Source organism: Actinoallomurus bryophytorum (genome assembly GCF_006716425.1).
Classification (GTDB): Bacteria; Actinomycetota; Actinomycetes; order Streptosporangiales; family Streptosporangiaceae; genus Actinoallomurus; species Actinoallomurus bryophytorum.
The window spans coordinates 5,523,860-6,434,284 of record NZ_VFOZ01000001.1 but is presented as its reverse complement, the minus strand read 5'-3'; the positions used below and the strand labels follow the sequence as shown (position 1 = coordinate 6,434,284).

Sequence of the window (910,425 nt, the reverse complement as noted above, 5' to 3'; positions counted from 1 at the left end):
TATCCGAACGCTCCGGTCACAAGGTCTGTCTGGCTCATGACGCTTCCTTCCCTTGCCGCGGCCGGTACCGGGCCGTCCTCCCGAATCATACATACGTATGAGTGAACGCCAAGAGGCCACTCGCGAACGCCTCCTCGCCGCCACGCTGGAGGTGCTCGGCAGCCGCGGTGTGGCGCAGACGACGTCACGGGAGATCGCGACCGCGGCGGGCGCGAACCTGCAGGCCATCACCTACCACTTCGGCTCAAAGGACGAGCTGGTCGGGCAGGCGCTGGTCCACGCCGTGCGCACGTGGATCGAGCCGGCGCGTACGGCGCTGACCGGGATCGCCGGTGACCCGCTGAGCGGCCTGCTGGGTACGGTGTCGGCGCTTCAGCAGGCCCTCGAACAGGCCCACGAACACTTCCCGACCTACATCGAGGCGCTGGCGACGGCCTCGCGCAACGAGACGGTCCGCGCCCCGATCGTCGCGCTGCTGGCCGAGCTGCGCGGCGCGCTCGCGGCGAGCATCCGCGAGCTCCGCGATGCCGGGCTCATCGCCGCTTGGGTGGAGCCGGAGCCGATGGCGTCGCTCATCGTCGCGGCCGGCGACGGGTTCGTGCTCCACTCGACGCTGGATCCGGACGGCTACGCCGCCGCGCCCACGCTCGGCCAGGTGGTCCAGTTGCTGCTCGCCGCCGCCGTGCCACCCGGAGACGCCTGAGGCGCGATAATCGTTCGCCGTCGCCGGAGTGCCTGTCTAGGGTCGACCAGGTGTTGAGCGATGCGCGGATCAACGAGTTCGCCGAGCGCGGCTACATCGTGGTCCCCCAGGTGGTGCCGGGCGACATTCTGGACGAGGCAACCGAGCGGATCGACAAGGTCACCGCGGCCGACCCGCCCGCCGGGGACAAGCGCGGGGCCCACTTCCACTTCCTCGAGACCAAGGACGAGCCGGCTCTGATCGCGCCCTTGACCGGCAGCCCGGCGTTCGGTCTCGCCGAAGACCTGGCCGGCCGCGGCACGCTGAAGGTCCCCTGGCAGGTCCAGATCGCGCTGAACATCCCGCCGTACTCACACCGCCCCGGCGGACCCCACATCGACACCGCGAACGCCGAGCCGACCGGCGGACCGATCCGCGGCACGTTCACCCTGCTGGCCGGGATCCTGATGACGGATCAGCTCACCGAGAACTCCGGCAACCTGTGGGTCTGGCCGGGCACCCATCGGACCCACGCCGAATACTTCCGCGAGCACGGCACGCAGATGTTCTGCGCCTATCCCCCGATCGACCTGCCGGTGCCCGAACAGATCACCGGACACGCCGGTGACCTGCTGCTGGCCCACTACCTCCTCGGCCACAACATCGGCGGCAACTACGGATCCGAACAGACACGGCGGGCGCTGTACTTCCGGATCAGCAACCTCGACCATGAGTCCCACCGCGACGAGTTCCTCCAGGACACCTGGCTGGACTACGAGCCGATCAGGTCCCGGCCGGCGACATCTCGGTGACCGTGGCGCAAGGACCCTTCACCTCAGAGCCCGCCCGCACAGGACCGCGCTACTACGCGGCGCCCTGCCCGCGCGGGCTCGTGGTGTGACGAAGATGTTCAGTCGCCAAGGTCGCCGATGAAGTCCGTCAGCAGCGCGGCGAACTGTTGCGGTGTCTCCTGGTGCGGTGCGTGGCCGGCGTGGGGGATCAACTGCACCTCTCCGCGCCACAGCGCGGGGATGGTGAGCTTGCGCAGGTAGTCAAGGTTGACCAGTTGCTCGCCGGCGCCGTGCAAGATGGCCAGCGGCCGGCGGAGCTCTGCGACGATCGCGACCTCGTCCGCGAACCGGCCCTCGCCGACGCTGGAGCCCAGCCCCACGCGCGCGGCGCCGTCGGTGGCCAGGATGTCGGATACGAACTCGCTGGTCACCAGCGCCGAGCCGGGCGCGGTGAAGCTGTCGGCGAACGACCGCGCCTCGGACTCGCTGAGGATCGCGCTGCCGGTGGCGCTCATCGCGGGATTCGGCAGGAACGCCTCCGGAAACTGCGCGGCCGACGCGACCGGCGGTGCGCCGAAGATGACAAAACCGGCCGCGTCCCGCAACGTCGGCGCGGCCTCCAGAGTGATCTGACCGCCCATGCTCCATCCGACGACGACCGCGTCGGCCGCATCGAGCGTCCGGGCGAAGTCGGCGAGCACGGCCGCGTATCCCGGCAGCGAGTAGTCGGACTGGTCCCTGGCCGGCTCGGACCGCCCGTGGCCGGGCAGGTCCAGCGCAAGGCAGCGGTACTGCCGGCCGAAACCACCCGTGAGTACGGGGAGCCAGGTTCTGGCCGAAGACGAGTTGCCGTGGACGAAGATGACCGCGCGGTCGTCTTGGCCGCCGGTGCTCTCCAGGTAAGCGATCCGCTGCCCGGCGATGTTGACGCTCAGTTCATCCACTTGCTGCCTCTTGGCTCCACTGGCCCGTCTTCGGGTGCCGTTGCTCAGATGATTCCTTCCGAAAATTGTGGCACGAAGGGAGGGTGTCCATGATCGCTTTTGACGTTGAACCGCAACGCGTGCGGCGGAGCCGCTCCCCGCGGTATCTCGATCCGATCGTCAGTGGCTTTCAGCCGGGCCGAGTGTCGCCCCGCTCCCCAGCCGGGTCGAGCTGGGAGAGCGGGAGCGCCTGCCACCCTCGGCGTACGGGCCGCCGACGGGCCGCCTCAGTTGTCGCAGGCAGACCTGATCCGGTCGCCGGCGCTCATCAGGCTCGTGCCGGCCGAGAGCTGCGGCGGTGCGCCGCGGCCGTCGCGGTCCATCGTCGTCAGCTGCTGGCTGAGCTGCTCGAGCGCCGTCGCGGCGTCGTTCGCCGCGGACTCGACGTCGTTGTCGCCGGAGTCCCGGCCCTCCTGCCTCATCGTGGTGGCGCTGCTGTAATAGGTGTTGGCCAGCCCGTTTGGATCATTGGTCTGTGCAACGCCGCTCTGGCTGACCTGCGTAATCGTTTCCTGGAGCTTGTCGCAGGCGGTCTTCTTGTCGTCGTTGCCGCACGCGGCCACGGACGCTGCCATTGTTGCGGCGACAGCACACATTCCGGCGATCCGTATCGGTGTTCTGCGCATCGAACTCGACTCCTTTCGGGGGCTGGCGACGAGCTGCCGTGGCCCGTCGTTATGCGGGTCAAGATCTTTCGGGCACCTCCTTGGATCCGAAAACATCATGCATCACTGTGCGTGTTCGTCACATCACTTTCGGGTTAGGTCTCAGAATCGCCGCGCACATACCGCCGCGAAATTCATTCGCGTCGATTGACGTACCGATCGGTGACCTATTCGGCGGTGGCGGACATGGCACGCCGGGAGGTGCCGCCCCGCCCGGCCGGCGGGGCGCGCCGCAGCGAGGCGGCCATTCCGGCGACCGTCATCGCGCCGAGCACCAGCAGCGCGACGCGGCAGCCGGCGGTGAACGCGTCCAGCGTGTGCCCCGGAAGCGAGGACGGCGTCCCGGCGTACGCGGCCTTCTTCGCGGATGCGGTCAGCGGGCTCGTGATGATCGCCAGTGACAGCGCGACGAGCGCCACCAGGCCGAGCCCGGTCAGCGCGAGACCGCCGGTCGACAGCACGCGCGCGCTGTAGCGGTGGGCCAGTCCTCCGGCGATCGGGGAGGCGAGCATCATGCCCACCGCGACCGGCACCACGCGGAGTCCGGCCTGGAACGGATCGACCCCGTCGGCCGCCTGGAGGTACAGCGAGATCAGCAGGACCACGGCGAACCTCGCCATCGACAGCAGGAACGCCGCGAGGTAGGCCATGGAGCGTTCCCGGTCGGCGAACATCCGCAGGTCGACCAGCGGGTAGCGACGGCGCGCCTGCACGAGCAGGAACACCGGAGTCGCCACGGCGAAGGCGGCCGCCCCGGCGACCACCGGCGCACTGGTCCAGCCGAGCGCGCCGCCCTCGGAGAGCACGAGCACGAGGGTGCCGAGGACGACGAAGGACAGCGCGGCGCCGACGAAGTCGAAGGGCTCGCGTGGTTCGTCGCTCCGCGGTGACCTGCGCAGGCTGATCACGGCCCAGACCAGGCCGAGCGCCCCCGTCGGCACGTTGAACCAGAAGACCGCGCGCCAGCCGAGGGTCGTGGCGAGCAGGCCGCCGAGCAGCGCCACGGTGGGCAGCGCCACGTCCAGAGTCGAGGTGTTGGCACCGGAGAGCAGCACCCCGATGCCGGTGACCGAGAGCACGCGCCACGCGTACCGCCGGTCGCCGGAAGTCTGTGTCATGGACCTTCGCATCGTACGTTCGCGGGCGGATTGAGGGCCTTGACGAGGCTGTCCACCCACTTTGTCCGTCTCTCGCCCGGCCCTTCGCGGATGGACTCCACCACGAGGAGCCGCGCGTGGGAATATCGAAGGACGCCTTAGTAGTTTAAGTTTCAACCACTTACGCGATAGGAGCCCCATGAACGTGCGGCCTGAAATCAACGTGCGCCGGGCGGAGGAGCGGTTCGCGACGAAGATCTCGTGGCTCGACTCCAAGCACTCGTTCTCCTTCGGCCATCATCACGACCCGGGCAACACCCACCACGGGTTGCTGCTGGTCAACAACGACGACGTGGTCAAGCCCGGGACCGGCTTCGAGACGCATCCCCACCGGGACATGGAGATCGTCACCTGGGTGCTCCGTGGTGCGCTCGTCCACCAGGACTCCGAGGGGCACAACGGCGTCATCTACCCCGGACTCGCGCAACGGATGAGCGCGGGCACCGGGATCCTGCACTCGGAGAAGAACGACCGGCCGGCCGAGGCGGGCCGGGACGCGCCCTCCGAGCCCGTGCACTTCGTGCAGATGTGGGTCGTGCCCGACGAGGCCGGCATCGCGCCGGGCTACGAACAGCTGGAGATCGAGGACGAACTGCTGCGCGGCGGCCTCGTGCCGGTCGTCTCCGGCATGGCCCGGCACGAGAACCGGTCCGCGATCCGCATCAGGAACAAGTACGCGGCACTGCACGTGGCCCGGCTGGCTCCGGGACAGAGCGTGGAGCTGCCCGAAGCGCCGTTCCTGCACCTGTTCGTGCCCCGCGGCGCCGCCTCGCTGGAGGGCGCCGGCGACCTGCGCGAGGGCGACGCCGTACGTTTCACCGCCACCGGCGGGCAGCGGCTGACCGCGACCGAGCCGGCCGAGGTCCTCGTCTGGGAGATGCACGCGACCATCGCCGCGTGACGGCGGTCGCCGGACGCCCGCCGCGCCGGAGCGCGTACGCCGGGATCACCCGGCGTACGCGGTGGAGACGACGAGGCCGATCAGGCAGCACGCGACGGCCGCGGCCGCGATGGCCACCACGGTCCAGTGAAGGGCTCCCCCGGCCGGACGATCATGAGCTGGGCGCTGATGCATGGCGGTGCCTCCGGAATCGGTGTCATGGCCGGTTGAACGAACCGACTCCGGAAAATGTAGAGAAAGACAGCTTAATAAAGAATGAAGTGACCCATAAAAACGAACTTTAGGCGATTCGACCCGATGGAGAGTCGTTTTCGTGTTCTGGGGTAGGGAAGGTCGCCATGGACATCGACTTGAGTGGACGCAGGGCGCTCGTCAGTGGCTCGACCAAGGGGATCGGGCGGGCGATCGCCAAGGGCCTGGCCCGCGCGGGCGCGGCGGTCGTGGTCAACGGCCGCGACGAAGGCGGGGTCACCAGGACGGTGGACGAGCTGCGATTGGAGGTCCCGGGGGCCGAGGTCAGTGGCGTGGCCGCGGATCTGGCCACCGCCGAGGGCGCGGCACTGCTGTTCGAACGACTCCCGGAGGCCGACGTCCTCGTCAACAATCTCGGCGTGTTCGGGCCACAGCCCGTGCTGGAGATCGACGATGACGAGTGGCGCCGCTATTTCGAGGTCAACGTGCTCTCCGGAGTCCGGCTGGCGCGCCATTATCTCCCTCGAATGACCGAGCGGGGCTGGGGTCGCGTGCAGTTCATCGCGAGCGACTCGGCCATTGTCACTCCCGCCGAGATGGTGCACTACGGGATGACGAAAACAGCGCTACTGGCCGTTTCGCGCGGTTACGCGAAGGCGGTCGCCGGCACTGGCGTGACGGTCAACACGGTCGTGGCGGGGCCGACCCACACCGAGGGCGTGGAGGACTTCGTGGCCGACCTGGTGGGCACCGAACTGCCTTGGGAGGAGGCGCAGCGGAAGTTCATGGCCGAGTACCGGCCGAACTCCCTGCTGCAGCGGCTGATCGAGCCGGACGAGATCGCCAACATGGTCGTCTACCTCAGCTCCGAGGCCGCCTCGGCGACGACCGGCGGCGCCGTACGCGTGGACGGGGGCTACGTGGACAGCATCCTGCCGTGAGGCACAGGTCCGTGGTGGGGACGGGCCGCCGGGCCGGTCGCCCCATGACTTGATCACCGGCCGGTAGTGATCACCACCGGCCCTGGCAAAAACGCATCACCGGGTCTCCTCTCCGCGGGCGCGGCCGTGATGACGTCGATCGTTGACACACTCCGAAGGAGTTCACATGATCACGTCGTTCGGCAAATACGCCGTGGCCGTCGCCGCGGCCCTCTCGGCCGGTGGCCTCGCCACCGTCGCCGCCCCGGCGCCCGCGAGGGCCGCCGGCTTCACCTCGGCCTACACGTGCACCGTCCCGATGCTCGGGTCACAGACCGCCGTCCTCAACGGCTGGCTGAGCTCTCCGGAGCACATGGGCGTCGGCAGGCCGGCCGGTTTCCAACTGCACATCGCGAGCCTGAGCGTGAGCACTCCGATCGCCATCGACTCCTGGACCGCCTCCGCGTGGGTCGACGTCAGCGGCACGGAGAGCTCGTCGTTCCAGTTGACGGGCTCCGGCGGCTTCGTCGCCGCGGGACAGCCGCTCTCCGGCGACCTCTCAGGCGACTGGGCGCCATCCGTACGCGGGCCCCATGTGCTCAGCGTCAGCGGCCTCACGATCACCGCGAACACGCCGGCCACCGGGGACGTCACCGCGGAGTGCACGGCGAACGAGCCCCGGCCGGTGGCCGCGACCCTGATGGCGCACAACGGCGGCTACTACCCGGGATGGAACAGCCCGGTCGTCGCGCCGTACCCGGTCGGGTGGGCCGGCCCGTACCGCCCGGGATGGCACCGTCCCATCGTCCTGCCGCCGTACCACGGCGGCTGGCACCACCATCACTGAGAGCACGCGCGCCTGTTAACGCGTGGCTTTAGGAGGAACGGCGATGGCGGGCCGGCGAGTGGCCCGCCATCCGCTTGAACGCGTCGCCGGAAGCACTCTCGGAGCCGTGACCGAACTCGGCGGCGACGGAGCCGACCGCGCGCTCACCAGCGCGGAGGGCACGTGCGACATGCGCGGCGGACGGCGCGGCCTCGGCCGAACGGCCGAGGCGATCAACGGCAAGTCGGCTCTCCCGGCCGAGGCAGGTGACGGGTCCCGCCGGCGACGATGAAGGTCGTCGAAGCCTGAAGAACCGGGAGTGTGACAGCCATGTCGACCAATCGCCCGCGCAGCACCTGGTGGCGCCGCGTCCCGCGGTCGCGTACCGGAGGGTCGGTCACGATCGTGGCCCTGGCGGTGGCGTTCGCCGCCGGCGTGTACGCCCTGGCCACAGGCGTCTACACGACGACGCCCGGCGTGATCCTGGAGATCGTGGTCGTGATCCTGCTGGCCTGGAGCATCATCTCCGTGAGCGCCAGGCTGGCCGCGCTGCGGAGCACGAGCGAACGCCGCTGACGCCTCGCGGCGGGTGCCGGCGGCCCCGTCTCGCCCGGAACGGCGCCGTTGACGGAAGCGTCCCGCAGGTCACGGCGCCACCGGAGGCCGGGCCGGATCCGGACGCGTACGGGCCGCCTTCCAGCCGAACCCGAAACCGCGGCCGAGGACGGTGAAGACGCGGCGTACACCGCGTCCCGGCCTGACCGGCGCCCGCCCCTGACGCGTGGAACCGCAGCTCCGCGCCCCCATCGCGCGTTGACCCTGCCCCGAAGGAGATGTCAGGGCGTGCCCGCCGTTCGGCTCGGCGAAAGTCACCCGATCATTCGGCCTGCTCCGAGCGTCGAAAAGGTACCGGCCCAACAAGGCGGTTCCGGGATTTCCGGCATGTTGGGCGGGTGCTTTGCGAGGTACGGTCATAAGCCAGCGTGAAGAGGGCGGGGCTTCGGGTGGAGAGTCAGCGACGTACGGGTACAGGGCGGCCGCTCCGGCCCGACGACCCCGAGAGAGTCGGGTCCTACACGATCCTGGGGCGGATCGGCGAGGGCGGCATGGGGGCCGTCTATCTCGGGCGCGGCCCCGACGGCCGCCAGGTCGCGATCAAGGTCGTACGCCCGGAGCTCGCCCACGACCCGGGATTCGTGGCGCGCTTCCGTGAAGAGGTGACCAACGCCCAGCGGGTGGCGTCGTTCTGCACCGCGCAGGTGCTCGACCACGGCGAGTCCGCCGATCGCGCCTACATGGTGACCGAATACATCGACGGCGTCTCGCTGAAGGACTACGTCAAGGAGCACGGCGAGCTGTCGCCCGGCATGCTCCAGGGCGTGGCGGTCGGCGTGGCCGCCGCCCTGGTCGCCATCCACGCCGCGGGGCTGATCCACCGTGATCTCAAGCCCGCGAACGTGATGCTGTCCTACTCCGGGCCCCGCGTCATCGACTTCGGCATCGCACGTGCGCTGGACGTCGCGTCCGGTCTCACGATGACCGGCCAGCTCGTCGGCAGCCCCGGCTGGATGGCGCCCGAGCGGATCCTGCAGCAGCAGGTGACGACGGCGGCCGACATCTTCTCCTGGGGCTGCCTCGTCGCGTTCGCCCAGAACGGGATCAACCCCTTCGGCACGGGCGACTTCTCGGTGATGTCGGCCCGGCTGCTGCACGGCGACCCCCAGGTGGGAGAGCTGCCCAGCCCGCTGGACCGGCTGGTGCGGGCCGCGCTGGACAAGGAACCGCGCAACCGTCCCACCGCCAGGGACCTGCTGCTGACGATGGTCGGCGGTGAGAGCAGCGAGGCGGCGGTACTGGGCACGCTGACCGCGTGGCAGTCGCCGGTCCCGCTGGCGCCGCGCGGTGCCACGCGCGTGATGGGCGAGTCGACGCGGGAGGCGCCCTCGCCCGCCGGTCCTCCCCCTGCCGGTCCTCCGGCGGGCTCACCGCCGGACGCGGCGCGCGGTTCCGGGCCTCCGACGGCGTACGGCACCCCCCTCGAGTCCGGGCCTCCGACGGCGTACGGCGACCGGCCGCCCACCTCTCATGACGCCGGGCCCCCGACCGCGTACGGCGGCGGGCCGGTCCCTCGTGGCGCCGGGGCGTTCGGCTCGGCTCCCGCGACCGTGGCGGCGGGTTCTCCGCTCGAGTCACCGACCCGGCCGTCCGGCCCCGGCACGCGTCCGCCCACGGGACGGCCTCCCGAGCCCTCCGGCCGGCCGGGTCAGGGCCGAGGCGGACGCCGGGCGGTGCTGGCCGGTGCGGTGGTGGTCGTCCTCGCGGCCGGCGCGGTGACCGGCTGGCTGGCCTTCCGCCCGGACGACAAGAAGCCGAGCGGGACCACGACGGCGGCGGGCCCGGCTCCCCTGCCGGACGACCCGCTGGTGGTGCGCATCGACCGGCAGCCCGGCTGGCCGGACAAGTGCTACGGCAGCATCGGGAAGCTGGTCCCCACGACGGCCAAGGCGAGCTACGTACTCGCGAGGAATGACACCTGCGACATCCTGCCCCGGTGGTCACCGGACAGAAAGAAGATCGCCTTCACCCGGTCCACCGGCCTCGCCGTCAACGAGCTGTGGGTCATGAACGCCGACGGTTCCGGGGCCGCCATGGTGACCAACCAGATGTCCGGCCGGAGCCGGGTCGCCTGGTCACCGGACGGGAAGAAGATCGCGTTCGTCGCCAAGGCCGGCACGGGACGCCAGATCGACGTGGTCGACGTCGCCGCCCCGCATTCGACGCTGCGGCTCACGACCGACGATGCGTTCAAGGACGACCCCGCCTGGTGCGGGAGCCGGGTGGCGTTCTGGAGCAGGAGGACCGGCGGCCTCCAGACGATCTTCACGGTCGACGCGGCCACGCCCGGCAAGGGCCGTGTCCAGGTGACGCACGTGGACCACGACGTCAACGACCCGTCCTTCTCCCCCGACTGCAAGCAGATGGCCTACACCGACCAGCCCACCAAGGACACCCGGCACATCTGGATCACCACCGCCGACGGCAAGGGCACGGCGCGTCAGCTGACCTCCGACAGCACCCGCGACATGGACGCCACCTGGTCACCGGACGGCACCTGGATCGCGGTCGCCCGCGGCGCCACGGCGCTCCCGAGCATCTGGGCGATACGTGTCTCGGACCGGCACGAACAGCGGATCTCTCCCTCGCAGGGGAACATGGCACATCCTGACTGGTCCTGAGGGGTGCCGGTACGGACGCCAGGGTAGATCCAGAAGATCTGGTGTCCGGGGGACTGGAGTGACAGGGACATGGCCGACGACAAGGCGCAGTGGATCGGCGAAGAACCTTCGGTGCTCGTATTCGACGTCAACGAGACGCTGATCGATTTCGAGTCGCTGGGGCCCCTGTTCGAGAGGGTCTTCGGCGACAGGCGCGTGCTGCGCGAGTGGCTGGGCCACCTGATCATGTACTCCATGACGATCACTCTGTCCGGCCTCTACGAGGAGTACTTCACCCTGGGCCAGGGGCTGCTCCAGATGGTCGGCGACATCCACGGAGTGGAGGTCAAGCCGTCCGACGTCGAGGAGCTCAGGACGGGAATGCTGACGATGCCCGCGCATCCCGACGTCGAGCCGGGCCTGCGGCAGCTGAAGGACGCGGGCTTCCGCCTGGTGACGCTGACGAACTCCCCGCCCAACCCGAAGGGCAAGAGCCCGCTGGAGCATGCGGGTATCGCGTCCTTCTTCGAGCGGCAGTTCACCATCGACACCGTCCGCGCCTACAAGCCCGCGCCGCAGGTCTACCACATGGTGGCCCAGGACCTGGGCGTACCGGCGTTCTCGTGCTTCATGGTCGCGGCACACGTGTGGGACACGGTGGGGGCCCAGAGCAACGGCTACACCGCGGGACTGGTCACCCGGCCCGGCAACGCCCCGCTGCCGGTCCGCTCCCTGCCGCAGCCCAACATCGTCGCACCGGACCTCCCGGCCTTGGCCTCGGAGCTCATCAGGATCTGGCGCTAGACCCTCATTGCCTGACCGCCGCTCGTTCGCCCGCCGCGCGGGAGATCCACCACGCCCGCTCCCCCGGCCCTCACGCCTCTTGACCGGCCCGGCGCAACGGCCCCCTGCGGCACGGGGGCGCGCGTCGTTCGTGGCTTATGCGCGGTACGCCGGGGCCGTACATGAAGGGCCCCAAAGCGGGTAGGCGCGTTGTTCGACGCGGACATCGCGGCTCGCGACGGCCGTGTCACAGACGGCATCGAGCCCCGACGTCGTCGAGAGGAGCACACGGCATGCCGAGTTACCTGCGCGAGGCCTCGCGCAACCCCTTCGTGTTGAAGATCTCCCTCCTGGCCGCCCTCGGCGGGCTGCTGTTCGGCTACGACACCGGTGTCATCTCCGGTGCTCTGCTCTACATCAAGAAGGACCTGCACGCGGGTGATCTCGCCCAGTCCTGGATCGTCGCCGGGCTGCTCGTCGGCGCCGTCGTCGGCGCGCTCGCCGGAGGGCGCCTGGCGGACCTGATCAGCAGGAGATGGACGCTGCTGATCTCCGGCATCGTGTACGTCGCGGCGGCCCTCGCGGCGGCGTTCGCCCAGTCGTCGGGCCAGCTGGTCGCGGCACGGATGGTCCTGGGCCTGGCCGTCGGCGCGGCCTCGGCGGTGGTGCCGCTCTACATCGCCGAGCACACGCCGCCGAAGATCCGCGGCGGCACCGTCTCGTACAACCAGCTGATGGTGACGGTGGGCATCCTCGTCGCGTACCTCATCGACTTCGCGCTCCGCAACGTCGGCTCGAACTGGCGCTGGATGCTCGGCATCGGCGCCCTGCCGGGCGTGTTCCTGGTGATCGGCATGCTCTTCGTGCCCTACTCGCCGCGCTGGCTGATGCAGAAGGGCCGCCGTGACGAGGCGCGCGAGGTGCTGCGGCGTACGCGCAGGGGCGAGGACGTCGAGGAGGAACTCTCCGAGATCGAGTCGGTGCTGGCGGAGGAGCGGAGCTCGGGACTGCGGGCGCTGCTCCGGCCCTCCCTGCGGCCGATGCTCGTCATCGGGATCGGCCTGGCCGTCATCCAGCAGGTGGTCGGGGTGAACACCGTCGTGTACTTCTCACCGACGATCCTCACCTACACCGGCCTGCACGCCAACGACGCGATCGCGCAGGCGCTGTCGGTCGGCATCACCAACGTCGTGTTCACGATCATCGCCGTGCTGCTCCTGGACCTGGTCGGCCGCCGCGCGCTGCTCATCGCCGGCACCATCGGGCTCACCGTCGCGCTCCTGACGCTCGCCGCGTTCTTCGCCTTCGACTGGAAGGACTCGGCGCCCTGGGTGGCGCTGGTCGCGCTGGTGCTGTTCATCGCGTCCTTCGCCATCGGGCTCGGCCCGGGGTTCTGGCTGATGATCTCCGAGATCTTCCCGCTGGGCGTCCGTGGCTCGGCGATGGCCGTGTGCAGCGTGTTCAACTGGGGCGCCAACTTCTTCGTGTCGTACTACTTCCTGCAGCTCGTCGACGGCATCGGCAAGGCGTGGACGTTCAGCCTGTACGCCGTGATGGGCGTCGTGGGCATCGTCTTCTTCCTCACCAAGGTGCCGGAGACGAAGAACCGCACGCTGGAGGAGATCGAACGCGACCTGGGCGCCCCGGCGTCCGGGACGAACACCCGGGAGCAGACCGCCTGACCCGGCCGCCCCGGGGTGTGTCCGAACCGGACGTGCCTCGGGGCTGGCACACTTTTAGAAAACCATTCTAGAATGCTCGTCGCATCCAAGGGGGTGCCAAAGCTCCACAGAAGGGGCGACGATGCCCACCGACCAGCCCGCGGCGGTCCCCAAGGCCATTCCGAAGCCGACCCCCGAGACGCGGCCGTTCTGGGACGGCGCCGCCGCCGGAGAGCTGCGCGTCCAGCGCTGCCTCGCCTGCCTGCGGCACTACTTCTATCCGCGTCCGGTCTGCCCGCACTGCGGCACCTCCGACGTCGAGTGGGTCACGGTCAGCGGGCGGGCCACCCTCTACTCCTACGTCATCAGCCACCGCCCCGCGCCGGGCTTCGCGGAGGACGGCCCGTACGCGATCGCCGTGGTCGAGCTCGAAGAGGGCGTACGGATGATGACGAACATCGTAGGCATCGAGATCACGCCGGAGAACCTCGAGCTGGACATGCCGCTACGCGTGGTCTTCGAGCCGCGCGGCGACGTCCACGTGCCGCTCTTCGCGCCGGCCGCCGCGCCGGCCACTGGGGGCGAGCGATGAGCACGGACATCGTCATCGTCGGCGCGGCCGAGACCGACGAGATCGGGCGGCTGCCGGACCGTTCGGTGTTCGAGCTCCACCTGGAGGGCGCATGCAACGCGCTCGCCGACGCGGGCCTGACCAAGGACGACGTCGACGGGGTCGCGACGGTCGGCACGCCCGGCCCGGTACAGGTCGCGCACGCCCTCGGCATCACCCCGGCCTGGCTGGACGGCACGTCGGTCGGCGGCACGTCCTTCCTGTTCCACGTACGGCACGCGCTGGCGGCGATCAGGGCCGGGCTGTGCCACACGGTGCTGATCACGCACGGCGAGTCGGGCCGGTCGCGGGTCGGCGCTCCGCCGCGCGCGTTCGGACGGGACTCTCTGCCGGGCCAGTTCGAGCTGCCGTACGGGACCATGGGTCCGGCGACCACGTTCACGGTCACGGCACTGCGGTACATGAAGGAGACCGGCCTCACCCACGAGCAGCTCGCCTCGGTGGCGGTCGCCCAGCGCAGATGGTCCAGCCGCAACCCACGCGCGGCAATGCGCGACCTGGTCACGGTCGAGGACGTGCTCGCCTCGCGGCTCGTCGCCTATCCGTTCCACCTGCTCGAATGCTGCCTGGTCACCGACGGCGGCGGGGCGCTGGTCGTGACCTCGCGCGAGCGTGCCGAGGCACTCGGCACCCGCAAGCCACCGGTGTACGTGCTGGGATCCGGCGAGTCGGCGGAGTCTCCCATCATCTCGCAGATGGAGGACTTCACCACGTCGCGGTCGTTCCGGCTCTCCAGCCAGGCCGCGTTCGCCGACGCAAAGATCACCCATGCCGACGTCGACCACCTGATGATCTACGACGCGTTCGCCCACGTCCCCATCTACGGGCTGGAGGACATGGGCTTCGTCGGGCGCGGCGAGGCCGGCGCGTTCATCGAGGAGGGCCACACCTCGCCGGGCGGACGGCTGCCGATGAACACCAACGGCGGCGGCCTGTCATACACCCACACCGGCATGTACGGCATGTTCGCGATGCAGGAGTCGATCCGCCAGCTGCGCGGCGAGGCGGCCGCGCAGGTGCCGGACGTCGAGGTCGGCGTGGTGCTCGGCAACGGCGGGATGTTCATGTCGGCCGCCACTCTGGTCCTCGGCAACCGGCGGTCCTGATCCGGGGGTAGACGCCCGCCCGCAGCCTCCGCGGGCGGTGTTACCGGTTCCGGCACCGCGGGCGCGGTGCCATGAGTGAGCGGAGCGGCTAGTGGCAGATCGAAGATGGCGTTCGGCCATCGCCTGTATCGCACTGGCGACGGCGGTGCCCCTGCTGCCGGCGACGGCGGCGTACGGGTCGGCATCGCATTCGCGGTTGACCATCGAGTCCGTCTCGAACCCCCGGCCGCAGTTCGTCAGCGGCGGCCAGGTGCTGATCCGCGTCGTCCCGGCGGGCTCGCGGCCGACGACCGTCAGCGCGAACGGGCACGACGTGACCTCGGGCCTGCGCCGGCAGTCCGACGGCAGCCTCCTCGGGGTGGTGGGCGGCCTGCGGGAGGGCGCCAACACGCTGGAGGCCCGCCAGTCCGGCGACCACGCCTCCCTGCGCGTCACGAACCACCCCATCACCGGGCCGGTGCTCTCCGGCCGCCAGCAGCTTCCGTTCTACTGCGAGACCCAGGCGTTCGGGCTGCCGGCGGCGTCGCAGCCGTTCTGCTCCGCGCCCACCCAGGTGAGCTACCAGTACCGCACGACGGCGGGCGCGTACGCGCCGCTGGCCGACCCGTCCAGCCGCCCCGCGGACCTGGCCACCGCGACGGTGAACGGCGCCAAGGTGCCCTACATCGTGCGGGTCGAGCGCGGCACGATCGACCGCGCGGTCTATGAGATCGCGGCCCTGTACGACGGCGCCGCGCCCTCCCCGGTCGCCCCGGACAGGAGCTGGAACGACCGGCTCGTCTACACCTTCGGCGGAGGCTGCAACGCCGGCTACCACCAGGGCAGCGGGACCGGCGGCGTGCTGAACGACCTGTTCCTGGGTCAGGGCTACGCGGTCGCCTCCTCCACCCTCAACGTGCTGGACAACAACTGCAGCCCGATCATCTCGGCCGAGGCGGCGATGATGGTCAAGGAGCACTTCGTCGAGACGTACGGCCCGGTCGCCCACACGATCGGCTGGGGCGGCTCCGGCGGTGCCATCCAGCAGTACGACATCGCCGAGAACTACCCGGGCATCGTGGACGGCATCATCCCCGGCGTGTCCTTCCCCGACCCGCTGAGCACGGCCGGCCCGGTCTCGGACTGCCGGCTGCTGGACCGTTTCTTCGCCGGTCCCGGCACCGCGTTCACCGACGCGCAGAAGAAGGCCATCGCCGGGTTCAACGACTACACGACCTGCGTGTCCTGGGACCAGACCTTCGCCAGCCGGTCCACGGCCACGGACAGCTGCAACGCGGCGATCCCGGTGTCCGCGCGCTGGGACCCGGTCACCAACCCGGGCGGCGTCAAGTGCAACTCCAACGAGCAGTTCGTCAACCAGCTCGGCCGCGACCCGCGTACCGGGTTCGTCCGCAGCCCGCTGGACAACGTCGGCGTCCAGTACGGACTGGCGGCGCTGAAGGCGAAGGCGATCACACCGGCCGAGTTCACCGCGCTCAACACCGCCATCGGCGGCCTGGACTACACCGGTAAGCCGGTGGCACAGCGCCTCGCCGCGGACCCGAAGGCACTGAACACGGTGTACGCCGACGACCTCGTCAACGCGGCGTCGCAGGGCCTGCGGCAGACCCCGATCATCGACCAGCGCACGGACCTGGACTTCGCCGGGCCGGGCAACGACATCCACACGACGGAGTGGTCGTTCGTGATGCGGCAGCGGCTGCTGCACGCGAGCGGCACCGCGGCCAACCAGGTCATCATCGAGAGCGACCCGACCACCGCCGAGGCGACCGCCGCGGCGGTGTACGAGTTCGGCGCCATGGAACGCTGGCTGACCGCGATCGACGCCGACCACTCGGGCCGCGACCTGCGGCACAAGGTCGTCGCCGACCGCCCGTCCGACCTGGGCGACGGCTGCTACCTGTCGGCGACCGAGCGCATTCGCGAACCCCTCACCTACCCGGCCGGCGGGCAGTGCGGGGCGAAGTACCCCGTGGCCGCCAACACCCGCATGGCGGCCGGGGAGAGCCTGTCGATGGACGCCATGAAGTGCGCGCTGAAGCCGCTGAACTTCCGCGACTACCCGGTCACGTTCACGGCCGAGGAGCAGAAGCAGCTGCGGTCGACGTTCCGCACGGGTGTCTGTGACTACAACCGCCCCGCCGTCGGTCAGCGCAGGCCGATCGGCACCTGGCTGAGCTACAAGTAGGTCCCCGGGGTGGCCCTCACCGGCTGCGGTGCGGGCCACCCGTCGGATCGGGCTCTGTCAGTCGCGGTCCGAGTCGAGGACCGCGATCTCGACGCAAGCCGAGCCTGTGTCGTTGCTCGGACTCGCCTTGCGCCATTCGAGGTCGTCTAGCTGTGGTGTTCCCATAGCTCCTCTGCTGTCTTGAGGATCAAGCCTCGGGACATGTCCTCAGGTAGGGCCGCGCGACTGATCGACTCCCAAGACGCAGTGACCGTGGCGATGTCGTCCGTGCGCGTGCTGACCACCCCGCCTAGGGCCGTGAACCACGTCGGGTAGGCGGGCTCGTTCTTCCGAAAGTCGAGCGTACGGACCAACACGCCATCGGTGCTGAGTTCCCGATCGGCCGCCTCGGCGAAGTCAGGCATCGCCGGGACCTGCCCGGTCTCTATTGAGCTGATGAGCGAGTCCGAGCAGTAGAGGCGTGCCGCCAACTCTGCCTGCGTGAGCCCGGCGCGGTTCCGGTAGTGCTTCAGCTCGCGCCCCCAGATCGCCTGTGGCGTGTTCGGCGGCTCTTCCATACGCGACCCCTTATGTCCGGCTCCAGCGGACTCCAGCTCGACGGGCGGCGACTCCAGCCATCCGAATCGCAGCCTGCTAGACGTGGTCACGGGGCCCCACCCGAGCCCGGACTCTCTTGGATCGCAGACCTGTCGCAGCTCTCGGTTCTGATCCGGCGCTACCCGGACGAGGCGAGGCGCATGGTCGACGCGGCGTTCTCGATGACGCCGCCCCGGCCGGTCAACCGCTTCGCGGCGTCACGGTGGCGCGGGTCGAGAACCACCTAGCGCGGGGCGCGCGGGCTCCGCGACCCAGGAATGGGCGACCGTCCAGGTCTGCCGGGCCGCCGACCGTCAGGTGCGCCAGGTGATCAGCGCGTCCAGGGCCTCGATCCGTGAGCCGCGTACCAGGAGCGGGTTGATCTCCAGGGACTCCAGGTCGTCGCCCAGGCCATCGGCCAGGGCGCAGACGCGGGCGACGGTCTCGGCCACCGCGTCCAGGTCGGCGGGTTCGGTGCCGCGGGCGCCCTGGAGCAGTCCGGCTCCGCGCAGTTCGCCGAGCGCCTCCCGTACCTCGGCGGCGCCGACCGGCAGCAGCCGCAAGGCGGAGTCCTTCAGGACCTCCACCCAGACGCCGCCGAGGCCGACCGCCAGGACCAGGCCCCAGTTCGGGTCGCGCACGATGCCGACCAGGAGTTCGACACCGCCGTGCCGCTGCGGCTGGACCAGCGCGCCGATCCCGCCGGCGGCCGCGCGGATCTCCCGGTACGCCCGGCGTACGTCCTCGGCCGACGTGAGGCCCAGCCGTACGCCGCCGACGTCGCTCTTGTGGCCCAGCCCCTCGGCGGCGGCCTTCAGCACGACCGGATAGCCGAACCCGTCGGCCGCGGCCACGGCGGCCGCCTCGTCCGGCACGAGCTCGGACGGCACCACCGGCACACCGTGGTCCGCGAGGAACGCCGCCGCAAGATGCTCGGCCCACGTGCCCGTACCGGTCACGGCCGTGCCTTCACCGGTCACGACCGGCGCCACCGGCACCGGCCGCGGTGACACCTGGGCTCGCGCCCGCGACCATCGCACGGCGGCGCCGATGGCGGACATCCCGTGCTCGATGCCGCCGACAACGTGCGGGTACCCGGTGCGCTCCTGGAGCGTGCGCGCGAACGCGCCGACGTCCGTCAGCACGTTGGCGACGATGACGACCGGCCGCGGCGACTCGCCGATGAGGCGCGTGCTGGTCTCGTACAGGCGGAAGACCGGCTCGGGGTCGGGCGGCTCGATCCTCGGCAGGTCCGACAGCAGCATGACGACGTCGATGCCCGGATCCTCGGCCACGATCCGCAGCGCGCGGCCGAGCAGTGTCCGGTCGACGACGACGTACCCGGTCACGTCCAGCGGGTTCGCCGCGCTGCCGAACTCCGGCATGATCTCGGTGAGCCGTGCGACGGTCTCCTCGGCGAAGGGCGGCAGTTCGAGCCCCTCGTCCTGGGCCCGGTCGGCGATGATCTCCGAGGCGCCGCCGGACGGGGTGACCACGCCGAGGCGTGGGCCGGGCAGCGGCCCGGACGAGGCGAGCAGTCCCGCCGTGATGATCAGATCTTCGAGCGACCGCACGCGTACGACGCCGAGCCGGCCGAACGCCGCGTCGATGACGGCGTCGTCGCCGACGAGCGCTCCAGTGTGCGCCTGCGCGGTACGCGAGGCGAGCCCGCTCCGGCCGATCTTGAGCGCGACGATCGGCTTGCCCGCCTCCAGCGCCCTGCGTGCCGCACGGGCGAACTCTCCCGGCCGCCGGACCGACTCCAGGAAGAGCGCGATGACCTTCGTCGCCGGATCGTCCACGAGATGGTCGATCACGTCGGTGACCGAGACGACGGCCTCGTTGCCCATCGAGGTGAGCAGGCTGAGGCCGATGCCGCGTGCCTGGCTGAAGGCGAGCACGGAGCTGGCCAGCGCGCCGCTCTGCAGCACGACGCCGACCGAGCCGGACAGCAGCGGCGGCGGGATCGGCAGGCCGTACGGGGTCACGGAGGTGGCGGCGTTGATGAAGCCGTTGCCGTTCGGGCCGAGCACGGTGAGCCCGTTCGCCCGGCAGCAGTCGGCCAGCTCCCCCTCCAGCTCGCGCCCCTCCGGACCGGTCTCGCCGAAGCCCGCGGTCAGCACCACGTAGTTGCGGATGCCGAGCCGCGCGCCCTCCTCCAGCACGTCGAGGACGACGGCGGTCGGCACCATGACATAGGCGAGGTCGACCGGCCCGGGGAGGTCGCTCAGGCTCCGGTACGCCCGCCGGCCGTGCACGGTCTCGGTACGCGGGTTGACCAGGTAGACCGGCCCGTCGAAGCCGTGCCGGTCCAGGTTGGCCAGCGTGTTCACCGACCAGCCCGACTTGTCCGTGGCACCGACCATGGCGATCGAGGCCGGGTTGAACAGCGCGCGGACCCCCGGCGCCGGGGTCACTCCCCGATCCCGCCGAGGCGCACGTGACCCTTCAGGAGGTTGCGGGCGATCGTACGGCGCTGGATCTCGTCGGTGCCCTCGTAGATGCGCAGCAGGCGCAGCTCGCGGTACCAGCGCTCGATCGGCAGCTCCTTGGTGTAGCCCATGCCGCCGTGGATCTGCAGGACGCGGTCCACGACCTTGTTGGCCATCTCGGCACCGTTGAGCTTGGCGATCGAGGAGGCGTGCCGGGCGTCCAGGCCCTGCTGTACGCGCCAGGCCGCGTACAGGGTGAGCCACTTGGTCGCCTCGATCTCCACCTGGGAGTCGGCGATCTGCCACTGGATGGCCTGGTACTCCCCGATCAGGTGGCCCATCGACTGGCGGATGTTCGCGTAGTCGATGGCCATCTGCAGCAGGCGCTCGGCCGCGCCGATGGCCCGTGCCGGGATCATGAAGCGGCCGTTCCTGATCCAGGCCATGGCGAGTTCGAAGCCCTTGCCGACCTCGCCGAGGATGTTGTCGTTCGGCACGCGTACGTCGTCGAAGACCAGCGACGCGGGGCCCCACTGGCCCATGGTCGGGATGGGCTCGGACTTCCAGCCCATGTCGCGGTCGACGAGGAAGCAGGTGACACCGGCGTCCGGTACGACGGCGAAGACCATGACGAAGTCGGCCTCGTTGCCACCGGTGATGAACGTCTTCTCACCGTTGATGATCCAGTCGCCGCTCGCGTCCTTGACGGCGCGGGCGGAGATGTTGCGGGCGTCGGAGCCCGCGCCGGGCTCGGTGATGGCGAAGCAGGACCGCCGCTCGCCCTCGATGGTCGGGATGAGGTAGCGCTGCTTCTGCTCGTCGGTGCCGGCGTAGAGGATGTTGTCCGCGCTGCCGCCGAAGCTGAAGGGCACGAACGTGCGCCCGGTCTCGATGGTGAGGATGGCCGACATGAGAGGACCCGCGTCCAGGCCGCCGTACTCCTCGGGGGTGTTGATCCCCCAGAACCCCGCCTTCCTGGCCTTCGACTGCAGCTCTTTGATCACGTCGGCGCCGAGTCCGGGCCGGCCCGCGCGCTCGTTGCGCAGCACCTCGTCCTCGAGAGGGATGACCTCTTTGCCGATGAAGCTGCGGACGGTGTCGCGGATCTGCCGCTCCTCGTCGCTGAGCGAAAAGTCCACCATGGGCCGGGCCCTCCACGGGAATTAGTTTCTAGAACGTGACTCTAGAACCAGCGTGCCCCTCCCCTCTGGGCGTGTCAAGAGCAGCAAGGACGGGCGCGGACCCCTGCGGGAGGATTTTGGAATACGGTTCCGTAATCTGAGTGGTACGACGGCGCGGAGGCGAATCTCGATGGCACGCAAGACGAACACGCGCCCGAGCGCGAACGCCTGGCAGTGGAGCCGTACGGCGGAGACGCGCCGGGGGATGCTGGCGGCGGCGCGCGAGGTCTTCACCGAGCGGGGCTTCGCGGACGCGAGCGTGGCCGACGTGGTCGAACGTGCCGGATCCAGTGTCGGGAGCCTCTACCACCACTTCGGTGGCAAGGCCGAGCTCTTCCTCGCGCTCTGGGAGGACCACCAGGACGCGCACGAGGAGGCCGCCTCGGCCGCGGTCGCGGCGCTAAGGGAGGCGGGTGAGACCAACCCGCTGGAGCTGTTCATCGCCGGCGCGCAGGCGTTCCTCGAAGGCTCCTGGCAGCGCCGCGACCTCGTACGGCTGCTGATGGACGGTGACGGGCCGCCGGGGTTCGAGCTGATGCGCCGGACGCGCAACCGCGAGTGGGTGCGGCAGAACGCCGTGCTCCTGGGCGCCGGCACCGATCCGGTGGACCGGGTCACCGTCGCGGTGCTGACCACCGTGATCGGCGAGGCCGCCCGCGAGGTCGCCGCCTGCGAGACCAGGACCGAGGCGGACACCGTGGCCGCCGCGGCGATCCGCCTCATCCGCCGCCTGGACCCCCTCGTCGAGGACGAAGAGCCCTGACGGGTGCTCCGGCTCGCACCCCCGGACGAGCCGGAGCCTCCGGGCGCATGGAACGGGGTGGAACGCCCCTGTGACATAGGGTCCGCGAGATCGTCTCGCCTAGGGAACGCACCGTCTCCGGTGTACCGGACCCGGACAGGGGAGAACCATGCGCACGATCTGTTCGATGACGGCGATACCGCCGGCGGGTGTGCTCGCCGCACCCGTCCTTGCCCTGACCGGCCGCGGCGGCTTCAGCGGGCACCGGCATCGCGGGCGGTGACAGCATCGGTGGCCCGTCCCCCGCGTCCGGCAGCACCGGATGCGGGGGACCTGTCATTTCCTCAGGTACGCGGGTGGGGTACACGGCGTGGTCGCGGAACCCACCGTGGACACGTCCCTCGCGCAGGGCGCATGGAACGGGGTGGAACGCCCTTCAAGGAGAGGGTTCGCGAGATCGTCTCGCCTGGGGAACGGACCGTCTCCGGTGTATCGAACCCTCACAGGGGAGAACCATGCGCAAGATCTGTTTGATGGCGGCGATGCTGCTGACGGGGGTGCTCGCCGCACCGGCCTCGCCGGCCCACGCCGCGGCCACCTGCGGCGGCCTGGCGGTCACCATCACCGGCACCGCGGGCGATGACACCATCACCGGCACGCAGTTTCCCGACGTGATCTCGGCCGAGGCCGGCAATGACGTCGTGTCCGGGCTCGGTGAGGCGGACGTCGTCTGCCTCGGCCCCGGCAACGACGTCTTCAACGGCGGCGCCGGTGACGATCTCGTGGTCGCCGACGCCACCGCCGACGGCGCCGACACCATCATCGGCGGGGACGGCCGGGACCGGGTGGACTACGGCGCACGGACGACGCAGGTGAACGTCAGCCTGGACGGCCTGGTCAACGACGGCGCGGCGGGCGAGGGCGATTCCATCGGCGCGGACGTGGAGTCCCTCAGTGGCGGCAGCGCCGGCGACGTGCTGACCGGGAGCCCGTCCGGCGGCCTGCAGATCCTCGGCAACGACGGCAATGACACGATCAACAGCGGCGGTGGTGGTTTCTACCAGCTCGTCGGCGGCGCGGGTGACGACTTCATCAACGCCGGTACGAGCACGGACGCCGTCAGCCTCCTCGGCGGTGACGGCGACGACACCATCACCGGAGGAGCGGGCGACGACACCCTCTCCGGCAAGGCGGGGACCGACACCCTCAACGGGGGCGGCGGCAACGACCGTCTCGCCGGGGACGACAATCCCAACGACACCGTCGGGGGTGCCGACACGCTCAACGGAGGCGCCGGCGACGACATCCTCCAGGGCCACGCCGGCAACGACACCCTCCAGGGCGGCACCGGCAACGACCAGATCGACGCGGGAGCCGGCAACGATGTCATCGTCGGCGGCCCGGGCGATGACCGCATCGACGGCAGCGACGGCGACGACCAGTCGATCGCCGAGTCCACCCCGGACGGAGCCGACGTCTTCTTCGGCGAGGCGGGCACCGACACGATGTCCTACAGCCTGCGAACCACCGCGGTCGCCGTGACCCCGGACGACCGCGCCGACGACGGCGCGTTCAACGAGGGCGACAACGTCGCCAGCACCGTCGAGAACATCACCGGCGGCCAGGGCGGCGACTTCCTCTTCGGCAACGACCTGCCGAACAGGCTGTTCGGTGGCAACGGCAGCGACTCCCTCAACGCGGTCGACGGCGTCTCCGGCAACGACGTGGTCGACGGCGCCCAGGGGACGGGCACCGACACGTGCACCGCCGACCCGGGGGACACCATACGGAACTGCCCCTGATCCGGCGTCACCGGCGGGCGCGCGCGGCGCGTCCCCCTCTGGAGTCCCCCGCGTCCGCGAACCGGACGTGGGGGACCTGTCGTCTCTCAGGTACGCGGGCCGGCGGGATACGCGGCGTGGTCGCGGAACTCGCCGTGGACACGTCCCTCGCGCAGGGCCGCGGCGAAGTCGTGCGGGCCGTCGAAGTCGGGCATCTCCACGTACGCGGCGCCGATGCCGTACGGGTCGTGGGCGTCCGAGCCGGCCGCCCCCGGCAGGTCGTGCCCGGCCGCGAAGCGCTCCGCGCGCCGGTTGTCCTCCTCTTCGGCCATCTTGGCGTTGAAGACCTCGACCACGTCAAGCGCGCCCATCGCGCGCAGGCGCTCCAGGCCCTCGGCGCCCAGGCTCGTACGCGAGGCGTCGAACGGGTGCGGGGCGTACACCAGGCCGCCCTGCGCGCGCACCCGTCCCGCCGCCTCCTCCAGCGGCAGGACGTACGGCACGCGCTCCGTCAGGAACAGCCCGATGATCTCGCCCGCGTGGGTGCGAATCTCCTCGCCGACGACGACACGGGCGCCGATCTCCCTCGCCAGCGCTTCGCGGGCGCCGGCGAGGGTGTGGTGGTCGGTCACGCAGACGACGTCGAGGCGCTCCTCGCGTACGCGTGCGGCCAGCCGTTCGACGGTCGTGACGGCGTCGCCGGAATGGACGGTGTGCAGGTGGCAGTCGACCCGCACCCGTCTCACCGGAGTGTCGCCCGGCCCCGGTCGATGACGACCGTCCCGTCGTCCTTCGTCGTGCGGAACAGCGCGGTGTCCCCGTCGGCCCAGATCGAGACGGTCAGCGACTCCCCCGGCAGCACCGGGCTGCTGAACCGGCCCGACATCGAGGCGAACCGCGCCGGGTCGGAACCGGCCAGCGTGTGCAGCAGGGCGCGGCCGGTCACGCCGTACGTGCACAGGCCGTGCAGGATCGGGCGGTCGAAGCCGGCGCGCGCGGCGAAGGCCGGGTCGGAGTGCAGCGGGTTGCGGTCGCCGGAGAGCCGGTAGAGGAGCGCCTGCTCGGGTCGCGTCCCGTACGTGACCTGGTGGTCCGGCTTGCGGTCCGGGACCGCCCATTCGTCGCGCGGTCCACGGTCGCCGCCGAACCCGCCCTCGCCGCGGATGAACGCCGAGCCGCGCGAGGTGATGACGGGCTCGCCGGAGTCCGGGTCGACCGCGGTCGACTCCGTGACGACCAGCGCGCCCTTGCCCTTGTCGTAGATGCCCGTGACCTTCGAGGTCGCGCGTACCGTGCCCTCGGCGGGCAGCGGCCGGTGCAGCTCGAACGCCTGCTCGGCATGGACCAGCATCGCCGGGTCGAAGTCGCCGATGCGCCGTGCGCCGGGGACCTGGGCGAGCAGCACCGCGTACGTCGGCAGCACCTGCTGGGCCACCCCGCCGGTGTTCTCGGTGGTGAAGGCCAGCTCGTGGAGCGGGTCGTCGATCCCGGCGCCCACGCCGACGGCGTACAGCAGCGCGTCCTTGGAGGTCCAGGAGCGGTCAAGGGGTGCGGACTCGACGCCGATCGCGCCGTGGTCGAGTGCCATGTCAGTTGCCGTCCTCGGGAGTGCGGCCGTCGGGCAGGACGTTGGGCGCGGCCTTCTCGACGAGACCGGGGATGATCTCGCCCAGCTCCGCCGGGTCCCAGCGCGCGCCCTTGTCGGCGCCCGGTCCGGCGCGCCAGCCCTCGGCAACGCTGATCACGCCGCCGCGCACGTTGAACACCCGGCCGGTGATGTCGCGGGCCTGGCCGGAGCCGAGCCAGACGACGAGCGGGGCGATGTTGTCGGCGGCGTGCGGGTCGAAGTCCTGTGGCTCGCTTCCGGGCTGCCAGCGCACCAGCCCCTCGGTCATCCGGGTGAGCGCCGCCGGGGCGACCGCGTTGACGGTCACGCCGTACCGGCCCAGCTCGCGGGCGGCGATGACGGTGAGCCCGGCGATGCCGGCCTTGGCCGCGCCGTAGTTGCCCTGGCCGGCGTTGCCGTAGATGCCCGACGACGACGTGGTGTTGATGATCGCGGCGTCGACCGGCTCGCCCGCCTTGGAGCGGGCCCGCCAGTACGCGCCGGCGTGCCGCAGCGGGGCGAACGTGCCGCGCAGGTGCACGCGGATGACGTCGTCCCACTCCTCGGCGGTCATGTTCACCAGCATCCGGTCGCGCAGGATGCCCGCGTTGTTGACGAGGACGTGCAGGTCACCGAAGGTCTCGACGGCCGAGTCGATCAGCCGCTTGGCGCCCTCGAAGTCGGAGACGTCGTCGCCGTTGGCGATCGCCTCGCCGCCGTCCGCGCGGATCCGGTCCACGACCTCCCCCGCCGGGCCGGTCGACGAGCCGCTGCCGTCCACCTCCGCGCCGAGGTCGTTGACGACCACCTTGGCGCCCTGCTTGGCGAACTCCAGCGCGTGCCCGCGCCCGATACCGCGTGCCGCGCCGGTCACGATGACCACGCGTCCTTCAACGATCCCGCTCATAGGTCTCCTTAGCCGGAGGAGTGACCAGAGCGCTGTGTTCGCCGATTCCCTCGCTCCGCTCGCTCATGACTTCCCTTTTTTAGAATGAACTTCTAGAAAAGTCTCTGAAGGGTTAACGTCTGTCAACCCCCTGGGAGACGTTCCCCGGCCTCGACGAAAGGACCGCTTCATGGGCATTCTCGACGAGAAGGTAGCGATCGTCACCGGTGGGAGCCGGGGCATCGGCGCGGCGATCGCGCGCCGCTTCGCCGCGGAGGGGGCCACGGTCGCCGTGACGGCCCGTACCGTCGACCCCGCGCGGTCGCGCCTGCCGGGCACCATCGGCGAGACCGTCGACCAGATCGAGGCCGAGGGCGGCACGGCGCGGGCGTACGCCGCCGACCTGTCCGACCCGGCGGCGCGTGAGTCCCTCGTCGCCGACGTCACCGGCGACCTGGGCCCGGTCGACATCCTGGTGAACAACGCCGCCGTCACCTACTTCACGCCGGTCGGCGAGTTCACGGACCGGCGTTACGCGCTGATGTTCGAGGTCCAGGTGACCGCGCCGTTCCATCTCGCCCGGCTGGTCCTGCCGGGGATGCGCGAACGCAAGGGCGGCTGGATCCTCAACATCTCCTCGCTCGCCTCGCGTCATCCGGCGCTGGAGGACGACCGGCTCGCCGGCGGGACCGTGTACGGCATGTGCAAGGCCGCGCTCGAGAGGTTCACGACCGGCCTGGCCGCCGAGGTGTACGGCGACGGGGTCGCGGTCAACTCGCTGGCGCCGAACCGCGTCGTGCCGACGCCCGGGACGCTCTTCCATCATCTGACGACCGAGGACGACCCGAACGCCGAGCCTCCCGAGGTGATGGCCGACGCCGCCCTGGCCCTGTGCGGCGGCACCGGCCTGAGCGGCCGCATCGCCCTCTCCCAGGACCTCCTCACCGAGCTCGGCCGCTGACAGGAGCCCCTCATGTCCCCCCGGCTTTCCCTCATTCCCCTGGCCATGGCGGTCGTCGCGGGACTCGCCGTGTCCCCCGCATCCGCCTCGCCGGGCACGGCCGCTCCGGCCGCCGGCCCGGCGAAGATCACCGGTCCGGTCAGGTCCACCGCCAGGCCCGGCGACCCGTCCCATGACTATGTCTTCTACTCCACGCCGTACGACCTGAAGAAGGCCGGCTACGAGGAGCAGGAGTTCTTCATCTCGGGCACGGCCACGCGCTACGACCCGAACCCGACGGCCGACCAGCAGAAGCAGCCGGCCACCGCGATCGGCACGATGCCCTACACGACGCGGATCGTCGTACGCCGCCCGGTGCGGCCCGCCAGGTCGGCCGGGGTCGCGGTCGTGGACTGGCAGAACGTCACCGCCGGGCATGACATCGACACCGAGTGGGGCACCAGCGGCGACTACTTCGTCCGCCACGGCTGGACCTGGATCGGCGCGTCGGTGCAGCGTGTCGGCGTCAACGGCGCCACCACCGGCGCCACGGCCGGACTGGGCCTGTGGCAGTGGAACCCGCGGCGCTACGGCTCACTGGACGTGACGGACAACGGCGCCGTCCTCGATGACTCCCAGTCGTTCGACATCTACTCCCAGATCGCGTCACTGGCCAAAGGCCGAGGGGGCCGGAACCCGCTCGCCGACCTGGGCATCTCCCGCGTCTACGCGGCCGGCGCGTCCCAGTCGGGCCGCTTCCTCGGCGTCTACTACAACACCGTGCAGCCGTTGCGGCACGTCTACGACGGCTTCCTGTTCGCGCTGTCGGACAGCTCGCTGCCGCCGCGCGACGGTGTCGGCACGAAGGCGATCAGGGTCTTCACCGAGAACGACATCTACCGCGGCTCGGGCGTGCCGAGCCAGACCGTCCCGGACGGCCCGACCCTGCGGACCTGGGAGATCGCCGGCGCGTCGCACGTCCCGGCCTACTCCACGGGCACGGACGCGAGCGACTTCCGTACGACCCTGGGCGGCATCCAGACCCGGGAGTACGGGGCCGTCCCGCCCGTCGACTGCACGAACCCGGGGCCGAGCCAGGTCACCTCGTGGGCGGCCTTCCACGCCGCGTACGACGCGCTCGACGAGTGGGTGCACCAGGGCATCGCGCCGCGTACGGCCCAGCCGCTCGCCATCATCGATCCCGGGCCGCCCGCGAACCTCGCACGCGACGCGAACGGCATCGCTCTCGGTGGCATCCGGCTGCCCGACGTCGAGGTCCCCGTCGGCCTGAACGACGGCATCAACTCCCCCGCGAGCGTGGACAACCCGCTGAGCTCGTTCTGTGTCCTGTACGGCACCCATCGCGAGTTCACCAAGGCCCAGCTCGACGGGCTCTACCGCGGCGACCGTGACTACCGGCGGCAGGTGGCCGACGACGTACGCCGGCTCGAGGGCCAGGAATTCCTGCTCCCCGAGGACGGTCACGTGTTCACCGACGCGGCACGGCACCGGCACGTCTGACCGGCCGTCCCACCCGGCGCCGCACCGCCGATGCGACGCCGGGTGGCATGCCGCGTGACGTGTGTTGTCGGTGATGCTGATCTTTTTAGTGATTCGCACCTTTAGTCTGTGGTGGTGGCCAGTCACAATCACGCAGGTGCCCCTCCCGCGAGCCGCGCCGCCCGTGCGGCCGGTCGATCGGGCCGTCACGGCCGGCCATCGGCACTGAGAGCGGCCGTCCACGCGCGACTGGAGGAGATGCGCTTTCGCCACGGCATCCTCCTGATGGTCACCGCCGCCGCGCTGGTGGTCGTCGTGGTCGCCGGCGTGACCATGGCCCTTCTCGGTGGCGGCGGAGGGCGTTCGCCGCACGCCGGCGGGCCGCCCGCGGAGGACTCGGCCGCGACGGCGTCGGCGTCCGCGAGCCCGAGCGGCCCCTCACTCGCGCCGCGCGGAAAGCCCCGCAAACCGAAGACGTCCGCGTCCACGATGGTGGGCGTGCCGCCCAGCGCGCCCGCGGCGCCCCGTCCCGTCGGGTCCGTCAAGCCGAGCCAGCTGCCGAGCTGGTGGCCCTCCGGCGACCCGCGGTTCCGCCACTGGCACCGGAACAGCCCGCCCCCGTGGTGGCACCACCACTGATGACGCCGGCCGTCAGCCCCTGACCCTGCCGGAGTCGCGGTCACCCATCAGCGAGCCGCTGTCGAGCGCCTCGAAGTCCGCACCCTTGATGCCCTTGAGGGTGCCCAGGACCTCGTTGTTCCAGCCTGAGTCGTTGGTGCCGCTGAGGTACCACGCCGAGCCGTTGTCCGCCACGATCGCACCGTAGGTTTTGAGCGCGCGCAGGATCACCTGGGCGTCGCGCGGATACCCGGAGATCTGCACGCCGGCCTTCAGCCGCAGCCGTAGGCCCATCGGCGGCAGTGACGTGCTCGCCGCGCCGGAGGCGGAATGCCGGGCCGGCCACACATAACGCGCGGCGGTACGCGGAACCGTGATCCGCAGTGCGTGCGTGATACGGCCACGGCGAACCTCGTCGCGGCGTACGAGACCAGGGGTGATCGGCAGTCCGGCGGCGTCCGCGGACGTCCAGCCGGCGGGCCGGAGGTGGTTCGACCGCAGGTCGAACACGGCGCCCGAGCCCGCGTGCCAGGAACCGCCGGGGTTCGGATGGGCGTCGAAAAGCTCGTACAGCTTGCAGGTCCCGGTGTTCACGACGAGGACGTGGCGGTCGCCATCGGCGTTCGCGCCGCCCTCGACGGGCGCGTCGCGCGGGATCGGGTAGCCGACGCGGTCGCTCTCGCCGGCGTAGTCGAACCCCACCTTCACCAGCGGCTGCCCCGGCTTCACGTACGCGACGGAGAACCCCATCTTCGTCCCCTGCCAGCTGCCCGCCCCGAAGTCCGCGTGCAGCGCGGCGCCCGCGCCGATGGCCGCGACGTACGCGCCCGAGTGCGGGCTGACCGGCAGGCGCGAGACGTCGGCGTTCCAGATGTTGCCGGCCGGGAACGACGGGCATCCGCCGATGGACGGGCCGCCGCCCGCGCCCACGGTCGACTTCGCCGCGGCGTTCGAGGGGACGGTGGAGACGGACGGGCTCGCGGCGGGCACCCTGCTCGGGGACGCGGACGGCCGGGACGCGGCGCCGTGGCCCGTACGGCAGCCCGCGACGCCGGCGAGCAGCACGGCCACGACCAGGACGGCAGCGCGCGGGTGCGCCATCGGGACCTCCCGTGACCGAGCAACGGACAGTGCGGGGAGATTGTGACACAAGGGACATTCCGGGTCTGGCGATCCCGGGCGGCCCGCGGCCCTGGGCTTCTTCTAGGCCCGCAGTTCCACGCTCTCCCCCGCTTTGAACACCCGGATATCGGTGCCGGCCCGCTCGCGCTCGAACGCGAGGAAGCTGTCGACCACGCCCATCCCGATCTCCGAGACGTAGGCGTCGTGAATGGAGTACGCCCGGTCCGGCGCGATCTCCCTGAGGTAGTCGAGCATCTCCGCCGCCTTGAGCCACGGCGCGTCGCACGGGGTCAGCAGGGTCGGCACCCGTTGCCCGGGGACGGTGAACGAGTCGCCCGGGTGGAACACCTCGCCCTCGACCAGGAACCCGCTGTTGGCGACGACCGGGATGTCCGGGTGGACCACGGCGTGCAGGTCCCCGTACACCTGGATGTCGAACCCGGCCACGGTGAACCGGTCCTCGTGCCCGACCTGCCGGATGCTCAGATCGGGGAACCGCTCGGCGACCGCCCGGTTGGAGAAGACCCGCAGGCCGGGATCGGCCGCCTGCGCCCGGCGGATGCGGTCGGGATCGAGATGGTCGGGATGCTCGTGCGTGATCAGGATCGCCTCGGCCCCGTCGAGCGCGTCGGCCTCGGGGGTGAACACCCCGGGATCGATCACGATCACCCGGTCGTCCTTCTGCAGGCGCACGCAGGCATGGCCCTGTTTGATCAGCTTCACAACCGCGATCCTCCCAGCCGGCGCGGAGCGCCGGGAGGCCTCGGCTACTTGGCCCGTACTCCGTCGAGGGCCATCCCGAGTACGCGCTCGCGCTGTTCGTCGTCGACGAAGCCGGTGGCGGTGATGCCGGTGATCATGCGCAGCACGTCGTCGAAGGTGGCGTCCCGGCGGGCCTCGCCGGCCTCCTGGGCGCGGGCGAACAGTGGTTCGCCCGCCGCGTACATGGCCGCACGGCAGGACCGGAACATCTCCGAATCGCGGTTGAGCGCCTCGTGGATCGCCCGCTTCGTGGCGGCGTAGGCGACGAAGCGGCGCAGCCAGGCGACGAACCCCTCCCACGCCGGGAGGCCGGCGACCTCCTCCGCCTCCTGGCAGAGCGCCTCGACCTCGCCGATGTAGACGGCGTCGAACAGGTCCTGCCGCGTCGGGAAGTTGCGGTAGAGCGTGCCGATGCCGACGCCCGCGCGGCGGGCGATGTCCTCCAGCGACGCCTCGGTGCCGTTCTGGGCGAACGCCTCGCGCGCCGCGACGAGCAGAGCGTCGAAGTTGCGCCGCGCGTCGGCGCGGTGCGGGCGCCGTACCGCGACACCTGGGGCGATGGTCGCCTTCTCTGCCACCGGGCTCCTCCCGCCTGACGTCCTCGAGTTGTATCGGAGGCACGCCTCCGCTAATGTGGAGGTGTGCCTCCGCTATTACGGAGGCTCCCCTCAACTTTATCCGATCGGCCGCCCGCCCGCGAACGCCCTCAGCGTCCGGAGCCCGCCGTCGTTCCGTCGAAGGATCTTCATGTCACGCAGGACCTCCTCCGCACGGCTGACCTTTCTCGTGCTGTCGGCCGCCGCCGCGGCCTTCTCGATGCTGCAGTCACTGGTCAGCCCCGTACTCTCCACCATCCAGCACGACCTGCACACCAGCCAGACCACGGTGACCTGGGTCCTGACCGCGTGGCTGCTGTCCGCGTCGGTGGCGACCCCGCTGTTGGGCCGGATCGGCGACATGATCGGCAAAGAGCGCACGCTGCTCGTCGCCCTGGGCGCGATCGCCCTCGGCTGCCTGGTCGCCGCACTCGCCCCGAACATCGGCGTACTGATCGTCGCCCGGGTGATCCAGGGGCTCGGCGGCGCGGTGTTCCCGGTGTCGTTCGGGATCATCCGCGACGAGTTCCCCGCCGCGCGTGTGCCCTCGGCGGTCGGCCTCCTGTCGGCCGTCATCGCGGCCGGCGGCGGGCTGGGCATCGTACTGTCCGGCCCCATCGTCGAGTCGCTGGGCTGGCGCTGGCTGTTCTGGGTTCCCATGATCGTCGTCACGGCCACGGCCGTCCTGGCGCGCAGGTACGTCCCGGAGTCTCCGGTACGCTCGCCCGGCCGCATCGACTGGTCCGCCGCGCTGCTGCTGTCCGGATGGCTGGTGGCGCTGCTGATCCCGCTGAGCGAGGCGTCGTCGTGGGGCTGGACCTCGCCGGTGGTGCTCACGCTGTTCGCCCTCGCCGTCGTCCTGCTCGCCGCGTGGATCCGGGTCGAGCTCCGGTCGCGGAACCCGCTGATCGACATGCGCATGATGCGGCTGCCCGCGGTGTGGACGGCCAACGCCGTGGCGCTGCTGTTCGGGGCCGGCATGTTCTCGGTCTACGGGTTCCTGCCGGAGTTCCTGCAGACCCCGGCGGGCACCGGGTACGGATTCGGCGCCAGCGTGACCGGCGCCGGTCTGCTGATGCTGCCCATGCTGGTCACGATGGCCGTGAGCGGGGCTCTCAGCGGACCTGTCGCGCCGGTCTTCGGCGTGAAGGCGCAACTGGTCTGGGGGTCGGCCTGCAGCGTCGTCGCGTGTACGGGGTTCGCCCTTTACCACGACCGGCCGTGGCAGCTCGGCGTCGCCGGCGCGGTGTTCGGGCTCGGCCTCGGCCTCGCGTACTCCTCGATGACCAGCCTGATCGTGCAGAACGTACCGGCCGGGCAGACCGGCGTGGCCAGTGGCATGAACGCCAACATCCGCACCATCGGGGGCTCCATCGGCACGGCCGTCGTCAGCTCCGTCATCGCGGCGCACCCACGGCCCGACGGCCTGCCGCAGGAGTCCGGCTTCACGCACGGCTTCCTGCTGCTGGCCCTCACCTCGGCGGCCACCGTCGCGCTGGCCCTGCTCGTCCCCTCCGCCCGCCGGAAGGCCGAGCCCGAGCCGGCGGCGGACGGCGAGCCGCTCGTGGCGATCCGCTGACGCGTCGACGGCGGCACCATCCGCAAGGTCACATTGACGCGGGGTGGATGAGATCCGCCACCGCACGAAAGGAGAGACATGCCGAAGACCTGGCTGATCACTGGGAGTTCCCGCGGCATCGGCCGTGAGCTGGCGCGAGCCGTCCTCGAGCGCGGCGATCGCCTGGTCGCCACCGCGCGCAGTCCCGAGCGGCTCGGGGACCTCGTCCAGGCGTACGGCGACCGGATCCACGCGGTGGCCCTCGACGTCACCGACGCCGCGGCGGCGGAGAGCGTCGTGCGGCTGGCGGTCGAGAGGTTCGGCTCGCTGGACGTGGTCGTCAACAACGCCGGCTACGCCGACTCGGCGCCCATCGAGGAGACGTCCGACGACGACTTCCGCGCCCAGGTCGAGACCAACCTGTTCGGCGTCGTGAACGTCACCAGGGCGGCCCTCCCGGTGCTGCGTGCGCAGCGGTCCGGCCACATCGTGCAGATCTCCTCGGTAGGCGGCCGCGTCGGCGGTACGCCCGGGATGGGCGCCTACCAGACCTCCAAGTTCGCCGTCGAAGGATTCTCCGAGGTGCTGAACAACGAAGTGAGGCCCTTGGGGATCAAGGTGATCATCGTCGAGCCCGGCGGGTTCCGCACCGACTGGGGCGGCTCGTCGATGAGGCTCGCCACCGTCGGCCCGGACTACGAGGAGACCGTCGGGAAGGTCAATGAGTTCCGGCGAGCGACCGACGGCGCCCAGCCGGGCGACCCGGCACGCGCGGCACAGGTGATCGCCGGCCTGCCCGACCTGGAGGAGCCGCCGCTGCGGCTGCTGCTCGGCTCGGACGCCCTCACCCTGGCCGGGAAGGCGTCCCGGTCACGGGCCGCCGAGGCCGAGCGCTGGGCCTCCGTGAGCCGCTCCACCGACTTCGAGGGAACTCCCGAGGTCGGCGACTCGGCGGTCACGGACCTGCTCTCCCACGACCGCGCCTGACCCTCGGCCGCCATCGCCCAGAGCCATCGCCGAATGGCCTCGTGGCAGGAGTCACCCCGTCACGAGGCCACGGCCGGACGGTCTAGAGAGTTCTGGTGCCCTTGGCGGCACCACGCGAACCGCGGCTCTTGAGCGACATCGCCGCGGTGACGGCGCCCAGCGCGCAGGCGAGCGCGCCGACGACCGCATTGCTCCAGATGATGCCCTTGGGTGCGCTGTGGTTCGCGGTGGCCACCCAGGGCGAGATGATCAACCAGATGCCGACCGGGATGAGCATCCAGCCGAGGCCGAGTGCCCGCTCCGGGAACAACACCATCCCCCAGCCGATCGCCGCGAGGGCGAGGCCCAGCACCAGGTCGTTGACCATCATGTTCGGATACGTCGAGCTGAAGTGCACGACCCACGGCGAGATCGCGAGGTAGAGACCGGTCAGCATGACCAGTCCCTCCATGATCTCCACCTTGCGGCCCCCGGTCATCCGCGCGTAGCGCTCTCGCATTTCGGCTGCGTCGGGATGGTCGGTCATGCCTGACGAATGGCGAGAGATGTCGGCCATTCTGATCGCCTTCTTTCGGATCAGATGAGTCCCCCTGATTCATCCACCAGCCATTATCCCTCGTTCCCCACGACCCGCACGTGGGAGGTGACCAGGGAATACTTGATATTCGCCACCCCTGTCACGCGCGTCTCACCCGTCGAGGGTGCGGGTCACCGCGGAGCGTACGACCTCGGCCAGATCGCCGGTCCGCTCGTACGTCCGGCGCTGAAGAACGGCGCCGTTGCCGCGGCTCAGCAGGCGGCCGGTCATCTCGGTCGCCGCGTCGAGGTCGCCGATGTCGGCCAGGGCGGGCGTCACGTGGTCCAGCAGCGCGCGTACGACGGTCTCGGCGGAGGCCGGGCGGGCCGTGACGGGATGCACCAGCTCGCCCTCGAGCCCCGACCGGCTCGCTCGCCAGGAGGCCAGGCGGAGCAGTTCGGTGCGTACCGGGCTCGGCGGCTCGCCCTTGTCCCACTCCCGCGCCGCCGTCTCCACCAGTCCGCGTACGAGCGCGGCCAGCAGAAGTGCGTCGTCGACCGGCATGCACACGTCCGCGACGCGGATCTCCACGGTCGGGTAGTGCCGTGCCAGGCGTGCGTCGAAGTAGACCATGCCCTCGTCCAGCAGCCCGCCGCTCTTGATCATCGCGTCGATGGTGTCGTGGTAGACCTCGGGGGTGCCGAACAGGTCGGTCGGCCCGGCGGACGGCCAGCGGCCCCAGACCTGGTGCCGGTAACTCGCGTACCCGCTGTCGCCGCCCTGCCAGAAGGGCGAGTTCGCGGTCATCGCGAGCAGCGCGGGCAGCCACGGGCGAATCCGGTCCAGGACCGCGACCCCCTCCTCCTCGGATTCGATCCGGACGTGGACGTGGCAGCCGCAGGTCAGCTGCTCCTGCGCGGTGAGCGCGTACTCCTCGGCCATCCGCAGGTATCTGTCCTTGGGCGTGGTCGAGGGGCTGACCGCGAGCGGCGAGGTCGCCAGCGCGACCACCTGGCAGTTCTTGCGGGCGGCGGCGTCGGCCGCGGCACGCCGCTCGGCGCGCAGCAGGCCCGCCAGCTCATCCAGGCTCGTGCACGGCACGGTGTCCGTCTCGACCTGCTGACTCTGGAGCTCGGACTGGGGCGCGTCCTCGCCGCCGTCCGTGACCGCCTCGGCCAGCGCCACGGCGGCACCGGTGTCCGGATCGACGAGCAGCATTTCCTCTTCGACCCCGAAACTACGCACCGTGAACCTCCAAGCTCATAGCCGTTACGGCCGATCGACCAACAAGGATCGTTCCAATTACTACCGCCCCTACCGCTCACTACTCACGTCACGCGTTGAATCATGGAGACATGGCCAACGCCCCCCGCTCCGAAGACGACCTACAGGCCACACCACCTGCTACTCCGCCCCCGGATCCCGATCTCCCCGTGGCCCACTCCGAGGAGTCGGCGCACGCCATCGAACCACCGGAGACCGCCCGTACCGAGCAGATCGAGGGGACCCTCACCCGTGAGCTGCGGCCCACCCGGGTGGTACCCCGGTGGATCGGCTGGCTGGTCATCGCCGCGGGCGCGCTCATGCTGCCGTGGGTCGCCGGCCTGGTGTTCATCCTGCCCACACGTCACGAGGCCGCGCACTACGGTTTCTCGTGGATCGGTTTCGACCTCGCCCTGTGCGGGATGCTCATGCGTACCGGCTGGCTGGCCCAGAAAGGACGCGAGCACCTCGAACTCAGTGCGGCGATCACGGGAACGCTGCTGATGGTCGACGCCTGGTTCGACGTGGTGACGGCGGACAGCCACCGGGAGTTCGCGATCGCACTGACACTCGCCTTGGGAGCCGAGTTGCCACTGGCCGTCTTCTGCCTCTGGATCGCCGGGCGCGTGGAGTTCCGCCGCCAGCGGCGAGCCGAGGCGATGGCCCGGCTCCTGCGGCAGTGGTCGCGACGCCCGTACGAGCGAAGCTCCCCCTCACCCGAAGGGCCTGACGGACCATGACCTCTCTCGACGCCGACTTCTATGACCAGCAGAGCCTGTTGACCGAGGACGAACGCGAGATCGTCCTGCGGGTCAGGTCCTTCATGGAAAAGGAGGTGGCGCCGATCGCGAACGAGGCATGGGCGAAGGCGGAGTTTCCGCACCGGCTCGTGCCCGGCTTCGCGGAGCTGGACGTCGCCGGGCTGGCCTGCCGTGGCGCGCGCAGTCTCCTGACCGGGTTCGTGACGATGGAGATGAACCGCGTCGACCCGTCGATGGCCACGTTCTTCGGCGTGCACACGGGCCTTGCCATGGGCAGCATCGCCCACTGCGGCTCCGACGAGCAACAGGAACGCTGGCTGCCCGCGATGTCGCGGATGCAGAAGATCGGGGCGTTCGGGCTGACCGAGCCGCACGGCGGCTCGGACGTGGCCGCCGGGCTGGAGACCACGGCGCGCCGCGACGGCGACGCGTGGGTCCTGAACGGCGCCAAGCGCTGGATCGGCAACGCCACCTTCGCCGACCTGGTCATCATCTGGGCCAGGGACGAGGAGGACGACCACGTCAAGGGCTTCGTGGTCGAGAAGGGCACCCCGGGGTTCACCGCGACGAAGATCGAGCACAAGATCGCGCTGCGTACGGTGGAGAACGCCGACATCACGCTCACCGACTGCCGCGTCCCCGAGGCCGACCGCCTCCAGCGGGCCGGCGGTTTCCGCGACACCGCCGACATCCTGCGCCGGACCAGGGGCGGGGTCGCCTGGCAGGCGGTCGGGGTGATGATGGGTGCGTACGAGCGGGCACTCGCGTACGCGAAGGAACGCGAGCAGTTCGGCCGGCCGATCGCCAAGTTCCAGCTCGTCCAGGACCTGCTCGTCCGCATCCTCGGCAACCTGACGTCCTCGATGGGAATGGTCGTACGGCTCGCGCAGCTCCAGGACTCCGGCGTCTACCGTGACGAGCACTCGGCCCTGGCCAAGGCGTACTGCACCGTACGGATGCGGGAGGCGGTGGGCTGGTCGCGGGAGATCCTCGGCGGCAACGGGATCGTCCTGGACTACGACGTCGGCCGGTTCGTCGCGGACGCCGAGGCCATCTACTCCTACGAGGGCACGCGGGAGATGAACACCCTGATCACCGGGCGCGCCATCACCGGCCTCGGCGCCTTCGTCTAGCCTTTCGGAGCGACTCGCAGCCGCTCGGCGAAGGCGCCGGGGTGGGTGAGGACGCCGTTGTGGCCGCCCGTGAACTCCGCCATTGCGGTCGGAAAGTGGCCGCAATGGTCCGTAGCGTTCTCCGTGTGGGCCAGAGAACTTCCCGCTGGCTCCGGATGCTCTGAGGAGACGTGTCGTGAACTGGAAGCTCGAACTCGTGGCCATCCCCGTGTCGGACGTCGACCGCGCCAAGGAGTTCTACACGGAAAAGGCCGGCTTCGTGCTCGACCACGACCACCGGGTCAGCGACGAGATCCGCTTCGTCCAGCTGACCCCAAAGGGCTCGGCCTGCTCTATCGCGCTGGGCCTCGGCGTGACGGACATGGCGCCCGGCTCGGTACGCGGCGTGCAGGTGGTGGTCCCCGACATCGAGGCGGCCCACGCCGAACTCGCCGGCCGGGGCGTGGACGTCGGCGAGATCCAGCAGTTGCCGTGGGGACGCTTCGTCTACTTCAGCGACCCGGACGGCAACCGCTGGTCCGTGCAGGAGAGCGGACCCCGCGACTAGGGCCTGAGAGTTCCTACCAAAATGACCGCATTGGAGGTTGTGGGGTCAGACGCCTTGTCGCTTGCGTGGGGCGATGGTGTAGCTGAAGGAGATCACGAAGTCGATCGTGAGCACGAGCGCCCAGGGCACCATCACCGACCACAGCTGCAGGGTGCGGTGGACGTCACCGACGAGCAGCGTGAAGATGCCGAGTATCGCCGCCGCCACGATGTAGGCGAGGAGATGGCGAAGCCATTGGCCGCGTTCGTAGGCGGCGTGGGCGGGCCCGGTCTTGGGCGCCTTCACGGGGACGGGGCCACCCGCGAAGCGATGGGCGAAGCGCTGGTCGGCCCAGTGGATCATCTGAGGGCCGAAGGCGAGCGAGACGCCGATGTAGATCGCGGCCAGGCCATGCGCGGGTGAGGCGGGTGCGCCGCTCCGGAGGTCGACGACCGAGGCCGCGAGCAGAACGACGTCGACCATCGGAACGCTGATCAGAAGGGCGTTGCTGAGCCGCCGGACGCGAAGGAGATAGCGGGTCGCGAGCCCGGTCACCAGCAACACCCAGAACCCGATCTCGCATCCCGCGACCAGGAAGATCACACTGCCTGCTTTATTTCGCACGGTCGCATGAAATAGAAAATAACACGACTGTGCGATAATGACGAGATGCCGAAGATCGTGGACCACGAGGCGCGCAGGATGAAGCTCGCCGACGCTGTCGGCCGCGTCATCGCCAGGGACGGGGTGAACGAGGTCTCGATCCGCTCGGTCGCCGCCGAGGCCGGCTGGTCGTCAGGCGCGCTGCGGCACTACTTCACCACCCGCGCCGAGCTGCTGGCCTTCGCCTGCGACCAGGTGATACAGCGGGTCACGACCCGGATCACCAACATGAGGCACACCGGCACCATCCATCAGGCGGTCCGCGACACGCTGCTGGAGACCATGCCGATCGACGCGCAGCGTCACGCCGAGGCCACCGTCGCCTTCGCCTTCCTGGTGCTCGGCCTGAGCGATCCGCGTCTGGCCGAGGTCCAGCGCACCCACTTCGACAGCATGTACGGGCTCTGCCTTCAGATCATCGAGAACCTGGACACCGACGGCCTCCTGGCCCCCCACACCGCCTCGACCGAACTCCTCGCCCGGCGCCTGCACGCCATCGTCGACGGCCTGTCCATCCAGCGGCTGGCCGGCCACATGACCCCGGAGATCATGATCATCCAACTCGACGCCTACCTGGCCGAAATCATCCTCAGCACAGATGAGACCCGCTGACTCACTCCACGACCAAGGGCACCCGGCACCTCCTGGCCGGTCGAACAGCACCGCGCGGTCGCCCTGGGGCAGCGCGGCCGATCCCACACCCGCCGGTCATTTCGTCGGGAGCGTGAGGGGTGTCACCGTGCCGGGCCGCGTTCGGCCGGGTTCTGGGCGGCCTCCGGCAGGGTCTGGATGACGCTGCGCAGGTGGGCTCGGGCGGCGCGTTCCGCGGCGTCGGCGTCGTTGGCGCGGATCGCGTCGATGATGGCCAGGTGCTCGGGCAGCGACACCGCGGACCGGCCGGGATGCATCGCGAGCCTGAACTGGTGGCGGACGTTCTGGGCGCGCAAGCGTTCGAGGACCGTCGCGGCGGTTCGCTGTCCGCTGATCTCGCGGATCCGGCGGTGCAGCCGCTCGTTCAGCCGGGAGTAGCCGAGCACGTCACCGGACGAGACGGCCTGGCGCATGCTCTCGCCGATGTCCTGGAGTTCGCCTGACTCGGCCTCGGTGACGCGGTGGGCGGCCTTGGCGGCGCACAGGCCCTCCACCACCATGCGTACCTCGGAGATCTCGATCGCCTCTTCGAGCGGGACCGCGCGTACGCGTGCGCCGCGGTTCTGTACGCGTTCGATCAGGCCCTCGTTGGTCAGTTCGAGGAGCGCGGCACGGACGCTCGCCCTGCTGGCGGCGAACCTTTCGGACAGGTCGGCCTCCACCAGGCGCTGGTTCGGCACGAACTCACCGCTGAGAATCGCCTCGCGGATGCCGGTCACCACCGGCCGGTCGCGGCCGGATGTGCCGCTCACCTCGTCTGCCGACACTGACTCTCCCCCGCCGTCACGACCCATGGAGCCGATATTGGCACCAATTTTGTGTTAGCCAAGTCTAGCGGTCACGCACCGGACCCCCGGCGGCGAAAACGCGGGGCGTGCCGCGATACCGCAGGGAACCACGGTACGGAGTGCGCGGGCCCGGCGCTCCGGGTTCGGCGAGACGTGCGCGCGCGAGGTCAGGCGCCTTCGCCCGGCCGGCCCCCTTGGACGTTCCGCCGCGCATCAGCGCGGTGTCCCCGCGCGGTCACAGCAGTGCGCCGACGATGGCGCCGAAGGCGACGTGGTCCAGCCACTGGGGCAGGCGCGGCAGCGAGCTGATGGCGGGGTTGGCACGCCCGGCGACCTCAAGGTCGAGCGCGGCGATGAGCAGGCCCGCCGCGCCGCCGCCGAGAGGGCCGAGCCGATGGTGCCGGTCGACGGCGGCGAGCGCGGCCGTCCAGCCGGCGGAGACGAGGAGATGTACGGCGGCACCGGTCACGACGCCGCGCCGACCGGGCACCAGCGTGGCCGCCGCGCGTGTCGACCGGAGGAGATCGCCGCCGGTCGCGAGCGCGTACACGGTGGACGGCACGCCGCTGCACGTCGCCGCTACCGCACCCGCGATCACGACACGGCGGTGGGACTCCCACCACGGCGGGCGAGCACATCGCGCGGGGAGCCGGCGGGCGGAGGAGGCGACCATGCCGGTCATTCTCCCCGGACTCCCCGGTCTCCCCGCACTCGGCGGACGCCCGGCGCACCGGGCGCGTCGGGCGCGGCCGGGATCGGCCGATCACGGCAGGGCGGCCGGCCCGCCGGCCGGCGCCGCGGGCGGTGGTGCCCCGGGCGGCACCACGGACGGCGTGGCAGGCGGGACGGCCGGGGTGACCGCAGGCAGGGCCGGACCGCCGAGCGGGGCGATGCGACGGATCACGGGCCGGGCTCCGAGCACCGCGCGAACCTTCGCCGAGGCACGCTCGGGGTCCCCGGAGACCGCGACGACCAGCCCGTTGCCGAACGGCACCCCGATCCGCTCCCCGGTCGCCGAGCTGACGACCATGTCGACCCCGGGCACCGTGGTGGCCAGCCCGGCGATCCGCACGGTCGCCCGTCCGGCCGGCACCGTCACGTCCAGCGGCAGGTGGTCACGGTCGCCCACGGCATGGCTGACCAGCGCCTTCCCGTCCGCCACGACCTTCCACACCGTGGTCGCGTCGCGCGTGCCGTCCGGCGTGAAGGAGCGGTACGTCGCCGGGTCCACGGTGGCCGTCGGGATCCGGTCGCCGTACATCCGGACCTGGCCGTACCCGATCAGCGCGAGCCGGGTCACCTCACTCTGGTGACGCAATCGCCGCACCTCGGCCTCGGTGAAGGGCCGTTCCTGGCTGACGAGCAGACCCGGCCGCGCCGGAGGGTCCGCCGGTGCGGCCGGCGGAGCCGTGGAGATCGGGAAGGACTCGACGGCGGCCGGGGTGGTCGAGCTCCCGCACCCGGCCAGACCGAGGAGGGCGAGCGCCCCGATCACGGCCGCGGCCGTACGCGGCCGTGGCGCCCCGCTCATTCGTCCACCGTGGTCCGGCCCGGCGAGCGGTCCCGCCCGCCGGCCGGATCGGCGCCGGGGATCGCATGCGTGTCGCGCGACGCCGCGGCCCTGCGGACGACCTCCACCGTCGTACGGGGGCGCCCGTCGTACCGAGGGGGTGCGACGGGGCGGCCGGGGCCCGGCCCCTCGCCGTCGCGGCGCCGCGGTCGCGCACCGATCACGCCCGCCGCGATCGCCGTCACGGTCAGCAGCAGTGCCACGCCGCCGATGAGGAGGGCGAACGCACGCCCGCCGAGGTCCCTCGCGGACGTGCCGCCGGACCGTAGTGCCTCCCGTGCGGCGAGGTCACCGGCCGGGTCGGCGGGCACGATCGGGGCGCGGTCGAGCTGGGAGAGGACCGTCGGGCTCGGTGCCGGCGCCGGTGCGACGAGCGGCGCACCCGGCGCCGTGCCGCCGTTCCCCATCGCGGCGCCCGCCGGTGGCACGGGTGGCAGGAGCGGCAGGGATGGCACGTGCGGGAACGCGGGTGGTGCGTCCTGGACGATCGGCGACGCGCCCTGGACGGCCGTCGGTCGTACGGCAGGCCGTGCCGGCTCGCCGGGGATCAGGATGGTGACGCGGCAGTGGGGATCGACCGGGGTGTCGGTCGCCCGTAGCGCGGGGCAGTTGGAGACCGGACCCGCCGCGACGACCTCGCCCACCAGCGGACCGCCGCGTGAGTCCGGCCGGAGGCGGACCGCGAAGCCGGCCGTCGCCGGGGCCTTGGCGAGATCGAGCCGCCAGGTGACGGCACGTCGTCCGAGGGCCGCCCGCCCCGTCGACGCCCATGGCGTGCCGGCCACCCAGACGGTGCCGGGCACACAGGTCAGGCGCACGGTCACCGTGATGTCGTGCAGCGGAGCGCGCGCGGGCCGCGCGGAGACCCGGTACTCGATCGCGTCACCGTCGGGTGTGCGCACGCCGTGAGCGGTCAGCGCGAGCCTGAGGGACGCGGGATTCACCACGGCGCCGGACGGTGATGCTCCGGGCATCGCCGAGACGGACGGGGCGGCATCGGCCGGGCATGCCGTCGTCCCGGCGGCAGAGGGCCACCGCGCGGTCGCTCCGCCCGCGGCCCAGGCGCCGGTCGCGCCCGCCGCGACCGCGAACGTGGCGGCCAACGGCACCACGATCCTCGCCACCTTCTGATCCATGTCCGTCCCTCTGCGTCGTTCCAGCCGGCCCGGTATTCCGAACGAGCCGATGCGACCGTTCGAGCCCGGCTTTCCCGGAAAGCGCGATTCGACAATCCCCGCGTGAATCCACGGAGCCTCGGTCCCACCGAACCTCAGGAATCGCACCCGGCGGAACCGAAGTGGCCGCCCACGCCGCCGTGACGACCGAGGTCATGGGCGTGGCGGCAAATGGCGCGCCCAGCCATATTCGATCGCCCGGTATTCACGGCATTCCGCCTGGGGCCACGCCCGCACGTCTATTGATCATCCGACGATAACAACGGCCTCGAAGAGGGTCCGCGACCGTGATCCAAACAGGGCGGAAAGACTGCCCCACGGAAAGGTCTTCACCTTGGCGCGCTACGCCGCCGGCCGACATGCCCTGGTCCGCCACCGCGGCGCAGGCGGCCGAACGCGCGTTTCGGCGAGGTCATGCGGACCGGGTCGGAACGCCGGCGTGGACGTGTGCGCCCGCGACCGTACCCACGCGGTCGCCACCGGCCTCCTCATGGCAACGTGCCGGAGACTCGGTGACGGCGGGCCCCTCGGCGCGACATGAACCGGGTCACACCGGTGAACGCGGCATTGATGGGGGGTGAACGGCTCTGACGAGCGCGGATGGCCGGCGGGGCGGCATCCGGCGGGGCCGGCCGCTCCTGGAGGACACCTGAGAGTTCACCGAGTCCGGTTCGCTCGGGCTACCGAACTGGGTAAGGTCGGCGACGCCAGTTCGGTCCTGGAACCAGCCGGGGCCGGTGAAGCGGACGAGTGAAGTAGATCGTGATGAGCACCCCCCAGTCTTCGGCGTTCGAACCGCTCCAGCGACCTCAGGCCGCCCTGCCGCCGCCGGCCTCGTCGTCGCCCACGGACGTGGTGCCGGCCCAGCCGGTCCAGCCGGCCCCCCGGCCACGGGAGCGGGACCCGTTCTTCGACAACGCCAAGTTCTTCGCGATCCTGCTCGTGGTCGCCGGCCACGCGATCGTGAACCTGCGTGACGTACGCGTCGCACACGCGCTCTACCTGTTCGTCTACACGTTCCACATGCCGGTCTTCATCATCATCACCGGCTACTTCTCCCGGAGGTTCACCTTCTCCGGCGGCAAGGCCCGCAAGCTCCTCACCAACCTGGCCGTGCCCTATGTCGTGTTCGAGACCGCCTACTCGACGTACCACTGGGCGGTGGGCCATTCGAAGTTCGAGATCAGCCTGCTGGATCCGTACTACCTGACGTGGTTCCTGCTCGCGCTGTTCGCCTGGCGGCTGTCCACGCCGGTGTGGCAGCAGATCCGCTTTCCCATCGTGGTGGCGGTCGTCATCAGCCTTCTGTCGGGCATGGACCAGCTGCCCGGCGCGCTGGAGATGAACCGCGTCTTCGGCCTGGTGCCGTTCTACGTGGTCGGCCTGTTCCTCAAGCCCGAGCACTTCGAGCTCCTCAAGCGGCGCTCCGCCCGGTTCATCGGCGCGATCGTGCTGCTCGGCGGGTTCGCCTTCACGTACCTGGTCGTCGACCGGCACCTGTCCACCGAGTGGGTGTACTGGCGCAGCGGCAACCCGACGCTGCACGTGAACAACCTGGTCGGCACGGGTGTGCGCATGGGACTGCTCCTGGCCGCCGCCGTGCTCGTCGCGGCGTTCCTGACCCAGGTGCCGCGCAAGCAGCGGTGGTTCACCTCGCTCGGGTCCGCCACGCTGTACGCCTACCTGCTGCACGGCTTCGCCACCAAGCTCGCCGACTACTACGGCTGGTACGACGCCGACGTCCTGCACACGATCCCCGGCGTCCTCGCGGTGGCCGCGGCGGGTGCAGTCCTCGCGACGCTGCTGTGCACCCCGCCCGTGCGCTGGGTCATGCACTGGGCACTCGAGCCCAACATGACATTCGCCTTCACGGCACTGCGCCGCCCGAAGATGAACCTGTACGCCGGACGCCGCCGCGCCGCGCGCAAGAAGGAAGCGGCACCCGAGCAGCCGGCCGCGCCGTCCCCGGAGCGCACCCCCGCCGGCTGACCCCACCCGGCGCGCACGCGAGTCCCCCACCTTCCCGATCACCTGTGAAAACATCGGGTGGGACCGCACCGACGAGATGCGCAGGGGGGCTGGGCACCGGTTGCCGGATGCGGTCAGACCTCGGGGCGATCGACCCTCAGGAATCAGTCGTAGTCTGTCCCGGTGCCTCCCACAATGTCCCGATCAGCCTCGGGCGACACGTCTGTCACGGCTCGCCTGGCTTGGCTGGATCTCTTGCGGGGGGTCGCGGCCCTCGTGGTCGCCCTGCACCACGCGACCTACTACTTCACTCCACGGCTGCGCGCCGGCATGGTCGACTGGTTCGACCCCGGCCTGTACGGGGTCCTGGTCTTCTTCCTGGTCAGCGGCTACATCGTGCCCGCGTCGCTGGAGCGGCACGGCCGCGTGAAGAGCTTCTGGATCAGCAGGGTGACGCGCATCTACCCGCTCCTGATCCTCGCGTGCGCGGTCACCCTGCTTCCGTTCCTGCTGGGCGTTCGCGGACTGCGCGCGGGGTTGCAGTCCTACGACCCGATGACCGCCGTCCTCGCCCACCTGACGATGCTCCAGGACGTGCTCGGCGTGCCGAACGCGATCAATGTGCTGTGGACGCTCTCGTACGAGATGCTCTTCTACCTGCTGGTCGTCGCGCTGTTCGTCACGGGCGTGCATCGCCGGTCCGCGCCGGTCTCGGTCGTGCTCGTGTCGGCGGCCGTCCTCGCCGGCGGGCTGCTGCCGATGGCGGCGCTGACCCGGAACGTCGGGGTCTGGCAGATCGTGGTGCTGACCGCACTGGTGATGGCGTCCGCCATCACCGCGGGCGCCTCGCGCCACCCGGCCGTACGCACCGCGGGCGGCGTCGCGGGGGGCGTCCTGGCGGTCGTGCTGGTCCTCGTCAACGAACGGATCGCGCCGTGGGAGGGCCTGGTGATCCTCGCGGTGATGTTCACCGGCACCGCGCTCTACCGGGCCGAGCACGGCCAGATCAGCCGCCGGGCCGCCGCGCTGTCGTCGGCACTGGTGCTGACCGGCGCGATCGTGGCGGGCGTCTGGCACGCCGCGATCGGCATGTCACCGGCGCAGGCGGACGCGTTCCAGGTGTACTGGGTCGGGTCGGTGCTGCTCGCGGCGCTGACGTTCGCCGGCGGGTGGGCGCTGCGCGGCCGCCGGATCCCTTCCTGGCTGACGGCCCTGGGCACCATCAGCTTCTCGCTCTACCTGCTGCATCCGGTGCTGCTGATGCTCAACGACCAGCTCCTGGGCACTCCGGACCATGACGACGGGGTGCGGCTCGGCATCTTCGTCCTCGTGCTGATCGGGGTCAGCGGGCTCACGTACCGCTACGTCGAGGTGCCGTTCCAGCGGCTCGGCCGCCGCCTCAACCACCGCCCGGCCGCGCTCGCCGCGCCTCCCGTTCCGGTACCTCTGGAACCCGTGTCCGAATAAAAGGTGCCCATATCAGGTCCACTCACCAGAGCGGGAACTACTCCTCAAGGGACAGGAGATCCTCACCTCGGACAAGGTCGCCGTGCAGGTCAGCATCATCACGCAGTACCGCGTCCTCGACCCGGCCGCCGCGGTGGAAAAGGTGGAGTCGTACGCCGACCGTCTTTACAGCGATGTGCAGCTGGCAACCCGGCGTTCGCTGGCGTCCATGACGCTGGAAGGGATTCTCACCAATCGCAACCGGCTCAGCGAGGACATTCTCGGTGATGTCCAGGAGGCGCCGACGCCGCGGGCGCGTACGTCGACCACCCGGTCCTGCTGCGCGTGCGTGAGCTCGAGACGCTCGCACGGCTGGCCACCAACGCCGAGGCGCGCCTGTACATCGGCTTCGACAAGCACGCCGAGCTCCAGCACGCGGAGTGAGCGCGGCGGGGTGACAGAACCGGTCCTGTCACCCCGCCGGGTGGACGGCCTCGGCCCCGGCGGTCAGTGCCGGTCCAGCTCGCCCTTGAGCCGGGACAGGGTGGTGCGCATGCCGTCGCGGTTGGCCTCGGCGCGGTCGTTCGCGACACTGCCGGTGAAGATCCGGCCCATGAGGTGGGCGCCACGGGTGCGCCGGTCGGCCCAGTGTTCGGTCAGCTCGGTGCCCTCGGGCACCGCCGCGAGCCGGTAGCTCCACCTCGACACCGGCATCCCGAACGTCGAGACGTCGAATGCGAACTCCTCCCCCGGCCTGGCGACCACGACCCTGCACGTGGTGAACCAGACCAGCGGTCCCCGGCGGTTGAAGCCCACGAACCCGGCCGGTCTTCCCTCCCGCCGCGACCACACCCACGTGGCGAAGCATTCGGGGCTCCATCTCGCCATCCGGCGCACGTCGGAGACCGCGGCGTACACGTCGGCGGGCTCGGCGTTCACAATGACGCTTTCGGCGACTTCGTCTGGCATGTGACGCACAATAGCCACGGCCGGGCGGGTTGACCTCCGAAGCCGCCACCGGGAAGGTGAGCGGATGAGCGGCAAGGGCGAGACGCGGGACGGGGTGTCGCTGACCAACCTCGACCAACCGCTGTTCGACGGCGCGGACGCGACAAAGCGCGACCTGGTCGACTACCTGGACGCCGTGCGCGACCGGATCCTCCCGGTGCTGCGCGACCGGCCGCTCTCGGTGGTCCGTGCCCTCCGCGGCCAGGATCCCTTCATGCAGAAGAACGTCCCCAAGTACACCCCGCCGTGGGTGGCGACGGTGACGCTGTGGGCGGAGACCTCCAAGCGCAAGGTCTCGTACGCGCTGTGCGATGACCGCCGTACGCTGCTGTGGTTCGCCAACCAGCGGGCCATCGAGTACCACCCCACGCTGGTCCGGGCCGCCGACCGCGACCATCCCACCCACCTCGTGCTCGACATCGACCCGCCCGAGGGCGACGCGTTCCCGCTGGCGGCCGGCGCGGCACGGCTGGTCCGCCAGGCCCTCGCCGACGTCGGCATGGCGGGCGTGGTCAAGACGAGCGGGGCCAAGGGCGTGCACGTGTTCGTGCCGATCGCGGCCGGGCCGTCGCACGCGGACGTCGCCGCGGCGACCCGCGCGCTCGCGGCGCGCGCCGAGCGGCTCGATCCGGACCTCGCCACCACGGCCTTCATCCGGGACGACCGTGAGGGCAAGGTGTTCCTCGACTCGACGCGGTCCGGCGGGGCGACGACCGTCGTCGCCGCCTACAGCCCGCGGATACGGCCCGGCGCACCGGTGTCCTTTCCCCTGTCCTGGGACGAGCTCGACGCGGTCACCCCCGCCGACTTCACCGTGCGCACCGCCGCGCGCCTCGTCGCCGACCGTGACCCGTGGGCCGGCCAGATGCCCGAGCCGCAGCCGCTGGACGCCGGCCTGGTCGAGGAGGGACGCGCGATCCCGGTCGCTCGGGTGCAGGCGATGCACGAGGGCAAGCGGCGCGCCCGCGCCCGCCGCGAGAAGGAACAGGAGGCCGGGGAGTGACACCGGCCCACCGCATGAGGGAGACGTGGTCCTGGACATGACGATCATCGATGACCTGACCGCCGAGCAGGACCGGCTGGAGGACGTCCTCGCGGGTCTGGACGAGGCGCAGTGGACATCGCCGTCGGGCGCCTCCGGCTGGACCGTCGCGGACGTCGTGCTCCATCTGGCGCAGGGCGAGGAAGGTGTCGCGGCCAGCGTGGCCGGCGCCGGGGTCGACGTTCGCCCGAGGGAGGGTGACACGGTCGAGGAGGCCATGGACCTGCTCGTACGCGCGCAGCGCACCGCACCGGAGGAGGTGTTCCGCCGGTGGCGTGAGGCACGTAAGGACGCGGTGGAGGCGCTGCGCGGAGCCGACCCGAAACGGCCGCTGACCTGGGTCGAGACGCCGCTGAAACCGGCCACCCTCGCGACCACGCGGCTGGCCGAACACTGGGCGCACGGTCTGGACATCACCGAGCCGCTCGGCATCGGCTTCCCCGACACCGAACGCCTGCGCCACGTCGCCTGGCTGGCGCACCGGACGCTGCCCTACGCCCTGGCGGTGACCGCCGAGCAGGCGGGCCCGGTGTCGTGTGAGCTGACCGCGCCGGACGGCACGGAGGTGTGGCGTTTCGGTCCCGCCGACGCCGAGTCGACCATCTCCGGCACGGCGGGAGCCTTCTGCCGCGTCGCCGCACAACGCCTCGGCGCGGCCGAGTCCGGGCTGCGCACCACCGGCCCGTACGGCGCCGTCGCCCTCAGCGTCGTACGCACCTACGCCGTCTGACGCCGCCGCGCGGTCAGTCGGGCAGCAGCGGCACCGCGACGCCCTGGTCACGGCCGAGGAGCACGGCGCGGGTGATGGCCGCCGACCCGAACCGGTCGCGTACGTCGTCGACGGCACCGTCCAGGGCGCCCGCGGCGGCCCGGCCGAACGGCAGCGGGAGCTGGACCGCCCCGTCGTCGTGCAGGTTGCCGAGCGTGACGCCGATGAGCGTCAGGCCACGGCTCCAGATGATCGGCCCGGAAGCGGCGAGCAGGTCGCGCGCCACCTGGAGGATCGCCGGGGTCTCCGCGGTGGCCTGGGCCAGTGTGTGCGACCGCGTCGCCCGCGTGAAGTCGTCGAACCTCAGCCGCAGCGTGACCGTCCGGCAGACCCGCCCGGCCGTACGCAGCCGGCCGCCGAGCCGGTCGGCCAGCCCGACCACGATCGCGTCGAGCTCCCCGGCGGACCGGTCGCGGTGCCCGAGCGCACGCTGTGCCCCCATCGAGCGCCGTCGTACCCCGGTGCGCACCGGGCGGGGGTCGCGGCCCAGGGCCAGGGCGTGCAGATGCCGCCCCGAGGCGCCGCCCAGCATCGCGACCAGCAGGCCCTCCGGCAGCGCGGCCACCTCGCCGACCGTCGTGATCCCGCGGTGGCCGAGCTTTTCCGCCGTGACCGGCCCGACGCCCCACAGCCTCCGGACCGGCAGCGGGTGGAGGAAGTCGAGCTCGCCGTCCGGCGGCACGACTAGGAGCCCGTCCGGCTTGGCGACGCCGCTGGCGACCTTGGCGAGGAACTTGGTGCGCGCCACCCCTACGGTGATCGGCAGCCCGATCTCCTCGGCGATCGCGCTCCGCAGGCGTGCGGCGATGTCCACAGGTGAACCCGAGATCTTGCGCAGGCCGCCGACGTCGAGGAACGCCTCGTCGATCGAGATCCCCTCGACCAGCGGCGTCGTGTGCCGGAACACCGCGAAAACGGCCTTGCTCGCCTCGGTGTAGGCCGGCATCCGGGGCTCCACGACGATCGCCTGCGGGCACAACCGCCGGGCCTGGCCGCCGCTCATGGCCGTGCGGACGCCGTACGCCTTGGCCTCGTAGCTGGCCGCGAGCACCACGCCCGACCCGACGATCACGGGCCGGGACCGCAACCGGGGGTCGTCACGCTGCTCGACGGACGCGTAGAACGCGTCCAGGTCGGCGTGCAGGATCGTGGCCTCGTCCATACGAACATATGTTCGCATGTCAGGCCGTGGGGTGCGTCGGCGTGGTGGGGGCCGAGCCGAGGCCGGGTACTCAGCGCCTGGTCTCGTACCTGGTCAGAAGCACGCCGTCGGGAAACGTCCGGGTCTCCACCAGGGTGAGGTTCACCCAGTTGTCCAGGGCCGTGAAGAACGGCGTGCCGCCGCCCACCAAGACCGGTGCGGTGACCAGCACGTACTCGTCGATCAGCCCGGCCCGCATGGCCACCGCGGCGAGTGTGGCGCCGCCGATGTCCATGGGGCCGCCGTCCTCGGCCTTGAGCCGGGTGATCTCGGTGACCGCGTCGCCGGTGACCAGGCGGGTGTTCCCGTCGACCGTGCCGGCCGTCGAGGAGAACACCACCTTCGGCATGTCCCGCCAGCGGCGGGCGAACTCGATCTCCGCCGGCGTGACCCCAGGCTGCTGGTCGGCGGTCGGCCAGTGGGAGCTCATCGTCTCCCACAGTTTGCGCCCGTACAGCGCCAGGCCCGTCGCCCCCACCCGGTCGGACCACCACTGGAACAGCTCGTCGCTCGGCACGCTCCAGCCGAGGTCGCCGCCGGGCGCGGCGACGTAGCCGTCCAGGCTCAGGTTCATGCCAAAGGTCAGTCTCCGCATGGCGTCAGCCTTCCGTAAGTCGGTACTCGGCGTACTGGACCGGCACGGCGCGGAGAAATCATCGGTCATGCCACACCGAGTGCCAATTCACCACCATGCCATGGTGGGACACCGGATCGGCCCAGCTCAGAGACTGCCGCCGAGGTCGCCGGCCGGCCAGGTCCCCACGTCGTCGGCGGTGTCGTGGAGCGCTCCGTCGATGTCGCGGTACCGCTCGCCGGACGGGTCGTCGCGCTGGTCGAACATGGCCGCCCAGGCGAGCCCGTCGAAGCGGCGTACGAGCAGCGTGTAGGTGCCCGGCAGGCTTCCGGTGTGCCAGGCGACGGTCCGACCGCCCGCCGGGCGTACGTGCCAGCCGCAGCCGTAGTACCGGCCGTTGCCGCGCGTGCCCGTCTCCGGTGGCGCGAACGCGCGGGCGGCCGAGGCCGGCGACAGCACCGGGGTCACGCCGTCGAAGATCCGCGCGAACCGGACGAGGTCCACCGCCGAGGCCAGCCAGCCGCAGTTGAAGGCGTTGTTCTCGTGGTTGAACGAACCGTAGGGCGCCGCCACCAGGGTGCCGGACGGGTCCATGACGGTCGTGCTCTTGTACTGCGAGTGGTAGGTCACCTCGCCCGCGGCCGGGACCAGGGTGCGGCCGAGCCGCATCCGCCTGATCGCCAGCGGCGTGAGCACCGCGTCCTGAACGTACTTGGCGTACGTCGTGCCGGTGACCTTCTCGATGATCCTGCCGAGCAGCAGGTAGCCGTAGTTGCTGTACACGTAGGCCGTGCCGGGCGCCTGGTCGAGGGCGCGCGACGTGACGTGCCGGACGATGTCCTCCTGGCCGATCGGGAGCCGCTTGCCGAGAGCGCCGGCGATGGCGCCGTCGTCGAACATCGGGTCCGCGGACCGCTCGCGGCTCCAGCCGCCGAGGTGCTGGAGCAGCCGGAGGACGGTGACGTCCGCGAGACGCGGGTCCGCCGACGTGCTGAGCCCGAGGAGACCGGCCGCCCGGTCGTCCGGCTTGAGCCTGCCGTCCTGCATGAGCCGCAGGACCGCGGCGGCGGTGACCGGCTTGGTGACGCTCGCGGTGCGGAACAGCGAGGTGGGCGAGGTGGCCGGCACCGGACCGGTGCTCCAGGTATAGCCGCGCGCCAGCACCAGTCGCCCGTTACGCGCCATCGCCAGCGAGCCGCAGGTGATCGCACGGTCCTCCATGAAGCCCATGACGGTCGCGTCGAACTCGCCCAGGCCGGGAAGCCAGCGGCCGGTCATGCGCCAGCCGCGCTCGGACGCGCTCGCCCGCCCCGGTAAGGCGACGGCGGCTCCCGCCAGCCCGGTGAGCCTGCCGAAGTCACGCCGAGACAAGCGGTCGGCAGTCAACGCCCCTCCAAACGCGGTCCGCAACGGCCAGCGCACCGCTGACCTGGCAAAACGGCGCGATGCTAGACCATCGCGAGCCGCGACACCCGGGCTGTCTCGCTACGAGCCTCCCGGCGGCACGGCCGATCGGGGCGGTTGTAGGTCTTTTCCCCAGCTTGGTCACCGGCCACGCCCGGCGGCCGCCGCCAAAAGTGGCTACTTACAATGCGGGCATGGCCATCGAGGAGCGGGCTACGTACTGCCGGATCTGCGAGCCCCTGTGCGGCCTGGTCGCGACGGTGGAGGACGGGCGGCTCGTCCGGCTCCGGCCCGACCGCGAGCATCCCCTGTCGCGCGGCTTCGCCTGCCCCAAGGGCATCGCCATGACCGAGGTGCAGAACGACCCGGATCGGATCCTTCGTCCGCAGCGCCGGCGGGCGGACGGCTCCGGGTTCGAGCCGGTCGGCTGGGACGAGGCGATCGAGGACATCGGCCGGCGGCTCCGCCGGATCACGCGCGAGCACGGCGGCGCGTCCGTCGGCTGGTACTTCGGCAACCCGGGAGCGTTCTCCTACTCTCACGCGCTGTGGCTGCGGGGCTTCATGACGGCCGTGGGCTCGCCGAACCTGTTCACGGCCGGCTCCCAGGACATCAACAACCGCTTCGTGGCCAGCCGCCTGATGTACGGCTCGCTCACGCGCGTGCCCGTCCCGGACCTCACGCGTACGGAGTTCCTGCTGGTCATCGGCGCCAACCCGCTGGTCTCCCACGGCAGCGCCATCAGCGCGCCGCGGATCAGGGACCAGCTGGCCGCGATCGTGCGGCGCGGCGGACGGGTCGTCGTGGTGGACCCGCGCCGGTCGGAGACGGCCCGCGCCCACGAGCACGTGCCCGTACGGCCGGACGGTGACGCCTGGCTGCTGCTGTCGCTGCTCCACGTGATCTTCGCGGAGGGGCTCGAGGACGGTGCCGCGATCGCCCGGCAGGCACGCGGCCTGCCCGGTCTGCGCGCGATGGCGGCCGCCCATCCGCCGGAGCGCACCGAGGCACGTACCGGCGTGCCCGCCGACGACGTACGCGGCCTGGCACGTGACCTGGCCGCCGCCGGAAGCGCGGCCGTGTACGGGCGCACCGGCTCCTGCCTGGGAAGGCACGGCACGCTGGTGGCGTTCCTGCTCGACGCGCTCAACGTCGTGACCGGCAACCTCGACCGGCCGGGCGGCGCGGTCTTCGGCTCCTCACCGCTCGGCATCGAACGGCTCGCCGACCGCCTCGGCCTCGCGACGTACGCACGGAAGCGCTCCCGCGTGGGCGGCTTCCCGGACGTGCTCGGCAGTTTCCCGGCCGCGCTGATGGCCAAGGAGATCACCACTCCCGGCCGGGGGCGGGTGCGTGCGATGTTCGTCTCGGCCGGCAACCCCGTCGTGTCGGTGCCCGACGGCGACGAGCTGTCGGCCGCGTTGTCCCGGCTGGACCTGCTGGTCTCGATCGACCTGTACGTCAACGACACCAACCGGCTCGCCGACTACGTGCTGCCGGCGACGACCTTCCTCGAACGCGAGGACCTGCCGGTGGCGAGCCTGAGCCTGTTCACCACGCCGTTCGTGCAGTTCACCGGCCCCGTGGTGGCACCGTACGGCGAGGCACGGCAGGAGTGGCAGATCATCGACGCGATCGCCCGCCGTGCCGGGCTCCTGCCGTTCGCACCCCGGTGGCTGGGCCGGCTGACGAACCGCGTGCCCCTAGTCACGCCGGCACGCCTGCTGGACCTCGCCCTCCGCCTGGGCCCGCGCGGTGACCTGTTCGGGCTCCGGCGCGGCCTGAGCCTGGCGGCGCTGCGGGGGCGCCCGCACGGGGTGGTGCTGGACGAGCACGTGCGGACCGGCGTGCTCCGTGACGTCGTACGGCACCGCGACCGCCGCGTCCGGCTGGACCCGCCGGAGATCCTCGCCGAGTTCGAGCGGCTGGGCGAGCGCGAGGACGACCCGGCGTACCCGCTGCGCCTGATCGGCCTGCGCGAACTGCGGTCGCAGAACTCCTGGATGCACAACTCCGCGACCCTCATGCGCGGCGGGCGCTCGCACAGCGCCCGCATCCATCCCGCCGACGCGGCCGAGTCCGGCGTCGAGGACGGCCGGACGTGCCGGGTCACCTCCCCGTACGGCTCGATCGAGCTGCCGGCCACGGTCACGGACGAGGTCGCGCGGGGCGTGATCGCGATCCCGCACGGCTGGGGGCACCATGGCGGCGGGTGGCGGCGCGCCGACCGTGCGGGCGGCGCGAACGTGAACCTGCTGACGTCATCGGACCCGGCCGACCTGGAGACCCTGGCCGGCATGGCGCACCTGAACGGCGTCCCGGTACGCCTCGAAGGTGTGACCGTCGGCTGAACGTTCAGAACGAGGTGGCGTACGCGGAGCGGCACATCGGGTCGACGTGGAAGTCGATCGTCAAGCGCCGGCTCCCTCCATGAGGTGGGAGTCGATCACCTGGTGCAGGGCGGCGGGAATCTCGGCCGCGCTGGACCGGCCCGTCTTGGCCAGCAGGATCATGCCCTGGAACTGGGCGATCAGGATCCGGGCCAGCAGGTCGGGATCCGCGCCCGCCCGCAGGGCGTGCTGTGCGGCGGCGTCGCGGCAGATCGCGGCGAGGCGCCCCTCCCACTCGGCGAACATGGTGGCCAGGTGTTCGTGGAGGGCGTCATCGGTGGTCGCGAGCTCGGCGGCCAGGTTGCCGAACGGGCAGCCGACCACCTTGCCGAACCGCCGCTCGAAGCCCTGCTGGATCTCACCGACCGCGTCCGCGATCGCGTGGAGGCGCTCCACCGGGCTGCCCTCGCCCTCGGTCGCGCCCGCCTCGTCGAGCCGCGCCCACAGCGCGAGGGCGTGGCGGTCGATCACGGCCTTGGCGAGCTCGGACTTGGAGCGGAAGAAGTAGTAGAAACTGCCCTTGCGAACGTCCGCGGCCGCACACAGCTCGTCCACGCCGACCGCCTGGTAACTGCGAGCCAGGAACAGCCGGGCCGCGGTGCGCACCAACCGCCCTCGGGCATCCTCCGAATGACCCACCCGCCGAACATCCCGGATAGTTGACCGGTCTGTCAACCAGGTCGCTGACTTGTTATCACCACGGGTACTACCGTGCTCAGCCGCCCGTCGACGGGGCGTTCGCCCAGGGGTCGTAGTCGACCTCCAGGGGCTCCTGCGGAGGGCGTTCGTCGTCCGGCACGTGCTGGAGGTTGACCCGGATCCGGTACCAGACCGAGCTTCGGCCGCGCATCCCGTCGGTCAGGATGTCGGCGGGCTGAAGGTGGCGGACCACGTCCGGGTGCCGCGCCTTCCAGCGGTCCAGGCCTTCGACCGCCTCGTCCTTGGTCTTGGCGCGCGCGATCTCGATGAGCGGCATCGTGGACTGGCGACGGCCGGTCCCCTTGGGCGGCTTCTCCGCCGGGCCGAGGCGTTCGGCCAGGTCGAGGAGGGGTTCGAGCGAACCCGCGGTGCCCTCGATGTCGGCCCACGGGTCGCCGGCCTCGGCGAAGCGCTCCAGGACCGCCGTCAGCGTGTAATCCCCGGGGCGGCAGTCCGGCACCTCCGCCCAGGTGAGCGGGGTGGAGACGCGGGCGTCCTCGCTCGGGCGCACGGAGTAGGCCGAGGCGATCGTACGGTCCTTGGCATTCTGGTTGAAGTCCACGAACACGCCCTGCCGCTCCTCCTTCCACCACCTGCTGGTGGCGAGGTCGGGGGCGCGGTTCTCGACCTCACGCGCCACGGTCTCGGCCGCGAGGCGCACCTCGCGGTAGGGCCAGTGCGGGTCGATGCGCGTGTAGATGTGGAACCCGCGTGAGCCCGAGGTCTTGGGCCACGCGGTCAGGCCGTGATCCTCCAGGACCTCCTTGGCCACCAGGGCGACCTCGACGATCTGCCCCCACGGAATGCCGGGCACGGGGTCGAGGTCGATCCGCAGCTCGTCGGGGTGGTCGAGGTCCTCGGCCAGCACCGGGTGGGGGTTGAGGTCGACGCAGCCGAGGTTGACCACCCAGGCCAGCTGGGCGGCGTCGCGTACGACGACCTCGTCGGCCGAGCGTCCCGAGGCGTAGCGCAGCTGCGCCACCTCGACCCAGTCCGGCCGGCTGGCGGGCGCGCGCTTCTGGAAGAAGGCCTCCTCGTGGATCCCCTTGACGAAGCGTTTGAGGATCATCGGTCGGCCCCGGACGCCACGCAGCGCGCCGTCCGCGACGGCCAGGTAGTAGCGCACCAGGTCGAGCTTGGTGTGCCCGGCCGACGCGAAGACCATCTTGTCCGGGTTGGTGACGGTCACCTCGCGCCCGGCGACCTCTATCACCCGCGACTTCGACATGCCATCACGATAGATCGTTTTCCGCGCGAACAGAATGCACAGGCCCAGGTCAGCTGCGCCCGGCCGCCTGCCGTCCGCGGGCACCGTGACCGCCCGGGGATGCCTCTATTATACCAAATAAAATGGCTTGAATTCCCTATTATTGCAATTACAAAATGGCGTTTGAATTTGCTACGTTGACGGCCATGAATTCTGTCGAGGCATTCGTCACCTCCGGCGGGCTCCGCTTGTGGACCGAGCGGTTCGGTGAGCCGGGCGACCCGGCGGTACTGCTGGTCATGGGCACGTCCGCGCAGGGGATCGGCTGGCCGGAAGAGCTGGTCGAGGCGCTCGTCGAGGGCGGGCGGCAGGTGATCCGCTATGACCACCGGGACACGGGCCGGTCCGACTGTGTGGACTTCGCCGCACGCCCCTACACGCTCGCGGACATGGCCGGCGACGCGACGGCCGTGCTCGACGGGCACGGCATCGCCGCCGCCCATGTCACCGGGGCCTCCCTGGGCGGTGCGATCGGTCAGTGGCTGGCGGTTCATCGCCCCGGACGCGTCCTCACCCTCACCGCGATCATGACCGGGCCGATGGGCCACGACGCCGGCCCCGCCTGGGCGCGTGCCCTGAAGGGACGGGCCCCCGACCCCGGCGACCTGCCGCCGCCTTCGCCGCGGTTCCTCGAACATCTCGGGTGGCTGGCGCGGGCACCGCGGGCGACGCGAGAGGACGTGGTCGCGGCGGACCTGGAGACCTGGCGGGTGCTGAACGGCACCGCGCTGCCCTTCGACGAGCCGGCCGCGCGGCGGTTCGTCGAGGTCTCCTACGAGCGGGCGAGCGACTACGCCGCCGCGGCGCAGCACGACCCGGCCGGCCGGCGGATGACCGGCGACCGGCTCGTCCCGCTCTCCTCGATCACGGCGCCGACGCTGCTCGTCCACGGCACCGCGGACCCGCTGAGGCCGCCGCCGCACGGCGAGGCCCTCGCCGCCGCGATCCCCGGCGCTCGGCTGCGCACGGTCGACGGCATGGGACACGGGTTCTTCTCCCCCGGCCTGCCCCGCCGGGTCGCCGGCCTCGTCCTGGAGCACACGGGGTGAGGTCCCCCTGGTTTGATTCACCTCATGAAGGGGTTCGCCAGGCGTGAGTTCCAACTGGTCCTGCTGCGCCGCATGGCCGACTACCAGCCCGACCTCGTCGTCGCGGCGATGCGCTCACTGGACGCCTCGCGTACCGAGATGCGGCAGGTGAACGCCCGATGGCAGCGCATCCTGCGCTCATCGCGGTTCCCCGGCGGCGAGCGCAGGCTCCGCATGGTGCTCGGGCCGCCCGCGGACGGCGCGGACCGGCGGCTGGGCGACGTGACCTGCCGTACCGACCAGTGGGACCTGCCGCTCTGGCCGGACCTGAGGTTCGAGGCCCTCATCGGCCCGGACGGGACGGTCCTGCACGAATGGCTGGTCCGGCCGGAGGGGTCGCCGACGCCGCGCCTGGAGAGCGTCGCGGACCTGACCCCATGGTCGTGCGTGGTCAGTGACGTGGCCGAACGCTTCGCGCCGGCCGGCCACCAGGCCGACACCCTCCCGAGCCGGTGGCAGGTCACGTTCTCGGCACCCGACGCGCGCCCGTACGTCGCCCACTTCGTCTGGGGCCTGCTGCAGGCCGTCGAGGCTTCTGCCGACCCTCCCCGGACTCAGACGGCGTGATCGCCGCGGCCGGCCGGGAGGAGCCGCTCGGTCAGGAACCCGACGACGCGTTCGCGCGCGGCGAGGGCGGGGTGGCCGGGCTCCTCGCGTACCTCTTCGGTCAGTACGGAGTGGGCGGACTTCTTGAAACCGGCGGCGTTGCCCGGCGAGGAGTCCAGCTCGATGACCTCGAAGGCGTCTCCGAGACGCTCGCGCAGGGTGGCGAACCGGTCGGGCGGGCAGGCGCGGTCACCGCTGAAGCGCAGGCCGAGGACGCACAGGTTCGACCCCTTCGTACGGCCGGCCACGGTCGCGAACTCCTCCTCCGACACGCCGGGGTCGCGGCGGCGGCCCGAGCCGAGCGGCAGCGGCACCGACGGCTGGCTGAGCACCGGGGCGAGGACGACCTCGTCGACGGCGGCGGCCAGGGCGAACCCGCCCGTGAAGCACATGCCGATGACGCCGACCCCAGGCCCCGGGGTACGGGAGGCGAGGTCACGGGCGAACGCCCGCAGGTAGTCCGCGACGGGCCGGCGGGCGCCGACGCCGAAGGCGCGGAACTCCGCGGAGACGCACAGCCGGGCGAGCACTCCCCCGATGTAGCCGCCCGAGACGGCGCGGCCCGGCGTACCGAAGAGAGAGGGCATGGCCACCGTGAAACCCCGCTCGACCAGATGGTCCGCCAGCCCGAGCACCTCCGGGGAGATCCCGGGAATCTCCGGGACGAGAACGACGCCGGGACCTTCACCCTTCTCGTACACGTCGTGGGTGATCCCCGCGTCCGTGAAGGGGGTGATCTGCCAGCCGGTGAGGTCCGAGGTCGGCGCGCTCACGTTGACTCTCCTTGGTGTCGATGGGGTCCCCGATCGGCGTCCGCGGGCCGCAGCGCCATGAACTCGGTGGCGCCCAGCCGTTTCAGCGCCCAGCGGACGACGGCCGGAATGTCGCTCCGCGAGTCGTTCTCATAGACCCTCGGCTCGACCAGGCGAACGCCGCGCCCGCGGGTCCGCAGGTCACATCCGCCGGCGGCCAGGACGTTCTTCACCCAGTCGGAGTCCGAGCCGTACGGCAGCGCGAGCACGTAGAGCTCACCGTCGCGGAAGACCATGACCGGAGTGCGGTACGGGCGCCCGGAGCGACGGCCGCGGTGGTGCACGGCGCCGAAGCCGGGCAGCGCCGGGAGGGTCGGGCCGAGGAGGCGATTGGCGAACACCCTGTTGAACCGGGCCAACCGTCTCCGGATCGACATGACACGGCTCCCTGTTCGGACCGGCGAGGACCAGACGGCAATCATGCCGTCACCGGGCGGTGAGGCGCTACTGTCCCGTGCCGGTGACGCCCGGCGGTTCTCCCCGTGGCGGCCTCGCCGCGCGCGGGACGCCGGGCGGAACGGCGCGTCGGCTCCCGGCCTCATCGGCGATAGTGGGGAGATGACCAGCGACACCGTGGATCCCGCCGTGATGTTGGACGTCGCCCTGGAGGAGGCACGCGCCGGGTACGCCGAGGGCGGCATCCCCGTCGGTGCCGCGTTGTTCTCCGCCGACGGCACCCTGCTCGGGCGGGGACGCAACCGGCGGGTGCAGGACGGCGACCCTTCGACGCACGGTGAGACCGCGGCCTTCCGCGCGGCCGGCCGCCGTCCCTCGTACCGCGACACGACCATGGCCACGACATTGTCCCCCTGCTGGTACTGCAGCGGCCTGATCCTGCAGTTCGGCATCTCCCGCGTGGTCATCGGCGAGGCCCGTACGTTCGAGGGCAGGCACGAGTTCCTGGCCGGGCGCGGCGTCGAGGTCGTCGTCCTCGACAACGCCGAGTGCGCCGAGCTGATGACCGCCTTCATCCGCGAGCAGCCGCGCCTGTGGCAGGAGGACATCGGGGCGGTGGGCGGCTGACGGTGGGACCCAGCGCGGATTCGCACCGATAATCGGGGCATGGACGCGCAGAGTCTCGACGCCGCCGAGGTCGCCGAGCGGCTCCGGCTGCCGGTGGAGCAGGCACACAAGGTCCGGCTGCTCGGTGACGTGCCGCCGGCCGAGCCGCGCCTGCCATCTCGCGCGGCGGCTCCCGAACTCCTGCGGCGGCTGAGCGTCGCACCGGACGACGCGGCCGAGATCCTCGACGGCTGGCCGTCCGCGGAGTGGCCCGCCGAGCTCCGCTGGCTGCTCGAACGCGCCGTCGCGACCGTGCGCGCGGACCTCGGTGGTGCCGACTGGCTCGTGCCCGGTCCGTGGCTGCCGCGCGACCGCGGCCCCGCCTGGCGGCACTTCTACGTCTACGTCTACCTCGCACTGGTCGAGGACGCGCTCGCGTACCACGCGCGGCACGGCATCCCGGAGGCGGTCTCCTGGGCGACGCTCGCCGACCTCGGCCGCAACCTCGCGATCGACCGGCGGATGAACGGCGAGGGCTGGCCGGTCATGCTCGAATGGCTGACGCTGCACGTACGCGGTGGCCTCTACGAACTCGGACGGCTCCAGTACCAGCGCGCGCGGCCGCGGATCGCCCTTGACGAGCTCGACCTGCACATCCCGAGGTCGGGGCCGCTCACCCCGCAGGCCTGCGACGAGTCGTTGCGATGGGCGCGCGACTTCTTCCCGCGGTACTTTCCGCAGGAGAACTACCGCTACGTCACCTGCGGCTCGTGGCTGCTGGACCCGGCGCTCGCCGAGTATCTGCCCGAGGACTCGAACATCGTACGGTTCCAGCGGCGCTTCGAGCCGATGCCGGGCGAGGAGGAAGACGCCGACGAGGAGTTCGTCCGCTTCGTGTACGGGACACTGACGACGCCCCTGGACGGGCTGCCGACGCGGACGGTCCTCCAGCGCGCCGGGGTCGCCCACCTCAGGGCCGGCCGCCACTGGCGGAACGTCACGGGCCGCATCGCGCTGCGGCCCTGACGTCACTCGTCCTCGTCGAGGAGGTCCCAGGTCCGCAGCTCCTCGGTCTCACCGGTGAGCGGTGGGTCCGGATCGTGGTCGGACGGGCGAGGGTGCTCCGGACCGTCGGGTCCGAGGCGTACGGCCGTCTCGACGCGCATGATCCGGAATCGGCGGCCGGCGACCCGTATCTGGTGCAGTCGCTCCCGCTCCAGCCGCTGAGCCGCCTCCCGGTAGGCCTCGAGCTCCTCGTCCGGCGGCGCCAGCAGCACCGGCACGATCTCCCTGAAGTACATGGCCAGCGCGCGGCGGGCGTCGTAGGGGGACGGGGTGGCGTCCGTCTGGGCGGGCCAGTGCCCGTCCTTCTGCTCCGTGACGGCATAGCGCGGGGCCAGCAGCGCGATCTTCGGATGCGTGGTGAGGGCCTTGCGCGCGTCGACGGTGACCTCGGTGGGTACCACCGCGCCCTCGGGCACGGCCTCCCACCGCTCCCCCAGCAGCGCGGCGCCGCCCGGCGTCTCGGCCGGCCCCAGCAGCCCCGCGGTCAGCAGGTCGAAGCCGGCCCGGCCGCCGGTGCGGTCGGTGTCGGAGTCGGTGGATCGCGGCTGCTCGGGGCCGCTCAGCCCGTACCGGTAGAACCGGTCCGCCCGTACGACGCGGAACCTCCGGCCGGCCACCGTCAGCTCGTTGAGACGCTCGCGCTCCAGCAGGGCCGACGCCTCCCAGAACTCCTCACGCGCCGCCTCGGCCGTCGACCTGCGGCGGGCCATGATCCGGAACCACCAGCCGAGGGCGTTGCGCGCGGACTGTGGCGTCTGATCGGTCATCGTGCTCATCAGCCAGCCGGCACCGGTGCGCTCCATCACGCCGTACGTCGGCCCGAACCACAGCAGCGCCGGATGGGTCCGCTGGGCACGTAACGCCTCCAGCCGCGCCGAGCCCGCCACCTCGGCCGTCGACCACGGAAGATCACCGGAAATAGCCGCGCCGTCACTACCCGTCACGACGTCCATAGTGCAGCGTGGCACGCGTGTACCGCAGCGATTCGGGTCAGTACACGCTCAGACCGTACGCACTGAGGATCTCGGTGATCGGCTGGAAGAACGTGCGGCCACCGGAGGCGCAGTTGCCACTGCCTCCCGACAGGAGGCGCGGCAGGTGGTGGCGGTCCGTTCAGAGCGGTCCGGGCGGGGTGGGGTAACCCGAACTCCGGATTCTCGTGACCACACCATCGCCCCGGCGACCGCCGGTCGAAAGCATTGAAGCGTCCGAACCCGCCAGTGAGAGGACGCCAGGTGAGTGACGCAGAGCGGACCATCGAGGTTCGCGGGCTGACCAAGCGCTATCGCTCCACGCTCGCCGTGGACCGGCTCGGTTTCGCGGTACGGCCCGGCGCCGTCACCGGTTTTCTCGGCCCCAATGGCGCCGGCAAGTCGACCACCATGAGGATGATCCTGGGCCTGGACACGCCGGACGCCGGCCAGGCGCGGATCGGCGGGCGCCGTTACCGGGAGCTGCGCCGGCCGCTCCGCGAGGTCGGGGCGCTGCTCGAGGCGAAGGCGTTCCACCCCGGCCGGTCCGCCGTCGCCCATCTGAGGGCGCTGGCGGCCGGCAACGACATCCCGCGGTCGCGGGTGGATGAGGTGCTCGGCCTGGTCGGCCTCACCGAGGCGGCGCACCGGCGGGCGGGGAGGTTCTCGCTCGGCATGGCCCAGCGGCTCGGCGTCGCGACGGCGCTGCTCGGCGACCCGGGCGTGCTGGTGATGGACGAGCCGGTCAACGGCCTGGACCCCGAGGGGATCCGCTGGCTGCGGACCCTGCTGAGGTCGCTGGCCGCCGAGGGCCGCACGGTGTTCGTCTCCAGCCATCTGATCAGTGAGATGGCCCTCACCGCCGACCGGCTCGTGGTGATCGGCGCCGGGCGGCTCGTCGCCGACACGTCGGTCGCCGAACTCTCCGCGTCGTACGGCTCGCTGGAAGAGGCGTTCCTGACGCTGACCTCGGCCAGCACCGAGTACCGCGGCTCGGCCGCTCCCGTCACTCACGAGAGGAAGACCTCATGATCGCCGAACCCGGCACGCTCCGCCGTTTCGCCCAGGCGTCGCGGATGGAGTGGATCAAACTGCGCAGCCTGCGCTCGACGTGGTGGACGCTCGCGGCGACCGTGGCAGGCGCGACCGGCATCGCGGTCGCGGTGGGGGCCAAGACCAAGGACGCGTCCGGCGACCTGACCAACAACGTGCTGGCCGGCGTCGCGCCGGGCCTGCTGCTGATCGGTGTTCTCGGCGTGCTCACGATGACGGGCGAGTACTCCTCCGGAATGATCCGCGCGACGCTCGCCGCCGTACCCGGCCGGTCACTCCTGCTGGCCGCCAAGGCGGCGGTCTTCGGCGGGGTGACCCTCGCCGTCGGTGAGGCCACGGCGTTCCTCGCGTTCACGGCCGGCCGGGCCGCGCTGCCCGGCCGGATACCGCCGCCTGCGCTCGGCCAGCCGGGCGTGCTGCGAGCGGTACTGCTGTCCGGCGCGGGAATCGCCCTGGTCGGGCTCTTCGGCCTCGGCCTGGGCGCCGTGATCCGCCACTCGGCCGCCGCACTCGCGGTCTACGCCGGCGTGGTGTTCGTCGGCGGTGAGCTCCTGTTCGCACTCGCCCCGTCGGTCGTGCGGTACGTACCGCTGGCGATCGTCGGCGACTCGCTGGCCGTCTCCCGCGCGGAGGCCGGCACACTGTCGCCGTGGACGGGCCTGGCCGTGCTGTTCCTGTACGCGGCCGTGACCCTGGTCGCGGGCGGCCGGCTTTTCACCCGCCGCGACGCCTGACCAGAGTCGGCGCGGCCAGGGCCCGGTCGCGGTCACCCGGGAATCGGCCGAGTGTGAATTCGCGCTGCGGGCTTGACCTTGACGCTGCGTCAACCCTTCATGCTGGCTGCCATGAGCATCCCCCCAACCGATCAGGTCCCGGGGCCTGCGATCCACGTGCAGGGCTTGGAGAAGTCGTACAAGGAGCTGCGTGTGCTGCGCGGCGTGGACCTCGACGTGGCGCGGGGCAGCATCTTCGCCCTGCTCGGCTCGAACGGGGCGGGCAAGACCACGGTCGTGAAGATCCTGTCCACGCTGCTCAAGGCCGACACCGGGACCGCCCGGGTCAACGGCTTCGATGTCGCGACGCAGGCCGCCGGCGTACGCGAGTCCATCAGTCTCACCGGGCAGTTCGCGGCGGTCGACGAGATCCTCAGCGGCCGGGAGAACCTCGTCCTGGTCGCCAGGTTGAGGCACCTCACGGACCCGGGCGCGATCGCGGACGAGCTGCTGAGGCGCTTCTCGCTGACCGAGGCGGGCGCCCGGAGGGCGGCGACGTACTCCGGTGGGATGCGCCGCCGTCTGGACATCGCGATGAGTCTCATCGGGAGTCCGCCCCTCATCTTCCTCGACGAGCCGACGGCCGGGCTGGACCCGGAGGCGCGCATCGACGTGTGGCAGGCCGTCAAGGAGCTCGCCGAGGGCGGCACGACCGTGCTGCTCACGACTCAGTACCTGGACGAGGCCGAACAGCTCGCCGACCGGATCGCGATCCTCCACCAGGGACGGATCATCGTCAACGGCACCCTGGCCGAGCTCAGACGGCTGCTGCCGCCCGCCAAGGTCGAATACGTCGAGAAGCAGCCCTCCCTCGAAGACGTCTTCTTCGCGGTCGTCGGCGAAGGCGACAAGGACGGCCAGGACCACAAGACCCGGTCGAGCGAGAAGTAAGGGACGACAATGGCCACGCATTTCCTGGGCGACACCGCGGTCCTCACAGGACGGACCATGCGCCACGTCACACGCAGCCTGGACACCATCATCACGACCACGATCACACCGATCGCCATGATGCTGCTGTTCGTCTACGTGTTCGGCGGCGCGATCGACACCGGGACGCTCTCGTATGTCAACTACATGCTGCCCGGGATCCTGCTCATCACGATCGCGTCGGGCATCGCCTACACCGCGCTCCGGCTCTTCACGGACATGCAGGGCGGGATCTTCGAGCGCTTCCAGTCCATGCCGATCGCACGATCCTCCGTGCTGTGGGCGCACGTCCTGACCTCCCTGGTCGCCAATGTGATCTCACTCGTGGTCGTCGCCGGCGTCGCCCTGCTCATGGGCTTCCGCTCGGGCGCCGGAGTGCCGGCCTGGCTCGCGGTCGCCGGCATCCTCGTCCTGTTCACCCTGGCGTTGACCTGGATCGCCGTCATCCCCGGCCTCACCGCGAAGTCCGTGGACGGCGCGGGCGCGTTCTCCTACCCGCTCATCTTCCTGCCGTTCATCAGCTCGGCCTTCGTGCCCACGGGCACCATGCCGGGCCCGGTTCGCGCCTTCGCCGAACACCAGCCGGTGACCTCCATCGTCAACGCGATCCGCGACCTGTTCGCCCAGCGGCCGGTCGGCACCGGCATCTGGACCGCCCTCGCCTGGTGCGTCGGCATCCTCATCGTCGCCTACGCCTTCGCCGGCATCTCCTACCGTCGAAAGGTCTCCTGAGCCGGCGTCGGCCAGGTCCGGGCGAGTCGAGGGCAGGACAGAACATGCTGACGATCGGTCAACTCGCGGCGTACGTCGGCGTCACGGCGCGGGCGGTTCGGCACTATCACCAGATCGGGCTCCTGCCCGAGCCGGAACGGGACGCTTCGGGTTACCGGCGGTACGGGCCGACGGCGGTCTTGTCCCTCATCAAGATCCGCACTCTCGCCGACGCCGGCGTACCGCTGTCTCAGATCGGTCAGATGCTCGAAGCCGACGCATCGACCTTCGCCGAAGCGGTCCAGCGGATCGACAGCCGGCTACGCGACGAGATCGAACGGCTGGAGACCAGCCGCGAACACATCGCGCAGCTCGCCGCCTTGGAAAGTCTGGCGCTCCCACCGGAGGTGATCCCCTATCTCGATCGGCTTCGGGAGATCGGGGTGTCAGAGCGGATGGTGGAGGGCGAGCGGGCCGGGTGGATCCTGCTTGCGGCTCGCTGGCCCGACCGCATCGGCGCGTTGATGCCCGGGAAGTTCGCGCAGCTCGAGGACCCGCGAGTCGTCCGGCTCTATCGGGTCCTGTCGGAGATCTACGAAAGCGACGCGAGCGACGACCCGCGTCTGGAAGAGGCCGCCGACATCATGGCCGGCCTCGCCGAGGAGGCATACGCCTCCGGGGAGATGGACTTCGGCGAGGCGGCACACGACGATCTGCCGTTCGACCTCATGGACACACTGGTCGTCGAGTCCGACCCGCGGGCGGCGCGGCTGCTGGACCTGATGCGCGAACGCGGCTGGGCCCGCTGGACCCGGATGGAGCGGCTGCCGGAGCCGCCGGCCGGCCCCCAGGCGTAGCGTCGCGACCCACTGAGACCCGCGTCATGCTCGGCACCACTCGTCTAGACGGTGTCCTCGGACGGGGGGACCGCGGTGTAGGCGGCGATGGTGCGGTCGGCCGCCGCACGCGCGGCGGGCTCGTCCGCGCCCGCGGCGACGTCGGCCTCGTACCAGCGCTCGCTGCTGAGGGTCATGAATCGCCGGCCCTCCTCCGACGCGCCCCACGCCGCGCCCTCCTGCGGGTCGACGGCCTTGCCGGATGACAGGTGCAGGACCAGCCCCACGACCGCCATGTCCCAGCCGATGCCGACCGCGCCCGGTCCGAACTCGGCCCAGTGCTCGTCGACGTGCGCGGTGTGCTCGAGCTCGAACCGCGTACCGCCGTCCGGCTCGGGGGTGAGACGGACCTCGAGCCAGCTCGTCATCCCGCCGAACTCCCACGTGGTGGCGTAACTCTTCGGCGGGTCGCACCGCTCGACCGTGCCGCCCGCGTTGCCCTCGATCTGGAACCGCCCGCCCAGGCGCAGGTCGCCCGTGACGGGCAGGAACCAGCGGGGGATGCGCTCCGGGTCGGTGCAGGCGTCCCAGACGTCCTCGACGGTCGCGTCGTAGGTCTGGGAGATCGTGACGGTACGGGCCTCGCCGGCCTCCAGGACGCGCTTGCCGACCGTACGGCGGACGGCATTGATCTGCTCGGTGACGTCAATCATCGCTTTCACCTCTGTTCTCCGGCTCGCGGCGGCGTTGGCGCCTGCCCCGGGCCAGCTCTGTGGCCAGCGCGTCCAGATGCGGGGTCCAGTAATGCCGGAAGCGGTCGAGCCAGGCGTCGACCTCGCGCAGTGGCCCGGAGGCCACCGCGTACAGCCGCCGGGTCCCCTCCGGGCGTACGGTCGCGAAACCGGCCTCGCGCAGCACCTTGAGGTGTTGCGACACGGCCGGCTGGGAGATCCCGAACTCCTCCTGGATGACCGAGCACAGGGCACCGGAGGTCTGCTCGCCGTCGGCGAGCAGCTCCAGGATCCTGCGGCGCACCGGATCACCGAGCACATCGAACGCATGCACGGCCGAACCGTATCGGCGACTACTTATATAAGTCAAAGCCTATACGGTTCGGCCACGCGCGGTGGCGTCATCGGTCCGTACGCAGCCGCAGGGTCAGGACCTGGAACGGGCGCAGCGTCAGCGGCACGCTCCCGTCGTCGGCGATCGTCGCGGACTCCTCGGGCAACGGGCGTTCGAGCAGGTCGGTGACCTCCACCCCGGCGATCGGGAACGAAGCCCGCAGCCGTGTGTGCGCCCGGCCGCCGAGCGACTCGTACACGCGTACGACCACGTCGCCGGAGCGGTCGTCGGCCAGCTTGACCGCCTCGATCGACGCGGCGTCGCCGTCGACGCTCACCAGCGGCGCGGCGACCGGCGCCGAACCGCCCCCGGTCACCCGGAGCGGCAGGTTCAGCGCGTACCCGCCGGCGACGGCGTCGGCCGTGGTCGCGCCGGGCAGCAGGGTGTGCGACATGCGGTGCGGCCCCTGGTCGGCCTCGGGGTCGGGGCTGCGCGGCGCGCGTACGAGGCTGTACCTCGCGGTCGTCGTGGTGCCGCCGTCCGGCCGGGTCGTACGGGTGACGTCGTGGCCGTACGTGGCGTCGTTGACCAGTGCGACTCCGTAGCCCGGCTCGGCCAGGTGGATCCAGCGATGGCAGGCGGTCTCGAACCGGGCCGAGTCCCAGCTGGTGTTCGTGTGCGTCGGCCGGAACACGTGCCCGAACTGGATCTCGGCGGCCGTACGGTCGGCGTGCACGTCGAGCGGGAACGCCATTTTCAGGATCCGCTCCCGCTCGTGCCAGTCGATCGCGGTGTCGATCCGCACTGCGGGGCTGCCGGCGGTGACGGTGATGACCTGCTCGATCCGTGAGTCGCCGAACGTGCGCGTGACCCGGATCGAGGCGACCAGCGGCCCGCGTTCGAGGACGGTCACCTCGTCGGCCTCGGTCAGGTCGGTGTGCTGCCGCCGGTAGTGGCGGTCGATGTCCCAGGCGTCCCAGAGGTTCGGCAGGTCCGTGTGGAGCTGGAGCAGGTTGCCGCGGGAGCCCGGCGCGAGCACCTCGCGGCCGGCCACCAGGTCGCGTACGGAGGCCAGCAGCCCGTCGCCGTCGACCTCCACCCGTACGAGGCCGTTGTCGAGCGTCCCCGAGCCGGTCACGGTGACCGGCGCGGGCGCCGGGGCGGTGCCGGGCTCCGCCGACCCCGATCCCGGGACCGAGACGAACACCGCGCTCGACCCGTCGGCGAGCGCCTGGGCGCCGGGGCCCGCGGTGAGCCCCGAAGGGACGGTCACGACCTCGGCGCGCGCCTGCGGGCTCGTGTTGAACACCCGGCCCGGCCCGTCCTCGCCGGCGAGCGCGGCCGTGGCGGTGCCGATGATGCCTTCCAGCTCCGTACGGACCTTGGCGTAGGTGGCCTCCGCCTCGCGGTGCACCCAGGCGATCGAGCTGCCCGGCAGGATGTCGTGGAACTGGTTCAGCAGCACGGTCTTCCAGAGCCGGTCCAGGTCCTCATAGGGATAGTCGAGCCCGGCGACCTTCGCGGCCGTCGCCGACCACAGCTCGGCCTCCCGCAGCAGGTGCTCGCTGCGCCGGTTGCCCGCCTTCGTCCGTGCCTGCGTCGTGTACGTGGCGCGGTGCAGCTCCAGGTAGAGCTCCCCCGACCAGACCGCCGCGTGCGGGTACTCGGCGCGGGCGGCGGCGAAGAAGTCGTCCGGGTTCTCGACGACGACCTTCGGCGATCCTTCGAGGTCGCGCAGGCGCCGCGCCTTTTCCAGCATTTCCCGGGTGGGGCCGCCACCGCCGTCGCCGTGGCCGAACGGCAGCAGCGACCGGGTCCCGCCGCCCTTGTCGGCGTAGTTGCGCACGGCGTGCGCGAGCTCGCTGCCGTGGAACGTGCCGTTGTAGGTGTCGGCCGGCGGGAAGTGCGTGAAGATCCGGGTGCCGTCGATGCCCTCCCACCAGAACGTGTGATGGGGGAACTTGTTCGTCTGGTTCCACGAGATCTTCTGGGTGAGGAACCACTCGTTGCCGGCCAGCACGGCGAGCTGCGGGTACGCGGCGGTGTAACCGAACGAGTCGGGCAGCCAGACGCCGCGGGTCTCCACCCCGAACTCATCCAGGAAGAACCGCTTGCCGTGGACGAGCTGGCGGGCCAGCGCCTCGCCGCCCGGCAGGTTCCCGTCGGCCTCGACCCACATGCCGCCGACCGGCGCCCACTGCCCGGCCTTGATCGCCTCCCGCATGCGGCCGAAGATCTCCGGATAACGGTCGCGCACCCAGGCGTACTGCTGTGCCTGCGAGCAGGAGAAGACCAGCTCGGGGTAGTCCTTGGCCAGCGCGGTGACGTTCGAGAACGTCCGCGCGGTCTTGCGCTGGGTCTCCCGGAGCGGCCACAGCCAGGCGCTGTCGATGTGCGCGTGGCCGGTGCCGGAGATGGTGTGGGCGCTGGCGTGCGCCGGCCGGGCCAGCACGTCCGCGAGCGCGTTGCGCGCCTGGGCGGCGGTGCCGGCGACGTCTTGGATGTCGAGCCGGTCCAGCATGTGTTCGAGGGCGCGGAGGATCTCGTGGCGACGCGGGTCGCCGGTGTGGAGTTCGTGCATCAGCTCCGACAGCACCTCGATGTCGAGCCGCAGGTGCCAGACGTCCTCGTCGAGCACGGCCAGGTCGGCGGCGCCGAACCGGTAGAGCGGCTCGTCCCCGGCGGTGGCCTTGTCGCCCAGGGGGGTGGGGACGAACCCGCCGCCCAGGACGTCGGGGTTGGCGGCCATCTCGACCAGCAGCCCGACCTGCTCGCCGCCCGAGGCCGGCCGGCCGACCGGGACGTACTGGTTCATCGGCTCGATGCCCTTGACCGGCTTGCCGTCGAGGTCGTACACGAGTGCCTCGGCCTGGAAACCGGGGCCCGCACCGGTGAAGCCGAGATCGAAGATCGCCTCCACGTGGCGGTCCGCCCATTCGGCGGGCACCGTGGCGGTGGCGCGTACCCAGCTCGTCGACCAGGGACGGCCCCACGGCGACCCGGGCTCGAACGGCGCGTACGCGGCGGTGAGCGCCTCGGCGATCGGCACCGGCTCGCCTGGAACGTGCCAGACCTCGAGCGCCATCGGCAACCGTGCCGCGTACGTCGCGGGCACGATGCGTTCGCGCACCACCCGGCCCAGCCGGTCCTCGACCTGCCTGCGATCGTCGTGCATCAGCGATCCGCCTTTCCGCGTAGGTACCCGAGCTGGGGAAAGTCCGTCTCGTAGCGCTCCAGGAGCCGCCGGGCCACGGTCACCGAGTCGACCAGCGGATGGGTCGCCAGGGCACGCAGCGCGGCGGGCCGCGACCCGGTCGTGGCCGCCTCCAGGATCCCGCGCTCCACCGCCTTCACGGAGATGACCAGGCCGAGGGCGTGGTCCGGAAGCGGGTCGGCGGTCACCGGCCGCGCGCCGTTGGCGTCCACGAGGCAGGGCACCTCGACGACGGCGTCGGCGTCCAGGCCGGGCAGCGCGCCGCGGTTGCGCACGTTGAGGATGAGGGTGGTGCGCTCGTCCTGGGCGATCGCGCGCATCAGTGCGAGCGCGACGTTCTCGTACCCGCCGGACTCCAGGTCGCAGGATTCGCGCTCGCCGGCGCCCGCGGCCTCGCGGTTCTCAGCCATGTAGGTGCGCTCGCGGGCCATCCGGGTGGTCTCCCAGGCCTCCAGCGCCGAGCCGGGGCTGTCGGGGGTACGCGCGTAGAAGTCGCGCTGCTGGTCCAGCACGAGCGCGCCGCGACTCCGCGGTGCGGTGCGCAGGGCCGTCACGGCGTCCCGGTTGAAGTAGTAGTAGTGCAGGTACTCGTTCGGGACCGCGCCGATCGCGCGCAGCCACTCGCCCCCGAACAACCGCCCCTCCTCGAACGAGGACAGCGCCGCGTCGTCTTCGAGCAGTCCGGGGAGCACGTCGTGGCCACCGACGCGTACGGCGCGCAGCCAGCCGAGATGGTTGAGGCCCGCGTAGTCGAACCAGGCGCTCGCCGGGTCGACCCCCATGGCGGCGGCGACGCGGCGGCCCATGCCGATCGGGGAGTCGCAGATGCCGATCACCCGGTCGCCGAGGTGGCGCGACATCGCCTCGGTCACCAGGCCGGCCGGGTTGGTGAAGTTGATGACCCAGGCGCCGGGGGCGACGGCGAGGACCCTGCGGGCGATGTCGACCGCGACGGGGACCGTGCGCAGGCCGTACGCGATGCCGCCCGCGCCGACGGTCTCCTGGCCGAGCACGCCCTCCTCCAGGGATGCGCGCTCGTCGGCCGCCCGGCCCTCCAGCCCGCCGACCCGGATCGCGGAGAAGACGAAGTCGGCGCCGGTGAGCGCCTCGTCGAGGTCGGGGGTGACGGTGACGGCCGGAGCGTCGGGATAGGCCGCCGCCTGCTCGGCGAGCACTTGGGCGATCACCGCGGTCCGCGCCGGATCCAGATCGTGCAGGACCACCTCGGTGATGCGGCCCTCGCCGCGGTCGGCCAGCAGGGCTCGGTAGACCAGGGGCACCCGGAAGCCCCCGCCGCCGAGAATGGTCAGTCTCACGCCTGGATCGCCTCCATGCCCGGGGCGATGGCGGTGGTCCCGAAGCACGCGAGCACACTAACTCACGCTCGGTCACCGCCGACAGAGCGCCGGCTCCCCATGATCGGCGTTTCCGTTGACGGGGAACGGCCCGCCCAAAGATCCTTGGGGGATCATGAATTCCGATGCGACGCCTCCGCTGCCCCCGACGGCCGGCCAGAACCTCGACTCCGTACGTCGCCAGGTGGTCGACGCCGCGGGGGAGTTAATGCGCGCCACGGCCGGCACCACCCCTTCGGGTGCCGCCCCGGGCCAGGGCTATGTCGCGGACGCCTCCGGCCAGTCCGCGATGACCCTCTACCTCGCCCTGCTGACCGACCGTCTCCCGGTCTACGCGCGCACGATGATCAATTTGCAGGGCCAGGTCGGTGAGGCGAACGTCGAGCAGAACCTGCTGCCGGTCGCCCAGGCGACGATCCAGTTCTACTGCGAGATCCTCGCCGCGAAGGTGAGCGTCTTCACCAAGCCGGACCAGTTGCTCCAGCTGCGGCGTGTGTTGAAATCCAACAATCTCGGCCCGCACGCCGCGCACGAGAGAGTCGCCGCCTACCTGGACCAGGAACGCAAGCTGGGCCGGGTCGCGGCCGACGTCGACTGCGACGCCTCCGCGCGGCTGCTCATCGGCGCCTGCGTCAACTACGCGTTCACGAAGATGCTCCTGGACGACGTCGAGCCGAGCGAGGTCTTCGTCGAGCAGGCCGTACGGGGCCTGCGGATCGCTCCCTGACCCCGCTCAGCCGCCGGCCATGGCGCCCACCACGAGGAAGGGCTCGCTCCCGGCCGCGACCGCCCGTGGCAGGGGGGTGTCCGGCGCGTCGTGGGACAGGTCCCGTTCGCAGGCGTAGAAGCGGATGAACGCCCGGCGCCGTCCCGTCCCCTGATCGCGGATCGTGCCGCGCAGCATCGGGAAGCGCGCCTCGACCGCGTCGAGGACCGAGCTCTGGGTGATCTCCCCCGCGACCTCGAGTTCGACCTCGCCGCCGACCCCGGCGAGCGTCCGCAGATGCGCCGGGAGCACGACGCGGATCATGACAGGGTCTGGACTTCGACGGACAGGACGGCGGGCAGGTCGCGCACGATGGGCGCCCAGGTGTCGCCGGCGTCCGGAGAGACGTACACCTGCCCGCCGGTCGTGCCGAAGTACACGCCGCAGGACTCGAGCGAGTCGACGGCCATCGCGTCGCGCAGCACGTTGACGTAGCAGTCACTCTGCGGCAGGCCGTTGGTCAGCGGCTCCCAGTCGTTCCCGCCGGTGCGGCTGCGGTACACGCGCAGCCGTCCCTCGGGCGGATAGTGCTCCGCGTCGCTCTTGATCGGCACGACGTAGATCGTCTCCGGCTCGTGCGCGTGGACGGCGATCGGGAACCCGAAGTCCGACGGCAGGTCACCGCTGACCTCGCGCCACGAGTCGCCTCCGTCATCGCTGCGCATCACGTCCCAGTGCTTCTGCATGAACAGCACCTCGGGGCGCGAGGGGTGCATGGCGATGCGGTGCACGCAGTGCCCGACCTCGGCCCCGGGATCCGGGATGCCCTCCGAGCGCAGGCCCTGGTTGACGGGCTGCCAGGTCGTGCCCGCGTCGTCGGTGCGGAACACGCCCGCGGCGGAGATGGCGGCGTACATGCGGCCGGGGTCGGTCGGGTGCAGCACGATCGTGTGCAGGCACATCCCGCCGGCGCCGGGCTGCCAGGACGGGCCGGAGCCGTGCTCGCGCAGGCCGGGCAGCTCCTGCCAGCTCTGCCCGCCGTCCGCGGAGCGGAACAGGGCCGCGTCCTCGACGCCGGCGTAGATCGTGTCCGGATCGGTGGCCGACGGCTCGAGATGCCAGACCCGTGCGAACTCCCAGGGATGCGGCGTGCCGTCGTACCACTGGTGGGTGCCGGGGACACCTTCGTAGCTGAACTCGTTGCCGACCGGGGTCCAGGTCAGGCCGCCGTCGTCGGAGCGCTGGATCAGCTGCCCGAACCAGCCGGTGGACTGCGCGGCGTACAGGCGGGACGGCTCGGCCGGCGACCCCGTGAAGTGGTACACCTCCCAGCCGCCGAAGTGGGGGCGGCTGACGTCCCATTTCGCCCGTCGTTCGTCCGACGTCAGAATGAAGGCGCCCTTGCGCGTGCCGACCAGTACGCGTACCCCGCTCATGCCCTGCTCCTCGTGTGCGGTGTTCGTCGATTGTGACTCGTCAGGGGGTAGGACCGGCCCGGATCGGAGAACTCATCGCACCTCGATGGGACGATCATGACGTGGGACCCCGCCGGAACCCCGGCGCGGCCGATCGGACAGGCTGGTGGGGGGCGGGCGCTGGTGAAGGCGGGGGTTCGCGATGGCCGACAGGAGCGGCATGGGCATCGGGCACGGCGGCTCGGGGCTCGACCTGCATCTCGAGCTGGCGAAGAACGCCGGTGGCGTGGGGCGCGCGCTGGAGGCGGCACTGCGCGAGGCGATGCGCTCGGGGCGGCTCGCCCCGGGGGTCCTCCTGCCCGGAAGCCGTAGTCTCGCCGCCGACCTGGGGCTGTCGCGGGGCACGGTCGTCCAGGTGTACGCCCAGCTCGCGGCGGAGGGCTGGCTGACCGGGACGCCCGGGTCCGGCACTCGTGTGGCCGGCCTGCCGGCCGGGTCCACCGGCGAGGAGCGTGGCGGGGAACCGGAGCATGACGAGCGGACCCGTACGGGCCTCGCGGCGGATGGGCCGGCGCGGCGGTGGGAGGCCGATCTGCGGCCGGGGCGACCGGATCTCAGCTCCTTCCCGCGCGGCGCCTGGGCGTCGAGCGTCCGCCGGGCCGTGTCCATGGCGGACGCGGCCCTGTTCGACTACGGCGAGCCGGCCGGCGTACCGCCGCTGCGGGCCGCCGTGGCCGACTACGTCTCACGAACGCGCGGGGCGCGGGTCACGGCCGGGTCGGTCGTGATCACCGGAGGGTTCTCGTCGGGGCTGGCGCTGCTGGCCCGTACGTTCCACCGGCTCGGCGTGCGGCGTGCCGCGGTCGAGGATCCCTGTCTGCGGCGGCATCGCGAGATGCTGTGCGCCGCCGGGCTGGGCCTTGACCCGCTGACCGTCGACGCCGAGGGCGCGGACCCTTCGGGCCTTCGCGACGGCACCGGAGTGGTGCTTCTCACCCCGGCGCACCAGCACCCGCGCGGCGTGGTGCTGGCACCGGCCCGCCGTGCCGCGTTCGTCGAGTGGGCCCGGCGCGGCGACGGCTACCTCATCGAGGACGACTACGACGGGGAGTTCCGCTACGACCGGCAGCCGGTCGGGGCGCTTCAGGCGCTGGGCCCGGACCGCGTCGTGCTGGGCGGTACGGCGGGCAAGGCGCTCGCCCCGGGCATGCGGATCGGCTGGCTGGTCACGCCCCCGGCGCTACGCGAGCCGCTGCTGGAGGTCATCGAAGAGACCTCGGCGGCCGTACCGGTGATCGACCAGCTCGCCCTCGCGGACCTGATCGCGCGCGGCGACTACGACCGGCACATCCGCCGGCTCCGCCTCGTCTACCGCCGCCGGCGCACCGAGCTCGCGGAGCGGCTGGCGACGGTCACGGCGACACCGCTGGAGGGCGTGTCCGCGGGCCTGCACGCGCTGTTGCCGGTCGACTCGGCCGACCGGGAACGCCGCCTGGTCGCCGCCGGAGAGGACGCCGGCCTGCGCCTGCACGGCCTGTACACCTTCGGGTACTGGCACGCGCCGTCCGACCGCCCGGCGGCCCTGGTCCTGGGGTACGCCAGCCCGCCCCAGCACGCCTGGCGCCGGTCCCTGGACCTTCTCACCGCGGTGCTCCAGGCCGGCCCGTAGGCCAGACCCCGCCGATCAGCACCACCACGTCGGCGACGCGCCGGCGTGCGCGCCGGTCAGCCGGTGAAGGCGGCGAAGCCCACCCGCCAGGACGGCGTTTCCGGGGTCCAGTGCAGGTCGCCGCGGGCGTGGCCGTTGTCGGCGCCGCGGGCCCAGCCCTGGCGTCCCAGCTCCGCGGCCGCCCGCTCGGGTGGCGGTGCGCCCACCGCGTGGCAGAACGCCGGGAGCCATTCGGTGCCGGGGGCGGGCTCGTCGTCGCAGACGTTCACCGTGCCGGACGGCCAGTCCAGCGCGCGTACGGCCGCCTCCGCGGCGTCACCCACGTGGACGAAGCTGCTGACGTCATGGTCGGCGACCAGCCGTCCCGCTTTCGCCTCACCCGCCATCAGGCCGCCCGGGGCGTACCAGGTGCCCGTGCCGTACAGCAGGCCGTAGCGCAGGACCACCCATTCCGGGATCTCGCGTGTCACCGTCTCGAGGATGTTGACGCTCTCGACGCCTCGACGGCGCGGCTCGGACGCGTTCAGGTCGAGCGGCACCGACTCGTCGGCGGGCTTGTCGCCCGGCTCGTAGTTCCACGCGATGCTCTGGGCGATCACGCGGCCGACGCCAGCGTTCAGCGCGGCGTCGACCAGGTTGCGGGTGCCGACCGTGCGGATCCGGGCGTTCGCGGCGAAGTCGCGGCCGGACAGGGCGGTGAGCTGGTGCATCACGACGTCGGGAGCGGCGAGGCGTACGGCACGGGTGAGCGCGTCGACGTCGTAGACGTCGACGAGAGCGGGCACGGCGCCCGCCGCGAGCACGGAGGCGCCGCCGTCCGTGGTCCGTGTCAGCGCCGTGACCCGGTGGCCGCCGGCGATCAGCCGGGGGATGATCCGGCGGCCGAGTACGCCGGTGCCGCCGGCGATGAAGACGTGCATCGGAAGGGCCTCCGTGGTGCGGTCAGGGGCGGGGCGCGCGGCGATCGCGGCGAGCCTCGAGCTCCGCCTCGTCGACGAGCGTGAGCATGGGTGCGCCCGGGACGCCGATCATCACGACGACGAAGCGACTCCACTCGCCGGAGAGGCCGTTCCCGGCCTGGTAGTGGATCACGTCGCCGCCCGGCTCCCAGAACGCCTCGCCGGCGCGGATCAGGCGTTCGGGCTCGCCTTCCAGCTCAAAGACGATCTCGCCCTCCAGCACGTAGCCGAACACCGGGCCGGAATGCCGGTGCGGCGGAGTGCCCGGGTCCCCGGGCGGCAGCTCGACCTTCACCGTCATGATCTCCGCGCCCTCCGGGACGGACGGCGGGACCTCGTCCAGCAAGGTCGTCAGGATCGATCTCGTGGCTGTGGTCATACTTCGAGGCTACGAAACCGCCGGTCAGGGCCGCTAGACCACTCCGGCCCGTATCCGTTGTACCGGTCCTGGCCGCTCCAGGTGGGGGCGCCGGCGGCACCCCCACCTCGTCGCCGTGGTCAGGTCTCCGCGCAGCAGGAGCGCTTGCTCTCCTCCAGGTAGTGCGGGTCGTGCCACCAGTACTTCGCGTTCGCGGGATGGCCGGGGAGCTTCGGCAGCAGCCGCCCGCCCGGCGCCGCCTCCTTGTGCGCTGCGGCGGCGAACGGGGCGAGCAGTTCGTCGACCGTGTGCAGCTCGCCGTTGACCATGACCTGCCGTACGTTCGCCGCCTGGGCGATGTCGGTGAGCGGGTCGCCGCCCAGGAAGGTCAGGTCGGCGTACATGCCCGGCTTGATCTGGCCGAGGGGTTCGGTCAGGAACTCGCCCGGCACCCGGGTGGCCGTGGTCAGCGCCTCGTACGGAGTGAGCCCGTACTTCACCATGGCCCGCAGGTTCATGTGCGTGCTCACCGCGGTGTGGTCGATGGGCGAGTCCGTGCCCGTGATGATTCGCCCGCCGCCGCGGATCGTGGCGACGACCTGGGCGACCTGGGCGGCGAGGTTCGCGCGGTTCACGGTCTGGTCGGTCGTCTTGGCCGTCGTCACCGCGGCCTGCAGTGAGGCGTACTCCCACGACGGGTAGAGCGTCGTCACCCGCCGGTCGGTGACGAGGGAGGTGTCCTCGGCGAACAGGGTCGCCGAGACGAACAGCGTCGGGGTACGGACCGCGCCCGAGGCGGTGAAGATGTCGATGACGTCGCCGTACCCGGTGCCCAGCGCGGTCACGGTGCGCGAGTAGCCGAAGCGGTTCGTCGCGCCCATGTGCTCCATCCCGTCGCCGCCGAAGCCGAGCGCCGGGTAGTGGTAGTGCGAGGTGGCGTGGACGCCTCGCCGGTGCGCCCACGCGATGACCTTCTGCTGCCACTCCGTCGGCAGCCGCACGTAGGACTTCATCAGGTCGTAGTCGAGCGCGCCCGCGCGTTCGAGCTCCAGCGCGAGCTGGTGCTCGTCGAAGGTGGGCCGCATGAAGTTGTAGAAGATGCGCGGCCCGTCGACGGCCTCTCCGGTGGCGAAGTAGCGGGGGACGACACGTGCGCCCGACTGGAACGCCTCGCGGGCCTCGACCATGTGGTACGCCGGGCTGCCCGGCGAGCGGGTCGTGGTGATGCCCAGCGACAGCCACAGCCGCCCCTGCCGGTCGCCGTACTCATACCCCTGCATCTCGCGGTGGTTGTGCATGTCCACGAGCCCGGGGATGACCACCGAGTCACCGGCGTCGACGACCGTGTCACCGCGTCCCTCGCCGCGCGGCGAGACCGCGACGATGTGGTGCCCCTCGACCACGATGTCCACGTCGCGGCGCAGCTGACGGCTGCTGCCGTCCCACATGCGCGCGGCGCGTACGACGGTGCGACCCTTCGACCTGGTGTTGGACCAGGTCAGCGGCACCGGCAGCGTACGGGTACGGCTCCCGTCGGCGGCGACGAGGCGCAGCCGCCCGTTGTTCAGGTAGAGCAGCTGCGATGAGTCGCCGCTCCAGCTCACGGCGTCGGTCACCTCGTGTGTGACCTGCCGGGCCGTGCCCGCCGGGGTGCCGTCCGGGTGGACGTCGACCACCCACAGCACGCTCGCCACGACGAACGCCATCTTCGTCCCGTCGGGCGACCACACCGGCCCGTCGTCGCCGCGCGTCTGGATCGAGCGGTCGGGCAGCGGGTCGACGTACGTGCCGGCGCCGGTGCGGCGGTCGACCAGGAGGATCTTGCTCAGGCCCTCGCGGTAGCGTGCCGAGTACGGCTTGATCGCCGCCAGGGCGATGACGTCGCCGTCGGCGGACCAGGTCGGGCGGCCGGGCTCGAAGGTGGCCGTGAAGACGGGCTGGACGTTCCCGGAGGCGACCTCGACCGTGTAGAGCGCGCCGGTCTGGTCGAGGAACGCCAGGTGCGAACCGTCGCGCGACCAGGTGCCCGACACGGCCGCGGCGTTCGGCAGGTCGGTCAGCCTGCGGTCGGCGCCGGTCCGCAGGTCGCGGATCCAGATGTCGAGCTTCCCGGCACGGTCGGTGGAGTAGGACAGGTAGCGGCCGTCCGGCGACCAGGCGGGGGTGCTCTTCCACCAGTGGTCGCGGGTCAGCGGCCTCGGCGCCCGCCCGATCGTCATCGTGTAGATGTCGTTCAGCGCGCGGAACGCCACCTGCTTCCCGTCGGGTGAAAGCACCGGGCTGCCGATGCCGACGACGGGCCTGGCCTTCGTCGAGTCGAAGTCGCGCCGCCGTTTGCGGTACGCCGGGGCGGCGAGGGTCACGGCGGCGCTGAAGCCGATCTCGTGCGCGTCACCGCCGCCCAGCGACCGGCGCCGGATCCTTCCGTCCGCGGTGTAGACGAACTCGTTCGCCGACCGCCACGAGACGCGGAACGGGAACACCTCCTCGCCGGTCACCAGCGCCTTGCCCGAGCGCCACAGCTCGCTGCGGCCGGACAGGACGACGGTGTAGAGGAGGTCCTTGCCGTCCGGTGTCCAGGCCGGGCTGTGGATGACCTGGTCGGCGGGTACGGTCACCGGCGTGGTGCGCGCGCCGGTCGCGACGTCGACCACGTCGATGCGGGTGTTCGCGACGACGAAGGCGATCCGCCTTCCGTCCGGCGACCACGCCGGCTCGTACTCCTCGACCTTGGTGTCGGTCACCGGAGTGATGGCGCTCGTACCCACGTCCAGCGTGTGGATGCCGTAGCTGCCGGTCAGGTCCGAGGAGAAGGCGATCCGCTTCCCGTCGGGTGAGAAGCGCGGCTCGCGGTGGTCGTAGGGCCCGTGGGTCAGGCGGCGCGGTCCCGACCCGTCCGGACGGATCACCCAGACGTCGAACACGCCTTCGCGGTAGGACTGAAACGTCAGCCACCGGCTGTCCGGCGACCACTCGGGCTGGGCGATGTCGTACAGGTCGCTGGTCAGCCTGCGTGCCGGCCCGCCCGAGGAGGGCAGCACCCACAGCACCCCGACGACGTCGATCGCGATGAGGCGTCCGTCCGGTGACAGTTGCGCGGCCAGGTCGGTGCCCTCACGCAGCCGGACCGTACGGCCGTGGGCGGGCCCCTCTGGCGGGGCGGCAGCCTCCGCCGGGGCGGTCGCGCCGACGTCGATCCCGCCGATTCCCGCGATCGCCGCGGCACCGGCCGCACCCCTCAGGAGACTCCGCCTTCTGATGCCTGCCATCTAGGCTCCAATCCTCACGCCGCCCGCGGCGCCTCAGCACCGGCATCGTGAGCCCCCTGCGCGCTGATCGGCCTCGGCCTGTCCCTCGTCTCCGCGCCGCTCCTCCCTCCACGCGCGGGGAACGCTAGCCGCAAGCCCGACCCAAAAACAGCGCCATGTCCTATTTCGGCCCGCCTCGTCGGAGGTGCCGGCATCCCCGTGCCCGTAAGGCTTCCGGCGCTTCTTTCGCCGTCGTGGCGAGCCGCCGGCGGGCCCGCCCGAGCCGGGGATGGGGGCCGGCGCGGGCCTGAATCAACAGAAAAGACCACGAACAGTGACGTTCAGGTTGCGTCCAGCTCCCAGCGGTTGCAATATCTAGGGCCGAGGAAGATCAGTTGTCGACGCGGTCGAAAGAGGCGCGCTCGTGGAGAGACCGTCCGCACCGAATGCTCGCGGCGGCGAGGTTCTGCCCCCCGGCGCCCAGCCGCTGGCCTCCGACGATCCGGTCGTGATCGACGGTTACCGGCTGGTGGGCAGGCTGTCGTCGGGCGGAACGAGTGTCGTCTATCTCGCCCGCGACACCGGCGGCGAGCACGTGGTGGTCAAGACGACCCGCGCGCGCAAGGCCGACCAGGCTCAGGCCAGGCGCTGGCTGCGGACCGAGGCGTCGTGTGCCCGGCGCCTTCCTCCGTTCTGCACGGCCAAGCCGCTCGCCGACGGCACCGACCACTCGCCGCCGTACCTGGTCAGCGAGTACATCGAGGGGCCCTCGCTCACCCAGTTCGTCGAGGGACTGGGGCCGCTGGAGCCGGTCCAGCTGATGGCTCTGGGGGGCGCGCTCGCGCGGGCGCTCGCCGCCGTTCACGGTGCGGGGCTGATCCACTGTGACCTCAAGCCGGCCAACATCATGCTCGCGGCCAACGGGCCCCGGGTGATCGACTTCTCCATCGCCCAGGAGGCGCCGATCTCGGGCAGGCCGGCCGAGGTGGGGACGGTGCCCTACAGCCCGGGCTGGGTCGCGCCGGAACGCGCCAGCGGCTATCCGGCCGCCCCCTCCTCCGACGTCTTCGGCTGGGGCTGCGTCATCGGGTACGCCGCGACCGGCCGAAGCCCGTTCGAGGACGGTGACGATCCCGACAGCGCCCCCCGCGCCGCGGCGCTCGACGCTCTGGAGGAGCCGCTCCGCACGCTGGTCGAGGCGGCGCTCGCCGTCGATCCCGCCGACCGGCCCTCAGTCGGGGAGATCGTCTCCCGGCTCGGCCCCGACGGGCGGCGGGAGGCGCACACCGCCAAGCCGCGCCCGGACGTGGCCGAACGCCGCGGCCTGTCATCGGTGGACGCCCCGACGGCCCCGATGCCGGTGCTCAGGGACGACGACGACCACCCGCATGAGAGCCCCGCGGTCGCGCCGCTCTCGCCGTTCGAACCCGTCGTACGTGCCGACGCGCACCCGCGCCGGCTCGAGCACGCCGCCGAGGCCACCCTCGGCTCCTCGCCCGTGGCCGACCGGCGCCCGCGCGATACCGGGGACGGGACCGCGGTCCGCCCCCTGAACACCACGACCGGCGGAGACCACCGGCCACCGGGCGAGCACGCCGCCGGCGGCGCGACCGTCGTCTACTCCGCGAGCGCCATGACCGGCGAACACCGCCGGCCACCGGCCCCACGGACGGATCCGCCTCCGCGTCGCGTCGAGTACTCCGCCGAGACCGCCACGGCGGCCCGGAAGCACGCCGAACCCGAACGGCGGCCGCGAAGGCTGCGGACGGTCGCCATGGTGGCGGGGCCCGCCGTGGCCGTGGCCGCGCTCGCCACCGTCATCGCGATGGCGAGCACCGGCACGGGCCGGCAGGAACAGCAGGCCAATCCGGCCGGCGCGGCGAGCCCGGGTGGAGATGCGCCTGCCGCCGACCCCCAGGTCCCGACTCTGTCGGGCCCGCGGTCGCACGAGCCGCGTCACGCCTCGGCCTCCAGCTCGCCCGGCTCCGGCACGCCCACGCCCGGGTCCAGCCGGCATCCCCGCCACAAGAAGGCGGGCGGACCGTTCGGGCCGGGCAAGCCGCGCCCGCCCGCGTCCCATCCGCCCACCACCCCGCCGCCGACGCACTCGCCGACTCCGACGCCCACCCCCACCCCGACCGGGACCGTCGCACCCCAGGGCACCGTCGCACCCCAGGGCTAGGTGCACAGACCACGAAGGTCGGTGACGGCCCGGAATCGCGGAGCGCCGGCGGCCAGGTGGTGAGGTGCGCGCCGTCGCCACGCGTACCCGGTCCGCGTGGGCTCTACGCCGCGCAGAACTCGTTGCCTTCGGGGTCCTGCATGATCCACCAGTGTCCGGCAGGTCCCCTGTCGACCTCGCGGACGCGGGTCGCCCCGAGCTCTTCCAGCCGGGCCACCAGCCGGTCGAGGCCGCCGGCCTCGCTGTGGACGTCGATGTGCAGGCGGTTCTTGCCGGACTTGGCCTCGGGCACGTCCTGGAACAGCAGGCGCCTGCCGCGGCCGACGCCGCTGGCCCGGTCGAACGGGTCCTCCGGGTGGCGGATCGCGGCGTAGCCGCGGAAGGTCCTGCGGCCGCGATGCTCGACGACCGCCGCCACCCCGACGATCCGCAGGCGGCGTTCGCCCGAAAACGACGAAGTCTTTACCGTTCGTGTACCTTTGCTCGCCATTCGACGATGCTGAAAAACGAACGGATACCCGATGGACTTCGAAACGCTCCAGGCCCAGCAGCGGCTGCTCATCCGGCAGCGTGTCCGGCTGATGGTCAACCAGTACGAGGTGCACTTGGAGGGCGCGGACGGGTCCGAAGGCGAGATCGTGGCCTTCGCGCAGCAGAAGCGCATGGCGTTCAAGGAACAGGTCACCATCTACACGGATGAGACCAAGCAGTACACCTTGTTCGGCTTCAAGGCGCGCAAGCGGATCGACCTCGCCGCGACCTACGACGTGACCGACCCGCAGGGGCAGCCGATCGGCAACTTCCGCAAGGACTTCAAGGCGTCACTGCTCGCCTCGACCTGGCATCTCGAGCAGCCGGGACTCGGCGTCACGACCGGCTCCGAGCGCAGCAAGGCCATCGCGATCCTGCGCCGGGTCTGGAACTTCGTGCCCTACGTCGAGAACCTGCCGTTCGCCTGGCCGTACCACTTCGACTTCACGGCGAACGGGCAGGAGACGTTCAGCGTGGACAAGAAGTTCGGCCTGCGCGACCGGTACGTCGTCGAGATCAAGGACCCGCGCCTTGACCGCCGCCTCGTCATCGCCCAGGCGGTCGCGCTCGACGCGCTGCAGCACCGCTGAGCCCCGGTAAGTGACCGCGAGCCCGCGCGCGTCAGGACTTGGCGCGCGTGGGCTTCCAGCCGTGCAGCCGCATGAGCACGGCCGCGACCTCGGCGAACCGCTCCGGGTCGAGCACCGCGCCCTCCCGGCGGATGTCGTCCTCGTCCAGCGCGAAGACGCGATCCAGCCGCAGGTAGGACTCCCGGCCCTCGCGGTCCCAGGCTCCGGTCCCCAGGTCCAGCCAGTCGTCGGAGTAGTCATGCCGGCGGCTGGACAGCATCATCGCCAGCAGCCGCTTCCGGTGGCGGCCGACGACCAGCAGCGGGCGGTCCTTGCCGCGTGCCGGGTCCTCCTCGTAGGGCACCCACGCCCAGACGATCTCGCCTGGGTCGGCCAGTCCGTCCAGGTCCGGGGAGTACTCCAGGGTCGCCGCGCGCTCAGGAGTGTAGATCTCTCGTACGGCGTCGCCGGCGGGCCGGGGCACCTCACCATGATCGAGCATCCGCGCAGCCTACCGGCCCCGGCGCGGGTGCTCTCCGGCGGCCATCGCTTCCCACCGCCGAGTGGCATGATGGGATGGAATGAGCGATTTAACCGCTACATCGCTAGATTTCCGAAATCTTGGGGTTTGGAAAGCTTAATTACGACGTCCGGGCTCGAAGCGGGTCGACCGGCGCTGAAACCGGAGATGGCTCGCGGATGACGAGGACGATAACGATTTCGGCACATACGCTTCCGATCATGGTCCCTACCCGACAAATATGCACGTCGTGAACATGCGCGAGCAGACCGCCGGCCACCTGTCCGGGCGCCTCACGAGGCAGCTGGACGCCTGGCCCGCCGTACGGGCCGGACAGGCCGAGTGCGGGCTCGGGACGGGCTTCTCCACGACCGCCCGCCGGGCCGGTGCGCAGATCGTGCACCTGCACGGCGGAGACGAGGCTCAGGTGTACCTCACCCGTACGGTCATCGCCCGGCTAGGCGACGCGCTGCTCGAGTCCGGTCGCGTGACGGTGGCCGAGGGCGGCGACTGGGTGCGGGTACGGCTGGACACCGAGTCCGACGTGACGCTCGCGATGTCGCTCGCAAGCGTCGCAATCCAGACAGACACGGTCGAGTCACGCGAAGACATGATTTCTCCGTGTCAGGCCCCTCCTCCCCGGGTACCCATGCGGGCAAGGATGCCCAGGCGTACGAACGGAGGTCTTTGTGAGCGCCGACACGATTCGTGAACGGCAAGCCCTTGACCAGGTCACCGACCGCCTCTCCCAGTCCTTCGCGGACCGCTTCTCGCCAAGACAGGTCGACGAGGCGGTCAGCTCGATCCATCACCGTTTCGACGGCAGGCCCATCCGCGACTTCGTCCCGGTCCTCGTCGAACGCATGGCCCGCGACGAGCTCAGACATGCTGTACCCGCCCGGCGCTGACCGCGGCGCCACCGTCCTCGAGAGCGAGGGACGCTTAGACCTGTGGCGCCCCTGAGGCTCCGCGGCCGCTCCGCCCCTGCCGGGCGGGGCGGCCGCTGCCCTGGTCGGCCGGGCAGCTCGGGTGCGATGGTTCCGTGGTCCCCGGGCGTCTCGCGGCCGGGGCGGGCGACGGGACCGCGCCACCCAACAGAACGAGGACCGGACGGATGCAGGAGACCAGGGAGCCACAGTGCAGCGAGTGAACGCCGGGATGGACCGGGCCGAGGAGAGCGCGATGGCCGCGGCCGCGCGTGCGGGTGACGAGCCTGCGTTCACCGAACTCGCCAAGAGGTACCGGCCAGAGCTCCAGGTGCACTGCTACCGGATGCTCGGCTCCCTGGACGACTCCGAGGACCTGGTGCAGGAGACGTTCCTGCGCGCGTGGCGCCGGCGCGAGACCTACGAGGCCCCGGCCACCTTCCGCGCCTGGCTCTACCGGATCGCGACCACTGCCTGCCTGGACTTCCTCCAGGCCAGGCCACGTGACCGCCGGGTGGCGGCGGCCGGCACTCCCGGGACGACACCGCCCGCCGCGATGATCCCGTGGTTGCAGCCCTACCCCGACCGGCTCCTCGACGAGGTCGCGTCGGGCTCGGAGACCGAGACGGGGCCGGACGATGCCGCCGTCGCGAAGGAGACGATCGAGCTGGCCTTCCTGGCCGCGATCCAGCACCTGCCGCCCCGGCAGCGGGCCGTGCTGATCCTGCGCGACGTCCTCGGCTGGCCGGCCAAGGAGGCCGCCGCGGCGCTGGAGTCGAGTGTCTCCTCGGTGAACAGCGCGCTGCAGCGGGCCCGCCCGACGCTGCGCAAGCACCTGCCGGAGCGGCGTCTCGACTGGGAAGCGGCCGGGGAGCCCGGCGAGAGCGAGCGCGCGGGGCTCGAACGCTACATGGCGGCGATCGAGCGGGCCGACGACGCCGCGCTGGCCAAAATGCTCGGTGAGGACGCGCGGTCCGGGCAGCAGACCGGCGCCGGCGGCCATGTGGATTCCGAGCCGGCCCTCGTCGAGGGGCGTGAGGCGATCATCACCTCGTGGGCGCCCGCGCTGCACGGCGAGCACGCGCTGGAGTTCCGGTTCATGGCGACGCACGCCAACCGGCAGCCGGCGGCGGCCTCGTACGTACGGGCGCCGGGGTGGAGCGGATTCCACCCGTTCGCCCTCAGCGTCCTGCGGCTGGAGGAGGGGACGGTGACGGAGGTCTCGACCTTCCCGCCCGGCCTGTTCCCCGCGTTCGGCCTGCCCACGGAGCTGTAGGCGGTAGAGCACGAGTAGATATCGAACGGGCCTCCGTTCGGCTCCCGGTCTTGCCGTGACCTGCGAACGCAGGCGATCATGACACTTTCTCGGGGATCGGGCTTGGGGGGTACGGGGTGGAACGGCCGGGTTTGGTGGTCCGCCGTGCGCTGGGTCACCGCCTTCTGGTCGTCGCCGCCTCCGCGACCGCACTGTTCGCCGTCACGGTCCTGGCCGCGCTGGGCGGGTACGCCGCGTCGGTGACCGGCGCGGGACTGCGGGAAACACTGGCCGGGGCCTCCTTCAACGGGGCCGGCACCCGTGTCGGCGTCGGCGTCACCGCGCGCGACCTCCCCGCCGAGGACCGCAGGGTCAGAGCGGCGGTCACGCGCGTCTACGGCGATATCCCGGTGGAGACCTCACTGAGCGCCCGCGGCGACTCGTACGTCGTGCCGGGACAGGAGCGGAGCAAGCATCCGCAGCTCACCGCCTTCGCCGTCTACTCCGGGATCGAGAACCACGCCCGGCTGACCACCGGCCACTGGCCTGCCGCCACCACGAGCGGAGCCATCCAGGCCGCCCTGCCCGCGCCGGCCGCCCGCGCCATGGGACTGTCGCCCGGCCGCACCGTCACCCTGCACAGCCGGGTCGACGGCCCGTCCGTCACGGTCCAGGTCACCGGCCTGTTCGAGGCGAGCCGCGCCGACGACTACTTCTGGGGCGGGGACAAGCTCATCACGACCGGGTCCGAGCGGCTCGACTACACGACCTTCGGGCCGCTGGTCGTGCCCCCGGCCACCTTCACGAGCCGCTTCGCCACGTCCGTCACCGCTCGATGGCTGGTCTTCCCCTCCCTCGCGGAGCTGCACGCCGGCCAGTTGAAAGACGTCGCCGCGCGGGCACGCGCGCTGCCCGCCGCCCTCGGCTCCGGGCCCGCCGGCACCTCGGGCTACTCCGTGAAGTCATCCGCCCCCGACCTGCTGACGCAGGTCGACCGCGCGCTGCTCGTCTCACGGTCGACGCTGCTGATCCCGGTGCTGCAACTCGTCGTCCTCGCCCTGTACACCCTGATGCTGGTCTCACGGCTGCTCGCCGAACACCGGCGCGTCGAGATCACGCTGATGCGGGCCCGCGGCGCCTCGGGACGGCAGATCGCCGCACTGGCCGTCGGCGAGGGCCTGCTGCTCAGCGCGCCATCGGCGGTCGCCGCGCCGTTCCTGGCCCCGCTTCTGGTCCGCGCGGCCATGGCGACGCGGCTGCTCGGCACGTCCGGGCCACACCTGGACCTGGGGCCCTCCGCCCTGACCTGGGGCATCGCGATCGCCGCCGCGCTGGCCTGCGCCGCGGCGATCGCCCTTCCGCCGCTGCGCGGCATCGGGAAGACCTATGTCGCGACCGTGGCCGAGCGCGGACGCGGCGAACGGCGGGGAATGATCCAGCGTGCCGGGGCCGACCTCGCCCTGGTCGTCGTCGCCGGGCTCGCCGTCTGGCAGCTCGCGCATTACGGCGGCCCGGTGACCGGCACCGCCACGGAGGGGCTCGGCGTCGACCCGCTGATCGTCGTCGGCCCGGCCCTCGCGCTTCTCGCCGGCGGCGTCATCATCCTGCGGCTCGTGCCGATCGCCTCGCGTGCCGGCGAGCACGCCACGACGCGCAGCCGCGGGCTGGCGCCCGCCGTCGGCACCCGCCAGGTGAGCCGGCGGCCCCTGCGCACCGCGGGCCCCGCCCTGCTGCTGGTCATGACCGTGGCCGTGGGCATCCTCTCGGTGGTGACCGGGACGACGTGGCGGCAGTCTCAGCTCGACCAGGCGGACTTCCGCGCGGGCACCGACCTGCGGATCGGCGCGCCGGGCGACCACCTGTCCCCCGCGCCCCCGGGCCAGGGCGGCCGTTACGGGCAGCTGCCCGGCGTCACCACGGTGAGCCCGGTCCTGCGGGACACCGGTTCGACCGGCAGCACGGACGTGACGGTGCTCGCGGCCGACGCCACCAAGCTCTCCGCCCTCGTACGGACCCGCTCGGGCGTTCCGTCGAACGTCCCCTTCGCGAAGATCGCCCCGGGCGGCACCGGCCTGTCGGCCCTGCCCATCCCCGGGCGGCCGACGCGGCTCTCGGCGGGCTTCCGTGTCTCCCGGACCGAGCTGGGCGACCCCGTCCACCTGGTCATGGTCATCAGCGACGCCCTGCACGTCTCGTACGAGGCCGACATGGGCAACGTGCCCTCGGACGGGAAGCGCCACACGAAGACCGCGGACCTCGCCGGCCTCGCCGGACGGGGCGGCGTGATCTCCTATCCCCTCAGCGTCCGCGCCTTCCGGTTCAGCTACATCCGCGAGTCGAGTGCGTCCGCGGCGAGCATCGCCGTGACCGGTCTGCGGCCCGGCACCGCGACGAAGCTCGATCCCGCACTGCGGCTCCCGGCGGACACGCACTGGACCGGAGAGGCCACGATGGGTTTCGGGGGGGCTTCCGCACTGGGCTTCGGGCCCGGCGGCCTGATGACGGCGCGGCTGTCGGTCCTCCCTCACGTCGGTTACTACGCGCAGGTCGTGGGCAGCGTCGTCCTGCGCGCCGGCCACGCTCCGGCGGACAAGGCCCGGCCGGCGCTTCCGTCGATACCCGCGGTCGTCACGAGTGACCTGGCCGCCCGCGCCCATGTCGGCATCGGCGGCCGGATGAACGTGACCGAGGACGGCGTCGAACAGCCGCTCACCGTGGCCGGGATCGTTCCAGCGCTGCCGTCGACCACGCCGGGCACCCCGGCCGTACTCCTCGACTGGACCGCTCTCAGCGACGACATCCTGTCGACCGGCTCCAGCGCGCCGACCCCCACCGAGTGGTGGCTGGTCACCCGGGGCGACGACACGGCACCGGCCGTACACGCCCTCGGCTCCCATCCGGAGTGGGGCGCCGTGACGGCCGACCGGATCGACCTGCGGCACCGGCTGCGGGACGCCCAGCTGGGCGGAGCCCTGCAGGGCGCGCTGCTGCTCGGCTTCGCCGCCGCCCTGGTGTTCGCGGCGATCGGCTTCGCGGTCAACACGGCGGTGTCCGCGCGGGAGCGGATGACGGAGTTCGCGATCCTGCGCGCGCTCGGCATCCGTGCCCGGCAGGTGTTCGGCCTGGTCGCCGTCGAGCAGGCGTTCCTGGTCGGCATGGGCCTGGCCGGCGGCCTGCTGCTCGGCATCGTCGTCGCCCGCCTCGTCGTGCCGCACGTCGTGCTGACGGTGAGCGCCACCGCCCCGTATCCGCCCGCGCACGTCATCCTGCGGTGGCCGGTGATCCTGACCATGCTGGCGGCCATCGTCGTCCTCCTCGCCGCCGTACTCCTCCTGCTCGTACGCTCGCTGCGCCGGAGCGGGTCCGGGCAGGCCATGCGACTCAGGGACGACCAGTGAGCCTCCATCTGATCCGGCGGGCCGCACGCGCGCAGTGGGCGTCGCTGCTCACGCTCGGCCTGCTCGTGCTCCTCACCTCCTTCCTGGTCGACGCCGGCCCCCGTACCCTCGTAGCCGGCTACGACCGCGGCGTACGGGAGACCCTCACCGGGACCCCGCCCGGCAGCACCGATCTCGTCGTCTCGGCGGAGCTGGTGGACGTCGCGCCGGTGGAGCTGGAGGAGAAGGCGCGGGGAGGCAGCCTCTCCGCCACGGCCGGCGGGCTCACGGACCTCGAGCGGCAGTGGCGCTCGAGGTTCCCCGAACCACTGCGGGACACGATCGGCGCCTCCGAGTACGCCGCCGTCACGGACTCCATGCCGCTGAGCGGCGTCGACGCGCGGAAGCTGAGCCTCACCCTGTCCAGCAGCGCGGGCGGCCACATCCGTTACGTCTCGGGCCGTCCCCCCGGCGGGGCCGAACCCGGGCCGCGCATCGAGGCCGGGCTCTCCGTACGCGCCGCCCAGCGGCTCGGCGTCAAGGCCGGCGACGTGATGACCACCACGACGCAGCCGGCGCTCAGCGTCCGCATCACCGGTCTGTACACCCCGGCCGACCCGGGCAACGCCTACTGGCTGGTGCACGACCGGTTCGAGAACGCCGAGCTGGAAAAGCAGCGGTCCGGGGACGACATCGTGCTGGGGACGGCGCTGGTCTCCCCCGACGGCTACCGGGCGCTGACCTCGCGTACGCCGTTCCGTATCGGCTTCACCTGGACCTACTCTCCCCGGGTGGGCGGCGTCACCACGCACTCCGCACCCACGCTGGTCGATGACATCCACCGGAGCGGTGAGGCGCTCGCCTCCGGACGGGTCGGCAGCTCCGCTCCCGTCCTGACCAGCCGCCTCGACGATCTGCTGGACGACTACCTGCGCCGGTTGCACACGACGCAGACCCTCCTGTCGCTCTCCCTCGCCGGATTGTTCGCCGCCGCGCTCGGCGTGCTGGCGCTGGCCACGCGGCTGCTGCTCTCCCGGCTGGGGACGGCGCTGACGACCCAGTCGGCTCGCGGAGCGTCGCGTGCCCAGCTCGCCGCGCAGACCGCGGCTCTCTCCACCCTGGTCACGCTGCCCGCGGCGGCAGTGGGACTGACGTTGTCCGCGCTGCTCGTGCCCGGTCCCGCGCAGACCGTGTCCTATGTCGCCGCGGCGGCGCTGGTCGTGACGGCGATCGCGCTGCCGGCCGTCATCACGGCCCGCGCCGCCGGGCGCGAGCGGCGCACGACCACCGTGTCCAGCCGCCGGCTGGTGGCCGAGGGACTGGTCGTCGTGCTCGCGGTGGCGGGGACGTACGTGCTCCGGCGGCGCGGGCTCACGACCGGCACCTATTCCGGGGGCATCGACCCGTTCCTGTCGGCCGTGCCCGCGCTGCTGTCGGTGGCCGCCGGCCTGCTGATCCTTCGGGTCCTGCCGTATCCGCTGCGCCTGGCCGGCCGGGTGTTCGCGCGTGGCCGCTCCGCGGTGCCCTTCGTCGGCGTCGCGCGCGCCTCACGCCAGGACGCCATCGCGGTGCTCCCCCTGGTGATCGTGCTGCTCGCCGTGGCGGTCATCGGCTTCGGCTCGACGGTCGAGAGCAGCCTCAGCCGCGCGCAGCGGCTGGCGACGTATGAGTCGGTCGGCGGTGACGCGCGCGCCGACGCGCTGAGCATGCGTCCCGCCGTCGTCGACCGCGTACGCCACACGCCCGGCGTACGCGAGGCCGTGCCCGCGCAGACGATCGACGCCGCCCGGCTGCTCTCCCAGGGCGACCTCCTCGACGAGCTCACGGTCGTGGGCGTCGACCTCGACGCCTACCGGCGGATGATGGCCGGGACCGGGGTGGCGATCCCCTCGTGGCCGAAGACCAGGCCGGGCGAACCCGCCCCGGCGTTCTTCTCCCCCGCCGCGCGCAAGTACGCGGCCAACCGCGACCTCGGCATCTCGACGGACTACGGGCAGCGGCTGCCGATACGCGACGCCGGCACGATCGCGAGCTTCCCGGCCCAGGTCTCCGACGCCGCCTTCGTCCTGGTGCCCGCCGACGCCCTCTCCCGCGTCACGGGCGGCGGGAACACCGGCTCCGTATCCGTCTTCGTGCGCGGCGACCACATCGACGTGGCCGCGCTGCACCGTAACTCGGCGCTGCCGGAGCTGGGCGTCGACGGCGCGAGCTCGGTCGTGACGTACCGGATGACGCACGACGCCTTCACCCAGGGGGAGCTCGGCCGGCTGGTGGGCCGCGGCTTCGGCGCGTCCGGCGGGCTGGTGGCCTTCTACGGGACGCTCGCGGTCCTGGTCCTGCTGTTCGCCGGGGCACAGGCGCGCGGGCGGACCGCGTCCTATCTGCGCACGCTCGGGCTGAGCCGCCGCCAGGCGCAGCTGCTGGCCCTCGTCGAGATCGCGCCCACGCTGTTCGCCGCGTGCGTGGGGGGGTGGTTGCTCGGGCTGCTCCTGCCCCGACTGCTCGGGCCCGCCATCGACCTGCGCCCCTACACCGGAGGCTTCCCGGTCACGCACTACTCCCCCGACCTGCCCGCGACCGTGGCGCTCGCCGTCGGGGTGCTGGTCTTCGCCGGGCTGGCCGTGCTGATCGACTCCGCCAGCGCCGCACGCCGTGGCCTGGGAAGCGTCCTGCGGATCGGAGACACGTGACGTCGAGTCTGGAGCCCTCATGAACGACGCACCCAACCTCGCCGAGCTGGAGCGCCGGGCCGGTGCTCGTGCCTCGCAGTACGGCGAGAACGCGCACATCGTCTGCGACAACCTCGTACGGATCTACCGGACCGAGGGCGTCGAGGTGATCGCGTTGCAGGGCCTGGATCTGCTCGTGGGCAAGGGCGAGATGGTCGCGCTCGTCGGGGCGTCGGGGTCGGGCAAGTCCACGCTGCTGAACATCCTGGCCGGGCTCGACGTGCCGACGGCGGGAGTGGCGCGGGTGGCCGACGCGGACCTGCTCGACATGTCCGGCCGGGAGCGGCTGCGGTTCCGCCGCGAGCTCGTGGGGTTCGTCTGGCAGCAGACCGGCCGGAACCTGCTCCCGTACCTGTCCGCCGCCGAGAACGTCGAGATGCCGATGCGCTTCGCGGGCCGGGGCCGCAAGGATCGCCGGTCGCGTGCGGCCGAGCTGCTCGAGCTGATGGGCGTGGGACACCGGGCCGGCGCACGGCCGGCCGAGATGTCGGGCGGCGAACAGCAGCGCGTGTCCATCGCGGTGGCCGTCGCCAACCAGCCCAAGATCATCCTTGCCGACGAGCCGACCGGTGAACTCGACACGGCGACCGGCGCGGAGGTGTTCGGGGCCCTGCGCCGCGCCAACCGCGAGCTGGGCGTGACCACGGTCATCGTCACCCACGACCCGGACGTGGCCGGCAACGTCGACCGTACGGTGGGCATCCGCGACGGCCGTACGAGCAGTGAGATCCTGCGCCGGACGACGCTCGACGCGGACGGCCGCGAGGAGATCGTGGCCGCGGAGTACGCCGTGCTCGACCGGGCCGGGCGGCTCCAGCTGCCACGGGAGTTCACCTCGGCCCTGGAGATGAAGGACCGGGTGCGGCTCGCCCTCGAGACCGACCACATCGGCGTATGGCCGGACCGGAGCCACGATGATCACCGTTGAGGATCTGAGCAAGACGTACCGCACCGGTCACGTCGAAGTCCACGCGCTCAAGGACGTGAGCTTCACCGTGCCGGAGGGCGAGCTGCTGGCCGTGAAGGGGCGCTCGGGATCGGGCAAGACCACCCTGCTGAACCTCATCGGTGGCCTGGACGCGCCCGAGGCGGGCCGGGTCGTCGTCGCCGAGCACGAGGTGACCACGCTCGGCGAGGCCGGCCTGCAGCGCATGCGGCGCGAGACCGTCGGCTTCGTGTTCCAGTCGTTCGGGCTCATCCCGGTGCTGTCGGCGGCCGAGAACGTCGGCGTCGCCCTCCGCCTCACGCGCACGCCGGCACGTGAGCGCGAGGAGCGCGTACGGCTGCTGCTGGCGATGGTCGGGCTGACCGACCACGCCCGCCAGCGCCCGTACGAGCTGTCCGGCGGACAGCAGCAGCGCGTCGCCATCGCACGGGCGCTCGCCCACCGGCCCCGGGTGCTCATCGCCGACGAGCCGACGGGCCAGCTCGACTCCGAGACGGCCCAGTCGATCATGCAACTGATCCACGCGGTGGTCCGCGACCAGGGCGTGACCGCGGTGGTCGCCACGCACGACCCGATGCTCATCCGGCACGCGGACCGCGTCATCGAGCTCAGCGACGGCGTCCTCGTCCCCGGTGACGGCGTGCCGGTGTCCTGACGCGCCGTTCGTTCCGGCGTCGTGGTGAGCCGCGCGGTGGGCCGCGAGGCGCGCGGCGGCTGGAAGTCCGTTCGGTGTTTGGTCAAGACCCGTTCAAGACCGGTCAGGCCCGTTCGCTACCGTTCGTGACTTCCAGTGACTTTATCTGAGTTATTCGTCACGGAACGTGTCATTAATGACCCAACTTCGCCGCGGTATGGCAACCGCTGGTAGTTGACGGTTAAATGACGGTGTTCGTCTCCCCCGTGCGTGACATCGTCTCGGGACGAACTGCATTCAACAGGTACGGGGGAGACGGACTCATCCTCTCGTGCGGGCCTCAGGCGTCGCCGGTCGCCCTGGCGATCCTCCTCGGCATGAGGAGCAGCGCGGCCACGCCGAGGACGGCGATGACGACGAGCGCGAGGAAGACATGGTGCGCCGCGTCGTACAGCGCGTCGCGAACGAACGCCGTCACGGCCGGGCTGCCGGACCGGCCATGGCCGGTCAGCACGAGGCTCGTCGCGTCGACGCTCTTGGGCAGCCGCCCGGCCAGCGCGGCCGGCGGGTGCGCGAACCGCGAGGCCAGCGTGGCGTTCGCGATCGCCCCGGACACCGCCGCCCCGACCGCGCTGCCCAGCGACCGGCTGAACATGTTGATGCCCGTGACGACGCCGCGCTGCTCCCAGCCGACGACGGACTGCGCGGCGACGGTGATCGGGCTGGCCATGAGGCCCAGCCCCAGGCCGACGACGAAGCACGCCGCGGCCACCTGCCACACCCGTGAGTCCGGGCTGAGCAGGACGCACAGGATGACGCCCACGATGAGGATCGCGTTGCCGATGAGTCCCGTGTCACGGAAGCCGATGCGCAGGTAGATGCGGCCGGACAAGGTCGCGGCGAGCGGCCAGCCGACGGTCAGCGCGGCCAGCGCGAAGCCCGCCACCAGCGCGCCGGTACCGAGCACGCCCTGCGCGTACGTCGGCACGTACGAGCTCAAGCCGATCATGACGGCACCGACGACGACCGCCGAGAGGTTGCCGCCGGTGAGGACACGGCGGCCGAAGACCCACAGCGGCAGGATCGGCTCGGCCGCCCTGCGCTCCACCAGCACGAAGCCGACGAGCATCGCCACACCGACGACGAAGACGACCAGGCCGGGCGCCGACGACCAGGCCCACGCCACGCCGCCCTCGATCAGTCCGAGGATCACCAGCGAGCAGCCCCCGGTGAGCAGGACCGCACCCGCGTAGTCGATCCGGTGCGAACGCCGGGTCACCCGCTCCTTGAACTTGCGGGCGAGCATCCAGGCGGCGACCGCGCCCAGCGGCAGGTTGACGAAGAAGATCCAGCGCCACGACAGGTACTGGGAGAAGACGCCGCCCAGCGTCGGGCCGATGACCGCCGCGATCCCCCAGACGCTCGCCAGGTATCCCTGGACCCGCGCCCGCTCCTCGACGGTGTACATGTCGCCGACCATCGTCATGCTCATGGGCAGTACGGCACCGGCGCCGATGCCCTGCACGGCGCGGGCGGCGATCAGCGTGGGCATGTTCCACGCGGCCCCGCAGAACACCGAGCCCAGGAGGAACACCCCGATGCCGAAGAACATCACCGGTCGGCGCCCGACCACGTCGGCGAACTTGCCGTACAGGGGTACGGTCACCGCCTGGGTGAGCAGGTAGATCGAGAACAGCCACGGGAACTGGGAGAAGCCGCCAAGGTCGCTGACCACGGACGGGACCGCGGTCGCGATGATCGTGCTGTCCAGCGCCACGAGGCCCGTGCTGAGCATCAGGGCGGCGAGCACCGGCCCGCGTTCGGAGCGGAATCCGACGCCGCGCGAGAGCGCGGGCGAAGTCGTCGTCACGTACCGAGACCTTCCATGGGGAGCGGGTGCGGTGGGCCGGTCCCGGCACCCGAAGACGTGACGGGCCCCCTCGGGGCCAACGGATCTTCGATCCGAACCATTCCTCTCATTCGCCCCGATCTCAGCGTGCTTCCGCGGTGATGCGCCGACGGTGAACCGGAGTACTCACTCGGTACGGGTCCGCAGGCGAGGAAGGTCGGCGTGGCGGAGAACAGGCGATCGCCGCGCGCCCTCTTGCTCGTCGACCTGGCGTCTTCTCCGACGTCGGCGAGCGTCGGAGAAGGCTCGGCGTCCGTCCGCACGATCGTGTGGACGGCCCGCGCCACCGCGCGGCGCCCAGGCGGCGACCGGCCGCGTCGCCGACGGCCGACACCAGGACGGCCCTCCCCCGCCCTGCCGGTCCCCTGGACACCGCCCGCTGTCCCTCTCCACGCGGCCTCTCACCTGTCCGGACGCGCCCCTCTGTGCCCTCGTCCCGGGATCCCGGCGGGATCGTCGTCGGCGGGCCGCCGGGCGCGCGGCGGAAGGGTCTTGACGCTCAGGCTCGAGCAGGCGGGACAGGACGGTTCGATCCACGGCGGCATGCTCGCCGTCCCCTTGTACCGCCAGGTCACCACCTGACCGCCGTGGCCGTCGTCGGCGTGCCATGCCTCGTACACGCTCTCCCAGACGTGCTGGCAGGTCATGCAGCTGAAGGGCCAGGTCTGAGGAATGATGTGTGGATTTTTCATGATGTGCTGCGCTCCTGGAATCCGGCCGGACGTGCGGGCAGATCACCTACGGGCGCGGCTCCGGGCGGGCGCGCGTAACAGAGGTCACGAGAACGGGGAGTTCAGCCGGTGACCACGTGCGCGTGCCCGGAGTGCGCCGGCGCGCTCACGTACGCGACGCGCACAGGTCGATCAGGAGACGCGCCCCCGACCGGGGCGCCGGGGGCCGCGAGGACCGTCCCGGCGGGCACGTGAGGCCGGGTCCACCGGACTCGGCGGCGTACACCGCCGGCTCCGGGCACCGCGGCATCGCGGCCGTCTGCCACGCGGCGATCGACCGCTGCTGCGGAGCGCCGCGGTGGGTCATGACGCCGCACGGCGGATGGTGGTGCGGGCGAGGCGCCGGCGCGCACGGACGGCCGGCGTCGGTGGCCCTGCCGGAGCCCGCCGTGTGGCCGCCGCCCTCGACCTCGGGCGGCGCGCCGGCGGTGGGCGTGAAGCAGGGGCGTGCGGTCGCCCCGAGCACGCCCGCGTGGGTGTTCGGCGGGCACAGGCCCGACTGCAGGACGACGCCGACGAACAGGAACAGCCACAGCGCCCAGCGGTGTCCGTGGGCGGCGTTCGCGCGCGAGTCCCTCATCATCAGGCGGCATACTACTCTCGGTAATCATCGGCTACGAAGAGTGGAAATCCCGCACCACTCCGGCCATTCACCCGGCGCGCCAACTCGCCCGTTTTCCGCCGCACCCGGTGCCGGCCCGCGCAAATCCCGCAGGACACGGGCGTGCGGCACTCCGCGAAGACCCCGCGACGACACCCGATCATGCGACACCGCGTGGCCGTCTCAACAGAGTTCATTGACTGTCGGTAATCAACATGTGACAGTAAGCAACGCCCATTCGATGCGTCTTGGGCCTGGGAGGTCCGGCAAGCGCGGCGGTGGCGTCGCGGTCAGGAGAAGGCATGGCGATTCACCGACCCGTTCCGCGGCCTTCGCCCGGATCATCCCGGCTGGTCCTGACCGGAATGGTGATGACCGGGGTGTCGCTCGTCGCCGCCGCCCTGGTTCCGGAGGCGTCGGCCCACGTGGACGTCACGGTGCCGCAGGCATCCGCCGGCACGACCACCTGTGAAGGCTCACAGACCGTGGCCTACTCCCCCGGGATGTCCCTGAAGCCCCGCCATGTCACCATCCACGGGACGGCGACCCTGAGCCACTGCGCGTCGAGCGCCGACCCCACCATCACCGGCGGGCGGTCGACCTTCCACGCCACCGGGCAGTTCTCGTGTGTCTCCGGCGACGCCACCGGCGTCCGGACGATCACCTGGAACAACGGGCGTTCCAGCACGATGTCCTTCACCTCGTCCGTGTCGGTCAACGCCGGCGAGAGCGTCGTGGCGGTCCGTGGAACGGTCACCGACGGCGAGTTCGACGGGCAGAAGTGGAGCGCGGTCTCCACCATGTTCGCCTCCCGGCCCGCGGCCTGCGCCACGCCGGAGGGCGTGCCCACGACGTACGCCAGGCTGCTGCTCACCGTCGGCTCGCTCATCCCCGGGAGATCGGCACTCGACAGGTCACAGCCGACCCCGCGCTGACCGCGATCAAGGAGAAGAACATGTCTCAGCGACTCATCCCGCCGTACCTGTCCGGAGCGTCCCGGCCGCTACGAGCCGGAGCGGCGGTCACCGGCCTGGTCGCCGCCGTCCTCGTCCCGGCGGCGGCGACGGCCCGCGCGCACTCCGCCGTGGCCGGCACCACCACCTGTGCCGGCTCCCAGACGGTCGCCTACTCGCCGGGCCTGACCCTGCGGAAGCGCGAGGCGGTGCTGCACGGGACGAGCACCCTGAGCCGCTGCGCGTCGAGCGCCGACCCGACGATCACCGGGGGACGCTCGACCTTCAAGGCCACCGGGCGGCTGTCCTGCACCTCCGGCGACTACTCCGGCACCCGCAAGGTCACCTGGAACAACGGCCGTACCAGCACGATGTCGTTCAGGAGCGTCGTCTCGGTGAGCGCCGGCGAGAGCGTCGTCGCGATCAGGGGCGAGGTGACCGACGGCGAGTTCAGCGGGCAGAAGTGGAGCGCGGCGTTCACGATGTTCACCGCCCGCCCTGCGGCCTGCGCGACGCCGGAGGGACTGCCGACGGCGTACGGCAGGCTGCTGCTCACCGTCGGCTCGCTCGTACCCGGCAGGTCGGCGCCCGACCTGTCCCGGCCGAGCCGGCACTGACCGCGATTCCGGCGGATCGGTGTGGCCGGCCACACCGATCCGCCGGTAGTCATGGAGACCCGCCACGTGGAGCGGCCGGGACAACCGGTCTAGGTTCACTGGCATGAGTGCTGATACGGCGAGGACCCCGGATCTGGCCGGCCGTACCGCGGTGGTGACCGGCGGGGCGAGCGGAATCGGGCGCGCGTGCGTCCTTCGGCTGGCCGAGGCCGGCGCACACGTGATCGTGGTCGACATCCGGGCCGACGCGGCCAAGGAGGCCGCGGCCGAGGCCGGCGGAGAATACCTGGTGGCGGACCTGTCCGAGCCGGACGTGGTGGACACCCTCGACGTCCGCGCCGACATCCTGGTCAACAACGCCGGTCTCCAGCACGTGGCGCCCGTGCACGAGTTCCCTCCGGAGGATTTCTCGCGGATCATGCGGGTCATGGTCGAGACCCCGTTCCGGCTGGTCCGCCGGATGCTGCCCGGGATGTACGCGCGGGGCTGGGGCCGGATCGTCAACGTCTCCTCGGTCCACGGCCTCGTCGCCTCGCCCTTCAAGGTCGCCTACGTCACCGCCAAGCACGCCATCGAGGGCATGTCCAAGGTCGTCGCGCTGGAGGGCGCCGAGCACGGCGTGACCTCCAACTGCGTCAACCCCTCCTACGTGCGCACCCCGCTGGTGGAGAACCAGATCACCGCGCAGGCCGAGGCGCACGGCCTGAGCGAGGCCGAGGTCGTCGAGCAGATCATGCTGGAACCCGCGGCGATCAAACGCCTGCTCGAACCCGCTGAGGTCGCCGACGTCGTGGCCTACCTCTGCTCCGAACAGGCCTCCTTCATCACCGGCGCCTCGATGCCGATCGACGGCGGCTGGACCGCACGCTGATGCCATGACCCCCCACCCGTACGGACGATGCCCCACGTGAACACCCGGATCTTCTTCGAGTTGCTGGCCCGCGAGGCGCCGGCCGTGGAGTTCGAGACGCCGGTCGCCGAGGCGCGAGCCGCCTGGGCCTCCCCCGCCGTCATCGCCGAGCTCGAACAGGCCAAGAGGGCGGCGCTGCGGGTACGCGCGCTGCTGGCCCGCCGCGCACGGCGCGAGGTGGAGCTGTCCGCGCTGTTCGAGACCGCCGGTGACCTGGCCAGCCTGCGCGACCTCGACGCGGTGCTCAAGGCCATCGTGCGCCGGGCACGCCAGTTGCTGAACGCCGACGTCGCCTACATGACGATGAACGACCCCGGACGCGGCGACACGTACATGCGCGTCACCGACGGGTCGATCTCCCCCGCCTTCCAGGTGCTCCGGCTGCCGCTCGGCGCCGGGCTGGGCGGTCTCGTCGCGCAGACCGGGGCGCCGTACGCCAGCTCGGGCTACCTCGACGACGAGCGGTTCCGGCACACCGGCTCGATCGACCGCGGGGTCACCGAGGAGGGCCTGGTCGGCATCCTGGGCGTCCCGATGCGGCTCGGCGAACGGGTCATCGGCGTGCTGTTCGCCGCCGACCGCGCCGAACGGTCGTTCGCGCAGGAGGAGGTGGCGCTGCTGTGCTCCCTGGCCGCGCACGCGGCGGTGGCGATCGACAACGCACGCCTGCTGCAGGAGACCCGCGTGACCCTGGAGGAGCTGAGCGCGGCGAGCGAGGTCGCGCGGGTGCACAACGACGCGGTGGAGCGTGCCGCGCGGGCGCACGACCGGATGACCGACCTGGTCGTACGCGGCGGCGGGGTGGAGGACGTGGCCTCCGTGGTGACCGACATCCTCGGCGGCTCGCTCGTCGTGCTCGACGCCGAGGGCCGCCGCCTCGCCGAGGTCGGCCACGTGGAGCAGGTGGACGAGGACCTGATCACGCGGTCACGCACCCTCGGCCGTACGGCGCGCCGGGACGACCTGCGGGTCACGCCGATCGGCGCGGGCGCCGAGATCCTCGGCACGCTGGCGCTGCACGCCGCCGGTGACATCGGCGACGCCGACGAGCGGATCCTGGAGCGCGCCGCGCTGGTCATGGCGCTGCTCCTGCTGTTCCGCCGGAACATGACCGAGGTCGAGGGCCGGGTACGCGGCGAGCTGCTGGACGACCTCGTCGCCGGGCACGTCTCGGATCCGGACGCGCTCGACGCCCGCGCCCGGCGGCTGGGCGTCGACCTCGGCGCGGCGCACGTCCTCGTCGTGGCCAGGCACGACGGGCGGCGGGAGCGGGCGGCGTTCTGGGCGTCGTCGTTCTCCGCCGTCGAGCACGGCCTCAGCACGGCCTACCCGGGTGAGCTGGTCCTGCTGCTGCCCGGCGACCGGCCGGAGGAGGCCGCCGTGCGGGTGGCCAAGGAGCTCGGCGCCGCACTCGGCCTCCCCGCCACCGCCGGCGCGGCCGGACCGGTCGAGCTGCCGGGCGGCGCCGAGGCCGCACGCCAGGAGGCACGACGCTGCGCCGACGCGCTGCTCGCGCTCGGCCGCGAGGGTGACGGCGCGAGCGCCGCCGGCCTGGGCTTCGTCGGCCTGCTGATCGGCGAGGGCGGCGACACGGGCGCGTTCGTCGAACGCACGCTCGGCCCGGTCATCGCCTACGACGAGCGCCGGGGCACCTCCCTGACGCGGACGATGGCGATCTACTTCGGCACCGGCGGCAGCCTGGCGCGTACCGCCGGGAAGCTGCACATCCACAGCAACACCGTGACGCAACGACTGGACCGCGTCGGCCGGCTCCTCGGCGCCGACTGGCAGCGGGCCGACCGGGCACTGCAGATCCAGCTCGCCCTGCACCTGCACCGCCTGCGCGGCTCGCTCACGCTGTGAGGAAGCGGTAACGGCGGCAGGCGTCCCGGGACCTGGTGGATCTCGACCTCGTCCAGCACCCCGGCGCGCGGGTGGACACCGGCTCTGCCCGAAAGAATCGAGGCGGACTTGTCGGATCCGGGCCGCGTCGTTCGTAGCCAGGGTGAGAGGCCGCCTACGAGTGCGCGGCCGCGACCACAGGAGGTGCCGACCGATGCCGCACCCACAGGCCAAGGTCCACCACATGTTCGAGCTCACCGAGCCGATCGCCACCGTCACCTTCTCCGAGGCGCCGAACGAGGCGTTCCTGGCCCTCGGCATGCGCAACTACTGGGACGGATACTTCGCCGGCCGGGCCGCGCCGCTGGGGCTGGCACCGACCGAGGTGGTGCACGCGGTCTTCTACAACTTCGCCGACGGCGAGGTGGCGCGCCACATCCAATGGGTCTGGGGGAAGACCACCCCGGAGGAGGCGATCGCCGTGCGCGAGCGGAGCAGCGCCGCCGCGCTGCGGCAGATGATCGGAGAGCTCGCCGACTCCCCCGGTCTGGTGCGAGTCGCCGACCTCGCCACCCGGGCAGCGGTCAGCGCACCGACCGAGGGCCGAGCGCTGTACGCCGGGCTCCGGGCGCTCGATGTGCCCGAGGAGCCGGTGGCCAGGCTCTGGCACGCGGCGACGCTGCTGCGAGAGCACCGCGGGGACGGCCACAACGCCGCCCTCGTCGCCCACGGCATCGGCGGCACCGAGGCCCACGTTCTCCTCGCTCTCTCCCTCGGAATGCGGGCGGAGGAGTTCGGCCGGATCCACCACCTGCCCAAGGCACGGCTGGCCGCTGTCATCGACGGACTGCGCGCCCGCGGCCTCGTGGACGCCGCGGGCGGGTTCACCGACGCCGGCCGGGAGACCAAGGAGCGGATCGAGGCCCTCACCGACGAGCTGGCGGCACCGCCGTACGACGTGCTCAGCGCGGACGAGCTCGACGAGCTGGTCACGGGACTCGAGCCGATCGCCGCCGCCGTGGAGGCCGCCGACGACTGAGCGGGCGCCCCCGGCCACCGAGATGAGCCGACCACCGCGAGTCGCTCACCGCAGGTAGAGCTCGTTCACGCGTCGCGTCAGTCGCGCTCGCCGTTGTCCGAAACGGCGACCTCGACGCAGGCGCCGCCGTTGTTGGTGCTGCGCTCGGACCTTCTCCAGATCAACTCACCCATACTGCCGCTGCTTTCTTGATCATGTCGACCGACTCGTCTTCTGGGCGCGCCTTCGAGCTTAGCTTTTGCCAGAGCCGTCGCACGGCCGCGACGTCTTCCGATTTCTCGATCACGTCACCGCGTAGGGCGTTGTCCACATAGGCGACCTCGGTGCCGTCGAGGCTGGCCAACATAAGTGTGGATCCGGCGAAGCCCGCGTGTTCGCCGACGTGAAACGGAATCACCTGCACGATGATCATGTCCCGTTGCGCGAGTTCCGCCACGCGCAGCAATTGGTCGCTCATGGTCTTCGGCCCGCCGACCGGTCGCCGGATCGCCGCCTCGTCCAGGATCGCGTGGAACAGGGGTGGAGGGGGATCGTCCCGGTCCAGGATGGCCTGCCGGCCCAGCCGCTCGCCGATCTGTGCCTCCAGGTCGACGCCGGACTCCTTGCCGAGGCGCAGGACGGCACGCGCGTATTCCGGCGTCTGGAAAAGGCCGGGGATCACGAGTGGTTCGAAGGTCAGCAGCGAGGTCGCCCTGCGCTCGACCGAGACCCATCTGCCGAGCCATTCGGGCGCGACCTCGTTACTCGCGAGGTCGTCGATGACGCGTCGCACCGTTTCCGGAAGATCCACGAACTTGATCAGACTCGCGACGTACTGGTCGGCGGGTACCGTGCGGCCGGATTCCCACCACCTGATCGTCGACTCGGAGACGGGGAAAAGCCGCGCGAGAGTCACCCGGCTCATCCCTTTCGCCTCGCGCGCGTGGCGGATCTCCTTGCCGACGAACTGCCGTGCCGTCATGCGTTCACTCGTGGTTTCGCACCTCCGAGGAGCGAACACGGTGAGTGGTCGCCTCGACACAAACGAATACCATAAGAGCGGCTCACGCAGTCACGGGCTCGCCATTCCCCTTTTCGTCGGCCTCGTCTTCCGCGAGGTCGTCACGCCACGGACGTCAGGAAGGCCAGCGTGCGGGAGAGCAGCAGTGCGGCGGCGTCCGGGTCGTAGGAGGGCAGCGTGCGGTCGGCGAAGTAGTGCCGGTCGCCGGGATAGAGGAACAGCTCGCCGTGTCCGGCCGACTCGACCACCTCCCGGGCGAAGCCGATGTCGCCCTCGCCGACGAAGACGGGATCGGCGTCCATGCCATGGACCTGCACCGGTACGCCGTCCGGCCAGGCTCCGCCGAACTCCGACAGCGGCACACAGGCGTGGTACAGCAGCGTTCCTCGCGCGCCCGATCGGGTCTGCGCCAGCTTCTGCGCACACAGCACACCGACCGAGAAGCCGGCGTAGACCAGGTCGACGGGCAGGTTCGCGACCGCTCGGGTACCGCGTTCGATCACCGCGCCGAAGCCGGCCTCCTGGACGTAACCCATCCCCTCCTCGAGGCCGGCGAAGGTACGGCCCTCGAAGAGGTCAGGCGTGTGGACGACGTGCCCGGCCTGGCGCAGCTCGTCGGCGAACTCGGTGATGCCCGGCGTGAGCCCCAACGCGTGATGAAACAGAACAACGGTCGCCATATCTCCCCGCCCACCACCGGATGGATCAATGCAGCATGTTAGGCGTCTTCGATCACCACTGGCCGCCGTTGCCGCCCGTGGATCCGGCTCACGCCGTGACGGGCTCGCCGTTCTCCTTTTCGTCGGCCTCGGCCTCGGCCCCGGCGTCGGCCTCGGCGCCGGCGGGGGCCGGGCTCGCGGTCTCGGTGCGGTCCCGGCGGCGACGGGTGGTCAGCAGTGCGGCCGTGCCCCAGATGCCGCGGCGGAAGACCAGCACGGTGATGACGAAGACGCTGCCTGTGACGATCCCGATCTGTTCGAAGCCCGCCGTGGCCAGGTAGTCGTTCAGCTCGACGATCAGGCCCGCGCCGATGACGCCGCCCCACAGTGTGCCGATCCCGCCGAGGACGACCATCATCACGGCCTGGCCCGAGGTGGTCCAGTAGACGTCCTGCAGGGACACGAAGCCGTGCCCGATGGCGAACAGGCCCCCGGCCAGGCCGGACAGCGCGGCCGACAGCACGAAGGCGAGCAGCTTGTACCGCTCGACCGGGTAGCCGAGCGCACGGGCGCGCGCGGGGTTGTCGCGTACCGCGACCAGCACCCGCCCGAACGGCGACCGTACGACCCGCCAGGCGGACCACAGGCCGAGCAGGACGATCGGCAGGCCCGCGTAGTAGAAGAAGAACGGGTCCGACAGGTCGACCCCGAAGAAGCCGCGCGGGATGCCCTGCAGGCCGTTCTCGCCGCCGGTGACGCCGCGCCACTGGTTCGCCACGAAGTAGACGAGCTGCGCGAACGCCAGCGTGACCATCGCGAAGTAGATGCCGGTGCGGCGCACCGACAGCCAGCCGATCGGCACCGCCAGCGCGGCCGCGGCCAGCGCGCCGCCCAGCACCGCGACCGGGAAGGGCAGCCCGCTGTGCGTCGCGATCAGCCCGGCCGCGTACGCCGAGGTGCCCCAGAACGCCGCGTGGCCGAAGGACAGCAGCCCGGTGAAGCCGAGCAGGATGTCGACCGCCACCGCGAACAGCGCCCAGCAGATCATGTCCATCGCGACCGGCGGATAGATCACCCACGGCAGCGCGAGCGCCACCAGCAGGCCCACCGCGAGCAGGAGCGGCCGGGTGGCGAGCATCCGGATGATCACGCGATTCCCTCCTCGCGGCCGAACAGCCCCGCCGGCCGCCAGAGCAGCACCACGACCATGAGGATGAACACCAGCGTCTGGGACAGTGACGGGACGTAGAAGTCGGTGAGCGCGGTCAGCACCCCGACGGCGAAGCCGGAGACCACCGAGCCGAAGATCGACCCCAGGCCGCCGATGACGACGACCGCGAAGACCGCGATGATCAGGTCCGAGCCCATCAGCGGGTTGACCGCCCGCATCGGCGCGGCCAGCACCCCGGCGAGCCCGGCCAGCGCGACCCCGGCGCCGAACACCGGGGTGACCCAGCGCCCGACGTCGATGCCGAGCGCGCGGGTCAGCTCGGGCCGCTCGGTGGCCGCCCGTACGATCATCCCCGCCCGCGTACGTGACAGGACGTACCAGACCGCCAGGCAGGCGACGAGCGCGACGCCGAGCACGAACACCCGGTAGGCCGGATAGGTGAACAGTCCAAGGTCGACGGAGCCCGACAGCGCGGACGGGCGGGGGTACGGCTGCGACTGCACGCCGTACTCCCGCTTGACCAGGTCCTGCAGGATCAGCGCGAGGCCGAAGGTGAGCAGGAAGTTGTACAGCGGGTCGAGCGCCGCCAGCCGCCGGATGAGCACCCGCTCCACCACGACGCCGACCACGCCGAGGGCCACCGGGACGACGGGGAGCGCGATCCAGAAGCTCACGCCCCAGTCGTCCAGCACCACGTACGCGCCGAAGGCACCGAGCATGTAGAACGCGCCGTGGGCGAAGTTGACCACGCCGAGCATGCCGAAGATGACCGCGAGGCCGAGGGCCAGCAGGGCGTAGAACGCCCCGCTGACCAGGCCGTCGAATGCCTGCTGCAACATCTCAGAGCTTGCAGGCCGCGTCGGGCCGCTGGAAGGCCTCGGCCGCCGGGACCGTCTTGAGGATCTTCTCGTAGTCCCAGTCCTCCTTGACCTCGCTGGACGGCTTGACCTGGGCCAGGTACGCGTCGTGGAGCAGCAGGTGGTCCTGGGCGCGGATCTGCGCGTTCTTGGCGAACACGTCTCCGAACTTGTAGCCCTCGAGCTGCTTGACCACGGCGTCGGACTTGTCGGTGCCGGCGCGCTGGACCGCCTCGAGGTACTGCGTCGCGGCGGAGTAGTTCCCCGCGTGCGCGAACGTCGGCCGCTTGCCCGTCTTCGCCTTGAACCGGTCGGCCCAGGCGCGGTTGTCCGGGCTCGCGTTCCAGTACCAGGCGTCGCTGAACTTGGTGCCGGCGAGCGCGTCCGGGCCCAGCGAGTGGATGTCGCTGAGGAACATCAGGCCCACGGCGAGGCCGATGCCCTTCTTCTTCAGCCCGTACTCGTTGTACTGCTTGACGAGGTTCACCAGGTCGCCGCCGGCCTGCATCGCGCCGAGCACCTGCGGCTTGGGGTTCAGCCCCGGTGCCTTGAGCAGGAACGTGGAGAAGTTGTCGTTCGGGAACGGCGTCGGGTCGTTCTTGACGATGGTGCCGCCGGCGGCCTTGATGGAGGCGCTGAAGCTCTTGGTCATGTCCTGCCCGAACGCGTAGTCCGGATAGATGATGTACCAGTTCTTGCCGCCGTCCCTGGTGACGGTGTCACCCGTGCCGTGGGCCAGCATGTAGGTGTTGTAGCCGTAGTGGAACGTGTACTTGTTGCACTGCGCGCCCTCGAGCGCCGTCGTTCCCGCCCCGACGTCCATGAAGATCTTCTTCTTGGACTTGGCGACGCCCGCGACCGCGAGGGCGGCCGAGGAGGTCGGCACGTCGAGGATGACGTCGGCGCCCTGCCGGTCGTACAGCTCCTGCGCCTTGGAATTGGCGACCTCGGGCTTGTTCTGGTGGTCGGCGGAGGTGACCTCGATCTTCTTGGCCACGGCCTTGTCGCCGTACTTGGCCTTGTAGTCGGCGACCGCCATCTTCACCGCCTCGATGCTCGCCTTGCCGGACACGTCGGCGTAGACGCCGGACTGGTCGTTGAGAACGGCCAGCTCGATCTTGCCGTCGCTGATCTTCCCGCCGCCTCCGCCCGGGCCGCCGTTGCATCCGGCGGCGAGCAGCGCCATCCCGGCGGCCAGCGCGGCCGTGCGCCCGAAGGGTCTCATCGCGTTCGTCTCCTTAGATTCCGAGGTAGCCGAGAAGCTCGTGCTCGCGCGCCTTGACCTCGGCGTTGTCCATCGACTCGGCGACGTGGCCCTCGGCGAGCAGGTAGTGCCGGTCGGCCACGGTCGCGGCGAAATGCACGTTCTGCTCGATCAGCAGGACGGTCACGCCCTGGGCCTTCACGTCGCGCAGGATCCCGCCGATCTGCTGGACGATCAGCGGGGAGAGTCCCTCGGTCGGCTCGTCGCACAGCAGGAGCCGCGCGCCCATCCGCAGGACCCGTGCCAGCGAGAGCATCTGCTGCTCGCCGCCGGACAGCTTGGTGCCCGGCGAGCGGCGCCGTTCGCGCAGCCGGGGGAAGGTCTCATAGACCTGGTCCAGCGACCAGGGGTGCGGTCCGGCGGCCGGCGGGAGCGTGAGGTTCTCCTCGACCGACAGGTTCGCGTAGACGCCGCGGTCGTCGGGCACGTAGCCGAGCCCGCGCCGCGCCCGCCGGTGCGGCGCCAGCCGGGAGACGTCCGCGCCGAGGAACTCCACGGTGCCCTCGACCTGGGTGTGCAGGCCCATCACCGAACGCAGCAGGGTCGTCTTGCCGGCGCCGTTGCGGCCGACCAGGGTGACGATCTCCCCCTCGCCGACCTCCAGGGAGACCTCGCGCAGCGCCCGCGCCTCGCCGTACCAGGCGGACAACCGGTCAATCCGAAGCATCGGCGTCTCCCAGGTAGGCGGCGATGACCCGGGGGTCGTGCCGGATCTCGGCGTACGGGCCCTCGGCCAGGACCCGGCCCGACTGCAGCACGGTCACCTTGTCGGCGAGCGAGGCGACGACGTTCATGTTGTGCTCGACCAGCACGACCGTGCGGCCCTCGCGTACACGGCCGATCAGCTCGACCGTGGCGTCGACGTCCTCGGCGCCCATGCCCGCCGTCGGCTCGTCGAGGAGCAGCACCTTGGGATCGAGCGCGAGGGCCAGCGCGAGCTCGAGGGCACGCTTGTGCCCGTACGAGAGCGCGCCCGCGTGGGTCTCGGCCAGGTCCGCCAGGCGTACCTGGGCCAGGAGCTCCTTCGCGCGGTCGCCGAAGCGTGCCAGCTGTTTCTCGGACCGCCAGAACCGCCAGCCCAGACCGGTGCCGCCCTGCAGCGCCAGCTCGACGTGCTCGCGCGCGGTCAGCTGCGGGAACAGGCTGGTGATCTGGAAGGAGCGCGCGACGCCCAGGCGGGCGATCTGCTCGGGCGGCCGGCCGGAGAGTTCCTGCGTGCCAAGGGTGATCCGCCCCTCCGTCGGCCTCAGGAATCCGGTGAGCAGATTGAACAGGGTCGTCTTGCCGGCGCCGTTCGGGCCCACGAGCGCGTGCACTCCGCCCTCGTGCACTTCGAGGTCGACATCATCGACGGCGCGGAAGCCGCGGAACTCCTTTGACAGGCCCTGGGCGGAAAGGACCGTTGCCATCCGCTCTCCTCGGGTAAAGGGGGAAACCTGATCGTTGTTCCGGGAACCCTAGGTCGCGCCCTCACCGCGAACCATGTGCCGCGACCACACAATCAGCCATTTAGGGACGTTTTACCGCCATATATGCGGGCGACAGCCATGCGTTTTGACACGCGCCCGGTTCGCGGTCAGGCGGCCGATGTGGGGCGCACACACGTTCGGCAACGGAAAAGTGTGGCGGTACACGGTGGATTGTCCCGACGGATCCGGTGACGATTTGGGCGTTCTCGGGGGGTGCCGATGACGCAGGGAGCCCTTTATGCCGCGTTTGCGCAACCTTGCCGCGCTGATATCGGGGCTCGCCCTCCTCGCGCCTCCCCTCAGCGCCTCCGCCGCGCCTCCTCCGGGTGCCGTGCCGCGCTGCGACACGGCGGTGCCGGGCGCCGCGTACCAGATCGGCGCGTGCCTGCCCGACCTCACCACCGCCGGTACCGTCACCGACGGGCACAGCGACCCGGCCCAGTGGGCAGGTCTTCAGCCGGCCGGGGCGCACAATCCGAGCGGCGTCCCGGGTGCCCAGATCGACGGCTACTTCCCCGACACCTCGACGCTGAACACCACCCACGGCTGGAACCACGACTCGCAGTTCGTCATCCGGCTGCCCGACCACTGGAACGGCGGCCTCGTCGTCGCCGGGACGCCCGGGAACCGCGCGCAGTACGCCAACGACTTCACGATCTCGGACTGGGTGCTCGCCCGCGGGTACGCCTACGCCGCGACCGACAAGGGCAACGTCGGCTCGGCCTTCTACCGCGACGGCCGGCGGCCGGGTGACGCGGTCGCCGAGTGGAACACCCGCGTCACCCAGCTCACCCGCGCGGCCAAGGCCGTCGTCGCCCGGCGGTACGGACGGGCACCGGCGCGGACGTACGCGGCGGGCATCTCCAACGGCGGCTACCTGGTCCGCTGGCAGCTGGAGAACCATCCGGAGCTGTACTCCGGCGGCGTGGACTGGGAAGGCACGCTGTGGCGCGCGGACGGGCCGAACCTGTTCACCTACCTGCCGGCCGTGCTGAAGAACTATCCCGCGTACGCCGCGGGGGCCCTGCCCGCGCACGACGCGCTCCTGGCCGCCGGGCTCGCGCCGGGCTCGGAGTTCCTGTGGCCCTACCACGAGCAGGTCTACTGGGACCTGACGCAGCGGGTCTACCGCGAGGAGTTCGACCCGTCCTACGACGGCGCCACCGAGGCGGGCACGCCGTACTGCGCGAGCGGCACACCCGGCTGCGACGCCGACTACTCCTACGCCTCCCGGCCCCGCGCGGTGCACCAGGCCGTCGCACGGGTCTCCCTGACCGGGCGGATCCGCAAGCCGCTGATCACCCTGCAGGGCACGCTCGACACGCTGCTGCCGATCTCCCAGGACGCCGACGTGTACGCGCGGATGGTCCGCTCCCATGGCGGGGACCTCCGCTACTACCGGATCGAGGGCGGCAACCACGTCGACGGCCTGTACGACACCTATCCGGACCGGCTGCGGCCCATCCTGCCCTGCTTCCGAGCCGCGTTCACCGCACTGGAGGGCTGGTCGGCGGGCCACCGGCCGCCGCCCAGCGCCACCCTGCCCAGACCCACCTCCGGGGACCTCGCCAACACCTGCACGCTCTTTCCCCAGGAAGGAGCACCTTGACGTCCTCCCCCGCCTGAAGGCGAGGGATTCCAACCCGTCTTACACAGAGGAGAAAACAGGTTGAGGTTCACGGTTCACGGGCCCGCCCAACGGCCAGCCTCCCCGCGCGGTCACCGTCCGCCCGACGGCGATGTTCTTGGCCGCATTCACGTCCGCATGATCGGTGTGCCCACAGGTGCGACAACAGAAGACCGCTTGGCTCTCACGGCTTTCCGAAGCACAGTACCCACAGGTATTGCAAATCTGCGAAGTGAACGCGGGATCGATCCTCTCCACCCGGCCCGGCGCCTTGTTCTCCAGACGTGTCACCAGCAGGCCCCATCCAGCAGCGTGAATGGACCGGTTCAGGCTCGCCTTGGCACGGACGTTCTTGCCCGGGATCTGAACGGTGCCACGCGCGGAACGGACCATATTGCGGATCTTCAGATCTTCTACACGGATGCGGTCGAAACGGCGGGCAAGGTCGGTGGAGGTCTTCTCAACCCAATCTTTGCGCCGATCGGTCTCACGCGTCCTCAATCGACCGAGCGCGGCCTTGACCCGCTTTCGCCGGTTCGAGTTCCGCTTCGCGCGTGCCAATCTCCGCTGCAACCTCAACAGACGCTTCGCCTCACCTTCCCGGAGGCCAGGCACCATCAACAACTCGCCAGTCGACAGCGCCGCCGAGACTGCCACACCACGATCCACACCGACGATCTCACCGGTGTCCGGCCTGCCGATCGGTGGCGGGATCACGGCGAAGGAGACATGCCAGCGTCCAGCCCCATCTCGGTTGACACGAAAAGACTTGACCTCATCGGGGACTGTGCGGGTCCAGCGGAACCGCACCCAGCCGACCTTGGGGATTCTCACTGCACCACTTTTGCGGGATACGCGGCGTACGTCCCACTGGTTTCCGCGTTTTCCGACGATGCGGAATCCCTCGTGCCGGCCCGCCTTGCGCCACGTTGGCCCACGGTGGGTTCCGGCGAACAAGTTGGCCATAGCTTGGGCGAGGTCCCGAAGTGCCTGCTGCTGCACCGTATGGGACCCGGCCGCCAGCCATGCGAATTCTCTTCTCGCCTCAGTCAACTGGCGCGACTGTTTCGCATAACCAGGCGCGCTCGCTCGCCCTGGACGCCAATGCGCGTGCTGCTCTACAGCGAGATTCCATACAAAGCGGGCATGTGCGCAGTGCTCCAAGAGCGCCTGCTCTTGGGTAGGCGTGGGCGCAAGCCGAAATCGCACACCAACACGCCAACCGCCACCACCGACAATCAAGGGAGGGAGCGGTGTGTGCTTCCTGGTCTCAAGACCGGGATCGTCATGCCGCGTATCCGATGAGAACCACTCTGCTGCGCCGTCTCCGCCGCGCCGCACTCACCCTGGCGGTGACCGGCCTGCTCGGCACCGTCATCGCCACCCCCGCCCACGCCGCCACTCTCGGGCGCTACAACATCAGCGCCACCTACGCCTCCGGGGTCTCCTCCGGCGGCTTCATGGCCGACCAGCTGCACGTCGCGTACTCCGGGACCTTCAAGGGCGTCGGCGTCTTCGCCGGCGGGCCGTACCACTGCGCCCTGGGCAGTCTCACCACGGCCCAGCTGGCCTGCATGTACAACATCCAGAGCCGCCAGCTCGCCTCGCTGGAGCAGACGGCGCGCACCCGGTCCGCCTCGGGCGCGATCGACAACGTCGCCGGCCTGTCGGGCCACCCGGTGTACGTCTTCCACGGCACCGCCGACACGACCGTCAGCGTGGGCTCCTCGAACGACCTCGTGCAGTTCTACAAGGACTTCGGGGCCAACGTGAAGTACGACAACACGACGGCGGCCGCGCACTCCTGGGTGAGCCCGCTCGGCCCGAACGCCTGCGGCACGAGCTACACGCCCTACATCAACAACTGCGGCGGCCTCGACCCGGAGAAGACCATGCTCGGCCAGCTGTTCGGGTCGGTGACCGCACCGGCCGGCAGCCCGTCCGGCTCGGTCGTGTCCTTCGACCAGAACGCCTACGCGCCGAACGGCAGCGCGAGCGCGATCAGCATGGGCGCGACGGGATACGCCTACGTGCCGCCGGCCTGCGCGTCCGGGGCCTCCTGCCGCCTGATGGTCGCGCTGCACGGCTGCCTGCAGAGCGCCGGATCGGTCGGCACGACGTTCGTCACCAAGGCGCACCTGAATGAGTACGGCGACACGAACAACATGATCGTGCTCTACCCGCAGGCCACCGCCAACTTCGGCAGCAACCCCAATGGCTGCTGGGACTGGTGGGGCTACCTGAACGCCGGCAACTACGACACCCACGGCGGCGCACAGATCGAGGCCATCATGAGGATGGTGCACGCGCTCGGCGGCTGACCGCCTTCTCTGACGCGGGCCCACGTGGTGTGACGCCACGTGGGCCCGTCACGTTGGGTGACCGTATGGTGGACGCATGAGAGGACGCGCCGCCGCCCTGTGCGGCCTCGTCATGGCCGCCGTGCTGTCCACACCCGCGGCGGGAGCCTCGCCCCGTGCACCGTCGCGTTTCGTGGCGCTGAGCTCCGTCGACCCGACGATTTCGCAGGACATCCGCTATGCGACACCACACAACTTCACCGGCCGGGTGGTGCCGGGGTACGCGGCGCCGATCTGCGTCCTGACCGCTCCGGCCGCGCAGGCGCTGCACCGGGTCCAGCAGGGCCTGGTGCACCGCGGCTACTCGCTGAAGATGTACGACTGTTACCGTCCGCAACGAGCGGTGGACCGGTTCGCGGCCTGGGCCCGCGACCGCGGCGACCGCGCGATGAAGGCGGAGTTCTATCCGGAGGTCGACAAGTCACGCCTGTTCGCGGACGGCTACATCGCCTCGCGGTCCGGGCACAGCCGGGGCAGCACGGTCGACCTGACGATCGTGAAGCTGCCGGCCGCGCCGACGCGGGCGTACCGGCCGGGCGAGCGGCTCGTGTCGTGCTACGCGCCGAGGGCGAGCAGGTTCCCTGACGCCTCGATCGACATGGGCACGGGCTTCGACTGCTTCGACCCGCGCGCCCACACCCTGGACCCCCGGGTGCGCGGCACCGCGCACACGGACCGGCTCATGCTCGAACACGCGATGGAGGCCGCGGGCTTCACCGGAATCCCGGAGGAGTGGTGGCACTTCACCTACCGCGCCGAGCCCTACCCGGACACCTACTTCGACTTCCCCGTCTCACCGGCGTCGCTCCCACGGTCCCCCTCCTGAGCCGAGGCCCCGCGCGGGTGCCGTCAGCGGCGGCCTGCGGCGAGCATGTCGAGGGAGACCTGCCACAGGCGGGCCGCCTTGCCGGGGTCCAGCGCGTAGGCGGCGACGCCGCGGCGTACGCCCGGTCGGTGCGGGCCGGCCTCCTCGCAGTCCTCGAAGTACCGGCCGGTGACGCCCTCGACCAGCGGAGAGGCCGCGAGCAGGACCGACGTCGCCGCGCCCTGCTCGACGTTCTTCACCGACACACCGGTGCCGCCGCTCGGCTCGAAGGAGGCCGGCGCGGCGCTGATCTCGCCGATGTGACGCGCGAGGTTGGTATCGGCGATCCGCCCCGGGTTGAGGGCGTTGACGCTGATGCCGTCGGCGGCCCACCTCCTGGCGGCCTCGACCGCGAACAGGATGTTGGCCGTCTTCGACTGGCTGTAGGCCGCCCAGGCGTCGTACGGGTGGTGGTCGAAGCCGATGTCGTCGAACAGGACCTCGCCGTTGACGTGGCCGACGGAGCTCACGACGACGACGCGCGCGCCGCCGGCCGCACTGAGGGCGTCGTGCAGGCCGGTCGTGAGCGCGAAGTGACCGAGGTGGTTCACGGCGAACTGCAGCTCCCAGCCCTCGGGCGTACGGGTCTCGGGGGCCGCCATGACGCCCGCGTTGGCGACCAGGATGTGCAGCGGGCCGTGCCAGCCCGCCACGAACGCCGTGACCGACCCCTGGTCGGCCAGGTCGAGCGGCGCGACGAGGACCCGTCCGCCGCCGGTCGTGGCGGTGATGTCTGCGGCGACCTTCCGGCCCGCCTCGAGGTCGCGTACGGCGAGGGTCACCTCGGCGTTCGCGGCGGCCAGTGCCCGCGCGGTCTCCACGCCGATGCCCGACGAACCGCCGGTGACGACCGCGCGGCGACCGGTCAGATCGACCCCCGCCACGACCTCGGCGGCGGTGCTCCGCGCGCCGAACGGCGTGGTGATGCGTGCTGTCATGGAATGCCTCCCCTGCGCTCCCGCCGTGCGGCGGACCGGATCTCCATCCAGGTAAGCAGGCGGAACCACAGGCCAGAGGGCCTAAAAGGGCGCCGGTCGACCGGGGGACCGGCAGCACCCCTTTACCGGCGATCCCACGCCGGCCGCCGCCGTACCGTGGAGGGCATGGACGCTCACTCCGCCGCCCCGGGCAAGGGGACCGAGCTGGGGGACTTCCTGCGTACCCGGCGTGCACGCGTGACGCCTGAGGAGCTCGGGCTGGCCCTCGCACCGACCCGCCGCCGGGTGCCGGGACTGCGCCGCGAGGAAGTGGCCCAGCTGGCCGGGGTGAGCGTCGACTACTACGTGCAGCTGGAGCGCGGCCGCAAGGTCAACGTCTCCGAGTCGGTCCTGGACGCCCTCGCACGCGCGCTGTGCCTCACCGACGACGAACGCACCCACCTCCACACCCTGGCCAGGCCCGTACGCCGGCGGCCCCGCCCGCTGCCACCGCAGCGGGTACGCCCCACGCTGTACCAGATCCTGGAGTCCATGGACGACAAGCCCGCGTTGATCGTCGGGCGCCGCGCCGACGTCCTGGCGACCAACCGCATGGCCCGTGCCCTCTACACCGACTTCGACGCCCTGCCCCGCCGCGAACGCAACATGGCCCGCTTCATCTTCCTCGACGACGACGCCCGCACCCTGTACGACGACTGGGAGGGCGTGGCCCGCACCGCCGTCGCCTCCCTGCACCTCTACGCCGGAGAGCACCCCCGCGACCCCCAGCTCGCCGAACTCGTCGGCGAGCTCTCCTTGCGCGATCCCGACTTCCGCCGCTGGTGGGCCGACCACGACGTGAAACGCCGCACGTACGGCGCCAAGCGGTTCCACCACCCGGTCGTCGGCGAGCTGACCCTCCAGTACGAAGCCCTGGCCGTCACCGGCGACCCGGACCAGATCCTCGGCGTCTACACCGCCGAGCCGGGGAGCGCGTCCCATGAGGCGCTGCGCCTGCTGGCCTCGTGGACCGGCGAAACCAGCCACGTCCGCTAGCTGTATTGACCACGAGGATTGTTGACACTGGGGAAGCGACCCTGATGCCCCAACGGCAGGGACTCGAAAGCCGGGGCATCTTGGAACCGCTCCCTGTCGCTCACTACCGACATGCCGCGCGACGTTGAAAGCGGGAGCTTCCCGTCGCGAATCGAGGTCGGCGCCCGTAAGGCCCTGCCACAGAATCAGTCGGCGCGGAGCCCGGTGAGATGGATGCGGACGAAACGACGCCACGGGGCGTCATCTCCGTCCGGCGAAGCGGCGACCACCCCGCGTATCGCGACGATGAGCGCCTTGATGTCGTCTCCGGTCACGTTCTGCGCGAGATATCCCGCGTCGACCGCCGCCTGTGTGAGTTGTCGGACTCGTTCCGCTGTCCTCACGCTCACATCGTCGTTGCTGGAGAGCCGGTCGACCAGGGAGGCCGCGTAACGGCGCTTCTCCGCGTTGAAGGTCCCTACGAAATCGAGAAACCACGCAAGACCGGTGGCAGGGTCGGGGTCTGCAAGTGCGGCCGCGGCGGCTTGGTCCATCTCCTCGACGAAGAGCTGCGCGATGGCGTCGAGGAGGGCTTCCTTGCCCGCGAAGCGCCGGTAGATCGTGCCGACGCCGAGGCCGGCACGGGAGGCGATGGACTCCATGCTCGCCTGCGGTCCCTCTTCGGCAAAGACCGCCCGGGCCGCGTCGACGATGATCGCGTCGTTGCGCAGCGCATCCCGGCGCGGTGCGCGGGGCGTGTTCGAGGAGTTCGCCGGTGGGGTCATCGTCACCAGCATACTCAAAACGGAACTCACATTCAGCTTCATGTTAAGGTGAATATGGATTCCACTTTGGAGGGGCGGACTGCTCATGAGGACCACGACCGGCTGGCAGAGCCTTGACCCGACTACTAACGTGCTGACCCGAGTGACCTTCGAGAGGCGCGACCTGCGCCCGGACGACATCGCCGTGCGGATCGACTACTGCGGCGTCTGCCACAGCGATCTGCACCGCATCCACGGAATGCTCGGCGAGAAGGACCTCGTCCCCGGACATGAGGCGACCGGTGTCGTCGTCGCCATCGGAGAGGCGGTCACCGGCTTCGCGGTGGGCGAGCGGGTCGCCATCGGCACGATCATCGACTCGTGCGGCGAGTGCGCCATGTGCGAGGCCGGGCAGGAGAACTACTGCTACGACCGCCCGACCACCACCTACGGCGGCACCGACCGCATCGACGGCACCCCGACAAAGGGCGCCTACAGCCGTGAGTACGTCCTGCGTCAGAAGTTCGCCTTCCACCTGCCCGACGGACTCGACCCTGCCGCCGCGGCACCGCTCATGTGTGCCGGCGTCAGCGTCTGGGAGCCTCTGCGTGCCGCCGGTGTCGGCCCGGGCAGCCGTGTGGCCATCGCCGGCCTCGGAGGGCTCGGCCACATCGCGGTGAAGCTCGCCACTGTGCTGGGGGCCGAGGTCACCGTCCTCAGCCGCAGCGCGGCCAAAGAGCGCGACGCCCGGAGCCTGGGGGCGACCGGACTGCTCGTGACCACTGACGATTCCCAGGTCGCCGCCGCAAGGGGCCGCTTCGACTTCATCCTCGACACCATCTCGGCCGACCACGAGCTCACGCCGCTCATCGGCATGCTGGGCCTCGACGGGACCCTGTGCGTCCTCGGAAACCCCCTGCTGGTCGGCCCGAAGCTCTGGGAACTCGGCGCCGGCCGCAAGAAGCTCACCTCCTCCGGCACGGGAGGACTGCGGCAGACCGTGGAAATGCTCAAGTTCTGTGCCGAGCACGGCATCACAGCCGATGTTGAAACCCTCCCCTCAAGCGAGATCGAAACCGCCTTGGACCGCCTCGCCGCGGGCGACGTCCACTACCGGTTCGTACTGGACATGTCCGACCTCGACAAGTAGGCGACCGCCGCGAGGCCGGGGCATGGACGCAGAGCGTCCATGCCCCGGCCTCGCTCTCCAGCTCTCCAAAACACTGCAGAGGTCCACGTGACCCATCCCAATGCACGGTTGACGGTCCACGGCAGACGCCTCCTCGTCGAGCGAGTCCGCGCAGGCAGGCCCGTCGCCCACGTCGCCGACGAAATGGGCATCTCCAGCACCATCGCTCACAAATGGGTCCGGCGCTGGCGAGCCGAAGGCGACGCAGGGCTGCATGACCGCTCAAGCCGCCCGCTGACGACACCGAACCGCACCCCCGCCGACGTCGAGAGACAAATTTGCGAGCTGCGGCGCGAGCGCAAGCTCGGCCCCGCACGCATCGGACCGATCTTGGCCATGCCAGCCTCGACAGTCCATCGCGTCCTGACCCGCCACCAGCTGAACCGGTTGCGCTGGATGGACCGACCTACCGGCCAGGTCATTCGCCGCTACGAGCGAGAGCACCCAGGCGAACTGGTCCACGTCGACATCAAGAAGCTCGGCAACATCCCCAACGGCGGCGGACATCGAGTCATGTCCCGCCAGCAGGGCGACGGCAATCGGCAGGCCACAACGGACACGCGCAAGGGCGGCAGCCCCGCGGGTCAATACAGCTAGCGCCCGCTTCGCCGGCACGGCGTTTCATGACCGTCCATCCCCGGTGGTGGCGATCGATTCGTGCCCTGGCCTCCGTTTGCGCACTGTGAACCCGCAGGGCAGACCCCCCGGAGGTTGTCGATCCGTCATCCCCGGCGGGTGTTCGTGTCCTCACACTGGGCGGCGCCCGGTAATCTGACCTGCGAGGGCGTGGGCGGTACAGGCGGGAGCGGGGCCTGTGGCCGTCCGAGCGCCGCCGGTCCTCACCCCCTCATTGGAGATCCAGCATGGACTTCGCCATCGCTCACCACCTCGAAGGCGAGATCGCGGTCGTGGAGGTGAGCGGCTGGATCGAGATCAGCTCCGCACCCCAGCTACGCGACACTCTCATCGGGCTCATCGACGAAGGCCACCTTCACCTGGTCCTCGACCTGTCCCCTGCCGTCTTCCTGGACTCCACCGGTCTCGGTGTCCTCGTCGGCCTGCTGCACCGGCTGCGCTCGCGGGACGGCTCTCTCGCGATCGCCGGCGCCAAGGGCCGCGTCTACCAGACGTTCCAGGTCAGCCAGCTCACCCAGATCCTCACGCTCACCGACACGGTGGAGGACGCGATCGTGGCGGTCAACACCGGCGTCGCGTCGACGTCCTCGCCGCTGGGGGAGCGGGACTGATCCGTGCCGGTCAGCCCGGCCTGGTCTCGGTGAGGACCTCGAGCAGCGACTCCCTGGTCGGGGGCACGTCGACACCGCCCTGAGCGATGACGGCGTTGCCTCCGCCTCCGCCGCCGAGGCGCCGGGTCGCGTTCGCGAGCAGGTCGTCGGCCCTCAGGCGGTCGCCCAGGCGCTTCGGGACGCTGACGACCAGGGTCTTCCTCTCCCCTGAGGCGTTCCACAACAAGACCACCCGGCCGCGTTCCTCCGCCTCGCGCCGTGCCTCCTCGCGGAGGCCGCCGACGGAGCCCTCGGCCTGGGCCAGCATCACCGGGATGTCGTTCACCACGGTCTCGTGGGCGCCGGTCACCCGCGCGCTCGTCCCGGCCTTCGGTGTCCTCGCCGCCTCGACCAGGCGGCGCGCCGCGGACACCACGTCCTTCGGTGACGCGCGGAGTGTCGTGGCCACCTCCGACAGCGATGACGCCTGCTCGATCGAGTGTTCCACCGCGCGCTGCCGGGTCACCGCCACGACGCGGCGTACGCCGGAGGCAATGCTTTGTTCGGACACGATGCGGAACGACCCGATCTGCGACGTGTGGTCCACGTGGGTGCCGCCGCACAGCTCCTTGGAGAAGTCTCCGAAGGACAGGACGCGTACGGCCTCGCCGTAGTCCTCGCCCTCCAGGGAGATCGCGCCGGACGCCTTCGCCTCCTCCTGTGTCATGACCTCCACGTGTCGGTGGGAGTCGGTCAGCACCCATTCGTTGACCAGGCGCTCGACGGCGGTCAGCTCGTCGGTGGTCAGCGCCCGCGGATGGGTGAAGTCGAACCTCAGCCGCTGCGGCTCGACCAGCGATCCGGCCTGGTGCACGTGGGGCCCCAGCACCGACCGCAGCGCCGCGCCCAGCAGGTGGGTGGCGGTGTGGTTGGCCGCGGTCATCACCCGCGCGGACGGGTCCACGGTGAGCACGACGGTGTCGCCGACCCGCAGGGAGCCGCCGGTGACCTCCACCCGGTGCAGGAACCCGCCGCCGTCATGGACGACCGTCTCGGTGATCTCGCCGCCCGAACCGGGACGCGCGGGCACGCGTACGGTGCCGCGGTCGCCGATCTGGCCGCCGCCCTCGCCGTAGAACGGGGTCCGGTCCACGATCACGTCGGCGCCGGAACCGGCCTCCACCTCCTCCACCGTCGTCCCGCCGGAGAAGAGGGTGCGGATCACGCCGTCGGACTCCAGCGTGTCGTACCCGAGGAACTCCGTCGCCCCGCGCACCGCGGCGGGCAGGACGTCGCCGGTCCTCAGCCGGCGGCGCTCGCCGCCCTCCGGCACGCCGCGGCTGAGCACCTTGTGCCGCCGCAGCGCGGAGTCGAACTCCTCCCGGTCGAGGGTCACTCCCCGCGCGGCGGCCAGGTCCCGGGTGATCTCCACCGGCAGGCCGTACGTCGCGAACAGGTTGAAGGCGTCGGACCCGCTCACCCTGCCGCGCTGCGCGATGACCTTGTCGAGCTGGTCGAGCCCGCGCCGTACGGTGTGGCCGAACTCGTCCCGCTCCTGGGCGATCGCGGCCATGACCGCGGTCTGCTCGGTGGCGAAGTGCGGGTACGTGCCGCCGAGCGAGCCGACGACCGCCTCGACGATCGGCTCGAAGTCGAAGCGCTCCTGGTGGCGGCCCATCGCCATCGTCACGCACTTGCGGATCAGGCGACGCGGGATGTAGCCGCGGCCTTCGTTCCCGGGCCGTACGCCGTCGGACATGATCGCGACGGCCGCCCGCATGTGGTCGGCGATCACCCGGTGGTGGTGCAGCACCTCGCCCTTCTCGCCCAGGACGTCCTGGACGGAGCGGACCAGCGGCGCGAGGAGGCTGGTGTCATGGACGCTGTCCAGGCCGTTCAGGGCGAGCTCCATCCGCTCGAGGCCCGAGCCGGTGTCGACGCTGGTGAACGGCAGCGGTCGCAGCACGCCGTCGAGCCCCTTGTCGAACTCCATGAACACGCCGGCGTTCCAGATCTCGATGTAGCGCTGCTTCGTGTCGAAAGCGCCGCCGGGGACGTACGCGGGGCCGAACTCCTCGCCGGTGTCGAGGAAGACCTCGGTGCACGGACCGCAGGGGCCGCTGTCGCCCGCCGGCCCCCAGAAGTTGTCCTCGGCGGGCAGGGCGACGACGCGGTCGCGCGGGATGCCGGCCCGCTCCCAGGCGAGCGCGGACTCCTCGTCGGCCGGCAGGCCGAGGCCGGTGTCGCCGCCGAAGACCGTGACGTACAGGCGTCGCGGGTCCAGGCCGAGGTCGCCGGTCAGCAGCTCATGCGCGAGCTCGACCGCGCGCTCCTTGAAGTAGCCGTCGATCGACCAGCTGCCGAGCATCTCGAAGTAGGTGATGTGGTGACGGTCGCCGACGTCGTCGATGTCCTTGGTACGGATGCAGCCCTGGACGTTGCACAACTCGGGCGCCGGCGGCACCTTCTCGCCGGTGAAGTACTTCTTCAGCGGCGCCATTCCCGAATTGACGAAAAGCAGCGTCGGGTCGTTGACCGGAACCACGGAGGCGCCGCTGATCCGCCGATGGCCATGCCGCTCGAAGAAACGCACAAAGGTCTCACGGATCGCGTCGCCGTTCATCGGCCCAGGATACGGACGGGCCGTATGCCGTCGGCAAACCGTTTTCCGCGGGCCCAGGGCCGAACCGTCCGATCTTCTGGTCTTCCGTACTCCACGGTCATACGGTGGCAAATGCACTTCGCGGTCGACATCCGCCAGGGGAGCCGATGGCCCGGATCACGTCCTTGCGTCCCGACGACCCGCGGACGCTCGGCGCCTATCGGCTGGCGGGCCGCCTCGGTGAGGGCGGCCAGGGTGTCGTCTACGCCGCGCACGCCCCGGACGGCACTCCGCTGGCCCTGAAGGTCCTGCGGGACGAGTGGGCGGCCGACGACCGGGTACGCGAGCGGTTCGCCCGGGAGGTCGAGGCGGCCCGGCGGGTGGCTCCGTTCTGCGTCGCGCAGGTGCTGGACGCGGATCTGTCCGCCACGCCGCCTTTCATCGTCACCGAGTTCGTCGACGGGCCCACCCTGCTGGAGTCCGTACGGACCGGCGGGCCGCGGTCGGGTCCCGCCCTCCACCGCCTCGCCGTGGCCACCGCGACGGCGCTCGCCGCGATCCACGAGGCCGGCGTCGTGCACCGCGACTTCAAACCGGCCAACGTCCTGCTGGGCGCCGACGGCCCCCGCGTGATCGACTTCGGCATCGCCCGTACGCGGGACGGCATCGTGACACTCACCGACGGCATCGTCGGCACCCCCTCGTACATGGCCCCCGAGCAGTTCGAGGACCGCGACATCGGCCCGGCGGCCGATGTGTTCGCCTGGGGCTGCGTGATCGCGTTCGCGGCGACCGGCGAGTCGCCGTTCGGCGGCGGCAGCGTGGCCGCGGTCAGCCATCGCATCCTGCGGGCCGAGCCCCGGCTCGGCGCCCTGACCGGGCCGCTGCGTGACATCGTCCTCGCGTGCCTGGCCAAGCACCAGACCGCACGCCCGTCGATGCGCGACGTCCTGCTGTGGCTGCTGGGCCGGCCCGACGCGTCGCGTGCTCCGATCGGGGAGGCGCTCGCGGCCGGGAGGCGGACCGCCGTCTCCGACGACGTGCCGATGACCTACACGGCCACGCTCCCTCCCGGCGTGCCGGATGCGAACGGGCGTACGAGGCTCCGCGCCGCGGCGATCGGCGGGGCCGCCCTCGCGACGGCGGCGATAGTGGCCGCGGCGGCGGTCCTGGCCTGGCCGTCCCTGCGAGGAGGCCCCTCGGACCACACGGCGAGCCCGACGACCCGTGTCTCCACTCAGGCGGCGGCCCAGGGCCTGCAACGGACACCCCGCCTCGGGCTGGAGTTCTGGCAGGACGGCACGCAGGACCCCATGTCGTTCGCGACGCAGGGCGACAAGGACGTGGTGACCGTCTCGATGCGGGCGGCGCCGTTCGAGCTTCGCTTCCCCGAGCTGCCGGCGGACGTCGCCCTGGAGGTGTGCGCCTGGACCGACGACGGCATCTTCACCGTCAAGGACGGCGCCGCGGTGAGCGACAGCCCGTACTTCAGGCCGGGCACCGGCTTGGCGGACTATGAGTACGGCAGCGGGACGCTGTACCTCAACAACGAGGGCCACAACCATCTCGTCGGGACCAGGATCGCCGCGCAGTCCGCCGGCGAGAGCAAGGTGAGCTTCGGGCAGACCTTCCGCGACCAGCGGGCGACCCCGCTGCGGAACCAGCGGGGCGAGCTGTACCTGACGGTCTTCGCCGACAAGGACGAGGACGGCCGTTTCCGGCTGACCGGTCCCGCCGAGTACGAGTTCGTGGTCCTGCGCTTCTGAGCGCCGGTGCCCTCCCGGCGGGGAGGGGCACCGTGCTCAGAAGGGGCGGCCTCAGACGTGCGGCCGGAAGGCCACGCGTACGCAGCCGTCCCTCTTGTTCTTGAACATCTCGTAGCCGCGCGGCGCCTCGTCCAGGGGCATCTCGTGCGTGGCCAGATGGCGGGTGGTCAGCTCACCGCTCGCCATCCGCTTGAGCAGCATCGGGATGTAGCGGTGCCCGTGCTGCTGGGCCCCCGCGAACGTCAGGCCCTTGTTCATCAGCGCGCCGAGCGGGAACTTGTCCACCATGCCGCCGAAGACGCCCAGCACGAAGACCGAACCCCCCTTGCGGCAGGCGTTGATGGCCTCGCGTACCGCGACCGGCCGGTCCTGCTGCATGCGGAGCTGCTGTTTGACCCTGTCGTAGCCGTACTGCCCGTCGGGTCCGTCGGTGGCCTCCATGCCGACCGCCTCGATGCACACGTCGGGGCCCCGGCCGCCGGTGCGTTCCCACAGCTCGGCCTGCATGTCGTTGGTGGAGTAGTCGATCGTCTCGGTGTCCATGTACCGCTCGGCCATGGCCAGCCGGTCCGGCAGGCGGTCGATGACGATGACGCGTTCGGCGCCGAGGATCTGCGCGGCACGTGCGGCCATCTGCCCCACACCGCCCGCGCCCCACACCGCGACGACGTCGCCCGGCTTCACGCCGCCCAGATGGGCGCCCATCCAGCCGGTGGGTGCCGCGTCGGAGGCGAACAGGGCGTCCATGTCGCCGACGCCGTCGGGCACCGGGAAGGTGCCGTAGTCGGCGAACGGGACCCTGATGTACTCGGAATGGCTGCCCTTGAACCCGCCCATGGCATGGGAGTAGCCGTACACGCCGCCGGTCTCGAAGCCGAGGACCTCGCGGGCCAGCTCCCAGTTGGTGTTGGTGTTGTCGCACAGCGACCACAGGTCGTGCGTGCAGTACCAGCAGCGGCCGCAGCCGATGAACGAGCACACCACGACCCGCTCGCCGACCTTGCGGCGGCGGACCCCGGGGCCGACATCGACGATCTCGCCCATGAACTCGTGTCCCATCACGTCACCCGACTGCATGGTCGGGATGAAGCCGTTGATGAGATGCAGGTCCGAGCCGCACGTCGTGGTCAGTGTGACCTTCACGATGGCGTCCTGGTCGTTCAGGATCTGCGGGTCGGGGACCCGCTCCATCGCGAGCTTGTTCACGCCCTCCCAGCACAGTGCCTTCACGGTCGGCCTCCTCGCCGGCCGGCGAACTCCAGGAGCTTGCCCACCTGGGCCGGCTGCGTGGACGGCGGCCAGTCCGGGCGCAGCACCTCGCCGGTCTCGATCATCGACTTCGCCTGGCGCAGCGCTTCCTCGACCATGCGGCGGGGATCCTCTTCGGGCCGGCGGTTCACCATTCCGACGATCTTGGTTCGCGGAAGCTCGCGCAGCCGGGCGCCGAGCTCGGTACCACGGTCGCCGGGAGCGGGGGCGACCCTGATGTCGACCGCGTCTCCGAGCCGGGTGATGGGTTCGGGCAGGTCGGCGCGGGAGGCCAGCCGCTGTGGCGAGCAGTTGACGGTGACCGTGATCCAGTGGTTCTTCGGTGCGCGGACTCCCATGCGGGGCCGGGTGGCCATGTAGCCGGCGACGCCCACGCCGGCCGCCATCAGGCCCACTCCCCCGGCGACGCGTTTCATGTCGACGCCTTCGATGCGTGCCATGCCCGTTCGCGACCCGGCCCTGGCCTGCGTGGCCATCCGGCCGAGCATGCGGCAGGCCGTTAAGAGCATGCCTCCGATCATCTGGGCCGAGGGCGCGAGCGGAACCTCGCGCGACGGCCGGCGTCTGCGTGTTCTCTCGGCGGCGAAGCGCCAGCCGCGGATCTGCTGCTCCATGCGTTCGAACCGTTCGTGGGTCGGTGGAATTGGCCGATGATGCTCGGACCTGCGAGAACCGCCGTACCCGCACCCACCTGGGCGTCACGTCCGACTCGCGCTCCGCGAGGCAAGCTTTACCGCCGCCGTGCAGAGTCTTGGCCGGACCGCGGCCAGGTCTCCCCGCCCGCGAAGTCAGCCGATCTTGCCGACTCCGGCGAGTACCCATGAGGTCCCGCTCGCCGTATCACTTACGCGGCGTGTGCCCGGTTGTCCGCAAATGATTGACCGACGTCATTGCGGATGGAAGGTCGCTGATTCGCAAGAGCCTTTACTCGGTGTTGTCCGAATGAGGGTGTCGAATCGTAACGGCACGCTCATAACGTCATGTACGACTCCGGAACGCCGCCGCATCACGCGATTCCCAGGGAGGCCGCATGACGGCATCGAACACGCGGGCGAGCACGGAACCGCGGGAGACGACCGAGCCGGTCGTCCACATCCTCTGGATCAACGCGGGCCTGAGCTGTGACGGAGACTCGGTCGCCCTGACGGCGGCGACCCAGCCGAGCATCGAGGAGATCGTCCTTGGCGGCCTGCCGGGCCTGCCCAAGGTCGCGGTGCACTGGCCATTGATCGATTTCGAGTCCGGGCCCATGCAGGGCGCCGATCCCTTCATCGAGTGGTTCTACAAGGCCGAACGCGGCGAGCTGGATCCTTTCGTGCTGGTGGTCGAGGGCTCCATTCCCAATGAGTCGATCAAGACCGAGGGCTACTGGTGCGGTTTCGGCAACAACCCCGAGACCGGCCAGCCGATGACCACGAGCGAATGGCTCGACCGGCTCGCGCCGAAGGCGACCGCCATCCTTTGCGCGGGCACCTGCTCGGCGTACGGCGGCATCCACGCGATGGCCGGCAACCCGACCGGCGCGATGGGCGTGGCCGACTACCTCGGCTGGGACTGGCGGTCCAAGGCGGGCCTGCCGATCGTCAATGTTCCGGGCTGCCCGGTCCAGCCGGACAACCTGTCCGAGACGATCCTGTACCTGCTGTACCAGGTGGCGGGCCAGGCGCCGATGATCCCGCTGGACGAGGCGCTGCGGCCCACCTGGCTGTTCGGCGCGACCGTCCACGAGGGCTGTGACCGGGCGGGGTACTACGAGCAGGGCCAGTTCGCGACCGAGTACGGCTCGCCGAAGTGCCTGGTCAAGATCGGCTGCTGGGGCCCGGTCGTGAAGTGCAACGTGCCCAAGCGCGGCTGGATGAACGGCATCGGCGGCTGCCCGAATGTGGGCGGCATCTGCATCGCCTGCACCATGCCGGGCTTCCCGGACAAGTTCATGCCGTTCATGGACGAACCGCCCGGAGCACGGGTGTCGGCGACCGCGAGCGGCGCGTACGGCGCGGTCGTCCGCCGGCTGCGCACCATCACGCTGCGGACGGTCGACAAGGAACCCAAGTGGCGGCACAAGGGCCGCGCACTGCTGACCGGATACCGAGCGCCCTGGAGCTAAGCCTGATGACGACCTCGCCGGAGCAAGAAGACAGCAAACTGGTGGAGATGGCGTGGGATCCCATCACCCGCATCGTCGGCAGCCTGGGCATCTACGCGAAGGTCGACTTCGCCGAGCGACGAGTGGCCGAGTGCTACAGCACCTCGTCGATCTTCCGCGGCTACAGCATCTTCATGAAGGGCAAGGACCCGCGCGACGCGCACTTCATCACCAGCCGGATCTGCGGGATCTGCGGCGACAACCACGCGACGTGCTCGGTCTACAACCAGAACATGGCCTATGACGTCCGCCCGCCGCACCTTGGGGAATGGATCATCAACCTGGGCGAGGCCGCGGAGTTCATGTTCGACCACAACCTCTACCAGGAGAACCTGGTGGGGGTCGACTACTGCGAGAAGATGGTCCGCGAGACCAACCCCGGCGTCCTCTCGCAGGCCGAGCGCACCCCGGCGCCGCACGCCGGCGAGCACGGCTACAAGACCATCGCCGACATCATGCGGTCGCTGAACCCTCTTGAGGGCGAGTTCTACCGCGAGGCGCTCCAGGTCAGCCGCTCGACACGGGAGATGTTCTGCCTGATGGAGGGGCGCCACGTGCACCCCTCCACGCTCTACCCGGGCGGCGTCGGCACGGTCGCGACCGTCCAGGTGTTCACCGACTACCTGACGCGGCTCATGCGGTACGTGGAGTTCATGAAGCGGGTCGTGCCGATGCACGACGACCTGTTCGACTTCTTCTACGACGCCCTGCCCGGCTACCAGGAGGTGGGGCGCCGGCGGGTGCTGCTGGGCTGCTGGGGGGCGTTCAACGACCCGGACCACTGCGACTTCCGGTACCAGAACATGGCCGACTGGGGCCGGAAGATGTTCGTGAGCCCCGGCATCATCGTGGACGGGCAGCTGGTCACCGGCAACCTCGTCGACATCAACCTCGGCATCCGGATCCTGCTCGGCAGCTCGTACTACGACGACTGGGTGGGCCAGGAGAAGTTCGTCACCCACGACCCGCTGGGCAACCCGGTCGACGAGCGCCATCCGTGGAACCAGCACACGATCCCGCATCCCCAGAAGCGCGACTTCACCGACAAGTACAGCTGGGTGATGTCGCCGCGCTGGTTCGACGGGAAGGACCTGCTCGCCCTCGACACCGGCGGCGGGCCGCTCGCGCGGCTCTGGTCCACGGCACTGTCCGGGCAGGTCGACATCGGCTACATCAGGGCGACCGGCCACAGCGTCATGATCAACCTGCCGAAGACGATGACGCTGCCCGAGAAGACGTTCGAGTGGAAGATCCCCATGTGGAACGGGGAGCCGCTGTCCAACGCCCTCGAACGCAACCGGGCCCGCACCTACTTCCAGGCGTACGCGGCGGCGTGCGCCCTGTACTTCGTCGAGCAGGCGCTGGCCGAGGTACGGCAGGGGAACACCCAGACCTGGGCCCCCTTCACGGTGCCGGAGGAGGCGGTCAGCGTCGGCTTCACCGAGGCCGTACGCGGCGTGCTCTCCCACCACATGGTGATCAGGAACGGCAAGATCGCGAACTACCACCCGTACCCGCCCACCCCCTGGAACGCCAGCGTGCGCGACATGCACGGGACCCCGGGGCCGTACGAGGACGCCGTGCAGAACACCCCGATCTTCGAGGAGAACCCTCCGGAGACGTTCAAGGGGATCGACATCATGCGCGCCGTCCGCAGCTTCGACCCGTGCCTGCCCTGCGGCGTGCACATGTACCTCGGCAAGGGCAACGAGCTGCGCACCCTGCACAACCCGCACGCCTTCACCACCTTGTGAGAGGGGCTTTCGCCGATGCCTGAGGCCTGTGACGTGCAGGCGGCCGGGGACCGCGTCGAGGCGCTGCTGACCCGGCTCGGCGACCTGGCCGACGCCGCGGTCGTCGCGTCGGCGGAGGAGCTGGTCCGTACGCTCGTCGAGCTGTACGGCGCGGGCCTGGACCGCGTCATGGAGATCGTCACCGAGACGGGCTCCGCGGAGACGCTCCACCGTCTCACCACCGACGACCTGGTGTCCGGGCTGCTCATCGTGCACGACCTGCACCCGTTGAGTACGGCCGAACGGGTCCGGATGGCACTTGATGGGGTACGTCCCTATCTAGGACTGCACGACGGGGGCGTCGAACTGCTCGGTCTCGATCCGTCGGGAATCGTGCGCCTCCGGCTCACCGGCACCTGCGACGGCTGCCCATCGTCACAGGTCACCATCACGGACGCGATCGAACGCGCGATCGCCGCCGCCGCTCCGGAGACCACCGGGGTCGAGGTCTCGACCGACGAGAAGCCGGTCCCGCTCCTGCAGATCGGGGCACGCCCTCCGGGGCCGTGCCCGGTGCCGGAGGGATGAGGCCGTGGCGCCGACGGCGCGCGGAAGGGGGAAAAGATGGTGAAACGTCTGATCATCGGCGCGGCCGTGACCGCGCTCGTGGTGATGGCCGTCAGGTCGGCGGGTCCCGACCTCAGGCGGTACAAGAAGATCAGGAGCATGTGAACGCCATGCACGAGCTGGGAATCGCGGGGGCCGTCCTCCGGGCCGTCGAGCGCCGGGCCGCGGGTCGCCGGGTACGCCGGGCGCGCGTACGCGCCGGCGCGCTGCTGCACATCAGCGGCCCGGCTCTGAACCAGGCGTTCGTCTCGGTGTCGGACGGGACCGTGGCGGACGGCGCCCATCTCGACGTGGTCATCGAGCCGGCCCGGCTCGGCTGCCGCTCGTGCGGACGCACCACGACGTCGGACCGGATGCTCGCCATCTGCCCCGGCTGCGGCGGAACCCACATCGACCTGCAGAGCGGCGACGGGCTCGTGCTGGAGTCCGTCCAATTCGTGGAGGCGGAACGGAAGGTCGAAAATGAACCATCGACGTGAACCCGACAGTGGGTCGAGCGGCGGATCCGGCGGTGAGAGGGAGCACCACGGCTCCTCTCCCGACGTCGGCCACGGCAGCGCCGAGACACGGCAGGCGGGCGACCGGGCGTTCAGGCCGCCGCCTCCGGGTCCGCAGTGGCCGGGCCGCGAGATCTCCGACGCGGAGCGCAGCGGCGTACCGGCGACCGACACCCAGGCCCGTACCCCGCTGGGCGTCGGCACGAGCATGTCGCGGCGCGCGGAGAAGATCGCGCACAGGGAGGACGAGGTGGGCAGCCACCCGCACGGCCTGCGCGGCAGGTCCGGCCGGCCGCACGGCGGGTCGACCCCGGAGCGGGGCACGGGCGTCGGAGCCCAGGAGCCGATCCACGAGGACAGCCCGCACGTTCCCACCGGTGACCAGGCCGGATGACCGGCGGCCCCGTCTCGCCCTGACGCCGCGGCCGGCGTCCCGCCGGCTTGAGCCGCAGGCCTGGCACCTGTTCGCGAACCGGCCACGCTCTCGACCTGATCGAGTTCAGCGGTGCTGATCCTCGTCCGCCACGCCATGCCGGCCTTCGGCCCGGACGTGCCACCGCACGAATGGCCGTTGAGCGAGGAGGGCCGGGCGGCCGCCCGCCGCCTGACCGCCCGCCTGCCCCCGGATGCTCACCTTGTCGCGAGCGAGGAACGCAAGGCGTGGCAGACGCTGGGCGGGGGCGAGAACGTGGTCCGCGACGGCCGGTTCAACGAGGTCGGCCGCGTTGAGCCACAGGGGGGCGACTTTCGCCGACTGCGCCGTATGTACGTGGAAGGTGTGGATCACGCCGGCTGGGAGCCGCGCCCCGAGGTTGTAAGGCGCTTCGAAGAAGGAATCGCGGAACACCTCACCGGCGCCGGTGGGCGTCCGCTGCTGGTGGCGACGCACGGCATGGCGATGACCGTGTGGCTGACGGCGCGGCTCGCGCTGGCCGACCCCGGCGGCTTCTGGGAGGACCTTCGCTTTCCGGATGCGCACCTCGTGGACATGGACGGCGGGACCGTGCGATCACGCCGCCACATCCTCATCTGACCGCCTGCCTGACCGGTTGTCGTCCGCGGGCGCGGAGCCTCTTGACCCGGCCCCCGGGCCGGTTTACTGTCGGGGCGATTCGTTAGGGACCCTTCTTAACGTATGCCGGAGGAGCGCATGCCCCGACGCCGCACTCGCATCCTGCTCTGCTCTTTCTGGGCCGCCCTGCTCGTGGCCGCGGCCGGCGGTGCCGCGAGCGCTCACACGCCGCGTACCGGCATGGCAGGCGTCACGGACGGGCCCGGCTCGGCGGCGGCGCTGACCGGCTACCGCATCCAGTCCTCGGCGAAGGTCACCGACTCCGGCGCCGCGATCTCCAAGCCCGGGTACGCCGCGACGGGCTGGTACGCGACCGGCCCGCGTTCGACCGTCGTCGCCGGGCTGCTGCAGAACGGCAAGTACGCCGACCCGTTCTACTCCACCAACCTGAAGTCGATCGCGGCGAGCGACTTCACGGTCCCCTGGTGGTATCGCTCGGACTTCACGCTCGGCGCCGAGACCGGCCTGCACACGTTCCTGGACCTGTCCGGCGTGATCTCCAGTGCCGACGTATGGGTCAACGGCACGAGGGTCGCGACCAGCGCCCAGGTGGCCGGCGCGTACCCGCGCTTTCAGCCCGACATCACCGCACTGGTGCACTCCGGCGCGAACTCCGTGGCGTTCGAGGTCAACCCGAACGACCCCGGCAAGGACCTCACCACCGGCTGGATCGACTGGGTGCAGACGCCGCCCGACAACAACATGGGCATCTTCCGCGACGTGTTCGTCCGCCGGAGCGGCTCGGTGGCGCTGGCCAACGCCCACGTGAGCACCAGGCTCTCCGTCCCGGCCCTGGACAAGGCCGACCTCACGGTCAAGGTGGACGCGCGCAACGACACCGGCGGCCAGGTGACCGCGACCGTGGCGGGCACCGCCGGCGGAGCGTCCCTCTCCCAGAACGTCGTCCTCGCCGCGCACCAGACCAAGACCGTGACCTTCACGCCGTCGCTGGCGAACCCGAAGGTCTGGTGGCCGTACGGGATGGGCGGCCAGCCGCTCTACGACCTGAACCTGACCGCGAGCACCGGCGGGACCACCACCGACACCGCGCACGAACGCTTCGGTGTCCGCGACGTGAAGTCGTCGCTGAACTCCGACGGCGCCCGCACGTACACGATCAACGGCAGGCCGTTGCTGATCCGCGGCGGTGGCTGGTCGCCGGACCTGTTCCTGCGGCCGGACCGTACGTATCTGGCGGACCGGCTCCGCTACACCCGCGACCTCGGCCTCAACACCATCCGGCTCGAAGGGCACCTGGAGCCCGACGACTTCTTCGACCTCGCCGATGAGTACGGCATCCTGACCCTGCCCGGCTGGGAGTGCTGCGACAAGTGGCAGAGCCTGGACGACTGGACCAGCGCGGACCACGCGGTCGCGAAGGCGTCGATGGCCGCCGAGGCCGCACGGCTGCGCGACCACCCCAGCGTCATCTCGTTCCTCATCGGCAGCGACGAGGCGCCCACGAAGCAGGTCGAGAAGGAGTACGTCGACGCGCTGACCGCCGCGGACTGGCCGGACCCGATCGTGCCCGCCGCCTCGGACGCCACCGCGCCGATCACCGGTTCGTCCGGGATGAAGATGACCGGGCCGTACGACTGGGTGCCGCCGAGCTACTGGTACAACAAGCGCGAGGGCGGCGCGTACGGGTTCAACTCCGAGACCGGCGCGGGCCCCGACGTGCCCACGCTCGACACGCTGCACCGGATGATGAGCCCGGCCGAGCTCGACTCCCTGTGGCAGAACCCCTCGGCGAAGCAGTACCACCGCTCCCCCTCGGACACCTTCGGCACGCTCAAGATCTTCGACGACGCGATGACCGGGCGGTATGGCAAGCCGTCCAGCCTCGACGACTACGTCCGCAAGGCGCAGCTCGCCCAGTACGAGGCGGTACGCGCGCAGTTCGAGGCGTACGGCCGCGACTTCACCGATGCCTCGAACCCGTCGACGGGCGTCGTCTACTGGATGCTGAACAGCGGCTGGACCTCGCTGCACTGGCAGCTGTTCGACCGCTACCTCGACCAGGGCGGCTCCTACTACGGCGCCCAGGAGGCGAACCGCCCGCTGCACGTGCAGTACTCCTACGACGACAGATCGGTCGTGGTGGTGAACTCCGCGCACGGCGCCGCCTCGAACCTCACGGTCAGGGCCGACGTGTACAACGTGGACGGCACCTCGAAGTACACCGGGAGTGCGACCGTCGGCGTACCCGGAGACGGAGGCCGTACGACGGCGGTGACGATCCCGTCGATCAGCGGGCTGTCCACCACCTACCTCGTACGCCTGACACTGAGCGACGCGAAGGGCACCGAGGTCGATCGCAACGTCTACTGGCTGTCGACCAAGAAGGACGTCATCGACTGGTCCAAGAACGACTGGTACTACGTCCCGACGTCGAGCTACGCCGACCTGAGCGGCCTTTCCGGCATGGCGAGCGCGCCGGTGAGCGCGACCGCGTCGAGCACGACCGCGGCCGACGGGACCACGACGACCACGGTGACGCTGAGGAACACCGGTACCGGCAAGGTCCCGGCGTTCTATCTGGACACCCACGTCGTCGACTCCGCGGGCAGGCCCGTACTGCCGATCCACTGGTCGGAGAACGCGGTCAGCCTGTGGCCCGGCGAGTCGAAGACGCTGACGAGTACGTACCGCGGCTCGGACCTGCACGGTTCCGCGGTCAAGGTGCGCGTCTCCGGCTGGAACGTCCCGGCACAGACCATCTCCGGCTCCTGATTCGCGGGCGTTGAGCCCTTACAAGATGAGGTGTCCATTAGGGTCCGGGGTGAGCCGTGTGGCGGGAACTCCCGTCTCACGGCGGCCCTTTCGCCGGACCCTCCTGGAGGTCATCGTCGTGCCGGACCAAGCCGAGTCGTCCCCGGCGGGCATCGACACGAGCAGGCCGAGCGTCGCTCGGATGTATGACTTCTACCTCGACGGCAAGGACAACTACGCGGTCGATCGCGCCGCCGTGGAAAAGGTCGCCGAGGTGCTTCCGGAGGTACGCCAGGTCGCGCGGGAGAACCGCGCCTTCCTGCGCCGCGCCGTGCGGTACATGGCGCGGCAGGGGATCCGGCAGTTCATCGACGTGGGTTCCGGGCTGCCGACGGCCGGCAACACCCACGAGATCGCGCAGGAGATCATTCCGGGCGCGCGCGTCGTCTACGTCGACAACGACCCGGTCGTCCTGGCGCACGGCCGGGCGCTGCTCGCCGCGGACGACAACACCACGGTCGCGACGGCCGACCTGCACAACCCGGACGACGTGCTCGGCCACGCGGAGACGACCAGACTGATCGACTTCGACGAGCCGGTCGGCATCCTGCTGATCGCCATGGTGCACTTCCTCACGTCTTCGGAGCGACCTCAGGTCATGGGCCGGCTGCGCGACGCCCTGGCGCCGGGCAGCCACATCACCGCGACCCACACCTCGACGGACGGGCAGTCGGCGGCCGCGGTCGCGCAGATCGAGGCGGTCTACGCGACCACGCCGACGCCGATCTATCTCCGCTCGCGGTCGGAGATCTCACCCTTCTTCGACGGGCTGGAGCTGGTCGAGCCCGGCCTGGTCATGCTGCACGACTGGCAGCCGGACCAGGAGGACCCGGGACCGGCCCCGACCCGCTGGATGTACGGCGGGATCGGGCGCAAGGTCTCATAGCACCAGGTTGAGCAGCAGGATGAAGATGATCGAGACGACCGAGATGATGGTCTCCATCACCGACCAGGTCTTGATGGTCTGACCGACGCTCATCCCGAAGAACTCCTTGACGAGCCAGAAGCCGGCGTCGTTGACGTGAGAGAAGAACAGCGACCCCGAGCCGATGGCGAGCACGAGCAGCGCCGTGTGCGTCGAGCTCATCCCGGTGGCGAGCGGAGCCACGATCCCGGCCGCGGAGATCGTCGCCACGGTGGCGGAACCCGTGGCGAGCCGGATGCCGACCGCGACGAGCCAGCCGAGCACCAGCGCCGAGATGTTCGCGCCGTTCGCGGCCTGCGTGATGGCCTTGCCCACACCGGCGTCGATCAGCGTCTGCTTGAAGCCACCACCGGCACCGACGATGAGCAGGACACTCGCGATGGGCGGCAGCGACTCCGCCACGATGGTGGAGATCCTCGCCCGGTCGAACCCGGCGGGCAGCCCGAGCGTGAACATCGCGACCACCACCGCGACGAGCAGCGCGAACAGCGGCGTACCGATGGCGTCGAGTGCCGTACGCAGGGTGCCGTCCTCATCCAGCCAGACGTCGGCGACGGCCTTGGCGAGCATCAGGACGACGGGGAGCAGGACCGTTCCCACCGTGAGAGCGAACCCGGGACGGCGCCGCGGAGTGCTCTCCTCGTCTCCTTCTTCTTCGGGGACCTCGTCCATCAGCCCGGCGGGCGGCTCCGCGTGCACCCAGCGCGCGGCGACCCGGCCGAAGAGCGGACCGGCGATGATCACGGTCGGAATCGCGACGAGCAGCCCGAGCGCGAGCGTGACACCCAGGTCGGCCTTGACCGTGCTCACGGCCACCAGCGGCCCGGGGTGGGGAGGTACCAGGCCGTGGAGCACCGAGAGCCCGGCCAGCGCGGGGATGCCGAGCAGCATGAGCGGCCGCCCGGAACGCTTCGCGACGAGCAGGACCACGGGGACCAGGAGTACGAGGCCGATCTCGAAGAACATCGGCAGCCCGATCAGGACCGCGATGAGCGTCATCGCCCAGGGCAGCGTTCGGGCACTGGACTTGGAGATGATCGTGTCGACGATCTGGTCGGCACCGCCGGACTCGGCCAGCAGTTTGCCGAGCATGGACCCGAGGGCGATGAGCACACCGACACTGGCGACCACCATGCCGAGGCCGTTGCTGAAGCTGGCGATCATCTTCTCGAGCGACATGCCGGCGACGGCGCCGAGCACTCCTGAACCCAGCGCCAGCGCCAGGAACGGATGGACCTTCAACTGAGTGATCAGAACGACGATGACGGCGACACCGACGACCGCGGCCATGATCAGCCGGGTGTCATGACCGGTCCACGAGGAGCTGGCCAGTACGCCGCTCGCGAGCGGAGTCATAGGGGCTCTCTTCCTGTCTCGAGGCTTTCGGGGGCTGGGGGGGTCATCCTTTGCGACAGGCCGAGGATCATTACGGGGGCGCCCGACCGATGATCATGACGTCCATCCTGTCTGGTTTGTCAAGGGATCACCAGATCCAACGAGAGGCCGCGCCCGAGGGTGCGCCCCTAGCCGAACCCGGCGCTGGAGGGGAGCCTCGCCACCTTGCGGCGAGGGGGGTGTTAGGGCTGGTGAGCGGGCTTGCGGGACCGATCCCACGGCCGATGCCGAGTGTCCGACCGACGCCGATGGCCGAGCCGGACGGAGCTGCTTTTCTGCCGTTTTGCCCAATGCCTGCCACCCGTTTGTACGGTCGCGCGAAGCCGAAGGGCCTGCCACGCCGCAGCCCTAAAGGGGACAAAACGGGGTGCCCTCTATACCCGTGCATCAACGGCAGGCCATTCGGAAAGGCCACCCAGACTGGCCACCCAGGCAGGCGGCAATCGATGCTCGCCGGCACCACTCTCGCTGTCCGTCGACCGTCCGCTCGTGTCGCGGCGGAGCCGCACCACCACCGATCCCCCACGTGGAGACGGCCGAGCCCAGATCGGAGCGCAAGACGGCAGCCGAACCGCGCCACCATCCCCCGCGACGGAGTCAGCCGAACACCCCACGACCGCCGAACCCCCCGCCACCCCCACCACAGCCACTTCTCAAACGAAAACAAGCTCAGGCCGGGGCCGGGCCGCGCCACCATCTACCCGCGCGGAGCCTGCCGAGCGCATCGCGGTGGCCGAGCCCCCGGCCACCCACGCACGAATACAGGGCGTGGTCGCCCTGGCGGCGGGCAGGGGCCGAGTCGAGCGCGCGGTGACACCGCCCGCCTGCTCGCAGGCGGGTTCACGGCGGGCGCTTCTCCGGTCGGGGCGTCTCGGCTTGCCGACTCCTTTGCGCTCACCTACCTCCGGGCCATTCCGCCACACCGTTGTCGGCGGAGGTTTGAGCTCGATCATTTGCGATGAAATAGAAGATTTATTGTGACGTAATGGGCGAAGTTGTTTACTATCCGGCGCCTTGACGACGCATGTCGTCCCAGCGCAGAGTAGAAGAGATCGCACATTGTGCAATCTTGCGGTCGATTCGGAATGCGATGGCACATTTATCACTAGCCGGATAACTCGGTCTCTTGGGTGTTCGCCCGTAGGCGTGACGTGCGAATGCCGGAGCCGATCCGGCGCCGCATCCCGGTGGCGCGGGGATGCGACGCGGAACGGCTCGTATCCGCGGGACCGCACGACCGGCTCGCGAAGGGGATGGCAATCCCCGTGGGCGATCGGGACGGGCTCCCGGTCGCCCACCGCGGACACCCTCCATCGAGCCGGTGAAGTGTCCGGCCCGCGAAAATCCCACACCGTCTTCTGTCCGGTACGTCCAATTCCCCTACCGCCATCGCAGAAGCGATCTCCGCCAACGGAAGCGGCGGCCGACAGCCGGCCAGACCCTCCGCGACGCGTCGACGGGCCGGCCCGCGGTTACCTTTCTCACGTCCCCGCCTCCCGAGTGAGAGCCTGGCCACCCTGCCCGGCATGACTCAGGCCCATGTCGTAGCCATGATCCGGGGAGTGTTGTCACCGGGCCTGGGTGGTGGTCGACCGGCTGCCTCGATCGGCGCTGTGCCGGTAACGGTCGCTCAGGCCGCGAGCTGCCAGGTGGCGTACCTGCCTGGTGGCGTACCCGCCTGGTCTGGTCATACGGCGCCTGGCCGATGTGCGTCCGGCCGGCGCCAAGACGGGGCGTTCGTCATCGCCGACGTCGCATCCGGGATCGGCGCCGGCGTTGCGCACGACGAGACCGGTCTGGAACCGGTCACGAGCCTCACTTGAAGAGGTCGAGGTCCACGGTCTCGGCGAGGGCGCGAGCGCCCGCGTCTCCGGGGTGTACCCCGTCGCCGGAGTCGAAGGCGGCGGCGAGCCGGGTGGGATCGTCCGGGTCGGCCAGGGCGGCGGCGAAGTCGGCGACATGCCAGTCCCGCTGGCCGGTGATGGCCTGGTTGACGGCCCGCCGCGCCTCCTCGTTGCCGTCGGCCCGGAACATCTCGTAGACGCTGCCCATCATCGGGGTCACCGTGCCCAGGATCGGCTGGACGCCATGCCTCTGGGCACGACGGGCCAGCGCGAACAGCGCCCCGGTGATGTCGTCCGCGGGCGAACCCATGGCCAGGTCATTGAGCCCGCCCATGATCAGGACGTGGGTAGCCTCCGGGACGCCGAGCACGTCGCGGGCGAACCGCTCCGTCATGGTCGGCCCGAACAAGGGGCCGAGCAGCCGGTTGCCGCCGATGCCCGCGTTCAGGACGGCGGCGCCCTCGAGTCCGGCGGCGAGCAGCCGGCGTTGCAGGTGATCGGCGTAGCGCTGGTCTCGGTCCGCCGAGGTGCCGTCGCCCCGGGTGATCGAGTCGCCCAGGGCGACGACGACCGGACCGGCCGCGGGCGCGTCGGTCAGAACCCGGGTGATCCAGTAGAGCGAGGTGAACCGCTCGGCGCCGGGCAGGACCTCGCCGGTGCGCTCGGCGGAGTGCAGGACCTCGCCGGTGCGCTGGGCTGAGTGCAGGTACGCGGCCGGTTCCGCGTCGCCCGACACGAAGCAGCTGATCACGAACTCGTCGCCCGCCGCGGTGGTCAGCGGGACCGGGTCACTCGTCGCGGTCCTGCCGGGCGGGATCTCCCAGCGCGCGCCGCCCTGACAGAGGACGGGCATGCCATCCGCCGCCGTGACCTCGTCGATCACCAGCGGCGTGTGCCCGAACTCGTTGCTCAGGACCAGCCGCAGGGCGCCGCCGCCGCGCCGCAGCCGGACGGCCTGCCGCACCGTCTGAGCGGAGAACGACCGGGGCTGCGGCATGAAGGACGGCGTCCCGTCCGGGTCGCCCAGCGCGGCGAGGTAGGCGGTGGTCCAGGTCACGGCGGCTCCGTATATCGATGAACGTCGATGATAGTGATCATAACCGATGAGATAGATGCTTATCGATATGCTCCGACCCATGAAAGACGACCGTCATCCCGCGACCGACGACCTCCGGCTGGTGAAGGTGCTCGCGGCGCTCGCCGATCCGGTCCGCCTGACCATGGTCCGCACCCTCGGGGTCCGTGGCGAGTCCCCCTGCGTCGAGCTGCATCAGGCCGCGCGCCTGACGATCAGCCAGCCGACGTTCTCGCACCACCAGCGGGTGCTGCGCGAGGCGGGAATCCTCCGGGAACGCGTCAAGGGCGCCCAGCGCATCATCAGCCTGCGCGACGAGGACCTGGACGCCTGCTTCCCGGGGCTGCTCGGGGCCGTGCTCGACACCCCAGAGGACCTCGTCCAGAAGATCGACTGACCCCGCCCCGCCCCGCCCCGGGCAGCGGGCAGCGGGCAGCGGGCAGCGGGCAGCGGGCAGCGGGCAGCGGGCAGCGGGCAGGGTACCGGCCGGGCAAGGTTTGCGTTCAGATCGCTCGCTTATACCCCCCTGGGGTACTACGATCCCTACCGATCGCCTCCGCCGTCCGGGAAGGTTCGCAGATGGGTGCCATCGGCCATGCGCTGGCCATTGCCGGGTCGATGACCTGGGAGATCCTGTGGGCGCTGATTCTCGGGTTCGCGCTGTCGGCGGTCGTCCAGGCCGTCGTGCGCAGGTCCACGATCGTCCGGCTCCTCGGTGACGACCGGCCCCGTACTCTCGCCATCGCCACCGGGTTCGGGATCGCCTCCTCCTCCTGCTCGTACGCCGCCGTCGCGCTCGCCCGTTCCCTCTTCCGCAAGGGCGCGAGCCTCACCGCCGCCATGGCCTTCGAGATCGCCTCCACCAACCTCGTCATCGAGCTGGGCATCGTGCTGGCCCTGCTCATGGGCTGGCAGTTCACCGCGGCCGAGTTCGTCGGCGGGCCGATCATGATCGTGGTCGTGACCCTGCTGTTCAGGCTCTTCCTGCGCGAGCGGCTCCTGCGCGAGGCACGTACGCAGGCCGGGCGCGGGCTCGCCGGGTCGATGGAAGGCCATGCGTCGATGGACATGACCGTTCGGCGTGAAGGGTCCTTCTCGCGGCGGCTGTTCTCCAAAGAGGCGTTCACCGCGGTGTCCCATGTGTTCGTCATGGAATGGGCGGCCATTCTCCGGGACCTCGTCATCGGGCTGCTCATCGCCGGGGCCGTCGCCGCCTGGGTGCCCGACACGTTCTGGCGGCATCTCTTCCTGACCGGCCATCCGCTCGCCGCCGCGCTGTGGGGGCCGCTCGTCGGGCCGCTGGTCGCCGTCGTCAGCTTCGTCTGCTCCATCGGCAACGTCCCGCTCGCCGCGGTGCTGTGGAACGGCGGCATCAGCTTCGGCGGCGTGATCGCCTTTGTCTTCGGCGACCTGATCATCCTGCCGATCATCAACATCTACCGGAAGTACTACGGCATGCGGATGGCCCTGTTCATCACCGGGACCTTCTACGCGGCCATGGTGATCGCCGGATATCTCGTCGAGCTGATCTTCGGTGCCGCCGGGCTCGTTCCGACGCAGCGCCGGGCGGAGGTCATGGAGGAGCGGATCACGTGGAACTACACGACCTGGCTCAACCTGGCCTTCCTGATCCTCGCGGCGGTGCTCCTCGTCCGTTTCTTCCGTACGGGCGGCGTCCCGATGCTCAAGATGATGGGCGGCTCCCCCGGCGATGAGGACTCCTCTGCCGAGTGAGTCGCCATGGGTCGACAAAGCCGCTACGTTGCTGCATTCAACTGTAGAAAAAGGCCATTACTAAGAACACCCACAAATGACAGAAGCGACCAGAACACCCGACGGCGACGAGGCATTCGACTCCCTCGAGCAGGAGCTCGCCACGCTCCTCCGCCGGGCACGGGCGATGTCCGCCGAGATGGGCCGCGAGGTGCATCCGGACCTGGACCCCGAGGCGTACGGGCTGCTCGCCGGCATCCACGACCACTCGCGGGCCCGCGCCAGTGACCTCGCCGGGCACTTCGGCCTCGGCAAGGCCACGGTCAGCCGTCAGCTCAAGGTGCTGGCCGAGCTCGGCCTGATCGAACGCGGACCCGACCCGGCCGACGGGCGCGCGCACGTCCTCGTCATCACCGAAGAGGGACGGCAGCGCTTGGAGACCACCCGCCTGGCCCGCCGTACGCGCTGGCATGCCGTCCTCGGCAGGTGGCCGGTCGACGACGTACGGCTGCTGGCGGACATGCTCGCCCGCTTCAACCGACTCGGCGACGACGCCTGCGACGACTGACCCGGGTACGCGACCGATACACCGGACCGACCACCGAGGTGACCGTAGTGTCCCTTGCCGTCCCGGTCACCGCGCCTGACGCTGGACCCATGATGCGCAACTGCTCATGCGGACACGGCTCCAGCTGCTCCTGCCCGAAGGGCTGCTCCTGCGGGTGCAACGGCTGACCTGACCGCACACACACCGCCGGCGGGCGCGAATAAGGCCAGCCGGTGAATACGCGCGCGAATAGGCACCCATAACGCATACGATTTCGAAACCGGATCGCAACTCTCGGAGTCAAAGGGCAGAAGAGTCGATCCGATGACGGAGGCGTGAGGACTGGATGGGCGCCGGTGAGCCGCGGTTCGGAGTGCTTGGCCCGCTGCTGATCGAGGTGGACGGGCGGCCCATGCCGCCGCCCGGGTCCGGGGTGGTGCGCGGGCTGCTCGGCGTGCTCCTGCTCGCCGGAGGACGGTCTCTGACGGCCGAACACCTCATCGAGCTCGTGTGGGCCGACCGGGCGGAGCGTACGGGCCGGGGGCCGGTGCAGGCGGCGGTCTCGCGGCTGCGCGACTGGCTGGGCCGGCTCCCGGGCGGCGGGCCGCCGGTGGAGTACGACAGCGGGGGCTATCGGCTCGTCCTGCGCGCCGACGCGGTGGACGCCGGCCGGTTCCGTGCCCTCGTCCTGCGGGCGGCGACGACGAGCGACCCCGCGACGCGGTGCGAGATGCTCGACGCGGCGCTGACGCTGCGGCGCGGGCCGGTCCTCGCCGACCTGGTCTCGGTCGACCGGGCCGGTTCGCTCATGCGCGAGGCCGAGGACGCCGTACACCGCGCGGCCGTGGCGTTCGCCGAGGCGGCCATCGCGGCGGGGCGTCCGGGCTCGGCGATCCCGCGGCTGACCGTCCTGGCCGAGGAGCAGCCGCTCGACGAGGAACTGCAGGCGGTCCTGATCGAGCTGATGTCGGTCGACGGCCGCCCGGCCGACGCCCTGCGGCACCACCAGAAGGTGCGCGAGCGGATCACCGGCGAGATCGGTGTCGAGCCCGGAGCCAGAGTGCAACGCGCCTATCTCACCGTGCTCGCCCGCGACCGCGACCACGGGCCGGGCCCGCTCGTGGAGACCACAGTGCCGCCGCCCGCCCAGCTGCCGCCGGGCATCGCGGACTTCACCGGCCGCGACGCCGAGGCCGACCTGCTGGCGCGCACGCTCGACGTGACCGGCGCGCCCGTGGTCACGGCGGTCTCCGGACCGGGCGGGGTCGGCAAGACCGTGCTCGCCCTGCACGTCGCGCACCGGCTGGCGGCGCGGTTCCCCGGCGGACAGCTCTACGCCGACCTGGGCGCCGAGCTCAGCGAGCCCGCGGATCCCTCACGAGTGCTCGGCGGGTTCCTCGCCGCGCTGGGCATCGCCGGGCCGGTCGTGCCCGAGGCGCTGGAGGAACGCACGGCGCTCTTCCGCAGCCTGCTCGCCGGCCGGCGCGTCCTCATCGTGCTCGACAACGCCTCCTCCGAGGGGCAGGTACGCCCGCTGCTGCCCGGATCGCCGGGTTCGGCGGTGATCGTGACGAGCCGGGCGCACCTGGCGGGGCTGGAGTCGGCCAGGCCGGTCGAGCTTGAGGTGTTCGGCGCCCATGAGGCGACCGGCCTGCTCGCCCAGATCGCGGGGGCGGACCGGATCGCGGCCGAGCCCGAGGCCGCGGCCGAGATCGCACGGCTGTGCGCGTACGTGCCGCTGGCGGTGCGGATCGCCGGCGCGCGGCTGGCCGGCCGGCGCCACTGGAGCCTCGCCTACCTCGCGACCCGGCTCGGCGACGAGCACCGCCGGCTCGACGAGCTGTCGGCGGGCGATCTGGCGATCCGCGCCGGCTTCGCGGTCAGCTACTCGCGGCTGCCCGCGGACACCCGCCGCCTGTTCCGCCTGCTCGGCCTGCTGGACGTGACCGACTTCGCCGGCTGGGTCGCAGCGGCACTGCTGGACCTGCCGGTCGACCAGGCCCAGGCGCATCTCGAGGCGCTGGTCGACTCCCAGCTCCTCGACCTGGGCAGCTCCGATCCGGCCGGTGGTCTCCGGTACCGCTGCCATGACCTCGTACGGCTGTACGCGCGCGAACGGGCGCGCGAGGAGGACTCGGCGAGCGTCCAGGCCGCCGCGCTGACACGGGCGTTCGGCGGGTGGCTCGCGCTGTCCGAGCGCGCCGCCGAGCTCGTACCCGGCCCGTGCTACGCGGCGATCCACGGTGACGCGCCGCGCTGGCGGCTCCCCTCCGCGCTCACCGACACCACGCTGCGGGACCCCGCCGCCTGGTTCGACGCCGAGTGGACCGCACTGGTGGCCGCCGCGGGCCAGGCGTGCGAGCTCGGCCTGGATGAGTTCGCCTGGGACCTGGCGGCCTGTCTGGAAAAGTACTTCGACGTGCGCTGCATGACGGTGGAGTGGCGCGAGACGCACGAGCGCGCGCTGCAGCTGTGCCGCTCGGCCGGCAACCGGCGGGGCGAGGCCGTGCTGCTGCGCGGGCTGCTCGAAGTGACGACGTGGAACACCACGGCACCGTCCGGCACGGCCATGACCACGCTGCGGGAGCGGTCCCTGCGGCTGCTGCACATGTTCGAGGAGCTGGGCGAGCCGCGCGGAATGGCCGACGCCCTGGTCAACTGCGCCTGGGGGCTCGTGGCCGAGGGCCAGGCGGACGAGGCGCTGGCGGCCGCCGAACGCGCCCTGACCTTGGCGCGAGAGCACGGGCATCTCGGCGGTCAGGCACGTGCCCGCCACGTGATGGGCATCGCCTGCGCCGGCAGCGCACGTATCGAGGCCGCGATCGACCACCTGACCCGGGCCCTGGGGCTGGCCAGGGAGCTCGGCAACCCCCGCTTCGAGGCGACGGCGATGCAGTTTCTCGGGGCGGCCCACTGGGAGGCCGGGCGGATCGACACCGGCCACGACCTGCTCGTCGACTCGCTCGTGATGTGCCACGCCCGCGGCGACCGCTATGCCGAGGTGTTCTCGCTGCTGTACCTCGCCAAGCTGTACGCCGGCCTCGGCGACGCGCGCGCACGGCCGACCGCCGAGGCGGTCCTTTCGGTCAGCCGCCGGTACGGCATGCGTCACCACCTGGCCGACTCCCTGAAGGTCCTCGGCGACCTGGACATGGTCGACGGCCGGTTCGCCTCGGCGACGCTCCGGCTGGAGGAGTCGGTGCTGGTGTGGCGGAGCCGCGGCTGGTCCTCGTTCCTGGCCGCGACGCTCCGCAGCCTCGGCCACGCGCACGCGGGCACCGGTGAGTCCGAGTCGGCGGCGAAGGCGTGGACCGAGGCCCTCACACTGTTCGAGGAGCTGTCCGACACCACCTCGGCCGCCGAGGTCAGCGCGCTGCTCGCGGATACGTGCGCGGTCCCGCCCTGCCGCTGACGTTCAGCCGTACCCGAGCGCTCGCCGTACGGCCGTCGCCAGCCGGTCGGGGGTGGCGCCGGGCAGTACGGCCGCGATGTGGGCGTCGGGACGGATCAGCCATGCCTCACCCCGCTCGGCGCCCAGCGCGGACGCCAGGGCGTCGATCCGCTCCAGTTCCAGCACGGTGACCGGCGCCCCGGTGACCGTACGCGCGGCGCGTTCGAAGGACGCGTGGTCCTCCCGGCCGGCGAGCAGCACGGTGAACCCGTCTCGTACGAGCTCGCGGAAGCGCGCACCCGTGTTCAGGCGAGCGTCCGGCACGATGACACCCGGCCCCGGCACCGCGTCCTCGCCCTTGGGCGGCCGGCCCGCGAACGGACGGCTCGGTTCGGGCGTGGTCAGTGCGGAGTCGGCGTACCAGTACGGTTCGGCGAAACGCCCGGAGTCGACGGTCGTCATCGCGTTCGCGGGATCGAGCGCCGCCTTCTCGAGCGTCTCGCGCCGTACACGCCACTCCTCCGCGGACCGCGGCACGAGGAAGCGCATGGTCGCGTCGGTGACCGCGAGGTTCTCGGCCGCGGCGGCGTGCCGTTCGTCGTGGTAGGTGGCCAGGAGCCGCTCCGGGGCCCAGCCGCGTACGACGAAAGCGATCTTCCACGCGGCGTTCTCCGCGTCGGGGACGCCGGAGTTGAGGCCACGCGCGCCGAACGGCGCGACGAGATGGGCGCAGTCGCCGGCGAGCAGCACCCGGCCCACCCGCATCCGGTCCGCGATCCGCGACTGGAACCGGTAGACCGAACGCCAGATCAGCTCGTACGGGACCGGGCCGACGATCTGCCGGATGCGGCGGTCGAGCCCTCCCCCGGTCTCCTCGGCGGCGAGATCGAACCCGGGCGGCACCTGCCAGTCGATGCGGAACGTCGAGTCCGGGCACGGGTGGATCAGGACCTGGCGGCCGGGATTCCACACCGGGTCGAAGTAGAACCGGCGCTCGTTCTCCCATCCGGGCAGGTCGGCCCGTATGTCGCAGATCAGGAACTCGTCGCCGAACGCCCGGCCCTCGAAGCCGACGCCCAGCGCCTCGCGTACGACTCGGCCGCCGCGCGCGCCCGCGCACGCCACGACATGGCAGGCGCGGACGACGGCACCGTTCGCGCACTCCAGCGTCACGCCACTTCGGTCCTGGCCGAGGCCGGTCACCTCGTGGCCCCACCGCACGTCGACGCGGGCGTCCGCGGCGGCTCGCGCGCTGAGGATCTCCTCGGTACGGGCCTGGGAGAGGTTCACGAACGGCGGCAGCGGCGAGGTGCCCCGGCCGGTGAAGCTCCAGGAGAACAGCTCACGGTCGCGGTAGAACGTACGGGCCGTGGTCCAGGTGAGGCCCTCCTCGGCGACCGCGCCGGCACCGACGGCGGCCCAGATGTCGAGCACGTCACGCTGCTGGCAGATCGAGCGGGACCCGGCCGGGTCGCGCGCGGCGCGCCGCTCCAGCACGACGACCGGAAGGTCCCAGCGCGCGAGCAGCAGCGCCGCCGTCAGCCCGACCGGCCCGGCCCCGATCACGACGACGGGGTCCACGCTCACTCCTGCAGCTCGGCCCACACCTCGCGGTCGCGTTCGGCGGTCCAGATGCGCGGGCGCTCGATGCCGGACAGCTCGTCCCACAGCCGGGAGACGTCGAAGGGCAGGCAGTGCTCGAAGATCGGCCAGCCACCGAAGCGTGGTTCGAGCCGCGCGTGCGTCGCCTCGAACGCCTCCTTGAGGGTGCCCCCGCGTTCGCGTACGGCGCCGACCTCGCGGATCATGACGGTGAGGAAGTCGCGGGTCTGGGCCACCGCGGCCTCGACGGCGTCCTTGCCGCGCGCGACGGCGCCGCGTCCGCCGATGAGCGCCTCGGCACCCAGCGCGGCGATCGCGTCCAGCGTGCCGGCCGCCCAGTCCCGGTGAAAGGCGTCACCGGTGTAGAGCGCGGCCTGCGCCTCGACCAGGTCGCCCGCGAAGAGGATCTTCTGGGCGGGGAGCCAGGCGACGATGTCGCCCTCGGTATGGCCGCGGCCGCAGTGCTGGAGCACCAGGTCACCCCGGTCACCCCCGAGGTCGATGGTGAACCGGTCGGTGAGCGTCGCGGTCGGCCACGTGAGGCCGGGGATCGACTCGGGCTCCCTGAACAGCCGCGGCATCCGGCCGAACTCCGACTCCCAGTCCTGCCTGCCGCGCTCCGCGACGAGCTCGCGGGTCTTCTCGTGCGCGACGATCACGTCGGCGTCGAAGGCGCTCGCGCCCAGGACGCGTACGGCGTGGTAGTGCGAGAGCACCAGGTAGCGGATCGGCTTGCCGGTGTGCTCGCGCAGCCTTTGGAGCCACGCGCGTGCGGCGACCGGGGTCGCCAGCGCCTCGAAGCAGACGAGGAAGTCCTCGCCCTCGATCGCACCGACGTTGGGGTCGCCCTCGGCCGTCAGGGCGTACACCCCGTCGGCGAGGATCTCCAGGGTCTGCGTCTTGTCCTCGGTGTCCGCGGACGAGGCGAACGGCTTGGCCATCGAGACCTCCTGGACCGGGGGGCACCGCGTCGTGGATCTCCTTGCCGCGTACGCGGTGCCCGAAACCCGTCTCAGGAGCCGGCGCTCAGATGGTCGCGCAGCCCGGCGCCGAACGGTGTGGCCGTGCCGTCGTAGTCGCTGATCAGTGACGGGCCGGAGGAGCAGTCCCAGGTGTTCCAGGTCCAGCCGAGGTAGCCGACGCCGTGCGCGTCCGCCCAGTTCATGACGGTGTCGATGAACCCGTGCCCGCAGTCGTTCTCGCCGATCTCGCTCAGCGTGAGCGGGACCTGCCGGGCGACCGGCGCGAGCTGGGCGTCGAAGCAGGACGTGCTGGAGCAGGTGTTGAAGTTGTAGAGGTGCGCGAACGCCGCGAGGTTGTGCTCCGGGTCGGCCGGCGCGTACTCGAGCCACTGCGTCAGGTCGTTGGAGTAGGCCAGGCCGCCGACGAGGATGACGTTGTCCGCGCCGGTCGCGCGTACCGCGTCGACGAGGGACTGGAACCCCGCCACCTGGTACGCGATCCCGGCGCACGTCCCGCCGTCGCGCCAGCAGGTCCAGCCGGAGGTCTCGCTGCCGGTGGCGCGCTCGGGGTACGGCTCGTTGAACAGGTCCAGCACCACCGCGTCATCGCCCTTGAAGGCAGTGGCGACCCCGGTCCAGAAGGACGGCGCGTACTCCGCGTCCGGCATCGGCTTCTGGCAGGTCGCGTGGACGTCCGCGCAGCCGGAGGACGGGCCGGTGTAGGCGCCGTGGTTCCAGTGCATCTCGACGATCGGGGTGATGCCGTGGGCCTCCAGCCGGGAGACGTACCCCTTGACCTCGCTCTGGTACGCGGCGCCGCCGTAGCGCGGGTCGATGTTGCTCAGGCCGAGCCAGCACTCCTCGTTGAGCGGGATCCGCACCGCGGTGATCTTCCAGGCGGCCATGGCCTCGATCGAGGCGTCGTCGACCGGGCCGTCCCAGACGCCGTATCCCTGCACGCACATGAACTCCCCGCCGGAGCGGTTCGCGCCGCGCAGCCGCACGGTGGCCCCGTCGGCGTCGACCAGGTGGTTTCCGGACACGTGCAGCGCGGGCGGGCCGTCGCCGTGCCCGCCATCGCCGCCGGTCCCGCCGCCGCCGCTGCCGTCACCGTCGCAGGAGACGCCGTTGACGGTGAACGACGCCGGGTCCGTGTTGGTCCCGCTGTAGGCGAAGTTCGCGCCGATCTGCGCGGTGGCACCCGTGGCGAGCGTGCCGTTCCAGCCCGCGCCGGTGACCGTGACGGTCCTGCCCGACTGGCTCCAGGTGCCGCTCCAGCCCTGGGTGAGCGTCTGGTTCCCGGTGTAGGCGTACGTCAGCGTCCACCCTTCGAGCCGGTCGCCGAGGTTGTGCAGGGTGATGGAGGCGGTGAAGCCCGATCCCCAGTCGTTCTTGGTGTAGTCCACCGAGCAGCGCACGGCGGCGTGGGCGGTCCCGGTGATCGGTCCGCCGCCGAAGAGGCCGAGGACGAGTGCCAGGAAGACGGAGATCATGCGTCTGGATCGCATCTGACGGCTCCAGGTCTCGTTCGATGGGAGCGCTCCCACATTCCCCTGTGACCCTAACTTCGGCCTTGACCTTGAGAAAAGACGCTTTCACCGGTATTCACGGGAGGCCCTGTCTCGTATGGCCTCTTCCGGTCATTCGTTAGGGAGGCTTCCAATCAAACCGTACGGCGATTAGCGTGGGCGTCCGAGCCCGGGAGGTACGGTTGTCTATGGTCAGGTCACCTTTGATCATGGTTGCGGCGGCAGCGGTGATGACCGTCGCGGCCGTGACGCCGACCGATGTCGCCACGGCCTCGCCGCCTCCCGCAGCGGTCGTCGCGCCCGGTCCCGGGGCGGCGCAGCTCACCTCCGGGTGGCGCATCCAGTCCTCCGCCACCGCCGGGACTTCCGGGGCGGAGATCTCCCGTCCGGACTACTCCGCGACGGGCTGGCTACCGATCTCCGAGCCCGAGACGCTGATGGCGGGCCTGGTCGAGAACGGCCGCTACCCCGACGTCTTCTACTCCGACCGGCTGAAGAGCGTGCCGACCGACCAGTTCGGCGTGAACTGGTGGTATCGCGACCAGCTGACCGTCCACCCGAAACACGGCGGCCGGACGTACCTGATCATGAACGGAGTGCTCGGCACCGCGGACCTGTGGGTCAACGGCACGAAGGTGGCCGACCGGACCCAGCTCCAGGGCGCGTACTCACGGTTCGAGTACGACATCACGCCTTACGTCCACGACGGCGCCAACGCGATCGCGCTCGACGTCGCCAAGAACGCCCCGAAGACCTATCTCAGCGACAGTCAGCTCGACTGGAACCCGCACGCGCCGGACGAGAGCACCGGCCTGCGGTTCGCGCCGCAGCTGGCACAGGCGGGCGCGGTCTCGCTGCGGAACGTGCACGTCAACCAGCAGAACGCCACGAACCTGAGCACGTCGGACCTCACGGTCAAGGCGGACCTGCGCAACGACACCGCTGCGGCACAGCGGGCCTCGCTGCGCGCGACCATCACGCACGGCGCCACGCGCGTCGATGTCACGGCGACGGCGGACGTACCGGCCGGCGCGACGCGTACGGTCACCCTCTCCCCCGCCGACCACCGGCAGCTGCACCTCACCCACCCGGCGATCTGGTGGCCGTACCAGCTGGGCGGACAGCCGCTGTACCACCTCGCGGCGAGCGTACGGGCGGGTGGCCAGGAGTCCGACCGGTACGCCGAGGACTTCGGCATCCGTACGGTGACCTCCGACCTCAGCCCGGTCGTGCCGGGCAAGACGCACGCGGCGTCGGGCTCTCGGAGGTTCATGGTCAACGGGGTGCCGCTGGTGATCCGCGGCGGCGGCTGGTCGCCGGACATGTTCATGCGGTACTCGCCGCGGAACATCCACGACCAGCTCGCGTACGTGAAGAACCTCGGCCTGAACACCCTGCGCTTCGAGGGGAACCTGCCGCCGGACGACATGTTCGCCCAGATGGACCGCGCGGGCATCCTGGCGATGACCGGCTGGCAGTGCTGTGATCGCTGGGAGGACCCTCTTACCAAGTGGCCCGACGCGCTGAAGGCGAACGCGGCCAACCAGGCGACGCGCGTCGCGGAGTGGCTGCGCAACCACCCGAGCGTCTTCACCTACTTCCAGGGCAGCGACGAGGCACCGGACGCGGCGAAGGAGCAGATCTACCTGTCCGCGTTCGCGGCGGCGGACTGGCAGACGCCGCAGGTGGCCTCGGCCGAGTACAAGTCATCACCCAAGCTCGGCGCGTCGGGCGCCAAGGAGGGACCGTACAACTACGTGCCGCCGGGGTACTGGTGGGCGCAGGGTCCCCAGACGGCCGGTGACGACCCGACCTTCACCAACGCCGGCAGCGCCTTCGCGTACGACACCGAGACCAGCGCGGGGAACACCGTGCCGACGCAGGACTCGCTGAACAGGTTCCTGACGCCGGCCGACCAGGCGCAGATCTGGGACCTGTCGACGACGAAGGGGCCCGGGACCGGGCCGAACCTGTTCCACGTCGCCGCGTCGTACGGCAGCTACACGAAGACGGCGCGGATGGGGCAGTACAACACGCCGCTGTGGAACCGCTACGGGCCCTGGACCGACATGGCCTCGTACCAGAAGATCGCCCAGATGGGCGGCTACGAGGTCACGCGCGCGCAGTTCGAGGCCTACCTCGGCCGCTCGAAGGACCCGGCCAACCCGAGCCCCGGCGTCATCTACTGGATGCTGAACAAGGCGTGGCCGTCGCTGCACTGGAACCTCTACAACTACGATTTCGACCAGCCGGGCGTGTACTTCGGCGCGCTCAAGGCGGGCGAACCGGTGCACATCATGTACGACTACGCGGACGGCTCGGTGAAGGTCGCCAACCTGGCGCGTACGACCCAGAACGGCCTGACCGCGTCGGCGCGGGTCATCGACCTGAACGGCACGGTCCGGGACTCACGCCGCGTCGCTGTCAGTGGCCTGGCGTCGCAGGACGTGCAGACCGTACTCAGCCCGAAGGTGCCCTCGGAGACCTCTCGCACGTACTTCGTCGAGCTCACACTGACCCGGAACGGCGGCGGCACGGTGAGCCGGAACGTCTACTGGCTGTCGACGAAGCCGGACGCGGTGGACTGGTCGAAGACGCTCGGCTCGGGTAGCGGCGCGGTCTTCCAGCCGGATGGCTACGCGGACCTCACCGGGCTGCAGAAGCTGCCGGCCGCGACCGTGAAGGCAACGGCGTCGACCCGCCGCGACGGCGCCGACGCGATCACGACGGTCACGCTGCGGAACACGGGCCACGGGTCCACTCCGGCGGTCTTCACCCGAGCCGACGTACGCCGGGGCACGCGTGACGGTCACGTGCTCGGTGGCGACGACCAGGTGCTGCCGATCAGCTGGAGCGACAACTACGTGACCCTGTGGCCGGGCGAGAGCCAGACGGTGACCGCACGCTACCGCGCCTCGGACCTACGGGGAGCCCCACCGGTGGTCACCCTGACCGGCCGCAACCTGACCGACCAGACCCTCCGCGGCTGATCTCCATGTGACCTGGGCCCCCGGGGCGCGCGACGGACTCGATTCTTCCGGGGTCGCGCCTCGGGGGCCGGTCTTTCGTGCCCTGGATCTGGCTGCCCTTTCATGTCCTGGGTCTGGTCGAGCTTGAGACGCCACGAACACGACACGCCGAGAGCCCGCCCCAGGCCTGGCCGACCTTTCACGCCCCAGACCTGGCGCCCCCTTCACGCCCCAGGCCTAGTCGAACCTGAGACACCACGAACACGACACGCCTACAACCCCACCCCAGACCTGGCCGACCTTTCATGTCGGCGCAGGTCGTCGTCGAGGCGGCAGACGTGCGATCGGGTTGGTCGTGACGGAATGGTCGTGGCCGATACCGGTGGTCAGGCGAGATGCCGAGCGAGGATCTCGCTGATCTCCCCGAGGTCGCGGATCTGGTCGGCGTCGAGCGAGTCGAACAGGGCGGTGCGGACGGCCTCGACGTGACCGGGTGCCGCCGCGGCCAGCGTGGCGAACCCTTCGTCGGTGAGCACGGCGAGCTGACCACGACGGTCGGTCGGACATTCCTGCCGGCATACCCAGCCGCGCTCCTCGAGGCGGGCGATGGCGTGGGAGAGACGGCTGGCGGAAACACGCGTCGCCTCGGCGAGTTCGGCCATGCGCAGCGTGCGGTTCTCCGCGTCGGAAAGGCAGACCAGGATCTCGTAGTAGGCGTGTGGCATCCCTGAGTCGCGGCGAAGCTGCGCGTCGATCGCGTCGAGCAACAGGCGATGGGAGTTGAGGTACGCGCGCCATGTTCGCTGCTCATCGGCGTTCAGCCATCGCGTCTCGGTCACGGTACGAGTGTAGTTCTGTTGAGCTTTCAAGTACGTCCTACAGCGGCGCTCCTCCTTGTCCGAGCGATCAAGAAAATGCGAACGAATAGAGGGTTTCGCCCTCCTGGTGCACTAAATCCCGGAAAACCGAGACCGTCGCGTGTGAAGCAGAGCGCGCTGCGAGCCCAATGCCACGCGGCGGGAAACCCAAGACCGGCGCGCGGGACGCAATCACGGTGCGCGCCCGAGGCCCCCCAGCGGCAAACCCAGACCACCACGCCAGACGCAAGCACCGTACGCACCCAAGACCACCCAACGCGAAACCCAGACCACCACGCCAGACGCAAGCACCGTACGCACCCAAGGCCACCCAACGCGAAACCCAGACCACCACGCCAGACGCAAGCACCGTACGCACCCAAGGCCACGCAGCGGGAAGCCACGACAGGCACACGGGACGCAAAGCGCCGTACGCAGCCAAGGCCACCCAACGCCAAACCCGGACCACCACGCCAGACGCAAGCACGGCGTGTCCACGGCATCGGGGGCGGCCACCGAATCGCAGAACCGCATGCTCACTCGCCTGTGCGGCGCCTGGATGGCGCCGCGCGCACGTACACGGCTAGGTGATGGTTGGGGTGCAGGCGCGGCCCTTCTCGTAGGTGACCAGGCCTTTGGAGAGACGGAGGGGGACGAGGATCAGTTCGACTATGAGCGCTTTCCAGGCGTAGTAGACGTTGACGGCCTTCGTCAGGTAGACGAAGGGGATGTTCGCCAACACGCGCAGGATCGGGAGTTTTCGGCGGCGTGCGGCGTAGATCAGTGGTGGGACGGTGAACAGGAGTTCGGAGCCGAGCCACAGCGCCAGGGTCGTGCTGATCGACTTGTGCATCCCCACGGTGAGGACGAACGGGGTCGCCCACCACAGCGGCGCGGTGAAGATCTCGACCAGGGCGAGGACGATCCACAGGGCGAGCATCGGTTTTCGGGTGACGAGGTGGCCGAGGTGGAGGCGGACGTTCTGGAAGAAGCCGGCCATCCAGCGCCACACTTGTTTGCGCAGGTAGGTCAGTGTCTCGGGGTCGGCGGCCCATGCCACGGCTTCGCCGACGTAGACGGCTTTGCGGCCGGCGATCTGCATCGACCACGTGAAGTCCATGTCCTCGACGATGGTCCGCTCGGGGAACCCGCCGAAGGCGACCAGCGTCTCTCGGCGGAATGCCGAACAGCAGCCCGAGCACACCACCGGGCTGTTCGCGCCGTTCTGGATCGGCCGGTGCCAGTGGAAGCCGAAGAGGTATTCGATCGAGCGGCCACGCTCCCAGGCGGTGCGGGTGAAGCGTGTCTGGACGTTGCCGGCCGCCACGACGACCTCGGGATCGTCGAAGGCCGGCTTGATCTTTTCGATGTAGTCCGGTGCGAGGACGGTGTCCGCGTCGACGGCGAGCACCAGGTCGCTCTGGCAGGCCGGTAACGCGTGGTTTTGTGCCCTGGCCTTGCTTCCCAGATTGCGGTCGGGTCTCAGCACGGTCGCGCCGTAGGAGGCCGCGACCTCCCCGGTGCGGTCGGCCGAGCCGTCGTCCACGACGATGATCTCTTCGGGCGGGACGGTCTGCCGGCGGAGAGCCTCGAGTGTGGCGGGCAGGCCGAGCTCCTCGTTGTGCGCCGGGACGATCACGGTCAGGGTGGCGGTCACTTGTGCCTCCGGAACCTCGTGACCGCGCCACCGGCGGCCACGGCGAGCCCCACGACGCCGTAGATGATGGTGCTGAACCCGATGAAGGGCAGGCCCCCGTGCATTTCAAGCCCCTTTCGACGGACGGTGGAGCCCGACGGCGGAACCCGCTCGCTCCGGTGAAGAACGCGGGTGCCGCCGTCGGACATGCCCGCCATGATGGGGCGTGCGGGATGGGCGCGTCGATAGTTGTCGCGGGGCTGTGGATAAGTGAGTGCGGGCCTGGCGAGCCCGTACCGGCGGGATGCCTTATCTCTGGGTTCGTCCTCCGTTCCAGCTAGGTGGGTCAAAGCTCGGTGGGTTGCCGATCGCCAGGAGTTCGGTGGGTCACGGTTCGGTCGGTGCAGGTTCGCTGGGCGCAGGTTCGGTGAGTTTGCGGCTCGCCGGGAGGTCGGTGGGTTACGGCTCGGCGGTTCGGTCGGTCAGAGCTCGGTGGGTCAGAGCTGGGTGGGTTGCAGCTCGGTGGTGGGGGTTGCTGCTCTGTTCGTCAGGTGCGGTCGGTAGACGTAGCCCACTCGGCGGACCGTTGTCAGGCGGGTGCTCAGGCGGCCGAGTTTGCGGCGGAGTCGGTGGACGTGGATGTCCACGGTTCTGGTGGTGGAGTCCATGGTCGGCCAGAGGGCGCGCATGAGTTCGGCTCTGGTGAAGACCGTCCAGGGATGCGCGGTGAGGTGGGCGAGCAGTTCGAACTCCTGGAAGGTCAGATGGACCTCACTGCCATTGACCAATACGCGCCGGGACGGCAGGTCGACGCGGAGGCCGTCCGGGGATGGGCTGGCCGCAGTCTCCGTCGGCTTCAGGTGTCCCGCACTCGCTGCGGCCGTCTCGGGTCGTGGCTCCCCCGGTTCGCCGGGGTCCCTCGGCTCCGGCCCTCGCCCTGGCTCCGGCTCCGGCTCCGGCTCCGGCTCCGGCCGGGCAACGGGGGCCAGATCGAACGAGCTCATCTCGTACGGTGTGGCGCTTTGCCGCGCCTCTGGTGTTCGCGGCGCCTCCGGCGTGGGCGTTGACCGCGCCTCCGGTACGTGCGGCACCTCTGATGCGGGCGTCGGCCACGCCCCCGGTACCTGCGGCACCTCTGGTGTGAGCGTTCGTCGCGACACCGTGGCTTCTGCGGGCCGGGCGGGGACGACGTGGGCGACGATCATGAGGACCTTGTCGGCGCCGGGTAGCGGGATGACGTCCAGGACCGTGCCGTCGGCCGGGAGGGGCTCGGCGTCCGTGGCCAGCGTGTATGTGGGGTCGGGGCGCGTGTCGAGGCCCACGACGTTGGGGGGACGGCGGAGCAACCGGTCCGGGGACGGACGCTGGGTCATGACGGAATCCTCTTCCTGCCAGGCGCGCGAGACTTCCTGCGGCGTTGCCCTTAGTGGCGGGGCGAGGCAGGCCGGCACAGCGCGCTGGCCTGTAGACGAAGGTCCACGTGCAGGCGCGCTGTCAGGCGTACGTCACGGCTCACGTCTCAAGACTGGGCCGACAATTCCCCCTTTGTCAATCGATTAAGTGTAGTAGTCGCGTAGCTCCGCGGTGAGGCTCGGCCAGACGTCCGGGTCGTGGCCTGGTACGAGGCGGTAGCCGCGTTCCGCCGCGATGTGTTTCAGGCGACGGATGGGTTCGACCGTCTTCGCGTGGTCGACGCCGATGACGCTGCCGACCGGCAGTTCGCGCTCGATGTTCTCGGTGAGGTCGGCGGCGTCGAACGCGAAGACGAACCCTCCTCCCCCTTCGAGATCGACGACGAAGCTCTGATGTCCCGGCGTATGCCCGGCGGTCAGCACCGCGGTGACCCCCGGCGCGATCTCCACGTCGCCCTCTGCCTGTCGCCAGTCGATCCGCGGGTCGTCGAAGTCGACCCGGTAGATGGAATGGCCCTCCGGCTCGGGGTGGCCCGACAGTCCGTACGCGAGCTCGGTCCTCTGTACGTGTACGGGTACGCGGCCGGCGAAGTGTTTCAGGCCACCGGCGTGGTCGGAGTGCAGGTGACTTACGGCGACGGCGTGGATGTCGGTCAGTTCGATCCCGGCTCCGGCCAGCGCCTCCTCGAGCGGCTCGCCCGGACCGGGCAGGACCGGCCGGTACACGGGATCGGGATAGAACCGGCGCCGGAGTGCCGGGTCCCGGATCAGCGCCGTGTTGAAGCCTGTGTCGAGCAGCAGCCAGCCTCCGTCGCATTCGAGGAGGATTCCGGGTACGGGTTCGCGCAGCCGCCGGCCGGGAGGCGCTCCGTGCACCGAGACCGATTTGGGCAGTTCTTCCCAGCCGAGTGTCAGGAGCACGATCCGGCGTACGCCGCTCATGAACGCCGCGCCCGGCCGGCACACGGCTCACACCGTACGGGGGCGGCCGTGGGTCCAGGGCGGGCCGGGGAGGCCCCAGGACATGCCCTGGGTTCGGGCCGGGCCGGGGAGGCACTCCTGCGGACGGCGGTGGACGGCGACGGGCGGTCGCGCATGGCTCAGTCCTCCTTCAGCGAGCGGTATGTGCGGCTTGAGCCCGTTCCCGCCGAGCGGGGGTCGACGTAGGCCGGCTGGGTGAGGCCGATGCGGCGCATCGCCGTACCGGTCAGTGCCTCCATCACCGCCCGCCGGGCGAACAGGGCCGTGATGCCGGGGCCGACGTCGTACGGCGGGCTGACCTCGACGACGTCCATGCCGACCATTCCGACCTCGGCGGCGAGACGCCTGATGGCCCACAGGACCTCGCCGCTGGTCAGGCCGCCGGGCTCGGGCGTACCCGTACCCGGTGCGTACGCGGGGTCGGCGACGTCCACGTCCAGGGAGATGTAGAGATGGTCCGCGCTGTCCAGCGCCTCGTCGACGGCGCGTTCCAGCACTGTGCCGAAGCCGTCCCTGTGGATCTCGGCCATGAAGTGGGTACGGAGGTCGTTCTCCTCCATCCACTCGAGTACGGGCGGCTCCGGCCAGTAGCCGCGGAGGCCGACCTGTACGAAGTTGCGTCCCGGTACGGCGCCGCTCTCGATGAGCCGCCGCATCGGCGTGCCGTGCCCGTACAGCGAACCCTGTTGGTCAGGGGCGGTGTCCGCGTGCGCGTCGAAGTGGACGATGCCCACCTTTCCGTGCCCGTACGCGTCGGCGACCGCGGTCGCGGCGGGCCAGGTGATGCCGTGGTCGCCGCCGAGGATGATCGGGATGGCGCCGCCGGCCAGGATCTCGCCGACGAACGAGCGGACGTTCTCGTAGGTGCCCTCGGTGTTGCCGGTGAGGATCTCGGCGTCGCCGTAGTCGGCGAGTACGAGGTGGTCCAGCGGGTTGACCCGGACGTCCAGGTGATGGATGTACCGGTCGCCGGCGATGTAGTCGCCCTGCCGGATCGCGCGCGGTCCGAGCTGCGTGCCGGTGAGGCCGGTGGCGGTACCGTCCCACGGCGCTCCCCCGATGGCGACGTCCACCTTGCCGGCGCGCAGATCTTCCGGCGTCATGCAGACCGGGGCCTTCATGAAGGTCTGGATGCCGCTCCAGTCCATCTCCCCGCGGCGGTTGACGTACATGGGCCCGGGTCGGCGGGGCTCGTTCGGCGTGTTGGAAGGTGTGTCAGACATTGCCCCTCGGATCCGCTGTGACCTGCAAAATGCCTCAACATCACGAGATATCAGACAGTGGGCCGGGTCTCAATGGTGGGGTACGGGACGGCGGCGGCCGGTGGCGGTCGCGGTGCGGACGCGAGGTGACGGACGCCGGGAGGCGAACGGGGGGTGGCGGACGCGGGGTCGCGGACCCGAGGTAGCAGACCCGAGGTAGCAGACCCGAGGTAGCAGACCCGAGGTAGCAGACCCGAGGTAGCGGACCCGAGGTAGCGGACGCAGTGCGGACCCCGGGAGGCGGACGCGGGGTGGCGGACGCGGGGTGGCGGACGCGGGGTGGCGGACGCGGGGTGGCGGACGCGGGGTGGCGGACGCGGGGTGGCGGACGCGGGGTGGCGGACGCGGGGTGGCGGACGCGGGGTGGCGGACGCGGGAGTGCCTGCTCGGGAAAGACCGGGATGTCCTCGGCGGCCGGCGTGACGCGAGCGACGTAACGACCGGCCTTTTCCCGGCCGTCCTCGTTCCACGTGGCTTCGAGGAACAGCGTCTCCGCCGACATGCCGTTGTCGTCGACCCCATCGTGCATCACCACGCCGAGGTTCGGCCGTTCACCGGGCAGTACAGACGCCGGATAACGGACGCAATGCGGACGCCGTGAGGCGTGACGCGAGGTGGCGTCGCGGTGTGGACTCGGGATGGTGGCGGTCGCAGGCGATCGACCGAGGTTGGACGCTGATGATTTGGGGAGTCGTGGCGGGGTCGGCAACGGGTGGCGGCCGCACGGTACGTTGCGGAGTGAGCGGTAGCGGTGAGATCGCGCGGTGCGTCGCGGAGTGAGCAGTCGCGGTGAGATCACGCGGTGCGTCGCGGAGTGGGCAGTCGCAGTGAGATCACGCAGAGCGTCGCGGAGTGGGCAGTCGCAGTGAGGTCGCGCGGTGCCTCGCGGAGTGAGCGGTCGTGGGGAACGCCGTTGCGGTCGCGGTGTGGTGGTGGCGGCGAGGTCGCGTCAAGAGACGCTCTGGTCCGATGGCCGATGGACCGCCGCGAAGGGAACGGGGTGATCGACCGCTGGCTCGCCGCGGCCGGCAGATGGCCCGATCGCTGCCAGCCCGTCGACGGACCGATGGCCACTCCCCGGACGGCCGCAGAACGATGGCCGCTTTCCCGACGGCGCCGGCCGAACGACTGCCGCTTCCCGGACGGCCGCCGGTCGAACGACGGCCCGCCGCGCCCCCACCAACCGAGCCCTGGATCCACAAGGCTGTGGTCTACGGCTTGCGGTCTAGGTTCCCGAAGCGTCGCGGGCGGCGATCGCGGCTCCTCTGGCGCCTGCCATGTCCAGGTCCGGGACCAGGGCGAACGACGCCACTCGGGCCTGTTCCTCGCGGAGGACCGTGTACTCGCGGACCTTGTCCAGGAACCACTCTCGGAAGCTCGGACCCGTCTCCACCACGCCGCCGCCGACGAAGTACGCGCTCGGGTCCGTGAAGTTGGCGGCGATCGTGAACAGTCGCCCCAGTGCCATTGCCTGCTGTTCGAAGATTTTGAGGGCCATCGGGTCGCCGTCCTCGCCGCGGCCGCGGACGAGCTTGGCGGCCTCCGCCGCCGGTACGGCGCTCAGTTCGTGGCCCTCGAAGCGGGTCAGCCAGTACGGCAGCAGGTTCACCGCGATGCCGGTCAGGGAGGCGATGCTCTCCGCGTCGCCGCCGAAGCCGCAGTTGCACATCGGCAGCGGCTGGTCGTCCTCCAGGAGACCCTGCGTCGGGATGTAGACGTGGCCCAGCTCGCCCGCCATGCCGGCCGACCCGCGGATGACCTTGCCGGCCTCGATCACGCCGCCGCCCAGTCCCGTGCCGACGATGGCCGAGATGGAGGAGTGCCGGGGGGCGTCGGCTCCGAAGTGCGCGTGGTGGGCGTAGAGCGCGGCGGCGTTTCCGTCGTTGTTGTAGACGACGGGCAGGCCCAGCCGGTCCTGCAGCGCGGTGCGGACGTCAAAGCCCCACCAGGCGGGCTGGGCGAAGTTCGTCGCGCCCTTGGAGGAGATCACACCGTCGGCGCTCGCCGGGCCGGGGGTGTCCAGGCCGACCGCGCGTACCCGCGAACGCGAGGTGCCCGTCAGCGCCAGGATGCCGTCGAGTGCCTCGGCCAGCGCCTCGACGGCCATCTCGGGCCCCTCCGTCACCCGGCTGGGAATCTCCACCAGCCGGTCGACGAGGAACTTCCCCGACGAGTCGAGCACCGTGGCGTTGTTGCAGGTGCCACCGTTGTCCAGGCCGACGACCACCCACGTGTCCGGCATTCTTCGCTCCTTTTCCCAAGCCCCCGAGTCGAGAGCCGCCCGACTCGTCGTACCACGCCTAGTCCTTGACGGCGACGCCCCCGTACATGTGCACGTGGGCATCGTCGGCCACCGGGCCGCCGTCGGGAAGCCAGTGGTTCACGAGGGTGACGCCGGGGTCCAGCAGGGTGAGGCCGTCGAAGAGGCCCTCCACCTCGGCCTTGTCGCGGGCCTTGCAAGGGATGCCGCGCTCGTTGTACGCCGCGACGCCGCCGTTGACCTCCTCCGGCGCGCTGTCGGCGGTGACGGTCGACAGCGCCAGGACGCTGCCCACCGGCAGGGGCTCGACGAGACGGTCGACGATCCGCTTGGCCTCGGCGTCGTCCACGACGAACTGCATGATCGCGATGAGGCTCAGCGCGATCGGCCGGTCGAGGCTCAGCGTGCCGCGGAACTGCGCCGATCCGAGGATCGACTCGGGGTCGCGCAGGTCGGCGTCGACGTACGCGGTCCGGCCCTCCGGCGTGCTGTAGAGCAGGGCGCGGGCGTGCACCAGCACGATGGGGTCGTTGTCGACGTAGACGACACGGGACTCGGGGGCGACCGACTGGACGACCTCGTGCAGGTTGGGAGCCGTGGGCAGGCCGGTACCGATGTCGAGGAACTGGCGGATGCCGCGCTCTGCCGCGAGGTGGCGCGCCACCCGGGCCATGAAGTTGCGGTTGGCGCGCATCGACTGCGGCAGATGCACCCAGTCCTTGATGATCTCGGCGGCGGCGTCCCGGTCCGCCGGGAAGTTGTCCTTGCCACCCAGGAGGTGGTCATAGATCCGCGCGGAGTGCGGCACGTCCACCTTCAGGTCGAGGACAGGTGGCCCATCAGGCTGCTCTGAGCCTGGGTTAGCCCAGTCCGCGCGTTCCACCACATCTGCCCCTTCAGGCCGCCATATGACTATTGCGCCCTAATATTAGGGGTCTCAGGCGGCCGGGCACAGTTGTCCGGACTGTCCGGTAACACGCCGACTTGGACCACGCCGGGCCTCCGGTCGTGCCACGGGCGTACGCGCTCGAACGCCCGGCAGTCCGCGAGCACCCGCGCGTCCGCACGGCGAGGCCCGACGACCTGCGGGCCCACCGGCAGACCGGCCGAGGTGAAACCGCAGGGCACACGCGCCGCGGGCTGCCGGGTCATGTCGAACGGGTACGTGAACGGCGCCCAGCCGGGCTCCGCCGAACCCGAGGGACCTCAAGCCTCGAACGCGCGGAAGGGAAGCGCGGACGTGAGCAGCAGGTCGTACTCCTCGTGGAACCCCCCATGATCCGTCCCAGCTCCATCCGGCACGCCGTGGCGGTGAGGTAGTCCAGCGCCGAGTGCCGCTCGCCCCGCTCCCAGATCTCCCGCAGGCCGGGATCCAGCTCGGCGCGCTGCGCCGAGGTCAGCGCCTCGACCGACTTGGCCGCGCCCGCGAACCACAGCACGTGGAACGCATCGACGGGTCGGCGAACCCGGGGTCCACCACCTCGAAGTGCGCGCCGAGCGAAGCGAAGACCGCGACGGCCTTCTCGGCGGCCACCTCCGGGTCCACCGATGCGTACCCGAGTGTGGGCCTGAACGCCATCCGCAGGTCGCCCACGTCGGATTCGGCGGAGGGTCTGGTGGAGAACTCCGCGGAGCTGGGCGTCCGGCTGCTGGACGGCCTGCGCAAGGTCGCCTCGGCCCACCGCGTCATCGGCGGCGTACGCGGCCTGGGCCTCATGGCCGACGCCGAGCCCGACACCGCGCGGCGGGCCCAGCAGGAGGCCTGTGGGCGCGGGCTGGCCCTGCTGACCTGCGGAGCGCACGGCAACACCGTGCGGTGATCCTCGTCGACGCGACCCAGATCGACGAAGCGGTCCAGATCCGGTCGGAGCCGGTCACCGTCACGAGCGGCTGAACGAACACGGCACGCACGGGCGCGCACCGCGCGCCCGTGCCGCTCGCTACTTGCGCATGACCTCCGGCTCCTGGCGGCGCAGCATGCGCTCCACCAGGAAGACCAGGACGACGGTGAGGACCAGCATCATGCCGACGTCCAGGAGCCAGGTGGTGAACTGCTGCTTCCACAGCGGATCCACTGATTCGCCACGCTTGTGCGGGAGCAGGAAGCTGACGTCGAGTGTCCCCGCCATCGCGGCGAACGCCCACCGGGCCGGCACGAACCAGGAGATCTGGTCCAGGACGGCCTTGCCGTCGAGATGCACGAGGGCGCCGCAGAACACGATCTGGATCAGCGTGGTGAGCACCAGCAGCGGCATCGTCATCTCGCTGGTCTTGACGACCGCGGAGATGAGCAGGCCCATCGTCATCGCGCAGAAGGACAGCACCGCGACGGCGATGATGAGCTCGGGCAACGGGGTGGTGATCACGCCCTTGGCCCGCATGTTGACCCCGGCCATGGCGACCAGGGTGAGCGCGATGCCCTGCCCGATCGTGATCAAGCCGAGGACGAGCAGCTTCGAGCTGAGATACGCGGATCTGGACAGGCCGACCGCGCGTTCTCGCTGGTAGATCGGTCTTTCCTTGACGAGTTCACGTACCGCGTTCGCGGCGCCGGTGAGGCATCCGCCGATGCACAGGATCATCAGGAGGTTCGCCGCACCGCCCTGCGAGCCGCGGATGTTGGAGGTGAGGTCTCCGGCCGGGATGACGCGTGCCACCGCTCCCATGATGATCGGCAGCGCCACCGTGATGCCGAGGAACAACGGGTCCGCCACGATGCTGCGGATGTAGCGCCGGATCAGCGTGCTCAGCTGCTCGGGCCAGCTCTGCGGCTTGGGCGGCGGCTCGAAGTGGACCGGGCCGGCCTGGGCGACCGGCTGGATCAGGTCGGCCTGGACGTACTTCTGGTGGGCCGGCGACTGGAGGTACCGGCCGGCCCAGTCGATGGACGGATCGTCGAACGCCTGGAAGACGTCCGCCCAGTCGGTGAAGCCGAGGAACGGCAGCGCCTCCTTCGGCGGTCCGAAGTAGGCGATCTTCCCGCCCGGTGCCATGACGAGGAGCCGGTCGCAGATGTCGAGGTTCGCGACGCTGTGCGTGACCACGGCGACCGTACGGCCGTCGTCGGCCAGGCCACGCAGCATCTGCATGACCGACTTGTCCAGACCCGGGTCCAGGCCGGAGGTCGGCTCGTCGAGGAACAGCAGCGACGGCTTGGTGAGCAGCTCCAGCGCCACGCTGACCCGCTTGCGCTGGCCGCCGGACAGCGCCGAGATCCGGTTGTCGCGGCGGTGGTCCAGGCCGAGCTCCTGCAGGACCTCGTCCACACGGGCCTTGCGCTCGTGCTGCCGGGTGTCGTCGGGGAAGCGCAGCTCGGCGGCGTAGATGAGGGCACGCCGGACGGTGAGCTGGGTGTGCAGGATGTCGTCCTGCGGCACCAGCCCGATGCGCGAGCGCAGCTCGGCGTAGTCACGGTAGAGGTCGCGGCCGTCGTAGGAGACCGTGCCCTGGTCGGCCGGGCGCAGGCCGGTGAGCGCGCGCAGCAGGGTCGACTTGCCCGAACCGCTGGGGCCGATCACCGCGACCAGGCACTTTTCGCCGAGCGGGAACGACACGTGGTCCAGCAGCACCTTGCCCTTGTCGACCGTGACGGTGAGGTCGTGCGCGCTGAGGCTGACCGCACCCGTGTCGACGTACTCCGTCAGGACGTCGCCGACCAGGTGGAACGTTGACGGGCCGATGCCGATGATGTCCTGCGGGCCGATCGGCGAGCGCTGGACCCGCTGGCCGTTGACGTAGGTGCCACTGCGGCTGCCCACGTCGATGATCTCGTACGCTCCGCCGGCCGTGCGCAGCTCGGCGTGCTGGCGCGACACCCGCAGGTCGGTGATGACCATGTCGTTCTCGGGTGCCCGGCCGATGCGCAGGACCTGCGCGCCCTCGAGGTTGCGGACCTTGGCGGGCTCGCGGTACTGGCCGCTCATGGTCTGCATGCGCGGTGACCGCGGCACCGTGCCGCGGGTCTGCTCGTAGCCGATCGGCGTGCGGGGGTCGGGTCCGATGCCGGGCGCGGCGGGCTCACCCTGGTATCCGGGCTGCGGCGGCATCGCGCCGGGCCCGCCCTGGTAGGGCGGCTGGTACGGATGCATGGTGCCGGTGCCGTCGGCCTGGACCGGCGGCGGGGAGTACGCCGCGGCGGGCTGACCGGCGTACCCGGGCTGACCGGCGTAACCGGGCGGGGCCTGGTGGACCGGCGGGTGGACCTGACCGGGGGCTCCGGGCCGCGGCGCGTAGCCCTGGCCCGGCTGCTGGTAACCGGGAGGCTGGGCCGGGGGTTGTGGCGGCACGGACGGCTGCGCCGGGTAGGTCGGCGCCGTCGGCTCGGCGCCAGGCTGCGCACGCGTCACGGGTGCCTGGCCGACGCGGAAGGCGACCGGCACGCCCTCCTCAGGGTGGCCGAGCCGGATCTGGCTGCCCGGCGCCACCGCGACACGCCGGACGCGCCGGCCGCCGTCGTAGGTGCCGTTCGCGCTGCCGAGGTCCTCGAGGACCCATTGGTCACCCTCGAAGCGAAGCTCGGCGTGGGAGCGTGAGACTCCCTCGACCGCGATGACGATGTCCGCCGCCGGGTCCCGGCCCACGCGGTAGGAACGTCGTGGATCCAGAGCCACCGAAACGCCGTTGCTCTCCACGACAAGCTGAGTCACAAAATCGCCTTTCCCGTCGCCTGCCCGCGAGGCCCATGTGAGCGGCTCGCCCGGTGGAGCGCATCGCCTGGACCGCCGGTAAAGCGTAGGGCCTGGCGCGTTAACGCGGCAATGTTTCGAAAAGGAGGGAAGTGCCGTCTATCGTCGCCGAATCTCCTGTAGCGGCGGACGTCACCCTCGGTGCGACTTGGCGATGCCTTGGTGTTGCCTTGGGAGTTACGTTGCCCTGGGCACACGTGCCTGTGGGCGCTCGTACGGCAGCAGAACGGAACGCTTCATTCCGCGGTAAGCGTGATGTAGCCGATTTCACAACTCGCTTGATTTGCCCTCCGGGCCGCGATCGTTGATCATTGGCCGAATGTCCCCCGCTCCCCAGCTGTCCCATAACGGGCTTGCGGAGAGAGCGGCCGGGCTGTGACCGCCACACTCGAGGCGCCACGCCCCGCCGCCGCGATACGGGCACGACCGGTACGCCACCGACGGTGGCTGTTGCACCCCGTCGTGGCCGCTACGGTCATTGCCGGAATCCTCCATGTGCTGTGGGCGGTGTTCCTCGCGCGCGGCGGCGGCGACCTCGCCGCGCAGAGCGCCTGGGCGGAGTTCGCCCTCCGCCATCCCGGCTCCGCCTACGACTTCGCGTGGTACGGCGGCATGCACCCCGCCTCGTACAGCGTGATCTCCCCGTACCTCATGGCCCTGCTGGGCGTCCGTACGACCGGTGTGCTCGCGGGCACGGCCTCGGCCGGGCTCTTCGCGCTGCTCCTCGTACGCTCGGGGATCCGCCGTCCGCTGGCACCCGCGCTCTGGGGGGCCTTCGCGCTGTCCTGCAACGCGGTGTCCGGCCGGGTGACGTTCTCGCTGGGGGTGCTCTTCGGGCTCGCCGCGGTCGCCGTGGTGTTCGCCTCGCGCGGCCCGCGCGCGCCCCGCGCCGCCGCGGTCGTCTTCCTCGGCGTGCTGGCCACGCTGGCCAGCCCGGTGGCCGGGCTCTTCCTCGAGGTGGCCGCCGCGGCGCTGTTCCTCACCCGGCGCCGACGGCCGGCGTACGCGCTGGCGGCCGGGCCGCCGTTCGTGGTCGCGCTCTCCGCGCTGCTGTTCCCCTTCAAGGGGGTGCAGCCGTTCCCGTGGTTCCTGGTCGCGGCTCCCGTCGTCAGCGCCGTGGCGCTCGCGCTCTACGCCCCCAAGGCCTGGCGCAACGTACGCGCGGGCGCGGTCGTGTACGCCTTCGGGACCGTTCTCACCTGGCTCATCCCGTCGCAGGTGGGCAGCAACGTGGACCGCCTCGCCCTGCTGTTCGGCGGCGCGGTCATGCTCGCCGCCGCGATGGAGCGGAAGACCGCCATCCTCTACGTCGCGTTCGCGGCCACCGCCATCTCCCAGATCATCCGGCCGGTCTTCGACGTCGTGAACACCGGCTCCCCCGACGGCCACACGACCGGTGTGCTGTCGGAGCTGCGCAACCTGAACGCCGACCGCGGACGGGTCGAGGTGGTGCCGGAGCGCACGCATCTGGAGTCGTCGGAGTTCGCCCCGGTGGTCAACCTCGCGCGCGGCTGGAACCGCCAGGCCGACGTCGACCGCAACCCCCTGTTCTACAACGGGACCCTTACCGCCGACACCTACCACGACTGGCTTAAGCGCTGGGCCGTGCGTTACGTCGTCCTGTCGGACTCCACGCCGGACTGGCAGGGGATCGAGGAGGCCCGCATCGTCGCGGGTGGCCAGCCGTGGCTGAAGCAGGTCTGGCGGGACGACCACTGGCACCTGTACGAGCTCAGCGACCCCGAGCCGCTCGCCGACCCGCCCGCCACCGTCGCGCGCGCGGACGACGGCGAGCTCGACATCAACGTCCCGTCGGGGGGCTGGGTGCTCGTACGCGTGCCCTGGTCACCGTGGCTGGGTGTACGCGGCGGCGCTCCAGGCTGCCTGACCCAGGCCGGCGACTGGACCCGTCTGTTCGCCCCGGTACCCGGCCGGTACCGCCTCGGCGGGAGCTACCAGCTCCCCCGCGGCACTCCCTGCTGACCCCCCGCGTTTCGGGGGGTCAGGACGTCTCTCCGGCCCCCGTGAACGGCCGCAGGCGCGTACGGCGGAGGCGGGACACGGCACGGCGGAGCGGTCCCTCGACGATCACGAAGCCGATCAGGGTGACCGTGACGCCGATGACCGTACCGCCCGCGACGTCGTCGGGCTCGGCCCCGCCGAGGGCGAGCGCGAGCGCGATGACCAGCCAGCCGCCGCACGCCGCGAGCCCGAACCTGCGGCCGACCAGGAAGAGCCCGGCCGCCGTCGCGGACGCCATCGCGGCGTGGTCACTCGGTCCCGGCAGGTCGGAGGAGTGCACGACCAGCCCGTGGAAGGCCGCCCACCGGACGGTCGGCAGCCGCTCGACGACCTGGTTCGCGGCCACGGTCGCGACGACACCGATCGGCGCCCACAGCGCCGCGGCCATGGCGGCGGGACGTTCCCGGCGCGCCGCCCACCACGCCCAGCCGAGCAGCGCCACCAGCAGGACGGGCCCGACTCTCATCGTCACCACCGCCGTGGTGTGGAGCCGGTGCGTGGTGGCCAGATGGTCGGTGAACATGGGTTTCCGCCTCGTCGGGTTCGCAGTGCCGCGGCGCGGGACGCGAACCGCGCGACCACTGTAGGGATCGCTCGGTCAACGGAGGGTTAGCGCACCCGACGCGAAACTCCCATGACCGTTTACATGCCGATGATTGACCAGACCCTACAATCTGTAGGGTGAACCTCAGTGGTCGGTCAAGCGTGCGTCCCACCCGCCCCTGTGTGCCCCTCGTCGCGGTGGCGTTCCTGTACGCGGCCGCCCAGCTCGTCGCCGTCACGACGCGGATGCGGCTCGGCTGGGACGAGACGGTCTACGTGAGCCAGGTCAGCCCGCACGTCCCCACGGCGTTCTTCAGCGCCCCGCGCGCCCGCGGCGTCACCCTGCTGGCCGCTCCGCTGGTCGCGGTCACCTCCTCCGTCGCCGCGCTGCGGATCTACATGACCGTGCTCTCCACCATCGGCCTCGTGATCGCGTACTGGCCGTGGACCCGCCTGCTGCGGCCGGTGACCGTCGCGCTGGCCGCGTTTCTCCTCGCGGTGCTGTGGATGGTGCAGTTCTACGGCAACGCGGTCATGCCCAACATCTACGTCGCCTACGGCGCGGTGGCGGCCACCGGCTGGTTCGCGCACACGGTGCGCGGGCAGAGCCGCGCGGCGCCGGTCTGGCTCGCGGCGAGCCTGGCCTTCGTGGCGCTCATACGCCCCGGTGACGCGATGTGGCTCGTGCCCACGCTGCTCGTCGCGGTGGCGTTCGCCCACCGGCGCCGGCTCATCGCGCTGGCGGCGATCGTGATCGGACCGCTGGCGGGCGCGGCCGAATGGGTCGTGGAGGCGTACGTCAGATTCGGCGATCCGCTCCGCCGGCTGCGTGCGGCGAGCGAGACCGAGGGCGGCCTCGGCTGGCATCCCGAGGGCGTGCGGATGGAGCTGCACGCGCTCGACCACAACCTGCTGTGCCGCCCGTGCGGCGGCGCGACCTGGCACGTCCAGCCTCTCTCGGCATGGTGGCCGCTGGTCCCCGTGCTGGCCGCCGGCGGCCTCGTGCTCGCGGCGCGCGGGCGGCGGCTGGGCCTGCTGGCGCCACCCGCCGCGTGCGGTGCCGTCCTGGGCGCGTCCTACCTGTTCCTGGTCGGGTACGCCGCACCCCGCTTCCTCATCCCGGCGTACGCGCTGCTGGCCCTGCCGATGGCCGAGCTCGCATGGGGCGCGGCCACGCTCGGCCGGGGGCGCTGGCGGATCGCGACGGCGGGTGCCGTGGCCCTGGGCCTCGCCGCGCAGACGGCCGGTCAGCAGCTGGTGCTCGCGCACATGGTCACGTCCCAGTACACCGCGCGAGGGGACTTCGTCGCCATCACCGGCCAGCTCCAGTACCTGGGCGTACGCCCGCCGTGCACGCTGTCCGGCGAGCAGGCCCCACCGCTGGCGTTCTACACCGGCTGCCGGTCGCTGCAGATCGCCGGCAACGACATGTCCACCGATGTCGCCGGGCTGCGGAGGGCGGCGACCCTGACCCGGCTGGCGGTCGTGGAGCACATCGGCCAGCGGCCACGCTACACGCGCGGCTGGCTCCGTTACTCGTTCACCACGCCCAGCGGGCGACGCTGGCGCGTCTTCCTGCCGCCGCATCCGCCGGCCGCCCCGCGCACCTGAGACGAACGCGCCCTACGCCGTGTCGAGGAGCTTGCGCAGCATCTCCTCGTCGTCGGGACCGAGCCCGGTCACGAAGCGCTCGAGCACCGCCGCGTGGTCCGGCTCCCGCCCCAGGGCCTCGTGCATGATCTGCGCGGCGTGCTCGGTGGCGTCCTTGACCGGCCGGTACGCTCCGCGCCGTCCGCCGGCGTCACGGATCACGAGGCCCTTGTCCCACAGGCGCTTCAGGATGGTGTGCACGGTGTTGTACGCGAGGCCGCCGCCGATCCGCTCCTGGACCTCGGACGGGGTCAGTGCCCGGCCGGTCGCCCACAGCGTGCCGAGAACCTCCGCCTCGAGCTGCCCGGCGCCCCGCCGCAGTTCGGCCATGCTGTCACTTTACAGGCGGTACATCCGGATCTGTGGAGCCGTTTCGTCCCGGATCCTCCATCACGGCCGCGACTCCCCCACGCCGCCGCGCGGCACCGTACCGACGGCGCAGGGCCTACGGCGGCGGACCGCGGCCGGGTGGCTGAGCCCGCGACCTGGGCATCTGGCGAAGGCCCGCCGGGACCGTACCCCTACTATCGTGGTCATAGACCCCGTTTCCTCCCGGAGCAGGTGTCGGCATGAACTCGCCCGACCAGCAGCGACGACCTTCCGGCATGCTCGAGGACGAGGTGCTGGCCGCGCTGTGGCGGGGCGGGCGGCCGATGAGCCCGGCGGAGGTCCAGTCCTCGCTCGGCGGAGCCCTCGCGTACACCACGGTGATGACGACCCTCGCCCGCCTGCACCGCAAGGAGATGGCCACGCGCACCCGCGAGGGGCGCGGATACGTCTACTTCCCCTGCGTCGACGAGGCCGGCCACACGGCCGCGGCCATGAACGCCCTGCTCCGTCGCCGTCAGGACCACGCCGCGGTGCTCGCGAGGTTCGTCTCGGAACTCCCGCCGGAGGACGAACGCCTGCTGCTGCGCCTCCTACGGGACGAAGAAGCCCGCTGACCGGACGGGCCGCGGCGCGATCGACCTTTTCGTCCCGGCCACCTACCGCGTGTCCTTTCCGATACGGTGCCAGCAACGCACCTGTACTATTTGGGTAGTAGCACAGCCGCGAGAAACGGGAGTGGTGGACGGACACGTGCGAATGTTGCGGTGCGGGCCGACGGCCGCGTCAGGGCCGTCATCGACCCGCGCGGAAGGCCGCACGGGCCGTACGGTCACCGGCCGCCCACATACGCCCGGTTCTGACCACAGGTCCGGCACCCGCGACGGCGCGGACGCCCACCGCCTTTCCCACTACCGCCAATAGCGTGGACCGCAGTCCGAGGACCGGTCCGCGAAGCATCTGCAGGCACTGAAGTCTCTTCGCCCGGATTCCCGACCGCGTTCTTCATCTTGTGTTCCATCGGTGTCGATCCGCTAAGGGGACATTGAGTCCATGAATCGCAGCACCCTCGTACGGCAGCCGCCGCCCGACCTGGTGACGGTTCAGGCCGGCGGGTCCGTCGTGGCCCGCATCCCGGCCCGTACGTGGATCGTCTCGATGCTCGTCCTGACCGGACTGCTCGCCGGGCTCGCCGGAGCGGGACTGGCCAACGTCGATGTGGCCGGCGGTCTGTGGAACGGCGCGGACTGGCTCTCCGAGGGAGCGGCGAGGATCCGCTGGGGGCTCGTCCCGGTGATCGCGGCGCTGACCGCGCTGCACTATCTGACCTCGGCACTCGGCGTACGCACCACCGCGTCCGGCGCGGCCGGAAAGCCCACCGCCGGCGCCCCCGCGATCGCGCGCCTCGGTGTCTGGGAGATCACCACCGCACAGTTCGCGGGTGCCGCGGCGAACCGGCTGGCGCCCGCCGGGCTCGGCACCGCGGCCGTGACCTGCCGATACCTCACCCGGCGCGGCCTGCCCGCCTGCGCCGCGACCACCACGGTGGCCGTGGTCGGTCTCGTACGCGCGTTGACCAAGCTCGCGCTCGTCACGCTGGTCATCACGTTGTGGGGCGGCCTGGGACCCGCGCTGCGCCCCGCGGGCGACGCCGGCCGGATCGTGTCCCGGCACATGGGGATGTTCGTACCCGCCGTGATCATCGCCGTGGTCGCGGTGACGGCGCTCGTCGTCGTCGCGGTGTACTGGCGACGCCGGCAGCCCCCGTTCCGGATCGGTGCGGTGTTCGCCGGCGTGGCGGGCTCCCTGCGGCACCTGCTGCGGCGGCCCCGCTGCCTGCTGGCGCTGGTCGCCGCCGCGACCGCGGCCGACCTGGCACTGGCCCTGGCCTTCGCGACGAGCGTGATGGCCGTCCCCGGTGTGCCGACGGGGTCCGTCGGCTCGCTGGTCGCGCTCTACCTTCTCGGCGCCACCGCGGGCTCCGCCGTCCCCATGCCCGCAGGCGTGGGATCCACGGAGGCGGCGCTCATCGCGGCCCTGGCGACCGTGCACATCCCCGCCGCCCAGGCGGCCACCGGCGTGCTCCTCTTTCGCGTCACGACCTTCTGGGCCCCCGTACCCGCCGGCGTCCTGAGCACCCGCTGGCTGCGCCGCCGCGGCGGTCTGTGAGGACGCGCGACGGCGGCGAGCTCACAGCGCCTTGTGGTAGATGACGAAGTCGCACGGCGTGGCCAGCCGCGGAGCCAAGTCGGGATACTGCTCCTCGAAGGCCCCCTTGCGCACCACCTTGTAGCCGGACCGCTCGTTCCAGCCGGCCATGAACTCCTTCGAGTCCTGGGTCCAGTCGCGGGGGACGAGCAGCTCGATCTGCAGCGTGCCGATCCCCTGCCGCCGGAGCATGTCGATGACAAAGCTCCGTAGCCGCCGCCCGATCCCCATGCCGCGGTGGTCGGGGTCGGCGACCAGCATCCCGGACTCCCCGGTCTCGGCGTCGAGGTGCTGCACGCGGATGGACCCGACGACGGCGCCGTCGAGCCGCGCCACGACGATCTGCCCGGCGCGGGTGAGCTCCGTGATCTCCTCGACGGTCGTACGGGTGGTACCCGGCAGCCACTGCCCGTTCTCCGCGGTGGCGTAGACCCGGTTGACCAGGTCCGCCACCTCCCGCATGGTGTCGGTGTCCGCGCTCGCCTCGGCGGGCAGCAGCGAGATGTCGAGAGGGGCCATCACTGCTCCCCGTTGGCGACCAGGGTCAGCACGTCGTACTTGGCGACCGAGGACCCGTCCTGTTTCGTCACGTCGGCGTCCCAGCGGACCTCTCCGTAGTCGGCCCCCTGCCGGGGCTCGATCCGCTTGGCGGTGAGCGTCACGGTGAGCTCGTCGCCCGGATAGACGGGCGTGAGGAAGCGGAGGTTCTCCAGCCCGTAGTTGGCGAGCACCGGTCCGGGGTCGGGGTGCACGAACAGCCCGGCCGCGAACGACAAGATGAGGTAGCCGTGCGCCACCCGGCCGTCGAAGAACGGGTTGGCGCGCGCGGCCTCATCGTCGGTGTGGGCGTAGAAGGTGTCGCCGGTGAACTCGGCGAAGTGCTCGATGTCGGCCAGGGTGACCGTGCGGGGACCGGCCACGACCGTGTCGCCCACCCGGAGCTCGCCGAGGTGCTTGCGGAACGGATGGACGTCGCCCGTACGGCGTTCGGTCCCCGGCGTCCAGCGGCCGGTGAGCGCGGTGAGCATCCGCGGGCTCGCCTGGACGGCCGTGCGCTGCATGTGGTGCAGGACGCCGCGGATGCCGCCCATCTCCTCGCCGCCGCCCGCACGGCCGGGGCCGCCGTGCACCAGCGCCGGCATCGGCGAGCCGTGCCCGGTGGACTCCCCCGCGGTCTCCGCGTCGACGACGAGCAGGCGCCCATGCCAGGGCGCGACCCCGAGCACCATGTCGCGGGCGAAGTCCGGGTCGGCGGTGACGATCGAGCCGGCCAGGCTGCCACGGCCACGCGCCGCGAGCTCCACGGCGTGGCCGGGAGAGGTGTACGGGAACAGGGTGCTGACGGGACCGAACGCCTCCACCTCGTGCGGCTCGTCCCGGTCGGGGTCGTCGGCGCGCAGCAGGATCGGGGACATGAACGCGCCGAGCTCCGCGTCGGCGTCCACGACCTCCACCCGGTCGGGGTCGCCGAAGACCATGCGCGTGGCCACCGACAGCGCCTTCAGCGAGCGGCGTACCTCCTCGCGCTGGCCCAGACCGGCCAGGGCGCCCATCTTCACGCCGGGGTCGGCCGGGTTGCCGACGGTGACGTCGGCGAGCCGCGCGGCCACCGCCTGCTCGACCTCGTCGATGATCTCGGCCGGGACGAGGGCGCGGCGGATCGCGGTGCACTTCTGGCCGGCCTTGACCGTCATCTCCGTGACGAGCTGCCCGACGAAGACCTCGAACTCCGGGTCGCCGGGGCGTACGTCCGGGCCGAGGATCGAGCAGTTGAGCGAGTCGGCCTCGGCGTTGAACCGGACCGACCGCGCGACCACGACGGGGTGTGCGCGCAGCAGGGCGGCGGTCGTGGCCGACCCGGTGAAGGCGACCAGGTCCTGTTCGGTGAGGTGGTCGAGCAGGTCACCGGCGTCGCCGCAGACGAGCTGGAGCGAGCCCTCCGGCAGCAGGCCGGACTCGATGATCAGCTCGACGAGACGCGCGGTGAGGTAGGCGGTCTGGCCGGCCGGCTTGACCAGGCTCGGCACCCCGGCGAGGAAGGCCGGCGCGAGCTTCTCCAGCGGGCCCCAGACCGGAAAGTTGAAGGCGTTGATCTGCACCGCGACGCCCAGGAGCGGTGTGCAGATGTGCTGGCCGACGAAGCCGCCGCCCTTGCTGAGCGGCTCCAGGCCGCCCTCGACGTACACGGTGCCGGCGGGCAGCTCGCGGCGTCCCTTGCTCGCGTAGGAGAACAGCACGCCGATGCCGCCGTCGACGTCGAACTTCGCGTCTCCCAGCGTGGCGCCGGTGCGCAGCGACAGGTCGTACAGCTCGTCGCGGTGCCCGCGCAGCTCGGACGCCAGTGCCTTGAGCAGGGCGGCGCGCTGGTGGAAGGTCAGCTCGCGCAGGACCGGGCCGCCGACGCGCCTGCCGTGGTCGAGCGCGGCGCCGAAGTCGACGCCCGTGGACGAGATCCGGGCGATCTCCGCACCCGTCACCGCGTCGCGTAGCGGCGCGCCCTCGTCCGCGGGGACGTGCCACGCCCCGGACACATAACTGGACAGCGGAGCCATCGGACCCGACCTCCTCGTCGGTGGACCGTATCGGCCCGAATCCTAACCCGGCCCGCTCGTCTCCCCCACCTCGGTCCGGTGCCGGACCCGCCGCAGCCACCACAGGCCGATCACCGGCAGCACCAGCGGGACGAAGCCGTACCCGTTGCCGTACTCCGACCACACGGTGGCGTCGGGGAAGGCGGCGGAGTCGGCGAGGCTGTACGTGCCGACGGCGACGACCCCGATCAGCTCGATCGTGCACGAGGTGACGGCGATGCGGTAGGAGGTGCGGCCGGACCGCGCCAGGGTCACCGTCGCGACGATGTAGACCGCCGCCGCGAACGCCGACAGCAGGTAGGCCACCGGAGCCTCGTGGAACCGGGTAGCGATCTGTACGCCCGCCCGCGAGCCGGCGGCGAGCGCGAACACGCCGTAGACGGCGATGAGCACGCGGCCGGGGCCGCTACGCCGCCTGCCGTCCGGAGCCGTGTCCGAAGTCGCGTCCGGAGCCGGGCCCTCAGCCATGCCACACCTGCTGCATGCGGACGATGAGCACCGCCATGACGAGGAAGCCCGCGGCCAGGACTGCCGGGCCCCAGCGAGTGCGCTCCCCCAGCCCCCACGCGGCGGCGACCGGCAGGATGAGCAGCGAGCCGATGAGGTAGCCGATGAAGACGGCCAGCCCGCCGACCGGGCGGTGCCCGCCCGCGAGGCGCATGACCGCCCACACCACCTGCACGAGCAGCCCGGCCTCACCCAGCGCGGCGGTGGCCAGCAGCAGTCTGCCGACCCGGCGGTCCAGGGCGGTCATCACCAGAGAGAGGCCGGCGAGCGCCAGCATCCCGACGATCAGTGATGCCGCCAGCGCGTCGACCACGCGTCAGCCCTTCCCTCGACCCCGACCCTTACCGGACGAGAGAGTACTACGCCCGGTAGTACAAGGCCTCAGCGGCGTACCATCTCGATGTCCAGCTCGACCTGGAGAATGCCGCCGACCACGCCGATACCGACCCGTACCGCCTGGTTCCAGTCGATCGCAAAGTCCTCTCGCCGCAGCTCGGTCACCGAGTGGAAGGCGGCGCGCACGCCGCCCCAGGGGTCCGGGCCGACGCCCAGGTAGGTGGTGTCGAGCACGATCTGGCGGGTCACACCGCGGATGGTGATCTCGCCGTCCATCGCCCAGCGGTCCTCGGCGAGCGGCCGCAGGCCCTTGCTGCGGAAGGTGATCTCGGGGAACGCCTCGGTGTGCAGGAAGTCCTTGCTGCGCAGGTGCGTGTCGCGGTCGGAGTTGCCGGTGTCGACGCTGCCGGCCTGGAGCGTGACCTCCACGACGGAGTTCTCCACCGGGTGGGTCACCACGATCGAGCCCGTGAAGTCCGCGATCCGGCCGTGCACGCTCGCCAGGCCGATGTGGCGCGCGCGGATGCGTACCGAGGAGTGCACCGGGTCGATGTCCCAGACGCCGGGGTCGGGCAGTCTCAGCTCGCCGGTGGCGGTCAGTTCGACCTCACCCAGGTCGAGCCCTCCGGCACCGACGACGGCGGAGCGTGCGACCGGCTGGTGGCCGGGCGCGGCGATGATGAGCGTGTACGCGCCGGGTGGCACCTGCGGGATCGCGGCACGGCCGGCGGAGTCCACCGTCGTACGGCCGATCTGCTGTCCGGTCGTGTCCGTGAGTGTGAGGACCGCGTGCTCGACCGGCCAGCCGCCGGGAGCGATCACCCGGACACTGACAGTGGGATTCACGAGAGGCGCCCCTTTCAGGCGGTCAGCGTGACGTCGGCGTCGACGGCGTTGCCGTCCTTCACCTGGACGGGTACGGCGGCCGGGCCATGGCCGGCGGCGACGAGCGTGTAGGTCCCCAGCGGAAGGTCCTCGAAGACGAACAAACCGTCGGAATCGCTCATCGTAGTCGCCACGATCTTTCCTGCCTCGTTCATCAGCGAGACCCGTGCGCCCGGGTACGGGCGATCGTGCGTCCAGACCTCCCCGTGCATCGAGCCGCGCGCGGCCAGCACCAGGTCCTGACGTGCCTGGGCGCCCTGGCGGATGGTCACCGCCGCGGCGGCCGGCTGATGGGAGGGGGCCGAGACCACCAGCGTGTACATGCCCTCGGGCAGGCTGATGAAGGAGAAGCCCCCCTCCATTCCGGTGCGCGCGGTCCCGACGACCTCACCCTGGACATCGGTGACGGTGATGGTGGCGTCGGCCACCGGCCGTCCGGTGCCGGCGATGCGCACCATCCCGGTGAGCCCGCCGACGCCGGCCACGGTCATGTCGTGACGGACCGTCTCGTCGCCGACCGCGACGAGAGAGGCGATCGGCTCGTGCCCCAGCGCGGAGGCGATGATCAGGTACGTGCCGCCGGTGCTGACGGTAAGGCGGTATTCACCGTCCGGGCCGGTGTAGGCCGAACCGATCTTGCGGCCGGCCATGTCGGCCAGCGTCACCACGGCCCCGGAAACCGGGGGGCCCTCGGTCCGCCGGACGGTGCCGAAGACGACGAGCGTCTCACGGAGCGCCGTGTTCTCCACCATAGATATTCTTCCTCCGATTTCGGCTATTCCGGGGCTGCCGCGAGGGCCTCGAGGGCGGGCAGCGCGGCCTCGAGGGCGCTCTGCTGGGCGGGCGGCAGCTGATGGATCCGGTCCGCGAGGATGCCGGTGGTGCGCCTGCTCAGCTCCTCCAGCACCTCCGCGCCGGCATCGCTGGTGGCGAGCCGGCAGATCCGCCGGTCGTGTGGGTCCGGCAGCCGGGCGATCAGGCCCTGTTTGTCCAGTGCGTCGACGATGTGGGACACCGTCGGCGTGCTGACCCCCATGCGCTTGGCCAGCTCACCGACGGCGAGCGGCTCGCCCGCCGCCACGGTGGCCAGCGCGGTCACGCGGCTGGGGGTCAGCTCGTCCGGCCAGTCCTTGCGGAGCCGGCGGGTGAGAGCGGTCATGGCGAGCTTGAGCCGCCCCGCCGTCGCCGCCGGCTCCGGTCCGATGTTCATTCGCCCAGTGCCACGCGTACGGTGGCGGGCTCGTCCCCGCCGACCTGGACCGCGACCGTCGCCGGCCGGTGCCCGGCGGCGACGAGCGTGTAGTGCCCGTCCGCGAGGCCGGTGATCTGGTAGGACCCGTCGGGACCGGTCGTCGTCGTCGCGACGACCTCGCCGGTCTCGTCGGTGACCGTGGTCGTGATGCCGCCGAGCGGTATCCCGTCCGGGGACCGGACGACGCCCCGCATCTCACCGGTCGGGCCCGTCTCGTCGGGCACGAGGACGAAGTCCTGCACCGCCCCGAAGGAACCGACCAGGACGGTGGCCGCCTCCGGAGACCACCCGGGCGCGGTCGTGATCACGAGATAGTCCCCGGGGGGCGCCTGGAACGCGTAGCGCCCGTCCTCACCGGTGTTGGTGCGCCCGAGCTGGTGGCCGTCCGGACCGGCGATCGTGATCGCCGCGTACGCCACGGGGTTTCCCCTGCCGTCGTGCACGAATCCCTCGACACCGTGTGAGCCCTGACTGCCGGTGCCCTCGTGCACGAACGACTCTGTGGGCAAGGGCCCGTAACCGTTCGGCGACATCTGCGGCGTGTTGAGCTCGCCGATCCCGCCGTCGGCCTCGCCCGCGACACCCGCCAGCTCCGAGCCGACGGACTCGTGCTGGGGAGACTTGCGGCGCTTGGTCAGCAGCGAGGCGAAGGCGGCGATGACGCAGGCGATGATGGCGAACAGGAAGGCGATCACCAGGCCCTGGTGGAACGGCTCCGTGATCAGGCGCGGGAAGTAGCTCCGGCCGGTCAGGTAGGAGGCATGGCCCGGCGGGAGGTGGTCCAGCTGGGAGCCGAGAAGCTGCTTCATCGGGTTGTAGCCGAGGAAGGCGGCGAACAGCACGGCGATCGGCGGCAGGTGGGAGACCGTCTGCGCCGCCTGGTCCGGGACACCCTGCGCGACCAGGCCGTCGTGCATCGTCGTCGGCAGGCTGTGGGAGAGGCCGACGACCATCAGGCTGAAGAAGATGCCGATGGACAGCACCATCGAGGAGTTCTGGAACGTGGCGTTCATGCCCGCCCCGACGCCGCGCTGGTCCGGCGGGACCGCGTTCATGATCTCCGCGCGGTTGGGCGAGGCGAACATGCCGGAGCCGATGCCGTTGATGACCAGCAGCAGGGCGAAGACGCCATAGGAGAAGTTCACCGGGATGGCCAGCAGCAGCGCGAAGCTCAGCGCGGTGATGAGCGTGCCGCCCACGGTGAAGTACCGGTGGCCGAGCTTGTCCGACAGCATGCCGGACAGCGGCGCCGCCAGCAGGAAGCCGACCGTCAGCGGGATCATGTAGATGCCCGCCCACAGCGGGGTGTCCTCGAAGCTGTAGCCGTGCTGCGGCAGCCAGATGCCCTGCAGCCAGATGATCAGCATGAACTGCAGGCCACCACGGCCGAGGGCGGTCAGCAGGCTGGCGAGGTTGCCGGCGGCGAAGGTCCGGTCGCGGAAGAGCGACAGCCGGAACAGCGGCTCCTTGACCTTGCTCTCGATGATCAGGAAGACGACCAGAATGACGATGCCGCCGATGAGTGCGCCCAGCACCGCGGGGTTGGTCCAGCCCATCGTGTGACCGCCGTACGGCTGGAGGCCGTACGTGATGCCTACGAGTATGGAGATGAGGCCGACCGCGAAGGTCACGTTGCCCCACCAGTCGATCTTGGCCTTCTTCCGCACGCCGGTGTCGTGCAGCTTGATGTAGGCCCAGAACGTGCCGAAGACGCCGACCGGCACCGAGACGAGGAAGATCCAGTGCCAGTTGACCGGCCCCAGGACACCGCCGAGGATCAGGCCGATGAACGAGCCGGCGATCGCCGCGATCGCGTTGATGCCCAGCGCCGTGCCACGCCGGGTGGCGGGGAAGGCGTCGGTGATGATCGCGGTGGAGTTCGCGAACAGCAACGCGCCGCCGACTCCCTGGACGATGCGCCAGCCGATCAGCCATAGCGCCGCGTTCGCACCATGCATCCAGCTGACCGAGAGCAGGATGGAACAGACGGTGAACACCGCGAAGCCGAGGTTGTACATGCGGACCCTGCCGTACATGTCGCCGAGCTTGCCGAACGACACCACCAGGACGGCGGTGACGACCAAGAAGCCCATCATCATCCACAGCAGGTAACTCGTGTTACCGGAATCGAGGGGATTGAGCCCGATTCCGTTAAAAATGTTCGGCAGCGCGATGAGGACGATCGACTGGTTGATCGTCACCATGAGGACACCGAGCGTGGTGTTCGACAGGGCGATCCACTTGTAGCTCGGCCCGAGGGGTTTCGTCTGCTCCGCTCGTCTGTGCGTCTGGGCGGGCGTTGTCATGGAGGGCGGGCTCCTGAAGTCGTGACTTTAAATGTTGTTTAGTGCTAACTAACTATACGCCTACCGAGAGTCTCCTCAATCCCTCCGGAGTGTGACAAGGCACTCACGCCTTCGCAGGTCGTCGATACTGGAGCGATGGCACACCGACAGCGCCCGGCCCGCGTCGAGGAGAAGATCGACTCGGGCGTCGCCGAGCTCGTCCCGGACGCCGACCGGCCGCGCTCGTGGACTCTCGTGGTGAACGGCACGCCACAGTCCCACGTCGACCTCGACGACCCGGCCTATCTCGACTTCGAGTACGTCCGGCGGCTCGGCCACGTGACCGACCTGGCCGCGGCGGCCGGACGGCCACTGCGGGTCCTGCACCTCGGCGGCGGGGGGCTGACCCTGGCACGCTATGTCGCCGCCACCCGGCCGCGCTCCTCCCAGCAGGTGATCGAGATCGACGCCGCCCTCGTCGACCTCGTACGCCGGCGGCTTCCGCTGGACCGCGGAGCCCGGGTCCGGATCCGTACCGGCGACGCCCGCGAGATCCTCACGCGCGCACCGGAGGACGCCTTCGACCTGGTCGTGAGCGATGTGTACGCGGGCGGCCGCTCCCCGGCCCACCTGACGTCGGTGGAGTTCTTCACCGCCGCCGCGCGCACCCTGCGCGCCGGGGGCCTGTTCGCGGCGAACCTCGCCGACGGCGCACCCCTGTCCTTCGCCCGCGCCCAGGTGGCCACGCTGCGTACGGTCCTGCCGGAGGCCTGTCTGATCGCCGACCCGGCGGTGCTGCGGGGCCGGAGGTTCGGCAACCTGGTCCTGGTCGCCGGGCACGGCGAACCACCGGTGGCCGGCCTGGTCCGCAGGGCCGCGGGCGACCCCTTCCCCGGCCGGGTACTGCACGGGGACGAGCTCACGAGATTCACCGCCGGAGCACGACCGGTCACCGACGCGACCGCACGCCCGTCACCGCCCCCGCCCGACGGCGTCTTCGCCTGACGGCGGGTGGTGGGGTCCGGAGGCGTTGTCCATCCTCCGGACCCCTGGTGTGCCACCCAGTTGCGCACACCGGCACGTTTAAGAGTGCGGATCAGTCCTGAGATCGTCGTGCTCTACCTATTGAGCTAACGCGGCACGTGGAGCCGCATGCCGGGCTCGAACCGGCACCCCGGCGAGTTTCGTCCGCACTCGGTCGATCCGGTGTTCGGTGGCGAATACTGAATCTGGAGCGAGAGTCTGAGATTGAGCGGCTGCCTCTACCGGTTGGGCCATCCCGGCGCGTCGTGCCGGGAGAGGGACTCGAACCCCCACTGTCACCGCTGTTCAGGCTGACCTTCAGTTTCAGCTTGCGCTCCTTGCGCTTCCCCCGCCTGCGCGGGGGAGTCTGTGAGACTACTCGAACAGGTAACGGAAGACCGCGTCACCGGTGCGCTGGTCGGTGACCTCGGCGCCGTTGGCCTCCTCGCGGGCGAACTTCACCGCGCGCTGGAGCCGCTCCACCCGGTCCAGCAGCTCGTTGATCCGCTTGGCGGGCAGCGCGCCGGAGAACTTCACCGTGGTCCAGTAACCGACGGCGATGTCCTCGTAGTACACCTCGACCTGCGCCGGGTGCTTCTCGGTCGCCTCGGCCTTCACGTGGTTACGCGGGACCTTCTTGGTGCGGTTCGTACGCACCGGCTCGGTCTTCCAGCAGTCGGCCGAGTCGTCGAACGCCCATGCCTCGGCCGCGTCCAGGACCGGCAGCTTCTTGACGAACGTGTGCAGGTCGGTGAGCTGCTTCTCCAGGAAGAGCAGGTACGACACCGGGACGTCCCGCAGGATCGCCTGGCCGTCGACGGTGACGTCGGCCTTGGCGGTGCAGTTGGCCCAGTCCTTGGTGGCGGTCACGTCGAACAGCCTGGTCATGACCGACGCGGTCCGGCGGATGACCTCGTCGGCCTTGATCTGCACCCGCGTCGACTCCGGCGGGAGCTGCTCTCCCTCTTCGTCCTTGGGCTGGTAGACCCGTGAGATACCGGCCAGCAGCGCCGGCTTCTGCAGGCCATGGTGCGCGTCGGTCAGGTCGCGGAGGGCACCGCTCTTGACGCCCTTCTCCACGGCGATGATCTGGTTGAGCTTCGCCACCTTGCCCCCTTTCAGGAGAAACGCACGTTATCTCCTGTGACGGTAGCGACGCAGGTGATTGACGACCGTCAGGTCGTGCTGCCGGAGACGGCGACCGCCCGGCCGGCACCACCCCGCCCGACGGCGTCTCCGCCTGATCGGGCGCGGCTCGTCGCGGTATCGGATGGCCGGGACCGCCCACTCGTCCGGCGTCAGCGCGAACGGCGGTCGCGGGGCCGGGGGCCGCCGGCAGTCGGCCAGCGCCTGGATGATCGCCGAGGCGACCGTGCCGGGGAGCACCGCCGCCGCGGGCATCCCGTTGTCCGGACACGCGTAGGGCATGGTGAGGCGGAAGGCGACCCCATCAACGGTGATCTGCCGGGAGCCCTTCGCGGCGAGTGTCATGCGACCCCTTCGATGGTGACTTGGGCGTGGTCAGGTCTTACGGCCCGTGACGGCCACACCGATGCCGAGGCCGATCATGGCGAGGCCGCCCGCTCCCCCGACCAGGCGCAGCCGCCGCGGTGAGCGGCCGAACCAGTCGCGTGCTCCGCTGGCGGCCAGGCTCCAGGTCGAGTCGCAGACCAGCGCGATGATGACGAAGATGAGGCCGAGTACGAGCATCTGCGCCGGGACGCCGCCGCGGCCGCGGTCGACGAACTGCGGAAGCACCGCGGCGAAGAACACCACGGTCTTCGGGTTGGCCACCCCGACCAGGAACCCGTCGGCGGCGGCCCGCCAGCCGCCGCGCTCGGCCGCCGCCTCCTGCGGGCCCGCGTGGCCGCGGCCGCGCAGCAGCGCGCGGACCCCGAGGAAGACGAGGTACGCCGCGCCGCACAGCTTGATCGCCGTGAAGACCAGCACGGAGCGTTCGACCACCGCGCCGACGCCGAACGCGACGGCGACGACCACGACGAGGGCGCCCGCCTCGTTGCCGACGACCGAGACGAGAGCCGTACGGCGGCCGTACGCCAGAGCCCGGCCGACCACGAAGAGCACGCTCGGGCCGGGGATCACGATGATGACCAGAGAGGCGAGGCCGAAGGTCAGCGCCTGGGACATGGAGATCACGGGTCCGAAGGTACGTCCGCGCAGGATGGCGGGACAACGGGATTTTCCTGGTCCCGCGTCTCAGAGCGTGGGCGCCACGCCGACGTAGTTCTCCGCCAGGGTGGTCGCGGCGGCCTTCGACGCCGCGAGGTACTCCAGGTGGGAGAGCTGCTGGCGGTGCCCGAAGGCGTCCTGCGCCGGGTCCTTGTGCAGCAGGGTGGTCATCCACGACGCGAAGTGCTGGGCCCGCCACACGCGCTTCAGGCACGTGGCGGAGTAGGCGTCGAGCAGTGCCTCCGAGCCCGAGTCGTACCAGGCGCCCAGCGCGTCGGCCAGCACGGTGACGTCGGAGATGGCGAGGTTGAGGCCCTTGGCTCCGGTCGGCGGCACGATGTGCGCGGCGTCCCCGGCGAGGAACAGCCGTTCGTACCGCATCGGCTCGGCGACGAAGCTGCGCATCGGGGTGATGGACTTCTCCAGGATCGGCCCGTCCCGCAGCTCCCACCCGTCGGTGGTCGCGAACCTGGCGCGCAGCTCGGCCCAGATCCGGTCGTCGGGCCAGGCCTCGATGTCGTCGCCGGTGTCGACCTGGAGGTAGAGACGGCTGATCCGCTCGGAGCGCAGGCTGTGCAGCGCGAAGCCCCGCTCGCTGTAGGCGTAGATCAGCTCCTCGGTCGACGGCGGCACCTCGGCGAGCACACCCAACCAGCTGAACGGGTACTCGCGCTCGTAGGTCCGCAGTCCCGGCACGGCGTGGCGGCTCACCCCGTGGAAGCCGTCGCATCCCGCGATGACGTCGCATTCGAGGGTGTGCGTCGCGCCGTCCTGCCGGTAGGTCACCGACGGGGCGACCGGGTCGACGCCGATCACCTCGGTGTCGAAGCGGATGTCACCGCCGTCCGCCAGCCGGGCGGCGATCAGGTCCTTCACGATCTCGGTCTGCGCGTAGATGGTGACCGTGCGCCCGGAGGTCAGCTCGGTCAGCGGGATGCGGTGCGCGACACCGCCGAACCGCAGTTCGAGACCGTGGTGGGTCAGGCCCTCGCGGTCGAGGCGCCGGCCCACACCGCTGCTCCGCAGCACGTCGACCGTGCCCTGCTCGAGCATGCCGGCCCGCTGCCGTTTCTCGACGTACCCGCGGTCCCGGGTCTCCAGGACGACCGAGTCGATGCCGCGAAGGTGCAGCAGATGAGAGAGCAACAGACCGGCGGGGCCCGCCCCGGCGATCGCGACCTTGGTGCGCATCCGTCCCTACTTTCACTGACGCGTAAGAATCCTGATGCCCCGATCGCGACTGTCAGGCGAGATCCTTCCACTCAGTGGAACCACCATGGGTGGCGACATCGTGCGACAACGCCCGCGCCGCGCCGAGCACGGCCGGCACGAGCCGGCGGAGGTCCGCCCCCTGCCTGCGGGTGACCAGCGACAACGCGGCCAGCACCTCGCCTCCGGCGTCCCGCACCGGCGCGGCGACCGAGCAGGAGCCGAGGGTCATCTCCTCGTTGGTGACCGCGTACCCGGTCCGGCGCACCTCGGCCAGGCAGGCGCGCAGCCGGGCGGGGTCGGTGGTGGTGTGCGGCGTGTGCGGGCTCAGGCCCTCGGCGAGCACCTCGTCGACGAACGCCTCGGGCGCGTAGGCGAGGAGCACCCGGCCCACACCGGTCGCGTGCAGCGGGAGTTCGGCGGCGACTCTGGTCACGATCGGCACCGAGCGGGGACCGCGCAGGCGTTCGAGGTAGAGCGCCTTGTGCTCGCTGAGGACGGCGAGCTGGACGTTCTCGTGGGTCACCTCGTAGAGGTCCTCCATGTGCGGCAGCGCCAGCTCGCGCAGCGCGGTCGCGGCCGACGCCTGCGCGCCGATCCGCCACAGCCGCATCCCGACGCGGTACGAGCCGTCGGGCAGGCGTTCGAGGAAGCCACCACCGGTCAGCTCGCCGACGAGCCGGTGCCCGGTCGCGAGCGGCAGCCCGGCGCGGCGGCAGACCTCGGTGAGCGTCAGGCGGACTCCCCCGGGCGCGAACGCCTCGAGGATCGCCATCACCTTGCCCGCCACACTCGACGGCCTGTCCACGCTCTCCATGCACGCCTCCCGGCCCGGCCTCAACAATAGGGCGGCGCCCCGGCCCACCTGCGGGATGGGTCGAGGCGCCGCCGAGCCGGATCAGTTGGCGCCGATGTTCAACGCCTTCATGATCAGGTCGAGCTTCTTGTCCTGCGTGACCAGACGTTCGTCGATCTTCTCGAAGCGTTCGTCGATCTGGGCGAAGCGTTCGTCGATCTTCTCGAAGCGTTCGTCGATCTGGGCGAAGCGCTTGTCGATCTGGGCGAAACGGTTGTCGATCTGGGCGAAACGGTTGTCGATCTTCGTGAAACGACTCTCGTGGCTCAGCTGCGTGACGCGCATCTCCGTGAGCTTCTCGTCCAGGCCGGCGACGGCGGCGTCGAGATCGTTGAGCCGGTCGCCGTGCTGCTGCTGCGTCGTCCAGACCTTCGCGACATTGTCGTTGAGCGTTCGGAGCTGCTTCGTGTGCTCGGCTTGCACCTTCCCGATATCGGTCAGCTTGCCCCAGATCTCGTCTACATCGTTCTTGACCTGGTTTATCCGCCGCTCGGCCTCTGCCATGTGCATGACCCTATCTCCCATCCATCGGGTCTCCCGGGGGGTTCCGGAGACTCGTTCACACCTCTGGTGAACACGGGGTGTGACGGGGAGATTACCCCCCCTAGGGCACGGAGAGAAATCGATCAATCACTGCCAGTGATCACACCGTCCTCGATCAGGACGCGCTGGGCGACGGCGAAGGCGGAGTTGGCGGCGGGGACGCCACAGTAGACCGCGGCCTGGAGCAGAACTTCCTTGATCTCGTCGGCGCTGAGCCCGTTCCGCAGCGCTCCGCGTACGTGCAGGGCCAGCTCTTCCAGGTGTCCCCCGGCGACCAGCGCGGTCAGGGTGATGCAGCTCCGAGTGCGGCGGTCCAGCAGCGGCCGGGTCCAGATCTCTCCCCAGGCGTACCGGGTGATGAAGTCCTGGAAGTCGGCCGTGAAGCCGGTCTTGCGCGCCTCGGCCCGGTCGACGTGCGCGTCGCCGAGGACCTCGCGGCGTACCTGCATTCCCTCGCTCATGGCGTCCTTTCGAGATGGCGGAGCATCGCGTGCGTCACCGGTTCGGGGCGTTCGAGATTGGCCAGGTGGGCGGCGCCGGGCACGACGACCAGCTCCGCGCCGCGGATGCCCTGGGCGAGGGTCTCGGCGTGGTCGAGCGGCGTGGCGATGTCCTCGGCGCCCGCGATCACCAGCGTCGGCGCGCGTACCTCGCCCAGCCGGTCGCGTACGTCGAAGGCGGCGAGGGCCTCACAACACGCGGCGTACCCCTCGGCGTCCACCTTCGTGAGCATCTCCCGCGCGGAATCGCTCCCGGTGTAGCCCGGCGTGAACCAGCGGCCGACGAACATGTCGGCGAGCGGTCCGAGGCCACCGGAACGCACCTTCGCGGCGCGGTCGTGCCAGGTCGCCGGGTCGCCGAAGCGCGCCGAGGTGCAGCACAGGATCAGGCCGCCGATCCGCCCGGGGTGGTCCAGTGCCAGCGTCGTGCCGACCGCGCCGCCGAGCGAGACGCCCCCGTACGCCACCCGCTCCAGGCCGAGCGTGTCGAGCAGGGCGGCGACCGCGGAGGCGATGTCGCCCATGGTGCCGTGGAGCACCTCGGAGCCGCCGTGGCCGGGCAGGTCGTAGCGGAGCACGCGCCACGAGGCGGCGAGCGCCGCCAGCTGCGGCTCCCACAGGTCGATGGTGGTGCCGATCGAGGGGCCGAGCACGAGCACCGGCGCGTCCTCCGGCCCGTCGAGACGATGGTGCAGCCGTGTCATGTCGCCCCCCTGTACGCCGCCAGGGCGCGGTCGACGAGTTCACCCGCACAGCCGACCACGTCGGCCGGGTCCACGCCGCCGGGCACCAGATCACCCAGCGGCCGTCCCGAGCGCAGTGCCTCGTCGACGGCCTCGCGTGCGCTCCGCCGGTCGCCGGTCCTGGCCAGCTCGGCAACGACGTGCTCGGACAGGAGCTCGTCGCGCAGGTTGGCGCGCATCCGGTCCGGGAAGACCTCGAGCCCGCCGGCCAGCTCGGCCGCGGTCTCGGCCGCGCCGCCGGTCAGCCGCAGCCCGTCATTGAGCGGCAGCCACTCCGCGTGCCACTCCCCCGCGGGCCGTTCCAGGCCCGCCGTCTGCGACTGGAAGAGGATCTGCGCGTACGCCGGCACCCGCAGCGCGGCCGAACGGATCATGACGGCAAGCACGGGGTTGCGCTTGTGCGGCATCGCCGACGAGCCGCCCCGTCCGGGAGCGGCGGGCTCGGCGACCTCGCCGATCTCGGTCTGGGCCAGCAGCACGACATCCTCGGCGAACTTCCCGAGGGCACCGGCGACGAGGGCCAGCGCCGCGCCCAGCTCGGCGACGGGCGCGCGGAGGGTGTGCCAGGGCAGTACGGGCTCGGCCAGCCCGGTCTCCTCGGCGAACACCGGCAGCAGATCGAGCGTGCCGAACGCCGCCAGCGTGCCGGCCGCGCCGCCGAGCTGGGCCGGCAGGGGTACGGCCGCGAGCACGTCACGCGCCCGCGCGACGGCGGTCAGCCAGCCGGCCGCGCGCAGCCCGAACGTCGTCGGCACGGCCTGCTGCCCGAACGTACGGCCGGCCATGGGCGTGTCCCGGTGGCGTACGGCCAGCCCGGCCAGGGCGTCGAGCGTGCGGGCGAGGTCGGCCAGCACGATCCGCCGGGTCCGGTCCGCGACGAGCATCGCGGCGGTGTCCATGATGTCCTGGCTCGTGGCGCCGTGGTGGACGTGCTCGCCCGCGACCTTCCGCAGGTCGGCGACCAGCGGCACGACCGGGTTGCCGGCGCCCCGCGCCCGTACGGCCAGGTCGTCCAGGTCGACGCGCGCACCGGCGATGGCCTCAGCGACGCCGTCCGGGATCATGCCGAGCCGTGCCTGGGCGCGGGCCAGCGCCGCCTCGGCGTCGAGCAGGGCCCGCAGCCACGCCTCGCCGGAGGTCGCCTTCTCGGCCGCCGTGCCGGCGGCGACCGGTGACAGCAGGTCAGGCGGCAAAGAAGACCGTCTCCTGTTCGCCCCGCAGGTGCACGTCGAAGCGGTAGGACCGGTCGTCCTCCCGTACGGCGACCAGGGTGTCGCGCCGGTCGGCCGGGACCCCGGACAGCACCGGGTCCTCCGCGTTCCCCGGCTCTCCGGGGAAGTAGATCCGGGTCGCGACGGACTTGAGCAGCCCGCGCGCGAACACGATCACCGCGATGTGCGGGACCGGGCCGCCCGGCTTCAGCGTGGAGAACCAGTAGTGCCCCGCGGCGTCGGTGGCGCTGCGGCCGAACCCGGCGAAGTCGTGCCCGTCGCGCCGCAGGCCGCCGACGGAGGTGGGCACCTCGCCGTCGGGACCGGCCTGCCAGATCTCCAGCAGCGCGTCCGGCAGCGGCTCGCCCTCCCCGTCCAGCACCCGGCCGTGGATCCGGATCGCGTCCGGATGCCATTCGGGGACGACGCGGGGGCCATCGCCGTACGGGAGGGCGTAGCCGAAGAAGGGACCCACCGTCTGTGAGGGGGTGGCCTGGCTCATCAGTCCTCCATCGGGGTCGCGCCGAGGACGATGTCCCACTGGTAGCCGAGCGCCCACTCCGGCACGGTCGTGTCCATGTCGAAACGGGCGACGAGGCGGTCCCTGGCCTTCTCGTCCGGGATCGAGCCGAAGATCGGGTCGTGGGCGAACAGCGGGTCGCCGGGGAAGTACATCTGGGTCACCAGGCGCTGGCCGAACGCCCGGCCGAACACCGAGAAGTGGATGTGCGCGGGCCGCCAGGCGTTGTGGTGGTTGCGCCACGGATAGGCACCCGGCTTGATGGTGACGAACCGGTACCGTCCGTCCGCGTCCGTGAGGCAGCGGCCGGCGCCGGTGAAGTTCGGGTCGAGCGGCGCCGGGTGCTGGTCGCGCAGGTGGATGTAGCGGCCGGCGGCGTTCGTCTGCCAGATCTCCACGAGCGTGTGGGGTACCGGGCGTCCATCGGAGTCGAGCACCCGGCCGGTGACGACGATCCGCTCGCCCAGGGGCTCACCGGTGTGCTGCTTGGTCAGGTCGTTGTCGAGCAGGCCCAGCTCGGCCTCGCCGAACACCGGACCGGACAGCTCGATGGCGTCGGGCCCGTACTTGGGCACCACGAGCGGCTGCGAGGGGGCCCGCAGCGGCGTGCTGCGGTACGGGGGGTGGAGGTAGGGAGGGTGCGGATCGCTCACGGAGTCTCCTTCGTCTTCTTTCCCACGCGCGCCCCGAGCGGCGGATCGGTACGGTCGCGTATCTCCTGCTCGGTCACGCCCGGCGCGGTCTCCACGAGGACCAGGCCGTCCGGGGTGACGTCGAGGACACCCAGGTCGGTGATGATCCGCTGGACGCACGCCTTGCCGGTCAGCGGGAGCGTGCACTCCTCGACGATCTTGGAGCCGCCGTCCTTGGCGTTGTGCTCCATGACCACGATCACCCGTCGCGCGCCGTGCACGAGGTCCATCGCGCCGCCCATGCCTTTGATCATCTTGCCCGGGACCGCCCAGTTGGCCAGGTCACCGCGGGCCGACACCTGCATCGCGCCGAGGACGGCGACGTCCACGTGGCCGCCGCGGATCATGCCGAACGACAGCGACGAGTCGAAGTAGGAGGCGCCGGCCCGTACGGTCACCGTCTCCTTGCCCGCATTGATCAGATCCGAGTCGACGGCGTCCTCGGCCGGGTACGGCCCGACGCCCAGCAGCCCGTTCTCGGAATGGATGACGACGTCCACGTCGTCCGGCAGATGACCGGGGATCAGCGTCGGCAGCCCGATTCCCAGGTTCACGTACATGCCGTCCGAAAGCTCCTGCGCCGCCCGAGCCGCGATCTCATCCCTGGACCAGCTCATGAAGGAGTCACCGTCCGCTTTTCGATCGGCTTGTCGGCGGCCTGCTCCCGGGTGAGGGCGACCACGCGCTGGACGAAGATGCCGGGTAGGTGCACCTCATCGGGGTCGATCGCGTCGACGAGCTCCTCCACCTCGGCCACCGCGACCCGCGCCGCCATCGCGCACAGCGGGTTGAAGTTGCGCGCCGACTTGTCGAAGACCAGGTTGCCGTGCCGGTCGCCGCGGACCGCGCGTACGAGGGCGAAGTCGGTGGTGATGCTCTCCTCCAGGACGTACTCCTCGCCGGCGAACTCCCGTACCTCCTTGGCCGGTGAGGCCACCGCCACGTCACCGTCCGGGCCGTAGCGCCACGGCAGGCCGCCCTCGGCGACCAGCGTGCCCACGCCGGCGGGTGTGTAGAACGCCGGGATGCCGCAGCCGCCCGCGCGGAGCTTCTCCGACAGCGTGCCCTGGGGCATCAGCTCCAGCTCGATCTCCCCGCTCAGGTAGCGGCGGGCGAGCTCCTTGTTCTCACCGACGTACGAGCCGCGCGCGCGGGCGATCCGGCCGGCGTCGAGCAGGCGTCCCAGCCCGAGACCGATCGTCCCGCAGTTGTTCGAGACGATCGACAGCTCACCCGAACCGCTCGCGTACAGCGCGTCGATGAGCGTGAAGGGCACCCCGCACAGCCCGAACCCGCCGACCGCGACAGACGCGCCGTCGCCGATGTCCGCGACCGCCTCCGCCGCGGAGGCAACCACCTTGTCCATGGCCCCCACACTGCCAAGCCGGCCGGACGGTCCACCATGGATCTTCCGCTCAGCGGAAGAATCGTGATCGTCCCGGCCACGCCGCCGCCGCGTCGCGGCAACGACGGGCGTGAGATCCCGCCTGCCCTTGGTAACGTCGGGATCGGGGGACGAGGAGGGGCACCGGATGCCGGACGGACATGCGCACGGAGACGGTCATACCGGTCCCGGCCACACGCATGGTGTGAACGCCGAGTCCGACAAGCGGCTGCTCAGCGCGGCACTGGCCCTGATCTTGGCGTACATGGCGGGCGAGGTCATCCTCGGGGTGCTCGCCCACTCGATCGCGCTGATCTCCGACGCCGCGCACATGCTCACCGACGCCGCCTCGATCGTGCTGGCACTGGTGGCCATGCGCCTGGCCGCCAGACCCCCGCGTGGCGGCTACACCTACGGGCTCAACCGGACCGAGATCCTGTCCGCGCAGGCCAACGGCATCACCCTTCTGCTGCTGTCGGCGTGGCTGACCTACGAGGCGGTCCGGCGCCTCATCCACCCGCCCGAGGTCACCGGCGGCCTCGTGCTCGCCACGGCCGCCGCCGGGGTGGTGATCAACCTGGCCGCGACCTGGCTGATCGGCCGGGCCAACCGCGGCAGCCTCAACATCGAGGGCGTCTTCCAGCACATCGTGACCGACCTGTACGCCTTCGTCGCCACCGGGATCGCCGGCCTGGTGGTCCTCCTCACCGGCTTCGCGCGAGCGGACGCGATCGCCTCGCTCATCGTCGTCGCGCTGATGGTCAAGGCCGGAGCCGGTCTCGTACGCGACTCGGGGCGCATCTTCCTGGAGGCCGCGCCCACGGGCCTCGTACCCGACCTGATCGGGCGCGCCCTGGCCGACCGCCCGCACGTCGTCGAGGTGCACGACCTGCACATCTGGCAGATCACCTCCGGCATGCCGGCCGCCTCGGCGCACGTGCTCGTCGCGCTCGGCGAGGACTGCCACGCCGTACGCGCGGACCTCGAATGCGTCCTGGCGGAGGACTACCGGATCAGTCACACGACGCTCCAGGTCGACCATGCCTCGGAGCAGTTCCTCACGATCGAGCGGCACTGCGGCGAGTCGCACGGGCCCAGCCACCGGGGAAAATAAGTGGCGGGAGGCCTGATCATCGGGCACGGTGGTGGTCCCAGGCGCCGGGTGGTCCGGCAGCTTGCCTATCCTTTCCGGTTGTATGGGATCTTCGCTCTCTGACGTGCGGTCACGGCTGCCCGAGTTGATGCTGCGCGACCAGCATCGGCTGCGCCGCCGTCTCGACGGCATCCGCGGCGCACGCGACGCCGCCGCGCGCGACGCGATCGTCGCGAAGGTCGCCGCCGAGGTCGAGGCCGCCGAACTCCGCGTCGCCCTGCGCCGCGAGGCCATGCCCGAGATCACCTATCCCGAGGCGCTGCCGGTCAGCAGGCGCAAGGACGAGATCCGCGACGCCATCGAGAAGAACCAGGTCGTGATCGTCGCCGGAGAGACGGGGTCCGGCAAGACCACGCAGCTGCCGAAGATCTGCCTGGAGCTGGGCCTGGGGGTGAAGGGCCTGATCGGCCACACCCAGCCGCGCCGGCTCGCCGCCCGTACCGTCGCGGAGCGGATCGCCGAGGAGCTGAACACCCCGCTCGGCGAGGCCGTGGGCTACCAGGTGCGGTTCGCCGACCACTCGGGCGACAGCACGCTGGTCAAGGTGATGACCGACGGCATCCTGCTGAACGAGCTCACCCGCGACCGGATGCTGCGGCGGTACGACACGCTGATCATCGACGAGGCCCACGAGCGCAGCCTGAACATCGACTTCATCCTCGGCTACGTCAAGCAGCTGCTGCCCAGGCGGCCCGACCTCAAGGTGATCATCACCTCGGCCACGATCGATCCCGAGCGCTTCTCCCGGCACTTCGCGGACGCGCCGATCATCGAGGTGTCCGGCCGGACGTACCCCGTGGAGGTCCGCTACCGGCCGATCGAGGAGGAGGACGACCAGACGCAGGCGATCCTGGACGCCGTGGACGAGCTCGCCCTCGAACCACCCGGTGACGTCCTGGTCTTCCTGTCCGGCGAGCGCGAGATCCGCGACACCGCGGACGCGCTGGAGAAGCAGAAGCTGCGCGGCGTGGAGGTACTCCCGCTGTACGCGCGTCTCTCGGTGGCCGAGCAGCACCGGGTGTTCCAGTCGCACCGGGGCCGGCGCATCGTGCTGGCCACCAACGTCGCCGAGACCTCGCTGACCGTCCCGGGCATCAAGTACGTCATCGACCCCGGCACCGCCCGCATCTCGCGCTACAGCCACCGGACCAAGGTGCAGCGGCTGCCGATCGAGCCGGTGTCGCAGGCGTCGGCCAACCAGCGCAAGGGCCGCTGCGGGCGCCTGTCGGAGGGGGTGTGCATCCGGCTCTACTCCGAGGAGGACTTCCTCGCCCGGCCGGAGTTCACCGACGCGGAGATCCTGCGCACCAACCTGGCCTCCGTCATCCTGCAGATGACCAACCTGGGCCTGGGCGACATCCTCGACTTCCCGTTCATCGACCCGCCCGACCGGCGCAACGTCAAGGACGGCGTGAACCTCCTGGAGGAGCTCGGCGCCCTGGCCTCGGGCGGCCTCACTCCGCTCGGCCGTAAGCTGGCCCAGCTGCCCGTCGACCCCCGGCTCGCCCGCATGGTGCTGGAGGCCGACAAGAACGGCTGCGTACGCGAGGTCATGGTCATCGCCGCGGCGCTGTCGATCCAGGACCCGCGCGAGCGCCCCACCGAGAAGCGGCAGGCGGCGGACGAACAGCACGCGCGGTTCGCCGACAAGGAGTCGGACTTCCTCGCGTACCTCAACCTGTGGACCTACCTCCAAGAGCGCCAGAAGGAGCTGTCGGGCAACCAGTTCCGGCGGCTGTGCAAGCAGGAGTACCTGCACTACCTGCGCGTACGCGAGTGGCAGGACATCTTCGGGCAGCTCCGGCAGGTCGGCAAGGACCTCGGGGTGACGCTGAACTCCACCCCGGCCGACCCGCAGCAGGTGCACGTCTCTCTGCTGGCCGGGCTGCTGTCGCACATCGGGCTGATGGACGAGACCAAGAAGGACTCCGGCGGCCCCCCGGACCGGCGACGGGGGCTGCGGGAGTACGACGGCGCGCGGAGCGCCCGTTTCGCCATCTTCCCGGGATCGGCGCTGGCCAAGAAGCCGCCGCGCTGGGTCATGGCGGCGGAGCTGGTGGAGACCTCACGGCTCTGGGCGCGGATCGCCGCCAGGATCGAGCCGGAGTGGGTGGAGCCGCTCGCGGGGCATCTGGTCAAGCGCACCTACAGCGAGCCGCACTGGGAGAAGAACCAGGGCGCCGTGATGGCGTACGAGAAGGTCACGCTGTACGGCGTCCCGATCGTGGCGCAGCGCAAGGTGAACTACGCGCGGATCGACCCGGAGATGTGCCGGGACCTGTTCATCCGCAACGCCCTGGTCGAGGGTGACTGGGACAGCCACCACCAGTTCCTGCGCGACAACCGGCGGCTCCTCGAAGAGGCCGAGGAGCTCGAACACCGGGCCCGCCGGCGCGGCATCGTCGTGGACGACGAGACGCTGTTCGAGTTCTACGACGAGCGGCTCCCGGCCTCGGCGGTGTCGGCGCGCCACTTCGACTCCTGGTGGAAGAAGGCACGGCGCGAGACGCCGGACCTGCTCACCTTCTCCACGTCGATGCTGGTCAACGACGTGGCCGAGGAGATACAGCAGGCCGACTACCCCGACGCCTGGCAGGCGGACGGCCAGCGGCTGCCCCTGTCGTACCAGTTCGAGCCCGGTACGGACGCCGACGGCGTGACGGTGCAGATCCCGCTGCCGGTGCTCAACCAGGTGGACGCCGCCGGGTTCGACTGGCAGATCCCCGGGCTGCGCTCGGACCTGGTCACCGAGCTGATCCGCTCACTGCCCAAGCGGCTGCGGGTCAACTTCGTACCCGCGCCCGACGTGGCCCGGCAGGTGCTGTCGCGTCTCGACCCGTCATCCGGCCCGCTCCTGGAGTCGCTGTCGCGCGAACTCCGGGCGATGACCGGCGTGGAGGTACCACCCTCGGCCTGGGACCTCAGCCGGGTACCCGACCATCTGAAGATCACCTACCGGGTGGTGGACCGCCGGAACACCCTGGCCGAGGGCAAGGACCTGGCCTCGCTGAAACGGCAGCTGGCGCCCAAGGTGTCGGACACGCTGTCGCGCGCCTCGGACGCCATCGCGCGGCAGGGCCTGCGGACCTGGGACTTCGGCACGCTCCCCCGCCTCCACGAGCGCGGACGGGTCAAGGCGTACCCGGCTCTCGTCGACGAGGGCGACAGCGTGGCCATCCGCACGTACGCGACCGAGGCGGAGCAGCAGCGCTCGATGTGGCGCGGCACCCGGCGCCTGGTGCTGCTGAACTCCCCGTCGCCGGTCAAGTCGCTGCAGTCGAAGCTCAGCAACCAGGCCAAGCTGGTGCTGAGCAGCACCCCGCACGGCAGCGTCACGGCGCTGCTGGAGGACTGCGTGCTCTGCGCCGCGGACAAACTGATCACCGAGGCGGGCGGACCGGCATGGGACGAGGCGGCCTTCGTCCGCCTGAAGGACCACGTACGCGCGGAGCTGAGCGACACCACCTCGGTCATCTTCGCGCACGCGCAACGCCTCCTGGCCGCCGCCCACGAGGCCGAGGCCCGGCTGAAGAGCCTGGGCAGCCCGACCCTGGCCTCGTCACTGACGGACGTGCGCGCCCAGCTCTCCCGGCTGATCTTCCCGGGCTTCGTCACGGCGGCGGGCGCCCCCCGCCTGCCGGACATGCTCCGCTACCTCCGCGCCATCGACCGGCGCCTGGAACGCCTGCCTGACGACCCGTACCGCGACCGCGAGCGGATGCAGCAGATCCAGCAGGTGGAGGCCCGGTACGTCCGGACCCGCGACGCCCATCCGTCCAACCCGAAGGTCCGCGAGGTGCGGTGGATGATCGAGGAACTGCGGGTCAGCTTCTTCGCGCAGCAGCTCGGCACCGCGTACCCGGTTTCGGAGAAGCGCATCCTCAAGGCCCTGGACCAGGCGACCCTCTGACTCGTAATGAACAGGTCGTCGGTTCGATTCGCCATGGCCGGCAGTGAGGGCGTCCAGCGCAATACTGCTCGGTGGTGAAGTCGGTAAAGGCGATCATGGCCCCGTGGCCGTTGTAGGCCGTGGGCGAGCGTGCTGGATGATCCTCCGGGTACGCGAACGCCGTGAAGCGGTGGCCGTGGAACATCACGGGCCGCGAGGTCTGCTTGCGGCCGTCGCTGAGGACGAGAACCAGGCGGTCGACCTGCGGGTCTAGGACGCCGCTGCAGATCGTCGAAACACCGCGGCCGATACACGTTCCGTTCATCGGCATGTTCGGCTGCGCGATTACGGTGGGCTGCAGAGAGCCGCACTGCGGGGCATCACTCGTCCCTCCGACGGTCACCGAATCGCAGGTGAAGGTGCCGGCGGGGAGCCCTCCGGCCATTTCCGTGAGTCCGAACCCCGCCTTGGCGTAGGTGGCCTCCGATTTCGGCGGCAACTTCTGCACGCGCCAGGCAACGCCGTCGACCACGCCCGAGCCGATCGTCGTCGCGGGTGCTCGCAGTGCGGAGACCTGGGGACGCGGTCGCCGGTTGCCCTCACTCCACGGCTCCAGGGCCACGACTCGCCGGCCCTTCGAGTCATACCCCGCCACCGTCTCAACGTAATTCGCGAGCCGATCGGTCGAATAGGCGAATCCGAAATACCGTACGCCGCCGTAGGCGACCGGCGTGATCCGTGCCGGATTGGCGTCGGCGAACCGCAACTCATAACGCACGGCGTCGGGAGCCGCTATGCCGAACGCGAAGTTGATACGGCTGCCGTCGAGGCCGTACATGTGCCACTCGCCCGGCCCGACGGGAGCGGAAAGGAGAGCGCTGGAAAGATTGACGGATCCCCCGTTCCTGTCGCTCATGCGCATCTGGAAGCACGGCTTGTTTTCCGGAACAGGGCATCGCCGTCACCGACCAAGGGCGGCCGTAGAGCGTCCCCGCCGCGACCGTGACCGCCGCACCCGGCCCGTCGCGCCCGTCCGCCGGAGAAATGGCGCATCACTACCGTCGGGTGCCGCGCCGGGTAGGTTGACGTCCCCCGCAGGTCAGGGACGCTGACGGCCGATCTCCATTTGATTCCCAAGCTGAGGGCGCCGTTCGACGCGACGCTGACCGGCTTCCTGATGCGCGCCCACCGCCGACCTGACCGTAGGACAGGATGGGCGCCATGGTGGAGATCAGCTCCCTGACCGAATCCGACCGCGCCGGCTGGGAAGTGCTGGCTCGTGGGCACCATGCCTACTTCGGGACCGCGATCGGCGACGACGGTTACGAGCAGACCTGGCGACGTGTGCTCGGCGGGGAGCGGATACGCGGGATCGCCGCTCGGGTGGACGGCGAGATGGCCGGCATCGCGCACTACGTGTTCCACGCCGGCATCTGGGGGGCCGGGGGGAGGTGCTATCTGGCGGACCTGTTCGTGGACCCGGACGTACGGCGGCGGGGCATCGCAACGGCAATGATCAGGTGGGTGGCGAGGGACGCCGAGGAGCAGGGCTTCCCCCGCCTTTACTGGAACACCCTGGACAACGCCCCGGCTCGCGCGCTGTACGACAAGGTGGCCGACTTCCACAAGGGGCTCATCTACTACGCCTATCGGCACGACGCGAACCAGGGCTCCACTCAGCGCTGAGGTTCGACAAGGCCAAGGCGTTCTCAACCGGACCGACGGCGGCCGAAGCAGTGTGGGCGCATCAGGCAGCGCGGTTTCAGCCGCCCGGGCAGGAGCAGGGCCTTCCGCTGTAACACGCGCAATGGCTTTTCACCGGCGACGGCACACGCGACGTTGTCGGCGCGTGTGACCTGGACGGCGCATGTGAGGTCAACGGCGCAGGTGACGTCGGAGAGGGGACCTCTCGAACGGTCCGGGCGACCAGGACGACGCCGCCCCAGACGCCCGGGTACAACAGTGTCAGCGCCAGGAACACCGCTCCCGCCCGCAGGCGCCGGACAGCGACGCACACCACGGCCGTCACCAGCGCGAACAGGCTCGCGCACGTCGCGGCGCCGGGAGCCATCCAGCCACGAGCGTCCGGGCCCAGCACCACCGCCAGCACGAACGTGACCGTACTGGCGAGAAAAGTCCAGGCCAGGAACGTTATTGCGACACTCGCAGTCCCGTCACGCCGGCGGCCAGGTCGAGAAACGATCTCCTCTGTGGTCAAGCCCAGTAGCGCACAGGACAGCACCAACAACATGCTTCCGATGCCGGCGACCGGTCCCGTGAAGGCGTGCTCCTCCGGAACCGTGACGGCAAGGGCCGCGCACGGCAAGGTCGCGGTCAAAGTCACCGCCGCGCCCACCAGGCGCCCCTGGCTCAGAAGGTGAGTGCCGAGCCCAGTGATCAAAGCGGGCACCACCAGGACGATCGCCAAGATGGCGAAAGGGCCGAAGGCGGCGAACAGGGCCAACATCACCGTCACGAACAGCGTCGTCCCGATCCGGGACATCCACACTAAGCGCTGGAGTCCACCGCTATCCGGTAATCCACTGAACATGTTCAAAAGATAACATTCCAGCTCCTGCCGACCGCGGCACCTGTCCTCATCTCGCCAGTTCAGAGGACGAGCCTGGACGGCTTTCGCTGACAGCGACCGTCGTACGCGGCCCTGGAGCTGCCGGGCGGAGGCTTCGGCATATACCGAACGTTCTATCGGTTACACTCGTCATGATGGCGCACAACGCTCGAGGTCAGGTTTCCGAGGCGCGGTCGCGGCTGCTCGAGACCGCCACCCGGCTCTTCTACACCGAGGGGATCCACTCCGTCGGGATCGATCGGATCGTCGCGGAGGCGAAGGTGACCCGCGCGACGCTTTACCGGCATTTTCCCGGCAAGGATGACCTCGTCGTCGCGTACCTGCAGGCCGTCCACCAGGCCGAGCGCGATCAGGTCGGCAAGGTTCTCGGCAGCGGCCGAACGGGCGCCGACATCTTGCGAGCCATCGCCAGGTCGATCGCCGACGGCATCCAGTCGGCCGGCTTCCGCGGGTGCGCCTTCCTCAACGCCGTCGCGGAGTATCCGGATCCGGAGCATCCCGTTCACAAGGCCGTCCTCGCTCACCGCGAGTGGTTCCTGCGCACCATCACCGACGTGCTCGCGCAGGTCGGGGAGACGCCACCCGAGCTCGCGGGCCGGCACTTCGTCATGCTGCGGGACGGCGCGATGGCCGAGGGCTGCCTCTCCGACCCGCTGGAGGTCTGCGACACGTTTCTCCAAGGAGTCGACGGAATCCTGCAACACCGCATCGAGTCCGGGGCGAAGACCGCCTGAGGGCCAAGGCCTTCGGCGGGCACCGACGGCTCAGTCGCCGGAGATCTCGGTCTCCGGGCGCGACAGCCGCTCCTTGAGCTCGTGTTTGCGCATCTTGCCGGTGGGTGTACGGGGCAGTTCCCCGGCGAACCGGATGTCGCGAGGGACTTTGAAACCGGCGAGCTTCGTACGGGCGAAGGCGACCAGTTCCCCGGCCAGCTCGGGGCCGGCCGCGGCCGGGTCCTCCGGTCGCACGATCGCGACCACGCGTTCGCCCATCTCGGGATCGGGCAGGCCGAGGACGGCGATGTCGGCGACGGCGGGGTGCATGAGCAGGGCGTCCTCGATCTCCCGCGGATAGATGTTCACTCCGCCTGAGATGATGAGGTGGGTCCTGCGGTCGCTGAGGAACAGATACCCGTCCTCGTCGAGGTGGCCGACGTCGCCGACCGAGGCTCCGCCGCGGCCGTCGCGTACCGCGGCGGTCTTGCCCGGATCACCGTGGTAGGCGAAATCGCTCGCCCCGGCGAACCACACCGTGCCCACCTCGCCGGCGGGCAGGTCGTTGCCCTCGTCGTCGGTGATGTACGGCCGGCCGAGGATGGGGGTGCCGACCGAACCCGGTCTGCGGAGCCATTCCTCCGAGGTGATGGCGGTGGCGCCGATCGCTTCGGTGCTCGAGTAGTACTCGAACAGGATCGGGCCCCACCACTGGATCATCGACCGCTTCACTTCGACCGGGCACGGCGCGGCGGCGTGGACGGCGTGGCGCAGGCTCGACAGGTCGTACCGGGCCCGTGTCTCGTCGGGGAGCTTGAGCAGGCGGGTGAACATCGTCGGGACCCACTGGCTGTGGGTCACCCGGTGCCGCTCGATGGCCGCGAGTGCAAGTTCCGCGTCGAAACTCTCGAGGACCACGACGGTCCCGCCGTTCCGGTGCACGCTCATGCACCAGGCGAGCGGGGCGGCGTGGTAGAGCGGAGCCGGCGAGAGATAGGTGTCGCCGGGCGTGAACCCGAGCAGTTCGCGCAGCCACCGTCCGGTCGTGTCCGGATAGGTGCCCAGCGGCCCACCGGGTAGCGGCCGCCTGATGCCCTTGGGTCGGCCGGTGGTGCCCGAGGAGTACAGCATGAAGTCTCCTTCGGACTCGTCGGGGATCGGTGTCTGCGGCGAGTCCGAGACCTCGTCGTCGTAGCTCTCCCACCCGTCGTGGGGTTTTCCGAACATCAGCCGGCCGGCGGGTGCGAGCGTGGGGTCGGTCAGCGCGGTGGTGGCCACGTCGGCGAGCTTGTCGGACGCGACCACCAGCTGGGCGCCGCTGTCGCGGATGATGTAGCCGACCTCACCAGGGGTGAGGTGGCTGTTGACTCCCACGTAGTAGAGCCCGGCGCGCTGCGCCGCCCAGGCCAGTTCGAGGTATTCGGCGCGATTCTCGGCGAGGATCGCCACGCGGTCGCCGGGACCGAGACCGCGCGCTCGCAGCAGGTGCGCGGCCTGGTTCGAGCGGGCCTCCAACTCGGCGTAGGTGACGACCACGCCGGAGGGTTCGACGACGATCGCCGGGCGTGCGGGATCGACGTCGCCGAACGGTCCTAGGGGCATCGGTGTCTCCTTCTCATTCCGAAAACATGTGGGCATTGCGGTACTTCAGCAGACCTTCGACCCCGCGGAGGAACGTAGGGCCGATCCGCTCCGGGTCGGCGAGTGACCCCGCCGCCATCGCACCGTCTCGCAGCATGACGAAGTGCCTCGCGGCGGGATCGGGTGCTGTGGCGCCGGCGTGCGCCAGCAGATCGGTGATCGTGCGCAGGAACCACTCGCGGTGAACGAGAACGGCTCGGCGTACGGGGTGTGCGGGATCGGGGTATTCGGCCGCGGCGTTGAGAAAGGCGCATCCGCGGAACCCGGGAGCGCGGATATCGGCGGCGATCGACTCACCGACGGCTCGTACGACGTCTGCCGAGGACTGTTCCCGACCGGCGGCCTCGGCCAGCCGGGCGCGAACCGCCTCGTCGACCTCGGTCAGGTAGGCGACGACAAGCCGGTCCTTGCTCGGGAAGTGCCGGTAGAGAGTCGCGCGCGTCACCCGTGCCTCGGCCACGATCCGGTCGATGCCGACGGAGTGAAGCCCCTCGGCGTAGAACAGCCGGCTCGCCGTGCCGAGCAGCCGCGATCGCGCCGGGGAGTGGTCACCCACGGACGTCGCCGCCCGTTTCCCCGCGCTGCCGGGCCGGCCCGGCAGCGCTCCCGTTGAGCTTCGCGAGGAGCTCGGCGAGGGTACGGACGTCGCGTTCCGGCCACGACTCGACGAGCCCGCCCAGCCGCCTGCCGCGAACGCCCTGGACCTCGGACACGCGGTGCCGGCCCTCGTCGGTGAGGCCCACCAGATACGCCCGGCGGTCGTCCGGCGCGGGAAGCCGCTCGATGAGACCGAGCGTTTCCAGCAGCTGGAGCCGGCGCGAGACAACGGAAGAGGCCACGCCGATGTGCTCGGCGATCTCGGTGGGCCGGTGCCGGCCGTGGTCGGCCAGGTGGGCCAGCAGGCCGTAGGTGGCGGCCGTGAGATCCGGGTGCGCCTCACGGCCGAGCCGTCCCGACGCGGCGCGCTCCTGGTGGACGAAGACGGCGACCTCGCGCTCGAGGTCCGCGATCGTACGGCCCGAAATCATCGCGAACCGTCCTCGTCATCGTGGCCCACGGCGTTGGACGTACGGAGGGGCACCTCGCGGATGAGGAGGACGCATACGAACGCGACCAGCGCCAGCGGCACCGTGTACACGAAGAGGTCACCGGTCGCGTGCCCGTACGCGTCCTCGATCACCGTACGGACCGGCGCGGGCAACTCGGCCGGCCGCGGAATCGACGAGCCGCCGACGGCTCGTACGCCCGACCGGGCCGACCCGTCGGCGGTCAGGCGGCCGACCCGGCCGGCCAGCACGGCCCCGAGCGCCGACACCCCGATCGTGCCGCCGAGCGTGCGGAAGAACGACACCGCCGAGCCGGCCGCCCCAAGCTCCCGCAGGCCCACCTGGTTCTGGACGGCCAGGACCAGGTTCTGCAGGGTCGCGCCGAGCCCGACGCCGAGCAGGCCCATCGCCAGTGCGAGCTTCCAGTACGGCGTGTCGTGCCGGGTGAGACCGAGCAGCGCGAGCCCCGCGGCGATCAGCAGGGTTCCCACGACCAGAAGCGGTTTCCAGCGACCCGTGGCGGTGACGATCCGGCCGCCGACCGTGGAGGCGAGCGCGAGGCCGAGGACGAGCGGCAGGGTGCAAACGCCTGCAAGGGTGGCCGTCCTGCCTTCGGACAGCTGGAAGTACTGACTCAGATAGGTCGATCCGGCGTAGATGGCGACGCCGATGACGAGGCTCGCCGTGATCGCCAGGATGACGGTACGGGTGCGGAACAGCCAGAGCGGCAGGACGGGGTCCTTGGCGTGCCGTTCGGCGACGACGAACGCGAGCGAGAGCAGCAGAGCGCCACCGACAAAGGCCGCAGACTGCCAGGAAAGCCACGCGAACCCATCGCCCGCGAAGGTCACCCAGACCAGCAGAAGCGATGCGGCGGCCGCCAGCGACGCGGCCCCGGCCCAGTCGATCCGCACGTCGCCCTTGGCGGCCGGCAGGTGCAGCGTCCGCTGCAACACGATCAGGGCGGCGACGGCGAACGGGACGCCGACGAAGAAGCACCACCGCCAGCCGAGCCACTCGGTGTCCACGATGAATCCGCCGATCAGCGGACCGGCACTGGTCGCGACCGCGAGCAACGCACCGAAGTAGCCGTTGTAGCGACCGCGTTCCCGCGGCGAGATCATCGTCGCGATGATCACCTGGATGAGCGCGAGGAGGCCGCCGGCGCCGATGCCCTGGACCGCGCGGGCCGCGATGAGCAGGCCGGCGTCCGACGCGAGGCCGGACAGCACCGAGCCGGCGGTGAAGATGACCAAGCTGATCTGGATGAGCAGTTTCTTGCTGAGCAGGTCGGCCAGCTTCCCCCAGATCGGGCTGGAGACGGTCGTGGTGAGAAGCGTCGCGGTGATCACCCAGGTGTAGACGCTCTGCCCCGCATGCAGGTCCGCCACGATCGTCGGCAGCGCGTTCGTGACGATCGTCGACGACAGGATCGCCACGAAGATGCTGATGTACAGGCCGGACATGGCCTGCCCGATCTGCGCGCGAGTCATCGGCACGGTCCCGGCGCGTACGGTCGCGTCGGCTTGGACGGTCATGATCCCCCTTGCCCGTTCGCGATGGTCGGCGGGCGTCCGGCGGAACGGCGGGCGCCGGGCGCGGAGGTCAACGTGCGGCCTGCTCGATGATCTTGGTGACGGCGTCGGGACGGCTGAGCATGACCGCGTGGGAGGCGTCCACCTCGGTGGTACGAGCGTGGGCCCGGCTCGTCATGAAGCGCTGCACGTCGGGGTTGATGGCGTGGTCCTGGCGGGTGACCAGGGCCCAGGAGGGAATGGTGCGAAAGGCCTCTTCGACGCTCGGGTCGGTGACGGCCCTGGTGTCGGCGGGCCGCTGGGTGATGGCGAGGTCGTTGGCGGTGGCCTTGTCGAGGTCACCGGCGAAGGCGGTACGGAACCGCGCCGGGTCGATGATGACCTCCGTGCCGCCGGGTACCTGGGTGGAGACCAGCGGCAGCGCCGGGGTCGACTTGGCGGCGAGCTCACCGATGGTCTCGCCCTTGGCGGGGATGAACGCGGCGATGTAGACCAGGGATTTGACGTCGGGGACGGAGGTCGCGGCGTTGGTGATGACGGCGCCACCGTAGGAGTGGCCGACGAGCACCTTGGGACCGTCGATGGTGGCCAGGTAGCTGCTGACGTAGGCGGTGTCGCTGGTCAGGCCCTGCAGCGGATCGGCGATGGCCCGTACGGGGTAGCCGTCGCGGGTCAGCCGCTCGATGACCGGAGCCCAGCTCGAGGAGTCCGCCCACGCTCCGTGAACGAGTACGACGGTCGGCTTCGGGCCGTCGTCCGGCTTGCCGGGAGTGGCCGCCACGGCCGACAAGGACGCCGTGAGCAGGCCGAGTGCGGTAACGCCGACGATCGCGGCGCGGCGGAACAGGCGAGAACGCATGACAGATCGAACCTTTCGGGAGTTTGCAGTGCTGTTGTCTCGGCCCGCCGCGACGCGACGGGTACCCGGCCGGCCGGTCAGCGGCCGTAGGCTTCGAGCAGCCGGAGCCAGACTTCGCTGACGGTGGGGAAGGCGGGGACCGCGTGCCAGAGCCGGTCCAGCGGAACCTCCCCGACCACCGCGATCGTCGCCGCGTGCAGCAGTTCGGCGACATCGGGACCGGCGAGCGTGAAACCGACGATCACCTTGCGGTCCTCGTCGACGACCATGCGCGCGTGCCCCTGGTATCCGTCGGCGTGCAGGGCGGATCCGGCGACGGCGCCCAGGTCGTGGTCGACGACCCGGATCCGCAGCCCGGAGGCCGCGGCGACGGCCGCGGTCAGCCCCACCGATGCGATCTCCGGTTCGGTGAAGACCACCTGCGGCACCGCGCTTTCGTCGGCCGTCGCCGCGTGCCGGCCCCATCGGCCGCCCTCGACCGCTTCGCCTTTCGCGCGCGCCACGATGACGTCCCCCGCGGCTCGGGCCTGGTATTTCCCCTGGTGCGTCAGCAGCACGCGCCGGTTGACGTCCCCGGCGGCGTACAGCCACCCGTCACCGATCGGCGCCCCGTCGTCCCCGAGGACGCGCATCGTGTCATCGACCGTGAGCCAGGCGCCCGGCGTCAGACCGATGTCGTCCAGGCCGATGTCCTGGGTGTTCGGCGTACGGCCGACCGCGACGAGGAGTTCGTCGGCTTCGATCCGTTCACCCTCGGTGAGAGTGACGGACACGGTTCCGCCGTCGTCGCGCCTGACGGATCCGGCCTCGGCACCGAGGCGCACCGACACACCGGCGTCCCGCAACGACCCGGTGACCCGCTCGCCGGCGAACGGCTCCGCGAGGGGCAGCACACCGTCGCGGGCCAGCATCGTCACCGAAGCTCCGAGACCGGCGAACGCGGTCGCCATCTCCGACGCGACCACGCCACCGCCGATGATGGCGAGCCGGCCGGGGACCGCGCTCGCGGCGGCCGCCTCCCGGCTGGTCCACGGTGCCGCCTCGCGCAGACCGGCGACGTCCGGGAGCAGCGCACCGCTTCCGGTCGCGATGACGACCGCGTGCCGTGCGGTCAGCGAGGTGGCCGCACCGTCCTCGCCGGTCACCTCGACGACCCGTGCGGAGCTGATCCGTCCCTGTCCGCGGTACAGCGAGATCCCCGCCTGGCCGAGCCAGGACACCTGCCCGTCGTCCTTCCAGTTCGAGGCGAAGGAGTCGCGACGGCGGAGCACGGCCGCCGTGTCCAGGTCACCCGTCACCGCCTCTCGTGCGCCGGGCAGCCGCCGGGCCGCACGGAGCGCGGCGGCGCTCCGCAGCAACGCCTTGGTCGGCATGCAGGCCCAGTAGGAGCATTCACCGCCGACCAGTTCCCGCTCGACGATCGCGGCGCTCAGCCCGCCCTGCGCCACCCGGTCGGCGATGTTCTCCCCGACCGGACCCGCGCCGATGACGACGACGTCGTACGTCGTGGTGCGCATGTCAGTGTTTCTTCGCGGCGCGGCCGAGACGCAGCGCCGAGATGAGGAAGAAGATGCCACCCAGTACGGCGTAGCCGGCGATGCTGGCCAGCGACGGGTTCGCCTTGGAGGCCGCCATGATGAACGAAGCGCCGGCGAGCACGGAGATGCCGCCGCTGATGATCATCGGCCACTGGCCGCCCATCTTGCGGCGCGCGGCGCCCACGATCAGCTGCACGAGCCCGGAGACGATCGCCCAGGCGCCCCACACGCGCAGGGCGCTCGGCACACCGGACGTGCAGGCGACGGCGATGCCGATCGCGGCGAGCAGGCTGATCGCGATGTTCACCTGCAGTCCGCGGGCCGGCCCGGAGGCGCCGGACGAACGCGTGTCCACGACCGCCGCGGCGGCGTCGAACAGGGGATACAGAACGAGCAGGGGGATGCTGACCGGGCCGAGGTCCGACTTGGCGGCGAACAGCAGGACGGCCCACACGACGGCGAACCCGAACCGGACGAAGTACAACCGGCGCAGAGCCGGCGCGAGCCCGGGGGCGGTGGATGAGGCAACGGTGGTCACGACGATCCTCTCGAACGATCAGCGAACAGGACTATGCGGGTCAGCGGAGGCCGCTGCCGGCCTCCTCGATCAGGTGCGCACCACGGGAGCGACCATTTGACGAGACCGAACGTTCTATCGCGGCTAACGATGGCATGGCTCCGCCGAGGCGTCAATACCGAACGTTCTATCCCCTTGGCGTCGGATCAGAGGGCCGGGGGTTCGAATCCCTCCCGGCGGCGTCCGACGAAAGGCCAGGTCACCGCTTCGATGACCGGGAAAAGCCCACGAACCCCGAGATCGTTCCGTCCGTGCTCGCCGAAGTCCGGGAGCTGCGGCCACCGCGCCCAGCTCGTACGAGACCTGGCCTACACCCGGACCGGCCACGGGCTTTTATCGAATGGGACACACGAAGTGCAGGCTGAGGCCTTTATCCGAAGGTATCGATATATGTTGAGGTCGCCCGCATTCAATATTATCCGCGCGGCCACTCACCTCGTACGCCCAAGCCGAAGGCGCGATCTTAAAGCTGCCGGAAGTAATGGTCGTCGACTTGACGACCTTCTGCGCGGCGTTTGTCACAACGATGTTCGCCCGCTTGGGTTCAAGGTACCGATCGGGCCACGGTCCAACTCGATGGCCCCAACCATCGTCTAGGTCGTATGAACTGCGGGAACGCTGGTCGAGTGATCGCCGTCGACGGGCGTCGGCGACCCGCCGCCGCTGGGAGGCGACGTCGATCCGCAGCTCGTGACCGCCAGGGCCAGAAGCGAGAAAGCACTGACCATGCGAATACGTTCATGTTCGCTCAAAATCAGCTCGCAGGATATGCACGTGGGATAGGCGCCGACGCGTGGCACCTTACCCATCGACTGGCACGACCGCCTGCCGGTCAGACCAGCGCGGCGTGGGCGACGTCGTGAGCTCGCCGGGCCCCCGGTGGCGGGCCAATCGGTGTGCCAGGAGCAACAGCCTGGTTCTCGATGATCAGCGCCATCTGGAATAAACGGTGAAATATGGGGGATCCACCGGTCGCACGACACAGCGCCGCCGAAGGAGTGAGTGTGATGGGGTTGTTCGACCGTTTGAAGCGAAGGGGCCGGACGGAGCACAAGCCGACCGGACGGGAGCGCCGTGCCGCCGAGCGGACCGCCCAGGCCGAGGCCAGACTGCGCGAGACCGAAGAGAAGATCCACGAGATCGCGGACGAGACACGGGCCGACCTCCACAGGTCCGGCTGATCTCGGCGCGGCCGACGCCACACGATCCCGGGCACCGCACACCGCCGTCCAAGGGCGCGGCGCCTGGGGCGTGCGATCGTCGGCCATGGGCGAGAAGGTCGCCGGTTCGAGTTCCTCCGGCATGCGCCCGGCTCACAGGCCCCTTGCGATCACGCAACGGGCCTTTTTGCTGCCACGCCTCGAAGCCCGGACAGGCCACCGCGGGATACTGCGTCCCCGCGTGGTCATCCTCTCCCCTAGGGCTACGGCCCGCCCCGGGACCGCAGCCGGCGCCGCACTGCCTCGTGCCCTGCTCCGGGGGACGAGGGAGGCGGCGATCGCGGCGAGCAGTGCGGCGCCGGCCCCGAGCCAGAAGGCCTGGTTGAACGCGCCGCCGGTGGGGATCGGGTGCGTCACGGTGACACTGGCGGCCACGCTCAGCCCGATGCCCACGAAGACCACCCCAGTCACGCGGAGGAGGCGGCGGGCGCCGGGAGACGGGCGTCACATTCGGCCGGTGGCTGTCACATCCGGGCGCGCGTCGCGGTCAAGGAGGTGTAACCGCAGGAACGGCAAGGAGATCACCATGGAAGCCCGTCTCAACTACTTCGGCAGCACCGTCGCGGCGAACTTCGTGAAGTACATCAACTCGGCGGGCAAGGTCGTGACCGACTCGACCCTGCCGGCCGCGACGCAGGAGCTGGTGAAGATCCGCGCCAGCCAGATCAACGGCTGCGCCTACTGCACCGACATGCACACCAAGGACGCCGCGCACGCCGGAGAGACCTCACTGCGGCTCAACCTGGTCGCGGTCTGGCGGGAGGCGAAGGTCTTCACCGAAGCCGAGCGCGCCGCCCTGGAGCTCGCCGAGCAGGGCACCCGCATCGCCGACGCCTCCACTGGAGTCTCCGACGACGCCTGGGCCAACGCCGCCAAGCACTACGACGACGACCAGCTCGCCGCCCTGGTGTCCCTCATCGCCCTCATCAACGCCTACAACCGCATGAACGTCATCGTCCAGCAGCCGGCGGGCGACTACGAGCCCGGTCAGTGGTCGTAGCGACGGCGCAGGCCTGGGTGGGTACGGGCGGCCGTACCCGCCCAAGCGTCAGCGGGACAGGGCGTAGTCGCGGCGCCGGGCACGGCGCGTACGTGCCCAGTACTCGAAGGAGAAGCCGGGCCAGATGGTGCGGTTGACGCCGTGTTCGTCCAGGTACCAGCTCTTGCAGCCGCCCTCGTTCCACACCGCCTTGCGCAGACGGCGGTGGAGGCGGTCGTTGAAGCGGCGTTGCGCCCGGGGGCGTACCTCGATCTCCCCGGCCTTCTCCTCTGACAACAGCCGCAGGCAGCTCAGCACGTGCTGGACCTGAGACTCGATCATGAAGACCACCGAGTTGTGGCCAAGGCCGGTGTTGGGGCCGAGCAGCATGAACAGGTTGGGGAAGCCGGCGATCGTGATCCCGTGGTGGGCCTCGATGCCGTCCGCCCAGGCGTCCTGGATCTTCTGGCCGCCACGGCCGACGATGTGCTGTCCGGCGAGCGCGTCGGTGACCTTGAAGCCGGTGCCGTAGATGATGACGTCGACGTCGTGGGCGGTGCCGTCCGCGGTGACCAGACCGGTCTCGGTGATCTCGGTGATGCCCTCGGTGACCACATCGACGTTGGGCCTGGCCAGCGCCGGATAGTAGTCCGAGGACAGCAGGATGCGCTTGCAGCCGATCGTGTAGTCCGGGGTGACCTTGGCGCGCAGGACGGGGTCGGGCACCTGGCGGGCGATGTGCGCGCGGGCGACCTTCTCCTGCGGGGCCATGAGCCTCGGGTCGATCGTGAAGCCCACCGCCCGGGTCTCCAGCAGCCAGTAGATCGCATTGCGGAAGGCCCGCTGGGCGCCCGGGACGTACCGGAACACTCCTCGCGCCCAGCCGGGCAGGACGAAGTCGGGCTTGGGCTGGACCCACGGCGGAGTGCGCTGGAAGACCCGCAGGCTCGCCGCGTCCCCGGCGATCTTCGGGACGAACTGGACGGCGGACGCGCCGGTGCCGATGACCGCGACCCGCTTTCCGGTCAGGTCGCAGGTCCGGTCCCACTGCGCGGAGTGGAACACGGTCCCCGCGAACCGCTCCGCGCCGGGGATGGCCGGTAGGGAGGGGACGTGCAGCGCCCCCATGCCCGAGACGACCGCCTTGGGAGTCAGCATCGTGCCGTCGGCGAGCACGACGTTCCAGTGACGGGCCTCGTCGTCCCATTCGAGCGCGTCGACCGTGCTGCCGAAGCGGATATGGGAGGCCAGCTCGTACTTGTCGGCACACCGGCGCAGATAGGCCCAGATCTCCTCCTGCGGGGCGAACATCCGCGACCAGTCCGGGTTGAGCTCGTAGGAGAAGGAGTACATGTGGGAGGGCACGTCACAGGCGCAGCCCGGATACCGGTTGTCGCGCCACGTGCCGCCGAGGTCGTCGTCCTTCTCCAGGATGACGAAGTCGTGGTAGCCGGCCTTCTTCAGCTGAATCGCCATGCCCAGGCCGGCGAAGCCCGAGCCGATGATCACGAGTCTCACGGGACCTCCCGTACGTTGCCTACTCCCGGTAGGTTACCCACGGTAAGTTACCGGCGGTAGGTATTGAGATATGGTTCACACGTGAAGACCAAGCGCGTGCGCATGTCCCGCGCCGACCGCGAGCGGCAGATGCTCGACGTCGCCGAGGAGGTCTTCGCCGAGCAGGGGTACGGCGCCGTGTCCATGGAGGAGATCGCCGTACGCGTCGGGGTGTCCAAGCCGATGCTGTACGAGTACTTCGGCTCGAAGGAGGGCCTGTTGCTCTCCACCATCGCGCGGGCGCGGAGTGAGCTCGGCGAGGCCACCGCACGCGCGGTGGGCGAGGCCGAATCGGCCGAGGACAAGCTGTACAGCGGCTATCTGGCCTACTTCCGCTTCAACGAGGCGCACCGCCGGTCCTGGCTGGTGCTGCTCCAGGAGCCGGTCCTCGGCGGCGCCGCCGGAGAGATCGAGGCGATCCGGCGGCAGCAGACCGACCTGATCATCTCCCAGATGGAGCCGCTCGCCCCGGACCGGCCACGCCGCGCGCTGGAGGCGTACGCCGAGATCATCGTCGGCGCCTGCGAACGCCTGGCGCTCTGGCGTACGCGCAACCCGGACGTCACCGTCGAGGACGCGGCGCGGCACATGATGGACCTCACCTGGAACGGCCTGGCCCCGCCGAACGGCTGAATGCGATCACGCCGTACGCGGTCGTGGCAAATGTCCGGCTACTCCAAGTTGTCTCATGATCGCGATATGTTCTCTTCGCCGACGGGGAATGACTCAGCCATGGTGATCGACGCGTACCTCCTCATCGACGTCACGTGACGATGCGCCGCCGGCGGCCGGTGGGCCGGCCGCCCGGCCGTCCGCGACGCCTCGACCCGGACCGGGACGGTCCGGGACGTCCGCGGGTCGAACGCGCGACGCGGCGTCTCTTCCTGAAGCGGACCGGCCTTCCCGATCCGGCCGAGCACGCGGCGGAGATGAACCTCCCGCCCTGGCAGACCCACCTGGCGGCGCTGGCGTCGGCCGGCCTGGCGGGCATGACTCGCCGCCTTCCCACCCTGATCTGCGCGGCCGCCCGGCTGGCGTGGCGTGCCAGTCCCGCCGACACGCTCGTGACCGTGATCCTGCATCTGCTCGCGGGCGTCTTCACCGCGTACGGCCTGCTCGCGACGACCGGAGTGCTGCGCGCGCTGTTCGCCGGGGGCGCGACTCCGGACCGCGTACGCGCGGCGCTCCCGTCCCTCGCCCTGGTGGCGGGTGCCACGGCACTGCGCGCCGGGCTGCAGGCCGGCGCGGGCTGGGCGCAGGCGCGGCTGAAGCCACGGGTCGACCATCTCGTGGAGAAACGCCTGTTCGACCTGACCACGCGGGTCGAGCTGCCCTGCTTCGACGACACCGAGTTCCACGACTCGATGCACCGGGCACGCGACCGCGGCCTGATGGAGGCGGCGCCGGTGGTCGAGGCGACGATCGACATCCTCACCGGGGTGATCGGGCTGGTGGCGGCCGCCGGCGCGCTCGGAGTGCTGCATCCCGTGCTGCTGCCGCTGCTGCTGATCACCGCGATCCCCGACGGCTGGGCCGCGGCGCGAGCGGCGCGGATGCGCTACCTCGCGATCTTCGTGCTGTCGGCGGTACGCCGGCGCAAGTGGATCCTCGCCGACCTCATGGCCGACCGTGACTCGGCGGCCGAGATCCGCGCGTTCACCATGCGCCCTTTCCTCGCCCGCGAGCACGACCGGCTCGCGGTACGCGAACGCGACATCCACGTGGACCTGGCCCGGCGCCAGACGGTCGTGCGGATCCTCGGCGACATGGCGGGCGGCGTCGCCACCGCCGCGGTCTACGTCGCGCTCGGCGTCCTGCTGGCCATCGGAGCCGTACCCCTCGCGGTGGCGGGCACCGCCGTGCTGGCGATCCGTACCGGGCAGTCGTCCCTGGCCAGCCTGCTGTTCGCGGTCAACCGGTGCTATGAGTCCGGGCTGTACTTCTCCGACTACCTGGACTTCTGCCGGGACGCCGAACACCGCATCCCGGAGACGCGCGACCGTCCGGTGCCGGACGGCTTCGACGTGATCACCGCACGGAACGTCGGCTTCACCTATCCGGGCGCCGACCGGCCCGCGCTGCACGACGTGTCCGTGGAGATCCACGCCGGTCAGGTCGTCGCGCTGGTCGGCGAGAACGGCTCCGGCAAGACCACCCTCGCCAAGATCCTCGCCGGCCTCTACGCCCCGGACGAGGGCGAGGTGCACTGGGACGGCACCCACCTGGGGGACGTCGACCTCGACCGGCTGCGGCAGAACGTCGCGATGATCCCCCAGCACTACACGCACTGGCCGATGACGGCGCGGCACAACATCGCCATGGGCCGGGAGCCACACGAGGAGCCGATCGCCGAGGCCGCCGCCGCGTCGGGGGCCGACGACGTGATCGCGGCCCTGCCGTACGGGTACGACACCCTGCTGGACCGGCGGTTCAAGGACGGCCACGAGCTGTCGGGCGGCCAGTGGCAGCGCATCGCGGTGGCGCGCGGCTTCTACCGTGACGCGGCGCTGCTGATCTGCGACGAGCCCACCGCCGCGCTCGACGCCCGCGCCGAACACGCCCTGTTCGAACGCATCCGGGCACACGCCGACGGGCGTACGGTCCTGCTCATCACCCACCGGCTCGCCAGCGTCCGCCACGCCGACCAGGTGTACGTCCTGGACCGCGGACGGCTGGTCGAACAGGGCCCGCCGGCGGAGCTCCTCGCGGCGGGCGGCGTCTTCGGCGAGTTGTACGGCCTCCAGGCCCGCGCGTACCGCCTCGACTCCCGCGGCTGATCTGCCGGCCGGAGAGCCAATGCGGGACCGGATTCGCCACCGCCGGGACTGAGCCGCATCCGAACCGGTGCGCACGCCGACGACCCGGAGAGCCCGGAGACCGTCCTCACTCCAGCCCCTGATGCGAAAAGATCATGGGACCTCAGAACCGTTGGCTTCTCCCCTGGAGGCCTCGATTACCTACCCCTGCCGATCGGGGGCGTGACAGAAGGAGGGCCCCGGTGAGCTGCAAGAGCAGAGCCGCCGCCGAGGTTACGGAACGTCTGCTGGGTATTTTCGCCAAATCGAAACCCTTTCTGCGCGGAACACCCCGCACAGGTGTCGAGAAGGCCGAGGCCCCCTTCGCCCGGGGCCTTGAGAGTTCGCCGGCGCTCGACGGTGCGCCCGCGGTGACCAAGGACCAGGTGAACCGGTCCTTGCTCGCGGAGGGAAAGACGCGGTTGACCGCAGAGCGCGATCGGCTCGTCGCGGAGCGGCGATGGCACGACGGAGGGGCGAGGACGAGCCGGATCAACATGCTGAACGACAAGCTGGCGGGCGTGAACGCCATCGAGGAGCGGCTCGCGAAGCCGCCGAGCCTCGCGCACCCCCGTCCGTACCTGCTGTCGTTCAGTACGGAGGGCACCGGACGTGTGATCATCTCGGTGGGCGACCCGGACACCGCCGCCAACGTGGTGACCTTCGTACCGGGCACCTTCTCCCGGCTCGGCCGTCAGGGCAGGGCCATCAAGAAGATCGACGCGATCGCGCTCTCGGCGGCGAAGGCCGGTTCGCCCTCGACCGCCGTGATCAACTGGGCGGACTATCGCGCCCCGCAGTCACTGGTTCCGGAGGCGCTGCACACCCGGTACGCGGACGGGGCCAAGGCCGATCTCGGCCGGTTCCTGGACGACCTGCGGACCACGCACGAGGGACCGCCGTCGCACAACACCGTGGTGGGATACAGCTACGGTTCGCTCGTCGCGGGGGTCACGGCGAGAGACGTCGGGCTGAACGTCGACGACGTGGTGTTCGTCGCGAGTCCGGGAGTCGGCGTCGAGCACGCCGGCGCACTGCACCTGACGGGGGTGGCCGCCGACGACGTCGGCGCGCACGTCCACACGGTGATCGTGCGGAACGACCCTGTGGCCGGGCTGCGGATCTTCGGCCCCCAGCCGGCCGATCCGGCGTTCGGCGGTAGGGCGTACGAGTCGGAGTTCGTCTCCCCGGATCCCTGGAGACCGACCGATCCGGGCAGGGCGCACGCCTCGTACTTCGCGCCCGGCAGCATCACGCTGGTCAACATCGGCCGGATCGCGGCCGGCCTGCCGGGCTTTTGAAAGGGTGTGACATCGTGAACCTGGAGCAGGCCACCCGCCACGTCGAGGACAACCTCCGTTCGGCCCTCACGTGCCTTCCCGCGCGGGTGCGGGCCGAGCGTGTCGCGTGTGGCCCGGTGCCCTGCGACGAGTCCGCCGACGACGAGCCGGTGGAGCGGTTCGTCGCCTCGGTCGACTACCGCATCCACGACGTGCCACCGGAGGAGTACGGCCGTTGCCTCGACGCCCTGCTGGCGTGGTGGTCCGGCAACGGGTTCGTCGTGCTGACCGACGCCCGGCCGCGGGGGCTGTACGTGTGGGTGCGGCACGCGGTGGACGGTTTCCAGATGGCCGCGCAGGCCAACGACCGCGGGGAGCTCTACCTCACCTCGACCTCCCCCTGCGTCCGGTCCGGTGGGGAACCGGCCTGAGCGGCCGCTTCCTCCCACGACGCCCGCCGCGCGGGATCGAGGTGCGCCGGCCTGGTCGACTCCGTCGGCGTGTCCGGCACGGCGGCGAACCACCGCGTCACTCAAGCCGCCCGCACATGAAATGGGTCAATGCCGAGTTCTCACGCCCGTTGTTCGCCACCTGACGGCCGCCGGCCCTGCGGCCTTCGGATCTCGCTCTTTCCCCTGTGCTGAAATCCGGGCCCTGGGTTCGGGGATTGTGAAAAGGCCGCGCGACCACGAGGCTCGATGACGACCCAGCGTGAAAGTCAGAGGGGAAACACGCGTGGACGATGTCTGTCATTCCTTAGTCGCACATCCGGACAATTCCAACTGGACCATCGTGACGGCGGCTCCGGTGACGTCACAGGTCATCGGCGTCTTCGCCGCCGTCGTCTTCACGGGGGTGATCCTGCTCTTCCAGCAGGCGCCGCCTTCGGAGGACTCCGATCACTATCGCTACTCCTCGCGGGCGCTGGTGACGATGCTGTGCTCGTTCGTCTCGCTGTCGCTCGCCTCGTTCCTGTTCTCCGTCGTCAGCGGAGAGGAGCTCTGCGGAAGGGCGTTCGCCGAGGGGGCGGCCGCGGGGGCTCTGTTCGGAATCGGCGCCACCGGGATGTTCCTGAGCATCTGCTGGCTGTTCGCGGCGCACCGCATCGGGGGCCACACCGTGATCTGGGTGAAGCTGCTGATGGTCGTCGAGATGCTGGCCGCGTGGACGTTCATCGCCCTGACGGTGTTCGACGCGGTACAGGCGATCGAGCTCACGCCGCAGAACCCGGTCACCTCGGGGCTGGTGTGGTGGGGCACGGCACCGGCACTGTCACCACTGCTGATCTTCGTGGCGATGCGCCGCCTGCCGCGGCTGCGCGCTGCGATCGAGCGCAGGTCGGCCAGGATGTTCGAAATGGCGACCGGCTTCTCGATCTTCTGTATCGTTCTCGCCATTGCCTACGTCACTCTGATCACGATCTACACTTCCCGGGACACTTTTCCGATCGTCATACGGGTGGGGATCACAGGAACGGTGGCGGTGGCGCTCTCGCTGTACTTCGTCAATATGATGACCATTCGGCGCGTCGAGGCACCGGCGAAAGACCGGCTGGTCCGTACGCGGGAGAGCCTGCTTCACCTGCTGGACCTCAATGGCCGTTGAGACCGGCGGCGGCGCGCCATCAAAGGAGGCGGCATGGAGGTCACCGAGACCGATCTGGACGCGGGCGGCGGTCGCCGGCTGCACGTCTACGACACCGGGCCGCCGGATCGTCTCGCCGTCTTCTGGCACCACGGGACTCCCAACATCGGCGCGCCTCCACGGCCCCTGTTCCCGGCCGCCGAACGCCTCGGCATCCGCTGGGTGTCCTACGACCGGCCCGGGTACGGCGGCTCGACCGCCCGTACGGGCCGGGACCTGGCCTCGGCGGCCGCCGACACGGCCCTCGTGGCCGACGCTCTGGGGATCGGCCGGTTCGCGGTCATGGGTCATTCGGGCGGCGGATCTCACGCCCTGGCCTGTGGCGCGCTGCTGCCTCAGCGGGTCCTCGGTGTGGTCAGTGCGGCCGGGCCGGCGCCGTTCGGCGCCGAGGGGCTCGACTGGCACGCGGGCATGGGAGCCTCCAGCGTGGCCTCCCTGAGCGCCGCCGCCGAGGGGCGCGCGGCGAAAGAACGCTACGAGGCGAGTGCGGAGTACGACCCGGAGATGTTCACCCCGGCCGATCACGCCGCGCTGGCGGGCGAATGGTCCTGGTTCGGCGACGTCGTCGGCCCGGCCCTGGCGGGTGGTCCGGCCGGGCTGATAGACGACGACCTGGCCTACGTCGCGCCGTGGGGGTACGACCCCGCGCAGGTCGCGGCGCCGGTCCTTTTCCTGCACGGCGAACGGGACCGGGTGATCCCCGGCTCACACGGCCGCTGGAACGCGAGCCGCTGCCCCCTGGCCGAACTCCGGCTGAGCCCCGAGGACGGGCACATCTCGATCCTGCGATCGGGCACGGCCGCCCTGGAGTGGATCCGCGACCGCGCCGCCCACGATTAGGCGCACCGCCCCGTGACCTCGCTCGACTTGGTACTGAGCGGCCGCGCTCGGACACGGCCACCCCGGAATGGCTCCGCGACCATGCCACCCACGATCAGGCGTACCGCCCCGTGACCTCGGCCGACTTGGTACTGAGCAGCCACGCTCCGGCACGGCCACCCCGGGATGGCTCCGCGACCGCGCCGCCCACGATTAGGCGTACCGCCCGGAGACGCCGGTCGACTTGGTACTGAACGATCTGCCGTTGGTGGCGATGTGGGGCGGTGGGTGACCGTGGTTGCGACGCGCCGCCTGGACACGCTCACCACGAACCCCATCCGGCGGACACGCTCTAGGCGTACCGGCGTACCCACTCGTACATCGCCACTCCGCTGGCGACGCCGGCGTTGATGGAGCGGGTCGAGCCGTACTGCGGGATGTGCAGGACGACGTCGGCTGCGGCGCGGCCCTCCTCCGACAGGCCGGGTCCCTCCTGGCCGAACAGCATCAGGCAGGCGCGCGGGAGGTCGGCGGTCTGGATCGGGCGCGAGCCCGGCAGGTTGTCGATGCCGACGACGGGCAGGTCGCGCTCGCGGCACCACTTCACCAGGTCGGTCGTCTCCGGGTGGTGGCGTACGTGCTGGTAGCGGTCGGTGACCATGGCGCCGCGGCGGTTCCAGCGGCGGCGGCCCACGATGTGCACCTCGGCGGCCAGGAACGCGTTCGCGTTGCGGACGACCGCGCCGATGTTGAAGTCGTGCTGCCAGTTCTCGATCGCGACGTGGAACGGATGCCGGCGCGCGTCCAGGTCAGCGACGACCGCCTCGTTGCTCCAGTAGCGGTACTCGTCGACGACGTTGCGCCGGTCGCCGTCCTCGAGCAGCACCGGGTCGAGGCGCGGGTCGTCCGGCCAGGGACGCGGATGCGGGCCCACACCGGGCTGCTCCTCGACATCAGAGCTCATGCGACGAGCCTATGCGCAGCCCGCGTCCGCCCCGTCCTCACCACGTTCGACGACCGCCAGCTCCACACAGTTACCGCCATTGGCACCCGACCGAGACGATTTCCGCCACGGCCCGGTCATTTGCCTCGCGATACCTCGCGTACGACGACCGCGAGCTCCACGCAGTCGCCACCGTTGGCGCTTGACCAGGAGGACTTCCGCCACGGCTCGATCATTCGCCTGTCGTTTCCTCACGTTCGATGACCGCGAGTTCCACGCAGTCACCTCCGTTGGCGCCCGTCCAGGTCGACTTCCGCCACGGTTCGATCATTTCCATTCCTCCGCCGCCCTTCGAATGAGGTTGATCGACTCTTGTTGATTAATAGCGTCGGCTCTGAAGACATCGAAGAATCGCCGTAGCCGGGCCACCCCGGCAGCGCCCTCGATGGTATCCCCGTCCAACTGGTTGTCGATATAGCCGATTTCGTCCCCGTCGAAGCTCGCGATCACGAATCCACCGATGAATCCGGCGCACGCCTTGGAGTCGGCTGGGACTACCTGGACGACGACGTTCTCACGCTCGGTCATCTCCGCCAGGCGCACTAACTGGTCATTCATGACTTTGTCGTTGCTGACCCGATGACGGAGGATTGCTTCGGCGATGAGCGCTACGAACATCGGGGGGTCCTCTTTGATGAGGACCTGCTGCCGATCCAGCCTCGTGGCCAGCGCCTCCTCCAGGTCGATGTCCAGGTGGGCGGCTTCCAGGACCGCGCGGGCATAGTCGGGAGTCTGGAGCAGTCCAGGGACCAGACACGGCTGGAACGACCATAGCGACGTGGCCTGGCGTTCGACCTGGGGCCACTTACCGAACCATTCCGGGGACACCTCGTTGGTCACCAGGTCACCGATGACGCGGGTGATCATGTCCGGGAGGTCCAGCACTTCCTTGAGCCTCGGATGGTGCTGCTCCCCCGGCACGATCCGGCCGCGCTCCCAGGCCGCGATGAGTGACTCGGAGACGAATATCTCGTCCGCGAGTTTCACGCGGCTCAGCTTCTTCATTTCGCGCGCTTGGCGGAGCTCGTTGGCCACGAACGTGCGCGCCGTCATGTTCATGAGAACAGCCTAGTTACAGAGTGCGACGGTTCGTGTACGGAATGCTGTCATCGCGGCACCGGCCTCTGAAAAAGGGAGTACAGCCACAGCAGCGACGGCACGAGCACGATCATCCCGGCGATGACCACCCCCAGCGTCGCGTGCAGCACCGACGGCGAGGCCGCCGCGCGCTCGATCGTGACGTCGGGTGGCAGCAGCATCGGGTACTGCGCGAGCGCCCACCCCCACAGCACGGCAGCGACGGCGAGCGCGGCGGTGACGCGCGTCAGGGCGTACCGGCGGGTGATCAGCAGCGCGAGGGAGGCGAGCCCGGCCACGGCGGAGATGACGACGACGGGCAGGGCACGCCCGGTCAGCCCCGAGTAGAGGCGCGGCGCGTCGTCACGCAGGATGAGGATGCCGCCCAGCATGATGGCTCCGGTGACCGCGGCGGTGACCAGGGCACGGCGCCGGAACGCCTCGGCGAGGCCCGCCTCGCCGCTGCGGCGTGCGTCGCCGGTGAGGAAGACGGCCGCCAGGTAGGCCGTGCTCCCGATGGCGAGCAGACCGGCCAGCACCGAGGTGGGGTTCCACCAGCTGGTGAGGAGGTCACCTGCGGCGAGGCCCGGAGGTACGCGTCCGGAGGCCACGCCGCCGGCCACCGTGCCGAGGAAGAACGGCGTCAGCACCGACGACAGTGCGAATCCCCCGCCGAACAGGCGTTGCTGCCACAGCTCCGTGCTGGCCTTGCGGAAGGCGAACGCCGCCCCGCGGGCGATGATGCCGAGGGCGACGAGGGTCAGCGGGATGTACAGCGTCGAGGCGACGGCCGCGAAGACCGTGGGAAAGCAGGTCCAGAACAGCACGATGACGAAGATGAGCCAGACGTGGTTCGCCTCCCACACCGGCCCGATGGAACTCTCGATGAGCCGGCGCTGGGAGTGACCGCGGCGGGCGTCGCCCGCCAGCATGTCCCAGAACCCGCCGCCGAAGTCGGCCCCGCCGAGCAGCGCGTACAGGGTCACCCCGGCCCAGCCGAGGACCAGTAGCCACTGCGCGGCGGTCACGACTCCGCCTCCTGCGGGGCGCCGACCGGGCCGGTTCGAAGCCGGTTCAGCACGTACACGGTCGCGACCGTGAGCACCACATAGACGAGGAGCACCGCGACGAGCCCGGCCCACAGGCCGGGGGCCGGGTTGACCGCGTCGGCGGTGCGCTGGTGCCGCCAGACGATCCAGGGCTGGCGCCCGACCTCGGTGGTGACCCAGCCCATCTCGAGCGCGACGACCGACGCGATGCCCGCGACCGCGGCGAACCGGAGGAACCAGCGCGAACGCGGCAGGTCACGCCGGCGCCACCACGACAGGGCGAACCAGGCGCCGAGCACCAGCAGCCCGAACCCGATCGCGACCATCGACTGGAAGCCCAGGTGCACCGGGTTGATCGGTGGCCGGTCGGCGGGCGGTACGTCGTCCAGGCCCTGGACGACCGTGCCCGGCCGGTAGCCGACGAGGAGGGACAGGCCGTCGGGGACGCGCAGGGCGTACCGCATCCGCCCGTCGAGGTACACGCCACCGACCGAGATGGGGACGTGCGAGCCGGTGTGGTTCAGGCCCTCGATGGCGGCGAGCTTGGGCGGCTGGTGTGAGGCGAGCATCCGCGCGAGGCTGTCGCCCACGACGATCTGGAAGGGCGTGACGACGGCCGCGGTGACGAACGGCACCAGGAAGCCCAGCCGGTGGTAGCGGTCGCGGCGGCCTCGCAGCATCCCTGCCGCGTACACGCTCGCGACGCCGAAACCGGCCACCATGAAGGCCGCCAGGATCATGTGCAGCGTCTCCATCGGCATGGCCGGGTTGAACATCGCCGCCCACGGCCGTACGCGGGTGACGGTGCCGTTCACCAGGTCGAAGCCGCGCGGCTGGTTCATCCAGGAGTTCGCCGAAACGACGAAGAAGGCCGAGGCGACACCGGCGACGCACACCGGCAGCCCGGTGAGGACGTGCCGCCGGGGCGGCAGCCGGTCCCAGGCGTACAGGTAGATGCCCAGGAAGACCGCCTCGATGAAGAACGCGAACCCCTCCAGGGCGAACGGCAGCCCGATCACCTGCCCGTAGACCGACATCAGTCCGGGCCACAGCACGCCCATCTCGAAGGACAGGATCGTGCCCGAGACCGCGCCGACCGCGAACAGCACTCCCATCACCTTCGCCCAGCGGTGCGCCAAGCGAATGTAGTCGTCGTTGCCCGTACGCAGGCCGCGCCATTCGGCGAAGACGGTCAACGCGGGCATTCCAACGCCGAAACAGGCCAGGATGATGTGCCAGCCGAGGGACAGCGCCATCTGCTCGCGCGCCGCGAACAGGTCTGCGGGCGTCGCGGCGGCGGCGAGAAGGTGCGGCACGCATCGGCTCCTTCCGGCGATGAGCTCATGCCCGTGATACCCAGGTTGGGGCGATACTCAGCGGATGACGATGAGGCGGTTCACGGTCGCGGAGCGCCGGGCGCGGCTCGGCGTACGGCACCGGCTGGCGGCGCGGGCCGAGACGGCGCCGGAGGTGGCGCGCTCCCTGGTCGCGCTGCACGGCACGGACCCCGCGTCGGTGTACCTCGCCGCCGCGGCGCGCATGCGCTCCCCCGACGTCGCGGCCATCGAGGGTGCGATGTACTGCGACCGTCTGCTGGTGCGGATGCTCTGCATGCGCCGGACGGTCTTCACCGTCCCGGCCGAGCTGGTGCCGGTCGTGCAGGCCGCCTGCACCAACGACGTCGCGCGGCTCGAACGCCGCCGTACGCTGCTGTTCCTCGAACAGGCCGGTGTCGGTGGCGAGGCGTGGCTGCGCGAGGTCGAGGACGCGACGGTGAGCGCCCTGCGGAAGCGTGGCGCGGCGTTCGCGGCGGAGCTGTCCGCCGACGAGCCGCGGCTGAGGGAACGGCTCGTACTCGCCCACGGGACGAAGAACGAGTCATGGCCGGCCGTCGCGAGCCGGGTGCTGCTCGGCCTGGCCGCGGAGGGCCGGATCGTACGCGGCCGGCCGCGCGGGTCCTGGATCAGCAGTCAGTTCCGCTGGTCGCCGATGGAGTCCTGGCTGCCCGGCGGGATCCCCGACGTGCCCGCCGAGGAGGCGCGGGCCGAGCTGGTGCGCCGCTGGCTGACGGCGTACGGCCCCGGCACCGTCGCCGACCTCAAGTGGTGGACCGGCCTGAACCTCACCCAGGTCAGGAAGGCGCTGGCCCGGATCGGCGCCGAGGAGGCCGACCTGGACGGCACGCCCGGCGTGGTCCTGGCCGAGGACACGGGGGCGCAGGCCGACCCGTGGGTCGCCCTGCTGCCCGGGCTCGACCCGACCGTGATGGGCTGGAAGGACCGCGAGTGGTACCTGGGCGGGCACGGCACGGCGCTGTTCGACCGGACGGGCAACGCCGGCCCCACGGTCTGGGCCGACGGCCGGATCGTCGGCGGCTGGGCCCAGCGCCCGGACGGCGAGGTCGTCCACCGGCTCCTGGAGGACATCGGCGCCGAGGCGTCGGCCGCGGTGACGGCCGAGGCGGCCCGCCTCGGTGAGTGGCTCGGCCCGGTCCGCGTCACTCCACGCTTCCGCACCCCGCTCGAACGCGAGCTGGTCGCGTAGGGCCTCATCCGAAGTCCCCGTCCGTAGCGAGCGGCACGCAGTGGGACAACGGGACTTCGGATGAGGCCCTAATGCGCGTCTGACAGATCCCTGTCACCGAGGATCTCTAGGCCGCCGCGCCCGCCTTGGCCTCGCGTACACCGCGCAGTGCACCCGACCAGGCGATGACCTGGTCGAGCATGCCGCGGACCGCGACGTCGAGGCCCTCAGCCGGGACGAAGACGCCGGTCGAGAACGCGGGGATCAGGGCGACGGCGGGCTGTGCGCGGACCGTGGCCACCTGGAGCTCGGCGAGCACGAGCCGGAGCGCCTCGGCCGCCCGCACCCCCGCGGCCCATCCGCCGTAGCTGACGATGCCGGCGGCCTTGTCGTTCCACTCCCGGTAGACGTAGTCCAGAGCGTTCTTGAGCGCGCCGGAGAAGGAGTGGTTGTACTCCGGGGTGAGGAACACGAAGCCGTCGAAGGCGTCGACCAGCCGCGACCAGTCACGGGTGTGCGCGTGCTCGTACTCCTGGAGGTTCGGATTGCCGCGCTCGTCGAGGTTGCCGAGGCCGTGGTGAGTGAGGTCGATCGGCTCGTAGTCGGCGCCGCCGTGGGCACGCGCCGTGTCGAGCACCCAGGAGGCGATCTGATCGCCCCGGCGTCCGGGTCGTGTGCTGCCGAGGATGATGCCGATGCGAAGTGCCATGATGTCCTTCCCAAGGAGTTGACGCGTCAACTCTAGGAGCCACGGAGTTGATACGTCAACTGATGTCCGCCGGTATGATTCCCGCCATGGCGGAGACCCGTACGCTCGAACCCGACGAATGGGAGCTCTGGGACACCTGGATGCGCGCGCAGCGCCTGCTCACCCGGGAACTCGACCGCGGTCTCCAGCGCGACTCCGGCATCTCGAAGGCCGAGTTCAGCGTGCTGGTGACGCTGTGGCAGGCACCCGGCCGCGAGATGCGCGTCGGCGAACTCTCCGAGTCGCTCGACTGGGAGAAGAGCCGCGTCTCCCACCAGCTGACGCGCATGGAGAACCGCGGCTTCGTGGAGCGGACCGAGTCCGGGTCCGGCGGCCGCCGGACCCGGATCGGGCTGACCGCCAAGGGCCGCCACGCCGCGCAGAGCGCCGTCCTCGTGCACGCCGGCAACATCCGCCACCACTTCTTCGACTCGCTCACGCCCGAGCAGGCCGCGGCCATCCGGGCATGGAGCGAGCAGACGATCGACCGCATAGAACCGCGCGACGGCGCGGCCTAAGAGCCCGTCCGACGGATCATGTGGTGACCAGATCTCATCGCAGCCGCTGGACCCTGCTGAGGTAGGTCTGCACGACCACCACGGCGGCCAGGAAGGCACCGCTCACCACCTGCTGGTAGGAGGAGGACAGGTCCCCGATCTGGTTGATGAGGTTCTGGATCACCCCCAGCAGGAGCACGCCCGCGGCCGTCCCGCTCACCGAGCCGGCGCCGCCGGTCAGCAGCGTGCCGCCGATCACGACCGCGGCGATCACGTCGAGCTCCATGCCCGTGCCCAGGATCGTGACTCCCGATGACAGCCGTGCCGCGTTGAGCGCGCCGGCCAGGCCGGCCAGCAGGCCGGACATCACGTAGACGACGACCTTCGTGCGCGCCACCGGAACGCCCATCAGGTCGGCCGCGTCCTCGCTGCCGCCGACCGCGTACACGCACTGGCCGAACCTCGTCCGCTGGAGCAGCACCGCGCCGGCGGCGAACAGCGCGAGCGTCAGGTAGACCGGGTACCCGAGGCCGAGGACGCTGCCCTGGCCGACCCGCGCGAGCACCGAGCCGTGCGGGATGAGGTACGTCCTGGCGCCCTCGTCGGAGATGGACAGCAGCAGGCCGCGGGCGCCCAGCAGGCCCGCGAGCGTGACGATGAACGGGGCGAGCCGTACCCGGGCGATCAGCAGGCCCTGCGCCAGGCCGAACGCCCCGCACACCGCGAGCGGCAGCAGCAGCGCGGCGAGCGATCCCCAGCGCACCCCGTACGCGGCCAGCACCCCGCCGAGCGCGAACACCGAGCCGACCGACAGGTCGATCCCGCCCGTGATGATCACGAAGGTCATGCCGAGGGCCACCGTCGCCAGGAAGGACGAGGTGATCGCGATGTTGCCGAGGTTGTCCCCGGTCGGGAAGCGGTCGAACGCGAACGACCCGATCGCGACCAGCAGGACCAGTACGGCGGCGGCGCCGTGCCGCTGGATCAGCCCGAAGACACGCTCACGGCCGGAGGCCCCCGGCGGATCGGTGACCGGACCGGCCGCAGCCATCGTCTGTCCCGTCATCGCGCGGTCCGTCCTCGTGCGGCGTACACGGCGGCAAGGATGATCACTGCCTGCACCATCTGGGCGAGTGAGTCCGCGAGGTCGTGCTTGATGAGCGTCGCGCGTACGAGCTGGATCAGCAGCGCGCCGGCCACGGTGCCCAGCACCCGGACCCGGCCGCCGGTGAGAGGGGTTCCGCCGACCACGACGGCCGTGATGGCGGACAGCTCCATCAGCAGTCCGAGCGACGACGGGTCGCTGGCCTGCAACCGTGCCGTGGCGAGGATGCCGGCCGCCGCCGCGAGCAGGCCCGACGCCACGTACACGAGGAGCAGGATCCGCCGGACCGGCAGGCCGGACAGCTCGCTCGCCGTACGGTTGCCGCCGATGGCGACCAGCCGCCGGCCGAACGTCGTGCGGCGCACGACCGCCATGACCACGACGGTCAGCACGGCCGCGGCCACGACCGGCAGGGGGATGCCCGCGACGCTGGACGATCCGAGGTTCAGCAGGCCGGGGTTCTGGATGTCCTTCAGCCGGCCGCCCGCGACGACGAGCGCGATCCCGCGGCCTCCCACGAAGAGCGCGAGGGTGGCGACGATCGGCTGCACGCCGACGAACGCGACGAGGGACCCGTTGACCAGCCCGACCGCGACGCCGCCGAGCAGCCCCGCGACGACGGCGGGCACGACGCCGTACCCGAGGTAGAGAGGGATCAGCGCGGTGGCGAGCGCCATCACCGAGCCGACCGACAGGTCGACGCCCTCGGTGCCGATCACCAGGGCCATGCCGAGCGAGACGATGACGACCGGCGCCACCTGGACGAGCTGGGTGCGCAGGTTCTCCACTGACAGGAAACGCGGCGTGATCGCGATGTTGACGACGACGAGCGCGGCGATCGCCGCGTACACGCCGTAGTCCTGCAGCCAGGCGAGGACCCGGTCGCGGTCCAGCCGCGAGACGGGCAGGGCGGCGGTGTCGGTCATCCGGACGCCACCCCGTCGCCGGTGTTCGCCGCCATCGTGGTCATGACGCCCTCCTCGGTGAGGTCGGCTCCGGTGAGCTCGCCGACGACCGTGCCGTCCTTGAGCACCACGACGCGGTCGGAGCCCTCGACCAGCTCCTCCAGGTCCGCGGAGATCAGGAGTACCCCGAGCCCGTCCTCGGCGAGCTCGTCGATCAGCGCCTGGACCTCGGCCTTGGCCCCGACGTCGATGCCGCGGGTCGGCTCGTCCAGGAGCAGGATCTTGGGTTCGGTGGCGAGCCAGCGGGCGAGCAGGACCTTCTGCTGGTTGCCGCCGGACAGCTCGGCGACCCGCTGGTGCGGGCCGGCGGCCTTGATCCGCAGCCGCCGCATGAACGTCTCGACGATCCGGTCGATGCGCGCCTCGGAGACGACGCCTCCGCGGGAGAGCCGGGGCAGCGCCGCGAGCGCGATGTTCTCCCGTACGGACAGCGACGCGATGATGCCCTCGGCCTTGCGGTCCTCCGGCAACAGGGCCACGCCGGCCCTGATCGCGGCGGCTGCCGACCCGTGGCGCAGCGGCGCGCCGGCCACGGTCACCCGCCCGCCGTCGAGCCGCAGCGCGCCGGCGATGGCCTTCGCGGTCTCGGTACGGCCGGCGCCGAGCAGGCCACCGAGGCCGACGACCTCGCCGGGCCGGATCGCGAGCGAGACGTTGTCCAGCACGTGCCGGCGAGTGAGGCCGGACGCCTCGATGACCGGGGTGTCGCGCGCGGCGTCGTGGGATCCGGAGAACTTGGTGACCCCCTCCGTGCGTACGTCGGAGACGGGACGGCCGAGCATCAGCGAGACGAGGCGCAGCCGGTCCAGCTCCGCGAGAGGGCCCTGGTGGACCACCCGGCCGTCGCGCAGCACGGTCACACCGTCGCAGATCCGGTACAGCTCGTCCAGACGGTGGCTGACGTAGATCACCGAGATGCCGCGCTCGCGGAGCCGGCCGATGACCCCGAAGAGGGTGTCGACCTCGCGTGGTTCGAGGGAGGACGTCGGCTCGTCCATCACGACGACCCGCGCGTCGACCGAGACGGCGCGGGCCAGGGCGATCATCTGCTGGACGCCGACGCCCAGCGTCCGCAGCGGGCTGCGGACGTCGACGTCGATGCCGTACGCCGCGAGGGTGCGCTCGGCCTCCCGGTGCATGCCGCCGAAGTCGATGAGGCCGAACCGGCGACGCGGTTCGCGGCCGAGGAACAGGTTGCGTGCCACGCTCATCGACGGGACCAGGCCGATCTCCTGGTGGACGGCCTGGATCCCGGCGCGCTGGGCGCCGAGCGCGCCGGCGAAGTCCACCCGCCGCCCGGCGAGACGTACCTCGCCCTCGTCGGGACGGTGGACGCCGGTGATCACCTTGATCAGGGTGGACTTGCCGGCGCCGTTCTCCCCGACCAGGGCGTGCACCTCGCCGGGCGCCAGGCGGACCGACACCCGGTCGAGGGCGACGACTCCGGTGAAGCGCTTGACGATGCCGCTCACCTGGAGCAATGGGTCCGCCGCGTTCAGGTCGGCCACGGTCAGAACGCCGAGGACACGGACTGCTCGGCGTTGGAGGCGTCGTACTCGCGGTCGGAGATGATGACCTTGTCGGGGATGGCCTCGCCGCCCAGGAACCTCGTCAGTGTCTGGAAGGCGAGCGGCCCGAACCGCGGGTTGCTCTCGATGACGGCCGAGATCCAGCCGCTCGGGATCTGCGACACGGCCTGCCGGGTGCCGTCCACCGTCACGATCTTGATCTGGCCGGCCTTCTTGCCGGCGCCCTTGAGAGCCGTCACCGCGCCGAGGCCCATCTCGTCGTTCTCGGCGTAGAGGCCGTTCACGTCCGGGTTGCTCTGGATCAGCTGCTCGGTGACCTGCTGGCCCTTCTCACGGGTGAACTCGGCGGTCTGCTGGAAGGTGATCTGGATCCCGGGCGCCTTCTGCTTGATCTCGTCCTTGAAGCCGTTGGTCCGGTCCGTGGTGACGTTGTTGCCCGACGCGCCGAGCAGGATGGCGACCTTGCCCTTCCCGCCGAGCGCCTTCGCCATCTGGTCGGCCGCGCGCTTGCCCTGCTCGTAGAAGTTCGACCCGATGAACGTCACGTAGTCCTTGCACGCCGTCGCGTTGATCTGGCGGTCGACCGTGATGATCGGGATGTGCTTGGCGGAGGCCTGCTGGAGCACCGGCTCCCACCCGTCGGAATTGAGCGGCGCGATGATGAGCGCCTGCGCCCCCTGCGCGATGAGCTGCTGCACGTCGCTGATCTGCTTGTTGAACTGCGACTGCCCGTTCGTCGCCTTCAGGCCGCCGATGCCCAGCTTCTTCGCCTCGGCCTTGATCGAGGCGGTCTCGGCGATGCGGAACGGGTTCGCCTCCTTCTCGGACTGGGAGAACCCGACCGTCCCGCTCTTCAGGTCGAACTTCGTCGCCCCGAACTTGGAGATCGTGCAGGACGGGGCGCTGCCCGACGGGGTCTGGACGACCTGCTGCTGACCCTGCGTGTCCTGCGCGCCGGGCTGCTTGTCGTCCTCGGACTTGGCGCAACCGGCGGCGGCGACGGTCAGTACGGCGACGAGCGCGGCGGCACGTACGCCACGGCGCGAAGGGACGGTCATGGGCGGATCCTTCCCGGAGATGGGGTGAAGGCACCCGTATTGAGCCACTCGCGATCGGCTTCTGTCAATATCGATCGGAATATTGCAATTGTGGTCATGGGCGTCCATGCTGAGGCCGTCTCCGCCCCGCGCAGATGGGAGCCCGTCCTTGTACGCGCCGCGATCCCCCGGAACGGCCCGCCCTCGTGGCCCGGCCTCCGCCATCGGCCTCGCCCTCGTGCTCCTGGCCGTCCTCTTCGTGCCGGCGGGAGCGTCGGCCGTGCCCGCGCCCCGGCCGGAGGCGCAGACCCAGCTGACGACGCCGTGGACCCACGAGGTCTCCCCCGCGAACGCCCTGCCGGACTACCCGCGCCCGCAGCTGACGCGTTCCCGCTGGCAGAACCTCAACGGCAGCTGGCAGTTCGCCGAGGCGTCCCCGGGCGATGCACCTCCGGCGGGCAGGGACCTGGCGGACCGGATCCTCGTCCCGTACCCGGTGGAGTCCGCGCTGTCCGGGATCCAGAGGCACGTCGACCACATGTGGTACCGCCGGACGTTCACCGTGCCGCGCTCGTGGCACGGCGACCGGCTGCTGCTGCACTTCCAGGCCGTGGACTACCAGTCCGCCGTCTACGTCAACGGCGTCCGGGTCGCGACGCACACCGGCGGCTATGACTCCTTCACCGCCGACGTGACCGGCGCGCTGAAGGGCGCGGGCCCGCAGGAGGTCATCGTCGGCGTCGACGACACCACCGACATCGACGGCCAGCCGGTCGGCAAGCAGCGCCAGGCCGGCGACGGCATCTTCTACACGCCGTCCTCGGGCATCTGGCAGACCGTGTGGATGGAACCGGTGGCCGCCGCGCACATCGACCGGCTCGACACGACACCCGACCTGGCCGGCGGCGCACTCAAGCTGACCGTACGGGCCTCCGGCGTCACGTCACAGACCGTCGAGGCCACCGCGTACGCCGGGTACCGGAAGGTCGGGCAGGTGCGGGGCCGGGCCGGCGCTTCGCTCATGTTGCCCGTGCCGCATCCCCACCTGTGGAGCCCCGACGACCCGTACCTGTACACGCTGAAGGTGCGGATCCTGGATGGGCACAGGAGCGTCGACGCCGCCGGGTCGTACTTCGGGATGCGCTCGATCGGCCTCGGCAAGGGCCCGGACGGCAAGGTGCGTACCCTCCTCAACGGCAGGTTCGTCATGCAGGTCGGCACGCTCGACCAGGGTTTCTGGCCGGACGGCATCTACACCGCGCCGACCGACGCGGCGCTCCGCTTCGACCTGGAGGCGCACAAGAGGCTCGGCTTCAACATGGTCCGCAAGCACGTCAAGGTCGAACCCGACCGCTGGTACTACTGGGCGGACCGGCTCGGCCTGCTCGTCTGGCAGGACATGCCCTCGACGTTCGCCTCGCATGCGCCGGCGGCGTCGGTGAAGGAACCGTTCGAGGCCCAGCTGCACGCGCTCGTCGACCAGCACCGCAGCCATCCGTCGATCATCACCTGGGTGCCGTTCAACGAGGGCTGGGGCGAGTACGAGCCCGGCCGCATCGTGAGTGAGATCAAGGCGTGGGACCCCAGCCGTCTCGTGAACGCGGACAGCGGCGTCAACTGCTGCGACTCACTCCCCGACAACGGCGAGGGCGACATCTACGACAACCACACCTACGTCGGGCCCGGCGCGCCGGGCCAGCAGGGTGCTCGCGCGGCCGTGGACGGCGAGTATGGCGGGCTCGGCCTGCGGGTCGACGGGCACATGTTCGACCCGGAGAACGGCTTCGCGTACGAGATGGAGCCGGACGCGGCCACGCTCACCCGGCGCTACACCGAGCTGCAGGGCCAGTTGCTGCAGGTCGAGAAGAGATGCGGTGTCTCGGCGTCGGTCTACACGCAGATCACCGACGTCGAGGACGAGCTCAACGGCATGTACACCTATGACCGCCGGGTGCTCAAGCCCGGCGCCGACCAGGTACGCGCCGCGAACCTCGCGCTGATCAAGGCGTCGGGCTCGGTCGGCGAGGGTGGCGGGACGACGTACCCGCCGGGCACGCCCGGACTCGACGGCGTGGCCTTCTACCCGCTCGACGAGGGCAGCGGCACGGTCGCCGGGGACGGCGCGGGCCGGCACGACGCGACGCTCGTGAACGGTCCCGTGTGGACCGACGGACACTCCGGCTCCGCTCTGCGGTTCAACGGCTCGGACCAGTACGCCGACACCGGCGCGGCCATCCTGGACACGACCGGGAACTACAGCGTGTCGGCCTGGGTGAAGCTGGAGCGGCTCGGGTCCTTCGCCACGGCCGTGAGCCAGGACGGTGACACCAACAGCGCCTTCTACCTGCAGTACTCCGGCGCCGACGACCGGTTCGCGTTCAGCTTCGCCGGCGTACGCGCGCTCGCGCCCACCGCGCCGCAGACCGGGCAGTGGTACCACCTCGTCGGCGTACGTGACGCCGCGAGCGGCACCCTCACGCTCTATGTGAACGGGCAGAGGGCGGGCAGCGCACCGGCCTGCCTCGGTGACGCCTCCACCGGCCACACCGTGATCGGCCGTGGGCGGTTCGGCGGGAACCCGGTCGACTACTGGCCCGGCGCCATCGACCAGGTGCACGTCTACGACCGCGCCCTGTCGGCGGACGAGGCCGGGCGGCTCTACCAATCGGGGAAGTGATCCGCGGGAGGGGCCCTTCGCCGGGCCCCTCCTCTCGCGATTCTTGACCTTGCCCCAGGGTGAAGCCCGACAGTGTCCGTGGCGACCCGAAAGGAACCCCCATGGATGACGACGCTCTCCTGGCGGAGCAGCTGGCCTACTACAAGGCGGGCGCGGCCGAATACGACCGGCAGTACGCCGAGTACGAAGGCCTGCGGAAGTTGCTGGCCGTCGTCGACGAACTCCCGATCGCCGGTGACGTGCTGGAGCTGGCCTGCGGAACGGGCCAGTGGACCTCGAGGCTTGCCCCGCGGGCGCGTTCGGTGACGGCAGTGGACGCCTCAGCCGAAGTGCTGGCCCTCGCCCGCGCGCGTACCGCAGCCTCCCCCGCCGTTCGGTTCGTCCAGGCCGACCTGTTCGCGTGGCGGCCGCCACGACGCTACGACACCGTCTTCTTCGCCTTCTGGCTCTCCCATGTCCCGCCGGCGCGGCTGCCCGCCTTCTGGAACACCGTCGCCGCCGCGCTCGCGCCGGGCGGCAAAGCGATCTTCGTCGACAATGGCCCCGCCATAGCCGCGGAAGAGGAAGTCCTGGCGGACCAGCCGGCCCCGGCGGTGCTGCGCCGGCTCGATGACGGCAGTGAGTATCGCGTCGTGAAGGTCTTCCACGATGTCCGGCCGCTCACGGACGACCTCACGGCGCTGGGGTGGTCGGTCCGGATCCGGTCCATGGCCGGGGACTTCATCGGCGTCGCGGAACCGCCGAGGCCATCGCGGCGATGATGCCCTCCTCGGTGACGTCGAGCCCGGTGAGCTCGGCCGCGACGGCGCCGTCGCGCAGGACGACGACGCGGTCACAGCCGTTGACGAGCTCCTCCAGGTCCGAGGAGATCAGCAGGATCGCGAGGCCGTCCACGGCCAGCTCGTCCAGGAGGTCCTGAAGCTCGGCCTTCGCCCCGACGTCGATGCCGCGGGTCGGCTCGTCGAGCAGGAGGACCTTGGGCCGCATGGCGAGCCAGCGGGCCAGGAGCACCTTCTGCTGGTTGCCGCTGGACAGCTCCGCGACCTTCTGGTGCGGCGAGGTCGCCTTGATCTGCAGCCGCCGCATGAAGGTGTCGACCATCCGGTCGATGCGGGCGCCGGAGACGACACCGAACCGCGACAGGCGCGGCAGTGCGGCCAGGCTGATGTTGTCGCGGATCGACAGGCTCGGGATGATGCCCTCGGTCTTGCGGTTCTCCGGGAGCAGACTGACGCCGGCGCGGATGGCCCCGGTGATGGAGCGGTTGCGCAGAGGGGCACCCGCGACCGTCACCTGCCCGGCGTCGAGCGTCAGCGCGCCCGCGATGGCCTTGGCCGTCTCCGTACGGCCGGCGCCGAGGAGCCCGCCGAGCCCCAGCACCTCGCCCTGGCGGAGCTCGATCGAGACGTCGGCGAGAGCGTGCCGCCGGGTCAGCCCGGTGGCCCGCAGGTAGGGCGGGTCGCCGGGGCGCTCGTGCGCCCCGGCCTGCTGGGCCGCCGGCAGGCGGGCGGGAGGCCGGCCGAGCATGAGCGACACGAGGCCACGGCGGCCGAGGGCGGTCAGCGGACCGGTGTGCACGACCCTGCCCTCCCGCAGGAGGGTGACCTGGTCGCAGATCTCGTACAGCTCCTCCAGCCGGTGGCTCACGTACAGCACGGACCGGCCCTGTTCTCGCAGCTCACAGACGACGCGGAACAGCGTCCGCACCTCCGGCGGCTCCATCACGGCTGTGGGCTCATCCATGACGATCACCTGCGCGCCGCCGGTCACCACCCGGGCGAGCGCCACGAGCTTCTGCGCGCCGGCGCCGAGCGATCCCAGCGGACGGCGCACGTCGGCGGGCACACCGTACGCGCGCAGGATGGCGGCCGCCCGCTCGTGCATAAGGGCGGTGTCGATGAGGCCGAACCGGCCGCGGGGCTCGTCACCGAGGAACAGGTTGCGGGCGATGCTCATCGAGGGGATCGCGTTGTCGTCCTGGTAGACGGCCCCGATCCCGGCCCGCCGCGCGTCGAGGGTGCCGTCGAGCCGCAGCGGCTCGCCGAGGCGGCGGAGCCGCCCCCCGTCCGGGCGATGGACGCCGGTGAGGACCTTCACGAGCGTGGACTTGCCCGCGCCGTTCTCACCGGCGAGGGCGTGCACCTCGCCGCGGGCGAGGGAGAGTGAGACATGGTCGAGGGCGAGCATGCCGGGAAACGCCTTCACGACCGCGGCGGCTTCGAGGGCTTGGTGTACCACGAGACTCCTCCCGTGTTCGCCCGGTCCGTGCCCCGATCGTGACGCGGGTCGTCACGTCATCGAGAAACGGTCCGATAACGATAGCCGCCCCGATCACTTTCGATCAGGCCTGCGGGCGGGCGACATGGAGGCGTACGCCGCGGACCCCCAGCTCGTGCAGCTCCTCCTGAGGCGCCGCGTCGCCCGTGACCAGGTGGTCGATGCGGTCCGTGGCCACCGTCTGCACCATGGTGTCCACCCCGATCTTGGTGTGGTCCGCGAGCACCACGACCTCCTCGGCTGATGCCGCGAGCGCCTTGTCCGTGCTGGCCACCTGCATGCTCGGCGTCGAGAGGCCGCGTTCGGCGGTGAGCCCGTTGCCGGAGATGAAGGCGCGGCGCACCCGCAGCCCGGCGAGCGATCGCTCGGCGGCGCTGCCCACCAGGGCCTGGACGGGGCCACGCAGCGTGCCGCCGGTCATCACCACCTCGATGCGCGGCGAGGCCGAGAGGGCCTGCGCCACGAGGAGCGAGTTGGTCACGACCGTCAGATCGGTGTGACCGGTCAGCCGCTGCGCGAGCGCGTGGGTCGTGGTGCCCGGCCCGATCACCACGGCGTCGCCGTCCTCCACGAGCGCGGCGGCGAGATCCGCGATCGCCCCCTTCTCCGCCTTCGCGACCTGCGCCTTCTGCAGGTGGGTCGGCTCGTGGGACAACTCGCCGGGCAGGGACGCACCGCCGTGATGACGGTCCAGCAGCCCGTCGGCCTCCAGCGCGCGTACGTCGCGGCGCACGGTGACCTCGGAAGACTGCACGGCCTCGGCTAGCTGCCGCAGGGACAACGTGCCGTTCGCGCGGAGAAGCTCGAGGATCCGCACGCGCCGCTCGGCACCGAAGACGGGCTTGCGACCGTCCGCCGCTCCCTGGAGGTCGCTCACGGTTCTCCCCACGTCCTGCCCACGATGCGAAGACAATCGAACAGTTCCGATCGTAGTCAGCCATCGCCCGTGGTCACATCCGCGGTACGCCGCCGAGAAGGTCAGAACCGCGGCGTCGGCGCGGCCCGAGACACCGGCTCAGCCCGTGTGCGGTGGTCGCGCCATGTAGACGTCGATCGGGTCCTGGGCCTCCACGGTGAACCCGTGACGCTCGTACAGCCGCCGGGCGGCGCTGCCCCGCAGGACGTTCAGGCGGACGAGTACGCCGTCGGCGTCGGTCCGGTCCAGCAGTGTTCGCAGGACGGTGGAACCGAGTCCCCGGCCCTGGACACGTGGGGCGAGGTAGAAATGCTCCAGCCACTGCCCGTCCTCGGCCGGCCGCAATGCGACCGAGCCCGCGAAGACACCGTCGGCCACGATGACCGACGTGTGCTGCGGGGTGAAGGAATTCCGCAGCCGCTGCCGGACCCGATGCTCGTCGAACCGCCCCAGCCGCTCCAGGTCCGGGCGCATCACCACGGCCCGCAGCTCCGCGATCGCCTCCACATCCGCCGGCTCCGCGGGGCGCATCGTCCACCCGAGCGGCCGGTCCGGCCCGACGCCGGCCACGACCCGGCCCGCCTGTACCTCGTCCACCCTCGTACTCGCGTCCACGGCCGGATTATGTCAATGGGCACCCATCGCCGCAGAACTAGGACGTCTTGAAGCCGCGGTCGCGTGCGAGGGCGGCGAGCTCGGGCCAGTCCTCCCCCGAGTGCGCGTGCTCGGGGATGAGGCAGCCGAGCGTGATCGGGAGCGGGACCTTGTAGCGCGAGGCCGTGAGGTTCGGCGGGCTCGTGAAGTCCAGGACCTCGGCGAGGTTGTTCGCCGAGGCGTCGCGTACCGTCAGCGGCGGCAGGCCGAACCTCCATTCGATCATCTTCAGCACCGACGTGTGGTCGTACAGGCCGTGCGCCACGTGTCCGCGGCGCGCACGCGGGGAGATGACGACGCAGGGAACGCGGAACCCCCGCAGCCCGGCGCCGAGGTCCGGGTTGGGGTCCGGGCCGGCCGGCGGGGCGACGTGGTCGAAGAAGCCGCCCCACTCGTCGTACGTGACGACCAGCAGGGTGCGCTCCCAGCTGGGACCGGTGACGATCGCGTCGTGGACCTTGCCGAGGAAGTGCTGGCCGAGGCGAATGTCGGCGAGAGGGTGCTCGTCCTCGGACATTCCCGGGACGGCCTCGCCGAGGAAGCCCGGGTCCACGAACGACACCGCGGGCAGCGTGCCGGTCGCGGCGGCCAGGTAGAACTCGGTGATCTGGCGGCTGATGCCGAGGTACTTCGTGCCCCACAGCGCGGTGATCGGCACGTCGGTGTAGAAGTAACGGCCGGTGACGCCCTTGGCGGCGAGCCGGTCCCAGATCGCCGGCATCGTCGCGATCTTGTCGACCGAGGTGGTCGTACGGTCGGTCTGCGCGGAGTGCAGGAAGAAGCGGTTGGGGAAGGTCGGCGCCATCATCGCGGCGAAGTAGCGGTCGCAGACGGTCCACTCGCGCGCCGCGCGGCCATAGAAGCCCAGGTCGACGGCCTCGAAGTAGCCGATGGACAGCTCGTCGTTCGACCCGGCCCGCAGCCAGCCGTCACACGCGCCGTCATTGAGCTCGGTGCGGCCGCCCTCGTAGGAGTGGTCGGGGTCGTTGAAGCCGCAGCCGGCCGGGGAGGTCAGATGGTGGGTGTCGTGCGCGACGCCGGCCGCGTCGGTGTACGTCAGCCCGGCCTGCCTCCCGTCGGCGCCGGGAAGCCAGCCGAGGTAGTGGTCGAACGACCGGTTCTCCATCATCACGACGACGATGTGGTCGATACCGGACTGCCCCGGAGCGGGCAGGGAGGTCGCCGCCCGCGCCCGTCGTGGTGCGACGACGCCCGCCGCGACCGCTCCCGCGGTTCCCGCCATGAAACCGCGCCGACTGACATCGTTCACCGTCGTCTCCCAACGTCAACGGGATGGCCCGAGCCGAGTATGACGGCTGGGACTACCGCCGAGTGAAGTTGGGAAGACCGCTTCCGGACACCTAACGGGCAGGCCGGGGCACAAGGGGCAGGCGAGTCAGGCGAGGGGGCTTCCGTCGAGCTGCCGCAGCAGGTCGGCGACGTCCGGGTAGACGGCGACGGCGCCCGCCTCGCGAAGGGCCTCCTCGCCGATCCCGCCGGTCAGTACGCCGACGCACGGCACTCCCGCCTTCCGGCAGGCGTGCACGTCCCAGACCGCGTCGCCGACGAAGACGGCGCGCTCCGGCTCCACCTCGGCGCGTTCGAGCGCGACCTGCACGATGTCGGGTGCGGGCTTGCTCTCCCCCGCCTCGCTCGACGACGTGGCCGCGGCGATCGCGTCGTCGGCGTCCAGGGTGGCGCGCAGCGCCGCGAGCTCGCCCGAGGAGGCGGAACTGGCCAGGACGACCTTCTTGCCGCGTCCGGCACAGGCGCGCAGCAGGTCGGCCGCGCCGTCGAAGGCGCGCAGCCGGGTCCAGAAGACGCCGTACAGCGCACGGTGTGCCGCCCTGATGTCATCGTCGGCGTCGCTGTCGCGGTCGCCGGGCAGCAGATGGTCCAGCAGCTTGTCCGAGCCCATGCCGATCGCCCGATGGACGTCGGCCATGTTCACGCCATGGTCATGCTGGCGGAACGCCTCCCACCAGCACACCGCGTGCAGGTAGTTGGTGTCGACCAGCGTTCCGTCCACGTCGAAGATCACCGCGTCCGCCATTCCCGTCGCGTACCCGGGCGGCACACGAGTAACCCTGTCACCACCCGGCGGTCAGGCGTACCGCAGCAGCGCGCCGAGTCCGTTGCCTGCGCGCCAGCCGTACGACGCGATGAGCAGCAGCTCCCCGTCGGTCCCGGCGAGCGCTCTGACCAGGGCGGCGTCCGCACGGTCCGCGACGGGTTCGGCCACTCCCATGGCGTGCAGCTCGCCGGGCGAGGTCGCCAGGTCGGTGCAGCGCGGCCCGGTCCACACCGGCGTGCGCGCGTCCACGCGTTCCTCGACGAGCAGGGTCGCGACCTGCGCGTTGCGCAGCGCACCGACGACGGCCCCCAGGCCGTCCACGGCGCGACGGCCCTTCATGATCTGCTCGTCGAACCGCTCGACGGCGGCCCGGATGCGTTCGGCGCGCCGCGCGGTGACGGCGTCGGCGACGTCCGCGTCCAGGCCACGCCCGCAGGACCGCTCGGACTCCACGGTGAGGGCGAGCACCGGCTCGGAGAGGTACTCCAGTACGGCGCCCCGCGCGCGTACGTCACCGGCGACCACCACCACCTCGGCCCCGCAGGCGGCGGCCGAACGTTCGACGAACTGCGCGACCTTCTTGGCGTTGGCCCGCCAGGTGTCCTCGGCGGCGCGCTGGCTCCGCGCCTGGCTGAGCCGCTCGCCACCCTTGGGCTTGTGCACCGGAGACTCCACCTCGGGAGAGACTTTCAGCCCCCATCGGGTGCCGTCCGCGGTGACACAGGAGATCTCGGCGCCGAGCCGGTTGACGACGGCCACCACCCGCGAGACCGGCTCACCGCGCTGTTCCAGCAGCGGTATCACGTGCGGCAGCGGTGCGTACCGCGCCGACTCGGCCCGCGGCGGCCCGTCCAGCAGGACGGAGTGGACGACCTCCCCGCCGGAGGCGAACACCGCCAGGCAGCCGGACTCCCGCTGCTCCTTCTCGTCTCGCACGACACGCTCGACCGCCTCGACGGTCTTCGGCGGCGCACCCTGGTCGGCCAGTTCCTTGCACCGGACGTGCCGGCACACGTCCACGGCCCGCGGCGCCTCGGTACGCCGCATGTCGAGGTAGACCGACGCGAACGGCCCCGGGCGGTCGTACAGCGCTCTGAGGAACGAAAGGTCCATATTCGCTGCCATACCCGTCCTGAGCTGCGAGGTCAGGCCAGAGTCTCGACGAACTCCGCGAGCTGGGTGAGGTTCCGGCACTCGTGCATCGGGACCACGCCCTCGTACGCCGAGGCCGCCGAGTCACCCGAGTCCCAGTCCCTGAGTGGTTCGGGGTTGAGCCAGTACGCGTGCCGGGCCCGGCCGGCCAGCCGGCGTAGCGTCTCCAGGCCCGGGTTCTGGTAGTTCGTACGGGCGTCGCCGAGGATCAGCAGTGACGTCTTGGGCGTGATCGCGTCGGCGTACCGCTCCTCGAACACGCCGAACGCGCGGCCGTAGTCGCTGTGTCCGCTCACCCAGACGATGTCGGCCTCGTTCGTCATGCGCGTCATCGCCTCGACGACGTCCGCGCCCGGTGCGAAGAAACGCGTGACCTCGTCCAGGCCGTCGATGAACGCGAACGCCCGTACCTTGGCGAACTGCTCCCGCAGCGCGTACGTCAGCAGCAGCGTGAAGTGGGCGAACGAGGAGACCGAGTCGCTCGCGTCGCAGAGGACGACCAGCTCCGGCTTGTGCGGGCGGCGCGGGCGGTGATGCGTGGTGATCGGTACGCCGCCGGTGGACAGCGAGGCGCGTACCGTACGGCGGAAGTCGAGCCGGCCGCGCCGACCGTGGCGGTTGCGGATCGTCAGGCGCGTGGCCAGCCGGCGCGCCAGCGGATGCATCTCCCGGCGGAGCGCGGCCAGGTCGGCGCGGGTGGCGCGCAGGAAGTCGATCTGCTCCAGGGGTGGCCGTACGTTCGCGCGGGCGACGCGTTCGACGCTGGTCTCCTCGGCGAGCCGGCGGCGTACGTCCTCGCCGACGAGCTGCTCGAAGCGCTCGATGCGCCGCGTGAACGTGCGCCGCGCGACCTTCTCGTCCAGGCCGCCGCGCTCGGCGAGGACTGAGTTCAGCAGCCCGGCCATCAGCGTGTCCGCCGAGAGTGTCCGCAGCACCTGGTAGGAGAACCACTGCCCGGATCCGCCGTTGCCACGCCCGTACGCGCCGACGGCTCCGCGTGCGAAGGCGCGCAGGGCGGTCTCGTCGCCGCTCAGCAGGATCCGGCTCAGCTCGTCGCGGAGGCGGACCAGCTCCGGGTCGTCGTAGGCGGGCCGGTCCCTGGCCTCCTCGTGGCTGCCCAGCGCCGGGGGGAACCACAGGTCGAAGAGCATGTCGAACGCCTCGCGGTGCGCGGGACGCTTGACGACCGTGGCCGCGTACGCCGCGCGCAGCGAGGCACGCTCGGTCAGGTCGATGGCCTCCAGGGCGTGCACGGCGTCGAGCCCCTCGGCCAGCGAGACCGGCAGCCCCGCCTCCCGCAGGGCCGCCACGAACCCGATGTGCCTATCGAGAAGAGCCATCGGGCACGAGTTCCTTGCGCGCGCGTTCCTGGTCGGAGTGGTGCTTGAGGACGACACCGAGCGTCGCGCTGATCGTGTCCGCGTCCATCCGGTCGAGGCCGAGCGCGAGCAGGGTCCGCGCCCAGTCGATGGTCTCCGCGATGGACGGCGCCTTCTTCAGTTCCAGCGTGCGCAGCGTCGCGACCAGCTGGGCGAGGCGTTCGGCGAGCGCGTCCTCGATGCCGGGCACCCGTGCCTTGACGATGTCGCGCTCGCGTTCGGGAGACGGGTAGTCCAGGTGGAGGTAGAGGCAGCGACGTTTTAGCGCCTCGGACAGCTCGCGGGTGGCGTTGGAGGTCAGCACCACGAACGGCCGGCGTACGGCGGTGATCGTGCCCAGCTCGGGGATGGTCACCTGGAAGTCCGACAGCACCTCGAGGAGCAGGCCCTCGACCTCCACGTCGGCCTTGTCGGTCTCGTCGATGAGCAGCACGGTGGGTTCGCTGCGGCGGATGGCGGTCAGCAGGGGCCGTTCGAGCAGGAACTCCTCGGTGAAGATGTCGTCGTGGGTGGCGTTCCACGACTCGTCTCCGGCGGCCTGGATGCGCAGCAGCTGCTTCTTGTAGTTCCACTCGTACAGGGCGCGCGGCTCGTCCAGGCCCTCGTAGCACTGGAGGCGTACGAGCTCGGCGTCGGTGATCTCGGCGACCGCCTTGGCCAGCTCGGTCTTGCCGACCCCTGCCGGGCCCTCGACCAGCAGCGGCTTGCCCAGCGCCGCGGCGAGGTAGACCGTCGTCGCGATCGCGTCGTCGGGCAGATAACCCACGGTCGCGAGACGCTCGCGTACGTCGGCGGGTGAGGTGAAGGTCATCGGCCCTCCCGAAATCTTCGAATCGCGTTCGAAAATACCCGACGCGCGGGCCCCATGGGCGGCCCTGGCTTATAACCCTACTTGGGGTTATGGTGCGGGGTATACATCACGAGGAGGTTCCGTTGATGCCGAAGATCAACGTCTATCTGCCCGACGACCTGGCCGAAGCGGTCAAGGACTCCGGCGTGCCGGTGTCGGCGATCTGCCAGCGCGCGCTGGAGCAGGCGGTACGCCGGGTCACCGCGATCCGCTCCGCGGTGCTCGGCGAGCTGAGCGCCGAAGATCTCGCCACGCGACTGCCGAACTTCACCGAGCGGGCGCGCACCGCGCTCCGGCTCGCGGCACGGCGGGCACGGGAGCAGGGCGCCTCCGAGGTGGGGACCGAGCACCTGCTCGCCGGCGTGGTGAGCGAGGGCGGCAACCTGGCCCTGCAGGTCCTGCGAGTGCTGGAGATCGAACCGGATCGGCTCATCCGCGAGCTGGAGCGCGTACCGGCCGGCGGGGAGCGTACGAACGGTGAGGACGGCCTGCGGTTCAGCGGGCCGGCGGCGAACGCCCTGGAGCTCACCGCCACCGAGGCGGTCGGGATGCAGCACAACTACATCGGCTGCGAGCACCTGCTGCTGGGCCTGGCACTGGAGCCGGACGGCGCCGCGAGCACCGCCCTGCGCACCCTGGGCGCCGACGCGCGCACGGTACGCGGTGCGGTGACCGCCGCCGTCGCGGGCGTCGCGCACCTGAAGGCGTCGCAGGGCGCGCCGGCGGCCGCGGGGGCGAACCTCCAGGAGAAGCTGTCGGCCGCCGTGCGGAAGGAGCTCCAGCCCCTGCTGGAGCGGATCGAACGGCTCGAAGAGCGGGCGGACGGCCCTTACACGGAAGGGAAGGACTGACGCCGCGCGGCCGGGGTCATCCGGCTCACCGGCCTACCGCGTCGAACTCGGCCCGGTTCTGGATGACCTCGGCCTGGTGTTCCCGCACCCAGTGGACGATGCCGTCCACGGCGCCGCCGAGCGATCGGCCCAGGGGCGTGAGGGCGTACTCGACACGGGGCGGGGCAAAGCGGCCGGCTTCGTCGGGTACGGCAGCAATGTCGGTGGCGCCCGCGCCGTCGAACACCTGCGGCTCATCGCCGGAGCGCTCCAACTGGCGACGGTGCGCACCCAGGTCAACCTCGCTCGTCACCGACTTCGAGAGGTTCACGACCTTTACGCCTGCCGAACGCCACGACGCCGCGCTCCGGCAGATGCTCACCGAAGTGATCGCCTGGACCAACGCGCTCGAACCGCTTCGCCAAGCCTGATCCAGATCGAACGCTTCCAAGAGCGGACGCACCCGTCCCTCCGATGAGGGGAAGGACTGACGGTGAACGGTGGTCGCCTGACCTGCGCAGACCACCACCCGTCGGACCTGGAAGAACCAAGGCAAGTGAAGGAGCGAGAAGATGCGTCTTGACGGAGCGGTCGCCCTGGTGACGGGCGCCAACCGCGGTATCGGCCTCGCGTTCGCCCAAGCCCTGCTCGACCACGGCGCCTCGAAGGTCTACGCGGGCGTCCGCGATCCCGCCGGCCTCGGCGACTCCCGGTTGACCCCCCTGCGTCTCGACGTGACCGAGCCGGACCAGGTCACGGCCGCCGCCGGGGCGGCCGGCGACATCACCATCCTGATCAACAACGCCGGCGTGGGCGGCGGGCCGTCGCTGCTCGAGGGCTCGCTGGACGGCGCTCGGCAGGAGATGGAGGTCAACTACTTCGGCACCTGGGCGGTCTCACGGGAGTTCGCCCCGGTCCTGGCCCGCAACGGCGGCGGCGCCATCGTGAACATGCTGTCCATCGCCTCCTGGCGCGCGATCGAGGTCGCACCCGGGTACGCGGCCTCCAAGTCCGCGCAGTGGTCGCTGACCAACGCGTTCCGCGTCGGCCTGCGCGGGCAGGGCACCCTCGTCGTCGGCGTGCACTCCGGCTTCGTCGACACCGACCTCAGCTCCTGGACCGACGCGCCCAAGATCTCCACTGCCTCCGTCGCCGAGCAGACCATGGACGCCCTGCTCAACGATGCCGAAGAGGTCCTGGCCGACGAGGCCACCAGGAACGTCAGGGCGGCCCTGTCGGGCGACCTGAAGGGCCTTTACGGGACCGGCGCCCGGCGGCGCCGCTAAGTACACCTGTTGGTCTTCCGCGGAGCGGTACCCGCGGGGCAGGTGTACGGGCGAATGCTGCTGATGATCTTCTTGAGGTTCTCGTCGGTGACCTGTCCGGGGACGTTCCGGTCCGCGAAGACGGTGAAGAAAACCGGTCCGACCGATGCCGAACCCGGCGTCGCCGCCATGGCGACCGTCTCCACCCACGCGTGCGGTGGAGTGCACGGGTCGCCGCCTGCCGCCGGCGTCACCCTGACGGAGGCACGCGCGGCCTCGATGCCGTTGACGGTGACGGTCCCACTTGTGCCGGTGGCCATTTTCGGCTGGGTGGGATGCGCGTCGGCCTGACCGTACGCGGCGCCCGCCCACTTGCGAGCCTCGTCGCCGGCCGCGGTCCGCAGAGCGTCCAGCTGGTCCTTCGAGGGCTTCAGGACGGGCGTCGAGCCGCCGCGTAGCCCGGTCGCGGCCCGGGTGCACCTGCCCTTACTCGCCTCGGCCGTGCCCTTCTCCGCGGCGAGAACCCGGTCGTTCGCGTCCTGGAAATAGATCGCATAGTCGGGAGTCTCGCTTTTCCAGGTCGGTGGCACGTCGTACGCGACCCCGTACTGCGGGGCGAGCGTCACGTTCCAGCCCGCGATCACCGGGCTCGTGTCCTGCCGCTTGGCGGGCGTGGGGTCGAGGGTGCTCCTGGTCGGGCTGGGAGGGTCCTTGTGCGCGTCCGCGGGGCTCCACTCCAGGGCGACGGCGCCGCCCGCGGCGGCCATGACGACCGCGGCGGCGAGTCCGATGAGGACGCCCTTGCGTCGAGGTCCGCGCTTCGTGCGGCGGTGACCGACGGTCTCCGGTGCCTCGTCCTGGGTGGTCGCTCCAGCACCCGAAGAGCCTGCCGTCGCCGCGGCCGGCGGAGCCCAGTCGGCGGTCGTCGCCTCCGGCTTCGGCGAAGGCCGCCGGGCGCCCGTCCCGGATCCCTGCAGGGACGCGACGACCGCCGCGGCACTCGGAGGCCGTTGATCCGGGTCCTTGGCCAGCAGATCCAAGGTCAGCCGCTCGAGATGCTCCGGTACGTCGGGTCGCCGCGATCGCGGAGGCACCGGCGTCTCGCTGAAGTGCTTGTACATGATCGCTGCGGGGTTGGTCACCGCCTCGAACGGCGGCGACCCGACGAGCAGCTCGTACATGACGCAGCCCAGCGAGTACAGGTCGGACCGGGCGTCGAGCTGCTCGGCCCGGAACTGCTCGGGCGCCATATAGACGGGCGTGCCGATGAAATTGCCCGAGCCCGTGAGCTGCGTCGCGTCGCCCAGGCGGGCGATGCCGAAATCGCAGAGCTTCACCCGGCCGTCATCCTGCAGAAACAGGTTGGCCGGTTTGATATCGCGGTGGACGATGCCGCGCGAATGCGCCGCGGCCAGCGCGTCGGCCGCCTGTGCGATCAGCGAGACCGCCTGCTCGGCCGGCACCCCATGAGGCGCCTGGTTGAGAACGGTCCGCAGATCCCTGCCCGTGAGGAGCTCCATCACCAGGAAGATCAGCGTCTCCTGCTCGTCCCGGTGTTCGTCGATGTCGAACGTCACCGTGATGCCCGGGTGCTGGAGTCCCGCGGTGGTCTCCGCCTCGCGGCGGAAGCGTTCGACCGCCGACTGGTCCGCCGCCATGTCGGTGGGCAGGATCTTGATCGCGACCGGCCGCCGCAGCCGCAGGTCAAGGCCGCGCCAGACGTCCCCCATGCCGCCCGCGCCGATCTGCTCGTCCAAGCGGTAGCGGCCGCCGAGCTCCAGGCCCTGCTCGATTCTCGCCCTACTGCGCACGTGGCCCCCGGCGGTTCAGCAATGGCACATGTTCAAAGTTCGCAGGACATTTCACCAGAACAAGCACGTCATCGCATCTACCTTTGACGACAACGGACTCCGGCCGATTTGTCGGTAACTATTTTGGAGAGATCGATGGCCGCTCGTACAACGCCTCCGTTCCGCGCGGATCACGTCGGGAGTTTGCTCCGCCCACCGGAGTTGCTGCGCGCCCGTGACGACTTCGCCACGGGAAGGATCACCGCCGACGAGCTGCGGACCGCCGAGGACGAGGCGATCCGCTCGGTGGTGGCGATGCAGGAGGAGGTCGGCCTGCGGTCGGCGACGGACGGGGAGTTCCGCCGTACGTCCTGGCACATGGACTTCATCTACCGTCTCGGCGGCATCGACCCGGCCTCGGAGCAGCTCAAGGTCCATTTCCGCAACGAGGCGGGTGACCTCGACTTCATGTCGGCCGCCCTGAAGGTCCATCACAAGGTGCGGCTGGAAGAGACGATCTTCGGAGACGACTTTCGTGCCCTCCAGGGGTTCGTCACGAAGAACACCCCGAAGCTGACCATCCCCTCCCCCAGCATGGTCCACTACCGCGGTGGCCCGGCCTCGATCGACCCGGCGGTCTACCCCGACGTCGAGGAGTTCTGGTCCGACCTGAGCGCCGCGTACGCCGAGCAGGTGCGCCGGATCGGCGAGCTGGGCTGCACGTACCTGCAGTTCGACGACACCAGCCTCGCGTACCTGAACGACCCGGCCCAGCGCGCCGAGATCGCGGCGCGCGGTGACGACGCCGAGCACATGCACCTGCGGTACATCAAGCAGATCAACGCCGCCCTGGCCGGCCGGCCCGAGGGCATGACGATCACCACGCACATGTGCCGGGGCAACTTCCGGTCCTCGTGGGCGGCCGAGGGCGGCTACGACTTCGTCGCCGAGGCGCTGTTCGGTGAGCTGGGCGTGGACGGCTTCTTCCTGGAGTACGACGACGCCCGGTCGGGCGGCTTCGAGCCCCTGCGGTTCGTGCCCAAGGACAAGATGGTCGTGCTGGGGCTGGTCACAACGAAGCGGGGCGAGCTGGAGTCCAAGGACACGCTGAAGCGCCGCATCGAGGAGGCGTCGAAGTTCGTCGACCTGGACCAGCTGTGCCTGTCGCCGCAGTGCGGCTTCTCTTCCACGGTCGAGGGCAACGTCCTCACCTACGACCAGGAGGTCGCCAAGCTGCGTCTCATCGTCGAGACCGCGGCCGAGGTCTGGGGCTGAGAGCCCAGGACGGTTCGATCCGGGCGCACGCCTTTACGCAGTAAGGCGAGTTATGACAGATTGTCATGAACCGTCGTCGGATCCCCCATCCGGCGCCCCCGCCCGGGAGGAACCGCCCAGGATGAGACACCGCAGCACCCGATACCGAGCCACCGCCGGCGTTCTCGCCGTGCTGGCCGCGACGGCCGTCCCCCTGGGGGCGGCCGGTCCGGCCTCGGCGCAGACGAGCGGCGGCTCCCGATGCGCCGGATCCTCGGCGCCGTTGTCGGTCGAGGAGGCCCGGCTGGGCGCGGTCCTGCCCGACAACGACGACCCGGCGACACCACAGCCGGTCTCGTTCGCCCAGCAGATGATCACAGACGGCGGGTTCCAGGACTACGGTCCGGCACTCACGCGGGACCTCTGCCGCACACCGAGCCTGAAGGCCGCGACGAGACTCGTGAAGAGCAGAGGCGAGGCCCTCTGGCGAGCGGCCGTTAACCGCGCCCAGCGCCGTGGCCACACCACGGGCGCCCTCCCCTACAGCGACGACCGGCCGCTCTACTGGACGCGCCTCCAGTCGACCGCCGCTCTGCGCCGCTGGGAACCCGGCTTCGCCCTGTCCGACGCGGTGCGGACCTCGCTGATCACGACGTTCGACCGGGCGTCCCGTGGGATGTTCGACATCGACTTCCCCGCCGGCAAACGCGTCAAGCGCGTCATCATGAGCGGTTTCGACCCCTACACGCTGGACGGCGGCACCACCGGAAGCGCTCCGGGGACGGTGGGCAACAACATCCGGCACGGCAACCCGTCCGGGGCCACCGCACTCGCGCTCGACGGCACCACCTACCGGACGAAGGACGGCAGGGTCGCCCACATCCAGGCGTACACGCTGCCGGTCAACTATCCGGAGTTCCAGCGAGGCTATCTGGAGGACACCGTCGGGCCGTACATGCGCCCCGGTCCCAGGCGGGTCGACGCGTCGGTCACGGTGAGCCAGGCCGTGGACTCGGTGTTCAACCTGGAGCAGTGGAACGGCCGGTATCACGGCGTCTCACCGGGCAACGACAACGTCCGGCCCTGCCCGGCGGTCGGCGGAGTCCCGCAGCTCGCGGCCGCCAACAACGACTGCGACTCCACCGTCGTGGACCGCTGGGGCGGACCGAAGACCTTCAGCCTGACCGACCCTCCGCAGTGGACCACCACCACACTGCCGATCGCCCAGATGATCGGCGCGAACACCGGTAGCTCGATCCCGCGGCCGCCCGGTGACGAATGGCCGGACCCGTCCGTGGCGTTCGGTGTCGTCTGGCACACCAACTACACCGAGTTCCCGGACTGCGCCTCACCTCAGCTGGTGACACGGAACAACCCGCCTCCTTCGGACTATCCGCCGCCGACCGCCCCGACGCCGCCCGACCCCGGCTCGTGCGCGTACAGCGGCGGGGGCGGCAACTACCTGTCCAACGAGAGCGCCTACCGGAACACGCTGCTCCGGGACCGCTTGGGGCTCGACATCCCGGCCGGCCACATCCACACGCCGGACATGCAGCACTTCGAGACCGCGTTCGAGCCCAGCGACGGCACCTTCGACGCCTGGCGGCTGGCGATCACCGGCCAGGCGCGCAACCTCATACGCGTCGTCGCCGACAACGCCGGATGAGTGTCAGCCGGGCGGTACGAGGCGGAGGCGCGGGCGGTCGTCGGAGACGTGGCTGAGCAGTTCGCGCACCTCGGTCAGGGGCAGGCGCAGGCGGGACGCGATGGTCGGTTCGGTCAGGCCGCGTTCTTCGCCGAGGGCGACGGCCTCGGCGAGCAGGGCGGGCCATTCGGTGGGGTACTCCCCCGTCGGCTCGTCCCTGCGCCACCCCAGCCGCGTCAGGGTCGCCATCCCCTTGCGGTACAGCTCGTCGCCGATGCGCTCCAGCTCGCGGCTGCGTCTCAGCAGGGCCTGCACCGAGACTCCCCAGGCGCGCTGGATCTCCAGCAGGCAGGCGAAGTCGAGGCGTGTGGGCAGCAGACCGGCGATCTCCCGTGCCGGTGTCAGGAACTCGGCGGCGAAGCGGTTCGCCTCCTGCTCGTGCGCGCGGTCGCCCGGTGACGCTTCGTCGTGCAGGAGCAGGTGTCCCAGCTCGTGTGCGGCGCTGAAACGGCGGCGCAGCGGGTTGCCGCGGTCGCGGGACAGGCAGATCAGGGGCCGGTCGAGGCCGGCCGGGCGGCAGGAGAACGCGTCGATCCGCTCCCCCGCGCCGAAGCGCGCCATGCTGACCACGGCGCCGTTGGCCTCGATCAGGCGTACGAGGTGGTGGACCGGGCCGGCGGGCAGGTCCCACTCCGCGCGGAGGCGGCGTGCGGCCTCCTCCGGCTCCAGCTCCTCGCCGAGACGCGGCAGCCGCAGCTCCGGCAGCCGTACGACGGTCTGGATCACCCGTACCGCCTCGGCCAGGTGGCTCATCGTGGCCCGCGCCTGCCGTCGTTCGTACACGCGAGTGGTACGCAGGCTGCGGAAGTGGGTGGCCTCCTCGGCCACCGGCAGCACCGGGCGGCCCGCCACGAAGTAGCCGAGCGGGAACCCGAGCCGGGCGGCGAGGCGCGTGAGGGTCTCGGCGGACGGGCGCGCCTGGCCTCGCTCGAACTGCGTGATCGCCGCGGCCGTGACGCCCACCTGGGCGGCCAGGTCGCGTTTGGTCAGCCCGCTCCGCTCACGCGCGAGGGTCAGGCGTTCCGGGGCGAACGCGGTGGGCTCCGCCTCGTCGAGTGGAGGAACAGCGAGGAGGCCACCATCGCGTCGGGCGTCCACGCAGGCCTCCTCCGTCCCCTTTCGTCACCGGCGGTCCATCACCCTAGCCATCGGTTCCGGTCATCTCATCGTCCGCCGCGCCGAAATCGATGCCTCGCTCGCTGTCGATGAGGCCGATGTCGAACTCGGGCGGCCGGGGTACCTCGGTGGCCGCGGGCAGGCCCGGCATCGGCGGCAGTCCGTACGGGTGGCGCCCCGCCTCGACGTCGAGCTCGATGAACGTGTCGTCGCGCCAGTACAGCAGGTCCTCGTAGACCACGGGCGAGGCGAGGAAGGCACGCGTGAGCCCCTCGTGCCGGTTGCCGGCCCAGGCGAGGATGACGACATTCGACAGCGGGACCGCGGGCAGGCCCTCGTACTCCAGCACCTGCTGCCCGGGCGGCCCCCCACCGACGATCTTCGAGCGGATCCCGGTCTCCTCGTTGAACGGCAGACCATGGTAACGGTCGTCACGCGTCTTGCCGTACCGCCAGGGATAGACCAGCCACCGGCCGGCCGAGACGGTGAACGGCGTGCCGAGCCGGTCCTTGGGGAGGTGCACCCGCACGCCGGGGATCCGCTGGCGTGCCATTTCCCCGAACGTCTCGCACAGGCAGTGGTACCGGTCGGTGCCGTACGTCGTGTCGTTGGTCCACTCGGCGAGGCGGAACCTCCACAGCGCCTGCCAGTGCGCGTAGTGCAGGCACGGCACCGCGTAGGTCGTGAGCACCCGCGCCGCGCGCGGGCCGAGCAGCGCTCCGAGCCGGTCACCCGCATCGGAGGTCAGGTCGGAGGTCGCAAGGATGGACACGCGCCGGCTCCTCACTTGATCTTTTCTTGGGCAGGCCCAGACTCTCACTTGATTTTCTCCGGGGCCACCAGCTCCCCCGGCGTGGCGCGTCCCGCTAGGGCTGCGCCGACCAGGTGTCCAGGATCTCCGCCAGCGGGTGGAAGGCCAGCGACCGCAGCCGTGCCCGGTGCTTCTCGTCGTAGCGCCGGGGCGCCGTCTCCACCCACATGAGCAGATAGAGGTAGGCGCGGTAGAGCGAGAGCCGCAGCAGCGCCGCGTCGTCGAAGGTCAGCGATCCACCGGCGGACCGGTATCCGTGGACGAGTGCGTGGTCGTCCTGGATCTCGGTGAACAGCGCCAGCGAGACGAACTCCGCGAGGGGGTCACCCCAGAACGCGCGTTCGGCGTCGATCACGCCGCCGACGCGGCCCGCGTCCGGGTCGACGAGGATGTTGCCGTCCCACATGTCGAAGTGCACCAGCACGGGCACCGTCACCTCGTCGAGCACGGGCGCCATGGCGGTGAACAGCTCACGGATCCGCGCGGCGGGGCGTGGCAGCTCGACGGCGAACCGCCCGGCGTCGGCGAGTATCGCGTCGACCATGTCCGCGAACGCCTCCCGCCAGCTCGGCCGGAGCGGTCCCACCGACAGCGCCGGGTAACCGAAGCCGGTTCCGGTGATCGTGTGCAGCCGCGCCACCTGCCGGCCGAGCTCGGCCCGCACCTCGGCGCGCTCCGGCTCGGCGAGCCGCGTCCTGAGCTCGAACCACGAGGTGCCGGGGCATTCCGACATCACCAGGAATCCTCCCGGCACGATCGCGTCTCCCGTGTCGAGGTGCACCAGGGAGGGCACGCTGACGCCAGAACAGCCGGCGGCCAGGCGGTAGTACATGGCCTCGGTGGCCAGGATCCCCTCTTCGTACGTGAGCACCGGCTCACGGGGATCGGGGGCGAGTTTCAGCACGAGACCGGTCCCGTCCACGAGCCTGCCCAGATGGACGGTGTTGAAGGTGCCGCCCTCGAGCCGCCGGAATCCGGCCACCTGGTCCGGGCTCACTCCGGTCGCGCCCAGGATCCGCGTGAGCAGGGCGGCCTCCGTGTCCATGAATGCGTTCTCCCGTCGCCGACGAGGTCATCAAAACCGCCGGAGGGCACGACGTCCAGAGGCCCGGACCGAGACGCGCCGCGTCTTTCATCCCGTCAATGAGTGAACCGTCTCGCCGCTTTTGGCATCAAAGAAGGGCAAATAGCTCGTTCCGAGGAGAAAAAGATGTCCGAGCCTCAGCAGTACGGCGCCGTCCCGCCGCAGCCTGGTCCCGCTTTTACGCCGCCGCCGCCGCAGAAAAGGCGCGGCCGCCGGATCATCGCTCTCGTCGTTCTCGCGCTGATCGTGGTCGGCATCGTCGTCGCGGCACTGGCCTCCAGCGGGTCCAACCCCGACTCGGCCGCCGTCAACGACTGCGTGACCAAGCCGAACAACGACAGCATCAAGGTGGTCGGCTGCACCAGCGGGGACGCCGCACTCAAGGTCGTCGGAAAGGTCGAGAACAAGACCCAGGCCGATGTCAGCCTGGATTCCGCGGGCATCTGCAAACCATTTCCGACCGCCACGAGCGTTTACTGGAAAGGCAAGATCGGCAAGGCCGGGTACGTCCTTTGCCTGGCTCCGCTGAAGTAGCCGGAATCCCCGCTGCGGCGCAGCCGCACCGGGGATCTCCAGCGCCGGCGCGCGGAACTCGGGGGTTAAGCGGCCGGCCCCCCGCCATGAGCTCGGTCACCCGGCGACGCCTCGTCGCGCGGAAGATGGCCGGGCTCGCGGGCAACGCGGAATCCGCGGCGCAGCGGGTCGTTCCGGTGCCACCGGACCACCCGGCGTGGCGCTTGTCACAGGACCGGACGATCCGCCTCGTCACGGCGCCCGGACGGCGCCACCTGGTTCGATACCGATCCGGATCCATTGCCGAGGTACGACGCGCGCTGGGATCATCTGAGGGTGAAAAGTGAGGATTCGGCCGTGAGCGGTGCCGGTGCGCCCGAGCTGATAACCGATGAGGCGTCCCTGTACAGCGCCGCGCGGCGTATGCGGGGCTCCGCCGACCTGTTCGGGCAGCACACCGGCGCGTTGCTCGCGGCCATCGACGGTGGCGGGCGATCGCCGTGGGGTACGGGCGTCATCGGCGCGGTCGTCGACCAGGTCAACGAGATGCTCGGCCAGGCATGCGGGCATCTTCACGCAAATCTGGACCAGACCGGCACAGCGATACAAGAGATGGCCGACCGAGCAGCCGACACGGAACGTGACATCACAGCCGCCGTGCACGCCGTCGGCCAGGATCTTCCCGGTTCGGCGTTCGAGGTGAGCCGTTCCACGGAAGAAGCCGGGGAGCCGGGCCGGGCGATGACGCTCGGGCGCGTCACGAGGGACAGCCGAAGGGCGGCCCGGTGGCGCTGATGATTCCGCCGGAACTGGAGGCCGCACTGGGGATGGTGGGCGTGGATCTGTGGCCCACCGAGGACGAGGACAGGCTGGACGAATGCGCCGCCGCCTACCGGGCCTGTGCCACCGCGCTCGTCGATGACGTCACCCCCACCGCACACAGCGCGATCAGCGAGATCGCGGCGAACAACGCCGGCGACCACGTTGACGCACTCACCGCCTTCTGGGCCGAGTACCAGCGCGACAGTGACGACTCCGGGCATCTCCTCAGCCTCGCCACCATCCTGCATGCCCTCGCCGACGTCCACGAAATCGCCGCCGCGATCGTCAAGGCCCTTAAATATCTCCTCATCGGATTGGCATCCATGGTTGCCGCCGCCGCAGCATGGGCCATCGCTTCGGCCGCCTTCACCGCCGGTACGGCCGCGTTTTATGCGCGGTCACTCATCGCGGGTACTCGAATATTCGCCAGACGTTTCGTCGCCGTCCTCCGCGAAAAAACGGAACGCTCCTTCGGTAAGGTGCTAGGAGACCGCGTCGAGACACGGATCAGACGTATCATCGACGCCAAAGCCCCGGGTGCCGCCGCCGGTCGACAGCCACTTCGCTACGCAAACGATTACGGAGACCGGGTCGTCTATCATGGGTCACCCGCACGCTTGAGCGCATTGGAGCCACGTCAACCGTTCTGGAAGGCCGACGGCCGACTTTACAAGGATGGCGATCCGGCGATCTGCGCGGACGAAAACTCGGATGTTCCGAGTTTTACCGCCCTTTTTAAAGGGCGAGTGGGCTATAAGGAAAACGGGAGAGACGAGACAACGGGGGGTTCTTATTATTATGTAAGGGCACTGAAGGAGGCACCCGAGGATATCGAGGGTTGGGTCCATGTCTGCAGAAAGAAGGACTTTACCATATTCAATGGCGCTGTTCCCGAAGGCTGGCCCAGGCCCGTCGTCAGGGTTCCCGAGCTGCGGGCCTACCATCCGGTCAAGCCCCTAGAAGTGTTCAAGATCAAGCTTAAGGATTTTCCCCACCCGATCACCTACGACGAGTGAGCGGTGGACCGACCATCTGTGGCCTCGGTCGGCTGGGGGGGTTCTCCCCCGTTCCCCGAATACGGCCGGGTCATCGGCGAGGTCCCGGCAGTACGGCGCGGTCCCGCCCGAGCCCGGTCCGGCCTTCACCCCGCCGCCGGCACAGAAAAGCGCGTACGCAGGGTCGGCAGGGCGGATTCGTCCTTGGCCTCCCTCCGCTGAAGTAACCGGAACCGCCGGCCGCCAGGACCGGAGGGCGGATCCACGGGTCGTCGCCGACCACAAGCGGCCGTGCCCGCTGGACAGAGGAGGCCTCCTGATGTCTAAGCTCTGCGAGCATGAACGATCAACTGCGGCTGAGGCCGGTGGCCGAGGACGACCTCGCGGTGATCGAACGGCTCCTGGGGGATCCGGAGGCGTCCGGGGAGCACAGCTGGCGGGGATGGTTCGACCCGCGATGGCTCCGGCGGCGCTGGGAGGAGACCAGCCTGCTGACCAGGGAGGGGGGCACCCTCATGGTCGTGCGCTCGGCCGAGCCGCTCGGCCTCGTGAACTGGCGCCGGCAGGGGACGACGCTCACCTCTTACTGCTGGAACATCGGCATCGGCATGCTGCCCAAGGTGCGCGGGCTCGGGTACGGCACGGAGGCCCAGCGGTTGCTGGTGGACTACCTGTTCGCCCACACGCAGGTCAATCGGATCCAGGCGATCACCGAGATCACCAACACCGCCGAGCAGTGGGCATTGAGCAAGGCCGGGTTCACCCGTGAGGGTGTGCTGCGCGGCTACGGCTTCCGTGACGGTGAATGGCGCGACGCCGTGATGTACAGCGTCCTGCGCGAGGACGGTAAGCCCGAGGACGTACCCGTCCTGCGGCCGTCACACCGGGAGCACGCGGGCCCCCGGCGCGACGGTTAGGAGCCGGGGCTCAGGCCTCGATGTTGGACATCACGTGCTTGACGCGCGTGTAGTCCTCGAAGCCGTACATCGACAGGTCCTTGCCCTGGCCGGAGTGCTTGAAGCCGCCGTGCGGCATCTCGGCCACGAGCGGGATGTGGGTGTTGATCCAGACGCAGCCGAAGTCGAGGCGCTTGGCCATGCGCATCGCGCGGCCGTGGTCGCGGGTCCAGACCGACGACGCGAGACCGTAGCGTACGCCGTTGGCCCAGCGGACCGCCTCGTCCTCGTCGGAGAACCGCTGGACGGTGATGACCGGGCCGAAGATCTCGTCCTGGACCGCCTCGTCGTCCTGGCGCAGCCCGGACACGACCGTCGGCGCGTAGAAGAAGCCCTTGTCACGCACGCGGGAGCCGCCGGCGCGCACGGAGGCGTGCGACGGCAGCCGGTCGATGATCCCGCTCACCCGGTCGAACTGGTTCGCGTTGTTCAGCGGGCCGTACAGCACGTCCTCATCGTCGGGCAGGCCGGTCTTGGTCGAGGCGGCGACCTCGGCGAGGGCCGCGGCGAAGTCGTCGTGCACGCCCGGGCCCGCGAGTACGCGGGTCGCGGCGGTGCAGTCCTGGCCCGCGTTGAAGTAGCCCGCCTCGGCGATCGCGGCGGCCGCGGCCTCGACGTCCGCGTCGTCGAAGACGACGACGGGCGCCTTGCCGCCGAGCTCCAGGTGGACGTTCTTCAGGTCGTTCGCGGCCGAGCGCGCCACCTCGATGCCGGCGCGCACCGAGCCGGTGATCGAGACCATCTGCGGCACCGGGTGGTCCACGAGCAGCCTGCCGGTGTCGCGGTCGCCGCAGACCACGTTGAACACGCCCGGCGGGAGGAACTCGGCCGCGATCTCGGCCATCAGGGAGGTCGTGGCAGGTGTGGTGTCCGAAGGCTTGAGCACGACCGTGTTACCGGCGGCGATCGCGGGCGCGAACTTCCACACCGCCATCATCATCGGGTAGTTCCACGGCGTGACCTGCGCGCACACTCCGATGGGCTCGCGCCGGACGAACGAGGTGTGGCCGGCCATGTACTCCCCGGCGGACCGGCCCTCCAGGACGCGCGCCGCGCCGGCGAAGAAGCGGATCTGGTCGAGCATCAGAGGTATCTCCTCCGACGTCGTCAGGCCGAGCGGCTTGCCGGTGTTCTCCGACTCCACCGCGACGAGCTCGTCGGCGCGGGACTCGAAGGCGTCCGCGATGCGCAGCAGGGCGAGCTGGCGCTCGGCGGGAGTGGTGTCCCGCCAGCCCTCGAAGGCGGACGACGCGGCCTCGAACGCGGCGTCGACGTCGGCCTGGCCGGAGACCGGCGCGGTGCCGAACGCCTCACCGGTGACCGGGCTGATCAGATCGGCGGTACGGCCGTCGGCGGCGTCGGACTGCGAGCCGTTGACAAAGTTTCGGACGGTGCGCTTCATTGCGTCCTCCCTTGGGGTGGCCTAGATGGCGCGGGTGTCTCCGGAGATGCGCTGGGCGAGGTAGACGGGTACGACCGAAGCCACGATGAGCGCGGCGGCCACCACGTTGACGATCGGTGCCTGGTTGGGCCGGAACAGGTTGTTGAAGATCCAGATGGGCAGCGTCTCCACGCCCGCGCCGGACGTGAAGGTGGTGACGATGATCTCGTCGAACGACAGCGCGAACGACAGCAGGCCACCGGCCAGCAGCGCGGAGCGGAGCAGCGGAAACGTAACGTACCTGAACGTCTGGAACGTGTCGGCACCGAGGTCGGCCGAGGCCTCCTCGACGTTCGTCCCCATGCGCCGCAGCCGGGCCAGGACGTTGTTGTAGATCGTCACGATGCAGAAGGTCGCGTGCCCGACCACGACGGTGAACAGCCCGAGCTGGATCCCGAACGGCGACAGCACCGTGCGGAAGGCGTTGTTCAGCGCGATACCGGTCACGATGCCGGGCAGCGCGATCGGCAGGATCACCAGCAGCGACACGGTCTCGCGGCCGAAGAACCGGTATCGCTGCACGGCGAACGCCGCCATCGTCCCCAGCACGGAGGCGACCACGGTGGCGCCGATCCCGGCCTTGACCGAGGTCCACAGCGCACCGCGTACGCCACCGTTCTGCCAGGCGCGCGTCCACCACTCACCGGTCAGATGCGTCGGCGGCCACGCGAACGTCTTGTCGGCGTTGAAGGAGTTGATCAGCACGACGAACAGCGGCACGTAGATGACCGCGAGCCCGACGATCATCGCCACGCGCAACGCGACGCGGGTCCCTCTCGAGAGAGTCATAGGTTCTCCAGAGCCCCGGTGCGGCGGACCGCGAGCAGGTAGATGACCATGATCGCCACCGGGACGGTCGCGACGGCGGCGGCGAACGGCAGGTTGTTCGCCGTGCCGACGTTGTCGTAGACCACGTTGCCGATCAGCTGGCTCCGGCCACCGACGATCTTCACCGCGATGTAGTCGCCGAGGGACAGCGAGAACGTGAAGATCGAGCCCGCGACGACCGCCGGGAAGACCAGCGGCCAGATGACCGTGCGGAAGGTTCGGAAGGAGTGAGCGCCGAGGTCGCCCGCGGCGTCCAGCATGGAGTTCGGCAGGCGCTCGAGTCCCGCGTAGACGGGCAGGATCATGTAAGGCAGCCACAGATAGGCCAGGGTCACGATCGTGGCCGGCAGGCCGTACCCGGGGCCGTGGCCACCGACGGGGCTGAGGAACCAGTCGAGCACGCCGGAGCCGGAGAACATGATCCGCCAGGCGTAGGCCTTGACCAGGTAACCCGCCCAGAGCGGCGTCAGCACGGCGATGACCAGCCAGCGTTGCGCCCGTGGTGAGGCGACCTTGGCCATGTAGAACGCCATCGGGAAGGCCACCAGGCTGTCGATGACCGTCACGGCCACCGCGACCCCGACACTGCGGATGGTGATGGTCCGGTAGACGCTCTGGTTCACCAGGTCCTGGAAGTTGCCCAGGTCGAAGACCTTCACCACGTCGCCGGTGAACTCGTTCGTGGTCCAGAACGCGGTGACGAACAGCGCGCCCAGTGAGCCGAGGTAGGCAACGACGAGCCACAGCAACGGCGCGGTCAGCAGTCCGGCGAGCCGGAGGGAGGGCCGTCGGTGGAGCAGCCCGGCGAGCCGGCGAACCGGCCCGCCGGGTGAGGCGGAAACAGTCATCAGCCCTTGATCTGTGTCCAGGCCTGCGTCCACTTGGCGTAGTCGACGCACTGGACGTTCTTGCGGCCGTCGAGGCACTGTGAGATCGGCGTGTTCCAGTAGTGGACCTTGGCCCAGTACGGTTCGTCCGCCGCGTGGTAGGTGTCGCAGAACTTCTTGTCGCTGGTCAGCGCGCACGCCTTGCTGTTGGACGGCGCCTCACCGAACCACTCGGCGACCTGGGCGTTCGCCTTCGGCGAGATGATCCAGTCCATCCACTTGTACGCGCAGTTCGGGTGCTTGGCCTTGGCGGCGACCATCCAGGTGTCCGACCAGCCGGTCGAGCCCTCCGAGGGCAGGATCGTCTGGACCGGCGCCTTGTCGGCGGCCAGACCGTTCGCGATCACCTGCCAGGTCGTGCCGAGCACCGTGTCACCGTTCTTGAAGGACTGCTGGGACTTCAGGTAGTCCGACCAGTACTCGCCGATGTTGGCCTTCTGCTGCTTGAGCAGGTTGACCGAGGCGTCGAACTGCTTCTGGTCCAGCGCGTACGGGTCCTTGATGCCCAGGGCAGGCTGGGTCGCGGACAGGTACAGCGCCGCGTCGGCGATGTAGATCGGAGAGTCGTACGCGGTGATGTGACCCTTGTACGGGGAGTTCGGGTCGAACACCGCGCCCCAGGAGGTCGGAGCCGGCTTGACCTTGTCCGTGCGCCACATCAGCAGGTTGGCGCCCCGGCCGTGCGGGATGCCGTACGCGACTCCGTTGACGGAGTTCCACGGCTTCATCTTCAGGTCCGGGAACACGTCCTTGTAGTTCGGGACGAGGTCGGTGTTGACCGGCGCGACCGAGCCGCCGGCGATGAGCCGCAGCGAGGCGTCACCCGAGGCCGACACGGCGTCGTACTCGCCGGTCTTCATCAGGGTGACCATCTCGTCGGACGTACCGGCGATCTTGGTGTTGACCTTGCACCCGGTCGCCTTCTCGAACGGGTGGACCCAGTCGACCGACTTGTCGTTCGAGCCGTCTTCGGCGTATCCGGCCCAGGCCACGAGGTTGACCTGGCCCTCGCCTGTGCCGAGGGTCTGCATCGCGGACATCTTCGGTGGTGTGAAGCCGGCTTCGGATACGCCGCCGCCTTTGGAGCTACTGCTGTTGTCGCCGCAACCGGCGGCCAGCAGCGAGACGGCTGCCATCGCGACGAGCGCGAGGCGCGTGGACCGCATGGGGACTCCGATCAGATGGGGTTCATATGAGGGATTTCCGGTGAACACCGCGATGAGGGGACCGCGGCGTGACGGTCGGCCGATCAGGGATCGGCGATGTCACATCAGGGTCACATCGGACCGGTGATGGAGAACTCGTGCTCCCGCCGCCATGCGAGCCTGACCCGGGCGTCGCGCAGCTTGAGCACGTCCATCGAGGAGGCCTGCAGGTTCTGCTGCATGGCCACCAGCCGGCCACCCGCGTCGAGGTCCACGACGAATCGGGTGGCCGCCCCCGCGTAGACGACCTCCGCGACCGTACCGGTCGCGGAGTGGTCGCCTTCGGGCAGTTCCGCGTCGAGTTCTGTGTCGACGCGAAGCTTTTCCGGACGGACGCTGTAGACGCCCTTCCGGCCGAGAATGGAGAGGGCCGCATCGCCCTCGATGAGGTTGGAGGTGCCGACGAACCCGGCCACGAACGCCGAGGCGGGCTGCTCGTACACCTCCGCGGGCGTCCCGATCTGCTCGATCCGTCCCGCGTTGAACACCGCGATCCGGTCGCTCATCGTGAGCGCCTCTTCCTGGTCGTGCGTGACGAACAGGAACGTGATGCCGATCTGGCGCTGGATGGCCTTCAGCTCGACCTGCATCTCCTCGCGGAGCTTGAGGTCGAGGGCGCCCAGTGGTTCGTCCAGCAGGAGCACCTTGGGCCGGTTGACCAGCGCGCGGGCGAGCGCGACGCGCTGGCGCTGCCCACCGGACAGCTGGCCGGGCCTGCGCTTCTCGAAGCCTTCGAGGCGCACGGTCTCCAGGGCCCGCAGCGCGCGTTCGCGGCGTTCTTTCGCACCGACCTTCTTGACCTTGAGGCCGTACTCCACGTTGGCCAGGACGTTCATGTGCGGGAACAGCGCGTAGTCCTGGAAGACCGTGTTGACGTCGCGGTCGAACGGCGCCTGCCTGGTGACATCGCGACCGCCGAGGTGGACCCGGCCCGCGGTGGGCGTCTCGAAGCCCGCGATCATCCGCAGCACCGTCGTCTTGCCGGAGCCGGACGGGCCGAGCATCGCGAAGAACTCTCCGTCGCGGACATCGAGGTCCACGCCGTCCACGGCGGTGACGTCACCGAAGGTCTTGCGCACACCGCGCAGGCTCACGGCGGACGTCACGTCGCCGCTCTCGTCAGTCTTCATTTCAACCCTTGATCTGCGACCAGAGCTCGGTCCATTTGGAATAGTCCACACAGACGGCGCCGCGCGAGTCACCGCAGTCCGCGACCGGAGTCTTCCAGAAAGCCAAGCGACGGTAAAAATCGACGTCGCCGACGTGGAAATCTGAACAGAAGCCCTTCGCGGCGTACTGGCATGCTTTAGGATTCGCCGGCGCTTCGCCGAACCACTGGGCCACCGCCGCCTGAATCTTCGGCGCACTAATCCAGTTCATCCACTTGTACATGCAGTTGGGGTGTTCCGCCCGGGTAGCGATCATCCAGGTGTCCGACCAGCCGGTGGCGCCCTCTTCCGGGATCGTCGTGGCGACCGGCGCGCCCTCGGACTTCGCCAGGTTGGCGGTCACCTGCCACGCGGTCCCCGCGTAGTTGTCACCCGCCTTGAACGACTGGATCTCATCCAGGTAGTTCGACCAGTACTGGTTGATGTTGGGGCGCTGCTGCTTCAGCAGGTCGACCGCGGCGTCGAACTGCTCCTGCGTCAGCTCGTACACGTCGGTGATCTTCAGGTCGGGCCGGTGCGCCTTGAGGTAGAGCGCGGCGTCGGCGATGTAGATCGGCGAGTCGTAGTCGACGACGTGGTCGGCGGCCGGTGAGTTCTTGTCCCACACGATGCTCCACGAGGTGGGCTTCTGCGGGATCTTGTCCGTGCGGTACGTGAGGTAGTTCGCGCCATAGCCGTGCGGCATGCCGTACATCTGGCCCTTGACCGAGTTGTACGGCTGGTCCCGCAGGTACGGCGCGACGTCGGCGTAGTTGCGCAGCAGGTTGGTGTTCACCGGGGCGACCGTGCCGCTGTAGATGAGCCGCAGCGACGCGTCGCCGGAGGCCGAGACGCCGTCGTACTGGCCGGAGTTCATCAGCGCGACCATCGAGTCCGAGGTGTCGGCCACCTTCGCGTTGACCTGGCAGCCGGTCTTGCGCTCGAAGGCGTGGACCCAGTCGACGCTCTTGTCGGTCGAGCCGTCCTCGGCGTACCCCGCCCAGATGACGAGGTTGAGGCGGCCCTCGGACGCCCCGATCTCCTGCTGGGCGGTGAGGTGCGGCGCGGCCGCCTGCTTGCCGGTGCTCCCGCCGGCGCCGCAGGCGCCGACGGCCAGTACGAGTGCGGCCGCGCTGACCAGCCTCATCAGTCTCATGACGTTCCCTCGTCCATGGTCGCTTCCATGGCCACTTCGTAGCGGAGGTTGATGAGCCGGATCACCGAGCTGTGCGCGCCGAGCGGCGCACCGCATCCGAGGCCGGCCTCGGAGGCGAGCTTGGCGAGCTGCGCGTGGTCGAGCTCCGGACCGATCACGTAGGGCGCCACCGCGATCCGCTGTCCGCCGGACTCACGCAGGCGCCCGACGGCGTCGGCCACCGTCGGCTGGCCGTCGAGCGCGGCGGCCACCACCGGGACGGCGAGCCGGGCGGCCAGCAGGACCGCCGTCATGTCGGCCTCACGCGCCGCCTCGACGCCGCCGACCGCGGCGACGATCACGCCGTCGACGGCCGCGCCGATGCTGAACTGACGGATACGGTCCGCGCGCGCCAGGCCGGCGTCGGCGAGCCGTACGTGCAGGGCCTCGGCGAGCAGGGGGTGCGGGCCGAGCGGGTCGGTGACGATGGCCTTCACACCTACCTCGTCCAGGCCGGTGTGGATGGCGTGGTACACGCGCGGGTTCGGGCCCGTGATCAGCGGCACCACCACGGCGGAACGGTCATCGGGCAGTCCGCGCAGCACGTCGGTGAACGTGGAGCCGGCGAGGGGGGCGACCCGGACGTCGAGTTCGCCTTCGCTACGCGCCGCACGGGTGAGTGAGGCGATCTCGTCGGCGACGTCCGGTTTCTCACCGGGGACCGCCAGCACGAGGACGGGAGCGTCCGGCGGAAGATCGGCGGACGCCGGCCGGCGGTGTCGCCCGCTGGGCAACGAAGAACGCCCGCGCACGGGGAGCGTCTCCGGGGGCTGGTCGTCATAGATCACGATGGCGGAGTCTAGAGGTGCTGGGCAGGCCCGTGGGGCCCTTGTGATCGATCGTCCGATATTTGTGTCTCGGGCCGGCCGCAGGCTCACACCCCCTTACAGGGGGCACTACCAGGCAATATCTGACCTGCAAGTGGACGGCATCGACCGAGGTGGCAAGCGCTCGTTAGGTCGATATTTACGGACATGGTCAGGCGTCAGAGCCGTGCGTAGTAGAGTCCTGCGCATTCGCTCGGGTGTCTCATCCGTACCATCGGTGTCCCCCTCCGTCTAACTGAAAGTCGAGCCTGTCGCGGTGCAATCAAAGGACCGTCGAGTGGGATCAGATGTCAGTCAGCGGCCGTCACGCTTCCAGGCCGGCCGCGTCTTCCGGTCAGTTCGCTTCAAGATCATTCTGCTGCTGATCGTGCCCCTCGTGTCACTGAGCACGTTGTGGGCGTTCGCGGCGAGCATCACCCTCGGCGACGGCCTGAACCTGCGACATGTGAACGCCATTCAAGACCACCTCGGATATCCCTCCGGAGCCCTCGGCAGCGCGCTCGAACAGGAACGCCGGCTGTCGCTGGTCTTCCTCGGCAGCAAGGCCGACGGCGACCGGGCGGCCATGGAGTCGGGACGTCTCGTCACCGACCGGCAGGCGGAGCAGTTCCGCCGGCTGGCGGTCGACCAGAGCACCCAGAAGGTCATCAGCCCCCAGGCGCGGGAGTGGACCAAGGAGATCCTGCAGTACCTGGACAACCTTCCGGCCAGGCGCAAGGCGGTCGACGCCGCCGGCGTGACCCGGTCACAGACCTTCACGCGCTATACCACGATCATCACCACGGTGAACCAGCTGCAGGCCTCTCTGGCGACCCTGAGCGACCCCGAGGTGACCAAGGACGCGGGTACCCAGGTCGACCTGGCCCGCGCCCGCGAGGTGCTGTCGCAGGAGGACGCCCTGCTGTCGGGCGCACTCGCGGCCGGGCGGCTCAACTTCGCCGAGCACGTGCAGTTCACCAAGCTCGTCGGCACCCAGCGAAGCCTCTACGCCGACCTGCTGCCCGACCTGCGCCCCGACGACCGCACTTTCTACCAGCGGATCATCTCCACGCCGGAGTTCAACCGCCTGCAGTCGCTGGAGAACCGCTTCACCGACCACATGCCCACGGCGGCTCCCAAGCCGAACGCCATGGGCGGCATGGGCGGCGCCGCGACCACGACGCCGGTCGACAAGCAGATCACGCCCGAGACCCAGACACAGTGGAAGACGACCATCTCCTCGGTGATCACGCGGTTCCGCGGGCTCGAGCTGTCCTCGACCTCCGCGGCGGCCGACCGTGCCAAGCCGATCGCGAACGGCATCATCCTGCGCGTGGTCCTGGCCGGTGCCCTCGGTCTGGTCGCGGTCATCGCGTCGCTGGTCCTGTCCCTGTGGGTCGGCCGCTCGGTCATCCGCGAGCTGACCGGCCTGCGACGCGCCGCGCTGGACCTCGCCAACGAACGCCTGCCCGGAGTCATCCGCCGGCTGCGCCGCGGCGAGGAGGTCGACGTCGCGGCCGAGGCGCCGCCCCTGTCGTTCAGCACCCGCGAGATCGACCAGGTCGGCCAGGCGTTCAACGCCGCGCGGCGTACCGCCATCCAGGGCGCGGTCGAGGAGTCGGCGCTGCGCCGCAGCATCAGCGAGGTCTTCCTCAACCTGGCCCGTCGTAACCAGGCCCTGCTGCACCGCCAGCTCAGCCTGCTCGACACCATGGAACGCCGGATCTCCGAGCCGGACGAGCTGGACGACCTGTTCCGCCTCGACCACCTCGCCACCCGCATGCGCCGCCATGCGGAAGGCCTGATCATTCTGTCCGGGCAGGCGCCCGGCCGAGGCTGGCGCAACCCGGTCCCCGCGGTCGACGTCGCTCGCGCCGCCGCGGCCGAGGTCGAGGACTACGCACGCGTCACCGTGGCGGCGATGCCCCGTGTGGCCATCGCCGGTACGGCCGTCGCCGACCTCATCCACCTGCTCGCCGAGCTGATCGAGAACGCCACGCTCTACTCCCCGCCGGACACGACCGTGCAGGTCGCCGGGCAGCTCGTCGCCCACGGCTTCGCACTCGAGGTCGAGGACCGCGGGCTGAGCATGGACCCGGCGGCCCTGGCGCAGGCGAACGAGAAGCTGGCCCGGCCGCCGGACTTCGACCTGTCCAACAGCGCGCAGCTCGGCCTGTTCGTGGTCGGCAGGCTCGCCCAGCGGCACTCCATCCAGGTCACGCTCCGCACCTCCCCGTACGGCGGGACGACCGCGATCGTCCTGCTGCCCGACGGGATCGTCGTACGCAGCGGCGACCAGGGCGAGCTGGACTCGGGCCGGCTCGCGGTGACCCGGCGGGGTGAGGACGCCCTGGTGCCCATCGGCGCCATCGGGCCGCCCTCCACCTATCCCTCCACGTACGGCAACCGCAACGGCGACACCGGGCCGATTCCGCTGACGCCCGGTGGCGGGGACCGCCCGCCGCTCCCCCAGCGCCGCAACGACGTCGTCCCTCCCGTGTACGACGCGGGTGCACCGCCGGCGCCGCACCAGACCGGGCCGTTCCCCGCTCCCTCGTTCGACACCGGCCAGCCTCCGTACGAGACCGGCCCGGCGGACCCGTACGACACCGGTGCGACGGACCTGCACGGCGGCGGTTCGCGCGACGGCGGCTACGAGCGGAACTCCTACGACACCGGGTCCTATGACACGGGCTCGTACGACACGGGCTCGTTCGGGTCCGGCCGGCAGGACCCGCCTCCCGGCCGGTTCGGCGGCGACAGCGGATACGGATCCACCGGGCCGGACAGCGGGCAGTGGCCGATCCCGCCCGCGGAAAAGCCCGGTGAGCTCCCGCCGCTGCCGCGGCGTCACAGCAGCGAGCCGCCTGCGGCCGTTCCGCCCTCGGACCCGCTCACGGACCCGCTCACGGACCGTCGTTCGGTCTTCGAGCCCGTCGACGGCTCCTCTGCCGCCGGCCCTGCCGCACCGGCCGCACCGGCCGCGCCGGCCCCATCGGCGCGTCAGGAAGCCCCGGCGAGCGCCCCCGAAGGCGGCAACGGTAAACCTTCACTACCCCGACGTGTGCGCCAGGCGAACCTGGCGCCACAGCTTCGCGACGAAGTCGAACCGGTGAGTGACACCGCGAGCGGCGAGCGTTCGCCCGAGGAGCTCCGCACGATGCTGAGCTCCATCCAGAAGGGTTGGTTGCGCGGTCGCTCGGATTCCGGGGAGACCGGCACCGACCACAAAGAGGAGGACATCTGATGTCAGCGGGTTCTGCGGGGGAACTCAACTGGCTGCTGGACAATCTCGTCAACCAGGTCACCCAGGTGCACCAGGCGGTCGTGTTGTCCAGTGACGGGCTGCTGGTCGGAGCTTCCGCCGGCCTCACGCGTGAGAACGCCGAGCACCTGTCGGCGGTCGCCGCCAGCTTCCAGAGCCTCGCGCGCAGCGCAGGGCGTCAGTTCGGCGGCGGCGCCGTGCGCCAGACGATCGTCGAGATGGACCATGCTTTCCTGTTCGTCACCGCCGCCGGGTCAGGCGCGTGTCTCGCTGTACTCGCCGGCGCCGACGCCGACGTGGGTCTGATCGCTTACGAGATGGCAATGCTGGTCAAGCGCGTGGGCCAGCACATGTCCACCCTCCCTCGCTCGGCCGTGGAATCGTGACACGGGATGAGCGAGTGGAGGGGGCAGCGCAAGGCCTGCAGGCAGGGCGGTTGAATGAGCGAATGGCTCGACGACGAAGCCGGGCCGGTCGTCCGGCCCTACGCGCTGACGAGGGGACGCACCCGTGCGTCCCGGGATGGTTTCGAGCTGATCGCGATCATCGCGACGGCTGCCACCTCGACGTTCGCACCCGCGGGGGCCGGCCCGGAACACCTGGCCATCCTCGAGATGTGCGTGCGGCCTCTGTCGGTGGCCGAGGTCTCGGCGAAGATGAAACTCCCCCTCGGCGTTGTCCGGGTGCTCCTCAGTGATCTACTCGAACACGGGCTGATCGCCGTCAGACGGCCCGAGCCGGACAATCGTCTCCCCAATGAACGGCTTTTGAAGGAAGTGCTGAATGGACTCCAAGCGCTCTGACCCCTCGCGGGGCGCTGCCATGCCGCTCGCCGTGAAGATCCTCGTGGCGGGCGGATTCGGTGTGGGCAAGACCAGCATGGTCGGCGCGGTCAGCGAGATCAGGCCCCTGCGGACCGAGGAACAGCTCACCGATCGCAGCGTCGGTATCGACGACGTCTCCGGCGTCGAGCGCAAGACCACGACCACCGTGGCGATGGACTTCGGCCGTATCACCATCCGCGACGGCCTGGTCCTGTACCTGTTCGGTACGCCTGGCCAGGACCGCTTCTGGTTCATGTGGGACGAGCTCGCGCTCGGCGCGCTCGGCGCGGTCGTGCTGACCGACACCCGGCGTCTCGCCGACAGTTTCCCCTCGATCGACTACTTCGAGCGCCGCCGGCTTCCGTTCATCATCGGGGTCAACTGCTTCGACGGCGCGCTGCGGTACGACACCGAGGAGATCCGGGCCGCGCTGGACCTCGACCCGAAGATTCCGGTCATCCTGTGCGATGTGCGAAAGCGCGAGTCGGGCAAGCAGGTGCTGATCACGCTGGTGGAGCACGTGCTGGCCGTCATGGCCGAGCGTCAGCGCCAGGGCGCGGCCGTCCGTTAGGCCCGTACATCCGGTAGGGCCAGGTCAAGGGCTGCCGTACCACGGAGACCGCAGGGTCACGGTGGACGGCGGTCTTCGCGGTGGCTTGGCGCCGGAGGGTCAGCGTGGCGCGTTGTACGGTTTTCGCCATGACTGATACCCCTTTGACCGAATCAGACCTGCGTGCGGCGATCGAGCGGGAAATGCCTGGTGTCCGCGCCGACCTCGAACGCCTGGTCCGCATCCCTGGCATCGCCTTCGACGGGTTCGACCATTCGGAGTTGGACCGTTCCGCGGAGGCGGTGGCCGAGCTGGCGCGTGGCTGCGGGCTGGACGTCCAGGTGGCGAGCGCGGGCGGCCGGCCGGCCGTGATCGGCACCCGGGCCGCGCCTCCCGGAGCGCCGACCGTCCTGCTCTATGCCCACCATGACGTGCAGCCGGTCGGCGACCTGTCTCTGTGGGAGAGCGACCCGCTGGAGCCGGTCGAGCGCGACGGCCGTCTCTACGCCCGTGGTGTGGCCGATGACAAGGCGGGCGTCATGGCCCACATCGCGGCGCTGCGGGCCTTCGGCGACGCGCTTCCCGTCGGTGTGGTGCTGTTCGTCGAGGGTGAGGAGGAGTTCGGGTCCGCCTCGCTGTCACGGCTGCTCGAGGAGCACCACGAGGAGCTCGACGCCGATGTGATCGTCCTCGCCGACTCGGTGAACTGGGAGATCGGCACCCCGTCGCTGACGACCTCGCTGCGTGGCGCCCTGAGCTGCTACGTCGAGGTGCGCACACTGTCGCACGCGGTGCACAGTGGCATGTTCGGCGGTCCGGTGCCCGACGCCCTGACGGCTCTCTGCCGCCTGATCGCCACCCTGCACGACGACGCCGGTGACGTCGCCGTCGAGGGCCTGCACCAGAGCCCGTCGCGTGCGCGGGTCGACTACCCGGTCGACCGCGTACGGGACGAGGCCGGCGTTCTCGACGGAGTGGGACTCATCGGCACGGGAGGCGTGGCCGACCGGCTGTGGAACAAGCCGGCCCTGTCCGTGGTCGGCCTCGACGCCCCGGCCGCCCGCGAGGCGCCGGCCGCGCTCGTCCCCTCGGCGAGGGCGAAGCTGAACGTACGTCTCGCGCCCGGCGACGATCCCGGGAAGGCCTACGCGGCACTCGAGGCGCATCTGCGCGAGCACGCTCCGTGGGGCGCTCAGGTCTCCCTCGACCTCGAACTCTCCGTACCGGCCTATGCGGTGGACGCGTCCGGGCCGGTGTACGACGCGGCGCGCGCCGCCTTCCGCGCCGCGTGGGACGGTATCGAGCCGGTCGACATCGGCGTCGGCGGCGGCATCCCGTTCGTTTCGGTCTTCGGCGGGTTCTTCCCGTCGGCGGTGACGCTGCTGACGGGCGTCGAGGACCCGCAGACGAACGCGCACTCGCCGAACGAGAGCCTCCACCTGGGCGAGTTCGCCCGCGTGTGCCTGGCCGAGGCACTGTTGCTGGCCAACCTCGGCGCGACCGCCGGGCGTACCCCGTCCTGACGCCCCGCGCTCCGGCGACAGGGATCAGAGCGCCTTGAGCTCTTCGAGGGCGTCGTTCAGGTAGCCGAGGAGCTTCCAGACGTCGGGGACCATGTCGCGGCAGGCGACGATCCCGACGTCCACGTTGCCGTTGTAGGAGAAGACGGTGATGTTCAGCCCGCCGCTCACGTCGCTGATCACCGAGATCGGGAAGTAGCCGAGCACCTTCGCGCCGCACATGTACAGCGGGAACTGCGGTCCGGGCACGTTCGAGATGATGAGGTTGACCGGCGGCAGCGCGGCCGGGGCCAGCCGGTACAGCGCGCGGGCGGCCAGGCTGCCGAACGCCGGCGGCACCACCGCGGTGAGCTCCTCCAGCCACTGGTCCGGGGTCGCGACGAGGCGCTGCTTCGCCGTGTCCATGGTGCTGCGTACGGCCACGACGCGTTCGAGCGGGTCGGCGAGATGGGTGGGCACCGAGGTGAACATGGCCGAGATCTGGTTGCCGTGCGAGCCGTCTTCCAGCTCGCGGGTGGACACCGGGACCGCGGCGACGAGCGGGCGGCCGGGCAGGGCGTCGTGGTCGATCAGCCACCGGCGCAGCGCCGAGGCGCACAGCGCCATGACGACGTCGTTGACGCTGATGCCCAGCTTGCGGCGTACCTGCTTGATCTCCTCCAGCGGCAGCGAGCCGAACGCCACCCGGCGGTGCGGGGTCACCGGCCCGTTGAACGGCGTACGCGGCGCGCTCAGGCTCGGCGGTGGCGGCACCTCGCCGGTCCGGGCGGCGGTGCGTCCCGTGCCGGCGACCAGGCCGATGCCCGGCAGCCGCCCCACGACGGGCAGTGAGTCCAGGTGCGGGACGGCTCGGAGCAGCGCGCCCGCGGTGCGCAGGGGGTGGACGGCGGCACGTGCCGCGGCGCCGGCGAGCATGCCCCACTGGCCGGGCGGCGGCTCGGGACGCCACTCGTCGGGTTCGGCGGTCTCCGGTGGGTTCGGCTCGAGGTCGAGGAGTGCGGCCACGATCTGGGCCGCGGAGACGCCGTCGATCAAAGCGTGGTGCACCTTGGCGTACATCGCGGTCCGGCCGTCCGCCAGGCCCTGGACGAGGTACATCTCCCAGAGCGGACGGCGCCGGTCGAGCGGGCGCTGGTGGAGCCGGGCGAGCTGTTCGGCCAGCTGCTCGTCGTCGCCGGGCGCGGGCAGCGCGATCTCACGTACGTGAAACTCCAGGTCGAAGTCCGGGTCCTCGGTCCAGTACGGGTGGTCCAGCCCGAGCGGCACCTCGGCGAGCCGCCAGCGGAACTGCTCGATTCGTGGCAGCCGTCCCCGTACGAGCGAGAGCAGATCTTCCAAGGTCAGAGCGCCATTAGGCGTACTGGAAGCGTCGAGAATCGCCAGTCCCGCGATATGAGCGACGGTCCCGCCCGACTCGATATTCAGGAATTGCGCGTCGAGCGGGCTGAGCTGGCGCATCGGCTGGCCCCTTTGCCTTGCCGGAACAGTGTCGTTCTGTCCTAGAACGGTGGGTTCTGGAAGTCAACGACATGTCAAGCGTGGCTGACGAGTAATTCCGCCTGGTCCAAGTGAAGTGGCGATAAGGCTGGTGTCCGGATCCGGGCATGGACACAATGGGAGTGGCGAGTTCGCTCACTCAGAGTTATGGTGCGAGATCCAATGCCCGATGACCCCGCTTCCCCCAAAGACGGGAACGAGTCCCCATCAGCCATCGCCGATGGGGCCATCGAGGCATCCTTCACCCAGATACACAGTGTGCTGGCCGACCTCGTGACGACGGTGGGCCGAGAGCACGACCGGGCCACACACCGTGAACGCGTCATCGACCGGCTGCACGAGGAAAACCAGCGACTGCGGCACAACGAGCTGCAGGCCGCCTTCGAGCCGGTGCGCACATCGCTCTACCGCCTGTACGACCTGGTCCGGCGCGAGTCGGAGCGGGAGACGGCGGATCCAGCACACGTACCCAAGCTCCTGGCGGCGATCGCCGACGAGCTGGCCGAGATCATCGCGCGTACGGGGGTCGAACGCATGCCCGTGGGAGAGGGCGACCCGTTCGATCCGGCACGGCATCGCCCTGCCGGCTCGCGCGATGTGGAGGACGCGGAGCTCGACGGCACCGTCCTCACGGTCCAGCGCGCCGGCTTCGTCCGCGGCGAAAAGGTCGTACGACGGGCCGAGGTGATCGTCGCCCGGGTGGCGGCCGACCCGGTCGGAGGGGATTGACATGGCTGTCTACGGAATCGATCTGGGCACGACCCATTCCTGCATAGCGCGCATCGGCGAGGTCGGCCGCCCGACCGTCCTGCGCAACATGGAGGGCACCGACACCACACCGTCCGTCGTCTACTTCGAGACGGCGGACAACGTCGTGGTCGGCGCCCCGGCGAAGGACACCGCGGTGCTCTCGCCCGACCTGGTGGTGAGCCTGATCAAGCGCGACATCGGCCACGATGTCACGCGTGAGCTGCACGGCCGGGACTACTCCCCCGAGGAGATCTCCGCCTTCATCCTGCGCAAGCTGGTCTCGGACGCCACCGCCACCAGCGGCGAGGAGACCGGCGACGTCGTCATCACGGTGCCCGCCTACTTCGGCGCGGCCGAGCGTGACGCCACCCGCAAGGCCGGCCACATCGCCGGGCTCAACGTCATCGACATCATCTCCGAGCCGGTCGCCGCGGCGATCACCTACGGCGTGCTCAACCCCGACCAGGACCGCACGATCCTGGTCTATGACCTGGGCGGCGGCACGTTCGACACGACCGTCATCACCCTGCGGGGCGGCGACATCGGGGTCGTGTGCACCGACGGCGACCACGAGCTCGGCGGCGCCGACTGGGACTCCCGCCTGGTCGAACACCTCGCCGAGCGGTTCACCGAGGAGCATCCCGACGCCGGGGACCCGCTCGAGGACCGGCACACCGAGCAGCAGCTACGGCACGACGCCGAGGAGACCAAGAAGGCCCTGTCGCTGCGCCGCCAGCACGTCGTGCGCGTCATGCACGGCGGCCGGGTCGCGACGATCGAGCTGACACGGGAAAAGTTCGAGGAGATCACCAAGGACCTGCTCGACCGCACCATCGAGATCACCGGCCGCACGCTCGCCACCGCCGCGGAAAAGGGCATCAAGGACTACGACGACCTGGTGCTCGTCGGCGGCTCCACCAAGATGCCCGCGGTGCCCGACCGGCTGTCCGCCGAGCTGGCGCTCAAGCCGAAGCTGCAGGACCCCGACCTCGCGGTGGCCAAGGGCGCCGCGATGTACGCCTTCGAGGAGACCTACCGCCAGCTCCTGGCCAAGGGCGAGGGCGACAAGGCGCGCGAGCTGGCCTCCCGCGCCGGCCTGTCCGAGGCCGAGCAGGAGCGGATGGCGGCCCGCCAGATCACGACCGTGGCCTCCCGTGCCTTCGGCGTCATCGCCCTGGACCCGGTCACCGAGCAGGAGCACGTCGTCCACCTCGTACACGCCAACGACGCGCTGCCGCACGGCGGGTCGCGCGAGTTCGGCACGGTCGACGAGGACCAGACGATCGTCAAGATCATCGTGGTCGAGCAGGCCGGGAGCGCCGAGTCGATCGAGGTCGCGCACAACAACCCGATCGCGGACGGCGAGCTGAAGATCCCGCCCGGCAAACCGGCCGGCTATCCGATCTCGGTGACGTTCGCGCTCGACACCTCCGGCCTGCTGCACGTCACGGCGGTCGAGAAGGAGACCTCCGAAGAGCTCACCCTCGACGTACGCGTCGGCGGCATGTCCGAGGATGAGGTGCAGGAGTCCCGTACGGACCTGGCCCACGTGCGCGTGGACTAAATGGTCTTTGACGAGCAGCGCTATGTCCGCGAGGTGCTGGAGCCCGCCCGGGTGGCCGGCAACCAGCCGCCCGACGATCTGCGCGTGCGTTACGCACTCGTCGAGCCCCTCAACTCGCGTGAGGTGGCCGACAGTGTCCGGCACGTGCGGATGTGCTGGCGTAAGTCCCGGGGTCAGCTGCGCTTCCGCAGGCTCATCGACCGGCTCGAGGGCGACCATCTGAAGCTCGCGCCGCTGTTCGAACACGCCGTGCTGGGCGACCTCGCGCCGCTGCGCGCCGAGCTGACCACAACGGCGGACAAGGCCGGCCGCCGCCGCGCCGAGCTGCGCCATCGGCTTCTCGACGCCGCCGGTGAGATGAAGACGCTGGCCCCCGGCGACCTGCGCGAGATCGGCGGGGAGGCGGCGGAGCTGGCGCGTGCGGCGGGCATCGAGGTCCGCGAGCCGGACCGGCTGCCGGCCACCTCGCCGTACGCCGGCTATCCACGCGCCCGCGACGCGCTCGACGCGCTGGGCGCACGTCACCTGCGCGAGTTCCTCACCGGGGAGGCCAAGGCCGGGCGCGTGCTGGGCGCGCCGCCGGACCTGCGGCCGGCCATCCATCGGGTGAGCGAGCAGTGGAGCCGGCGGCCGCACGACGGCAACCGCACCAACGCCGACACCGTCCTGATCGCGCTCAAGCGGGCCGGCGACCGGCTCGGTGAGCTGATCCTGTTCGACGTGGTGGCGCGGGTGCGCGAGCGGCACCAGCAGCGGGCCTCGCAGGGCGCGCTGCTGCGGTTCGCCACCGACGACCTCGGTGTGGACGGCGACGACGCGCGGCGGCTCGTGTTCTCCGTGCTGCGGGAGAGCGGCACGACGGGCGGTCTCGCCGCGCGGCTGCGCGACCTGATCGACGCCGGGGAGATCCACGCCGCCGCCGAGCTGGCCGACGTGGCCGGTCCCGCCGAGCTGACGGGTGACGCGGAGCTCCTCGCCGCCGAGGCGCGCCGCCGCATCTCGGCCGCGACCGGCCTGCGTCAGGAGGCCGCGGCGCTCGTCCTGTCCGACCCCGACGAGGCGTGGCTGCGCCTCGCCGACGCGCTGCGGCTGGTCGGCGACCTGCCCGGCGCGGCGGATCTGCAGGCCGGGCTGCCGCCGCGCACCCCCGGCCGGATGGAGGCCGTGGTCGAGGGCACGGAGATCGCGCTGTCGTGGCCGCCGACGCCGTCACGGGTGGGCGAGATCGGCTACGTCGTCGCGCGCTGCCTCGGGCGGGTGCCCCGGCATCCCGGCGACGGTGAGGCGCTTCCGTCGGGCGACGGCTTCGCCCGCGACCCCGCGCCGCCGCTGAACTCCCCGCTCTTCTACGCGGTGTTCGCGGTGCGCGGGACCGCCGCCTCGGCCCCCGCCGTCGCCGGCCCGCTGCACGTGCGCCCGGAGCCGGCCGAGGTGTTCCTCCGCGCCACCGACGGCGTGGTCGCGGCGAGCTGGACCTGCCCGCCCGAGGCCGTACGCGTGCTGGTCACCCGGGACGGCACGCCGATCCCGGCCGAACGCGGCGGCTTCCGCGACGAGACGGTCGCCAACGGCACGACCTACCACTACCGGATCGCCGCGGCCTACCTCAGTGCCGACGGCCACGAGATCATCACGTCCGGCGTCCACGCCGCGGCGACGCCGGCGGCGCGGCCCGATCCCGTCACCGATCTCGGCGTCGAGCAGGATCCGGCCGGGCATCTGGTGGTCACCTACGACGAGCCGCGGCACGGCCAGGTGGAGATGGTGGCGATGAACGGCCCGCCGCCGTGGCCGCCCGGCACGACGCTCGCCGTGGAGGAGGTGCACCGCGCCGGGCGGGTCCTGCGGAGCGCTCCGGTGCCCGGCGGCGTGGCGGTGCATACGGGCCCCGGCGTGCTGCTGGCGGTCTCGGTGAGCGGCGACGTCGCCACCATCGGCGCGCACCGGGAGCACGTCAATCTCACGCCGCCGCGCGAGCTGGTCACCCAGCGGCGTGGCGAGGTGATCATGCTGGGCTTCGACTGGCCGCCCGATGTGACGGAGGCCGAGGTCCGCTGGCGCTCCGGCGACGGCGAGACACGGCGGCTGCCGATCGGCCGGGCCGGCTACGACGCCCACGGCGGCGTACGCCTCGCCGCGCCCGACGGTGAGGCGGTGACGATCGAGGTGGCCGCCGCCGCGACGGCGTACGGCCGCCGGGTCATCGGCACTCCGGTCGAGGTCGAGGTGCCCGGCCGTACGGTCGTCGGCTACGAGCTCCGGCGGTCGCGCCTGCGCGGTCCCCTGGTCGTGACGCTCACCGCGGCGACGCCGGCGCGGCTGCGGCGACTCGTCCTGGTCGCCCGCTCCGGGCCCCTGCCGCAGCGGCCTGCGGACGGCGAAACCGTGATGAGCTGGGACGATTTGGAGATTCCCGGACGTCTTCAGGCCACTCTTCCGCAGTTGCCGCGACCGTTCTGGCTGCGCTGTTTCGCCGAAGACGCGACAATCGAGCTGCGCGACCCTCCGGTCCGCCACCTGAAGGTGGGCTGATGCCGTCCATCACGTGTCCCTACTGTTTCGCGCGCCTGTCCCGCGAGCGGATCGCGTTCCGCTGCGCCGGCAGTCCCGGCCGCGGGCCGGGCTGCGCGCCGCGCCTGGACGAAAAACTCGCCGCCTACACGGGCTCGGCCGCGGCCGCCTCGCTGCCGCCGGTCTTCGACCCGCCCGGTGGCGGGCGGCGCGCACGGCGGCGTGCGGCCTGTCCCGAGTGCGGTCAGGACACCGCCCGCCGGGTCTGCCCCGAGTGCCACAACCCGCTGCCGGGGGCGTACTGCGAGACCCCGGGGAAGATCGTCGCGCTGGTGGGGGCGAAGAACTCCGGCAAGAGCACCTACATCGCGGTGCTGCTGCACGAGCTGGCGCACCGCATCGGCGCCGAGCTGGGCACCGCCCTGGTCGCCTGCGACGACCGCACCATCGAACGCTACAAGCGCGACTTCCACCGTCCGCTCTTCGGCGACCGCCGGCTGCTGCCCGCGACCGCCAGCGCGGTGACCACCCCCCGCGACCCGCTCGTCTACCTGCTCACCCGCAGCCGGCGGCGGCGCATGCGGCAGCAGGACATGTCGCTGACGCTGGTGCTGTTCGACACCGCGGGTGAGGACCTGCGCAGCCGTGACGTGACCGACCTGCACCTGCGCTATCTCGCCGCGGCGGACGCGATCATCTTCCTCGTCGACCCGCTGGAGCTGCGCGCCGGCGGCGGTGACCCCGACGGCGAGCCCATCAACGTCATCGCCCGCGTCACCGAGCTGCTGCACGTCGGCCGTGACGTCCCGCACGGCCGGAAGCTCCCCGTACCCGCCGCGGTCGCCCTCACCAAGATCGACGCACTGCCGCTCGACGGCGCCCTCCAGCAAAACCGCGCCGTGCCCGCCTCGCTCGACCTGAACGACCGCGAGGCCGTGCACGAGCAGGTACGCGCCCTGCTGCATGACTGGCAGGCCGGCGAGCTGGACCGTTACCTGGGCCACGAATACTCCGACTACGGACTGTTCGGGGTCTCGGCGCTCGGCGGCGTACCCCGCGAGGGCGTGGTCGGCACCGGCGGCATCCGGCCGTACCGCGTCGAGGACCCGCTGCTGTGGCTGCTGCACCAGTTCGGGATGCTCGACGGAGCCCGCTGATGGCGTGGGACCTGCGGTACACCTCGGTGGAGTCCGGCCCGACCGGAAGGTCCGGCTTCCAGTTCGTCGCCACGACGCCGGACACGCCCGTGTCCGTGACACGCGCCGTCACGCCGTACATGAGCTACCGGCCGCCACCGGACGCGCCGTCCGCGCCCGGTCCCGCCGAGCTCGCCGAGTTCCCGGTCTCGCTCGCGTACGGCCGCGAGGGCGACCACGCCGTCCTGGCCCGCTGCCACTACACCGGCCGGGACTACTCCGGCCGGTACGGCAACTTCGCCGGGCACGCCGTCGTCGCGACGCCGCAGGAGATGGAGGGGCTGCGGCCGATCGAGCTGTGGGAGTCGCCGGTGTGGGCCGGCCCGGCCGGCGGCACACCGGACCTGGTCCCCGGTGACGCGTTCGACCCGGACTCCCTCGTCACCTGGCTGGGCCGTGAGGCCGCCCACGACCGGCTCGCCATCCTTCTCGACGCGGTGACGGCGGCCCTGGCCGGCGGGCACGGCAGGGTGGTACTCGTGGCGCGGGACACCGGGCTGATCGCCCGCTGGATCGCGCTGCTGTCCTACTCCCTGCCGGCGGGGCTGGCGGCGCACCTGTCGTTCATCACCTACACGGCCGATCCGGAGTCCGCGCCGCAGCTCGTGGTCGGCACGGTCCCGGAGGCCTGGCAGGGGCGGGGCTGCTTCCGCCTGGACGAGCCCGCCGAGCCCACCACCGGCCTGCGGCCCGGCCGGTTCGCGCGCGTGGTGACGGACTGCTGGCGCGACGGCGACCTCGACGGCATCGACGCCGTAGGCGAACTCCTCACCGCAGGTTCTCCCGTGCCCGACGACGACACCTTGGCCGGTGGCGGTGTCTTGCCCGGGGGCGGTGTCTCGTCCGGAGGCGGTGTCCCGCCCGGAGGCAACGTCTCGCCCGGAGGCGGTATCTCGCCCGGGGGCCGCGTCCCGCCCGGGGGCCGCGTCCCGCCCGGGAGCGGTATCTCGTCCGGCAGCAACGTCCCGCCCGGAGGCGACGTCCCGCCCGGAGGCGACATCCCGCCCGGAGGCGACATCTCACCCGGAGGCGGTGTCCCGCCCGATGGCGGTATCTCGTCCGGGGGCGACGCCTGGCGCAGGGGCGACGTCACGTCGCCGTCCGATCGGTCCTCCGCCGCGCCTGGTGACCGCCGGAGCCGGGCTGGCGGTCCGCCCTCATCGGACGACACCGCCGGCGGTCGGCGGCAGGGTGGTCCCCCGATGCCATTCGGCGGCGTGGAGGACCGGGACCAGGAGAGCGGTACCGGCTCCGCCCGGCCAGGTACCGGCCCTGCCGATCCCCCTCCGAACAATCCGATCTCGACCAGCGGCACCTCGACCAGCGGCACCTCGGCCAGGACGGTGCCCACGGGTGCCAGGTGGATCGGTGGCGCCCTCACCGGCGCGCCCCCGAGCGGTACCCCGTCCATCGGCACCACGCCGGCCGATTCCGCCGGGTCATGTGCCGCTGAGGGCACCCCGACCTCCACCACCCACGGTGCCGTCCGGGCCCGCACCACCTCGTCTGGTGCGCCGCCGACCAGCGCCGACCCACCCGCCATCACCCCAACCGCCATCACCCCAACCGCCATCACCCCAACCACCGTCACCTCAACTACCGTCACCCCGGACGCCGTCACCCCAGCGGCCGTGACCCCATCCGCCATCACCCCAACCACCGCCACCCCGCACGTCGCCACCCCGCACGTCGCCACCCCAACCACCGCCACCCCGGACGTCGTCACCCCACCGGCCGTGACCCCATCCACCGCCACCCCAACCACCACCGGCCCGGTCGGCTACATCTCGGCGACCGTCGACGCCGGGGAGGCGCTGCTCTCTGCGGAGGGGGCCGCGGCGCTGCTCGCGCTCTGCCGGGGTGACACGTCCGTGTCGGCCGACGAGGAGGCGGCCGCGGCGGAGGTCGTACGGCGCGGTGGTGTGCCCGGCTGGGTCTGGCCGGCGGTGTCGGCGGCGCTGCCCGGACTCGGCTTCGAGCTGGCCGTGGCCCTGGCGCACGTCGCACCGGAGATCGCCGAGCACTGCGTCGCGCTCGCGCTCGACGAACCGTCCCTGCGCGACCGGTTGCCGGCGCTCCGGCTGCGCGACGGGCTGCCGTCGCCGTTCCGTGCGGCCGTCGCCGGCGCGTCCGGGCTCGGAGCTCTGGCGGGCGTCGTACGCCTCGCCGACCAGGTGGGCGGCCGGGTCGACAACGACGACGTGACCGCCACGGCCGCCACGTGCGCGCGGCGCGGCGAAGGCGACGTCGCCGCCGCGCTGCGCCGGACCCCCGGCCCCTGGCGCGACGCCATGGTCTCCGGGGTGCTGGCCGGGCTGGAGGCCGCCGAGCCGCGTACCCGCCGTGCCATGCTCACCGCCGAGGCATGCGCCGCCCTCGGCGACCACGACTGGACGCGTGCACCCCGTACCGGGAGCCTCGTCCTGTCCGTCCGCGCCGACCGCCACGACGCCACGGCCGGGCTCGTGGAGCTGGAGCCACACGGCCTGCCGGACATCGAGGAGCTGCTCGACGCGCTCTGGGACGCACCGCCGACGCCGGAGGACTGCCGCCGTCTCGTCGAGCGGCTCGGCCCGGCCATGGCGCGGTTCGGCACGCTGCGGCGGCTGACGCGGCGGGTCTTCGAGAGCGCGCCGCTCGACGCGCCGGAGACCCTGCGTCTCGCCGGGCTGATCCTGGACCGGCTGCCCGAGCTGGCCGAGCTGGCCGGTCCGGCGCGGATCGTCCTCGGGCACGACGCGGCGCTGAGGGCCGAACCCGGACTCGAGGTGGCGCGGCTCCTGGGCCGGATGGATCCGGCCGACCCGCTGACCGCCCGCGCGTACGCGAGCGCGGCCGGGGCGCTCGCGGGACGGTCGGCGCGGGTGCGCGCCGACATCCTGATGACCGCCTCGGATCCCGTACGGGCCGGGCTGACCGCCCACTGGCTCGACACCGACCGGCACGGCCGCGTCGACCTCGCCGAGATCGAGGTGCGCCTGGACCGGGCGCGGACGCCGGTTCCGTGGCTGACCGAGTGGGGGGACGACCTCGGGCGGTTCGCCCGCCGGCACGTCGAGTCGGCGCTCACCGACCGCGACCCGGAGCTGGCCTCGGCCTGGCGGGCGCTGCGACGGCGGGGAGGGTGACGCGATGCCGATCGTCTACGGGCTGGCGGCGCTGTTCTGGGTCGTCCTGCTCGCCGCCGAGTTCGCCGTCCTGGTGCCGGTGGCCATCGCGGTCGCGCTGCTCGGCGGGTTCGGCCTCGGCCTGTACCGCTTCTTCCAGACCGCCTGGCGCACCCTCATCGTCACCGGCGTCGACGGGCCGTCCCCGGTGCCCCGCCCGGCGCCGGGGCCCCCGGACGCCGCGTACCCGCACTACCTCCTCTTCCAGGTGTGGCGTGACGCCTGGAGTCTCGAACGCCACACCGTGCCCTGGTGCGTCACCCAGGCGCGCTGGGCGATCTCCACGCTGACCGACACGCTGCTGCGGGCTCCGCTGGGCCTCGTGCTGTTCCCGGTCTGGCTGGGGTTGTGCGGAGGCATCGCGCTCGGGGCGGTGCCGCTCGCCGTGGCGGCGCTGGCGTTCGGTGTCGCGACCGCGCTGATGGCGGGGGCCGGCCTGGCCGTGTGGTCGGTCTGCGTCGTCGTGCTCGGCGCGGTCGAGCGCGTCTGGATGGCCTACCGCCGCATCCTGATCGCCTGCCCGCACGCCGGGTGCTACCGGCGCTTCGCGCTGCCGGAGTACGCCTGCCCGAACTGCGAGGAACGCCACTCACGGCTCGTACCCGGGCGGCTGGGCGCCTTCCGGCACGTGTGCCGCTGCGGCACACGGCTGCCGACGACGATCCTGCTCGGCCGGTTCCGCCTCGGCGCGTACTGCCCGCACTGCCACCGGCGGCTGCCCGGCCGGATCGGGCGGGCGCGGGTCGAGCCGCTGCCGTTCGTCGGCGGACCGGCGGCCGGCAAGACCACTCTGATGTTCCTTGCCGTACGCGCGCTGCGCGCGAGCGCCGCCGGAGCCCACGGCCGGGCCGAGTTCGTGGAGGCGCGGGACGCCCGCGCGTACGCCGGGGCCATCGCGGAGCTCGACCGCGGCGAACGGCTCGCCAAGACCGGCCCGGAGCTGCCGGTGGCCACGATGCTCGACCTGACCCTGCCCGCCGCCCACCGGATCCTGTACCTGTTCGACCCGGCCGGCGAGCTGCACACAGGCGCCACCCACGTCGAGCGGCTGCGCTACCTCGATCACGGTGAGGCGCTGCTGTTCGTCATCGACCCGTTCGCCCTGCCCGAGCTGCGCCTCGCGCTCTCCACCGACGAGCGGCGGCTGGTGCAGGAGGCGACCGCGACCTCGGACGAGGATCCGGCCGACACCCTGCAGCGCCTGCTCGCCGAGCTGCGGTCCCGCGACGACCAAGGGCGGCAGCGGCGCATCGCCGTCGTGGTGACCAAGGCCGACGTGCTGCGCCGTACCTCGGCCGGCCGCGGGCTCGACGGCGACGCGCGCGGGTGGCTCGAGGGACTCGGCCTCGGGAACACCATACGTACGCTCGAGCGCACCGCGGGCGAGGTCCGTTACTTCGCGTCGGGGCTGGACAGCCCGCCCTCCGCCCTGGCGGACCTGTTCGGCTGGGCCGCCGGGCTGCCGCTGGGCGCCCAGGCGGACCCGGCGTTCGACGACCGGCCGACGACGGACGAGCTACGCGAGCCCTGGCCGATCGCGGGCCGGCCGGCCGAGCAGATCCCGTCCGGGCACCGGTTCGGCCGGCGCGCGTTGCTCGCCTCCCTCACCGTCCTGGGCCCGGTCACGATGATCCTTTTCGGGCTGTCCGTGTACGCGCGGTTCCGCTGAGGCCGCACCCCCGAGGTGAACTTCCGTCTCCGGCGGGTAACGGTCAAAGTGTGAAAGCCATCGTGATGAACGAATACGGCGGCCCGGACGTGCTGAAACTCACCAATGACGCACCCGAGCCCAAGGTCGGTCCGGACTCTGTCCTCGTACGCGTCAAGGCGGCCGGGGTGAACCCGGTGGACGGGAAGATCCGGGAGGGCCGGATGGACGGGCTCTTCCAGACCGACTTCCCGGTCATCCCGGGCTGGGACCTCTCGGGCGTGGTCGAACGCGTCGGCGCGGCGGTCAGCGAGTTCTCCCCCGACGACGAGGTCATCGGGTACGTCCGCGAGGACCATGTTGGCCGCGGCACGTACGCCGAGCTCGTGGCCGCTCCCGTACGCACGCTCGGGCGCAAGCCCGGACGGATGTCCTGGGCCGAGGCCGCCGGGCTGCCGCTCGCCGGGCTCACCGCGTACCAGGCGCTCACGAAGGCGCTCGGGGTGAACGAGGACGACACGGTGCTCATCCACGCCGCGAGCGGTGGCGTCGGCTCGTTCGCGGTGCAGATCGCCGTCGCGAAGGGCGCGCAGGTCATCGGTACCGCCAGTCCGGACAACCATGACTATCTACGCAAGCTCGGCGCCGAGCCGCTGGCGTACGGCGACGGCCTCGCCGACCGGGTACACCGGATCGCGCCCGGCGGAGTGTCCGTGGCGCTCGACCTCGTCGGCGGCGAGGCGCTGGAGATCACGCCGGACCTGCTGACACCCACCGGCCGATGGGCGTCGACCGTCGATCCGTCGGTGACCGAACGCGGCGGCCGATACGTCTTCGTCCGACCCGATATGACCAATCTGTCCGCGCTAGCGAGCCTCGTCGACGACGGAAGACTGACCGTCTCCATCGCGAAGACGTTCCCGCTTGCCGACGCCGGAGAGGCGCAGCGGCTTTGTGCCTCTGGTCATACCCGAGGGAAGATCGTACTGGAGATGGATTAGCACTGGTGAGGCGGGGGTCCGGGCACCGCGTTCCGGACTCCGCCCGCAGGTAATTAACCCCGAAATCCGAGGGTCCGAAGCCCTCGGCGCACCCCGAGCCGCCGCCTCGGTGAAGTGTGGTTGATTGGTCGCGTTTTGTAGTGAGTTATGTGCGTATGGTGCACGCCTCCGACAGCTTCCCGACCCACGGGCTGAACCGCCACACCTCCCCCCATACCGGTCGACTCGGCCGGTCTGCGACCCCGTCTTGGAAGTCGTTGTGACGCTACGCTGTGCGCCTGGAGTCCGTTCCCCTCTCGCCGAGGGTTGCTACATTTTCGCAGGTGAGATCGGTTATTAAGTTGTTGCTCGCCGAGCGGCCACGGCACTTGGTTACACTGGGTAAGTAGTTCGCTCCAGACTTTCCCCTCCGAACGCGTTGCCGTTCTCGCGAAACTTCCGATACATTGCGCCGTAATCGGGCTGTGACTTACCTCCACCCGGGAGGTGACAGACCGACCGCCGAATCCCGGCTGTACCCCCAGTGCAGCGGGAACCGGGGACCCACGAAGTCCCTTGGGGTGAATCCGTACTCGTACGGTAGGGCTCCTCCTGGCCCGAACCCGTCAGCTAACCCGGTAGGCGGCCTAAGGGGAGACATGGATCCAATAGGGCAAAAGCTCCTGCATGTCGCGAAGGACCAGCTCGGCTATACCGAGAAGGCCAGCGGCTACACGAAGTACGGCGACTGGTACGGCAAACACGTCGACAAGGACGCCGCGTTCAAGACCGCTCCCTGGTGCGACATGTTCCTCGCCTGGGCGGCCGACAAGGCCGGAGTCGAAGACTGGGCGGGCGAGTTCGCCTCGACGCCCCAGCACGCGAACTTCTTCAAGAAGCACAAGGCCTGGGGTCACCACCCCGAGCCGGGCGCCATCGTCTTCTTCTCGTGGAACGGCGGGAAGAGCGTCGGCGACATCGAGCACGTGGGCATCGTCGAGTCCGTGCACGGCCGCACGCTGCACACCATCGAGGCCAACCACAACGACCACCTCGGCCGCGCCACGCGTGACGTCAGCCAGGTCGTGGGTTACGGCTACCCCTCGAAGGTGAAGGTCAAGGCGGCACCGGCCGACCAGAAGTACGTGCCCAAGCACTCCGCTCCGCCCCCGTCGGCCGAGGCCCTCACCCAGCAGCCGGGCACACCGCAGTCCGAATTGCAGACGACCGCGCAGCACGACTCCGCGCCGCCGCTGCCGGACCAGCAGGCCGCCCTCACGGGGTTGCTGGCCGTCGTGGTGTTCGGCACGGTGGCACTGGCGCTGAGCAAGTCCAAGGTCCGCGTCCCCATGCCGGCGGCGCCGAACGTACGCGTCCGCAAACGCGGCAAGCACCACCGCACACCCGTGGAGCTGCCCGCCGAGGTCAGCGTGGCCGATCTGGACCTCGCCGAGTCCAGTACGACGATCATGCCGATCCTGTCGGCAGAGGCCGCCGCACTGGCCGAGGACAAGGAGTTCTGGGGCAAGATCACCGAGCTGGAGGAGGACGTCGAGCTGGCGTTCTGGGACACCCTCCACACGGCACTGTCCCAGCCGAGCTCCGCAGAGTCCCTCAACGTGTGAACCCGAGCGGGCCCTCCTCACGACGAGGAGGGCCCGCTCAGTTCTGACAGGCACCGGCGACGAGCCCGCGGCTCCCTCGCGTGAACGCACGCGCCACCGAGGCATCGACGACGCGGCGTCCATCCACGCGCTCCGGCCGAGTGGCCGTCGCCTCCTGACCGACGAGCAGGCGCTGCGGCTCCCGAGAAATGCGGAACCCGATTTATGGGGCTCGCCGCTGGATTCTCCAAGGTGGGTAGTGCGGAGAGGGATGGCGCGTTCCCGCGCCTCCACACACCCGCGGACCATCAGGATGCGGCCTCCGATCCCGATGCCGGCGAACGCATGTTGCGCCATCTCGCGCGGTGTCCCTATCCGTTCGGGTGGCAGGCACTGGCCCGCAATCCGCGTACGCCCGCGTATCTGCTCGGTGAGCTCTGCTCGCGGCGCGACAGCACGTGGAACGGCAACCGGTTGCTGCGGCTGGTGGTCGAGCACCCCAACGCCGATCGCGCGGTTCTGCTCGGCGTGCTGGACGAGCTCGGAAACCGGCTGCGGACGTCGACGAGCCGGCCGTACGCGGCCGTACTTCTGCTCGCGGGCCGGCCGGAGCTCATGCCGGATGAGGTGCGACATCTGGCGGCGCTGCCGGGCGCGTCAGCGCGTATGCGAGGCGGCCTCAGGCGCCGCCTCGCCCGGCGGGAGTCCACGAGTGGCGGATGAGTCTTCACCCGAGGGCCTGAGCCCTCCTCCGGCCGTGGATGCGCCCCGGTCGTTCCGGACGGGACCTTTCTCCTGTTCTCGTGCTGCCGTTGATGATCGGCGGCCTCCAGAGCGTCCTGACGCCGCGTGCGACCGGCAGGGCGCATGTACGAAACGACGGTGGATACACCCCACCAAAACCCTGTGTTCGACTGCGTACTAGGAGTAATGGGCCAGGTCGGTATCACCCACAGTGACCATCCTCAAAGACGGGAGGCCATCTCCGCATGTTCGGGTTGGCCATCCCGTCACGGTCCGTTAATGTCCAGCGGTGTCACCGGCCGGTAACAGGCCGGACCGCCGAATCGTTCGCCGCGCAGCCAGCGCGCCGACGAACCGGGGACCCATTCGCGGAGCTTCAGGGGCTCTCCCCCGCTCCCGGTCCCGGGGTGAATCCGTAACCGGTAGGGCTTCTCCTTGCCCGAACCCGTCAGCTAACCCGGTAGGCGGCCCAGGAGAAAGAGGAGCACCTGAATGGAGCCTTCGCGATCCGCGAAAGCGCATCATAGGAAGCACCGCACGGGCAAGACCGTCGTCACCGGCATCCTTCTCGTCGCCGGACTGAGCGCCCTGCCGGCACGGCACGCCGGCGCCAAGCCGGCTCCCGGTATCGACACTCTCCGGCAGCAGGCCGGCCAGCTCAACACGCAGCTCGAGCAGCTCACTGAGCAGTACGACGGGCTGCGGGTACGGCTGCAGCAGGCACAGCGTGCCGCGGAGGTGGCCAAGGCGACCTCCACCCGCGAGACCAAGGCGCTGAAGAGCATCCAGCAGCGCGTCGGCAGGCTCGCCGCGCTGCGCTACATGCACGGCGGCACCGACGAGGCACCGGCGCTGTTCGCCGCGCCGGACCCGCAGGCGCTGCTGGACCAGGCGGCGACCCTGCACTACTTCACCCAGCAGGACGACACACAGGTCCGGCAGCTCACCCAGGCGATCCAGACCGCCGAACACGCCTGGCAGAACGCCCAGGTCCACGCCACTCAGGCGGCTGGGCTCAAAACACAGCTCAAGCAGAAGAAGGCGACCATCCAAAAGACCCTCGACAAGGTACGCAAACCGCTGCTGAAGGACGCCGTCGAGCGTGCCGGGCGTGGCGAGAGCGTTCCGGTGATCCCCGGGGGCCCCACCAAGGCGATCGGCGCCGTACGCGCGGCGCTGTCGCAGCTCGGCGTCCCGTACGTCTGGGGCGGTGCCACGCCGGGCGGGGGCTTCGACTGCTCCGGCCTGACCATGTGGGCGTACCGCCAGGTCGGCGTGAACCTGCCGCACTACGGCGGCGACCAGTGGAACGCCGGGGTCCACGTCTCCCGCAGCCAGCTGCAACCGGGTGACCTGGTGTTCTTCTACTCCGACATCCACCACATGGGGATGTACCTCGGCGACGGCAAGTTCGTGCACGCGCCGCACACCGGGGACCGGGTACGCGTCGCCGACCTGGCGACCCGGCCCTTCGCCGGCGCCGTACGCATCGTCTGAACAGGCGGGGGCCTCGGGACCGCGAGGGGCGTCCCGAGGCCGTGGAGCCCGTACGGACGGGACCGCGGCGCCCGGCGGCCGGACCAGGCCCGGCCACCTGCCGCCGCGCGCCGCGGGCTCCTACTTGGTCGTGCGGTACATCTCCGCCACCATGAACGCCAGGTCGAGCGCCTGCCCGCGGTTGAGCCTCGGGTCGCAGGCGGTCTCGTACCGCTGGTGCAGGTCGTCCTCGACGATCTCGTGGCCGCCGCCGACGCACTCGGTGACGTCGTCGCCGGTGAACTCGAGGTGGACGCCGCCCGGATGCGTGCCGAGGGCGCGGTGCACGTCGAAGAAGCCGGCCACCTCGTCCACCACGTCGTCGAACCGGCGGGTCTTGTAACCGCTTTCGGCCTCGAACGTGTTGCCGTGCATCGGGTCGCAGATCCACGCGACCTGTGCGCCGCTCGCGGTGACCTTCTCCACCAGCGGGGGCAGGTTGTCGCGTACGAGCTTGGCGCCCATCCGGATGACGAACGTGAGGCGGCCCGGCTCGCGCTGCGGGTCGAGCGCGTCGATCAGGGCCAGGGCGTCCTCGGCGGTCGTCGTCGGGCCGAGCTTGACCCCGATCGGGTTGCGGATGTGGCGCATGAACTCCACGTGCGCGCCGTCGAGCTGCCGGGTGCGCTCCCCGATCCACAGGAAGTGCGCCGAGACGTCGTACGGCAGGCCCGAACGTGAGTCGATGCGGGTCAGGGCGCGCTCGTAGTCGAGCAGCAGCGCCTCGTGGCTGGAGTAGATGTCGACCCGGTGGAACTCCTCGGGGTCGGCGCCCGCGGCGTTCATGAACGCGAGTGCACGGTCGATCTCACCGGCGAGGCGCTCGTAGCGGCGCCCGGCCGGGCTGTTGGCCACGAAGTCCTGGTTCCAGGCGTGGACCTGACGCAGGTCGGCGTACCCGCCCTGGGTGAAGGCACGGCAGAGGTTCAGCGTCACGGCGGCGGCGTGGTAGGCGCGCAGCAGGCGTCCCGGGTCAGGGGCGCGCTCCTCGGCGGTGAAGCCGAAGCCGTTGACCATGTCGCCGCGGTACGCCGGGAGCTCGACACCGTCGCGTACCTCGACCGATTTCGAACGCGGCTTGGCGAACTGCCCCGCCATCCGGCCGATCTTCACGACCGGCACGCTCGCGGCGTAGGTCAGCACGACCGACATCTGCAGCAGCGTCTTGAGCTTGTTGCGTACGTCGTCGGCGGTGGCGCCGGAGAAGGTCTCCGCGCAGTCGCCGCCCTGGAGCACGAACGCCTCGCCGCGCGCGACGGCGGCGAGCTGGCCGCGCAGCAGGTCGCACTCGCCCGCGAACACGAGAGGCGGGAGCTTGGCGAGCTCCGCGGCCACCGCGTGCACCTGCGCCGGGTCGGGCCATTCGGGCTGCTGGGCCGCTGGACGTGATCGCCACGTGTCAAGGAGGTCCACGAGTCCCAAGGGTATCGACCACTACGCCATGCCGGGGCACGCGACCATGCACAACGCGATGTCGTTGCCCAGGGCTTGGCCGGAGTTTTCCGGGTTGATCACTGCGGCTACGGCCGACGCGAAGGTCTGCGATGATGGGCCGACTCCCCGCAGGCAGCCGACCACGCATGAGGTTCTTACATGAGCACCACCAGCCGCGCCTACGACATCTGGCTACGCAAGCCGGAGGAGGCCCAGCAGCTCCTGGAGTCGAAGCGGTCCGACCTCGACGGTGACGGGCTGTCGCTGTTGTCCTGGCTCGTCCTCACCAACGAGCGCGACGACCGCAAGGCCGAGCAGCTCGCCAACACGGCCGTCGCGGCCGGTGGCGACACCCGCTTCGCCACCGCCGCGCTCTCCGAGGTGCACAAGTGGCGGGGCGACTACAACCGCGCCGCGGAGATCGTCCGTGCCGCGCGCGAAAAGTACCCGACCATCCCGTGGTACGCGCTGACGCTGGCCGACATCCTCAAGGACGGCAACCGCATCGACGAGTCCGAGGCCCTCCTCGAGTCCGTCGTCAACGACCCCCAGCTGCGCCGGCACGCGCTGAAGCGGCTGTCGAAGTGGGCGGTGGACCGTGGCGACAACGTCCGCGGTCTGAAATACCAGACCGAGCTGATCGCGCTGGCCCCGGACTACCTCGTGTACGCCTCGGACTACACCCTCCTGGCCCACCTGCGCCTCGAGGCTGGCGACCCCGCGGGCGCGCGTGACGTTCTGCACCGTGGCGCCTCGATCTACTCGGGCAACGCCCAGATCAGGGAGATGCTGCACCGGCAGTTCGGCGAGACGCCGCCGGCGAAGCCCCCGACCGTCGCCCCGGTGGACGAGCGGACCGTCGGCGCGCGCCGCATCCCGATCAAGACCAAGATGATCACGCTGCGCAGCGGCATCCTCCCGATCATCCAGGAGGCCACCAACGGGCAGCTTCGGCCCGACGACATCCTCGCGCTGTCGGAGAGCCCGGCGTCGGCCGGCCAGGGACGCATGATCCCGCTGGAGATGATCACGCCGGAGGGCATGGCCAAGCAGCTCAGCAAGTTCGTCGGCAAGATCGGCCCGCTGCACAGCCCGGCCGGTATGCAGGGCGCGATCCTGGAGGCGGGCCGTACGAAGGTCCTGCTCGGGGCCGCCGCCGGCGCGGCCGGCAAGCTGGTCGGCAAGCGCGGCTGGTTCTACCGCGTCGCCGGGCCGGGCGCCGCGATGATCGACGACGTCGCCGCGGCACTGCCGCCGCACGACCACCACCTGCTCTTCGGCCCCGGCCGCCCGGACAAGCTGTCTGAGGACCTGTCCGCAGCGCTGGGCTGCCACGTCTGCGTCGTCGACGCCAACAACCTCACCGGCGCGTGGGTGGTCGGCGCGTCGGCGGGCGTCGACCGCAAGTGGGTCGAGAAGGTCCTGTCGGACAACCCGGCCGGCAACGAGGACGAGCAGACCCCGATCGTGCTGATCCGCAAGATCTGACGACGAGACGGCGCGCCGCCACGGCTGTCCGGCGGCGCGCATCGTCGTAGGGTTTTCCTCCTCGCTCGCGCCTTTCGCCGGGAGGCCGGCGAGCCGGCCCGACACGGCGCCCCAGCCACCCGCGCGGGGCACCTGCGGCATCGCACGATCCCCTGAGCCGGTGGCGGACCGGTCCGCCACCGGCGCCCCCCGGCAACCCCCTCGCGGGACACCCGCCTTCACCCTCGGCATCGCACATCCCTCTGGAGCCGGTGGCAGACCCGTCCAGCACGGCCCAGCCACCTCCGCCCGGGCACCCGCCTTCACCCTGCGGCTTCGCGCAAATCCCCGAGCCGGTAGCGAACCCGTCCCCCACCACACCCCAGCCCACCCGCCGTCACCCCCGGCATCACGCGATCCCCCGAGCCGGCGGCAGACCCGTCCGGCACGGCACGGCAGCCATCTCCACCTCTCAGCGCCCGGTTTGACCAGGTCAAATAAGGTATCCCGCATGGGCGGGCGGATGGTCGACAGGCGTGGGCGGCGGGTCGAGGTGATCCTTCTCGACCGCTGTGACGGTGGCGGCATCCGCCCGTGGATCCGCGTCTCGTGGCGGGGAGTCCTGCTCGGTCCCGGCTGTGACCGTGGCATGGGCAGCGGTTACTACCGCCGGGTGGAGGACGCCCTCGCGCTCGTCGACGCCGAGAGCCTCGTCGAGATCATCGAGTTTCCCGGGCCGTTAGGACGGACCGGTCCCGTACCGGGACCGGAGATCCTCGGCCCGGCCGGCAGGAAGGCAGACCCGGCCTGCACGAGGGCAGGCCCGGCCCGCACGAGGGAAGGCCCGGCCCGCACGAGGGCAGACCCAGTCCGCACGAGGGCAGGCTCCCGCCGGGCGGCGGGCTTGCGGCGGTCATCCGCCTCCCCGCCCGGCGGGCGCTCACCGGTGCGCGGCGCCGATGGCCTCGCGCGCGGCGAGTGCGATCTGTTCGACGTGCCACTCGCTCAGGCCCTGGTGTACAGGGAGGGCGAGCATCTGGTGGCGCAGCGGCTCCAGCTCGGCGTAGCGCTGACGGTCCAGCAGTGGATGCGGCACCGGCCAGATCTCGATGGACCGTACGCCGCGCTTCTGCAGCTCGGCGATGGTCCGGTCGCGCTCCGGCACGCGTACGGGGAAATAGAGCGGCGCGACACCGTCGGGCAGGCCGCGGAAGCGGTCGAGGCAGACCTCGGGCAGGGAGTTGAGCAGGATCTGGTAGTTGCGGCGCCGCTCCTCACGGATCCGCGCGCCGTCCGCGCCGTGCACGGCCCACTCGGTCATGCGCGAGGCCTTGGACGCCGCGCTCTCCATGTCGGCGACCTCGAGGTTCCACTCGCCGATGACGGTCTCGGTGAGGGTGCCCGCCTCGACCGCCTGCTCGGTCTTGCTGACCTTGCGGAAGACCTTGGTGGCGGGGGCGCGCAGGACCCCGGCGCGCGACTGGGCGGCCCAGCCCATGCCCTGGGAGGCGATCGAGCGTGCCATGCCCTTCCACGGTGGCCGTCCGGTCGCCTCGATGGAGCCGCCGCGGATGAGCACGGCGCCGCCGTCGGGCACGCCCAGCGACTTGCGGGGACAGAAGATGGCGGCGTCGCCGCGCGAGCCGATCGCGCTGCCTCCGTCGTAGGAGAACAGCGCGTGCGCGGCGTCCTCGATCACGCGGGTGCCCGGCGGCACGGGCGGCATCGGGAAGCCGTAGTAGGAGATCAGGTACGTCGCGTCGGACTGCTCGGCGGCCCGCATCAGGTCCTCCTCGTCGACCTGAAGCGTCGGGAAGACCCGGTAGAAGATCACCTCGATGCCGGCCAGCCGAGCCGCCTCGACCTCCGAGCCGCAGTGGTAGGCCGGCATCGCCAGCCGGTGGCCTGGCCCGAGACCGAGGGCCTTCAACGCCAGCCAGATGGCGCCGCGGCCCAGATGGGTGAGGGTGAGCCCGTCCGAGTCGAACGGGAAGAGCCGGGACCGCCGCGTCACCAGGGAGGCCGGCTCGAGTGGCGGATAAACGCTCATCAACGGGTCGCTCATAGTGGCAACACCTTACTGGCCGACATGGGGTTGGATATGGGTTCGCCGGGCCGACGAAACTTCGCGGGCCCCGGGCACGTCGTACCGGTCAGAGGTGATGAATGGACCTGTCCACTCTCGGCGACGTCTGGCATGACGTCGTCGGCACGCAACCGCATCCGCCATGGTGGCTCGTCACGCTCACCGGAGTGGCGGCGCTGGGGGCGGTCTCGGTGCGCTCGGTGTGGCACGTGCTGCGCAACGTCGTGACCATCGCGCACGAGGGCGGCCACGCGGTCGCCGCGCTGGTCACCGGCCGCCAGCTGCACAGCATCCGCCTGCACTCCGACACCTCGGGCGTCACGGTGTCGAGCGGCAAACCGTACGGTCCCGGCATGATCCTGACGGCCTTCGCGGGGTACGTCACTCCCCCGCTGCTGGGCCTCGGCGCCGCCGGGCTGCTCGCGGTCGGACACATCACCGCCCTGCTGTGGGGCGGCATCCTGCTGCTCGCCGCGATTCTCATCCTGATCCGCAACATGTACGGCGTGTTGTCGGTCGTCACGACCGGCGCGGTGTTCTTCGTGGTCTCCTGGTTCGGGTCGTCGACCGTGCAGGCGGCGTTCGCGTACGCCTTCACGTGGTTCCTGCTCCTGGCGGGCGCGCGGCCCGTACTCGAGCTGCAGAGCAAGCGCGCGCGGGGCCGCGCGCCCGACTCCGACGCCGACCAGCTGGCCCGACTTACGGGCATGCCGGGACTGATGTGGGTGTTCGGGTTCGGCATCGTCGCGGTCGTGGCGCTGGTGGCGGGCGGTGTCTGGCTGCTGCCGTCGTCGCTGCCGCAGCTGCCGAACTGGTGACTCACTTCACCTTCTGCCCCTTGTCGGCGTCGATGACGTACCAGGTGGTGCCGTTCGAGGCGACGCCCTGGCCCTTGATGTCACGAGGCTCGGCGTCCCTGGTCGAGTAGTAGAGCGGCCAGCCGTTGTACTCCACCTGGACCGGGCCGTCGGACCGGCCGATCGTGCCCAGCCAGGCGGAGTTCACACCGGGCCCGGCGTTGATCTGGCCGTTGGTGAACAACGGCGGCCACTCCTTCGTACAGGAGCCGGTGCACATGGACTCGAAGTCGGCGTTGTCCTTGGCGGACACGTAGATCGTCCGGCCCTGGCCGTCGACCAGGATCCGGCCGTAGCGCGTCTCCCGGGTGCCGATCTCCAGCGGGACGGTTCCCGGTGCCGGCGACTCCGGGCCCCCGGTCGATGACGGTTCTGGTGCCCCCGTCGGCGGGGGTGTCTCCGCCGACGGGGACGACTCGGGGACGGGCGACGATGGCTGGGCGTACCCGCCCGAACGGGGCAGGGCCGGTTGCCTCCCACCGCAGCCCGAAGCGAACAGGCCGAAGCCTGCCGTCAGCACGCAGGCGACACTGACTGCCTTGCGCATGTGAGTCCACTCCTTCGCACGGAGACGTGAACGGAGTCGACGATCGCGGTGGCGGCGCCGCCCGCGGGCGTGGCCGCCACCGGCGAGGCTTCTTCGGCCTGCTTGCGGCTACTTCTTCTCGAGCTTGTCGCCCTTGCCCGCGTCGACGACGTACCACTTGGCGCCGAACGCCTCGAGACCCTGGCCGAGCATGTCGCCGGGCTTGGTGTCCTTGGCGTAGTGGTAGAGCGGCCAGCCGTGGTACGTGACCTGCTTCGTACCGTCGGACCGGTCGGTCATGCCGAGCCAGGACGCGTTGACGCCGGGGCTCGCGGTGACCTTGTCGGTGGTGAGCAGCGGCGGCCAGGCCGTGGCGCACTCACCGGTGCAGGTGGGCTTGCCGGCCTTGTCCTTCTCGAACAGGTAGAGCGTCATGTCCTTGCCATCGACCAGGATCTTGCCGATGCTCACGTCCTTGGTCTTGACCTCCGCCGGACCGGTCGGCGTCATCGACGCCACGGGCGGCGAGGACTCCGTTCCCTCGGTGGCCGGCGGCGAGGACTCGGGCGCCTCCGTCTCCCCCGGTGATTCCATCCCGGGCGATGACGGCTGGGCGAAGCCGCCCGATGACGGAACGGCCTTGTGCTTGCCGCCGCAGCCCGTCATGAGCATGCCGAGGCTGGTGGCCAACACGCAGGCGGCCTTGACTCCCTTGCGCATTTCTGTCGCTCCTTTCGCACGGTGACGTGGAAGGCACCAGCAGGCGCAGCGACGTAGTCCGCCGTTATGCCCCAGGTTCGCCATAGGCGGGAACGTCTGGCCTGCTTGTCGAGGCCGTCCCCCCGTGTGCCCCCGCACCGAGGTCCCTGCCCGCCCGTTGTTAAATGGGAACCGATTCATTTCTTAACTGAACTTGGGAAAGCGCGGCGTGACATGACGATCCCGAGCGCCGGAATCAGGAGTTCAGCTCTTCCAGCCCTTGTCGGAAAAAGGCGAGAGCGGTCTGCCGCTGGTCGTCGGCGGCGAGGAGCGCGCCGTAGGTGAGGGACGCGCCGCCGAAGGTGGCGTCGGCCCAGAAGGCGCCGCTACGCCTCTGCCACGGGGACACGTAGAGGTAGGGCTCGGGGTGGGCGTCATCGCCGGGGGAGGCGCCGTAGGAGGCACGCCGGCCGGCGGACTCCTCGCCCAGGTCAAGAGCCGGGTCGAAGTGCTCGGGCCACAGCTGCACCCGTCCGGGCGCCAGGGGACGGCCGTCGAAGCGGAGCTGTTCGAGCACCGACCAGGCGAACCCGAACCAGGCGCCCAGCGCCTCGGCGGCGGCAGGGTTCACCGGCAGGTGGGTGTCCGGGGCGGCGGGCGTCGAGGGGCTGTAGACGTCCGGCGGCATCCCGAGGGGTACGCCGGCCAGCATCGCGGCCTCGCCGAGCGTCGCCGGGGTGTGCGAGGTGCCGTCGACGACCAGCCGTCCGTCCTCGACACGGATCTGGCGGCCGGTGCCGAAGTACGGGGTGCCGAAGCCGTGACGGGTGTACCGCAGACCGATCTTGCCGTTGGCGGCGTAGCGTGCGGCCCCGACGACGTGCTCGGCCAGCGCGTGCAGCGAACGACGCGTGGCGACGAAGGCGCGCGGCAGCGGGGCGAGGCGGCGCCAGGCGCCGAGCCAGCGATCGGCACAGAAGCCGGCCAGACCGGGCCGCTCGCGGGTGAGCTCGTCCCAGCTCCGCCCCAGCCCGCTGACGGGCGTGACGAGCCGGACACCGTACGGCCCGGCCAGCGGATCGTCGGCGAACCAGGGCGGCACCATGACGGCGGGCGGGGAGGGCTCCAGCACCCGGACGTCGTACTCACCCCCGAGCAACTCCCACGCTTCCCGCCGCGCGTTCATCGGCCCCCCACCGTCATCGTCCGCCCACCGAGGATCGCCCCCGGCCGAGGCCCGCGGCCGTCGAACGGCGGGGCCGCAATCGGGCTCACGGCCGACCCCACTCGGCCACTGCGATTCCCGCCCCTGACCACATCGTCCGGCCCACCAGGGCGCGGTGTGAGGGCGGCCTCGGAGCGTTGCGGCGTCGCGTTCGGGCGGGTGTCGTGCCGCCCCGGCGGAATGTCGGCGGGCCGGGGTGTGGCCGTAGGCCGGGTCCCGTGCTCAGGGGGCTTCTCGCCCGGCCCGGCAGGGCCGGGGCGGTGAGCGGCGCGTAGCCCCGGCACCCATCTCACCGGGACGCTCCGGGCAGGGCGCGGCTTTTGCCGCCGGGCGCGGTAGTGGGGCGGTGAGGCGTCGGCCTCGCGTGCGGACGGGTCACGTGCCGCCTCGGCGGGCCAGGGGGCCGGGCCGTCCCCATGCGGGGATTCTCAACCGGCCGCGAGTCCGGCGGCCCGTACGGGCGGCGGCGCCGAACGGCGCGTAACCTCGGCGCCGCCCTCACCCGGACGCTCCGGGCAAGGCGCGGCTGTTGCCGCGGAACTCGGCGATGACCTCACCGTCGGAGCGGCGGACGGTCACGTCGTAGATTCCGCTGCGGCCGAAGCGTGCGCGTTCCACGGCGTCGGCGGTCAGTTCGTCTCCCGGCCGCGCCGGGGCGACGAACACCACGTCGGCCGCGGCGGCGACGGTCACGACCTCGTACGTGTTGCAGGCGAAGGCGAACGCCGTGTCGGCGAGGAGGAAGACATAGCCGCCGTGCGCGATGCCGTGGCCGTTGACCATCGTGTCCGTGACGGTCATCCGCGCGCGGGCGCGGCCCGCGGCCACGTCGGTGATCTCGATGCCGAGGTGCTGGGACGAGCGGTCGGACGCGTACATCTTCTCGGCGCAGCGGCGCGCCACCTCATCCGCCTCCGTCACGCTCACCAGTGGACCACGCATCGATGATCAAGGGAACACCCGGCGCGACCACGACCACCCCGACATTCTCTACCTGAAATGTCGGTATATGGTGATCTGCGCACCTGCCCCAGCCGACGACCAGATTGACGTAAGGAGCCAACACCGAGCATGATGCTGACCGTGTATCGGAGCAAGCCCCTCGTCGCTCGCCTGCACGTCGATCTTCGACGGCAGGCCAGCGCGCTGTGCGCGACCTGACCTGAGTCTCCGTCCCTGACCTCCGGGCGCATCGCGCCACCGGTTTCGGTCCTCCTCCTTCCTGGTCAAAGTCACGTCTGTCATTCTCAGTGCAGTCGTGTCAATGTCGCAGTCAACGCGTGAATGAGAACCTCTGATGCGAAGAAGCTCCACCCTGCTCGCCGCCGCCTCTGCCGCCGCTCTCCTCGCCACCGGCGCCGCCGCCTGCTCCTCCAGCGACTCCTCGAACGGCTCCGGAAGCAGCGCGGCCTTCGACCCCCACAACTGCCAGGGCGGCACGCTGTACGTCCTGAACCAGTCCGACGCCACCTCCCACCACCTCGACCCCGCGCGGATCTACACCTCCGGCGGCGGCTCGATCACCTCGCTGATCTTCCGGACGCTCACCACCCGGCACCGCGTGCCCGGTCAGGCGGGAGACCAGGTCGTGCCCGACCTGGCGACCGACACCGGGAAGGCCAGTGACGGCGCCAAGACCTGGACCTACCACCTCAAAGACGGGCTGAAGTTCGACGACGGCACACCCATCACGTCCAGGGACATCAAGTGGGGCGTGGAGCGTGCGTTCGCGCCCGAGCTGCCCGGCGGCATCCCGTACCTGCGTGACTGGCTGGCCGGCGGTGCCGACTACAAGGGCCCGTACAAGGGCAAGGAGCTGGACTCGATCCAGACGCCGGACGACAAGACGATCATCTTCAAGCTGCGCAAGCCCGAGGGCGACTTCCCCTACGTCGCGACGGCGACGCAGTTCGCGCCGGTGCCCAAGGCCAAGGACGACGGCACCGGGTATGAGAAGCACCCCGTGTCGAGCGGCCCGTACAAGGTGGTCTCCCACGAGCAGGACAAGAGCCTCGTGCTGGCCCGCAACCCGTACTGGTCACGCACCCTGGACGACCAGCGGCTCGCCTGCGCGGACCGGGTCGAGGGGACGTACGGCCTCAACGCGGCCGTCATCAACCAGCGGCTCAGCTCCAGCGCCGGCAAGGACGCGAACGCGATCACCGTCGACACCGACCTGTCCCCCGCCGAACTCGCTCGGATCTCCACCGACCCGAACCTGAAGAAGCGCGCGGTCAAGGGCGAGTTCGGCGAGACCGACTACATCGCCTTCGACACGAAGGTGAAGCCCTTCGACGACATCCGGGTGCGTGAGGCGATCTCCTACGCGATCGGCCGCCAGTCGGTCGTCAACGCGGTCGGCGGCAGCTCCCTCGCCAAGGCCGCGACGACCTTCCTGCCCGACCAGGCCGCGTTCGGCTACCAGCCGTACGACTACTTCCCGGCCGGCCCGAACGGCAACGCCGCCAAGGCCAAGGAACTCCTCGCGCAGGCCGGGCACCCGAACGGGCTCACCATCACGCTCGCCCACCGCAACGCCGACTACAACCACGACGGCCCGGCCGTCGCCACCGCCATCCAGTCCTCGCTCAAGCAGGCCGGCATCACGGTGAAACTCAAGCCGTACGACGACGCCGGCTACGGCGACACGGTCCAGAAGCCCTCCACCGAGCCGGGCATGTTCCTCGCCACGTGGGGTGCGGACTGGCCGACCGGCGGCCCCTTCCTGGCTCCGATCTTCGACGGGCGGCAGATCCTCAAGGACGGCGGCAACTTCAACGCCTCCCAGCTGAACGACTCGAAGGTCAACACCGAGTTCGACGCCATCAACACGATCACCGATCCCGTACAGGCCCGCCCACGCTGGGGCGCCCTGGACGCCACGATCGGCAGACAGGCACTCACCGTTCCGCTGATCCACCCGATCTACATCCGGCTGACCGGCAAGAACGTCAAGAACGCCTACCTGGACGAGTGGCGTGGCTCGTACGACCCGGCGATGGTCTCGGTCAAGTAAGAATGACCGCGAGTGAGCCCGACGCAACGAGCGGAGTGGGCGGCCCCCTCCCCGCGAAGCGGCCCCCCAGGCCGCCCGCGGAGCGAGCGAGGAGGGCGAGGGACCAGTGAGCGCTGAACTGGTTACCGAGGCCGGCGTCTCCACGGAGGCGCCGGCCCGCGGCCGTCAGGTACGGCGGCGGCTGCGCGCCGACCGGATGGCCATGGCCGGTCTCGTCGTGGCCGTCCTCATGCTCGTCGCCGCGATCGCCGCTCCCCTGCTCATCCATCTCGAGGGCCAGGACGCCACGACGTTCCACCCCGGGCTGCTGGACTCGGCGCGCGGCGGGGTGCCGCGCGGCTCGTTCGGCGGCGCGGGCGGGGCACACTGGCTCGGCGTGGAGCCGACGACCGGCCGCGACCTGTTCGCCCGCGCGCTGGGCGGAGCGCGGATCTCGTTCCTGGTCGCCTTCGGCTCCCTGATCGTGCAGATCCTGCTGGGCATCGGGATCGGGCTGGCGGCCGGGCTGGGCGGCAAGGTCGCCGACTCCGTGCTCGGCCGGCTGATCGACCTGGCGATCTCCTTCCCGCAGCTCATCTTCGCCATCGCGCTGCTGGCGATCGTCCCCGGCACGTTCCCCCGCCCGGTGCTCCTGATGCTCGTCATCGGCCTGTTCGGCTGGGGCAGCACGGCGCGGCTCGTACGCGGGCAGGTGCTGTCACTGAAGACGCGGGACTACGTAGCGGCGGCGCGCCTGTCCGGCGCGTCACGGACCCGCATCGCCCTGCGCGAGATCCTGCCCGGCGTCTCGGCGCCACTCGTGACGTACGCCGCGTTGCTGCTGCCCTCGAACATGCTGTCCGAGGCGGGCCTGTCCTTCCTCGGCGTGGGGGTACGGCCGCCCGCGTCCTCGTGGGGGCAGATGCTCTCCAGCGCCACCACCTGGTTCCAGGCCGATCCGACGTACGTCCTGGTGCCCGGCCTGCTGCTGCTCGTCAACGTACTCGCCTTCACGGTGCTCGCGGACGGCCTGCGTACCGCGCTGGACCCCAAGGCGCCGTCCCTGCGGGGAGGCCGGAAATGACGCGCTATCTGCTGCGGCGGCTGGCCAGCACGATCGTCCTGCTGTTCGTGATGGCGGCGTTCGTGTACGTCACCTTCTACGCGCTGCCCTCGGACCCGGCCGTCCTGGTCTGCGGGAAGGGCTGCGGCGGAGGCCAGCTCGCCGCGATCGACCACAAGCTCGGCCTCGACCAGCCGGAGTACGTGCAGTTCTGGCACTTCCTGGAGGGGATCGTGGCCGGCCGCGACTACAGCTCCGGCCCGGACGTCTCCCACTGCGCGGCGCCCTGCCTGGGCTTCTCGTTCCAGAACGACCAGCCCGTGCTGTCCCTGATCGGGCAGCGCCTGCCGGTCTCGCTGTCGTTGACGGCCGGCGCGATGGTGCTGTGGCTGCTGATCGGCGTCTCGGCCGGGGTGCTGGCCGCGCTGCGGGCCGGCCGGTTCACCGACCGCGCGGTGACGGCCGCCTCGATGCTCGCCTACGGTTCTCCGATCTTCGTGAGCGGGATGCTGCTGCTGATGCTCTTCTGCGGGTACCTGCACTGGCTGGACTTCCCGGTGTACGTGCCGTTCACCGAGGATCCCGCCGCCTGGGCAAAGAACCTCCTGCTGCCCTGGTTCACCCTGGCCATCGCGCAGGCGGCGATCTACGCGCGGCTGACGCGCAGCGGGATGCTCGAGACGCTGTCGGAGGACCACATCCGTACTCTCCGGGCGTACGGCCTGCGGGAGCGGCGGGTCGTCGGCAAGCACGCGCTGCGCGGCACCCTCACACCGGTCATCACGATCACCGCGTACGACTTCGGCTACATCCTGGTCGGCGCGATGCTCACCGAGACGCTGTTCGGGCTGCCCGGACTGGGCCAGCTGATCGTGCAGTCGTCCAACAACGTCGACCTCCCGGTCGTCGCCGGGCTCACGCTGGTGGCCGGTGCCGCCATCGTGGTCGCCAACACCGCCGCGGATCTGCTGTACGCGGTGGTCGACCGGAGGGTCGTGCTCGCATGAGCGAACCGAGCGAACGGCCCGTGCTGACGGTGCGGGACCTGACCGTGGAGTTCCCCGGCGACGGTGACACCGCGCTGCGTGCGGTGGACGGCGTCTCCTTCGAGCTGGGTGCCGGCGGCGCGCTGGGCATCGTCGGGGAGTCCGGCTCGGGCAAGAGCACGACCGCGCTCGCGCTGCTCGGCCTGCACCGGCACTCCAGCGCCCGGGTGTCGGGTGAGATCCTGCTCGGCGACGACGACGTCAACGCGCTCGGCGACGAGGCCGTACGGCGGCTGCGCGGCCGCCGCGCCGCGATGATCTTCCAGGATCCGATGTCGGCGCTGGACCCGTACTACCGGATCGGCGACCAGATCTCCGAGGTGTACCGCACGCACACGGGTGCCGGGCGGCGGGCGGCCTGGGCGAAGGCGGTCGAGGTGCTGGACCGGGTCGGCATCCCGGACGCGGCGCGCCTCGCGCGGGCACGGCCGCATGAGTTCTCCGGCGGGATGCGCCAGCGGGCGCTCATCGCGATGGCGCTGGCGTGCGAACCGCGGATCCTCGTCGCCGACGAGCCGACCAGCGCGCTCGACGTGACCGTGCAGGCGCAGATCCTCGACCTCATCGACGAGCTGCGCGCCGAGACGGGCATGGCGTTGCTGCTGGTCACGCACGACCTCGGCGTCGTGTCACGCTCGGTGGAACGCGTCCTGGTCATGCGGGACGGCCGTGCCGTCGAGCAGGGACCGGTGGGCGAGGTGCTCAAGGCACCCGCCGAGCCGTACACCCGGGCGCTCCTGGACGCCGTCCCCCGTCTCGACGGCCCGGTGCGCGAACGCCGTACGCCGGGCGAGCCGCTGCTGACGGTCACCGGCCTGACCCGGGAGTTCCGGCGGCCCGGAGGCGGACTGCGCCGCGAGGTGATGCGGGCGGTCGATGACGTGTCCCTGGAGGTACGGCGCGGCGAGACGCTGGGCGTGGTCGGCGAGAGCGGCAGCGGCAAGACCACCCTCGCCCGGATGATCGTACGGTTGCTGGAGCCGACGCACGGGAGCATCGTCTTCGCCGGTCAGGACGTCACACGGCTGCCGGAGCGTGGTCTGCGCGCGGTACGGCGGGACCTGCAGATGGTCTTCCAGGATCCGGTCTCCTCGCTGAACCCCCGCCGTACGGTCGGCGACAGCATCGCCGACCCGCTGCGCGTCCATGGCACCGGCGACCGCGAGGCCCTGCGGACCGCGCGCGAGCTCATGGAACGCGTCGGCCTGGACGCCTCCCGGCACGACCGGTACCCCCATGAGTTCTCCGGCGGCCAGCGGCAGCGGATGGGCATCGCGCGGGCGCTGTCGCTGCGGCCTAAGCTCCTGGTCTGTGACGAGCCGGTCTCGGCACTGGACGTCTCCACCCAGGCGCAGATCCTCGAACTGCTGGGCGACCTGCAGGAGGAGTACGACCTGACGATCGTGTTCGTCTCCCACGACCTGGCGGTGGTACGCCAGGTGAGCGACCGGGTGGCGGTCATGCACGACGGTGAGCTGGTCGAGCTGGCCGACGCCGCGGACCTGTACGGGTCGCCGCGCCATGAGTACACCCGCAGGTTGCTCGCCGCCGTCCTCGCGCCGGTCTGAGAACGCCGTGGCCGCCGGCCTTTCCGCGTGTTCGGGGAAAGGCCGGCGGCCGCAGCGTGAGAGCCTTCTCCGTCCGCCACTCGCGCCATGGAGGCGGATGGAGACCTTCGTGCCTTGGTCAGCGCTAGAAGGCGCAGATGGCGTACACGCTGATGCCGACCGAGTCATACCGGTTCTGGCGGCCCAGCGCGATCCATCCGCGGCCGTCCCGGGTGGGGAAGCTCCCCACCAGGATGGCGTCGTTGCCCTGCGCCTCGCCGCCGCCACCGATCACGTGCTTGCCCGGCGGGCAGTACACGGTGCGCCGGGCGAAGTTCCCGACATTGGCGTTGGGAAGGGTGACGATCTGGTAGCCGTCGACATGCCGCTTCGCCGCCGGGCTCACGTTGTCCGCGTGTGCGGCCAGACCGGTCCCCATTACCGCGGCGAGTGCGAGAACTCCGGTCCCGAGCGTGCACATTTTGCGCATGCATTATCTCCGTTTCAGGTAGAAGAAGTCGTGTCTCCTGGAGCCGGATGCCCCGCTCGAAACCGCACAGCGAGGCACCCGGATCCGGTGCGTCTTCTACCCGGGCCAGCATTTGTCACACGCCGTTGTTTCGCATTTTCTATTCGCGACGAATGGGCGGTTCGATTCGTGCGGACATCTGCGGAAAATGCGAATGGGGCGAGACCGGTCTAGCGCGCCCACGTCCAGGCGTAGTCGCCCACTTCGACCGATGACGCCTGGTCACCGATGTTCAGCGGTCGGAAGGTGTCCACCATGACGGCCATCTCGGTCGTCTCCGTGTGGCCGTTGCGCATCGCCTCGATGACGCCCTCCACGGCACCCGGGGCAGGTCCGTGGGTGAATCCGGACGGATGCAGGCTGATCGATCCGACATCGATGCCAGATCCCTTACGCGCCGAATAGTCACCACCGACATAGAACATCATCTCGTCGGAGTCGACGTTATGGTGGTTGTACGGGATCGGAATGGCGTCGTCGTGAAAGTCCAATGGCCGGGGACAGAACGAACAGATGACGAAATTGGGCCCTTCGAACGTCTGGTGCACCGGCGGCGGGGCGTGGGTGCGCTTCACGATCGGCTCGAAGTCGGCGATGTTGAAGACATAGGGGTACAGGTGGCCGTCCCAGCCGACGACGTCGAGCGGATGGTGGCGGTACGTCAGCCGCGACAGCCCGCCCCGGTGCCGTACGAGCACCGGCACGTCCTCGCCCTCCAGGACCAGCGGCTCCTCCGGGGTGCGCAGGTCGCGTTCGCTGTACGGCGCGTGCTCGAGGAACTGGCCGTATTGCGACAGGTAGCGCTTCGGCGGCCGGATGTGCCCGGACGCCTCGAACACCATCAGCCGCAGCAACTCGTCGCCGGTGCGCACGAAACGGTGGATGGTCCCGGTCGGGATGACGACGTAGTCGCCGGGGCCGACGTCGAGCGCGCCGTAGGTCGACTCCAGCCGGGCCGTGCTGGCCTCGACGTAGACGCATTCGTCACCGGCGGAGTTGCGGTACAGCTCGGCGTCGGCGTCCGCGGCCACGTACGAGACGCGCAGGTCGTCGTTGGCCATGAGCAGGCGCCGCCCGAGCACCGGGTCGCCGCCGGTGGTCAGGTCGCGGGGCTTGAAGTGGCGCGGCATGAGCGGGTGGTTCGGGCTCGCGCCCACGCTGTGGGCGGGCAGGTCCACGCCCTCGCTCTTGAGGATCGCGGTGGGCAGATGCACGTGGTAGAGCAACGACGAGTCGGAGGAGAACCCCTCTTCGCCCATCAGCTCCTCGGCGTACAGGCCACCGTCGGGCTTACGGAACTGGATGTGGCGTTTGCGGGGAACCTCCCCGACGCGGCGGTAGTAGGGCATCTCGGCTCCGGGTTTATTAATAAAAGCTTTGATTACTTCTTGTATCCGACTCTAAGCTGTGCTCCGTGAGCGCACAAGACCTCGACTTCTGGTCGTTCGTCGACGCCGCGGTCGAGCGTGCCCGGGATCGGCTGCCGGAGATCGACCCCGACGCGATGCGCCTCATCCTCACCCTTTACCGGGTGACGAACATGGTGATCTACGACATGGAGTCCGTGGTGCACCGGCCGCGCGGCTGGAGCTATCCGGGGTTCCGGCTGCTGTTCACCCTGTGGATCGCCGGGCCGATGGAGGCCAAACGCGCGGCGGAGCTGTCCGGCATGAGCCGGCAGGCCGTCTCGGCGCTCGTACGCACCCTCGACCGTGACGGCCTGGTCAGCAAGGTCCCCGCCGTGCACGACCGCCGCGCCGTACGGCTCAGCCTCACCGCCGAGGGTGAGGAGGCCATCAGTGGTGCGTTCGTGACGCACAACGCACGCGAGACGCTGTGGGCCGACACCCTGTCCGGCGAGGAGCGCGACACCCTGGCCCGGCTGCTCGCCAAGCTCGGCGCACGCGAAGGCGCCCGCCGACGCCGATAGGATTTCCTCGTCATTCAACGAGGAGGAAGCATGCGCGGAGGCCTACGCCTTCCGGCAATGGTCGTCGCGATCGGGCTGCTGGCGGGCTGCAGCGACCCGGCCGGTGCGGTGCGGAGGGAACGCGCCGCCGCGCGAAAGTCCTCCCCGTCCCCGCAGAAGACGGGCAAGGCCAAGAAGGCGCAGCACCGGTCGGCCGTGTTGTTCCTCGGTCCGGGCGTCGTGAAGACCGCACATGGCCTGCGCGTACACACCGGCGCGCTGCACCCGGGGCAGATCAAGGTCGCGTTCACCGATGTGAGCAGCCACGCCCGGCGCACGATCACGGTGACCTCGACACCCCGCAACCTGGTCGTCGGGCACTTCGCGCTGACCGGCGTCAAGCTCGCCAAGTCCAACTCGGCCGTCGCGTACGGTGTCACGCTCCACTACCGCAGCCGCTGATTCCTCCGCGACACGGACGCGCCGGAGACGTCCTGAGCGGTGAACGTCACCCCAGGTCGCGGCAGGATGGTCCGCATGGGACTGGACGACCTCGACCCCTTCGCCATCCTCGACACGGAGGCGGAGCGGCTCGACCGCTACTTCGCGGGCCTGGACGACGCCGCCTGGCTGCGCTCGTCCCGGTGCGCCGGCTGGACGGTACGCGACGTGCTCGCCCACCTGGCCGGCGAGGAGGCCTACAACCACGCCTGCCTGGACGACGACCTCGAGGGCCTGTCCGCACGCATGGAGAGCGCCGGGATCACCTCGCTCGCGGACTTCAACGACTGGACCGTGCGCACCCGCCGGGACCGGTCCGTCGCGGAGGTCCTGGAGGAGTGGCGCACCGAGAACGGCGACACCCGCAGGCGGCTGCGGACCCTCGGCAGGGACGCGGCCCTGCCCACGATGAGCGGCCCGTACCCGGTCGGCCTCCAGGTCTTCCACTACGCGTCGGAGTACGCCACGCACGCGGACGACATCGGCGTGCCGGACAGCGCCACACCGGCGCGGGTCCGCTGGCGGGCGCGCTTCGGCACCTTCGCGCTGACGGAGCGTGCCGCGCCGGTCTCGGTCGAGCAGGACGGCGACGGCGGCTACCACGTGAACACCGCCGGCGCGCGGGCCACACTGACGCCGTGCGAGTTCGTCTCCGCGACGGTGGGCCGCCTGCCGGCCTCCCACCCGCTCGATCCGCGGCTCCGCGAGGCGCTCCGCTGCCTCGCGTGACCTGACGCCGATCGACGGGATGACCGGCGGCGCCTGGTCGCCGCACGCCCCATTTCGGCGAGCACGGCGGTGCTCAGTTGGCCACCGGCCGCCCGGCCGGACTCAGCAGTCGCCCGCGATGAGGGGCTCGCCCGGCTTCAGGTGCTCGTCCGCCCAGCGGCTGAGCTCCTCCATCGCCGGGCGCAGTGCCATCCCGGCGGGAGTGAGGCGGTACGAGACCCCCAGTGGGGGGCCTTCGAGGACCTCGCGCACGACCAGGCCCGCGTCGGCCAGCTCCGAGAGCCGGTCGGACAGCATGCGCTCGCTGATGCCCGGGATCGCCCGCCGCAGCTCGGCGAACCGCGCGGCGCCGTCGGTCAGCACCGCGACGACGAGGCCGCTCCACCGCTTGCCGAGCAGAGCGAAGACCCGCGTCAGCTCCGCGCTCGCCTGCTCACACCCATCCCGCACACAGGCAGTATAGGCCGTTACGTGGTATTAGTTACTTGGAATAAGTAAGTGGGTGACGCGGCTTCGGGCGCGAAACACCCCCCGTCACGGAGGTTCCGATGTTCGTCGTCACGCTGATCCTCGCCATCCTGCTCGCCCTGGCGTTCGGCGCCTCCGGGGCACAGAAGCTCGCCGGCGCCAAGCTGGCCTCGGACTCCGCCGGCCACCTCGGCATCCCGATCGGCCGCTTCCGGCTGATCGGCGTCCCCGAGCTGCTCGGCGCGATCGGCCTGCTCGTCGGCCTCGCCGTCTGGCCGCTGGGCGTCGCGGCCGCCGCCGGTCTGGTGGTGCTGATGGCCGGTGCCGTCGTCTTCCACCTCCGCGCCGGCGACAAGATCGCGGGGTTCGGGCCGGCCCTCGCCCTGGGCCTCCTGGCGGCCGTCGAGCTCGTCCTCCGCGTCCTCAGCGCCTGAGACGACGCATGGGAGTGCCGCTGACGGACGGTCAGCGGTACTTGTGGCCGGTACGGGAGGAGAGCCGTGCGACGAGGTTGCGCGGCAGGAAGCGGCTCGCGCCGACGAGTGTCCTGTACTGGGCGCCGGGAACGCTCGTGCTCAGGCCACGGCGGAAGTCGCGTATCGCGGTGTCGACGACGTTGTCCGCGTCGAGCCAGAACGCCCCGGGCATGCCGGACATGTCGATGTTCGCGCGATCGTGGAACTCCGTGTGCACGAAGCCCGGGCACAGCGCCATGACGTGCACGCCGGGAACGGCCTGTGCCACGCCCTCGCTGAAGCTCACCACCCATGCCTTCGAGGCTCCATAGGTGCCGCGGGAGAAGAACGCCGCGACCGAGGCGACGTTGATGACGCCACCGCGACCGCGCTCGCGCATCTCCGGCAGCGCCGCGTACGTCAGGCGAAGCACCGCCTCGCAGTGCACCCGCAGCATGGTCACCTCGTCCTCGATCGGCACCTCGAGGAACCGGCCCTTCTGCCCGAACCCGGCGTTGTTGACCACCAGGTCGGCGCGCCGCGCCGCCTCCTCGCCCCGGACGATGCCCTCCTCCGTGGACAGGTCGGCGACGACCACCTCGGCGCCGCCGTACTCCTCGGCGGCGCGCGCGAGCCGCTCGGAGTCGCGGGCGAGCAGGATCAGGTCGAAACCGTCTGCGGAGAGCCGGCGGGCGAAGGCGGCGCCGATTCCGGCGGTCGCGCCGGTGATGAGTGCGGTGGGCATGCGCGTACGTTACTGGTTCGGCCATGTCGCCGAACCGATTCGCCGTTCCGTGCATCTACTCTGGTCGCGGCGCATTTCTGCGCCGCTCTGAGCATCAGGGGGTAGAGCGGTGACAGGCATCGCGGATCGCATGTTGCCACCCGCCGAGGAGACCGGCGGGCCGAGGCGGCATAACGGCCGTGCACTGGCGATCGTCTGCGCGGTCGCCGGGTTGCTGCTGCTCGCGCTCGTCGCGTTCCAGATGGTACGCCCGCTGCCGTCGGCACGGCTGCGGCTCGTCACGCCCGTGAGCCACACCATCCCCGGCGCGCTGAACCTCCCCTGGCCGGCCGCCGGTCAGGCCGTGCTCGACGTCGACGGGGTCGGCCGGATGGGCGCCTCGGGCAGCCTGCAGCCGACACCGACGGCGAGCGTCGCCAAGGTGATGACCGCCTATGTCTTCCTCCAGGACCATCCGCTGCGCGGGGGCGAGGAGGGGCCCACCTACCACGTCTCCCCCGAGGAGGCCGCCCGGCTGCCCTGGCGGATCTCGCGCGACGAGACGCACGTCGACGTGGTCGCGAACCAGCCGTTCACCGAACGGGAGGCCCTCGAGGCGCTGATGATCGTCTCGGCGAACAACATCGCGCACGAGCTCGCCCGCTGGGACTCCGGCGGCGACGCGCCGTTCGCGGCGAAGATGAACTCCACGGCGCGCCGGCTCGGCATGACCGGCACCCACTACACCGACCCCAGCGGGTTCGACGCGACCACCGTGAGCACCGCGGCCGACCAGGTGCGCCTGTTCCGCGCGGCGATGCGGATCCCCGCCTTCGCCGAGGTGGTGAGCAAGCCGACGTTCACCCCGCGCACCGGCGGCCAGACGCGCTCGGGCGCGAACACCCTGCTCGGGTCGTACGGCGTGATCGGTGGCAAGACCGGGTTCACGAGCCAGGCCGGGGGCAACTACGTCTTCGCCGTGCGGACGGGCGGGCGGCTGCTCATCGGCGCGGTGATGGCCCAGCAGCACACGACCAGCTCGGCGGTGGCAGTATCCGCCGCGCAGTCGCTGATCCTGGCGGCCGAGAGCTCGCTCACCCGCGTCACCCTGGCGCCGCGTGGTGCCGTGGTGGCACGGGTCGACGACGGCTACGGGCACCGGATCCCGCTGGCCGCCACCGTGCCGGTCACCGCGACCGGCTGGCCCGGCCTCACCCTCCGGCTCAGCGTCGGGGGAAAGCCGCCTCGGCACGCGCCCGCCGGCCGTACCGTCGCCTCGGTCACCGCGGGCGGCGAGCACACCGCGCTCAGGCTCGTCCGGCCGCTGCGGGCACCGAGTCTCCTGGACCGCCTGACCCGGCTCGGCTGAGTCACACCTTCACGCGAAAGTCGCGGGGGTCCGGGCGCCGGGTCGCACGCCGGTAGGCGAAGGTGTAGCCGGGCCAGTTGTTGACGATCTTTCCGTCCGCGTTCATGTACCAGCTCGTGCAGCCCCTGGCCCACACCGTGCCGCGGAACCTGCCCTGGATCTCCCGGTTGAAGGCGTGCTGGACATCCGGCCGCACGTCGATGTACCTCGCGCGTGCCAGGGCACGGACGCAGCCGACGACGTAGTTGAACTGCGACTCCAGCATGTAGATGATCGAGTTGTGGCCGAGGTTGGTGTTCGGCCCGTAGATCAGGAACAGGTTGGGGAAGCCGCTCACCGCGATCCCGAGGTACGCCTCGGCGCCCTCGCGCCACGCGTCGTTCAGCTCCCGCCCGCCCAGGCCGCGTACGGACATCGGCGCCACGAAGCCGTGCGTACGGAACCCGGTGCCGTAGATGACCGCGTCGACCGTACGCTCCCGGCCGCCGGCGGTGACCACGCCCGTCTCGGAGATCCGCTCGATCGGCTCGGTCACCAGCTCGACGTCCGGCCGGCGCAGGGCGGCGTAGTAGTCATCCGACAGCAGGATGCGCTTACATCCCATCACGTACTCAGGGGTCAGTGCGGTGCGGAGCGCGTCGCCGGGGACCTCCGCGGCGAGCCTCTGCCGGAAGGCCCGCTCGTAGCGGCGCATCAGGCGAGGCGCGGTGATGAACGCCAGCCCGCGCGCCTCGAGCAGCGCGTAGGTCCTGATCCGGCTCAGCGTCCGCAGCGCCGGTACCCACCGCAACAGCCACCGCTCCCACCCGGCGTAGGGCCGGTCGGGCTTTTCGACGACGTACGGGGGCGTCCGCTGGAAGACGTGCACCTGTTCGGCCTGCTCGGCCACGTGCGGCACGAACTGGATGGCGCTCGCCCCGGTGCCGATCACCGCCACGCGCTTGCCCCTCAGGTCATAGCCGTGGTTCCAGCGCGCCGAGTGGAAGGCCGTACCCCCGAAGGCGTTCGGGACACCGGGGTAGGCCGGCCGGTTGAGCTGGCCACACGCGGCGACCAGCGCCCGCGCCGTGAGCTCCTCACCCGCGGTCGTGCGCACCCGCCACAGCCCGTGGTCCTCGTCGAAGGAGGCCTCCTCGACCTCTTTGCCGAACCTCGGTTCGATCCCGTACTTGGCGGCGCAGTCCCGCAGGTAGGCCAAGATCTCCTCCTGCGGCGGAAACCTGCGGGACCAGTCACGCCGGCGCTCGAAGGAGAAGGAGTACAGGTGGGAGGGGATGTCGCAGGCCGCGCCCGGGTAGATGTTGTCCCGCCAGGTGCCGCCCAGCGTGGCGGCCTTCTCCAGGACGACCACGTCACGAACACCCGCACGTCTGAGCCGGATCGCCATCCCGATCCCGCCGAAACCGGCCCCGATAATGACGACACCGCACGACTCAGACATGTAACGCCTCCTGTCCGCATGAAACCAAAGCGATCTTCCTGCGGCTAGGGCTGTCTCGAAGTTCCCGTCCGTGAGGTCGCGGACGGCGACGTCAGGACGGCGTCTCGCCGAGGAGCACGGCGACGCCGTCGAGGATGCGATGCATGCCGAACTCGAAGAGGTCGTCGAGGTCGAAGTCGTAGTCCTCCGCGACGAGCCGCTCGAAGGTCGGGAACCGGCCGGTGGCGAGGACCGCGCGCAGCGCCGGCACCTGGGTGTTGATCCACTCGTCGGCGTCCAGGCCGCTGAGCGCTTCGGCCTCCACCTCGGTCTCGATGTTGATCGCGGTGCCGCGCACGTGGTTGAACAGCGTGATGTGCGTGGTGAGCATCGTCTGGAGGTCGAGGCCGTGGCCGTCCAGGGAGGCGAGCACCCACTCGGTGAACGGTATGGCGTTGGCGACCGGCTGTGGCCGTGTCACCGAGAGGGCCCACGCGAGCCACGGATGCCGGCGGAACATCGCCCACAGCATCCGGCCTGCGAGCTCGAGCCGCTCACGCCAGCCCGCCGGCGGTTCGTCGGGGAACGGCCATTCTGAGAAGCTGGTGTCCATCATCCGCGTCAGCAGGTCGTCCTTGTCCGTGACGTGCCGGTACAACGACATCGTCGCTACGCCGAGCTCTCCGGCCACCCGGCGCATCGAGACCGAGGCCAGGCCCTCGGCGTCGGCGACGGCGATGGCCGTGGTGACGATCCGCGCGCGCGTCAGCGTCCGGTCCGCGCCGCTCTTGCGGGACGAAGCCGCACCAGTGCGCGGGACGTCCCGTGGAGGCACGGTCCCCGGACTCACACCGGTACCGACGACCGTGCCGACGCCGGGCACCGCGCGGACCAGGCCTTCGTGACGGAGCTGCGTGAGCACCTTGGTGGCGGTCGCCATCGCGACGTTCCACCGCCGGGTGATCTCCCGGGTCGAGGGCACCCGGTCGCCCGGCGCCAGCTCACCCGTCTCGATCCGCCGCCGTAGTTCGGCGACGATCTGGCCGGAGCGCGATGCTTCCCTGCCGTCCACCACGATCACCTCCGCACTAGTGCACCTGCGGCGCGGACCACCCTAGCGCCATGCTGCGGCGACGTCTCCGGTCACCGCCGATCCGTAGCGCAGCCATGCGTCTGAGCACTAGTGCACTAATCGAGAACGCCCTGTTGAAACGGCTTGCCGAGCAGGAAGCGTACGTCGTACATTCCTCGCATGCAAAACACCGAGGTACTCGTTTCCGGCGCCGGCATCGCGGGGGCCACGCTGGCGTACTGGCTACGCAGAGCGGGCTTCGCCGTCACGGTGGTGGAGCGCGCCCCGGCGCCCCGCCCCGGAGGCCAGACCGTGGACCTGCGCGGCGCCGGCCGTGACGTCATCACCCGGATGGGCCTGATGGACCAGGTACGTGCCCTGACCGTCGACCAGAGGGGCCTCGCGTTCGTCGACGCCGCCGGCCGGACCAAGGCCCGGCTGCCCGCGGACGCCTTCGGCGGCGAGGGGATCGTCTCGGAGATCGAGATCCTGCGCGACGACCTCGGCGGCCTGCTGTACGAGGCGACCCTGCCCGACACCGAGTACGTGTTCGACGACACGATCACCGGGCTCGACCAGGACGACGACGGGGTGAACGTCACGTTCGAGAAGGCGAGCCCACGCCGGTTCGGACTGGTCATCGGCGCCGACGGACTCCACTCCGCCGTACGCGCCCTGGCCTTCGGCCCGGAGACGGAATGCGTCCGTTCCCTGGACCTCTACACGGCGTGGTTCACGGCCGTCGAGGAGATGGACCTCGACGGCTGGTTCCTGATGTACAACGCGCCAGGCGGGCTCGTCGCCTCGGTCCGGCCCGGCCGCCTTCCCGGCGAGATCAAGGCCGGCCTCAGCTTCCGGTCCCCGCCCATCGCGTACGACCGCCGTGACACCGTCGCACAGCGCGCCCTGGTCGCCCGCCACTTCGGCGGCATCGGATGGGAGGTCCCGCGCCTGCTGCGGGCGATGGACGCCGCGCCGGACTTCTTCCTCGACTCGGTGGGCCAGGTACGCCTCGACCACTGGTCGCGAGGCCGGGCGGCGCTGGTCGGCGACGCCGGTTACTGCCCGACGCCACTCACCGGGCTGGGGACCAGCCTGGCCCTGGTCGGCGCGTACGTGCTCGCCGGCGAGCTCGCCGCGTCCGACGACCACCGGGTCGCCTTCGGGAAGTACGACCAGATCATGCGGCCGTACGTCACCGAGGCGCAGAAACTCCCTCCGGGCGGCGTGTCCGGGTACGCGCCGTCCAGCGCGTTCGCCATCCGGATGCGAGCCGTGTCGATGCGTTCGATGACCTGGTGGCCGATGCGGGCACTGGTCGCCGCGCAGTTCGCCAAGGCGGGCAACATCGCTCTGCCCGACTACGAGCACACGGCCGTGCGCCAGGACAGGGCCGTCAGGGACGCGCGCGGCCGGACGCCGTCGTGAGGCCGGCGCATTCGGCACGTGAGACGGAGACGGAGCCGGAGCGGCCGGCGGAGATGCCCTCGTCGAGGGCGAGATCGTGGCCGTTGGCCAGACCGGTGGCGTCGCCGGCGAGCCAGAGCGCGGCCGCGGCGACGTCCTCGGCGGTGCCCGTCCGGCGGATGGGCTGGTAGTCGCAGACGCCGGACGGGACGACGCCCGGCGAGACGCTGTTCACCCGGATACCGCGCTCCCCCAGTTCGACCGCGGCACAGCGGGTGAAGTGGAGGACGGCGGCCTTCGCGGTCGAGTGGTCCGGTCCGCACCAGCCGGCCAGATGGCCGCTCGTGCTCGCCAGGTTGATGATGGTCCCCGACCTGCGCGGGACCATCGCCCGCGCGGCGTACTTGGTGCCCAGGACCACTCCGCCGAGATGGGCCGACAGCACGCTCTGGAAGACCTCCAGGTCGATGTCGGCGACGCCTTCCCAGTGCCCTGGGCCACCGGCGCTGTTGACCATCACGTCCAGCCGCCCGTACTCGTCGACGGCGTGCCCCACGAGCGCCTCGACGTCGGCCTCGACGGTGACGTCGGTCCGCCGGAAGCTCGCCGGCCCGCCCAGCTCTCGGGCCAGTGCCTCGCCCATCTCCTCGCGCCGCCCGCCGATGACCACCCACGCGCCCTCGGCGACGAACAGCCGCGCGACGGCGGCCCCGATCCCGCTCGTCGCGCCGGTGATCACGGCGACCTTTCCGTCCAGAGTTCCCATCGCGTATCTCCCCCGAGACGCCTGCCCTTACCCCGCGGACCTGTTCAGGCTACGTACGCCCCGCATGGTCCAGCGCTCTTCCGTCCCATCGGCCGGAAAACCCGGCACCAGCGGCGGATCCCGGCTCGCGCGACGGTGGACGGTACCGCTAGGTTTGGCCCCATCTGGACGGAGGTCTCCCCCCATGCCCCTGTTCTCTCGCCGTCTCGCCGCCGTCGCCACGGCGGCGTTGCTGTGCACCGCTTCGGCCGGCGCGAGTCTGGCCACGGCGCCGCCCGCCGGCGCGATCGTCGGCGGTAGCGCCATCGCGACCCCGCCGGTCTGGCTCGCCGCCATCGGCACGCCGGCGTTCGTCATCCGGCCGTCCGGGCAGTTCTGCGGCGGCGTCCTGGTGGCGCCCGCCAAGGTGGTGACGGCCGCGCACTGCGTCGACTTCCTCCGGCCTCTGCCGACCCTGCTGAGCGCCACGTTCGGCCGCGCCGACCTTTCCAAGAAGGACGGTGAGAGCGTCCAGGTCAAGTCGATCTGGGTGCAGCCGGGCTTCAAGGAGACGACGTTCAAGGGCGAGACGGTCGAGCACAACGACGTGGCGCTGCTGACCCTGTCGCGGCCCATCCTCGACCGGGCCCCGCTGCCGGTGATCGGCCGTGGCGGCCTCTACCCGAACAACGTGCCCGCGCAGGTGTACGGCTGGGGCACCACGTCCGAGACCGACCTGCTCAACTTCCATCTGCGCGGGGCGCAGATCCCGCTCGTCCCCGACGCGCGGTGCGGGGACGCGTACGGCTCGTCCTTCGACAAGCGCGACATGGTCTGCGCGGGCGGGCCACAGCACGACACGTGCCAGTTCGACAGCGGCGGCCCGCTCGTCATCCAGGGCAGGCTCGCCGGACTGACCTCGTGGGCGTACGGCTGCGCGCGGTCCGGCTACCCGGGCGTCTACACGCGGCTGTCGTCGTTCACGCTGCCGCTCTGACCGGGGACATAGAGGCCAGATAAGGCCGTATCCGGACATTGACAGTGGATCGGCAGCGGGCATTTGCTGGGCGGCACAACAAACCGCAGGAGCCTCGCCATGCGCCGTCCGCACACCGCCGTGCTCGCCGTCGCGCTCGCCGTCCCGCTGGTCGCGGTGACGAACGGCGCCGCCAACGCCGCGCCGGACGGGCCCGGCTCCACATCCCACTTCGACCTGGCGCGTAAGGACTGTGTCGGCACCGCCCACGGCGGGTCGAAGGTCTGGTTCACGGTGGCGGGCGGGGTCCTGTCCGACGTCTACGAGCCGACCATCGACAACACCGACGTCGAGTCGATGCGGTTCGCGGTGACCGACGGGCGCACCTTCACCGAGCTGCAGGGCCGCGACACGACGTACACGGTGCGCACCGACCCGACCGGCATGGCCTGCACCGTCACGACGTCGAGCAAGGCCGGGCGGTACCGCCTCGTCACGACCTACCTGACCGACCCGCGTCGCGACGCCGTGGTCGTGCGCACCCGGCTCGAGGCCAAGGCGCCGCTCCGGCTGTACGTACGGCTCGACACCAGCATCAACGGCAACGGCGGTGGCGGCGAGGCGAACGCGGGCGGCGACACCGGGACCATCAGCCACGGCGTGCCGGTGGTGAGCGACGCGAACACCCGTACCAGTGCCACGAACCGCGACTACGCCGTCCCCACGCACCTGGCCCTGCGCGCCGACCGGCCGCTGCCACAGGCGAGTGTCGGCTACGCGGGCACCGCGAGCGACGGGCAGGCGATGCTGGACGCCCACCACACGCTCACGCCGGGCGGCGAGGCGCCGGACGGCAACGTCGTCGCGACCGCCCAGCTGCCCCTCGACCACGGTGAGTCGACCTTCGCACTCGGCTTCGGGCGTACCGCCGGCCAGGCCACGGACACGGCCGGAGCCGCCGCCGCGCGCTCCTTCACCGCGACCGCGAACGACTACGAGAACGGCTGGCGCGCCTACGACCGCGGCCTGCGGCGGCCGCCCGCCGCGTACGCGAACGCCTACTACCTGTCCGCCAACGTCATCAAGGCGAGCGAGGACAAGACCTTCCCCGGCGCGGTCGTCGCCTCACTGGCCAGCCCGTGGGGACAGGCGCTCAGCGCGGCGGACCGGACCGGCGGGCAGCCGACCTACTTCGGCTCCTACCGCGAGGTCTTCTCCCGCGACCTGTACGAGGCGTTCACCGGGTTCCTCACCGACGGCGACCTCGCGACGGCGAAGGCGACCGCGCGGTTCCTGCTGGAGCGCCAGCAGCTGCCGGACGGCAGGCTGCCGCGCAACTCGCTCCTGAACGGCCAGGTCGCCCCCGACACCGGCGGTGACCAGCTCGACGAGACCGCCTACCCGATCCTCATGGCCTACCAGGCCGGTCTCGGCGGCGACAGGGACCTGTGGCGTGACCACGTGCGCAAGGCCGAGGACTTCCTGCTCTCCCACGGCCCGTCCTTCGGCGTCGAACGCTGGGAGGAGCAGTCCGGGTACTCCCCCTCGACCATCGCCGCCGAGATCGCCGGACTGGTGGCCGCCGGTGAGATCGCCGACCGGCAGGGCGACGGCGCGCGCGCCCGCCTCTACCGCGCGACCGCCGACCACTTCGCGCGTTCGGTGAAGGGCTGGACGGTCACCACGACCGGCCCGTACGCCAAGCGCTACTTCCTGCGGCTTTCCAAGGACGGCGACCCGGACGCCCCGACCACGTACGGGCTCGGCAACGGCGGGCCCACCGAGGACCAGCGGCGCGTGATCGACGCCGGGTTCCTGGAGCTGACCCGCCTGGGCGTCCTCGCCCCCGACGACCCGGACGTGACCGCCTCGCTGCCGGTCGTGGACAAGGTCATCGGGGCCACGACGCCGACCGGCCGCTCCTGGTACCGCTACGGCTCCGACACGGCCGGGACCGAGGACGGCTACGGCGACTGTCACGTGGCCGACCCCACCGCCTGCGATCCGGACGGCAGGCCGTGGCCGACCGGGAACACCGGCTCGGGGCACGTGTGGCCGGTGCTGTCCGGTGAGCGGGCAGAGCACGACCTGCAGGTACGCGACCCGCGGTCGGCGGCGGCCCTGCTCACTTCCATGAGCCGCTACTCCTCGGTCGGCCTGGTGCCCGAGCAGGCCTGGGAGGACCCGGACCTGCCCGCGAGCGCGTACAGCGCCGACCCGGCCACCGCCTCGATCGGCTTCACGAACGGCCAGGCGGCCGGCTCGGCCTCCCCGCTCACCTGGGCGCAGGCCCAGGTCGTACGGCTCGCGCTGGACGTCGGCGCCGGGCGCCCGCTCGAGCAGCCGAAGGCCGTACGCGACCGCTACGCCCACGCGCCGGGCACGCTGCCGCTGACCCTCACCGGGCCGGCGGACGGCGCCTCGGTCTCCGGTACGACGGTCGAGGTGAGCGGCACGACGGCTCCCGGCGCCCAGATCGAGGTCGCCTCGGCCGGAACCGACGTGGGCGGTGACACCACGGTCGCCTCGGCGCGCGCGGGTACGGACGGGACGTTCGCGGTCCGGGTGCCGGTGAGCTTCGGCACGACGGTTCTCACGGCGTCGGCCACCGATCACGGGCGTACGGCCTACGCACAGCGGACGGTCGTCGGCGAGCTCACCGGGGGTACCACCGCGCTGGACGTCACGGACGCCGACGGCGACGACCACGGGCCGGGGACCTTCGCCTACCCGACGGCGGCCGACTTCCATCCGGGGGCGTTCGACCTGGAGCGGTTCCAGGTCATCAGCGACGCGAACACGGTCTACCTCCAGGCACGGCTGCGTGACCTCACGCCGACGTTCGGCAGCCCTCTCGGCGCGCAGCTCCTGGACGTGTACGTACGGCAGCCGGGCGCGTCCCCCGCGTCGTCGCAGGCGGCCTCGCCACAGCGGAACTACACGCTGGGGGACTCCTGGACGCAGCGGATCGAGGTCCAGGGCTTCGCGGCGCCCGTGTGGGTCGACGCCGCAGGTGATGCCAGGAGCGGCGCGGCGGTGCGTTCGTCGGCGACCACCCGGACCATCACGATCGCACTGCCGAAGGCGACCTTCGGCACGCCGGGCACGGGATGGGAGTTCGCGACGGTGCTGCACGGCCAGGACGGCTTCAGCGCCGACCAGGCACGCGCCTTCGCGCCCACACCGCAGCCGTACACCTTCGGGGTCTGCGGACCGGACACCTCGAGCGCGATCTGCTCGGCCGACCCGGCGACGGTCCCCCGCGCCATGGACGTGATCACACCGTCCGGCGTCTCCCAGGAGAGCGAGCTGGACCCGACGAAGGGACCGGTGGTCATCCGGTCGGTCGCGATCCCCTGACATCCGCCTCCGGCGCGGCGGCGTTGCGCGGCCTCAGACGGCGGTCGGCCCACGGCCGGTCGGGGATGATCCCCCGGTGGCAGGGCCGTTCGGCGGTGCCGCCCCGTCGTCAGGGTCGTCCGGCCGTAGCATCGACAAGATCCGTTGGGTCTCCGACGGACCGGAGACGCCCTGACCGTCCACTGCGGCCGCATCTTCTCCCGTGGATATCGGCGCCGGTTCAGGCCCTTCCTGCGTGGCCGATGAGCCGGCGACCTCGCTGGCGTCAGGAGCCGTTGGAGCTGCGGCCTGGTCTCCCGCTTGTCCCTCGGCCTGGTGTGTTAGTCGCTCGCCGGTCCGGCCGGTCGCCGGTCGTTGTCCTGTGGTCGTTCCGGTCTCCTCGATCTCCCACGCGAGTCCGGCCTTGTCGTCCCCCGTGGTCGAGGTGGTGGAGGCCGGGGGTCTGTCGCGCTGGACGGGGGCGGGTCCTGGCGTGCCCGTGGAGTCCGAGATGGCCTGGTTTCGTTCGCCGAACTGCTTGGCCGACCAGGACCGGAGGGCGTTCGAGCCGTCGATGCTGCCGTCTTCGGCGTAGGAGAGGGTAGTCAGCCCGTCGAGGAGCTTCATGGTCGTCTCGTGCCGCGTGTCCGGGCCGGACAGCCAATCGAGGAGCGGGTTGAGGACGTCCGTCAGGATCCTCGTCAGCGCGGGAGCGAGCACCGCCAGTCCGTGCGCCTTGAGGATGGCGCCCAGCGTCATGGCCGACACCTTGATCAGGAAGAGGCGCGGCCGGATCCCGATCTTTATCAGGGTGAAAGTGGTGTTGTAGTCGATTCCCTGAGGCGCATCGAGCACGAGCGCGAGGAGCGTGTCGGCGAAGGCGGTGTCGATCAGGATGACCAGGCGATCGGCGTCCGGGCCGTTCGGCTCTACGGTCGCGTCCGGGCGGATCCGCCGTGGTGCGGCCGGGACGGCTCGCGTATCCAAGGGGTCGGCCGATGTCCTGCCCGGCCCCGATGCGGACGTCGGTGGTGTCGCGGATCTCGGGTCAGGCATGACCTCGATGGCCCAGACGATGGTCGTGGCGACGCCTTCCCCACTGTGCACCGTCAAGTTCGACTCGGCCTCGCCGGCAGACCCTCCGCCACCGATCTCCGTGACGAGAAATGGGTGGAGTCCGGGCGCCTGCGAGGTGGCCTCTGTCAGCCGGGACGAGCCGAAATGCGTCCCACCAGGGGAAGAGACGGTCGCGTGCGGTCTGTAGAGCGCCGACACCAACTGCTTGATTTGCTCTTTCAGCCGGTGGGGAAGTTCGTCCTGCGACTCGTATTCGAAACTCCTGGAGTCATCACCTAGGTACGCACTCGTCATCCGCCCCGAGACGTCGGCGAAAGAGCCGGTGGGCGCGTCGCTTCCGGACGCCTCACGCTCGTGTCGCGGTAAGTCCGCGTCCGTACGAGCCTCCGGGCGGCCACCTCTGCGTGTGGCCGTGATGACCGTGGCCACGGTGCCGACCAGAATGACGATGATGGCGAGCGTGATCGCCAATGTCGAGGCCATTACGGCCCTCCCGTCACCCGTCCCCGCTGACTGCGCCCGTACCGCTCATACCCGCCGGAAAAAACGGCACACGGCAGTCTTACGGCCCCGAAGGGGATGGGAAAGGAAGGACCGCTACAGGTAGAGGCCGGTGCCGTACTCGGGGCGTTCGCTGGCGACGGCGTGGAGGTCGCGTTCGCGCATCACGAAGTACATCGCGCCCTGGACCTCGACCTCGAACTGGTCCTCGTCCTTGAACAGGACCTTGTCGCCGACCTTGACCGAGCGCACGTGATGGCCCACGCCACAAACCTCGCCCCAGACGAGCCGGTTCGCCAGCTCGGCCGTCGCGGGAATGACGATGCCTCCGGTGCTGCGGCGCTCCCCCTCCTTGTCGGGGCGCACCATGACCCGGTCGGCCAGCATCTGAATTTCGAACTTCGCCTCGGCCACGAGGCGGAGTCTACTTTGTGCCGGACACTTGGGGTTCGGCGCGGTGGACTACGGGTTGTCCACCGCGAGACGGTCAAGGAACTCGATCGCCGGCCGGCGTACCTCCACCGGGACGACGCCGCGCAGGACGTCTCTGGCCTCATCGAGGGTTCGGGTCGTCGCGCACGTGACGGCGACCGAACCGGCGACGGCCTTCTCGAACGATCCGGCCGGTGCTCGGTCCGCCACCTCGCGTGCGGTCGCGGCCAGATCGAGGTTGTCTCGCGTTTTCGGAGTGCTCACCGATCCTCCTCCGGAAGCGGGGCTCAGGACCGTGCTCGGCCCGTCCGGCCACCGCGAATGTCGAGGAAAGCACATCCTAGGCAACGGACCCCCATATACGTCCACTCAGGGTCGCTGAAACCTCACGGACAACGTCGATCAGGGCGGTCCGGGGCGTCATTCCGGCACCCCGGGCGGCGCACGGCCTCACTCGCGGTAGTAGTCGGCGAGTGCGGTGAAAGCGGCCTTGGGCTCCCATGGCATGTCGGGGTAGGTGTGGCCCCGGCGGCCCTCCAGCACCTTGACCACGCCCGCACTGGCCATGTCCAGATCTTCGCGAGGGTCGTCGCGATGCGGCAAGTGGAAGTTGGCGAAGGTGTAGACGAACGCGGCGTCGACGCCCTCGGTGTCGAAGATCTCAAGCTGCTCGCGCAGGTACGCGACCTGTTCGTGCTCGTCACGGGTGTGGTCGCCGTTCAGCCGGACCGGTGTGGCGCCGTCCCACTCGACGATCATCACGCCGTGACCGCCCTTGCGGGCCGCCCCGCGGTGCGTCGTGCACCCGAACTCGGTGATCGCGACCGGCTTTCCGTGTACGGCGAGCGCACGGACGCCTTCGCGGTACTGGTCGGCGTCCTCGGTCGACCGGTAGCCGGCGTCGGTCGAGACGAGGTCGAACGGCTCCCAGTCGACACCCTCGAACGGCAGCGAGGCGTAGCTGATCCTCCCGCCGAACCGCTCGCGGGCGAGCGCGGCGGCCTTGCCGAGGAAGTCGTTGAAGTGTCTCGGGAGCTCCGCCATCGCCTCGCCACGGCGCGGGGTGCGACACGCCGCTCAGGAAGGCCGCTCGTTCGGTGAAGGCTGGCCGAAGCCGAGCTGCGGATCCCCGACACCGGCGAGCTGCGCGACGACGCCCACGCTGCTGCGCCGGATCAACCGCGACCTGGCCTCACCGGCCGGGGAGATCCTCCGCGGCCTGCTCTCGAGCATCGGCGACGAGCCGGAACTGCTCGCGCAGCTGAACGAGCAGGCCATCGACAGCGGGTCCGGCATGTGGCTCACCGTTCTCGGACGCGCCGTGGCCCGGGGCGAGGTCGAGCCCGAAGCCCTCCACCCGCGGGTCGCCACGGTCGCCATGACCCTGCTGCGCCATGAGTACCTCACGCGCGGGATCGCCAGTGTTCCCGACAGCGTCCTCGTCGAGATCGTCGACCATGGTGTACCTGCCGCTGGTGCGCGGCCGTCAGTCGGTGAAGCTCTCCAGGTAGGAGGTGAAGGCGGCGCGCTCCTCTTCGAGCTGCTCGTGCACGCCGGCGTACACGTGCTCGTAGATCGCCTCTGGCCTCGGGTCCGGCAGCGCGCGGCAGTCGGCGCGTACCTGACGGCCCAGCTCGTCGGCCTCGGCGTCCACCAGCTCGAAGAAGGCGTCGTCGGCCAGCTCGTTCTTGGTGAGGTACGCGCGGACGCGTTCGATCGGGTCCTTCATCCGCCACGCCTCCAGCTCGGCGCTCGCCCGGTAGCGGGTCGGGTCGTCCGAGCTCGTGTGCGCGCCCATCCGGTAGGTGAAGGCCTCGATCATCATCGGCCCCTCGCCGTCGCGCGCGCGGTCGAGCGCGGCGCGCGTGACCGCCAGGCAGGCGAGCACGTCGTTGCCGTCGACGCGCACACCGGGGAAGCCGAAGCCGGACGCGCGCTGGTAGAGCGGCACCCGTGACTGGGTCTCGGCCGGCGCGGAGATCGCGAACTGGTTGTTCTGGCAGAGGAAGACGACGGGAGCGTTCTGCGCGCCCGCCCACACGAAAGCCTCGTTGACGTCGCCCTGGCTGCTCGCGCCGTCGCCGAAGCAGGCGAGTACGGCCTCGGCCGCTCCGTCGCGCTGGACGCCCATGGCGTACCCGACCGCGTGCAGCGTCTGCACGCCCAGCACGATCGCGTAGCCGGCCATCCGGACCTTGTCCGCGTCCCAGCCGCCGTGGTCGGTACCCCGCCAGAGCTTCAGCAGGTCGGTCACCGTGATGCCACGGGCCAAGGCGATGGCGTGCTCGCGGTAGCTGGGGAAGACGTAGTCCTCGGGGGCCAGCGCACGGGCGGCGCCGACCTGCGCGGCCTCCTGACCGAGCAGCGGCGCCCACAACCCCAGCTCACCCTGCCGCTGCAGCGCCATCGCCTCCGTGTCGAGCCGCCGGGCGAGCGACATGTCGCGGAACAGTCCCTGGACCTGCTCTCCGGTGATCTCGAGCGGGTAGGCGGGGTGTTCGAGTCTTTCGCCCTCGGGACTGAGCAGCTGCACGAGTTCGGTCACGCGGACTGATTTTGCCAGTCGCCTGCTACGCCCGGCATGCGGCCGGGTACAAACCGGCGTAGCCCGTCACTGTCCGGATCTGACAGTTGTTCGGGCGTCCTCGTAAATTCTCCATTGAACGGCTAGGGAATCTGAGACACGATGAACGGCGGCCCTGGTCCTGCGGCAGACGAGCCGATGCCGCTGCGGGAAGGAGTGTGGCGTGGCCCTCTGGAAGCCCGACCCGACCTTCTACCCCTCTCCTCGTGACGCCGCGAGCGCGCCGCCGGAATCTCTCGCGTACGTCGCCGCCTTCGACCGGGCGGCCGACAAGCCCGACGCCATCGCGGTGCTCGACGTCGACCCGGCGTCGGGCTCCTATGGTTCCGTCGTCGGCTGGACCGACGTTCCCTACAAGGGCGACGAACTCCATCATTTCGGGTGGAACGCCTGTAGCAGCGCACTCTGCCCGTACGCCCCGCATCCGCACATCGAACGCCGCTACCTGGTCGTGCCGGGACTGCGCTCGTCGCGCGTGTACGTCATCGACGTCAAGGACGACCCGGTCAAACCCGCCATCAAGAAGATCCTCGAGCCGGAGGAGCTGGCCAAGCACGCGGGCTACTCCCGGCCGCACACCGTGCACTGCGGGCCCGAGGGGCTGTACGTCTCCGCGCTCGGCGGGGCGAACGGCGACGAAGGTCCGGGCGGGATCGCGCTGCTCGACCACAACTCCTTCGAGGTGCTCGGCCGCTGGGAGGTCGACCGCGGACCGCAGTACCTCGCGTACGACGTCTGGTGGCACATCGCCCACGACGTGGTGGTCACCTCCGAGTGGGGCACCCCGTCGATGATCGAGGACGGGGTCGACGCCGACCTGCTGCTCGGCCGCGCGTACGGTCACGCGTTGCACTTCTGGGACCTGCGCAAACGCCGCCACCTGCAGCGTGTCGACCTGGGCGACGAACACCAGATGGTGCTGGAGCTGCGGCCCGCGCACGACCCGACCAAGACGTACGGCTTCGTCGGCGTGGTGGTCAGCGTCGAGGACCTGTCCGCCTCGGTGTGGGTCTGGTACCGCGAGGACGGGTCGTTCAGGGTCCGCGAGGTCATCACGATCCCGGCCGAGCCCGCCGCCGCGGAGGACCTGCCGCCGGTGATCGCGCCATTCGGGGCCGTACCGCCGCTGGTCACCGACATCGACCTTTCGGTGGACGACCGTTTCCTGTACGTCTCGTGCTGGGGCACGGGTGAGCTGAAGCGCTACGACGTGACCGACCCGTTCAATCCGGTGGAGGCCGGGTCCGTACGCATCGGCGGGATCGTGAACCGTACGCCGCACCCCTCCGCGCCGGACGAGCCGCTCGCCGGCGGGCCGCAGATGGTCGAGGTCAGCCGCGACGGCGAGCGCGTGTACGTCACGAACTCCCTGTACGGGGCCTGGGACGACCAGTTCTACCCCGACGGTGTCGGGGCGTGGATGGCCAAGGTCGACTCGGGACAGGAGTTCACCTTCGACACGCGGTTCTTCCCCAGCGGCGACGACTTCCGCGGGCTCCGTGTGCACCAGACCCGTCTCCAGGGCGGCGACGCGTCCTCCGACTCGTACTGCTATCCGTGAGACGGGCCCGCCGATGAAGGACGGCTCGCTGATCGCACTCGTGGCACTGGGAGCCTTCCACGGCCTGAATCCCGGGATGGGCTGGCTGTTCGCGGTCGCCCGTGGCCTGCAGGAGCGGTCGCGGGCGCTCGTACTCCAGTCACTGCCGGCGATCGCGGCCGGGCACGCCGCGTCGGTGTTCCTCGTCGCGGTGGTCGTGACCCTGACCGGGTCGGTGCTGACCTCGCGGGTGGTCTCGATCGCGGGCGGCATCGTGCTCGTCGGCTTCGGCCTGTGGCGGCTGCTGTCCACCCGGCACTTCCGCTGGGTGGGCATGCGGCTGACGCTGTGGCAGCTCGCCGGGTGGTCGTTCCTGATGTCCTCGGCACACGGCGCGGGCCTGATGCTGCTGCCGATCCTGACCCACGGGTCGGTCACGGGCTCTCACGCCCACGGGATGACCGGAGGCGCCGGCGACGCGGTGTCGGCCGCGATCTTCGTGACCCTCGTGCACACGATGGCGATGCTCGCGGTCGCGGGCGTGATCGCCGTCGTCGTCTACGAGGTGGTGGGCCTGACCATCCTGCGACGAGCGTGGTTCAACCTGGACCGGCTGTGGGCGGCGGCGCTCATCGCCGCGGGCGCCACCACCCTGCTCATCGCCGTATAGCCGGGTCACCGGGGTAGAGCGTGGCCCGTCTCACGCGGCCGGGAGTTCTACGACCATGGTGAGGCCGCCTTCCTCCCGGGGCCGGGCGCTGACCGTGCCCTCGTGTGCGTCGACGATGGCGCGGACGATCGACAGCCCGAGACCACTGCCGCGGTCGGATCGCGGCCGGTCCGCGTGCAGCCGCCGGAACGGCTCGAAGATCGTCTCGGCCTCGTACTGCGGAACGACCAGCCCTGTGTTGGCCACGAGCAGCTCGACCCGCCCGTCGCGCTGCCGGCTGGTGACCCAGACCTCACCGCCGGGCCGGTTGTGCCGGATGGCGTTCTCCACGAGGTTCTGCACCGTGCGTTCCAGCAGGACCGCGTCTCCTGCGGTCGGTGCCGCGTCCAGCAGGCGGTGTACGGTCACGGTTCGTTCCCCGGCCTCCTCGGCGATCAGGTCGAGGACGTGCTCGACCACGTCGGTCAGGTCGAGCGGGCGCTTGTCGAGCACGGTCTGTTCGCCTTCGGCGAGAGCGAGTAGACCGTCGATGAGCCGTTCGTGCCGGGTGTTGACGACCAGGAGGGACTCGCCGAGACGTCTCATCTCCTCGGTCGCGTCCGGGCGGCGGATCGCGACATCGACCAGGGTCCGGTTGATGGCAAGGGGGGTGCGCAGCTCGTGGGAGGCGTTGGCGATGAAGCGCCGCTGGACGCCGTACGCACGCGCCAGGCGGCCGATCATGGTGTCGAAGATGTCGGCGAGTTCGTGGACCTGCTCACGCGGGCCGACGTAGCCGATGCGTTCGGTGAGGTCATGGCTCTGTGCGACCTGCCGGGCCGTCGCGGTCATCCGCTGAAGCGACCGCAGTGCCCAGGGGGCCGCCAGCCAGCCCAACCCGACGGCCGCGCAGCCGAATAGCGCGACGACGGTCGCTCCCCGGGTCAGCAGCGAGCCCATGGTGGCGTTGCCGGAGCGGCGTACGACACGGGAGGCGTTCTCGGCCGCCGCCTGGTACGGAGGGTTGAAGGCGTCGGCCGACCCTCGCGCCAGGGCGCGCACCTGGTCGTGCATGTGGCTGCGCACCAGGAGATAGGCGATGGTCAGCACCACGGCTCCGCTCAGCAGGGAGATACAGCCACAGACCAGCGCAAATCGCATGCGGATGGTCGGCTTCACGGTATCTGGTACCCCACTCCCGGAACGGTTTCGATGACCGGGGGGTCACCGAGCTTGCGCCGTAACTTCATGATCGTTACACGGACCGTGTTCGTGAACGGGTCAGTGTGCTCGTCCCACACCTTCTCCAGGAGCTCTTCGGTGGAGACCACCGCGCCGTCCGCGCGGAGCAACTCGGCGAGCAGCGCGAACTCCTTGCGCGCCAGTGGTACGTAGCGGCCGCCCCGGAAGACCTGCCGGTGAGCACGGTCGAGCAGCACGCCCGCCCGCTCCAGCCTGGGCGGTTCGGCGGGCCGGGCGCGACGGCTCAGGGCGTGCACACGCGCGAGGAGCTCCTCGAAGGCGAACGGCTTGACCAGGTAGTCGTCCGCGCCAAGGGTGAGCCCGGACACGCGTGAGCGCACGTCGCCGGCGGCGGTGAGCATCAGTACCCGCACCAGGGCACGGGAGCCGGCCACCGCCGTGCACACCTCGTCGCCGTGTACGACCGGCAGGTCGCGGTCGAGGATGAGAACGTCATAGTCGTTCACGCCCAGCCGCTCCAGGGCCGCGCCGCCGTCGTAGGCGATGTCGACGGCCAGCGCCTCGGCTCGTAGGCCTTCGGCGATCGAGTCCGCGAGCATGCGTTCGTCCTCGGCGATCAGTACCCGCAACGGTCCTCCTCGGCGGCGTGCGGCCAGAGTCTGCCCGGGATGGAGTAACGCGAGCGTAACCAGATGCGGTAATGGCGGGGTTATCGGTCATTGGCTGGAATCTCCGGCCATGACGCTCACGACGCCCGCCCTTCCGCGAACCGCCCCTGTCCCGGCGTCCCGTGCACCTCATCCGGGATTTCGGTGGCTCGTCGCGGTGGGGTGGCTCGCCCAGGTCACGCTGCGGGTGTGGGCGTTCTGGCACGCGCGGGCGCCCGCCGCGTACCCCGATGAGGCCGGTTACCTGCTGGCCGCACGGTGGCTGGCCGGCCGCCCAGGTGGGGACCTGTCGCACCTGACGTTCTACCAGGGCGGATACCCGCTGCTGCTGAGCCCGGTCTACCTGGTCACCGCGGATCCGGAGACCGTCTACCGGCTGGTGACCGGCATCGGGGCGATCACAGGCGCGACGGTCTTCCCGCTGTCCGTGGCGATCCTGCGACGACTGGACCTGGCTCCGTCCGCGGCCGCCGCGATCGCCTTCGCCGTCGCGTCGCTGCCGGCCAATCTGTTCTTCGGTGCCTGGGCGCTCACCGACGCGATCCTGCCCGCCGTCGTCATGGCCTGGCTTCTCGCTCTGATCCGGTTCGCCGACGCGGGCCACTCACGGAGCGGATCGGTCGCGAGCCTCGCCGCCGCCTACGCCTACGCGGTGCATTCGAGAGGCATCGTGATCCTTCTCATCCACGCGGGAGTCCTCCTGCTGCTGCTGGTCCGCGGGTGGACACCCCGCCGGGTGACGACGCTCGCGGCCGCCGTCATGGTGGCCATGTGGGCGGGGGCGAACCGGCTGAACACGCTGCTCCTGCACGCGTTGTACCCGCACGGAGCCAGAGACCTCAGCGGCGTGCTGTCGTCACGGCTCACCTCCACCAGCGGGCTGCTCCGCACGCTCTCAGGCGCCTGCGGCCAGATCTGGTACCTGACCACCTCCACCTACGGGCTGGCAGGACTGGGCCTGGTGGCGGCCCTCGTGCAGGTCCTGTCACCACGTGCCGACCGGACCTTGCGGCTTGTGGCGGGCGCCGCCGTCACCGTCACTGTGGGAATCGCGCTGGCCTCGACGGCGGCACTGCCGGACGAGCACCGCGTCGGCAACCATGCCTACGGTCGCTACCTCGCCTGCGTCGCGGTTCCGCTGACACTCGCCGCGGCGGCCTTCCTCATCCGAGCCGGCCGGCGCGGGCTCTGCGCCGCGGCCCTGGCCACCGCCGGAGTCATGGCGGGGACCGCACTCGCCGTCGTGGCCTACGCGGGACCGCGGTTGCACGAGGACACCTTCGTCGGCTTCGACTTCCCCGAGATCATCTACCTCACCGCGAACCGGCACTCCCTCGACCTCCTCACCGCCGGTCTGGTCGCGGGCGCGATCGGCGTGTGCGTCGTCCTGCTCCGCGCGTGGCCCACGTGTGTCGCGGCGGTGCTCCTCGTCGTCAACGGAGGGTTTCTGGTCCGGACGACAGGCACCTTCGACCGCCCCGCCAATGACCGGCCGGCGGTCACGAGAGACCGCGGAGTGGAGGTATCGCCGTCTCTCGGCTGGGGCACCGTCGCCGATCTGCGGTACCGGGTCGGATGGACGACCGTCGAATGGCTCTCACCCGCAGGTCCACGCCCCGGGACCTGCACCGTGGTCACCGCCTGGCACGCCGGCGCCACCACAGCCGCCTGGCCCGATCACCCGGCCGGGTGGAAGGTCACCGATCGCGAGCCGGGCCGGTGGGTCGCCTGGCACGACACCAGGTGCCGGCACCTCGTGGCCGGTTCACGCCTGGCTCGCCGGTGGCGCGGCACCGCCTTCCAGGCCACGCCGGGGTGATGGGGTGAGAAAGTTCTGGGTCCGCTGCAAGAAACGCGGTCGTGCGCGGGGTTACCCGGTGTCGGACTCACACAGCACACGCGAGAGGGGGTGGTGGCGTGATCGCTGACAGTGCCCGCGGCATCGGTGATGGCGCTGATACCGCTCGCTTCACGTCCATCTACCGGCACAACTACACGAGGGTGCTCGGCTATGCGCTGGCGCACAGCCCGCGTGAGGTCGCCGAGGACGTCGCGCACGAGACGTTCCTGACGGCGTGGCGAAAGCTCGAAGAGGTGCCGCGGGACGATCCGCTGCCGTGGCTGCTGGGAACCGCGAGGAACCATCGGCTCAAACAGCTCGCCGCCGGTCGCAGGCGGGAGACGATCGCGCGGCGCATCGGGCAGTTGACCGACGACCACGACCTGGCGGCCTGGGACACCGGCGACCTGGTGGTCGAGCGGAACACCGGCCTGGCCGCCTTCGCCGCCCTGCCGGACCACGACGCCGAGATCCTGATCCTCAGCGCCTGGTACGGCCTTGACGCGGCGCAGTGCGCGAGGGTTCTCGGCTGCACGAAGGCCGCCTACTACGTCCGGATCCACCGTGCCCGCCGCCGGCTCGCGCACGCGCTGCAGCGGCAGGCGGCCTCCCCAGCGACAGTGCGAATGAACGCTCTGGAAGGAGACCGCTCATGACCCGTGATCGCCTCGTTGCCGCCCTCAAGCCCACAGCCCTGGACGAGGTTCCCATGGACGACACGGACGACATGGACGTGAGAATCTCCGCGATCATCGCGACTCCGCGGCCCGACGCCGCACGTGAGCGCCGGGTTCCAAGGAAGCGGCTGCTGCTCGCGGCGACCGGTGCCGTGACCGTGACCGTGACCGCCGCAGCCGCAGCGATCGTCGCGGTAGCGGCCGGCGGCCACGATGACGCTCCCGCGCGGATCGGTCCGGCGAAGGTCCAGGCCGCGGCCCTGTCGTTCACCCGGCGGAGCGGACATCTGATCGTCACGGTGAAGGACCCGGTCGCCGACCCGGCGCGATACAAGAAGGAGTTCGCCGCGCACGGTCTGAACATCGACCTCCGCCTGATGCCCAGCTCGCCGAAGAACGTCGGCTCAGTGCTCTTCCTCGAGGACGACGGAGACGGCCAGGTCAAAACGATCACCGCGAAGGGGCGGTGCGGGACCGACACCTGCAGCGTCGGCATCAAGGTCCCGCTGACGTACAAGGCGTTCGTCAGGGTCGTCTTCGGTCGGCCCGCGCGGCCGGGCGAGCAGTACGAGACCGGGCCCGGAGACACGCCCGGCGAGGGTGTGGGGCTGAGCAACGTCAAAGGACGCACCGTCGCGGACGTGCTCGCCGAGGCCAGGAGGCGCCACATCGGCACCATCTCGTACCGGTACGAGGACGGCCCGAACACGCCGCGGCAGAACGTCCTCACGGCGGACCAGGTGAAGAGCTACTGGTACGTCCACGACGCCGTCGCCGGCGGCGACGGCCTGGTCATCATGTTCGTCGGCCCCCGGCCCACGAACCACTGATCCGCGGGACGAGCGGCAGGGGCGATCGCCTCGCGTGTCAGTCAGGCACGTCGCCCGGGTAGAGCGTGGCCATCCAGATGTGGGTGAGCACGTCGATGAGGGCCTCCTCGTCGTCGAAGGGCGGGACGCCCGCGGCGGCGAGGTAGTAGAGGCGCTCGCCCAGCCAGGTGAGGGTGGCGGCGAGGGTGTGGGCGTCGACCGGTCCCTTCGGGCTGGCGCCGGTCGCACGGTCCTGGTCGATGCGGGCGGTCGTGGCGGTCGTGTAGCCGTCCATCTGCTGGAGCCACAGCTCGGTGAGCTTCGGGTCGCTGCGCCAGTTCTCCACGATCGCGCGCAGGACCGGGGCCTGCTCCCGCCAAAGCCGGGCGCCTTCGCTGATCCCGTGCCGTACGGTCGCGTACTGCTCGTTCTCCTCGTGCCCCAGCCACGGCCGGGCCGCGACGTGCCCCTCCCCCACGGCCTGGCGGACCAGCTCGGCCAGCACGTCCTGCTTGCTCTCGAAGTAGAAGTAGAAGCTGCCGCGCGAGATCTCGGCGGCGGCAAGGACGTCGGCCACGGCGATCTCGTCGAAGCGCCGTTCGTTCAGCAGCTCGCGGGTGACGTCGAGGATCACCTTGCGTATGTCCCGTTCGTCACGCCCGGACGGCGGTGTGCTCCGGGAACGACGTGGACCCTCTGATCTCGCCATGCGACCAAGTCTAGCGAGGGGAATAAAGTGTCTAGACGGCTTGTCTAGACACTACGTATGTTCGAAGTCCCCAAGAAGGAGATGGCGATGAAGTACCGGACTTTCGGTCGCAGCGGACTACGGGTCTCCGAGGCGTTCCTCGGGACCATGACGTTCGGGGAGGACTGGGGATGGGGCGCCTCTGCCGAGGACTGCCAGAAGATGGTCACCGCGTACGCGGAGGCCGGCGGCAACGTGATCGACACGGCCAACAACTACACGGACGGCGCGAGCGAGCGGATCGTCGGGGAGCTGGTGGAGTCTGAGCGGGACCACTTCGTGCTGTCCACGAAGTACACGCTGTCGCTGGACGGCGCGGACCCGAACGCGTCGGGCAACCACCGCAAGAGCCTGACGCGTTCGCTCGAACAGAGCCTGCGCCGGCTGCGCACCGACTACATCGACATCCTGTGGGTGCACATCTGGGACGCGCACACACCCGTCGAGGAGACGATGCGTGCGCTGGACGATGCCGTACGGATGGGGAAGGTGCTCTACATCGGGATCTCCGACGCTCCGGCGTGGGTGGTCTCCCGTGCGAACACCCTGGCCGAGTCGCGCGGCCTGACCGCCTTCACCGGCGTGCAGCTGCCGTACAGCCTGGTGCAGCGCGACATCGAACGCGAGCTGCTGCCGATGGCCGACGCCCTCTCACTGTCGGTGGCAGCGTGGTCGCCGCTGGCGGGCGGGGTCCTGTCGGGCAAGTTCACCCGGTCGGAGACGGCGGAGCCGACGCGGAAGAACCCCGCCGACATCTCCGAGCGTGACCTGCGGGTGGCGCGCGAGGTCGACGCGGTCGCCGACGGCCTGGGCGTCAGCTCGTCGGAGGTGGCGCTCGCCTGGACGAGGGCGCACCGCCCCTGGGTGCACCCCATCCTCGGCGCCCGCCGCCCGGACCAGCTGACGACCAACCTCGCCGCGCTCGACCTCCGCCTGCCCGAGGAGGCCCTGCGCCGCCTCGACGAGGTGAGCGCGATCGAGCCCGGCTTCCCCCACGACTTCATCGAGTCGAGCCGGGAGTTCGTCTATGGCCCGGTCAGCCGGGACGTCGTGGGACGTACCGACTGACGGAGCCGCCCGGGTCGCCCACCCCCTCGCCCGGGGGTGGGCGACCGCTCTTTCGCTCAGTGGCGGCTGGAGGCGGCCCAGATGTTGATGCCGGCCTCGACCGCGTCGTGGTCGATGGCGCTCAGCTCGTCCTCGGCGAAGTCGAGGTTGTCCAGGGCGCCGAGGCTGTCCTCGAGCTGCGCGACGCTGCTGGCGCCGATCAGCGCCGAGGTGACCCGCGGGTCGCGCAGGGTCCAGGCCAGGGCCATCTGCGCCAGCGTCTGCCCGCGCTTGCCGGCCATGTCGTTCAGCGTCCGTACGTGCGCGAGCGTCTCGTCGGTGAGAAGGTCCGGCGACAGGGACTTGCCCTGGCTGGCCCGCGACCCCTCGGGCACGCCGTTCAGGTACTTGTCGGTCAGCATGCCCTGCGCCAGCGGCGAGAACGCGATGCAGCCCGCCCCCACCTGGTCCAGGGTGTCCAGCAGGCCGCCCTCGATCCAGCGGTTCAGCATGGAGTAGGAGGGCTGGTGGATCAGCAGCGGGGTGCCCATGCTCTTGAGGATGGCCGCGGCCTCCTCCGTGCGCTCCGGGGAGTAGGAGGAGATGCCGGCGTACAGCGCCTTTCCGGAGCGTACGGCGTGGTCCAGCGCGCCCATCGTCTCCTCGAGCGGCGTCTCCGGGTCGTGACGGTGACTGTAGAAGATGTCGACGTAGTCGACGCCCATCCGCTCGAGGGACTGGTCGAGGCTGGCCAGGAGGTACTTGCGCGAACCCCACTCGCCGTACGGGCCGGGCCACATGTCGTAGCCGGCCTTGGTGGACAGGATCAGCTGGTCACGGTACGGCCGGAAGTCCTGAGCGAAGATCTGCCCGAAGTTGGCCTCGGCGGAGCCGTAGGGCGGCCCGTAGTTGTTGGCGAGGTCGAAGTGCGTGACCCCGAGGTCGAACGCACGCCGGAGAATCGCGCGCTGCGTCTCGAGCGGCTTGTCGTCCCCGAAGTTGTGCCACAGGCCGAGGGAGATGGCGGGCAACTTGAGCCCGCTCCGCCCGGTGCGGCGATAGGAGATCTGGTCATACCTGTCATCGGCGGCCTCATAACTCATACGCCGCAGTCTGCCGTGCGTGCCGACGTGCTGGAACGGCGAGGTCGGTGTACGGCGCGGCCGGACTGCAGCAAGATGGTGAGAGAGACAGGGACCATGTCACGGGAATCGTTCGAATGAGCACACACGGTGACGGAGACACACCTAACATGCATGACGTGACCAGCGCGCTGGAGTACTGGCCGTCGCCGCCCCCCTGGGGATGGACCGCCGATGATCTGGACCATCTCCCCTCCGATGGCCCGAACGGCGAACCCGGCTTCTTCAAGCACGTCGAGCTCATCGATGGAGCCCTCGTCTTCATGTCTCCCCAGAAACGCTTCCACGAGCGCGTGATCAGCGGGCTCAGATACGGCCTTAACACTCAAGTTCCGGCCCACCTGATCACGATCACGCAGATGGACGTGAAGCTCGGGCACCGTACGCGACCCTGCCCCGACGTGTTGGTGATCGACACGGCGGCCGACCACGACGACCGGACCTTCTACACCCCGGATGAGGTCCACCTCGTCGTTGAGGTGGTCTCGCCCGAGTCGGAGGATCGGGACCGTAAGTCCAAGCCGCCCCGCTATGCGGAGGCGGGGATCGTGCACTTCTGGCGGGTGGAGGCGAAGGACGGCCGGCCGGTCGTCTACGTCTACGAACTCGATCCGGCTACCAAGGCGTACGCGCTTACCGGTATCCATCATGGCAAGCTGAGCGTTCCGGTGCCGTTTCAGATCGATATCGACCTGGACGAGCTGCCTCGATAGAGGTCAGGACGGGTGTTGGCGGCCGTGCACGCGCCAGGCCCACACCAGGAACGCCAGGCCGATCAGGACCGCGACGATGCCCAGTACGGCGTACTGGCCGTGGCCGGACATCGACGAGCCCTTCATGGCTCCCTCGCCCTGCGCGATCCAGATGCCGCCCAGCGCGCAGAGGACAAGGCCGACGAGGCCGCGAATGACCATGGTGACGCTCCGATCTGGGACCGGTCACCGACGCTACTCCCGCCTCGTCCCGCGCGGCCGGTCCCGGGCGGAGCCGTAAGACTTCCGACAGATCTTCACGCCTCGCGCGGCGGGGCGGTCGAGCCGCGGACGATGAGCTCGCCCGGCAGGGACACGTCCGGCGGGGTCTGGCCGTCCAGGCGTTCGAGCAGTGCGGTCATCGCGCGTGCGCCGAGTTCTTCGGCGGGCAGGCGGATCGTGGTGAGCTCGGGTTCGAGTGCGGTCGCGACGAGGATGTCGTCGAAGCCGGTGACCGACAGGTCCGCCGGGACCTCCAGGCCGAGCGCGCGGGCCGCCTTGTACGCGCCGGCGGCGATCAGGTCGTCGTCGCAGACCAGCGCCGAGGGACGATCCCCGCGATCCAGCAGTGCGAGGGCGGCCGTACGCGCGGCGGTCACATCGATGGCCGAGCGGCCACGGCACAGGAGCGGGCCCGCATCGGCGAGCACCTCGCCGCGTACCCGGAACGTCCAGGCGTCGACGGCGGCGGCCAGGTGCCCGATCCGCCGGTGGCCCAGCTCCGCCAGGTGCCGCGCGATCAGGCGCATGCCGCCGGCGACGTCGAAGTTGACGGACGGCGCCGGGTCCGCCGGGTCGTTGTCCAGCACGACCAGGGGTACGTCGCCCATGCCCGTCACGCCGCCGCCGAGCGAGGAGGCGAGCACCCCGTCGATGGCCTCGATGTCCACCGGGCTGCGCGCCGGCGCCGCGTCGTCGGTCCAGGGATGGACGACGACGCCGAACCCGCGTTCGCCCGCCACCCGCGCGGCGCCCGTGTAGACGGCGCCGAAGAACGGGCTGGCCAGGGTGGGTACGACGAGCAGCACCGTACGCGTACGGCCGAGGCGCAGGTTGCGGGCGGCGAGGTTGGGCCGGTAGCCGAGCCGCCGGGCCGCCTCGCGTACGGCCTGGCCGGTCTCCGGCTTGACCCGGCCCTCGGCCTTGCCGGCCAGGACGAGCGACACGGTCGACTGGGACACCCCGGCGGCGCGTGCCACGTCATGGCTGGTCGGTCTCTTGGACACCCGACAAGACTAGAGCCTGACCGGTATTTAGTGATACGTATGACTACATCGCTGGTAATACGTATGACGGGACCTTATGCGCGCCTATCTCGACTTCCTCCGCAGACCCCACGCGTTCCGCCTGCTCGGCGGCACGCTGCTCGGCCGGCTGCCCAACGGCATGGCCGCGCTGGCGATCGTGCTCTTCACCCGGGCGCACGGCGGCGGGTACACGCTCGCCGGCGTGCTGTCGGCGGCGTACGGGCTCGCGATGGCGGCCGGGCAGCCGGTGCTCGGGCGCGCCATGGACCGATTCGGCCAGCCGCGCATCCTCGCCTCCGGCGCGATCGCGGCGGCCGTGGGGTTCACGGCGCTGGCGGTGGCCGGCCTGCGGCCGCTGCCGGTGGCGGTCGGCGGCGTGCTGCTGGCCGGGTTCGCGACGCCGCCGCTGGAGGCCGGGCTGCGCGCGCTGTGGCCCTCGGTGCTGGCCGGTCCGGCCGAGGTCCAGTCCGCGTACGCGCTGGACGCCGCGGCGCAGGAGCTGCTGTTCACCTGCGGGCCGCTGCTCGTGATCGCCGCCGCCTCGGTGTCGGAGGGCGCCGCCCTGGTGTTCACCGGCCTGCTGGGCGTGGCCGGCACGCTCGTGGTGACCTCGTCGGGACCGTCACGTACGTGGCGGGGCGAGGGTGGCGGCGGGCACTGGGCCGGGCCGCTGCGCTCGCCGGGCATACGCGTGCTGATCGCCTCTTTGACCTGCGTCGGCGTCGCACTCGGGGTGTTCAGCGTCGCCGTCGTCACGTACGCGGACGCGCGGCACCAGTCGTACGCCTCCGGACTCCTGCTCACGCTCATGGCGGCGGGCGCGCTGACGGGCGGCCTCGTGTACGGGCGGCGGCCACGGGAGGGATCGGCGTACCGGCGGCTGGTCCTGCTGATGACGGGCCTGGCCGCCGGCTACCTGCCGCTCGCCTGGGCCCCGCCCTTTCCGGTGATGCCGCTGCTGGCCGTGTGCAGCGGAGTCTTCCTCGCACCCGTACTGGCCTGCACCTTCACGTTCGTGGACCGCCTCGCGCCGCGCGGCACCGTGACGGAGGCGTTCGCGTGGCTGGTGACGGCGTTCGGTGTCGGCAGCGCGCTGGGCGCCGCCCTGGCCGGCCTCGCCGGCGACGCCGTGGGCGTACACGGAGCCTTCGCGGTCGCCGGAGCCGGCGGCCTCCTCGCCCTCCTGCTGATCACCACGGGCGGCCCCCTCGCCCGTACGGCGCCCGTCACCGCCCCGTAGGAACACCCCGCGGGGCGGTGGCACCGGTTGGCGCGAAGACGGGTCCCAGACAACTCCATCCGAGACAGAACCGGTGTCGATCAGCGAAGTGATCGGCTCCCTGACGGGCCCCTGGCAGCCACGCGGCCTGGTGACGGCGAACGACGCGGTCGTACGCGTCGCCCGGTTCGAGGGCGAGTTCCCCTGGCACGGGCGCGCGTACAGGAACACGCGCCGGGCCCGGTGATTCAGGACATGTACGTGGCGAACCACTCGAGCATCGGCCCGGGGCGGCGCTGGAACTCCAGGTAGCCGTCCCACCGGGCCGTCGTGCCCTCGATCCACTGGAGCTTCTTCTCCGCGACGGGAAGGTTGTCGAAGATCGTCTGCACGTCGCTCGGATGCGTCAGCACGTCGTCACGCACCTGGTACAAGAACGTGGGAACGCGGACGTTCCTGGCCCACTCCTGGGTGTTCCTCCGCGCGAACCCGATGCTCGTACGCAGGACGATGAGCCGCTCGAGCTCGTCGAGGTGTTCGGAGAGTCCCATGACGGCCAGGCGGCGCTCGATGATGGTCCGCGTGGTCACCGGCTGAGGCGCGACCAGGCAGCGCACACCGTCGAACACCTCGGGGAACTGCGTCATCGCCGAGAACGTGGAGCTGGAGCCCATGCAACGGCTGAAGAGCCCGATCGTCATGTCGCGCGTGTCGCGGCGACCGCGCGCATAGCTCAGCGAGCCGGCGACGTCACGGGCCTCGAAGATGCCGCTCGACGTGACACCTCCGTTGGCATCGCCGCTGTGACCGTGGTTTCGCAGGTCATAGGCCAGAACGTTGTAGCCGGCGTCATGGAGGATCTTGTAGTCCGGGACGAAGTCGACCTCGAACCCGTTGCCGCTCGATGCCCACTCCGACCTCCACGGCTCCAGATGAGCAGGCATGCCGGACCGGTTGAAGCCCAGCGGGTGGTTCGCGATGACGAGCTTGTCCGACCCGGCCGCCGGAATGAACCAGCCCTCCAGCGGCACCCCGTCCCGGGAGGGGAACGTCACATCCTCATGGTCGAGGCCCTGCTCGGACGGTGAGTGCAGGATCGGGGACCGGCGTTGCCGGCTGAACGCGTCGGCGAACCGCCGCAACGCCTGGTCGATCTGTTCGCCGGTCAGGGCGGGAGGCTCACGTATCTCGGTCATCTGATGTTCCTTTCCGGGTGCTCAGGCGAGGACGGCGGGCTTGAGGACCTCTTCGCACCATTGGCGGAAGGTGGTGGGGGTGGTGGCCTGCGGGGTACGCGGTTCGGCGTTGTCGAGGCCGTTGTTCTTGGCCGTCGCCATGTCGGCCATGGCCTGTGCCATCGCCTCGGAAAACCCGTGATCGGTCAGCCCGGACCTGTAGGCCTCGACCGGGACCTGCTGGGGGCGGATCGGCCGTCCCAGCACCTCGGACATGATCTGTGCCATGTCGTCGAAGGACAGGTCCTCGGGGCCGAGTACCGGGACGTCTCCCGATCCGCTCCAGGAGGGATCGAGCAGCAGCCTGACGGCGGCGTCGGCGATGTCGCGGGTGGCACAGACCGGGGCCTTGAGGTCCGCGGAGATCGGCGAGAAGATCATGCCCTGGCTCCTGATCGCCTCGGTCTGGCGCAGGAGGTTGTCCATGAACGAGGGCATGGTCAGCGCCCGGTAGCTCACGCCCGTACTCGCGATCAGGTCGTCGAGGGCCAGCGACGCCGAGACGTTCCCGGCGTTGCCGGGCACCCCGCGGCCCAGGGCCGAGACTCCGACGACCCGGCCGACTCCCTGGCTCCTGAAGGCGTCGCACGCCGGCCGGCTGAAGTCGAGGTAGGCGGCCTCGACGCTCGTGGCCCGTGGGTCCGGGGGTACGAGCCAGAACACGGCGTCGGCGCCCGCGAACGCCTTGCCGACGACGTCGGCGTCGCCGTGGGATCCCCGCACGACCTCGACGCGCTCGCTCACCTGCGAGGAGAGGCGGGAGGGATCGCGTGCGATCACGCGCACCGGTTCCCCGCTCCGGAGAAGGCCCGCGATAACTTGATTCCCGATGCTGCCTGTGGGTGTGGTGACGACGATCATGCGACTCACTCTTCCGGGTTGATGTAGGAAGTAAACTCTACCGTACCGTTTACTTTGAGAGAAGGCAAGATCGCATGGCAAGGCGCGGTGAGGAACTACGGCGGCACATCCTGTGGACGGCGAAGGACCTCTTCATCGAGATGGGCTTCGAGCGCACCTCGATGGACGTGGTGGCCGCACGCGCCGAGACGTCGAAGCGATCGCTGTACGCCCACTTCGAGAGCAAGGACAAGCTCTTCCTCGCGGTCGTCGACATCTCGCGCGAGCTCTACCTCGGCAAACTCAAGACGCCCGCCGACTATGGCGAGGACACCACGGACGCGGTCGTCATCTTCTGCGGCCGTTTCCTGCAACTGCTCCTCCGGAAGCCCGCGCTGCGTACCTGCCGCCTGGGCATCGCCGAGGCCGAGCGGCTCCCGGAGGCATCGGCCCAGTTCTACGACGCGATCTTCCACACGGCACACGAGCGGCTGGCGGCGTTCCTGGTCGAGCGGTGCCGGCTCGCACCGCCGGCCGGCGGTGACGCCGCGGACCGGCTGCTCGGCCGCACGGTGTTCCCGCGGCTCTTCCGCGCCCTCCTCGGCGTCGAGGCGCCCCTGGACGAGGGGTCCGACGAGGCCTCACTCGCCGCCGACATCGACCTCGCGCCGATCCGCGCCGCCGTCACCGCACTCCTCCCCTCCCAAGGCACGCCCTGACGCCGGCGGTCACTCGTTCCTGGCGGTCTCCGGTCCGGTGATCCGCCTCAGCAGGGGGAGGGTGGACGCGATGACCCCGAGGGAGACGGCGAGCCCGGCGAGGACCGCCAGGTAGTACGCGGCGCCCGGCGGCCGGAGCGTGTAGTCCAGCTGGGACTTGAGGAACAACTGGGCGGCCAGGAACCCGGTCCCGATCGCCACCACCGCGATGACGAGCAGCGGAACGGCGGTCTCCAGGACGACCACGCGACGTAGCGTGCCGAGCGAGACACCGGTGAGCCGCAGCAGGCTGAAGGGACGTTTGCGGTCGTTCAGACCGCCGGCCACACTCACCGCCAGGCTGCAGCCGGCGATGCACATGCTCACGAGGATCACGACGTCGGCCAGCTGCTTGTAGCCGACGAGCAGCTTCGCGGCGGCCGCGTCCGCACGCTCCTCCGTGACGACGGCGGGTGACCCGTGCAGGGGAAAGTCGTCCACGAGAACGGTCTTCACCTGCTCGACCACCGCACGCGAGCCGTCCGTACGCACCATGATCATCTGGACCGGGAGGCTCTGGAGCCGTTCGGCGGAGATGGCCGCGGTGGCCCAGTTCACGGTGTCCATGGAAGCGTTCGGCCGGCGCTCGAAGCCGAGAAGGGGTGAGACCGACGCCACGTCCGCCCCGGCGGCGCAGTGGCCGAATCCCGGTACGCCGGCCAGTTGCCCGCACGACACCAGCCCGGCCACGACCGGCCGGGGGCCACCGAATGAGATCGTGGTGCCGAGCGGGTTCGTGTGGATCAACGCCACGCCGCTGACTCCCCGCATCGAGCGCAGGGTGCGGAGGACCGCGTCCGTGACCGGGGCGACGTGCGCCTTCGGCACCCCGGGGGTCTCGGTCCAGCCGTCGGAGAAGTCGGCCACCACCGTGTTCCTGGCCGTCGCGTCGCCACTCGGCACTCCGCGTTCGGCGACGAACGTCGTGATCACCCCGATGGCCGTACTCGTGACGAAGAGGGCGAGGACGAGCCCGCTGATGGCGCGGAAGGCCGCGCGCGGATCGTCCGAAAGCCGTCGGGCGGCGATGAGCGTCGCGGGCCGGTCGGCGCGCCGGGCCATGAGACGAGAACCGGCCATCGTCAGCCACGGCCCGGCGTAGACCAGGCCGCCCATCATCAGGAAGATCCCGGTGAGGTACGCCTGGATCTGGCCGTTCGTGCTCTCGGGACGCCGGCCGACGAAGTAGGACAGCTCGGCGATGCCGGCGACGAGCGGGATCAGCCGGTACGCGCGGGGGGCGCGCGGCGTGACGCGACGGCCCACGCCCAGCGGGGAGATCCGCACGCGCCGCAGCGCGATCCGTGCCGCGACCGCCGCCGCCAGCGGGACGCCGAGGGCGACCCCGAGAACGTCGATCAGGTTGAGCGACATGTCGCTCGGGAAGAACGGGTCGCCGGTGAAGGGAAGCGCCGCGAGCGGTACCCGGAACACGAAGAACAGGCCGAAGCCGACGGCCGTACCCGCGACGGCCGCCACCGTCGACTCGACGGCCGAGACCACCGAGACCTGCCGGGGCGTCGCCCCGACCAGGCGCATCGCGGCGAAGCGCTGCTCCCGGCGCGCGGCGGCGAGGCGTGTCGCGGTGCCGATGAAGATGAGTACGGGGAAGAGCAGCGCCGCCGACGTGACGGACAGGATGAGGTCGATGCCGTTGGCGTTGGTGCCGACCTGGCACTCGGCGCAGCTGCTGGGCGTTCTGGTCGCGATGGCGGTGACCTGCCTCGCACCGGGCGCGTGCGAGAGCTCGCCGGGGGTGTGGCCGACGATGACGATCAGCGAGTTCGGGGCGGGCAGTGCCGCCGGGCCGATCGTGCCGACCTGGCTTCCGGGGTAGCGAGCGCCGAGCTCGGCCGGCGGCGCCGTACGCAGCAAGGTGCCGAGGGCCGGCGAGGCGTAGTACTGCCCCGGGCCGGGCAGTCGCGGGATCCCGGGCGGCACCGGTGAGCGTGGACCGGTGGCGGCGACGTCGACCCGGATGATGCTCTTTCCCTGGTAGTGGTCGGTGTCGAGCGTCCCCCAGAGCGGATCCGGTGACGGGGCGGCGTCGGACGCCCCGGAAACCGCGGAGTTGAGCCACGCGTAGCGGGTGTTCTGCGTGTTCACCCCGTTGATGCCGGCCAGCGTGACCAGGAGCAGGCCGACGCCCAGTGCCACGGCGGCGGCGGTGACGACGAGGCGTACGGCGGCCTCCCTGCCGCCGCGCAGCGTGAGGCGGAGACCGAAGCCGATCATGAGGTCGTCCGTACGGCCGAGCGCACCTTTCCGTCGCGGACGATGACCTCGCGGTCGGCGTACGCGGCCACCCGTGGCTCATGGGTGACGAGGATGACGGTGGTGCCCTGCTCGCGGGCCGCGGTGACCAGCAGGTCCATGACGTGCTCGCCGGTGAGCGAGTCGAGCGAGCCGGTCGGCTCGTCCGCGAAGAGGACCTCCGGACGCGCGACCAGCCCGCGAGCGAGCGCGACCCGCTGCGCCTGCCCTCCGGAAAGCTCGCCGGACCTGCGCTTTTCCAGCCCTTCCAGGCCGAGCCGCTCGAACCAGGTGCCGGCCTCCTTCAGCGCCGCCGCCCTTCGGACGCCGCCGAGCAGGAGCGGCAGCGCGATGTTCTCCTCGGTGGTCAGCTCGGGGACGAGCTGGCCGAACTGGAAGACGAACCCGAAGCGGTCCCGGCGCAGGGTGCTGCGTTCGGTCTCTCCCAGGGTGTCGATCCGGCCGCCGTCGAAGTGGATCTCCCCCGTCTTCGGGGTCAGGATCCCGGCCAGGCAGTGGAGCAGCGTCGTCTTACCGGAGCCGCTGGGGCCCATGATCGCCAGAATCTCTCCGGCGGCCACCGAGAGGCTCGCCCCCTGAAGCGCGGGCGTCGGGCCGAACGACAGGACGACGTCACGCGCCTCGATGATGTCACCGGGCGTCGCTTCGGGAGGGGCGGCGGCGCTCATGCCCGCACCTCCGCCGAAGCGCGGGCCCTGCCCGGACCGCACTCCCCTGCCCGGCACCCGGCCGCTCCTTCCTCGGGGGTCGAGGCGCTCATGAGCGCACCTCCGCGGACAGGGCGTCGAGACGGGCGGCGGTCAGGTCGATCCAGCGCAGGTCGGATTCGAGGTGGAACAGGCCGTGGTCGGCGAGGAGCGCGTCGACCAGCCCGCCGGCCCGTTTGGTCTCCGTCAGCTCGCGCATCCGCTGCAGGTGGGCCGCCCGCTGCAGGTCGAGGTAGCGCTCCGCGTCGCGCCCCAGCATCAGCGCGAGTACGACCTTGGCGAACAGCACCGTCTGCAGGTGCGGCTCGGCCGCGACCGGCTCGGTGAGCCATGCCTCGAACTCGGTCGCGCCCTGCTCGGTGATGACATATCGCTTGCGGTCGGGGCCGGACCCGGCCTCTGAGTCCCCGACCACCACCTTCCCGTCGCGGGCCAGCCGGCCGAGGGTGGCGTACACCTGACCGAACGACAGTGGCTTGCCGCGGCCGAAGAAGGCGTCGTAGTCGCGCTTGAGGTCATAGCCATGGCTCGGCTCTCGTTCGAGCAGGCCGAGCAGGGTGAGGGGAACGCTCATGGGAGCAGTATGCGCTAAGCGTATACGTCGCGTCTATACGCCGCGTATACGTCGTTCGCGCGACCGGTCGGGGAGCGCGAGCATTCCCCGACCGGTAGACGCCAGAACGTCGCGATGGGACTTCGTCTAGTGGCGAGCCTCATGCCACGCGTCAGTGGACGCGCCGCGCGCGCTCCTCGGCTGAGCTGCAGTTCGTAGTACGCCGACGGCTGGAGCCGTCTTACCTACCGTGGCCGTCACTCGCCGCCGCCGTCGCCTCCACCGTCGCCACCGTCGCCACCGTCGCCGCCGCCGTCACCGCCATCGGAGCCGCCCGCGTCACCCGAGTCGCCCGAGTCGCCCGCGTCCGATGCGACGCCCGAGTCGCTCGCGTCCGATGCGACGCTGCCCGAGTCACCGCCGCCCGAGCCCGTGTCCACGCTGAACTGGCCGCCGCCACCGCTCGGGGTGGCCGGGCGGGCCGGGGCCTGGGGAGCCGGTTCGTGGTGAGCAGGTGCGGGGGGCGCGGGCTTCGACGGGGTGGACGGCTCGTGCCGGGTCGGGGCCTTCCCGTGGTCCGCCGGGGTCGAAGGCTTCGCCGTCGGGGACGGCGAGTGGGGGTGCGGGGGTGCGCCCGTCCGGTTCGAATTGCCCGGTGGGCTGTGGGGCGGGGAGGGCGGGCGGTCCGGCCAGGGAGAGCCACTTTGCGGGTGATCCTGGTGCCGCCTCGACGGGTTGCTTTCGTCCGCTTCCTTTTTCACCTCGCGGACGAGCGCGTGGACGTCATCGGGCAGGTCGGGCAGGGCCTGGCCACTCGCCTCCACCGCGGGCCTGCGCAGATTCTCCTCGGCTTCCCGGTGACTGCGTTCCTCCTGGGAGAGCTTCCCCGCCTGGCTCTCCAGACCGTTCAAGATCCAGTTCATGTCCTCGCGGGCCGGGCCGGACAACGAGCGCAACGATCCACGGGCCTGGTTCAGCAATCCGAGTTGCTTCTGCGTGTCGGCCAAACTCTCGGCGGCCTGACCGTAGTTCGCCACGAGCGACAAATTCGACCGCAACAGGTTGCGGAGCCGTGTCAGGTCCGACGCGCGCAGGTCAAGACGTTGCAGCAGAGCCCGCAGGCGAGCAGATCGTTTCTCCGGGGGTACGGCCGCGGCGGCGGCTTCGGCCTTGTCGATCTCCGACAGATCGGCGTTGACCTGGGCGAGTACCTTCTTGGCCCGGGGCGCCCACGTCGCGTCCACAACCGTCGCCTGGGGATTGGCCGTACGCGGCCGGGCGGCGGTCTGGTGGGTTCCGGTGCCGCCGGGCGTGAATCCGGTGTCGCCTGGGATCAGCCCCGCCACGACGGCCGACACACCCGCGAGCGCCAGTATCGCGCGGGTGCCTCGCCAGGCGGCCTTCTTCTCCTGCCGGTCCGCGGGACGTACGGGCGCACGGGACGGACTCGTCAGGGATACGACGGACCGCTCGGTGGGCTCCGGCTCCGGGGGCGTCGCGGCCCTGGTCGCGTAGCGAAGCCTGCGAGCCTCTCGGCGATGATCACTACAGCAGTACTTCCGTGGCGGCGCAGCGCCAGGAAACTGAATAATAGGGTTGTCGCAACCCGGCAGCTCACAGGTCTGCGACCCGTTCTCGTCGTTCTGCCCTAGCACCATACAGGTCATTGTTTTTGGCGGTGGCCCGAATAGTCAACAGATGCGTTTACTGGATTTTACGATGCTGCTACCGCCCGTACCCAGGCCTGCGCATTTCGTGATGGAGATCTCGCCCGACACCCGGCGGTCACGTTCCTGGCCTGCGAGGAAAACGCGAACAGTTTGATCGACGCCTGGAATTGAGCATTCGTCCTCCACCACGAGCGGGTGGAATGCCCCGACAGGATCTTCGTTTGGTATCCGTCTTCGCGATTGCTCTGATCGCGGCGAGATCCTCCGCGCTGAGGAAGTTCGGCGCGTCGTCACCACTGGAGTGGGGCGGCCCGGGGCCGCGAACAGAGATGAAAGCAGGAAAACCCCGGCCGAGAGCCGGCCGGACACACGCCCTGGAGGGACGGCGCCCGGCCGACGATCGGTCAGTGCATCATGTGCATGGAAATGTTGGCAGGCGGACTGACGAACCCGATCGAAGCCGGATCGGCGCCCAACTCGCTTGCTCCGGCGGCAACACCTACCATGCCGCCCCAGCCGTAGCCGACAGACTTCGTGGCGGCACTTTGCTCGCCCGTCTTCACGTTGCGCGGCGTCTGCTCGACTCCCCAGACGTTGCCCCACGGTTTGTTCTGGAACGGGTACTGCACGCCTAGATAGGGAGCGATCGCGACCTGATCATCCGGGGGCTTGTTCGGCATATAGTCCACTTCGACCCCGGCCACAACCGGGGTTTCGGGAACGCCCACCTGACCCTGAACAAAATAGGTCACGGTCTTCGGACCAGGTTCGATAGCCGGCGTGACCAGGCCATAGGCCTGAGCGCCAAGACCGAGCCAGGTTCGAACCTTCATGCCGAGGGCATACGGATGGTCCTGATACGTGAGCGCGAGCCCCATACCGACACCGAGAGCGAAGTCCGCACCGACAGTGACCTTGTGACCGATCTCGGTCGGGGTCGGGTCGGTGACCGTGACCCCTGGGACCGCGGCGGCCGCGGCGGCCACGTCCGTGGCAGGATCACCCGGCGTAAGCGTACCGTCGGGATCCGCTGCGACAGACGTGTCCATCGGAGCCGTTGCGGCCTTGGCCAGTGCCTGTGCGTCAGCCACTGCGGCTGTTTCCTCGGGAGTCGCGATCGACACCCCCGGAACCGCCGCGGCCGCAGCCGCCACATCGTCCGTGGCCGGATCTGCCGCGACGGCCGTGTCCGGTGGCGCCGTCACCGCGTTGTCCACCACCGTCCCCGGCACCGCTGCGGCGGCTACCGCGTCGGCACTGGGATCAGTGGTCTGTGCCTCGGCCTGCTGGGCGGCGGTTTCGGTCGCCTGTGCGGTCGCGGTGGCCTCGCCCTGCTGGGCGGAGGCCGCCTCGGCGGCGGTCGGACTGCCCAGCGTGGTGCTGCTGGGATCCGGCGAGCCGACCGAAACGTGGCTGACGGAGATCCCGTCAACGGACGTCGCTTCGCCGTTCACCTTGGTGGACGGGGTGTCACTGCTCGCCTCGGCGGACGAGTCATCACTCGTCGCGTCGTGCGAGGTGGCGACCGACTGGGTGTCGGTGGCCGAGGAGTCCCCGCCGTCGCTGGATGAGGAGGAGTCTCCCGTACCGTCGGACGAACCTCCGTCACCGCCGTCGGATGCTGACGAACCTCCGTCACCGCCGTCGGATGCTGACGAACCTCCGTCACCACCGTCAGACGATGACGAACCGCCGTCACCGCTGGACGACGACGAACCGCCATCGCCACCACTGGACGAACTGGTGCCGGACGAGGACGAACCGCCGTCGCCGCCGGAACCGCCATCGTCGGCATGAGCATTGGTCATGCCCATCAGCAGACCGACGAAGATGCCGGTCACGAAGACTATGGCGAATGTGTAGAAAGTGGCCTTGGCCACACGGCGGCCGATGGACGCGTAACGCCTCACCGACCCTGGACGTCGCGGCTCCTCCGCGACGGTGCTGTCGTACGCCGGGATACCGGCGCCTTGAGCGGTCATGGACATGCTCCTGGAGTGGGGCGACCCGACAGGGCCGCAGACAGAGATGAACGCAGGACAAAACCCGGGTCGCTCCCAAGACGACCCAACCCCGCGCTGCGGCTCTGCAACCACCGCAACAGGGAAACGCATCGCAACCAGGTCAAACAATGCGCCTCTTCACTTCCAGCTCAGACATGGGCTAATGCAACCAAGCACACCAGAAGCGGCAAATAACACTTATCATGACAAGTATTCCTTGACAAGGCATTCCGACTTCAGGGAATCGGCCGGCCTGTGGGCGCCCAAATGTGAACCTCGGATTTAACCTGGGGTTTCTCGACCGGCCTTGCTCTCCCCTGGCGCTCGGATGTCTCCAAGGAAGCGGAGATCCTGGTGCTTCGCCACGCGAGCCCATAAGGCGCGTTTCTGAGGGGCCGCCATCTCGATCGCCCCGCGGCCATGTGGAGCATGCGTGAACAATGACCGGTTCGAGGCCATCGCGCAGTGCGCCTCACTCGTTCAGGCGCTCGGTGAGTGCAAATTGGACCTGACGGGTCGCGGTCGTTCCCATGTCGGTGGCGGCGCGCATGTCGGGGTCGGCGCCCGTGGCCTCCACGCTGACCATGATCAGATCACCGGCGCGTTCCAACAGCGCCGTGGAGTAGGTGCCGGGCTGCGCGATCGCGGCGCGCGCATCGGCCCCCTCGCGCAGCGCGGTGATCTCGGGGCGGGCGGCCACGCGTACCGGATCCTCGTCGCCGACAAACGCAACCTCGTCGTCCCCTAGCGGACGGCGTGGCCGGTCTCCCATGCCCAGACGGCGATGCCGACGCGGTTCCGCGTGCCGAGTTTGGCCTGGATATTGGCGATATGCGTCTTTACGGTCCCGGGGGAGATGAACAGCTCAGCGGCTATGTCGGCGTTGGACCAGCCGGCGGCGACCAGGCGGGCGACCTCGATCTCGCGGCCGGTCAGTGGAGTGTCGCCCGGCGCGTGCCGGGGGCCGGTGATGTGCCGGAGCAGTCGTACGGTGACGGATGGACTGATGAGGCTCTCTCCCGCGACCGCCGCACGTACGGCCTCGACGAGGAGGGCCGGGCCAGAGCGTTTGAGGATGAATCCGGCGGCGCCGCCGCGCAGTGCGGCGTAGACGTACTCGTCCAGGTCGAAGGTCGTCACGACGACGACGCGTGTCGGAGATCCGGTGAGTTGCCGGGTGACCTCGAGGCCGTCCCGGTAGGGCATGCGGATGTCCACCAGCGCCACGTCCGGGCGCAACCGGTGTGCCATGTCGACGGCGGCGAGCCCGTCGGCGGCTTCCCCTACGACGGACATGTCCGGCTGCTGCTCCAGCATCCGCCGGAGCCCGGCACGGACCATCGTCTGGTCGTCGGCGATCATGACTGTGATCACGGGATCCGCCGTCGGGCCGGCAATGTCGCGGTGAGTCGCCAACCGGACAGGTGTGGGCCGGCGTCCAGGGCCCCGCCGAGGACCGCCACGCGTTCGGTGAGCCCGGCCAGTCCCGTACCCCCGGAGGGGCGCTGACGGAGCATGGCCTGGCCGTCGTCCGTCACCTCGATCGACAGCCGGCCCTCCTCGTCCATGGCGAGGACCACGTCGGCCCGGGTGGCGTCCGGCGCGTGCCGGCGCACGTTCGTCAGCGCCTCGACCACGATGCGGTACGCGGTGTCGGCGACCTCGCGAGGCAGGGTGTCCCCGGCGTCCGGGTGGGCGTTCAGGTACGCGCGTGTGGTGCCGGTCGCCGAGAACCTGCCGACCAGTTCGGGCAGGTCGGCGACACCGTGGGTGGCGCGTGGTCGTTCGTGGCCGGCCTCGGTCTCGCGCAGGGCGTGCACGGTCCGGTCCATGGACGACAGTGCCTGCATGCCGGCCTTCTCGATGCTCTGGAGCACGGCCTCGGCCTGTTCGGAGTCGAACGGGCCGGCCAGTAAGGACTGGGCCGCCACGACGATGCCGGTCACGTCGTGGGCGACGAAATCATGCAGGTCACCAGCGAGTTCAAGACGCTGGGCGCGACGGGCCGCCTGGATCGCGGCGTTCTTGCGGTGGTCCAGCAGGCGAAGGTAGCCGCTCACCGCGACGGCGCAGATCACCATGAACGACGCCATGGCACACGGCACGACGGCGTCGTCGAGGCGCGGTGCGGGCTGGCGCAGGGTGAACCGCAGGGGCAGGACGATCGCGGCCGTGGCGGTCAGTGCACCGAGCGGAATCGCGTACCGCGCCGGCGCCCGGCGTATGACCAGCGCCACCTGGACGACCAGCGCGACCAGCTCGACGGCGATCGTCAGGACGACGCGGTGGGAGACCGGGGAAGGTGTCACGAGGTCGGCGGTGAGAGACACGACCGCGGCCAGGCCGGCGAGCGCGGGCGTCCAGCGGGGTCGCCACAGCGCCGCCGGCACCGTGGCCACCGCCGCGGCAGCCATGATCGCCCCGGCCGGTCCCGCGACCGGCGCCAGGCACACCGCGCAAAGGGCGCCCGCCGGCACCTGCCAGAGGGGACTCGATTCTCGCCTGGTCCGCACGGGTTGGATCGTACTGACGCCGTTCTGCCGAGGACATCTGCCGATCGGCGGATGGTGGCGGCGGTCCGCGCTCCGAGAACATGCCGGGGCCGTGATCGAACTCTGGAGGAAGACCGTGCCCCCAACCCGTTTCGCCCCGCCGGTTCCGCGCTGGGTCCGTATGTCGCTGGCGGTTCTCGCGGTGTCGGCGGGGCTCCTGCCGGCGCTGTCCCCGCCCGCGACGGCGTCGCCTCGAATCGTCTGGGGCGAGTGCCCCTTTCCCGTGGGTACGTCCCGTGCCACGTGCGGCACCCTGCGCGTGCCCGTGGACTACCGCCACCCTGGCGGCGCCGCCATCGACATCGCGGTGTCCCGGGTACGGAGTCAGGCCCCGGACAGGCGGCGTGGCGTGCTCGTCATCAACGAAGGGGGTCCGGCCGCGCACCTGGGCGACGCTTCGACGTTCGACCGGCTCGCGCCGCAGAGCCTGCGCGACCGCTACGACGTCGTCAGCTTCGACCAGCGGGGTTTCGGGCACAGCGCGCCGGTGACATGTCGGCTGGATGACCGGCAGCAGCACGAGAACATTCCGTGGCCGGGCACGGGCGGCGTTGCGGGCACCGCGGCGCGGGCGAAGCAGGTGGCGGATCAGTGCGGGCGGTACGGCGGCCCGGTCATGGCCCACATGGGGACCGCGTACGTGGCGCGCGATCTCGACCTGCTCCGGCAGGCGCTGGGTGAGTCGAAGCTCAACTACCTCGGTTATTCGTACGGCACCTACCTCGGTACCGCGTACGCCTCGCTGTTCCCCCGGCACACCGACCGCATGCTCGTCGACGGAGTGGTCGGCCCGTCCATGGCCTGGCGCGATGAGTGGCGTACGAGTCTTGGGCCGGGGGTGGATGAACGGTTCGGCGACTTCGCGCGTTTCGCCGCCGCGGGTTCCTACGGGCTCGGCCGTACCTCGGGTCAGGTGCACGCGCGTTTCGTGGCGCTGGCTCGCGCTCTGGACCGGCGCCCGCTCCAGACGCCTCAGGGGGTCCTGACCGGCGACCAGTTGCGGATGGCCGTCTTCGTCGGGCTCTATGACGACTCGACCTTTCCTTTGCTCGCGTCGCTCGGCCGCGCCGCCCAGCGGCATGACGCCTCTGCCGCCGGCCAGGCGGGTGACTCGTTCCAGCTGTGGTGGCGGGACCCGACGGACAACGACACCGCGGCCAAGTACGGCGTGATCTGCGGCGATGCGCGCTGGCCCCATGACCTCGACGTGTACCGGCGCGACGTACGGGCCGACGCGCGGCGGTATCCGCTGACGGCCGGCGCGGGTTCGAACGTGTGGCCGTGCGCCTTCTGGCCCTATCCGCCGGACGAGACCGTACGGACCAGTCCGCGCGGCTCCCAGATCCTGATCATCAACAACCTTCGCGATCCCGCGACTCCGTACGTGGGCGCGAAGGAGCTTCGTACGGCACTGGGCTCGCGTGCCCGGCTGGTCACCGTCGACCAGGGCGGCCACACCACGTACCTGACGAAGTCCGACCGGTGCGCCAATGACATCGGAACCGCGTACCTCGAGGACGGCCTGTTCCCCGCGGACGACGTCCACTGCCCTGCCCCCTGAGGAGAATCGTCGATGTTCCTTCGTTTGCTGTGCGGTATGGCCGTCGGGTTCACGATCATCGCCGCGCCGCCGACGGGTGCTTCGGGTACCCCGGATGTTCTGCGGCGTGATCTGGATCGGCTGACGGCCGCGGGCGTTCCCGGAGCGCTCGCCGAGGTCCGTGACGCGTCCGGAAGCAGGACGGTGACCAGTGGCGTCGCCGATCTGCACAGCCGCACCCCGGTGCGTCCGGACAGCGCGTTCCGGATCTTCAGTAACACCAAGACCTTCGTCGCCACCGTCGTGCTGCAACTGGTCGCCGAGCACCGGATCGCGCTCGGCGCCCCGGTCGAGCGATACCTGCCCGGCCTGATCCGCGGCAACGGGAACGACGGTCGCCGCGTCACCGTGCGCGAGTTGCTGCAGCACACCAGCGGCCTGGCCGACTACTCCGATGACCTGCCGCTCTTCGCTCCCGGGCAGTTCTTCGTGCACCGTTTCGATCACTTCGGCCCGCGGCAACTGGTCGCGTTGGCGTTGAAGCACCCGCCGGTCGCCACGCCGGGTACGTCATTCTCCTACTCCACGACGAACTACATCGTCGCCGGGCTGCTCGTCGAGAAGGTCACCGGGCGGCCGTACGGGACGGAGATCACAGACCGCATCCTGAGACCGCTGCGGCTGCGGCACACCTATGTCCCGGGTGACCGCCCGGGCATTCCAGGACCGCACGCCCGGGGTTACACGACGATCGACGACAGGCAGGTCGACGCCACCTCGCTGAACCCGTCAGTGGTCTGGGCCGGAGGGGAGATGATCTCCACCGCGGACGATCTGAACAGGTTCTTCGCCGCGCTCCTCCGTGGCTCCCTTCTGCCTCCCGCTCAGCTGGCCCAGATGACGACGACGGTCCCGGCGGACCAGCTGTTCCCCGGCGCCCGTTACGGCCTTGGTCTGATCAACGCACCGCTGAGCTGCGGTGGGAGCTACTGGGCCCATGGCGGAGACGGGCCTGGATTCGAGACGCGTGAGGGCGCGACCCGTGACGGGCGCCAGGTCACCGTGATGCTCAATCAGTCACCGGTATCCCAGGACGTTCTGACCACGGTGGACGACGCACTCTGCCACGGCATGCCGGAGGCGTCGTGACAGCACGGACACCGGCCGCGATCGTGATCGCCGGTGCACTCGCCATGAACGTGGCCTAGATCGCGAGTACCGCCGGTGAGGTGACGCGTGTGGCCTCGTAGGTGCGCCATGCCTTCGCGAGGCGGTGTACGGCCTCGGTCAGTTCGGCGGGCGGGGCGAGAAAGTGCAGGCGCACGTACGGCTCTCCTCCCCCGGAGGCGTCGAGGCCTGCGCCGGGCAATATCGCGACGCGGTGGCGCAGTGCGGTCTGTGCGAACGAGGTTCCGTCGCCGTACGGCAGGCGTACCCACAGCGTCTGCCCGCCACGTACGGGGGGTGCGTCCCAGGTGGGCAGGTGCCGGGCCAGCTCGGCGCGCAGGTGATCGTGGCGCGTCCGCCGCTCGTCGGAGCCGCGCCGACGCGGCTCCGCGAGACGCGGGAGCAGTTCGGCGGCGGCGAGTTGCGCGGGGATGTTGCCGCCCAGGTCATGTACGGCCCGCAACCGCGTCAGCCGCGCGATGAGCGTCTGGGGCGCGCGGATCCAGCCGATGCGCAGCCCGCCCCAGATGACCTTGCTGAGGGATCCGACCGAGATCACCGCGTCCGTGTACGCGGCGAGTGGCGGCGGCGTCTCCTCACCGGGGAAGGCCAGATCGGCGAGGACCTCGTCGTCGATCAGCGGCACGCCGGCCGCCGCGGCCGACTCGGCGATCCGCCGCCGCGGGAGAGCGGGCAGCGTGGCGCCGGTCGGATTGTGGAAGGTCGGAATCAGATATGCCAGTGCCGGCCGATCCGCGCGTAGGGCCTCCTCGAAACCGGTGAGCCCGACCGGCAGCGTACGCGGCACGGCCGCCTCCTCGCGGAACACTTCCAGTGCGCCGGGATAGGTAGGTGCCTCGACCAGCACCCGGTCGCCGGGTTCGATGAGGGCGCGGGCGAGCAGCGACAGCGCCTGCTGGCCTCCGCCGGTGATGAAGATCCGGTCCGGCCCGGTGGGTACTCCGCGCCGCCCGTAGCGGTCGGCGACCGCGCGGCGCAGTGCTGGGTGGCCGGCCGGATGGTAGCCGAGGTCGCCCGTGGTCGCCGCCAGCTCGGGCAGGATCCGTTCGTAGGCCTCGACCAGCTCCGGCGGCGGGCCGGCGGGCGCGGCGCAGGCGAGCATGATCGCGCCGTCGTGGGGTTCGAGCAGGTGGAGGAAGACCGGCGCGGCGGTTGTGTCGGGCCTCGTTCTGCCGCCGGTTCCGGCCACACGGGTGCCGCTGCCCTGCCGCCGGACGATCCGCCGCTCGTCGCGCAGCAGGTCATACGCTGCCACGACCGTGTTCCGCCCGACCGCGAGGGCCGAGGCGAGCGTCCGGTCCGGCGGCAGCCGCATACCCGGCGGCAGCTCGCCGTCGTCGATCAGGCGGCGGAGCCGGGCGGCGAGGAGCAGGTGCAGCGGCCCGCGTCCGGCCGACCAGCGGCCCAGCAGTCCCAGCAAATCGATTGGCTCCATATGCGGGCCAATTGTGCCGAATTGGCGCTGGGAGCGCCATCGGTACTCCCCCGAGGATGGATCGCATGACAACGCCATCCGAGACAGAGCCGGTGTCGATCAGCGAAGTGATCGGATCCCTGACGGGCCCCTGGCAGCCGCGCGACCTGGTGACGGCGAACGACGCGGTCGTACGCGTCGCCCGGTTCGAGGGCGAGTTCCCCTGGCACGTGCACGAGGAGGACGAGCTGTTCCTCTGCTGGGACGGGAGCTTCCGCATCGAGCTGGAGAACCGCGAGCCGGTCACGCTCGACGCGGGCGAGCTGTTCGTCGTACCAAAGGGCACCCGGCACCGCCCCGTGGCCGCACAGCCCGCCCACGCGCTCATGCTCGAACGCCCCGAGACCAAGCAGTACGGAAACTAGGGGGCGCGTCACCCGAAGAACGCGGGCCCGTCAGGAAAGTACGGTCACGGTCGAGCCCGTGCGGGTCTTGCTCACGTGTAGCTGGGCGGTGACGCGGGTGCGCAGCTCGGCGACGTGGCTGACGATGCCGACGGCGCGGCCGCCGTCGCGCAACGCGTCGAGGACCTCCATCACCTCGTCCAGGGTGTCCTCGTCCAAGGTGCCGAAGCCCTCGTCCACGAAGAGGGTGCCGATCTCGGCGCCGCCCGCCTCCATCGTCACCACGTCCGCCAGGCCCAGGGCCAGCGCCAGGGACGTGATGAACGTCTCGCCGCCCGACAGGGTGCCCGGCTCGCGGTGCCGGCCGGTCCAGCCGTCGATGACGCGCAGGCCCAGGCCGCCGGTGCCGTGGCCGCGGGCGCCCGCGACCTTGTCGACCGTGTGTTCCAGGGAGTAGCGGGTGCCCGACATCTTGGCGAGGCGTTCGTTCGCGGCGGCGACGACCTGTTCGAGGCGTGCCGCGAGGACGTACGCGGACAGGCGCATGCGGGTGCGGTTCGCCGTCGGGTCGCCTGACGTCAGGGCGGCCACGCGTACGGCCAGGGCGTGGCGTTCGGCGGCGGGCAGCCACGCCAGAGCCCGGGTGCGCAGCTCGGTGGCGAGCGTGACCAGGCGTGAGCGGCGGTGCTCGAAACGGTCGTGGGCGGATCCGGCGGACCGGTGGTGCTCCTCGGCCCGGGCCAGCGAGGCCTCCACCGACGCCAGGTCCGGCCGGGGCCGGGAGGCGGCGGCCACAAGCTCGGGGTCTTCGAGCAGCTCGGCGACCCTGGCCTCCTCGTCGTCGTGCTCCTTGACCTGGCGCAGCAGCTCCTGGCGTGTGCCGTCGTCCAGAGCGGCGGCACGCGCGGCCTCGGCCGAGGCGAAGCCCTCCTCCGACGCCGCCACGGCGGCCTCGGCCAGCGCCGTGCCCGCGTCCTCGGCCGCCGCGCGAAGCTGGTCGGTCGCGGCGGCCGTGTCGCGGAGCAGCGCGGCCTCCCGGTCGAGCCGGAAGATGCGCGCGTCCAGTGTCGGGTCGTCGCCGCGCGCGGCGACGATGCCGCCGCGCAGGCGTTCGGCCTCCTCGGACAGGCCGGTGCGGTAGGTGAGATTTGCGGCCAGGGTGGTCTGGAGCTCCCCGTGCCGGTCGCGCGCCTCCTCGAACTCCGCCTCGACGCGCCGCATCTCGTCCTCGATGCGTGAGATGTCGTCCTCGGCACCGCCCAGTCCGGCCAGCTCCTCGCGGGCGGCCTCCAGCGCGGCGGCCAGCTCCGCCTCCGTCGCGTCGCCGGCCTGGTCGGCGGCCCCGGCCAGCTCGGCGGCGAGCTGGGTGACGCGGTTGCCGGTCTCCTCGCGCCGTGTCTGGGCCTCCTCGTAGGCGGCGGCCGCGGCGTCCTCGGCCTCCTCGCCGGGACCCGAGCCGCCGGTGTGGGCCGGTGAGGGATGCTCGGCGGACCCGCAGACCCGGCACGGCTCGCCCGGTGAGAGATCACGGGCCAGCGACGCGGCCATGCCCTCCAGCCGCGCCTGGCGAATCTCCTGTGCCACCTCGCGGGCGGCCTGTGCCGCGTCGACGGCCTCGCGCTGGACGGCCTCGGCCTCGGCGAGCGACGCCGCGAGCGAGTCGCGCAGCCGCGAGGACTCCAGCCGGGCGGCGGCCGACTCGACCGCGGACCCGGCCATCGGCAGGGCGGCGGCACGTGCGCGCGCCTGGTCGAGCTCCTCGCGCAGGATCGTGCGGTAGGCCGGCGACTCGGTCAGGAAGAGCGCCAGCTCCGCCTCGGCGGTCTCCAGCGCGTCGGCCTCGTCCGCGGCCGTACGGAGCCGGGCGCCGATCTCGGTCAGCCGTGCCTCGTCGTCGCGCCGCTGGGCGAGCTCGACCAGCTCGTCGCGGCGTGCGCGTTCTTCCTTGCGCATCAGGTCGGCGTCGACGTCCTCGGCCACCAGCGTGCCGAGCAGGGCCCGGCGGCGGGCGACCACCGCCGCGACCTCCTCGTGGCGGGCGGCGCGGGCGGTGGCGACCTGCAGCAACGGCAGGACCCGTCCGGCGCGCTCCCCCGCGCGCAGCCGGTCGGTGAGCGCGGCGCGCGAGTCGGCACGCGAGGCGAGAGCGGCCGCGCGCGAGCGGGCGTCGGCGTGACGCTCCTGACGGGCGGCCAGCGAATGGGCGTCTTCGGCGGCGCTCCGTGCCGCGTCGCGGGCGGCGGTCGCGGCGGTCAGCTCGCCGGTGAGAGCGGCGACGGCGTCCGCGAGGTGGCCGGACAGCTCCGTCGCCCAGCCGGCCAGGGCGTCGGGCTCCAGGTCGGGGCGTACGGCTCCGGCCGCCTCGGCGGCGCGGTCGGCGACCGACTCGGCCGCGAGCCGCAGCTCGTCGGCCTCGCGCCGTGCCTCCGCCCGGTGGTCGGACAGCCAGGCCTCGACCTGCGCGAAGACCTCGGTGGCGAAGAGCTTTTCGAGCACGGCGCGGCGGTCCTCGGCGCCGGAGCGCAGGAACGCCGCGAAGTCGCCCTGCGGCAGCAGCACCACCTGGCAGAACTGCTCCGCGGACATACCCAGCAGGTCGGTCACGAGCTGGCCCGCCTCGTCGAACCGGGTCGACCAGGTCTCCCACTCGCCGCCGCGCCACTCCTGGAGCAGGACCTTGGCCTTCTGCTCGGTGGTGCCCTCACCGCGGAGCTTCGGCCGCTCCCAGCGCGGTGACCGCGTGAGCCTGAAACGCCGCCCGCGGATCGTCACGTCGAGGACGACCTCGGGCGAGCGGTCCGGCGGTGCGTGCTGGCTGCGCAGGTCCTTGGCGTCGTTGCGGACGCTCGGCACCCGGCCGTACAGGGCGAAGCAGACGGCGTCGAGCACGCTCGTCTTGCCCGCCCCGGTCGGCCCGTGGATGAGGAACAGGCCCGCGTTCGACAGCGTCTCGAAGTCGATCTCCTCGGTCCCCGCGTACGGGCCGAAGGCGGTGATCGTGAGGTGGTGCAGCCTCAACGGCCCGCCTCCGCCCGGCGGAAGCTCTCGAACGCCTCGTGCAGCAGCTCGCGCTCCTCCAGCGAGGCGGCGGAGCCGCGCACCTCGCGTACGAAGTCGTAGGCGATCTCGACCTCGGACCGGTCGCGGATGCGCTCGGCCCAGCCGCGATCGTCGCCGGCGGCCCCGCCGTCGGGCTCGAAGGCCAGCGCCAGCGTGTGCGGGAACCTCCTCCGCAGCCGGTCCATCGCCCCGGCGGGCCGGGCGGGGTCGGTCAGCGTGACCTGGAGCCAGTGGTCCTCGTAGGCGGACCAGCTCTCGCCGGTCAGCAGGTCGTCGAGCCGCCCGCGGACGCGCGCCGCACGGCGCGGCACCGGCGCCTCGACGAACTCGGCACGTACGGTCTCGCCGAGGTCGACCAGCCAGGCGCCCTTGACCTGGTGCTCCTCGGAGAAGGAGTACGCCAGCGGAGAGCCGGAGTAGCGCACGGTCTCCGACATGCACTGGCGTCCGTGCAGGTGGCCGAGGGCGACATAGTCGACGCCGTCGAACACGCTCATCGGCACGCTCGCGACGCCGCCGACGGAGATGTCGCGCTCGCTGTCGCTGGCCTCTCCCCCGGTCACGAACGCGTGCGCGAGCACCACGGACCGCCCGCCGCGCGTGGCGAGGTCGGCGCGTACGCGCGCCATGGCCTCGGTCAGCGCGGCCGTGTGGCCGCGCTCGGGCAGCTCCCACCGGCTGCGTACGACCTCGGGCTCGAGGTAGGGGATGCCGTAGACGGCCGTGCCGTCGCCGAGGACGACGGGGTCGCCCACGCTCCGCGGGTCGGCCCGCAGGTGGACACCGGCCGCGTCCATCAGGCCCGAGCCGAAGCCGAGCCGCTGGGCCGAGTCGTGGTTGCCGCTGATGATGACGACCTGGACCTTTTCGGCGGCCAGGCGCCTCAGGGCCTCGTCGCACAGGGCGACCGCGTCGACCGGCGGAAGCGCGCGGTCGTACAGGTCACCGGAGACGAGCACGGCGTCGACACCCTCCGAGCGCACGGTCTCGACCAGATGGTCGACGTAGCGCGCCTGGGCCCCGAGCATGTCCTCCCGGTGGAAGGACCGGCCGAGGTGCCAGTCGGAGGTGTGCAGCAACCGCATGAGGCCGGAAGCTAACAGCCCCCACCGACAACATCTCTCTCACACGCCGCGTGATGCCGCTTTGACATCTTTCGCGCGATCCCGGATCGCCGGTGGACAAAGCCGGGGCCGTACCGCGAAGATGCCAAGCAAGCGCTCGATTACTCCCTCCCGCCTCCGGAGGTACGGCAATGCTGCAGCACGATCAGCTCTTCATCGGCGGCGAGTGGGTCTCGCCCGCCGGCACCGGCACCATCGACGTCGTCTCGCCGCACACCGAAGAGGTGATCGGCCGCGTACCCGACGCGACGCCCGCCGACATGGACCGCGCGGTCGCCGCCGCGCGCGAGGCGTTCGACAACGGGCCGTGGCCGCGCATGGAGCCCGCCGAACGCAAGGCGATCGTCGCCCGGCTGACCGCGCTCTTCGGCGAGGGCCTGGCCGACATGTCCGCGCTCATCACCGAGGAGATGGGCTCGCCGATCTCGTTCTCCCAGCTCGGCCAGACCGGGCAGGCGCACGCGGTGTACACCTACTTCAGCGAGCTGGACATCACCTGGGAGGAGGAGCGCGCGGGGATGCTCGGGCCGGTGACGGTACGCCGCGAACCGGTCGGCGTCGTCGCGGCGATCGTGCCGTGGAACGTCCCGCAGTTCATCATCGCCCTCAAGCTCGCCCCCGCGCTCATCGCCGGCTGCACCATCGTGATCAAGCCAGCGCCCGAGACGCCGCTGGACGCGTACCCGCTCGCCGACATGCTGACCGAGGCGGGCGTCCCCAAGGGCGTCGTCAGCATCGTCGCGGCCGGCCGGGAGACCGGAGAGCACCTCGTACGCCACCCCGGCGTGGACAAGGTCGCGTTCACCGGTTCGACGGCGGCGGGCCGTACGATCGGCGCCATCTGCGGTGAGCAGCTCAAACGCTGCACCCTCGAACTCGGCGGCAAGTCCGCCGCGATCATCCTGGACGACGCCGACCTGGCCTCCACCATGGGCTGGCTGAAGATGGCGTCGCTGATGAACAACGGCCAGGCCTGCGTCGCGCAGACCCGCATCCTCGCGTCGCGTTCCCGGTACGACGAAGTGGTCGGCGCGCTGACCGAGACCGTACGGAGCATGCCCGTCGGCGACCCCGCGGACCCCGCGAACGAGATCGGCCCCCTCGTGGCCGAACGCCAGCGCGAACGCGTCGAGAACTACATCCGCGTCGGCCAGGAAGAGGGCGCCAAGGTAGCGCTCGGCGGCTCCGGGCGGCCGCACGACCGCGGCTGGTACGTCACGCCGACCGTGTTCACGGGCGTCACCAACGACATGCGGATCGCACGCGAGGAGATCTTCGGCCCGGTCCTGTCGGTGATCCCGTACGACGACGAGGCCGACGCCGTGCGCATCGCGAACGACAGTGACTACGGCCTGGCCGGTACGGTCTGGACCGCCGACAGCGACCGTGGCCTGGACATCGCCCGGCGGGTACGCACCGGCACCTACGGGGTCAACACCTACATGATCGAGTCGTCGTCGCCGTTCGGCGGATACAAGAACAGCGGCGTCGGCCGCGAACTCGGCCCGGAGGGCCTGGGCGCATACCTGGAGTACAAGTCGATCGCCCGCCTGGGCTGACCGTCAGGAGTCGTGAACGGCGACCTCGACGCAGCTACCGCCGGTGTCGCCGCTACGGCCGCTCTTACGCCATTCGAGCGTGACCTCGACACACTGGCCACCTGAGTTGCCGCTATGGCTACTCTTACGCCACTGGTCGCTCATATGCTCTCCAACTTCGTACGGAGCGATCTCAGGGATTCATCGGCGGACATCGCCGCGCCCCTGATCAAGTCGTAGCTTAGCGCGTACTCGCGAACGCTCTCTCCGTCGGTTACGAACTGGCCGCCTAAATGGCTCTCGATATACACCAGGTCGGGGCCGTTTCCGAAGCCCAGGATCGTAAACGCTCCCATGTGCCCGGTGTAGGAGCCCACGCTTTCTGGGACGATCTGGAGAGTGATGTTGTGGCATCCTGCCAGCTCCACGAGATGGCCCAACTGCCCCCTCATCACATTTCCGCCACCGAGTACCCGCCGAAGAGCCATCTCGTCGAAAACAGCGACTATACGAGGCGGCGGCCGTTGCTCAAGAATCTGCTGGCGATCCATACGCTTGGCGACAAGTTGTTCCGCTTCCTCGTGATCCCGGCCCGCTTTCATCACCTCGTAGGCGTACTCCCGCGTCTGGAAAATTCCGGTGATGACGCAAGGCTCGAAGATGTACATCACCGAGGCCTCGGCTTCGCGGGCGACGAATTCGGGGAAGCCGCGCGGCAGTACCGCAAGGTGGCGGGTCTCGTTGATGAGCTTGCAGAGGCGCTCGAACAGGCCGTTGGTCTTGAAGTAGGTGTCGAGGTCCTCGGCGAACCTCTTTGAGGGGATGTTCTTGGCCGCTTCGAGCTGGCTGAGGAGCTGCGGTGTATAGCCGAGGACCTCGGCGAGTTCGGTCTTGGCCATGGAGCCGCGCCACGCCTCTAATTCGGCGGCGAATGCTCGGATCGCGGGGAACTCATACGGGTCACGCTGCGCCACCATGGCCGCCTCCGGGGAGTAAAGGGTCGGCGACAAAGCGTAACCGAACGCGTGCCCGCGGTTACCCGATTCTCACTCCTCGACCGTGATTCCCAGCGCCGAGGCCAGAGTGTGCAACAGGCTCTGCGCGTCGGCGCTCTTCACCGTGGAACCGCGCAGACTCTCGACGCCGCCGATCCCCCACAGGTCGCATCCGGAAAAGACCGTCGTGCCCAGCATCTTCGCCTGGCTGAACTGCACGCCCTGCATCCGGCAGTCCTCGAACCGGCACCCGGTGAACTCCGCCCCCTGGAAGTCCGCCTCGGTGAGGTTGCAGTCGCGGAACACCACGTTGCGGAACCGGCTCATGCGGAAACGGCTCAGGTCGCCGCGGCACCCGGCGAACACGACGTCGCGGAACGTACAGCCGGTCCATTTCGCCCCGGTCAGGCGGCAGCGGTCCAGGAGGGCGTTGGTCACCATTCCGTCGACGACCTCGATGTTCGCCAGATCGCAGCCGAGGAACTCGACGTCGGAGAAGCTCCCCCGCCGCAGCACCGCACCGGCGAGCCCGGCGGTGTCGAAACGGCAGCGTTCGACGTCGACATCCTCCGCGCGGGTCCCGGCCTCGACGCTTCCGCCGAACTCCTGGGACAGGTAGACGCCGTCGTCGGTGAGCGAGGAGAGCCGGGCGGGGACCAGCTCTGCCGGCAGCTTCGGTGGCACGGGCGTTCGTGCGCGGCGGGTGGGCATCGGACGAAGGTACCGGCTCGGGCCGCCGGCCACGGGGTCATGGCCCGCGGCGGCGCCCGGCAGGAGTCGGGTGGTCAGGCGCCGGCGCGGCGGACCGCGCGGCCCAGGTGCAGATACAGCGCGTGGCCGGTGCCGTCGTCGCCCAGGAACGCGTGCGGCATGTGCATGCCGCGGTCGGCTTGGACCGGAATCAGCATGTCGTCGCGGTAGTGGACGAGCTCGGTACGTTCGGTGCGCCCGCCCATCTCCACGAGGAGACCCTTGGGGATCTGCTCGATCCAGATCCGCTGATCACTGTCCTGGCTGACGGTGAGGTCGAAGACCTGAGCCGAGTAGGTGCCGACGTACCGCTCGGCGTCGATCGGCCGGGGCTCGGCGGGCGGGGCGGGGAGGGCGGGCAGACCGACGTCGGTGAGCTCACCGAGAATGTGACCCACGACGTCGCGGTAGAGCGAGATGACGTCGCCGCCGTTGGTCAGCAGCGCGACGGCCAGCCCGGCCTCGGGGACCATCCGCAGGAAGGCGCCCTGCCCGATGGTGTTGCCGTCGTGACCGATGATCGTGCCGGCCGGCGTGTCGAACCGCTCGAAACCGAGACCCCACGACGTCCCCATGAGTCCGAGTTCGGGCAGGTCGACCTGCCGGTCGTGCATCCGGGCGGCGGTCCCCGGGGCCAGCACCTGGGTGCCGTCGGCCGTACGGCCGTCCTCGAGATGCATCCGCGCGAAGGTGACCAGGTCCCGCGGCCGCATCGCGAGCATCGAGCCGGCCGGGGCGTTCGACCGCGCCATGGCCCATACGGGTGCCGGTACGTAGCCGGCACCCGGTTCCAGCTCGATGTGGCCCATCGCGGCGCGGTACATGATCGCCTCGTAGGGGCTCGTGGCGGTGTGGGTGAGCCCCAGCGGCGCGATGAGGTGCTCGCGCAGGCACGCGTCGTACGGCTGCCCGCGTAGCACCTCGACGAGCCGGCCGAGCACGCAGTAGCCGGCGTTGTTGTAGGAGAACTGCTCGCCGGGCGGGAACAGCTGCGGCACGTCGTGCAGGGTCGCGACGTACTTCTCGAGACAGTCGTCGCCCACCCCGGTGTCGGTGAAGATGTCCCCCTCGAACCCGGCGGTGTGGGCGAGCAACTGCCGGACGGTGATCCGGCCGGCCGCCTCGTCGTCGGCGATGCGAAATTCCGTCAGATAGTCGCGCACCGGCCGGTCGATGTCGACTATGCCCCCGTCGGCCAGCTGCATCACCAACGTGCTGGTCCAGAGCTTGGTGACCGACCCGATCTGAAAGACCGAATCCGCGGTCGCCTCCACTCCGGTCGCCTTGCTGAGCAACCCGGCCGCCCCGTCGACCACCTGGTCGCCCCGCAGAACAGCCCACGCCGCGCCCGGAACATGGTGCTCCACGAGCAACCGTGGAAGCTGCTCACCAAGCCAGGCCTGAATCTCGTCAAGGTCGCCCATGGGCAGTGATGCTAAGGACATCGCCGCTCGAAAAGTTCGTCGTCGCCGACGACCGGCGGCCTGCCGACTGGTCGTGACCGACCAGACCTCACGTCTCCGTCATGAGCTCGGCGGCGGGCCCTCCAGAACCCGGGAGCAGGCTCTGCCCGCCTCCGCCGAGGCGCGAAGTGGTGCAGGTCACGGGCCCGAAAAGGTCCCGAGCAGGTACATAAGCCCCGTACGATCCGGCTCATGACGATTCGGTGGGGAATCCTGGGTACCGGTGGCATCGCGCGTACGTTCACCGAGGATCTGCTCCTCCTCGGGCACGAGGGGCACGAGGTGAGGGCCGTCGGGTCCCGCGCTCCGGAGACGGCCGAGAAGTTCGCCGGCCGCTATGACATCGCCCGCGCGTACGGTTCCTACGCCGAGCTCGCCGCGGACGAGGCCATCGACGTCATCTACGTCGCGACACCGCACAGCGCGCACCACTCCGCCGCCCGTACCTGCCTGGAGGCGGGCCGCGCCGTACTCGTGGAGAAGCCCTTCACCCCGACGGCGGCCGAGGCCGAGGACCTGACCGCCCTCGCGCGGGAGCGCGGGCTGTTCGCGATGGAGGGGATGTGGACGCGGTTCAACCCGCTCGTCGCCCGCCTGCGCGACCTGGTGGCCGAGGGCGCGATCGGCGACGTCAAGGCGGTGTACGCCGACTTCTCCGAGAACGCGGAGTTCGACCCGGCGCACCGGCTGTGGTCGCCTGACCTGGCCGGCGGTGCCGTGCTGGACCTGGGCGTCTACCCGGTGTCCTTCGCCTGGATGCTGCTCGGCGAACCGGCCACGGTCGAGGCGGTCGCCGTACCCGCGCCGACGGGAGTGGACGCCAACACGGGCATCGTGTTCGGGTACGACTCGGGGGCGGTGGCGCTCCTGCACTGCGGGTTCTTCGCCAGGTCCCCTCAGACGGCCACCGTCGTCGGCACGAACGGCTGGATCGACGTGGCCGGGCCGTTCTGGCACCCGGAGACGATGACCGTGCACCGCGACGGCGCCGAGCCGGAGACCCACCATGTCGAGATCGCCGGCCACGGCTTCACCTACGAGGCCCAAGAGGTCGCGCGCTGCATCGACGCCGGCCTCACCGAGTCGCCGGTAATGCCCCTCGACGAGAGCATCGCGATCGTCCGCGCCCTCGAGGCGATCGTCTCCCAGCCGTCCGCGTAGCGCACGCCGAAATAAGTCCAGCCGTATCGCCGGTGACGCCCTCGATGAGTGCGTCGCAATCGTTAGTTCCCTGGAATCCGTCATCTGTTAAACAGGGTCATGACGAATTCCCCCCGCCGTACACAGGTCGTCATCGTCGGTGCCGGGCCCGCCGGACTGACGCTCGCCAATCTGCTGCGCGTCGGGGGAATCGCGTGCGTGCTCCTGGAGGAGGAGAGCCGCGCCTTCATCGAGCAGCGTCCGCGTGCGGGATTCATCGAGGAATGGGCCGTACGCGCGCTGGAGCGCCACGGCCTGGCCGACCGGCTCCTGGAGAAGGCCGAGATCCAGGGTTCCTTCGAGTTCCGGTTCAACGGCGCGCGTCACATCATGAACTACGGCGAGCTCGCCGGTCACCGGCACTTCGTCTACCCGCAGCAGTATCTGGTCACGGACCTGGTCGGACTCCACACCGACCAGGGCGGCGACGTGCGCTTCGGCGTACGCGACGTCCGCCTTCACGATGTGGACACCGACCATCCCGCGGTCACCTACGAGGACTCCGAGACCGGTCTGCCGCACCGCGTCGAGTGCGACTTCATCGCCGGCTGCGACGGCGCGCGGGGCGTCTCCCGCGGCTATCTCACCGCGGGGAACGCGCTCCTCGCCTCGCACGACTACGGCATCGGCTGGCTCGCCCTGCTGGCCGAGGCTCCACCGTCCGCGACCGGGGTGATCTTCGGCATCCATCCGCGCGGTTTCGCCGCCCATATGGCGCGCGGCCCGGACGTCACGCGTTTCTATCTCCAGTGCCCGCCGGGCGACTCCGAGGCGAACTGGCCAGAGGAACGGGTGCACGAAGAACTGCGCATCCGCCTGGAAATTCCGGGCGGCCCAATCGCTCTCGGGGCGCTGATCGAAAAGCGGGTTCTCGACATGCGGAACTATGTCGTCGAACCCCTGTCGCGCGGCCGGCTCCACCTGGCCGGCGAATCGGCGCACCTGGTCGCGCCCATCGCGGCCAAGGGCATGAACCTCGCGATCAATGACGCCTTGCTGCTCGCCTCCGCCATCGCCGCGCACTACGAGGGCGACGACGCGAAACTGGCCGGATATTCCGATGCCTGCCTGGAGAGGATCTGGCAGTACCAGGAGTTCTCCCAGTGGCTCTCGGAGATCTTCCACGGGCCGACCGTGACCGCAACGGCCGACCCGTTCCAGACCCGCCTCACCGAGGCACGCCTGCGGCGGCTGCTGAAGTCCAAGACGGCCGCGGCGGCGTTCGCGGACATCTACACGGGCAAGCACGCCGACTTCTGAGACCTGGCCGCCGTCGCGGAGCCCTCCTTCGAACGCGACCGTGGCCAGGACCGCCAGGATCAGCCGGCGCCGAGGCCAGGCGGCTACCCGACCTTGTCCCCCGGATCTTCGGGAACCGCGCCGAGCTGCCGCAGCTGCGACAGGACGTCCACGATCCCCCAGGTCTCGGCGATCCGGCCGTCCGCGAAGCGGGAGATGAGGATCTCGTTGTACGTGATGGACCGGCCGGTCGGCGGACGGCCCATGTACTCGCCCTGATGGGTTCCGGTGACCGTGTTCCTGCAGACGACCTTGTCCCCCTCCGCGATCACATCCTCGACCGCGACGTGAAGGTCGGGGAACGCGCGAAGGAGCGTCGCCCAGACCTGTTTGAGCGCCGCCGCCCCTGTGGCGTCGGTCGGCAACGGTGTGCGGATCACCACGTCCGGGGCGACGACCTCGTCGATCGTCCTTGAGATGACCTCCACGTCGCCGCTGTTCGCGGCGTCATGGAGGCGGCCGAACTTCGCCTTGTTGCTTGTCGCCTGTGCTGTTGACACGTGGCCTCTTCTCGGTTCGCTACGAAACGGCCGGATCACTTCTGGAGGACGGCCTGGATCTCGAGGCTGATCGACACCTTGTCGCCGACCACGACGCCACCGCCGTCCAGCGGGAGGACGAGGTCGATGCCGAAGTCGCGCCGGTCGATCCGCGTGGTCGCGGAGAAGCCGGCCCGCTGCCCGCCGAACGGGTCCGGGGTGAACCCGTTCACCTCGACGGCCAGCGGCACCTGCCGGGTGACGCCGTGCAACGTCAGGTCACCGTCGACGGCCCAGCCGTCGCCGGTCCGGCGGATGCCGGTGGAGCGGTAGCCCATCGTCGGGTACCGCTCGACCTCGAGGTAGTCGGCGGAGCGGAGGTGGTCGTCACGGGATCGGTAGCCGGTGTCGATGGACGCGAGGTCGATCGTCGCGGTGACCGACGAGGTCAGCGGGTCCTCGCTCGTGACGATCGTGACGTCGTAGCCGGTGAACCGGCCACGGATCTTGCTGACCATGAGGTGATGGGCGGAGAAGGCGATCTCGGAGTGCACCGGGTCGGCCTTCCAGGTGCCGGTCAGATAGTCCGGGATCGCGACGTTCGTTGTCTTCAGGGATGCGGTGCCGTGGTTGTCGCTCATACCCAGATGACGAACGCACGGCCGCCGAGGGGACGGCCCGGGTCGTCTTCGAGCGCATCGGAGCCGCTTTGAGAGCGTCCTCACATGCGGTGGAGCCTCACACGACACGCAGCGCGGGGGATCGGCGGATTAGGATCACGACGTGCCGACAGTCCCCCGGCGTCGCAGCACGATGCGCGGTCACCTAGTCGTCTGCGGCGACACGCCCCTCGCCTTCCGGCTCGCCGACGAGCTGGCCACGCGTTATCTGCAGGACGTCACCGTCATCCTGCCGTCCAAGAAACGCAACCACGGACCGCAGATCGCCGAGCTGCCCCGGGTCAAGGTGCACGAGGCCCATGAGCTGAACGACGAGGCGTTCCGCGACGTCAACGCGGAGGCGGCCAGCGCGGTCGCGCTCGTGGGCAACAGCGAGGTCGGCAACATCCACGCCGCGCTGCGGGTGCAGGAGCTCAACCCGGGCGCGCGGCTCGTCATCCGGATGTCGAACACCTCGCTGGGTCAGCGGATCCGTACCCTGTTCAACGACTGCGCGGTGCTGTCCGACGGCGCGATGGCCGCGCCGTCGTTCGTGGCAGCGGCGCTCGGCGATCCGGCTCCCAGCCACGTACGCGTGGCCGGCCGCACCCTCTATGTCGCGCGCCGCAGCGACCGGCCGACCAGCATCATCTGCGGGCTGGCCGACACCCGGCGCTCGGAGGGCAACCCGCGCCTGCTGCCCGACCCGCACGAGAGCGCCAACCTGGTGCTGGCCGTCGCCGACAAGACCCCGCGCGACCCGCTCCTGTCCCACCGTCCGCACCGGAGCCAGGTCTCGGGGCTGACGCGCAACCTCGCGCTGATCCTCAACCGCCGCCTGATGCAGGTGGCGGTCTCGCTCCTGGCCGTGATCGTCATCGGCACGGTGCTGCTGAGCATCGCCGCGCACTACGGCCTCAGCGAGTCGGTCTATCTCGTCCTCCTCGACCTCGCGGGTGCCGCCGACCCCGAACCCTCACTCGGAGGGCCGGCGAAGCTGATCCAGGTCGTGGTGACCCTCGCCAGCCTTGCCCTGGTGCCGGCCGTCACGGCCGCGGTCGTCGACGCGGTGGTCCGCGCCCGGCTCGCCGGCCCGCTGGAGCTGCGCGAGCCGATCAGCGGCCACATCGTGGTCGTCGGGCTCGGCGGTGTCGGGCTACGCGTGGTGGCGCAGCTGAACGACCTCGGCGTCCCCGTCGTGTGCGTCGAGATGAACGAGGACGCGGTCGGTGTTCCCTTCGCCCGCCGCGAAGGGCTGCCGCTCGTGATCGGCGACGCCACGCGCAAGGAGACGCTGCGCAGCGCGTGGGTCAGCACCTGCCGCGCGGTCGTCACCGTCACGAGTGACGACATCACCAACCTCGAGGCCGGGCTGAGCTCGCGCGACCTGAAGGACAACGTACGGGTCGTGCTGCGGCTCTTCGACGACGACCTGGCCGGCCGGGTGCACCGCAACTTCCGCATCCCGGTGTCGCGCAGCGTGTCCTTCCTCGCCGCGCCGGCCTTCGCCGCCGCCATGATGGAACGCCTGATCATCGGTACCATCCCGGTCGGCCGCAAGGTGATGCTCATCGCCGACGTACCCATCGCCCAGGGCTCGGTGCTGGAGGGCCGCCCGCTGAGCGACGTCAACCAGCCCGGCGAGTCACGGGTGCTCGCGCTGGGCCGCCGGGGCGGCCCGCACTTCGACTGGGCGCCCCAGGCCGGCTACCGCCTCGTACGGGGCGACCGGCTCATCGTGCTGGCCACCCGTACGGGCATCGGGCACGTACGGGCGCGCAGCATCTCCCCGTCGCAGGCCCCACCGGCCTTACGGATGCGTGAGGAGTCGCCGGGTGGCTAGTGGGCCACGAGGCCGTCGCGTCCCGCCATCTTCTGGGCCTTCACCCGGAACGTCCCGACCAGCGGCCCGGTGTCGAGCCGGAGCCGGCCGTCGGACAGCCGGGTGTCCTTGTGCTCCGTGTCGAGCGGCACGATCACGTACTGCCGGCCGCGGATCGCGCCGGTGAGCACGGACGCCTCGTTCGCCTTGAGCTTCCCGCTCGGGAACTGGAAGGTCCCCGTGAGCCGCGCCAGCATCGCGTACGGCACGTCCTTGGTCGTGTAGTAGCCGCCGGTGTCCAGGTCTCCGGTGGCCGACTCCAGCGGGACGAGCAGCAGCTTGTCCCCGTGGTCGTTGTAGGCCCTGACCAGCGGGTTGAAGCGCGGGATCAGGTCGCTGTTCTGCTTTGCGAGCACGTCCTGGATGCCCTGGCGCAGATCGTCCGACGGTTGTTCGGCGGCCGGGGCGACACCCTGCAGCAGGAGCCCGAGCGGGGTCTGGCCACCCTGGGTGACCTGCCGCTGCCAGGGCTGCTCGGCCTTCTTCCCCTTCTTGTTCTCGTCCTTCTTGTTCTCGTCCAGCAGCAGACCGGAAAGGGCGCCCAGCGGCGCGGCCTCGCCGTCGACGGTCAGGTGCCGCGGGTCCAGGCCCTGGTCGAGCGGCGCGTACGACACGTGCTCCCGCAGGTCGCCGGGGTCCTTACGGTCGGCGCCCTCGGCCATGGCCGCGGCGACGGCGTCGAAGTAGCCGGCCGCGCCCTCCGCGGCATCGGTGGCCGCGGCGCGCTTGGCCTCGTCGGGGTACTCCTTCTGCCACCGCGAGTACCAGTACGAGGCGTTGGCGAGCCGCTGCTTCTTCTGCTGGGGATCGTGGTAGGCCGCGACCACGTCGTCGTACAGCATGGCGCGGTACAGCCGTGGCGTGACGGCGAGCGGATACTCGGTGCCCCGCAGCTGGTGCTGGTCAAGGGGCTTTCCGCGCTGCTGCCACGAATGGAACAGCTCGTCGGTCGCGGCGCCGAACAGGATCTGCGACAGGCTCGCGTGCTCGTTCTTGGCCTCGTCGGCGTACGCCGGGTCGGCACTGTTGATCACGACGGCGGGGTGCCCGTCCCAGCTGGTGTAGAGCGACCCGGAGGCCGGGATCGTGACCCTGTGCCGCGTCAGGTCGGCGGCGCCGAGGTTCTTCACGCCCTCGACCGTCACCAGCCGCGCGACCTTCCCGTCGCCGATGATGACCCGCCGGTCCTTCAGGACGACGCCGGGCCAGATGCGCCCGGCGTCCGGCCAGACCTTGGAGACGTAGCCATGGACCTCGTTCGACACCGGCACGACCGCCGTCGCCTTGGAGATCGCGTGTGTCTTGTGAGAATGCTCTGCGCATCCGGCGATGACGCCCGCGGCCAGACCGCCGAGCGCGATCGCCGCGACGCCTGCGCCGCGGCGTCCAGTCCCGATCAACACTGCCTACCCCCCGCTACCGACGACATGGGCACCGGGGGGAAACTGCTGCCCAATCTTTTCCTGGCGATCATTCCCCGTGATCGCGGGGGATAACGCCACGGACCTGCGAAGCTGTGATGCCGGCCGGCTCAGCCCAGGGGCTTCAGCTCGGCCTCGGTCGCGGCGTCGTGGTCGGTGGACAGGCTGAGGTCGCGCCAGCGGGCGTCGCTCTCGGCGCGTGCCCGTTCGACCGCGGCGGCGTAGCGTACGGCGTCGCTGCCCAGCAGCAGCCGCAGCGGAGGCTCGTCCAGGCCGGCGACCTTCAGCACGACCTCGGCGACCCTGGCCGGATCGCCCGCCGCGGCCATCCCGCCTTCGGCGAATCGTTCGGCCAGCGCGCCGACGGTCTTCCGGTACGGCTCGCTGACCGGGGGGATCGACATCGAGGACCCGGCCCAGTCCGTACGCATCCCGCCGGGCTCCAGCACGGTGACCTTGATGCCGAGCGGCCCGACCTCCTGGGCGAGCACCTCGGAGAACCCGCCGACGGCCCACTTCGCGGCCTGGTAGGCGGACAGGCCCACGGTCGTGACCCGGCCGCCGACCGAGGAGACCTGGATGATGTGACCCGAACCCTGCTCACGCAGCACCGGCAGGGCGGCCTTGGTCACGTTGACGACGCCGAGAAGATTGGTGTCGATCTGCGCGCGGAAGTCCTCGGCGGTGACGTCCTCGACGGAGGCCAGATCGGCGTAGCCGGCGTTGTTCACGACCACGTCGAGGCGGCCGAACTCCTCCACCGCGGTGCGTACGGCGGCCTCGGCGGCCTGCGGGTCGGTGACGTCGAGGGGGACCTGGCGGAGCCTTTCGCCGTACCTCGCGACCAGCTCACCGGGCAGGTTAGGCCTGCGGGCGGTGGCGACGAGGGCGTGCCCTTCCGCGAGGACCGCTTCGGCGATCTCTCGCCCGAGGCCGCGTGAGGTTCCGGTGACGAGGAAGACCTTGCTCATGTTCTCGCCTTTCGCTTCGACTAAATGGTTAGTTGATTGACGGTACCTCATCTGTCAACTAACCGGTTAGCCGGCGGTACGCTGTCGCCCATGGCAGGTGACGCGGAGGCGACGAGGCGCCGGCTTCTGGACGCGGCGAGCCAGGAGTTCGCCGCGTACGGCATCGCCGGCGCGCGCGTGGACCGGATCGCCGCCGCGGCCCGGTCCAACAAGGCGCAGATCTACCACTACTTCGGCAGCAAGGACGCCCTGTTCGACGCCGTCTTCCACGAGCTCGTCGTCCGCACCGTCCGCGAGGTGCCGATCGATCCCCTGGACCTGCCCGGCTACGCCGCCCGGCTGTTCGACGGCTACGAGGACCACCCGGAGGTGCAGCGGCTCGCCACCTGGTACCGCCTCGAACGCGCCGAGACGGACTCACCGCTGGAGATCGTGGTGGCGAGCAACCGCGCCAAGGTCGAGGCCATCGCCTCGTCCCAGCGTTCGGGGGCGCTCCCGGCCGCCGTAGCGGCCGACGACCTGCTCGCGCTCGTCCTCACGATCGCGTCGATGTGGACGTCGATGACCCCGGAGTACAACGCGCTGGTGAGCCGTCACACCCGCGCCCACCGCCGCCAGGTAGTGATCGACGCCGTACGCGCGCTGCTCGCCTGACCGGCGCCTTCGGAGTCAGCACCTGCGGATCCACGGGCGGGGCGTCAGGTCTCACCGTGCGCCGCGTGTGGCGCTCAACCTGGTGCCGGGGCGGTCTCGAGCCGGCGGATGATCGGGTTGAGCAGCTCGTTGAGCTCTTTGACCAGGACCGCCACCGCGAGGCGGGCGGTGTCGGCCAGGGTGTCGGATGGGCCGCCGGGTGCCGGCGGGAGCGCGCCGAGCGGCACGGGCGTGTCAATGAGCAAGGTGGTCCGCAGGAAGGGGCTGCGGGTCAGGTCCTGGTCGGTGGGTTCGAGGTACTGGCCGAAGGTCTGCGGCCAGTCACGCCAGCCGCGGTCCCGCCACCATTCCCGTGAGGCGGTGAGCTGGGCGGGAAGCGGTGACACGAGCAGGGCGTGGGCTGTCAGGGTGCCGTCCCAGGGGTTGCGGTCGCAGGCGACGGACAGGATCCGCCGGTGCCGGCGCACGCACGGGGGCGACGGAGTGACGGCCAGCCGCCACGCGGCGCAGGCGAAGGTCACCGGGGCGATGTCGCCCCACGATCCGTCGAACGCCGCGACGTTGTCCCGTACGAGTTCGGCGTAGCGGCTCAACCCGTCGGCAGCGCGTCCCCGGTCGTACTCCCGGTCGATCCAGAGGGCCTCATGCTCGCCCATGTGTTCCTCCCGCCGAGGTGGTCGCGTACCGCACAGTCAACGCGATCACCGGCCCCGCCCGGCGGTTGTTCTCTCACAGCCGACCGCCATCGCCGGTGACCGCCTCACGGCACGCCACCGTGAGACCCGGACAACACACCGAGGAACTCCGCGTCGAAGGCCGGAACTAGGCCACGATGTCAATAACATCCCGGCTTAGACGATCTACCTTGGGAGTCTCATGCCCTCCGCGTTCGACTTCGACAGCCTCGTGAACAACTTCGATCAGGTCCAGCCCTTGATGGCGGGGGCGACGACCGGAATTCTCGAACACGTTCCGCCGCTTGGGCACGGCACGACCGTCTTGGACATCGCGTGTGGCACGGGGGAGCCCGGGCTCACCCTCGCGGAGCACCGACCCGGAACCCACCTGATCGGTGTCGACAGCGCCGAGCCGATGGTGGGAGCCGCCCGGCGCAAAGCGGAGGCCAAGGGCCTGGCCGACACCCGGTTCGCCGTGATGGACAGCCGGCACCTTGACCTCGCGGACGCCTCGGTCGACTGCGTGGTGTCCCGGTTCGGGGTCCTCTCCTTCGCCGATCCGATGGCCGAGGCACGTGAGATGTCGCGGGTGTTGCGGCCGGACGGTGGCTTCGCCGTGGCGACGTGGGACGCCGCCAGCAAGAACGTCCTGACCTACGCGATCGCCTCGGCCGTCGATGAGTGGCTTCCTCCGCAGGCGACGGCGGCGATGCGGCGGATGGAGCAGTTCGCGATGCCCGGAAGGCGGGAGTCATGGCTGCGGCAGGCCGGGTTCTCGAAGGTCGACAGTTCCCTGTGGACCTGGCCCGTCGAGTTCGCCGACGAGGAGGCCATGTGGGCTCTCGCCGGCGGCCCGGCCATGCTGCAGGCGGTGGTCACCGGACTCGACGATGACCACACCCATCAGGCCCGCGACAGGGTTCGCGACCTCACGAGTGAATACAGGCGATCAGACGGCACGTATGTCCTGCCGTACGCGTGCCGGCTGCTCTGGGGAACCCGTTGACCTGTTGGCGTCAGCCGTGATCACGGCAGCCAACGCACGCCTGCTCCATGGCGTGCCCGGCGTGGATCGGACGCGAACGCGCCCGGCGTCGGCGGTCCTTCGTCCGCCGGTGCCGGGCGCGTTCGCGTCACGTCCCGCTAGTGGCGCAGGGCGGCGATCAGGGACTTGGTGTCGGGGGTCCCCATCCGTACGAAGAGCGGCAGCGTGCCCAGGTCGGACGGGTAGGCGTGCAGGTCACCCCGTACGGTCCGGCCGCGGGTCACGTCGTACCACTCACCCGGCGGCAGGTGGACGTCGCGGCTCGTGCCCTCCGACAGCACCGGCGCGGTCAGCAGCGAGTCGCCGAGCAGCCACTCGTCGCCGATCGTGTACGACGCCTTGTCCGACGGGAAGTCGAAGAACAGCGGCTGCATGATCGGATCACCGGACCGCAGCGTGGCCTTCACCTGCCTCTCGATGTACGGCGCCAGGCGCTTGTGAACGTCCAGCGCCTTGTTGTAGAGCTTCACCGTGTCCGGGTCGTAGTCGATCCACTTGTTGTTGACGTAGTCGTAGACGCGGATCGGTGACGTCGAGGAGTAGATGAGCGGCATGGCGGCGGCCGCCTGCGCCCAGCGGATGAGAACCTCCTTGGACGGCGGCGGTCCGCCCTCCGAGCCGCCGACCATGTCGGTCTCCACGAACGGGTAGCCGATCGTGGAGACGGCCAGGTCCTGGTGGACGGCGGCCTGCAGGGACGTCCAGTCCGTGCCCTTGTCGATCTCGCGGGTCACGAAGCCGTACTTCTGCGAGCCGGTCCAGTGGATGCGCACGCCCACACCCTGCTGGTCGAACTCGTCGGTGAGCTGGGCGCCGAGCTTGACGTAGTCGTTGGCCGTGTAGCCCTGGGCGGGGGCGCACGTCTCGTCGTAGAAGCGGGTGTCGAACTTGAACCCGTCCACCCCATAGGTCTTCTCGAGCGCCTGCAGCTGGCCGGTGTACCAGGCGCGCGCGTCAGGGTTGCCCAGGTCCACGATGCCGGCCTTGCCGTTCCACCAGTCGACGGTGCACGGCTTGGACGGGTCGTCCTTGGACTTCAGCAGGTATCCCTTGTCCGCGGCCACCTTGTAGTTGTCCGCGTCGAGGTTGATCCAGAGCGTCACCCAGAGGCCGAACTTGTCCCCGAGGTTGTGCACCTCGTCCGACATCGCCTTGGGGTCGGGGAACTTGGAGTTGAAGGTGAAGTCGCCGTAGTGACTCATCCAGCCGTCGTCCAGCGACATCGTGTGCCCGGGGACCTTGGCGTCGTGCAGACGGTGCACGTAGTCCAGGAAGCCGGCCTGGTCCACGTTCGTGTAGAACTGCGCCCAGGAGTTCCACAGCGGCGTCTCGTACTGGTACGGCTCGGCGTCGCTCTTGGCGGGCTTGCCCGTGATGCCGATGTAGTCGTCGTAGACGGCCTTGGGGGTCTTCTCGACGAAGAACGTGGCCGCGAAGCCCGGCGAGCCGGTGACCTCCATGCCCGCGACGCCGGCGGTCTTCTTGCCGAGGTCGACGTTCATCAGGTCCTGGGTGTCGAAGAAGATGCCCGCGGCCGACTGGGTGAACCAGAACGGGTCGACCATCTGGTACGACGCCGGGCCGAACGCGTCGTCGGCGACCTTGCCGGAGTCGAGCGGCCACGGCTGGTCCGTGTAGGGGCCGCCCTCGTCGGTGCTCGCCTCGCCATGGCCGTACCAGTGCCCGGCCGAGGCCATCGCGAAGTGCATGCCGGTGGCGGTCGGCGTCGCGCCCTGGACCGTGCTCTCCACCTTGTAGCGGTCCGCTGACGGGGTCACCTTCACCGCGAGGGTGGCCGACTTGTCGGTGGTGGCGACGCTCAGGGTCAGTACGCCGTGGGACCAGGTGGCCTTGCGTACGTCGGTGGCGGTGGCCTGGCCGTTCGGCCCGGTGAAGTCGATGGCGTCGGTGTTCGTGGTGTTCAGCACCGTACGGCCGGCCCGGCGGGCGCTGATCTGGAAGTGCCGCTTGGCGATGACGACCTGGTACGCCGGGGCGGTCAGCGTGATGGACCCGGCACTGTCGTGATACGTGAAACGCGGGGCGGCCGAGGCCGCGCCGGCGCCACCGGCGAACGACGTGGCGGCCAGCGAAAGAAGAGCGAGGGGAAGGAATAGTCGGCGGGATCTCAGCGCGATCACCTCGCGGGGTTCGGGAGCCGCCCGGCCGTGGGGTTGCCGGACTGCTCATTTGTGCGCACTACTGGCCGATACTGCGCATAAACGAGCGCCGCGTCAAGATCTTCGGCTGTGTGGCACGCACGTGAACCCGCTTACGGAGCGTCCTCGCCGAGTCGTCCCACGGCGAGAACGAGGGCGCCGAGCAGGGCGTTTCCGCCGCTCGCGTCTATGACGCGACCGTATTCGGGGCGGCGGAACCCCAGCCCTGCGGCCACACACGCAGGCCCCGTGTACGGGGCCGCGTCGCTTCGGCGACGGCCGAGGACGCCCGCGAAGGGCGGCGGAGCGCCTCGCGGCGTGCTCCGGCAGGGGTCAGCCGCCGAGGGCCTTCTTGCGTGACCGGTAGCGGTTGAGCAGCACCGGGCGCAGCCAGCGCAGTGGGGCCGGGAGGTCGCTCATCATCTCGCCGTAGCCCGCCGGGCGGTCCGGGTCCTCCAGCAGCCCGAACAGCAGGTCCGGCCCCGAGCGGGGCGCGCCGTCGACGATGGCCTTGCGTAGCCTGATCATCTCCGCGTCCGGTACCTGCGGGAACAGCTCGACGAGCGCCGGCTCTTCATCGTCGAGGTGCCCGGCCAGCAGGTCACGGACCTTCGCTGCCGCAGAGGCACCGCGCTCGGCAGCCGCCCGCTCCCCCGCGGCGACCCCGTCGATGGCCGTGGTCAAGGCCTGCAACTCGGCGTCGAGCGCCTCGTGTTCGGCGGTCAGGTCATCGAGCTTCCCGGACGCCTCGGGGAACAGCTCGCGCAGCACCGGCCAGAAGAGCTCGTCCTCACTGGCGTGGTGATGATGGACGAAGGTGACGAGCCAACGCGCCGTGTTCACCAGGGTCTTGGCGTCGACCGCGCCGGCAGAGCCGGCGTCGGCGAACCGCGCGAACGCCTCCGCTGTCAGGACCGTGCCCCGGCGCATGATCGTGTGTACCGCGATGAGCTCGTCGTACATGTGCGAGCCCGCGGTGCGCACTACTGAAGTCATGACAGTTCCTTGGCGAATTGGGGTAAGTCGGTGTGCAACGAAGTACACGATAGTGCATCGAATACACACATTATGATGTGATCATGTCCCAAGCCCGGACCTACCACTCGCCGCGCCGGGAGCTCGGTGCCGCGGCCACACGACGGGACCTCATCGCGGCGGCCCGGCGGCTGTTCGCGCGCAACGGGTACGCCCAGGTCACCGTCGCCGACATCGCCCGCGAAGCGGGAACGGCGGTCAAGACCGTCTACGCGAGCGTCGGCGGCAAGGCGGAGATCCTGCGGGAGATTCTCGAGGGGGCCCTCCAGGATTCGGGCGCCGAGGAGACGATCGCCCAGGTACGGGCCGCCTCCGACGCTGCCACCTGCCTGGCCCTGCTCGCACACGGGACACGCCTCGGCAACGAGAGCCAGGGCGAGACCCTCGCCATCCTCAACAGCGCGATGCACGTCCACCAGGGCGCCGAGGCACTCTGGGAGCGGATCGCGACGGCCTACCGCGCCGCGCTGCGCCGCGCCGCCGAGCACCTCGACGACCTCGGGTGCCTCCCGGCGGGCATGACGGCCGACCGGTACACCGACCTGCTGTGGTTCTGCTTCGGCCCCCAGGCCTGGCGGGTGCTCGTCGGCGACTGCCACTGGACCTGGGACGAGGCCGAGACCCGGCTCGCCGCCACGGCCACGACCCTGCTCGTCACGGCCTAAGACCTCATCCGAAGTCTCCGTCCGTAGCGGGACCTCGGATGAGGCCCCAAGGCCGGACGGGCGCCGTCCGGCAGGGGGCGCCCGTCCGCATCATCGAACGGTCATTCGGAGATGCCGAGGTCGCGGGCCTCCTCGCGGAGCTCCGGGGCGCCCTTGACTCCCGCGCTCTCCAGCTCGTGCGCCAGTTCGTCCAGTTCCGCGCCGCCCGCCATCTGGGCGGTCAGCTCGGCGAGCGAGATCTCTTCGTTGGTGTAGTAACCGATGCTGCGGCCGCGCTTGAGGAGCAGGAACCGGTCCCCCACCGGGTACGCGTGGTGGGGGTTGTGGGAGATGAAGATGACACCGAGGCCCCGCTCGCGCGCCTGGGCGATGTAGCGCAGTACGACGCCTGCCTGCTTGACCCCCAGCGCGGCGGTGGGCTCGTCCAGGATCAGGACCTTCGCGCCGAAGTAGACGGCGCGGGAGATCGCGACGCACTGGCGCTCGCCGCCGGACAGGGTGCCGATGGGCTGGTCGACGTCGCGCAGGTCGATCCCCATGTCCAGGAGTTCCTTCTTGGCGGTCGCGCGCATGAAGCCGATGTCGAGCCGCTTGAACGGCCCCACGCCCGTGCGCTTCTCCGAACCCAGGAAGAAGTTGCGCCATACCGGCATCAGCGGCACGACCGCCAGATCCTGGTAGACCGTGGCGATGCCGTGCTCCAGCGCCTCGCGGGGCGATCCGAAGGAGACCTCCTCGCCCTCGACACGGAACACACCCTCGTCGTGCTTGTGCAGGCCGGCGACGATCTTGATGAGCGTGGACTTGCCCGCGCCGTTGTCGCCGAGCACGCAGGTGATCTCGCCGGCGGCGACCTCAAGGGTGATGTCGCGCAGCGCGATCACGTTGCCGTACCGCTTGCCGACGCCCTCCAACTGGACGAGTGGCTCCGAAGCTTCACTCATTTTCCTGCCTCCGCTCGGCGCCGTACGACCAGGTTCACGACGGTGGCGGCGAGCAGCATCGCGCCCAGGAAGAACTTGAACCAGTCGGGGTTCCACTCGGCGTAGACGATGCCGTTGCTCGTCATGCCCCAGATGAACGCGCCGATGGCCGCGCCGATCGCCGAGCCGTACCCGCCGGTCAGCAGGCAGCCGCCGACGACCGCGCAGATGATGTAGAAGAACTCGTTGCCGACGCCCTCACCGGACTGCACCGACTTGAAGTTGAACAGGATGTGCATCCCGTAGAACCACGCCGTGAAGGACACGCCCATGAACAGGGCGATCTTCGTACGCGTGACCGGGACGCCCACCGCGCGTGCACTGGAGGCCGACCCGCCCACCGCGAAGATCCAGTTGCCGGACCGCGTACGCAGCAGCAGCCAGGTGGCGATGGCCACGAACACGATCCACCACAGCACCGTGATGTTGACCTGCACGCCGCCGACCGTGAAGTTGCGCGCGAACACCGCACGCGCCTGGGAGAAACCGTCCATGTCCTCGATCGAGGGCGTGGCGACGTTGTGCGTGATGAGCTTGGTGAAGCCGAGGTTCAGGCCCGCCAGCATGAAGAACGTGCCGAGGGTGATGATGAAGCTCGGCAGCCCGGTCTTGACGTACAGCAGGCCGTTGAGGAAGCCCAGCGCGAGGGTCACCACGAGGGAGATCGCGACGCCCGCCCAGACGTTGAGGGTGAGCTGGTAGCTGAACATCGACGCGATCAGCGCCGAGGAGGTGACCATCACCCCCGCGGACAGGTCGAACTCCCCGCCGATCATCAGCAGCGACACCGACACGGCCATGATGCCCATCGACGCGCTGGAGTACAGGACCGTGGAGAACGACGACGCGCGCAGGAAGGCGTCGGCGACCAGGGAGAAGAAGACGAACAGGACGATGGCGCCGACGAGCGCGCCGATCTCGGGGCGGCCCAGCAGCTTGCGGAACGCCGACCGCGCGGCGAGACGTTCGTCCGCCGGCGCGGGTGGTGCGATGGTCTGACTCACCGGGAACTCCTTGGTTCCGGCGCGGGGCGCCCCCGCCGAGGGAGGCGCCCCGCGGTTCCTATCGAGTGCCTCGGTCCGCGTACGGCGCCACGGTGTCCGCGTTGGACTTGTCGACGATCGCCGGCCCGGTGAGGACGGGCTGCCCGCCGCCGATGACGTCCCCGTTGTTCTTGTACAGCCACAGCTCGTCGACGGCCTCGTAGCCCTGGAGGTAGGGCTGCTGGTCGACGGCGAACTGGATGCGGCCGTCCTTGATCGCGGTGACCAGGTCCTTGTTCATGTCGAACGTGGCGACCTTGGCCTTGCTCCCCGCGTCCTTGGCGGCGTCGGAGGCGGTGAGGGCGACCTGGGCGTTGAGCGCCAGGATGCCGTCGATGCCCTTGTCGGCCTGGAGCTTGGCGGTGACCGCCGACTTGACCTGCGGCATGTTCGCGCCCTGCACGAAGAGGTTCTGCAGGTCGCCGGAGAAGGTCTTCTTCGCACCCGCGCAGCGCGCCTCGAGACCGACGTTGCCCTGTTCGTGGATCAGGCAGACGGCCTTCTTGACGCCGGCCTTGTTGAGCTGCTCGCCGGCCGCCTGGCCGGCGATGCTCTCGTCCTGGCCGAAGTGCGCGATCGCGCCGAACTTGGCCGAGTCCTCGGCGCCGGAGTTGATCGTCACGACGGGGATCTTGGCCGCGACGGCCTTGGCGACGACGTCCTTGAGGGCGTCCGGCTTGGCCAGCGTGACGATGATGCCGTCGACGTGCTGGTCGATGTAGGTCTGGACCAGCTGGGCCTGCTTGCCGCCGTCGGGGTCCGCGGCGTACAGGAACTGGACGTTGTCCTTGGCGGAGGCGGACTTGGCCCCCTTCTGCACGATGTCCCAGAACGCGTCGCCCGGGGCGGAGTGCGTGACCATGGCGATCTTGATCCGGGGGCCGCCGCCGCCCAGCGCCTTGGTCGCCTGGTCGTCGGCCTTCTTCCCGCCCGAGCTGCTGCACGCGCTCAGTGCCAGCAGCCCCGCCAAGGCCGTGGCGATCACCTTTCGCTTCATGTGTATCGGTCTCCTCTCAGTGGCACGCTTACCGTGGCGCCCTGCGCCATGGGGCGTTCGCAGGAGGATGCGAGCTGCCATGCGTGCAGTCCGGCCGCGGGTGGCGTGAGGGTATCGGCTCCACCGGCCACAAACCGGCGCAGACCGTCTCTGTTCGGTTACGGGACGGGGATCTACAAATAGAAGCGCTGTGCCTGTTTGTCCTTCTCGTAGCGCGCGCGGGCCTCGCGTACGGTGTCCAGCCCGGAGACCTCGGCGACCGGGACATCCCACCACGCCTCGCCGTCCGGCGCCTGCCGCAGCGGATCGGTCTCGACGTGGACGACCGTGGTGACGGACGCGGCGCGTGCGGCCACGAGCGCTTCGCGGAACTCGGTGGCGGTACGCGCGGTGAGCACCTGGGCGCCGAGGCTGGCGGCGTTGGCGGCGAGGTCGACGGGGAGCACGTCACCGTCCAGGCCGCCGGGGGTCCGGTAGCGGTAACGCGTGCCGAACCGCTGCGCGCCCACCGACTCGGACAGGTTGCCGATCGAGGCGTAGCCGTGGTTCTGCACGAGGACCACGACGAGCTTGACGCCCTCCTGCACGGCGGTGACCAGCTCGCTGGACATCATGAGATAGGAGCCGTCGCCGACCATGACGAACACCTGGCGGCCCGGGTCGTCGCTCTCGTCCAGAGCCATCTTGACGCCCAGCCCGCCGGCGATCTCGTACCCCATGCATGAGTAACCGTACTCGACGTGGTAGCTCTTCGGATCCCGCGGTCGCCATAGTTTGTGCAGGTCACCCGGCATGGAGCCGGCGGCGCACACCACCACGTCACGCGCCTGCGCGACCTCGCCGACGATGCCGAGGACCTCGGCCTGGCCGGGCAGGCCCTCGGCGGAGGCGCGGAACGCCTCGTCCACGAGCGCGTTCCATCCGGCCACCCGCTCGCGGGTCTCCGAACGGTAAGCCGGCGGCACCGACCAGCCGTCCAGGGCGCCGCGCAGACCGGCCAGGCCGGTACGCGCGTCGGCGGTCAGCGCGGTGGCCGCGTGCTTGGCCGAGTCGAACCCGGCCACGTTGAGGTTGACGAACCGCGCACGGCCGAACAGGCTGCGCGAGGCCGTGGTGAAGTCGCTGTAGCGGGTGCCGATCCCGATGACGACGTCGGCCTCACGCGCCAGGGCGTTCGCGGCCGTGGTGCCGGTGGCGCCGATCGCGCCCGCTGCCTGCGGGTGGTCCCACGGCAGCGCCCCCTTCCCGGCCTGGGTCTCCCCCACCGGGATGCCGGTCTCCTCGGCGAAGGCACGGAGCTCGCCGGTGGCGCGGGCGTAGATCACGCCGCCGCCCGCGACGATGAGCGGGCGCTCGGCCCCGCGGATCACCTCGGCGGCCCGCTCCAGGGCGGCGAGCTCGGGCATCGGCCGCGCGACGTGCCAGACGCGGCGGGCGAACAGCTCCTCCGGCCAGTCGTACGCCTCGGCCTGCACGTCCTGCGGGAGGGCGAGGGTCACCGCGCCGGTCTCGGCAGGATCGGTGAGCACCCGCATCGCGGCCAGCAGCGAAGAGGGGAGCTGTTCGGGGCGGTTGATCCGGTCCCAGAACCTCGACACCGGCTTGAACGCGTCGTTGACGGACACGTCGTACGAGCGCGGGTCCTCCAGCTCCTGCAGTACCGGGTTGGCGGCGCGGGTGGCGAAGATGTCGCCGGGCAGCAGCAGCACCGGGATCCGGTTGACGGTCGCCAGGGCGGCGCCGGTGACCATGTTGGTCGCGCCCGGCCCGATGGAGGTCGTGCAGGCGAACGTCCGCAGCCGGTCGTGCGCCCGCGCGAACCCGACGGCGGTGTGCACCATCCCCTGCTCGTTGCGTGCCATGTAATAAGGAAGCTCGGCGGCGCCCTCTTCTTTTGTGGCCTCCAGCAGTGCCTCGCCGATCCCGGCGACGTTGCCGTGCCCGAAGATGCCCAGGCAGCCGGCGAAGAAGCGCTGTTCCACGCCGTCGCGTTCGGACCACTGGTTCGCGAGAAAGCGGACGGTCGCCTGTCCGGTGGTGAGCCTCATCGTTGCTCCGCTGCCGAGGTGAGGGGAAGGCGGGGGTCGGTCTCCTGACCGTCCCAGGTCTGCCGGATCCACCCGTGCGCGGGGTCGTCGCAGATCAGCCACGCACGCTCCGGGGACGGACCGGCCATGACGTTCAGGTAGTACAGGTCATAGCCCGGCGTGGCCATCGAGGGGCCGTGCCAGCCGTGCGGGATCGTCACGACGTCGCCGGTGCGCACCTCGGCGAGCACGTCGATCGGCCGCTCCTCGGTCCCGTACACCCGCTGGTAGGCCATGCCCCCGCCGGCCACCTCGAAGTAGTAGATCTCCTCCAGGACGCACTCGCCGGGGCGTTCCTCGTCGTGCTTGTGCGGCGGGTAGGAGGACCAGCAGCCCCCCGGGGTCAGCACCTCGCACGCGATCAGCTTGTCGGCGTGCGGGAACGCCTCAGGGGTGCAGAAGTTGTTCACCTGGCGGCTGGCGACGCCCGCCCCCCGCAGCTCGACGGGCACGTCCCCGGCCGGGCCGTACCTCGGGTTCAGCCGGGCCTCGCACCGCGCCGAGGGGAGCGCGAACCGGCCACTCCCCCGCACCCGTACGGTGGCGTCACGCGGCACGTACGCGAAGTCGGTGACGCGGGAGAACACATCCTCGCGCCCGGTGAGCTCGAAGGTCTCGCCGTCGCACTCGACCGCGCAGCTCCCGCCGAGCGGCAGCACGAGCATCTCCTCGTCGCCGGTCGAGAAGACGTGCTCGCCATCGAGGTCCAGGGTGCGCAGCCCGGAGTAGGCCCAGCCCGCGCTCTCCGGGGTGACGACCAGGCCGTACGGGCCGGCCGCCGTGCTCCCCTGGGGCAGATGGTGCTTGCTCACGTCATGACCTCCACCGCCGCGTCCACGGCGGCCGCGACGTCGTCTCCTGGGGGATACAGCAGGGTGCGGCCGGCCACGAGACCCATCACGCTGGGCAGCGACAGGGCCTTGCGCCAGCCCGCCAGCGCGGTGTCCTGGTCGGCGGAGACCTCACCGCCGAGCAGCAGCGCGGGCAGGGTGGACGCCGCCATCACGCGTTCCATCTCCTCCACGACGGGCACCTTCAGCCAGGTGTACGCCGAGGTCGCGCCGAGCCCGGAGGCGATCGCGACGGCACGCGTCATGGCGTCCGCGGTCAGGACGTTGCGCACCCGTCCGCCGGCGCGCCGGGAGACGAACGGCTCGACCATCGCCATCAGCCCCTGCCGGGCCAGCCCGGTCACGGCGTTCGCGCAGCTCTCCAGCGTGCGCACGGTGGCCGGGTCGTCATCGTCGATGCGCAGCAGCATCTTCCCGCCGTCCAGGCCCTGCCCGGCGATGGCGGCCGGGTCATAGGCGGTGAACCGGTCGTCGATCTCGAACGCGGCGCCGGACACGCCGCCGCGGTTCATCGAGCCGATGACGACCTTGTCGTCCAGGACGCCGAGCAGCAGCAGGTCCTCGATGACGTCCGGGGTGCCCAGCACGCCGTCGACCCCCGGCCGCTCCAGCGCCACGCACAGCCGGCGGAGCAGCTCGGTACGGTCGGCCATGGCGAGCGGGCGGTCGCCGACGGCGAGCGCGCCACGTGCCGGATGGTCCGCCGCGATGATCATCAGCCGGCCGGACGGGCCGAGTAGCGCGGACCGCCGGACCCGCCGGGCCGCGGCCTCCGCGACGGCCTTGGGACGGTTCGCGCGGATCCCGGTCAGGCCGCCGAGCCGCTCGGCGAACGGGCCGCTCACGAGTCCTCCGCGCGCTCGGAGAGAAGTGCCTCGACCTCCGCGGTGGTCGGCATCGCGTCCGAACAGGCGATGTTCGAGGCGACGATCGCGCCGGCCGCGCCCGCGAACCGGATCATGCGGCCGGCGTCCCAGCCGGCCAGCAGACCGTGGCAGAGCGCGCCGCCGAACGCGTCGCCCGCGCCGAGCCCGTTGACGACCTCCACCTGGACCGGCGGCGCCTCGACGACACCCTCATCGTCGGCGGCCAGCACGCCCTTGGGTCCCTGCTTGACGACGGCGAGCCGTACGCCGCGGTCCCGCAGTGCCTCCGCCGCGCGGCGTGGATCGCTCTCCCCCACCGCCACCGCGCACTCCTCCTGGTTGCCGACCGCGACGGTGACGTGGTCGAGCGCCTTGTCCACCCAGTGCCGCGCGGCCTCCGGCGACTCCCAGAACATCGGCCGGTAGTCCAGGTCCAGGACGGTGGTCCCGTCGTGGGCCGCCAGCGCCGCGAGCGTGGCCGAGCGGCTGGGCTCATCGGACAGGCCGGTCACCGTCGCCCAGAAGACCTTCGCCTCCCGTATGGCGTCGAGGTCGAGCTCGTCGCCACGTATCTCCATGTCAGGGGCCTTCGGATACCGGTAGAAGTACAACGGGAAGTCGTCCGGGGGGAATATCTCACAGAAGGCCAGCGGTGTGGGCAGCCCGGGTACGGCGGTGACGAAACGGTCGTCCACGCCGTACCCGCGCAGGGCCTGGTGGACGAAGCGCCCGAACGGGTCGTCGCCGGTCCGCGTGATCACGGCGGCGTTCCGGCCGTGGCGCGCCGCGGCGACCGCGACGTTGGTCGGGCTGCCGCCGAGGTACTTCCCGAACGAGGTGACGTCCTCGAGCCGCACCCCGATCTGCAGCGGGTAGACGTCGACACTCACCCGTCCCATCGTGATGAGCTCATCCCTCACGCCGAAGCCACCTTCTCCATGAACGCGACGCTGCGCAGGACGTCGCCGACGGGTCCGGCGCCCGGCCGTGGGTCGGCGCCGAGGATCGTGTCCTGCTCCATGACGTACCAGCCCGTGTAGCCCGCGGTGGTCAGCGCGCCGACGATGCCGGGGATGTCGATGTCGCCCGCGCCGAGCGGACGGTAGATGCCCTCGCGTACGGCCTCGGTGTAGGTCACCTCACCGGCCCGTACCCGGACGGCCGTGGCCGCGTCGACGTCCTTGAGATGGACGTGCGCGATCCGGTCCGGCGCCCTGCGCGCCAGGGCCAGCGGGTCGGTGCCGCCGATGAGCAGGTGCCCGGTGTCCAGGCACAGCGGGATGTGTGAGCCGGCCAGGACCCGGTCGACCTCCTCGGGCCCCTCCACGACCGTGCCGACGTGCGGGTGCAGGGTCGCGAGCACGCCCGCCCCGGCGGCGTACGCGGCGATGCGGTCGAGGTTGGTCAGCAGGGTCCGCCAGCCGTCGCCGGTCAGGGCGGGCCGCTCGTCGTAGCCGTCCAGGCCGGTGGCCGCCGCGAGTACGAGCGTCCCGGCGTCGCCGAACCCGGCGAGGGCTCGCCGTACGTACGGGAGCGGGTCGATGGACGGGTCGTGCAGGACCACCGGGACGAAGCCGCCGACCGCGCCCAGCCCGTAGGACTTCAGGAGCGCGGACCGCTCCCCCGGGTCGGCCGGCAGGAATCCCTCGGGGCCGAACTCCGTCGCGGCCAGACCCGCGTCGCGCATCTCGGCGAGCACCCGGTCCGGATCCAGCTGGTGGCCCCAGCCCGGAACCTCGCACACGCCCCAGGAGATCGGCGCCCCCGCGATCCTCACTTGCGGACCTCCTCGATCGTCACGGCACGTGCCTCGCGGCGGGATCGTTCGCACGCCTCGGCGACGTAGAACGCCTCGAGCGCCTCCTTGGGCGGGCACGGGCTGTCCGCCCGCCCGTCCACGACCTGGAGGAAGACGCGCATCTCGGCGGCGTACGCGTCGCTGAAGCGTTCGAGGAAGCCGGTGTAGGGGGTGCCGTCCTCCAGCAGGTCGCCGTCGGCCAGGGTGAGCGGTGTGTGCTCGTTCAGGCCCGCGACCAGGCTGTCCTTGGCGCCCAGCGCCTCCAGCCGTACGTCGTAGCCGGCGGCGTTGTAGCGCGTCTCGCAGATGATGGCGATCGTGCCGTCATCGAGGGTGAGGAGGGCGGCGCCCGTGTCGACGTCGCCGCTCTCGGCGAAGTAGTCCTCGCCCTTGTTGGCGCCGACCGCCACGACCTGGACGACGTCGCGGCCGGTCACGAACCGCACGGCGTCGATGTCGTGCACCGCGCAGTCGCGGAAGATGCCGCCGGACACCGGGATGTAGCCGGCCGGCGGCGGTGCCGGGTCGAGCGTGCAGGAGCGGACCGTGTGGAGCCAGCCGAGCCGGCCCGTCGCCACGGCGTCCCGCACCGCGACGTGTCCCGCGTCGAAGCGGCGCTGGAAGCCGATCTGGACCGGTGAGCCGGCGCGTTGGACCGCCGCCATGACTTGGAGCGTTCCAACGATGTCCGGCGCAACGGGCTTCTCGCAGAACACCGGCATCCCGGACTCCACCGCGCGCGTCACCAGCTCCGCGTGGGCGTCCGTCGCGGCGGCCACGACGAGCCCGTCCAGGCCGGAGGCGAAGAGCTCGTCCACGGTGCTCGCCGCCCGCGCCGCATGCTTGCCCGCGAGCGCCCGCGCCCGGCCCGCATCGACGTCGGCGATCACCACTGACTCGACTTCGGGCAGGTCACGCAGGGTTTCGGCGTGCCGGGCCCCGATGCGCCCGGCTCCGGCGAGCCCGATTCTCATAGGGTCCTCCGCGGGTCGACGTATGCCAGCTGCGTTACGAGCGGGTTAACTCGATGTTCCCGCAGTCTGCTTCGGGATCTCCGCGTATGTCAATGATTTGTAATGACATTAAGAGGTAATACCAAACTTAGTGGGCAACGCTAAGATCGCCACCAGCCGACTTGAGGATCCAGTGGTGCAGCGACCAGCACTGACCGTCGACCGGGGCAGTCCGGTTCCCCTCTACTTCCAGCTGGCCGAGCAGCTGGAGGCAGCGATCCGCGAGGGCACGCTCACCCCGGGCTCGCGGCTGGAGAACGAGGTCCAGCTCGCCGGCCGGTGCGGGCTCTCCCGCCCGACCGTGCGCCAGGCCATCCAGCATCTCGTCGACAAGGGCCTGCTGGTGCGCAAGCGCGGCGTCGGCACGCAGGTGGTGCAGGCGCACGTCCGGCGCCCGATCGAGCTCACGAGCCTGTACGACGACCTGGCCGCCGACCAGCGCTCGCCGCGGACCAAGGTGCTGGAGCTGGCCACGGTGCCCGCCGGCGACGACCTCGCCAAGGACCTCGGCCTGCCGCCCGGCTCCGACGTCATCCGGTTGCGGCGGCTCCGGCTCAGCGACTCCGAGCCGCTCGCCCTGCTGACCAACCACCTGCCCACCGACATCGTGGAGCTGACCGTCGAGCAGCTCGAGGGACACGGCCTCTACGAGACGTTGCGGGCGGCCGGGGTCAACCTGCGCATCGCGCACCAGACGATCGGCGCCCGCGGCGCCACGACGGCCGAGGCCGCCCTCCTCGACGAACGCCGTGGCGTACCGCTGCTCACCATGACCCGCACGGCGTTCGACGACAAGGGCCGCGCCATCGAGTACGGCACCCACGTGTACCGGGCGAGCCGTTACTCCTTCACCCTCACGCTGGTCGAGCGCTGACCATCGTGGTCAGTTGTCGTTTCGGGGTAACTCCTGATCAAGGAGTTACCCCGAAAACGTACAGCCCCCGTCGATCGGGGCGACCCCACGCCCGTGCCTGGTACGCCACCAGCTCAAGGCGTGGCACTACCTCGGCCCCCCTGGAGTCGGGTTACCCGAGGCGCTTCAGCAGGAGCCCGAGCACCTCGTCGGCGGAGTTCATCGCGGCGATCTCCTGAGCCACTGCCGCGGCGCCATCGGCCACCGCTTGGTCGGCGAGCACCCGAGCAACCGCTGCACCGATCTGATCCGGAGCATCGACGACCACGGCCGCGCCCGCCTCGGCGGCCCGTGCGGCGTTGACCGGTTTGTCCAAGCCCGTCGGGAGCAGGACCATCGGACGGGCGGCGCTCAGCGCGGACAGCACGGTGCCTGCCCCCGCAGCGGCCACCACCAAGTCGACCCCTTCCAACAGTTGCTTCATCGGAACGAAGCCGGCCAGGTGCACCCGCGTGGAGTCGACCTGGTGGTCTCCCAGGTCTGTTGCGGAGTGCGGGGCGACGATCACGTTGACGTCCAACGGGGCCAGCGAGTCCAGGATCGGCACGAGAGCCGCGGGGTCTTCGACCAGCGTGCCCAGGGTCACCAGGATCAACGGGCGGTCTTCCCGGCCCGCGAAGCGCGGCCGGGACCAGGTGCTGTTCTCGTCGGAATGCGGCTCCGGCCGGATGGCCATCCGCTCGGCGGGCAGGGCGTAGCCGTCCCGAAGCAGGCTGTCGGGCCACGGGTCGACATAGGCGACGGGCGCTGTGGGGGTCGCCCCATACTTAGGGAAGCGGGCGGCGGCGGCCTGGTCGAACGCGGCGGCCAGCCGCGCGTCGAGCGGCAGGGCCGCCCCATGTGAGATCCAGGGGGTGCCGAGCGCAGCGGCAGCGAACCGGCCCAGGTAGTCGACCATGTCGGTGACGACGAGGTCGGGGGCGAAGTCCCTGGCGGCGGCGAGCCCGGCCTCCGCGCCCAGGATCAGCCGGGACTCAACGAAGAAATGGACCGCCCCGCCCACCATGTCCTCCATCGGATTGATCCCGGTACGCCGGATGACGTCGTCCAAAGTCTCCGGGACACTCGGACCGGCTGGAAGGCACGGCATTCCAGCGGCGAACGAGGCCATGGACGGATGGCTGAGCAATGCGACCTCGTGACCGGCACGGCCGGCCGCGGCAGCCAGCGGCAGCATCGGCAGCAGGTGCCCCAAGGCAGGCGTGCTGGAGAAAAGAATGCGCATGAAAACTCCTTTAGGTGGTGAGAGCCAGGGCCGGCCGACGGCCGCTCGAAAATGGATTCAGTCGTCGGTGGGCACGTGCGCCGGGGGGTGATCCGCCGGGCAGGGAAGCAGAAAAGCGAATGGTGGTTTATTTCGCTCAGACGGTGAGCAGGGTCTTGCCGACGGCGGCGCGGCTCTCCATCACACGGTGTGCGTCGTCGGCCCTCTCGAGCGGGAACCGTTGGCCGATCACCGGCCGCAGCCGGGCCGCAGCGGCCAGCGCGAGGGCTTCGGTGCTGCGCCGGATCTGCTCATCGGGCTTGCCGAAGACGCCACGCCGCACACGGACGCCTCGCTCGGTGGCAGCCTGCTCCGACACGTCCGGCCAGTCAGCGGCGGAGCTGAAGCCAAAGCTGATCATCCGGCCGTCGCGGTCGAGCAGGTCGAACGCGGCCTCGGCGATGGCGCCGCCGACTCCGTCCAGGACGACGTCCACCCGCCCGACCGCCTCGGCCCATCCCGGCTCCAGGTAGTCGATCGCCTCGCCAGCACCGAGTTCTCGTGCCAGAGCCACCTTGCGGGGGCCGCCGGCCACGGCCACCACATTCGCACCCGCCGCCACGGCCAGCTGCACGAGCAGCGAGCCGACACCACCGGCCGCCGCCTCGACCAGCACCCGATCACCGGGCTTGATTCCGGCGGCGTCGATGATCATCAGAGCGGTGCGCCCGTCCGCGAGCAGGGCGACGGCGTCGTCAGTCGGGACATCCGCCGGCACCTCGATCACGGAAGCGGCGTTGACGGCGGCCAGCTCCGCGTAGCCGCCGGCGCCGCCCGTGCCGGTCACGACCCGTTTGCCCACCAGTGGTTCCTCCGACGAGGATCCCGCCGCGACGATCACACCGCCCACCCCGTTGCCGGGGATCAGCGGCGGCTGCGGGAACGGTCCAACGCCATTCGCACGGAACATGGTCTCGACCCACGTGATGTTGGCATATTCGACCTGGATCAGCACCTGCCCCGGGGCGGGGACCGGCTCCGGGGTCTCCTCGACGCCGAGTACCTCAGGTCCGCCGAACTCTCTCAGCCATACCGCTCGCATAGTCACACATCCTCTTTGGGTCGTGGTCCACTCATCAGAGTCGACTCTGATGAGTAGTGTAGTGGATAAGATCCACGTCATGACGAACGAGCCGGACGGTGCCGCCGCGCCAGGAAGAAGATCCGAGTACGCGCAACTCACGCGGCAGGCCATCGTGGAGGCCGCCCGCGAGCTGTTCACGCGGAAGGGGTACTTCGCAACGAAGGTCGAGGACATCGCGAAGGCGGCCCGCGTCGCACCGGCCACCGTGTACGCGGTCGGGGGTGGCAAGAACGGACTACTGCGCACGTTGATCGAGGCGGGCGCCAAGGATGAGAACATCCCGCAGATCCTCGCCCGGATCGAGTCGATCACCGAGCCGCGGGACCTGATCCGCTTCGTCGTGCACACCACGCGCGTCAAGTTCGAGGAGTGGTCCGGCCTGATGCGTCAGGTCGCTGCGGCGGCGGTGCAGGAGCCGGGCGTGCGGGAGAGCGAGCGGATCGCCCACGAAGGCCTGCGCGGCGGGCTGGCCCTGACCGCCCGTCGGCTCATGGAGATGGGCGCGTTTCGCCCGGGCGTAGACGTCGACAGAGCCACTGACCTGCTATGGATTTATCTCTGCAACGCCGCCTACTTCATCCGCACCGACGACCTCGGCTGGTCACTGGACCAGTCCGAGACCTGGCTCAACGAAACGTTGACCTTCGCCCTGCTCGGGAGTTGACGCACCCAGCCGGTGGTCGGCGTCCAGGACCGGCCAGGTTCGCCTTCACCCCTTCCGCCGGCAGGCCGGAAATGTCGAGCCACGGTCACGTACCGGACGCACCACGTAATGGCCGCTGATAGACCCGGACAACAGCGGGCGGGAACGGCACCGGCGGCGTGACCGGCTCGCCGGACGTGCTCATCCTGTCGGCGAGTGGCGAACACCAGAACGTCCTGGCGGCCATGACCGCGGGTGCCACCGGCTATCTACTCAGATCCGCACGGCTCGATGAGGTGACCGCGGCGATCCGTGCCGCGGCGGCGGGTGAGACGGTGTTCCCCCGGCTTGGCCGCCCTCGTCCTGGGCGAGTACCGCCGCCTCGGCGGGACGCCGGTGAGCGGTCCCCGGCTGACCGATCGGGAGACCGAGGTGCTGCGCTTCGTCGCGAAGGGGCTGACCTATCGCGAGATCGGCGGGCCACCGCGGCGTCCGCCTTCATGTCAGTTGTGGTGGGTGCGGTGCTGGCCTGGCTGCTGACCGGACTGGTCGTGCGGGCCGGGCTGGTCGTACGGGCCGTGCTGGCCGCTCTGGGCGTGGGGCATCTGCGGGCCGGTGAGGAGGTCGACGGGCGAGAACGCGGACGGCGGCCGCTCGAACAGCTGGTTCCGGATCTCGACGTCCTCCGTGGTGGGCCCGGTGATGACCGCGAGCAGCAGGACCGTCAAGATGATGAACGCGACGACGATGACGGGGACCATGAAGCTGATCGGGTCGACTCCGGTCACGGTCTGCGCGTCCGGCACCAGGCGTACGCGCAGCGCCGCCATGCCGGTGTAGTGCATGCCGCACACGGCGATGCCCATGATCAGCGCGGCGGCGGTGAGCGCCGCCGGAGTGCGCAGCGAGACGGTGAACCAGAGCGCCACCGTCGCGGCGACGATCGCGATCAGGAGAGACGCGGCCACCAGCGGGACGCTGTAGCTGATCTCGCCGTGAACGCGCATCCCGGCCATTCCCATGTAGTGCATCCCGGCGATCCCGAGGCCGGTGAAGACCCCGCCCCAGATCACCTTTTTACGCGTGGGCTCGCCGTAGCCCACGATGAACAGGCCACATCCGACGACGACCACGGCCACGATCGCGCTGCCGCCCGTGAGCAGAATGCCGTATCGCACCACGGAGCCGCGGACGCCGAACCCCATCATGGCCGAGAAGTGCATCAGCCAGATGCCCGTGCCGCCGATCGCGAGCGCGGCGAGCAGCAGCCAGCGGACGTGCTGACCGGACGAGCGGAACTGCTGCGCGCGTACCGTGCAGAGGAGGCCGAACAGGGACCCGGTGACCGACGCCGCGTAGGCGAGCACCGGGGTGAACCAACCCAAAGCAAAGTCATTCAGATGAGCCACTGCCATTCCCCCAGCTCCGCCCCATGATCTTCAGTCAGAGTGACAGGGTGGCCTCGTCGATACCCGAAAACAAGGATTTAAACGGACAAATTCACCACGCCACGATGCGTGACTTTGCGTGATCAAAGGTTGACTGATGAGATTTCTGTCCGTGAAGTCGCTGGTACTGGCCTCCGATCCTCGTGCGGGAATAGCCTCGGCGCCGTGCCGGCCCCCTTCCGGTCCTGACATTTCACGGTGGTGGAAGATGTCCGTAACCGACGGCCCGGCGCGGCGGCCCGGCCACTCGCCGGTCTCGACGCGCCTGCTCGTCTGCCTCGTGGTGGCCTTCATCGCGGCGGGCTTCGGCACCCTGCTGCTCACCGGGCAGAACCATCACGCCGAGGCGAAGATCGTGTGCGAGCGCTTCGTCGAACGCCGCATGACATCGGAGAACATCCATTTCTCCGGCGAGAAGGTGCGCGACCTGTCGGCGGCCGAACACGTCGTCACCGGAACGGCACGCGCCGCCGGCCTGCCACCGAAGAGCTACACGTGCACGGTCAGCCATGCCGGGAGCTCCTGGGTCCTGGGCGGGCTGACCGGAATCTGACCGCGCTCGCCCTCGTGACGGCCTGCGCCAGTGACGCGACCACGCGCACACCAGCCCGTGACCAGCGACTTCACGATGCACCGCTCAGTGGTCGCTTACGGGGGCCAGCCCTACCGTGCGCACTCGCATCAGCGACACCACCGACTGACGTGCCAGCCGGATTCCGTGCTCGACCCGGTCGCCGAATGATGGGACTGCCAGGCACAACAGCACCCTCAGTCGCCGAAGGATCACTCATGTCCCGCACTCCCCACAAGCGCCGGTCCACCTACCGCGTTCTGCCGGCCCTCGCCCTGCTGACCCTGACCGCGGGCGCCGTCACGGCCTGCGGCGACGACCATTCCTCCCCCGAGCACGCCGCCACGTCGCCCGCCTCCCCGGAAGCCGGCCGGTCCGGCGTATCGCGGGTGCACATGATCACCAGCGACGGTCACCGTGTGGCCTTCTATGTCACACCGGGCAACGGCCACACGATCGTCCTGGACTCGGGCGGCGGCGAGGACTCCTCACAGTGGAAGGACATCGCCCCCAAGCTCCACGCGGACACCGGCGCCACCGTCATCACCTACGACCGGGCCGGTCTCGGCAAGAGCGACGTGGTGCCCGGCCCGTGGAAGGTCCAGAGCGCTGTCAGCGACCTCAAGTCGGGGCTTGAGCAGCTGGGCGTCACCGGGCACGTGACGCTGGTGTCCCACTCCCAGGCCGGCGAGATCGCGAACTACTTCGCCAGGGACAACCCGAAGATGCTCTCCGGCGCGGTCCTGGTCGATGCCAATCTCCCCCCGTTCTTCACGGACCAGGAGATCCCCCGTCTCGTGGCCGCGAGCCGGCCGCAGGTCGACGCGGCGAAGAAGGACCCCGGCAAGCCGGAGAACCGCCAGCTCATCTCCACCGCGGAGGGCTTCGCCCCGGCGCACAGGGCATTCCACAAGGTCACGTGGCCGGACTCGGTCCCGGCAACGGTCATGGTCTCGGAGAAGACGCCGTTCGACGGTTCCCCCGTGGACGCCCGGCGCTGGCGCGACGCCGCCGCATCGTTCGCCCAGGACGGGCCCGGCCGAACGCTCGTCACCGTCAAGGGCAGCTCCCACGAGGTGCCGACGGACCGGCCCGACCTCGTACTCAAGGAGGTCGAGGACATGGTCGCCGCACGGCACTGACCCCCGCGATGCGATCCGCCTGCGGGCCCGCGGCGGCGGTCCGGTTCCAGGTGGCCGAGATCAGCGCTGGTCGAGCACCGCGTGCAGGAAGTCCTGGGTGCGCTGGTTCTCCGGGGTACTGAAGATCTTCTCCGGCGTGCCCTCCTCGACGATCTGACCCTGGTCGAACATCAGCACGCGGTTGGAGACGTCACGTGCGAAGCCCATCTCGTGGGTCACACAGAGCATCGTGATGTCGGTCTCGCCCGCGATGTCGCGCAGCACGTCCAGGACTCCCGCGACCAGCTCGGGGTCCAGCGCCGAGGTGACCTCATCCAGCAGCAGGATCTTCGGCTGCATCGCGAGGGCACGGGCGATGGCGACGCGTTACTGCTGGCCGCCGGACAGCCGGCTCGGGTGGGAGTCCGCCTTGTCCGCCGGCCCCACCAGGAGCCGCTCGACCAGCAGGAAGTCCGGAGTCCGCCCGTCGAGGTAGTTGTCGAACGGCATCGGCATCGTGTGGTTGAGCGCTATGCCCGCGCCGCTGCGCTTCATCGAGTTGCCCGTGACGGACAGGGACCCGAGTGTCATGCCATGGAACGCGTTGGTGAAGCTGACAATGGTCTCGCGGCCGGTGTACTTGCGGGCGAGCTTCAGCGCCGCCTCGACCGATGCCGTCCCCGCCGGGCCGGGAAACTGGATCCGGTAGTGACGCCCTCCTCGTCGTACAGGTGGCTGCCGGAGGCCTTGTGGAAGACCGCCGGCCATCCTCGGCGGTAACTTCGGACTTCGGATTCGAGCGACTCGAACACATCCATGCGTTTCACCTGTTCCTCGGGTGTCTTACCTGTCCAGTGGACCGATCCGATAGAGCTCCTCTGGCTGGTGGTCACCGGGGAACAGCTCCCCGGACAGGAGTGGGGTGCGCCGCAGCTCGGCGTCGCGGTCACGGGCGAACGCGGTGAAGAGCCGGTCGGAGGCGGTGTTGTCCGGCGTCACGGTGGCCTCGACGAACCGGAAGCCCCGATCGGCGAGGGCGGCGAGCATGCGGCCGGCCAGTCCGCGGCCTCTGAGGGCCGCGTCGACCGCGACCTGCCAGACGAAGAGCGTGCCGGGATCCTCGGGCCGGTCGAAGCCGGTGACGAAGCCGCGGACCTCTCCGCCTGCTCTGGCGACCACGGAGGTCGCCGCGAAGTCGCGGCACCACAGGACATAGCTGTAGGGAGAGTTGAGATCGAGTGTCTTCGAATCGCGAGCGATGCGCCACAAATGGCGGCCGTCTTCGAGCCGGGGTGGCCCGAACGCCTCGTCCATGGTGACGGACGGGGAATGCGGCCCAGATGGTTCTGCTGACGACATGGATCACGAACTTAGCGAATCCGTAACAGCCCGCTGAGCTGCGAATCGCTCGCGGTGTGAGTCAACAGCATTGGGTATACCGGCCGGGTTTCGGATTTCCGTCACCTGAGGGCGAGGACCTAAAATCGGCGGCGAGCGACGGACTGGCGCTTGACCGGCGACTATGCGGCCGATCCCGCGCGTTCCCCTACCGCCTCGGCTGCGCCGTCGATCATTGGCGGCCCTGTCGGGGATACCCGTGGGATCGTTAAACGATCAACATATTTATTGAGATGTACGTCACAAGTTCCATTGCAAACCGATAACGGATTACGGACTTCTGTGTGGGGCGTCCTATCACGACGACGCCGCCGAGCACTAGTTTGAGATCATGCGCGTACTGGTCACCGGGGCGTCGGGATTCATCGGATCCAACGCGGTGAAGTCGCTCCTCGCCCTGGGGCACCGGCCGCGCCTTCTCGTCCGCGATCCGGTCCGCGCCGCCCGTGTCCTCGGCGAGCTCGGGGTGCCCGCCGAGGCGACCGAGATGTCCCAGGGGGACATGCTGGAGGAGGCTTCCGTCTCCCGTGCGCTCGACGGCTGTGACGCGGTGATCCACTCGGCCGCCGTCGTCGGGGTGACCGACCGGCGTACCGACCTGGTCGAGGCGAACGTCACCGGCACCCGGCACGTCGTGGGCGGCGCGGTCGCCCGTGGCCTGGACCCGGTGATCCACATCTCCACGATCGCGGTGTTCGTGCCGCCCGTCGAGCCCGTCATCACCTCCGACGGGCCGCTGGCGAGTCCGCGGACGGCGTACGGACGATCGAAGATGGAGGCGGAGCGCTACGTACGCGGCCTGCAGGACGACGGCGCGCCGGTGACCATCTTCTATTTCTCCGGGGTGATCGGGCCGTCCCAGCCGAACCTCGACAGCTTCTCGGCGGGCCTGGTCGCCGCGCTGAAGACCGCCTGGCCGATCACACGCGGCGGCGTGTCGCTGCTCGACGTCCGCGACGCCGGCGACGGGCTCGCACGCAGTGTGCGTCCGGGGCAGGGCGCACGCCGTATGGTCCTCGGCGGGAAGTACGTCACCTGGCCCCAGCTCGCCGACGCCTGTGACGCGGTGACCGGCGTCCGTACGCGCCGGATCCCCGTGCCCGCCCGCGCCCTGCTCGCGATCGGTACTCTTCTCGACGTCGCGAGGCGCGTGCACGGCTTCGGTTATCCGCTGACACGGGACGCGGCCGAGTTCGTCGTGACGCTCGTCCCCTCGGACGACACCGCCGCCCTCGACACGCTCGGCCTGACGCTCCGGCCGTTGGAGGAGAGCCTGGAGGACACCGTGCGCTGGCTCGTGGCCGCAGGACACCTCCACCCGTCCAAGGCGGGGCGGCTCGCCCCGTAGAGGAGCACGTTGATGTCGGGAAGAACGCTGGAGACCGTGCTCAAGCCGGTCGCACGGCGGCTGGCCAGCGCCCCCTGGTTCGCCAAGATCGGCCCCAAGGTCGTACCCCCGCTGGACCGCGCGCTGCACCGGATCTCCGGCGGGCGCCTGCTGTTGCCGCAGCTCGTGCTGCCCAGCATGGTGCTCACCACCACCGGGAGCCGTACCGGCCTGCCCCGGCAGACGCCGCTCATCTGCATGCCCGAAGACGACGGCTCGTTCGTCATCGTGGGCAGCAACTTCGGCCGCGAAGGCCACCCGGCGTGGACGGGCAACCTCCTGCGCCAGGCGAAGGCCGAGGTCAGCTACCGGGGCCGCACCATCCCGGTCACCGCCGAGCTGCTGGAGGGCGCCGACCGCGACGAGGTGTGGCCGCGGCTGATCCGGGTCTGGTCGGTGTACGACACCTACGTCGAGCGCGCGGGCCGCAGGCTGCGCGTCTTCCGGCTCACCCCGTCCTGACCCGGCGGCTCAGCCGCTCGACTTGGGTGACGGGGTCGGCGGCACGGGTGTCGCGGGCTGGACCGGCTGGTTCGGCTGCGGCATCCCGCGCCGGAACTGCGGCATGCGGTTCGGCTGCTGTCCCCAGTACCCCGGCGCGCGGAATCCGGGTGCGCCGCGCATCTGACGCTGGAAGACCGCCGGGCCCGAGTGGTCGTGCCCGCCGTCGCTGAACGCGGCCACGATCCCGCCGCCGACCAGACCGCCGACCAGGCCCGCGACGACGGCGACGGCGCCCATCCGTACGCCGGCATGCGCCGACCAGCGGCGGAACCTGCCGGGCTGGGCCGGGGCCGCGGTGGCGTACGGCGTCGTGCCGCCCGGGGGCGGCGGTGGCGGGGCGCCTTCGTGCGCGTGCGCGGCAGGCGGTCCGGCGGCGGGGGGTGCCTCGCCGGCCGGGGTCTCGTCCGGTCCGCGAGGGGTGCCTTCCGCGGGGTGTTCTTCGTGCTCGGCCATTTCGCTCTCCTCATTGGAACAGTCCCAGCGAAGCACAATTCCCCTAAGGCCGCGGTTAACGCCATAAATGAGGAGGGGCCCTCACCGAATGGTGAGAGCCCCTCATCGGGAATCGTCAGGCGGCGACGGTCTGCCCGGTCGTCGCCGGCTCCAGTGCCACGTCGAGCACCTCGCGTACGTCGGCGGCCAGGTGCACCGTCAGCTGCTCGAGGACCTCGGCCGGGACGTCGTCCAGGTCAGGCTCGTTCCGCTTCGGGATGAGGACCGTGGTGATCCCCGCCCGGTGCGCCGCGAGCAGCTTCTGCTTGACGCCGCCGATGGGCAGTACGCGCCCGGTCAGCGACACCTCGCCGGTCATGGCCACGTCCGAGCGTACGAGCCGTCCGGACAGCAGCGACGCGAGTGCCGTCGTCATCGTGACGCCGGCGCTCGGCCCGTCCTTGGGAACCGCCCCGGCGGGCACGTGGATGTGCACGCCGCGGTTTTTCAGGTCACCGACCGGCAGCTCCATCTCCGCGCCACGCGAGCGCAGGTACGAAAGCGCGATCCGGGCCGACTCCTTCATGACGTCGCCGAGCTGACCGGTCAGGGTCACCCCGGTCTCGCCGGTCTCCTCATCGGCCAGCGACGCCTCGATGTAGAGGACGTCGCCACCCGCGCCGGTGACCGCGAGGCCGGTGGCCACGCCGGGCACCGCCGTACGGCGCTCCTCCTCCTTCAGCGACGTCTCCGGCGTGAACCGGGGACGGCCGATGTAGTCGCGCAGGTCGGCCGCGCCGACCGACAGGGGCAGCGTCGCCGTTTCGAGGGCGATGTTCGCCGCGACCTTGCGGAGCACACGGGCGATCCCCCGCTCCAGGCTCCGTACGCCCGCCTCGCGGGTGTACTCGGCCGCCAGCAGCCGCAGCGCGTCCTCGCCGAAGGTGACCTCCTCGGCCGTCAGACCGGCCTTGTCCAGCTGACGCTGGAGCAGGTGGTCGCGAGCGATGGTGACCTTCTCGTCCTCGGTGTAACCGTCGAGCGAGACCAGCTCCATGCGGTCCAGCAGCGGGCCGGGGATCGTGTCGAGGGCGTTGGCGGTGGCCAGGAACACCACGTCGGACAGGTCGAGCTCGACCTCGAGGTAGTGGTCGCGGAACGTGTGGTTCTGCGCCGGGTCCAGCACCTCCAGCAGGGCCGCGGTCGGGTCGCCGCGGTAGTCGGCGCCGACCTTGTCGATCTCGTCCAGGAGCACGACGGGGTTCATCGTGCCGGCCTCGCGGATCGCGCGGACGATCCGGCCGGGCAGCGCGCCGACGTACGTCCGCCGGTGACCACGGATCTCGGCTTCGTCCCGTACGCCGCCGAGCGCGACGCGGACGAACTCGCGGCCCATGGCACGGGCCACCGACTCGCCGAGCGAGGTCTTTCCGACTCCGGGCGGACCCACGAGGGCGAGCACCGCGCCGGACCGCCGTCCGCCGATCACCCCGAGCCCGCGCTCCTCGCGGCGCTTGCGCACGGCGAGGTATTCGACGATGCGCTCCTTGACGTCGTCGAGCCCGGTGTGGTCCTCGTCGAGGATCTGCCGGGCGCCCACGATGTCGTACGCGTCCTCGGTCCGGTCGTTCCACGGGATGTCGAGCACCGTGTCGAGCCAGGTACGGATCCAGCCGACCTCGGGAGACTGCTCGGAGGTCCGCTCCAGCTTGTCGACCTCCTTGAGCGCCGCCTCGCGTACCTTCTCCGGCAGGTCGGCGGCCTCCACGCGTGCGCGGTAGTCCTCCTCCTCGCTGGAGGGGTCGCCGCTCAGCTCGCCCAGCTCCTTGCGGATGGCGGCGAGCTGCTGGCGGAGCAGGAACTCCTTCTGCTGCTTCTCCACGCCCTCCTCGACGTCCTTGCGGATCGTCTCGGCGACGTCGAGCTCGGCGAGGTGCTCACGGGTCCAGCCGATCGCGAGCCGCAGCCGCTCGGTCACGTCGGCCGTCTCGAGGATCTGCACCTTCTGCTCGATGCCGAGGTAGCTCGCGTACCCGGACCGGTCCGCCATCACCGACGGGTCATCGATCTGCTGGATCATGTCGACGACCTGCCAGGCGCCGCGCTTCTCCAGGACGCCGACGACCAGAGCCTTGTACTCCTTGGCCAGCTCCTCGGCTCTGTCGCCGAGACCGCCGTCTTCGATCACCGTGCCCTCGACCCACAGCGCCTTGCCCGGCCCGGACGTGCCGGTACCGACCCGCACGCGCGCCACACCACGTACGACGGCACCGGGGTCACCGCCCGGCAGCCGGCCCATCTGCTCGACGACGGCCAGCGTGCCGACCGCGGCATATTTCCCATTGACCCGGGGCACGATGAGCACCCGCGGCTTGTCATCCTTGTAGTCCGGCAACGCACCGAGCCCGGGCGAACCCGCTGCCGTACGCGCCGTGTCGATCGCGCCTCGTACCTCATCGTCCGAAAGAGACAACGGCACGACCATCGCGGGCAGCACGACCTCGTCGTCGAGGGGCAGCACCGGCAGGGTGACGGTCTTGCTCATCAGGCCTCCAAAGATTGAGTCACTCACACTCAAGAAAGGAGAGCCCTGATCTATTTCCCCGAGCCTGTTCGCTCTGAGCGAGCACGATCGCGGACGGCGATCGCGACGAGGCTCGACCTTGCATTGACAGTGCATCTTGTTAGCAACGTATAGTACTAGCTAACTAGATAAATGGAGCTTCGGACATGATCGAGTTTCACCTGGACGACCGCTCCGGCCTCTCGCCGTACCAGCAGTTGGTCCGGCAGGTGCGGCAGGCCCTGCGGCTGGGCCTGTTGCACGACGGGGACCGGCTACCGACGGTCAAGGAGGTAGTGGCACGGCTGGCGATCAACCCCAACACCGTGCTCAAGGCCTACCGAGAGCTCGAGCACGACGGCCTCGTGGCCGCGCGGCCGGGGGTGGGGACGTTCGTGACGGCGACGTTGACCGACGCATCGCTCGCCGCGCACGGTCCACTGCGTCAGGAGCTACGGCGTTGGCTGGTCAAGGCACGAAGGGCCGGTCTCGACGAGGAAAGCATCGAGGCGCTGTTCATGACGACCTTTCGGGCCGCCGCTGAGGAGGACATAGCATGACCGCTGTCTTGAAGGCCCAGGGCCTGGGCAAGAGATACGGGAAGCGCTGGGCGCTGACCGACTGCACCCTGGACATCCCAGCCGGGCACGTCGTGGGGCTGGTAGGTCCTAACGGAGCCGGCAAGACGACACTGTTGAACCTCGCCAGCGGCCAGCTGGCACCGACGTCGGGCAGCATCACGGTGCTCGGCGGCCGCCCCGGGGACGGCCCCGCGCAACTGGCCAAGGTCGGGTTCGTCGCCCAGGACACTCCCACCTACGCCGGACTGACCGTTGCGGAGCACCTGAAGCTGGGCGCGCGCCTCAATCCCGGGTGGGACGACGGGTTGGCACGGGAACGGGTCCGGCGGCTCGATCTCGACCCCGCCCGCCGGGCCGGGAAGCTGTCGGGCGGGCAGCGCGCCCAGCTCGCCCTCACCCTGGGCATCGCCAAACGGCCCGAGCTGTTAATCCTGGACGAACCGGTCGCCGCCCTCGACCCGCTCGCCCGCCGCGAGTTCATGCAAGGCCTGATGGAGGCCGTCGCCGAGCAGGAGCTCAGCGTGGTGCTGTCCTCCCACCTGGTCTCTGATCTGGAACGAACCTGCGACTACCTGATCGTTCTCGTCGACTCGCGCGTCCAGGCCGCCGGAGAGGTCGAGGAACTGCTGACCACCCACCACCGGATCACCGGCCCACGCCGCGATCCCGCCCGGCTCCCCGCGGACCAGCACGTCGTCTCCGCCAGCCACACCGACCGGCAGACCACCCTGATCGTCCGCACCGGCGCTCCGATCCACGACCCCGCCTGGACCGTCAGCCGGCTCGACCTGGAAGACCTCGTCCTCGCCTACATGAGCAAGCCCGCCGGCACCGGCCGCCGACCCATCCTGGAGGTACAGCGATGATCTGGCTGACCTGGCGCCAGTTGCGTGCCGCCGTGGCGATGATGGCCGCCACGCTCGCCGCGCTCGTGGCTCTCCTGGCCCTGACCGGTCAGGGCCTGGCCGATGACTTCTCCACCGGGGTCGCCGGCTGCGTCACCCAGAGCGACGGCTGCGCGAACTTCTTCCAGGACTTCTTCCATGACAACCAGGCGCCCTTTCTCGCGGTCACCGCTGTCGTGCTGGTTCTGCCCGCCCTCATCGGGCTCTTCTGGGGAGCTCCGCTGATCACCCGTGAACTGGAGGCCGGCACGCACAGGCTGGTGTGGAACCAGAGCGTCACCCGCACCCGCTGGCTGGCCGTCAAACTCGGTCTCACCGGCCTGGCCGCCATGACCGCCGCAGGGCTGGGCAGCCTTGCGGTGACCTGGTGGTCCGGCCCCATCGACAAGGCCTCAGGCGGAAACACCCCCGGCTTCCCGCGGATGGGGCCGCTGCTGTTCGGCGCACGGGGCATCACCCCCATCGGGTACGCGGCCTTCGCCCTCGCTCTCGGCGTGGCCCTCGGAATGCTGGTCCACCGCACCCTGCCGGCCATGACCATCACCCTGGTCGTCTTCGTCGCCGTCCAGATCGCCATGCCGCTGCTGGTCCGCCCCCACCTTCTTCCCCCGGCCCGCTCGGTGATCGAGATCACCACCTCGAACATCGACGACATCAATTGGCTACGCGGCGGCTCGATACGCCTGAGCGTGAAGGCGCAGGCCCCCGACGACACCGGTGCCTGGGTCCTGTCCAGCCACATCGTGGATGCCTCAGGACATACGGTCACGAGAAACATCCCCGTTTCCACGTCCACAGGACCCTGCGCACCACCGACCGAGCAGAAACCTGAGGCAGGGGTGCAGGCGTGCCTCACTGAGGTCAACCGGCTCGGCTACCGGCAGCGGCTGGCCTACCAGCCTTCCACCCGTTTCTGGACCTTCCAGTCGATCGAGACCGGGATCTACATCGCCTTCGCCCTCGGCCTGGCCGGGTTCGGCTTCTGGTCGATCCGCCGTCGCCTGCCGTGACCTCCGCGACATCCTGGACCGGCTGGGCGACCCGCGGGAGATCGCCGACGAGGCGCGCCGCCGGTTCGGCCTGCCCGATGCGACGGCCGGTCCGCTGGAGGTCGCCGTACTGCTCGTCATGACCGCCGGCGCGGTCGTGTGGCCGTGGCCGCCCGTCGGCCTGGCGATCGGCGTCCTGCTCCTGTGGCGGTCACGTTCCTGGACCACGCGCGCGAAGTACGTGGGCGGCCATCTTCCGCTCGCCGCCGCGATCGTGCTCACGGCGGCGAGCTACCTGCTCGGCTCCTGGATCGGCCTCGGCGCGCCGGCGGGCCTGATCGTCGCCGGGCTGGTCCTGCCGCTCGTCGGCGCGGGTTACCTGGCCGTGCGGCTGGGCCGCAGACTGCGACCGCTCGCCTGGGCCGGCGTCGCGGCGGTCCTGCTCGTCGTCGCCGTGCCGGCGGTGGTCGGCCTCGTTCCCGCCCGGACGTCGGCGTTCGTCGCCGGGGACGTAGCGCCTCGACCGCTCACTTCCGGGAAGACGACCTGCGGCGCCTTCTACGCGGCCAAGCACTTCCCCGGGCGCGGTGCGATCGGGACCAACGTGGGGATCTGCTGGAACGGCGCCCGGGTCTGGACGGCCTGGGGGCCGAACTGCCCGGTCTCCTCGACCGGCCTGGCCCGCCTGTCGGTGCATCGCTGCACGGTCCGGGCCCAGGGCAGTGTCCTTCTGGTCGACACCGACATCACCGAGCGGGCGACCACCGCCCCCGGATTCGGCCGCTCGGAGGGGTACGGCTGGGTCATCGACCCCGACGGCTCGTTCCAGCCCATCTGACACCCTCCTTCCGCCCCTGCTCACCCGTGCGGGCGCGCCACGCGGCCCGGCCGTACGTCCCGCTCCAACGGACATACGGCCGGGCCGGCGTCGAGTGCGTTCTCTGCCGCCGGGGTCAGGCGGGGCAGTTGTGGTAGGCCGCCAGGAGCCATCTGCCGTTCCGGCGGGTCAGGGTCCAGGTGGCGATCACCCACCGGTCGCCGGGGGGCTCGGTCTCGCCGGCCATCACGACGGCGCTGCGGGTGACGACGATGGCGGCGTCGGCGCTGAGATGGCGGATGCTCTGCACCTCGTCGCGGACCTGGCTGCCCTTCAGCGGGCCGGCGAAGCCCGCCGCCATGCGGTCGCGGGTCGCGGTGCGGCCGGCGCTGTAGGAACCGGGCAGGATCGAGGTCGCGTCCTCGGTGTAGGAGGCCACGAAGGCGTCGGCGTCGTTGTCCGCCCAGGCCTCGTAGATGCCGTCGAGCACGGCGAGAACCTCGCGGTCCCTGGTGTCGGTCATGGTCGTTCCTTCCGTCGGTGTGCTGCCTTCACCGGTACTTACCGGGCGGCCTGCCGCGGCTCATCGCCGCGCGGCGATGACTTTCGGGACACCTGCCGGTATGTATGGGCCCGGGGACCTACGCGCGTGACGGAGGACAGAGTGGCGACCAGCGAGGACTTCACGGTCCAGACCGATCCGTTCCGCCGGGAGCTGCTGGCGCACTGCTACCGCATGCTCGGCTCGGTGCACGACGCCGAGGACCTGCTGCAGGAGACACTGCTGCGTGCCTGGCGTGCGTACGACCGGTACGACCCGAGCCGCGCGGCACTGCGCACCTGGCTCTACCGGATCGCCACCAACGCCTGCCTGACCGCGCTCGAACAGCGCAGCCGCCGTCCGCTGCCCTCCGGACTCGGCGGGCCGCCGGGCGACGATCCCGAGCAACCCCTGATCCACGGCGAGGAGGTGCCGTGGCTCCAGCCGATTCCCGACGCGATGCTCGGTGACCCGGCGGGCGTGGTGCTCTCGCGGGGTTCGCTGCGGCTGGCCTTCGTCGCCGCGATGCAGTTCCTGCCGGCCCGGCAGCGGGCCGTGCTCATCCTGCGCGAGGTGCTGGACTGGCCCGCCGCCGACGTGGCGGCGGCGCTGGACATGACGACCGCCGCGGTGAACAGCGCCCTGCAGCGGGCCAGGGCACGGCTCGGCGAGGCCGGGCTGGGCGAGGACCAGATCGACGAGCCCGCCGACCCCGGCCATCGCGCGCAGGTCGAACGCTATGCCGTCGCCTTCGAGAACGCCGACCTGGCGGCGCTGGAGAAGCTGCTGACCGATGACGCCGTACTGGAGATGCCGCCGTTCCTCAACTGGTTCGCGGGCCGCGAGCCGTACATCCGCTTCATCGCACGCGTCTTCACCCTGCGGGGCACGGACTGGCGCATGGTGCCGGTGCGGGCGAACGGGCAACCCGCGCTGGCCGCCTACACGCGCGCACAGGACGGCGGGTACGCGCTGCACACTCTCCAGGTGTTCACGGTCACGGCGTCGGGCATCAGCCGCAACACCACCTTCCAGGACCAGGATGTGTTCGCCTACTTCGGCCTGCCCGGAAGGATCACCGGCGCCGAGGACCGGGGGCCGGGCAGGCCCTCCCCGTGATGGAGAACCACGACAGAAGGAGCCCCCCATCGACTCGCCGCGCAGCCTGGTCGCCTCAGCGTTCGTCGCCTTCGCCGCCTTCGGCTCGTTCTGGGGCGTCTGGGGTGCCTCGGTGCCCCGGGTGCGGCACCAGGCGGGCGTCAGTGACGGTCAGCTGGGTTTCGCCCTCTTATTCGTGGGCGCCGGCGCTCTGCCCGCGATGCTGCTGGCGGGCAGAGCGCTCGATCGCTGGGGGCCGATGGTCGCCGCCGGTGCCATCAGCCTGCTCGGCGTGGTCGGAGCCGGTCTGGCCCTGACCGCGGTGAACCTGCCGAGCCTGTGCGTGGGACTCGGGATCGCCGGTGCGTCAAGCGGCGCGGCCGACGTGACGATCAACGCGGTGGCAGGACGGGCCGAGCAGCTCACCGGACGACCGGTCATCGCCCGCGTCCACGGCACGTTCTCCGCCTTCGTCGTCGTGACCAGTCTCGGCGCGGGAGTCGCCTCCGCCGCCTCCTGGCCGCTCGCCGTGCCGTTCATCGGGGTGGCCGCCCTCTGCCTGGCCGCCGGTGCCATCATGCTGAGGGCGGTCCCCCACCGGACCACCGTCCACGACGACGGCACGAAGGCGCCGGCGGCGCCGTCGTCCGGCCACGCCCGGATCATCCCGCTGGTGCTCATCGGCGTGCTGGGGGCACTGGCGTTCGCGAGTGAGAACGCCCACCAGAGCTGGAGCGCGGTCTTCGCCCAGGACGAACTCCACGCGGGAGCGGGGCTCACCACGGTGGCGCCCGCCGTCTTCGCCGGAACCGTCGCGATCACGCGGTTCTCGATCGGGAGCCTCAAGACCGCCCACGCCCGTACCGTCATCCTGACCGGCGCGCTGGCGGCCGCCGGCGGCGCACTCGTCATCGCGGGCGCCCCGAGCCTGCTCGTCGCCACGCTGGGGCTGGTGATGGCCGGCGCCGGAACCGGCGTGCTCTTCCCCACGCTCCTGGCCACCGTCTCGCGCAACGTCGAGGAGGACTACCGGGGCCGCGCGACGTCCATCGTCAGCACCGTCTCCTACCTCGGATTCCTCTTCGGCCCCGTGTACGTCGGCGTGGCCGCCGACGCCGCCGGACTGCGGGGCGCCATGGTCGCCGTCGCGGCCCTCGCCGCCGCCCTGTTCGTCCTGGCACCCCCGATCCTCCATCTCAGCGACCCGCCGCGTCGTGAAGATCTCCGCGCGTCGTCGCCGCGCCGGCCACGCTCTGGTCGCGGTCCGCGGTGACGGAGTCGCCCTAACCGGGCACGTCCATGCGCTGGGTGCCGATGACCGACAGCAGCCGCAGGGCCTCCTCTGACGGTGAGCCGGGGTCGGCGGTGTAGATCACGACTCGCTGGTCCCGGTCGGTGATGTCGAGGACGTCGCAGTTGACGGTGACCGGGCCGACCAGCGGGTGCTGGAAGGTCTTGCGCAGTGACGGTCCGGCGCTCACGTCGTGGGAGGCCCACAGCCGGGCGAACTCCTCGCTGCCGGACAGGAGCTCGTCCACGAGACCGGTCACCTCGGGGTCGTCGGGATAGCGGGCGGCGGTGGCTCGCAGCTGATGGGCCGCGGTGTGGGCGAACTCGTCGGCATCCGACACGCCGTACAACCGGCGCCCCTGGGGGTGCGGTCCGAGGAAGGCGCGGCGCACGAGGTTGCGGTCGCGCCGGGACAGGGTGGAGAAGTCCTCCATGAGGGCGGCGGCCAGATCGTTCCAGGCGATCACCTCGTGCGTCGCGGACACCACGGTCGCCGCGGCCTGGGGCAGCCGGTGCAGCAGGTCAAGGATGCTCTGGCGTACGTCGACGCGGGGGCCGGTCGGCGGGCCGGGCGGGGTCCCGGCGAGGTGGTGGAGGTGGTCGCGCTCGGCGTCCGGCAGGCGCAGGGCCCGGGCCAGACCGGCCAGTACCTCGCGCGACGGGCGCCGGGCGCGGGCCTGTTCGAGCCGCGTGTAGTACTCGGTCGAGATGAACGCCAGCTGGGCGACTTCCTCGCGGCGCAGTCCCGGCGTACGGCGGCGACGCCCGGCGGGTAGCCCCACCTCGCCGGGGGTGATCCGCTCACGCCTGCTGCGCAGGAAGGCGGCCAGTTCTCGTCTGTCCACACCTCCAGTGTGCGCGGAGGCGACGAGCCCAGCCAGGTACCGGCGGGGCCTGGCTGGGCTCCGCGGCGACACGCAGGCTCGTCGACATGGACAACACCACATCGACCATCGACGGATCGACCCCCACCGGCCGGGGACTGCTGGCCGGCAAGGTGGCCTTCATCACCGGCGCGGGACGCGGCATCGGCGCCGCCGCGGCGCGGTTGTTCGCCCAGGAGGGCGCCCAGGTGCTGCTCGCGGCCAGGACCGAGAGCCAGCTGAAGTCGGTGACCGAGGAGGTACGGGCGGCGGGCGGCACCGCGGACCACGTCGTGTGCGACCTGGCCGACGCGGCGAGTGTACGGGCCGCCGTCGCCCGCGCCGTGGACCTCTACGGCCGGCTCGACGTCGCCTTCAACAACGGAGCGACGATCATGCCGCCCGGACCGATGGACCGGGTGGGCGAGGCCGACTTCGACCATGTGTACGCCGTGAACCTGAGGGGTGCGTGGCTGGCCATGACCGCCGAGGTCGCCGCCGTCCGGGCCACCTCCGGGACGGGGGCCATCGTCAACAACTCCAGCGTCGGCAGCCTGATGGGCAACCCCGAACTGCCCGTCTACGGCGCGATGAAGCGGGCGGTCAACAGTCTCACCGAGTCGGCCGCCGTCACGTACGGACCCGAGGGCATCCGTGTCAACGCCATCGCCCCCGGCAACACGCTGACCGAGATGATGCGTGAATGGGACGAGAACTCCCCCGGCATCAGCGAGCGGCTCGCCGCCCGGACCCCACTGCGGCGCGCGGCCGACCCTGACGAGATCGCCCAGGCCGCCGCCTGGCTCCTCAGCGACCGCTCCTCCTTTGTGACCGGCACAGTGTTGCCGGTCGACGGAGGCGCGCGGACCTGACCCCGGAGTGCCCCGCGGCCGCCAAAATCATCACCACGGCCGGCATCTGGACGTTCGGTGACAACCCCGCCAGGGGCAGCCCCAGCGCTGGGACGGTGACCAGCACCGGAAGGCGCGCCCGGCCCGAGATCCGCCCCGGCAGGGCGCCGTAGACCAGGCCGCCGAGCGCGCTCCCGGCCGAAAGCGCCGCGACGCGAAGACATGACAGGTGTTCCTGAGAGACGCTCACCGAGAGCGCCGCCGACGTGCGGGGACGGCGAGAAGCCGCACCCGACGGGATGCGGCTCGGCGTCGCCTTACGCACGAGGGAGGAACACTGAGCGGACGCCAACACAGTGGCCGGTCCGCGCGAGCTCGCGGGGATTCCCGGGTGTCCGCCGACGGCTTCTTACGAGCTCTACGTCCGCCGGCCGGTCGCATCGGCGCCTGGGTGGAGGGCGAGGCGAAATCCGAGGTCGTCGATGCGGAGGGTCGGGTGGCTCTTGCGGCGGGACGACGCGCGGCAGCTCCACTGCCGGTCGTCGGCGCCTCCACCACGGAACACGCGGTAGGGGCCGTAGACGCGGGGATCGTAGAGATCCCAGCACCACTCCCACACGTTGCCGATCATGTCGTACAGGCCCCAGGCGTTCGGCGTCCTGGTCGCGACGTCGTGCACCTGACCGCCGGAGTTGGCGCGGTACCAGGCGATCTCGTCCAGCTCTCCGTAGCGGATGCCCGAGGTGCCGGCGCGGCAGGCGTACTCCCACTCGGCCTCGGTCGGGAGGCGGTATCCGCCCGCCGTCTCGTCGCAGACCACGTCCTCGGCGTCGGGGTCGTCACCGATCGTGTAGCAGGGGGCGAGCCCGGCCGTTCGCGAGAGCAGGTTGCAGAACCGTACGGCGTCCTGCCAGGAGACCTCGGTCACCGGCGTTCGCGGCCCCGCCGGGCTCACGGGTGCCTCGCCCCGTACGGCGGCGTACAGCTCGCGTGTCACCGGGTACGGCGCCAGCCGGAAGGCCCCCACCTCGACCGTCCAGTCGGTCTTCGTGCCCTCGTCCCGCAGCACGATCTCCCCGGCCGGGATCTCGATCATCTCGCCGATCGCCCGGCGCGGCGTCTCAGCGCTCATCGCGGCTCCGACCCTACGCAGGACGACCGCTGTACCGCGCGGCGGGTCAGCGCGAGAAACGGCTGAGCAGCAGCGCCAGCCTCCGCTCGTGTTCCTCGCGCCGGAGCCTGCCGTTGCGCATGAGCGTGAGGAGTCCGTGCAGCCCGCTCCAGAAGGTCTCGGTGAGCGTCTCCAGATCATCGTCTCGCGCCAGCGGCCGTACGGCCTCGCGCAGCTCGCCGAAGGCATCCCACAGGGCGGGCGGTGCCGCGGCGGTGGCGAACGGCAGGTCGACGGCGTGCGTGAACATCGCGTCGTACAGGGCGGGCCGTTTCCCGGCGAACTCGGCATAGGCCGCGGCGACGTCGGCGAGGGCCTGCCGGGCGTCGGGCGCCGACGTACGGGCCGCGCGCAGCTCGGCGCCGAGATCGGCGAAGCCCTCCACCGCGACGGCCGCCATGATGGCGTCCTTGCCCTTGAAGTGGCTGTAGAGGACCGGCTGGCTGTACTCGATCTCGGTGGCCAGCCGTCGCGTGGTCACCGCGTCCCAGCCTTCGGACTCGGCCAGCTCACGGGCGGCCGTGATGATCAGCTGTTCGCGCTCTGCTCGCTCGCGCTCCCGGCGCGCCTGGATGGACATGGGCCGATTCTAGCGCCGCTAGTGTTCCTGTCGGGGCTATGTTAGCTTCGCTCTCATACCTAGCGCCGCTAGCGAAGGAGAGGGTCATGCTCATCACCGCCTACGTACTCGCCATCGTTCTCGACGTCTTCGTCCTCTTCATCGGCGTACGGTTCCTTCTGGCGCCCCAGGCCGCGGCCGCCGGCTACGGCGTCCCCGCCAAGAAGGAGGGTGACGCCGCCTACCTGACCGTCAAGGGACTGCGCGACTCCGGCTATGGCATCCTCGGGCTCGCCCTGCTGGCGTTCGCGGGCGCCCACGCCGAGGCCTGGTTCATGCTCGTCGCCGCCCTCCTCCCCCTCGGCGACACCGCGATCGTCCTGCGCAACGGCGGCACGAAGGCGACCGCGTTCGGTATCCACTTCGCCACCGCCGTGATCGTCCTCATCAGCGCGGCCCTGCTGTTCGCCGCCTGAGCCCGCACCCCTCACCCAAGCCAAGGAGTCACTCCGATGTCGCTGATCGTCCCCGACTTCGACGAGTCCGTCATCGTCCGCTCGGCGGAGGCCGAGGTCCAGGAGCTCTACGACACCTACTTCCTGAACAGCACGAACTGGAACGACGCCCGGCCCTGAACGACGTCTGGGCGGTCGGTGTACCGCGCCTTTGTCCTGCGCGACACCCCCCCCGGCCGGGTCTACGCCCCCGGTGAAATGTGCTGCCGCCGACTCCGGGCGTGACCAGAATGGCCTGGTATGAGGCTTCTTGTGCTGGGCGGAACGCACCACGTCGGACGGGCCGTCGTCGAGGCGGCGCTGACGCGGGGGGACGAGGTCACCACCGTCAACCGGGGGCTGAGCCGGGCCGCCGCGGCGGGGGTGGAGGCGCTCGTCGCCGACCGGACCGATCCCGGTGCGCTGCGCCAGGTGGTCGCGGGCCGGGAGTGGGACGCCGTGATCGACACCTGGAGCGGGGCACCGCGCGTGGTCCGCGACTCCAGCGAGCTGCTGGCCGGGCGGGCCGGGCACTACGGGTACGTGTCCAGCCGGTCGGTCTACCGGTGGCCCATCCCACGTCACGCCCGCGAGGACGCGCCGCTGGTCGACGGCGATCCCGGCATGGACGGTGACGAGGACTACGCGGCCGCCAAGCGCGGCGGCGAGCTCGCCGTCCTGCGGGAGTTCGGTGACCGGGCGTTGCTCGCCCGCGCCGGACTGGTTCTCGGGCCGTACGAGAACGTCGGCCGGTTGCCGTGGTGGCTGCGCCGGATCGAACGCGGCGGGCGGGTTCTGGCACCCGGCGTCCCCGGCCGTCCTCTTCAGTACATCGACGCGCGGGACCTGGCCCAGTGGATGCTCGATGCCGCCGAGCGCGAGGCCGGGGGCGCCTTCAACGCCGTCAGCCGGTCCGGGCACGCCACGATGGGCGAGCTGCTCGACGCGGCGGTACGGGTGACCGGTTCGGACGCCGAGCTGGTCTGGGCCCCGGCCGAAGTGATCGAGGAAGCGGGCATCAGCCCCTGGATCGAGCTGCCGATCTGGCTGCCGGACGACGACGAGTACGGCGGCATGCACGACGGGGACGTCTCCGCGGCCCGCAAGGAGGGACTCACCTGCCGGCCAGTGCTGGAGACGGTCGCCGACACCTGGGCCTGGCTCCAGGCCGAGGGAGATCCTGAGCCCCGTCCGGGCAGGCCCCGGCACGGACTCGATCCCGCCAAGGAGGAACAGGTGCTCCTCGGCCTCGACCGGTCCTGAGCGCCGGCCGTGCCCCACGACCGCGGGCTGCGTGCCACCTTCGACCGGGCGGCGGCGGAGTACCAGAGCGCCCGTCCCGCGTATCCGGACGAGCTGTACGCCGACCTGCGCGCGCTGACCGGGATCGAACCGCCCGCGCATCTTCTGGAAGTGGGATGCGGCCCAGGAAAGGCCACGCTGCCGCTGGCCCGTACGGGGTTCCGGATCACGGCGGTGGAGCTCGGTGCCGCCCTGGCGGCGGAGGCACGGCGTAACCTCGCGGCCTTCCCCGCCGTCTCGGTGATCACCTCCTCGTTCGAGGAGTGGGAGCCGCCGCCGGGTGCCCTCTTCGACCTCGTCTACGCGGCCACGGCCTGGAAATGGGTGGATCCGGAGGTGGGGTACGCGAAGGCGGCCGCGCTCCTCCCCCGGGGCGGCCATCTCGCCGTGTGGGCCGCCGACCACGCCTTCCCGGCCGGCTTCGACCCGTTCTTCACCGAGATCCAGAAGGTGTACGACGCGATCGGCGAGGGCGACGGCGCCCCGTGGCCACCGCCGCGGCCCGGGGACCGGCCCGACCCCGCCGCCGCCGCGTTCGCGCCCTCCGGTCACTTCGAGGTCGTGGGGACACGGCGCCACGTCTGGGCGCTGCGATATACGGCAGAGGAGTACCTCGCCCTGCTGGGCACCTTCTCCGGCCACATCGCCATGGAGCCGGCCAGGCGCGAACACCTCTTCCAGGAGGTACGCCGCCGGCTCGCCGCGCGCGCGGACGGGCGGCTGACCCGTCACTGGTCGGCCGTCCTGACGGTCGGCCGGCGCCGGTGAGCGGAAGGTCGTAAAGCGAAGCGTTTGACTACCGTGGGTGATTTTTGCCTCGCACTCACCCGCGCACATTTCTTGCTTGACCTGGGTTTACGCCGTCATCGACCACGGGTACTCACAGTAACGAATTCGCAACACCAAGTGATGAAGCCGGGGCCGTTCCGCTCTGGTCATCGTGTGCGATTCGAGGAGGATCCGATGAGGGTCGAGACGGCGAAACGACGCCGGCGGATGATTCCCCCCATCCGCTTCATGGCGGCACCCCGCGCCATCCGGCCTTTCCTGTCCTCCAAGGACCGGCGCCGTACGCCCCCACGGCACCGGACCACTCCGGCCGGGCCGGCGGTCCCCGATGCCGCCGGTCCGGCCGCTTCCACCGACCGGTGGCGACCGGACCACCATGCGGACGACTGACGTCGCACGCCCCGGATGCCACGGCCGGTGGTGCCGTGGGATGAGCGCACTGGCCCTCGGCGGACCATACGCCGTCGCGGGCCAGTGCCCGGCCCCCCGGCGGGGGCCGGTAGTGCTTTGCCAGGTGGAGGGTCGTCGGCAGGTGGAACAGGGGCCTGTCCAGGTCGCGAGCAGGCCCGCCCGACCAACGTCCCTGGGCAGTGCACCTAGAGCTTCAGGCTCCAGGTCTGTTCGACCAGGTCGTGGCCGAAACTGTGGTGCGGCCCCTCCTCGACGAGCTCGAACCCGGCCCGCTGGTAGATCCGCCTCGCGGCCCCCAGTACGTCGTTGGTCCACAGCACGAGCTCGTCATGGCCCGAGCGCCGGGCGAACCTCACGCACTCCTCGACCAGGCGCCCGCCGATCCCCATGCCACGCGCGGAGGGTTCGACGAGGAGGAGGCGCAGCTGGGCCACGCGCTCGCTCTTGCGGACGCAGAAGACGCAGCCGGCCGGTTCGCCGTCGACCTCCGCGATCCAGGCGTCACCGCCCTGGCTCTCGATGTGGTCGGCGACCACCCGGGCCACCAGCGCCTCGAACGTCGCGTCCCAGCCGTACTCCGCGGCGTACAGCGCGCCGTGCCGCTGGACCACCCAGCCGAAGTCTCCCGGGCCGAACGCCCGCAACACGTACATCGGCGGGCGCCGCCGCTCGCCGAGGATGCCCTCGATCGCGCCCATCGCACCGACGAGCCGCCGCTGGTCGTCCTCGGGCAGGCCGGACAGGATCCGCCCGATCTGGTCCCCGGACCGCCCGTCCAGCTCGCGGTAGACCGTACGGCCATGGCCGGTCAGGCCGGCGACCTGCCGGCGCGCGTCGTCCGGCGAGCGGTCCCGGTGGATCAGGCCGTCGGCCTCGAACCGCGACAGGATCCGGCTCAGGTAGCCGGCGTCCAGGTCGAGTGACCGGCGGAGATCGGTCACCTCGGCGACGTCCCGCTGCGCCAGCTCGAAGATCACCCGCGCCTCGGTGAGGGAGTACGGCGTCTCGAGCAGACCCTCACCGACCACGCCGATCAGGTGCGTGTAGAAGCGGTTGAAGGCGCGGACCGCCGCGACGCGTTCCACCGGCACTCCGGACCTCGCGGCCTCGACAGAATTCATAGCCCACCTCAACGATTAAGTTGACGGAGTCAACAATATCGCGACGGCGATCCGAAGGTCCACGCTCTACGGAAGACCTCCGCCAAGGAGGGCTCGGAGCGGTATGTCTCCGGAAAATAAAGCATCGTTGACAAGAAAAGTTGTCGGAGATAGCCTGCGGCCATGCAAGATGTCGCAGTGATCGAGGACCCGGCCGCCGCCGAGGTCTCGCTGGATCCCATCCGCGCCAGACTGCTGGCCGAGCTGAGCGAACCCGGCTCCGCCACCATGCTGGCCGCCAAGGTCGGCCTGCCCCGGCAGAAGGTCAACTACCACCTGAAGACGCTGGAGGCGCACGGCCTCGTCGAGATGATCGAGGAGCGGCGCAAGGGCAACGTCAACGAGCGCATCATGCGCGCGACCGCGGCCTCCTACGTGATCTCCCCGACCGCGCTGGCGTCGGTCGCGCCCGATCCGGACCGCTCCCCCGACCAGTTGTCGGCGAGCTGGCTGCTGGCCGTCGCGGCCCGGCTGGTCCGTGACGTCGGGGCGCTCATCACCGGCGCCGCCCAGGCGCGCAAGCGCGTCGCGACCTTCGCGATCGACGGCGAGGTGCGCTTCGCCTCGGCCGCCGACCGGGCCGCGTTCACCCAGGAGCTCTCCGGGGCCGTCACGGCCCTGGTGTCGAAGTACCACGACGCGTCCGCCGAAAAGGGCCGCGACCACCGGATCATCGTCGCCGTTCACCCGAGCATGAAGGAAACCCGATGACGCACCCCTTCGAGCTGAGCCAGGAGATCGAGCTCGGCGCCACCCCCGAGCAGGTCTGGGACGCGATCGCGACCGGCCCTGGAGTCGACTCCTGGTTCATGGGACGCACCGAGCTCGGCACGTCCGCCGGCGATCCGGCCGACCTCACGATGATGGGCCACACCCAGCAGGCCACGATCACCGCGTACGAGCCGGGCACCCGCCTCGCGACCCGCAGCGCGGAGGCCCCCGACGGCCAGTTCATGGCGTTCGAGTACCTCATCGAAGGACGCGAGGGCGGCACGGCCGTGCTGCGGCTCGTGCAGAGCGGCATGCTCGGCGACGACTGGGAGACCGAGTTCGAGGCGATGAAGGCCGGCTGGCCCATCTACCTGGAGACCCTCAGGCAGTACGTCACGCACTTCACCGGCCGCGCCCCGTCGGTCACCACGGTCTTCCGCCCGGGAGCGGGCGGACCGGACGCCGTCTGGAAGACCGTCACCGCGTCACTGGGCGTCACGCCGGACGTCGCCGAGGGCGCGGAGGTCCGGCTTCCGGACGGCTCCGCCGGGGTCGTCTACTACGCGAACCTGCCCGTCAACCTGGGGGTACGGACGGACGAGGGCCTGTACCGGTTCATCTACTCCGGTACGGACCGCGGCGACGCTCTCGTGCTCGGCCACCAGAACTTCGCGGGCGCCGACGAGCAGGCCGCGTGGGACGCCTGGACGGCGGAGCGCTTCGGCTGACCGACGCCAACCCCCACGAGGAGGAGACCTCATGCGCATCGTGATCATTGAGTTCATCAGCCTGGACGGCGTCGTACAGGCGCCGGGCGGACCCGACGAGGACACGGAGGGCGGCTTCGCCCACGGCGGCTGGACGCACCCCTTCTTCGATCCGGAGGTGGTGGGTGGCGCCTTCGCCGACGCGATGACCAACGTCGAGGCGCTGCTGTACGGCCGTCGCACGTGGCAGGGGATGGCCTCGGCGTGGCCGGAGCGAGCCGGCGACCCGTTCGCCGACCAGATGAACGCCCTCCCGAAGTACGTCGTGTCACGGACGCTGGGCGACGGCGAGCTGACGTGGAACACCACCCGCATTCCCGGCGACAACGCCGTCGCCGACATCCGGAAGCTGCACGAGACCGACGGCGGCGACCTGGTGGTCATGGGAAGCCCGACCCTCGTGCGCACCCTCCTGCACGAGGGCCTGGTCGACGAGCTCCGGCTCGTGACCATGCCGGTCATCCTCGGCGGCGGCAAGACGATCTTCCCCGACGACGGCGGGCGGCGCGTGCTCGATCTCGACTCCACGGTCACCAGCGGCGCGGGCGTGCAGATATGCGTCTACCGGCCGGTCGCCGAGAAGTAGCCGGCGCCGGGTGCCCGGTCCGAGGTCAGCCGGCGGTGCCGACCGGCGTGGGCTCGGACCGGTCGCGGAGCTCGGCGACGACCTTGCGTTCGACGTAGAAGGTCAGGAAGGGGATCACGCCGGCCAGCACGATCAGCGCCACCTTGCTCAGCGGCCAGCGGACCCGGCGGTACAGGTCGAACGTGGTCAGGAGGTACAGCGGGTAGCACACCACGCCGTGCGGCAGGCCGACCAGGGTCGACAGCGTGCCGCTGTGCGCGAAGATCTTCAACGGGACGGCGACGAAGAACAGAATGATCAGCAGAGTGCCGGTCACGTACGCCATGACGCGGTAACGGGTCACCGCTCCTTGCACGGGTCGTCCTTCCATGAAACCCGCGCCGTCAGCGGCGCGTGGCCTCGTCGTTCAGCCGGGCGAGACGGCGGTTGTAGGCCGCCAGCTCCACGTCGTTGCCTTCGTCGATCTCCGCGTACGGTGCGGAGCGCCGCGGCGTCACCGGGGGCTTTTCACCCGTGTCGCCGCGCAGCTCGTCGCGGACCATCCGGACCCACATCGCGACCACGAAGATCGCGAACATCGGCCACTCGATGACATAGGCCCAGCTCTGCAGGTTGCCGCCCTGGGCACGCGTGAGTTGCCACCAACCGGCCAGCATGAAACAACCGATCAGCACGAGGGCGATCAGGTGGAGTCCGAGCCAGCCGGGAGTGAAGAACTTACGCACGTAAGTGAGCGTACCCGTGCTCGCGCGCACCCGCCTCCTACCCCCACCACAGGCCCCGTCACAGGGGTATCGAAGCAGCTCAGCCGCTCTCGGGCGGCGGCCCGGTGTAGACGGCCCGTGGGCGGATGTGCGTGTCGCGGCCGTACTCCTCCATCGCATGCGCCAGCCAGCCGGCCGTGCGCGCGACCGCGTACATGGCCTCGCCCGCGCCCCGCGTCATCTGGGCGACGGCGCCGAGTGTCGCGAGGGCGAAGTCGATGTTCGGGTCCGGCAGGCGGCGGGCGCGCGCCTCGGCGAGGATCGCCTCGGACACGGCGAGGCGTTCGTTTCCGTGCGCGGCGGCGCGCACCTGGTCGAGAAGGCAGGTCGCGCGGCCGTCGCCGCCCAGGTAGACCAGGCCGCCGAACCCCGGGATCCGCTCTCCCCGCCGGATCCGCTCCCCCACGACGCGCGCCGCCCGCCCGGGCTCGCCGACCTCGGCGAACAGCGCCTCGACGCCCAGTGACAGGCCACCGTGCAACGTGCCGCCGAGCACTCCGAGGCCCGCGCCGACGGCGGCGTACGGGTCGGCGCGCACGGAGGCGGCGACCCGTACGGCGACCGTGGAGGCGGCCAGCTCGTGGTCGGCGAGGAGTACGAGTGCGGCGCGCAGCACGCCGACCAGCTCGGGCCGCGGCTCGAGAGCGGTCAGCCGGGACCACAGCCGCTCGGGGATCGCGTCGGCGCGTGAGGGCACGCGTGCGACGTCCGGCAGCGACTCGACCATCCCGGCGATGAGGTTGCGGCCCGCGGCGACCACGGCCACCGGGTCGAGGGTGAGGCGCAGCGGGTCGGCCGTCGCGAGGGCCACCGTGATCACCTGGAGGCGTTCGAGCGGAAGGGTGTCGTCCGGCAGGCCCGACTGCGCCGCGCGTGCGGTCGCCACCGCGGCCGGATCCGCGCGCCATGGACCGCCGCTCGCGGCCTCGCCGGCCCACAGCCAGTACGCGACGTCCTCGAAGGGCTCCGAGACGGCCAGCCGCAGCGCGTCGCGGCCGCGATAGTAGGGCCGGTCCTCGCCGAGCACGGTGAGCTTGGACTCGATGACCACCTCGTGCCCGCCGACCGGCCGCCGGGGCCGGCCGCGGCGGGCGAGCTCCTCGATCTCGGCCGGGTCGAACAGGCTCCGCCTGCCATCGGCCGAGCGCTGACGCCGGAGCACCCCCCGGCTGACGTAGGCGTACAACGTGGCCGTCTTCACACCGAGCCGCTCCGCCGCGCCGGCCGCGTCGATCCACTCTGTGTGCGGCACGCGTGACCGTCCTCGTTGATTTCGCGTCAACATTGATTCGTGTCGATTGTCCCGCCCGCGCCATGCCCGCCGCAAGGCCCGGGGATGATGTCGGAATCTCGCGAGTCCGGTCCACGCCGTATTGGTAGAAAGGAGCATGGACGTCGCGATCGGAGCGCTGAAGACCCCGCTGGGCACCGTCGCGTACGCGTGCACCGCCATCGGCCTGAGCGGACTGTCCTTCAGCGACACACCCCGGCAGCGGGCGTGGCTGCGCGGTGGCCTGCCGCTGGTGGAGGCCCCGGAGCGCACCGAGACCGTACGCGGCCGGCTCGCCGCCTACTTCGCCGGCGGGCTGGAGGACTTCGGCCTGCCGATCGACTGGCGGAACACCTCGGGCGCCCAGCGCGAGGTGCTCGAGAAGCTGTACGCCGGCGTGCCGTACGGCAGGACCGTGACGTACGGGGAGCTGAGCGGCCTGAGCGGCACGGACGTCCCGGCCCGCGGTATCGGCACGATCATGGGCTCCAACCCGATCCCCATCGTCGTCCCCTGCCATCGGGTGGTGGCCTCGGACGGTCTCGGTGGCTACAGCGGCGGGAACGGCGTCGAGGTGAAACGCTGGCTGCTCACCCTGGAGGGCGCCATCCCCGCCACCCTCGACTGGGACCCCGAGACCGGACCCTGAGCGTCACTCCGGCGTGGCCGCTGTCAGCCCGTCGTAGGAGACCCCCGTGCGCTCTTCGGAGACCTCCCACAGACGGCGGCCCAGCTCCGGGTCGGCGGCGCGCCTGAGCGTGCGGACCCGCGTCGGCGCACCACGGCTCTGCCCCGGGCCTCGCGGGCCGTAGCACTGCCCGCCCTCGACCTCGGCGGTCGCCGCGTAGAGCGACGGCCAGGCTCCGGCGGCGTCGGACTGGCCCATCAGCGTGTTCAGCCCGCCGAACAGAAGCTCACGTGCGCGGCTTCCCTCCATGCGCGGGCCGGCCTTCTGCAGGTTGGTGACGGCGTAGCCCGGATGCGACGCGACGCTGACGAACGGCGCCCTGCGGTCGAGCTCCTTGGCGAAGACGAGGTTGGCCAGCTTGGCCTGGCAGTACGCGGGCCACTTGTGGTAGCCGCGCTCGGCGTCGAGGTCGCCGAAGTCGATGCGGCCCATCCGGTGAAAGACGCTCGTCACGGTCACCACCCGTGCGCCGGGGCGTTCGAGCAGGGCGGGCAGGAGCAGGCCGGTCAGCGCGAAGTGACCGAGGTGGTTGGTGCCGAACTGCAGCTCGAAGCCGTCCGCCGTCGTCCGGTGCGGCAGCGCCATCACGCCGGCGTTGTTGATCAGCAGGTCGAGGGGAGACGCGTTGGCCTCGGCGAACGCGCGTACCGACGCCAGATCGGCCAGGTCGAGCGACCCGACCACGACGTCACCGCCGGGTACCGCGGCACGAATGGTCGCCAGCGCCTCCTCGCCGCGCTCGGCACTGCGGCAGGCGAGCACGACGGTCGCGCCGTGACGCGCCAGCTCGAGCGCGGTGCGCAGCCCGATCCCGCTGTTCGCGCCGGTGACGATCGCCCGTTTCCCCGCGAGGTCTGGAACATCGTCGGTCGTCCACTTGGGCATGTGCTGCCACCTTCCCTCGTGGACATATTAGATTTTTCGTCCAGCAGATACCCTGCGGTCGGCGAGTTCTCCGGTATTCCGTCCTGACCTGCCGATAATGAGCTCATGACGTCGCAGGTCATCGTTCCGCACCGGCCCGGTCCGCTCGTCGACGTCCCGGACGAGGACGGCAGCGGCCCGGCCGAGCCGCAGACCGGCCTGGTCGGCGTCCCGGAGATCGTCCTTGCGGTGGGCGGCGGCGCCCTGCTCGCCGCCGTGGTCCTCACCGGCCTGCCCCGCTGGCTGAGCGTGGTCGCGGTCGCCTGCCTCGCGCTCGGACTCGCGTTGCCGGCTCACGCCGCCCTGCTGATGGCGGTACGCCGCCGCGGCGACCGGCGGCGTGGGGAGACACTCGGCCGCGGCGTCGTGCTGGACGTGTCGGCGCCGTCGGTGCGCCGTCTCGTCACCGCCTACCGGCGGCTGGAGCGTACGGCTGACGCGGGCATGCCGCGCGACGTGGGACATCTCGCTCTCACCGAGGTCGCCGTGTCGCTGGCGGGCCGGGCTCCGGAGGCCGCGGACGAGGAGTACGTCACGAGCCGCGCCGAGGCGGTCTCCGCACTGGCCGACCGGCTGGCCGACGGGCCGGTCAGGCCGGTCGAGCTCGCCGGCGCCGACTCTTTGGCCAGGATCAAGGCCCTACTCGCCTGAGGCCGCCGCCCACAGGCCGGTCAGGCGCAGGGCCTCCTCCGGTGAGGCGGCGTTCACCGGCCCCGTGACCGGCCGGCCCCGGGCGTCGTGCAACTGCCAGCCGCCGAGCTGGACCACCGGTACGCCGCTCCGCATGGCGTGTGCGAGTTCGGACAGCGTGCCCCAGGAGCCGCCGACGACGATGACGGCGTCGGCGGAGCCCACGATCGCGGCGTTGCGGGCCTGGCCCATGCCGGTGGCGACGGCGGCGGTCAGCCCGGGGTGCGCCTCCGCGCGCTCGGCGCCGGAGAGTACGCCGACCACCGTGCCGCCGGCCGAGCGTGCGCCCTCGGTCACGGCGCCCATCACACCCGCGTAGCCACCGCAGATCACGGTCGCGCCGCGTGCGGCCAGCAGGCGGCCGATCTCATGGGCGTCGCGGCGCTCGGTCTCGGTGCAGTCGCCCGGACCGCAGACCGCGACCTGGATCAGGGCAGCGCCTTCTCGATCGCCTCGACGACCTTCTCCGAGCCGGGCTCGGTGCCGGTGCCGAACCGCGCCGCGACCGTGCCGTCCGGAGCGACGAGGAACTTCTCGAAGTTCCAGCGGATGTCCCCGGAGTAGCCCTCGGCGTCGGGCGTCGTGACCAGGCCGACGTACAGCGGATGCCGGCCGAGCCCGTTGACCTCGACCTTCTCGGTCATCGGAAAGGCGACGCCGTAGGTCGTGGAGCAGAACTCCGCGATCTCCTCGGCGGTGCCGGGCTCCTGTCCCATGAACTGGTTACAGGGCACGCCCAGCACGGTGAAACCACGCTCACCGTAGGTGTCCTGGAGCCGCTGGAGTCCTTCGTACTGGGGCGTGGAGCCGCATCTGGACGCGACGTTCACGACGAGCACCGCCTTACCTCGGTACTGACCGAGGTCGGCCGGGCCGCCTTGAAGGCGTTGGATGTCCACGTCATAGATCGACATGAGGCCGATCCTAACCTCGGCCTTCGCGCCTTTTACATTGGTCTCATGGGCGACATCCTGGTCGGCACCGCGTCGTGGACGGACAAGACACTGCTCGAGTCCGGCTGGTATCCACCGGAGGTGAAGACGGCCGAGCAACGCCTCAAGCACTACGCGTCGGAGTTCCCGCTGGTCGAGGTGGACGCGACCTACTACGCGCCGCCCGCCGAGCGTACGGTCGGCTACTGGCGCGACCGTACGCCCGAGGGGTTCACGTTCAACGTGAAGGCGTTCTCGCTGCTCACCCAGCATCCGACCCGGCCGCGTGCGCTGTACAAGGACCTGCGGGACAAGGTGCCGGACAAGAAGAACGTCTATCTGCGCGACGTGCCGGACGAGGTCGTCGAGGAGGTCTGGCAAAGGTTCCTGGACGCGCTGTGGCCGCTGCACGAGGCCGGCAAGCTGACCGCGCTGCTGTTCCAGTTTCCGCAGTGGTTTCCCATCGGGCGGCAGAACAAGGACTACATCCTGGAGGCCAAGCGCCGCTGCGACCCGATGCGGATCTGCGTGGAGTTCCGCAACAAGACGTGGATGAGCGAGGAGAACCAGGAGGAGACGCTGGACTTCCTGACGAAGTACGCCGTGCCGTACGTCAGCGTGGACATGCCCCAGGGGCACACCAGCTCGATACCTCCGGTCTTCGCCGCCACGACCGACCTCGCGGTGCTGCGGCTGCACGGCCACTCGGACAAATGGACGAGCAAGAACATCTACGAGCGATTCGGCTATCTCTATCCCGACAAGGAGCTCAAGGAGCTCGCGCCGAAGGTGGCGAGCCTCGCCGAGAACGCCGGGACGACGCACGTGCTCTTCAACAACTGCTACCAGGACTACGCACAGCGCAACGCGGCGCAGATGGCCGCGTTGCTCGCTGAGCTGGACTGACCCGGGGTTACGGCAGATCGCTCACGAAACTGGAAAGGGACGTGGCGGCGCCGGTGAGCCCGCCCAGGGCGCCGTGTACGACGGTGGCCGCCCTGTGCGGCTGGCTGACCAGATAGAACGCCAGGAACCCCAAAGCTCCCCATTTGCCGACTTTCTTCATATATGGTCACCCCTCGTATCGATCTAGATACAGAGAGTAACTACCCCGCAGGGTGACCGACAGCACCGACGCCCCGCAAATCCGTTGCCACGAACGGCAAAGGATTCGAAGGCGCCCGCGGCGGCGTCAGCTCGTGGAGCGCAGGCTCTTCGGCACGGGCTGGTCCTCGCGGAGGGCGCGGAACAGCTCGGCGGACCTCGTCGTGTCCCAGGTGATGTACGAACCGGCGGCGGCCGAGGAGCCGGTCCCGCCGATCGGGACCGTGGTGGTGAGGCCGTCGCCCTTGGTCAGGCCGCTCATCGCCCAGGCGAACCCCGCCAGGTTGTACAGATGGTCGTCCTGGTCCACGGAGAAGTCGTCGGTGGAGCGGAGCACGAACGGCACGATGTGGAACGGGTTGAGCAGCGTGCCGGGGCTCGTCGCCTTGTGGCTCAGCGCGGCCAGGAACTTGCGCTGGTTCTGCACCCGCTGCAGGTCCTGGCTGGCGAACGCGTGGCGGGTACGGACGAAGCCCAGGGCCTCCGGGCCGTTGAGCGTCTGGCAGCCCTTCTTCAGGTCGATGCCCGCGGCCGTGTCCTTGATCCGCTGGGGGATGCACATGTCGACCCCGCCGACCGCGTCGACCATGCCGACGAACCCGCCGAAGCCGATCTCCGCGTAGTGATCGATGTGGATCTTGGTGGCCTGCTCGACCGTGCGGACCAGCAGCTTGGGCCCGCCGAAGGCGTACGCGGCGTTGAGCTTGTTGGGGTCGTGGCCCGGGATCGGGACGTAGGAGTCGCGCGGCAGGCTGACCAGGGTGTTGCCGTGGTCGCCGATGTGCAGCAGCATCATCGAGTCGGTGCGCTTCCCGGCGGCCTTGCCGGTGTGGAGCTCCTTGCGCTGCTCGCTCGACAGGCCCTCGCGGCTGTCGGAGCCGACGACCAGCCAGTTGGTGCCCGGCGTGTCCGCCGGACGCCCCGCGTAGTCGGAGAAGACGTCGATGCGGTGCAGCCGCGAGTCGAGGTAGAAGTACACGCCGACCAGCAGCAGGAGCAGCACCAGGATGACGATCAGAGTGGTCCGCAGCCAGTGGCGGCGCTTGCGCACGGGAGTACCGCCATGTGCGCCGGCCCGCCGGTCATCGGCGTACGGCGCCGCGCCGCTCTGCCCGTGATCCGCCCAATCGTTCATGCCAGCAACCGTAGAGGGTCCGGCCGAGTGGGCGCGTCAGCTTCACGAGTGATTAACGGCCCGGCGCGGTCATCCTCGCGGCCGGGCCGCGCTCACACCGCCGCTGTACCGATCAGTCCCCTGCGGGACACCCGCGCGGCCATCTCCTCTTCGGACAGGTCGCCCTCGGGCCGCAGAGGGACCACCAGGTAGCGCGTCTCGGCGCTGGAGTCCCACACGGCGATCTCGACCCCGTCCGGCAGGGTCAGGCCGAACTCGGCCAGGACGGCGCGTGGCTCGCGCACGACCCGCGAGCGATAGGCGAAGCTGCGGTACCAGCCCGGCGAGGGGCCGAGCAGGGTGATCGGATAGCACGAGCACAGCGTGCAGACGACGACGTTGTGCGTCTCGGGGGTGTTCTCGACCACGCGGAGCCGGTAGCCGCTCGTGGAGAAGCCGAGCGCGCCGGCGGCGGCGTTGCCGTCGGCGAGCAGCGCCTCGCGGTAGGCCGGGTCGGCCCACGCGCGGGCCACCATGCGGGCGCCGTTCACCGGTGACGCGCCGGCCAGCAGCCCGTCCAGCAACGCGTCGAGCTCGTCGTCGGTCGTCAGGCCGGCCGCGACCACCCGCTCCTCCAGCGCGCGCACCCGCGCCGCGACGTGCAGATCCTCGTGGCTCTCGTCATGACTCACGCGGCGCGACCTCCTCCAGGTAGGACTCCCACAGGTCGACGGTGACCGTGTGCGATCCGGTCCCCCACAGGTCCCGGGCCGGGAAGCGTACGGCGTAGACCGCCTCGACGCGCGGCGGCGTGATGCCGCGGGCCCGGTCGTCCGGCAGCGGCCACTCCCCCTCCTGCTCGACGATCTCGCCCACGTGACCGCGCACGTAGCGGGGCACGCGGGTGTGATGATCAGGGTCACCTGCCAGCGCGCGTACGCGGGTGCCGGGGCCGTACGTCATGCCAGGCCCTTCTCCGCCAGGATCATCTCCATCGCGATCAGCCAGCGCTCGTAGTAGGAGGCGGCGAGGTAGTCCTCCGGGGGAATCCGCTCGATCGCGTCGCGCATCTCGTCGAGGTTGAACGCCCCGTTGCGCCGGAGCGCACGGCTCAGCGCGAAGACCTTGGCCTCCCAGTCGGCCTGGAACGGTGCGCCGTCGTCGCCCACCGGGACCGGTCCGAACCCATCCTGACCACCCATGTCGTGGACTCTGCTCACGCTCCCGACGTTAGCCGACCCCGTGCGGCGCGGGTAGTCCATCCGGTCTGGTTGGCTGGGGGCATGGCGGATGAGCTGGAGAACCTGACGTCCAAAGAGCTGCACGACCGCGCGGTCGAGCGTGCCGTGCACCACCTCGACGTGGGCTTCCTGTGGCGGCTGCTGCGGGCGATCCCGGCGGCCCAGGCGGCCGTCGGCCATCCTGACCAGGCCGAGGCCGACGTCTCCCACCTGTCCTCGATCCTCAACGAACTCGTCCACGCGGGCGACGGCGAGGTCGCCGAAGCCCTGCGCCCGCTCTACATCGAGTACCTGCGCGGCTGACGGCCCTTCACCACCGGAAAGCGGTCGCCGGCGTCACAGGTAGTGGCCGAGGTTCTCGTCGACGTGGGGACCCTCGGCCTCCGGCAGGTCCTCGACTCGCAGCAGGCCGATCTCGCTGCGCTTCGGGCCGTCCTGGCTCAGGATGCGCTGTGCCTGCAGGGCGATGGCGCGGTCCAGGTGGTTGCGCATCAGCCGGGCGTTGCCGAACGACTCGCCGCGTGCCGCCGTGCGCAGGCGGCGGCGTACGTGGTCGAGGACGCCGTCGCCGAGGGTGAAGCCCGCGTCGGCGGCCATCACCTCGAAGATCGCCACGAGCTCGTCATCGGTGTAGTCGGGGAACCGCAGCACCCTCGGGAAGCGTGAGGCCAGGCCCGGGTTGAAGTCCAGGAACCGCAGCATCGGCCCTTCGTAGCCGGCCACGATGACGACGAGGTCGGCGCGGTGCTCCTCCATCAGCTTGAGCAGCTCGGCGATGGCCTCGTGACCATAGTCGCGGCCGGAGTCGGCGGGCGTGAGGGAGTAAGCCTCGTCGATGAACAGCACGCCGCCGAGCGCGCGCTCCACCGCCGCGCGCACCTTGGGCGCGGTCTGCCCGATGTACTCCCCGACCAGGTCGGGGCGGGAGAACTCCACCAGGTGCCCGGACGACAGCAGGCCCAGCTTGGCGTAGACCGCGGCCAGCAGACGGGCCATGGTGGTCTTGGCGGTGCCCGGGTTGCCGGTGAAGACCATGTGCCGGGTGGGCGGGGCGATCGGGATGCCCGCGTCGCGGCGGAGCTGCTCGGCCTTGGCCTCGGCGACGAGCAGGTGCACCTCCTGCTTGACCGCGTCCAGGCCGATGAGCTTCTCGATCTCGGCGAGCGGGTCGCCGGGCAGCTCGATGTGGCCGCCGGCGGTGAGCGTGCCGGGGATGTCCGCGGCGAGGATCTCGTCCAGGGACTCGTCGTCGGTGAGGACTCCGTCGTCCAGGACCCGGCGGGACTGCATCGCGACGGCGCGGTCGAGCAGGCTGATCATGGCGCGGGCGTTGCCGACGTTGCTGTCGCGGGTGCTGCCGTGCACCAGCTCGCGGACCTTGTCGAGCACGCCCTCGCGCAGCGCGAACCCGGCGTCGGTGGCCTTGACCTGGAAGATCTCGATGAGCTCGTCCTCGGACAGACCCGGGAAGCGCAGCCGCTTGGGGAAGAGGGCCGACAGCTCCGAATCGCTCTTGAGCAGGCCGTTCATCTGCCCCTCCGGGCCGCACAGGACGACCACGAGGTCTTCGGGGTGACCCTGTACGCAGGCGAGCAGGACGTCGATGGCCTCACGGTTGCGCGGCGACTCGCCGGGCATCAGGTTGTGCGCGTCGTTGATGGCCAGGACACCGCCCTGCGCGCGTTCGACGGCCCGGCGCACTCGTGGTCCGCTCTCGCTGACGTACTCCCCCACGAGGTCGGAGCGGTCCACCTCGACGAGGTGCCCGGACGACAGGACGCCCAGCTCGGCGTAGATCCGGCCGAGGATGCGGGCGACCTTCGACTTGCCGGTGCCGGCACCGCCGGTGAAGACGATGTGCTTCGGCCGCGAGGCGACCGGCATGCCCGCCTCCCGGCGCATACGTGCCGCCTCCGCCTCGGCGACGAGGAGCCGCACCTCGCTCTTGACCGAGCCCAGGCCGACGCAGGACTCCAGCTCGGCCATGGGGTCGGAGTGCGCGGCGCTGCCCGCGATGACCCGCTGCGGCAGGTCGGCCGGCGCGACCTCGGTCTCGCCGCGCGCCACCGCCGCGGTCACGCACTGCTCGGCGAGGTACTCGACGAGACGCGCGCCGCGGAGGTTCATCAGCGGCGGGGTGCGGGTGAGCAGCAGGCCGGCGGTGACCGCGGCCTCGCGCCCGGCCGTCATCTCGCGCCGGGCGACGGCACGCCGGAACAGCTCCGCGTACGCGTCCTCGCCGAAGTCCTGCGTGCGTGCGAGACGGAAGTGCTGGTGCAGTGCCGGGTTGGCGTCGAAGACCCGCCGGTCGCCGCCGGCGCGGCACAACACGATGACGTGCAGTTTCTGGTGGCGTTCGAGCGCGCGGCGCAGCTCCTCGGCGAACGCCGTGCCGCAGTTCTCGAAGGCCAGGATGCGGTCCAGCCCGTCGATGACCAGAAGCCTGCCCTCGAGGCATTCGCGCACGCGTGCCAGGAAGTAGAGGATCGTGTCGCTGACGTGCAGGTTGGCGAAGACCTGGTCGGAGACCCAGACCGTCTCGCGCACGTCGCCGCGGGCCATCAGGGCACTCTCCAGCGTGCGTACGGCGGTGCCCTTGCCGGTCGCCTCCGGGCCGCTGATGAGCAGGCGTAGGGGCCGTGCCGAGTCGCCGCGCAGCAGGTCGGCGACGGCTGTGACCAGGTCGGGCTGGCCGACGATGTCGTCCTTGACCTCCTCGGCCACCGCCGCCGCTCGCGACTCCTCCGCCGGCGCGGGGCCCGCGAAGGCGGCGGCGAGCGGGTTGACGACGGTGGGCGCGCGGAAGAGGCGCCGCAGGTCCATCTGGAAGCCGCGCACCGGCACCCGGCACTTGGGGCTGACCGCGCTCTCGGGCAGTCCCTGTACGCAGCCGGTGATGCGCAGGGCCATGTCGAGCCAGGCGCGGCAGCCGTCGGCCTCGCCGGCGACCAGGGCGCGGGCCAGCCACGAGCGGACCTCGGCCTGCCAGGGGTCGACGCGAAAACCCTCGCCGAGCCGCTGGAACTGCTCCTGGACGTTCTCGTAGTGCTCGACGCCCACCGCGAAGGCGAGCTCGGCCGGGACCGCGGTGACCTCGGCCTGCAACAGCAGCCGCGCGAGCGCGACGTCGAGCGTGTCGTGGCCCGGCACCGCCGACAGCAGCCGCTCGTGCGCGGCGACCCATCCCGAGCACACCCAGCCGAGGTAGCCGACCGGGCCGGCCAGCTCGGGAAGGGCGGTGACGGTTTCCTCGGGCAGGTCGGTGGCCCACAGGCGTTCGAGCTCGGCCTGCGGCGTGGCCAGGTCGGCGGCGCGCAGCTCGGGGTCGGCGGCGCGCCGGTCGAACAGCCCGATCAGCGCCTGGCGGCGCTTTTCCACCGGCTCGATCCCGCCGAGCACGTCGAGGGCCTCGCGCGCGAGGGTGAACATCGTCTCGCGACGGTCGCGGTCGTCCCCGACGTTCTCCACGAGCCAGAGTCCGGGCGGACGCAGCCGTCCGCCCTGGCTGAACCAGGCGTGCGGGTCGCGCACGGGCGCCTCGGGCTTGGCCAGAAAGCTCGCGAACAGCTCGTAGTCGACATCACCGCGCGAACCCGCCCGGATGGCCGACGCCCCCAGCAGGAAGGTCAACAGTGACCACAGCTCCGCGCCCGCCGCCGAGGTGCCGGGACCGTAGAAATCGCTGAGCCCGCTGGTCAGCTCCTTGGCCCGGTCGTCCTTGTCGAACTCCAGAGCGCGCTCGCGCACCTCGTCGTACAGCCCGTCCGGGACCCGCCAGGGGCCGTGGGAGTACAGGTCGAGCAGGGGCTCGTCGGTCAGCAGCAGCTCAAGGTGTTCGGGTAGGCGTGGGGCGCTCACGGGTAGACCTTACGACCGTTCACCGGGGTGTCAACGGAGCTCCGTGATTCGCCCCCGGCGACCGCGAGGCCCGGCTCGCCCCGTGGCCGGGGAGGCGGCGAGGAGGGACTCCGCCGCGGAGGTGCGGGCACAGAGCACGGACCGGCCCGCGCGGTGGGCGCTGACCAGGCCCGCGTCCGGGAGCGCGGTGAGGTACCGGGAGACCCCGGCCATGGAGAGGCCGGCGCGCCGGGCGAGGTCGGTGGTGGACGCCGGCTGATGTTCGTGCGGTAAGGAGGGGCCGCACCGGTGCAGGGCTCGCATGGTGCCGTGAGGCCCTGCACCGGTGCGGGGAGTCAGCCGGCGTGGAGGGCCTGCACATCGAGGACCCAGGTGACGCCGAACCGGTCGGTGAGCATGCCGAAACCAGGTGCCCAGGCCGACGCGGTGAGGGGTTCGACGACGGTGCCGCCCTCGGCGAGGGCGTCCCAGTAGCCGGTGATCTCGTCGAGGGTGCCGGCGCGAACGGACTGGAAGAACGTCCGGTCGGTGATCGTGACACCGTTCTCCCGGTGCGTGGAGCCGGCCGTCACCGTGATGTCGGTGTCGTCCTGGCCCGGGATGTCGTAGGCCATGACGCGGAACCCGTCCTCGTTCTCGACCTGGCCGAACACGACCTTGTCGGCGCCGGGGGCCTCCTTCGGCATGCCGAGGTCGCCGTAGGTGGCGATGACGGTCCGGCCGCCGAACACGGTCGCGTAGAAGTTGAGCGCCTGGCGAGCGGTACCGCGAAAATTCAGGTGGGTGGTCGTCCTGATCGTCATGATCTGCTCTTCTCCTCGATGGATGCGACCGGCGGGTGCCGTCAGGGATGAGCATCACGAAAGAAGAGGTCGATGACGGTCCTCTACTCGGAGCACACTGGATTCATGATCGGAAGTACTTCGCGGATGCTCGCTCTGTTGTCCCTCCTGCAGACGCGACGGGACTGGCCGGGGCAGGTCCTTGCGGAGCGCCTGGAGGTGAGCCCGCGCACGGTCCGCCGTGACGTGGACCGCCTGCGGGAACTCGGCTACCGGATCGGGTCGATGAAGGGACCCGACGGCGGGTACCGGCTCGAGGCCGGTTCGGAGCTGCCTCCGCTGCTGTTCGACGACGAACAGGCGGTCGCGATCGCGGTCGCGCTCCAGAGTGTGCCCTCCACCGGGGTCGACATCGACGAGGCGGCAGCTCGCGCGTTGGCCACCGTCCGCCAGGTAATGCCGTCGAGGCTCCGTCACCGCATCGACGGCATCCGCTTCACCGGAACCGAGACCTCCTCCCGTGTCGATCCGTCCGTGCTGGAGAGTGTCAGCGTCGCCGTCCGGGACCGGCACACGCTCCGATTCGACTACGGCGGGAGCAGCGCTCCTCCACGGAGCGTGCAGCCGCACGCGGTCGTCGCCCGGCACAGCCGGTGGTATCTGATCGCGTGGGATCTGGACCGGCACGACTGGCGTGTCTTCCGCATGGACCGCATGGCAGCACCACGCACCCCGACGGGGCCGGCGTTCACGCCCCGCACGCTTCCCGCGGCCGATGCGCGCTCTTTTCTCGCCGCCCGGTCCAGGGGATCGCAGAGCGAGGATAGCTGGCCTTGCGTGGGCGAGGTCGTCATCGAGCTTCCTGCGCGTGACATCACACCTTGGATCGGTGACGGTGAGGTCGAAGAGCTCACCGAGCGGTCCTGTCGTGTCACGATCGGCTCGTGGTCCTGGGCCGGGCTGCTCGCATCCGTGGTCCGGTACGACGCCCCCTTCAGCGTGGTGGGCCCGGACGCCTTGGCCGAGGCCGCGGCGAAGCTCGCCGGGCGGGTCCAGGCCTCCGTCTCTCCGCCGTCGCTGGAAGATTGACCGTCGAGCGGGAAGATCCCGTGCGCGCTGAAAGTGTGGGGAAGTGAAGGGAAGCACGGGAAAGCGCAGGGGGAGTACAGGACAGAAAATGACCGCTTCGCGTGCGAGGCTCACCTCATGACGAACATGACAGACATGACGAAAGAGGAGCTGACAGACCGGTTGATCGTGGCCGACGCGCAGGCCTGGCGGACGTGGCTCGATGCTCACGAGAGCTCATCTGCCGGGGTGAAGCTGATTCTTGCGAAGAAAGGCATCACGGAACCGACCTCTCTGACCTACGCCGAGGCCCTCGAAGAGGCTCTCTGCAGCGGCTGGATCGACGGCCGCCGCAACGCCGTCGACGCACGCACGTTCCAACAGCACTTCACCCCGCGTCGAACGGCGTCGATCTGGTCCCGGCGAAACGCCACCATCGTCGCGACGCTGATCGAGCAGGGGCGCATGCGGCCACGGGGTTTCGCGGAGATCGAACGGGCCAAGGCGGACGGGCGCTGGGACCGGGCCTATCCCGGACAGGCCGGGGCCGAAGTACCTGCCGACCTCGCGCAGGCGCTCGCCGCTTCGCCCACGGCGGCGGCTCGCTTCGCCGCGCTGTCCCGCGCGCAGCGCTACACCGTCATCCATCAGGTGATCACGGCTCCGAGCGGGACCAGTCGAAGAAGCCGCATCACGCAGTCCCTCACGCGTCTGGAAGGCACCCCGGAGGCCTGACGTCGTCTGGCCGGGCTTCCGGGGCGGCAGAGGGGAGAGGCAACCTTCCAGGTCTGTTTCCCAGGCTTTCCGGACTCTCTAGGCGGCACTACGGTCGGCCGCCGGGCGACGCCGTAGGTCGGCGTTTTCGGTCGCGGGCGGCCGATGGCCGACGTCCATCACTCCGATATCGGTGCCGGGAGGGGCTATCCGGTCGATGCAGTCGAGGACATCGTCATCGAGGCGTGTCTCCGCTGCGTCGAGCAGGTCTTCGAGCTGGTCGAGTGTTCGGGGTCCGATGATCGCGGACGTGACCTGCGGGTGCGCGACAACGAACGCCATCGCCAGGTGCGTCATCGGCAAGCCGGCCGATTCCGCCAGCGGGACCAGTTCCTCGATCGCGTCGAATTTGTGCGGGTCGGTCATGTGACGGGGTCCCCACGCCTTGCGGCCCGCCGTCACGGGGGTCTGCTGATCCCGGCGGTACCTGCCGGTGAGAAGACCCCATGACAGCGGGCTCCATGTCAGCACGCCCATGCCGTACTCGCCGCACACCGGCAGCACCTCGCGCTCGATGCCACGGGCGAGGATCGAGTATGTCGGCTGCTCGGTTCGCAGTCGTGCGAACCCGCGGCGTTCGGAGATCCACTGCGATTCGACGATCGTCGATGCGGGAAAATTCGATGAGCCGATCGCCCGCACCTTTCCGCTTGTGACCAGATCGGTGAGGGCGGAGAGGGTCTCGTCCAGGTCCGTCTCGAAGTCGAAGTGATGGATCTGGTAGAGATCGATGTGATCCACACCGAGTCGGCCCAGGGACTCCTCGACGGCAGTCACGATCCACCGACGTGACGCGCCCCGGCGGTTCGGGGCGTCGCCCATCGGACCCGTGAACTTGGTCGCGAGCACGATGTCGTCCCGCCGATGGTGCCTAGGCAGTAAGGGCTAACGCGGATACCGGTTCGACCGAGTGTGCGCATCTTCATACTGGTTCTCCACTCCTCTACACCATCGACAGCTCAAGTCGACTGCCCTTCTCTCGGCACGTGCCGACGGCGGTCTGGCTTCGCATTTCGGAGGGATAGCAGCGTCGCCGCGGCAACGTTTCCTCCCTCAAGGACGGGGCGGGGCCGGCCGGCCCCGCCGGTCAGGCATCGGTGAAGTCGGCGATCACGTCGGGCGCGGCCAAGGAGCACATCCGGAGCTTCTTTGAGCAGTTCCTGGATGCGCCGAACGTGTCGCCGGAGTCTCCTTCGGCTTCACCCGGCCCGCCGAACTCGGCGCCGTCATCGCCGCCGCCGGCGAACAGCTACTGCCCGCCGTCACCGGCGGCTCGTTGAAGAGCGAGGAGAGGGTCGCGTTCGTTCCGTTCTACGCGCTCGCCGCCGACAGGCGTACGGGGGGCGTCACCGACGCCGAGGAGGTGCCGGCCGTCGCGTGGGCTACGAGGTGAGCGCGGACGTGCTCTCCGCGGATGAGGCGTGGCCGGGCGGTCAGCGTTTCCAGTCGCGCCGCCGCGGCTCACGGTGCTCGGCGGCGATGCGCATCGGGCCGGCCGGGCGCTCGGGACGCTCACGCTGCTCGGGTTCGGGCTGGGCGGGCGGGGTGATGCTGAAACCGATCTCGGCGGGCGGGCGCTCGAGCTCCTCGAGGTCGCTCACCGGGACCAGGGCGGCGAGGGCCTTGCCATGCCGGGTCAGCAGGATCCGCTCACCGCTGTAACCGACGCGGCTGACGAGTTCCGCCAGGTCGGCACGGGCCTGGGTGACGGGCACCTCTCGTGTCATGCTGCGATTCTAGCATTCTGTACGTTCTTGCTATTCTGTACAGAACTCAAGGAGGCGCGGATGGACTTTCCGACGTACGAACCGCGGGCACGGGTCACCGAGCTGCCGGACACACACGCGACCGACCAGCTGTTCCAGCGGCTGCTCGCCCAGCGCATCGTCTTCATCGGGGCCGAGATCGACGACGACCTCGCCAACCGCGTGTGCTCACAGCTCCTGCTCCTCGCGGCGCAGGACGGGAAGCGCGACATCAAGATCTTCATCAACTCGCCGGGCGGCTCGATGGACGCGATGTTCGCCATGTACGACGTGATGAAGTACCTGCCGAACGACGTGTCGACGGTCGGGCTCGGCATGGCGGCCTCGGCGGGGCAGTTCCTGCTCACCGCCGGCGCCGCGGGCAAGCGCTACGCGCTGCGCAACACGCGGATCATGATGCACCAGCCGTCCGGCGGGATCGGCGGCACCGCATCCGACATCCGCATCCAGGCCGAGCAGTCCCTGCACATGAAGCACCGTTTTCTGGAGCTGATCGCCGAGCACACGGGACGGCCGTTCGAGCAGATCGAGCACGACGCCGACCGCGACCGCTACTTCACCGCGACGGAGGCGTGTGAGTACGGCCTCATCGACCACGTCGTGACGAACGCGCTGGAGGCGGGAGGTGTCACGCCGTGAGAGCCCCCGAGGTGACCGCCCGGTACGTCCTGCCGTCCTACGTCGAGCGCACCTCGTACGGGGTCAAGGAGATGAACCCGTACAACAAGCTGTTCGAGGAGCGGATCGTCTTCGTCGGGGCGCCGGTCGACGACACCCTCGCCAACGACGTGATCGCGCAGCTGATCGCGCTGGAGGGGATCGACACCGACCGCACGATCAGTTTGTACATCAACTCCCCCGGCGGCTCGCTGACCGCGATGACGGCCATCTACGACACGATGCAGTTCGTCAAGCCGGAGATCGAGACCACGTGCGTCGGCCAGGCCGCCTCCGCGGCCGCCGTCCTGCTGGCCGCGGGTTCGCCGGGCAAGCGCGCCGCGCTGCCACACGCGCGGATCCTCATCCACCAGCCGAGCACCGAGGGCGGCCGCGGTCAGACCAGTGACCTGGAGATCCAGGCGAACGAGATCATCCGGCAGCGCGAGGAGCTGGAGGAGATCCTGGCCCGGCACTCGGGCCGTGCCGTCGCGCAGGTACGCGCCGACATCGAGCGCGACCGCTTCCTGACCGCGCAGGACGCCAGGGAGTACGGCCTGATCGACGAGATCATCACCAGCCGCAAGGTCCGCTGAGCCGCGTGGGGGTGGCCCTGCGGGGTCGGGGCCACCCCCACGCCGACGCGTCAGCAGGTCTGCTTGTAGAGGTACTTGGCGATCGCGGGGTCGTCCACGTTGTTCTTGGTGACGGCCACGAGCCGGGTCCTGATCTGCTTGGTCACGGGCTTGCCCTCCAGGGCGTTCATCGCCTGGTCGACGCCCTCGCGGCCGATCTCCAGCGGCTCCTGGCTGATGAGCGCCTGGATCGTGCCGGCCTTGAGGTCCTCGACCTGCTTGGGGCTGGCGTCGAACTCGACCAGCTTCACCGAGCCGACCTTCTTGGCCTGCTTCAGCGAAGCTCCCGAACCCTCCCCGGTGACCAGGTTCGAGGCGAAGATGCCGGCCAGGTCCGGATTCTTGGACAGCTCACCGTTGACCAGCTCGGTGGCCTTGCCCGCGTCGTCGCCCGGGTACTGCTCGGAGACGAGCCGGATACCGGGGTGCTTGGCGATCTCCTCCTTGAAACCGGTCACCCGGTCGTCGGTGGTGGCGATGCCCCTCGTGGGCGCCAGCACCATGACCTTCCCCTTGTCGCCGATCTGCCCGGCGAGGGCCTGGGCGGCCAGCTGCCCGCCGAGCTTGTTGTCCGAGGAGATCCGCGAGGCGCCCATCGACGGGTCGGTCAGCTCGGTGTCCACGAAGATGACCTTGCTGCCGTTGCCGCTGAGCTGACGGATCGGGCCCGCCATCGCGTCCTTGTCGACGGGCGCGATCATCACCGCGCCCGGACGTGACGCGGCGACCGAGGTCACCACCTGGGTCTGCTGCGCGACGTCCCACTGGGCGGGTGCCTGGACGCTGAGGCTCGCGCCCAGCTTGGCCGCCTCGGCCTTGGCCCCGCAGTACATCGAGATGTAGAAGGGCTCGTTCGCGATGCCCTGGATCAGGGTGAGCTTCTTCGCCCCTGTTCCTGACGAGGAGGAGTCACTGCCTCCGCACGCGCCGGTCACCGTTAATGCCAGGGCCACAGCCACGACGCCATACCTGTTCACTGTCACTTGTCCCTCACCGCTCCTCGTTTCCTTCTATTGGCGTTCTCGCGCCGTGCGGCGCAACTGGTCGAAGAAGACCGCGACGACCAGTACGGCTCCGACCGCGACGTCGAGCCAGAACCGCTGTGCCCCGAGGATGATCAGACCGTTGCGCAGCACCCCGGGGATCAGCACGCCGATGACGGTCCCGCCGATGCTGCCGACGCCGCCGAACAGGCTCGCGCCGCCGATGACGACGGCGGCGATCGCGCCCAGGTTGTCGGAGGTGTGGCTGGCGATGGTGGTGGTCGTGTAGTGCGCCAGCGACAGCACCCCGGCCACGCCGGACAGCAGGCCCGACAGTGCGTAGACCTTGATCAGGTGCCGGTCGACCTTGATGCCGACCCGGCGCGCCGCCTCGGCATTGGACCCGATCGCGTACGTGTGACGGCCGAAGCGCGTGAGGGCGAGCAGCAGCCCGAAGACGACCGCGATGGCCACCGCGATGATGACGAGCCATGGCACGCCGAACACCAGCCCGTACCCGACCGCGTTGGACAGCTTGGCCGGGATCTGGTTGACGTCGCTGCCGTTGGTGATGACCTGAGCGAGGCCGAGGGAGACGCCCAGGCTGCCCAGGGTGGCGATGAGCGGCGGGATCTTCGCCTTGGCGACCAGCAGGCCGTTCACCAGGCCCCAGCCGAGGCCGGAGCCGGCACCCGCCAGCGCACCGAGAAGGATGGCCCCCCAGCCCGCGGTCGTGCCGCCCAGCGCCACCATCGTCTTGGCCGCGATGACGCCGGAGAACACCAGGATCGAGCCGACCGACAGGTCGATCCCGGCACTGACGATCACGAACGTCATGCCGACCGCCAGGACGAGCAGGATCGCCGAGTCGGTCGCCACGTTGCGGATGTTGAACGTGCTGGCGAACTCGGCCGGCCTGAGCACGGCGAAGAACAGGAACAGCGCCACCAGGACGGCCAGCGTCCACAGCGTGCTGGAGCGCAGGAGGGTGAGCACCCGCCCCGGCTGGGCGGTGTCACGGGGCTCGGCCGTGGTCGTCGTGCTCATGCGGCGTCCTCCTGGTCCAGGCCGCCGGTCATCGCCGACACCAGTTCCTCCACCGAGGTGTCCGCCGCGGTGAACCTCGCCACCCGGCGGCCCAGCCGTAACACCTCGACCCGGTCGGCGACGGCGAGGACCTCGGGCATGTTGTGGCTGATCAGCACGACCGTGACGCCCCGGTCCCGTACGCGGCGGATCAGGTCGAGGACCTGCCCCCGCTGGACCACGCCGAGCGCGGCGGTCGGCTCGTCCATGAACACGACCCTGGACGCCCACGCGACGGCGCGCGCCACGGCGACGCACTGCCGCTGGCCGCCGGACAGCTGCCGCACCGGGGCGGACATGTCGGGCAGGCGGATGCCGAGCTCCTCGAACGCCTCCGTCGCCCGCCGGCGCATCGCCGGCCGGTCCAGCAGGTGGAGGAATGAGTACCGGGTCAGCTCGCGGCCGAGGAAGAGGTTGGCGGCGGCGTCCAGGTCGTAGGCGAGTGCGAGGTCCTGGTAGACGGTCTCGATGCCCAGCCGCTGGGCGGCGACCGGGTCGGCCAGGTGCACCGGGCGGCCGTCCAGGAGGATCTCTCCCGAGTCCGGACGCAGCGCGCCGGCCAGCGCCTTGACCAGTGTGCTCTTGCCGGCGCCGTTGTCGCCGATCAGCGCGACGACCTCGCCCGCGTGGGCGGTGAACGAGGCCCCGCGAAGGGCCTGGACGTGACCGAAGCGCCTCGCGACGCCTCGTGCCTCCAGCAGCGGATCCGTCAATGTGCACCTTCCTCGGTCAGGCTCGGTCAGGGCGGCGGCAGCTCCCCGGAGCCGCGGACGATCAGGTGGGTCGGCAGCACCACGCGTTGCGGCGGCAGTTCCTCGCCGGCCATGCGCCGGCACAGCAGCCCGGCCGCGCGGCGGCCCATCTCGGCCGGGTAGTGCGCCACGACGGTGACCGGCGTCGCCAGCATGTCGGCGAGCTCCAGGTCGTCGAAGCCGACGAGCGCCGTGCCGGCGCCGGCCGCCTGGATGGCGCGCAGTGCGCCGACGGTGAGCCGGTTGTTGCCGGTGAAGACCGCGGTCGGCGGGTCGCCGAGGGCGAGCAGCTCGGCCATCGCGGACTCCGCGCCGGCCACATCGTGCTGGCCGACGCGGATCAGCGACTCGTCCACGGGCACGTCATGCTCGCGCAGCGCCTCGTCATAGCCGCGACGGCGCTCGCGGGCGGTGAAGATGCCGGGCAGGTCGACCAGGCAGGCGATGCGGCGGTGTCCGTGCTCGATCAGGTGCGTGACGGCCGCACGCGCGCCGCCCGCGTTGTCGATGAGGACGACGTCGGCCTGCAGGGCGTCCTCCGGCGGCCGGTCGATGAACACCGCCGGCGTGCCCATGTTGATCTCGGGGATCAGGTAGCGGTGGTCGTTGCCGGAGGGCACGACCAGCAGGCCGTCCACGCGGCGCTCGCACAGCGAACGGATGAGGTGGCGTTCGCGTGCCGGGTCCTCGTCCGAGCACCCGGAGATCACCAGCAGGTCGTTCGTACGTGCGACCTCCTCGACCCCGCGGGCGATCAGGGAGTAGAAGGGGTTGGCGACGTCCTTGATGACGAGCCCGAGGCTCCGGGTCCGCTTTCCGCCGCGCAGCGCACGCGCGATGTCGTTCCGGCGGAACCCCAGGGCCGAGATGGCGGCGTTGACCTTCTCGGTGGTGTCCGGCCGTACCCCGTCCTCGCCGTTGACGACACGAGACACGGTCTTGAGACTCACGCCGGCCCGCCGGGCGACGTCACGCATGGTCGGCCGCATGGGTCCTCTCCGGCGACTACTGGGACGAGATCGACTGACTATAAAGACGACAACGTTGTCATCTCATCCCGGCGGTGCCTGAGTCAAGCCCGTTCGGCAAACGCCCCACGCTCGTATCGCCCCAGGGTCAGAGCGGATGGAGATCCGGCCGCTTGGCGGTGACCTCGTCTCCGGACGACCGGCCCTGCAGACGGCGCTGGATCCAGGGCAGGAAATAGGCCCGCGCCCACTCCAGGTCGCTCCGGCGCGAGCTCAGCCAGCCGACGGGCAGCGCGGCCGGCCAGGGTTCGCGCCAGTCATCGGCGGCGGGGACGCCCAGGATCTCGGCGATGGCCAGCGCGACCCTCCGGTGACCCTCCGCCGACAGGTGCAGCCGGTCCAGGGCCCAGGCACGCGGGTCGAGCAGCACGCGCATCGACCACAGGTCCACCAGCCGGCAGTCGTACCGGTCGGCGATGGAACGGACGTGCAGGTTGTACGTCGCCAGCTTGCCGCGGACGTGGCGCAGGACCGGCACGCCCCGCGTGTCGAAGGAGGTGAACAACACCACGTCGGCACCGGTCTCCCGCAGCCGCCGGGTGGCGTCCTCGACGACCTCGGCGAGCGCGTCCGGATCCGTACGCGGGCGCAGGAGGTCGTTGCCGCCCGCGGAGAAACTGATCAGGTCAGGGCGCAGCTCGATCGCGCGCGGGACCTGGTCGGCGACGACCTGGCGCAGCAACCGGCCGCGTACGGCGAGGTTGGCGTAGCGCAGGTCCCCGTCCGCGGCCGCCAGGTGCGCGGCCAGCCGGTCGGCCCAGCCGCGGTAACCGCCGGCCGGGTCCGGATCGTCGAGGCCCTCGGTGAAACTGTCACCGAGGGCCACGTAAGAGGAGTACGTCGATACGGAGTCGTCCACAACGATCAATGATGCACGACGCCCGTGACGACGCTCACCGGGGGATCAGTGGTTGATGGGTACACCCCTGCCGCGCATGGACAGAGCGTGCTCCACCAGCGTGATGAGAGTGGCCTTGGTCGACTCGCGGTTACGCGCGTCGCAGGTCACGATCGGCACGTGCGGGCCGATCGTGAGCGCTTCGCGAATGTCCTCGATGGCGTGGGAGTAGACGCCGTCGAAGCCGTTGATTCCGACGACGAAGGGCACCCCCGACTCCTCGAAGTAGTCGACCGCGGCGAAGGAGTCGGCGAGCCGGCGGGTGTCCACGAGCACAACCGCGCCGATGGCACCCTTAACCAGGTCGTCCCACATGAACCAGAATCGGTGCTGCCCGGGCGTGCCGAACAGATAGAGGATGAGCTCCCGGTCGAGGCTGAGACGGCCGAAGTCCATGGCGACGGTCGTCGTCGTCTTCTCCGGGGTCGCACTGAGGTCGTCGACCTCGGTACTGGCCTGGGTCATCACGGCCTCGGTGGTCAGCGGCATGATCTCCGAGACCGACCCGACGAAGGTCGTCTTTCCAACACCGAAGCCACCCCCGACGATGATCTTGACGGAGGTCATGCCGGAGGAGGCACCCGGATTAGAGCTTGCGAAGTCCACTGAGAACCCTTTCCAGCAGCTGGAGGTCAGGCTGCCCCTCAGTGAAGGGAGACTGATGCAGCCGCAGCAGACCTTCGTGCGCCATGTCCGCGATGAGCACACGGGTCACGCCGAGCGGCAATCTGAGCAGAGCCGACACTTCCGCCACCGAACGCCAGTTACGGCACAGATCGATGATGGCTTTGTACTCGGGGGTGAGAGTCGTCAGGTCCTGTCGCGGGTACGGCGCGACCGAGATGAGTGCCTCGATCGGTAGGTCGTACCGCGGTTTGGTGCGTCCGCCGGTGACCGCGTACGGCCTGACCAGCGAACTCGAGTCTCCCGTCTCCGAGGGCGGCGAGGGCGGCCCCGGCGGCGGGTCTCGGTGCGGACCTGGGTTCGACCCGGGCAGGGAGCCGAACCCGTAGTTTCCGTACCTGCCGCCGTCCACCCTTAACCGATCCCGGGTTCCGCGCGCAGCGCGGGTGTCAGCACCCGGCCAACGCGCTCGACGAGCAGTGCCATTTCGTAGGCCACCAATCCCATATCGCAATCAGGTGCGGCGAGGACGCCGAGCACGGAACCGTCGCTGATCGCCATCACGAACAGCAGGCCTCGCTCCATCTCGACGAGGGTCTGCGTGACGGCGCCACCCTCGAAGATCCGGGCTGCCCCCTGGGTGAGGCTGGTCAATCCCGAGGCGATCGCGGCGAGCTGGTCGACGCGATCCGCCGGGAAGCCTTCCGAATACGCCATTGGCAGACCGTCGGAGGAGACCACCACGGCGTGCGCGACGCGAGGGACGCGTTCGACGAATGTCGTCACCAGCCAACTGAGGTCCTGGCGGCTGTTCACTGGTTCTCCCGTTCATCATCTTCGGGCTGGATCGCGGCGCGACCCTTGCGTACGCCCTGCTGGAAGCTCGCGAAACGGTTCCGTACGGCATCGGCCTCAGGAGCGCGGGGAGGAGCGGCCGGCGGCGGCGCTGCGGGCTGCTGCTTCTGCTCGGGCCTGGACGCCGGGCCGACCGATCCGGGTATGCGGTTGCTCCCGGGTACCCGTTTCGGCAACCCGGTGCTGGTCTGCCCGCCGGTGGCGGGGGCGCGGATCGTCTCCGCGGCTCGCCACCCTTCGTCGCCGGGCGAGGACCACTCCCTGGGTGGGGAGGACTCAGCACGGTTCATTGATCCCGTCTTACGCCGTTGGAACCATTCCGACTGCATTGCCTCGAAGATAGGCGAACGTCCGTTGTTCTCGCCCACCGACCGGCTCTCACCGAACGCCGAGCCTGCCGCCTGCGGCTGAACCTGCGGCCGGGACATCGGCTGTTCCGGTGGCTGGCCCTGCGGAGGAGCGGACGGCCTGGCCGAGGGCGGTACGCCCTGTGGCCGCGAACGCGACGGCGCGGTGGGGCCGGAGCCCCGCCCGGGAGGCGAGGTCGGAGCCGGTTTGCGCTTGGGCAGTGAGGTGCCCGAGGACCGCACCGGCTCACGCGGCGTCTCCGGTACCGATGGCCGGTCCGGCTCATCGGACCGGGTGATCTCGCCGCGTACGAGGGGCGACTGGATCCCGTGACGGTCCGCGGGACCGGGACCCACGGCCGAGTCGAGGCGCTGGGGCCTGACCTTGTCGGCGTCCTGCATGATCGTGCTCGGCGCGAGGATGACGAACGCGGTGAGGCCGCCGGACAGCGCGGCCCGTAGCTCGACCCTGATGCCGTGCCGCTGGGCGAGCCGGCCGACCACGAAAAGGCCCATTCGCCGCGAGATCGACACGTCGATCGTCGGCGGGTTGGCCAGCCGCCAGTTGGCCTCTTCGAGCTCGTCGGGCGACATGCCGACCCCGCTGTCGGAGATCTGGAGCATGGCGCCGCCACCGCTGAGCAGGTGCCCGGACACGGCCACCTTGGTGTGCTCGGGCGAGAAGGAGGTGGAGTTCTCCACCAGCTCCGCCACCAGGTGCACGAGGTCGTTGACGGCCCGGCCGGTGACCGAGACGTCGTCCTGGATCCGCAGCGTGATCCGCTCGTACTGCTCCACCTCCGACAGGGAGGCGCGGACGATGTCCACCAGGGCGACCGGTTTGTTCCACCGCCGTGCCTGCTCCTGGCCACCGAGGACGAGGAGGTTCTCCCCGTTACGGCGCATACGGGTCGCCAGGTGGTCGAGCTTGAAGAGGCTGTCCAGCCGGGTGGAGTCCTGCTCGCTCTGCTCGAGATCCTCGATCAGCCGCAGCTGGCGCTCGATCAGCGACTGGCTGCGCCGGGAGAGGTTGACGAACATCGCGTTGACGTTGCCTCGCAGCAGCGCCTCGTTGGACGCCAGGCGCACGGCCTCGCGGTGGACCTCGTCGAAGGCCCGCGCGACCTCACCGATCTCATCGGTGGATCTGACGTCGATCGGCTCGACTTCGAAGCCGACCTGTTCAACGTCGGGCTCGCGCAACCTGCGGACGAAGTCGGGCAGCCGGGTGCCCGCCACGTCCAGGGCGCCGGTACGCAGCCGGCGCAGCGGTCGTACGAGGGACTGCGCGACGATCACGACCGCCGCCACCACGAGCAACAGGACGAGGAGCAGCAGGCCACCGACGAGTGCGGCCGACCGTTGTGCCTGTGCCTGAAGGTCATGGCTCTCGGCGAGGACCGAGTGGACGAGCTGGTCCTCGACCACGCGCATCTTGTCGGACCTGACCGTCATGTCGTTGAACCACAGGCGCGCGTCGGGATACGTCGTGGCGTCCAGAGACAGGTCGGGCGACTTGGCGACCGCGAAGACGGCCTGCTGGCGGATCAGCTCCGCCTGGTCGACCTCGGGTCCGGCGACCGTGTCGAGATACAGCTGCGCCTGCGCCGGAGTGGCGGACGACTGGAACGCGGCGAGGTCGGTGTCGCGCTGGGACCGCGCGGCCTGGAAATCGTCGTAGGTGCCGGGCTGGAAGTTCTTGACCGCCAGGGCCACGGCGAGGTACCCGCGCTCCTTCGAGGAGTCCTCCTTCGCCTGGGCGATGGAGGCCAGCGAGCGCGCGGACTCCGTGAGGTCGGCGTCCGAACTGCCCGTGGCGATCAGGTCGTCGAAGTTCAGGATGTCGCTGACGACCTCGCTGTACTTGTCGACCGTCGCCTCGGGGGGAAGCTTCGTCTGGGTGGCCTGCTGCCGTAGTCCGGGCAGCTGGTCCAGCCGGTTGAGGATGTCCCGTACCTGCGTGCGTACGAGGCTGGAGTAGGAGTCGTCGATGGTGCCGGCCTGGGAACGCACCTGGCGTACCGCGGCGTCGACCTGGCCCTCGACTTTCTGCAGATCGGTCTTGCTCACGCTGGTGCCGTTCGAGGCCACATAGAGCGCCGTCATGTCACGCTCGCCCTCAAGGGCGTGCGTCAGGACACTCAGCTTGTCCCCCAGTGAGGCCAACTGCTCGATCCGGCCGAACGTCGACGCGTTGGCCAGGGCACTACTGACGCGCAGACCCGCAAGCACACCGGCCACGATCGTCGGGATGACGATGAGCGCGATGAGCCGTGCGGACACCTTCCAGTTGCGGAGCCCGAAGCGCCGCATGATCGACCGAGACCCATGGTCAGTGGTTTCGCCGGTCGGCTGGGAAGGGTCCGCGACGCTCGGCCGCGGTCGTTCTCCGTCGCTGTCCACGCTACCTTCCGCTGCATCTCACCGAATCAAACCCGTCTTGGACCCCCTGCGGAACGGTGCAAACAACCGACGGGAGGTGGGACGCGCCACCCTTGTACGGTTACTGCGACAGAGAGTGGTCACGCTGCCCAAAACGGAACCGACAGCATATATCCGAAGCGGTCTTATGTCCCATCTATCTAGTTTTTCCTCGGTTTCGCACAAGGCCATCCCACCCGGAAGGCGGGGGCCCGCGTGAATGCGGCCAACATCATTGTCGCCACCGGACCAGACGGCAAGAGCATGCGGCTACTCACCGTCCCAACGAGATCGAACCGAGAGCTAATGATCACGGGGAGTGCACCGGCGGCGACCTACCCGTAACAACGGCCCAGAGATTTCGCCTTCACAACGCCTTAACCCCGACCGGTGGTTACCGAGGGTGTCGACACCGTTGCCCGGAATCCCCAGGGGTAATGGTCCGTATCTGACATTAGGATAGGTTCGCCTCGCCGCCAGACCAGGGGGCGGCATCCGGCGGACACCGGCCCGGAAGGACGCCCGCCCGGCGCGATTTGTTCATTTCCGCGCACGTCAGGCAGGCGCTCACGCCCCCATCCCCCAGGGAGTGATCATTGGCTGACCGCAGTGTCAGGACTCCGGTCCCGGCCACGGGTCCGAAGGCGGCCACCCGGCCGCCCGTCAGCAAATCCCGAGGTGGCAGGCTCCGGCCCTCGTCGCCAGGCCGCGTGCGGGTCATCCGCGGTATGGCCGGCGTGCTGGTGTTTCTGCTGGCCGGCGAGGTCATAGGGCGGATAGGACTGGTCGACCGTTCTTACCTGCCGCCGTCGTCGGCCGTGCTGCTCCGGATCGGCGACCTTTTGACGAACGGCGGCTTTCTCCAGGACGTCGGCTTCACGATGAAGGCGTGGGCGGTCGGCCTGCTCATCGCCATTCTGATCGCCGTGCCCAGCGGGCTCGTGCTCGGCAGCCTGCCGTGGGTCAACTCCGCGGTCCGGGTCCTGATCGAGTTCCTGCGCCCCATTCCCGCCGTGGCGTTGATCCCCCTCGTCATCTTGATGGTGGCCGAGCAGTCCAAGATCGAGCAGATCCTGGCCGCGTACGCCGCCCTGTGGCCGATCCTGATCAACACGATCTACGCCGTCGGCGACGTCGACCCGGTTCCGCGCGAGATGGCGCGATCCTTCGGCCTCGGCCGGCTGGTGATCCTCACCCGGATAGCACTGCCCAGCGTCGCACCGTTCGTCGCGACCGGCATTCGCGTGGCCTCGTCGATCGCCCTCATCGTCACCATCAGCACCGAGCTGATCGCCGGTGGCGGAGAGCACGGCATCGGGATCTTCGTGCTGAGCGCGAGCGCCGTCGCGGGCAACGCGGACGTCGTCTTCGCGGCCGCGGCGATCGCCGGTCTGCTCGGCTACCTGATCGACCTCGGCATGCGATATCTGGAGCGGCGGATGTTCCGCTGGCACTTCGAGCGTCTCGGGAGGACGGCATGACCGCCGACATGACAACCGCCCCCGTCGCTCCGCCGGAGCGGAGGCGCCGGCCGTTCGCCCGGACCGGGCTGACGGACATCGCCCTCCGCTGGACCGTCTTCGCGGTGGCGGTCGCGCTCTGGCAGCTCGCGACCAATGTCGCCGTGCCCGAGGACGAGAAGATCTTCTTCCCGGCGCCGACGGTGATCGCCCGGAGCATGTACCACCTGTGGCTGACCGGCCCGGTGAGCCATGTCTTCCTCACGCCGGCGGCGACCGGCAACATTCTGCCGAGTTTGGGGCGGATGCTCGGCGGCTGGGGTCTGGCCGTCGTCATCGGGGTCGGCCTGGGCGTGCTGCTCGGCCGGTCCGAGCGGCTGCTCGACTATGTCGACCCGCTGATCCAGTTCTTCCGCGCCATCCCGTCGCCCGCGCTGATCCCGGTCTTCATCGTTCTGTTCAAGCTCGGTCTGACGATGCGGCTCGCGGTGATCGTCTTCGGGGTCCTGTGGCCGATCCTGCTCAACTCGATCGACGGCTCACGATCGGTCGAGCCGCTTCAGATGGAGATCGCGAACGTGTTCGGCCTGACGCGGCTCCAGCGCTTCCGGATGATCATCATGCCGTCCGCGGCCCCGAAGATCTTCGCCGGACTCCGGATCAGCCTGTCCATGGCGATCATCCTGATGGTGATCTCGGAGATGGTCGGTGGCACCAACGGCATCGGCTACACGCTCTTCACCACCAAGGACTCCTTCGAGCTGCCCGAGATGTGGTCGGTCATCGTGCTCCTCGGCATCCTCGGATACACGCTCAACTCCGCGCTGCTCTGGGTCGAGCGGCACGTCCTCGCCTGGCATCGGGGCGCGCGGCGCGTGGAGCAGTGACCGCGCCGGGGGGAACGGCCCGCGGCCGCTCCCCCCGGCTCAGATCAGCTCAGGGACCGAGGTAGTCCGGGTCGGTCATGATCTCGATCAGTGACGGACCGGGGTGGGCCTTGGCCTTCGCCATCGCCTCACCGAGCTCGGAGGCGTGGTGCAGGCGCTGGGCGTGCACCCCGTACCCACGGGCGATCGCGGCGACGTCGATGCCCGACAGGTCCTTGCCCGGGAACTCCTGGCGTTCGACGGCGGTTCCGCCATAGCGCCGCAGTGCGGCCGCCACGGCGGCGTAGGACTCGTTGTTGATCACGACGTAGGTGACCGGGATCTGGTAGCGGGCCGCCACCCACAGGCCCTGTGGGCCGAACTGGAAGGCGCCGTCGCCCAAGACCGCGACCACGTGGCGGTCCGGCATCGCGAGCTTGATGCCGATGGCGGCGCCCATGGCCCAGCCGAGCGAACCGGATGAGCTGGTGAAGTACTGGTGTGGCGGATTCTGGGGAAGCCTCCGCAGGAGGATCGCCCCGGTCGTCGTGGCATCGCCGACGACCGTCGTCTGATCGTCGACGACCGCGGCCAGCGCGTCCGCGACCGCGGCGACGTTCTCCACGCCTTCGGTCTCGGGCGGCAGCGGACCGGTGTCGGCGAGGTACTCCGTGCGCGCCTCCGCCACCCGGTCCGTCCGTACCGCGACGTCCCCCTCCGGCAGCCCGGCCAGCAGCCCGGAGAGCGCCAGACCCTCATCGGCCACGATGTCCAGGTCGACGCCGTGGATGGCTCCGATCTCGGCGGCGTCGGTGTGGATGTGCACGACGCGGGCGCTCTCCGGCACATCGGGACCGCGCGGGACCTCGAACTCGGTGAACAGGCGGCAGCCCGCGAACACGATCAGATCGCTGTCGCCCACCACGGGACGCTTCACGTCGTACAGACCGACGTAGTTCGGGTGCGACGTGGGGAACCCAGGGCGCTCGTACGTCCGCCGGTCCTCGTTCATCACCGGCACGCCCAGCCGCTCGGCCAGGGCGATCAGGTCGGCGACCGCGTCGTGCCGCGCGACCTCCGCGCCGGCCACGAGCAGGGGGCTGGTGGCCGTGGCCAGCATGCCCGCGACCTCGCGGATCCGCTCGGGATCGGGTGCCGTACGCGCGCGCGGGCGGAACCGTTCGGGGTCGGGCACCGGCGCGGTGCACGTGTCGTTCATGAGGTCCTGTGACAGCCCCAGCCACGTGGGCCCGGCCGGCTCGGTGAGCGCGAGGCGGAAGGCGCGGGTCAGGTCCTCGGGGATCCCCTCGGTACGGAGCGACTGCCAGTAGGACCGTACATAGGGCTCGGCCAGGCGACCGGTGTCCTGGATACAGGTGAAGCCTCCGTGCGCCTGGAGCAGTGCCGGTTTCAGGCCGGTGAGGACCACCACCGGCGAGTGGGCGAGCCGGGCCGCATTGAGGTGGCCGAGGCTGTTCGCCAGGCCGACGTGCGTGTGGAGATAGGCGACCGCCGGTTCACCGGTGGCACGGGCGTAGCCGTCGGCGGCCGACACGGCGATCGACTCGTGGGGAGTGAGGATCACCTCGAAGTCCGGGTGGTCCAGGGTGGCGTCGAGGAACGCCGCCTCGGTACTACCCGGGCAGGTGAAGACGCGACGTACGCCCCATGCGCGAAGGGTCTCCAGAACGGCTCGTCCGCCGCTGCGGCCAGGACCGGTCACACCGTCCTCCCCGAGATCGGTGCGGACGGCCGGACGTTTCGGCCACGCGTCGCCGGCGGTGGGACTGGGATGACTGGACGTCGGGACATGACCCTCTTTCCTTGGTGCCTGCGGACAGGACGGCCTGGCAACGCGGCATGCTCCGCACCGGAGCGTCCCCTCCGCCGGCCAGGCTCAGCAGACATGGGATGTTATAGCAGCACGAACCTGACAAAAAGTAGTTACCCCACGTAACCGATACTTTTCAGCTCACGGTCAGCGCCCGCCGCAACCACGTTCCGAACATGCGATATGTACTCTATGTAACTATCGCCCGGATCGTCCGGATGTGTGGCAAATTTTGCTGAAGGTGCCCAGACGTACGGATGTTGCGGTCCTATACTCTGGCGCGGCCGTTACTTCGAGACCTGAAGCCGGTGGTCGACGCCTGCCCCTGCCTCCCCGCGTTCACCGACTAAGGGTCCAGCGCGAATCCCCATCGAGGAGCTCCATGAAAATCCGTCGCTGGACTATTGCGACAGCCATAGCCATGCTTGCCACATCGGCGCTGACCGCATGCGGCGGCTCCGATTCGCCGAAGAAATCCGGGGGCCCGGAGAAGACGAATATCAAGATTGGCCTCCTTCCGATTCCCGACGCCGCAGCCGTTTATCTGGGTGTCAGCAAGGGATATTTCAAGGCTGAAGGCCTCAACGTCACTCCGACGATTCTCACCAACGGGTCCGAGACCATCTCCCGAGTGATGTCCGGCGGAGTCGACTTTGCCTACAGCGCGTACATCCCGATCGTCCAGGCGGCGAGCGCCGGCGTGAAGGTCAAGGTGGTGACCGACGGCTACCAGGGACGCAGCAACCTGTACCCGATCGTCACCCTGCCGAACTCCCCGGTCCACAACGCGGCACAGCTCAAGGGGAAGAAGATCGGTGTCATCAACACGAAGGGCTTCCCGTCGCTGCTGACCTTCGCGGCACTGAAGAACGCGGGCGTCACGCCGAACCAGGTCCACCTGGTCGAGATCCAGTACCCCAATATGCAGGCCGCCCTGCAGAACCACTCAATCGACGCCGCTTTCATGACCGAGCCCTATTACAGCCAGTCGGAGGCGAAATTCGGCGCACGCATGGTGGTCGACACCATGAGCGGTCCGACGGCCAACCTGCCGTCCGGCGGGTACATCGCATCGCAGAAGTTCGCGAAGCAGAATCCCAAGACCGTCGCCGCGTTCAACGCGGCCATGGCCAAGGCCAAGGTCGCCGCCTCCGACCGTAACCAGGTCGGGCAGATCCTGCCGACGTACGTCAAGGGCCTGAGCCCGCAGACCGCACAGACCATCACGATCGACACCTACCCGGGCTCGCTGAGCAAGACCCGGCTGCAGCGCGTCGCCGACCTGATGACCGAGCTCGGCGTCCTCAAGCAGCACTACGACGTCTCGGGAATGCTGTAAGCACTCCTCGTCAAGCGACATCACCGCGGTCCGGCCGGCCCAATTCGGGGCGGCCGGACCGCGACATCAGAAGGACGGCCATCGGCCGCGATTCTTGAACGGACCGTCACATCGCGTGGCGATCCAATTCCAGGTCGTGACCTCGCCGCGATAGTTTCACTGCACGACCCGACGCATAGGTCACAAATCGGGAACACTGCGCTATTATTGGCGCTTCCGATACAGGGAGCTTAGGGGTTCATAATCGTGCTCGAAGTCCTGAAGCTAACCCACACGTACGGCGATCAGATCGCTCTCGACGACGTTTCGTTCGAGGTCGGAGACCGTGAGCTCGTCAGCATCGTCGGCAAATCGGGCTGCGGAAAATCGACGCTGCTCCGCGCGATCGCCGGGCTGGTGTCGCCGACCGCAGGAGAGGTCAGACTCTCGGGCCGGGCGGTGAACGGAGTCCCGGACGACCTGGCCGTCGTCTTCCAGGATTACTCCCGGTCGCTGCTGCCGTGGATGTCCGTACGCGACAACGTGGTCTTCCCGCTGCGGCGTCGCGGCCTGGACCGCGCGGCCCGGCGGAAGGCCGCCGCGGCGGCACTCGACGAGGTCGGCCTCGCCGACGCCGGCGGCAAGTACCCCTGGCAGCTCTCCGGAGGAATGCAGCAGCGGGTGGCCATCGCACGCGCGCTGGCCTACCGGCCCACGCTGCTCCTGATGGACGAGCCCTTCGGCTCGGTGGACGCGCAGACGCGTGAGGACCTGGAGGATCTGCTGCTGCAGGTCCGCGCCGCCAGTGACATGACGATCATGCTCGTCACGCACGACATCGACGAGAGCGTGTACGTCAGCGACCGGATCCTCGTGATGGGCCGCGCACCCGGGCGGCTGATCGGCGACCTGGCCGTCGGCCTGCCCTCCCAGCGCGACCGGATCGAGACCCGGGAGCTTCCGGAGTTCGTGCACCTCCGCTCCGAGGTGGGCCGCCTCGTACGCGACGCGGGCGCCACAGCCGCCTGAGCAGCGACGCCACGGCCCGGCCCGAACCTCACCGCACGGTTCGGACCGGGCCGTGGCGTTTGATCCAGGGGTATGTATGACCTGGCCAGGTGCGTCCTTTTTCTCCCTCACGGGGTGCTGTAGCCTCCGGACTGGTCGCGATGATCACTTCTACGTGATTTGACTGACCGCCCTTCTGACGGTTTGTCCGCTGCTCCGCTCAATGCCCCCAGGGAGTGTCATGAGCAGACCCAGATCCCGTGCCACCCTTTTAATGGGTGTTGTCCTCATTGCGGCTCTCCTGACGGGCTGCGGCGGTTCTCAGTCATCCGGCGGTGACGGTCTGGAGAAGAAGACCGTCACCGTCGCCGCACTTCCCCTTGTCGACACGGCCGGACTGCACATCGCCGTGCAGCGCAAGTTCTTCGAAGCCGAGGGGCTGCGCGTACAGATCAAACCGGTGGCGCAGAGCATTCAGGCACTCCCCGCCCTGAAGACCGGGCAGGTCGACGTCATCGCGGGCGGCAATTACGTGACCTTTCTGCAGGCGCAGGCCCAGGGCACGCTGAACCTGCGGATCCTCGCTCCCGGAGCCGCCGCCGCTCCGCGCTTCATGGGTGTGCTCACCCTGCCGAACTCCCCCATCAAGCAGGCCAAGGACCTGGAGGGCAGGACGGTCGCGGTGAACATCCGCAACAACATCCAGTCGCTGTCCCTCAACGCGATCCTGAGGGCGGACCACGTCGATCCGGCGAAGGTGAGATACCTCGCGATCCCGTTCCCGCAGATGGGCGCGGCGCTGCAGAAGGGGCAGGTCGACGCGGTGCACGCCGCCGAGCCCTTCGCCACCGACATGACGCGCAAGCTGGGCGCCAAGATGATCGTCGACGGCGGTAGCGGCCCGGCCGTGGCCGGACTGCCGGTCAGCGGCTACCTCTCGACCCAGCGGTTCACCGACAAGTACCCCAAGACGGCGGCGGCCTTCCAGCGCGCGATCCAGAAGGCACAGCAACTGGCGACGAGCGACCGCAAGCAGGTCGACCAGGTGCTGCCCGCCTACGCGCACCTGGACGCCGCCACCGCATCGGCGCTGAACCTCCCGGCCTTCCCGCCGTCGATCGACCAGGTGCGGCTCCAGCACCTGGCCGACCTCATGCTCCAGGACGGGCTGCTGAAACAGAGGATCGACGTCAGGAGTCTGGTGTTCGCGGCTCAGCCACAGTGATCCTTGAAGAGCCGCCCGCACCATCCGGCGAACGCCCCGCCCTGACGCGTACGGGCCGGTGGGTACGGGGCGCCGCCGGGCTCGCGATCCTCGCGGCGGCGAGCGAGATCCTCGGCCGGGCGGGCATCGTCGACCGGGACTACCTTCCACCGGCGTCGGCCGTCCTCGCCCGCTCCGTCGGCCTGCTGGGCGACACCGAGTTCCTCTCGGGCGTCTGGAGCACCGTGCGGGCCTGGGCCATCGGCCTGGCGATCGCGGTCGGGGGCGGGGTCTCGCTCGGCCTGTTACTCGGCAGCGTTCCGGTCCTCAACACGGCGGTGCGGGCCATCGTGGAGTTTTTGCGGCCGATCCCTTCGGTCGCGCTCATCCCGCTCGTCAGCCTGATCCTCGGCACCGGCCTGCGGACCGAGGCCACGCTCATCGTCTACGCCGCGACCTGGCCCGTACTCTTCAACACGATCTACGGGCTCCAGGACGTCGATCCGGTGGCCAAGGACACGCTGCGCGCGTTCGGTTTCAGCAGGCTCTCGGTGACCTGGCTCGTCTCCCTGCCCTCGGCCGCGCCGTTCATCGCCACCGGGATCCGGCTGGCCGCGGCCATCGCGCTGATCCTTGCCGTGGGAACCGAGATCCTGTCCGGCTTCGGGCAGGGCCTGGGCGTCTTCATCGCCCAGGCCCAGCAGACGGTCGACGGCACCACGGACGTGCTGGCCGGCACGGTGTGGGCGGGAATGCTCGGCCTGATCATCAACACCGCGCTGGTCCTGGGGGAACGGCGGCTGTTCCACTGGCACGTCTCCCAGACGAAGGATCGATCGTGAGCGCGGGGGCCGGCGGCCGTACGGTGGTCCGGCTGGGCGCGGGGGTCCTGCACCGCTGGCTCGCGCTGGCCGTCGCCGTCGCCGCCTGGGAGGTGGGCACGCGCGCGGCGCACAGCCCGTTCTTCCCGCCTCCGTCGAGGATCACCTCCCGGATGTACCACCTGTGGTTCTCGGGGCCGGGCACTCGCCTGTTCCTGACCTCCGACGCCACCGCCAACGTGGTACCGAGCCTGCTGCGCATGGCGACCGGGCTGACGATCTCCTTGGTCGCGGGCGTGGGGCTCGGGCTCGCCCTCGGGCGGTCCGAGCGGTTGTTCGCCTATTTCGACCCGGCGTTCCAGTTCGCCCGCGTGATCCCGCCGCCCACGCTCGTGCCCGTCTTCATCGTTCTGTTCAAGCTCGGCACGCAGATGCAGATCGCCGCCATCGTCTTCAGCGCGATCTGGCCCATCCTGTTGAACACGACGGACGGCGCGCGCTCGGTCGACCCGCTGCAGATGGAGACCGCCCAGGTCTACAAGCTGTCGGCGGCCGACCGTGTCCTGAAGATCATCTTCCCGGCGACGTTGCCGAAGATCTTCGCCGGGCTGCGGCTGTCACTGTCGCTGTCGCTCATCCTCATGGTCTTCTCCGAGCTCCTGCCGGGGACGGCCAACGGGATCGGCTTCGAGCTCACGGACGCGCAGAGCCGCTCCGATCTGCCGACCGTGTGGGCGGCCATCGTCCTGCTCGGGATCCTCGGATACGTGCTGAACGCCATCCTGCTCGCGGTGGAGCGGCGGGTGCTGGCCTGGCACCGCGGCTCGCGCGGTACCGACGCATAACGGGAGCCTCATTCTCATGACGGACTCAGATCGCCACGTGAGCCTCGAGATCCTTGACGTCGGCCACTCCTACTCCGGCCAGGTCGCGCTGCGGGACGTGAACCTCGAGGTCTCCCGTGGCGAGCTGGTGAGCATCGTGGGCCCGTCGGGATGCGGCAAGTCCACCTTGCTCCGGTGCGTCGCCGGGCTGACGCGGCCCGGCCGGGGGCGCGTCGTCGTGGGCGGAGCCGAGGTCTCCGGCGTGCCGGACGACCTCGCCGTGGTGTCCCAGGACTACAGCCGCTCGCTGCTGCCCTGGCTGACCGTACGCGACAACGTGGCCCTGCCGCTGCGCCGCCGCGGGATGCCGAAGGAGTCACGGCGGGCCGCCGCCGGGCAGGCCCTCGACGCGGTCGGCCTGTCCGCGTCCGCGCGCCGGTACCCGTGGCAGCTGTCCGGCGGCATGCAGCAGCGCGTGTCCATCGCCCGTGCGCTGGCCTTCCGGCCGTCGCTGCTGCTGATGGACGAGCCGTTCGGCTCGGTCGACGCCCAGACCCGTGAGGAACTGGAGGATCTCCTCCTGCGCGTACGGGACGAGGGCATGACGATCCTGTTCGTGACGCACGACATCGACGAGAGCGTCTATGTCGGCGACCGGGTGGCGGTACTCAGCCGGGCGCCGGGGACGGTGATCGCCGACCTGCCCGTGGACCTGCCGGCCGAGCGCGACCAGATCACGACGAGGGAACTACGGGAGTTCGTCCGCCTGCGAGCGGAGGTCGGCCGCCTCGTACGCGACGGCGCCGGCTCCTGAGGCCGGCACCCCACATGGGCCGCGCGGATCGCTCATCTCGTGACCGGCCGTATGAGGACGGCCGTTGTCTCCGCCCGGTGCCGAAGAACGGAACAGTTTCCTGGGGCCGGGGGTTCGGCGAGGATAGTGTTCCGCTCGATCGCGCCGGAACCCGCGAAAAGAGGTCGCCCTATCGGAACGGTGATGTCCTCCGATGAGCCCTCCCGCGCAGACCCCGGGGAATGAGGGTCCTTGACCGACGAATTCAAGCCCAAGACCACCGCGGAACACCTTTTGTGGCTGCTCCACGAGCACGGCGTGGAGCACCTGTTCCTCAATCCCGGGACCGACTCAGCTCCGGTACAGGAGGCCGCGGCGGTGCTCACCGACGCCGGGGTGCCGATCCCGCGGATCATCCCGTGCACCTTCGAGTCGGTGGGGCTGGCGGCGGCCCACGGGTACTGGCAGGTCACCGGGCGCCCGCAGTGTGTGTTCGTCCACGTGGACGTCGGCACGCAGAACCTCGGCGCGATGATGCACAACGCCTTCCGCGACCGCGCCGGCGTCATCGTCATCGCCGGGAAGACCCCGTACGGGGAGGACCCGGAGTCCGCGGGCGGACGCTCCCACGTGATCCACTGGCAGCAGGACGTCCCCGACCAGGCCGGCGTCGTGCGCGGATACGCCAAGCTGACCCTGGAGATCACCCGGTCGGAGATGCTGGCGCGCGGCGTCGGGCGCGCCGTGCAGATCGCCCGCGGAGGCCGTCCCGGACCCGCGTACCTCATGATCTCCCGTGACGTCCTGATGGACCCACCCGCCGACGTGCCCGGCCGTACGTCCGGATACGCGATACCCGGTCCGGCGATGGCCGGCCGGGAGACCGCGCTCCGGATCGCCGGCCTCCTGGCCGGGGCCGAGCGGCCGCTGCTCATCACCGCCAAGACCGGGCGGCGGCCCGAGGGGTTCGCCGCGATCACCCGGCTGGCCGATCGCACGGGCATCCGCGTGGTCGACACGCCCGAGAGCGGATGCCTCAACATCGCCACGTCCCATCCGATGCGGGTGGGGTCGCCCGAGGCCGCCCGCCGTCTCGTCGCGGAGGCGGATCTGCTCGTCGTGGCCGACTGCGACGTGCCGTGGATCCCGAAGTTCGTCCACCCGCGCGGGGACGCCGTGGTCGTGCAGATCGACGCCGATCCGCTGCGGACCGACATGCCGCTGTGGTCCTTCCCTGCCGACATCTCCGTGACCGGTGACGGGGCGACGGTCCTGGACGAGGTGGCGGCGCTGCTTCCCGAGGTGGACCTGGCGGCCAAGTGGCCGGGCGGCACCGGGGAGACCCCCGCCGCCCCGGCCGCGGCCGAGGGACCCATCGCGGCGCGTGAGGTGGTCGAGGCGCTGAACGCGGTCCTGCGCGAGGACGACATCCTCGTCGAGGAGATGGTCACCAACGCGGGAGCGCTGCACGCGTTCGTCCGGCGGACCCGGCCGGGCACCCTCGCCGGCACCGGCAGTCCGGGGCTGGGCTGGGCGCTCGGCGGTGCGGTCGGCATCAAGCTGGCCTCTCCGGACCGGCGGGTGATCGCGGTCGTCGGCGACGGCAGCTTCATGTTCGCCGTGCCGACGGCCGCGCTGTGCCTGGCCGCCGAGGCCGGCGCGCCCACCCTGACGGTCGTGCTCAACAACGACGGCTACCGCGCCAGCCGGCTGCCGGTCTTCGAACTGTTCCCCGACGGCGTCTCGGCGGCGCGCGGTGACGCGGTCGGCACGCGGTTCCGTGCCGCGCCCGACCTGGCCGCGCTCGCCCGCGCGTGCCACGCCCACGGCGAGTCCGTCGACGACCGGGCCGTGCTGGTCCCGGCTCTGGAGCGCGCGCTCTCGGCGGTCGAGGCCGGACGGTCCGCCGTTGTCGACGTACGCATCGCACCGAACTGAACGACATGCCATGACCGGCTTGACAGAAATCGTCAAACAATCTGTCGACCTCGCACGGTGACTTTCGCCGCCTAATGTGGCATCCGGTCGCGTCTGCCGGTTCTGCGTTATCATCGGCGCTTCCGATACGCGAAGCCGTGGGGTTCATAATCGTGCTCGAAGTGTCAAGGATCACCCACATGTACAGCGACCGGACGACTCTCGAAGATGTCTCGTTCGAGGTCTATGGAAATGAGTTCGCCGGCGGGTGGCAGCGGTGAGGGTCGTCGTCGTCGGCGCTGGTGTCGGCGGTCTCACGGCGGCGCTCAGCCTGCACTCCGCCGGGGCCGACGTGGTCGTGCTCGACGCGGTGCGCGACCTGCTGCCGCTCGGCGTCGGCATCAACCTGCAGCCCCACGCCGTACGCGAGCTCACCGAGCTGGGTCTCGGCCCTGCGCTGGAGGCCACCGGGATCCAGACCCGGGAGATGCTCCGCCTCGACCGGCACGCGAACCGCATCGTGAGCCACGACCGAGGACGCTTCGCCGGATATGCCTGGCCGCAGTACTCCATCCACCGAGGCGAGCTGCAGATGCTGCTCTATGACGCGGTGGTCGAGCGGCTCGGGCCCGGGGCCGTACGCACCGGGCTGGTCTTCGAGTCCTACCGCGAGGACGAGGAGGGGGTGGAGGTCTCCCTGCACGCCCGTACGGGCGGCGCGCCGGTCGGTTTACGTGCCGACGTCCTCATCGGCGCGGACGGGCTCTCCTCGGCCGTACGCCGGCAGCTGCACCCCGGCGAGGGCGCGCCGCTGTGGAACGGCATCCGGATGTGGCGCGGAATCGCCGAGGCCGACCCGTATCTCACCGGCCGGTCCATGATCGTCGCCGGCTCGCACGAACACGGGCGGCTCGTGTTCTATCCGATCTCCAAGGCCGCCGAGGACCGGGGCCGCGCCCTGGTCAACTGGGTCGCCGAGGTCCGGGTGACCCCGGAGACCCGGCTCGAGACGGACGCCGCCGACTGGACACGCCAGGGCCGGCTCGAGGACGTGCTGCCGTACTACGCCGACTGGAAGTTCGGCTGGATCGACGTTCCGGGGCTCATCGCGGACTCGCCGCAGATCCTGGAGTACCCGATGGTGGACCGGGACCCGCTGCCGTTCTGGAGCCGCCGGCGGGTGACGCTGGTCGGCGACGCCGCGCACCCGATGTACCCGATCGGCGCCAACGGCGGGTCGCTGGCGATCATCGACGCGCGGGTGCTGGCCTACGAGCTCTCCCGTACCGACGATCCGGTGGACGCGTTGAAGGCGTACGAGGCCGCCCGTCTCGACGAGGCGAACTCCGTGGTGCTGGCCTGCCGGGACATGGCCGCGGACCGGCTGCTGGACACGGTCGCCGAACGCGCTCCGAACGGCTTCGCCTCGATCGAGGACGTCCTGACCGCGGACGAGCTGACCGAGATGCACGAGGCCTGGCGCCGTACGACGGACATGGACGCGGAGGCGTTGAACTCGCGCCCGTCGTGGGCTCCTCGCCGCTGAGTCACTTGGCGTCGGCGTAGCAGGCGACCGCGGTCGTCTCCATGGGGAAGCGGACCGGGGTGTCACCGAAGATCAGCCGGCGGGCCTCCGCGGCGGAGTCCTTGATGGCGCCGGAGACCGCCTCGGCGAGCGCCTCGGGCGTGTGGACGATCACCTCGTCGTGCTGGAAGAACACCAGGCGCGGAGGGTCGGCCTCGCTCCGGCCCAGCGCGGCCAGGCGAAGGCGCAGCGTCGCCAGCAGGGCCGTCGCCCAGTCGGCCGCGCTGGCCTGGCAGACGAAGTTGCGGGTGAACCTGCCCCGGCTGCGTACGGCCGCGCCGCCGCCGTCCTGCACCGCGAGCTCGCGCCACGCCTGGGACGGGGGCGGGCAGGTGCGGCCCAGGACGGAGCGCACCAACCGGCCCGCCTCGCCCGTACGGGCCGCGGCCTCGACGTATTCGTAGGCGACCGGGAAGCGGCGGCGCATGACGGCGAGCAGTTGCGGTGCCTCGCCGCTGGTGCCGCCGTACATCGCCGACAGCAGTGCGATCTTGGCCTTGTCACGCGCGCCGCCGAACGCGCCGGCCAGGGCGGCGTAGAGGTCGGTCTCACCCGCGGCGGCCGCGAAGGCACGGTCGCCGGCGAGCGCCGCGAGGACACGCGGCTCCAGCTGGGCCGCGTCGGCGACCACGAGGGTCCAGCCGGGATCGGCGACGACCGCGCGGCGCAGGACCTTGGGGATCTGCAGGGCACCCCCGCCGTTGGTGGCCCAGCGGCCGGAGACCACGCCGCCGACGACGTACTCCGGGCGGAACCGCCCGTCGCGCACCCAGGAGTCGAGCCAGGACCAGCCGTGCGCACCGTGGAGGCGTGCGAGCTCCTTGTACGCGAGGAGCAGCCCGGCGGCCGGGTGCTCGACCTCTTTCAGCACCCCGGACCGGGTGGAGGGGACCGTGACGCCCATGGCTGCGAACGCCTTGATGACCTGCGCCGGGGAGTCGGGGTTGATGCGGTGCCCGAACGCCTCGCCGATCTGGTCGGCGAGCTCCTGCAGCCGGCGCGGCCGCATCCCGGGCGCCGGGCGGGGGCCCATGAGCTCGGTCAGCAGGGAGTCGTGCACGTCGGGCCGCCAGGGCAGCCCGTCATGACCCATCTCGGCGGCGGCGAGCCCGGCCGCCGACTCGGCGGCGACGAGCAGCCGGACACCCGCCTCCGCGGCGCGGCGCTGCTGGTCGGCGTGGACGGCCACGACCGCGTCGATGTCGTCGGCGGGACGGTCGTCGAAGAGGGTGGGCGGCCCGTCGCCCGGCGCGACGTCGTCGGGAACCGCGAGCCCGCTGAGGCGGGCGTGCGCGGCCCGCAGAGAGCGTGGCTCGCCGTAGCGCCCGGCGTGGTTGAGCAGGAGCGTCTCGGCGAGCTCCAGGTCGTGACAGCGCGCGAGCCGCACGCCGGCGCGGAGCAGCCGCGGATAGACACGCGAGGTGGCTCCCCAGACCCAGCGCACGTCACCGCCGGAGGCCTCACGGCCGGCGATCGCGGCGACGAGATCGGGAACCGCCTCGGCGGGAGAAAGCGGCGCGCCGTCCTCGGCGACGGGCAGCAGCACTCCCCCGTCGTCCGATGCCTCGGCAACCGCGATCCGCACGCCTCCGATTCTGCCCGCCACCTCCGACAGTGGCGCATCCCGGCCCGGCCGGCGGACCGGCTCCGCCGCGGCCCGCTGCCGCGTCGAGGCAGCGGGGCCGCGCAGCCTCCGTGCCGTACGCGGGGCGGTCTCGCGACCCGGTGGCGATCGGATGGAGCACCTCGCGCACCACCACCGGCAAGCAGGTGTCGTCTCCGGGGCGGCCTTGGGCCTGTCTCAAAGTCATGCTGTAGCCGTGTGACGCCGCCTGGGTGGCGCCTGGGTGGCGCCACCTGGGGTTATCCACAGAACCCCGCTCTACTTCCGCCCGCCGCTGTTCCGGCTGGACAATGAGAGTGGGATGGCACCCCCGGGCGGGTGGGCTCCAGGGGGGTGGGCTCCAGGGGGGTGGGCTCCAGGGGGGTGGGCTCCAGGGGGGTGGGCTCCAGGGGGGTGGGCTCCAGGGGGGTGGGCTCCACGGCGGGTCGATCCCACGACGGGTCGATCCCACGACGGGCGGGCTCCACGACGGGCGGGCTCCACGACGGGGCGGGCCCAGACCGGGGACTTCGAGACAGGCCATAGTGGGCGTTCGGACGAGGACGGTGCGGGGGGTGACCGGCCTCGGCGGAGGCCGGTCGCCGGCTCGTCTCGGTCAGGCGGCGAGGGGCACCTGGGTGCCGGCGGGCGCGTCGCCGTACTGCTTGACGACCTTGTTCAGCTCGAACTGGTAGTACAGGACGCCGAAGCCGATGATCCCCAGCAGGAAGCCGAGGCCGCCGCTGCAGGACGGCTCCAGGCCCGCGGCCCGCTGGGCGCCCCGGATGTGACCCGCGAGCTTCACCCAGTTGATGAGCGGCCAGATGCCGAGGGTGAACGTCCCGAACAGCACCGAGCACAGCGCGAGAGCCGCGTTGACCTTGCGGCGGCGGTCGAAGTTCGCCAGCTCGCTGTGGACGAGGTAGTACCAGACCAGCCCGTAGATGCCGAGCGTGATGATCGGCAGGCCCAGCCAGGCCGCGGCCGGGTTGCGGCGCTTCATCTGGGCGCCCGACAGCGGCGCGGCAGCGGCGGGCGCCGCGGTTTCCTGCGGATACGACTGACTCACGTATGTCTCCAGAAACGGGGATCATGCCGGCCGGATCGCCGACATGAGCGCTCATCCTGGAGGGCCGTCAACGCAGGGATTCCGATTACCTACTGATCGTTATCAGGTAAGCGAAATCGTTACCTCGTCCTCGATCGGCGGGGCGATCTCGTGCTCCCGGCAGCCGGTCGCCGCGAAGCAGCGGATCCGCAGGCTCTCCGGGGTCACGTCGAGGCGGAGGAAGCTCTTGAACAGCGGCGGTACGTACGACGCCGAGGCCGGAGAGAGAAAGCGCTGGTAGACCTTACGGACCGGCAGCCGGAACCAGTTGGCCCTGTGGGGCCTGCCCGGCACGCCGAGGAGCGAGGCCACCAGGCTCGTCCGCCAGGTCACCGGTGCGTTCGTCTCGCGCTCCGGGGTGATGCCCAGGCGTTTCCCGATGACCGCGGCGGCCTGTTCGCTGGTGAGCTCGAAGAGGCGTCTCATCCGCAGCCGGCGGCCGTACATCCGGCCGTAGAACGCCAGGCAGTCGCCGCGGAGCGGATAGCACTTGAACTCGTCCTCGGTCACGCCGGCCACGTTCACCCGCGGGATGGTGTGAGTGGCGTGCATGAACGCGCCGCCGCCGCCGGAGACGACGTACTCGATGGTCCGGTCGCCGACCTTGACCGGATAATGCTGGTAGTTATGGATGTCGCCGCCGATCGCGGCCACATAGTTGCAGGCCGGGTCCCGCACGATCTCGTCGACTGTGCCGCCGCCCTCGATCGGGCCGGGATGGTACGCGCCGTCGACGTAGATCGGCTTTCCCGTGACGAGGATCTTCGGCTTGGGGCCCGCCGACACCTGCCGCAGCCACGCGCCCTGGTCCGCGTCGATGTCGCCGAGGATGCCGGTGTCGATGCCGACGATCCGGATCGGGCCCGCGTCGATCGCCCAGTACGGGCCCGGCTGCGTAGCCCGCTGCGACGGCCGGGACCGCAGGCTTTCGGCGGAGGCGAGCCGCGCCTCGTCGGGGACGTCGGGGTTCTTCCAGAGCAGCCGCCGCAACCACGCGCGGGACGGGAACTTCGGCGCGCTCTCCGGCGGCAGCTCCGGGGCGCCGCAGAAGACGCGCATGAAACCGCCGAGCCCGTCGTACCAGTCGTGGTTGCCCGGTACGGCGTAGATCGGCGCGTCGTAGCCTTGGTACGGGCGGAAGAACTTCGTGTCGTACTCGTTGATGCTTCCGGTCGGGTAGATCACGTCGCTCGAGATGACGGCGAAGCGTGTGCCCTCGCTCATCTTCAGGAAGCCGGGCACCACGGCGTACTGGGGGGCGTCGCCCTCACCCGTGTCGCCGAGGAGCATGAACGAGAACGACTCCGGGTCGTCCCGCTCGATGGTGAAGTCCGGGGACGCGCCGGCCTGGAGCTGGCGGTCCACCCAGCGGCGCCGTTCGTCGTCGGTCGGGTCGCCGAACCATCGGGCCAGGACGTCGTTGCGGGACCGCCAGAGGACGGCGGGGTTCAGCCACGACAGGTTGCGGGCCTGTCCGGGCAGGAGTTCGGCGTAGGTCCCGGGCTGTTCGCACTGCCAACCGGCACCGGTGGCCGAGTCACGTGAGGACAGAGGCGATGTGGGGGGCACGGCCGCACCGTAACAGCCGCAATAGCGGCGACGCACCGTGTTCGCCCCATTTCAGGCAAAGCACGGACGGTGCGAGCCTCGTCAGGCGATGGTCGGCTGCGTGTTGTACTCGCCGGTGCGGAACACCTCGGGGCCGGGCTGGGTCACGGCGGCCGGCGGCGGGCCGTGGCGCAACGCCTCGACGAACAGGTCCACGTGGTCGCACGGCAGCTGGAACGTGCCCTGACAGACGCCGCCGTTCCAGATGCTCAGCACCACGACGCCGGCGTCCGGGTGCCTGCTGATCCGCAGTGACCGGTCCGGCCGCTGGTTGTCGAAGAACACGTCGCCCTGCTTGGGCAGTGGATTGGCCCCTGGCATGGGGGCAAGTTTGGCCTCGGCGCCGCCCGCTGTCGAGTCCTGCCGGGAGAGACGTAGATCTCGGTCACGCCACGAAGGCCCGCGGGTCCCCGGTGGGGACGATGTCGACGCCCAGCGGCCGCAGCGACACGGGGATGAGCTTGAAGTTGGCCAGGCCCAGCGGGATCCCGATGATCGTTACGCACAGAGCGATGCCGGTGAACAGGTGCGCGATGGCCAGCCACAGCCCCGCGACGACGAACCAGATGACGTTGCCGACCGCGGTCATCACCCCGGCGTCGCCGCGGCGCACGGTGGTCTGGCCGAACGGCCACAGCGCGAAGACGCCGATGCGGAACGCCGCGATGCCGAACGGGATCGTGATGATCAGCACGCAACAGATGATCCCGGCGAAGAAGTAACCGAGCGCCAGCCAGAACCCGGCGAAGATCAGCCAGATGAGGTTGAGCAGCGTACGCATGCTCCCTGCCTTCCTGTGTCTCGGTCGTCACCAATTGAGACGAAACACAGGTGCCGAACGGTTCCGCCGATCGCCGGAACAACGGCAACGTAACAGCCTCACCGCACCCGGGTGGCCACCTTCGCGACGTTCCCGCCCTCTCGCCGGACGCGGGCACCGTCGATGGAGGCGATCCGGCTGCGCGCGACCAGCTCCCCATGGGCGTTCCGCCGGACCCGTACGGCGAACCTCGCGGTCGCGGACCTGCCCGGGGCGAGCCGCGGCATGACGAGCGTGGTGTCACGGCCGCCGGCGTACCCACCGGCACCGCCGGGCAGCGACGTGCCCGTCCGTACGACCCCGGACGGCAGCGTGTTGCGCACGGTGATCTCTCCCGGCGTGCCCCGCCCGCGGTTGGCGAGCCTGATCCGGTACGTGTACGTGCCGCCGGGCCGGACGGTGCGCGGGGCGTCGATGGTGACGCTCAGGCCGGCGGCCGGCTCGGCGTACCGGCCGGGCCGGCCGGGCCGGGCGGCGGACGGCATGGCGGGCTCAGAGGAGGCGGAAGGCGACGGCGTGTGCGAGTACGGCGAGGTCGAGACCAGCACGCGCGACCGCCGGACCGTCTTCGGCCGTGGAGTGCGCACCGATGTCCTGATCGCGGCGTAACCGGTGCGGAGGCGGTGCTGCGCGATGGGCACGTACCGGTCCGGCAGGCCACCCCTGGTGTGCCCGTTCGCGGACGCGAGTGCCGCCATCACCGGCAGCCCCACGACGATGCCGGCCACCACGGCGAGCGCGTGTTTCACAGTGGACGCCCCCGAATCACTGATCGCACCCGCAACGTATCCACCGGCGCCTCAGCCTGCGGCAAAGCGCGGGGCAAGCTTCAGGAGGCGATCACCCGGAGCGCGCCGGGGAGCACGCGGATCGTCGCGGGGAGCGTGCCGAGCAGCTCGCCGTCACCGCCGAAGGGGATCTCCCGGTCGGCCTCGACGCGGATCTCGCGCCCGCGCAGCACCTCGATCTCCGGGCGGCTGACGTGAGTGCCGTGCGGGAGCTCCCGCATGACGGCGAAGAAGCGCCGCCTGGGCCCGTGCCGGATGATGACGACGTCGAGCAGCCCGTCGTCCACCGCGGCGTCCGGCGCGACGTGCAGGCCGTACCCGTAGAACCCGGAGTTGGCCGTGACGACGGTGTACCCGCGCTCGTCCCGCGTCTCGCCGTCGACCGTGATGCGGTAGGACACCGGGCGCCAGGTGGCGATCGCGCGCAGCGGGCCGAGGTAGTACGCGAGCGACCCCGGCAACCGCGTCAGCCGGTTGATATGGACGTTGGCCACCGAGTCGACGCCGCCGTACACGCTGCCCACCACGATGTTCTTGGTGCCGTCCTCGGACTCGACCTCGATCGCGTCGATCACCTTGGGCTCGGCGGACAGCAGCAGCTCGGCGAGGCGTTCCGGCTCCTCCGGCAGCCCGAGCTGGCGGGCGAAGTCGTTGCCCCGCCCCGCGGGCAGGATGCCCAGGACCGCGTCGGTGCCCGCGAGCGCACCGGCGAGTCCGCCGACCATGCCGTCACCGCCCGCCGCGATCACGACGTGGCCCTTCTTCGCGGCCTCGCGGGCCAGGTCGCCCGCGTGTTCGAGGCTGCGGCTGTACTCCACGGCCACCTCGGCGCCCGCTTCGCGCAGCCACCGTGCGACCGGGATCAGTCGGGCGGACGGGTCACTGCCCGCGGCCGGGTTCACCACGGCGGTGAACGATCGCATGTCGATCTCCTGTCCGAAGGCCCGCGCCGGGCGAGCGGGCCTCTGCGGATCGTACGGGTTCCGTGGTCCCGGCGGCGCCTCAGCTCCGGGGAAGGAGGACGCCGGGGTTCATGATCCCATCGGGGTCCAGCCGGTCCTTCACGGCGCGCAGCGCCTCGACGCCGAGCGAGCCGGCCTCCCGTGCGAACCAGTCGCGGTGGTCGACGCCGACGCCGTGGTGGTGGCTGATCGTGCCACCGGCCTCGATGATCGCGTCGCTGACCGCCGCCTTGGCGCGCCGCCAGCGTTCGACGGGGTCCTCGCCCTGGGCGGTGACGACCGTGAAGTACAGCGAGGCCCCTGAGGGGTACACGTGGGACACGTGGCACATGACGACGGAGGACGACAGCTCGTGAGCGAGCGTGAGCCGTACGGCGTCGTACAGGCGGGACAGGTTCGACCAGAACCCCGCGGTCTCCAGTGTGTCGACGAACACCCCGACGTCGAGCAGGCCGTCACGCAGGTACGGTGCCGCGAAGCGGCCGTGCAGCCAGCTCCGGCCGGGCTCCTCGCCCTGGTGGACGCCACCGAGCGACTCCAGCACGGCGCGGACCTTCGCCTGCCGCTCGGCGACCTCGGCGGCCGTGCCGTCGTAGCCGCAGACGGCCAGGCAGCCACCGCCGCCCTGGTGCGCGCCCAGCTCGGCGGGGCGGGCCAGCCCGATCATCGTCTCGGTCTCGTCGGACAGCCGCAGCACCGTCGGCAGCGGACCGTCCTGGGCGAGCGCCCGTACGGCGGTGACCCCCTCGGACAGGGACGGGAACAGCCACCCCTCGTACGCGTGGGTCTCCGGCAGCGGGCGGATCCGTACGGTCACGTCCGTGATGACGCCGAAGGCCCCTTCGGAGCCGAGCACCAGCTGGCGCAGGTCGGGACCGGCCGCCGACCGTGGCGACCGGCCGGCCTCTATCGTGCCGCGCGGGGTGGCGAGTGTGAGGCCGAGGACCATCTCGTCGAAGCGGCCGTATCCGGCGGACGCCTGCCCGGCGGACCGGGCCGCGGCGAAGCCGCCGATGCTCGCCCACTCGAACGACTGCGGGAAGTGGCCGAGGGTGTACCCCTGCTCGTTCAGCAGCTCCTCGGCGCGTGGCGCGCGCATGCCGGTCTGCAGGGTGGCCGTACGCGAGATGGTGTCGACGCTCACCAGGCGGTCCAGCCGCCGCAGGTCGAGCGCGATCACCCCGGTGAAGTCGCCGGCCTCCGGCGTGAGCCCGCCGACGACCGAGGTGCCTCCGCCGAACGGCACGACCGCGATCCGGTGTGCGGCGCAGCGGGACAGAACCTCGGCGACCTCCTCGTGGGAGCCGGGCAGCACGACCGCGTCGGGCGCGGTGCTCGCGTCACCGGCGCGCAGGCGCAGCAGGTCGGGCGTCGACTTTCCGCGGGTGTGGCGGATCCGGCTCTCGGCGTCGGTGCGCACCTGCTCCTCGCCGACCACCTCCGCGAGGATCCCGGCGACGGGCCTGGCCGTGGGCGGCTCGATCTCGGCGAGCTTCACCGGCGGGGCCGGCTCCGCGTGCACGCCGAGCAGCTCGCGCAGGAGGCCGGTGACGGCGGCCGGCAGACGCTCGGCACGCTCCGGGTCACCCCAGCCGCTCCACAACATGTCCACGATGGGCATGGCTACCCCCTCTCAGCAGAGTTACACTGTGACATATGACGTCGATTCGTCACAAGAAGGACGCGGTCCTCGATGCGACCCGCGACTGCGTGCTCGCGGTGGGCGTCCGCCGTACGACACTCACCGACGTCGCGCGCCGCGCCGGAGTGTCGCGGATGACCATCTACCGGCGGTGGCCGGACGTGCAGACACTGGTCGCCGACCTGATGACGCGCGAGTGGGCCGACGTCGTCGCACGCGTCGCGCCCCCGGAGGACGGCTCCCCCGTACGGCCCCAGGCCGTCGCCGCGCTGGTCGCCGGCGTGGCCGCGCTGCGCGCGCACCCGCTCTTCCACAAGATCCTCGAAGTCGATCCCGACGTGCTCCTCCCCTACATCCTCGAACGGCGGGGCACGAGCCAGGACGCCATGCTGCGCGCCCTCGAGGGCACGCTGCGGGCGGGCCACCGGGACGGCAGCGTCCGCAAGGGCCACCCGGCGCGGCAGGCGCGTTCGGTCCTGCTCATTCTCCAGTCATTCGCCATGTCCGGCCACATCATGACCGGCGACGACCCGGCGCTGTCCGCGGCCGCCTTCGACGAGGAGCTGCGGCGGATTCTCGAGAGGTACCTCACTCCATGAACCGTCATCACCGGCCGCCCGACGCGGCACCACTGCCCGCCTCTCCCGAGTCCTCGCTGAACGCCGCGCGGCGCGCACGTGAGCTGGCCGAAGTCTCCGGCGGCGCGGAGGTCGACGTCCTCGTCGTCGGGCTCGGCGCGACCGGCGCGGGTGTCGCCCTGGACGCCGCGACGCGCGGCCTGTCCGTCGCCGCGATCGACGCGCACGACCTCGCCTTCGGCACGTCCCGGTGGAGCTCCAAGCTGATCCACGGCGGGCTGCGGTACCTCGCGTCCGGCCAGCTCGGCATCGCGTACGAGAGCGCGGTCGAGCGCGGTGCCCTCATGGAGCGGACCGCCCCGCACCTCGTGCGCGCGCTGCCGTTCATCCTGCCGCTGACCGCACAGGTCTCCGGTCCGGCGGAGACGATCGCGCGGGCCGGCATCAAGGCCGGCGACGTGCTGCGGATGACCGCGCGCACCCACCAGGCGGCGCTCCCCCGGCCACGCCGGCTGACCGCGGTGGAGACCCTGCGGCTGGCCCCCGCTCTGCGGTCGTACGGGCTGCGCGGCGGGCTGCTGTCCTGGGACGGCCAGCTCGTCGACGACGCGCGCCTGGTCACCGCGATCGCGCGTACCGCCGCGGCGCACGGCGCCCGTGTCCTCACGCGCTGCCGCGCTCTCAAGCTGACCGGCGAGGGCGCGGAGGTGCGCGACGAGCTGATTGGCACGGAGTTCTTCCTGCGCGCACGTGCCGTGGTCAACGCGGCGGGCGTGTGGGCGGGCGGCCTCGCCGACGGCGTACGGCTGCGGCCCTCGCGCGGCACCCACCTCGTGCTGCGGGCCGCGAGCCTGGGCGGCCTCTCCGCCGGACTGCACCTGCCGGTCCCCGGCGCGCCGGGCCACTTCGCGCTGGTGCTCCCGCAGGAGGACGGCCGGATCTACGTCGGGCTGACGGACGAGGACGCCGACGGCCCCATTCCGGACGTGCCCCAGCCGTCGGAGGCGGAGATCGGGTTCCTGCTGGACCTGCTCGACTCCGCGCTCGACGTGCCGTTGCGCCGTGCGGACGTGGCCGGCGCGTACGCGGGACTGCGCCCGCTGCTGTACGGGGCGACGGGCAGCACCGCGGACCTGTCCCGCAAGCACGCCGTGCTGACCTCGGAGAACGGTGTCGTGACGATCGTCGGCGGCAAGCTCACGACGTACCGCCGGATGGCACAGGACGCGGTCGACGCCGTGCTGGAGGGCCGCGGCCTGACCGCGGGGCCCTGCCGTACCGCGCGGCTGCCGCTCATCGGCGCCGGCCCCGCCCAGGACCTGGCCCGGCTCGTCGCACCGGCCCATCTCGTACGCAGGTACGGGGCGGAGGCCCGCGACGTCATGGCCCTCGCGACGGAGGACCCGTCGCTACTGGAGCCGGTGGCCCCGGGCTCGGCCACCATCGGCGCGGAGCTGGCCTGGGCGGTCCGCCACGAGGGCGCACTGGACGAGGGCGACCTCCTGGACCGGCGCACGCGGGTCGGCCTGATCACGTCCGACCGCGAGGCGGCACTCCCCGCCGCACGCCGGGCCCTCACGTCGGCCTCGCTGCACCGGTGACGGCGGCCCCGCTCACGGGGCCGCCGTCACCGGGTCCGGACGTCAGCCGGAGACCGGCGCTCCGGTCTTCGGGTCGAGGGTCAGCTTGCGTGCCCTCGGGTGCCAGAAGTCGAACAGGCCGCCGACTCCACGGGCACGCGCGTCCATGGAAGAGTCGCCGATGCGGCCGGCTCCCCAGTTGTCCTCGATGAACCTCAGCACCGACGTCTGCTCGGCGTACGAGTGGTCGACGTGGTTGACCCTGGAGTACGGCGAGATCGCCAGGAGCGGCAGGCGCTGGCTGGGCCCGCAGCGGTCCTGGTAGCCACCCGCGGCGTGCACCTTGCTGCAGAGCGCCGTGTCCTGTGAGGCGTCGGCCGAACCGTTGGTGACCTTCGGTGCGACGTGGTCGTACCAGCCGTCGGAGTCGTCGTAGGCGATGAAGATCGCGGTCGACTTCCACTCCGGCGACTGCTGGATCTTGTTGATCGTGCTGACGACGAACTGCTGCTCGTCCAGCGGGTCGGAGTAGCCCGCGTGCCCGTCCTGGTACTGCGGCGCCTTCAGGAAGCTCACCGCGGGCATGCTGCCGGCCTTGAGCGAGGCGTCGAAGTCGGTCAGGTCGTACTGGTGGTTGGCCTGGTCGGTACGGCCGATCGCGGCGGGCGACGACGGCGGCAGGTGCTTCTCGTTCGCCGTCGACTTGTAGTACTGGAAGGGCTCGTGGTGCGGGCTGTAGTCGACCGCGGGGATCCCGCCGACGTTCGGGTGGGTGGCGCCGCACACGGCGTAGCCACCTCCCGAGCCGGTCGGCCGGAAGCCGCCCTGGAACCAGCCCCAGGTGACCTTCTTCCGGTTGAGCAGGTCACCGATGTTCCGGCCGGTCATCACGCCGAGGTTGTTCTTGGACGTGTGGTTGGCGTCGGAGCAGTCGTCGAACGCCGGGTCCGGGTCGTTGATCATCGTGCCGACGCCGTCCTCGTCCGGCGACTGCGCGACGTAGGGGTCGGTGACCTTGGCGTGCGTGACCGGGTCGACGGCGTAGATGCCGTGGGTGTTGCCCGAGATGAGGTCGATCGCGCCGGGCGACGACGGGCCGAAGACCGTGTCCCAGTTGTTGTCGCTCATCGCGTAGTTCTGCGCGTAGTTCCACATGCCGGTGACGGTGTTGCCGTCGTAGTAGTCCATCACCAGGCCCGGCTCACCGAACAGGATCGGCTGGCCGGTGCACGTGTCCTTCTCGGTGTTCTCGACGAACTTGTCCATCTTGCCGCCGTTGACCGCCAGCTGCTCCTTCCCGTACGTGTGGTCCTGGTCGCAGGTCAGCGCCTGCTCGTGGGTCAGCCGTACGGGGTCGTACTGGTTCGGATTCTTGGTGAGCAGCTTCTTGCTCAGCCCGTTCACCTTGGGGGTGTGCCTCTTGGCGGTGAACTTCGTCCCGTCGGTGTTGGCCGCCTTCGGGTAGGTGCCGAAATAGTGGTCGAAGGAGATGTTCTCGTCGAACAGCACGACGACGTGCTTGATCGGCGTGCCCGTACGAGCCGGCGAGTCGGCGGCGGTCAGGGCGGTCGCCCCGGTCGCACCGTCTCCGCAGCTCGCGAGGGCCAGCGAACCGGCCGCCACCAAAGACGCGGCGATCATCGTCGACCGGCGTCTCTTCCACTTTCCGGGACCCATTACGCCTCCTGGCTGAATACGAAGCGACGATCATGTTGCCTGATCCTGACTGTCGCGTAAACAGCTTCGCGGGCATTGCCGCCCCGGCCATGCGAAAGGCGCCCCCGTCCGGCTGAGCCGTGACAGGGGCGCCCTTTTACGCGTCCGGTGTGTCAGCCGACCTGACGGGCACCCGTCTTCGGGTTGAGGAAGAGGTTCCCCGCCTGCGGCTTGCGGAAGTTGAACATGTGGTCCAGGTCCCCCGCGCGAGCGTCGAACGACGCGTCGCCGATCTGGCCGACGCCCCAGTTCTCCTCGATGAACTTCGTGATCGAGGCCTGCTCGGTGTAGTGGTGGTCAACGAAGTTGACCTTGGAGTACGGCGAGACGACCAGCAGCGGCAGGCGCTGGCTCGGACCGCAGCGGTCCTGGTAGCCGCCCGCCACCTTGCCCTTGCCGCACTCGGTCGGGTCGTCGGCCGCGGCGTCGGCCGAGCCGTTGGTGACCTTCGGCGCGACGTGGTCGTACCAGCCGTCGGAGTCGTCGTAGGCGACGACGACGGCGGTGGACTTCCACGCCGAGGACTTCTGCAGCTCGTTGATCGTGTTGACGACGAACTGCTGCTCGTCCAGCGGGTCGGAGTTGGCCGCGTGGCCGTCCTGGTACGCCCCGGCCTTCAGGAAGCTCACCGCGGGCAGGTTCCCCGCCTTGAGCGCCTTGTCGAAGTCGGTCAGGTCGTAGTTGTGGTTCGCCTGGTCCGTCTGGCCGATCTTGGCGACGGAGGACGGCGGAAGGTGCTTCGGGTTGGAGGTCGACTGGTAGTACTGGAACGGCGCGTGGTGCGGGCTGTAGTCGTTGACCGTCACGCCACCGATGTTCTGGTGGGTGGCGCCGCAGACCGCGTAGCCACCTCCCGAGCCGGTCGGCCGGAAGCCGCCCTGGAACCAGCCCCAGGTGACCTTCTTCTTGTTGAGCAGGTCACCGATGTTCTTGCCCGTCATCACGGCCAGGTTGTTCTTGGCCGTGTGGTTCGTGTCCGAGCAGTCGTCGAACGCCGGGTCCGGGTCGTTGATGACCGTGCCGACGCCCTTCTTGTCCGCCGAGGACACGACGCCGGCGTCGGTGACCTTCGCGTGCGTCACCGGGTCGACGGCGTAGCCGCCGTGCGTCTGGCCCGAGATCAGGTTGAGCGCACCCGGCGTGGACGGCCCGAAGGTCGTGTCCCAGGAGTTGTCGCTCATCGCGTAGTTCTGCGCGTAGTTCCACAGACCGGTGACGGTGTTGCCGTCGTAGTAGTCCATCACCAGGCCGGGCTCGCCGAACAGGACCGGCTGACCCGTGCAGGTGTCATGGCCGGTGTTCTCGACGAACTTGTCGGCCTTGCCGGCGTCGAGGGCCTTCTGCTCGTGCGCGTAGCCGTGGTCCTGGTCGCAGGTCAGGGCCTGCTCGTGGGTGAGGCGCGTGGGGTTGTACTGGTTGGGGTTCTTCGTGAGCAGTTTCTTGCTCAGCCCGTCGACCTTGGGGGTCTTCTTCTTGGCGGTGAACTTCGTGCCGTCGGTGTTCGCCGCCTTGGGGTAGGTGCCGAAGTAGTGGTCGAACGAGATGTTCTCGTCGAACAGCACCACCACGTGCTTGATCGGGGTCGTGGTCCGGACGGGAGACTCCGCCGCGGTCAGGGACGTCGCCCCGCCGCCGGTCGTCCCGCAGGCCGCGAGGGCCAGCGTTCCGGCGGCCACCAGCGAAGCGGCGATCACCACCGGTCTCCGTCTCTTCCACTTACCGGGACCCATCTTGCCTCCTGCGTGAATATGAAGCTCCGGGTCCTCGATGAGGGGTCCCGGGGGCCGCGTCGGTCCAGCCGGATCACATCGGACGGGAACGACCGCCGCGCTGACGGAAGGTGGCGCGAACGTAAACAAGCCCCCATGAGGGCTTAAAGGATCTTTTGTCGGCTTGCGCCCGCCGTGCGTTCATGCCACGGAAACCGGGACTTCAGGCGAGCAGGGCCCGGCCGAGGAAGTCCTTCGAGTCCCGCACGCCCGGCAGTGCGAAGAAGTAACCGCCGCCGAAGGGCGTGATGTAGTCCACCAGCGGCTCGTCGGCCAGCCGTCCCTGCACGGTCTCGAACTGGCGCGTGAGGTTCTGCTGGTAGCAGGTGAAGATCAGGCCCATGTCGAGGTCGCCGACCTTGTCGACGCCGCGGTCGTAGTTGAAGCCGCGGCGCAGGATCCGCTCGGCGTCGGTCTGCGGGGTGCGCGGATTCGCCTTCCGTATATGGCTGGTCAGCGGGATGACCTTGCCGATCGGGTCCTGGGCGTACTTCGGCTCGTCGAGCTCGTGGACGCCGTCGAGAGGCGCACCGGTGTCACGGTCGCGGCCGAACATCTGCTGCTGCTCGGTGATCCCCACCCGGTCCCAGAACTCCACGAGCATGCGGATCAGCCGGACGACCTTGTACGAGCCGCCGGCCGTCCAGGCGGGCTCGCCGCCGCCGGCCGACCGGTCCGCCCAGACCAGCCGGTCCATGTCCCTGGCGCTCGTGACGTCCGGGTTGGCGATGCCGTCCTTGAAGCCCATGAGGTTGCGCGGGGTGCCGCTCGGGCGCGGCGGGCTGGTGAAGCCGCTCATCCGCCAGCGGATCTGGGCCGCGCCGCGCGTCTGGCGCGCGATGTCGCGCAGCGCGTGGACGACGGTGTCATCGTCGTCGGCGGACAGCTGCAGGCTGACGTCCCCGTGGCACCAGGCCGGGTCGAGGTCGTCGTTGGGGAACATCTTTATCGGCTTCAGGCCGGCCGGCTTGCGGCTCGCCAGGCCGTACCGGTCGTCGAAGAGGGACGAGCCGACTCCCACGGTGACCATGAGCCCGCCGCCGGGCATGCCGGGCCCGAGCACCCCCGAGTCGGCCGGCGGCGCGCTGATGCCGGTGTCGGCCGGGGGCACGCCCGCGGTCAGCGCGCGTGCCCGGTCGGTGAGCGCGCGGAAGAACTCCGTCAGCTCCGTCCGGTTCGAGGCGATGACGTCGAGGGAGGTCATCACGGTCCGCCGTCGCGGCGCGTCGAGGATGCCCGCCTGGTGCTCGCCGTGGAACGGCCGCGCCGGCGGCTCGGCTCCGGGCGTACCGGCGCGCGCTCCCACCGCGCTCCCCGAGGCGCCGGCCAGCGACCCGGCGACACCGGCCACCAGCGCACCGCGCAGAAAGGACCGGCGGTCGCTTCGTTCGCTCATGAGGTACGCCTCGGTTCGGCGATGGTGGCGACCGGCGCGAGGAGCTCCAGCAACTGCCCGGCCGCGCCGTTCAGGCGCTCGCGCTGGGCGGTGGAGAGCTTGTCGACGGACGAGTGCCCCTTGAGCAGGGCGTCCATCCGGTCCAGCCAGGTGTCGACCTCGGGCAGCCGCTGGTAGCGCGGGCGCAGAACCGGCCGGAGCACTCCGAGGACCTCACGTGTGCCCTCGATGTTGGCGGCCGCCGTCTTCAGCGTGGTGCCGCTGCCCTGGTCGGCCTGGCCGGTGAGCTGGAACTGCAGGGTGTTCTCCAGGATCTCGTGGGCTCTCAGCGGCAGGTCGGCGGGGTCCATGCGCTGATCGGGGAAGTCGCTCTTCAGGCCATGAACGTCTTTTGCCAGCCGGTCGGCCACCTTGCGCAGCGACGAGGCGGACTCGCCGTGCCACAGGCCGTACTCCAGCCGGTGGAACCCGGTGAAACCGGCGTCGTGCACGCCGCCGGGAAGGCCGGCCGTACCTCCGTTGATCGCGCCGTCGAAGTCACCGAACGTGCCGTACGCCGCCCCGAGCCTCTCGTAGGCCACGTGCGCGGGGAGCCATGCGGTCCGCGCGGCGTCCAGGTCGCCGTCGTCGACGGCGTCCCGCAGAGTGTCGGTCTTGGCGGTGAGCCGGTCGAGGCCGGCCGAGACGTAGTCGGTGTACGAACGGGCGGGCGCGTACAGGTCGTTGGTGCTCACGGGCTGGATCGCGGGGCTCGTACCGGCCGGGCCGGTGATCCGCGTCGGCCGCCCGACGACCGGGTCGCCGCCTCCGTCGTCCCCGCAGCGGAAGGCGTAGGTGCCGTTGCCCAGGTCGAGCCGCAGCTGCCGCGTCACCCCGGGCCCGAGGCCCTCGACCTCGGCGTACACCGCGCCGTTGGCCGGGTCGATGAGCATCACGTCGGCCGCCGTGGCGCCGTCGTTGCGCAGCGAGAGCACCTGGTCCCCGGCGTGGGGACGTGTCCAGCCGGTGCCGCAGCCGGTGGTGGACGCCTCGATGGCGGCCGGCAGCGACGCGCCGGCCGGCGATGGACGCGCGTCACCCGCGGCGGCCAGCAGCAACACCGCACCGACGATCAGCAGCGGCGTACGCATGGAGCTCCCGTTTCTCGGCCTCAGGGGGGACGAGGACACTCTAGAACGTGCGATCCGGCCCACGTCGATCCCTTGACGCATCTCTGAGCCGGGTGTTCATACGGCGTTCACCCGTGACCGGTGTTCCTCGCGCGACGACAGTTAGTTAGGTTAGTCTTACCTAATTAGTCTGTGAAGGGGGCTCGTTGCCGGACAACCGCTGCACGCACTGCGCCGGGTGCCACACCGGGCAGCGCCCGTGCCTGGCCAGCGCGACCGCCGGCACGCGCGCCTGGCTGCTCGTCGAGCACCCCGGCCCGTGGGGTGAGGAGATCGACCGGATGGCGCTGCCCGCCCCGCTGGCGGAGGCCATCGCCCGCGCGCGGCGGCACGGGGTGCGTCCCCAGTTCATCCGGTCACCCCGGCGACGGCGGGCGACACCACCGCTGCGGGTGTACGCGGGCTTCTCCGGGGAGCCGTCGGGCCCGGAGGGCGCCTGGCTGGAGGGACGCGAGCTCGAGGACCTGGAGGAGCTGGCCGACCTCGACCTGGAGGCCGTGGGTGCGGGCCGCTCCCCCGGGTTCGGGCTGCCGGTCACCCGCCCCGTGCTGCTCGTGTGCACGCACGGCCGGCACAACGCCTGCTGCGCGCGTGTCGGCGCGCCACTGGCCCGTTTCCTCCACGAGCGGTTCGGTGATGTGTGGGAGACCACACATGTCGGCGGCGACCGGTACGCCGCCAATCTCGTGTGCCTGCCGCACGGCCTCTACTACGGCGACCTCGACGAAGAACGCGCGATGACCGCCGCCGAGGAGTACCGGCACGGGCGGGTCGTCCTGGAGGGCTATCGTGGCCGTGCCGGGCTTGCCGAGCCGGTGCAGGCCGCGGAGCATTTCGTGCGCGCGCGGAGCGGGGTCCTCGGTGTCGAGGCCGTCGCGGTCGAACGCGTGGTCGGTGACCTCGCGATCGTGCGCGCGGGCCAGGCTCGATATAGGGTCCGGGTGGAGCAGCGGCCCATGGACGCGTGCGGTCCCGGATGCGGCGAGGACATCCGAACCTATATTGAACGGGACCTCACTCTTCTCAACGAGACGGCCCTCGTGTAACCTCTCCGAGGCCCTGTACGCCGATCCCGAGGGGATACGGCGCTCTCTGGGGAACATCACGGCGCTTCACGACGTTGCAATTTTTGGCACGTATCACCGTTTGGCGTCCGTGACCGAAATTTTTGCTCACCAGCAAGCTACGAGGTGGTAGTTCTATGGCTCAGGTACGTCGGCAGGCAAACCTCCCCCGTCCCAGCTGGGGCTGGCAGGACGCTGCCGAGTGCCGGGGGGAGGACCTCATCCTGTTCTTCGGCCCGGACGGTGAACGTCAGCCGGAGCGGGAGATCCGCGAGCGCAAGGCCAAGTCGGTCTGCATGCGCTGCCCCGTGCGAGGAGAATGCCTTGACTACGCCGTGTCCCGGCCGGAGAAGTACGGCACGTGGGGCGGCCTGAATGAGGACGAGCGCGCCTCGGAGCGTCGTCGCCGCATGCGTCGCGCCAACGCCGCCTAGGCAGGAGCGCTACCTGCGGCCCCGCCCCGCGGGGCCGTTTCCATAAAGAGCCGGACCGTCAAGCCAGCGGTTCCGGCTCTTGTCCTTCTTCGCGGCCGGTCGGCGTCCTCCCTCTCCCTTACAAGAGCGCGAGGACGTCGGCGTCGGTGAGCTGTTCGAAGTGGGTGTACCACTGGCCCACCGCGCGGAACACGGACGGGGCCGCGAGCACCACCACGTCGTCGGCGTCGGCGGAGAGTTCGAGAACGGTCTGGGCGGCGCCGATCGGTACGGCGAGCACGACACGTGAGGCGCCCTCACTCCGTACGGTGCCGAGCGCGGCGCGTGCGGTCCCTCCGGTCGCGAGCCCGTCGTCCACGACGACGGCGTCACGCCCCTTGATCGGCGGCAGCGCGCGGTCGCCGCGGTAGGCGGTGACCCTGCGGGCGAGTTCGGCCCGCTCCCGCCTGATCGTGGTGTCGAGGTCGCGTTCGGTCAGCCCCAGCCGGCGCAACAGGTCGGCGTCGCACACCGGCTCGCCGCCCTCGGCGATCGCCCCGACGCCGAGCTCCGGCTGACCCGGGCAGCCGATCTTGCGGGTGACCAGCACGTCGAACGGCACCCCGAGCCGCTCGGCGATCTCGTGCGCCACGGGCACCCCGCCACGCGGTAGCGCGAGTACGACCGGATCGGTGAGCCCGAGGGACGCCACACGGCCCGCCAGCGCGCGCCCGGCCTCGGCCCGATCGGTGAACGGCAGCCGTACGCCATGGCCGCTCGACCCCACGGTGAACCACCTCGAAACGCCGGTTGTCGATGCCCCTACCCATCGGAGGGCGGGGCGCAACGGGGAGCGTTGAGTAAGCCGAAAGCCGTCCAGGGGGCGCTCAGCGGCGGGTATCGACCCCTGGACGGACTCTGATCGGGCGACGAAGACCTGCGAGGCGATTTCCCTTCGCCGGTATTGCCCGGATCAGGTATTGAAGGTCGCCGGTACCGGTAGTCGTGCCGGTCCGGCCTCTCAGCCCTTCCGCCGGTCCTCATTCGGAGCCCCTTTCGCTCCGCGAAGGCCGGCCGTCCGGCTCCCTTGCACGTCCCGCAGGCCTGATCTCAGGCTTTCACCAGGGAGCGGCTCTTCCAGGGGCGAAGGTCCCCACGCGACGGGACCTTCGGCGCGTGGCGCGAGCCGCTGACCTTTGCCCCCCGACCGGGGACCAACGGACGTACCCCGCCGTGGCCGCCCGCGCCCACAGTTGAGGCGTAGGACCATGGAGGAGGCGGCGATGAAGCAGAGTCTCCGGCTGGGCCGCGTCGCGGGCATCCCGGTGGGGATCAACTGGTCGGTGCTCGTGATCCTCGTGTTGATCACCGACATCGTCGCCGGGAACGTTCTCCCGCGCGCGGACGCCGGCCGGTCCACGACCCTGTACTGGGCCATCGCGATCCCCACGGCCGTGCTCTTCCTGGCCTCACTGCTCGCCCACGAGGGCGCCCACGCGGCCATCGCGCGCAGGAGGGGCCTCGGCGTGCGTTCGATCACCCTGTGGATGCTCGGCGGCGTCGCCCAGCTCGACGGTGAGCCGCCGAACGCACGGGCCGACTTCGCCATCGCCGCCGCGGGCCCGCTGACCAGCCTGGTCATCGGCGGGGTCCTGCTCGGGGGCGCGCAGGCCGCCGCCTCTCTCGGCACGCCGGCCGCGATCGTCGCGGCACTCGCCTGGACCGGCGCGACCAACGTGTTCCTCGCCGTCTTCAACCTGCTCCCCGGCGCGCCGCTCGACGGCGGGCGCATCCTGCGGGCGCTGGTGTGGATGCGTTCCGGCGACCGGGCGCGCGGTGACCGTGCCGCCACCGGCACCGGCCAGATCATGGGCGCGGCACTCGCCGGCGGTGGCATCGCCGAGCTGATCTTCCTCGGTCAGACGGGTGGCCTGTGGCTGATGCTCATCGGCTGGTTCCTCGTCTGGGCCGCGGGCAGCGAGGCCAAGGCCCGCGCCGTACAGGAGGCCGCCGCGGGCGTACGGATCCGCGACCTGATGGTGCCCGAGCCCGAATGCGCGACCGCCTGGCGGCCGGTCGGGGAGTTCATCGCCACCGTGGCGGCGCGATCGCGCCAGTCCGTCTTCCCGGTCACCGGGTTCGACGGCCTGCCGTGCGGCGTCGTCACCCTCGCGCGGCTGTCCAGAGTTCCGCCGGCGCGCGCCGGCGACCGCGTCGACTCGGTCGCGACCGCACTGCCGCCGGACTACGCGGCGGCCCCGGACGATCCCGCCTCGTCGCTGGTCGGGCGGATCCCGCTCGCGGGCGCGCTGCTCGCGGCCGTCGTCGCCGACCGCCGCGTGGTCGGGATGGTCACCACCGACGATCTCGGCCGCCTGGTCCAGCAGAGCCTGCTGCGCGCACGGAGCACCCCGTCGCCGGTCGAGTGAGGGCCTGCTCTCGCCTTAGGGCGTGTCCTGCTTGCCGCGGTGCTCCTTGTTCAGGGGCTTTCCGATCCGCCTCCCGCTCACCCGCGGTCGGGCCGGGTCGGCGCTGACGAGCTTCGGCGGGTTCACCCGGGTGATCAGGCTCCAGACCTGCTCGCCCACCTCACGCGGCCGCTCCAGGACCAGCAGGTGCCCGGCGTCCGGGATGACGACGAGCTCGGCGTCGTCGATCGCCGCGACCAGGGCCTCGGCATGCGCGATCGGGGTGATGATGTCGCGCTGGCCGACCATGACGAGCACCGGCACGCGGCCGAGGGCCGGCAGGACGGCGTGCAGGTCGTAGCGGACGAGCTCGAGGTAGAACTCGGCGATCACCTGGATGGGCACGGACGCCATGAGCTTCGTGGTCATCCGGGCCACCGGGCGCGGCACGCGGGAGCCGTACAGGTACGGCCAGGCGATCAGGTACGTCGCGCCGCTCGCGGAGCGGCGGGCGCCGTCGACCAGGCGCGCGTGCCGCCGGAGCCTGGTCAGCGTGGCGGGCACGAGCCGGTGCACGAACCTCGCCGTGATCGGCGGCAGGCCGGCGGTGATGGAGGACAGGCCCCCCGCCGAGGTGGAGGCGAGTACGACACCGACCACGCGGCCGCCGAACAGCCCCGGGTGCGACTTGGCGAGCGCGAGGACGGCCATCCCGCCCATCGAATGGCCGACCAGGACGAGCCGCCCGCGCGGCGCGGCCGCCCGGATCACGGCGAAAAGGTCGCGGCCCACCTGGTCCATGGTGGCGTTCGGCGGTGTCCCCCAGCCGGACCTGCCGTGGCCACGATGGTCCCAGAGCACCACGCGCACCTTGCCGGCGAGCATCGTGCGCTGGACGTCCCAGCTGGTGGCGTTGAGCAGGTAACCGTGGCAGAAGACGACAGTGAGGGACGCGCCCGGAGCGTCCTGGATCTCCACGTGCAGCTCGACGCCGTCGTCGGCCGTGACGGTCAGCCGCCGCGTCGGCGGCGGGCCCTCAGGCAGATCTTCAGATCCGGCGCCGATGGCCGATATGCCGGGTATCGGGAGCAAAAGTCGTTCGCCCTGATGCGCCAGCGCGCCGGCGATGTCCGAGAACGACATGACCACCTCCGCGGGGCGGTGCCGTCCCATTGACGCGGTACGCCACCGTCACACTCACCATTGAGCCTTCCGGCCGAGATGGCTGGGATCCCCGGCCCGTTCCCCCAACGTGCGGTCGAACCCCTTTCCCCCGTAGGTCCCCATCTACACGTTGCGCCACAAGTCCCACATCATCCAGGGCCGAAGGTCCTGAGTTCTGGGGGAAAAACTCCCCCATAGGCCTCAGTGCTGATTAATCACCCGATCGCGTGACACCTGAAGTGCGGTTAGGGCGCAAGTTAGGCATGTCCAGTGTACGGCGGTAGGTGCACTGAACAGGATTAATGGGTATCAGGCAGAATAGGACGGACATATCTCCCTTTGATGTTGCTACTACACCGATCCCCCATCGATCGGGCAGTGCGCCTGCCCGCCCGTACAGAGGGGATTGTTTTGGTCGCAGCGAGAGGATCCGCGGCGTACGGCGAACCCATGCCGGAGCCGCCTGGCGCAGCCGTCGGAGGCACCGGGGCCGGTGCCGGGGACGCGGGAGCCGTCGGAGGAGCCCTGGGTGCCGGGGGCGGAGATGTCAGAGACGCTCGGGCCGGAGCCGCCGGAGCCGCCGGAGCCGCCGGAGCCGCCAGAGCCGCCGGAGGCGCTGGGGATGTCGGGGCCAGAGGCGGTGGGGACATCGGCGCCGGGGTGGTCGAGGCGAGCGCAGGGGCCGCCAGAGCCGTCGAGTGGCCCGCCGGTGAGGGCAAGTGGCCCGGCGGTGAGGGCGAGCGGCTCTCCCAGGGGTTGGCCGACGTGCTGGTACACCGGCTGTTCGCGGTCGGGCTGGACCTCCATGCCGCGCTGACCTACATCGAGGCGAACATCTCCGGAGACCTCACGGTCGACAAGATCCACAAGGCGATCGGCGGCCTGGACAACGCGATCAAGGACTTCCGCGGCGTGGTGTTCGATCTCCATCCGGAGGGCTCCACGGGGAGAGACGGGCTGCGGGCACTCATCGTGGAGGCGGTGGAACGCGCATGCGCACCGGGCGGCATGTGCCCAGCGATCACCCTCGGCCCCGGCATCGACGCCATGATCGACGAAGCGGCCTGGCAGGAGGTCGCCCGGCTGGTCCACCGAACCTTGACACTGGTCCCGTGCGAGCAGCTCTCGGAGGCACACGTGATGCTGACCGCCACCCACCGGCCACCGACCCGGCTCGTCATGCACATCGACGCCCCCGCGTGCGACCTGAGCGGGGTCGCCGGCCGCCTGCGCATGTTGGGCGGACCCAGCGGAAACGGCGACGGCATGGACATCTCCTGCCTGCAGGCCCAGTCCCCCGAACGCTCCCGCATCCGCGTCGAGTGGCCCGTGACCCCGTCCTGAGACCCGTCCGTCACCCATGCGAAGGACGGCCCCCGGTGCGCCGGAGACGTCCCAGGACGTCCAGACGACGGCCCGGGACGTCCAGACGACGGCCCGGGACGTCCAGACGACGGCCCGGGACGTCCAGACGACGGCTCGGGACGTCCAGACGACGGCTCGGGACGTCCAGACGACGGCTCGGGACGTCCAGAGGACGTCCGGACGTCCCGAGGGCGACGACCAGGCCCGGTCGGCATCCGGTCCGGGCGTCCCGTCCGGCTGTGGGTCAGGCGGGGCGCCGGGAGTACCGGGTACCAGGGCGGTGAGCGCGGCCAGGGCCTTCCACTACGCGAGGTCGAAGCCGTCGCGCTGCCGGTAGCTCGCCGCCGCCATCTCCCCGCCGAACCCCCCGTCGAATGACGCGGGCCGGCTCCGGTCCTCCGCGGTCGCGAACCGCCCTGGCTCAGCTCGACCGGTCGCGTCTCGACTGGCGGGTGGTCAGCCTGTACCGGCGCGTCCGTTCGGACCGTAGGCGCGCGTCGGTCCTGGACGCCATCCACTCGGCCTCGCGACGGAGCTTGCGCCAGCCGGTCAGCCGGCGTTCCGGCAGGTCGCCGGATTCGACGGCGGCCAGTACGGCGCAGCCCGGCTCGGCCGTGTGCGCGCAGTCGCCGAAGCGGCACTCCGCGGCCAGGTCCTCGATGTCGGCGAACGCCTGTGCCAGGCCCTCCTCCACCTCGTAGAGCCCCACCCGCCGCACGCCCGGCGTGTCGATGACGAGTCCGCCCGGCACCATGACCAGCTCGCGGTGGGTGGTCGTGTGCCGGCCCCGTCCGTCGGAGGCGCGGATCTCCTGTGTACGCATGACGTCCTCGCCCGCGAGCGCGTTGACGAGTGTCGACTTGCCCGCGCCGGACGGGCCGAGCAGCACCGACGTTCCGGTCGCCAGGGCGCGTACGGCGTCGATCCCCTCCCCCGTCACCGCCGAGACCGCGTGCACGTCGGCGCCGGGCGCCGCCGCGGTCACCGTCTCCAGCAGGCCGGGGAGGTCGGCGGCCAGATCCGCCTTGGTGATGATGACGTACGGTGTCGCGCCGCTCTGCCAGGCGAGCGCGAGCAGCCGTTCGATGCGGGCGAGACCGGTGTCCGGCGACGCCGGTTCGACGATGAGGACCACGTCGACGTTGGCCGCGAGCAGTTGCCCTTGGGAGTCGCCGGACAGCCCGCCGCGGGACTCGCGTGCGACGCCGCCGCGTACGAGGGCGGTGCGCCGCGGCAGGATCGCCGCGACCTGATGGCCGCCGTCCGGCAGTTCGCGGAGCGCGACCCAGTCACCGGCGCTGGGCGGGGCGCCGCGCCAGCCGGCCTGGATGTCGCCGTGTTCGGTCAGTACGTCGCAGCGGCCACGGTCGACACGCGCCACGCGGCCCGGCTCAAGGCCGGCGTACGAGATGAAGGACGAGGCCCAGGCCTCGTCCCAGCCGAGGGAGGACAGAAAAGGTGTGAAAGACAACGCGAGCACCCTTCAGGTGCGGGTGCGCGCTGCTCAGGCGGGCACCCGGAGGAACAGGGGCGAGGGCAGGGCAAGGCCAAAGACGGTCATGCGTGCTCACCTCTTCCCGGTGTTCCTCCGGCCGCGACGAGTCTCCCGGCGCGCCGATCATAGGCTTCGCCCCCAGCGGGCGGGCAACCGATTTTTCGCGTCGGACCGGCCAGGCAGGCCTCAGGCCATGCCACCGTGAGACCCGCCAACGGCCGTGCTCGGCGCGGCGTCCTACGCGCTGCGCTGCTCGGCCCCGGACCGCGACTCGCGCTCGCTCTCCGGCTCGCCGTCGTTCCCCGGCCCGGCGTCGGAGGCGGCCTCGTGCCGCCGCACGTCCGGCTCCGGCTCCTGCTCGGCCTCGGACTCCCCCTCGTCGCCGGTGTCGGCCTCGGCGACCTCGACCCGCTGCGCCGCGGCCTTGAGCTGCTTGTCGGCCGCCTTGGCCCGTGCCTCGGCCGCCTCGGCGCGGGCACGTGCGGTGTACTCACCGGGCCACCGCTTGTCGATCTCGGCGTTCAGCGCGGCGCCGATCAGCACCGCCAGGGCGGTGACGTAGAGCCAGGCGAGCACCGCGATCGCGGCGCCGAGCGAGCCGTACACCGTCACGCCCGAGGCGGAACCGTCGAGGTAGAGCCGCAGGATGAGGCTGCCGAGCGCCCAGATCGCCAGCGCGACGCCGCCGCCGGGCAGGCCCCGCCACCACGCCGTACGGGCCGGGACGCTGAGGTAGTACAGCGACGCGAGGAAGACGACCGAGACGATGATCAGCACGGGCCAGTAGAGGAGATGGAGCACGCGCGCGCCCTCGGGCAGCCAGCGCAGCACCAGCGTGGGGCCCGCGACCATCACCGGGATGATCACCAGGCCGACGCCCAGTCCCCCGATGTAGAGAAAGAACGCCCGCAGCCGGGTACGGACGACGCCGCGCACCCCGGACAGGCCGTACGCGATCGTGATCGTGTCGACGTAGACGTTGAGCGCTCGCGAACCGGCCCACAGCGAGACCAGGAAGCTCAGTGACACGAGCTCGACCCTGCCGCCCCTGAGCACGTCGTCCAGCAGCGGCTTGACGACGGTGTCGACGGACTGCTCGGTGAGCACCGTCTGCGCCTTCTCGATCACCCAGGTGCGGATCTCGGTGACCGTGGCGTTGCCGAGCATCGAGCGAAAGTGCCCCAGCGTGCCGATCAGCCCGAGCACCAGCGGCGGCAGCGACAGCAGCGTGAAGAAGGCCGCCTCGGCCGCCAGGCCGGTCACCCGGTAGCGGAACGCGGAGATGCTCGTACCGCGGACGATCTGCCAGAGCGCGGCACGGGCCCTGGCGGGAGCCGATGCCGCGGCAACGTCCGCCGAAGCGTCGGAGAGGGTGGTCACGACGCCCTACCGTAGCCGGGGCACGCCCGGTACGTGCTGCAACGACCACTTCGTGTGCTGTCGCCTACGGAACGTCACGGCGCACGAGAGGGCTACCGCTGGCAGGACTCCCGTCATGACGTCCCATGTCCGGCACCTCGCGCGGGTCCCGCCCATTTACCGACCTTCTTCCGATCGCCGTCGCCGTCGCCGTTCAGGTGAACTGACCCGGCCGGCGACCGGCGCCGGGCGGGCCCGCGAAGGCCTGCGCGATACTGATCCATTCTTCCGCCACAGGCCCCGAAACCGCCAGATTCACGTCGGCCGGGTGTCGCCGCTGTGTGACGACCAGGCAGAAGTCCAGTGCCGTCCCGCGCACGACGTCGGCGGCGCCCTCGGGTCCGGCCGCCCATGGGGCACCGCTCGGGAGGGTGAGCTCGACCCGTACCGCGGCGTCCGGGCGCCGGCGTCCGTGCACGGCGAAGCTCCACGGCAGCGCGCGTACGCCGATCTCGGCGACGTGACGCAGCCGGTCGGTCGGCTCACGCCCACCGTCATACCCACCGGCCGCCAGCCCGTCGGCGACGTCCTGCCCGTGCGCCCACGTCTCCATGAGCCGCGCCGTGGTGAACGACACGAGACCCATGTCAGGGCCGTACCAGGGGATCCGTGCCTCCGGGTCCGCGGAGGAGAGGACCTCGGTCAGGTGGCGGCGCGCCGCGCCGAACCACTCCAGGACCTCCTCGGCCGCCATGGACCGCCGCTCCCGTACGAGCAGGTCCGTGTCCAGGCCCTTCGCGAGCTCCGCGCGTACCTCCTCGCGGAACGCGCCCGGTCCGGTCACCGCGCGCGCCGCGGCGCCGTCGAACCAGGCCAGATGCGTGATCTGGTCCCGTACGGTCCAACCGGCCGCCGGAGTCGGGACCGCCAGGACATCGGGCGCGAGGAGCCGTTCGAGGTCGGCCGACTCCGCGAGGAGGTCGCCGATCAGTACGTTCATCGCCACAGCCATCCGCCCCAGCGTACAGAACGGCGTTCGGGGGTCTTGCTGGTGATTCACCCCGGCATACGTACGCTGGGAGGACAATGAGGGCATGATCTGCGAAGCCTGCCGCGACCGGCGGCACGGCGACTGCCCGCGCGGCACCTGGTGCGACTGCCAGCACCAGCCGGCCGGCGATGACACCGCTCCGGCCGTGACGGCCGAACCCGGCGGGTCCGGCGAGTCCGACGAAGAGGGGCCTGAGCCCGGCGTCAACTGGCTCCGGCAGGGCTGAGCACCCCGGAACGACCGGTCGGCACGTGGGACAGAAGTCCACATATCGGACAAGGTTGGACACTCATCGAACGGCATGTCATCATCGGTGTATGGCTGCTGCTAATCCGTTGCTGGTGATGCGCCGGCACGTTGACTACCTCCGCGTGGGCAGCGCCGTCTGTCGTTGACACTGATCTACCGCTATTGCCTCATGGGCGCGCGGTGTGCCGGTGTCTGTCCCAAAGCTCAATGTTGAGCCAGCAGTATGACCTGCCGGCGTGCCTCGCGTCCCGCCACACCACACGGAGGACGCGCAGAATGCCACCCCGTCAGCAGAGGCGAGGCGAGGGTCAGTGGGCCCTCGGTTATCGCGAGCCACTCAACAAGAACGAAGAGAACAAGAAGAACGACGACGGCCTGAACGTCCGCGACCGGATCGTCGACATCTACTCCAAGGCGGGCTTCGACTCGATCGACCCCGCCGACCTGCGCGGCCGTTTCCGCTGGTACGGCCTCTACACCCAGAGGCGGCCCGGTATCGACGGCGGCAAGACCGCCATCCTGGAGGACGAGGACCTCGACGACCGCTACTTCATGATGCGTGTCCGCATCGACGGCGGTCAGCTGAGCCCTGAGCAGCTGCGCGCGATCGCGGACGTGTCCACCAAGTACGCACGCGGCACCGCCGACCTGACGGACCGGCAGAACATCCAGCTCCACTGGGTGGAGATCGAGTCGGTACCCGCGATCTGGGAGACGCTGGAGTCGGTCGGGCTGTCCACGACCGAGGCGTGCGGCGACACCCCGCGGGTCATCCTCGGCTGCCCGCTCGCCGGGATCGACGCCGACGAGGTGATCGACGCCACGCCGCAGATCCACGAGATCAACGAGCGCTACATCGGCAGCCCGGAGTTCTCCAACCTGCCGCGCAAGTTCAAGTCGGCGCTGTCCGGCTGCACGGCGCAGTGCACGGTCCACGAGATCAACGACATCGCCTTCGTCGGCGTCGTCAACGACGATGGCGAGAAGGGCTACGACATCTGGGTCGGCGGCGGCCTGTCCACCAACCCGATGTTCGGCAAGCGGCTCGGCGCCTTCGTCCGGCCGGACCAGGTGCACGAGGTCTGGGCCGGGGTCGCCGGGATCTTCCGCGACTACGGCTACCGGCGGCTGCGCCACCGCGCCCGCATCAAGTTCCTGATGAACGACTGGGGCCCCGAGCGCTTCCGCGAGCTGCTGGAGAAGGACTACCTCGGCTACGCGCTGCCCGACGGCCCGGCGCCCGGTGCTCCGGCCGGTGCCCGCCGCGACCACGTCGGCATCCGTCCCCAGCGCGATGGCAACTACTACGTCGGGTTCGCGCCCAAGGTCGGCCGGATCAACGGCGAGCTGCTGCATGTGATCGCCGATCTCGCCCAGGAGTACGGCTCGGGCCGGGTCCGCACGACCACCGAGCAGAAGATGGTCATCCTGGACGTGCCCGAGGAGCGCACCGAGGCCCTCGCGGCCGATCTGGAGGCCAACGACCTGCAGGTGCGGCCGTCGACGTTCCGGCGGCAGACGATGGCCTGCACCGGCATCGAGTTCTGCAAGCTGGCCATCGTCGAGACCAAGCAGCGCGGTATGGACCTGATCTCCGAGCTGGAGGAGCGGCTGCCGGACTTCGAGGAGCCGCTGACGATCAACATCAACGGCTGCCCGAACTCCTGCGCGCGCATCCAGGTCGCCGACATCGGGCTGAAGGGCCAGCTCGTCACGGACGCCGACGGCAACCAGGTGGAGGGCTACCAGATCCACCTCGGCGGTTCGATCGGCGGCGCCTTCGGCAAGAAGGTCCGTGGGCTCAAGACCACCGCCGACGAGCTGCCCGACTACGTCGAGCGGGTGCTCCGCAGGTTCCAGAAGCAAAAGACCGACGGCGAGTCCTTCGCCGACTGGGTCCAGCGAGCCGAGCAGGGGGATCTCGCATGACCGAACGCGCCGTTCCGTTCTACTGCCCCTACTGCGGAGACGAGGACCTGGAGCCGTACGAGAGCGACGGTGGCTGGCACTGCCGTGCCTGCACCCGCGCGTTCCGGCTCCGGTACGTGGGTACGGGCGCGCTGAGCGCCGCCACCGATCCCGGGCTGCCGTCCGGCGAGCACAAGGAGGCCAGGAGATGACCCTCACCTTCGAACGCGCGCCGGCCGCACTCGACCTCACCGACATCGTCGAGTCGGCCGCGGACGCCCTCGAGGAGGCGCCGGCCGAGGAGATCGTCCGCTGGGCCATCGCGACCTTCGGCGACCGGATCTGCGTGACGTCCTCGATGAAGGACGCCGTGCTGGTGGACATCGCTGCCAAGATCCGGCCCGGTATCGACGTGCTGTTCGTCGACACCGGCTACCACTTCGCCGAGACGATCGGCACCCGCGACGCCGTCGAGCTCGTCTATCCGATCAACGTGGTGAACGTGACCTCGTCGCGGACGGTGGCCGAGCAGGAGCGTGACCTCGGGCCACGGCTCAACGGCCGCAACCCCGACCTGTGCTGCCATCTGCGCAAGGTCGAGCCGCTGAACCGCGCTCTCGACCCGTACCTCGCATGGATCACCGGCATCCGCCGCGAGGAGACCTCGCACCGGCGCGGATCGCGGGTCGTCGAGTGGAACGCCGCCCGCGGGAAGGTCAAGGTCAACCCGCTCGCGCGGTGGACGCACGAGCAGCTCACCTCCTACATCGAGGACAACGGCATCCTGGTGAACCCGCTGCAGTACGACGGGTACCCCTCGATCGGCTGCGAGCCCTGCACCCAGCGCGTCGCGCCCGGTGAGGACCCCCGCAGCGGCCGGTGGGCCGGCACGGGAAAGTCCGAATGCGGCATCAACCTCTGAGGCCGTCCGTGTCCACCGCACCGCTGGTCGCGGTGGCGCACGGCAGCCGTGACCCGCGAGCGGCGGCGACGGTCGAGGAGCTCCTCGGCCTCGTACGCCGCCGGTCGGGTCTGCGGGTCCTCACGTCCTACCTCGACCACGCTCCGCCGGCCCCGGGGCAGGTGCTCGGCGCCCTGGCCGCCGAAGGCACCGGGGAGGCCGTCGTGCTCCCCCTGCTGCTCACCTCGGCGTACCACAGCAAGACCGACATCCCCGGCGCGCTCGCCGACGTCCACAGGGCCCATCCCTGGCTGCGCGTGCGGTACGGCGCCACGCTGGGCCCGCACCCGCTGATGACCGCGGCCCTGGAGCGCAGGCTGGCCGAGGCGGGCGTGACGCCCGACCCCGGCACGGCCCTCGTGCTGGCCGCGGCGGGTTCCAGCGACCCGTCGGCGAACGCGACGATCAACGCCATGGCGCGGCGCTGGCGCGGCTGGGGGCGCGTGGTCCCCGCCTACGCCTCCGCGGCGCGCCCCACGCCGGCCGAGGCCGTACGCGCCCTGCGCGAGGACGGTGCGCGCCGGGTCGCGGTCGCCTCCTACTTCCTCGCTCCGGGCCATTTCGCCGACAAGGTCCGTGAGGAGTCGCTCGCGGCCGGGGCGGAGGCGGTCTCGGCGGCGCTCGGCCCCGCGCCGGAGCTGGCCGAGATCATCATCCAGCGCCACGATGAGATCATCACGCTGGGTGATCAAGCCGCCGTCGGCTGAAACCCCTTTGTTCGCCGGGGATCCGGGGTCTGGACGCCCGGCCCGTGATCTTCTCCCAGGTCAGATGGGGTGCATGTCCATATTTGGCCTTTACGGCCCGAAATATGTTTGCTATGTTCGGTTGACCGGCGACGCCCCCCATGCGTCGTCCGAACCATATCCGCCGGCCAGGGCCTGCCCACCAGCACGCGAGACGTGCGGCACGCGAGGAAGCGTGAGAGGGGCCCCCCTTCCAGGGCCGAGGCGGCTCATATCCAAGAAACGCGTCGCTCCCGCGCATCTCCCGGGATCCCCCCTAATGGATCACCTCTGATGCCGGTGCGGCCCGCCGCATCCGCCTGAGCAGGCGGAGCCGGGGACCCCATGTGTCTCCTGAGGTGAGTCGGCACGCCTCCAGCGTGTCCGTAGGGCGATTCTGACGCCCGAACCGCAGCCAGCCCGGTAGGCGTCTGGAGTAAGGACCCACGCCATGTCGTACAAGACCCCCTAGACCTGAATACATCGGCCGCGGATCGATCGCGGCCCCCCTTTCCCCCTGTCTCTTAAAGAGCCGTCCATGTCACGGACGGCTCCCGCTGAATCCGCCATCGCGGAACCGGGGACCCACCGCACCACTGGGGTGAATCGACGCATCCCCAATGCGCCGTAGGGCAGCTTCCACGCCCGAACCCGTCAGCTAACCCGGTAAGCGGCATGGAAGCGAAGGAGTACCCCATCGTGTCAGGTCGACACACGAAGTCATGCCGTGTAATGCAGGCCACCAAGTTCGGCGGAGCCCTCGCGGGCGTCGCGGCGGCCGGTGCGACCGCGATCAGCCTGATCGCGGCGGCCCCTGCCCACTCATCTCAGAAGGTCAACGCGATCTCAGCCGGAGCGCTGGCGGTGGTACCCCGTGCCGCAGCGCCCTCGAAGGCGCCGCACCCTGTGGCGCAGGTACCTCTGCCCGGTAAGGGTATTACCAATGCCCTCAAGGGTGGCCGTGCCTGGACGCCCACCGCGGCGGACGCGCTGAAGCTCGCCTCCGCCCAGGTGGGTGTCACCGAGGACTCCCTCGGCGGCGGCACCAAGTTCCAGAAGTGGTTCGTCTCCTCCCCTTGGGCCGAGCGCGGCGTCAAGCGCGACGGCGGCAAGGTCTCGGACTACGCCAACGCCAACTGGTGCGACATGTTCGTCTCCTGGATCGGAGCGCAGCTGGGTGTGAAGGGGATGGGCGCGGACGCGTTCACCCGTACACACGCCCAGTGGTTCAAGGACCAGGGCCGCTGGGGCCAGAACGCGACGCCCGGCGCGGTCGTGTTCTTCTCCTGGAGCGGCAGCAAGTCGATCGACAGCATCGACCACGTCGGCATGGTCATGAAGGACAACCACAACGGCACCATCCAGACCATCGAGGGCAACACCGACAACGCCGTCAAGATCCGCACCCGTGACGTGTCGTCGGTCGTCGGCTACGGCTACCCCGAGTACAGCTCCGACAACGCCTGACCCACGCCTCCCCGGCCGCTCGCCGACCGGTGTGTTCAGCCTGCACATCCCCCCAAATCCCCCTGTGCTGAGAGGCATTTCCCCCCATGATCAATTTCCGTCGTGACACTTTCGACCGGTTCTCCGCCAAGACGATCGCGACCGCGGTGACCGGAGTCGCCGTGGTCGGCGCCGGGCTCTCCGTCGCCGTCCTCCACACGGAGGCTCCGCCGGCCAAGGCGGCCAGCGCCAGCACCGTCGAGGCGTCGAGAGGCGTCTCCGGCCTGGTCCCCGGCGAGGTGGGCCACGGGCTCAAGCTGCCCTCGCACGCGCCAGAGAAGAAGGCCGCCGCGCTGCCGGGCGGCATCTCCACCGGCACATCGTTCTGGGACGCGCAGACCGCGTCCGGCAAGCCGATGTCGTACCACACCCTGGCCAGCCCCTACTGGCCACTCGGCACCAAGGTGAAGGTCACCATCGGCAAGAAGAGCGCCGTCGGCGTGGTCGAGGACTTCGGACCCGCGGAGTGGGCGGTGGCCCAGCACAACCCGCCGGCCATCGTCGACCTGTCCGAGGAGATGATGCAGTACCTCACCGGCACCCGGTCCAACTCGGTCCCGATCAAGTTTCAGGTGCTCCAGTTGGGCACCGGCCCCGTCTACCGCCACTCCGGCACCGGCTACGACATGGCGACCGGAGTGTCCGAGAAGTAAGAACCTTCTTTCCCGCCCCCCTTCCCCCCTGGGGGGCGTTCGGGGCCCCTCGTAGTCCTGAGGGGCCCCGAACCATGTGCCGCGCGGCTCGGTCCCGGCGCAATCATGGCCTGGGAGGTCGTGTAAACGACCTGGTCAGCGGGGTATTCGTTGCCACATGCGCAGCGTCCTCGGCAGGACCGACCATGTCGTCGTGGTCGGTGCGGGACTTTCCGGGCTGGCCGCCGCCCTGCACCTGTGCGGTCGCGGCCGTACCGTGACGGTCCTGGAGCGTGAGGCCGTCCCGGGCGGGCGGGCCGGGCGCCGCGACGTGGGCGGGTACCGGCTCGACACCGGGCCGACCGTGCTGACCATGCCGGAGATCGTGGGAGAGACCCTCGGCGCCGTCGGCGCCTCACTGGCCGACCGGCTGCCGCTGACCCGGCTGGACCCCGCGTACCGCGCCTACTTCTGCGACGGGACCTCCCTGGACGTACGCACCGGGCGCGAGGCCATGACCGAGGAGGTCCGCGCGTTCGCCGGACCGCGCGAGGCGGCCGGGTACGCGCGGCTGCGCGACTGGCTGACCCGGCTGTACGAGGTGGAGTACGCGAGGTTCATCGCCGCGAACGTCGACTCTCCGCTCGGCCTGCTGACACCCGGGCTGGCGCGCCTGGCGGCGATGGGCGGCTTCGGACGCTGGGACCGCGCGGTCGGCCGGTTCGTACGCGACGAGCGGCTGCGCCGGGTCTTCACGTTCCAGGCCCTGTACGCGGGGCTGTCGCCACGACGCGCACCGGCGCTGTACGCGGTGATCGCCTACATGGACACCGTCGGCGGCGTGTACTTCCCGCGCGGCGGAATGCGGGCGCTGCCCGACGCCCTGGCCGGTGCCGCCACGGACGCCGGTGTGGACCTCCGCTGCGGCATCACCGTGTCCGGGTTGGAGCGCCGCGATCGCCGGGTCACCGCCGTGCACACCGCGGACGGCGAGCGGATCGAATGCGACGCCGTCGTGCTCACGTGCGAGCTCACGACCGCCTACCGGCTGCTCGGTCATGTCCCGCGACGGCCGTACCCGCTGGTCGCCGCGCCATCGGCGGTCGTGGCGCACCTCAGCGTGCCCGGCCCCGGCGGGACGGCGCACCACAACCTGCTGTTCGGCCGCGCCTGGCGGACGACCTTCGACGACCTCATCCGCGACGGCCGCCTGATGCGCGACCCCTCACTGGCGCTGACCCGGCCCACCGCCACGGATCCGGCGCTCGCCCCGTACGGGCGGCAGCTCGTGTCCGTCCTCGCCCCCACTCCGAACCTGGCGCGAGGCGATCTCGACTGGGACCGGATCGGCGCGTCGTACGCCCGCGAGGTGGCCGGCCTCGCGGCCGACCGGTGCGGGCTGGGCGGAGAGGCGGAGATCCTGCACGTCCTGACGCCCGCCGACTGGGGCCGCCAGGGGCTGATCGCGGGCACGCCGTTCAGCCTGTCGCACACGTTCGGCCAGACCGGGCCGTTCCGCCCCGCCAATCTGCCCCGTACGACGGACAACGTGGTGCTCGCCGGCTGCGGCACCGTACCCGGCGTCGGCATCCCGACCGCGTTGCTGTCGGGACGGCTGGCCGCCGACCGGGTCACCGGCATGCCCGTCGCACGCCCGCGACGTGCCGCGGAACCGGCACCGGCGCCGCGAGGCAAGCCGGACGCGGAGCGAGTGAGGAGCGGTGAGGGACCAATGAACCGTGGCCGATGACGGGCCGGGAGCTGGACGCCGCTGGGATCACGGATCCCTCGCTGCGTGCCGCCTACGCCCGGTGCCGGGCGCTCAACGCCCGGCACGGGCGCACCTTCTTCCTGGCCACCCGGCTCCTGCCGCCCGCCCGGCGACCGGCGATCCACGCTCTGTACGGCTTCGCCCGTTACGCCGACGACCTCGTCGACGAGCCGGCGGCGGGCGTGGACGCCGCCCAGACCATGGCCCGGCTCGACGGCCTCGAGGCGGTTCTCGGCGCCGGACTGCGCGGGAGCCGCAGCGAGGATCCGGTGCTCGCGGCCGTCGTGGACACCGCCACCAGGTTCGGCATCGACGGCGCGCTGTTCACGGCGTTCCTGCGTTCGATGCGGATGGACCTCACCGTCAGCGGCTATCCGACCCGGGCCGCCTTACGGGAGTACATGCACGGCTCGGCCGAGGTGATCGGGCTGCAACTGCTGCCCGTGCTCGGCACGGTGTGCGAACCGGCCGAGGCCGCTCCCGGCGCCGCGGCGCTCGGGCGGGCGTTCCAGCTGACCAACTTCCTGCGCGACGTGGCCGAGGACCTCGACCGCGGCCGGCTGTATCTGCCCGCCGACGAGCTCGCCGTCTACGGGGTCGACCGCACCCTGCTCGCCCGCTGCCGGGAGACCGGGCGCCCCGAGCCACGGGTACGGCGCGCGCTCGCCGACCAGATCGCCCGGACCCGCGCCGTCTACGACCTGGCGCGTCCCGCCATCGCGCTGCTCCATCCGGCGTCCCGGCCCTGCGTGGCAACGGCCTGCACCCTCTACGCCCACATCCTGGAGCGCATCGAGGCACGCGACCACAACGTCTTCGCGGGCCGTGTGTCGGTGGGCACCGGCCGGCGGCTGACCCTCGCCGGGAGCGCGCTGACGCGTGCGCTGTGGGCGCGCGCCGGTACGCGCCCAGCCCGTGAGCTGCCGTGACCCGCGGCCCGTACGTGCGGAAAGGATCGACCATGGACCACCTGCAGTATCTGCTGCTGCTGGCCGGATGCGCGGCGGTCACGCTGCCCCTCGAGCTGTCCGGCAGCCGCGTCTACCGGCGGCCCGGCCGGCTCACACGCTCCGTGCTGCCCGTCGCGGCGGTGTTCGCCGGCTGGGACGTCATCGCCATCGCGGCCGGCGTGTGGAGCTACAACCCGCGCTACGTCACCGGATTGGCCCTGCCGCTGTCGCTGCCGCTGGAGGAGGCGCTGTTCTTCCTCGTCGTCCCGGTCTGCGCCGTGCTGACCTTCGAGACCGTAAGGCGGCTGTCACCGGTCCGGCAGCCGTACGGGCAGGACGCGCGGTGAACGGGCTGGGGTACACACTGCCGGCCGTCGCCTCGGTGGCCGCGGTGGTCGCGATCGAGCTGCTCCGGCTGCGAACGGGGCTGTTCCGGCAGCGCCACTACTGGATCACGATGGCGATCGTGTTCGGCTTCCAGGTCGCGGTCGACGGCTGGCTGACCAAGCTGTCGGCACCGGTCGTCGTCTATGACCCGCACCAGCTCAGCGGGCTGCGGGTCCCGTTCGACATCCCCGTCGAGGACTTCCTGTTCGGCTTCACCCTGGTCACGGCCACCCTCCTCGCCTGGCACCGTACGCCGGACCGCCGGGAGGGCACGTGAGCGAGCAGGTGACGGCCGCCTTCGACCGGGGCGCCCCTGCCTATGACCGGCTCGTCGGCGCGAACCCGGGGTACCACGCCCACCTGCGGCGCTCCGCCCGCGCGTTCCGGTTCCCCGAAGGCGGCGACGGCGTACGGCTGCTCGACGCCGGATGCGGGACCGGCGCCTCCACCGCGGCACTGCTGGCGGCGGCGCCACGTGCGCGCATCGTCGGCCTGGACGCCTCGGCCGGCATGCTCGCGCGTGCGAGGGCGAAGTCATGGCCCGCGACCGTGGAGTTCACGCACCGCCGCGTCGAGGATCTCTCCGGGGAACCCTTCGACGGGATCTTCGCCGCGTACCTCATCCGCAACCTGCCCGACCCGGACACCACCCTCGGCACGCTGCTCGCCCTGCTGCGGCCCGGTGGGTCGCTGGTCGTGCACGACTACTCGGTACGGGACGACCCCCTCACCCGGCTGGTCTGGCACACGGTGTGCTGGAGCGTGATCATCCCGGCCGGGTGGCTGATGACCGGCGACGCGGGCCTGTACCGCTATCTGTGGCGCAGCGCGCTGGACTTCGACCGTCCCGAGACGTTCGCGGACCGGCTGCGCCGTACGGGGTTCGCCGACGTCGGGACCGCGGCGATGAGCGGCTGGCAGCGTGGGATCGTGCACGCGTTCCGTGGCCGGCGGCCATGAGCGGCGGTGCCGAGGGCCGGGACCGGCGCCGGGTGCGGCATCCGGCGCCCGCGGGGCTGCCCGACGCCCGGCTGCTGTCCCGGCGTCCGCGCGCGGTCGTGGTCGGCGGCGGGATCGCCGGGCTCGCCGCCGCGACCGCCCTGGCCGAACGCGGCGTCGCCGTGGAGCTGTGCGAACGCCAGGGCCATCTCGGTGGCCGGGCCGGCAGCTGGACGGAGACGCTGCCCGACGGCACGAGCGTGAGCATGGGCCGTGGTTTCCACGCCTTCTTCCGCCAGTACTACAACCTGCGGGCGCTGCTGCGCCGTACCGACCCCGGCCTCCGCCTGCTCGCCCCGGTGCCGGACTACCCGCTGCTGGACGCGGCGGGGCGTGTCGACACCTTCCGCGCCCTGCCCCGCACCCCACCGTGGAACGCCCTCGCCTTCGCCGCCCGTAGCCCCACCTTCACACCACGGGACCTGCTGCGCCTCGACGCGCGTGCGGCGCTGCCGCTCGCGGACGTCAGCGTGCCCGCGACGTACCGGCGGCTGGACCACATGGACGCCGAGGAGTTCCTTGCGCGGCTGCGGTTCCCCGCGGCGGCGCGGCATCTGGCCTTCGAGGTGTTCTCGCGCAGCTTCTTCGCCCCGCCCGACCGGCTCTCCGCGGCCGAGCTGGCGGTCATGTTCCACCTGTACTTCCTCGGCTCCGCCGAGGGGTTGCTCTTCGACGTGCCGCGCGTGCCGCCGTCCGGGCTGTGGACACCGCTCGGCGACCGCCTGGCCGCGCTGGGCGCCCGGGTGCGGCTGCGGACCGCGGTCGGCGCCGTGCGCCCCGGACCGGACGGGTTCACGGTGGAGATCGGGGGCGAGGACGTACGTGCCGACGCCGTCGTGCTCGCCCTCGACGTCCCGGCGCTGCGCGAGCTCGTCGCGGCCTCCCCCGCACTCGGCACGCCGCGATGGCGGCGGCGGATCGCCGCGCTGCGCACGGCGCCGCCGTTCCTGGTCCGGCGGCTGTGGCTGGACCGGCCCGTCGCCGCGGACCGGCCGGCCTTCCTGGCCACCGGCGGCCTGGCGCCGCTGGACAACATCAGTGTGCTGGAGCGGTACGACCGCGACGCGGCCGCCTGGGCCCTGCGCGCCGGGGGCTCGGTGGTCGAACTGCACGCCTACGCCGTCTCGGCTCCGCGTGAGGAGACCTCGGCTCGTCTTCTGGGGCGGCTGCACGAGGTCTACCCCGAGACCGCACGCGCCGGCGAGGTGGGTGAGTTCACCGAGTGGCACGAGGACTGCCCGCTGTTCGCCCCCGGGACGTTCTTCGACCGGCCGGCCGTGGCCGGACCCGCACCGGGGCTGGTGCTGGCCGGCGACGGTGTACGGATCGACCTGCCGGTGGCGCTGATGGAGCGCGCCGCGACGACCGGCTGGCACGCCGCCAACCTGCTGCTGTCCGGCTGGGGCCTGGCCGGGCATCCGCTGACGACCGTGCCGTTGCGCGGCCGGCTCGTTCCCGCGCGGTGGCGCGGCGGGGCCGTTCCGCCGGTGCCCGCGGGTCTGTGAGTGTCGTTCCATGCACCTCACCGCGTCGCGTCCCGTACGCCGGCGCGGTCACCATTGCCGGGTCGGGCGGTGGCCGGCTCAGGCCGATCGTCACGGAGGGGACTCATGAACGGCTTCGGCAGGCGGCTCCGCGCGACACGGGCGTTCGCGGCGGAGCGCGGCTGGACCTTCGCCGCCTCGGGCAAGGAGGAAGGCGCGCTCCTCGATCGCCTGCGGGGTGAGCCGTTCCACCTGCCCGAGCGTGCCCCGGACGCGTTCCCGTACCCGGTGCTCGGCCGCCACCGGCACCGGCTGTCGGACGTCATGCGCGGCGTGTACCGCGACCGGTCCGCGATCGTCTTCGCGTACACGCGGGAGCAGGAGATCCTCGATGACGGCTTCGGCCGCCGTGGCCGGGAGAACTCGCGCCACTGGATCGCCGCCCTGCTGGACCTGCCTGCTCCGGTGCCGCGCGTGCAGGTGACGCCTCGCACGCCGGTGCCACTCGCGCGGCCGGGTGTCACGATCGGCGATCCGCGTGTGGACGAGCGTTTCCACGTCGACGCCGGCGACCCCGTGTGGGCGGACAGGGCGCTGGGCGACCTGGCGCCGGTGCTGCTCGACGGGCCCGCACGGGCGTGGCGGGTCTCGGGTACGTCCATCCTGACGTGGACGCGGGCTCCGTCGGCGCCCGGCATTCCCCTCGACCAGGTCGATGCCGCGCTGGACCGGCTGGCCACGATCGCCGGGCGCCTCACGGCATGACACGCCGCCTTGTGGGGGCGGCGGGCAGAGAAAGCGTCAGGTGGTGCCGGAGCGCAGCGCGTAACGGCGTTCGGCGTAGGCGAGGTCGTCCCGCCAGAGGCGGGTCGCGCCGCGCCGCATCAACGGCCGCAGCAGCGGCGCGGCGGTCCGCGCCACGGCGAAGCCCGGTCGCGCGGACACGGCGATCACCGCCTCGACGACCGCCGTACGCGGGCGGCCGTCCCGGCCGGGGCCGAGCGGGGTGGCGTGCGTCTCGACCACGCTGCCCGCGCCCTCTCCCTCGACGATGCGCATCAGCACCGTACGGGGCTCGGGGCAGCTGAAGTCGGCCAGCACCGGAACGCCCAGCCAGGGGCCGACGCGGAACGTCACGCGTACCAGGAACCGGTCGTCGGCGGCGTCCGGCACCGACACCACGCGCAGGCGCGTGAAGGAGTACGGATGAAACCAGACGCCGTGCCAGGGATCCAGCCGGTTGGCGACGACGTCACCCGGCTCGCACACCCCGGCCAGGCGCGCGACCGCGCCGACTCCGCTCTCCGGCCGTGGCCGGGCCGCCGCCACCGGCTCGGGCAGGGGCGTCTCGCCGCCGGACCGGTCCAGGCGCACCCAGAGCAGCACCCCGTCGTCGTAGGCGGGCAGCGGACGCCACTCCTCGGTGCCCTCGGCGGGCAGCCGCAGCCCGTGCCATCGGCAGGTCAGGCAGCCGTCGTCCACCCGGCCCCGCGCCAGCGGCGCCCCGAGGTGCGGGCAGGCGCCCGGTCCCGCGACCGGCAGCCCCGTCCGGTCCCGCCAGAGGACGAGCTCCTGGCCCATGACCCGGGTGCCGAACGGCCGGTCCGCGCGTACGTCGCCACTCGCGGCGACCACGAACCAGTTGCCCGACGGCCGTGCCTGGGCCCGTTTGAGCGCCGCCGTGATCACCGCCGGATCCGCCTGCCCCGCCGTGGGCGACTGCGCCGCCCACCGCAGACGCGGCACGCGCCGCAGCGGCCATCTTCCGGGATCGAGAGGGCCGTCCTCCATGTCCTCTCGCCCCCTCCGGCACGGCGCCGTCGCTTATGTGCGCGTTACTTCCCGGTGGCGGCCGGTGCGAGAGCAAAGATGAGGCAATCATCTGTGCCAAAATTATCCAGACTGTCATCAATGCGCGGGCGGCGGGGAATACGAACTTATGCCCTATATCTAGTTCACGAGGGCGTCCGTTCATTCACAGTCCGGCAGACGGGAATGTTCGAGTGGCTTATCGATGCGCCAGCACAGCGACCGTGGACCCGCACAGGAGGCTGCACTCGCTGGCTCGCGTGGGTGTGGTCGCGCTCGCTCTGGGGGCCGGTCTGTCGATCGAGGCGGACGCGAGTGCCGGCGTCGCCTCATCCGCGATCTCCCAGGGCAGCGGCGGTCCCGTCGGCAATCTCGGGAACGGCCGGCACAACAGGAACTCGTTCGTCATCAACAGCCCAAGCATCAGCAACGACATTCAGCACATTCGAAATATCAATGTCGGCGGCAACACGGTCACACCGGCCGCCATGTGCAAGCGGCATGTGCGCCGGTGCAAGATAATCCAGCATCTGGTCGTCGATTACCCCTGAGCGACCGGCCCCGGGGACAGGGCCGGTCGTCGCGACCGAGGCCGGCCTCGGCACCTTCGAGGAGCTCGTACGCCGGGTACGCGACGCGGAGGGTGCCGCCCTCGGCGCCCTGACCCCCGCCGAACGCGACACCCTCCGCGGCCTGCTCGGTCACGTGGCCTGCGACGTACACCACTTCGAGCCCGCCGCGGACCCTTGCGAGAGGGCCGACGAGGTCCTGGCGGCCGGCCCCGGTCGGGTTGACCTCATTTGGCCGACCCCGCCGGCAGGGGGCTGGGCGTGCCGTCCCTCAGCTTGCATTCCTTATTGTTGATGTCAATGACGTAGTAGGAGAACCGCCAGTCGTCGTTGCGTCTCGTTCCGTAGACGACGGCCTCCGCCTCCATGCCTTTTTGCCTGGGCCCGTAGTCTGTGAACTTGAGCTGCTGCGTGAGAGTTCGCTTTCTGTCCGGCCACAGACGAACGAGGGCGGCGTCGAACTTGGCTCTCTGCGCCTCGGAGTAGCTGCCGCTTCCGGAGCTGTTCGCGTTCACGTGGAAGAGATAGGTTTCCTTCCCATCCTCGCCGACGGCGACCTCGACCACGAAGACGGAGCAGCCGTTAAGAGGCCCCGTCAGCACGAGATGAGCGTCGTTCTCCAGTTTGCAGTAGGTCAGCTTGCTGTCATGCCAGGGCAGAAAGCACATCTTCGGCGCGCCCTCTTTCTCGGCCTCCTCGACCTCGATGCGTCGCACCTGCGGGTAGCTCGGATGCTCCGCGTAGAAGCCGACGGTGGCGTTGCTCGTCTGCTCGATGAGGTAGTAGTCCGGGCCGCCCTGCTCGTTCGCGGGGAGCTGAGCGGTCTGGGTGATGGCCTCATCCAGAAAGTCCGAGGACGTCGTCATGGCGTAATGGCCTTCCCCCAGTACGGCTGCCGGGTCTTTTAGGAACTCGAGGGCGAGCTGTGCGGAATTCGCCAGCGGCGTTTTGTCCGCGGGGCGGCTGCCGCTGGGCCCGCTGATCACGAGCTCCTCCTCATCCTCTTCTTCCTGCTCACCCCGCACGCAACTCGTGATGTATTCCAGTGCCGCAGTCATTCTTTCGAGGCAACTCCTCGACGTCGCTCTCTCCCTTGCGGCCAGGGCTCTCGCGCCGCCGGTGCTCGGCGGATCAATGATGATCTCGGGCATCTGTTCGGACATGACGGCATCTCCAATCATCGGTTCGCGCGGACGCCATGGCCCGGCGGCGAGGTCGGGCCATGGTGCCGGTCAGCTACGGGTGGCGGGCTGGGTCTGGCCGTTCGGCGTGCCGATGGCGGCCTGCTCGATCTGGTTGATGATCGGGACGGTCGGGAAGAGCTGCTGGTAGAGCTTGGCGCCGTCGGTGTTCTTGTCGCGGATGAGCTGCATCGCGAGCTGGAGACGGTCCAGCTCCGCCTGCCGGCGGCCGTTCTCGATCTGCTCGGCGCGTACGGTCTCGGTCTGCAGACCGGTGGAGTAGTCGTCGAGCGCGTTGCCGAGTCCGAGGAAGGTGTCGACCACCACGCCGTCGGTCCGCATGACGTGGGACTCGGCGGCCACGATGACGCCGGGAACGTTGATCGGCGCGGCGTCGGGTCCGGGCCGGTACATCGACACGGCGTCCGGGTTGACGCGCAGGTACGTGATGGGCTGCTGGTCGTCCTCGCCGGTAAGGGTCCTGGACTGGACGAAGTCCGTACGTTCCTGGCCCCGGTAGTCGGTGATGGCCTGCAGCTCGCCGACGATCGCGTCGCGTACGGCGTCGTGGCGCTCGCTGACGATGTAGGTGTCCAGCAGGTCCTCCAGCTGAGGCAGGGGAACCTCCATACGCGACTCGCCGTAGCCGTTGAAGTACGCCACCCGTACGTCCACGAGGTGGAGCACGGAGACGAACTCCTGGTTCATCTGCCGGAAGACGAAGTTGAGGGTCCGGGAGACGTTGATGTTCTCCAGGTCACGCTCGACGGCCTCCTCCTCGCCTGCCTCCAGCTTGGTGTCGAGGCTGGTGTCGATCTCCACGTCGCGGCGTGAGGACGCTCGGGCGGCGTTCTGGGCTACCGCGTTGGTGAGGTTCTTGGCGAACTCCTCACGGGTGGCGTTCGAGGCGCCGCTGACGCCACCGCTGGCCTGGACGCTGGCGCTACCCCAGCCCCACGACGCCTTGCCCTCGGCCTGTGCCTCCGCGTAGTACTCCAGGCTGCGGCTGGAGGCGTCCTGGCTGGACTGCTCGGCCAGGACGCTCCGCTCGAACTCGCTCTCGGTGTCCTGGCTGGTCGAGTCGAGGATCGAGGAGGACTGCGCGACGGTCTGGCTGCTGCGCTTGTAGGTGTTGACCCGGATCCGCGTCTTCTCGCCCGGCAGGAGGGAGAACGTCTTGATCGTACGGCCGGCGCCGTAGCGGGCCGGGAAGGAGGACAGCCGGTAGTACTCGACGAGCAGGAGCGACGGTGCGCCACGCAGCGGCTCGGCGATGAACCGGTACGACAGCCGCCCGCTGGTGTCGCGGTAGAGCGCGAGCCGCTTCCCGGCCTGGATCTGCGTGACCACCGTTTCGGCGTCGAGGCCGTCCAGCACCTCACGGAGCGCCAGCAGCGAGGCCTGGTCGTCGCCCACGCGAACGCCGGGGAAGATCTTCGGGTCGAAGTAACCGGTGGCCTTCGCCTTCTCGTACGCGGCGGTGATCGCCTGGTCGGACAGCTTCGTGCTGTCCGACGTCCGCTCGGTCGGCACCGTGGTGCCGAGCACCGGCGCGTCGTCGGCGTAGATCGGGCTCGGCGACGACAACGGACCCAGCCGGGGCTGCGAGGGCATGATGACGCTCGCCCGTACGGCGTGCTGCTGCTTCTGGCCGCCGCCCGCCGAGGTCGGGGTCGGGGTCGACTTCGATGTGCCGGTCGTCTGCGAGGCGAACCACTCGACCGGGAAGTCCATCTCGACGATCTGCCGGCCCCGGTAGCTGGTCGGCTCGGGGATGTCGTAGCTGAGGACCACCGGCGAGCCGCCCGGGTCCAGCTGCACCAGGGGCCGCGGCGGTTCGGACACCGCGACGGTCCGGGCCGACCAGCTGATACGGATCCGCTGCTGGTCGAGCGCGGCCGACAGATCCTGGGTGAACGCCAGCGGTATCCCCACGCTCTCGCGGCCGCTGTCCTTGTAGTTCAGCCGCAGGGTCAGCGAGTGGCCCGCGAACGACGTGAAGTCATACGGGGACGAGTCGGTCGTTCCGCCCTGCGTCGTCATATCCCACACCCGCTCTCCGGCCTCGTTGAACACCTCGCAGGTGAAGGTGCGCGAGTCCCCGGCCGGGGCCGTCACCGAAAGGCCGAAGGTGTTCTTCGGCAACGTGGAATCGGGCTCGACCGTGTAGCTGACGAACGTCGCCTGACCGGGATCGGACATGCTTGACCTCCTGGGAGAAAAGGGAAGTGAGAGGGAACGCGACCCCTGAACGGGAGCGTTCGTGATTACGGAACCGACCTTAGGAACCGCGCCCGGCCCCGGGCATCGGGGGAATCCCTCGAACCGCCCCTGCATCGCGCTCTCCGCCGAAGACGAGGGGATCCCCGCCGTACGGGCCCGGCGAGCTCACCGCCGGGCCGGGAGGCCGGTCAGCCGGCCACCGTGGTCATCCGCATCGCGAGCTGGGTACGGGAGCGGACGCCCAGCTTGCGGTAGGCCCGGCTCAGGTGGGCCTCGACGGTCTTCTCGCTGAGGAACAGCTGTTCGGCGATCTGGCGGTTGGTGAGCCCGGCGGTGGCGAGCTCACCGGCGGAACGCTCCGCCGGCGTCAGGGTGTGGACGCCACGCGAGGTGATCCGCGTACGGCGCACGCCGCTGTGGGCGAGCAACCGCCGCAACCGCTCGGTCATCGCCGATGCGTGGCACTCCGTGGCGACGTCGGCCGCCCGCCCGATCGCCGTCAGGCCGGCGTCGCGGTCGCCGGTGTCCAGGAGCGTACGGCCCTGCTTCTCGAGGACCTTGGCGAAGTCCAGGCGGGCCGATGTCGCCGCCAGGACCTCCACGGCCTCGGCGAGCAGCGCGCCGGCCGTCCGCGGGTCGTCCGTCAGGAGCGCCGTCGCGTTCAGCGCGGCGCCGATGTGGCGTGCCGCGCCGAACGCGCGGGCCAGCCGGAGATGCTCCTCGGCGAGGCTCCGTGCCCGTTCGGTCCGGCCGAGCCGGTGGCAGGCCTCGGCGGCGAGCAGGCGCCAGGGTACGTCCAGCATCAGTTCTCCGCCCCAGCGTGCGTAGTCGCGCCCCAGCGTGATCGCCTCGTCCAGCGCGGCTACGTGATCGCCCTGGTCGATGCGCAGCCGGATGCGAGCGCCCATGAGCCACAGGTGATGCGTGGAGTCCACGACATCGAGGTCGGCCAGTACACCGCCGCCGATCAGGGCTTCCGCGCCGGCCAGATCGCCGGCTTCGATCAGGAGGTGCGCACGTGTGGCGTCCAGTACGGGCCGGGCCAGATCCTGGACGCCGGGGCCCGTGTCGCCGTCCGTGTACTCCTGTGCCTGTGCCAGGTCGCCGCGCAGGAACGCGACCCGGGCCAGGTAGCCGCGTGTCAGGGCGAGGGGGAACAGCAGCCCGCGTTGCACGGCGGCGCGCAGTGCACGCCGGAGGTGGCGGTCGGTCTCCTCCAGCCGGTCGGCCACGATCATCATGTGGGCCGCGGCCCAGATCGCCGATCGTTCGGTCGGCAGTCCCGTCGCGAGGGCTCTGCCGGCGAGTTCGGCGACCTCGTCGGCGGTCGCGCCGGAGAACACGGCCTCGACCGACAGGTGGGCGTCCACCACGGCCGGGCTCGCGTCCGGCCGCCGGCGGTAGGACCGCAGGTGGCCGAGCACCTCCGGGCGCCGGCCGAGATCGCTGCGCGCGATGCCGAGAAGCTCGGCCTCCAGCTCGGTGGCGACGGCGGGGTGCTCGGCGACCGCCGGCGTCGCCAGCGCCCGGCCGAGGAGGTCGACGACCTCACCCGGCGCGTCGCCGCACGCGTTACGGAACCGGGCCAGGCTGTACGCGCACAGCGCCCACTGGGCCGGAGTCGAGGCGAGTGCCAGCGCCTCCCGCAGATGCGTGTCCGCGTCGGTCAGTGCCAGCTTGTGCGCCTCGCAGTTGCCGAGCAGCCGGCTGACCTCGGACCGTGACTCGGCCGGTGGCGGCTCCGCGCGTGCGCGCAGCAGGTACACCGCCGCCGTCTCGGGCGAGCCGCGCTCGCGTGCCTGGTCGGCGGCCGCCAGCAGGGCCGTGACCCGGTCGGCGCGTCCTTCGGGGGTCGTACGCAGGAGGTGTGAGGCGACGCGGGCGGGGGTCTCCCCGCTCTCCCTCAGCAGCGCGGCCGCGGCGTCGTGTTCGGCGCTGCGCTCCGCCAGCGGGATGAGGGACCGCACCACGTCGGCGACCACGGCGTGGATGAACGCGGCGGGTTCGGCGTGTTCGAGGATGCCGGCCTGGGCGAGCCGTTCCGCCGCGGCGGCGGCGTCCTCCACCGGAAGCGAGCACTGCCGCGCGATGAGACCGAGAGGGGTGTCATCACCCAGTACGGCGACGGCTCGCGCCACCGCTCGTGCCTCCGCCGGGAGATGCCGCAGGCGGCCGAGTACGTGCCGGCGTACGGCGTCGGGGCCGACTTCGTGGACGGTCCTCACGGCGGCCGCCACCGGGCGGGTGCCGTTCGACGCGAGCACCCGAAGCAGCTCACGTAAGAAAAGCGGGTTGCCGGTGGTCGTCGCGTGGCAGGCCGTACAGAAGTCGTCGTCGGCCTCCGATCCGAGCGTACGCCGGACGAGCTCGGCGACCGCCGTGAGGCTGAGGCTCCGGGGTTCCAGGACCGTGGCGTCCGGGGCCGTCATCACCTCCGCGATCGCCGCGTCGCGTTCGTAGGCGCGAGGGCGGCTGGTGAGGACCACCATGACCGGCGTCGAGTCGATGCGACGGGAGAGGAACTCGACGAAGCGCAGCGACGGGCCGTCGACCCACTGCAGATCGTCGATCAGCAACGCGACCGGCGACCGGGCGCTGAGGTTGACCAGCAGCCAGTACAGCCCGTTGAGCAGGAGATAGAGCGAACCGGCGGGCGGGGCCTCCGTCAGGTCGGCGGTGTCGAAAAGGCCCTCGGTCGCCTTCGCCGCCCCTTTGAAAAGGCGATCCCGCTCGCCCTGTTCCTCCGCCAGAACCGGATCGAACAACTGCCGGATGACGCCGAAGGCGAAGTCGCTCTCCAGCTCGGAGCCACGCGCCGACAGCACACGGAAACCGCGGACGTCGGCGAGGTCACGAGTGTGGCGCAGCAGGGTGGTCTTGCCGAGACCGGGGGCCGCCTCGACCACGACCACGTGACCACGGCCGGCCGCCGAGTCGTCGAGCGTCCGCCGCAACGCGTCGACTTCCGTCTGGCGCTCAAGCAGCGCATCTGTCACGCGGTGGCCCTACGCAATCCAACGTTTTCGCCGACCCGGCGAGGTGCGTGCGGTGGGGTGGAATGCTCCGGACGAGCCTAGCATCGGAGCGTTCGCCCGCCCGGACCGCTTGCGGGGGTGTTGGCACGCTCGCCGTCATCGCCGGCAGCACGTCCGGAGACCGCGTGAGCTTGATCTTCCCGAGGCCGGCGGCGGTGGAGCGCGGGCGCCTCCTGCCGAACCGAAAGGGCCCGCAGATGGGCGATTTTGCGGGCCCCCGGCCAGGGCTTCCGGCCCTCTACCGACAGAGCATCGACGTGGATCCGCTCGATCGCAAGCCTTTCAGCCTGGGCTGAAAGGCTTGCGACTCAGCTCACTCTGGAGTGAAAGGCTCCCCCGCGCGGTCCAGAAGGGTGAGTTCGCGTACGCGGCCGCTCAGCAGGGGGGCGAGGTTCGCGACGGCCAGGATGATCCCGCACGCCAGCAGGGTGCCGCGGACGCCGATCGCGCCGGTCACGGGCAGGACCAGGAGATAGGCGACCGGCGTCAGGCTGATCTCGGCGATGTCGGCGAACGCCGAGACGCGGCCCTGCTGTTCGGCGGGGATGTGCTGCTGGATCGCGGTCTGCCAGGCGACCACGGACATGCTCAGCCCGCACGCCGCCACCACGACCGCGGCCATCACCACGGGAAGGGGCGCGCCGGCGGCCATCAACGGGTCCGGCAAGGCCAAGGCTGCGGCCCCGAGGCAGTTCGTCCAGCCCGCCCGGCGGGGGCGCCAGATCAGTGAGACCACCGCACCCAGCGCCATGCCGGCCCCGAGGCTGGAGGCGATGAACCCCCACGCCCAGGCTCCGCCCAGATGGGTCTTGGCGTACGGCGGGCCGAGAATGCCGTAGCCGACGTGCCAGGCCGGGACCATGATCGCGGTGCCGATGAGACAGGTCCAGATCCAGCGCCGCGCACGGATCGCCTGCCACCCCTCGACCAGGTCCGTACGCATGGTGGATGGCTGCCGGTCAACGCGCGGGGCATGGATTCCCGCGATCAATGCCGCGGAGACGAAGAAGGAGACGGCGTTGCAGCCGACGCCGTAGCCGGCGCCCGCCACGGCGACGATGGTTCCGCCGATCGCCGGGCCTACGGTCAGCACCAGGTGGCGGGCGAGCTGGTTGAGCGCGTTCGCCTCGTTCAGCTGCTTTGCCGCGACGATCGAACGGACCAGGCCGGTACGCGCGGGTCCGGAGAACGACGCGGCGGCGGAGTTCGCGCCTGCCAGTGCCGCGAGATTCCACACCGCGGCCCGGCCGGTGAGGATCAACACCGTCTCGACCACCGTGACCAGGCCGATGACGACCTGCACCACCGAGATGACCAACGCCCGCGGTAATCGGTCGGCGACCACTCCCCCCACGGGACCGACCACGATGCCCGCCGTCATGTTGGCCAGCAGCACCATCGCGATCCCCGATGCCCCTCCCCCACTGCCGAGCACCGTGAAGGCCAGCGCCCCTGTCGCCATCGTCGTCCCGGCCGCGTTGACCTGATCCGCCACGAAACACCGAAGGAACCGCGGGTCGCCCCGGAGCGGACCGCTGATCCGGGACAGCTGCCCGGCGGCCCGGCCCGTGCGGATCAAACCACGTAAAGAGCGCAACCAACGCCGATCAGATGTTACTCGCGGGTAAAGGCTGGCATATCCCTCGCAATGAATATATAACGAGTTCACTTTTTCGCCTCTGGGAGAGGGTGTCATGAGTGAGCACATGACTCCACACAGCAGTAGAGCGCGCGGATTAGGCAACATCTCACGCCGTCGATTCCTTGTTGGAACAGGTTCTACTTTGGGGGCTCTCGCGATGCCCTCGTGGTGGACCGCCGCGGTCGCCACTCCACGGCAGGCGCTCGCCAGCGGAGACCATGTGCCGGCCCTCGTCATCGGCAGTGGCTACGGCGGGGCCGTCGCGGCGCTGCGCCTCACCCGGGCGGGCGTGGACACCCACATCGTGGAGATGGGGCAGAGCTGGACCACCCCGGGCTCCGACGGAAAGATCTTCTGCGACATGCTCAACCCCGACGGGCGGTCGTCCTGGCTGCGGACCAAGACCGACCAGCCGGTCGGGTACTTCCTCGGCTTCCCGGCGAACAAGAGCATCTCGAAGTACACGGGCGTACTCGACTCCGAGAGCTTCGCCGCGACCCGCGTCTACCAGGGCCGGGGCGTGGGCGGCGGATCACTCGTCAACGGAGGCATGGCCGTCACGCCCAGGCGCGCCTACTTCGAGGAAGTGCTGCCCTCGGTCGACTCCGGCGAGATGTACGCGACGTACTTCCCGCGCGCGAACGCCGGCCTCGGCGTCAACACCATCGACCAGGCATGGTTCGAGACGACCGACTGTTACCAGTACGCCCGGGTCAGCCGGATGCGGGCGAACAACGCGGGCTTCACCACGACCTTCCTGCCGAACGTCTACGACTTCGACTACATGAAGCGGGAGGCGGCGAACCAGGTCCCACGCTCGGCGCTGGCCTCCGAGGTCATCTACGGCAACAACTACGGCAAGAGGTCGCTCGACAAGACCTATCTCGCGGCGGCCGCCGCGACGGGGCGGCTCACGATCTCGACACTGCACACGGTGACCTCCCTGGCCCCGGCGCCGGGCGGCGGATACACCGTCGAGATGGTCCAGATCGACACCTCGGGCAGGACCGTCGCCACCAAGGCGGTCACCGCCGACCGGGTGTTCTGCGCGGCCGGCAGCGTGGGCACGAGCAAGCTGCTCGTCTCGATGAAGGCCCAGGGCAAGCTGCCGAACCTCCCCTCGGCCGTCGGCGAGGGCTGGGGCAACAACGGCAACGTGATGGTCGCGCGGGCGGGCCTGGACCTCACCGGAGCCCTGCAGTCGGGAATGCCCGCCATGGGAATCGACAACTGGGCCGACCCGAACGGCCCGGTGTTCGCCGAGATAGCGCCGTTCCCGGCAGGTACCGAACTCTGGATCAACCTCTACCTGGCGATCACGAAGAACCCGAACCGCGCCCGGTTCACGTTCAACTCCACGACCGGCAAGGTCGATCTCTCCTGGCAGGCCTCACAGACGCAACCGTCGATCGACGCGGCGAAGAGGGTGTTCGACGCCATCAACAGCAAGGCGGGCACCATCTACCGGACCGACCTGTTCGGCGTCTACAAGACCTGGGGCGACGACTTCGTCTACCACCCACTCGGCGGGTGCGTACTCGGCCAGGCCACGGACGACTACGGCCGGGTACCGGGCTACACCGGCCTGTACGTCGTGGACGGGTCGCTCATCCCGGGCAGCATCGGCGTGAACCCGTTCGTGACGATCACCGCACTCGCCGAACGCAACATGGAGAAGATCATCGCGACCGACCTCCACTAGATCCCAGCGCCACCAGGACCGATCAGGCCTCTTTCTCCGAAACCTCGAGCAGGAAGATCCAGTCACCATCGCGGTGAACACGTACCGCCGGCCCACCTCCAGGAACGCCACCTACGCAGGGTCCTTGCCGAATACGAACCCACTTCATCACGCATCCTCCGCACCTCCGTGTACGGCTCAGAACGCCGCCGCTCAGTGTGGTGGCCGCGGCCGTCCGAAGAGGAGGGCGCTGCCCAGCGGAGTGAAATTGTGCAGCACCGCGCCGCCGTCGCGTCGTGAGTGGATGAGACCCGCGTCTCGCAGAACGGCGGTGTGGAGGCTGGCCGACGCCACCGAGACCTTTGCCAGCCTGCCGATCTCCGTCGTCGTGCACGTGTACTGCGCCGCCCGCAGTACCCGTGCGCGCGTGGCGCCGAGTAGTCGCGTCAGGGTCACCACGGTGGTCTCGTCCGAGCACTGCTCGATGGCGTCCCGTCGCCGCGTGTCGGGCGTTATCGGATACACCATGACGGGCATCAGCGCGGGGTCGACCAGTGTCACCGGGATCCGCCAGCAGAAGTAGGACGGGATCAGCTGGATGCCCCGACCTCCCAGGTCGATGCGTCTGTCGGCGGGATGCTCGACCTCCAGCACCGGAGAGCGCCAGTGCATCGTCGGTTCGAAGCTGCACAGCAGAGCGTCGATCCCTCCGGACCGCAGGGCGCGCATCCGGGCGGCACGGTCGGCGGCGACAGACGCCTCCACCAGCGGCCAGTGCGGCGCGATGGCGACCCGGTGATACGTACGCAGCTCCCGGCCCACCGCCGTACGGATCTCGGCATCGCCGTCGGCCAGCCCCCGCGCCCACACCGGCCGGCCCTGCCGTTTCTGTAACAAGCCGAGCTCGTGCCGGACACGCCCCCGCGGTGTGGCCAGGACCGCGTCGACGCCTGGCTCGATGCCGAGCAGTCCTTCGGGCGGAGTAAGGAAGTCCGGGAAGTAGGCGGCGCGCGGTACAAGCGGGAGGAGCAGTTGCCGGACGCTCCGCAGCAGTCCGGTGTGCCGCAGGTCGGCCTGGGCCCGGTCGAGCCAGGGCGCGAAGGTCACACGGCCGCTGCGGGTCTGCAGGCGATGCAGGCTCGACACGATCTCCCACATCGCGTCCGCCCGGTCCGCGACGTGGGTACGAGCCAGATCCTCCGTAGTGAAATGGATCCTCAACATCGCCCCTCCAGCGAAATGGCCCACCCGTGCGGATCACTGTTTCACCGTGCACGGCTATCCGGCATCGGGGGTAACCCTGATTCTCCGCCGCCTTTCCACTGCCGGACTAAGTAATCGGAGCATTACAGAATTGCTCTGGACTGGGCCTTTAAGGCACGCCTTAAAGGCACCTGCGAACGCCTCGAGTCCCCCGCATGCTTAGTGAGCACGAATCAGGGCCGGCCGTCGAGCCGGCCGAACTCAGGGGAGATGGAATGAAGCCAGTCACGATGGCGGCCGCCGTGCTGAGCGGCGCCGCGGCGTTGACGTTCGCCGGCGCGGCGAGCGCCTCGGCGTCGGACGTGAGCCCGGCCTCGGCCAGCGGCAAGTGCACCAACGGGGACTTGTGCCTGTTCTCGGACAGCAACTTCAACGGAACCAAGAACCAGTGGGGCATGCCCGCATCGGGGACGTGTTCCGACATCACTGGGTTCTCCACCGCCAACCGGGTGTCCTCGATCGATTTCCCGGCGCCCGGCGCGCACCAGGCGTGGTTCTACGACAACGGCAACTTCGTGCTTTCGCTGGCGCAGAACCACTACCTGAAGAACCTGGCCTCGGACACCTCCGCCAGCGGCGGGAACGCCAACGACAAGATCGACGAAGTAGTCATCTGCTGATATCAGCGTGATGCGCTCCCGGCCCGAATTCGGGCCGGGAGCCCCCCCTTTTTCACCGTGAATACCGCGCGATGTCAGCGAGGTGCGACCGGCGGCTGGTACCCGGGTTCAGCCGAGCTTGGGGGTGGCGCGGGCGATGATGGCGCCGAAGTCCAAGCCGGGCGGCAGGGTGCCGAACGCCTGGCCCCAGTCGCGGTCCAGGCGGGAGGCGCTGAAGGCGTCGGCGACGGCCGGGTGGCCGTACCTCAGCAGCAACGACCCCTGCAACACCAGGGCGAGCCGTTCCACCACCCGCCGGGCCCGTAGCTCAAGCGTCTCCACGTCCAAGAGGGAGTCCTTGACCTGCTGGACGGCCGCGTCGAACCGGGGGTCCGCGCCCGAGGCCGAGCCGACCTCCTCGAAGAACGCGTCCACCGTCTCCGGCTCCTTCAGCATGGCGCGCAGCACGTCGAGTGCCGCGACATTGCCGCTGCCCTCCCAGATCGAGTTGAGCGGGGACTCGCGGAAGAGGCGGGGCATGCCGGACTCCTCGACGTACCCGTTGCCGCCCAGGCACTCCAGTGCCTCGGCGCTGTGCGCCGGCCAGCGCTTGGACACCCAGTACTTGCTGATGGCCAGCCCCAGGCGTTTGAAGGCCGTCTCGCCGCGGTCCGTCGCGCCGGCCAGGCGCAGCATGAGCAGGGTCGCGGCCTCGGACTCCACGGCCAGGTCGGCGAGCACGTTGCGCATCAGCGGCCGGTCGATCAGGTAGCCGCCGAACGCCTGCCGGTGCGCGGCGTGGTGGGTGGCCTGGACCAGGCCCTGGCGCATGCCGGCCGCGCCGCCCACGACGCAGTCGAGCCGGGTCATGTTGACCATCTCGATGATCGTGCGGACGCCGCGGCCCTCATCGCCGACGCGCCAGGCCACGGCGCTCTCGTACTCGACCTCGGCCGAGGCGTTGGAGTGGTTGCCCAGCTTGTCCTTGAGCCGTTGCAGGCGCATGGCGTTGAGGGCGCCGTCCGGCAGGACGCGGGGCAGCAGGAAGCACGTCAGGCCCTCCGGCGCCTGGGCCAGCACCAGGAAGATGTCGCACATCGGCGCGCTGGTGAACCACTTGTGGCCGGTCAGCAGGTACGTCCCGTCGCTCTGGGGCACCGCGCGGGTCGTGTTGGCGCGTACGTCCGAGCCACCCTGCTTCTCCGTCATCGACATCCCGGCCAGGATCCCGGCCTTGGTCAGCGGCGGGCGCAGGCCGAAGTCGTAGGTGTCGGAGGTCAGCAGCGGTTCGTACTGCCGTGCCAGGTCCGGTGCGTGGCGCAGCGCGGGCACCGCGGCGTACGTCATCGAGATCGGGCAGCCGTGTCCCGCGTCGACCCGCCACACGTAGAACTTGGCGGCGCGTGCCACGTGCCCGCCCGTACGGGCGGTCCACGCTGCGGCGTGCAGGCCGTGGCCGACGGCGACGCGCATCAGGTCGTGCCAGGCGGGATGGAACTCCACCTCGTCGATCCGATGGCCGTACCGGTCGTGGGTGCGCAGCACCGGCCGGTTCTCGTTGGCCAGGCGTCCCTGCTCCTGTGCCTGCTCCGTGCCGGCCAGCCGGCCGAGCTCGTGGATCTCCTCCGCGGCCCAGCCCCCGCCCTCGCGGAACAGGCCGTCCAGCAGCGCCGGGTCGTCGGCGACGTCGTAGCCGGTGAGCGGGGGGACCTGGTTGAACACGTCATGTGTCGTCATGGATGCGCTCCGATGCTGCGCTGGGCGAAGAGGATGAGATCGGCCGTGCCGTCGCGTGCCGGGGTTCCGGACGCGCCCGCCGCCAGAGGTCCGGTGAGGGCCTCGCCGAGCGCGCCGACGAGCGCGGCGGCGCTGACGTCGACGTCCTGGGCCGGCAGTTCGCCGGCGGCGACTCCCCGGGTGACGATGCCGGCGAACGCCTCGGCGTACGCGCGGCGGAACACCAGCCGCTCGGCCTCCACGGCCGGGTCCACCGGCTCGGCGAGCAGCGCGTACGCCATCCGCGGCGCCCGCATCGCGCGTCCCGCGAACGTCTCGATCACCGCGGCGACCGCCTCGGCCGCGGTGAGCTCCAGCACGGCGGCGCGCGTCACGGCGTCGACCTCGCGCTGTGCCGCGGTGCGGAACACCTCGGTGACCAGGTCGGCCTTTGCCGGAAAGTGGCGGTAGACGCTGCCGGTGGCGACACCCGCCCGGCGTGCCACGGCCGCCACGGAGCATCCGGCGTAGCCGTGCTCGGCGACGATCGCCAGCGCGGCGGACAGGATGCGCTCCCGCGAGGCGCTCAGGCGCGCCTGGACCCGGGGCGTACGACGGTAGGGCACACAAGAATTGAACCTCAGTTCACTTCTTCCGCGCAAGCCCCTGCGGAAGCCGCATCGCGGGGCATCTCAACGGGAGGATGGGATATATGTGACGGCATGACGCGTTACCTCGCCAACTGCTCGATGCTGTTCACCGAGCTGCCGGTGCTCCGCCGCCCGGCCGCGGCGAGGGAGGCCGGTTTCGCGGCGATCGAGTTCTGGTGGCCGTTCGCCTCCCCCGTCCCCGCCGACGCCGAGGTCGAGGAGTTCGTCTCCGCGGTCTGCGGCGCCGGGGTGCACCTGGTCGGGCTGAACCTGTTCGCCGGTGACCTGGCCGGGCCCGACTGCGGCGTGCTGTCCATTCCCGGCCGTGAGGCCGAGCTGCGCGACAATCTGGAGGTGGCCGTCGCCATCGGCGAGCGCCTGGGGGTGCGCGCCTTCAACGCCCTGTACGGAAACCGGGTCGACGGCACGCCGCCGGAGGCACAGGACGAGACGGCGGCGGAGAACCTCGCGCTGGCCGCCGCGGCGGCGGGACGCATCGGCGCCGGCATCCTGATCGAGGCGGTCAGCGGCCCGAAGCCCTATCCGCTGCGCACCGCCGGCCAGGCCGTCGCGGTCGTCGACGCCGCACGCGCCGCCGGTGCCGCCAACGTCGGGTTCCTGTGCGACCTGTACCACCTGGCGACCAACGGGGACGACCTCGCCGCCGTCATCGAGGAGCACACACCGAAGGTCGCCCACGTCCAGATCGCCGACGCGCCCGGACGCGGTGAGCCCGGCAGCGGCGGGCTGGACCTCGCGGGTCACGTCGCGGCGTTGCGGGACCGCGGCTATGAGGGATGGGTCTCACTGGAGTACCGGCCGACCACGACGACCGAGCAGAGCCTCGCGTGGCTGCCGCGCGAGCGGCGCGGGGGGACACCCTCAGAAGAGGAGGAGAAGTGACCACTGTCGGCTTCATCGGCCTGGGGATCATGGGTGGCCCGATGGCCGCCAACCTGGTGGCCGCGGACTTCGACGTCGTCGGCCATAACCGCAGCCCGGCCAAGACCGAGCGGTTCGTGGCACGCGGCGGCCGGGGCGCATCGAGCGTCGAGGAGGCGGTGAAGGACGCCGACGTCGTCGCCACCATGCTGCCCGACTCCCCCGACGTACGCGCCGTGCTGACGACGGTGTTCGACCACGCCCGGCCCGGCACGCTCGTCATCGACTTCTCCACCATCCGTCCCGACGTGGCGGCGGACCTGGCGGCCGAGGGTGCCGAGCGCGGGTTCCGCGTCCTTGACGCACCCGTCTCCGGCGGCGAGCAGGGCGCGGTCGACGCGGTCCTGTCGATCATGGTCGGTGGCGCGGCGGAGGACTTCGAGGCCGCCAGGCCGGTCTTCGACGCGCTGGGCAGGACCGTGGTGCACGTCGGCCCGACGGGTGCCGGCCAGACCGTCAAGGCGGCCAACCAGCTGATCGTCGCCGGGACCCTGGAGCTCCTCGCCGAAGCCATCGTCTTCGTCGAGGCGCACGGCGTCGACACGGCGGCGGCGCTGAAGGTGCTCGGCGGCGGGCTCGCGGGCAGCACCGTCCTGGAGCGCAAGGGCGGCGCCATGCTGGCCCGCGACTTCACCCCCGGTTTCCGCGTCGAGCTGCACGACAAGGACCTGGGCATCGTCACCGCCGCCGCGCGGGAGGCCGGTGTCGTGATCCCGCTCGGCGCGGCGGTCGCGCAACTGGTCGCGTCGCTGCGTGCCCAGGGCGACGGCGGCCTGGACCATTCCGCCCTGCTCAAGCTCGTCGCCCAGCTCTCCGGGCGGCCCGGGAAGTGAACTCACCCGGTGTCGCCCACCTGGTCTCCGTCCGCCGAATGGGTCGGTTTGCCCAGTGGCGTGGTGGGGGTGGGCCGCCCGGCCTTCCGTATCGTGCTGGGCCGGGCCGCCGGGATCTTCTTCGAAGGCAGGGTCGGCCGCACCGGCGGCGGCACCGCCTTCGTGCTGGGTAGGGGGGACGGCGGAGTGAATCTCCGCACCGCACCGGCGAAGACCGGGGGCGGGAAGACCTCGACGGGCTGACCGGCCTCCGCTCGCGTCATGAACGTCCCCCAGATCACGGCCGGCACGGTCGCGCTCTTCTGGTGAGGTGCGTTGCCGATGTTGATCAGCGGCCGGTTGCTGGCCCGGTAGACGGCGACCGACGTGGCGAGCCTCGGCGTGTAGCCGCAGAACCAGGCCGCCGCGTTGTGGTCGGTGGTGCCGAACTTTCCGGCGATCGGCCGGTCCGGGAGGGCGGCACGGCGCCCGACCTCCGTCTTGGCCACTCCCTGCAGCGCGAAGGCGACATCCGCGCTCACCGCGTGGGAGAAGGCCGGCCGGGTGCGCGGCCGCACGTTGAGCAGCACCTTGCCGGACCTGTCCGTCACCTTCGCCACGATGTGCGGGGCGGCGTACGTGCCCGAGGCGAGCGCGGCGTACGCCGCCGCCTCGTCGACGACCCGCACGTTCGGCGGCGGGAAACGGCCGGGCAGTCCGGCCTTGGCCGCGCCCGACGCGCCGACCTGGGTGCCGAGCCGGGAGAAGACGGTGTTGTACGACTCGGTGGTCGCGGTGACCAGGTCGGCCGACGCGGCCTTGGCGTCATCGTCGTTGACCACCGCCCTGAACCGTGAGGCGTCGTAGGTGCTGCGCAGCCCGATCCCCTCGTGCAGCGCCGTGGCCAGCACGAACGGGTCGAACGACGAGCCCGGTGGCAGCGCCGCGAGAAACGCGTTGTCGTACTGGTGCTCGAGGTAGTCGCGGCCACCGTAGGAGGCGAGGATCTCCCCCGTTCCGGGCCGTACGGAGGTCAGGCCCGCCTCCAGGTCCTTGTCGTGGCCGGTGGCCGTCCGTACCGCCTCCGGCGCCGCCGCCTGCAGGCGCGCGTCGATCGTGCTGGTCACGAGCAGACCACGCCGGTAGATCTGGTCGTCGTCGATGCCGTGGGCGTGCAGCTCGCCGATGATCTGCTGGATGAGGTAGCCACGCTGGCCGGCGTACGTCGGCTCGGTGTGCGCGGGCGCGACCCGCGGGAACGCCGGCGGCGGCCCCTTGGGCAGCACCCCCGTACGCGTCATCCCGTCGATCACATACCGCCAGCGGGCCCGCGTCTGCGCGGTGTGCCCGAGCGCGGGGTCGAGGTAGGAGGGCGCCTGGATCACCCCGGCGAGCAGCGCGGCCTCGGCGGGTGTCAGCGCGCCCACGTCCTTGTGGAAGTACGCCTGCGAGGCCGCCTGGATCCCGTACGCCCCACGGCCGAAGTAGACCGTGTTGAGGTACTGCTCGAAGATCCAGTCCTTGGACCGTGAGCGGGACAGCTTGACCGCGATGAACAGCTCCTTGACCTTGCGGGACACCGTCTGTTCCGGGCTGAGGTAGGCCACCTTGACGTACTGCTGGGCGATGCCGGAGCCGCCCTGGCGGGTGCCGCCGGAGACCGCGGCCCAGCTCGCGCGGGCCAGGCCGGTGGGCGAGACCACCGGGTCCTCATAGAACCCCCGGTCCTCGGCGGCCAGCACGGCTCCGCGCACGTACGGCGGCACGTCCCCCAGCCGCACCGGCACGCGGTTCAGCCGCCCGACCTGAGCCAGCGTGGTGCCGTCGCGGAAGGAGAACGTGCTCGACTGCGCCTGGGCGGCCGCGTTGACCGGCGGCACCTTGGTCCTGGCGTACATGATGCCCACGGCGGCGCACAGGCCCGCGACGACGATCCCCAGGCCGTACAGCGTCCGCCGCACCAGCCGCCAGCGCCGCCTGTTCATTCGGAGTCCTGCCATGTTGATCAAGCATTGACGCCGAAAGTTCTGCTGATGTCAGGGTCGAGTCACACTTCCCGGAAAATGTCCGGATCCTGTGACGAACAACCGCGCACGCTGCGACGGCTCGATAATGGGGCCATGGTCGCGATTCTGCTCATCGAGGACGACCCCTCGGTCCGTACGGGCCTGGAGCTCGCCCTCAAACGCCAGGGGCACTCCGTGACCGCGTACCCGACCGGCGAGGAAGGGCTGGACTACGTTCGGGACCGCCGTCCGGAGATCGTCATCCTGGACGTGATGCTGCCCGGCATCGACGGATTCGAGGTCTGCCGCCGCATCCGCCGGACCGACCAGATGCCGATCATCCTGCTGACCGCACGCAGCGAGAACCTCGACGTGGTGATCGGGCTGGAGGCGGGGGCGGACGACTACGTGATCAAGCCGGTCGAGCCGGCCGTGCTGGACGCGCGGATCCGCGCCGTGCTGAGGCGTGTCGACAACGGTCAGGCCAACCGCTCGATCCACGGCGACCTGGTCATCGATCGGGGCTCGCTGCGCGTCACCAGGGCCGGCGAGGACGTCCACCTGACCCCCACCGAGCTCCGGCTGCTGCTGGAGCTGACCCGCAACTCCGGCCAGGTGCTCAGCCGGAGCCACCTGCTGCGCGCCGTCTGGGATCACGGATACGCCGGTGACTCGCGGCTGGTCGACGCCTCCGTACAGCGGCTGCGCGCCAAGGTCGAGCCGGACGCCGCCGCGCCCACGCTGATCCAGACGGTACGCGGGTTCGGCTACCGTTTCGCGGCCCCATGATCACCGGCCTGCGCGCGCGGATGTTCGCCTCCTTCATCGTCGCCTGTCTCGCCTCCACCGCCCTGGTGGCCGGCATCGGATACGTCCTCGTACGCCGGGCCGTGCTGCAGCGGGCACAGGACTCGGTGCTCGTGGAGACCCGTGACACCCTGGCCCGCGTCGTACCCGGCACACTCGGCGATCCGATCCCCGAGGAGACCCTGAACGACGTGGCGAGGTCCCTCGTCCGCGCCGACCGTGTCGTGGTCGTCACCGACGGCACCGACACGGTCAGCACCGGCGACCTCGACGCGCGTGACGTGCCGCCGGGACTGGTGGCACGTGCACGGGACGGGCTGTACTTCCAGCGGGTCGTCCTCCACGGCCAGCCGTGGCTGGTGGCGGCGACCCGCGTGCGTACGGGCGACGGGGAGTCGTCCGGTCTCACGGTCTATGTGTTCGCCTCCCTCGCCAAGGAGGCCGCCGACCTCGACGGCATCCAGCGAGCGCTCATCCGCGCGGGCGGCCTCACGCTCCTGCTGGCGCTGGTCCTCACCGCGCTGCTCGGGCGCAGCGTCCTCCGGCCGCTCCGCCGCCTCGGCCGGGCCGCGCGCTCCCTCGGCGCCGGCGATCTCGGCACCCGTGTCCAGGTACGGGGACGCGACGAGCTCGCCGACGTCGCGCGCGCGTTCAACGAGAGCGCCGCCTCCCTGGAGTACACCGTGCGGGAGCTCCGCCGGATGGAGGCGAACGCGCGCCGGTTCGCCGCCGACGTGTCGCACGAGCTGCGGACCCCGATCGCGGCCATGACCGCGGTCACCGACGTCCTGGAGGAGGACGCGGCGGGGCTGCCGCCCGACACCGGCACGGCGGCGCTGCTCATCGCGGGCCAGACCCGGCGGCTCAACACGCTGGTCGAGGATCTGCTGGAGATCAGCCGGATGGACGCCGGAACGGCCGTCCTCGTGCTGGACGAGGTGCCGCTCGCCGACCTCGTGCGCGAATGCGTCACGACACGCGGCTGGGCGGACAAGGTCCTCGTCGAGATGCCACCGGAGCTGCGGGTACGCGTCGATCCCCGCCGGTTCGACATCATCATCGCCAACCTCGTCGGCAACGCGCTGCTGCACGGCGCGCCGCCGGTCCGGATCACCGCCCGGCCCGGCCTGGAGGTACGCGTCATGGACGAGGGCCGGGGGATACCCGACGACCTGCTCCCGCAGGTGTTCGACCGCTTCTTCAAGGCGGACCCGTCCCGTTCGGCCGGTCAGGGTGGCAGCGGGCTCGGTCTCGCCATCGCCCAGGCGAACGCCGAGCTGCACGGCGGGCACATCGATGTCGGCAACGCCCCCGGCGGCGGCGCCGTCTTCACCGTCCGGATCCCGGCATGATCCGCGCCGCCGGGCTAGTCCTCGCGGTCCTGCTGCTCGGAGGCTGCGGCGTCCGCCCGACCGGCGTGGTGTACGCGGGTGACGCGCCGACCGCCACCGCGAGCGCCTCACCGCAGGCAGAGGTGTTCTTCCTTGCGCGGAAGATGCTGGTTCCGGTGCCGCGCACGGTGAGGCCCGGGGACGTGCAGACGGTGTTCGACGCCCTCCTCGCGGGACCGACGGCGGACGAACGCAAGCGGGGCCTGAGTACGGTGCTGATCGGCGTACAGCGGATCGCGGTCCACGAGCTCGACGGCGTGACGCTGCTCGTCGAGACCGAGCCGCCCGCCGCGAAGCTGTCATCGATCGCCTTCGAGCAGATCTACTGCACCGCGATGGCGCTGCCGAACCGCTTCATGAAGATCAGCTTTGTGAACGGTGGCGGAGTGCCGTACCCCGAGGTCGCCTGCGGGCAGGGCGGGAAGGCCCCGGTCCCCCTGGCCGGGGGCGGGGGTATGGGCTGACGCCTCCCGGCTATCGGGACGCCGTCGCGGGCAGCGGCCGGATCACGTCCTGGCCGTCCCACTCGCGTGCGGCGGAGCGCACCTGCGCGAACAGTGTCGTCAGGGGTTCGCACCGCTGGTGGACCTCGACCGCGAACCCCAGGCTGGAGGACCCGTCGTGCAGGGCCACGTCCAGCTCCCCCACACGCGCCCGCACGGTCGACGGCATGCCGCGCTCGGCCAGCCGCTCCGACTCCGCCTCGGCGTCGTCGACGACGTACGCGACGTGGTTGAGGCCCACGCCGCCGTTCGAACCGAAGAAGGGCCCGGCGTTGGCCGGCGCGGCCTCGTGGATGAGCTTGAGCTCCACGAACAGCGATCCATAGGCGGCGTACGCCTTGCTGTGGTCGAAGACCACCGGGTCGCCGTCGGCGGTGATCCCGTCGAACGGCACGTGCTCCTGCACCAGGAACGGGCCGATGCCCGCGATGTCATGCCATCGCCGTGCCGCCTCCGCGAGGTCGTCCACGACGTACCCGAGATGATGGATCGTGCAGAGTCCGTATCCCATGGTCATACCGATCCCCCCGATCGTCTGATCCCATCGACCCGGTCCCCCGACCGGGCCATGGAAAGCTCCCGGTTACGGTACTCATAGGCCTGGATGCCGCGACGCACCGCATCCGCGCGGATGGTGTATGAGTTTCCTGTGCAGATCATCGAGGGGGGTGGGGGCAGCGTGACCGAGCCGGTTTCACAACCAGTGCTGAGGCCGCTGACGATTGCCGCGATCTTCCTGGTCGTGACCGTCGAGCCGGGCGGCGAACCCGCCGTACGCGAGCTGCTGCCCGACCTCGCCGGCTTGCAGCGGTCGGTCGGCTTCCGCGTCCCGGACGGCCAGCTGAGCTGCGTCACCGGCGTGGGCTCACAGGTCTGGGACCGGCTGTTCGGCGGCCCGCGACCGGCCGGCCTGCACCCCTTCCGCGAGCTCAACGGGGCCGAGCACCGTGCCGTGGCCACACCCGGCGACCTGCTCTTCCACATCCGCGCCGCGCGGATGGACCTGTGCTTCGAGCTGGCCGCCCAGATCATGCGGCGGCTGGCCGGCGTCGTCACCGTCCAGGACGAGGTGCACGGCTTCCGGTACTTCGAGGCGCGCGACCTGCTCGGCTTCGTCGACGGCAGTGAGAACCCGACGGAGACGGAGGCGCGGGCGGCCGTTCTGGTCGGCGACGAGGACCCGGACTTCGCCGGCGGCACGTACACGATCGTGCAGAAATACCTGCACGATCTGACGGCGTGGAACGCCCTGCCGGTCGAGGCCCAGGAGCGGGTGATCGGCCGTACGAAGGCCTCCAACATCGAACTGCCCGATGACGTGAAGCCGGGCAACTCCCACGTCGCCCTGAACACCATCGTCGACGAGGACGGCGAGGAACGGCAGATCCTGCGGGACAACATGCCGTTCGGCCGGATCGGCAGCGGCGAGTTCGGCACCTACTTCATCGGCTACGCCCGTACGCCCGCGGTCACCGAGCGGATGCTGGAGCGGATGTTCATCGGCGATCCGCCGGGAAACCACGACCGGATCCTCGACTTCTCCACCGCCGTGACCGGCTGCCTGTTCTACGCACCGACCGCCGACTTCCTCGACGACCCGCCCGAACCCTCCTGGCCCGGCACCGCCGGCACCACAGACGAGACCCGGTCCCGCGCCGACGGTTCCCTCGGCATCGGCAACCTGAAGAGGAGCCCCGGATGAACAACCTGCACCGCGAACTGGCCCCGATATCGGCCGCCGCATGGGCCGACCTGGAGGAGGAGGCGCGGCGCACGTTCACGCGCCACCTGGCCGGCCGCCGGCTGGTCGACGTACCCGAGCCCGGCGGCCTCACCCTCTCCGCCGTGCCGACCGGGCACCTCGACCCGATCGACCCGCCCGCCTCGGGCGTCATCTCCCACCTTCGCCGGGCCCTGCCGATCGTCGAACTCCGGGTGCCGTTCCGCGTGGACCGCTCGGAGGTCGACCTGGTCGAGCGTGGCGCGAACGACGCGGACTGGCAGCCGGTGAAGGACGCCGCGCGGCAGCTGGCGTTCGCCGAGGACCGTGCCGTGTTCGAGGGCTACGCGGCGGCCGGGATCGAGGGCATCCGCCAGAGCTCCTCCAACCCGGCCCTGGTCCTGCCGGCCGAGGTACGCGACTATCCGAACGCCATCAGCCAGGCGCTGAGCGCACTCCGCCTGGCCGGAGTCGGCGGACCGTACTCCCTGGCTCTCAGCGCCGACGCGTACACCCTGGTCAACGAGACCGCCGACCACGGCTACCCGGTGCACGAGCACATCGCACGCGTGCTGGACGGGGAGATCATCTGGGCGCCGGCGATCGAGGGCGCGCTCGTGCTGTCCACCCGCGGCGGCGACTACGAGCTGCGCATCGGCCAGGATCTGTCGATCGGGTACCTCTCGCACGACGCCGCGAGCATCGAGCTGTACTTCCAGGAGACCCTGACCTTCCTCGCCTACACCAGTGAGGCGTCGGTCGCCCTGACGCCGCAGCAGGGCTGAGGGGGCAGGCCATGGGGATCGTCTCACCGGGGTTTCACGGCCGGCGGCGCGACACCGCCGTCAAGCTGCCCCCCGGCCAGTACCTGACCGAGGACTTCCCGGTGCTGACCGCCGGGCCGACGCAGCACGTCCCGCTCGAAAAGTGGGAGTTCGTGATCACCACCGAGCTCGGGCAGAAGCACAGCTGGTCCTGGCAGGATCTGCTCGCCCTGCCCAGTGAGACGCCGACGGTGGACATCCACTGCGTCACGAAGTGGTCCAAGCTCGGCACCGAGTGGCAGGGCGTGTCCCTGGACACGCTGCTGGAGGACGTGGACACCGCGGCGGACTACGCGCTCGTGCAGGCCTACGGGGGCTACACGACGAACCTGCCGCTGGATGACCTGCTGGACGGCCAGGCATGGATCGTCTACCGCTACGACGGCGACGACCTGCGCGCCGAGCACGGCGGCCCGGCACGGCTCCTGGTCCCGCACCTGTACTTCTGGAAGTCCGCCAAGTGGGTGCGCGGCATCCAGCTGCTCGACCAGGACGAGCCGGGATTCTGGGAGACCGCCGGCTACCACGACTACGGAGACCCATGGCGCGAGCAGCGGTATCAGGGCGACTGACCTGGCGCGTCGCCCGGCTGGTCTCCTCGCGTGAGGAGAACCCCTCGGCCCGCACGCTGGTGTTCGACGTGCCGGGCTGGCCGGGGCACCTGGCCGGACAGCACGTGGACGTGCGTCTCACCGCCGAGGACGGCTACAGCACCCAGCGCAGCTACTCCCTCGCCGCGCCCGCCGACGGCGACCGGCTCGAGCTCACCGTGCAGGACGTCGCCGACGGAGAGGTCTCCCCGTACCTGACCGAGGGACTCTCGCCCGGCGATCCCGTCGAGATCCGCGGCCCGGTCGGCGGCTACTTCGTCTGGCGGCCCGCGGACACGGCCGCTCCCGTCCTGCTGGTGGCCGGTGGCTCGGGCATCGTCCCGCTCATGGCGATGATCCGCGCCCGCCGCGAGGCGAGCGCACGCACCCCGATGCGGCTCATCCACTCCGTACGCACGGCGGACGACCGTTACTACACCGACGAGCTGCGCCGCCCGCAGCCCGGCCTGGACGTGACCTACCTCTACACCCGCCGGACCCCGGAGGGCTTCTCACGGCCGCCCGGCCGCCTCACGGTGGCCGACCTGAACACCAACGGGTGGCCCGCCGACTTCGCACCGGACTGCTTCGTCTGCGGACCGACCGGTTTCGTGGAGACGGCCGCCGAGATCCTGATCGCCCTCGGCCACGACGCACGCAGGATCAAGACCGAGCGATTCGGTCCGAGTGGAGGCTGACGTGACCGGCGACTACGAAGACGGCAACACCCTGGCCGGCCCGCTGAGCGAGATCTTCAGCGTCGACGTCACCATGGCGGTGATCCGCTGCGTGCACTGCGCGGCGACCGGCCCGCTCGCCACCCTGCGGGTCTACACCCACGCACCCGGCCTGGTGGCGCGCTGCCCCGGGTGCGAGGAAGTGATCCTCCGCCTGGTCCGTACGCCGGACAGCGCCTGGCTCGACCTGCGCGGCACCGTCTCCTTGCGCATCCCACTGGCGGCGCCTTCCCCCGTCCACGAGGTTCGTCACGGTGACGCGATTGTGGCGGACACTCCATAACCGCACGTCACGTCCTGGTCGCGCCGGCGGCTGCGTCATGATCAACGGGACTCTTACCCGTGTGAAGGGCGTGGCGGTGTTGAGAAGAACGGTGTCGAGGAGGACGGCGTTCGGCGGAGTGCTGTCCGTGCTGCTGACGAGCGGTGCCGTCCTCGCGGTGCCCGCTCCGGTCCGCGCCGCGCCCGCTCTGCGCTACACCGGCACCTGGCCGGTCTGGCCCGGGGTGGTCTTCCGCGTCTTCCAGGCGAGAGGTTCCGCCGGTCCGGTGCTCGGTGACCTGCTCGACGTCGACCTGCGCGACCCCCATGTGACGGTGGGGCTGCTCCACCCGCCCGTCGTGGCGGCGCGCGAGCCGGTCTCGCTCATGGCCCACGCCCAGCACGCCGTGGCGGGTGTGAACGGCGACTTCTTCAACATCAGCGAGGTCCATCCGGGAGTGCCGCCGACGGGATCCGCAGTCGGGCCGGAGATCGCTGACGGCAGGCTGCGCAAGGGAGCCGTGCCCGACGGGCAGCGGTTCGGCCCGCTCCCGCCCGTGGGCGCGACCACCGAGGAGGTCATCGGGGTGGGTTCGGACCGTACGGGCCGGCTGGCCACTCTGCGCCTGACCGGGAGCGTCAGCGTCGACGGGCCGATCGCGCCCCTCCCCCCGGATCCGCCGCCCATCGACACTCTGCGCGTCTCCGGGCGTGACCCGCTGCCCGCGGACGGGCGGCTGCGGATCCCGCTGCGCGGGCTCAACCAGTACGCGCTGCCGGTCGGCGGGGTCGGCGCCTTCACCGGCCGCTGGGGCGCGGTCTCCCGGCTCCGTGCGGTGTGCGGGACCGACACCGTGCGCAGGGCCCCGTGCAGCGCCGACACCGCCGAGGCGACCGTACGGCGCGGAGTGGTGACGCGGGTCGGCCACGCCATCGGCGCGGGCACGATCCCGCCGGACACGACCGTGCTGGTCGGGCGGGAGGCCGGGGCCGTCACGCTGCGGCGGCTGCGGCCCGGCGACCGCGTACGCGTCGCGTACCACCTGACCGGAGCCGGGCACCTCCGCTTCGCGGTGGGCGGCTTCGCCGTCCTGCGGAACGGCAGGCCGCCGTCCGGCCTGGACTCCGCCGTCCGCACCGCTCGTACGGCCGCCGGGGTGAGCCGGGACGGCCGGCACCTCTACCTCGTCGTCGTGAACGGGCGCTCGGCCGTGAGCACCGGGCTGACCCTCGCCGGGCTGTCCACCCTGCTCCGCCGCATCGGCGCGGACGACGCGATGAACCTGGACGGCGGCGGATCCTCGACCCTCGCCCTGCGCGTCCCCGGGGAGCCCGTCGTCTCCGTACGCAACCTCCCGTCCGGTCGCAGGGAGCGCGCCGTCGCCAACGGCATCGGCGTCTTCGTCCGGCGCTGAGGCCTGGACGCGAATTGACGCGTGACCAAACGGTCACCTATTTTCCTTCGCATGACAGGCGACGACGACGCTCCGGTGTTCCGGGCACTCGCGGACCCGACCCGCCGCTTCCTGCTCGACCGGCTCCTGGCGCGCGACGGCCGGACGCTGGGCGAGCTCGAGTCGGAGCTGGAGATGAGCCGGTTCGGCGTCATGAAGCACCTTCGGATCCTCGAGGAGGCCGGACTCGTCGTCAGCCGCAGGTCGGGGCGGGAAAAGCTCCACTTCCTCAACCCGGTGCCGATCCGGCTGATCCACGACCGGTGGATCGGCAAGTACACCGAACAGCGGGCCGCCGCGCTCGCCGGCCTCAAGGCACGGCTGGAACGGCCCGGCACGACCACGCAGGTGTTCCGCGTCCACCTCAGGGCGGTCCCGGAGGCGGTCTGGGAGGCGGTCACCTCACCGGCCTGGACGGCCCGGTACGGCCATCGGGCACCGTCGGAGTACGACCTGCGGCCGGGTGGCGCGTTCCGCTCGCCGTCGACCGCGGGCATGAGGGCGATGGGGATGCCGGAGGTCGTCGCCGAGGGCGAGGTGCTCGAGGCGGACCCGCCGCGCCGGCTGGTCCAGACCTGGCGGATGCTGCTCGAACCGGGGCAGGCCGCCGAGCCGTACACCCGGATCACCTGGGAGATCGAGCCGCTCGCCGGGAACACCTCCAGGCTCACCGTGACCCACGATCTGGAGGGCGCGCCGATCCACGCCTCGATGGTCTCCGGCGAGCGGATGGAGGAGGGCGGCGGCTGGCCGTACATCCTCAGCGACCTGAAGTCGCTGCTCGAGACCGGTGCCGCCCTGATGCCGGAGCCCGAGGCCGCCGCCCGATCGGCCACCCCGCGTATTTTTCGCGAACACGGAAGATCTTGACGCCCGAATCGGGGTAGTGGGCCCCTGGGAGCGACGGACGGACGAAGGATCGATATGAGCTTCCCCCTGCTCAGTGACATCCGCGACCAGGCCACCGGCCTCGACCGCGACCAGCGCAACGCGTTCCTCGCCGCCCTGCTGGGCTGGACGATGGACGCCTTCGACTACTTCCTGCTCATCTTCGTGATCACCGAGGTCGCCGAGGAGTTCGGGACCTCGGCCGCCAAAGTCACCGTCGCGACGACGCTGACGCTGGTCGCGCGGCCGCTCGGCGCGTACCTGTTCGGCATCTGGGCGGACAAGGTCGGCCGGCGCATCCCGCTCATGGTCGACGTGCTGTTCTACTCGGCCGTGGAGTTCGCCTCCGGGTTCTCGACCTCGCTGACCATGCTGCTGGCGCTGCGGTTCCTGTACGGCCTCGGCATGGGCGGCGAGTGGGGGCTCGGTGCCTCGCTGGCCATGGAGAAGATCCCGGTCAGCAAGCGCGGGTTCTACTCCGGGATGCTCCAGGTGGGCTATTCGTTCGGGTACCTGGTCGCGGCGGTCGCCTACTTCGTCATCACGCCGATCTTCGGCTGGCGCGGGCTGTTCTTCTTCGGCGCCGTACCCGGGCTCATCGCGCTCTACATCCGCTACCGCGTGGGCGAGTCGGAGGCGTGGGAACGCACCAACCAGCGCCTGCAGGTGACACGCACACCGCTGCGCAAGGTGTTCTTCGACCGTAAGGTGCTCGTCCGGTTCTTCTACCTCGTGCTCCTCATGACGGCGTTCAACTTCATGAGCCACGGCACGCAGGACATCTACCCGACGTTCCTCAAGAAGGGCCTGGGCCACTCCCCGCACTACGCCGTCTACATCGCGATCATCTACAACATCGGCGCGATCATCGGTGGCGTCTTCGTCGGCGCGCTGTCCCAGCGCTTCGGCCGTCGCCGCGCCATCGTCGGCGCGGGCCTGCTCGGACTGCTGGTGGTGCCGCTGTTCGCGTACTCCCAGGCGACGGCGCTGCTCGCCGTCAGCGCGTTCCTCATGCAGTTCTTCGTGCAGGGCGCGTGGGGCGTCATCCCGGCCCACCTCACCGAGATGTCACCGGACGCCATCCGCGGCTTCTATCCCGGCGTGACCTACCAGCTCGGCAACCTGCTCGCCGCGGTCAACCTGCCGCTCCAGGAACGGCTCGCGGACGCGCACGGGTACCCGTTCGCGTTCGCGGTGGTCGTCGCGCCGACCCTGGTCGCCGTGATCCTGCTGACCGCGTTCGGCCGTGAGGCGCACAGTGTGACGTTCGGCGAGGATCCGGCGACGGTGCCCGAGAAGGTGTGACCGTACGCCGATCCGCAGGTGGCCCTGGCCCTCGCCGGTGGCGGCCGGGGTCAGCGGCGGACGCGGTAGCGCAGGTGCGTGACTTCCCGCCCCCGGACGACCTGGATGGTCTCCAGCTCGATGTGCTCGGCGCCGAGGTGTTCGAAGAGCCTGCGGCCCTCACCGAGCAGGACCGGGACCAGGTGGATCTCTATCTCGTCGAGGAGCCCCGCCAGGAGACAGCGCTGGGCGGTGCCTACGCCGTGGACCAGCACGTTCTTCTCGCCGGCGGCCTCCTTGGCCCGGCGTACAGCGTCCTCGACATCGGAGAGGTAGGTGACGGCGGGCCACTCCGCGTACGGAGGAGCGGGCCGATGGCGGCTGAGGATGAAGATGGGCACGCCGTCGTGATGGTCCCCGCCCCAGCCTCCGGCCGGTTCGAAGGTCCCACGGCCGGCGAGCACCGCGCCGGTGGAGAGAAAATCGTCGAGAACCTCACGATCGCCGCCGTCGAGCTGTTCGCCATCGCCACCCACCACCCATTCGTGGAGGCGCTCTCCGCCGTCCCCCAGCCCGTTGTCCGGCCGCTCATTGGGACCTGCGACGAAGCCGTCGAGGGACATGGACATGTACAGCACAGTCGAAGACAAGACGACTCTCCTCTGCTCGACGCCTGCGGTGAGCGGGGCGGAACGCTACACGGAGACAGTCCCTCTGCGATCATCTCAGGACACCGGCTTGGGCGAACGAAAAATTCTTCACCCGACCCCAGCCCGCGGGGGGGCGTGAGGGGGCGGAGCCCCTCCACATCGGGGGGTTCCGGGGGGTCGCCCCCCCGGGCCGGCACAGCGCGTTCGCATATTTCTCCGGGTGGGGCAACAATCTACGGAGTTGTGTCCGTTGGAGGCCGAGGAGAGCGATGCAAGAAGTGTGGCCAGGTACGCCTTACCCGCTGGGTGCCAGCTGGGACGGCACCGGCACGAACTTCGCACTGTTCTCGGAGGTGGCGGATCGCGTCGAGCTGTGCCTGTTCGACGACCGCGGCCGGGAGACGCGGTTCGACCTGCCCGAGGTGGACGGCTTCGTCTGGCACGGTTACGTGCTGGGCGTCGGCCCCGGCCAGCGGTACGGCTACCGCGTGCACGGGCCGCACGATCCGAAGTCCGGTGATCGCTGCAACCCGGCCAAGCTGCTGCTCGACCCGTACGGCAAGGCGGTCGACGGCGATCTCACCTGGCATGAGTCGGTTTTCTCGTATCATTTCGCCGCGCCGGGCGAGATGAACACCGACGACAGCGCCCCGTACATGCCGAAGAACGTCGTGGTCAACCCGTTCTTCGACTGGGGCGACGACCGCGCGCCGCGCACGCCGTACAACGAGACGGTGATCTACGAGGCGCACGTCAAGGGCCTCACCCGGCTGCATCCGAAGATCCCCAAGAGCCAGCGCGGCACGTACGCCGGCCTCGCCCACCCCTCGACGGTCGACCGCCTCATCGAGCTCGGCGTGACCGCGATCGAGCTGATGCCGGTGCACCAGTACGTCGCCGAGCACGGGCTCGTCGCCCGCGGGCTGTCGAACTACTGGGGCTACAACACGGTCGGCTTCTTCGCCCCGCACAACGCCTACTCCTCCTCCGGCCAGCGCGGCGAGCAGGTGCTGGAGTTCAAGGCCATGGTGCGCACCCTGCACGAGGCGGGCATCGAGGTCATCCTCGACGTGGTCTACAACCACACCGCCGAGGGCGACCACCTGGGCCCGACCCTGAGCTTCCGCGGCATCGACAACGCCGCCTACTACCGCCTGAGCGACACCGACAAGCGCTACAACCTGGACTACACCGGCTGCGGCAACAGCCTCAACGTCCGGCATCCGCACTCCCTGCAGCTGATCATGGACTCCCTGCGCTACTGGGTGATCGAGATGCACGTGGACGGCTTCCGGTTCGACCTGGCGTCCGCGCTGGCGCGGGAGTTCCACGACGTGGACCGGCTGTCGGTCTTCTTCGACCTGGTCCAGCAGGACCCGGTCGTCTCCCAGGTCAAGCTGATCGCCGAGCCGTGGGACGTCGGCGAGGGCGGCTACCAGGTCGGCAACTTCCCGCCGCTGTGGACCGAGTGGAACGGCAAGTACCGCGACTCGATCCGCGACTTCTGGCGTGGTGAGCCCGTCCTGCCGGAGTTCGCCTCACGCCTGACCGGCTCCAGCGATCTGTACGCCGACGACGGCCGCCGGCCGCTCGCCTCGATCAACTTCGTGACCGCCCACGACGGGTTCACCCTGAACGACCTCGTCTCCTACGACCACAAGCACAACGAGGCCAACGGCGAGGACAACCGCGACGGCACCGACGACAACCGGTCGTGGAACCACGGCGCCGAGGGCGAGACCGCCGACCCCGCGATCCGCGCGCTGCGCAGCCGGCAGAAGCGCAACTTCATCGCCACGCTGTTCCTCTCGCAGGGCGTGCCGATGATCTCCCACGGCGACGAGCTGAGCCGCACCCAGCAGGGCAACAACAACGCCTACTGCCAGGACAACGAGCTGGCCTGGATGTCCTGGCGAAGCGACGACGACCTGACCGGCTTCGTCCGGCGGGTCTCGGAGCTGCGCGGTGACCATCCGGTGTTCCGGCGCCGCCGGTTCTTCCAGGGCCGTGCGTACGGCGGCACCCTGGACGCCGCCCGCGACATCGCTTGGCTGACCCCGACCGGTACGGAGATGACGGAGTCGGACTGGCACACCGGCTACGCCAGGGCGGTCACGGTCTACCTCAACGGCGACGCCATCACCGAACCCGACACACGCGGCCAGCGGGTGCGCGACGATTCGTTCCTGCTGCTGCTCAACGCGCATTCCGAAAGCATCACCTTCCGTCTCCCGGACGAGAGCTTCGGCGAGCAGTGGGAGGTCGTCCTCGACACCGCCACCGACCTGCCCGCCGGCCCCGAGCCGGTCAAGGCGCGCGACGAGATCGAGGTGGTCGACCGGGGGCTGCTCCTGCTGCGGCGGCTCAGCGGCGGCTCACCGTGATGGCCGTGAGCAGCACGAGCACGAATGTCGTCGCCGCCACCACCCCGTGCGTCACCACGGCGACGACCGGAAAGCCCTGCTCGGCGTCGCGCGCGTGCTTGCCGCCCTCTCCGGTGAGCCACCGGGTGAGCATGGTGAACCCCAGCAGGGCCACGAGCACGAGCACGCCGAACGCGCTCCAGGCGTAGACCGAACGCCGGGTGAGCAGAAAGACCACCCAGGTCGCGAGGGCCAGCACGGCGAGGGCGGGATGTCCGAGGACCAGGACCGCGGGATAGCGGGTGACCTTGGTCCCCTGCCGCCGCAGCCCTCCTTCGGAAAGCCAGCGCACGAGGAGCCTGAGCCCCGCGGCGGCGGTCAGCAACCACATCACTAAGGCGGCGATCTCCAAGCCATCTCCCCTTTCCCCTACCTCCGCCCCCAAGTGTTCCCGTAAAACCGCGATTTGATAAGCCGAACGCAGCCATCCCGTCGCAAGATGTGACGGCTCCTTATGTGCCTACCCTGGGTGTCATGCACAGACTCGAACCGGCCGGCGGCGCGGAACTCGCCGAGGCGTACGCCTATCCCGCCACTGAGCCCTGGCTGCGGGCCAACATGGTGGCCTCCGTGGACGGCGCCGCGACGGACGGCGCCAGGACGGAGGGACTCGGCGGGCCCGCCGACCGCCGGCTCCTGTCGCTGCTGCGCGCCCTGGCCGACGTGGTGATCGTGGGAGCCGCCACGGTCCGCGTTGAGGGGTACGGTCCGGTACGCCCCCGCGAGTGGTGGGGCGACCTGCGGAAGGACCGGACGCCGGCACCGCCGCTGGCGATCATCTCGCGCGGCCTCGACCTCGACTTCGAGGCCCCGGTCTTCACCGAGGCCATCACCCCGACGATCGTGGTCACCTGCCCGTCGGCGCCGGTGGATCGCGTACGAGCGTGCGAGAAGCACGCCGAGGTGGTCATCACCGGCGGGGAGTGGGCGGACGCGGGTGCCGCGCTGGACGCCCTCGCCGAGCGCGGGCTGGTCCGCCAGCTCACCGAGGGCGGCCCGCGCCTGCTGGCCGAGTTCGCCGCGGCCGGGCGTCTCGACGAGCTCTGCCTCACGTTGAGCCCGCAGCTCACCGCCGGGGACGCGGCCCGCGTGCTCAACGGCCCGGCGATGCCGCCGATGCCTCTGCGGCTCGGCCACGTTCTCGAGGAGGACGACTTCGTCTTCCTCCGCTACGTGAGGGCGAGATGAGACATCCCCGTCACGTGCGGGGAGCTCAGCCGGGCGGAGCCGCGGCCACGAGGGTGGCCTCGATGGTGGGCCAGGGAATGCCGGGCGGCAGAAGGGCCGTGACGACGTCGGCCGCCTCGTCCCACGGCTTGAACAGCTCCCTGACCTGATCGCGGGTTCCGTACACGGCGAGCTGGTCGAGTACGGGCCGGGCGGCGGGCGGGACGATCCCGCGTCGCGGGCTCGGGCGCGGGTTCGCGGCGATGATCGCGCCGACCTGCGTGGCATAGCCCTGACTGGACACGGACCGGGCGTAGACGTCGCCCATGGCGCTCAGATACCAGGCGGTACACGCGGCGGCGATGTCGCGCGCGGCATCGGGGTTCTCGTCGGCGACGGTGATGGGCCCGGTCGCCACGGTGAAGGCTCCCGCGCCCGGGACGGCCGCTTCCCGCAGCCGGCCGAGGTCGCTCGCCCAGGACGCGAGGCGGTCTCGAGGCACCAGTGCGGGGATCCAGCCGTCGCCGAGCTCGGCGGCCACCCGGGTCGTACGGGGGCCCAGCGCCGCGACCCAGATGGGGATCCCGGGCGCGGGTGGCAGGCCCAGCCGCAGCGGGCGCGCGCCGGGGACGCGGTGCAGTCGGGCCGGCTCGCCGGCGAGCAGCGCGCGGACCTCGGCCACGGCGTCACGCAGCTTGTCGGCCGGGCGCTCGAACGGGGTGTCGTGGAACCCTTCGGCCAGTGCCCTGGTGCCGGCACCCAGGCCCAGCACGAACCGCCCCTCGCTGACCTGGTGCAGGGTGGCGGCGGTCATGGCCAGCGTCGCCGGGGTGCGTCCCCACACCGACAGGATGCCCGAGGCGAGGCGGATCCTGGCGGTCCGTAGCGCGATCTCGGCCAGTATCGGGGTGGAGTCCAGCCCCCATCCCTCGGGTACCGAGAAGGTCTCGTACCCCAGCTCGTCGGCCAGCACCGCGGCCTTGACGATGACGTCACGCCGGGTCTCCATCGGCGTGAGCGCCACGCCGCGTCGCGCGGTCACGACGCCCCCTCCCCCGTGACCGGGCGCGGGACGGTGATCCACACGGTCTCGGCCACCGCGAGTACCTCGCCGTCCGATCCCAGCAGCGCCGACCCGGCCGTGAGCTTGCGGCCGTCGCGGCCGATCGGCCAGCCGATCACCTGGCACTCGTCGCCGACCGTGGGCAGCGCCGCGGGGCCTGCGGTCATCCGGCCGAGCAGGATGGCGGTGTCCGGGCCGATGTCGTCGGCCTCGGCGGCGGCGATCCCGCTGGGACAGTCCAGTGCCGCCCAGGCGATCTCCGGGCGTACGCTCCCGCTGCCGTCCCCGGTCGAGGCGTCCGGTGTCCAGGGTGCCGCCCACAAGACACCGCCGGTCACGGGCCCGGGGAGGATTCGCAGGCCGTCGCCCGGCCGCCGGTCCGTACCGCAGACGAAGCAGGCCGGATACGCAGGATCTTGGAAGTACCGCGCGCGGCCCTCTGCCGCGCGGGCCTCGGCCATCGAGACGGTGCCGGGTATGCGCGGCGCCGGGCCGTCCGGCACGGAGGCGGCCTCGGCCACGAGCGCGCCGCCATGGAGGACGTGTACCGAACCCTCGCCGGCGGGTTCGACGGTCATCGGTGTGGCCAGCGGCGGCGGCCGGCGCAGCGTGACCCTCACCGGGCCGTCGAGGCACCCGGCGACGAGCCCGCACATATAACCGCCGTTGGCGCTGTCCGCCGGGCCGCGGAAGCGGTACGGGACGGACAGGGCAGTCGTCGCCCCCTGCGGCGGTCGCCCGCCGGCGGCCGGAGGGGACGGTCGTGATGCGTTTGGCATGTCGTTCACGCTAGGGCCGCCGGCCGGGGCCGGCCATCGGGTGAATTACGGGTACATCGCACGCCGTCGCGGTCTGTTCGCGCGGACGGCAGGCGCGGCATCCGGCGAACGACGGATGCCGGACGCCGGATGCCGGACGCCGGATGCCGGATGCCGGACGCCGGATGCCGGACGCCGGACGCCGGACGCCGGACGCCGGACGCCGGACGCCGGACGCCGTATGCCGGACGCCGGATGCCGGTCAGGGGTGCCGGCGAAGCCGGTGCTCGGTCACCCACGCCGCGATCTGGGCGCGCGAACGCACCCGCAGCTTGCGCCGGATGTTCTCCACGTGCGTCTCGATCGTTCGCGGCCCAACGGACAGGCGGCCGGCGATGGCCTGGTTGGTCAGCCCTTCGGTGACGAGTTCGGCCACCTCGAACTCACGGTCCGTGAGCCGCTCCGCCATGCGCGCGGGCGGGCACAGGAACGCGAGTATCGCCTGCAGGACCGCTGCCCAGTCACCGTGGTAGAACAAATGGCTGGAGCCCGGCAGCGGGATCAGCACCGCCCCGGGAATCCCCGCGGCGACCTCACGCCCCAGCTCGAACCTCGTGCCCCTGTCGGCCTCGCGGTGCAGGATCGCGGTCGGCGTCCGGATCGCCGGAAGCACCGCCCTGATGTCGGTCTCGTAGTACACCTCGAGCAGGTGCGCGGCCACCGCCGCCGAGGAGCTCGCACGCTGGAACCTGGTGAACGCCGCCACGTCGTCGGCCGTGGGATCGGTCACGAACGCCCCGGCCAGCGCCTTCAGCCCCATGCCCCAGTGTGCCCGCACCAGATCCACGACCGACTTCCTGACCTCGGCGGGCGCCAGGTCGTGGCCGCTGGCGCACATCCCGTACGCCACGAGCGCCTCGACCCGCTCCGGATACCTCGCCGCGATCGTGGTGGCGAGCTGAGCTCCCTGCGAGGCGCCGAACACGCGGAACCGGCGGGCGCCCACCGCGTCGACCACGGCCAGCGCCGCGGCCACCTGCCCGTCGAACGAAAGATCGATGCCGTCCCGGTCCGACAGGCCGCAACCGGGCTTGTCGTAGCGGATCACGGTGAACCGTTCTGCCAGGCCCTCGACGAAACCGCCGAAGGAGAACAGGTCCAGCTGCCCGCGGAGATGGGTGATCCAGCCGGAGTCGCAGAGCAGCGGCGGTCCCGTGCCCGTCGTCGAGTAGGCCACCCGGCCGGCGGGCGTGGTGCAGTATCTGATCGACGCCCTCACCCGCTCAGGCTGGCACGTCGGGCCAGCGCGGTAAAGGAGGCCTGCCTTACGATGAGGCCGCAGCTCACCGCCGGAAACGCGGCCCGCGTGCCCAACGGCCCGGCGATGCCGCCGATGCCCTCGCGGCTCGGCCACGTTCTCGAGGAGGACGGCTTCGTCTTCCTCCGCTACGTAAGGAAGTAGAGGCCATGGACCTCCCCGTGAGCCCGCCGGTCGCGCCGATGCTCGCCAAAGCGATCAAGGAGTTGCCGCGCGGCGACCTACTGTACGAGCCGAAGTGGGACGGCTTCCGCGCGGTCGTGTTCCGTGACGGGGACGAGGTGGACATCCGGGGGCGCAACGGCAAGCCGCTCGGCCGTTACTTCCCCGAACTGGTCGAGGGATTCGCCCGCGAGCTGCCCGAGCGGTGCGTGCTCGACGGCGAGATCATCGTGCGGCAGGGGCACGTCCTGGAGTTCGAGGTGCTGCAGCAGCGGATCCACCCCGCGGCGTCCCGCATCAAGCTCCTGGCCGAGCAGACCCCGGCGGCCTTCGTCGCCTTCGACATCCTGGCGCTCGGCGACGACTCGCTGATGGAGACGCCCTTCGGCGAACGCCGGGCCCGGCTCACCGCGGCCCTCGCCGACGCGAAGGCGCCGGTCCACGTGACCCCGGCCACCGACGACTACGACGTGGGCCTGCGGTGGTTCTCGGAGTTCGAGGGCGCCGGGCTGGACGGCGTGATCGCCAAGCCGCTGGCCGGGCCGTACGAGCCCGACAAGCGTGCGATGTTCAAGGTCAAGCCGGAGCGCACCGCGGACTGCGTGGTGGCCGGGTTCCGCTGGCACAAGTCCGGGCCGATCGTCGGGTCGCTCCTGCTCGGCCTCTACGACGGCGACCGGCTGCAGCACGTAGGCGTCTCGGCGTCGTTCCCGATGAAGCGCCGCGCCGAGCTGGTCGACGAGCTGGCGCCGTACCGGATGACCGAGCTGGAGGGCCACCCCTGGGCCGAGTGGGCCCGGCAGACGGACGCCACCGCCGACCGCATGCCGGGCGCCGTCACCCGCTGGAACGCCAAGAAGGACCTGTCGTGGGTCGCGGTACGGCCGGAACTGGTCTGCGAGGTCGCCTACGACCAGATGGAGGGCCGCAGATTCCGCCACACGGCGAGGTTCCGCCGCTGGAGGCCGGACCGCACCCCCGAGTCCTGCGGCTATGACCAGCTCGAGGTTCCGGTGGCGTACGACCTGGACGACATCCTCGGCTGACCCGCCACGGTCAATCGGGGTGGCATCACCGAATTCCGGGATGTACTCCATAACTCCGGCGTGATCGGCTGACCCGGACGCCGCGCCCCGACGGGGGCCGTGAGGTCCGGGGACGCCGGCGCCGTCGAGAGGAGAGTCACGTGGAGTTCCAGGAATCGGGGCACGACAGCCGTAGCCGGACCGGGGGCGTGTCCTGGTCATAGCCGGCGCCACGAACGCCACGGCCCCGGGACCCTCCGCGCGGGAGGATGCCGGGGCCGTGGTCCGTGCGGGCTCAGTCCTTGCGCGCCTTGCTCGGCTGCACGCGCTTGGGCTCGCCCTCCATCTTCGGGTAGTTGGGGGGGTACGGCATGTCGCCGAGGCCGTGGTCGCGCTCGTCGCGGTCGGCCCATTCGAGCAGTGGCTCCAGGCCGAACGCCTGGTCGTCGATCGTGGCGTGCGGGTCCCCGATCTTGGCGAAGCGCTCCGGCATCGTCGCGATGGTGAAGTCGTCGGTCTCGACGTCGGCCAGTTCGTCCCAGGTCACCGGCGCGGAGACGGGGGCGTTCGGCTTCGGCCGCACGCTGTAGGCCGAGGCGATGGTGCGGTCGCGGGCGTTCTGGTTGAAGTCGATGAAGACCTTCTCCCCGCGCTCCTCCTTCCACCAGGCCGTGGTGACCAGGTCCGGCATCCGCCGCTCGATCTCACGGGCGAAGGCCAGCGCGGACCGGCGTACCTCGGTGAAGGTCCACCGCGGCTCGATGCGCAGGTAGACGTGCACGCCGCGGTTGCCGGAGGTCTTGGGGAAGCCGGTGTGGCCGAGCTCGCCGAGGATCTCGCGCAGCGGCCCGAGCGCGACCTTCTTCGCGTCGGCGAAGTCGGTGCCCGGCTGCGGGTCCAGGTCGATGCGCAGCTCGTCCGGGTGGTCGACGTCGGACCTGCGGACGGGCCAGGGGTGGAAGGTGACGGTGCCGAGGTTGGCCGCCCACGCGACGTCCGCGAGCTCCACCGGGCACAGCTCGTCCGCTGACCGGCCGCTGGGAAAGGCGATCCGCGCCGTCTGGATCCAGTCCGGGGTGTTCTTCGGGATCCGTTTCTGGAAGAACGCGTCACCGCGGTTGTCCGCGCGGGTGGACAGCTTTGCCCCCTCGAACACCCCGCCCGGCCAGCGTTCGAGCGTCGTGGGCCGCTCGTGGAGCGCACGCAGGATCCCGTCGCCGACGGACAGGTAGTAGTTGACCAGATCCAGCTTGGTCTCCTGCCGGGCGGGGAAGTAGACCTTGTCCGGATTGGTGACCTTGACGAGACGATCTCCGACCCGGATCTCCACGTAAGGGGACGCCATAACCGCACGCTACTCCCCCGGGCCGGGCCGGCCACCCGAGACGGCCCGCGTCGCGGAATGGGGACCTGCCGACGACTGTTGACAAGGGTGTGACAGTGATACGTAAGACCAACGACGAGTGGAAGGCCGAGCTGTCGCCCGAGGAGTACCACGTACTCCGCGAGGCCGGCACCGAGGCCCCCTGGACCGGTGAGTACGTCTCCACCAAGACCGTCGGCGTCTACAGCTGCCGCGCCTGCGGCACCGAGCTGTTCCGCTCGGACACCAAGTTCGACTCACACTGCGGCTGGCCGAGCTTCTACCAGCCGACCGAGTCCGACGCGGTGACCCTCCTGCGGGACGAAACGCTCGGCATGGTCCGTATCGAGGTGCGCTGCGCGAACTGCGACTCGCATCTCGGCCACGTGTTCGAGGGTGAGGGCTACCCCACCCCGACCGACCAGCGATACTGCATCAACTCGGTGAGCCTGCGTCACCAGCCGGACACTCGGTCATCGGACGAGGCCGGGGCGTAGGCCGGGCCGCTCTCTCGCGGCAGGCGTCGGCGGGCCACGCCCGCCGACGCGGCATTTCCGGCAAGGCGGGGCCGAGCACGGTGTCCCCCTGATAGGCGACTAAGCTCCGCAAACGTGATCGACTGGGTGACCGTCTCCTCGCTCGCGACCGGTGGCGGCACGCTCGTCCTCGCGGTCGCCACCTTCGCATCCGTACGATCCGCGAACCGAGCGACACGTGCCGCCGAACGCGCCCTGCAGAACGGCCTGCGTCCGGTGCTCATGGCCTCCCGGCTCGAGGACCCGCCCGAAAAGATCATGTGGAACGACGGGCACTGGGGACAGACCGAAGGCGGCCGTGCCCACGCCGAGGTGACGGACGACGCCATCTACCTGGCCATTCCGCTCCGTAACCTGGGGTCGGGAATCGCCGTTCTGCGGGGCTGGCTCTCCACGGCGGACCGCCTCACGTCCTCGGATCCGGCGCCCGCCGTGGAGGACTTCCGCGCGCAGGGCCGCGACCTGTACGTCCCTCCCGGCGGGATCGGGTTCTGGCACGGCGCGTACCGCGACAGCGAACGGACCGACCAGGCGGCCCTGGCCAAGGCGATCGACGACGGCACCGCCTTCACTGTCGACCTGCTCTACGGCGATCACGAGGGTGGCCAGCGCACCATCAGCCGCTTCACGGTGACGCAGCACACCGAAGGCTGGCTGTGCGGCGTCGTACGCCACTGGAACCTCGACCGGCACGAGCCGCGCTGAGGGCCTCCGCGAAGGATCAGGGCACCCGGGCGAGGCGGCAGTCGTCCCGTGCGTCCATCTTGTTGGCCAGCACCGGGTAGCCGGCGTCGCGGTCGGCGTGGACGAACACCTCCGGGATCCGGTCGCGGGCCGTGAGGTACGCCGCGGCGGTCTCGCACAGGCCGACCGCCGTCTTCGAGTCGGCGTCCCCGGCGGGAAGGTCGGTGTAGACGCGCAGCATCGGCCCGGTCCACACGGCCTCGGTGACGTGTGCGGCGCTCAGTGGGTCACGGTCCTCGAAGTAGGCGAGCACCGCCTGGTCGCCGCCCCGCATCGCGTGCGCGGGCCGTGGCGGCGCGGCCGCGGCGGGCGCCACGGGAGCAGCGGGCCGACCGCCCAGGACGTTGACCGCGGCCGCTTTCGGCGCCCCGCCGGAGCCGGACGGGATCAGCGCGGCGAACGCGATCAGCGCGGCCGCCATCGTCACGGCCAGACCGGCCCCGCCGGCCAGCGCCAGGTGGCTGCGCCGCGACTCCGCCGGCGTCCGCGTCGTATCCGGCAGCCCGTCCCGGGCATGCCGGCCCCTCACCTGCCGTACTCCGCTCACCTTGCTCCCCCGCGTGGTTCCCGAAGATGGCGGCGGCCTCTGCCGCCTTTCGGATAATCGTGCAGACCACGGGGACGGCGCGACGCCGATGGGCAAGTCTTTACCTGGGAGCGCGGGGTCCTGACTAGGGAAGGGCGGCGACGAGCTCGGTGACCGGCTTGCGGGAACCCGTGTAGAACGGAATCTCCTCGCGGACGTGCCGTCGCGTCTCAGAACCCCGCAGATGGCGCATCAGGTCGACGATGCGATGGAGTTCGTCGCCCTCGAAGGCGAGGATCCACTCATAGTCGCCGAGCGCGAACGACGACACCGTGTTGGCACGCACGTCGGGGTACTCCCGCGCCAGCTTTCCGTGCTCGGCGAGCAGCGCACGGCGCTCGTCGTCCGGCAGGAGGTACCACTCGTAGGAGCGGACGAAGGGGTACACGCAGACGTAGGCGTGCGCCTTCTCCTCGGCCAGGAAGGCCGGGACATGGCTCTTGTTGAACTCCGCGGGCCGGTGCAGCGCCATCACCGACCAGACCGGCTCGGAGGCGCGGCCCAGCGCGGTGCGGCGGAACCGGCTGTAGACCTCCTGGAGGTCGTCCGAGCTCGGCGCGTGCCACCAGAACATGTAGTCGGCGTCGGCCCGCAGCCCGGCGACGTCGTACGCGCCGCGGGTGACCACGTCCTTGGCCGCGGCCTGCTCGAGCAGCTCCTCGACCTCGTCGGCGACGGCGTCGCGGTCGGCGTCGGCGAGGGTCCGCACCCGGAAGACCGACCACATGGTGTAGCGGATCACCTGGTTGAGGTCGCGTGCCTTCGGCTTGTCGCCACTCACGGTCGTAGTCCCCTTGTCGTCGCGCCCAGCGGATCAGCGGTGCGGCTCACTCGCCGGCTCCTCGCTCTCCTCCGATTGTCCCCGACTCTCCAGGCCGTCCAGCACACGGGCCGCCGCCGTACGCGCCGAGGCGATGCACGCCGGAATCCCCACACCGTCGTAGGCCGCGCCGCAGACCGCCAGCCCGGGTATGCCCGCGACGGCGGCGCGGATCCGCGCGATCCGCTCCAGGTGTCCCACGGAGTACTGCGGCAGCGCACCGCCCCAGCGGGTGACACGAGAGTCGACGGGCAGCTCGATGACGCCGGTCGTGCGGGCCAGCTCGGTCATCGCGACGGCCTTCAGCTCGTCGTCGGGACGCTGGAGGAGCTGCTCCTCGCCGTAGCGGCCGATGGAGCAGCGGATCACCACCATGCCGGGCGCGCCGTCGATGAGATGCGGCCACTTGGTCGTGCTGAACGTGACCGCCTTGACCCCGCTCGACTCGACGGCGGGCACGAGGTAGCCACTGCGGACGGGCGCCGACGGGAAGGCGCTGCCCGAGTAGGCGAGGGTGACGATCGCCATGCTGGCGTACTCGATCCGGCCCAGCTCGGCGGAGGCCACCGGCACCACCTCGCGCAGGAGCCGCCCCGTGGCCCGCGCCGGCACCGCGAGCACGACGGCGTCGGCGTCGAGGTACTCGGGCTCGCGTGTGGGTCCGAGGGTGAGCCGCCATCCTCCGGGAGTACGGCGCAACTCGCGCACCATCGTCTCGGTGCGCACCGTCGCGTCGAACTCCGTCAGCCTCGCGGCGAGCGCGTGCGCCAGCTCTCCGAGACCGCCGGTGAGGGTGGTGAACACCGGCCCGGCGTCCTTGGGCGCCGCCTCGCGTACGGTGCGGGCGGCGGTGATCAGGGAGCGGCGGGTACGCGAGACGCCGGCCAGTCCGGGCATCGTGGCCTCGAAGGAGAGGTCGTCCGCGCGCCCGGCGTAGACCCCGCCGAGCAGCGGCTCGACGAGCCGGTCCACGACCTCCGACCCCACCCGCGCGCCGATCAGACCGGCCACGGACACGTCCTCGCCGCGCGGGGTCGCCGGACGCACCAGGTCGAGGGGCACCCGGGCGAGCCCGGCGGCCGACAGCACGCGTGAGCGCGCGAGCGCGCCCAGGTCGGCGGGCACGCCCATGATGTGGCCCGAGGGCATGTCGTGGAGGGCACCGCGGCTCCAGATCGCGGCGGAGGTCGTGCCCGGGTAGACCATGCGGTCGCCGAGGCCCAGCTCGCGTACGAGCTCAAGACCCTCGGGGCGGCGCGCGAGCATCGCCTCGGCGCCCTCGTCCACCGGCAGCCCGGCGATCTCGCTCACCCGCAGTTTGCCGCCGACGTCCGCGGCGCCCTCGAGAAGCGTGACGCGGGCGCCGTTCTTCGCGGCCTGGTAGGCGGCGGTCAGCCCGGTGATCCCTCCGCCGACGACGACGACATGGGTACGGATCGGCGCATCGGTCATGTGTCCCACGATCGCAGAGGTTTCGGAGGGCCGGGACACCACCCGGCGGCGGGCCCGTGATCGGGGCGCGTCGCCATCGTGATCCGATCGCGACGGCGTTCCGCGAACGGTGACGAAGGTCACGGCGTCTTAATCATATGAGACCGTTCATTGTCTTACTGGCCGCCACGCTCGTCGTCCTCACCGGGTGTTCGGGCCAGGGCGCGGGAAACAGCTCCTCCGCGAGTGGCGGGGGCGTCGCGGCGCCTGGGCCGAAGGTGGCCCCCGGCGACGACCGCGCGGGCACCGCGTCCGTACGCCTGGCGCCCGCCCAGGCGATCGTCTACACCGCGGACCTCACCGTTCGCGCCGGGAACGTCGCCCGATCGGCCGCCGAGGCGAAGTCGATCGTCACCGCGGCGGGCGGCTACGTCGGCAACGAGAACGCCGTGGAGGACCCGGGATCACGTCCCTCGGCGACGCTCACCTTCAAGATCCCCTCGGCGCGCTACCAGGGGGTCCTGGACCAGCTGGGCTCCTCGCGGATCGGCGGGCGCGTCTCACTACGGCAGCAGGCCAGTGACGTGACCCAGGAGGTCGCCGACGTCACCAGCCGGGTCAAGTCCGCGAAGGCGACCCTGGCGTCCTTCCGCAAGCTGCTCGGCAAGGCCGAGTCGGTCGACGACATCGTCCAGCTCGAGCAGGAGATCTCCACCCGCGAGGCGGACCTGGAGTCGCTGCAGGCCCGTCAGAAGTCGCTGAGCGAGCAGACGTCGTACGCGACGGTGACGCTGCGGCTGGAGGGCACCGCGGTGACGCACCACGGCCACAAGAAGGCCGGGGGGTTCGCCGGTGGGATCTCGACCGGCTGGCACGCGTTCACCGCGTTCTTGGGCGGGCTGACCCTGGTCCTCGGCTGGGCGCTGCCCTTCCTCGGCCTCGCCGCGCTGATCGGCCTGCCCACCTGGTGGATCGTCCGGCGCCGCCGCTCCACCCCGTCGAACGCGGGCTGACCGCCTCGCCTCAGGTCCGGCCGTCGCCGGCCGGGCCCGGGGAAGGCGCGGGTGGCGGTCCGCTCAGCGAGCGATGGACTCCTCGTGGACCAGGTCGGTGAGGCGCGCCAGGACGCCGGGGTCGGTCGCCGGGAGCACGCCGTGGCCCAGGTTGAACACATGGCCTTCGGCCGTGCGGCCCTGGGCCAGGACCTCGCGGGCGCGCTCGGCGACGACGTCCCACGGTGCGAGCAGGATCGCCGGGTCGAGGTTGCCCTGGAGCGCCTTGCCCGCCTCGACGCGGCCCACGGCCTCGTCCAGGGGCACGCGCCAGTCGACGCCGACCACGTCGGCGCCCACCTCGCCCATCAGGCCCAGCAGCTCGCCCGTGCCCACACCGAAGTGGATGCGCGGCACGTCGTACGACTCCAGCGCGGAGAAGATCTTGCTGCTGTGCGGCAGCACGGAGGTGCGGTAGTCGGCCGGGGCGACGCCGCCGACCCAGGAGTCGAACAGCTGGATCGCCCGCGCGCCCGCCTCGACCTGCACCTTGAGGTAGGCGATGGCTATGTCGGCCAGCCGGTCGAGCAGGCGTGCCCACAGGTCCGGCTCGCCGTACATCATCGCCTTGGTGCGCTCGTGGTTTTTGGACGGGCCGCCCTCGATCAGGTAGGACGCGAGGGTGAACGGGCCGCCGGCGAAGCCGATGAGCGGGATGCCGGCCAGCTCCCCGGTCAGGGTGCTCACGGCCTCGGTGACATAGGGCACGTCGTCCGGCTCGAGCAGGCGCAGCCGGTCGACGCCGGCCGCGTCGCGGATAGGGTCGGCGATCACCGGTCCGACGCCCGGCTTGATGTCGACGTCCACGCCGATCGCCTTGAGGGGCACGACGATGTCACTGAAGAAGATCGCCGCGTCCACCGTGTAGCGGCGTACCGGCTGCATCGTGATCTCCACGATGAGGTCGGGGGTCGCGCAGGCCTCCATCATCGGGATGCCGCCCCGCGCCTCGCGGTACTCCGGCAGTGAACGTCCCGCCTGCCGCATGAACCACACCGGTGTGTGGGCCACCGGGCGGCGGCGGCAGGCGTCCAGGAAGGTGCTCGCCGGACGGGAGGAGGGAAGGACCGAACGGCGATCCCCCGCGGTCGCGCTTTCGTCGCGGGAATGCGGCGGGGGGGCGTGGTCCTTCTGGGTGTTCGCAACGTCAGCCACATCTGGATCGTCCCACGGAACGCCGCAGGCCGGAGGCCCACCCCCGAAGTCCGCACGGCGACAAGGGCCGCACGTCCGTTATGAGAATCTTCGGGACACGCCGAGCCACGTCCCGCGATCGCGCCTGGCGCCATGCGAGCGTGTGAAGGCTCCACCCCAGCCGAGTCGCAGGGAGGTCACCCCAGAATGACGCTCACACGTCATTGTTCCGTCTGTGCAGACGAGCGCGACTTCGAGCAGCCGTCGTGCGCCGATGGTCACGGCGCCGACTGCCCCGAGCTCGCGTGTGTCGAGTGCGGCATGGCGATCATGGTCGGCGACGCCCCTCAACTTCCGGTAATCGCAGTCTCCCAGGCCGCCTGAGCGGCCCGCGGCATGCGTCCCCATCTCCCCATCGAGGACGTGCGTCCGGCGGATCGTCCGGTGGGTCGATGACCCCCCGGGACGCACACCCGCCGGAGCGGTTCCAGCGAGCCGTCGAGACGATGCGCGGGTTCGTCGACGCCGAGCCCTCCCGCCCTGAGCTCGTGGTCGAGGACATGCCGGCGCCCCAGCGGCTCGCGCCGTACGCCTCGGCGATCATGGCCACCGTCTACCGCGAGGACGACAGCGAGCTGGGTGTCGGCCGGCTCATCCTGCTGTACGACCCCGAGGGCCAGCGTGGCTGGGAGGGCGACTTCCGCGTGGTCGCGTACGTCCGCGCCGACCTCGAGCCCGAGATCGCGGCCGATCCACTGATCGGCCCGGTGGGCTGGAGCTGGCTGACGGAGGCGCTCGACCAGCACGAGGCCGGTTACCGCGCCGCCTCCGGGACGATCACCCGCGCGGTCTCCGAGAGCTTCGGCGACAAGGACGAGGACCCCGAGACCACCGAGCTGGAGCTGCGGGCGTCCTGGTCGCCGACCGACGGGGACATGTCCGGGCATATCAATGCGTGGTGTGATGTTCTCTGTCTTGCGGCTGGATTGCCACCGGTAGGGGTCACCTCCCTGCCGGGTTCAGGAGTTTGACGACGTACGGTAGGCGCGTGGGATTGTCGGAAGCAGAAGTAGTACCACTGTTGGAACCACGGGATGGGATTCCCCCGGTCGTCGAGACTCCCGATGCGCTACAGGACGCCATCGAAGGCCTCGCCGCCGGTGAGGGACCTGTCGCGGTCGATGCCGAACGCGCCTCGGGTTACCGCTACGGCCAGCGCGCCTATCTCGTTCAGCTGCGGCGCAAGGGCGCGGGAACGGTCCTTGTCGACCCCGTGCCCTGCTCGGATCTGTCCGGGCTGCGCACCGCGCTCGCCGGCACCGAGATGGTGCTGCACGCGGCCACCCAGGACCTGCCGTGCCTGGCCGAGATCGGCCTGGTCCCCGACCGGCTGTTCGACACCGAGCTCGCCGGCCGGCTGCTCGGCTACCCCCGTGTGGGGCTGGGCACCATGGTCGAGACCGTGCTCGGCTTCACCCTCGAGAAGGGCCACTCGGCGGCCGACTGGTCGACCCGGCCGCTGCCCGCCGACTGGCTGCGCTACGCCGCGCTCGACGTCGAGCTTCTCGTCGAGCTGCGTGACGCGCTGCGGGCCGAGCTGGACGAGGCGGGCAAGCTCAGCTGGGCGGAGGAGGAGTTCGCCGCGATCCTGGCGGCACCGCCGAAGGAGCCCCGCCAGGATCCCTGGCGCCGCACCTCCGGCATCCACCGGCTGCGCACGCGCCGCAGTCTCGCGGTCGTACGCGAGCTGTGGCTGGCGCGCGACCGCGTCGCCCGCGAGCGCGACGTGTCACCCGGCCGGGTCCTGCCGGACTCCGCCATCGTGGAGGCGGCGCTCCAGCTCCCCCGTACCCCCGATGACCTGACCGCGCTGCCGGCGTTCCGCGGGCGCAACCCCCGCCGCCACGCGGCGGTGTGGTTCCGCGCGGTGCAGAAGGGCCGCACCCTGCCGGACACAGAGCTCCCCGAGCACAGCCTGCCCGGTGAGGGGCCACCGCCCGCACACCGCTGGGCCGAGCGCGACCCGGCCGCGGCCGAACGCCTGACCGCCAGCCGTGCCGTGGTCGCCGCGCTGGCCGACGAGCACACCATGCCGACGGAGAACCTCCTGCAGCCGGACACCGTACGCCGGCTCGCCTGGACGCCACCCGAAACGATCACCGAGGAATCGGTCGGGCTCGTGCTGACCGCCCTCGGGTCCCGGTCGTGGCAGGTGGAGCTCACCGCCAAGCCGCTGGCCAAGGCGCTGGTCAGGCTGGCGACCAAGAGTGACACCTGACCTCATCGTGACCGAGCGGCTGGTGCTCCGGCCGCTCGGACCGGACCCGGCACGTGCGATCGCGGACGGCGACTACTCCGGCCTGACCGCCGGCACCACCTGGCCGACCGAGACGACGGCACTCGTCGCGATGCGCGCGGCCGCCGACCCGGACGCCCTGACCTGGTTGATCGTCCGCGAGGGTCTGGTGATCGGCGAGTGCGGCCTGAAGCACGCGCCGGGCCCGGACGGGTCGACGGAGATCGGGTACGGCATGGGCGCGGCCTGGCGCGCGAACGGCTACGGCACTGAGGCCGTCCGCGGGCTCGTGGACTGGCTCGGGAACCTCCCCGGCTGCCGCCGGGTGACCGCCGAGGTCCACGAGACCAACCTCCCCTCCCGGCGGCTGCTGGAGCGCCTCGGCTTCACGATCGACCTGCTGGCCTCGCCGTACGTCTGGTACGCCCTCGCCCTGACCTGAGCCGGGTGACGGTCAGAGGGCGACGAACGTCAGGCCGCGTTTCTTCAGCTCCGGGATCACCTTGTGCAGTGCCTTGATCGTCTCCGAGCGGTCACCGCCGCCGTCGTGGCACAGCAGGATGTCGCCGCCCTTGGCCTTCAACATGGCGCGCTTGATGTGCCTGGTGCCCGGCAGCGACCAGTCACGCGGGTCGATGTCCCAGTCGATCGGCACCATCCCGTGCCGGGCGGCCGAGTGGAACACCGCGTGCGACCACGCGCCGCCGGGCGAGCGGAAGAACTTCGGCGCGACCCCGGTCGCGTAGCCGATGCGGTCGTGCGCCTCGGTGATCTCGCGGTCGACCCTCTTGCGGGACAGCGAGGCGATGTCGAGCGGGTGGGTCATGGTGTGGTTGCACAGCTGGTGGCCCGCCTGCACGATCCGCTCCGCCAGCTTCGGGAACAGCTTCACCTGGATGCCGATCAGCGAGAACGTCGCCTTGACGTCGTACTCGGCCAGCAGGTCGAGCATCTTCGGCGTCCACTCGGGCTGGGGGCCGTCGTCGATCGTCAGCGCGATGGTGTTCGGCGGTGCGGTCGGGAACAGGTCGTGCACCTGGTGGATGGCGTTCTTGCGCGCCGGCAACGGAGCGAGCCGGGGCGGCATGACACCCGGGCGGGGCAGCCGCGGTGCCGCTTTCCCCGGCTTGATCACGGCCCGTCCACGCGCTAACGGCCGCGTGATGGTGGTGGTCTCCTGGCCACCGTCGCCCACGGCGAGCGCCCCGAGGCCGGCGGCGCCCAGGGCGAGCATCCGACGGCGAGTCATCACGTCCCGAAACTCCACATGTCAAACGCTATGCCCTCTAGAGGCTGGTGGGATACGTGTGCCCCGATCTATTCAGTGCAACAGCTGATCAAAGCGTTCATCAACAACGATCAGCGGTGAAGTCACCCACGCTGCGGACTTGCGCAGACCCCCCTCGCGTCACACAATCGCGCTTAGGTTAGGTTTACCTAAGGCCTTCTGACGTTCGGTCCCGTGTCCCCTCGGGGCCCAGAGACGAGGAGCACCCCCTTGTTGCTCGGCAACTACCTCATCGGCCTGCGCGAGGGGCTCGAGGCCTCACTCGTCGTCAGCATCCTCGTCGCGTATCTGGTGAAGTCGGGCAACCGCCGGGCGCTCACACCCGTCTGGGGAGGCGTCGGCTCCGCCGTCGCGGTCGCCATCGGGTTCGGCATCGTGCTCAGCGTCGCCTCCGGCGAGATGCAGTTCAAGACGCAGGAGACCTTCGGCGGCTTCCTGTCGATCATCGCCGTCGGCCTGGTGACCTGGATGGTGTTCTGGATGCGCCGGACCGCCCGGTTCATGAAGGCCGAGCTGGAGGGCAAGCTCGAAGGCGCGCTGTCGATGGGCACCGGGGCGCTGTTCTTCGTGGCGTTCCTGGCCGTCGGCCGTGAGGGCCTGGAGACCGCGCTGTTCCTGTGGACCAACATCACCAACGCGAACTCCTCGACGGAGCCGATCATCGGCGCCGTGCTCGGCCTGCTCACCGCGGTGCTGCTGGGATACCTGCTCTACCGGGGCGGGCTGAAGCTCAACCTCAAGAAGTTCTTCATGATCACCGGGGCGGCCCTCATCGTGGTGGCCGCCGGGGTGTTCGGGTACGGCTTCCACGATCTGCAGGAGGCCTCGGTCCTGCCCGGCCTGACCACGCTGGCCTTCGAGCCGAGCACGTGGTTCGCCGGGATGGGCACGGTCGGCCGGTGGCTGCAGACGGCCCTGCAGGGCGTGTTCAACCTCACCCCGCAGGTCACGGTCGTCCAGGCGATCGCGTGGACGGTGTACGTCGTCCCGGTGATGGTGTTGTTCCTGCGTCCCGCCAAGGCCCCGGTCGCGAGGGCACCGCGCGAGCAGACCGCCGACGCCGGCCGCTGACTCGTACGGACCTCGCTCAGGCGCCCGCCGTCTCGTGCAGGCGGTGCGGTACGACCTTTCCCATCGCGTTGCGCGGCAGGTGGGAGCGGAAGTGCACGTCGCGCGGCACGGCGTACCGTGCGAGCTCACTGCGGACGTGCACGCGCACGGTGTCGGCGTCGAGCCGCTGGCCCGGCGCGGTCACGATGTAGGCGGCCAGCCGCTCGCCGTACTCGGGGTCGGCGACGCTCGTCACCGCGACCTCACGGACCTGCGGCAGTCTGGCGATCACGTCCTCGGCCGCGCCCGGAAAGACGTTCTCCCCGCCGGAGACGACCATCTCGTCGGCGCGGCCGTCGATGTAGAGCAGGCCGTCGTCGTCGAAGTGGCCGACGTCGCCCATGAAGAGCATGCCGTGCCTGGTCTCCATGGGCAGGCCGCCGGTGTAGCCCTCGAAATGCATGCCGTTCGCGGCGAAGATGCGGCCGGTGGTGCCCGGCGGGACCTGACGCCCCTCGGCGTCCAGGATCGTGACCTCGGAACCGGCGGCCGGGCGTCCCGCGGTGTGCGGATGGGCGCGCAGGTCGGCCGCGGTGGCGATGCTCACCCAGCCCGCCTCGGTCGATCCGTAGACGTTGCAGAGCTCGACCGGGAAGGCGTCCATGAAGGCGCCCGCCAGGTCTCCCGGCAGCCGGGAACCGCTGACCGCGGTGACGCGCAGGGAGGACGTGTCGTACGCCGCGCGGACGCGCGCGGGCAGCGCCATGATGCGCTGCAGCATGATCGGCACGGTGATGAGCGTGCTGCAGGAGCGCTCCTGGATGGTCCGCAGGGTCTGCTCGGGGTCGAAGCGCCGCCCGATGACGACGGTCGCCCGCATCGCCAGCGCGATCTGCAGCGAGGAGTAGCCCCAGGCGTGGAACAGCGGCGCCTCGATCAGCATCCGGTCGTGCACGCGGAGCGGGGTGCGCGACAGCATCGCGGCGAGCGGCCCGAACCCGGGACGGGGCGGGCGGCGCGCCCCCTTCGGACGGCCGGACGTGCCCGAGCTGAGGAAGACGATGCGGCCCTGGATCGAGGGCGGTTCGAGGGCAGGGGCCGGAGTGCGCGCGATGAGTTCGTTCAGGGTCGGGCCCTGGCCGCAGCGGGCGCTGCCGTCGGGGCCGCCGGGCCAGGCGGTCACCTTGGTGATCGGCCGCCCGCCGCGCGGCAGCTGGTCGGCGAACTCCGTGTCGGCGATGATGATGTCGGCCCACAGCTCGCGCATCACGCTGTTGAGCTGCCCGGGGCCGAGCCCGGTGCCCAGCAGGACCACCTCGGCCCCGCGCTTGCTGCAGGCGATCAGCGACTCGACCAGGCCGCGGTGGTTGCGGCACAGCACCCCGACACGGGGGCGGCGTGCGTCGCGGTCGGGGATCAGGGCGGCGGCCAGGCGGTCCGTACGGTCGTGCAGCTCGGCGTAGGTCAGCTCGCCGAGCTCGTCGACCAGGGCGACCCGGTCCGGGTCACGCGCGGCGGCGGCGACGAGCCCGCCGGCCAGCGTGGTGCCCCAGTGCAGGAGCGCGGTGATCTGCCGGGTGGCGCGTAGCGGGCGCCAGGGCCACAGCAGGCCCCTTCTGGCCATCGTCAGGGGCACGTTGATGGCTTGTCCGGCTCTGCGTCCGGCCCCGGAGCGGTACTCCGGCCTGGCGTGCACCACTGCCCGTCACTCCCCGAGGTCCCGTGATTCCGGTCAGGCTACGGGTGGGTGATCCTCTCCAGCAAGGGCCCACTTGCATGTCAGTGGTTACTGACGAGTAACGTATAGGGACACGAGAACCAGCAGGCTCCGCACGAAAGGGAGGACCGACCGTGCCCCGTACCGCGCGTGACGTGGTCTTCGTCGACGGCGTACGCACACCGTTCGGCAAGGCCGGCCCCAAGGGGCTGTACGCCGAGACCCGCGCCGACGATCTCGTCGTCCGGGTGATCCGCGAACTGCGGAGACGCAATCCGTCGCTGCCCGCCGAGCGCATCGACGAGGTCGCCATCGCGGCGACCACCCAGATCGGCGACCAGGGCCTCACCATCGGCCGTGCCGCCGCCGTGCTGGCCGGGCTGCCCAAGAGCGTCCCCGGCTACGCGATCGACCGCATGTGCGCGGGCGCGATGACCGCCGTGACGACGGTCGCCGGCGGCATCGCCTTCGGCGCCTACGACGTCGCCATCGCCGGGGGCGTCGAGCACATGGGCCGCCATCCCATGGGCGAGGGCGTGGACCCCAACCCGAGGTTCCTGTCGGAGCAGCTCGTGGACGGCTCCGCGCTGGTCATGGGCATGACCGCGGAGAACCTGCACGACCGCTACCCGCAGATCACCAAGGAACGCGCCGACGCGTACGCCGTCCGGAGCCAGAGCAAGGTCGCCGGCGCGTACGAGGCGGGCCTCATCCAGCAGGACCTGGTGCCGATGGCGATGCGATCCGCGGAGAAGGGCTACGGGCTGGCGACCACGGACGAGCCGCCGCGTCCCGGCACGACGATGGAGAACCTGGCCGGCCTGAAGACGCCGTTCCGCCCGCACGGGAACGTCACCGCGGGCAACGCCGCGGGGCTCAACGACGGTGCCACGGGCTGCATCGTGGCGGCCGAGGACGTCGCCGCCGAGCTGGGCCTGCCGGCACGGATGCGGCTCGTCGACTTCTCCTTCGCGGGCGTCGAGCCGGAGGTGATGGGCATCGGGCCGGTGCCCGCCACCGAGAGGCTCCTCGCACGCAACTCGATGACCATGGACGACATCGGCCTGATCGAGATCAACGAGGCGTTCGCCGTCCAGGTACTCGCCTTCCTCGACCACTTCAAGATCGCTGACGACGACCCGCGGGTGAACCCCTGGGGCGGCGCCATCGCCATCGGCCACCCGCTCGCCTCCTCGGGCGTACGCCTGATGACGCAGCTCGCGCGCCACTTCGCCGAGCGGCCGGACGTCCGCTACGGCCTCACGACGATGTGCGTGGGTATGGGCATGGGCGGAACGGTGCTGTGGGAGCGAGTGTGACGAGCAAGCGGAGTGGGCGCGTGAGGGACGAGCGCGCCCGCGTAGCGAGTGAGGAGCGCGAGCGACCCATGAACGCGGAGAGGGTGGATGGCTGATGAGTGTTACTGAGATCTTCGGCGACGAGGTCGTCACTCAGGCGCACGTACGGGATGTCGAGCTAACCTGCGGCGCGGGCACGATGGCGCTGATCACGCTCGACAACGGGTTCGACCACACCAAGCCGAACACCTTCGGGCCGGGCGGACTGACGGAGTTGAACACCGCCCTGGACTCGATCGCGGCACGGGACGACCTCGTCGCGGTCGGCGTGACGGGCAAGCCGTTCATCTTCGCGGTGGGCGCGGACCTGGGCGGCGTACCGCTGATCACCGGTCGTGAGCAGGCGCTGGAGGTCGCCCGGCTGGGCCATGACGTGTTCCGCCGGCTGGGCGAGCTGCCGATCCCCTCGTTCGCGTTCGTCAACGGCGCGTCGATGGGCGGCGGCGTCGAGATCGCGCTGCACTGCACGTACCGCACGATCTCCTCGGGGGTGCCGGCGGTGGCCCTGCCGGAGTGCTTCCTCGGGCTGGTGCCGGGCTGGGGCGGTACGTACCTGCTGCCGCGGCTCATCGGCGCGGAGAAGGCGCTGAAGGTCATCGCCCTGAACCCGCTGAACCAGAACCGGATGCTGCGCGGGCCGCAGGCGTACGAGCTGGGCATCGCCGACGCGATGTTCGAGCCGGCCGACTTCCTGGAAGAGTCGCTGCGCTGGGCCGCCCGTGTGGTGGCCGGCGAGGTCGAGGTCGAACGCGCGCCGGTCGACACCGGAGCGGCCTGGGACGAGGCGGTCGGGCAGGCCCGCTGGACGGTGGAGGGCAAGCTGGACGGTGCGGCCCCCGCTCCCCTGCGCGCCCTGGACCTGGTCGCCGCGGCCAAGGACCGCAGCAGGGACGAGGGCTTCGCGGCCGAGGACGAGGCGCTCGCCGACCTGATCATGAGCGAGGAGCTGCGGTCCGGCCTGTACGCCTTCGACCTGGTGCAGAAGCGCGCCAAGCGCCCGGCCGGCGCGCCGGACCGGTCCCTGGCCCGGCCGGTGACCAAGGTGGGCGTGGTCGGCGCGGGGCTGATGGCCTCCCAGCTGGGGCTGCTGTTCGCCCGCCGGCTGGGCGTACCGGTCGTACTCACCGACCTGGACCAAGAGCGGCTCGACAAGGGCGTCGCGTACGTCCGTGCCGAGATCGACAAGCTGCTCGGCAAGGGGCGCGTCTCCCCGGATGAGGCCTCGCGGCTCAAGGGACTCGTGTCGGGCTCGCTGACCAAGGAGGCGTTCGCCGACGCCGACTTCGTGATCGAGGCCGTGTTCGAGGAGATGGGCGTCAAGCAGCAGGTCTTCGCCGAGGTCGAGGCCGTGGTCTCGCCGACGTGCGTCCTGGCGACCAACACCTCGTCGCTGTCGGTGTCGGAGATGGCGGCCAAGCTGCGGCATCCGGAGCGGGTGGTGGGCTTCCACTTCTTCAACCCGGTCGCGGTGCTGCCGCTGCTGGAGATCGTGCGGGGCGAGCGGACCGACGACGAGACACTGGCCACGGCGTTCGCCACCGGCAAGACCCTGAAGAAGTCCTGCGTGCTGGTCAAGGACGCGCCGGCGTTCGTGGTCAACCGCGTACTGCTGCGCATGCTGGCCGAGATCGTGCAGGCCGTGGACGAGGGCACGCCGATCGAGGTGGCCGAGCGCGCGGTGGCGCCGCTGGGCCTGCCGATGCCGCCGTTCGTGCTGATGGGCCTGGTGGGCCCGGCGATCGCGCTGCACGTGTGCGAGCAGCTGAACGCGGCCTTCCCCGACCGCTTCCCGTTGTCGGACCGGCTGGCCAAGCTGGTCGCGGCCGGCAAGCCGGGGGTCTACCTGCCGGACTTCACCCTCGATCCCGAGGCCGTGGAGATCTTCGCGGGGGGCACGTCGCCGTCCACGGAGGAGCAGGTGCTCGCTCGCGCGCTCGACGCCCTGGCGCAGGAGATCCGTCTCCTGCTCGACGAGGGCGTCGTGGCGGCCCCGGAAGACGTCGACCTGTGCATGATCCTGGGCGCGGGCTGGCCGTTCCACCTGGGCGGCGTGACGCCGTACCTGGACCGCAGCGGCGTCGCGGAGCGTGTGGCGGGCTCACGCTTCCTCTCACCCGGGGTCGCCTCGCTGCCGTAGACCATGCCGAGCCACAGAGACGGTCCCCGGCGGGCCAGTACGGCCGCCGGGGACCGTCTCTGACCGAGGACGGCGCGCTCCGAAAGCCGCCTCCACGCACAGATGCTCTACAAACACGTGGGCACCTTCATGAAGGACGAAGGCGGCGACCCGCCCTCAGTCAGCAATCCCATCCCGATGACGATCGACTGGTCCGCACTGGAGTTCTGAACGCTCCCTACCTGAAGCCCCCCACGCGATCCCCTGACTCACGCCATCAGGAGTGCTGCGCGGCGGCGGTGGTGCAGCATGCGGTGTTCGGGGCGGCCGGGACGGATGCGGCGGCGGCCACCGCCGGGGCCGAGATGACCAGGGCCGTGGCGGCGAGGCCGAGCAGGACGCGCGTGCGGCCCAGAGGGCGCGTGCCCGTGATGAGGCGGTGGGCGCGGGTGGCCGCCGTCGTGCCGCCCGCGGTCAGGGCCGGAGCGGGTGCTGGGGCGCCCGGGGCCGCCGCCTCGGCGAGGGCCAGTAGCGCGGCGGCGACGGTGAGGCGGCCCGAGTGCTTTGCCGCCGCGTCGTCGGCGGCCAGTTCGGACAGCCGCCCGATTTGTTCGGCGGCCATCGTGAAGGCGGGCACCCGCGGGAACGCCCGGGACAGGGCCTCGGCCGTCGTCCGGATCAGATGATGACGCTGGCGCAGGTGGGCGCGCTCGTGGGCGAGGACGGCCGCGAGGTGGTGCTCGTCCAAGGCCGTCAGGGCGGCGGTGGTGACGACGATGCGGCCGTGGCGGCCGGGCAGGCAGTACGCGGACGGGGCGGCGTGGTCGACCAGGGTCACGCCGAGCCGGTCGTCGGGGCGGCCGAGCACGGCCAGCGCGTCCAGCTGGTGGTTGCGCTTACCGGCCGCCGCGGCATATGTCCTGGCCAGGCACCAGACGACGCGCCCGGTCACGGCGGAGATCGCGATCGCGGCGGCGATGGCCAGTGCCAGTCCGGCCGGGGTGGTGGCCGGCGCGCACGGCCAGGGGGCCGGCGCTCCGCATCGCCGGGCGGCGTCGTCGCTCGTCGCCGCCAGCTCCACCAGCACTCCCGCGAGGAGTACGGAGCCGATCGTCGACAGTGACAGGGCCTCCCAGGCGAGGATCGCCAGCCGTGGCGCGCGCCGCGGCCAGCTCGCGCGCCCGAGTGCCCCGGCGCCGGCGGTCGCGAGCAGGACGGCGTAGCCAAGAAGGGCCAGTGCGGCGATCACCGCGCAGACCCCCTCTCCGGCTCCGCTACGGCGGCCGTACCCGGCGCCGCATGAAGGGTCGGGATCATCTCGGCGACCTCCCCGTGGTGTGGACCGAGCCCTGGCCCGCCTTTTCGGCCGCGTTCAGCGCGCGGCGGACCTCGGCCATCTCCTCCGGCGTCATGGTCTCCATGAAGTGCACCAGGGCGGCGGTCCGGTCCTCCGCCGAGTCGAGCGCCTCGTCCATCAGGCGCGCGGTGTAGTCGTCCCGGTTCGCGGCCGGCCAGTAGCGAAAGGCCTTGCCGTGCTTCTCCCGTACGAGCCAGCTCTTGCGATAGAGGATCTCGGTCACCGTGAGGACCGTGTTGTACGCCGGCGCGGGATCGCGTGCGAGGCGATCGCGGATCTCGCGGACGGTGATGGCCTTGTCCGCGGACCAGACGACCTCCATGATGGCCGCCTCCAGCTCACCGAACCGTGGCATGCGGCTCCCTCCACCGAAGACACCTAAGAGATAGCCTACATTCACAGACCGGAAGGGAAGGCGTAGGACGAGGGCACCTTCGGCCGGGCGCCCGCCGGTCCGTACACCAAAGCGATCTCCCGGTGCCGGGTCAGCTCGATGGCCGCCGGGTCGCCGCCCTGCCTTCTGCCGTCCACGTACGCGGTCAGGATCCGGCCCTCACCGGCCTTCAGGTCGCCCAGATTCGTCGCGTCCAGGCGCAGGTTCCACTCGGTGAACAGCTGCCCCAGCGTGTAGTGCTTGCCCGTGGCCGGCGCCTCGATGTGCAGCACCCCGGTCGTGTCGTGGGTGTGCAGCTCGGCCATCTCCTGGCCGGAGCCGGCGATGCCCAGCCCGGCCGGTACGGCCACCGATCGGCCGTCGACCAGGATGTCGAGGTGGGTGTGGAAGTGCAGGGCGGTGCCCTCCATGGGCGCCACCGCCAGGCCGATCGCCCGCGCCCGGTCCGCGGTGTCCTCCGGCCGGGGCCAGGTGAGGCGCCCCGCCGCGGGCCGCTGCCGTCCGGGCCCGTCATGGGCCACCACCACCACGAACGCGGCGACCATGGCGGCGGCCGCGACGACGCAGCACGCCGCCAGGACGGCGATCCGGCGCGACCTCCGCCGTCGCTCGGCCCGCCGTGCCGCCTCGACCCGCTCCCGCGCCGTCCCGCGCCTGCCGTTCCGTCCGGTCGTCCCCGATGCCATGGCCCGCACCACCTAATGTCCTAAGTTATTTAGGTGATTGTACGCGCAGCGGGCCCCGGCCGCACAGAGGCGCCCGTCAGCGGACGAGGTGCGCGTACACGATGATGTTGCCCAGGTAGTGCTTCGTCCTCGTGTCGAACCTGCCGCCGCAGGTGACGAGGCGCAGGGCGGCGTACGAGGTCCTCCCGTACACGCTCTGGGCCGGAAAGCCGTCCTTGGGCACCGGCACAACGCTGTCGACCGCGAACGTCGCCACGCTGCCGCCCGTACGCGTCACCCGGATGCGGTCGCCGTGGCGCAGGCTGCCCAGCCGGAAGAACACGGCCTCGTGCCGATGGGCGTCGACATGGCCGAGAACGACGGCGGCGCCCGTCTGCCCCGGCGTCGGGCCGTACTTGTACCAGCCGGCCAGGTTCGGACGGTTCAGCGCCGGGACCTCGACGGTGCCATCGGCGTTCCGGCCGAGCGCCTCGACCGGAGCGTCCACGTGGATCCGCGGAATGGCGATGCGGAGTGGCAGGGCGTGGCTCATCGGGCGGGCCTTCACCACCGGCTCGGGGGCGGTCACCGACGCCGGCCGAGGCGGCTGCGGCGGGCCGCCGCCGTGCAGGCCGATCGCGATCATCGTCGAGCCGGCACCGATCGTCAGGACCAACCCGGCGACGGCGAACGCGGTCGGGCGGCGCCGCCCGGCAGGGCCCGATCCCGTGGAGGGGTGGGGATCGGGCAGGCCGGCGTACGGGGCCGCAGCGTCCGCCGCCACCGGATCCCCGCCGTCTCGCCGGCGCCGCCGCCCGAGTCGCGTGCTCAGCTTGCGTTCACCAACCTGCCGTACGCGATGACGTTGTCGACATGGTGCCCCGAGGAGGAGTCGAACCGCCCGCCGCAGGTGATCAGCCGGATGCCCGGATAGGACAGCTTCCCGTACACCTTGTCGGTCGGGAACCGGCTCTTGGCGATCTGTTCCAGCCTGGTGATCTCAAAGGTCGCGACGCTGCCATTGTCCCGCGTCACCCGAACGGTGTCGCCGGGCCTCAGCGTGCCGAGCTTGTCGAAGACCGAGGCACGGCCATTGCCGATGTTGTGGCCGAGGATGACCGACGCGCCCTTCTCCCCGGGCGTCGGACCGCCTTTCCACCAACCGGTCATATTCAGCCGGTTCAGCGGCGGCACCTGGATCGTGCGGTCCGCGTTCAGGCCGAGCTTCATGATCGGGGAATCGATGTTCAGCTTGGGGATGCGAAGCCGGGACGGTACCGAGCGGGCCAGCGGCTTCACCGCCGTGCTCGACGGCGACGCGGCGGGTCGCGTGCCGGCCGCGCGGGCCTTTCCCCCGCCGCCGCAACCGGCGGCCGTGACCGCGACCAGCGCGACGGCCGTCACGCCGAGAGCGTGACGGCCGGCACGGTACCGCTGGGGTGCCACTCAGGCTCCAGCCGACGAACGCCGGCGGCTGTAGAGGTAGGTGCCGCCCGCGAGACCGGCGAGAACGACGCCGGCGCCGCCCGCGACCAGCGCGACGTCGGCTCCACCGCTGGAGCCGTCACCGGTCTGCGGAGCCCCGCTCGGCACGCCTGTCGGCTCACCGGAGGGCGGGGGCGGCGTGGTGTGCTTGCGTGGACGCGTGCTGAACGTCTCGCTCCAGCGGCCGCAGTGGACGGTGACCCTGTACACACGGCCCTCGACCAGGTCCGTACGGGTGACTCCCTGTGCCGCGTAGTCGCGCCATCCGGTGTGGTGGAAGGGGCCGACGCTCGCGAACAGGTGGTTCAGGTCGGAGATGTTCGGACGGACCGCGCAGTGCTGGACCGTGAACGTCAGCGTGTCCCCGGGCGAGAAGACCGTCGGGCTCACGCTCGCGCTGGGCCCGTGGCCCGGAGGCTTCGGATGCGTCGGTGGCGGTGTGGTCGGTGGCGTGCTCGGCGGTTCGCTGGTCGGCGGCGCCGACGGCACCGGCTCGCTGCCCCCCGTGGGCGGTGCCGGGTCCGCGGCGAACGCCGGGCCGGCCGCGCTCAGCGCGATGATCGCGGCCGCGCCGCCCGCCGCCCCAAGACGTGCGATGTTCATTCTTCCCCCTGCCGTGAATGCGTGGCCCCATCGAATTGGCCGGAGCGTCGCCACGACGTTTTCAATGAACACGTTATCCGCAGGAATGGCGAAAACACCGATCAAGGTGGCGATATGGCAAGCTATGGCCATTGAGGAATTGCATGCCAACCGATCGGACGTATTGCGCGTCCTATATAGGTGAGCGTCCCCGAACGCGGCTCTATGAGTCGCGCATATACGCGCGCCGAAGTGCTTCCCAGCCGGCCAGTTTGACGCGCTCTCCGCGATCGAGACTGCGCGCGAGAGCGATCTCCCCGGCGTCGATTCCGAGCCAGTCCTCATACGTCACGGCACGTACGCCGCGTGACTCGAGCAGCGCCTCGATCGAGGGCCGTTCTTCGGCGCGCCCGCCCAGATCGGCGAGCAGCGCGCGTACGGTCTCGGCGGCGTCGCCCTTATTGGTGCCGATCACGCCGGTGGGCCCGCGCTTGATCCAGCCCGCGACGTACTCCCCCGGGAGCGGCCGGCCGTCCTCGCCCAGCACCCGGCCGCCCTCGTTCGGCACGACATACGCACGTGGATCGAACGGCACATCGGGCAACGGCACGCTCTGGTACCCCACCGACCGCAGCACCAGGCGCACCGGCAGCGTCTCGTACTCACCCGTGCCGACGACCCGGCCCTCGTCGTTCAGCGTGGTGTGCTCCAGCCGCAGGCCCTCGACCCGCTCGGTGCCCAGGATCTCCACCGGGCGCATCCAGAACCTCAGGTCGAGCCGGCGGGGCAGGTCACCGGCCGGACGTGCCGCCCACTCGCTCATGACCTTGACGTTCGCCCGGACATGCCGGTCCGACTCGGCCAGCGCCGCGCTCGCCGGGTCGAGCCGCATGTCGTCGGTGCGCACGTGCACCTCGGCCTGGGGCAGTGCGCCCAGCTCGCGCAGCTCCTTGGTGGTGAACTTGGCCTGCGCCGGGCCACGCCGCCCGATCATGTGGATCCGGCGTACGCCGCTGCCGCCGAGCAGGGCCAGGACCGCGTCCGGCACGTCCGTGGCGCGCAGCTCGTCCGCGGTCTTGGCGAGGATCCGCACGACGTCGACGGCCACGTTGCCCACGCCGATGACGGCGACGGCGTCCGCCGAGAGGTCCACCTCGAGGCCGCTCGCGTCGGGATGACCGCAGTACCAGTTGACGAAGTCGGTCGCGGCGACGCTGCCGACCAGGTCCTCACCGGGGATGCCGAGGTGCCGGTCGACCATCGCCCCCGTGGCGTAGATCACGGCGTCGTAGCAGTCGAGCAACCCCTCACGGGTCACGTCCTTGCCGAACTCCACGCCGCCGAGGAAGCGTACGGCCGGGTGCTCCAGCACCCGCTGCAGATAGCGGGCGATGGACTTGATCGACGTGTGGTCCGGGGCCACGCCGTATCGCACCAGACCGTACGGTGTCGGCAGCCGGTCGAAGATGTCGACCCGTACGGCACCCTCGGCCTGCTTCACCAACGCCTCGGCGGCGTAAATCCCCGCCGGACCGGAACCGATTACCGCCACGCGAAGAGCAGATGCATCCGCCACGCCAATATTGTGCCCACAACCGGCGCGGAATCCCCATCCCTCACCGCATCAGCTGGATTCGGCCCGGCCCTTTCCCACGCGGCTGTGCCCACGCCCGTACAGGAAGTAGACGACAAAGCCGATGATCATCCAGATGACGAACCGCAGCCACGTCTCGACCGGCAGGTTGAGCATCAGATAGCCGCACGCCAGGACGGCCAGGATAGGCACCACCGGCGAAGCCGGAACGCGGAACGAACGCGGCAGGTCCGGGTGGGTGCGGCGCAGGACCACGACACCGATCGAAACGACGATGAAGGCGAAGAGCGTGCCGATGTTCACGAGCTCGGCGAGGGCCGAGAGCGGCACGAGACCGGCGATGAGCGCCACGACGACGCCGATGATGATCGTGACCCGGTACGGGGTGCCGAACCGCGGGTGGACCTCGGCCAGCCAGGACGGCAGCAGCCCGTCACGGCTCATGGCGAAGAAGACCCGGCTCTGGCCGAGCATCAGGATGAGCACGACGGTCGTCAGCCCGGCCAGCGCGCCCACGCTGATGATCGTGGCGAACCCCGGATGACCGACCGACTTGAACGCCTCGGCCAGTGGTGCGTCGACGCTCAGGTGCCGGTAGTTCTGCATCCCGGTGACGACGAGCGAGACCGCGACGTACAGCAGGGTGCAGATCACCAGTGAGGCGATGATGCCGATCGGCAGGTCGCGCTTCGGCTTCTTGGTCTCCTCGGCCGCCGTGGCGACGACGTCGAAGCCGATGAAGGCGAAGAAGACGATCGCGGCGCCCGCGATGATGCCGGCCCAGCCGTACGTGGAGGGGGTGTAGCCGAACAGCACCTGGATCAGCGGGGCCTTGCCGCCGTGCAGGTCCGGCGAGGATTCCGCCTTCGGGACGAACGGGTGGTAGTTGCCACCCTTGATGAAGAACAGTCCCGCGACGATGACGAACAGCACCACCGCGATCTTGATGGTGACGATGACGGCGTTCACGCGGGAGGAGATCTTCACGCCGGTGACGAGAAGGGCGGTGACCGCCAGCACGATCAGCATCGCGGGGATGTTGAAGGTGGCGTCCTCCCCCACCACGGAGGTCGGGAGATGGATCCCCATGTCGTCGAGCAGGATCTTGGCGTAGCCGGACCAGCCGACCGCGACCGTCGCGGCGCCGAGCGCGAGTTCGAGCATCAGGTCCCAGCCGATGATCCAGGCCGGCAGCTCGCCGATCGTGGCGTAGGAGAACGTGTACGCCGAACCGGCCACCGGAACCGTCGAGGCGAACTCCGCGTAACACAGCGCGGCGAGCGCGCAGGCGATACCGGCGGCCACGAACGACAACGCCACCGCCGGCCCGCTGCTCTTCTTGGCGACCTCACCGGTGAGCACGAAGATGCCGGTGCCGACGATGACGCCGACACCGAAGACGGTCAGGTCGAGCGCGCTCAGCTCACGGCGCAGGCTGTTGCCGGGCTCGTCGGTCTCGCGGATCGACCGCTCGACCGACTTCGTACGGAAGACGCTCATCTAGGTCTCCCTTCTCCGGGGGGTTACGTGAAGATCACCCAGAGAAGCGGCGTCAAACGTTTAATTTTCCCGCGCCGGGGTCATTCGGTGGGTTCGAGTACCGAGTCGCGTGAGATGAGGGCGGTGATGTCACGGGCGAGGCCCTGCGGGGTGAGCCCGATGTCGGTGAGGATCTGCGCGCGCTTGGCATGGTCGAGGAAGCTCTGCGGGATGCCGAACGTACGGACCGGCACGTCCACGTCGCTGTCGCGCAGCAGTCTGGCCACCGCGTCGCCCACGCCGCCGACGCGGCAGTTGTCCTCGACGACGGCGACGAGCCGGTGCTCGCCGCCCAGCCCGATGAGCTTTTCGTCGAGCGGCTTGACCCAGCGCGGGTCGACGACGGTCACGCCGATCCCCTGCGCGGCGATGAGCGTGGCCGCCTCGACGGCGACTCCGGCCATCGCACCGGCCGCGACGAGCAGCACGTCGTTGTCCTCGGACTTGACCAGGACGTCGATGCCGCCGGTGCGCTCGACCGCCTTGATGTCGTCACCGACCGGCCCCTTGGGGAACCGCACGACGGTGGGTCCGTCGGTGACCTCCACGGCCTCGCGGAGCAGCTCGGTCAGCCGGGTGCCATCGCGCGGCGCGGCGACGCGCAGCCCTGGGATGACCTGCAGGATCGACATGTCCCACATGCCGTTGTGGCTCGGCCCGTCGTCGCCGGTGACGCCGGCGCGGTCGAGCACGACCGTGACCGGCAGCTTGTGCAGCGCGACGTCCATCAGCAACTGGTCGAAGGCGCGGTTGAGGAACGTGGCGTACACCGCCACGACCGGGTGCATGCCGCCGAAGGCCAGGCCCGCGGCGGAGGTCATCGCGTGCTGTTCGGCGATGCCGACGTCATAGGTCCGTTCCGGGTAGACCTCGGCGAAGGACGCGAGCCCGGTCGGATGCAGCATGGCCGCGGTGATGGCGACGATGTCGGGCCGCTCGGCGCCGAGCCGGACCAGCTCGTCGCTGAAGACCTTGGTCCAGCTGGGCCCGCCGGCCTTGGTGAGCTTGCGGCCGGTCGCCGGGTCGAACAGGCCCGGGGAGTGGAACGCCTCTTCCTCGTCGTTCTCGGCCGGCGCGTAGCCGTATCCCTTACGGGTGATGCAGTGCACGATGACCGGGCCGCCGAACGCCTTGGCCTTGAGGAGCGCGTGCTCCACGGCCGCCTCGTCGTGGCCGTCGATCGGGCCGACGTACTTGAGCCCGAGGTCCTCGAACATGCCCTGCGGCTGCAGGATGTCCTTGATGCCCTTCTTGATGCCGTGCAGGGCGTCGTAGGCCATCCCGCCCACGACCGGCGTCTTGGGCACGGTGCGCTTGATCAGGTCGAGGGCGTGCTCGTAGCCGCGCGTCATGCGCAGGTCGGCGAGGTGGCTGGCCAGCCCGCCGATCGTCGGGGAGTACGAGCGGCCGTTGTCGTTGACGACGATGACCACCTGGCGGTCCTTGCCCGCGGCGATGTTGTTGAGCGCCTCCCAGGCCATGCCGCCCGTCAGCGCGCCGTCACCGATGAACGGCACGACGAACCGGTCGCCCTCGCCGCGCAGCTGGTACGCCTTGGCGAGCCCGTCGGCGTACGACAGGCTGGTGGAGGCATGGGAGTTCTCGATCACGTCGTGCTCGGACTCGGCCTGGCTCGGATAGCCGGACAGACCGCCTCTTTGCCGCAGCATCCCGAAGTCGTGCCGACCGGTCAGCAGCTTGTGGACGTACGCCTGGTGACCGGTGTCGAAGAGGATCCGGTCCCGCGGTGAGTCGAAGACCCGGTGCATGGCGATGGTCAGCTCCACCGCCCCCAGGTTGGGCCCGAGATGACCTCCGTTCTTGGAGACCACCGAAACGAGGAAGTCGCGGATCTCCCCGGCGAGCTGAGAGAGCTGCCCCGGGTCGAGGCGCTTCAGGTCATCGGGCCGACTGATCGACTCAAGTAGGGTCACTCAGGTCATCTCCTCGTCTTTGCGCGGATCCCGATTTTAGTGGTGCTCCTGACCGATGAGATGCGGCCGGGTAGGTGGAAGGTTCGTGTGAAGGTTCATGTGACGCACCGTATCGATCAGGTATAAAGACTGTGATGGATGGACTGAGAGTGACCAATAACGAACTGATCGTGTTGCTCGACCCGACCGGCCGGGCGATCGGCACGGCCCCGAAGGCACCGAGCCATCACAGCGAGACCCCACTTCATCTGGCCTTCTCCTGCTATCTCACCGACCCTGCCGGACGGATCCTGATCACGCAGCGGGCGCACGGCAAGGCGTCCTTCCCCTCCGTGTGGACCAACAGCTGCTGCGGGCACCCCGCTCCGGGTGAGGGCCTGCGCGATGCCATCCGGCGTCGCGTGCGCACCGAGCTGGGTCTGGGCGTGGAGGAGCCGACGCTCGTGCTCCCGAGATTTCGCTATCGCGCTACGGCCGCGGACGGCGTGGTGGAGAACGAGCTCTGCCCGGTCGTGCGCGCGACCGCGACGGGCGAGACGCGGCTCGACCCGGAGGAGGTCGAGGCGGCCGAGTGGCGCGACTGGGACGAATGCGTCGCCCTGGTGGATCATCCGACGGCCTCGCCCTGGTTTCGCTCGCAGATGGAGCAGCTCGTGCCGCTGGGGGCCCCCGCGGAGTGGCCCGCCGCCGCCCCGGCCCTGCTTCCGCCCGCCATCACGTGGTGACCGGTCCGGCCGCTTTCCGCAGCACCCGGAACTCCCCGGCGAGCGTCTCGGCGGTGTAGTGGGCGTTCAGGCCTGAGGGGTTGGGCAGGATCCACGTGCGGGCCCCGCCCAGCATCGCCTCCTGCGGGCCGATCCGCGCCTTCGGCCGGCCGAAGGCCGTGCGGTAGGCGGTGACGCCGAGGACCGCGACCACCCGTGGGGCGTGCCGGCGGACGAACTCCTCCAGCAGGGCGCCGCCCTCCTCCAACTCCGCCCTGGTCAGCTCCGCCGCCGTCGCGGTGGCGCGTGCTGCGAGGTTGGTGATGCCGAGGCCGTAGGCGGGCAGCAGCCGCTGCTCGTCCGGCGTGAGCAGCCGGTCGGTGAAGCCGGAGCGGTGCAGGGCCGGCCAGAAGCGGTTGCCCGGCCGGGCGAAGTGCCATCCGGTCGCCGCGGAGTACAGCCCCGGGTTGATGCCGCAGAGCAGGACACCACCGCGAGGCGGCACGACGTCGGGGATCGTGCGATCCTGCGCCGCCGCGATCTCGGCGGTGGTCGGTCGTGACGTCATCACCGCACGGTATCCCGCCTGTCACCGGGGCCGGGGAGCGGGTCATGACCCATACATTACCTTGCGTCACCGTCACTTTACTCTGGGTGACGACGATCCGTCTCGGGGCCGCCTCCGCGGGTGGAGGCGGCCCTTCGCCGGTGCGGCCTACTTCTGGAGCAGGGAACGCAGGACGTACTGCATGATGCCGCCGTGCCGGTAGTAGTCGGCCTCGCCCGGTGTGTCGATACGGACGACGGCCGCGAACTCCTTGTCGCCGGCCCTCACGGTCACCTCGCGGGGCGTGTCGCCGTCGTTCATCGCCTCGACGCCGACGATGTCGAACGTCTCCTGGCCGGTCAGGCCCAGCGACTCCACCGACTCACCGTCGCGGAACTGCAGCGGCAGCACGCCCATGCCGATGAGGTTCGAGCGGTGGATGCGCTCGAACGACTGCGCCAGCACGGCGCGCACGCCGAGCAGGCTGGTGCCCTTGGCCGCCCAGTCACGCGAGGAGCCCGAGCCGTACTCCTTGCCGCCCAGCACGATCAGCGGGGTGTTCTCGGCGGCGTACGCCTGCGCGGCGTCGTAGATCGACATCTCCTCGCCGTCCTTGACCGTGACACCGCCCTCGGTGCCCGGCGCGAGCAGGTTGCGCAGCCGGATGTTGGCGAACGTGCCGCGGATCATCACCTCGTGGTTGCCGCGCCGCGATCCGTAGGAGTTGAAGTCGCGGCGCTCGATGCCGTGCTCGGTGAGGTAGCGGCCGGCCGGGCTGTCCGCCTTGATCGCGCCGGCGGGCGAGATGTGGTCGGTGGTGACCGAGTCGCCGAGCAGCGCGAGGACCCTGGCTCCGGTGATGTCCGTGACCGGCTCGGGGCGCTCGCCCATGCCCTCGAAGTAGGGCGCCTTGCGCACGTATGTGGAGTCGGGGTCCCACTCGAAGGTGTTGCCGCTCGGCACCGGCAGGGCCTGCCAGCGCTGCTCGCCGGCGAACACGTCGGCGTAGTCGCGGCTGAACATCTCCTGCGCGATGGCCGCCTCGACGACCTCCTCGACCTCCTGCGGCGAGGGCCAGATGTCCTTCAGGTACACCGGCTCGCCGTCGGACCCGGTGCCGAGCGGGCCGTTCGCGACGTCGACGTCCATCGAGCCGGCGAGGGCGTACGCGACGACCAGCGGCGGCGAGGCCAGGTAGTTCATCTTGATGTCGGGGTTGATGCGGCCCTCGAAGTTGCGGTTGCCGGACAGCACCGCGGCGACGGCCAGGTCTCCGTCGTTGACCGCCTGGCTGATCTCCTCCTGCAGCGGGCCCGAGTTGCCGATGCACGTCGTGCAGCCGTAGCCGACGAGGTTGAAGCCGAGCTTCTCCAGGTACGGCGTGAGGCCCGCACGGTCGTAGTAGTCCATGACGACCTTGGAGCCGGGAGCCAGCGAGGTCTTCACCCACGGCTTGCGGGACAGGCCGCGCTCGACCGCCTTCTTGGCGAGCAGCGCCGCGCCGATCATGACCGAGGGGTTCGAGGTGTTGGTGCAGGAGGTGATCGCGGCGATCACCACGGCGCCGTGGTCAAGCTCGAACTCCGCGCCGTCCAGGCTGACGGTGACCGGGTCGCTGGGCCGGCCGGCGGTGGCGTCGGCCGCGTGCTCGGCCGGCTTGTCGCCGTTGCCGTTGTGGCCGATGGCCGGGGAGTCCGACGCGGGGAACGACTCGTCGGTCGCCTCGTCCAGCGGGCCCCGGATGCTGTCGTCGTCCACGTAGTCGCGGACCGCGGTGCGCCACGCCTGCTTGCTGTCCGAGAGGGAGATGCGGTCCTGCGGGCGCTTGGGGCCGGCGATCGACGGGACGACGGTGCCCAGGTCCAGCTCGAGGTACTCGGAGTAGGCCGCCTCGTGGCTCGCGTCGTGCCAGAGACCCTGCTCCTTGGCGTACGCCTCGACCAGGGCGACCTGCTCGGCCGGGCGGCCGGTGAGCCGGAGGTACTTCACGGTCTCGTCGTCGATCGGGAAGATCGCGCAGGTGGAGCCGAACTCCGGGCTCATGTTGCCGATGGTGGCGCGGTTGGCCAGCGGCACCGCGCCGACGCCCTCGCCGTAGAACTCCACGAACTTGCCGACGACGCCGTGCTTGCGCAGCATCTCGGTGATGGTGAGCACGAGGTCGGTGGCGGTGGTGCCGGCCGGCAGCTCGCCGGTCAGCCGGAAGCCGACGACGCGCGGGATGAGCATCGAGATCGGCTGGCCGAGCATGGCGGCCTCGGCCTCGATGCCGCCGACGCCCCAGCCGAGCACGCCCAGGCCGTTCTGCATGGTGGTGTGAGAGTCGGTGCCGACGCACGTGTCCGGGTAAGCAACGCCTTCGTTGTCGAACACGACGCGGGCCAGGTGCTCGATGTTGACCTGGTGCACGATGCCGGTGCCGGGCGGCACGACCTTGAAGTTGTCGAAGCCCTGCTGGCCCCACTTGAGGAACTGGTAGCGCTCGTGGTTGCGGCCGTACTCGAACTCCACGTTGCGCTCGAAGGCGTCCGCACGGCCGAAGACGTCGACCTGCACGGAGTGGTCGATGACCATCTCGGCGGGGTTCAACGGGTTGATCTTCGCCGGGTCGCCGCCGAGGTCACGGACGGCCTCCCGCATCGTGGCGAGGTCCACGACACAGGGCACGCCGGTGAAGTCCTGCATGATCACGCGGGCGGGCGTGAACTGGATCTCCTTGCTCGGCTGGGCGTTCGCGTCCCATCCGGCCAGCGTGCGGATGTGGTCGGCGGTGATGTTGGCGCCGTCCTCGGTGCGCAGGAGGTTCTCCAGCAGCACCTTGAGGCTGTACGGGAGGCGCGCCGAACCCTCGACGGCATCCAGCCGGAAAATCTCATAGGACGCATCGCCGACACTGAGCGTCTGGCGGCTGCCGAAGGTGTCCAAGTCGTCTCCTCCTCATACGCGCTCGACGGAGCGCGGATCCCCTCAGCTACCTGGCGCGGGGAGTGCGGTTTTACGTCCGAATTCTGCCCCCAAGGGGCATGGCCGCGAGCACTGAGGCTCGCCTAACTTCCCGGACGATTTCTCTCGACGTCAAGGTACCACGAGTTATCTCGACGTCGAGCTACTTTGATTTCCCTTGACACCGAGCGTTTCCGATATATCGTTGGCGTATCGCGAACGACCTGTGAGCGATCTCAGTACGAACTTAGAAGGGAAGTTAGAACATGCATGCGACATTCGACGCACCAGGACGCCCACGAGGCGGCCGAAGAGGTGGTCACGGACGCCGCGGGGGCCCCTGGGGATTCCCCGGCGGAGGGCCGTTCGGCGGTGGAGGACCGTTCGGCGGTCCCCCGCCCTGGGCCGGCCGCAGGTCCAAGGCCCGGCGCGGAGACGTACGGGCCGCGGTCCTCGCACTCCTCGCCGAGGAGCCGCGCAACGGCTACCAGCTGATCCAGGAGATCGAAGAACGCAGCGACGGTGAGTGGCGGCCGAGTCCCGGCGCCGTGTACCCGGCGCTGCAGCAGCTCACCGACGAGGGTCTGATCGAGGCCGAGGAGCACGACGGCCGGCGCACCTTCCGGCTCTCCGAGGCCGGCCGCACCTTCGTGGACGAGCACCCGGACGAGATGAACGCCCCCTGGGAGGCGATGACCTCCGACGTGCGCGACGACGTACGCGATCTCTTCGGCACCGCGGCGAAGACCGGCGCGGCCGTCATGCAGATCGTCCAGACCGGGAGCGAGGAGCAGGTCGCCCAGGCGAAGCAGATCCTGTCCGAGACGCGGCGCAGCCTGTACCGGCTGCTCGCCGAGGACGAGTAGAACGCGGGAGTGGCGACGCGATGAACTGTGCTAACTGGTCGTTCGCCTCCTCACTCGCGGCGCCGGCCACTCCGCTCGCTGCGTCGGGCTCGCTCCCCGATCAGCTCCGTGTCGGTGACGCGGAACGCGACGAGGTGACCACGGCCCTGCACGAGCACTTCGTGCAGGGCCGGCTCACCCGCGACGAGCTGGACGAACGCCTGACGGCGACGCTGTCGGCGAGGACCGTCGGCGACCTGCGGGCCGTGACGCGCGACCTGCCCGGCGGCACGCCGGCCCGGACGCCGGAGCGGCACCCCGCCGCCGGCTCGTGGGGCCGAGGTCCGTGGGGCCGAGATCCGTGGGAGATGGGGGCCGCGTACCGGGGTCGCGGTCCGCTGACGTCCCCCTGGCCGCGCGGCGGATGGGGCCGGCCCCGCCCGTTCGGGCCTCTGCTCCTGGTGGCCCTGGTCGTGGCCGCGTTCACCGGCGGGTGGGTCATCCTCCCGGTGCTCGCCTGCGTGTGGTTCGCGGTCGCGTTCACCGGCCTGCGCCACGCACGCCGCCGCCACGCCTCATTCTCCGTACGCCGGTAGCCGCGGACGCGGGCGCCCTCAGCCTCCGAGGGTGCCCGTGATCGCGGTGAGCCGGCGCACGGCCCTCTTGAGATGCGGGCCCAGGGTCTCCGGCCGCGCGCCGAGGATCTGCCGAGGGGTCGCCCAGCCGATGCCCGCGAACTCACGGGTGTCCCAGCCGGTGATCTCCTCGGCGCCGGCCCGGACGGCGTACCAGAGCGAGACGTCGGTGTGCGGCCCGTGGCCACGCGTCCGCGCCACCGAGGTGAAGAACGGCGTCGTTCCCGTCGCCTCCAGCGGGGCCGCCTCGATGCCGAGCTCCTCAGGACACTCACGGCGGACCGTCGCCCACGGGTCGGCGTCGGACGCTTCCACATGACCGCCCGTCGGCAGCCGCAGCCCCGCGCCGCGATGGTCGACGAGCAGGAGTCTCCCCCGGAGCGGGTCCACGACGACGAAGTAGCTCACGAGGTGGATCTTTGGCACGTCCGGCTTGCGGACGCGGTGGAGCGGGGCGCCACCGGCGATCCAGGCCCGTACGTAGTCCCGGTGCGCGGCCTCCTCGGCGTCGAGAGGAGGGACCCGCTCGACAAGACCGGCAAGCCGGGCCCGATCATCGCCCGGCACCCGCCGGGCGTCCCCGAGGCCGCTCACGGTGAGGGATGGAGATGGGTGCGCTGCCCGTCGTGGTCGAGGATGCACAGGATCTCGGCCGGGCCGTCCTTGGCGCCGAAGGCATGCGGGATCATCGTGGAGAACTCCGCCGCCTGGCCGGCCTCGACCAGGATCGTCCGCTCCCCCAGCAGCAGCACGATGGTGCCCGACAGGACCGTGAACCAGTCCTTGCCCGGATGGACCTTCAGCTCGTCGGCGCCGCGCCGGGGCTCCGCCCTGGTGACGCGCATCTTGGCCACGGACATGCCGTTCGGTCCGGGCTCACGGCTCAACATCCACGTGGTGACCCCCCGCACCACGTCGCGCCGTGGCCTGATCACCACGTCACCGTCATCGGCGGACTCCACCAGCTGGTCGAGGGTGGTCCCCAGGGCCCGTGCGATCGGGGCGAGCTGGTCGAGGGCGATCCGCCGGTGGCCGGTCTCGATCCGGCTCAGGGTGGAAGGGCTCAGGTAGCAGCGGGCGGCAAGGTCGTCGAGCGACCAGTCCCGTGCCAGGCGCAACCCTCTGATCCGGCTGCGGACCAGAGCGTCGAGGTCACCGTCTTGCGTCATACGCAAGATGCTATGCCATCGGCGCAAGGCGAGGCTAGGGTCGTGGCATGGAACACCACCACCACTCCCCCGCCGAGACCGACTCCGCCGCGATGGCCGAGCTCCTGGACCTCGACGCCGAGGTCATGCACTCCTACCTGTCCGAGGTGACCGCCTGGGTCGAGGCCCTCGGCCCTCCCTGCCGCCGGATCCTCGACGTGGGCAGCGGAACCGGCGCCGGCACACTCGCCCTCGCCCAGCGCTTCACGGGCGCCGAGGTGATCGCCGTGGACCTGTCCGAGAACCTGCTGGGCCGCCTCAGGGACAAGGCCCGCGATCGCGGCGTGGCCGACCGGATCCGCACCGTACAGGCGAACCTGGACGCGGCATGGCCCGCCGTCGACACCGTCGACCTGGTCTGGGCGTCCAACTCTCTCCACCACATGGCCGACCCCGGCCGCGTCCTGTCCGAGGTCTTCGCCACGCTTCGTCCCGGCGGGCTCCTGGCCCTGGCCGAGATGGACTCCTTCCCGCGCTTCCTGCCCGACGACCTCGGCATCGGCCGCCCCGGACTGGAAGCGCGCTGCAACGCGGCCGTGGCCGGAGCGCGGGCCGAGGCACTACCGCATATCGGTTCGGACTGGGCCTCACGCCTGCGCCAGGCGGGCTTCACGGTCGAGGCCGAGCGGACCTTCGCCATCGACCTGACGCCGCCGCTTCCCCCCTCCGCCGGCCGCTACGCCCAGGCGTCCCTGCGCCGCGTCCGGTCCCGCATGGACGGCCGGATCGACGTCGGCGACCTGGCCACGCTCGACGCGCTCATCGACGATGACGGGCCCGATTCCGTCCTGCGCCGCGAGGACCTCACCGTTCGCGACACAAGGACCGTGTGGGCGGCGCGGCGCCGGTAGGACGGTTTCCCGTACGAGCGGGCTCAGGCCGCGCGGTGGGTCAGGGTGCCGATCGGGTCTTCGAGGAGGGGCTCGAAGGCGAGTTCGGCGGCGCCCACGATCTGGGCGTCGGGGCCCAGCGCGGAGGCGGCCAGGCGCACCTGCTCTCGCGGTGCGACCAGGGACGACCGGGCGGTCGCCTCCTCGACGATGTCCGCGGTCGCCTTGTACAGCTCGCCCAGCGGGCCGCCGAGGATCACGATGTCCGGGTTGAAGGTGTTGACCAGGATGCCGACGCCGACGCCGAGCCAGCGCGCGACGCGAGCGGCGGCGTTCTTGGCCTCCTCGTCGCCCGCGGCGGCCTCGGCCAGAACGGCGCGGTAGGCGTCCATTCCACTGCCCGGGCGACGGCCGGCCTCCCGCAGCAGGGCGTCCGCTCCGATCTCGGTCTCCAGGCAGCCGGAGGATCCGCAGCGGCAGGGCCGTCCGTCCGGGTTCACGCGCAGGTGGCCGATCTCGCCCGCGTACCCTCCGCGGCCGCGCAACGGGCGGCCGCCGACCAGGATGCCGCCGCCGATGCCGATCTCACCGGAGACCACCACCACGTGCTCGTAGCCGACGGCGACCCCCCGCCAGTGTTCGGCGAGCGCGCCGAGGTCGGCGTCGTTGGCGATCACGGCGGGCAGGTCCAGCCGCTCTCCCAGCCGGGCGCCGAGTGGCAGGTCGGTCCAGCCCAGGTTCGGCGCGAACCGGAGCAGGCCGTCCTCCTGTCTGACTACGCCCGGTACGGAGAGGCCGACGCCGACGCAGCGTGCGCGGGCCGGCGCGCCGCGGCGCAGCCCTCGGCACGCCTCCGCGATCGCGTCGACGGTGATGTCGAGGTCGCTCCAGTCGCGTTCGGAGTCCACGTCGACGCGGTCGAGGACGTCGCCGCCGAGCCCGACCCTCGCCACCGCGAGGTGGCGTACGCCCAGGTCGACGGCGAGTACGTACACGCCCTCAGGAGAGGGCACCACCTCCAGCGACGGGCGGCCGGCCCGTCCCTGGGCGCTCGCAGAGCGCTGCAGGACGAGCCCGGCCTCCGTCAGTTCGGCGACCAGGTCGCCGATGGTACTCCGGTTCAGCCCCATCTCCGCGGTGAGCAGAGCACGCGACCGGTAGCCGTGCCGGTGCACCTCGGTGAGGATCGTCCCGAGGTTGTGCCGGCGTACGTCGTCCTGAGTCGACCCGCGAATGCGCCGACGCGTCACGAGAACGCCTCCCGGCGTCAGCTGCCGGTCGCAGAACGGCGACGGCGCGCCAGCGCGTCGATGCTCGCGGCGAGCAGAAGGAAGCCACCGGTGATCAGGTAGTTGAGGTACGCCTTGGCGCCGAGCAGGCCCAGGCCGTTGTCGATGATCGCGATGACGAGACCACCGAGGATCGCGTCCCGTGCCTTGCCCTTGCCGCCGAAGAGGCTGGTGCCGCCGATGACGGCGGCGCCGACCGCGTACAGCAGCGTGTTGCCCGCGCCCGCGTCCGGTGTCACCGAGTTGAGGCGGGAGGCGGCGACGATGCCACTCACCGCCGCCAGCACGGAGCAGATCATGAACACGGACATGCGGAGCCGGGTCACGTTGATACCGGCCCGGCGAGCGGCCTCGGCGTTGCCACCGACGGCGTACAGGTGCCGTCCGTAGCTCGTGCGGCCCAGCACGAACGTGCAGATGATCAGCAGTACCGCGACGAGCGGCACTCCCCACGGCACACCGCCGAAGAACGGCGCGAGTGGCGTACGTGCCCGGTTGAGGTTCAGCACGTACGCGCCGCCGAGGAGCGCGACGGCGACGAGCGCGACCTGGACGAGGATCAGGGCGAGGGGGCGGCGCGACAGGCCCTTGGAGTTCTGCCGCTGCCAGCGGAGCAGCTGGATGCCCGCGTAGAGGAGAGCGCAGACGATCGCGAGGGTCCAGCCCAGCCAGACCGGCATGTACTTGTTGGCCAGCGCGTAGATGACGTTGTTGTGGATCGGGACGGTGCCGCCCTCGCCGATCAGTTTCAGCGCGATGCCCTGCAGGCCGAGGAACAACGCGAGTGTCACGACGAACGATGGGATCCGCACGATGGCGACGAGTGCACCGATCAGCAGGCCGATGAGGAGACCGGTGACGGCGGCCGCGAGCACGGCGACCAGCCAGTTCGTGCCGCTGTCGACCATGAGTTTGCCCATGACCGCGGCACAGGCACCGCTCGCGACGCCGGCGGACAGGTCGATCTCGCCGAGCAGCAGCACGAACACCAGGCCCATGGCGAGGATGGTGACCGGCAGCGCCTGCACGAGCAGGTTGGCGATGTTGAACTTGGAGAGGAAGGTCTCCGGGCGCAGCCCGTAGAACAGGATGATCAGGACGACGAGCCCGAAGATCGCGGGCAGTGCGCCGAGGTCACCGGAGCGCAGCTTGACCACGTAGCCGTCGATCGCCGTCGACACCGTCTGCACACGGGTGTCGGTGGTGAAGTCGGACTGCGCGACGGACCCGCTCTTTGCGGGCGAGTCGGTGACCGTCTCGTCGGCGGTGTCGGCCGGCCGGGGGGTTTCGGTGGACATTCGCAGGATCCTCAGATGCTTTCGGCGGCGGTCGCGGGCGCGAGACCGAGATCACCAGAACGGCCCAGGGTCATCAGCTCGACCACCTGGCTCTGGGTGACGTCGGCCCGCTTGACGTCGGCGGCCACGCGCCCCAGGTACAGGGTGGTGATCCGGTCCGCGACCTCGAACACGTCGTTCATGTTGTGCGAGACCAGGACGACGCCGTGACCGGTCTCGGCGAGGCGCCGGACCAGGTCCAGGACCTGCCGCGTCTGGGCGACGCCCAGCGCGGCGGTCGGCTCGTCGAGGACGACCACCTTGGACTCCCACAGCACGGCCTTGGCGATCGCCACGGTCTGCCGCTGGCCGCCGGACAGGCTGGCGACGAGCTGGCGGACCGAACTGACGGTGCGCACCGAGAGCCGCGCGAGCGTGTCGCGTGCGGCCTGCTCCATGGACGCCTCGTCCAGGACGATGCCCCGCTTGCGCTCACGGCCGAGGAACATGTTCTGCGCGATGTCGAGATTGTCGGCGAGCGCGAGATCCTGGTAGACGATCTCGATGCCGAGGTCCGCGGCGTCTTTCGGGCTGCTGATGTGGACTTCGTTGCCCTCGAAGAGGACGCGGCCGGAGTCCACCGGGTAGATCCCGGCGATGCTTTTGATGAGTGTCGACTTGCCGGCGCCGTTGTCGCCGATCAGCGCGGTCACCTGACCGGGATAGACGGCGAGGTCGACGTCGTGGAGCACGTGTACGGCTCCGAAGCTCTTGTTGATCCCCACGAGCTCGAGGGCGGGGGTTCCGTTCTCAGACAACGCTTGCACTCCCTTGGACAGCGGAAACGGGGTGCCCGGCCGACCGGGCACCCCTGTCCACTATCACTCGATTCCGGCCGCCTTGCACTTGGCGGCGTAGGCGCCCTTGCAGACGTCGGCGGCCTTCACGCCGCCGTCGGTGATGACGTCCTTGACGTTGTCCTTGGTGATCGAGATCGGCTTGAGCAGGATCGAGGGCACGTTCCGCTTTCCGACCGGGTCGTTGGCGGTCGCGGTGGCCTGCGGCTTCTGACCCTTGGCCAGCGCGGTGACCACGCTGACGAGGCTGTCGGCCTCCTGCTTGTTCGGCTTGTAGACCGTCATGCACTGCGTGCCGTCGAGGATGTTCTGCAGGCCCTGCGGCGTGGCGTCCTGGCCGGTCACCGGGATCTTGTCGTTGTTCTTCTTCAGGATCGAGATCGCGGCCTGGCCGAGGCCGTCATTGGCGGCGAGGACGCCGTCGATCTTGCCCTTCTGCTGGGTGTAGATCTGCTCGAAGATCGTCGCGGCCTTCTGGTTGTCCCAGTCGGGGACGGCCTGCTCGGCGACCTTCTTGTAGTTGGTCACCTTGTCGAGGACCTCATGCGCACCCTGCTTGAAGAGGGTGGCGTTGTTGTCCGTCGGCGAGCCGTCGAGGTAGACGATGTTCGACGCCTTGTCCCCGAGGCACTTCTGCAGGCCCGCGCCCTGCGTACGGCCGACCTCGGTGCCGTCGAAGGAGACGTAGTAGTCGGCGGAACCACCGAGCGTGAGACGGTCGTAGTCGATCGTCTGGACGCCCTGCTGCTTGGCCTTGGCCTCGATGGCCGCGCCAGAGTTGGAGTCGAGGTTGACGATCGCCAGGATGGTCGCGCCGTTCGTGATCATCTGGTCGGCGATGGTCTGCATCCGCTGCTTGTCGCCCTCAGCGTTCTGAATGTCGGCGGGAATGCCGGCCTTCTGGAACGCCGCGGTCAGGACCGGGCGGTCGAAGCTCTCCCAGCGGACAGACGACTTGGTGTCGGGCAGAATGATGCCGACCTTGCCCTTGATCTTCGCCGCGCCGGTGGAGGCGCCACCCTTGCTGCTGCTGTCGTCGCCGCTGCCGCAGGCCGCAAGGCCCGCGGTCGCCATGGCAGCGATCGCCGCGATACACGCCGTGCGCTTCAATCTCACGTCGACACCTTCTCCAAGCTCCCCAGGAAACAGTTTGTTTGGGCGCACAACGTATTCCTCGTGAGCTGCTGCGTATAGGGCCCCAAAGGCGGAGACATGGGACGGTTACGACATCGAAATCTGATCGTCACATAACAGATCGTGAGCGCCTCGTCGCGGACGGACATGTAAGCCGTACAGACCCTTGATCACCGCGTTTCCGCAGGCCGTACCTATGACAACGTGAGTCAAGCAGCCGACTGGGCGGCCCGCCTTCGTGACGAGCCGCCGCAGGCTTAGAAGTCGGCCGGATGACCGCTCAGTGACCGTCCTGAGTCGCGGTAAGGGTCAGGGCGTAAAGTCCGAGCGCGGTGAAGTCGTCGGCGGGCTCGGAGGTCTGCCACGAGCGCACGTCGTCGACGTACCGGCTGCCGTGCCCGGTGAACCTCGCGTTCGCGTCCGACCCGTCCGGCGGGCAGTGGCGCATGCCGTCGACATAGTCGTCCAGGCCGTCCTCGAACACGTCGACACCGTTCGGGCCGTTGACCGCGGCGCCGGTCGCGATGGGGTGCCGTCCATCCGTACGCCCGCTCAGGTTCGCGACGACGTGCTGCGGGCAGCGCTCGAAGTTCGTGCCCTCCCCCACCATGAACGAGGTGCCCCACGCGTTCGCGCCGAAGACCCAGTCGCGCTGTGCCGTCGCGAAGGCGTCGAAGCTCCGGTCACCGGAGGCGGACCGGTACAGGCGTGCGGTGGCGACCAGCCCGAACGAGTGCGGCACCGCGTCGAAGTCGCTGTAGATCGCCCCGGCACGGAACGGATCGGCGCCGGCCCGCCTGGCCCCGGTGGTGAGCTGCGCCTTCAGGTCGGCGATGACCTGGGGGCCGGTCACCGCGAGCCGGGCGCGGTCTCCGCGCATGGCCCGCAGCAGGTCCGCGTGGGCGAGCGCGCCGACGTCGTAGAGGTTGAAGGTGTCGCCGCCGGAGTCGTGGGCGATGTACTGCCCGGCCCACGTGGCCGCCTGGGCCAACCAGGTCTTCCCCCTGGGGTCGCCGAGCCGCCTCGCGGCCAGCGCCAGCTCGGCGCCGCCCAGCTCCATGTCGTCGTGCCAGGCGTCCTCGGGGTAGAAGGCGTGCGGCAGGCCGGTGGCCAGCTCGCCGACGTTCGTGGTCTTGGCCATCGAGTAGATCTGCGCCGCCGTCGCGAGGTCCGTACGCGCACGCCGCGGGTCGGCCTCCACCTGGGCGGCCAGCGCGAACGCCGCGCTCACCCGGCCGGCGAGGTTCGGGCTGATCGGCTTGCCGGGAGGCGCCGCGCGAAAGACCGGCCTGCTCCGGAGGTACTGATGGCCCTTCGCCCGGTCGGCGTCGTCCTGCTCGGGTGGCCGCCACGTGTCATGGTCGCCGACGAACGTGCCCTGCTCGTTCCCCGAGCCGATGCCCACCTGGAGGTAGAGGGTCCTGGTCTTGGCGTCCCACATCTTGCCGAGCCAGTCGAGGCCGTGCCGCGCCTCGCCGGTGATCTTCGGGTCCGGGCCGCCGTCGCGGCGTGCCGCCCACAGGAGCGTGTCGGCGAAGGCCGCGGTGTGGGTGAACTTCAGGAAGTCCCCGGCGTCGAACCAGCCGCCCTCGACGTCGACCGGGCCGCCGACCCGCTTGAGGCCGCCGGCGATCTCGTCGGTGTCCTCGCCGGTGAACGCCGGCCAGTCGTAGACCTTGGCCGTACGGTCGTTCAGGTGTGAGGGCTTGCGGCGCAGCTCGCCGGGGATGACGTCGGCGCCGTCGCGCTGGGTGCCGAAGAACCCGGCCGCGTCGTCGGCCGGACCTCGGAACATCCGGGCGGAGCCGACACGGAACGGCGGCGAGACGGTGCCGGCCGCCCTGACCCGGTACGTGCCCGGCCGCCGTAGCCGGGTGAGGTCGAGGGGGTAGACGTCGGGATAGGCGGAGTTCCACGAGCCGAGCCGCGTTCCCGCCCTGCCGTCGAGCACGGCGCGGCCACGGGAGTCGACGACGGTGAACCCCGCACCGGGGGCGGCGGCGGTCGTCATGAGGTACGCCTGCTTGGGCTCGGCGGAGGCGTATCCGACCTGGTCGACACGGACGAACCCGGAGGTCTTGGCCGGGACGGCGGCGGACGCGGCCCCGGCGGCTGTGGTGGAGAGGGTGACGATCACGGCGGCGGCAGCGAGTCTCATGTGTTCCTCGTTCGTACGGCCCCCGAACCTCGTTAGGAAAGTTTCCTAACGTGCGCAAAGTAGTGAAGCCGAGGCCAGAGGGTCAAGGGTTCGCGCCGGTCCGCGTCATCCCTTGGCCGGACGGAACGTCGCGGCGAACACGTCGAAGATCTTGCGGCTCGAGTCCCACTTGCTGTCGGGGACCTGCCAGTACAGGGCGTAGGCGTGCTTGCTGTTGGCCAGGATGTTGCGGTTGAGCACGTGGGTGCGGCCGCCGGAGCCGTTGTAGGTGAACTCCCAGTCGGCGGCCTTGCGTGCCTGCGGATAGTCCACGGACCTCAGGTGGACCCGGTGATACGAGGGAAAGCCGCTCTTCCGGGCGGCCTCCTGCTCCCGCCAGTCGGCCAGCGGGTCGGACTTCGGGGTGTCGGACTGGTCCACGATCAGGGTCCGGGAGCTGTGGGGGTCCTCCACGTACAGGTAGTGGCCATGATGATCGGCCGACCAGCCGTCCGGAACGGCGATCGAGAAGTGCGTGCTGTCGTGGTGCCAGTGGTAGCCGTCGGGCAGCGGGCCGGTGGTTCCCGTCGGGGAGACGGCGGGCGACGTGGGCGCGGTGGCCGGCGCCGATGTCGTCGGCGAGGCGGCCGGGGACGGGCTCGACGCCTTTCCGCTCGGTGTCGTGACCGGCTTCTGTGCGGACCGCCGGCCCTGGTCGTCGTCCCCGAACATCCCGCTCACGGCCCAGCCCAGGAGCCCTACCACCAGGACCAGCGCCAGCGCCGTCAGGGCCACCACCGGGACGCGGCGGGAGGCACCGGTGCGCGTGCCGCTCACGGTTCCGGTGCTCTGCAGGGACGAGGTGGCCGTCGCCGCCGGGCCGGCCGTGTCGTCCGGGCCCGGCTCGACGACTCCCGCGATGCCGGCGGCGGGCGGGCCGGCCGGGACGTCATCGGGCGGCGTCTCCACGGGGGGCGACTCGTCGAGCGCCGGGCGCGGTCGCGGGACGCTCGGGGCCGGGACGACCTCGTCCGCGGGCGCCTCGTCCGCAAATCCTCCAGCCTCCTCGGCCGGGGGACGTCCCTCCTCGACGGCGGGCGGCCCGACCTCCGCGGCCGCGGGCCTCTCCGCCGCACGCCGCCTTGCCTCTGCCTTTCTCGTCTTTCTCGACTTCCGGACCGCGGGCCGGACGGCCGCCTCGGCCGGCTCAGCCTGCGTGTGGGTGTCCGGTGACGCGTCCGTGGCCTCGGCGGAGCCGTCGGCGACCTCGCGGAGCGTGCTCGCGAGCGACTCCACGGCGGGCCGTTCGGCGGGGTCGCGCTGGAGCAGCCCGCGGATCAGCGGCCAGAGCGGTCCGGCCCGCTCGGGGGCGTCCGGGTCGTCCATCACGAGGGCCGCGAGCGTGGCCACCGCGCTGTCGCGGTCGAACGGCGGCCGGCCCTCGACGGCCGTGTACAACGTCGCGCCCAGCGACCACAGGTCCGACTCGGGGCCGACGTCGCGTCCGCGTGCCCGCTCGGGCGCCATGTACGAAGGCGAGCCGATCAGCACGCCCGAAGAGGTGACGGTCGAGCCGCCCTTCGCGGTCGCGATCCCGAAGTCGCCGAGCACGACCCGCCCGTCATCGGCGAGGAGGACGTTGCTCGGCTTCACGTCGCGGTGCAGGACGCCGGCCGCATGGGCGGCGCGGAGTCCGGCGAGCAGCTGGAGGCCGATCGCGGCGGTGCGCTCCGGGGTCATCGGGCCGTCGTCGCGTACGGCCTCGGCGAGCGACCGCGACGGGACGAACTCCATCACGATCCAGGGCCGGTCCTCGTCCTCGACGATGTCGTACACGCCCACGACGTTGGGGTGGTTGAGCCGCGCGGTGGTGCGCGCCTCGCGGAGCGTACGGCGGCGGAGCTTGTTCTGCTCCTCGTGGGGCAGGCCGGGCGGGAAGGAGACCTCCTTCACCGCCACGCTGCGGTCGAGTACCTCATCGGTGGCGAGCCATACGACGCCCATGCCGCCGCGGCCGATGACGCTGCCGAGCCGGTACCGATTTTTGAGCAGACGAGGGGTGTCCACGACGTACCGATTTACCCTTGCGACCGAGAGTTAACATACGGCAGGTCAGCGAGCCGGGCCCGGACGACGAGGTCGTGCAGGGCCGGCCCCGCGGAGGGCCGTTCGGGCAGCGACGACCGGTCCCGCTCCGTCTCCAGCCGGCTGGTCATCGCGGTGACGTCGGCGGCGAGACGGCCCGGGTCCGGGGCGCCGGCGGGCAGCGCGCCGTGCTCGGCCTCGCGTTTGGCCGCGACCAGGTCCGGCAGGTACGCCGGCCCGTGGTCGAGCGCGCCCAGGTCGGACAGGACCTCGCCGGTGAGCATCAGATGGATGCCCGTGGACAGCACGCGGAACGTGTAGAGCAGCGGCTTGAGCTCACCCGTCCGTTCGAAGAACCCCCACTGTGTACGCGCGAAACCCAGGTAGTGGTGCGCGTGGTGGCGGGTCAGGCAGCCGGGCGCCAGTGCGACCATCTCCTCGTGCAGGGGCGACGACGTCACGACGAGGGGCGACAGTAGCTGTTCCAGGACGTAGCCGTTGCGGCGCAGCAGCAGCCGGCCGAACTTCGCCAGGTCATGCGTGACGAGATCGACCTCGACGCCGTCGCGTGTCCAGGTCCGGTCGACGGTCTCCTCGCCGGTGCGGAGGCCGACGACGTCCTCGACCGGCATCAGGTGCACGCCGCGCAGGTCCACGTCGGAGTCCACGGAGGGGAAGCCGTACAGGTGGGCGCCGCTGACGGTCGCGAACACCACGTCGCCGGTCACCTCGGCGAGCCAGGACGGCAGCGTCTGTGTCATCGCGCGCCCCGTCGCCGTACGGACACCAGGAACGTCTCGACTCGCGTACGGTCCGGCTCCTCGGGCAGGCCGGTGGCGGCCAGCGCCGTGTCCATGTCCCTCGTCAGGGTCCGCCGCCACGCGTCGACCTCGGCCCAGGCCACCTCGCCGCGGCGTACGGCGAGCAGGCGCTCCCGGTGGTCCGCGACGTCCACCAGCGGCTCCCCGTGCTCGAGCAGGTGGCGCCCGCTGATCAGCAGCCGGAGCAGGTGCATCACGTGCTTCCACCGGGGCTCGCCGCGCGTGCGCACGTCGCCGGTGAGCTTGCGGAACTGGCTCTCCGCGTAGCGCAGGAACGTCCGGTGCGCGTGGCGGGACAGGAAGGAGCCGCGCAGTGCCAGCAGCTCCTCCCCCTGCTCGGTGACCTTCTCGACCAGGGGCGACCACAGGCATTCCAGCACGGTCGGGTTGGCGTCCAGCGCGAGCCCGAGGAAGCGTTCGAGCTCCCAGGAGAAGCGCTCGGCGTCCGGCCCGTCGACGTGTGACGGAGGCTTGCCGAAGCCCCAGAACAGCGGCGTCGGCGCCACGAACACGCCGCGCCGGTCGATGTCGCTGTCCTCCGTGGCGAGCCCGTAGGCGCGCGAACCGGCCACGACGGACAGCACCGTGTGGTCGCGCACCAAGGAGAGATCATCCACAGGATGAGAGCCTGGCGGAGATCACCGCCGACTCCAACTTGAATTGCCGAAATATCGTGACTTTTCGGAACGGCCGGCGAACGTGCGCGCCGGTCACCCCCGCCAGTGACGCGCCAGGGCTAGCCTTGATGACGTGGGAAGCGAAATCGGTGTCACCGGGCTGGCCGTCATGGGCCAGAACCTCGCGCGAAACATCGCGCGGCATGGGTTCCCCGTGGCCGTACACAACCGCAGTGACAGCCGTACCAAACAGCTGATCGAACGGTACGGGAACGAGGGCGAGTTCACGCCCACGACGACGATCGAGGAGTTCGTCGCCGCGCTCGACCGGCCGCGCCGGATCGTGATCATGGTGAAGGCCGGCAGGCCCGTCGACGCCGTGATCGACGAGCTGGTGCCGTTGCTCGACAAGGGCGACATCCTGATCGACGGCGGCAACTCACACTTCGAGGACACGCGGCGGCGCGAGGCGGCGCTCACCGAGCACGGCCTCCATTTCCTCGGCACCGGAGTCTCCGGCGGCGAGGAGGGCGCGCTCAACGGGCCCAGCATCATGCCGGGCGGACCGGCCGACGCGTACGCCCCGGTCGAGTCGATCCTGACCACGATCGCGGCCCAGGTGGACGGCACGCCGTGCTGCGCCCACATCGGCCCGGACGGCGCCGGTCACTACGTCAAGATGGCGCACAACGGCATCGAGTACGCCGACATGCAGCTCATCGCCGAGGCGTACGACCTGCTCACCAGCGCGGCCGGGCTGTCCGCGCCCGAGATCGCCCAGGTCTTCGAGCAGTGGAACGAGGGCGACCTGGAGTCGTTCCTCATCGAGACCACCTCCAAGGTGCTCGCGCACACCGACGCCACGACGGGCCGGCCCCTGGTCGACGTGATCGTCGACGAGGCCGAGCAGAAGGGCACCGGCCGCTGGACCGCGCAGTCGGCCCTGGAGCTCGGCGTCCCGGTCACCGCGATCACCGAGGCCGTGTACGCCCGCGCGCTGTCGGCCCGCAAGGACCAGCGGGTCCGCGCCTCGAAGATCCTGCCCGGCCCCGGCGGCGGCACGACGCCGGAGGGTTTCGTGGACGCCGTGCGCGACGCGCTGTACGCCTCCAAGGTGGTCGCGTACGCACAGGGCTTCGAGCAGATGCGCGCCGCGTCGGACGAGTACGGCTGGAACGTCGACCCGGGCACCCTCGCGACCATCTGGCGCGGCGGCTGCATCATCCGGGCGCGCTTCCTCGACCGCATCAAGGAGGCCTACGGGCGCAGCCCGGACCTGCCGAACCTCCTGCTGGACGACTACTTCAGCGACGCGGTCGCGGGTGCGCAGGACGCGTGGCGCAAGGTCGTACGCACCGCGGTGGACCTCGGCGTCCCGACGCCCGCGTTCTCCGCGTCGCTGGCCTACTACGACGGCTACCGCCGCGAGCGCGGCCCGGCATCGCTGATCCAGGGGCTGCGCGACTACTTCGGCGCCCACACCTACCGGCGCGTGGACCGTGACGGGTCCTTCCACACCCTGTGGTCGGAGGACGGCCGGGAGATCTCCGCCGGCTGACACGAGAACGAGCGGGCTCCGGCCGTGCCCCTGAGGCCCGGCCGGAGCCGCCGTCTCACACGTACGACGCGAGTCCCCGGACCAGGAGCTCCAGGCCGAACCTCAGGCGCTCGTCGCCGCCGCCCTCGATCAGCGCGCCCACCATCGACGTGATGACCGGGAAGCGGTCGGGCGGCAGGCTCTCGAAGTAGGCGCGGATCTGCTCGAAGTAGTCCCGCGCGTCCTCCTCGGTCCGGCGCCCGCGCTCCTGGTGCAGCGACGCCTCGAAGGCGTCCGCGAGCACGTAGAGGGACACCCGGTCCACGAACCAGCCCGCCTGCTGGTCCGGCACACCCCCGGCCCGCAGGATGGCCAGCAGCGCCTCGCTGTAGCGCAGGGAGTTGGGCCCGACGGGGATGTTGGCGAGCGCGGCACGCGCGATCCCGGGATGTTTCACCCACACGCCGTGCGCGGCGATCGCGGACTCGACGATCTGCTCCTGCCACCGGGCCGGGTCGGGCGTGGGCATCTCCATCTCGCCGACGATCCGGTCGATCATCAGCTCCAGGAGCTCGTCCTTGTTCGCGACATGCGCGTACAGCGACGCCGGCCCGGTCCGCAGGTCGAGGGCGACCCGGCGCATGCTGAGCGCCTCGAACCCCTCCGCGTCGAGGACCCGCATCGCGGTGTCGACGATGAGTTCCTGGCTGAGCGGCCGGCGCTGCCGCGTGGTCTTCTTCGGGCGCCGCCACGGCGGGGGCGGAATCTCGGTCGTCCCTGTCACGGCACACTCCTCCCTTCGAACAGGGTACCGACGGCGAACGGCGTTCCGCCGCGGTTCTTGATCACGTCGGAGCGGTGCGCGGCCCGCTCCGACGTGATCATGTCGTGTCCGGAGTCAGACCTGGGGAAGGACGTCGCTCGCCAGCAGCGCGAGATGGTCCAGGTCGTTCAGGTCGAGCACCTGGAGGTAGGCGCGCTCGGCGCCGGCCTCGCCGAACGCGGCGAGCCGCGCGACGACCTCGGCCGGGGTGCCGGCGATGCCGTTCTCGCGCAGGTCCTCCACCGAACGGCCGATGGCGTCGGCGCGCTGCCGGAGCTGTGCGTCGTCGCGCCCGCAGCAGATGACCTGCGCGGCGGAGAAGGTGATGGACGAGTCGTCCCGGCCGCCGTTCTCGCAGGCGGCCCGCACCCGCTCGTACGCCGCCCGCGTCTCCTCGATCGAGTGGAACGGCACGTTGAACTCGTCGGCGAAACGGGCGGCGAGCCGCGGCGTGCGCTTGGCGCCCACTCCGCCGATGATGATCGGCGGCCGCGGCCGCTGGGCCGGCTTGGGGAGCGCCGGAGAGCCGGTCACCTGGTAGTGAGCCCCCTCGAAGTCGAACGTCTTGCCCGAGGGGGTGTCCCACATTCCCGTAATGATCTCCAGCTGCTCCTCGAGCCGGTCGAAACGCTCGCCGAGACCGGGGAACGGGATTCCGTACGCGGTGTGTTCTTCGTCGTACCAGCCGGTCCCGAGACCGAGTTCGACGCGTCCTCCGCTCATGTCATCGACATTGGCCACGGAGATGGCGAGAGGGCCGGGCAGCCGGAACGTCGCCGCGGTCACCAGGGTCCCGAGCCGGATGCGCTCGGTCTCCCTGGCCAGACCGGCCAGGGTGACCCAGGCGTCCGACGGGCCCGGCAGGCCGCTGACGTCCCCCATCTTCAAGTAGTGGTCAGAGCGGAAGAACGCGTCGAAGCCGCCGTCCTCGGTGGCCTTGGCGACGCGGAGCAGGGTGGTGTAGTCGGCCCCCTGCTGGGGCTCGGTGAAGATCCTCAACAGCATGACCCCCATCCTGCTCCCCCGTCGCCTCGGCCCGCACTGTCGGGTACTACTCAGCCCTCTTCGCCACGGCGGGCGCGGCTGAGCCGGTAGAGGACCATGCCCGCGCCCGCCAAGCCGAGACCTGACAGAGCGAGCAGCGCGGACGAACCGCCGGTGGTCGGCAGGTTCCCGCGGACCGGCTGCGGCCGTGCCGCGATCGGGTGGGCCGCCCGGGTGTGGCAGGCGATGCCGCTCGCTCCCCCGCAGCGCAGCGCGTGCGGGTGAGACGGCCCCGTCAGGTTGACCACGTGCGGCCGGTGGTGCGGCGCGGAGCCGAGCGGGCAGACGAAGCCCGATCCCTGCCGCGAGCAGTCACGGTGAGCGCGACCCGAGCCCCGCGGGGCACCGACCGGCAGCCGTACGTGGTGATGACGCGCCGGGTGGCCCAGCGGCTCGTGAGCCGCCTTGCCGGGCACCGACTTTCCGGGACCCGTCAGCGGCGTCATCGGGGAAACGGTGTCAGGCGTGACGGCCGGCTCCTCGTGTACGGCGGCCGGCGCGTTGTCGGCCGTCCCGCAGGGCGGTGCCAAGGGACGTTCCGAGGCCGCCTTGCCCTCGACCGCCATCGGCTTGTCCGCGGCCGCCGCGCAGGGCGCGACCTCCGCCTTGGCCGGGTCGCCCGGAGCCGCCGGAGCGACCGGGAGTGCCGGAGCCGCGGCGGGAGCCACGGGAGCGTTCTGGGAGTTCACGCACCCGCACGCCCCCAGCCCGCCCTGCGCGCAGGGCGGGATCGCCGGCATGTCCGGCACGACGACCGGCCGGCCCGGGACGACGACCGGCCTGGCCGCCGCCGCACCGCACGGAGTGGCGACGGGCGCGTCCGCGGCCGTCTTGTCCGCGTCGGCCTTCGTACCGGGCCTGTCGGCGGTGGTCGCCGCGGCAGGCTTGGCCTGCCCGGCTCCCGGGTGCCCCTGGGCGCCCGCACACGGCGCTGCCGCCGCATGGTCCGGGACGTCCGCCGGACGTGCCGGGGCGGGCAGGATGACCGGACGTCCGGCCAGAGCACCACACGGCGTGGTGACGGGAATGTCCGCCGCTTCCGCGGGCCTGTCCTGCACGGCCACGGGCCGGTGTGCCACCGCGCACGGCGGGACGATCGCGCGGTCCGGGACGTTCGCGGGACGCACGGGCTCGATGAACGGCCTTCCCGCCGTCGCACCACACGGCGTGACGGCGGGAATGCCCGCCGGCACCGCCGGCCTGCCCTGCACGGCCTCCGGCCGGTGCGCCACCGCACACGGCGGAACCGCCGGGCGGCCGGGAACGGCCACCGGCCTGGCCGCCACCGCGCCACACGGCGCCGTGGCGGGCCGGTCCGGAACCGCGACGGGGTGCGCCGCGGCCTTGGCCGGTGCCGCGGCGGGTGCCGCGGCGGCGGGCCGGGCCGGCGTCACGACGGGCCGTCCCAGCGCGTCACCGGCGGCCGGCCTGTAGGGCACCACCGCGTCGGCGGGCGGCCCGGAGGCGGGCCGGTCCTCGGCGGCGGCGCATCCGCACGCCAGCGGGTCGTCCTGCTTGGCGGCGCAGGAGCCCAGAGACGGCGCGGACTCACCCTCGCTCCTGACGGGCGCGGCCCCGCTCCCGCACGGGCCGGCCGGTGCGGGAACCCCGATCGGGCTCCGCACCACGACGGACTCGGCGGTCACCGGGCCGTGCTCGGTCACCATGAGGGGGTACGGGATCCTCCCGTCCGCGTCGGCGCCCTGGGGTGCCGCCGGGTCGGGGTCCGACGAGACGCCGACCGGTGGGAACGCGGCCAGCCTCCGCTCGGGTGCCGTCGGAGCGTTGTGCCACGACACCTGGACGGGGTTGCTCAGCGCCTTTCCGTAGTGAGCCCTGGGAGTGAGCTCGGCGGTGATGGTGCCGCGCCGGGTCGCGCCCTGCGGCACGAGGCCGATCTTGCAGACGAGCGGGCCGGTCCGCTTCCAGTGGCACTTCGGCGGTGCGGCGAGCACCTTGAGGTTCTTGTCGGGTCTGGCGGTGAGAGCGACGTCCCGCGCCGGGACGGTGCCCCTGTTGGTCACCTCGAACGGCCATTTGTACGTTCTGCCGGGGACGATCGCCCCGCGAGGCCCATGAGTGTCGACGACGAGATCGGCGCGCCCCCTTCGGTGATCGCGCGCCTCACGGCCGTCGTGGTCTCGGTGCGGAGTGACGCGGTCATGCGCTCGCGCGGCCTTACCGCCGGTGTGGGCGGAGGCGCTGGCTATGACCTGCGGCATGACGGCGAAGCACGAGGCCGTCGCCACCGCCGTGATACTCCGGATTCCGGCACGCATGGCGCGGCCAGAAATGTCGATCATCTTTGTCCCCCCGGACCTGCTCAGACGCTGTTGACAACGCCCCGTTCTAACCGTCCCAAGGGGGATCTCATAGCAGCGCGTCGGCGTGTCGTCACAAACAGTGATGGTAAAAACCCGGCTGCGACATCGGCCTCGATAACGCTCACAGCGCATGGCACATGGCGATAGTTTCCTTTGACGGCCTTTCGACCAAAAGGAATAGACCTGTGCTGCCTGAGAAAAAGGTCACCGCGGCCACGCTTGCCGGTGCCATCGCCACGATCCTCGTCTGGGTCCTGCACCTGACCGGTGTCGACATCCCGTCCGAGGTGGCGGCCGCGATCACCACGGTCCTCGCCGCCGTGGCCGGCTACATGGCCCCCCACACCCACCGCCCCGATCTGGAAAAGCCGGCGCCCGAGGCCTCCGTCGCGCGCTGACCTCGCGTGGTCAGAAGCCGAGACCGTCGCCGCAGTCCACCGTCGCGGAGCCGCCCGAGCTCGTCGCGCTCTTCACGAGATCTCCGTCCACCTCGAGCGTGCAGGTGAGCTCGCCGTCGCCGGTGCTGTGCGCGGTCACGTCGATGCTCTGACCGTCGTTGACGGTGAACGTCCTGCTCCAGGGCGGCGACACGACACTGTGGTGCCGCCGCCCGCCCGGCACCGTGTACGTCACCGAGGCGCGCCGGACACTGCCCTTGACGGCGAACGTCACCGTGTGCGCGCCCGTGTCATCGTCCGGCGGCGCGGCCTCGTCTCCGGGAGGCGGCGGAGTCGCGGGAGGGCGGGCGGATGTCGGCGCGTGTGACGGCGTTGCCGCCTGCCCACCGGAATGCCCGGCCGAATGGCGGCCCGGCGAACACGCGGCGAGCACGAACACCAGGGTGAGGAACGTGATTCGCATAGTCGTCTCCAAAACGCGGGCAATGCCGTACTGGAGGGACTACGGATTGTAACAATCGGCGACGGGTCCGTCGCCCACCGCGACTTCCGGGCGGAAAGATCAAATCCGGGATTCACAAAATGGCGTCACCACGCCCTTTCGCCACCCGGGGCGGTCCCGCACGTTCGGGGCCGCCCCGGCACGGCGAAACGAGGTCAGCGGGCCGACAGCAGCTCGCCGAGCTCGTCCTCGACGTCCTGGTTGGCGACGAACATCAGCTCGTCACCGCCTTCGAGGGTGTCGTCGGGGCTGGGCACCAGCACCCGGCCCTCGCGCAGGATCGCGACCAGCGCGCTGTCCTGCGGCCATGCCACCGAACCGACCAGCTGTCCCGCCAGAGGCGCGTCCTCGGGCAGCGTCAGCTCGACCAGGTTGGCCTCTCCCTGGCGGAACGTCATCAGCCGGACCAGGTCGCCGACGCTGACGGCCTCCTCGACGAGCGCCGACAGGAGCCGCGGCGTCGAGACGGCGACGTCCACACCCCATGACTCGTTGAAGAGCCACTCGTTCTTCGGGTGGTTGATCCGCGCGACCACGCGCGGCACCCCGTACTCGGTCTTGGCCAGGAGCGAGACGACGAGGTTGACCTTGTCGTCGCCGCTGGCGGCCACGACGACATGGCAGCGCTCCAGCCCCGCGTCGTCGAGTGAGGCGATCTCACACGCGTCGGCGAGCAGCCATTCGGCCTGCGCCACCGCCTCGACCTTGATCGATCGGGGGTTCTTGTCGATGAGGAGGACCTCGTGGCCGTTCTCAAGGAGTTCCTGGGCGATGGAGCGGCCGACCGCTCCCGCACCGGCTATGGCGACCCGCATTACTCCGCCTCCTCGTCGGGCCGCTGTGACACGGCGTCGTTGATGCGCTCCATCTCGGCCGCGACGGCCATCACGTGGACCACGTCGCCGTCCTGGATGACGGTGTCGCCATCGGGGACCACGGCCTCGCCCATGCGGTTCAGGAAGGTCACGCGGGTCCGCGCGACCTCCTCCAGGGCGGAGACTCTCGCGCCGACCCACTTCGGGTCCATCTGGACCTCCGCGAGCACGACCTCGCCGGTCGGGTCGCGCCAGAGCGGTGCCGGGCCCTCAGGGAGGAGCCGGCGCATCATCTGGTCGGCCGTCCAGCGCACGGTCGCGACGGTCGGGATCCCCAGCCGCTGGTACACCTCGGCACGGCGCGGGTCGTAGATGCGGGCCACGACGTTCTCGACGCCGAACGTCTCGCGTGCCACGCGAGCCGAGATGATGTTGGAGTTGTCACCGCTGCTCACCGCCACGAACGCGGACGCCTGCTCGATCCCGGCCTCGACGAGCACGTCGCGGTCGAAACCGAATCCGGTGATCCGCCGCCCCTTGAAACCACCGCGCAACCGGCGGAACGCCTCAGGGGTCTGATCGATGATGGCCACGCTGTGGCCTTTATCCTCAAGGATGTGGGCGAGTGTCGATCCGACACGCCCGCACCCCATGATCACGATGTGCACGGTCGTCCTTCCCGGCGCCTTAGGTCCGCTTGGCTCCGTCTTGACCTGAGAAACCTACACATGGCCGGGCGCGGGACAGAACTCCTTGACCCGTCCGATGGATCGCACTTCTTTTCATCCCCATACCGTGATGGGTTTTCACGATCCGGTTAGCGACTAACATCACGGTCGTGTCGAAGGCTCCCGACCTCGTCAAGAGGCTCTTGCTCGGCAGGGCCCTGCGAAGTGCCCAGCAGCACGAGCAGACTCTCCCCAAGACGATCGCCCTCCCGGTGTTCGCCAGTGACGCTCTGTCGTCGGTCGCGTACGCACCACAGGAGATCCTGATCGCCCTCGGCCTGGCCGGACTGGCGACGTACCACTTCACCCCCTGGGTGGCCGGCGCGGTCATCGTGATCCTCCTGACGGTCGTGGCGTCTTATCGCCAGAACGTCCGCGCCTACACCAGTGGCGGCGGCGACTTCGAGGTGGCCACCACCAACCTGGGCAGCAACTCGGGCATCGTCGTCGCGAGCGCCCTGCTCGTCGACTACGTGATGACCGTGGCGGTCTCGGTCTCCTCCGGAGTCGAGAACCTCGGCGCCCTCATCCACTTCATCCAGCCCCACCAGGTGCTCGTGGCGATCGCGATCGTCGCGATCCTGACGATCCTGAACCTGCGAGGGATCCGGGAGTCCGGCATCGCGTTCGCGATCCCGACGTACCTGTTCATGTTCGGCGTGTTCGTGATGCTGCTGTGGGGGTTCACCCGGCTCTCGTTCGGCGCCCACCTGCACGCCGAGACCGCCGACCTGAACGTCCAGGGTCACGACGTCGGCGTGACCGGATTCGCGCTCGTCTTCCTGCTGCTGCGCGCGTTCTCCTCCGGCTGTGCCGCCCTGACCGGCGTCGAGGCGATCAGCAACGGGGTGCCGGCCTTCCGCAAGCCCAAGGGCAAGAACGCCGCGACGACGCTCCTGCTGCTCGGAGTCGTGGCGGCCTCGATGTTCGGCGGCATCGTCGCGCTCGCCTACATCACCAAGGCCAAGTTCGCCGACCCGACTCTGGGCACCCACCTGATCAACAGCGCCGGCAAGGACGTCTCGGACCAGGATCCGATCGTCGCGCAGGTCGCCCACACGGTGTTCAGCAACTTCCCCCTGGGCTTCGCCTACGTCACCGTGATGACGGCGCTGATCCTGGCTCTCGCGGCCAACACGGCGTTCAACGGCTTCCCCGTGCTCGGCTCGGTGCTCGCGCAGAACCGCTACCTGCCCCGGCAGCTGCACACCCGCGGCGACCGGCTCGCCTTCAGCAACGGGATCATCATCCTGGGCACCATGGCGGGCCTGCTGATCTACGCGTACGACGCCTCGGTGACCGCGCTCATCCAGCTGTACATCGTCGGCGTCTTCGTGTCGTTCACCGTCAGCCAGACCGGCATGGTCCGCCACTGGAACCGCCTGCTGCGGACCGAGACCGACCGCGGGAAGCGCCGGCGGATGATGACCTCGCGGGCGATCAACGCCTTCGGCGGGGTCGTCACCGGCATCGTCCTGATCGTCGTCCTCATCACCAAGTTCCTGCTCGGCGCCTGGATCGCCTGCGTGGCCATGGCGGTGCTGTTCCTGATGATGCGGGGCATCCGGCGGCACTACGACCGGGTCGCCACCGAGCTCGTGGTCAGCGGCGAGGACGTCGCACTGCCCCCGCGCAACCACGCCATCGTCCTCGTCTCCAAGATCCACAAGCCGACGCTGCGGGCGCTCTCGTACGCGCGGGCCACCCGCCCGTCGACCATCGAGGCGGTCTCCGTCGCGGTCGACCCCCAGGAGTCCGAGGAGCTCCAGGAGGCGTGGGACGCGCACGAGCTGCCCGTACCGCTCAAGATCCTGGACTCGCCGTACCGCGAGATCACCCGGCCGATCCTGGAGTACGTCAAGAGCGTACGGCGGCGCAGTCCCCGTGACGTGGTCACCGTGTTCCTGCCCGAATATGTCGTGGGACACTGGTGGGAGCACCTGTTGCACAACCAGAGCGCGTTGCGTCTCAAGACGCGCCTGCTGTTCGTGCCCGGTGTGATGGTGACGAGCGTCCCCTGGCAGCTCGCCTCCTCTGACCGTCTCAAGGGGCGACCCGAGCGGGCCGCGCCAGGCTCCATCCGCCGTCCGTACCCCCCGCAGGACGCCGACTCGAAGGATTCACGTGCCGCCGGTGGAATCGTCTGACCTGATCGAACTCGAGATCGGCGCGGTCGCCAATGGCGGCTCGTGCGTGGCCCGGCACGTGGGCCGCGTCGTGTTCGTCCGGCACACGCTGCCGGGAGAGCGCGTACGGGCCCGCGTCACCCAGGAGACCAAGAACTTCCTGCGCGCCGACGCCGTGGAGATCCTGGAGGCCTCACCCGACCGCGTACCGGCGCCGTGCCCGTTCTCCGGCCCCGGACGCTGCGGCGGGTGCGACTGGCAGCACGTGTCGCTCCCGGCGCAGCGGCTGCTGAAGGCCGCGGTCGTGGAGGAGCAGCTCCGCCGCGTCGCCGGTGTCGAGCGCGAGGTCATCGTCGAGGAGGTGCCCGGAGCCCCGGACGGCCTCGGCTGGCGCACCCGCATGCAGTTCTCGGTACGCCGCGACGGCGCCGTCGGGCTGAAGCACCACCGTTCCCACACGATCGAGCCCATCGACGAGTGTCTGATCGCCCACCCCGAGGTCGAGGTGCTGGGCATCGAGCGCAAGCGCTGGCCCGGAGCCGCCGGCGTCGAGGCGATCGCCTCGGCCGGCACGGGCGACCGGCTCGCCATCCTCAAGACCCGTGGCCGCGCCCGCGTGCCCCGCATGGACGCACAGGTCCGCCTGATCAGCGGCAAGCCGGACAAGCCACCGTTCGTACGCGAGGACGTGGGCGACCGGCTGTGGCAGGTCAGCGGCAGCGGGTTCTGGCAGGTCCACCCGGGAGCCGCCCCGCTGCTCGCGGACGCCGTGATCGAGGCCCTCGAACCCCGCCGCGGCGACGTGGCGGTGGACCTGTACTGCGGCGCAGGCCTGTTCGCGGGCGTGCTCGGCGAGAGCGTCGGCTCGGACGGCCTGGTCGTGGGCATCGAGTCCGAAGCCCAGGCGGTGAAGGACGCGCGCTTCAACCTGCGCGACCTGCCGCACGTGTCCATCGAGCGCGGCGAGGTCGAGAAGGTCCTGGACGAGATCCAGTTCGGCCGCGGCAAGACGAAGCTGAACCGCGCCGACCTGGTCGTCCTCGACCCCCCGCGCACGGGCGCCGGCCCGGACGTCGTCAAGCGGATCGCCGAGCTCGCGGGCCGCCGCATCGCGTACGTCTCCTGCGACCCGGCCACCCTGTCCCGCGACCTGGCGCTCTTCTCCGAGCAGGGCTGGGCGCTGTCGGGCTTCCGCGCCTTCGACGCCTTCCCGATGACCCAGCACGTGGAGCTTCTGGCGACGCTGGTCAGAGGCTAGAAAATGGCCTCTACCCGGGCCGCTACCATCTCGTAATCCTCAGGGAACCTCAGGCGTCCTCGCGGATCTGCGCACTCGTGACGCACGAGTGCCGCACGATCTTGGAGGAGCCCGATATGGCCTCGGCCGTCTTCGACGAGCCGGCGGATTCGCCCGCGTAGTCCGCGACCCCGACTTCACCCGTTACGGCCCGCACGACCGCCGCCACACGGCGGTGTGTGGGCTCGTGCGGCACGGGTCCCGTTGTACGACGCTGAGAGGCGCCCGACATGTCCGGTCGCGGTGAGGCCGCCCGCGACCGCCTCGACATAGCGTTCGCTTCCATTTCATTGCAACGATCACTATCAAGATCGTTGCATTTTTTTCGAGACCATTGCAACAATCTTACGAGTTCTACCTGCACCTATGTTGTTTTAGCGCAACAAGCGTGTTGCCGGATATTTAAATGCAACGTAGCGTTTGCGATGTTCGAAACAACGAGTCGCAGGAGCGCATCATGCAGAAGTTCGAGACCCCCGCCCCGATCTCCGCCGTCCTGAACGTCCCCGCCGGGCGTGTCCGGTTCGTCGCCGCCGACCGGGCCGACACCGCGGTCGAGGTCCTGCCCGCGGACGCCGCGAAGGGCCGCGACGTCAAGGCCGCGGAGCAGGCCACGGTCGACTACGCCGACGGCGTGCTGCGGATCGAGATGCCGACGAAGAACCAGCTGTTCGGAGCGTCCGGATCCATCGAGGTGACGGTCCAGCTGCCGGCCGGTTCACGGGTCGAGGTCAAGGCCGCCGCCACCGAGTTCCGCGCCGTGGGACGGCTGGGCGAGGTGACCTTCGAGGGCGCGTACGACCAGGTCAGGGTCGACGAGGCCGCGAGCGCCCGCATCACCGCCGTCGCCGGCGACGTCTGGGTCGGCCGCCTCACCGGCCCCGCGGAGATCACCACCAGCAAGGGCGACATCCACGTCGCCGAGGCCGCAGGCGGCCAGGTCACCCTGCACACGAACATGGGCGACATCGAGATCTCCGCCGCGCCGGGCGTCTCGTCCTCGCTGGACGCCGGTACCGGCTACGGCCGCGTCAGCAACGCGCTCAAGAACGACGGCTCCGCCGAGCTGGACATCCACGCGACCACCTCCTACGGCGACATCGTCGCCCGCAGCCTCTGAGGGGTACCGAAATGACGAACCTGGCGATCTCAGTGAACGGGCTGCGCAAGTCCTACCGTGACAAGACCGGCGACAAGGTCGTGCTCGACGGCATCGACCTGGCCGTACCCGAAGGCACGGTCTTCTCCCTGCTCGGCCCGAACGGCGCCGGCAAGACCACCACCGTCCAGATCCTGTCCACCCTGATCCCGGCCGACGGCGGCACCGCCCTCGTCGCCGGCCACGACCTGGCCCGCGATCCCGACGACGTACGCGGCGCGATCGGTGTCACCGGCCAGTACTCCGCCGTCGACAAGCTGCTCACCGGCGAGGAGAACCTGCTCCTCATGGCCGACCTCAACCACCTGACACGCGACGACGGCAAGCGCAGGGCCGCCGAGCTGCTCGAGCGCTTCGACCTGGTCGACGCGGCACGCAAGACGGCCGCCACCTACTCCGGCGGCATGCAACGCCGGCTCGACCTGGCGATGACCCTGGTCGGCGACCCCCGCCTGATCTTCCTGGACGAGCCCACCACCGGCCTGGACCCCCGCAGCCGCCGCTCCATGTGGCAGATCGTCCGTGAACTCGTCGCGGGCGGCGTCACCATCTTCCTCACCACCCAGTACCTGGAGGAGGCCGACGAGCTCGCCGACCACATCGCCCTCCTCGACCACGGACGACTGATCGCCGAAGGCACCGCCGAAGAGCTCAAACGGCGCATCTCCGGCGGCCACATCGAGCTCACCTTCGCCGAGACGCACCCGCTCGACGCGGCCCGCCACCTCCTCGGCGACGCCGCGGCCGCCGACCCCGAGGCGCTCACCCTTCAGGTGCCGAGCGACGGCGGCGTCCGCGCGATCCGCGAACTACTCGCCCTCCTGGACGAACACTCCATCGACATCACCGCCATGAGCGTCCACACCCCCGACCTCGACGACGTGTTCCTCACCCTCACCGGCCAGCAGAAGGAGACCACCCGATGAGCACCCTCACCCTCGCCGCCCGCGACTCCAACACCATGATCCGGCGCCAGCTCAAACGCCTGGTCCGCTACCCGTCCATGACCATCCAACTCATCATCACGCCCGTCATCCTCCTGATCCTGTTCGTCTATGTCTTCGGCGGCGCCCTCGGCAACGGACTCGGCGGCGGATCCGGCGGCGGACGCGGCGCCTACGTCAACTACGTCGTCCCCGGCATCCTGCTCATGGCCGCCGCCACCGCCGCGACCGGAACCGCCGTCATGGTCGCCACCGACATGACCGAAGGCATCATCGCCCGCTTCCGCACCATGCGGATCTCCCGCGCCTCGGTCCTCACCGGCCATGTCGTCGGCAGCGTCATCCAGCAGCTCCTCGGCATGGCCGTCCTCGTCGGCATCGCCCTGGCCATCGGCTTCCGCCCGAACGCCACCGCACTCGAGTGGCTGGCCGCCGTCGCCCTGCTCACCCTGTTCGTCGTGGCCATCACCTGGCTGTCGGTCGCCCTCGGCCTGAACTCCTCGAGCCCCGAGGCCGCGAGCAACGCCCCGATGCCCCTGATCCTGCTGCCCTTCCTCGGCAGCGGCTTCGTCCCCACCGACTCCATGCCCACCGCCCTGCGCTGGTTCGCCGAATACCAGCCCTTCACCCCGATCATGGAAACCGTCCGCGGCCTCCTGCTCGGCACCCCGATCGGCAACAGCGCCACCATCGCCACCGCTTGGTGCGCCGGCATCGCCGTCGTCTCCTACCTCTGGGCCAAGAACACCTTCGGCAAAGCCTGACCATGAACCCCCCGAACAGGGCCGTCAGACCAACAGGTCTGACGGCCCTGGCCCTTTCCACCGTCGCCCCGGATGGGATCGCAGCGAGCGCTCGACGCAAGACACCCCGGCCGGATGCGCCACATCCGGTCACTCTCACAGTCAACCCGTAGGGCCCGGCTTCGCGTCTCATCCTCACCGGCGAAGGGAACTCTCATGCGCACCATCACCAGCGGCGTCATCGCGGCACTCGTCCTCACCGGGTGCGGCGCCGGAGCGCCTTCGAATCCGGCGGCTCCGCCGGCGGCGCCGCCGAAGACGTCTGTGCGGCTGATCAAGGTCCCGGCCGTGGTCGGCAAGAATCACCAGCTCGCACAGAACACGATGCAGGCCGCCGGGCTCTACGACCTGCGCGAGGAGGACGCGACCGGTCAGGGCCGGCTGCTGATCTGGGATCGGAACTGGGTCGTGGTACGGCAGACCCCGCCGGCGGGCCGCCGTGTCCGGCCGGACACGGTCGTGACGCTGTTCTCCAAGAAGATCGGCGAGTAGGGGGGTGCCCCCGAATTCCTGGATTTCCCGGCGGAGGCCATGGGGCTCTACTGGACGCCTGGTCCGAATGACCTCGGGCCTGTCCTTCGAGGGTCGGCCGGGCCCGTTCCTCCGCCCTGCCCTCCCTCGCCGTCCCTCAATGGGAGGAACGCCATGCGAACCGTCCTCATCGCCGCCGCGGCGGCCGCGACCCTGACGCTCACCGGATGCGCCGCGACCGTCAGCGGTGCGAAGAGCAGCGCCGCCGAGCCTCCGCGAACCGCGTCGTCCGGGCCGGCCACGAGCAGCGGACCCGAGGCGAAGGCCAAGCTGACCGGCACCTGCGACTACGATCTCGGTTCGTCCGGAATGGGCACCGACTACACGGTCAGCGCCGAGGTCGTCGTGAAGAACACCGGCAACATCAGCATCAAGTCCCAGGTCACCGCCCGCTGGCCGCAGTTCGGCCACGCGCCGGTCGCCATGTCGAAGACGGTCACGGTCGGGTACCACAAGACGGTCATCGTCCGGTTCGCCAGGCATGCGACGCAGGTCCAGATCGACCGGCTCCAGTCCTACCAGCTGAAGCACCTGGACGATGACGGCTGCTCGTACAAGGGAAAGATCCTGGAGACCTCCGGCGCGCCGCACTGAGCGGTCGCCCGCCGCGCCGACCCTCCAGGCGGGGGACGGCGGCCGTTCACAGCCATCGACGCGGCGACACCGGCCTGGAAAGCGCGTGTCGGCGGTGAGCGCGTCCATCAGGCCCTGGACGCGGCGCTGCGCGGTGCGGGGGACGGCTCCCGGCGCACGCGCGATGGTCGCCGACTGCGGGCTCGCCGCACCCGGCGCCGCCCCGTTACGTCTCACACCCCGCCACCGCTCACCTCAAAACGAAATGATCTTCATCAGGGGCAACCGCGACCACTTGGGACTTCGAGACAGGCTCTAGCGTTTGGTGATCACGCCGCAGGCGATGCGGGCGCCGGAGTCGCCGGTCCGGTGTGACTCGGCGTCCGGGCCGGGCTTGCCGTTCGCCTGGTAGCGCTTGGGGATGTTGGCCTGGTCGTCCGGCAGGGCGTGGATGATGATCGCGCTGCCGTCGGCGTCGAGGAGCTGTCTCAGCTGGAACCGGTCGGTGGTGATCGTCGCGTGGCCGGTGCCGTCCGCGGCGATCAGGAGGTCCGGCAGGTCTCCCGAATGGTTCGGGTGAGAGTGCGAGCCCAGGTCGAAGTGCGGGCCCGCGCTGTAGAACGGGCTGCCCGTCTTCGGGTCGATCGACCGCGCGTCACAGACGCCCTTCTTGTGGAAGTGGAAGCCGTGGTAGCCGGGCGGCAGGCCCTTGGCGCTGACGGTGACCTTGGACTTGTGCCGGCCGGAGTCCTCGACGCGTAGTGAGCCGACGGTCTTGCCCTCGGCGCTCTTGATGACGGCGCCACCCGGCATGCCGGGTTGCCGGATTGTCTTTCCGGCCGTGAAGGCGCCGAGCGCGGTGGCGCCGCCGCCCAGGGCGACGACCGCGAGCAGGTGGTACTTGCCAGGCATGAGACGGTCCCCGATGAGGTGACGATCCAGAGCGAAATGGTCCGGATCCGTCTCATACCCGCCTTTGACTACGGACAGTCACGCCCCGGGTGCGGGAGTGCTCCGGTCCATGGGGGTACGGCCCCGGGCCAGCAGCCAGGCCATCGCGGCCAGGGCGGCGACCTGAAGCGGCCAGCCCATGACGACCTTCGCGGCGCCCAGCCACGCCACGTGACCCGCCAGGTAGAGCGGGTACTGGACCGCGACGCGCACCAGGCATGGGATCAGCAGCAGCCAGGTGAGCCGGGAGCAGAGGCGTACGATCTCGCGGTCGCGGTGCCACGCGGTCGGGTCGCCGGTCACGGATCCGATGATGAAGCCGACCAGCGGCCAGCGGACCACGATCGAGACCAGCATCGCGGCGGCGTAGCCGGCGTTGTAGAGGATGCCCGGCAGGAAGGCGTCCTCGGCCTTGCCCGAGCGCAGCGCGAACAGGGCCGCGATCCCGATCCCGAAGATGCTGTTGAGCACGAACTGGACGGTGGACCGCTGCGCCAGGCGTACGGCCAGCAGGACCAGCGCGAGACCGGCGCCGATCCCCAGTGACAGCCGCAGCTCCTTGGTCACGATCCAGGAGACGGTGAAGCCGATCGTGGGAATGGCCGCCTCGACCACGCCGCGGGCACCGCCGAGGGCCTTGGTCAGCTGTGTGCGGACCGCCTCCTCGACGGTGTCGTGGGCGGCCCTGTCCGGGACGGCCTCGGCGGCGGCCTCGGTCTCGGCGGCGGCCTGGTCCGCATCGGTCTCCGCCGCGGCTCCGGCGTGCGCGGAGTCCGGCCGGGTCGGGTCGTTCACCTGACCTCCTCGCGGGCGCCCGAGATCTCGATCACGTGCCGCCCCGCAGCTCGTAACGCGGGTTGAACATGACCTTGCGGCCGTCCTGCACGCTGACGAGTCCTTCGGCGCGCATCAGGCGACCCGGTTCGATGCCGGCGATCCGGCGCCGCCCGAGCCAGACGAGGTCGATCACGTCGGACCCGTCATAGAGCTCGGCTTCGAGCGCCGGCGCGCCACCACGCGGGCGCAGTGTCACAGTCCGTAGCGTACCCGCTACGCAGGCGCGCCGACGCTCGGCGCATGCCTTGATGGGGGTGGCGCCCTCCGAGTCGCTGGTCTTCTGGAGTTCCTGGGCCTCGAGCTCGGCCTTACTCGACGTCAGCCGGCGGATGAACCCGCGCAGACCGCGTTCTCCCGAACCCTCGCCGCTCGTGTCGGGCACCTCTTCCATGATTCGCAAGACTAAGCCATCCGCCTGAGAAACAAACCGGCAGAAATGGTGATATCAAGCTGCACCCGAACGGACCTGCCTGCGGGCCGCGAACGAGGTGTCCTCCGAACCCCGCGCCAGGGCCGCCTCGGCCGACCCCAGCTGCCAGGGAACGCTCGTCACCATCACGCCGGGCCGGAACAGCAGGCGCGCCTTCAGCCGGAACGCGCTCTGGTTGTGCAGCAGGTGCTCCCACCACCGTCCCACGACGTACTCGGGGATGAAGACGCACACCACGTCGCGCGGGCTCTTCATCCGGATCCGGCCGACGTAGTCGAGCACCGGGCCGGTGATGTCGCGGTACGGCGAGTCAAGGATCTTCAGCGGCACCGGGAGGTCGCGTTCGCCCCACTCCCGCTGCAACGCCGACGCCTCCTCCTCGCTCGTCGCGACGGAGAGGGCGATGATCGTGCTCGGCCGGGTGGCGCGCGCGAACGCCAGCGCCCGGAGCGTGGGGGTGTGCAGCTTGGAGACGAGGACGACGGCGTGGATGCGGCTGGGCAGCGGCACGCCGTTCTCTCCCGCCGCGAGCTCGGCGGCGACCCGCCGGTAGTGCCGGTGGATCGCCTTCATCATCAGGAACACCACCGGCATGGTGACCACGACGATCCAGGCGCCGTGCGTGAACTTGGTGACCAGCACGATGACCAGGACAAGGGCGGTCAGCACCGCGCCGACGAAGTTGATCGCGCGAGACCGGTGGATCGCCGGCGCCTGACCCGGCCGCCGGCGGAGCTCCTCCCCCCAGTGCCGCACCATCCCGGCCTGGCTCAGCGTGAACGAGACGAACACCCCGATGATGTACAGCTGGATGAGCCGCGTGGTGCTCGCGTCGAACGCCCAGACCAGCGCGCCGGCCAGCAGCGAGAGGATCACGATCCCGTTGCTGAAGACGAGCCGGTCGCCGCGCCGGGCGAACTGCCGGGGCAGATAGCCGTCCCCGCCCAGGATCGAGGCCAGGATCGGAAAGCCGTTGAACGCCGTGTTGGCCGCCAGCACGAGGATCGCCGCCGTGAACGCCTGGACCAGGAAGAACAGCACCGACCCGTGCCCGAACACCGCGGTGCCGAGCTGGGCGATGACGGTCTTCTGCTCATAGCCGGCCGGGGCACCGCCGAGCTGGGCCGTGCTGTCCGCGATGTGCACGTGGGCGATGGAGGCGAGCGCGGTGATCCCGGCGAACATCCCCACCGCGAGCAGCCCCATGATCGTCAATGTGGTCGCGGCGTTCCTGCTCTTGGGCCGCTTGAAGTTGGGCACGCCGTTGCTGACCGCCTCGACGCCGGTGAGCGCCGTACAGCCCTGGGCGAAGGCGCGCAGCCCCAGGAGCACGACGGCGGCCCCGGCCGTACTGTGCGTGGCGTGCACGGTCAGGTGCGCCGACTCCGCGGTCGGCGGGTGCCCGGAAAGCGTACGGAACAGGCCGACGAGCACCATGAGGAAGACGCTCACCACGAACCCGTACGTCGGGACCGCGAAGGCCCGGCCGGACTCCTTGACCCCGCGCAGGTTCATCACGGCGACGAGCGCGATCAGCCCGATCGAGATGGCGACCGCGTGCGAGCCGAGGAACGGGAGCGCGGAGATGATGTTGGCGACCCCGGCGGCGACCGAGACCGCGACGGTCATGACGTAGTCGATGAGCAGCGCGCTCGCCGCGACCAGCGAGGCGTTCTCCCCGAGGTTGGCACGGCTCACGGCGTACGCCCCGCCGCCGTTGGGGTAGGCGTGGCAGGTCTGCCGGTACGAGGTGGTGACGACGAGCAGCAGGAACACGGTCGCCGCCCCCACCCACCACGACAGGTAGAACATCGCGAGCCCGCCGAGGCTGAGCGCGAGCAGGATCTCCTCCGTCGCGTACGCCACGGACGAGAGCGGGTCACTGCAGAAGACGGGCAACGCGAGTTTCTTGGGCAGGAGGGTGTCCCCCATCTGCCCGGTCCGCAGGGGACGGCCGACGAGGAAACGCTTGGGCGCCTGAAGGACGGCTTGCTTCACAGTCGCCAGCAAATAGCCCCGACGCAGGCAGAACAGGTATCCCTAACGGTCCCTTAACGCCGCGCCCGGCCTTCTTAACGCGTCCCTAACGCACGCGTTCGATACGCGCGGCAAGGGGCTCGGCCCGAGCGCGGTCATTCGGTGAGCGATACCGCGGTCAGCCTGTGGTCCGCACACAGTCCGGTCCTCTCGCGAGGCTTCCAGGGATCACACGTGATCACCAGCAGCGTCTCCGGGGTGCCGGTGAGGTAGTCCGGGAGCGCCAGCGGCGGGGAGGTCCACAGGAATCGCCCGCGCGGCGCCAGGCCCCGGATCCACCCGGTGCCGGGCGCGGAGCGTTCGGTCTCGAGGGTGACCAGATAGTCCGGACGCGCCATCACCGGCCGGTGACCGCCGAGGGGGATGGTCCACAGGCTCCGGCCGGTGCGGGGATCCACCGCCGTGTACGCCTCCGCGCTCTCGTCGATCTGCCCGAACAGGCCGGGACCGGTCGCCACGTCGTGCTTGCGCGCCCACAGCAGGCGCCCGGTCGACGCCTGGAGAGCGATGGTCTTGACGATCGGGGTCACCGGCTCCGTACTGGCACCGAGCACGGCGAGCACCAGCATTCCGTGGGCGGTGTCCATGTCGACGCGAAGAGGTCCGGGCAGCGGCAGGTCCGCGAGCCTTCGCCCGGAGGCGGCGTCGACACGGACGATCCGGCGCTGGACCGGCGGACGATCACTCTTTGACAAGACCGAACTGAGATAGACGACCTTCCCGTCGGACACCGCGGTCTCCGGGGCGGGCACCGCGGTCCGCCACAGCCGGCGTCCGGTCCGCAGCGCGAGGCCCTCGATCGCCTCGTCGTCCGCCTTGATCACATACCGCCCGCCGAGGAGGAACTCGGCCTCCTCGCCGCCGGTGTCGGTGCTCCACAACGACGACCCGGTCCGTGCGTCCAGGAAAACGTATCTCGAGTCCTCGCCGCCCCGCTCGACCGTGACGACATCGGCCGAGGCGGACATCTCAGCCCACTGCGCCTCCTTGGTCGGCGCGGGAAGAAGCGTCCGCCGCCACAGCGACCGGCCCGTACGCAGCGAGTACGCGCTCACCACGCCATCGCGCAGCAGCATCAGGCGCCCGCCGGCGACCGTGGCGCTCCAGCCGTAGTCATAGCCCCAGGGCGCCTCGTCGTGGCCGAACGGCAGCTCGCTGCCCGCCGGGCCGCACCGGTCCAGTACGACCGACCACCGGATCGCGCCGGCACCCTTACCACCCGGCACCGGCGCGGGGGCCGTACCGTCACGCAGGCATCCGGCCCGGTCGGGCGGTGACGGCGCCGGCTCGGGGGGCCCGCCACTACACGCCGATAAGGCCAGCGTCGCCACCAGCGCTCCGCCGGCGAATCTCCGCACGCCCACCCCACGCATCATCATCGGGCCGTCTCGGCGGCCTCACGTGCCATGCGAAACCTCCGCGCTGCCGATCGGAGCATCTCGCAGAATCCGGTTCTGGCACAGTGATTTCACGAACGCCCGTCCACGGCGACGCGCGCTCAGCGTTCGAATCGGTACCCCATGCCCGGTTCGGTGATCAGGTGGCGCGGGCGGGACGGGTCGGCTTCGAGCTTGCGGCGTAGCTGGGCGAGGTACACGCGCAGGTAGCCGGTCTCGTTCGCGTACGACGGGCCCCACACCTCGCGCAGGAGCTGCTGCTGGCTCACCAGGCGGCCGGCGTTGCGGACCAGGACCTCCAGGACGTGCCACTCCGTCGGGGTCAGGCGTACGTCCTTGCCGTCACGGGAGGCCTTCTTCGCGGCCAGGTCGACGGTGAACTCCTCCGTCACGACCACGGCGTCCTCCTCCGGCGGCGCCGCACGGCGTACCGCCGCGCGCAGCCGGGCCAGGAGCTCGTCCATGCCGAACGGCTTGGTCACGTAGTCGTCGGCGCCGACGTCGAGCGTCTCGACCTTCTCCTCCGAGGCGTGCCGGGCGGTCAGCACGATGATCGGCACGCTGGTCCAGCCGCGCAGGCCCCTGATGACCTCGGCGCCCTCCATATCGGGCAGGCCGAGGTCCAGGACGATCACGTCCGGGTGGCGGCGGGCGGCCAGATCCAGGGCCGTACGGCCGTCCGGGGCGGCGTCCACCTCGTAGCCGCGTGCGCGCAGGTTGATGCGCAGCGCCCGGACGATCTGCGGCTCGTCGTCGACGACGAGGACCCGGGTGGTGTGCTTACCGGCTCCTTCGTTTCGCTCGCTCACGGGCCCTCCCCGGGTTCCACCGGCAGCGTAAAGATCATCGTCAGCCCACCTCCGGGAGTGTCCTCGGCCTGCAGGTCGCCGCCGATCGCCTCGGCGAAGCCGCGCGCGACCGCCAGGCCGAGGCCCACGCCGTCGCCGCGCGGGCGGTCGCCGAGCCGCTGGAACGGCTCGAACATCCGGCTCTTGGAGGAGTCCGGCACGCCCGGCCCCCGGTCGGTGACCCGCAGCTCGACCGCTCCGCCGACCGTACGCGCCGAGATCCGTACCGGCTCGGCGCCGCCGTGGCGCACGGCGTTCTCGACCACGTTGGCCAGCGACCGCTCCAGCAGTCCCGGGTCGGCCACGATCGGCGGGAGGTTCTCGGGTACCTCGATCTTCACCTGGTCGCCCGGCACGTTCGCCAGCGACGGCTGGAGCACCTCGTCGATCGACACCTGCCGGGCGAGCGGGTTGACGACACCGGTCTGCAGGCGGCTCATGTCGAGCAGGTTGGCGACCAGGCGGTCCAGCCGGTCGGCCGACTCCTCGATGGTGGCGAGCAGCTCGGCCTCGTCCGCCGGGTCCCACTGGACGTCGTCGGAGCGCAGGCTGCTGACGCTCGCCTTGATCGAGGCCAGCGGGGTGCGCAGATCGTGGGAGACGGCGGCGAGCAGGGCCGTACGGATCTTGTTGCCCTCGGCGAGCCGCCGCGCCTGCCTGGCCTGCTCGGCGAGCCGCTGGCGGTCCAGCGCCGCGGCGGCCTGGTAGGCGAAGGCGGACAGCACCCGGCGGTCGGCGGCGGGCAGGACGCGGCCGCGCAGAGCCAGTGTCAGCACGTCGCTCACCTCCACCCGGACATCGGCGTCGTCCGGCCGCCCGCAGGGATCCGTTCCCGCGGAGGCGACCCGTTCCCAGGTGCCGCCCGTACGCTCCAGCAGCGCGACGGAGGCCAGCCCGAACGTCTCACGTACGCGCTCGAGCAGCTCGGGCAGGGCGTCCTCGCCACGCAGCACGCTCGTCGCCAGCAGGCTGAGGGTGGTCGCCTCCGAACGCGCACGCGCCGCCTGCGAGCTGCGGCGGGCCGCGAGGTCGACCACCGTGGCCACGGCGACCGCCACCGCGACGAAGACGAGCAGCGCGAAGGCGTTCTCCAGCTCGGCCACCGTCAGCGTGTGCAGGGGCGGGGTGAAGAACCAGTTGAGCAGCAGGAACCCCGCCACGGCCGCCACGATCGCGGGCCACAGGCCGCCGACCAGGGCCACGCCGACGGTCAGCGCGAGGAAGAACAGCAGCTCGGTCGGCAGCCCGATCCCCTCGCCGCGGATCGACAGCAGCCCGGTCAGCGCGGGCGGGGCGAACAGCGCGAGCAGCCAGCCCGCCACCAGCCGCCGGCGCCCGAGCGACGAACGGCCCACGGCCCGCAGGCCGCGGCCCTTGCCCGCGTAGTCGTGGGTGACGATGTGCACGTCCACGTCGCCGGAACGGCCCGCCACGGTCGCGCCGACACCCGGCCCGGAGACGTACTGCCAGCGGCTGCGGCGGCTCGACCCGAGCACGATCTGCGTGGCGTTCACCGCCTGCGCGAACTCGATCAGCGCGGCCGGCACGTCGTCGCCGGTCACCTGGTGGTACGAGCCGCCCATGCCCTCGATGAGGGCGCGCTGGCGCGCCAGGGCCTCCGGCGACCCGTCGGCGAGGCCGGCCGCCTTGGCGACGTGCACCGCCACCAGGTCGCCGTGGCCGGCGCGTGCCGCGATGCGCGCGGCGCGCCGGATGAGCGTGTCGCCCTCCGGCCCGCCGGTCAGCGCGACGACGACGCGCTCGCGCGCCTCCCAGGTCTCGGTGATGCCCTTCTCGTCGCGGTAGCGCGCGAGGGCGTCGTCCACGCGATCGGCCACCCACAGCAGGGCCAGTTCGCGCAGGGCGGTGAGGTTGCCCAGGCGGAAGTAGTCCGACAGCGCCGCGTCCACGTGGCCGGCCGGGTGGATGTCGCCGTGCGCGAGGCGGCGGCGCAGCGACTCCGGTGACATGTCGACCAGCTCGATCTGGTCCGCTCGCCGTACGACCTCGTCGGGCACCGTCTCCCGGCGGCGCAGGCCCGTGATGCGCTCGGCCACGTCGGCCAGCGACTCCAGGTGCTCGACGTTGACCGTGGACACGACGTCGATGCCCGCGTCGAGGAGCTCCTCGACGTCCTGCCAGCGCTTGTCGTTGCGCGCCACGGGCGCGTTGGTGTGCGCGAGCTCGTCGACGAAGGCGACCTGGGGCGCACGCGCGATCACCGCGTCGACGTCCATCTCCCCCTGGCGCAGGGGCACGGCCTCGAGGCCGTGCAGCAGCGCGGCGGTACGGGGACGGCCGTAGGTCTCGGCGAAGCCCACGACCAGGTCGGTGCCGCGGTCCTGGCGCCGCACCGCCTCACCGAGCATCGCGTAGGTCTTGCCGACTCCGGGTGCCGAGCCGAAGTAGATCTTGAGCCTGCCGCGCTCGACCATCGACTCACCCCCTCTACGCATTGTGACCCGGCACTCCCCCGGGCTCACCATCGAGGCGGAACCGGAGCCGGCAGACCACGGCGTCGGTGTCGCGGCGCAGGGCGTGGGCGAGCACGGCCCCGCGCTGGTTCTGCAGGACACGCTGCCAGACGTGGGCCGGCTCGACCTCGGGGATGAGCACGAAGACGTGGGGCTCGCCGACGCCGCGCACGTAGTCCACGATCGGGTCCACCAGCCGCCGGTGCCCGTCATTGACCAGGGCGAGGCTGACGTCGGGCGCCCAGCGTTCCCACGCCCTGATGAACGCGTCGGTCTCCCCGGGCTCGTCGGGATGGGTCACCCGCACCGCGACGACCCGGTCGCCGAGCGAGAGCGCGGCCGAGATCGCCTCCTTCGTCAGGCGGTTCACCCCGCCGACCGGCACGATCGCCAGGGACCTGCGCGGACGCGGACGCGCCGGCACCCGGTCCAGCTCCAGCCGCTCCCCGATCCGCGCGTACGCGCGGTTGACGGCGGACATCAGCCAGACGATGAGCGGCATCGTCACCACGATCAGCCAGCCGCCCGCGGGGAACTTCGTGACGGTGACCACGATCGCGGCCAGCCCGGTGAGCAGGGCGCCGAAGCCGTTGAGGGCCGCCCGAGGACGCCAGCCGTACGGGCGGTCGGTCCACCAGTGCCGCACCATGCCGGCCTGCGACAGCGTGAAGCCGACGAACACCCCGATGGCGAACAGCGGCACGAGGGTGTTCATGTCGCCGCCCGTGCCGACGAGCAGCAGGCCGCCGGCGATGGCGAGGAAGAGGATGCCGTACCGGTGCACCTGGCGTTCGGCCCGCAGCGCGAACAGGTGCGGCAGGTTGTTGTCCTTGGCCAGCAGCTGCGCCAGCACCGGCATGCCGCCGAAGGAGGTGTTGGCGGCCAGGGCCAGGAGCACCACGGTGGCGAACTGCACGACGTAGTAGGCGATCCCGTGGCCCAGTGACCCCTCCGTCACCTGCGACAGCACCGTGGTCCCGGCCACCGGGCGTACGTGGAAGCGGACGATCAGCGCGGAGATGCCGATCAGCATGACGCCGAGCAGCGCGCCGAGCGCGACCTCCGCCCGCTGCGCCCGTCTCACTCTGGGCCGCCGGAAGGAGGGCACCGCGTTCGCGATCGCCTCGACGCCGGTCAGCGCCGCGCACCCGTTGGCGAACGCCCGCAGCAGCAGGAAGACGCCGACCGTCTGGAGGCCGTGTGCCTGCGCGACGACGTGCTCGGCCGCCACGGGACGGTCGCGGAACAGGCCGACGACGACCACGGCGAGCACGGACAGCACGAAGACCGCCGTGGGGACGATGAAGATCCGTGCGCTGTGCGCGATGCCGCGCAGATTCACGGCGGTGACCAGGGTGAGCACCGCGAGGCACAGCCAGACCGTGTACGGCAGCAGCCGTGGCACCGCCGAGGTGAGCGCGGCCACACCCGCCGCGATCGACACGGCGACGTTGAGCACGTAGTCGACGACCAGCGACGCGGCGGCGACCAGGGAGGCGCGGCGGCCGAGATGGGTCTTGGCGACCCCGTACGCCCCGCCGCCCTGCGGGAACGCGGCGATCACCTGGCGGTAGGAGAGCGTGAGGACGCCGAGCAGCGCCGCGATGGCCAGGGTGACCGGGACGGTGTAGCCGAGGGCCGCTCCCCCGCCGGCGGCCAGGACGATGACGATGGCCTCCGGGCCGTACGCCACCGAGGCCATGGCGTCCAGGGAGAGCGCGGCGAGCCCGCCGGGGACGGACAGGCGGTCGCGCTCGGGCGGCTCGCCCTCCTTGCGCTCGGGGCTCCGCCGCGCGGTGAGAACGCTCATCTCGTCCAGGTCCTCTACGGCTGGAAGCGGTAGCCCATGCCGGGCTCGGTCAGCAGGTGACGGGGGTGGGCCGGGGCGTCCTCCAGCTTGCGGCGCAGCTGGGCCATGTATTGGCGCAGGTAGTGCGTCTGCCGTGCGTACGCGGGCCCCCAGACCTCGGTGAGCAGGCGGCGCTGGCTCACGAGCTTGCCGGGGTTGGCCAGCAGGATCTCCAGCAGCCGCCACTGGGTCGGCGTGAGGTGGAGCGGCGGCCTGACGGTCTTGGCCTCCAGGTCGATGAGGTGGCCGCCGACCCGTACCACCGGCGGCGGGCCGGGCGGACCGGCGCGCCGGCCGACCGCGCGGATGCGGGCGAGCAGCTCGCCGAGCCCGAACGGCTTGGTGACGTAGTCGTCGGCCCCGGCGTCCAGTGCCGCGATCTTGTCCGTGGCGCACGTACGGCCGGACAGCACGATGATCGGCACCCGGCTCCAGCCGCGCAGACCGTGGATCACCTCGACGCCGTCGATGTCGGGGAGTCCCAGGTCCAGGACGACGACGTCCGGATGCCATTCGGCGGCACGCCGCAGGGCCTCGCCCCCGTCGCGCGCCACGACGACCTCGTACCGGCGGGCCCGCAGGTTGAGGCCGAGCGTCCGCGCGGTCAGCGGCTCGTCGTCGACGACCAGCACGCGTGTCATCGGGCACGCCTCTCGCGTACCGAGTCGACGCGTGAGGTGAGCATCGGGTCGGCCAGGTCCGTCGTGTACGCGGGCAGCGTGACGACCATGGTCAGGCCGCCGCCGGGGGTGTCGTCGGGCTCCAGCGTGCCGTCCATGGCCTCCACGAGCCCGCGTGACAGGGCCAGGCCGAGCCCGACCCCGGTCTCGTTGTCGCGGTCGCCGAGCCGCTGGAAGGGCAGGAAGACCCGGTCGCGGTCGGCCTGCGGGATGCCCGGCCCGCGGTCGACGACCCGCACCTCGACCCGGTCGGCGTGCGAGCTGGCCGTGACGAGGACGGGCTGCTCGGCCGACCCATAGCGGACGGCGTTGGAGACGAGGTTGACCAGGACCCTCTCCAGCAGCGCGGGATCGGCGAACACGTCGGGCAGCTCGGCGGGGATCCGCACGCGCACGCCGGCGCCGGCCGGGCCCAGGTCGTCGACGGCGTACGGCACGACCTCGCCGACGGCGACCGGCTGGGCCGAGACGCCGAGCAGGCCCGCCTGCAAGCGGCTCATGTCCAGGAGGTTCGCGACGAGGCGGGCCAGCCGGTCCAGCGACTCGTCCGCGGTGGCGAGAAGCTCGTCGCGCTCCCGGTCGGTCCAGGTGACCTCGGCGGTGCGCAGGCTCTCGACCGCGGCCTTGGCCGAGGCCAGGGGCGAGCGCAGGTCGTGGCTGACCGCGGCGAGCAGCGCGGTCCGCATCCGGTCCGCGGCGGCGAGCGGGCGCGCCTGCTCGGCCTCCTCGGTCAGGCGGTGCTGCCGGAGCGCGAGCGCGGCCTGCGCGGCGAACGCCTCCAGCACTCGCTGGTCGGCCGCCGACGGCGTACGGCCGCGGAGCACGAGGGTGAGGTCGTCGTCGATGGCGATCTCGGCCGCGCCCTCGTCCGGGCTGCTGCAGGGTTCGGCACCGGCGTTGGTCACGATCCGCCAGCAGTCCGGATCGGCCTGACGGCCGGGCGTCAGCGGGGCCTCGGGGCGCCGTTCGAGCAGTGTCGCCGAGTCCAGGCCGAACGTCTCCCGCAACCGTTCTAGCAGGTCATGAGGCGTGCTCTGGCCGCGCAGCACGCTGCCCGCGAGGTGGGACAGCATCTCCGCGTCGGCGCTGGCGCGCGCGGCCTCGCGGGTACGCCGGGCCGCGATGTCGACCACCACGCTGACGGCCACCCCGACCAGGATGAACGCGGCCAGCGCGAGGACGTTCTCCCATTCGTTGATGGTGAACTCATAGATCGGCGGGGTGAAGAAGTAGTTGAGCAGCAGGGAACCGAAGATGGCGGCGAACAGCGCCGGATACAGGCCACCGGCCAGTGCCACCGCGACGACCGCGACGAGGAACAGCAGGATCTCGCTGGCGAGGGACAGCTGCCCGCGCAGGTTGTTCAGCAGCAGGGTGAGCAGCGGCAGCCCGGCGGCGGCGAGCCCGAACCCGGCGATCTGGCGGACCTTCGTCAGGCCGCCGGCGCGTACCGACCGCCGCCGTCCCTGGCTGACCTCCTCGTGGGAGACCATGTGCACGTCGATCGTGCCGGACAGCGCGGTCGTGGTCACGCCCACGCCACGGGAGAAGAGCTGGGCGAGGCGTCCACGCCGCGAGGCGCCGAGCACGAGCTGGGTGGCGTTCACCCCGCGCGCGAAGTCGAGCAGGGCCTGCGGGATGTCCTCGCCGACCACCTGGTGGTACGTGCCGCCCAGGCTCTCCACCAGGGCACGCTGGCGGGCGAGGTTGGCCGGGCTGGCGCCGGTGAGCCCGTCGCCCACGGTCACGTGCACGGCGAACAGGTCCGAGCCCTTGGCGCGGTCGGCGATCCGCGCGGCGCGGCGGATGAGCGTGTCGCCCTCGGGGCCGCCGGTGAGCGCGACGACGACGCGTTCCCGTGCCTCCCAGGTGGTGCTGATGCGGTGGTCGGCGCGGTAGCGGTCGAGCTGGTCGTCGACCTTGTCGGCCAGCCAGAGCAGGGCCAGCTCCCGCAGCGCGGTGAGGTTGCCGACGCGGAAGTAGTTCGACAGCGCCGCGTCGACCTTCTCGGCCTGGTAGATGTTGCCGTGCGCCATCCTGCGGCGCAGCGCCTCCGGCGTCATGTCGACGAGCTCGACCTGGTCGGCGCGGCGTACGACCTCATCCGGCACGGTCTCGCGCTGCGGCACTCCGGTGATCTGCTCGACGACGTCGTTGAGCGAGTCCAGGTGCTGGATGTTCAGCGTGGTGATCACGTCGATGCCGGCCTCGAGGATGTCCTCGATGTCCTGCCAGCGCTTGTCGTGGCGCGACCCCGGCACGTTGGTGTGCGCCAGCTCGTCGATCAGCGCGACCTGGGGGGCGCGCGCGATGACGGCGCCGGCGTCCAGCTCGGTGAAGGTCGCGCCGCGGTACTCCATCGTCTTGCGGTGGACCGTCTCCAGCCCTTCGAGGAGCTCGAGGGTGCGGGGACGGCCGTGGCACTCCACGAACCCGACGACCACGTCGGTGCCGCGGCCGTACCGCCGCTGACCCTCGCCGAGCATGGCGTAGGTCTTGCCCACGCCGGGGGCGGCCCCCAGGTAGACGCGAAGCCGCCCGCGCGTCATGGCCACATCACTCCTCCGGTGAGACGCGGCGCGCTCCGGTGAAGACGCGCCGCGTCCCGGTCCTCATCCGCGGAACGGATATTTCTTGTCCAGTTCGATGTTGAGCTTCAGGACGTTGACGCGTGGGTCGCCGATGAAGCCGAGCACCCGCCCGTCCTCGTTGTCCTTGATCGCCTGGAGCACCTGCGTCTCGGGGACGCCGCGCGTCTTGGCGATCCGCGGTGCCTGGAGCCGTGCGTACGCCGGTGAGATGTGCGGGTCCAGGCCGCTGCCGCTGGCCGTCACGGCGTCGGCGGGCACCGTCGGGTGGGCCGGGGCGCCGCCCCGGATCGGCACGACCTCACCCTTGGTGTAGTCCTCACCGTACTTCGCGCACTGGACGGCGACGCCCTTGTAGGCCGCTACGAACGGCGTGTTCACCACACCGCACTCCTCGTTGAGACTGATCACCTGGGTCGGGTGCGTCACGTGCCCCTGCCGGTCGCGGGGACCGATGAGCGCCAGTACCGCGCCCACGCCACCGGGGGTGCAGAACGGACGGGATCCGTCCACGCCCTCCAGCTTGGCGACGTCGGCACTGCGCGTGCAGACCTGGGTGAGCAGGCTCGTCTTGGCGTTCTCGTCCTCCTTGCCGGCCGCGACGAGCTTCGGGTCGGGCAGCGTGTCGACGATGCTCTCCGGGCCGAGGTTGCCCGCGGCCGTGGCGGTCGGGTCATAGCCGTCACCGGCGTCCGAAGGCCGGCTCTGGAAGTACTGCTTGAGCGCGTTCCCGTCCGAGTCCGTGAAGGCCTGGCCGATGATCCGGCTGCCGACGACCTTGCCGTCGGCGGCCTTGATCATCGATCCCTCGGCGTTGCCGTGCAGGCCCGGGATGAAGGCCACGACCCAGATCGCGACCGGGTAGACGATCCCCAGGATCACGGTCAGGACCAGGAGGGCGCGCAGGGCGGCTAGGTGCTGGCGGAGCCAACTTGGCAGACGCATGTCAGGACATCCCCGGAAGGAACTGGATGAGCAGGTCGATGATCTTGATGCCGACGAAGGGCGCGACGATGCCGCCCACGCCGTACAGGTAGAGGTTGCGGGACAGGAGCTTGGACGCGCTGGAGGGGCGGTACTTCACCCCGCGCAGAGCGAGCGGGATCAGCGCGACGATGACGATCGCGTTGAAGATGACCGCGGACAGGATCGCCGACTGCGGGCTGTGGAGCCGCATGACGTTGAGCCTGTCCAGGCCCGGGTAGACCACCGCGAACATCGCCGGGATGATCGCGAAGTACTTGGCGATGTCGTTGGCGATCGAGAACGTCGTCAGCGCGCCCCGGGTGATCAGCAGCTGCTTGCCGATCTCCACGATCTCGATGAGCTTCGTCGGGTTGGAGTCGAGGTCGACCATGTTGCCGGCCTCCTTGGCGGCCGACGTTCCGGTGTTCATCGCCACCCCGACGTCGGCCTGCGCGAGCGCGGGCGCGTCGTTGGTGCCGTCCCCGGTCATGGCGACGAGCTTGCCGCCCTCCTGCTCCTTCTTGATCAGGGCCATCTTGTCCTCGGGCTTGGCCTCGGCCAGGAAGTCGTCCACCCCGGCCTCGTCCGCGATGGCCTTGGCCGTCAGCGGGTTGTCGCCCGTGATCATCACGGTACGGATGCCCATGGCGCGCATCTCGTCGAAGCGCTCGCGCATGCCGGCCTTGACGACGTCCTTGAGGTGGATCACCCCGAGCACGTGCGCGGTGGTGCCCTGCTCCTCGTAGACGACCTCGCCGACCACGAGAGGCGTGCCGCCGCCGGCCGAGATGCCGTCCACGATGTGGCCGACCTCGTCGGTCGGGTGGCCGCCGTTGTCGCGGACCCACTTCATCACCGCGGTCGCCGCGCCCTTGCGCAGTGACCGGCCCTCGCTCCCCTCGGCCAGGTCGACCCCGGACATGCGGGTCTGGGCGGTGAACTCGATCCACGTCGCGTGGGCGAGCTCCCCCGGCGTACGCTCCCGCAGCCCGTACTCGGTCTTGGCGAACACCACGATCGAGCGCCCCTCGGGCGTCTCGTCCGCGAGGCTGGACAGCTGCGCCGCGTCCGCGAGCCGCTGCTCGGTGACCCCGTCGACGGGGGTGAACTCCGCCGCCTGCCGGTTGCCGAGCGTGATCGTGCCCGTCTTGTCCAGCAGCAGGGTGTCCACGTCCCCGGCCGCCTCCACGGCGCGGCCGCTCATCGCCAGCACGTTCCGCTGGACGAGCCGGTCCATGCCGGCGATGCCGATCGCGCTCAGCAGCGCCCCGATCGTCGTCGGGATCAGGCAGACCAGCAGCGAGACCATCACGATGCCGGTGACGCCGTGCGCGTTCAGGGACAGGGAGTCCGGCACGCCCGGCTGGTTCGCCTTGGAGAAGATCGCCAGCGGCTGCAGCGTGGCGACCGCCATCACGAAGATGATCGTCAGTGAGGCGAGCAGGATGTTGAGGGCGATCTCGTTGGGCGTCTTCTGCCGGTTCGCGCCCTCCACCAGCGCGATCATCTTGTCGATGAAGCTCTCACCCGGCTTCTGGGTGATCTTCACGACGATCCGGTCGGACAGCACCTTGGTGCCGCCGGTGACCGCGCTGCGGTCACCGCCGGACTCCCGGATGACCGGGGCCGACTCGCCGGTGATGGCCGACTCGTCGACGCTGGCGATGCCCTCGACGACGTCACCGTCGCCGGGGATGATCTGGCCCGCCTCGACGACGACATGGTCGCCCTGCCGGAGCCGCGGCGCCGGCACCGCCTCCTCTTCCGCGGCGCTGCCCGGCTTCCAGCCGGTCAGCCGGCGCGCCATCGTGTCGGTCTTGGCCCTTCGCAGGGCGTCGGCCTGTGCCTTGCCGCGCCCCTCGGCGACGGCCTCGGCCAGGTTGGCGAAGATCACCGTCAGCCAGAGCCAGGCCACGATCAGCCAGGCGAACCAGCTGGGTTCGGCGACGGCCAGGACCGTGCTCCAGACCGCGCCGATCTCGACGATGAACATCACCGGGTTGCGCCACATCGTGCGCGGATCGAGCTTCCTCACCGCGCCGGGCAGCGATCTGAAGAGCTGCTTGGGGTCGAGCAGACCGCCCTGCACCCGGCCACCCGACGAGCTCGGGGCCTCCGGAGCGGCGCTCTGCGCTTCCATGACTTGCGTGGACATTTAGTGGATTCCTTCGGCCAACGGCCCGAGCGCGAGCGCCGGGAGGAAGGTGAGAGCGACGAGGATGACCGTGACGCCCGCGACCATCGCGACGAACTGGGGACGATGGGTGGGCAGGGTGCCCTCCGACGCCGGGGTCAGCCCCTGACGTGCCAGGGACCCGGCCAGGGCGAGGACGAAGATGATCGGCAGGAACCGCCCGAACACCATCGCCAGGCCGAGGGCCGTGTCGTACCAGGTCGTGTTGACGGTGATGCCGGCGAACGCCGAGCCGTTGTTGTTGGACGCCGACGTGAAGGCGTACAGCACCTCCGAGAGCCCGTGCGGGCCGGTGTTCAGCATGCTCGCGCGCTCACCCGGGAGCCCCATCGCGAAGGCGGTGCCGACGAGGACGCAGATCGGGGTGATCAGGAAGTAGGTCGCGGCGAACTTGATCTCACGGCTGCTGATCTTCTTGCCGAGGTACTCCGGCGTACGGCCGACCATCAGACCGGCGACGAACACCGTGATCACCGCGAGGATGAGCAACCCGTACAGGCCCGAGCCGGTACCGCCCGGCGCGACCTCGCCGAGCATCATGTTGAACATCGTCATCATGCCGCCGAGGCTCGTGTACGAGTCGTGGAAGGAGTTGACGGCGCCAGTAGAAGTAAGAGTGGTGAGGTCCGCAAAGGTCGCCGAGTTGGCCACGCCGAACCTCGTCTCGACGCCCTCCATGGACGAGCCGATGGCGGTCGGGACGGTCCCGTGGTGCATGAGCTGGAACGACATGATCAGCGTCATGCTGAGGACCGCGAGGGTCGCCATCACCGAGACGATCGCGTAGCCCTGCTTGTTGCTGCCGACCATCCGGCCGAACGTCCGGGGCAGGCTGAAGCTGACGACGGCCAGCAGGAAGATCTCGATCCAGTTCGTCCAGGTCGTCGGGTTCTCGAACGGGTGCGCGGAGTTGGCGTTGTAGAAGCCACCGCCGTTGGTGCCGAGCTCCTTGATCGCCTCCTGGGAGGCCACCGGGCCGCCGGTGATCGACTGCTTGGCGCCGGCCAGGGTCTGGACGGTGTGCGGGTCGTGGAAGTTCTGCACCGCGCCGCCCGCGATCAAGACGATCGCGCTGACGACGGCGAGCGGCAGCAGGATCCGCAGGTTGGCACGGATCAGGTCCACCCAGAAGTTGCCGAGGTGGTCGGTCCGCTTGCGGGCGAACCCCCGGATCAAGACGATCGCGACGGCGATACCAACGGAGGCGGACACGAAGTTCTGCACGGCGAGCCCGGCCATCTGCACCAGATGGCCCATGGTCGACTCGCCGGAGTAGGACTGCCAGTTGGTGTTGGTGGTGAAGCTGATGGCGGTGTTCCATGCCTGGTGCGTCATGACCGGCTTGAAGCCGAGGCTGAGCAGCAGGTGGTTCTGCAGGCGCTGCAGGCCGTACAGGAACAGGATCGAGATCGCCGAGAAGGCGAGCACGCTGCGGGCGTAGACACTCCAGGTCTGCTCGGCGTCCGGCCTCACGCCGATCAGCCGGTAGATCAGTCTCTCCGGGCGCGAGTGCCGCACGCCGGTGAAGACCCGGTACATGTAGTCGCCCAGCGGCCGGTAGGCCAGGGCCAGAGCGAGCACGAGGGATCCGGCGAACAGGATCCCCGCGGTCGTTGTACTCATCTAGAAGCGCTCCGGGAACAGTAGGGCGGCGATCAGGAAGACGAAGAGGACGACGGAGAGGATCAGCCCGATCAGGTTCTCTGCACTCATCGCGCCCTCATCGCTCGTCACGTGGGGTTCGGTCGCGGCTCAAAGCCGTTCCACCGCCTTCACGACCAGGCCGAACAGCGCGAAGATCGCCACTGTCAGCAGGATGTACGCCAGGTCAGCCATCACTCGGTTCCTCTGTCGGATATGCGGGGAGAGGCCCCTCGGCCGAGGCCAGGTCACGCTGACGCGGCACCCGGAGCTCGATGGGATCTCCCCCTGTTCGGTTGAACTCAAGGCCGGAACGGAGCCCGGTCGTGAGGCCTGATGTGCCGGTCTCGAGGTCGGTACGCGAGCCGGTCCCGTGGAACTCCGCCCAGAGCGGATCCACGGACCTGCGAACGCTCCATGCCTCGGCCAGGGCGTGCGCCGCGGCCGCGAGGACCCCGGCGAGGACCAGCACCGCGATGCGCAGGACGTCGTCACGCCCTGTGACCCTTACGTCCCCGAACCGGTGCACGTCGAAGCCGGTGACGCACAACCAGGCGACGCCGCCGATGGCCGCCCCCGCGACGACCGGGCTCAGCCATGCCCAGCCCAGTACGGCCAGAACGACGACGACGAACCCCACCTGCCACGGCTGCCGTCCCAAGACGACGGCGAGCGCGAAGACGCATGCGCTGCCACCTGCCAGCGACCATGCGGACGATTCAAGGCGCGTCATCGCATCCTCCTCGAGCGCGACGATGGGCATACCGCCCATCGACCCCTCAGCAGGGGTCACGGCAGGAGTCAACGCCCGAAATGAGCCGGTTGGACGGCCGTTGACACCCTCTTAGCGCCCGGCAGTACGCCCTTAACGCGTCTTTAACGCCGCCGGCCGCCGGAGGCCCGAGGAGGCCCCGTTCTCCGCCCGGCACGAGCCCGCCGGCCGGTCGATCGGACCGCCGGAGGCGGCCCGGGAGCGGAGATACCCTCCACCGCTCGCACCCAGGGCCTGTCCCGAAGTCCTCCGTCCGGGCCGCGCCCTGTCTTGGAGCCCACCTGTCTTGGAGCCCACCTGTCTTGGAGCCCACCCGCCTGGAGCCCACCCGCCTTGGAGCCCACCCGCCTTGGAGCCCACCCGCCTGGAGCCCACCCGCCTTGGAGCCCACCCGCCTTGGAGCCCACCCGCCTTGGAGCCCACCCGCCTTGGAGCCCACCCGCCTTGGAGCCCACCCGCCAGTGAGAATGGTGGGGCAGGCGATGCTGGTGTGGTTTGGCTCTTTGCCCGCCCGACCTCGTGAGTGAGTGTCTTTCCCCGGATCTGTCGAGTACACCGCCTCGTCTGCGGGGTGTGCGCTGGGCCGGTGCCGTGACTTGATAAGAGCTCGGCCTAGGAGCCTCATCACTGGTCTGTCCGATGCACCGGCCCAGCGCGTGCCACGTCTCGTTTCCCTCACGAGGATTGGCAGGTTCAGGATGGCACGCAGGAGCAGGCGACCGGACAAGCGGCGGGTCGTGGGTGGGGTCGACACCCACCACGACACCCATCACGCCGCGGTGGAGTTGATGAACGGCGGCCGGATCGCGGACGCGGACTTCCCCGCCACGGTTGAGGGCTATGCGCGGTTGCTGGCCTGGATGGAAGGCTTCGGCCGGATCCACGCGGTCGGGGTGGAGGGCACCGGCTCCTACGGAGCGGGCCTGACCCGGTACCTGCGCGGTCAAGGTGTCACCGTGGTGGAGGTGAACCGGCCCGACCGCCGTCAGCGCCGCAGTGTCGGTAAGTCCGATCCGTTGGATGCTTATGCCGCCGCTGATGCGGTGCTGGCCGGCCGCGCCCGCGCACTGCCCAAAGGCAACGACGGGATCGCCGAATCGATCCGGGTGCTGCACCTGACCCGGACCGGAGCCATCAAGGCCCGCACCGCAGCCATCAACGAACTACGAGCCGTGCTGGTCACCGCACCGGCACAACTTCGCGAACACCTCACCGGCAAACCCACCCCGGCACTGATCAGCGCATGCGCACGGCTGCGCCCAGGCACCGACCTGACCGACCCGCTCCACGCCACCAAACACGCCCTCCGCGCGCTGGCCCACCGCCACCAGCACCTGACCACCGAAATCGATGGTCTCAACCTGCACCTGAAAGCCTTGATCACCCAGACCCGCCCCGACCTGCTCGCCATTTACGGCGTCGGGGTCGAGACCGCCGCACAGCTGCTGATCACCTGCGGCGACAACCCCGACCGCCTCACCACCCCAGCCGCCTTCGCCGCTCTGTGCGGGGTGGCCCCGATCCCTGCTTCCAGTGGCAAGACCACCCGGCACCGGCTCTCACGCGGCGGAGACCGCCAAGCCAACCGCGCCCTCTACCTGATCACCATCACCCGCATGAGCCACTGCGCCCGAACCCGAACCTACATCCAACGCCGCACCAGCCAAGGCAAACCCAAACCCGAGATCATCCGCTGCCTCAAACGCTACCTCGCACGCGAACTCTACAAAGCCCTCACCAGCACAAACACCACACCCAGCGACCTACCAGCCGCCGCTTGACACCACATAAGAGCATCCAGGGGGAACCATCCCACTCACATTGTCCAGCCAGAACAACGACGGGCGAAAGTAGAGCGGGGTTCTGTGGATAACGCCGCCCAGGGCGCCGCGCAGTAGGACAGCGGGACTTCGAGGCATGCCACAGGTCACGCCGGGAGTCAACAACCCCATCATTTGGCCGTTCGGCCATTGACTCTCGTCGGCGGACGAGCCTTTTCCCGTTAACACATTTGCAACGTCGGCCCGGGATATGTGCCGCAGAGAGAACCCGGCCCGACCATCTTCCCTGGTGAGATCGGCACGAGACCGCGTCCAGCAGATGTCTTCACGAAATAACAATTACTCCTTGCGATGCCGTCATTACATATGGGCCAGGCAGGTCGTTTTTCAAGGTGATGTCCGAAATTGGGCGAGGCCGTAACCGGACGCGATCTTGGTCAAGTTCTGGGTCAAGATCAGCGTGTCGGGAACCCGCACCCCAGGGTTCCGTCCTGCTCCGCTAGGAGAAGACGTACATGCTCCAACTCCCCAAACGGCGGCATGCCCGGCGCGTGCCGCGTGCGCTGCTTACCAGGCTCGCGGGCGTACGAGCGTGCGCGGTGTTCGTCGCGCTCGCGGTCGCCGCGCTCACCCTGGTCGCGGCGCCTGCGGCCTCGGCCTCCGGCGCCTCGAAACACCTCGTCCCGCGGACCAAGGCCACCGGTCCCGCCTCACCCGGCCGCCACCCGACCAGCCCCGTCTGCCGGGCGCCCCGGCGCGCCGGTGAGATGGCCTGCCTCGCCATGGCACGTGACGACGTCGCCGGGCCGAAGGGGCTCCAGCGGCAGGACGCGCCCGCCGGGTTCGGGCCCGCCGACCTGGTGGACGCGTACAACCTCCCCTCGGCGGGGTCGGGCCAGACGGTCGCGATCGTCGACGCTTTCGACAACCCGAACGCCGAGGCGGACCTGGCCCTCTACCGCCAGCAGTACGGCCTGCCGCCCTGTACGACGGCGAACGGCTGCTTCCGGAAGATCGACCAGCGCGGCGGCACCGACTATCCGCCACCGGACAGCGGCTGGGCCGGGGAGATCGCGCTCGACACCGACATGGTGAGTGCCATCTGCCCGAGCTGCGACATCCTCCTGGTGGAGGCCGACGACAACTTCACCGACAACCTCGGCACGGCCGTGAACCAGGCCGTCGCCCAGGGCGCCAAGTACGTCTCCAACAGCTACAGCGGTGACGAGGGCTCCGACGAGGGCCAGGGCGACGACGCCTACTTCCACCACCCCGGCGTCGCCGTGGTCGCGAGCTCCGGCGACGACGGTTACGGGGTGGGCTACCCGGCGGCCTCGCCGTACGTCACCGGCGTCGGCGGCACCTCGCTCGTGAAGGACGACTCCGCGCGCGGGTGGAGTGAGAGCGCCTGGGACGGCGCGGGCAGCGGCTGCTCCGCGTTCGAGCCCAAACCCTCGTTCCAGCAGGACACCGGCTGCGCGCACCGTACCGTCGCCGACGTCTCGGCGGTGGCCGACCCGGACACCGGCGTCGCCGTCTACAACGGTGGATGGCACGTCTACGGCGGCACGAGCGTGTCCGCCCCGATCATCGCGTCCGTGTACGCCCTCGGCGGCGCGCCGGCGGCGGGCTCGGAACCCACCTCCTACCCGTACGGGCACCCGTCCGACCTCAACGACGTCACCGGTGGCGGCAACGGAAGCTGCGACCCGGCGTACCTGTGTACGGCGGGGGACGGCTACGACGGACCCACCGGGCTCGGCACCCCTGACGGTGTCGTGGCGTTCCGCTCCGGGCCGCACGGCGTCATCGCCGGCACCGTGACGGACGGCACCGAGCCGCTGGCCTCCGCCAAGGTGAAGGCGGGCGACGTCACCACCACGACGGACGGGCAGGGGCACTACACCCTCGACCTCCCGCCGGGGACCTACGACGTGTCCGCGAGCAAGTTCGGCTACACCGGAAAGACGGTCGCGGACGTGCAGGTCGCCGACGGCCAGACGGTCACCGAGGACCTCGCGCTGACCGCCAGGGCGCGCGTCGACGTCTCCGGGCTCGTCCGTGACGGGTCCGGCCACGGCTGGCCGCTCTACGCGACCGTACGGGTCAAGGACGAGCCCACCGCGGTGGCCTACACCGATCCGAAGACGGGGCGGTACACGCTGAGCGTGCCCGCCGACGACACCTACACGCTGCAGGTGGACCCGCTGTACCCCGGGTACACGCAGGACTCCCACGACGTGACGGTCGACGCGGCCGACACGGTGCACGACGTCGACGTCGCCGTGGACCAGACGACCTGCACCGCGGCCGGCTACGGCTACCAGTACACGGGAGCCACGCAGTCCTTCGACGCGGCGACCGCGCCGGACGGCTGGACCGTCGACGACAAGGTCGGCAAGGGTCAGACCTGGGTGTTCGACGACCCGGGCGGCCGCGGCAACCACACTGGAGGTACGGGCGGTTTCGCGATCATCGACAGTGACCACTACGGCACGGGCAACGCGCAGGACAGCTCGCTGATCGGCCCGGTCACCGACCTCAGCGCGCGTACCCACCCGATCCTGACGTTCGACAGCGACTGGTTCGGCTACACCGGCCAGGCCGGCGACGTCGAGCTGAGCGTCGACGGCGGCACGACGTGGACCAGCGTGCGGCACTTCACCGCCAGCGCACGCGGGCCGCGTACCGAGACCGTGGACCTGTCCGCGGCGGCCGGCAAGAGCGACGCACGGGTGCGGTTCCACTTCACCGGCTCGTTCGGCTACTACTGGCAGGTCGACGACGTCTTCCTCGGCGAGCGTACGTGCACTCCCGCCCACGGCGGCCTGGTCGTCGGGCAGGTGACGGACGCGAACACCGGCGCCGGCGTCAACGGCGCCACGGTCACCTCGGCGGACCGGCCGGCGGAGCGGGCGACCTCGGCGGCGACGCCGGACGACCCGGGCCTGGGCGACGGGTTCTACTGGACGTTCTCCTCGCTCACGGGCAGCCACAAGTTCACCGCGACGGCGGGCAACTACGGCTCACGTGAGGTCACCGCGAACATCGCGGCCGACTGGGCGACCGCGGCCGACTTCACGCTGTCCGCACCCCGGATCACGGTCACTCCCACCACGATCAGCAAGGCGGTGGGCTGGCAGAAGTCGGCCACCGGCGCGCTGACCCTGAAGAACACCGGCACGTCGCCGGTGACCGCCAAGATCGGCGAACGGCCCGGCGCGACACAGCCCGCCGCGACCGGCGCACCGGCACAGCGGGTCAAGGGCGACTTCGCCAGCGGGCGGCTGCGGCACGGAGCGGTCTCGCGCGCGAAGGCCGCCGCGGCACCGTCGGCGGCACCATGGACGACCGTCGCCGACTACGCCTCGACGATCATGGACAACGGCGTGGCGGCGCTGGACGGCAAGATCTACTCGGTGGCGGGCACCGACGGCGTGGACACCCTGGACAACGCCTACGTCTACGATCCGGAAACGCAGGCGTGGTCCGCCATCGCGGGCGTGAGCACGGCGCGCGAGGCTCCCCAGGCGACGGCCACCGGAGGAAGGCTCTACGTCACCGGCGGCTGGAGCACCGAGGGTGACACGGTGGCCAAGACGGAGATCTTCGATCCGTCCTCGGGCACGTGGTCCGCGGGCGCCGACAACCCCAGACCGTACGCCGGCTCCGGTGCGGCCGTGCTCGGCGGCAAGATCTACGTCGTCGGTGGCTGCACCGAGGAGTGCGGCACCACGGACGTACAGGTCTACGACCCGTCGGCCGACTCGTGGAGCGCGGGCCCGGCCTATCCCGAGCCGGCCGCCTGGCTGGGCTGCGGGAGCATCGAGGGCACGCTCTACTGCGCGGGCGGTTCGGCGACCGCGAGCACCAAGCACGCGTACGCGCTGAACCCGGCGGGCGGCACCTGGACGCCGATCGCCGACCTGCCGATCGACCTGTGGGCGATGGGCTACTCCGCGGCGAACGGACAGCTGATCGTGTCCGGCGGCGTCACCAACGGCAACAGCACCCTCACCAACCAGGGCTTCGCCTACAACCCGGACTCCAACGCGTGGACGGCCCTGCCCAACTCCAACAACGCCCTGTACCGCGGCGGATCGGCGTGCGGCTTCTACAAGATCGGAGGATCGCTGGGGAACTTCAACGCGGTCAAGAGCGCCGAGACGCTCCCCGGCTACGACCAGTGCGACGCGGCCCCCGACGTCCCCTGGCTGTCGGAGGACAAGACCGAGGTGACGATCCAGCCCGGCAAGAGCGTCAAGGTCAACGTGACCCTCGACGCGAACACCCCGGCGATCACTCAGCCCGGGACGTACACGGCGCAACTCACGGTCGGCGCGAAGACGCCGTACGCGATCGCGCCGGTGACCGTCACGATGACGGTCGGCCCGCCGAACACCTGGGGCAAGATCGCCGGAACGCTGACCGGCGCCGGCTGTACCGGCGCACCCGTGCCGCTGACGGGAGCGACCGTGCAGATCGACTCCTGGGCGGCGTCGTACACGCTCAAGACCGACAAGAACGGCCAGTACGGGTTCTGGCTCGACACTCGCAACAACCCGCTCACGATGATCGTGGCGAAGGACGGCTGGGCGCCACAGACCAGAGTCGTCAAGATCACCAAGCTGACCTCGACCGCGGCCGACTTCGGCCTCAAACCCGACCACACCTGTAGCTGACCCACCACGTGAACGCGCGGGCCGGGATCCCCGGTCCGCGCGCTCACGCGTCCGTGAACCTGCTGCCCTCTGGCCTTCCAGAGAGGGCCGCGCTCACCTGACCGGCTGTCATGGTTGTCCTGAATGCGCCACCGGCCAACCTTCCACGTGCATCAGGCGTCTCATTCTTCCCCCGCAGAATCGAGCAACCCCATGCGCAAGATCATCGCGATATCGGTCACCGTTGGCGCGGTCATGGCCGTGGCGCCGGTCGCCTACGCGAACACGCACACGGCCGGCGGTGGTTCCGCCACATGCAACGCGGACTGGTACGTCAACCCCGACGAGGCCGCGCTGAAGCCGAAGCAGCTCCCGCAGGGTCTGCTCTTCGACGGCCCGTCGCTGATCCACCACAAGAGCGGCGCCTACACGCTGAAGAACGTCCCGACCAACGGCGCCTTCGCCGCGCACGTCTATGCGGGTGCCCGGCCGCTGTTCAAGATGGAGACGTCGAACCCGTACTCGACGATCAACAAGTCGGCGACCGGCAAGTGGTGGTCGAGCAAGATCGCGGCGAGCGAGCCCGGTGGGCAGTCCGACCCGGTCGACTCCCCGGCGGACCTGATCGGCAAGTTCACCTACACCGAGGCCACGACGGTCGCGAGTTTCGGTGTGGGGTACGGCAACGACACGGGAAACAAGGCGTTGGTGGCGGCGGTGTCATTCGGCGGGCACGTCTACCGGCTGACGTGCCGGCCGAAGCACCACCCGAAGCCCACCCCCACCCCGACGGACACCGGCACGCCCTCCCCGACGCCGAGCACCTCGACGTCGCCGGGTGAGGCCCCCGCCCCGACCCCGGTGAACAGCGACCTGCCGGTCACCGGCTGACCTCCGGCAGCGGGAAGCGCCCTTCTCCGCGTGGAGGCGGAGAGCGGGGGCAGAGTCGGCCGATGCGCGGTGACGACGCGGCCCGGCGAGAGCGCACGCTCACGCGTCAGGCGCGGGCCACCCGGAGCAGGTGGAGCGCGGTGTCCGGGAGTTCGCTGCCGCGGGGCCAGACCGCGCGCAGGACGCGGTCCAGGGGCAGCTCGGACGGAACCTCGACCAGACGGCCCGCCGCGATCTCGTCCGCCGCGGCGAGCGCGCTGAGTACGGCCGGGGCCGTACCCGAGGTGGCGGCGACGCGCAGCGGCGCGGTGGCGCCGAGCTCGAGTACGGGCTCGGCCACTCCTCCGTACGGGGCCAGCGCCGCCTCCAGGGTCTCGCGCGTGCCCGAGCCCGCCTCGCGCAGCAGCAACGGTGTCGTCGCCAGCTCCACCGGACGCAGCGGGCGGCGCTTACGTGCCCAGGCGTGGTCCGGGGAGACCACCACGACGAGGCGGTCCCGTGCGACGGCCCGGCTGTGCAGGTCGCGTGGTGCGCCCTCACCCTCGATGAAGCCGAGGTCGGCCTCGCCGGCACGGAGGCGTTCGACCACGAGTGTGCTGTTGGCGACGTTGAGCTCGACGTGGACGGCCGGGTCGATCTCTCTCAGCGTGACGAGCCAGCCCGGCATAAGGTGTTCGGCGATGGTCAGGCTCGCGGTGACGCGCAGCCGGCCGTGCTGACGCGCACGGAGCGCCGCCGCCCCCTCGACCAGCGCGTACGCCTGTCCCAGCAGCGTCCGCGCCCGGTCCGTCACGACGAGCCCGGCCGCGGTGAGCCGGGAACCGCTGGGTGAGCGGACGAGCAGCCGGACGCCCAGCCGCCGCTCCAGAGTGTCGATCCGGGCACTCGCCGACGGCTGGCTGATGCCCTGCCGTGCCGCCGCCTGACCGAGGCTGCCGGTCTCGGCGACCGCGACGAGCAGCTCCAGTGCCTCCAGGTCCGGCAGACGTTGAGTCATAGAGAAACCCTATGACCTGCCAGTGCAACACCTGCTAGTCGCGCCTCCCCGCCGCCCCGATCCTGGAGATCATGACCACCTCGACGGCCCGGCCTCGCGTACGTCCCGACCATGTCGTGCCGTCGCGTGCCGGTCGTCGTGAGCCACGGACCCGGCCGGCGCTCGTGCCGGGACTGGCGGCGTGCGCGGCCGGTCTCCTCGTGGCCTGGAGCGTGCACCGCCTGGTGGGCGCGGTCCCCATGCTCACCGCCGCACTGCTGCTCGGCATCGTCGCGGTCAACACCGGAGTCCTGCCGTCGGCCACGCGTGCGGGTTCCCGGTTCGCCGCCAGCACGGTCATGCGGGCCGGCGTCGTCCTCCTCGGACTTCAGGTCGCGCTGACCGACATCGCCGGTCTGGGCTGGCAGACCATCGTCATGACGGTGCTCGTGCTGCTGGCGACGTTGTTCGGCACCCGCTGGCTCGGTAGCCGGATGGGCTTGTCCGCGCGGACGTCACTGCTGGTCGCCTCCGGCTTCGCGATCTGCGGCGCGTCCGCGGTGGCCGCGGTCGACGGCGTCCTCGGTCACGACCGCGACGACGACCGGGAGCGCGACGCCGCCACCGCGGTCGCCCTGGTCACGCTCTGCGGCACGCTCGCGATCGTGGTGATGCCGGCCGCCGGCCACCTGCTCGGCCTGTCGGCCTACGACCAGGGCCGCTGGATCGGCGCGAGCGTCCACGACGTCGGCCAGGTCGTCGCCACCGCGACGGTCGCGGGCCCGGCCGCCCTCCTGCCGGCGGTGGCGGTCAAGCTGATCCGCGTCGCCATGCTCGCCCCGGTCACCACCGCGATCGCCCTGCGCGTACGGCACGCGGGCCCGGCCGCAGGCCCGGCCGCAGGCGCGAAGCGGCCGCCGGTGCTGCCGGTCTTCTTGATCGCCTTCCTGGCCATGGTGGCGCTCCGCTCGACGGGAGCGGTGCCCCAGGGCGTGCTGGACACGGCGAGCACGGTGAAGGACCTGCTGTTCGCCGCCGCGCTGTTCGGCCTGGGCAGCGCCGTACGCCTCGGACCACTGATCCGCACCGGCCGCCGCGCGCTGCTCCTCGGCCTCACCTCATGGGTGATGATCGCCGGCATCTCCTACGGCGGCGTCCTCCTGACCCGCTAACGCCTCGGTCCCACAAGGTCGCTTGGATCGAAGCTCACCTCGAAGGGTTCACTGAGCTTCAGGATCTCTCCCGCTCGAGCGTCGGCGATCCGCACGTACTCCGTGCCGCGAAGCTCGTACACCGTGACCCGCGGCATCGTGGGCAGCTCGATCTCCATGTAGAAGGGGATGCCGCCTTCCGCATACCGCTGGGATTTCCAGACGCGCTCGTACTTGGAGTTTCCGGGACTGAGGGTCTCCCCGACGAGGATGACGTCCTTGGGATAGACGTAAAGACTGCCCGGCTCGCACAGGCTCGCCGACCTTGCCACCATGACATCCGGGATGAACATGTCAGGGCCGATCCGGATGTTCGTCTCCGGGCTGCCCTCGAACTCAATCGGAGCGGCCGCTTCGAGGATCCGTATCAGCCGGTGACCTGCATTCTGGTGAGGCGGGGGAGGCACGGGGGATGTCACCAATTTTCCCTCGACGAGTTCGTGCCGCATGCCGTCCTCCGGCATCACGGCCACCTCGTCGATCGTCCAGGGCCCTACGCGGTAGTTCGGTGGCATGGCGAGCGCCTCGGTCATCGGTGGGTCACCTCCGTGCACGTTGCCTAGTGTCACATACCGAACACCGATAACTCTATGTGTCCAGGCGGTTACACGAACAGGAATTCGAAAAATCCCGCCACCGATCGCTCATCGGTGACGGGATCTTCGTTGAGACTCAGCGGACCTCGGTGATCTCCGGGCCTCGCTCAAAAGGGTTCAGCGGAGCCCGTTCGCCCTCGTCTTCTTCGCCCTGCTCGGCCTGCTCGGCGGCCATGGCCTGCTGGGCCTCGGCCGGCAGAGTGAGTTCGAGCAGCTCCCGCGGCGGCATCGGGGCGTCCCCGCGTGCCACGACGATCTGCTGGAAGACCTGCTCCATGGTGGCGGCCTGCTCCGGGTCCTCAAGGGCGGCGCCGCTCAGCACGCCGCGCAGGAACCACCGCGGGCCGTCGACGCCGATGAAGCGGACCGGCTGCCAGCCGAAGCCCTGCTCGGCGATGTCCGCGGGCACCTGGTCGCGCATCTCGTCCGGGATGGCCACCGGGACCATGCCGTGGAGCTCGGTGCCGAACGGCCCCTCGGCCTCCTGGGTCTCCCCCTCGGCCTGCTTGATCTCGTCGGCGGTCTCCTTGCGGACCTCTTCCCAGATGCCGTTCTTCTTCGGCGCGGCGAAGGGCTGCACCTGAAGACCGCTCTCCCCGTGCACGATCGTGATCGCGACGATGCGGCCACCGACGGGGTTGCCCTCGGCGTCCTGTTCGACGGCCTCGACGTTCACCTGGATCTCGAGGCCCTCTCCGATGGGGACCTGGATCGCGCCGAAGTCGACCCGCTCCATCTCGGGCACGGAGTCGGCCTCGGAGTCCCACGGGCCGCCATGCGTCACGACCGCAGGCTCATCGTCCTCGATCTCCTCGTCCGCGACGGTCTCCTCGTCGGTCGGCTCGAGGTCGTTCTCGGGCTCATCGTCCCGACGACGGCGTCGAAACACGACTCACGCTCCTTCACTGCTGTGCTGAACGGACGCGCCCGCGACGCGACCCTTCCTTTCGGCTTGGACGTTCCCCGCGTACCCTCCGGTGGATCCGAACCCGCCGTCTCCGCGTGCCGAGCCCGGCAGGGTCTCGACCTCATGGAAGACCGCCCGCTCGACACGCTGGATGACCAGCTGCGCGATGCGGTCGCCGCGCTGGAGGCGGACGGTGGAGCGGATGTCGGTGTTCAGCAGGGTGACCTTGATCTCTCCCCGGTAGCCGGCGTCGACCGTGCCCGGGGCATTGACGATCGTCACTCCCAATCTAGCCGCCAGTCCGGACCGCGGGTGCACGAAGGCCGCGTAGCCGTCGGGCAGCGCGAGCGCGATGCCGGTCGGCACCATCACGCGCTCGCCGGGCGCCAGCTCCACGTCCTCGGCGGCGACCAGGTCGGCCCCGGCGTCACCAGGGTGCGCGTACGTCGGCGCGGGCAGGCCCGGGTCCAGCCGCTGGATGAGTATGTCTACTGTCACGGGTTCACCTCGTGGTCATGGGCCCTGGGCACGTCACAGGGCGTGACACTACCGCCTGAACGGCCTCTTTCCGGTGACCTGCGGCCCGGCGGGCAAAGGGGAACCCGGCGAGCGACGTCACGTACGGCACCGTGCCCCCCGCTCATGACTCTCGCGGTTCGTCCGGTCCCGGCTCGCCGGAGCGCGGCGTCCCGTGCTCCTCCCCGGGCGCCGGCGGCTCCTCCTCCGGCACGGACGGCTCGTCCTCCGTATCGGACGACTCGGACGACTCGGACGTACGGCCCACGGCGAGTGAGGGCGGTTTGGCCGGCGCCTCCGCGGGCGTCGGCTCGGGAGAGCCGCGCAGTGCCGGTATCGCGCGGTAGATGACCGCGGCCGTCGGCACGGCGACGGCGGCGCCCGGAATGCCCGCGACCACGCCGCCGACCGTGATCGCGAGAATGATCGCGAGCGGGTGGAACCGCACCCACCGGCCGACGACGAGGGGCTGCAGGACGTGCCCCTCCAGCTGCTGTTCGAGCACCAGGATGCCGAGGAAGACCAGGGCGGCGATGCCCCCCTTGACGCTGAAGACGACGATGACGGCCACCGCTCCCGCCACCAGGATTCCGACGATGGGGATGAAGCTGCCGAAGAACACGATGACGGCGAGCGGGGCGACCAGCGGCACGCCCATGATGATCAGCACGACCGCGATGACGACCGAGTGGATGGCCGCGACGATCACGGTGCCGTGGACGTACTGGGAGAGGGTCTCCCACGAGGCACGGCCGGCCCGGTCGAAGCGCTCGCGGTAGCGCCCGAAGCCGCTGATGAGCCAGTTCCAGATGCCGCGCCCGTCCTTGAGCAGGAAGAACGTCACGAAGAACAGGAAGACGATGGACGCGATCACCTCACCCGCCACCGTGGCTCCGGTGAAGACCGTGCCGACCACCTTGCCGCGCTGTGCCTGCAGTTGCTTGAGCAGCTCGTCGATGGCCGACTGCAACTGGGAGTTCTTCAGGTGGAGCGGCCCGGTGACCAGCCAGTTCTGCAACTGTTTGACGGTGTGCTGGATCCGGTCCACGAGGTCGGGCACCTGGTCGTTGGCCTGGATGCCGACGAAGGTGCCGACGCCACCGAGCACCCCCAGCGCCAGGAGCATCGTCAGCCAGGTCGCGGCCAGCGACGGCATCCAGCGGCGCAGCCGCTCGGTGATCGGATGCAGCAGGGCGCAGAGCAGGAGGGCGACGGCGCACGGCAGGACGACGAGGCGAAGCATGCCGATGATCTGGGCGACCGCGTAGAGCACGATGCCGATCACGATCAGCCGCCAGCACCATGCCGCCGCCGCGGCCAACACGGGGGGTACTCGCTGATCCCGTTCTGTCACGTTTCCTCCGCAACCGGCCTACCCGAACTCCGCGTGTCCATTCGGCCGCTCATCGTGTCACGGGTCGTGGCTGGTGAACGACGTCTTTGTGGCCCCATGTGTTGACCTCGCGACGGAGTTGGCCACAAACGGGCACCGGCGATTCGGCGAGAACGCCACCGGGGAACAGTGACGTACACGGACATACGCCCGATCTCTGGCATTTATCGGACGGCCGTACACGGGAGGCACATTCATGGCCAAGAGCGTCGTTCACCGAGCCCTCGACGGGTACCGCTTCCACCTCTCCGGGGATCTCGACCTCACCCAGCCGTTCACCTCCGTGGCCCGCTACGCGGTCGACAGCCGGCTCTACGAGCTGACCTCGGGCGGGCACGGCGCCGCCACGGGCTGGACCGGCGACCTGGGCATCCGCGGGTTCGACGATGAGTTCTCGATCCAGGGCGGGCGGCTGCGGACGGCGCGGGTCACCGACTACGACAAGCGGTCCGGGCTGGAGGACCAGCTGCTCGCCGTCGTCTGGCAGGGCCGCCGGTTCTCGATGTTCATCCCGATGTACAACGCCAAACCCGCCGACGCCGTGCACGTCTTCCAGCTCCTCGGCGTGACCGAGCACGACGACGGGCTCACCGTCGCCTCGCGCAACCCCAAACGCGCCGGCATCGCCGAGCCCTCCCAGCTGGCCAAGGAGGTCCCGAATCTCGGCCTGCTGGAGATGACCGCCCTGAACAAGACGACCGCGCGGCGGCTCCCCTCGTGGCGCGGCGCCCGGCTGCCCCACGGTGAGCTGTTCCGCGACACACTCGATGACGACAGCACCTACTTCCTGCTCGCCACGCCGTCCGCGGTGGTCACCGTGCTGCCGCACGACGGCGAGACGGCCAAGGTCCCGGCGCGGATCGGCGCGCTCAAGGTCGAGACCGTCGCCTGATGGCGGAGATGCTCACGGGCGTCTGCGGCGGCACCGTCGCACTCGTCCTCCTGCTGGCGTTCGCCGGGCACCTGCGTGCCCCGCGCGCGTTGCCGGCCGCGCTGGCCGCCCAGCGCGTCGTGCCGAGCCCGCTGCGGTGGCCGGTCGCGGCCGCCGTCATCGCGCTCGAAGGGACACTCGGGGCGGCCACGTGCTACGCCGTACCGGCCGGGCGCCCGCACACACTCGCACTCGCCGCGGCCGGCGCCGCGGTCCTGTTCGCCGTCTACGCGGGCTATGGCCTGTACGTCCTGCGCACCCGGCCGAGCGTGCCGTGCGGCTGCGCGACCGGGCCGGGCGGGGACACGCCGATGAGCGGCTGGGTGGCCGGACGCGCCGCCGTGCTCGCCCTCGCCTCCCTCGTGGCGGCCACGGGAGCGGCGCCCGCGCACGGCACGCATACCGCGCTCGCCGTCCTGGCCTCCGTCGTGTTCGCGGTGCTGCTCTCCCTGCTGCCGCAGGCCATGTTCGATCCCGAAAGGCAGGCCGCCTGATGAGCTTCGATACCACCGCACTGCTGCTGACCTGGGCGGCCCTCGTGCTGCTCGCGCTGGTCGTGGCCGGGCTGGTGCGCCAGGTGCACCACCTCACCCAGGGACCGCGCACCCGCGACCTGGGCCTGCGGGCCGGCACGCCCGCGCCCGCGCCGGACCTCGTACGTGCCGAGCCCGGGCAGCCGACTCTCCTGCTGTTCCTCAGCGAGGACTGCCCGGCCTGCCGCGACATCTTCCAGGAGGCGCTCGGCCTCGACGGCGCCCCGGCGACCAGGGCGATCTTCGCCGAGGAGGCGATCGAGGCGGACCCGCCGCCGAACCTGACGATCCTGGCACGCCAGTCGGAGCTCTTCACGGCGTACCAGGTCCCGGCCACGCCGTACGGGGTGGTCATCGGGGCGGACGGACGGGTGCGCACGGCGGAGCCGGTCGGGTCGGTACGCGCCCTTCACACGCTGGTCACCGACGCCGGTGGACGACTGAACGACGACGCGGAGCTGGACCGCAGCACGCGATGAGACCTGATGCGGCCGACCGGCCGCCGGAACGAGGAGTGGCCATGCTCGAACTCGACAGCATTCCCCCGCTGCGCGGCCCCCGCCCGGAAGGTGCGGGGCGCGTACGCCGCCACGCGCCCGCGGCGACCGCCGAAGGCGTCGGCCGCCGGTCCATGCTCGGCGGGGCGATCGCCGCCGGCACCACGGCCGGGCTGGCCGCCGTCGGGATCTTCGCCCCGGCGCGCAAGGCCCTGGCCACGGGCTGGGTCCCGGGCCCCTACACGAAGGGTCTGACCCCGGGCTACTACGACATCTACACCACGTGCCCGTCGTACGCGTCGGACCACAACTGCTCGCCCGGCTGCGGGCCCAGCACCGTCGTGTCCACCGCCTGCCGTACGAGCGGGACGTACAAGGGCTACCACAAGTCCGGCGTCTCGGACCCCGGCAAGTACAAGCTCCGGCCGAACGAGTGCTACGGCAGCAAGTACGACGGCTGGATCTGGCACTACACGAACCCCTGCGGGAACTGCGCGAACTCGGTGACCTGGCGCTGCCACGACGGCTGGACGAAGAGCACGGCCGGCACCTGGTACAAGTCGATCTGCCGGTGGCAGTATGCCTGCAGTTGAGACCCGGCCGGCGGGACGCCTGCGCCGGGGCCTGACCGAGCCGCTGCTGCCGTTCGCCGCGCTGGCCCTGCTGGCCGTCGCGGCGTCGGCCGCGGACCAGGCGGTGCTGTGCTGGGCCTCGGTCGGCGCGCTGGCGGGCTACTCCCTGTCCGGCTCGGTTTGAACGCGTAACAGCGACTTCGTGCTGTTCTCGCCAGGTTGGCGGGCTCCCGTACGGCAGGGCCAGGTCCTCGCCGTCTTCACCCTCGGCCTCCTCCTCGGAGGCACCCTCACCGCGGGCGTCCTGTGGCTGCTGTCCGGGCTGGCCGCCCCGCTGCCGGGCGCCGTACGCACCGGCGCGATCCTCGCCGTGGCGGTTCTCGGCGTGGCGCGCGAGGCCGGCTGGGTGCGCGTCCCGTTGCCGCAGAACGCACGGCAGATCCCGCAGGAGGTACTCCAACGCCGGATACGGCGCGGGGCTCTGCAGTTCGGGTTCGAGCTCGGAACCGGGGTACGCACGTTCGTCTCGGCCGGCGCTCCGTACGTGGTCGCGCTCGGGCTGCTGCTCGCGCACCAGGGGCCGGTCACGACGATCCTGACGGGTACCGGCTTCGGAGCGGGCCGGGCCGTGACGGCGGCGGTCCGCTACGCCAGCCGGCACGACGAGTGGGACGACCGCCGCGTGACCCGGATGCCGCTGCTGACGAACGCGATCGGCATCACGGTGCTGACCGCCCTCGCCGTCCTGCTGCTCCTGGGCTGATGGGCTGCCGGCTCAGGGGCTGCCGGGAGGCCGCGGCGGGGGTTCGCGCATGCCGCGTAGGAGAGTGCGGCTCCCGGCCACGGCGCGGTCCGCGAGGGCGGCGACGCCCTCGTAGCGGCGGGCGAAGAATCCCTCGCGGTGGAGGGCCACGTAGCCGTGCGCGGCCACCACGTGGTGTTCCACCAAGGTCAGGGATGCCTCCGGCCCCTGGCCGAGGGCCTGCTGCGCGAGGTCCAGCAGCAGGTCCATCAGCGGGCGTCCCGCGCCGGCCAGAGCGTCGTCGTGCAACCGGTCCAGTTCGGCGGCGAAGATGACGTCGAACCCCGCGCCGCGCGTACCCGCGAAGCGTACGTAGGCCCCGGCGGTCGCCGCGAAGCGTTCGGCGGGGTCCTCCCCCGCCTCCTCCGCCGCCTCCACGAACCGCTCCCGCAGCTCCACGGCCGCCTGCGCGGCGACGGCGGCGACCAGGTGGTCGCGGTCGGGAAAGTGCCGGTAGGGCGCCGCCGTGCTCACCCCGAGCCTGCGTGCCACCCGCGCGACCGAGAAGGCCGCCAGTCCCGACTCCGCCAGCAGGTCGAAGCTTGCCTCGATCAGCGCGGCGCGCAGCTCGCCGTGGTGATAGCGGCCGCGCGGACCGCTCCCTGCGCCCTGGGGCACGACGGCCTCCCGCTCGACTGGACGTGATAGCCCTCTTACATTAGCTTAGTGATAGCCCACTTACATTGCGGGCGTCACCGAAGGGACAACTCATGCAGGGAATCGAAGACAAGGTCGTCGCGATAACGGGCGCGAGCAGCGGTATCGGCGAGGCGACCGCGCTTCTCCTCGCCGAGCGCGGCGCGAAGGTCGTCCTCGGGGCGCGCGGAGCGGACCGCCTGGAGGCCGTGGCTGCACGCATCGCGGACAAGGGCGGCGAGGTCGCCTGCGCGCGCACGGACGTGACCCGGCGCGACGACCTGTCCGGCCTCGTCGCGCTGGCGTGTGAGCGGTACGGAAGACTCGACGTCCTCGTGAGCAACGCCGGCGCCATGCCGGTCTCCCCCCTCGACGAGCTGCGCGTCGAGGATTGGGAGCAGATGGTCGACGTCAACATCAAGGGCGTTCTGTACGGCATCGCCGCGGCGCTTCCCGTCTTCCGCACGCAGAGTTCCGGGCACTTCGTCAACATCGCGTCCACGGCGGCGCACCGCGTCGTACCGAACCAGTCGGTCTATGCCGGGACGAAGTTCGCCGTACGCGCCATCTCCGAGGGCCTGCGACAGGAGGCCGGCGACAGCCTCCGCGTGACGATCGTCTCGCCCGGCATGACGCGGACGGACTTCGCCGCGTCCATGACGCACCCGGAGACGCGGGCACGGCTCGCCGAGACACGCGACCGGATCGGGATGCCGCCGGACGCGGTCGCCCGCGCCATCGCGTTCGCGATCGAGCAGCCGGCCGGCATCGACGTGGGCGAGGTCATCGTCCGCCCCACCGCGCAGGCGTGACCGGCCTCTCTCAGGGGGCCAGGGTGACGTCGACGGTGAAGCCCTCCTCCGGCAGCGTCTCCAGCTCCAGGTCGGTGATGCGCCCGGCGGCCCGCAGGTCCGTCTCGGCGACGTGCCGTACGCCGGCACCGCGGACCACGGCGCGTTCGACCTCGGCCCGCATCGAGACCTTCGCGCCGGACTTGGCGCGGCGCACCTGCCGGAGGACGTCGGAGGTCGCGGCGAGCACCGCCGGGTCACCGCCCGCCGGGAGCTCGTCGGCGGCCGGCCAGGCGGCCCGGTGCACGGAGCCGTCCTGCCACCACGACCAGACCTCCTCGGTGACGTAGGGCAGGATCGGCGCGAACAGCCGGAGCACGACCGAAAGCGCCGTGTTCAGCGCCGCCCGCGCGGACGCCGCCGCCCCCTCGCCGGCACCGTCCTCCCCGTACGCGCGCGTCTTGACGAGCTCGAGGTAGTCGTCGCAGAGGTTCCAGAAGAACCGCTCGGTGCGCTCCAGTGAGCGGGTGTAGTCGTTCGCGTCGAACGCCGCCGTGGCCTCGCGTACGACGTCGGCGAGCGTGGCGAGCATCGCCAGGTCCAGGGGCTCGGTGACCGCCGTGCCGGCCGGCACGTCGCCCAGGCCCAGCACGAACTTGGACGCGTTGAGGATCTTGATGGCGAGACGGCGGCCGACCTTGATCTGGCCGGTGTCGAAGGCGGTATCGGTGCCGAGCCGTCCGCTGGCCGCCCAGTAGCGCACGGCGTCGGAACCGTGCTGGACCAGCAGGTCCATGGGCGTGACGACGTTGCCCTTGGACTTGGACATCTTCTTGCGGTCCGGGTCGAGGATCCATCCCGAGAGCGCGGCTCCGGCCCAGGGCAGCGACCCGTGCTCCAGATGCGCACGTACGACCGTCGAGAACAGCCAGGTACGGATGATGTCGTGCGCCTGCGGGCGCAGGTCGTACGGGAAGACCGCCTCGAACAGGGCGGGGTCGCGCTCCCATCCGCCGGCGACCTGCGGGGTCAGCGACGAGGTCGCCCAGGTGTCCATGACGTCCGGGTCCCCGATGAAACCGTCGGGCTTGCCGCGCTGGTCCTCGCCGTAGCCGGGAGGGGCGTCGGAGGACGGGTCCACCGGCAGCGTCTCCTCCGGCGGCGTGATCGGCGCTTCGTACACCGGCTCGCCGTCGCGGTCGACGGGGTACCAGACCGGGATCGGCACGCCGAAGAACCGCTGCCGTGAGATCAGCCAGTCGCCGGCCAGGCCCTCCACCCAGTTGTCGTAGCGGGCCTTCATGTACGGGGGGTACCAGGTCAGCTCGGCGCCGCGCGCCAGGAGCCGGTCGCGCAGCTCCGCGTCCCGCCCGCCGTTGCGGATGTACCACTGGCGCGTGGTGACGATCTCGAGCGGCTTGGTGCCCTTTTCGTAGAACTTCACCGGCCGGGTGACGGGCCGTGGCTCGCCGTCCAGGTCGCCGGACTCGCGCAGCAACTCGACCACGCGCTCGCGCGCCGAGTGCACGGTCTTGCCGGCCAGCTCGGCGTACGGGCCGGGCGCGACGCCGTCCGGCGGCTCGGGCAGGATCCGGCCGTTCCAGTCGAGGATCGCGCGCGTCGGCAGGTCCAGCTCACGCCACCAGGTCACGTCGGTGAGGTCGCCGAAGGTACAGATCATGGCGATGCCCGAACCCTTGCCGGGCTCGGCGAGGTGATGGGCCACGACCGGCACCTCGACGCCGAAGAGCGGAGTGCGCACGATCGTGCCGACGAGCTCGCGGTAACGCTCGTCGTCGGGGTGGGCCACCAGCGCGACACAGGCGGGCAGCAGCTCGGGGCGGGTGGTCTCGATGTAGACCGGCCGTCCGCCCTGGTCGTCGTGGAAGCGGATCCGGTGGAAGGCTCCGGGCTGCTCGCGGTCCTCCAGCTCGGCCTGGGCCACCGCCGTACGGAACGTGACGTCCCACAGGGTCGGAGCCTCCGAGATGTAGGCCTCGCCGCGCGCGAGATTGCGCAGGAACGCGCGCTGCGCCGTGGCGCGGGACTCCTCGCCGATCGTGGTGTAGAGCAGCGACCAGTCCACCGAGAGCCCGACGCGCCGCCAGACGTCCTCGAACGCCTTTTCGTCGATCTCGGTGAGCCGGTTGCACAGCTCCACGAAGTTACGGCGCGAGACCGGAATCTGCTTGCCGGGCTTTCCGGGCTTGTCGGGTGGCTCGAAGGACGCGTCGTAGGGCAGTGAGGGGTCGCAGCGCACGCCGAAGTAGTTTTGCACCCGGCGTTCGGTCGGCAGCCCGTTGTCGTCCCAGCCGATCGGATAGAAGACCTCACGGCCGCGCATCCGCTGGTAGCGCGCTATCGCGTCGGTGTGGGTGTAGGAGAACACGTGCCCGACGTGCAACGATCCGCTGACGGTCGGCGGCGGAGTGTCGATCGAGTAGATCTGCTCCCGCGGCTTCGACCGATCGAAGCGGTAGGTGCCGCTCTTGTCCCAGAGGTCGGCCCACTTCGCCTCGAGCCCGTCGAGGGTGGGTTTCTCCGGGGCAGGCGGCTTTTCTGTCATGTCGCCAATGGTATTGGGCAACCACGGCAGGTCCGTCGTCATTAAGTGATCGCCTGTGAGAGGCTCGGTGCAAACCTAATGGACTGAGAGGGATCGGCATGGCGGACAAGGGCGATCTGGGCTGGCGGCTGCTGGCCGGCGCGGCGGCTTTCGGGGCGGGCTTCGTGGCCCGTAAGGCGATCACGGTCGGCTGGAAGCAGATCACCGGCAAGGAGCCGCCGACCAACCCCGAGTCGCCCGAGGTGGAGCTCGCCGAGGCCATCGGCTGGGCCGTCGTCACCGGCGTCGGAATAGAGGTCGCCCGCCTCCTGGCCACCCGCGCCGCGGCCAACCGCTGGCACAACAGCACGGGCGAACTCCCGGCCGCCCTGCGCACCGCCACCGACAAGATCAAAAACGTCGCTTCCTGATCCCCGGGCATCCGGCAGGCCGAGGGGCCGGGTTCGCGGATGAGGGGTCGACACCCGGGATGACCGCCCATGGCGCCCGCGGGCCGAAGGGCCGGGACCTTCGCGGATCAGGAGTCAACGCCCGGGACGACCGCCATGGTGCCCGCCGGCCGAGGGGCCTGGGAGCTTCGCGGATGAGGAGTCGACGCCCGGAATGACCGCTCATGATGGGGTCCGTCGGGCTTCCGGGACTGACCTTGGGCCCATGCCCGTTGGCATTCACTAGGGACAGGCCCATTCGGTGGATGCCTGAGCGCCGAGGGGACCAGGCTTTCGAAACCGTCTCCCTCCAATAGCGCGTCTCGCAGGCGACCGGCCGGCCGACCCGCGACCGCGTGAAGGTGTCGGCAGGCTGGGCAACCCGAATGCCGGTGGGCGGGCCGTCCGCCAGGCCGTCCAGTTCCGCCGTACGCAGAGGCTCGACACCGTCCCTGTCGTCAGATACCTCCCGGGAACCCTGATCCCCGTCCGGTACCTCCCGGGAACCCTGATCCCCGTCCGGTACCTCCCGGGAATCCTGATCCTCGTCCGGGCTGCCCTACAGACAGCTGCTTCCAGAGACCTGGAGGTCCCAGGTCACATGCCCGTTGGCATTCGCCCAGGACGGAGGATGGGGACCATCCGCCGGGTCCCCCAGAGAATCCACCCGCCGGTGATCGGGATCGCCCCGCCTCGCTCCGGATCGGGGCGGCCGATGGCCGCTCGCGCCCGAGGAACGCGGGCGCACGGAACCGTCCCATTCCGGATCGCCCCGCCTCGCTCCGGATCGGGGCGGCCGATGGCCGCTCGCGCCCGAGGAACGCGGGCGCACAGAACCGTCCCACCCCGGATGGCCCCGCCTCGCGGGCGTGCGGCTGCCTTCAAAAGAACTCTCGGAGATCACATGCCCACGGGCATTCGCTCAGCGCGGTGCCGACCGGTGAATGCCTGCGACGCAGGGGGCTGAGCCCCTGGGGGATCCATCGGATGGTCGGAGCGCTCGCTCCGGATCGGGACGATCGATGGCCGCTTGCGCCCGAGGAACGCGGGCGCACAGAACCGTCCCACCCCGGATGGCCCCGCCTCGCGGGCGTGCGGCTGCCTTCAAAAGAACTCTCGGAGATCACATGCCCACGGGCATTCGCTCAGCGCGGTGCCGACCGGTGAATGCCTGCGGCGCAGGGCGGCTGAGCTCTTTGGGGATCAACATCGGAGCGCCTCGCTCCGGCCAGGGCGGGGTGGCGACCGTCTGTGCGTCCCGAAATCGGTGCGGCTACCGTCCTGCGCCTCGAGGCCCTACCGGGCAGGGTGCGGTCTCCCGTGTCCGTCGGTGCCTCTATTGCCCCTCGATGGAAGGCGGCTGCGGGCCACGCTCGACGTGCTGGCCGCGTAGGTCGTTGCGGATGTTGTCCGCGAGCCTTCTGGTGGCCGCGCGGTTGAGCGCACCACCCGCGACGGCGCCGGTCAGGAACGGGCCCAGCGTCGTGAAGTGGCGGCCGAACGTGCGCAGCAGGCGCTTGCGCAGGCCGGCCTTTGCCGCGACGCCGAGTGCGGCGGTCACGGTGCCGGGCTGCATCGGGTCGAATCCGCGCTGCTGTGCCCATGACTGCAGGAAGATCGCGCCGCGGGTCCGGCCGGTCCCCGGCACCTGGACGCCGTAGATCTCGTGTAGCTCCGCGATCATCTTGACCTCGATGGTCGCGACGACCACGGTCTCCGCGATGATCTGCGCCGGCGCGGTCAGCAGGAGCGGTGGCGCGGCGAACTCGATCGCGGCGAGCGCTCCGCCTGCCGCGCCGACCCCGGTGGTGGCCCGCTGGGCGGCGCGTACGACCGACTCGGCCAGCGCCTCGCCCGTGAGGCCATCGTGGTGGTTGCGTAGTGTTTCAAGATCGCGTACCGGGACGTGCGGTGCGATCTCCATGACGGTGTCGGTGAGCCAGCGGCCCCGTCCGACGCCCGCGGCCCCGGCTCGGCGCGCGCTCGCGGCCATCAGGCGCGCGATACGGCCCAGCAGGCGACCGCGGGTCTCGCGGTCCATGTCCTCCTCGACGGACAGCCGGCCGACCAGCTCTGCCATTTCGTGGCCGAGCCGGTCGTCGCCGTCTTCCCAGCGTTCGACCTCTCTCTCCGGCACCGCTGCTCCCGGCCTCAGGCCGCGCACTCGCGGCAGATCAGCTGGCCGTTCCTTTCTTCGGCCAGCTGGCTCCGGTGATGCACAAGGAAGCAGCGTGCACAGGTGAACTCATCGGCCTGCCGTGGCAGAACTCGGAGGCTCAGCTCCTCGTTCGAAAGATCCGCACCAGGCAGTTCGGTGACCTCACCTGCATCAAGGTCCTCATCGATGACGCCGGTGCTCTTGTCAGCGCGGCGCGCCTGCAGCTCCTGCAGGCTGTCCTCACTGAGGTCGTCATCGGTCTTGCGTGGACTGTCGTAGTCGGTGGCCATCTTCTATCTCCATCCCCCTCGGTCCATAGTTATGCGCCCCGTCGCGCGGGTCTAACGCTCGGGAAGCCCATCTTGTGCCCGATCCGGGCGGGAAATTCTGTCACGGGATTTGCCCCAGAACACGCAAGCCACGTCGCGTCACACGGCCTCTTCCCTTGCCCGCGCCGGGGATGTCCGATGTGTCAGACATCACAGCAGCAGGCGGACGTCAAGTCCCCTCCTCACAACCATGAACCGGATAAGCACGACGAGCGTCTCAGGTAACGCGATATCGTTCCCGCCGGGATAGACCTGGCGGGTGCAAAGAATAAGGGTTGTTGGAGGGGGCCACATGCCGGATGCCGCTCCCCTGGAGCCGGGCGATCCGGGCTCGCTGGGGCAGTACCAAGTAGTGGGGAAGCTCGGGGAAGGTGGCCAGGGGGCCGTCTATCTCGGCCGGTCGCCGTCGGGTGACCACGTGGCGATCAAACTTCTGCACGCGCAGATGAACACCGACTCGTCGGCACGTACGCGGTTCGCGCGTGAGGTCGAAGCGGCACAGAAGGTGTCACCTTTCTGTACCGCCCAGGTCCTGGACTATGACCTCCACGGTCGCCCGCCCTACATCATCAGCGAGTTCATCGACGGGCCTCCGCTGTACGACGTGGTCCTCCAGGAGGGCTCGTTCCGCGGCGCCTCGCTCGAACGCCTGGCGATCGGCACCGCGACCGCGCTCGCCGCGATCCACGAGGCCGGCATCGTCCACCGTGACTTCAAGCCCAACAACGTGCTGCTCGCGGCCGACGGGCCACGGGTCGTGGACTTCGGCATCGCGCGCTCGATCAACTCCCAGCAGAGCTCCGTCACCGCCACCGGCATGGTGGTCGGCACTCCCGGCTACCTCGCGCCCGAGCAGCTCACCGGCGAGCCCCTGACGGCCGCGGTCGACATCTTCGCGTGGGGCGCGACGATGGTCTTCGCGGCGACGGGTCACTCCCCCTTCGAGGCCGAGACCCTCCCCGTGATCATCAACCGGATCCTGAACGAGGAACCGGACCTCTCCCGCCTCACCGGCACCATGCGCGAGCTGGTCGGCGCCGCGCTGGACAAAAATCCTCGCCGGCGACCGGCCGCGCACCAGCTGCTGCTGCGCCTGCTCGGCCAGGTCGGCGCGACGCCCGGCCCCTCGGCCGACCGTGAGGACCTGCTCGACCGGGGCACCCAGATCGCCGCCGAGCTGCCGCCCCCACCGCCGATCGTCCACACGCCGCCGCCCCCGCCTCTGATCAACACGCCGCCGCCGATGATGCCGGGCCCGTCGACGCCCAACCCGCCGATGATGATGGGCGGTCAGCAGACGCCACCGCCCTGGCAGCAGCAGCGCCAGGCACCGCCGCCTCCTCGCTTCACGCCACCGCCGCCGCGGCGCAAGTCCAACGCTCCGATCTTCGTCCTCATCGGCTGCGTGGTCTTCGTGCTGCTCGTCGTCGGCGTGCCGGTCGCCATTGCCGCCGGGTTCCTGCACAAGACCAAAGACGACGTGGACAACATCCCGACCTACACTCCGTCGCACTACGGCGTTCCGGACTCCTATGTCGGCATCTGGAAGGGCTCCGGGCACAACACGGACCCGGGCGCGGACCAGGGCGCGTTCAACGTCACCATCACCCTCACGTCCGACTCCCGGTTCGGCACCGCCGACTACGGCAACTGCTCCGGCTCGATGACCATGGATCCGAACAGCTCGAGCGAGTCCAAGGTGGTGTTCAGCCAGACGCTGGTCAACCAGACCGGCGGCAAGTGCCCGACGTCCTCGTACGTGACGATGACGCTGAGCGGTTCCTCCATGGACTGGCAGATCAGCAGGACCTCGTACGGCGCCTCGTTCGCGAACGCGACGCTCACCAAGCCGTGACCGCTGGGAGGCACACCCATGCCGGAGACCACTCCTCTCCGGGCCAACGACCCTGAGCGGCTCGGCTCCTACCGCCTGACCGGGCGTCTCGGGGAGGGCGGCCAGGGAGTCGTCTACCTCGGCGAGGACCCGGACGGCGAGCCGGTGGCCGTCAAGCTCCTGCACGCGCAGTTCAGCGGTGACACCAAGGCACGCGCCCGGTTCGCCGGGGAGCTCGCGAGCGCCAAACGGGTCGCGCCGTTCTGTACGGCCCGGATCCTCGACGCCGACGTGGAGGGCGACACGCCCTACCTGGTGAGCGAGTACATCGAGGGTCCCTCGCTGCGCGAGGTCGTGGACACGCAGGGCCCGCGTACGGGCGGCGTGCTGCAGCGCCTGGCCATCGGCACCGTGACCGCGCTCACCGCGATCCACGAGGCCGGCATCGTCCACCGCGACTTCAAGCCCACGAACGTCCTGCTCGCCGCCGACGGCCCGCGTGTGATCGACTTCGGCATCGCGCGCGCCCTCGACACCAGCGGGACGATAACGAGCACGACGGTGGGCACGCCGTCGTACATGTCGCCCGAGCAGATCTCCGGGCAGGTCGCCGGCCCACCCGCCGACGTCTTCGCCTGGGCCTGCACGATCGTGTACGCGGCGACGGCCAGCCCGCCGTTCGGCCAGGACTCCATCCCGGCCGTGATGAACCGCATCGTGAACCACCAGCCGTCGCTCGGCATGCTCATGGGTCCCCTGCGCGAGATCGTCCTGGCCTGCCTGGCCAAGGACCCGCGGCAGCGGCCGACCGCCCAGCAGGTCCTCCTCCGGCTGCTCACCAACGAGGGCGTCGCGCTGCCGGGCGTACGGCCGGGCGCGCGGCCCGCACCGTCCACCGAGGTGCTGAACCAGGGCGCGCAGGCGGCCGGGCAGGACACGGGCCCGCCGGTGTGGACGCCGCCGAGCGGCCCGTGGGGCTCCGGCGACCCCTATCCCCAAGGCGCGTATCCCACCGGCCACGACACACCGCCTCCGTACCAGAGCGGCCACGACACGCCCCCGCCCGGCTCGTACCGCCAGGGCGCGGACACCCCGGCTCCGGGTCACCATCCACCCGGGTCCGACACGCCGCCCCCCGGCCTGATGACGAAGAACTACACCGCGGGCCCGTACCGCCCGCGCCGCGGGGTCCGTCCGGGCGTGCTGATCACCACCACCGCGGCGATGGTGCTGCTCATCGCGGCCGGGGCGGTCGCCGCCGTGAAGCTGGCCGGCGGGCACACGGACAAGCCGACCCCCAAGCCGCCGGTCGGCGTGGCGGGTGGCACGTTCCGCATGGCGATGACGGCGCCGGAGTCCATCGACCCGTCCAACGCCCTGACCGTGGCCGACTTCTTCGTCGTCGAGAACCTCTTCACCGGGCTGAGCCAGGTCAAGCCGGACGGCTCGGTCACGCCCGCCCTCGCCACCCAGGCGACCTCGGACCCGGCGTGTACGCAGTGGCGGTTCACCATCCGGGCGGGCACGAAGTTCAGCAACGGCGAGCCGGTCGACGCCGCCGCGTTCGCGCGGAGCTGGAACCGCACCGTGAAGAACAAGACGGGTGGCGAGGGCTACCTGATGAACGACATCAAGGGCTACGGCGACGTGGTCTCGGGCTCGGCGCAGACGATGTCGGGCGTCACGGCGAACGGCGACGTGCTCCAGGTGACGCTCACCCGGCCCGACTGTGACTTCCGCAACCGCGTGGGCGCACCGGTGTTCGTCCCGATGCCCACGACGGCCGGAGACGCCTCGAACGCCTCCTACGACAAGCTGCCGATCGGCAACGGCCCGTTCAAGGTCAGCGGGTACAGCAAGGGAACGCATCTCACCCTGGTCCGCAACGACTCCTACGCCTTCGCCAAGCCCAAGCTCGACACGGTCGAGGCGTCGTTCGTCACGGACCTGAGCTCCGCGCTGTCCGGCTTCGACGCGGGCCAGTACGACTGGGCGGAGCTGCAGTCGGGCTCCATCCCGGCCGCCCTCGCCCAGCACTCCGGTGACGGTGATCTGATCAAGGGCCCCATCGGCGGCATGACCTTCCTGCTGCCGATCGACGACAAGGGCGTGATGAAGACCAAGGAGGCGCGTCTGGCGGTGTCGTACGCGCTGGACCGCAAGGCCATCATCACGTCGGCCTACCAGGGGGTGTACTCCCCGGCCAGTTCCCTGGTGCCCCCGGCCATCCCGGGGGCGCTGGTGGGTGGCTGCGCCGCGTGCACCCAGGACGTGGCCAAGGCGAAGTCCATGGCGCAGCAGGCGGGCCTCGGCCCGGGGTCGAAGGTGACGCTGTCGCTGGGCGACTCCAGCTCCTACACCCAGCTCGCCAACGTGGTCCAGCAGCAGCTCCAGTCGGTGCTCGGCTGGAGCGTCGAGCTCAGGAAGCTGCCGCTGGACAAGTTCTACCAGGACGAGGCGGGCGCCAAGGCCGAGGGCCTCTACCCGTTCTCCTGGATCGCCGACTACCCGTCTCCGGAGAACTTCATGGACTCGCTGCTGAGCAGCGACTCGATCCAGCGCCAGAACGACGGGTCGGTGGGCGGCAGCAACTACGCGCGTTACAGCAGCCCGGCCTTCGACAACGCGCTGAAGGCCGCGCGTTCGACCACCGACCCGGCGCAGCGCACCAAGCAGCTCCAGGGCGCGGAGAAGATCGCGCTCGATGACATGGCGCTCATCCCCCTGTACTCCCACACGCAGTACCGGGTCGCGGACCTGAAGAAGTTCGTCGGCGTCGGGATGGACTACATCGGCTACCCGGTGCTGACGACGACGGCGAGAAAGTAGCCGTACCTCCTGGTGACCGGCCCGTGACGCCACGGCGGCAACGGGTCTTGACTCACGCCGTCAGGACGCGATAGAAATTAATAGGAAAGCTTCCTATTAGCTTTACTCGGGGGCCAATCCGTCCTTCCTCTCCCCGCCAGGAGCGTGACGTGAGACGCCTGTTCACCAAGTTCGCCGCGATGGCACTGCCGGCCGGTCTGCTGCTCGGCTCGGCGCTGACCTCCCCCGCCACCGCTGAGATCGCCCAGCCCGCGGCCGCCGCCAACTGGCCGCATGTCTCGCCGTACGTCGACATGGGCGCCTGGCCGACGCCGGTCCTCAGCCAGCTGTCCCAGGCCTCGGGGATCAAGGGGTTCACCCTGGGGTTCGTCACGAGCGTCGGCTGCAAGGCCAGCTGGTTCAACGCCTACGACCCGCGTACGGCCTGGCAGAAGGATGAGATCACCAAGCTCCGCGCGGCCGGAGGCGACGTGAAGATCTCCTTCGGCGGCGCGTCCGGCATCGACCTCGCCCAGGCGTGCACCGACGTGAACCAGCTCTACACCGAGTACGCCGCGGTCGTGGACGCCTACGGCGCCAACTACGCCGACTTCGACATCGAGGGCGCCGCGGTGGCCGACACCGCCTCGATCAACCGGCGCTCCCAGGCACTTGCGCACCTGAAGCAGACGCACCCCAACCTCAAGATCTCCCTCACCCTGCCGGTCCTGCCCGAAGGACTGGACGCCAACGGCCTGAACGTCGTGAAGGCGGCCAAGAACGCCGGCGCCGCCCTCGACGCCGTCAACGTCATGGCCATGGACTACTACCGCAGCGGCACCGACGACGGCGACGCGGCGACGAAGGCCGCACAGGCCACCCACGACCAGCTCAAGGCGATCTACACCGGCCTGTCCGACGCGCAGCTCTGGTCGATGGTCGGGGTCACCCCGATGCTCGGCAAGAACGACGACGGCAGCACCTACAACCAGGACGACGCGCGCCAGCTCGTCGCCTTCGCCAAGCAGCACCACGTCGGCGGGCTGGGCTTCTGGGAGACGACCCGGGACCGCAACGCCTGCAACGGCGCGCTCTATCAGTGCACCAACATCCCCCAGCAGCCGTACGAGTTCTCGAAGATCTTCGCCCCGTACACCGGCTGACCGACGCCGGGAAAGCCGTGACCGCGTGGCGCCACTCGGGGGGCGTCACGCGGTCACGCGGTCTCAGGACTTCGGCAGGCGTACGGTCACGATCAGGCCACCGCCCTCGCGCGGGGTCGCCACCACTGTCCCGCCGTGCGCGGCGGCCACCGACCGCACGATCGACAATCCGAGACCGGCGCCCTTGGCCGAGTCGATGCGTTCGGTGTTGAGCCGCCGGAACGGCTCGAAGAGGTTCTGCACCTCGTAGGCGGGCACCACAGGGCCGGTGTTCTCCACCTGGCACGTGGCCCATCCGTCCAGGACGCCGGTGCGCACGACGACCGTGCCGTCGTCGACGTTGTACCGGACCGCGTTGTCGATGAGGTTCGAGACCAGGTGCTCCAGCAGGACCGGGTCGCCCGTCGTGGGACCGGACGTGAGCTCGGTGGTGATCTCGATGTCCGGCCGGTCCTCGCGGACGGCCGTCTTGAGCACGATCGTGGCGACCTCGCTCAGGTCGACCGGCGTACGCGTGGTCAGCTCCCGCTCGCTACGCGCCAGCAGGAGCAGGCCCTCGATCAGCCGCTCGTGCCGTGCGTTGTTGGCGAGCAGTGTGCGCCCGACCGTACGCAGGTCGTCGGACGCCTCGGGATCGGTGAGCGCCACCTCGAGCAGGGTGCGGTTGATCGCCAGCGGGGTGCGCAGCTCATGGGAGGCGTTGCCGACGAAACGCCGCTGGGCGTCGAACGCCTCGTTGAGGCGCTCCAGCATCGCGTCGAAGGTGTCGGCGAGCTCCTTGATCTCGTCTTCGGGTCCCTGCAGGGCGATGCGCTCGTGCAGGGTGCTCTCCGACAGCTTGCGCGCCGTCGCGGTGACCTTCTGCAGCGGGGCGAGCGCCCGGTCGGCCACGAACCATCCGAGCGCGAGCGCGATCAGCCCGACGCCGACCAGCGCGAACGCGGACTGCGTGATGAGCCGGTGCTGCGCGTTGTCGATGAAGCCCTGACGGACCGCCTGCTGCTCCTGCTGGGTGATGCCGAACGGGTCGTTGGTGCGGACCTCGAACGGCAGGCCCTCCAGGATGTTCGTCACCAGGACGTACGCGACCGTCAGCAGCAGGAACCCCGCGGCGAAGAACAGCCCGCCGTAGAGCAGCGTCAGCCGCAGCCGCACCGTCATACGGCGGGTCACGTCGCCCGGCGAGGGGCTCAAAGCCGGTATCCCGCGCCGGGCACGGTCTCGATGACCTGCGGCTCACCGAGCTTCTTACGAAGCGTCATCATCGTCACCCGTACCACGTTGGTGAACGGGTCGATGTTCTCGTCCCATGCCTTCTCCAGAAGGTGCTCGGCGCTGACCACGGTGCCCTGCCCGCGCATCAGCACCTCCAGGACGGCGAACTCCTTCGGCGTCAGCTCCACCGGCGTGCCACCCCGGGTGACGACCCGGCGAGCGGGATCGAGGCGCACGCCCGAGCGTTCGAGCACGGGAGGCAGCGGCGGGGCGGACCGGCGGCCGAGAGCACGGATCCGGGCGATCAGCTCGGCGAAGGCGAACGGCTTGGCGAGATAGTCATCGGCCCCGATGGACAGACCCTCGACCTTGTCGTCGAGCTCGCCCGCCGCGGTGAGCATGAGGACACGTGCGGCGGTGCCGTCGGCGACGAGCCGCCGGCACACCTCGTCCCCGTGCACCCGCGGCAGGTCACGGTCGAGCACGACCACGTCGTAGTCGTTGACGCTGGTCCGCTCCAGCGCGGCGGCGCCGTCGTACGCGACGTCGACGGCCATCGCCTCGCGCCGTAGCCCGGTGGCGATGGTGTCCGCGAGCACGCGCTCATCCTCGACGACCAGGACCCTCACCTGTATCCACCCCCTGGAAAGCCGCGCGCTGGACCGGCGCTATCAGTTATGTCACACCGGACGTAAGTGTCCGATAAGCCTGTCCAGGGTATTCGCAGGTTTAGCGGCGACCATGCCATGGGTAGACCGCACTTCACCTCTTGGAGGAAGGAGACCGTGTGGGCGAGTTGACGACGACGATCCACCAGCGTCTGACCGACGCGTACGAGTCGCTTCGGGTGGCCCACGACACCGGTGATGATCTTTTGGTCGAGGCCCAGCGTGCCGAGATCGATGATCTGCGCCGGACGGCGGCGAGCCACGGCATCGACGTTCCGCGCTGCGCCTGAGGGCGCCGCACGGGACACCTGACGGTTAAGCGAATCACGGCCGAGCCAGACTTGTGAGCGGCCCCGCACCGGATACCGGTGCGGGGCCGTCGCGTTCATACGTTCGGGCCGTTCAAGGCTCTCTCGAAGCCCTCGGCCTGGAGCCCCCCGTCTTGGGGGCCGCCCGTCTTGGGCGCCGCCCACCTGGAGCCCACCCACCCGGGGGTGCCATCCCACTCACATTGTCCAGCCAGGACGGCAGCGGGCGAAAGTAGAGCGGGGTTCTGTGGATAACCTCGCCCAGGCGCCCGCCCAAGCGGCGCCACACGGCAACAGCAAGACTTGAGACAGGCCCTAGTTGTACTGACCACGGAGGTTGGTGACGGCGACACGGTGCGATGATCTTGAAATAGGTGAGGGCCTTCTGGCTCGGTGTGGATTGCGACATCTGCACCGGCGACCAGAAAGGCCCTCATGCCGCACCGTAACGCACCCCTGAGTGAGACCGGACGCCTTCGCCTGGCCCGCTGTGTCGTGGAGGACGGCTGGCCGCTACGGCGGGCCGCTGAACGCTTCCAGGTCTCGGTCACGACCGCCCAGCGGTGGGCAAGCCGCTACCGCACCCACGGTGAGGCCGGGATGGCCGACCGTTCCAGCCGCCCACACACCAGCCCACGGCGTACCCCGACCCGGACCGAGCGGCGGATCATCAAGGTCCGGGTGGCGCGGCGGTGGGGACCGGCGCGGATCGCCGGCCTGCTGCATCTGAACCCGGCCACTGTGCACCGGGTCCTGGTGCGCTACCGGCTCAACCGGCTGGCCTGGACCGACCGGGCGACCGGCCGGGTGATCCGCCGCTACGAACACCAAGCACCGGGCGACCTGGTCCACGTCGACATCAAGAAACTCGGCAACATCCCCGACGGCGGCGGACACAAGACCCTAGGCCGCCAGGCGGGGCGTAAGACCCGCTCCGGCGCCGGGTACAGCTACATCCATACCGCCGTCGATGACCACTCCCGCCTGGCCTACAGCGAAATCCTCACCGACGAGAAGAAACACACCGCCGCCGCGTTCTGGACCCGCGCCCAGGCCTTCTTCACCTCCTGCGGCATCACCGTCCAACGCGTCCTGACCGACAACGGCGCCTGCTACAAATCCCACCCCTGGCGCGACGTCCTGGCCACCGCCGGCATCGTCCACAAACGCACCCGCCCCTACCGGCCCCAGACCAACGGCAAGGTCGAACGCCTCAACCGCACCCTGCTGGAGGAATGGGCCTACGCCCGCCCCTACCGATCAGAGACCGAACGACGCCAAGCCTTCCCCGACTGGCTGCACGCCTACAACCACCACCGCGGACACACCGCACTGAAAGGCCAACCACCCGCCAGCCGCATCCCCAACCTCACGGGACAGAACACCTAGTCGCGTTCGGGGGCGAGGGGCGCGAGCAGGTCGTGCAGCGGGCCGTACAGTCCCGGGCCTGCCGCGATCGTCAGTTCCACGCTCGCGGGACGGCCGTGCAGGCCGCCGATGGTCCCCCCGGCCTCCTGCACGATCAGGCCGCCCGCGGCGATGTCCCACAGCTGTGGTCCTCGCTCGAAGTAGCCGTCGACGCGCCCCGACGCCACCGAGCACAGGTCGACCGCGGCCGACCCCGCCCGCCGGATGTCGCGGACCCGGGGAAGCACGCCCAGCAGCACCTCCGCCTGGCGTGCGCGGCGCTGGGCGAAGTAGCCGAAGCCGGTGGCGATGAGGGCGCGCTCCAGCGGCACCCCGGAGTTGCAGCGGAGCTTTTCGGTCGAGCCGTCGCGGTGCACGAGGTAGGCGCCCTCTCCCCGCGCGGCGGTGTACAGCTCGCCGCGCGTCGGCACGGCCACGACTCCGGCGACCACCTCACCGTCGACCTCGGCCGCGATGCTCACCGCCCAGTCCGGCAGGCCGTACAGGTAGTTGACCGTGCCGTCGATCGGATCGATGATCCAGCGCACCCCGCTGACCCCGGCGGCCTCGCCGCCCTCCTCGCCCAGGAAGGCGTCGCCCGGCCGCGAGGCGCGGATCCGCTCGATGATGAGCTTCTCCGCCGCCTGGTCCATCTCGGTGACCACGTCTGTGGGGCTGGACTTGGTCGCGGCGACGCGCAGGTCGGCCGGGCGCTTGTCGATGAGCATGACGCCGGCGACGTCCGCCGTGCTGATCGCGAGTTCGAGCAGGTCGTGCACGTCGCCCCCTGTTGGCGGTCGCTTGCCCGGGCGCCCGGCCTGCGCGCCCGTACGAAGGTGTGAGGTCACTTCGGCCCGCGGCAGCAGGTGCGGGCGCACGTGTCGGGGCGTGGCCCCAGGGCGCCGAGCGCCGGGCGTTCGGTCCCGTCGCGTTCGAGGAGCAGGTCGCGGACCATGGCCACGAACTTCGGGTGGGTGCCCGGGGTGGCCGCCCGCTCGATCCGCAGTCCCAGCCGCCCGGCCAGCTCCGCCGCCTCGACATCGAGGTCGTACTTGACCTCCATGTGGTCTGACACGAACCCGATCGGCACGATCACCGCCGCTTTCGCGCCGTCGGTGTGGATCTTCTCCAGGTGGTCGCCGACGTCGGGATCGAGCCAGGGGACGCTCGGCGGGCCGCTGCGGCTCTGGTACACCAGCTCCCACGGCCGGCCCTCGGCGACGACCTCGGCCACGTCGTTCAGCTCGGCGACGTACAGCTCGCGGCCGGGCTGGGCGAAAGGGACGCTGTGCGCGGTGAAGACCAGGCGTGCGCCGGCGCGGAGGTCCGCCGGCAGCCGGTCGTACGCGGCGCGGGTGTTCTCGATCATCGGCTCGACGAAGCCCGGGTGGTTGAAGTAGATCCGCAGCTTGTCGATCTCCGGCGCGCCCTCGACCTCGGCGCGCGCCCGGTCGATGTCCTCGAGGTACTGCCGGCAGCAGGAGTAACCGCTGTAGGCGGAGGTGACGAACGCCGCCGCCCGGCGTACGCCGTCGGCCTTCATCTGCCTGAGCGTGTCGGCGAGGAACGGATCCCAGTTGCGGTTGCCCCAGTAGACGGGCAGGTCCAGGCCGCCCGCCGCGAAGTCGGCCTCGATCGCCGCCTTGAGCTCGCGGTTCTGCCGGTTGATCGGGCTGGCGCCGCCGAAGTGGTGATAGTGCTCGGCGACGCTCTCCAGCCGCGCCCTGGGCACGCCACGACCACGCGTGACGTTCTCCAGGAAGGGCATCACGTCGTCCGGCCCTTCCGGGCCGCCGAAGGACAACAGGAGAAGCGCGTCGTACCGCATGTCTCCATCAAACCAGCCGGTCGAGCATGCCCGCTCCAGGCCTCACGAGAAACGGCGCGCGTACGCGTGGGCGAGCGACAGGACACCGTCGACGTAGGACTGTGAGTGGTTGTAGTGCCAGATCGCGTTGGACAGCGAGCTTCCGCCGTGCCCGGCGCCGTTGACGCACAGATATCGGGCCGCGGTGGGTACGGCGTCGAAGGGATCCATGATGTCGGCCTTGCCGTCGCGGTCGCCGTCCACGCCGTACGACCTCCAGGTGGCCGGCATGAACTGCATCGGGCCCATCGCGCCCGCGCTGGACGGCCCGACGTTGCGTCCGTGGCCGCTCTCGATCTGCCCGATGGCGGCGAGCACGGTCCACGAGAGGCCGGGGCAGGTGGTCGCCGACTGCTGGTACAGCTCCAGGTAGCTGCCGGCCTTGCCGGTGGGCGCGCCCTTCTTGGCCTGCGGCACGTACTCCTTGTCGTGCAGGTTGATGATCTGGCTCTGCGCCCCGACCGTGCTCCGCAGCTTGGACTGAAGGGAGTTGAGGTCGGCGCCGGGCGCGTTGACGAGGAGCCCGATGTCGGGGACCAGGCCGATCCGGCGGCCGATGTCGCGGCCGACGAGGACGTTGATGCCGGGCAGGCCGAGCGGGCCGGAGCCGCCCATCGTGGCCATCATCTGCGCCTTGCCCTGGATGGGGTACTGCATGCCGGAGCGGAGGCCGAGCTGTTTCTGCACGTCGTCGGAGACGACGAACTGGCTCTTGCCGAGCGCGGACCAGAGCGCGTTGTCGGTGGCGGTGCCGGGCGGGGTCCAGGAGCGGAACCGGACCGGGTCGACGGCGAACATGTTCGCCTTGCCGCCCTCCAGGCGCACCGCGCCCGCGTCCACGGTGATGACGTCACGTACGTGCTCGAGACGGGACACCCGGGTGAGCTGTCTCTGGCTCACCGGCCGCCCCGAGATGACGAGGAAGTCCGGCGGTATCACGCGCTTGAGCGCGGACGGCTGCTCCGAGGCGGGCACCACGGAGGTGGCGGGCGGGGTGGCCGACGCGCTCACGCGAGCCTGGGGATCGGCCTTGGAACCGGAGGTCATGACGTACGCCGCGCCGCTCGCGGCGGTCGCCGTGACCGCCACCGCGATGGTCACGGCCGTCGGAATCCCTCTGCGTATCAAGCGTTTCATCAACCATCCCAACGAATCTGCCCGCACGTTGGTTACCCATAATCGGGCCGGTCCCGGCCACAAACCGGGTCAGGAACGACAAAGATCGAGGGTAGGCCGCGGAGCCCCGTCCCCGGTCCCGTACCGGGCCGATGAGCCACCGAGGCTTGCCGAGACCTCGACAAACGTGAGTAGATTTCGCCTTATGCCTCAATCGAGCCCCCCGGTGTGGCGGAACTGGGCCGGCAACCAGAGCGCCACCCCCCGCCGTGTCGTCACCCCGCGTTCCGCCGACGAGGTCGCCGCCGCCGTGACGGCCGCCGCCGGCGACGACCTGACCGTCCGCATGGCGGGTACCGGTCACTCCTTCACCGGCGCCGCCCTCACCGAGGACGTGCTGCTGCGCCCGGAGGGGCTGACCGGCCTGCGCGCGGTCGACGCCGAACGTGGCCTGGTCACCGCCGAGGCCGGCATGACGCTCAAGACGTTCAACGAGCACCTGGCGCGCGAGGGACTCGCGCTGGCCAACATGGGCGACATCCAGGAACAGACCCTGGCCGGCGCCATCCAGACCGCCACCCATGGCACCGGGCGTGAGGCGGCCGGGCTCGTCTCGCAGGTCGCCGGGCTGGAGATGGTGCTGGCCGACGGAAGCACGGTGACCTGCTCACGCGCGGACCGCCCGGAGCTCTTCGACGCCGCGCGCGCCGGCCTCGGGGCGCTCGGCGTCGTCACCGCGGTCACCTGGCACACCGTGCCCGCGTTCGTGCTCCAGGCGCGGGAGGAGCCGATGCGGTGGGAGGAGGTGCTGACCCACCTCGACGAGCTGGCGGACGGCAACGAGCATTTCGAGTTCTACTGGTGGCCGCACACCGATGGCTGCCTGACCAAGCGCAACAACCGGGTGCCCGGCCCGGCCGAGCCGCTGCCGGCGTTCCGGCACTGGCTGGACGATGAGTTCCTGTCCAACTCCGTGTTCGGGCTCACGAACCGGATCGGCTCGCTGCTGCCGGTCACGATCAAACCGATCAACGGCGTCTCGGCGCGCGCCCTGGGCGCGCGTACGTACAGCGACCGTTCCGACCGGGTCTTCACCAGCCCGCGGCGCGTCCGCTTCAAGGAGCAGGAGTACGCGATTCCGCGCGAGGAGCTGGCGGGCGCGCTGCGCGAGGTACGGTCGGTCATCGAGCGGAGCGACTTGCGCATCGGCTTCCCGATCGAGGTACGCCTGCTGCCGGCCGAGGACGCGTGGCTATCGATGGCGTACGGCCGGCAGAGCGCGTTCATCGCGATCCACGTCTTCCACTCCTCCGCGCACGAGGAGTACTTCCAGGCGATCGAGGAGGTGCTGACGTCACTCGGCGGGCGCCCGCACTGGGGCAAGCTCCACACCCGCGACGCGTCCTATCTGGAGGGTGTGTACCCCCGTTTCGGGGACTTCCTGGCGCTGCGTGACCGGATCGACCCCTCCAGACGCTTTGCCAACGCATATACGACTCGTATCTTCGGGAAGTGAGCGCTCAGGGCACCGCCGCAAAGGCATCGAAGGACATCGCCAGGAAAAGGATGCACAAGAATCGTTAAGCCCTCCACCCCGCACCCCGGTGAACAGGCAAGCTGGGACGACGCTGCGGGAACTGGTGAGGATCACGTCACGAGGACGGCGATGTTCGGACATGCCGGGTACGGTGCTGGCGGGCAGGTGCGTCCTGACGAGAGACTCATGGAACCGGGGGAAGGGCACGCATGCGCCCCGAGCCACGATGGACAGGGCACGAAAGGACACGCATGCAGGAGCTGCGCCTCGTCGCGGTCAGCGAGGACGGTTCGTACCTCGTCCTGGCCACCGCGGGCCGAGGCACCCGGTTCACGCTGCCCGTCGACGATCGGCTTCGCGCCGCGGTCCGTGGGCACTTCTCCCGCCTCGGCCAGTACGAGATCGAAGTGGAGAGTCCCTTGCGTCCCAAGGAGATCCAGGCTCGCATCCGCGCTGGAGAGACCGCGGAGGAGATCGCCGACACGGCCGGCATCCCGGTAGAACGGGTCCGCTGGTTCGAGGGACCGGTCCTCCAAGAGCGCGAGTACATGGCACAGCAGGCACAGCGCGTGACGATACGCCGTCAGGGCGAGTCCGCGCCCGCCCCCGCGCTCGGTGAGATCGTCGAGGAGCGGCTCGGCCGCCGCGGCGTCGACCTCGAGGAGGCCGAATGGGACTCCCGCAAGTGTGAGGACTCGACCTGGCGCGTCCGCCTGTCGTTCAACTACGACGGCCGCCCGTACGCCGCGGAGTGGGCCTACGACCCGCGCCGCCGCCACATCTCCGCCGTGAACGAGGAGGCCGCGCGGCTGTCCTCGCTCGACCTGGACGAGCCGGTCGACGACACGGTCACCCCGTTCCTGCCCCGGCGCGCGATGAAGGTCGTCACCGAGCCCGTGCGCGAAGAGCCGCCCGCGCCTCGCGAGGAGCCGCCGGCCGCCGAGGAGACCGCGTTCGTCCGCGAGGTCCCGCGTCAGGAGATGCTCAGGCCGGCCCCGAGCGAGCCCGCGCCGTCCCGCGAGAGCGCGCGTCCACGGGAGACGGCGGCACAGGCCGCACAGTACGAGGCGGAGCCGTCGCGTGAGGCGGCGGCGTCCCGCGAGGCCGCCGCGTCCCGCGAGACCGCGTCCCGTGAGGCCGCGTCGTCGCGCGAGTCCGCCCTGTCGCGCGAGAGCGCGCGAGAGCCCGAGCCGTCCCGCGAGGCCGCACCGGCCCGTGAGGCGCAGGTCGAACAGCCGGCCGCCCCGAAGCCGGCCCCGGCGGAACGCCCCGCCCCGGCCCCACGCCCGACGCGGGCCGAGCCGTCGCGCCCGGCCGCCAAGCGCGAACCCGCAGGCCGCAAGCCCGCCCAGCCGAAGCAGGCCGAGCCGAAGCCCGCGCCGCAAAAGCCCGCCGCGCACAAGCCGGCGCCGCCGAAGCCGGCCCAGCAGAAGCCCGTGGAGCGCCCGGCGGCCGAGACCGTCGTCGAACAGCCGGCCGCTGCCGCCGCCGGCGCGAAGGCCACACCACCGGCCCAGGAAAAGCGCCCCGCCGCCCGCAAGAAGTCCCGTGGCAAGCGCGCATCGGTCCCGTCCTGGGACGAAATCATGTTCGGCGCCCGCCGCCCGGAGTAGCCGCACGCTCCGCCGCCCGGTTTAACCGGACGGTCCCGCCACCCGTAGGCACCTGCCACCCGGGGTAGCCCGGACGCTCCCGCCGCCACGAGTGCCCGGCGGCGCCCGTCCACCGGACGGCGAACGACAGCTTCGAGCAGCGGCAGGCGCCGAAGTGGCCGCAAGGCGGCGACCAGCCGAGCTGAAGGGCGCAGGCCCCGACGGGCGGGCCGTGACCGCCGTCGCCGTCGCGCCGTCGCGCCCGCGTCGGCGGCATCCGATCACCAGGTGGGCCGGGCGCCGGTCAGGTCGCGGTCTTGCAGCGGTCGCAGATCCCCCACCAGGTGATCTCCGCCTCCTCGATCGTGAACCCCTTGTCCTCCACCGGGTCCAGGCACGGCGCGGTACCGATGGCGCAGTCGATGTCCTCGACCCGTCCGCACTCGCGGCAGACCACGTGGTGGTGGTTGTCTCCCACCCGGAGTTCGTAGCGCGCCGGGGAGCCCGCGGGTTCGATGCAGCGGACCAGGTCGGCCCGGGTCAGGTCCTCCAGGACGTTGTAGAGGCCCTGACGCGACAGGCCCGCGGCCGAGGAGGACGCCTTCCCCACGCCGATCCTGTCCTCCAGGTCGGGCGCGGTGGCGTGCGGATTCTCCCGCAGGGCGGCCAGGACCGCCCGCCGCTGGGCCGTGTTGCGCAGGCCCTTGCGCCTCAGGAGAGCAGCGAGATCTTCCACACCGAGGTCCCATCGGAGGCTTGAGAGTTGACTTGGTCAATTCTACCTGCGACGACAGGGTACGCTCCGGGCTAGATTTGACTCAGTCCAATCTAGCGCCTAGCGTCGAAGACGTCGGGATCCGCCGGGTGACCTGCGGTGGGGCGAGATGAGCGGGCCCGCCATCACGGGGCGTCACACGGCGGCAGCACACGAGCGCTCACACCAAGGAGCCGGCCATGACCGAGAAGAACGGCGAGGACCGCCCCGTACTGACGAACCGCCAGGGACATCCCGTCCACGACAACCAGAACCAGCGCACGGTCGGTTCGCGTGGGCCGGCGACACTGGAGAACTACCAGTTCCTCGAGAAGATCTCCCACTTCGACCGGGAGCGCGTCCCGGAACGGGTCGTGCACGCTCGCGGTGCGGCGGCGTTCGGTTACTTCGAGGCGTACGGCACGGTGGGTGGCACGCCGGCCGCGCGCTACACGCGCGCCAAGCTGTTCCAGACGAAGGGCAAGCGCACCGACGTCGCGCTGCGCTTCTCGACCGTCGCCGGCGGACGTGACTCCTCCGAGCTGGCCCGTGACCCCCGCGGCTTCGCGGTCAAGTTCTACACCGAGGACGGCAACTGGGATCTGGTCGGCAACAACCTCGGCGTCTTCTTCATCCGTGACGCGATCAAGTTCCCCGACCTCATCCACTCTCAGAAGCCCGACCCGGTGACCTTCGAACGGCAGCCGGCCAACCGGGTCTTCGACTTCATCAGCCAGACGCCGGAGTCGATGCTGATGATCACCCTGCTCTTCAGCCCGCGCGGGATCCCCGCCGACTACCGTCACCAGCAGGGCTTCGGGGTCAACACCTACAAGTGGGTCAACGCCGCCGGCGAGACCAGGCTGGTCAAGTACCACTGGTCCCCCAAGCTCGGGGTCAGGTCGCTGACCGCCGAGCAGGCCGCGGAGCTCCAGGCAGAAGACCTCGGCCACCACACCAAGGACCTCTACGACGCCATCGAGCGCGGCGACCACCCCGAGTGGGAGCTGCGCGTGCAGCTGATGGACGACCACGACCATCCCGAGCTGGACTTCGATCCGCTGGATGACACCAAGGTCTGGCCGGAGAACGACTTTCCGCTGCTGCCCGTCGGCCGCCTCGTCCTCGACCGTACGCCGCGCAACTTCTTCGCCGAGAGCGAGCAGCTCGCGTTCGGCACCGGGGTCCTCGTCGACGGCCTGGACTTCAGCGACGACAAGATGCTCGTCGGGCGCACCTTCAGCTACAGCGACACCCAGCGACACCGTGTCGGCCCGAACTACCTGCAGATTCCGGTCAACCAGGCGAAGAACGCCGAGGTACGCACGAACCAGCGCGACGGTGCGATGACATACCACGTCGACGAGGCGGGCACGAACCCGCACGTCAACTACGAGCCCTCCATCACTGGCGGCCTGCGCGAGGCCGACCACCCGGCCCCGGACGAACAGGGTCCCGAGATCGTGGGCCGGCTCACCCGCGCCCGCATCGAACGCACCAACGATTACAGGCAGGCCGGTGAGCGCTTCCTCCTGTCCGAGCCGTGGGAACAGGACGATCTCGTCAAGAACCTCGTCGGCGCCCTGGGTCAGTGTGATCGCGCCATCCGCGAACGCATGGTCTGGCACCTGTTCATGGCCGAGGACGAGTACGGCCGCCGCGTCGGCGAAGGACTCGGCATCACCGCGGACGACGTCCGCGACCTGCCGCCCCTGCCCGGCCAGACGCTCACCCAGGACGAGCTCGACCGGGCCGCCGACCTCGGCAAGAACGGCCCACGCGACGTGACCGGCCTGGTCATGACCCACTGCGTGCCCAACGAGAACACCGTCAGCTGACCGAGACGCGAGAAAGGACCAGCGATGAACAAGGTGAAGAGCCCGCTCTCCGACGACGCCCGCAAGGTGACCGGCGACGCGCTGCAGGACGCCCTGGTGGACCTGATCGACCTGGGCCTGGTGGCCAAGCAGGCGCACTGGAACCTGACCGGCCGTAACTTCCGCTCCGTTCACCTCGAGCTCGACAAGGTCGTCGAGATCGCCAGGAACCACGCCGACCTGGTGGCCGAGCGCGCGGTCGCGATCGGCGTCAACCCGGACGGCAGGGTCCACACGGTGGCCGACTCCAGCAGGCTCGGCCCGCTGGAGGCCGGCTACCTGCAGGACGACAAGGTCGTCGCCGCGATGACCGACCTGCTCGCCGAGATCATCCGGCGCTTCCGCGCCCACATCGACGCGACCGACGACGCCGACCTGGTCAGCCAGGATCTGCTGATCGCCGCAACGCGCGATCTGGAGGAACAGCACTGGATGTTCGAGGTACAGCGGCACTGACCGCTCATGCGAGAACGCCCGCGGGGAACGGCCCCCGTGGGCGTTCTCGCATGTCAGGCCCGCGCTGACAGGGACGATGGCGGCATCTCAGGGGCGTATCAGCGGATGTCAGGCAGATGTGCGTGAAATGACAGTGGCGTCGTGGACAGTAATGACCGACAACGCATGACATTTCACGGGGAGAGCCAATGACTTACGCCATCCAGGCGGAGGGCCTGGTCAAACACTTCGGGGACACGGTCGCCCTCGACGGTGTGGACCTCGAGGCGCGCACCGGCAGCGTGCTCGGGATCCTGGGCCCCAACGGAGCCGGTAAGACCACCGCCGTACGCATCCTCGCCACCCTGCTGCGACCCGACACCGGCCGGGCGTCCGTCGCCGGACACGACGTCGTACGCGACGCGCACCAGGTCCGTCAGCTCATCGGGCTGACCGGACAGTACGCGTCCGTCGACGAGATGCTCACCGGCACCGAGAACCTCGTGATGATCGGCCGGCTGCTGGACATGCCGCGCCGTGAGGCGAAGGCGCGCGCCGCCGAACTCCTGGAGCGGTTCGAGCTGTGGGACGCCCGCGACCGTGCGGCCAAGACGTACTCCGGCGGCATGCGGCGGCGGCTCGACCTGGCCGCCAGCCTCGTCGGGCGGCCCTCGGTGCTGTTTCTGGACGAGCCCACCACCGGTCTGGACCCGCACGCGCGGGGTGGACTTTGGGAGACCGTCCGCGGGCTGGTGAGCGACGGCGTGACCGTACTCCTCACCACGCAGTACCTGGAGGAGGCCGACCAGCTCGCCGACGACATCGCGGTCATCGACCGCGGCAAGGTCATCGCGCACGGCACCCCCGACCAGCTGAAGAACCAGGTCGGCGGTCAGGTGCTCCAGGTGCGCCCGAACGACGCGCGGGACCGCGAGACGGTCGCCGGGCTGGTCAGCATGGTGGTCGGCGACGGCATCCAGATCGAGGGCGATCTGGTCACCGCGCCGGTCATCGACCCCGGCGTGCTGCCGAAGGTGGTCCGTCACCTCGACGACGCGGGCGTGCTCGTGGCCGAGCTGACGCTGCGCAGGTCCAGCCTCGACGAGGTCTTCCTGTCCCTGACCGGCCACCGCGCCGAAGACGAGAAGGCCCACCTCGAACTCGAAGGGAGCTCAGCATGACCGAGCGAAGCGAGGGCATCGGCAAGCACAGCACCCTGGTCGCCTCTCCGACGAAGGAGGACGCATGACCGCGGCGACTCTGCCGGCGCCGAGCACGTTGTCCCGGCGCGTCAGCCCGCTCGCCACCGTGCGGCACACGATGACGCTCGCCTGGCGCACGCTCGTGCAGATCAAGCACAACCCGATGGAACTGCTCGACCTCAGCGTCCAGCCGATCATGTTCGTGCTGCTGTTCACGTACGTCTTCGGCGGTCAGATGGCGGGCGGCCACCCCACGCAGTACCTGCAGTACGCACTGCCGGGCATCATCGCGCAGAACGCCCTGTTCGCCACGCTGAACACCGGTGTCGGGCTGAACACCGACATCACCAAGGGCGTCTTCGACCGGCTGCGCGCGCTGCCCATCTCCCGTATGTCGCCCCTCGCGGGCCGGATCCTCGCGGACACGGTCAAGCAGGCGTGGTCGATGGGCATCCTGCTCGCCATGGGCATCCTCATCGGGTTCCGCGTCAAGACCGACGCCGCCGGCGTCGTCGGCGCGCTGCTGGTCCTGGTCGTGATGTCCTTCGCGGTCTCCTGGGTGTCGGTACTGATCGGTGTCCTGGTGAGCGAGCCGGACAAGGTGCAGATCTTCGGCTTCACCACGATCTTCCCGCTGAGCTTCTCCAGCAGCGCGTTCGTCAACGTCCACACGATGCCGGGCTGGATGCAGGCGTGGGCCAAGGTCAACCCGGTGTCCTTCCTGGCCGACGCTACTCGCGGGCTGATCAGCACCGGTCCGGTCGCGACGCCGGTCGCCAAGACGCTGATCTCGGCCGTCGTCATCGCGGTCGTCTTCGCCCCGCTGGCGGTGCGCGCCCTGCGCCGGCGTGTCTGAGCGGGCGGGCCCGGCCGATGGCCGCGCCCGCCGGCGTCGCCCCACGAGGGCGGGTGACGCCGGCGGGCGCGGTCAGTCGTCTCGGGGCTCGATACCGAGGTAGGTGCCCGCGCTCTCGGCGTTCATCGCCCGGCCGGCGGCGAACGCTCCCTCGAACCGTGCGTCATCGATCGCCGCGCGCGCCTCGCGTTCGATACGGGGCGGGTCGACCAGCGACCGGTCCTCGATGCCGCGTACGGCGACGGCCGCGCCGAGCAGAGTCGCCGCCTTTTCCGCGTCGCCGGTGCGTAGGGCGAGGTCGGCGAAGCCGACCAGCGTCTGCCCGATGATCGGGGCATCGTGCACGAACAGGGCCAGCCGGAGCGCCTCGGTGTGCCGGGTGAGCGCTGCGGAGAGGTCACCCTCCAGCGCGTGCACCAGTCCGAGCTGAGAGTTGATCATGGCGCCGAATTGCGGCGGCCCGTTGACCGCGACCTGGGCGACGGCCTCCTCCAGATGGCGTCGGGCGGCCACCAGGTCGCCGTCGCGCCGGGCGAACTCCCCCAGCGTGAACGCGACATAGGCGAGGTCCTCCGGAGCGCCGCGACGCCGGGCCCCGCGCATGGCGAGGTCCAGCTCGGCGCGTGCCCTGGCCTCGTCGCCGATCGCGCTGTAGGCGTGGGCGAGGCGGATCCGCAGGAAGCTGGCCTCGTCGTGGCTGCCGAAGTCCACGGAGTAGCCGAGAGCCTCCTCGAGATAGGACTTGGCGACCAGCGGCTCCCCCTTCCAGAGCGTGACCTCGGCCATTCCGGTCAGCGTCAGCGACAGGCCCCATCGCTCGCCGAGGTCGCGGAACGCCGCCAGCGCGGTGGCGAAGACCTCGTCGATGCCCTCGACCCGGCCCAGGTTGATCAGCGCGTGCCCGCGGACCGTGTGGCCGACCGCCCGCAGCCAGGGGTCACGCGCGGAGCGCAGCGTCTCCAGGTCGGCGAGGGCCTCCTCGATCTGCCCGTCGAAGATGCGCATCCCCAGCGGCGCGACGTGGAGCATGGGATGCAGGTCGTCGCGGTCGACCGACCCGGCGGTCTCCAGGACCGTCGAGAGCCGCGCGCGCAGCGCGACCTTGTCCAGGGGCCCGCCATCGCTGTTGCTGAAGGCCCCGAGCAGCCAGTACATGTACGCGAGGGCGCGGGCGCGCGCCGGCCCCTCGCCGGGGACGGCGACCGCCTCACCGGCGAGCTGCTCCCCCTCGGCCCTGCGGCCGCGCAGGAACCAGTACCAGCCGAGCGCGGCCACGTAGCGGACCGCCAGGGCCGCGTCGCTGACGTCGATGGCCCAGCGCAGCGCCGAATGCATGTTGTCGTACTCGGCGCCGAGCCGTCGCATCCACCGCATCTGGTCCCGCGTGCGCAGGAGGGGCTCGGCGGTCTCGGCCAGATCGAGGAAGTGGTGGGCGTGCGCGCGCCGGATCCGCCGGGCCTCGCCGGCCTGTGAGAGACGGCCGGCGCTGTAGGCGCGGATCGTCTCCAGCAGGCGATAGCGCCCGGCCCCGTCGGCGATGACCAGCGACTTTTCCACCAGGCCGATGAGGGCGTCGAACACGTCGCCGCCGCAGACCTCCTCGACGCTTTCGAGCGTGGCCCCGCCGGAGAAGACCGACATCCGGCGCAGCAGCTCGTGCTCGGGCTCGTCCAGCAGGTCCCAGCTCCAGTCGACGACCGCGCGCAGGGTCTGGTGGCGGGGCAGGGCCGTACGGCTGCCGCCGGTGAGGAGCCGGAACCGGTCGTCGAGGCGGCCGGCGATCTGCGCGGCGGTCATCGTCCGCAGCCGGGCGGCGGCCAGCTCGATGGCAAGGGGCATGCCGTCGAGGCGGCGGCAGATGGCCAGCACCGCGTCGAGGTCGGCGCCGACGGTGAAGCCGGGCCGTACGGCGGCGCCGCGCTCGGCCAGCAGGCGTACGGCGGGATAGCCGAGGACGTCCTCCCCCGGCCCGAGTGACTCATCGCAGGGGAAAGCCAGCGGCGGCACCGGCCAGAGCGTCTCACCGGTGATGCCGAGCGCCTCCCGGCTGGTGGCGAGGACGCGCACCCCTGGGCAGTCGGCCAGGACGCGGTCGGCGAGCCGGGCGCACGCGTCGATCAGGTGCTCGCAGTTGTCCAGCACGATCAGCAGCCGCTCGCCGGCCAGCGCGGCGACGAGGCGCCCGACCGGGTCGGTGGTGGGCGGCGTCGTACCCCGCATGTTGCCCACCAGCGCCCTCTCGCGCAGGCCGAGGGCGCTCATCAGGGCCTGTGGCACCTCGGCCGGGTCTCCGACCGGGGCCAGCTCGACCAGCCACACACCGCCGGGCATGCGCTCCGTCAGCCGTTCGGCGGACTCGACGGCCAGCCGGGTCTTGCCGGCGCCGCCCGGTCCGGTGAGCGTGACGAGGCGGTTCTCCTCCAGGAGCTTGGCGACCCGGTCGATCTCTTCTTCCCGGCCGATGAAGCTGGTCAGCCGTGCGGGCAGGTTGGTGCGGACCGCCGGGCCGGCCGGCGACGACCTGCCCCTCAGCACCGCGAGGTGGACGTCCCGCAGCTCCGGCGACGGGTCGACGCCGAGCTCTTCGGCGAGTGTGCGGCGGGCGTCCTCGAAGGTGGTCAGCGCGTCGGCCTGCCGGCCGGCGGCGCACAGCGCGCGCATGAACTGCCCGCGCAGGCGCTCGCGCAGCGGGTGCGCGGCGACGAGCTCCTCGAGCTCGGCGACGTCGGCGCGGCCGAGCGTCAGCCGCGCCTCGACGTGGTCCTCGACCGCGCCCAGATGGCGTTCGGTCAGGCGAGAGACATGACCGCGGGCGAAGCCGGCCTCGGCGACGTCGGCGAGTGCCGGACCGCGCCACAGGCTCAGCGCCGCGGCGAGCGCGTCGGCGGCCCGCGCGGGCTCATCGGCCAGCAGCGCCTGCCCACGGGCGGCGAGCCGGTCGAACTCGATGACGTCGACGGCGTCCGCGGAGCCGTCGAGGACCAGCCGGTAGCCGGATGGGTGTGACTCGATCACGAGGTCCGGCAGCGTGCGGCGCAGCCGGGAGATCAGGGACTGAAGGGCGTTCGGAGCCCCGGAGGGCGGCTCGTCGCCCCACACGCCGTCGACGAGCCTCTCCGCGCCGACCACGCGACCGGCGTCGAGGGCCAGCAGGATGAGCAGGGCGCGCAGGCGTGCTCCGCCGACCTCCACCACCCGTCCGGTGCCGTCGGCCACCTCGAGCGGCCCCAGGAGCCCGATCCGCACGAGCCATCCTCCCTTGCCTGTCCCGCCCTCGGGGTCACCCGGTCAAGGGGTCCCGAGGAGCGTGCCATGCCTGACGAGAGAACCACGATATATCTCGATGAGTCCCGTGTCCCGTATCAAGTCGCACAACGTGGTCGCCGATCTTTTGTCTTCGCCGTCCTCATCCGGCCCGCCGCGACGATCCGCCCCGGTTTCTCCCGCCGCCCTCATCTTGCAGGAGGCCGGGACGACCGTCACGCGGATAAACCATCGCCCCTGTGGCGTACGCCGGCCTGGCACCGCGGCCCGGCATGGAATGCCCGGACTCCGGGTGACGGCCGGTCACGCAACGTACCGGCGGCTACGCTGATCAGGTGGAACGTTCCCTGCTCGACAGCTCCTCGTACCAGCTGATCCGGGTGCTGGCGCGCTACAAGGCGCTCGTGGCCGGCGGGCTAGACCGGTACGGCCTCCACCTCGGGCAGGAGTTCTACCTCGCCCAGCTCTGGTGCGAGGACGGTGTCACCTCCGCCGACCTCGCGGCGCGTACCGGCGTCTCGGCACCCGCGGTGACCAAGGTCGTCACCGGGCTCGAGCGCGCCGGCCTGGTCCACCGCGAGCGCGACTCCTCCGACGCCCGGCTCGTACGCGTCTGGCTGACCGAGGCCGGACGCGCCCTGCGAAAGCCGGTGAGCAGGCTCTGGTACGAATCCGAGCGGACGTTCTGGGGCGGGCTGACCGACGGCGAGCGCGCACGGGTGCGCGCGGCGATCGGCGACCTGCTGCGCTGATCTCGGCGGAGTTCGCCTGTTCGCCGCCATCTTCGGCGCCCAGGGCTTAGCGTGGAGGCCGTTCGGACCTGCCGTCCGGACGACGACAAAGGCACCTGGACTCAGCTGTTCGGCCCCGCCGCCTCTAAGGTGAGCCGAACGCCCGTCGCCGACTCGTGGTGACCAAATCGCATTCGGCGTCCGTGTTCGCGGATACGCCGAATGCGAGGCCACCGGCCGGGCGCGGCGTACGATCGTCCCCCGGGAGCTATGGATCGATGATGACCACGTTGTGGCGGCCGTTCAGCCTGGCCGCCGTCGTACTGCTGTCGCTCAGCGGGTGTAGCAGCCTGCTGGGAAACAAGATCGTGCGCGGCAGCGTGCCGGATTCGATCACCGTGACCAGCCCGGCCTTCCGCGAAGGTGCGCCGATTCCGGTCCGGTTCGCCTGCAAGCAGGAGGGCGGCCTGGGCAAGACGCCCGCGCTTCACTGGTCGGTCGCCTCGACCGGTGTGGGGGCGCAGGCGCTGGTCGTCGACGATCCGGATGCTCCCAGCGGCGCGTACGTCCACTGGGTGCTGTTCAACATCGACGCGAAGGCGAACGAGATCCTCGAGGGCGTCGTACCCCCCCATGCCGAGCAGGCGCTGAACACCGGGGGCGGACCCGGGTACGCACCGCCGTGCCCGCCGAAAGGCGAGCTGCACCGCTACCGGTTCACGGTCTACGCCCTGCACGAGAAGGTGCCGCTGCCGAACGGCGCGAAGCTCAACCAGGTGCTGTCGGAGATCGCCGAGCGCACGGTCGCCCGCGGGCGCATGACGGTGCGGTTCGGTGAGCAGTGAGCGGCGTGTTCACATACGTGACACGACGTCGGCCGAGTGGCGGAGGGCATGAGATGACGACCACTGACCCGAGTGGCCATTTGCGGCAAGTAGTGTGAGAGTAGATGTCCGCGAACCGTGTGACAAGGGTCATAGCGGTCGGCAACAATCGGTCTAGGTCCCTGGGGGCCCGGATGCCGGTGATCACGGAAAAGGTCTCCGCGTCGGCGTCGACCGCTAGACCATGGCGTTGGGTGGTGCTATGTGGGGTCTGATCGTTGTCCTCGGACTCGTCGCGGTGGTCGTTCTCGTCGGGGTGCTCGTTGCCCTCGGCATGAGAGCGAGCCGCGCCGGAGGCGATGACGACTGGATGGCCGAGGACGAGCAGCCCCGTGGCCGCCGTGGAGGACGATCTCGCGGCCGCCGCGGAGAGCCTGAGGAGTACGAGGACGAGCCGTACGGCGACATGCGTGTCGCGGGGGCTCCGATGGGTGCTCCCCAGCAGCTTCCGGCTGCCCCGATGGCGGGCCCGATGCCCGGTCCGCCGCCCGGACAGCTCGCGCCGCTTCCGGCCGTGTCCGGTCCCAACCACGGGCCGGGCCCCGCACCTGCGCCGTCCGGCCGGTCCAATGACGAGATGGACGACGACGAGTACTGGTCGACCATCACCTTCGACAAGCCCAAGTTCCCCTGGCGGCAGAACGGCGAGCAGCCGCCCGAGCCGCGGGGCAACGACCCGCTGGCGCCTACGGGGCAGGCGCCACCGCAGGCCCCGGATTCGCACCCGATGGACAACGCGCCTCCACCGGCTCCCCCGACCGCACCGCAGCCCGCCATCCCGGCGAACCCCCTCGACGCGCCTGTGGGCCGTGGCGGCGAGACCGACCCGGGCGCCGTCCCGTCCTACGGTTCGGCGGAACAGAGCGGCGGCTTCGCCCCGTACGGTTCCGAGCCACAGCAACAGCAGCAGCAGAACAGCGGTTACGGCGACGACCCGCTGAACACCGGCGAGCGTCCGTCCTACGGCTCTCACGGCGCCCGTCCCCCGGCGGCGCCGCCCCAGCCGCAGCCCCAGCAGCCACCGCCTCCGCCGGCGCCTCCCGCGCCGTCGACGGCACCGGCCACGGCCGTACAGCCGGCGGCGTCGATGAATCCCCCCGCCGGCGGCGATGACGAGCCCCGTCTGCCGAGCGTGGACGAGCTGCTCGCCAAGATCCAGTCCGACCGCAAGCGCGCGGCCGCCGCGGACGAACCCGCCCAGCCGAGCTATGACCCGCTGAACGATCCGTTGAACGACCCGCTGAACACCGGCGAGCGTCCGTCCTACGGCTCGGGCTCCGGTTCGTCCTCGTACGGCTCGCCCTCATACGGCTCGCCGTCCACCGGGGGCGCGCCGTCGGCGGGCAGTGGCTGGTCGGACTCGTCATCCTCGTCCTCCTCTTACGGCTCCGACCCGCTGTCCGGGGGGTACTCCTCCACCGGCGGCGGGAGCGGAAGCGGCAGTGGCGGCGGGTACGGCTCGTCGTCCTACGACAGCGGGTACGGCTCGTCGGGTTCGGGATACTCCGGCGGGGACACGTCGTCGTCGCCGTACGGCTCGTCGCCGCATCAGGACGATCCGCTCGGCGGTGGGTACTCCGGATCGTCCTCCTCGGACTCCTACGGCTCGTCGAGTGGGGGTTATCCCTCCTCCGACTTCGGCGGCGGGAGCTCCTACGGCAACGGCACTCCGTCGTCCTACGGGGACTCCAACTACTACCCCGGCCAGCAGGGCTACGACTCGGGCACTCCGCCGACGCCGCCGCCCCACCCGTCGGACAACAGCACGCAGGCGTACCCGACCAGCCCGTACGGCAACTCGTACGGCAGCAACAACGACCGCGACAAGGACGAACGCCAGGACGACTGGAATTCCTACAACGACTACCGTCGCTGACGTTCATCCACGAAGCCCCGCTCGCCCTTTCGGGTGAGCGGGGCTTCGTGTGTCGCGGTTTTGACGTGATCGGACGCGGAAAGACTGGTGAAGACGGCCCGCGGGCCGCGATTCAACGCCGAACCCGCCATTGGTAATGAGCTTTTTAATCTCTTCAGGGCCATTGGGGTCCGGAGGCGGTGAATTTAATGAGAATGCGCGTCACGGGCGTTCTATCCGCCCTGGTATTCACCCTCGGAACCGTACCGGCGATGGGTACGGCCACGGCGGCCGTTTCGACCGGCGGCCGGCATGCCGCAGAGCGTGGGACCGGAGCCGTGGAGGGCCGGGCGAGGTGCCACATCGTCCCAGGTCACTGGAGATGGGAGCGCCGGAGGGGCCACCGGGTCTGGGTGCCCCGCCATCGGGTGTGCCCGTAGGGGTGCTCGGCCCTGCGCGCGGGCTCTCCGCTACCCGCGCTCGCCGCGCCGCGTGATCTCCTGGACCACCTGGGTCTTGGCGTCGGCGTAGTGCTGCACGTGCCGCCACGTGCGCTGAGAGAGCTCACGCTTGGTACGCGCGTAGAGTTCCCGGTCGGCGTCGCTGGAACGCAGCCGGTCGCGGAAGACCAGCATCCGGTCGATCTCCGAGGCGCCGACGCCGAACACGTGCAGGTTGATGCTGGTGTCCGGGCCCTTGAAGAGGCGATGGTCGAACCAATCCGGCTCCCGGATACGCAGGACGTACCCGGCCGCCTCCATCGCGGGCACGTACGAAGGCTCGTCGGCGGAGTCCGGCACGACGAGCAGCACGTCGATGATGGGCTTGGCGACCAGCCCGGGTACGGAGGTCGAGCCGACGTGCTCGATCCGCAGCGCCTTTTCCCCGAGCACCGCGCGAATGCGGTCCGCCTCGCGATCGAAGAGCAGAGGCCATTCGGGGTCGTACTCGTGAAGAGCGATCGGTGCGTTGTGCGGTCTGACCTCACCGACCGTCAACCTTTGCAGTTCTTCATCGCTGACCAGATCTGGGTCGGGTCCGTCAGGCGTCGATGGCATCGCTGGTCCGTCCTCTCCCCGTCGGCCTCGCGACGTTACCAGAGCGTGCTCTGACCGGACTTCGAGTCTTTTTGGGTGGTCGTGCGGCCTTTGCCGGAACGGCAAAGCGATTCACGGTCGCGGCGCCGCCTGCCGCATGATCCAGGTAGAGCCGCTGGACGACGCCTCGACCTGGCCCGTGACCCCGCACCCGGCGCATGGCTTCTAAGCTCTGGAGGATCGATGTCACCTTTCGCTCCGGCCACGGAGATCACCCACCGGCTGGTCCCCTCTCCCGCCGGCCGCATCCACCTGGTCGAGCAGGGGTCGGGACCGCTGGTGCTGCTCGTGCACGGATTCCCCGAGTCCTGGTACTCCTGGCGCCATCAGATGCCGGTACTGGCCGCGGCCGGCCACCGGGCCGTCGCCGTGGACGTTCGTGGCTACGGCCGTTCCTCCAGACCCGAAGACGTAGCCGCGTACCGGATGCTGGACCTGGTCGAGGACAACGTCGCCGTGGTGCATGCCCTTGGCGAGCGGACGGCCGTGATCGTGGGCCATGACTGGGGTGCGACCATCGCCGCCAACTCCGCCCTGGTCAGGCCAGATGTCTTCCGCGCGGTGGGGCTGCTGAGCGTGCCGTACGCCCCGCGCGGCGGACCACGGCCCAGCGAGGTCTTCGCGCGGATGGGCGGGGCGGAGGAGTTCTACGTGAGCTACTTCCAGGAGCCGGGCCGTGCCGAGGCGGAGATCGAACCGGACGTCCGCGGCTGGCTAGCCGGCTTCTACGCCGCCCTGTCCGCCGACACCATGCCCCCCGCCGGTGCCCCTGACCCGCACTTCACCTCCGAGGGCGGAACACTGCGCGACCGCTTCCCCACCGGCCGGCTACCCGGCTGGCTCACCGAGGACGACCTGGACGTCTACGCGGCAGAGTTCGAACGGACCGGCATGAGCGGGGCGCTGGCCCGCTACCGGAACATGGACCGGGACTGGGAGGACCTGGCCGACTTCGACGGCTCCCCCATCACCCAGCCGTCCGTGTTCGCCGGCGGTGCGCTGGACGCCTCCACCGTCTGGATGGCCGACGCCATCAAGGCATACCCGGCAACCCTGCCGGGCTTGGTCTCCTCACACATCCTCGACGGCTGCGGCCACTGGATCCAGCAGGAACGCCACGAGGAGGTCGGCCGAATCCTGACGGACTGGCTCGCCTCACTGCCCGCCTGAAACGGTCCCGTCCCCGCGTAGGGACCTCATAACCTGTGCCGTCCGGACGGAGGCTCGCCGCCTCTCCGGATCCGCGGCTTCATCCCGTCTCTCGCAGGCGCGATAATCGCGAAATGTTGATCTTCCTGGAGACCGACCGCCTGACCCTTCGCCGCTTCACCGAGGCCGACGAGGACAACCTGGTCGAGCTCGACGGTGATCCTGAGGTCATGCGCTTCCTCAGCGGCGGCAGGCCGACTCCGCGCGAGGAGGTCCGTAGCCGGATCCTGCCGGCGCTCTTCCGCCAGTACGGGCAAGGCCCGGACTTCGGCTTCTGGGCGGCGGAGGAGAAGTCCACCGGGCGGTTCCTAGGCTGGTTCCACTTCCGGCCGTACAAGAACGGGCCACGTGACGGCGACATCGAACTCGGCTATCGGTTGCGCAGATCGGCGTGGGGCAGGGGCTACGCGACCGAGGGGTCGCGTGCACTGATCCACAAAGGTTTCACCGACCTGGGCGTGGAACGCGTGGTCGCCGAGACGATGACGGCCAACACCGCCTCGCGGCGCGTGCTGGAGAAGGCCGGCCTGACCCTCGTACGCACCTTCCACCGCGAAGGGCTGGACGCCGTCGAAGGCTCCGAGCACGGCGTGGTCGAGTACGCATTGATCAAAGCCGATTGGAAGCCTGAGCTCGAGGAGCTCTGAGGAGAAAGTCCGATCCGCCGACCTGCCCGCTGAAGGCCAGGCCAATGTCCGTGCTGACTCCCCGTTCACTGCCGTTCCGCTATGCCCATTACTTAATGAATAACAAGTCTCCGCTCTATATCTATTGGTCGTGACGGGTTCGATTGTGGTGATCAACCCATCCACCAGGAGCTTCTCTACGTCAGCAGGCAGACGCGCAACTCGCGATCATGACGTGATCACCGCTGCTCCGCGCACGGAAAAGGCTCATTGAACCGAGGTGGGGTCAAGACGGTCAGTCGGCACCCCATTGAAGTACGTAGCGATCCCGTTGCCCATAGACCAGTCCGACGGGGTGACGGTCATCAGGTTAAAGAAGACGTCCTCTCGCCGCATCTGCAACTTCTCGTGCAGATCGTCTACAACAGCCTTGTAGAACGTGGCCTTTTGCTCGGGACTCGCCACGTCGAGGAATACCAGCTGAATGAAAACGCAGTTCTCGGACCTGTAGATGCCGAGGTAGTCGCGGTCGTAGCTGAAATTCTCAGCCTTGTGTTCGGTGATGACTTGGAACCGGTCCTCGGGCACTCCCAGACACTCGATCATCTTGTCGTACACCACGTCGCCAATGGTCTGGCGGTACTCCACCGACTTGCCCTCGATGAGATCAATGCGAGCGAGAGGCATGACAGACGGCCTTTCTCTAGTGAGAGTAGTCCCCCGCGTGATCGGGAAGAGAAGTTGATCCCCTGCGTGATCGGGGACGGAGCCGGGCGACGACGCATTGGCTCGCCTGCGAGGGCGGCTGGCCCGTCGCGTGTTCTCTTTCCCACGCTGACACGATCTTACGCAGGGGCCAGTAACCCACTTACTACGCCTGTAGACCTGTTCCTTGGGAATCGCGGAAGTTGATCGACACAACCGAGATTTCTCGACGGTGGCGAAACGCGGCACCGACGCGTCCACGCCGTCGAGGTGGGCGCCGGACATGGCCCCGTCGCGCATCATGACGAAGTGCCGTGCGGCATGCCGTGGATCGGGGCGCCGCGGCGAGGTCCCGAAGACCTGGGCGAACACCTCGATGAGCGTGGTCACGTGCCAGGTTCGGTGGTCGAGGACCATCTGCCCGCACCCGGTCGCCGGGGTCAGGATATTCGGCGGCGGCCTTGAGGAAAGCACGCCCGCGGAACCCGGGCGTGGCCAGGTCGGGTCGACGTGGCCATGATCCAACGATAGCAGAAAGAACGATCGGTATTGCATCCGACGAGGAGCCATGCCAGGCTTTATGCCGCAAGAACGGTCTTTCCAAGGAGCATCGTGCCGAACCGTGACGCGACCAGCCGAGGGCAGGGCGACCTCGCCGACCACCCCCCGTACGACGCGCCGAGGGTCCTGGGGGCCCCGCGAGCCGAGGAGCGGCGCGGGCAACCCGGCTCGAACATTCGGGACACCCTCGAGGTGGCCGGCAGGACAGTGACGCGCTTGGGGTTCGGGGCCATGCGGTTGGCCGGTCCCCGGATCTGGGGACGGCCCACGGACCGAGCTCACTCAGTCCGGCTGGCCCGGCGGGCGATCGAGTGCGGCGTCCAGCACATCGATACCGCCGACACCTACGGGCTCGGTGTCGCCGAGGACATCCTGCGCGAGGCCCTGCACCCCTACCCTGAGCACCTGCTCATCGCGACCAAGATCGGCCAGGTCCAGCCCCGGCCCGGCGAGTGGGTTCCCATCGGGCACCCGGCGTTCCTACGCCACCAGTGTGAGATGAGCCTGCGACGACTCGGCGTGGAGCGCATCGACCTGCTCTACCTGCACCGCATCGACCCGGCCGTGCCCTTCCTCGACCAGCTGGGCGCACTGAAGGAACTGCAGGACGAGGGAAAGATCGCCCACATCGGGCTGTCCGAGGTCGGCCTCGACCAGATCGCGGCGGCGCGCGGCGTGATCGAGATCGCGGCCGTGCAGAACATCTACAACCTCACCACCCGCACCTGGGACGACGTCGTGGACTACTGCACACGCGAGCACCTCCCGTTCGTCCCGTGGTTCCCGGTCATGAACGGCGCCCTGACCCGGCCAGGCGGTGTCGCCGCCGAGGTCGCCGCCGAGACCGGATCGACCCCGACGCAGGTCGCACTGGCCTGGTTGCTGGCCCGGGCGCACGTGATGTGCCCGATCCCCGGCACCTCCTCGCTCGCCCACCTCGAGGAGAACGCCGCGGCCGCCGCGCTGCGGTTGACCGACGACCAGGTCGCGAGACTCACCGCAACAGCCCAGCCGGCCGCCCAGGACGACGACCAGACGTAGAGGGCCGCGCACTCGGTTGATGTTTTACGGTGGTCCGTTCAGCGGAGCCATGGGTGGTTGCCGGCGCGAAGGGCCTCGATCAGAGTCCGGCTGTAGCCGCTGGCCGCGACCACCTCGTCAATGCGGGTCCGCGGGCTGTGCATCGGCAGCAGCCGGGTGACGAGGTGCGCGAACTCGGCGCGGAGGTCATGGAGCTGCCGGGTCATCTGCCGCTCCTGCTCACCGAGTTGCTTCAGGAGTTCGTACCTGGAGTCGGCCGGCTGGTCTTGTTCGGTGGTCACGCCCGGAAGCTCCTCGGCTGTGCTAGATCATCTGCCGCCATCGCCCGGAACCTGGTGTCGATGGCCACGCCCCCTGAGACCGCGATCAAAGAGATCGAGCGCCCCCGGCACGAGGACTCTTCGACGACGAGAGCTAGGACCGGCGTCAAGCATCATCCGATGCCAAAACATCAGCAATCATCTGAGATTGCACAGCGGTGGCGCTCCTGACGTCCAGGAGGACGTGGACGCCGTCGTGCTGGCGCACCGCAGTGCGACCGTCAGGTAGCGCATTGAGGACTCGACGAGCGATTCATCAGGATGGAGCCTTCGACCTCGTCCTCAGCCCGTGATGTGTCGTTGCCGACCTTCGTCCTGGCCATCACCGATCACGTCGAGCGGCTACGCCTGTCCCCGACGACGTGCTGTGCCGTACATAAGGCGGCACCTTGTTGCGGCGGCCTCGATCACCACGAGCGTCGACCTGTACGGCCACCGGGTCCCCGAAGCGTCCGGTCGTGCCCGTGACGCCCTGGACAACGCGTTCAAGGCCACACTCAATGTGCCCTCGATATGCCCTGGAAAGTCCCCACGGACCTCAGCCCGCGGGGGCGTGGGGGGCGGAGCCCCCCACATTGGGGGTTCCGGGGGTCACCCCCCAGGCCGGCACAGTGGACGAGTCGGCCTGTAGGCCGGGTTTTGTCGCTCCGCGTAAGCGGAGGGGCGGCCATCCATCTAGGGCTACCGTTGCCGGCAGCCTCGAGCGGTCTACCCGCAGGCTCGGGCAGGCTGCCCTCAAGCGTCTGCGCGGGTCCGCTGGGCGGGCCCTTCTTGACCTTGCTCCGGGTGGGGTTTACCTAGCCACCCCAGTCACCTGGGGCGCTGGTGGTCTCTTACACCACCGTTTCACCCTTACCCCTGCGATGAGCAGGGGCGGTCTGATTTCTGTGGCACTGTCCCGCGGATCACTCCGGGTCGGCATTACCGACCACCCTGCCTTGTGGAGCCCGGACCTTCCTCGTCGGGGGCTCCGAAGAACCCCCGCCGCGGCCGCCCGGCCGACTCGTCCACCAATCGATCATTTTACCCTGCGGTCACCCCGCGCGACCACCGAAGATCAGGCGAGGTGGTGCGTGTCGTTGAAGAGCTTCAGGACCGCGGGGCCGTCGGCGTACCAGTCGATCTCCGACAGGGACGACACCTCGAGGTACATGCGGTACAGCGAGGACGGTGGGGCGTCCAGCGCGGAGCGTACGAGCATCTTGATCGGGGTCACGTGTGACACGACCAGGATCGTCTGCTGCCGGAAGCGTACGAGGAGCTTGTCGCGTGCGGTCTGTACGCGGCGGGCTACGGCCGTGAAGCTCTCGCCGTGGGGTGGGGCGACCGACGGGTCGGCCAGCCAGGCGTCGAGTTCGCCCGGCCAGCGGTCGCGGACCTCGGCGAACGAGTAGCCCTCCCAGTCGCCGAAGTCCGTCTCGCGCAGGCCGTCCTCGGTGCGGACCGGCAGGGAGAGAACGTCCGCGACCTCCTGGGCGGTCTGCCGGGTGCGGCTGAGCGGGGAGGTCACGATCGCGTCGATGGAGCGGCCGGTCAGGGCCTTGGCGGCCGCGCGTGCCTGCATGACGCCCACGTCGGTCAGCGGGATCTCTCCGATGCCGGCGAAGCGCTTCTCCGCGGACAGCGGGGTCTCGCCGTGCCGCAGCAGCAGCGTGGTCGTCGGTACGCCGGTCGGCGCGGCCCAGCCTGTGGAGGGCGCCGGGGCAGGCTCCTCGTCGTCGGCCGAGGCGGCAGAAGAGGCAGAAGAGGACGACGGATCCCACGTACGCCCCTTCGCCGCCGCGTCCATCGCCTCGTTGGCGAGGCGGTCGGCGTGCTTGTTGCGTTCGCGCGGGATCCAGGTGTAGCGGACCGAGGAGAAACGGGACGCGAGGTCGCGTGCCTCCAGGGCCAGGGGCTTCATGTCCGGGTGCTTGATGCGCCAGCGCCCGGACATCTGCTCCACGACGAGCTTGGAGTCCATCCGCGCCTCGACGTCGGCGTCCTGGGCGATCTCGGCCGCCTTCGTGAGGGCCGCGATCAGGCCGCGGTACTCGGCGACGTTGTTGGTGGTCACGCCCAGCGACTCGGCGGCCTCGGCCAGGACCTCGCCGGAGACCGCGTCGCGTACGACGGCGCCGTAGCCGGCGGGTCCCGGATTGCCCCGGGAGCCGCCGTCCGCCTCGACGATCAGTCTCACAGGCCGGATTCCTTGGTACGGACGAGGATCCGGCGGCACTCCTCACAGCGGATCACCTCATCCGCGGCGGCGGCGCGGATGGCGTTCAGCTCGACCGTGTTGAGCTGGAGGTGACAGCCCTGGCACTGGCCGCGCAGCAGGGCCGTGGCGGCGACGCCCCGGTGCTGGTCGCGCAGCTTGTCGTAGAGCTTCATGAGGTCATCGGGAATGTCGGTGGCGACCCCGGCACGCGCCGTCCGCGTCAGCTCGGCCTCGCCGTCGATCTCGCTGTACGCGGCGTCGCGGCGGGCGCTCAGCTCGGTCAGCGTCTTCTCGCTGGTCTCCCGGTCGGACTCGACGTCGCGCAGCCGCGTCTCGGCCTCCTCGCGCCGCTCCATGACCTCCAGGACGATCTCCTCGAGGTCGGACTGGCGGCGCTGCAACGACACGATCTCGGACTGGAGGTTCTCCAGGTCGCGTGCCGAGGACACCTGACCGGAGTCGAGCCGCTTCTGGTCGCGGTCGGCGCGGGCACGGACCTGGTCGACGTCCTGCTCGGCCTTCTTCTGCTCCCGGTCGATGTCGCTGATCTCCGTCTGCGCCGCGACGAACGCGTCGCTGAACTTACCGAGACGCTCCTCGGCGTGCTGGATCTCCGCGAGCTCGGGCAGGGTGCGCTTGCGGTGCTCCAGCCGGTCGAGAGCGGTGTCGAGCTCCTGGAGGTCGAGGAGGCGCAACTGGGCTTCAGATGCTGCTTTCACGTACTTCCTTCAAAGGATCGAAAGGTCCACGCGTCGGTTACGGCGGAGGAGATCCGGGTCTCTACGTTAGTCTCCCCCAACAACTTCGCCGCGTCGCGAAGCCACGGCCATTCGGTCGCCCAGTGTGCGGCGTCGATCAGTGCCGTGGCCCCCGCCTCACGAAACTCCGAGGCGGGATGGTGACGCAGGTCGGCGGTGAGGTAGACGTCGGCTCCCGCGGCACGCGCGGCTCCGAGCAGAGAGTCGCCCGCGCCTCCGCAGACCGCGACCGTACGCACCGGCGCGTCCGGATCGCCCGCGACCCGCAGGCCGGCCGTGGTGGCGGGCAGGCCCTTGGCGGCGCCGTCCGCGAACTCCCGCAGGCTCAGCGGCGCGGGCAGCTCCCCGACACGCCCCAGACCGCGCCGGGGATCGTCGGGTGAGGGACTCAGCGGCCGAAGCGGCCCGTCCAGGCCCACGGCGCGCGCGAGCGCGTCGGACACACCCGGGTCGGCGACGTCGGCGTTGGTGTGGGCGGTGAACAGCGCCGTCCCGCCGGTGATGAGCCGGTGCACGAGGCGTCCCTTGTGCGTGGTGGCGGGTACGCCGTGTACGGGGCGGAGCAGCAGAGGATGATGGGTGACGATCAGGTCGGCGCCCCAGTCGAGCGCCTCGCCGACGACCTCGGTGACCGGGTCGACGGCGAACAGCACCCGCCGGACCTGCGCCTCCGGGTCACCGCACACCAACCCGACGGCGTCCCACTCCTGCGCCCAGGCCGGATCGTAACGGTCTTCGAAGATCCCGACGACGTCGGCCAGTATGAGGGACACGCACCGCAGGTTACCGTTCGAGATCACCGCGGGGGCGCATACCATCTGGGCGGGTCTCCGTAAGGAATCCTGAGGGTCGGCCGAACGTTGGAGGATGCGTGAGATCACCGTTTCGGCGGCGCCGCAAGCGCCCGCGCAAGCGCGCAGCCGCGCCTCCCACGCCAGAAGTGATCGACTGGCCGAAGGAGGGTACCGGCGGCGGCGGGCTGATGTCGGCGATCCGCGGCGACTCCGACTCGGGCGCGGGTTTCGGGCCGGGCATGTTCGCGGACCTGCAGGCGGCGTTCGGCGGTGCCGGAAAGCAGATTCAGCTCGAGGAGCAGGAGGCGGAGAAGTCACGCCGCCACGAGCTCCACACCGAGGCCGGTCCCGGCCGCGACGACCTGGAGTCCGGCACCATCAGGATCAACAGGCGCCGTGAGTCCGGCGACGAGCCCGAAGAGCGCGACTGAGACGTTACAGTCCTAGCACCCCCCTCGAACATATGTTCGCATAGGTCGTAGCCTGAGGGCGTGAGCGCCTACGTTCCGCCCGGCTGGCCCACCGGGGTGCATCCGCCGGGGACCGAGAGGTTCGAGGACACCGCGGTGGCCTGGCTGTTCGAGCTCGTGCCACCCGAATACCGCCGGTACGGCGTGCTGCGCCGTTATCCCGCGGCGCTGTCGCGGATGGCGCGGCAGCACGTGTCCGCCGCCGTCGAGGCGGCCCGGCTGGGGTTCCGCACCGCACGCACCGAGCTGGCCGGCACCGTCCCGCCGCACGGCGTCGAGGCGGTGCTGGACATCTACCGCCGGGAGGGGACACGGCTGGTGGCGATCGGCGAGGCCATCGAGCTGGTCGACGGCGCGCTGAACGGCGCCACGTTCACTCCGAAGCTGTGAGCCACCGGTGAAGTCGCAGGGAAGCTCGGGGCTGTCCCGCGGAAAGGGTGCTCACGCGCTTTTGCCCCTTCTCCGTCAAGGGGAGTCGGCCGGGTTCGGCCGGTCGGAAGAACGGCTGTCGCGCCGGTAGCGTCCAGGCGCGAGGCCGAACTCGCGTTTGAACGCGTTGGCGAAGGCGAACTCCGAGCCGTATCCCACCTTCTCTGCCACGACGCTCAGCGGAGCGTCGGAGTCGCGCAGCAGCCGCATCGCGGTCGTCAACCGCCACCAGGTCAGGTACGCCAACGGTGGCCGCCCCACGAGCGCCGTGAAACGACGGGAGAAGGCGGCTCGCGACAGTCCCGCGTGTGCGCCCAGGCCGGCGACGCTCCAGGGACGCGCAGGATCGCGGTGGATCGCCTCCAGGGCGGTGCTGATGGCCGGGTCGGCGAGCGCCGCCGCCCATCCGGTGGCCCCGCCGCCCACCGGTTGGTCGGCTAGCCACGCCCGCAGGATGTAGAGCAACAGCGTGTCCAGCAGAGCGGGCACGAGAGCACCGGTGCCCGGCTGGGGTTCCTCGAGTTCCGCGCCGAGCAGATCGACCGCGGCGCGCAGCCGGGGATGCCGCCCGAGCTGAGCGGGCAGGTGCAGCAGCGCAGGCAGATCGTTCAGCAGCGGGTGAACGCGGGCAGCGTCGAGTTGGTACGCCCCGCACAGCGTCACCGAGGACAGGGACCCGGCCTGCGCCCGGCCGGCCGGTGCGGCGGCATATCTGCGTTCGAACCTGACGTCCTCCTGCGGATCACAGGCGTGTTCGGCCAAGGGCGTGGACGGAGCGTCGGCCAGGCCGTGCCGGCTCGCGTGCGGGAGGAACACCACGTCGCCGACGGCCAGCGGGAAGGGGTCACCGTCTTCGGGGATGAACCAGCAGGGGCCGCGCAGGACGATCTGGAATCCCGCCGCTCCCGGCACCGTACGGAACAGCTGCCCCCAGGGCGCCGACCATTCGACCAGGGCCGACCGCGGCTCACCGGTGCGCATCACGGCGATCACATCGCTCAGCACATCCATCCCCAGATCTTAGCGATGGTTCTCATCGGGAAGACGCTCGCTTAAGAATCCGAGATGAACGCGCATTGGCCGTCTTGGGCGCTGGCCGTACGGTCGAACCACTCCAAGATCAGCAAGCATCCGCACCCCGTGCGGGGCCGCGGCCTGGTGCCGCTTCGGATAGGACGACTCATGACGACAGAACCCGTTTCGGGCCGGCGCGCCAAGGGCCAGGGCGCGACGATGATGGCGGCGCGCGTGCACCGCTTCGGCGGGCCCGACGTGATCCGCTATGAGCAGGTACCCCGTCCGGACCCTGGACCGGGCGAGGTGCTGGTGCGTGTGGCCGCCGCCGGGTTCAACCCCTCGGACGCCGGGTTCCGGGCCGGCGTGATGCAGGACGTCATCCCGCAGGACCTGCCGTTCACTCTCGGCTCCGAAGCCGCCGGGACGGTCGTCCGGACCGGAGCCGGTGTCGGACGGTTCACGATCGGCGACCACGTCGTCGGCCGTCTCGACGAAGGCGGCGCGGCGGCCGAATACCTCACCGCCCCCGCCGCCACGCTGGTGCGTGCTCCTCTCCGGCTCCCGCTCGACCATGCGGCGGCGATCCCGGTCGCCGGACTCACCGCCTGGCAGGGACTGTTCGAACACGCCCGCATCGGACCGGGCACCCGCGTCCTCGTCAACGGCGCGGGCGGCGGCGTCGGCATGTTCGCCGTCCAGCTGGCCCGCCATGCCGGCGCGCACGTCATCGCCACCGCCGGCCCCCGCAGCGCCGAACGGGTCCGCGCGTACGGCGCCGAGCAGATCATCGACTACACGCGGCTCTCACCGCACCGGGTGCTGGACCGCCCGGTGGATCTGGTGTTCAACCTCGTCCCGATACCGCCCGAGGCCGCGGAAGCGCTGTGCCGTGCCGTCCGCCCCGGCGGTTCGCTCGTCTCGATCACCATCCCGGTGAAACCCCGGGCCGGAACCGGCGTGACGGCCACGCACTTCATCGTCCGCAACGACCCGGCCCAACTCGCCGAACTCATCACCCTCATCGACAGCGGCACGGTGCGTGTGGACATCACGGCGGCCCGCCCGCTCACCGAGCTCCCGGCACTGCACCGCGACGCCGAAGCCGGCCGCACAAGCGGCAAGACCATCCTCATCCCCTGAAAAGAGCACTCTGATGACCACCACCCTCACCCGCTCGGCCGCCCCGGGCCTCCGCCGCCACGCCTGCGCGGTCGGCGGTGCCGTCCTGGCCACGGCCCTGCTGTGGGCTGCCGCCCGCGGTCTGGGCGTGGAACTTCACGTCGGTCCCGGCGGCGGACGCCCGGCCCAGGCCGTCGGCCTGCCTCTCGTCGCCGGCGTAACGCTCGTCGTCTCCCTGCTCGCCTCGGCGACGCGAGCGGGGCTGGATCGGCTGACCGGCCGGGCTCCGGCCCTCTGGACCGGATCGGCCGTCATCGTGATGCTTGTGTCGTTCGTGCCCGTGCTCTACGTCGATGCATCCGACGGCGCCAAGGCCACGCTGGCGTCGATGCACCTGGTCGTCGCCGCCGTACTCGTTCCGCTCCTGGGCCGCCGAAATGGTGACCGCACCGCGCCGTACCTCGACCGTCCGGAAACGTGATTTCTGGTGGGCTGTACGGGGACGGCGGCGGGTGCGCGGCTGTCGGCGCGGCCCGGCACGGGACATGGCGGATGTGGTGGCGGCCGACGAGGTACGGCAGCGGATCAGGGGGTTGCCGCCGGTGTCCTGGCCGTCACCGGGGTCTTGTCGGTGCCGGCCGGTGGGCCTGCCTTGCGGAGTGGAGTCTCGATGACGCACAGCGCCGCGACGAACGCGGCCGCGCACAGGATCGCCCCGGTGAGGAAGATCTGGTGGGTACCGCTGGTGACCGCGTTCAGGTAGGCATCCTTGGCCCCGGCGGGCAGGTGAGCCAGTGTGTGCGCGTCGGTCTCGGTGCCGTCGCCGGGCAGGTGGCTGTGGACGGCGCGGGTGAACAGGGAGCCGAAGACCGCGACGCCGAGGGAACCGCCCAGGGTACGGAAGAGGGTGACCGAGCTCATGGCGGCGCCCATGTCGCGCATGTCGACACTGTTCTGGGCGATGGTGCCGGCCATCTGCTGGGTGAGACCGAGCCCGGTGCCCACGAGGACCATGTATGTGCAGGTCAGGACGCGGGACGTGCCGGTCCCCATGGTCGCGAGCAGTCCGAGGCCGACGGTGAGGAAGCCGGCGCCCAGGACCGGGAAGACCTTGTACCTACCGGTGGCGGACATGACCTTGCCCGCGATGGTGGAGACGATCACGACGGGGATCATCAGGGGCAGCAGCAGAAGGCCGGAGTTGGCGGCCGAGGCGTCCTGGACGGTCTGCTGGAACAGCGGCAGGTAGAGGCCGGTACCGAACACGGCCACTCCGGCGGCCAGGAGCAGGATGGTGGCCAGCGGGAAGTTGCGGTGGCCGGTGAAGATCGTCAGCGGCAGCACGGGTTCCGCGGCCCGCCGTTCCGCGAGGACGAACAGGGCGAGCCCGAGCACGGTGACGGTGCCCAGGATGAGGATCTGCCAGGAGCCCCACGCGTAGGTGGTGCCCGCCCAGGTCGCGGCCAGCACGATCGCGCCGATCGCGGCGGTCAGCAGGGCGATGCCCGGCCAGTCGATCCTTGCCCTGATGCGCCGGGCGGGCACGTGCAGCATCCGCCCCAGCCACACCAGGGCGAGCAGGCCGAGCGGCAGGTTGATGAAGAAGGCCCAGCGCCAGCCCCAGTGCCCGGTGATGAAGCCGCCGAGCAGCGGGCCGCCGATGGTGCCGATCGCCATGACGGAGGCGGTCATGCCCTGGTACCTGCCGCGTTCGCGCGGCGGCACGAGAGCGGCGATGAGGGCGAAGGCGCCCGCGCCGATACCGCCCGCGCCGATGCCCTGCAGCGCGCGGAAGGCGATCAGCTCGGACATGGACTGGGCGGCGCCGCAGATCGCGGAGCCGGCGATGAACACGGCGATCGAGACCAGGTACATGGGTTTGCGGCCGAACAGGTCGCCGAACTTGCCCCAGATCGGCGTGGTCACGGCGGTGACCATGGTGTAGGCGATCACCACCCAGGAGATGTGCTCCAGACCGCCGAGATCGCCGACGATCGTGGGCATCGCGGTGCCGACGACCATGTTGTCGAGCATCGACAGCAGCATCGCGAGCATGACGCCGAACAGCACCCAGCGAACGTTCCTGGGCGTGCCGGCAGAGGCTGTCGCGGGGGCGGCGGGGGACGCGGACATGGCGAATCACTCCCTCAGGGAGGTGTGGTGAAAGGGAAGTGGGAAGGCCGGCGGCCGGCAGGAGCAAGCGGCCGACCACGTCACAGAACCACAACAGCTCCAAAAGTGCAACAACTTTACTTTTTTACGTGACTCGCATTTCGGGAGTAGGGTGCGGGCATGGGAGCGACACAGATCCGGGAACCGCAGCCACAGGGACGCCGTGAGCGCAAGAAGGCGGCGACACGCAAGGCCATCGCCGACGCGGCACTGCGCCTGTTCCTGGAGCGCGGCTACGACGACGTGGGGATCCGCGAGATCGCCGACGCCGCCGACGTCTCGACCGCCACGCTCTTCAAGCACTTCCCCAGCAAGGAGGCACTCGTCTTCGACATGGACACCGACCGGGAGGCCAGCCTGCGCGACGCCGTCCAGAAGCGGCCTGAGAAACAGTCGATCCTGGCCGCGCTCAGGGACTACGTGCTGGCCAGAGCGGACATCTCCCAGGATGCGGAGATGGCGCGGTTCCTCGAGCTCATCCGCTCGACCCCGGCATTGAGCGAGTACGCCCACCGCATGTGGATGCGGCACGAGGGCGCGCTCACCGAGGCCATCACCGAGGCGAGCGGCGCTCCGCCAGAGGATCCCGTCTGTGGGGCACTGGCCCACTTCGTCCTGGAGACCACCGCCCTCGCCCGTACGAGCGGCGATCCCCGCACGGCCGTCGAGAGCGCCTTCGACCTCCTGGAACACGGCTGGAACGCCACCGGGTCAGGCGTCTGAGATGAGCAGCGCAATCGACAGCGGACTCGAGCCAGGCCCTAAGGTCCTGTCTCAAGTCCTCGGCCTGGAGCCCACCCGTCTGAGCCCACCCGCCTGGGTCCCAACCGCCTGGGTCCCAACCGCCTGGGTCCCAACCGCCTGGGCCACCCACCTGGGCCACCCATCTGTTGCCCACCCACCTGGAGCCCACCCACCTGGAGCCCACCCACCTGGAGCCCACCCACCTGGAGCCCACCCACCTGGAGCCCACCCACCTGGAGCCCACCCACCTGGAGCCCACCCACCTGGAGCCCACCCGCCCGGGGGTGCCATCCCACTCTCATTGTCCAGCGGCAACAGCCGCGGGCGGAAGTAGAGCGGGGTTCTGTGGATAACCCCGCGGGGCGCGACCCAAGCGCGACCCAGGCGGCGCCCAAGCGGCGCCACACGGCAACCAGCATGACTATGAGGCAGAACCTAGAGCGAGAAGTCCCTGAAAAGATGCGCCGCGGCGCCGCGGTTGGGGACGCCGAGCTTGTGCAGGATCCGCGACACGTGCACGCCGACCGTGCGCTCGCTGATGAACAGCGCCTCGGCGATCTGCCGGTTCGTGCGCCCGTCGCTCAGCAGGGCGAGGATCTCCCCCTCCCGCGCGGTCAGGCCCGGCATCGTGTCCCTGGACCGTACGAGCTCCAGGCGGCCGCGGCGGGACAGAGCCTCGATCTTGTTCAGCAGGCTGACCGCGCCCAGCCGCACGACCGTCTCGTGGGCCGAGCGCAGCAGGGTCAGCGCCTCGGCGCGTGAGCCCTTCACCGCGAGGAGGGCCTCGGCGGCGCGGAACCGGCAGTACGCGACGTGATACGGCTCCCCGAGCCCCTCCCACGCGGTGATGGCGGCCTGCCAGGCGCTGGGGTTCGGGGCCGCGAGCCGCGTCGCCTCGGCCTCGGCGTGCAGGCCGTACGCCTCGGGCTCGGGCGATCCCGCCAGGCCGCTCAGGAACTCCCGGCACTCCTTGAGGAGCTCCTCGGGATCGCCGTTCAGCGCCGCCTCGGCGCACAGGCCGATCGAGCACAGCTGAGGGCCGATGCGGGTGTACTCACTGCCGCGGATCAGCGACAGGCCGACACGTACGTGCTCGCGCGACGCTTCGTAGTCGCCTTCGGAGACCGCCAGCCAGGCCGCGCAGGCGCGGTACGAGCTGACCAGCTCCTTGCCGTCCGAGCGCATGGCCGCGCCCGCCACGGTCTCCAGGTGTCCTCGCGCTCCCTCCAGGCGGCCCCGGCGCAGGTCCAGCTCGGCCATGGCCAGGGTGACCCCCCAGCGCTGGCCCGGAGGCGCGTCGATGTCGTTCACCTCGTCGACGAGCCGGTCCGCGTCCGGCCATCGGCCGAGGCGCAGCAGCGCCGCGAGAGTGTTGCCGGCCGCACACATGCAGGTCGTGCGCCCGTAGCCGAGGCCGCGGCAGACGTGCACGCCCTCCATGCCGATCTCCGCGGCCTCCGCCCAGCGGCCGGTCCACAGCAGCGCGTCGGAGAAGTTGACGTAGGTGCGGCCCAGCTCCCAGCTGTCCTCGCGCGACTTGGCGATCCGCAGCGCGCTGGCGAGTTCGGCTAGGCCTTCGTCGGTCTCGCCGATCATCGTGAGGCCGACCCCGAGCGTGTTGCGGGCATGCCCTTCGAGGTCACGCGCGCCCACGGCGACCGCGACGGCGATGGCCTCCCGGCAGCAGTCGACGGCATCGGTGTAGCGGCTCTGCAGCATGAAGGCGTGCCCCTGCAGGGCACGTACCTGGGCGCGCTCGCGGGTCGACGCCTCGGCCGGCAGCAGCGCGACCGCATCGTCGTAGGAGGCGCACGCGGCCGCCACGTCGCCGGCCACCCACTGGATCCGGCCCATGAGGATCCGCAGTCCCGCCGCGCGCAGCGGCGCGGTGCCCGGGTCCACCTCGGCCATCGCCCTCTGGGTCAGCTCGATGGCGCGGTCCGCCTCCCCCTCGGCCATCGCCACCTCGGCGGCGCGTCGCAGGAGCTCGGCGTGGTCGACCCCGCAGCGCGCCTCCGCGTCGGCCACATCCGGCCACAGCCGCAGCGCCCGCTCGTAGTGGGCGAGCGCGACGGCCCAGGCGTTGGTCGCCGAGGCGGCGCCCGCGGCCGCCACGAATCCGGCGAGCGCGCGCGGCCGGTCTCCGGCGGCGTACCAGTGGCGGGCCGACTCGGCCGGGACGTTCTGGCTTTCCAGCGCCTCGGCGACCGCCAGGTGCAGCCGGTTCCGCTGGCCCGGCAGCAGGTCCGCGTCGAGCGCCTCCCGCAGGAGCGCGTGGCGTACGTCGTAGCCGTCGCCGGTGACGACGAGCAGCCGGTGCGCGACCGCCTCCTTCAGCGCGAACTCCAGCTCGTCCGGGTTCAGGCCGGTCACCGTGGCGATCAGGCTCTCGTCACCGCCGCGGCCGATCGTCGCCACGGCGCGCAGCACGCGGCCGGTCTCGGGACTGAGCCGTTCGACACGGGTCAGCAGCACGTCCCGCAGGCTGGCGGTGAGCGTGCTGCTCGTCGGCCCCGCCGCCAGGAGCTCCTCGACGAAGAACGGGTTGCCCTCCGACCGGTCGAACAGTGACCGGGTCTGACGAGTCGCCGGCTCGGTGCCGAGGATGCCGGTGACCTGGGCGGTCACCTCGTCCACGTTCAGACCGCCCAGCTCGATGCGTTCCGCGCGGCCGGAGCGCTCCAGCTCCAGCACCGTGCCGTGCAGCGGATGGTCACGCGACACCTCATCGCTGCGGTACGTCCCGACGATCACCAGGCCGGCGCGGCGGAGGTTGCCGCCGAGCATCGCGAGCAGGTCGGCCGAGGCGGGGTCGATCCAGTGCAGGTCCTCCAGGATCAGCACGGCGGGGTGCAGCGCGGCCATGCGCCGGAACAGCCCGAGGGCCAGCTCGTACAGCCGGCCGCGCTCGGTACGGTCCTTACGGCTCGGCGGCCGTCCGCACAGCTCGGGCAGGAGGGCGCCGAGCTCGTGCCGTGCCTCGCCGAGGACGTGGGCGAGCTCGTCACCGCTGAGCTCGTCGGCCAGCGGCCGCAGCGCGGCGACGAACGGAGCGTACGGGGCGGCGCCTTCGGCCAGGTCAAGGCAGGATCCGGAGAAGACGATCGCGTCGTGCTCCCTGGCACGGGCGGCGAACGTCTCCACCAGCCGGGACTTGCCGATGCCCGCGTCGCCGGAGGCGAAGAGCAGCACGGAAGAGCCGGACCGCGCCTGCGCCAGGGCGGCATCCAGCCTGGCCAGCTCCGCAGTCCGGCCTATAAGGGTTGGGCACGAAACTCGCCGGGCCACACACGGAGTATGGATCACGTATGTCCCAACAAGCCAACAAAGTCAGTAAATAAGTAAATATGCGGATGCCGTGATCGGGGGCGCGACCTGATCATGTGTCAACCGACGATGATCCGGAGGACGCGATGGTGGGTCCCGTGCAGGTCCATCCGCAGAACGGCGCTGCCTTCGCCGACGTCTGCGAGACACAGCTCCGCCCGCTCTACATCGCCTCGATCGGCGCGCTCGATCCTCGACCGGGGACCCGCTTGCTGCACGTCGGCTGCGGTACCGGTGCGGCGCTGGCGCTCGCGGCCCAGAACGGTGCCGAGGTCACGGGCCTGGACGCGTCGGTCGAACTCCTGAAAGTCGCCCGCGAACGCCTGCCGGACGCCGAGCTGCGCGTGGCGGACGCCGCCGAGCTGCCCTACGACCGCGGCTGCTTCGACCAGGTGATCGCCTTCGACGCCATCCAGTACGTGGAGCCTCCGGCGGTGGCCGTGGGCGAGCTGGCCCGCGTCACCCGGCCCGGCGGGTCGGTGGCGATCGGCCTGTGGCACAACTGGTCCGGCCGCGAGGCGAGCGCCTTCCTCAACGCCGTACGCGGTCTGGTGCCCCCCGGCTCGCCGAGCTCCCAGCCGGTACGCGACCTGGCCCGCCTGCGCGAGGTGATGGTGGAGGCCGGACTCGACGTGTACGCCTTCGCCGAGGTCATCCGCAGGTACGACTTCGCCTCGCTCGACGCCGCGTGGAAGTCGATGACGTCCTCACCGAACGTGGCGCGTGCGATCGAGGTCATCGGGCACGAGGCGGCACACGAGGTCTTCGTGGCCACCTTCGGCAACCAGCAGCGGCCGGACGGGTCCATCCAGCAGGAGAACCTCTTCCAGTACGCGGTCGGGCGCGCGACCAGCTGAGCGAAGAGCGGGACGTAGGTCCCCGGCCCGGTCGATGACGGTATCCGGTGGCGAAACCGGCGCTATCGTTTGACGTCTTGTGAACGTCGGTTTGACCGGGAGGACACGCGCATGCCCGACGGCCATCCGCTGCTACCGGGTGACCCGGCCGAGCTCGGCGGCAACCGGCTCCTCCGGCGACTCGGCGAGGGCAGCCAGGGGGTCGTCTACCTCGGCCGCGACCCCTCGGGCGAGCACGTGGCGATCAAGCTGCTGCACGCACGGATGGCCGAGAACCGCGGTGCGCGCGAGCGGTTCATACGCGAGCTGGCCGCCGCCAAGAAGGTGGCGCGCTTCTGTACGGCGCAGGTGCTGGACGCCGACGTCGCCGGCGACCATCCCTACATCGTCAGCGAGTACGTCGAGGGGCGCTCCCTCCGGTCCCACATCAGCGCCGACGGCCCGCGTACGGGCGGCGCGCTCGAACGTCTGGCGATCGGCACGCTGACCGCGCTCGCCGCGATCCACAAGGCGGGCATCGTCCACCGCGACTTCACCCCGCACAACGTCCTGGTGGGCCCGGACGGGCCACGGGTCATCGACTTCGGCATCGCCCGCGCCCTGGGCGCCGTGCGCCTCGAGGACACCAACACGGTCGGTACGCCGGCGTACATGTCGCCGGAACAGGTCTCCAGCCGCGAGGTCGGCCCGCCCGCCGACATGTTCGCCTGGGGATCGACGATCGTGTTCGCCGGCACCGGCCGCCCGCCGTTCGGCAACGAGTCCGTGCACGCCGTGATGGAACGCATCATGCACGCCGAGCCGGACGTGTCGGCGCTGCCGGAGCCCCTGCGCTCGGTCGTGACGGCGTGCCTGTCCAAGGACCCCGCCCAGCGGCCGACCGCGCAGCAGGCCCAGGCGAGCCTGCTGGGCCACGAGGCCACGGAGGCCCTGATGCCTCCCCCGGCGTTCGGCGCGTCCCCGGCCGACGCTGCCTCCGGCGCCGCCGAAACGCCGCCGGCCGCCGTGACGGCGCACGGCGGTGAGGCCGGCGAGCCTGCGCCGGACGGACCCTGGGTGGTGCACACCCCCGCCGGAGGCGACGCCTCCCACGACACGGCCGCCGCCATGCCGCACGGGGCGCGGCCTCCCGCCCCCGGCACGGGCGGGTCGGCGACCAGGCACGAACCGGCCGGCCGGCCCTGGGTCGCGACGGCCGAAGGCGGCCCTTCCGCACAGACGGTGGCCGGGCCCGCCGGGCCCGCCGGGCCCGCCGGGCCCGCCGGTGCGCCGGCGGCGACGCGACAGCCCGCCCCGGCGACGCCACCGGCCGGGCTGAACCCCGGTCCCCAGGATCAGGACGTACGCGACCGGCCCTCTCGGCCGGCGGCCCGAGGCGGAGTCGTACGCGCCGCGGGGAGCGGCTCGTCCGCCACCACGGGCGGCCCCGGCTCCGCAGGAGGCCGCCCCTCCACCCCGGGGAGCGGCCCCTCCGCCGACCGGCCGGCGGCCGACGGCGCGGGCCGCCAGGCACCGCGGGCCGAGCGGTCACCCAGCGGGTCCGTTCTCACGCCCGCGGCCACCTCCGTCGCCGCCCCCGCCGGCAGGCGGCGGCTCGGCTGGGCGATCCTGGCGGGTGCCGCCGTCATCGTCGTCGGCGCCGTCGTGGCCGTCCCCCTCTGGCCCGACAGCGGCGACGCCGCCAGAGCGGCGCCGCAGGCGCATGCGGCGACCGCCCCCACGACGCCTCCGCCGCCCACTCCGTCGCCGTCCGTGACCCACGGCCCGCAGCTGAACGGCATCCGGTCGGGCGCCCCCAAGCCGCCCAAGAAGCACGCGAAGCCCCCCGCCAAGGGCTGCCGCGACTACCAGCGCGCGTACAGCGTGGCCGGCGCCGGCTCCGTACTCCTCAAGACGTCGGTCTGCCGCGGCGCCTACACCGGCAGCGTCGTCCTCGGGGACACGGCGCCGAAGGACGGCTGGGACGTCTGCCTCCAGCTCCGTGGCCACGTCAAGGGCCCTGGCGCGGTGTACGTGAGCACCACCCTGACCTCGCGGAACGGCGGCACGCAGAGCTTCGACAACGGCCCGAAGACCCGCTACGGCGCCAAGACCACCCGTACGCAGGACCAGGTCACGGTCAACGTCGGCCGGTGCAAAGGCTCGGGCGCCGGGATCCAGACGTCCTGGCAGACCCAGGACCAGCTCGCCGCCGGATAGCGTCCTCAGGTCCCCACCGGCGAACACTTTCGCGTACGCGCGGTGTCTGTACGGATGTGAGATCCGACTGCGAAGGCGAGACGATGCCGGGCGAGGACGCACTCGAGCGGGCGCGGGCCGGCGACGGGCGGGCGTTCCGTGAGCTCACCGAGCCGTACCGGCGTGAGATCCAGATGCACTGCTACCGCATCCTGGGCTCGGTCCAGGACGCCGAGGACCTGCTTCAGGAGACCCTCCTGGCCGCCTGGCGCGGGCTCGGAGGATTCGAGGGGCGATCGTCGCTGCGCTCCTGGTTGTACCGGATCGCGACCAACCGCTGCCTGAACGCCCTGCGCGACGGCGCCCGCCGGTCCGGCGAACGACCGGCGATCTCTCCGGAGGTCTCCTTGCCCGAGCCCACACGCCGCGGTGACCCCAGCTGGCTCGAGCCCTACCCGGACGCCTTGATCGAGGACCTGCCGGACGGGTCGCCGGGCCCGGAGGCGCGCTACGAGAGCAGGGAGTCGGTCTCCCTGGCGTTCCTCGCCGCCCTGCAGCACCTGCCGCCGCGGCAGCGGGCGGTGCTGGTCCTGCGGGACGTGCTCGGCTTCCGTGCGGCCGAGGTCGCCGGCATGCTGGAGGGCAGTGAGAGCTCCGTCGCGAGCGCGCTGTACCGGGCGCGCGCGACGCTCGCGACCCGCCTGCCCGCGGCCGACCGCGACCACGCGCCGCTGCCGGACACGGCGCGCGAGCGGAAGATCGTCGAGGATTTCTCCCTGGCCTTCGAGAGCGGTGACGTCGACGCGATCCTCGCCCTGCTCACCGACGACGTGTGGCTGACCATGCCGCCGCTGCCGCTGGAGTACCAGGGGCTCGCGGCGACGGGCCACTTCCTGTCGACGGTCGCGCTGCGGGAGGGCCGCCGGTACCGCCTGGTGCCCACGCGGGCCAACGGTCAGCCCGCGTTCGGCGCGTACGTGCTCGACCCGGGGACGCCGATCGCGCACGCCCACGGACTGATCGTTCTCACGCTGTCCGGTGAGCGGATCTGCGCGCTCACGCGGTTCCTGGACAACGGGCTGCTCCCGAGGTTCGGCCTGCCGCGCGCGTTGCGCCCCCTACGTTGACCGGCGCCTGCCGGCGGGGATGCCGGCAGGCGCCCGTGTCCTCAGATCAGCCAGACCGCGGTGTCGGAGGGCAGCAGGCCACCGTCGACCGGGCCGCTGGCCAGGCAGATCTGCTGGTGATCCGGCAGGCGTACCGGCTCCTGGCCGAGGTTGACCACGCACGTCAGGCCCGATTCGCGGGCGAAGGCGAGCACCTCGTCGCCGAGCGGGACCCAGGTGATCGTGCCGTCGCCGAGCCGGTCGCGGCGGATCCGCAGGGCCGTGCGGTACAGGTTGAGCATCGAGGACGCGTCGTGTTCCTCCGCCTCGACGGTGAGCTCCTGCCAGTCCGGAGGCTGCGGCAGCCAGGGGTCGCCGCCGTATCCGTAGGGCGGCGCGTCGCCGGACCACGGCACCGGCACCCGGCAGCCGTCGCGGCCCCGGTCGGTGTGGCCCGACCTGGCCCAGATCGGGTCCTGCAGCAGCGCGTCCGGGATGTCCTCGACCTCCGGCAGGCCGAGCTCCTCGCCCTGGTAGACGTACACGCCGCCGGGCAGCGCCATGGCGAGCAGGGCCGCCGCCCGCGCCCGCCGGATGCCGAGTTCGCGGTCCGAGGGCATCCCGTGCTTGCGGTCGTCGTGGGTGAAGGAGGTGTCCGCCCGCCCGTACCTCGTGACGGGCCGGGTGACGTCGTGGTTGGACAGCACCCACGTGGGCGGTGCCCCGATCGGCTCGTGGGTGGCGAGCGTGGTGTCGATCACCCGGCGCAGCGCGGAGGGTTCCCAGGGGCAGGAAAGGAAGTCGAAGTTGAACGCCGTGTGCAGCTCGTCCGGCCTCAGGTACCGGGCGAACCTCTCCTGGTCCGGCAGCCAGACCTCGCCGATCAGGAAGCGGCCGGAGTACGTGTCGGACACGCGGCGCCACTCGCGGTAGACGTCGTGGACGGCGTCGCGGTCGGTGTACGGGTCGAGCCCGTCCGGTTCGGCGTCCGGGTCCTTGATGAGCACGGCCGCCGAGTCGATCCGGATGCCGTCCACGCCCCGGTCGTACCAGAACCGCAGGACGTCGAGGAACTCCTCGCGTACGGCGTCGCTGTTCCAGTTGAAGTCGGGCTGCTCGGGTGCGAACAGGTGGAGATACCACTCACCATCCGGGACCTGCGTCCAGGCGGGGCCGCCGAAGATGGACTGCCAGTCGTTCGGCGGCCCCCCGTCCTTGCCGGGCCGGAACCAGAACCGCTCCCGGGCCTCCGAGCCGGGACCGGCCGCGAGCGCCTCCTGGAACCACGCGTTCTGGTCCGAGGAGTGGTTCGGCACGACGTCGATGATGATCTTGATGTTGAGGTCGTGGGCCTCCTGGATCAGCTTCTCCGCCTCGGCGAGCGTGCCGAAGATGGGTTCGATGTTCCGGTAGTCCGCGACGTCGTACCCTCCGTCCGACATCGGCGAGGGATACCAGGGGTTGAGCCAGATGGCGTCGATCCCGAGAGCCGACAGATAGGCCAGACGACTGCGCAGTCCGGCCAGGTCGCCGAGGCCGTCACCGTTACCGTCGGCGAAGCTCCGCAGATAGACCTGGTAGATCGCGGCTCCCCGCCACCACGTTTCAGGCATGCTGGACTACTCCTTCTCTGGCGAAGTGTTCGTGGTCGATCCGCGGCTCGCCGAGGGACGCACTCGGGCCCGCTAGGGCGGATCAGCCCTTGAGGCCACCGGCCGTGAGGCCGGCCATGATGTTGCGCTGGAAGATGAAGAAGACCGCTATCGCCGGAAGGCTCGCGATCACCAGCGCGGCTATGAGTACGTTCTGCGGCATCTGCTGGGAGAGCTGGGAGATCGCCACGCTCACCGGCATCTTGTTGGTGTCGGGCATCACCAGCAGCGGCCAGACGAAGTCCTTCCACACGTTGACCACCGCGAAGATCGACACGACACCGAGAATCGGCCGGGAGACCGGCAGGATGATCGACCACAGCATGCGTGGTGCCGAGGCCCCGTCGATGGCCGCCGCTTCGAGCAGCTCCGACGGGATGGAGTCGAAGAATCGTTTGAGCAGGAAGATGTTGAACCCGTTGGCGGCGGCCGGCAGCCAGATCGCCCAGGGCGTGTTCAGCAGGTTGAGGTGCAGGATCGGGATGTCCCGCACGGTGAGGTAGGCGGGGAGCAGCAGGACGGTCGGGGGGATCATGAGGGTGAGCAGCATGCCGCCGAGGACGAGCTTGCCGAACATCGGCCGCAGCTTGGACAGCGCGAAGGCGGCCGACACGTCGACCGCGAGCTGAAGGAGCCAGGCTCCCAGGGCGTAGATGAACGTGTTGAACATGTAGCGGCCCAGGTCCATCTGGCTCCAGGCCTTCTTGTACACCTCCGGATGCGGATCCTTGGGGAAGATCGTGGGCGGCAGCCGTACGAGCTCACTGGAGGACTTCATCGCCCCCGTGACCATCCAGTACAGCGGGAAGACGAAGACCAGCGTGAACACCAGGACGGTGAAGGTCAGCACGGTCCAGTAGATGATCCGGCCACGCCGCGACCGCAGGCTGTGCGGCGACACCAGCGTGCGCTGTGCCGGCTCCGTACGCCGTGATCTTCTGACCCGTCGCGGGGGTGCGGGGGCGGGGGCCGTACGGACCGGGCGGTCCAGGACGTTCGACATCGAAGCTCCTAACCTCAGACCCTGGCGGCCCGGCCGTCGCGGTCATCACGGGAAAGCCGCAGGTAGACGGCGGAGAAGATGACGAGAACGAGCATCAGCATGAGGCCGAGCGCCCCACCGCTGCCGAAGTTGTTGAAGTTGAAGGCGTACTGGTACATGAGGTAGACGACGCTCACCGTCGCGTTGTCCGGACCGCCTCCGGTGAGCAGGAACGGTTCGATGAAGACTTGCATCGTCGCGATGATCTGCAGCAGGAGCATGACCAGCAGGATCAGCTTGGTCTGCGGGATCGTGATGTGCCGGATCCGCCGGAGGAGCCCGGCCCCGTCCAGCTCCGCGGCCTCGTACAGCTCGGCCGGCACCGTCTGCAGCGCGGCCAGGTAGATGAGGGTTCCGCTGCCCATGTTCGTCCAGGTCGCGACGATGACCAGGGAGATCAGCGCCGTCTTGCCGGAGTCCAGCCAGGCCAGAGTCGGCAGGTGCACGAACCTCAGGATCTCGTTGAACAGGCCCGGCCCGGGGTTGTAGAACCACTTGAAGAGCAGCACCGACACCGCCGGCGGCAGCATCACCGGCAGGTAGACCACGAACCTCAGGTAGCCGCGCGCGTGCCGTAGCTCGTTCAGCAGCAGCGCCGTCACGAACGGCACGGCGTAGCCGCAGATGAGCGCAAGCAGCGTGAAGATCGCGGTGTTCTTCCACGCGGCGCTGAACGACGGGTCCTCGATGACCCGGTGGAAGTTCTTCAGGCCCACCCATTTGGTGTCGCCGACGAAGTTGGTCTTCTGGAAGCTGAGGATGACCTCGCGGACGATCGGGTACCAGGAGAAGACCGCGAAGCACACGAGGGCGGCGCACAGGAACCCGTACGCGGTCAGGTTCCGCTGCACGCCGCGTCCGCGGCGGGGGCGTGGTCCCCACCGCGTCCTTCTCGAGAGCGAGATGTCCATGATTCGCCGTCCGCCTCCGTTCTCACCTGGCCCCGTACCGGGGTTCAGCATGGAGCGGCGGGGGCCGGTGCGCACGGTGACCGGCCCCCGCCGCGGTATTACTCGGCGTTCGCGAGGATGCCGTTGACCTTGGTCTCGGCCTTGGAGAGCAGGCTGTTGACGTCGGCGTTCCTGTTGGTGAGCACCGAGGAGACCACGCCGTCCAGGACCGCGTAGATCTGCTGGGCCTGCGGCGGCTCGAGGCGGTACTTCACCTTGGGGTCACCGTCGGCGAAGGCCTTGTAGTTGTCCACCGGCAGGTTGGAGTTCTGCTTGCGGATCTGGAGCTCCTCGGCGGCCGGGGCTCCGGTGAAGATGTTCGGCTGCGGCAGCCCGACCGGCTGCTTGTCGATCTTCTTCTGCGCCCAGTCGAACTGGCCCTTGCCCGGGGTGAGGTTCTCGAACTCCAGCCAGAGGATGCCGGCCTTGATCTGGTCCGGGCTGGACTTGGGGTTGAACATGTAGCCGTCGCCACCGATCAGGGTGCCCTGACCGTTCGGCATCGGCGCCAGGCCGTAGTCCTCGAACTTGCCCTGGAACTGGTCCTTGATGGTGGGGATGTTGTCCGGCGCGGACAGGTACATGCCGAGCTTGCCGGAGGCCATCATCGGCTGGACGTCGGCGATCTGCAGCAGCTGCTTGGCGCCCATGCTGTTGTCGGTCCAGCGCATCTGCTGGAGGTTCTGCAGCACGGCGTGGCCCTGCGGGCTGTTGAAGGCCGCCTTCTTGCCGTCCGGCGTCACGATGTCGCCGCCCTGGGAGTACATCTCGGCGGTGAAGTGCCAGCCACCCTGGTTGCCGGCGCTGTAGTCGGCGTAGCCGACGATGCCGTTGCCGAGCGCGGAGATCTTCTTGGCGTCCGCCTGGACCTCGGCCCACGTCGTGGGCGGCTGGTCGGGGTTGAGCCCGGCCTGCTGGAACAGCTTGCGGTTGTAGAGCAGGCCCATGGAGTAGTTGGTCTTGGGCAGACCGTAGAGCTTGCCGCCGCCCTTGAAGACGTTCAGCAGCTGCGGCTGGAGGCTGCCGTAGTTCTTGACCCCGGAGACGTACTTGGTGATGTCGGCGGCCTGGCCGTTGGCGATGATGTTCTTGGCGTCCGTGAGGTAGACGTAGTAGACGTTCTCCATCTGGCCACCGGCCAGCTTGGCCGTGAACGTCTTCGGGTCCTCGCAAGGGAACGCGTCCTTGCTCACGATCGTGATGTTCGGGTGCAGCTGCTGGAACGCGGTCACGTCGTTGTTCCACTCGGTGCGCAGCACCTTCGAGCTCTTCGGCGGCTGACAGCCCACGGTGATCGACACTTTGGTGTTCGGATCGAGCGGGGCGATGTTCGCCGCCTTCGAACCCTTGTCGTTGTCGTTACTGCTGCTGGTGCCACACGCGGCGACATTGGCCAGTGCGGTGACTCCGGCCACCAGGACCGCGAGATGACGGGCTTTCATCAAAGACTTCCCCTCCTGGATTGGCACCACGAAGACCATCCGGCCGGACCCCCGCACACGGCCGGCGTCCTGACGTGTCACGTACGGACGACGAACGCGCTTCGTGCACCCGGTTGCCAGGAACATACAGAGATGAGCAGTCTGGAGCAAGAGGCAGTCATATCGATGAAAAAACTGGACAGATAGCCGAGCGAGGTGTGCAGAGCGCCGGTCCGCCGGGCCGTCGAATCCTCTTACCTGCGGTTATTTAGTGACCTGGGACACATTCGCCCGGCGACGAAGGGTCGCGGGAACCGTCCGAGGGCATGCGTCGTGACAGGATCGTGATCCTGTGGTCGTCCGGATCCGGACGTGGCTCTCCCGCCCGGCGGGCGCGCCGCGAGTCAGGCCGTGAGGAGCCGCGCGGGGGCGGTGGACCCTCGCACGACGAGCTCCGGCTCGTAGAGAAGCTCCTCCGCCGTGAAGGCGGTCCGGTCGATCTGGTTGACGAGCATCGTCACCGCGGCCCGGCCCATCGACTCGATCGGCTGGCGCACCGTCGTCAGCGGCGGGTCGGTGCAGTTGATGAACGCCGAGTCGTCGAAGCCGACCACGGAGACGTCACCCGGCACCGTGAGACCCGCCCGGCGTACGGCGCGGATCGCGCCGAGGGCCTGCGGGTCGCTCGCGCAGATGATCCCGGTGAAACCGTTGGCGACGAGACGCCGGGTGACCGCCTGGCCGCCCTCGAGCGAGAAGAGCGCGTGCTCCACGGCGTTGTCGTCCAGCTCGAACCCTGCCGCCTTCGACGCCGCGGTGAACGCCGCGAGCTTGCGTCGCGACGGCATGTGGTCCTCCGGGCCGAGCACGAGGCCGATGCGCTCGTGACCGAGCGAGAGCAGATGGCCGAAGGCCTGGTCCACCGCGACCATGTCGTCGGTGGACACGCGCGGGAAGGTGAGCTCGTCGACGGCCGCGTTGACGAGCACGACCGGCAGGCGCAGGTCGAACAGGCGGTGGTAGTGCTCGTGGGGCGAGTTGACCTCCGCGTAGTGGCCGCCCGCGAACACCACTCCCGAGACCTGCTGGTCGATCAGCATCTCGATGTAGTCGGCCTCCGAGAGGCCGCCGGCGGTGCGGGTGCACAGGACGGGCGTGAAGCCCTGCTGGGCCAGCGCTCCCCCGATCACTTCGGCCAGTGCCGGGAAGATCGGATTGCCGAGCTCGGGCAGGACCAGGCCCACGAGCCGCGCGCGCTCGCCGCGGAGCTGGGTGGGCCGCTCGTAGCCGAGGACGTCGAGGGCGGTGAGCACCGCCGCACGTGTCGCGTCGGAGACGCCGGGCTTTCCGTTGAGGACCCGGCTGACGGTCGCCTCGCTGACCCCGACCTTCTTCGCCACCTCGGCCAACCGGCGCGTCTTGGTCACTTCCCCCGGTACACGTGTCACGTTGCAAGCATACGGCCGTTCAACGCAATTCGCTTGCATGGCTTTCGGCTCCCGGAACGCAAGGCTCTCAGCGTTCCTGAAAGCCTTGCGTCCACGAGGGACTGGACGCCCGGAGGAGGATGCGTCCAGTCCTCCTCCGGGCGCGGTCGGGGGTTACGAGGCGTACACCTCGAACTCGGAAAGCTGACCGGCCGGCCAGCCCGTGTTGCCGGTGATCTCGACACGCACGTAGCGAGTGCTCGCCGGGGTGAAGGAGACCGTGGCGGTGTTGCCGCTGGAGGGGTTGAAGGTGACCCCGCGCGAACCGGCGAGGGTGGTGAAGGTGGAGCCGTCCGTGGAGCCCAGCACCGAGAGGGTCTGCGTACGCGTGGCCCACGCGGTCGCAGGCGGCAGCTTCAGCACGACCCTGCCGACGTTGGTCTTGGCGCACAGGTCGACCGTGATGCGCTGCGGGAAGGCGTTGTTGGCGCTCTCCCAGTAGCTGTTCGCGTCACCATCGACCGCGTTGGACTCGACGTAATTCTGCGTGTGGCTGGTCGCGGTCGCCGTCTTGCCCTGCGCCATGTTGCCGCTCCCCGGGGTGCAGGTGGGCGGCGGGTCCGTCGGCGGGTCGGTGGGCGGCGGGGTGCCGCCGCCGGTCCCGCCCGGGTAGATGTAGTTGGGGGCGGGCCACTGGCCGGTGCAGGTGGTCGAGCCGAGGGTCCAGCCGCTGTTGCCGCTGCCGTACGTCGGGGCGAACCCCGTGCCGACGCAGTTGTGGATGTCGACGCCCGCGCCGATGTAGGACGCCTTGACGTTGTTGAACGTCGCGGTCGCCCCGGACTGGGCCTGGATCATGTACGTCCCGGTGCCGGCGACGTTGACGTTGTTGAAGTTCACCGTGTGCGTGGCGCCGCCCTCGATGAACTGGATCGCCTCGTAGGAGCTGTCGATGATGTCGGTGTCGGTGACGTTCACCGTCGCGTTGATCGCCTCGTTGAGCCCGTCGAACCAGATCGCGCCGACACCGAACTGCCAGTTGTAGTCGGAGTTGCCCGCGCGCAGCAGGGAGTTGCGGGCCACCGTGATGGTCCCCGCGACGGCCGTGCCGCTGCCGGAGTTGACGCCCGGGTAGCGGTTGGCGACGTGGATGCCGCCGCCGTTGGTGACCGTGTCGGAGACGACGTTGTCGGAGATGGTGAAGTCACGGCCGCCGTAGGTGACGATGTTGTTCGCCAGGACCGGCGCCACCACGGTGTTGTGCGTGAACGAGTCGTTCACGTTGGGCTTGTTCTCGGGCCAGCTCGCCAGGCCGTCGTCGCCGACGCCCCGTACGAAGGTGTTGGTCACCGTCGAGTTGGTCACGCCGATGTGGAAGTTCACGCCGTCGGCGGTCTGGTCCAGGATCCGGCTGTTCTTGATCGTGAAGTGGTCCATCGGGCCGTCCATCCAGGCACCGACCTTGGTGTGCTGGATCCACAGGTCATCGACGGTGGAGTTGCTCATCGCCCCGCCCAGGCCGTTGACCTGGTCGGCGTCGACCCGCTCGGTGATCTCGCCGATGATGGCGAAGTCCTTGAGGGTGACGTTCTGGCTCGGGCCGCCGTCGGCGACGTACTTGCCGTAGATGCCGGCGGCGCGGCTGCGGTTGTTCGGGTCACGGCCGGTGAGCACGCTGTACCACGGGCCGGCGCCGGCGAGCGTGACTCCGTCCACGATCACGTGGCCGTACAGCGTGTACGTGCCCTGCGGGATGTAGACGACCTTGCCCTGGGCCTTGCCCGCGTCGACGGCGGCCTGGAACGCGGCCGTGGAGTCGGTCGCGCTGTTCTTGGCGGCTCCGTAGGAGTCCACCGAGAGCGAGCCGGACGGCTGCCCGATCGGCGCCGCGACGTTCTCGAAGTCGGCCAGGTCCACGGTCACCGCGGCCGTCGTGGCGCCGGAGGTCTGGATGCGGACCTTGGTGCCCTGCGCCAGCGTCGAGCCGAACATCGTGCGGGTCTCGTCGTAGAAGTGGTGCGGGCTCCCGTCGCCGGGGTTGTTGCTGAACGGATAGCCGCCGTAGTACCAGGAGTACTTCGAGGTGAGGGACAGGTCCTTCAGCTTGGTGCCGTTCACGACCAGGTCCACGGGCGTGGTCAGCCCGGTCCCGTTCGAGCCGTCGGGCACGCTGTAGCGCACCGACATCGCGTTGGCGGCCTTCGGGACGGTGAACTCCACGTACTTGCCCGACCCGTTGAGCGTGACCGCCTGGCGGCCGGAGGCCTCCGACGGCAGGTGGGTGTAGACGCGGTCCGGGCCGATGACCGTGCCGTTGGTGGCCGCGCTCTCCGCCTCGACCTCGGCGAACGGCACCGTCGCGCCGCGTCCGGAGAAGGACCAGGGCGTGTCCGTAGCGGTCGCGGCGGAGGCCGTCGACGACGACAGGGCCGGGATGGCGAGGACGCTCGCGACGAGTGCGAGCGCGGCCGTGACGGCGAGTGCCATGGCCTTGAGTCTCGACGGTGCGGTGGGTGGATGTCCTGACGTGACCATCGCTTAACCCTTCTTGGCGAAGAGCCGGAGTCATCGCGTGATCAGGGACGCGCTGACAACGAACCCCGGCGGGGGGTGGGGTCTGGCCGCCTTGCCGACGGCGTTGGGCTGAGCACACAGTAGGACGACGGACGAATTAGCGCAATAAACGAACGGACTATTGCAAAAATCTCTCTAACTCGTAGAGTCTGGGACATGCCAGAACGCAGTCATGAGGCCGCCACACGATGTTGTCCGGCACGTCAGCGTCACGTCCCGTGACGGGCAGAAGCGGCACCTGAACTAGAGGCGTGCAACTCACACGCCGGAACCTGCTGATCGGAGCGGCCGGGCTGGCCGTGGCCCCCCGCCTCTCCCGGCGCCCGGGCGATCCGTTCTCCCTAGGTGTCGCGTCGGGCGACCCGACCCCCGATGGCGTCGTCCTGTGGACCCGCCTCGCCCCGAACCCGCTCGCCGAAGACGGGCACGGCGGCATGTCCGCCCGCGACGCCGACGTCGAGTGGCAGCTCGCCGACGACGAGAGGTTCAAGAGCGTCGTGCGGTCGGGCACGGTCACCGCGCGCCGGTCATGGGCGCACAGCGTCCACGTCGAGGCGGCCGGACTGCAGCCGGGCCGGGAGTACTTCTACCGGTTCCGCATGGCCGGGTACGTCTCGCCGGTGGGCCGTACACGTACGGCGCCCGCGCCGGGCACCGCACCCGACCTGATGTTCGCGACCGTGTCCTGCTCCAACTACGAGCAGGGCTACTTCACCGGCTACCGCAGGCTCGCCGAGCAGCAGCCCGACGTGGTGCTGCACCTGGGCGACTACATCTACGAGTACGCGCCGGGCGGGTACAAGGCGGCCGACGGCATGGTCGTCCGCCCGCACACCGAGGGCCGGTGCCAGACGCTGACCGACTACCGGCGGCGGCACGCGCAGTACAAGACCGACGCGGACCTGCGGGCGCTGCACGCGCTCGCGCCGTGGATCCCGGTCAACGACGACCACGAGGTCGAGAACAACTGGGCGGGCTCCCATCCGGGCACCTCGGGCGCGCCGGGGTTCGCCGAACGCAAGGCCGCCGGGTACCGGGCGTACTACGAGCACATGCCGCTGCGCCGCGCGTCGATGCCGCGCGGGACGCGGATCCAGCTGTACCGGCGGCTCTCGTGGGGCTCGCTGGCGACGTTCCACGTGCTCGACACCCGCCAGGTACGCTCCGACCAGCCGTGCGACGACGGGGTACGGATGGACTGCGACGAGCGTCTCGACTCACGGCGCGTGCTGACCGGGCCCGAGCAGCGTCGCTGGCTGGCCTCGGGACTCCGTTCCTCGGGCGCGCGCTGGAACGTGCTCGCCCAGCAGATCTTCATGGCGCAGCACGACTATCACCTGGGCCCGGGCAAGGAACTGCTGGTCGACACGTGGGACGGCTACGCGGCCGAACGCGACCGGGTGCTCGGCGACGTCGCCGCGTCCGGCGCCCGTAACCCGGTCGTGCTCACCGGCGACATCCACGCCCACTACGCCAGCGACCTGCTCGCGAACTTCGACGACCCGGACTCACGGCGCGTGGGGGTCGAGCTGGTCACCACGTCGATCACGAGCGACGGCGACGGGTACGACGACGCGGCCGGACGCGCGGTGGAACTGGCGGAGAACCCGCACATCAAGTACGTCGACCAGCGCCGGGGATTCGTCGTGTGCCGGTTGACGACGGGGGAACTGCGGGCCGACTTCCACACGATGCCCTACGTCTCGAAGCGGAACGCCCCGAGTACGATCGCGGCGAGCTTCACCGTGCCGGACGGTGCCCACGGCCTCGCCCGGTCGAAGGCCGCGACGCCCCGGCAGCAACAGGCCGCCGTCGCCGCCGGCCCCCGCTGACCCGGGGGCCGGTACGGGGTCGCCGTTCGTGATCAGGCGACCAGGCTCGACTCGCGCACGACCAGCTCGGTGGCGAGCTCGATGTGGCGGAACTCGATCTTCTCGCCGGCGGCCAGACGCAGCGCGGTGCGCATCGCGACCATGCCCATCTCGGCGATGGCCGAGGCGAGACGAGCCGAGATCGGCGGACGCGGTCGTCGATGGTGATCTTCATGGTCACCGGCCGGCGGCGGCGGCCAGGGCGGGTCACACGACGGCGTAGCCGAGCAGTTCGCCGGTGGAACCGTTCTGGATCGGCGTGCGGCTCTTGCCGTGCACGCGGTAGACCGTGCCGCCGAAGCCGCGGGCTCCCGGGGCGCCGACGTACAGGTCACGGCCGCGGATCGTGAGCGTCCAGCCGAACTGGGATGTCCGGCCGGCCGGTGAGGTGATCAGGGAGCCGCGGCGCAGGCCGCTTCCCCGGTGGCCGGTCAGCACCTGCACGGCTCCCCTGCCCGTCGCGCTCGCGACCAGGTCGGTGGTGCCGTTGCCGTCGAGGTCGGCGGCGGCCAGGGTGGTGCCGAACCGGTCGTAGTCGCCGGCCTTGCTCAGCGTCCACACGTCGTCGCGGCCGGAGGCGTGCAGCACGTGCACGGCGCCGGCCGCGAAGTTCTCCGGGATCTTGGTCTGGTCCTCGCCGGGGACGCCGATCGCGAGCTCGTCGGTGCCGTCGTGGTCGATGTCGGCGGCGGCGACCGCCGCGCCGAACTTGTCGTAGCGTTCCGGGACTCCGCGCACCCCCGGGCTGTCCTGCGTGACGCGGCGGGACCGGCGGGCGGCGGGGTCGAGCACGGTGACCGCGCCCGACGCCTCGTCGCCGTCGCCGGGCGCGCCCACGGCGAGCTCCCGATGGCGGCCGCCGTCGAAGTTCCCGATCGCCAGGGCCGACCCGAATCCGTCGGTCTGGCTCGTCTTCTGGCCCACCCACGAGGTGCGCTGGGTGATGAGCCGCCCGTCGCGCCGCCCGTGACCGAACACGCCGACGCCGCCGCCTCCGGTCAGTCCGGGCGCGCCGACGACGAGGTCGTCGCGACCGTCTCCGTCCAGGTCGCCGACCTCCAGGGCGGCGCCGAACCGGTCCGTTCCCGGCTTGCGGCCGAGGTCGCGCACGCCGAGGACCGGGCCGGGGCGCAGGCCGTCCGGCGAGCCGTAGTACAGGTACACCGCCCCGGTGCCGTCCGCACCCGGCCGCGGCGACCCGTGGTCCGGGGCGCCCACGGCCAGGTCGGCGCAGTGGTCGCCGTTGAAGTCGCCGGTGGCCAGCGTGGCGCCGAAGCCGGCGTCGCGTTCGGCGGCCGGCATCGTCAGCCAGGTCACGTGCCCGCCGTAGCCGACGGCCACGGTGCCCGCGCGGAAGCGACCGGAGACGGTGGCGTACGGGGCGCCGACCGCGTGGTCGCCGCTGCCGTCGCCGTTGAAGTCGGCGGCGGCATGGCCATGGCAGGGCTTGGGCGGGACGAACGCCGCGCCCAGTACGGCGGGATGTGCGGCGGTCTGGGGCCTCCTCACCGAACCCGCGGCGGCGGAGACACAGGTCAGCAGGATCACGGTGGTGGTGGCACCCACGCGCACGGCGGTCTTCACACCCGAAAGGCTGCCCTCGCTGTGGAACATCCTGCTTCACGGACAGTGTCCATTGGCTGACTTCTTGGGCATTTCCGCCGGTCAACGATGGTGGAGCGCGCTGCCCTTCAGCCACTTGTTCCAGGACATCTGGTAGAAGGACCAGCCGTTGTCGGGCTCGACCTGGCGGTCGGTGCCGGTGATGTCCGTCGGGTCACCGGGCTGGGAGTGCTTGTAGTACCAGATCGCGTCCGTGGCGGACTGGCGGATGCAGCCATGGCTGCAGTTGCTGTTCCCGAGGCATCCCTCGTCGCCGGGCGTCTGGTGGAGGTACTCCCCGGCACCCGAGACGCGGACCGCGTAGTGGATGAGCTCGCTGTAGTAGCCGGCGTCACCGGGGCCGCGGCCGGGCGAGGTCATGACGACGTCCTCGTCCTTTTCCATGTTGAGGTGGATGCCGCTGGTCGTGGTGTACTCCGCGCTGCCGCCCATACCCGCGCTGATGGGGACGTGGCGGACCGTCTTGCCGTCCCACTCGACCCGCATCTGGTGGCTGGCGATGTTGAGGTAGGAGATCTGCGCGGCGCCGATCTTGTAGGTGCGGACGAGGTCCTTGGCGCCGTACACGCCCTTGCCGCCCTTCACCCCGCCCAGGTGGGCGATCAGCGTGATCTTCTGATGCGCGGGCCAGTAGTCCTTCGCCCGGTAGATCACCTGCTTGTCGTCGAACCAGTGCCACGCGCCCAGAACCGGCTTTTCGGCGATCACCTGCAGTGACTTCTCGACCGCGGCGCGGTCGCGTACGGGCTGGTCGAAGTTGAGGATCAGGGGCAGGCCGACGCCGTACGTCTCGCCTTTGCGGCTCTCGAGGATCTCGTCCTGTGCGGCCTTGAACGTGCCGGCGGGCTTCTCGGTGTCGAAACTGCTCACCGCCGTGGCCGGCCGGCCGTCGGCGTTCAGCGCACTGGCCCGCACGCTGATCTTGGCGCCCGGCTGGAGGGTCCACTTCGACTGCCACTGCGTGTGGTCCGGATTGAACTCCCCCGAGACCCGCCTGCCGCCGCTGTCCAGGACGACGTCCGCGAGACGCCCTCCCGAGGAGCGGACGATGACCGGATCATCGGGCCGTACGCCGGCAGTGCCGTTGGCGGGGCTGATCAGCACCCGCGCCGCCGCGGCGTTTCCTTTCCGGCCGGCGCTGTCTCCCGCTGATGAACTGCCACCGCCACCGCATCCCGCGCAAATGACCATCGCGGCGCCGGTGGTGGTCGCGACGACCACTCTCAGACCACTGGCAGTGACGTGCATTCGCAACCCTTCCTGCGGCTCGGATCGTTAGTCGCAAAGCGTGATCGACCATGAGATACCCACGCTGAGCGGCGAGGATGCCAAAGACGGCGAGTCTTTGACAGGCAGCAGGAAAGTACACATGCGGCATATCACCGCATGATGGGGACGTTCTATTCCATTATCAGAGGAAAATTCGAGTAAAGCCCCCCTGATTTGATCGAGAATTCATCGTCGCATTACCCAATGTCGTCTAAACACGCGTCGATCCCGCGCCGGAAGAGTTCGAGCGATCGGCGCGCCGCCGACTCGACCTTCTTCCGCTCGTCCTCGCCTCCAACGGTGATCTTGATGAGCTCGAAGGCCTCGCGGGGGTGGGCGTCGTCGTACTCGGCGTGCTCGGTGAGCCAGAGCAACGCCCTCGTATCGTCGGGATACAGCTTGCGGAAGGCCGGAAGGACGAGCTGGGTCCACTCCCCCGTCGTGCCCTCGATCGCGTAGTTGACCGCGCCGAACGCCTCGGCGAGCGTGCCGCGGTAGCAGACCGACCACAGGTACTCGTACAGCGCGCCCACCTCGGGGCCCGGCCGGTGGGAGACGAGCTCGTCGTAGCCGATGCCGTGGGCGGCGGCCCAGTCGGCGTACCACTGGGCGTGCAGGGCCTCGGTACGGATATTGCCGATCAGCCAGTCGCGGGCGAGATAGTCGCCGGGCGTCTGGCCGAATGTGGTCTTCGCCAGATAGACGCCCATGTACTTCGGGAACGCCTCGACGACGCAGAAGAACTCCAGCAGCATCCGCCGCCAGGCCTTTTCCGGGAAGTCTCGCTCGGTGGTCGCGGCGAACAGTGGCGCCTCGAGTACCGCGGACCAATCGGGCCGTAGAGCATCCACCATGGTCAGGGCCCATGCTGGATGCGGAGTTTCGGTTAGTTCGCTTTTGACCGTCCGATGATGTTGCGTACGGGAAGGGGGTCGATTGACGGGACCGCTGTCAGTAGTCATCTCGCGACTCCTCGCTCGGGTTTTCCCAGTATCCGCGCCCTTCACAGCAGGTCAATATGCCTGTTTCATATAAGGGCACGCCATCGTGGAGCTTTTGTCCGCCCCCGTCGCACCCGGGAGGCCGTACATGAACCGCGACCACGCCGTCGTCATCGGCGGCAGCCTGGCCGGGCTCCTCGCCGTCCGCGTGCTCCTCGACCACTTCGACCGCGTGACGCTGGTCGAGCGCGACCGGTTCCCGGCCGGTGCGGCGTTCCGTCCGGGCATCCCCCAGTCCCGGCACCTGCACGTGCTCTGGACCCGGGGCATGGAGCTCATGGAGGACCTCTTCCCGGGCCTGGAGGAGACCCTCATCCACGCCGGAGCGGTGGAGCTCAAGGTGCCGGCCGACGCGCTGTGGCTGACGTCCGCCGGCTGGCGCACGCGTTTCGACCTCGCACGGCTGCTGACGTTCAGCCGCCCTCTGCTGGACTGGGCCGTACGTGCGCGGCTGGCCGCCTCCCCGTCGCTGGACGTGCTGGAGGGCAACGAGGTGACCGGTCTCCTGCCACGGGGCGCCGACGTGGCCGGAGTCGCGCTCCGTTCGGGCGAGGCGATGGCGGCCGACCTGGTCGTGGACGCCACCGGCCGGGGATCGCGGGCACCGGCGTGGCTGGGCACTCTCGGCTATCCGGCGCCACCGGAGACGCTGGTGGACCCGCTCCTGGGGTACGCGAGCCGCTACTACGCCATCCCGCCCGGCTTCGATCCCGGCTGGAAGGCGCTCTACCTGCAGGCGGACCCTCCGGCGACCCGCCGTACGGGCGGCCTGTTCCCCCAGGAGGGCGGACGCTGGATCTGCAGCCTGTCCGGGGCCGGCGGCGACTACGGCCCGACGGGAGAGGACGCCTTCCTGGAGTTCGCCAAGGGGCTGCGGGACCCAGTGCTGTACGAGACCATCCGCGACGCGGAGCCGCTGAGCCCGATCTGCGGCTTCCGCCGTACCGCGAACCACCGGCGGCACTACGAGCGCCTGCCCGCGTGGCCGCGCGGCTTCGTCGTCATGGGCGACGCGGCGTGCGCCTTCAACCCGATCTACGGACAGGGCATGAGCGTCGCCGCGATCTCCGCGCTGGAGCTGGACCGCTGCCTGCGGGACGAGCCGGACGGCCTCGAACGCCGGTTCCAGCGACGGGTCGCGCGCAGCGCCTCGGGAGCGTGGCTCATCGCGACGGGAGAGGACCTCCGCTACCGGGAGACGGAGGCGGCCCCGACGCGGCTGCGCACCCGGCTGATCAACTCCTATGTCGACCGCGTCGTCGCCACGGCCAACGTGAACCCACGCGTCTGCGCGAGCCTGCTCGAGGTCATCGCGCTCTCGTCACCGCCGGCCTCGTTGTTCTCCCCGGCCGTGCTCGCCAGGGTCACCGCGAACCGCCTTCGTTCCCCCTGACGGGCCGCCCTTCCCGTACGGTCTCCCGGCGGGTCACTCGTCCTTGGGCGGAAGGAAGCGGTGGCGGCGGAACGACTCGGGCGGGCCGGTCACGCCGCCGAAGTCGTGGCCCGGTGGGGAGCTCGGGAACGAACCGGGGGGCGGGAACGGGCCGGCCGGTGGGAGGCCCTCGGTCCCCTCCGCGGCCGGCGCGCCGAACTCCGGCGGACGCGCGTGCCGGGCCCCCTGGGGGCTGGCGTTGATGAGCTGGTCGAGCTGGGCCTTGACCTCGTCGGCCTCGGCACGCGCGGTGTCGCGTTCGGCGATCATGGTGGCCAGCGCGCCGCGGAGCTGGTCGACCATCTGGGAGTGCTCGCGTGAGCGCAGTTGCTGCTGGAGGAGGTTCGACTGCTGCTCTTCGAGCTCGTGGCGGGACGCCTCCAGCTCGGCGACGAGCTGTTCACCGGCCGCCAGGCGCGGCGCGGCCGCCTCGAGCTCCGAGCGGCACGACTTGAGGTCGGCCGACAAGGAGTCGCGTTCGGCGACCGCCTCGTCGAGCTGGCCGTTCACCTCATCGGCGTGGGACCGCGCCTCCAGCGCCTGCCGGTCGGCCTCGGCACACGCCTGCTCGGCCGCGGCCCGGGCCTTCTGCGCGATCTCCGCGGTCGTCCGCATCTTGTCGAGCTCGGACTCGGTGGATCTCAGCTTCGCGCGCGTCTCCTCCAGGGCCATCGACCGCTTGTGCGCCTCCTTGGCGTCGGCGAGCTCCTCGCGCTGGGCGATGATCTGGTCGCGTGCGGTGTCCAGCGTCGAGGTGAGCTCGGCGACCCGGCCCATCAACCGGTCCCGCTCGTCTCGTACGGCGGTGGTCGCGGTGTTGGCGGCCTCGGCGGTCCGTGTGGCCTGGTCGCCGATGTCACGCGCCGTGTCGCGTTCGGTGCGGGCCGACTCCAGCTGCGCCGTCAGCTCGGTGATCTCGGCCTCGGCCCGCAGTGCCCGGTCGCGTACGGCGCCGAGCGTGGCGAGGGCCTGCTCGGACTCCTGCCGGGCCGCCTCGCGCTCCCGGTGCGCGAGGGCGAGCCCGGCGGCGGCCTCGGCACGTGCCTCGGCGAGCCTGCGCTCGACGCCGGCCACGCTCAGCCCGCCCGTCAGCGAGATCGCCAGGAGCTCGGCGACGTCTTCGAGCCGCTCGACCATGTCCCAGGTCCGCGCCACCTGGCCGGCCAGGCCCGGCGTGTCCTGATCGCGCCGTCGCCGTTCGGCCGCCGCGTGCGCGCAGGCGCCGTCGTTGTCCGCGCAGTACCGCACCGGCGGCGACGAGTCGCCCGGCTGCGGGACCGCCCGCCCGCAGTACGCACAGGGGCGCGTCTCGCGGACCCGCTCGGCGTCGTACGGGTCTCGCTCGGCGTCGTACGGCTCCTGCACGGCATCGGGCGGGTCCTGTACGGCGTCGTGCGGGTCGTGGGCGGGCTCACGCGCGTCCGGCGCGTTCTCGGGTGCGTCATCCTCCTGCCGGGGGGCTCCGGCGTCCGGGCCGGGCGGCGGCGCCGTGTCGCCGGCCTCGCCGTCGGTCTCGGTGCCGCTCTCCGCGTCCCGGCCGTCAGGGCCCGGGACCTCAGGATCCGGGATGCCGGGGGGTTCGGCCTCTGCGGACGGAGCCTCGGCCTGCGCGGGAATGACGTGTCCCGGCGGGCGTGCGTCATCCCGTTCCGGCGCGGAGTCGCCGCCGTCGTCGCTGGGAGGTACGGCGGAGCCGGATGCGGGTGCGTTCTCGTCCGTCGGGCCGGGCACGCTCATCCCCCTCTGGTATCGGGATGATCTGGACTGTCAGCCCAAAGACCGTATCTGGTTCGAGGCGCGATCGGAGTCCACAACCACAAGGCTCGCGGGCCTTAATCCGGGACACCCGCCAGAGAGGCCCGGCAGCCGGAGTGCCGGGCCTCTCGCTCCCCCACTTGTGGCCGGACGACCGCGAGCCGGGGCTATTGCGAGCGGAGGAGGCTCGGGGAGGATGTCCCGGTGCGACCCGCGGCGATCCGTACGCCCCGACACAACCCCATGACCCGCGGGAACGGAAGGCTTCCGGCCTTTACACAAATTCACAACACGTGTGGGGCGCGCCGCGCAACCTGGCAACGAATGACCGGTTTTTCCGGGCGGCCACTTTCGGCCTGTCCGACATACCGGATATCGGGCGGTCCTTTCGCTGCTCGTACCGGCATCCCGGCCGCCCTCCCCAAGGGAGCAGAGTTACCCCGTCGGCGACCTAAGCCGCCCACACTTTGGCCGGGGTCGATGTCCGCCCTAGCCCGCAATGTCGCTAATCACCTATTAATACATTATTGGCCTGTGTGTCCACGGGCGACGGAACGGCCGTACAGCACGTCAGCGCAAAATAATGGGCGACCATTATAAAAGCGGCGACTGGTTGCAACTCGGACGGACGGTCGGGGGAATATGCCCACGTGAAGGGTCATTGATCCCGGCCCGCGGAGTAGGCGGGGCCACGTCCGGAGGAGGAACCGTGAACTACGGCGGAAAGATCAACGCGGATATGCAGAAGACCATCGACGCCTGCATCGAGAGCTATGGCTGTTGCGAGCAGACGATCACGCACTGCCTGCAGCAGGGCAACCAGTACGCGGACATGGCGATGATGGGCCCGCTGATGGACTGCGTCGACGTCGCGCGTACGTGCGCGGACATGGTGATGCGCCAGTCGCCGCACGCGGTCGAGATCGCCGCCATCTGCGCGCGCGTGGCCGAGATGTGCGCCGAGGCGTGCATGACGATGAACAGCGACCCGGTGATGAAGCGCTGCGCCGGGATCTGCCGGACGTGCGCCGAGGCGTGCCGGAGCATGGCCGGCGTGCGGGCCTGAGATCCGTCGGACCCCCGCCCGGTCGCCGGGCGGGGGCCGAACGCACGGCGACCGCGTCGACCCGCCATCCCTCCTGACGGGCGGCGTCCTGTGACCCCTACGCGCGCACATGTACGCCTGTGCGTACGGATAACACGCTCATAGGCCGAAAAACAGGGTGGAATCCTTCGCTACGGCTTACTAATCTTCCTCGCCATGGACGACCTTCCCGAGGCGGCCGTCAGGGCGTTCGAAGGCGCGACCGGCCTCGCCCAGCGGATGCGGGCCGAGCGGCCGCGCGACGGCACGACGCTTTCCATGATCAGCGCGCTGAGCCACCTGGACCGCGAGGGCGCGATGACGGCCGGCCGTCTCGCCGCCCTCCAGCGCGCCAAGCCGCAGACGCTCACGCGTACGCTCGCCCGGCTGGAGGAACGCGGCTGGATCGAGCGCGGCTCGACCGACGCGGACCGGCGCCAGGTGCTGATCCGCCTCACCGAGCGGGGCGGCAACCGCCTTTATGACGACATGCGGTCGCGCGCCGTCTGGCTGTCCCGCGCCATGGAGACGCTGTCGCCGACCGAGCGCGAGGTCCTGCGGCTGGCCGGGACGCTCATGTCGGAGCTGGCCACCTGGGACGACATCGGCGGGGACGAGCCGTGAGGTCGTCGCCGCGCTACCGCGTGATCCGCATGCTGGCCTCGGCCGCCCCCGGCCTGCTGGCCGCCGCCCTGGTCTTCATGATCGTCGAGGCCCTGCTCCCCAACCTCGTCCTCATCGCGATGGGCCGGACCGTCGGCGACATCCCGGCGGCACTGGCCCCGGGACTCGGCTCCCCCGCCGGGCACCGGATGCTCCTGCAGCTCGTCGTCGCCGGCGCCCTGTACGCGGTCTCGCTGCTCCGCGGGCCTGCGGAGGACGCCCTGAACGCCATGGTGCAGGGGCGGATGTCCGTCGTGTCGCGGCGACGGCTGGTCGAGGCGGTGTCGGCCCCCGCCGGGATCGCCCACCTGGAGGACCCCGCCGTACTCGACCGGCTGTCCTCGGCCCAGGGCGAGCTGTTGAACCACGAACCCTCCGGCGCAGCGATGACGCTGATCGGCCGGGCCGGCGACCGCCTCTCCGGCGTCCTGGCGTGCGCGGTGCTGGCCACGTTCCACTGGTGGCTGGGGCTCGGCGTCCTGGCGATGTGGCTGGTGCTGCGGCGGCCGCTCAGGGAGCTCGTACGGTCCCGAGTCGGCACGTTCCGGCGTGCGACGGAGGCGTTGCGGCGCAGCTGGTACTTCGGCGGCCTCGCCTGGCGGCCGGCCCCCGCCAAGGAGGTGCGCGTCTTCGGCCTCGGCGACTGGCTCGTCGGCAACCACCGGAGCCTGTACGCCGAGGCGATGCGCCCCTCCTGGACCGAGATCGAGCGGCTGAACCGCAGGATCGCGCTGCTCAGCGCGGCTGTCCTGGCGGCGTACGCGACGAGCACCGCGACCCTCGGCTGGGCGGCGTACCACCACACGATCACGCTCGGCGCGCTGGTCGTCATGCTGACGATGCTGCCCGCGAGCATGCAGGCCGGCAGCGTGAACGCGACCGACTTCGCGCTGGAGAGCATGCTGTCCTCGGTGCCGGACCTCGACGCGCTCACCGCCGAGCCGACCGCCGAGCCGGCCACTGGCGACGCCCCCGTGGCGGAGCCGCCGCGGGGCGACATCACGTTCGAGGCCGTCTCGTTCCGCTACCCGGGCACCGGCCACGACGTGCTCGGCGGCCTCGACCTCGTCCTCGAGGCCGGCCGGTCGACCGCGGTCGTCGGTGTGAACGGCGCGGGCAAGACGACACTCGTCACCCTGCTCGCCCGGCTGCGCGACCCGACCGCGGGACGGATCCTCGTCGACGGCGTGCCCCTCGCGGACCTCCCGGCGCGCGCATGGCAGCGGCAGGTGGCCGTGGTCTACCAGGACTTCACGCGCTTCCCCCTGACGGCCCGCGAGAACGTCGCACTCGACCTCCTCGGCGAACCCGTGGACCAGGAGACCCTCATGCGCGTCGCGCGCAGGGCCGGCGCGGCCGACCTGATGGCGGGGCTGCGGGACGGGTGGGAGACGGTGCTGTCCGCGCAGTACGAGGGCGGGCAGGACCTGTCCGGCGGCCAGTGGCAACGCGTCGCACTGGCCCGCGCGCTGTACGCGGTCGAGCGCGGCGCACGGATCCTCGTGCTCGACGAGCCCACCGCGCAGCTCGACGTACGAGCCGAGGCGAGGTTCTACGACCGCTTCCTCGAGATCACCGGCGGCGTGACGAGTGTGGTGATCTCACACCGGTTCTCCACCGTACGGCGCGCCGACCGGATCGCGGTGCTCGACGGCGGGCGCGTCACCGAGCTCGGCGACCACGAGGAGCTGGTGCGGGCCGGCGGCACGTACGCGGAGATGTTCGAGCTCCAGGTCTCCAGGTTCGGCCCGAAGGAGGAACGCCGATGAGCGGCACACCGGCGGCGCCGTGGCGGCGCGGCAACGTCGTCCGCATCCTGGTCGGGCCCGCCTGGCATGCGGCGCCCGGCATGCTCGTGTGGGCGTTCGCCGCGACCACGGTGGCGTCGTTCGCGTCGGCGACGTTCCCGCTCGGGTTCCACTTCATGGTGGACGGCGCGCTGGCCCACGACGAGGCGCGCGTCGTCGTCGGCGCCTGCGTCGTCGCGGTGCTGTTCACGATCGCCTGGACCCTGTCCACGATGTCGGCGGGCCGCAACTCCGTGCTGACCGACCGCGTCAGCGCCTTTCTCGTGCAGCGCATCGCGTACCTCGTCAACGCGGTTCCCGGCCTCGAACACCTCGAGCGCCCCGACCTGCTGAGCGAGATCGACCAGCTGCGCGAGGGCCGGCGTACGCTCGCGGGCGCGGTACGGCAGCTGCTCGGCGGCTGGCAGGTGGTGATCCGCAGCGGAGCGATCATCGTCCTGCTGGCGACCGTGTACCCGCCCGTCATGGTCGTCCCGCTCATCGGCCTGGTCCCGATGCTGGCCGACCGGCGGGCGAGCCGCATCCAGCAAGCGTCCGGTGACGAGCTGGCCGCCGACCGGCGCCTGGCCGACCAGCTCTTCACCCTGGCGACGACCGCCGACACCGCCAAGGAGCTGCGCACGTACGGCCTGACCGGCACGCTCGCCGCGCGGCACGCCGCCATCGCCGAGCGGGTGCGCGCGCGCTCGGTCCGCAGCGCGCTGCGCAGCGCGGTGTGGGAGGGGCTGGGGTGGATCTGCTACTCCGCCGGATTCGTCGTCGTGATCCTCGTCCTGGTGCTGCGAGCGGTGCACGGGCACACCTCACCCGGCCAGGTGGTCATGGCGGTGAGCCTGATGCGCCGCGCGCAGGTCCAGGTCTCCAGCGCGTCGGACACGGCCGGCTCGCTCGCCACGGCGGTACGCACGGCGCGGCGGCTGCTCTGGCTGGAGCGGTACGTCGCCGGGTCCCGGCCCGAGGCGGCCGGCGCGGCGCCCGAGCGGCTCGGTACCGGCATCCGCCTGGAGTCGGTGAGCTTCACCTACCCCGGCCGCGACGAGCCGGTGCTGCACGGCGTCGACCTGGACCTGCCGGCGGGCTCGACCGTCGCCGTCGTGGGCGAGAACGGCGCGGGAAAGACGACCCTGGTCAAGCTGCTGACCCGCATGTACGTGCCCGACGAGGGCCGGATCCTGATCGACGGGACCGACCTGTCCACCGTCTCGGCCGACCGCTGGCGCGAGCGTACGACCGCGGTGTTCCAGGATTTCCTGCGGCCGAGCCTGACCGCCGGCGAGGTCGTGGGCATCGGTGACCTGCCCAGGATCGGCGACGAGGAGGCGGTCGGCGCGGCGGTGTCCAGAGGCGGCGCCACCCGGGTCGTCGAACGCCTGCCGGACGGCCTGTCGACGCCGCTCGGCCGGTGGTTCACGGGCGGCCACGAACTCTCCGGCGGGCAGTGGCAGCGCCTGGCCCTGGCCCGTGGCCTGATGCGGCCGGACCCGTTGCTGACGGTCCTGGACGAGCCGACCGCGAGCCTGGACGCCATGGCGGAGGCGCGGCTGTTCTCCCGCTTCGCACAGCTGTCACGGGCCGGCCGTGAGTCCGGCGGCGTCACCCTGCTGATCTCCCACCGTTTCTCGACGGTGCGGATGGCCGATCTGATCGTCGTCCTGGACCAGGGCCGCGTCGCGGAGATGGGCGACCACGAGACCCTCCTGCGCGCCGGCGGGGCGTACGCGCAGCTGTTCACCCTCCAGGCCCGCGCCTATCTGGACCGACCGTGATCCGCGCTCGGCTGAACGGCTGCTCGGCGACGGATCAGCCCTGGCCGACCGCGTACAGGCGGACCACGCCGTCGCGGGTGGCGTACACCTGCCGCCACCCCGGCCGGGGAAGCGGCGGGTTCCCCCAGTTCAGGCGCGCGTACTGACGGCAGATGCCGCAGATCCGCCCCCGCTCCGCGTCGAAGAACACCACCAGGTCCCCGGGCGCGGGAACGGCACCGCCGGGAGTGGCGGTGAGTATCGTGCCGTGCCAGGCCCGGCCCCCGAACGGGCCGTCCTGGTAGACACGCAGCAGGCCGTCGGTCCGCTGGTCGGCCCACACGACCGGCGAACCGGTGTCGTGCCCCGCCAGCCACGATCGCAGCGACTCCAGCTGGGTCGCCCGGGTCATCGGGTCCGCCCACCAGCCACGCGCCGCGGTCGTCCCCGTCAACACGGCCGTGAGCAGCACCGCGGTCGCGGGAACCACGAGCGTGGTCGCGCGCCGGACCCGGTCGTTCGCGGAGCGGGCGCCGGCCCGCTCGCTCAGCACGCTCGCGGCCAGCCAGATCGCGCCGAGGCCGCCGATCACGAACGCGGGAAAGAGCGGGAACCAGTAGCGGATGAGCTGGAGCCGCAGCCGGGGCCTGCTCGGGTCGAGAACGCCTCCCAGCAGGGTCAGCGGAACCCACAGCAGGGCGAACCACGCCGCCGGAACGGCGAACCGGCGCGGTCGTACCACGCCGCCCAGGAGGGTCAGGCCGAGCAGCAGGATCAGCCAGGCGCCGTCCCGGTAGTCGTTCAGCGTGGTCGGCAGCCGCAGCAGGTACTCATGCCGGGGCAGGTCGCGGAACGTCCCGGCGATCTCGGGTGGCGAGTAGCCCTGGCCCTGGCCGGTGATCGCCTTGACGCGTGCCAGCGGGTCGCCGTAAAGGGCCCAGCACAGCAGCGTCTCCGCCAGCACGAGCGCCACGACCGGCACCACGAGCCGGACCAGCCCGGTCCACCTGACCCTGCGGTAGACGATCACCGGGATCAGCGGCCAGAGGAACACGATGAACTCACGGACGAGGTAGGACCAGCCGAGTACGAGGCCGAGAACCGCCGGCACCCATCCGCGGGCCGGCAGCGTGCCCCGGCGGACGGCCAGCGCCATGGCCAGCGCGAGGGTGAACAGTCCGGTGGCCAGTATGTCGGGCAGCAGCTGGGACGAGTCCTCGAACACCGGTGTCGCCGCGATCACCGTGACGGCCGCGGCGACACCGACCGTACGAGAGAAGAGCAGCGTGCCCACCGCGTACGTGCCGAGCATCAGCGCCAGCGTGCCGAGCAGCGGCACGACGTAGTAGGCCGCCTGGGAGTACCCGAAAACCATGATCGCCAGCCGGACCGGGATGAGCAGGCCGAACCGCGTCAGCTGCTGCATCTCGTGCGAGCTGGTCAGCGGTGAGGGGAACCGCGCCGCGGCGTTCATGTAGTTCAGCTGGTCGGAGGGGTACGGCATGGACAGATGCGTCCCGACGATCGCCAGACAGCCGAGCGCGAGCGCCACCGGAACGATCCGGGCACGTGCGCCCCACAGCCGGCTCCCCCACCGGGACACGCGCCCGGTGTCCGATGCCGGGACGGTGTCCGGCCGGCCGGCGAACCCGGGTCGGGACGTCCCCTCGTCCGGTCGGCCGGCAGGCGGCGTTCGACGTTGCAGACTCATGGTGAAGGCCGGTTTCGTCAGTCCCGTGGGGCGAGGAGGGGAAGGTCACCAGTGCGGCCACGCCGCCGGTACTCATGTGGGGAGGTCGAGGGTGATGTTCCGGAGACTAGTGGAGCGTCGGCACGGCCGCAGCCCCGAACGGCCCGGCCACGGACGGCGCCCCGCGAAGTCCATGAATCCGAAACGTCGCGGCCGGAATGTGTTCACGTGGGCGCCTTCGAGGACGCGCCGCGCGACGGCCTCCGCGAGGAAGGACTCGCCGGCGATCGCGCCCGGTCCGGGCATGAAAGCGGGGGCGCCCCGATGGGACGCCCCCGCGGTGAAGCTCCGGCTCAGCCGGTCGACATCGTGTCGGTCGTCGTCTCCGGCGGGGTCCTGTCCGCGCCGACCACGACCTCCGCGCCCTCGCCGAGCTGGTAACGCTCGATGGCCTGCTGCAGCGTCTCCGGCTTGACCTCACCGTTGCGGGCCAGCCGCGTCAGCACCGCGAGGGTGATCGAGGCGGCGTCCACGTGGAAGAACCGGCGGGCGGCGGCCCGGGTGTCGGAGAAACCGAACCCGTCCGTACCGAGCGAGGAGTAGTCGCCCGGCACCCACCGCGCGATCTGGTCCGGCACCGCGCGCATGAAGTCGCTCACCGCCACGACCGGGCCCGGCTGACCGTCGAGCGCCGTGGTCACGTGCGGTACGCGCTGCTCGGCCTCGGGGTGCAGGAGGTTCCACTCGTCGCAGTTGACGGCCTCGCGGCGCAGTTCGTTCCAGGACGTCGCCGACCACACGTCGGCGGCGACACCCCACTCCTCGGCCAGCATCCGCTGCGCCTCCAGCGCCCAGCGGATCCCGACCCCGGAGGCGAGGATCTGCGCGCCCGGCGCCTCACCCCGCACCTCGGGCGCCTCGGCGTAGCGGTAGAGCCCCTTGAGCAGGCCGTCCACGTCGAGGTTCGCGGGCTCGGCGGGCTGCTGGTACGGCTCGTTGTAGAGCGTCAGGTAGTAGAAGACGTCCTCGCCCTGCGGGTGCTCCTCGCTCGAGCCGTACATGCGCCGCATCGCGTCCTGGATGATGTACGTCAGCTCGAACGCCCAGGCCGGGTCGTAGTAGACGCACGCCGGGTTGGTCGACGCGAGCAGCGGCGAGTGGCCGTCGTTGTGCTGCAGGCCCTCGCCGGTCAGCGTCGTACGGCCCGCCGTGGCGCCCAGGAGGAAGCCGCGGCTCATCTGGTCGCCCATCGCCCAGATGCTGTCGCCGGTCCGCTGGAACCCGAACATCGAGTAGAAGATGTAGATCGGGATCATGTGCTCGCCGTGCGTGGCGTACGACGTGCCCGCCGCGATCGCCGAGCCCACCGCGCCGGCCTCGCTGATGCCCTCGTGCAGCATCTGGCCCTGCTCGGACTCCTTGTAGGACAGCAGCAGCTTGCGGTCGACCGCCTCGTACGTCTGGCCGTGCGGGGAGTAGATCTTCGCCGACGGGAAGAGCGAGTCCATGCCGAACGTGCGGTATTCGTCCGGTGCGATCGGCACGAAGCGCGCGCCGATGTCCTCGTTCTTGATCAGGTCCTTGAGCAGCCGTACGAACGCCATCGTCGTGGCGACGTTCTGCTTGCCCGAGCCCTTCTTCAGCTCGGCGTACACCGGGTCACCGGGCAGTTTGAGCGCCTTGGAGCGGTTGTGCCGCTTCGGCAGGTAGCCGCCGAGCGCCATGCGCCGCTCGCGCATGTACTGGATCTCGTCGGAGTCCTCACCCGGGTGGTAGTAGGGCGGCAGGTCCGCCTCCAGCGCCGAGTCGGGGATCTCCAGGTAGAGCCGGTCGCGGAACTCCTTGAGCTCGGCCTTGGTGAGCTTTTTCATCTGGTGCGTCGCGTTGCGCGCCTCGAAGTCCGGCCCGAGCGTCCAGCCCTTGATCGTGTGGGTGAGGATGACGGTCGGCTGGCCGACGTGCTCGCGGGCGGCCTTGAACGCGGCGTACACCTTGCGGTAGTCGTGGCCGCCGCGCGACAGCTTGCGGATGTCGTCGCCCGACATGTGCTCGACGATCTTTCGCAGCCGCGGGTCGCCGCCGAAGAAGTTCTCGCGGATGTACTCCCCGGTCTCGACGGAGTACGTCTGGAACTGGCCGTCCGGCGTGGTGTTCATCTTGTTGACGAGCACGCCGTCGACGTCCTGGGCGAGCAGCGGGTCCCAGTCGCGGCCCCAGATCACCTTGATGACGTTCCAGCCGGCGCCGCGGAAGTACGACTCCAGTTCCTGGATGATCTTGCCGTTGCCGCGTACGGGACCGTCGAGCTGCTGCAGGTTGCAGTTGATGACGAAGGTCAGGTTGTCGAGCTCTTCACGCGCGGCGACGCCGATCGCGCCGAGCGACTCCGGCTCGGCCATCTCGCCGTCGCCGAGGAACGCCCATACGTGCGACCGCGAGGTGTCCTTGATCTTCCGGTTGTAGAGGTACCGGTTGAACCGGGCCTGGTAGATCGAGTTGATCGCGGTGAGACCCATGGACACCGTGGGGAACTCCCAGAAGTCCGGCATCAGCCGCGGGTGCGGGTAGGACGACAGCCCTCCACCCGGGTGGGAGATCTCCTGCCGGAACCCGTCCAGGCTCTCCTGCGGCAGGCGTCCCTCCAGGAACGCGCGCGCGTAGATGCCCGGCGCCGCGTGACCCTGGATGAAGACCTGGTCGCCGGACTCGCCGTGGTCCTTGCCGCGGAAGAAGTGGTTGAAGCCCACCTCGTACAGCGACGCGGCCGAGGCGTACGTCGCGATGTGCCCGCCGACCGACAGCTCGGGACGGTTGGCCCTCGACACCATGATCGCGGCGTTCCACCGGATGTACGCGCGGATGCGGCGCTCGACGTACTCGTCACCGGGGAACCACGGCTCCCGCTCCGGCGGGATCGTGTTGATGTAGTCGGTGCTGCGCAGACCCGGCACGCCGACCTGCTGCTCTCGTGCGCGCTCCAGGAGCCGCAGCATCAGGTAGCGCGCGCGTGTGCGGCCCTCGGTCTTGATGACGGTGTCGAGCGACTCCAGCCACTCCCGGGTCTCATCGGGGTCGATGTCCGGGAGCTGGCTGGGGAGGCCGTCGCTGATGATCGAAAAGCGCTGGCGTCCGGAAGCCACGGGTTCCCCTTCTTGCTCACCCAGGTGCGGGGGTGGATCGATCGTTGTCTGGACCATCGTCGTACGTCACGAGCATTAACGCATCTCTACCGTCGGGTAACCGTCGCGATCAAGCTCCGCCCTGGCGCGCGTCGCACCGTGTGGGAGGTCCGTACTCAGGGGATACCCGCCGTCGGGAGGTGAAACGACGGGGGCGAGCTTTGCCGAACGCACGCGCTGATCGACATGGACGGGTAGATATGGCACATGCGAACTGAAGTGATCCGTGTGGCCACTGGTAGTAGGGAGACGGTGCACGACATCACCGGCGACTGTGACACCTTTCTGAGCCGTGCCGGCGCCGGAGACGGACTCCTCAACATCTTCGTCCCGCACGCGACGGCGGGAATCGCCCTGATCGAACTCGGTTCGGGCAGCGAAGTCGACCTACTGGACGCGATGCGCGCGTTGCTTCCCAAAGACGACCGATGGACACATTCCCACGGGTCACTCGGACACGGCAGGTCACACGTGATGCCGGCCATCGTTCCACCGCACGCGACCATTCCGGTCGTGGAGGGGAAGATGGCCCTGGGCACGTGGCAATCGGTGGCCGTAGTCGACCTCAACGTGGACAATGTCGTGCGCAAGGTACGGCTGAGCTTCATGGACAGCGGTTGATACAGGTGGACGGGTTTGCTCCCATGCGGGCAAGACACTTGCGCACGAGGCGGTCCGCCGTGTGAACTGTCCGGCAATGCCGCACCTCACGGGTGACCGGCGATGATCATGGCGGCCCGAAAACGCGGCCCCGACACAGGGAGGACGTTCGTGAGCGCGACCGCGGGTCAGGCGCAGAGCAGCCTGGCCGAACGGCTCGGCATCAAGCCGCGCCAGGTGGTGCAGGAGATCGGCTACGACGACGACTGCGACGAGGAGCTGCGCAGCTCCATCGAGACGGTCTCAGAGAACGAGCTGGTCGACGAGGACTACGAGGACGTGGTCGACGTCGTGCTGCTGTGGTGGCGCGACGACGACGGTGATCTGTTCGACGCATTGTCCGACGCGCTCACCACGTTGGCGGACGGTGGCCACATCTGGCTGCTGACGCCGAAGGCGGGGCGCGACGGCCATGTGGAGCCCAGCGACATCGGCGAGGCCGCACAGACGGCCGGCCTGTCGCAGACGAGCAGCGTCAGCGCGGCCCGCGAGTGGTCCGGAACACGACTGGTCACACCCAAGTCACGGCGCTGACCGGTTTCCCCCTGGGGAGATCGTCATGTCGTCGGATGCCGCTCGCGGCGAGGAGTCTCCTGGCAGGCTCTTCGGCCCCGGATGGCAGACTGACGTCTGCGTCCGAAAATCCGTTGAGAGGTAGAGAAACATGGCGATTGAGGTTGGCGACGCCGCACCGGACTTCGAGCTGAAGGACCAGCACGGCACTCCGGTGAAACTTTCGGACTTCAAGGGCAAGAAGACCGTGGTCCTGGTCTTCTACCCGCTGGCGTTCAGCGGCATCTGCACCAGCGAGCTCTGCTCGATCCGCGACGAACTGCCCACACTCGGTGGTGACGACGTGCAGGTACTGGCGGTCTCCATCGACTCGGTCTTCACCCACCGCGCCTTCGGCGAGAAGGAGGGCTACGAATTCCCTCTCCTCTCGGACTTCTGGCCGCACGGCGGGGTGGCACAGACCTACGGGATCTTCAACGAGGACGCGGGTCTGGCCAAGCGCGGGACCTACATCATCGATAAGGACGGCGTGGTCCGCTGGAAGGTCGAGAACGCCATCCCGGACGCCCGTGACATCGACGAGTACCGCAAGGCACTCGCCGAAATCTCATAGTCTCCTGCGGCCGGGCTCTCACCGAGCCCGGCCCCGGACACTCTGGAGGGGGCCATGCCCTGCTATCGCTGCGGGGCCCGGCAGACCGACCCGATCCGCGGCGCGAGCCCGTGGAAGCGCGGGGTACGCGAGGAACGACAGGTCCTGGTCTGCCCGAACTGCCAGTCGCTCGTCGACTGGCGGGCCGACCTGGACCAGTGCGCGGCCTGCCACTCGGCAGGCCTGGTCTGCCGGCTGGGCGAGATCGAGTGCCGCGACTGCGGCCACGTACGAACGGCCGACCGCACGACGGACGCCTTGGTCGCCTCAGACGCCCCGGGCCTGTCGGAGGAGGTCGAGGCGGCCCTGAGCCGCGTCCTACGCCGCCGGGGGGCGCCCACGTGACGCGGTGAGACCTCGGCCCGCAGCGCCGGTTTGGCGAGGGGGGCGCGGATCCCGGTAGTCTTTGCCGGTCGCCGGACCTTCCCGGCTACGGGCGCATAGCTCAGTGGTTAGAGCACTGGTCTTACAAACCAGGAGTCGCTGGTTCGAATCCAGCTGTGCCCACCGTGTCCGCCCGGGGGACGACCCCCCCGGAACCCCCCGCTGTGGGGGCTCCGCCCCCACGGCCCCCTGCGGGCTGGGGTCGGAGGGTCGCTTTCTTCTCTTCGCGTGCCCCTTCACGTGCTTCGCGCCGACCAGGCCAAGGCGCATCGAGGGCACATCACGCCTGAGCACACGCGAGACGCCGATGCGCCGGTCGGTCGCTCCGGCGCGCATACGCGGATCACCCATGCGGCCCGGACACTCATCCGCCCGACCTGGGAATTCTCTTTCTTACCCGTTGCTGGAACACATCAGGCGGGGGTGGTCAGGTGGTGCAGGAGTTTGCGCGCCAGGGTGTCCAGGGCGGTCAGTTCCCGGGGTGTGAGGCCGGCCAGCAGGGCGGTGACGTTCGCGGTGTGCCGCGTCATCGCGGCGTCGACGGTGGCGTAGCCCTGTTCGGTGAGGCGGATCTGGAAGCTGCGCCGGTCGGCGCGGTCCAGGGAGCGTTCGACCATTCCGGCGGCCTCCAGCCGGTCCAGCCGGTTGGTCATCCCTGCCCGGGAGAGCATCAGCAGGTCGGACAGGCGTGAAGGGCTGAGGGCGTACGGGGCGCCTGAGCGGCGCAGCGCTGCCAGGACGTCGAACTCGCCGCGCTGCAGGCCGAACTCGGTGAACACCTGCTCCTGGGCGGGGCCGAGGAGCAGGTTCACGCGGCCCAGCCGGCCGACCACCGCGATCGCGGCGAGGTCCAGGTCCGGGCGTTCCCGCTGCCAGGCGGCGACAACCGCGTCCACGGCGTCCGGGGCGGCTGCCGGATCGCTCACGCGCGTGCCCGGTTCGGTGGACGCGGGGGTGTCGTCGTGCGTGTCTGCGGCGCTCATGCCCCTCATCATAGTTCGAGGTCAGATACAAATTCCATCTCATAGTTTGACGCCGTACTATCTGACGTGTAATCATCTCGGCATCAGCGCGCCACACCCGGCGGGGACGCCACCGGGCGAGCGGCCCGAGGCCCGCACCCCCACCTAGCCGCACGCACTCCCAGGGAGACATCATGCGAAAGATCATCGCCTCCACCTCCACCACCGTCGACGGCTTCATCGACAACCCACACGAGTGGTCCCTGAGCTACAACAGCGAGGACGCCATGGCCTACGCCCTGGCCCTGACCACCGGCTGCGACGCGCTGCTGCTGGGCCGCGTCACCTACGAAGGCATGGCTCAGGCCTGGCCGAACATGGGCGGCAACCCCTACTCCGACCACGTCAACGCCATGGCGAAGTACGTGGTGGCCTCCCAACCGGTCGACACCGCCGCGTGGAACCCCACTGTCGTCGTCCCGGGCGACGACCTCATCAATGAGATCACCAAGCTCAAGGAGCAGGACGGCGGCGACATCCTCATCTGGGGCAACGGCCGCCTCACCGACCAGCTGGCCACGGCCGGGCTGCTCGACGAGTACCGGATCTGGATCTACCCCGTCCTTAAGGGCCAGGGCGAGCCGCTGTTCCGCCCCGAAAGCGTCACCGGCATGAAGCTCGCCGACACCACCACTTTCACCTCCGGCGTCACGGTCCTCGCCTACAACCCGACCTCCGGCTGAACGCCGCGAGCGTTCATCGCCGGGGGTTGCGATCTGCCGCCCACGACCCCCGGCCACGCTGGAGACCCGCGCTTCCCGCCCCTCCCCACCTGTCCGGCGGCTAGTGACCGGACGATCTGGAGGAGGCGCTTTCCAGCCGGAGTGGTTCGCCCTCGTCCATCGCCTTCTGCTTTCTGCGTTCACGGCCGGTCATGCTGAAATCGCCCATGGCGATCTGTCGCCACGCGGTCGCCCAGGTCTGCACATCCTCTGGTGAACCGCCGAGAACCCTGACGAAGATCTCCAGCGATGCCAGCTTGGGAAGGGTGTCGGTGGTCAGCATGTTGCGGAAGGTGGAGTGGGAGATCTGCTTTTCGCAGCGGCGCTCCATCTCGCGGTAGCTGAGCTTGCCCGCCCAGGCGTTGTAGGCGCGCATCGCGTCCACGAACTTGGCGGGCGTCTTCGCGAGCAGCGGATCCGGCCGCTGTTCGTAGCCGCGGAGATCCGGGATCGCCGCGGGCGTGGGGAGAGGCTCCGCCGCAGTGTCCTCTTCCACCGTGCTCGGCTCCGTCTTGGCGACCGCGGACTTGTTCTCCGCCACGTCGACGGTAATCGGCTTGCTCGAGGAGCTGGAGCCCTCCTGGCCGGCGACGGATCTCGCCTTTCCCGCCGGCGCGGCCCGGCCGACTTCGGTCGTGCGGCGGGTCAGCTCGACGCCCCGGTTCAGTAGCCGGCTCTTCTCCCCGTGCAGCTCGACGATCCGGCCGAAGTAGAGCCTCGCCGCGGTGACCCGCTCGACTCCCCGGCTGGCCTGACACAGCATGAGGATGCGTTCGATCTGATCCCATACCTTCGGAGTCGGCCGGTAGTCGCCGGCCAGCAACCTCGACAGAGCCGCGGGGCGCATGGACGCTACCGACGCGATGACGTCGAGACCGTCGTTTCCGCCGACCCGGTCCAGTTCGTATTGGACTGCCGTGTTGAGGAGGAGGCTCAGCTTGGCTCGCCATCCGGCGAGGTCCTCGGTGACCTTGCGGATCAAAGGACGAAGCTGATCCTGGTCGAGGCTCGCCACGGGCGTTGCCTCCGCGGCCTCATCGGGATGGTCGAGGGTGTTCATCGTCCGCCCTCTGGTCCATCGTCTCGGCCGTTCGCCAGTCTCCTGGCCGCTTCCGCGCCACCCAGGCCGAGGGCGACGGTGACCGTCACCGCCTCGCGTGGGGGGCAACCTTGGCCGATGAGGGTCAGGAACACGACGACGATCATCGTGAGGGTCGCCAGAAGCACTGCGTTCCTATGCGGATCCTGCGGGTCCTGGTGATCGGGGACCTTGTCGGGCAACCCGACAGAAGGCCTGTCTTTCATGATGAGTAACCTTTGTTCGGTTGTTCAAGATCGCCTTGCTATGAGCGGGTCTTCGTTAAGAATTCCCCTGGACCTGGCGTGGAAGTGCAAGATCTTCAGGGGGACACCTTCACGGGAGATGATGCCGCAAGATCACTGCAGACGCTACGAAACTCTGGCAACTCGTGCCCTCGCGTCCCACCTGTGCACAATGCGTCATTTCTGGCCTGTGTCACGGTGATGAACAGTGATGAAAAACGTTCAAGATCGCAAATAAGTGTCTGGCGGAGTCGTCATTCGTGAAGATGCTGCGATGTAATACAGCGACGTCTTCACGACGTTTGATGAGTTCCCTTCGCTTCGGCTTTTGCTATGGGCGGGCATCGGGAACCAATGCTTCGGCCCGGGTGGAAGCGGGTCGATGCTCCAGGGAAGGGCCGGAGGCAACTCCGGCCCTTCACCGTCCGGCCTTCGCCTGACCACCGGCGCCGGCCAGGGGCCGTCTCCGGCAGGTTCACACCGCTACGAGTGGACGGCGAGACTCATGGTCAGGTTCGGCGACCGCTGATCGTTGGGCGCCTCCAGAAAGACCCTCGAAACGCGGCGAGACCTCCACCCGGTGCACGAGATCGACCCCGCCATGCCTGGCGTCGGCGTCATCTTCACCCGCCGCATACGTGGTTCATAGCGAAGATCATGCCGACGACGAGAGCTAACCATACCTTTCCCACTGTTGAAGGAACTTTCACCACGGAATCCTTCAGCGTCGGCAGTTAAGTCGCAAACAGAGCGTCCGAAATCCGGCACGCGACTCACGAACCGGATTCGGTCAAGACCCACTTTGGGTGGATCGCCCCGGAATGGCGTGAACGCACCCAACCAGCACCGATGGTCCATACAGCTCGTTTTCGCGAGCACGCGCGGAACCGGTGACTTCAGCACTCAACATTCATAACATGCATCTGCACGTGCATTCGCACAAAACTGATTAGTGCTCTCGCTGATCCCGCGAAAAGTGATCATTACCGATCCCTTCCACGTGGCGTTCATGGGACCGCTTGAAGTCCAGACACGAGTCGGCAGGTGGCCTAACGCGGCGCTCGGATCTGGAGCGGAGGAGTCGCTGGTTCGATCCGGCCGTGCCCACCCTTGGTCGCCGGCCGAGGCGGCCACGGCCTCCCTAGAAGCGGCGGGTGAACGGCCGCGGCGTGCGCATCCGGATCAGTAGCAGGAGCGGTACCAGGACGTAGGGCAGGTTGAACGCGAGGAACTTGCCCGGGTTGCCGGTGCGCGTGGCCGGGTCGCCGAAGAACTCGACGCCGAACACGACGATGCCGGTCAGCGTGACGATCATCGTGGCGTACACCACCGCCGGCAGCTGGATCCAGTTCTTCCCGGTCAGCAGGGCGAACACGAGCACCACGTAGAACGGCATGTAGACGAACGCCGACAGCCCGGTGACGATCCGCATCCAGTCCGGCGGGTGCATGAACAGCGGGTCGGCGTCGTGGGCGTACCAGTAGTTCGAGTTGACGAAGAAGTTGCCGGACGGCCGCGAGAAGTCCACGCCCACCGTCGGCAGCAGGTCGCTGATCAGCGACGTCACGGTGAAGGCCGAGAACAGCACCGCGAGGAAGATGTCGACCTTCCGGTCCCGAAGCGGCAGCGACATGCTCATGACGCCGATCCTAGGCGCGCCGGGAAGACAGCGATCTTCGGCGTGCATCGCGCCGCGAGGCCATCGGCATCGCTCGTCGGCGAAGGAGACGTCCGCACTCCGAGATCACGCCGGCCCGCCGTCACCTGGAACCCCGTGACGGCGATCATCGCTGGGTGTCCCACGCGGCGGGCCGGGTGGGGCCGGCTCAGTCTTCGGGGTCGTACCTGTAGACGGCCGCCGCCGAGTGCCCGTTGCGGACCAGCCTGCCGGCGCCCCACAGAGAGTGAGTTCCCGGTATCAGGACGATCCCATCGACATCCGCGGTGGTGTCGGGCTCGACCGGTGCGGGCTCGCGAGTGAGGCTGCCGTGCGAGTAATGCAGCAGGTCGGCGGTGGGACGTACGCCTGCGGAGACCATCCACACACCGTGTTCTCCATCCGAGGCGAGGCTGGTCAGTGAATCATCAGGCGCGTCGATCGGCACCAGGCTCCAGTGCTTTCCGTTCCAGCGCCACAGAACGGGACCGGGCTGTAGGCCCATGTCGGTGAGGAAGCCGGTCGCCCACGCTTCGTGGGGACCCACGGCGAGGATGTCTCCCACGGCCACTTGGACACCATCGCCAAGGGAGGGTTCCGGAAGGGCGACGCTGTGCCACACCGAGCCGTCCCAGTGCAGCGTGACGGGCACGCCGGAATCACCGTCACCGGTCGCCCAGACGTCGTTCGCCGCGTCCGCGCTGATCGCGGTGACGTCCTGCACCGTGCTCGGCAGGGAGATCTCCGTCCACTGGTCGCCGTCATAGTGCTCGACGATCGGCCGGTCACCGGTATCGGTCCGTTCCAGTCCTGCCACCCACACATCCTCAGGGGCGATGACGGCGGTCTTCCTGATACGAGCGTCTGTGGAGAAGGTCGTGGTCTGCCAGGTCGTGCCGTTCCAGTGGTGCCCGAAGGCAGGTCCGTCGGCTCCGTTGCCGAACACCCAGACGTTCTCCGAAGAGGATGCCCCGACCGTTGACAGCTGCGGTTCCAGCGTGCCCTGTGGAGCGGCTGGCAGGTCGACGGACTGCCAGGTGTTGCCATCCCAGTGAGTGATCTTCCTGCCATCGGTAGCGCAGCATGGGGCGGTTCCGACGGCCCAAGCGTCGGCCGGGCCGGTTGCCGCGATCTCCGAAAAACCGTCCCCCCCGGTGTAGCTCGGCGAGATGGAGGCGATACGCCAGCCGGTGTCCTGCGCCGCGGCAGGGGACACCAGGCCCCCGAGTCCAAGCAGAATGATGGCGCCGGATACGAGGACGCATTTCGACGAGACGGACATGGATCTCCTTATGGCGGGACGGTCGCATTGGAGGGACAAGTCCCCGAATGCTCCCTTTGTCACTCAGACAGACACCTGAGTGCGCCACAAGGTTCACCGACCAGGCAAGGTCTTACCGGCCCCGCCGGGTCGTCTGGAGTGGTGTACGAGGAGGGTTCGGCGCGGGCAGCAGCGGGATGCCGTCGCCGACGTGGATCAGCATCGGCAGGCCGAACTCCGCCGTGCGGATCGCGACCGTGACTCCCTCGACGGCGATGCTCGCCGTCGTCGCGCAGGTCCCGGACTCCAGGGCGACGACGTGTCCGGCCTTGATCACCGCGGTGAGAGCCCTGATCTCGAGTTCGAGCATGAGGGCGAAATTGATCGTCGTCACCCGTACCTCGTTGACGAGGAGTTCGACGCTGGGGTGGGCCGCGACGCCGATGCGGTGGGTGATGACGTCCACGATCTCTTCCCGGCCCGGCATGGCGGCCGTTCGCCGTGCCGCCTGGACGAGGGTCGCGTACTTTCGCCATCCCGTCACCAGCAGGCCGCCCAGGTCGGGAGAGAGGAGCTCCGCACCGATGGTGGAGACCTCCCGGATCGCCGTGTCGCGCGTCGCCAAGGACAGGCCCTGCAGCGCCGGGTGACCGGCCCCGCCGGTCCGTCCGGCCGAGATGGCCTGGGACAGGGCGGCCACGGCGTTCTCCGTCTCCCCGAAGATCATGCCGCATGCCGTGATCGGCGAAGCGTGGCCCGTCATTTCCGCTCCTCCACGTCCACCATCGGGACACCGCTGTGGGGTTCGAGCCGTACGACGTTCGTCAGGCTCCGGTGCGCCTCTCTCACCGTCACCCGGATTCCGGACTCGAAATGAGGGACGACCCGCACCTCGTCCCCTCCGGGCGGCGGGCCGGCGGCGACGAGAGACCCGGCACGCTTCCGCCCGCTGATGAGGGCGACGGCGATGCCCCCGGCCGCGAGGACGACGAGCACCAGCGGAACGCCGATGGGCAGTGAGCCGTTGTTCGAACTCGGCACGGTCCGCGGCCGCTCGACCGGCACGACGCCGTCCGGCGGCTCCGTCACCAGGGGCCCTCCGCCGCCGGCCGGGTCATCGGGGCTGGGCGAGACCACCTTGGACACCGGAGGCAGGACCACGAACGAGCTGCTGCCCTGGGTGCCCAGAGAGGATCCGCCGCTCTCCTTCGGGAGCGCGTGATACGAGATCGTCCAGTTGATCGGCACCGAGCCGGGCAGGGCGCCCGGAGGAACGGTGAGATCGGCGGACGCGTCGAGGGCGGCGTCGAAACCGCACACCGTGGGCGCGTCATCGGCGAACCGCGCCGTACAGCCGTCGATGGCCCAGCCCGTGTCGTTGACGGCGAACGCCACCTTCACCAGGTCACCGGGCCGGCCCGTCTCACTGCTCGCGTCCACCGAGAAGCTCGGCTCCGTCGTGCCCGCCTCCGGAGGCGACGCGGACGGGGACGGCTGACCGTCCACCGGCGGCGACGGAGCCGCCAGGGCCCGGCCCCCGAACGCCATCCCGGCGGATGCCGAGTAGGCGATGATGGTGACCACCGCCACTGACACGGCCGTTCGTAACGCCCCACAACTGAACACGATGCAGCCCCCTCGTCTACCTCGTCGATCGCACCCGATCGACGATCTGCATGAGTTCGAGCCAGCCGCTGAACGCCGTCTCGACGCCGACGTGGTCGCGGATCCGCCCCCGTATGGGTTCCGCGCCGACGACCAGGTCGAGTTCCACCCGCAGCGTGCGGTTCTCAGGCTCAATGCTCATGGCAAGCATGGTGGCCGTGGCGAGGTGCGTCGCGCATTGTGGTGACCACCGAAAGGTTTTCCCCGACCGGCCACCATGCCGGTGGGCGACCGAGGGAAGCGACGATGACGCTGTTCGAACGCGACCACGAGATCGCCAGGATCGGCGACCTTCTCACCAGGGCGGGCGCCGGCCAGGGTTCGGTCCTGCTCGTCGAGGGAGCACCCGGCATCGGCAAGACCGCGCTGCTGGAGGCGGCGGGCGCGTCGGCGGCCGGCCGTGACGTACGCGTTCTCACGGCTGTCGGCGGCGAGCTGGAAAAAGACCTCCCGTTCGCGATCGTCCGGCAGCTGTTCGAGCCCGCGCTGCGTCCCGGCGAGCCGGATCTGCTGACCGGCGCCGCCGCGCTCGCCGCACCGGTGTTCGGCCTGGGCGGTGGCATGGAGGCCATGGGCAGCATGGTCCACGGGCTCTACTGGGTGTGTTCCAACCTGGCCGAGCACGGCCCCCTCCTGCTCTCCGTCGACGACGTGCACTGGGCCGACGAGGCGTCGCTGCGATTCGTGTCCCACCTGGCGCGGCGCGTCGCGGACCTGCCCGTCCTCCTGTTGCTGTCCGGCCGCACGCGTACGCCCGGTTCCGGGCTCACCCGCGCGCTCAGCGGGATCCAGCCCGAGGTCCTCGGCCTGCGCCCGCTCAGTGAGCAGGCCGTGGGCCACGTCGTACGCTCGCGGATGTCCGACGCCGCCGACGACGCCTTCTGCCGGGCCTGCGCCCACGCGAGCGGCGGTAATCCCTTCCTGCTCGCCGAGGTCCTCACCAGCCTGCGGAGCGACCGCGTACGGCCGGTGGCGGCCGAGGCCGAACGCGTGGCCGACCTGAGCCCGCAGACCATCTCCCGTGCCGTGCTCGCCCGCCTCGCCGGGCTGGGACCCGGGGCCGTACGCCTCGCCCGCGCGCTGGCCGTCCTCGGGCCGGTCGACGGGCTGCGGCGGCTGGCGCGGCTCGCGGAGGTCGAGCGGGCCGAGGCCGCCGAGATCGTCGACGCGTTAGTAAGGGAGTCGATCGTCACCGGGGCCCGCCCCATCGACTTCGTGCACCCCCTCGTACGCACCGCCGTGTACGCCGACGGGAGCGAGGTGCAGCGCGCCACGGACCACAAGCGTGCGGCGTTGATCCTCGCCGCGGACGGCACGTCCGCGGAGCTCATCGCGCCGCACCTGCTCGTCGCCGAGCCCGAGTCCGATCCCTTCGTGGTCGACGCGCTGCGTACCGCCGCCGACGGCGCGCTCGCCCGTGGTGCGCCCGAGACCGCCGCGGTCCTGCTCGACCGGGCCCTGGCCGAGCCGCCCGCGATGGCCGAGCGTGGTCGTCTCCACGCCGATCTGGGCCGCGTCCTGGGGATGGTCAACCGCCCGGCCGAGGCCGCCGAGGAGTTGCGCACCGCGTTCGACCTCTCCGAAGAGCCGCTCGTACGCGGCGAGCTGGCCCTGGAGCTCGGGGTGTTCATGGTGCAGACCGGCCGGTACGACGTGGCCAGGGAGACCTTCGAGCGCGCCCGCCGTACGATCGGGGACCTCGACTCGGAGCTTCCCCTGCGGCTGCAGGCCGCGCTCGCGATGGCCAACTTCGCGGCGATGGAACCCCCCGCGATGTGGATCGGCAGGTTGGACCGGCTGGCCGCCCAGGCGACCGGTGGTACCGAGACGGACCGGATGATCCTGTCCTGCCTGGCCTTCGGCGCGTGCGCCACGGGCGACCGTCCGGCGGCCGACGTGGCGGAGCTGGCCGCACGGGCCACGGACGGCCCGCTTCCCCGGCGTGACGGGTGGTTGCTGGTCAACTTCGCCTCCACCGCGTTGGCGATCGCCGACCGGCACTCCGACGCCTTCGCGCTGCTGGACCGCGGCATCGACGGCGCCCGTGCCCGTGGGGACGCGGCGGAGTTCCGTTATCTCGCGATACTCCGCTCGCGTACCGCGATCCACGCCGGGCACCTGCGCGACGCCGAGGCCGACGGCCGGGCCTCGCTCGCCCTGCACGTCGTCGACGACGCGCGTGAGCTCCCGCTGGCGGCGGCCGTACTCGTCGAGGCGCTGGTCGAGCAGGGCGCGACCGCGGAGGCGCAGACCATCCTGGCCGAGCGCGGTCTCGAGGCCGAGGACCAGGTCGGGTCGCTCATCGCGCACTTCGTGTACCTGGCCCGCGGCAGGCTGCGGTTACGGCAGAACCGCCCGCGCGAGGCACTGGCCGACCTGCGGACCTGCGGCGACGCGCTCCGTGTGCCGGGTTACACCAACCCCAACTTCGCGGACTGGCGATCGGACGCCGCCCTGGCCCACCTGTCCCTCGGCGAACCCGCGGCGGCACTGGAGCTGGCGACCGAGGACCTGGAGCTCGCCCTGCGGTTCGGCGCCGCGCGGGCGATCGGCATCGCCCAGCGCGCCGTAGGCCTGATCGAGGGCGGCCCGCGTGGCCTCGCGCACCTGGAGGAGTCCGTCGCGGTGCTGGAGGACTCACAGGCCGAGCTCGTACGCGCGCGCTCGCTGGTCGACTACGGCGGCGCCCTGCGCAGGGCCGGTCACCGCACCGACGCGCAGCACTTTCTGCGCGGCGGCCTGGACCTCGCCGCCCGCTGCGGCGCCCGCCCGCTCGCCACCCGCGCGACCGAAGAACTGGCCGCCACCGGAGCCCGCCCCCGCCGCGAGCTCCTCACCGGCCCGGACGCCCTGACCGCCAGTGAGCTCCGCGTCGCGCGCCTCGCCGCGGACGGCGCCACGAACCGCGAGATCGCGCAGACGCTCTTCGTCAGCAAACGCACGGTCGAGGTCCATCTCACCAGCGCCTACCGCAAGCTGGAGATCGACTCCAGGCAGCAGCTGAAGGCGGCACTCGACCGCTGAGTGGACGCGCACGGCGACGCGTCCACCCACGCGCCGATGATCAGGCCCCCGGCGGGGAGAAGACGCCGAAGAGGCTGCCGGTCGAGTCCTCCAGCCGCGCGGAGACCAAGCCGTCCGGTGATGTGGCCGGCGGCGTCACGATCTTTCCTCCGAGCGACTCGGCCCTGGCCAGGGTGGCCGCGACGTCCCGCACGACGACATAGAAGATCGCGTAGGCGGGGAACTCCCCGCCGGTGTCGGCGATGCCGCCGGTCGGGTGGGGTACGCCCGGTGTGGTGACCTCGCTGTACTTCGGGCCGTTCGCGAACGTCCAGCCGAACAGCTCCCCGTAGAAGCTCCTGGCGTCCTCCGGCCTGTCCGTCCCGACCTCGAACCAGCCCACCGAGTTGTCGTTCATCATTCGCCCTTCCGGATTCGTGTGGAACGCCCCCACGATCCCGCCGTCGGGCGACAGCCCTATGTCGGTGTTTCCACGGAAGATCAACCGAGTTCGAGCGCGTGCGCGACGAGGTCGGGGACCTTCGGCGCCATCTCGCCGAAGTCGCGTGCCGGAGCGATCTCATCCAGCAGGGACGCCCGCCGAATCCGGTCGGCGCGGAACAGCCGTGGTCCCTCGCGCAGCCGGCACCAGCCGATGAGGTACCACTCGCGAGACCCGGACACGAACGCGACGGGTTCGACGTCGCGTTCGGTCGCCGCCCCGTTGCGGTCGACGTAGGACAGCCGCAGCACCTGACGCATCGCGACGGCCTCCTCCACGACGGCCGGCACGGAGGCCCGCTCGGCCTCCTCCTCGCGCACGAGGAAGTGGATCCGCTCGGCCAGCTTGCGCGCCTCGGCGCCGTCGGCGGCGGACATCGCGGCCACGATCTTGAGGAGCGCCGTACGCGCGGACTTCGCGAAGGGCGCCCCTCCGGACCTGCCCAGCGCGATGCCGACGGCGACCGCCTCGGCCGGGGTGAAGTTCATTGGGGGTAGTGTGCGGGTCTTGTCGAGCGCGTAGCCGCCGCCCCGTCCGGTGTCGGCGTAGATCGGTACACCGGCCTGCTGGAGCGCGCTCACGTCCCGCTCGATCGTGCGCACGCTGACCTCGAAACGGCCGGCGAGCGCGCGGGCGCTGCGGCGACCGGGGGCGCTCGCGCGGAGTTCTTCGACGATCGCGTAGAGCCGGTCGGTACGGTTCACGCCCCGACGTTAGGCCCCGATACCGACATTCGCCGCCTAAGTCGCTAACCGCGTTCGCGGCGGTAGTGGTGGTCGGCCGCCCGGCCGTACCGCGCCATGACGCGTTCGCGCAGGCCAGGGTCGTCGCGCGGAACGGGTTCGAGGAACACCTCGTAGACCTCGTTGTACTTGTCGTGCAGCTCGCCGTCCAGCCGTGCGCACGCACGCTCGACGTCGGCCGCTCCCAGCGAGTCGTCGAAGTCCAGCCGGGCGCAGACGAGGAGCTGGTCGGTGCCGACGTTCATCGTCATGAGGTCGACGACCATCTCCACCTCGGGCGCACCGTCGAGCATGTCGCGCATGCCGTCGAGCACCGCCGGGCGGGCCTGGCGGCCGATGAGCAGCTCCCGGTTGGTGCGGCCCAGCAGGAAGGCGACGAGCGTGAGCATGAGGCCGATGAGTATCGACGCGATGCCGTCGCCGAAGGCGGAGCCGGTCAGCTGGTGCGCGGCCAGTCCGGCTGCCGCGAACACGATGCCGAGAAGCGCCGCCGAGTCCTCGAACAGCACCGACTTGGCGGTCGGGTCGTCGGTCGTGCGGAGGAAGTCCAGGAAGCCCTGGCCACGCTCACGTGCGTGCTCCCGTGTCTCCTTGTACGCCTGTTTCCACGAGAGGGCCTCCAGCACGGCCGAGACCGCCAGCACGATGTAGCCGACGAGCGGGCTGGCCTCCTCGGCGCCCTTGCCCAGCAGTGCGCCGACGCCCTGCAGGAACGCGAACAGGGCGCCCATCCCGAAGATGCAGACGGCGACGAGCAGCGACCAGAAGTAGCGTTCGGGCCCATGCCCGAACGGGTGCCGGGAGTCGGCCGGGCGCTCGCTGCGCCGCAGCGCGGTGAGCAGGAGCACCTCGTTGATCGTGTCCACGTAGGAGTGCCCGGCCTCGGCGGCCATCGCCGCCGAGCCGGTGATCACGGCGGCGAACGTCTTGGCCAGGGCGATACCCAGGTTGGCGGCCAGCGCCAGCAGGACGGTCAGCCGACCCCTTTGTTCATTCGCCACGCGCCATAGCGTGTCACGCCGCGGCGGAAACGCCCAATACGGCCTCGGCCGCGGTCGCCAGCTGGATCAGCCGTTCGATCTCGGTCCGGTGGAACGGCGGGGCGGCCACGCGCGCCAGCAGCAGCGTCTGGGTCGCGCCGCCGACCGGCACGCAGGCGTACCGCACGCCGTCGTCGCCGGTGAAGGCGCGTCCGGACGGGAGCGGAAGGGGCGGTGGAGGCACCGGGTCGGGGGCCTGCCAGCTCGCGTGCACGACCGTGCCGTCCGGCGTCAGCATCGCCGCCCAGTCGGCACCGAAGATCTTGGGTACCGCCTCGACCAGCGCGACGACCCCGTTCGGCGGGTTCGCGGCCATCTGGCCCACGACCTCGACGTCGGCGAAGACCCCCGGCGCCTCACTCGTACGCCAGACACCATCGACCACCACGCCGCGGGCCGAGCACAGCGCGTCACACAGGACGTCGAGCGAGGCGCCGTCCGGCCAGGTGACCGTGACGTCGTCGACGGCGCGGCCGGCGGCGCGCTCCAGCACCACCACCTGAACGATGTCGGCGCCGGCGGCGCCCAGAGTGCGGGCGACCGTTCCGAGCGATCCCGGCCGGTCCGGCAGTTTGATTCGTATGCGCAACAGCGTCATCGCGCTCACCTCCCTGCCGGACAGGGTGCCTTACCGACATTTCGGGCATGTTGCCTGCGTGTATCCGTGCCACTACCGGATCGGACGGCGTTCCCCGGCTAGGGCGCCGGCCGGGCGATGAGGGCGTTCACCTGCGGCGACATCACTTGGCGGCCCAGGCGAGCAGGTCTTCGAGGCTCATCGTGTTCACGACGCGCTCCGGCTCGACGCCGCACCGGGCGGCGCGCTCGCAGCCGAACGGCTGCCAGTCGAGCTGCCCGGGGGCGTGCGCGTCGGAGTCGATCGCGAACCGGCAGCCCGCCTCCAGCGCCGGGCGCAGCAGCCGCTTCGGCGGGTCCTGCCGGTCCGGCCGGGAGTTGATCTCCACCGCGACGTCGTGCCGTACGCAGGCGGCGAAGATCTGTTCGGCGTCGAACTCCGACTCCGGCCGCTTGCCGCCGCGGCGCCCGCCGGAGGCGACGATCCGGCCCGTGCAGTGGCCGAGGACGTTCACGCGCGGGTTCTCGATCGCGGCCAGCATGCGGGGGGTCATCTCGGCCGAGGGCATGCGCAGCTTGGAGTGCACGCTGGCGACGACCACGTCGAGCTCGGCGAGCAGGTCCGGATCCTGGTCGAGCGAGCCGTCGTCGAGGATGTCGCACTCGATGCCGGTCAGGATCCGGAACGGCGCCAGCTCCTTGTTGAACGCGGCGACGAGATCCAGCTGCGACCGCAGCCGCTCGGCCGACAGGCCGTTCGCCACCTTCAGCCGGGGCGAGTGGTCGGTGAGCGCGATGTAGTCGTGGCCGAGCCCGATCGCCGCCGCCGCCATCTCCTCGATCGGCGACCCGCCGTCCGACCAGTCCGAGTGCGTGTGCAGGTCGCCGCGGAGCGCGTCGCGCAGCGCGGCGGTGGCCTCGTCCAGCGGCCGTCCCTCGGTGGCCTCCAGCCGCCGCAGGTAGACCGGGGTATCCCCGTCGAGCGCCTCCTTGATCACCAGCGCGGTGACCTTGCCGACGCCGGGCAGGCCCTCCAGCGTGCCCTCACGTGCGCGGGCCGCGAGGTCGTCCGCGGAGGTCGTGGCGGCCGTCTCGGCGGCACGGCGGAACGCGCGTACGCGATAGGTCGCCTCGCCCGCCCGCTCCAGCAGGAACGCGATGCGCTTGAGTGCCTCGACCGGCTCCATGCCCCATTTCTACACGTCCCGGCCCCGCCCCCCTACCGGAGTATCACTCCGAAGGTCGCTCCAGCGGCGGACGCCGGCGTCGGAGGCCGCGTCTAGGCTCGGTCCATGGCCGATGACCTGAGCGTCCGGCGGCCCCCTGGCCGTATACGGGCGCGCCTGCGCGTCGGCCCGGTCGACCTGGTGACGGCCCTCGACGTGCTGATCACTCTTGTCGCCTTCCTGGCCGACAATTCCTACCTGACCTCAGAGGTCCGCCATCACGGCCACCACGGCGCCGGTGTGCTGGTCCTCCTGGTCTCGGTCACGACCGCGGCGCCGCTGGTCCTGCGCGACCGGCGCCCTCTCACCGCCTGGCTGTGCTCCGTCGCGGCGATCACGATCAGCGCGCTCATCTTCACCCCGCACCGCGACATCTCGGGGCCCTACATCCCCGGTGCGGTCGCGGTGTACCTCCTGTGCCTGTACGCCGTCGCCGTCCGGGGCGGAAACCGGGTCACGGTCACGGCGGCCGCGGTGACCGTCTTCGGCGCCGCCGCGCTCGACCAGCAGAGCGCCGCCGTGGCGCTGCCCATGATGATCCCCCTCCTCCTGGGCCACCTCGTACGCGTCCGCCGCTCCACCCGGCAGGCCCTCGCCGACCAGGAGGCCCGCCACGACGCCGAGACGGCCGTGCTGGAAGAACGCCAGCGGATCGCACGCGAGCTGCACGACGTCGTCGCCCATCACATGTCGGTCATCGCGATCCAGGCCGAGGCCGCGCCGTACAAGGTGACCGATCCCCCGCCCGAGCTGGCCGAGAGCTTCGCCGACATCCGGTCCAGCGCCCTGGAAGGACTGACCGAGCTCCGCCGTGTCCTGGGCGTCCTGCGCACCGGCGACTCGCCGCAGACCGCACCCCAGCCCGGCCTGGAGCGGCTGGAGGAGGTGCTCGCCTCGGCGCGCGGCGGCGGTCTCACGATCGACGTGTCGGTGTCCGGCGAGGCGCCCGCGCTGCCACAGGGCGTGGCGCTGTCGGCGCACCGCATCCTCCAGGAGGCGCTGAGCAACGCGATGAAGCACGCGCCGGGAGCCGCCGTGTCCGTCGACATCGCGTACGGCACCGCCGAGCTGCGGCTGCGGGTGGTCAACGGCCCCGGCACCGAACCACCTCCGGCCGGCATGAGCGGTGGCGGCCACGGTCTCGTCGGCATGCGTGAGCGTGTGATCATGCTCGATGGCGAACTGTCCGCGGGTCCCGAACCCGACGGCGGTTTCGCCGTCACCGCCGTCCTCCCGTACGAGAAGGCCTCCACATGATCCGCGTGCTCATCGCCGACGACCAGGGGATGGTCCGGTCCGGCTTCTCCATCCTGCTGAACGCCCAGCCCGACATCCACGTGATCGGGGAGGCCGTCAACGGCGAGGAGGCGGTCGCCAAGGCGGCCGAGCAGCGGCCCGACGTCGTCCTGATGGACGTACGGATGCCGGTGATGGACGGCCTGGCGGCCACGCGCCTCGTCACCGCGGGCGAGAACGCCCCGAAGGTGCTTATCCTGACCACCTTCGACCTCGACGACTACGTCTACGAGGCGCTGCGCGCCGGGGCCAGCGGCTTCCTGCTGAAGGACGCCTCGGCGAGCGAGCTGTCCGACGCCGTACGCGTGGTCGCGCGGGGCGACGCGCTGCTCGCACCGGGCGTGACCCGCAGGCTCATCGCCGAGTTCGCCCGGATGGGCGCGCCGCGCGGCCCGGACGGGCGGCTGGTCGAGGGCCTCACCGAGCGCGAGACCGAGGTGCTCGGCCTGGTGGCGCGCGGCATGTCCAACGCCGAGGTCGCCGCCAAGCTCGTCGTGGCCGAGCAGACGGTCAAGACGCACGTCGGGCGGATCCTGATGAAGCTCGGGCTGCGCGACCGTACCCAGGCGGTCGTGTACGCCTACGAGACCGGCCTGATCCGGCCCGGCGAGTAACCCCACGGCCCGGTGCTCGTGCGGGCACGACGTACCTGAGCGGTACGCGGTGATCCACGCTCGCGGGGGACGCGGACCACGCCCGCCCGTTCGTAGCTTCCTGTCCTGCCGACCGGCTGACCAGCCCGGTCAGGAAGGACATCGCGATGAGAACCGGCCGGGCGACTCTGGTGGCACTCACCTGTACCGCCCTCGTTCTGTGCACCGCCGCGGCGGGCGAGCCGTCGCTCGGGCCGATCCCGCTGCGGCCGCTGCCGGCCCTCACCGGGCGGGGCCTGGCGGCACGGTACGCGGCCGACAGCGCGGCGATCACGGAGGCCGCACGCGGTACCGAGGACCCTCGCACGTCGCGGCGGCTGCGCGCTCTCGCCGCACCCGGACGTACGTTCCTGGACTTCGACCCACGAGGCCGGGCGGTCGAGGTGGTCGGCGACCTGGCGACCGCACGCCGCGTCGCGGTGCTCGTCCCCGGCGCCGACACGACGCTCTCCACCTTCGACTCGCGCGGCACCGCCTCGCCCGGCGGAGGCGCACGCGCCGTGTACGCCGAGGCCCGCCGTGCCGACCCGGGCGCCCGCCTGGCCGTCATCGCCTGGCTCGGCTACGACACCCCGGCCACGCTGAGCCCCGGCGTCCTCACCGCGGCGCGTGCCGACGAGGGCGCACGCGAGCTGCGCCCGCTGGTCGCGTGGCTGGACGCGCGCGGCACCGGTGTCGCCCTGCTGTGCCACAGCTACGGCACGGTGGTGTGCGGACGGGCCGCGAAAGACCTGGACGTCACCGACATCGCGGTGTTCGGCAGCCCCGGCCTGACCGTCTCCTCCGCCGCGGCCCTGCACTCTCGCGCCCGTCTGTGGGCGGGCCGCGCGGCCCACGACTTCATCCGGTACGTGCCCAAGATCCGCGTGCTCGGCGTGGGCTTCGGCACCGACCCGGCCGGGCCGGGATTCGGCGCCCGCCGGTTCGCGGCCGGTGACGGCGGGCACAGCGACTACCTGTCCCCCGGCAGCGTGTCGCTGCGCAACCTCGCCATGGTCGCTCTCGGACGTACCGACCAGGTCTCCCGCTGACCAGCCCTTTCAGTCCCGTTGACGGCTAGGGTCTGTCTCGGGGTCCCCCACCGCGCAGGAGGACGGCGGGACTTCGGGACAGGCCCTGACGTCGGGGTCGACGTGCGGCCGGCGGGGATGGCGCGCACGGCCCGGCCGATGCTCTCATCCGCCGGGCAGGTGGGAGGGTGGAGAATGTGAAGAACGACCGCGACATCCGCGAACAGACCACTGAGCGTCTCGAGCAGGCCATGGGATCGCTCGGTACCGCCGCGACGGCCAGCATGGAGGAGCGGCTCCCGTGGTTCCGCGCGATGTCGGCCGAATACCGCTCCTGGGTCGGCCTGGTCGCCCAGGCGGGCATCGCCGGGTTCGTCGAGTGGTTCAAGCACAAGGAGAAGATCCGGCCGGCCATCGCCGGTGAGGTCTTCGGCACCGCGCCCCGCGAGCTGATGCGCGCCGTACGCCTCCAGCAGACCGTCGAGATAGTACGAGTGGTCATCGACGTGGTCGAGGCGCAGGTGAACGAACTCGCCGCGCCGGGCGGGGAGACCCAGCTGCGCGAGGCGATCCTCCGCTACACGCGCGAGGTCGCCTTCGGCGCCGCGCAGGTGTACGCGCGGGCCGCGGAGACCCGCGGAGCCTGGGACGCGCGCCTGGAGGCGCTGATCGTGGACGCACTGCTGCGCGGCGAGGTGGACGAGTCGCTGCACTCCTGGGCGGCGGCGCTCGGCTGGGCGTCGACCTCGGTGGCCGTCATGGCGGGGCACACCCCCGACGACGAGCCCGAGGCCATCATCGACGACATTCGCATCGCCTCCCGCAGGGCGCGGGTCGACGTGCTCGCCGGGGTGCAGGGCAGCCGTCTCATCATCATCGTCGGCGGTGTGGAGGAGGACCCGCTCGCCGCCGCGAAGCCGTTCACCGCCAAGTTCGGATCCGGCCCGGTCGTGGTCGGACCCCGCGTCGAGGACCTGTACGCCGCGACGGGATCGGCGCGCGCCGCCCTGGCCGGTCTGCAGGCCGTGCCCGGCTGGCCGGACGCGCCGCGGCCGGTCCTCGCGGGCGCCCTGCTGGCCGAACGCGCGCTCGACGGGGACCAGGACGCGCGCGCCTACCTGGTCGAGGAGGTCTACGAACCCCTGCGTGCGGCGGGGGCTCCCCTGCTCGACACCCTGACGACCTACCTGGAGCAGGGGTCGTCGCTGGAGGCCACCGCACGGCTGCTGTTCGTCCACCCCAACACGGTGCGGTACCGCCTGCGCCGGGTGACGGAGCTCACCGGATATGTCCCCGCGGACGGCCGCGCCGCGTTCACCCTGCGAATCGCTCTCGTACTCGGCCGTTACGCCTCACGGCCCGTCAACTTGTAGGACCCGCACAAGACCCACGGCCATAACTTCGTACGTCACCGCATGAACATGGCGGACTCCTACAGTGCACTGTTGGATGCGTGCTCGCCATTGCCGCGCCCGGACAGGGCGCACAGACACCGGGGTTCCTCGAGGCCTGGCTCGAGCTGCCAGGCGTGGCGGACCGTCTCACGTGGTGGTCCGCCGTAACCGGGCTCGACCTGATCCGGTACGGAACGACCGCCGACGCCGACGAGATCCGCGACACCGCCGTCGCGCAGCCGTTGCTCGTCAGCGCGGCGCTCGTCACCTACGAGCTGCTCGGCGTCACGCCCGATCTCACGGCCGGGCACAGCGTGGGCGAGCTCGCGGCGGCGGCCATCGCCGGCATCATCTCCCCCGAGTCCGCGCTCGTGCTCGCACGTGAGCGCGGCCGCGCGATGGCGGAGGCCGCGGCTGTCACCAGGACCGGCATGACGGCCGTCCTCGGCGGCGACCCCGACGAGGTACAGGCGGTGCTCAAGGAGCACGGCCTGACGCCGGCCAACATGAACGGCGCGGGACAGGTCGTGGCCGCGGGTACGATGGACCAGCTCAGCGCGCTGGCGGACAAGCCGCCGGCGGGAGCACGGCTCCGCGGTCTTCAGGTGGCAGGTGCGTTCCACACCCGGCACATGGAGCCCGCGGTCGACACACTCCGGCGAATCACCCCGGGCATGCCCGTGGCGGACCCGGGTATACAGGTGCTGTCCAACCGCGACGGCGCCGTCGTGGAGCGTGGGGCGGACTTCGTCGCCCGTCTCGCCGAGCAGGTCAGCACCCCGGTGCGCTGGGACGCCTGCATGGACACCATGACGGATCTCGGTGTCACAGCGATCATCGAGCTTCCGCCGGCCGGCACGCTCGCCGGTATCGCCCGGCGCGCGCTGCCAGGCATCAAGGTGGTCGCGCTCAAGACGCCGGACAAGCTCGACGAGGCACGTGCGCTGGCCGAGTCCGAGGCAAGCCCCAAGGACGACCCATTGGAGAACGCGTGACGTCTTTCCAGCTCCGTACCGGCGCACCTGGTGCGCGTATCCTCGCGTTCGGTCACTACCAGCCGTCCAAGGTCATCACCAATGACGACCTGGCCAAGATGGTCGACACCAACGACGAATGGATCCAGAGCAGGGTCGGCATCAAGCAGCGGCGCGTGGCGGGCCCCGACGAGTCGGTCGTCGACATGGCCGTGCAGGCGGGCGGCAAGGCCCTCGCGGGCAGCGGCCTGTCCCCGGCCGACGTCGACCTGGTCATCGTCGCCACCTGCACGCAGGAGGCCACGATCCCCAACGCGTCGGCGCAGGTGGCCACGCGGCTCGGCATCGTCTCGCCGGGCGCGTACGACGTCAACGCCGCGTGCGCGGGCTTCTGCTACGCACTGTCCAACGCCGCGGACGCGATCCGCGCGGGCTCGGCGCGCAACGTGCTCGTGGTCGGCTCGGAGAAGCTCTCGCAGTGGGTGGACTGGACGGACCGTTCGACCAGCATCATCTTCGCCGACGGCGCGGGCGCCGCGGTGGTCGGTCCCTCCGAGGAGACCTCGGTCGGGCCGGTCGTCTGGGGCAGCGCCGGCGACATGGCCGACAAGATCTACATCAAGGACCGGAACGGCTTCCTCCACCAGGAGGGCCAGAGCGTGTTCCGGTGGACCACCACGAACCTCCACACGGTGGCCAAAGAGGCATGCGAGCTCGCCGGGATCACCCCGTCGGACCTCGCCGCGTTCGTCCCGCACCAGGCCAACCTGCGCATCGTCGAGGCGATCGCACGCAAGCTGAAGGCGGACAACGCCGTCGTCGCGGACGACATCGTGGAGGCCGGGAACACCTCGGCCGCGTCGATCCCCCTCGCCCTGTCCCGCATGATCGAGCGGAGGGACGTGCCGTCCGGCGCGCCCGCCCTGCTGATCGGGTTCGGCGCCGGGATGACGTACGCGGCCCAGGTGGTCGAGATCCCGTAGCCCCGGCCACGGATCCGCCTTCCTCACACCGAAGATCCACGTAGTTCAGCACCACATACAAACAAGGAGATAAAGCATCATGGCATTGTCCGACCAGGAGATCCTCAACGGCCTCGGCGACATCATCGAAGAGATCGCGGGCGTTCCCGCCGCCGACGTCACCCCCGAGAAGTCCTTCGTCGACGACCTCGACATCGACTCGCTGTCGATGGTGGAGATCGCCGTCGCCGCGCAGGACCAGTTCGGCGTTGAGATCCCCGACGACGAGCTCAAGAACCTCAAGACCGTCAAGGACGTCGTCGTCTACGTGCAGGGCAAGGGCGTCTCAGCCTGAATCCGCAGCACAACGAAGCGACCAAGGGAGAGCGTGACCACATGAGTACCTCCGTCGTCGTTACCGGACTCGGCGCGACCACGCCACTCGGCGGCGACGTGGCGTCGACCTGGTCCGCTCTTCTCGCGGGCCGTTCCGGTGTCCGGCCGCTCGAGGCGGAATGGGCCAAGGACCTGCCGGTGAGGATCGCCGCCACGATCGCGGTGGAGCCGTCGGAGGTCCTGCCCAGGCATCGCCTGCGCCGCCTCGACCGGTGCCAGCAGTTCGCGCTCATCGCCGCGCACGAGGCATGGCGCGACGCCGGCTTCGCCTTCGGTGACGAGGAGTCCGCCGAGGGCTTCCGCGTCGACGGCGACCGGCTCGGCGCCGTGGTGTCCAGTGGGATCGGGGGCATCATCACGACCCTCGACAACTACGACACGCTGCTGGCGAAGGGCTGGAAGCGCGTCTCGCCGTTCGCGGTGCCGATGCTGATGCCCAACGGCGCGGCCGGCCAGGTGAGCATCGAGTTCGGCGCCAAGGCGGGCGCGCACGCGCTGGCGAGTGCCTGCGCGTCCAGCGCCGAGGCCATCGGCTACGCCATCGACATGATCCGCAACGGTCGTGCCGATGTCGTCATCGCCGGCGGCACGGAGGCGGCGATCCACCAGCTCAACCTCGCCGCGTTCGCGTCGATGCGCGCCATGTCGACGCGGAACGACGAGCCCGAGCGCGCCTCGCGGCCCTACGACAAAAACCGCGACGGCTTCGTGCTCGGCGAGGGTTCCGGGATCGTCATCCTCGAGTCGGAGGAGCACGCGCGGGCGCGCGGAGCGCGGATCTACGGAATCGCCGCCGGAGCCGGCTACTCGGCCGACGCCAACGACATCGTCCAGAACGACGCGGACGGCATGTCGAAGGCGATGCGCCGTGCGCTGACCGACGCCGACCTCGAGCCGTCGGACATCGTTCACATCAACGCCCACGGCACGTCCACCCCGATCGGCGACATCGGCGAGATCAAGGCGATCAAGAAGGCCTTCGGCGACGCCGCCGGCCAGATCGTCGTGACGAGCACCAAGTCGATGACCGGTCACCTGCTCGGCGGCACCGGAGCGGTGGAGTCCATCGCGACGCTTCTCGCGCTCAGGGAGGGGCTCGTTCCGCCCACCATCAACATCGACGACCTCGACGACGAAGTCGACCTCGACATCGCCCAGGGTGAGCCGAGGAAGCTGCCCGACGGTCCCGCGGCCGCGCTGAACAACTCGTTCGGCTTCGGTGGCCACAACGTGTGCGTCGCCTTTAGGAGGCATGAGTCGTGACCGTTGTCGACAGTCGTACCCCCGCTTCTTCGGCCGAGGAGATCCCCGCGCAGGTCGAGGTCGCCCCGCCGGACCCGCGAGATCCCCGGGTGCGCCTCGACGCGCTCTTCGACGAGGGGTCGCTGCGTCCTCTGACCGAGGAGGACGACAGCGGTGCCCTCGCCGGTGTCGGCCGGATCGAGGGCATGCCCGTCGTGGCGTTCGCCAGCGATCCGCGCATCCAGGGCGGCGCCATGGGCTCCGCGGGCTGCGAGCACATCGTGCACGCGTACGACCACGCCGTACGCGAGCGGTTGCCCATCATCGGCCTGTGGCACTCCGGCGGTGCGCGCCTGGCCGAGGGTGTGGAGTCGCTGCACGGCGTCGGCCGGATCTTCGCGGCGATGACCCACGCGTCCGGTGTGGTGCCGCAGATCTCGGTCGTGCTCGGTGCCGCCGCGGGCGGGGCCGCGTACGGCCCGGCCCTCACGGACATCGTCATCCTCTCCGAGGGCGGCCGCATCTTCGTGACCGGCCCGGACGTCGTGCGGTCGGTGACCGGCGAAGAGGTCGACATGGCGGCGCTGGGCGGCCCTGAGCCGCACAGCAAGCGCAGCGGTGTCGTCCACGTCGTCACCAAGACCGACACCGAGGCCCTGCTGAAGGCCCGGCGGCTCGCGACGCTGCTCGGTCACCAGGGCCGGATGCACCCGGAAGACGTCACCGAGGTCGACCTCGGCGGCATCCTGCCGGAGAACAAGCGGCGTGCGTACGACATCCACCCGGTCATCGCCGGGCTGCTCGACGACGCGTCCGAGTCGGTCGAGCTGCACCCCAAGTGGGCACCGAACATCACGACCACCCTGGGCCGTCTCGGCGGCCGCACCGTGGGCGTCATCGCCAACAACCCGATGCGCCTCGGCGGCTGCCTGGACTCCACCTCGGCGGAGAAGTCGGCGCGGTTCGTGCGCATGTGCGACTCCTTCGGCGTTCCGCTCGTGGTCGTCGTCGACGTCCCCGGCTACCTGCCGGGCGTCGGCCAGGAACACGACGGCGTGGTACGCCGTGGCGCCAAGCTGCTGCACGCGTTCGCGGAGGCGGTCGTCCCCCGGGTGACCCTCGTGACCCGCAAGGCGTACGGTGGCGCGTACATCGCGATGAACTCCCGGTCACTGGGCGCGACGAGGGTCTTCGCCTGGCCGACCGCGGAGATCGCGGTGATGGGCCCGGTCGCCGCGGTCCGCATCCTGCACCGCCGCAAGCTGGCCGCGGTGCCGGAGGAGGAGCGGCACGCACTCGAGGAGCAGCTCGCGGCCGAACACGAGAAGATCGCCGGCGGCCTCGAGCGCGCCCACGACCTGGGTGTCATCGACGAGGTCATCGACCCGGCCAAGACCCGCCGCGCCATCGCCCTGGCCATCGCCGAGGCGACCCCGGCGCGCGGCGCACACAGCAACATCCCTCTCTAGCGGTTCCGGGCCGACGGCCCGTCACCCATCGAGTACGGCACGCCCCGTCCAGGCTCCCTGGACGGGGCGTTCGGGTACCGGAGGCCTTCACCACGACCCGGCCCGGACGCGGTCAAGGACGTCCGCGACCGGTGGTTCTAGGCCCATCCGAAGTCATGCTGTTGCCGTGTGGCGGCGCCCGGGCGGCGCCCGGGCGGCGCCTGGGCGGCGGTTATCCACAGAACCCCGCTCTACTTCCGCCTGCCGCTGTTCTGGCTGGACAATGAGAGTGGGATGGCACCCCCGGGCGGGTGGGCTCCAGGTGGGTGGGCTCCAGACGGACGGGCTCCAGACCGAGCGGGCCCAGACGGACGGGCTCCAGACGGACGGGCTCCAGACCGAGCGGGGCCCAGACCGAGCGGGGCCCAGACCGAGCGGGGCCCAGACCGAGCGGGGCCCAGACCGAGCGGGGCCCAGACCGAAGACTTTGAATGAGGCCCTAGGCGAGGCCCCTGGGCTTGTGGATGATGATTCGCATCCGGGTGCCGGGGTCGTCTCCCAGTGCCCTCAGCTCCCCCAGCGCGCGGCGGAGGGTGGCCTCGTCCGGGGCGCCGGGCGGCGCGAAGTCGGTGATCCGAGGACTCCGCGACGTCGGCCACGCCCCCGGGCGGCCGAGGCCGTGTCCGTTCCGCGCCAGGTGTGCAGCCGCTCGCCGAGGCTCGACGTCGCCGGACCCCGCCTCGTCCAGCCGGCCCCACAGTTGCGCCCCTCGCGTCGTCCTGGTCGGCCTCCGGCCCGAGCCCGCCGAGGTGCGTGCGCGCGGTCTCGATCTGCCCGGCTCCGATGGCGACGCCAGTCGGCCGCAGCCCGGGAAACGCGACGCCGAGGACGCTCCGGACGTTCGGCCGATCCGGCCCGGTCCTTCGTGCCGGAGCGGGTGTCGGCGCGGGTGCGCCGGACGGCTCCTCGGCCGGGGAACTTTCGGCCGGCGAGACCTGGCCGTTCGGCCCGTGACGCGTCAGCCGGCGGCGTGCAGCCAGCGGACCGGGGCTCCGTCGCCGGCGCGGCGGAAGGGCTCCAGTTCGTCGTCCCACGGCTTGCCGAGCAGGCGGTCGACCTCGTGCTCGAACGTCGCCTTGCCGGCCATCGCGTTGGCCATCGCCGAGCGGAGACGGTCTTCGGGTACGTGGACGTCGCCGTTGGCGCCGATCACGGCGGTGAAGGCTCCGAGAGAGGGCGTGACGCTGTAGCGGACGCCGTCGCAGCCCGGCGACGCGTCCTCGGTCGCCTCGAACCGCAGCAGGCGCCAGTCGCGCAGCGCCGACACGATGCCGGCGGCCGTGCCGGAGCGTCCCTCCCAGCACAGCTCGGTGCGCATGGTGCCTGGAGCCGCGGGCTGATCGCTCCACGGCAGTGAGACGGGCACACCGAGTACACCTGCGGCGGCCCACTCAATGTGCGGGCACAGCGCAGGTGGCGCTGAGTGGACGTAGAAAACGCCACGTGCGGACACCGGACCTCCTGGGAGCGTTGCGAGGTTCGTCTTCCCCAACGTCCTCGCATCCAGATGGGCGGGTGACCGCTCGGTCATTGTGCCTCATGAACATCACTCGCACCAGCCCACATACGACGTCGGCATGGGTTCGCGGCGACGAATCAGCTCCGGAGACGCGCCCCGCGCCATGCCCACAGCCCGGAACCGAGGGTGATCACCACGGCGAGCCACGGCACATAATCCCCGAACCGGTCATAGGGTGTACGGCCGCTCGACGTCGGAGGCCGCACGATGACGGACCCGCGCCGGGGAGTGTCGAACCATGCCAGCCGGCGCCCGCGCGCGTCGAACGCCGCCGACACTCCGGTCAGTGCCGCCTGTACGACCGGCCGCCCCGTCTCCGCCGCGCGTACCGCTCCGAGTGAGGCGTGCTGCGGCGGCGCCCAGCTCCCCTGGAACGTCGACGTCGCCGACTCGTACACGACCAGCCGGGCGCCGCGGCGTACGACGTCGCGGCCGAGGTCGGGGAAGGTCGACTCGAAGCAGATCAGCGGGCCGAAGGTGATGCCGGAGCTCGTGTGCATCATCACCACGCCCGTCCCCGGCACGCGGTCCTCCTTGGCGGCCTGGCTGATGTGGGTGAGCCAGCCGAGCGCGGCGCGCAGCGGAACGTACTCCCCGAACGGCACGAGGCGGTTCTTGACGTAGCGCGCCTCCTCCCCGTCCGGTCCGATCAGCACCGCGCTCTTGGAGATGCGCCCCGCCGCGTCCCGCGCGTCCTCGTTGACCAGCAGCGGGCCGTGCGCACGTGCCAGCGTGGCGAGTCTGGCGACCAGGTCGGGGCGGCGGCGCAGGTCGAAGCCGACGCTGCTCTCCCCCCAGACCACCAGGTCGGCGCGGGGCAGCGCGGCCGTGATCCGCTCCTCCGCCGCGAACCGCGGGCCCGGGCCGTCGACTACGCCGGGCTGGACCAGCGCCACCGCCGGCGCGCGGCCCGCGGGCCTGGTCCACGAGGAGGTGTACGCGAGCGGCCCGGCCGCCGCCACGGACACCGCGAGCAGGGCGGCCGGCGCCGACCGGGTGCTCACCGCGATCGCCAGCGCCGTGTTGACCGCGACGAGGGCGAAGGTCACGAGCCACACGCCGCCGACGGAGGCCAGGCCGAGCACGGCGGGGTGCCGCCACTGCGTCGCGCCGTACAGCGCCCACGGGCCGCCCAGCGCCTGCCACGAACGCGCCCACTCGGCCGCCAGCCACACACTCGGCACCACCACGACGGCCGCCAGGGTGCGGCCAGGCCGCATGAGCGCCCAGGCGGCGTAGCCCCACGGCGCCCACAGCGCGCCGGCCGCCACCGCGAGCAGCAGCAGGCCCGGCCCGATGGTCGGGACCAGCCAGTAGAGCGCGGCGATGATGAACCCTCCGCCGAACCACCAGCCGCGCTTGGCGGCCTCGCGTCCGTCCGGCGCGGAACGGGCGAGCAGGAGCCCCGGCATGAGCGCGACCCATGCCAGCCAGTCGAGCCCGGGGCGGGGAAACGCCAGCACCGGCAGCGCGCCGGCGAGGAGGGCCGGCAGCCGGCGGCGCAGCAGGGCGGCGGCACGACGGCGCCTGGGAAGGCGCTCTCGGACCACCGGCGGGCCGTCGCCGGACTCGATGAACTCCGCCGAGACCCTCATCCCCCCAGGGTGATCGTCCGGCGGGTGTACGGCAAGCAGTCCCGACGAAGATCGAAAAGCGCTCCGCTCCGCCGGCCCCTGGCCCGCAGGTGACATGTCAGGAACACTGCGTACATGACCGCTCGCGTTACGTGACGTACGGGAGGGTGCCGTGTTCGACGAGTCCGTTCAGCAGGCCCGGCTCGACCGGCTGCTCGCGCGCCATCGCGACGCGGTGGTGGCCGAGCACGTACGCGGGTGCCCCACTCTCGTGCGCCGGGACCAGATCCTGGTCGCCGACCAGGACGTGCCCGCGGTGGAGGACCGCGCGCGCCGCTGGCTCGACTCGCGGGAGGACGGACCGGGCGTCGCGCGGATGCGACTGCGCGCCCCGGCGAGAGTGGACGTCTGCGAGCTGTCCGCACACCTCAACGAGGACGCTCCGCACCGGCGGCTCGCGGTCGCGCCCAACCACCTCGTCCACGGCCAGCCGATGTGGTGGACGGGCCCCGCGGGGAGGCCGGCTCCGACCGCGCCGCTCGCGCCCCCGAGGACGGCGCGCGTACGGCGGCCGGTCACCGTCGCCGTGCTCGACACCGGCCTGTCGCCGCACCCCTGGTACGAGTCCGCGGACTGGTACGCCGCACAGCGCGACGAGGTGAGCGAGGTCCTCGACGCCGACCTGGACTACGCGCTCGACGCCCAGGCGGGACACGGCACGTTCATCGCCGGGGTGCTGCTCCGCCACGCGCCCGGTGTCCGCGTCCGCGCCATACGGGTGATCGGCGGCGACGGCGTGGGGGACGAGCTCGGGGTGCTGCGCGCCCTGGCGCGGCTGGCCGGCCGGGCCGACGTGGTCAACCTGTCCCTCGGGTGCCACACCTACGACGACCGCCCCTCCCCCGTCGTCGCTCGCGCCGTCGCCGCGCTCGGCCGCCGTACGGTCATCGTGGCGTGTGCCGGCAACCACGCGAGCGACCGGCCGTTCTGGCCGGCCGCGCTGAAGCACGTGATCGCCGTCGCGGCGCTGGACGGACTCGAACGCGCCTGGTTCTCCGACTACGGCTGGTGGGTGGACGCGTGCGCGCCGGGCGTGGACGTCACGAGCTGTTTCGTCAGCTTCGACGGCCCGCTGCCGCGGGTGCGCGGGATCGACCCGGACGACTTCGCGGGCTACGCGTCGTGGAGCGGCACGTCGTTCGCGGCGCCGGCGGTGGCGGGCGCGATCGCCGGCCTGGCCGCGGCCGAGGACCTGCCCGCGACCACGGCCGCGGAGCGGATTCTTGATCCGGCGCACCGGCGCACACTTCCGGATCTGGGAGTGATCCTCATGACTTCTGGTAGTTGAACGCTTACTCTGCGCTAATATCCCCGCCTGTGGAGGACGAAAGCACCGGCGACCTCGTACGGCGGGCGGGCCGGGGCGACATCGACGCCTGGCGTGGCCTCGTCGACCGCTACTCGCGACTGCTGTGCGCCATCGCGCACTCGTACGGGCTGAGCGGCGCGGACGCCGACGACGTGATGCAGACGACCTGGCTGCGGCTGGTCGAGCGGCTCACCCTGCTGCGCGACCCCGCACGTGCCGGCACGTGGCTGGCCGTCACGGCACGGCGGGAGAGCCTGGCCACGCTCCGGCGACTCGGCCGCGAACGCCCCCTGCAGGGCTACGGACCCTCGGTGACCGGGCCGCACCATGTGGTGTTCGGCCGCGACCTCGCGGCCTCGGTCGGAGCGGCGCTGGAGACGATCCCGCCGCGCTGCCGCCGGTTGCTGGAGCTGTTCGTGGCCTCACCGCCTTTCAGCTACTCGGAGATCTCGGCGGCGCTGGAGATCCCGGTCGGCAGCGTCGGCCCGACGCGTGCCCGGTGCCTGACCCACCTGCGCAGGCAGCTGGACGGTGTCACGTGAACGGCGGAGCCAGCGAGGAGGAGCTGGTCGAGGCGCTGCGCGGGATCTTTCCTCCCGTTCCCGACCACGTACGGGCGCTCGGGTACGCCGCGTTCGCGTGGTTCGAGCCGGCCGCGACGCTCGCGACGCTCACCACGGAGACCATCGCGACACCGCCCGGCGTACGCGGCGACGGCTCACGGTCGCTCACGTTCGCCGGTCCCCGCGTCAGCGTCGAGGTCGAGGTCTGCGGGCGGGAGATCGTGGGGCAGCTCGCGCCTCCCTCCCTCGCGGAGGTGATCCTGCGCTCGGCGGGCGGGGAGCGCGGGACGCGTACCGACGAGGCCGGGTCGTTCGCGCTCTCCGGCGTGCCCGCGGGCGCGGTCAGCCTGCTGTTCCGGCTCGCCGACGCGACCTCGGTCGTCACGAGCTGGATCCGTGTGTGACCTGATCACGGCGGCCGCCGCGGACCCGCGCCGGGCCTACTCCTCGGCCCTCGCGCAGGTGACGGCCGCCGATCCCGGGCTACGGGTGACGGCGCGTCGCGCGCTGGGTCTGGCCTGCAAGGAGCTCGGCCGGCTCGGGGAGGGCCTGGAGCACCTGGACGAGGCGCTGCGCATCGCCGAGGCCGAACACCTCACCTACGCGACCGCACAGGTCAAGATGAACCTCGTCGGGCTGCTCGTCGCGCGTGGCGACCTCGAGGCGGCGCTGGCGACGGCCGACGAGGCGGCGCCGGTGCTCACCGGGGCCGACGCCGACCGGCTGCTGGCGAACCGCGCCTGCGCTCTGGCCCGCAGCGGCCGCATCGGCGAGGTGGCGCGGATCGCCCGTACCTGCGAGGACCCGGCGGTCTCCATCGGCCTGCGGGTCAACACGGGGCTGGCCAGGGCGTACGCGGGCAAGCTCGGACGGGGCGAGTCCGACCTGCGCCGCGCGCTGTCCGTCGCCGAGCGGGCGGGCCTGCGTCACCAGGCCGCGATGGTCCGGCACAACCTGGCCGTGATCGCGGTGCGCCGCGGCGACCTGCCCGCGGCGTTGGCGATCTACGACGCCGTCGAACCCGAGCTGGCCGGGGTCGGCGAACGCCTCTGCCAGCTCCAGCTCGACCGCGCCGAGGCGCTCGTCGCCGCACAGCTGCCCGAGGAGGCGCGTCCTCTCCTGACGCGGACACTCGAACACCTCGACGGTGCCGGCTACCGGTGCGACACCGCCGACGCCCTGCTGCTGCTCGCCCACGCCGAGCTTGCCGACGGCGATCCGCGTGCCGCCGCGGCCACCGCGCGGCGGGCGCGCGACGCCTTCGGCGCGGAGCGTGCCGGGTTCGCGCTGCTCGCCGAGCAGGTCGGGCTGCGGGCGCGCTGGACGGACGGCGAGCGCTCCCCGTCGCTCGCCGCGGAGGCCGAGAGGGCCGCCGGACTCCTGGCCGGCGCCGGCTGGGTCTCCGCCGCGGCCGACACACGCACGCTCGCCGGTCTGATCGCCCTCGACCAGGGACGACGGGAGCACGCGGCCCGGCTGCTCGGCCGCGTCGGCGGCGGACCCCTCGGCGCCCGTGTCGCGGCCTGGCACGCCAAGGCGCTGCTGCGGCTGGCCGCCGGTGACCGTCAGGGCGCCGCCGCCGCGGTGCGCGCGGGGCTGCGCGTCGTGGACGAGCACGCCGCCGCGCTCGGCGCCGCGGAGCTGCGCGGCCGGGCGGCCGGCTGGTCCGCCGAGCTGGCCGGCCTCGGCGTACGCCTCGCGCGAGGTCCGCGAGCCCTCCTCGTCGCCGCCGAACGCGCGCGGGCCATCGCCGGCCGCCCGCCCGCGATCCGGCCGCCGCGGGACCGGCGGCTGGCGGGGCTGCTCGCCGAGCTGCGCCGCGTCAGTGCCGAGGTTTCCGTGCGGCCCGAGCTGCTCGCCGCCCAGACGCGCCTGGAGCAGGCGGTCCGCACCCGTACACGCGTCCTCACGTCGAGCCGGGACACCGTACGCGGGTGGGCCTGGCTGGTGCCCGCCCTCTTCGAGGCGCTCGCCGACCGCATGTTCGTCGAGCTGATCCGCGACGGCGACGACCTGCTCGCGGTGACCGTGGCCGGCGGACGCTGCCGCCGCGTGTCCCTGGGCCCGTACGCGCGCGCCGAGCACGACGTACGGCTCCTGCGGTTCGCCGTGTCCCGGCTCGCCCATGCGGCGACCCCGGCGACCCCGGCGGCCGCGCAGGGGCTGGCGTGCGCGGCGGGGCGGCTAGACGCCCGGCTGTGCGGGCCGCTGCGCCTCGGGGACCGGCCGGTGGTGCTGGCGCCCACCGGTGCGCTGCACGGCCTGCCGTGGGCCGCGCTGCCCTCGCTGGCCGGACGTCCGCTGACCGTGGTGCCGTCCGTGGCGAGCTGGCTCCGTACACTCCGTGTGCCGGACGCTCCCGGGCACGTGACGCTGGTCGCCGGCCCGGACCTCGCTCACGCCGCCGGCGAGGTGACGGCGGTCCGGTCGCGCCACCCGTCGGCCGTGCTCCTCACGGGCGCGGCGGCGACCTCGGACGCGGTCCGCGCCGCCCTGGACGGCGCCGCGACCGCCCATCTCGCCGTACACGGGAGGTTCCGCTCCGGGAACGCCCTGTTCTCCAGCCTCCGCCTCGCGGACGGTCCGCTGATCACCTACGACCTCGAACGCCTGACACGGCCACCACGGCTGCTGGTCCTGTCCGCCTGCGACGCGGGCCGCGCGGACGTGCGCGCGGGAGAGGCCGTCATGGGGATGGCCGCCAGCCTGCTGTCCTTCGGCACGGCGACGGTCGTCGCGGCCGTGACGCCGGTCGGCGACACCGCCACCCCGGGCCTGATGACCGGCTTCCACGAACGCCTGGCCACCGGCATGTCTCCGGCCGAGGCCCTCGCCGCCACGCCCCGCGACCCGGCGACTCTCGGCTTCCTCTGCTTCGGCGCCGGTTATGAGCGGCGCCGCCGGTGGGAGCCGGACCGCCCGGTACCGTACGAGCGTGACCGACCGGACCTTCACCCTCAGTGAGGCACGCGCGCTGGTTCCCGAGGCGCGAGCGCAGATCGACGCCATCGTGGCCGCCCGCGCCAACCTGGCCGAGGTGACCTTCGCGCTGCGGTCGGGCCTCGCGTCGCACCTGGGCGGCAAGCCGGAGCAGAAGGGTTACGAGGCCCGCATCGACGAGGCGCTGGGATGGTTCACGATCCAGGGCATCGAGGTCAAGAGCATCTCTCCGGTGCTGGTGGACTTCCCCGCGGTCTACAAGGGCACCTCGGTCCGCCTCTGCCTGCTGGAGGGCGAGACCGAACTCGGGTGGTACCACCGGACCGACCTCGGCTTCGCCGCCCGCCGCCGCATCCCCGCCGCGGGCATCTGACGGCACCCGCACGTCGCCCACTCTCACCGCCGCCGACGGGCCCCTCTCGCCTGCCACGTCACGGGTGAGGGCGAGCCGCCGCTTCGCCTGCCCGGCTGGGCCGATGCGTGCCCAGCCGTCCTGGAGCCCACCCACCTGGAGCCCACCCGCCCGGGGGTGCCATCCCACTCTCATTGTCCAGCCAGAACAACGACGGGCGGAAGTAGAGCGACGTTCTGTGGATAACGCCGCCCCAGGCAGCGCCCAGGCGGCGCCACACGGCACAGACGGCGCCACACGGCAACAGCATGACCTTGAGACAGGACCTAGCCGCCCGACTCGACCGGGCGGGCGGCGTCGGCGATCCAGTTGGACCACGAGCCGGCGTACAGGGCCGCGGGGACTCCGGCGATCGTCAGCGCCAGGATCTCGTGGGCGGCCGTGACGCCGGAGCCGCAGTACGCGCCCACCTCCGCCGCGTCCGTCGCGCCCAAGCCGGCGAAGCGCTCGCGGAGCAGGCCCGCGGGCAAAAAGCGGCCGTCCACGCCGACGTTGCCGTGGGTCGGGGCGTTGACCGCGCCCGGGATGTGGCCGGCGACCGGGTCGACCGGCTCCATCTCGCCGCGGTAGCGCTCGGACGCGCGTGCGTCGAGGAGGACGCCGTCCTTGGCCACGGCCATCGCGCCGTCCGCGTCGAGGAGTGGCAGGTGGCCCGGTGACGCGGTGAAGTCACCTGGTTCGGTCTCCGCCGTCTCGTTGGTGACGGGCCGCCCCGCGTCCACCCAGGCGTGGTAGCCGCCGTCGAGGACGCGGACGCGTTCGTGCCCGAAGTAGCGCAAGGTCCACCACGCGCGGGCCGCGGCGGTCGCGTCGGCGTCGTCGTAGACCACGACCAGCCGGTCCTGGCGCACCCCGGCGCGCCTCATCGCGTCCTGGAACTCCTGCCGGCCGGGGAGGGGGTGACGGCCGCCCGGCCCCGGCGGCGCCGCGAGGTCGTGGTCGAGGTCGATGAAGACCGCGCCCGGCAGGTGACCGCGCCGGTACGCCTCGATGCCGGGTGGGCCACCGAGGCGCCAGCGGACATCGAGGAGGGTCACGCCTCCCCGGGTCGCCCGGACAAGTGACGGGACGTCGATGAGAGGGTGCACAGTGCCAGTCTGACCGTTATGCGGATCTTCCGCGAGGGGCGACCGGTCGTTCATCACGGCGCGAGGTGCGTGAGCAGGGGTACGAGCTGTTCGGCCGGTACGAGAGAGCCGTGCATTCCGACGAGGGAGGACTCCACCGGCTCGGCCTCGGTCGCGACGATGGCGAGGTCGCCGTGCGGCACCGCGACGACGTCGCCGACGCGCTCGGCCATCCGCGGCCCGACCTGACCGAACAGGCCCGCGGCGATGGCCTCCTCGCGCGACATGACCCACGCCTGCCCGGCCAGGCGTTCGCGCCAGACGGCGAGGACGTCCGCGGCCGCGCCCGGCGACGCGTACACGTGGCGTGCCCGCGGTTCACCGCCCAGCAGCGCGACGCCGTCACGCAGGGCGGGCTCGGCGTCCACGTCGACACGCGTGCCCGGATCGGTCATGCCGTGGTCGGCGGTGACGTACAGGGCCGCGTCCGGCGGCATCACCTCGGCCAGCCGCCGTACCAGCAGGTCGACGAAGGTCAGGTGGTGGCGCCAGGCCGGCGAGCGGGAGCCGTGGAGGTGCCCGGTGGAGTCCAGCTCACTGTGGTAGACGGTCACGAAGGACCGCTCGCCCTCGCGTACCGCGTGCTCGGCGCCGGCCACGAGCGGCCCGAGCGCGTCCGCCGGGACGTAGCGGGCGCCACGGTAGACCGCGCGGGTGAGGCCGCTGCCGTTGTACGCCCCGGCCGAGACGTGCGCGGTCGCCACACCCGCGGCGGACGCCTGCTCGAACACGGTGGGAGACGGCTGCCACGTGATCGGGTCGATGCCGTCGTCCCAGCGCAGGCAGTTGAGGAGGCGGCCCTCACCCGGGATGGCGACCTGGTAGCCGAGCAGGCCATGGCCGCCCGGCGGCAGCCCCGTGCCGAGCGAGCCGAGGCTGGTCGCGGTGGTCGCCGGGAAGCCGGCGGTCAGTGCCCGGCCGGCGAGCGCGTGGAGGAACGGAGCCTGTTCGGGGTGGGCGCGCAGCAGCTCCCAGCCCAGGCCGTCGACCAGGAGGACGCACGCGCGCGGCAGCGCCGGCAGGTCCAGGGTGTTCGCCCGCCCGGGTACGCCGAGCGCCGCCAGCACGGACGGGGTCAGGTCGGCGAGGGACCCGTGCCCGTACGCCGGGACGGGAAGCCTCATCGTTCGCGCTGGGCGATGACCTCGGACAGCGCCTGGGCGAACGCCAGCGCCTGCTCGACCGCGTCGGCGCCGTCCGCCGCCTCACTGACCCGCAGGGACAGGTCGTCGGCGGTCAGGGTGCCGGTGTAGCCGTGGTCGGCCTCGCAGGACTCGTCGCCACAGGAGGCGGGTTCGAGATCGACGTGGGCGATCACGCCCCAGCCGATGGTCACCATCACCTCGGTCGGCGGGATGCCGGGGACGTAGGACGCCGGCTCCGGCACGACGCGGGTCACGGCCACGGACTGGACGCGGCCCAGCCGCACCGCCTCCGTCGTCGTGGACGCGTGCGGATGTGGCATCGCCTCGGTCGGCGGGTGCTCGTCGGTGTGACAGACCAGCAGTCTGGTCGGCGACAGGACGAGCACGGTGACGTGCCGTCGCACCTCCATCGCGGGATCGAAGGTCGCCTCGTGGTGGACGACGTACGCGATCACGGACTCGGTGCCCAGAACCGACTCGACGGCGTCCGCGACGAGCGCGGGGTAGTAGCCGCTCCGCTCGATCGCCGTGCGGAGCCCGTTGGCCATCGCTCGGGTTTCCCTCATGACTCCCATCCTGCACTGCTCGGGCGTCATGCGCACACGTGCGGGTAGAGAACCGGCCATGACACCGACACCGGTACCCCCGACACCCCCGCGGCCGGATCCCCCGACCCCCGAGCCGCCGATCCCGTCACCGGAACCCCCGGTGCCACCGCCCGAGCCCCCTCCCGGGCCGAGACCGCCCGCACCCGGGCCGCCCGAGCCCGTACCCGGACCGGCGCCGAGCCCGATCCCGCCGGTTCCCGATCCCGTGCCGCCACCACAGCCCCAGGAGATCCCGGGCACCTGATCCGGGGCGGTCAGGAGGGTCTGAGCCGCCTGGCCTCTTCGGCGTGCCGCCCCGGTGGTCCGGCGAGCCGCAGCCGTGCGCCGCGTACGACGGCGCCGTCCGGCGCGGCCAGCACCGGCTCGAGGTCGAGCCGGGCCACCTCCGGCAGGTCGTCGGCGAGCCGTGACGCGCGCAGCACGAGATCCTCCAGCGCGCCGGTGTCGACGGGTTCGGCGCCGTGGTGGCCCAGCAGCAGCGGCGCGGTCCGCACCGCGCGGACGATCTCGCCCGCCTCGACGTCGGTCAGCGGCGCGAGCCGGTACGCCCGGTCGTCCAGCAGCTCGGCGGTGACGTCGTCGAGCCCGAACGACACGATCGCGCCGAATGACGGGTCCTCGGACGTGGTGATCTTCGTGGCGATCCCGTAGCCCTGCTCCACCAGCACGATGCCGTAGCAGGCGAGCAGCGCGGCGGTCTGTTCGGCCGTGGGCTCGCCCTGGCCGAGCATCTCCTCGACGAGGGCGCGGGCCCGCGGCCGGTCGACGCCGGGCAGGTCGGGCACCCGGCCGCGCGGGCGGCGACGCCAGCCGGCGTACCGGACGGCGTACGCGAGGGCGCGCACCGCGTCCTCGGGCGCGGGATAGGACGGCACGGTCCCGTGCAGCAGGCCGCGCTCACCGAGATAGGTGGCCACGACCGGTTTGGAGGCGCCCTCCGCCTTTCCCGCGATCGCGGCGGCGACGCCGGAGGTCATGCTTTCGGTCACCGCGGGCGCGAACACCACGATCACGGCGTCGGCCGCGTCGTCCGCGAGCGTCCGCTCCAAAGCGGCCCCGAACTCCTCGGGCCCGGCGCCGGGCCCGAGGTCCACCGGCGGCAGCGGATCGAGGCCCTCGACGGTCGCCGCGTCCTGGACGAGCAGGCCGATCGAGTCGGAGTTGCCCACGATCGCGACCCGGTCCCCCTTGGGCGGCGGCTGGTACGCGAGGATCTGCGCGACGTCGAACAGCTCACCGAGAGAGTCGACCCGCACCACACCGGCCTGGGCGAACAGGGCGCTGACGGCGTGGTCGGGCAGGCTCAGCGCCTGGGCGGCGTGCCCCAGCGGCACGCCCTGCGTGGTGCGGCCGCTCTTGACCGCGACGATCGGCTTGCTGCGGCTGATCCGGCGGGCCAGCCGGGTGAACTTGCGCGGGTTGCCGATGGACTCGAGGTAGAGCAGCACCACGCTCGTGTCGGGATCCTCCTCCCAGTACTGCATGAGGTCGTTGCCCGAGACGTCGGCGCGGTTGCCGGCGGACACGAACGTCGACAGCCCGAGGTCGCGTTCGGCGGCCCAGCGCAGGATCGCGATGCCCAGCGCGCCGGACTGGGAGAAGAACCCGACCGATCCCCGCCGTGGCAGCGTCGGCGCGAGCGTGGCGTTCAGCCCGGTCGCGTTGTTGGCGATGCCCAGGCAGTTGGGCCCGACCACGCGCATGCCGCCCGCACGCGCGAGGCGTACGAGCTCGTCCTGCCGCTCACGGCCCTCGGCGCCCGCCTCGCCGAACCCGGAGGACAGGACGACCAGGCCGCGGACGCCCTTGGCGGCGCACTGCGCCACGACGTCGTTCACGCCGTCGGCGGGGACGGCGACGACCGCGAGGTCGACATCGCCGGGCACGTCGCCGATGGCCGGGTAGGCGCGGACGCTGGCGACCGCGGTGGCGGTGGGGTGCACGGGGAAGACGGGACCGGCGAAGCCTCCGGTGAGCAGGTTGCGCAGCACCGTCTGGCCGACGGTGTGCGCGGTACGGCTGGCGCCGATCACCGCGACCGACCGCGGCGACAGCAGCCGGCCGATCGAGCGCGACTCGGCCCGGTGTTCGCGTGCCGCCATGACCTCCCGCGAGGTCTCGGTGGGCTCCAGGTCGAGGGTGAGCATCAGGACGCCGTCCTCGAACCGCTGCTCCGCCTTGTATCCCGCCTCGCGGAACACCTTGCTCATGCGGCGGTTCTCCGGCAGGACGTCGGCGATGAACCGGGCGATGCCGCGTTCGCGCGCGGCGGCGGCGATGTGCTCCAGCAGCACGCTCGCCAGGCCGCGGCCCTGGTGCGCGTCTTCGACGAGGAAGGCCACCTCGGCGGTCCCCGACCTGCCGTTCTCCGCCTCGTCGGCGGAATGGATGCGGTCATAGCGGACGACCGCCACCATCGCGGTCCCGATGGTCGCGATCAGCGCCACCCGGTGGTCGTAGTCGACGTTGGTGAAATGCTCGACCTCACCGTCGGTCAGCCGGGGACGCGGTGAGAAGAACCGGTAGTAGATCGACTCCGGCGACAGCCTGGCGTAGAACTCGCGTAGCAGCCCGGCGTCATCCGCCCGAATGGGGCGAATATGCGCTGTCCCCCCATCGGTGAGGACGACGTCGGCCTCCCAGTGGTCGGGATACGGCACAGGTCGAGAGTAACGGGAGATGCCAAAATCGCATCTCGTTCGATACCCATCGGGGTACTGAGAGCTGTTAGGTTTTTGCTCCGGGTCGCGCAGCTCCGCTCGCCCAAAAGGGCGGCGACCGCAGAACAGGGTGGTGACGTCATGACGCGCGTGGTCGTGGTCGGTGACCTTATGACCGATGCCGTCGCGCGGGCCGCATACCCGCTGGCGAAGGGCGGAGACACGCCCGCCAAGGTCACGATGCACGGTGGTGGCTCCGGCGCCAACGTGGCGTCCTGGCTGGCCGTCGAGGGCGTCGAGTCCGCCTTCGTCGGACGGCGCGGCGCCGACATCGCGGGCCGCAACCGCGACATGGAGCTCATGGGCTACGGCGTCGACGCCCGCCTCGTGATGGACCCCGAACGCGCCACCGGCACCTGTGTGGTCATGGTGACCCACAAGGGCGATCGGACGATGTTGTCCGACCCTGGGGCCAATGGGGCACTGCTCCCCGAGGACATCCCGCAGGACCTGTTCGCCCCGGGCGCGCACCTGCACGTGTCCGGCTACTCCCTGCTCAACGACGGGTCCCGGCAGGCGGCCCTGCACGCGATGAACCTCGCGGGCAGCGCCCAGATGTCGATCACCGTCGACGGTGGCGCCAACTCCCTGCTCAAGCGGGCCGGTGCCGAGCCGTTCCTCGACTGGACCCAGGGTGTGCGCCTGCTGATCGTCAACGCGGCCCAGGCCGAGGCGCTGACCGGACGGGACAACCCCGAGCAGGCCGCGAAGGTCCTGACCGCCTGGTACCAACAGGTCGTGGTGAAGATGGGCGCCGACGGCGCGCTCTGGTACACCAACGGCCGGCCCGAGCCCGTACGCGTCGCCGCGGACCCGGTCGAGGACGTCATCGACGGCACGGGAGGCGGCGACGCGTTCGCCGCCGGTTTCCTGCCTGCCTGGCTCGACGGAAAGCCGCCCGCCGAGGCGCTGGCCGCCGGATGCCGCCTGGCCACGCGGGCCATCGGCCACCTGGGTGCCCGCCCGATCCTCTAGTGCCCTGCGCCGAACGCCCGCTGTTCTACCGCGCGGCGCTCGGGGATCTCAGCAGTAGGGGCCGCCGGGGGGCGAGGGGACGAAGTCGTACGGCGCCAGCGGCCCCAGGACACGCAGCCTGATCCGGCCGGCCCAGCGGTAGCCCAGCTCGTCGACGGCCCGCCGGAAGTCCTCGCGGTCCTTGTCGGCGACGAGGAAGGCCGCGTCGGCCGCGGTGTCCTCGTTGGCCGGCGGGCGCGGAGCGGCGGCGACGGCGTGCCGCGACAGCGCCTGCACCAGATCCTCGGTGTCGACCTCGCGCTTGGCGTCCAGCGCGTGCACGATCAGCTCGCCCAGGCGTACCCGCTCGTAGTATCCGGCCTCCTCCGGCAGGCCGCGCAGGCTCTCGCGCAGGCGCATGACCTCCGGCTCCTCGGCGAGCACCTCGCGAAGGACGGTGTCCTGGACGTACGTGCCCGAGACGCTGAACTCCGCCCGGCCCTCCAGATCGGCGAGGATGCCGGTGAACCAGTGGTAGTAGGGCTCGAGCATCTCCTTGGCCACGGCGTCCGCCGTGGTCACGACGGCGCTGAAGCGCAGCGGCAGCATGGTGGTGCGGGCGGCGAGCGACGCGACGACGCTCTCGTGCGCGAGAAGATCGTCTCGGGTGCCCATGGCGCCGGCGGCCGGGAGCTCGCTGATCACGCCGGCGAGATCGCCGTAGCGGACCAGGCGTACTTTGCCGCCGCCGGTACCCAGCAGTCCCTCAGGCAGGTCGGTGGAGGCGGGAACGATCCCGTACACGTAGCAGACACGCGCATCCGGGCTCTCGACTCCGGCCTCCTGCCGTGTCGTCACTCCTCGCGCTCCCTCCGGGCCGGCAGGGTACGGCGCGCCGAGCTCGTCGTGCCATTCGTCCAATGCCTCGGCGGCCGACTCCGCCGGCCCGCCGAGCAGCGCGCTCGGCGGGTCGGCGAGGTGGGGCGCCGACGCGCCCGTACGTAGCGGGGGAGCCGCAGAGATCTCCGCGATCCCGGCCCTGAGGATGCCTCTTATGGCACCGGGGGCCGAGGTGGCGGCCCGCATCGGCTCAGGGGATGCCGTCGCGGGTACCGGGTACGCCACGATCGGCCTCAGCCGCTGGGTCAACCCCAGCAGACGAGTGCCAATCGCTGTAGGACCTCTTTGGTTCATGCCCTCCCCCACCTCCACGCAATCGGCCTGCGGCGACCCCGATGGCTGGGGACGCCCCGATCGCGGGGTGTCGTGAGACCGACATTACCTGCGCAAATGGTCGGCATAAGGATTCGTTTATGATTCGCGAATCGCTCGGCCCTCAGGGGGCCGAAACGTCGTATCTCCGGTCATTCCACGTCACATCGGTCCCACGGCCATCAGGCGGTCACGGCGAGGACGAGCGGCAGGACGGCGGGAACGCCGGCCTCGCGGAGGAGCTTGGCGGCGATCGTGACCGTCCAGCCGGTGTCGACCCGGTCGTCCACGAGCAGGACGGGGCCGCCGAGACCGGGCACGGTGTCCGGGACCGTCAGGGCGTTCCAGAGTGTGCGGACCCGCTGTGCGCTGTTGTGGCGGCGCGGTCCCGGGCCCGTACCCGCGTACTCGATCTCACCGAGGTAGGGCAGCCGGCCGATCGTGGCGACGCGGCGCGCCAGATCCGCGATCATCGCGGGCCGGGTCGCCGACGCCATGCCCACCACGCCGACGGGGCGCTGCGGCCAGTCCCAGGCGGACAGCACCTCCACGACGGCGTCGAAGACCTCACCCGACACAGGGGCGTCCGGCGCGCCGTCGGACAGCACGCGGCGCAGCCGGTTGCCCCAGCCGAGATCCGTGAGCCGGCCGAGCGCGCGGCCCGGCTCGGCCTGCAGGCTCGCCGGGATGCGGCCCGAGATGCCCTCGGCCTTCATGCCGGTGGGCCACATGCGGCGCGGCGTCACCTCGACGCCGGGCCTGCGCAGCCGGTCGCGCGCCTGTGTCGCCGCGGCGTCGGAGACGTCCGCGGAACGGTGCCGGCCGGTGCAGTTGTCGCAGCGGCCGCACGGCGCCGCCTCGGGGTCGTCCAGCTCGCGGCGCAGGAACTCCATGCGGCAGGCCTCCGCGGCCTCGTAGTCGAGCATGGCGCGCTGCTCGCGTGACCGCTCGGCCGCCACGCGCTCGTAGCGTTCGCGGTCATAGGCCCACGCCTGGCCGGTCGCGGTCCAGCCGCCCCTGACGCGGCGGACGGCGCCGTCGACGTCGAGCACCTTCAGCATCATCTCCAGGCGGCTGCGGCCCAGGTCGACGCGGCTCTCCAGGGCCGCGGTCGACAGCGTGCCCTCCTGCTCCAGGACCTCCAGCGCGAGGCGTACGACGTTTTCGGCCGGGAAGGCCAGACCGGCGAAGTAGGCCCAGATGTCGCGGTCCTCGGCGCCCGGCAGCAGGATCACCTCGGCGCGTTCGACACCACGCCCGGCGCGGCCGATCTGCTGGTAGTACGCCACCGGGGACTGCGGTGCGCCCACGTGCACGATGAAGCCGAGGTCGGGCTTGTCGAAGCCCATGCCGAGGGCGCTGGTCGCGATCAGCGCCTTGACCTTGTTGTCGAGGAGGTCCTGCTCGGCCTGGAGGCGCTCGGCCTGTTCGGTCTGGCCGGTGTAGGCGGCGACGGCGTACCCGCGGTCGCGGAGGAAGGTGGCGATCTCGTGCGCCGCGGCGACGGTGAGCGTGTAGATGATGCCGGAGCCGGGCAGCTCGTCGAGTTGTTCGGCGAGCCAGGCCAGCCGCTGCTCGGCGCCCGCCAGGCGTACGACGGAAAGCCGCAGGCTCTCGCGGTCGAGCGGCCCGCGCAGGACCAGCGTCTCGCTGTCGGCGGCGAGCTGGTCGGCGACGTCACGGGTGACGCGCGCGTTGGCGGTGGCGGTCGTGGCGAGCACCGGCACCCCGGACGGCAGGTCGGCGAACAGCGTGCGCAGCCGGCGGTAGTCGGGGCGGAAGTCGTGGCCCCAGTCGGAGATGCAGTGCGCCTCGTCGACGACGACCAGCCCGGCGCCGGCCGCGAGCCGGGGCAGCACCTGGTCGCGGAAGTCGGGGTTGTTGAGCCGCTCGGGACTGACCAGCAGCAGGTCGACCGCGCCGTCCCGTACGTCGGTGAAGACCTGTTCCCAGTCGTCGGTGTTGGAGGAGTTGATCGTCGCGGCGCGGACACCGGCACGCTCGGCGGCGGCGATCTGGTTGCGCATGAGGGCGAGCAGCGGGCTGACGATCACCGTCGGCCCGGCGCCCTGCTCCCGTAGCAGCACCGTCGCGACGAAGTAGACCGCCGACTTGCCCCATCCGGTGCGCTGCACGACGAGGGCCCGCCGTCGTTCGACGACCAGGGCGTGGATGGCGGCCCACTGATCCTCGCGCAGCCGTGCGTGCTCACCCGCGAGTTGGCGCAGGCACGCCTCGGCGCGCTGGCGGAGTCCGGCGCTCGCTTCATCGTCCATGGTCCCCTTGCTATCAGGGACCACGGACGGATGTGGCATCGATCAGTAGGTCGCGGCCGGCTCGGGCTGCAGGACGGCGTCGAGCAGGCCGGGGAACCTGGCGTCGAGATCCTTGCGACACAATGTCACCAGGCGGCGTGCGCCCTGTACCCGGGAGTGGATGATGCCCGCCTCGCGCAGGATGCGCAGATGGTGGGACATGGTGGACTTGCTCACCTCGAGCCCGGCGTCCAGCCGGATCTGGGTGCACGAACACTCACCGACCTGGGCCAGCGCGCGTACGGTCGCCAGGCGCGCCGGGTCGGCCAGAGCCGCCAGCACCTTGGGCAGGCCCAGTTCCTCCGCCGGAGGTTGAATCGCGTCTTCGCTCACATGCCGAGCATAAATCAGAGTTGCGGGAAGTTCGACCACTATCGTACTGTTCGACAAGCTTCGAACTCTTCGATGGTCGTCGAACATCTTTCTCTGGAAGTGACGTGTCTCAACTCGCCTCAACCCCTGCCCCGCGCCGCTGGATGATGCTGCCGGTGATCCTGTCGGCCACGTTCATGGCTTTGTTCGACTTCTTCGTCGTCAACGTCGCCGCCCCGTCCATGGAACACGACCTGCACGCCGGCCAGGCCGCCCTGGAGCTCATCGTCGGCGGATACGCCTTCACCTACGCCAGCGGGATGGTGACCGGCGGCCGGCTGGGTGACCTGCTCGGCTACCGGCGGCTCTTCCTGGCCGGCATGGCCGCCTTCACCCTCGCGTCACTGCTGTGCGGACTCGCCCAGTCACCGTCGGAGCTGGTCGCGGCGCGACTGCTGCAGGGACTCACCGGCGCGCTCATGGTGCCCCAGGTGCTGGCCCTGATCACCGCGACGTTCCCGGCGGACGAACGGCCGCGCGCGATGTCCTGGTTCGGCGTCACCGCCGGCATCGGCGCGATCGCCGGGCAGGTGCTCGGCGGGCTGCTCCTGGACGCCGACCTGTTCGGGCTCGGCTGGCGGGTGATCTTCCTGATCAACGTGCCGGTGGGCCTGGTCGCACTGGTCTTCGCACTACGGCTGCTGCCGCACCACCGCGCGGAGCGCCGCCCCCGGCTCGACCCGCTCGGCGCGATCGGCATCTCCGGTGCGCTCGCCCTGATCCTGGTGCCGCTCATCATCGGCCGCGAGGAGGGCTGGCCGGTGTGGACGTGGGTCTCCATGGCGACGTCCCTGCCGGTCCTGGCGGCGACCCTGCGCTGGGAGCTGCACCTCACCCGCCGGGGCAGCGAGCCGCTGCTCGACCTGACGCTGTTCCGCAACCGTGCGTTCGCGGCGGGACTGCCGGTGAACGCGGCCTTCATGGCCTTCTTCGCGAGCTTCATGTTCGTGCTCACGCTGCTCCTGCAGGGCGGCCTCGGCCTGTCCCCGCTGGAGGCGGGCCTGACGTTCTTGCCGCTGGGCGTGCTCTTCTCCGTGACCTCCATCCTCGGCCGTTCGCTGGTCGCGAGGTACGGCCTGCGGGTGATGACGGTGGGCGCCTCGATCTCGGGGGCCGGCCTGGTGATCCTCATCGCCGAGCTGCAGACGCTGGGCGGGGACATCACGCCGGCGTGGCTGCTCATCCCGACGGGGTTCGTCGGCCTCGGAAACGGCCTGGTCCTGCCGACGCTGATCGGCGCCGTACTGGCCGGGATCCAGCCCGCGCACGGCGGCGCGGCGGCGGGGGTGCTGACGACCGTCCAGCAGTTCGCGAGCGCCGCCGGCGTCGCCATCCTGGGGGTGGTGTTCTTCGGCGGGCTCGGGGCGCGGCCCTCGCGCGCCGACTACGCCGCCTCGGCGGAGTCGGTCACGTTCCTCGCCCTGGCACTGGTCGTCACCATGGCGGCGCTGACACTGCTCCTGCCCAACCCGAGGCCGGCCGCCCAGCCGGCGACGGAACCGGAGATCCTCATCGAAGCCGCCTGACGCATCCGCGCGGCAGCGGGCCCCGGCATCCGGCCGGGGTCCGCTCACGTGAGGCGCCCCGGCACCGTCACACCCGCACGAGCTCCGCACGTACGCGGCGGGCGTCGAGCAGCCGGCCGATGTCGCCGACATCGGACGTCGCCACATAGTCACCCGGCCGGACCATCAACGCGACATGACCGTCGACCACGTCGGCGGTGCCGGTCGCGCGTAGCAACTCGCCGATCCGGCGGTCGGCGTCCTCATCCAGGGGCACGACATCGATGCCCTTCAGCGCCAGCGCGAGGCGCGCCTGGCGTGCGCCGTCGCGCCACACCTGGGCCACGACCGCGCAGGAGGTACGGACACCACCGGTGCGGGCCCGATACAACACCCGGTTGGTCTCGCGGTCACCCCTGTCGATGGCGACGAGAGCGCCCGCATCGAGAACGACCCCCATCAGGACGCCTGCTTCTTGCCACTGACATAGGCCACCGGGATCGGCCTGCCGAGCTCTTCTTCGGTGAACTCGCCATGCTCTGCCTCGTATGACGCCATGTATTCATCCCATGCCTGCTGGCGGAGTTTCTCCGCAGCGGCGTCGGACATCCAACTCGACACGCTCGTCCCCTTACGCTCCGCATCGGCCTTCGCGGCAGCGTAAAGGTCGGGATCGAGGGAGATGGTCACTTTCCGTACACTCACAGTCACTCATCATACCGCGGTATGACCGGGGGGGCTAGGTGACGTTCTGCAGGATCTCCAGGGACGGCGACGTGACGTCGGGCTGGCCGGACAGGCGCAGCGTGAGCTCGAGATCGGCGAGCAGGCACCGCAGCACGTGCCGTACCCCCGCCTCTCCCGCGAGCGCCAGCCCGTACGCGTACGGACGGCCCAGCAGCACCGCCTTCGCGCCGAGCGCGAGCGCCTTGACGACATCGGCGCCCGTACGGATGCCGCTGTCGAACAGCACGTCGATCTGGTCGCCGACAGCGTGCGTGATCGGGGCCAGCGCGTCCAGCGAGGCGATCGCGCCGTCGACCTGGCGTCCGCCGTGATTGGACACGACGATGCCGTCCATGCCCGCGTCGACCGCACGGCGCGCGTCGTCGGTGTGCTGAATTCCTTTCAGCGCGATCGGACCGTCCCAGTGCTCACGCAGGAACGCGAGGTCGTCCCAGGTCAGTGACGGGTTTCCGAACAGCGTGGTCCAGTGCAGGATCGGGTTGTCGCCCGCCTTCCGGGTGAAGACCGGGTCGGAGAAGTAGTTCTGGTTGCCGACACCGCGCAGGAAGGGCAGGTACGCGTTGTCGAGGTCGTGCGGCCGCCAGGCCAGCGTGAAGGTGTCGAGCGTGACCACGAGCGCGGAGTAGCCGGACGCCTTGGCCCGGTCGAGAAAGCTGACGGCGAGCTCGCGGTCGTCCGGCCAGTACAGCTGGTACCACCGCGGCCCGGCCACCTCGGCGACCTCCTCCATCGCGACCGACGCCGCCGTGCTCAGCACCATCGGCACGCCCAGCTTCTCCGCCGCTCTGGCCACCGCGAGCTCGCCCTCGGGATGCAGCTGGCGCAGGACGCCGACCGGGCCGAGGAGCACCGGAGTGGCCAGCGTCTGACCGAGCACTCGTGTCGTCAGGTCACAGCCGGTCGTACCGCGCAGCATCTGGGGTACGAGCCGCCAGCGGCGGAACGCCTCGCGGTTCGCCCGTGCGGTGTCGCCGGTCCCGGCCGATCCCGCGACGTAGTCATACGCTTCGCGCGAGAGCTTGTCCCCGGCGAGCGACTCCAGACGGGTCAGGTCGGCCGGCAGCGAGGGAAGGACGTCGTTCAGGCCGTTGAGGTAGATCTCGTTCTGGAAGTCGGCGTACATGCGACGCCCCCATTTCGTAGACGAGCCGGTGCGACATCTTCCCCCATTGGAATGCGGCGCGCCGACGCCCACGGCACAACTTGTCGTGGCGACCCGTCACAATGACAGTTATGGCACGACGCGGTACGCAGACCCCTCCCCCGCCGGACTTCGAAGAGAACATCGTCGACGTCGACGTCTCCGAAGAGATGCGGGGCAGCTATCTCGAGTACGCCTACTCGGTCATCTACCAGCGGGCGCTCCCTGACGCGCGCGACGGGCTCAAGCCCGTGCAGCGCCGCATCCTCTACTCGATGAACGAAATGGGCCTGCGGCCCGACCGGGGGCACGTCAAGTGCGCCCGGGTCGTCGGCGAGGTGATGGGCAAGCTGCATCCGCACGGCGACTCGGCGATCTACGACGCGCTCGTACGCCTCGCGCAGCCGTGGTCGATGCGCATGCAGCTCGTCGACGGGCACGGCAACTTCGGCTCGCTCGGCGGTGACGACTCGCCCGCGGCGATGCGTTACACCGAGGCGCGGATGTCGCGCGCGGCCGCGCTCATGGTGGAGAGCATCGACGAGGAGACCGTCGAGTTCCGCCCCAACTACGACGGCCAGGAGCTCGAGCCCGAGGTCCTGCCCTCGGCCTATCCCAACCTGCTGGTCAACGGCGGGTCCGGCATCGCGGTCGGCATGGCGACCAACATGGCCCCGCACAACCTCATCGAGGTGATCTCGGCGGCGCGGCACCTGATCGCGTTCCCCGAGGCGACGCTCGATGACCTGATGCGCTTCGTACCCGGTCCCGACCTGCCGACCGGCGGCAAGATCGTCGGCCTGGAGGGCGTCCGCGACGCGTACGAGACCGGGCGCGGCACGTTCCGTACGCGCGCCACCGCGCACATCGAGAGCGTCACTCCGCGCCGTAAGGGCATCGTCGTCACCGAGCTGCCGTACGCGGTCGGCCCCGAGCGCGTGGTCGCGAAGATCAAGGACCTCGTCAACGCGAAGAAGATCTCCGGCATCGCCGACCTGAAGGACCTCACCGACCGGCAGCAGGGCCTGCGCCTGGTCATCGAGATCAAAAACGGATTCCACCCCGAGGCGGTGCTGGAGGAGCTCTACCGGCTGACGCCGATGGAGGAGACGTTCGGGATCAACAACGTCGCCCTGGTCGACGGCCAGCCGCGCACGCTCGGCCTGCGCGACCTGCTCCAGGTCTACGTCGACCACCGCATCGAGGTCGTCCGGCGTCGCAGTCAGTTCCGCCGCAGGAAGCGCGAGGACCGCCTGCACCTCGTCGACGGTCTCGTCATCGCGCTGCTCAACATCGACGAGGTCATCCGCGTCATCCGGGCCAGCGAGGACACCGCCGACGCGAAGACGCGGCTCATGGGGTCCTTCGAGCTGTCGGAGATCCAGGCGCAGTACATCCTCGACACTCCGCTGCGCCGGCTGACCAAGTACGACCGGCTGGAGCTGGAAAAGGAGAAGAAGCAGCTCACCCGGGAGATCGCCGCGCTGACGGCGATCCTGGACTCAGAGTCCCGGCTGCGCGGCCTGGTCGCGGAGGAGCTGGCCGAGATCGCGAAGACGTACGGCACGCCGCGGCGCACCGTACTCCTGGAGTCCTCGGGCCAGACCAAGACGGCGGCGGTGCCGCTGGAGGTGGCCGACGACCCGTGCCGCGTGCTGCTGTCCTCGACCGGCCTGCTGGCCCGCACCATGTCGGCCGAGCTCCTGCCCGCCGACGGCGGACGCGCCGCACACGACGTGATCGTCTCGACCCTGATGGCGACCGCACGGGGCCAGATCGGCGCCGTGACGAGCGCCGGCCGGCTGATCCGCGTGGACGTTCTCGACCTGCCCGCGCTGCCGCCCTCGGCGTCCCCGCCGTCACTGGCGGGCGGCGCGCCGCTGAGCGAATTCGTCGCGCTGGACAAGGACGAGACGGTCGTCGGCCTGGCCTCACTCGACTCCGCCGGCCTGACCCTCGGCACCGAACAGGGCGTGGTCAAGCGCGTCGCCCCGGACTACCCGAAAAACGCGGACGAGTTCGAGGTGATCGGCCTCAAGGAGGGCGACCGCGTCGTGCGTGCGCTCCACCTCGAGTCCGAGGACGACGACCTGGTGTTCATCACGAGTGACGCGCAGCTCCTGCGCTTCACCGCCTCGAGCGTCCGCCCACAGGGCCGCCCGGCGGGCGGCATGGCCGGCATCCGGCTGAGCCCCGGCGCCAAGGCGATCTGGTTCGGCGCCCTGGACGGTTCTCTGGAGTCCCGCGTGGTCACGATCGCGGGCAGCTCGACCGCCCTGCCGGGCACACAGACCGGTGCCATCAAGGTCTCCGACTACGCCGAATACCCGGCGAAGGGCCGCGCCACGGGCGGCGTCCGAGCCCACCGCTTCCTCAAGGGCGAGGACGTCATCCTGCTCGGCTGGGCCGGCCCGACGCCGGCCAAGGCATCGGGGATGACCGGCAAGCCGATCGACCTCCCTGCCGAACTCGGCCGCCGCGACGGCTCGGGCGTGAAACTCCCGGCCCCGATCGCCGCCATCAGCGGCCCGGTCGGCGGCCGCGTGGAGACGCCACTGCCCGTCCAGGACGCTTCGGAGGACGAGGCGGAGCAGCTTCCGCCTGAGTGACGGACCGGTCCCCGGCCCACCGACGTGAGCCCCGGATGACCACCCGCGGGTGGTCATCCGGCGGTCACCACGGCCACCCGCTGTACTCGATCACAAATGACCGTCTATCGCCGTTGGTCGTGGTTAGCGTCTACCGCACCGCTCGTGTGGGAGCGCACCTGATCGTGGGTGCCGGGTCGCCCGCGTGGCGGGTGTGTGGTGGCTACGTCCGGCCGCGGTCGGTGGCGGTACGGCCGAGTCCGCTCAGGCGTTAACGCGAGGAGGCGGACTGCTGGGCGCGTGTCGGGTGGGCCCGGTGACGGCGCAGGCCTTGGTTCAAGTCCTTGGTTCAGGGACTCGGCTCGTTCCGCTTGCGTTGAGGTGAGGGCCGCACCATCTCCCCCCGGCGGGCCCTGTCCTCTCAAGCTCCGAGATCGCGTTATGCGATCAACGGCGTAGTGGCTGGTCGCCGTCGCGCTGGGCGGGGATCTTCGGCGGTTCTGACATGGCCGCGATGGCGTTGAGCAGGTCGTCCGGGTCCCCGCCGGGCTCCTCGTAGTGCCAGAAGCGAACGATGCGTTCGGCGGGTACCGGGAGGCGGAACTCCTCGCCGGAGAGGCTGCCGGCCGCGCAGAGCTGGCTGATGACGGGTGCGTCCTCGGGCAGGTCGGCGGCGTACGCTGCGGCGTTCAGCAGTGCGACCGCACTGCGCGCGTTGCGCCCCTCGTCGTGCTCGTCGGAACGGTTGAGTCGCCACCAGGCGTAACGGCGGAGGCATTCAGCGATCATGAAGGACTTTCGCACGCCGGTTCTCCTTGAGAAAGCATTCACATAGATCCATAACGCACAGTAGTCGAATGATCACCTCTTGTCATCGTCCGTCGCCGTGCGTCGCGACGTGTCTGGGGAGTTCCCTGGTACGAGCGGATGGACCATCGCCCCATCAAGCGATACGTCCGGCAACAGGCTCCCTGCACCACGATTCACCACTCACATCGGCAACCCACGCAGAATGGCCGAGCCGGTCGGTACGGCTTCGTCGATGGACAACGGCAGGCGGTACACGGTCACGCGAGCCGCCTGCCTCCCACCGGCCAAGGGCGGGGGCAGGAGCGGTGGCCGCGCCCGGTTGCCAGGGGCGGTGGCCAAGGGCGGGGGCAGGCACGATGGCCACGTCCGGTTGCGAGGGGCGGTGGCCAAGGGCGGGGGCAGGGCCGGTAGCCACGCCCGGTTGCCAGGCACGGTGGCCACACCCGGTTGCCAGGCACGGTGGCCACACCCGGTTGCCAGGGGCGGTGGCCACACCCGGTTGCCAGGCACGGTGGCCACACCCGGTTGCCAGGGGCGGTGGCCACACCCGGTTGCCAGGGGCGGTGGCCAAGGGCGGGGGTAGGACCGGGATCTGGCGCTGAGGGCCAGGACTGTCTCGAAGTCTCCATCCGTAGCGAGTGGCGTCCAGGCGGCGCGCCGCAAGGCGGAGGAGGGAGTCGGCCTGGTGCCGGCCGGCGACCGGCGGCAACGCGGCGAGGCGCCGCCTGGGCGCCGCTCAGTAGGACAGCGGGACTTCGGATGAGGCCCTGGGGGCATGAGAGCTACGGGCCGAAGAGGCGCCGTTGGCATATATGCGCGACCGGCGTGATCAACGGTCATCGCATCCAGTCGGGCGCGACGCGGCCGGGACCGAGGCCAGGGCCAGGGCCAGGGGCGGAGACAGAGCCAGGGCCGGGGCCGGGGCCGGGGCCGGGGCCAGGGCCGGGACCGGGGCCAGGGCCGGGACCGGGGCCAGGGCCAGGACCGGGGACAGGGCCAGGGCCGGGACCGGGGCCAGGGCCGGGACCGGGGACAGGGCCAGGACCGGGGCCAGGGCCGGGACCGGGGCCAGGGCCAGGACCGGGGACAGGGCCAGGGCCGGGACCGGGACCGGGACCGGGGACAGAGCCAGGGCCGGGACAGGACCGAGGCCAGGGCCGGGAGCGGGGCCAGGGGCGGGACCCGGGGCAGGGCCGGGAGCGGGGCCAGGGGCGGGACCCGGGCCAGGGCCGGGACCGGGGCAGGGCTGGGGCCAGGGGCGGGGACAAGGCCAAGGCCGGGGACAGGGCAGGGTCCTGAGCCGGGCCGGGGCCGGAGGCCAAAGCGGGACTTCCGGCGAGTACAGACGTCAGGCGGGGAGGTGAATCAGCCCAGGTCTGCCAGGCCCTTGCGGTACGCGTACGTGACCGCTTGGGCGCGGTCGCGCAGGCCCGCCTTGGCGAACAGGTTGTTGATGTGCGTCTTCACCGTCGCCTCGCTGATGAACAGCTCGCGGGCGATCTCGGCGTTCGAGTGGCCCGACGCGATCAGGGTCAGGACCTCCACCTCGCGTTGGGTGAGGCCGTCGGGGAGGTCGGCGCGTCGGCGGCGGGACGGCTGGGCGCCCGTGGCCAGGGCGTCCACCAGGCGTCGCTGGACCGACGGGTCGAGTTGGGCGTCTCCGTCGCGTACCGCGTCTATCGCTCGGGCTATCTCCTCGGCGCCCGCGTCCTTGGTCAGGTAGCCGCGTGCGCCGGCCTGGAGGGCGGCGAAGACGGACTCGTCGTCGCTGAAGGTGGTGAGGACGACGATCTGGACCGACGGATGTTCGGCCTTGATGCGGCGGGTGGCCTCGACGCCGTCCACGCGTGGCATGCGGAGGTCCATGAGTACGACGTCCGGGTTGCTCTCGGACACGAGACGTACGGCCTCCTCACCGTCGCTCGCGGAGCCGACCACCTCCAGGCCGGGCAGCAGTCCCAGCAGCAGCACCAGGCCGTCGCGGACGACGGTCTGGTCGTCCACCACCAGTACGCGCGTCAAAGTGGCACCCTCAGCAGCACGCTGAATCCCTCTCCCGCCGGGCCGGCTTCGAGCGTGCCGCCGATCAGCTCGGCGCGCTCGCGCATCCCGACCAGACCGTATCCTCCGCCGCTCGTGGCGAGCGGGCCGGGTTCCTTCCTCCCGCCGGAGTCGGTGACCTCCAGCTCGCACCACTCGGGCTCGTACCGCAGCACGATCGCCACGTCGGCACCCGGAGCGTGCTTGCGGACGTTGGTCAGCGCCTCCTGGGCCGTACGGATCACGGCGAGCACGGCCCTGGCGGTCAGGTCCTGCGGCTTCCCCGCGATCGTCACCTCGCAGGCCGCGTCCGCGAGAAGCCGGTGCTCGTCGGCCAGCTCGCGCAGCACCTCGTCCATCGGCGGGATGTCGCCGCGGAGAGTGGCGAGTGCCCGGCGGGTCTCCTCGAGGCCGCTGCGGGCCAGCCCTCGGGCGCGTTCGACCCGGTCGAGTGCCTCGTCGGTCCGTCCGCTCACCATCAGCAGCCGGGCACCTTCGAGGTGGACCAGCTGGGCGGACAGGGAGTGGGCGAGGATGTCGTGGATCTCGCGGGCGATGCGGGAGCGCTCGGCCAGCACCAGGTTCTGCTGCTCGGTCAGCCGTGCCGCCTCGCGGGTCATGCCCGCACGGATTCCGGCGTACATGCCGAGCATGCCGACGATCGTCCACAGCTCCCCTGCCGGACGCCCCTGAACAGCGATGACGACCAGCATCCCGACCGAACCGACCATCGCCACCGCGCCGGACCGGAGCAACGGCCGGATCGCACCCGCGTAGCCCGTACAGGCGAAGATGAGCGCGCTGCCCGGCCGGTCGGGCACGTAGGCGTAGAGCGCGACGCCGATGCCGGCACCGGCGACCAGGAGCAGAGGGCCCAGCGCGTACCCGCGCCGGCTCACGATCATGCCGATCACGAAACAGGCGACCGCGACGGCGACCGTGCCGGTGAGCGCGAGGTCGCGACCGTACAGGCCGAGGTGGGGCCGGCCGGGGTGGACGTCCGTGCGCAACATCGCGTACGCGAACCAGAGACTCGCCGCGATGAGGACGCCGACCCGTAGGTGCGGCCCGTCCCTCCGGAGAAGCAGGGCGGGTACGACCGCCGGCCAGCGCCGATCGCGGGCCAGCCAGCCTCGCAGCTCTGCCATCACGGACGAACACCATCTCGTGCCGACCGCCCGCGACTCCGCCGAGCGGCAGGGAGGGGCCGGTCCGCGGCCGAAGGATCTCTCCGTTCGCGTACCGATCCTCCGGCCGGTACGCGGCGCGGCTCTGTCATCACGGTTGAACGCTAACCCGGGTCTGGAGTTCACGGGACCGCCAGGCGATCACCGCGTTCTGTGCGAGCAGCCAGGCCGCGACGGAGATCAAGATCGCCCCGCTGCCGGGCCTGACCCCTGCCGCGTACCCCGCCCCGAACAGACCGCTGCGTACGGCGATCGACGCCAGGAAGATCCCGAAGGTGGCCCAGGTCCCCCGGCTCCACAGGCCGCCGGACGGCTCGCGCCAGATGTGCATGGTCGCGCCCAGGCCGAGGCCCAGCAGCAGTGCGGCGACGATCTCGGCGGCCAGCAGGCCCGCGCTCAGCGCGGCGTGGTGGGGATCGACCGCTCCGCCCTGGGCGATCCCGATGCCCCCGATGACGAGCGGGATCACCAGCAGCCTCCGCTCGTCGACCCGCCGCCTCGTGAAACGGCGCGCGATGACGAACACGATGACGGCGGCGACGATCAGACCGGTGAGAGCTTCATGCATGACGACGACACTAGGAATCGCCGGGCTCGTCCGGATCGGCGCGAGGATGGAGCTTCCACCCCTCCACCCGAGGGTGGACGGACGCCCAAGGTGGGGAGCCCAAGGTGGGGAGCCCAAGGTGGGGAGCCCAAGGTGGGGAGCCCAAGGTGGGGAGCCCAAGGTGGGGAGCCCAAGGTGGGGAGCCCAAGGTGGGGAGCCCAAGGTGGGGAGCCCAAGGTGGGGAGCCCAAGGTGGGGAGCCCAAGGTGGGGAGCCCAAGGTGGGGAGCCCAAGGTGGGGAGCCCAAGGTGGGGAGCCCAAGGTGGGGAGCCCAAGGTGGGGAGCCCAAGGTGGGGAGCCCAAGGTGGGGAGCCCAAGGTGGGGAGCCCAAGGTGGGGAGCCCAAGGTGGGGAGCCCAAGGTGGGGAGCCCAAGGTGGGGAGCCCAAGGTGGGGAGCCCAAGGTGGGGAGCCTACCCGGTCAAGGGTCGGCCCGTGGTGAGGCTTGGTCAGATGTCGATGCGGGAGTCGTCCAGTTCGGAGGCGCCGCTGGAGATGAATTCGCGGCGGGGGCCGACCTCGGAGCCCATCAGGAGGTTGAAGATGCCCTCGGCCTCCTGGGCGTCCTCGATGCGGATACGGCGCAGCATGCGGTGGCGTGGGTCCATCGTCGTCTCGGCGAGCTGGTCTGCGTCCATTTCGCCCAGGCCCTTGTAGCGCTGGATGGGCTCCTTCCAGCGGACTCCGCGGCGTTCGAACTCCACGAGCTTTTTGCGCAGCTCGGCGTCGGAGTAGGTGTAGATGTGCTTGTCCTGGCCCTTTTTCGGCTTGGTCAGCTCGATGCGGTGCAGTGGGGGCACGGCGGCGAAGACGCGGCCCGCGTCGAGCATCGGGCGCATGTAGCGGTGGAGCAGGGTCAGTAGCAGGCAGCGGATGTGGGCGCCGTCGACGTCGGCGTCGGCCATCAAGACGATGCGGCCGTAGCGTACGGCGTCGAGGTCGAAGGTGCGGCCGGAGCCCGCGCCCAGCACCTGGATGATCGAGGCGCACTCGACGTTTTTCAGCATGTCGGCGACGGACGCCTTCTGCACGTTCAAGATCTTGCCGCGGATCGGCAGCAGGGCCTGGAACTCGGAGTTACGCGCGAGCTTGGCGGTGCCGAGGGCGGAGTCGCCCTCGACGATGAACAGCTCGCTGCGGTCGTCGGCGGTGCGGCAGTCGACCAGCTTGGCCGGCAGGGCGGAGTTTTCCAGCGCGCTCTTACGGCGTTGGTTCTCGCGCTGCTGGCGGGCGGCGATGCGGGCCTTGGAGGCCGAGACGACCTTTTCGAGCACGGACCGCATCGGCTGCTTCTGACCGCGCTTGGGGTTGTCGAACGCCTCTTTGAGCTCGCGCCCGATCACCTGGGAGACGATCCGGGTCGCCGCCGAGGTGCCCAGCACCTCCTTGGTCTGCCCCTCGAACTGCGGCTCCGGCAGGCGGACCGTCACGACGGCGGTGAGGCCCTCGAGGATGTCGTCCTTGATGATCGGGTCGTCGCCGTTTTTCAGCAGCTTGGTCGCGCGGAGCTGGTCGTTGAGCACCTTGACCAGGGCACGGTCGAACCCGGTGACGTGGGTGCCGTGCTTGGGCGTGGCGATCACGTTGACGAACGACTTGGTGATCGTGTCGTAGCCGGCGCCCCAGCGCAGCGCGACGTCGACGTCGATGTCGCGTTCGACGTCGGTCGGCGTGAGGTGGCCCTGGTCGTCCAGGACCGGGACGGTCTCGGTGAAGTGCCCGCGGCCCTGCAGCCGCAGCACCTCGGAGACCGGCTGGTCGGACGCGAGGTGGTCACAGAACTCGCTGATGCCGCCGTCGAAGCGGAACTCGTGCTCGACGAGCTCCTCACCGCGCTCGTCGCGTACGGCGATGGTGAGGCCGGGCACCAGGAACGCCGTCTGGCGCATCCGGTCGACGACGGCCTCGTCGCCGATCGTGGCTTCTTTGAGGAAGATCTGCCGGTCGGGCCAGAAGCGGACACGCGTGCCGGTGATGCGCTTGGCGACTCGCTTGGACTGGTGGAGCCCGCGCTGCTTGGCCGGCTTTTTGGTGAACTTCGCGTCCGGTCCGTCGCCGGCGAAGTCGCCGGGGAGTCCGCGCTTGAAGCTCATCACGTGCGTGTGCCCGTCACGGTCGACCTCGACGTCGAGGCGTACGGACAGGGCGTTGACCACCGAAGCGCCGACGCCGTGCAGGCCTCCGGACGCGGTGTAGGAGATGCCGCCGAACTTGCCGCCCGCGTGCAGCCGCGTCATCACCAGCTCGACGCCGGTCAGGCCGGTCTTGGGCTCGGCGTCGACCGGGATCCCGCGCCCGTCGTCGCCGACCTCCATCGAGCCGTCCGCGTGCAGGGCGACCTCGATGCGCGAGCAGTGCCCGCCGAGAGCCTCGTCGACGGAGTTGTCGATGATCTCCCAGAGGCAGTGCATGAGACCGCGGCTGTCGGTCGACCCGATGTACATTCCGGGCCGCTTGCGTACGGCCTCCAGACCTTCGAGCACCGAAAGGTGCCGCGCGGTGTAACCGTGCGGGTCCTCGGCGGTGATAGTGGCGGCGGTCAACGGCTTTGCTCCTCGGGGGTAGGACGTGCGGCAGCAGGCTACCCGGCAGCGCCGACAGTAGCCGACCGGCGCGCCGTTCTGCCTGTCCTCCACCCTGGGTTGCAGATTGTGCAAGTCCACCTATTAGCGGTGGCTCTGCGTCACATCACACCCATATGGTCCTGCCATGTCCAACACGATTGTCGCCAAAGACCTGCGTAAGCGCTATGGCGACGTGAACGCCGTAGACGGCGTCTCCCTTACGGTCGAAGACGGTGAGTTCTTCGGCATTCTCGGCCCGAACGGCGCCGGAAAGACCACCACCCTGGAGATCATCGAGGGTCTCCGTGAGGCCGACGGCGGTGAGATCTCCGTCTTCGGCCAGTCCCCCTGGCCGCGCAACGCCGCGCTGTTGCCGAGGATGGGGGTACAGCTCCAGTCGTCGGCCTTCTTCGAGCGTCTCACCGCTCGTGAGCAGCTACGGACCTTCGGCTCCCTGTACGGGGCGACGAGCCGCAAGGCCGACGAGATGCTGGAGACCGTGGGCCTGGCCGACAAGGCCGACACCCAGGTGGAGAAGCTTTCGGGCGGACAGGCACAGCGGCTGTCCATCGCGTGCGCGCTCGTGCACGAGCCGGAGCTGGTATTCCTGGACGAACCGACCGCGGCGCTCGACCCGCAGGCGCGCCGCAACCTCTGGGACGTACTGCGGGCGATCAACACCGACGGCCGCACGATCGTCCTGACCACGCACTACATGGACGAGGCGGAGGTCCTCTGCGACCGCGTCGCGATCATGGACCATGGCCGGATCCTGCGCAGCGGGCCGCCCGCCACGCTGGTCCGCGACCTGGACGCCGCCGCCCGCGTCAGCGTGGCCAGCGGTGTGGTCAGCGCCGAGGACGCGCGTACGCTCCCGGGCGCCGACGAGGTGACGGACGACGAGGTCTCCCTGGTCATCGCCACGCACGACGCCCCCAAGGTGGTCAAGGCGCTCGCCGACCGCGGCGCCCTGGAGGGCGTGCAGATCCGTGGCGCCACGCTCGAGGACGTCTTCCTCGACCTGACCGGACGGGAGTACCGGGCATGAGCGAGCGAGGCAATGAGCACGGCGTCCCGATCACGACGAACAAGGAGGGCTCGTGAACGAGCGGAGCGAGCGAACCGGCGAACACAGCGCCCCGATCACCCCTCCGACGAAGGAGGGCTCATGAGCGAGCGGAGCGAGCGAATCAGTCAACACAGCGCCCCGATCACTCCTCCGACGAAGGAGGGTTCATGAGCAGCTTTCAGAGCCTCGCCCGTGCGATGTTCCTCGGGTTCCGACGGGACAAGGGCGCGCTCTTCTTCACGATCGCGCTGCCGCTCCTCTTCCTGCTGATCATCGGCGGGCTGTTCGCCAAGCAGTCGACGCCCAAGTCGACGATGCTGGAGATCGGTTCGGTGGAGGTCGTCGACCAGATGCCGGCGGACGTACGCGCCGGCTTCGACAAGTCGCTGAAGATCACCAAGATCAGCGACCGGAACGCCGCGCTGGAGAAGGTCAAGAAGGGCGACTACGACGCCGCGCTCGAGCAGAGCGGCGGCCAGGTCGTCATCCACTTCTCGGCGGCCGACCAGGTGAAGGCCGGCACCGCGCAGGGGCAGATCGAGGGGCTCGTCCAGGCCGCCAATCAGGCGGCCTCCGGACAGCCGCCGAAGTATCGCCTCCAGGCGGAGCAGGTCGAGGACAAGTCCCTCAAGGCGATCCAGTACATCACCCCGGGCCTGCTCGGCTGGGCGCTCGCCGCGGCGGGCATGTTCGGCGCGTCCACCACACTTGTCACATGGCGCACCAAAGGCATCCTGCGCCGGCTGCGGTTGTCACCGGTTCCGATCCGTACGGTGTTCACCGCACGGGTGGCGGTCAGCCTGGGTACGGCGCTCGTGCAGACCGCGCTGTTCATCGGGGTGGCGACGCTGCCGTTCTTCGGGCTGAAGCTCGACCATTACTGGTGGATGGCGATCCCGATGGTGCTGTGCGGGGTGCTCGCGTTCCTCGCGATCGGCATGCTGATCGGGGCGTGGGCCAAGACCCAGGAGACCGCGCAGGCCGTCACCCAGATGGTCGTGCTGCCGATGGCCTTCCTCGGCGGGTCGTTCTTCCCCATCGACCAGGCGCCAAGATGGCTGCGTGTCGTTACGGAGATCTTCCCTCTGCGCCACCTCAACGATGGCATGCTGAAGGTCATGGCACGGGGTGCCGGACCGGCCTCCGTCCTTCCGCAGATGGGGATCCTGCTGGGATTCGCGCTCGTCGCGACGATCATCGCCATCCGCGTTTTCCGGTGGGAACAAATCTGAACATTGACCGCTAGCGTGACGTTTGTCACCTCCGGGGCTATTCCGCTCTCGGCGTACACAGAACCCGCATGGGAACGCTCACGTCCGGTTAGATGTTGTCCTAAGCGACCGACCCCGAGACGAGGAAGGCGACGTGACTGGAGCTCTTGCCCCAACCAAGCCGCTGACGGCCGCAGACCGCTGCGACCGCTGCGGTGCTCAGGCCTATGTCCGCGCGGTCCTCGCGGGCGGCGGCGAGTTGCTGTTCTGTGCCCACCATGGCCGTAAGTACGGCGAGCCGCTTCGCGCGGCAGGCGCAGAGATCCACGACGAGACCGACCGGCTGCTTGAGACCCCTGCCACCGCACCCTCCGAAGAAGAAGAGCGGTAGGCCAGGCGAGCCGAATTCATAACCGACGAGACGGCGGCCACCCGAACCGGGGGCCGTCGTCTCAGTTTTCCGGACGAACCCCTTCCAGCGAGCGCCACGCGGCACGACGCGGCCCGGCAGCGCATCGAGCAGGACGTGGCCTCAGGATGATCGAGGTGGGCGCTCAGGCCGTGAGTGCGCCCAGCCCGCTCAGGCGTGAGTGCGCCCAGCCCGCTCAGGCGTGAGTGCGCCCAGCCCGCTCAGGCCGCGACGAAGGCCCGCCAACGACGACGAGACCAGTACGGCCGCCGCGCCCGGACGCCCATGACTCCGGAACGACACCGCGTGGACGACACTGTCCGTACGACGCTTTCGGTACGACGCCCCGGACCACACGGCCGAGGGCCTGGGGGGACGATGCTGATCTTGTTGCCGCCGTCGGAGAGCAAGGCGGCCGGCGCGGACGCGCCACCGCTCGACACGGGCTCGCTCAGCTTCCCCGGCCTCACTCCCACCCGCGAACGCGTGCTCCGCGCCCTGGAGGCCCTCTGCGCCGGTCCTGAGGGCACCGCACGGCAGACGCTGGGCCTGTCCCCCGGCCAGGCGGCCGAGATCACGCGCAACCGCGGACTGCGGACGGCCCCCGCACTGCCGGCCGCGGAGCTCTACACCGGCGTGCTGTACGACAATCTGGGCCTGGCCACACTGGACCCGGACCGAGCCGCACGGTCCATCTTGATCTTCTCGGGCCTGTGGGGCGCCCTGAGGGTCGCCGACCGCGTCCCCGCATACCGACTGGCAATGAACGTACGCCTGCCGCCCCTGGGCGCTCTCGCGGCCGTCTGGCGGCCCATCCTGACCGCCGCACTGCCCACCGGGGACCTCATCGTGGACATGCGCTCGGCGCCGTACGCCGCCGCGTGGCGTCCGCCGGCCGTCAAGGTGAGGGTCTTCCGCGAGCGCGACGGCACGCGGACGGTGGTCAGCCACATGGCCAAGGCGACGCGGGGCGCGGTCGCCCGGGCGCTGCTGCGGAACGCCGCGGATCCGGCGACCCCGGAGGAACTGGTCAAGACCCTGCTCGATCTGGGGTACGCCGCCGAGCTCAACGGCTCCGCCGTCGACGTCGTCATCGCCGACTGAGCAGCCCACGCGGAGGGGACCGCGCGCGACCAGGCCGGCTCCCGCCGTTCGCCGCAAGCGCCCTCGGCGAAAAACGAAGGCCCGGACCGTGAACGGTCCGGGCCCCCGATCGTGATGACTCAGTCGAGGTAGTCGCGCAGCACCTGCGAGCGCGACGGGTGACGCAGCTTCGACATGGTCTTGGACTCGATCTGACGGATCCGCTCGCGGGTGACGCCGTAGACCTTGCCGATCTCGTCCAAGGTCTTCGGCTGCCCGTCGGTGAGGCCGAACCGCATGGAGACCACGCCGGCCTCCCGCTCGCTCAGCGTGTCGAGCACCGAGTGCAGTTGCTCCTGCAGCAGCGTGAAGCTGACCGCGTCGGCCGGCACGATGGCCTCGGAGTCCTCGATGAGGTCACCGAACTCACTGTCACCGTCCTCACCGAGCGGTGTGTGCAGCGAGATGGGCTCACGGCCGTACTTTTGGACCTCGACCACCTTTTCAGGCGTCATGTCGAGCTCCTTGGCCAGCTCCTCCGGGGTCGGCTCACGGCCGAGGTCCTGGAGCATCTGGCGCTGCACGCGGGCCAGCTTGTTGATGACCTCGACCATGTGGACCGGTATACGGATCGTCCGGGCCTGGTCGGCCATCGCCCGGGTGATCGCCTGCCGGATCCACCAGGTGGCGTAGGTCGAGAACTTGTAACCCTTGGTGTAGTCGAACTTCTCGACGGCGCGGATCAGGCCGAGGTTGCCCTCCTGGATGAGGTCCAGGAAGAGCATGCCGCGACCGGTGTAGCGCTTGGCCAGCGAGACGACCAGCCGGAGGTTGGCCTCGAGGAGGTGGTTCTTGGCCCGGCGGCCGTCCTCGGCGATCCACTCGAGGTCGTCGAGCACCTGGAACTCCAGGACGGTCCGCTCGAGGGCGAGCTTTTCCTCGGCGAACAGGCCGGCCTCGATGCGCTTGGCCAGCTCGACCTCCTGCTCGGCGTTGAGCAGCGGGACCTTGCCGATCTGCTTGAGATAGTCCTTGACGGGGTCGGCGGTCGCGCCGGCGGCCGCGATCTGCTGCGCCGGGGCGTCCTCGTCGTCGTCACCGATGACGAACGACTCGTCCTCCGACGTCGGCTTCTTCTCCGCGGCCGGGGCGGGGGCCTCCTCGGGCTCCGCCTCAGGCGCGGCCTCGGCCACGACCTCGGTGTCCGTGTCGTCGACGCCGGTCTCGAGATCGGCGGCCACGACGTCGTCGCCGAGATCGTTCAGGTCGGCCTCATCGATGTCGGTGACCTCGATGTCGGCATCGCTGACGTCCTCGCCGTCCTCAGGCTCTTTTACGGCCTTCGCGACGGGCTGCGGCGCGGACTTCTTCGCCGGCGCCGCCTTCTTCGGCTTGGCGGCGCTCTTCTTGGCGCGAGCAGGCTTGGGCGGCGCCTCGGCGTCGTCCTCGACGACCGCGGTCACCGAGTCCTGCTCCTTGGTAGCGGCAGTCGTCTTGGTCTTCTTGGTCGCGGGCGTCGCACGCTTGCTGCTGTTGCGCGCGCGCTTAGGCGCCGCGGAGTCGGCAGCGCTCACCATGACGGTCACACCCTCCTTGCTAAGACTCCGCAAGATGCTCGAGGCCTTCGACACGGGAATGTCGGCCTCCTCGAACGCACGGCGTACATCATCGGCCTCGAGGTAGCCCTGGGAACGCCCACGCTCGATCAATTGCCTGACAACGTGCTCGTGCAGCTCGGACGGCTTGGAGGTCGAACTCGCAGGCGACACAAACACCTCTCGAACGAACGTGTGGCTATGTTGACCCAGTGCTGTATCGGGCGCCGGCCCCGTAGACGCTTTGCGTTGAGCAGCGTACCCCTGCCTCACTCTCGATCCAGCATTCTGGTACGCCTGCCTATTCCGCACGGTGGAGTCCGACCCGGTGACCACCACCTTAGAGGGCTTGGGGTGGTCCTTCGTACGTGCTACGCCGTCTTCGGCGGAACATGTAGGGCAAGTACGGTCACGTCATCATCATGGTCATACCCGGCCAGCATCCGATCCACCAGGAAGTCGACAAGTATCTCAGGATCCGCGAGCACCTCGGGCGGAGCATCGGCGGCGATGGCCACGATCTCGTCGAGGCCGGCGTCGAGTCCCCGTCTTCGGTTCTCCACAAGTCCATCGGAGTAGAAGACCACAGTGTTGCCGGGTGGAACGGAAAACTTTGTTTGATGTCGCTGTGAGGGCCAGCCGAGCGGGGTGCCGGCCTCGGCCGTACTGACCTTCGGCGGCGCGTCCGGGAAGATCAACAACGGGGGCAGATGTCCCGCGTTGCTGATCACGCCCTCGCCCGTGGCCGGATCGATCACGGCGTACGCGAGCGTCGTGATCTGCTCCAGGCCCTCGGTGGCGGTGAACAGCCGGTCGAGGCCGGACAGCACCGCCGCGGGACGCGGGTCGTTGAGGGCGAGGGCGCGCAGAGCGTTGCGCACGCGGCCCATTCCGGCCGCGGCCTTGACCCCCTTGCCCATGACGTCGCCGATCGCGATCGCCACCTGGTTGTCCTGCAGCGGGAAGGCGTCGTACCAGTCGCCGCCGACCTGCACGTGGCGTGTCGCGGGCTGGTAGCGGGCCGCGAGCTGCATCGAAGGAAGCTGGGGCAGCTGGTCCGGCAGGAGGCTGCGCTGCAGCGCCTCAGCGGTCTTGTGCTCGCGCTCGAACAGCGTGGCGCGCTCGACCGCGAGTGCGCACTGGCCGGCGAGCGCCTCGAGGAAGACCCTCTCCTCCTCGGTGATCTCGCGAGGCCGTGTGAACGAGAAACGGAGAGCGCCGAGCGCGCGGCCGGCGGCCAGCAGCGGGAGGCCCACCCAGGCGCGCTCGTCGGTCAGCCGGGCGAACGTGTCGATCTCCTCGGCCGGGATCTGGCCGCGCAGGCTCTCGGGGTTCTCGGCGAGGAACGGGCGGCGTTCGCGCACGGCGATCGACATCACGCTCGCGTCCTCGATCCCGATCTCCTCGCGGGGCGGACCCGGAAGCTCGGGAATGCCACCCGGCGTGATGGTGCGCAGCCGCACCTTGTCATCGTCGAGAAGCGCGACCGCGGAGCGGTCGGCGCCGATGGCGGACCGGCCGACCTCGGTGATCACGGCGACCACCTGGTTGACCGTCAGCGCCTCGGCCAGCATCGACGTCGCCTGCTGGAGCCGTGCGGTGCGCAGCGCGGCGGCGGAGAGCTGCTCGGTGAGCCGTCCCCGCATCTCCTCGGCCTCGCGCTTGCCGGTGACGTCGGTGTTGGCACCGACCCACTCGACGATCTCGCCGTCGCGGCGGATCGGCACCGCGCGTACGTCGTAGTTGCGGTAGCCGCCGGCACGGGTGCGGATGCGGTACGTCGCCTCGAAGATGCGGTCGCCGGACACGCACGCCTGCCAGGCGTCCTCGATGCGGTTGCGGTCCTCGGTGTGCACGGCGCCCAGCCAGCCGTCCGCGGCGTACTCCTCGTGCGTCTGACCGGTGATGGCGCGCCATTCGGGCGCGTCGTCGACGACCTTGCCGGTCGGCATGGTCACCCAGACGACCTGCGAGCTGGCCTCGACCAGGGAGCGGTAGCGCTCTTCTTTGCGGCGGATGGACGTCTCGGCGAGGACACGGTCGGTGACGTCCACGACGACGAGCACGACACCCGTCATCGCACCGTCGGCGGCACGTGAGGGGAACCAGGAGTACGCCCAGTGCCGTCCGTCGATCTGCAGGTCGACGTCGAGCACCGGACGGTCCTCGTCGACGACCTTGCGGACCGCGCCCTCGACGATCTCGCCGAACTCGTCGGGGAGCACCTCGGACGGCTTCTTGCCCTCGAGGTCGGTGACGGCGACGCCGTGCAGACGGGCGAGCGTCTCGTTGGCGCGCTTGAAACGCAGGTCGGTATCGAAGAGCGCGAACCCGATCGGAGCCTCCCGTAGCAACGTGGCGAACAGCGCCGAGTCCGACGCGTCGAGACCGGAGAGCCGGGGATGCGGCACGGACGTATCGGTGCTCATGGTAGACACCTCCGTCGCGCGCCTGGGCCTACTGCTAGGCATTTCCGCATCACTATGGGTGAATGGGAGCAGGCTAGCTGTTCTGTCCCGTGAGGTTGGGGATGCGGCTGGCGGGTGGTTGGCCGTTCAGTGCGGTGTGTCCGCGGTGGTGGTTGTAGGCGTGCAGCCAGTCGGGGAAGGCTTGGCGTCGTTCGGTCTCTGATCGGTAGGGGCGGGCGTAGGCCCATTCCTCCAGCAGGGTGCGGTTGAGGCGTTCGACCTTGCCGTTGGTCTGGGGCCGGTAGGGGCGGGTGCGTTTGTGGACGATGCCGGCGGTGGCCAGGACGTCGCGCCAGGGGTGGGATTTGTAGCAGGCGCCGTTGTCGGTCAGGACGCGTTGGACGGTGATGCCGCAGGAGGTGAAGAAGGCCTGGGCGCGGGTCCAGAACGCGGCGGCGGTGTGTTTCTTCTCGTCGGTGAGGATTTCGCTGTAGGCCAGGCGGGAGTGGTCATCGACGGCGGTATGGATGTAGCTGTACCCGGCGCCGGAGCGGGTCTTACGCCCCGCCTGGCGGCCTAGGGTCTTGTGTCCGCCGCCGTCGGGGATGTTGCCGAGTTTCTTGATGTCGACGTGGACCAGGTCGCCCGGTGCTTGGTGTTCGTAGCGGCGGATCACCCGGCCGGTCGCCCGGTCGGTCCAGGCCAGCCGGTTGAGCCGGTAGCGCACCAGGACCCGGTGCACAGTGGCCGGGTTCAGATGCAGCAGGCCGGCGATCCGCGCCGGTCCCCACCGCCGCGCCACCCGGACCTTGATGATCCGCCGCTCGGTCCGGGTCGGGGTACGCCGTGGGCTGGTGTGTGGGCGGCTGGAACGGTCGGCCATCCCGGCCTCACCGTGGGTGCGGTAGCGGCTTGCCCACCGCTGGGCGGTCGTGACCGAGACCTGGAAGCGTTCAGCGGCCCGCCGTAGCGGCCAGCCGTCCTCCACGACACAGCGGGCCAGGCGAAGGCGTCCGGTCTCACTCAGGGGTGCGTTACGGTGCGGCATGAGGGCCTTTCTGGTCGCCGGTGCAGATGTCGCAATCCACACCGAGCCAGAAGGCCCTCACCTATTTCAAGATCATCGCACCGTGTCGCCGTCACCAACCTCCGTGGTCAGTACAGCTAGCGCTCCCGTTCTCCAACACAACACCGCTCGGAGTCAGATTTTCATCATCTCGGTGGTTCGCCGCCGACGGAAGCCCCGTTCGGCATCGTTATCGCCGGCCGCGAAGCGCACGGCCCATCCTCGCCCGGCCGGCCACGCGGCGCGAAGCCGCGTACCCGGCAGGAAAGAAGATAATAAGCGCCAGCCGCAGGGTGGCGGGCGAGATCGCCGATCTCGGCGCGTCTCTCATGCGGCATACGGGCCGATGAGCAGCGTTCTCGCAGCGTACGGGGGAGAAATTACGGACGGCGTGTCGCCGAATATCGGTAATTCTTAATTGACCTTTACTTTTTCGTCCGCTTGAGTCCGTTTCGGTCCGGCGCCCCCTGGACGGCGCTCACCGGCACCACCGAACCGGGCACACCGCCCCTACGCCTTGTTCTTGGCCTTCGCGGCCGCCTTCATCTGCTGCTTGTGGCTGCGCACCTTGCCGAGCGAGTCCTCATCCACGATGTCGGCGATGGAGCGGTGTGCCGCGTCCTCGCCGTACGGGCCGGCCGCCTCGCGCCAGCCCTCCGGCCGCACGCCGAGCCGCTTACCGAGCAGCGCGACGAAGATCTTCGCCTTCTGCTCGCCGAAGCCGGGCAGCGCACCCACGCGTTCGAGCAGCTCACGACCGGTCCCCGCATCCGCCCACACCCGCTCGGCGTCGCCGTCGTAATGCTGGAGGAGAAGCCGGCACAGCGTCTGTACCCGCGCGGCCATCGCCTTGGGAAAGCGGTGGAGCGCGGGGCGCTGGCTGAAGACGGCGACGAGGGCGTCCGGGTCGTAGCCGGCCAGCTCCTCGACGTCGGGATCGTGCCCGAGCCGCCGCGCGAGGTCGGCCGGCGCCGAGAACGCGCGTTCGAGCGGCACCTGCTGGTCGAGCAGCATCGCCATCAGCAGCGCCAGCGGGCTGCGGTTGAGCAGTGCGTTGGCCTCCGGCGCGATGGGCAGCGAAACCGTCACGACGTCCTACCTTTCCTTCCCCGGGCCTCTCATCATCCTCCCAAGCGCGCGCCGCGTACCGGAACCCGCCCGGTCCGCCCCCATGGCCAGCGCGATGACGGCGTACGGGACGGCGGCGAGCGTGAACAGCGGGCCCGGCCCCATCCAGGAGGAGCCCAGCGCGTAACCGGCGAAGGTCAGCACCGCCACGACCTCCGTGCCGAAGCCGGCCATCGACGTCAGCGTCGCCCGCGAGCGGTCGGAGATGCGCTCCTGCAGCCGCAGGTCGGCGGCGACGATCGCCCACTGGAAGACGCCGAACGCGACCGCGACGGGCACGAGCCCGGCCGGCCTGCCGATGACCCCACCGGCCGCGAGACACACGGAACCGGCGGCCAGCGCCGGCGCCGCCCAGCGCGTGCCCCGGCCGCCCAGCCAGCCGCCCGCGGCCATCCCCGCCGAGACCATGAGGACGAGGAACGGCACCGTCGCGGTGGCGGCGCCCGTCGCGCGGGCGAGCAACGGGACGTACTCCTCCAGGGCGTCCACACCGGACACAGCCGCGACGATGACCAGGCAGCGTCGGACTGCGGGCGTCCCCCGTGCCTCGGCCAGGCCCTCGCGCAGCACGTCGCGATGGCTCCCGCCGTGCCGTCCGCCGCCGCGCGACTCGGGAAACGACCACGCGACCGGCACGCCGAGGAGCGTGACGGCGACGCTCGCGACACCCACCGCGCGGAAGCCGCCCAGGTGCATGACCGGCGCGGCGAGGGCCGTCGCCGTCATGACCGCGGTCATGCCCGCGGCCTGCGAACGGCCGATCAGGCGAGCGTAGGCGCCGGCGGCACCGGCGCGTTCGAGCTCGTCGTAGACCAGCGCCTGCAGGGCGCCCGAGCGCAGGGAGCTGCCGGTGCCCCACAGCACGAACCCCAGCGCGAAGAAGGAATAGGAGGGGAAGAACGTCCACAGCGCGTATCCCGCGCCAGTGAGGGCGGGCGCGACGATCAGCAGCAGCCTGCGGGAGAAGACGTCGGCCCACAGTCCGGACGGCACCTCGACCACGAAGCCGGTGACCGACCAGAGGAGGAAGAGCGAGGAGATCTTCGCGGCCGACAGCCCCGCGTCCGCGAACAGCACCGCGTACACGGGATAGAACAGCACGAAGTCGTCGAGGAACGCGTAGGCGTAGAGCCTGCGCGCGAGCGTCGCCTCAGGTGAGGATCAATGTCGCCAGGTCATGTCACGAGACTACGTCCGCGGTGTGGCGGGCGCATCCGGGTTTCCGCGGAAGATATGACGGAATTCTGACGTCCTGACGGAATCGGTTCGCATACGGCTCCGGCAGTGTTCGAATAGGGACGTGAGCAGTGAAGGATCGCCGGTCGGGCGTCGCATCGTGCTCGGCATGATCGGCCTAGGCGCCGTCGGCGTCGTGACGGGTGCCAAGGTGCAGCGTGGAGTGAACCGCGCGCTCGGACCGGTCAGTTCGGGAATCTCCGGCATCGTGCCCGCGGCCGGCGGCTTCCGCTTCTACACGGTGACCGGTTCGGTGAAACGCATCGAGCCGGCCGACTACCACCTGACGGTGCGCGGCCTGGTGAACCACCCGCGCGACTTCAGCTTCGTCGAGCTGCAGACGGCGCTTCCGCAGACGCGGATGACGGACACGTTCCACTGCGTCACCGGATGGAGCGTCCCGAAGGTGGCCTGGGTGGGCGTCGCGCTGCCCGACCTGCTCGACGCGGTCGGCGTGGGGGCCGGCGCGCGCGGGGTCAAGTTCACCTCTTTCGACGGCGAGTACACCGAGAGCCTCACGCTCGAACAGGCGCGGCGGCGCGACGTGATCGTCGCCACCGGCATGCTGGGCGGTCCGGTGAGCCATGACCACGGGGGGCCGGTACGGATGTACGTCAACCCGATGTACGGCTACAAGTCCACGAAGTGGCTGAGCGGGATCGAGCTGGTCGACAAGGTGCGGCCCGGCTACTGGGAGACACGCGGGTACGACGTGGACGGCTGGGTCGGGCACTCGAACGGATACACGTCATGATCCGGTTCACGCGGCCCGTCCGCTGGGTCCACCACGCGACGGCGTTGCTGATGCTGATCTGTCTCGTGACCGCGGCGGTGCTGTACGTCCCGGCGCTCGAGGAGACGGTCGGCCGCCGCCACCTGATCCGCCTGATCCACGTCTACGCCGGGTTCGGGCTGCCGGTGCCGGCGCTGCTGGGATGGGCCTCCCGCGCCTTCCGCGACGACCTTCGCCGCCTGAACCGCTTCTCCCCCGCCGACTGGGAGTGGCTGCGCGGCAAGGACCGCCGCGCCACGGTGCGCGGCCGCGGCATCCACCCGGTGGGCAAGTACAACGCGGGGCAGAAGCTCAACGCCGCGTTCGCCGGCGGCGCGATCCTGGTGATGCTCGGCACCGGGGCCGTCCTCACCTTCCCCCACCGCTGGCCGGACTCACTGCGCGCGGGCGCGACGTTCGTGCACGACTGGCTGTTCTTCGCGATCTTCGTGGTCGTGGCCGGGCATCTCTACTACGCGCTGCGCGACCCGGGGTCGCTCAGCGGGATGTTCCGCGGCCACGTCCGGCGGGACTGGGCGGCCCGTCATCACGTCGCGTGGCTCGACGAGACCGACGAGCGCGAGCCACGCGATCGTGTCGCCGGAAAGTCTTGACACCCCTGCGCAGAGAGCCGAGATTCGAGCCGTGGCGGGTCGCACCGCGCCGGTGTTCCCCGCGATCGTCGATCTGTGGCGGGAGAGTGGTCCGATATGGCTCCGACACAGCTCATGTGGCGGCTCCACGTCCCCTCACCGATGGTGAGGCGACTGTGCCGCGACTTCACCGAACTCTCCGCCGAGACCGTCGAACGCTGCGTCGCCGACGTACGGCTGCGCGGCCGGCACCTGGGCGTGGACCTCACCCCGCAGCTCATCGAAGTCATCACCCGCGAACATCTGCTGAGTATGGTCAAGTCCGAGCCACCCTCAGCACGTCGAGCCGAACCTTCTGCGGGCGAGTAGGGTAAGTGGCCGGACACCGGACCACTCTTCCCTGAGGCGCCGCTCCCGGCCGCGCCAAGGGACGTACTGCGAGAAGGTAGCCACGTGAGCGACCTGCGCGAGCCGCCGAGCGCGCGACCCCCGCTGATGACGGCCGTGTCGCCGCGTCACGCGGCGCGCCCGAGCCGGCATCCAGGCGAGGTCGCCGCATGACCGGTACGCCCCCCGCCGTACGACGGCGCTCCCGTGGCGAGGTTGCATGACACGGCAGCGCACCCAGCCCCCGGATGCCGTGTTCCTAGAGATGCTGCGCGCCGCCCGCGAGCTGCTGGCGGTGCGCAGCCCCCTCGACGCCGAGCTCATCGTGAGCGAGATGCTCGGCACGTGGTGGGGCAAGCGGCTGGTGCACGACGACGTCGAGGAGGTCGTCGGTGAGGCCCTGGTCGAGCATGCCGCCAAGGCGCGTACGCCGGCGGCGCTCGCCCTGCTCACCGGGATCGCCTACCTCGGCACACCACGGCAGGCCGCGAAGGCCGAGCAGGCCGCGCTGACGCTCATGGAGGCGGGCGTGGCACGGCCGGGCTGGGCCGGGCGCGTCGGCGTGGTCGTGCCCGACCAGTGCTTCGTGTCCCGCGACGTGTACGGCGACCAGGACTCGGTCGTGTGCACCTACACCTACGCCGGCGAGGAGCACCATGCGCTGGTCGTCGTCGTCGACCACAACGAGCGCGGCATGGTGGTCGACGCGTGGGTGTCCTCACAGGTGGACAAGCTGCTCGGCTACTGCCGCAAGGAGGCCGAGGACAACCCGCTGATGTGCTTCGAGCCGATCCCCGGGAGCCGCGCTCGCGTCCTCCTGGAGAAGGCCCTGGCGATCACCGACGAGATCGAGGATCCGCCGGTCAAGGACACCTTCGGGTCCTACCACGCGTTCGTACGTGCGCGGATGCGCGCGCTTCCGCCCGGCGGACGCCGTACCCCTCCAACGGCCTACAGCCACGACCGGCGCGCGACCATGGCGGCACAGTTCCTCGCCTCGGACGAGGCCGAGGGGCTGTCGGACCGCTCGGCCGCGAGCCGCTGCGTCGACCGGATCATCGACTACGGCTGCGATTACGACTTCGGCCGGCCGCTGCGGGTCAGCCCGGTCAAGTGTGAGACGTTCCTGCTGCACCACCTCCCGCGCAAGGTGATGCTCTCTCCCGGCGAACAGGACGCCATGCCGCACGTGCTCGCGGCCTGGGTGCGCTGGGCGAGCAAGCGGACCCGGCTGCACGAGGAGGGTGTCCGGCAGACCCTCGACAAGGTCTGGGACATCACCGGCAAGTTCGCCGAGGCCTACCGCGACCCGACGACGTTCGGCCTGGACCGCGAGCTGGTCGAGCGGCTGCTGCCCGACGGTGACCTGGAGGCCCTGGCCCGCCGGGCGTTCGCGTTCCCGTTCCTGACCGCGGGCAACGCCGACATCGACCTCACCCGGCTGGACCCGGCCGACGACCACGACCGGCGCAAGCTGTTGAAGTTCGAGCACCCCGACCACGACCACGAGCACATCGAGACGCACCTGCGCCTGGCCAAGCGCCTGTGGAACGGCGACCCGCCCCAGCTGTGGACCATCGCCGAGTACCTCCTCGACAAGGGCCACGACCGCCACGACATCCTCCACCGGTTCATGGTGATCCTCGATGAGGTGGGCGACGACCCGCGGGCGTTGCGTGCCGCGCTGCGGGGTCTTCGCGACGAGGTCTGACCGCGGCCCGGCCGGTCGTGGCCACGCCGGTGGTTACGGCCATGCCTTGGCCGGTCGCCCCGGTTCGACCGAAATCATGGTAGAGCTGTGACGCGTTCATTCGTCACCCGCGCGAGCGCCGGACCGCGCTGAAGGGACTCGCATGGCCGACAGCCTCTACCGTCCGCTCGGAGACGGCCGGTTCCAGTCGACGGAGCTCACGCAGGGACCGTGGGACCCACGGAACCAGCACGGCAGCCCGCCGGCGGCACTGCTCACCCGGGAGCTCGAACGCACCGACCCGCAGCCCGACATGACCGTCTCGCAGCTGGCGATCGACATCCTCGGGCCGATCCCGGTCGGCGAGGTCACGGTGCACACCGAGGTCGTACGGCCCGGACGGCGGATCCAGTCCGTCGCCGCCGAGATGGTCGCCGAGGGACGTCCGGTCGCGTACGCGCGTGCCTGGCGCCTGCGGCACGCCGACACCGAGGCGATCGCCTCGGAGACCGCCGCCTCTCGCCTGCCCCTGCCGGACACCACCCTGAAGGAGTCGCCGCTGCCCGACTTCGGGTACTTCCACGCGCTCGAGTGGCGGTTCGCCGAGGGCGGGTTCATGCAGAACGGGCCGGCCGTCCTGTGGACCCGGCTCGCGGTGCCGGTCCTTCCCGACGAGGAGCCCTCGCAGCTCCAGCGGGTGGCCGGGGTCGCGGACACGGCCAGCGGCATCAGCTCCGAGCTGAGCTTCGCCGCGTACATGTTCTCCAACGTCGACTTCACCCTGCACCTGGTGCGGCCCCAGTCCGGCGAGTGGACCTGCCTCGACGCCGCCACGACGGTCGGGCCGTCCGGCAGCGGCCTGTGCCGTACGCGCCTGTACGACGAGCGCGGTGACTTCGGCAGCGCCGCACAGACCCTCTTCGTCGCCCGGCGCGACTGAGGGCGCGCGGCTCCGGGACCTGGCCGCTACCGGCAGCGCCAATACCCTGTCGCGCGGCCTGCCCGGCGGGTCCAGCGGGCATGACCTCTTCATGACCGCTCTGGAGCAACCCGCCATACTGACCCCCTCCCAGGCGCGTGAGGTCTTCCGCACCGGCGAGGTACCGGAGACGACGAGCGGCTGGTGCCGCGGTTACGTACAGGCGAACCTCCTCGCCGTACCGCGCGACCTGGCCTTCGACGCGCTGCTGTTCGCCGTCCGCAACCCCCGGCCGTGCCCGCTGCTCGAGGTCACCGACCCCGGCGATCCCCTCGTCCACGACGTGGCCACCGCCGACCTGCGCACCGATCTGCCGGCCTACCGGGTGTACGAGCACGGCCGGCTCGTCGCCGAGGTTCCCGACGTCACCGAGTACTGGCGCGACGATCTCGTCGGCCTGCTGTTCGGCTGTAGTTTCACGTTCGAGGCGGCCCTGGCCGCGGCCGGTGTACCGCTGCGCCACGTCGAGCAGGGCCGCAACGTGCCGATGTACGTCACGTCGCGGCCGTGCCGCCCGGCCGGCCGCCTCGCCGGGCCGCTCGTCGTCTCGATGCGGCCCGTGCCGCCCGACCTGGTCCGTACGGCCGCCGAGGTGACCGCGCGCCATCCGGCCGCCCACGGCGCGCCGGTCCATGCCGGCGACCCCGCCGAGCTGGGCATCGCGTCGCTCGACCGGCCCGACTTCGGCGACGCGGTGACGGCCGAGCCCGGGGACGTCCCGGTGTTCTGGGCCTGTGGCGTGACCCCGCAGGCGGTCGTGATGGCCAGCGAGCCGCCGTTCGTCATCACCCACTCTCCCGGGCGGATGCTGATAACCGATCGTTCGGATGAGACGCTGACCCCATGATCGACCTGAATGCGGACCTGGGTGAGGGATTCGGGCCGTGGCGGCTCGGCGATGATCTCGCCCTGCTCTCGATCGTCACCAGCGCGAACGTCGCGTGCGGGTTCCACGCCGGAGATCCGCTGATCATGCGGCGTACGTGCGCGGGCGCCGTGGAGCGCGGCGTGACGATCGGGGCACAGGTGTCCTACCGCGATCTGGCGGGCTTCGGCCGCCGGGAGATGGACGTTGCCCCGGACGAGCTGACCGCCGAGGTGCTGTACCAGCTCGCCGCGCTCGACGGCATCGCGCGCGCGGAGGGTGGCCGCGTGCGGTACGTCAAGCCGCACGGCGCGCTGTACAACCGCATCGTGCGCGATCCCGTCCAGGCCGAGGCGGTTGCCGCCGCGGTCAGGGCCTACGACCCGGCGCTGCCGATGCTCACGCTGCCCGGCTCGGTGCTGCACCAGGTCTCCGGCGTGACCGTGGTCAACGAGGGCTTCGCCGACCGCGCCTACAACCCCGACGGCACTCTCGTGTCCCGGCGGGAGCCCGGTGCGGTGATCGAGGACGAGCACCGGGTGGCGGCGCGCGCGACGCGGATGGCCGTCGACGGCACTGTCGAGGCCGTCGACGGGACCGAGGTGCGCGTCGATCCCCGGTCGATCTGCGTGCACGGCGACACGCCGGGCGCGGTCGCGCTCGCACGGGCCGTGCGCACGATGCTCGAACATGCCGACATCCGGCTGGGACCGTTCGCGTGAGGGTGCGGCGCGCGGGCGACGCCGCCCTGCTCATCGAGACCGAGGCGCCGCACCGGCTGCACGCCGCGGTACGCGAGCTCGCCCGGCCGGACGTGGTCGACGTCGTACCGGGCGCCGGGACGGTGCTGGTGACGACGCGGCCGGGCACCGACCTGAGGTATCTCGGCTCGCTGCTCGGCGACCTGCCGCTGCCGGAGGCGTACGAGACGGGCGGCGAGCCGCTGCGGGTGCCGGTCGTCTACGACGGCGAGGACCTGGACGAGGTCGCCTCGATCACCGGGCTGAGCAGCGAGGAGGTCATCGAACGGCACGCGAGCGGCGACTACGTCGTGGCCTATCTGGGGTTCGCACCGGGGTTCGGCTACCTGTCCGGACTCGACGAGCGGCTCCAGGTGCCACGCCGCGACTCACCGCGCACGTCGGTGCCGTCCGGGTCGGTGGCGATCGCCGGTCCGTACGGCGCCATCTACCCGTCCTCGTCACCGGGCGGATGGCGGCTCCTCGGCCGTACGACGCTGAAGCCGTGGGATCCCGAACGTGACCCTCCCTCGCTCCTGCGGCCCGGAGTACGGGTGCGCTTCGATCGCGTGACGCGGTGAGGGGGCCAACGTGATCGAGGTCGTACGCCCCGGGCCGCTCGCCACCGTGCAGGACCTGGGCCGTGCCGGGTACGCCCACCTGGGAGTGCCGTTGTCCGGTGCGGCGGACCGGGCGAGCCTGTGCCTGGCCAACCGTCTGATCGGCAACGCCGAGGACGCCGCCGGCGTGGAGCTGACCTTCGGAAACGCCGCGCTGCGTTTCGAGTCGGCCGCGTGGGTCGCGGTGACCGGGGCGCCGCTGCCCCTGTCGCCGGTCACGATGAACGCGCCCTGCCACGTGCCGGCCGGCACGGTCGTGGAGTTCGGTGCGCCGTCCGCGGGGGTCCGCACATACGTCGCGGTACGCGGCGGCGTCGACGTGCCCGCGGTGCTCGGCAGCCGCTCCACCGACGTACTGTCCGGGCTCGGTCCGCCGCCGTTGTCGGCCGGTGACCGGCTGGCCGTCGGGCGCGCGACGGGCATGATCACGGTCGATGTGGCACCGGGGCTGGAGCCGGAGGGTGAGCCGGTGCTGCGCGTCGCCGCGGGCCCGCGCGACGACTGGTTCGAGACGCTCGCTCCGCTCGCGGAGGCGGCCTATGAGGTGACCACCCAGAGCAACCGTGTCGGGGTGCGGCTGGACGGGCCCGCGCTCAAACGGCGGCGTGGCGGGGAGCTGCCGAGCGAGGGCATGGTGACCGGGTCGCTGCAGGTGCCGCCGAACGGGCTGCCCATCATCTTCCTGGCGGACCATCCGACGACCGGCGGCTATCCCGTGGCGGCCGTGCTGGCCACCGGCGACATCCCGCGTGCCGCGCAGCTTCGTCCTGGTCAGCGGGTGCGGTTCCGGTTCGCCGCCGGGGGCACGTGAGGCGTCACGTCCCGGCGCTCACCACGGCGTGCCGTCCTTGTACCTGCTCTGGGCCGGCAGCCCCACGACGACGACGTCGTTGGCGATGCGCAGACCGGACGCCGCCTCGCGGGCGACCGCCTCGATCAGTGCGCGTCGCCGGGCGGTGGCCACCTGCCCGCGCAGGACGACCACGTCATCGTGGATGTCGACGTCGATGCCGAACTCGACGGTGCGGGCGTCCGCGGCGAGACGGTCCTTGATGCGCGCCGCGAGACGGTGTGGCGGGTTCTCGGTCATACACCGCTCCCCTCCCGTGGCTCACCGTCCCCTCCCGCACGATGGCACAGCCGGGCCTGGTCCGCGCTCGGTCTGAGAAAGGCACTGCAACTTTCACAATGCCCGTTCCTCGCGGTGTCTGCCCGTGGGACCCCGTGTCAAACACGCCGGCGGCAACAGATCTTCAGGCGGTAAATGGTCGGCAATGGTAATAATTTACCAATTCTCCCGGCAGCGGCGCGTCTGACACCGCAGGTCGGCCGCCATGGACGACGACCTCGGCGCCCGGCCGGACCCGATGCGTGGCCGGGCGAGCGGGGCATGACAAGGTGGGTCGCGCCAGACCACTGACTTGGCCGTTCATCGCTATTTTGCCGAATCTGGGCGGAGTTTGACGGCAATGCCGGAGGCAAAACTATTTGTACGGTCATTGGGCCAATAGTCGCATCGCATACTCGCCGTAAAGGAGCGCCGTTGAGAATCGACATGATTTCCGAGCATGCCAGTCCACTGGCGCCGCCCGGGGGGATCGACGCCGGAGGCCAGAACGTTCACATCGGGGGGCTCGCGACCGCTCTGGCACTCCGTGGCCACGAGGTCACCGTCCACACGCGCCGCGACGACGTCGCGCTGCCCGACTCGGTGCCGTACGCGCCCGGCGTCACGGTGGAGCACGTACGGGCCGGTCCGGCGCGGGTCGTCGGCAAGGACCAGCTGCTGCCGTACATGGCGGAGTTCGCCGAGCAACTGGCGCGGCGGTGGGCGTCGACGCCTCCGGACGTCATCCACGCGCACTTCTGGATGAGCGGGCTCGCCGCGCTCGGCGGCGTACGCGACCAGGACATCCCGGTGGTGCAGACGTTCCACGCCCTCGGCAGCGTCAAGCGGGCGCACCAGCCGGACACGGACACGAGCCCGCCCGAGCGGCAGCGGTTCGAGGCCCAGGTGGGCCGTGACGCCGCGGCGGTCATCGCCACGAGCACCGACGAGGCACGTGAGCTGGCCGCGTACGGCATCCCGCCGGGCTCGGTCCACGTCGTCCCGTGCGGCGTCGACACCGGGCGCTTCCGCCCGGCCGGGCCGGCCGCCGAGCGCGGCGACCGGCCGCGCGTCCTCACGATCGGGCGTCTCGTCCCGCGCAAAGGGCTGGACACCGTCATCGAGGCGCTGTGCCACGTGCCGGACGTGGAGCTCGTGGTGGCCGGCGGGCCGCCACGCGCGGATCTGGACCGCGACCCCGAGGTGCTCCGGCTGCGGCGGCTGGCGCAGGCACGCGGCGTCGCGTCGCGCGTCCTGTTCACGGGGAGGATCACACGCGAGAAGCTGCCCGCGCTGATCCGGTCGGCCGACGTCGTCGTGTCGGTGCCGTGGTACGAACCCTTCGGGATCGCGGTCCTGGAGGCGATGGCGTGCGGTGTTCCGGTGGTCGTCTCCGCGGTCGGCGGCCATCTGGACACGGTCGTCGACGGGGTGACCGGACTGCACGTCCCGCCTCACGTGCCGGGCGCGCTGGCGGGACGGCTGCGCAGGGTGCTCGCCGATCCCCGCCTGGGCCCCTCCCTCGGCGCCGCCGCGGCGGCGCGGGTCCGCGAACGCCACACCTGGAGCCGGGTCGCGGCCGAGACCGAGGCGGTGTACCGCCAGGTCATCGACGGCCGGACGGATGAGATGGCGATGGCCGGCGGCACGCTGACCTGAGCCCTGGGTTCAGGCGGGATCGCTCCCGGCGTCCCGGCGGTCCGTCCGCTGGGCGGGCCGGTGCCTCCGGCCGGTGGGATAGAGCCATCCGCGCATCACCCGGCTGAGGCCCGGCATGAACGCGTAGGTGAGCGTGGGCACGACCACGAGCGGGAAGAGCGCGCTGCGCAGCGGGAGCGGCCAGCTCTGCGTCCACGGCGCGATGACGCCCTGGAACACCAGGCTGAGCGGGTAGACGGCCAGGAGGGTGACGATGACCATCTTGGGGCGCGCCGGGGCGGGAACCGCGTCACCGGGAAGGCTGAACCACGTCTCCAGGCCGGTGGTGCGATGGCGGTGCTCCTTGGCGATGCCGTCGACGCGTTCGAGCCACTCGTCGCGTTCGGCCGAGCCCATCCAGGCGTTCAGGCGTTCCTCGTCGACGAAGTTCAGGACCGTGTAGTAGCGGTGCCGCGATCCCTCGGCGCGCAGCCAGGTCGCCCCGCGGTGCCCCGGGAAACCGGCCGCGGCGTCATTGACGCCGTGCGCCCACGACTCGAACTCCGCCTCGCGGCCGGGGGCGACGTCCCAGGTGAACACCACCGTCGCGGGGCGGACATCGTTCTCGACATCGGATGAGGTCATCTGACCAGGTTCACCGGTGAGGCGGCGTCGAAACCGCATGTCGTCAGTGGACGTTGATGAGGGCCACGCCGATGACGACCACGCCCGCGGCGGCGAACCTCGGCAGTCCCATCCGTTCGCGGAAGAAGACCGCGCCGATGATGGCACCGGTGATCACTCCGGTCTCCCGCAGGGCGGCGACGGGGGCGAGCGCCCCGCGTGTCTGCGCCCAGACCACGATGCCGTACCCCAGCACCGAGATGAGACCGCCGGGCAGGCCGAGCCGCCACTGCGCGGCCACGCCCCGCCACAGCCCCGCGCCGCGGACCAGGTAGACCCACAGGACGACCAGCGGGCCCATGCAGAAGAAGAGCCACCCGCTGTACCCGGCGGCCGTACCCGCGTGACGTACACCGACGCCGTCGATGAGCGTGTACCCGGCGATCGAGACCCCGGTGAACAGCGCGGCGCCGATCGCGCCCGCCTGGCGCCGGGACACCCCGCCGGAGAAGGCCAGCGCGCCGAGCCCGCCGCAGACCGCGGCGACGCCGGCGAGCTGCGGAAGCGTCAGGTGCTCGCCGAGGGTCGTGGCGGCGACGAACGCGACGATCAGCGGGCCGGTGCCGCGGGCGAGCGGGTAGACCTGGTTGAAGTCGCCCAGCTCGTACGAGCGCGCCAGCAGCGCCGTGTACACGACGTGCACCACGACCGAGGCGGCGATCCACGGCCACGCGGCGCGCGCCGGGTGACCGCACACACAGACCATGACCAGCCCGGCCGCGCCCTGGGCGATGCCGATGAGGGCGAATCCGGCGTACCTGTCGGGGGCGCCCTTGGCCACGGCGTTCCAGATGGCGTGCAGGACTCCGGCGAAGATCACCGCGAGGGCGGGAATCAGGGGGAATGCGTGGTTCACGAACCCACCTCATCGGACGGGCGCCGTCGCTGGTAGAGATTTAGCCCTGACCTGAATCCTCGGCAACGGGCACTCGTAGGATTCAGGTGATGATCGAGCTCGATCTGGACGTCGAGGACCTGGTCGGCATGCGGTTCGCCGTCTCTCCGCTGATGGAGACCGTGATGAGCCTGCGCATCCCGCTGCTGCCGACGTACTTCGTCCTGCAGATGCCGTGGTGGCGCCGGGTCCACGGCGAGCTGGCGGGGGTGGACATGGGGCCGCTGACCGCGCTGGTCGGCGTGCGGCGCTGGGTGCCCGACTTCCTCACGCCGCGGCCCGAGGTACCCGTGCCCGACTTCGACGCGGAGCTGGAGCTCGTCCGGAGCACTCCGCCGGAGAAGGTCGCCGCCGACATCAAGGTCGCCCACGCGGGGCGCCCGGTGCCGGACGCCCTGTGCCTCGACGACCCGGCCCGGCTGCGCGACCGGATCGCCGACCTGCTCGGGCAGTACTGGGAGGCGGCGCTGGCGCCGCACTGGACGCGGATGCGCGGGGTGCTCGAGGCGGACATGCTGTACCGCGCCCGGCAGTTCACGCGCGGCGGCGCCAGGCTGCTGTTCGCCGACCTCCACCCCGCGGTCCGCTGGCGCGCGGGCATGCTCCGTCTCGACATCCCCGCCATCGACTACCGCGCCGACGTGACGGGACGTGGCCTGTGCCTCATGCCCTGCCTGTTCGTCCGCGGCGTGGCCCCGCCGATCAGCGCCAGCGAACCACCGGCACTCGCCTATCCGGCTCGTGGCATCGCGACCCTGTGGGAGACCGAGCCCCCGAGGGGCGACGCGGCCCTCGCCGCGCTCATCGGCCGCCCGAAGGCCGCGCTGCTGGGCTGCCTGGACCGCCCGACGTCAACGACCGACCTGGCCGGCCGGCTCGGCGTCACACCGGGCGCGGTCTCCCAGCACCTGGCCGTACTCCACGACACCGGGCTGGTGACGCGCGCGCGGGTCGGCCGGGTGGTGCTGTACGCCCGTAGCGACCTGGGCTCGCGGCTCCTGTCGTGAGTCAGGCGCCGCTGGAGACGTGCGGATCGAGCGCCGGCGGCACCGCGCCCTCCTCGGCCCGTCCGTCGCGCAGCAGCCGCCGCCAGCGGACCGGGTCGTGCCGGGCCGGAGCCGTATGGTCCAGGAAGTCCTCCACGACCGCGGCGAACCGCTGCGGCTCGTCGCGGTGCGGAAAGTGACCTGCCCGGTCGAAGATCTCCAGGCGGCTGCCGGGGATGGCCTCGTGTGCGACATGCGCGTGCCGGAGCGGGATCACGCCGTCGCGCCTCCCCCAGACGATCAGTGTCGGGAGGGCCGCCGCGAGGTAGCAGCGGTCCAGCATCGTGATGACCTGGCCGCGCACGTCGACCCCGGCCCGCAGGGTGCGCAGGAACGCCCGCCGGGCCGTCTTCGGCCGCAGCGCGCGGTAGCGCTCCAGCACGTACCCGAAGTCGGGGCCGAGCCGCGTCGCACCGGTCGAGCGCAGTACGGGGGCGGCGAGCCGCATCGCGGCGCGTACCGGCGCGGAGGCCGCCACCGACAGCCCGATCTCGGCGCCCGGGGCCGCGGCGAGGCGCAGCAGCGGATGCACCTCCTGGCCGATCCCGCCGCTGCCGACCAGCACCAGGCGCTCACACCGATCGGGAAACTGGTAGGCGAACTGCATCGCGATGCCCCCGCCGAGCGAGTGACCGACGACGGTCACCCGGTCGATCTCGAGCACGCTGAGCAGGTCGCGCATGCCGCACGCGTACGCGGCGACGGCGTAGTCCGCCCTCGGCTTGGCGGACTCGCCGTGGCCGAGCAGGTCGGGCGCGATGACGGTATGCCGCCGCGCGAGCTCGGGGATCACCCTCAGCCAGGTCTCGGAGCTGTCACCGATGCCGTGGATCAGCAGCAGCGGAGGGCCGCTGCCGACCATGCGGAAGGCCCGCCAGTAGCCGTGGATGTCGCGGAAGCGGATGAGAGGTCGTACGCCCAAGAGCACTCACCACCGATGTCGGCCCTCCGCACATCGTGTGACCTGCTCGTTTCACTCCGGCTACCGCACTGTAAGCAGCGCGTTACGCTGCGGGCTGTGTCTCCAGCCACGGCGAGACGCGCTCCCGGTCGAGCAGGTCCGGCTGCTCGAGCCCGCTCAGCATGAAATGGACCATGGGTGCCGCGTCCTGGGTCCAGGCGTAACACTGCCGCGCCGAGCCGCACTGCATCCCCGCGCGGCTCCGCGCCACCGCGACGATCTCCGCAGCGTCCGCGCGGATCTGCTCGGTGTCGGCGGCCGGGTCGGACAGGGACACGCCACCCGCCTCCGCGACGGCCGCGATGTCGGAGAGCTGACCGTGCAGCCATTCCCAGGGCGTGGCCTTGACCTCGTCGGCCCAGTTGCGCGCGCACGGCTCGTCGCCGTCGAACCGTGGATGGTAGTGCGCGGCGTCGAACGCCCCGGGCACGCCGTCGAGGCGGTCGAACAGGTCGGCCCGCCACACCGGCCGGTCCACCGCGATCCGCTGCGCCGCCGACTCGGAGCCGCGCAGCGGCTGGGGTTCGCGCAGGCGGAGCTCGAGACGGACACCGTGTTCGAGGTGGCTGTCCTTCAGGCTGACCTCGAACCAGTGCCGGATCAGAATCGCTGTCTCGTTGTAGACGAAGGCGTGCAGCACCCCACCAACTCCTTGCTCACCATCCGGGCGCTCGGCACCGGGACACGGGAACCGATCGAGCCGTTCCCTACCCAGCCGCCGAGCGCGGTAGTCGGACGAATGACACTCTCATGGTCCAGATCCCCCCAACAGAAGTCTCAAGCGCTCATGCCGTGACATCTCGGCCTCGACCGCCGACGCGGGAACGTCGTCCCACAGCGTCACGCCCTCCTTGCCCCAGACGCCCACGACCCGGCCGCCGCGCAGCACGACCGGGGAGATCCAGCCACCGGCCCGGCTGACCTCCTTGCGCCGCTCCGGCGGCACGATCTCGGCCGCCGTCGTACCGCCGCCGAGGACGTACGCGTCGAAGGGGCCGAGCAGGCGCACCGCCGTGCTCGGACCGGTCGCGAGCAGCTCGTCCAGGTGCGCGGCGAGCATGACCCGCCGCTCTCCCTCCACCTCGACCTCGGCCAGCTCGCCCTCCAGCGCGGCGAACCAGCTCCGCAGCACGGCCTTGGGCGTGTTGCCGCGGCTGAGCCAGACCTTGTCGAACAGCTCCGGCGTGGCCGGGCCGTACGCGCCGAGGAACGCGCGCAGCACGGTGCCAGCCGGGTCGGGCACCGGCGGCAGCCACGCGGCCGACGTGAAGGTGACGCGGCCGCCGCTCGGCGGCCCGAAGCAGAGCACGCGCCACCAGGCGAGCGGCTTGAGCAGCGTGCCCCAGCCCGAGCCGAGCACGCCGGCCAGGTGCGCGGAGCCGGTGCGGTCCACGATCTCGGCGGTCAGCTCCTCGCGCGTCAGCACCGCGCCGCCCGCGAGCGCCTCGGCCGCCGCAGCGGCGATCGTCTCCAGGTCGGCAGGCGTCGCGCCGAACGACCGCTGCCAGCTCCCCCGCTCCCAGTTGCGGTGGGCGGCGGAAAGCTCCAGGTAGGCGGCGGCCTCGTCGGCGGGCAGCAGGTGCAGCGTGCCGCGCATCGCCCACGTCTTGACGAGCGTGCGGACGTCGAGCGCGATCTCCACCGCGTCCGAGTCGGCGCACAATTCGGTCTGGCGCAGCGCGATGGTCAGCTTGGCGGCCGAGGCCACCTGCGCCTGCACGCCGGCCAGCCGCCCGGTCACGTAGGCGGGGCCGCCGGCCACCGCCGGGGCGAGGAACTGCCGCCCCATGCGCCAAGCGAGTATCTGGTCCCAGGTCACCGTCTCCACGACGGGCACAGTAGTGCCCGGCGCCGACAGAACCGACGCTCAGCCGCGGCGCTGGGCGAACTCCGCGTAGGCGGCGCGTACGTCGTCCGCGGTGAGCGTGGTCAGGTCCGCGGTCGTCGCGTCCGAGCCGAGCGAGGCGATCCGTACGTCGCGGAACCCGCACGCCTTCTCGTACAGCGAGCGCACGAACCGGCCGTTGCCCAGCTCGTCGATCCGGCCCTGCCCGCGTACCCGCTGGAAGACGCCGGCGAGGTCGTCCAGCGCGGCCTCCTCCCAGGTGTCGCCGGCCGCGGCGGCGAGGCTCAGCGCGATCTCCAGCAGCTGGTCGGGAGTGTAGGTGGGGAAGGCGACGCGTTCGGAGAACCGCGAGGCGAGCCCGGGGTTGGAGCGCAGGAAGCGGTCCATGTCGGCGTCGTAGCCGGCCAGGATGACCACGAGCCGGTCGCGGTCGTCCTCGGCGCGCTTCAGCAGCGTCTGGACGGCCTCGGAGCCGAACGCGTCACCCCCGGCGTAGCCGGGATTGACCAGTGAGTACGCCTCGTCGATGAACAGCACGCCGCCCAGCGCCGAGTCGATCACCTTGTTGGTCTTCAGCGCCGTCGACCCGAGGTGCTCGCCGACCAGGTCCGCGCGCTGTGCCTCGACGACCTCGGGCCGCGCGAGCAGACCCAGGGCCGCGAAGATCCGGCCGAACACGCGGGCGACCGTCGTCTTGCCGGTGCCCGGCGGACCGGCGAAGACGAAGTGCCGCATCGGCGGGTGGGTGGTCAGTCCCTGCTCCTCGCGGAGCTGGGCGACGCGCAGCTGGGCGGCGATGGCGTGCACCTGCCGTTTCACCGGATCCAGCCCGATCATCGCGTCGAGGCCGGCGAGCGCGTCCTCCAGCGTCGGTGTCTCCGCGTAGCCGCGGTAGCGCTCGGTCACCTCGGCGAAGGCCGGCTCGATGTCGATGGCGCCGATCGTGACGAGCTCCTCAGGTGTCGGCTCGGGGACGTGCTGCGCCGCCTTGGAGCCGTGCCGCCAGCCGCCGCCGACGATGCGCACGTCGCGGGCGCGCGCCGCCGACTCGATCAGCGACCGGACGAAGCGCCCGTTCCCCAGCTCGTCGACGATGCCCCGGCGGCTGACCTCCTCGAAGCGCGCCCACAGGGAGGGGGCGGCGTCCGGCGCGAGCCGGTCGCCGCGCAGCGCCGCGTGGTATTCGGCGATCTGGAGCAGCTCCGCGGGCTCGTAGCCCGGAAACTTCACGCGCGTGCCGAACCGCGATGCCAGGCCGGGGTTGGAGGACAGGAACGTGCCCATCTCGTCCTCGTAGCCGGCCAGGATGATCACGAGGTTCTCGCGGTCGTCCTCGGCGCGTTTCAGCAACGTCTGCACGGCCTCGTTGCCGAACCGGTCGGCCTGTCCGTCGGAGACGTTGACCAGGCCGTACGCCTCGTCGATGAAGAGCACGCCGCCCATCGCGCGGTCGACCAGGTCGTTCGTCTTGATCGCGGTGGCGCCGAGGTACTCGCCGACCAGGTCGGCGCGCTGGGCCTCGATCACCTGCGGCGTGGGCAGCAGCGCGAACGCGTAGAAGATCTTGGCGACGACGCGGGCCACCGTCGTCTTCCCGGTGCCGGACGGCCCGACGAACACGAAGTGCCGCATCGGCTTCTCGGCGGCGAACCCGGCCTCGGCGCGCATACGTGCCGCCTCGATCGACGCGGCGATCGAGCGGACCTGGCGCTTCACGGGCTCGAGCCCGATCATGGCCTCCAGCTCGGCGAGCGCCTCGTTCACCGAGATCTGCGGCACCTCTTCGGCGGGACGTCCCTGCTCGGGCGCGGTGTACTCCTCGGGCTCCTGGTAGTCCTCCTGCGCCCAGCCGGTGTCGTACGCCTCGGCGGGCACGATGCGGCGCGCCTGGAACCAGCGGTACCCGAGGACGACGAGCGCGGCCGCCCAGGCGGGGCCGGCGTTCAGGCCGGGCAGCGGATGCGCGAGTGCGGCGGCCACGATCCCGGCCAGCGCGAACGCGGCCAGCGCGGTGCGCCACGGCGCATAGGCGCGGATTCGGTGCGCGAGAAATGCGACCGGGAGGGCGAGCGCGGCCAGGAATACGGCCTCGTGTCCGCCGGGCGGATACAGCCTGCTGACCGGGATGACCGCGGCGAGCCAGCACACGACGACGAAAGCCGTCGCCATGCCGCTCGGCGAACGAAGGGTGAAGTCGATGACGAGCAGAAGCGTGGCGACGAATACGACCGTCGTGAGCACCGGCCACGCCACGACGATGGCGACCGCCGCCGCTCCCACGACCAACACGAGAAACGTCAGCCGCCGTACGCCCGCCTGTATCTGGAAGTAACGCCAGCGTGCTCGTTCGAACACATCGCGCACAATCCGCGGGCGCGATCGGGACCTGCCGAACGGTCGCATCGCCCTCCCCTCACGCCTGCAGACGTGTATAGCGCAGGTTCACCTTGTAATGGCAGAACCTATTGTCTGGCGTGGCTCCATCAAGACGGTTACCGGAGAGCGACAATGTTCGGGGATTTACGCCCCGACGAGCCGGGCGGCCAGCTTCTTGTCCTTGGCGACACGAACCAGCGCGGACGCGAGCCGGGCGAGTTCACGCTCCCCCACCAGCTCGGCGAGGCGTTTCGGGTCGGTGGGCAGACCGAGCCGGTCGGCGCCCTTGAGCGCGAGAGAGTCGAACGTCGGCCGCAGCCAGTGCCAGACGGCCTGCGCCTCGCGGCAGAAGATCTCCGCGCCGACCGGTCCGATGCCGGGGAACTCCTGGAGCGTCTCGCGCGCCGCGTCGGCGTCGCGCCCGACCCTGGCGGGAAACCTGCGCAGGTCGCCGTCGTAGTCCTCCATGACCTTCTCGGCCATGTCCCCGAGCCGGGTGGAGGTGCTCTCGTCGTAGCGGACGTAGTGCGCGCGGCCCAGGGCGTCGACGCGCTCCTGCCAGGTCAGCTTCGCCATCCCCCGTGGGGTGCCGCCGCCCGCCTCGAAGAGCTCGTGCGCCGCCGCGACCGCGATGTCCGCGTTGATGCGCGTGCTGAGCAGGTTCGTCAGGACCAGCAGCTTGAAGAGAGCGGCCGGCTGGTCCTTCAGCGTGATCCCCGCGTCTTCGGCGAAGGTATGGCCCGCCTCGGAGAGCAGCGTCTTTGTCGTGCGGTCCATGGGGCCACCTCCACTTGTGGCGGGCAGGTACGCAATGCCTTACCCCGCGGCGGAGCGTCTTAGTGCGGGGATCCGCACCGAGTACCGCTCAAGGAGCTCGATGTTGCGCTCGTCGCCGCCCGGGACGTTGGCGCTGACCCACAGGGGGAGGTCCGCGCGGTCGGCCATCCGGGTGAGAAGCAGGTTCCACAGGTACACACACGCCAGCGACGACAGCGCCGCGGTGCGCGGTGCCGCCTCGGGGTAGGAGACGTCGCCGGGCGGCACGAGCGTGTCGATGACCAGGTCGGCGACCTCGCCGAGCTTCACCGCCGCACGCGCCGGGGCGGCCGCCATCGAGGGGCCGGACACGAACGCGATCACCGGCAGGCCGTAGGACCTGGCCGTGGTGGCGAGCTCGACCGGGTAGGGGTTCGCACCGCTGTTGGAGAAGATCACCACGATGTCGCCCGGACGGGGCGCGGCCGCCTCCATGACCGGGGCCGCGACGCCGGACCGGCGTTCGGCCTCGGTGGCGGGCCAGGCGCCGTGCAGCGGTGAGATCTCCGGGGTGTAGAGCGGGTGCACGCAGGCCAGGCCGCCGGCGCGGAAGAACCCCTCCAGCACCAGGGCCAGTGAGTGCCCGGACCCGCCGGCGTAGACCAGTCCCCCGCTGGTCACGGGGCCCAGCAGCATCTCACAGGCGCGTTCGAGGGCGTCCGCGTTGTGCCGCTCCACGCGGTCGAGGTGTTCTCGCATCCAGTTCACGGAAGATCGGTCTACCAGGTCTGGTTTCCCTAGGACATTTGTCCCGGTCAAGAGTGGATGGACGGACGTGCCGGGCCTGTTCCGTGCCGCCGTAGGGTTTGCGCGTGGCGGGCAGCGAGGACGTTCCGGGCAGAACGGCCGGCGAACAGGTGACCGGGCACGGCGAGGAGCCGGCGGCCGGTTTCGCCGTGCATGTCGAGGACGGGCCCGGCCCGTTCGGCATCTATCCGTGGCTGCTGGTCGGGGTGGGCGCGGTCTCGCAGGTCCTGCACGGACGGGCGCGGCCCGTCTGGGCCTCCGCTCCGCTGCTGCTCCTCTTCGTCGGGCTGGTCCTCGCCGCGATCTGGTTCGGCTTCCGCCGCGGGCGCGGCGACCGGCTCGCGGTCGGCCTGCTCATGGCGCTGACCGTCGACGCGTTCGTCCTGGCGGGATGGTTCGGGCACGACATGAACGCGCTGTTCCCGCTGGCCGCCATGGCGTGCGGGGTCGTGGTGCCCTGGACGCGGCGTCCTTGGCCGGTGATCGTGGTCGGCTCGCTCTCGGTGCTGGCGGGGGTGGCCGCCTGGCTCCGCGGCGCCTCGGCCGAAGACGCCTTCGCCGTCTGGTACAGCACGCTGATCTCCGGGTTCATCGTCGCGACGATCCTCGTGTTGTTCAGCGCCATCAGAGAGCTGCGGGAGACCCGCGAGGAACTCGCGCGCACGGCCGTCTCCGAAGAACGCCTGCGGTTCGCCCGCGACCTGCACGACCTGCTCGGCCACACGCTGTCGGTGATGGTGGTCAAGGCACAGGCCGCGCGCAGGCTGATCCCCCGCGACGGCGGGCTCGCGGCCGAGCAGGCGGCCGACATCGAGACGATCGGCCGTGACGCCCTGCGGCAGGTACGCCTCGCGGTCAGCGGCTACCGCGGCCAGGGGCTGTCCGCCGAGATCGACGGGGCACGTGCCGCGCTGCGGGACTCGGGGATCTCGCTGACGGTCCGGCGGCACGGAGTCCCGCTTCCCGAAGAGGCCGGGGCCCTGCTCGGCTGGGCGGTACGCGAGGGCGTCACCAACGTCATCCGGCACAGCGGCGCCACGAGCTGTGAGATCTCGGTCGACGGCCGCGACGGCACCGCCGTCCTGTCGATCCGCGACGACGGCCGCGGCGGATCCGCGCCCAAGGGCAACGGGCTGCAGGGGCTGACCGAGCGGATCGGCGGCGCCGGCGGCCGGATCGAGGCGGGCCCGGCCGAACCCGGCGGCTACCTGCTGACCGTGAAGCTTCCCTTCACTACCCTCCCGGTGAAAGGGGAGGTTTCTTGATCAGGGTGCTGCTCGCGGAGGACCAGGGCATGATGCGCGGCGCGCTGGCGCTGCTGCTCGGCCTGGAGGAGGACTTCGAGGTGGTCGGGCAGGTCTCCACCGGCGACCAGATCGTGCCGACGGCGCTGGAGGTAGGTCCGGACGTGGCCGTCCTCGACATCGAGATGCCCGGCCGCAGCGGCCTCGACGCCGCCGCCGACCTGCACGCCGAGCTGCCCGCCTGCAAGATCCTCATCGTGACGACGTTCGGGCGGCCCGGCTACCTGCGCCGCGCGATGGAGGCCGGCGCGAGCGGCTTCCTCGTCAAGGACGGCCCCGTCGAGGACCTCGCCCACGCCATCCGCCGGGTGCTCGCGGGTGAGCGCGTCGTCGATCCCGAACTGGCCACCGCCGCGCTGAGCGCCGGCCCCAACCCGCTGACCGGCCGCGAGCGCGACGTGCTCGCCGCCGCCGTGGACGGCTCGACCATCGCCGACATCGCGCGGCGCCTGCACCTGTCGGAGAGCACGGTCCGCAACTACCTGTCCGCGGCGATCGGGAAGACCGGCTCGCGCAACCGCATCGAGGCCGTACGCGCCGCCCGCCACAACGGCTGGCTCTGAGGCCAGTCTCGAAGCCATGCTGGTGCCGTGTAGCGCCGCTTGGGTGGCGCCTCGGGTGGCGCCGCATGGGGTTATCCACAGAACCCCGCTCTACTTCCGCCCGCCGCTGTTCCCGCTGGACAATGAGAGTGGGATGGCACCCCCGGGCGGGTGGGCTCCAGGCGGGTGGGCTCCAGACGGGTGGGCTCCAGACGGGTGGGCTCCAGACCGGTGGGCTCCAGACCGGTGGGCTCCAGACCGGTGGGCTCCAGACCGGTGCGCCCCAGACCGGTGCGCCCCAGACCGGTGCGCCCCAGACCGGTGCGCCCCAGACCGGTGCGCCCCAGACCGGTGCGCCCCAGACCGGTGCGCCCCAGACCGGTGCGCCCCAGACGGGCGGGCCCCAGACCGAGGACTTCCACACAGGCCCTAAGGCCTGCTCAGATCAGCGACAGCTGCCCTTCGATCTCCGGGCGGTGCTTTTTGAGGTGCCGCCACTGCGGAAGGTCGTCGAGGTAGGACCAGGACAGCCGGTGGTGCGGGGTCGGCCCGAGCCGCTTCAGCGTCTCCTGGTGTACGGGTGAGGGGTAGCCGGCGTTGGCCGCGAAGCCGTACTCCTCGTGCCCGAGTCCGGCCATGAGCGTGTCGCGGTACACCTTGGCCAGTACGGACGCCGCCGCCACCGACACCGACCGCAGGTCGGCCTTGATCTCGGTGCGGACCGGCCAGGGGCGGCCCGAGGACACGCGGTCGCCTAGGAAATTGTGCTTGCCGTCGAGGATGACCGCGTCCGGGCGCTCGGGCAGGGCCTCGAGCGCGCGTACGGCCGAGCGGCGCAGTGCCTCGGTCATCCCCACCTCATCGATCTCCTCCGGGCCCGCCGCGCCGAACGCGTACGCGACGACCCAGCCCTCGAGCTCACCCGCGATCGCGGTGCGGCGGCGGGGGGTGAGCACCTTGGAGTCGGTGAGGCCCTGCGGAGGCACGGTCATGTCCGTGACGGCCGCGCAGACGACGACCGGCCCGGCCCAGGCGCCGCGGCCGACCTCGTCCACCCCCGCGACCCGCGTGGCTCCGGCGGCGGTCAGCTGCTCCTCGATCGCGTAGTCCGGAGCGGGCGTCTCGTCAGATCGCATGGCGGCCATCATGGCAGCCGGAGGCGGCGCGTCCCGCCGGCACACGCGGGCCGCGGGCCGGCACCTCGGGCGCCGGCAATTTCACGATCAAGCAACGGGGTGCCGAACCGAGTGGACGCCGATTCGCTCAGGGGCGGATGATCCCGTGGAGACGGATACGTCCGCAGGAAGGATTGACATGCGTAATCGGCCGATATACGACGTCGTCGCGCTGCTCGCCCGATGTGGTGTCGGCACGGTGTTCCTCGCCCACGGGTGGCAGAAGATCCAGGTGGGGGTTACCGCCACCGGGCGGAACCTGGACGCGATGGGTGCGCCGGCGCCCACAGCGGCGGCGGTCTACTCGACCTTCGTCGAGTTGCTGGGCGGCGCGGCGCTGATCCTGGGCCTGGCCCTCCCCGTCGCCGGGACGCTGCTCTTCCTGGACATGGCGGGTGCGCTGATCTTCGTGCACGCCAAGCACGGGATCTTCCTCGTGGACGGCGGCAACGTGCGGAACGGCTTCGAGCTGGTCCTCATCCTCGGCCTGGCCTCGCTCGTCTTCGCGGCCGGCGGAGGCGGGCGCCTCACCCTGGATCATCGGCTGTTCGGACGGGGCGGCACCCGGCCGGGCAAGGACGACGAGGACGACGAGGACGTGCCACCCTGGCGTGCCACGCCGGAGTCGTCGAAGGGCCGCGCCCTGTCGGCGCCCGAGCGTACGGCCTCGGCGGGGGAGTTCCCGGCTCCCCCGGAGACGGATGAGAAGTCCCCCTCCCAGCCACGGCTCGCGGCCGAGATGGTGACCGACACCTCCCGCGACGTGATCGTCGCCGGCAAGAAGAAGCCCGAGCCTTCCTCGGAGGACACGGCCCCGGTGCGGACACGGAAGAAGACGCCAAAGTCCGGCTCCTGACCGCCGGACGCCCGGCCTCCGCCACGGACGCCCGGCCTCGGTGGGACGGCCCGCTGGTCGCGGCCATGGGGGCGGCGCTGCGCGCCCACGACCCCCAGGCGCGCCCCGAGCCGTACACCTTGCCGGGCGTCCGTGGCGTGCTCAGCGGCCCCGCAGCTCGCGGTAGCGCCGCACCAGGCTCGCGGTCGAGCCGTCCAGGTCGCCGGTGTCCTCCGCCCCGCTCAGGCGCGGCTCCAGCTTCTTGGCCAGCACCTTGCCGAGCTCGACCCCCCACTGGTCGAAGGAGTTGATCCCCCAGATCGCGCCCTGGACGAAGACCTTGTGCTCGTACAGCGCGATGAGCTGGCCGAGCACCGACGGCGTCAGCTCGGTGGCCAGGATGGTGTTGGTCGGCCGGTTGCCGCGGAAGGTGCGGTGTGGCACCTGCTCGGCCGGTACGCCCTCGGCCGCGACCTCCTCGGCGGTCTTGCCGAAGGCCAGGGCCTGCCCCTGCGCGAAGAGGTTCGCCATCAGCAGGTCGTGCTGGCCCGCCAGGTCGCCGAGCTCGGCGATCGGGTTGGCGAAGCCGATCAGGTCGGCCGGGACGAGCTTGGTCCCCTGGTGGAGCAGCTGGTAGTAGGCGTGCTGCCCGTTCGTACCCGGCGTGCCCCACACGATCGGGCCGGTCTCCCACTCCACCGGCCTCCCCTGCCGGTCGACCGACTTGCCGTTCGACTCCATGTCGAGCTGCTGGAGGTAGTCGGTGAACCGGGACAGGTAGTGGCTGTACGGGAGCACGGCATAGGTCTGCGCGCCGTAGAAGTCGTCGTACCAGACGCCGAGCAGGCCGAGCAGCATCGGCAGGTTGCGCTCCGGCGGTGCCGTACGGAAGTGCTCGTCCATCTGGTGGAAGCCGTCCAGCATCTCGCGGAACCGCTCCGGGCCGAGGGCCACCACGAGCGACAGCCCGATGGCCGAGTCGAAGGAGTACCGGCCACCCACCCAGTCCCAGAACCCGAACATGTTCGCCGTGTCGATGCCGAACTTGGCGACCTGGTCGGCGTTGGTGGAGACCGCGACGAAGTGCTTGGCCACGGCGGCCTCGTCACCGAGCCCCGACACCAGCCACTGCCGCGCCGAGGTGGCGTTCGTGATCGTCTCGACGGTGGTGAAGGTCTTGGAGGCGACGATGAACAGCGTCTCGGCCGGGTCCAGGTCGCGTAGCGCCTCGTGCAGGTCGGCGCCGTCCACGTTCGAGACGAACCGGAACACCCGTGACCGGTCGCTGTAGGTGCGCAGGGCTTCATAGGCCATCTTCGGGCCGAGGTCGGAGCCGCCGATGCCGATGTTGACGACATTGCGGATCGGCCGGCCCGTGAACCCGGTCCACTCGCCCGACCTCACCTGGTCGGCGAACTGGGCCATCCGGTCCAACACCTCGTGCACGGCGGGCACGACGTTCTCGCCGTCGACCTCGATGGTCGCCGTACGCGGGGCGCGCAGCGCGACGTGCAGCACGGCGCGGTTCTCGGTGAAATTGATCTTCTCGCCGGCGAACATGGCGTCCCGCAGCTCCGTCACGCCGCGGGCGGCGGCCAGCTCACGCAGCAGGCGCAATGTCTCGTCGGTCACCCGGTTGCGCGAGTAGTCGACGTACAGGTCGCCGGCCTCGAGCGCGTACCGGCTCCCCCGCTCGGGATCGGCGGCGAAGAGCTCACGCAACTGCTGGTCACGCGTCTCCTCATAGTGCCGCCGCAGAGCCTGCCACTGGTCGGTCTGGTCCAGCCGCACGCTGTCGGACATCATTGCCTCCGTCTCATCGGCCCTCGACGTCGCTGCGCCGGGTGCCTCATCAGCCCATCCAACCGAACGCGCCGGGACGAGGGGTAAGGAACCCCCGCGAGCCGATCAGGGAACTCTCGCAGTCCATTCGGCGGTGCCGAACTTGTCCGCCACTCTCTTCTCGGCGGCGCGGAGTTCGGCGGCGCCGAGCCGGTCGTCCGTCAGTCCGTACCGGCCACGGAAGTGGCCGATCATACGATCGATGACCTCCGCCCGCGGCATGCCCGTCTGGCGCCGCAGCGGGTCCACCCGCTTCTTCGCGCTCTTGATGCCCTTGTCGGACAGCTTCTCCCGGCCGATGCGCAGGATCTGCAGCATCTTGTCCGCGTCGATGTCGTAGGACATGGTCACGTGGTGGAGAACGGCGCCCCCGCTCAGTCTCTTCTGCGCCGCGCCGGCGATCTTGCCCTGGTCGGAGGTGATGTCGTTCAGCGGCTGGTACCAGGCGCGGATGCCCACCTCGCCGAGGGCGCCCAGCACCCAGTCGTCCAGGAACGCGTAGCTGTCGGCGAAGCTCATCCCCTGTACGAGCGAGACCGGGGCGTACAGCGAGTAGGTGATCGTGTTGCCCGGCTCGATGAACATGGCGCCACCGCCGCTGATCCGGCGGACCACCGTGACCCCGTACCTGCGGGCCGCCTCGGCGTCGACCTCGTTGCGCAGCGACTGGAAGCTGCCGATGACCACCGCGGGAGCCGCCCATTCCCACACGCGCAGCGTCGGGGGCCGGCGGCCAGCCGCCACCTCCTCGGTGAGCACCTCGTCGATGGCCATGTGCAGCGCCGGGTCCTGCGGTCCCTCGTGAATGAGGCGCCAGTCGTAGTCGTGCCAGTCGGCGGCGTGGGTCAACGCGCGGCGTACCGCGATGCCGACGGCCTCCGCGGAGAAGCCGAGCATCATCGTGCCGGCCGGTAGCCCGGCATCGATGCGGGCCGCGATGTCACGTGCCTCCAGGTGCGCGGGCAGGCCGTCGAGGGCGGCCGTGATGCGCTCCAGCGCGTGGTCCGGCTCGAGGAAGAAGTCCCCGCTGACCAGGGTGTTCCGCAACCGGCCGTCCTCGAGGTCGAAGTCGACGACCACGAGCTTGCCCCCTGGCACCTTGTACTCACCGTGCATCTCGGCATCCCCGCTCCGTGTGCTGGCGTCCCCGTGACGCGAACACCTCAACCGCACGCGCCGCGCTCCGATTCCAAAATTGGTTCGATGGGCGGATAATCTGCTAGCGGACGTAGAATCGAGGCATGACCGCCAGCGCACCGACGCGTACCGTCCTCGACCTGTCCTTCCTGTTCTCCCAGGCCAGTCACGTGCTCGCGACGCAGATGGCCGCGGCCTTCGCCGAGACCGACATCACGCCCCGCGAGTACTGCGTGCTCTTCCACGCGCAGGAGGCCGAACGGACCCAGATCCAGCTGGCCAAGATCTCCGATCTGGACAAGACGACGATGGTGGTGACCGTCGACGAGCTGGAAAGGGCCGGGCTCGCCGAACGCCGCCCGTCGAGCACGGACCGCCGGGCGCGGATCATCGCGGTGACGAAGGCGGGCGAGCAGGCCGTCGCCGAGGGGATGGCGGTCGCCGACCGGGTGCACCGCGAAGTCCTGGCCGCGCTGCCGGAAGACCAGCGCGAGGTGTTCGTGAACGCGCTGACCGGACTGGTCGGAGGGCACCTGTCCACACCGGTCGAGTCGGAGCATCCCGTACGGCGGCCGCGACAGAAGAAGATTTAGATCCATAAAGGATCGTCTACTTCCGGACTATCTGTTACGGTCATTCCTGTTGGCCTCAGCGAACAGGAGCCGCCCTCATGCCCGCACCCTCCCGTTCCGCCGCGCTCGTCGTGCTTTGCGCCGGAATGTTGATGATCATTCTTGACGGCAGCATCGTGACCGTCGCCCTGCCGGCGATCCAGCGCGACCTGGACCTGTCCCCCGCGAGCCTCACCTGGATCGTCAACTCCTACATGATCGCCTTCGGTGGTCTGCTCCTGCTGGCCGGACGGCTCGGCGACCTGCTCGGCCGCAAGCGGATGTTCGTCGCGGGCCTGGCGGTCTTCACCGTGGCGTCGCTGCTCTGCGGGGTCTCCACGGGGCAGGACATGCTGATCGCCATGCGGTTCGTCCAGGGCGCCGGCGGGGCGATGGCCTCGGCGGTGAGCCTCGGAATGATCGTGACGCACTTCCCCGAGCCGCGGGAGCGTGCCCGGGCGATCGGCGCCTTCAGCTTCGTCGGCGCCGCAGGCGCCTCGATCGGCTCGGTTCTGGGCGGGATCCTCACCCAGGCCGTGAGCTGGCACTGGATCTTCTTCATCAACCTGCCCATCGGCGCGGCCGCCGCGCTCCTGGCGGTACGGGTCCTGGCGCCCGACCAGGGCCTCGGACTCCGGGTGGGTGCCGACGCCCTCGGTGCCGTGCTGGTCACCGGCGGGTTGATGCTGGGCGTCTACACGATCGTCGAGACGAGCCGTTACGGGTGGACGTCCGCGCACACGCTCGGCCTCGCCGCGGTCACCATCGTGCTGCTCGCCGGTTTCATCATGCGGCAGGCCACCGCGACGGCACCCCTGCTGCCGCTGCGGACGTTCCGATCGCGGAATGTCACGGGAGCCAACCTGGTCCAGGTGCTGATGGTGTCCGCGATGTTCGGGTTCCAGATCCTCATCGCCCTGTACCTGCAGAACGTCCGCGGTTACGGCGCCGCGGAGACCGGGCTGGCGATGCTCCCGGCGGCCGTGACGATCGGCGTGGTGTCGCTCGGCTTCTCCGCGCGGCTGATCGGGCGGTTCGGCGAGCGCCGTGTCCTGCTCGCCGGAATCGCGCTACTGGTCGCCGCCATCGGACTGCTCACGCGGTTGCCCGTCCACGCCGGATACGTCGTGGACCTGCTGCCGACGATGATCCTGGCAGGCGGCTTCGGCCTGGCGATCTCGGCGGTCACCGCGCTCGGCATGTCCGGGGCCGGCGCCGCCGACGCCGGCCTCGTATCGGGGCTGTTCAACACGTCCCAGCAGGTCGGCGGCGCACTCGGCGTCGCGGTCCTGTCCACGTTCGCCGCCGCGCGCACCCGTGCTCTGCTCGCCACGGGACACGACCGCGCCTCCGCGCTGACCGGCGGTTTCCACGTGGCGTTCGGGATCGGCACCGGTCTGCTGCTCATCGCCTTCGTCCTCGCCGCCGCGGTCCTGCGGCGGCCTCGCGTGCCGGCGGCGCGGGCGGCGGAGGAAGAGGTACCGGCCGCCTCCCCCGCCGCCTGACGCCGGTCAGGCGCCGGTGTCGAGTATCGCCTCGATCTCCAGCACGATCTGCACCTTCTCCGACACCATGACGCCGCCGGGGATGTCCATGTTGAAGGTGACGCCGAAGTCGCTCCGGTTGATCTGACCGGTGGCGGTGAAACCGGCACGGGCCCCGCCCTCGGCGGCGGCGGGGTCCGGACCGAAGCCGCCGATCTCCAGCGTCAGCGGCACGGGCCGGGTCACACCCTTCAGGGTGAGCTCGCCGTCGAGTACGAGGTCACCGCCGTCACGGCGGATGCCGGTGGAGTGGTACGTCATGGTCGGGTGCTTCTCGACCTCGAAGAAGTCCGCGGAGCGGATGTGGTCGTCCCGCTGCTGGTTGCTCGTGTCGATCGAGGCCAGGTCGATCGTCGCCGTCACGGTCGACCTCAGCGGGTCGTCCGCGGTCACGATGCGGCCCTCGAACTTCGTGAAGTGCCCGCGCACCTTGCTGACCATCGCGTGCCGGACGACGAAACCCACATCGGAGTGGACCGGGTCGACGGTCCAGGTGCCCGCGACGTACCCGGGGATCTCGACAAGCTCGGCGGTCATCATGTCTCCTGATTCCGAAAAGTAAGCTGATTCCTCTTGATGTTGCTGGTTCCAGATGGGAACCACCTTTATCCTGGGACGACTCACTCAGACCGCACAAGAAGGCATGTTTTTCTGCCTCAGGCACCAGGAGATAACCATGGGCTCGCCTGCCGTTTCGCAGAACGGTCACCCGGCCGCGTGCCGGGCCCGCGAGGTCCTCATCCGCATCGGGGACAAGTGGTCGATGTATGTGATCTCTCAGCTCGGTGAGCGCACCCTGCGGTTCACCGAGCTGAAGCGCGGCATCGACGGAATCAGCCAGCGCATGCTGACGGTCACCCTGCGCGGGCTCGAACGCGACGGCATCGTGTCCCGGACCGTGTACCCGGTGGTTCCCCCGCGCGTGGAGTACGCCCTCACCCCGATGGGCCGCACCCTGCTCGAGTCCGTCGGCGCGCTCGTCAACTGGGCCGAGGATCATCTTGGGGAGATCCAGGGCTCCCGCACGGCGTACGACACCCGGGACTGACGGCCCCCGGCGGTCGCCGGCCCGTGGGAGGCGTCCGGCCGCCTCCCAGTGGCAAGACTCAAGGTCATGGGAGCAACGACGCCACTCTGGCTGTTCGGGGACCAGCTCGGCCGCCACTTTCACGCGACTCCGCAGAACCGGGACCGCGAGGTGCTGCTGATCGAGTCGGCCGCCGCTCTGGGCCGGCGGCCGTACCACCGCCAGAAGCTGCACCTCGTGCTCTCGGCGATGCGTCATCTCGCCGAGGAGCTCGGGGACCGCGCCACGGTGATCCGTGCCCGTACGTACCGCGAGGGCCTGGCGCGGTTCGGCCGTCCGGTCGTCGTCCACGAGCCCGGGTCACACGCGGCCGCGCACCTGGTCGCCGAGCTCGTACGGGAGGGCGTCGCCGAGACGGAGCTGCCCACACCGGGCTTCATCCTGCCCAGGCCCGACTTCGCGGACTGGGCGGAGGGCCGCAAACGCCTGCTGATGGAGGACTTCTACCGCGACCAGCGGCGCCGGTTCGGCGTGCTGCTGGAGGCCGACGGCACACCGGTCGGCGGGACCTGGAACCTCGACCGCGCCAACCGCGAGCGGCCTCCGCGCCAGGCGACGCTCGGTGTACCCGGCGCGTACCACCCGCGCGAGGACGAGATCGACCACGGGGTGCGGCGCGACCTGGACCGGCTGCACGACGAGGGCGGCATCGACACGGTCGGCGACGACGGCCCGCGCCTCTTCCCGGTCACCCATGCCGAGGCGCACCGGGCACTCCGAAGGTTCGTCACGGCGCGGCTGCCCGCGTTCGGCACCCACCAGGACGCGATGCTGGCGGGCGACTGGGCGATGGCGCACGCCCTGCTGTCGGTGCCGCTCAACCTCGGGCTGCTCGCACCGCTGGACGTGGTCCGGCAGGTCGAGCGGTGCCAGGGCGACGCGCCGCTGAACAGCGTGGAGGGCCTCATCCGGCAGATCCTGGGCTGGCGGGAGTGGATCTGGCATCTGTACTGGCATCTCGGCCCGGACTACCTGGACCGCAACGCGCTGGACGCCACCACGGCACTTCCGTCCTGGTGGCGGCGGCTGGATACGACGGACGTGGCGGCCCGGTGCCTGCATGTCGCGCTCGAGGGCGTACGTGAGCGGGGCTACGCCCACCACATCCAGCGGCTGATGGTGCTGGGAAACCACGCCCTGCAACGCGGCTACGCGCCACGCGCCCTGACCGACTGGTTCGCGACCGCCTTCGTCGACGGCTTCCCCTGGGTCATGCCGGCGAACGTCATCGGCATGAGCCAGTACGCGGACGGGGGGATCACGGCGACCAAGCCGTACGCGGCCGGCGGCGCGTACATCAACGCCATGAGCGACTACTGCGGGGACTGCCGGTACGACCCGGCGACCCGGGTCGGGCCGGACGCCTGTCCGTTCACCGCTGGATACTGGGCCTGGCTGGACCGCAATGACTCCCGGCTGAAGGGCAACCGCCGGATGGCGCGGCCGCTGAGCGGCCTGCGCCGGCTACGGGATCGCGCCGCCGTCGTCGAGCAGGAAAGGCATCGGGAGCGGTACTGAGACGCATGTCCGCTATCGGCTCCCCGGCCCGCCGTCCCGGCGGCGGCGCGATTATCCGCAGGTATTTCAGTGGGCTACGACTGCGTCAGCGGCATTGACGTCTTTGTGGAATCGCTTGTTGATGTAGAGACGCTCACCAAGCGTTTCACAGCGCCACCACAGGCCGCTCGGCTGGCCGATACGGGTGCCGCGCGGGAGCTCCCTGAGGATCTCTTTCACCGGGGTCATGCTGAGCCGCCCCGACTTGCACACCAGGATGCGCCGGTCCGTCACGACGACGACCCGGTAGGCATTCGACAGAATGATGATCCAGTAGGAGATCAACGCGAAGTACTGGCTGGTCGTCTGGGCGCAGAAGACCGACTGGATGGTCTCTCCGGGCTGAAGATGATGAGCCGCATTCTTGCGAAGCTTATCGCGTAGAGCCAATGCTAAGCCTTTCTCACGAATCGGAAAGCCCAAGGTACTGGCGTTCGGGATCAGCGTCTATGAAGTCCGCCGCTTTTCTCCGCGCGACCTCGCCGGCAAGACGTCCACCTTCGCCGGCGCCACGGGTTGCCACGTCACCGGCAGGTCGCGCATCAGCAGAGCGCAGTCGAGTGTGGCGCTGCCCCGCGGGAAACGCTCCGGGTCGTCGAAAAAGGACGACGTGACGCGACGGATCTCCAAAGGCTCAACGCGCCACGAACCGGCGTGAAGCGCAACCCCGTCCAGCTTCACGCCGTTCCGTCCCGGCGAAAATCCCACCGACCCGTCCCTGAAGAACCGCGACGCCTCGTCCAATCCGGCGAACAGGGCACTCCCGGTGAGCCGCCCGGCGAGCCGGGCGGCCACGCTCACACGCGTCGTGCCGTCGCGAGCGGCGAGGGAGACGTCGAAGTCCTCGGCCGTCTCGCGTACGTCGAAGACCGCCCGCCGCAGCCTGCCGGGGAACACCCGGCCGCCGGCCGCGACGCCGACCAGTGAGTCGCTGTCCCGGCGCGGGATGTAGACGCCGGTGCGCCTGCCCATCGGCCCGTCCCACTCGACGGCGATCCGGTGCGCGGCGTTCTCACTGCGCACGCCCGAGGCACCGGGCATCCACGCGGGCCGTACCTGGCCCAGGCGGATCAGGCAGATACCCGCGACCGCCCAGCCGTTGATCTCCTGCGGGCGCAGCGGAGCGGGCAGCAGCCCCGCGGCGATCCCGGGGTCGACGCGGTAGTTCACCAGAAGCCGTCGTTCGACGACGCTCGCCAGCCGTGGTCCCCTCATCCCGGATCTCCCCTCTCGACGGCCCGCTGCCGAAGCCGCCGTGAGACGACCTCCTCGGGACAGACCGCGCTCAGGAACCTGCCGACGCACAACGCCAGCCGCTCCTCCACCAGCGAGTAGAAGATCCGGTTGGCCTCACGCCGCTCGCGGATGAGCCCGGCCCCCTTGAGCACACCGAGATGCCTCGACACCGACGGGCCGCTGAGCGGAAACCGCGCGGCGATCTCCCCGGCGGCCAGCTCCCCCGAGCGCAGCTCGGTGAGGATCTGCCGGCGCGTCGAGTCCGCCAGCGCCCGGAAGACGCTCGCCTCGTCCGCCGTACCGATCTCTTCCATGATTACTATTTAGCACAGTAGCTAAATACAAAACAAGGGTGCCGGACTTTCCATACCGTCAGGAGCGGGGCTCCTCTGAGATGGCGATCCGGCGAGCGAGGGCCTGACCGGCCGGCAGCCCGGCGACGAACGTCCGGAGAAAGCCGGTGACCTGCTGGAGGTCGTGGCCTCCGGCGGCGTCGTCGATGGACCGGTATAGGTCCTCTTCGATACCGGCGACCCGCCGGGCGAGGCGCCCGCCCTCCTCGGTGAGGGAGAGCTCGATGTGGCGGCGGTCCAGTGCCGACACCTGGCGGTCGACCAGGCCGCCCGCGGTGAGCCGGTCGACCAGGCGGCTGGGATTGTTGCCGCTCTCGCAGATGAGCAGCTCGCCGAGCCCGGTGAGGGTGAGCGGCTGGTGCTCCTCGAGGATTCGGAGCACCTCGGCCTGGGAGGAGGTGAGCCCCAGGGGCTTGAGGGCCTGGCCGAGCAGCCGGTTGCCCTCCCGCTGGGCGGCCAGGATCAGAAAGCGGAGTTCTTCAGCGGTTCTCACGGAGGTCCCGTCTCTCGGCAAGGGCGCTGGTCACGGGCGCCAGCCGTGCGGCCGCTCCCGGATCGTGGGCCGGCAGGATCACCAGCCCCGGGTTATTGTCCCGCAGCTCGTTGATCGCCTTGGTGGTGGCGTCCAGCGACCGCCGCTCCCCGACTCCCGGAAGATGTCCCTCCTCGAGCAGGTGGACGTCGTAGGTCAGGTCGCCGACCATGAGCAGCGGCGGATGCGCGGGGCTCCGGACGAGCAGGGACATCGAGCCGGGAGTGTGGCCGGGAGTGGGGAGCAGCACGAGGCTGCCGTCGCCGAACAGGTCGTGGCCGGCCGTGAAGGGCGTGAGCCCGTCACCGTCGACGGCACCGAACTCGACGCGCTTCCAGCGCACCCCGGGCAGGTCGATGTGGGACCGCAGGAGTCCCCGCATCTCCGGCAGGGAGCCATCGAGCGTCCGCCATTCCTGCTCGCCGACCACGATCTCGGCGCCGGTCAGCTCGCGCAGCCCGCCGATGTGGTCCTGGTGCAGGTGCGAGAGCACGACCGTGTGCACGTCCGCGATGTCGTAGCCGATGGCGGCCAGCTGTGCGGTGAGGGTGTCGGCGGGGCCGACGTCGAAGCGTGCCAGCCGGTCGTACAGCACGCCGGCGACGCCGCCGGGGAAGTAGTCGGCGTCGGTGACCGACGCCCGGTCCTGACCGGCGTCGAACAGCACCAGGCCATCGCCGCGTTCGATCACATAGACGTTGATCGGCAACGGGTCCGTCCACCGGCGGGAGGTGAACAGCCACCAGTACATCGGCTTGCGATCGCGGGCCGCGTGCTCCGGGTGGATCACCACCGTCCCCGTGCTGACCACGGACACCTGCTTGATCGGGCTCGTCGAGCCATTCTTCTCGTCGCTCATGGAAGTTATATTACACGACATACATGTCATGTCATAGACCTGGGCGGCACTGTTCGGCGAGCAGCGGATCCGCGGGACGCAGTACTTGCCGGTCCGCGGACCCGCGCGCGTCATTTCGCGGCGGTCACCTCGCCACAGGTCAGTCGCCGCGGCGGTGCAGGCGCCAGATCGCGATGGCGAGGAGGGCGGCGGCGAGACCGACGAACAGTGAGGCTTCGATGATCTGGAAGTGCCAGAACCGGCCGGCGGGCTGGTAGACGACTCTGAGACGCAGCCCGAGCCCACGGAGATAGGCGTCGCTCGCGGCCGGGTTCGAGAAGGTGCCGAGCTTCCGGGCGATCTCTTCCTGCTGCGCGGAGGAGATCGCGTGGCCGGTCCTGTCGACCAGGTCCTGGCTGAGTACCCAGCTCCGCGGGCCGGACGAGGTGGGTATGGAACCCGGTCCCATGGTGTGGTCACCCGCCGGGTCGAGGAGGCGGATCGCGGGGCTCTGGTACCGCTGCCGTAGCCAGTACTCCGCCGGAAGACGTACGGCGAGGAAGGCGGCGAAGGCCGACACGATGGCCGGTACGGTCCTGCGGAGCAGCAACCCGGCCAGGACACCCAGGGCGAAGGCGAAGAGCGTGTAGCCGGTGAGTGAGAGCCCTTCGAGGTCGAAGGCGCCGGGTGCGAACCTGCCGGACACCTGGTCCATCGGACTCCGGAACCAGGCGAAGATCGCGCTGAGGGCCATGGTGGTCACCAGGATCCCGAAGCCGACCAGCGAGAGCTTGGCGGTCAGCCACCGGGTCCGTGGCACGGCCTGGGTCCAGGCCAGCCGCCAGGTCCCCTGCTCGTATTCGCGGCCGAGCAGGCTCGCGCCGACTATCGCGCCGATGAGGCCGGGCAGCGGACTGAACCAGGTCAGAAGATGGTTGGTAACGCCGTTGAACCGGCCCATGAACACGGTCAACACGGACTGGCAGTGGTCGCCGCCGGTGCCGTGGGCCAGGCATCCCCCGATGCCATCCTGGGTGTAGGCGCCACGCATCGACTGGCCGTACGACAGGAAGACCACGGCGGTGAGTGCGACCAGAACAGCGCCGACGAATGCCTGCGCACGATGCTGACGCCAGGTGAGCCAGATCACGATGCCACCGCCGCCGGGTGCTCGAGGTAGGCCAGGATGAGTTCCTCAAGGCCGACCGGGCGTGACTGCCAGGCCGGATGGAAGTCGGGCCGATCCGCCTTGATCCGTACGAGCAGGTCGGTATGCCGGTCGCTGTGCGCGGCGCGTACGACTCCAGGCGCCGAAGCATCGGTGTCGGTACGCGGCCCGGTGAGCAGCCGGTGCCCGGCCAGTACCTCCTCGATCGCACCGGCGATCTGGACACGCCCGCGGTTGAGCAGCACCAGCCAGTCGCAGACCGCTTCCAGATCAGCGATCACATGAGAGGACATCAGGACGGTGAGCCCGTCCTCCGCGACGGCTCCCATCAGGACCCGCATGAAATCCCGGCGGGCGACCGGGTCGAGATTGGCGAGCGGCTCGTCCAGAACGAGCAGGGGCGCGCGCTTTGCCAGCGCCAGGGCCAGCGCGACCTGGGACTGCTGACCGCCGGACAGGTCCCCGGCGCGCCGCTTCAGCGGAATGCCGAGCTCGTCCAGCCGTCGCTCGGCCAGCGACTGGTCCCAGCACAGGTTCATCGAGCGACCCAGCCGCAGAAGGTCGGCGACCGAGAACCCTCGATAGAGCGGATGCTCCTGTGCGACGAAGCCCACCTGGGCCAACGCCTGGGCAGAGCCGGCGCGGGCATCCGTACCGAGGACCTTGACCGTGCCCTGGGCGGGTTTCAGCAGGCCGGTGACCAGTTGCAGCAGCGTGGACTTACCGGCCCCGTTCGGACCGACCAGGGCGATCACAGATCCAGCCGGCAGCCGCAGGGTGCAGTCCCGCAACGCCCAGACCCTGCCGTAACGCATGCCCAGGCACTCGGCCTCCAGCGCCGCACTCATGCCACCCCCTCCGCCCGCAGTTCGTGACGGATCGTGGCGAACATGGCCGTGACCATCTCATCGTCCAGCCCGGCGGCGTAGGCCTCGCGGACCCATTGCTCCAGCGAGCGCCGCAACTTCGCGTACGGGCCGGGGGCGACCGGCTCGACCGATCCGGTGATGAAGGTGCCCTGCCCGGGGCGGGCGCTCACCAGCCCCTCGTTCTCGAGCTGGCGGTAGGCCTTCACCACCGTGTTGGGATTGATCGCCAGATGGGAGACCGCGTCCTTGACGGTGGGCAGCTGGTCCCCAGCACGCAGATAGCCGAGCAGGAGGCCCTGCCGTACCTGCTGCACGATCTGCAGGTATGGCGGGACACCGGTACTTCCGTCCAAACGGAACTGGAACATCGCCACTCTTCCGCTCTACTATGATGTTAGTAGAACAGTAGTGAGCGCCGCGTCCGCACGCAAGATCCACGAACGTGGACGCGGTGTCCATCATCAGAGGGTGAGCGGCATGCTCTGATCAGGCCCCAGCCAGCTCGAAGAACGGCCGAGCGCCGTGAGGATCCGGTCTAGCGGGGAGGCGTTCTCGGGTGCGGGAAGGGCGGGCCGGAAGGCCGAGCCCGGTTGGAGCCGATGGTCGCCGCCCGGTACCGCCGAGGCGATTCGCAGAGCGTCGCCGGCCAGATCGTCGCGCAGTTCGAACGGCAGATCGAGGGAGCGGGCGACGTCCCAGGTGTGCACGACATAGTCGATGAAGTGGAATCCGATCGCCTGAGCTCCGGGGAACGCCGCGCCAGGGCCGAGCTCGGGGAGGGCGAACGTGCGTTCCAATACATCCCGGCCAGCGAAGGCCTCCAGGACATCGTCGGCGGCGTCGACATAGGCCTTCACCGGGTCCGCGTCGAGCGGGTGGACTCGCCAGTGTTCGAGATCGGCCCCGTCACCCCGGGCGGCCGCGGCGAAGCCGCGGTGCTGGGCCGTCATGTGGGCGAGCAGGTCGCCGAGCGTCCAGGCCGAGCACGGCGTTGGGCGGCCGAGATCGTCCGGGGTCGCCTTCGTCACCGCCGCAACGCTCGCGCGCACCGCCCACTCGTCCGCGGATCGCAGATCATCTGTATGCATGACTTGATAGTATGCACATGCTTATCGTCTACAAAAGCGTACGTTGAGCCGAGCCGTAAGTTTGTCCCATGGCGGAGAGCACAGCGACGACCGATGACCCACGGCCGGACCTGGCGGCGATGATCGTGCCGCTGGGCCGCACCCTGATGGCGGCCGAGCTGCCGGTGCTGCGCGCCCACGACGTATCCATGTGGGCGTACGTGGTGCTGCTCGCCCTCGGCGAGGAGCCCGTACGCGGTCAAAGCGCGTTGGCGCAGGCCATCGACGCGGACAAGACGCGCATCATCGGCGTACTAGACGACCTGCAGGAGCGTGGGTTGATCGAACGCCGGCCTGATCCGCACGACCGCCGCGCCCACCTCCTCACACTGACCCCTGCGGGGCGGCGAGTGCGCGACTCGGCCCAGGCAGGCATCAGGGACAGGGAGGACCGGCTGCTCTCCCGGATCCCCGGGGAAGACCGCTCCGTCTTCCTCCGCGTACTGCGAACGCTGTCCGCACTTCCCGAGGAGGAGATCATCGGTTCGGAACAGATGAAAACGATCTCCCGCTGAGATCATCGGAGAAGCCCGCCCAGCGCCGTACGGTGAAGCGCGGGCCGTCACGGTCGATCTCCACCGCGCCGGCGCCGCCGAAGTGCGCCGGGACCACGAGCGCGAGGTGATCGGCGGCCCATTCCAGCACTGCACGACGCGATCGTGCCGAGGCGGCGGGGTCGTGGCAGAAGCAGCTGGACATGTCGGGCTCCAGTACCTGGACGGGTGCGTGCAACAGGTCGCCGACGAAGACCGCCCGGTCGCCGCCTGATTCGAGCGTCAGCATGCCGTGTCCTGGGGTATGGCCCGGCGTGAGGGTAAGCCGCAGATGTTCGTCGATGGTGTACGCGTCGTCCCAGATCCGCGCTTGTCCTGCGCGCAGGATCGGCTCGATCGACTCGGCGTAGACGGCGGCGCTGCGGCCCGGCCCCTCGGTGAGGGTGCGGGGATGAAAGAAGTCGAGATCGGGCTGGGAGAACAGGTACCTGGCGTTGGGAAACGCCGGAGTCCACTCGCCGCCTTCGCCGAGGCGGGTGTTGCCTCCCACGTGGTCGGCATGCAGATGGGTACAGATGACGAGGTCCACATCAGCCGGCGTGACACCGGCTGCGGCCAGCGCACCCGAAAGCGGAACGCCGCCTGGAACACCCGGGCGGGCGGTGCCGAGGCCGGTGTCGATGATGATGACGCGGCCCGCGCTGCGCAGCAGCCAGGTCTGAACGGCCACCCCGACCCGGTCGGCCTCGACGTCCCAGTGCGCTGGGCTGAGCCAGGACCGGTTCGCATTCCACAGACTGGTGTCGCTCCCCGGAAAGAACTCGGCGGGTGACAACGGCCAGTTCTCGAAGAGCGGGATGCGCGTCACCGAGACATGGCCCAACTCGAGTGTGTGCATAGGCTGATCATGGAGTGGCCTACCGGGAGCCGGAAAGAAGGCACATTCATGTCCACTGACCAACCCGGGAAACCACCGAGAACGGTCCTCACGGCCACGGCGTACGAGTCATGCCCGGTGACGGGCGTGCTGCGCCGTATCGGCGATACGTGGAGCCCTGCGATCATCCGGCTACTCGGCGAAGCAGACAGCCATGGCTTCAACGATCTGGACCGCTCGATCGAGGGCATCAGCCGGCGCATGCTGACACGCACCCTGCGGGCTCTCGAGGAGGCGGGATTCGTCCGCCGCACCTCGCATGGCCCGCCACCGGCACGCGTCGAGTACTCACTGACCGAACTGGGCCGTTCCCTGCGAGAACAGCTCTTCGTTCTCGGACAGTGGGCGATCGCGCACAGTGCCGAGCTGCCGGCTTCCCCCGTCGAGGAGTTCCGGGACCCGCGCAGCTCATAGGTCTACACGGCCATGCCGCCCGGACACCGGACGTGGAGGCCGCTCAGCTCACCAGCTCTCCCGTCTGCCCGTGTTGCATCCAATGCAACTCCCGCAGGTGCATGGCAGAAGCGGGGAACCGATCATTCGTCGGCTCCCCGCTCTGACCTGCTATCTCACACCTGAATGGGGCCCGAAATCAGCTGCAGCCGCTGGTGGAGCCGCAGCCCTCGCAGACGTAGCAGCTGCCTGCCGGGCGCATCTTCGTGCCGCAGGTGAGGCACAGCGGGGCGTCGGCGGTGCGGCCCTGGTGGCTTTCGATCAGCTCCGTAGAGGAGTGCGCCTCCGCGATCGGGGCCGGGGCGGGCTTCTCCGCCGCCTTCGGGCGCTCGACCGGCACCGACTGGGCCAGGGTCTCCCGTTCGACGTCGTCCTCGGCGCGCAGGGTCGCCGGGTCCTGGCCCGAGGCCTGGGCGGCGCGCTCCTCCGCGGAGAAGATGCCCAGCTCGGCCCGCGTCTCGTAGGGCAGGTGGTCCAGGGCGAGCCTGCGGAAGATGTAGTCCATCATCGAGTTCGCCATGCGGATGTCCGGGTCGTCGGTCATGCCCGCCGGCTCGAAGCGCATGTTGGTGAACTTGTCCACCCAGGTCTCCAGCGGGACGCCGTACTGGAGGCTGATGGAGATCGCCATGGAGAAGGCGTCCATCACGCCGGCCAGGGTGGAGCCCTGCTTGCCGAGCTTGAGGAAGACCTCGCCGAGACCGTTGTCGGGGTACGTCGAGGCCGTCATGTAGCCCTCGGCGCCGCCGACGGAGAACCGCGTCACGGTGGCGGGCCGCTGCTTGGGCAGGCGGGTGCGCACCGGGCCGACCTCGGCAGGAGCCGCGGCGGGCTGCGGCTTCTCCTCGGTGTTCTTCTTGGACACCGACAGCGGCTGGCCGACCTTGCAGTTGTCGCGGTAGATCGCGAGCGCCTTGAGGCCGAGCTTCCAGCCCTGGAGGTAGACCTCCTCGATGTCCTCGATCGTCGCGCTCTCGGGGACGTTCACGGTCTTGCTGATGGCGCCGGACAGGAACGGCTGCGCCGCGGCCATCATCCGTACGTGGCCCATCGGGCTGATCGCACGCTCGCCCATCGCGCAGTCGAAGACGTCGTAGTGCTCCGGCTTGAGGCCGGGTGCGTCGATGACGTGGCCGTGCTCGGCGATGTACTCCACGATCGCCTCGGCCTGCTCCGGCTGGTAGCCGAGCTTCTTCAGGGCACGCGGCACGGTGCCGTTGACGATCTGCATCGACCCGCCGCCGACGAGCTTCTTGAACTTGACCAGCGCCAGGTCCGGCTCGATGCCGGTCGTGTCGCAGTCCATCATCAGGCCGATCGTCCCGGTCGGCGCCAGCAGCGACGCCTGGCCGTTGCGGTAGCCGTTCTTCTCGCCGAGCTTGAGGCACTCCTGCCACTGGCGCGTGGCCTCGACGTGGATGGCCTTGTCGATGGCGTCGAGCGTGCGGATCTCGTCGTTGGCCGCGGCGTGCTTGCGCATGACCCGCTTGTGGCCCTCGGCGTTGCGGGCGTAACCGTCGTACGGGCCGACGACCGCCGCCATCTCGGCGGAGCGGCGGTAGGCGACGCCGGTCATCAGCGAGGTGATCGTGCCGGCGAGGCCGCGGCCGCCCTCGGAGTCGTACGCGTGGCCGGTCGCCATCAGCAGCGCGCCGAGGTTGGCGTAGCCGATGCCGAGCTGGCGGTACGCCCGGGTGGTCTCACCGATCTTCTCGGTCGGGAAGTCGGCGAACGTGATGGAGATGTCCATCGCCGTGATGACCAGCTCGGTGAGCTTGACGAACCTCGCGACGTCGAAGGTGTTGTCGTCATTGAGGAACTTCAGGAGGTTCAGGCTGGCCAGGTTGCACGAGGAGTTGTCCAGGCTCATGTATTCGGAGCACGGGTTGCTCGCCGTGATCCGGCCGGTCTCCGGTGTCGTGTGCCAGTCGTTGATCGTGTCGTCGTACTGGATGCCGGGGTCGGCGCACTCCCAGGCCGCCTTGGCGATCTTGGTGAACAGGCCCTTGGCCTCGACCTTCTCGAGCACCTCGCCGGTCAGGCGGGCGCGCAGGCCGAAGGAGGAGCGGGACTCGACCGCGCGCATGAACTCGTCGGAGACGCGTACCGAGTTGTTGGCGTTCTGGTACTGGACGCTGACGATGTCCTTGCCGCCGAGGTCCATGTCGTACCCGGCGTCACGCAGGGCGCGGATCTTGTCCTCTTCGCGCGACTTGGTCTCGATGAACTCCTCGATGTCGGGGTGATCGACATCGAGCACGACCATCTTGGCGGCCCGGCGCGTCGCGCCACCGGACTTGATCGTCCCGGCGGACGCGTCGGCGCCGCGCATGAAGGAGACCGGGCCGCTGGCGGTGCCGCCGGAGGAGAGCAGCTCCTTGCTGGAGCGGATGCGGGAGAGGTTCACCCCCGACCCCGAGCCGCCCTTGAAGATCACGCCCTCTTCCTTGTACCAGTCGAGGATCGACTCCATCGTGTCGTCGACCGCGAGGATGAAGCACGCCGAGACCTGCTGCGGCGAGGCCGTCCCCACGTTGAACCACACCGGCGAGTTGAAGCTGAACACCTGGTTGACCAGGGCGTGCTTCAGCTCGTGGTCGAAGATCTCGGCGTCCTCGTCGGAGGCGAAGTAGCCGTGCTCCCGGCCCGTCGTGGTGTAGGCACCGACGACACGGTCGACCAGTTGCTTCAGGCTCCACTCGCGCTGCGGGCTGCCGACGGCGCCGCGGAAGTACTTCGAGGTGACGATGTTGGTCGCGTTGACCGACCACGACTCGGGGAACTCAACGCCGCGCTGCTCGAAGTTGACCGAGCCGTCCCGCCAGTTGGTCATGACGACGTCGCGGCGCTCCCACCGAACCTCGTCGTAGGGGTGAATGCCTGGCCGGGTGAAGATGCGTTCCATCTTCAGCCCCTTACGGCCGCTCCTCCCGCGCCGTGCCTGGCCGCTCACCGTTTCCGTCATGACCTTCCCCCTCTTCGGGCCGCACCGGCCCATCTCCAGGACAACTCGTATAACAAGCAGCAGCTAGCGGGTGTTACCGGCCGCGTTCAGCCGCGCGCAGAGATTCGATTTCCTTCTCGAAGTCGTCGATCGACTCGAACCCCCGGTAGACGGAGGCGAATCTCAGGTAGGCGACCTCATCGAGCTCGCGCAGGGGCCCGAGGATGGCCAGCCCCACCTCGTGGGAGGGCATCTCGGCGTTTCCGGTCGCCCGGATCGCCTCCTCGACGCGCTGTCCGAGCTGGGCCAGCGCGTCCTCTGTCACGGGACGTCCCTGGCACGCCCGGCGTACCCCAGCGGTGATCTTCTCGCGGGAGAACGGCTCCGTGACGCCGCTTCGCTTCGCGACCATCAGCAGCACCGTCTCCTGGGTGGTGAAGCGCCGCCCGCACTCGGCACACGACCGGCGCCGCCGGATGGCCGCGCCGTCGTCGGTGGAGCGGCTGTCGATCACCCTGCTGTCCGGATTGCGGCAGAACGGGCAATGCATGGCCCCGCCACCCCTCTCCCACAGCACGTCGTTACACGCCGATTACACAAACTTCACTCCGCCACCACAACCTGTGGTGAATCACATCCATGTAACTACTAGATGTTGTGGTCCACCGTACGACTCCGCGATGCCCTCCGCAACCTCGTCCGCAACATGAATGCGAAGACGCCGCTCAGGTCACGGGCCTGGGGACGTTCGTCGGCGTGTCGCGCCCCCACCTGCACGGCGATACGAGAGCGCACGGACATCGGGACAGGCGGGGCCGGGAGCAGGCGGGGGCTCACCGGGAGGGGATGTAGACCTTCTGCCCCGGGTTGACGACGGCACTGGAGAGGGCATTGAGGTCGATCATGCGCTGAACGGTGATCCGGGGGTCGACCTCCGGACGGGAACGCACCGCGATGCCCCACAGCGTGTCGTGCGGCCCCACGATCACCGACTCCCCCACCGGAGCCGGCCCCTGGTCTCCGCCGGACGTGGCGCGGGCCCGGTGCCGTGCCCCCACCATGAAGCCGGCGAGAAGGACCAGAGCGATGGTACAGACGACGGCTATGCGCCCACGTCGAGTGAGACGGAGTGGCACGGAAGGGCGGGCCTGAGCGGACATGCTCATATCGATCTCCCCTCTGATGAGTCGAACGAAGTTTCGATCGAACACCCGTACGAGTTCTACCGCAGACCATGGGCAAATTTCCAGGACATCTTCGAACAGGTGTTTGATCATTTAGCGACGAGGCGCTAACGTCCGTCTACAGGAGCGAAATTCCGGCGACAGCGCGTCACCGGAACACAGTCATCCAGCGGAGACATACATGAGCAAGGTCCGGGAAATGCCTGATGGCCCGAGTGATGAAAGCGGGTTGACGGCACGCCAGCGCAAGGTTCTGGAGGTGATCCGCGACTCCGTGCAGAGGCGCGGCTATCCACCATCGATGCGCGAGATCGGCGAATCGGTCGGACTTACCAGCACCTCCAGCGTGTCGCATCAACTGCGGGCGCTTCAGCGCAAGGGCTTCCTCCTGCGCGACCCCAATCGTCCGCGCGCCGTGGTCGTGCGCATGCCGGGCTCGGCAGGACTGCCGGCCGAGCCGGAGTCGTACGAGACGGCGGCGGGACAGGAAAGCGCGACACGCCCGGCCCCGACGTACGTGCCTCTCGTCGGCCGTATCGCCGCGGGTGGCCCGATCCTGGCCGAAGAGGCCGTCGAGGACGTCTTCGCGCTGCCCAAGCAGCTCGTCGGTGAGGGCACGCACTTCCTCCTCAACGTCAGCGGTGACTCGATGATCGAGGCCGCGATCGCCGACGGGGACTGGGTCGTCGTACGCCAGCAGCCGGTGGCCGAGAACGGCGACATCGTCGCGGCCATGATCGACGGCGAGGCGACGGTGAAGACGTTCAAACGCCGCGACGACAAGGTCTGGCTGATGCCGCACAACCCGGCGTACGACCCGATCCCCGGCGACGACGCGACGATCCTCGGCCGCGTGGTGGCGGTGCTCCGCAAGATGTGACACGCGCACCGGCCACGTCTCCTTGGCACTGCGCTCATAGCGGTGAGGGCACCCCCGGACGGGGTGCCCTCACCGCTTTCATGTCGCGTTCGTGGGCATCTGTCCCTCGGGTCGAGGGACCACCGCGATCAGGCCGGCACGATGTTGACGATCTTCGGCGCGCGTACGACGACCTTGCGGATCCCGCGGTCGCCGAGGGCCGACCGGACCTTCTGTGAGGCCAGCGCCATGCGCTCCAGCTCGTCCTGCCCGATGTTCGGCGGGACCTCCAGCCGGTCACGGACCTTGCCGGCCACCTGGACGACGCACGTGACGGACTCCTGGACCAGCAGCGCGGGTTCGGCGGTGGGCCAGCCGGCCTTCGCCACCGACGCCTCGCGTCCCAGGCGCTCCCACATCTCCTCGGCGGTGTACGGCGCCACCAGCGACAGCATGACCGCCAGGGTCTCGGCGGCCTCGCGTACCGCCGGGTCGCCCCCGCCCGCCCCGGAGTCGATCACCTTGCGGGCGGCGGAGGTCAGCTCCATCATCCGGGCCACCGCGACGTTGTAGCGGTGGGCCTCGACCAGCCGGGTGACCTCGTCGATCGTCCGGTGGGTCACCTTACGCAGCTCGACGTCGCCGGCCGAGGCGGCGGCGCCGGGCGCCGAGGTCACGTCGGCGGCCACCCGGTGCGCGCGGGCCAGGAACTTCATCGCGCCCGACGGAGAGACGTCGGCCCAGTCGATGTCGTCCTCGGGCGGACCCGAGAAGATCATCGTCAGGCGTACGGCGTCGACGCCGTACGCGGCGATCTGCTCGCCCAGGTCGACCAGGTTGCCGGTCGTCTTGGACATCGCCGAGCCGTTGAGGATGACCTGGCCCTGGTTGACCAGCCGGGTGAACGGCTCCACGCAGTCCAGCATGCCCATGTCGTACAGCACCTTGGTGAAGAAGCGCGCGTACAGCAGGTGCAGGATGGCGTGCTCGACACCGCCGGTGTACTGGTCGACGGGCATCCACTGGCGCGCCTTCTCGACGTCGAACGGCCCCTCGGCGTAGTCCGGCGAGCAGTAGCGGATGAAGTACCAGGAGGAGTCGACGAAGGTGTCCATCGTGTCGGTGTCGCGCTTGGCGGGGCCACCGCACTTCGGGCACTCGACGTTGACCCACGCCGCGGCGGCCGCCAGCGGCGAGACACCGCGAGGCGCCAGGTCCGCGCCGCGCAGGTCCTCCGGCAGGCGTACGGGCAGCTGCTCGTCCGGGACCGGGACCTCTCCGCACCCCTCGCAGTGGATGATCGGGATCGGCGTGCCCCAGAAGCGCTGCCGGGAGATCAGCCAGTCGCGCAGCCGGTAGTTGACGGCCGCCTTGCCCAGGCCCTTCTCCTCCAGCATCTCGGTGATCCGCGGGATGGCGGAGGTCTTGGTCAGGCCGTCCAGCGGCCCGGAGTTGACCAGCTCGCCCTCACCGGGAGTCGCGACGCCGGACTCGCCCGGGTCCGCGTCGCCGGTGTGGACGACCACGCGGACCGGCAGGTCGAAGGTGCGGGCGAAGTCCAGGTCGCGCTGGTCGTGCGCGGGCACCGCCATGATCGCGCCGTGGCCGTACTCCGCCAGCACGTAGTCCGAGGCCCAGATGGGGATCCGCTCACCGTTGACGGGGTTGACGGCGTGGCGCCCCAGGAACACGCCGGTCTTGTCCCGGTCGGCCGCCAGCCGGTCGACCTCGGTCTCGCGCTGCACCGTCTCGCGGTACGCCTCGAACTCAGCGCGCCGCTCGGGCGCGCAGATCTCCTCGGCCAGCGCGGCGTCGGCGGCGACCACGAAGAACGTGGCGCCGTACAGCGTGTCGGGACGGGTGGTGTACACCGTGACGGGCTCGTCCCTGCCCTCGATCTGGAACGCGACGTCGGCGCCCTCGGACCGGCCGATCCAGTTGCGCTGCATCAGCAGGACGCGCTCGGGCCAGTCCAGCTGCTCCATGTCGGTCAGCAGCCGGTCGGCGTACTCAGTGATCTTGAAGTACCACTGGGTCAGCACGCGCTTTTCGACCAGGGCGCCGCACCGCTCGCAGTGGCCGGCGACGACCTGCTCGTTGGCCAGCACGGTCTGGTCGTTCGGGCACCAGTTGACCTTGCCGCCCTGCCGGTAGGCCAGCCCGCGCTCGTAGAAGCGCAGGAACAGCCATTGGTTCCAGCGGTAGTACTCCGGGTCGGAGGTGTGCAGCCGCCGGGACCAGTCGAAGGAGGTCGCGTAGCGGTGGAACGAGTCGGCCTGCGTCTCGATGTTGGCGTACGTCCACTCGGACGGGTGGGAGTTGCGCTTGATCGCGGCGTTCTCCGCGGGCAGCCCGAAGGAGTCCCAGCCGATGGGGTGCAGGACGTTGAAGCCGTGCTGGTTCCAGTAGCGGGCGCTGACGTCGCCGATCGCGTACGCCTCGGCGTGACCCATGTGGAGATCGCCGGAGGGGTAGGGGAACATGTCCAGCGCGTACCTGCGGGGACGCTCGTCGGCGGGGTCCTCACTCGCCGCGAAGGGATTCAGCTCTTCCCACCGGGCCTGCCATTTGTCCTGAATAGCCCGCGGGTCAAAGTTCTCGTCGACGCCAGTCATCGTTCCTCGTCTGATTTCACACGGCTTCGGCTCACGAAATTGTGCCCCTTGCATGAGAAGGCCCCTCGCACAGGAGGGGCTGCCGCGTCGACCGATGCCTACGTCAACGCGGCCGGCTAAGGAGCAGCCGAGAGCACATATCCCAAGACTAGCGCAGACGCAAGCAAGGGCCACCTGGCTTCCGGCCACCGGAGGTGACACACACCAGCCCCTACTGGCTACCTGACTTTTAGGAAGGTTTCCAGTAAATTCACGACAGTGAGGTGACTCCAGCGCTGACCGGCCTCCCCCGCCCGCCCCCAAGGAGAGTCACGTGCAACGAAAGCTCGCCCTCGCCGTCATCGCCGCCGCCGGGCTCACGCTCGCGACCGGCACCCCCGCCTTCTCGCACGGATACACGACGTCGCCCCCCAGCCGCAGCTACCGCTGCGCCCAGCAGCAGGTCGCGAACTGCGGCTCGATCCAGTACGAACCGCAGAGCGTCGAGGGCCCGAAGGGGTTCCCCTCGGCCGGCCCCGCGGACGGTCACATCTGCAGCGCGAACCACAGTGAGTTCAGCCAGCTCGACGACCCGCGTGGCGGCACGTGGCCCGCCGCCTCGATGACGAGCGGCGCGTCGTACAACTTCACCTGGACGTTCACCGCGATCCACGCGACCACGTCGTTCCGGTACTTCATCACCAAGACGAGCTACGACCCGACCAAGCCGCTCACCCGCGCGGCGCTGGAGTCCACGCCGTTCCTGACGCAGAATTACAACGGCTCGCGGCCGCCCAACCCCGTCACGCACCGCGGCACCCTCCCGACGCGGCACGGCCGGCAGCTGATCCTCGCGGTCTGGGACATCGCGGACACCACGAACGCCTTCTACTCCTGTTCCGACGTCGTCTTCTCCTGAGCAGGGCCTGCTATCAATGGGGGACGCGCGTCCCCCATTGACAGCAGGAGCAGCCGATGCTGAACCTCTCGGTCGTCCTCGACGACACCGCACGTGAGACCCCCGACCGCGAGGCGCTCGTCTTCGGCGACCTCCGGCTCTCGTACGCGTTCGTGAACACCATCGCGAACCAGGTGGCGAACCTCCTGCGGTCACGGGGCGTACGCCCCGGCGACAAGGTCGCGCTCGCCTGCCCCAACGTGCCCTACTTCCCGATGGTCTACTTCGGCATCCTCAAGGCCGGCGCCGTGGTCGTGCCGCTGAACGTCCTGCTCAAGCGGCGTGAGATCGCCTACCACCTCGAGGACTCCGAGGCGAAGGCGCTGTTCGCCTTCGAGGGCACCCCGGAGCTGCCCCTCGGTGAGGCGTCCCGCGGCGCCTTCGACGACATTCCGGGCTGCACGGACTTCTTCGTGCTGCCCGCCACGCCACTGGCCACCGAGACGCCGCACGGCGAGTCGTTCTGGGCGGCGCTCGACGGGCAGGCGGGAGCGTTCGAGACCGCCCGGACCGAGGCCACCGACACCGCGGTCATCCTGTACACGAGCGGCACGACGGGCCGGCCGAAGGGCGCCGAGCTGTCCCACCAGAACATGCTGATGAACGCGATGGTCTGCGACGGCATGTTCGAGTCGGACGGCGACGATGTCTTCCTGGCCGCACTGCCGCTCTTCCACGCCTTCGGCCAGTCGGTGGTGCTCAACACGGGGTTCCTGCGACAGGCCACGGTCGTGCTGATGCCGCGTTTCGAGCCCGGCGCGGCGCTCGACCTCATGCTCGCCGAGAAGGTCACGTTCTTCGCGGGTGTGCCCACGATGTACTGGGGTCTGCTCACCCACGACGGCGGCCACACCGCGGAGCAGCTCGGTCAGATCGCCTCCGCCCTGACGACCGCGTCGAGCGGTGGCGCGGCCCTTCCACTCGAGGTCCTCAACCGCTTCTCTGAGCGCTTCGGCGTGAACATCGTCGAGGGGTACGGCCTGTCGGAGACCTCTCCCGTCGCGTCCTTCAACCGCCCGGACCGCCCGGCCCGGCCCGGGTCGATCGGGCTGCCCATCTGGGGCGTCGAGATGAAGCTCATCGAGGACGACTGGAAGGACGCGGGCGACGGGCCGGGCGAGATCGCCATCCGCGGGCACTGCGTCATGAAGGGTTACCACCAGCGGCCCGAGGCCACCGGCGAGGCGATGCGCGACGGCTGGTTCCGTACCGGCGACATCGCGCGCCGCGACGAGGACGGCTACTACTACATCATCGACCGGTCCAAGGACATGATCATCCGTGGTGGGTTCAACGTGTACCCGCGGGAGGTCGAGGAGGTGCTGATGACGCATCCGGCGGTCTCGCTCGCCGCCGTCGTCGGCGTCCCGAGCGACAGCCACGGCGAGGAGATCAAGGCGTACGTCATCCCGGTCTTCGGCGCCACCACCACCGCGGACGAGCTCGTCGAGTGGTCCAAGGAGAACCTCGCGAGCTACAAGTACCCCCGCACGATCGAGTTCCGCGACGAGCTGCCGATGACCGCGACCGGAAAGATCCTCAAGCGCGAGCTTCGCTGAGTCCGTACGCTTAAGTCCCGTGAAGCCTTTGATCGCCGCCGCCGCCGCTTTCGTCCTTGCAGCCGCGGCGGCGATCGTCCTTCTGCTCGGCCGTCACGGCGAGACCGGCCCGGACGCCTTCGCCGGCACCTATCCCCTGGTCACGGCCGCGCCCACCGGCGTCCCCGCGCTGACCTGGCGGCCCACCGGCACTCTCGCCGGACCGCTGCCGGCCTTCCCGGGCGCCGGGTCGAAGGTGACCGGACGCATCGTCAACCGGAACGCCGGGCTCTCCTTCGCCCGGCTCGCGCCCCCGTGGCGCGCGAAGAGAACGGGCGGTTCCTCGTCCGGACTGGAGATCGACAGCAAGACCAAGGACTACAAGCACTTCTGGTACGCGTCCGTCAGCGTGGAGCCGCTCGACCCGAAGCTCGACGTGCCGGGGGCCCAGCGGCTGCGCGCCGCCGCCGAGCTCACCGGCCAGGCGTTCGTCAGGCAGTTGTACAGCGACGACGGTAAGCGCAAGGACCTGGCCGGCGCCGCGCTCACGGTCGACCGTCATCCGGGCTGGGTCAGCGCGTTCCGCATGACCCACACGACCGATCTCGACCGGGTGGAGAATAACCAGACCGAGGTCGTCGTCGCCGTGGACACCGGCCGCCGGCTGCCGGCGATAGTGGAGATCACCATCCCGGGCAACCAGGTCCGGCTCCTGCCCGACATCACGCACGTGGTGCGTTCGCTCCGCGTGGTGCGCTGACCGCGGGTCAGATCTCGTACGGCAGGTGCTTGATGCCGTTGATGAAGTTGGAGAGCAGCCGGTCCGGCGGAGCCGTCGCGCGGATGTTCGGCACCCGCCGGAACAGCTCACGGAACATCACGGTGATCTCGCGCCGGGCCAGGTGGGCGCCCAGGCAGAAGTGCGGGCCGGGGCCGCCGAAGCCGACGTGGGGGTTCGGGTCGCGGGTGATGTCGAAGACGTCGGGGTCCTTGAAGACCGTCTCGTCGCGGTTGCCGGACCAGTAGTAGAGCAGCAGCTTGTCGCCCGACTTGAGCTCGGTCCCGTTGAGCTCGGTGTCGCGCGTCGCCGTACGGCGCATCCAGATCACCGGGGAGGCGTAGCGGACGATCTCCTCGACGGCCCCGCCGATGCGCGCCTCGAAGTCGGCGAGCAGCAGCTCACGCTGCGCGGGGTTGGTCGTGAACAGGTTCATCCCGTGCGCGATGGCGTTGCGCGTCGTCTCGTTGCCCGCGACGACGAGCAGGATGAAGAACGAGCCGAACTCCTGGTCGGTCAGCGACTCACCGTCGATGTTGGCGTTGACCAGGGCGGAGGTCAGGTCGTCCGACGGGTGCTCCCGGCGGTGCCGGCCGAGGTCCTCCACCAGGTCCTTCAGCGTCTGGCCGGCGGTGAGCAGCTGGAGCGCGATCTCGTTCTCGTCCTCGGCGACGAACTCCGGGTCGGCGCCGGCGAGGATGATGTTGGAGTTGTCGAAGACCGTCTTGTAGCTGTCCTCGGGGATCCCCATCATGTCGCAGATGATCTTCAGCGGCAGGCGCGCGGCGACGTCGGACACGAAGTCGCCGGAACCCTTCGCGAGGACCTCCTCCACGACCTGCTCGGCGACCTCCTGCACCTGGTCCTCGAAGCGCTGGATCATCCGCGGGGAAAAGGCACGGGAGACGATCCGGCGGATCTTGGCATGCCGCGGGTCGTCCATGTTGATCATGGAACCGAAGTACTCGTTCAGGTCCGTGGGCATGTCGGCGATGTTGATGGCACCGGCGCCGGAGCAGAAGTCCTGTGGGCGGCGGGACGCCTCCACGATGTCCGCGTGGGTGACCAGCGCGTAGTAGCCGGGCCCCTTCGGCGCGTACGTCACGTCCGGCTCCGCGAAGAACGCCGGGCGGGGCAGCTGCCGCAGCGTACGGAAGGCCTCATGACGCTCACTCAGTGGACGTGCCCAGAACGCCCAGTCGGTGATGTCGATCTCAGGCGGTTCGAGCGTACCTGGGGTCACTACCGGATCACTCTCCACAACTAGAATCCCGTTCGGAACACTCATCCTGCCAACCGGGCCCGCGCCCGGCAACACGAACGGCCTTCTCGGGGGAGACGTGCACTCATCCGGCGAGCCAGTCCAGCACCAGACCGTTCACCACGGCCGGCTGTTCGAGGTGCAGAAAGTGCCCCGTCCCGGGCACGATCTCGGCTCGTGAACCCGGCGGGAGGTGGTGCTGGACGTCGCGGACCCGGCCCGTGTCGAGGCAGCCGTCGGCGGCGCCGTGGAGGTAGAGGATCGGCCGCTCACCGGCACGGCGCGCGGACTCCTGCTCGGCGGCGTACGCGGCCACGTGCCGCGAAGAGTCGAACATCGCCCGGTAGTAGCCCAGCGCCGCGGAGAGGTTCGCCGGCTCGCGCAGGCACGCCTTGACGTGTTCGAGGTCGGCCGTGGCGTCGTAGCCGGGCGACCAGTCGGCCCACAGGCCGTCCAGGAACGCCAGGTCGTCGGCCGTGACGGCCATCTCGGCCAGCGGCGTCTGGAACAGGAACATGTAGAAGGACCGCTTCAGCTGGGCGTAGTCCAGGAACGCCGACGACATCGCCGGGATCGGAGGCACGGCCATGGTGACCGCCCGGCGCCAGCGCGACGGCTCGTGCGCCGCCGCGGCGTACGTGGCGGTGGCGCCCCAGTCGTGGCCGACGAGCACCGCGTCGCCGTCGCCGCCGAGGACCTCGTGCAGGGCGTTCGCGTCCGCGGCCAGCGCACCCGTCTGGTACGCGCCGTCGGCGGGGATCCCGGTCGGGGCGTATCCCCGCTGGAACGGCGCCACCGCGCGGTATCCCGCGCCTGCGAGCGCGGGCAGCAGATGTCGCCAGGTGTGCGCGGAGTCGGGAAAACCGTGCAGGCACAGGGCGAGCGGACCGTCGCCGGCCTCGAGGTAGCCGAATGTCAGGCCGTTCGCGTCGACCGTGTCGGTCTTCATGCCCGCGACGTTAGGCCGCGCCTACCGTGCTGTCCACGGAGGGGGTACGGCCGCCGGTCCCCCGGCGGCCGTACGATGCCTCGGCCGCCGGGCTCAGCCCTCGAACGGCGGCTCGAACGACGGCCGCAGCGGCATGTCCGAACGTCCGTCCTCGTGCAGCTTGACGCCGAGCACCTGGTGCAGCTGGATCCAGTTCAGGTCGAACCCGAGCTGGGAGCCGGCCATGTAGAGCCGCCAGACGCGCGCCGTCCCCTCTCCGACCTCGGCGACCGCCTCGTCCCAGTGCGCGTCCAGGTTGCGGCACCAGCCGGCGAGGGTCTTGGCGTAGTGCTCGCGGAGGTTCTCCTCGTGACGGACCTCGAAGCCGGCGTCGTGCATCCTGGAGATCAGATGCCCCGGCCCCTCGAGCTCGCCGTCGGGGAAGACGTACCGGTTGATGAAGCCGTCCTTCTTGATCGACGGCTGCGTGTCGTCCGGGCGGGTGATGCAGTGGTTCAGCAGCCGCCCGCCGGGCTTGAGCTTGCCGTACAGGAAGGAGAAGTACGCGGCCAGGTTGCCCTTGCCGATGTGCTCGGTGAGCCCGATCGAGCTGACGGCGTCGAAGTCGGTCTCGGACACGTCGCGGTAGTCCATGAACCGTACTTCGGCCAGCTCCGACAGACCCGCCTCGGCGATGGCCTTCTGCGCCCACTCGGCCTGCTGCTTGGACAGCGTGACGCCGAGCGCCTTGACGCCGTACTCGCGCGCGGCGTGCATGACCATGCCGCCCCAGCCGCAGCCGACGTCGAGCAACCGCATGCCCGGCTTGAGCCCGATCTTGCGTGCGACCAGGTCGAACTTGTGGTGCTGTGCCTGTTCGAGCGTCGCGTCCTCGGTCGGGAAGCACGCGCAGGTGTAGGCCATCGACGGGCCGAGCACCCACTCGTAGAAGGTGTTCGACACGTCGTAGTGATGGGAGATCGCCTTGGCGTCACGGCGCTTGGAGTGCCGCAGCCCGGAAAGGAGCGGGACCCTCTCGGTCCTGACCTCCTGCGGTGGCGGCTCCAGGCGGGTCAGCGCGGCCGCGCGCAGCAGCGGGTCGCGGATGATGCCCCGAAGAAGCGTCCTCTTGTCGGCCCAGTTCAGGTCGCCCATGGCCGACTGCATCCGGTACAGCGCGGTGTACATGTCACCGCTGATGTCCAGATAGCCGGAGACGTACGCACGGGCCAACCCGATCGGACCCGGAGCGTGGGCGAGATAGGAGATCGCGTACGGCGACCTGACGTTCACCGTGATGTCGGCACCGGCCGGCCCGGCCCGGCTGTCGTCATAGGCCAGGAACTCCACCTGCGCGTCGCGGCCCACGACGCGCTCGAAAACCTCTGCGAGCTGCATGATCACCTGCCTCGTACTGTTTTGTCGTAAAGATCGAGCAACCGCCCGCCGGGGTCGTACTCCTCCTTCAGTCGCCGGTAGGTGGCCCCGTCGTAGTGTCGCCAGAAGTCATCACGGGTGTAATACGCCGTGGAGTACAGCGACTTGTGGCCCTCGAGGCGGGCGACCTCGCGCTCGATCAGCCGGTTGTGGTGTTCGGGCAGGCGGCCGGGCGGGATCGGCACCGTCCCCCAGAATCCCACGTTGACGTATGTACGGCCGGGCTCCAGCGGGTACAGCGGCCAGTTGTCCTGTGCCCGCAGCGGGCACAGCCACACCGGGCTCATGCCGATCTCCCGGCGGAAGAAGTCCAGGAACTCCGCGAGCCGCTCGACCGGCACCTCGACGTCCTGGATGACGTCCTCGCGCGGCGGCTTTCCGCGCCAGCGGTCCAGCCGGGCGGAGAACTGCGTGCGTTTGTCCAGGGCGACCAGGCGGCGGTAGACGTCCGAGCGCTTCCTGGCCGCGGGCCACACCCGGCGTACGAGAGGGTTCTGCACGCCGAAGGCGCGCGAGCACCAGAACCAGTCGGTGTCCCAGCGCCAGAGGTAGGCGTGCGTGGTGAGGACGTCGGTCGGAGCCGTGCCGGCGTTCAGCCAGCGCGGCGAGACGTTACGGTCCTGGATCGAGCGGTAGTAGACCTGCTGCCCGGTGTAGTCCGAGACGTGCTTGGCCGAGTCGGCGAAGGTGCCGAGCGTCAGGTAGAGCTCGTCCTCGCCGAAGACCGTGCCGTCGATGAAGTCGACGTCGGGCCCGAGCTTGTCGATCGCCTCCGCGCACTCTTGGGCGGACCCGAAGCGTACGTGCCGGAGCTCGACGAAGGGCTTGACCGGCTGCAGCTTGATCTTGAGGCGGAGGGCGTAGCCGAGCGTGCCGTAGGAGTTGGGAAAGCCGTAGAACAGGTCCCGGTGTTCGTTGTCAGGTGTCGCCGTGACGATCTCCCCGGCGCCGGTGACGATCTCCATCTCGATGACGGACTCGTGCGGCAGGCCGTGGTGGAACGAGGAGGACTCGATGCCGAGCCCGGTGACCGCGCCACCCAAGGTGATCGTCTTGAGCTGCGGGACGACGTACGGCATGAGGCCGTGCGGCAGGGTCGCGTCGACCAGGTCCTCGTACGTCGTCATGCCCTGGACGTCCGCGGTGCGGTTCGTCGCGTCGACGCTCAGGACCTGGTCGAATCCGCTCACGTCCAGTCCGGGCGCGCCCGCGTCATCGCGGAAACGGAACAGGTTGGAGGTCCGCTTCGCCAGGCGTACCGGAGCCCCCTCGGGAATCGCTCTGTAGGACTCCAGCAGATTTTTGGTTGCCGTGCCATGACCAGTCACCGGACGATCGTCTCATCCCGCGCCCGGTGCCTACAGACCGGCCGCGTGTAGTGTCCGTTGTGTCGTCACTCTTGGGGGTGCCGCAAGTGGCAAAGCTGTATGACGCCATCGACGAACGGCTCCAGGCGTTCATCGCCGAGCAGCCGATGTTCTTCGTGGCCACCGCGCCCGACTCCGGCGGCCACGTCAACGTCTCACCGAAGGGCTACCAGGACACCTTCTCGGTGATCGACGAGAACACGGTGGCCTACCTGGACCTTTACGGCAGCGGTTCGGAGACCATCGCTCATCTGCGGGACAACGGGCGGATCACCGTCATGTTCTGCTCGTTCTCCCGCCAGCCGAAGATCCTGCGGTTGTACGGCACCGGCCGCGTGGTGCGGCCGGACGCCGCCGAGTGGGACGACCTCGCCGGACGGTTCGGCGCCGGTCACGCGGGCTACCGGGCGATCGTGGTCGTCGACGTCACGCGCGTCTCGGACTCCTGCGGCTACTCGATCCCGTTCATGGAGCTCACCGGTGAGCGCAGCCTGCTGGACGACCAGCACGCCCGCCGGCCATCCGACGAATGGGTGCCGCGCGTCGCGCGCAACGCCTCGAGCATCGACGGCCTGCCGGCGCTGGAGCCCGACCATCCGGCTCCGGTCCGGCCTCTTCCGCGCGCTCTTCCGCGCGTCAGCGGACCAGCCGGAGCGTGAACGGATAGCGGAACGGCGTGTCCACCAGCGCGAGGAGAGCGGCGACCGCCGCGACGATCCAGGCGACGGCGTAGACGAGTCCCCCGATCCCGAACGTCACGATCGTGACGATGAGCAGGGTGAGCTGGAAGTTCAGCGCCGACACGATGTGCTGGCGCACGTACGGCGAGCGCCTCGCCTTGGTGCACATCATCACCAGCGGCCCGACGAAGAGCGTGAAGACGCCGAGGACGTGGGCGAACGCGGCGAGAACACGCTGCTCGGCGGTCGGCTCTCCCCTGGGGAGGGGCTTCGGCCCGGTGGCCGGGTTCAGGTCGTAGAGGACCGCGTCGAGGTCGGCCCGGGTCACGGCCGTCATGGCGAGGTGAAGGCGCAGGTCGAGCTCGCTCTTGTCGAGCCGGCCCTCGGCGTACGCCTGCTGGAGCCGTTCGACCACGGGCTCGCGTTCGGCGTGGGAGACGCGGAGCGAGGGTGCAGGAATCGTCATGTTCCGATCGTGCGCCCCGCCCACGCTCCGGGCCATCGGGGAAACCCCTGAGCCGACCCTGGAGTCAACCCCCGTGGTAGTAGGCCTTGCCCGGCTTGAGGGGACGCGCGGCGAGCACCTCAGGCACCGTGGCGAACGTGAAGCCGCGCTTGGCCAGACCGCGCAGGATCTTCGGCACGGCGTTCACCGTGGTCGGGTGGATGTCGTGCATGAGGATGATGTCGCCCCTCCTCGCGCGGGAGACGGCGCGGTGGGCGACGATCGCCGAGTTACGGTCGAGCCAGTCGTCGGTGTCGACGCTCCAGACGATCTGGGCGAACCCCAGGCCACGCGCGACCTTGGCGACGCTCTTGTCGGTGCTCCCGTACGGCGGGCGCATGAGCCGTACCGGCAGGCCGGTCACCCGGGTGATCTCGCTGCGCGTACGGGTGAGCTGGCGGCGGACCTGCCGGTTGGAGAGCTTGGTGAGGTCCGGATGGGTCCACGTGTGGTCGCCGACGACGTTGCCCTGGGCGAGCTCCCGGCGGACGAGGGCCTCACGGCCCTTGATGTTGCCGCCGATGAGGAAGAAGGTGACCCTCGCGTGGCGGGCGGCGAGCATGTGGAGCAACTTGGCGGTGTACGGCCCGGGCCCGTCGTCGAACGTCAGCGCGACGCACTTGGCGACGCGGCAGTTGACGGCGGGGACGACGGGGCGCGTACGGCGGGGACGCACCGGAGGCCGGGCGGCCGGCGGCGGTCCGCTCGCGAGGGCCGGCACCTGAAGACGCCCGGCGTTCGTCGGGCCGAACCCGCTCAGCCAGCCGAGCACGAGAACACCGGCGACGGCCGCGGCGTACAGCCGCGCACGGCCCTCGGGAATGACAAACCGCATTCACGGCCCCTGTAACAGCCTGTGTCAGGACAGGTGTCACCTTAGTGCGGACTATGGGGTGATGTCGGCCAAGCCGGGACAAGCGTCACGGCACGGCGCGAACCCCGACCACCGTCCGAGCCTCCCGAGCGCGCGCACCATCGGGGGTGCAGTGCACCTTCAGGCACGCGCACCGTCGCGGGCAAGCGCCATCGCGGGCAAGCGCCATCGCGGCGTTGCGCCATCGCGGGCGTGCACCGTGGCGGGCGAGCGCACCGTCGCGAGTGCAGGCGCCGTCACGAGCGCGGGCGCCGCCACGAGCGCGCGACACCGGCACGAATGCAGGCACCGTCGCTCGCGCGGGCACCGTCGCTCGCGCGGGCACCGTCGCTCGCGCGGGCACCGTCGCTCGCGCAGGCACCGTCACGAACGCAGGCACCCTCACGAGCGCGGGCGCTGCCACGAGCGCGCGACACCGGCACGAACGCACGCACCGTCGCTCGCGCGGGCACCGTCACGAACGCAGGCACTGTCACGAACGCAGGCACCGTCACGAATGCAGGCGCGGTCGCGAGTGCGGGCGCCGTCGCGAGTGCGGGCGCGGTCGCGAGTGCGGGCGCCGTCACGAACGCAGGCACCCTCACGAATGCAGGCGCCGTCGCGAGTGCGGGCGCTGCGACAAGGGGCTGTCAACCGTCCGCGAATCCACCGTCTGCGGCCGCGTGACCGGCACGGCGCGCCCTCTCATGCTCGCCCTCCCCGCTCCGTCGCGCGACCCGCGTCGCGCGCCGACCCGATGCCACCCGCTACCGTCTCCTTTCGGTGGCGGATCCTCGCTCGTTTCCTCGCCTGTTCGGTCGCGTGGCCGCTCAGGGGGCGGGCGGCATCCGTTCCCGAGCCGCCGCCTCTCGCCTCCCATCGCCATGCGGTCGTCCGAACGACGACCGCCGGGAAATGGGCTGGAACCGTAAGGGTGGCAGCGACGTTAAAAACGTAATTCGCGAAGTCTGCCGCGGGCCCCGGCGATGACGGGATGGGAGCGCCGCGACAGGTTCTTGAGGAGGACCTCCGATGAAGTGGGGAGATCGCTTCGGGATCCGCCGCCGACGCGGCCAGAGGGTGACGACCCTCGACCGTGAGGCGACCAACGCCGACATCGAGTCGCTGATGGCCTTCGCGCGCAGCCGGACGGGGGTGGAGTTCTACGTCGAGCCGGAGACGTTCGCCACTGACACGACCGCGATGGCGATCGCCGCCGACGGCGAATGGACCCGCCGCCGCGTGGGCTCCCCGCAGGTCATCCAGAAGGTCGCACGCGACCTGCGCCTGCCGGTCTACGACGTCCAGATCACCGGCTACCCCCAGCGCATGCGCGACTTCAACGAACGCCGCCGGAAGCAGGGCGGCCCCACCCTCTGAGAGCCGCCCGCGCGGAACCCGCGACCTTCGCCATCAGCTCGCGCACGCCGGGGGCGCAGGGGAGGGCGAAGGCCAGCACCGGCTCGCCCGCGCCCGCCGATCGTCCCTCACGACCCGCCCGGACGACCACGCTCACGACCCCACCTGACCTGCCCTTCCACGATTCACCCGCGGGCGGTGGGAAAAGACGGCACCGGACGCCCGCCGTCAACGAATGCCGCCGGAAGCAGGACGGCCCCACCCTCCGAGACCGCTCGCGCGAAAGGCCCCACCCTCTGAGAACCGCTCACGCGGGAAGGCCCCACCCTCTGAGAACCGCTCTCGCAGGAAAGCCGCACCCTCCGAGAGCCGCTCACGCGGAAAGCCGGCTCGCCCGCACCCGCCGATCGTCCCTCACGACCCGCCCGGACGGTCACGTTCACGACCCCACCTGACCTGCCCTTCCACGATTCACACGCGGGCGGTGGAGGGAAAGGCGGCACCGGACGCTCGCCGTCACCGGTAGCGTTTCGTGTCGTGCCAGACGACCTCCTCGACTCCGCGGACAAGACCGACCTGCCCGACGTCTCCGCCCTTCTCGCCGCCGCTGTATCCGGTGTCGGCGGTGCGGAGCGGCCCGGGCAGGTGAAGATGGCCGAGGCGGTGGCGCATGCCATCGGCTCGGGGGAGCATCTCGCCGTCCAGGCCGGCACCGGTACCGGCAAATCCCTCGCCTACCTGGTCCCGGCCGTACGGCACGCGGTCGACGCGGGTCCGGCGGGCGAAGGGCACTCCTGCGTCGTCGTCTCCACCGCGACGATCGCGCTGCAGCGTCAGCTCATCGACCGTGACCTCCCCCGGCTCTCCGATTCGCTGACGCCGCTGCTCGGACGCGAGCCGGCGTTCGCGATCCTCAAGGGCCGTCGCAACTACCTGTGCCGGCACCGGCTGCAGACCGACGCGCCCGAGGATCCCGAGGAGATCCTGTTCGACGCGCAGGCCGTGTCGGCCGCCGGGCGGCAGGTGCAGCGCATCCACGAGTGGGCCGAGACCACCGAGACCGGCGACCGCGACGAGCTCGTCCCCGGCGTCAGTGAGCAGGCGTGGCGGTCGGTCTCGGTGAGCGCGCGGGAGTGCCTGGGCGCACAGCGGTGCCCGTTCGGGACCGAGTGCTTCGCCGAGCGTGCCCGCGACGAGGCCGGCGAGGCCGACATCGTCGTCACCAACCACGCGCTGCTGGCGATCGACGCCCTGGAGGACTTCCAGGTTCTGCCCGACCATGACGTCGCCATCATCGACGAGGCGCACGAGCTCGTCGACCGCGTCACGTCGGTGGCCACCGCGGAGCTGTCCGCCCAGGCAGTGGAGATCACCGCACGCCGCTGCGGGCGGCTCATCGAGGACGACCTCGCGGACCGGCTCAAGGAGGCCGGGGAGGCGCTGCAGCCCATGCTCGCCGAGATGCACGCGGGCCGCATGGACGTACTCCCCGAGGCGGTCGGGTTCTCGCTCGTGTCGATCCGCGACGCCGCGTACGCCTGCGCCACGGCTCTGCGTACGAACCTCAAGGGCAGCGAGGACGACGCCGAGCGCCTCGGCGCCGGACGCGCGGCCCTCACCTCGCTCGAGGAGATCCACGACACCGCCGTACGCTTCCTGGAGGCGTTCAAGGGCGATCTCGCCTCGCGGCACGACGTCGTCTGGCTGGACAAGCCGTTCTCGGAGGACTCGCGGCGGCCCACGGCGCTCAAGGTCGCGCCGCTAGGCGTCGGCGCCCTGCTCCGCGAGCGCCTCTTCCGCCAGCGGACGACGGTGCTGACCTCGGCAACGCTGTCCCTCGGCGGATCGTTCGAGCCGCTCGCCCGGCAGTGGGGCCTGCCGCCGCTCGACGCCCCGGACGAGAAGGACGTCCTCGAGACCGATTCCGACAAGGCCGACAAGCAGCCGATCAAGTGGTCGGGCCTGGACGTCGGCTCGCCGTTCGACCACGCGCGCAGCGGCATCCTCTACATCGCCCGCGGGCTGCCCACGCCCGGACGGGACGGTCTCCCGGAGGCCTACCTCACGGAGCTGAGCGAGCTGATCGGCGCGGCCGGCGGCCGTACGCTGGGGTTGTTCTCCTCGATGCGCGCGGCCAAGCAGGCCGCCGAGGAGCTGCGCGGCCGGTTCTCTCAGCCGCTGCTCTGCCAAGGTGAGGACTCCACGTCCCAGCTGGTCAAGCGCTTCGCCGAGGACGACGCGACATGCCTGTTCGGGACGCTGTCGCTCTGGCAGGGCGTCGACGTACCCGGTCCGTCACTGCGGCTCGTGGTCATCGACCGGATCCCGTTCCCGCGCCCGGACGACCCGTTGTCCTCGGCGCGCCAGCGGGCCATCGGGGCGCGCGGCGGCAACGGCTTCATGGCGGTCGCCGCCACCAACGCCGCACTGCTCCTCGCCCAGGGCGCAGGGCGCCTGCTGCGCAGCATGACCGACCGCGGCGTGGTCGCGATCCTCGACCCGCGCCTGGCCACCGCCCGGTACGGCAGTTTCCTGCGCGCCTCGCTGCCGCCGTTCTGGACGACGTACGACTCGGAGACCGTCAAGGGCGCGCTGCGCCGGCTCGACACGTCCGACTGATCAGGTCATCGCGTTCTCTTCGCGGAGGACGCGGCGAAGGACCTTCCCGAGCATGTTGCGCGGCAGCGTCGGGCGTATCTCGATGTACGCGGGCACCTTGTACTCGGCGAGGTGGTGCGCGCAGTACTCCGTGAGCTCCTCGCGCGTGGGCACCAGATTCGGGTCGCGCGGGATGATGTACGCGCTGACGACCTCGCCGTGCGCCGAGTCGGGAACGCCGACGACGGCGGCCTCCCCCACGCCCGGATGGGCGCTCAGGACGTTCTCGATCTCGGATGGATAGACGTTGAAGCCGTCGACGATGACGACGTCGCGCTTGCGGTCGATGAGGGTGAAGAAGCCGTCCGGGCTCATCACGGCGATGTCGCCCGTACGGAACCAGCCGTCGCGTGAGAGGGTCTCGGCGGTCTCCGCGGGCTGGTTCCAGTAGCCGGCGAACACCTGCGGCCCCCGTACGATCAGCTCTCCCGGGTAGCCGATCGGGAGGACGCGCCGCGGGTCGTTCTCGTCCACGATGCGCGCCTCGGTGCCGGGAAGCGGCGCGCCCACCGAGACGTGGCGGGCGTTCCCGTCGAGCGGGTTGGCCATGAGGACGGGCGAGGTCTCGGTCATCCCGTACCCCTGGACGAGCTGCCCGCCGGTACCGATCTTGAAGGCTTCCACGGTCGTACGGGCGAGTTTCATGGCGCCCGACACCGAGGTACGGATGTCGCCCACGCCGGCCTTCTTCGACTCCGGCGCCGCGGCGAGCTGCTGGTAGATGGGGGGAACGCCGGGGAACAGTGTCGGCTTGTGCTTGCGTACGGCATCCAGCACGAGGTCGAGGTCGAACCTCGGGATGAGGATGACCATGCCGCCGATCAGCGTCGTACACGTCAGGCAGAACGTCAGCCCGAAGACGTGGAAGAGCGGCACGACGGCGAGGTTCACGTCATGGCCGGGGCGGATCCCCGGGTCCCAGGCGGTGGTCTGGTGCGCGTTGGCGACGAGGTTGCGGTGCGTGAGCATCGCACCCTTGGGACGGCCGGTCGTACCGCCCGTGTACTGCAGGACGGCCAGGTCACGGATGGGGTCGACCGGTGTCTGCTGGGGACTGTCCGGCCCTTCCTTGAGCAGATCGTCGAACCACAGGACGCCCGCCGTCTCGGGCACCTCGGTGCTCAGCTCGGAGAGCAGCCTGCGCGCCTTGGCCAGCGGAAGCTTCAGCAGCTCACGCTTGACGAACGGCAGGTAGTCGGTGAGCGAGGTGACGACCACCTGCTGGACGCCCGTGCCCGGCATGGCCTCGATGAGCGTCTCGTACGCCTTGTCGAAGACGATGACCACTCGTGCGCCGGAGTCGGCGAGCTGGTGGCGCAGCTCCGACGCGGTGTAGAGCGGGTTGGTGGGGACCACGATGGCCCCGATCCGCAGGATCGCGTAGAAGGCGATGACCTCCTGGGGACAGTTCGGAAGAATCATCGCCACGCGCTCGCCCTTGCGGACGCCGATGCGCCGCAACGCCCCGGCGAACCGGTTGACCTCACTCAGCAGCCGCGCGTACGTCATCGAGCGCCCGAAGAACATCAACGCCTTGCGGTTCGGAAACCGCTCGGCGGAGGCGTCGAGCAGATACGTCAACGGCACGTCGGGTATCTGGACGTTGGCCGGTACGCCTTCGGCGTAGAACCGAAGCCACGGCCGTTCATCGTAGGGAGTGCTCATTCGTCGACCATCACTGCCGAAGACAGGCGAAACATTCCCGTAACCCTGGCACTAAGCGCGCACTCATGCACAGTCAATCCGGGAGCACGTATCGCAAGCAGCGGTGATGGCAGGGCTGGTCCTTCCGCGACGAACACCGACCGTGGGTCGTTCGTCTCGTAAGCCGCCGGCACCGGATCACGGCACGAAAGCGGCACAGGCGTGGCGCGGGTCGACGCGCTCGGTGTGCTCTATGAGGCTATCGCGTCCTACGTGACGCTTTGCCCGCACGTGTACTGACCTGGCCTTGTTGGCATCTCGTCGCCGTGGCTGGCTTCTCGTAGCTGTGGTCGGCTCACGGCCTCACGACCGCCCGGCCTCGTGACGTCGTGGCCTCCTGGCCTCGCGCCCTCCTGGCCTCGCGCCCTCCTGGCCTCGCGACGTCGTGACCTCATGGCCTCGCGCCCTCCTGACCTCGTGGCCTCGTGGCCTCGTGGCCTCGTGGCCTCGTGGCCTCGCGCCCTCATGACCTCATGGCCTGGCGGCCTCGCGGCCTCATGGCCTGGCAGCCTGGCGGCCTCACAGCCTCAACGGTTGTACACGCTGCTGGTCGCCATCGCCACGCCACGTTCCCCGTCGGTCTAATCTCCTTCCCTCTCCCTCTCCCTCTCTCTGCGCCTGTTCCGCTTCGCTCGTTCCGGCCCACAGTCCCAAGCCTCAGCCGGTTATCCACAGAACGCCCAAGGGGTGTCGCCGCGAGACGGACAACGGCACGCTCGATGAACATGAGCCTCAACACCCTGCGACTCCGGTCGCCCGCCGACGTCGTCGCCGCGATCCCCTACCTCATCGGATTCCATCCAGCCGACAGCGTGGTCGTGCTGGCATGCGACAACGCGCGAGGCGCGTACGCGGTCCGGCTGGACCTGACCGCACAGGACGCGTTGCTGGAGCACATCACAGACCTGGTAGCCCGCCGCCGGCCGGAGGGGGTGATCGTCGCGGGCTATGGATCGGCCGACCGGGTGACCCCCATGGTCGACCGGGTACGAGGCCACCTGGACGCGTCGGGCGTACGGCTGCGCGAGGCGTTACGCGTCGAGGCCGGCAGATTCTGGTCCTATCTGTGCTCCGACAGCGCCTGCTGCCCATCCGAAGGCACGTACGTCGACATTGATACGAGCCCAGTGGCCGCCGCGGCCATCGCGGGAGGCATGGTCGCCTTACCGGACCGCCGCGACCTCGAACGCACACTGGAGCCCACGGGCGGCGAACAGATGCGGCAATCCACCGCGAAAGCCGAACTAAGGCTGGCCACCTGGGCGGAGTCCGACACCCACAAGGTGCCGACCCACATGATCACGGAAGGCGTGCCACTGGTCCGCGACCTGTTAGAGCGAGCGTGCAAGGGTTCTGACCCGCCGACCACCGACGAGGTCGCCTGGCTGGGCGTCCTCCTGGTCAACCTCCGAGTCCGCGACGAGGCCTGGGTACGCATGAAGGACCCGGACCTGGACGCCCACATCAGCTTGTGGCGCCATGTCCTGAAACAAGTGACCGCCCCCTACGCGGCAGCTCCGGCGTGCCTTCTGTCCTTCGCCGCCTGGCGCGCAGGCGAGGGCGCTTTGGCCAACATCGCCCTCGACCGCGCCCTGTCCACCGACCCGTCGTACTCGATGGCCCGCCTGTTACAGGAGCTCTTCATCAGCGGACTCCCACCATGGTCCGTCCCCCTCGACATCACCCCGGAGGACCTAGACGAAACCGATTAACCCCCGCACCACCCTCACCGCACCCCGGACCCTGAAGCGCCACCAGCCAACCGCCGAAAGGTCCCACGCCGACACCCCAACCACGCCCACACGACGACTCGGCCACGCCGCGCAGGGTCGCGCGTAGCACGGGGTCGCGCGTAGCGCAGGGTCGCGCGTAGCGCAGGGTCGCGCGTAGCGCAGGGTCGCGCGTAGCGCAGGGTCGCGTGGTGGTGTGTGTCGCGTTGCGGTGTGCAGCTCGCGCGCATTGCCTCGCGCGCAGAGCATCGCATTTCCGCGCAGCTCGCGTCGGGTTGCCGTGCGCAACACAATGTCGCGTTGCCGTGCGCAACACAGCGTTGCAAGGCCGTGCGCAGCACAAAGTGGCGTTGCGGTGCGCAGCATGCGTCGCGTTGCGGCACGTAGCGCGAAGTGCGGCGTCACGTTGCCCGGCGAGATGTCGGGTCGCGACGCGAGCGGGCCGGCGTGCCACGCCGGATCGGTGTGCTGCGCCGCACCGCGGACTGCCGTCGTGTTCCGACCGCCGGGACACGGCGTGGCGCGTCGCTACCACTCGCGATACCGCCGCGCTGCCGCACTGTGGTCCCGGACCTGCGTCGCGGCGCGCTGCGTCATGGGTGTCGGGGCATGCCGTGCGTCAATCGGCGTGGCACGCCGCGACCTGGCCTGCCCTGCCGCGATGCGCCCGACGCGTCGCATCGCGTCGCGGCCGCCCGCGACACTGCCGACCCCTGGTGCCGGGCCTGCGTCGGGGCGCGCTGCGTCGTGGATGCGGGGGCGTGCCGTCTATCAATCGGCGTAGCACGCCGGGACCTGGCATGCCCTGCCGCGATGCGCCCGTCGTAGCGCGACGCCCGTCCGAACGCGTCGCCCGTCGTAGCACGTCGCCCGTTCGAACGCGTCGCGACCGCCCCCGACGCCGCGCCGCCACAACCTGGTGCCGCACCTACGTCGCGGCGCGCCGCGTCATGGGCGCTGGGGCATGCCGTGCGTCAATCAGCATGGCACGCCGGGGCCTGGCATGCCCTTCCGCGATGCATCCGACTTGGCGTGGTGGGCCGGGAGTCCCGGGTGTGACTCTCAGCAGGATCGCGGCGCTGACGCCGGGCAGACCCCCGGGGCGCTGAGCGGTGGACGGATTCGGGCGCGTTACTGGCGTTCGTCAGGCTCGGCGGGTGGCCAGGAACTCGCCCAGGCGGCCGATGGCCTCCTCGATCTCGTCCGCGTGTTGCAGAGTCACGATCCTTAGGTGGTCGGGGGCGGGCCAGTTGAAGCCGCTGCCCTGTACGACCAGGATCCGCTGGCTCTCCAGGAGGTCGAGTACGAAGCTCTGGTCGTCCTCGATCGGATAGATCACCGGGTCCAGGCGCGGGAAGACGTACAGCGCGCCGGATGGCTTGACGCAGCTCACGCCCGGGATTTCGTTGAGGAGGCGGCATGCGCGGTCGCGTTGTTCGCGTAGGCGGCCACCTGGGAGTACCAGGTCGTTGATCGTCTGGTAGCCGCCGAGTGCGGCCTGGATCGCGTGCTGGCCAGGTACGTTCGGACAGAGCCGCATGTTGGCCAGCATGTCGAGGCCCTCGATGTAGGACTCGGCGTGTTCTTTCGGGCCGGAGACCACCATCCAGCCGGAGCGGAAACCGCAGACCCGGTACGCCTTCGACAGGCCCGAGAAGGTCAGGGACGGCAGGTCGGGGACGAGCGGGGCGATCGAGACGTGTTCCGCGTCGTCGTACAGGATGCGGTCGTAGATCTCGTCGGCGAGGATCAGCAGCCCCTCCCGCCGGGCGATTTCGGCCACACCCTCGAGCAGCTCGCGAGAGTAGACCGCGCCGGTCGGGTTGTTCGGGTTGATGATCACGATGGCCTTGGTGTCCGAGGTGATCTTCGCCTCGATGTCGGCGAGGTCGGGCATCCAGCCGTTGGACTCGTCGCAGAGATAGTGGACGGGGGTGCCGCCGCCGAGGGAGACCGCGGCCGTCCACAGCGGGTAGTCCGGGGCGGGGATCAGCACCTGGTCGCCGTTGTTGAGCAGCGCCTGCATGGCCATCACGATCAGCTCGGACACACCGTTTCCGAGGTAGACGTCCTCGACGTCTACTCCGGCGAACCCCTGCTGCTCGTAGTGCTGAACGACCGCACGCCGCGCGGGCAGGATCCCCTTGGAGTCGCTGTAACCATGGGCGACGGGCAGGTTGCGGATGACGTCCTGCAGGATCTCATCCGGAGCGTCGAAGCCGAACGGGGCGGGGTTCCCGATGTGCAGCTTGAGGATCTGGTGACCCTCGGCCTCCATCTGCATGGCTCGTTTGAGTACCGGGCCACGGATGTCGTAGAGAACGTTGGCGAGCTTGTCCGACTGGCTGACCTGCATGGCGACAACCCTAACGAAAGGCGGCGCTCAGGAGCGCGAGGTTTTTCGCGATGCCAGACCTCCCCGAAATACCCACTGCGGACGGAAAGGGAGGTGGGGGCGCTGTGAGAACACCAGCCGACCCGCAGGGAAGTCGGCAGGAAAGCCGGCAGTACGAGCCGGCGCCCGAAGGCTCAGCCTGGCTCGTTGGACGGTGGCCCGAAGGCCGGGCGTGATGGCGACTGTAGGGCGACGCGCGGAAGCCGCCGCGATACGCCAGGACCGCGAGCCGGGCCAGTACAGGGAGACCACGGCCAAGGCCGAAACCGGGATCCCCGGCGGGGGCCGGTGCCGGGACTGGGACCGGAGCCGGGACCGGGACCGGAGCCGGGACCGGGACCGGAGCCGGGACCGGGGCCGGAGCCGGGACCGGGACCGGGGCCGGGAATGGGGCCGGAGCCGGGACCGGGACCGGGGCCGGGGCCGGGGCCGGGAATGGGAATGGGGCCGGAGCCGGGACCGGGACTGGGACCGGAGCCGGAGCCGGGACTGGGACTGGGACCGGAGCCGGAGCCGGGACTGGGACTGGGGCCGGGACCAGGGCCGGGACTGGGGCCGGGACTGGGGCCGGGGCCGTGTGCGGGAGTGAGGTCGCTGCGCAGAGGTCAGCTGTAGCCGCGGAAGTCGGGACGATGCACGGAAGACTCGCAAGGTGCGCCACGGCTAAGGGTTCGCGGCCGAGAGTCAGCGGCGGCAGGAGCTGGGCAGTCCTCTGAGACCCCCTAGCTCGCCTAGGCGAGTCCCGCTCACCCGAACGCCAATCCACCGAACCCCGCTCACGCGAACCCCGCCTGCACGCACCCACTCACACGAGATCCGACTCCAGCCGCCCAGCCCGAGTGTCGAGCGGCCTATGACGTCGGCTGCCGCGTCTAGACATCAACGGCCTGGTCACTGCCAACACACAGCCCGCGGCCCGCGGCCCGCGGCCCGGCCCGCGGCCAAGGAAAGCAGTCCTACTTGGACGTCGCGTCCAATATGTGACAGGCGCAACATACAAGCAGGCTTGATTGCTTGTATTCAGGCTTCTACTGTCAAAGACGTGCCAGTAAGCAGCCGCCGTCATCACAGAAGTGACCAGCAGGGCGCTCCCCGTACCCAGGAGGAGCGTCGCGCCGAGACTCAGGGGCGTCTGCTCGACGCGACCGTGGAGTGCCTCGCCGAGCTGGGCTGGGCGGGTACCTCCACCACCGAGGTCGCCCGTCGCGCCGGGGTCTCTCGTGGCGCGCAGCAGCACCACTACCCCACCAAGATGCTGCTCGTCGCCGCCGCGCTCGAACACCTGCTGGAGGGGCAGCGCCTCGCCTACGAGCAGGCCTTCAACGGTCTTCCCGACAGTGAGCGCAACGTCGAGGGGGCGCTCGATCTGGTCTGGGTCACCTTCCGCGAGGCGCCGTCGCTGGCCCTCATGGAACTCGCCATGGCCGCGCGTACCGACCCCACTCTGCGTGAGCTCAGCATCGGCGTCAACGAGCGGGTCGTCGAGGTGATCCTCGAGACGTTCCATCGCCTGTTCCCGGTGTCCCTGGACGAGCAGGCAGCCGACACGCTGATCCGCAACCTGTTCGCCACCCTCATCGGGCTGACACTGCAGAACTCCCTCGACGATGACGAACACGGCCACCAGGCGGCCGTACTGGCCCAACTCAAGAGCTTCGCCCGTCTGCTCATCCCGGCTGACTAAGGGAGCAAAAGATGTCGAACCCCACGAGCACGACGCTGGACGAGGAAGTCCGCGAAAAGGTCCAGGACCGCAAGGCCTACGTCGGCGTCATCGAACGCCTCAGCAAGGCCTCCGTGGACAAACACTGGGAGGCGTACGCCGACATCCCGTGGGAGGACCCCGACTTCCATCTGGACAAGAACGACCCCCGCTGGATCCTGCCGCCGATCGACAGCTTCGGCGCCACCCAGTGGTACCGCGAGCAGCCCGAGCACATCCAGGCCCAGATCGGCCTGTGGCGCGTCGCCACCACGATGAAGATCGGCCTGCAGTTCGAGAACCTCCTCAAGCGCGGCCTGCTCAGTTACGCGTACAAGCTGCCGAACGGCTCACCGGAGTTCCGGTACGTCCTGCACGAGACGACCGAGGAATGCCATCACGCGATGATGTTCCAGGAGTTCGTCAACCGTACGGAGATGCCGATCAAGGGCATGCCGCGGAGCCTCGACCTGATCGCGCAGGTCGCCCCGCACATCCCGCGGATCTCGACCGAGCTGTTCTTCGTCTTCGTCCTCGGCGGCGAGGACCCGATCGACTACTTCCAGCGGCAGACCATCAAGAGCGACCACCCGCTCCACCCGCTGCAGGAAAAGATCATGCGCATCCACATCGCCGAGGAGGCGCGGCACATCTCGTTCGCCCGGCACTACCTCAAGCACCGGGTGCCGCGCATCGACCCGGTACGCCGCAAGGTCCTCGGCATCGTCTCACCGCTGATCCTCGGCCTGATGGCGCGCATCATGCTCGCTCCTCCCGGCGCGATGGTCCGCTACTTCGGCATCCCCAAGGACGTGATCCGCGAGGCGTACCGCGACGAGTCCTGGGGCACCGAGCTGAAGAACTGCGTCGCCAAGGTCCGTGACCTCGCCGCCGAGATCGGCATGATGGACCCGGTAAGCAAGCAGGTCTGGCGTGCCGTCGGACTGTGGGACGAGCCGGCCACCCGCCGTGGCAGGAAGGCGGCCCGCTCGTGAACGTCGCCCTCATCACGGGCGGTGCGTCCGGCATCGGCCGCGCCATCGCCACCGCCCTCGTCCTGCGCGGCGACACCGTGACGGTCGCCGACCTCGACAAGCGTGGCGCCGACGAGGTCGCCGGCCGACTGTCCGGGCACGGTACGGCCGAGGCCGCCGAGCTCGACGTGACCGACCCCGACGCGGTCTCCGCGCTGTACCGCGACGTACGCGAACGGCACGGCCGCCTCGACCTGGTCTTCAACAACGCCGGCATCGCGGTCGGCGGCAGGACGGACGAGCTCACCCTCGACCACTGGAACAGGACGCTCGACGTCAACCTTCGCGGCGTGATCCACGGCGTGCACGCCGCGTACCCGATCATGGTGGCGCAGGGCCACGGGCACATCCTCAACACCGCCTCGCTGGCCGGGCTGGTGCCCGCGCCGATGATGCTGCCCTACACGACCACCAAGCACGCGGTCGTCGGGCTCAGCCTGGGCCTGCGTGCCGAGGCGGCCGCCGCCGGCGTACGAGTGAGTGCGATCTGTCCCGGTTTCGTGGACACTCCCCTGCTGGACAACGCCAACCCGGACCTGCCGCCGACCGAGGCCGCCACCAACGCGCGCGAAGCCGCGCTGCGCATCCAGCGCAGGCTCTACACGGCCGAGGCGCTCGCCCGCGACGTACTCCGCGGTATCGACAAGAACCAGGCCCTGATCGTCGCCCCGGCCTCCGCCCGCGCGGCGTGGCGGGGAGTACGCCTGTCACCGGAGGGAGCGGTACGCGTCGCCCGCCGCGGTCTCAGTCGCCTGCGTCCCTAGGTGCAGGTCTGCCGGAGCTTGGTTACACCGGAGTCTGGATTTTCTGCTTGAGGGACCCGTCTCGGAGTCTCTGTCCGTAGCGAGCGGCAGTTCACGCGGCGCGTCGCAAGGTCGAGGAGGGAGTCGGCCTGGTGTCGGCCGACGACAACGCGGCGAGGCGTCGTCCGGACGTCGCGCAGTAGGACAGCGGGACTTCGGATGAGGCCCTGGCACCGGGTTCTCCCCACCACGGGGGCGTGGGGAGAACATCCGAGCCGCACGTAGTCCACTGACAGTACGGCCCGGCGCGGCCCGAGCCGGTCGCGCGAGCGGCCAGCGCGATTCGTACGGCGCCGTCGCGCGCCAGTCGCGGTGCGCATCAGACGGCACACGGCATGGACCCAACAGCGGCTCGGTGTCCCCTCGGCCGGCCGAGCGGTAAGGGCGGCGGCCGTTCTCCACACATGGCATGGACCGGGTGGCGGCCCGGTCAGCGGCCGGGCTCGGCGGCTTTTCTCCACCTCCGGCGCGTGGGGATAGTGCAGGTCGAACACAGGGCGCTGGGGTGGCCGGGCGGTTGGGGCAGCGACCGCTCCCACAGATGGCATGGACCCGGGGGCGCGGCCCGGACTGCGCCTGGGCGGCCGAGCTTCAGGCAGGGCGCTCGGGTGGCCGGGCAGTAGGGGCCGCCACCGCTCCCCACACGGCATGGACCCGGGGGCGCGGCCCGGACTGCGCCCGGGTGGCCGGGCTTCAGGCTCGGCGGGTTTTCTCCACCTCCGACGCGTGGGGATAGTGCAGCTCGAACACAGGGCGCTCGGGTAGCCGGGCGGTAGGGGCAGCGACAACTCCCAAACACGCATGGACCCGGGGACGCGGCCCCGACTGCGCCTGGGCGGCCAGGCTTCAGGCAGGGCGCTCGGGTGGCCTGGCGGCAGGGGCCGCCACCGCTCCCATGCAACGGCATGGACCCGGGGCGGCCCGGACTGTGCCCGGGCGGCCAGGCTTCAGGCTCGGCGGCTCTTCTCCACCTCCGGAGCGTGGGGATAGTGCAGGTCGAACGCGGGGCGCTCGGACTTGATCCGGGGGATCGCGAGGAAGTTGTGCCGCGGCGGCGGGCAGGACGTCGCCCACTCAAGGGAGTTGCCGTACCCCCACGGGTCGTCCACGGCGACTCTCGGGGCCAGCCGTGCCGTCCGGTACACGTTGTAGATGAACACCAGCGTCGACAGGCCCAGCAGGAACGCTCCCAGGCTGGAGATGAGGTTCTCCGGGGCGAACTGGGACGAGTAGTCCGGTACGCGCCGCTGCATGCCCTCGGCGCCCAGCCAGTGCTGGATGAGGAACGTCGTATGGAAGCCGATGAACAGCATCCAGAAGTGGATTTTCCCCAGGCGATCGTCGAGCATCTTCCCGGTCATCTTCGGCCACCAGAAGTAGAAGCCGGCGAACATCGCGAAGACCACGGTGCCGAAGACGACGTAGTGGAAGTGCGCCACCACGAAGTAGCTGTCGGTGACGTGGAAGTCCAGCGGCGGCGAGGCGAGGATGACGCCGGTCAGGCCGCCGAACAGGAACGTCACAAGGAACCCGATCGCCCACAGCATGGGTGACTCGAACGACAGATGCCCCCGCCACATCGTGCCCGTCCAGTTGAAGAACTTCACGCCGGTCGGGATCGCGATGAGGAAGGACATGAACGAGAAGAACGGCAGCAGCACCTGGCCCGTCGCGAACATGTGGTGCGCCCACACGGTCATCGACAGGCCCGTGATCGCGGTCGTCGCGCCGACCATGCCGACGTAGCCGAACAGTGGCTTGCGGCTGAAGACCGGGATCACCTCGGTCACGATCCCGAAGAACGGCAGCGCGATGATGTACACCTCGGGATGGCCGAAGAACCAGAAGAGATGCTGCCAGGTCATCGCCCCGCCGAACCTCGCGTCGAAGACGTGCGCGCCGAGTTTGCGGTCGGCCTCCAGGACCAGCAGCGCCGCCGCCAGGATCGGGAAGGCCATCAGCACGAGGACGCTGGTGAACAGGACGTTCCACGTGAAGATCGGCATCCGGAACATCACCATCCCCGGCGCCCGCATGCCGATGATGGTGGTGACGAAGTTGACCGAGGTCAGGATCGTGCCGAGGCCGGACAGCACGAGCCCCATGATCCACAGATCCCCGCCGATGCCGGGCGTCCTGACCACGCTGTTGAGGGGTGAGTACGCGGTCCAGCCGAAGGACGCCGGGCCGTCCGGCGTGAAGAACGCCCCCACCACCATCAACCCGCCGAAGAGGAACATCCAGTAGCTCAGCGCGTTCATCCGCGGGAACGCGACGTCGGGCGCCCCGATCTGCAGCGGCATGATGACGTTGGCGAACCCGGCGAACAGCGGGGTCGCGAACAGCAGCAGCATCAACGTGCCGTGCAGCGTGAACAGCGAGTTGTACTGCTCACCGTCGACGAACTGCAGGCCGGGCGTCGCGAGCTCGGCACGGATGAGCATCGCTGCCAGCCCGGCGACCATGAAGAAGCTGAAGGACGTCGTGAGGTAGAGATAGCCGATCACCTTGTGATCGGTCGACGTCAGCACCGAGACGACCATCTCGCCCTTGGTACGGTGCCGCGCCCGCCCCGGCACGGCCGGCGGCGTACGACCTAGTAGAACCATAACGGCCCCCCGCGCCGTCAGGCATCGCCACCTCCACTATCGGCGCTCCACCCCCAGTGCGCAAGGTCACACCCAGATGTCCACTTCTGGCCCCCAGTTCCCGATTTTTGCATCTTTTCCATAACGACCATTGCTTCACCCGAGAAGCATCGAAATCCTCTCGTGGCGGCCTTTCGGCCGCTGACGAAAGGACTGGTGGATGTCACGAGACGGACGACGTCGTCGCGCTCTGACAGCCGCGGCCGTGGCACTGCCGCTTGTCGCGGCAGCGTTCGCAGCCACGGGGACGGCGCAGGCGAACGACCGGCAGACGGTGGCGGGGACCAAGCCCACCTGGGCGCGCTCCTCTGCCGACCGCGGCAAGACCGATAGCAATCAGCGAGTCGACGCGAGGGTCTGGCTCTCCGGCCGCGACCCCAAGGGGCTCGACGCGTACGCGCAGGCCGTGTCCACCCCGGGCAACCAGCAGTACGGCAAGTTCCTCACCCCTCAGCAGTTCAACCAGCGCTTCGGGGCCAGCCAGCAGCAGGTCACCGCGGTCACCTCGTGGATCCGCGGCGCGGGCCTGTACGTCGACCTCGCCGGCTCCAACAGCCACTACCTCCACGTGACCGGTCACGTGGACAAGGCGACCGGGGCCTTCGGCACCGAGTTCCGCAACTACTCGGCGCAGGGCACGGTCGCCCGCGCGCCCGAGAACAACGCCACCGTCCCGGATGGCGTCGCGAGCGCCGTCCTCACGGTGACCGGCCTGGACACGGGCAAGCACCTGCGGACCCACGGCGACACGCTTCCTCCGCCGGAGCCGAACTACAACGTCGCGGAGCCGTGCGGCACGTACTGGGGCGAGAAGGTCGCGAACGACAAGCCGACCGCGTACGGAAAGCACCAGCCGCGCGCGACCTGCGGCTACCTGCCCGACAAGCTGCGCGGCGCGTACGGCGGGACCGCGAGCGGCCTGACCGGTAAGGGCGCGACCGTCGCCGTCGTCGACGCGTACGCCGCGCCGAAGATGGAGCAGGTCGAGAACCAGTTCGCCGCCAAGCACGGCGCCCCCGGGTTCGCCAAGGGTCAGTACCGCGAGGTCCTGCCGCCGACCTTCGACCTGGTCGACGAGTGCGGCGCGGCCGGATGGTACGGCGAAGAGGCGCTCGACGTCACCGCGGTGCACGACATCGCACCGAAGGCCAACGTCGTGTACGTGGGCGCGCAGAACTGCGCCGACGGCCTCGACACCGCCCTCACGAACATCGTCGACAACCACCTGGCCGACATCGTCACCAACTCGTGGGGTGACCTGGCCGAGCACTACACCCAGGCGGGGATCGACGCCGAAGAGTCCATCTTCCAGCAGGGCGCGATCGAGGGCATCGGCTTCTACTTCTCCACCGGTGACTGCGGTTACGAGGTGCCGGGCACCCCGTGCCAGGCTCGCTACGGCGACGCGCAGTCGACGCGCCGTCAGGCCGACCTGCCGGCCTCCGACCCGTGGGTGACCGCGGTCGGCGGTACGACCCTCGCGGTGGGCAAGTCGAACAACTACAAGTTCGAGGCGCACTGGAACGTCCAGTACGACAACCTCGCGGCGAACGGCAAGAGCTGGAGCTCGCCGCCTCCCGGCACCTACCCGAGCACCTACTCGGCCGGTGGCGGCGGCGGTGTGAGCGACATCTTCGCCCAGCCGGGCTACCAGCGCGGTGTCGTGCCCAAGTCGCTGAGCACGAAGCTGCCGGACGGTACGACCGCCAAGCAGCCGATGCGTACCATCCCGGACATCTCCGCGGTGGGTGACTCGGGCACCGGCATCCGGTACCCCGAGTGGAACCAGCGGTCGGACGGCTCCTTCGGTTACACCGAGAGCCGTGTCGGTGGCACCAGCCTCTCGGCGCCGATCATCGCGGGTGTACAGGCACTCGCCCAGCAGGCACAGGGACGGCAGCCGATCGGCTTCGCCAACCCGTCGATCTACCTGCGTGAGGGCAAGCACCTCTACAACGACGTGACCGACCAGCCGCAGGGCCGTGACCCGGTCGCGTACGTCCGCACCAACTACACCGACCCGTACGCCGGGACGGGGCCGCTGCTCTACATCCTGGTCACTTCGGGGAACAAGGGCATCTCGAAGGCGGACGCGCTGTCCGCCACTCCGGGGTACGACATCGGCACCGGTGTCGGCAGCCCGACCGCCTCCTACCTGCGGTCGTTCCGGTAGGGATATCCACCAGTTAGTTCGAAACGCGGGGCCGGGTGCCGTTCGGGCACCCGGCCCCGCACCGTTTTCCTGCCGTCCGTGGCGCTCGCAGGGTCGCCCATGGGTTTCAGCGCTCCGGTAGACCGATGTGACGGCCCAGGCCACGCATCGCGTAGTCGAACGTGGCGCGCAGGTCCGTGATCACGTTGTTGTACTGCCCGAAGAGTTCGAAGCTCACCGCGCCGTACAGCCCCGGCCAGGCGGTCACCGCCCGCGCGACGATGTCGTCGGGAAGGCCGGGCAGCACCGCCTGCCGTATCCCTTCCGCGTCCGCGCCGAACGACTCCGGTGCCGGCGGGTAGCCGCCCGGCGGGTCGAGCAGGCCCGCGCGATGGGCGTCGGCGATGATCCGGCCGAAGACCACGGCGTCCCGCATCGCGGGTCCGATGGTGTCCTGCGGGGCGCTGTAGCCGGGCACCGGCGAGCCGTGGAGCAGCGCGTACTCGTGCGGGTGCGCCAGCGCGCGGTCGCGTACGGCGTGGCAGACCGCCAGCCAACGGCCGAGGTGGTCCTCGCGCGGGCAGGCCGCCTCGGCCTTCTCGACCGCGTCTCCCACAGCGTTGTAGCCGTCGATGATCAAGGCGGTGAGCAGGTCGTCGCGGCTCGGGTAGTAGCGGTAGATCGCCGAGGAGGCCATGCCCATCTCGCGGGCGACGGCCCGGAGCGACAGACCGGCCGCACCGTCGCGTGCCAGATGGCGCCGGGCGATCTCGGTGATCTCCTCGATGAGCTCGGCCCGCACCCGCTCTCTCGCCGTGCGACTCGCGTTCATGTCCCGACCTTAACAGAGCATCGCGCCGAAACGAGAGCGCTGCTCTGTTGGCTTGGCGGTACGCAGGCCCGGGGACTGGGGCTGGGGCCTGGGAGTGGGGGTTGGGGGTGGGGGTTGGGGGTGGGGGTCGGAGGTGGAGATTGGGGGTGGGGCCGGGCCGGGGAAGACCGGGTCAGAAGGCGGGCCAGTGATGACGAGCCGGTGACGACCCGCCCGTGCAGGCGGGCCCCTCAGGCGGCGCGGGATGCGGTCGGGTGAGACCGGTGGATGACGAGCCGGTGGCGACCCGCCCATTCAGACCCGCCCGTGCAGGCCCGCCCGTGCAGGCGGGCCCGTGCAGGCGGGCCCGTGCAGGCGGGCCCGTGCAGGCGGGCCCGTGCAGGCGGGCCCGTGCAGGCGGGCCCCTCAGGCGCCGCGGGATGCGGTCGGGTGAGGGCGGTGGCGGTCGGGTGAGGGCGGGGTGCGGTGCTAGTCGGTGGTCGCGCGGGTGATGCCTGTCAGGGCCTCGTGCAGGAGGCGTGATCGTCCGGTGCCGGCGGCGTACTCGGCGAGTGCCGCGCACAGGAACACCGCCAGGACCCGAGCCCTGATCTCCCGCTCGGCGCCGACCGGGCCGTACGCGGACAGCAGCGCCGTACGTGCCGGCCCGGTGAAGCCTCCGTAGGCCAGGGACAGGTCGACCGAACGGTCGGCCATGCACAGGTCGCCCCAGTCGATGACGCCCGTCGCGCGTCCGTCATCGTTCACGAGGAGATGGCGGATGTGCAGGTCCCCGTGGCAGATCGAGACGGGACCCGTGTACGGCTTGATGCGATCACCTGCTTCGAGGAGCCGCTCGACCGCCGGATCGGGTTCCCACCGGCCATCACGTACGAGGCGGGCGAGTCGCTCGCGTGCCTTCGGCGCGTGTACGGAGGGTTCGCCACGGCCGATCGGGTCGCGTGGCAGGTCGGTTCCGGCCGGCGGGCGGAGCTCGTGCAGCGCCCGCAGGAACGCCCCGAGATCGGCCGCGGCGGCCGCCCTGTCATCGTCGGGGCGACCGGACTCGGCGAGCTCGCGGCCGGGAATGTGCCGGGCGCCCCAGAACGGCCAGGGGTACGAGGGCGACGGGTCCCCGACCAGCTCGGGTACGGGCACGGGTAGAGGCAGCCGGGGAGCCAGCCGCGGAAGGAGTTCGATCTCGCGCCGGACGCCGGGCAACGCGACCGAACGTCGCGGAAACCGGAAGATCCAGTCTCCGCCCACGAGGAAGACGGTGTTGTCCCAGCCGGTGGCCAGTTCGTCGACCGGCGCGCCGCGCAGCCGGGGGAACCCCGCCCCGATGAGCACGGCCGCCTCGGCCGCGGAGACGGTGTGCTCGGGCTCCCATTCGGCCGCCACCCTCGCTCCGCCCACGGCGCGACGCTACCGCACCACCGCGATGCGTCCTCGCGATCACCGGCCCTCTAGGCTGGGGAACCGTTCACGGAAACCGTACGAGGAGGGCACAGCATGGAGTCCGAGTCCAAGGACCGGGACGACGAGCGTTCGGCACAGGAGCGCAAGGACGACCACGTCCGCACCGCCGCGGACCTGTCCAACCGCGCCGCCGAGTCCGTCGGCCGACGCTACGACGGCACCAAGGAGAGCGTCCACGAGGCCCATGGCCACGACCAGGACGACGACGACGCCGCCGCCGACAACGACCCAGACGCCTGAGCGCCTGAGCGCCTGAGCGCCTGAGCGCCTGAGGTGGATGACGTACGTCGCGCGGCCGGTTCCATCGGTTCCGGGGCAAGGACGCGGCGAGCGCGTCGACCGGCGGCACCGTAATCCGCCGTCCGGCCCGCCGGAAGAGGCGGCGCCGGCGAACGCCCCGACCTCGGGGCCGGCCGAGCCTGCCCACACGCGAGGCTCGATCTCCGCCTGTACGCACCGAGCGACGTCACCGGCGACAGGCCGCCACTCGTCCGGCGTCCGCCCGAATCCCGACCAACCGCCGCCACTCAACCGGCATCCGCCCTGATCGCAACCACAGGTCCCGGCCGGCTCCACGGCGGGCGGACGATCCGTCCGCCGGGAACGCACCGCACGCTGTCATGCATCGCCCCGAGCAACGACCTGTGGTCGACATGGGTGGTGATGGCCCGGCGATAGCCGGTGATGGGCGGTGGGCGGAGCGGACTCAGCCACGAATGACGTGGACCTGGCAGCCGACCCGCCTAAGGGGCGCAACGCCCCGTAGGGGCGCGGAGATGAGCGACCGGCGCGGGGCGGAGGTGAGCGACCGCGGACTCCGGCGTGATGCTGATCCGGCCCACCGTGAACAAGCGACCGGGATCCCATGCCGCCACGCAGGCCCGTACACGCGATCCTCGGAGGATCAGCGACGCATGGGACGCCGGCTCGCCCCCTGATCGCCAGAGGGGCGACACGGCCGAGTCCCACGCCGCCGCCCCAGACCCGTACACGCGATCCGCAGAAAGCCCAGCCACGCATGGGACCGCGACTCGACCCCCGATCGCCGGTGGGCGCCACGGCCGACGACCCGTGCCGCCGCCCCAGACACATGCACGCGATCGGTAGAAAGGCCAGCACGGCCCCTCGACACGACCCCCAGTCGTCAGTGGGCCACACGGCCGGCGACCCGTGTCGCCGCCCCAGACACACACGCGATCCGCAGGAAAGCCAGCACGACCCCGCGGCACGACCTCCGGTCGTCAGTGGGCGACGCGGCCGGCGGCCGGGCCGCACCATTCGTTCAACGCCGTGCGGATCGTGGCCGCGCGGTCCGCTCGGTCGGCGTCCACCGCGGCCCACGCGATGTATCCGTCCGGCCGTACCAGTACCACGTTGCGGGTCATCCCGCCCGCCGTCACCAGGTCCACGCGGTCGGACCAGCCGGTGACCGGCAGGGCGGGCTTCGCGGCGTCCGGGGGCATCACCAGCAGGAAACGGCCCGGGCGCAGGGCGCGGTACAGGGTTCGCGGCGTGCCGCCGGCCAGCGGGATGTCCGGGGCCCGGCGGCCGACGAGGGGATGCGCGCCGGGCGGTGCGGGGTAGGCCATGTCGATACCGGAGACCGCGCCGGCCAGGTGCCGTGAGATCGGGTCGATTCTTGTCGCGGCCTCGAGGACCTTGTCGCGGAAGGCGCGCAGAGGGCGCGCCCGGATCATGACCGCGCGCAGGATCGCGCCGCTGGTGCGCAGCACGCGCCGTCCGACCGGGTATCGCTCCGCGTGGTACGTGTCGAGCAGCCCCTCAGGTGCCCAGCCACGTACGGCGGCGGTGAGCTTCCAGGCGAGGTTGGCCGCGTCCTGCAGCCCGGTGTTCATGCCCATGCCGCCGGCCGGTGAGTGCACGTGTGCGGCATCGCCAGCGAGGAACACCCGGCGGTCGCGGTAGCGCGGCACCTGGCGCTCGTCGCTGTGGAACCGCGAGATCCAGCGCGGGTCGTGCATGCCGAGGTCCGTGCCCAGGACACGCCGGGTCAGGTCGCGGAGCTCCTCGAAGTCGACCGGTGCGCCATCGGGGAGCTGGTTGCGGCGGTTCCAGCCGATCACGCGGTGCCAGCCGTCGCCGAACGGCACGATGAACACGAAGCCGTCGCCGGTGGCCTTGGCCGTTACGGAGTCCGCCGGCGGGTCGAGGAGCCGCAGGTCGCAGAGCATCACGGACCGTACGACCGACTGGCCGGGGAAGGGCAGGCCGAGCTCGCGCCGCACCATGCTGTGCGCGCCATCCGTCCCCACGAGGTAACGCGTCCGCAGGGTACGCACCTGCCCGCCGGGCTCGCGGACGGTCAGGTCGACGCCGTCCGGGTCCTGCCTCAGCGCGAGGGCCTCGGTACCGGTCACGATCTCGGCGCCGAGGGCGCGCGCCCGGTCGCCCAGCAGGCGTTCGGTCTCGTACTGCGGTGTGATCAGCACGTACGGGAAACGGGTCGGCAGGTGGAAGAAGTCAAGGCCGAACCAGCCCATTCGCGAGGACGGCCGGCCGGTGGCGACGAGATCGTCGGCCAGTCCCCTGGAGTCGAGCAGTTCCAGCGTGCGAGCGTGCACGCCGAAGGCCCGGGTGAGGTTGGAGTCCCGGTCGCGGCGTTCGATGACGGCGCAGGAGACGCCCGTGGCGGCCAGGTCACCGGCGAGCATCAGCCCGGTCGGGCCGCCGCCCACGATGAGCACATCAGTGACGGGACGCACGTCATTCCCCCGAGTCGTCTACCGGCGCGATCACCCACGGTGAACGTCACTGATGACGACCTTCCCCCGAAAGCCGTCGTCCGCACCTCGGCGGGTGCCCCGCGGACCGCTATTCGCGCCCGTCCCGCGCGCCGCTGCGCTCGTCGACCTCGGCCTCGCGTCTGACCTCGCGTTCGGCCCGCTCGCGTGCCTCGGCGAAGTAGCGGTCCGGGTTATTGATCATCCGCTCGGAGCGGTCGTCAGAGTCCTTTACGACTATCTCGTCCGGCATGGCCCCACTCCCCTTCTTCCCTAAGTGTCCGGGCATGTCCGTAAAAAGACAACCGACATCAGCGGACGAGGCGGCGGAGCCCTTCCTCGGTCGCCCCGTACGCCAGGGCGTCGGCGAGCAGCCCGGCCAGGAGGCGTACGAACGGCACCTCCGAGCGGCTGACACCACCGGCGTTCATGGCGTCCACCGTGAGCATGCCGTACGGCGTCTGCCCCGCCACCACGGGAACGGCGACGAACGAGCGGTAGCCGTGCTCGTCGGAGCCGTGCCAGCCCGCCGGGGGATGCCGGTCGACGTCGGAGGACTGCAGGTCGTCGTTGTTCCGGATCATCGCGAACACGGAGTCGCCCTCGGGGGTGCCCTCCTGGAAGACCGTCACCGGCGCGTCCGCACGGCCGGCGTACTGGACGGGCTCGAGCCTTCTCGGCCGTCCCTCGGCGATGTGGAACCAGCAAGCCCGTACCCGATGGCCCTTGATGAGGTGCGCGGCGGAGTCGAGGATCATCGGGATCGTCGCCTCCCGCAGGTTTCCGCGCTCCTGTTTGCTCGTCGCCGTGGCGATGCGGCCGAGCTGACGCACGATCGGGTCGAGCGCGTCGTTGATCGTCACCCGCATCTCGACCGCCGCGTCGATCGCCGCCTGGTGCGCCTCCTTGCGCTGTCTTTCCTTGCGGAGCTGCTCGTAGCCGGGGACTGCGGCGCCGACGACGGTCATGAGGATGCCGAGGGCGACCCAGAACGGCTTCAGCGCACCGTCATTGGCCGCCCCGGCGCCCGACACCGCCGCCAGGGCGACGGAGACGACACCGACGGTCGTGGTGATGTACAGCCGCTTCTTGGGGGGAATGCGCACTCACGGCACATTATTGGATCATTGCCGCGTTCGGTGCATCCATGCGACCGCACCGCCATTTCAGGACGGCCCTTTCCCTGCGCTTTTGTCGCCCAAAAGACGGTTCTGCCTATTCGAGGTCCTGGTGCTGGAGGCGGCCTCAACGCCGCGCGTGGCGGATCTTCAACCGTCCGAAGCCCATGGTCCCGGAGATCCGGATCCTCGGCCCGCCGGAGCCGGAACGCCGCCGGGGCTTGTAACGCGAGTCCTTCCACCCGGTGCGCAGCTCCTCGACCTCGACGATCGCGTCGCGCGGCACCGTGATCTTCGCCCCGCCGGTGCCGAGCCGCAACTCGATGTCGACCACCGGATGCTCGATGACCGCACGGGACAGGTCGAGGTGCACCCTGCCCAAAGCTGACTCGCCGCCGGATCCGGCCGCTCGCGGCGCCGATCGTGGACGTGGTGCCCGCGTCCTTTTCCGGGAGCGAGGCCAGAGCCGACACGAGCTCGCCGCGCGAAGTGGCGGTGAGCGCCCGGTGCAGGAGTGCGTCCATCTCCTCGTGCGAGATGTGCCCTTCGGCGTACGCCTCCTGCAGGCGCCGTACGGCCGTGTCACGGTCGCCTTCGCTCGCCGGTGGCGACGGGTCTTCCGGCAGTGAGGTCACCGTTTCACCGTAGGGCCTCATCCGTAGCGAGCGCCGCGCCGCAGGACAGCGACTTCGCATGAGGCCCTGGTGCCGCACCGGCGACGCGAACGCGCGGCCGGGCGCGTGCGCGCCGGACGAGACGAAGGTCCCGGCCGGGCTTCGGCACGACCTCGCGGATGATCCAGCGGCCCGAGCGGCCCCAGGGGACAAACCGGGGCGAAGGTCCCATCTCTGACTTCCGTGCGGCCCTGCCCCGAACCGGGTCGCACGAATGAACATGGAGGACATGCCGACATTGCGCGACCTCCATGAACGGTTCCACCCGGGCGGCCGGGCCGGCGCACGCGAACACGCCCCGGTCATCGGCCCTCCGGAGCCCGCCGCGACCGACGACCCGCCGTCGGCACACCTCTCTTCGGAAAGGCGTGACATGGCAAAGATCGCGATCATCGGGGAAAGCGGCAAAGTGCTCGGCTTCGGTCTCGCGGGCGCGATCATCCTGCCCGCCGAGGGACCCGAGGCCGTACTCGCGGCCTGGCGTTCGCTGGGCGAAGACGTCGCCGTCGTAGTGCTGACCTCGCGCGCGGCACGGACCCTGGCCGGCCGGACGGCGTCGTGGCCGCTCACGGCGGTGATGCCGCCGTGAGCGGGCCATAATCCACCCCGGCGACCCGGATGGCGCCGGCCGAGACCGGGAAGACCGATGGGGGGACAGACCACGGGGAATGAGGTGAACGGGCCATGCGAACCAGATCCGGTCAGTGTGCGCTCGGAGGCGACATAACGTCTGTGATCTTCGGCGTGGACGGCGTCATCATCGACAGCGCGCGTGCTTCGGCAGGGGCGTGGAAGACGGTGCTCGACCCGTTCCTGCGCACGTACGCGGCGGCCCACCAGACCGCGTTCGTGCCGTTCGACGTACGCCGCGACTATCTGCGCTACGTCCACGGAAAACCACGGCTGGCGGGGGCACGGGACTTTCTCGCCTCTCGCGACATCACGCTGCCCTACGACGACCTGCGCGGGCTGACGATGCGTCACGAGGAGTTCTTCCTCGCCGAGGTCCACCGGCACGGTGTGAGCCCGTTCGGCTCCGCCGTGACGTTGATCCGGGAGTGCCGCAGGCGCGGAATCCACGCGGCGGCGGTGTCCACGCAGCGGCACGGCACCGAGGTGCTCAGGAGCGCGGGCGTGATGGCCATGTTCGACATCGTCCTGGACGGTCTCGACGCACCCGGGACGGGCCTTCCGACCTGTCCTGACGCGGCGCTGTTCGTGCAGGCCGCACTCCGTCTGGGCGCCCAGCCGAAGCACACGGCGGTGATCGAGGAGACCGGCGCGGCCGTGACCGCGGCCCAGCGTGGCGGCTTCGGGCTGGTGGTCGGCGTCGACCGGCTCGGCGGTTCACGGCTCGGCGAGCACGGCGCGGACTTCGTCGTGACGGACCTGGGCGAACTCCGGCTGCGCGGCAGGCACCACGCCGCCTGACCGGACCCGCCCTCACAGCCGGGCGCGGGGCATCTTCGGGGTGGTGTCCTCACACGCGAACGTCAGATGGTCGATGACCGTGATGACACCGTCGACGTGCGCGATCGCCTCGGCGAGCCGCAGCGCGGCGGAACGGCGTTCGAGGTGCCCGCGGATCGTCACCGCGCCGCTGACGACCGTCACCTCGAACCGTCCGGGTGGCATCCCCAGGGTGTGCTCGATGATGCCGAACAGGATCTCGCCGCGGATGTCCTCGTCCGGCCGCTCGTACACCGCGAGCAGGTCGGACCGGGTGATGACCCCGGTGAGCCGCCCGGTCACGGCGTCGACCACCGGAAGCTGGTGGATGCGGTGCCGGTACATCTCGCGTGCCGCGTCACGGGCCGGCGTCGACGCGGTAACCGTCACGGCCGGTGAGCTCATCAGTTCGGTGGCGAGCATCCCCGCGCTCTCGCACCGGTCCCGGTGCCGCAACCGGGACAGAAGACGGCTCCGGCCGTTCTGCGGGCCCCCGTCTCCCAGCAGCAGGTCGTAGTTGGAGATCAGGCCGATCACCCGGTCCTGTGAATCGATGACCGGCAGTGACGAGATGTGAAAGCGCCGCATCGCCGACGCGATCTCGGTGAACCTCGCCCTCTCGCGTACGGCGACGACCTTGTCTCTCATCACCTCCGCGACGGATACCCCCGCTATCACTCCGCTCCCCTCTCGGGTGTGTCTTCGCAGGCTGGTGTGGGAACGAGCCAGCGCAGCCATTCGCGGTCGCCCTGGACCGTGAGGCGCGCGAGGTGGGTGCCGTCGCCCCTGGACTGGCTCCAGTGCGCGAGCATCGCGTACCGCTGGATCGTCCGGCGCACCTGCAGCTCGAAGTCGATCCTCCCGTCCGCGTCGCCGGTCACCGAAAGGCCCGTGGCCTCGCGTACGGACCTGGCCACCGCGTGCGGCAGCGTCCAGCCCAGTACGGGTACGGCGAGTTCGCGGCCCGCGCGGCAGCAGACGTTCGCGGCGGTACGGTCGCCCACCCGGCCGTCGACCGTGACCAGCAGGTCCACGCGCCACTCACGGATCATCCGGATCACGCGTTCGGCGAGCTGGGCGATCGGCAGCCGCCGGAGCTCGGCCTCCGGGTAGTCGGCCAGCACGCAGTGCGTCGCCCGCAGGGCGGACGCGGCCGCGTCGAACTCGAACGGCCGGATCGACCCCAGCCGTTCCATCGAGTCGTTGAAGGGCGACGCGTCCCCGCGGCTGAAGGCCAGCACGTTCACCTCGCTGCCGCCGACGCGGAAGGCGTCCAGCACGGCCCCCAGGTAGCAGGCTTCGTCACCGGGCCGCGCCACGACGGCCAGGACGCTCCCGGCCTCCGGGAGCGTCCTGCGAAGCCGCCCGGGCGCCCCCGCCATCCATTCCTCGTGTGCCGCCTCCGTCGACGGCCTCACTCCGATCTCCGCGCCCATCTGTGTTGCCCCCCGTCGTGGTCTCTCCTATATCGAGGATCACCCTCCGCGAGGGGTGGCGTGAGCGGCGAAAGTCCCTGGTCCCCCGGACTTCGGCCATAGAGCGGGCCGATCATGGCTCAGATCCACGGCCGTACGATCGCCACCGAGCACGGGGCGTGCTGGAGCATGGCGCTGCCGACCGCGCCGAGCCTCAGCCCCGCGACGCCGCCCAGCCCCCGCCCGCCCAGCACGAGCAGCGCGGCGCCCGCGGCGGCTTCGAGGAGCGCGTGCCGCGGTGTCCGCATCGCGAGGGCCGTCTCGGCGTCCACATAGGGATACTTCTCCCGCCAGGGCGACACGGTCCGCTCCAGCCGGCCGGCCGCCATGACGCGCAGCTCCTCCGGATCGGTGATCATCCCCATCTCGGCGGACGCGATCGCCTCGGGTTCCCAGCAGCCGAACACCGCCCGCAGCCGCTGCCCGCGCAGCGCCGCCTCCTCGAACCCGAAGGCGAGGGCGGCGTCCGACGCGGCGGAGCCGTCGACCCCCACCACCACCGGGCGGCCGCGGTCGGCGACGCACCGTACGACGATCACCGGGCAGTGCGCGTACGCGGGCAGCTGGATGGCGGAGGACCCGGCGAAGGCGCCCTCTCCGTACGTGCCGATCAGCGCCAGGGAGGCGTTCTTGGACTGGTTGACCAGCATCGCCGGCGCCGGCCCGGCGACCAGCCGGCCCTGCGTACGGGTCCGCGGTGAGACCTCCCGTGCGATGAACACCCCCTTGTCCAGTACGTGCTGGGCCATCTTGCGCGCCGTTTCCATGGCCTCCGGCCCGGAGGGTGGCACGGGATAGGACCACTGCCAGGCGTGGCACACGGTCAGTGGCAGGCGCCGCAGCCGTGCCTCGTCGACGGCCCAGCGCAGCGCGCGTTCACTGGCCGGCGAACCATCGAAGCCCACGAGCACGTAGGACCCGTCGAATCGGTTCATCGCCCCCCTTGTTCCAGAGTCGGGGGAAGGGCTGCGCCCCAAAAGAGGCCGAAGGTCCCCCGATAACGGCCCGCCCGGCCCTGACCCGCCCTGGGGGCACCGTCAGAGCATGTTCAGTACGGCTCGATCCGTCCGGGACGCCCCCGGCCGGGGCCTACACCGCGCCATCATGGGACTCGCGTGGACCGGCGACCCTCCCGGGTCGGGCCCGGACCGCTTAGTCTGCGGAGTAAAGGCCGTTGCGGAGGTGTCCGATGCGAACCTTCACGATCCAGCTTCTGGGCGTCGTCCGTTACCTGCGCCCTGACGGCAACCTGCTGCGGCGTCCGGTCGACCGCACCCACGTCCGGGCGATGGTCACGCTCTGCCTGCTCTTCCTCGTCCTCGCACCGCTCGTGGCCTTCGTGACCGCGCGCCTCGCCGGGAACGCCGGGCTGCGGGCGGAACGGCTACAGTCGCATACCCGTCACCAGGTGAGCGCCGTCGTGCTCGACGTGTCACCCAAGGGGGTGCTGGACCAGACCGTGCGGATCGGCTGGCATGACGCCTCCGGCGGGGCCCACACCGCCGTCGTGCCGAACAACGGCAACTCGGCGGTCGGCGCGCACCGGTCCGTCTGGGTCGACCGCGCCGGAGCGCTGACCTCGCGTCCACGCAAGCATTCCCAGACGGTCGCGGACAGCGTCATGGCCGCACTGACCGCCGTCACCCTGCTCGGGCTGCTGCACTCGGCCGCCCGCACGCTGATCGACCGGCGGCTCGAACGACGCCGGCTCGAGCTGTGGGAACGCGAATGGGCCGCGGTCGCCCCGCGCTGGACGGGCCTTCCCTGAGCGATCACGGGCCTCGATCACGGGCCTGGAACACGCCGCCCGGCTCACGCCAGGGACCAAGGTCCTGAGGATCGCCGACGTTCGTACCGCTCTGAACCGAGGAACGCCTCCTAACGTGAGGACACAGGCCGGCGACCGCCGGCCCGCACGGATGACGGGGCCAGGGGCATGACGATTCGGGTATTCCTGCTGGACGACCACGAAGTGGTCAGGCGTGGCGTCGCGGCACTGCTCGAGTCCGAGTCCGACATAGAGATCGTCGGCGAGGCGGCCACCGCCGCCCACGCGATCGCGCGGATCCCGGCGGTACGGCCCGACGTCGCCGTCCTGGACGTACGCCTACCCGACGGCGACGGTGTGGGCGTCTGCCGTGAGATCCGCTCTCGCCTGCCCGGCATCGCCTGCCTGATGCTCACGTCGTTCTCCGACGAGGAGGCGCTCTTCGACGCGGTCATGGCGGGCGCCGCCGGATACGTACTGAAGCAGATCCACGGGTCCGACCTCGTCTCGGCGGTCCGTACGGTCGCGTCCGGGCAGTCGCTGCTCGACCCGCACAGCACCGCCCAGATGCTCCACCGGCTGCGCGAACGCCAGACCCGCAAGGATCCCCTGTCCACCCTGTCCGACCAGGAGCGCCAGATCCTCGAACTGATCGGCGAGGGCCTCACCAACCGCCAGATCGGCGAGCGCCTGTTCCTGGCCGAGAAGACGGTCAAGAACTACGTGTCGAACCTGTTCACCAAACTCGACATGCGCCGTCGTACGCAGGCCGCGGCCTTCGTGGCCCAGCTCAAGGCGAGCGGCGACCGGTCACGGGACGACTAGGCCCTGTCTCAGCTGATTTGCCGTGTGGCGCCGCCTGGGTGGCCTGGGTGGCGCCTGGGTGGCGTTATCCACAGAACCCCGCTCTACTTCCGCCCGCCGCTGTTCTCGCTGGACAATGAGAGTGGGATGGCACCCCCGGGCGGGTGGGCTCCAGGGGGGTGGGCTCCAGGGGGGTGGGCTCCAGGGGGGTGGGCTCCAGATGAGCAGGCCCCAGGGGGGTGAGCTCCAGACGGGTGAGCTCCAGACGGCGGGTCCCAGACGGGTGAGCTCCAGGACGGGCAGGCCCCAGGTGGGTGGACTCCAGGTGGGTGGGCTCCAGGACGGGCAGGCCCCACGACGGATCAGCTCCACTACGAAGCGGCTCGACGACGGGGGCGGGCCCGGCCGAGGGCTTCGGGACAGGACGTGGGGCCGCGGTTACAGTTCGCCTCTTGTCAGTTCGGTCACGGACCGGCGGGCGGGGCCCTCGTGGGCGACGCCCAGCCGCATGATCATCTGTGGGTGCGCGCCGTCGCAGAATCGGTTGCGGATGAATTCCCGCAGCTCGGGTACCTCCAGCGCCTGGCTGTGGAAGGCCGCTGAGACCTCGTACTCGGCCGCGCAGAGCAGGATCCGCTGCAGCGCCTGCCCGGCGCAGAGCCAGTCGTCCCGGTCGTCGTCGTCGGTCACCAGCAGTGCCACGACCCCGTTCGCGTCTCGCTGTTCGGTGCCGGCCTGGCCCCAGCCCTGACCGCGCGCGAAGTCGCATCCGGCGAAGTCCGGGTCGAGATGTGCCGACTCGCGCGGGCAGGGCTCCTCCGGACCGAGTGGCGCGAGCGGCGCGGCCTGGTCCGCCGGCGCGGCCGGCCGGTCCCCCGCCGCCCAGCGGGCCACCTCGGCGGCGTACGCCGGGTTCTGCCGCTGGACCTGTTCGGCCGCCTCTGTCAGGGCGGCGAGCGCGATCCGTGCCCTCGGGTCGGCCACGATGCGCAGGGAGGCCTGTTCGCAGTAGGCGTGGGTGCGGAGCGCCTGCAGCAGGCCGATCGGCAGGCCGCCGGGCCGGAACCCTCCGCTGTGCGTGTGCCTGCGCCTGACCTGGGCGTACGTCTGCCGTTCCTCGGCGGTGGCCGGCTCCTCGACGCCGACCCTGACGTCGGCGATCAGGCCGGGCCTGCGCGGGTCGGACCGGAGGCGTACCTCCGGCATCCGCCCGATGTTGCGCACCGCGAGGCGCAGCGTGTACAGCGCCGCTCCGCAGCTGATGAACATCTCGCGGCCGCGGGGATCGGCCACGTCCAGCCTGCGCTCGGCGTCGGCGTGCACGGTGACCGTCCAGCCCCGCGTGCCGAACCACCACGGCTGGGTGTCGTACACCGACGGCGCCCAGACCGCGGCGTCGACGAGAAAGTGCGCGATCTCGTCCGCCCGCGGTGTCTCCACGGCATTCATGTGCGCTCCCCGTCCGTCGTAGGTCTTCAGCGCACCATCCGTGCCCGGGGACCGGCAGAGACGAAAGTCCCGGCGAGCAGGGACCTGCGGCCGGATCAGCCGGGTGGCGGTACGACCGCCAGCGGGCAGTGGGCGTGGTGCAGGAGGCCGTGGCTGACCGAACCCAGCATGAGGCCCGTGAAACCGCCGAGTCCGCGGGTGCCCACCACCAGGAGATCGGCCCGGGCCGAGACGCCCGCCAGGATCCGCACCGGCCGGCCGTGGACGATCTCGATCACGACCTGGACCTCGGGGTACTTGTCGCGCCAGGGCGCGAGCACCTCGTTCAGCCGGTGGGTCTGCTCCTCGGCGATCTGCTCGGGGTCATAGACCAGCGGTGTCATGCCGCCCAGCCCGGTACCGGGGTCGGACCAGACGTGTACGGCCCGCAGGCGCGCCCTGCGCATGGCCGCCTCCTCGAACGCGAAGGCGAGCGTCGAGTCGCCGGCCGGCGGCGCGTCGAAGCCGACCGCGATCTCCTGTCGCAGGACGGGCTCCACATGGCGTACCACCACGGCCGGCACGCGCGTGTGCGCCACCACCTGCAGCGCCGTGGATCCCAGCAGCAACCCGGCGACCGTGCCCACACCGTGGCTGCCGACCACGACCATGGACGCCTCGCGCGCCCGTTCGAGCAGCGTGCGTGCCGCCCCACCGGGCACGACCTCCCCCGCGACGTCGACCTCGCCGCCCACCCGGGCGCGCGCCGTCTCGACGGCCTCCCCGATGGCCTCCTGGCCACCGGCGAGCAGCCACTCGCGTACCGAGACGAGCCGCGGGTCGACGTTCCGGTCATAGAGCCAGGGAGGCACGGCGTGCACGACCCGCAGGGGTGACCTCCGCAGGGCGGCCTCCTCGGCGGCCCAGCCGACCGCCCCGAGGCTGTGGCGCGAACCGTCCGCGCCCACGATGATCGCGTTCATGACCGGCCCCTTCCGCGGCTCGTCGACACCTCCATCGAAACGCGCGTACGAGGGGCGGCGCAGGGCCGGATGGTCCCGTACGAGGCGCCGATGGTCCCGTTCGAAAATCCCGCGATACGCCCATGAACGGACCATGACAGGCCATCCACCGGACCATGAAGACCGTGCCGCACGCGGAATGCCATATCCGGTCGGCGGAGCCGGGAGATCCGCTCCCACCAGGGCGGTTCACCACTTAAAGCGGGACCGTCAAACCCATCCAATAGTGGTCAAGATGTGGCATATAGCCCTTTGTCAGTATTGCGCCTGCCGACCAGGACATGTGAGGTTGAATTAGGTGATGAGGCCATAAAAGCCGCAAATTGCCTGGCATGACAATGACCCGTCATGCCGTACGGGACGAACCAGGGAGGTATTTCCATGGCGATTTCGAAGCGACTCGCGGTAGCCATCTCCGGTGCGGCCTTCGCGGGCGCGGCCGCACTCACGATGGGTGCGGCGTCCCCTGCCGGCGCGGCGACGACAAGTGCTCCGGTGACCGGTCAGCATCTCGCCAGCCACCTCATCTCATGGTGGGGCTGCGGCTGGGACTGCTGCGACGACTGGGACGACTGGGACTGGTGCTGACGGACGGCTCTCAGCCGGCCGGTGACCCACCGGTGGGGCCTCACGCCTGCGTGGTGCGAGGCCCCGACCGGCGTGCCGTGGCTCAGGAGGCGGCGCGGCCCGGGAACAGTGCCGGAACCTCCCCCAGGGCGGCGGCCGCGGCGACGTCGTCCTGCTGCCGGCGGGCGTCGCGCTCGGCCTCGACCTGGCGCAGGTAGTGCTCCGTCTCGCGCTTCACCGTCTCGGCGTCCCACCCGAGGTGCGGCGCGATGAGCGCGGCGACCTCCGGCGCCGCGGCGGCGCCCTGGTCCCACTCCTCCATCGAGGCACGCAGCCGGCGGCGCAGGACGTCCTCGATGTGCAGAGCGCCCTCGTGCGTCACGGCGTAGACCGCCTCGGCCTTCAGGTAGTCCGCGGCCGAGGAGATCGGTTCGCCGAGCGAGGGGTCGGCCTCGATGAGCTCCAGGAGCTCGTCCACACACGAGCCGTAGCGGTTCAGCAGGTGCTCGATCCGTGCGACGTGCAGGCCCGCGCGGCGTGCCAGTCGCCGTCGGTCGTTCCACAGCACCTCGTACCCGACGGCCCCGGCGAGCGGCAACCGGTGGGTCGCCGAGGCGGGGACGTTCAGCGGCAGCCGCCCCACCACGGCATCGACCACGTCCTCGGCCATCACCCGGTACGTCGTGAACTTCCCGCCGGCGATCACGGTCAGGCCGGGCACCGGCTGGGAGACGGTGTGCTCGCGTGACAGCTTGGTCGTCTCGGCCGCGCCCCCGGACACGAGCGGGCGCAGGCCCGCGTACACGGCCTCGATGTCGTCGGGCACGAGCGGGATCGTCAGCACCGAGTTCACGTGTTCGAGCAGGTAGTCCACGTCGGCGCCGCTGGCGGCCGGGTCGCCCTTGTCCAGGTCCCAGGGCGTGTCCGTCGTCCCGATGATCCAGTGGCGGCCCCACGGGATGACGAACAGGACGCTCTTCTCCGTCCGCATGATCAGGCCGGTGTCCAGGCGGATCCGGTCGCGCGGGACGAGGAGGTGGACGCCCTTGGACGCGCGTACGGACAGGTCGCCGCGGGCGCCGGAGAGCCCCTGGGTCTCCTCGGTCCATACGCCGGTCGCGTTGATCACCTCGCGGGCGCGCACGGTGATCTCCCGGTCGTTCTCCAGGTCACGTATGTGGGCGCCGGCGATGCGTTCGCCCTCACGGACGAAGCCGGTCGCCCGCGCCCGGCTCACGACCGTGGCCCCGTAGCCGGCGGCGGTGCGCGCGAGCGTCATCGTGAAGCGCGCGTCGTCGACCTGGGCGTCGAAGTACTGGATCGCGCCGACGAAGGCGTCGCCGCGCAGGGCCGGCGCCATCCTCATGGCACGCCGGTGGCTCAGGTGCCGGTGCCGCGGCACCGCCCCGGAGCCGCCCATCGAGTCGTACAGGCCGATCCCGGCGCCGACGTAGAAGCGCTCCCACATCCGGTGCTTCAGCGGGTACAGGAACGGGACCGGGTGCACCAGGTGGGGCGCGATCCTGGTCAGCAGCAAGGCGCGCTCCCGAAGCGCCTCGCGTACGAGGCCGAAGTCACGTTGTTCGAGGTAGCGCAGGCCACCGTGGATCAGCTTGCTCGACCGGCTGGACGTGCCGGCCGCCCAGTCCGCGGCCTCGATCAGCGCCACGGACAGGCCGCGTGACACGGCGTCGAGCGCCGCTCCGGCGCCCACGACGCCGCCGCCCACGACCAGCACGTCGAACTCTTGGTCCGCCAGCTCGCGCACCGCCCGTGCGCGATCGGCCGGTCCCAGGGATGCGGGTTTCACAGTCGGGCTCCTCAAGGCTCGGGGTCTGAGGGGGCAAAGGGAGACAAGGGACGGGAGTGACACGCGGCGAGGCGGGGCGCCGGACGGCGCCCCGCCCGCCGAAGGGATCAGTCGACGTCGACCCAGTCGAGGGTGCGCTCGACCGCCTTCTTCCAGCCGGCGTATCCACTGGCGCGCTGGTCCTCGCTCCAGCGCGGCTCCCAGCGCTTGTCCTCGTTCCAGTTCTGCTTGAGCTCGTCGGTGTTCTGCCAGAAGCCGGTCGCCAGGCCCGCCGCGTACGCCGCGCCGAGTGCCGTGGTCTCCGCGACGACCGGCTTGGAGACCGGTACGCCGAGAACGTCGGCCTGCATCTCCATACAGAGCTCGTTCGCGGTCACGCCGCCGTCGACGCGCAGCACGTCGAGCGTGACGCCGGAGTCCTGCCGCATCGCCTCGACGACGTCGCGGGTCTGGTAGCAGATCGACTCGAGCGTGGCCCGCGCCAGGTGGGCGTTGGTGTTGAAACGGGACAGCCCGACGATGGCGCCGCGAGCGTCGGAGCGCCAGTACGGGGCGAACAGGCCGGAGAAGGCCGGCACGAAGTACACGCCGCCGTTGTCCTCCACCTGCCGGGCGAGCGTCTCACTCTGCGAGGCGCCCGAGATGATGCCGAGCTGGTCGCGCAGCCACTGCACGGCCGATCCGGTGACCGCGATCGAGCCCTCCAGCGCGTACACGGGCGCCTCGGAGCCGAACTGGTAGCAGACCGTCGTGAGCAGCCCGTTCTTGGACCGTACGAGCTCGGTGCCGGTGTTGAGCAACAGGAAGTTGCCGGTGCCGTAGGTGTTCTTGGCCTCGCCGACGCCGAAGCAGACCTGCCCGACGGTCGCCGCCTGCTGGTCGCCGAGGTCACCGGAGAGCGGCACCTCGCCGCCTACCGGGCCGTTCGCCAGGGTCATCCCGTAGAAGTCCGGGTTGGACGACGGCTGGATCTTCGGCAGCATCGAACGCGGCACATTGAAGAACGACAGCAGCTCGTCGTCCCAGTCCAGCGTCTCCAGGTTCATCAGCATCGTGCGGCTGGCGTTGGTCGGGTCGGTGACGTGCACGCCGCCGTTGACCCCGCCGGTGAGGTTCCACAGCAGCCAGGTGTCGGTGTTGCCGAACACCGCGTCCCCGGCCTCGGCGGCCTCGCGTACCCCGTCGACGTTCTCCAGGATCCACTGGATCTTGCCGCCGGAGAAGTACGTCGCCGGCGGCAGACCGGCCTTCTGCCGGATCACGTCGCCGCGCCCGTCGCGGTCCAGCGCCGAGGCGATCCGGTCGGTACGCGTGTCCTGCCAGACGATCGCGTTGTAGTAGGGGCGCCCGGTACGCCGGTTCCACACGACGGCGGTCTCGCGCTGGTTGGTGATGCCGAGCGCGGACAGGTCGGTGGCGGTGAGGTTCGCCTGGTGGAGCCCGGTCTCGATGACGGACCTGGTGCGCTCCCAGATCTCGGTGGGGTTGTGCTCGACCCAGCCGGGCTGGGGGAGGATCTGCTCGTGCTCGAGTTGGTGCTTGCCCACCTCGTTGCCCGAGTGGTCGAAGATCATGAAACGCGTGCTCGTGGTGCCCTGGTCAACGGCTCCGACGAAGTCGGCCATGGAAGGTCGCCTTTCTTTTTCTTTCTTTGGGGACTCAGGCGGTCTCGAGCTCAGAGTCTGTCGGGAGCTGGCCGGGTTCGTTGTCGTCCGAGGGCAGGAATCGCGCCACCAGAGCCTGGTACAGCCCGGCGCCGAGCACCGCGCCGATGAGCGGGCCGATGATGGGCACCCAGAAGTACAGCGAGCCGTACTGGTCGCGGAACGCCGTGCCGTACCCGGTGATGAACGAGGCCAGGCGCGGGCCGAAGTCACGTGCCGGGTTGATGGCGTAGCCGGCGTCGGTGCCCCAGGCCATGCCGATCGCCACGACGATCAGGCCGACGATGAAGGGCGCGAGGTTGGCGGCGGGTGAGGAGTTCTTCAGATCGGTCACGGCCAGGATCAGGAAGAGCAGGATGGCGGTGCCGATCACCTGGTCACGGAAGGCTCCCCAGGTGTGCACCGGGAGCGCGCCGTTGCCGGGCAGGGTGGAGAAGACGCCCTGGGTCTTGATGGTGTGCCCCGGGTCCAGCTTGGCGAGGACCTCGCTGTAGTTCCAGCGGACGATCAGGGCGGCCACGAACGCGCCGAGGAACTGCGCGAGGGCGTACGGGGCGACCTTGCGCCAGGAGAAGCCCTTGAAGACGGCGAGCGCGACGGTCACCGCCGGATTGAGATGGGCGCCGCTGATCCGGCCCGCCACGTACACGCCCAGGGTGACGCCGAGGCCCCACGCCCACGCGATGCTGTCATGGTCGCCGATACCACCGGCCACCACCTGCGCCACGACACCCGCTCCGAACAAGATCAGGATCAGGGTCCCGGCGAACTCGGCGGCCATTTCACCGGCCAACCCTGGGATCTTCAATCGCTCTGCCACGTCTCCTCCTTGATGACGACATCCGTTACGGACATCACGAGGCACCCGCGCGTGATGAGGGGGTTCAGGTCTCTCACGGCTGCCCGGACGGTAAGTCGGTCCAGGCAGGGGGTCAACAGACAGGTGCCGACATTGTCGAACACCGCCCTGCGTTGCCAAGCGGACACGGGCCTCACACGACCGTTTCGGACGTCGGCGGGCCACCACGGGGGGCATTCGGATGATCACAGAGCCGGAGCGTGGCAACAATGCCGACATTGTCGAACATATGTTGACATCGCTATGCTCCGCACCGTGCCTGGTCCGGTTCAGTCGATAGAGCGCGCGGCGGCGATCCTGCGCCTGCTCGCGCGTGGCTCGGGGCGGCTCGGCGTCAGCGAGATCGCGGGATCGCTCGGCCTGGCCCGCGGAACCGCGCACGGCATCCTGCGTACGCTCCACGGCGTCGGCTTCGTCGAACAGGACGAGGAGACCGGCAAGTACCGGCTCGGCGCGGCGCTGCTGCACCTCGGCACGAGCTACCTCGACGTCAACGAGCTGCGGTCCCGCGCGATCAACTGGGCGGACGCCCTCGCCGCCCGCAGCGGCGAGGCGGTACGAATCGGCACTCCGCTCGACGGCAAGGTGCTCGTCGTCCACCACGTCTTCCGGCCCGACGACACTCTGCAGACCCTGGACGTCGGGGCCTTGCTCCCGGCCCACGCGACCGCGCTCGGCAAGGTCCTCCTCGCCTACGACGCGGGTACGGCGGCCACACTTCACGGCGACCTCGAACCGTTCACCAGACGTACGAACACCGTTCCCCGCGACCTCGCCAAGGCGCTGGCGCGGGTGCGTGACATGGGGTGGGCGGACGAGATCGAGGAGATGACGGTCGGCGAGGCCGGCGTCGCCGCTCCGATCCGCGGTCAGGGCGGGCTGGTGGTCGGCGCCATGGGGATCCGCGGCGCCATCGAACGCATCTGCGGCCCCGGCGGACGGCCGAACCCGACGCTGGTGACTTACGTACGGGACGCCGCGCGCGCGGTCTCCCGAGACCTGGGGGCCTCCCGCTGGTGAGGCCCTGCTGCCCGACCTTGGAGGTAGGGACGCGATGGTAGAGCGTTACGTGATGTCGGTCGACCAGGGCACGACGTCGACACGATGCATCCTGTTCGACCACGCCGGGCGCCTGGTCTCGGTCACACAACGCGAGCACAAACAGCACTTTCCCAAACCCGGCTGGGTCGAGCACGACGCCATGGAGATCTGGCGCAACCTCGAGCGCATCGCGCCCGAGGCGGTGGCCCAGGCCGGGTGCTCTCCGGACCAGGTGGCGGCCCTCGGCATCGCCAACCAGCGCGAGACCACGGTGCTGTGGGACCGGCACACCGGCCGCCCGATCGGCCATGCCATCGTCTGGCAGGACACCCGCACGGACCGGCTCGTCGACGAGCTCGCCGGGCACCCGCAGGCCGAGATCGTGCGCGAGCGCAGCGGCCTCCCGCTGGCCACCTACTTCTCCGCGCCGCGCATCCGCTGGATGCTCGACAACCGCCCCGGCCTGCGCGAACGCGCCGAACGCGGCGATGTGATCTTCGGGACCATGGAGAGCTGGCTCATCTGGAACCTGACCGGTGGCCCGAACGGCGGACTGCACGTCACCGACGTCACCAACGCCAGCCGTACCCTCCTGATGGACCTCACCACGCTCGACTGGGACGACGGCCTGCTGACCTTCTTCGGCGTGCCACGGGCGATGCTGCCGCGGATCCGGCCCTCGACCGAGACCTACGGCCCCGCCAAGCGGGTGCTGCCGGGCGTACGGATCGCGGCGGCGCTCGGCGACCAGCAGGCGGCGCTCTTCGGGCAGACCTGCTTCGCGCCCGGCGAGGCCAAGTGCACGTACGGCACGGGTGCGTTCCTGCTCCTCAACACCGGCACCGAACCCGTCCAGTCGACCCACGGCCTGCTCACGACCGTGGGCTACCAGATCGGTTCGGAACCCGCGGTGTACGCCCTCGAGGGGTCCATCGCGATCACCGGCGCGCTGGTCCAGTGGTTCCGCGACGGGCTCGGCATCATCAGCAGCGCACCGGAGATCGAGACCCTCGCGCGCACCGTGGACGACAACGGCGGCTGCTACATCGTGCCGGCCTTCTCCGGGCTGTTCACGCCGTACTGGCGCAGCGAGGCACGCGGCATCATCGTGGGCCTGACCTCCTACATCACCAAGGGCCACCTCGCGCGCGCGGTACTCGAGGCCACCGGCTGGCAGACCCGCGAGGTGGTCGACGCGATGAACGCCGACTCGGGACTGGCGCTCAAGGCGCTCAAGGTGGACGGCGGCATGACCGCCGACAACCTGCTCATGCAGTTCATCGCCGACGTCCTCAACGTGCCGGTGATCCGCCCCATGGCCGCCGAGACCGTCTCGCTCGGCGCCGCGTACGCCGCCGGGCTGGCCGTCGGTTACTGGCCCGATCTCGAGGGGCTGCGGCGCAACTGGCACCGCGCGGCGCAGTGGCTGCCCGCGATGGATCCGGTGCGCCGCACCGTGGAGTACGACAACTGGCATCGGGCGGTGGAGCGCACCTTCGACTGGATCAAACCGGAAGGCTGACCGTCACACGCCCGGCGGGCTGCCGGCCGTCCGCCCGGTCCAGTCCAGGCAGAGGACGACGGCGTCGTCGGCGATCTCGCCGCCCTCGTAGTAGTCGAGGAGACCGCGGGTGAGAGTGCGGACCGCCTCCGACGGGCTCTGCAGGCGGGTCTGACGCAGCCCCATCGCCAGCGCGGACGCCCCGTAGGAATCGCCGCCGGGGGACACGGCGGCGTGGAAGCCGTCGCTGAGGATGATGAGGCGGTCGCCGGTCTCGACGGCGAACTCCTGCTCGGTGTACTGGGTGTCGTCGAACATGCCCAGCGGGAGCTGCGCCTCCAGCTCGACCGGATCGACCTTGCCGCCGCGCATCCGGAAGATCTTCGGCGAGCCCGCGTCGATGACCGCGGCCCGCCCCGTGGCCAGGTCGAACCGCAGCAGGAGCGTCGAGACGTGCCGCCGGCCGTGGTGGTGGTTGTAGATCGTCTCGTTCGCCAGCGTGGCCTGGTCGATCAGGTCGGCGCCGGAGCGGCGGGCGTTGCGCAGGGCGCCGACGGCGAGCTGCGTGAGCAGGGCGGCGTCGGCCCCGCGGCCCATGCCGTTGGTGACGGAGACGCTCAGGTGGTCGGCGGCGGTCACCCAGTCGAAGTTGTCACCCCAGATCGCGTAGGCCGGCTCGAGCTGCCCGGCCAGGTGGAACTCATCCGTCACGCACGAGCGTCCGGGCAGCAGCTCCCACTGGATCTCCGCGGCGAGCGTGAGGCGGTTGCGACGCCGCACGCGCCGGTAGAGGTCGGTGCCGTCATCGGCGATCTTGAGCGCACGGGCCAGGACCATGGCGAGCGCGACGAGCTCCTCACGTGTGGCCAGGTCGGGCTGGTCCGGCAGTGACACGGTGAGGACGCCGGAGCGGTCGCCCCGCACGGCCAGCGGCAGGTGGAACTCCCAGGGCCCGTCGTCGGCCGGCGGCCTCAGCACCGGCTCCTGCGCGGCGAAGGCGCGTCCGGCGGGCGTGCCGTCCATACGGAACCCCGGGCGTTCCGAGGCGACCGGGATGAGGAAGTCCAGCCGGTAGTCCGCGAGCAGCAACTCGACGGAGGTCGCGCCATAGGACTGCCGGATGGCGTCGGACACACTCCCGGCGAGGGCGTGCGGCTGAGCCTCCCAGATGGCGCGTTCGGTGTTACGTCGCTGGTCTTCGGACATGATCTCGTCTCGCTCGGCTGCCTTGGGTAATGAACTGTTCGGATGCGCGGCGTGAACGAGTGACTGCGCACGCGCGATGTGTGACGGTAGGGGTATGGTGGCGGATGTGGGTGATTCATCGCAGCTGTCGGAATGCGCCGCTGCGATCGATCTGGCCGCCGAAGCGATCGTCCGGATCTGGACGGGACCACAGAGTGCGCCTGGCGTGCCGGTTCCGGCCACTCAGCTGCGCGTTCTGTTCGTCGTGGAGCAAAACGGAGCGATCAATCTCAGTGGTCTGGCGGCCGAGCTCGGTGCGCTCCTGTCCTCGGCAAGCCGACTGTGTGACCGCCTTGAAGCCGCTGGGCTGATTGTACGCGAGTCCGGTCAGCAATCCCGGAGAGAGATCGCCATCCGGCTCAGTCCCGACGGCGAGGCGTTGCTCGACCGCGTGCGCCAGGAGCGGCAGGAGGAGATCAAGAAGGTTCTGGCCCGGATGCCCTCCGTAGCCCGCCAGGCGCTGTTCAACGGCCTCAGCGAGTTCCGCGCCGCGGCCGACGTGTCCGGCACGTCCGGATCGGCCGAGTCCTTCTCGATGCCCGCCTGACGCCCGCTCAGGGCTCGGTGGCCACCTGCTCCCGCGGTCCGGGGCTCTCCTCGCTCAGGTCCGCTCCGCCGCGCATGGCGCGGTCGACCCGTGCGACGTTCTCCGTCGCGATGGTCTCGACCAGCTCCACGGTCGTCGGAACCTCGCCGAACAGATGAGTCCCTTCGACCGCCTTGGCGACCTGCTCCTCCACGACCTGCTGGGGGACGTCGGGATAGTCGCCGGCCAGCCGGTCGACGAGCTCACCGTATTGCTCCGTCTCGGAGTCAGCCATCGAGGCTCCTTCCAGCACGGCGGGACCCGGTGAAGAGGACCGCCGATATGTTCCAGCGGCCCCGGGGACCGCGTTAGTTGCCGGAGGACAACTGTCTTATTACGCCAACTATATTCCGAGCGGGCCACCACGTGGACCGGAACCGCGGACACGTGATGGTCACGGCGTTGCCGTGCGGAACATCAGCAGGCACGTGTCGTCCTCGCGGGCGCTGTCGCGCAGCATGTCCGTGAGCACGCTGTCGGCGATGACGTCGAGCTCGCCATCCGCCCGCGCGAACGCCCTGGCGAGCTTGTCGATCCCCTCCCCCAGGGGCACTCCGCGCCGCTCGATGAGTCCGTCGGTGTAGAAGAGCACGATCGAGCCGGGCTCGGGCCGGATGCCGAACTCCTGCAGGCGTGCGCCCTCCAGTGGCATGCCGAGCAGGAAGTCGTGGCCCTCCAGCACCGTCACGGTGCCATCGGGCGCGCGGAGCAACGGCGGCATGTGACCGGCGTTGGCCCAGCGCAGGAGGCCGTCGCCGGACACCTGCGCGAGCACCGCGGTGGCCAGGTCGTCCGGCTGAAGATGCGACAGGAGCCGGTGCATCCGGGTCAGGACCTCGCCCGGGCCGTCGGCGTCGATCGCGAACGCCCGCAGCGTGGTGCGCAGCTGTCCCATGAGGGCGGCCGCCTGAAGCCCGTGCCCCGTGACGTCGCCGACCGCGGCGACCATGTCGCCGTCGGGGCGCTCGAACGCGTCGTACCAGTCGCCGCCGACGTTCAGCCCCGCCTCGGCGGGCAGGTAGCGAGCGGTGAAACGCAGCCGTCCAGACGACGGCAGGTCGGTGAGCATGGCACGCTGCAGCAGCTCCGCGACGTCGCGTTCGTGCTCGTAGCGCAGCGCGTTGTCGGTCGCGGCGGCGGTCAGCCGGGCCAGCTCGCCGAAGACCGCGACGTCCTCGGCGGTGAAGGAGTCCGCGGGCGGCTCGACGGCGAGGACGCCGAGGGTGGTGCCTCGTGAGATCAGCGGGACCGCGAGGATCTGCTGATCGTCGATCGTGGTGTCGACGCCCGGCGCCACTTCCTCGTCGCCCGGCACGCGGGTAGCGTGCTGGGCCCGGCCGCTGCTGAACGCCTTCTCGACCAGCGGCCGGGGCCGCTCGGCCTCGGCCGCGGGCGGATAGGGGTCGAGCAGGCCGGGCTCGCGGACCAGCCACACCGTCATGCGGGACGCGTAACGCGGGACGACGCTCGCGTGCAACCGCCAGAGAAGCCGCTCGTGCTCGAGCGACTCGGCCAGGATGGCGCCGGTGTGGGCCAGGAACGCCAGCCGGGCACGTGACGCCTCGGCCACGGCATGTGCCCGGCGTTCGGCGCTCAGCAGGCGGCGCTGCAGGTCACTGGCGTGGCGGAGCCGCTCGGTCGTCTCGGCGAGCTCGGCGTGCAGCGCGACGACTCCCTGGCCGGTCTGCTCCAGCTCCTGCCCTTGCCGGCCGAGGGCCTCGTGCTGGCCGATGACGAGGTCGAGCAGTCCGGCCCCGTCGCCGCGGCCGTCGGACGCGGTCTCGCCGTACGCCGCGACCGTCGCCGTCGAGGCGGGTGCCGCGCCGTTCCCGACCGTGGCGCTCAGGGATCCGCCGGTGACGCTGAGCGTGAGCCGGTCGCCGGGCCGGTGGTCGCGCAGCGCCCGTGCGACGGTGGCCAGGAACCCGGCGCGTTCGTCCTCGGCGACGCCGAACCGTCCCATGGCGGACGCGACCGTGGCGAGGGCCGCGACCGGATCGCCGATCGGTCCGTCCTGGATCCGCTCGTTCATCGAAGACCATTCTCCGGTGATGTACGGGCTACGACAACCGTGGCGTCGTCGTTGCCGCGCAGAGCGTCCCGCCAGATCAGCGCGGCCAGGATCGCGGGATGGTGATTGTCTGCGCCTGGATGGTCGGCCGGGTCCCAGCGGTTCGTGACGCCATCCGTGTGCATGACGAGCACGGCCGGCGCGAGCCAGTCCGCGGCGACCAGCCGGTGCAGCCGTGGCCGGGCGGCGGCGCCGATGCCATGGCCGGCACCGAGGATGCCCGGCCGGGACACGAGCGTCTGGGCGTTGCCGGGCCGGAACAGCCGGCCGGTCACGTTGCCCATCCCGGCGAAGGTGAGCTGACGGGACCGCCCGTCGATCTGGGCGACCGCGGCGGCGGCACCCCTCGTGACCCGCAGGTCGACGTCGATCTCGCGGAGCAGACCGGCCGAGTCGCGGGCGGGACGCTGTTCGAACCGCTCCAGCGCGGCCTGCCGCGCCTCGGCCGCCTCGACTCCGTGCCCGAGGCCGTCGACGACGCCGATCGTCATCCGCTCGCCTTCCCAGGCCAGGCCGAAGCCGTCCCCGACCGCCGACTCGTCCGGATGCGGGGTGATGATCCCGCCGAACTCGACCGGCCCCGCCGGCTCCGCGGCGGCCGGTCCGACCCGTGCCAGCACGACCGTGCCCTGTCCAGGCCTGCTGTACAGGTCGAACTGCGCCGCCTCACGCCGGCACGCGTCCAGGCCGGCGCCCAGCGACGTGCCGGTCGTACGGCCGTCGATCCTGGACACCGCCGCGTCGTCGATACCGGGGCCCCGGTCCACCGCGACGATCTGCACCGCGCCCTTGCCGGCGACGCTGACCAGCAACCGGCCGCCGACGGCGTGCCGGACGAGGTTGGTGGCCAGCTCGGTCGCGAGCCGCTCACAGGTGGCGACCTCGCCCGGGTCCAGGCCGGCGGCAAGCGCCGCGGCGGACGCGGCCGCGGTCGCGCCGTGCACCTGGCCCTCGTCGGCCACGGTCAGGTCCCACGCCTCGGTGACCGTCATCCGGCCGCTCATCGCGGCACACGCCGGCCGGCGCGCGACGACGAGACCGCCATGACGGTGGTCCCGGCGTGGCGCGCCACCGCGATCCGCACGTCGCCGGTCATCGGGTCGTCACCCGTATCTCCATGATCCTGATCGCCCCCGGGACGCGCGCCCCCGCGCGCGTATGGCCGGCCACGCTCCCGGACGAGGCGAGGCCGCCCGCCGGGCGGTTCTCACAGCCGGGATCACAAAAAGCTTGCCAAGCGACAATCGTAGCGAATCCGCACGTACAACGCGCGTCAGGTCGAACGATGCGCCCAGCGCGAGACCCGGCGGCCGACGAGAAGGTAGGCCAGCACCGCGCCCACCGTGTTGAGGATGACGTCATCGGCATCGAACGCCCGGCCGGCGAGCATCGTGCCCTGGACCGTCTCGATGCACAACGAGATGAGTCCGACTACGAGAAGTATCCGGAGCGGACCGCGGAACCGGTTGGACAGCACGGGCAGAAGAACGCCGAGCGGCATCAGCAGGACCAGGTTGCCGCCGATCTCCAGCAGCGCCGTCCTGACACTGGGCTGATCGAGGTACAGCCGCAGCGTCTGGCCCGGGTGCGTGTTGTCATGCACGTACTTTCCGGCACCGGGCTCCGGCCGCAACGTGAGCTTGGAGATCACGTAGGCGAACAGCACGACACCGACCAGCCCCGCGATGATCCAGAGGCCGCGTATCAGGTAGCTCGTGAAGGGTCGAGAGCCGCTCTTGCCGCCGGTCTTCTTGTCGCGCGGCTTCTTGTCGCCCGTCTTCTTGTTGCTCGTCTTCTTGTTTCCACTCTTGTTGCCACGACGCTTGACGGAGGTGGACGGCATGCTCGCCTTCCGTGGGGGGATCACTACTCGGCTCGCCGCGGCGGCCCGGGTCGCCCCGGGCGCGGATGGTGAGTTGGGGGGCACATCGTAGCCATCCCCGGAAGCGAACGGCCTATCCCCCTCGATGTCCTCGTATGTGGCCGAATCAGACTTAAGATCCCACGCGGGCTCCTACACGAACGTCTCGTCCACGAAGCACCAGCGCCAGTCCTCGCCCGGCTCGAAGGAACGCACGACCGGATGGCCGTCCGCCGCCGCGTGCGCACGGGCGTGGCGGTTGGGCGAGGAGTCGCAGCAGCCGATGTGCCCGCAGCTCAGGCACTCGCGCAGGTGCACCCAGGGTGAGCCGATCTTGAGGCAGTCTTCGCAGCCCGCCGTGGTGTGCGGGGCGACCGCCGGCGGCAGGGAGAGTACGTGCGGACAGGTGACGGACATCGCGGGGCGCCCCTCGTGTTCCGGCCGGCCCCGGCGGGCCGGCGATCGAGTCCAGAATCTCACCCCGGCGAGCCCTGGGCGCCACCCAGGGCGCGATCGGCGGGTCCGGCGCCCGCGTGCTCAGCCGAACTGGACGCCGTAGACGGACCGGACCGTGTCCAGCGCCCAGTGCATACGGCGGGCGAACTCATCGGGGTGGTCGCCGGCCTCCTGCGCGACGCACGAGACACAGGCCATGCAGTCCTCGATCAAGGTCCGCAGGCCCTGCTCGACGACCGTGCGTACCTGCGAGGCGGTGGGCGCCTCGGACGCCTGGAGCGTCGAGGCGAACAGGACCTCCGCGAGGTCCGACGTGCTGGGGATCATCGTGCTTGGCATCGGGGTCTCCTTCGCCGCAACCCTTCTGTTCCTTAATACGCGGCCCATGTAAAGCCTGGCTCAATATCCAGCCCATGAATGAGCTATCCCCGGCGACATGTCGACCATGCCACCGGGGAAGCCTCAGCGCACCTGCGACGCTCTCCGCGTCACCGGACGGCCGGAGCACGCCGGTTCAGGCGGCGGAGCCGTGCGCGCTCCTCAGGGGTGAAACCACCCCAGATGCCGATCTTCTCGCCGCCGTCCATCGCCGCCAGCAGGCATTCCTCTCGTACGGGACACTGGCGGCAGATCGCCTTCGCCCGGGCGATCACGGTGTTCCGGAGGTCCGCCTTCGCGGGAAAGAAGAGCTCCGAGCCGTACGGCCGGCATGCCGCACGCGTCCGCCAGTGGCTCCCCGTCCCCTCCGCGGCCTCCGTGACGACGTCTTCCATCGGTTCGTGGACCATCTGTGCCCCCCTTGACTCATGCACGGTCATCCGTCGTACGCACCTGAGGGGATGCGTGGTTCACTTCACGGGACCGGTCCGGGTACGGAGGAGAATCCCCATGACGCTGACGCTCGATCTGCATCCGATCTTTCGGAACGAACGCGAGGTCGACCGCGCCGTACGGGCCATCATCTTCGAGGCCGTGCGCACGAAGGCCGAGACCGTCGAGATCATCCCGGGCAAGGGGTCGGGCAAGCTCCAGCAGCGCGTCCTCGCCATGCTGAAGCAGGCTCACCTCAGGAAGCTGTACCAGCGGGTCGAGACCGACGAGAGCAACACCGGACGCGTGCTCGTGCACTTCCGCTGACCGTACGCGCGACGTCAGGAGGGCCCGGAGCGTGTCGCTCCGGGCCCTCCTGACGGTCGGGCGTCAGCCGGCGAGCTGGGCGCGCAGGGCGCCGCCGGGGAACTCCGCGGAGTGCAGGTTGGCGTAGAAGCCGCGCGGGTTCTGGCCGATCCGGCGGACGACGGCCGGGTCGAGGCCGGTGGCCGTGCCCGCGATGGCGAAGACCGTGGCGGGCACCGGAGTGGTGAACAGCGGGACGACCACCGGTCCGTTGGCACCGAAGGCGCCCTGGTGGATGTGGCCGAGGGTGGGTGTCACGCCGATCCACGCGAAGGAGTAACCGACCTGTGTACCGGCCGGGCGGATGAAGGTCACGGCGCGCGCGTCCGGGTCGCCGACCGCGGGGCCGTTCGCCACCGGCACCTCCTGGTCACCGGACAGGAACCCGCGCAGGCCGCCACCGGTCACGAGCCGGAGCACGTCGGTGGGCCCGGCCAGCGGGCTGAGCTGGGCGCGTACGGCACCTCCCGGAAACTCCTTGCTGTGCAGGTTGAGGTAGAAGCCACCCGGGTTCTGGCGGATCGCGTCGGCGATGGCCGGGTCGGGCACGGTCACCGAGCCCGCCGCGGCCGTCGCGGTGTCCGGCATCGCCGTGGTGAAGAGCGGCACCTTGACGTCACCGTTCACGCCGGCCACGCCCTGGTGGATGTGGCCGAGGGTGGGCGCGGTGATGCCCTTCCAGTTGAAGGCGAACGTCACCCGGTCGCCCTGCAGGCGGATCACGCCGGTCGCGCTCCCGTCCGGGTCACCGACGGCCGGTTTGCCCGCCACCGGGACCTCGTTCCGGCCGGAGAGACGGGCGGCGAAGTAGACCGGCCGCTGGCGTGCCCGTGCGATGGCCTCGTCGCGTGAGACGTCCTGCCGCTGCGGCGGCGGGGCCGACTGGGGCATCTTCATGTCCGGCATGCCGGGCATCGAGTGGTCCTGGGATCCGCCGGAGGGCTCCGGCGTCGGGTAGTCCGTGGCGCGCGCGGCCGTCGTGCCGAGCATGCCGAAGGCGAGCGCGATGGCGGGTATCGCGGCCAGTCTCTTGCGCATTCTCATTCCTTTGAACAGAGGTGCCTTTTTCGTGATTCGCCCCCCGGTACGGCACCGCGGACCTCGGCGGTTCACCCGAATTCAGGGAAAAACGGATTGAACCGCCGGTCCGTCGTATGCGTACTGCACGCCAGATCCCGTTGAATAAGGAGCTCTCATGCGCATACGTTTCCTCGTCCTCGGTGCCGTACTCGCGACCGGCCTCGCCGCCTGTGGCGGTGGCGGCGGCGGCCACGAGCCCGGCGGCCATGCCGCGCCGGCCGGGGCGGGCGTCACGGTCAGCCAGTCGAGCCTGGGCCCGATCCTGACCGACCGGAGCGGACGCACGCTGTACGCGTTCACCAATGACAAGAACGGCGGCAGCAGCTGCTCCGGACAGTGCATCGCGAGCTGGCCCGCGCTGGTCAGCGGCAAGGCGGTGACCGCGGGCGCCGGCACCCAGAAGGCGCTCCTCGGCGAGACCAAGCGCGCCGAAGGCACCCTCCAGGCGACGTACGGCACCTGGCCGCTGTACTACTACGCCGGGGACATGAACCCCGGCGACGTGGACGGCCAGGGCGTGGACGACGTCTGGTACGTCGTCGGCGCGGACGGAAAACTGATCAAGCGAGCGTCATGACGCGCGATGGGGCCGGGTCGTTTCCCGGCCCCATTCACCGCGCCCGGATTCCGGTGCGCGAAACGCGATTTCCGTGCCTGTCGGCCGTGCCATTCGGCCGACGAGTCAAGCTCCATTCAGCTGGAAATACCTACCATCACCATCGGCCATTCGTGGTCACACAGGGGCGCCGCGTGCAACCGGCCACGGGCGGGATCGTCAGATAGGCGATGACGGTCCCGGCACCGGCTTCAGACCGGGATCGTCACCAGCCGGCCGCCGCCCTCGATGAGCACGTCGTAGCGGCTGACGTCCGACGGCTTGACGGAGATGCCGCCGTGGACCTGGAGATGGGCCGGAGAGCCGGGCACGCCGTACCCCTTGGGCGGGACCGCCCATTCGGTCACCGGCTGCTGCTGCCCGGACCGCGTGATCGCCACGAGCCGGCAGGTCAGCGGGCCGCGGACGTTGGCCAGGTCCAGCCCGACCTCGGTGCCGAACGGCTCGGCACGCGTCGCCACGACGCCCACCGCGTGGGTGGCCGGGTCGGTGGCCGAGTGGCGTACGCCGTTGGCGAGGACGTCCGCGGCGGGGCTGCCGTGCTGGTGCTCGCCCCCGCCGTCCGGCGAGACGATGGCCGAACCGACCGTGACGCCGCCCGCCACCAGCGCGACGCCGGCCGCCAGCCCGATCACCAGCGTGCCGCGGCGCCTGCGGCGGTCTTCTCGTCTGCGGCGGTCGACCAGGGCGGTGATGTTGCCCGACAGGTCCTCGGGCTCCTCGTCGTCGACCTCGACCGGGCCGATGCCGGCGAGCAGACTGCGCATGCCGCCGAGCCCGCTCAGCTCCGCCGCGCATGCGGTGCAGTCGCCGAGGTGGTCTTCGAACGCCTGCCGGTCGTCCTCCTCGAGGAGACCGAGAGCGTACGCACCGACGTCGGTGTGCGCGACGGTCATGTGGAAACCCCTCGCTCCTCGAGCACGATGCGCAGGGCGCGGAGCGCGTAGTAGACCCTGCTCTTGGCGGTACCCAGTGGGATACCCAATATATCCGCGGCCTCGTTGACCGAACGATTGCGCATGACCGTCTCGGTGAGGACCTCGCGGTGGGCGCGCGAAAGAGAACTCAGCGCTTCTGCGACTATCACCCTGGGCAGGACGTCCTCCCATCTACCGATGGTCCGGCCGTACTTCGGAGCGTACAGAACAACGCGCCGGAGCCGGGCCGGCTCATCCGCGCCCCTCGACCGGGATGCTGAGAAGCGTCTGCCCGCCCCCCTCGACCTGGACGTCGAACCGCGCCAGGTCGGCACGGGCGAACGCGGTGCCCCCGTGGACCTGGAGGCTCGCGGGCGTGCCGGGAAAGCCGTACCCCTTGGCCGGGACGGTCCAGTCCGTGACCGTACGCCGCTCGCCCGTCCTGGACACCGCGACCAGCTCACAGACCAGCGGGCCCCTGACACGGCTCAGCTCCAGGCCGACGTCGGTGCCCCAGCCCGCGCTCAACATCGCCACCGTGCCCCTGACGCCGGTCTTCGCGTCGGCCGCGGAGACCTTCTCCCCGGACGTGAAGACCTCGTCCACCGACATGGAGTGGCCGGGCATCGCCTTCCCGATGGGATCGGCCCGGTCACGCGCGGCGATCGCGCCGGCGATCGCGCCGCCGGCGAGCAGCACCACGCCCGCGGCGGCGCCGAGCACGGCCGTGCCGCGGCGCCGGCTGCGCGCGGCCGACCTGCGGCGGCGCAGCATGTCCTCGATCCGCCCTCCGGCGGTGTCCTCCTCGCCGGTGACGGGCGTGACGTCGGCGAAGACGGCGGCCATCCCGGCGAAGTCGCCGAGTTCCTCGGTGCACAGCGTGCACTGCGTGAGATGGCCCTCGAAGGCCACCCGGTCGTCCTCCTCGAGCAGCCCGAGGGCGTAGGCCGCGACGTCTGTGTGCTGAACCTCGGTTGTCACGCCAGTGCCCCCCTCTCCTCCAGAACGACCTTCAGCGCACGAAGTGCGTAGTAGGTACGTGACTTGACCGTACCGACCGGTACGCCGAGCACCTCGGCGGCCTCGTTCACGCTACGGTCCCGCAGAATCGTCTCGTTCAGGACCTCGCGGTGAGCCGGCGACAGCTCCTTCAGCGCCTCCCTCACGACCACCGTCCGCAGCAGGTCCTCCATGCCGTCGGCGATGTGCAGGCCCTCCAGCGCGGCCTCGCCCGCCTCCTGCGGCCGGGCCGCCTTGCGCCGCCGGTCGTCGATGACGACGCGACGGGCGACCGTCGCCAGCCAGGGCATCAGCGACCCGGCCTCGCCGTCGAGCCGGTCGGCCGAGCGCCACGCACGGATCATGGTCTCCTGCACGACGTCCTCCGCCCACTGCCGGTCACCGCCGACCTGCTTCATCACGAAGCTCAGCAGCGGCCGGTGGTATTCGCGGTAGAGCCCGGCGACGATCCGGTCTTCGTCGGCGTCCTTCACCGGTCGTGTCCCGCGGGCCCACAGGCGCGAGCCGCGCGTCGGGGAGGCGTCCATGGCGATGCGTCTCCGGCGGGTCGAGGAGGAACTCACGATGGGGTCGTCAGCGGGAGGCGTGGGTCCGGCCGGGACCGGCGTAAGGGTGTGCTGCCGCATCTCCGGTCTTTCGCGTCTTTCGAGTGAAGGGGACGTGCCGGTCCGGGCACGTCCCCGTGTGCGGGTCAGTAGCCGTACGAGCCCTGGCCGGGCGGTCCCGGGACCAGGCCACCGCCCGCCTTCGAGCCGTCCGGGGCCATCGCGAACCACTTGCCGCCGATCCCCTGGCCGTTGATCTGGCCGGGCGCGGTGTCCCTGGCGTACGTGTACGCGGGACGGCCGTCGATGGTGGCCTGGCAGATGCCGTCCTTGGTCATGATGTTGCCGATGCTCGAGCGCGGGATGCCCTTGAGTCTCAGCTTCTTGGTGAACTTCACCGGCGGCCACAGCCTGGCGCACGCACCGGAACAGTTGGAGACCGACGGCTTGGCCGTGTCGGCGTCGAAGCGGTAGACGGTGAGGCCCTTGCCGTTGACGACGATCGTGCCGAGGGTGGGGGTCTGCGCGTCGGACAGGACGAGCCAGCCCTTCCAGCGCCGGGCCGCGGCGGCCGGCGCGGCCTTCGCGTCGCCCGGTGCGACGGTCGCCGCCGCCGGCACCTCGTTCTTCGGCTTGGCCGTCTCGTTGCCGCCCGTGCCGCAGGCGGCGAGCATCAGTCCGGCCACGGTCGCGGTGCCCGCCAAAGTGATCCGGCGCCTCATGCCCATCGTCCTCATCCCCTCGACTCCTCCGGTGTCGGGAAGCAGTACGCGGCCCTGGACACGAAAGGTTCAACGGGAGGGGGTAATCGGCCAGAGATTCCGCGCACCCAGGTCAACGGCCTGACGGCACGGGTACGGGCCGCGGACAACCGGGCTTCTGCCGAGACAGAACCACTCGACGCCCTCCGGACGGGCCGCCGAGGCACACGCCACCGGGCGCGCGAGGCCCCCGGCGTCGCGCGCCGGGACTCGTGGCCTCGAGCCGGCCGCCCACCTGACCGGCCGACCAGTCGGCCCCTCCCGGTACGGTCGAACTGACGGACTCACACGAAGGAGAACGCATGCGCACCGGATTCGCCCTGCCGCAGTTCGGGGCACCGGCCCACCAGGCCGACCAGGTCGCCGGCTTCGCCCGCAGCGTCGAGGCGATGGGCGGCGACGGCCTGTGGGTCGGTGACCGGCTCCTCGCCCCGGTGAACCCCACCGTGGGCTACGGGGGCGGCTCGACGATCCCGGAGGCGTTCCACGCGGTGCTGGACCCGTTCGTTCTCATGACGATCGCCGCCACCGTCACCGAGCGGGTCCAGATCGGCACGAACGTCCTCAACGCCCCCTGGTACGCGCCCGCCGTGCTCGCACGGTCGCTGACGGGCATCGACCAGCTCAGCCGCGGACGGCTCCTGGTCGGTCTGGGCATCGGGTGGTCGCCGGAGGAGTACGTCGCGGCCGGGATCCCGATGAACGAACGCGGCGCCCGGCTCGACGAGTGCCTCGACGCCCTGGAGGCGTTGTGGACCACCGATCCCGCCGAGTACCACGGCGAGTACTGGTCCGTTCCGGCGACCCACGCCAACCTCAAGCCCGCACAGAGCCCGCGTCCGCCGATCTACCTCGCCGGTTTCGCACCCAAGGCGATGGAGCGTACGGCCCGCCGTGCCGACGGCTGGCTTCCGGTGTTCCGTCCGGGGATGCTGGAGTTCGACCCCCAGGCCTTCATCGCCAAGCCGCTCGGGCACATCCGGCAGCTGGCCGAGGAGGCGGGGCGGGATCCGCAGAGCATCGGCGCCGTACTCCGCGTCTACCCCACCGAGACCGGCACCGTCGAGCAGTGCGCCGAGGTCATCCTGCGGGCCGGGGCCGAGGCGGGCATCGACAACGCCTTCGTCGACCTGTTCGCCATCGCCGACAGTGTGAAGCACATGGAAGAGCTCGCCCAGCGCGTCCTCGACCTCGTCCGCCGCGGCTGACCCGCCCGCGTGAGACCCTCCTCCGGCTCCGCGGTCGCGGTCGGCGCCCGGGCGGTAGTGGGCGCCGAGCGCCGGCCGGGCCTTCTCTACCAGAGCCCGCGCGTCCCACCCCGCGCGGGCCCGTGGCTCGGCGAGCCGCCGGTGGTGCACCTCACCGGTCATCTCGGGCGTGGAGTGGCCGAACCCGGGAAGATCCAGCTCGATCGTCATGCCGACGATTCTGCGACGTTCCCCCACCCGCCTGGGAGCATCTGTGGAGCCCTCCAGAACCCGCCGACTCGCCGCCTGGGCCGCCGCGGCGGCCCTCCTCCCCCTGGCCCTCGCCTCACCCGCGCGTGCCGTGAACCGCTACACGATCCAGCCCAACTCCCCCAAGCCCGCCGCCTGCGACAACAGCGGCACCATCCCCGCCGGCACCTGGCTGCAGAACAAGGTGTGCGGCTACTTCATCGGCACCGCGCTGGCCGGCACGTCGTTCGACGTCCACGAGACCGCCGCGAGCGGCTACCACTACGGGCGCGACCACGGCTCCAACAACCTGTGCGCGTGGATCCCGCCCGCCGCGCTCAGCCCGAACCCGACCGGTACGGCCGCGGTGTCGTGCAGCGACACGATCAAGCAGGCCATCGCGCACCGGCGGTCGTTCGGCTACGACTTCAACGCCCCGCCGCACGACCAGACCGACGGCACGGCGATCACCGTCGACCCGGCCTGCGGCGCCTTCTACAACTACTACAGCGACAGCACGTACGGCTCGGGAGCGCTCCGCGACCCGGCCGGCACCCCGTCCTCTGAGGTCAGGTACCGCTTCACCGCCAACGGCGGCGCCGGGATGGTGGTACGCGACGCCGCCCTCGGCTGGGTCTTCATGAGCCGCGCCTGCGTCACCGACTGGCGAGGCGTGGTGTTCGACGACCAGAACGACTGACACCGCGCCGAAGGCGTCTCCCCACCAGGGGGGACGCCTTCGGCACGCGTCGGGCCGATCACCATCGGCCCGCGCGCCACTTCCGCTCAGCGGAAACTTTGGCGTCGGCCGTCGCCCGGATGTACTTCATTCGTCTGTACAAAACAGGCCTGCCTGGGGGGCCGGGGCCGACCGCAACCGATCTCTCGAAGGAGCCCGGCGATGACGGCACCTGCCGAAACGCCCCCTTTGTCACCTCAGACGATCGCCGCCCGCGTCGAACGCATCAACGTGTGGTCCCTGTCGTATCTCTTCATCGGGATCATCGGCGTGGGCTTTCTGTTCACCTTCTACGACATCTTCGACATCAACGTCTCCTTCGTGCAGACGTGCGTGCAGATCAAGCCCGGCTGTACGCCCGAAAAGGCGCTGGACGCCCTCACCGTCCCGGTCGTGCTCAACCTCGCCGGGTACGTCATCGGCACACTCGTGCTCAGCCCGATCGCCGACACCATCGGCCGCCGGAACATGCTGCTGGTCACGATGCTCATCACCGGGGTCGGCTCGCTCTACAACGCCCTCGCCCCGGGCTATGACAACTTCGTCATCGCCCGCGTGATCACCGGCATCGGCATCGGCGCCGACCTGGCCATCGTCAACACCTACCTCGGCGAGGTCGCGCCCCGGCGCGGCCGGGCACGCTACACGGCCGTCATCTTCACGATGTCGGCGCTGGGGGCGTTCTTCGGCATCTGGGGCGGCCTGCTGCTGACCACGCCGTCCGAGCACTGGCCGCTCGGCCTGCCGTTCGCGCTGGCCGGGCCCTCGTTCGAGAACGGCTGGCGCTGGATGTACGGCGTCGGCGCGCTGCTCGCCCTCATCGCCATCCTGCTCCGTTTCGAGCTGCCCGAGTCACCCCGCTGGCTGGCCGGGCGAGGCCGCCTCGAAGAGGCCGACGCCGTGGTCACCGCGATGGAGGAGCGTGCGAGCAGGCACGGGCCGCTGGCCGAGCCGGTACCGGTGGACGAGGAGGAGGTCCGGCCCGTACGGCAGGTGCCCGCGTTGTCCACGTACCGCGAGCTGTTCACCGACCCGCGCTACGTCCGCCGGATCATCATCCTGCTGCTCATGTGGTTCACCGGGTACGTCACCGTGTACGGCTTCTCCAGCGGTTTCACCTCCGTGCTCACCGTGCTGAAGTACCCGCCGCCGGAGGCCGGGGTGATCACCGCGATGGGGGTCTTCGGCTTCCTGATCCAGGGCGTCTTCACGTCGTTCTTCGTGGAGAGGCTCGAACGCCGTCACTGGCTGCCGATCGGCGCCGTGCTCACTCTCGTCGGCGCGGTCCTGGTCGCCGAGGCCGGCACCACGATCGCGATCGCCTTCATCGGGTCGATGCTCATCTTCTTCGGCTTCAACCTGTGGGTGTCGCCGGCGTACGCGCTGACGTCCGAATCCTTCCCGACCCGGGCCCGCACGACGGGCTTCGGCCTGGTGGACGGCATCGGGCACCTCGGCGGCGGGATCGGCGTGCTGCTGATCGCGCCGTACGTCAAGGACCTGTCGGTGCTGGGCGCGCTGCTGCTGATCTCGTCGTTCCTGGTGGTGGCGGCGGTCGTCGGGCAGTTCACCGAGCACACGCGGGACCGCGAGCTGGACGTGATCTCACCCTGAGCCTCAGCGCGGCCCGGACTCGCCCTCGGTGTGGACGGTCTGGGCCGCGACCGGCGCGGTCTGGATCGGGCCGGGCTCGGCCTGGGTGGCATCGGCCCCGGCCGGTACCGCCTGGGCCGTCGCCGTCACGGCTCCCGTGGCGGTGGCGGTGGCGGTCGCCGGGGCGTTGGTGTCGCGCGGCCCGACCGCCGACGACAGCACCTGGGCGTTGGGCAGCCGGAACTCCCCGTTCGCCGCCTCCAGGCGTACGTAGGTGAGGCCGATCTCCATCACGGTCCCGTCGAACTCCCCGCCGAGCGGCCCGGACCACAGTCGCACGTCGTCGCCCACGACGAACGGCTTGGACAGCAGCAGGATGATGCCGGCGAACAGGTTGGCGAGCGTCTGCTGAGCGGCGATCCCGACGAGCACACCGGTCAGCGCGCCGCCCAGGACGAGCTGGCCCACGGGCAGGTCGAACAGCTGCAGGGTCAGCACGAGGGTGGTGAGCGCGCCGACCAGCACGATCAGCAGCCGCACCATCGTCGCGTGTGCGTTGCCGACGCGCGGCAGCAGGATGTCGCGCGCCCGGCCGGACAGGCCCAGGGTGGCGACGAAGCCGAACACGAAGAACGCCGCGGCGCAGCCCGCCGCGACGAGCTCCAGCGGGAGCTTGTCGTCCAGATCGCGGGACTGTTCGCGTGCGAGGATCGACCCGACCATGGCGAACAGGGCCAGCAGGAGCGCGAAGATCGACCGCCACGGCCTCGCCCGTCTCCGCACCTTGGCCACCTGCTCCGCCAGTTGGTCGACCACCTGCGTCTGGTTCAACCGCATTCTCCTCGACAACGCTCGGGACGGACAGTGCGCAACGCTACCGGCGACCCCGGCGCGCGCGGCCCCTGAGGCACTTGTCCACAAGTGCTCACGCCTGGGTCACACCGGCCTCCCGGGCCTCATAGAGTGGCCGAATGGACGCTCCCGAGTACGGCGACGCGTCGCAGGTGCTGCGGCGGATCTTCGGCTATGACGAGTTCCGCGAGGGACAGCAGGAGATCATCGAGCACGTCGTGGCCGGTGGCGACGCGCTCGTGCTCATGCCCACGGGCGGCGGCAAGTCCCTGTGCTACCAGATCCCCTCGCTCGTGCGAAAAGGCACCGGCGTCGTCATCTCCCCGCTCATCGCGCTGATGCAGGACCAGGTCGACGCGCTGCGGGCACTGGGCGTACGCGCCGGGTTCCTCAACTCCACGCTCGACTTCGACGAGCAGCGCACGGTCGAGGCGACGTTCCGCGCCGGCGAGCTGGACCTTCTCTACCTCGCGCCCGAGCGGCTGCGGCTGGAGTCGACGCAACGGCTGCTCGACGCCGGCGACGTGTCGCTGTTCGCCATCGACGAGGCGCACTGCGTCTCCCAGTGGGGGCACGACTTCCGGCCCGACTACCTCGCGCTGTCCGCACTGCACGAGCGCTGGCCGGACGTGCCGCGGATCGCCCTCACCGCGACCGCGACCCCGGCCACGCACGCGGAGATCGCCTCCCGTCTGCGGCTCGACGACGCACGTCACTTCGTGGCGAGCTTCGACCGGCCCAACATCCAATACCGCATCGCGCCGAAGGACGAGCCCAAGCGCCAGCTCCTGGAGCTGCTGCGCACCGAGCATCCCGGTGACGCGGGCATCGTCTACTGCCTCTCGCGCAACTCCGTCGAAAAGATCGCCGCGTTCCTGGCGGAGAACGGCATCACCGCGATCCCGTACCACGCGGGCCTCGACGCCCAGACCCGCGCGGCGAACCAGTCGCGTTTCCTGCGTGAGGACGGCGTCATCATCGTCGCCACCATCGCGTTCGGCATGGGCATCGACAAGCCGGACGTGCGTTTCGTGGCCCACCTCGACCTGCCCAAGTCGGTCGAGGGCTACTACCAGGAGACCGGCCGCGCCGGCCGTGACGGCCTCCCGTCCACGGCCTGGCTCGCGTACGGGCTGCAGGACGTCGTCCAGCTGCGCAAGCTGATCGACACCTCCGAGGGCGACGACGCCCACCGCCGCCTGCAGGGCGCGCACCTGGACTCGATGCTGGCGCTGTGCGAGACGGTCGAGTGCCGGCGCGTGCGGTTGCTCGCCTATTTCGGCCAGGAGAGCAAGGCGTGCGGCAACTGCGACACCTGCCTGACACCCCCGGAGTCATGGGACGGCACGGTCGCCGCGCAGAAGGTCCTGTCGGCCGTCTACCGGCTGGACCGTGAGCGCCGTCAGCGGTTCGGCGCCGGCCATGTGATCGACATCCTGGTCGGCAAAAAGACGCCCAAGGTGATCCAGTTCGACCACGACGGCCTGAGCGTGTTCGGCGTCGGCGCGGACCTGAGCGCCGGTGAGTGGCGCGGCGTCGTGCGCCAGCTGCTGGCGCGGGGCCTGCTGGCCGTCCAGCCCGACCACGGCACGCTGGCCCTGACCGAGACCAGTGGCGCCGTGCTGCGCCGCGAGCTCGAGGTGCCGATGCGCCGCGAGCCCGAGCGCCGGGCCGCCAAGCTCAAGGCCGCCAGGGTCGCCAAGACGGCGCCCGCCGCGGCCGACCTGTCGGAGGAGGCGACCGCGATCTTCGAAAGGCTCCGCGCGTGGCGTTCGGCCACCGCGAAGGAGCAGGGTGTCCCGCCCTACGTCGTGTTCCACGACAAGACGCTCCGCGAGGTCGCCACCCTGCATCCGTCATCGCTCGGCGAGCTCGGCACGGTCAACGGCGTCGGCGAGAACAAACTCGCGAAGTACGGCCAGCAGATTCTGGACACCCTCGCCGAGATTTGACAACCGGTCAGTGCCGTCGGCGCGTGGCGGCAACGTAGATCTTCGACATACGCTGGCAAAATGTCATTTCGACGCCCGGAGGTCGTGCCGGTGGATCCGGCCGTGGGCGGCGAGTGCCTGTGCGGCGAGCCGGCGGATTTCGTCGTCGAGATGGTCTGGTTCAGTGGCCGGCATTCTCGCGACCCGGTGTGCGAACGACATATCGTGGATGTCGTGGAAGCCATCTCGCGAGAGCAGGCACGACGTAACGGAGGGTAACGGTGGGCGATGTCGCCTACCAGGGATGCCCGGTACAGGGCGTGGAACCGAACGCCAGGTTAAAGCGTTGATTTTGGTAGTCACAGCCGTATCCGCGAATCGTTTTCCCATGAATCATGGTCACCGGATTGTTCGTTCTCCCTGGGCCCTTCCTACGGTGACGGATGATCGCAGCAGCAGTCTGTAACTGGTGTGGTCCTCAGCCGAAGGAGATCGGATGACGTCGCGTGTCGAAAGCACGGTCGGCGCAACGCGTGGTAGCGACTACGCGGTGCTGTGCCGGAAGATCAAGGATGCGGGGCTGCTGAAGCGCCGTCCCGGCTACTACACCGCGAAGATCATCGCCAACACCGTCCTGTTGCTGGCCGGTTTTGTCGCCTTCGCCCTGTTGGGGCGCTCGTGGTACCAGCTCCTGGTGGCGGCGTTCCTCGCGTTCGTCTTCACCCAGATCGCGTTCGTCGGGCACGACGCGGGTCACCGTCAGATCGCCGGCTCCCGGCGGGTCAACGACCTGCTCGGGGTGCTGCACGGCAACCTGCTGATCGGGCTCAGCTTCGGCTGGTGGGTGAGCAAGCACAACCGGCATCACGCCAACCCCAACCACGAGGGCCGCGACCCCGACCTCGGCGGAGGCAGCGTCCTCGCCCTCACGGCCAGCCAGGGCGAGTCCCGTCGCGGTCTTACCGGCCGTGTACTGGCGCGGGCCCAGGCGTTCCTCTTCTTCCCGCTGCTTCTGCTCGAAGGCCTGCACCTGCACGCGGCGAGCGTACGTGCGCTGATGGGCGGCCCGGCGCGCCGCTCACGTGCGGTCGAGGCCCTGCTGCTGGGCGGGCACGTCGTGGGCTATCTGACGGTGCTGTTCGTCGTGCTCTCGCCGCTGCAGGCGGTGGCCTTCATCCTCGTGCACCAGTGTCTGTTCGGCCTGTACATGGGGTGCTCGTTCGCCCCGAACCACAAGGGCATGCCGATCATCACCGACGAGAGCAAGCTGGACTTCCTCCGCCGTCAGGTGCTGACGTCGCGCAACATCCGCGGCGGGTGGTTCACCGACTTCGCCCTGGGCGGGCTCAACTACCAGATCGAACACCACCTGTTCCCGAGCATGCCGCGGCCTTCGCTGCGGCGCGCGCAGCGGTTCGTCCGTGACCACTGCCGGCTGCACGACCTGCCGTACCTGGAGAGCACACTGGTCGGCTCGTACACCCAGGTTCTCCGCCATCTCCACACGGTGGCCGCGCCACTCCGCACCGCCGACGCCGAGTGATCTGCCGCATCTGAACATCGGAGGCCGACGTGGCGATCGCCGTCGCGGGTGACGGATACAGGCTGTGGTACGACGCGGTGGGCGATGGACCGGCCATCGTCCTTCCCGCCCGGTCTCGCGCGGAGTTCGCCGCTCTCGGCGCCGCGCTGGCCGATCAGTACCGGGTCGTCCGGTACAAGCCCCGGTCGGTCGTCGGAGTGATGGAGCCCGAGGAGGAGGCCGGCGGCTCGTGGGAGCCGTCGTCCTTCACCGCGTACCCCGTGGGGCCGGAGGTCGCCGATCTGCACACGGTGGCCGACGCCGCCGGTGCGGGCGACTTCGTCCTGGCCGGATACTCGGGCATGGCCGCTCTCGCGGCCTTCCTCTCCCCTTTCAGCGAGCGGGCGACGGGACTCATGATCGGCGGGTTCCCGCTGCTCGCGAGCTGTGATTACTGGCTCGGGTTCGAGGAGGGTGCGCGCGCCGCCCTGATCCAGGCGGGGCTGCCGGACAAGGCGGCCGAACACCACCTGGGCCGCATGTTCTACCGGGAGTGGGGCAGGCGCGACGACCGGCCCGCCCTGGCCGCCCTCCCGGGCCCGAAGATCGTTTGGTACGGCGACCGCGACTGCGAACCGGACTGCCGGATGTACGACTTCGTCGGCGGAGCGGCCATCGCGCGTCACATTCGCGCCCATGCGGACGAGCTGCGCGAGACGGGCTTCGAGTTGATCGAGTTCGAGGGACAGGACCACATCGGCGCCCTGGCGACGACGGACCTGGTCGCCCCGCAGCTGGCCGCCGCACTGTCCAAGACCGGTTGGTGACGCCGGCGCGTTGGCCTGGACGGGGGCACCGCACCCGTACCGGAGCCGGATCCCGGCGAGGCTCCTCTCTAGCCTTCGAGGTCGGCCAGGTCCTCCTCGGTCAGTTCCAGGCCGGCCGCGGCGATGTTCTCCTCCAGGTGCTCCGGCGAGCCGGTGCCCGGGATGGCGAGCATGACCGGCGAGATGGCGAGCAGCCATGCCAACGCCACCTGAGCGTTCGTCGCCCCGTGGCGTGCCGCGACCTTCGCCACCCGTTCCGCGTCGATCGGGCTGAACCCACCGCCGAGCGGGAAGAACGGCGCATACGCCACGCCGAGTTCCGCGCACTGCCGGAGCAGCTCCCTGTCGTCCAGGTGCTGCACGTGGAAGTGGTTCTGCACGGCGACGACGGGGGCCACCGTGCGGGCCTCGGCGAGCTGGGCGACGTCCACATTGCTGAGCCCCAGATGGCGGATCAGCCCCTCCTCGCGCATGGCGGCGAGCACGGCGAACCGGTCGGCCAGAGACTCCCCGCCCGGCACCGACAGGCCGCCGATCCGCAGGTACACCAGGTCCAGCCGGTCCACCCCGAGCAGCCGCAGATCATCCTCCACCAGGCCACGCAGCTGCTCGGGCGTCGCCTGACCCGTAGGGACGCCGTCCGGGCCTCGCAGCGGCCCGACCTTCGTCGCGATCACGAGCTCCTCCCCGTACGGGGCGAGCGCCCGCCGGATCAGGTCGCTCGCGCTGACGCCGCCCCGCTCATAGAAGCCTGCCGTGTCGATGTGGTTCACGCCGAGCTCCACCGCGCGACGCAGCACCGCCATTCCCGTGCTCGGGTCCCGTGGCGGCCCGTCGAACCCGCCGGCCGGAAGACGCATCGCGCCGAAACCCATCCTGTGGACCCGCAGGTCACCACCCATTACGAAGTCGCCGCCCGCGGCGGCCGTGATGTTCGTCATGACCCCAACCCTGCTGCGCGCGGCGAGAGAGGGCCATCCGCTGGCAGCAAGCTGCCATTTGCTCCGGCCGTTCCCGGGGTTCAGACTGACAGGCGTGCCGAACGACCAGGTCATCACCGTCCGTGGTGAGAGCGAGCTCCGCGAGCGTGCCGGGCACCTGTTCGCCGGGGTGCAAGAGGAGTTCCTGTGCGCCGCGACCGACCTGAACACCTGGTCGCACCCGGAGTCGCGCGTCACCATCTCCCAGCGCTTGCGTACGCCGCTGAGCAACGGCGTCGTCGTACGCAAGCTCTACACCGCGGTCGCGCTGGCCGACGACGAACAGCGCGACCATCTGCTCCAGATCGCCGCGGCGGGAGCCCAGATCCGCATCTGCGACGCCGGCCTCCCCCACGAGACGATCATCATCGACCGGCGGGTGTTGTTCCTCGCCGGTCCGGGCGCGCCCGGCGACCGTGAGTTCACCGTGACGACGTCCCCGGCGCTGATCGACCCGGTGCACGCACTGTTCGACGCCACCTGGGAGACCGCCGTACCGCTCGCCGACCGGCAGGAACTCCCGCTGCTCGGCCCGGACGCCCGCGACATCCTCCGCTCCCTCGGCGCCGGCCTCACCGACGAGGTCGCCGCCCGGCGCCTGGGCATCTCCCTGCGCACCTACCGCAGGCGCGTCGCCGAGCTGATGAGGACTCTCGACTCCGAGTCCCGCTTCCAGGCCGGCCTGCGCGCGGGTGAACTCGGCATCACCTGAGTCACGCGGTCACCTTGACGACGAACGCGGCGATGTTCGTCACGGTCCGCTGGATCTTCTCCTCCAGGGTGAGCGACTCGGGGAGCCGTGCGCCGGGGTCCAGGTGCTTCTTACCGCGCACGTACAGCGAGCAGGCGAGGTCGCTGCAGATGTAGATGCCCACCGAGTTGCCCTGCTGTCCGGCCTTCCCCGCCTTCGGGGCGACCATCAGGGACACGCCGCCGGTGTGGGTGGCCAGGCACACCGAGCACATCGTGCGCCGTAGCCGCCAGGAGGCGGGGCGGGGGCAGCGCAGCGCGACGGCGCGCAGGCGGCCGTCCAGCTCGGTGACGAGGTAGGCGCGGTCGGGGGCCTGAGGATCACGCCAGCCGAGATAGTCCAGGTCCTCCCAGGGCCGGTCGGCCAGACCGCGCGGGACGGACAGGCGCTTCGCCTCGCCCTTGGTGCAGTTCACGAACGCGGTACGGATCTCTTGCTCGGTAAGCGGCCTCATGAGTAGTAAGCTAATTTGCCTAAAGGCTTTAGGCAAATGCATAGTGGTTTCAGGCGGATGAGGGAGAGGTTATGGCAGGGCGCGCGGGACTGACCACGGAACGCCTGGTCCAGGCAGGGGCCGAGCTCGCCGACGAGGTCGGCTTCGACCACGTGACCGTGTCGGCGCTCGCCAGGCGGTTCGATGTCAAGGTCGCGAGTCTGTACTCCCATGTGAAGAGCTCCCAGGACCTCAAGACCAAGATCGCCCTGCTGGCGCTGGAGGAACTCGCCGACCGGGTCGCCGCCGCCCTCGCCGGGCGCGCCGGCAAGGACGCCCTGACCGCCTTCGGATGTGTCTACCGCGACTACGCACGGGAGCATCCCGGCCGTTACGCCGCGGCACAACTCCGCCTCGACCCGGAGACGGCGGCGGCGAGTGCCGGGGGCAGGCATGCGCAGATGACCCGGGCGATCCTGCGCGGCTACGACCTGACGGAGCCGGACCAGACACACGCCGTCCGGCTGCTGGGCAGCGTCTTCCACGGCTACGTCAGCCTGGAGATGGGGGGAGGGTTCAGCCACAGCGCCCCCGGCACGCAGGAGACCTGGTCATGGATCCTGGATCACCTCGAGGCCCTGCTACGAAACCGGCCCGTCCCCTGACGCCGGTACCCACACCTGCCGGCAGCCACCGGCCGTACGGCGAACCCCTCGATCGACAGGCCAAGACGATGCACACCGAGAACGACTGGATCACCACGCCGATCACCGCGGACCTCCTGCGCGGCGCCCTCGACCTGGAGCACACCGCCGGCGGCGTGCTCCCCCACCGGCTGCCCGCCTGGGCCCGCGCCCAGTGCACCGACGGGCAGCTCGCCATGGCCGAGGCCCAGCCCTCCGGCGTACGGCTGGCCTTCCGCACCCGCGCCACCGCCCTCGAACTCGACACACTGCCCACCAAACGGATCTACGTGGGCGCGCCGCCCCGCCCGGACGGTGTGTACGACCTGCTCGTCGACGGCCGCCTGGCCGGCCGGTCCGGCGTGACCGGCGGCAACACCCTGACCATCGACATGACCACCGGGACCGCCGAGCACCGGCCCGGCCGGCACCCTCCGCTTCGGCGGCCTGCCCGACGCGGACAAGGACGTCGAGATCTGGCTGCCGCACAACGAGACCACCGAACTCCTCGCCCTGCGCACCGACGCCCCCGTCGAGCCCGTCCCGGACCGGGGTCGCAAGGTGTGGCTGCACCACGGCAGCTCGATCAGCCATGGCTCCGACGCGGCCGGCCCCACCACGACCTGGCCCGCCCTCGCCGCCGCCCTCGGCGGCGTCGACCTCATCAACCTGGGCCTGGCCGGCAGCGCCCTGCTCGACCCCTTCACCGCCCGCGCCATGCGCGACACCCCCGCCGACCTGATCAGCGTCAAGATCGGCATCAACCTGGTCAACACCGATCTGATGCGCCTGCGCGCGTTCACCCCCGCCGTGCACGGCTTCCTCGACACCATCCGCGAAGGCCACCCCCACGACACCGCTGCTGGTCGTCTCGCCCATCTACTGCCCCATCCACGAGGACACCCCCGGCCCCAGCGCCGCGGACCTCACCGCCCTCGGCGACGGGCAACTGAGGTTCCGGGCCACGGGCGATCCCGCGGAGATCGCGAGCGGGAAGCTCACCCTGCGCGTCATCCGGGACGAGCTCGCCCGGATCGTGGAGCAGCGGGCGGCCGTGGACCCGCACCTGGGCTACCTCGACGGCCTCGACCTCTACGGCGAGGCCGACTCCGCCGAGCTGCCGCTGCCCGACCGGCTCCACCCGGACGCCGCCACGCACCGGCGCATCGGCGAACGCTTCGCCAAGAGGGTTCTCACCGCGCCCGGCCCTTTCGCGGACCGCGGCGCCTGACACCGGGCCCCGCCGCGTACCGCCATCACCACCGGCGGGTAGCGATCTTCGCCGCCGCCGGTAAAAACCGCGCGGTACGCGCTGTGACCATGATGACGTCGTCGGGGGAACTCCCGGATGCCCACCGGTGTCCGGGACCGACTTCGACGGGGAGCAGTAGATGATCAAGTCCATCGGAAAGCACGCCATGGCCACCGCCACGGTGATCGCGCTCGGCGGCACGGGGGCCGCCTCGGCGCAGGAGTCCGCGCGGGCTTCCGTCTTCTCGGCCGCCTACACCTGCACCGTCCCGGTGCTCGGTGCCCGGCCCATCGTCATCAACGGCACGCTGAACGCCATGGCCGACCGGGTGGTCGTCGGGCAGCCGGTCCGGTTCCAGCTGCACATCGCCCGGCTGAGCCTGCGGGCTCCGGTGACCATCGACTCGTGGACCGCGGTGGCCGGCATCGACGTCAACGGCGCGCAGGCCACGTCGTTCCGGATGGCCGGATCCGGCGGCCCGGTCGCCCCCGGCCAGCCGATCAGCGGTGACCTGTACGGCACCTGGGTGCCGAGGGCACGCGGAGTGGACCGGTTCCGCGGCGGTGGCGTCGCGATCACCGCCCGGGTCGCGCGTATCGGCGTCCTGACGGCCTCCTGCCTGCCGGCCACGCCCCGCCCGGTGATCGAGACCGTGATGGTCCTGCCCCACCGCGTCCTGCGGGCTCGCTACCTCGGCGTCGACGGCTGAGGATCGCCGCCGGAGCGCGTTACGTGACGCGTTCCACTCCTGAGGCGGCCGCCCGGCAGCCGAGACCGTCGAAGGGTGCTGCCGGGCGGCCCCGGCCGCTACGCGCCGGGCGCTCGCCCGGCCTCGGTCGTCCACAGCGCGGAGATCGGCAGGCAGGTCAGGCCGTCGCCGAAGCTGAGCGAGTCGGTGCCGCAGTAGAGAACGAACCCGGCGCGGAATCGCGGTCCAAGCCGCCGCTGGAGCCGTTTCAAGCCGCGGAAGTCATCGGCGCGTACGGTCTCGGCGGCCTTCACCTCGACGCCGACGACCTGGCCCGCGTTGTCCTCGAGAACGCCGTCCACCTCGTACTGGTCCCGGTCCCGGTAGTGGTAGAGGCGGACGGGCGTGTCCGCCCAGGTGAGCTGCCGCGCCAGCTCACCGAGGACGAAGTTCTCCAGGTGACCGCCGAGGGACGCGTCGGTGACCGCGCCCGCCGTCAGGTGGCCGGCCAGCCCGGGGTCGACGAAGATGACCTTGGGCGCGGCGACCCCGCGGTTCGCCGACCACGCGGGGATGAGCCGGACGAGGTAGACGGTCTCCAGGATCTCGATGTAACTGCGGACCGTCGGCGCCGTGATGCTGAGCTCGCCGGCGAGACGGTTGACGTTGAGCAGCCCGCTCGTCTGCGCGGCGAGCAACGCGACGAGCCGGCGCATGTCACCGGCCTTCTCGATGTCGGCCACCTGCTTGACGTCACGGCTCAGCAGATCGGCGAGGTAGCCCTCGAAGAACCTCCGCCGGCGCAGCGGTGACTCACGGCGTCGCGCCTCCGGATAGCCACCGCGCGCCGCCCGCATGAGGTAGTCCTTGCGCAGCAGCGCGGACGGCCCGGCCCGCATATCGGCGCCGTGGGTGAAGGCCGCGTCCACGAAACCGTCGGGCGCACCCTCGATCTCTCCTTGGGACAGGGGCCACAGCTCGATGGTCTCCGAGCGGCCGGGAAGGGTGTCGGGCAGGCTGCGCAGCGCGAGCAGCCGTGCGGACCCGGTCAGCAGGAACCGCCCGGGGCGCGGGTCACGGTCGACCAGATGCTTGATCGCCAGCCAGAGGTCGGGGACGCGCTGCACCTCGTCGATGAGCATCAGCCCGTCGTGCCGGACGAACCGGACGGGATCCTCGGTGGCGGCGGCACGCGTGACCGGATCGTCGAGGAACCGTGCGACGCCGTTCGGATCGTGTCTGAGGACGACCTCGGCCAGAGTGCTCTTGCCGACCTGACGGGCACCGTTCACCACGACGACGCGGGTGTCGGCGAGCGCCTCGCCGATCAGCTCGGCCGCCCTCCGGGGCACGTAGTCCATCGCCTTGCGCACCAGCCGATCCTAGCAGTCGTGCTTTCAATCTGCCGAAGATGCAGCTTTGGATCTGCCGAGCACGGATCTTTGTACTCGCCGGGCGTCACCCTGGGGATCCGCCGAGCACCCCGACCGGACGGCGGTGGTCTCGCCCGGAGACGACCGGGCGGCTCGGGACCCCTCCCGAGACTTCTCCTTAGGGTGACGCATGCGTACGGCACCGCTGCCGTAGGCGAGGGAGTTGGTTCGGACGGCGGTGGGTGCCACGCTCCGAGACCTGTCCGTTCGGATATGTCTGGGCCGTCCTGCTCGTCGTGGCGCCGATCACGTCCGCCCTGCCCGGCGGGTGTGCCGTACGGCCGGTCGCCGTACGGCGCACCGTCGGGCACTCCGCGAGCCCGGGTCGCGACCGGCCCGAGCCGCGTCGCGACATCGCCCCGCGCGGGCGGGTCCGCCGCGTCCGTCCGCCGTCGCGTTCGGCTACCGCTTCGCGAACCGCACTACGGCCTTACCGTCCTGGACCGCGACCGTGGTGATCGCGAGGTTGTTCATGTAGGACGTCATCCCTCGCCGCTGCCCGCCGAGGGAGAGCGTGATCCCGGGCCCGCTGCCGGCGTAGGTGACCCCTTCGCCGGTGATGGACTTGACGGTGACCGTGGTGACGCCGAGGCGGGCCGGCGGAGAAATCTCATCGTGAGGCGAGACGAGCACTTCACATTTACGCGTGTGACATGCGGAAAGCCGGGTCCCGTCGGCCGCCACCGGAAGAGCACCGGCAGTCGCGGAGTTCGTCACGGACGCGGCGGCACTGGGCGTACGCGAAGGGACCGGCGAACCGCCTCCGGCGTTGGAGTCGCCGGCACCACCGCAGCCCGCAACGGTGATCACCACCATGAACACGACCATCGAAAGCCGGCCCATATTCCCTCCAGTCGAATTCACCCGTGACAGCCGTCTCCCAGGAGCGCGGCGAAGATACGCCTCACGTCCGGGACGGACGTGTCTTTCCCACGTCAAAGCCGTGCTGGGGTCGAGATGCTCGGAATGCGTGCGCGGTCAGGGTCCGCCGCCCGTACCGCGACAGAACTTATCACCGCCTTTAACGGAAAAGGCGTCTGCCTTCGCGCCGGAGCAGCGATATTCACTGGACGCCGTTCGTTTCTCCTGATGGTCGCTGCAAAAGGCCGGAGTAATCGCATTTTCAACGACCTCGACCCGCTCAATGAGTCATTCCGCGCACCGTGGCGGGGCGTGGCGGCGGTGTGATGGAGGAAGGCCGACGCGAGGGCGTTGAGGTCGCCGGTGCGCCAGATGAGTGCGTAGTCGAAGGTGGGGCGTCCGGCGATGGGGACGCAGGTCAGGCCGGGCCGTGGGTAGAGCTGCTCGGTCTGGGCGCCGACGATGGCCACTCCGTGGCCGGATGCGACATAGGCCGGCATTTCCTGGAAGCCGGGCAGCAGGGTGATCCATCGCCGCCGGCCGGGCGATGGGGAGGTGGTGCTCGATCCAGTAGCCGGGAAGGTCCTGCGCGAACAGGAAGGTCTGGTCGGTCAGATCGCCGGGGGTGAGATGGGTGCGCCGGACCAGCCGGTGGTCGGCGGGGACGGCGAGCAGTGCGGCCTCGGACAGCACTACCGGCCCGACGGTGAGATCCGGTTCGTTGAACGGGCAGCGGCAGGATCGACAGGTCGACCTCGGTGCGGCGTAGCGGCCCGTACAGGTCGGCCAGGGCGGTCTCACGGATGCGGACCCGGCCGCCGGGCTGCGGGCGTGGAAGGTGTCGACCAGCGTCAGGAGGCGGCGGGTCAGGGCGGCGGACATGTAGCCGAGGTGGAGTTCACCGGTGGTGCCGTGACCCGTGGCGGTCGCTCGCGCGATCGCCGCCTGGACCTGGGCGTAGGCCGGGCCGAGCTCGTCGAGGAACTGGCGGCCGAGCGGGGTCAGGTCCACCCGGCGGGTGGTCCTGACGTGAACAGGGGCGCCCCGAACCGGCGCTCGGGTTTCTTGATCGTCTGACTGACCGAGGCCGGGGCCACACGCAGGCGCTGTGCGGTGCGGGCGAAGTGCAGTTCCTGGGCCAGCACGAGGAACACCTCGATGTCCCTGCCGTTCCATCCCCTCATTGTTCATGTCGGCTGAACAATTGTGCTGGACTCCGCCCTTGATGACGCCACCGCCGGCGAACCAGGATGGCCGCGACGGCACAACAGCGGGAGGACCGATGGCAGGCGAAGTGGCAGGACTCGAACCGGCCGACGCGGAGTCGGAGGTCCCATCCGGCCTGCCCGAGGACGAGCTGGGCGTGATGTGGGACACCGTGCCACGGCTGCTCGCTCAGCATCGGTACCTCGTCCTCGCGACCGCCGACGGAGACGGTCGCCCGTGGGCCACCCCCGTTTTCTACGCGGCCGACGGCGAGCGCCGGATTCTGTGGGTGTCCGCACCGGACAGCCGGCATTCCCGCAACATCGCGGCGCGCCCGGACGTGGCCATCACGGTCTTCGACACGCACGCGCCCATCGGCGGGGCGGAGGCGCTCTACCTGGAGGCGACCGCCGAGCCGGTCGCGGCCGACGCTCGCGTCGCGGCCCTCGCCCTGCTCAACACCCGTGTGCCGGCCAGTCACCGGCTGGGCCCGGAGGACCTCGAACCGGCGGGGCCGCTGCGCGTCTACCAGGCCGTGATCACCAGCCACTTCGTCCTCGTCCGTGGCGGAGACACCCGGTTCGACAACGTCACCGACGCCCGGCTCCCGGTCACCCCGCCCGGTCCGGGCACATCACCGCCCCGCGGCTCCGCTGCCCGGGGCGCGACCGGGAAACTTTGACGAGCGAGCTCGAGGAGAGCCCGTGGGCACAGTGATCATGGTCCGGGGTGACGTCACGGACTCTGCGCCACTACGACGAGATCGGGCTCACAACGTGGTGTCGGTGGACGGCTTCATCGCCGACGAGAACGACGACGTCGGGCCACTCCACGATTGGTGTCGTGGTGTCCCACCGGCCAAGCCCGTGGGCTGGCACCCCGAGGCGTCCTGCCATTTCGCCGATGACGTGACGGCTGCGATCGACAAGGCCCAGGAGCTCGCCGGGGAGCGGACCATCAGCGTGAACGCCGGCGACGTGGGCGGCCAGATCCTCGCCGCCGGGCTCGTGGACGAGGTCGCGATGGACGTGGTGCCGGTGGTGTTCGGGTCGGACCTGGCGTTCGGCGGCGCCAGAGCCTCGGCACCACGGTGGCGGCGGCCCCCCGCCGCCAAGGGCGGCCGCCACCCTGCCCGTACGCGATGCGACCGGGTTGTCACGCCTATCTGGTCGCGCGCAGTGGGTCCGCGAAGTCGACCGAGGACAGGGCTCGGCCCTGGAAGTCGAAAAGGGTGAGGTTGTCGTTGGGCGTGCCTTCGCCCGGCGCCCAGCCGACGCCGGGGACCCATTCCGGCGCCCAGTAGAAGACGCCGGCGCCGTGGTGGTCCGGGACCGCCGCGACGGTCGACAGCAGGTCGGACAGGAAGGCGAGCTGTCCGCCGGGGCTCGCGGGGTACCCGGGAACGAGCTGGGACGCCTGCCACAGGAAGTTGCCGAGCCGGTCGCCGTTGTCCAGCGTCCAGCCGTACTGGGTCTCGACCACCGCCACGTCGCGGTCGTACCGGACGGCCAGGTCGTTCAGGTTGGCGCGCAGGTCGGACAGCGTGCCGTGCCAGAACGGATAGTAGGAGAGCCCGATGACGTCGAACGGCACGCGTTGCGCCACGAGGTGGTCATAGAACGACCGGCTCCACGCGTTGTCGCCGCCCTGGTCGAAGTGGGCCACGAGCCTGGGGGTCGGGCCGCGGGCGTCTCGTGCGCCGTCGGCCGCCGCGCGCAGCAGGGTGCCCAGGGCGTCCCAGCCCGTGTCCGCGGTCCAGTCGACGGACCCGGCCGGCCACAGCATGCCGTTCCGGATCTCGTTGCCGAGCTGCAGCATGTCCGCCGGTGTGCCCTGCGCGCGCAGCCGGTCGAGGACGTCGCGCGTGTAGCCACGGACCGTACGCGCGAGGGCGGGCAGATCCTGGCCGGCCCAGGCCTGCGGGGTGGACTGCGTCTGCGGATCGGCCCAGAAGTCGCTGTAGTGCGGGTCGAGCAGCAGCCGCATGCCCGCCGCCTTGGCTCGCCGCGCCATCGCCAGGACGGACGGCAGGTCGCTGTATCCGGCGGGAGGGTTCACCCACAGCCGCAGGCGTACGTAGCCGGCGCCGTGCCCGGCCAGGATCCGCTCCGGCGGCGCGACGCGGCCACGGTCGGTGTAGGTGACTCCGGCCGCCGCCTCCTGCACGGCGAACGACAGGTCGTCTCCGACGATGATCGGGGGCCCGTGTCCCAGGGCGCGCAGCTCGCCCACGCAGGGCGTACGGCCCGCGTCCCCGGTCACCGACAGCCGCACCCACCTGGCCGATCCGGCCGCCGCGAACCAGACCGGCGCCCCGGCGTCGGCGTGCGCCCCGCCTCGTACCACCCGGAACCGGCCCGGAGCCGTCGCGGTCGCGATCGTCACGGCCGCCGGGACGTCGCCCAGCAGGGTGACCCCGAACCCGCTCAGCGCGCGGGCGCGCTTCAGGTCGACCGTGATCGTCCCCGAGGGACCGGCCGGACACCATGCGGTCGCCGCGTTGCCGTCGGCGGCCGACGCCGCCTGCCCTCCCCCGGTGGTGGTGTCGGCGGTCGCCGACCCCGTCACGGCGAGATTCACCGTCGGCGTGCCACGGGACACGTCCGCGCGGGCTTCGGTGGCCGGGACGAGCAGGGCCGCGAAGAGGACGAAACCGGCTAAGACGCGACTTGTCACAGCCACCACACTGACCGACGGATCGAGTGTGTCAAGGCCGACTCAGCGCGGGCGGGCGAACTCGCGCAGGGTCTGCGGCGGGCGTCCGCCGAGGCGTTCGATC

At 70.6% G+C, this 910,425-nt stretch carries 838 protein-coding genes, 1 tRNA gene, 1 other RNA gene, 10 pseudogenes and 3 riboswitches (2 of these 853 only partly in view); of the genes and pseudogenes, 386 read left to right on the top strand and 464 right to left on the bottom strand.

Going from position 1 to position 910,425, the window contains the following annotated elements:
• Positions 1 to 38, bottom strand: the 5' end (the start) of a protein-coding gene (locus FB559_RS30130) for an SDR family oxidoreductase (protein ID WP_141959924.1). Its footprint begins 883 nt before the window's first position; the window shows 38 of its 921 coding nt (coding positions 1-38); it begins with the start codon at positions 36 to 38; the stop codon falls past the left edge of the window.
• Positions 39 to 97: 59 nt separating this feature from the next.
• Between FB559_RS30130 and FB559_RS30125 the strand changes: the two genes are divergently transcribed.
• Together FB559_RS30125 and FB559_RS30120 are read left to right on the top strand one after the other, a co-directional pair.
• Complete coding sequence (locus FB559_RS30125; RefSeq protein WP_141959921.1) at positions 98 to 703, top strand: TetR/AcrR family transcriptional regulator; 606 nt, start codon at positions 98 to 100, stop codon at positions 701 to 703.
• 50 nt (positions 704 to 753) lie between these two features.
• Positions 754 to 1,494, top strand: coding sequence for a phytanoyl-CoA dioxygenase family protein (locus tag FB559_RS30120; RefSeq protein WP_141959919.1), 741 nt, complete (start codon positions 754 to 756; stop codon positions 1,492 to 1,494).
• 98 nt (positions 1,495 to 1,592) lie between these two features.
• Here FB559_RS30120 and FB559_RS30115 read toward each other — a convergent pair whose 3' ends face one another.
• From FB559_RS30115 to FB559_RS30105, 3 genes are all read right to left on the bottom strand, one after another.
• The gene (locus FB559_RS30115; RefSeq protein WP_185792459.1) at positions 1,593 to 2,417 is read right to left on the bottom strand and encodes an alpha/beta fold hydrolase; all 825 of its coding nucleotides are present in this window, start codon (positions 2,415 to 2,417) and stop codon (positions 1,593 to 1,595) included.
• A 266-nt stretch (positions 2,418 to 2,683) separates the two neighbouring features.
• Positions 2,684 to 3,082 carry a hypothetical protein gene (locus tag FB559_RS30110; RefSeq protein ID WP_141959915.1) on the bottom strand — a complete coding sequence of 133 codons (399 nt, stop codon included), beginning with the start codon at positions 3,080 to 3,082 and terminating at the stop codon, positions 2,684 to 2,686.
• A 206-nt stretch (positions 3,083 to 3,288) separates the two neighbouring features.
• On the bottom strand, positions 3,289 to 4,239 hold the full coding sequence (locus tag FB559_RS30105) for an MFS transporter (protein WP_185792458.1): 951 nt from the start codon (positions 4,237 to 4,239) through the stop codon (positions 3,289 to 3,291).
• Positions 4,240 to 4,417: 178 nt separating this feature from the next.
• Between FB559_RS30105 and FB559_RS30100 the strand changes: the two genes are divergently transcribed.
• Entirely contained in the window at positions 4,418 to 5,179 is a 762-nt protein-coding gene (locus FB559_RS30100; RefSeq protein WP_141959911.1) for a pirin family protein, read from the top strand.
• 45 nt (positions 5,180 to 5,224) lie between these two features.
• Here the strand turns inward: FB559_RS30100 and FB559_RS46330 are convergent, their stop codons facing one another.
• Positions 5,225 to 5,353, bottom strand: a complete 129-nt coding sequence (locus tag FB559_RS46330) for a hypothetical protein (protein ID WP_281286303.1) — start codon at positions 5,351 to 5,353, stop codon at positions 5,225 to 5,227.
• Positions 5,354 to 5,517: 164 nt separating this feature from the next.
• On the opposite strand from FB559_RS46330, the gene FB559_RS30095 reads away from it, so the two are divergent.
• The 10 genes from FB559_RS30095 to FB559_RS30055 all read left to right on the top strand — a co-directional run bounded on the left by FB559_RS30095 (position 5,518) and on the right by FB559_RS30055 (position 16,701).
• On the top strand, positions 5,518 to 6,312 hold the full coding sequence (locus FB559_RS30095; protein WP_141959908.1) for an SDR family NAD(P)-dependent oxidoreductase: 795 nt from the start codon (positions 5,518 to 5,520) through the stop codon (positions 6,310 to 6,312).
• A gap of 166 nt (positions 6,313 to 6,478) precedes the next feature.
• Positions 6,479 to 7,138 (top strand): hypothetical protein, encoded by a 660-nt coding sequence (locus tag FB559_RS30090; protein WP_141959906.1) that lies wholly within the window; start codon positions 6,479 to 6,481, stop codon positions 7,136 to 7,138.
• A gap of 106 nt (positions 7,139 to 7,244) precedes the next feature.
• The gene (locus FB559_RS44185) at positions 7,245 to 7,409 is read left to right on the top strand and encodes a hypothetical protein (protein WP_185792457.1); all 165 of its coding nucleotides are present in this window, start codon (positions 7,245 to 7,247) and stop codon (positions 7,407 to 7,409) included.
• Between the two features lie 38 nt (positions 7,410 to 7,447).
• Positions 7,448 to 7,693: a hypothetical protein gene (locus FB559_RS30085; RefSeq protein WP_141959904.1), complete on the top strand. Its 246-nt coding sequence runs from the start codon at positions 7,448 to 7,450 to the stop codon at positions 7,691 to 7,693.
• Between the two features lie 428 nt (positions 7,694 to 8,121).
• Entirely contained in the window at positions 8,122 to 10,353 is a 2,232-nt protein-coding gene (locus tag FB559_RS30080) for a protein kinase domain-containing protein (RefSeq protein ID WP_246122186.1), read from the top strand.
• Between the two features lie 69 nt (positions 10,354 to 10,422).
• Positions 10,423 to 11,136: a haloacid dehalogenase type II gene (locus FB559_RS30075; RefSeq protein WP_141959902.1), complete on the top strand. Its 714-nt coding sequence runs from the start codon at positions 10,423 to 10,425 to the stop codon at positions 11,134 to 11,136.
• A 272-nt stretch (positions 11,137 to 11,408) separates the two neighbouring features.
• Positions 11,409 to 12,797 (top strand): sugar porter family MFS transporter, encoded by a 1,389-nt coding sequence (locus FB559_RS30070; RefSeq protein ID WP_141959900.1) that lies wholly within the window; start codon positions 11,409 to 11,411, stop codon positions 12,795 to 12,797.
• Positions 12,798 to 12,918: 121 nt separating this feature from the next.
• The gene (locus FB559_RS30065) at positions 12,919 to 13,368 is read left to right on the top strand and encodes a Zn-ribbon domain-containing OB-fold protein (RefSeq protein ID WP_141959898.1); all 450 of its coding nucleotides are present in this window, start codon (positions 12,919 to 12,921) and stop codon (positions 13,366 to 13,368) included.
• Positions 13,365 to 14,513, top strand: a complete 1,149-nt coding sequence (locus FB559_RS30060; RefSeq protein ID WP_141959895.1) for a thiolase C-terminal domain-containing protein — start codon at positions 13,365 to 13,367, stop codon at positions 14,511 to 14,513. Before FB559_RS30065 ends, FB559_RS30060 begins: the two co-directional genes overlap by 4 nt.
• A 91-nt stretch (positions 14,514 to 14,604) precedes the next feature.
• Positions 14,605 to 16,701 (top strand): DUF6351 family protein, encoded by a 2,097-nt coding sequence (locus FB559_RS30055; RefSeq protein WP_221640241.1) that lies wholly within the window; start codon positions 14,605 to 14,607, stop codon positions 16,699 to 16,701.
• Between the two features lie 57 nt (positions 16,702 to 16,758).
• Here the strand turns inward: FB559_RS30055 and FB559_RS46880 are convergent, their stop codons facing one another.
• The 4 genes from FB559_RS46880 to FB559_RS30035 all read right to left on the bottom strand — a co-directional run bounded on the left by FB559_RS46880 (position 16,759) and on the right by FB559_RS30035 (position 20,851).
• A complete protein-coding gene (locus tag FB559_RS46880; protein WP_141959893.1) occupies positions 16,759 to 16,866 on the bottom strand; it encodes a DUF397 domain-containing protein in 108 nt (35 codons plus the stop codon).
• Positions 16,848 to 17,258 carry a helix-turn-helix domain-containing protein gene (locus tag FB559_RS30045; protein ID WP_141959891.1) on the bottom strand — a complete coding sequence of 137 codons (411 nt, stop codon included), beginning with the start codon at positions 17,256 to 17,258 and terminating at the stop codon, positions 16,848 to 16,850. The genes FB559_RS46880 and FB559_RS30045 overlap by 19 nt, the downstream gene beginning before the upstream one ends.
• A gap of 333 nt (positions 17,259 to 17,591) precedes the next feature.
• Positions 17,592 to 19,694 carry an acetate--CoA ligase family protein gene (locus FB559_RS30040; protein ID WP_246122184.1) on the bottom strand — a complete coding sequence of 701 codons (2,103 nt, stop codon included), beginning with the start codon at positions 19,692 to 19,694 and terminating at the stop codon, positions 17,592 to 17,594.
• Complete coding sequence (locus FB559_RS30035) at positions 19,691 to 20,851, bottom strand: acyl-CoA dehydrogenase family protein (protein ID WP_221640240.1); 1,161 nt, start codon at positions 20,849 to 20,851, stop codon at positions 19,691 to 19,693. Before FB559_RS30035 ends, FB559_RS30040 begins: the two co-directional genes overlap by 4 nt.
• Before the next feature lie 169 nt (positions 20,852 to 21,020).
• Between FB559_RS30035 and FB559_RS30030 the strand changes: the two genes are divergently transcribed.
• Both FB559_RS30030 and FB559_RS30025 read left to right on the top strand, forming a co-directional pair.
• Positions 21,021 to 21,653, top strand: coding sequence for a TetR/AcrR family transcriptional regulator (locus FB559_RS30030; RefSeq protein WP_141959889.1), 633 nt, complete (start codon positions 21,021 to 21,023; stop codon positions 21,651 to 21,653).
• Between the two features lie 494 nt (positions 21,654 to 22,147).
• The gene (locus FB559_RS30025) at positions 22,148 to 23,434 is read left to right on the top strand and encodes a calcium-binding protein (protein WP_141959887.1); all 1,287 of its coding nucleotides are present in this window, start codon (positions 22,148 to 22,150) and stop codon (positions 23,432 to 23,434) included.
• 86 nt (positions 23,435 to 23,520) lie between these two features.
• Here the strand turns inward: FB559_RS30025 and FB559_RS30020 are convergent, their stop codons facing one another.
• From FB559_RS30020 to FB559_RS30010, 3 genes are read right to left on the bottom strand one after another with little or no spacing between them, the layout of a single operon-like run.
• Positions 23,521 to 24,150, bottom strand: a complete 630-nt coding sequence (locus FB559_RS30020; protein WP_141959885.1) for a CehA/McbA family metallohydrolase — start codon at positions 24,148 to 24,150, stop codon at positions 23,521 to 23,523.
• A 5-nt stretch (positions 24,151 to 24,155) separates the two neighbouring features.
• Positions 24,156 to 25,001 carry a MaoC/PaaZ C-terminal domain-containing protein gene (locus FB559_RS30015; protein ID WP_141959883.1) on the bottom strand — a complete coding sequence of 282 codons (846 nt, stop codon included), beginning with the start codon at positions 24,999 to 25,001 and terminating at the stop codon, positions 24,156 to 24,158.
• A gap of 1 nt (position 25,002) precedes the next feature.
• The gene (locus tag FB559_RS30010) at positions 25,003 to 25,926 is read right to left on the bottom strand and encodes an SDR family oxidoreductase (protein WP_141959881.1); all 924 of its coding nucleotides are present in this window, start codon (positions 25,924 to 25,926) and stop codon (positions 25,003 to 25,005) included.
• A 169-nt stretch (positions 25,927 to 26,095) separates the two neighbouring features.
• Here FB559_RS30010 and FB559_RS30005 point away from each other — a divergent pair, with 169 nt between their 5' ends.
• The 3 genes from FB559_RS30005 to FB559_RS29995 all read left to right on the top strand — a co-directional run bounded on the left by FB559_RS30005 (position 26,096) and on the right by FB559_RS29995 (position 28,984).
• Positions 26,096 to 26,866: an SDR family NAD(P)-dependent oxidoreductase gene (locus FB559_RS30005; protein ID WP_141959879.1), complete on the top strand. Its 771-nt coding sequence runs from the start codon at positions 26,096 to 26,098 to the stop codon at positions 26,864 to 26,866.
• Between the two features lie 12 nt (positions 26,867 to 26,878).
• The gene (locus FB559_RS30000; protein WP_141959877.1) at positions 26,879 to 28,366 is read left to right on the top strand and encodes an alpha/beta hydrolase domain-containing protein; all 1,488 of its coding nucleotides are present in this window, start codon (positions 26,879 to 26,881) and stop codon (positions 28,364 to 28,366) included.
• A 237-nt stretch (positions 28,367 to 28,603) separates the two neighbouring features.
• Positions 28,604 to 28,984: a hypothetical protein gene (locus tag FB559_RS29995; RefSeq protein WP_141959875.1), complete on the top strand. Its 381-nt coding sequence runs from the start codon at positions 28,604 to 28,606 to the stop codon at positions 28,982 to 28,984.
• 12 nt (positions 28,985 to 28,996) lie between these two features.
• Here the strand turns inward: FB559_RS29995 and FB559_RS29990 are convergent, their stop codons facing one another.
• The 3 genes from FB559_RS29990 to FB559_RS29980 form a co-directional block, all read right to left on the bottom strand.
• Positions 28,997 to 30,064 (bottom strand): hypothetical protein, encoded by a 1,068-nt coding sequence (locus tag FB559_RS29990; RefSeq protein ID WP_221640239.1) that lies wholly within the window; start codon positions 30,062 to 30,064, stop codon positions 28,997 to 28,999.
• A gap of 102 nt (positions 30,065 to 30,166) precedes the next feature.
• Entirely contained in the window at positions 30,167 to 30,808 is a 642-nt protein-coding gene (locus FB559_RS29985) for an MBL fold metallo-hydrolase (RefSeq protein ID WP_141959873.1), read from the bottom strand.
• 44 nt (positions 30,809 to 30,852) lie between these two features.
• On the bottom strand, positions 30,853 to 31,425 hold the full coding sequence (locus tag FB559_RS29980) for a TetR/AcrR family transcriptional regulator (RefSeq protein WP_141959871.1): 573 nt from the start codon (positions 31,423 to 31,425) through the stop codon (positions 30,853 to 30,855).
• 169 nt (positions 31,426 to 31,594) lie between these two features.
• Here FB559_RS29980 and FB559_RS29975 point away from each other — a divergent pair, with 169 nt between their 5' ends.
• Positions 31,595 to 33,022: an MFS transporter gene (locus FB559_RS29975; protein WP_141959869.1), complete on the top strand. Its 1,428-nt coding sequence runs from the start codon at positions 31,595 to 31,597 to the stop codon at positions 33,020 to 33,022.
• A 78-nt stretch (positions 33,023 to 33,100) separates the two neighbouring features.
• Positions 33,101 to 33,988: an oxidoreductase gene (locus FB559_RS29970; protein ID WP_141959867.1), complete on the top strand. Its 888-nt coding sequence runs from the start codon at positions 33,101 to 33,103 to the stop codon at positions 33,986 to 33,988.
• Between the two features lie 82 nt (positions 33,989 to 34,070).
• Here FB559_RS29970 and FB559_RS29965 read toward each other — a convergent pair whose 3' ends face one another.
• Positions 34,071 to 34,514, bottom strand: a complete 444-nt coding sequence (locus FB559_RS29965; RefSeq protein WP_221640238.1) for an SPW repeat protein — start codon at positions 34,512 to 34,514, stop codon at positions 34,071 to 34,073.
• Positions 34,515 to 34,676: 162 nt separating this feature from the next.
• Positions 34,677 to 35,750, bottom strand: coding sequence for a glutamate--cysteine ligase 2 (locus FB559_RS29960; RefSeq protein WP_141959863.1), 1,074 nt, complete (start codon positions 35,748 to 35,750; stop codon positions 34,677 to 34,679).
• A gap of 110 nt (positions 35,751 to 35,860) precedes the next feature.
• Here FB559_RS29960 and FB559_RS29955 point away from each other — a divergent pair, with 110 nt between their 5' ends.
• From FB559_RS29955 to FB559_RS29945, 3 genes are all read left to right on the top strand, one after another.
• Positions 35,861 to 36,508, top strand: coding sequence for an MFS transporter (locus FB559_RS29955; RefSeq protein WP_141959861.1), 648 nt, complete (start codon positions 35,861 to 35,863; stop codon positions 36,506 to 36,508).
• Positions 36,505 to 37,662, top strand: coding sequence for an acyl-CoA dehydrogenase family protein (locus FB559_RS29950; protein WP_141959859.1), 1,158 nt, complete (start codon positions 36,505 to 36,507; stop codon positions 37,660 to 37,662). Before FB559_RS29955 ends, FB559_RS29950 begins: the two co-directional genes overlap by 4 nt.
• A gap of 175 nt (positions 37,663 to 37,837) precedes the next feature.
• Positions 37,838 to 38,209: a glyoxalase superfamily protein gene (locus FB559_RS29945; RefSeq protein ID WP_141959857.1), complete on the top strand. Its 372-nt coding sequence runs from the start codon at positions 37,838 to 37,840 to the stop codon at positions 38,207 to 38,209.
• 45 nt (positions 38,210 to 38,254) lie between these two features.
• On the opposite strand, the gene FB559_RS29940 is transcribed toward FB559_RS29945, so the two are convergent.
• Positions 38,255 to 38,812 (bottom strand): hypothetical protein, encoded by a 558-nt coding sequence (locus FB559_RS29940; RefSeq protein WP_246122182.1) that lies wholly within the window; start codon positions 38,810 to 38,812, stop codon positions 38,255 to 38,257.
• Positions 38,813 to 38,857: 45 nt separating this feature from the next.
• On the opposite strand from FB559_RS29940, the gene FB559_RS29935 reads away from it, so the two are divergent.
• On the top strand, positions 38,858 to 39,463 hold the full coding sequence (locus FB559_RS29935; RefSeq protein ID WP_141959855.1) for a TetR/AcrR family transcriptional regulator: 606 nt from the start codon (positions 38,858 to 38,860) through the stop codon (positions 39,461 to 39,463).
• 122 nt (positions 39,464 to 39,585) lie between these two features.
• Here the strand turns inward: FB559_RS29935 and FB559_RS29930 are convergent, their stop codons facing one another.
• From FB559_RS29930 to FB559_RS29915, 4 genes are all read right to left on the bottom strand, one after another.
• A complete protein-coding gene (locus FB559_RS29930; RefSeq protein WP_246122180.1) occupies positions 39,586 to 40,269 on the bottom strand; it encodes a GntR family transcriptional regulator in 684 nt (227 codons plus the stop codon).
• Positions 40,270 to 40,525: 256 nt separating this feature from the next.
• Entirely contained in the window at positions 40,526 to 40,963 is a 438-nt protein-coding gene (locus tag FB559_RS29925; RefSeq protein WP_221640237.1) for a hypothetical protein, read from the bottom strand.
• A gap of 90 nt (positions 40,964 to 41,053) precedes the next feature.
• Entirely contained in the window at positions 41,054 to 41,821 is a 768-nt protein-coding gene (locus FB559_RS29920; protein ID WP_141959851.1) for a hypothetical protein, read from the bottom strand.
• The gene (locus tag FB559_RS29915) at positions 41,818 to 42,996 is read right to left on the bottom strand and encodes a hypothetical protein (protein WP_141959849.1); all 1,179 of its coding nucleotides are present in this window, start codon (positions 42,994 to 42,996) and stop codon (positions 41,818 to 41,820) included. The genes FB559_RS29920 and FB559_RS29915 overlap by 4 nt, the downstream gene beginning before the upstream one ends.
• A gap of 804 nt (positions 42,997 to 43,800) precedes the next feature.
• Between FB559_RS29915 and FB559_RS29910 the strand changes: the two genes are divergently transcribed.
• The 3 genes and pseudogenes from FB559_RS29910 to FB559_RS46875 form a co-directional block, all read left to right on the top strand.
• Complete coding sequence (locus FB559_RS29910) at positions 43,801 to 45,024, top strand: acyltransferase family protein (RefSeq protein WP_141959847.1); 1,224 nt, start codon at positions 43,801 to 43,803, stop codon at positions 45,022 to 45,024.
• Positions 45,025 to 45,198: 174 nt separating this feature from the next.
• Positions 45,199 to 46,470 (top strand): acyltransferase family protein, encoded by a 1,272-nt coding sequence (locus FB559_RS29905; protein WP_221640236.1) that lies wholly within the window; start codon positions 45,199 to 45,201, stop codon positions 46,468 to 46,470.
• Positions 46,471 to 46,495: 25 nt separating this feature from the next.
• Positions 46,496 to 46,738: pseudogene (locus tag FB559_RS46875) on the top strand (SPFH domain-containing protein); the annotation flags it as partial.
• 218 nt (positions 46,739 to 46,956) lie between these two features.
• Here the strand turns inward: FB559_RS46875 and FB559_RS29895 are convergent.
• Positions 46,957 to 47,418: an SRPBCC family protein gene (locus FB559_RS29895; protein ID WP_141959843.1), complete on the bottom strand. Its 462-nt coding sequence runs from the start codon at positions 47,416 to 47,418 to the stop codon at positions 46,957 to 46,959.
• Between the two features lie 64 nt (positions 47,419 to 47,482).
• Between FB559_RS29895 and ligD (FB559_RS29890) the strand changes: the two genes are divergently transcribed.
• Together ligD (FB559_RS29890) and FB559_RS29885 are read left to right on the top strand one after the other, a co-directional pair.
• Positions 47,483 to 48,460 (top strand): non-homologous end-joining DNA ligase, encoded by a 978-nt coding sequence (gene ligD / locus FB559_RS29890; protein ID WP_141959841.1) that lies wholly within the window; start codon positions 47,483 to 47,485, stop codon positions 48,458 to 48,460.
• Positions 48,461 to 48,497: 37 nt separating this feature from the next.
• Positions 48,498 to 49,229 (top strand): maleylpyruvate isomerase family mycothiol-dependent enzyme, encoded by a 732-nt coding sequence (locus FB559_RS29885; RefSeq protein ID WP_141959839.1) that lies wholly within the window; start codon positions 48,498 to 48,500, stop codon positions 49,227 to 49,229.
• 13 nt (positions 49,230 to 49,242) lie between these two features.
• Here the strand turns inward: FB559_RS29885 and dinB are convergent, their stop codons facing one another.
• From dinB to FB559_RS29870, 3 genes are all read right to left on the bottom strand, one after another.
• On the bottom strand, positions 49,243 to 50,430 hold the full coding sequence (gene dinB, locus FB559_RS29880) for a DNA polymerase IV (protein WP_221640235.1): 1,188 nt from the start codon (positions 50,428 to 50,430) through the stop codon (positions 49,243 to 49,245).
• A 70-nt stretch (positions 50,431 to 50,500) separates the two neighbouring features.
• Positions 50,501 to 51,064, bottom strand: a complete 564-nt coding sequence (locus FB559_RS29875) for a dihydrofolate reductase family protein (protein ID WP_141959835.1) — start codon at positions 51,062 to 51,064, stop codon at positions 50,501 to 50,503.
• A 126-nt stretch (positions 51,065 to 51,190) separates the two neighbouring features.
• Entirely contained in the window at positions 51,191 to 52,429 is a 1,239-nt protein-coding gene (locus FB559_RS29870) for a serine hydrolase domain-containing protein (protein WP_141959833.1), read from the bottom strand.
• A gap of 212 nt (positions 52,430 to 52,641) precedes the next feature.
• Here FB559_RS29870 and FB559_RS29865 point away from each other — a divergent pair, with 212 nt between their 5' ends.
• Positions 52,642 to 54,798: a molybdopterin-dependent oxidoreductase gene (locus tag FB559_RS29865; protein WP_141959831.1), complete on the top strand. Its 2,157-nt coding sequence runs from the start codon at positions 52,642 to 52,644 to the stop codon at positions 54,796 to 54,798.
• A 60-nt stretch (positions 54,799 to 54,858) separates the two neighbouring features.
• Here FB559_RS29865 and FB559_RS29860 read toward each other — a convergent pair whose 3' ends face one another.
• Both FB559_RS29860 and ligD (FB559_RS29855) read right to left on the bottom strand, forming a co-directional pair.
• Complete coding sequence (locus FB559_RS29860; protein WP_246122608.1) at positions 54,859 to 55,443, bottom strand: TetR/AcrR family transcriptional regulator; 585 nt, start codon at positions 55,441 to 55,443, stop codon at positions 54,859 to 54,861.
• 109 nt (positions 55,444 to 55,552) lie between these two features.
• Positions 55,553 to 56,764: a non-homologous end-joining DNA ligase gene (gene ligD / locus FB559_RS29855; protein WP_141959826.1), complete on the bottom strand. Its 1,212-nt coding sequence runs from the start codon at positions 56,762 to 56,764 to the stop codon at positions 55,553 to 55,555.
• A 185-nt stretch (positions 56,765 to 56,949) separates the two neighbouring features.
• Here ligD (FB559_RS29855) and FB559_RS29850 point away from each other — a divergent pair, with 185 nt between their 5' ends.
• Positions 56,950 to 57,852, top strand: a complete 903-nt coding sequence (locus tag FB559_RS29850; protein WP_141959824.1) for an alpha/beta fold hydrolase — start codon at positions 56,950 to 56,952, stop codon at positions 57,850 to 57,852.
• Between the two features lie 24 nt (positions 57,853 to 57,876).
• Positions 57,877 to 58,458 carry a hypothetical protein gene (locus FB559_RS29845; RefSeq protein WP_141959822.1) on the top strand — a complete coding sequence of 194 codons (582 nt, stop codon included), beginning with the start codon at positions 57,877 to 57,879 and terminating at the stop codon, positions 58,456 to 58,458.
• On the opposite strand, the gene FB559_RS29840 is transcribed toward FB559_RS29845, so the two are convergent.
• Both FB559_RS29840 and FB559_RS29835 read right to left on the bottom strand, forming a co-directional pair.
• Complete coding sequence (locus tag FB559_RS29840; RefSeq protein WP_141959820.1) at positions 58,446 to 59,270, bottom strand: dienelactone hydrolase family protein; 825 nt, start codon at positions 59,268 to 59,270, stop codon at positions 58,446 to 58,448. The genes FB559_RS29845 and FB559_RS29840 overlap by 13 nt on opposite strands.
• Positions 59,267 to 59,686, bottom strand: a complete 420-nt coding sequence (locus FB559_RS29835; protein ID WP_141959818.1) for a nitroreductase family deazaflavin-dependent oxidoreductase — start codon at positions 59,684 to 59,686, stop codon at positions 59,267 to 59,269. Before FB559_RS29835 ends, FB559_RS29840 begins: the two co-directional genes overlap by 4 nt.
• Before the next feature lie 181 nt (positions 59,687 to 59,867).
• Between FB559_RS29835 and FB559_RS29830 the strand changes: the two genes are divergently transcribed.
• The gene (locus FB559_RS29830; protein ID WP_141959816.1) at positions 59,868 to 60,332 is read left to right on the top strand and encodes a nucleoside deaminase; all 465 of its coding nucleotides are present in this window, start codon (positions 59,868 to 59,870) and stop codon (positions 60,330 to 60,332) included.
• A gap of 39 nt (positions 60,333 to 60,371) precedes the next feature.
• On the top strand, positions 60,372 to 61,337 hold the full coding sequence (locus FB559_RS29825; RefSeq protein ID WP_141959814.1) for an acyltransferase domain-containing protein: 966 nt from the start codon (positions 60,372 to 60,374) through the stop codon (positions 61,335 to 61,337).
• Between the two features lie 2 nt (positions 61,338 to 61,339).
• Here FB559_RS29825 and FB559_RS29820 read toward each other — a convergent pair whose 3' ends face one another.
• Positions 61,340 to 62,320: a DUF5954 family protein gene (locus tag FB559_RS29820; RefSeq protein WP_141959812.1), complete on the bottom strand. Its 981-nt coding sequence runs from the start codon at positions 62,318 to 62,320 to the stop codon at positions 61,340 to 61,342.
• A 312-nt stretch (positions 62,321 to 62,632) separates the two neighbouring features.
• Here FB559_RS29820 and FB559_RS29810 point away from each other — a divergent pair.
• From FB559_RS29810 to FB559_RS29790, 5 genes and pseudogenes are all read left to right on the top strand, one after another.
• Positions 62,633 to 63,271, top strand: a pseudogene (locus FB559_RS29810) (ATP-binding cassette domain-containing protein); the annotation flags it as partial.
• Between the two features lie 104 nt (positions 63,272 to 63,375).
• The gene (locus tag FB559_RS29805; protein ID WP_141959810.1) at positions 63,376 to 64,134 is read left to right on the top strand and encodes an ABC transporter permease; all 759 of its coding nucleotides are present in this window, start codon (positions 63,376 to 63,378) and stop codon (positions 64,132 to 64,134) included.
• 111 nt (positions 64,135 to 64,245) lie between these two features.
• Positions 64,246 to 65,064 (top strand): ABC transporter ATP-binding protein, encoded by an 819-nt coding sequence (locus FB559_RS29800; protein ID WP_221640233.1) that lies wholly within the window; start codon positions 64,246 to 64,248, stop codon positions 65,062 to 65,064.
• Between the two features lie 9 nt (positions 65,065 to 65,073).
• Complete coding sequence (locus FB559_RS29795) at positions 65,074 to 65,835, top strand: ABC transporter permease (protein ID WP_141959806.1); 762 nt, start codon at positions 65,074 to 65,076, stop codon at positions 65,833 to 65,835.
• A gap of 44 nt (positions 65,836 to 65,879) precedes the next feature.
• Positions 65,880 to 66,671: a MerR family transcriptional regulator gene (locus FB559_RS29790; protein ID WP_141959804.1), complete on the top strand. Its 792-nt coding sequence runs from the start codon at positions 65,880 to 65,882 to the stop codon at positions 66,669 to 66,671.
• A gap of 44 nt (positions 66,672 to 66,715) precedes the next feature.
• On the opposite strand, the gene FB559_RS29785 is transcribed toward FB559_RS29790, so the two are convergent.
• From FB559_RS29785 to FB559_RS29770, 4 genes are all read right to left on the bottom strand, one after another.
• A complete protein-coding gene (locus tag FB559_RS29785; protein ID WP_141959802.1) occupies positions 66,716 to 67,363 on the bottom strand; it encodes an SRPBCC family protein in 648 nt (215 codons plus the stop codon).
• Positions 67,356 to 67,715, bottom strand: a complete 360-nt coding sequence (locus FB559_RS29780; protein WP_141959800.1) for an ArsR/SmtB family transcription factor — start codon at positions 67,713 to 67,715, stop codon at positions 67,356 to 67,358. The genes FB559_RS29785 and FB559_RS29780 overlap by 8 nt, the downstream gene beginning before the upstream one ends.
• Before the next feature lie 67 nt (positions 67,716 to 67,782).
• On the bottom strand, positions 67,783 to 70,890 hold the full coding sequence (locus FB559_RS29775) for an alpha-mannosidase (RefSeq protein ID WP_141959798.1): 3,108 nt from the start codon (positions 70,888 to 70,890) through the stop codon (positions 67,783 to 67,785).
• Positions 70,890 to 72,245, bottom strand: coding sequence for a 6-phospho-beta-glucosidase (locus FB559_RS29770; protein ID WP_185792456.1), 1,356 nt, complete (start codon positions 72,243 to 72,245; stop codon positions 70,890 to 70,892). The genes FB559_RS29775 and FB559_RS29770 overlap by 1 nt, the downstream gene beginning before the upstream one ends.
• Positions 72,246 to 72,399: 154 nt before the next feature.
• Here FB559_RS29770 and FB559_RS29765 point away from each other — a divergent pair, with 154 nt between their 5' ends.
• Positions 72,400 to 73,011, top strand: coding sequence for a TetR family transcriptional regulator C-terminal domain-containing protein (locus FB559_RS29765; protein WP_141959796.1), 612 nt, complete (start codon positions 72,400 to 72,402; stop codon positions 73,009 to 73,011).
• A 6-nt stretch (positions 73,012 to 73,017) separates the two neighbouring features.
• On the opposite strand, the gene FB559_RS29760 is transcribed toward FB559_RS29765, so the two are convergent.
• Both FB559_RS29760 and FB559_RS29755 read right to left on the bottom strand, forming a co-directional pair.
• A complete protein-coding gene (locus tag FB559_RS29760; RefSeq protein WP_246122170.1) occupies positions 73,018 to 73,302 on the bottom strand; it encodes a MoaD/ThiS family protein in 285 nt (94 codons plus the stop codon).
• 8 nt (positions 73,303 to 73,310) lie between these two features.
• A complete protein-coding gene (locus FB559_RS29755) occupies positions 73,311 to 74,426 on the bottom strand; it encodes a WD40/YVTN/BNR-like repeat-containing protein (protein WP_141959792.1) in 1,116 nt (371 codons plus the stop codon).
• A 181-nt stretch (positions 74,427 to 74,607) separates the two neighbouring features.
• On the opposite strand from FB559_RS29755, the gene pdxR reads away from it, so the two are divergent.
• Positions 74,608 to 76,074 carry a MocR-like pyridoxine biosynthesis transcription factor PdxR gene (pdxR, locus tag FB559_RS29750; RefSeq protein WP_246122168.1) on the top strand — a complete coding sequence of 489 codons (1,467 nt, stop codon included), beginning with the start codon at positions 74,608 to 74,610 and terminating at the stop codon, positions 76,072 to 76,074.
• A gap of 56 nt (positions 76,075 to 76,130) precedes the next feature.
• Here pdxR and FB559_RS29745 read toward each other — a convergent pair whose 3' ends face one another.
• The 3 genes from FB559_RS29745 to FB559_RS29735 form a co-directional block, all read right to left on the bottom strand.
• Entirely contained in the window at positions 76,131 to 76,994 is an 864-nt protein-coding gene (locus FB559_RS29745) for an NAD-dependent epimerase/dehydratase family protein (RefSeq protein WP_141959790.1), read from the bottom strand.
• 22 nt (positions 76,995 to 77,016) lie between these two features.
• Complete coding sequence (locus FB559_RS29740; protein WP_141959788.1) at positions 77,017 to 77,412, bottom strand: cupin domain-containing protein; 396 nt, start codon at positions 77,410 to 77,412, stop codon at positions 77,017 to 77,019.
• A gap of 119 nt (positions 77,413 to 77,531) precedes the next feature.
• Positions 77,532 to 80,660 carry an amidohydrolase family protein gene (locus tag FB559_RS29735; RefSeq protein WP_141959786.1) on the bottom strand — a complete coding sequence of 1,043 codons (3,129 nt, stop codon included), beginning with the start codon at positions 80,658 to 80,660 and terminating at the stop codon, positions 77,532 to 77,534.
• A gap of 403 nt (positions 80,661 to 81,063) precedes the next feature.
• Between FB559_RS29735 and FB559_RS29730 the strand changes: the two genes are divergently transcribed.
• The gene (locus FB559_RS29730; protein WP_141959784.1) at positions 81,064 to 82,821 is read left to right on the top strand and encodes a serine/threonine protein kinase; all 1,758 of its coding nucleotides are present in this window, start codon (positions 81,064 to 81,066) and stop codon (positions 82,819 to 82,821) included.
• A gap of 103 nt (positions 82,822 to 82,924) precedes the next feature.
• Here the strand turns inward: FB559_RS29730 and FB559_RS29725 are convergent, their stop codons facing one another.
• Positions 82,925 to 83,311: a VOC family protein gene (locus FB559_RS29725; RefSeq protein WP_185792455.1), complete on the bottom strand. Its 387-nt coding sequence runs from the start codon at positions 83,309 to 83,311 to the stop codon at positions 82,925 to 82,927.
• Between the two features lie 31 nt (positions 83,312 to 83,342).
• Here FB559_RS29725 and FB559_RS29720 point away from each other — a divergent pair, with 31 nt between their 5' ends.
• Positions 83,343 to 83,942, top strand: a complete 600-nt coding sequence (locus FB559_RS29720; protein WP_141959782.1) for an LURP-one-related family protein — start codon at positions 83,343 to 83,345, stop codon at positions 83,940 to 83,942.
• 31 nt (positions 83,943 to 83,973) lie between these two features.
• Here the strand turns inward: FB559_RS29720 and FB559_RS29715 are convergent, their stop codons facing one another.
• Positions 83,974 to 84,423: a type II toxin-antitoxin system PemK/MazF family toxin gene (locus FB559_RS29715; protein WP_141959779.1), complete on the bottom strand. Its 450-nt coding sequence runs from the start codon at positions 84,421 to 84,423 to the stop codon at positions 83,974 to 83,976.
• A gap of 259 nt (positions 84,424 to 84,682) precedes the next feature.
• Between FB559_RS29715 and FB559_RS29710 the strand changes: the two genes are divergently transcribed.
• From FB559_RS29710 to FB559_RS29680, 7 genes are all read left to right on the top strand, one after another.
• Positions 84,683 to 85,153 carry a luciferase domain-containing protein gene (locus FB559_RS29710; protein ID WP_141959777.1) on the top strand — a complete coding sequence of 157 codons (471 nt, stop codon included), beginning with the start codon at positions 84,683 to 84,685 and terminating at the stop codon, positions 85,151 to 85,153.
• Complete coding sequence (locus FB559_RS29705) at positions 85,131 to 85,349, top strand: three-helix bundle dimerization domain-containing protein (RefSeq protein WP_221640232.1); 219 nt, start codon at positions 85,131 to 85,133, stop codon at positions 85,347 to 85,349. The genes FB559_RS29710 and FB559_RS29705 overlap by 23 nt, the downstream gene beginning before the upstream one ends.
• A gap of 229 nt (positions 85,350 to 85,578) precedes the next feature.
• A complete protein-coding gene (locus tag FB559_RS29700; protein ID WP_246122166.1) occupies positions 85,579 to 86,643 on the top strand; it encodes an RNA polymerase subunit sigma-70 in 1,065 nt (354 codons plus the stop codon).
• Between the two features lie 116 nt (positions 86,644 to 86,759).
• The gene (locus tag FB559_RS29695) at positions 86,760 to 90,020 is read left to right on the top strand and encodes an FtsX-like permease family protein (protein ID WP_141959775.1); all 3,261 of its coding nucleotides are present in this window, start codon (positions 86,760 to 86,762) and stop codon (positions 90,018 to 90,020) included.
• Positions 90,017 to 92,689, top strand: coding sequence for an FtsX-like permease family protein (locus FB559_RS29690; RefSeq protein ID WP_141959773.1), 2,673 nt, complete (start codon positions 90,017 to 90,019; stop codon positions 92,687 to 92,689). The genes FB559_RS29695 and FB559_RS29690 overlap by 4 nt, the downstream gene beginning before the upstream one ends.
• A gap of 19 nt (positions 92,690 to 92,708) precedes the next feature.
• Entirely contained in the window at positions 92,709 to 93,656 is a 948-nt protein-coding gene (locus tag FB559_RS29685) for an ABC transporter ATP-binding protein (protein ID WP_141959771.1), read from the top strand.
• Positions 93,643 to 94,329, top strand: a complete 687-nt coding sequence (locus FB559_RS29680; RefSeq protein ID WP_141959769.1) for an ABC transporter ATP-binding protein — start codon at positions 93,643 to 93,645, stop codon at positions 94,327 to 94,329. The genes FB559_RS29685 and FB559_RS29680 overlap by 14 nt, the downstream gene beginning before the upstream one ends.
• 319 nt (positions 94,330 to 94,648) lie before the next feature.
• Here FB559_RS29680 and FB559_RS29675 read toward each other — a convergent pair whose 3' ends face one another.
• The 3 genes from FB559_RS29675 to FB559_RS29665 all read right to left on the bottom strand — a co-directional run bounded on the left by FB559_RS29675 (position 94,649) and on the right by FB559_RS29665 (position 97,531).
• The gene (locus FB559_RS29675) at positions 94,649 to 96,178 is read right to left on the bottom strand and encodes an MDR family MFS transporter (protein ID WP_221640231.1); all 1,530 of its coding nucleotides are present in this window, start codon (positions 96,176 to 96,178) and stop codon (positions 94,649 to 94,651) included.
• A 440-nt stretch (positions 96,179 to 96,618) separates the two neighbouring features.
• On the bottom strand, positions 96,619 to 96,909 hold the full coding sequence (locus tag FB559_RS29670) for a hypothetical protein (protein WP_185792454.1): 291 nt from the start codon (positions 96,907 to 96,909) through the stop codon (positions 96,619 to 96,621).
• A gap of 145 nt (positions 96,910 to 97,054) precedes the next feature.
• A complete protein-coding gene (locus FB559_RS29665; RefSeq protein WP_141959767.1) occupies positions 97,055 to 97,531 on the bottom strand; it encodes a hypothetical protein in 477 nt (158 codons plus the stop codon).
• A 320-nt stretch (positions 97,532 to 97,851) separates the two neighbouring features.
• Here FB559_RS29665 and FB559_RS29660 point away from each other — a divergent pair, with 320 nt between their 5' ends.
• The 5 genes from FB559_RS29660 (at position 97,852) to FB559_RS29640 (ending at position 102,910) form a co-directional block, all read left to right on the top strand.
• Entirely contained in the window at positions 97,852 to 98,484 is a 633-nt protein-coding gene (locus FB559_RS29660; protein ID WP_141959765.1) for a hypothetical protein, read from the top strand.
• Positions 98,485 to 98,504: 20 nt separating this feature from the next.
• Positions 98,505 to 99,119 carry a hypothetical protein gene (locus tag FB559_RS29655; protein ID WP_141959764.1) on the top strand — a complete coding sequence of 205 codons (615 nt, stop codon included), beginning with the start codon at positions 98,505 to 98,507 and terminating at the stop codon, positions 99,117 to 99,119.
• Between the two features lie 103 nt (positions 99,120 to 99,222).
• A complete protein-coding gene (locus FB559_RS29650) occupies positions 99,223 to 99,990 on the top strand; it encodes a 3-hydroxybutyrate dehydrogenase (RefSeq protein WP_141959762.1) in 768 nt (255 codons plus the stop codon).
• Between the two features lie 27 nt (positions 99,991 to 100,017).
• On the top strand, positions 100,018 to 101,892 hold the full coding sequence (locus FB559_RS29645; RefSeq protein ID WP_141959760.1) for a helix-turn-helix domain-containing protein: 1,875 nt from the start codon (positions 100,018 to 100,020) through the stop codon (positions 101,890 to 101,892).
• A 193-nt stretch (positions 101,893 to 102,085) separates the two neighbouring features.
• Positions 102,086 to 102,910 carry a MarR family winged helix-turn-helix transcriptional regulator gene (locus FB559_RS29640; RefSeq protein WP_185792453.1) on the top strand — a complete coding sequence of 275 codons (825 nt, stop codon included), beginning with the start codon at positions 102,086 to 102,088 and terminating at the stop codon, positions 102,908 to 102,910.
• 77 nt (positions 102,911 to 102,987) lie between these two features.
• Here the strand turns inward: FB559_RS29640 and FB559_RS29635 are convergent, their stop codons facing one another.
• The 8 genes from FB559_RS29635 to FB559_RS29600 form a co-directional block, all read right to left on the bottom strand.
• Positions 102,988 to 103,083: a DUF397 domain-containing protein gene (locus FB559_RS29635; RefSeq protein ID WP_141959758.1), complete on the bottom strand. Its 96-nt coding sequence runs from the start codon at positions 103,081 to 103,083 to the stop codon at positions 102,988 to 102,990.
• A complete protein-coding gene (locus FB559_RS29630) occupies positions 103,071 to 103,871 on the bottom strand; it encodes a helix-turn-helix domain-containing protein (protein ID WP_141959756.1) in 801 nt (266 codons plus the stop codon). The genes FB559_RS29635 and FB559_RS29630 overlap by 13 nt, the downstream gene beginning before the upstream one ends.
• Positions 103,872 to 104,011: 140 nt before the next feature.
• Entirely contained in the window at positions 104,012 to 104,590 is a 579-nt protein-coding gene (locus tag FB559_RS29625) for a dienelactone hydrolase family protein (RefSeq protein ID WP_141959754.1), read from the bottom strand.
• 88 nt (positions 104,591 to 104,678) lie between these two features.
• On the bottom strand, positions 104,679 to 105,719 hold the full coding sequence (locus tag FB559_RS29620; RefSeq protein WP_221640230.1) for a branched-chain amino acid ABC transporter permease: 1,041 nt from the start codon (positions 105,717 to 105,719) through the stop codon (positions 104,679 to 104,681).
• Positions 105,716 to 106,579 carry a branched-chain amino acid ABC transporter permease gene (locus tag FB559_RS29615; RefSeq protein ID WP_141959753.1) on the bottom strand — a complete coding sequence of 288 codons (864 nt, stop codon included), beginning with the start codon at positions 106,577 to 106,579 and terminating at the stop codon, positions 105,716 to 105,718. Before FB559_RS29615 ends, FB559_RS29620 begins: the two co-directional genes overlap by 4 nt.
• A 1-nt stretch (position 106,580) precedes the next feature.
• A complete protein-coding gene (locus tag FB559_RS29610; RefSeq protein WP_185792452.1) occupies positions 106,581 to 107,822 on the bottom strand; it encodes an ABC transporter substrate-binding protein in 1,242 nt (413 codons plus the stop codon).
• A gap of 13 nt (positions 107,823 to 107,835) precedes the next feature.
• Positions 107,836 to 108,528 (bottom strand): ABC transporter ATP-binding protein, encoded by a 693-nt coding sequence (locus tag FB559_RS29605; protein WP_141959751.1) that lies wholly within the window; start codon positions 108,526 to 108,528, stop codon positions 107,836 to 107,838.
• Positions 108,515 to 109,270, bottom strand: a complete 756-nt coding sequence (locus tag FB559_RS29600) for an ABC transporter ATP-binding protein (RefSeq protein WP_141959749.1) — start codon at positions 109,268 to 109,270, stop codon at positions 108,515 to 108,517. Before FB559_RS29600 ends, FB559_RS29605 begins: the two co-directional genes overlap by 14 nt.
• 298 nt (positions 109,271 to 109,568) lie before the next feature.
• Here FB559_RS29600 and FB559_RS29595 point away from each other — a divergent pair, with 298 nt between their 5' ends.
• Positions 109,569 to 110,939: a tannase/feruloyl esterase family alpha/beta hydrolase gene (locus FB559_RS29595; protein WP_141959747.1), complete on the top strand. Its 1,371-nt coding sequence runs from the start codon at positions 109,569 to 109,571 to the stop codon at positions 110,937 to 110,939.
• Positions 110,940 to 110,978: 39 nt separating this feature from the next.
• Here FB559_RS29595 and FB559_RS29590 read toward each other — a convergent pair whose 3' ends face one another.
• Positions 110,979 to 112,166 (bottom strand): RNA-guided endonuclease InsQ/TnpB family protein, encoded by a 1,188-nt coding sequence (locus tag FB559_RS29590; protein WP_141959745.1) that lies wholly within the window; start codon positions 112,164 to 112,166, stop codon positions 110,979 to 110,981.
• Positions 112,167 to 112,258: 92 nt separating this feature from the next.
• Here FB559_RS29590 and FB559_RS29585 point away from each other — a divergent pair, with 92 nt between their 5' ends.
• Positions 112,259 to 113,278 carry an extracellular catalytic domain type 2 short-chain-length polyhydroxyalkanoate depolymerase gene (locus FB559_RS29585; protein WP_141959743.1) on the top strand — a complete coding sequence of 340 codons (1,020 nt, stop codon included), beginning with the start codon at positions 112,259 to 112,261 and terminating at the stop codon, positions 113,276 to 113,278.
• 76 nt (positions 113,279 to 113,354) lie between these two features.
• Entirely contained in the window at positions 113,355 to 114,143 is a 789-nt protein-coding gene (locus FB559_RS29580; protein ID WP_141959741.1) for a M15 family metallopeptidase, read from the top strand.
• A 23-nt stretch (positions 114,144 to 114,166) separates the two neighbouring features.
• On the opposite strand, the gene FB559_RS29575 is transcribed toward FB559_RS29580, so the two are convergent.
• A complete protein-coding gene (locus tag FB559_RS29575; protein WP_141959739.1) occupies positions 114,167 to 115,120 on the bottom strand; it encodes an SDR family NAD(P)-dependent oxidoreductase in 954 nt (317 codons plus the stop codon).
• A gap of 165 nt (positions 115,121 to 115,285) precedes the next feature.
• Between FB559_RS29575 and FB559_RS29570 the strand changes: the two genes are divergently transcribed.
• Positions 115,286 to 116,155 carry a helix-turn-helix transcriptional regulator gene (locus tag FB559_RS29570; RefSeq protein WP_141959737.1) on the top strand — a complete coding sequence of 290 codons (870 nt, stop codon included), beginning with the start codon at positions 115,286 to 115,288 and terminating at the stop codon, positions 116,153 to 116,155.
• A 185-nt stretch (positions 116,156 to 116,340) separates the two neighbouring features.
• Here the strand turns inward: FB559_RS29570 and FB559_RS29565 are convergent, their stop codons facing one another.
• A complete protein-coding gene (locus FB559_RS29565; RefSeq protein WP_221640229.1) occupies positions 116,341 to 116,961 on the bottom strand; it encodes a TetR/AcrR family transcriptional regulator in 621 nt (206 codons plus the stop codon).
• 43 nt (positions 116,962 to 117,004) lie between these two features.
• Here FB559_RS29565 and FB559_RS29560 point away from each other — a divergent pair, with 43 nt between their 5' ends.
• The 3 genes and pseudogenes from FB559_RS29560 to FB559_RS29550 all read left to right on the top strand — a co-directional run bounded on the left by FB559_RS29560 (position 117,005) and on the right by FB559_RS29550 (position 119,334).
• A complete protein-coding gene (locus tag FB559_RS29560) occupies positions 117,005 to 118,048 on the top strand; it encodes an NAD(P)-dependent alcohol dehydrogenase (RefSeq protein WP_141959735.1) in 1,044 nt (347 codons plus the stop codon).
• A gap of 87 nt (positions 118,049 to 118,135) precedes the next feature.
• Positions 118,136 to 118,681, top strand: a pseudogene (locus FB559_RS29555) (helix-turn-helix domain-containing protein); the annotation flags it as partial.
• A gap of 269 nt (positions 118,682 to 118,950) precedes the next feature.
• Entirely contained in the window at positions 118,951 to 119,334 is a 384-nt protein-coding gene (locus FB559_RS29550; RefSeq protein WP_141959733.1) for an STAS domain-containing protein, read from the top strand.
• 10 nt (positions 119,335 to 119,344) lie between these two features.
• Here the strand turns inward: FB559_RS29550 and alaS are convergent, their stop codons facing one another.
• Positions 119,345 to 121,936, bottom strand: coding sequence for an alanine--tRNA ligase (gene alaS, locus FB559_RS29545; protein WP_141959731.1), 2,592 nt, complete (start codon positions 121,934 to 121,936; stop codon positions 119,345 to 119,347).
• A gap of 146 nt (positions 121,937 to 122,082) precedes the next feature.
• Here alaS and FB559_RS29540 point away from each other — a divergent pair, with 146 nt between their 5' ends.
• The gene (locus FB559_RS29540) at positions 122,083 to 123,681 is read left to right on the top strand and encodes a serine/threonine-protein kinase (RefSeq protein ID WP_141959729.1); all 1,599 of its coding nucleotides are present in this window, start codon (positions 122,083 to 122,085) and stop codon (positions 123,679 to 123,681) included.
• A gap of 51 nt (positions 123,682 to 123,732) precedes the next feature.
• Here the strand turns inward: FB559_RS29540 and FB559_RS29535 are convergent, their stop codons facing one another.
• Positions 123,733 to 124,911 (bottom strand): zinc-dependent alcohol dehydrogenase, encoded by a 1,179-nt coding sequence (locus FB559_RS29535; RefSeq protein WP_141959727.1) that lies wholly within the window; start codon positions 124,909 to 124,911, stop codon positions 123,733 to 123,735.
• Entirely contained in the window at positions 124,908 to 125,564 is a 657-nt protein-coding gene (locus FB559_RS29530) for a hypothetical protein (RefSeq protein ID WP_141959725.1), read from the bottom strand. Before FB559_RS29530 ends, FB559_RS29535 begins: the two co-directional genes overlap by 4 nt.
• A gap of 416 nt (positions 125,565 to 125,980) precedes the next feature.
• On the opposite strand from FB559_RS29530, the gene FB559_RS29525 reads away from it, so the two are divergent.
• The 9 genes from FB559_RS29525 to FB559_RS29490 all read left to right on the top strand — a co-directional run bounded on the left by FB559_RS29525 (position 125,981) and on the right by FB559_RS29490 (position 134,683).
• Positions 125,981 to 127,057: an NADH-quinone oxidoreductase subunit B family protein gene (locus FB559_RS29525; RefSeq protein ID WP_141959722.1), complete on the top strand. Its 1,077-nt coding sequence runs from the start codon at positions 125,981 to 125,983 to the stop codon at positions 127,055 to 127,057.
• 5 nt (positions 127,058 to 127,062) lie between these two features.
• Entirely contained in the window at positions 127,063 to 128,850 is a 1,788-nt protein-coding gene (locus tag FB559_RS29520; protein ID WP_141959721.1) for a nickel-dependent hydrogenase large subunit, read from the top strand.
• 15 nt (positions 128,851 to 128,865) lie between these two features.
• Positions 128,866 to 129,417, top strand: a complete 552-nt coding sequence (locus FB559_RS29515) for a NifU family protein (protein WP_141959719.1) — start codon at positions 128,866 to 128,868, stop codon at positions 129,415 to 129,417.
• A 36-nt stretch (positions 129,418 to 129,453) separates the two neighbouring features.
• On the top strand, positions 129,454 to 129,561 hold the full coding sequence (locus FB559_RS46870; RefSeq protein WP_425455090.1) for a DUF6893 family small protein: 108 nt from the start codon (positions 129,454 to 129,456) through the stop codon (positions 129,559 to 129,561).
• A 5-nt stretch (positions 129,562 to 129,566) separates the two neighbouring features.
• A complete protein-coding gene (locus FB559_RS29510; RefSeq protein ID WP_141959717.1) occupies positions 129,567 to 129,935 on the top strand; it encodes a hydrogenase maturation nickel metallochaperone HypA/HybF in 369 nt (122 codons plus the stop codon).
• On the top strand, positions 129,919 to 130,347 hold the full coding sequence (locus tag FB559_RS44180; RefSeq protein WP_185792451.1) for a hypothetical protein: 429 nt from the start codon (positions 129,919 to 129,921) through the stop codon (positions 130,345 to 130,347). Before FB559_RS29510 ends, FB559_RS44180 begins: the two co-directional genes overlap by 17 nt.
• Positions 130,348 to 130,458: 111 nt before the next feature.
• A complete protein-coding gene (locus tag FB559_RS29500; RefSeq protein ID WP_141959713.1) occupies positions 130,459 to 130,986 on the top strand; it encodes a histidine phosphatase family protein in 528 nt (175 codons plus the stop codon).
• 117 nt (positions 130,987 to 131,103) lie between these two features.
• Positions 131,104 to 133,758, top strand: a complete 2,655-nt coding sequence (locus tag FB559_RS29495) for a glycoside hydrolase family 2 protein (RefSeq protein ID WP_141959711.1) — start codon at positions 131,104 to 131,106, stop codon at positions 133,756 to 133,758.
• 58 nt (positions 133,759 to 133,816) lie between these two features.
• Entirely contained in the window at positions 133,817 to 134,683 is an 867-nt protein-coding gene (locus FB559_RS29490; RefSeq protein ID WP_246122162.1) for an SAM-dependent methyltransferase, read from the top strand.
• Here the strand turns inward: FB559_RS29490 and FB559_RS29485 are convergent.
• Positions 134,678 to 136,078, bottom strand: coding sequence for a GntT/GntP/DsdX family permease (locus tag FB559_RS29485; RefSeq protein WP_141959707.1), 1,401 nt, complete (start codon positions 136,076 to 136,078; stop codon positions 134,678 to 134,680). The genes FB559_RS29490 and FB559_RS29485 overlap by 6 nt on opposite strands.
• Positions 136,079 to 137,932: 1,854 nt before the next feature.
• Positions 137,933 to 139,018, bottom strand: a complete 1,086-nt coding sequence (locus tag FB559_RS29475; protein ID WP_141959705.1) for a GDSL-type esterase/lipase family protein — start codon at positions 139,016 to 139,018, stop codon at positions 137,933 to 137,935.
• A 79-nt stretch (positions 139,019 to 139,097) separates the two neighbouring features.
• Here FB559_RS29475 and FB559_RS29470 point away from each other — a divergent pair, with 79 nt between their 5' ends.
• The 4 genes from FB559_RS29470 to FB559_RS29455 all read left to right on the top strand — a co-directional run bounded on the left by FB559_RS29470 (position 139,098) and on the right by FB559_RS29455 (position 144,708).
• Positions 139,098 to 139,433 (top strand): ArsR/SmtB family transcription factor, encoded by a 336-nt coding sequence (locus FB559_RS29470; RefSeq protein ID WP_141959703.1) that lies wholly within the window; start codon positions 139,098 to 139,100, stop codon positions 139,431 to 139,433.
• A gap of 182 nt (positions 139,434 to 139,615) precedes the next feature.
• A complete protein-coding gene (locus tag FB559_RS29465; RefSeq protein WP_141959701.1) occupies positions 139,616 to 140,770 on the top strand; it encodes a permease in 1,155 nt (384 codons plus the stop codon).
• A gap of 76 nt (positions 140,771 to 140,846) precedes the next feature.
• The gene (locus FB559_RS29460) at positions 140,847 to 141,317 is read left to right on the top strand and encodes a MarR family winged helix-turn-helix transcriptional regulator (protein WP_141959699.1); all 471 of its coding nucleotides are present in this window, start codon (positions 140,847 to 140,849) and stop codon (positions 141,315 to 141,317) included.
• A gap of 325 nt (positions 141,318 to 141,642) precedes the next feature.
• Complete coding sequence (locus FB559_RS29455; protein WP_141959697.1) at positions 141,643 to 144,708, top strand: AfsR/SARP family transcriptional regulator; 3,066 nt, start codon at positions 141,643 to 141,645, stop codon at positions 144,706 to 144,708.
• 3 nt (positions 144,709 to 144,711) lie between these two features.
• On the opposite strand, the gene FB559_RS29450 is transcribed toward FB559_RS29455, so the two are convergent.
• The 3 genes from FB559_RS29450 to FB559_RS29440 all read right to left on the bottom strand — a co-directional run bounded on the left by FB559_RS29450 (position 144,712) and on the right by FB559_RS29440 (position 148,759).
• Positions 144,712 to 146,268, bottom strand: coding sequence for an FAD-dependent monooxygenase (locus FB559_RS29450; RefSeq protein ID WP_425455089.1), 1,557 nt, complete (start codon positions 146,266 to 146,268; stop codon positions 144,712 to 144,714).
• Positions 146,269 to 146,270: 2 nt separating this feature from the next.
• Entirely contained in the window at positions 146,271 to 147,230 is a 960-nt protein-coding gene (locus tag FB559_RS29445) for an MBL fold metallo-hydrolase (protein ID WP_141959693.1), read from the bottom strand.
• A gap of 71 nt (positions 147,231 to 147,301) precedes the next feature.
• Positions 147,302 to 148,759, bottom strand: a complete 1,458-nt coding sequence (locus tag FB559_RS29440) for a cellulase family glycosylhydrolase (protein WP_185792450.1) — start codon at positions 148,757 to 148,759, stop codon at positions 147,302 to 147,304.
• Between the two features lie 230 nt (positions 148,760 to 148,989).
• Here FB559_RS29440 and FB559_RS29435 point away from each other — a divergent pair, with 230 nt between their 5' ends.
• Positions 148,990 to 151,770, top strand: coding sequence for a glycoside hydrolase family 2 protein (locus FB559_RS29435; RefSeq protein ID WP_141959691.1), 2,781 nt, complete (start codon positions 148,990 to 148,992; stop codon positions 151,768 to 151,770).
• 365 nt (positions 151,771 to 152,135) lie between these two features.
• Here FB559_RS29435 and FB559_RS29430 read toward each other — a convergent pair whose 3' ends face one another.
• The 8 genes from FB559_RS29430 to FB559_RS46490 all read right to left on the bottom strand — a co-directional run bounded on the left by FB559_RS29430 (position 152,136) and on the right by FB559_RS46490 (position 161,309).
• Complete coding sequence (locus FB559_RS29430) at positions 152,136 to 152,588, bottom strand: MarR family winged helix-turn-helix transcriptional regulator (RefSeq protein ID WP_141959690.1); 453 nt, start codon at positions 152,586 to 152,588, stop codon at positions 152,136 to 152,138.
• Between the two features lie 601 nt (positions 152,589 to 153,189).
• Positions 153,190 to 154,263 carry a glycosyltransferase family 2 protein gene (locus FB559_RS29425; RefSeq protein WP_141959688.1) on the bottom strand — a complete coding sequence of 358 codons (1,074 nt, stop codon included), beginning with the start codon at positions 154,261 to 154,263 and terminating at the stop codon, positions 153,190 to 153,192.
• 476 nt (positions 154,264 to 154,739) lie between these two features.
• Complete coding sequence (locus tag FB559_RS29420; RefSeq protein WP_141959687.1) at positions 154,740 to 155,615, bottom strand: winged helix-turn-helix domain-containing protein; 876 nt, start codon at positions 155,613 to 155,615, stop codon at positions 154,740 to 154,742.
• Between the two features lie 183 nt (positions 155,616 to 155,798).
• Positions 155,799 to 156,620 carry an N-acyl homoserine lactonase family protein gene (locus FB559_RS29415; protein WP_221640227.1) on the bottom strand — a complete coding sequence of 274 codons (822 nt, stop codon included), beginning with the start codon at positions 156,618 to 156,620 and terminating at the stop codon, positions 155,799 to 155,801.
• A gap of 134 nt (positions 156,621 to 156,754) precedes the next feature.
• Positions 156,755 to 157,858 carry an agmatinase family protein gene (locus FB559_RS29410; protein ID WP_141959685.1) on the bottom strand — a complete coding sequence of 368 codons (1,104 nt, stop codon included), beginning with the start codon at positions 157,856 to 157,858 and terminating at the stop codon, positions 156,755 to 156,757.
• Between the two features lie 1,264 nt (positions 157,859 to 159,122).
• Positions 159,123 to 160,139, bottom strand: coding sequence for an ROK family protein (locus FB559_RS29405; RefSeq protein ID WP_141959682.1), 1,017 nt, complete (start codon positions 160,137 to 160,139; stop codon positions 159,123 to 159,125).
• Positions 160,140 to 160,197: 58 nt separating this feature from the next.
• Positions 160,198 to 160,965 (bottom strand): SAM-dependent methyltransferase, encoded by a 768-nt coding sequence (locus tag FB559_RS29400; RefSeq protein WP_246122160.1) that lies wholly within the window; start codon positions 160,963 to 160,965, stop codon positions 160,198 to 160,200.
• 104 nt (positions 160,966 to 161,069) lie between these two features.
• The gene (locus FB559_RS46490) at positions 161,070 to 161,309 is read right to left on the bottom strand and encodes a hypothetical protein (RefSeq protein ID WP_342780999.1); all 240 of its coding nucleotides are present in this window, start codon (positions 161,307 to 161,309) and stop codon (positions 161,070 to 161,072) included.
• A 179-nt stretch (positions 161,310 to 161,488) separates the two neighbouring features.
• Between FB559_RS46490 and FB559_RS46485 the strand changes: the two genes are divergently transcribed.
• Positions 161,489 to 161,977 (top strand): hypothetical protein, encoded by a 489-nt coding sequence (locus FB559_RS46485; RefSeq protein WP_342780998.1) that lies wholly within the window; start codon positions 161,489 to 161,491, stop codon positions 161,975 to 161,977.
• A gap of 120 nt (positions 161,978 to 162,097) precedes the next feature.
• Here FB559_RS46485 and FB559_RS29385 read toward each other — a convergent pair whose 3' ends face one another.
• A complete protein-coding gene (locus FB559_RS29385) occupies positions 162,098 to 164,803 on the bottom strand; it encodes an FHA domain-containing protein (protein WP_141959680.1) in 2,706 nt (901 codons plus the stop codon).
• Between the two features lie 414 nt (positions 164,804 to 165,217).
• Between FB559_RS29385 and FB559_RS29380 the strand changes: the two genes are divergently transcribed.
• Positions 165,218 to 166,825 (top strand): MFS transporter, encoded by a 1,608-nt coding sequence (locus tag FB559_RS29380; RefSeq protein ID WP_246122157.1) that lies wholly within the window; start codon positions 165,218 to 165,220, stop codon positions 166,823 to 166,825.
• Between the two features lie 19 nt (positions 166,826 to 166,844).
• Here the strand turns inward: FB559_RS29380 and FB559_RS29375 are convergent, their stop codons facing one another.
• Positions 166,845 to 167,387 carry a UDP-diphosphatase gene (locus FB559_RS29375; protein WP_141959676.1) on the bottom strand — a complete coding sequence of 181 codons (543 nt, stop codon included), beginning with the start codon at positions 167,385 to 167,387 and terminating at the stop codon, positions 166,845 to 166,847.
• Between the two features lie 158 nt (positions 167,388 to 167,545).
• Here FB559_RS29375 and FB559_RS29370 point away from each other — a divergent pair, with 158 nt between their 5' ends.
• The gene (locus FB559_RS29370) at positions 167,546 to 169,018 is read left to right on the top strand and encodes a hypothetical protein (protein ID WP_141959674.1); all 1,473 of its coding nucleotides are present in this window, start codon (positions 167,546 to 167,548) and stop codon (positions 169,016 to 169,018) included.
• A gap of 12 nt (positions 169,019 to 169,030) precedes the next feature.
• On the opposite strand, the gene FB559_RS29365 is transcribed toward FB559_RS29370, so the two are convergent.
• Positions 169,031 to 169,387 carry a BlaI/MecI/CopY family transcriptional regulator gene (locus FB559_RS29365; protein ID WP_141959672.1) on the bottom strand — a complete coding sequence of 119 codons (357 nt, stop codon included), beginning with the start codon at positions 169,385 to 169,387 and terminating at the stop codon, positions 169,031 to 169,033.
• 239 nt (positions 169,388 to 169,626) lie between these two features.
• Here FB559_RS29365 and FB559_RS29360 point away from each other — a divergent pair, with 239 nt between their 5' ends.
• A complete protein-coding gene (locus FB559_RS29360) occupies positions 169,627 to 170,001 on the top strand; it encodes a BlaI/MecI/CopY family transcriptional regulator (protein WP_141959670.1) in 375 nt (124 codons plus the stop codon).
• A gap of 436 nt (positions 170,002 to 170,437) precedes the next feature.
• Positions 170,438 to 171,553, top strand: a complete 1,116-nt coding sequence (locus FB559_RS29355) for a lysylphosphatidylglycerol synthase transmembrane domain-containing protein (RefSeq protein WP_141959668.1) — start codon at positions 170,438 to 170,440, stop codon at positions 171,551 to 171,553.
• A gap of 21 nt (positions 171,554 to 171,574) precedes the next feature.
• On the opposite strand, the gene FB559_RS29350 is transcribed toward FB559_RS29355, so the two are convergent.
• From FB559_RS29350 to FB559_RS29315, 8 genes are all read right to left on the bottom strand, one after another.
• On the bottom strand, positions 171,575 to 172,111 hold the full coding sequence (locus tag FB559_RS29350; protein ID WP_185792449.1) for a GNAT family N-acetyltransferase: 537 nt from the start codon (positions 172,109 to 172,111) through the stop codon (positions 171,575 to 171,577).
• Positions 172,111 to 174,144: a phenylacetic acid degradation bifunctional protein PaaZ gene (gene paaZ / locus FB559_RS29345; RefSeq protein WP_141959666.1), complete on the bottom strand. Its 2,034-nt coding sequence runs from the start codon at positions 174,142 to 174,144 to the stop codon at positions 172,111 to 172,113. The genes FB559_RS29350 and paaZ overlap by 1 nt, the downstream gene beginning before the upstream one ends.
• Positions 174,145 to 174,186: 42 nt before the next feature.
• On the bottom strand, positions 174,187 to 174,651 hold the full coding sequence (locus tag FB559_RS29340; protein ID WP_141959664.1) for a hypothetical protein: 465 nt from the start codon (positions 174,649 to 174,651) through the stop codon (positions 174,187 to 174,189).
• Positions 174,644 to 175,003: a hypothetical protein gene (locus tag FB559_RS29335; RefSeq protein ID WP_221640226.1), complete on the bottom strand. Its 360-nt coding sequence runs from the start codon at positions 175,001 to 175,003 to the stop codon at positions 174,644 to 174,646. Before FB559_RS29335 ends, FB559_RS29340 begins: the two co-directional genes overlap by 8 nt.
• 68 nt (positions 175,004 to 175,071) lie before the next feature.
• Positions 175,072 to 175,872: a YceI family protein gene (locus FB559_RS29330; RefSeq protein WP_246122155.1), complete on the bottom strand. Its 801-nt coding sequence runs from the start codon at positions 175,870 to 175,872 to the stop codon at positions 175,072 to 175,074.
• Between the two features lie 14 nt (positions 175,873 to 175,886).
• Complete coding sequence (locus FB559_RS29325; protein ID WP_141959662.1) at positions 175,887 to 176,663, bottom strand: MSCRAMM family protein; 777 nt, start codon at positions 176,661 to 176,663, stop codon at positions 175,887 to 175,889.
• Positions 176,664 to 176,686: 23 nt separating this feature from the next.
• Positions 176,687 to 177,121, bottom strand: coding sequence for a MarR family winged helix-turn-helix transcriptional regulator (locus tag FB559_RS29320; RefSeq protein WP_141959660.1), 435 nt, complete (start codon positions 177,119 to 177,121; stop codon positions 176,687 to 176,689).
• A complete protein-coding gene (locus tag FB559_RS29315) occupies positions 177,118 to 179,469 on the bottom strand; it encodes an MFS transporter (RefSeq protein ID WP_141959658.1) in 2,352 nt (783 codons plus the stop codon). Before FB559_RS29315 ends, FB559_RS29320 begins: the two co-directional genes overlap by 4 nt.
• Before the next feature lie 135 nt (positions 179,470 to 179,604).
• Here FB559_RS29315 and FB559_RS29310 point away from each other — a divergent pair, with 135 nt between their 5' ends.
• On the top strand, positions 179,605 to 180,453 hold the full coding sequence (locus tag FB559_RS29310) for a spermidine synthase (protein WP_141959656.1): 849 nt from the start codon (positions 179,605 to 179,607) through the stop codon (positions 180,451 to 180,453).
• Between the two features lie 393 nt (positions 180,454 to 180,846).
• On the opposite strand, the gene FB559_RS29305 is transcribed toward FB559_RS29310, so the two are convergent.
• The 13 genes from FB559_RS29305 to FB559_RS29250 form a co-directional block, all read right to left on the bottom strand.
• Positions 180,847 to 181,578, bottom strand: coding sequence for a DUF7873 family protein (locus tag FB559_RS29305; protein WP_141959654.1), 732 nt, complete (start codon positions 181,576 to 181,578; stop codon positions 180,847 to 180,849).
• 27 nt (positions 181,579 to 181,605) lie between these two features.
• Positions 181,606 to 181,962, bottom strand: a complete 357-nt coding sequence (locus tag FB559_RS29300; RefSeq protein ID WP_141959652.1) for a hypothetical protein — start codon at positions 181,960 to 181,962, stop codon at positions 181,606 to 181,608.
• 30 nt (positions 181,963 to 181,992) lie between these two features.
• Positions 181,993 to 182,619, bottom strand: coding sequence for a LysE family translocator (locus FB559_RS29295; RefSeq protein ID WP_141961997.1), 627 nt, complete (start codon positions 182,617 to 182,619; stop codon positions 181,993 to 181,995).
• 69 nt (positions 182,620 to 182,688) lie between these two features.
• Entirely contained in the window at positions 182,689 to 183,852 is a 1,164-nt protein-coding gene (locus FB559_RS29290) for a 4-hydroxybenzoate 3-monooxygenase (protein ID WP_141959650.1), read from the bottom strand.
• A 52-nt stretch (positions 183,853 to 183,904) separates the two neighbouring features.
• Positions 183,905 to 184,687, bottom strand: coding sequence for an IclR family transcriptional regulator (locus tag FB559_RS29285; RefSeq protein WP_141959648.1), 783 nt, complete (start codon positions 184,685 to 184,687; stop codon positions 183,905 to 183,907).
• An 81-nt stretch (positions 184,688 to 184,768) separates the two neighbouring features.
• The gene (locus FB559_RS29280; RefSeq protein ID WP_141959646.1) at positions 184,769 to 185,230 is read right to left on the bottom strand and encodes a hypothetical protein; all 462 of its coding nucleotides are present in this window, start codon (positions 185,228 to 185,230) and stop codon (positions 184,769 to 184,771) included.
• 122 nt (positions 185,231 to 185,352) lie between these two features.
• Positions 185,353 to 185,730 carry a 4-carboxymuconolactone decarboxylase gene (pcaC, locus tag FB559_RS44900; protein ID WP_221640225.1) on the bottom strand — a complete coding sequence of 126 codons (378 nt, stop codon included), beginning with the start codon at positions 185,728 to 185,730 and terminating at the stop codon, positions 185,353 to 185,355.
• Positions 185,727 to 186,473, bottom strand: a complete 747-nt coding sequence (gene pcaD / locus FB559_RS29275; RefSeq protein ID WP_221640224.1) for a 3-oxoadipate enol-lactonase — start codon at positions 186,471 to 186,473, stop codon at positions 185,727 to 185,729. Before pcaD ends, pcaC begins: the two co-directional genes overlap by 4 nt.
• Positions 186,470 to 187,705: a 3-carboxy-cis,cis-muconate cycloisomerase gene (pcaB, locus tag FB559_RS29270; protein WP_141959644.1), complete on the bottom strand. Its 1,236-nt coding sequence runs from the start codon at positions 187,703 to 187,705 to the stop codon at positions 186,470 to 186,472. The genes pcaD and pcaB overlap by 4 nt, the downstream gene beginning before the upstream one ends.
• Positions 187,695 to 188,225 (bottom strand): protocatechuate 3,4-dioxygenase subunit alpha, encoded by a 531-nt coding sequence (gene pcaG, locus FB559_RS29265; protein ID WP_141959642.1) that lies wholly within the window; start codon positions 188,223 to 188,225, stop codon positions 187,695 to 187,697. Before pcaG ends, pcaB begins: the two co-directional genes overlap by 11 nt.
• Positions 188,225 to 188,896, bottom strand: coding sequence for a protocatechuate 3,4-dioxygenase subunit beta (pcaH, locus tag FB559_RS29260; RefSeq protein ID WP_141959640.1), 672 nt, complete (start codon positions 188,894 to 188,896; stop codon positions 188,225 to 188,227). Before pcaH ends, pcaG begins: the two co-directional genes overlap by 1 nt.
• On the bottom strand, positions 188,893 to 189,552 hold the full coding sequence (locus FB559_RS29255; protein WP_141959638.1) for a CoA transferase subunit B: 660 nt from the start codon (positions 189,550 to 189,552) through the stop codon (positions 188,893 to 188,895). Before FB559_RS29255 ends, pcaH begins: the two co-directional genes overlap by 4 nt.
• Entirely contained in the window at positions 189,549 to 190,301 is a 753-nt protein-coding gene (locus FB559_RS29250; RefSeq protein WP_141959636.1) for a CoA transferase subunit A, read from the bottom strand. The genes FB559_RS29255 and FB559_RS29250 overlap by 4 nt, the downstream gene beginning before the upstream one ends.
• Before the next feature lie 166 nt (positions 190,302 to 190,467).
• Between FB559_RS29250 and FB559_RS29245 the strand changes: the two genes are divergently transcribed.
• Both FB559_RS29245 and hrpA read left to right on the top strand, forming a co-directional pair.
• Positions 190,468 to 191,433 carry a cation diffusion facilitator family transporter gene (locus FB559_RS29245; protein WP_141959634.1) on the top strand — a complete coding sequence of 322 codons (966 nt, stop codon included), beginning with the start codon at positions 190,468 to 190,470 and terminating at the stop codon, positions 191,431 to 191,433.
• A gap of 82 nt (positions 191,434 to 191,515) precedes the next feature.
• Complete coding sequence (gene hrpA, locus FB559_RS29240; protein ID WP_141959632.1) at positions 191,516 to 195,382, top strand: ATP-dependent RNA helicase HrpA; 3,867 nt, start codon at positions 191,516 to 191,518, stop codon at positions 195,380 to 195,382.
• Here hrpA and FB559_RS29235 read toward each other — a convergent pair.
• Positions 195,354 to 196,277 carry a hypothetical protein gene (locus FB559_RS29235; RefSeq protein WP_141959630.1) on the bottom strand — a complete coding sequence of 308 codons (924 nt, stop codon included), beginning with the start codon at positions 196,275 to 196,277 and terminating at the stop codon, positions 195,354 to 195,356. The genes hrpA and FB559_RS29235 overlap by 29 nt on opposite strands.
• A 305-nt stretch (positions 196,278 to 196,582) precedes the next feature.
• Between FB559_RS29235 and FB559_RS29230 the strand changes: the two genes are divergently transcribed.
• Positions 196,583 to 197,047: a GNAT family N-acetyltransferase gene (locus FB559_RS29230; RefSeq protein WP_185792448.1), complete on the top strand. Its 465-nt coding sequence runs from the start codon at positions 196,583 to 196,585 to the stop codon at positions 197,045 to 197,047.
• Positions 197,048 to 197,123: 76 nt separating this feature from the next.
• Here the strand turns inward: FB559_RS29230 and FB559_RS29225 are convergent, their stop codons facing one another.
• Positions 197,124 to 197,912 carry a hypothetical protein gene (locus FB559_RS29225; protein ID WP_141959626.1) on the bottom strand — a complete coding sequence of 263 codons (789 nt, stop codon included), beginning with the start codon at positions 197,910 to 197,912 and terminating at the stop codon, positions 197,124 to 197,126.
• Between the two features lie 173 nt (positions 197,913 to 198,085).
• Between FB559_RS29225 and FB559_RS29220 the strand changes: the two genes are divergently transcribed.
• The gene (locus FB559_RS29220; protein ID WP_141959624.1) at positions 198,086 to 198,685 is read left to right on the top strand and encodes a TetR/AcrR family transcriptional regulator; all 600 of its coding nucleotides are present in this window, start codon (positions 198,086 to 198,088) and stop codon (positions 198,683 to 198,685) included.
• 30 nt (positions 198,686 to 198,715) lie between these two features.
• Here FB559_RS29220 and FB559_RS29215 read toward each other — a convergent pair whose 3' ends face one another.
• The 7 genes from FB559_RS29215 to FB559_RS29185 form a co-directional block, all read right to left on the bottom strand.
• On the bottom strand, positions 198,716 to 200,266 hold the full coding sequence (locus FB559_RS29215; protein WP_141959622.1) for an acyl-CoA synthetase: 1,551 nt from the start codon (positions 200,264 to 200,266) through the stop codon (positions 198,716 to 198,718).
• Between the two features lie 13 nt (positions 200,267 to 200,279).
• Positions 200,280 to 200,861, bottom strand: a complete 582-nt coding sequence (locus FB559_RS29210; RefSeq protein ID WP_141959620.1) for a TetR/AcrR family transcriptional regulator — start codon at positions 200,859 to 200,861, stop codon at positions 200,280 to 200,282.
• On the bottom strand, positions 200,854 to 201,333 hold the full coding sequence (locus FB559_RS29205) for a MarR family winged helix-turn-helix transcriptional regulator (RefSeq protein ID WP_141959618.1): 480 nt from the start codon (positions 201,331 to 201,333) through the stop codon (positions 200,854 to 200,856). The genes FB559_RS29210 and FB559_RS29205 overlap by 8 nt, the downstream gene beginning before the upstream one ends.
• The gene (locus FB559_RS29200; protein ID WP_141959616.1) at positions 201,330 to 202,889 is read right to left on the bottom strand and encodes an MDR family MFS transporter; all 1,560 of its coding nucleotides are present in this window, start codon (positions 202,887 to 202,889) and stop codon (positions 201,330 to 201,332) included. The genes FB559_RS29205 and FB559_RS29200 overlap by 4 nt, the downstream gene beginning before the upstream one ends.
• Before the next feature lie 67 nt (positions 202,890 to 202,956).
• On the bottom strand, positions 202,957 to 203,745 hold the full coding sequence (locus tag FB559_RS29195; RefSeq protein WP_141959614.1) for an alpha/beta fold hydrolase: 789 nt from the start codon (positions 203,743 to 203,745) through the stop codon (positions 202,957 to 202,959).
• Positions 203,746 to 203,822: 77 nt separating this feature from the next.
• The gene (locus FB559_RS29190) at positions 203,823 to 205,262 is read right to left on the bottom strand and encodes a dihydrolipoyl dehydrogenase family protein (RefSeq protein WP_141959612.1); all 1,440 of its coding nucleotides are present in this window, start codon (positions 205,260 to 205,262) and stop codon (positions 203,823 to 203,825) included.
• 1 nt (position 205,263) lies between these two features.
• Positions 205,264 to 205,821 carry a hypothetical protein gene (locus tag FB559_RS29185; protein ID WP_141959611.1) on the bottom strand — a complete coding sequence of 186 codons (558 nt, stop codon included), beginning with the start codon at positions 205,819 to 205,821 and terminating at the stop codon, positions 205,264 to 205,266.
• A gap of 1,046 nt (positions 205,822 to 206,867) precedes the next feature.
• On the opposite strand from FB559_RS29185, the gene FB559_RS44175 reads away from it, so the two are divergent.
• Positions 206,868 to 207,041: a hypothetical protein gene (locus FB559_RS44175; protein ID WP_185792447.1), complete on the top strand. Its 174-nt coding sequence runs from the start codon at positions 206,868 to 206,870 to the stop codon at positions 207,039 to 207,041.
• A 565-nt stretch (positions 207,042 to 207,606) separates the two neighbouring features.
• Positions 207,607 to 208,080, top strand: a complete 474-nt coding sequence (locus tag FB559_RS29180; protein ID WP_141959609.1) for a carboxymuconolactone decarboxylase family protein — start codon at positions 207,607 to 207,609, stop codon at positions 208,078 to 208,080.
• Between the two features lie 48 nt (positions 208,081 to 208,128).
• Here the strand turns inward: FB559_RS29180 and FB559_RS29175 are convergent, their stop codons facing one another.
• Complete coding sequence (locus tag FB559_RS29175; RefSeq protein ID WP_281286302.1) at positions 208,129 to 209,577, bottom strand: flavin-containing monooxygenase; 1,449 nt, start codon at positions 209,575 to 209,577, stop codon at positions 208,129 to 208,131.
• 81 nt (positions 209,578 to 209,658) lie between these two features.
• On the opposite strand from FB559_RS29175, the gene FB559_RS29170 reads away from it, so the two are divergent.
• The 6 genes from FB559_RS29170 to FB559_RS29145 all read left to right on the top strand — a co-directional run bounded on the left by FB559_RS29170 (position 209,659) and on the right by FB559_RS29145 (position 216,175).
• The gene (locus FB559_RS29170; RefSeq protein ID WP_246122153.1) at positions 209,659 to 210,249 is read left to right on the top strand and encodes a TetR/AcrR family transcriptional regulator; all 591 of its coding nucleotides are present in this window, start codon (positions 209,659 to 209,661) and stop codon (positions 210,247 to 210,249) included.
• A 140-nt stretch (positions 210,250 to 210,389) separates the two neighbouring features.
• On the top strand, positions 210,390 to 212,393 hold the full coding sequence (locus FB559_RS29165) for an ABC transporter ATP-binding protein (RefSeq protein WP_342781031.1): 2,004 nt from the start codon (positions 210,390 to 210,392) through the stop codon (positions 212,391 to 212,393).
• Positions 212,394 to 212,782: 389 nt separating this feature from the next.
• Positions 212,783 to 213,712 (top strand): alpha/beta hydrolase, encoded by a 930-nt coding sequence (locus FB559_RS29160; RefSeq protein ID WP_185792446.1) that lies wholly within the window; start codon positions 212,783 to 212,785, stop codon positions 213,710 to 213,712.
• A gap of 14 nt (positions 213,713 to 213,726) precedes the next feature.
• A complete protein-coding gene (locus FB559_RS29155; protein ID WP_141959605.1) occupies positions 213,727 to 214,122 on the top strand; it encodes a hypothetical protein in 396 nt (131 codons plus the stop codon).
• Between the two features lie 376 nt (positions 214,123 to 214,498).
• Positions 214,499 to 215,296, top strand: a complete 798-nt coding sequence (locus FB559_RS29150; protein ID WP_141959603.1) for a hypothetical protein — start codon at positions 214,499 to 214,501, stop codon at positions 215,294 to 215,296.
• 33 nt (positions 215,297 to 215,329) lie between these two features.
• Positions 215,330 to 216,175 carry an alpha/beta fold hydrolase gene (locus tag FB559_RS29145; RefSeq protein WP_141959602.1) on the top strand — a complete coding sequence of 282 codons (846 nt, stop codon included), beginning with the start codon at positions 215,330 to 215,332 and terminating at the stop codon, positions 216,173 to 216,175.
• Between the two features lie 331 nt (positions 216,176 to 216,506).
• Here the strand turns inward: FB559_RS29145 and FB559_RS29140 are convergent, their stop codons facing one another.
• From FB559_RS29140 to FB559_RS29115, 7 genes are read right to left on the bottom strand one after another with little or no spacing between them, the layout of a single operon-like run.
• A complete protein-coding gene (locus tag FB559_RS29140; RefSeq protein ID WP_141959600.1) occupies positions 216,507 to 217,118 on the bottom strand; it encodes a TrmH family RNA methyltransferase in 612 nt (203 codons plus the stop codon).
• A gap of 9 nt (positions 217,119 to 217,127) precedes the next feature.
• Complete coding sequence (locus FB559_RS46865; protein WP_221640223.1) at positions 217,128 to 217,238, bottom strand: DUF397 domain-containing protein; 111 nt, start codon at positions 217,236 to 217,238, stop codon at positions 217,128 to 217,130.
• The gene (locus FB559_RS46860; protein WP_221640222.1) at positions 217,235 to 217,333 is read right to left on the bottom strand and encodes a DUF397 domain-containing protein; all 99 of its coding nucleotides are present in this window, start codon (positions 217,331 to 217,333) and stop codon (positions 217,235 to 217,237) included. The genes FB559_RS46865 and FB559_RS46860 overlap by 4 nt, the downstream gene beginning before the upstream one ends.
• Positions 217,330 to 217,428 (bottom strand): DUF397 domain-containing protein, encoded by a 99-nt coding sequence (locus FB559_RS46855; RefSeq protein WP_185792445.1) that lies wholly within the window; start codon positions 217,426 to 217,428, stop codon positions 217,330 to 217,332. The genes FB559_RS46860 and FB559_RS46855 overlap by 4 nt, the downstream gene beginning before the upstream one ends.
• Complete coding sequence (locus FB559_RS29125) at positions 217,425 to 218,216, bottom strand: helix-turn-helix domain-containing protein (RefSeq protein ID WP_141959596.1); 792 nt, start codon at positions 218,214 to 218,216, stop codon at positions 217,425 to 217,427. The genes FB559_RS46855 and FB559_RS29125 overlap by 4 nt, the downstream gene beginning before the upstream one ends.
• A gap of 47 nt (positions 218,217 to 218,263) precedes the next feature.
• Positions 218,264 to 219,262: a cytochrome d ubiquinol oxidase subunit II gene (locus FB559_RS29120; protein WP_141959594.1), complete on the bottom strand. Its 999-nt coding sequence runs from the start codon at positions 219,260 to 219,262 to the stop codon at positions 218,264 to 218,266.
• A complete protein-coding gene (locus FB559_RS29115; RefSeq protein WP_246122151.1) occupies positions 219,259 to 220,599 on the bottom strand; it encodes a cytochrome ubiquinol oxidase subunit I in 1,341 nt (446 codons plus the stop codon). Before FB559_RS29115 ends, FB559_RS29120 begins: the two co-directional genes overlap by 4 nt.
• 64 nt (positions 220,600 to 220,663) lie before the next feature.
• On the opposite strand from FB559_RS29115, the gene FB559_RS29110 reads away from it, so the two are divergent.
• Entirely contained in the window at positions 220,664 to 221,827 is a 1,164-nt protein-coding gene (locus tag FB559_RS29110) for a winged helix DNA-binding domain-containing protein (RefSeq protein ID WP_141959592.1), read from the top strand.
• 106 nt (positions 221,828 to 221,933) lie between these two features.
• Here FB559_RS29110 and FB559_RS29105 read toward each other — a convergent pair whose 3' ends face one another.
• Positions 221,934 to 222,515: an NADPH-dependent FMN reductase gene (locus FB559_RS29105; protein ID WP_141959591.1), complete on the bottom strand. Its 582-nt coding sequence runs from the start codon at positions 222,513 to 222,515 to the stop codon at positions 221,934 to 221,936.
• A gap of 86 nt (positions 222,516 to 222,601) precedes the next feature.
• Here FB559_RS29105 and FB559_RS29100 point away from each other — a divergent pair, with 86 nt between their 5' ends.
• Positions 222,602 to 223,072 (top strand): MarR family winged helix-turn-helix transcriptional regulator, encoded by a 471-nt coding sequence (locus FB559_RS29100; RefSeq protein WP_141959589.1) that lies wholly within the window; start codon positions 222,602 to 222,604, stop codon positions 223,070 to 223,072.
• A gap of 34 nt (positions 223,073 to 223,106) precedes the next feature.
• Here FB559_RS29100 and FB559_RS29095 read toward each other — a convergent pair whose 3' ends face one another.
• Genes FB559_RS29095 through FB559_RS29080 form a run of 4 tightly spaced genes read right to left on the bottom strand, consistent with a single transcriptional unit; the run spans position 223,107 to position 227,708 of the window.
• The gene (locus FB559_RS29095) at positions 223,107 to 224,117 is read right to left on the bottom strand and encodes an ABC transporter permease (RefSeq protein ID WP_141959587.1); all 1,011 of its coding nucleotides are present in this window, start codon (positions 224,115 to 224,117) and stop codon (positions 223,107 to 223,109) included.
• Entirely contained in the window at positions 224,114 to 225,082 is a 969-nt protein-coding gene (locus FB559_RS29090; protein WP_141959585.1) for an ABC transporter permease, read from the bottom strand. The genes FB559_RS29095 and FB559_RS29090 overlap by 4 nt, the downstream gene beginning before the upstream one ends.
• Entirely contained in the window at positions 225,079 to 226,629 is a 1,551-nt protein-coding gene (locus tag FB559_RS29085; RefSeq protein ID WP_246122150.1) for a sugar ABC transporter ATP-binding protein, read from the bottom strand. Before FB559_RS29085 ends, FB559_RS29090 begins: the two co-directional genes overlap by 4 nt.
• A gap of 2 nt (positions 226,630 to 226,631) precedes the next feature.
• Positions 226,632 to 227,708 carry an ABC transporter substrate-binding protein gene (locus tag FB559_RS29080; protein ID WP_141959582.1) on the bottom strand — a complete coding sequence of 359 codons (1,077 nt, stop codon included), beginning with the start codon at positions 227,706 to 227,708 and terminating at the stop codon, positions 226,632 to 226,634.
• 148 nt (positions 227,709 to 227,856) lie between these two features.
• On the opposite strand from FB559_RS29080, the gene FB559_RS29075 reads away from it, so the two are divergent.
• Positions 227,857 to 230,364, top strand: a complete 2,508-nt coding sequence (locus tag FB559_RS29075) for a LamG-like jellyroll fold domain-containing protein (protein ID WP_221640221.1) — start codon at positions 227,857 to 227,859, stop codon at positions 230,362 to 230,364.
• A 101-nt stretch (positions 230,365 to 230,465) separates the two neighbouring features.
• On the top strand, positions 230,466 to 231,125 hold the full coding sequence (locus FB559_RS29070; RefSeq protein WP_141959578.1) for a class I SAM-dependent methyltransferase: 660 nt from the start codon (positions 230,466 to 230,468) through the stop codon (positions 231,123 to 231,125).
• Here the strand turns inward: FB559_RS29070 and FB559_RS29065 are convergent.
• From FB559_RS29065 to FB559_RS29030, 8 genes are all read right to left on the bottom strand, one after another.
• Positions 231,085 to 232,602 (bottom strand): sugar ABC transporter ATP-binding protein, encoded by a 1,518-nt coding sequence (locus FB559_RS29065; RefSeq protein WP_246122148.1) that lies wholly within the window; start codon positions 232,600 to 232,602, stop codon positions 231,085 to 231,087. The two genes, FB559_RS29070 and FB559_RS29065, sit on opposite strands and share 41 nt — an antisense overlap.
• 103 nt (positions 232,603 to 232,705) lie before the next feature.
• Positions 232,706 to 233,518 carry a DeoR/GlpR family DNA-binding transcription regulator gene (locus tag FB559_RS29060; protein ID WP_141959576.1) on the bottom strand — a complete coding sequence of 271 codons (813 nt, stop codon included), beginning with the start codon at positions 233,516 to 233,518 and terminating at the stop codon, positions 232,706 to 232,708.
• A gap of 138 nt (positions 233,519 to 233,656) precedes the next feature.
• A complete protein-coding gene (locus FB559_RS29055; protein ID WP_246122147.1) occupies positions 233,657 to 234,172 on the bottom strand; it encodes a GNAT family N-acetyltransferase in 516 nt (171 codons plus the stop codon).
• Positions 234,173 to 234,209: 37 nt separating this feature from the next.
• A complete protein-coding gene (locus FB559_RS29050) occupies positions 234,210 to 235,481 on the bottom strand; it encodes an alkaline phosphatase family protein (RefSeq protein WP_246122146.1) in 1,272 nt (423 codons plus the stop codon).
• Positions 235,482 to 235,607: 126 nt separating this feature from the next.
• Complete coding sequence (locus FB559_RS29045; protein ID WP_141959574.1) at positions 235,608 to 236,264, bottom strand: HAD family hydrolase; 657 nt, start codon at positions 236,262 to 236,264, stop codon at positions 235,608 to 235,610.
• Between the two features lie 51 nt (positions 236,265 to 236,315).
• On the bottom strand, positions 236,316 to 237,398 hold the full coding sequence (locus tag FB559_RS29040) for a baeRF2 domain-containing protein (RefSeq protein ID WP_141959573.1): 1,083 nt from the start codon (positions 237,396 to 237,398) through the stop codon (positions 236,316 to 236,318).
• Between the two features lie 32 nt (positions 237,399 to 237,430).
• The gene (locus FB559_RS29035) at positions 237,431 to 238,777 is read right to left on the bottom strand and encodes a vWA domain-containing protein (RefSeq protein WP_141959571.1); all 1,347 of its coding nucleotides are present in this window, start codon (positions 238,775 to 238,777) and stop codon (positions 237,431 to 237,433) included.
• Positions 238,761 to 239,627, bottom strand: coding sequence for an AAA family ATPase (locus FB559_RS29030; RefSeq protein ID WP_141959569.1), 867 nt, complete (start codon positions 239,625 to 239,627; stop codon positions 238,761 to 238,763). Before FB559_RS29030 ends, FB559_RS29035 begins: the two co-directional genes overlap by 17 nt.
• A gap of 125 nt (positions 239,628 to 239,752) precedes the next feature.
• Here FB559_RS29030 and FB559_RS29025 point away from each other — a divergent pair, with 125 nt between their 5' ends.
• Entirely contained in the window at positions 239,753 to 240,517 is a 765-nt protein-coding gene (locus tag FB559_RS29025; protein WP_141959567.1) for a Clp protease N-terminal domain-containing protein, read from the top strand.
• A gap of 25 nt (positions 240,518 to 240,542) precedes the next feature.
• Here FB559_RS29025 and FB559_RS29020 read toward each other — a convergent pair whose 3' ends face one another.
• The gene (locus FB559_RS29020; RefSeq protein WP_141959565.1) at positions 240,543 to 240,959 is read right to left on the bottom strand and encodes a winged helix-turn-helix transcriptional regulator; all 417 of its coding nucleotides are present in this window, start codon (positions 240,957 to 240,959) and stop codon (positions 240,543 to 240,545) included.
• A gap of 109 nt (positions 240,960 to 241,068) precedes the next feature.
• On the opposite strand from FB559_RS29020, the gene FB559_RS29015 reads away from it, so the two are divergent.
• Positions 241,069 to 241,782, top strand: a complete 714-nt coding sequence (locus FB559_RS29015) for an SDR family oxidoreductase (RefSeq protein ID WP_141959562.1) — start codon at positions 241,069 to 241,071, stop codon at positions 241,780 to 241,782.
• On the opposite strand, the gene FB559_RS29010 is transcribed toward FB559_RS29015, so the two are convergent.
• Positions 241,779 to 243,572, bottom strand: a complete 1,794-nt coding sequence (locus tag FB559_RS29010; RefSeq protein ID WP_141959560.1) for a serine/threonine-protein kinase — start codon at positions 243,570 to 243,572, stop codon at positions 241,779 to 241,781. The two genes, FB559_RS29015 and FB559_RS29010, sit on opposite strands and share 4 nt — an antisense overlap.
• 135 nt (positions 243,573 to 243,707) lie before the next feature.
• On the opposite strand from FB559_RS29010, the gene FB559_RS29005 reads away from it, so the two are divergent.
• Both FB559_RS29005 and FB559_RS29000 read left to right on the top strand, forming a co-directional pair.
• Complete coding sequence (locus FB559_RS29005; RefSeq protein WP_141959558.1) at positions 243,708 to 244,826, top strand: 5-methyltetrahydropteroyltriglutamate--homocysteine S-methyltransferase; 1,119 nt, start codon at positions 243,708 to 243,710, stop codon at positions 244,824 to 244,826.
• Between the two features lie 121 nt (positions 244,827 to 244,947).
• Positions 244,948 to 246,471, top strand: a complete 1,524-nt coding sequence (locus tag FB559_RS29000) for a hypothetical protein (RefSeq protein WP_141959556.1) — start codon at positions 244,948 to 244,950, stop codon at positions 246,469 to 246,471.
• Positions 246,472 to 246,474: 3 nt separating this feature from the next.
• Here FB559_RS29000 and FB559_RS28995 read toward each other — a convergent pair whose 3' ends face one another.
• From FB559_RS28995 to FB559_RS28985, 3 genes are all read right to left on the bottom strand, one after another.
• The gene (locus FB559_RS28995) at positions 246,475 to 247,608 is read right to left on the bottom strand and encodes a helix-turn-helix domain-containing protein (RefSeq protein WP_141959554.1); all 1,134 of its coding nucleotides are present in this window, start codon (positions 247,606 to 247,608) and stop codon (positions 246,475 to 246,477) included.
• A gap of 43 nt (positions 247,609 to 247,651) precedes the next feature.
• Entirely contained in the window at positions 247,652 to 248,398 is a 747-nt protein-coding gene (locus FB559_RS28990; RefSeq protein ID WP_141959552.1) for a hypothetical protein, read from the bottom strand.
• A 94-nt stretch (positions 248,399 to 248,492) separates the two neighbouring features.
• The gene (locus FB559_RS28985) at positions 248,493 to 249,482 is read right to left on the bottom strand and encodes a phosphotransferase family protein (RefSeq protein ID WP_141959550.1); all 990 of its coding nucleotides are present in this window, start codon (positions 249,480 to 249,482) and stop codon (positions 248,493 to 248,495) included.
• A 102-nt stretch (positions 249,483 to 249,584) separates the two neighbouring features.
• Here FB559_RS28985 and FB559_RS28980 point away from each other — a divergent pair, with 102 nt between their 5' ends.
• From FB559_RS28980 to FB559_RS28965, 4 genes are all read left to right on the top strand, one after another.
• On the top strand, positions 249,585 to 250,055 hold the full coding sequence (locus FB559_RS28980; protein WP_141959548.1) for an LppU/SCO3897 family protein: 471 nt from the start codon (positions 249,585 to 249,587) through the stop codon (positions 250,053 to 250,055).
• A gap of 336 nt (positions 250,056 to 250,391) precedes the next feature.
• The gene (locus tag FB559_RS28975; RefSeq protein ID WP_141959546.1) at positions 250,392 to 250,829 is read left to right on the top strand and encodes a hypothetical protein; all 438 of its coding nucleotides are present in this window, start codon (positions 250,392 to 250,394) and stop codon (positions 250,827 to 250,829) included.
• The gene (locus FB559_RS28970; protein ID WP_141959544.1) at positions 250,820 to 251,872 is read left to right on the top strand and encodes a hypothetical protein; all 1,053 of its coding nucleotides are present in this window, start codon (positions 250,820 to 250,822) and stop codon (positions 251,870 to 251,872) included. Before FB559_RS28975 ends, FB559_RS28970 begins: the two co-directional genes overlap by 10 nt.
• Positions 251,873 to 252,189: 317 nt before the next feature.
• A complete protein-coding gene (locus FB559_RS28965) occupies positions 252,190 to 252,768 on the top strand; it encodes a GNAT family N-acetyltransferase (RefSeq protein ID WP_141959542.1) in 579 nt (192 codons plus the stop codon).
• A gap of 10 nt (positions 252,769 to 252,778) precedes the next feature.
• On the opposite strand, the gene FB559_RS28960 is transcribed toward FB559_RS28965, so the two are convergent.
• The 7 genes from FB559_RS28960 to FB559_RS28930 form a co-directional block, all read right to left on the bottom strand.
• Positions 252,779 to 254,209, bottom strand: a complete 1,431-nt coding sequence (locus FB559_RS28960; protein WP_141959540.1) for a gamma-aminobutyraldehyde dehydrogenase — start codon at positions 254,207 to 254,209, stop codon at positions 252,779 to 252,781.
• A 21-nt stretch (positions 254,210 to 254,230) separates the two neighbouring features.
• Positions 254,231 to 255,037: an ABC transporter permease gene (locus FB559_RS28955; protein WP_141959538.1), complete on the bottom strand. Its 807-nt coding sequence runs from the start codon at positions 255,035 to 255,037 to the stop codon at positions 254,231 to 254,233.
• Complete coding sequence (locus FB559_RS28950) at positions 255,034 to 255,924, bottom strand: ABC transporter permease (RefSeq protein ID WP_141959536.1); 891 nt, start codon at positions 255,922 to 255,924, stop codon at positions 255,034 to 255,036. Before FB559_RS28950 ends, FB559_RS28955 begins: the two co-directional genes overlap by 4 nt.
• Positions 255,924 to 257,129 (bottom strand): ABC transporter substrate-binding protein, encoded by a 1,206-nt coding sequence (locus FB559_RS28945; protein WP_141959534.1) that lies wholly within the window; start codon positions 257,127 to 257,129, stop codon positions 255,924 to 255,926. Before FB559_RS28945 ends, FB559_RS28950 begins: the two co-directional genes overlap by 1 nt.
• A gap of 110 nt (positions 257,130 to 257,239) precedes the next feature.
• Complete coding sequence (locus FB559_RS28940) at positions 257,240 to 258,298, bottom strand: ABC transporter ATP-binding protein (protein ID WP_141959532.1); 1,059 nt, start codon at positions 258,296 to 258,298, stop codon at positions 257,240 to 257,242.
• Between the two features lies 1 nt (position 258,299).
• Positions 258,300 to 259,472, bottom strand: a complete 1,173-nt coding sequence (locus tag FB559_RS28935; RefSeq protein WP_141959530.1) for an ABC transporter substrate-binding protein — start codon at positions 259,470 to 259,472, stop codon at positions 258,300 to 258,302.
• The gene (locus FB559_RS28930; protein WP_221640220.1) at positions 259,469 to 260,299 is read right to left on the bottom strand and encodes a sirohydrochlorin chelatase; all 831 of its coding nucleotides are present in this window, start codon (positions 260,297 to 260,299) and stop codon (positions 259,469 to 259,471) included. Before FB559_RS28930 ends, FB559_RS28935 begins: the two co-directional genes overlap by 4 nt.
• Positions 260,300 to 260,615: 316 nt before the next feature.
• Here FB559_RS28930 and FB559_RS28925 point away from each other — a divergent pair, with 316 nt between their 5' ends.
• From FB559_RS28925 to FB559_RS28905, 5 genes are all read left to right on the top strand, one after another.
• The gene (locus FB559_RS28925) at positions 260,616 to 263,564 is read left to right on the top strand and encodes a nitrate- and nitrite sensing domain-containing protein (RefSeq protein ID WP_141959528.1); all 2,949 of its coding nucleotides are present in this window, start codon (positions 260,616 to 260,618) and stop codon (positions 263,562 to 263,564) included.
• A complete protein-coding gene (locus tag FB559_RS28920; protein ID WP_141959526.1) occupies positions 263,564 to 263,968 on the top strand; it encodes a roadblock/LC7 domain-containing protein in 405 nt (134 codons plus the stop codon). The genes FB559_RS28925 and FB559_RS28920 overlap by 1 nt, the downstream gene beginning before the upstream one ends.
• A 54-nt stretch (positions 263,969 to 264,022) precedes the next feature.
• On the top strand, positions 264,023 to 264,385 hold the full coding sequence (locus FB559_RS28915; protein WP_141959523.1) for a DUF742 domain-containing protein: 363 nt from the start codon (positions 264,023 to 264,025) through the stop codon (positions 264,383 to 264,385).
• Positions 264,366 to 264,977 carry a GTP-binding protein gene (locus FB559_RS28910; protein WP_141959522.1) on the top strand — a complete coding sequence of 204 codons (612 nt, stop codon included), beginning with the start codon at positions 264,366 to 264,368 and terminating at the stop codon, positions 264,975 to 264,977. The genes FB559_RS28915 and FB559_RS28910 overlap by 20 nt, the downstream gene beginning before the upstream one ends.
• Before the next feature lie 128 nt (positions 264,978 to 265,105).
• A complete protein-coding gene (locus FB559_RS28905; RefSeq protein ID WP_141959520.1) occupies positions 265,106 to 266,479 on the top strand; it encodes a dipeptidase in 1,374 nt (457 codons plus the stop codon).
• Positions 266,480 to 266,503: 24 nt separating this feature from the next.
• On the opposite strand, the gene FB559_RS28900 is transcribed toward FB559_RS28905, so the two are convergent.
• Positions 266,504 to 267,934: a WS/DGAT/MGAT family O-acyltransferase gene (locus FB559_RS28900; protein ID WP_141959518.1), complete on the bottom strand. Its 1,431-nt coding sequence runs from the start codon at positions 267,932 to 267,934 to the stop codon at positions 266,504 to 266,506.
• A 201-nt stretch (positions 267,935 to 268,135) separates the two neighbouring features.
• Here FB559_RS28900 and FB559_RS28895 point away from each other — a divergent pair, with 201 nt between their 5' ends.
• From FB559_RS28895 to FB559_RS28850, 10 genes are all read left to right on the top strand, one after another.
• A complete protein-coding gene (locus FB559_RS28895; RefSeq protein ID WP_185792444.1) occupies positions 268,136 to 268,702 on the top strand; it encodes a nucleotide exchange factor GrpE in 567 nt (188 codons plus the stop codon).
• 1 nt (position 268,703) lies between these two features.
• Positions 268,704 to 270,287 (top strand): Hsp70 family protein, encoded by a 1,584-nt coding sequence (locus FB559_RS28890; protein WP_141959514.1) that lies wholly within the window; start codon positions 268,704 to 268,706, stop codon positions 270,285 to 270,287.
• Positions 270,288 to 272,819, top strand: a complete 2,532-nt coding sequence (locus FB559_RS28885) for a fibronectin type III domain-containing protein (RefSeq protein ID WP_141959512.1) — start codon at positions 270,288 to 270,290, stop codon at positions 272,817 to 272,819.
• Positions 272,819 to 273,955: a TRAFAC clade GTPase domain-containing protein gene (locus FB559_RS28880; protein ID WP_141959510.1), complete on the top strand. Its 1,137-nt coding sequence runs from the start codon at positions 272,819 to 272,821 to the stop codon at positions 273,953 to 273,955. The genes FB559_RS28885 and FB559_RS28880 overlap by 1 nt, the downstream gene beginning before the upstream one ends.
• Positions 273,955 to 277,122 (top strand): GAP1-N2 domain-containing protein, encoded by a 3,168-nt coding sequence (locus tag FB559_RS28875; RefSeq protein WP_141959508.1) that lies wholly within the window; start codon positions 273,955 to 273,957, stop codon positions 277,120 to 277,122. The genes FB559_RS28880 and FB559_RS28875 overlap by 1 nt, the downstream gene beginning before the upstream one ends.
• A gap of 4 nt (positions 277,123 to 277,126) precedes the next feature.
• Entirely contained in the window at positions 277,127 to 278,830 is a 1,704-nt protein-coding gene (locus tag FB559_RS28870) for a TRAFAC clade GTPase domain-containing protein (RefSeq protein WP_141959506.1), read from the top strand.
• Positions 278,831 to 278,880: 50 nt separating this feature from the next.
• Entirely contained in the window at positions 278,881 to 279,810 is a 930-nt protein-coding gene (locus FB559_RS28865) for an NADP-dependent oxidoreductase (RefSeq protein ID WP_141959504.1), read from the top strand.
• A 489-nt stretch (positions 279,811 to 280,299) separates the two neighbouring features.
• Positions 280,300 to 280,450: riboswitch (cyclic di-AMP (ydaO/yuaA leader) on the top strand.
• Positions 280,449 to 281,414 (top strand): CHAP domain-containing protein, encoded by a 966-nt coding sequence (locus FB559_RS28860; protein ID WP_141959503.1) that lies wholly within the window; start codon positions 280,449 to 280,451, stop codon positions 281,412 to 281,414. It overlaps the preceding riboswitch by 2 nt.
• Positions 281,415 to 281,738: 324 nt before the next feature.
• A complete protein-coding gene (locus tag FB559_RS28855; RefSeq protein WP_221640219.1) occupies positions 281,739 to 282,116 on the top strand; it encodes a hypothetical protein in 378 nt (125 codons plus the stop codon).
• 327 nt (positions 282,117 to 282,443) lie between these two features.
• Positions 282,444 to 282,618, top strand: a riboswitch (cyclic di-AMP (ydaO/yuaA leader).
• Positions 282,619 to 282,629: 11 nt separating this feature from the next.
• Entirely contained in the window at positions 282,630 to 283,634 is a 1,005-nt protein-coding gene (locus FB559_RS28850) for a C40 family peptidase (RefSeq protein ID WP_246122145.1), read from the top strand.
• A 120-nt stretch (positions 283,635 to 283,754) separates the two neighbouring features.
• On the opposite strand, the gene FB559_RS28845 is transcribed toward FB559_RS28850, so the two are convergent.
• Positions 283,755 to 285,086, bottom strand: coding sequence for a class II 3-deoxy-7-phosphoheptulonate synthase (locus FB559_RS28845; protein WP_425455088.1), 1,332 nt, complete (start codon positions 285,084 to 285,086; stop codon positions 283,755 to 283,757).
• A gap of 180 nt (positions 285,087 to 285,266) precedes the next feature.
• Here FB559_RS28845 and FB559_RS28840 point away from each other — a divergent pair, with 180 nt between their 5' ends.
• A complete protein-coding gene (locus tag FB559_RS28840) occupies positions 285,267 to 286,595 on the top strand; it encodes a tetratricopeptide repeat protein (protein WP_141959499.1) in 1,329 nt (442 codons plus the stop codon).
• 919 nt (positions 286,596 to 287,514) lie between these two features.
• Here the strand turns inward: FB559_RS28840 and FB559_RS28835 are convergent.
• Entirely contained in the window at positions 287,515 to 288,639 is a 1,125-nt protein-coding gene (locus FB559_RS28835) for a DegT/DnrJ/EryC1/StrS family aminotransferase (RefSeq protein ID WP_141959497.1), read from the bottom strand.
• Positions 288,640 to 288,740: 101 nt separating this feature from the next.
• Between FB559_RS28835 and FB559_RS28830 the strand changes: the two genes are divergently transcribed.
• Complete coding sequence (locus FB559_RS28830) at positions 288,741 to 289,478, top strand: M50 family metallopeptidase (RefSeq protein WP_141959495.1); 738 nt, start codon at positions 288,741 to 288,743, stop codon at positions 289,476 to 289,478.
• Position 289,479: 1 nt separating this feature from the next.
• Here the strand turns inward: FB559_RS28830 and FB559_RS28825 are convergent, their stop codons facing one another.
• The 4 genes from FB559_RS28825 to paaI form a co-directional block, all read right to left on the bottom strand.
• A complete protein-coding gene (locus tag FB559_RS28825; RefSeq protein ID WP_141959493.1) occupies positions 289,480 to 290,064 on the bottom strand; it encodes a COG4315 family predicted lipoprotein in 585 nt (194 codons plus the stop codon).
• Positions 290,065 to 290,172: 108 nt separating this feature from the next.
• Positions 290,173 to 290,763, bottom strand: a complete 591-nt coding sequence (locus FB559_RS44885) for a COG4315 family predicted lipoprotein (RefSeq protein WP_221640218.1) — start codon at positions 290,761 to 290,763, stop codon at positions 290,173 to 290,175.
• Between the two features lie 235 nt (positions 290,764 to 290,998).
• Positions 290,999 to 291,928, bottom strand: a complete 930-nt coding sequence (locus FB559_RS28815; RefSeq protein WP_141959491.1) for a hypothetical protein — start codon at positions 291,926 to 291,928, stop codon at positions 290,999 to 291,001.
• A gap of 537 nt (positions 291,929 to 292,465) precedes the next feature.
• Positions 292,466 to 292,909: a hydroxyphenylacetyl-CoA thioesterase PaaI gene (gene paaI / locus FB559_RS28810; RefSeq protein WP_141959489.1), complete on the bottom strand. Its 444-nt coding sequence runs from the start codon at positions 292,907 to 292,909 to the stop codon at positions 292,466 to 292,468.
• Positions 292,910 to 293,038: 129 nt separating this feature from the next.
• On the opposite strand from paaI, the gene FB559_RS28805 reads away from it, so the two are divergent.
• The 5 genes from FB559_RS28805 (at position 293,039) to FB559_RS28785 (ending at position 298,639) form a co-directional block, all read left to right on the top strand.
• A complete protein-coding gene (locus tag FB559_RS28805) occupies positions 293,039 to 293,128 on the top strand; it encodes a putative leader peptide (RefSeq protein ID WP_141959487.1) in 90 nt (29 codons plus the stop codon).
• Between the two features lie 136 nt (positions 293,129 to 293,264).
• Positions 293,265 to 294,983 carry an ABC transporter substrate-binding protein gene (locus FB559_RS28800; RefSeq protein WP_141959484.1) on the top strand — a complete coding sequence of 573 codons (1,719 nt, stop codon included), beginning with the start codon at positions 293,265 to 293,267 and terminating at the stop codon, positions 294,981 to 294,983.
• A gap of 106 nt (positions 294,984 to 295,089) precedes the next feature.
• On the top strand, positions 295,090 to 296,046 hold the full coding sequence (locus FB559_RS28795) for an ABC transporter permease (RefSeq protein WP_221640217.1): 957 nt from the start codon (positions 295,090 to 295,092) through the stop codon (positions 296,044 to 296,046).
• Positions 296,043 to 297,032, top strand: a complete 990-nt coding sequence (locus FB559_RS28790; RefSeq protein WP_141959482.1) for an ABC transporter permease — start codon at positions 296,043 to 296,045, stop codon at positions 297,030 to 297,032. The genes FB559_RS28795 and FB559_RS28790 overlap by 4 nt, the downstream gene beginning before the upstream one ends.
• Positions 297,029 to 298,639, top strand: a complete 1,611-nt coding sequence (locus FB559_RS28785) for an ABC transporter ATP-binding protein (RefSeq protein WP_141959480.1) — start codon at positions 297,029 to 297,031, stop codon at positions 298,637 to 298,639. Before FB559_RS28790 ends, FB559_RS28785 begins: the two co-directional genes overlap by 4 nt.
• A gap of 124 nt (positions 298,640 to 298,763) precedes the next feature.
• On the opposite strand, the gene FB559_RS28780 is transcribed toward FB559_RS28785, so the two are convergent.
• On the bottom strand, positions 298,764 to 299,108 hold the full coding sequence (locus FB559_RS28780) for a hypothetical protein (protein ID WP_141959478.1): 345 nt from the start codon (positions 299,106 to 299,108) through the stop codon (positions 298,764 to 298,766).
• A 209-nt stretch (positions 299,109 to 299,317) separates the two neighbouring features.
• Positions 299,318 to 300,496, bottom strand: a complete 1,179-nt coding sequence (locus tag FB559_RS28775) for a homogentisate 1,2-dioxygenase (RefSeq protein WP_141959476.1) — start codon at positions 300,494 to 300,496, stop codon at positions 299,318 to 299,320.
• 65 nt (positions 300,497 to 300,561) lie between these two features.
• Here FB559_RS28775 and FB559_RS28770 point away from each other — a divergent pair, with 65 nt between their 5' ends.
• The 3 genes from FB559_RS28770 (at position 300,562) to FB559_RS28760 (ending at position 302,286) form a co-directional block, all read left to right on the top strand.
• Entirely contained in the window at positions 300,562 to 301,077 is a 516-nt protein-coding gene (locus FB559_RS28770) for a MarR family winged helix-turn-helix transcriptional regulator (RefSeq protein WP_425455087.1), read from the top strand.
• 30 nt (positions 301,078 to 301,107) lie between these two features.
• On the top strand, positions 301,108 to 301,518 hold the full coding sequence (locus tag FB559_RS28765) for a hypothetical protein (protein WP_141959474.1): 411 nt from the start codon (positions 301,108 to 301,110) through the stop codon (positions 301,516 to 301,518).
• A gap of 75 nt (positions 301,519 to 301,593) precedes the next feature.
• Positions 301,594 to 302,286, top strand: a complete 693-nt coding sequence (locus tag FB559_RS28760) for a maleylpyruvate isomerase family mycothiol-dependent enzyme (protein WP_246122144.1) — start codon at positions 301,594 to 301,596, stop codon at positions 302,284 to 302,286.
• A gap of 102 nt (positions 302,287 to 302,388) precedes the next feature.
• Here the strand turns inward: FB559_RS28760 and FB559_RS28755 are convergent, their stop codons facing one another.
• Positions 302,389 to 302,736: a winged helix-turn-helix transcriptional regulator gene (locus tag FB559_RS28755; protein WP_221640216.1), complete on the bottom strand. Its 348-nt coding sequence runs from the start codon at positions 302,734 to 302,736 to the stop codon at positions 302,389 to 302,391.
• Positions 302,737 to 302,834: 98 nt separating this feature from the next.
• Here FB559_RS28755 and FB559_RS28750 point away from each other — a divergent pair, with 98 nt between their 5' ends.
• Complete coding sequence (locus FB559_RS28750) at positions 302,835 to 303,188, top strand: DoxX family protein (RefSeq protein ID WP_141959470.1); 354 nt, start codon at positions 302,835 to 302,837, stop codon at positions 303,186 to 303,188.
• Between the two features lie 31 nt (positions 303,189 to 303,219).
• On the opposite strand, the gene FB559_RS28745 is transcribed toward FB559_RS28750, so the two are convergent.
• Positions 303,220 to 303,954, bottom strand: a complete 735-nt coding sequence (locus FB559_RS28745) for an SDR family NAD(P)-dependent oxidoreductase (protein ID WP_141959468.1) — start codon at positions 303,952 to 303,954, stop codon at positions 303,220 to 303,222.
• A gap of 130 nt (positions 303,955 to 304,084) precedes the next feature.
• On the opposite strand from FB559_RS28745, the gene FB559_RS28740 reads away from it, so the two are divergent.
• On the top strand, positions 304,085 to 305,302 hold the full coding sequence (locus tag FB559_RS28740) for a D-alanyl-D-alanine carboxypeptidase family protein (protein ID WP_141959466.1): 1,218 nt from the start codon (positions 304,085 to 304,087) through the stop codon (positions 305,300 to 305,302).
• Position 305,303: 1 nt separating this feature from the next.
• Here the strand turns inward: FB559_RS28740 and FB559_RS28735 are convergent, their stop codons facing one another.
• Together FB559_RS28735 and FB559_RS28730 are read right to left on the bottom strand one after the other, a co-directional pair.
• Entirely contained in the window at positions 305,304 to 306,743 is a 1,440-nt protein-coding gene (locus tag FB559_RS28735; RefSeq protein WP_141959464.1) for a flavin-containing monooxygenase, read from the bottom strand.
• A gap of 91 nt (positions 306,744 to 306,834) precedes the next feature.
• Positions 306,835 to 307,794 (bottom strand): TetR/AcrR family transcriptional regulator C-terminal domain-containing protein, encoded by a 960-nt coding sequence (locus tag FB559_RS28730; RefSeq protein ID WP_141959462.1) that lies wholly within the window; start codon positions 307,792 to 307,794, stop codon positions 306,835 to 306,837.
• A gap of 180 nt (positions 307,795 to 307,974) precedes the next feature.
• Here FB559_RS28730 and FB559_RS28725 point away from each other — a divergent pair, with 180 nt between their 5' ends.
• The gene (locus tag FB559_RS28725; protein ID WP_141959460.1) at positions 307,975 to 309,222 is read left to right on the top strand and encodes an FAD-dependent monooxygenase; all 1,248 of its coding nucleotides are present in this window, start codon (positions 307,975 to 307,977) and stop codon (positions 309,220 to 309,222) included.
• Here FB559_RS28725 and FB559_RS28720 read toward each other — a convergent pair.
• A complete protein-coding gene (locus FB559_RS28720; RefSeq protein WP_141959458.1) occupies positions 309,191 to 309,967 on the bottom strand; it encodes an SDR family NAD(P)-dependent oxidoreductase in 777 nt (258 codons plus the stop codon). The two genes, FB559_RS28725 and FB559_RS28720, sit on opposite strands and share 32 nt — an antisense overlap.
• A 184-nt stretch (positions 309,968 to 310,151) precedes the next feature.
• On the opposite strand from FB559_RS28720, the gene FB559_RS28715 reads away from it, so the two are divergent.
• Positions 310,152 to 310,943, top strand: coding sequence for a S1 family peptidase (locus tag FB559_RS28715; protein ID WP_141959456.1), 792 nt, complete (start codon positions 310,152 to 310,154; stop codon positions 310,941 to 310,943).
• 99 nt (positions 310,944 to 311,042) lie between these two features.
• On the top strand, positions 311,043 to 314,282 hold the full coding sequence (locus tag FB559_RS28710) for a glucodextranase DOMON-like domain-containing protein (RefSeq protein ID WP_141959455.1): 3,240 nt from the start codon (positions 311,043 to 311,045) through the stop codon (positions 314,280 to 314,282).
• Positions 314,283 to 314,315: 33 nt separating this feature from the next.
• On the opposite strand, the gene FB559_RS28705 is transcribed toward FB559_RS28710, so the two are convergent.
• From FB559_RS28705 to FB559_RS28690, 4 genes are all read right to left on the bottom strand, one after another.
• Positions 314,316 to 315,248, bottom strand: a complete 933-nt coding sequence (locus FB559_RS28705) for a hypothetical protein (protein ID WP_141959453.1) — start codon at positions 315,246 to 315,248, stop codon at positions 314,316 to 314,318.
• 687 nt (positions 315,249 to 315,935) lie between these two features.
• A complete protein-coding gene (locus FB559_RS28700) occupies positions 315,936 to 316,253 on the bottom strand; it encodes a GroES family chaperonin (protein ID WP_141959451.1) in 318 nt (105 codons plus the stop codon).
• Positions 316,254 to 316,301: 48 nt separating this feature from the next.
• The gene (locus tag FB559_RS28695; RefSeq protein ID WP_141959449.1) at positions 316,302 to 316,535 is read right to left on the bottom strand and encodes a hypothetical protein; all 234 of its coding nucleotides are present in this window, start codon (positions 316,533 to 316,535) and stop codon (positions 316,302 to 316,304) included.
• 186 nt (positions 316,536 to 316,721) lie between these two features.
• A complete protein-coding gene (locus FB559_RS28690) occupies positions 316,722 to 317,315 on the bottom strand; it encodes a glycoside hydrolase family 113 protein (protein WP_141959447.1) in 594 nt (197 codons plus the stop codon).
• Between the two features lie 19 nt (positions 317,316 to 317,334).
• Here FB559_RS28690 and FB559_RS46850 point away from each other — a divergent pair.
• Positions 317,335 to 317,667, top strand: a pseudogene (locus FB559_RS46850) (TetR-like C-terminal domain-containing protein); the annotation flags it as partial.
• 90 nt (positions 317,668 to 317,757) lie between these two features.
• Here FB559_RS46850 and pdhA read toward each other — a convergent pair.
• Positions 317,758 to 318,816: a pyruvate dehydrogenase (acetyl-transferring) E1 component subunit alpha gene (gene pdhA / locus FB559_RS28680; protein WP_246122142.1), complete on the bottom strand. Its 1,059-nt coding sequence runs from the start codon at positions 318,814 to 318,816 to the stop codon at positions 317,758 to 317,760.
• A 202-nt stretch (positions 318,817 to 319,018) separates the two neighbouring features.
• On the opposite strand from pdhA, the gene FB559_RS28675 reads away from it, so the two are divergent.
• Both FB559_RS28675 and FB559_RS28670 read left to right on the top strand, forming a co-directional pair.
• A complete protein-coding gene (locus FB559_RS28675) occupies positions 319,019 to 320,416 on the top strand; it encodes a selenium-binding family protein (protein WP_141959443.1) in 1,398 nt (465 codons plus the stop codon).
• Positions 320,417 to 320,429: 13 nt separating this feature from the next.
• Positions 320,430 to 321,065 (top strand): hypothetical protein, encoded by a 636-nt coding sequence (locus FB559_RS28670; protein ID WP_141959441.1) that lies wholly within the window; start codon positions 320,430 to 320,432, stop codon positions 321,063 to 321,065.
• Between the two features lie 30 nt (positions 321,066 to 321,095).
• Here the strand turns inward: FB559_RS28670 and FB559_RS28665 are convergent, their stop codons facing one another.
• Together FB559_RS28665 and FB559_RS28660 are read right to left on the bottom strand one after the other, a co-directional pair.
• The gene (locus tag FB559_RS28665; RefSeq protein ID WP_221640215.1) at positions 321,096 to 322,223 is read right to left on the bottom strand and encodes a sensor histidine kinase; all 1,128 of its coding nucleotides are present in this window, start codon (positions 322,221 to 322,223) and stop codon (positions 321,096 to 321,098) included.
• On the bottom strand, positions 322,220 to 322,876 hold the full coding sequence (locus tag FB559_RS28660) for a response regulator transcription factor (RefSeq protein ID WP_141959437.1): 657 nt from the start codon (positions 322,874 to 322,876) through the stop codon (positions 322,220 to 322,222). The genes FB559_RS28665 and FB559_RS28660 overlap by 4 nt, the downstream gene beginning before the upstream one ends.
• A 109-nt stretch (positions 322,877 to 322,985) precedes the next feature.
• On the opposite strand from FB559_RS28660, the gene FB559_RS28655 reads away from it, so the two are divergent.
• The 3 genes from FB559_RS28655 to FB559_RS28645 all read left to right on the top strand — a co-directional run bounded on the left by FB559_RS28655 (position 322,986) and on the right by FB559_RS28645 (position 326,262).
• Positions 322,986 to 324,734 carry a hypothetical protein gene (locus tag FB559_RS28655; protein WP_141959435.1) on the top strand — a complete coding sequence of 583 codons (1,749 nt, stop codon included), beginning with the start codon at positions 322,986 to 322,988 and terminating at the stop codon, positions 324,732 to 324,734.
• A gap of 98 nt (positions 324,735 to 324,832) precedes the next feature.
• Positions 324,833 to 325,411: an RNA polymerase sigma factor gene (locus tag FB559_RS28650; protein WP_185792442.1), complete on the top strand. Its 579-nt coding sequence runs from the start codon at positions 324,833 to 324,835 to the stop codon at positions 325,409 to 325,411.
• Positions 325,408 to 326,262, top strand: coding sequence for a hypothetical protein (locus FB559_RS28645; RefSeq protein WP_141959431.1), 855 nt, complete (start codon positions 325,408 to 325,410; stop codon positions 326,260 to 326,262). The genes FB559_RS28650 and FB559_RS28645 overlap by 4 nt, the downstream gene beginning before the upstream one ends.
• Before the next feature lie 37 nt (positions 326,263 to 326,299).
• On the opposite strand, the gene FB559_RS28640 is transcribed toward FB559_RS28645, so the two are convergent.
• A complete protein-coding gene (locus FB559_RS28640; protein ID WP_141959429.1) occupies positions 326,300 to 326,950 on the bottom strand; it encodes a TetR/AcrR family transcriptional regulator in 651 nt (216 codons plus the stop codon).
• Between the two features lie 87 nt (positions 326,951 to 327,037).
• Here FB559_RS28640 and FB559_RS28635 point away from each other — a divergent pair, with 87 nt between their 5' ends.
• Positions 327,038 to 328,057, top strand: a complete 1,020-nt coding sequence (locus FB559_RS28635) for an aldo/keto reductase (RefSeq protein ID WP_141959427.1) — start codon at positions 327,038 to 327,040, stop codon at positions 328,055 to 328,057.
• 56 nt (positions 328,058 to 328,113) lie between these two features.
• Here the strand turns inward: FB559_RS28635 and mgrA are convergent, their stop codons facing one another.
• Entirely contained in the window at positions 328,114 to 329,139 is a 1,026-nt protein-coding gene (gene mgrA / locus FB559_RS28630) for an L-glyceraldehyde 3-phosphate reductase (RefSeq protein ID WP_141959425.1), read from the bottom strand.
• Positions 329,140 to 329,288: 149 nt separating this feature from the next.
• On the opposite strand from mgrA, the gene FB559_RS28625 reads away from it, so the two are divergent.
• Entirely contained in the window at positions 329,289 to 329,891 is a 603-nt protein-coding gene (locus tag FB559_RS28625) for a Uma2 family endonuclease (protein ID WP_141959423.1), read from the top strand.
• 3 nt (positions 329,892 to 329,894) lie between these two features.
• Here the strand turns inward: FB559_RS28625 and FB559_RS28620 are convergent, their stop codons facing one another.
• A complete protein-coding gene (locus FB559_RS28620; protein WP_141959421.1) occupies positions 329,895 to 330,092 on the bottom strand; it encodes a hypothetical protein in 198 nt (65 codons plus the stop codon).
• A gap of 95 nt (positions 330,093 to 330,187) precedes the next feature.
• Positions 330,188 to 331,156, bottom strand: coding sequence for a LacI family DNA-binding transcriptional regulator (locus FB559_RS28615; RefSeq protein ID WP_141959419.1), 969 nt, complete (start codon positions 331,154 to 331,156; stop codon positions 330,188 to 330,190).
• 76 nt (positions 331,157 to 331,232) lie between these two features.
• Between FB559_RS28615 and FB559_RS28610 the strand changes: the two genes are divergently transcribed.
• Together FB559_RS28610 and FB559_RS44170 are read left to right on the top strand one after the other, a co-directional pair.
• Positions 331,233 to 332,417, top strand: a complete 1,185-nt coding sequence (locus tag FB559_RS28610) for an MFS transporter (protein ID WP_141959417.1) — start codon at positions 331,233 to 331,235, stop codon at positions 332,415 to 332,417.
• A gap of 73 nt (positions 332,418 to 332,490) precedes the next feature.
• Positions 332,491 to 332,643: a cupin domain-containing protein gene (locus FB559_RS44170; protein WP_185792441.1), complete on the top strand. Its 153-nt coding sequence runs from the start codon at positions 332,491 to 332,493 to the stop codon at positions 332,641 to 332,643.
• Between the two features lies 1 nt (position 332,644).
• On the opposite strand, the gene FB559_RS28605 is transcribed toward FB559_RS44170, so the two are convergent.
• Both FB559_RS28605 and FB559_RS28600 read right to left on the bottom strand, forming a co-directional pair.
• Positions 332,645 to 333,592 (bottom strand): alpha/beta hydrolase family protein, encoded by a 948-nt coding sequence (locus FB559_RS28605; protein WP_185792440.1) that lies wholly within the window; start codon positions 333,590 to 333,592, stop codon positions 332,645 to 332,647.
• Between the two features lie 21 nt (positions 333,593 to 333,613).
• Complete coding sequence (locus FB559_RS28600; protein WP_141959415.1) at positions 333,614 to 334,492, bottom strand: NmrA family NAD(P)-binding protein; 879 nt, start codon at positions 334,490 to 334,492, stop codon at positions 333,614 to 333,616.
• A gap of 74 nt (positions 334,493 to 334,566) precedes the next feature.
• Between FB559_RS28600 and FB559_RS28595 the strand changes: the two genes are divergently transcribed.
• A complete protein-coding gene (locus FB559_RS28595; RefSeq protein ID WP_141959413.1) occupies positions 334,567 to 335,190 on the top strand; it encodes a TetR/AcrR family transcriptional regulator in 624 nt (207 codons plus the stop codon).
• A gap of 9 nt (positions 335,191 to 335,199) precedes the next feature.
• Here the strand turns inward: FB559_RS28595 and FB559_RS28590 are convergent, their stop codons facing one another.
• The 8 genes from FB559_RS28590 to FB559_RS28555 all read right to left on the bottom strand — a co-directional run bounded on the left by FB559_RS28590 (position 335,200) and on the right by FB559_RS28555 (position 344,949).
• The gene (locus FB559_RS28590; protein ID WP_141959411.1) at positions 335,200 to 337,464 is read right to left on the bottom strand and encodes an ABC transporter permease; all 2,265 of its coding nucleotides are present in this window, start codon (positions 337,462 to 337,464) and stop codon (positions 335,200 to 335,202) included.
• Entirely contained in the window at positions 337,461 to 338,171 is a 711-nt protein-coding gene (locus FB559_RS28585; protein ID WP_141959409.1) for an ABC transporter ATP-binding protein, read from the bottom strand. The genes FB559_RS28590 and FB559_RS28585 overlap by 4 nt, the downstream gene beginning before the upstream one ends.
• A gap of 88 nt (positions 338,172 to 338,259) precedes the next feature.
• Positions 338,260 to 338,784, bottom strand: coding sequence for a PadR family transcriptional regulator (locus tag FB559_RS28580; protein ID WP_141959407.1), 525 nt, complete (start codon positions 338,782 to 338,784; stop codon positions 338,260 to 338,262).
• Between the two features lie 236 nt (positions 338,785 to 339,020).
• Entirely contained in the window at positions 339,021 to 340,121 is a 1,101-nt protein-coding gene (locus tag FB559_RS28575) for a hypothetical protein (protein ID WP_141959405.1), read from the bottom strand.
• Between the two features lie 716 nt (positions 340,122 to 340,837).
• Complete coding sequence (locus FB559_RS28570) at positions 340,838 to 342,415, bottom strand: hypothetical protein (RefSeq protein WP_141959403.1); 1,578 nt, start codon at positions 342,413 to 342,415, stop codon at positions 340,838 to 340,840.
• A 493-nt stretch (positions 342,416 to 342,908) separates the two neighbouring features.
• Positions 342,909 to 343,136 (bottom strand): hypothetical protein, encoded by a 228-nt coding sequence (locus FB559_RS44880; protein ID WP_221640214.1) that lies wholly within the window; start codon positions 343,134 to 343,136, stop codon positions 342,909 to 342,911.
• 44 nt (positions 343,137 to 343,180) lie between these two features.
• Positions 343,181 to 343,798: a response regulator gene (locus tag FB559_RS28560; protein WP_141961980.1), complete on the bottom strand. Its 618-nt coding sequence runs from the start codon at positions 343,796 to 343,798 to the stop codon at positions 343,181 to 343,183.
• A gap of 8 nt (positions 343,799 to 343,806) precedes the next feature.
• Positions 343,807 to 344,949, bottom strand: a complete 1,143-nt coding sequence (locus FB559_RS28555; RefSeq protein WP_185792439.1) for a sensor histidine kinase — start codon at positions 344,947 to 344,949, stop codon at positions 343,807 to 343,809.
• A gap of 115 nt (positions 344,950 to 345,064) precedes the next feature.
• On the opposite strand from FB559_RS28555, the gene FB559_RS28550 reads away from it, so the two are divergent.
• Positions 345,065 to 346,549: an alpha/beta hydrolase gene (locus FB559_RS28550; RefSeq protein WP_185792438.1), complete on the top strand. Its 1,485-nt coding sequence runs from the start codon at positions 345,065 to 345,067 to the stop codon at positions 346,547 to 346,549.
• A 12-nt stretch (positions 346,550 to 346,561) separates the two neighbouring features.
• On the top strand, positions 346,562 to 347,677 hold the full coding sequence (locus tag FB559_RS28545) for a serine hydrolase domain-containing protein (RefSeq protein ID WP_141959397.1): 1,116 nt from the start codon (positions 346,562 to 346,564) through the stop codon (positions 347,675 to 347,677).
• Positions 347,678 to 347,732: 55 nt separating this feature from the next.
• On the opposite strand, the gene FB559_RS28540 is transcribed toward FB559_RS28545, so the two are convergent.
• Positions 347,733 to 349,151 carry an aminotransferase-like domain-containing protein gene (locus tag FB559_RS28540; RefSeq protein WP_141959395.1) on the bottom strand — a complete coding sequence of 473 codons (1,419 nt, stop codon included), beginning with the start codon at positions 349,149 to 349,151 and terminating at the stop codon, positions 347,733 to 347,735.
• A gap of 65 nt (positions 349,152 to 349,216) precedes the next feature.
• Between FB559_RS28540 and FB559_RS28535 the strand changes: the two genes are divergently transcribed.
• Complete coding sequence (locus tag FB559_RS28535) at positions 349,217 to 349,555, top strand: cupin domain-containing protein (protein WP_246122141.1); 339 nt, start codon at positions 349,217 to 349,219, stop codon at positions 349,553 to 349,555.
• 30 nt (positions 349,556 to 349,585) lie between these two features.
• On the opposite strand, the gene FB559_RS28530 is transcribed toward FB559_RS28535, so the two are convergent.
• Positions 349,586 to 352,552: an AAA family ATPase gene (locus FB559_RS28530; RefSeq protein ID WP_141959391.1), complete on the bottom strand. Its 2,967-nt coding sequence runs from the start codon at positions 352,550 to 352,552 to the stop codon at positions 349,586 to 349,588.
• Positions 352,549 to 353,679, bottom strand: a complete 1,131-nt coding sequence (locus FB559_RS28525; RefSeq protein WP_141959389.1) for an exonuclease SbcCD subunit D — start codon at positions 353,677 to 353,679, stop codon at positions 352,549 to 352,551. Before FB559_RS28525 ends, FB559_RS28530 begins: the two co-directional genes overlap by 4 nt.
• A gap of 170 nt (positions 353,680 to 353,849) precedes the next feature.
• Between FB559_RS28525 and FB559_RS28520 the strand changes: the two genes are divergently transcribed.
• On the top strand, positions 353,850 to 355,277 hold the full coding sequence (locus tag FB559_RS28520; protein ID WP_141959387.1) for an aldehyde dehydrogenase: 1,428 nt from the start codon (positions 353,850 to 353,852) through the stop codon (positions 355,275 to 355,277).
• Positions 355,278 to 355,280: 3 nt separating this feature from the next.
• Here FB559_RS28520 and FB559_RS28515 read toward each other — a convergent pair whose 3' ends face one another.
• The 4 genes from FB559_RS28515 to FB559_RS28500 all read right to left on the bottom strand — a co-directional run bounded on the left by FB559_RS28515 (position 355,281) and on the right by FB559_RS28500 (position 358,425).
• Positions 355,281 to 355,421 (bottom strand): DUF397 domain-containing protein, encoded by a 141-nt coding sequence (locus FB559_RS28515; RefSeq protein WP_141959385.1) that lies wholly within the window; start codon positions 355,419 to 355,421, stop codon positions 355,281 to 355,283.
• Positions 355,418 to 356,233 carry a DUF5753 domain-containing protein gene (locus FB559_RS28510; protein WP_141959383.1) on the bottom strand — a complete coding sequence of 272 codons (816 nt, stop codon included), beginning with the start codon at positions 356,231 to 356,233 and terminating at the stop codon, positions 355,418 to 355,420. Before FB559_RS28510 ends, FB559_RS28515 begins: the two co-directional genes overlap by 4 nt.
• Positions 356,234 to 356,302: 69 nt before the next feature.
• Positions 356,303 to 356,962, bottom strand: coding sequence for a pentapeptide repeat-containing protein (locus FB559_RS28505; protein WP_141959381.1), 660 nt, complete (start codon positions 356,960 to 356,962; stop codon positions 356,303 to 356,305).
• A gap of 74 nt (positions 356,963 to 357,036) precedes the next feature.
• The gene (locus tag FB559_RS28500; RefSeq protein ID WP_141959379.1) at positions 357,037 to 358,425 is read right to left on the bottom strand and encodes a serine hydrolase domain-containing protein; all 1,389 of its coding nucleotides are present in this window, start codon (positions 358,423 to 358,425) and stop codon (positions 357,037 to 357,039) included.
• Positions 358,426 to 358,656: 231 nt separating this feature from the next.
• Here FB559_RS28500 and FB559_RS28495 point away from each other — a divergent pair, with 231 nt between their 5' ends.
• Complete coding sequence (locus FB559_RS28495; protein ID WP_141959377.1) at positions 358,657 to 359,625, top strand: Gfo/Idh/MocA family protein; 969 nt, start codon at positions 358,657 to 358,659, stop codon at positions 359,623 to 359,625.
• A 99-nt stretch (positions 359,626 to 359,724) separates the two neighbouring features.
• The gene (locus tag FB559_RS28490; RefSeq protein WP_141959375.1) at positions 359,725 to 360,924 is read left to right on the top strand and encodes a 4-hydroxybenzoate 3-monooxygenase; all 1,200 of its coding nucleotides are present in this window, start codon (positions 359,725 to 359,727) and stop codon (positions 360,922 to 360,924) included.
• Between the two features lie 83 nt (positions 360,925 to 361,007).
• Here FB559_RS28490 and FB559_RS28485 read toward each other — a convergent pair whose 3' ends face one another.
• A complete protein-coding gene (locus tag FB559_RS28485; protein ID WP_141959373.1) occupies positions 361,008 to 361,463 on the bottom strand; it encodes an ester cyclase in 456 nt (151 codons plus the stop codon).
• 35 nt (positions 361,464 to 361,498) lie between these two features.
• Entirely contained in the window at positions 361,499 to 362,083 is a 585-nt protein-coding gene (locus tag FB559_RS28480) for a YceI family protein (RefSeq protein WP_141959371.1), read from the bottom strand.
• A 142-nt stretch (positions 362,084 to 362,225) separates the two neighbouring features.
• Between FB559_RS28480 and FB559_RS28475 the strand changes: the two genes are divergently transcribed.
• Positions 362,226 to 363,944 (top strand): NAD-binding protein, encoded by a 1,719-nt coding sequence (locus FB559_RS28475; protein WP_141959369.1) that lies wholly within the window; start codon positions 362,226 to 362,228, stop codon positions 363,942 to 363,944.
• Here FB559_RS28475 and FB559_RS28470 read toward each other — a convergent pair.
• Entirely contained in the window at positions 363,941 to 365,386 is a 1,446-nt protein-coding gene (locus FB559_RS28470) for a hypothetical protein (protein WP_141959367.1), read from the bottom strand. The genes FB559_RS28475 and FB559_RS28470 overlap by 4 nt on opposite strands.
• A 128-nt stretch (positions 365,387 to 365,514) precedes the next feature.
• Positions 365,515 to 366,375 (bottom strand): SDR family NAD(P)-dependent oxidoreductase, encoded by an 861-nt coding sequence (locus FB559_RS28465; RefSeq protein WP_141959365.1) that lies wholly within the window; start codon positions 366,373 to 366,375, stop codon positions 365,515 to 365,517.
• Positions 366,376 to 366,465: 90 nt separating this feature from the next.
• On the opposite strand from FB559_RS28465, the gene FB559_RS28460 reads away from it, so the two are divergent.
• Complete coding sequence (locus tag FB559_RS28460; RefSeq protein WP_141959363.1) at positions 366,466 to 367,029, top strand: TetR/AcrR family transcriptional regulator; 564 nt, start codon at positions 366,466 to 366,468, stop codon at positions 367,027 to 367,029.
• 74 nt (positions 367,030 to 367,103) lie between these two features.
• On the opposite strand, the gene FB559_RS28455 is transcribed toward FB559_RS28460, so the two are convergent.
• Positions 367,104 to 367,685 (bottom strand): hypothetical protein, encoded by a 582-nt coding sequence (locus FB559_RS28455; protein ID WP_141959360.1) that lies wholly within the window; start codon positions 367,683 to 367,685, stop codon positions 367,104 to 367,106.
• Positions 367,686 to 367,905: 220 nt separating this feature from the next.
• Between FB559_RS28455 and FB559_RS28450 the strand changes: the two genes are divergently transcribed.
• Positions 367,906 to 368,712 carry a class I SAM-dependent methyltransferase gene (locus FB559_RS28450; protein WP_141959358.1) on the top strand — a complete coding sequence of 269 codons (807 nt, stop codon included), beginning with the start codon at positions 367,906 to 367,908 and terminating at the stop codon, positions 368,710 to 368,712.
• Between the two features lie 137 nt (positions 368,713 to 368,849).
• On the opposite strand, the gene FB559_RS28445 is transcribed toward FB559_RS28450, so the two are convergent.
• Both FB559_RS28445 and FB559_RS28440 read right to left on the bottom strand, forming a co-directional pair.
• The gene (locus FB559_RS28445; protein ID WP_221640213.1) at positions 368,850 to 370,892 is read right to left on the bottom strand and encodes a TIM-barrel domain-containing protein; all 2,043 of its coding nucleotides are present in this window, start codon (positions 370,890 to 370,892) and stop codon (positions 368,850 to 368,852) included.
• Between the two features lie 351 nt (positions 370,893 to 371,243).
• Complete coding sequence (locus tag FB559_RS28440; protein ID WP_141959356.1) at positions 371,244 to 371,906, bottom strand: hemerythrin domain-containing protein; 663 nt, start codon at positions 371,904 to 371,906, stop codon at positions 371,244 to 371,246.
• Between the two features lie 83 nt (positions 371,907 to 371,989).
• Between FB559_RS28440 and FB559_RS28435 the strand changes: the two genes are divergently transcribed.
• Entirely contained in the window at positions 371,990 to 372,610 is a 621-nt protein-coding gene (locus tag FB559_RS28435; protein WP_141959354.1) for a TetR/AcrR family transcriptional regulator, read from the top strand.
• 101 nt (positions 372,611 to 372,711) lie between these two features.
• Here FB559_RS28435 and FB559_RS28430 read toward each other — a convergent pair whose 3' ends face one another.
• The 9 genes from FB559_RS28430 to FB559_RS28390 form a co-directional block, all read right to left on the bottom strand.
• Entirely contained in the window at positions 372,712 to 373,554 is an 843-nt protein-coding gene (locus tag FB559_RS28430) for an ATP-binding cassette domain-containing protein (protein ID WP_141959351.1), read from the bottom strand.
• Positions 373,551 to 374,597, bottom strand: coding sequence for an ABC transporter permease (locus FB559_RS28425; protein WP_246122140.1), 1,047 nt, complete (start codon positions 374,595 to 374,597; stop codon positions 373,551 to 373,553). The genes FB559_RS28430 and FB559_RS28425 overlap by 4 nt, the downstream gene beginning before the upstream one ends.
• A 58-nt stretch (positions 374,598 to 374,655) precedes the next feature.
• A complete protein-coding gene (locus tag FB559_RS28420) occupies positions 374,656 to 375,633 on the bottom strand; it encodes a sugar ABC transporter substrate-binding protein (RefSeq protein WP_141959349.1) in 978 nt (325 codons plus the stop codon).
• 173 nt (positions 375,634 to 375,806) lie between these two features.
• Positions 375,807 to 377,681, bottom strand: coding sequence for a 3D-(3,5/4)-trihydroxycyclohexane-1,2-dione acylhydrolase (decyclizing) (gene iolD, locus FB559_RS28415; protein ID WP_141959347.1), 1,875 nt, complete (start codon positions 377,679 to 377,681; stop codon positions 375,807 to 375,809).
• Positions 377,678 to 378,532, bottom strand: a complete 855-nt coding sequence (iolB, locus tag FB559_RS28410) for a 5-deoxy-glucuronate isomerase (protein ID WP_141959345.1) — start codon at positions 378,530 to 378,532, stop codon at positions 377,678 to 377,680. The genes iolD and iolB overlap by 4 nt, the downstream gene beginning before the upstream one ends.
• Complete coding sequence (locus tag FB559_RS28405; RefSeq protein WP_141959343.1) at positions 378,529 to 379,416, bottom strand: Cgl0159 family (beta/alpha)8-fold protein; 888 nt, start codon at positions 379,414 to 379,416, stop codon at positions 378,529 to 378,531. Before FB559_RS28405 ends, iolB begins: the two co-directional genes overlap by 4 nt.
• A complete protein-coding gene (gene iolC, locus FB559_RS28400; RefSeq protein ID WP_185792615.1) occupies positions 379,413 to 380,336 on the bottom strand; it encodes a 5-dehydro-2-deoxygluconokinase in 924 nt (307 codons plus the stop codon). Before iolC ends, FB559_RS28405 begins: the two co-directional genes overlap by 4 nt.
• Before the next feature lie 17 nt (positions 380,337 to 380,353).
• Positions 380,354 to 381,214 carry a TIM barrel protein gene (locus tag FB559_RS28395; RefSeq protein WP_221640212.1) on the bottom strand — a complete coding sequence of 287 codons (861 nt, stop codon included), beginning with the start codon at positions 381,212 to 381,214 and terminating at the stop codon, positions 380,354 to 380,356.
• On the bottom strand, positions 381,211 to 382,209 hold the full coding sequence (locus FB559_RS28390) for a Gfo/Idh/MocA family protein (protein ID WP_141959339.1): 999 nt from the start codon (positions 382,207 to 382,209) through the stop codon (positions 381,211 to 381,213). The genes FB559_RS28395 and FB559_RS28390 overlap by 4 nt, the downstream gene beginning before the upstream one ends.
• Before the next feature lie 172 nt (positions 382,210 to 382,381).
• Between FB559_RS28390 and FB559_RS28385 the strand changes: the two genes are divergently transcribed.
• The gene (locus FB559_RS28385; protein WP_221640211.1) at positions 382,382 to 383,122 is read left to right on the top strand and encodes a GntR family transcriptional regulator; all 741 of its coding nucleotides are present in this window, start codon (positions 382,382 to 382,384) and stop codon (positions 383,120 to 383,122) included.
• A gap of 151 nt (positions 383,123 to 383,273) precedes the next feature.
• Here FB559_RS28385 and FB559_RS28380 read toward each other — a convergent pair whose 3' ends face one another.
• Both FB559_RS28380 and FB559_RS28375 read right to left on the bottom strand, forming a co-directional pair.
• Positions 383,274 to 384,386 (bottom strand): glycosyltransferase, encoded by a 1,113-nt coding sequence (locus FB559_RS28380; protein WP_141959336.1) that lies wholly within the window; start codon positions 384,384 to 384,386, stop codon positions 383,274 to 383,276.
• Between the two features lie 136 nt (positions 384,387 to 384,522).
• The gene (locus FB559_RS28375) at positions 384,523 to 385,467 is read right to left on the bottom strand and encodes a zinc-binding dehydrogenase (protein ID WP_141959334.1); all 945 of its coding nucleotides are present in this window, start codon (positions 385,465 to 385,467) and stop codon (positions 384,523 to 384,525) included.
• A gap of 79 nt (positions 385,468 to 385,546) precedes the next feature.
• Here FB559_RS28375 and FB559_RS28370 point away from each other — a divergent pair, with 79 nt between their 5' ends.
• Together FB559_RS28370 and FB559_RS45795 are read left to right on the top strand one after the other, a co-directional pair.
• On the top strand, positions 385,547 to 386,173 hold the full coding sequence (locus FB559_RS28370) for a TetR/AcrR family transcriptional regulator (protein WP_141959332.1): 627 nt from the start codon (positions 385,547 to 385,549) through the stop codon (positions 386,171 to 386,173).
• A 170-nt stretch (positions 386,174 to 386,343) separates the two neighbouring features.
• Positions 386,344 to 386,626 (top strand): annotated as a pseudogene (locus FB559_RS45795) (transcriptional regulator); the annotation flags it as partial.
• A 29-nt stretch (positions 386,627 to 386,655) separates the two neighbouring features.
• Here FB559_RS45795 and FB559_RS28365 read toward each other — a convergent pair.
• Positions 386,656 to 387,537: an MHYT domain-containing protein gene (locus FB559_RS28365; RefSeq protein ID WP_185792437.1), complete on the bottom strand. Its 882-nt coding sequence runs from the start codon at positions 387,535 to 387,537 to the stop codon at positions 386,656 to 386,658.
• Between the two features lie 271 nt (positions 387,538 to 387,808).
• On the opposite strand from FB559_RS28365, the gene FB559_RS28360 reads away from it, so the two are divergent.
• Positions 387,809 to 388,153: a hypothetical protein gene (locus FB559_RS28360; protein ID WP_141959328.1), complete on the top strand. Its 345-nt coding sequence runs from the start codon at positions 387,809 to 387,811 to the stop codon at positions 388,151 to 388,153.
• Between the two features lie 236 nt (positions 388,154 to 388,389).
• On the top strand, positions 388,390 to 389,313 hold the full coding sequence (locus tag FB559_RS28355) for an alpha/beta fold hydrolase (protein WP_141959326.1): 924 nt from the start codon (positions 388,390 to 388,392) through the stop codon (positions 389,311 to 389,313).
• A gap of 60 nt (positions 389,314 to 389,373) precedes the next feature.
• Here the strand turns inward: FB559_RS28355 and FB559_RS28350 are convergent, their stop codons facing one another.
• The 3 genes and pseudogenes from FB559_RS28350 to ectA form a co-directional block, all read right to left on the bottom strand.
• Positions 389,374 to 389,652: an ATP-binding cassette domain-containing protein gene (locus FB559_RS28350; RefSeq protein WP_141959324.1), complete on the bottom strand. Its 279-nt coding sequence runs from the start codon at positions 389,650 to 389,652 to the stop codon at positions 389,374 to 389,376.
• A gap of 87 nt (positions 389,653 to 389,739) precedes the next feature.
• Positions 389,740 to 390,110, bottom strand: a pseudogene (locus tag FB559_RS28345) (aminotransferase class III-fold pyridoxal phosphate-dependent enzyme); the annotation flags it as partial.
• Positions 390,111 to 390,135: 25 nt separating this feature from the next.
• A complete protein-coding gene (gene ectA / locus FB559_RS28340) occupies positions 390,136 to 390,606 on the bottom strand; it encodes a diaminobutyrate acetyltransferase (RefSeq protein ID WP_141961976.1) in 471 nt (156 codons plus the stop codon).
• Positions 390,607 to 391,021: 415 nt separating this feature from the next.
• Between ectA and FB559_RS28335 the strand changes: the two genes are divergently transcribed.
• Both FB559_RS28335 and FB559_RS44165 read left to right on the top strand, forming a co-directional pair.
• Entirely contained in the window at positions 391,022 to 392,038 is a 1,017-nt protein-coding gene (locus FB559_RS28335; protein ID WP_185792436.1) for an NAD-dependent epimerase/dehydratase family protein, read from the top strand.
• A 12-nt stretch (positions 392,039 to 392,050) separates the two neighbouring features.
• A complete protein-coding gene (locus FB559_RS44165; RefSeq protein ID WP_185792435.1) occupies positions 392,051 to 392,539 on the top strand; it encodes a nitroreductase family deazaflavin-dependent oxidoreductase in 489 nt (162 codons plus the stop codon).
• A gap of 9 nt (positions 392,540 to 392,548) precedes the next feature.
• Here the strand turns inward: FB559_RS44165 and FB559_RS28330 are convergent, their stop codons facing one another.
• On the bottom strand, positions 392,549 to 393,034 hold the full coding sequence (locus FB559_RS28330; protein WP_141959322.1) for a hypothetical protein: 486 nt from the start codon (positions 393,032 to 393,034) through the stop codon (positions 392,549 to 392,551).
• A gap of 115 nt (positions 393,035 to 393,149) precedes the next feature.
• The gene (lon, locus tag FB559_RS28325) at positions 393,150 to 395,558 is read right to left on the bottom strand and encodes an endopeptidase La (RefSeq protein ID WP_141959319.1); all 2,409 of its coding nucleotides are present in this window, start codon (positions 395,556 to 395,558) and stop codon (positions 393,150 to 393,152) included.
• Positions 395,559 to 395,743: 185 nt separating this feature from the next.
• Here lon and FB559_RS28320 point away from each other — a divergent pair, with 185 nt between their 5' ends.
• From FB559_RS28320 to FB559_RS28305, 4 genes are all read left to right on the top strand, one after another.
• A complete protein-coding gene (locus FB559_RS28320; protein ID WP_141959317.1) occupies positions 395,744 to 396,136 on the top strand; it encodes a GntR family transcriptional regulator in 393 nt (130 codons plus the stop codon).
• Positions 396,133 to 397,023, top strand: a complete 891-nt coding sequence (locus FB559_RS28315; RefSeq protein ID WP_141959315.1) for an ABC transporter ATP-binding protein — start codon at positions 396,133 to 396,135, stop codon at positions 397,021 to 397,023. Before FB559_RS28320 ends, FB559_RS28315 begins: the two co-directional genes overlap by 4 nt.
• Positions 397,020 to 398,072, top strand: a complete 1,053-nt coding sequence (locus FB559_RS28310; RefSeq protein ID WP_141959313.1) for an ABC transporter permease — start codon at positions 397,020 to 397,022, stop codon at positions 398,070 to 398,072. The genes FB559_RS28315 and FB559_RS28310 overlap by 4 nt, the downstream gene beginning before the upstream one ends.
• Before the next feature lie 118 nt (positions 398,073 to 398,190).
• Entirely contained in the window at positions 398,191 to 398,889 is a 699-nt protein-coding gene (locus FB559_RS28305; RefSeq protein ID WP_141959311.1) for a hypothetical protein, read from the top strand.
• A 115-nt stretch (positions 398,890 to 399,004) separates the two neighbouring features.
• Here FB559_RS28305 and FB559_RS28300 read toward each other — a convergent pair whose 3' ends face one another.
• On the bottom strand, positions 399,005 to 399,391 hold the full coding sequence (locus FB559_RS28300) for an SgcJ/EcaC family oxidoreductase (protein WP_141959309.1): 387 nt from the start codon (positions 399,389 to 399,391) through the stop codon (positions 399,005 to 399,007).
• Between the two features lie 126 nt (positions 399,392 to 399,517).
• Between FB559_RS28300 and FB559_RS28295 the strand changes: the two genes are divergently transcribed.
• Both FB559_RS28295 and FB559_RS28290 read left to right on the top strand, forming a co-directional pair.
• Positions 399,518 to 400,528 (top strand): sigma-70 family RNA polymerase sigma factor, encoded by a 1,011-nt coding sequence (locus FB559_RS28295; RefSeq protein WP_221640210.1) that lies wholly within the window; start codon positions 399,518 to 399,520, stop codon positions 400,526 to 400,528.
• Positions 400,529 to 400,556: 28 nt separating this feature from the next.
• Positions 400,557 to 401,780 (top strand): MFS transporter, encoded by a 1,224-nt coding sequence (locus FB559_RS28290; protein WP_425455122.1) that lies wholly within the window; start codon positions 400,557 to 400,559, stop codon positions 401,778 to 401,780.
• A gap of 10 nt (positions 401,781 to 401,790) precedes the next feature.
• Here FB559_RS28290 and FB559_RS28285 read toward each other — a convergent pair whose 3' ends face one another.
• Positions 401,791 to 402,642 carry a helix-turn-helix transcriptional regulator gene (locus tag FB559_RS28285; RefSeq protein WP_141959305.1) on the bottom strand — a complete coding sequence of 284 codons (852 nt, stop codon included), beginning with the start codon at positions 402,640 to 402,642 and terminating at the stop codon, positions 401,791 to 401,793.
• Between the two features lie 86 nt (positions 402,643 to 402,728).
• Between FB559_RS28285 and FB559_RS28280 the strand changes: the two genes are divergently transcribed.
• Positions 402,729 to 403,532 carry an SDR family NAD(P)-dependent oxidoreductase gene (locus FB559_RS28280; RefSeq protein WP_141959303.1) on the top strand — a complete coding sequence of 268 codons (804 nt, stop codon included), beginning with the start codon at positions 402,729 to 402,731 and terminating at the stop codon, positions 403,530 to 403,532.
• Between the two features lie 397 nt (positions 403,533 to 403,929).
• On the opposite strand, the gene FB559_RS28275 is transcribed toward FB559_RS28280, so the two are convergent.
• Positions 403,930 to 404,643, bottom strand: a complete 714-nt coding sequence (locus FB559_RS28275; protein WP_246122139.1) for a formylglycine-generating enzyme family protein — start codon at positions 404,641 to 404,643, stop codon at positions 403,930 to 403,932.
• 46 nt (positions 404,644 to 404,689) lie between these two features.
• Positions 404,690 to 405,262 (bottom strand): TetR/AcrR family transcriptional regulator, encoded by a 573-nt coding sequence (locus tag FB559_RS28270; RefSeq protein WP_141959301.1) that lies wholly within the window; start codon positions 405,260 to 405,262, stop codon positions 404,690 to 404,692.
• Positions 405,263 to 405,348: 86 nt separating this feature from the next.
• On the opposite strand from FB559_RS28270, the gene FB559_RS28265 reads away from it, so the two are divergent.
• The 5 genes from FB559_RS28265 to FB559_RS28250 all read left to right on the top strand — a co-directional run bounded on the left by FB559_RS28265 (position 405,349) and on the right by FB559_RS28250 (position 408,216).
• On the top strand, positions 405,349 to 405,717 hold the full coding sequence (locus tag FB559_RS28265; RefSeq protein WP_141959299.1) for a DUF4267 domain-containing protein: 369 nt from the start codon (positions 405,349 to 405,351) through the stop codon (positions 405,715 to 405,717).
• A gap of 36 nt (positions 405,718 to 405,753) precedes the next feature.
• On the top strand, positions 405,754 to 405,876 hold the full coding sequence (locus FB559_RS46325; RefSeq protein WP_281286296.1) for a hypothetical protein: 123 nt from the start codon (positions 405,754 to 405,756) through the stop codon (positions 405,874 to 405,876).
• Between the two features lie 120 nt (positions 405,877 to 405,996).
• The gene (locus FB559_RS28260) at positions 405,997 to 406,998 is read left to right on the top strand and encodes an NAD-dependent epimerase/dehydratase family protein (protein WP_141959297.1); all 1,002 of its coding nucleotides are present in this window, start codon (positions 405,997 to 405,999) and stop codon (positions 406,996 to 406,998) included.
• A gap of 9 nt (positions 406,999 to 407,007) precedes the next feature.
• A complete protein-coding gene (locus FB559_RS28255) occupies positions 407,008 to 407,805 on the top strand; it encodes a methyltransferase domain-containing protein (protein ID WP_141959295.1) in 798 nt (265 codons plus the stop codon).
• Between the two features lie 195 nt (positions 407,806 to 408,000).
• Positions 408,001 to 408,216, top strand: a complete 216-nt coding sequence (locus tag FB559_RS28250) for a hypothetical protein (protein ID WP_141959293.1) — start codon at positions 408,001 to 408,003, stop codon at positions 408,214 to 408,216.
• 206 nt (positions 408,217 to 408,422) lie between these two features.
• On the opposite strand, the gene FB559_RS28245 is transcribed toward FB559_RS28250, so the two are convergent.
• Positions 408,423 to 409,358 (bottom strand): bifunctional helix-turn-helix transcriptional regulator/GNAT family N-acetyltransferase, encoded by a 936-nt coding sequence (locus FB559_RS28245; protein ID WP_141959291.1) that lies wholly within the window; start codon positions 409,356 to 409,358, stop codon positions 408,423 to 408,425.
• A gap of 162 nt (positions 409,359 to 409,520) precedes the next feature.
• Between FB559_RS28245 and FB559_RS28240 the strand changes: the two genes are divergently transcribed.
• From FB559_RS28240 to FB559_RS28230, 3 genes are read left to right on the top strand one after another with little or no spacing between them, the layout of a single operon-like run.
• Positions 409,521 to 410,108: an ArsR/SmtB family transcription factor gene (locus tag FB559_RS28240; RefSeq protein WP_141959289.1), complete on the top strand. Its 588-nt coding sequence runs from the start codon at positions 409,521 to 409,523 to the stop codon at positions 410,106 to 410,108.
• Positions 410,105 to 410,836 carry an SRPBCC family protein gene (locus FB559_RS28235; RefSeq protein ID WP_141959288.1) on the top strand — a complete coding sequence of 244 codons (732 nt, stop codon included), beginning with the start codon at positions 410,105 to 410,107 and terminating at the stop codon, positions 410,834 to 410,836. The genes FB559_RS28240 and FB559_RS28235 overlap by 4 nt, the downstream gene beginning before the upstream one ends.
• A gap of 31 nt (positions 410,837 to 410,867) precedes the next feature.
• Complete coding sequence (locus FB559_RS28230; RefSeq protein WP_141959285.1) at positions 410,868 to 411,461, top strand: dihydrofolate reductase family protein; 594 nt, start codon at positions 410,868 to 410,870, stop codon at positions 411,459 to 411,461.
• A 25-nt stretch (positions 411,462 to 411,486) separates the two neighbouring features.
• On the opposite strand, the gene FB559_RS28225 is transcribed toward FB559_RS28230, so the two are convergent.
• The 3 genes from FB559_RS28225 to FB559_RS28215 form a co-directional block, all read right to left on the bottom strand.
• The gene (locus FB559_RS28225; protein ID WP_221640208.1) at positions 411,487 to 411,816 is read right to left on the bottom strand and encodes a DUF3817 domain-containing protein; all 330 of its coding nucleotides are present in this window, start codon (positions 411,814 to 411,816) and stop codon (positions 411,487 to 411,489) included.
• 28 nt (positions 411,817 to 411,844) lie between these two features.
• A complete protein-coding gene (locus FB559_RS28220) occupies positions 411,845 to 412,186 on the bottom strand; it encodes a hypothetical protein (protein ID WP_141959281.1) in 342 nt (113 codons plus the stop codon).
• Between the two features lie 79 nt (positions 412,187 to 412,265).
• Positions 412,266 to 413,477 (bottom strand): citrate/2-methylcitrate synthase, encoded by a 1,212-nt coding sequence (locus FB559_RS28215; protein WP_246122138.1) that lies wholly within the window; start codon positions 413,475 to 413,477, stop codon positions 412,266 to 412,268.
• A gap of 136 nt (positions 413,478 to 413,613) precedes the next feature.
• Here FB559_RS28215 and FB559_RS28210 point away from each other — a divergent pair, with 136 nt between their 5' ends.
• Positions 413,614 to 414,144, top strand: a complete 531-nt coding sequence (locus tag FB559_RS28210; protein WP_141959277.1) for a methylated-DNA--[protein]-cysteine S-methyltransferase — start codon at positions 413,614 to 413,616, stop codon at positions 414,142 to 414,144.
• 3 nt (positions 414,145 to 414,147) lie between these two features.
• Here the strand turns inward: FB559_RS28210 and FB559_RS28205 are convergent, their stop codons facing one another.
• Positions 414,148 to 415,068, bottom strand: a complete 921-nt coding sequence (locus FB559_RS28205) for an oxidoreductase (RefSeq protein ID WP_141959274.1) — start codon at positions 415,066 to 415,068, stop codon at positions 414,148 to 414,150.
• 105 nt (positions 415,069 to 415,173) lie between these two features.
• On the opposite strand from FB559_RS28205, the gene FB559_RS28200 reads away from it, so the two are divergent.
• Positions 415,174 to 415,758: a hypothetical protein gene (locus FB559_RS28200; protein ID WP_141959272.1), complete on the top strand. Its 585-nt coding sequence runs from the start codon at positions 415,174 to 415,176 to the stop codon at positions 415,756 to 415,758.
• Here FB559_RS28200 and FB559_RS28195 read toward each other — a convergent pair.
• Together FB559_RS28195 and FB559_RS28190 are read right to left on the bottom strand one after the other, a co-directional pair.
• Positions 415,747 to 416,226: a TIGR00725 family protein gene (locus FB559_RS28195; protein WP_246122597.1), complete on the bottom strand. Its 480-nt coding sequence runs from the start codon at positions 416,224 to 416,226 to the stop codon at positions 415,747 to 415,749. The genes FB559_RS28200 and FB559_RS28195 overlap by 12 nt on opposite strands.
• Complete coding sequence (locus FB559_RS28190) at positions 416,226 to 416,711, bottom strand: glutathione peroxidase (protein ID WP_141959268.1); 486 nt, start codon at positions 416,709 to 416,711, stop codon at positions 416,226 to 416,228. Before FB559_RS28190 ends, FB559_RS28195 begins: the two co-directional genes overlap by 1 nt.
• Positions 416,712 to 416,756: 45 nt before the next feature.
• Between FB559_RS28190 and FB559_RS28185 the strand changes: the two genes are divergently transcribed.
• Positions 416,757 to 417,635: a DUF72 domain-containing protein gene (locus FB559_RS28185; RefSeq protein WP_141959266.1), complete on the top strand. Its 879-nt coding sequence runs from the start codon at positions 416,757 to 416,759 to the stop codon at positions 417,633 to 417,635.
• A 7-nt stretch (positions 417,636 to 417,642) separates the two neighbouring features.
• Here the strand turns inward: FB559_RS28185 and FB559_RS44160 are convergent, their stop codons facing one another.
• From FB559_RS44160 to FB559_RS46315, 5 genes are all read right to left on the bottom strand, one after another.
• A complete protein-coding gene (locus tag FB559_RS44160) occupies positions 417,643 to 417,795 on the bottom strand; it encodes a hypothetical protein (RefSeq protein ID WP_185792434.1) in 153 nt (50 codons plus the stop codon).
• Between the two features lie 126 nt (positions 417,796 to 417,921).
• Entirely contained in the window at positions 417,922 to 418,968 is a 1,047-nt protein-coding gene (locus tag FB559_RS28180; RefSeq protein ID WP_141959264.1) for an LCP family protein, read from the bottom strand.
• 92 nt (positions 418,969 to 419,060) lie between these two features.
• Entirely contained in the window at positions 419,061 to 419,639 is a 579-nt protein-coding gene (locus FB559_RS28175) for a nitrile hydratase subunit alpha (protein WP_141959262.1), read from the bottom strand.
• The gene (locus FB559_RS46320; RefSeq protein ID WP_141959260.1) at positions 419,629 to 419,910 is read right to left on the bottom strand and encodes an SH3-like domain-containing protein; all 282 of its coding nucleotides are present in this window, start codon (positions 419,908 to 419,910) and stop codon (positions 419,629 to 419,631) included. Before FB559_RS46320 ends, FB559_RS28175 begins: the two co-directional genes overlap by 11 nt.
• Positions 419,907 to 420,149 carry an SH3-like domain-containing protein gene (locus FB559_RS46315; RefSeq protein WP_221640207.1) on the bottom strand — a complete coding sequence of 81 codons (243 nt, stop codon included), beginning with the start codon at positions 420,147 to 420,149 and terminating at the stop codon, positions 419,907 to 419,909. Before FB559_RS46315 ends, FB559_RS46320 begins: the two co-directional genes overlap by 4 nt.
• An 81-nt stretch (positions 420,150 to 420,230) precedes the next feature.
• Between FB559_RS46315 and FB559_RS28160 the strand changes: the two genes are divergently transcribed.
• Positions 420,231 to 420,491 (top strand): hypothetical protein, encoded by a 261-nt coding sequence (locus FB559_RS28160; protein ID WP_141959256.1) that lies wholly within the window; start codon positions 420,231 to 420,233, stop codon positions 420,489 to 420,491.
• Positions 420,492 to 420,524: 33 nt separating this feature from the next.
• On the opposite strand, the pseudogene FB559_RS46845 reads toward FB559_RS28160, so the two are convergent.
• The 3 genes and pseudogenes from FB559_RS46845 to FB559_RS28145 form a co-directional block, all read right to left on the bottom strand.
• A pseudogene (locus tag FB559_RS46845) lies at positions 420,525 to 420,689 on the bottom strand (hypothetical protein); the annotation flags it as partial.
• 147 nt (positions 420,690 to 420,836) lie between these two features.
• Positions 420,837 to 422,072, bottom strand: a pseudogene (locus FB559_RS46840) (AAA family ATPase); the annotation flags it as partial.
• A 2,309-nt stretch (positions 422,073 to 424,381) separates the two neighbouring features.
• On the bottom strand, positions 424,382 to 424,849 hold the full coding sequence (locus FB559_RS28145; RefSeq protein WP_141959252.1) for a VOC family protein: 468 nt from the start codon (positions 424,847 to 424,849) through the stop codon (positions 424,382 to 424,384).
• 105 nt (positions 424,850 to 424,954) lie between these two features.
• On the opposite strand from FB559_RS28145, the gene FB559_RS28140 reads away from it, so the two are divergent.
• Together FB559_RS28140 and FB559_RS28135 are read left to right on the top strand one after the other, a co-directional pair.
• Entirely contained in the window at positions 424,955 to 425,917 is a 963-nt protein-coding gene (locus tag FB559_RS28140) for a helix-turn-helix transcriptional regulator (protein WP_141959249.1), read from the top strand.
• A gap of 117 nt (positions 425,918 to 426,034) precedes the next feature.
• Entirely contained in the window at positions 426,035 to 426,631 is a 597-nt protein-coding gene (locus FB559_RS28135; RefSeq protein WP_246122137.1) for a YdeI/OmpD-associated family protein, read from the top strand.
• A gap of 78 nt (positions 426,632 to 426,709) precedes the next feature.
• Here FB559_RS28135 and FB559_RS28130 read toward each other — a convergent pair whose 3' ends face one another.
• A complete protein-coding gene (locus tag FB559_RS28130) occupies positions 426,710 to 427,492 on the bottom strand; it encodes an aldo/keto reductase (RefSeq protein WP_246122595.1) in 783 nt (260 codons plus the stop codon).
• A gap of 611 nt (positions 427,493 to 428,103) precedes the next feature.
• Positions 428,104 to 428,397: a type II toxin-antitoxin system Phd/YefM family antitoxin gene (locus FB559_RS28120; protein WP_141959247.1), complete on the bottom strand. Its 294-nt coding sequence runs from the start codon at positions 428,395 to 428,397 to the stop codon at positions 428,104 to 428,106.
• A gap of 60 nt (positions 428,398 to 428,457) precedes the next feature.
• Here FB559_RS28120 and FB559_RS28115 point away from each other — a divergent pair, with 60 nt between their 5' ends.
• Together FB559_RS28115 and FB559_RS28110 are read left to right on the top strand one after the other, a co-directional pair.
• Positions 428,458 to 429,075 carry a ClpP family protease gene (locus FB559_RS28115; RefSeq protein WP_141959245.1) on the top strand — a complete coding sequence of 206 codons (618 nt, stop codon included), beginning with the start codon at positions 428,458 to 428,460 and terminating at the stop codon, positions 429,073 to 429,075.
• A complete protein-coding gene (locus FB559_RS28110; protein WP_281286295.1) occupies positions 429,072 to 429,689 on the top strand; it encodes an ATP-dependent Clp protease proteolytic subunit in 618 nt (205 codons plus the stop codon). Before FB559_RS28115 ends, FB559_RS28110 begins: the two co-directional genes overlap by 4 nt.
• Positions 429,690 to 429,739: 50 nt before the next feature.
• On the opposite strand, the gene FB559_RS28105 is transcribed toward FB559_RS28110, so the two are convergent.
• The 9 genes from FB559_RS28105 to FB559_RS28065 form a co-directional block, all read right to left on the bottom strand.
• On the bottom strand, positions 429,740 to 430,687 hold the full coding sequence (locus FB559_RS28105; protein ID WP_185792433.1) for an ABC transporter substrate-binding protein: 948 nt from the start codon (positions 430,685 to 430,687) through the stop codon (positions 429,740 to 429,742).
• Between the two features lie 51 nt (positions 430,688 to 430,738).
• Positions 430,739 to 431,758 (bottom strand): ABC transporter permease, encoded by a 1,020-nt coding sequence (locus FB559_RS28100; protein WP_141959240.1) that lies wholly within the window; start codon positions 431,756 to 431,758, stop codon positions 430,739 to 430,741.
• Positions 431,755 to 432,510: an ATP-binding cassette domain-containing protein gene (locus tag FB559_RS28095; RefSeq protein WP_141959238.1), complete on the bottom strand. Its 756-nt coding sequence runs from the start codon at positions 432,508 to 432,510 to the stop codon at positions 431,755 to 431,757. The genes FB559_RS28100 and FB559_RS28095 overlap by 4 nt, the downstream gene beginning before the upstream one ends.
• A gap of 26 nt (positions 432,511 to 432,536) precedes the next feature.
• Positions 432,537 to 433,538, bottom strand: a complete 1,002-nt coding sequence (locus tag FB559_RS28090; protein ID WP_141959236.1) for a LacI family DNA-binding transcriptional regulator — start codon at positions 433,536 to 433,538, stop codon at positions 432,537 to 432,539.
• A gap of 127 nt (positions 433,539 to 433,665) precedes the next feature.
• Positions 433,666 to 434,436 (bottom strand): SGNH/GDSL hydrolase family protein, encoded by a 771-nt coding sequence (locus FB559_RS28085; protein ID WP_246122136.1) that lies wholly within the window; start codon positions 434,434 to 434,436, stop codon positions 433,666 to 433,668.
• Between the two features lie 45 nt (positions 434,437 to 434,481).
• The gene (locus tag FB559_RS28080) at positions 434,482 to 435,042 is read right to left on the bottom strand and encodes a GTP-binding protein (RefSeq protein ID WP_141959234.1); all 561 of its coding nucleotides are present in this window, start codon (positions 435,040 to 435,042) and stop codon (positions 434,482 to 434,484) included.
• A 19-nt stretch (positions 435,043 to 435,061) separates the two neighbouring features.
• Positions 435,062 to 435,511: a DUF742 domain-containing protein gene (locus FB559_RS28075; RefSeq protein WP_246122135.1), complete on the bottom strand. Its 450-nt coding sequence runs from the start codon at positions 435,509 to 435,511 to the stop codon at positions 435,062 to 435,064.
• 2 nt (positions 435,512 to 435,513) lie between these two features.
• A complete protein-coding gene (locus FB559_RS28070) occupies positions 435,514 to 435,915 on the bottom strand; it encodes a roadblock/LC7 domain-containing protein (protein WP_141959232.1) in 402 nt (133 codons plus the stop codon).
• A complete protein-coding gene (locus tag FB559_RS28065; protein ID WP_141959230.1) occupies positions 435,912 to 438,614 on the bottom strand; it encodes a sensor histidine kinase in 2,703 nt (900 codons plus the stop codon). Before FB559_RS28065 ends, FB559_RS28070 begins: the two co-directional genes overlap by 4 nt.
• A gap of 836 nt (positions 438,615 to 439,450) precedes the next feature.
• Here FB559_RS28065 and FB559_RS28060 point away from each other — a divergent pair.
• Complete coding sequence (locus FB559_RS28060; RefSeq protein ID WP_141959228.1) at positions 439,451 to 440,203, top strand: ABC transporter permease; 753 nt, start codon at positions 439,451 to 439,453, stop codon at positions 440,201 to 440,203.
• Positions 440,204 to 440,211: 8 nt separating this feature from the next.
• Positions 440,212 to 441,069: an ABC transporter permease gene (locus tag FB559_RS28055; protein ID WP_141959226.1), complete on the top strand. Its 858-nt coding sequence runs from the start codon at positions 440,212 to 440,214 to the stop codon at positions 441,067 to 441,069.
• Positions 441,070 to 441,118: 49 nt separating this feature from the next.
• Here the strand turns inward: FB559_RS28055 and FB559_RS28050 are convergent, their stop codons facing one another.
• Positions 441,119 to 442,771, bottom strand: a complete 1,653-nt coding sequence (locus tag FB559_RS28050) for a thiamine pyrophosphate-binding protein (protein ID WP_141959224.1) — start codon at positions 442,769 to 442,771, stop codon at positions 441,119 to 441,121.
• A 490-nt stretch (positions 442,772 to 443,261) separates the two neighbouring features.
• Between FB559_RS28050 and FB559_RS28045 the strand changes: the two genes are divergently transcribed.
• The 8 genes from FB559_RS28045 to FB559_RS28010 all read left to right on the top strand — a co-directional run bounded on the left by FB559_RS28045 (position 443,262) and on the right by FB559_RS28010 (position 452,310).
• The gene (locus tag FB559_RS28045; RefSeq protein ID WP_141959222.1) at positions 443,262 to 444,218 is read left to right on the top strand and encodes an ABC transporter substrate-binding protein; all 957 of its coding nucleotides are present in this window, start codon (positions 443,262 to 443,264) and stop codon (positions 444,216 to 444,218) included.
• 246 nt (positions 444,219 to 444,464) lie between these two features.
• Complete coding sequence (locus FB559_RS28040) at positions 444,465 to 445,226, top strand: ABC transporter ATP-binding protein (protein ID WP_141959220.1); 762 nt, start codon at positions 444,465 to 444,467, stop codon at positions 445,224 to 445,226.
• A 253-nt stretch (positions 445,227 to 445,479) separates the two neighbouring features.
• A complete protein-coding gene (locus FB559_RS28035) occupies positions 445,480 to 446,430 on the top strand; it encodes an ABC transporter substrate-binding protein (RefSeq protein WP_221640206.1) in 951 nt (316 codons plus the stop codon).
• Positions 446,427 to 447,251 (top strand): ABC transporter permease, encoded by an 825-nt coding sequence (locus tag FB559_RS28030; RefSeq protein ID WP_246122134.1) that lies wholly within the window; start codon positions 446,427 to 446,429, stop codon positions 447,249 to 447,251. Before FB559_RS28035 ends, FB559_RS28030 begins: the two co-directional genes overlap by 4 nt.
• Positions 447,248 to 448,075, top strand: a complete 828-nt coding sequence (locus FB559_RS28025; RefSeq protein ID WP_246122133.1) for an ABC transporter permease — start codon at positions 447,248 to 447,250, stop codon at positions 448,073 to 448,075. The genes FB559_RS28030 and FB559_RS28025 overlap by 4 nt, the downstream gene beginning before the upstream one ends.
• A 16-nt stretch (positions 448,076 to 448,091) precedes the next feature.
• Positions 448,092 to 448,868: an ABC transporter ATP-binding protein gene (locus FB559_RS28020; RefSeq protein ID WP_141959215.1), complete on the top strand. Its 777-nt coding sequence runs from the start codon at positions 448,092 to 448,094 to the stop codon at positions 448,866 to 448,868.
• A 231-nt stretch (positions 448,869 to 449,099) separates the two neighbouring features.
• Positions 449,100 to 450,785, top strand: coding sequence for a thiamine pyrophosphate-requiring protein (locus tag FB559_RS28015; protein WP_141959213.1), 1,686 nt, complete (start codon positions 449,100 to 449,102; stop codon positions 450,783 to 450,785).
• Positions 450,786 to 451,032: 247 nt separating this feature from the next.
• Positions 451,033 to 452,310, top strand: coding sequence for a flavin-dependent oxidoreductase (locus tag FB559_RS28010; RefSeq protein ID WP_246122132.1), 1,278 nt, complete (start codon positions 451,033 to 451,035; stop codon positions 452,308 to 452,310).
• 1 nt (position 452,311) lies between these two features.
• On the opposite strand, the gene FB559_RS28005 is transcribed toward FB559_RS28010, so the two are convergent.
• From FB559_RS28005 to FB559_RS27970, 8 genes are all read right to left on the bottom strand, one after another.
• On the bottom strand, positions 452,312 to 453,934 hold the full coding sequence (locus tag FB559_RS28005; protein ID WP_221640205.1) for a bifunctional 3'-5' exonuclease/DNA polymerase: 1,623 nt from the start codon (positions 453,932 to 453,934) through the stop codon (positions 452,312 to 452,314).
• 634 nt (positions 453,935 to 454,568) lie between these two features.
• Positions 454,569 to 455,021 (bottom strand): DUF4234 domain-containing protein, encoded by a 453-nt coding sequence (locus FB559_RS28000; protein ID WP_246122129.1) that lies wholly within the window; start codon positions 455,019 to 455,021, stop codon positions 454,569 to 454,571.
• Positions 455,022 to 455,123: 102 nt separating this feature from the next.
• Entirely contained in the window at positions 455,124 to 456,629 is a 1,506-nt protein-coding gene (locus FB559_RS27995) for a metallophosphoesterase family protein (protein WP_221640204.1), read from the bottom strand.
• Between the two features lie 81 nt (positions 456,630 to 456,710).
• Positions 456,711 to 456,989 carry an acylphosphatase gene (locus tag FB559_RS27990; protein ID WP_141959209.1) on the bottom strand — a complete coding sequence of 93 codons (279 nt, stop codon included), beginning with the start codon at positions 456,987 to 456,989 and terminating at the stop codon, positions 456,711 to 456,713.
• A gap of 64 nt (positions 456,990 to 457,053) precedes the next feature.
• Entirely contained in the window at positions 457,054 to 457,449 is a 396-nt protein-coding gene (locus FB559_RS27985; RefSeq protein ID WP_141959207.1) for a YccF domain-containing protein, read from the bottom strand.
• A 98-nt stretch (positions 457,450 to 457,547) separates the two neighbouring features.
• Positions 457,548 to 458,237, bottom strand: a complete 690-nt coding sequence (locus FB559_RS27980) for a DUF11 domain-containing protein (protein WP_141959204.1) — start codon at positions 458,235 to 458,237, stop codon at positions 457,548 to 457,550.
• An 80-nt stretch (positions 458,238 to 458,317) separates the two neighbouring features.
• Entirely contained in the window at positions 458,318 to 459,199 is an 882-nt protein-coding gene (locus FB559_RS27975; protein ID WP_141959202.1) for a diacylglycerol/lipid kinase family protein, read from the bottom strand.
• Positions 459,200 to 459,278: 79 nt separating this feature from the next.
• Positions 459,279 to 460,859: an FAD-binding oxidoreductase gene (locus tag FB559_RS27970; protein ID WP_246122127.1), complete on the bottom strand. Its 1,581-nt coding sequence runs from the start codon at positions 460,857 to 460,859 to the stop codon at positions 459,279 to 459,281.
• A gap of 35 nt (positions 460,860 to 460,894) precedes the next feature.
• Here FB559_RS27970 and FB559_RS27965 point away from each other — a divergent pair, with 35 nt between their 5' ends.
• Positions 460,895 to 461,479, top strand: a complete 585-nt coding sequence (locus FB559_RS27965) for a TetR/AcrR family transcriptional regulator (protein ID WP_141959200.1) — start codon at positions 460,895 to 460,897, stop codon at positions 461,477 to 461,479.
• On the top strand, positions 461,476 to 463,059 hold the full coding sequence (locus FB559_RS27960; RefSeq protein ID WP_141959198.1) for a glycerol-3-phosphate dehydrogenase/oxidase: 1,584 nt from the start codon (positions 461,476 to 461,478) through the stop codon (positions 463,057 to 463,059). Before FB559_RS27965 ends, FB559_RS27960 begins: the two co-directional genes overlap by 4 nt.
• 42 nt (positions 463,060 to 463,101) lie before the next feature.
• On the opposite strand, the gene FB559_RS27955 is transcribed toward FB559_RS27960, so the two are convergent.
• The 4 genes from FB559_RS27955 to FB559_RS27940 form a co-directional block, all read right to left on the bottom strand.
• On the bottom strand, positions 463,102 to 464,715 hold the full coding sequence (locus tag FB559_RS27955) for a phospholipase C (protein ID WP_141959197.1): 1,614 nt from the start codon (positions 464,713 to 464,715) through the stop codon (positions 463,102 to 463,104).
• 152 nt (positions 464,716 to 464,867) lie between these two features.
• The gene (locus FB559_RS27950; protein WP_221640203.1) at positions 464,868 to 466,448 is read right to left on the bottom strand and encodes a phospholipase C; all 1,581 of its coding nucleotides are present in this window, start codon (positions 466,446 to 466,448) and stop codon (positions 464,868 to 464,870) included.
• Between the two features lie 238 nt (positions 466,449 to 466,686).
• Positions 466,687 to 467,919: an iron uptake transporter deferrochelatase/peroxidase subunit gene (efeB, locus tag FB559_RS27945; RefSeq protein WP_141959193.1), complete on the bottom strand. Its 1,233-nt coding sequence runs from the start codon at positions 467,917 to 467,919 to the stop codon at positions 466,687 to 466,689.
• Positions 467,916 to 469,049 (bottom strand): EfeM/EfeO family lipoprotein, encoded by a 1,134-nt coding sequence (locus tag FB559_RS27940; protein ID WP_141959191.1) that lies wholly within the window; start codon positions 469,047 to 469,049, stop codon positions 467,916 to 467,918. The genes efeB and FB559_RS27940 overlap by 4 nt, the downstream gene beginning before the upstream one ends.
• Before the next feature lie 185 nt (positions 469,050 to 469,234).
• On the opposite strand from FB559_RS27940, the gene FB559_RS27935 reads away from it, so the two are divergent.
• Both FB559_RS27935 and FB559_RS27930 read left to right on the top strand, forming a co-directional pair.
• Positions 469,235 to 470,134: a ferredoxin family protein gene (locus FB559_RS27935; protein ID WP_141959189.1), complete on the top strand. Its 900-nt coding sequence runs from the start codon at positions 469,235 to 469,237 to the stop codon at positions 470,132 to 470,134.
• Between the two features lie 155 nt (positions 470,135 to 470,289).
• Positions 470,290 to 470,586 carry a WhiB family transcriptional regulator gene (locus tag FB559_RS27930; RefSeq protein WP_141959187.1) on the top strand — a complete coding sequence of 99 codons (297 nt, stop codon included), beginning with the start codon at positions 470,290 to 470,292 and terminating at the stop codon, positions 470,584 to 470,586.
• Between the two features lie 118 nt (positions 470,587 to 470,704).
• Here the strand turns inward: FB559_RS27930 and FB559_RS27925 are convergent, their stop codons facing one another.
• Positions 470,705 to 471,352: a phosphoribosyltransferase gene (locus FB559_RS27925; protein WP_141959185.1), complete on the bottom strand. Its 648-nt coding sequence runs from the start codon at positions 471,350 to 471,352 to the stop codon at positions 470,705 to 470,707.
• Positions 471,353 to 471,848: 496 nt separating this feature from the next.
• Here FB559_RS27925 and FB559_RS27920 point away from each other — a divergent pair, with 496 nt between their 5' ends.
• On the top strand, positions 471,849 to 472,994 hold the full coding sequence (locus FB559_RS27920; RefSeq protein ID WP_185792432.1) for a site-2 protease family protein: 1,146 nt from the start codon (positions 471,849 to 471,851) through the stop codon (positions 472,992 to 472,994).
• A 15-nt stretch (positions 472,995 to 473,009) separates the two neighbouring features.
• Here the strand turns inward: FB559_RS27920 and FB559_RS27915 are convergent, their stop codons facing one another.
• Complete coding sequence (locus FB559_RS27915; RefSeq protein ID WP_185792431.1) at positions 473,010 to 474,116, bottom strand: alpha/beta fold hydrolase; 1,107 nt, start codon at positions 474,114 to 474,116, stop codon at positions 473,010 to 473,012.
• Between the two features lie 681 nt (positions 474,117 to 474,797).
• Between FB559_RS27915 and FB559_RS27905 the strand changes: the two genes are divergently transcribed.
• The gene (locus FB559_RS27905) at positions 474,798 to 475,481 is read left to right on the top strand and encodes a sensor histidine kinase (protein WP_141959179.1); all 684 of its coding nucleotides are present in this window, start codon (positions 474,798 to 474,800) and stop codon (positions 475,479 to 475,481) included.
• A 442-nt stretch (positions 475,482 to 475,923) separates the two neighbouring features.
• On the opposite strand, the gene rsgA is transcribed toward FB559_RS27905, so the two are convergent.
• The 3 genes from rsgA to FB559_RS27885 all read right to left on the bottom strand — a co-directional run bounded on the left by rsgA (position 475,924) and on the right by FB559_RS27885 (position 479,368).
• Entirely contained in the window at positions 475,924 to 476,982 is a 1,059-nt protein-coding gene (gene rsgA / locus FB559_RS27895) for a ribosome small subunit-dependent GTPase A (RefSeq protein ID WP_246122125.1), read from the bottom strand.
• A 252-nt stretch (positions 476,983 to 477,234) separates the two neighbouring features.
• Complete coding sequence (locus tag FB559_RS27890) at positions 477,235 to 478,377, bottom strand: YihY/virulence factor BrkB family protein (RefSeq protein WP_141959173.1); 1,143 nt, start codon at positions 478,375 to 478,377, stop codon at positions 477,235 to 477,237.
• A 193-nt stretch (positions 478,378 to 478,570) separates the two neighbouring features.
• Positions 478,571 to 479,368, bottom strand: coding sequence for a TIGR03084 family metal-binding protein (locus FB559_RS27885; RefSeq protein ID WP_141959170.1), 798 nt, complete (start codon positions 479,366 to 479,368; stop codon positions 478,571 to 478,573).
• 82 nt (positions 479,369 to 479,450) lie between these two features.
• On the opposite strand from FB559_RS27885, the gene FB559_RS27880 reads away from it, so the two are divergent.
• The 14 genes from FB559_RS27880 to FB559_RS27815 all read left to right on the top strand — a co-directional run bounded on the left by FB559_RS27880 (position 479,451) and on the right by FB559_RS27815 (position 491,744).
• Entirely contained in the window at positions 479,451 to 479,633 is a 183-nt protein-coding gene (locus FB559_RS27880) for a hypothetical protein (protein ID WP_141959169.1), read from the top strand.
• 299 nt (positions 479,634 to 479,932) lie between these two features.
• Positions 479,933 to 481,585: a nitrite/sulfite reductase gene (locus FB559_RS27875; RefSeq protein ID WP_141959166.1), complete on the top strand. Its 1,653-nt coding sequence runs from the start codon at positions 479,933 to 479,935 to the stop codon at positions 481,583 to 481,585.
• Positions 481,582 to 481,776 carry a PDDEXK family nuclease gene (locus FB559_RS27870; RefSeq protein ID WP_141959164.1) on the top strand — a complete coding sequence of 65 codons (195 nt, stop codon included), beginning with the start codon at positions 481,582 to 481,584 and terminating at the stop codon, positions 481,774 to 481,776. The genes FB559_RS27875 and FB559_RS27870 overlap by 4 nt, the downstream gene beginning before the upstream one ends.
• Positions 481,773 to 482,486: a phosphoadenylyl-sulfate reductase gene (locus FB559_RS27865; protein WP_141959162.1), complete on the top strand. Its 714-nt coding sequence runs from the start codon at positions 481,773 to 481,775 to the stop codon at positions 482,484 to 482,486. Before FB559_RS27870 ends, FB559_RS27865 begins: the two co-directional genes overlap by 4 nt.
• Positions 482,468 to 483,232 carry a sirohydrochlorin chelatase gene (locus tag FB559_RS27860; RefSeq protein WP_141959160.1) on the top strand — a complete coding sequence of 255 codons (765 nt, stop codon included), beginning with the start codon at positions 482,468 to 482,470 and terminating at the stop codon, positions 483,230 to 483,232. The genes FB559_RS27865 and FB559_RS27860 overlap by 19 nt, the downstream gene beginning before the upstream one ends.
• A gap of 563 nt (positions 483,233 to 483,795) precedes the next feature.
• A riboswitch (cyclic di-AMP (ydaO/yuaA leader) is annotated at positions 483,796 to 483,939 on the top strand.
• A 43-nt stretch (positions 483,940 to 483,982) separates the two neighbouring features.
• Positions 483,983 to 484,717: a CHAP domain-containing protein gene (locus FB559_RS27855; protein WP_141959157.1), complete on the top strand. Its 735-nt coding sequence runs from the start codon at positions 483,983 to 483,985 to the stop codon at positions 484,715 to 484,717.
• Between the two features lie 86 nt (positions 484,718 to 484,803).
• A complete protein-coding gene (locus FB559_RS27850; RefSeq protein WP_141959155.1) occupies positions 484,804 to 485,409 on the top strand; it encodes an RlpA-like double-psi beta-barrel domain-containing protein in 606 nt (201 codons plus the stop codon).
• A gap of 157 nt (positions 485,410 to 485,566) precedes the next feature.
• Positions 485,567 to 487,138 carry a phytoene desaturase family protein gene (gene crtI / locus FB559_RS27845; RefSeq protein ID WP_141959153.1) on the top strand — a complete coding sequence of 524 codons (1,572 nt, stop codon included), beginning with the start codon at positions 485,567 to 485,569 and terminating at the stop codon, positions 487,136 to 487,138.
• Positions 487,135 to 488,088: a phytoene/squalene synthase family protein gene (locus FB559_RS27840; protein ID WP_141959150.1), complete on the top strand. Its 954-nt coding sequence runs from the start codon at positions 487,135 to 487,137 to the stop codon at positions 488,086 to 488,088. The genes crtI and FB559_RS27840 overlap by 4 nt, the downstream gene beginning before the upstream one ends.
• A gap of 32 nt (positions 488,089 to 488,120) precedes the next feature.
• Positions 488,121 to 488,456: a lycopene cyclase domain-containing protein gene (locus FB559_RS27835; RefSeq protein ID WP_141959148.1), complete on the top strand. Its 336-nt coding sequence runs from the start codon at positions 488,121 to 488,123 to the stop codon at positions 488,454 to 488,456.
• Positions 488,453 to 488,773 (top strand): lycopene cyclase domain-containing protein, encoded by a 321-nt coding sequence (locus FB559_RS27830; protein WP_141959146.1) that lies wholly within the window; start codon positions 488,453 to 488,455, stop codon positions 488,771 to 488,773. Before FB559_RS27835 ends, FB559_RS27830 begins: the two co-directional genes overlap by 4 nt.
• Positions 488,770 to 489,456 carry a class I SAM-dependent methyltransferase gene (locus tag FB559_RS27825; protein ID WP_141959144.1) on the top strand — a complete coding sequence of 229 codons (687 nt, stop codon included), beginning with the start codon at positions 488,770 to 488,772 and terminating at the stop codon, positions 489,454 to 489,456. Before FB559_RS27830 ends, FB559_RS27825 begins: the two co-directional genes overlap by 4 nt.
• Entirely contained in the window at positions 489,453 to 491,000 is a 1,548-nt protein-coding gene (locus tag FB559_RS27820) for an FAD-dependent oxidoreductase (protein WP_141959142.1), read from the top strand. The genes FB559_RS27825 and FB559_RS27820 overlap by 4 nt, the downstream gene beginning before the upstream one ends.
• A 105-nt stretch (positions 491,001 to 491,105) precedes the next feature.
• Positions 491,106 to 491,744 (top strand): hypothetical protein, encoded by a 639-nt coding sequence (locus tag FB559_RS27815; RefSeq protein WP_141959140.1) that lies wholly within the window; start codon positions 491,106 to 491,108, stop codon positions 491,742 to 491,744.
• A 36-nt stretch (positions 491,745 to 491,780) separates the two neighbouring features.
• On the opposite strand, the gene FB559_RS27810 is transcribed toward FB559_RS27815, so the two are convergent.
• Entirely contained in the window at positions 491,781 to 492,770 is a 990-nt protein-coding gene (locus tag FB559_RS27810) for a Rieske (2Fe-2S) protein (RefSeq protein ID WP_141959138.1), read from the bottom strand.
• 278 nt (positions 492,771 to 493,048) lie between these two features.
• Between FB559_RS27810 and FB559_RS27805 the strand changes: the two genes are divergently transcribed.
• Positions 493,049 to 493,339: a hypothetical protein gene (locus FB559_RS27805; protein WP_141959136.1), complete on the top strand. Its 291-nt coding sequence runs from the start codon at positions 493,049 to 493,051 to the stop codon at positions 493,337 to 493,339.
• 245 nt (positions 493,340 to 493,584) lie between these two features.
• Here FB559_RS27805 and FB559_RS27800 read toward each other — a convergent pair whose 3' ends face one another.
• The 3 genes from FB559_RS27800 to FB559_RS27790 all read right to left on the bottom strand — a co-directional run bounded on the left by FB559_RS27800 (position 493,585) and on the right by FB559_RS27790 (position 499,757).
• Complete coding sequence (locus FB559_RS27800; protein ID WP_141959134.1) at positions 493,585 to 494,520, bottom strand: hypothetical protein; 936 nt, start codon at positions 494,518 to 494,520, stop codon at positions 493,585 to 493,587.
• A 69-nt stretch (positions 494,521 to 494,589) separates the two neighbouring features.
• Positions 494,590 to 496,740: a hypothetical protein gene (locus tag FB559_RS27795; RefSeq protein WP_141959132.1), complete on the bottom strand. Its 2,151-nt coding sequence runs from the start codon at positions 496,738 to 496,740 to the stop codon at positions 494,590 to 494,592.
• Between the two features lie 209 nt (positions 496,741 to 496,949).
• Entirely contained in the window at positions 496,950 to 499,757 is a 2,808-nt protein-coding gene (locus tag FB559_RS27790) for an ATP-binding protein (protein WP_141959130.1), read from the bottom strand.
• 164 nt (positions 499,758 to 499,921) lie between these two features.
• Here FB559_RS27790 and FB559_RS44155 point away from each other — a divergent pair, with 164 nt between their 5' ends.
• Positions 499,922 to 500,092, top strand: a complete 171-nt coding sequence (locus FB559_RS44155; RefSeq protein ID WP_185792430.1) for a hypothetical protein — start codon at positions 499,922 to 499,924, stop codon at positions 500,090 to 500,092.
• A 17-nt stretch (positions 500,093 to 500,109) separates the two neighbouring features.
• On the opposite strand, the gene FB559_RS27785 is transcribed toward FB559_RS44155, so the two are convergent.
• Positions 500,110 to 501,492, bottom strand: a complete 1,383-nt coding sequence (locus FB559_RS27785; protein ID WP_281286293.1) for an MFS transporter — start codon at positions 501,490 to 501,492, stop codon at positions 500,110 to 500,112.
• 88 nt (positions 501,493 to 501,580) lie between these two features.
• On the opposite strand from FB559_RS27785, the gene FB559_RS27780 reads away from it, so the two are divergent.
• Positions 501,581 to 503,140: a GMC oxidoreductase gene (locus FB559_RS27780; protein WP_246122123.1), complete on the top strand. Its 1,560-nt coding sequence runs from the start codon at positions 501,581 to 501,583 to the stop codon at positions 503,138 to 503,140.
• Between the two features lie 192 nt (positions 503,141 to 503,332).
• On the opposite strand, the gene FB559_RS27775 is transcribed toward FB559_RS27780, so the two are convergent.
• Complete coding sequence (locus tag FB559_RS27775; RefSeq protein WP_141959122.1) at positions 503,333 to 504,343, bottom strand: ArsR/SmtB family transcription factor; 1,011 nt, start codon at positions 504,341 to 504,343, stop codon at positions 503,333 to 503,335.
• Positions 504,344 to 504,597: 254 nt separating this feature from the next.
• Here FB559_RS27775 and FB559_RS27770 point away from each other — a divergent pair, with 254 nt between their 5' ends.
• A complete protein-coding gene (locus tag FB559_RS27770) occupies positions 504,598 to 505,002 on the top strand; it encodes a peptidase inhibitor family I36 protein (RefSeq protein ID WP_185792428.1) in 405 nt (134 codons plus the stop codon).
• A 108-nt stretch (positions 505,003 to 505,110) separates the two neighbouring features.
• On the opposite strand, the gene FB559_RS27765 is transcribed toward FB559_RS27770, so the two are convergent.
• Positions 505,111 to 506,718, bottom strand: coding sequence for an acyl-CoA dehydrogenase family protein (locus FB559_RS27765; protein WP_141959118.1), 1,608 nt, complete (start codon positions 506,716 to 506,718; stop codon positions 505,111 to 505,113).
• Entirely contained in the window at positions 506,715 to 507,323 is a 609-nt protein-coding gene (locus FB559_RS27760; protein ID WP_141959116.1) for a TetR/AcrR family transcriptional regulator, read from the bottom strand. Before FB559_RS27760 ends, FB559_RS27765 begins: the two co-directional genes overlap by 4 nt.
• A 96-nt stretch (positions 507,324 to 507,419) precedes the next feature.
• On the opposite strand from FB559_RS27760, the gene FB559_RS27755 reads away from it, so the two are divergent.
• Positions 507,420 to 508,250, top strand: coding sequence for a hydroxypyruvate isomerase family protein (locus tag FB559_RS27755; RefSeq protein WP_141959114.1), 831 nt, complete (start codon positions 507,420 to 507,422; stop codon positions 508,248 to 508,250).
• On the top strand, positions 508,247 to 509,122 hold the full coding sequence (locus FB559_RS27750) for an NAD(P)-dependent oxidoreductase (protein WP_185792427.1): 876 nt from the start codon (positions 508,247 to 508,249) through the stop codon (positions 509,120 to 509,122). The genes FB559_RS27755 and FB559_RS27750 overlap by 4 nt, the downstream gene beginning before the upstream one ends.
• A 2-nt stretch (positions 509,123 to 509,124) precedes the next feature.
• Here FB559_RS27750 and FB559_RS27745 read toward each other — a convergent pair whose 3' ends face one another.
• Positions 509,125 to 511,086 carry a transglycosylase domain-containing protein gene (locus FB559_RS27745; RefSeq protein WP_185792426.1) on the bottom strand — a complete coding sequence of 654 codons (1,962 nt, stop codon included), beginning with the start codon at positions 511,084 to 511,086 and terminating at the stop codon, positions 509,125 to 509,127.
• A 135-nt stretch (positions 511,087 to 511,221) separates the two neighbouring features.
• Here FB559_RS27745 and FB559_RS27740 point away from each other — a divergent pair, with 135 nt between their 5' ends.
• The 3 genes from FB559_RS27740 to FB559_RS27730 are packed head-to-tail and all read left to right on the top strand — an operon-like array spanning position 511,222 to position 513,769.
• Positions 511,222 to 511,896, top strand: coding sequence for a response regulator transcription factor (locus FB559_RS27740; protein WP_141959107.1), 675 nt, complete (start codon positions 511,222 to 511,224; stop codon positions 511,894 to 511,896).
• Positions 511,893 to 513,266 carry a sensor histidine kinase gene (locus FB559_RS27735; RefSeq protein WP_141959105.1) on the top strand — a complete coding sequence of 458 codons (1,374 nt, stop codon included), beginning with the start codon at positions 511,893 to 511,895 and terminating at the stop codon, positions 513,264 to 513,266. The genes FB559_RS27740 and FB559_RS27735 overlap by 4 nt, the downstream gene beginning before the upstream one ends.
• Complete coding sequence (locus FB559_RS27730; protein ID WP_141959103.1) at positions 513,263 to 513,769, top strand: hypothetical protein; 507 nt, start codon at positions 513,263 to 513,265, stop codon at positions 513,767 to 513,769. The genes FB559_RS27735 and FB559_RS27730 overlap by 4 nt, the downstream gene beginning before the upstream one ends.
• 10 nt (positions 513,770 to 513,779) lie before the next feature.
• Here the strand turns inward: FB559_RS27730 and FB559_RS27725 are convergent, their stop codons facing one another.
• Positions 513,780 to 514,325: a VOC family protein gene (locus FB559_RS27725; RefSeq protein WP_141959101.1), complete on the bottom strand. Its 546-nt coding sequence runs from the start codon at positions 514,323 to 514,325 to the stop codon at positions 513,780 to 513,782.
• A 162-nt stretch (positions 514,326 to 514,487) separates the two neighbouring features.
• On the opposite strand from FB559_RS27725, the gene FB559_RS27720 reads away from it, so the two are divergent.
• The 8 genes from FB559_RS27720 to FB559_RS27685 all read left to right on the top strand — a co-directional run bounded on the left by FB559_RS27720 (position 514,488) and on the right by FB559_RS27685 (position 521,587).
• A complete protein-coding gene (locus tag FB559_RS27720) occupies positions 514,488 to 515,510 on the top strand; it encodes a Dyp-type peroxidase (protein WP_246122121.1) in 1,023 nt (340 codons plus the stop codon).
• On the top strand, positions 515,507 to 516,313 hold the full coding sequence (locus tag FB559_RS27715; RefSeq protein ID WP_141959097.1) for a family 1 encapsulin nanocompartment shell protein: 807 nt from the start codon (positions 515,507 to 515,509) through the stop codon (positions 516,311 to 516,313). The genes FB559_RS27720 and FB559_RS27715 overlap by 4 nt, the downstream gene beginning before the upstream one ends.
• Positions 516,314 to 516,324: 11 nt before the next feature.
• Positions 516,325 to 516,924, top strand: a complete 600-nt coding sequence (locus tag FB559_RS27710) for a sulfite oxidase-like oxidoreductase (RefSeq protein ID WP_141959095.1) — start codon at positions 516,325 to 516,327, stop codon at positions 516,922 to 516,924.
• Positions 516,894 to 517,640 carry a ferredoxin reductase gene (locus FB559_RS27705; protein ID WP_141959093.1) on the top strand — a complete coding sequence of 249 codons (747 nt, stop codon included), beginning with the start codon at positions 516,894 to 516,896 and terminating at the stop codon, positions 517,638 to 517,640. The genes FB559_RS27710 and FB559_RS27705 overlap by 31 nt, the downstream gene beginning before the upstream one ends.
• A gap of 1 nt (position 517,641) precedes the next feature.
• Positions 517,642 to 517,962 (top strand): DUF6510 family protein, encoded by a 321-nt coding sequence (locus FB559_RS27700; RefSeq protein WP_141959091.1) that lies wholly within the window; start codon positions 517,642 to 517,644, stop codon positions 517,960 to 517,962.
• 91 nt (positions 517,963 to 518,053) lie between these two features.
• Entirely contained in the window at positions 518,054 to 519,355 is a 1,302-nt protein-coding gene (locus tag FB559_RS27695; RefSeq protein WP_221640202.1) for a phosphodiester glycosidase family protein, read from the top strand.
• Between the two features lie 51 nt (positions 519,356 to 519,406).
• On the top strand, positions 519,407 to 520,264 hold the full coding sequence (locus tag FB559_RS27690; RefSeq protein ID WP_141959087.1) for an ArsR/SmtB family transcription factor: 858 nt from the start codon (positions 519,407 to 519,409) through the stop codon (positions 520,262 to 520,264).
• 54 nt (positions 520,265 to 520,318) lie between these two features.
• Positions 520,319 to 521,587: an MFS transporter gene (locus FB559_RS27685; RefSeq protein WP_221640201.1), complete on the top strand. Its 1,269-nt coding sequence runs from the start codon at positions 520,319 to 520,321 to the stop codon at positions 521,585 to 521,587.
• Between the two features lie 50 nt (positions 521,588 to 521,637).
• Here the strand turns inward: FB559_RS27685 and FB559_RS27680 are convergent, their stop codons facing one another.
• Positions 521,638 to 522,216 carry a dihydrofolate reductase family protein gene (locus FB559_RS27680; protein ID WP_221640200.1) on the bottom strand — a complete coding sequence of 193 codons (579 nt, stop codon included), beginning with the start codon at positions 522,214 to 522,216 and terminating at the stop codon, positions 521,638 to 521,640.
• Between the two features lie 269 nt (positions 522,217 to 522,485).
• Here FB559_RS27680 and glgX point away from each other — a divergent pair, with 269 nt between their 5' ends.
• A complete protein-coding gene (gene glgX / locus FB559_RS27675; protein ID WP_141959085.1) occupies positions 522,486 to 524,600 on the top strand; it encodes a glycogen debranching protein GlgX in 2,115 nt (704 codons plus the stop codon).
• Here glgX and FB559_RS27670 read toward each other — a convergent pair.
• The gene (locus FB559_RS27670) at positions 524,581 to 524,991 is read right to left on the bottom strand and encodes a hypothetical protein (RefSeq protein ID WP_141959083.1); all 411 of its coding nucleotides are present in this window, start codon (positions 524,989 to 524,991) and stop codon (positions 524,581 to 524,583) included. The two genes, glgX and FB559_RS27670, sit on opposite strands and share 20 nt — an antisense overlap.
• Before the next feature lie 122 nt (positions 524,992 to 525,113).
• Between FB559_RS27670 and FB559_RS27665 the strand changes: the two genes are divergently transcribed.
• Positions 525,114 to 525,827 carry a dihydrofolate reductase family protein gene (locus FB559_RS27665; protein ID WP_141959080.1) on the top strand — a complete coding sequence of 238 codons (714 nt, stop codon included), beginning with the start codon at positions 525,114 to 525,116 and terminating at the stop codon, positions 525,825 to 525,827.
• A 25-nt stretch (positions 525,828 to 525,852) separates the two neighbouring features.
• On the opposite strand, the gene FB559_RS27660 is transcribed toward FB559_RS27665, so the two are convergent.
• The 3 genes from FB559_RS27660 to FB559_RS27645 all read right to left on the bottom strand — a co-directional run bounded on the left by FB559_RS27660 (position 525,853) and on the right by FB559_RS27645 (position 528,906).
• Positions 525,853 to 526,848, bottom strand: coding sequence for an LLM class flavin-dependent oxidoreductase (locus FB559_RS27660; protein WP_141959078.1), 996 nt, complete (start codon positions 526,846 to 526,848; stop codon positions 525,853 to 525,855).
• On the bottom strand, positions 526,845 to 527,648 hold the full coding sequence (locus FB559_RS27655) for a hypothetical protein (protein WP_246122119.1): 804 nt from the start codon (positions 527,646 to 527,648) through the stop codon (positions 526,845 to 526,847). The genes FB559_RS27660 and FB559_RS27655 overlap by 4 nt, the downstream gene beginning before the upstream one ends.
• 241 nt (positions 527,649 to 527,889) lie before the next feature.
• The gene (locus FB559_RS27645; protein ID WP_141959076.1) at positions 527,890 to 528,906 is read right to left on the bottom strand and encodes an alpha/beta fold hydrolase; all 1,017 of its coding nucleotides are present in this window, start codon (positions 528,904 to 528,906) and stop codon (positions 527,890 to 527,892) included.
• Between the two features lie 51 nt (positions 528,907 to 528,957).
• Between FB559_RS27645 and FB559_RS46310 the strand changes: the two genes are divergently transcribed.
• Both FB559_RS46310 and FB559_RS27640 read left to right on the top strand, forming a co-directional pair.
• A complete protein-coding gene (locus FB559_RS46310; RefSeq protein WP_281286292.1) occupies positions 528,958 to 529,089 on the top strand; it encodes a hypothetical protein in 132 nt (43 codons plus the stop codon).
• A 5-nt stretch (positions 529,090 to 529,094) separates the two neighbouring features.
• Positions 529,095 to 530,153, top strand: coding sequence for an ATP-dependent DNA ligase (locus FB559_RS27640; RefSeq protein ID WP_141959074.1), 1,059 nt, complete (start codon positions 529,095 to 529,097; stop codon positions 530,151 to 530,153).
• A 274-nt stretch (positions 530,154 to 530,427) separates the two neighbouring features.
• Here the strand turns inward: FB559_RS27640 and ligD (FB559_RS27635) are convergent, their stop codons facing one another.
• Entirely contained in the window at positions 530,428 to 531,477 is a 1,050-nt protein-coding gene (gene ligD / locus FB559_RS27635; RefSeq protein WP_141959072.1) for a non-homologous end-joining DNA ligase, read from the bottom strand.
• A gap of 89 nt (positions 531,478 to 531,566) precedes the next feature.
• On the opposite strand from ligD (FB559_RS27635), the gene msrB reads away from it, so the two are divergent.
• Both msrB and FB559_RS27625 read left to right on the top strand, forming a co-directional pair.
• Positions 531,567 to 531,992, top strand: coding sequence for a peptide-methionine (R)-S-oxide reductase MsrB (gene msrB, locus FB559_RS27630; protein WP_141959070.1), 426 nt, complete (start codon positions 531,567 to 531,569; stop codon positions 531,990 to 531,992).
• Positions 531,993 to 532,106: 114 nt separating this feature from the next.
• Positions 532,107 to 532,736, top strand: coding sequence for a hypothetical protein (locus tag FB559_RS27625; protein WP_141959068.1), 630 nt, complete (start codon positions 532,107 to 532,109; stop codon positions 532,734 to 532,736).
• 16 nt (positions 532,737 to 532,752) lie between these two features.
• Here FB559_RS27625 and FB559_RS27620 read toward each other — a convergent pair whose 3' ends face one another.
• The 3 genes from FB559_RS27620 to hemG all read right to left on the bottom strand — a co-directional run bounded on the left by FB559_RS27620 (position 532,753) and on the right by hemG (position 535,633).
• The gene (locus FB559_RS27620; protein ID WP_141959066.1) at positions 532,753 to 533,322 is read right to left on the bottom strand and encodes a hypothetical protein; all 570 of its coding nucleotides are present in this window, start codon (positions 533,320 to 533,322) and stop codon (positions 532,753 to 532,755) included.
• A 124-nt stretch (positions 533,323 to 533,446) separates the two neighbouring features.
• Entirely contained in the window at positions 533,447 to 534,088 is a 642-nt protein-coding gene (gene hemQ / locus FB559_RS27615; RefSeq protein ID WP_141961960.1) for a hydrogen peroxide-dependent heme synthase, read from the bottom strand.
• A gap of 87 nt (positions 534,089 to 534,175) precedes the next feature.
• Positions 534,176 to 535,633: a protoporphyrinogen oxidase gene (gene hemG, locus FB559_RS27610; protein ID WP_141959064.1), complete on the bottom strand. Its 1,458-nt coding sequence runs from the start codon at positions 535,631 to 535,633 to the stop codon at positions 534,176 to 534,178.
• 137 nt (positions 535,634 to 535,770) lie between these two features.
• On the opposite strand from hemG, the gene FB559_RS27605 reads away from it, so the two are divergent.
• Positions 535,771 to 536,625 (top strand): DUF4349 domain-containing protein, encoded by an 855-nt coding sequence (locus tag FB559_RS27605; RefSeq protein WP_141959062.1) that lies wholly within the window; start codon positions 535,771 to 535,773, stop codon positions 536,623 to 536,625.
• Positions 536,626 to 536,688: 63 nt separating this feature from the next.
• Here FB559_RS27605 and hemE read toward each other — a convergent pair whose 3' ends face one another.
• Positions 536,689 to 537,699, bottom strand: coding sequence for a uroporphyrinogen decarboxylase (gene hemE / locus FB559_RS27600; RefSeq protein WP_221640490.1), 1,011 nt, complete (start codon positions 537,697 to 537,699; stop codon positions 536,689 to 536,691).
• A gap of 551 nt (positions 537,700 to 538,250) precedes the next feature.
• Between hemE and FB559_RS27595 the strand changes: the two genes are divergently transcribed.
• From FB559_RS27595 to FB559_RS27585, 3 genes are read left to right on the top strand one after another with little or no spacing between them, the layout of a single operon-like run.
• Positions 538,251 to 538,829 (top strand): DUF3000 domain-containing protein, encoded by a 579-nt coding sequence (locus FB559_RS27595; RefSeq protein ID WP_141959058.1) that lies wholly within the window; start codon positions 538,251 to 538,253, stop codon positions 538,827 to 538,829.
• Entirely contained in the window at positions 538,826 to 540,076 is a 1,251-nt protein-coding gene (locus tag FB559_RS27590; RefSeq protein ID WP_425455086.1) for a ribonuclease D, read from the top strand. The genes FB559_RS27595 and FB559_RS27590 overlap by 4 nt, the downstream gene beginning before the upstream one ends.
• Positions 540,066 to 540,536 carry a GNAT family N-acetyltransferase gene (locus tag FB559_RS27585; RefSeq protein WP_141959055.1) on the top strand — a complete coding sequence of 157 codons (471 nt, stop codon included), beginning with the start codon at positions 540,066 to 540,068 and terminating at the stop codon, positions 540,534 to 540,536. Before FB559_RS27590 ends, FB559_RS27585 begins: the two co-directional genes overlap by 11 nt.
• A gap of 12 nt (positions 540,537 to 540,548) precedes the next feature.
• Here FB559_RS27585 and FB559_RS27580 read toward each other — a convergent pair whose 3' ends face one another.
• Positions 540,549 to 541,343: a polysaccharide deacetylase family protein gene (locus tag FB559_RS27580; protein ID WP_246122579.1), complete on the bottom strand. Its 795-nt coding sequence runs from the start codon at positions 541,341 to 541,343 to the stop codon at positions 540,549 to 540,551.
• 249 nt (positions 541,344 to 541,592) lie between these two features.
• On the opposite strand from FB559_RS27580, the gene efeU reads away from it, so the two are divergent.
• Positions 541,593 to 542,453, top strand: a complete 861-nt coding sequence (efeU, locus tag FB559_RS27575) for an iron uptake transporter permease EfeU (protein ID WP_246122117.1) — start codon at positions 541,593 to 541,595, stop codon at positions 542,451 to 542,453.
• A 16-nt stretch (positions 542,454 to 542,469) separates the two neighbouring features.
• On the opposite strand, the gene FB559_RS27570 is transcribed toward efeU, so the two are convergent.
• Positions 542,470 to 544,056, bottom strand: coding sequence for an AMP-binding protein (locus FB559_RS27570; RefSeq protein WP_141959052.1), 1,587 nt, complete (start codon positions 544,054 to 544,056; stop codon positions 542,470 to 542,472).
• 227 nt (positions 544,057 to 544,283) lie between these two features.
• Between FB559_RS27570 and FB559_RS27565 the strand changes: the two genes are divergently transcribed.
• Positions 544,284 to 545,468: a thiolase family protein gene (locus tag FB559_RS27565; protein WP_141959050.1), complete on the top strand. Its 1,185-nt coding sequence runs from the start codon at positions 544,284 to 544,286 to the stop codon at positions 545,466 to 545,468.
• Positions 545,469 to 545,562: 94 nt separating this feature from the next.
• Positions 545,563 to 547,644 carry a 3-hydroxyacyl-CoA dehydrogenase NAD-binding domain-containing protein gene (locus FB559_RS27560; RefSeq protein WP_141959048.1) on the top strand — a complete coding sequence of 694 codons (2,082 nt, stop codon included), beginning with the start codon at positions 545,563 to 545,565 and terminating at the stop codon, positions 547,642 to 547,644.
• A 256-nt stretch (positions 547,645 to 547,900) separates the two neighbouring features.
• Here FB559_RS27560 and FB559_RS27555 read toward each other — a convergent pair whose 3' ends face one another.
• The 9 genes from FB559_RS27555 to dxs form a co-directional block, all read right to left on the bottom strand.
• A complete protein-coding gene (locus FB559_RS27555; RefSeq protein ID WP_141959046.1) occupies positions 547,901 to 548,872 on the bottom strand; it encodes a M56 family metallopeptidase in 972 nt (323 codons plus the stop codon).
• 64 nt (positions 548,873 to 548,936) lie between these two features.
• Entirely contained in the window at positions 548,937 to 549,335 is a 399-nt protein-coding gene (locus FB559_RS27550) for a BlaI/MecI/CopY family transcriptional regulator (protein WP_141959044.1), read from the bottom strand.
• Between the two features lie 41 nt (positions 549,336 to 549,376).
• Entirely contained in the window at positions 549,377 to 550,060 is a 684-nt protein-coding gene (locus FB559_RS27545) for a hypothetical protein (protein WP_246122115.1), read from the bottom strand.
• A gap of 76 nt (positions 550,061 to 550,136) precedes the next feature.
• Positions 550,137 to 550,823 carry a class F sortase gene (locus FB559_RS27540; RefSeq protein WP_246122113.1) on the bottom strand — a complete coding sequence of 229 codons (687 nt, stop codon included), beginning with the start codon at positions 550,821 to 550,823 and terminating at the stop codon, positions 550,137 to 550,139.
• Between the two features lie 44 nt (positions 550,824 to 550,867).
• On the bottom strand, positions 550,868 to 551,485 hold the full coding sequence (locus tag FB559_RS27535) for a class F sortase (protein ID WP_141959042.1): 618 nt from the start codon (positions 551,483 to 551,485) through the stop codon (positions 550,868 to 550,870).
• Entirely contained in the window at positions 551,486 to 552,127 is a 642-nt protein-coding gene (locus FB559_RS27530) for a hypothetical protein (RefSeq protein WP_141959040.1), read from the bottom strand.
• Positions 552,128 to 552,329: 202 nt separating this feature from the next.
• A complete protein-coding gene (locus tag FB559_RS27525; RefSeq protein ID WP_141959038.1) occupies positions 552,330 to 553,658 on the bottom strand; it encodes an FAD-dependent oxidoreductase in 1,329 nt (442 codons plus the stop codon).
• Between the two features lie 72 nt (positions 553,659 to 553,730).
• Complete coding sequence (locus FB559_RS27520; protein WP_141959036.1) at positions 553,731 to 555,200, bottom strand: amino acid permease; 1,470 nt, start codon at positions 555,198 to 555,200, stop codon at positions 553,731 to 553,733.
• 80 nt (positions 555,201 to 555,280) lie between these two features.
• Positions 555,281 to 557,173 (bottom strand): 1-deoxy-D-xylulose-5-phosphate synthase, encoded by a 1,893-nt coding sequence (gene dxs, locus FB559_RS27515; RefSeq protein WP_141959034.1) that lies wholly within the window; start codon positions 557,171 to 557,173, stop codon positions 555,281 to 555,283.
• Positions 557,174 to 557,307: 134 nt separating this feature from the next.
• On the opposite strand from dxs, the gene idi reads away from it, so the two are divergent.
• On the top strand, positions 557,308 to 557,898 hold the full coding sequence (gene idi / locus FB559_RS27510) for an isopentenyl-diphosphate Delta-isomerase (protein ID WP_141959032.1): 591 nt from the start codon (positions 557,308 to 557,310) through the stop codon (positions 557,896 to 557,898).
• On the opposite strand, the gene mug is transcribed toward idi, so the two are convergent.
• Positions 557,888 to 558,445 (bottom strand): G/U mismatch-specific DNA glycosylase, encoded by a 558-nt coding sequence (gene mug, locus FB559_RS27505; protein ID WP_141959030.1) that lies wholly within the window; start codon positions 558,443 to 558,445, stop codon positions 557,888 to 557,890. The two genes, idi and mug, sit on opposite strands and share 11 nt — an antisense overlap.
• Before the next feature lie 147 nt (positions 558,446 to 558,592).
• Positions 558,593 to 561,349 carry an aconitate hydratase gene (locus FB559_RS27500; RefSeq protein ID WP_141959027.1) on the bottom strand — a complete coding sequence of 919 codons (2,757 nt, stop codon included), beginning with the start codon at positions 561,347 to 561,349 and terminating at the stop codon, positions 558,593 to 558,595.
• A gap of 284 nt (positions 561,350 to 561,633) precedes the next feature.
• On the opposite strand from FB559_RS27500, the gene FB559_RS27495 reads away from it, so the two are divergent.
• Together FB559_RS27495 and FB559_RS27490 are read left to right on the top strand one after the other, a co-directional pair.
• Positions 561,634 to 562,233, top strand: coding sequence for a PadR family transcriptional regulator (locus tag FB559_RS27495; RefSeq protein WP_141959025.1), 600 nt, complete (start codon positions 561,634 to 561,636; stop codon positions 562,231 to 562,233).
• Positions 562,234 to 562,253: 20 nt separating this feature from the next.
• Complete coding sequence (locus FB559_RS27490) at positions 562,254 to 562,808, top strand: DUF1707 SHOCT-like domain-containing protein (RefSeq protein WP_141959023.1); 555 nt, start codon at positions 562,254 to 562,256, stop codon at positions 562,806 to 562,808.
• Between the two features lie 18 nt (positions 562,809 to 562,826).
• Here FB559_RS27490 and FB559_RS27485 read toward each other — a convergent pair whose 3' ends face one another.
• Both FB559_RS27485 and FB559_RS27480 read right to left on the bottom strand, forming a co-directional pair.
• Positions 562,827 to 563,441 carry an NUDIX domain-containing protein gene (locus tag FB559_RS27485; protein WP_141959021.1) on the bottom strand — a complete coding sequence of 205 codons (615 nt, stop codon included), beginning with the start codon at positions 563,439 to 563,441 and terminating at the stop codon, positions 562,827 to 562,829.
• Positions 563,438 to 564,016, bottom strand: a complete 579-nt coding sequence (locus FB559_RS27480) for a helix-turn-helix domain-containing protein (protein ID WP_141959019.1) — start codon at positions 564,014 to 564,016, stop codon at positions 563,438 to 563,440. Before FB559_RS27480 ends, FB559_RS27485 begins: the two co-directional genes overlap by 4 nt.
• 47 nt (positions 564,017 to 564,063) lie before the next feature.
• On the opposite strand from FB559_RS27480, the gene FB559_RS27475 reads away from it, so the two are divergent.
• Positions 564,064 to 564,906 (top strand): class I SAM-dependent methyltransferase, encoded by an 843-nt coding sequence (locus FB559_RS27475; RefSeq protein WP_141959017.1) that lies wholly within the window; start codon positions 564,064 to 564,066, stop codon positions 564,904 to 564,906.
• A 23-nt stretch (positions 564,907 to 564,929) separates the two neighbouring features.
• Here the strand turns inward: FB559_RS27475 and FB559_RS27470 are convergent, their stop codons facing one another.
• From FB559_RS27470 to FB559_RS27435, 8 genes are all read right to left on the bottom strand, one after another.
• Positions 564,930 to 566,135 (bottom strand): ROK family transcriptional regulator, encoded by a 1,206-nt coding sequence (locus FB559_RS27470; protein ID WP_246122111.1) that lies wholly within the window; start codon positions 566,133 to 566,135, stop codon positions 564,930 to 564,932.
• Between the two features lie 17 nt (positions 566,136 to 566,152).
• Entirely contained in the window at positions 566,153 to 567,472 is a 1,320-nt protein-coding gene (locus FB559_RS27465) for a sugar ABC transporter permease (RefSeq protein WP_141959015.1), read from the bottom strand.
• 11 nt (positions 567,473 to 567,483) lie between these two features.
• A complete protein-coding gene (locus FB559_RS27460; RefSeq protein WP_141959013.1) occupies positions 567,484 to 568,269 on the bottom strand; it encodes an ATP-binding cassette domain-containing protein in 786 nt (261 codons plus the stop codon).
• A gap of 63 nt (positions 568,270 to 568,332) precedes the next feature.
• Positions 568,333 to 569,424 (bottom strand): sugar ABC transporter substrate-binding protein, encoded by a 1,092-nt coding sequence (locus FB559_RS27455; protein WP_342780996.1) that lies wholly within the window; start codon positions 569,422 to 569,424, stop codon positions 568,333 to 568,335.
• Positions 569,425 to 569,722: 298 nt separating this feature from the next.
• Entirely contained in the window at positions 569,723 to 571,600 is a 1,878-nt protein-coding gene (locus tag FB559_RS27450) for a glycoside hydrolase family 9 protein (RefSeq protein ID WP_141959011.1), read from the bottom strand.
• Positions 571,601 to 571,705: 105 nt separating this feature from the next.
• The gene (locus tag FB559_RS27445; protein WP_141959009.1) at positions 571,706 to 573,646 is read right to left on the bottom strand and encodes a serine/threonine-protein kinase; all 1,941 of its coding nucleotides are present in this window, start codon (positions 573,644 to 573,646) and stop codon (positions 571,706 to 571,708) included.
• An 11-nt stretch (positions 573,647 to 573,657) separates the two neighbouring features.
• Complete coding sequence (locus tag FB559_RS27440) at positions 573,658 to 574,425, bottom strand: nucleotidyltransferase domain-containing protein (protein WP_141959007.1); 768 nt, start codon at positions 574,423 to 574,425, stop codon at positions 573,658 to 573,660.
• Positions 574,422 to 575,084, bottom strand: a complete 663-nt coding sequence (locus FB559_RS27435; RefSeq protein WP_246122577.1) for a nucleotidyltransferase domain-containing protein — start codon at positions 575,082 to 575,084, stop codon at positions 574,422 to 574,424. Before FB559_RS27435 ends, FB559_RS27440 begins: the two co-directional genes overlap by 4 nt.
• A 151-nt stretch (positions 575,085 to 575,235) precedes the next feature.
• Here FB559_RS27435 and gndA point away from each other — a divergent pair, with 151 nt between their 5' ends.
• Complete coding sequence (gene gndA, locus FB559_RS27430; RefSeq protein WP_281286290.1) at positions 575,236 to 576,660, top strand: NADP-dependent phosphogluconate dehydrogenase; 1,425 nt, start codon at positions 575,236 to 575,238, stop codon at positions 576,658 to 576,660.
• Positions 576,661 to 576,715: 55 nt separating this feature from the next.
• Here the strand turns inward: gndA and FB559_RS27425 are convergent, their stop codons facing one another.
• From FB559_RS27425 to FB559_RS44150, 3 genes are all read right to left on the bottom strand, one after another.
• The gene (locus FB559_RS27425; protein WP_141959003.1) at positions 576,716 to 577,423 is read right to left on the bottom strand and encodes a TetR/AcrR family transcriptional regulator; all 708 of its coding nucleotides are present in this window, start codon (positions 577,421 to 577,423) and stop codon (positions 576,716 to 576,718) included.
• Between the two features lie 114 nt (positions 577,424 to 577,537).
• Positions 577,538 to 578,467 (bottom strand): LLM class F420-dependent oxidoreductase, encoded by a 930-nt coding sequence (locus tag FB559_RS27420; RefSeq protein WP_141959001.1) that lies wholly within the window; start codon positions 578,465 to 578,467, stop codon positions 577,538 to 577,540.
• Between the two features lie 50 nt (positions 578,468 to 578,517).
• Positions 578,518 to 580,755, bottom strand: a complete 2,238-nt coding sequence (locus FB559_RS44150; RefSeq protein ID WP_185792425.1) for a hypothetical protein — start codon at positions 580,753 to 580,755, stop codon at positions 578,518 to 578,520.
• A gap of 260 nt (positions 580,756 to 581,015) precedes the next feature.
• Here FB559_RS44150 and FB559_RS27405 point away from each other — a divergent pair, with 260 nt between their 5' ends.
• Positions 581,016 to 581,228: a hypothetical protein gene (locus tag FB559_RS27405; protein WP_141958997.1), complete on the top strand. Its 213-nt coding sequence runs from the start codon at positions 581,016 to 581,018 to the stop codon at positions 581,226 to 581,228.
• Positions 581,229 to 581,238: 10 nt separating this feature from the next.
• Here the strand turns inward: FB559_RS27405 and FB559_RS27400 are convergent, their stop codons facing one another.
• The 3 genes from FB559_RS27400 to FB559_RS27390 form a co-directional block, all read right to left on the bottom strand.
• A complete protein-coding gene (locus FB559_RS27400; protein WP_141958995.1) occupies positions 581,239 to 581,691 on the bottom strand; it encodes a hypothetical protein in 453 nt (150 codons plus the stop codon).
• A 194-nt stretch (positions 581,692 to 581,885) separates the two neighbouring features.
• Positions 581,886 to 582,545 (bottom strand): potassium channel family protein, encoded by a 660-nt coding sequence (locus tag FB559_RS27395; RefSeq protein ID WP_141958993.1) that lies wholly within the window; start codon positions 582,543 to 582,545, stop codon positions 581,886 to 581,888.
• A complete protein-coding gene (locus FB559_RS27390) occupies positions 582,545 to 583,213 on the bottom strand; it encodes a potassium channel family protein (RefSeq protein WP_141958991.1) in 669 nt (222 codons plus the stop codon). Before FB559_RS27390 ends, FB559_RS27395 begins: the two co-directional genes overlap by 1 nt.
• A gap of 170 nt (positions 583,214 to 583,383) precedes the next feature.
• Between FB559_RS27390 and FB559_RS27385 the strand changes: the two genes are divergently transcribed.
• Positions 583,384 to 585,420, top strand: coding sequence for an APC family permease (locus FB559_RS27385; protein WP_141958989.1), 2,037 nt, complete (start codon positions 583,384 to 583,386; stop codon positions 585,418 to 585,420).
• Positions 585,407 to 586,657 carry a class I SAM-dependent RNA methyltransferase gene (locus tag FB559_RS27380; RefSeq protein ID WP_141958986.1) on the top strand — a complete coding sequence of 417 codons (1,251 nt, stop codon included), beginning with the start codon at positions 585,407 to 585,409 and terminating at the stop codon, positions 586,655 to 586,657. Before FB559_RS27385 ends, FB559_RS27380 begins: the two co-directional genes overlap by 14 nt.
• Positions 586,658 to 586,706: 49 nt before the next feature.
• Here FB559_RS27380 and FB559_RS27375 read toward each other — a convergent pair whose 3' ends face one another.
• Positions 586,707 to 586,892 carry a hypothetical protein gene (locus FB559_RS27375; RefSeq protein ID WP_141958984.1) on the bottom strand — a complete coding sequence of 62 codons (186 nt, stop codon included), beginning with the start codon at positions 586,890 to 586,892 and terminating at the stop codon, positions 586,707 to 586,709.
• Between the two features lie 261 nt (positions 586,893 to 587,153).
• Here FB559_RS27375 and FB559_RS27370 point away from each other — a divergent pair, with 261 nt between their 5' ends.
• The 5 genes from FB559_RS27370 to FB559_RS27350 all read left to right on the top strand — a co-directional run bounded on the left by FB559_RS27370 (position 587,154) and on the right by FB559_RS27350 (position 590,727).
• Positions 587,154 to 587,816 (top strand): DUF4097 family beta strand repeat-containing protein, encoded by a 663-nt coding sequence (locus tag FB559_RS27370; protein ID WP_141958982.1) that lies wholly within the window; start codon positions 587,154 to 587,156, stop codon positions 587,814 to 587,816.
• Positions 587,817 to 587,827: 11 nt separating this feature from the next.
• Positions 587,828 to 588,781 carry an ATP-binding cassette domain-containing protein gene (locus FB559_RS27365; protein ID WP_141958980.1) on the top strand — a complete coding sequence of 318 codons (954 nt, stop codon included), beginning with the start codon at positions 587,828 to 587,830 and terminating at the stop codon, positions 588,779 to 588,781.
• Positions 588,778 to 589,563 (top strand): ABC transporter permease, encoded by a 786-nt coding sequence (locus FB559_RS27360; protein WP_141958978.1) that lies wholly within the window; start codon positions 588,778 to 588,780, stop codon positions 589,561 to 589,563. The genes FB559_RS27365 and FB559_RS27360 overlap by 4 nt, the downstream gene beginning before the upstream one ends.
• 195 nt (positions 589,564 to 589,758) lie before the next feature.
• Positions 589,759 to 590,094, top strand: a complete 336-nt coding sequence (locus FB559_RS44875) for a PASTA domain-containing protein (RefSeq protein ID WP_141958976.1) — start codon at positions 589,759 to 589,761, stop codon at positions 590,092 to 590,094.
• Between the two features lie 153 nt (positions 590,095 to 590,247).
• Positions 590,248 to 590,727, top strand: coding sequence for a hypothetical protein (locus FB559_RS27350; protein WP_141958974.1), 480 nt, complete (start codon positions 590,248 to 590,250; stop codon positions 590,725 to 590,727).
• Between the two features lie 294 nt (positions 590,728 to 591,021).
• On the opposite strand, the gene FB559_RS27345 is transcribed toward FB559_RS27350, so the two are convergent.
• The 15 genes from FB559_RS27345 to FB559_RS27280 form a co-directional block, all read right to left on the bottom strand.
• Positions 591,022 to 591,618: a superoxide dismutase family protein gene (locus FB559_RS27345; RefSeq protein WP_141958972.1), complete on the bottom strand. Its 597-nt coding sequence runs from the start codon at positions 591,616 to 591,618 to the stop codon at positions 591,022 to 591,024.
• A 78-nt stretch (positions 591,619 to 591,696) separates the two neighbouring features.
• Positions 591,697 to 592,452 (bottom strand): DUF3159 domain-containing protein, encoded by a 756-nt coding sequence (locus FB559_RS27340; protein WP_141958970.1) that lies wholly within the window; start codon positions 592,450 to 592,452, stop codon positions 591,697 to 591,699.
• 31 nt (positions 592,453 to 592,483) lie between these two features.
• On the bottom strand, positions 592,484 to 592,885 hold the full coding sequence (locus FB559_RS27335) for an OB-fold nucleic acid binding domain-containing protein (RefSeq protein WP_141958968.1): 402 nt from the start codon (positions 592,883 to 592,885) through the stop codon (positions 592,484 to 592,486).
• A 54-nt stretch (positions 592,886 to 592,939) separates the two neighbouring features.
• Positions 592,940 to 594,922, bottom strand: coding sequence for an APC family permease (locus FB559_RS27330; RefSeq protein WP_246122109.1), 1,983 nt, complete (start codon positions 594,920 to 594,922; stop codon positions 592,940 to 592,942).
• A 134-nt stretch (positions 594,923 to 595,056) separates the two neighbouring features.
• On the bottom strand, positions 595,057 to 596,325 hold the full coding sequence (locus tag FB559_RS27325; RefSeq protein ID WP_141958966.1) for an outer membrane protein assembly factor BamB family protein: 1,269 nt from the start codon (positions 596,323 to 596,325) through the stop codon (positions 595,057 to 595,059).
• Between the two features lie 134 nt (positions 596,326 to 596,459).
• Complete coding sequence (locus tag FB559_RS27320; protein WP_141958964.1) at positions 596,460 to 597,167, bottom strand: response regulator; 708 nt, start codon at positions 597,165 to 597,167, stop codon at positions 596,460 to 596,462.
• Positions 597,164 to 599,662, bottom strand: coding sequence for a DUF4118 domain-containing protein (locus FB559_RS27315; protein ID WP_221640199.1), 2,499 nt, complete (start codon positions 599,660 to 599,662; stop codon positions 597,164 to 597,166). The genes FB559_RS27320 and FB559_RS27315 overlap by 4 nt, the downstream gene beginning before the upstream one ends.
• Complete coding sequence (locus tag FB559_RS27310; protein ID WP_185792424.1) at positions 599,655 to 601,490, bottom strand: APC family permease; 1,836 nt, start codon at positions 601,488 to 601,490, stop codon at positions 599,655 to 599,657. Before FB559_RS27310 ends, FB559_RS27315 begins: the two co-directional genes overlap by 8 nt.
• A gap of 14 nt (positions 601,491 to 601,504) precedes the next feature.
• Complete coding sequence (locus tag FB559_RS44140; RefSeq protein ID WP_185792423.1) at positions 601,505 to 602,170, bottom strand: response regulator; 666 nt, start codon at positions 602,168 to 602,170, stop codon at positions 601,505 to 601,507.
• Positions 602,167 to 604,758 carry a sensor histidine kinase gene (locus FB559_RS27305; RefSeq protein ID WP_141958960.1) on the bottom strand — a complete coding sequence of 864 codons (2,592 nt, stop codon included), beginning with the start codon at positions 604,756 to 604,758 and terminating at the stop codon, positions 602,167 to 602,169. Before FB559_RS27305 ends, FB559_RS44140 begins: the two co-directional genes overlap by 4 nt.
• A 63-nt stretch (positions 604,759 to 604,821) precedes the next feature.
• Complete coding sequence (locus FB559_RS27300) at positions 604,822 to 605,742, bottom strand: potassium-transporting ATPase subunit C (RefSeq protein WP_141958958.1); 921 nt, start codon at positions 605,740 to 605,742, stop codon at positions 604,822 to 604,824.
• A gap of 1 nt (position 605,743) precedes the next feature.
• Positions 605,744 to 607,918, bottom strand: a complete 2,175-nt coding sequence (kdpB, locus tag FB559_RS27295) for a potassium-transporting ATPase subunit KdpB (protein WP_141958956.1) — start codon at positions 607,916 to 607,918, stop codon at positions 605,744 to 605,746.
• Entirely contained in the window at positions 607,919 to 609,580 is a 1,662-nt protein-coding gene (kdpA, locus tag FB559_RS27290; RefSeq protein ID WP_141958954.1) for a potassium-transporting ATPase subunit KdpA, read from the bottom strand. It lies immediately after the preceding gene.
• The gene (gene kdpF, locus FB559_RS27285; protein ID WP_141958952.1) at positions 609,581 to 609,670 is read right to left on the bottom strand and encodes a K(+)-transporting ATPase subunit F; all 90 of its coding nucleotides are present in this window, start codon (positions 609,668 to 609,670) and stop codon (positions 609,581 to 609,583) included.
• Positions 609,671 to 609,785: 115 nt separating this feature from the next.
• Positions 609,786 to 610,331 carry a hypothetical protein gene (locus FB559_RS27280; RefSeq protein WP_141958950.1) on the bottom strand — a complete coding sequence of 182 codons (546 nt, stop codon included), beginning with the start codon at positions 610,329 to 610,331 and terminating at the stop codon, positions 609,786 to 609,788.
• 776 nt (positions 610,332 to 611,107) lie between these two features.
• Between FB559_RS27280 and FB559_RS27275 the strand changes: the two genes are divergently transcribed.
• The 3 genes from FB559_RS27275 (at position 611,108) to FB559_RS27265 (ending at position 617,703) form a co-directional block, all read left to right on the top strand.
• On the top strand, positions 611,108 to 612,151 hold the full coding sequence (locus FB559_RS27275; protein WP_246122107.1) for an IS110 family RNA-guided transposase: 1,044 nt from the start codon (positions 611,108 to 611,110) through the stop codon (positions 612,149 to 612,151).
• Between the two features lie 515 nt (positions 612,152 to 612,666).
• The gene (locus FB559_RS27270; protein ID WP_141958946.1) at positions 612,667 to 616,833 is read left to right on the top strand and encodes a carboxypeptidase regulatory-like domain-containing protein; all 4,167 of its coding nucleotides are present in this window, start codon (positions 612,667 to 612,669) and stop codon (positions 616,831 to 616,833) included.
• A 192-nt stretch (positions 616,834 to 617,025) separates the two neighbouring features.
• The gene (locus FB559_RS27265; protein ID WP_141958944.1) at positions 617,026 to 617,703 is read left to right on the top strand and encodes a hypothetical protein; all 678 of its coding nucleotides are present in this window, start codon (positions 617,026 to 617,028) and stop codon (positions 617,701 to 617,703) included.
• A gap of 106 nt (positions 617,704 to 617,809) precedes the next feature.
• Here FB559_RS27265 and FB559_RS27260 read toward each other — a convergent pair whose 3' ends face one another.
• Complete coding sequence (locus FB559_RS27260; RefSeq protein ID WP_141958942.1) at positions 617,810 to 618,700, bottom strand: LysR substrate-binding domain-containing protein; 891 nt, start codon at positions 618,698 to 618,700, stop codon at positions 617,810 to 617,812.
• A 71-nt stretch (positions 618,701 to 618,771) separates the two neighbouring features.
• Here FB559_RS27260 and FB559_RS27255 point away from each other — a divergent pair, with 71 nt between their 5' ends.
• Complete coding sequence (locus tag FB559_RS27255; RefSeq protein WP_141958940.1) at positions 618,772 to 619,851, top strand: YeiH family protein; 1,080 nt, start codon at positions 618,772 to 618,774, stop codon at positions 619,849 to 619,851.
• Here FB559_RS27255 and FB559_RS27250 read toward each other — a convergent pair.
• From FB559_RS27250 to FB559_RS27235, 4 genes are all read right to left on the bottom strand, one after another.
• A complete protein-coding gene (locus FB559_RS27250) occupies positions 619,848 to 620,423 on the bottom strand; it encodes a Uma2 family endonuclease (RefSeq protein WP_141958938.1) in 576 nt (191 codons plus the stop codon). The genes FB559_RS27255 and FB559_RS27250 overlap by 4 nt on opposite strands.
• A gap of 139 nt (positions 620,424 to 620,562) precedes the next feature.
• Positions 620,563 to 621,375, bottom strand: a complete 813-nt coding sequence (locus FB559_RS27245) for a DUF3710 domain-containing protein (protein ID WP_246122105.1) — start codon at positions 621,373 to 621,375, stop codon at positions 620,563 to 620,565.
• Between the two features lie 3 nt (positions 621,376 to 621,378).
• Entirely contained in the window at positions 621,379 to 621,891 is a 513-nt protein-coding gene (gene dut / locus FB559_RS27240) for a dUTP diphosphatase (RefSeq protein WP_141958935.1), read from the bottom strand.
• 142 nt (positions 621,892 to 622,033) lie between these two features.
• Positions 622,034 to 623,263, bottom strand: coding sequence for an AI-2E family transporter (locus tag FB559_RS27235; protein ID WP_141958933.1), 1,230 nt, complete (start codon positions 623,261 to 623,263; stop codon positions 622,034 to 622,036).
• A gap of 235 nt (positions 623,264 to 623,498) precedes the next feature.
• Here FB559_RS27235 and FB559_RS27230 point away from each other — a divergent pair, with 235 nt between their 5' ends.
• From FB559_RS27230 to FB559_RS27210, 6 genes are read left to right on the top strand one after another with little or no spacing between them, the layout of a single operon-like run.
• The gene (locus FB559_RS27230) at positions 623,499 to 624,194 is read left to right on the top strand and encodes a hypothetical protein (protein WP_141958931.1); all 696 of its coding nucleotides are present in this window, start codon (positions 623,499 to 623,501) and stop codon (positions 624,192 to 624,194) included.
• A complete protein-coding gene (locus tag FB559_RS27225) occupies positions 624,194 to 624,727 on the top strand; it encodes a MauE/DoxX family redox-associated membrane protein (RefSeq protein ID WP_141958929.1) in 534 nt (177 codons plus the stop codon). Before FB559_RS27230 ends, FB559_RS27225 begins: the two co-directional genes overlap by 1 nt.
• Positions 624,727 to 625,245 (top strand): thioredoxin domain-containing protein, encoded by a 519-nt coding sequence (locus FB559_RS27220; protein WP_141958927.1) that lies wholly within the window; start codon positions 624,727 to 624,729, stop codon positions 625,243 to 625,245. The genes FB559_RS27225 and FB559_RS27220 overlap by 1 nt, the downstream gene beginning before the upstream one ends.
• A 41-nt stretch (positions 625,246 to 625,286) precedes the next feature.
• Positions 625,287 to 625,856 (top strand): hypothetical protein, encoded by a 570-nt coding sequence (locus tag FB559_RS27215; protein ID WP_141958925.1) that lies wholly within the window; start codon positions 625,287 to 625,289, stop codon positions 625,854 to 625,856.
• Positions 625,843 to 626,019 (top strand): hypothetical protein, encoded by a 177-nt coding sequence (locus tag FB559_RS44135; RefSeq protein ID WP_185792422.1) that lies wholly within the window; start codon positions 625,843 to 625,845, stop codon positions 626,017 to 626,019. Before FB559_RS27215 ends, FB559_RS44135 begins: the two co-directional genes overlap by 14 nt.
• A gap of 18 nt (positions 626,020 to 626,037) precedes the next feature.
• Positions 626,038 to 626,598: a hypothetical protein gene (locus FB559_RS27210; protein ID WP_221640198.1), complete on the top strand. Its 561-nt coding sequence runs from the start codon at positions 626,038 to 626,040 to the stop codon at positions 626,596 to 626,598.
• Positions 626,599 to 626,610: 12 nt separating this feature from the next.
• Here the strand turns inward: FB559_RS27210 and FB559_RS27205 are convergent, their stop codons facing one another.
• Complete coding sequence (locus FB559_RS27205) at positions 626,611 to 627,255, bottom strand: TetR/AcrR family transcriptional regulator (protein WP_141958923.1); 645 nt, start codon at positions 627,253 to 627,255, stop codon at positions 626,611 to 626,613.
• A gap of 92 nt (positions 627,256 to 627,347) precedes the next feature.
• On the opposite strand from FB559_RS27205, the gene FB559_RS27200 reads away from it, so the two are divergent.
• Positions 627,348 to 628,085, top strand: coding sequence for an SDR family oxidoreductase (locus tag FB559_RS27200; protein WP_141958921.1), 738 nt, complete (start codon positions 627,348 to 627,350; stop codon positions 628,083 to 628,085).
• Positions 628,086 to 628,095: 10 nt separating this feature from the next.
• Here the strand turns inward: FB559_RS27200 and valS are convergent, their stop codons facing one another.
• Positions 628,096 to 630,630, bottom strand: coding sequence for a valine--tRNA ligase (valS, locus tag FB559_RS27195; protein ID WP_141958919.1), 2,535 nt, complete (start codon positions 630,628 to 630,630; stop codon positions 628,096 to 628,098).
• 98 nt (positions 630,631 to 630,728) lie between these two features.
• On the opposite strand from valS, the gene FB559_RS27190 reads away from it, so the two are divergent.
• Positions 630,729 to 631,040, top strand: coding sequence for a DUF4235 domain-containing protein (locus FB559_RS27190; RefSeq protein WP_141958917.1), 312 nt, complete (start codon positions 630,729 to 630,731; stop codon positions 631,038 to 631,040).
• A gap of 1,354 nt (positions 631,041 to 632,394) precedes the next feature.
• Here the strand turns inward: FB559_RS27190 and FB559_RS27185 are convergent.
• Together FB559_RS27185 and FB559_RS27180 are read right to left on the bottom strand one after the other, a co-directional pair.
• Entirely contained in the window at positions 632,395 to 633,195 is an 801-nt protein-coding gene (locus FB559_RS27185) for a hypothetical protein (RefSeq protein WP_246122103.1), read from the bottom strand.
• 14 nt (positions 633,196 to 633,209) lie between these two features.
• Positions 633,210 to 633,506 carry a DUF4193 domain-containing protein gene (locus FB559_RS27180; RefSeq protein WP_141958915.1) on the bottom strand — a complete coding sequence of 99 codons (297 nt, stop codon included), beginning with the start codon at positions 633,504 to 633,506 and terminating at the stop codon, positions 633,210 to 633,212.
• Positions 633,507 to 633,837: 331 nt separating this feature from the next.
• Between FB559_RS27180 and FB559_RS27175 the strand changes: the two genes are divergently transcribed.
• The 3 genes from FB559_RS27175 to FB559_RS27165 all read left to right on the top strand — a co-directional run bounded on the left by FB559_RS27175 (position 633,838) and on the right by FB559_RS27165 (position 639,350).
• Entirely contained in the window at positions 633,838 to 635,400 is a 1,563-nt protein-coding gene (locus tag FB559_RS27175) for a serine/threonine-protein kinase (RefSeq protein ID WP_141958913.1), read from the top strand.
• 18 nt (positions 635,401 to 635,418) lie between these two features.
• Positions 635,419 to 638,208: an ABC transporter substrate-binding protein gene (locus tag FB559_RS27170; RefSeq protein ID WP_141958911.1), complete on the top strand. Its 2,790-nt coding sequence runs from the start codon at positions 635,419 to 635,421 to the stop codon at positions 638,206 to 638,208.
• Between the two features lie 149 nt (positions 638,209 to 638,357).
• Complete coding sequence (locus FB559_RS27165) at positions 638,358 to 639,350, top strand: chitinase (RefSeq protein ID WP_221640197.1); 993 nt, start codon at positions 638,358 to 638,360, stop codon at positions 639,348 to 639,350.
• A gap of 63 nt (positions 639,351 to 639,413) precedes the next feature.
• Here the strand turns inward: FB559_RS27165 and FB559_RS27160 are convergent, their stop codons facing one another.
• Positions 639,414 to 640,544 carry a sensor histidine kinase gene (locus FB559_RS27160; RefSeq protein WP_425455085.1) on the bottom strand — a complete coding sequence of 377 codons (1,131 nt, stop codon included), beginning with the start codon at positions 640,542 to 640,544 and terminating at the stop codon, positions 639,414 to 639,416.
• Positions 640,541 to 641,194 (bottom strand): response regulator transcription factor, encoded by a 654-nt coding sequence (locus tag FB559_RS27155; RefSeq protein WP_141958909.1) that lies wholly within the window; start codon positions 641,192 to 641,194, stop codon positions 640,541 to 640,543. Before FB559_RS27155 ends, FB559_RS27160 begins: the two co-directional genes overlap by 4 nt.
• Before the next feature lie 158 nt (positions 641,195 to 641,352).
• Between FB559_RS27155 and FB559_RS44130 the strand changes: the two genes are divergently transcribed.
• Complete coding sequence (locus FB559_RS44130) at positions 641,353 to 641,523, top strand: hypothetical protein (protein WP_185792421.1); 171 nt, start codon at positions 641,353 to 641,355, stop codon at positions 641,521 to 641,523.
• A gap of 453 nt (positions 641,524 to 641,976) precedes the next feature.
• Positions 641,977 to 642,930: an IS481 family transposase gene (locus FB559_RS27150; RefSeq protein WP_141958907.1), complete on the top strand. Its 954-nt coding sequence runs from the start codon at positions 641,977 to 641,979 to the stop codon at positions 642,928 to 642,930.
• On the opposite strand, the gene FB559_RS27145 is transcribed toward FB559_RS27150, so the two are convergent.
• From FB559_RS27145 to FB559_RS27135, 3 genes are all read right to left on the bottom strand, one after another.
• A complete protein-coding gene (locus FB559_RS27145) occupies positions 642,927 to 643,727 on the bottom strand; it encodes an inositol monophosphatase family protein (RefSeq protein ID WP_141961945.1) in 801 nt (266 codons plus the stop codon). The two genes, FB559_RS27150 and FB559_RS27145, sit on opposite strands and share 4 nt — an antisense overlap.
• Positions 643,728 to 643,792: 65 nt before the next feature.
• Positions 643,793 to 644,776 carry a ferrochelatase gene (locus tag FB559_RS27140; protein WP_141958905.1) on the bottom strand — a complete coding sequence of 328 codons (984 nt, stop codon included), beginning with the start codon at positions 644,774 to 644,776 and terminating at the stop codon, positions 643,793 to 643,795.
• Positions 644,777 to 644,818: 42 nt separating this feature from the next.
• Positions 644,819 to 645,916, bottom strand: a complete 1,098-nt coding sequence (locus tag FB559_RS27135) for a lytic transglycosylase domain-containing protein (RefSeq protein WP_141958903.1) — start codon at positions 645,914 to 645,916, stop codon at positions 644,819 to 644,821.
• Between the two features lie 220 nt (positions 645,917 to 646,136).
• On the opposite strand from FB559_RS27135, the gene FB559_RS27130 reads away from it, so the two are divergent.
• Both FB559_RS27130 and sepH read left to right on the top strand, forming a co-directional pair.
• On the top strand, positions 646,137 to 647,447 hold the full coding sequence (locus tag FB559_RS27130) for a D-arabinono-1,4-lactone oxidase (protein WP_141958901.1): 1,311 nt from the start codon (positions 646,137 to 646,139) through the stop codon (positions 647,445 to 647,447).
• A gap of 272 nt (positions 647,448 to 647,719) precedes the next feature.
• On the top strand, positions 647,720 to 649,081 hold the full coding sequence (gene sepH, locus FB559_RS27125; protein WP_141958899.1) for a septation protein SepH: 1,362 nt from the start codon (positions 647,720 to 647,722) through the stop codon (positions 649,079 to 649,081).
• A gap of 283 nt (positions 649,082 to 649,364) precedes the next feature.
• On the opposite strand, the gene FB559_RS27120 is transcribed toward sepH, so the two are convergent.
• Positions 649,365 to 649,796 carry a Fur family transcriptional regulator gene (locus FB559_RS27120; protein WP_141958897.1) on the bottom strand — a complete coding sequence of 144 codons (432 nt, stop codon included), beginning with the start codon at positions 649,794 to 649,796 and terminating at the stop codon, positions 649,365 to 649,367.
• A 218-nt stretch (positions 649,797 to 650,014) separates the two neighbouring features.
• On the opposite strand from FB559_RS27120, the gene FB559_RS27115 reads away from it, so the two are divergent.
• The 4 genes from FB559_RS27115 (at position 650,015) to FB559_RS27100 (ending at position 654,184) form a co-directional block, all read left to right on the top strand.
• Positions 650,015 to 651,652 (top strand): catalase, encoded by a 1,638-nt coding sequence (locus tag FB559_RS27115; RefSeq protein ID WP_141958895.1) that lies wholly within the window; start codon positions 650,015 to 650,017, stop codon positions 651,650 to 651,652.
• Positions 651,653 to 651,676: 24 nt separating this feature from the next.
• Positions 651,677 to 652,147, top strand: a complete 471-nt coding sequence (locus FB559_RS27110; RefSeq protein WP_141958893.1) for a Dps family protein — start codon at positions 651,677 to 651,679, stop codon at positions 652,145 to 652,147.
• A gap of 188 nt (positions 652,148 to 652,335) precedes the next feature.
• Positions 652,336 to 653,307, top strand: a complete 972-nt coding sequence (locus FB559_RS27105) for an ATP-binding cassette domain-containing protein (protein WP_141958891.1) — start codon at positions 652,336 to 652,338, stop codon at positions 653,305 to 653,307.
• A 64-nt stretch (positions 653,308 to 653,371) separates the two neighbouring features.
• Positions 653,372 to 654,184, top strand: a complete 813-nt coding sequence (locus FB559_RS27100) for an ABC transporter permease (RefSeq protein WP_141958889.1) — start codon at positions 653,372 to 653,374, stop codon at positions 654,182 to 654,184.
• Positions 654,185 to 654,256: 72 nt separating this feature from the next.
• Here FB559_RS27100 and FB559_RS27095 read toward each other — a convergent pair whose 3' ends face one another.
• Positions 654,257 to 657,430: an AfsR/SARP family transcriptional regulator gene (locus FB559_RS27095; protein WP_141958887.1), complete on the bottom strand. Its 3,174-nt coding sequence runs from the start codon at positions 657,428 to 657,430 to the stop codon at positions 654,257 to 654,259.
• Positions 657,431 to 657,783: 353 nt separating this feature from the next.
• Here FB559_RS27095 and FB559_RS27090 point away from each other — a divergent pair, with 353 nt between their 5' ends.
• The 3 genes from FB559_RS27090 (at position 657,784) to FB559_RS27080 (ending at position 660,939) form a co-directional block, all read left to right on the top strand.
• Entirely contained in the window at positions 657,784 to 658,200 is a 417-nt protein-coding gene (locus FB559_RS27090; RefSeq protein ID WP_141958885.1) for a MarR family winged helix-turn-helix transcriptional regulator, read from the top strand.
• Positions 658,201 to 658,460: 260 nt separating this feature from the next.
• Positions 658,461 to 659,024, top strand: a complete 564-nt coding sequence (locus tag FB559_RS27085; protein WP_246122101.1) for a YbhB/YbcL family Raf kinase inhibitor-like protein — start codon at positions 658,461 to 658,463, stop codon at positions 659,022 to 659,024.
• 241 nt (positions 659,025 to 659,265) lie between these two features.
• Positions 659,266 to 660,939: a hypothetical protein gene (locus FB559_RS27080; protein ID WP_141958881.1), complete on the top strand. Its 1,674-nt coding sequence runs from the start codon at positions 659,266 to 659,268 to the stop codon at positions 660,937 to 660,939.
• Between the two features lie 449 nt (positions 660,940 to 661,388).
• Here FB559_RS27080 and FB559_RS27075 read toward each other — a convergent pair whose 3' ends face one another.
• Positions 661,389 to 661,976: a GrpB family protein gene (locus FB559_RS27075; RefSeq protein WP_141958879.1), complete on the bottom strand. Its 588-nt coding sequence runs from the start codon at positions 661,974 to 661,976 to the stop codon at positions 661,389 to 661,391.
• Between the two features lie 222 nt (positions 661,977 to 662,198).
• Between FB559_RS27075 and FB559_RS27070 the strand changes: the two genes are divergently transcribed.
• Together FB559_RS27070 and FB559_RS27065 are read left to right on the top strand one after the other, a co-directional pair.
• Positions 662,199 to 663,185: an alpha/beta fold hydrolase gene (locus tag FB559_RS27070; RefSeq protein ID WP_141958877.1), complete on the top strand. Its 987-nt coding sequence runs from the start codon at positions 662,199 to 662,201 to the stop codon at positions 663,183 to 663,185.
• A gap of 113 nt (positions 663,186 to 663,298) precedes the next feature.
• On the top strand, positions 663,299 to 663,871 hold the full coding sequence (locus FB559_RS27065) for a GNAT family N-acetyltransferase (RefSeq protein WP_141958875.1): 573 nt from the start codon (positions 663,299 to 663,301) through the stop codon (positions 663,869 to 663,871).
• A gap of 246 nt (positions 663,872 to 664,117) precedes the next feature.
• On the opposite strand, the gene FB559_RS44870 is transcribed toward FB559_RS27065, so the two are convergent.
• Positions 664,118 to 664,972: a tautomerase family protein gene (locus FB559_RS44870; protein ID WP_221640196.1), complete on the bottom strand. Its 855-nt coding sequence runs from the start codon at positions 664,970 to 664,972 to the stop codon at positions 664,118 to 664,120.
• A gap of 195 nt (positions 664,973 to 665,167) precedes the next feature.
• Here FB559_RS44870 and FB559_RS27050 point away from each other — a divergent pair, with 195 nt between their 5' ends.
• Entirely contained in the window at positions 665,168 to 666,157 is a 990-nt protein-coding gene (locus tag FB559_RS27050) for an aldo/keto reductase (RefSeq protein ID WP_246122099.1), read from the top strand.
• A 38-nt stretch (positions 666,158 to 666,195) separates the two neighbouring features.
• Here the strand turns inward: FB559_RS27050 and FB559_RS27045 are convergent, their stop codons facing one another.
• The 5 genes from FB559_RS27045 to FB559_RS27025 all read right to left on the bottom strand — a co-directional run bounded on the left by FB559_RS27045 (position 666,196) and on the right by FB559_RS27025 (position 670,253).
• On the bottom strand, positions 666,196 to 666,438 hold the full coding sequence (locus FB559_RS27045; protein WP_141958871.1) for a hypothetical protein: 243 nt from the start codon (positions 666,436 to 666,438) through the stop codon (positions 666,196 to 666,198).
• Between the two features lie 651 nt (positions 666,439 to 667,089).
• Positions 667,090 to 667,483: RNase P RNA component class A (gene rnpB, locus FB559_RS27040), an RNA gene on the bottom strand.
• 51 nt (positions 667,484 to 667,534) lie between these two features.
• Entirely contained in the window at positions 667,535 to 668,647 is a 1,113-nt protein-coding gene (locus FB559_RS27035) for a bifunctional RNase H/acid phosphatase (protein ID WP_425455121.1), read from the bottom strand.
• A 5-nt stretch (positions 668,648 to 668,652) separates the two neighbouring features.
• Positions 668,653 to 669,396, bottom strand: coding sequence for a zinc ribbon domain-containing protein (locus FB559_RS27030; protein WP_141958869.1), 744 nt, complete (start codon positions 669,394 to 669,396; stop codon positions 668,653 to 668,655).
• Positions 669,393 to 670,253, bottom strand: coding sequence for a Nif3-like dinuclear metal center hexameric protein (locus tag FB559_RS27025; RefSeq protein ID WP_141958867.1), 861 nt, complete (start codon positions 670,251 to 670,253; stop codon positions 669,393 to 669,395). Before FB559_RS27025 ends, FB559_RS27030 begins: the two co-directional genes overlap by 4 nt.
• Positions 670,254 to 670,306: 53 nt before the next feature.
• Here FB559_RS27025 and FB559_RS27020 point away from each other — a divergent pair, with 53 nt between their 5' ends.
• Together FB559_RS27020 and FB559_RS27015 are read left to right on the top strand one after the other, a co-directional pair.
• Positions 670,307 to 670,660, top strand: coding sequence for a DUF6191 domain-containing protein (locus FB559_RS27020; protein WP_141958865.1), 354 nt, complete (start codon positions 670,307 to 670,309; stop codon positions 670,658 to 670,660).
• A gap of 60 nt (positions 670,661 to 670,720) precedes the next feature.
• A complete protein-coding gene (locus FB559_RS27015; RefSeq protein WP_141958863.1) occupies positions 670,721 to 671,089 on the top strand; it encodes a hypothetical protein in 369 nt (122 codons plus the stop codon).
• A gap of 75 nt (positions 671,090 to 671,164) precedes the next feature.
• On the opposite strand, the gene FB559_RS27010 is transcribed toward FB559_RS27015, so the two are convergent.
• Positions 671,165 to 672,139 (bottom strand): AraC family transcriptional regulator, encoded by a 975-nt coding sequence (locus tag FB559_RS27010; RefSeq protein WP_141958861.1) that lies wholly within the window; start codon positions 672,137 to 672,139, stop codon positions 671,165 to 671,167.
• A 171-nt stretch (positions 672,140 to 672,310) separates the two neighbouring features.
• Between FB559_RS27010 and FB559_RS27005 the strand changes: the two genes are divergently transcribed.
• Complete coding sequence (locus tag FB559_RS27005; RefSeq protein ID WP_246122097.1) at positions 672,311 to 673,285, top strand: NADP-dependent oxidoreductase; 975 nt, start codon at positions 672,311 to 672,313, stop codon at positions 673,283 to 673,285.
• A 13-nt stretch (positions 673,286 to 673,298) separates the two neighbouring features.
• A complete protein-coding gene (locus tag FB559_RS27000) occupies positions 673,299 to 673,745 on the top strand; it encodes a DUF6069 family protein (RefSeq protein ID WP_141958859.1) in 447 nt (148 codons plus the stop codon).
• 104 nt (positions 673,746 to 673,849) lie between these two features.
• On the opposite strand, the gene FB559_RS26995 is transcribed toward FB559_RS27000, so the two are convergent.
• Positions 673,850 to 675,397: an MDR family MFS transporter gene (locus FB559_RS26995; protein ID WP_141958857.1), complete on the bottom strand. Its 1,548-nt coding sequence runs from the start codon at positions 675,395 to 675,397 to the stop codon at positions 673,850 to 673,852.
• Positions 675,398 to 675,556: 159 nt separating this feature from the next.
• On the opposite strand from FB559_RS26995, the gene FB559_RS26990 reads away from it, so the two are divergent.
• Positions 675,557 to 676,159: a TetR/AcrR family transcriptional regulator gene (locus FB559_RS26990; protein ID WP_141958855.1), complete on the top strand. Its 603-nt coding sequence runs from the start codon at positions 675,557 to 675,559 to the stop codon at positions 676,157 to 676,159.
• A gap of 456 nt (positions 676,160 to 676,615) precedes the next feature.
• Here FB559_RS26990 and FB559_RS46305 read toward each other — a convergent pair whose 3' ends face one another.
• On the bottom strand, positions 676,616 to 679,468 hold the full coding sequence (locus FB559_RS46305) for a helix-turn-helix transcriptional regulator (protein ID WP_185792420.1): 2,853 nt from the start codon (positions 679,466 to 679,468) through the stop codon (positions 676,616 to 676,618).
• Positions 679,469 to 679,593: 125 nt separating this feature from the next.
• Here FB559_RS46305 and FB559_RS26975 point away from each other — a divergent pair, with 125 nt between their 5' ends.
• The 3 genes from FB559_RS26975 to FB559_RS26965 all read left to right on the top strand — a co-directional run bounded on the left by FB559_RS26975 (position 679,594) and on the right by FB559_RS26965 (position 683,669).
• Positions 679,594 to 680,364 carry a class I SAM-dependent methyltransferase gene (locus FB559_RS26975; RefSeq protein ID WP_185792419.1) on the top strand — a complete coding sequence of 257 codons (771 nt, stop codon included), beginning with the start codon at positions 679,594 to 679,596 and terminating at the stop codon, positions 680,362 to 680,364.
• A 111-nt stretch (positions 680,365 to 680,475) separates the two neighbouring features.
• Entirely contained in the window at positions 680,476 to 682,563 is a 2,088-nt protein-coding gene (locus FB559_RS26970) for a serine/threonine-protein kinase (protein ID WP_141958849.1), read from the top strand.
• An 83-nt stretch (positions 682,564 to 682,646) separates the two neighbouring features.
• Positions 682,647 to 683,669, top strand: a complete 1,023-nt coding sequence (locus FB559_RS26965; RefSeq protein ID WP_141958847.1) for a sigma-70 family RNA polymerase sigma factor — start codon at positions 682,647 to 682,649, stop codon at positions 683,667 to 683,669.
• Positions 683,670 to 683,710: 41 nt separating this feature from the next.
• Here the strand turns inward: FB559_RS26965 and FB559_RS26960 are convergent, their stop codons facing one another.
• The 6 genes from FB559_RS26960 to FB559_RS26935 form a co-directional block, all read right to left on the bottom strand.
• A complete protein-coding gene (locus tag FB559_RS26960; protein ID WP_141958845.1) occupies positions 683,711 to 685,261 on the bottom strand; it encodes a glycoside hydrolase family 13 protein in 1,551 nt (516 codons plus the stop codon).
• Between the two features lie 82 nt (positions 685,262 to 685,343).
• Positions 685,344 to 686,303: a carbohydrate ABC transporter permease gene (locus FB559_RS26955; protein WP_141958843.1), complete on the bottom strand. Its 960-nt coding sequence runs from the start codon at positions 686,301 to 686,303 to the stop codon at positions 685,344 to 685,346.
• Between the two features lie 14 nt (positions 686,304 to 686,317).
• Positions 686,318 to 687,193 carry a carbohydrate ABC transporter permease gene (locus FB559_RS26950; protein WP_246122096.1) on the bottom strand — a complete coding sequence of 292 codons (876 nt, stop codon included), beginning with the start codon at positions 687,191 to 687,193 and terminating at the stop codon, positions 686,318 to 686,320.
• A 158-nt stretch (positions 687,194 to 687,351) separates the two neighbouring features.
• Positions 687,352 to 688,734, bottom strand: coding sequence for an ABC transporter substrate-binding protein (locus FB559_RS26945; protein ID WP_141958839.1), 1,383 nt, complete (start codon positions 688,732 to 688,734; stop codon positions 687,352 to 687,354).
• A 383-nt stretch (positions 688,735 to 689,117) separates the two neighbouring features.
• Positions 689,118 to 690,161, bottom strand: a complete 1,044-nt coding sequence (locus FB559_RS26940; protein ID WP_246122095.1) for a LacI family DNA-binding transcriptional regulator — start codon at positions 690,159 to 690,161, stop codon at positions 689,118 to 689,120.
• 153 nt (positions 690,162 to 690,314) lie between these two features.
• Positions 690,315 to 692,627: a discoidin domain-containing protein gene (locus FB559_RS26935; protein ID WP_141958834.1), complete on the bottom strand. Its 2,313-nt coding sequence runs from the start codon at positions 692,625 to 692,627 to the stop codon at positions 690,315 to 690,317.
• Between the two features lie 338 nt (positions 692,628 to 692,965).
• On the opposite strand from FB559_RS26935, the gene FB559_RS26930 reads away from it, so the two are divergent.
• Positions 692,966 to 694,546 carry an alkaline phosphatase D family protein gene (locus FB559_RS26930; RefSeq protein ID WP_141958832.1) on the top strand — a complete coding sequence of 527 codons (1,581 nt, stop codon included), beginning with the start codon at positions 692,966 to 692,968 and terminating at the stop codon, positions 694,544 to 694,546.
• A gap of 246 nt (positions 694,547 to 694,792) precedes the next feature.
• Here the strand turns inward: FB559_RS26930 and FB559_RS26920 are convergent, their stop codons facing one another.
• The 3 genes from FB559_RS26920 to FB559_RS26910 all read right to left on the bottom strand — a co-directional run bounded on the left by FB559_RS26920 (position 694,793) and on the right by FB559_RS26910 (position 698,331).
• Complete coding sequence (locus tag FB559_RS26920; protein WP_185792418.1) at positions 694,793 to 696,169, bottom strand: FG-GAP repeat protein; 1,377 nt, start codon at positions 696,167 to 696,169, stop codon at positions 694,793 to 694,795.
• Between the two features lie 81 nt (positions 696,170 to 696,250).
• Positions 696,251 to 697,456, bottom strand: a complete 1,206-nt coding sequence (locus tag FB559_RS26915; protein ID WP_141958828.1) for a L,D-transpeptidase — start codon at positions 697,454 to 697,456, stop codon at positions 696,251 to 696,253.
• Between the two features lie 218 nt (positions 697,457 to 697,674).
• Positions 697,675 to 698,331 (bottom strand): iron-containing redox enzyme family protein, encoded by a 657-nt coding sequence (locus FB559_RS26910; protein ID WP_221640195.1) that lies wholly within the window; start codon positions 698,329 to 698,331, stop codon positions 697,675 to 697,677.
• A gap of 235 nt (positions 698,332 to 698,566) precedes the next feature.
• Here FB559_RS26910 and FB559_RS26905 point away from each other — a divergent pair, with 235 nt between their 5' ends.
• The gene (locus tag FB559_RS26905; RefSeq protein ID WP_141958824.1) at positions 698,567 to 699,871 is read left to right on the top strand and encodes an FAD-dependent oxidoreductase; all 1,305 of its coding nucleotides are present in this window, start codon (positions 698,567 to 698,569) and stop codon (positions 699,869 to 699,871) included.
• A gap of 33 nt (positions 699,872 to 699,904) precedes the next feature.
• Here FB559_RS26905 and FB559_RS26900 read toward each other — a convergent pair whose 3' ends face one another.
• Positions 699,905 to 701,647, bottom strand: coding sequence for a coiled-coil domain-containing protein (locus tag FB559_RS26900; RefSeq protein ID WP_141958822.1), 1,743 nt, complete (start codon positions 701,645 to 701,647; stop codon positions 699,905 to 699,907).
• A gap of 727 nt (positions 701,648 to 702,374) precedes the next feature.
• Here FB559_RS26900 and FB559_RS26895 point away from each other — a divergent pair.
• The 4 genes from FB559_RS26895 (at position 702,375) to FB559_RS26880 (ending at position 706,986) form a co-directional block, all read left to right on the top strand.
• Positions 702,375 to 702,731 carry a four-helix bundle copper-binding protein gene (locus FB559_RS26895; protein ID WP_221640194.1) on the top strand — a complete coding sequence of 119 codons (357 nt, stop codon included), beginning with the start codon at positions 702,375 to 702,377 and terminating at the stop codon, positions 702,729 to 702,731.
• A gap of 195 nt (positions 702,732 to 702,926) precedes the next feature.
• Positions 702,927 to 703,373 carry a MarR family winged helix-turn-helix transcriptional regulator gene (locus FB559_RS26890; RefSeq protein WP_141958820.1) on the top strand — a complete coding sequence of 149 codons (447 nt, stop codon included), beginning with the start codon at positions 702,927 to 702,929 and terminating at the stop codon, positions 703,371 to 703,373.
• Positions 703,370 to 705,181 carry an ABC transporter ATP-binding protein gene (locus tag FB559_RS26885; protein ID WP_141958818.1) on the top strand — a complete coding sequence of 604 codons (1,812 nt, stop codon included), beginning with the start codon at positions 703,370 to 703,372 and terminating at the stop codon, positions 705,179 to 705,181. The genes FB559_RS26890 and FB559_RS26885 overlap by 4 nt, the downstream gene beginning before the upstream one ends.
• Positions 705,178 to 706,986: an ABC transporter ATP-binding protein gene (locus FB559_RS26880; protein ID WP_141958816.1), complete on the top strand. Its 1,809-nt coding sequence runs from the start codon at positions 705,178 to 705,180 to the stop codon at positions 706,984 to 706,986. The genes FB559_RS26885 and FB559_RS26880 overlap by 4 nt, the downstream gene beginning before the upstream one ends.
• Before the next feature lie 34 nt (positions 706,987 to 707,020).
• Here the strand turns inward: FB559_RS26880 and FB559_RS26875 are convergent, their stop codons facing one another.
• The gene (locus FB559_RS26875) at positions 707,021 to 708,568 is read right to left on the bottom strand and encodes a hypothetical protein (protein WP_141958814.1); all 1,548 of its coding nucleotides are present in this window, start codon (positions 708,566 to 708,568) and stop codon (positions 707,021 to 707,023) included.
• Between the two features lie 440 nt (positions 708,569 to 709,008).
• Entirely contained in the window at positions 709,009 to 711,795 is a 2,787-nt protein-coding gene (gene aceE, locus FB559_RS26870; protein ID WP_141958812.1) for a pyruvate dehydrogenase (acetyl-transferring), homodimeric type, read from the bottom strand.
• Between the two features lie 246 nt (positions 711,796 to 712,041).
• Here aceE and FB559_RS26865 point away from each other — a divergent pair, with 246 nt between their 5' ends.
• The 5 genes from FB559_RS26865 (at position 712,042) to FB559_RS26845 (ending at position 714,166) form a co-directional block, all read left to right on the top strand.
• Positions 712,042 to 712,455, top strand: a complete 414-nt coding sequence (locus tag FB559_RS26865; RefSeq protein WP_141958810.1) for a secondary thiamine-phosphate synthase enzyme YjbQ — start codon at positions 712,042 to 712,044, stop codon at positions 712,453 to 712,455.
• A 150-nt stretch (positions 712,456 to 712,605) separates the two neighbouring features.
• The gene (locus FB559_RS26860) at positions 712,606 to 713,028 is read left to right on the top strand and encodes a DUF3052 domain-containing protein (protein WP_141958808.1); all 423 of its coding nucleotides are present in this window, start codon (positions 712,606 to 712,608) and stop codon (positions 713,026 to 713,028) included.
• A gap of 130 nt (positions 713,029 to 713,158) precedes the next feature.
• Positions 713,159 to 713,620 (top strand): peroxiredoxin, encoded by a 462-nt coding sequence (locus FB559_RS26855; protein ID WP_141958806.1) that lies wholly within the window; start codon positions 713,159 to 713,161, stop codon positions 713,618 to 713,620.
• Between the two features lie 54 nt (positions 713,621 to 713,674).
• Entirely contained in the window at positions 713,675 to 714,004 is a 330-nt protein-coding gene (locus tag FB559_RS26850) for a hypothetical protein (RefSeq protein WP_141958804.1), read from the top strand.
• An 89-nt stretch (positions 714,005 to 714,093) separates the two neighbouring features.
• Positions 714,094 to 714,166 (top strand) — tRNA-Val (locus FB559_RS26845).
• Positions 714,167 to 714,456: 290 nt separating this feature from the next.
• On the opposite strand, the gene FB559_RS26840 is transcribed toward FB559_RS26845, so the two are convergent.
• Entirely contained in the window at positions 714,457 to 715,026 is a 570-nt protein-coding gene (locus tag FB559_RS26840; protein ID WP_141958802.1) for a MarR family winged helix-turn-helix transcriptional regulator, read from the bottom strand.
• A 173-nt stretch (positions 715,027 to 715,199) separates the two neighbouring features.
• Here FB559_RS26840 and FB559_RS26835 point away from each other — a divergent pair, with 173 nt between their 5' ends.
• Positions 715,200 to 715,748: a dihydrofolate reductase family protein gene (locus FB559_RS26835; RefSeq protein WP_141958800.1), complete on the top strand. Its 549-nt coding sequence runs from the start codon at positions 715,200 to 715,202 to the stop codon at positions 715,746 to 715,748.
• A 100-nt stretch (positions 715,749 to 715,848) separates the two neighbouring features.
• Here the strand turns inward: FB559_RS26835 and FB559_RS26830 are convergent, their stop codons facing one another.
• The 7 genes from FB559_RS26830 to FB559_RS44125 all read right to left on the bottom strand — a co-directional run bounded on the left by FB559_RS26830 (position 715,849) and on the right by FB559_RS44125 (position 721,835).
• Positions 715,849 to 716,847, bottom strand: coding sequence for a hypothetical protein (locus tag FB559_RS26830; protein WP_141958797.1), 999 nt, complete (start codon positions 716,845 to 716,847; stop codon positions 715,849 to 715,851).
• On the bottom strand, positions 716,844 to 717,092 hold the full coding sequence (locus tag FB559_RS26825; RefSeq protein ID WP_141958795.1) for a hypothetical protein: 249 nt from the start codon (positions 717,090 to 717,092) through the stop codon (positions 716,844 to 716,846). Before FB559_RS26825 ends, FB559_RS26830 begins: the two co-directional genes overlap by 4 nt.
• Positions 717,093 to 718,251: 1,159 nt before the next feature.
• Complete coding sequence (locus FB559_RS26820) at positions 718,252 to 718,749, bottom strand: EXPERA domain-containing protein (RefSeq protein ID WP_141958793.1); 498 nt, start codon at positions 718,747 to 718,749, stop codon at positions 718,252 to 718,254.
• A 187-nt stretch (positions 718,750 to 718,936) separates the two neighbouring features.
• Positions 718,937 to 720,049, bottom strand: coding sequence for a beta propeller repeat protein (locus FB559_RS26815; protein WP_141958791.1), 1,113 nt, complete (start codon positions 720,047 to 720,049; stop codon positions 718,937 to 718,939).
• A gap of 112 nt (positions 720,050 to 720,161) precedes the next feature.
• Positions 720,162 to 720,791 carry a hypothetical protein gene (locus FB559_RS26810; protein ID WP_141958789.1) on the bottom strand — a complete coding sequence of 210 codons (630 nt, stop codon included), beginning with the start codon at positions 720,789 to 720,791 and terminating at the stop codon, positions 720,162 to 720,164.
• A complete protein-coding gene (locus FB559_RS26805; protein ID WP_141958787.1) occupies positions 720,788 to 721,624 on the bottom strand; it encodes a hypothetical protein in 837 nt (278 codons plus the stop codon). The genes FB559_RS26810 and FB559_RS26805 overlap by 4 nt, the downstream gene beginning before the upstream one ends.
• A gap of 46 nt (positions 721,625 to 721,670) precedes the next feature.
• Positions 721,671 to 721,835 (bottom strand): hypothetical protein, encoded by a 165-nt coding sequence (locus FB559_RS44125; protein ID WP_185792416.1) that lies wholly within the window; start codon positions 721,833 to 721,835, stop codon positions 721,671 to 721,673.
• A 104-nt stretch (positions 721,836 to 721,939) separates the two neighbouring features.
• On the opposite strand from FB559_RS44125, the gene FB559_RS26800 reads away from it, so the two are divergent.
• Entirely contained in the window at positions 721,940 to 724,717 is a 2,778-nt protein-coding gene (locus FB559_RS26800) for a helix-turn-helix transcriptional regulator (RefSeq protein ID WP_141958784.1), read from the top strand.
• Positions 724,718 to 724,757: 40 nt separating this feature from the next.
• Here FB559_RS26800 and FB559_RS26795 read toward each other — a convergent pair whose 3' ends face one another.
• From FB559_RS26795 to FB559_RS26775, 5 genes are all read right to left on the bottom strand, one after another.
• Complete coding sequence (locus FB559_RS26795) at positions 724,758 to 725,114, bottom strand: VOC family protein (protein WP_141958782.1); 357 nt, start codon at positions 725,112 to 725,114, stop codon at positions 724,758 to 724,760.
• An 83-nt stretch (positions 725,115 to 725,197) separates the two neighbouring features.
• Complete coding sequence (locus FB559_RS26790; RefSeq protein WP_141958780.1) at positions 725,198 to 725,902, bottom strand: helix-turn-helix transcriptional regulator; 705 nt, start codon at positions 725,900 to 725,902, stop codon at positions 725,198 to 725,200.
• 44 nt (positions 725,903 to 725,946) lie between these two features.
• Positions 725,947 to 726,942: a cation diffusion facilitator family transporter gene (locus FB559_RS26785; RefSeq protein ID WP_141958778.1), complete on the bottom strand. Its 996-nt coding sequence runs from the start codon at positions 726,940 to 726,942 to the stop codon at positions 725,947 to 725,949.
• 13 nt (positions 726,943 to 726,955) lie between these two features.
• Positions 726,956 to 727,579 carry an ACT domain-containing protein gene (locus tag FB559_RS26780; protein ID WP_141958776.1) on the bottom strand — a complete coding sequence of 208 codons (624 nt, stop codon included), beginning with the start codon at positions 727,577 to 727,579 and terminating at the stop codon, positions 726,956 to 726,958.
• Positions 727,580 to 727,721: 142 nt separating this feature from the next.
• Positions 727,722 to 728,744, bottom strand: coding sequence for a PHP domain-containing protein (locus tag FB559_RS26775; protein WP_141958774.1), 1,023 nt, complete (start codon positions 728,742 to 728,744; stop codon positions 727,722 to 727,724).
• Positions 728,745 to 728,849: 105 nt separating this feature from the next.
• Between FB559_RS26775 and FB559_RS26770 the strand changes: the two genes are divergently transcribed.
• The 9 genes from FB559_RS26770 to FB559_RS26730 all read left to right on the top strand — a co-directional run bounded on the left by FB559_RS26770 (position 728,850) and on the right by FB559_RS26730 (position 738,179).
• Positions 728,850 to 730,040: a sensor histidine kinase gene (locus FB559_RS26770; RefSeq protein ID WP_141958771.1), complete on the top strand. Its 1,191-nt coding sequence runs from the start codon at positions 728,850 to 728,852 to the stop codon at positions 730,038 to 730,040.
• Entirely contained in the window at positions 730,037 to 730,693 is a 657-nt protein-coding gene (locus FB559_RS26765; protein WP_141958769.1) for a response regulator, read from the top strand. The genes FB559_RS26770 and FB559_RS26765 overlap by 4 nt, the downstream gene beginning before the upstream one ends.
• Before the next feature lie 146 nt (positions 730,694 to 730,839).
• Positions 730,840 to 731,763, top strand: a complete 924-nt coding sequence (locus tag FB559_RS26760; protein ID WP_141958767.1) for an alpha/beta hydrolase — start codon at positions 730,840 to 730,842, stop codon at positions 731,761 to 731,763.
• A 230-nt stretch (positions 731,764 to 731,993) separates the two neighbouring features.
• Positions 731,994 to 733,115 carry a PucR family transcriptional regulator gene (locus FB559_RS26755; RefSeq protein ID WP_141961940.1) on the top strand — a complete coding sequence of 374 codons (1,122 nt, stop codon included), beginning with the start codon at positions 731,994 to 731,996 and terminating at the stop codon, positions 733,113 to 733,115.
• 80 nt (positions 733,116 to 733,195) lie between these two features.
• Positions 733,196 to 734,131, top strand: a complete 936-nt coding sequence (locus FB559_RS26750) for an ACP S-malonyltransferase (protein WP_141958764.1) — start codon at positions 733,196 to 733,198, stop codon at positions 734,129 to 734,131.
• Entirely contained in the window at positions 734,128 to 735,093 is a 966-nt protein-coding gene (locus tag FB559_RS26745) for a beta-ketoacyl-ACP synthase III (protein ID WP_141958762.1), read from the top strand. The genes FB559_RS26750 and FB559_RS26745 overlap by 4 nt, the downstream gene beginning before the upstream one ends.
• A 79-nt stretch (positions 735,094 to 735,172) precedes the next feature.
• A complete protein-coding gene (locus tag FB559_RS26740; RefSeq protein WP_141958760.1) occupies positions 735,173 to 735,427 on the top strand; it encodes an acyl carrier protein in 255 nt (84 codons plus the stop codon).
• A 41-nt stretch (positions 735,428 to 735,468) separates the two neighbouring features.
• On the top strand, positions 735,469 to 736,731 hold the full coding sequence (fabF, locus tag FB559_RS26735; RefSeq protein ID WP_141958758.1) for a beta-ketoacyl-ACP synthase II: 1,263 nt from the start codon (positions 735,469 to 735,471) through the stop codon (positions 736,729 to 736,731).
• Positions 736,728 to 738,179: an acyl-CoA carboxylase subunit beta gene (locus FB559_RS26730; protein ID WP_425455084.1), complete on the top strand. Its 1,452-nt coding sequence runs from the start codon at positions 736,728 to 736,730 to the stop codon at positions 738,177 to 738,179. The genes fabF and FB559_RS26730 overlap by 4 nt, the downstream gene beginning before the upstream one ends.
• Before the next feature lie 997 nt (positions 738,180 to 739,176).
• On the opposite strand, the gene FB559_RS26725 is transcribed toward FB559_RS26730, so the two are convergent.
• On the bottom strand, positions 739,177 to 739,671 hold the full coding sequence (locus FB559_RS26725; RefSeq protein WP_141958756.1) for a DUF3145 domain-containing protein: 495 nt from the start codon (positions 739,669 to 739,671) through the stop codon (positions 739,177 to 739,179).
• A gap of 143 nt (positions 739,672 to 739,814) precedes the next feature.
• Positions 739,815 to 741,332: an apolipoprotein N-acyltransferase gene (gene lnt, locus FB559_RS26720; RefSeq protein ID WP_185792414.1), complete on the bottom strand. Its 1,518-nt coding sequence runs from the start codon at positions 741,330 to 741,332 to the stop codon at positions 739,815 to 739,817.
• 151 nt (positions 741,333 to 741,483) lie between these two features.
• Here lnt and FB559_RS26715 point away from each other — a divergent pair, with 151 nt between their 5' ends.
• Genes FB559_RS26715 through FB559_RS26695 form a run of 5 tightly spaced genes read left to right on the top strand, consistent with a single transcriptional unit; the run spans position 741,484 to position 746,556 of the window.
• A complete protein-coding gene (locus tag FB559_RS26715) occupies positions 741,484 to 742,659 on the top strand; it encodes a S8 family peptidase (RefSeq protein ID WP_246122092.1) in 1,176 nt (391 codons plus the stop codon).
• A 29-nt stretch (positions 742,660 to 742,688) separates the two neighbouring features.
• Positions 742,689 to 743,222: an RNA polymerase sigma factor gene (locus FB559_RS26710; protein WP_141958752.1), complete on the top strand. Its 534-nt coding sequence runs from the start codon at positions 742,689 to 742,691 to the stop codon at positions 743,220 to 743,222.
• Positions 743,219 to 743,647 carry a carboxypeptidase regulatory-like domain-containing protein gene (locus tag FB559_RS26705; protein WP_141958750.1) on the top strand — a complete coding sequence of 143 codons (429 nt, stop codon included), beginning with the start codon at positions 743,219 to 743,221 and terminating at the stop codon, positions 743,645 to 743,647. Before FB559_RS26710 ends, FB559_RS26705 begins: the two co-directional genes overlap by 4 nt.
• Complete coding sequence (locus tag FB559_RS26700; protein ID WP_246122090.1) at positions 743,640 to 746,207, top strand: CHAT domain-containing protein; 2,568 nt, start codon at positions 743,640 to 743,642, stop codon at positions 746,205 to 746,207. Before FB559_RS26705 ends, FB559_RS26700 begins: the two co-directional genes overlap by 8 nt.
• Positions 746,179 to 746,556 carry a DUF2203 domain-containing protein gene (locus FB559_RS26695; protein WP_246122088.1) on the top strand — a complete coding sequence of 126 codons (378 nt, stop codon included), beginning with the start codon at positions 746,179 to 746,181 and terminating at the stop codon, positions 746,554 to 746,556. Before FB559_RS26700 ends, FB559_RS26695 begins: the two co-directional genes overlap by 29 nt.
• A gap of 305 nt (positions 746,557 to 746,861) precedes the next feature.
• Here FB559_RS26695 and FB559_RS26690 read toward each other — a convergent pair whose 3' ends face one another.
• From FB559_RS26690 to FB559_RS26670, 4 genes are all read right to left on the bottom strand, one after another.
• Complete coding sequence (locus tag FB559_RS26690) at positions 746,862 to 747,683, bottom strand: sulfurtransferase (RefSeq protein WP_425455083.1); 822 nt, start codon at positions 747,681 to 747,683, stop codon at positions 746,862 to 746,864.
• 53 nt (positions 747,684 to 747,736) lie between these two features.
• Positions 747,737 to 748,846, bottom strand: a complete 1,110-nt coding sequence (locus FB559_RS26685) for an alkaline phosphatase family protein (protein WP_141958744.1) — start codon at positions 748,844 to 748,846, stop codon at positions 747,737 to 747,739.
• Positions 748,843 to 749,433, bottom strand: a complete 591-nt coding sequence (locus tag FB559_RS26680) for a DUF5998 family protein (protein ID WP_141958742.1) — start codon at positions 749,431 to 749,433, stop codon at positions 748,843 to 748,845. The genes FB559_RS26685 and FB559_RS26680 overlap by 4 nt, the downstream gene beginning before the upstream one ends.
• 296 nt (positions 749,434 to 749,729) lie before the next feature.
• Positions 749,730 to 752,135 carry a bifunctional acetate--CoA ligase family protein/GNAT family N-acetyltransferase gene (locus FB559_RS26670; RefSeq protein WP_141958740.1) on the bottom strand — a complete coding sequence of 802 codons (2,406 nt, stop codon included), beginning with the start codon at positions 752,133 to 752,135 and terminating at the stop codon, positions 749,730 to 749,732.
• Between the two features lie 141 nt (positions 752,136 to 752,276).
• On the opposite strand from FB559_RS26670, the gene FB559_RS26665 reads away from it, so the two are divergent.
• Positions 752,277 to 753,170 carry a carbohydrate kinase family protein gene (locus FB559_RS26665; protein WP_141958738.1) on the top strand — a complete coding sequence of 298 codons (894 nt, stop codon included), beginning with the start codon at positions 752,277 to 752,279 and terminating at the stop codon, positions 753,168 to 753,170.
• A gap of 48 nt (positions 753,171 to 753,218) precedes the next feature.
• On the opposite strand, the gene FB559_RS26660 is transcribed toward FB559_RS26665, so the two are convergent.
• The 3 genes from FB559_RS26660 to FB559_RS26650 all read right to left on the bottom strand — a co-directional run bounded on the left by FB559_RS26660 (position 753,219) and on the right by FB559_RS26650 (position 757,009).
• Entirely contained in the window at positions 753,219 to 754,235 is a 1,017-nt protein-coding gene (locus tag FB559_RS26660) for a GvpL/GvpF family gas vesicle protein (RefSeq protein ID WP_185792413.1), read from the bottom strand.
• A gap of 308 nt (positions 754,236 to 754,543) precedes the next feature.
• Positions 754,544 to 756,637, bottom strand: a complete 2,094-nt coding sequence (locus FB559_RS26655) for a RecQ family ATP-dependent DNA helicase (RefSeq protein ID WP_141958734.1) — start codon at positions 756,635 to 756,637, stop codon at positions 754,544 to 754,546.
• A 42-nt stretch (positions 756,638 to 756,679) separates the two neighbouring features.
• A complete protein-coding gene (locus FB559_RS26650; protein ID WP_246122078.1) occupies positions 756,680 to 757,009 on the bottom strand; it encodes an ArsR/SmtB family transcription factor in 330 nt (109 codons plus the stop codon).
• Between the two features lie 155 nt (positions 757,010 to 757,164).
• Here FB559_RS26650 and FB559_RS26645 point away from each other — a divergent pair, with 155 nt between their 5' ends.
• Positions 757,165 to 758,574: an MFS transporter gene (locus FB559_RS26645; protein WP_221640193.1), complete on the top strand. Its 1,410-nt coding sequence runs from the start codon at positions 757,165 to 757,167 to the stop codon at positions 758,572 to 758,574.
• Positions 758,575 to 758,641: 67 nt separating this feature from the next.
• On the opposite strand, the gene FB559_RS26640 is transcribed toward FB559_RS26645, so the two are convergent.
• From FB559_RS26640 to FB559_RS26630, 3 genes are read right to left on the bottom strand one after another with little or no spacing between them, the layout of a single operon-like run.
• Positions 758,642 to 759,013, bottom strand: a complete 372-nt coding sequence (locus FB559_RS26640) for a hypothetical protein (RefSeq protein ID WP_141958730.1) — start codon at positions 759,011 to 759,013, stop codon at positions 758,642 to 758,644.
• Complete coding sequence (locus tag FB559_RS26635; protein ID WP_141958728.1) at positions 759,013 to 759,243, bottom strand: hypothetical protein; 231 nt, start codon at positions 759,241 to 759,243, stop codon at positions 759,013 to 759,015. Before FB559_RS26635 ends, FB559_RS26640 begins: the two co-directional genes overlap by 1 nt.
• 49 nt (positions 759,244 to 759,292) lie before the next feature.
• A complete protein-coding gene (locus FB559_RS26630; protein ID WP_141958726.1) occupies positions 759,293 to 760,423 on the bottom strand; it encodes a lactate 2-monooxygenase in 1,131 nt (376 codons plus the stop codon).
• A gap of 110 nt (positions 760,424 to 760,533) precedes the next feature.
• Between FB559_RS26630 and FB559_RS26625 the strand changes: the two genes are divergently transcribed.
• Positions 760,534 to 763,050, top strand: coding sequence for a DNA gyrase/topoisomerase IV subunit A (locus FB559_RS26625; RefSeq protein ID WP_141958724.1), 2,517 nt, complete (start codon positions 760,534 to 760,536; stop codon positions 763,048 to 763,050).
• Positions 763,051 to 763,476: 426 nt separating this feature from the next.
• On the opposite strand, the gene FB559_RS26620 is transcribed toward FB559_RS26625, so the two are convergent.
• The 5 genes from FB559_RS26620 to FB559_RS26595 form a co-directional block, all read right to left on the bottom strand.
• Complete coding sequence (locus FB559_RS26620) at positions 763,477 to 763,833, bottom strand: hypothetical protein (protein WP_141958722.1); 357 nt, start codon at positions 763,831 to 763,833, stop codon at positions 763,477 to 763,479.
• 1,371 nt (positions 763,834 to 765,204) lie between these two features.
• Positions 765,205 to 765,861 carry a response regulator gene (locus tag FB559_RS26610; protein ID WP_141958720.1) on the bottom strand — a complete coding sequence of 219 codons (657 nt, stop codon included), beginning with the start codon at positions 765,859 to 765,861 and terminating at the stop codon, positions 765,205 to 765,207.
• Positions 765,858 to 767,027, bottom strand: a complete 1,170-nt coding sequence (locus FB559_RS44865; protein WP_221640192.1) for a sensor histidine kinase — start codon at positions 767,025 to 767,027, stop codon at positions 765,858 to 765,860. The genes FB559_RS26610 and FB559_RS44865 overlap by 4 nt, the downstream gene beginning before the upstream one ends.
• Before the next feature lie 130 nt (positions 767,028 to 767,157).
• The gene (locus FB559_RS26600) at positions 767,158 to 767,634 is read right to left on the bottom strand and encodes a DUF1453 domain-containing protein (protein ID WP_141958718.1); all 477 of its coding nucleotides are present in this window, start codon (positions 767,632 to 767,634) and stop codon (positions 767,158 to 767,160) included.
• 485 nt (positions 767,635 to 768,119) lie between these two features.
• Entirely contained in the window at positions 768,120 to 770,213 is a 2,094-nt protein-coding gene (locus FB559_RS26595) for a DNA gyrase/topoisomerase IV subunit B (RefSeq protein ID WP_141958716.1), read from the bottom strand.
• Positions 770,214 to 770,379: 166 nt separating this feature from the next.
• Here FB559_RS26595 and FB559_RS26590 point away from each other — a divergent pair, with 166 nt between their 5' ends.
• The 4 genes from FB559_RS26590 (at position 770,380) to FB559_RS26575 (ending at position 774,027) form a co-directional block, all read left to right on the top strand.
• Positions 770,380 to 771,282 (top strand): ABC transporter ATP-binding protein, encoded by a 903-nt coding sequence (locus FB559_RS26590; RefSeq protein WP_141958714.1) that lies wholly within the window; start codon positions 770,380 to 770,382, stop codon positions 771,280 to 771,282.
• Between the two features lie 188 nt (positions 771,283 to 771,470).
• Positions 771,471 to 772,535, top strand: coding sequence for an ABC transporter permease (locus FB559_RS26585; protein ID WP_141958712.1), 1,065 nt, complete (start codon positions 771,471 to 771,473; stop codon positions 772,533 to 772,535).
• Positions 772,536 to 772,668: 133 nt separating this feature from the next.
• Positions 772,669 to 772,905, top strand: coding sequence for a DUF7455 domain-containing protein (locus FB559_RS26580; RefSeq protein WP_141958710.1), 237 nt, complete (start codon positions 772,669 to 772,671; stop codon positions 772,903 to 772,905).
• 396 nt (positions 772,906 to 773,301) lie between these two features.
• On the top strand, positions 773,302 to 774,027 hold the full coding sequence (locus tag FB559_RS26575) for a YaaA family protein (RefSeq protein WP_141958708.1): 726 nt from the start codon (positions 773,302 to 773,304) through the stop codon (positions 774,025 to 774,027).
• 119 nt (positions 774,028 to 774,146) lie between these two features.
• Here FB559_RS26575 and FB559_RS26570 read toward each other — a convergent pair whose 3' ends face one another.
• From FB559_RS26570 to FB559_RS26550, 5 genes are all read right to left on the bottom strand, one after another.
• On the bottom strand, positions 774,147 to 775,775 hold the full coding sequence (locus FB559_RS26570; RefSeq protein ID WP_221640191.1) for an RNA polymerase sigma factor: 1,629 nt from the start codon (positions 775,773 to 775,775) through the stop codon (positions 774,147 to 774,149).
• A gap of 197 nt (positions 775,776 to 775,972) precedes the next feature.
• Positions 775,973 to 778,030, bottom strand: coding sequence for a SpoIIE family protein phosphatase (locus tag FB559_RS26565; protein WP_141958704.1), 2,058 nt, complete (start codon positions 778,028 to 778,030; stop codon positions 775,973 to 775,975).
• A 73-nt stretch (positions 778,031 to 778,103) separates the two neighbouring features.
• The gene (locus FB559_RS26560; RefSeq protein WP_141958702.1) at positions 778,104 to 779,057 is read right to left on the bottom strand and encodes an IS481 family transposase; all 954 of its coding nucleotides are present in this window, start codon (positions 779,055 to 779,057) and stop codon (positions 778,104 to 778,106) included.
• 528 nt (positions 779,058 to 779,585) lie between these two features.
• A complete protein-coding gene (locus tag FB559_RS26555) occupies positions 779,586 to 780,164 on the bottom strand; it encodes an HhH-GPD-type base excision DNA repair protein (protein ID WP_141958700.1) in 579 nt (192 codons plus the stop codon).
• A gap of 6 nt (positions 780,165 to 780,170) precedes the next feature.
• Positions 780,171 to 781,304 (bottom strand): MFS transporter, encoded by a 1,134-nt coding sequence (locus FB559_RS26550; protein WP_246122076.1) that lies wholly within the window; start codon positions 781,302 to 781,304, stop codon positions 780,171 to 780,173.
• Positions 781,305 to 781,503: 199 nt separating this feature from the next.
• Here FB559_RS26550 and FB559_RS26545 point away from each other — a divergent pair, with 199 nt between their 5' ends.
• The 9 genes from FB559_RS26545 to FB559_RS26505 all read left to right on the top strand — a co-directional run bounded on the left by FB559_RS26545 (position 781,504) and on the right by FB559_RS26505 (position 788,896).
• Entirely contained in the window at positions 781,504 to 782,193 is a 690-nt protein-coding gene (locus FB559_RS26545; RefSeq protein ID WP_221640190.1) for a molybdopterin-dependent oxidoreductase, read from the top strand.
• On the top strand, positions 782,190 to 782,825 hold the full coding sequence (locus FB559_RS26540) for a cytochrome b/b6 domain-containing protein (RefSeq protein ID WP_141958698.1): 636 nt from the start codon (positions 782,190 to 782,192) through the stop codon (positions 782,823 to 782,825). The genes FB559_RS26545 and FB559_RS26540 overlap by 4 nt, the downstream gene beginning before the upstream one ends.
• A gap of 96 nt (positions 782,826 to 782,921) precedes the next feature.
• The gene (locus tag FB559_RS26535; RefSeq protein WP_246122074.1) at positions 782,922 to 783,173 is read left to right on the top strand and encodes a hypothetical protein; all 252 of its coding nucleotides are present in this window, start codon (positions 782,922 to 782,924) and stop codon (positions 783,171 to 783,173) included.
• Positions 783,174 to 783,411: 238 nt separating this feature from the next.
• Positions 783,412 to 784,902 (top strand): hypothetical protein, encoded by a 1,491-nt coding sequence (locus FB559_RS26530; RefSeq protein WP_141958696.1) that lies wholly within the window; start codon positions 783,412 to 783,414, stop codon positions 784,900 to 784,902.
• A gap of 142 nt (positions 784,903 to 785,044) precedes the next feature.
• On the top strand, positions 785,045 to 785,821 hold the full coding sequence (locus FB559_RS26525; protein ID WP_141958694.1) for a thioesterase family protein: 777 nt from the start codon (positions 785,045 to 785,047) through the stop codon (positions 785,819 to 785,821).
• 91 nt (positions 785,822 to 785,912) lie between these two features.
• The gene (locus tag FB559_RS26520) at positions 785,913 to 786,707 is read left to right on the top strand and encodes a putative hydro-lyase (protein ID WP_141958692.1); all 795 of its coding nucleotides are present in this window, start codon (positions 785,913 to 785,915) and stop codon (positions 786,705 to 786,707) included.
• Complete coding sequence (locus FB559_RS26515; protein ID WP_141958690.1) at positions 786,704 to 787,447, top strand: LamB/YcsF family protein; 744 nt, start codon at positions 786,704 to 786,706, stop codon at positions 787,445 to 787,447. Before FB559_RS26520 ends, FB559_RS26515 begins: the two co-directional genes overlap by 4 nt.
• Positions 787,444 to 788,046 carry a 5-oxoprolinase subunit PxpB gene (pxpB, locus tag FB559_RS26510; protein WP_141958688.1) on the top strand — a complete coding sequence of 201 codons (603 nt, stop codon included), beginning with the start codon at positions 787,444 to 787,446 and terminating at the stop codon, positions 788,044 to 788,046. The genes FB559_RS26515 and pxpB overlap by 4 nt, the downstream gene beginning before the upstream one ends.
• 10 nt (positions 788,047 to 788,056) lie before the next feature.
• Entirely contained in the window at positions 788,057 to 788,896 is an 840-nt protein-coding gene (locus tag FB559_RS26505; RefSeq protein ID WP_141958686.1) for a 5-oxoprolinase subunit C family protein, read from the top strand.
• An 18-nt stretch (positions 788,897 to 788,914) separates the two neighbouring features.
• Here FB559_RS26505 and FB559_RS26500 read toward each other — a convergent pair whose 3' ends face one another.
• A complete protein-coding gene (locus tag FB559_RS26500; RefSeq protein WP_141958684.1) occupies positions 788,915 to 789,175 on the bottom strand; it encodes a BON domain-containing protein in 261 nt (86 codons plus the stop codon).
• A gap of 453 nt (positions 789,176 to 789,628) precedes the next feature.
• Here FB559_RS26500 and FB559_RS26495 point away from each other — a divergent pair, with 453 nt between their 5' ends.
• Entirely contained in the window at positions 789,629 to 790,852 is a 1,224-nt protein-coding gene (locus FB559_RS26495; protein WP_141958682.1) for a glycosyltransferase, read from the top strand.
• A gap of 9 nt (positions 790,853 to 790,861) precedes the next feature.
• Here FB559_RS26495 and FB559_RS26490 read toward each other — a convergent pair whose 3' ends face one another.
• Both FB559_RS26490 and FB559_RS26485 read right to left on the bottom strand, forming a co-directional pair.
• On the bottom strand, positions 790,862 to 791,476 hold the full coding sequence (locus FB559_RS26490; protein ID WP_141958680.1) for an antibiotic biosynthesis monooxygenase: 615 nt from the start codon (positions 791,474 to 791,476) through the stop codon (positions 790,862 to 790,864).
• Positions 791,477 to 791,519: 43 nt separating this feature from the next.
• On the bottom strand, positions 791,520 to 792,371 hold the full coding sequence (locus FB559_RS26485) for a DMT family transporter (RefSeq protein WP_141958677.1): 852 nt from the start codon (positions 792,369 to 792,371) through the stop codon (positions 791,520 to 791,522).
• An 89-nt stretch (positions 792,372 to 792,460) separates the two neighbouring features.
• Here FB559_RS26485 and FB559_RS26480 point away from each other — a divergent pair, with 89 nt between their 5' ends.
• Positions 792,461 to 793,417 carry an ArsR family transcriptional regulator gene (locus tag FB559_RS26480; protein ID WP_141958675.1) on the top strand — a complete coding sequence of 319 codons (957 nt, stop codon included), beginning with the start codon at positions 792,461 to 792,463 and terminating at the stop codon, positions 793,415 to 793,417.
• Position 793,418: 1 nt separating this feature from the next.
• Here the strand turns inward: FB559_RS26480 and FB559_RS26475 are convergent, their stop codons facing one another.
• From FB559_RS26475 to FB559_RS26450, 6 genes are all read right to left on the bottom strand, one after another.
• Entirely contained in the window at positions 793,419 to 794,378 is a 960-nt protein-coding gene (locus tag FB559_RS26475) for an alpha/beta fold hydrolase (RefSeq protein WP_246122071.1), read from the bottom strand.
• An 82-nt stretch (positions 794,379 to 794,460) separates the two neighbouring features.
• On the bottom strand, positions 794,461 to 795,057 hold the full coding sequence (locus FB559_RS26470) for a hypothetical protein (protein ID WP_141958673.1): 597 nt from the start codon (positions 795,055 to 795,057) through the stop codon (positions 794,461 to 794,463).
• 108 nt (positions 795,058 to 795,165) lie between these two features.
• Entirely contained in the window at positions 795,166 to 796,245 is a 1,080-nt protein-coding gene (locus FB559_RS26465) for a winged helix DNA-binding domain-containing protein (protein ID WP_246122070.1), read from the bottom strand.
• A 39-nt stretch (positions 796,246 to 796,284) separates the two neighbouring features.
• A complete protein-coding gene (locus FB559_RS26460; RefSeq protein WP_141958671.1) occupies positions 796,285 to 798,666 on the bottom strand; it encodes an AAA family ATPase in 2,382 nt (793 codons plus the stop codon).
• Positions 798,667 to 798,783: 117 nt separating this feature from the next.
• A complete protein-coding gene (locus FB559_RS26455; RefSeq protein ID WP_141958669.1) occupies positions 798,784 to 799,416 on the bottom strand; it encodes an HhH-GDP family DNA glycosylase in 633 nt (210 codons plus the stop codon).
• A gap of 39 nt (positions 799,417 to 799,455) precedes the next feature.
• Positions 799,456 to 800,154 carry a sugar isomerase domain-containing protein gene (locus FB559_RS26450; RefSeq protein ID WP_141961928.1) on the bottom strand — a complete coding sequence of 233 codons (699 nt, stop codon included), beginning with the start codon at positions 800,152 to 800,154 and terminating at the stop codon, positions 799,456 to 799,458.
• 113 nt (positions 800,155 to 800,267) lie between these two features.
• Between FB559_RS26450 and FB559_RS26445 the strand changes: the two genes are divergently transcribed.
• Both FB559_RS26445 and FB559_RS26440 read left to right on the top strand, forming a co-directional pair.
• Positions 800,268 to 801,467, top strand: a complete 1,200-nt coding sequence (locus tag FB559_RS26445; protein ID WP_141958667.1) for a sensor histidine kinase — start codon at positions 800,268 to 800,270, stop codon at positions 801,465 to 801,467.
• Positions 801,464 to 802,069: a response regulator transcription factor gene (locus FB559_RS26440; RefSeq protein ID WP_141958665.1), complete on the top strand. Its 606-nt coding sequence runs from the start codon at positions 801,464 to 801,466 to the stop codon at positions 802,067 to 802,069. Before FB559_RS26445 ends, FB559_RS26440 begins: the two co-directional genes overlap by 4 nt.
• Positions 802,070 to 802,488: 419 nt before the next feature.
• On the opposite strand, the gene FB559_RS26430 is transcribed toward FB559_RS26440, so the two are convergent.
• The gene (locus tag FB559_RS26430; protein ID WP_141958663.1) at positions 802,489 to 803,184 is read right to left on the bottom strand and encodes a ribonuclease HII; all 696 of its coding nucleotides are present in this window, start codon (positions 803,182 to 803,184) and stop codon (positions 802,489 to 802,491) included.
• A gap of 178 nt (positions 803,185 to 803,362) precedes the next feature.
• On the opposite strand from FB559_RS26430, the gene FB559_RS26425 reads away from it, so the two are divergent.
• On the top strand, positions 803,363 to 804,079 hold the full coding sequence (locus FB559_RS26425; RefSeq protein WP_141958661.1) for a DoxX family protein: 717 nt from the start codon (positions 803,363 to 803,365) through the stop codon (positions 804,077 to 804,079).
• A gap of 141 nt (positions 804,080 to 804,220) precedes the next feature.
• Here FB559_RS26425 and pgi read toward each other — a convergent pair whose 3' ends face one another.
• A complete protein-coding gene (pgi, locus tag FB559_RS26420; RefSeq protein ID WP_246122068.1) occupies positions 804,221 to 805,861 on the bottom strand; it encodes a glucose-6-phosphate isomerase in 1,641 nt (546 codons plus the stop codon).
• Between the two features lie 105 nt (positions 805,862 to 805,966).
• Positions 805,967 to 807,016: a lipoate-protein ligase LplAB gene (gene lplAB, locus FB559_RS26415; RefSeq protein WP_141958656.1), complete on the bottom strand. Its 1,050-nt coding sequence runs from the start codon at positions 807,014 to 807,016 to the stop codon at positions 805,967 to 805,969.
• 125 nt (positions 807,017 to 807,141) lie between these two features.
• Between lplAB and FB559_RS26410 the strand changes: the two genes are divergently transcribed.
• Both FB559_RS26410 and FB559_RS26405 read left to right on the top strand, forming a co-directional pair.
• Positions 807,142 to 807,630, top strand: a complete 489-nt coding sequence (locus FB559_RS26410; protein WP_141958654.1) for a MarR family winged helix-turn-helix transcriptional regulator — start codon at positions 807,142 to 807,144, stop codon at positions 807,628 to 807,630.
• 77 nt (positions 807,631 to 807,707) lie between these two features.
• Entirely contained in the window at positions 807,708 to 809,153 is a 1,446-nt protein-coding gene (locus tag FB559_RS26405) for a DHA2 family efflux MFS transporter permease subunit (RefSeq protein ID WP_141958652.1), read from the top strand.
• A gap of 6 nt (positions 809,154 to 809,159) precedes the next feature.
• Here the strand turns inward: FB559_RS26405 and FB559_RS26400 are convergent, their stop codons facing one another.
• Positions 809,160 to 809,729: a YceI family protein gene (locus tag FB559_RS26400; RefSeq protein WP_141958650.1), complete on the bottom strand. Its 570-nt coding sequence runs from the start codon at positions 809,727 to 809,729 to the stop codon at positions 809,160 to 809,162.
• Positions 809,730 to 809,868: 139 nt separating this feature from the next.
• Between FB559_RS26400 and FB559_RS26395 the strand changes: the two genes are divergently transcribed.
• Both FB559_RS26395 and FB559_RS26390 read left to right on the top strand, forming a co-directional pair.
• The gene (locus tag FB559_RS26395) at positions 809,869 to 810,240 is read left to right on the top strand and encodes a winged helix-turn-helix transcriptional regulator (RefSeq protein ID WP_141958647.1); all 372 of its coding nucleotides are present in this window, start codon (positions 809,869 to 809,871) and stop codon (positions 810,238 to 810,240) included.
• 66 nt (positions 810,241 to 810,306) lie between these two features.
• On the top strand, positions 810,307 to 811,797 hold the full coding sequence (locus FB559_RS26390) for a cryptochrome/photolyase family protein (protein WP_141958645.1): 1,491 nt from the start codon (positions 810,307 to 810,309) through the stop codon (positions 811,795 to 811,797).
• Positions 811,798 to 811,863: 66 nt separating this feature from the next.
• On the opposite strand, the gene FB559_RS26385 is transcribed toward FB559_RS26390, so the two are convergent.
• The 9 genes from FB559_RS26385 to FB559_RS26345 form a co-directional block, all read right to left on the bottom strand.
• A complete protein-coding gene (locus FB559_RS26385; protein ID WP_141958643.1) occupies positions 811,864 to 812,226 on the bottom strand; it encodes a hypothetical protein in 363 nt (120 codons plus the stop codon).
• 57 nt (positions 812,227 to 812,283) lie between these two features.
• Positions 812,284 to 813,051, bottom strand: a complete 768-nt coding sequence (locus FB559_RS26380; protein ID WP_141958641.1) for a DUF2071 domain-containing protein — start codon at positions 813,049 to 813,051, stop codon at positions 812,284 to 812,286.
• Entirely contained in the window at positions 813,048 to 813,386 is a 339-nt protein-coding gene (locus FB559_RS26375) for a metalloregulator ArsR/SmtB family transcription factor (protein WP_141958639.1), read from the bottom strand. The genes FB559_RS26380 and FB559_RS26375 overlap by 4 nt, the downstream gene beginning before the upstream one ends.
• Positions 813,387 to 813,444: 58 nt before the next feature.
• Positions 813,445 to 813,918, bottom strand: coding sequence for a MarR family winged helix-turn-helix transcriptional regulator (locus tag FB559_RS26370; RefSeq protein WP_141958637.1), 474 nt, complete (start codon positions 813,916 to 813,918; stop codon positions 813,445 to 813,447).
• Entirely contained in the window at positions 813,905 to 814,816 is a 912-nt protein-coding gene (locus FB559_RS26365; protein ID WP_141958635.1) for an N-acyl homoserine lactonase family protein, read from the bottom strand. The genes FB559_RS26370 and FB559_RS26365 overlap by 14 nt, the downstream gene beginning before the upstream one ends.
• Before the next feature lie 139 nt (positions 814,817 to 814,955).
• On the bottom strand, positions 814,956 to 815,945 hold the full coding sequence (locus tag FB559_RS26360) for an ABC transporter permease subunit (protein ID WP_141958633.1): 990 nt from the start codon (positions 815,943 to 815,945) through the stop codon (positions 814,956 to 814,958).
• Positions 815,942 to 816,811, bottom strand: coding sequence for an ABC transporter ATP-binding protein (locus tag FB559_RS26355; RefSeq protein ID WP_141958631.1), 870 nt, complete (start codon positions 816,809 to 816,811; stop codon positions 815,942 to 815,944). The genes FB559_RS26360 and FB559_RS26355 overlap by 4 nt, the downstream gene beginning before the upstream one ends.
• Positions 816,808 to 817,200: a GntR family transcriptional regulator gene (locus FB559_RS26350; RefSeq protein WP_141958629.1), complete on the bottom strand. Its 393-nt coding sequence runs from the start codon at positions 817,198 to 817,200 to the stop codon at positions 816,808 to 816,810. The genes FB559_RS26355 and FB559_RS26350 overlap by 4 nt, the downstream gene beginning before the upstream one ends.
• A 93-nt stretch (positions 817,201 to 817,293) precedes the next feature.
• Entirely contained in the window at positions 817,294 to 817,920 is a 627-nt protein-coding gene (locus FB559_RS26345) for a TIGR03086 family metal-binding protein (protein WP_141958627.1), read from the bottom strand.
• 68 nt (positions 817,921 to 817,988) lie between these two features.
• Between FB559_RS26345 and FB559_RS26340 the strand changes: the two genes are divergently transcribed.
• Positions 817,989 to 818,474, top strand: a complete 486-nt coding sequence (locus tag FB559_RS26340) for a MarR family winged helix-turn-helix transcriptional regulator (protein ID WP_141958625.1) — start codon at positions 817,989 to 817,991, stop codon at positions 818,472 to 818,474.
• Here FB559_RS26340 and FB559_RS26335 read toward each other — a convergent pair.
• A complete protein-coding gene (locus tag FB559_RS26335; protein WP_141958623.1) occupies positions 818,437 to 819,351 on the bottom strand; it encodes an MBL fold metallo-hydrolase in 915 nt (304 codons plus the stop codon). The two genes, FB559_RS26340 and FB559_RS26335, sit on opposite strands and share 38 nt — an antisense overlap.
• 48 nt (positions 819,352 to 819,399) lie before the next feature.
• Between FB559_RS26335 and FB559_RS26330 the strand changes: the two genes are divergently transcribed.
• Entirely contained in the window at positions 819,400 to 819,804 is a 405-nt protein-coding gene (locus FB559_RS26330; RefSeq protein WP_141958622.1) for a winged helix-turn-helix transcriptional regulator, read from the top strand.
• Positions 819,805 to 819,982: 178 nt separating this feature from the next.
• Here FB559_RS26330 and FB559_RS26325 read toward each other — a convergent pair whose 3' ends face one another.
• The 3 genes from FB559_RS26325 to FB559_RS26315 form a co-directional block, all read right to left on the bottom strand.
• Entirely contained in the window at positions 819,983 to 822,808 is a 2,826-nt protein-coding gene (locus tag FB559_RS26325) for a vitamin B12-dependent ribonucleotide reductase (protein WP_141958619.1), read from the bottom strand.
• Between the two features lie 73 nt (positions 822,809 to 822,881).
• The gene (gene nrdR / locus FB559_RS26320) at positions 822,882 to 823,337 is read right to left on the bottom strand and encodes a transcriptional regulator NrdR (protein ID WP_141958617.1); all 456 of its coding nucleotides are present in this window, start codon (positions 823,335 to 823,337) and stop codon (positions 822,882 to 822,884) included.
• Positions 823,338 to 823,620: 283 nt separating this feature from the next.
• Positions 823,621 to 823,848 (bottom strand): LysM peptidoglycan-binding domain-containing protein, encoded by a 228-nt coding sequence (locus tag FB559_RS26315; RefSeq protein WP_221640189.1) that lies wholly within the window; start codon positions 823,846 to 823,848, stop codon positions 823,621 to 823,623.
• 304 nt (positions 823,849 to 824,152) lie between these two features.
• On the opposite strand from FB559_RS26315, the gene lexA reads away from it, so the two are divergent.
• A complete protein-coding gene (lexA, locus tag FB559_RS26310; RefSeq protein ID WP_141958613.1) occupies positions 824,153 to 824,851 on the top strand; it encodes a transcriptional repressor LexA in 699 nt (232 codons plus the stop codon).
• Between the two features lie 128 nt (positions 824,852 to 824,979).
• Here lexA and leuS read toward each other — a convergent pair whose 3' ends face one another.
• Positions 824,980 to 827,445: a leucine--tRNA ligase gene (leuS, locus tag FB559_RS26305; RefSeq protein WP_141958611.1), complete on the bottom strand. Its 2,466-nt coding sequence runs from the start codon at positions 827,443 to 827,445 to the stop codon at positions 824,980 to 824,982.
• A gap of 313 nt (positions 827,446 to 827,758) precedes the next feature.
• Here leuS and FB559_RS26300 point away from each other — a divergent pair, with 313 nt between their 5' ends.
• Genes FB559_RS26300 through FB559_RS26290 form a run of 3 tightly spaced genes read left to right on the top strand, consistent with a single transcriptional unit; the run spans position 827,759 to position 830,680 of the window.
• A complete protein-coding gene (locus tag FB559_RS26300; protein ID WP_141958609.1) occupies positions 827,759 to 828,343 on the top strand; it encodes a lytic polysaccharide monooxygenase auxiliary activity family 9 protein in 585 nt (194 codons plus the stop codon).
• A gap of 56 nt (positions 828,344 to 828,399) precedes the next feature.
• A complete protein-coding gene (locus FB559_RS26295) occupies positions 828,400 to 829,941 on the top strand; it encodes a long-chain-fatty-acid--CoA ligase (RefSeq protein ID WP_141958607.1) in 1,542 nt (513 codons plus the stop codon).
• Between the two features lie 19 nt (positions 829,942 to 829,960).
• Entirely contained in the window at positions 829,961 to 830,680 is a 720-nt protein-coding gene (locus FB559_RS26290; RefSeq protein WP_141958605.1) for a hypothetical protein, read from the top strand.
• A 7-nt stretch (positions 830,681 to 830,687) separates the two neighbouring features.
• On the opposite strand, the gene FB559_RS26285 is transcribed toward FB559_RS26290, so the two are convergent.
• The 4 genes from FB559_RS26285 to FB559_RS26270 all read right to left on the bottom strand — a co-directional run bounded on the left by FB559_RS26285 (position 830,688) and on the right by FB559_RS26270 (position 835,652).
• A complete protein-coding gene (locus tag FB559_RS26285; protein WP_246122066.1) occupies positions 830,688 to 831,941 on the bottom strand; it encodes a cytochrome P450 in 1,254 nt (417 codons plus the stop codon).
• A gap of 103 nt (positions 831,942 to 832,044) precedes the next feature.
• Positions 832,045 to 832,908, bottom strand: coding sequence for an alpha/beta fold hydrolase (locus FB559_RS26280; RefSeq protein ID WP_141958600.1), 864 nt, complete (start codon positions 832,906 to 832,908; stop codon positions 832,045 to 832,047).
• A gap of 93 nt (positions 832,909 to 833,001) precedes the next feature.
• Positions 833,002 to 834,285: a class I SAM-dependent methyltransferase gene (locus FB559_RS26275; protein WP_141958598.1), complete on the bottom strand. Its 1,284-nt coding sequence runs from the start codon at positions 834,283 to 834,285 to the stop codon at positions 833,002 to 833,004.
• Between the two features lie 2 nt (positions 834,286 to 834,287).
• Complete coding sequence (locus FB559_RS26270; RefSeq protein ID WP_141958596.1) at positions 834,288 to 835,652, bottom strand: FAD-binding oxidoreductase; 1,365 nt, start codon at positions 835,650 to 835,652, stop codon at positions 834,288 to 834,290.
• Between the two features lie 86 nt (positions 835,653 to 835,738).
• Here FB559_RS26270 and FB559_RS26265 point away from each other — a divergent pair, with 86 nt between their 5' ends.
• Entirely contained in the window at positions 835,739 to 836,350 is a 612-nt protein-coding gene (locus FB559_RS26265; protein WP_141958594.1) for a pyridoxamine 5'-phosphate oxidase family protein, read from the top strand.
• On the opposite strand, the gene FB559_RS26260 is transcribed toward FB559_RS26265, so the two are convergent.
• Together FB559_RS26260 and FB559_RS26255 are read right to left on the bottom strand one after the other, a co-directional pair.
• Entirely contained in the window at positions 836,328 to 836,837 is a 510-nt protein-coding gene (locus FB559_RS26260) for a DUF1707 and DUF4870 domain-containing protein (protein WP_141958592.1), read from the bottom strand. The genes FB559_RS26265 and FB559_RS26260 overlap by 23 nt on opposite strands.
• A 64-nt stretch (positions 836,838 to 836,901) precedes the next feature.
• Positions 836,902 to 837,711, bottom strand: coding sequence for a polysaccharide deacetylase family protein (locus FB559_RS26255; RefSeq protein ID WP_141958590.1), 810 nt, complete (start codon positions 837,709 to 837,711; stop codon positions 836,902 to 836,904).
• 1,050 nt (positions 837,712 to 838,761) lie between these two features.
• On the opposite strand from FB559_RS26255, the gene FB559_RS26245 reads away from it, so the two are divergent.
• Positions 838,762 to 839,109 carry a hypothetical protein gene (locus FB559_RS26245; RefSeq protein WP_141958586.1) on the top strand — a complete coding sequence of 116 codons (348 nt, stop codon included), beginning with the start codon at positions 838,762 to 838,764 and terminating at the stop codon, positions 839,107 to 839,109.
• A 516-nt stretch (positions 839,110 to 839,625) separates the two neighbouring features.
• Positions 839,626 to 841,707: an ATP-dependent DNA helicase gene (locus FB559_RS26240; RefSeq protein WP_246122064.1), complete on the top strand. Its 2,082-nt coding sequence runs from the start codon at positions 839,626 to 839,628 to the stop codon at positions 841,705 to 841,707.
• Here the strand turns inward: FB559_RS26240 and FB559_RS26235 are convergent, their stop codons facing one another.
• Positions 841,708 to 843,411 carry an AMP-binding protein gene (locus FB559_RS26235; protein WP_141958584.1) on the bottom strand — a complete coding sequence of 568 codons (1,704 nt, stop codon included), beginning with the start codon at positions 843,409 to 843,411 and terminating at the stop codon, positions 841,708 to 841,710.
• Positions 843,412 to 844,175: 764 nt separating this feature from the next.
• On the opposite strand from FB559_RS26235, the gene FB559_RS26230 reads away from it, so the two are divergent.
• On the top strand, positions 844,176 to 845,162 hold the full coding sequence (locus FB559_RS26230) for a DUF4192 domain-containing protein (protein WP_185792411.1): 987 nt from the start codon (positions 844,176 to 844,178) through the stop codon (positions 845,160 to 845,162).
• Between the two features lie 1,162 nt (positions 845,163 to 846,324).
• Here FB559_RS26230 and FB559_RS26225 read toward each other — a convergent pair.
• Positions 846,325 to 847,536 carry a pyridoxal phosphate-dependent aminotransferase gene (locus FB559_RS26225; RefSeq protein WP_141958580.1) on the bottom strand — a complete coding sequence of 404 codons (1,212 nt, stop codon included), beginning with the start codon at positions 847,534 to 847,536 and terminating at the stop codon, positions 846,325 to 846,327.
• A gap of 1,081 nt (positions 847,537 to 848,617) precedes the next feature.
• Here FB559_RS26225 and FB559_RS26215 point away from each other — a divergent pair.
• From FB559_RS26215 to FB559_RS26205, 3 genes are read left to right on the top strand one after another with little or no spacing between them, the layout of a single operon-like run.
• Positions 848,618 to 849,259: a TetR/AcrR family transcriptional regulator gene (locus FB559_RS26215; protein ID WP_246122062.1), complete on the top strand. Its 642-nt coding sequence runs from the start codon at positions 848,618 to 848,620 to the stop codon at positions 849,257 to 849,259.
• Between the two features lie 11 nt (positions 849,260 to 849,270).
• Positions 849,271 to 850,272, top strand: a complete 1,002-nt coding sequence (locus tag FB559_RS26210; protein WP_141958578.1) for an AurF N-oxygenase family protein — start codon at positions 849,271 to 849,273, stop codon at positions 850,270 to 850,272.
• The gene (locus FB559_RS26205) at positions 850,269 to 851,075 is read left to right on the top strand and encodes an SDR family NAD(P)-dependent oxidoreductase (protein ID WP_141958576.1); all 807 of its coding nucleotides are present in this window, start codon (positions 850,269 to 850,271) and stop codon (positions 851,073 to 851,075) included. Before FB559_RS26210 ends, FB559_RS26205 begins: the two co-directional genes overlap by 4 nt.
• A 986-nt stretch (positions 851,076 to 852,061) precedes the next feature.
• Here FB559_RS26205 and ctaD read toward each other — a convergent pair.
• On the bottom strand, positions 852,062 to 853,723 hold the full coding sequence (gene ctaD / locus FB559_RS26200) for an aa3-type cytochrome oxidase subunit I (protein ID WP_141958574.1): 1,662 nt from the start codon (positions 853,721 to 853,723) through the stop codon (positions 852,062 to 852,064).
• 244 nt (positions 853,724 to 853,967) lie between these two features.
• Between ctaD and FB559_RS26195 the strand changes: the two genes are divergently transcribed.
• Positions 853,968 to 855,935: a S53 family peptidase gene (locus FB559_RS26195; RefSeq protein WP_221640188.1), complete on the top strand. Its 1,968-nt coding sequence runs from the start codon at positions 853,968 to 853,970 to the stop codon at positions 855,933 to 855,935.
• Positions 855,936 to 856,041: 106 nt separating this feature from the next.
• Here FB559_RS26195 and FB559_RS26190 read toward each other — a convergent pair whose 3' ends face one another.
• Complete coding sequence (locus FB559_RS26190; RefSeq protein ID WP_141958571.1) at positions 856,042 to 856,746, bottom strand: TetR/AcrR family transcriptional regulator; 705 nt, start codon at positions 856,744 to 856,746, stop codon at positions 856,042 to 856,044.
• 468 nt (positions 856,747 to 857,214) lie between these two features.
• Positions 857,215 to 858,141, bottom strand: a complete 927-nt coding sequence (locus FB559_RS26180) for a phosphotransferase (protein ID WP_246122060.1) — start codon at positions 858,139 to 858,141, stop codon at positions 857,215 to 857,217.
• 96 nt (positions 858,142 to 858,237) lie between these two features.
• Here FB559_RS26180 and FB559_RS26175 point away from each other — a divergent pair, with 96 nt between their 5' ends.
• Complete coding sequence (locus FB559_RS26175) at positions 858,238 to 858,444, top strand: hypothetical protein (protein WP_141958569.1); 207 nt, start codon at positions 858,238 to 858,240, stop codon at positions 858,442 to 858,444.
• 1,001 nt (positions 858,445 to 859,445) lie between these two features.
• Here FB559_RS26175 and FB559_RS26170 read toward each other — a convergent pair.
• The 5 genes and pseudogenes from FB559_RS26170 to FB559_RS45770 all read right to left on the bottom strand — a co-directional run.
• Positions 859,446 to 860,927: an FAD-dependent monooxygenase gene (locus FB559_RS26170; RefSeq protein ID WP_141958568.1), complete on the bottom strand. Its 1,482-nt coding sequence runs from the start codon at positions 860,925 to 860,927 to the stop codon at positions 859,446 to 859,448.
• A 109-nt stretch (positions 860,928 to 861,036) separates the two neighbouring features.
• On the bottom strand, positions 861,037 to 861,198 hold the full coding sequence (locus FB559_RS44120) for a hypothetical protein (protein ID WP_185792410.1): 162 nt from the start codon (positions 861,196 to 861,198) through the stop codon (positions 861,037 to 861,039).
• 58 nt (positions 861,199 to 861,256) lie between these two features.
• Positions 861,257 to 862,051, bottom strand: a complete 795-nt coding sequence (locus FB559_RS26165) for a GAF domain-containing protein (RefSeq protein WP_141958566.1) — start codon at positions 862,049 to 862,051, stop codon at positions 861,257 to 861,259.
• A gap of 139 nt (positions 862,052 to 862,190) precedes the next feature.
• Positions 862,191 to 862,445 (bottom strand): cell wall-active antibiotics response protein, encoded by a 255-nt coding sequence (locus FB559_RS45775; RefSeq protein ID WP_246122645.1) that lies wholly within the window; start codon positions 862,443 to 862,445, stop codon positions 862,191 to 862,193.
• A gap of 127 nt (positions 862,446 to 862,572) precedes the next feature.
• Positions 862,573 to 862,629 (bottom strand): annotated as a pseudogene (locus tag FB559_RS45770) (hypothetical protein); the annotation flags it as partial.
• A 337-nt stretch (positions 862,630 to 862,966) separates the two neighbouring features.
• On the opposite strand from FB559_RS45770, the gene FB559_RS26155 reads away from it, so the two are divergent.
• Together FB559_RS26155 and FB559_RS26150 are read left to right on the top strand one after the other, a co-directional pair.
• Complete coding sequence (locus FB559_RS26155) at positions 862,967 to 863,326, top strand: V-type ATP synthase subunit F (RefSeq protein ID WP_141958564.1); 360 nt, start codon at positions 862,967 to 862,969, stop codon at positions 863,324 to 863,326.
• A 95-nt stretch (positions 863,327 to 863,421) separates the two neighbouring features.
• Positions 863,422 to 864,168, top strand: coding sequence for an HAD family hydrolase (locus tag FB559_RS26150; RefSeq protein ID WP_141958562.1), 747 nt, complete (start codon positions 863,422 to 863,424; stop codon positions 864,166 to 864,168).
• A gap of 12 nt (positions 864,169 to 864,180) precedes the next feature.
• On the opposite strand, the gene FB559_RS26145 is transcribed toward FB559_RS26150, so the two are convergent.
• The 3 genes from FB559_RS26145 to FB559_RS26135 form a co-directional block, all read right to left on the bottom strand.
• Positions 864,181 to 864,834 carry a CBS domain-containing protein gene (locus tag FB559_RS26145; RefSeq protein WP_185792409.1) on the bottom strand — a complete coding sequence of 218 codons (654 nt, stop codon included), beginning with the start codon at positions 864,832 to 864,834 and terminating at the stop codon, positions 864,181 to 864,183.
• Positions 864,835 to 864,860: 26 nt separating this feature from the next.
• A complete protein-coding gene (locus tag FB559_RS26140; RefSeq protein WP_185792408.1) occupies positions 864,861 to 865,604 on the bottom strand; it encodes a PIG-L family deacetylase in 744 nt (247 codons plus the stop codon).
• Between the two features lie 137 nt (positions 865,605 to 865,741).
• Positions 865,742 to 866,596 carry a universal stress protein gene (locus FB559_RS26135; RefSeq protein WP_141958556.1) on the bottom strand — a complete coding sequence of 285 codons (855 nt, stop codon included), beginning with the start codon at positions 866,594 to 866,596 and terminating at the stop codon, positions 865,742 to 865,744.
• Between the two features lie 254 nt (positions 866,597 to 866,850).
• On the opposite strand from FB559_RS26135, the gene FB559_RS26130 reads away from it, so the two are divergent.
• Complete coding sequence (locus FB559_RS26130) at positions 866,851 to 867,429, top strand: Rv1733c family protein (RefSeq protein WP_141958555.1); 579 nt, start codon at positions 866,851 to 866,853, stop codon at positions 867,427 to 867,429.
• A gap of 168 nt (positions 867,430 to 867,597) precedes the next feature.
• Positions 867,598 to 868,254: a response regulator gene (locus FB559_RS26125; protein WP_141958553.1), complete on the top strand. Its 657-nt coding sequence runs from the start codon at positions 867,598 to 867,600 to the stop codon at positions 868,252 to 868,254.
• A gap of 417 nt (positions 868,255 to 868,671) precedes the next feature.
• Here FB559_RS26125 and FB559_RS26120 read toward each other — a convergent pair whose 3' ends face one another.
• Together FB559_RS26120 and FB559_RS26115 are read right to left on the bottom strand one after the other, a co-directional pair.
• Entirely contained in the window at positions 868,672 to 869,682 is a 1,011-nt protein-coding gene (locus tag FB559_RS26120) for an Acg family FMN-binding oxidoreductase (RefSeq protein WP_141958550.1), read from the bottom strand.
• Between the two features lie 95 nt (positions 869,683 to 869,777).
• Complete coding sequence (locus tag FB559_RS26115; protein ID WP_141958548.1) at positions 869,778 to 870,644, bottom strand: universal stress protein; 867 nt, start codon at positions 870,642 to 870,644, stop codon at positions 869,778 to 869,780.
• Positions 870,645 to 871,064: 420 nt separating this feature from the next.
• Between FB559_RS26115 and FB559_RS26110 the strand changes: the two genes are divergently transcribed.
• Positions 871,065 to 871,271, top strand: a complete 207-nt coding sequence (locus tag FB559_RS26110) for a hypothetical protein (RefSeq protein WP_141958546.1) — start codon at positions 871,065 to 871,067, stop codon at positions 871,269 to 871,271.
• 82 nt (positions 871,272 to 871,353) lie between these two features.
• Here the strand turns inward: FB559_RS26110 and FB559_RS26105 are convergent, their stop codons facing one another.
• From FB559_RS26105 to FB559_RS26095, 3 genes are all read right to left on the bottom strand, one after another.
• Positions 871,354 to 873,060: a glycerol-3-phosphate dehydrogenase/oxidase gene (locus FB559_RS26105; protein WP_141958545.1), complete on the bottom strand. Its 1,707-nt coding sequence runs from the start codon at positions 873,058 to 873,060 to the stop codon at positions 871,354 to 871,356.
• A 107-nt stretch (positions 873,061 to 873,167) separates the two neighbouring features.
• Positions 873,168 to 874,685, bottom strand: a complete 1,518-nt coding sequence (gene glpK, locus FB559_RS26100) for a glycerol kinase GlpK (protein ID WP_141958543.1) — start codon at positions 874,683 to 874,685, stop codon at positions 873,168 to 873,170.
• 34 nt (positions 874,686 to 874,719) lie between these two features.
• The gene (locus FB559_RS26095; RefSeq protein ID WP_141958541.1) at positions 874,720 to 875,544 is read right to left on the bottom strand and encodes an MIP/aquaporin family protein; all 825 of its coding nucleotides are present in this window, start codon (positions 875,542 to 875,544) and stop codon (positions 874,720 to 874,722) included.
• Positions 875,545 to 875,838: 294 nt separating this feature from the next.
• Between FB559_RS26095 and FB559_RS26090 the strand changes: the two genes are divergently transcribed.
• Together FB559_RS26090 and glpK (FB559_RS26085) are read left to right on the top strand one after the other, a co-directional pair.
• Positions 875,839 to 876,603, top strand: a complete 765-nt coding sequence (locus FB559_RS26090) for an IclR family transcriptional regulator (RefSeq protein WP_141958539.1) — start codon at positions 875,839 to 875,841, stop codon at positions 876,601 to 876,603.
• A 34-nt stretch (positions 876,604 to 876,637) separates the two neighbouring features.
• Positions 876,638 to 878,146 carry a glycerol kinase GlpK gene (glpK, locus tag FB559_RS26085; protein ID WP_141958537.1) on the top strand — a complete coding sequence of 503 codons (1,509 nt, stop codon included), beginning with the start codon at positions 876,638 to 876,640 and terminating at the stop codon, positions 878,144 to 878,146.
• A 3-nt stretch (positions 878,147 to 878,149) separates the two neighbouring features.
• Here the strand turns inward: glpK (FB559_RS26085) and FB559_RS26080 are convergent, their stop codons facing one another.
• Positions 878,150 to 879,331 (bottom strand): PP2C family protein-serine/threonine phosphatase, encoded by a 1,182-nt coding sequence (locus FB559_RS26080; protein WP_141958535.1) that lies wholly within the window; start codon positions 879,329 to 879,331, stop codon positions 878,150 to 878,152.
• 94 nt (positions 879,332 to 879,425) lie between these two features.
• On the opposite strand from FB559_RS26080, the gene FB559_RS26075 reads away from it, so the two are divergent.
• A complete protein-coding gene (locus FB559_RS26075; RefSeq protein WP_141958533.1) occupies positions 879,426 to 879,917 on the top strand; it encodes a MarR family winged helix-turn-helix transcriptional regulator in 492 nt (163 codons plus the stop codon).
• A 7-nt stretch (positions 879,918 to 879,924) separates the two neighbouring features.
• Here FB559_RS26075 and FB559_RS26070 read toward each other — a convergent pair whose 3' ends face one another.
• The 7 genes from FB559_RS26070 to FB559_RS26040 form a co-directional block, all read right to left on the bottom strand.
• The gene (locus FB559_RS26070; RefSeq protein WP_141958531.1) at positions 879,925 to 880,191 is read right to left on the bottom strand and encodes a hypothetical protein; all 267 of its coding nucleotides are present in this window, start codon (positions 880,189 to 880,191) and stop codon (positions 879,925 to 879,927) included.
• A gap of 159 nt (positions 880,192 to 880,350) precedes the next feature.
• The gene (locus FB559_RS26065; protein ID WP_141958529.1) at positions 880,351 to 881,988 is read right to left on the bottom strand and encodes a PP2C family protein-serine/threonine phosphatase; all 1,638 of its coding nucleotides are present in this window, start codon (positions 881,986 to 881,988) and stop codon (positions 880,351 to 880,353) included.
• A complete protein-coding gene (locus tag FB559_RS26060; protein ID WP_185792407.1) occupies positions 881,985 to 883,019 on the bottom strand; it encodes a SpoIIE family protein phosphatase in 1,035 nt (344 codons plus the stop codon). The genes FB559_RS26065 and FB559_RS26060 overlap by 4 nt, the downstream gene beginning before the upstream one ends.
• A 281-nt stretch (positions 883,020 to 883,300) precedes the next feature.
• A complete protein-coding gene (locus tag FB559_RS26055; RefSeq protein ID WP_141958525.1) occupies positions 883,301 to 883,870 on the bottom strand; it encodes a VanZ family protein in 570 nt (189 codons plus the stop codon).
• Between the two features lie 171 nt (positions 883,871 to 884,041).
• Positions 884,042 to 884,305, bottom strand: a complete 264-nt coding sequence (locus FB559_RS26050; protein ID WP_141958523.1) for a UBP-type zinc finger domain-containing protein — start codon at positions 884,303 to 884,305, stop codon at positions 884,042 to 884,044.
• A 120-nt stretch (positions 884,306 to 884,425) separates the two neighbouring features.
• Positions 884,426 to 884,683, bottom strand: coding sequence for a hypothetical protein (locus FB559_RS26045; RefSeq protein ID WP_141958521.1), 258 nt, complete (start codon positions 884,681 to 884,683; stop codon positions 884,426 to 884,428).
• 149 nt (positions 884,684 to 884,832) lie between these two features.
• Positions 884,833 to 885,132 carry a WhiB family transcriptional regulator gene (locus FB559_RS26040; RefSeq protein WP_246122056.1) on the bottom strand — a complete coding sequence of 100 codons (300 nt, stop codon included), beginning with the start codon at positions 885,130 to 885,132 and terminating at the stop codon, positions 884,833 to 884,835.
• A gap of 100 nt (positions 885,133 to 885,232) precedes the next feature.
• On the opposite strand from FB559_RS26040, the gene FB559_RS26035 reads away from it, so the two are divergent.
• Positions 885,233 to 885,481 carry a Smr/MutS family protein gene (locus tag FB559_RS26035; protein ID WP_141958519.1) on the top strand — a complete coding sequence of 83 codons (249 nt, stop codon included), beginning with the start codon at positions 885,233 to 885,235 and terminating at the stop codon, positions 885,479 to 885,481.
• A gap of 63 nt (positions 885,482 to 885,544) precedes the next feature.
• On the opposite strand, the gene FB559_RS26030 is transcribed toward FB559_RS26035, so the two are convergent.
• Positions 885,545 to 886,558 (bottom strand): CHRD domain-containing protein, encoded by a 1,014-nt coding sequence (locus FB559_RS26030; protein WP_185792406.1) that lies wholly within the window; start codon positions 886,556 to 886,558, stop codon positions 885,545 to 885,547.
• Positions 886,559 to 886,715: 157 nt separating this feature from the next.
• Here FB559_RS26030 and FB559_RS26025 point away from each other — a divergent pair, with 157 nt between their 5' ends.
• Positions 886,716 to 887,177: a COG4315 family predicted lipoprotein gene (locus FB559_RS26025; protein WP_141958515.1), complete on the top strand. Its 462-nt coding sequence runs from the start codon at positions 886,716 to 886,718 to the stop codon at positions 887,175 to 887,177.
• A gap of 230 nt (positions 887,178 to 887,407) precedes the next feature.
• Here FB559_RS26025 and FB559_RS26020 read toward each other — a convergent pair whose 3' ends face one another.
• The 5 genes from FB559_RS26020 to FB559_RS26000 form a co-directional block, all read right to left on the bottom strand.
• Complete coding sequence (locus tag FB559_RS26020) at positions 887,408 to 888,112, bottom strand: anti-sigma factor family protein (RefSeq protein ID WP_141958513.1); 705 nt, start codon at positions 888,110 to 888,112, stop codon at positions 887,408 to 887,410.
• The gene (locus FB559_RS45765; protein ID WP_425455082.1) at positions 888,109 to 888,303 is read right to left on the bottom strand and encodes a sigma factor-like helix-turn-helix DNA-binding protein; all 195 of its coding nucleotides are present in this window, start codon (positions 888,301 to 888,303) and stop codon (positions 888,109 to 888,111) included. The genes FB559_RS26020 and FB559_RS45765 overlap by 4 nt, the downstream gene beginning before the upstream one ends.
• Before the next feature lie 82 nt (positions 888,304 to 888,385).
• The gene (locus FB559_RS44860; RefSeq protein WP_221640186.1) at positions 888,386 to 889,114 is read right to left on the bottom strand and encodes a hypothetical protein; all 729 of its coding nucleotides are present in this window, start codon (positions 889,112 to 889,114) and stop codon (positions 888,386 to 888,388) included.
• Positions 889,111 to 889,716, bottom strand: coding sequence for a sigma-70 family RNA polymerase sigma factor (locus FB559_RS26005; RefSeq protein WP_246122054.1), 606 nt, complete (start codon positions 889,714 to 889,716; stop codon positions 889,111 to 889,113). The genes FB559_RS44860 and FB559_RS26005 overlap by 4 nt, the downstream gene beginning before the upstream one ends.
• A gap of 128 nt (positions 889,717 to 889,844) precedes the next feature.
• Positions 889,845 to 890,435, bottom strand: coding sequence for a hypothetical protein (locus FB559_RS26000; RefSeq protein ID WP_141958507.1), 591 nt, complete (start codon positions 890,433 to 890,435; stop codon positions 889,845 to 889,847).
• Positions 890,436 to 890,761: 326 nt separating this feature from the next.
• Between FB559_RS26000 and FB559_RS25995 the strand changes: the two genes are divergently transcribed.
• From FB559_RS25995 to FB559_RS25985, 3 genes are all read left to right on the top strand, one after another.
• Positions 890,762 to 891,667: a TIGR03619 family F420-dependent LLM class oxidoreductase gene (locus FB559_RS25995; protein WP_141958505.1), complete on the top strand. Its 906-nt coding sequence runs from the start codon at positions 890,762 to 890,764 to the stop codon at positions 891,665 to 891,667.
• Positions 891,668 to 891,920: 253 nt separating this feature from the next.
• Positions 891,921 to 892,595 carry a hypothetical protein gene (locus FB559_RS25990; protein WP_141958503.1) on the top strand — a complete coding sequence of 225 codons (675 nt, stop codon included), beginning with the start codon at positions 891,921 to 891,923 and terminating at the stop codon, positions 892,593 to 892,595.
• Positions 892,596 to 892,796: 201 nt separating this feature from the next.
• Positions 892,797 to 894,248, top strand: coding sequence for an MFS transporter (locus FB559_RS25985; protein ID WP_141958501.1), 1,452 nt, complete (start codon positions 892,797 to 892,799; stop codon positions 894,246 to 894,248).
• A gap of 3 nt (positions 894,249 to 894,251) precedes the next feature.
• Here FB559_RS25985 and FB559_RS25980 read toward each other — a convergent pair whose 3' ends face one another.
• Positions 894,252 to 895,058 carry a mechanosensitive ion channel domain-containing protein gene (locus FB559_RS25980; RefSeq protein ID WP_185792405.1) on the bottom strand — a complete coding sequence of 269 codons (807 nt, stop codon included), beginning with the start codon at positions 895,056 to 895,058 and terminating at the stop codon, positions 894,252 to 894,254.
• Positions 895,059 to 895,198: 140 nt separating this feature from the next.
• On the opposite strand from FB559_RS25980, the gene recQ reads away from it, so the two are divergent.
• The 3 genes from recQ (at position 895,199) to FB559_RS25965 (ending at position 899,359) form a co-directional block, all read left to right on the top strand.
• On the top strand, positions 895,199 to 897,031 hold the full coding sequence (recQ, locus tag FB559_RS25975; RefSeq protein ID WP_141958497.1) for a DNA helicase RecQ: 1,833 nt from the start codon (positions 895,199 to 895,201) through the stop codon (positions 897,029 to 897,031).
• 475 nt (positions 897,032 to 897,506) lie between these two features.
• On the top strand, positions 897,507 to 898,553 hold the full coding sequence (locus FB559_RS25970; protein ID WP_141958495.1) for a fatty acid desaturase family protein: 1,047 nt from the start codon (positions 897,507 to 897,509) through the stop codon (positions 898,551 to 898,553).
• Between the two features lie 29 nt (positions 898,554 to 898,582).
• Entirely contained in the window at positions 898,583 to 899,359 is a 777-nt protein-coding gene (locus FB559_RS25965; protein WP_141958493.1) for an alpha/beta fold hydrolase, read from the top strand.
• 68 nt (positions 899,360 to 899,427) lie between these two features.
• Here the strand turns inward: FB559_RS25965 and FB559_RS25960 are convergent, their stop codons facing one another.
• Complete coding sequence (locus tag FB559_RS25960) at positions 899,428 to 900,300, bottom strand: oxidoreductase (RefSeq protein WP_141958490.1); 873 nt, start codon at positions 900,298 to 900,300, stop codon at positions 899,428 to 899,430.
• Between the two features lie 94 nt (positions 900,301 to 900,394).
• Here FB559_RS25960 and FB559_RS25955 point away from each other — a divergent pair, with 94 nt between their 5' ends.
• A complete protein-coding gene (locus FB559_RS25955) occupies positions 900,395 to 901,051 on the top strand; it encodes a helix-turn-helix domain-containing protein (RefSeq protein WP_141958488.1) in 657 nt (218 codons plus the stop codon).
• 1 nt (position 901,052) lies between these two features.
• Here the strand turns inward: FB559_RS25955 and FB559_RS25950 are convergent, their stop codons facing one another.
• Complete coding sequence (locus FB559_RS25950) at positions 901,053 to 901,544, bottom strand: FBP domain-containing protein (RefSeq protein WP_141958486.1); 492 nt, start codon at positions 901,542 to 901,544, stop codon at positions 901,053 to 901,055.
• 71 nt (positions 901,545 to 901,615) lie between these two features.
• Between FB559_RS25950 and FB559_RS25945 the strand changes: the two genes are divergently transcribed.
• From FB559_RS25945 to FB559_RS25935, 3 genes and pseudogenes are all read left to right on the top strand, one after another.
• Positions 901,616 to 902,188 carry a TetR/AcrR family transcriptional regulator gene (locus tag FB559_RS25945; RefSeq protein WP_141958484.1) on the top strand — a complete coding sequence of 191 codons (573 nt, stop codon included), beginning with the start codon at positions 901,616 to 901,618 and terminating at the stop codon, positions 902,186 to 902,188.
• A gap of 68 nt (positions 902,189 to 902,256) precedes the next feature.
• A pseudogene (locus FB559_RS25940) lies at positions 902,257 to 903,437 on the top strand (GDSL-type esterase/lipase family protein).
• A 160-nt stretch (positions 903,438 to 903,597) separates the two neighbouring features.
• On the top strand, positions 903,598 to 904,167 hold the full coding sequence (locus FB559_RS25935) for a hypothetical protein (RefSeq protein WP_141958482.1): 570 nt from the start codon (positions 903,598 to 903,600) through the stop codon (positions 904,165 to 904,167).
• A gap of 98 nt (positions 904,168 to 904,265) precedes the next feature.
• On the opposite strand, the gene FB559_RS25930 is transcribed toward FB559_RS25935, so the two are convergent.
• The 4 genes from FB559_RS25930 to FB559_RS25915 all read right to left on the bottom strand — a co-directional run bounded on the left by FB559_RS25930 (position 904,266) and on the right by FB559_RS25915 (position 907,624).
• Positions 904,266 to 905,519 carry an ATP-binding protein gene (locus tag FB559_RS25930; protein ID WP_246122051.1) on the bottom strand — a complete coding sequence of 418 codons (1,254 nt, stop codon included), beginning with the start codon at positions 905,517 to 905,519 and terminating at the stop codon, positions 904,266 to 904,268.
• A gap of 462 nt (positions 905,520 to 905,981) precedes the next feature.
• Positions 905,982 to 906,422, bottom strand: a complete 441-nt coding sequence (locus FB559_RS25925; RefSeq protein ID WP_141958480.1) for a hypothetical protein — start codon at positions 906,420 to 906,422, stop codon at positions 905,982 to 905,984.
• A 306-nt stretch (positions 906,423 to 906,728) separates the two neighbouring features.
• Complete coding sequence (locus FB559_RS25920) at positions 906,729 to 907,451, bottom strand: type 2 periplasmic-binding domain-containing protein (RefSeq protein ID WP_141958477.1); 723 nt, start codon at positions 907,449 to 907,451, stop codon at positions 906,729 to 906,731.
• On the bottom strand, positions 907,442 to 907,624 hold the full coding sequence (locus tag FB559_RS25915; protein WP_141958475.1) for a helix-turn-helix domain-containing protein: 183 nt from the start codon (positions 907,622 to 907,624) through the stop codon (positions 907,442 to 907,444). The genes FB559_RS25920 and FB559_RS25915 overlap by 10 nt, the downstream gene beginning before the upstream one ends.
• Positions 907,625 to 907,722: 98 nt before the next feature.
• Here FB559_RS25915 and FB559_RS25910 point away from each other — a divergent pair, with 98 nt between their 5' ends.
• A complete protein-coding gene (locus FB559_RS25910) occupies positions 907,723 to 908,328 on the top strand; it encodes a pyridoxamine 5'-phosphate oxidase family protein (RefSeq protein WP_185792404.1) in 606 nt (201 codons plus the stop codon).
• Between the two features lie 479 nt (positions 908,329 to 908,807).
• On the opposite strand, the gene FB559_RS25900 is transcribed toward FB559_RS25910, so the two are convergent.
• Both FB559_RS25900 and FB559_RS25895 read right to left on the bottom strand, forming a co-directional pair.
• Positions 908,808 to 910,322, bottom strand: a complete 1,515-nt coding sequence (locus FB559_RS25900) for a glycoside hydrolase family 53 protein (RefSeq protein ID WP_185792403.1) — start codon at positions 910,320 to 910,322, stop codon at positions 908,808 to 908,810.
• A 42-nt stretch (positions 910,323 to 910,364) separates the two neighbouring features.
• Positions 910,365 to 910,425: the 3' portion of an NAD(P)H-binding protein gene (locus FB559_RS25895; protein WP_141958470.1), read on the bottom strand. It continues 803 nt past the right edge of the window; only the last 61 of its 864 coding nucleotides appear in the window; its start codon lies off the right edge, out of view; it ends in the stop codon at positions 910,365 to 910,367.

Bases quoted from the DNA above. Each gene is read 5' to 3' on its own strand.
- FB559_RS29625 (WP_141959754.1), bottom strand. From the start codon at position 104,590: ATGGCGACCGTTGTTCTGTTTCATCACGCGTTGGGGCTCACGCCGGGC.
- FB559_RS26795 (WP_141958782.1), bottom strand. From the start codon at position 725,114: ATGAACGACAACTCGGTGGGCTGGTTCGAGGTCGGGACGGACAGGCCG.
- FB559_RS27865 (WP_141959162.1), top strand. From the start codon at position 481,773: ATGACCCTCACCTTCGAACGCGCGCCGGCCGCACTCGACCTCACCGAC.
- FB559_RS27400 (WP_141958995.1), bottom strand. From the start codon at position 581,691: ATGCGAATCACGTTCCTCACCCTGGTGTTCGTGCTCGCCGCGTGTTCG.
- FB559_RS28490 (WP_141959375.1), top strand. From the start codon at position 359,725: ATGACGAATTCCCCCCGCCGTACACAGGTCGTCATCGTCGGTGCCGGG.
- FB559_RS29520 (WP_141959721.1), top strand. From the start codon at position 127,063: ATGACGACCTCGCCGGAGCAAGAAGACAGCAAACTGGTGGAGATGGCG.
- FB559_RS28045 (WP_141959222.1), top strand. From the start codon at position 443,262: ATGAAAATCCGTCGCTGGACTATTGCGACAGCCATAGCCATGCTTGCC.
- FB559_RS28380 (WP_141959336.1), bottom strand. From the start codon at position 384,386: ATGCGCATTCTTTTCTCCAGCACGCCTGCCTTGGGGCACCTGCTGCCG.
- FB559_RS27685 (WP_221640201.1), top strand. From the start codon at position 520,319: ATGAGCTTCCCCCTGCTCAGTGACATCCGCGACCAGGCCACCGGCCTC.
- FB559_RS27530 (WP_141959040.1), bottom strand. From the start codon at position 552,127: ATGAACATCGCACGTCTTGGGGCGGCGGGCGGCGCGGCCGCGATCATC.
- valS (WP_141958919.1), bottom strand. From the start codon at position 630,630: ATGACAGAAAAGCCGCCTGCCCCGGAGAAACCCACCCTCGACGGGCTC.
- FB559_RS29405 (WP_141959682.1), bottom strand. From the start codon at position 160,139: ATGCCGGACACGTGGGTGGTCGTCGGCCTGGACAACGGTGGCACCTGC.
- FB559_RS26520 (WP_141958692.1), top strand. From the start codon at position 785,913: ATGACCGCTCTGGAGCAACCCGCCATACTGACCCCCTCCCAGGCGCGT.
- FB559_RS28190 (WP_141959268.1), bottom strand. From the start codon at position 416,711: ATGTCGATCTATGACGTGGACATCCAACGCCTTCAAGGCGGCCCGGCC.
- FB559_RS26245 (WP_141958586.1), top strand. From the start codon at position 838,762: ATGAAGTGGGGAGATCGCTTCGGGATCCGCCGCCGACGCGGCCAGAGG.
- FB559_RS29295 (WP_141961997.1), bottom strand. From the start codon at position 182,619: ATGTCCCAGGCGCTGACCTTCGGCCTCGCCTCTCTGGTCATCATCGTG.
- FB559_RS29605 (WP_141959751.1), bottom strand. From the start codon at position 108,528: ATGCTTCGGATTGACCGGTTGTCCGCCTGGTACGGCGAGGCGCGGGCG.
- FB559_RS27440 (WP_141959007.1), bottom strand. From the start codon at position 574,425: ATGACACAGACGCTGCCGTCCTGGCTCGCCGAGGTGACCGGCGACGTG.
- ligD (WP_141959841.1), top strand. From the start codon at position 47,483: ATGAGCGGCAAGGGCGAGACGCGGGACGGGGTGTCGCTGACCAACCTC.
- FB559_RS25995 (WP_141958505.1), top strand. From the start codon at position 890,762: ATGCGCACCGGATTCGCCCTGCCGCAGTTCGGGGCACCGGCCCACCAG.
- FB559_RS29910 (WP_141959847.1), top strand. From the start codon at position 43,801: ATGAGCACCCCCCAGTCTTCGGCGTTCGAACCGCTCCAGCGACCTCAG.
- FB559_RS26455 (WP_141958669.1), bottom strand. From the start codon at position 799,416: ATGGACCGCACGACAAAGACGCTGCTCTCCGAGGCGGGCCATACCTTC.
- FB559_RS27755 (WP_141959114.1), top strand. From the start codon at position 507,420: ATGACGCGTTACCTCGCCAACTGCTCGATGCTGTTCACCGAGCTGCCG.
- FB559_RS30070 (WP_141959900.1), top strand. From the start codon at position 11,409: ATGCCGAGTTACCTGCGCGAGGCCTCGCGCAACCCCTTCGTGTTGAAG.
- FB559_RS28305 (WP_141959311.1), top strand. From the start codon at position 398,191: ATGACCGCCGGCGCGGTCGTGTGGCCGTGGCCGCCCGTCGGCCTGGCG.
- crtI (WP_141959153.1), top strand. From the start codon at position 485,567: ATGCGCAGCGTCCTCGGCAGGACCGACCATGTCGTCGTGGTCGGTGCG.
- FB559_RS28850 (WP_246122145.1), top strand. From the start codon at position 282,630: ATGGAGCCTTCGCGATCCGCGAAAGCGCATCATAGGAAGCACCGCACG.
- paaI (WP_141959489.1), bottom strand. From the start codon at position 292,909: ATGCGTGGTCCACTGGTGAGCGTGACGGAGGCGGATGAGGTGGCGCGC.
- FB559_RS26640 (WP_141958730.1), bottom strand. From the start codon at position 759,013: ATGGGGGTCGTTCTCGATGCGGGCGCTCTCGTCGCCATCGACAGGGGT.
- FB559_RS29530 (WP_141959725.1), bottom strand. From the start codon at position 125,564: ATGGAGCAGCAGATCCGCGGCTGGCGCTTCGCCGCCGAGAGAACACGC.
- FB559_RS28745 (WP_141959468.1), bottom strand. From the start codon at position 303,954: ATGCCCACCGCACTCATCACCGGCGCGACCGCCGGAATCGGCGCCGCC.
- FB559_RS28240 (WP_141959289.1), top strand. From the start codon at position 409,521: ATGCAAGATGTCGCAGTGATCGAGGACCCGGCCGCCGCCGAGGTCTCG.
- FB559_RS46855 (WP_185792445.1), bottom strand. From the start codon at position 217,428: ATGATCGAACCGTGGCGGAAGTCGACCTGGACGGGCGCCAACGGAGGT.
- FB559_RS44160 (WP_185792434.1), bottom strand. From the start codon at position 417,795: ATGAAGAAAGTCGGCAAATGGGGAGCTTTGGGGTTCCTGGCGTTCTAT.
- FB559_RS29640 (WP_185792453.1), top strand. From the start codon at position 102,086: ATGCCGCACCCACAGGCCAAGGTCCACCACATGTTCGAGCTCACCGAG.
- FB559_RS44165 (WP_185792435.1), top strand. From the start codon at position 392,051: ATGTCGGGAAGAACGCTGGAGACCGTGCTCAAGCCGGTCGCACGGCGG.
- FB559_RS28205 (WP_141959274.1), bottom strand. From the start codon at position 415,068: ATGCCCAAGTGGACGACCGACGATGTTCCAGACCTCGCGGGGAAACGG.
- FB559_RS26625 (WP_141958724.1), top strand. From the start codon at position 760,534: ATGGCACGACGCGGTACGCAGACCCCTCCCCCGCCGGACTTCGAAGAG.
- glpK (WP_141958543.1), bottom strand. From the start codon at position 874,685: ATGGCCGACTTCGTCGGAGCCGTTGACCAGGGCACCACGAGCACGCGT.
- FB559_RS27365 (WP_141958980.1), top strand. From the start codon at position 587,828: ATGACGAACCTGGCGATCTCAGTGAACGGGCTGCGCAAGTCCTACCGT.
- FB559_RS27795 (WP_141959132.1), bottom strand. From the start codon at position 496,740: ATGTCCGATCCCGGTCAGGCGACGTTCGTCAGCTACACGGTCGAGCCC.
- FB559_RS27305 (WP_141958960.1), bottom strand. From the start codon at position 604,758: ATGACGCGCGGGCGGCTTCGCGTCTACCTGGGGGCCGCCCCCGGCGTG.
- FB559_RS27100 (WP_141958889.1), top strand. From the start codon at position 653,372: ATGACCGCGGCGACTCTGCCGGCGCCGAGCACGTTGTCCCGGCGCGTC.
- FB559_RS28250 (WP_141959293.1), top strand. From the start codon at position 408,001: ATGAGGGTCGAGACGGCGAAACGACGCCGGCGGATGATTCCCCCCATC.
- FB559_RS26660 (WP_185792413.1), bottom strand. From the start codon at position 754,235: ATGCGGGCCGCCACCTCGGCCCCCGGTGCCATAAGAGGCATCCTCAGG.
- FB559_RS29045 (WP_141959574.1), bottom strand. From the start codon at position 236,264: ATGGCGGACGCGGTGATCTTCGACGTGGACGGAACGCTGGTCGACACC.
- FB559_RS28515 (WP_141959385.1), bottom strand. From the start codon at position 355,421: ATGAGCGACCAGTGGCGTAAGAGTAGCCATAGCGGCAACTCAGGTGGC.
- FB559_RS28895 (WP_185792444.1), top strand. From the start codon at position 268,136: ATGCCCGATGACCCCGCTTCCCCCAAAGACGGGAACGAGTCCCCATCA.
- FB559_RS26050 (WP_141958523.1), bottom strand. From the start codon at position 884,305: ATGTCCGTCACCTGTCCGCACGTACTCTCCCTGCCGCCGGCGGTCGCC.
- FB559_RS29990 (WP_221640239.1), bottom strand. From the start codon at position 30,064: ATGGCGCACCCGCGCGCTGCCGTCCTGGTCGTGGCCGTGCTGCTCGCC.
- FB559_RS29110 (WP_141959592.1), top strand. From the start codon at position 220,664: ATGACGATGAGGCGGTTCACGGTCGCGGAGCGCCGGGCGCGGCTCGGC.
- FB559_RS30065 (WP_141959898.1), top strand. From the start codon at position 12,919: ATGCCCACCGACCAGCCCGCGGCGGTCCCCAAGGCCATTCCGAAGCCG.
- FB559_RS29895 (WP_141959843.1), bottom strand. From the start codon at position 47,418: ATGCCAGACGAAGTCGCCGAAAGCGTCATTGTGAACGCCGAGCCCGCC.
- FB559_RS26150 (WP_141958562.1), top strand. From the start codon at position 863,422: ATGCGAACCAGATCCGGTCAGTGTGCGCTCGGAGGCGACATAACGTCT.
- FB559_RS26775 (WP_141958774.1), bottom strand. From the start codon at position 728,744: ATGGAGCCGGTCGAGGCACTCAAGCGCATCGCGTTCCTGCTGGAGCGG.
- FB559_RS29140 (WP_141959600.1), bottom strand. From the start codon at position 217,118: ATGAGCTCTGATGTCGAGGAGCAGCCCGGTGTGGGCCCGCATCCGCGT.
- FB559_RS26740 (WP_141958760.1), top strand. From the start codon at position 735,173: ATGGCATTGTCCGACCAGGAGATCCTCAACGGCCTCGGCGACATCATC.
- FB559_RS27990 (WP_141959209.1), bottom strand. From the start codon at position 456,989: ATGCCAGGGGCCAATCCACTGCCCAAGCAGGGCGACGTGTTCTTCGAC.
- FB559_RS28870 (WP_141959506.1), top strand. From the start codon at position 277,127: ATGCCGATCGTCTACGGGCTGGCGGCGCTGTTCTGGGTCGTCCTGCTC.
- FB559_RS29905 (WP_221640236.1), top strand. From the start codon at position 45,199: ATGTCCCGATCAGCCTCGGGCGACACGTCTGTCACGGCTCGCCTGGCT.
- FB559_RS29190 (WP_141959612.1), bottom strand. From the start codon at position 205,262: ATGCGCACCACGACGTACGACGTCGTCGTCATCGGCGCGGGTCCGGTC.
- FB559_RS25925 (WP_141958480.1), bottom strand. From the start codon at position 906,422: ATGGGCCGGCTTTCGATGGTCGTGTTCATGGTGGTGATCACCGTTGCG.
- FB559_RS29250 (WP_141959636.1), bottom strand. From the start codon at position 190,301: ATGGACAAGGTGGTTGCCTCCGCGGCGGAGGCGGTCGCGGACATCGGC.
- FB559_RS28750 (WP_141959470.1), top strand. From the start codon at position 302,835: ATGTTCGTCGTCACGCTGATCCTCGCCATCCTGCTCGCCCTGGCGTTC.
- FB559_RS44175 (WP_185792447.1), top strand. From the start codon at position 206,868: ATGGGGTTGTTCGACCGTTTGAAGCGAAGGGGCCGGACGGAGCACAAG.
- FB559_RS26030 (WP_185792406.1), bottom strand. From the start codon at position 886,558: ATGCGCAAGAGACTGGCCGCGATACCCGCCATCGCGCTCGCCTTCGGC.
- FB559_RS30090 (WP_141959906.1), top strand. From the start codon at position 6,479: ATGATCACGTCGTTCGGCAAATACGCCGTGGCCGTCGCCGCGGCCCTC.
- FB559_RS28600 (WP_141959415.1), bottom strand. From the start codon at position 334,492: ATGATCGTCGTCACCACACCCACAGGCAGCATCGGGAATCAAGTTATC.
- FB559_RS26110 (WP_141958546.1), top strand. From the start codon at position 871,065: ATGGCGATTTCGAAGCGACTCGCGGTAGCCATCTCCGGTGCGGCCTTC.
- FB559_RS27005 (WP_246122097.1), top strand. From the start codon at position 672,311: ATGACGACAGAACCCGTTTCGGGCCGGCGCGCCAAGGGCCAGGGCGCG.
- FB559_RS25910 (WP_185792404.1), top strand. From the start codon at position 907,723: ATGGCAGGCGAAGTGGCAGGACTCGAACCGGCCGACGCGGAGTCGGAG.
- FB559_RS29000 (WP_141959556.1), top strand. From the start codon at position 244,948: ATGAGACACCGCAGCACCCGATACCGAGCCACCGCCGGCGTTCTCGCC.
- FB559_RS28860 (WP_141959503.1), top strand. From the start codon at position 280,449: ATGGATCCAATAGGGCAAAAGCTCCTGCATGTCGCGAAGGACCAGCTC.
- FB559_RS28620 (WP_141959421.1), bottom strand. From the start codon at position 330,092: ATGGTCATTCGCGGCCTCGTCGGCCTTGTCCTCTGCGCGCTGGGCGGC.
- FB559_RS27010 (WP_141958861.1), bottom strand. From the start codon at position 672,139: ATGGATGTGCTGAGCGATGTGATCGCCGTGATGCGCACCGGTGAGCCG.
- hrpA (WP_141959632.1), top strand. From the start codon at position 191,516: ATGGGATCTTCGCTCTCTGACGTGCGGTCACGGCTGCCCGAGTTGATG.
- FB559_RS30030 (WP_141959889.1), top strand. From the start codon at position 21,021: ATGGCACGCAAGACGAACACGCGCCCGAGCGCGAACGCCTGGCAGTGG.
- FB559_RS29035 (WP_141959571.1), bottom strand. From the start codon at position 238,777: ATGGCTCTTCTCGATAGGCACATCGGGTTCGTGGCGGCCCTGCGGGAG.
- FB559_RS26080 (WP_141958535.1), bottom strand. From the start codon at position 879,331: ATGTCCGAAGACCAGCGACGTAACACCGAACGCGCCATCTGGGAGGCT.
- FB559_RS27705 (WP_141959093.1), top strand. From the start codon at position 516,894: ATGGCGCGAGCAGCGGTATCAGGGCGACTGACCTGGCGCGTCGCCCGG.
- FB559_RS26880 (WP_141958816.1), top strand. From the start codon at position 705,178: ATGAGCGGCACACCGGCGGCGCCGTGGCGGCGCGGCAACGTCGTCCGC.
- FB559_RS46320 (WP_141959260.1), bottom strand. From the start codon at position 419,910: ATGACGTACGGCCCCGGCACCCGCGTACGCGCGCTGGCAGGTGACCCT.
- FB559_RS46325 (WP_281286296.1), top strand. From the start codon at position 405,754: ATGTCGCTGATCGTCCCCGACTTCGACGAGTCCGTCATCGTCCGCTCG.
- FB559_RS26025 (WP_141958515.1), top strand. From the start codon at position 886,716: ATGCGCATACGTTTCCTCGTCCTCGGTGCCGTACTCGCGACCGGCCTC.
- FB559_RS29215 (WP_141959622.1), bottom strand. From the start codon at position 200,266: ATGCCCCTAGGACCGTTCGGCGACGTCGATCCCGCACGCCCGGCGATC.
- FB559_RS26970 (WP_141958849.1), top strand. From the start codon at position 680,476: ATGCCCGACGGCCATCCGCTGCTACCGGGTGACCCGGCCGAGCTCGGC.
- FB559_RS27170 (WP_141958911.1), top strand. From the start codon at position 635,419: ATGCCGGAGACCACTCCTCTCCGGGCCAACGACCCTGAGCGGCTCGGC.
- FB559_RS29635 (WP_141959758.1), bottom strand. From the start codon at position 103,083: ATGGGTGAGTTGATCTGGAGAAGGTCCGAGCGCAGCACCAACAACGGC.
- FB559_RS27920 (WP_185792432.1), top strand. From the start codon at position 471,849: ATGAAGCAGAGTCTCCGGCTGGGCCGCGTCGCGGGCATCCCGGTGGGG.
- iolD (WP_141959347.1), bottom strand. From the start codon at position 377,681: ATGAGGCTCACCACCGGACAGGCGACCGTCCGCTTTCTCGCGAACCAG.
- FB559_RS29320 (WP_141959660.1), bottom strand. From the start codon at position 177,121: ATGAACATCGGACCGGAGCCGGCGGCGACGGCGGGGCGGCTCAAGCTC.
- FB559_RS26900 (WP_141958822.1), bottom strand. From the start codon at position 701,647: ATGAGCGTGCCCGGCCCGACGGACGAGAACGCACCCGCATCCGGCTCC.
- FB559_RS29325 (WP_141959662.1), bottom strand. From the start codon at position 176,663: ATGGTGGAGAACACGGCGCTCCGTGAGACGCTCGTCGTCTTCGGCACC.
- FB559_RS44180 (WP_185792451.1), top strand. From the start codon at position 129,919: ATGAACCATCGACGTGAACCCGACAGTGGGTCGAGCGGCGGATCCGGC.
- FB559_RS44885 (WP_221640218.1), bottom strand. From the start codon at position 290,763: ATGCGCAAGGGAGTCAAGGCCGCCTGCGTGTTGGCCACCAGCCTCGGC.
- FB559_RS26855 (WP_141958806.1), top strand. From the start codon at position 713,159: ATGGCGATTGAGGTTGGCGACGCCGCACCGGACTTCGAGCTGAAGGAC.
- FB559_RS27665 (WP_141959080.1), top strand. From the start codon at position 525,114: ATGCACAGACTCGAACCGGCCGGCGGCGCGGAACTCGCCGAGGCGTAC.
- FB559_RS27955 (WP_141959197.1), bottom strand. From the start codon at position 464,715: ATGGGTCCCGGAAAGTGGAAGAGACGCCGGTCGACGATGATCGCCGCG.
- FB559_RS26590 (WP_141958714.1), top strand. From the start codon at position 770,380: ATGTCCAACACGATTGTCGCCAAAGACCTGCGTAAGCGCTATGGCGAC.
- FB559_RS28035 (WP_221640206.1), top strand. From the start codon at position 445,480: ATGGGTGTTGTCCTCATTGCGGCTCTCCTGACGGGCTGCGGCGGTTCT.
- FB559_RS29775 (WP_141959798.1), bottom strand. From the start codon at position 70,890: ATGCACGACGATCGCAGGCAGGTCGAGGACCGGCTGGGCCGGGTGGTG.
- FB559_RS29765 (WP_141959796.1), top strand. From the start codon at position 72,400: ATGAATTCCGATGCGACGCCTCCGCTGCCCCCGACGGCCGGCCAGAAC.
- FB559_RS29645 (WP_141959760.1), top strand. From the start codon at position 100,018: ATGCCCCACGTGAACACCCGGATCTTCTTCGAGTTGCTGGCCCGCGAG.
- FB559_RS29965 (WP_221640238.1), bottom strand. From the start codon at position 34,514: ATGACCGACCATCCCGACGCAGCCGAAATGCGAGAGCGCTACGCGCGG.
- FB559_RS28020 (WP_141959215.1), top strand. From the start codon at position 448,092: ATGACGGACTCAGATCGCCACGTGAGCCTCGAGATCCTTGACGTCGGC.
- FB559_RS27115 (WP_141958895.1), top strand. From the start codon at position 650,015: ATGACCGAGAAGAACGGCGAGGACCGCCCCGTACTGACGAACCGCCAG.
- FB559_RS28375 (WP_141959334.1), bottom strand. From the start codon at position 385,467: ATGCGAGCGGTATGGCTGAGAGAGTTCGGCGGACCTGAGGTACTCGGC.
- FB559_RS28430 (WP_141959351.1), bottom strand. From the start codon at position 373,554: ATGAGTGAAGCTTCGGAGCCACTCGTCCAGTTGGAGGGCGTCGGCAAG.
- FB559_RS28180 (WP_141959264.1), bottom strand. From the start codon at position 418,968: ATGAACGATTGGGCGGATCACGGGCAGAGCGGCGCGGCGCCGTACGCC.
- FB559_RS29575 (WP_141959739.1), bottom strand. From the start codon at position 115,120: ATGACAGCACGCATCACCACGCCGTTCGGCGCGCGGAGCACCGCCGCC.
- FB559_RS46490 (WP_342780999.1), bottom strand. From the start codon at position 161,309: ATGACCCGGCAGCCCGCGGCGCGTGTGCCCTGCGGTTTCACCTCGGCC.
- FB559_RS27550 (WP_141959044.1), bottom strand. From the start codon at position 549,335: ATGCCACGGTTCGGTGAGCTGGAGGCGGCCATCATGGAGGTCGTCTGG.
- FB559_RS26600 (WP_141958718.1), bottom strand. From the start codon at position 767,634: ATGCATGAAGCTCTCACCGGTCTGATCGTCGCCGCCGTCATCGTGTTC.
- FB559_RS26335 (WP_141958623.1), bottom strand. From the start codon at position 819,351: ATGCACACACTCGAGTTGGGCCATGTCTCGGTGACGCGCATCCCGCTC.
- FB559_RS26155 (WP_141958564.1), top strand. From the start codon at position 862,967: ATGCCGACATTGCGCGACCTCCATGAACGGTTCCACCCGGGCGGCCGG.
- FB559_RS27105 (WP_141958891.1), top strand. From the start codon at position 652,336: ATGACTTACGCCATCCAGGCGGAGGGCCTGGTCAAACACTTCGGGGAC.
- FB559_RS29440 (WP_185792450.1), bottom strand. From the start codon at position 148,759: ATGCGATCCAGACGCATGATCTCCGTCTTCCTGGCACTCGTCCTCGGC.
- FB559_RS26380 (WP_141958641.1), bottom strand. From the start codon at position 813,051: ATGAGGGGACCACGGCTGGCGAGCGTCGTCGAACGACGGCTTCTGGTG.
- FB559_RS29205 (WP_141959618.1), bottom strand. From the start codon at position 201,333: ATGATTTCGGGCCGTACGATCGCGGACCTCGAGCGCGAGGTCGCCGTC.
- FB559_RS27350 (WP_141958974.1), top strand. From the start codon at position 590,248: ATGCGAACCGTCCTCATCGCCGCCGCGGCGGCCGCGACCCTGACGCTC.
- FB559_RS28885 (WP_141959512.1), top strand. From the start codon at position 270,288: ATGGTCTTTGACGAGCAGCGCTATGTCCGCGAGGTGCTGGAGCCCGCC.
- hemQ (WP_141961960.1), bottom strand. From the start codon at position 534,088: ATGTGGTCGGTCTTCCGGGTGCGGACCCTCGCCGACGCCGACCGCGAC.
- FB559_RS26480 (WP_141958675.1), top strand. From the start codon at position 792,461: ATGATCGAGCTCGATCTGGACGTCGAGGACCTGGTCGGCATGCGGTTC.
- lon (WP_141959319.1), bottom strand. From the start codon at position 395,558: ATGAGCAAGACCGTCACCCTGCCGGTGCTGCCCCTCGACGACGAGGTC.
- FB559_RS28505 (WP_141959381.1), bottom strand. From the start codon at position 356,962: ATGCCCACCCGCCGCGCACGAACGCCCGTGCCACCGAAGCTGCCGGCA.
- FB559_RS27930 (WP_141959187.1), top strand. From the start codon at position 470,290: ATGGCTCAGGTACGTCGGCAGGCAAACCTCCCCCGTCCCAGCTGGGGC.
- pgi (WP_246122068.1), bottom strand. From the start codon at position 805,861: ATGTCCGACAGCGTGCGGCTGGACCAGACCGACCAGTGGCAGGCTCTG.
- FB559_RS29510 (WP_141959717.1), top strand. From the start codon at position 129,567: ATGCACGAGCTGGGAATCGCGGGGGCCGTCCTCCGGGCCGTCGAGCGC.
- FB559_RS26460 (WP_141958671.1), bottom strand. From the start codon at position 798,666: ATGCGACCGTTCGGCAGGTCCCGATCGCGCCCGCGGATTGTGCGCGAT.
- FB559_RS44125 (WP_185792416.1), bottom strand. From the start codon at position 721,835: ATGAGCATTGAGCCTGAGAACCGCACGCTGCGGGTGGAACTCGACCTG.
- FB559_RS28710 (WP_141959455.1), top strand. From the start codon at position 311,043: ATGCGCCGTCCGCACACCGCCGTGCTCGCCGTCGCGCTCGCCGTCCCG.
- FB559_RS27985 (WP_141959207.1), bottom strand. From the start codon at position 457,449: ATGCGTACGCTGCTCAACCTCATCTGGCTGATCTTCGCCGGGTTCTGG.
- FB559_RS26680 (WP_141958742.1), bottom strand. From the start codon at position 749,433: ATGAGGGAAACCCGAGCGATGGCCAACGGGCTCCGCACGGCGATCGAG.
- FB559_RS27745 (WP_185792426.1), bottom strand. From the start codon at position 511,086: ATGAACAGGCGGCGCTGGCGGCTGGTGCGGCGGACGCTGTACGGCCTG.
- FB559_RS26260 (WP_141958592.1), bottom strand. From the start codon at position 836,837: ATGACGATTCCTGCACCCTCGCTCCGCGTCTCCCACGCCGAACGCGAG.
- FB559_RS29195 (WP_141959614.1), bottom strand. From the start codon at position 203,745: ATGCGTTCTCGCCTGTTCCGCCGCGCCGCGATCGTCGGCGTTACCGCA.
- FB559_RS28545 (WP_141959397.1), top strand. From the start codon at position 346,562: ATGTTCCTTCGTTTGCTGTGCGGTATGGCCGTCGGGTTCACGATCATC.
- lplAB (WP_141958656.1), bottom strand. From the start codon at position 807,016: ATGCACGGTGAGTACAAGGTGCCAGGGGGCAAGCTCGTGGTCGTCGAC.
- FB559_RS26765 (WP_141958769.1), top strand. From the start codon at position 730,037: ATGATCCGCGTGCTCATCGCCGACGACCAGGGGATGGTCCGGTCCGGC.
- FB559_RS26425 (WP_141958661.1), top strand. From the start codon at position 803,363: ATGCGTAATCGGCCGATATACGACGTCGTCGCGCTGCTCGCCCGATGT.
- FB559_RS30045 (WP_141959891.1), bottom strand. From the start codon at position 17,258: ATGGAAGAGCCGCCGAACACGCCACAGGCGATCTGGGGGCGCGAGCTG.
- FB559_RS28715 (WP_141959456.1), top strand. From the start codon at position 310,152: ATGCCCCTGTTCTCTCGCCGTCTCGCCGCCGTCGCCACGGCGGCGTTG.
- FB559_RS27140 (WP_141958905.1), bottom strand. From the start codon at position 644,776: ATGCGGTACGACGCGCTTCTCCTGTTGTCCTTCGGCGGCCCGGAAGGG.
- FB559_RS28100 (WP_141959240.1), bottom strand. From the start codon at position 431,758: ATGAGCACGACGACCACGGCCGAGCCCCGTGACACCGCCCAGCCGGGG.
- FB559_RS29310 (WP_141959656.1), top strand. From the start codon at position 179,605: ATGGCACACCGACAGCGCCCGGCCCGCGTCGAGGAGAAGATCGACTCG.
- FB559_RS29245 (WP_141959634.1), top strand. From the start codon at position 190,468: ATGCCGGACGGACATGCGCACGGAGACGGTCATACCGGTCCCGGCCAC.
- FB559_RS26850 (WP_141958804.1), top strand. From the start codon at position 713,675: ATGCCCTGCTATCGCTGCGGGGCCCGGCAGACCGACCCGATCCGCGGC.
- FB559_RS26075 (WP_141958533.1), top strand. From the start codon at position 879,426: ATGGTGGCGGATGTGGGTGATTCATCGCAGCTGTCGGAATGCGCCGCT.
- FB559_RS26955 (WP_141958843.1), bottom strand. From the start codon at position 686,303: ATGTCGAACGTCCTGGACCGCCCGGTCCGTACGGCCCCCGCCCCCGCA.
- FB559_RS25915 (WP_141958475.1), bottom strand. From the start codon at position 907,624: ATGAGGGGATGGAACGGCAGGGACATCGAGGTGTTCCTCGTGCTGGCC.
- FB559_RS28880 (WP_141959510.1), top strand. From the start codon at position 272,819: ATGCCGTCCATCACGTGTCCCTACTGTTTCGCGCGCCTGTCCCGCGAG.
- FB559_RS28920 (WP_141959526.1), top strand. From the start codon at position 263,564: ATGTCAGCGGGTTCTGCGGGGGAACTCAACTGGCTGCTGGACAATCTC.
- FB559_RS26665 (WP_141958738.1), top strand. From the start codon at position 752,277: ATGACGCGCGTGGTCGTGGTCGGTGACCTTATGACCGATGCCGTCGCG.
- FB559_RS26945 (WP_141958839.1), bottom strand. From the start codon at position 688,734: ATGAAAGCCCGTCATCTCGCGGTCCTGGTGGCCGGAGTCACCGCACTG.
- FB559_RS25935 (WP_141958482.1), top strand. From the start codon at position 903,598: ATGATCAAGTCCATCGGAAAGCACGCCATGGCCACCGCCACGGTGATC.
- FB559_RS28370 (WP_141959332.1), top strand. From the start codon at position 385,547: ATGACGAACGAGCCGGACGGTGCCGCCGCGCCAGGAAGAAGATCCGAG.
- FB559_RS26280 (WP_141958600.1), bottom strand. From the start codon at position 832,908: ATGAAGACCGACACGGTCGACGCGAACGGCCTGACATTCGGCTACCTC.
- FB559_RS29455 (WP_141959697.1), top strand. From the start codon at position 141,643: ATGGGCGCCGGTGAGCCGCGGTTCGGAGTGCTTGGCCCGCTGCTGATC.
- FB559_RS27875 (WP_141959166.1), top strand. From the start codon at position 479,933: ATGCCACCCCGTCAGCAGAGGCGAGGCGAGGGTCAGTGGGCCCTCGGT.
- FB559_RS27345 (WP_141958972.1), bottom strand. From the start codon at position 591,618: ATGCCTGGCAAGTACCACCTGCTCGCGGTCGTCGCCCTGGGCGGCGGC.
- FB559_RS27075 (WP_141958879.1), bottom strand. From the start codon at position 661,976: ATGCCATCGACGCCTGACGGACCCGACCCAGATCTGGTCAGCGATGAA.
- FB559_RS29090 (WP_141959585.1), bottom strand. From the start codon at position 225,082: ATGACCGACACCGCCGCCCTGCCCGTCTCGCGGCTGGACCGCGACCGG.
- FB559_RS27395 (WP_141958993.1), bottom strand. From the start codon at position 582,545: ATGCGGGTCGCCATAGCCGGTGCGGGAGCGGTCGGCCGCTCCATCGCC.
- FB559_RS29735 (WP_141959786.1), bottom strand. From the start codon at position 80,660: ATGGCAGGCATCAGAAGGCGGAGTCTCCTGAGGGGTGCGGCCGGTGCC.
- FB559_RS28780 (WP_141959478.1), bottom strand. From the start codon at position 299,108: ATGCGCAAAATGTGCACGCTCGGGACCGGAGTTCTCGCACTCGCCGCG.
- FB559_RS29805 (WP_141959810.1), top strand. From the start codon at position 63,376: ATGATCGCCGAACCCGGCACGCTCCGCCGTTTCGCCCAGGCGTCGCGG.
- FB559_RS27180 (WP_141958915.1), bottom strand. From the start codon at position 633,506: ATGGCCACCGACTACGACAGTCCACGCAAGACCGATGACGACCTCAGT.
- FB559_RS27735 (WP_141959105.1), top strand. From the start codon at position 511,893: ATGATCACCGGCCTGCGCGCGCGGATGTTCGCCTCCTTCATCGTCGCC.
- FB559_RS26060 (WP_185792407.1), bottom strand. From the start codon at position 883,019: ATGACGGTCACCGAGGCGTGGGACCTGACCGTGGCCGACGAGGGCCAG.
- FB559_RS26130 (WP_141958555.1), top strand. From the start codon at position 866,851: ATGCGAACCTTCACGATCCAGCTTCTGGGCGTCGTCCGTTACCTGCGC.
- FB559_RS28855 (WP_221640219.1), top strand. From the start codon at position 281,739: ATGTTGCGCCATCTCGCGCGGTGTCCCTATCCGTTCGGGTGGCAGGCA.
- FB559_RS26070 (WP_141958531.1), bottom strand. From the start codon at position 880,191: ATGGCTGACTCCGAGACGGAGCAATACGGTGAGCTCGTCGACCGGCTG.
- FB559_RS27130 (WP_141958901.1), top strand. From the start codon at position 646,137: ATGCCTCAATCGAGCCCCCCGGTGTGGCGGAACTGGGCCGGCAACCAG.
- FB559_RS28245 (WP_141959291.1), bottom strand. From the start codon at position 409,358: ATGAATTCTGTCGAGGCCGCGAGGTCCGGAGTGCCGGTGGAACGCGTC.
- FB559_RS28800 (WP_141959484.1), top strand. From the start codon at position 293,265: ATGCGAAGAAGCTCCACCCTGCTCGCCGCCGCCTCTGCCGCCGCTCTC.
- FB559_RS29495 (WP_141959711.1), top strand. From the start codon at position 131,104: ATGCCCCGACGCCGCACTCGCATCCTGCTCTGCTCTTTCTGGGCCGCC.
- FB559_RS27820 (WP_141959142.1), top strand. From the start codon at position 489,453: ATGAGCGGCGGTGCCGAGGGCCGGGACCGGCGCCGGGTGCGGCATCCG.
- FB559_RS29845 (WP_141959822.1), top strand. From the start codon at position 57,877: ATGAAGGGGTTCGCCAGGCGTGAGTTCCAACTGGTCCTGCTGCGCCGC.
- FB559_RS29365 (WP_141959672.1), bottom strand. From the start codon at position 169,387: ATGGCCGAACTGCGGCGGGGCGCCGGGCAGCTCGAGGCGGAGGTTCTC.
- FB559_RS29755 (WP_141959792.1), bottom strand. From the start codon at position 74,426: ATGAGCGGGGTACGCGTACTGGTCGGCACGCGCAAGGGCGCCTTCATT.
- FB559_RS28635 (WP_141959427.1), top strand. From the start codon at position 327,038: ATGAAGTACCGGACTTTCGGTCGCAGCGGACTACGGGTCTCCGAGGCG.
- FB559_RS27710 (WP_141959095.1), top strand. From the start codon at position 516,325: ATGGGGATCGTCTCACCGGGGTTTCACGGCCGGCGGCGCGACACCGCC.
- FB559_RS28690 (WP_141959447.1), bottom strand. From the start codon at position 317,315: ATGGCGGAGCTCCCGAGACACTTCAACGACTTCCTCGGCAAGGCCGCC.
- FB559_RS30060 (WP_141959895.1), top strand. From the start codon at position 13,365: ATGAGCACGGACATCGTCATCGTCGGCGCGGCCGAGACCGACGAGATC.
- FB559_RS29200 (WP_141959616.1), bottom strand. From the start codon at position 202,889: ATGACCGTCCAAGCCGACGCGACCGTACGCGCCGGGACCGTGCCGATG.
- FB559_RS29485 (WP_141959707.1), bottom strand. From the start codon at position 136,078: ATGACTCCGCTCGCGAGCGGCGTACTGGCCAGCTCCTCGTGGACCGGT.
- FB559_RS27465 (WP_141959015.1), bottom strand. From the start codon at position 567,472: ATGTCCACCGAAACCCCCCGGCCGGCCGACACCGCCGACGAGACGGTC.
- FB559_RS28270 (WP_141959301.1), bottom strand. From the start codon at position 405,262: ATGTCCATCCAGGCGCGCCGGGAGCGCGAGCGAGCAGAGCGCGAACAG.
- FB559_RS26125 (WP_141958553.1), top strand. From the start codon at position 867,598: ATGACGATTCGGGTATTCCTGCTGGACGACCACGAAGTGGTCAGGCGT.
- FB559_RS28055 (WP_141959226.1), top strand. From the start codon at position 440,212: ATGACAACCGCCCCCGTCGCTCCGCCGGAGCGGAGGCGCCGGCCGTTC.
- FB559_RS27260 (WP_141958942.1), bottom strand. From the start codon at position 618,700: ATGACTCAACGTCTGCCGGACCTGGAGGCACTGGAGCTGCTCGTCGCG.
- FB559_RS27560 (WP_141959048.1), top strand. From the start codon at position 545,563: ATGAGTGTTACTGAGATCTTCGGCGACGAGGTCGTCACTCAGGCGCAC.
- FB559_RS26405 (WP_141958652.1), top strand. From the start codon at position 807,708: ATGCCCGCACCCTCCCGTTCCGCCGCGCTCGTCGTGCTTTGCGCCGGA.
- FB559_RS29975 (WP_141959869.1), top strand. From the start codon at position 31,595: ATGTCACGCAGGACCTCCTCCGCACGGCTGACCTTTCTCGTGCTGTCG.
- FB559_RS27595 (WP_141959058.1), top strand. From the start codon at position 538,251: ATGACCCCCCGGGACGCACACCCGCCGGAGCGGTTCCAGCGAGCCGTC.
- nrdR (WP_141958617.1), bottom strand. From the start codon at position 823,337: ATGCATTGCCCGTTCTGCCGCAATCCGGACAGCAGGGTGATCGACAGC.
- mgrA (WP_141959425.1), bottom strand. From the start codon at position 329,139: ATGAGTTATGAGGCCGCCGATGACAGGTATGACCAGATCTCCTATCGC.
- FB559_RS26055 (WP_141958525.1), bottom strand. From the start codon at position 883,870: ATGCCGTCCACCTCCGTCAAGCGTCGTGGCAACAAGAGTGGAAACAAG.
- ectA (WP_141961976.1), bottom strand. From the start codon at position 390,606: ATGGACGAGGCGTTCGGGCCACCCCGGCTCGAAGACGGCCGCCATTTG.
- FB559_RS27280 (WP_141958950.1), bottom strand. From the start codon at position 610,331: ATGACGCGCCTTGAATCGTCCGCATGGTCGCTGGCAGGTGGCAGCGCA.
- FB559_RS29615 (WP_141959753.1), bottom strand. From the start codon at position 106,579: ATGTTGCAGCAGGCATTCGACGGCCTGGTCAGCGGGGCGTTCTACGCC.
- FB559_RS26295 (WP_141958607.1), top strand. From the start codon at position 828,400: ATGCTGAACCTCTCGGTCGTCCTCGACGACACCGCACGTGAGACCCCC.
- FB559_RS30125 (WP_141959921.1), top strand. From the start codon at position 98: ATGAGTGAACGCCAAGAGGCCACTCGCGAACGCCTCCTCGCCGCCACG.
- FB559_RS26960 (WP_141958845.1), bottom strand. From the start codon at position 685,261: ATGCCTGAAACGTGGTGGCGGGGAGCCGCGATCTACCAGGTCTATCTG.
- FB559_RS27360 (WP_141958978.1), top strand. From the start codon at position 588,778: ATGAGCACCCTCACCCTCGCCGCCCGCGACTCCAACACCATGATCCGG.
- FB559_RS46880 (WP_141959893.1), bottom strand. From the start codon at position 16,866: ATGGGAACACCACAGCTAGACGACCTCGAATGGCGCAAGGCGAGTCCG.
- FB559_RS26990 (WP_141958855.1), top strand. From the start codon at position 675,557: ATGGGAGCGACACAGATCCGGGAACCGCAGCCACAGGGACGCCGTGAG.
- FB559_RS30110 (WP_141959915.1), bottom strand. From the start codon at position 3,082: ATGCGCAGAACACCGATACGGATCGCCGGAATGTGTGCTGTCGCCGCA.
- dinB (WP_221640235.1), bottom strand. From the start codon at position 50,430: ATGGACGAGGCCACGATCCTGCACGCCGACCTGGACGCGTTCTACGCG.
- ligD (WP_141959826.1), bottom strand. From the start codon at position 56,764: ATGTCGAAGTCGCGGGTGATAGAGGTCGCCGGGCGCGAGGTGACCGTC.
- FB559_RS46330 (WP_281286303.1), bottom strand. From the start codon at position 5,353: ATGCATCAGCGCCCAGCTCATGATCGTCCGGCCGGGGGAGCCCTTCAC.
- FB559_RS29470 (WP_141959703.1), top strand. From the start codon at position 139,098: ATGAAAGACGACCGTCATCCCGCGACCGACGACCTCCGGCTGGTGAAG.
- FB559_RS27475 (WP_141959017.1), top strand. From the start codon at position 564,064: ATGGAACACCACCACCACTCCCCCGCCGAGACCGACTCCGCCGCGATG.
- FB559_RS29375 (WP_141959676.1), bottom strand. From the start codon at position 167,387: ATGTTCACCGACCATCTGGCCACCACGCACCGGCTCCACACCACGGCG.
- FB559_RS29715 (WP_141959779.1), bottom strand. From the start codon at position 84,423: ATGCTCGATCATGGTGAGGTGCCCCGGCCCGCCGGCGACGCCGTACGA.
- FB559_RS27025 (WP_141958867.1), bottom strand. From the start codon at position 670,253: ATGGTATGCGCCCCCGCGGTGATCTCGAACGGTAACCTGCGGTGCGTG.
- FB559_RS29795 (WP_141959806.1), top strand. From the start codon at position 65,074: ATGGCCACGCATTTCCTGGGCGACACCGCGGTCCTCACAGGACGGACC.
- FB559_RS28965 (WP_141959542.1), top strand. From the start codon at position 252,190: ATGAACGATCAACTGCGGCTGAGGCCGGTGGCCGAGGACGACCTCGCG.
- FB559_RS26560 (WP_141958702.1), bottom strand. From the start codon at position 779,057: ATGCCGCACCGTAACGCACCCCTGAGTGAGACCGGACGCCTTCGCCTG.
- pcaG (WP_141959642.1), bottom strand. From the start codon at position 188,225: ATGAGCCAGGCCACCCCCTCACAGACGGTGGGTCCCTTCTTCGGCTAC.
- FB559_RS27225 (WP_141958929.1), top strand. From the start codon at position 624,194: ATGGCGGAGATGCTCACGGGCGTCTGCGGCGGCACCGTCGCACTCGTC.
- FB559_RS28760 (WP_246122144.1), top strand. From the start codon at position 301,594: ATGGGACTGGACGACCTCGACCCCTTCGCCATCCTCGACACGGAGGCG.
- FB559_RS29745 (WP_141959790.1), bottom strand. From the start codon at position 76,994: ATGCACGTCTTCATCGCCGGCGGCACCGGCGTACTCGGCCGCCGGATC.
- FB559_RS29885 (WP_141959839.1), top strand. From the start codon at position 48,498: ATGACGATCATCGATGACCTGACCGCCGAGCAGGACCGGCTGGAGGAC.
- FB559_RS28590 (WP_141959411.1), bottom strand. From the start codon at position 337,464: ATGATCGGCTTCGGTCTCCGCCTCACGCTGCGCGGCGGCAGGGAGGCC.
- FB559_RS26655 (WP_141958734.1), bottom strand. From the start codon at position 756,637: ATGGACGATGAAGCGAGCGCCGGACTCCGCCAGCGCGCCGAGGCGTGC.
- FB559_RS28945 (WP_141959534.1), bottom strand. From the start codon at position 257,129: ATGCGGTCCACGCGCCTCGCGCTCGTCGCGATGGCAGCCGTCTCGCTG.
- FB559_RS26345 (WP_141958627.1), bottom strand. From the start codon at position 817,920: ATGCATACAGATGATCTGCGATCCGCGGACGAGTGGGCGGTGCGCGCG.
- FB559_RS26190 (WP_141958571.1), bottom strand. From the start codon at position 856,746: ATGAACGCGAGTCGCACGGCGAGAGAGCGGGTGCGGGCCGAGCTCATC.
- FB559_RS29580 (WP_141959741.1), top strand. From the start codon at position 113,355: ATGAGAGGACGCGCCGCCGCCCTGTGCGGCCTCGTCATGGCCGCCGTG.
- mug (WP_141959030.1), bottom strand. From the start codon at position 558,445: ATGACGTCACGACCGACCACCGCCGAGATCGCGGCGGCGCAGGATCGC.
- FB559_RS44135 (WP_185792422.1), top strand. From the start codon at position 625,843: ATGCCTGCAGTTGAGACCCGGCCGGCGGGACGCCTGCGCCGGGGCCTG.
- FB559_RS27975 (WP_141959202.1), bottom strand. From the start codon at position 459,199: ATGCGATCGTTCACCGCCGTGGTGAACCCGGCCGCGGGCAGTGACCCG.
- FB559_RS28145 (WP_141959252.1), bottom strand. From the start codon at position 424,849: ATGACGATCAGGACGACCACCCACCTGAATTTTCGCGGTACCGCTCGC.
- FB559_RS29040 (WP_141959573.1), bottom strand. From the start codon at position 237,398: ATGGACCTTTCGTTCCTCAGAGCGCTGTACGACCGCCCGGGGCCGTTC.
- FB559_RS28350 (WP_141959324.1), bottom strand. From the start codon at position 389,652: ATGCAGCCGAAGATCCTGCTGCTGGATGAGGTCACCTCGGCGCTGGAC.
- FB559_RS29710 (WP_141959777.1), top strand. From the start codon at position 84,683: ATGCACGTCGTGAACATGCGCGAGCAGACCGCCGGCCACCTGTCCGGG.
- FB559_RS26500 (WP_141958684.1), bottom strand. From the start codon at position 789,175: ATGACCGAGAACCCGCCACACCGTCTCGCGGCGCGCATCAAGGACCGT.
- FB559_RS29300 (WP_141959652.1), bottom strand. From the start codon at position 181,962: ATGACACTCGCCGCGAAGGGCTCCCGGCAGATCACCGTTGATGGGGTC.
- FB559_RS26040 (WP_246122056.1), bottom strand. From the start codon at position 885,132: ATGGTCCACGAACCGATGGAAGACGTCGTCACGGAGGCCGCGGAGGGG.
- FB559_RS30075 (WP_141959902.1), top strand. From the start codon at position 10,423: ATGGCCGACGACAAGGCGCAGTGGATCGGCGAAGAACCTTCGGTGCTC.
- FB559_RS27690 (WP_141959087.1), top strand. From the start codon at position 519,407: ATGACAGGCGACGACGACGCTCCGGTGTTCCGGGCACTCGCGGACCCG.
- FB559_RS29225 (WP_141959626.1), bottom strand. From the start codon at position 197,912: ATGTTCAGTGGATTACCGGATAGCGGTGGACTCCAGCGCTTAGTGTGG.
- FB559_RS28785 (WP_141959480.1), top strand. From the start codon at position 297,029: ATGAGCGAACCGAGCGAACGGCCCGTGCTGACGGTGCGGGACCTGACC.
- FB559_RS44865 (WP_221640192.1), bottom strand. From the start codon at position 767,027: ATGGCAGAGCTGCGAGGCTGGCTGGCCCGCGATCGGCGCTGGCCGGCG.
- FB559_RS29285 (WP_141959648.1), bottom strand. From the start codon at position 184,687: ATGGAGAGCGTGGACAGGCCGTCGAGTGTGGCGGGCAAGGTGATGGCG.
- FB559_RS28065 (WP_141959230.1), bottom strand. From the start codon at position 438,614: ATGCGGCGCTTCGGGCTCCGCAACTGGAAGGTGTCCGCACGGCTCATC.
- FB559_RS27080 (WP_141958881.1), top strand. From the start codon at position 659,266: ATGTGGGGTCTGATCGTTGTCCTCGGACTCGTCGCGGTGGTCGTTCTC.
- FB559_RS28480 (WP_141959371.1), bottom strand. From the start codon at position 362,083: ATGAGCGACAACCACGGCACCGCATCCCTGAAGACAACGAACGTCGCG.
- FB559_RS27605 (WP_141959062.1), top strand. From the start codon at position 535,771: ATGAGACCGTTCATTGTCTTACTGGCCGCCACGCTCGTCGTCCTCACC.
- FB559_RS27265 (WP_141958944.1), top strand. From the start codon at position 617,026: ATGCGCAAGATCATCGCGATATCGGTCACCGTTGGCGCGGTCATGGCC.
- FB559_RS29655 (WP_141959764.1), top strand. From the start codon at position 98,505: ATGTCTCAGCGACTCATCCCGCCGTACCTGTCCGGAGCGTCCCGGCCG.
- FB559_RS26390 (WP_141958645.1), top strand. From the start codon at position 810,307: ATGGGAGCAACGACGCCACTCTGGCTGTTCGGGGACCAGCTCGGCCGC.
- FB559_RS26225 (WP_141958580.1), bottom strand. From the start codon at position 847,536: ATGCAGGTCAGCCAGTCGGACAAGCTCGCCAACGTTCTCTACGACATC.
- FB559_RS29630 (WP_141959756.1), bottom strand. From the start codon at position 103,871: ATGACGGCACGGCAGTTCGTCGGCAAGGAGATCCGCCACGCGCGCGAG.
- FB559_RS26905 (WP_141958824.1), top strand. From the start codon at position 698,567: ATGAACCGCGACCACGCCGTCGTCATCGGCGGCAGCCTGGCCGGGCTC.
- glgX (WP_141959085.1), top strand. From the start codon at position 522,486: ATGCAAGAAGTGTGGCCAGGTACGCCTTACCCGCTGGGTGCCAGCTGG.
- FB559_RS28060 (WP_141959228.1), top strand. From the start codon at position 439,451: ATGGCCGGCGTGCTGGTGTTTCTGCTGGCCGGCGAGGTCATAGGGCGG.
- lexA (WP_141958613.1), top strand. From the start codon at position 824,153: ATGAGCAAGGTCCGGGAAATGCCTGATGGCCCGAGTGATGAAAGCGGG.
- FB559_RS26400 (WP_141958650.1), bottom strand. From the start codon at position 809,729: ATGACCGCCGAGCTTGTCGAGATCCCCGGGTACGTCGCGGGCACCTGG.
- FB559_RS26275 (WP_141958598.1), bottom strand. From the start codon at position 834,285: ATGCAGCTCGCAGAGGTTTTCGAGCGCGTCGTGGGCCGCGACGCGCAG.
- FB559_RS28640 (WP_141959429.1), bottom strand. From the start codon at position 326,950: ATGGCGAGATCAGAGGGTCCACGTCGTTCCCGGAGCACACCGCCGTCC.
- FB559_RS29435 (WP_141959691.1), top strand. From the start codon at position 148,990: ATGGTTGCGGCGGCAGCGGTGATGACCGTCGCGGCCGTGACGCCGACC.
- FB559_RS28670 (WP_141959441.1), top strand. From the start codon at position 320,430: ATGAAGGACGGCTCGCTGATCGCACTCGTGGCACTGGGAGCCTTCCAC.
- FB559_RS29800 (WP_221640233.1), top strand. From the start codon at position 64,246: ATGAGCATCCCCCCAACCGATCAGGTCCCGGGGCCTGCGATCCACGTG.
- FB559_RS25950 (WP_141958486.1), bottom strand. From the start codon at position 901,544: ATGAGGCCGCTTACCGAGCAAGAGATCCGTACCGCGTTCGTGAACTGC.
- FB559_RS27065 (WP_141958875.1), top strand. From the start codon at position 663,299: ATGTTGATCTTCCTGGAGACCGACCGCCTGACCCTTCGCCGCTTCACC.
- FB559_RS29865 (WP_141959831.1), top strand. From the start codon at position 52,642: ATGGCCATCGAGGAGCGGGCTACGTACTGCCGGATCTGCGAGCCCCTG.
- FB559_RS29070 (WP_141959578.1), top strand. From the start codon at position 230,466: ATGGATGACGACGCTCTCCTGGCGGAGCAGCTGGCCTACTACAAGGCG.
- FB559_RS27370 (WP_141958982.1), top strand. From the start codon at position 587,154: ATGCAGAAGTTCGAGACCCCCGCCCCGATCTCCGCCGTCCTGAACGTC.
- FB559_RS28420 (WP_141959349.1), bottom strand. From the start codon at position 375,633: ATGAAGCGAAAGGTGATCGCCACGGCCTTGGCGGGGCTGCTGGCACTG.
- FB559_RS28725 (WP_141959460.1), top strand. From the start codon at position 307,975: ATGCAAAACACCGAGGTACTCGTTTCCGGCGCCGGCATCGCGGGGGCC.
- FB559_RS29825 (WP_141959814.1), top strand. From the start codon at position 60,372: ATGGACGCGCAGAGTCTCGACGCCGCCGAGGTCGCCGAGCGGCTCCGG.
- FB559_RS28435 (WP_141959354.1), top strand. From the start codon at position 371,990: ATGTCCCAAGCCCGGACCTACCACTCGCCGCGCCGGGAGCTCGGTGCC.
- FB559_RS27850 (WP_141959155.1), top strand. From the start codon at position 484,804: ATGATCAATTTCCGTCGTGACACTTTCGACCGGTTCTCCGCCAAGACG.
- alaS (WP_141959731.1), bottom strand. From the start codon at position 121,936: ATGAACGGCGACGCGATCCGTGAGACCTTTGTGCGTTTCTTCGAGCGG.
- FB559_RS29955 (WP_141959861.1), top strand. From the start codon at position 35,861: ATGGCCAACGCCCCCCGCTCCGAAGACGACCTACAGGCCACACCACCT.
- FB559_RS29220 (WP_141959624.1), top strand. From the start codon at position 198,086: ATGGCGCACAACGCTCGAGGTCAGGTTTCCGAGGCGCGGTCGCGGCTG.
- FB559_RS29290 (WP_141959650.1), bottom strand. From the start codon at position 183,852: ATGCGCACCAAGGTCGCGATCGCCGGGGCGGGCCCCGCCGGTCTGTTG.
- FB559_RS25985 (WP_141958501.1), top strand. From the start codon at position 892,797: ATGACGGCACCTGCCGAAACGCCCCCTTTGTCACCTCAGACGATCGCC.
- FB559_RS28560 (WP_141961980.1), bottom strand. From the start codon at position 343,798: ATGATCGCCGACGACCAGACGATGGTCCGTGCCGGGCTCCGGCGGATG.
- FB559_RS29935 (WP_141959855.1), top strand. From the start codon at position 38,858: ATGCCGAAGATCGTGGACCACGAGGCGCGCAGGATGAAGCTCGCCGAC.
- FB559_RS27915 (WP_185792431.1), bottom strand. From the start codon at position 474,116: ATGTCGTTCTCGGACATCGCCGGCGCGCTGGCGCATCAGGGCGAACGA.
- FB559_RS27335 (WP_141958968.1), bottom strand. From the start codon at position 592,885: ATGGAAGAGGTGCCCGACACGAGCGGCGAGGGTTCGGGAGAACGCGGT.
- FB559_RS29005 (WP_141959558.1), top strand. From the start codon at position 243,708: ATGGCCGCTCGTACAACGCCTCCGTTCCGCGCGGATCACGTCGGGAGT.
- FB559_RS29950 (WP_141959859.1), top strand. From the start codon at position 36,505: ATGACCTCTCTCGACGCCGACTTCTATGACCAGCAGAGCCTGTTGACC.
- FB559_RS26975 (WP_185792419.1), top strand. From the start codon at position 679,594: ATGGTGGGTCCCGTGCAGGTCCATCCGCAGAACGGCGCTGCCTTCGCC.
- FB559_RS27520 (WP_141959036.1), bottom strand. From the start codon at position 555,200: ATGAGCGTCTTCCGTACGAAGTCGGTCGAGCGGTCGATCCGCGAGACC.
- FB559_RS28120 (WP_141959247.1), bottom strand. From the start codon at position 428,397: ATGACACGAGAGGTGCCCGTCACCCAGGCCCGTGCCGACCTGGCGGAA.
- FB559_RS28805 (WP_141959487.1), top strand. From the start codon at position 293,039: ATGATGCTGACCGTGTATCGGAGCAAGCCCCTCGTCGCTCGCCTGCAC.
- FB559_RS26910 (WP_221640195.1), bottom strand. From the start codon at position 698,331: ATGGTGGATGCTCTACGGCCCGATTGGTCCGCGGTACTCGAGGCGCCA.
- FB559_RS29465 (WP_141959701.1), top strand. From the start codon at position 139,616: ATGGGTGCCATCGGCCATGCGCTGGCCATTGCCGGGTCGATGACCTGG.
- FB559_RS28935 (WP_141959530.1), bottom strand. From the start codon at position 259,472: ATGAGACTGATGAGGCTGGTCAGCGCGGCCGCACTCGTACTGGCCGTC.
- FB559_RS26830 (WP_141958797.1), bottom strand. From the start codon at position 716,847: ATGAACACCCTCGACCATCCCGATGAGGCCGCGGAGGCAACGCCCGTG.
- FB559_RS28355 (WP_141959326.1), top strand. From the start codon at position 388,390: ATGTCCCGCACTCCCCACAAGCGCCGGTCCACCTACCGCGTTCTGCCG.
- FB559_RS27730 (WP_141959103.1), top strand. From the start codon at position 513,263: ATGATCCGCGCCGCCGGGCTAGTCCTCGCGGTCCTGCTGCTCGGAGGC.
- lnt (WP_185792414.1), bottom strand. From the start codon at position 741,332: ATGAGGGTCTCGGCGGAGTTCATCGAGTCCGGCGACGGCCCGCCGGTG.
- FB559_RS26780 (WP_141958776.1), bottom strand. From the start codon at position 727,579: ATGACGCTGTTGCGCATACGAATCAAACTGCCGGACCGGCCGGGATCG.
- FB559_RS28500 (WP_141959379.1), bottom strand. From the start codon at position 358,425: ATGGGCGACCTTGACGAGATTCAGGCCTGGCTTGGTGAGCAGCTTCCA.
- FB559_RS26865 (WP_141958810.1), top strand. From the start codon at position 712,042: ATGCGAACTGAAGTGATCCGTGTGGCCACTGGTAGTAGGGAGACGGTG.
- FB559_RS26315 (WP_221640189.1), bottom strand. From the start codon at position 823,848: ATGGTGGGGGCACGGCACCGGGCCCGCGCCACGTCCGGCGGAGACCAG.
- FB559_RS29105 (WP_141959591.1), bottom strand. From the start codon at position 222,515: ATGGCACTTCGCATCGGCATCATCCTCGGCAGCACACGACCCGGACGC.
- FB559_RS29720 (WP_141959782.1), top strand. From the start codon at position 83,343: ATGGACTTCGAAACGCTCCAGGCCCAGCAGCGGCTGCTCATCCGGCAG.
- FB559_RS26135 (WP_141958556.1), bottom strand. From the start codon at position 866,596: ATGAACCGATTCGACGGGTCCTACGTGCTCGTGGGCTTCGATGGTTCG.
- FB559_RS26825 (WP_141958795.1), bottom strand. From the start codon at position 717,092: ATGAAAGACAGGCCTTCTGTCGGGTTGCCCGACAAGGTCCCCGATCAC.
- FB559_RS30025 (WP_141959887.1), top strand. From the start codon at position 22,148: ATGCGCAAGATCTGTTTGATGGCGGCGATGCTGCTGACGGGGGTGCTC.
- FB559_RS29650 (WP_141959762.1), top strand. From the start codon at position 99,223: ATGAGTGCTGATACGGCGAGGACCCCGGATCTGGCCGGCCGTACCGCG.
- FB559_RS27580 (WP_246122579.1), bottom strand. From the start codon at position 541,343: ATGACTCGCCGTCGGATGCTCGCCCTGGGCGCCGCCGGCCTCGGGGCG.
- FB559_RS29515 (WP_141959719.1), top strand. From the start codon at position 128,866: ATGCCTGAGGCCTGTGACGTGCAGGCGGCCGGGGACCGCGTCGAGGCG.
- FB559_RS28645 (WP_141959431.1), top strand. From the start codon at position 325,408: ATGACCCGTGATCGCCTCGTTGCCGCCCTCAAGCCCACAGCCCTGGAC.
- FB559_RS29680 (WP_141959769.1), top strand. From the start codon at position 93,643: ATGATCACCGTTGAGGATCTGAGCAAGACGTACCGCACCGGTCACGTC.
- FB559_RS30095 (WP_141959908.1), top strand. From the start codon at position 5,518: ATGGACATCGACTTGAGTGGACGCAGGGCGCTCGTCAGTGGCTCGACC.
- FB559_RS29445 (WP_141959693.1), bottom strand. From the start codon at position 147,230: ATGGCCAAGCCGTTCGCCTCGTCCGCGGACACCGAGGACAAGACGCAG.
- leuS (WP_141958611.1), bottom strand. From the start codon at position 827,445: ATGACTGGCGTCGACGAGAACTTTGACCCGCGGGCTATTCAGGACAAA.
- FB559_RS27770 (WP_185792428.1), top strand. From the start codon at position 504,598: ATGAAGCCAGTCACGATGGCGGCCGCCGTGCTGAGCGGCGCCGCGGCG.
- FB559_RS30035 (WP_221640240.1), bottom strand. From the start codon at position 20,851: ATGGTGGACTTTTCGCTCAGCGACGAGGAGCGGCAGATCCGCGACACC.
- FB559_RS28520 (WP_141959387.1), top strand. From the start codon at position 353,850: ATGCTGCAGCACGATCAGCTCTTCATCGGCGGCGAGTGGGTCTCGCCC.
- FB559_RS29920 (WP_141959851.1), bottom strand. From the start codon at position 41,821: ATGAGCGGGGCGCCACGGCCGCGTACGGCCGCGGCCGTGATCGGGGCG.
- FB559_RS29665 (WP_141959767.1), bottom strand. From the start codon at position 97,531: ATGATGAGGGACTCGCGCGCGAACGCCGCCCACGGACACCGCTGGGCG.
- FB559_RS26235 (WP_141958584.1), bottom strand. From the start codon at position 843,411: ATGAGCACTCCCTACGATGAACGGCCGTGGCTTCGGTTCTACGCCGAA.
- FB559_RS26340 (WP_141958625.1), top strand. From the start codon at position 817,989: ATGGCGGAGAGCACAGCGACGACCGATGACCCACGGCCGGACCTGGCG.
- FB559_RS29565 (WP_221640229.1), bottom strand. From the start codon at position 116,961: ATGAAGCTGAATGTGAGTTCCGTTTTGAGTATGCTGGTGACGATGACC.
- FB559_RS26810 (WP_141958789.1), bottom strand. From the start codon at position 720,791: ATGACGGGCCACGCTTCGCCGATCACGGCATGCGGCATGATCTTCGGG.
- FB559_RS28200 (WP_141959272.1), top strand. From the start codon at position 415,174: ATGACGTCGCAGGTCATCGTTCCGCACCGGCCCGGTCCGCTCGTCGAC.
- FB559_RS29740 (WP_141959788.1), bottom strand. From the start codon at position 77,412: ATGACCACAGCCACGAGATCGATCCTGACGACCTTGCTGGACGAGGTC.
- FB559_RS29030 (WP_141959569.1), bottom strand. From the start codon at position 239,627: ATGACCTTCACCTCACCCGCCGACGTACGCGAGCGTCTCGCGACCGTG.
- FB559_RS29410 (WP_141959685.1), bottom strand. From the start codon at position 157,858: ATGTCTGACACACCTTCCAACACGCCGAACGAGCCCCGCCGACCCGGG.
- FB559_RS27190 (WP_141958917.1), top strand. From the start codon at position 630,729: ATGGCGGACAAGGGCGATCTGGGCTGGCGGCTGCTGGCCGGCGCGGCG.
- FB559_RS28890 (WP_141959514.1), top strand. From the start codon at position 268,704: ATGGCTGTCTACGGAATCGATCTGGGCACGACCCATTCCTGCATAGCG.
- FB559_RS27215 (WP_141958925.1), top strand. From the start codon at position 625,287: ATGCTCGAACTCGACAGCATTCCCCCGCTGCGCGGCCCCCGCCCGGAA.
- recQ (WP_141958497.1), top strand. From the start codon at position 895,199: ATGGACGCTCCCGAGTACGGCGACGCGTCGCAGGTGCTGCGGCGGATC.
- FB559_RS29685 (WP_141959771.1), top strand. From the start codon at position 92,709: ATGAACGACGCACCCAACCTCGCCGAGCTGGAGCGCCGGGCCGGTGCT.
- FB559_RS26935 (WP_141958834.1), bottom strand. From the start codon at position 692,627: ATGGCACTCGCCGTCACGGCCGCGCTCGCACTCGTCGCGAGCGTCCTC.
- FB559_RS29350 (WP_185792449.1), bottom strand. From the start codon at position 172,111: ATGGCCCCTCTCGACATCTCGCTGCTGCCCGCCGAGGCGAGCGCGGAC.
- FB559_RS28185 (WP_141959266.1), top strand. From the start codon at position 416,757: ATGGGCGACATCCTGGTCGGCACCGCGTCGTGGACGGACAAGACACTG.
- FB559_RS28230 (WP_141959285.1), top strand. From the start codon at position 410,868: ATGCGCATCGTGATCATTGAGTTCATCAGCCTGGACGGCGTCGTACAG.
- FB559_RS29235 (WP_141959630.1), bottom strand. From the start codon at position 196,277: ATGAGCGACAGGAACGGGGGATCCGTCAATCTTTCCAGCGCTCTCCTT.
- FB559_RS28280 (WP_141959303.1), top strand. From the start codon at position 402,729: ATGGACAACACCACATCGACCATCGACGGATCGACCCCCACCGGCCGG.
- FB559_RS28825 (WP_141959493.1), bottom strand. From the start codon at position 290,064: ATGCGCAAGGCAGTCAGTGTCGCCTGCGTGCTGACGGCAGGCTTCGGC.
- FB559_RS27450 (WP_141959011.1), bottom strand. From the start codon at position 571,600: ATGAGACTCGCTGCCGCCGCCGTGATCGTCACCCTCTCCACCACAGCC.
- FB559_RS26145 (WP_185792409.1), bottom strand. From the start codon at position 864,834: ATGAGAGACAAGGTCGTCGCCGTACGCGAGAGGGCGAGGTTCACCGAG.
- FB559_RS44875 (WP_141958976.1), top strand. From the start codon at position 589,759: ATGCGCACCATCACCAGCGGCGTCATCGCGGCACTCGTCCTCACCGGG.
- FB559_RS28595 (WP_141959413.1), top strand. From the start codon at position 334,567: ATGGCAAGGCGCGGTGAGGAACTACGGCGGCACATCCTGTGGACGGCG.
- FB559_RS46315 (WP_221640207.1), bottom strand. From the start codon at position 420,149: ATGGGTGGTCAGGATGGGTTCGGACCGGTCCCGGTGGGCGACGACGGC.
- FB559_RS27300 (WP_141958958.1), bottom strand. From the start codon at position 605,742: ATGCGTCTGCCAAGTTGGCTCCGCCAGCACCTAGCCGCCCTGCGCGCC.
- FB559_RS27765 (WP_141959118.1), bottom strand. From the start codon at position 506,718: ATGACGACACATGACGTGTTCAACCAGGTCCCCCCGCTCACCGGCTAC.
- FB559_RS28090 (WP_141959236.1), bottom strand. From the start codon at position 433,538: ATGCGGCCGACCATGCGTGACGTCGCCCGGCGGGCCGGCGTGAGTCTC.
- FB559_RS27835 (WP_141959148.1), top strand. From the start codon at position 488,121: ATGGACCACCTGCAGTATCTGCTGCTGCTGGCCGGATGCGCGGCGGTC.
- FB559_RS29560 (WP_141959735.1), top strand. From the start codon at position 117,005: ATGAGGACCACGACCGGCTGGCAGAGCCTTGACCCGACTACTAACGTG.
- FB559_RS28130 (WP_246122595.1), bottom strand. From the start codon at position 427,492: ATGGGCGACGCCCCGAACCGCCGGGGCGCGTCACGTCGGTGGATCGTG.
- FB559_RS28360 (WP_141959328.1), top strand. From the start codon at position 387,809: ATGTCCGTAACCGACGGCCCGGCGCGGCGGCCCGGCCACTCGCCGGTC.
- paaZ (WP_141959666.1), bottom strand. From the start codon at position 174,144: ATGGCTCCGCTGTCCAGTTATGTGTCCGGGGCGTGGCACGTCCCCGCG.
- FB559_RS28300 (WP_141959309.1), bottom strand. From the start codon at position 399,391: ATGACCGACACCAGGGACCGCGAGGTTCTCGCCGTGCTCGACGGCATC.
- FB559_RS29230 (WP_185792448.1), top strand. From the start codon at position 196,583: ATGGTGGAGATCAGCTCCCTGACCGAATCCGACCGCGCCGGCTGGGAA.
- FB559_RS29095 (WP_141959587.1), bottom strand. From the start codon at position 224,117: ATGACGGGACAGACGATGGCTGCGGCCGGTCCGGTCACCGATCCGCCG.
- FB559_RS30105 (WP_185792458.1), bottom strand. From the start codon at position 4,239: ATGACACAGACTTCCGGCGACCGGCGGTACGCGTGGCGCGTGCTCTCG.
- FB559_RS26815 (WP_141958791.1), bottom strand. From the start codon at position 720,049: ATGTCCGTCTCGTCGAAATGCGTCCTCGTATCCGGCGCCATCATTCTG.
- FB559_RS26770 (WP_141958771.1), top strand. From the start codon at position 728,850: ATGGCCGATGACCTGAGCGTCCGGCGGCCCCCTGGCCGTATACGGGCG.
- FB559_RS28465 (WP_141959365.1), bottom strand. From the start codon at position 366,375: ATGAGCAAGGTCTTCCTCGTCACCGGAACCTCACGCGGCCTCGGGCGA.
- FB559_RS28315 (WP_141959315.1), top strand. From the start codon at position 396,133: ATGACCGCTGTCTTGAAGGCCCAGGGCCTGGGCAAGAGATACGGGAAG.
- FB559_RS26535 (WP_246122074.1), top strand. From the start codon at position 782,922: ATGGCTCCGACACAGCTCATGTGGCGGCTCCACGTCCCCTCACCGATG.
- FB559_RS29600 (WP_141959749.1), bottom strand. From the start codon at position 109,270: ATGGCAACGGTCCTTTCCGCCCAGGGCCTGTCAAAGGAGTTCCGCGGC.
- FB559_RS26065 (WP_141958529.1), bottom strand. From the start codon at position 881,988: ATGAACGAGCGGATCCAGGACGGACCGATCGGCGATCCGGTCGCGGCC.
- FB559_RS25960 (WP_141958490.1), bottom strand. From the start codon at position 900,300: ATGACGAACATCACGGCCGCCGCGGGCGGCGACTTCGTAATGGGTGGT.
- FB559_RS27840 (WP_141959150.1), top strand. From the start codon at position 487,135: ATGACGGGCCGGGAGCTGGACGCCGCTGGGATCACGGATCCCTCGCTG.
- FB559_RS44140 (WP_185792423.1), bottom strand. From the start codon at position 602,170: ATGACACGCGTGCTGGTCGTCGACGACGAGCCGCTGACCGCGCGGACG.
- pcaD (WP_221640224.1), bottom strand. From the start codon at position 186,473: ATGACACGGCTGCACCATCGTCTCGACGGGCCGGAGGACGCGCCGGTG.
- FB559_RS28830 (WP_141959495.1), top strand. From the start codon at position 288,741: ATGGACCTGTCCACTCTCGGCGACGTCTGGCATGACGTCGTCGGCACG.
- FB559_RS27725 (WP_141959101.1), bottom strand. From the start codon at position 514,325: ATGACCATGGGATACGGACTCTGCACGATCCATCATCTCGGGTACGTC.
- FB559_RS26890 (WP_141958820.1), top strand. From the start codon at position 702,927: ATGGACGACCTTCCCGAGGCGGCCGTCAGGGCGTTCGAAGGCGCGACC.
- FB559_RS29610 (WP_185792452.1), bottom strand. From the start codon at position 107,822: ATGAGACCCTTCGGGCGCACGGCCGCGCTGGCCGCCGGGATGGCGCTG.
- FB559_RS27855 (WP_141959157.1), top strand. From the start codon at position 483,983: ATGCAGGCCACCAAGTTCGGCGGAGCCCTCGCGGGCGTCGCGGCGGCC.
- FB559_RS28915 (WP_141959523.1), top strand. From the start codon at position 264,023: ATGAGCGAATGGCTCGACGACGAAGCCGGGCCGGTCGTCCGGCCCTAC.
- FB559_RS29540 (WP_141959729.1), top strand. From the start codon at position 122,083: ATGGCCCGGATCACGTCCTTGCGTCCCGACGACCCGCGGACGCTCGGC.
- FB559_RS26020 (WP_141958513.1), bottom strand. From the start codon at position 888,112: ATGACCGTCGCGCACACCGACGTCGGTGCGTACGCTCTCGGTCTCCTC.
- FB559_RS26410 (WP_141958654.1), top strand. From the start codon at position 807,142: ATGACCGCCAGCGCACCGACGCGTACCGTCCTCGACCTGTCCTTCCTG.
- FB559_RS29015 (WP_141959562.1), top strand. From the start codon at position 241,069: ATGCGTCTTGACGGAGCGGTCGCCCTGGTGACGGGCGCCAACCGCGGT.
- iolC (WP_185792615.1), bottom strand. From the start codon at position 380,336: ATGGGACGGGTGAGTGTCGACGTCTACCCGCTGCAGATCGGGGTGCGG.
- FB559_RS28275 (WP_246122139.1), bottom strand. From the start codon at position 404,643: ATGAGCGCTGAGACGCCGCGCCGGGCGATCGGCGAGATGATCGAGATC.
- FB559_RS29420 (WP_141959687.1), bottom strand. From the start codon at position 155,615: ATGACCCAGCGTCCGTCCCCGGACCGGTTGCTCCGCCGTCCCCCCAAC.
- pcaC (WP_221640225.1), bottom strand. From the start codon at position 185,730: ATGAGCGAGGGAATGCAGGTACGCCGCGAGGTCCTCGGCGACGCGCAC.
- ligD (WP_141959072.1), bottom strand. From the start codon at position 531,477: ATGGCGTCCCCTTACGTGGAGATCCGGGTCGGAGATCGTCTCGTCAAG.
- FB559_RS29835 (WP_141959818.1), bottom strand. From the start codon at position 59,686: ATGTCGATCCGGAGACGGTTGGCCCGGTTCAACAGGGTGTTCGCCAAT.
- FB559_RS27315 (WP_221640199.1), bottom strand. From the start codon at position 599,662: ATGCGTAGAGGGGGTGAGTCGATGGTCGAGCGCGGCAGGCTCAAGATC.
- FB559_RS25945 (WP_141958484.1), top strand. From the start codon at position 901,616: ATGGCAGGGCGCGCGGGACTGACCACGGAACGCCTGGTCCAGGCAGGG.
- FB559_RS27545 (WP_246122115.1), bottom strand. From the start codon at position 550,060: ATGGCATCGGGGACGACCGGACGGAACGGCAGGCGCGGGACGGCGCGG.
- FB559_RS27000 (WP_141958859.1), top strand. From the start codon at position 673,299: ATGACCACCACCCTCACCCGCTCGGCCGCCCCGGGCCTCCGCCGCCAC.
- FB559_RS27175 (WP_141958913.1), top strand. From the start codon at position 633,838: ATGCCGGATGCCGCTCCCCTGGAGCCGGGCGATCCGGGCTCGCTGGGG.
- FB559_RS27310 (WP_185792424.1), bottom strand. From the start codon at position 601,490: ATGAGCGTTCTCACCGCGCGGCGGAGCCCCGAGCGCAAGGAGGGCGAG.
- FB559_RS28585 (WP_141959409.1), bottom strand. From the start codon at position 338,171: ATGAGCGCCGCCGCCCCTCCCGAAGCGACGCCCGGTGACATCATCGAG.
- FB559_RS28265 (WP_141959299.1), top strand. From the start codon at position 405,349: ATGCTCATCACCGCCTACGTACTCGCCATCGTTCTCGACGTCTTCGTC.
- FB559_RS29830 (WP_141959816.1), top strand. From the start codon at position 59,868: ATGACCAGCGACACCGTGGATCCCGCCGTGATGTTGGACGTCGCCCTG.
- FB559_RS26115 (WP_141958548.1), bottom strand. From the start codon at position 870,644: ATGAACGCGATCATCGTGGGCGCGGACGGTTCGCGCCACAGCCTCGGG.
- FB559_RS26255 (WP_141958590.1), bottom strand. From the start codon at position 837,711: ATGCGGTTTGTCATTCCCGAGGGCCGTGCGCGGCTGTACGCCGCGGCC.
- FB559_RS28450 (WP_141959358.1), top strand. From the start codon at position 367,906: ATGCCCTCCGCGTTCGACTTCGACAGCCTCGTGAACAACTTCGATCAG.
- FB559_RS27570 (WP_141959052.1), bottom strand. From the start codon at position 544,056: ATGGCCAGAAGGGGCCTGCTGTGGCCCTGGCGCCCGCTACGCGCCACC.
- FB559_RS29785 (WP_141959802.1), bottom strand. From the start codon at position 67,363: ATGATTGACGTCACCGAGCAGATCAATGCCGTCCGCCGTACGGTCGGC.
- FB559_RS26995 (WP_141958857.1), bottom strand. From the start codon at position 675,397: ATGTCCGCGTCCCCCGCCGCCCCCGCGACAGCCTCTGCCGGCACGCCC.
- FB559_RS26565 (WP_141958704.1), bottom strand. From the start codon at position 778,030: ATGAGCACCGATACGTCCGTGCCGCATCCCCGGCTCTCCGGTCTCGAC.
- FB559_RS26325 (WP_141958619.1), bottom strand. From the start codon at position 822,808: ATGACGGAAACGGTGAGCGGCCAGGCACGGCGCGGGAGGAGCGGCCGT.
- FB559_RS29315 (WP_141959658.1), bottom strand. From the start codon at position 179,469: ATGACAACGCCCGCCCAGACGCACAGACGAGCGGAGCAGACGAAACCC.
- FB559_RS27200 (WP_141958921.1), top strand. From the start codon at position 627,348: ATGCAGGGAATCGAAGACAAGGTCGTCGCGATAACGGGCGCGAGCAGC.
- FB559_RS28900 (WP_141959518.1), bottom strand. From the start codon at position 267,934: ATGCGCCAGCTCAGCCCGCTCGACGCGCAATTCCTGAATATCGAGTCG.
- FB559_RS29850 (WP_141959824.1), top strand. From the start codon at position 56,950: ATGAATTCTGTCGAGGCATTCGTCACCTCCGGCGGGCTCCGCTTGTGG.
- FB559_RS29355 (WP_141959668.1), top strand. From the start codon at position 170,438: ATGAATCGCAGCACCCTCGTACGGCAGCCGCCGCCCGACCTGGTGACG.
- FB559_RS46310 (WP_281286292.1), top strand. From the start codon at position 528,958: ATGAGGCCGCAGCTCACCGCCGGAAACGCGGCCCGCGTGCCCAACGGC.
- FB559_RS26685 (WP_141958744.1), bottom strand. From the start codon at position 748,846: ATGAGGCTTCCCGTCCCGGCGTACGGGCACGGGTCCCTCGCCGACCTG.
- FB559_RS29790 (WP_141959804.1), top strand. From the start codon at position 65,880: ATGCTGACGATCGGTCAACTCGCGGCGTACGTCGGCGTCACGGCGCGG.
- FB559_RS26330 (WP_141958622.1), top strand. From the start codon at position 819,400: ATGTCCACTGACCAACCCGGGAAACCACCGAGAACGGTCCTCACGGCC.
- FB559_RS28115 (WP_141959245.1), top strand. From the start codon at position 428,458: ATGGACTTTCCGACGTACGAACCGCGGGCACGGGTCACCGAGCTGCCG.
- FB559_RS26035 (WP_141958519.1), top strand. From the start codon at position 885,233: ATGACGCTGACGCTCGATCTGCATCCGATCTTTCGGAACGAACGCGAG.
- FB559_RS28765 (WP_141959474.1), top strand. From the start codon at position 301,108: ATGCGCGGAGGCCTACGCCTTCCGGCAATGGTCGTCGCGATCGGGCTG.
- FB559_RS26210 (WP_141958578.1), top strand. From the start codon at position 849,271: ATGTCGAACCCCACGAGCACGACGCTGGACGAGGAAGTCCGCGAAAAG.
- FB559_RS29025 (WP_141959567.1), top strand. From the start codon at position 239,753: ATGCCGAAGATCAACGTCTATCTGCCCGACGACCTGGCCGAAGCGGTC.
- FB559_RS28330 (WP_141959322.1), bottom strand. From the start codon at position 393,034: ATGGCCGAGCACGAAGAACACCCCGCGGAAGGCACCCCTCGCGGACCG.
- FB559_RS27870 (WP_141959164.1), top strand. From the start codon at position 481,582: ATGACCGAACGCGCCGTTCCGTTCTACTGCCCCTACTGCGGAGACGAG.
- kdpF (WP_141958952.1), bottom strand. From the start codon at position 609,670: ATGAGTGCAGAGAACCTGATCGGGCTGATCCTCTCCGTCGTCCTCTTC.
- FB559_RS26525 (WP_141958694.1), top strand. From the start codon at position 785,045: ATGGCCGACAGCCTCTACCGTCCGCTCGGAGACGGCCGGTTCCAGTCG.
- FB559_RS26120 (WP_141958550.1), bottom strand. From the start codon at position 869,682: ATGAATGCCGTGGAGACACCGCGGGCGGACGAGATCGCGCACTTTCTC.
- FB559_RS26915 (WP_141958828.1), bottom strand. From the start codon at position 697,456: ATGCACGTCACTGCCAGTGGTCTGAGAGTGGTCGTCGCGACCACCACC.
- FB559_RS27715 (WP_141959097.1), top strand. From the start codon at position 515,507: ATGAACAACCTGCACCGCGAACTGGCCCCGATATCGGCCGCCGCATGG.
- FB559_RS27970 (WP_246122127.1), bottom strand. From the start codon at position 460,859: ATGCCCATCGTGGACATGTTGTGGAGCGGCTGGGGTGACCCGGAGCGT.
- FB559_RS27960 (WP_141959198.1), top strand. From the start codon at position 461,476: ATGAACCGTCATCACCGGCCGCCCGACGCGGCACCACTGCCCGCCTCT.
- FB559_RS28390 (WP_141959339.1), bottom strand. From the start codon at position 382,209: ATGAGAATCGGGCTCGCCGGAGCCGGGCGCATCGGGGCCCGGCACGCC.
- FB559_RS26575 (WP_141958708.1), top strand. From the start codon at position 773,302: ATGCTGATCTTGTTGCCGCCGTCGGAGAGCAAGGCGGCCGGCGCGGAC.
- FB559_RS28835 (WP_141959497.1), bottom strand. From the start codon at position 288,639: ATGAGCGACCCGTTGATGAGCGTTTATCCGCCACTCGAGCCGGCCTCC.
- ctaD (WP_141958574.1), bottom strand. From the start codon at position 853,723: ATGGTTCTACTAGGTCGTACGCCGCCGGCCGTGCCGGGGCGGGCGCGG.
- FB559_RS29595 (WP_141959747.1), top strand. From the start codon at position 109,569: ATGCCGCGTTTGCGCAACCTTGCCGCGCTGATATCGGGGCTCGCCCTC.
- FB559_RS29360 (WP_141959670.1), top strand. From the start codon at position 169,627: ATGAACTCGCCCGACCAGCAGCGACGACCTTCCGGCATGCTCGAGGAC.
- FB559_RS27230 (WP_141958931.1), top strand. From the start codon at position 623,499: ATGGCCAAGAGCGTCGTTCACCGAGCCCTCGACGGGTACCGCTTCCAC.
- FB559_RS28625 (WP_141959423.1), top strand. From the start codon at position 329,289: ATGCATGACGTGACCAGCGCGCTGGAGTACTGGCCGTCGCCGCCCCCC.
- FB559_RS26395 (WP_141958647.1), top strand. From the start codon at position 809,869: ATGGGCTCGCCTGCCGTTTCGCAGAACGGTCACCCGGCCGCGTGCCGG.
- FB559_RS26350 (WP_141958629.1), bottom strand. From the start codon at position 817,200: ATGTTCCAGTTCCGTTTGGACGGAAGTACCGGTGTCCCGCCATACCTG.
- FB559_RS30100 (WP_141959911.1), top strand. From the start codon at position 4,418: ATGAACGTGCGGCCTGAAATCAACGTGCGCCGGGCGGAGGAGCGGTTC.
- FB559_RS28160 (WP_141959256.1), top strand. From the start codon at position 420,231: ATGGCGGATGAGCTGGAGAACCTGACGTCCAAAGAGCTGCACGACCGC.
- FB559_RS26000 (WP_141958507.1), bottom strand. From the start codon at position 890,435: ATGAGGACGATGGGCATGAGGCGCCGGATCACTTTGGCGGGCACCGCG.
- FB559_RS27270 (WP_141958946.1), top strand. From the start codon at position 612,667: ATGCTCCAACTCCCCAAACGGCGGCATGCCCGGCGCGTGCCGCGTGCG.
- FB559_RS28510 (WP_141959383.1), bottom strand. From the start codon at position 356,233: ATGGTGGCGCAGCGTGACCCGTATGAGTTCCCCGCGATCCGAGCATTC.
- FB559_RS27785 (WP_281286293.1), bottom strand. From the start codon at position 501,492: ATGACACCCTCTCCCAGAGGCGAAAAAGTGAACTCGTTATATATTCAT.
- FB559_RS30085 (WP_141959904.1), top strand. From the start codon at position 7,448: ATGTCGACCAATCGCCCGCGCAGCACCTGGTGGCGCCGCGTCCCGCGG.
- FB559_RS26045 (WP_141958521.1), bottom strand. From the start codon at position 884,683: ATGCCAAGCACGATGATCCCCAGCACGTCGGACCTCGCGGAGGTCCTG.
- FB559_RS29925 (WP_221640237.1), bottom strand. From the start codon at position 40,963: ATGGTCGCCTCCTCCGCCCGCCGGCTCCCCGCGCGATGTGCTCGCCCG.
- FB559_RS26755 (WP_141961940.1), top strand. From the start codon at position 731,994: ATGGGATCGCTCGGTACCGCCGCGACGGCCAGCATGGAGGAGCGGCTC.
- FB559_RS26840 (WP_141958802.1), bottom strand. From the start codon at position 715,026: ATGAGCGCCGCAGACACGCACGACGACACCCCCGCGTCCACCGAACCG.
- FB559_RS28210 (WP_141959277.1), top strand. From the start codon at position 413,614: ATGGACGTCGCGATCGGAGCGCTGAAGACCCCGCTGGGCACCGTCGCG.
- FB559_RS28790 (WP_141959482.1), top strand. From the start codon at position 296,043: ATGACGCGCTATCTGCTGCGGCGGCTGGCCAGCACGATCGTCCTGCTG.
- FB559_RS28985 (WP_141959550.1), bottom strand. From the start codon at position 249,482: ATGGACACGGAGGCCGCCCTGCTCACGCGGATCCTGGGCGCGACCGGA.
- FB559_RS28940 (WP_141959532.1), bottom strand. From the start codon at position 258,298: ATGAAGACTGACGAGAGCGGCGACGTGACGTCCGCCGTGAGCCTGCGC.
- FB559_RS27420 (WP_141959001.1), bottom strand. From the start codon at position 578,467: ATGCTGTTGAGGATCTTCACCGAGCCCCAGCAGGGGGCCGACTACACC.
- FB559_RS29875 (WP_141959835.1), bottom strand. From the start codon at position 51,064: ATGCGGAGACTGACCTTTGGCATGAACCTGAGCCTGGACGGCTACGTC.
- FB559_RS29340 (WP_141959664.1), bottom strand. From the start codon at position 174,651: ATGGCTGAGGGCCCGGCTCCGGACGCGACTTCGGACACGGCTCCGGAC.
- FB559_RS30015 (WP_141959883.1), bottom strand. From the start codon at position 25,001: ATGGCACTCGACCACGGCGCGATCGGCGTCGAGTCCGCACCCCTTGAC.
- FB559_RS27800 (WP_141959134.1), bottom strand. From the start codon at position 494,520: ATGTCCGAACAGATGCCCGAGATCATCATTGATCCGCCGAGCACCGGC.
- FB559_RS28840 (WP_141959499.1), top strand. From the start codon at position 285,267: ATGAGCACCACCAGCCGCGCCTACGACATCTGGCTACGCAAGCCGGAG.
- FB559_RS29280 (WP_141959646.1), bottom strand. From the start codon at position 185,230: ATGGCAGAGGCCGAGCGGCGGATAAACCAGGTCAAGAACGATGTAGAC.
- FB559_RS28580 (WP_141959407.1), bottom strand. From the start codon at position 338,784: ATGAGCGTTCCCCTCACCCTGCTCGGCCTGCTCGAACGAGAGCCGAGC.
- sepH (WP_141958899.1), top strand. From the start codon at position 647,720: ATGCAGGAGCTGCGCCTCGTCGCGGTCAGCGAGGACGGTTCGTACCTC.
- FB559_RS26835 (WP_141958800.1), top strand. From the start codon at position 715,200: ATGCGAAAGATCATCGCCTCCACCTCCACCACCGTCGACGGCTTCATC.
- kdpA (WP_141958954.1), bottom strand. From the start codon at position 609,580: ATGAGTACAACGACCGCGGGGATCCTGTTCGCCGGATCCCTCGTGCTC.
- FB559_RS28775 (WP_141959476.1), bottom strand. From the start codon at position 300,496: ATGCCCTACTACCGCCGCGTCGGGGAGGTTCCCCGCAAACGCCACATC.
- FB559_RS27070 (WP_141958877.1), top strand. From the start codon at position 662,199: ATGTCACCTTTCGCTCCGGCCACGGAGATCACCCACCGGCTGGTCCCC.
- FB559_RS26530 (WP_141958696.1), top strand. From the start codon at position 783,412: ATGACACGGCAGCGCACCCAGCCCCCGGATGCCGTGTTCCTAGAGATG.
- FB559_RS28605 (WP_185792440.1), bottom strand. From the start codon at position 333,592: ATGACCGAGATACGTGAGCCTCCCGCCCTGACCGGCGAACAGATCGAC.
- FB559_RS29125 (WP_141959596.1), bottom strand. From the start codon at position 218,216: ATGAACATGACGGCGCGCACGTTCGTGGCCAACGAGCTCCGCCAAGCG.
- FB559_RS26355 (WP_141958631.1), bottom strand. From the start codon at position 816,811: ATGAGTGCGGCGCTGGAGGCCGAGTGCCTGGGCATGCGTTACGGCAGG.
- FB559_RS28260 (WP_141959297.1), top strand. From the start codon at position 405,997: ATGAGGCTTCTTGTGCTGGGCGGAACGCACCACGTCGGACGGGCCGTC.
- FB559_RS26430 (WP_141958663.1), bottom strand. From the start codon at position 803,184: ATGCGATCTGACGAGACGCCCGCTCCGGACTACGCGATCGAGGAGCAG.
- kdpB (WP_141958956.1), bottom strand. From the start codon at position 607,918: ATGTCCACGCAAGTCATGGAAGCGCAGAGCGCCGCTCCGGAGGCCCCG.
- FB559_RS29255 (WP_141959638.1), bottom strand. From the start codon at position 189,552: ATGAGCTGGTCCAGGGATGAGATCGCGGCTCGGGCGGCGCAGGAGCTT.
- FB559_RS26365 (WP_141958635.1), bottom strand. From the start codon at position 814,816: ATGAGCGACGAGAAGAATGGCTCGACGAGCCCGATCAAGCAGGTGTCC.
- FB559_RS30005 (WP_141959879.1), top strand. From the start codon at position 26,096: ATGGGCATTCTCGACGAGAAGGTAGCGATCGTCACCGGTGGGAGCCGG.
- FB559_RS46865 (WP_221640223.1), bottom strand. From the start codon at position 217,238: ATGACCGGGCCGTGGCGGAAATCGTCTCGGTCGGGTGCCAATGGCGGT.
- FB559_RS28905 (WP_141959520.1), top strand. From the start codon at position 265,106: ATGACTGATACCCCTTTGACCGAATCAGACCTGCGTGCGGCGATCGAG.
- FB559_RS26375 (WP_141958639.1), bottom strand. From the start codon at position 813,386: ATGGAAGAGATCGGTACGGCGGACGAGGCGAGCGTCTTCCGGGCGCTG.
- FB559_RS28440 (WP_141959356.1), bottom strand. From the start codon at position 371,906: ATGACTTCAGTAGTGCGCACCGCGGGCTCGCACATGTACGACGAGCTC.
- FB559_RS29970 (WP_141959867.1), top strand. From the start codon at position 33,101: ATGCCGAAGACCTGGCTGATCACTGGGAGTTCCCGCGGCATCGGCCGT.
- FB559_RS25970 (WP_141958495.1), top strand. From the start codon at position 897,507: ATGACGTCGCGTGTCGAAAGCACGGTCGGCGCAACGCGTGGTAGCGAC.
- FB559_RS28540 (WP_141959395.1), bottom strand. From the start codon at position 349,151: ATGGAGCCAATCGATTTGCTGGGACTGCTGGGCCGCTGGTCGGCCGGA.
- FB559_RS28525 (WP_141959389.1), bottom strand. From the start codon at position 353,679: ATGCGGTTGCTGCACACCTCCGACTGGCACCTCGGCCGGTCCTTCCAC.
- FB559_RS29915 (WP_141959849.1), bottom strand. From the start codon at position 42,996: ATGGATCAGAAGGTGGCGAGGATCGTGGTGCCGTTGGCCGCCACGTTC.
- FB559_RS27250 (WP_141958938.1), bottom strand. From the start codon at position 620,423: ATGACCGAGGCGCTCGCCATGCCACCGAACTACCGCGTAGGGCCCTGG.
- FB559_RS26800 (WP_141958784.1), top strand. From the start codon at position 721,940: ATGACGCTGTTCGAACGCGACCACGAGATCGCCAGGATCGGCGACCTT.
- FB559_RS26585 (WP_141958712.1), top strand. From the start codon at position 771,471: ATGAGCAGCTTTCAGAGCCTCGCCCGTGCGATGTTCCTCGGGTTCCGA.
- FB559_RS28955 (WP_141959538.1), bottom strand. From the start codon at position 255,037: ATGACTCTCTCGAGAGGGACCCGCGTCGCGTTGCGCGTGGCGATGATC.
- FB559_RS27220 (WP_141958927.1), top strand. From the start codon at position 624,727: ATGAGCTTCGATACCACCGCACTGCTGCTGACCTGGGCGGCCCTCGTG.
- FB559_RS27490 (WP_141959023.1), top strand. From the start codon at position 562,254: ATGAACTGTGCTAACTGGTCGTTCGCCTCCTCACTCGCGGCGCCGGCC.
- FB559_RS28495 (WP_141959377.1), top strand. From the start codon at position 358,657: ATGACGATTCGGTGGGGAATCCTGGGTACCGGTGGCATCGCGCGTACG.
- FB559_RS27775 (WP_141959122.1), bottom strand. From the start codon at position 504,343: ATGTTGAGGATCCATTTCACTACGGAGGATCTGGCTCGTACCCACGTC.
- FB559_RS29165 (WP_342781031.1), top strand. From the start codon at position 210,390: ATGCGCCGCCGGCGGCCGGTGGGCCGGCCGCCCGGCCGTCCGCGACGC.
- FB559_RS28235 (WP_141959288.1), top strand. From the start codon at position 410,105: ATGACGCACCCCTTCGAGCTGAGCCAGGAGATCGAGCTCGGCGCCACC.
- idi (WP_141959032.1), top strand. From the start codon at position 557,308: ATGGATGGACTGAGAGTGACCAATAACGAACTGATCGTGTTGCTCGAC.
- FB559_RS29100 (WP_141959589.1), top strand. From the start codon at position 222,602: ATGGCGGAGACCCGTACGCTCGAACCCGACGAATGGGAGCTCTGGGAC.
- FB559_RS29460 (WP_141959699.1), top strand. From the start codon at position 140,847: ATGACAGAAGCGACCAGAACACCCGACGGCGACGAGGCATTCGACTCC.
- FB559_RS28135 (WP_246122137.1), top strand. From the start codon at position 426,035: ATGACGAACATGACAGACATGACGAAAGAGGAGCTGACAGACCGGTTG.
- FB559_RS28720 (WP_141959458.1), bottom strand. From the start codon at position 309,967: ATGGGAACTCTGGACGGAAAGGTCGCCGTGATCACCGGCGCGACGAGC.
- FB559_RS28735 (WP_141959464.1), bottom strand. From the start codon at position 306,743: ATGTCTGAGTCGTGCGGTGTCGTCATTATCGGGGCCGGTTTCGGCGGG.
- FB559_RS28335 (WP_185792436.1), top strand. From the start codon at position 391,022: ATGCGCGTACTGGTCACCGGGGCGTCGGGATTCATCGGATCCAACGCG.
- FB559_RS28535 (WP_246122141.1), top strand. From the start codon at position 349,217: ATGACAACGCCATCCGAGACAGAGCCGGTGTCGATCAGCGAAGTGATC.
- FB559_RS26540 (WP_141958698.1), top strand. From the start codon at position 782,190: ATGATCCGGTTCACGCGGCCCGTCCGCTGGGTCCACCACGCGACGGCG.
- FB559_RS27495 (WP_141959025.1), top strand. From the start codon at position 561,634: ATGCATGCGACATTCGACGCACCAGGACGCCCACGAGGCGGCCGAAGA.
- FB559_RS27940 (WP_141959191.1), bottom strand. From the start codon at position 469,049: ATGCGTACGCCGCTGCTGATCGTCGGTGCGGTGTTGCTGCTGGCCGCC.
- FB559_RS28610 (WP_141959417.1), top strand. From the start codon at position 331,233: ATGCGCGCCTATCTCGACTTCCTCCGCAGACCCCACGCGTTCCGCCTG.
- FB559_RS28875 (WP_141959508.1), top strand. From the start codon at position 273,955: ATGGCGTGGGACCTGCGGTACACCTCGGTGGAGTCCGGCCCGACCGGA.
- FB559_RS27655 (WP_246122119.1), bottom strand. From the start codon at position 527,648: ATGCCAAACGCATCACGACCGTCCCCTCCGGCCGCCGGCGGGCGACCG.
- FB559_RS29670 (WP_185792454.1), bottom strand. From the start codon at position 96,909: ATGAAAAATCCACACATCATTCCTCAGACCTGGCCCTTCAGCTGCATG.
- FB559_RS27085 (WP_246122101.1), top strand. From the start codon at position 658,461: ATGACCACGTTGTGGCGGCCGTTCAGCCTGGCCGCCGTCGTACTGCTG.
- FB559_RS27860 (WP_141959160.1), top strand. From the start codon at position 482,468: ATGCGGCATCAACCTCTGAGGCCGTCCGTGTCCACCGCACCGCTGGTC.
- FB559_RS26175 (WP_141958569.1), top strand. From the start codon at position 858,238: ATGGAGTCCGAGTCCAAGGACCGGGACGACGAGCGTTCGGCACAGGAG.
- FB559_RS28960 (WP_141959540.1), bottom strand. From the start codon at position 254,209: ATGAAGCGCACCGTCCGAAACTTTGTCAACGGCTCGCAGTCCGACGCC.
- FB559_RS28570 (WP_141959403.1), bottom strand. From the start codon at position 342,415: ATGACCGCTCAAGGCGCCGGTATCCCGGCGTACGACAGCACCGTCGCG.
- FB559_RS29995 (WP_141959875.1), top strand. From the start codon at position 28,604: ATGCGCTTTCGCCACGGCATCCTCCTGATGGTCACCGCCGCCGCGCTG.
- FB559_RS26230 (WP_185792411.1), top strand. From the start codon at position 844,176: ATGAGCCTCAACACCCTGCGACTCCGGTCGCCCGCCGACGTCGTCGCC.
- FB559_RS27880 (WP_141959169.1), top strand. From the start codon at position 479,451: ATGATCTGCGAAGCCTGCCGCGACCGGCGGCACGGCGACTGCCCGCGC.
- FB559_RS27640 (WP_141959074.1), top strand. From the start codon at position 529,095: ATGGACCTCCCCGTGAGCCCGCCGGTCGCGCCGATGCTCGCCAAAGCG.
- FB559_RS28080 (WP_141959234.1), bottom strand. From the start codon at position 435,042: ATGACCTCCGTCAAGATCATCGTCGGGGGTGGCTTCGGTGTTGGAAAG.
- FB559_RS26820 (WP_141958793.1), bottom strand. From the start codon at position 718,749: ATGAGCATGTCGCTGCCGCTTCGGGACCGGAAGGTCGACATCTTCCTC.
- FB559_RS46870 (WP_425455090.1), top strand. From the start codon at position 129,454: ATGGTGAAACGTCTGATCATCGGCGCGGCCGTGACCGCGCTCGTGGTG.
- FB559_RS29725 (WP_185792455.1), bottom strand. From the start codon at position 83,311: ATGGCGAGCAAAGGTACACGAACGGTAAAGACTTCGTCGTTTTCGGGC.
- FB559_RS28460 (WP_141959363.1), top strand. From the start codon at position 366,466: ATGGCAGGTGACGCGGAGGCGACGAGGCGCCGGCTTCTGGACGCGGCG.
- FB559_RS29585 (WP_141959743.1), top strand. From the start codon at position 112,259: ATGAGAACCACTCTGCTGCGCCGTCTCCGCCGCGCCGCACTCACCCTG.
- FB559_RS27110 (WP_141958893.1), top strand. From the start codon at position 651,677: ATGAACAAGGTGAAGAGCCCGCTCTCCGACGACGCCCGCAAGGTGACC.
- FB559_RS27150 (WP_141958907.1), top strand. From the start codon at position 641,977: ATGCCGCACCGTAACGCACCCCTGAGTGAGACCGGACGCCTTCGCCTG.
- FB559_RS27255 (WP_141958940.1), top strand. From the start codon at position 618,772: ATGACCACCTCGACGGCCCGGCCTCGCGTACGTCCCGACCATGTCGTG.
- FB559_RS26450 (WP_141961928.1), bottom strand. From the start codon at position 800,154: ATGCGAGAACACCTCGACCGCGTGGAGCGGCACAACGCGGACGCCCTC.
- FB559_RS26630 (WP_141958726.1), bottom strand. From the start codon at position 760,423: ATGTACGCCGACTTCCAGAACGAGATCTACCTCAACGGCCTGAACGAC.
- FB559_RS29180 (WP_141959609.1), top strand. From the start codon at position 207,607: ATGGAAGCCCGTCTCAACTACTTCGGCAGCACCGTCGCGGCGAACTTC.
- FB559_RS27810 (WP_141959138.1), bottom strand. From the start codon at position 492,770: ATGGAGGACGGCCCTCTCGATCCCGGAAGATGGCCGCTGCGGCGCGTG.
- FB559_RS28950 (WP_141959536.1), bottom strand. From the start codon at position 255,924: ATGACTGTTTCCGCCTCACCCGGCGGGCCGGTTCGCCGGCTCGCCGGG.
- fabF (WP_141958758.1), top strand. From the start codon at position 735,469: ATGAGTACCTCCGTCGTCGTTACCGGACTCGGCGCGACCACGCCACTC.
- hemG (WP_141959064.1), bottom strand. From the start codon at position 535,633: ATGACCGATGCGCCGATCCGTACCCATGTCGTCGTCGTCGGCGGAGGG.
- FB559_RS27480 (WP_141959019.1), bottom strand. From the start codon at position 564,016: ATGACGCAAGACGGTGACCTCGACGCTCTGGTCCGCAGCCGGATCAGA.
- FB559_RS28910 (WP_141959522.1), top strand. From the start codon at position 264,366: ATGGACTCCAAGCGCTCTGACCCCTCGCGGGGCGCTGCCATGCCGCTC.
- FB559_RS29080 (WP_141959582.1), bottom strand. From the start codon at position 227,708: ATGACCGTCCCTTCGCGCCGTGGCGTACGTGCCGCCGCGCTCGTCGCC.
- FB559_RS26515 (WP_141958690.1), top strand. From the start codon at position 786,704: ATGATCGACCTGAATGCGGACCTGGGTGAGGGATTCGGGCCGTGGCGG.
- FB559_RS27740 (WP_141959107.1), top strand. From the start codon at position 511,222: ATGGTCGCGATTCTGCTCATCGAGGACGACCCCTCGGTCCGTACGGGC.
- FB559_RS28320 (WP_141959317.1), top strand. From the start codon at position 395,744: ATGATCGAGTTTCACCTGGACGACCGCTCCGGCCTCTCGCCGTACCAG.
- FB559_RS46860 (WP_221640222.1), bottom strand. From the start codon at position 217,333: ATGATCGAGCCGTGGCGGAAGTCCTCCTGGTCAAGCGCCAACGGTGGC.
- FB559_RS29525 (WP_141959722.1), top strand. From the start codon at position 125,981: ATGACGGCATCGAACACGCGGGCGAGCACGGAACCGCGGGAGACGACC.
- FB559_RS26760 (WP_141958767.1), top strand. From the start codon at position 730,840: ATGAGAACCGGCCGGGCGACTCTGGTGGCACTCACCTGTACCGCCCTC.
- FB559_RS29145 (WP_141959602.1), top strand. From the start codon at position 215,330: ATGGAGGTCACCGAGACCGATCTGGACGCGGGCGGCGGTCGCCGGCTG.
- FB559_RS44120 (WP_185792410.1), bottom strand. From the start codon at position 861,198: ATGCCGGACGAGATAGTCGTAAAGGACTCTGACGACCGCTCCGAGCGG.
- FB559_RS28740 (WP_141959466.1), top strand. From the start codon at position 304,085: ATGTTGCCACCCGCCGAGGAGACCGGCGGGCCGAGGCGGCATAACGGC.
- FB559_RS30000 (WP_141959877.1), top strand. From the start codon at position 26,879: ATGTCCCCCCGGCTTTCCCTCATTCCCCTGGCCATGGCGGTCGTCGCG.
- efeB (WP_141959193.1), bottom strand. From the start codon at position 467,919: ATGAGCGAACGAAGCGACCGCCGGTCCTTTCTGCGCGGTGCGCTGGTG.
- FB559_RS28140 (WP_141959249.1), top strand. From the start codon at position 424,955: ATGATCGGAAGTACTTCGCGGATGCTCGCTCTGTTGTCCCTCCTGCAG.
- FB559_RS27965 (WP_141959200.1), top strand. From the start codon at position 460,895: ATGACGTCGATTCGTCACAAGAAGGACGCGGTCCTCGATGCGACCCGC.
- FB559_RS27815 (WP_141959140.1), top strand. From the start codon at position 491,106: ATGAACGGCTTCGGCAGGCGGCTCCGCGCGACACGGGCGTTCGCGGCG.
- FB559_RS28815 (WP_141959491.1), bottom strand. From the start codon at position 291,928: ATGAACGCGCGGCGGGAAGCGTGGGAGTTGCTCGGGGGTGAGTACGAC.
- glpK (WP_141958537.1), top strand. From the start codon at position 876,638: ATGGTAGAGCGTTACGTGATGTCGGTCGACCAGGGCACGACGTCGACA.
- FB559_RS29550 (WP_141959733.1), top strand. From the start codon at position 118,951: ATGGACTTCGCCATCGCTCACCACCTCGAAGGCGAGATCGCGGTCGTG.
- FB559_RS30010 (WP_141959881.1), bottom strand. From the start codon at position 25,926: ATGAGCGGGATCGTTGAAGGACGCGTGGTCATCGTGACCGGCGCGGCA.
- FB559_RS26965 (WP_141958847.1), top strand. From the start codon at position 682,647: ATGCCGGGCGAGGACGCACTCGAGCGGGCGCGGGCCGGCGACGGGCGG.
- FB559_RS44870 (WP_221640196.1), bottom strand. From the start codon at position 664,972: ATGGTCCTCGACCACCGAACCTGGCACGTGACCACGCTCATCGAGGTG.
- pdxR (WP_246122168.1), top strand. From the start codon at position 74,608: ATGGCCGACAGGAGCGGCATGGGCATCGGGCACGGCGGCTCGGGGCTC.
- FB559_RS28455 (WP_141959360.1), bottom strand. From the start codon at position 367,685: ATGGGCGAGCATGAGGCCCTCTGGATCGACCGGGAGTACGACCGGGGA.
- FB559_RS29570 (WP_141959737.1), top strand. From the start codon at position 115,286: ATGGACGCTCACTCCGCCGCCCCGGGCAAGGGGACCGAGCTGGGGGAC.
- FB559_RS28310 (WP_141959313.1), top strand. From the start codon at position 397,020: ATGATCTGGCTGACCTGGCGCCAGTTGCGTGCCGCCGTGGCGATGATG.
- FB559_RS27885 (WP_141959170.1), bottom strand. From the start codon at position 479,368: ATGGCTGTGGCGATGAACGTACTGATCGGCGACCTCCTCGCGGAGTCG.
- FB559_RS29660 (WP_141959765.1), top strand. From the start codon at position 97,852: ATGGCGATTCACCGACCCGTTCCGCGGCCTTCGCCCGGATCATCCCGG.
- FB559_RS26490 (WP_141958680.1), bottom strand. From the start codon at position 791,476: ATGACCTCATCCGATGTCGAGAACGATGTCCGCCCCGCGACGGTGGTG.
- FB559_RS28655 (WP_141959435.1), top strand. From the start codon at position 322,986: ATGACGCTCACGACGCCCGCCCTTCCGCGAACCGCCCCTGTCCCGGCG.